Source organism: Paenibacillus brasilensis, from assembly GCF_009363115.1.
GTDB lineage: Bacteria > Bacillota > Bacilli > Paenibacillales > Paenibacillaceae > Paenibacillus > Paenibacillus brasilensis.
Window position 1 is genome coordinate 1,580,001 of sequence record NZ_CP045298.1, and the last position, 815,000, is coordinate 2,395,000.

General features: G+C 46.2%; 701 protein-coding genes, 1 tRNA gene, 3 rRNA genes, 36 pseudogenes, 1 CRISPR repeat array and 7 riboswitches (1 of these 749 only partly in view). Of the genes and pseudogenes, 256 read left to right on the top strand and 485 right to left on the bottom strand.

What is annotated here, in order from left to right:
* The 23 genes from ligA to GCU48_RS07675 form a co-directional block, all read right to left on the bottom strand.
* Window positions 1-1,726 carry the 5' portion of an NAD-dependent DNA ligase LigA gene (gene ligA / locus GCU48_RS07570; RefSeq protein WP_152379558.1) on the bottom strand. 290 nt of this gene lie to the left of the window's left edge, so only the first 1,726 of its 2,016 coding nucleotides appear in the window; the start codon lies at window positions 1,724-1,726; its stop codon lies beyond the left edge, outside the window.
* 87 nt (window positions 1,727-1,813) lie between these two features.
* Complete coding sequence (gene pcrA / locus GCU48_RS07575; protein ID WP_025720521.1) at window positions 1,814-4,138, bottom strand: DNA helicase PcrA; 2,325 nt, start codon at window positions 4,136-4,138, stop codon at window positions 1,814-1,816.
* A gap of 42 nt (window positions 4,139-4,180) precedes the next feature.
* Entirely contained in the window at window positions 4,181-4,873 is a 693-nt protein-coding gene (gene pcrB, locus GCU48_RS07580; RefSeq protein ID WP_482812009.1) for a heptaprenylglyceryl phosphate synthase, read from the bottom strand.
* 143 nt (window positions 4,874-5,016) lie between these two features.
* A complete protein-coding gene (locus GCU48_RS07585; protein ID WP_152379560.1) occupies window positions 5,017-5,889 on the bottom strand; it encodes a phosphatidylinositol-specific phospholipase C/glycerophosphodiester phosphodiesterase family protein in 873 nt (290 codons plus the stop codon).
* A 106-nt stretch (window positions 5,890-5,995) separates the two neighbouring features.
* The gene (locus tag GCU48_RS07590) at window positions 5,996-7,396 is read right to left on the bottom strand and encodes an undecaprenyl-phosphate glucose phosphotransferase (protein ID WP_152379561.1); all 1,401 of its coding nucleotides are present in this window, start codon (window positions 7,394-7,396) and stop codon (window positions 5,996-5,998) included.
* Complete coding sequence (locus tag GCU48_RS07595) at window positions 7,393-8,301, bottom strand: glycosyltransferase family 2 protein (protein ID WP_152379562.1); 909 nt, start codon at window positions 8,299-8,301, stop codon at window positions 7,393-7,395. The genes GCU48_RS07590 and GCU48_RS07595 overlap by 4 nt, the downstream gene beginning before the upstream one ends.
* 248 nt (window positions 8,302-8,549) lie before the next feature.
* Window positions 8,550-8,606, bottom strand: a complete 57-nt coding sequence (locus GCU48_RS29090) for a hypothetical protein (RefSeq protein ID WP_413782955.1) — start codon at window positions 8,604-8,606, stop codon at window positions 8,550-8,552.
* Between the two features lie 157 nt (window positions 8,607-8,763).
* Entirely contained in the window at window positions 8,764-9,726 is a 963-nt protein-coding gene (locus GCU48_RS07600) for a glycosyltransferase family 2 protein (RefSeq protein WP_152379563.1), read from the bottom strand.
* A gap of 262 nt (window positions 9,727-9,988) precedes the next feature.
* Window positions 9,989-10,858, bottom strand: coding sequence for a dTDP-4-dehydrorhamnose reductase (gene rfbD / locus GCU48_RS07605; RefSeq protein ID WP_152379564.1), 870 nt, complete (start codon window positions 10,856-10,858; stop codon window positions 9,989-9,991).
* A gap of 1 nt (window position 10,859) precedes the next feature.
* Window positions 10,860-11,879, bottom strand: coding sequence for a dTDP-glucose 4,6-dehydratase (gene rfbB / locus GCU48_RS07610; RefSeq protein WP_152379565.1), 1,020 nt, complete (start codon window positions 11,877-11,879; stop codon window positions 10,860-10,862).
* A gap of 106 nt (window positions 11,880-11,985) precedes the next feature.
* Window positions 11,986-12,534, bottom strand: coding sequence for a dTDP-4-dehydrorhamnose 3,5-epimerase (gene rfbC, locus GCU48_RS07615; RefSeq protein WP_152379566.1), 549 nt, complete (start codon window positions 12,532-12,534; stop codon window positions 11,986-11,988).
* Between the two features lie 25 nt (window positions 12,535-12,559).
* A complete protein-coding gene (locus tag GCU48_RS07620; protein ID WP_152379567.1) occupies window positions 12,560-13,303 on the bottom strand; it encodes a sugar phosphate nucleotidyltransferase in 744 nt (247 codons plus the stop codon).
* A gap of 12 nt (window positions 13,304-13,315) precedes the next feature.
* Window positions 13,316-13,777: a GtrA family protein gene (locus GCU48_RS29095; RefSeq protein WP_152379568.1), complete on the bottom strand. Its 462-nt coding sequence runs from the start codon at window positions 13,775-13,777 to the stop codon at window positions 13,316-13,318.
* Window positions 13,707-14,708 (bottom strand): glycosyltransferase family 2 protein, encoded by a 1,002-nt coding sequence (locus GCU48_RS07630; protein ID WP_152379569.1) that lies wholly within the window; start codon window positions 14,706-14,708, stop codon window positions 13,707-13,709. Before GCU48_RS07630 ends, GCU48_RS29095 begins: the two co-directional genes overlap by 71 nt.
* Window positions 14,709-15,083: 375 nt before the next feature.
* Window positions 15,084-16,562: a glucosyltransferase domain-containing protein gene (locus tag GCU48_RS07635; RefSeq protein ID WP_152379570.1), complete on the bottom strand. Its 1,479-nt coding sequence runs from the start codon at window positions 16,560-16,562 to the stop codon at window positions 15,084-15,086.
* Window positions 16,563-16,603: 41 nt separating this feature from the next.
* Complete coding sequence (locus GCU48_RS07640) at window positions 16,604-18,955, bottom strand: glycosyltransferase (RefSeq protein ID WP_152379571.1); 2,352 nt, start codon at window positions 18,953-18,955, stop codon at window positions 16,604-16,606.
* 18 nt (window positions 18,956-18,973) lie between these two features.
* Window positions 18,974-20,365, bottom strand: coding sequence for a glycosyltransferase family 2 protein (locus GCU48_RS07645; RefSeq protein WP_152379572.1), 1,392 nt, complete (start codon window positions 20,363-20,365; stop codon window positions 18,974-18,976).
* A 24-nt stretch (window positions 20,366-20,389) separates the two neighbouring features.
* Window positions 20,390-21,676: a UDP-glucose dehydrogenase family protein gene (locus GCU48_RS07650; protein WP_152379573.1), complete on the bottom strand. Its 1,287-nt coding sequence runs from the start codon at window positions 21,674-21,676 to the stop codon at window positions 20,390-20,392.
* 60 nt (window positions 21,677-21,736) lie between these two features.
* The gene (locus GCU48_RS07655) at window positions 21,737-22,576 is read right to left on the bottom strand and encodes a glycosyltransferase family 2 protein (RefSeq protein ID WP_167518662.1); all 840 of its coding nucleotides are present in this window, start codon (window positions 22,574-22,576) and stop codon (window positions 21,737-21,739) included.
* Between the two features lie 9 nt (window positions 22,577-22,585).
* On the bottom strand, window positions 22,586-23,323 hold the full coding sequence (locus GCU48_RS07660) for an ABC transporter ATP-binding protein (protein WP_152379575.1): 738 nt from the start codon (window positions 23,321-23,323) through the stop codon (window positions 22,586-22,588).
* A gap of 16 nt (window positions 23,324-23,339) precedes the next feature.
* Window positions 23,340-24,119, bottom strand: a complete 780-nt coding sequence (locus GCU48_RS07665; RefSeq protein WP_152379576.1) for an ABC transporter permease — start codon at window positions 24,117-24,119, stop codon at window positions 23,340-23,342.
* A 35-nt stretch (window positions 24,120-24,154) separates the two neighbouring features.
* Window positions 24,155-26,467: a glycosyltransferase gene (locus GCU48_RS07670; RefSeq protein ID WP_152379577.1), complete on the bottom strand. Its 2,313-nt coding sequence runs from the start codon at window positions 26,465-26,467 to the stop codon at window positions 24,155-24,157.
* A gap of 637 nt (window positions 26,468-27,104) precedes the next feature.
* A complete protein-coding gene (locus GCU48_RS07675) occupies window positions 27,105-28,112 on the bottom strand; it encodes an acyltransferase family protein (protein WP_167518663.1) in 1,008 nt (335 codons plus the stop codon).
* Window positions 28,113-28,733: 621 nt separating this feature from the next.
* Between GCU48_RS07675 and GCU48_RS07680 the strand changes: the two genes are divergently transcribed.
* Both GCU48_RS07680 and GCU48_RS07685 read left to right on the top strand, forming a co-directional pair.
* Window positions 28,734-29,081, top strand: coding sequence for a transposase (locus GCU48_RS07680; RefSeq protein WP_152379579.1), 348 nt, complete (start codon window positions 28,734-28,736; stop codon window positions 29,079-29,081).
* 118 nt (window positions 29,082-29,199) lie between these two features.
* Entirely contained in the window at window positions 29,200-31,659 is a 2,460-nt protein-coding gene (locus GCU48_RS07685; RefSeq protein ID WP_152379580.1) for an O-antigen ligase family protein, read from the top strand.
* Window positions 31,660-31,797: 138 nt separating this feature from the next.
* Here the strand turns inward: GCU48_RS07685 and galU are convergent, their stop codons facing one another.
* The 4 genes from galU to GCU48_RS07705 all read right to left on the bottom strand — a co-directional run bounded on the left by galU (window position 31,798) and on the right by GCU48_RS07705 (window position 39,276).
* Window positions 31,798-32,688 (bottom strand): UTP--glucose-1-phosphate uridylyltransferase GalU, encoded by an 891-nt coding sequence (gene galU, locus GCU48_RS07690; RefSeq protein WP_152379581.1) that lies wholly within the window; start codon window positions 32,686-32,688, stop codon window positions 31,798-31,800.
* 194 nt (window positions 32,689-32,882) lie between these two features.
* Window positions 32,883-35,393 (bottom strand): U32 family peptidase, encoded by a 2,511-nt coding sequence (locus GCU48_RS07695; RefSeq protein ID WP_208811979.1) that lies wholly within the window; start codon window positions 35,391-35,393, stop codon window positions 32,883-32,885.
* A gap of 673 nt (window positions 35,394-36,066) precedes the next feature.
* The gene (locus tag GCU48_RS07700) at window positions 36,067-37,980 is read right to left on the bottom strand and encodes a copper amine oxidase N-terminal domain-containing protein (RefSeq protein ID WP_152379582.1); all 1,914 of its coding nucleotides are present in this window, start codon (window positions 37,978-37,980) and stop codon (window positions 36,067-36,069) included.
* Window positions 37,981-38,028: 48 nt separating this feature from the next.
* Window positions 38,029-39,276 (bottom strand): S1C family serine protease, encoded by a 1,248-nt coding sequence (locus tag GCU48_RS07705; RefSeq protein ID WP_025720484.1) that lies wholly within the window; start codon window positions 39,274-39,276, stop codon window positions 38,029-38,031.
* A gap of 310 nt (window positions 39,277-39,586) precedes the next feature.
* Here GCU48_RS07705 and GCU48_RS07710 point away from each other — a divergent pair, with 310 nt between their 5' ends.
* A complete protein-coding gene (locus tag GCU48_RS07710) occupies window positions 39,587-41,212 on the top strand; it encodes a nitrite/sulfite reductase (RefSeq protein ID WP_152379583.1) in 1,626 nt (541 codons plus the stop codon).
* Window positions 41,213-41,323: 111 nt separating this feature from the next.
* Here GCU48_RS07710 and GCU48_RS07715 read toward each other — a convergent pair whose 3' ends face one another.
* The 3 genes from GCU48_RS07715 to uvrB form a co-directional block, all read right to left on the bottom strand.
* Window positions 41,324-42,529: a hypothetical protein gene (locus GCU48_RS07715; RefSeq protein WP_244316257.1), complete on the bottom strand. Its 1,206-nt coding sequence runs from the start codon at window positions 42,527-42,529 to the stop codon at window positions 41,324-41,326.
* 432 nt (window positions 42,530-42,961) lie between these two features.
* On the bottom strand, window positions 42,962-45,823 hold the full coding sequence (gene uvrA / locus GCU48_RS07720; RefSeq protein WP_152379585.1) for an excinuclease ABC subunit UvrA: 2,862 nt from the start codon (window positions 45,821-45,823) through the stop codon (window positions 42,962-42,964).
* Window positions 45,824-45,996: 173 nt separating this feature from the next.
* A complete protein-coding gene (uvrB, locus tag GCU48_RS07725; RefSeq protein ID WP_152379586.1) occupies window positions 45,997-47,988 on the bottom strand; it encodes an excinuclease ABC subunit UvrB in 1,992 nt (663 codons plus the stop codon).
* A gap of 208 nt (window positions 47,989-48,196) precedes the next feature.
* On the opposite strand from uvrB, the gene GCU48_RS07730 reads away from it, so the two are divergent.
* Both GCU48_RS07730 and GCU48_RS07735 read left to right on the top strand, forming a co-directional pair.
* Window positions 48,197-49,027, top strand: a complete 831-nt coding sequence (locus GCU48_RS07730; RefSeq protein ID WP_152379587.1) for a flagellar motor protein — start codon at window positions 48,197-48,199, stop codon at window positions 49,025-49,027.
* Window positions 49,011-49,823: an OmpA/MotB family protein gene (locus GCU48_RS07735; protein ID WP_152379588.1), complete on the top strand. Its 813-nt coding sequence runs from the start codon at window positions 49,011-49,013 to the stop codon at window positions 49,821-49,823. The genes GCU48_RS07730 and GCU48_RS07735 overlap by 17 nt, the downstream gene beginning before the upstream one ends.
* A gap of 237 nt (window positions 49,824-50,060) precedes the next feature.
* Here the strand turns inward: GCU48_RS07735 and GCU48_RS07740 are convergent, their stop codons facing one another.
* Together GCU48_RS07740 and GCU48_RS07745 are read right to left on the bottom strand one after the other, a co-directional pair.
* Complete coding sequence (locus tag GCU48_RS07740) at window positions 50,061-50,285, bottom strand: aspartyl-phosphate phosphatase Spo0E family protein (RefSeq protein WP_025720470.1); 225 nt, start codon at window positions 50,283-50,285, stop codon at window positions 50,061-50,063.
* Between the two features lie 276 nt (window positions 50,286-50,561).
* Entirely contained in the window at window positions 50,562-51,965 is a 1,404-nt protein-coding gene (locus tag GCU48_RS07745; RefSeq protein ID WP_152379589.1) for a DNA-binding protein, read from the bottom strand.
* Between the two features lie 256 nt (window positions 51,966-52,221).
* On the opposite strand from GCU48_RS07745, the gene GCU48_RS07750 reads away from it, so the two are divergent.
* A complete protein-coding gene (locus tag GCU48_RS07750; protein ID WP_152379590.1) occupies window positions 52,222-52,593 on the top strand; it encodes a helix-turn-helix domain-containing protein in 372 nt (123 codons plus the stop codon).
* A gap of 99 nt (window positions 52,594-52,692) precedes the next feature.
* On the opposite strand, the gene GCU48_RS07755 is transcribed toward GCU48_RS07750, so the two are convergent.
* Window positions 52,693-54,090 carry a helix-turn-helix domain-containing protein gene (locus GCU48_RS07755; protein ID WP_152379591.1) on the bottom strand — a complete coding sequence of 466 codons (1,398 nt, stop codon included), beginning with the start codon at window positions 54,088-54,090 and terminating at the stop codon, window positions 52,693-52,695.
* Window positions 54,091-54,386: 296 nt separating this feature from the next.
* Between GCU48_RS07755 and GCU48_RS07760 the strand changes: the two genes are divergently transcribed.
* On the top strand, window positions 54,387-54,962 hold the full coding sequence (locus GCU48_RS07760; protein WP_152379592.1) for an RNA polymerase sigma factor: 576 nt from the start codon (window positions 54,387-54,389) through the stop codon (window positions 54,960-54,962).
* Window positions 54,934-56,079, top strand: coding sequence for a DUF4179 domain-containing protein (locus GCU48_RS07765; protein ID WP_152379593.1), 1,146 nt, complete (start codon window positions 54,934-54,936; stop codon window positions 56,077-56,079). Before GCU48_RS07760 ends, GCU48_RS07765 begins: the two co-directional genes overlap by 29 nt.
* A 56-nt stretch (window positions 56,080-56,135) precedes the next feature.
* On the opposite strand, the gene GCU48_RS07770 is transcribed toward GCU48_RS07765, so the two are convergent.
* The 12 genes from GCU48_RS07770 to ftsE all read right to left on the bottom strand — a co-directional run bounded on the left by GCU48_RS07770 (window position 56,136) and on the right by ftsE (window position 67,499).
* Window positions 56,136-56,504 carry a BLB8/JUQZ-1 family protein gene (locus tag GCU48_RS07770; RefSeq protein WP_244316115.1) on the bottom strand — a complete coding sequence of 123 codons (369 nt, stop codon included), beginning with the start codon at window positions 56,502-56,504 and terminating at the stop codon, window positions 56,136-56,138.
* A gap of 658 nt (window positions 56,505-57,162) precedes the next feature.
* On the bottom strand, window positions 57,163-57,369 hold the full coding sequence (locus GCU48_RS27705) for a hypothetical protein (protein WP_244316117.1): 207 nt from the start codon (window positions 57,367-57,369) through the stop codon (window positions 57,163-57,165).
* Between the two features lie 14 nt (window positions 57,370-57,383).
* A complete protein-coding gene (locus GCU48_RS27710) occupies window positions 57,384-58,094 on the bottom strand; it encodes a helix-turn-helix domain-containing protein (protein ID WP_244316118.1) in 711 nt (236 codons plus the stop codon).
* A 45-nt stretch (window positions 58,095-58,139) separates the two neighbouring features.
* Window positions 58,140-58,523: a hypothetical protein gene (locus tag GCU48_RS07780; protein ID WP_025720450.1), complete on the bottom strand. Its 384-nt coding sequence runs from the start codon at window positions 58,521-58,523 to the stop codon at window positions 58,140-58,142.
* A gap of 203 nt (window positions 58,524-58,726) precedes the next feature.
* Window positions 58,727-59,932, bottom strand: coding sequence for a DUF4179 domain-containing protein (locus GCU48_RS07785; protein WP_152379594.1), 1,206 nt, complete (start codon window positions 59,930-59,932; stop codon window positions 58,727-58,729).
* Window positions 59,919-60,455 carry an RNA polymerase sigma factor gene (locus tag GCU48_RS07790; protein WP_025720447.1) on the bottom strand — a complete coding sequence of 179 codons (537 nt, stop codon included), beginning with the start codon at window positions 60,453-60,455 and terminating at the stop codon, window positions 59,919-59,921. The genes GCU48_RS07785 and GCU48_RS07790 overlap by 14 nt, the downstream gene beginning before the upstream one ends.
* Before the next feature lie 174 nt (window positions 60,456-60,629).
* Entirely contained in the window at window positions 60,630-61,187 is a 558-nt protein-coding gene (locus GCU48_RS07795) for a class I SAM-dependent methyltransferase (RefSeq protein ID WP_152379595.1), read from the bottom strand.
* A 179-nt stretch (window positions 61,188-61,366) separates the two neighbouring features.
* Window positions 61,367-62,683 (bottom strand): PDZ domain-containing protein, encoded by a 1,317-nt coding sequence (locus tag GCU48_RS07800; RefSeq protein WP_152379596.1) that lies wholly within the window; start codon window positions 62,681-62,683, stop codon window positions 61,367-61,369.
* A 164-nt stretch (window positions 62,684-62,847) separates the two neighbouring features.
* Window positions 62,848-64,314 carry a S41 family peptidase gene (locus GCU48_RS07805; protein ID WP_152379597.1) on the bottom strand — a complete coding sequence of 489 codons (1,467 nt, stop codon included), beginning with the start codon at window positions 64,312-64,314 and terminating at the stop codon, window positions 62,848-62,850.
* A gap of 207 nt (window positions 64,315-64,521) precedes the next feature.
* On the bottom strand, window positions 64,522-65,805 hold the full coding sequence (locus tag GCU48_RS07810) for a murein hydrolase activator EnvC family protein (RefSeq protein ID WP_025720440.1): 1,284 nt from the start codon (window positions 65,803-65,805) through the stop codon (window positions 64,522-64,524).
* Window positions 65,806-65,905: 100 nt separating this feature from the next.
* The gene (gene ftsX / locus GCU48_RS07815) at window positions 65,906-66,823 is read right to left on the bottom strand and encodes a permease-like cell division protein FtsX (protein ID WP_152379598.1); all 918 of its coding nucleotides are present in this window, start codon (window positions 66,821-66,823) and stop codon (window positions 65,906-65,908) included.
* The gene (gene ftsE / locus GCU48_RS07820) at window positions 66,813-67,499 is read right to left on the bottom strand and encodes a cell division ATP-binding protein FtsE (protein ID WP_007432660.1); all 687 of its coding nucleotides are present in this window, start codon (window positions 67,497-67,499) and stop codon (window positions 66,813-66,815) included. The genes ftsX and ftsE overlap by 11 nt, the downstream gene beginning before the upstream one ends.
* 225 nt (window positions 67,500-67,724) lie before the next feature.
* Between ftsE and GCU48_RS07825 the strand changes: the two genes are divergently transcribed.
* Window positions 67,725-69,143 (top strand): VanW family protein, encoded by a 1,419-nt coding sequence (locus GCU48_RS07825; RefSeq protein WP_152379599.1) that lies wholly within the window; start codon window positions 67,725-67,727, stop codon window positions 69,141-69,143.
* Between the two features lie 76 nt (window positions 69,144-69,219).
* Here the strand turns inward: GCU48_RS07825 and GCU48_RS07830 are convergent, their stop codons facing one another.
* Window positions 69,220-70,293 (bottom strand): S-layer homology domain-containing protein, encoded by a 1,074-nt coding sequence (locus tag GCU48_RS07830; RefSeq protein ID WP_152379600.1) that lies wholly within the window; start codon window positions 70,291-70,293, stop codon window positions 69,220-69,222.
* 264 nt (window positions 70,294-70,557) lie between these two features.
* Between GCU48_RS07830 and GCU48_RS07835 the strand changes: the two genes are divergently transcribed.
* Window positions 70,558-71,346: an alpha/beta hydrolase gene (locus tag GCU48_RS07835; protein ID WP_152379601.1), complete on the top strand. Its 789-nt coding sequence runs from the start codon at window positions 70,558-70,560 to the stop codon at window positions 71,344-71,346.
* Between the two features lie 119 nt (window positions 71,347-71,465).
* Here GCU48_RS07835 and GCU48_RS07840 read toward each other — a convergent pair whose 3' ends face one another.
* The 17 genes and pseudogenes from GCU48_RS07840 to hpf form a co-directional block, all read right to left on the bottom strand.
* On the bottom strand, window positions 71,466-73,100 hold the full coding sequence (locus GCU48_RS07840) for a glycosyltransferase family 39 protein (protein WP_152379602.1): 1,635 nt from the start codon (window positions 73,098-73,100) through the stop codon (window positions 71,466-71,468).
* Between the two features lie 101 nt (window positions 73,101-73,201).
* Entirely contained in the window at window positions 73,202-74,803 is a 1,602-nt protein-coding gene (locus GCU48_RS07845; RefSeq protein WP_152379603.1) for an ArnT family glycosyltransferase, read from the bottom strand.
* Window positions 74,800-75,219 carry a GtrA family protein gene (locus tag GCU48_RS07850; RefSeq protein WP_152379604.1) on the bottom strand — a complete coding sequence of 140 codons (420 nt, stop codon included), beginning with the start codon at window positions 75,217-75,219 and terminating at the stop codon, window positions 74,800-74,802. Before GCU48_RS07850 ends, GCU48_RS07845 begins: the two co-directional genes overlap by 4 nt.
* A complete protein-coding gene (locus GCU48_RS07855; RefSeq protein ID WP_152379605.1) occupies window positions 75,182-76,186 on the bottom strand; it encodes a glycosyltransferase family 2 protein in 1,005 nt (334 codons plus the stop codon). Before GCU48_RS07855 ends, GCU48_RS07850 begins: the two co-directional genes overlap by 38 nt.
* A gap of 24 nt (window positions 76,187-76,210) precedes the next feature.
* Complete coding sequence (locus GCU48_RS07860; protein WP_152379606.1) at window positions 76,211-78,670, bottom strand: cyclic di-GMP-binding domain-containing protein, MshE-related; 2,460 nt, start codon at window positions 78,668-78,670, stop codon at window positions 76,211-76,213.
* A complete protein-coding gene (locus tag GCU48_RS07865) occupies window positions 78,663-78,914 on the bottom strand; it encodes a hypothetical protein (protein ID WP_152379607.1) in 252 nt (83 codons plus the stop codon). The genes GCU48_RS07860 and GCU48_RS07865 overlap by 8 nt, the downstream gene beginning before the upstream one ends.
* A 434-nt stretch (window positions 78,915-79,348) precedes the next feature.
* Window positions 79,349-80,761, bottom strand: coding sequence for an argininosuccinate lyase (gene argH / locus GCU48_RS07870; RefSeq protein WP_025720416.1), 1,413 nt, complete (start codon window positions 80,759-80,761; stop codon window positions 79,349-79,351).
* 87 nt (window positions 80,762-80,848) lie between these two features.
* Window positions 80,849-82,084, bottom strand: a complete 1,236-nt coding sequence (locus tag GCU48_RS07875) for an argininosuccinate synthase (RefSeq protein WP_025720414.1) — start codon at window positions 82,082-82,084, stop codon at window positions 80,849-80,851.
* Between the two features lie 54 nt (window positions 82,085-82,138).
* The gene (gene argF, locus GCU48_RS07880) at window positions 82,139-83,095 is read right to left on the bottom strand and encodes an ornithine carbamoyltransferase (RefSeq protein WP_152379608.1); all 957 of its coding nucleotides are present in this window, start codon (window positions 83,093-83,095) and stop codon (window positions 82,139-82,141) included.
* A gap of 48 nt (window positions 83,096-83,143) precedes the next feature.
* Window positions 83,144-84,406, bottom strand: a complete 1,263-nt coding sequence (locus tag GCU48_RS07885; protein WP_152379609.1) for an acetylornithine transaminase — start codon at window positions 84,404-84,406, stop codon at window positions 83,144-83,146.
* A gap of 54 nt (window positions 84,407-84,460) precedes the next feature.
* Window positions 84,461-85,300, bottom strand: coding sequence for an acetylglutamate kinase (gene argB, locus GCU48_RS07890; protein WP_152379610.1), 840 nt, complete (start codon window positions 85,298-85,300; stop codon window positions 84,461-84,463).
* A gap of 105 nt (window positions 85,301-85,405) precedes the next feature.
* The gene (gene argJ, locus GCU48_RS07895; RefSeq protein WP_152379611.1) at window positions 85,406-86,632 is read right to left on the bottom strand and encodes a bifunctional glutamate N-acetyltransferase/amino-acid acetyltransferase ArgJ; all 1,227 of its coding nucleotides are present in this window, start codon (window positions 86,630-86,632) and stop codon (window positions 85,406-85,408) included.
* A gap of 105 nt (window positions 86,633-86,737) precedes the next feature.
* On the bottom strand, window positions 86,738-87,787 hold the full coding sequence (gene argC / locus GCU48_RS07900; protein ID WP_152379612.1) for an N-acetyl-gamma-glutamyl-phosphate reductase: 1,050 nt from the start codon (window positions 87,785-87,787) through the stop codon (window positions 86,738-86,740).
* A 337-nt stretch (window positions 87,788-88,124) separates the two neighbouring features.
* Window positions 88,125-89,024, bottom strand: a pseudogene (locus tag GCU48_RS07905) (YitT family protein).
* Between the two features lie 98 nt (window positions 89,025-89,122).
* A protein-coding gene (prfB, locus tag GCU48_RS07910; protein WP_152379613.1) for a peptide chain release factor 2 occupies window positions 89,123-90,236 on the bottom strand; the annotation gives its coding sequence in 2 pieces (ribosomal slippage) (window positions 89,123-90,163 and window positions 90,165-90,236; 1,113 coding nt in all).
* Window positions 90,237-90,747: 511 nt separating this feature from the next.
* Complete coding sequence (secA, locus tag GCU48_RS07915) at window positions 90,748-93,198, bottom strand: preprotein translocase subunit SecA (RefSeq protein WP_152379614.1); 2,451 nt, start codon at window positions 93,196-93,198, stop codon at window positions 90,748-90,750.
* A gap of 362 nt (window positions 93,199-93,560) precedes the next feature.
* Window positions 93,561-94,121, bottom strand: coding sequence for a ribosome hibernation-promoting factor, HPF/YfiA family (gene hpf / locus GCU48_RS07920; RefSeq protein WP_025716758.1), 561 nt, complete (start codon window positions 94,119-94,121; stop codon window positions 93,561-93,563).
* 440 nt (window positions 94,122-94,561) lie between these two features.
* Here hpf and GCU48_RS07925 point away from each other — a divergent pair, with 440 nt between their 5' ends.
* On the top strand, window positions 94,562-105,637 hold the full coding sequence (locus GCU48_RS07925; protein WP_152379615.1) for a DUF11 domain-containing protein: 11,076 nt from the start codon (window positions 94,562-94,564) through the stop codon (window positions 105,635-105,637).
* Window positions 105,638-105,827: 190 nt separating this feature from the next.
* On the opposite strand, the gene GCU48_RS07930 is transcribed toward GCU48_RS07925, so the two are convergent.
* From GCU48_RS07930 to GCU48_RS08005, 16 genes are all read right to left on the bottom strand, one after another.
* Window positions 105,828-106,025 carry a cold shock domain-containing protein gene (locus GCU48_RS07930; RefSeq protein WP_007432685.1) on the bottom strand — a complete coding sequence of 66 codons (198 nt, stop codon included), beginning with the start codon at window positions 106,023-106,025 and terminating at the stop codon, window positions 105,828-105,830.
* A 286-nt stretch (window positions 106,026-106,311) separates the two neighbouring features.
* A complete protein-coding gene (gene pseC / locus GCU48_RS07935; protein ID WP_152379616.1) occupies window positions 106,312-107,523 on the bottom strand; it encodes a UDP-4-amino-4,6-dideoxy-N-acetyl-beta-L-altrosamine transaminase in 1,212 nt (403 codons plus the stop codon).
* 28 nt (window positions 107,524-107,551) lie between these two features.
* Complete coding sequence (locus GCU48_RS07940; RefSeq protein ID WP_152379617.1) at window positions 107,552-108,499, bottom strand: dTDP-glucose 4,6-dehydratase; 948 nt, start codon at window positions 108,497-108,499, stop codon at window positions 107,552-107,554.
* Window positions 108,500-108,587: 88 nt separating this feature from the next.
* Window positions 108,588-109,634: a pseudaminic acid synthase gene (gene pseI, locus GCU48_RS07945; protein ID WP_208811981.1), complete on the bottom strand. Its 1,047-nt coding sequence runs from the start codon at window positions 109,632-109,634 to the stop codon at window positions 108,588-108,590.
* Entirely contained in the window at window positions 109,634-110,695 is a 1,062-nt protein-coding gene (pseG, locus tag GCU48_RS07950; RefSeq protein ID WP_152379619.1) for a UDP-2,4-diacetamido-2,4,6-trideoxy-beta-L-altropyranose hydrolase, read from the bottom strand. The genes pseI and pseG overlap by 1 nt, the downstream gene beginning before the upstream one ends.
* Window positions 110,692-111,375, bottom strand: a complete 684-nt coding sequence (locus GCU48_RS07955) for an HAD family hydrolase (protein WP_152379620.1) — start codon at window positions 111,373-111,375, stop codon at window positions 110,692-110,694. Before GCU48_RS07955 ends, pseG begins: the two co-directional genes overlap by 4 nt.
* On the bottom strand, window positions 111,372-112,331 hold the full coding sequence (locus tag GCU48_RS07960) for an ATP-grasp domain-containing protein (RefSeq protein ID WP_152379621.1): 960 nt from the start codon (window positions 112,329-112,331) through the stop codon (window positions 111,372-111,374). The genes GCU48_RS07955 and GCU48_RS07960 overlap by 4 nt, the downstream gene beginning before the upstream one ends.
* 32 nt (window positions 112,332-112,363) lie before the next feature.
* Entirely contained in the window at window positions 112,364-113,092 is a 729-nt protein-coding gene (locus GCU48_RS07965) for a cytidylyltransferase domain-containing protein (protein ID WP_152379622.1), read from the bottom strand.
* A gap of 17 nt (window positions 113,093-113,109) precedes the next feature.
* Entirely contained in the window at window positions 113,110-113,856 is a 747-nt protein-coding gene (locus GCU48_RS07970; protein ID WP_152379623.1) for a crotonobetainyl-CoA--carnitine CoA-transferase, read from the bottom strand.
* Between the two features lie 117 nt (window positions 113,857-113,973).
* A complete protein-coding gene (locus GCU48_RS07975; protein WP_152379624.1) occupies window positions 113,974-114,969 on the bottom strand; it encodes a UDP-N-acetylglucosamine 4,6-dehydratase family protein in 996 nt (331 codons plus the stop codon).
* 26 nt (window positions 114,970-114,995) lie between these two features.
* Window positions 114,996-116,792 carry a motility associated factor glycosyltransferase family protein gene (locus GCU48_RS07980; protein WP_152379625.1) on the bottom strand — a complete coding sequence of 599 codons (1,797 nt, stop codon included), beginning with the start codon at window positions 116,790-116,792 and terminating at the stop codon, window positions 114,996-114,998.
* A 103-nt stretch (window positions 116,793-116,895) separates the two neighbouring features.
* Entirely contained in the window at window positions 116,896-117,240 is a 345-nt protein-coding gene (locus GCU48_RS07985) for a hypothetical protein (protein WP_152379626.1), read from the bottom strand.
* A complete protein-coding gene (gene fliS / locus GCU48_RS07990) occupies window positions 117,240-117,623 on the bottom strand; it encodes a flagellar export chaperone FliS (RefSeq protein ID WP_152379627.1) in 384 nt (127 codons plus the stop codon). Before fliS ends, GCU48_RS07985 begins: the two co-directional genes overlap by 1 nt.
* 17 nt (window positions 117,624-117,640) lie before the next feature.
* Window positions 117,641-119,164: a flagellar filament capping protein FliD gene (fliD, locus tag GCU48_RS07995; protein ID WP_152379628.1), complete on the bottom strand. Its 1,524-nt coding sequence runs from the start codon at window positions 119,162-119,164 to the stop codon at window positions 117,641-117,643.
* 12 nt (window positions 119,165-119,176) lie between these two features.
* The gene (locus tag GCU48_RS08000; RefSeq protein ID WP_152379629.1) at window positions 119,177-119,548 is read right to left on the bottom strand and encodes a flagellar protein FlaG; all 372 of its coding nucleotides are present in this window, start codon (window positions 119,546-119,548) and stop codon (window positions 119,177-119,179) included.
* A 178-nt stretch (window positions 119,549-119,726) separates the two neighbouring features.
* The gene (locus tag GCU48_RS08005) at window positions 119,727-120,494 is read right to left on the bottom strand and encodes a flagellin N-terminal helical domain-containing protein (RefSeq protein ID WP_152379630.1); all 768 of its coding nucleotides are present in this window, start codon (window positions 120,492-120,494) and stop codon (window positions 119,727-119,729) included.
* A gap of 273 nt (window positions 120,495-120,767) precedes the next feature.
* Here GCU48_RS08005 and GCU48_RS08010 point away from each other — a divergent pair, with 273 nt between their 5' ends.
* Window positions 120,768-122,168: a carboxypeptidase-like regulatory domain-containing protein gene (locus GCU48_RS08010; protein ID WP_152379631.1), complete on the top strand. Its 1,401-nt coding sequence runs from the start codon at window positions 120,768-120,770 to the stop codon at window positions 122,166-122,168.
* 118 nt (window positions 122,169-122,286) lie between these two features.
* Here GCU48_RS08010 and csrA read toward each other — a convergent pair whose 3' ends face one another.
* The 14 genes from csrA to GCU48_RS08085 form a co-directional block, all read right to left on the bottom strand.
* Window positions 122,287-122,529 carry a carbon storage regulator CsrA gene (csrA, locus tag GCU48_RS08015; protein ID WP_152379632.1) on the bottom strand — a complete coding sequence of 81 codons (243 nt, stop codon included), beginning with the start codon at window positions 122,527-122,529 and terminating at the stop codon, window positions 122,287-122,289.
* Window positions 122,529-122,978 carry a flagellar assembly protein FliW gene (gene fliW / locus GCU48_RS08020; protein ID WP_152379633.1) on the bottom strand — a complete coding sequence of 150 codons (450 nt, stop codon included), beginning with the start codon at window positions 122,976-122,978 and terminating at the stop codon, window positions 122,529-122,531. The genes csrA and fliW overlap by 1 nt, the downstream gene beginning before the upstream one ends.
* Before the next feature lie 78 nt (window positions 122,979-123,056).
* Window positions 123,057-123,965 (bottom strand): flagellar hook-associated protein FlgL, encoded by a 909-nt coding sequence (gene flgL / locus GCU48_RS08025; RefSeq protein WP_152379634.1) that lies wholly within the window; start codon window positions 123,963-123,965, stop codon window positions 123,057-123,059.
* Window positions 123,966-123,988: 23 nt separating this feature from the next.
* Window positions 123,989-125,569, bottom strand: coding sequence for a flagellar hook-associated protein FlgK (flgK, locus tag GCU48_RS08030; RefSeq protein WP_152379635.1), 1,581 nt, complete (start codon window positions 125,567-125,569; stop codon window positions 123,989-123,991).
* A gap of 15 nt (window positions 125,570-125,584) precedes the next feature.
* Window positions 125,585-126,082: a flagellar protein FlgN gene (locus GCU48_RS08035; RefSeq protein WP_152379636.1), complete on the bottom strand. Its 498-nt coding sequence runs from the start codon at window positions 126,080-126,082 to the stop codon at window positions 125,585-125,587.
* 12 nt (window positions 126,083-126,094) lie between these two features.
* A complete protein-coding gene (flgM, locus tag GCU48_RS08040) occupies window positions 126,095-126,370 on the bottom strand; it encodes a flagellar biosynthesis anti-sigma factor FlgM (RefSeq protein WP_010349684.1) in 276 nt (91 codons plus the stop codon).
* 194 nt (window positions 126,371-126,564) lie between these two features.
* On the bottom strand, window positions 126,565-126,975 hold the full coding sequence (locus GCU48_RS08045) for a TIGR03826 family flagellar region protein (RefSeq protein ID WP_152379637.1): 411 nt from the start codon (window positions 126,973-126,975) through the stop codon (window positions 126,565-126,567).
* Between the two features lie 733 nt (window positions 126,976-127,708).
* Window positions 127,709-128,173, bottom strand: coding sequence for a LysM peptidoglycan-binding domain-containing protein (locus GCU48_RS08055; RefSeq protein WP_025716541.1), 465 nt, complete (start codon window positions 128,171-128,173; stop codon window positions 127,709-127,711).
* Window positions 128,174-128,554: 381 nt separating this feature from the next.
* Window positions 128,555-129,154 carry a ComF family protein gene (locus GCU48_RS08060; RefSeq protein WP_231503548.1) on the bottom strand — a complete coding sequence of 200 codons (600 nt, stop codon included), beginning with the start codon at window positions 129,152-129,154 and terminating at the stop codon, window positions 128,555-128,557.
* A gap of 314 nt (window positions 129,155-129,468) precedes the next feature.
* Window positions 129,469-131,589 carry a helicase-related protein gene (locus tag GCU48_RS08065; protein WP_152379638.1) on the bottom strand — a complete coding sequence of 707 codons (2,121 nt, stop codon included), beginning with the start codon at window positions 131,587-131,589 and terminating at the stop codon, window positions 129,469-129,471.
* Window positions 131,590-131,793: 204 nt separating this feature from the next.
* Window positions 131,794-132,234, bottom strand: coding sequence for a hypothetical protein (locus GCU48_RS08070; protein WP_025721233.1), 441 nt, complete (start codon window positions 132,232-132,234; stop codon window positions 131,794-131,796).
* Between the two features lie 89 nt (window positions 132,235-132,323).
* Window positions 132,324-133,046, bottom strand: coding sequence for a response regulator (locus tag GCU48_RS08075; RefSeq protein ID WP_007432713.1), 723 nt, complete (start codon window positions 133,044-133,046; stop codon window positions 132,324-132,326).
* Between the two features lie 4 nt (window positions 133,047-133,050).
* On the bottom strand, window positions 133,051-134,211 hold the full coding sequence (locus GCU48_RS08080; protein ID WP_152379639.1) for a sensor histidine kinase: 1,161 nt from the start codon (window positions 134,209-134,211) through the stop codon (window positions 133,051-133,053).
* 47 nt (window positions 134,212-134,258) lie between these two features.
* The gene (locus GCU48_RS08085) at window positions 134,259-136,976 is read right to left on the bottom strand and encodes a stalk domain-containing protein (protein ID WP_152379640.1); all 2,718 of its coding nucleotides are present in this window, start codon (window positions 136,974-136,976) and stop codon (window positions 134,259-134,261) included.
* Window positions 136,977-137,241: 265 nt separating this feature from the next.
* Between GCU48_RS08085 and GCU48_RS08090 the strand changes: the two genes are divergently transcribed.
* From GCU48_RS08090 to GCU48_RS08100, 3 genes are read left to right on the top strand one after another with little or no spacing between them, the layout of a single operon-like run.
* A complete protein-coding gene (locus tag GCU48_RS08090; RefSeq protein ID WP_152379641.1) occupies window positions 137,242-138,651 on the top strand; it encodes an efflux RND transporter periplasmic adaptor subunit in 1,410 nt (469 codons plus the stop codon).
* Complete coding sequence (locus GCU48_RS08095; protein WP_152379642.1) at window positions 138,648-141,764, top strand: efflux RND transporter permease subunit; 3,117 nt, start codon at window positions 138,648-138,650, stop codon at window positions 141,762-141,764. The genes GCU48_RS08090 and GCU48_RS08095 overlap by 4 nt, the downstream gene beginning before the upstream one ends.
* Before the next feature lie 54 nt (window positions 141,765-141,818).
* Complete coding sequence (locus tag GCU48_RS08100; protein WP_152379643.1) at window positions 141,819-142,718, top strand: TetR/AcrR family transcriptional regulator; 900 nt, start codon at window positions 141,819-141,821, stop codon at window positions 142,716-142,718.
* A 164-nt stretch (window positions 142,719-142,882) separates the two neighbouring features.
* On the opposite strand, the gene metK is transcribed toward GCU48_RS08100, so the two are convergent.
* From metK to GCU48_RS08370, 53 genes and pseudogenes are all read right to left on the bottom strand, one after another.
* Window positions 142,883-144,085, bottom strand: a complete 1,203-nt coding sequence (gene metK / locus GCU48_RS08105) for a methionine adenosyltransferase (RefSeq protein ID WP_152379644.1) — start codon at window positions 144,083-144,085, stop codon at window positions 142,883-142,885.
* 326 nt (window positions 144,086-144,411) lie between these two features.
* Window positions 144,412-144,702: an alpha/beta-type small acid-soluble spore protein gene (locus GCU48_RS08110; RefSeq protein WP_152379645.1), complete on the bottom strand. Its 291-nt coding sequence runs from the start codon at window positions 144,700-144,702 to the stop codon at window positions 144,412-144,414.
* A gap of 114 nt (window positions 144,703-144,816) precedes the next feature.
* Entirely contained in the window at window positions 144,817-145,398 is a 582-nt protein-coding gene (locus tag GCU48_RS08115; protein WP_152379646.1) for a hypothetical protein, read from the bottom strand.
* A gap of 52 nt (window positions 145,399-145,450) precedes the next feature.
* A complete protein-coding gene (locus GCU48_RS08120; protein WP_152379647.1) occupies window positions 145,451-146,989 on the bottom strand; it encodes a stalk domain-containing protein in 1,539 nt (512 codons plus the stop codon).
* A 99-nt stretch (window positions 146,990-147,088) separates the two neighbouring features.
* On the bottom strand, window positions 147,089-149,446 hold the full coding sequence (locus GCU48_RS08125; RefSeq protein WP_152379648.1) for a copper amine oxidase N-terminal domain-containing protein: 2,358 nt from the start codon (window positions 149,444-149,446) through the stop codon (window positions 147,089-147,091).
* A gap of 542 nt (window positions 149,447-149,988) precedes the next feature.
* Window positions 149,989-151,335, bottom strand: a complete 1,347-nt coding sequence (locus GCU48_RS08130; RefSeq protein ID WP_152379649.1) for an efflux RND transporter periplasmic adaptor subunit — start codon at window positions 151,333-151,335, stop codon at window positions 149,989-149,991.
* 20 nt (window positions 151,336-151,355) lie between these two features.
* Complete coding sequence (locus tag GCU48_RS08135; RefSeq protein WP_152379650.1) at window positions 151,356-154,502, bottom strand: efflux RND transporter permease subunit; 3,147 nt, start codon at window positions 154,500-154,502, stop codon at window positions 151,356-151,358.
* Between the two features lie 361 nt (window positions 154,503-154,863).
* Window positions 154,864-158,883, bottom strand: coding sequence for an S-layer homology domain-containing protein (locus GCU48_RS08140; protein WP_152379651.1), 4,020 nt, complete (start codon window positions 158,881-158,883; stop codon window positions 154,864-154,866).
* A gap of 192 nt (window positions 158,884-159,075) precedes the next feature.
* Complete coding sequence (locus GCU48_RS08145) at window positions 159,076-160,206, bottom strand: glycosyltransferase family 4 protein (protein ID WP_152379652.1); 1,131 nt, start codon at window positions 160,204-160,206, stop codon at window positions 159,076-159,078.
* A gap of 138 nt (window positions 160,207-160,344) precedes the next feature.
* A complete protein-coding gene (locus GCU48_RS08150; RefSeq protein ID WP_152379653.1) occupies window positions 160,345-161,106 on the bottom strand; it encodes a WecB/TagA/CpsF family glycosyltransferase in 762 nt (253 codons plus the stop codon).
* Between the two features lie 8 nt (window positions 161,107-161,114).
* A complete protein-coding gene (csaB, locus tag GCU48_RS08155; protein WP_025717587.1) occupies window positions 161,115-162,242 on the bottom strand; it encodes a polysaccharide pyruvyl transferase CsaB in 1,128 nt (375 codons plus the stop codon).
* Window positions 162,218-164,227 carry a DUF5693 family protein gene (locus tag GCU48_RS08160; RefSeq protein ID WP_152379654.1) on the bottom strand — a complete coding sequence of 670 codons (2,010 nt, stop codon included), beginning with the start codon at window positions 164,225-164,227 and terminating at the stop codon, window positions 162,218-162,220. The genes csaB and GCU48_RS08160 overlap by 25 nt, the downstream gene beginning before the upstream one ends.
* Window positions 164,228-164,402: 175 nt before the next feature.
* Window positions 164,403-166,121 carry a phospho-sugar mutase gene (locus tag GCU48_RS08165; protein ID WP_152379655.1) on the bottom strand — a complete coding sequence of 573 codons (1,719 nt, stop codon included), beginning with the start codon at window positions 166,119-166,121 and terminating at the stop codon, window positions 164,403-164,405.
* A 95-nt stretch (window positions 166,122-166,216) separates the two neighbouring features.
* On the bottom strand, window positions 166,217-166,663 hold the full coding sequence (gene fabZ, locus GCU48_RS08170) for a 3-hydroxyacyl-ACP dehydratase FabZ (RefSeq protein WP_152379656.1): 447 nt from the start codon (window positions 166,661-166,663) through the stop codon (window positions 166,217-166,219).
* A 911-nt stretch (window positions 166,664-167,574) separates the two neighbouring features.
* Window positions 167,575-167,787, bottom strand: coding sequence for a DNA-directed RNA polymerase subunit beta (locus tag GCU48_RS08175; RefSeq protein WP_152379657.1), 213 nt, complete (start codon window positions 167,785-167,787; stop codon window positions 167,575-167,577).
* Window positions 167,788-167,797: 10 nt separating this feature from the next.
* Window positions 167,798-168,625: a flagellar hook-basal body protein gene (locus GCU48_RS08180; protein ID WP_152379658.1), complete on the bottom strand. Its 828-nt coding sequence runs from the start codon at window positions 168,623-168,625 to the stop codon at window positions 167,798-167,800.
* 13 nt (window positions 168,626-168,638) lie between these two features.
* Window positions 168,639-169,523: a flagellar hook-basal body protein gene (locus GCU48_RS08185; RefSeq protein WP_152379659.1), complete on the bottom strand. Its 885-nt coding sequence runs from the start codon at window positions 169,521-169,523 to the stop codon at window positions 168,639-168,641.
* 123 nt (window positions 169,524-169,646) lie between these two features.
* Window positions 169,647-170,645, bottom strand: a complete 999-nt coding sequence (gene mreB / locus GCU48_RS08190) for a rod shape-determining protein (RefSeq protein ID WP_025717580.1) — start codon at window positions 170,643-170,645, stop codon at window positions 169,647-169,649.
* A gap of 170 nt (window positions 170,646-170,815) precedes the next feature.
* A complete protein-coding gene (gene spoIIID, locus GCU48_RS08195; RefSeq protein WP_025717579.1) occupies window positions 170,816-171,103 on the bottom strand; it encodes a sporulation transcriptional regulator SpoIIID in 288 nt (95 codons plus the stop codon).
* A gap of 201 nt (window positions 171,104-171,304) precedes the next feature.
* The gene (spoIIQ, locus tag GCU48_RS08200; protein WP_025717578.1) at window positions 171,305-172,045 is read right to left on the bottom strand and encodes a stage II sporulation protein SpoIIQ; all 741 of its coding nucleotides are present in this window, start codon (window positions 172,043-172,045) and stop codon (window positions 171,305-171,307) included.
* A 70-nt stretch (window positions 172,046-172,115) separates the two neighbouring features.
* Window positions 172,116-173,561, bottom strand: coding sequence for a stage II sporulation protein D (gene spoIID, locus GCU48_RS08205; protein ID WP_152379660.1), 1,446 nt, complete (start codon window positions 173,559-173,561; stop codon window positions 172,116-172,118).
* A 220-nt stretch (window positions 173,562-173,781) separates the two neighbouring features.
* Entirely contained in the window at window positions 173,782-175,137 is a 1,356-nt protein-coding gene (gene murA / locus GCU48_RS08210) for a UDP-N-acetylglucosamine 1-carboxyvinyltransferase (RefSeq protein ID WP_025717576.1), read from the bottom strand.
* 323 nt (window positions 175,138-175,460) lie between these two features.
* Complete coding sequence (locus tag GCU48_RS08215) at window positions 175,461-175,712, bottom strand: DUF1146 family protein (RefSeq protein WP_025717575.1); 252 nt, start codon at window positions 175,710-175,712, stop codon at window positions 175,461-175,463.
* Between the two features lie 353 nt (window positions 175,713-176,065).
* Complete coding sequence (locus tag GCU48_RS08225; RefSeq protein ID WP_152379661.1) at window positions 176,066-176,473, bottom strand: F0F1 ATP synthase subunit epsilon; 408 nt, start codon at window positions 176,471-176,473, stop codon at window positions 176,066-176,068.
* A 72-nt stretch (window positions 176,474-176,545) separates the two neighbouring features.
* Entirely contained in the window at window positions 176,546-177,946 is a 1,401-nt protein-coding gene (gene atpD, locus GCU48_RS08230; protein ID WP_025717573.1) for a F0F1 ATP synthase subunit beta, read from the bottom strand.
* A gap of 120 nt (window positions 177,947-178,066) precedes the next feature.
* A complete protein-coding gene (gene atpG, locus GCU48_RS08235) occupies window positions 178,067-178,933 on the bottom strand; it encodes an ATP synthase F1 subunit gamma (protein ID WP_152379662.1) in 867 nt (288 codons plus the stop codon).
* 212 nt (window positions 178,934-179,145) lie between these two features.
* On the bottom strand, window positions 179,146-180,660 hold the full coding sequence (atpA, locus tag GCU48_RS08240) for a F0F1 ATP synthase subunit alpha (protein ID WP_025717571.1): 1,515 nt from the start codon (window positions 180,658-180,660) through the stop codon (window positions 179,146-179,148).
* Between the two features lie 19 nt (window positions 180,661-180,679).
* Window positions 180,680-181,225 (bottom strand): F0F1 ATP synthase subunit delta, encoded by a 546-nt coding sequence (locus GCU48_RS08245; RefSeq protein WP_025717570.1) that lies wholly within the window; start codon window positions 181,223-181,225, stop codon window positions 180,680-180,682.
* Window positions 181,222-181,710, bottom strand: coding sequence for a F0F1 ATP synthase subunit B (gene atpF, locus GCU48_RS08250; protein ID WP_152379663.1), 489 nt, complete (start codon window positions 181,708-181,710; stop codon window positions 181,222-181,224). Before atpF ends, GCU48_RS08245 begins: the two co-directional genes overlap by 4 nt.
* Before the next feature lie 109 nt (window positions 181,711-181,819).
* Window positions 181,820-182,044 (bottom strand): F0F1 ATP synthase subunit C, encoded by a 225-nt coding sequence (atpE, locus tag GCU48_RS08255; protein WP_025717568.1) that lies wholly within the window; start codon window positions 182,042-182,044, stop codon window positions 181,820-181,822.
* A gap of 105 nt (window positions 182,045-182,149) precedes the next feature.
* Entirely contained in the window at window positions 182,150-182,974 is an 825-nt protein-coding gene (gene atpB / locus GCU48_RS08260; RefSeq protein WP_152379664.1) for a F0F1 ATP synthase subunit A, read from the bottom strand.
* Window positions 182,975-183,003: 29 nt separating this feature from the next.
* Window positions 183,004-183,384, bottom strand: coding sequence for an ATP synthase subunit I (locus tag GCU48_RS08265; RefSeq protein WP_025717566.1), 381 nt, complete (start codon window positions 183,382-183,384; stop codon window positions 183,004-183,006).
* Window positions 183,377-183,631, bottom strand: coding sequence for an AtpZ/AtpI family protein (locus GCU48_RS08270; protein ID WP_025717565.1), 255 nt, complete (start codon window positions 183,629-183,631; stop codon window positions 183,377-183,379). Before GCU48_RS08270 ends, GCU48_RS08265 begins: the two co-directional genes overlap by 8 nt.
* 175 nt (window positions 183,632-183,806) lie before the next feature.
* Window positions 183,807-184,973, bottom strand: a complete 1,167-nt coding sequence (wecB, locus tag GCU48_RS08275; RefSeq protein WP_152379665.1) for a non-hydrolyzing UDP-N-acetylglucosamine 2-epimerase — start codon at window positions 184,971-184,973, stop codon at window positions 183,807-183,809.
* A gap of 108 nt (window positions 184,974-185,081) precedes the next feature.
* Window positions 185,082-185,711 carry a uracil phosphoribosyltransferase gene (gene upp, locus GCU48_RS08280; protein WP_025717563.1) on the bottom strand — a complete coding sequence of 210 codons (630 nt, stop codon included), beginning with the start codon at window positions 185,709-185,711 and terminating at the stop codon, window positions 185,082-185,084.
* A 360-nt stretch (window positions 185,712-186,071) separates the two neighbouring features.
* Window positions 186,072-187,337, bottom strand: coding sequence for an ABC transporter substrate-binding protein (locus GCU48_RS08285; RefSeq protein WP_152379666.1), 1,266 nt, complete (start codon window positions 187,335-187,337; stop codon window positions 186,072-186,074).
* Between the two features lie 14 nt (window positions 187,338-187,351).
* The gene (locus tag GCU48_RS08290) at window positions 187,352-188,188 is read right to left on the bottom strand and encodes a carbohydrate ABC transporter permease (RefSeq protein ID WP_152379667.1); all 837 of its coding nucleotides are present in this window, start codon (window positions 188,186-188,188) and stop codon (window positions 187,352-187,354) included.
* A pseudogene (locus tag GCU48_RS08295) lies at window positions 188,188-189,064 on the bottom strand (carbohydrate ABC transporter permease). Before GCU48_RS08295 ends, GCU48_RS08290 begins: the two are co-directional and overlap by 1 nt.
* Window positions 189,065-189,233: 169 nt before the next feature.
* Complete coding sequence (locus GCU48_RS08300; RefSeq protein WP_152379668.1) at window positions 189,234-190,484, bottom strand: serine hydroxymethyltransferase; 1,251 nt, start codon at window positions 190,482-190,484, stop codon at window positions 189,234-189,236.
* A 71-nt stretch (window positions 190,485-190,555) separates the two neighbouring features.
* Window positions 190,556-191,143, bottom strand: coding sequence for a TIGR01440 family protein (locus GCU48_RS08305; RefSeq protein ID WP_152379669.1), 588 nt, complete (start codon window positions 191,141-191,143; stop codon window positions 190,556-190,558).
* 208 nt (window positions 191,144-191,351) lie between these two features.
* A riboswitch (ZMP/ZTP riboswitch) is annotated at window positions 191,352-191,433 on the bottom strand.
* Window positions 191,434-191,511: 78 nt separating this feature from the next.
* Window positions 191,512-192,096, bottom strand: coding sequence for a low molecular weight protein arginine phosphatase (locus tag GCU48_RS08310; protein ID WP_152379670.1), 585 nt, complete (start codon window positions 192,094-192,096; stop codon window positions 191,512-191,514).
* Between the two features lie 105 nt (window positions 192,097-192,201).
* Window positions 192,202-192,762, bottom strand: coding sequence for a manganese efflux pump MntP (locus GCU48_RS08315; RefSeq protein WP_025717558.1), 561 nt, complete (start codon window positions 192,760-192,762; stop codon window positions 192,202-192,204).
* 176 nt (window positions 192,763-192,938) lie between these two features.
* Window positions 192,939-194,141, bottom strand: coding sequence for an L-threonylcarbamoyladenylate synthase (locus GCU48_RS08320; RefSeq protein ID WP_152379671.1), 1,203 nt, complete (start codon window positions 194,139-194,141; stop codon window positions 192,939-192,941).
* A 234-nt stretch (window positions 194,142-194,375) separates the two neighbouring features.
* A complete protein-coding gene (gene spoIIR, locus GCU48_RS08325; RefSeq protein ID WP_152379672.1) occupies window positions 194,376-195,068 on the bottom strand; it encodes a stage II sporulation protein R in 693 nt (230 codons plus the stop codon).
* 212 nt (window positions 195,069-195,280) lie between these two features.
* Window positions 195,281-196,474, bottom strand: a complete 1,194-nt coding sequence (locus GCU48_RS08330; RefSeq protein ID WP_152379673.1) for an FtsW/RodA/SpoVE family cell cycle protein — start codon at window positions 196,472-196,474, stop codon at window positions 195,281-195,283.
* 75 nt (window positions 196,475-196,549) lie between these two features.
* Complete coding sequence (gene prmC / locus GCU48_RS08335; RefSeq protein WP_152379674.1) at window positions 196,550-197,449, bottom strand: peptide chain release factor N(5)-glutamine methyltransferase; 900 nt, start codon at window positions 197,447-197,449, stop codon at window positions 196,550-196,552.
* 3 nt (window positions 197,450-197,452) lie between these two features.
* The gene (gene prfA / locus GCU48_RS08340; protein ID WP_025718745.1) at window positions 197,453-198,520 is read right to left on the bottom strand and encodes a peptide chain release factor 1; all 1,068 of its coding nucleotides are present in this window, start codon (window positions 198,518-198,520) and stop codon (window positions 197,453-197,455) included.
* A 258-nt stretch (window positions 198,521-198,778) separates the two neighbouring features.
* On the bottom strand, window positions 198,779-199,879 hold the full coding sequence (gene ychF, locus GCU48_RS08345) for a redox-regulated ATPase YchF (protein ID WP_025718747.1): 1,101 nt from the start codon (window positions 199,877-199,879) through the stop codon (window positions 198,779-198,781).
* Between the two features lie 132 nt (window positions 199,880-200,011).
* Window positions 200,012-200,503 carry a GNAT family N-acetyltransferase gene (locus GCU48_RS08350; RefSeq protein WP_049825209.1) on the bottom strand — a complete coding sequence of 164 codons (492 nt, stop codon included), beginning with the start codon at window positions 200,501-200,503 and terminating at the stop codon, window positions 200,012-200,014.
* Window positions 200,500-201,600, bottom strand: a complete 1,101-nt coding sequence (gene fni / locus GCU48_RS08355; RefSeq protein ID WP_152379675.1) for a type 2 isopentenyl-diphosphate Delta-isomerase — start codon at window positions 201,598-201,600, stop codon at window positions 200,500-200,502. Before fni ends, GCU48_RS08350 begins: the two co-directional genes overlap by 4 nt.
* Before the next feature lie 249 nt (window positions 201,601-201,849).
* The gene (locus GCU48_RS08360; RefSeq protein WP_152379676.1) at window positions 201,850-202,341 is read right to left on the bottom strand and encodes a DMT family transporter; all 492 of its coding nucleotides are present in this window, start codon (window positions 202,339-202,341) and stop codon (window positions 201,850-201,852) included.
* 32 nt (window positions 202,342-202,373) lie between these two features.
* The gene (locus GCU48_RS08365) at window positions 202,374-203,078 is read right to left on the bottom strand and encodes a Crp/Fnr family transcriptional regulator (RefSeq protein WP_152379677.1); all 705 of its coding nucleotides are present in this window, start codon (window positions 203,076-203,078) and stop codon (window positions 202,374-202,376) included.
* A gap of 58 nt (window positions 203,079-203,136) precedes the next feature.
* Window positions 203,137-203,562 carry a DMT family transporter gene (locus tag GCU48_RS08370; RefSeq protein WP_025718754.1) on the bottom strand — a complete coding sequence of 142 codons (426 nt, stop codon included), beginning with the start codon at window positions 203,560-203,562 and terminating at the stop codon, window positions 203,137-203,139.
* Between the two features lie 228 nt (window positions 203,563-203,790).
* Here GCU48_RS08370 and GCU48_RS08375 point away from each other — a divergent pair, with 228 nt between their 5' ends.
* Entirely contained in the window at window positions 203,791-205,260 is a 1,470-nt protein-coding gene (locus GCU48_RS08375; RefSeq protein WP_152379678.1) for a phospholipase D family protein, read from the top strand.
* A gap of 35 nt (window positions 205,261-205,295) precedes the next feature.
* On the opposite strand, the gene cls is transcribed toward GCU48_RS08375, so the two are convergent.
* Window positions 205,296-206,807, bottom strand: a complete 1,512-nt coding sequence (gene cls, locus GCU48_RS08380) for a cardiolipin synthase (protein ID WP_152379679.1) — start codon at window positions 206,805-206,807, stop codon at window positions 205,296-205,298.
* 201 nt (window positions 206,808-207,008) lie between these two features.
* Here cls and GCU48_RS08385 point away from each other — a divergent pair, with 201 nt between their 5' ends.
* The 4 genes from GCU48_RS08385 to GCU48_RS08400 are packed head-to-tail and all read left to right on the top strand — an operon-like array spanning window position 207,009 to window position 209,230.
* Window positions 207,009-207,602 (top strand): TetR/AcrR family transcriptional regulator, encoded by a 594-nt coding sequence (locus GCU48_RS08385; RefSeq protein ID WP_025718757.1) that lies wholly within the window; start codon window positions 207,009-207,011, stop codon window positions 207,600-207,602.
* 25 nt (window positions 207,603-207,627) lie between these two features.
* A complete protein-coding gene (locus tag GCU48_RS08390) occupies window positions 207,628-207,969 on the top strand; it encodes a DMT family transporter (protein ID WP_025718759.1) in 342 nt (113 codons plus the stop codon).
* Entirely contained in the window at window positions 207,969-208,283 is a 315-nt protein-coding gene (locus tag GCU48_RS08395; RefSeq protein ID WP_152379680.1) for a DMT family transporter, read from the top strand. The genes GCU48_RS08390 and GCU48_RS08395 overlap by 1 nt, the downstream gene beginning before the upstream one ends.
* A 14-nt stretch (window positions 208,284-208,297) precedes the next feature.
* Window positions 208,298-209,230 carry a 1-phosphofructokinase family hexose kinase gene (locus GCU48_RS08400; RefSeq protein WP_152379681.1) on the top strand — a complete coding sequence of 311 codons (933 nt, stop codon included), beginning with the start codon at window positions 208,298-208,300 and terminating at the stop codon, window positions 209,228-209,230.
* Between the two features lie 84 nt (window positions 209,231-209,314).
* On the opposite strand, the pseudogene GCU48_RS29100 reads toward GCU48_RS08400, so the two are convergent.
* Window positions 209,315-209,749 (bottom strand): annotated as a pseudogene (locus GCU48_RS29100) (Lrp/AsnC family transcriptional regulator).
* A 199-nt stretch (window positions 209,750-209,948) separates the two neighbouring features.
* Here GCU48_RS29100 and GCU48_RS27725 point away from each other — a divergent pair.
* Both GCU48_RS27725 and GCU48_RS27730 read left to right on the top strand, forming a co-directional pair.
* Window positions 209,949-210,062, top strand: a pseudogene (locus GCU48_RS27725) (VOC family protein); the annotation flags it as partial.
* A gap of 189 nt (window positions 210,063-210,251) precedes the next feature.
* The gene (locus GCU48_RS27730; protein WP_244316124.1) at window positions 210,252-210,548 is read left to right on the top strand and encodes a DUF3592 domain-containing protein; all 297 of its coding nucleotides are present in this window, start codon (window positions 210,252-210,254) and stop codon (window positions 210,546-210,548) included.
* Window positions 210,549-210,694: 146 nt separating this feature from the next.
* Here the strand turns inward: GCU48_RS27730 and GCU48_RS08420 are convergent, their stop codons facing one another.
* Complete coding sequence (locus GCU48_RS08420; protein ID WP_152379682.1) at window positions 210,695-211,309, bottom strand: LysE/ArgO family amino acid transporter; 615 nt, start codon at window positions 211,307-211,309, stop codon at window positions 210,695-210,697.
* A gap of 95 nt (window positions 211,310-211,404) precedes the next feature.
* Window positions 211,405-212,172: a molybdenum cofactor guanylyltransferase gene (mobA, locus tag GCU48_RS08425; protein ID WP_152379683.1), complete on the bottom strand. Its 768-nt coding sequence runs from the start codon at window positions 212,170-212,172 to the stop codon at window positions 211,405-211,407.
* Window positions 212,173-212,696: 524 nt separating this feature from the next.
* On the opposite strand from mobA, the gene GCU48_RS08430 reads away from it, so the two are divergent.
* On the top strand, window positions 212,697-213,920 hold the full coding sequence (locus GCU48_RS08430) for an MFS transporter (protein WP_152379684.1): 1,224 nt from the start codon (window positions 212,697-212,699) through the stop codon (window positions 213,918-213,920).
* A 146-nt stretch (window positions 213,921-214,066) separates the two neighbouring features.
* On the opposite strand, the gene GCU48_RS08435 is transcribed toward GCU48_RS08430, so the two are convergent.
* Complete coding sequence (locus GCU48_RS08435; RefSeq protein WP_152379685.1) at window positions 214,067-215,746, bottom strand: glutamine--tRNA ligase/YqeY domain fusion protein; 1,680 nt, start codon at window positions 215,744-215,746, stop codon at window positions 214,067-214,069.
* 207 nt (window positions 215,747-215,953) lie between these two features.
* On the opposite strand from GCU48_RS08435, the gene GCU48_RS08440 reads away from it, so the two are divergent.
* A complete protein-coding gene (locus GCU48_RS08440) occupies window positions 215,954-216,682 on the top strand; it encodes a copper amine oxidase (RefSeq protein WP_152379686.1) in 729 nt (242 codons plus the stop codon).
* 83 nt (window positions 216,683-216,765) lie between these two features.
* A complete protein-coding gene (locus GCU48_RS08445; RefSeq protein ID WP_152379687.1) occupies window positions 216,766-217,314 on the top strand; it encodes a GNAT family N-acetyltransferase in 549 nt (182 codons plus the stop codon).
* Window positions 217,315-217,412: 98 nt separating this feature from the next.
* Here GCU48_RS08445 and GCU48_RS08450 read toward each other — a convergent pair whose 3' ends face one another.
* From GCU48_RS08450 to GCU48_RS08460, 3 genes and pseudogenes are all read right to left on the bottom strand, one after another.
* On the bottom strand, window positions 217,413-217,907 hold the full coding sequence (locus tag GCU48_RS08450) for a GNAT family N-acetyltransferase (RefSeq protein ID WP_025717009.1): 495 nt from the start codon (window positions 217,905-217,907) through the stop codon (window positions 217,413-217,415).
* A gap of 103 nt (window positions 217,908-218,010) precedes the next feature.
* A pseudogene (locus GCU48_RS08455) lies at window positions 218,011-219,256 on the bottom strand (MFS transporter).
* 46 nt (window positions 219,257-219,302) lie between these two features.
* Window positions 219,303-221,435 (bottom strand): molybdopterin-containing oxidoreductase family protein, encoded by a 2,133-nt coding sequence (locus GCU48_RS08460; RefSeq protein WP_152379688.1) that lies wholly within the window; start codon window positions 221,433-221,435, stop codon window positions 219,303-219,305.
* Between GCU48_RS08460 and GCU48_RS08465 the strand changes: the two genes are divergently transcribed.
* Window positions 221,427-221,780 (top strand): hypothetical protein, encoded by a 354-nt coding sequence (locus GCU48_RS08465; protein WP_152379689.1) that lies wholly within the window; start codon window positions 221,427-221,429, stop codon window positions 221,778-221,780. The two genes, GCU48_RS08460 and GCU48_RS08465, sit on opposite strands and share 9 nt — an antisense overlap.
* A gap of 10 nt (window positions 221,781-221,790) precedes the next feature.
* Here the strand turns inward: GCU48_RS08465 and GCU48_RS08470 are convergent, their stop codons facing one another.
* From GCU48_RS08470 to GCU48_RS08515, 10 genes are all read right to left on the bottom strand, one after another.
* Window positions 221,791-222,636 (bottom strand): formate/nitrite transporter family protein, encoded by an 846-nt coding sequence (locus tag GCU48_RS08470; protein WP_152379690.1) that lies wholly within the window; start codon window positions 222,634-222,636, stop codon window positions 221,791-221,793.
* 387 nt (window positions 222,637-223,023) lie between these two features.
* Window positions 223,024-224,385, bottom strand: a complete 1,362-nt coding sequence (locus GCU48_RS08475) for an FAD-dependent oxidoreductase (protein WP_152379691.1) — start codon at window positions 224,383-224,385, stop codon at window positions 223,024-223,026.
* Window positions 224,386-224,771: 386 nt separating this feature from the next.
* Window positions 224,772-225,248: a glutathione peroxidase gene (locus GCU48_RS08480; protein ID WP_152379692.1), complete on the bottom strand. Its 477-nt coding sequence runs from the start codon at window positions 225,246-225,248 to the stop codon at window positions 224,772-224,774.
* Window positions 225,249-225,496: 248 nt separating this feature from the next.
* On the bottom strand, window positions 225,497-225,637 hold the full coding sequence (locus GCU48_RS27735) for a hypothetical protein (RefSeq protein WP_244316126.1): 141 nt from the start codon (window positions 225,635-225,637) through the stop codon (window positions 225,497-225,499).
* 12 nt (window positions 225,638-225,649) lie between these two features.
* Window positions 225,650-226,543 carry an ABC transporter ATP-binding protein gene (locus GCU48_RS08490; protein WP_152379693.1) on the bottom strand — a complete coding sequence of 298 codons (894 nt, stop codon included), beginning with the start codon at window positions 226,541-226,543 and terminating at the stop codon, window positions 225,650-225,652.
* 229 nt (window positions 226,544-226,772) lie between these two features.
* Complete coding sequence (locus GCU48_RS08495; RefSeq protein ID WP_341874664.1) at window positions 226,773-227,438, bottom strand: MsnO8 family LLM class oxidoreductase; 666 nt, start codon at window positions 227,436-227,438, stop codon at window positions 226,773-226,775.
* A 24-nt stretch (window positions 227,439-227,462) separates the two neighbouring features.
* Window positions 227,463-228,626 (bottom strand): AI-2E family transporter, encoded by a 1,164-nt coding sequence (locus tag GCU48_RS08500; RefSeq protein WP_152379694.1) that lies wholly within the window; start codon window positions 228,624-228,626, stop codon window positions 227,463-227,465.
* Window positions 228,627-228,776: 150 nt separating this feature from the next.
* Window positions 228,777-229,793, bottom strand: a complete 1,017-nt coding sequence (locus GCU48_RS08505; protein ID WP_152379695.1) for an LCP family protein — start codon at window positions 229,791-229,793, stop codon at window positions 228,777-228,779.
* A 132-nt stretch (window positions 229,794-229,925) separates the two neighbouring features.
* Window positions 229,926-230,870: a cation diffusion facilitator family transporter gene (locus GCU48_RS08510; RefSeq protein ID WP_152379696.1), complete on the bottom strand. Its 945-nt coding sequence runs from the start codon at window positions 230,868-230,870 to the stop codon at window positions 229,926-229,928.
* Window positions 230,871-231,083: 213 nt separating this feature from the next.
* Window positions 231,084-232,655 carry a DEAD/DEAH box helicase gene (locus GCU48_RS08515; RefSeq protein ID WP_152379697.1) on the bottom strand — a complete coding sequence of 524 codons (1,572 nt, stop codon included), beginning with the start codon at window positions 232,653-232,655 and terminating at the stop codon, window positions 231,084-231,086.
* Window positions 232,656-232,992: 337 nt separating this feature from the next.
* Between GCU48_RS08515 and GCU48_RS08520 the strand changes: the two genes are divergently transcribed.
* From GCU48_RS08520 to GCU48_RS08550, 7 genes are all read left to right on the top strand, one after another.
* Window positions 232,993-233,601: a hypothetical protein gene (locus GCU48_RS08520; RefSeq protein ID WP_244316262.1), complete on the top strand. Its 609-nt coding sequence runs from the start codon at window positions 232,993-232,995 to the stop codon at window positions 233,599-233,601.
* A gap of 40 nt (window positions 233,602-233,641) precedes the next feature.
* Window positions 233,642-234,286 carry an immunity 50 family protein gene (locus GCU48_RS08525; RefSeq protein ID WP_025717259.1) on the top strand — a complete coding sequence of 215 codons (645 nt, stop codon included), beginning with the start codon at window positions 233,642-233,644 and terminating at the stop codon, window positions 234,284-234,286.
* Complete coding sequence (locus tag GCU48_RS27305) at window positions 234,279-234,686, top strand: hypothetical protein (protein ID WP_152379699.1); 408 nt, start codon at window positions 234,279-234,281, stop codon at window positions 234,684-234,686. Before GCU48_RS08525 ends, GCU48_RS27305 begins: the two co-directional genes overlap by 8 nt.
* Before the next feature lie 177 nt (window positions 234,687-234,863).
* Complete coding sequence (locus GCU48_RS08535) at window positions 234,864-235,493, top strand: hypothetical protein (RefSeq protein WP_152379700.1); 630 nt, start codon at window positions 234,864-234,866, stop codon at window positions 235,491-235,493.
* Window positions 235,494-235,576: 83 nt separating this feature from the next.
* Complete coding sequence (locus tag GCU48_RS08540; RefSeq protein WP_152379701.1) at window positions 235,577-236,104, top strand: SMI1/KNR4 family protein; 528 nt, start codon at window positions 235,577-235,579, stop codon at window positions 236,102-236,104.
* The gene (locus tag GCU48_RS08545; protein WP_152379702.1) at window positions 236,088-236,648 is read left to right on the top strand and encodes a hypothetical protein; all 561 of its coding nucleotides are present in this window, start codon (window positions 236,088-236,090) and stop codon (window positions 236,646-236,648) included. The genes GCU48_RS08540 and GCU48_RS08545 overlap by 17 nt, the downstream gene beginning before the upstream one ends.
* A gap of 2 nt (window positions 236,649-236,650) precedes the next feature.
* The gene (locus GCU48_RS08550) at window positions 236,651-236,806 is read left to right on the top strand and encodes an Imm26 family immunity protein (RefSeq protein ID WP_231503611.1); all 156 of its coding nucleotides are present in this window, start codon (window positions 236,651-236,653) and stop codon (window positions 236,804-236,806) included.
* A 68-nt stretch (window positions 236,807-236,874) separates the two neighbouring features.
* Here GCU48_RS08550 and GCU48_RS08555 read toward each other — a convergent pair whose 3' ends face one another.
* Window positions 236,875-237,414, bottom strand: a complete 540-nt coding sequence (locus tag GCU48_RS08555; RefSeq protein WP_152379703.1) for an HAD family hydrolase — start codon at window positions 237,412-237,414, stop codon at window positions 236,875-236,877.
* Window positions 237,415-237,567: 153 nt separating this feature from the next.
* Between GCU48_RS08555 and GCU48_RS08560 the strand changes: the two genes are divergently transcribed.
* Window positions 237,568-238,227, top strand: a complete 660-nt coding sequence (locus GCU48_RS08560; RefSeq protein WP_152379704.1) for a hypothetical protein — start codon at window positions 237,568-237,570, stop codon at window positions 238,225-238,227.
* Complete coding sequence (locus tag GCU48_RS26825; RefSeq protein ID WP_167518605.1) at window positions 238,208-238,567, top strand: DUF7716 domain-containing protein; 360 nt, start codon at window positions 238,208-238,210, stop codon at window positions 238,565-238,567. Before GCU48_RS08560 ends, GCU48_RS26825 begins: the two co-directional genes overlap by 20 nt.
* Here the strand turns inward: GCU48_RS26825 and GCU48_RS08565 are convergent.
* Window positions 238,557-240,194: a DUF6138 family protein gene (locus tag GCU48_RS08565; protein ID WP_152379705.1), complete on the bottom strand. Its 1,638-nt coding sequence runs from the start codon at window positions 240,192-240,194 to the stop codon at window positions 238,557-238,559. The two genes, GCU48_RS26825 and GCU48_RS08565, sit on opposite strands and share 11 nt — an antisense overlap.
* Window positions 240,195-240,352: 158 nt before the next feature.
* Between GCU48_RS08565 and GCU48_RS08570 the strand changes: the two genes are divergently transcribed.
* Window positions 240,353-241,090, top strand: coding sequence for an SMI1/KNR4 family protein (locus tag GCU48_RS08570; protein WP_152379706.1), 738 nt, complete (start codon window positions 240,353-240,355; stop codon window positions 241,088-241,090).
* Between the two features lie 17 nt (window positions 241,091-241,107).
* Window positions 241,108-242,529: an SMI1/KNR4 family protein gene (locus tag GCU48_RS08575; RefSeq protein WP_152379707.1), complete on the top strand. Its 1,422-nt coding sequence runs from the start codon at window positions 241,108-241,110 to the stop codon at window positions 242,527-242,529.
* A 68-nt stretch (window positions 242,530-242,597) separates the two neighbouring features.
* On the opposite strand, the gene GCU48_RS08580 is transcribed toward GCU48_RS08575, so the two are convergent.
* Together GCU48_RS08580 and GCU48_RS08585 are read right to left on the bottom strand one after the other, a co-directional pair.
* Complete coding sequence (locus tag GCU48_RS08580) at window positions 242,598-243,212, bottom strand: TetR/AcrR family transcriptional regulator (RefSeq protein WP_152379708.1); 615 nt, start codon at window positions 243,210-243,212, stop codon at window positions 242,598-242,600.
* The gene (locus GCU48_RS08585) at window positions 243,184-244,728 is read right to left on the bottom strand and encodes a phytoene desaturase family protein (protein ID WP_152379709.1); all 1,545 of its coding nucleotides are present in this window, start codon (window positions 244,726-244,728) and stop codon (window positions 243,184-243,186) included. Before GCU48_RS08585 ends, GCU48_RS08580 begins: the two co-directional genes overlap by 29 nt.
* Window positions 244,729-245,058: 330 nt before the next feature.
* Between GCU48_RS08585 and GCU48_RS08590 the strand changes: the two genes are divergently transcribed.
* A complete protein-coding gene (locus GCU48_RS08590; protein ID WP_152379710.1) occupies window positions 245,059-245,517 on the top strand; it encodes an AbrB/MazE/SpoVT family DNA-binding domain-containing protein in 459 nt (152 codons plus the stop codon).
* 167 nt (window positions 245,518-245,684) lie between these two features.
* Here GCU48_RS08590 and GCU48_RS08595 read toward each other — a convergent pair whose 3' ends face one another.
* The 4 genes from GCU48_RS08595 to GCU48_RS08610 form a co-directional block, all read right to left on the bottom strand.
* Window positions 245,685-246,557 carry a copper amine oxidase N-terminal domain-containing protein gene (locus tag GCU48_RS08595; RefSeq protein ID WP_152379711.1) on the bottom strand — a complete coding sequence of 291 codons (873 nt, stop codon included), beginning with the start codon at window positions 246,555-246,557 and terminating at the stop codon, window positions 245,685-245,687.
* Window positions 246,558-246,610: 53 nt separating this feature from the next.
* A complete protein-coding gene (locus tag GCU48_RS08600) occupies window positions 246,611-247,717 on the bottom strand; it encodes a hypothetical protein (protein ID WP_152379712.1) in 1,107 nt (368 codons plus the stop codon).
* Window positions 247,718-248,203: 486 nt separating this feature from the next.
* Entirely contained in the window at window positions 248,204-248,392 is a 189-nt protein-coding gene (locus GCU48_RS08605; RefSeq protein ID WP_152379713.1) for a hypothetical protein, read from the bottom strand.
* Between the two features lie 659 nt (window positions 248,393-249,051).
* The gene (locus GCU48_RS08610) at window positions 249,052-249,231 is read right to left on the bottom strand and encodes a hypothetical protein (RefSeq protein ID WP_152379714.1); all 180 of its coding nucleotides are present in this window, start codon (window positions 249,229-249,231) and stop codon (window positions 249,052-249,054) included.
* A gap of 111 nt (window positions 249,232-249,342) precedes the next feature.
* Here GCU48_RS08610 and GCU48_RS08615 point away from each other — a divergent pair, with 111 nt between their 5' ends.
* The 3 genes from GCU48_RS08615 to GCU48_RS08625 all read left to right on the top strand — a co-directional run bounded on the left by GCU48_RS08615 (window position 249,343) and on the right by GCU48_RS08625 (window position 250,515).
* Complete coding sequence (locus tag GCU48_RS08615; protein WP_152379715.1) at window positions 249,343-249,759, top strand: sigma factor-like helix-turn-helix DNA-binding protein; 417 nt, start codon at window positions 249,343-249,345, stop codon at window positions 249,757-249,759.
* The gene (locus GCU48_RS08620) at window positions 249,711-249,932 is read left to right on the top strand and encodes a hypothetical protein (protein ID WP_152379716.1); all 222 of its coding nucleotides are present in this window, start codon (window positions 249,711-249,713) and stop codon (window positions 249,930-249,932) included. Before GCU48_RS08615 ends, GCU48_RS08620 begins: the two co-directional genes overlap by 49 nt.
* A 139-nt stretch (window positions 249,933-250,071) precedes the next feature.
* Complete coding sequence (locus tag GCU48_RS08625; protein ID WP_152379717.1) at window positions 250,072-250,515, top strand: hypothetical protein; 444 nt, start codon at window positions 250,072-250,074, stop codon at window positions 250,513-250,515.
* Between the two features lie 70 nt (window positions 250,516-250,585).
* On the opposite strand, the gene GCU48_RS08630 is transcribed toward GCU48_RS08625, so the two are convergent.
* The 3 genes from GCU48_RS08630 to GCU48_RS08640 form a co-directional block, all read right to left on the bottom strand.
* Window positions 250,586-251,044, bottom strand: a complete 459-nt coding sequence (locus tag GCU48_RS08630; RefSeq protein WP_167518664.1) for a DUF5301 domain-containing protein — start codon at window positions 251,042-251,044, stop codon at window positions 250,586-250,588.
* Between the two features lie 248 nt (window positions 251,045-251,292).
* On the bottom strand, window positions 251,293-251,508 hold the full coding sequence (locus tag GCU48_RS08635) for a helix-turn-helix domain-containing protein (protein WP_244315611.1): 216 nt from the start codon (window positions 251,506-251,508) through the stop codon (window positions 251,293-251,295).
* Window positions 251,460-251,792 (bottom strand): sigma factor-like helix-turn-helix DNA-binding protein, encoded by a 333-nt coding sequence (locus GCU48_RS08640; protein ID WP_152379719.1) that lies wholly within the window; start codon window positions 251,790-251,792, stop codon window positions 251,460-251,462. Before GCU48_RS08640 ends, GCU48_RS08635 begins: the two co-directional genes overlap by 49 nt.
* A gap of 525 nt (window positions 251,793-252,317) precedes the next feature.
* Here GCU48_RS08640 and GCU48_RS08645 point away from each other — a divergent pair.
* A complete protein-coding gene (locus GCU48_RS08645) occupies window positions 252,318-253,550 on the top strand; it encodes a PHB depolymerase family esterase (protein WP_152379720.1) in 1,233 nt (410 codons plus the stop codon).
* 107 nt (window positions 253,551-253,657) lie between these two features.
* Here GCU48_RS08645 and GCU48_RS08650 read toward each other — a convergent pair whose 3' ends face one another.
* The 12 genes from GCU48_RS08650 to GCU48_RS08705 form a co-directional block, all read right to left on the bottom strand.
* Complete coding sequence (locus GCU48_RS08650; RefSeq protein WP_152379721.1) at window positions 253,658-254,860, bottom strand: macrolide family glycosyltransferase; 1,203 nt, start codon at window positions 254,858-254,860, stop codon at window positions 253,658-253,660.
* A gap of 116 nt (window positions 254,861-254,976) precedes the next feature.
* On the bottom strand, window positions 254,977-255,852 hold the full coding sequence (locus GCU48_RS08655) for a cysteine ABC transporter substrate-binding protein (RefSeq protein WP_152379722.1): 876 nt from the start codon (window positions 255,850-255,852) through the stop codon (window positions 254,977-254,979).
* Between the two features lie 15 nt (window positions 255,853-255,867).
* Window positions 255,868-256,623 carry an amino acid ABC transporter ATP-binding protein gene (locus GCU48_RS08660; protein WP_025717247.1) on the bottom strand — a complete coding sequence of 252 codons (756 nt, stop codon included), beginning with the start codon at window positions 256,621-256,623 and terminating at the stop codon, window positions 255,868-255,870.
* An 18-nt stretch (window positions 256,624-256,641) separates the two neighbouring features.
* Window positions 256,642-257,319 (bottom strand): amino acid ABC transporter permease, encoded by a 678-nt coding sequence (locus tag GCU48_RS08665; RefSeq protein ID WP_152379723.1) that lies wholly within the window; start codon window positions 257,317-257,319, stop codon window positions 256,642-256,644.
* Complete coding sequence (locus GCU48_RS08670) at window positions 257,300-257,965, bottom strand: amino acid ABC transporter permease (RefSeq protein ID WP_025717245.1); 666 nt, start codon at window positions 257,963-257,965, stop codon at window positions 257,300-257,302. Before GCU48_RS08670 ends, GCU48_RS08665 begins: the two co-directional genes overlap by 20 nt.
* 225 nt (window positions 257,966-258,190) lie before the next feature.
* A complete protein-coding gene (locus GCU48_RS08675) occupies window positions 258,191-259,639 on the bottom strand; it encodes a SulP family inorganic anion transporter (RefSeq protein WP_025717244.1) in 1,449 nt (482 codons plus the stop codon).
* Between the two features lie 287 nt (window positions 259,640-259,926).
* Window positions 259,927-260,331, bottom strand: coding sequence for a PIN domain-containing protein (locus tag GCU48_RS08680; RefSeq protein WP_152379724.1), 405 nt, complete (start codon window positions 260,329-260,331; stop codon window positions 259,927-259,929).
* Window positions 260,332-260,571 carry a hypothetical protein gene (locus GCU48_RS08685; protein WP_016822811.1) on the bottom strand — a complete coding sequence of 80 codons (240 nt, stop codon included), beginning with the start codon at window positions 260,569-260,571 and terminating at the stop codon, window positions 260,332-260,334.
* A gap of 66 nt (window positions 260,572-260,637) precedes the next feature.
* On the bottom strand, window positions 260,638-261,210 hold the full coding sequence (locus GCU48_RS08690) for a hypothetical protein (RefSeq protein ID WP_152379725.1): 573 nt from the start codon (window positions 261,208-261,210) through the stop codon (window positions 260,638-260,640).
* Window positions 261,211-261,240: 30 nt separating this feature from the next.
* Window positions 261,241-262,911 carry an ABC1 kinase family protein gene (locus GCU48_RS08695; RefSeq protein WP_152379726.1) on the bottom strand — a complete coding sequence of 557 codons (1,671 nt, stop codon included), beginning with the start codon at window positions 262,909-262,911 and terminating at the stop codon, window positions 261,241-261,243.
* Window positions 262,912-263,271: a phasin family protein gene (locus tag GCU48_RS08700; RefSeq protein ID WP_025717242.1), complete on the bottom strand. Its 360-nt coding sequence runs from the start codon at window positions 263,269-263,271 to the stop codon at window positions 262,912-262,914. It lies immediately after the preceding gene.
* Between the two features lie 101 nt (window positions 263,272-263,372).
* Complete coding sequence (locus tag GCU48_RS08705) at window positions 263,373-264,011, bottom strand: ThuA domain-containing protein (protein ID WP_152379727.1); 639 nt, start codon at window positions 264,009-264,011, stop codon at window positions 263,373-263,375.
* A gap of 425 nt (window positions 264,012-264,436) precedes the next feature.
* Between GCU48_RS08705 and GCU48_RS08710 the strand changes: the two genes are divergently transcribed.
* Complete coding sequence (locus tag GCU48_RS08710; RefSeq protein ID WP_152379728.1) at window positions 264,437-264,886, top strand: AbrB/MazE/SpoVT family DNA-binding domain-containing protein; 450 nt, start codon at window positions 264,437-264,439, stop codon at window positions 264,884-264,886.
* Window positions 264,887-265,015: 129 nt separating this feature from the next.
* Here GCU48_RS08710 and GCU48_RS08715 read toward each other — a convergent pair whose 3' ends face one another.
* The 20 genes from GCU48_RS08715 to GCU48_RS08815 all read right to left on the bottom strand — a co-directional run bounded on the left by GCU48_RS08715 (window position 265,016) and on the right by GCU48_RS08815 (window position 288,587).
* Window positions 265,016-266,473, bottom strand: a complete 1,458-nt coding sequence (locus tag GCU48_RS08715; protein WP_152379729.1) for a cobyrinic acid a,c-diamide synthase CobB — start codon at window positions 266,471-266,473, stop codon at window positions 265,016-265,018.
* A complete protein-coding gene (locus GCU48_RS08720) occupies window positions 266,466-267,554 on the bottom strand; it encodes a cobalt-precorrin 5A hydrolase (protein ID WP_152379730.1) in 1,089 nt (362 codons plus the stop codon). Before GCU48_RS08720 ends, GCU48_RS08715 begins: the two co-directional genes overlap by 8 nt.
* Entirely contained in the window at window positions 267,547-268,341 is a 795-nt protein-coding gene (gene cobM, locus GCU48_RS08725; RefSeq protein ID WP_152379731.1) for a precorrin-4 C(11)-methyltransferase, read from the bottom strand. Before cobM ends, GCU48_RS08720 begins: the two co-directional genes overlap by 8 nt.
* Window positions 268,338-269,054, bottom strand: a complete 717-nt coding sequence (cobI, locus tag GCU48_RS08730) for a precorrin-2 C(20)-methyltransferase (protein ID WP_152379732.1) — start codon at window positions 269,052-269,054, stop codon at window positions 268,338-268,340. The genes cobM and cobI overlap by 4 nt, the downstream gene beginning before the upstream one ends.
* A 31-nt stretch (window positions 269,055-269,085) precedes the next feature.
* The gene (cbiE, locus tag GCU48_RS08735; protein ID WP_152379733.1) at window positions 269,086-270,342 is read right to left on the bottom strand and encodes a precorrin-6y C5,15-methyltransferase (decarboxylating) subunit CbiE; all 1,257 of its coding nucleotides are present in this window, start codon (window positions 270,340-270,342) and stop codon (window positions 269,086-269,088) included.
* Window positions 270,335-271,480, bottom strand: coding sequence for a cobalt-precorrin-5B (C(1))-methyltransferase (locus tag GCU48_RS08740; protein WP_152379734.1), 1,146 nt, complete (start codon window positions 271,478-271,480; stop codon window positions 270,335-270,337). The genes cbiE and GCU48_RS08740 overlap by 8 nt, the downstream gene beginning before the upstream one ends.
* Window positions 271,481-271,554: 74 nt before the next feature.
* Window positions 271,555-272,199: a precorrin-8X methylmutase gene (locus tag GCU48_RS08745; protein ID WP_025715979.1), complete on the bottom strand. Its 645-nt coding sequence runs from the start codon at window positions 272,197-272,199 to the stop codon at window positions 271,555-271,557.
* A gap of 394 nt (window positions 272,200-272,593) precedes the next feature.
* Window positions 272,594-273,358 (bottom strand): precorrin-6A reductase, encoded by a 765-nt coding sequence (gene cobK / locus GCU48_RS08750; RefSeq protein WP_152379735.1) that lies wholly within the window; start codon window positions 273,356-273,358, stop codon window positions 272,594-272,596.
* Window positions 273,355-274,407, bottom strand: coding sequence for a sirohydrochlorin chelatase (locus GCU48_RS08755; protein ID WP_152379736.1), 1,053 nt, complete (start codon window positions 274,405-274,407; stop codon window positions 273,355-273,357). Before GCU48_RS08755 ends, cobK begins: the two co-directional genes overlap by 4 nt.
* Window positions 274,408-274,498: 91 nt before the next feature.
* Complete coding sequence (gene cobJ, locus GCU48_RS08760; protein WP_152382126.1) at window positions 274,499-276,265, bottom strand: precorrin-3B C(17)-methyltransferase; 1,767 nt, start codon at window positions 276,263-276,265, stop codon at window positions 274,499-274,501.
* 253 nt (window positions 276,266-276,518) lie between these two features.
* Window positions 276,519-276,704, bottom strand: a riboswitch (cobalamin riboswitch).
* Between the two features lie 57 nt (window positions 276,705-276,761).
* The gene (locus GCU48_RS08765; protein WP_152379737.1) at window positions 276,762-277,316 is read right to left on the bottom strand and encodes an LOG family protein; all 555 of its coding nucleotides are present in this window, start codon (window positions 277,314-277,316) and stop codon (window positions 276,762-276,764) included.
* A 156-nt stretch (window positions 277,317-277,472) separates the two neighbouring features.
* Window positions 277,473-278,324: a uroporphyrinogen-III synthase gene (locus GCU48_RS08770; protein ID WP_152379738.1), complete on the bottom strand. Its 852-nt coding sequence runs from the start codon at window positions 278,322-278,324 to the stop codon at window positions 277,473-277,475.
* Window positions 278,325-278,431: 107 nt separating this feature from the next.
* On the bottom strand, window positions 278,432-279,514 hold the full coding sequence (locus GCU48_RS08775) for a GerAB/ArcD/ProY family transporter (RefSeq protein WP_244316128.1): 1,083 nt from the start codon (window positions 279,512-279,514) through the stop codon (window positions 278,432-278,434).
* A gap of 38 nt (window positions 279,515-279,552) precedes the next feature.
* Window positions 279,553-279,777 (bottom strand): hypothetical protein, encoded by a 225-nt coding sequence (locus GCU48_RS08780; RefSeq protein ID WP_152379739.1) that lies wholly within the window; start codon window positions 279,775-279,777, stop codon window positions 279,553-279,555.
* Window positions 279,770-280,990, bottom strand: a complete 1,221-nt coding sequence (locus GCU48_RS08785) for a Ger(x)C family spore germination protein (RefSeq protein WP_152379740.1) — start codon at window positions 280,988-280,990, stop codon at window positions 279,770-279,772. Before GCU48_RS08785 ends, GCU48_RS08780 begins: the two co-directional genes overlap by 8 nt.
* Window positions 280,990-282,609 (bottom strand): spore germination protein, encoded by a 1,620-nt coding sequence (locus tag GCU48_RS08790; protein ID WP_152379741.1) that lies wholly within the window; start codon window positions 282,607-282,609, stop codon window positions 280,990-280,992. Before GCU48_RS08790 ends, GCU48_RS08785 begins: the two co-directional genes overlap by 1 nt.
* A gap of 394 nt (window positions 282,610-283,003) precedes the next feature.
* Window positions 283,004-284,401: a helix-turn-helix domain-containing protein gene (locus GCU48_RS08795; protein ID WP_152379742.1), complete on the bottom strand. Its 1,398-nt coding sequence runs from the start codon at window positions 284,399-284,401 to the stop codon at window positions 283,004-283,006.
* A gap of 460 nt (window positions 284,402-284,861) precedes the next feature.
* Window positions 284,862-286,385: direct repeats of the CRISPR family, unit length 32 nt; unit sequence ATTTCAATCCACGCACTCATATAGAGTGCGAC.
* Window positions 286,386-286,594: 209 nt separating this feature from the next.
* Complete coding sequence (locus GCU48_RS08805) at window positions 286,595-286,930, bottom strand: hypothetical protein (RefSeq protein WP_152379744.1); 336 nt, start codon at window positions 286,928-286,930, stop codon at window positions 286,595-286,597.
* 15 nt (window positions 286,931-286,945) lie between these two features.
* Complete coding sequence (locus GCU48_RS08810; RefSeq protein WP_152379745.1) at window positions 286,946-287,659, bottom strand: pirin family protein; 714 nt, start codon at window positions 287,657-287,659, stop codon at window positions 286,946-286,948.
* 70 nt (window positions 287,660-287,729) lie between these two features.
* On the bottom strand, window positions 287,730-288,587 hold the full coding sequence (locus GCU48_RS08815; protein WP_025717775.1) for a LysR family transcriptional regulator: 858 nt from the start codon (window positions 288,585-288,587) through the stop codon (window positions 287,730-287,732).
* Between the two features lie 180 nt (window positions 288,588-288,767).
* Here GCU48_RS08815 and GCU48_RS08820 point away from each other — a divergent pair, with 180 nt between their 5' ends.
* Entirely contained in the window at window positions 288,768-289,748 is a 981-nt protein-coding gene (locus GCU48_RS08820; protein WP_167518666.1) for a DMT family transporter, read from the top strand.
* Between the two features lie 92 nt (window positions 289,749-289,840).
* Here GCU48_RS08820 and GCU48_RS08825 read toward each other — a convergent pair whose 3' ends face one another.
* From GCU48_RS08825 to GCU48_RS08850, 6 genes are all read right to left on the bottom strand, one after another.
* Window positions 289,841-291,826 carry a methyl-accepting chemotaxis protein gene (locus tag GCU48_RS08825; protein ID WP_152379747.1) on the bottom strand — a complete coding sequence of 662 codons (1,986 nt, stop codon included), beginning with the start codon at window positions 291,824-291,826 and terminating at the stop codon, window positions 289,841-289,843.
* A gap of 155 nt (window positions 291,827-291,981) precedes the next feature.
* Window positions 291,982-292,389: a DoxX family protein gene (locus GCU48_RS08830; protein ID WP_025716630.1), complete on the bottom strand. Its 408-nt coding sequence runs from the start codon at window positions 292,387-292,389 to the stop codon at window positions 291,982-291,984.
* Between the two features lie 122 nt (window positions 292,390-292,511).
* The gene (locus GCU48_RS08835; protein ID WP_152379748.1) at window positions 292,512-293,372 is read right to left on the bottom strand and encodes a M56 family metallopeptidase; all 861 of its coding nucleotides are present in this window, start codon (window positions 293,370-293,372) and stop codon (window positions 292,512-292,514) included.
* 3 nt (window positions 293,373-293,375) lie between these two features.
* Window positions 293,376-293,789: a BlaI/MecI/CopY family transcriptional regulator gene (locus GCU48_RS08840; protein WP_152379749.1), complete on the bottom strand. Its 414-nt coding sequence runs from the start codon at window positions 293,787-293,789 to the stop codon at window positions 293,376-293,378.
* A gap of 146 nt (window positions 293,790-293,935) precedes the next feature.
* Entirely contained in the window at window positions 293,936-294,775 is an 840-nt protein-coding gene (locus tag GCU48_RS08845) for a response regulator transcription factor (protein WP_025716633.1), read from the bottom strand.
* Window positions 294,751-295,146: a Fur family transcriptional regulator gene (locus tag GCU48_RS08850; RefSeq protein ID WP_152379750.1), complete on the bottom strand. Its 396-nt coding sequence runs from the start codon at window positions 295,144-295,146 to the stop codon at window positions 294,751-294,753. The genes GCU48_RS08845 and GCU48_RS08850 overlap by 25 nt, the downstream gene beginning before the upstream one ends.
* A gap of 187 nt (window positions 295,147-295,333) precedes the next feature.
* Between GCU48_RS08850 and GCU48_RS08855 the strand changes: the two genes are divergently transcribed.
* Window positions 295,334-295,633, top strand: a complete 300-nt coding sequence (locus GCU48_RS08855; protein ID WP_025716635.1) for a YczF family membrane protein — start codon at window positions 295,334-295,336, stop codon at window positions 295,631-295,633.
* Between the two features lie 148 nt (window positions 295,634-295,781).
* On the opposite strand, the gene GCU48_RS08860 is transcribed toward GCU48_RS08855, so the two are convergent.
* The 3 genes from GCU48_RS08860 to GCU48_RS08870 are packed head-to-tail and all read right to left on the bottom strand — an operon-like array spanning window position 295,782 to window position 299,774.
* On the bottom strand, window positions 295,782-296,894 hold the full coding sequence (locus GCU48_RS08860) for a GerAB/ArcD/ProY family transporter (RefSeq protein ID WP_152379751.1): 1,113 nt from the start codon (window positions 296,892-296,894) through the stop codon (window positions 295,782-295,784).
* Window positions 296,895-296,920: 26 nt separating this feature from the next.
* Entirely contained in the window at window positions 296,921-298,162 is a 1,242-nt protein-coding gene (locus tag GCU48_RS08865; RefSeq protein WP_152379752.1) for a Ger(x)C family spore germination protein, read from the bottom strand.
* Entirely contained in the window at window positions 298,140-299,774 is a 1,635-nt protein-coding gene (locus GCU48_RS08870) for a spore germination protein (protein WP_152379753.1), read from the bottom strand. Before GCU48_RS08870 ends, GCU48_RS08865 begins: the two co-directional genes overlap by 23 nt.
* Before the next feature lie 226 nt (window positions 299,775-300,000).
* On the opposite strand from GCU48_RS08870, the gene GCU48_RS08875 reads away from it, so the two are divergent.
* Window positions 300,001-301,092, top strand: a complete 1,092-nt coding sequence (locus GCU48_RS08875; RefSeq protein WP_152379754.1) for a GGDEF domain-containing protein — start codon at window positions 300,001-300,003, stop codon at window positions 301,090-301,092.
* A gap of 87 nt (window positions 301,093-301,179) precedes the next feature.
* Here GCU48_RS08875 and GCU48_RS08880 read toward each other — a convergent pair whose 3' ends face one another.
* Together GCU48_RS08880 and GCU48_RS08885 are read right to left on the bottom strand one after the other, a co-directional pair.
* A complete protein-coding gene (locus tag GCU48_RS08880; RefSeq protein ID WP_152379755.1) occupies window positions 301,180-301,677 on the bottom strand; it encodes an RrF2 family transcriptional regulator in 498 nt (165 codons plus the stop codon).
* Between the two features lie 72 nt (window positions 301,678-301,749).
* Window positions 301,750-302,838: a fibronectin type III-like domain-contianing protein gene (locus GCU48_RS08885; protein ID WP_152379756.1), complete on the bottom strand. Its 1,089-nt coding sequence runs from the start codon at window positions 302,836-302,838 to the stop codon at window positions 301,750-301,752.
* 232 nt (window positions 302,839-303,070) lie between these two features.
* Between GCU48_RS08885 and GCU48_RS08890 the strand changes: the two genes are divergently transcribed.
* The 4 genes from GCU48_RS08890 to metE all read left to right on the top strand — a co-directional run bounded on the left by GCU48_RS08890 (window position 303,071) and on the right by metE (window position 309,115).
* Window positions 303,071-303,541, top strand: coding sequence for an AbrB/MazE/SpoVT family DNA-binding domain-containing protein (locus GCU48_RS08890; RefSeq protein WP_025716645.1), 471 nt, complete (start codon window positions 303,071-303,073; stop codon window positions 303,539-303,541).
* Between the two features lie 303 nt (window positions 303,542-303,844).
* On the top strand, window positions 303,845-305,794 hold the full coding sequence (locus GCU48_RS08895; protein WP_152379757.1) for an anaerobic ribonucleoside triphosphate reductase: 1,950 nt from the start codon (window positions 303,845-303,847) through the stop codon (window positions 305,792-305,794).
* Window positions 305,791-306,288 carry an anaerobic ribonucleoside-triphosphate reductase activating protein gene (gene nrdG / locus GCU48_RS08900; RefSeq protein ID WP_025716647.1) on the top strand — a complete coding sequence of 166 codons (498 nt, stop codon included), beginning with the start codon at window positions 305,791-305,793 and terminating at the stop codon, window positions 306,286-306,288. Before GCU48_RS08895 ends, nrdG begins: the two co-directional genes overlap by 4 nt.
* A gap of 149 nt (window positions 306,289-306,437) precedes the next feature.
* Window positions 306,438-306,637: riboswitch (cobalamin riboswitch) on the top strand.
* A gap of 159 nt (window positions 306,638-306,796) precedes the next feature.
* The gene (gene metE, locus GCU48_RS08905; protein WP_152379758.1) at window positions 306,797-309,115 is read left to right on the top strand and encodes a 5-methyltetrahydropteroyltriglutamate--homocysteine S-methyltransferase; all 2,319 of its coding nucleotides are present in this window, start codon (window positions 306,797-306,799) and stop codon (window positions 309,113-309,115) included.
* Window positions 309,116-309,194: 79 nt separating this feature from the next.
* Here metE and GCU48_RS08910 read toward each other — a convergent pair whose 3' ends face one another.
* Window positions 309,195-309,728, bottom strand: coding sequence for a DUF6985 domain-containing protein (locus GCU48_RS08910; RefSeq protein ID WP_152379759.1), 534 nt, complete (start codon window positions 309,726-309,728; stop codon window positions 309,195-309,197).
* Between the two features lie 379 nt (window positions 309,729-310,107).
* On the opposite strand from GCU48_RS08910, the gene GCU48_RS08915 reads away from it, so the two are divergent.
* The 3 genes from GCU48_RS08915 (at window position 310,108) to GCU48_RS08930 (ending at window position 312,045) form a co-directional block, all read left to right on the top strand.
* On the top strand, window positions 310,108-310,437 hold the full coding sequence (locus GCU48_RS08915; protein WP_025716650.1) for a PadR family transcriptional regulator: 330 nt from the start codon (window positions 310,108-310,110) through the stop codon (window positions 310,435-310,437).
* A gap of 271 nt (window positions 310,438-310,708) precedes the next feature.
* Window positions 310,709-311,428, top strand: a complete 720-nt coding sequence (locus tag GCU48_RS08925; protein ID WP_152379760.1) for a 3-ketoacyl-ACP reductase — start codon at window positions 310,709-310,711, stop codon at window positions 311,426-311,428.
* A 179-nt stretch (window positions 311,429-311,607) separates the two neighbouring features.
* On the top strand, window positions 311,608-312,045 hold the full coding sequence (locus GCU48_RS08930; RefSeq protein WP_025716652.1) for an AbrB/MazE/SpoVT family DNA-binding domain-containing protein: 438 nt from the start codon (window positions 311,608-311,610) through the stop codon (window positions 312,043-312,045).
* 73 nt (window positions 312,046-312,118) lie between these two features.
* On the opposite strand, the gene GCU48_RS08935 is transcribed toward GCU48_RS08930, so the two are convergent.
* Window positions 312,119-312,592, bottom strand: coding sequence for a hypothetical protein (locus GCU48_RS08935; protein ID WP_152379761.1), 474 nt, complete (start codon window positions 312,590-312,592; stop codon window positions 312,119-312,121).
* A gap of 121 nt (window positions 312,593-312,713) precedes the next feature.
* Here GCU48_RS08935 and GCU48_RS26835 point away from each other — a divergent pair, with 121 nt between their 5' ends.
* Window positions 312,714-312,875: a hypothetical protein gene (locus GCU48_RS26835; RefSeq protein ID WP_167518667.1), complete on the top strand. Its 162-nt coding sequence runs from the start codon at window positions 312,714-312,716 to the stop codon at window positions 312,873-312,875.
* 14 nt (window positions 312,876-312,889) lie between these two features.
* Here GCU48_RS26835 and GCU48_RS08940 read toward each other — a convergent pair whose 3' ends face one another.
* From GCU48_RS08940 to GCU48_RS28625, 10 genes are all read right to left on the bottom strand, one after another.
* Window positions 312,890-314,047, bottom strand: coding sequence for a nitric oxide synthase oxygenase (locus tag GCU48_RS08940; protein WP_025716654.1), 1,158 nt, complete (start codon window positions 314,045-314,047; stop codon window positions 312,890-312,892).
* Between the two features lie 151 nt (window positions 314,048-314,198).
* A complete protein-coding gene (locus GCU48_RS08945; protein WP_152379762.1) occupies window positions 314,199-314,678 on the bottom strand; it encodes a Dps family protein in 480 nt (159 codons plus the stop codon).
* Between the two features lie 423 nt (window positions 314,679-315,101).
* Window positions 315,102-316,829 carry an adenine deaminase C-terminal domain-containing protein gene (locus tag GCU48_RS08950; protein WP_152379763.1) on the bottom strand — a complete coding sequence of 576 codons (1,728 nt, stop codon included), beginning with the start codon at window positions 316,827-316,829 and terminating at the stop codon, window positions 315,102-315,104.
* A 28-nt stretch (window positions 316,830-316,857) separates the two neighbouring features.
* Entirely contained in the window at window positions 316,858-317,916 is a 1,059-nt protein-coding gene (locus tag GCU48_RS08955; protein WP_152379764.1) for an ABC transporter ATP-binding protein, read from the bottom strand.
* 16 nt (window positions 317,917-317,932) lie between these two features.
* Window positions 317,933-318,721: an ABC transporter permease gene (locus GCU48_RS08960; RefSeq protein WP_152379765.1), complete on the bottom strand. Its 789-nt coding sequence runs from the start codon at window positions 318,719-318,721 to the stop codon at window positions 317,933-317,935.
* 6 nt (window positions 318,722-318,727) lie between these two features.
* A complete protein-coding gene (locus tag GCU48_RS08965; protein WP_152379766.1) occupies window positions 318,728-319,549 on the bottom strand; it encodes an ABC transporter permease in 822 nt (273 codons plus the stop codon).
* A 27-nt stretch (window positions 319,550-319,576) separates the two neighbouring features.
* Window positions 319,577-320,506, bottom strand: a complete 930-nt coding sequence (locus tag GCU48_RS08970; RefSeq protein ID WP_152379767.1) for a nucleoside hydrolase — start codon at window positions 320,504-320,506, stop codon at window positions 319,577-319,579.
* Window positions 320,506-321,579, bottom strand: a complete 1,074-nt coding sequence (locus GCU48_RS08975) for an ABC transporter substrate-binding protein (protein ID WP_152379768.1) — start codon at window positions 321,577-321,579, stop codon at window positions 320,506-320,508. The genes GCU48_RS08970 and GCU48_RS08975 overlap by 1 nt, the downstream gene beginning before the upstream one ends.
* A gap of 173 nt (window positions 321,580-321,752) precedes the next feature.
* Window positions 321,753-322,097, bottom strand: a complete 345-nt coding sequence (locus tag GCU48_RS08980; protein WP_025716662.1) for a hypothetical protein — start codon at window positions 322,095-322,097, stop codon at window positions 321,753-321,755.
* 322 nt (window positions 322,098-322,419) lie between these two features.
* Window positions 322,420-322,548, bottom strand: a complete 129-nt coding sequence (locus GCU48_RS28625; protein ID WP_269320829.1) for a hypothetical protein — start codon at window positions 322,546-322,548, stop codon at window positions 322,420-322,422.
* Between the two features lie 79 nt (window positions 322,549-322,627).
* Here GCU48_RS28625 and GCU48_RS08985 point away from each other — a divergent pair, with 79 nt between their 5' ends.
* Both GCU48_RS08985 and GCU48_RS08990 read left to right on the top strand, forming a co-directional pair.
* Window positions 322,628-322,975: a hypothetical protein gene (locus GCU48_RS08985; RefSeq protein WP_152379769.1), complete on the top strand. Its 348-nt coding sequence runs from the start codon at window positions 322,628-322,630 to the stop codon at window positions 322,973-322,975.
* Window positions 322,976-323,282: 307 nt separating this feature from the next.
* On the top strand, window positions 323,283-323,636 hold the full coding sequence (locus GCU48_RS08990) for a hypothetical protein (RefSeq protein ID WP_152379770.1): 354 nt from the start codon (window positions 323,283-323,285) through the stop codon (window positions 323,634-323,636).
* Window positions 323,637-323,693: 57 nt separating this feature from the next.
* Here the strand turns inward: GCU48_RS08990 and GCU48_RS26840 are convergent, their stop codons facing one another.
* The 16 genes and pseudogenes from GCU48_RS26840 to GCU48_RS09065 all read right to left on the bottom strand — a co-directional run bounded on the left by GCU48_RS26840 (window position 323,694) and on the right by GCU48_RS09065 (window position 342,187).
* The gene (locus GCU48_RS26840; protein ID WP_167518668.1) at window positions 323,694-323,840 is read right to left on the bottom strand and encodes a hypothetical protein; all 147 of its coding nucleotides are present in this window, start codon (window positions 323,838-323,840) and stop codon (window positions 323,694-323,696) included.
* Between the two features lie 26 nt (window positions 323,841-323,866).
* Window positions 323,867-325,261, bottom strand: a complete 1,395-nt coding sequence (locus GCU48_RS08995; RefSeq protein ID WP_152379771.1) for a hypothetical protein — start codon at window positions 325,259-325,261, stop codon at window positions 323,867-323,869.
* Window positions 325,262-325,281: 20 nt separating this feature from the next.
* Window positions 325,282-327,291 (bottom strand): polysaccharide deacetylase family protein, encoded by a 2,010-nt coding sequence (locus tag GCU48_RS09000; protein WP_152379772.1) that lies wholly within the window; start codon window positions 327,289-327,291, stop codon window positions 325,282-325,284.
* Window positions 327,292-327,308: 17 nt separating this feature from the next.
* A complete protein-coding gene (locus GCU48_RS09005) occupies window positions 327,309-328,433 on the bottom strand; it encodes a hypothetical protein (RefSeq protein ID WP_152379773.1) in 1,125 nt (374 codons plus the stop codon).
* A gap of 24 nt (window positions 328,434-328,457) precedes the next feature.
* Entirely contained in the window at window positions 328,458-329,651 is a 1,194-nt protein-coding gene (locus GCU48_RS09010) for a hypothetical protein (RefSeq protein WP_152379774.1), read from the bottom strand.
* Window positions 329,652-329,677: 26 nt separating this feature from the next.
* On the bottom strand, window positions 329,678-330,868 hold the full coding sequence (locus GCU48_RS09015; RefSeq protein ID WP_152379775.1) for a hypothetical protein: 1,191 nt from the start codon (window positions 330,866-330,868) through the stop codon (window positions 329,678-329,680).
* 24 nt (window positions 330,869-330,892) lie between these two features.
* Complete coding sequence (locus tag GCU48_RS29105) at window positions 330,893-331,063, bottom strand: hypothetical protein (RefSeq protein ID WP_425280861.1); 171 nt, start codon at window positions 331,061-331,063, stop codon at window positions 330,893-330,895.
* A 112-nt stretch (window positions 331,064-331,175) separates the two neighbouring features.
* Window positions 331,176-332,627 carry an NADase-type glycan-binding domain-containing protein gene (locus GCU48_RS09025; protein WP_152379776.1) on the bottom strand — a complete coding sequence of 484 codons (1,452 nt, stop codon included), beginning with the start codon at window positions 332,625-332,627 and terminating at the stop codon, window positions 331,176-331,178.
* A gap of 126 nt (window positions 332,628-332,753) precedes the next feature.
* Window positions 332,754-335,528: pseudogene (locus tag GCU48_RS28805) on the bottom strand (NlpC/P60 family protein).
* A gap of 56 nt (window positions 335,529-335,584) precedes the next feature.
* Window positions 335,585-335,962, bottom strand: coding sequence for a DUF4280 domain-containing protein (locus GCU48_RS09035; RefSeq protein ID WP_152379777.1), 378 nt, complete (start codon window positions 335,960-335,962; stop codon window positions 335,585-335,587).
* Window positions 335,959-336,477, bottom strand: a complete 519-nt coding sequence (locus GCU48_RS09040; RefSeq protein ID WP_152379778.1) for a hypothetical protein — start codon at window positions 336,475-336,477, stop codon at window positions 335,959-335,961. The genes GCU48_RS09035 and GCU48_RS09040 overlap by 4 nt, the downstream gene beginning before the upstream one ends.
* Window positions 336,461-337,066, bottom strand: a complete 606-nt coding sequence (locus GCU48_RS09045) for a hypothetical protein (RefSeq protein ID WP_152379779.1) — start codon at window positions 337,064-337,066, stop codon at window positions 336,461-336,463. The genes GCU48_RS09040 and GCU48_RS09045 overlap by 17 nt, the downstream gene beginning before the upstream one ends.
* Window positions 337,067-337,518: 452 nt before the next feature.
* Window positions 337,519-338,475 (bottom strand): nucleoside hydrolase, encoded by a 957-nt coding sequence (locus tag GCU48_RS09050; protein WP_152379780.1) that lies wholly within the window; start codon window positions 338,473-338,475, stop codon window positions 337,519-337,521.
* Between the two features lie 183 nt (window positions 338,476-338,658).
* On the bottom strand, window positions 338,659-339,267 hold the full coding sequence (locus tag GCU48_RS09055; RefSeq protein WP_152379781.1) for a pentapeptide repeat-containing protein: 609 nt from the start codon (window positions 339,265-339,267) through the stop codon (window positions 338,659-338,661).
* Window positions 339,268-339,306: 39 nt separating this feature from the next.
* Entirely contained in the window at window positions 339,307-339,816 is a 510-nt protein-coding gene (locus GCU48_RS09060) for a MarR family winged helix-turn-helix transcriptional regulator (RefSeq protein ID WP_152379782.1), read from the bottom strand.
* Entirely contained in the window at window positions 339,806-342,187 is a 2,382-nt protein-coding gene (locus tag GCU48_RS09065) for an ATP-dependent DNA helicase (RefSeq protein ID WP_152379783.1), read from the bottom strand. The genes GCU48_RS09060 and GCU48_RS09065 overlap by 11 nt, the downstream gene beginning before the upstream one ends.
* A gap of 167 nt (window positions 342,188-342,354) precedes the next feature.
* On the opposite strand from GCU48_RS09065, the gene GCU48_RS09070 reads away from it, so the two are divergent.
* Together GCU48_RS09070 and GCU48_RS09075 are read left to right on the top strand one after the other, a co-directional pair.
* Window positions 342,355-343,431 carry a diguanylate cyclase gene (locus tag GCU48_RS09070; RefSeq protein WP_152379784.1) on the top strand — a complete coding sequence of 359 codons (1,077 nt, stop codon included), beginning with the start codon at window positions 342,355-342,357 and terminating at the stop codon, window positions 343,429-343,431.
* A 135-nt stretch (window positions 343,432-343,566) separates the two neighbouring features.
* The gene (locus GCU48_RS09075; protein ID WP_025721441.1) at window positions 343,567-343,749 is read left to right on the top strand and encodes an aspartyl-phosphate phosphatase Spo0E family protein; all 183 of its coding nucleotides are present in this window, start codon (window positions 343,567-343,569) and stop codon (window positions 343,747-343,749) included.
* Window positions 343,750-343,860: 111 nt separating this feature from the next.
* Here the strand turns inward: GCU48_RS09075 and cidR are convergent, their stop codons facing one another.
* The gene (gene cidR / locus GCU48_RS09080) at window positions 343,861-344,760 is read right to left on the bottom strand and encodes a cidABC operon transcriptional activator CidR (RefSeq protein WP_244316140.1); all 900 of its coding nucleotides are present in this window, start codon (window positions 344,758-344,760) and stop codon (window positions 343,861-343,863) included.
* Window positions 344,761-344,892: 132 nt separating this feature from the next.
* Between cidR and GCU48_RS09085 the strand changes: the two genes are divergently transcribed.
* Both GCU48_RS09085 and GCU48_RS09090 read left to right on the top strand, forming a co-directional pair.
* Window positions 344,893-345,264, top strand: a complete 372-nt coding sequence (locus tag GCU48_RS09085; RefSeq protein WP_025721445.1) for a CidA/LrgA family protein — start codon at window positions 344,893-344,895, stop codon at window positions 345,262-345,264.
* On the top strand, window positions 345,261-345,938 hold the full coding sequence (locus tag GCU48_RS09090; protein WP_152379786.1) for a CidB/LrgB family autolysis modulator: 678 nt from the start codon (window positions 345,261-345,263) through the stop codon (window positions 345,936-345,938). The genes GCU48_RS09085 and GCU48_RS09090 overlap by 4 nt, the downstream gene beginning before the upstream one ends.
* A gap of 181 nt (window positions 345,939-346,119) precedes the next feature.
* On the opposite strand, the gene GCU48_RS09095 is transcribed toward GCU48_RS09090, so the two are convergent.
* On the bottom strand, window positions 346,120-347,823 hold the full coding sequence (locus GCU48_RS09095) for a glycerol-3-phosphate dehydrogenase/oxidase (protein ID WP_152382127.1): 1,704 nt from the start codon (window positions 347,821-347,823) through the stop codon (window positions 346,120-346,122).
* A gap of 603 nt (window positions 347,824-348,426) precedes the next feature.
* A complete protein-coding gene (locus tag GCU48_RS09100; RefSeq protein WP_152379787.1) occupies window positions 348,427-349,263 on the bottom strand; it encodes a helix-turn-helix transcriptional regulator in 837 nt (278 codons plus the stop codon).
* Between the two features lie 216 nt (window positions 349,264-349,479).
* Between GCU48_RS09100 and GCU48_RS09105 the strand changes: the two genes are divergently transcribed.
* The gene (locus tag GCU48_RS09105) at window positions 349,480-350,226 is read left to right on the top strand and encodes an SDR family oxidoreductase (RefSeq protein ID WP_208811985.1); all 747 of its coding nucleotides are present in this window, start codon (window positions 349,480-349,482) and stop codon (window positions 350,224-350,226) included.
* A 94-nt stretch (window positions 350,227-350,320) separates the two neighbouring features.
* Here GCU48_RS09105 and GCU48_RS09110 read toward each other — a convergent pair whose 3' ends face one another.
* On the bottom strand, window positions 350,321-350,878 hold the full coding sequence (locus tag GCU48_RS09110) for a glycerol-3-phosphate responsive antiterminator (RefSeq protein ID WP_152379788.1): 558 nt from the start codon (window positions 350,876-350,878) through the stop codon (window positions 350,321-350,323).
* 457 nt (window positions 350,879-351,335) lie between these two features.
* On the opposite strand from GCU48_RS09110, the gene GCU48_RS09115 reads away from it, so the two are divergent.
* The gene (locus GCU48_RS09115; RefSeq protein ID WP_025717292.1) at window positions 351,336-351,971 is read left to right on the top strand and encodes an NAD(P)-dependent oxidoreductase; all 636 of its coding nucleotides are present in this window, start codon (window positions 351,336-351,338) and stop codon (window positions 351,969-351,971) included.
* A 144-nt stretch (window positions 351,972-352,115) separates the two neighbouring features.
* Here GCU48_RS09115 and GCU48_RS09120 read toward each other — a convergent pair whose 3' ends face one another.
* From GCU48_RS09120 to GCU48_RS09155, 8 genes and pseudogenes are all read right to left on the bottom strand, one after another.
* Window positions 352,116-353,306: a cation:proton antiporter gene (locus GCU48_RS09120; protein WP_152379789.1), complete on the bottom strand. Its 1,191-nt coding sequence runs from the start codon at window positions 353,304-353,306 to the stop codon at window positions 352,116-352,118.
* Between the two features lie 314 nt (window positions 353,307-353,620).
* A complete protein-coding gene (locus GCU48_RS09125) occupies window positions 353,621-354,208 on the bottom strand; it encodes a GNAT family N-acetyltransferase (protein WP_152379790.1) in 588 nt (195 codons plus the stop codon).
* A 52-nt stretch (window positions 354,209-354,260) separates the two neighbouring features.
* Window positions 354,261-355,625, bottom strand: coding sequence for an MFS transporter (locus GCU48_RS09130; protein ID WP_152379791.1), 1,365 nt, complete (start codon window positions 355,623-355,625; stop codon window positions 354,261-354,263).
* A 92-nt stretch (window positions 355,626-355,717) separates the two neighbouring features.
* Window positions 355,718-356,869, bottom strand: a pseudogene (locus GCU48_RS09135) (winged helix-turn-helix domain-containing protein).
* Window positions 356,850-358,088, bottom strand: a complete 1,239-nt coding sequence (locus GCU48_RS09140) for a CynX/NimT family MFS transporter (RefSeq protein WP_152379792.1) — start codon at window positions 358,086-358,088, stop codon at window positions 356,850-356,852. Before GCU48_RS09140 ends, GCU48_RS09135 begins: the two are co-directional and overlap by 20 nt.
* A gap of 277 nt (window positions 358,089-358,365) precedes the next feature.
* A pseudogene (locus GCU48_RS09145) lies at window positions 358,366-358,764 on the bottom strand (SDR family oxidoreductase); the annotation flags it as partial.
* Window positions 358,765-358,931: 167 nt separating this feature from the next.
* A pseudogene (locus GCU48_RS09150) lies at window positions 358,932-359,330 on the bottom strand (substrate-binding domain-containing protein); the annotation flags it as partial.
* A 280-nt stretch (window positions 359,331-359,610) separates the two neighbouring features.
* Window positions 359,611-361,020: an MATE family efflux transporter gene (locus GCU48_RS09155; RefSeq protein ID WP_152379793.1), complete on the bottom strand. Its 1,410-nt coding sequence runs from the start codon at window positions 361,018-361,020 to the stop codon at window positions 359,611-359,613.
* A 318-nt stretch (window positions 361,021-361,338) separates the two neighbouring features.
* Between GCU48_RS09155 and GCU48_RS09160 the strand changes: the two genes are divergently transcribed.
* The 3 genes from GCU48_RS09160 (at window position 361,339) to GCU48_RS09170 (ending at window position 364,813) form a co-directional block, all read left to right on the top strand.
* Window positions 361,339-362,346 (top strand): acrylyl-CoA reductase family protein, encoded by a 1,008-nt coding sequence (locus tag GCU48_RS09160; protein WP_152379794.1) that lies wholly within the window; start codon window positions 361,339-361,341, stop codon window positions 362,344-362,346.
* 273 nt (window positions 362,347-362,619) lie between these two features.
* Window positions 362,620-363,180 carry an RNA polymerase sigma factor gene (locus GCU48_RS09165; protein WP_152379795.1) on the top strand — a complete coding sequence of 187 codons (561 nt, stop codon included), beginning with the start codon at window positions 362,620-362,622 and terminating at the stop codon, window positions 363,178-363,180.
* Complete coding sequence (locus GCU48_RS09170; protein ID WP_152379796.1) at window positions 363,140-364,813, top strand: DUF4179 domain-containing protein; 1,674 nt, start codon at window positions 363,140-363,142, stop codon at window positions 364,811-364,813. Before GCU48_RS09165 ends, GCU48_RS09170 begins: the two co-directional genes overlap by 41 nt.
* A 102-nt stretch (window positions 364,814-364,915) precedes the next feature.
* Here the strand turns inward: GCU48_RS09170 and GCU48_RS09175 are convergent.
* Window positions 364,916-365,499 (bottom strand): annotated as a pseudogene (locus tag GCU48_RS09175) (carbohydrate ABC transporter permease); the annotation flags it as partial.
* Window positions 365,500-365,509: 10 nt separating this feature from the next.
* Window positions 365,510-366,669: pseudogene (locus GCU48_RS28810) on the bottom strand (ABC transporter substrate-binding protein); the annotation flags it as partial.
* A gap of 169 nt (window positions 366,670-366,838) precedes the next feature.
* On the opposite strand from GCU48_RS28810, the gene GCU48_RS09185 reads away from it, so the two are divergent.
* Window positions 366,839-367,831 (top strand): cellulase family glycosylhydrolase, encoded by a 993-nt coding sequence (locus tag GCU48_RS09185; RefSeq protein ID WP_152379797.1) that lies wholly within the window; start codon window positions 366,839-366,841, stop codon window positions 367,829-367,831.
* A 109-nt stretch (window positions 367,832-367,940) separates the two neighbouring features.
* Here GCU48_RS09185 and GCU48_RS09190 read toward each other — a convergent pair whose 3' ends face one another.
* The 8 genes and pseudogenes from GCU48_RS09190 to GCU48_RS09220 all read right to left on the bottom strand — a co-directional run bounded on the left by GCU48_RS09190 (window position 367,941) and on the right by GCU48_RS09220 (window position 375,433).
* Window positions 367,941-368,708, bottom strand: coding sequence for an ABC transporter permease (locus tag GCU48_RS09190; RefSeq protein ID WP_152379798.1), 768 nt, complete (start codon window positions 368,706-368,708; stop codon window positions 367,941-367,943).
* 12 nt (window positions 368,709-368,720) lie between these two features.
* Window positions 368,721-369,521, bottom strand: coding sequence for an ABC transporter permease (locus GCU48_RS09195; protein WP_152379799.1), 801 nt, complete (start codon window positions 369,519-369,521; stop codon window positions 368,721-368,723).
* On the bottom strand, window positions 369,518-370,246 hold the full coding sequence (locus GCU48_RS09200) for an ABC transporter ATP-binding protein (protein ID WP_152379800.1): 729 nt from the start codon (window positions 370,244-370,246) through the stop codon (window positions 369,518-369,520). The genes GCU48_RS09195 and GCU48_RS09200 overlap by 4 nt, the downstream gene beginning before the upstream one ends.
* A gap of 260 nt (window positions 370,247-370,506) precedes the next feature.
* Window positions 370,507-372,591: pseudogene (abc-f, locus tag GCU48_RS09205) on the bottom strand (ribosomal protection-like ABC-F family protein).
* 103 nt (window positions 372,592-372,694) lie between these two features.
* A complete protein-coding gene (locus tag GCU48_RS26845) occupies window positions 372,695-372,838 on the bottom strand; it encodes an RAxF-45 family protein (RefSeq protein ID WP_016822706.1) in 144 nt (47 codons plus the stop codon).
* 79 nt (window positions 372,839-372,917) lie between these two features.
* On the bottom strand, window positions 372,918-374,102 hold the full coding sequence (locus GCU48_RS09210; protein ID WP_152379801.1) for an MFS transporter: 1,185 nt from the start codon (window positions 374,100-374,102) through the stop codon (window positions 372,918-372,920).
* A 68-nt stretch (window positions 374,103-374,170) separates the two neighbouring features.
* Window positions 374,171-374,270, bottom strand: a riboswitch (purine riboswitch).
* Window positions 374,271-374,587: 317 nt separating this feature from the next.
* On the bottom strand, window positions 374,588-374,800 hold the full coding sequence (locus tag GCU48_RS09215) for a cold-shock protein (protein ID WP_152379802.1): 213 nt from the start codon (window positions 374,798-374,800) through the stop codon (window positions 374,588-374,590).
* 117 nt (window positions 374,801-374,917) lie between these two features.
* Window positions 374,918-375,433 (bottom strand): DUF2179 domain-containing protein, encoded by a 516-nt coding sequence (locus GCU48_RS09220; protein WP_068497656.1) that lies wholly within the window; start codon window positions 375,431-375,433, stop codon window positions 374,918-374,920.
* A gap of 156 nt (window positions 375,434-375,589) precedes the next feature.
* Between GCU48_RS09220 and GCU48_RS27775 the strand changes: the two are divergent.
* Both GCU48_RS27775 and GCU48_RS09225 read left to right on the top strand, forming a co-directional pair.
* A pseudogene (locus GCU48_RS27775) lies at window positions 375,590-375,706 on the top strand (CsbD family protein); the annotation flags it as partial.
* 266 nt (window positions 375,707-375,972) lie between these two features.
* Window positions 375,973-377,022: a stalk domain-containing protein gene (locus tag GCU48_RS09225; protein WP_152379803.1), complete on the top strand. Its 1,050-nt coding sequence runs from the start codon at window positions 375,973-375,975 to the stop codon at window positions 377,020-377,022.
* A gap of 122 nt (window positions 377,023-377,144) precedes the next feature.
* Here the strand turns inward: GCU48_RS09225 and GCU48_RS09230 are convergent, their stop codons facing one another.
* From GCU48_RS09230 to GCU48_RS09250, 5 genes are all read right to left on the bottom strand, one after another.
* Window positions 377,145-377,948 (bottom strand): copper amine oxidase N-terminal domain-containing protein, encoded by an 804-nt coding sequence (locus GCU48_RS09230; protein WP_152379804.1) that lies wholly within the window; start codon window positions 377,946-377,948, stop codon window positions 377,145-377,147.
* A gap of 184 nt (window positions 377,949-378,132) precedes the next feature.
* A complete protein-coding gene (locus GCU48_RS09235; RefSeq protein WP_152379805.1) occupies window positions 378,133-379,242 on the bottom strand; it encodes a hypothetical protein in 1,110 nt (369 codons plus the stop codon).
* A gap of 195 nt (window positions 379,243-379,437) precedes the next feature.
* Complete coding sequence (locus tag GCU48_RS09240) at window positions 379,438-380,619, bottom strand: NAD(P)/FAD-dependent oxidoreductase (protein ID WP_152379806.1); 1,182 nt, start codon at window positions 380,617-380,619, stop codon at window positions 379,438-379,440.
* Window positions 380,620-380,646: 27 nt separating this feature from the next.
* Window positions 380,647-381,078, bottom strand: coding sequence for a DUF1641 domain-containing protein (locus GCU48_RS09245; protein WP_152379807.1), 432 nt, complete (start codon window positions 381,076-381,078; stop codon window positions 380,647-380,649).
* Window positions 381,079-381,471: 393 nt separating this feature from the next.
* Complete coding sequence (locus tag GCU48_RS09250; RefSeq protein ID WP_152379808.1) at window positions 381,472-382,308, bottom strand: HNH endonuclease; 837 nt, start codon at window positions 382,306-382,308, stop codon at window positions 381,472-381,474.
* Window positions 382,309-382,569: 261 nt separating this feature from the next.
* On the opposite strand from GCU48_RS09250, the gene GCU48_RS09255 reads away from it, so the two are divergent.
* Entirely contained in the window at window positions 382,570-384,063 is a 1,494-nt protein-coding gene (locus tag GCU48_RS09255; protein ID WP_152379809.1) for an alpha-amylase, read from the top strand.
* 62 nt (window positions 384,064-384,125) lie between these two features.
* On the opposite strand, the gene gpmA is transcribed toward GCU48_RS09255, so the two are convergent.
* Entirely contained in the window at window positions 384,126-384,875 is a 750-nt protein-coding gene (gene gpmA / locus GCU48_RS09260) for a 2,3-diphosphoglycerate-dependent phosphoglycerate mutase (protein WP_025716436.1), read from the bottom strand.
* Between the two features lie 438 nt (window positions 384,876-385,313).
* Window positions 385,314-385,436 (bottom strand): hypothetical protein, encoded by a 123-nt coding sequence (locus GCU48_RS27780; RefSeq protein ID WP_244316152.1) that lies wholly within the window; start codon window positions 385,434-385,436, stop codon window positions 385,314-385,316.
* Between the two features lie 439 nt (window positions 385,437-385,875).
* Here GCU48_RS27780 and GCU48_RS09270 point away from each other — a divergent pair, with 439 nt between their 5' ends.
* The 3 genes from GCU48_RS09270 (at window position 385,876) to GCU48_RS29110 (ending at window position 388,844) form a co-directional block, all read left to right on the top strand.
* Window positions 385,876-387,033, top strand: a complete 1,158-nt coding sequence (locus tag GCU48_RS09270) for a serine hydrolase domain-containing protein (RefSeq protein ID WP_152379810.1) — start codon at window positions 385,876-385,878, stop codon at window positions 387,031-387,033.
* An 82-nt stretch (window positions 387,034-387,115) separates the two neighbouring features.
* Window positions 387,116-388,450, top strand: a complete 1,335-nt coding sequence (locus GCU48_RS09275; RefSeq protein ID WP_152379811.1) for an erythromycin esterase family protein — start codon at window positions 387,116-387,118, stop codon at window positions 388,448-388,450.
* 115 nt (window positions 388,451-388,565) lie between these two features.
* Window positions 388,566-388,844 carry a TetR family transcriptional regulator C-terminal domain-containing protein gene (locus GCU48_RS29110; RefSeq protein WP_425280866.1) on the top strand — a complete coding sequence of 93 codons (279 nt, stop codon included), beginning with the start codon at window positions 388,566-388,568 and terminating at the stop codon, window positions 388,842-388,844.
* Window positions 388,845-389,143: 299 nt separating this feature from the next.
* Here GCU48_RS29110 and GCU48_RS09285 read toward each other — a convergent pair whose 3' ends face one another.
* A complete protein-coding gene (locus GCU48_RS09285; RefSeq protein ID WP_152379812.1) occupies window positions 389,144-389,386 on the bottom strand; it encodes an aspartyl-phosphate phosphatase Spo0E family protein in 243 nt (80 codons plus the stop codon).
* 223 nt (window positions 389,387-389,609) lie between these two features.
* Window positions 389,610-390,992 carry a helix-turn-helix domain-containing protein gene (locus GCU48_RS09290; RefSeq protein ID WP_152379813.1) on the bottom strand — a complete coding sequence of 461 codons (1,383 nt, stop codon included), beginning with the start codon at window positions 390,990-390,992 and terminating at the stop codon, window positions 389,610-389,612.
* 229 nt (window positions 390,993-391,221) lie between these two features.
* On the opposite strand from GCU48_RS09290, the gene GCU48_RS09295 reads away from it, so the two are divergent.
* The gene (locus GCU48_RS09295; protein ID WP_152379814.1) at window positions 391,222-391,671 is read left to right on the top strand and encodes an AbrB/MazE/SpoVT family DNA-binding domain-containing protein; all 450 of its coding nucleotides are present in this window, start codon (window positions 391,222-391,224) and stop codon (window positions 391,669-391,671) included.
* 47 nt (window positions 391,672-391,718) lie between these two features.
* A complete protein-coding gene (locus tag GCU48_RS27785) occupies window positions 391,719-391,952 on the top strand; it encodes a hypothetical protein (protein ID WP_244316154.1) in 234 nt (77 codons plus the stop codon).
* Window positions 391,953-392,235: 283 nt separating this feature from the next.
* On the opposite strand, the gene GCU48_RS09305 is transcribed toward GCU48_RS27785, so the two are convergent.
* The 4 genes from GCU48_RS09305 to GCU48_RS09320 all read right to left on the bottom strand — a co-directional run bounded on the left by GCU48_RS09305 (window position 392,236) and on the right by GCU48_RS09320 (window position 397,208).
* Complete coding sequence (locus GCU48_RS09305) at window positions 392,236-392,976, bottom strand: Bax inhibitor-1/YccA family protein (protein ID WP_152379815.1); 741 nt, start codon at window positions 392,974-392,976, stop codon at window positions 392,236-392,238.
* Window positions 392,977-393,148: 172 nt separating this feature from the next.
* Window positions 393,149-393,436: a hypothetical protein gene (locus GCU48_RS09310; RefSeq protein WP_025720906.1), complete on the bottom strand. Its 288-nt coding sequence runs from the start codon at window positions 393,434-393,436 to the stop codon at window positions 393,149-393,151.
* Between the two features lie 214 nt (window positions 393,437-393,650).
* A complete protein-coding gene (locus tag GCU48_RS09315; RefSeq protein WP_152379816.1) occupies window positions 393,651-395,945 on the bottom strand; it encodes a glycoside hydrolase family 2 protein in 2,295 nt (764 codons plus the stop codon).
* A 198-nt stretch (window positions 395,946-396,143) separates the two neighbouring features.
* Window positions 396,144-397,208 carry a LacI family DNA-binding transcriptional regulator gene (locus GCU48_RS09320; protein WP_152379817.1) on the bottom strand — a complete coding sequence of 355 codons (1,065 nt, stop codon included), beginning with the start codon at window positions 397,206-397,208 and terminating at the stop codon, window positions 396,144-396,146.
* Window positions 397,209-397,408: 200 nt separating this feature from the next.
* Here GCU48_RS09320 and pepT point away from each other — a divergent pair, with 200 nt between their 5' ends.
* The 3 genes from pepT (at window position 397,409) to hxlB (ending at window position 400,498) form a co-directional block, all read left to right on the top strand.
* Complete coding sequence (gene pepT / locus GCU48_RS09325; protein WP_152379818.1) at window positions 397,409-398,644, top strand: peptidase T; 1,236 nt, start codon at window positions 397,409-397,411, stop codon at window positions 398,642-398,644.
* Between the two features lie 655 nt (window positions 398,645-399,299).
* Complete coding sequence (hxlA, locus tag GCU48_RS09335; RefSeq protein ID WP_152379819.1) at window positions 399,300-399,935, top strand: 3-hexulose-6-phosphate synthase; 636 nt, start codon at window positions 399,300-399,302, stop codon at window positions 399,933-399,935.
* 5 nt (window positions 399,936-399,940) lie between these two features.
* Window positions 399,941-400,498 (top strand): 6-phospho-3-hexuloisomerase, encoded by a 558-nt coding sequence (gene hxlB, locus GCU48_RS09340; RefSeq protein ID WP_152379820.1) that lies wholly within the window; start codon window positions 399,941-399,943, stop codon window positions 400,496-400,498.
* Between the two features lie 524 nt (window positions 400,499-401,022).
* Here hxlB and GCU48_RS09345 read toward each other — a convergent pair.
* The gene (locus tag GCU48_RS09345; RefSeq protein ID WP_244316156.1) at window positions 401,023-401,721 is read right to left on the bottom strand and encodes an ArsR/SmtB family transcription factor; all 699 of its coding nucleotides are present in this window, start codon (window positions 401,719-401,721) and stop codon (window positions 401,023-401,025) included.
* A gap of 11 nt (window positions 401,722-401,732) precedes the next feature.
* Between GCU48_RS09345 and GCU48_RS09350 the strand changes: the two genes are divergently transcribed.
* Window positions 401,733-403,169, top strand: a complete 1,437-nt coding sequence (locus tag GCU48_RS09350; RefSeq protein WP_152379821.1) for an MFS transporter — start codon at window positions 401,733-401,735, stop codon at window positions 403,167-403,169.
* Window positions 403,170-403,590: 421 nt separating this feature from the next.
* On the opposite strand, the pseudogene GCU48_RS09355 reads toward GCU48_RS09350, so the two are convergent.
* The 6 genes and pseudogenes from GCU48_RS09355 to GCU48_RS09375 form a co-directional block, all read right to left on the bottom strand.
* Window positions 403,591-404,664 (bottom strand): annotated as a pseudogene (locus GCU48_RS09355) (IS3 family transposase).
* Between the two features lie 299 nt (window positions 404,665-404,963).
* Window positions 404,964-406,184, bottom strand: coding sequence for an IS110 family RNA-guided transposase (locus tag GCU48_RS09360; protein WP_152379822.1), 1,221 nt, complete (start codon window positions 406,182-406,184; stop codon window positions 404,964-404,966).
* Between the two features lie 592 nt (window positions 406,185-406,776).
* A complete protein-coding gene (locus tag GCU48_RS09365; protein ID WP_167518669.1) occupies window positions 406,777-407,142 on the bottom strand; it encodes a YolD-like family protein in 366 nt (121 codons plus the stop codon).
* Window positions 407,143-407,446: 304 nt separating this feature from the next.
* Entirely contained in the window at window positions 407,447-409,042 is a 1,596-nt protein-coding gene (locus GCU48_RS09370; protein WP_244316158.1) for a tyrosine-type recombinase/integrase, read from the bottom strand.
* Between the two features lie 98 nt (window positions 409,043-409,140).
* The gene (locus tag GCU48_RS26855) at window positions 409,141-409,452 is read right to left on the bottom strand and encodes a hypothetical protein (protein WP_167518670.1); all 312 of its coding nucleotides are present in this window, start codon (window positions 409,450-409,452) and stop codon (window positions 409,141-409,143) included.
* Between the two features lie 3 nt (window positions 409,453-409,455).
* Entirely contained in the window at window positions 409,456-409,971 is a 516-nt protein-coding gene (locus GCU48_RS09375) for a tyrosine-type recombinase/integrase (protein WP_152379825.1), read from the bottom strand.
* A gap of 19 nt (window positions 409,972-409,990) precedes the next feature.
* On the opposite strand from GCU48_RS09375, the pseudogene GCU48_RS09380 reads away from it, so the two are divergent.
* From GCU48_RS09380 to GCU48_RS09395, 4 genes and pseudogenes are all read left to right on the top strand, one after another.
* A pseudogene (locus GCU48_RS09380) lies at window positions 409,991-410,701 on the top strand (flavodoxin domain-containing protein); the annotation flags it as partial.
* A gap of 37 nt (window positions 410,702-410,738) precedes the next feature.
* Window positions 410,739-411,932 carry an NAD(P)/FAD-dependent oxidoreductase gene (locus GCU48_RS09385; RefSeq protein WP_152379826.1) on the top strand — a complete coding sequence of 398 codons (1,194 nt, stop codon included), beginning with the start codon at window positions 410,739-410,741 and terminating at the stop codon, window positions 411,930-411,932.
* A gap of 2 nt (window positions 411,933-411,934) precedes the next feature.
* Window positions 411,935-412,105 (top strand): rubredoxin, encoded by a 171-nt coding sequence (rd, locus tag GCU48_RS09390; RefSeq protein ID WP_007432984.1) that lies wholly within the window; start codon window positions 411,935-411,937, stop codon window positions 412,103-412,105.
* 46 nt (window positions 412,106-412,151) lie between these two features.
* The gene (locus tag GCU48_RS09395) at window positions 412,152-412,865 is read left to right on the top strand and encodes a Crp/Fnr family transcriptional regulator (protein WP_370881038.1); all 714 of its coding nucleotides are present in this window, start codon (window positions 412,152-412,154) and stop codon (window positions 412,863-412,865) included.
* A gap of 130 nt (window positions 412,866-412,995) precedes the next feature.
* On the opposite strand, the gene GCU48_RS09400 is transcribed toward GCU48_RS09395, so the two are convergent.
* The 4 genes from GCU48_RS09400 to GCU48_RS09415 form a co-directional block, all read right to left on the bottom strand.
* Window positions 412,996-414,903 (bottom strand): glycosyltransferase 87 family protein, encoded by a 1,908-nt coding sequence (locus tag GCU48_RS09400; protein ID WP_208811987.1) that lies wholly within the window; start codon window positions 414,901-414,903, stop codon window positions 412,996-412,998.
* A 212-nt stretch (window positions 414,904-415,115) separates the two neighbouring features.
* Window positions 415,116-422,690: a non-ribosomal peptide synthetase gene (locus GCU48_RS09405; RefSeq protein WP_152379827.1), complete on the bottom strand. Its 7,575-nt coding sequence runs from the start codon at window positions 422,688-422,690 to the stop codon at window positions 415,116-415,118.
* A gap of 27 nt (window positions 422,691-422,717) precedes the next feature.
* Entirely contained in the window at window positions 422,718-430,343 is a 7,626-nt protein-coding gene (locus GCU48_RS09410; protein ID WP_152379828.1) for a non-ribosomal peptide synthetase, read from the bottom strand.
* Window positions 430,344-430,364: 21 nt separating this feature from the next.
* Window positions 430,365-437,294 carry a non-ribosomal peptide synthetase gene (locus GCU48_RS09415; protein WP_208811989.1) on the bottom strand — a complete coding sequence of 2,310 codons (6,930 nt, stop codon included), beginning with the start codon at window positions 437,292-437,294 and terminating at the stop codon, window positions 430,365-430,367.
* Between the two features lie 508 nt (window positions 437,295-437,802).
* Here GCU48_RS09415 and GCU48_RS09420 point away from each other — a divergent pair.
* The 3 genes from GCU48_RS09420 to GCU48_RS09430 all read left to right on the top strand — a co-directional run bounded on the left by GCU48_RS09420 (window position 437,803) and on the right by GCU48_RS09430 (window position 440,790).
* Entirely contained in the window at window positions 437,803-438,579 is a 777-nt protein-coding gene (locus tag GCU48_RS09420; RefSeq protein WP_152379830.1) for an MFS transporter, read from the top strand.
* A 364-nt stretch (window positions 438,580-438,943) separates the two neighbouring features.
* Window positions 438,944-439,657 (top strand): response regulator transcription factor, encoded by a 714-nt coding sequence (locus tag GCU48_RS09425; RefSeq protein WP_025715723.1) that lies wholly within the window; start codon window positions 438,944-438,946, stop codon window positions 439,655-439,657.
* An 11-nt stretch (window positions 439,658-439,668) separates the two neighbouring features.
* On the top strand, window positions 439,669-440,790 hold the full coding sequence (locus GCU48_RS09430; RefSeq protein WP_025715722.1) for a sensor histidine kinase: 1,122 nt from the start codon (window positions 439,669-439,671) through the stop codon (window positions 440,788-440,790).
* Between the two features lie 35 nt (window positions 440,791-440,825).
* Here the strand turns inward: GCU48_RS09430 and GCU48_RS09435 are convergent, their stop codons facing one another.
* The 7 genes from GCU48_RS09435 to GCU48_RS09465 form a co-directional block, all read right to left on the bottom strand.
* Window positions 440,826-441,617 carry a DUF4097 family beta strand repeat-containing protein gene (locus tag GCU48_RS09435; RefSeq protein ID WP_025715721.1) on the bottom strand — a complete coding sequence of 264 codons (792 nt, stop codon included), beginning with the start codon at window positions 441,615-441,617 and terminating at the stop codon, window positions 440,826-440,828.
* Window positions 441,598-443,148, bottom strand: a complete 1,551-nt coding sequence (locus GCU48_RS09440) for an ABC transporter permease (protein ID WP_244316266.1) — start codon at window positions 443,146-443,148, stop codon at window positions 441,598-441,600. The genes GCU48_RS09435 and GCU48_RS09440 overlap by 20 nt, the downstream gene beginning before the upstream one ends.
* A gap of 71 nt (window positions 443,149-443,219) precedes the next feature.
* Window positions 443,220-444,095 (bottom strand): ABC transporter ATP-binding protein, encoded by an 876-nt coding sequence (locus GCU48_RS09445; RefSeq protein ID WP_025715719.1) that lies wholly within the window; start codon window positions 444,093-444,095, stop codon window positions 443,220-443,222.
* Window positions 444,096-444,266: 171 nt separating this feature from the next.
* Window positions 444,267-444,989: an MBL fold metallo-hydrolase gene (locus GCU48_RS09450; RefSeq protein ID WP_025715718.1), complete on the bottom strand. Its 723-nt coding sequence runs from the start codon at window positions 444,987-444,989 to the stop codon at window positions 444,267-444,269.
* A gap of 166 nt (window positions 444,990-445,155) precedes the next feature.
* Window positions 445,156-445,374: an NAD(P)H-binding protein gene (locus tag GCU48_RS09455; RefSeq protein ID WP_244316160.1), complete on the bottom strand. Its 219-nt coding sequence runs from the start codon at window positions 445,372-445,374 to the stop codon at window positions 445,156-445,158.
* A 74-nt stretch (window positions 445,375-445,448) separates the two neighbouring features.
* Complete coding sequence (locus GCU48_RS09460; protein ID WP_152379833.1) at window positions 445,449-446,891, bottom strand: alanine/glycine:cation symporter family protein; 1,443 nt, start codon at window positions 446,889-446,891, stop codon at window positions 445,449-445,451.
* A gap of 178 nt (window positions 446,892-447,069) precedes the next feature.
* On the bottom strand, window positions 447,070-447,648 hold the full coding sequence (locus tag GCU48_RS09465; RefSeq protein ID WP_152382132.1) for a TetR/AcrR family transcriptional regulator: 579 nt from the start codon (window positions 447,646-447,648) through the stop codon (window positions 447,070-447,072).
* A 246-nt stretch (window positions 447,649-447,894) separates the two neighbouring features.
* Between GCU48_RS09465 and GCU48_RS09470 the strand changes: the two genes are divergently transcribed.
* From GCU48_RS09470 to GCU48_RS27810, 6 genes are all read left to right on the top strand, one after another.
* Window positions 447,895-448,635 (top strand): ABC transporter ATP-binding protein, encoded by a 741-nt coding sequence (locus GCU48_RS09470; RefSeq protein WP_152379834.1) that lies wholly within the window; start codon window positions 447,895-447,897, stop codon window positions 448,633-448,635.
* A complete protein-coding gene (locus tag GCU48_RS09475; RefSeq protein WP_152379835.1) occupies window positions 448,632-449,393 on the top strand; it encodes an ABC transporter permease in 762 nt (253 codons plus the stop codon). The genes GCU48_RS09470 and GCU48_RS09475 overlap by 4 nt, the downstream gene beginning before the upstream one ends.
* A 152-nt stretch (window positions 449,394-449,545) precedes the next feature.
* A complete protein-coding gene (locus GCU48_RS27795) occupies window positions 449,546-450,247 on the top strand; it encodes an IS4 family transposase (RefSeq protein ID WP_244316162.1) in 702 nt (233 codons plus the stop codon).
* A 14-nt stretch (window positions 450,248-450,261) separates the two neighbouring features.
* On the top strand, window positions 450,262-450,666 hold the full coding sequence (locus GCU48_RS27800; RefSeq protein ID WP_244316163.1) for a transposase: 405 nt from the start codon (window positions 450,262-450,264) through the stop codon (window positions 450,664-450,666).
* Window positions 450,667-450,965: 299 nt separating this feature from the next.
* Window positions 450,966-453,146: a family 14 glycosylhydrolase gene (locus tag GCU48_RS27805; RefSeq protein WP_244316165.1), complete on the top strand. Its 2,181-nt coding sequence runs from the start codon at window positions 450,966-450,968 to the stop codon at window positions 453,144-453,146.
* Window positions 453,147-453,215: 69 nt separating this feature from the next.
* On the top strand, window positions 453,216-454,550 hold the full coding sequence (locus tag GCU48_RS27810) for an alpha-amylase family glycosyl hydrolase (RefSeq protein ID WP_244316166.1): 1,335 nt from the start codon (window positions 453,216-453,218) through the stop codon (window positions 454,548-454,550).
* Between the two features lie 177 nt (window positions 454,551-454,727).
* On the opposite strand, the gene GCU48_RS27815 is transcribed toward GCU48_RS27810, so the two are convergent.
* From GCU48_RS27815 to GCU48_RS27820, 3 genes are all read right to left on the bottom strand, one after another.
* Window positions 454,728-454,841 carry a putative holin-like toxin gene (locus tag GCU48_RS27815; protein WP_244316168.1) on the bottom strand — a complete coding sequence of 38 codons (114 nt, stop codon included), beginning with the start codon at window positions 454,839-454,841 and terminating at the stop codon, window positions 454,728-454,730.
* A gap of 239 nt (window positions 454,842-455,080) precedes the next feature.
* Window positions 455,081-456,109, bottom strand: coding sequence for an NADH:flavin oxidoreductase/NADH oxidase (locus GCU48_RS09490; RefSeq protein WP_208812016.1), 1,029 nt, complete (start codon window positions 456,107-456,109; stop codon window positions 455,081-455,083).
* Window positions 456,110-456,430: 321 nt separating this feature from the next.
* Window positions 456,431-458,116 (bottom strand): extracellular solute-binding protein, encoded by a 1,686-nt coding sequence (locus GCU48_RS27820; RefSeq protein ID WP_341874665.1) that lies wholly within the window; start codon window positions 458,114-458,116, stop codon window positions 456,431-456,433.
* Window positions 458,117-458,268: 152 nt separating this feature from the next.
* Between GCU48_RS27820 and GCU48_RS09500 the strand changes: the two genes are divergently transcribed.
* The gene (locus tag GCU48_RS09500; protein ID WP_152379838.1) at window positions 458,269-459,165 is read left to right on the top strand and encodes a carbohydrate ABC transporter permease; all 897 of its coding nucleotides are present in this window, start codon (window positions 458,269-458,271) and stop codon (window positions 459,163-459,165) included.
* Window positions 459,165-459,995: a carbohydrate ABC transporter permease gene (locus GCU48_RS09505; protein ID WP_152379839.1), complete on the top strand. Its 831-nt coding sequence runs from the start codon at window positions 459,165-459,167 to the stop codon at window positions 459,993-459,995. The genes GCU48_RS09500 and GCU48_RS09505 overlap by 1 nt, the downstream gene beginning before the upstream one ends.
* Before the next feature lie 102 nt (window positions 459,996-460,097).
* Here the strand turns inward: GCU48_RS09505 and lepB are convergent, their stop codons facing one another.
* Window positions 460,098-460,718, bottom strand: a complete 621-nt coding sequence (gene lepB / locus GCU48_RS09510) for a signal peptidase I (RefSeq protein WP_152379840.1) — start codon at window positions 460,716-460,718, stop codon at window positions 460,098-460,100.
* A 332-nt stretch (window positions 460,719-461,050) separates the two neighbouring features.
* Between lepB and GCU48_RS09515 the strand changes: the two genes are divergently transcribed.
* A complete protein-coding gene (locus GCU48_RS09515; RefSeq protein ID WP_244316170.1) occupies window positions 461,051-462,196 on the top strand; it encodes a right-handed parallel beta-helix repeat-containing protein in 1,146 nt (381 codons plus the stop codon).
* On the top strand, window positions 462,130-463,257 hold the full coding sequence (locus GCU48_RS09520; RefSeq protein ID WP_152379841.1) for a glycoside hydrolase family 88/105 protein: 1,128 nt from the start codon (window positions 462,130-462,132) through the stop codon (window positions 463,255-463,257). Before GCU48_RS09515 ends, GCU48_RS09520 begins: the two co-directional genes overlap by 67 nt.
* A gap of 69 nt (window positions 463,258-463,326) precedes the next feature.
* Here the strand turns inward: GCU48_RS09520 and GCU48_RS09525 are convergent, their stop codons facing one another.
* The 7 genes from GCU48_RS09525 to GCU48_RS09555 all read right to left on the bottom strand — a co-directional run bounded on the left by GCU48_RS09525 (window position 463,327) and on the right by GCU48_RS09555 (window position 473,352).
* A complete protein-coding gene (locus tag GCU48_RS09525) occupies window positions 463,327-464,211 on the bottom strand; it encodes an Rpn family recombination-promoting nuclease/putative transposase (protein ID WP_152379842.1) in 885 nt (294 codons plus the stop codon).
* A 98-nt stretch (window positions 464,212-464,309) separates the two neighbouring features.
* On the bottom strand, window positions 464,310-465,266 hold the full coding sequence (locus GCU48_RS09530; protein ID WP_152379843.1) for a polysaccharide deacetylase family protein: 957 nt from the start codon (window positions 465,264-465,266) through the stop codon (window positions 464,310-464,312).
* 195 nt (window positions 465,267-465,461) lie between these two features.
* Entirely contained in the window at window positions 465,462-467,417 is a 1,956-nt protein-coding gene (locus GCU48_RS09535) for an acyltransferase family protein (RefSeq protein ID WP_152382133.1), read from the bottom strand.
* Between the two features lie 267 nt (window positions 467,418-467,684).
* On the bottom strand, window positions 467,685-469,034 hold the full coding sequence (locus GCU48_RS09540; RefSeq protein WP_152379844.1) for a sodium-dependent transporter: 1,350 nt from the start codon (window positions 469,032-469,034) through the stop codon (window positions 467,685-467,687).
* Between the two features lie 172 nt (window positions 469,035-469,206).
* Window positions 469,207-471,759: a DUF2339 domain-containing protein gene (locus GCU48_RS09545; protein WP_152379845.1), complete on the bottom strand. Its 2,553-nt coding sequence runs from the start codon at window positions 471,757-471,759 to the stop codon at window positions 469,207-469,209.
* 246 nt (window positions 471,760-472,005) lie between these two features.
* Complete coding sequence (locus GCU48_RS09550) at window positions 472,006-472,365, bottom strand: hypothetical protein (RefSeq protein WP_152379846.1); 360 nt, start codon at window positions 472,363-472,365, stop codon at window positions 472,006-472,008.
* An 807-nt stretch (window positions 472,366-473,172) separates the two neighbouring features.
* Entirely contained in the window at window positions 473,173-473,352 is a 180-nt protein-coding gene (locus GCU48_RS09555; protein ID WP_152379847.1) for an aspartyl-phosphate phosphatase Spo0E family protein, read from the bottom strand.
* 547 nt (window positions 473,353-473,899) lie between these two features.
* On the opposite strand from GCU48_RS09555, the pseudogene GCU48_RS09560 reads away from it, so the two are divergent.
* Window positions 473,900-474,324, top strand: a pseudogene (locus tag GCU48_RS09560) (serine--tRNA ligase); the annotation flags it as partial.
* Between the two features lie 117 nt (window positions 474,325-474,441).
* Here the strand turns inward: GCU48_RS09560 and spoVAE are convergent.
* The 4 genes from spoVAE to GCU48_RS09580 are packed head-to-tail and all read right to left on the bottom strand — an operon-like array spanning window position 474,442 to window position 477,180.
* Window positions 474,442-474,792 (bottom strand): stage V sporulation protein AE, encoded by a 351-nt coding sequence (spoVAE, locus tag GCU48_RS09565; protein WP_152379848.1) that lies wholly within the window; start codon window positions 474,790-474,792, stop codon window positions 474,442-474,444.
* 1 nt (window position 474,793) lies between these two features.
* Window positions 474,794-475,810, bottom strand: a complete 1,017-nt coding sequence (gene spoVAD, locus GCU48_RS09570; RefSeq protein WP_152379849.1) for a stage V sporulation protein AD — start codon at window positions 475,808-475,810, stop codon at window positions 474,794-474,796.
* Window position 475,811: 1 nt separating this feature from the next.
* Window positions 475,812-476,294, bottom strand: a complete 483-nt coding sequence (gene spoVAC / locus GCU48_RS09575; protein ID WP_152379850.1) for a stage V sporulation protein AC — start codon at window positions 476,292-476,294, stop codon at window positions 475,812-475,814.
* 25 nt (window positions 476,295-476,319) lie between these two features.
* A complete protein-coding gene (locus GCU48_RS09580) occupies window positions 476,320-477,180 on the bottom strand; it encodes a DUF421 domain-containing protein (RefSeq protein WP_152379851.1) in 861 nt (286 codons plus the stop codon).
* 271 nt (window positions 477,181-477,451) lie between these two features.
* Between GCU48_RS09580 and GCU48_RS09585 the strand changes: the two genes are divergently transcribed.
* Together GCU48_RS09585 and serS are read left to right on the top strand one after the other, a co-directional pair.
* Window positions 477,452-477,658 (top strand): DUF1657 domain-containing protein, encoded by a 207-nt coding sequence (locus tag GCU48_RS09585; RefSeq protein WP_014280765.1) that lies wholly within the window; start codon window positions 477,452-477,454, stop codon window positions 477,656-477,658.
* A 490-nt stretch (window positions 477,659-478,148) separates the two neighbouring features.
* Entirely contained in the window at window positions 478,149-479,435 is a 1,287-nt protein-coding gene (serS, locus tag GCU48_RS09590; protein ID WP_152379852.1) for a serine--tRNA ligase, read from the top strand.
* Between the two features lie 61 nt (window positions 479,436-479,496).
* Here the strand turns inward: serS and hmpA are convergent, their stop codons facing one another.
* A complete protein-coding gene (hmpA, locus tag GCU48_RS09595; protein ID WP_152379853.1) occupies window positions 479,497-480,726 on the bottom strand; it encodes an NO-inducible flavohemoprotein in 1,230 nt (409 codons plus the stop codon).
* 346 nt (window positions 480,727-481,072) lie between these two features.
* Here hmpA and GCU48_RS09600 point away from each other — a divergent pair, with 346 nt between their 5' ends.
* Window positions 481,073-482,617 (top strand): family 43 glycosylhydrolase, encoded by a 1,545-nt coding sequence (locus GCU48_RS09600; RefSeq protein WP_152379854.1) that lies wholly within the window; start codon window positions 481,073-481,075, stop codon window positions 482,615-482,617.
* A 106-nt stretch (window positions 482,618-482,723) separates the two neighbouring features.
* On the opposite strand, the gene GCU48_RS09605 is transcribed toward GCU48_RS09600, so the two are convergent.
* The 9 genes and pseudogenes from GCU48_RS09605 to GCU48_RS09645 all read right to left on the bottom strand — a co-directional run bounded on the left by GCU48_RS09605 (window position 482,724) and on the right by GCU48_RS09645 (window position 491,546).
* Window positions 482,724-483,434, bottom strand: coding sequence for a GntR family transcriptional regulator (locus GCU48_RS09605; RefSeq protein WP_152379855.1), 711 nt, complete (start codon window positions 483,432-483,434; stop codon window positions 482,724-482,726).
* 89 nt (window positions 483,435-483,523) lie between these two features.
* Window positions 483,524-483,841, bottom strand: a complete 318-nt coding sequence (locus tag GCU48_RS09610) for a PTS sugar transporter subunit IIB (protein ID WP_152379856.1) — start codon at window positions 483,839-483,841, stop codon at window positions 483,524-483,526.
* A 349-nt stretch (window positions 483,842-484,190) separates the two neighbouring features.
* Window positions 484,191-485,645: a sucrose phosphorylase gene (gene gtfA, locus GCU48_RS09615; RefSeq protein WP_152379857.1), complete on the bottom strand. Its 1,455-nt coding sequence runs from the start codon at window positions 485,643-485,645 to the stop codon at window positions 484,191-484,193.
* Between the two features lie 203 nt (window positions 485,646-485,848).
* Complete coding sequence (locus GCU48_RS09620) at window positions 485,849-486,832, bottom strand: LacI family DNA-binding transcriptional regulator (RefSeq protein WP_152379858.1); 984 nt, start codon at window positions 486,830-486,832, stop codon at window positions 485,849-485,851.
* A gap of 420 nt (window positions 486,833-487,252) precedes the next feature.
* Entirely contained in the window at window positions 487,253-488,572 is a 1,320-nt protein-coding gene (locus GCU48_RS09625; protein WP_152379859.1) for an aromatic amino acid transport family protein, read from the bottom strand.
* Between the two features lie 184 nt (window positions 488,573-488,756).
* Window positions 488,757-489,646, bottom strand: a pseudogene (gene sdaAA / locus GCU48_RS09630) (L-serine ammonia-lyase, iron-sulfur-dependent, subunit alpha).
* A gap of 22 nt (window positions 489,647-489,668) precedes the next feature.
* Window positions 489,669-490,367 (bottom strand): L-serine ammonia-lyase, iron-sulfur-dependent subunit beta, encoded by a 699-nt coding sequence (sdaAB, locus tag GCU48_RS09635; RefSeq protein ID WP_152379861.1) that lies wholly within the window; start codon window positions 490,365-490,367, stop codon window positions 489,669-489,671.
* Window positions 490,368-490,555: 188 nt separating this feature from the next.
* Window positions 490,556-490,821 (bottom strand): annotated as a pseudogene (locus tag GCU48_RS27825) (PTS sugar transporter subunit IIC); the annotation flags it as partial.
* Between the two features lie 50 nt (window positions 490,822-490,871).
* On the bottom strand, window positions 490,872-491,546 hold the full coding sequence (locus GCU48_RS09645; RefSeq protein ID WP_025717045.1) for a helix-turn-helix transcriptional regulator: 675 nt from the start codon (window positions 491,544-491,546) through the stop codon (window positions 490,872-490,874).
* Between the two features lie 526 nt (window positions 491,547-492,072).
* Here GCU48_RS09645 and GCU48_RS26870 point away from each other — a divergent pair.
* Entirely contained in the window at window positions 492,073-492,246 is a 174-nt protein-coding gene (locus GCU48_RS26870; RefSeq protein ID WP_167518674.1) for a hypothetical protein, read from the top strand.
* A 319-nt stretch (window positions 492,247-492,565) separates the two neighbouring features.
* On the top strand, window positions 492,566-493,684 hold the full coding sequence (locus tag GCU48_RS09650) for a WG repeat-containing protein (protein WP_152379862.1): 1,119 nt from the start codon (window positions 492,566-492,568) through the stop codon (window positions 493,682-493,684).
* 68 nt (window positions 493,685-493,752) lie between these two features.
* Here GCU48_RS09650 and GCU48_RS09655 read toward each other — a convergent pair whose 3' ends face one another.
* Window positions 493,753-494,190: a hypothetical protein gene (locus GCU48_RS09655; RefSeq protein ID WP_152379863.1), complete on the bottom strand. Its 438-nt coding sequence runs from the start codon at window positions 494,188-494,190 to the stop codon at window positions 493,753-493,755.
* A 210-nt stretch (window positions 494,191-494,400) separates the two neighbouring features.
* Between GCU48_RS09655 and GCU48_RS09660 the strand changes: the two genes are divergently transcribed.
* Both GCU48_RS09660 and GCU48_RS09665 read left to right on the top strand, forming a co-directional pair.
* The gene (locus GCU48_RS09660; RefSeq protein ID WP_152379864.1) at window positions 494,401-494,769 is read left to right on the top strand and encodes a hypothetical protein; all 369 of its coding nucleotides are present in this window, start codon (window positions 494,401-494,403) and stop codon (window positions 494,767-494,769) included.
* 45 nt (window positions 494,770-494,814) lie between these two features.
* The gene (locus tag GCU48_RS09665; RefSeq protein WP_152379865.1) at window positions 494,815-496,032 is read left to right on the top strand and encodes a sialidase family protein; all 1,218 of its coding nucleotides are present in this window, start codon (window positions 494,815-494,817) and stop codon (window positions 496,030-496,032) included.
* A gap of 122 nt (window positions 496,033-496,154) precedes the next feature.
* Here the strand turns inward: GCU48_RS09665 and GCU48_RS09670 are convergent, their stop codons facing one another.
* Genes GCU48_RS09670 through GCU48_RS09680 form a run of 3 tightly spaced genes read right to left on the bottom strand, consistent with a single transcriptional unit; the run spans window position 496,155 to window position 498,435 of the window.
* Window positions 496,155-496,334: a hypothetical protein gene (locus GCU48_RS09670; protein ID WP_152379866.1), complete on the bottom strand. Its 180-nt coding sequence runs from the start codon at window positions 496,332-496,334 to the stop codon at window positions 496,155-496,157.
* Between the two features lie 9 nt (window positions 496,335-496,343).
* A complete protein-coding gene (locus tag GCU48_RS09675; RefSeq protein ID WP_025717040.1) occupies window positions 496,344-496,910 on the bottom strand; it encodes a hypothetical protein in 567 nt (188 codons plus the stop codon).
* A 13-nt stretch (window positions 496,911-496,923) separates the two neighbouring features.
* Complete coding sequence (locus GCU48_RS09680) at window positions 496,924-498,435, bottom strand: DUF4153 domain-containing protein (RefSeq protein WP_152379867.1); 1,512 nt, start codon at window positions 498,433-498,435, stop codon at window positions 496,924-496,926.
* 146 nt (window positions 498,436-498,581) lie between these two features.
* On the opposite strand from GCU48_RS09680, the gene GCU48_RS09685 reads away from it, so the two are divergent.
* Window positions 498,582-500,321 carry an ABC transporter substrate-binding protein gene (locus tag GCU48_RS09685; RefSeq protein ID WP_152379868.1) on the top strand — a complete coding sequence of 580 codons (1,740 nt, stop codon included), beginning with the start codon at window positions 498,582-498,584 and terminating at the stop codon, window positions 500,319-500,321.
* Between the two features lie 207 nt (window positions 500,322-500,528).
* Here GCU48_RS09685 and GCU48_RS09690 read toward each other — a convergent pair whose 3' ends face one another.
* On the bottom strand, window positions 500,529-501,929 hold the full coding sequence (locus GCU48_RS09690; protein WP_152379869.1) for a helix-turn-helix domain-containing protein: 1,401 nt from the start codon (window positions 501,927-501,929) through the stop codon (window positions 500,529-500,531).
* A 212-nt stretch (window positions 501,930-502,141) separates the two neighbouring features.
* On the opposite strand from GCU48_RS09690, the gene GCU48_RS09700 reads away from it, so the two are divergent.
* Window positions 502,142-502,387, top strand: a complete 246-nt coding sequence (locus GCU48_RS09700) for a DUF6953 family protein (RefSeq protein WP_025717036.1) — start codon at window positions 502,142-502,144, stop codon at window positions 502,385-502,387.
* Window positions 502,388-502,422: 35 nt separating this feature from the next.
* Here the strand turns inward: GCU48_RS09700 and GCU48_RS09705 are convergent, their stop codons facing one another.
* The gene (locus tag GCU48_RS09705; RefSeq protein ID WP_244316173.1) at window positions 502,423-502,593 is read right to left on the bottom strand and encodes a WYL domain-containing protein; all 171 of its coding nucleotides are present in this window, start codon (window positions 502,591-502,593) and stop codon (window positions 502,423-502,425) included.
* 101 nt (window positions 502,594-502,694) lie between these two features.
* Here GCU48_RS09705 and GCU48_RS09710 point away from each other — a divergent pair, with 101 nt between their 5' ends.
* Window positions 502,695-503,468: a Gfo/Idh/MocA family protein gene (locus GCU48_RS09710; protein ID WP_244316175.1), complete on the top strand. Its 774-nt coding sequence runs from the start codon at window positions 502,695-502,697 to the stop codon at window positions 503,466-503,468.
* 42 nt (window positions 503,469-503,510) lie between these two features.
* Here GCU48_RS09710 and GCU48_RS09715 read toward each other — a convergent pair whose 3' ends face one another.
* The 10 genes from GCU48_RS09715 to GCU48_RS26875 all read right to left on the bottom strand — a co-directional run bounded on the left by GCU48_RS09715 (window position 503,511) and on the right by GCU48_RS26875 (window position 512,520).
* On the bottom strand, window positions 503,511-504,527 hold the full coding sequence (locus tag GCU48_RS09715; protein ID WP_152379870.1) for an asparaginase: 1,017 nt from the start codon (window positions 504,525-504,527) through the stop codon (window positions 503,511-503,513).
* A gap of 237 nt (window positions 504,528-504,764) precedes the next feature.
* Window positions 504,765-505,532, bottom strand: a complete 768-nt coding sequence (locus GCU48_RS09720; RefSeq protein ID WP_152379871.1) for an amino acid ABC transporter ATP-binding protein — start codon at window positions 505,530-505,532, stop codon at window positions 504,765-504,767.
* Window positions 505,533-505,536: 4 nt separating this feature from the next.
* A complete protein-coding gene (locus tag GCU48_RS09725; protein WP_025717032.1) occupies window positions 505,537-506,253 on the bottom strand; it encodes an amino acid ABC transporter permease in 717 nt (238 codons plus the stop codon).
* A gap of 30 nt (window positions 506,254-506,283) precedes the next feature.
* Window positions 506,284-507,093: a transporter substrate-binding domain-containing protein gene (locus GCU48_RS09730; RefSeq protein ID WP_025717031.1), complete on the bottom strand. Its 810-nt coding sequence runs from the start codon at window positions 507,091-507,093 to the stop codon at window positions 506,284-506,286.
* 139 nt (window positions 507,094-507,232) lie between these two features.
* Window positions 507,233-508,018, bottom strand: a complete 786-nt coding sequence (locus GCU48_RS09735) for an ABC transporter ATP-binding protein (RefSeq protein WP_152379872.1) — start codon at window positions 508,016-508,018, stop codon at window positions 507,233-507,235.
* The gene (locus GCU48_RS09740) at window positions 508,015-508,995 is read right to left on the bottom strand and encodes an ATP-binding cassette domain-containing protein (protein ID WP_370880940.1); all 981 of its coding nucleotides are present in this window, start codon (window positions 508,993-508,995) and stop codon (window positions 508,015-508,017) included. The genes GCU48_RS09735 and GCU48_RS09740 overlap by 4 nt, the downstream gene beginning before the upstream one ends.
* Complete coding sequence (nikC, locus tag GCU48_RS09745) at window positions 508,995-509,810, bottom strand: nickel transporter permease (protein WP_152379873.1); 816 nt, start codon at window positions 509,808-509,810, stop codon at window positions 508,995-508,997. The genes GCU48_RS09740 and nikC overlap by 1 nt, the downstream gene beginning before the upstream one ends.
* A 14-nt stretch (window positions 509,811-509,824) precedes the next feature.
* Window positions 509,825-510,754: a nickel ABC transporter permease gene (nikB, locus tag GCU48_RS09750; RefSeq protein WP_152379874.1), complete on the bottom strand. Its 930-nt coding sequence runs from the start codon at window positions 510,752-510,754 to the stop codon at window positions 509,825-509,827.
* 15 nt (window positions 510,755-510,769) lie between these two features.
* The gene (locus tag GCU48_RS09755; RefSeq protein WP_152379875.1) at window positions 510,770-512,350 is read right to left on the bottom strand and encodes an ABC transporter substrate-binding protein; all 1,581 of its coding nucleotides are present in this window, start codon (window positions 512,348-512,350) and stop codon (window positions 510,770-510,772) included.
* Complete coding sequence (locus GCU48_RS26875) at window positions 512,347-512,520, bottom strand: hypothetical protein (RefSeq protein ID WP_155983939.1); 174 nt, start codon at window positions 512,518-512,520, stop codon at window positions 512,347-512,349. The genes GCU48_RS09755 and GCU48_RS26875 overlap by 4 nt, the downstream gene beginning before the upstream one ends.
* Before the next feature lie 33 nt (window positions 512,521-512,553).
* Window positions 512,554-512,749: riboswitch (cobalamin riboswitch) on the bottom strand.
* A 669-nt stretch (window positions 512,750-513,418) separates the two neighbouring features.
* On the opposite strand from GCU48_RS26875, the gene GCU48_RS09760 reads away from it, so the two are divergent.
* Both GCU48_RS09760 and GCU48_RS27830 read left to right on the top strand, forming a co-directional pair.
* Window positions 513,419-513,832 carry a hypothetical protein gene (locus tag GCU48_RS09760; RefSeq protein ID WP_152379876.1) on the top strand — a complete coding sequence of 138 codons (414 nt, stop codon included), beginning with the start codon at window positions 513,419-513,421 and terminating at the stop codon, window positions 513,830-513,832.
* A 426-nt stretch (window positions 513,833-514,258) separates the two neighbouring features.
* Window positions 514,259-515,338, top strand: a complete 1,080-nt coding sequence (locus GCU48_RS27830) for a hypothetical protein (RefSeq protein WP_244316177.1) — start codon at window positions 514,259-514,261, stop codon at window positions 515,336-515,338.
* Between the two features lie 78 nt (window positions 515,339-515,416).
* Here the strand turns inward: GCU48_RS27830 and GCU48_RS09770 are convergent, their stop codons facing one another.
* Both GCU48_RS09770 and GCU48_RS09775 read right to left on the bottom strand, forming a co-directional pair.
* The gene (locus GCU48_RS09770) at window positions 515,417-516,727 is read right to left on the bottom strand and encodes a nucleobase:cation symporter-2 family protein (protein WP_152379877.1); all 1,311 of its coding nucleotides are present in this window, start codon (window positions 516,725-516,727) and stop codon (window positions 515,417-515,419) included.
* The gene (locus tag GCU48_RS09775; RefSeq protein ID WP_025716895.1) at window positions 516,721-517,338 is read right to left on the bottom strand and encodes a xanthine phosphoribosyltransferase; all 618 of its coding nucleotides are present in this window, start codon (window positions 517,336-517,338) and stop codon (window positions 516,721-516,723) included. The genes GCU48_RS09770 and GCU48_RS09775 overlap by 7 nt, the downstream gene beginning before the upstream one ends.
* Before the next feature lie 160 nt (window positions 517,339-517,498).
* A riboswitch (purine riboswitch) is annotated at window positions 517,499-517,602 on the bottom strand.
* 326 nt (window positions 517,603-517,928) lie between these two features.
* On the opposite strand from GCU48_RS09775, the pseudogene rhaB reads away from it, so the two are divergent.
* The 6 genes and pseudogenes from rhaB (at window position 517,929) to GCU48_RS09800 (ending at window position 524,458) form a co-directional block, all read left to right on the top strand.
* Window positions 517,929-519,402: pseudogene (gene rhaB, locus GCU48_RS09780) on the top strand (rhamnulokinase).
* Between the two features lie 15 nt (window positions 519,403-519,417).
* Window positions 519,418-519,609, top strand: a pseudogene (locus GCU48_RS09785) (L-rhamnose isomerase); the annotation flags it as partial.
* Window positions 519,589-519,774: pseudogene (locus tag GCU48_RS28815) on the top strand (rhamnulose-1-phosphate aldolase); the annotation flags it as partial. The pseudogenes GCU48_RS09785 and GCU48_RS28815, both read left to right, overlap by 21 nt.
* A 230-nt stretch (window positions 519,775-520,004) precedes the next feature.
* Window positions 520,005-520,898 (top strand): AraC family transcriptional regulator, encoded by an 894-nt coding sequence (locus GCU48_RS09790; RefSeq protein WP_152379879.1) that lies wholly within the window; start codon window positions 520,005-520,007, stop codon window positions 520,896-520,898.
* A gap of 157 nt (window positions 520,899-521,055) precedes the next feature.
* On the top strand, window positions 521,056-523,350 hold the full coding sequence (locus GCU48_RS09795; RefSeq protein WP_208812018.1) for a GDYXXLXY domain-containing protein: 2,295 nt from the start codon (window positions 521,056-521,058) through the stop codon (window positions 523,348-523,350).
* A gap of 189 nt (window positions 523,351-523,539) precedes the next feature.
* Window positions 523,540-524,458, top strand: a pseudogene (locus GCU48_RS09800) (VanZ family protein).
* Window positions 524,459-524,879: 421 nt separating this feature from the next.
* On the opposite strand, the gene GCU48_RS09805 reads toward GCU48_RS09800, so the two are convergent.
* Window positions 524,880-525,353: an Rrf2 family transcriptional regulator gene (locus GCU48_RS09805; RefSeq protein ID WP_152379881.1), complete on the bottom strand. Its 474-nt coding sequence runs from the start codon at window positions 525,351-525,353 to the stop codon at window positions 524,880-524,882.
* Window positions 525,354-525,519: 166 nt separating this feature from the next.
* Here GCU48_RS09805 and GCU48_RS09810 point away from each other — a divergent pair, with 166 nt between their 5' ends.
* The 3 genes from GCU48_RS09810 to GCU48_RS09820 all read left to right on the top strand — a co-directional run bounded on the left by GCU48_RS09810 (window position 525,520) and on the right by GCU48_RS09820 (window position 528,224).
* Entirely contained in the window at window positions 525,520-526,290 is a 771-nt protein-coding gene (locus GCU48_RS09810) for an alpha/beta fold hydrolase (protein WP_152379882.1), read from the top strand.
* Between the two features lie 465 nt (window positions 526,291-526,755).
* Window positions 526,756-527,361: a CPBP family intramembrane glutamic endopeptidase gene (locus GCU48_RS09815; RefSeq protein ID WP_152379883.1), complete on the top strand. Its 606-nt coding sequence runs from the start codon at window positions 526,756-526,758 to the stop codon at window positions 527,359-527,361.
* Between the two features lie 611 nt (window positions 527,362-527,972).
* Window positions 527,973-528,224, top strand: a complete 252-nt coding sequence (locus GCU48_RS09820; protein ID WP_152379884.1) for a hypothetical protein — start codon at window positions 527,973-527,975, stop codon at window positions 528,222-528,224.
* 76 nt (window positions 528,225-528,300) lie between these two features.
* Here GCU48_RS09820 and GCU48_RS09825 read toward each other — a convergent pair whose 3' ends face one another.
* Window positions 528,301-529,281 (bottom strand): aldo/keto reductase, encoded by a 981-nt coding sequence (locus tag GCU48_RS09825; RefSeq protein WP_025717161.1) that lies wholly within the window; start codon window positions 529,279-529,281, stop codon window positions 528,301-528,303.
* Window positions 529,282-529,467: 186 nt separating this feature from the next.
* Between GCU48_RS09825 and GCU48_RS27835 the strand changes: the two are divergent.
* Together GCU48_RS27835 and GCU48_RS09830 are read left to right on the top strand one after the other, a co-directional pair.
* A pseudogene (locus tag GCU48_RS27835) lies at window positions 529,468-529,668 on the top strand (helix-turn-helix domain-containing protein); the annotation flags it as partial.
* A gap of 60 nt (window positions 529,669-529,728) precedes the next feature.
* Complete coding sequence (locus GCU48_RS09830; RefSeq protein ID WP_244316179.1) at window positions 529,729-530,346, top strand: MmyB family transcriptional regulator; 618 nt, start codon at window positions 529,729-529,731, stop codon at window positions 530,344-530,346.
* A 272-nt stretch (window positions 530,347-530,618) separates the two neighbouring features.
* On the opposite strand, the pseudogene GCU48_RS09835 reads toward GCU48_RS09830, so the two are convergent.
* Window positions 530,619-531,159, bottom strand: a pseudogene (locus GCU48_RS09835) (IS110 family RNA-guided transposase); the annotation flags it as partial.
* A gap of 46 nt (window positions 531,160-531,205) precedes the next feature.
* On the opposite strand from GCU48_RS09835, the gene GCU48_RS09840 reads away from it, so the two are divergent.
* Together GCU48_RS09840 and GCU48_RS09845 are read left to right on the top strand one after the other, a co-directional pair.
* Window positions 531,206-531,391 (top strand): hypothetical protein, encoded by a 186-nt coding sequence (locus GCU48_RS09840; protein WP_152379886.1) that lies wholly within the window; start codon window positions 531,206-531,208, stop codon window positions 531,389-531,391.
* Window positions 531,392-531,618: 227 nt separating this feature from the next.
* Window positions 531,619-532,707 carry an NAD(P)H-dependent flavin oxidoreductase gene (locus tag GCU48_RS09845; RefSeq protein WP_152379887.1) on the top strand — a complete coding sequence of 363 codons (1,089 nt, stop codon included), beginning with the start codon at window positions 531,619-531,621 and terminating at the stop codon, window positions 532,705-532,707.
* 201 nt (window positions 532,708-532,908) lie between these two features.
* Here GCU48_RS09845 and GCU48_RS09850 read toward each other — a convergent pair whose 3' ends face one another.
* The 4 genes from GCU48_RS09850 to mmuM form a co-directional block, all read right to left on the bottom strand.
* Window positions 532,909-533,325: a VOC family protein gene (locus tag GCU48_RS09850; RefSeq protein ID WP_152379888.1), complete on the bottom strand. Its 417-nt coding sequence runs from the start codon at window positions 533,323-533,325 to the stop codon at window positions 532,909-532,911.
* A gap of 418 nt (window positions 533,326-533,743) precedes the next feature.
* Window positions 533,744-534,523: an alpha/beta fold hydrolase gene (locus GCU48_RS09855; protein WP_025683378.1), complete on the bottom strand. Its 780-nt coding sequence runs from the start codon at window positions 534,521-534,523 to the stop codon at window positions 533,744-533,746.
* A gap of 309 nt (window positions 534,524-534,832) precedes the next feature.
* Window positions 534,833-535,420 (bottom strand): hypothetical protein, encoded by a 588-nt coding sequence (locus GCU48_RS09860; protein WP_152379889.1) that lies wholly within the window; start codon window positions 535,418-535,420, stop codon window positions 534,833-534,835.
* Window positions 535,421-535,781: 361 nt separating this feature from the next.
* Complete coding sequence (mmuM, locus tag GCU48_RS09865) at window positions 535,782-536,729, bottom strand: homocysteine S-methyltransferase (RefSeq protein WP_152379890.1); 948 nt, start codon at window positions 536,727-536,729, stop codon at window positions 535,782-535,784.
* Between the two features lie 158 nt (window positions 536,730-536,887).
* Here mmuM and GCU48_RS09870 point away from each other — a divergent pair, with 158 nt between their 5' ends.
* The gene (locus GCU48_RS09870) at window positions 536,888-537,070 is read left to right on the top strand and encodes a hypothetical protein (protein ID WP_025716530.1); all 183 of its coding nucleotides are present in this window, start codon (window positions 536,888-536,890) and stop codon (window positions 537,068-537,070) included.
* A gap of 98 nt (window positions 537,071-537,168) precedes the next feature.
* Here GCU48_RS09870 and GCU48_RS09875 read toward each other — a convergent pair whose 3' ends face one another.
* The 3 genes from GCU48_RS09875 to rlmN form a co-directional block, all read right to left on the bottom strand.
* Complete coding sequence (locus GCU48_RS09875; protein ID WP_152379891.1) at window positions 537,169-538,101, bottom strand: dihydroorotate dehydrogenase; 933 nt, start codon at window positions 538,099-538,101, stop codon at window positions 537,169-537,171.
* Complete coding sequence (locus GCU48_RS09880) at window positions 538,082-538,783, bottom strand: dihydroorotate dehydrogenase electron transfer subunit (RefSeq protein WP_025716528.1); 702 nt, start codon at window positions 538,781-538,783, stop codon at window positions 538,082-538,084. The genes GCU48_RS09875 and GCU48_RS09880 overlap by 20 nt, the downstream gene beginning before the upstream one ends.
* Window positions 538,784-539,120: 337 nt before the next feature.
* On the bottom strand, window positions 539,121-540,218 hold the full coding sequence (gene rlmN, locus GCU48_RS09885; protein WP_152379892.1) for a dual-specificity RNA methyltransferase RlmN: 1,098 nt from the start codon (window positions 540,216-540,218) through the stop codon (window positions 539,121-539,123).
* Window positions 540,219-540,470: 252 nt separating this feature from the next.
* Here rlmN and GCU48_RS29115 point away from each other — a divergent pair.
* Window positions 540,471-540,560, top strand: a pseudogene (locus GCU48_RS29115) (AraC family transcriptional regulator); the annotation flags it as partial.
* Window positions 540,561-540,676: 116 nt separating this feature from the next.
* Here the strand turns inward: GCU48_RS29115 and GCU48_RS09895 are convergent.
* Window positions 540,677-541,573: a LysR family transcriptional regulator gene (locus GCU48_RS09895; protein WP_152379893.1), complete on the bottom strand. Its 897-nt coding sequence runs from the start codon at window positions 541,571-541,573 to the stop codon at window positions 540,677-540,679.
* Between the two features lie 107 nt (window positions 541,574-541,680).
* Between GCU48_RS09895 and GCU48_RS09900 the strand changes: the two genes are divergently transcribed.
* Window positions 541,681-542,421: an SDR family NAD(P)-dependent oxidoreductase gene (locus tag GCU48_RS09900; RefSeq protein ID WP_152379894.1), complete on the top strand. Its 741-nt coding sequence runs from the start codon at window positions 541,681-541,683 to the stop codon at window positions 542,419-542,421.
* 174 nt (window positions 542,422-542,595) lie between these two features.
* On the opposite strand, the gene GCU48_RS09905 is transcribed toward GCU48_RS09900, so the two are convergent.
* Window positions 542,596-542,946 carry a winged helix-turn-helix transcriptional regulator gene (locus tag GCU48_RS09905; RefSeq protein ID WP_025716524.1) on the bottom strand — a complete coding sequence of 117 codons (351 nt, stop codon included), beginning with the start codon at window positions 542,944-542,946 and terminating at the stop codon, window positions 542,596-542,598.
* A 212-nt stretch (window positions 542,947-543,158) separates the two neighbouring features.
* Between GCU48_RS09905 and GCU48_RS09910 the strand changes: the two genes are divergently transcribed.
* Both GCU48_RS09910 and GCU48_RS09915 read left to right on the top strand, forming a co-directional pair.
* Window positions 543,159-543,710, top strand: coding sequence for an NAD(P)H-dependent oxidoreductase (locus GCU48_RS09910; RefSeq protein WP_152379895.1), 552 nt, complete (start codon window positions 543,159-543,161; stop codon window positions 543,708-543,710).
* A gap of 30 nt (window positions 543,711-543,740) precedes the next feature.
* Window positions 543,741-544,451 (top strand): SDR family oxidoreductase, encoded by a 711-nt coding sequence (locus tag GCU48_RS09915; protein WP_025716522.1) that lies wholly within the window; start codon window positions 543,741-543,743, stop codon window positions 544,449-544,451.
* A gap of 96 nt (window positions 544,452-544,547) precedes the next feature.
* Here the strand turns inward: GCU48_RS09915 and GCU48_RS09920 are convergent, their stop codons facing one another.
* A complete protein-coding gene (locus GCU48_RS09920; RefSeq protein ID WP_152379896.1) occupies window positions 544,548-545,294 on the bottom strand; it encodes a YheC/YheD family protein in 747 nt (248 codons plus the stop codon).
* Between the two features lie 264 nt (window positions 545,295-545,558).
* On the opposite strand from GCU48_RS09920, the pseudogene GCU48_RS29120 reads away from it, so the two are divergent.
* The 5 genes and pseudogenes from GCU48_RS29120 to GCU48_RS09940 all read left to right on the top strand — a co-directional run.
* Window positions 545,559-545,657, top strand: a pseudogene (locus tag GCU48_RS29120) (glutathione peroxidase); the annotation flags it as partial.
* A 155-nt stretch (window positions 545,658-545,812) separates the two neighbouring features.
* Entirely contained in the window at window positions 545,813-545,977 is a 165-nt protein-coding gene (locus GCU48_RS29125) for a thioredoxin domain-containing protein (protein WP_370880935.1), read from the top strand.
* 133 nt (window positions 545,978-546,110) lie between these two features.
* Window positions 546,111-546,707, top strand: a complete 597-nt coding sequence (locus tag GCU48_RS09930) for a TetR/AcrR family transcriptional regulator (RefSeq protein ID WP_152379897.1) — start codon at window positions 546,111-546,113, stop codon at window positions 546,705-546,707.
* Between the two features lie 11 nt (window positions 546,708-546,718).
* Window positions 546,719-547,459, top strand: coding sequence for an SDR family oxidoreductase (locus GCU48_RS09935; RefSeq protein ID WP_152379898.1), 741 nt, complete (start codon window positions 546,719-546,721; stop codon window positions 547,457-547,459).
* 58 nt (window positions 547,460-547,517) lie between these two features.
* Window positions 547,518-548,054, top strand: coding sequence for a Crp/Fnr family transcriptional regulator (locus tag GCU48_RS09940; RefSeq protein ID WP_025716517.1), 537 nt, complete (start codon window positions 547,518-547,520; stop codon window positions 548,052-548,054).
* On the opposite strand, the gene GCU48_RS09945 is transcribed toward GCU48_RS09940, so the two are convergent.
* The 10 genes from GCU48_RS09945 to GCU48_RS09990 form a co-directional block, all read right to left on the bottom strand.
* Window positions 547,987-548,508 carry a DinB family protein gene (locus GCU48_RS09945; RefSeq protein ID WP_152379899.1) on the bottom strand — a complete coding sequence of 174 codons (522 nt, stop codon included), beginning with the start codon at window positions 548,506-548,508 and terminating at the stop codon, window positions 547,987-547,989. The genes GCU48_RS09940 and GCU48_RS09945 overlap by 68 nt on opposite strands.
* 66 nt (window positions 548,509-548,574) lie before the next feature.
* Window positions 548,575-549,519, bottom strand: coding sequence for a helix-turn-helix transcriptional regulator (locus tag GCU48_RS09950; protein WP_152379900.1), 945 nt, complete (start codon window positions 549,517-549,519; stop codon window positions 548,575-548,577).
* A 112-nt stretch (window positions 549,520-549,631) separates the two neighbouring features.
* Window positions 549,632-549,988 (bottom strand): nucleotide excision repair endonuclease, encoded by a 357-nt coding sequence (locus tag GCU48_RS09955; RefSeq protein WP_152379901.1) that lies wholly within the window; start codon window positions 549,986-549,988, stop codon window positions 549,632-549,634.
* A 157-nt stretch (window positions 549,989-550,145) separates the two neighbouring features.
* On the bottom strand, window positions 550,146-550,886 hold the full coding sequence (locus GCU48_RS09960) for a YheC/YheD family protein (protein ID WP_152379902.1): 741 nt from the start codon (window positions 550,884-550,886) through the stop codon (window positions 550,146-550,148).
* Window positions 550,887-550,902: 16 nt separating this feature from the next.
* Window positions 550,903-552,015: a 2-aminoethylphosphonate aminotransferase gene (locus GCU48_RS09965; protein ID WP_025716512.1), complete on the bottom strand. Its 1,113-nt coding sequence runs from the start codon at window positions 552,013-552,015 to the stop codon at window positions 550,903-550,905.
* Window positions 552,012-553,172 carry a phosphonopyruvate decarboxylase gene (aepY, locus tag GCU48_RS09970; protein WP_152379903.1) on the bottom strand — a complete coding sequence of 387 codons (1,161 nt, stop codon included), beginning with the start codon at window positions 553,170-553,172 and terminating at the stop codon, window positions 552,012-552,014. Before aepY ends, GCU48_RS09965 begins: the two co-directional genes overlap by 4 nt.
* A complete protein-coding gene (gene aepX / locus GCU48_RS09975) occupies window positions 553,172-554,071 on the bottom strand; it encodes a phosphoenolpyruvate mutase (protein ID WP_025716510.1) in 900 nt (299 codons plus the stop codon). The genes aepY and aepX overlap by 1 nt, the downstream gene beginning before the upstream one ends.
* Before the next feature lie 41 nt (window positions 554,072-554,112).
* Window positions 554,113-554,841 carry a YheC/YheD family protein gene (locus GCU48_RS09980; protein ID WP_152379904.1) on the bottom strand — a complete coding sequence of 243 codons (729 nt, stop codon included), beginning with the start codon at window positions 554,839-554,841 and terminating at the stop codon, window positions 554,113-554,115.
* Window positions 554,842-555,167: 326 nt separating this feature from the next.
* Window positions 555,168-555,830, bottom strand: a complete 663-nt coding sequence (locus tag GCU48_RS09985; RefSeq protein WP_152379905.1) for a hypothetical protein — start codon at window positions 555,828-555,830, stop codon at window positions 555,168-555,170.
* A gap of 256 nt (window positions 555,831-556,086) precedes the next feature.
* A complete protein-coding gene (locus GCU48_RS09990) occupies window positions 556,087-556,617 on the bottom strand; it encodes a right-handed parallel beta-helix repeat-containing protein (protein WP_244316181.1) in 531 nt (176 codons plus the stop codon).
* A 98-nt stretch (window positions 556,618-556,715) separates the two neighbouring features.
* On the opposite strand from GCU48_RS09990, the pseudogene GCU48_RS09995 reads away from it, so the two are divergent.
* Window positions 556,716-557,340: pseudogene (locus tag GCU48_RS09995) on the top strand (acetate uptake transporter).
* A gap of 78 nt (window positions 557,341-557,418) precedes the next feature.
* Here the strand turns inward: GCU48_RS09995 and GCU48_RS10000 are convergent.
* Window positions 557,419-558,405 carry an aldo/keto reductase gene (locus GCU48_RS10000; protein ID WP_025716504.1) on the bottom strand — a complete coding sequence of 329 codons (987 nt, stop codon included), beginning with the start codon at window positions 558,403-558,405 and terminating at the stop codon, window positions 557,419-557,421.
* Window positions 558,406-558,595: 190 nt separating this feature from the next.
* Here GCU48_RS10000 and GCU48_RS10005 point away from each other — a divergent pair, with 190 nt between their 5' ends.
* Genes GCU48_RS10005 through GCU48_RS10025 form a run of 5 tightly spaced genes read left to right on the top strand, consistent with a single transcriptional unit; the run spans window position 558,596 to window position 560,939 of the window.
* A complete protein-coding gene (locus tag GCU48_RS10005) occupies window positions 558,596-558,847 on the top strand; it encodes a hypothetical protein (protein WP_025716503.1) in 252 nt (83 codons plus the stop codon).
* A 40-nt stretch (window positions 558,848-558,887) separates the two neighbouring features.
* On the top strand, window positions 558,888-559,268 hold the full coding sequence (locus tag GCU48_RS10010; RefSeq protein ID WP_152382136.1) for a spore coat protein: 381 nt from the start codon (window positions 558,888-558,890) through the stop codon (window positions 559,266-559,268).
* Entirely contained in the window at window positions 559,265-560,401 is a 1,137-nt protein-coding gene (locus GCU48_RS10015; RefSeq protein ID WP_152379906.1) for a zinc-dependent alcohol dehydrogenase, read from the top strand. Before GCU48_RS10010 ends, GCU48_RS10015 begins: the two co-directional genes overlap by 4 nt.
* A gap of 29 nt (window positions 560,402-560,430) precedes the next feature.
* Window positions 560,431-560,643: a hypothetical protein gene (locus GCU48_RS10020; protein ID WP_152379907.1), complete on the top strand. Its 213-nt coding sequence runs from the start codon at window positions 560,431-560,433 to the stop codon at window positions 560,641-560,643.
* Window positions 560,640-560,939, top strand: coding sequence for a spore coat protein (locus GCU48_RS10025; protein ID WP_152379908.1), 300 nt, complete (start codon window positions 560,640-560,642; stop codon window positions 560,937-560,939). Before GCU48_RS10020 ends, GCU48_RS10025 begins: the two co-directional genes overlap by 4 nt.
* A gap of 94 nt (window positions 560,940-561,033) precedes the next feature.
* Here the strand turns inward: GCU48_RS10025 and GCU48_RS10030 are convergent, their stop codons facing one another.
* Window positions 561,034-561,666, bottom strand: coding sequence for a YfbR-like 5'-deoxynucleotidase (locus tag GCU48_RS10030; protein ID WP_025716498.1), 633 nt, complete (start codon window positions 561,664-561,666; stop codon window positions 561,034-561,036).
* Window positions 561,667-561,829: 163 nt separating this feature from the next.
* Here GCU48_RS10030 and GCU48_RS10035 point away from each other — a divergent pair, with 163 nt between their 5' ends.
* The 4 genes from GCU48_RS10035 to GCU48_RS10050 all read left to right on the top strand — a co-directional run bounded on the left by GCU48_RS10035 (window position 561,830) and on the right by GCU48_RS10050 (window position 566,316).
* Window positions 561,830-562,525 carry a response regulator transcription factor gene (locus GCU48_RS10035; RefSeq protein ID WP_025716497.1) on the top strand — a complete coding sequence of 232 codons (696 nt, stop codon included), beginning with the start codon at window positions 561,830-561,832 and terminating at the stop codon, window positions 562,523-562,525.
* On the top strand, window positions 562,518-563,522 hold the full coding sequence (locus GCU48_RS10040; RefSeq protein WP_152379909.1) for a sensor histidine kinase: 1,005 nt from the start codon (window positions 562,518-562,520) through the stop codon (window positions 563,520-563,522). The genes GCU48_RS10035 and GCU48_RS10040 overlap by 8 nt, the downstream gene beginning before the upstream one ends.
* Before the next feature lie 102 nt (window positions 563,523-563,624).
* Window positions 563,625-564,386, top strand: coding sequence for an ABC transporter ATP-binding protein (locus GCU48_RS10045; protein WP_025716495.1), 762 nt, complete (start codon window positions 563,625-563,627; stop codon window positions 564,384-564,386).
* Window positions 564,376-566,316, top strand: a complete 1,941-nt coding sequence (locus GCU48_RS10050) for an ABC transporter permease (protein ID WP_152379910.1) — start codon at window positions 564,376-564,378, stop codon at window positions 566,314-566,316. The genes GCU48_RS10045 and GCU48_RS10050 overlap by 11 nt, the downstream gene beginning before the upstream one ends.
* 206 nt (window positions 566,317-566,522) lie before the next feature.
* On the opposite strand, the gene GCU48_RS10055 is transcribed toward GCU48_RS10050, so the two are convergent.
* Together GCU48_RS10055 and GCU48_RS10060 are read right to left on the bottom strand one after the other, a co-directional pair.
* Window positions 566,523-567,482, bottom strand: a complete 960-nt coding sequence (locus GCU48_RS10055; protein WP_152379911.1) for a radical SAM protein — start codon at window positions 567,480-567,482, stop codon at window positions 566,523-566,525.
* 495 nt (window positions 567,483-567,977) lie between these two features.
* Window positions 567,978-568,979 carry a DGQHR domain-containing protein gene (locus GCU48_RS10060; RefSeq protein ID WP_152379912.1) on the bottom strand — a complete coding sequence of 334 codons (1,002 nt, stop codon included), beginning with the start codon at window positions 568,977-568,979 and terminating at the stop codon, window positions 567,978-567,980.
* Window positions 568,980-569,054: 75 nt separating this feature from the next.
* Between GCU48_RS10060 and GCU48_RS10065 the strand changes: the two genes are divergently transcribed.
* The 4 genes from GCU48_RS10065 to GCU48_RS10080 all read left to right on the top strand — a co-directional run bounded on the left by GCU48_RS10065 (window position 569,055) and on the right by GCU48_RS10080 (window position 572,682).
* Window positions 569,055-569,798, top strand: coding sequence for an FRG domain-containing protein (locus GCU48_RS10065; RefSeq protein WP_152379913.1), 744 nt, complete (start codon window positions 569,055-569,057; stop codon window positions 569,796-569,798).
* A 166-nt stretch (window positions 569,799-569,964) separates the two neighbouring features.
* Window positions 569,965-570,441, top strand: a complete 477-nt coding sequence (locus tag GCU48_RS10070; protein ID WP_025716490.1) for a DsrE/DsrF/DrsH-like family protein — start codon at window positions 569,965-569,967, stop codon at window positions 570,439-570,441.
* Between the two features lie 134 nt (window positions 570,442-570,575).
* A complete protein-coding gene (locus tag GCU48_RS10075) occupies window positions 570,576-572,078 on the top strand; it encodes an aminotransferase class V-fold PLP-dependent enzyme (RefSeq protein ID WP_152379914.1) in 1,503 nt (500 codons plus the stop codon).
* An 88-nt stretch (window positions 572,079-572,166) separates the two neighbouring features.
* Window positions 572,167-572,682 carry a DUF1036 domain-containing protein gene (locus GCU48_RS10080; RefSeq protein ID WP_152379915.1) on the top strand — a complete coding sequence of 172 codons (516 nt, stop codon included), beginning with the start codon at window positions 572,167-572,169 and terminating at the stop codon, window positions 572,680-572,682.
* Between the two features lie 168 nt (window positions 572,683-572,850).
* Here the strand turns inward: GCU48_RS10080 and GCU48_RS10085 are convergent, their stop codons facing one another.
* From GCU48_RS10085 to GCU48_RS10100, 4 genes are all read right to left on the bottom strand, one after another.
* A complete protein-coding gene (locus GCU48_RS10085) occupies window positions 572,851-573,303 on the bottom strand; it encodes a VOC family protein (RefSeq protein ID WP_152379916.1) in 453 nt (150 codons plus the stop codon).
* A gap of 473 nt (window positions 573,304-573,776) precedes the next feature.
* The gene (locus GCU48_RS10090) at window positions 573,777-574,556 is read right to left on the bottom strand and encodes an alpha/beta fold hydrolase (RefSeq protein WP_152379917.1); all 780 of its coding nucleotides are present in this window, start codon (window positions 574,554-574,556) and stop codon (window positions 573,777-573,779) included.
* Between the two features lie 118 nt (window positions 574,557-574,674).
* Window positions 574,675-575,499: a MerR family transcriptional regulator gene (locus tag GCU48_RS10095; RefSeq protein ID WP_152379918.1), complete on the bottom strand. Its 825-nt coding sequence runs from the start codon at window positions 575,497-575,499 to the stop codon at window positions 574,675-574,677.
* A gap of 156 nt (window positions 575,500-575,655) precedes the next feature.
* On the bottom strand, window positions 575,656-576,708 hold the full coding sequence (locus GCU48_RS10100) for an LLM class flavin-dependent oxidoreductase (RefSeq protein ID WP_152379919.1): 1,053 nt from the start codon (window positions 576,706-576,708) through the stop codon (window positions 575,656-575,658).
* 241 nt (window positions 576,709-576,949) lie between these two features.
* Between GCU48_RS10100 and GCU48_RS10105 the strand changes: the two genes are divergently transcribed.
* Window positions 576,950-577,705 (top strand): AIM24 family protein, encoded by a 756-nt coding sequence (locus tag GCU48_RS10105; protein WP_025716485.1) that lies wholly within the window; start codon window positions 576,950-576,952, stop codon window positions 577,703-577,705.
* 11 nt (window positions 577,706-577,716) lie between these two features.
* Here GCU48_RS10105 and GCU48_RS10110 read toward each other — a convergent pair whose 3' ends face one another.
* From GCU48_RS10110 to GCU48_RS10120, 3 genes and pseudogenes are all read right to left on the bottom strand, one after another.
* Window positions 577,717-578,058, bottom strand: a complete 342-nt coding sequence (locus GCU48_RS10110; RefSeq protein WP_152379920.1) for a zinc ribbon domain-containing protein YjdM — start codon at window positions 578,056-578,058, stop codon at window positions 577,717-577,719.
* A 252-nt stretch (window positions 578,059-578,310) separates the two neighbouring features.
* On the bottom strand, window positions 578,311-579,177 hold the full coding sequence (locus tag GCU48_RS10115) for an SDR family oxidoreductase (protein WP_152379921.1): 867 nt from the start codon (window positions 579,175-579,177) through the stop codon (window positions 578,311-578,313).
* A gap of 123 nt (window positions 579,178-579,300) precedes the next feature.
* Window positions 579,301-579,812, bottom strand: a pseudogene (locus tag GCU48_RS10120) (hypothetical protein); the annotation flags it as partial.
* On the opposite strand from GCU48_RS10120, the pseudogene GCU48_RS10125 reads away from it, so the two are divergent.
* A pseudogene (locus GCU48_RS10125) lies at window positions 579,810-580,211 on the top strand (phosphatidate cytidylyltransferase); the annotation flags it as partial. The pseudogenes GCU48_RS10120 and GCU48_RS10125 sit on opposite strands and share 3 nt — an antisense overlap.
* 97 nt (window positions 580,212-580,308) lie before the next feature.
* Here the strand turns inward: GCU48_RS10125 and GCU48_RS28820 are convergent.
* Together GCU48_RS28820 and GCU48_RS28825 are read right to left on the bottom strand one after the other, a co-directional pair.
* The gene (locus GCU48_RS28820) at window positions 580,309-581,094 is read right to left on the bottom strand and encodes an aminotransferase-like domain-containing protein (protein ID WP_341874659.1); all 786 of its coding nucleotides are present in this window, start codon (window positions 581,092-581,094) and stop codon (window positions 580,309-580,311) included.
* 57 nt (window positions 581,095-581,151) lie between these two features.
* Window positions 581,152-581,688, bottom strand: coding sequence for a GntR family transcriptional regulator (locus GCU48_RS28825; RefSeq protein ID WP_307498783.1), 537 nt, complete (start codon window positions 581,686-581,688; stop codon window positions 581,152-581,154).
* A gap of 110 nt (window positions 581,689-581,798) precedes the next feature.
* Between GCU48_RS28825 and GCU48_RS10135 the strand changes: the two genes are divergently transcribed.
* Window positions 581,799-582,701 (top strand): DMT family transporter, encoded by a 903-nt coding sequence (locus GCU48_RS10135; RefSeq protein WP_152379922.1) that lies wholly within the window; start codon window positions 581,799-581,801, stop codon window positions 582,699-582,701.
* A gap of 238 nt (window positions 582,702-582,939) precedes the next feature.
* On the opposite strand, the gene GCU48_RS10140 is transcribed toward GCU48_RS10135, so the two are convergent.
* A complete protein-coding gene (locus GCU48_RS10140; RefSeq protein ID WP_152379923.1) occupies window positions 582,940-584,079 on the bottom strand; it encodes a fructose-specific PTS transporter subunit EIIC in 1,140 nt (379 codons plus the stop codon).
* The gene (locus tag GCU48_RS29130) at window positions 584,076-584,564 is read right to left on the bottom strand and encodes a PTS transporter subunit EIIC (protein ID WP_152379924.1); all 489 of its coding nucleotides are present in this window, start codon (window positions 584,562-584,564) and stop codon (window positions 584,076-584,078) included. Before GCU48_RS29130 ends, GCU48_RS10140 begins: the two co-directional genes overlap by 4 nt.
* Before the next feature lie 269 nt (window positions 584,565-584,833).
* Between GCU48_RS29130 and GCU48_RS10150 the strand changes: the two genes are divergently transcribed.
* Window positions 584,834-585,952, top strand: coding sequence for an RDD family protein (locus tag GCU48_RS10150; protein ID WP_152379925.1), 1,119 nt, complete (start codon window positions 584,834-584,836; stop codon window positions 585,950-585,952).
* A 283-nt stretch (window positions 585,953-586,235) separates the two neighbouring features.
* Window positions 586,236-586,385 (top strand): annotated as a pseudogene (locus GCU48_RS29135) (sugar diacid utilization regulator); the annotation flags it as partial.
* A gap of 151 nt (window positions 586,386-586,536) precedes the next feature.
* Here GCU48_RS29135 and GCU48_RS10160 read toward each other — a convergent pair.
* The 3 genes from GCU48_RS10160 to GCU48_RS10170 all read right to left on the bottom strand — a co-directional run bounded on the left by GCU48_RS10160 (window position 586,537) and on the right by GCU48_RS10170 (window position 588,749).
* Window positions 586,537-586,821 (bottom strand): alpha/beta-type small acid-soluble spore protein, encoded by a 285-nt coding sequence (locus GCU48_RS10160; protein ID WP_152379926.1) that lies wholly within the window; start codon window positions 586,819-586,821, stop codon window positions 586,537-586,539.
* A gap of 288 nt (window positions 586,822-587,109) precedes the next feature.
* Window positions 587,110-588,132: an NADH:flavin oxidoreductase/NADH oxidase gene (locus GCU48_RS10165; protein ID WP_152379927.1), complete on the bottom strand. Its 1,023-nt coding sequence runs from the start codon at window positions 588,130-588,132 to the stop codon at window positions 587,110-587,112.
* 188 nt (window positions 588,133-588,320) lie between these two features.
* Window positions 588,321-588,749, bottom strand: coding sequence for a MarR family winged helix-turn-helix transcriptional regulator (locus GCU48_RS10170; RefSeq protein ID WP_152379928.1), 429 nt, complete (start codon window positions 588,747-588,749; stop codon window positions 588,321-588,323).
* A gap of 565 nt (window positions 588,750-589,314) precedes the next feature.
* Between GCU48_RS10170 and GCU48_RS10175 the strand changes: the two genes are divergently transcribed.
* Window positions 589,315-590,499, top strand: a complete 1,185-nt coding sequence (locus GCU48_RS10175) for a MerR family transcriptional regulator (protein ID WP_152379929.1) — start codon at window positions 589,315-589,317, stop codon at window positions 590,497-590,499.
* Between the two features lies 1 nt (window position 590,500).
* Window positions 590,501-591,475 carry a GDP-mannose pyrophosphatase NudK gene (gene nudK, locus GCU48_RS10180; RefSeq protein WP_152379930.1) on the top strand — a complete coding sequence of 325 codons (975 nt, stop codon included), beginning with the start codon at window positions 590,501-590,503 and terminating at the stop codon, window positions 591,473-591,475.
* Window positions 591,476-591,539: 64 nt separating this feature from the next.
* Here the strand turns inward: nudK and GCU48_RS28830 are convergent.
* Together GCU48_RS28830 and GCU48_RS10190 are read right to left on the bottom strand one after the other, a co-directional pair.
* Window positions 591,540-591,611: pseudogene (locus GCU48_RS28830) on the bottom strand (heme-binding protein); the annotation flags it as partial.
* A 164-nt stretch (window positions 591,612-591,775) separates the two neighbouring features.
* Entirely contained in the window at window positions 591,776-592,669 is an 894-nt protein-coding gene (locus GCU48_RS10190) for an SMI1/KNR4 family protein (protein WP_152379931.1), read from the bottom strand.
* 320 nt (window positions 592,670-592,989) lie between these two features.
* Between GCU48_RS10190 and GCU48_RS10195 the strand changes: the two genes are divergently transcribed.
* Window positions 592,990-594,255: a peptidase M56 gene (locus tag GCU48_RS10195; RefSeq protein WP_152379932.1), complete on the top strand. Its 1,266-nt coding sequence runs from the start codon at window positions 592,990-592,992 to the stop codon at window positions 594,253-594,255.
* Window positions 594,256-594,565: 310 nt separating this feature from the next.
* Here the strand turns inward: GCU48_RS10195 and GCU48_RS10200 are convergent, their stop codons facing one another.
* The 6 genes and pseudogenes from GCU48_RS10200 to GCU48_RS10225 form a co-directional block, all read right to left on the bottom strand.
* Window positions 594,566-596,065, bottom strand: coding sequence for a malate:quinone oxidoreductase (locus GCU48_RS10200; RefSeq protein ID WP_152379933.1), 1,500 nt, complete (start codon window positions 596,063-596,065; stop codon window positions 594,566-594,568).
* A 509-nt stretch (window positions 596,066-596,574) separates the two neighbouring features.
* A pseudogene (locus GCU48_RS10205) lies at window positions 596,575-596,793 on the bottom strand (cytoplasmic protein); the annotation flags it as partial.
* A gap of 355 nt (window positions 596,794-597,148) precedes the next feature.
* Window positions 597,149-597,571, bottom strand: a pseudogene (locus GCU48_RS10210) (nuclear transport factor 2 family protein); the annotation flags it as partial.
* A 60-nt stretch (window positions 597,572-597,631) separates the two neighbouring features.
* The gene (locus GCU48_RS10215) at window positions 597,632-598,492 is read right to left on the bottom strand and encodes an NAD-dependent epimerase/dehydratase family protein (RefSeq protein ID WP_152379935.1); all 861 of its coding nucleotides are present in this window, start codon (window positions 598,490-598,492) and stop codon (window positions 597,632-597,634) included.
* 201 nt (window positions 598,493-598,693) lie between these two features.
* On the bottom strand, window positions 598,694-599,278 hold the full coding sequence (locus GCU48_RS10220) for a TetR/AcrR family transcriptional regulator (protein WP_152379936.1): 585 nt from the start codon (window positions 599,276-599,278) through the stop codon (window positions 598,694-598,696).
* Window positions 599,279-599,706: 428 nt separating this feature from the next.
* A complete protein-coding gene (locus tag GCU48_RS10225; RefSeq protein ID WP_152379937.1) occupies window positions 599,707-600,084 on the bottom strand; it encodes a winged helix-turn-helix transcriptional regulator in 378 nt (125 codons plus the stop codon).
* Between the two features lie 126 nt (window positions 600,085-600,210).
* Here GCU48_RS10225 and GCU48_RS10230 point away from each other — a divergent pair, with 126 nt between their 5' ends.
* The 5 genes from GCU48_RS10230 to GCU48_RS27330 all read left to right on the top strand — a co-directional run bounded on the left by GCU48_RS10230 (window position 600,211) and on the right by GCU48_RS27330 (window position 604,810).
* Window positions 600,211-601,254 (top strand): zinc-binding alcohol dehydrogenase family protein, encoded by a 1,044-nt coding sequence (locus tag GCU48_RS10230; RefSeq protein ID WP_152379938.1) that lies wholly within the window; start codon window positions 600,211-600,213, stop codon window positions 601,252-601,254.
* A gap of 91 nt (window positions 601,255-601,345) precedes the next feature.
* Window positions 601,346-602,164 carry a helix-turn-helix transcriptional regulator gene (locus GCU48_RS10235; RefSeq protein WP_152379939.1) on the top strand — a complete coding sequence of 273 codons (819 nt, stop codon included), beginning with the start codon at window positions 601,346-601,348 and terminating at the stop codon, window positions 602,162-602,164.
* A gap of 97 nt (window positions 602,165-602,261) precedes the next feature.
* A complete protein-coding gene (locus GCU48_RS10240) occupies window positions 602,262-602,627 on the top strand; it encodes a VOC family protein (RefSeq protein WP_244316184.1) in 366 nt (121 codons plus the stop codon).
* Window positions 602,628-603,646: 1,019 nt separating this feature from the next.
* Window positions 603,647-604,198, top strand: a complete 552-nt coding sequence (locus GCU48_RS10245) for an alpha/beta fold hydrolase (RefSeq protein ID WP_152379940.1) — start codon at window positions 603,647-603,649, stop codon at window positions 604,196-604,198.
* Window positions 604,199-604,555: 357 nt separating this feature from the next.
* Window positions 604,556-604,810 (top strand): hypothetical protein, encoded by a 255-nt coding sequence (locus GCU48_RS27330; protein WP_208812054.1) that lies wholly within the window; start codon window positions 604,556-604,558, stop codon window positions 604,808-604,810.
* Between the two features lie 96 nt (window positions 604,811-604,906).
* On the opposite strand, the gene GCU48_RS10260 is transcribed toward GCU48_RS27330, so the two are convergent.
* The 3 genes from GCU48_RS10260 to GCU48_RS10270 form a co-directional block, all read right to left on the bottom strand.
* Complete coding sequence (locus GCU48_RS10260; RefSeq protein ID WP_025716453.1) at window positions 604,907-605,371, bottom strand: DUF8821 family protein; 465 nt, start codon at window positions 605,369-605,371, stop codon at window positions 604,907-604,909.
* 331 nt (window positions 605,372-605,702) lie between these two features.
* Window positions 605,703-606,122, bottom strand: coding sequence for an SRPBCC family protein (locus tag GCU48_RS10265; protein ID WP_025716452.1), 420 nt, complete (start codon window positions 606,120-606,122; stop codon window positions 605,703-605,705).
* Window positions 606,119-606,448: an ArsR/SmtB family transcription factor gene (locus GCU48_RS10270; protein ID WP_025716451.1), complete on the bottom strand. Its 330-nt coding sequence runs from the start codon at window positions 606,446-606,448 to the stop codon at window positions 606,119-606,121. The genes GCU48_RS10265 and GCU48_RS10270 overlap by 4 nt, the downstream gene beginning before the upstream one ends.
* An 846-nt stretch (window positions 606,449-607,294) precedes the next feature.
* Between GCU48_RS10270 and GCU48_RS10280 the strand changes: the two genes are divergently transcribed.
* On the top strand, window positions 607,295-607,822 hold the full coding sequence (locus GCU48_RS10280; RefSeq protein WP_152379942.1) for a nitroreductase family protein: 528 nt from the start codon (window positions 607,295-607,297) through the stop codon (window positions 607,820-607,822).
* Between the two features lie 135 nt (window positions 607,823-607,957).
* Here the strand turns inward: GCU48_RS10280 and GCU48_RS10285 are convergent, their stop codons facing one another.
* Window positions 607,958-608,644 (bottom strand): TetR/AcrR family transcriptional regulator, encoded by a 687-nt coding sequence (locus GCU48_RS10285; protein WP_152379943.1) that lies wholly within the window; start codon window positions 608,642-608,644, stop codon window positions 607,958-607,960.
* Window positions 608,645-608,784: 140 nt separating this feature from the next.
* Between GCU48_RS10285 and GCU48_RS10290 the strand changes: the two genes are divergently transcribed.
* A complete protein-coding gene (locus GCU48_RS10290) occupies window positions 608,785-610,137 on the top strand; it encodes an MATE family efflux transporter (protein ID WP_152382138.1) in 1,353 nt (450 codons plus the stop codon).
* A gap of 281 nt (window positions 610,138-610,418) precedes the next feature.
* Here GCU48_RS10290 and GCU48_RS10295 read toward each other — a convergent pair whose 3' ends face one another.
* Window positions 610,419-610,931, bottom strand: coding sequence for a ketopantoate reductase family protein (locus GCU48_RS10295; protein ID WP_152379944.1), 513 nt, complete (start codon window positions 610,929-610,931; stop codon window positions 610,419-610,421).
* Window positions 610,932-611,136: 205 nt separating this feature from the next.
* Between GCU48_RS10295 and GCU48_RS10300 the strand changes: the two genes are divergently transcribed.
* Complete coding sequence (locus tag GCU48_RS10300) at window positions 611,137-611,703, top strand: DUF4062 domain-containing protein (protein WP_152379945.1); 567 nt, start codon at window positions 611,137-611,139, stop codon at window positions 611,701-611,703.
* 111 nt (window positions 611,704-611,814) lie between these two features.
* Here the strand turns inward: GCU48_RS10300 and GCU48_RS10305 are convergent.
* The 3 genes and pseudogenes from GCU48_RS10305 to GCU48_RS10315 all read right to left on the bottom strand — a co-directional run bounded on the left by GCU48_RS10305 (window position 611,815) and on the right by GCU48_RS10315 (window position 614,718).
* Window positions 611,815-612,401, bottom strand: a pseudogene (locus GCU48_RS10305) (uracil-DNA glycosylase).
* Window positions 612,402-612,574: 173 nt separating this feature from the next.
* Window positions 612,575-613,954, bottom strand: a complete 1,380-nt coding sequence (locus GCU48_RS10310; protein WP_152379946.1) for an FAD-binding oxidoreductase — start codon at window positions 613,952-613,954, stop codon at window positions 612,575-612,577.
* Window positions 613,955-614,139: 185 nt separating this feature from the next.
* Window positions 614,140-614,718: a TetR/AcrR family transcriptional regulator gene (locus tag GCU48_RS10315; protein ID WP_152379947.1), complete on the bottom strand. Its 579-nt coding sequence runs from the start codon at window positions 614,716-614,718 to the stop codon at window positions 614,140-614,142.
* Window positions 614,719-614,824: 106 nt separating this feature from the next.
* On the opposite strand from GCU48_RS10315, the gene GCU48_RS10320 reads away from it, so the two are divergent.
* Window positions 614,825-616,249, top strand: coding sequence for an MDR family MFS transporter (locus GCU48_RS10320; protein WP_152379948.1), 1,425 nt, complete (start codon window positions 614,825-614,827; stop codon window positions 616,247-616,249).
* Between the two features lie 287 nt (window positions 616,250-616,536).
* Here GCU48_RS10320 and secA2 read toward each other — a convergent pair whose 3' ends face one another.
* The 5 genes from secA2 to GCU48_RS10345 all read right to left on the bottom strand — a co-directional run bounded on the left by secA2 (window position 616,537) and on the right by GCU48_RS10345 (window position 622,742).
* A complete protein-coding gene (secA2, locus tag GCU48_RS10325; protein ID WP_152379949.1) occupies window positions 616,537-618,831 on the bottom strand; it encodes an accessory Sec system translocase SecA2 in 2,295 nt (764 codons plus the stop codon).
* 20 nt (window positions 618,832-618,851) lie between these two features.
* Window positions 618,852-619,577: an ABC transporter permease gene (locus tag GCU48_RS10330; RefSeq protein WP_025720863.1), complete on the bottom strand. Its 726-nt coding sequence runs from the start codon at window positions 619,575-619,577 to the stop codon at window positions 618,852-618,854.
* The gene (locus GCU48_RS10335; protein WP_152379950.1) at window positions 619,574-620,419 is read right to left on the bottom strand and encodes an ABC transporter ATP-binding protein; all 846 of its coding nucleotides are present in this window, start codon (window positions 620,417-620,419) and stop codon (window positions 619,574-619,576) included. The genes GCU48_RS10330 and GCU48_RS10335 overlap by 4 nt, the downstream gene beginning before the upstream one ends.
* A gap of 138 nt (window positions 620,420-620,557) precedes the next feature.
* Complete coding sequence (locus tag GCU48_RS10340; RefSeq protein ID WP_152379951.1) at window positions 620,558-621,493, bottom strand: LytTR family transcriptional regulator DNA-binding domain-containing protein; 936 nt, start codon at window positions 621,491-621,493, stop codon at window positions 620,558-620,560.
* A gap of 451 nt (window positions 621,494-621,944) precedes the next feature.
* Window positions 621,945-622,742, bottom strand: a complete 798-nt coding sequence (locus GCU48_RS10345) for an SDR family NAD(P)-dependent oxidoreductase (protein ID WP_152379952.1) — start codon at window positions 622,740-622,742, stop codon at window positions 621,945-621,947.
* 250 nt (window positions 622,743-622,992) lie between these two features.
* Here GCU48_RS10345 and GCU48_RS10350 point away from each other — a divergent pair, with 250 nt between their 5' ends.
* The gene (locus GCU48_RS10350) at window positions 622,993-623,871 is read left to right on the top strand and encodes a helix-turn-helix transcriptional regulator (RefSeq protein WP_152379953.1); all 879 of its coding nucleotides are present in this window, start codon (window positions 622,993-622,995) and stop codon (window positions 623,869-623,871) included.
* A 199-nt stretch (window positions 623,872-624,070) separates the two neighbouring features.
* Here GCU48_RS10350 and GCU48_RS10355 read toward each other — a convergent pair whose 3' ends face one another.
* Window positions 624,071-625,036, bottom strand: a complete 966-nt coding sequence (locus GCU48_RS10355; protein WP_244316186.1) for an AraC family transcriptional regulator — start codon at window positions 625,034-625,036, stop codon at window positions 624,071-624,073.
* 229 nt (window positions 625,037-625,265) lie between these two features.
* Between GCU48_RS10355 and GCU48_RS10360 the strand changes: the two genes are divergently transcribed.
* The gene (locus GCU48_RS10360) at window positions 625,266-626,219 is read left to right on the top strand and encodes an SDR family NAD(P)-dependent oxidoreductase (RefSeq protein WP_152379954.1); all 954 of its coding nucleotides are present in this window, start codon (window positions 625,266-625,268) and stop codon (window positions 626,217-626,219) included.
* A 120-nt stretch (window positions 626,220-626,339) separates the two neighbouring features.
* On the opposite strand, the gene rlmH is transcribed toward GCU48_RS10360, so the two are convergent.
* Both rlmH and GCU48_RS10370 read right to left on the bottom strand, forming a co-directional pair.
* Window positions 626,340-626,819, bottom strand: coding sequence for a 23S rRNA (pseudouridine(1915)-N(3))-methyltransferase RlmH (gene rlmH / locus GCU48_RS10365; RefSeq protein ID WP_152379955.1), 480 nt, complete (start codon window positions 626,817-626,819; stop codon window positions 626,340-626,342).
* Window positions 626,820-626,980: 161 nt separating this feature from the next.
* Entirely contained in the window at window positions 626,981-627,832 is an 852-nt protein-coding gene (locus tag GCU48_RS10370) for a DNA-binding protein (RefSeq protein WP_152379956.1), read from the bottom strand.
* Window positions 627,833-627,996: 164 nt separating this feature from the next.
* Here GCU48_RS10370 and GCU48_RS10375 point away from each other — a divergent pair, with 164 nt between their 5' ends.
* Both GCU48_RS10375 and GCU48_RS10380 read left to right on the top strand, forming a co-directional pair.
* On the top strand, window positions 627,997-628,341 hold the full coding sequence (locus GCU48_RS10375; protein WP_152379957.1) for a helix-turn-helix domain-containing protein: 345 nt from the start codon (window positions 627,997-627,999) through the stop codon (window positions 628,339-628,341).
* Window positions 628,342-628,403: 62 nt separating this feature from the next.
* Window positions 628,404-628,748, top strand: a complete 345-nt coding sequence (locus GCU48_RS10380) for a helix-turn-helix domain-containing protein (RefSeq protein ID WP_152379958.1) — start codon at window positions 628,404-628,406, stop codon at window positions 628,746-628,748.
* A gap of 105 nt (window positions 628,749-628,853) precedes the next feature.
* On the opposite strand, the gene GCU48_RS10385 is transcribed toward GCU48_RS10380, so the two are convergent.
* From GCU48_RS10385 to GCU48_RS28835, 4 genes and pseudogenes are all read right to left on the bottom strand, one after another.
* Window positions 628,854-629,342, bottom strand: coding sequence for a DinB family protein (locus GCU48_RS10385; protein ID WP_152379959.1), 489 nt, complete (start codon window positions 629,340-629,342; stop codon window positions 628,854-628,856).
* 28 nt (window positions 629,343-629,370) lie between these two features.
* Window positions 629,371-630,306, bottom strand: a complete 936-nt coding sequence (locus GCU48_RS10390) for a helix-turn-helix domain-containing protein (protein WP_152379960.1) — start codon at window positions 630,304-630,306, stop codon at window positions 629,371-629,373.
* A gap of 120 nt (window positions 630,307-630,426) precedes the next feature.
* Window positions 630,427-630,594: a CxxH/CxxC protein gene (locus tag GCU48_RS10395; RefSeq protein ID WP_007433184.1), complete on the bottom strand. Its 168-nt coding sequence runs from the start codon at window positions 630,592-630,594 to the stop codon at window positions 630,427-630,429.
* 106 nt (window positions 630,595-630,700) lie between these two features.
* Window positions 630,701-630,781 (bottom strand): annotated as a pseudogene (locus GCU48_RS28835) (SAM-dependent methyltransferase); the annotation flags it as partial.
* A gap of 196 nt (window positions 630,782-630,977) precedes the next feature.
* Here GCU48_RS28835 and GCU48_RS10405 point away from each other — a divergent pair.
* Together GCU48_RS10405 and GCU48_RS29140 are read left to right on the top strand one after the other, a co-directional pair.
* Window positions 630,978-632,024 carry a glycoside hydrolase family 5 protein gene (locus tag GCU48_RS10405; protein ID WP_425280862.1) on the top strand — a complete coding sequence of 349 codons (1,047 nt, stop codon included), beginning with the start codon at window positions 630,978-630,980 and terminating at the stop codon, window positions 632,022-632,024.
* Window positions 631,933-632,241 (top strand): hypothetical protein, encoded by a 309-nt coding sequence (locus GCU48_RS29140; RefSeq protein ID WP_425280863.1) that lies wholly within the window; start codon window positions 631,933-631,935, stop codon window positions 632,239-632,241. Before GCU48_RS10405 ends, GCU48_RS29140 begins: the two co-directional genes overlap by 92 nt.
* A 93-nt stretch (window positions 632,242-632,334) precedes the next feature.
* Here the strand turns inward: GCU48_RS29140 and GCU48_RS10410 are convergent, their stop codons facing one another.
* Window positions 632,335-633,570, bottom strand: a complete 1,236-nt coding sequence (locus GCU48_RS10410; RefSeq protein WP_152379961.1) for a S1C family serine protease — start codon at window positions 633,568-633,570, stop codon at window positions 632,335-632,337.
* Window positions 633,571-634,073: 503 nt separating this feature from the next.
* Here GCU48_RS10410 and GCU48_RS10415 point away from each other — a divergent pair.
* Window positions 634,074-634,280, top strand: a complete 207-nt coding sequence (locus GCU48_RS10415) for a hypothetical protein (RefSeq protein ID WP_007433188.1) — start codon at window positions 634,074-634,076, stop codon at window positions 634,278-634,280.
* Here the strand turns inward: GCU48_RS10415 and GCU48_RS10420 are convergent.
* The 32 genes and pseudogenes from GCU48_RS10420 to rpsF form a co-directional block, all read right to left on the bottom strand.
* Window positions 634,249-635,055: an MBL fold metallo-hydrolase gene (locus GCU48_RS10420; RefSeq protein WP_025717214.1), complete on the bottom strand. Its 807-nt coding sequence runs from the start codon at window positions 635,053-635,055 to the stop codon at window positions 634,249-634,251. The genes GCU48_RS10415 and GCU48_RS10420 overlap by 32 nt on opposite strands.
* Before the next feature lie 6 nt (window positions 635,056-635,061).
* A complete protein-coding gene (gene yycI / locus GCU48_RS10425; RefSeq protein WP_152379962.1) occupies window positions 635,062-635,826 on the bottom strand; it encodes a two-component system regulatory protein YycI in 765 nt (254 codons plus the stop codon).
* An 18-nt stretch (window positions 635,827-635,844) separates the two neighbouring features.
* Window positions 635,845-637,185 (bottom strand): YycH family regulatory protein, encoded by a 1,341-nt coding sequence (locus GCU48_RS10430; RefSeq protein ID WP_152379963.1) that lies wholly within the window; start codon window positions 637,183-637,185, stop codon window positions 635,845-635,847.
* Window positions 637,182-639,011, bottom strand: coding sequence for a cell wall metabolism sensor histidine kinase WalK (gene walK / locus GCU48_RS10435; protein WP_025717217.1), 1,830 nt, complete (start codon window positions 639,009-639,011; stop codon window positions 637,182-637,184). The genes GCU48_RS10430 and walK overlap by 4 nt, the downstream gene beginning before the upstream one ends.
* Complete coding sequence (gene yycF, locus GCU48_RS10440) at window positions 639,008-639,739, bottom strand: response regulator YycF (RefSeq protein ID WP_025717218.1); 732 nt, start codon at window positions 639,737-639,739, stop codon at window positions 639,008-639,010. The genes walK and yycF overlap by 4 nt, the downstream gene beginning before the upstream one ends.
* Before the next feature lie 232 nt (window positions 639,740-639,971).
* Window positions 639,972-641,495 carry a M23 family metallopeptidase gene (locus GCU48_RS10445; RefSeq protein ID WP_152379964.1) on the bottom strand — a complete coding sequence of 508 codons (1,524 nt, stop codon included), beginning with the start codon at window positions 641,493-641,495 and terminating at the stop codon, window positions 639,972-639,974.
* Between the two features lie 316 nt (window positions 641,496-641,811).
* Window positions 641,812-642,420 carry a hypothetical protein gene (locus GCU48_RS10450; protein WP_152379965.1) on the bottom strand — a complete coding sequence of 203 codons (609 nt, stop codon included), beginning with the start codon at window positions 642,418-642,420 and terminating at the stop codon, window positions 641,812-641,814.
* Window positions 642,421-642,567: 147 nt separating this feature from the next.
* Complete coding sequence (locus GCU48_RS10455; RefSeq protein ID WP_152379966.1) at window positions 642,568-643,284, bottom strand: GntR family transcriptional regulator; 717 nt, start codon at window positions 643,282-643,284, stop codon at window positions 642,568-642,570.
* A 22-nt stretch (window positions 643,285-643,306) separates the two neighbouring features.
* Window positions 643,307-644,329 carry a CehA/McbA family metallohydrolase gene (locus tag GCU48_RS10460; RefSeq protein WP_152379967.1) on the bottom strand — a complete coding sequence of 341 codons (1,023 nt, stop codon included), beginning with the start codon at window positions 644,327-644,329 and terminating at the stop codon, window positions 643,307-643,309.
* Complete coding sequence (locus GCU48_RS10465; protein WP_152379968.1) at window positions 644,322-644,789, bottom strand: hypothetical protein; 468 nt, start codon at window positions 644,787-644,789, stop codon at window positions 644,322-644,324. The genes GCU48_RS10460 and GCU48_RS10465 overlap by 8 nt, the downstream gene beginning before the upstream one ends.
* Window positions 644,786-646,273, bottom strand: a complete 1,488-nt coding sequence (locus GCU48_RS10470; RefSeq protein ID WP_152379969.1) for a hypothetical protein — start codon at window positions 646,271-646,273, stop codon at window positions 644,786-644,788. Before GCU48_RS10470 ends, GCU48_RS10465 begins: the two co-directional genes overlap by 4 nt.
* Window positions 646,274-646,304: 31 nt before the next feature.
* On the bottom strand, window positions 646,305-647,147 hold the full coding sequence (locus GCU48_RS10475; RefSeq protein ID WP_152379970.1) for an ABC transporter permease: 843 nt from the start codon (window positions 647,145-647,147) through the stop codon (window positions 646,305-646,307).
* 2 nt (window positions 647,148-647,149) lie between these two features.
* On the bottom strand, window positions 647,150-648,319 hold the full coding sequence (locus GCU48_RS10480) for an extracellular solute-binding protein (protein ID WP_152379971.1): 1,170 nt from the start codon (window positions 648,317-648,319) through the stop codon (window positions 647,150-647,152).
* Between the two features lie 103 nt (window positions 648,320-648,422).
* Window positions 648,423-649,454: an ABC transporter ATP-binding protein gene (locus GCU48_RS10485; protein WP_152379972.1), complete on the bottom strand. Its 1,032-nt coding sequence runs from the start codon at window positions 649,452-649,454 to the stop codon at window positions 648,423-648,425.
* A gap of 28 nt (window positions 649,455-649,482) precedes the next feature.
* Window positions 649,483-650,307, bottom strand: coding sequence for an ABC transporter permease (locus tag GCU48_RS10490; RefSeq protein WP_152379973.1), 825 nt, complete (start codon window positions 650,305-650,307; stop codon window positions 649,483-649,485).
* 201 nt (window positions 650,308-650,508) lie between these two features.
* A complete protein-coding gene (locus tag GCU48_RS10495) occupies window positions 650,509-651,795 on the bottom strand; it encodes an adenylosuccinate synthase (protein ID WP_025715998.1) in 1,287 nt (428 codons plus the stop codon).
* A 377-nt stretch (window positions 651,796-652,172) separates the two neighbouring features.
* The gene (gene dnaB, locus GCU48_RS10500) at window positions 652,173-653,531 is read right to left on the bottom strand and encodes a replicative DNA helicase (protein ID WP_007433205.1); all 1,359 of its coding nucleotides are present in this window, start codon (window positions 653,529-653,531) and stop codon (window positions 652,173-652,175) included.
* A 2-nt stretch (window positions 653,532-653,533) separates the two neighbouring features.
* Window positions 653,534-653,977 (bottom strand): 50S ribosomal protein L9, encoded by a 444-nt coding sequence (rplI, locus tag GCU48_RS10505; RefSeq protein WP_025715999.1) that lies wholly within the window; start codon window positions 653,975-653,977, stop codon window positions 653,534-653,536.
* Complete coding sequence (locus GCU48_RS10510; RefSeq protein WP_152379974.1) at window positions 653,974-655,962, bottom strand: DHH family phosphoesterase; 1,989 nt, start codon at window positions 655,960-655,962, stop codon at window positions 653,974-653,976. Before GCU48_RS10510 ends, rplI begins: the two co-directional genes overlap by 4 nt.
* Window positions 655,963-655,973: 11 nt before the next feature.
* Window positions 655,974-656,891: a DUF2232 domain-containing protein gene (locus GCU48_RS10515; protein WP_152379975.1), complete on the bottom strand. Its 918-nt coding sequence runs from the start codon at window positions 656,889-656,891 to the stop codon at window positions 655,974-655,976.
* 5 nt (window positions 656,892-656,896) lie between these two features.
* Entirely contained in the window at window positions 656,897-657,199 is a 303-nt protein-coding gene (locus tag GCU48_RS10520; protein ID WP_007433209.1) for a MazG-like family protein, read from the bottom strand.
* Between the two features lie 120 nt (window positions 657,200-657,319).
* A complete protein-coding gene (locus GCU48_RS10525; RefSeq protein WP_025716003.1) occupies window positions 657,320-657,748 on the bottom strand; it encodes a CBS domain-containing protein in 429 nt (142 codons plus the stop codon).
* Window positions 657,749-657,792: 44 nt separating this feature from the next.
* Window positions 657,793-658,851 carry an LCP family protein gene (locus tag GCU48_RS10530; RefSeq protein WP_025716004.1) on the bottom strand — a complete coding sequence of 353 codons (1,059 nt, stop codon included), beginning with the start codon at window positions 658,849-658,851 and terminating at the stop codon, window positions 657,793-657,795.
* 251 nt (window positions 658,852-659,102) lie between these two features.
* Complete coding sequence (locus tag GCU48_RS10535) at window positions 659,103-659,993, bottom strand: D-alanyl-D-alanine carboxypeptidase family protein (protein WP_152379976.1); 891 nt, start codon at window positions 659,991-659,993, stop codon at window positions 659,103-659,105.
* Window positions 659,994-660,151: 158 nt separating this feature from the next.
* Window positions 660,152-661,117, bottom strand: coding sequence for an ABC transporter ATP-binding protein (locus tag GCU48_RS10540; RefSeq protein WP_025716006.1), 966 nt, complete (start codon window positions 661,115-661,117; stop codon window positions 660,152-660,154).
* A pseudogene (locus GCU48_RS10545) lies at window positions 661,114-662,098 on the bottom strand (ABC transporter ATP-binding protein). The gene GCU48_RS10540 and the pseudogene GCU48_RS10545 overlap by 4 nt, the downstream one beginning before the upstream one ends.
* A gap of 13 nt (window positions 662,099-662,111) precedes the next feature.
* The gene (gene opp4C, locus GCU48_RS10550; RefSeq protein WP_152379977.1) at window positions 662,112-663,035 is read right to left on the bottom strand and encodes an oligopeptide ABC transporter permease; all 924 of its coding nucleotides are present in this window, start codon (window positions 663,033-663,035) and stop codon (window positions 662,112-662,114) included.
* A gap of 11 nt (window positions 663,036-663,046) precedes the next feature.
* The gene (locus GCU48_RS10555; RefSeq protein ID WP_007433226.1) at window positions 663,047-664,009 is read right to left on the bottom strand and encodes an ABC transporter permease; all 963 of its coding nucleotides are present in this window, start codon (window positions 664,007-664,009) and stop codon (window positions 663,047-663,049) included.
* 68 nt (window positions 664,010-664,077) lie between these two features.
* On the bottom strand, window positions 664,078-665,820 hold the full coding sequence (locus GCU48_RS10560; protein WP_152379978.1) for an ABC transporter substrate-binding protein: 1,743 nt from the start codon (window positions 665,818-665,820) through the stop codon (window positions 664,078-664,080).
* A 536-nt stretch (window positions 665,821-666,356) separates the two neighbouring features.
* Window positions 666,357-666,629: a 30S ribosomal protein S18 gene (rpsR, locus tag GCU48_RS10565; protein ID WP_007433228.1), complete on the bottom strand. Its 273-nt coding sequence runs from the start codon at window positions 666,627-666,629 to the stop codon at window positions 666,357-666,359.
* A 21-nt stretch (window positions 666,630-666,650) separates the two neighbouring features.
* Complete coding sequence (gene ssb / locus GCU48_RS10570) at window positions 666,651-667,142, bottom strand: single-stranded DNA-binding protein (protein WP_010346813.1); 492 nt, start codon at window positions 667,140-667,142, stop codon at window positions 666,651-666,653.
* 49 nt (window positions 667,143-667,191) lie between these two features.
* Window positions 667,192-667,476, bottom strand: a complete 285-nt coding sequence (gene rpsF / locus GCU48_RS10575) for a 30S ribosomal protein S6 (protein WP_007433230.1) — start codon at window positions 667,474-667,476, stop codon at window positions 667,192-667,194.
* Window positions 667,477-667,712: 236 nt separating this feature from the next.
* On the opposite strand from rpsF, the gene GCU48_RS10580 reads away from it, so the two are divergent.
* The 3 genes from GCU48_RS10580 (at window position 667,713) to GCU48_RS10590 (ending at window position 669,233) form a co-directional block, all read left to right on the top strand.
* Window positions 667,713-667,907, top strand: a complete 195-nt coding sequence (locus GCU48_RS10580) for a YjzC family protein (protein WP_013373906.1) — start codon at window positions 667,713-667,715, stop codon at window positions 667,905-667,907.
* A gap of 366 nt (window positions 667,908-668,273) precedes the next feature.
* Entirely contained in the window at window positions 668,274-668,591 is a 318-nt protein-coding gene (locus GCU48_RS10585) for a hypothetical protein (protein ID WP_152379979.1), read from the top strand.
* 381 nt (window positions 668,592-668,972) lie between these two features.
* Entirely contained in the window at window positions 668,973-669,233 is a 261-nt protein-coding gene (locus tag GCU48_RS10590; RefSeq protein ID WP_152379980.1) for an XRE family transcriptional regulator, read from the top strand.
* 1,149 nt (window positions 669,234-670,382) lie between these two features.
* Here the strand turns inward: GCU48_RS10590 and GCU48_RS10595 are convergent.
* From GCU48_RS10595 to GCU48_RS10685, 19 genes are all read right to left on the bottom strand, one after another.
* Window positions 670,383-670,667: a helix-turn-helix domain-containing protein gene (locus tag GCU48_RS10595; RefSeq protein WP_152379981.1), complete on the bottom strand. Its 285-nt coding sequence runs from the start codon at window positions 670,665-670,667 to the stop codon at window positions 670,383-670,385.
* On the bottom strand, window positions 670,660-671,049 hold the full coding sequence (locus GCU48_RS10600) for a phBC6A51 family helix-turn-helix protein (RefSeq protein ID WP_152379982.1): 390 nt from the start codon (window positions 671,047-671,049) through the stop codon (window positions 670,660-670,662). The genes GCU48_RS10595 and GCU48_RS10600 overlap by 8 nt, the downstream gene beginning before the upstream one ends.
* A gap of 52 nt (window positions 671,050-671,101) precedes the next feature.
* Window positions 671,102-671,545, bottom strand: coding sequence for a DUF2577 domain-containing protein (locus GCU48_RS10605; protein WP_152379983.1), 444 nt, complete (start codon window positions 671,543-671,545; stop codon window positions 671,102-671,104).
* Between the two features lie 18 nt (window positions 671,546-671,563).
* Window positions 671,564-673,642 (bottom strand): phage tail tape measure protein, encoded by a 2,079-nt coding sequence (locus GCU48_RS10610; RefSeq protein WP_152379984.1) that lies wholly within the window; start codon window positions 673,640-673,642, stop codon window positions 671,564-671,566.
* Window positions 673,639-673,983, bottom strand: a complete 345-nt coding sequence (locus GCU48_RS10615; protein ID WP_152379985.1) for a hypothetical protein — start codon at window positions 673,981-673,983, stop codon at window positions 673,639-673,641. Before GCU48_RS10615 ends, GCU48_RS10610 begins: the two co-directional genes overlap by 4 nt.
* 48 nt (window positions 673,984-674,031) lie before the next feature.
* Window positions 674,032-674,292 (bottom strand): hypothetical protein, encoded by a 261-nt coding sequence (locus tag GCU48_RS10620; RefSeq protein ID WP_152379986.1) that lies wholly within the window; start codon window positions 674,290-674,292, stop codon window positions 674,032-674,034.
* Window positions 674,292-675,173, bottom strand: a complete 882-nt coding sequence (locus GCU48_RS10625) for a hypothetical protein (RefSeq protein WP_152379987.1) — start codon at window positions 675,171-675,173, stop codon at window positions 674,292-674,294. The genes GCU48_RS10620 and GCU48_RS10625 overlap by 1 nt, the downstream gene beginning before the upstream one ends.
* A gap of 19 nt (window positions 675,174-675,192) precedes the next feature.
* The gene (locus tag GCU48_RS10630; protein WP_167518677.1) at window positions 675,193-675,513 is read right to left on the bottom strand and encodes a cold-shock protein; all 321 of its coding nucleotides are present in this window, start codon (window positions 675,511-675,513) and stop codon (window positions 675,193-675,195) included.
* On the bottom strand, window positions 675,510-675,863 hold the full coding sequence (locus GCU48_RS10635) for a hypothetical protein (RefSeq protein WP_152379989.1): 354 nt from the start codon (window positions 675,861-675,863) through the stop codon (window positions 675,510-675,512). The genes GCU48_RS10630 and GCU48_RS10635 overlap by 4 nt, the downstream gene beginning before the upstream one ends.
* A 77-nt stretch (window positions 675,864-675,940) precedes the next feature.
* A complete protein-coding gene (locus tag GCU48_RS10640) occupies window positions 675,941-676,246 on the bottom strand; it encodes a hypothetical protein (protein WP_152379990.1) in 306 nt (101 codons plus the stop codon).
* A 12-nt stretch (window positions 676,247-676,258) separates the two neighbouring features.
* Window positions 676,259-676,483 (bottom strand): helix-turn-helix domain-containing protein, encoded by a 225-nt coding sequence (locus tag GCU48_RS10645; protein ID WP_167518678.1) that lies wholly within the window; start codon window positions 676,481-676,483, stop codon window positions 676,259-676,261.
* Window positions 676,484-676,636: 153 nt separating this feature from the next.
* Window positions 676,637-677,029: a hypothetical protein gene (locus tag GCU48_RS10650; RefSeq protein ID WP_152379992.1), complete on the bottom strand. Its 393-nt coding sequence runs from the start codon at window positions 677,027-677,029 to the stop codon at window positions 676,637-676,639.
* 316 nt (window positions 677,030-677,345) lie between these two features.
* Window positions 677,346-677,873, bottom strand: a complete 528-nt coding sequence (locus tag GCU48_RS10655) for a hypothetical protein (RefSeq protein WP_152379993.1) — start codon at window positions 677,871-677,873, stop codon at window positions 677,346-677,348.
* Entirely contained in the window at window positions 677,870-678,256 is a 387-nt protein-coding gene (locus GCU48_RS10660) for a hypothetical protein (protein ID WP_152379994.1), read from the bottom strand. Before GCU48_RS10660 ends, GCU48_RS10655 begins: the two co-directional genes overlap by 4 nt.
* Before the next feature lie 68 nt (window positions 678,257-678,324).
* The gene (locus tag GCU48_RS10665; RefSeq protein ID WP_152379995.1) at window positions 678,325-678,795 is read right to left on the bottom strand and encodes a hypothetical protein; all 471 of its coding nucleotides are present in this window, start codon (window positions 678,793-678,795) and stop codon (window positions 678,325-678,327) included.
* A gap of 57 nt (window positions 678,796-678,852) precedes the next feature.
* Complete coding sequence (locus GCU48_RS10670; protein ID WP_152379996.1) at window positions 678,853-679,143, bottom strand: hypothetical protein; 291 nt, start codon at window positions 679,141-679,143, stop codon at window positions 678,853-678,855.
* A gap of 980 nt (window positions 679,144-680,123) precedes the next feature.
* On the bottom strand, window positions 680,124-680,489 hold the full coding sequence (locus tag GCU48_RS10675; RefSeq protein WP_152379997.1) for a hypothetical protein: 366 nt from the start codon (window positions 680,487-680,489) through the stop codon (window positions 680,124-680,126).
* 2 nt (window positions 680,490-680,491) lie between these two features.
* Window positions 680,492-680,692: a hypothetical protein gene (locus GCU48_RS10680; protein WP_152379998.1), complete on the bottom strand. Its 201-nt coding sequence runs from the start codon at window positions 680,690-680,692 to the stop codon at window positions 680,492-680,494.
* 90 nt (window positions 680,693-680,782) lie between these two features.
* Window positions 680,783-681,274: a hypothetical protein gene (locus tag GCU48_RS10685; protein ID WP_152379999.1), complete on the bottom strand. Its 492-nt coding sequence runs from the start codon at window positions 681,272-681,274 to the stop codon at window positions 680,783-680,785.
* 209 nt (window positions 681,275-681,483) lie between these two features.
* Between GCU48_RS10685 and GCU48_RS10690 the strand changes: the two genes are divergently transcribed.
* The 3 genes from GCU48_RS10690 (at window position 681,484) to GCU48_RS10700 (ending at window position 682,797) form a co-directional block, all read left to right on the top strand.
* Complete coding sequence (locus GCU48_RS10690; RefSeq protein WP_152380000.1) at window positions 681,484-681,741, top strand: helix-turn-helix domain-containing protein; 258 nt, start codon at window positions 681,484-681,486, stop codon at window positions 681,739-681,741.
* A 264-nt stretch (window positions 681,742-682,005) separates the two neighbouring features.
* Complete coding sequence (locus GCU48_RS10695; protein WP_152380001.1) at window positions 682,006-682,527, top strand: DUF3102 domain-containing protein; 522 nt, start codon at window positions 682,006-682,008, stop codon at window positions 682,525-682,527.
* Between the two features lie 66 nt (window positions 682,528-682,593).
* Window positions 682,594-682,797, top strand: a complete 204-nt coding sequence (locus GCU48_RS10700; RefSeq protein ID WP_152380002.1) for a YqaE/Pmp3 family membrane protein — start codon at window positions 682,594-682,596, stop codon at window positions 682,795-682,797.
* A gap of 148 nt (window positions 682,798-682,945) precedes the next feature.
* Here GCU48_RS10700 and GCU48_RS10705 read toward each other — a convergent pair whose 3' ends face one another.
* The 6 genes from GCU48_RS10705 to GCU48_RS10730 all read right to left on the bottom strand — a co-directional run bounded on the left by GCU48_RS10705 (window position 682,946) and on the right by GCU48_RS10730 (window position 686,321).
* Entirely contained in the window at window positions 682,946-683,197 is a 252-nt protein-coding gene (locus tag GCU48_RS10705) for a G protein-coupled receptor family protein (protein ID WP_152380003.1), read from the bottom strand.
* Window positions 683,198-683,589: 392 nt separating this feature from the next.
* The gene (locus tag GCU48_RS27845) at window positions 683,590-683,721 is read right to left on the bottom strand and encodes a putative holin-like toxin (protein ID WP_149034898.1); all 132 of its coding nucleotides are present in this window, start codon (window positions 683,719-683,721) and stop codon (window positions 683,590-683,592) included.
* 90 nt (window positions 683,722-683,811) lie between these two features.
* Entirely contained in the window at window positions 683,812-684,837 is a 1,026-nt protein-coding gene (locus GCU48_RS10715) for a tyrosine-type recombinase/integrase (protein WP_152380004.1), read from the bottom strand.
* Window positions 684,838-684,988: 151 nt separating this feature from the next.
* A tRNA-Ser gene (locus GCU48_RS10720) sits at window positions 684,989-685,079 on the bottom strand.
* Between the two features lie 77 nt (window positions 685,080-685,156).
* On the bottom strand, window positions 685,157-685,381 hold the full coding sequence (locus tag GCU48_RS10725) for a DUF951 domain-containing protein (RefSeq protein ID WP_025716010.1): 225 nt from the start codon (window positions 685,379-685,381) through the stop codon (window positions 685,157-685,159).
* A complete protein-coding gene (locus tag GCU48_RS10730; RefSeq protein WP_152380005.1) occupies window positions 685,371-686,321 on the bottom strand; it encodes a mechanosensitive ion channel family protein in 951 nt (316 codons plus the stop codon). The genes GCU48_RS10725 and GCU48_RS10730 overlap by 11 nt, the downstream gene beginning before the upstream one ends.
* Window positions 686,322-686,567: 246 nt before the next feature.
* Between GCU48_RS10730 and yyaC the strand changes: the two genes are divergently transcribed.
* Window positions 686,568-687,173, top strand: a complete 606-nt coding sequence (yyaC, locus tag GCU48_RS10735; RefSeq protein ID WP_152380006.1) for a spore protease YyaC — start codon at window positions 686,568-686,570, stop codon at window positions 687,171-687,173.
* Here yyaC and GCU48_RS10740 read toward each other — a convergent pair.
* The 11 genes from GCU48_RS10740 to rpmH form a co-directional block, all read right to left on the bottom strand.
* Complete coding sequence (locus GCU48_RS10740) at window positions 687,127-687,648, bottom strand: DUF4446 family protein (RefSeq protein ID WP_152380007.1); 522 nt, start codon at window positions 687,646-687,648, stop codon at window positions 687,127-687,129. The two genes, yyaC and GCU48_RS10740, sit on opposite strands and share 47 nt — an antisense overlap.
* Window positions 687,649-687,846: 198 nt before the next feature.
* The gene (locus GCU48_RS10745; protein ID WP_025716014.1) at window positions 687,847-688,689 is read right to left on the bottom strand and encodes a ParB/RepB/Spo0J family partition protein; all 843 of its coding nucleotides are present in this window, start codon (window positions 688,687-688,689) and stop codon (window positions 687,847-687,849) included.
* Window positions 688,682-689,443, bottom strand: a complete 762-nt coding sequence (locus GCU48_RS10750) for a ParA family protein (protein WP_007433242.1) — start codon at window positions 689,441-689,443, stop codon at window positions 688,682-688,684. Before GCU48_RS10750 ends, GCU48_RS10745 begins: the two co-directional genes overlap by 8 nt.
* Window positions 689,444-689,630: 187 nt before the next feature.
* The gene (gene noc, locus GCU48_RS10755) at window positions 689,631-690,449 is read right to left on the bottom strand and encodes a nucleoid occlusion protein (protein ID WP_152380008.1); all 819 of its coding nucleotides are present in this window, start codon (window positions 690,447-690,449) and stop codon (window positions 689,631-689,633) included.
* A 365-nt stretch (window positions 690,450-690,814) separates the two neighbouring features.
* Window positions 690,815-691,537 (bottom strand): 16S rRNA (guanine(527)-N(7))-methyltransferase RsmG, encoded by a 723-nt coding sequence (rsmG, locus tag GCU48_RS10760; RefSeq protein ID WP_152380009.1) that lies wholly within the window; start codon window positions 691,535-691,537, stop codon window positions 690,815-690,817.
* Window positions 691,538-693,427 (bottom strand): tRNA uridine-5-carboxymethylaminomethyl(34) synthesis enzyme MnmG, encoded by a 1,890-nt coding sequence (mnmG, locus tag GCU48_RS10765; protein WP_152380010.1) that lies wholly within the window; start codon window positions 693,425-693,427, stop codon window positions 691,538-691,540.
* A 97-nt stretch (window positions 693,428-693,524) separates the two neighbouring features.
* Window positions 693,525-694,901, bottom strand: a complete 1,377-nt coding sequence (gene mnmE, locus GCU48_RS10770; RefSeq protein WP_152380011.1) for a tRNA uridine-5-carboxymethylaminomethyl(34) synthesis GTPase MnmE — start codon at window positions 694,899-694,901, stop codon at window positions 693,525-693,527.
* A 127-nt stretch (window positions 694,902-695,028) separates the two neighbouring features.
* Window positions 695,029-695,787 carry an RNA-binding cell elongation regulator Jag/EloR gene (jag, locus tag GCU48_RS10775; RefSeq protein WP_025716019.1) on the bottom strand — a complete coding sequence of 253 codons (759 nt, stop codon included), beginning with the start codon at window positions 695,785-695,787 and terminating at the stop codon, window positions 695,029-695,031.
* The gene (locus tag GCU48_RS10780) at window positions 695,784-696,650 is read right to left on the bottom strand and encodes a YidC/Oxa1 family membrane protein insertase (RefSeq protein ID WP_025716020.1); all 867 of its coding nucleotides are present in this window, start codon (window positions 696,648-696,650) and stop codon (window positions 695,784-695,786) included. Before GCU48_RS10780 ends, jag begins: the two co-directional genes overlap by 4 nt.
* A 71-nt stretch (window positions 696,651-696,721) precedes the next feature.
* Complete coding sequence (rnpA, locus tag GCU48_RS10785) at window positions 696,722-697,072, bottom strand: ribonuclease P protein component (RefSeq protein WP_013312817.1); 351 nt, start codon at window positions 697,070-697,072, stop codon at window positions 696,722-696,724.
* A gap of 297 nt (window positions 697,073-697,369) precedes the next feature.
* Window positions 697,370-697,504, bottom strand: coding sequence for a 50S ribosomal protein L34 (gene rpmH, locus GCU48_RS10790; protein WP_007433250.1), 135 nt, complete (start codon window positions 697,502-697,504; stop codon window positions 697,370-697,372).
* A gap of 1,066 nt (window positions 697,505-698,570) precedes the next feature.
* Between rpmH and dnaA the strand changes: the two genes are divergently transcribed.
* The 6 genes from dnaA (at window position 698,571) to gyrB (ending at window position 704,890) form a co-directional block, all read left to right on the top strand.
* The gene (gene dnaA, locus GCU48_RS10795; RefSeq protein ID WP_025716021.1) at window positions 698,571-699,917 is read left to right on the top strand and encodes a chromosomal replication initiator protein DnaA; all 1,347 of its coding nucleotides are present in this window, start codon (window positions 698,571-698,573) and stop codon (window positions 699,915-699,917) included.
* 186 nt (window positions 699,918-700,103) lie between these two features.
* Window positions 700,104-701,246 carry a DNA polymerase III subunit beta gene (gene dnaN / locus GCU48_RS10800; protein WP_152380012.1) on the top strand — a complete coding sequence of 381 codons (1,143 nt, stop codon included), beginning with the start codon at window positions 700,104-700,106 and terminating at the stop codon, window positions 701,244-701,246.
* A 46-nt stretch (window positions 701,247-701,292) separates the two neighbouring features.
* On the top strand, window positions 701,293-701,511 hold the full coding sequence (gene yaaA, locus GCU48_RS10805) for a S4 domain-containing protein YaaA (protein ID WP_025716023.1): 219 nt from the start codon (window positions 701,293-701,295) through the stop codon (window positions 701,509-701,511).
* Between the two features lie 54 nt (window positions 701,512-701,565).
* Window positions 701,566-702,681, top strand: coding sequence for a DNA replication/repair protein RecF (gene recF, locus GCU48_RS10810; RefSeq protein ID WP_152380013.1), 1,116 nt, complete (start codon window positions 701,566-701,568; stop codon window positions 702,679-702,681).
* A 16-nt stretch (window positions 702,682-702,697) separates the two neighbouring features.
* On the top strand, window positions 702,698-702,949 hold the full coding sequence (remB, locus tag GCU48_RS10815; RefSeq protein WP_007433255.1) for an extracellular matrix regulator RemB: 252 nt from the start codon (window positions 702,698-702,700) through the stop codon (window positions 702,947-702,949).
* Window positions 702,950-702,979: 30 nt separating this feature from the next.
* Entirely contained in the window at window positions 702,980-704,890 is a 1,911-nt protein-coding gene (gyrB, locus tag GCU48_RS10820) for a DNA topoisomerase (ATP-hydrolyzing) subunit B (RefSeq protein ID WP_025716025.1), read from the top strand.
* A gap of 128 nt (window positions 704,891-705,018) precedes the next feature.
* Here gyrB and GCU48_RS10825 read toward each other — a convergent pair whose 3' ends face one another.
* Complete coding sequence (locus GCU48_RS10825; RefSeq protein WP_152380014.1) at window positions 705,019-705,846, bottom strand: YheC/YheD family protein; 828 nt, start codon at window positions 705,844-705,846, stop codon at window positions 705,019-705,021.
* Window positions 705,847-706,298: 452 nt separating this feature from the next.
* On the opposite strand from GCU48_RS10825, the gene gyrA reads away from it, so the two are divergent.
* From gyrA to GCU48_RS10855, 6 genes are all read left to right on the top strand, one after another.
* Window positions 706,299-708,863: a DNA gyrase subunit A gene (gyrA, locus tag GCU48_RS10830; RefSeq protein ID WP_152380015.1), complete on the top strand. Its 2,565-nt coding sequence runs from the start codon at window positions 706,299-706,301 to the stop codon at window positions 708,861-708,863.
* Window positions 708,864-709,083: 220 nt separating this feature from the next.
* Window positions 709,084-710,172, top strand: a complete 1,089-nt coding sequence (locus tag GCU48_RS10835) for an HD-GYP domain-containing protein (RefSeq protein ID WP_152382140.1) — start codon at window positions 709,084-709,086, stop codon at window positions 710,170-710,172.
* 312 nt (window positions 710,173-710,484) lie between these two features.
* Window positions 710,485-712,040, top strand: a 16S ribosomal RNA gene (locus GCU48_RS10840).
* A gap of 356 nt (window positions 712,041-712,396) precedes the next feature.
* Window positions 712,397-715,324: ribosomal RNA gene (locus GCU48_RS10845) — 23S ribosomal RNA — on the top strand.
* Between the two features lie 80 nt (window positions 715,325-715,404).
* Window positions 715,405-715,521: ribosomal RNA gene (gene rrf / locus GCU48_RS10850) — 5S ribosomal RNA — on the top strand.
* The 16S, 23S and 5S rRNA genes sit together here, the layout of an rRNA operon.
* A gap of 231 nt (window positions 715,522-715,752) precedes the next feature.
* Window positions 715,753-716,172 carry a hypothetical protein gene (locus GCU48_RS10855; protein ID WP_152380016.1) on the top strand — a complete coding sequence of 140 codons (420 nt, stop codon included), beginning with the start codon at window positions 715,753-715,755 and terminating at the stop codon, window positions 716,170-716,172.
* Between the two features lie 300 nt (window positions 716,173-716,472).
* Here GCU48_RS10855 and GCU48_RS10860 read toward each other — a convergent pair whose 3' ends face one another.
* Entirely contained in the window at window positions 716,473-717,000 is a 528-nt protein-coding gene (locus GCU48_RS10860) for a hypothetical protein (RefSeq protein WP_025719061.1), read from the bottom strand.
* Window positions 717,001-717,400: 400 nt separating this feature from the next.
* On the opposite strand from GCU48_RS10860, the gene GCU48_RS10865 reads away from it, so the two are divergent.
* From GCU48_RS10865 to rsmI, 10 genes are all read left to right on the top strand, one after another.
* The gene (locus GCU48_RS10865; RefSeq protein ID WP_025719060.1) at window positions 717,401-717,586 is read left to right on the top strand and encodes a sigma factor G inhibitor Gin; all 186 of its coding nucleotides are present in this window, start codon (window positions 717,401-717,403) and stop codon (window positions 717,584-717,586) included.
* Between the two features lie 144 nt (window positions 717,587-717,730).
* Window positions 717,731-719,314 (top strand): aminotransferase class I/II-fold pyridoxal phosphate-dependent enzyme, encoded by a 1,584-nt coding sequence (locus GCU48_RS10870; protein WP_152380017.1) that lies wholly within the window; start codon window positions 717,731-717,733, stop codon window positions 719,312-719,314.
* Window positions 719,315-719,419: 105 nt separating this feature from the next.
* The gene (gene tmk, locus GCU48_RS10875) at window positions 719,420-720,067 is read left to right on the top strand and encodes a dTMP kinase (RefSeq protein ID WP_025719055.1); all 648 of its coding nucleotides are present in this window, start codon (window positions 719,420-719,422) and stop codon (window positions 720,065-720,067) included.
* A 74-nt stretch (window positions 720,068-720,141) separates the two neighbouring features.
* Window positions 720,142-720,471 carry a cyclic di-AMP receptor DarA gene (locus tag GCU48_RS10880; RefSeq protein WP_007427998.1) on the top strand — a complete coding sequence of 110 codons (330 nt, stop codon included), beginning with the start codon at window positions 720,142-720,144 and terminating at the stop codon, window positions 720,469-720,471.
* Window positions 720,472-720,668: 197 nt separating this feature from the next.
* Window positions 720,669-721,112, top strand: a complete 444-nt coding sequence (locus tag GCU48_RS10885; RefSeq protein ID WP_025719053.1) for a YaaR family protein — start codon at window positions 720,669-720,671, stop codon at window positions 721,110-721,112.
* A 127-nt stretch (window positions 721,113-721,239) separates the two neighbouring features.
* The gene (holB, locus tag GCU48_RS10890) at window positions 721,240-722,235 is read left to right on the top strand and encodes a DNA polymerase III subunit delta' (protein WP_025719052.1); all 996 of its coding nucleotides are present in this window, start codon (window positions 721,240-721,242) and stop codon (window positions 722,233-722,235) included.
* Window positions 722,236-722,373: 138 nt separating this feature from the next.
* Complete coding sequence (locus GCU48_RS10895; protein WP_025719050.1) at window positions 722,374-723,174, top strand: PSP1 domain-containing protein; 801 nt, start codon at window positions 722,374-722,376, stop codon at window positions 723,172-723,174.
* Window positions 723,175-723,201: 27 nt separating this feature from the next.
* Complete coding sequence (yabA, locus tag GCU48_RS10900; protein WP_010349522.1) at window positions 723,202-723,576, top strand: DNA replication initiation control protein YabA; 375 nt, start codon at window positions 723,202-723,204, stop codon at window positions 723,574-723,576.
* Between the two features lie 90 nt (window positions 723,577-723,666).
* Window positions 723,667-724,422 carry a tRNA1(Val) (adenine(37)-N6)-methyltransferase gene (locus GCU48_RS10905; RefSeq protein ID WP_152380018.1) on the top strand — a complete coding sequence of 252 codons (756 nt, stop codon included), beginning with the start codon at window positions 723,667-723,669 and terminating at the stop codon, window positions 724,420-724,422.
* Window positions 724,419-725,300, top strand: coding sequence for a 16S rRNA (cytidine(1402)-2'-O)-methyltransferase (gene rsmI / locus GCU48_RS10910; RefSeq protein ID WP_025719045.1), 882 nt, complete (start codon window positions 724,419-724,421; stop codon window positions 725,298-725,300). Before GCU48_RS10905 ends, rsmI begins: the two co-directional genes overlap by 4 nt.
* 124 nt (window positions 725,301-725,424) lie before the next feature.
* Here rsmI and GCU48_RS10915 read toward each other — a convergent pair whose 3' ends face one another.
* The gene (locus tag GCU48_RS10915; RefSeq protein WP_007428005.1) at window positions 725,425-725,679 is read right to left on the bottom strand and encodes an AbrB/MazE/SpoVT family DNA-binding domain-containing protein; all 255 of its coding nucleotides are present in this window, start codon (window positions 725,677-725,679) and stop codon (window positions 725,425-725,427) included.
* A gap of 331 nt (window positions 725,680-726,010) precedes the next feature.
* Between GCU48_RS10915 and GCU48_RS10920 the strand changes: the two genes are divergently transcribed.
* The 13 genes from GCU48_RS10920 to GCU48_RS10980 all read left to right on the top strand — a co-directional run bounded on the left by GCU48_RS10920 (window position 726,011) and on the right by GCU48_RS10980 (window position 738,601).
* Window positions 726,011-727,294 (top strand): HD domain-containing protein, encoded by a 1,284-nt coding sequence (locus GCU48_RS10920; RefSeq protein ID WP_152380019.1) that lies wholly within the window; start codon window positions 726,011-726,013, stop codon window positions 727,292-727,294.
* 42 nt (window positions 727,295-727,336) lie between these two features.
* Window positions 727,337-728,107, top strand: a complete 771-nt coding sequence (locus GCU48_RS10925) for a TatD family hydrolase (RefSeq protein ID WP_152380020.1) — start codon at window positions 727,337-727,339, stop codon at window positions 728,105-728,107.
* A gap of 201 nt (window positions 728,108-728,308) precedes the next feature.
* Window positions 728,309-728,587, top strand: a riboswitch (cyclic di-AMP (ydaO/yuaA leader).
* A gap of 271 nt (window positions 728,588-728,858) precedes the next feature.
* On the top strand, window positions 728,859-730,007 hold the full coding sequence (locus GCU48_RS10930; protein ID WP_152380021.1) for a resuscitation-promoting factor: 1,149 nt from the start codon (window positions 728,859-728,861) through the stop codon (window positions 730,005-730,007).
* 146 nt (window positions 730,008-730,153) lie between these two features.
* The gene (rnmV, locus tag GCU48_RS10935) at window positions 730,154-730,699 is read left to right on the top strand and encodes a ribonuclease M5 (RefSeq protein WP_025719037.1); all 546 of its coding nucleotides are present in this window, start codon (window positions 730,154-730,156) and stop codon (window positions 730,697-730,699) included.
* A 7-nt stretch (window positions 730,700-730,706) separates the two neighbouring features.
* Complete coding sequence (gene rsmA, locus GCU48_RS10940; RefSeq protein ID WP_025719036.1) at window positions 730,707-731,591, top strand: 16S rRNA (adenine(1518)-N(6)/adenine(1519)-N(6))-dimethyltransferase RsmA; 885 nt, start codon at window positions 730,707-730,709, stop codon at window positions 731,589-731,591.
* A 55-nt stretch (window positions 731,592-731,646) separates the two neighbouring features.
* The gene (gene yabG, locus GCU48_RS10945) at window positions 731,647-732,543 is read left to right on the top strand and encodes a sporulation peptidase YabG (RefSeq protein ID WP_025719034.1); all 897 of its coding nucleotides are present in this window, start codon (window positions 731,647-731,649) and stop codon (window positions 732,541-732,543) included.
* A 207-nt stretch (window positions 732,544-732,750) separates the two neighbouring features.
* A complete protein-coding gene (gene veg, locus GCU48_RS10950; protein ID WP_025719032.1) occupies window positions 732,751-733,032 on the top strand; it encodes a biofilm formation stimulator Veg in 282 nt (93 codons plus the stop codon).
* A 164-nt stretch (window positions 733,033-733,196) separates the two neighbouring features.
* The gene (locus GCU48_RS10955; RefSeq protein WP_007428013.1) at window positions 733,197-733,376 is read left to right on the top strand and encodes a small, acid-soluble spore protein, alpha/beta type; all 180 of its coding nucleotides are present in this window, start codon (window positions 733,197-733,199) and stop codon (window positions 733,374-733,376) included.
* Window positions 733,377-733,519: 143 nt separating this feature from the next.
* Entirely contained in the window at window positions 733,520-734,374 is an 855-nt protein-coding gene (ispE, locus tag GCU48_RS10960; RefSeq protein ID WP_152380022.1) for a 4-(cytidine 5'-diphospho)-2-C-methyl-D-erythritol kinase, read from the top strand.
* A 181-nt stretch (window positions 734,375-734,555) separates the two neighbouring features.
* Window positions 734,556-735,395, top strand: a complete 840-nt coding sequence (purR, locus tag GCU48_RS10965) for a pur operon repressor (protein WP_152380023.1) — start codon at window positions 734,556-734,558, stop codon at window positions 735,393-735,395.
* 162 nt (window positions 735,396-735,557) lie between these two features.
* On the top strand, window positions 735,558-735,845 hold the full coding sequence (spoVG, locus tag GCU48_RS10970; RefSeq protein ID WP_007428016.1) for a septation regulator SpoVG: 288 nt from the start codon (window positions 735,558-735,560) through the stop codon (window positions 735,843-735,845).
* A 345-nt stretch (window positions 735,846-736,190) separates the two neighbouring features.
* On the top strand, window positions 736,191-737,588 hold the full coding sequence (glmU, locus tag GCU48_RS10975; RefSeq protein WP_152380024.1) for a bifunctional UDP-N-acetylglucosamine diphosphorylase/glucosamine-1-phosphate N-acetyltransferase GlmU: 1,398 nt from the start codon (window positions 736,191-736,193) through the stop codon (window positions 737,586-737,588).
* Window positions 737,589-737,647: 59 nt separating this feature from the next.
* On the top strand, window positions 737,648-738,601 hold the full coding sequence (locus GCU48_RS10980) for a ribose-phosphate diphosphokinase (protein ID WP_025719025.1): 954 nt from the start codon (window positions 737,648-737,650) through the stop codon (window positions 738,599-738,601).
* Window positions 738,602-738,671: 70 nt separating this feature from the next.
* Here the strand turns inward: GCU48_RS10980 and GCU48_RS28840 are convergent, their stop codons facing one another.
* Window positions 738,672-738,872 carry a hypothetical protein gene (locus GCU48_RS28840; protein ID WP_025719022.1) on the bottom strand — a complete coding sequence of 67 codons (201 nt, stop codon included), beginning with the start codon at window positions 738,870-738,872 and terminating at the stop codon, window positions 738,672-738,674.
* A 75-nt stretch (window positions 738,873-738,947) separates the two neighbouring features.
* Here GCU48_RS28840 and pth point away from each other — a divergent pair, with 75 nt between their 5' ends.
* From pth to GCU48_RS11205, 45 genes are all read left to right on the top strand, one after another.
* Window positions 738,948-739,508 (top strand): aminoacyl-tRNA hydrolase, encoded by a 561-nt coding sequence (gene pth, locus GCU48_RS10990; protein WP_152380025.1) that lies wholly within the window; start codon window positions 738,948-738,950, stop codon window positions 739,506-739,508.
* 85 nt (window positions 739,509-739,593) lie between these two features.
* Entirely contained in the window at window positions 739,594-739,824 is a 231-nt protein-coding gene (gene fin, locus GCU48_RS10995) for an anti-sigma-F factor Fin (protein ID WP_025719019.1), read from the top strand.
* 134 nt (window positions 739,825-739,958) lie between these two features.
* A complete protein-coding gene (gene mfd / locus GCU48_RS11000; RefSeq protein WP_152380026.1) occupies window positions 739,959-743,486 on the top strand; it encodes a transcription-repair coupling factor in 3,528 nt (1,175 codons plus the stop codon).
* Window positions 743,470-744,588, top strand: coding sequence for a peptidylprolyl isomerase (locus tag GCU48_RS11005; RefSeq protein ID WP_152380027.1), 1,119 nt, complete (start codon window positions 743,470-743,472; stop codon window positions 744,586-744,588). Before mfd ends, GCU48_RS11005 begins: the two co-directional genes overlap by 17 nt.
* A 167-nt stretch (window positions 744,589-744,755) precedes the next feature.
* Window positions 744,756-745,298 (top strand): stage V sporulation protein T, encoded by a 543-nt coding sequence (spoVT, locus tag GCU48_RS11010; RefSeq protein WP_025719013.1) that lies wholly within the window; start codon window positions 744,756-744,758, stop codon window positions 745,296-745,298.
* Window positions 745,299-745,438: 140 nt separating this feature from the next.
* Window positions 745,439-747,244 carry a putative polysaccharide biosynthesis protein gene (locus GCU48_RS11015; RefSeq protein ID WP_152380028.1) on the top strand — a complete coding sequence of 602 codons (1,806 nt, stop codon included), beginning with the start codon at window positions 745,439-745,441 and terminating at the stop codon, window positions 747,242-747,244.
* A gap of 148 nt (window positions 747,245-747,392) precedes the next feature.
* A complete protein-coding gene (yabN, locus tag GCU48_RS11020) occupies window positions 747,393-748,892 on the top strand; it encodes a bifunctional methyltransferase/pyrophosphohydrolase YabN (RefSeq protein ID WP_152380029.1) in 1,500 nt (499 codons plus the stop codon).
* Window positions 748,893-749,282: 390 nt separating this feature from the next.
* Window positions 749,283-749,555 carry an HU family DNA-binding protein gene (locus GCU48_RS11025; RefSeq protein WP_007428028.1) on the top strand — a complete coding sequence of 91 codons (273 nt, stop codon included), beginning with the start codon at window positions 749,283-749,285 and terminating at the stop codon, window positions 749,553-749,555.
* Window positions 749,555-749,833: an RNA-binding S4 domain-containing protein gene (locus tag GCU48_RS11030; RefSeq protein WP_025721303.1), complete on the top strand. Its 279-nt coding sequence runs from the start codon at window positions 749,555-749,557 to the stop codon at window positions 749,831-749,833. Before GCU48_RS11025 ends, GCU48_RS11030 begins: the two co-directional genes overlap by 1 nt.
* A gap of 175 nt (window positions 749,834-750,008) precedes the next feature.
* The gene (gene yabP, locus GCU48_RS11035; RefSeq protein ID WP_025721301.1) at window positions 750,009-750,293 is read left to right on the top strand and encodes a sporulation protein YabP; all 285 of its coding nucleotides are present in this window, start codon (window positions 750,009-750,011) and stop codon (window positions 750,291-750,293) included.
* The gene (yabQ, locus tag GCU48_RS11040) at window positions 750,290-750,868 is read left to right on the top strand and encodes a spore cortex biosynthesis protein YabQ (RefSeq protein ID WP_152380030.1); all 579 of its coding nucleotides are present in this window, start codon (window positions 750,290-750,292) and stop codon (window positions 750,866-750,868) included. The genes yabP and yabQ overlap by 4 nt, the downstream gene beginning before the upstream one ends.
* A 4-nt stretch (window positions 750,869-750,872) precedes the next feature.
* Complete coding sequence (locus GCU48_RS11045; protein ID WP_152380031.1) at window positions 750,873-751,202, top strand: FtsB family cell division protein; 330 nt, start codon at window positions 750,873-750,875, stop codon at window positions 751,200-751,202.
* 122 nt (window positions 751,203-751,324) lie between these two features.
* Complete coding sequence (locus GCU48_RS11050; RefSeq protein ID WP_025721295.1) at window positions 751,325-751,843, top strand: S1 domain-containing RNA-binding protein; 519 nt, start codon at window positions 751,325-751,327, stop codon at window positions 751,841-751,843.
* A gap of 506 nt (window positions 751,844-752,349) precedes the next feature.
* Window positions 752,350-754,857, top strand: coding sequence for a stage II sporulation protein E (gene spoIIE, locus GCU48_RS11055; protein WP_152380032.1), 2,508 nt, complete (start codon window positions 752,350-752,352; stop codon window positions 754,855-754,857).
* A 126-nt stretch (window positions 754,858-754,983) separates the two neighbouring features.
* Entirely contained in the window at window positions 754,984-755,733 is a 750-nt protein-coding gene (locus GCU48_RS11060) for a vWA domain-containing protein (RefSeq protein ID WP_152380033.1), read from the top strand.
* Window positions 755,717-756,655, top strand: coding sequence for a protein kinase domain-containing protein (locus GCU48_RS11065; protein ID WP_152380034.1), 939 nt, complete (start codon window positions 755,717-755,719; stop codon window positions 756,653-756,655). Before GCU48_RS11060 ends, GCU48_RS11065 begins: the two co-directional genes overlap by 17 nt.
* A gap of 66 nt (window positions 756,656-756,721) precedes the next feature.
* Window positions 756,722-758,170 carry a tRNA lysidine(34) synthetase TilS gene (tilS, locus tag GCU48_RS11070; protein ID WP_152380035.1) on the top strand — a complete coding sequence of 483 codons (1,449 nt, stop codon included), beginning with the start codon at window positions 756,722-756,724 and terminating at the stop codon, window positions 758,168-758,170.
* A 47-nt stretch (window positions 758,171-758,217) separates the two neighbouring features.
* Complete coding sequence (hpt, locus tag GCU48_RS11075; protein WP_152380036.1) at window positions 758,218-758,757, top strand: hypoxanthine phosphoribosyltransferase; 540 nt, start codon at window positions 758,218-758,220, stop codon at window positions 758,755-758,757.
* 98 nt (window positions 758,758-758,855) lie between these two features.
* Window positions 758,856-760,895 (top strand): ATP-dependent zinc metalloprotease FtsH, encoded by a 2,040-nt coding sequence (gene ftsH, locus GCU48_RS11080; protein ID WP_025716067.1) that lies wholly within the window; start codon window positions 758,856-758,858, stop codon window positions 760,893-760,895.
* Window positions 760,896-761,169: 274 nt separating this feature from the next.
* Complete coding sequence (nadB, locus tag GCU48_RS11085; protein ID WP_152380037.1) at window positions 761,170-762,783, top strand: L-aspartate oxidase; 1,614 nt, start codon at window positions 761,170-761,172, stop codon at window positions 762,781-762,783.
* Entirely contained in the window at window positions 762,773-763,663 is an 891-nt protein-coding gene (gene nadC / locus GCU48_RS11090) for a carboxylating nicotinate-nucleotide diphosphorylase (protein WP_152380038.1), read from the top strand. Before nadB ends, nadC begins: the two co-directional genes overlap by 11 nt.
* 6 nt (window positions 763,664-763,669) lie before the next feature.
* Window positions 763,670-764,437: a type III pantothenate kinase gene (locus GCU48_RS11095; protein WP_152380039.1), complete on the top strand. Its 768-nt coding sequence runs from the start codon at window positions 763,670-763,672 to the stop codon at window positions 764,435-764,437.
* Between the two features lie 217 nt (window positions 764,438-764,654).
* On the top strand, window positions 764,655-765,539 hold the full coding sequence (gene hslO / locus GCU48_RS11100) for an Hsp33 family molecular chaperone HslO (RefSeq protein WP_152380040.1): 885 nt from the start codon (window positions 764,655-764,657) through the stop codon (window positions 765,537-765,539).
* Window positions 765,540-765,550: 11 nt separating this feature from the next.
* Window positions 765,551-765,757 carry a hypothetical protein gene (locus tag GCU48_RS27850; protein ID WP_244316189.1) on the top strand — a complete coding sequence of 69 codons (207 nt, stop codon included), beginning with the start codon at window positions 765,551-765,553 and terminating at the stop codon, window positions 765,755-765,757.
* Between the two features lie 24 nt (window positions 765,758-765,781).
* A complete protein-coding gene (locus GCU48_RS11105; protein ID WP_244316270.1) occupies window positions 765,782-766,504 on the top strand; it encodes a peptidylprolyl isomerase in 723 nt (240 codons plus the stop codon).
* Between the two features lie 225 nt (window positions 766,505-766,729).
* A complete protein-coding gene (gene cysK / locus GCU48_RS11110) occupies window positions 766,730-767,668 on the top strand; it encodes a cysteine synthase A (protein WP_025716061.1) in 939 nt (312 codons plus the stop codon).
* 127 nt (window positions 767,669-767,795) lie between these two features.
* Window positions 767,796-769,361, top strand: coding sequence for an anthranilate synthase component I family protein (locus GCU48_RS11115; protein WP_152380041.1), 1,566 nt, complete (start codon window positions 767,796-767,798; stop codon window positions 769,359-769,361).
* 5 nt (window positions 769,362-769,366) lie between these two features.
* A complete protein-coding gene (pabA, locus tag GCU48_RS11120) occupies window positions 769,367-769,942 on the top strand; it encodes an aminodeoxychorismate/anthranilate synthase component II (RefSeq protein WP_152380042.1) in 576 nt (191 codons plus the stop codon).
* Window positions 769,943-769,945: 3 nt separating this feature from the next.
* On the top strand, window positions 769,946-770,842 hold the full coding sequence (locus GCU48_RS11125; protein ID WP_025716860.1) for an aminotransferase class IV: 897 nt from the start codon (window positions 769,946-769,948) through the stop codon (window positions 770,840-770,842).
* Complete coding sequence (folP, locus tag GCU48_RS11130) at window positions 770,839-771,705, top strand: dihydropteroate synthase (protein ID WP_152380043.1); 867 nt, start codon at window positions 770,839-770,841, stop codon at window positions 771,703-771,705. The genes GCU48_RS11125 and folP overlap by 4 nt, the downstream gene beginning before the upstream one ends.
* Window positions 771,706-771,928: 223 nt before the next feature.
* Window positions 771,929-772,291, top strand: a complete 363-nt coding sequence (folB, locus tag GCU48_RS11135; RefSeq protein ID WP_152380044.1) for a dihydroneopterin aldolase — start codon at window positions 771,929-771,931, stop codon at window positions 772,289-772,291.
* Window positions 772,292-772,299: 8 nt separating this feature from the next.
* Window positions 772,300-772,857, top strand: a complete 558-nt coding sequence (gene folK, locus GCU48_RS11140) for a 2-amino-4-hydroxy-6-hydroxymethyldihydropteridine diphosphokinase (RefSeq protein WP_152380045.1) — start codon at window positions 772,300-772,302, stop codon at window positions 772,855-772,857.
* Window positions 772,800-773,000, top strand: coding sequence for a helix-turn-helix domain-containing protein (locus GCU48_RS11145; RefSeq protein ID WP_208811991.1), 201 nt, complete (start codon window positions 772,800-772,802; stop codon window positions 772,998-773,000). The genes folK and GCU48_RS11145 overlap by 58 nt, the downstream gene beginning before the upstream one ends.
* A gap of 46 nt (window positions 773,001-773,046) precedes the next feature.
* Entirely contained in the window at window positions 773,047-774,075 is a 1,029-nt protein-coding gene (dusB, locus tag GCU48_RS11150) for a tRNA dihydrouridine synthase DusB (RefSeq protein ID WP_152380046.1), read from the top strand.
* A 215-nt stretch (window positions 774,076-774,290) separates the two neighbouring features.
* Window positions 774,291-774,767 (top strand): transcription elongation factor GreA, encoded by a 477-nt coding sequence (greA, locus tag GCU48_RS11155; RefSeq protein WP_007428055.1) that lies wholly within the window; start codon window positions 774,291-774,293, stop codon window positions 774,765-774,767.
* A gap of 110 nt (window positions 774,768-774,877) precedes the next feature.
* Window positions 774,878-776,398, top strand: a complete 1,521-nt coding sequence (gene lysS, locus GCU48_RS11160; protein ID WP_152380047.1) for a lysine--tRNA ligase — start codon at window positions 774,878-774,880, stop codon at window positions 776,396-776,398.
* 95 nt (window positions 776,399-776,493) lie between these two features.
* Window positions 776,494-777,831 carry a TrkH family potassium uptake protein gene (locus GCU48_RS11165; RefSeq protein WP_152380048.1) on the top strand — a complete coding sequence of 446 codons (1,338 nt, stop codon included), beginning with the start codon at window positions 776,494-776,496 and terminating at the stop codon, window positions 777,829-777,831.
* A 292-nt stretch (window positions 777,832-778,123) separates the two neighbouring features.
* The gene (locus tag GCU48_RS11170) at window positions 778,124-778,651 is read left to right on the top strand and encodes a hypothetical protein (RefSeq protein WP_152380049.1); all 528 of its coding nucleotides are present in this window, start codon (window positions 778,124-778,126) and stop codon (window positions 778,649-778,651) included.
* 762 nt (window positions 778,652-779,413) lie between these two features.
* Window positions 779,414-780,184, top strand: a complete 771-nt coding sequence (locus tag GCU48_RS11175) for an enoyl-ACP reductase FabI (protein ID WP_152380050.1) — start codon at window positions 779,414-779,416, stop codon at window positions 780,182-780,184.
* Between the two features lie 12 nt (window positions 780,185-780,196).
* Window positions 780,197-781,657 carry a class I adenylate-forming enzyme family protein gene (locus GCU48_RS11180; RefSeq protein WP_152380051.1) on the top strand — a complete coding sequence of 487 codons (1,461 nt, stop codon included), beginning with the start codon at window positions 780,197-780,199 and terminating at the stop codon, window positions 781,655-781,657.
* A 98-nt stretch (window positions 781,658-781,755) separates the two neighbouring features.
* Window positions 781,756-782,979 (top strand): aldehyde dehydrogenase family protein, encoded by a 1,224-nt coding sequence (locus GCU48_RS11185; protein ID WP_152380052.1) that lies wholly within the window; start codon window positions 781,756-781,758, stop codon window positions 782,977-782,979.
* Window positions 782,976-784,676 carry a thiamine pyrophosphate-binding protein gene (locus tag GCU48_RS11190; protein WP_152380053.1) on the top strand — a complete coding sequence of 567 codons (1,701 nt, stop codon included), beginning with the start codon at window positions 782,976-782,978 and terminating at the stop codon, window positions 784,674-784,676. The genes GCU48_RS11185 and GCU48_RS11190 overlap by 4 nt, the downstream gene beginning before the upstream one ends.
* 23 nt (window positions 784,677-784,699) lie before the next feature.
* Window positions 784,700-785,941 (top strand): beta-ketoacyl-ACP synthase II, encoded by a 1,242-nt coding sequence (gene fabF / locus GCU48_RS11195; protein WP_152380054.1) that lies wholly within the window; start codon window positions 784,700-784,702, stop codon window positions 785,939-785,941.
* Window positions 785,942-786,002: 61 nt separating this feature from the next.
* Window positions 786,003-786,362, top strand: a complete 360-nt coding sequence (locus tag GCU48_RS11200; protein WP_425280867.1) for a hotdog family protein — start codon at window positions 786,003-786,005, stop codon at window positions 786,360-786,362.
* Window positions 786,363-786,423: 61 nt separating this feature from the next.
* Window positions 786,424-813,378 (top strand): non-ribosomal peptide synthetase, encoded by a 26,955-nt coding sequence (locus GCU48_RS11205; protein ID WP_152380056.1) that lies wholly within the window; start codon window positions 786,424-786,426, stop codon window positions 813,376-813,378.
* A gap of 109 nt (window positions 813,379-813,487) precedes the next feature.
* On the opposite strand, the gene GCU48_RS11210 is transcribed toward GCU48_RS11205, so the two are convergent.
* A complete protein-coding gene (locus GCU48_RS11210) occupies window positions 813,488-814,522 on the bottom strand; it encodes an alpha/beta fold hydrolase (RefSeq protein WP_152380057.1) in 1,035 nt (344 codons plus the stop codon).
* Window positions 814,523-815,000: the final 478 nt, after the last annotated feature.

The following is an 815,000-nucleotide window of genomic DNA, read 5'->3' on the forward strand; positions in this document are numbered from 1 at the left end:
ATAGCATCTTTTCAATCCCCGCCTGAGTAAATGGATCTGCAAAGAACGCAACAATGCTTTCAGCTACAATCCCGCCCACATCCGGTAGTTCTATCAGTTCTTCCACGGTAGCGGACATGACCTTATGCAAATCACGATAATGTTCTGACAGCATACGTGTTGTCGCTTTACCGGTATTCGGAATACCCAGTGCGTAAAGGAAGGAAGCCAGATCTCTTTCTTTACTTTTCTCAAGTGCTGCTAGAAGGTTATTGGCTTTTTTCTCACCAAACCGCTCCAGCTTTACTAGATCATCATATTGGAGTGTATACAAATCCGCTGGCTCGCGTACTCCCAGTTCGTCATGCAACTGGATCGCTGTTTTATCGCTGAATGTTTCAATATCCATGGCATCACGTGATGCGAAATGGGAAATGCGGGCCACAATTTGTGGTTTGCACCCTAGCTTATTATCACAGAACAAATGGGCCCCTCGCTGCTGCAATGGAAAACCGCAGGCCGGACAATGATCGGGTACAACAATTTCCTCCCCGTCGTTCTCAGACGTTACCTTTCCCAAAATCTCGGGAATGACATCATTGGAGCGACGGATAAACACACGTGTCCCCAAAGCGAACTTCAAATTCTTGCGCTCGATATCGCCGGCATTGTTCAATGTGCAATTTTGTACAGTGACTCCCGCCAACTCCACCGGCTCCACCCTTGCCAGCGGTGTGATTTTACCAGTTCGACCTACATTCCACTCGACCGAGTTGAGCACCGTGGTGGTTTCCTCTGCTTCGAATTTATATGCCACTGCCCAACGCGGAAATTTATCGGTATATCCAAGTGCCTCGCGTGTACGCATATCTGTAATTTTCAATACAGCCCCGTCAATGAGATAATCTAAACGGGCACGAGATTCTTCAATCTCAGCCAGTTGCTCCATCGCATCATCAAAATTATCAAAGTAAGTTAGATATGGGTTCACCTTAAAGTGATTGTCACGCAGGAAAGCCATCATCTCCTGGTGGCTATCAAACTGGATACGGTCTGCAAATCCCACATTGTAGAAAAACGCATTCAGTCGCCGCTCTGCGGTCACTTTGGGATTTAAATTACGCAAAGCGCCAGCTGCGGCATTACGTGCGTTTTTGAGAGGGTCCACAGCGGTCTCATTATATTTCGCCAGCACAGACAGATTCATTATGCCTTCTCCCTGCACTTCAATGGTTCCATCCTGAAAAGGAATCGTAAGCGGCACGGATTTAATGGTTTTTACCTGTGCCAGTATCCCTTCACCCACAACGCCATTGCCACGGGTAGAAGCCTGCACCAGCTTTCCATCCGTATAAGTCAGATTCAGTGTTAGTCCATCGAATTTAAGCTCTATCGCATAGCTCGGAGAAGGCAGAGGCTGCTCCGGGTTCTTGGTATTGTAATCATTGACCAGCTTAACGACACGCGCGTTCCATGCACGCAGCTGCTCCATATTCTGTGCTTTATCCAGGCTCCATAACGGGGCCAGATGACGATGCGGCGTGAATCCCTTAAGCAATTCCCCACCCACGCGCTGTGTTGGCGAATCTGGCAACACCAATCCGCTCGCCTGTTCAAGCGCTACCAGCTCGTCATAAAGCACATCATATTCTTTGTCGCTGACCATGGGCTCATCCAGTGTGTAATAATGATAGTTATATGTGTTTAGCTCAGCAACAAGCTGCTCCATCCTGTGCATTGGGTTCATGCAGGCGTATCCCTCCGGGAACTTCATCAGGGCAGAAGCCTAGGCCATTCTGCCGCTGTGAGGCTCGAGATTTATTGATATTAAGATCTATTCTACTTTTGTGATAGGTGCAAAGCCAGCCAGCAGTCGTTTAACCCCAACCGGAGCCGGGAAGGCGATCTGAAGCTCCATATCATTGCCCGTTCCTTTGACAGCCACAATGGTTCCCACTCCCCACTTGCCATGCTGTACCTTGTCTCCAGCAGCAAAAATAGAAGGCCCCCCTGTCGAAGCTGCCGGGGAAGGCTTGGGCGATGAAGATGTCGTTACGGTAACACGCGACGACGCGGAGGCAGTCGAGCCACTACGACTCATCGAATCAAAGGAACGCTCTCCTCCAAAGTTACTACCACTACTTTTACCCAGTCCACGCCCGCCATAAGAGCCACCTATATTGCCTGAACGACGGTAGCGATCCTGTTTGATGATTGTATCCTCTTTTAACTCGTCCGGAATTTCTTCCAGAAAGCGCGACGGCGGATTAGCAGTGGTACGACCAAACAGAGTACGCATTTGTGCGCATGTAAGGAACAGTTGCTCCTCTGCACGGGTAATGCCGACATACGCCAATCTGCGTTCTTCCTCAAGCTCTTCATTATCCAAGAAAGCCCTGCTGTGAGGAAATACTCCCTCCTCCATGCCGACAATAAATACAATTGGAAACTCCAAACCTTTTGCACTGTGCATGGTCATCAATACAACGGCATCACTTTGCTCGTCTTCATCGTCATTCATGGAATCGATATCTGCGATAAGAGCAAGGTCGGTCAGGAAGGAGACCAGCGATTTGTCCTCCGCACCTTTCTCAAACTCCATTGTTACCGACAGAAACTCATCAATATTTTCCAGACGCGAGCGTGATTCGAGAGTATTCTCGTTTTGCAGCTCCAGCCGGTACTGGGTGGTTTCCAGCATTTTTTCAGTTAACTCCGTGACCGACAGATAGTCCACCATCCGACTTAAACCTTCGATCATATCGTAAAACTCGACCAGCGCATTGCGGGTACGTCCAGCAAAGCCCAAATCATCTACCACTTGCAGCACGCGGAAGATCGAAACTCCACGCTCGGCTGCGGCTGCCTGCAATTTACCAACTGTCGTGTCTCCGATGCTTCGTTTTGGCACGTTAATGATACGCATCAAGCTGATATCGTCGTCAGGATTGGAAAGCAGACGCAGATAGGCCAGCAAGTCCTTGATCTCTTTACGATCATAGAACTTGATCCCGCCCACGATCTGGTACGGTATGTCCGATTTGATCAAAATTTCCTCGACGACCCGAGACTGGGCATTCGTACGGTACAAAATGGCATGATGGCTATAGGTTTTTCCCGCTTTAATATTCTTATGAATTTCCGAGGCGATAAAGTAGCCCTCATCATGCTCCGAGTCAGCACGGTAAACTTTAATCTTGGCTCCGCCTTCTTTGTCGGTCCATAGCTTTTTCGGCTTGCGGCCTGTATTTTGCGCAATCACCTCGTTCGCTGCGTTCAGTATGTTCGAGGTTGACCGATAGTTCTGCTCTAGCAAAATAGTACGCGCTTCCGGATAGTCCTCTTCAAAGTTCAAAATATTGCTGATATCCGCGCCCCGCCATCGGTAGATGGATTGGTCGCTGTCACCTACTACGCAAATACGATGATGCTTATCAGCCAGCATTTTGCACAGCATGTACTGCGCACGGTTTGTATCCTGATATTCATCGACATGAATGTATTGAAATTTCTTTTGATAGAAATCCAGCACTTCAGGTACTTCTTTAAAGAGCTGAATCGTTGCCATGATCAAATCATCAAAATCAAGAGAGTTGTTACTTTTGAGCCGTTGTTGGTACTTGGTATATACCTTCGCCACAATTCCCTCAAAATAATCGCCAATCTTGCGCTCATACATTTCAGGAGTGACCAGTTCATTTTTAGCCGTACTCATCATGGATTGAACTGCTTTGGGTTCAAACTTTTTGGTATCTATGTTCAGATCCTTCATGCAGCTGCGAATGACCGACAATTGATCTGTCGAATCCAAAATGCTGAAATTGGAGGTGAATCCGATCCGCTCGATATCGCGGCGTAAAATACGCACACACATCGAGTGGAAAGTGGATACCCACACATCTCTTCCCTGCGGGCCAATCAGCTTGGATACGCGATCCTGCATCTCACGCGCTGCTTTGTTCGTAAAGGTAATCGCCAAAATCCCCCATGGAGCCGTCTTGCGGGTCGCAATGAGGTAGGCTATTCGGTGCGTGAGTACCCGTGTCTTGCCACTGCCTGCGCCAGCCATAATCAGCAGCGGACCATCTACCATTTCTACGGCCTGACGCTGAGGAGGGTTTAGGCGGGCTACAGCCTCGTGTATATCTATTGATTGCATGCGTGCATGCTCCTTTCTCCGAGCTTCCATAAAATAAACATTCTATACTTTCAATTTCACAGCTACCGTCTCCAGCGCTTTCGCCAAGTCACGGTAAATGATGTTCCCTACTACAATGGTGTCACAAACGGCAGCCGCTTGTAACGCGGTAGATTTATCCACGATGCCTCCTCCGTATAGGACACGAGAGCGTTCTGTGCTGCGGTGTATTTTTTGTACCAACTCCATATCTCCAAAGGTACCGCTATATTCCACATATACAATCGGCAGATGCATGAGCTTATCAGCAATCTGCGCATAGGAGACAGCCGATGAAGCACTCAGCGAAGCATCGGCTCCGGTAAGCTTAGCGACCGTAGAATCACCGTTCAAAACAATATATCCTTCTGTCACAAGCGAATCCCACGGAATCATATAACCAAACTGCTCAATTGCGCGCTGATGCTGCCCTAAGATCCAATCACGATCCTTGGTATTCAGTACCATAGGAATCATATATAGATCAAATCCTGGCACGACAGCCTCCAGATCGGACACCTCAAGTACACATGGCACCTCATAACGCCGAACCCGCGACAGTAAGTCCACCGTATTTTCATAGGTAATGCCTGATGAACCTCCTACCATAATGGCGTCCGTACCAGACATACACACGGCATCCAGCGCCTTATCGTCCAGCTCCTTGTCAGGATCAAGCTTAAAAACATGTCTCCATGATTGAATTGAATCCGCCAACACACATTCCTCCAGCATCCTTTGCTTTTGTTATGATCCAGATGAACCGAATTCGATATCCAAAAGCGTTCTATGCTAAGTCTATGACAGTGCTCAAAAGGTGTCAATGTTCGTATTAGATGGGAACACTCCGTTCATGCATTTCAGGGCTGTAACACGTACAACCAACTGCGTTTACTTAGTTCTTTCTCCGTTAAAAAATCAGTATAGAATCCACGTACACCCATCTGTTCGTACTCCGCGGCTGCCTTCAATTCATTAATGGTATTCACGTAGCATACTGCCCCCGCCTGACGCAAGCTTTCCACTAGAGGACCACTCACCCGATTTTCTGGTAAAGTCACTGCTGTTATATCGTGTTTTTGCACAAATCGAATGATCTGGTCATCCGTATCTTCCGTGGCATAAAGCGTATAAATAATGGATGTATAGGGATAAATACTTCGTAGTGTTCGCAGCATTTCTTCATTGTAAATTTGAGGGACAATTCGAGATAGTAGGTTAGGATTTTTCTCCTGTGCCTGCCGGGTCAGCTGTACGAATAGCTGTTTTATTTGAGCAGGGTCCTGCTCCTTCGTATCCGTCACGACATAGGTATCTGGATATAATTCCAATAAGTCCAATACGTCCTTCCAGTCCACCGGGGTATAGGAGCCGTGTATGGGGGTGTCCTTGAACTGCTCGTAGCTCCAAGGCTTTCCCCCTTGCTCTGTAGCAACTGCGTGATCCTGCTGCAATTGCTCTGTAAAAGATTCTGTCCATTCATGGCGCGCCACCAAATGCCCATCCGAAGTAAGCATCAGGTCGATCTCAAATACGCGGCTGCCTTTTTTATAATTTTCCACAAATGCTTCACGCGCATTGGTATAAGCCAAACCATCGACGGCTCCCATGGCATGAGAAATCACATGGTGAGTGGTAAAGCCGGCATGTTCCTCTGTAGATTTTCCTTTGTAAGCCAATAAAAACGTGCCGATCAACATTAAAAGAATGACCGCAGCAATCAGTCGTTTCATAGGATGTCACATCCTTTTCGTACAGGTCAATACCCTGCATACACCTACTCAAAACAATTTCCAGACACAAAAACACCCTCCGGCTGAACCGAAGGGTGACTCTGGATTAATACGCGTTTTTGAAGCCGTTGCGAATCGTGCGGAAAATAATTTTAATATCGAATAAGAGCGACCAATTCTCAATGTAGAAAATGTCATGCTTGATCCGTTCCTCAATGGACGTATCCCCACGCAACCCATTGCTCTGTGCCCAGCCTGTAATTCCAGGACGAACATGATGCTTTACCATATATTTTGGAATTTCCTCACGGAACTGATCCACATAATATGGTCGTTCTGGACGGGGACCAACGACACTCATATCTCCCAGCAGCACGTTAAAAAACTGTGGCAGCTCGTCAATGCTCGTTTTTCGAATGAAGGAACCAAAACGCGTGCGCCGTGGATCATTAGCAGTCGTCCACCCTGTATCTTCAGTCCCAGGCGGCAGCACCTTCATGGAGCGGAATTTGTACATTCGGAAGGTACGACGATTCAAACCTACGCGCTCCTGCTTAAAAATGATGGGACCTCTTGATGTGACCTTCACACCAATCGCCACTGCCAGCATAATCGGAGAGGTCAGAACAATAGCGAATAAAGAGAATAAAATATCGAACAGACGCTTAAATAATCGGTTCCCCGCCACATCCAGCGGAATATCCCGTACATTGATCATTGGCATGCCTGCAAAGTTATCAAAATAAGGCCGAGCAGGCAAATAGTCGAAAAAGTCGGGAATAATCAGTGTGCGTACTCCGGCCTTTTCACACATGTTGATAATTTTAGGGTACTTGTCATGGGCATCCAGCGGTAGAGCCAGAATAACCTCGTCAATCATCAGGCGCGACAGCGTTGCCTCCAATTGATCTAATCCTCCAAGAATCGGGCGGAAATGAGCTTCTTCCTCTTCACTCCAGTGACGTTTATCATCCAGAAATCCCACCACTTCATATCCCAAATCAGGATACTGTCCAAGATTATGATAAAACCGTTGGCCCAGAGAGCCTGCTCCGAGAATGAGCATGAATTGCTTATTGTACCCTTTTTGCCGGAGCACTTTAAGAATCTGCTTCAAAAAATATCGGTAAAACAAAATCAGCAGCACATTTCCAACCATATAGATCGCTAGATAGGAACGCGAAATATCGATTTGCTTTACGAAAAACATGACACTCAGTAATACAAACAGACCAACAATATGGATCTGGGTGACGCGAAATACGTCGTCTGCAAATCGCTTTTTGCGTTTGGGCGAATAGAGCGAGAACAACATACCCAGCACCACGGCAATCAGACCGTAGATTAAACTCCAGCCTCCATAGACTTGAATAGGAAGCGGCTCTTGATAGGTAATCCATTCACTTTCAAACTTAAAAAACCAAGCAATCAAGAAAGATAACTGAATGACAGCGAAATCCGCCACAATATACAATTGGGTTAAAAAACGTTGATTTCTGCGTATCATGCTTTCACCTCAGTACGAGATTGTTCTCCGCTGTCCGGTTTGGCCGGTGCAGACAGTTTATTTTTCAAAAAGGCTATTCCAAATTTCACCGTAATCCCCGCGTAGACAGCCATGTTGGTGATCCAGCTGTACTGCTGTTTGTAATGCTTGCGGTGAAATACCCACATAGCTCTATGAAACTCATAAATAATTTTCAAAGGACGACGGCGAGCACTTCCCCCTTTGATATGAACAATATATGTGCGCGGGTAGTAGTAAATGCCCCATCCTGCTTGCTTAATCCGGTAACACCAATCAATGTCCTCACCATACATAAAAAAGGTTTCGTCCAGGCCGCCGACCTGCTCAATGGTCTCGCGACGCACCAGCATAAAGGCTCCAACCAGTACATCTACAGGGTACTCATCATCCGGGCTTAGATGCCCAAGCTGATATTGATTGTACTTTGGATTATCCGGGTAACGCTTCGACCAGCCGAAAGCGTAGTAAAAAGACGCAGACGGTGTTGGAAACCCACGTTTACATGCCTTGTCTAGTGAACCGTCCGGCAAGATGACCTTGCAACCTGCTGCTCCCATGTCCGGGTGCGTATCCATAAATTGAATCATCGTATCCAGTGTGTCAGGCTGCACCAGCGTATCGGAATTCAAAAGCAATACATAGCGCCCGCTAGCCACTTCCATTCCCTGATTGTTTGCCTTGGCAAAACCTGTATTATCCTCATTAGCTATCAGCATGATCTCCGGGTATGCAGCACGAATAGCCTCAACAGACCCGTCACTGGAATGATTGTCGATGACAATCACTTCATATCGATATTGCGTCTTTGATGCATACACCGACTGCAAACAATCCAGCGTCAATCGACACGTGTTATAGTTGACGACCAGTATGCTTACATCCATATTTAAAACGCTCCTGACAAATTCAGTAATCTATTCTACTATCGACTATTATAGCATACCCCGCAGACCATAGGGTGCAAAAAAGCACATAACTTGTAACCTTACACAGTTGAGGTCTAAAAATCATCGTGGTAAGATATACATGGAAAAAGGGCTGATGCCAGCCAGCCCCTGCGCAACCGACGCTCCAAGAGCGGGCGGTTTTGGAACAATCAGGCCGAAAATAGACCCTTCCTTGCGGGGGCGGTCTATTTTCGTTTGTTAAACTCTAACAGTGTGACGATTAACGCCCCGAACGTCAGCATTAAACTGAGCGCCTCAAACACTGTCACAGGCTTCACCCCCCTCCTCGGGAGAGTTAGCCGACCGCCCTTGCCAGCTCTATCGGTTGCACGTTTCAATTATACTATATTTTTCCATAAAGGAACATTTATTCGATAATGTTTTGTTGAATTCAATATTTTATTGAGCTTTTGGTTTATTTTGATGGTGACGAAGGGCAATCTTCTTTCTAAGTTGCCTCCTTTTTCCTCTAAGCTCGGGCAGTTCTTTGAAAAAAGTCTTCCAAGCTACAAGCACTTTTGGCTCTCTGAAAAGAAAATACAGATTACTAGCTACCTCATACGATAGGAAAGAAATAATATTTCTCATCCAGTAAGAGAAAGTATCATTTTTATACATCATCTTATAACGATTAATATATGAAAGCCTTCGTAGAAACAAAGGTTGGGATGTGCGGCCCGTTTCCTTCCAACCTCGTTCATGGTAAGCTATGGCCGCAGCATCATAATATGCCTCCCAGCCGAGCAAGGCTGCTCGCCATGCCACATCCACATCTTCTTTGTATGCAAAAAAGCTCCCATCATAAAACTCTCCATTTAGAGTGATATCGTTAATCATCCGCCTTGAATACATCGCGGCTGCGCCAGAAACACCAAATACCTTTCCTGACTCTGACCACTGAACTGAAGGCTCACCTGCTCCTCGATCAAAGGCTCTTCTAACTGAATTCATAACAATACCCGTACTATCGATCGTCTCCCGGTTCGTCTTACGTAGTAATTGACCTGTAGCGCTGCCTATGCACTGACTATGCTCCATCACTGCAACCAGGCGCTCAATGTAATCAGGTTCTATAGTAACATCTGGGTTGAGTACTAGCACATAGTCTGTATCGTTCAACGCTATAGCTTGATTATGACCAGGAGCAAAACCGACATTTTGGGCATTAGAGACGAACTTGAGTTTTGTACCAAACAAATGAGCTATTTCTTTAACTTGTTCTCCCGTCTGATCCTTAGATTGATTATCTATGATAACTACTTCTTGTGGAGGAAAGCTTTGCTTGCTGACAGCCTTTAAGCACTCTCTGATATCTTTTTCACTGTTATACGTTACAATATGAACACTTACAGATTTAATCATAGATTACAAGTTCCTCGTTTATGAATTTTGACCTACTTACCCTAATTGTTCTTATACCTATCATAGTGCAAAACTGTATAGTTTCAAATGATATTTGCAGTCTATAGATTATTATGTACACTAATAGACGCAGCAAGATGGGAAATGTTTCAATAAAATAAAAAAGCCGAGTATAAACCCGACTTTTTCAGAAAATTATTGATACAAAATATATTTGAAATCAAGCCCATTTGAGCTTTTATAGGCACAGTAAAATAATACTTTATGATTGACCGCTATATTCCTGCAAAAAATCCTGTAGTCCTTCACGCCAATCGCGCAAATCATTCAGCCCATTGGTTCGAATCGCAATATGCTCCATAACGGAATTACGAGGGCGTGCTGCAGGTCTGGGAAATTGTTCCGTACTACATGGCTCCAAGGTGGCTGTGATTTTAGCACCTAAAAGTTCTACCGCATCCTGAAAAATTGCTTGCGTAAACTCATACCAGGTGCACGAACCGCCATTGGACGCATGATATACGCCATACATATCAGTTTGGACCAATTCCGCCAAAAAACTAGCCAAATCCACCGTATAAGTAGGTGAGCCCTTCTGATCATTCACGACCTGAAGGTGCGGCTTTTCCTGTCCAAGCTTCAGCATCGTTTTAACAAAATTGTTTCCGTGCAATCCATACACCCAAGAAGTGCGAACAATAAAATACCTGGAGGAAAGTGTTTGGGCCAATATCTCTCCGGCCCGCTTGGACTTCCCGTAAATACTCTGCGGATTCGTATTGTCATACTCATGATATGGTTGCTCCGCAGTTCCATCGAACACGTAATCCGTGCTGATATACACCAGCTTGGCTCCTGCTTTTTCCGCAGCCAGCGCCATATTGCGTGTTCCTGTCGCATTGACCTGATAGGCCCTATCAATATCGGACTCCGCTGCATCCACTGCTGTATACGCTGCACAATGGATGACAGTGTCAGGTTGATACTCCCCCACGATCTTTACGGCCTGCTCCAAATCCGTTATATCCAGCTGTTCCCGATTGTATCCAAGGACGTCATGCCCTTGAGCCTGAAAAACATTCACTACATCTTTGCCAAGTTGACCGGATGCTCCAGTAACCAGCACCTTCATCTTACGCATCCCCCAAACGGGAACTGTACTGCTTAGCATAATATTGCTGGTATTCTCCGGATTGAATACGAGTCCACCATTCTTTGTTGTCCAAGTACCAACGGATCGTTTCTTTAATGCCTGTTTCAAAAGAGTGCTTTGGCTTCCAGCCCAATTCAATCATGGTCTTGGTTGGATCAATACCGTAACGGCGGTCATGACCTGGACGATCCTGTACATAGGAAATTAAGGATTCTGGTTTGCCCAGCTCCTCCAATACCGTTTTGACAATATGCACATTCGTCCGCTCATTATTCCCACCGATATTGTATACCTCACCAAGCTTCCCTTGATGAATGACCAGATCAATTGCACTACAATGATCCTCGACGTACAACCAATCACGGATGTTCAAGCCATCCCCGTATACTGGCAGCTGCTGATCGCTCAACGCACGCGAGATCATCAGTGGAATCAGCTTTTCCGGGAACTGGTACGGACCATAGTTGTTGGAACAACGCGTGATATTCACAGGTAGACCAAAGGTTTCATGGTATGCACGCACCAGCAGATCGCCGCCTGCCTTGGATGCAGAGTAAGGGCTATTCGGCTGCAGCGGAGTTTCCTCCGTAAACAAGCCTGTTTCACCCAGAGATCCGTACACCTCATCTGTCGATACCTGTACAAACTTGGTCACATTATACTTCTTAGCTGCGTCCAACAGCACCTGTGTACCGAGGACGTTCGTTTTCACAAACACTTCAGGCTCTAAAATACTCCGATCGACATGCGACTCTGCCGCAAAATTCACCACCACATCAATTCCCTGCTGCATCAATTGGTCTATCGCTTGAGCGTCAGTAATATCTGCTCTGACAAAGGTATGTTTAGGGTGATTTTCAATGGATTTTAAATTTTCCAGGTTACCTGCATACGTAAGCGCATCTACATTCACAATTTCGTAATCTGGATGCTGTTTTAACATATACAATACAAAGTTACTGCCAATAAATCCGGCACCGCCGGTGACAAGAAGTTTCATACAGACCTCCTAAAAACGCGCTTTAACACATATATCTATACTTTCGAAAACAGAGTGAAATTAACTTGTAACTTATTATTTTTTGAGCCAAATGCTGATTATCCCTCTAATTAAAGTTAATATCTGCATCGGCCAGTGTCGGATGCTTCTGATCCTTCGCTGAGAGAATAACATGAGAGGTCGGCCAATCAATACCGAGTTCAGGATCATTCCACAGGATGCCACGATCATTTTCAGGTGAATAATACTCGTCTACCTTATATAGCACCTGTGTATTAGGAACAAGAGTACAAAAACCATGGGCAAAACCCTTAGGCACCAGCAACTGTCGTCTGTTATGTTCACTTAAGATCATCCCAACCCACTGACCGAATGTCGGGGAGCTTTTTCGAATATCCAAAATAACATCGTAGATAGCTCCAGAAATCACACGAACGAGTTTGGTCTGTGCTTTAGGATTAAGCTGGTAATGCAATCCACGTATAACCCCCGCCTCTGCCGAAAGGGATTGATTATCCTGAATAAAAGCATAGTTGATTCCGTGCTGCTTCATGATTTGTTCATTATAACTTTCCATAAAAAAACCACGGTGATCACCATGAACAATTGGTTCTATTATACTGGCGCCTGTTAATCTTAGAGGTATTACCTGCATGCTATACGTCCTTTCCCTCAATACTTTACAACCTTATCTCACCAAATTCTTCGCCGAATTTAATGCTTTTCGCCAGTTCATTTGCTCTTGCAAGTGAAGCATGTGTTCCTGCATCCGTCCACCAACCCTGAAGAATATCATAAGTCAATGTGCCACTAGCAATATATGCATTATTTACATCCGTGATTTCTAATTCTCCACGTGTCGAGGGTTTTAGGGTTTTAATGATATCAAACACATAGTGGTCAAACATGTAAATACCAGTAACTGCATAATCGCTTTTAGGTACCTGAGGTTTTTCTTCTATAGACATAATACGTTGATTCTGAATTTCTGCTACACCAAATCGCTGTGGATCATGAACCTGTTGTAATAATAATTTAGCGCCAGTATTTTGTTTACGAAAATTTTGCACAAACGGAGTAATGTCATCTTCAAACACATTGTCCCCCAAAATGACAACCATCCGATCCGTACCAACAAAATGTTCCGCCAAATTTAGCGCCTGGGCGATACCTCCCGCTTCGTCTTGCACCTTATATGTAAAGGTTACTCCCATATCATGGCCGCTTCCGAGCAGATTCACAACATCACCCATGTGCTCTTTCCCTGTTACAATAAGAATATCCATAATCTCAGCTTTTTTTAGTTTGTGAATGGCATGAAAAATCATAGGATACTTTCCGACAGGAAGCAAATGCTTATTGGTTACCTTGGTTAAAGGAAAAAGACGAGAACCAGTCCCGCCTGCAAGAATTATACCTTTCATGTTAACACCTCTCTACTTAAATGAAATTCTTTTGTTCCCTACATACCCCAAAATAGTATATAAACCTGAGGAGAGCAGTATAGATAAATTATTGTATACTGTTCTATTTAGAGTAAAATTAGCACCTTCAAATATTAAAATTAGCAAGTAACCTAAGTAATAAGCAATACAATAAGATATTACACTCACAGCTATGAATTTTATAGAACTCTTTAGAATAGATACATCTGATTTAAATGTAAATCTCCTGTTCAATATAAAACTGCTTATCATGCCTATAGCATTACCAATACTAGTTGAAATCCAATAATTCAATGAAAATACATTATATAACAAATAAATTGCCGATAACCCAATAAGAGTATTAATAACCCCCACTAAAAGATACCTTGTAAAGCTATTGTTAAATATCATCTTTTGTAGATGCAACCCCTCTATCAGAATAAATTGACTCTGTACAAAAAAGATTATCATTGAAATTAATTTCTTCTTTAACTATATAGAGAGGTCTTCTTTTAGTTTCGTTATAAATACGACCTACATATTCCCCAATAATGCCAAGAGTTATTAACTGGACGCCTCCAAAAAACAAAATTGCTACCATCAAAGAAGGATACCCAGGCACTGTCTCAATACCTAAAAGCGTTCTAATAATTAGAAAACCCGCATACAAAAGTGATAAGATTGATATAGTAAAGCCTAAATACATTGCGACTTGGAGAGGAGCAAAGCTAAAAGAGGTGATTCCCTCAATAGCGAAGTTCCAAAGCTTCCAATAATTAAAACTGGTTTTACCAGCATATCTAGGTTCTCTATTATATTCAATACTCGTCTGTCTAAAGCCTACCCAACTAAATAATCCTTTCATAAAACGATGGTGTTCTGGTAAGAGATTTATCGCATCGACAACTTGTCGTGACATTAGGCGAAAGTCTCCTGTGTCAGCCGGTATGTCCACTCGGGTAATTTTTTTCATAAACCTGTAGAACAGGTGAGCCGTTGTTTTTTTTAAGAATGTTTCACCATCCCTTTTCAGTCTAGTAGCATATACTACATCATACCCTTCACTCCATTTTTTGACCATTTCAGGAATAACTTCAGGAGGATCTTGAAGATCTGCATCTATTGGGACTACTACATCACCTTTAGAATATTTTAGCCCCGCGGACATTGCAATTTCTTTACCAAAATTCCTAGACAATTCGATAACTTTAACATGATGATCATTTTTTGCGAGCAACTTCAATTTTTCTAAAGTTCTATCTTTACTACCATCGTTAATACAAACTATTTCGTAGTTATAGTTATTCAAGTTCATAACTTGAGAAATCTTATTATAAAATAAATCGATATTATCTTCTTCATTATACATTGGAACTATTAATGAAATTGTTAGTTGATTCATAGTAATCTCCTTAAAATCAATCTATTAATCATCTGTACACTATAACAAGTAATCTCCGTTACATAATAGACTAAAAACAAAAATCCTCCAATGGGGATTCCAGACATCCACCTGTCTAAATCCATTGGAAGGATTTTTATATGAATAAATAATGTATAAAATAGCTTATAAGAAGATCCCGTGATAATGACCTTCCTCCTCAAGGGTACCTCTAGTCCACAGGACTGCAGTTACCTCCATTTTAAACATAAAACATATATACGCCTTTTTTACCACACTTCATACAAGCAGCGTTTAAAAATAATTTGTTTACCTAATAGTTTCATAAAAAATATTTATATATTCTACAGGCTCCATGTAACAAAATATAAGCTCCTAATATAAAGCTATATAGGCTGTATCGCCTTTAATAACAACTTGATTATCCTCATAACTGTTCCAGTCATGTTCTAGAAAATACTGATTATATATCTTTTTATCCATCTCAACCATTTCAAATTCTCTTCCAGTTACTGCTGATAAAAGCGGCAATGCGGCCCAGTCAATACTTAACGCTCTTGAATGAACATCATAACTATTAGATGTGACATAGGACCAGGTTGGATTAGTATCGTTAACTAATGCAATCTTAGTAACCCTTTTATTTGATAGAGTTTCATAACGTTCAATCTTATTATACATTTGTTGGGCTATCGCCTTATCAAGAGCATTGGTAATATTGTTATTAACCCCTATATTTTGTATGCCTAGAAAACTAAGACAAATAAAAATAACGATATAAGCTATACATAAATATGATCTCTTTGAGTTTGAGTTGTAATTAAGAAAAACAAAAAACATGCCTAATATTGATGGAAACGCCATGAATACAACTATCCCTCTTGGCGTTAAAAATCCATCATTAGCAATAGCAAAAGGAGCAACAATTAAAAGAAAAGTTAAAAAAATCAAACTTACTAGAAACAAGAAAATGCCTTTAGTTTTATATTTCTTTAAATCCTTAAAAATAATAAATGACAAGGAAACTAATAATAATATAAAAATAATAATAAATATAAATTGTGGAAGTAATTTATCACTATCAACCCAAAGCAATTTTTGAGCTTTAATAATACTCCAAATATTTGAGAATACTTTATCCAGGGAAAAATCGGTTCTATGTCTAGTACTCAGTCTTTCTAACAAGCTATTCGCTAAAATAGCCACAGTATAGATAAAAATAATCATAATACTTCGCGAAAAAACATTTGTCATAGATTCCTTCCAATTTTTCAAAAAGAAAAGTAAAATAGCTAGCATGACATAATATGGACCTATACCTTGATAGAAACATAAAGTTGCGAATATCAAGATGAAAGAAATCATTATTTTCTTCATGCCTAAATCGCCTGATACAATTGTGTTTACAGCAATCACACACAAAAGTGTTCCAATGGAATAACATAATATAACTTCTGGAAAAATAAAAAGAGTAGCCATAAAAACATTATTAAATAAAGTAACTGAAGCAAGGAATAAGGTCAGAATCGATATATTAGTCCAATCTGACTTTATAGTTAACAAAGTTCTCAGAAAAAAATAATGTGATATAGAAAAAAACACAATTGATAAGAAAGTAAATATTGACTGGTTGTTAGCCATACTAACATTAAAATAACCCAGAATATTCAAAAAAGAAAATGTTAGTACCCTTCCTGCTCTAAATATGTCTTGCTCTATGACTGGCTTGGTATAAACATAAGTGTCAACTGCATAATGTGGGATTATGAAAATACCATAGAAAAGAAGGCAAGTAAAAAAACAACCTATAAAAAGTAAAACATTATGCTTTTGATTTTGAACAACATTGATCATTATGTCTATTAATCCTCCATATTTTTACATAAGATCCACAACTATTTGCCAAATAAAATATTCCTTATTTTACTAAATAATATTCCAGTTCTAGACTTATCCATAAACCTTTGATATTTGCTAATAATTTTCCAAGTTCTCATACTATAAATTCTCTGCAATTCCAAAGAGGCCGCTCCTTCTATAAGATTACTCTTTTCATTTTCTTGTACGCTAGTTGATATATTGAATTTTGAATTGAAATTAACTCTTTCATTCCAAATCCATTCCAAATCTGCCTCGCGTTGTAAAAATTCACAATATAAAGTAATATAATCATCAATTAAATTTGGAATTTTTTCAATGGCCTTAACTAAATCATTATCAAGCGTTCCCTTATCTGAGATAAGCTTTAACAGTTCCTCCTCTAGTTTTTGTATTAATAATTTTTTATCAAATTTTTCAGCAATTTTCCTCCGACAATTCTCACTTTTTTTCTGATAAGCTTCTGAATCATTCAATAAGTCCACGATTGCAATCACATACTGATCGATTTCATTTTGACTATATTCTTTACTAACCTCTATATCAATAAATTGTGTCCTTTCCTGTAAAAAAGGAAGGATTCTCCCAACTTCATCGTCAATAAGTTCTTTTTGTCCGCCTACATCTGAACTAATAACAGGCACTCCCATAGCCAATGACTCATATGCGGTTAATGCAAGTCCTTCCCTAATTGAACATATCAAAGTCAGATCGCTGTCCCTATAAAAGGGCTTCATATCGTTTTGCCTTCCTAAAAGATAAACATGATCTCCAAGCTTTTCATTTTCGATTTTATGCTTAATTTCCTCTAATTGAGGACCATCACCAACAACAAAGAATGCGATATTAGGAATTCTCTTTATAACTTCTTTCGCTATAGCAATCATTAAAAATGGTCTTTTTTGCTCAGCTATTCTACACGGAAATAACACAACAGGACGTTCAGATCTAATTCCTAGCTTTTCTTTAACTGAGAATTTGCGATATTTCTCAGGGTTATACTCATCCATGTCTACACCAATATACAAAGTTTCTACATCGCTTTGTTTCCTGTTAAATGTTTTTATCATCAGTTCCCTTAGATGATCATTACATACATAAGTCTTATCAATTATATCACTAACTACAGCAGAGGTTCTTGCATAACCACCAGCTCTCCATCCCATTTCTTCCATGTGTACATAATCTATAATTTTAAGCTGCGGAAACTCTTTTTTTAACCATGGAATTAAATAGTAACCATAGTAGCTATTTGAAACCATTGCAATATCTATTTTTCTAGTTTTTATAAAATAATGGATAAACGCACTCCAATCCTTAACATCAAGAAATGTAGTTAAGTCAAAAATATCATTTGTATGTTCTTCAAATCTTTGTCTCCAAGTTGAATCACCGGGATTTGTTGTAATTACCGACACTTCAAACTTATCTTTATTCAAACGAGATACAACATCTAGATTAAAAAGGTCAGCTCCCCCCATAACCATATGAGGCAAAATCATCAGCATTTTCGTTTTATTATTCAAATCAAGATCATTTCTAGACCATTCCCATTTTTGAGGCTTTTCAAAATTGACTCCCCTGAATCTTGGAAACTCAATAGCCTGAACATCGCTATCCACATTTTTCCCTAATTTTTTTATAATCCTCATGGCATTTTCATGCTTCTCTACATTTCTGCTAGTATTCGCTAAACCGCCTGTGTCAGTTTTTCGGTACCAGAAACCATACCAACCCATGTGTACTGGATATTTACCTTTTGAAAGTAATTTAAGCCAAAAAGCCCAGTCCTCGTAGTGCAGACTTTCTGTAACGTCATATCCTCCAACTTCGAGGAAATCTTTTTTTCTGATTCCTGCTGTACATGTAAGCAAATTCTCAGTTTTCATTTGCTGAGCATTAAAATTTTTCTTCCAAAGATATTCTTGGTTGCCAAATCCTAAGCTGTCACTATATGTCCAACTAGCTTGAGGATTACAATAAAGAGACCAATATACACACTCAATGTAAGTAGGATCGAGTAGGTCATCAGCATCAAGAGGTATAATTATTTCAGTAGAGGACAATTCGACAGCTTTATTGCGCGCAGCAGATGGCCCACCATTATCCTGATGATGTAATATAATTCTACTATCGCTGTCAGCAAGTACACCAAGCTTCTCAACATCCATTTTGTTGTTACTTCCATCATTCACAATAATCCATTCGAAATAGGGGAAGGTTTGATTAAATAAACTATTTGCTGTCTGCTCTATATATTGGGCGCTATTATAAAATGGTGTAATAACGCTGACTAGAGGAGCATCAGTGTAATCAAATTTCTTTTTACTCATTTTTATTCCAGGCTGCTGTTCATAGTTATAATTCAATTTCCAAAATCTCCTTTATTACTTATCACTAAGTTCTTTTTCTAGATATTCTTTCGCCTCTATAAGCTGCTGATTCCACATTTTCAAATCGTCTATAATAATATTTTGGTTTTCTACTTCCTTTTTATAGTTTTCCAGTTGGTTTTCAATCCAGCTTTTCCCTTCCTCGAGATCGCTAATCCATTTTTTCATATCTTCTATAACATTAATTTGCATTGAGAAATTTTCTTTATAATCACTAAGTTGCCCTTCCAACCATTTATTCCCTTCTATTAACTCATTATTATATTGTTTTAAACCGATAATGATATTTTCTTTTGAGTTAAGGTCGGACTCAAGTCTTTCAAGCTGATTTTCCAGCCACTTTTTACCTTCCTCTTGTTTTACTGCCCATTCCTCATATTCTAAAACTAAAGGATAAATATGGTTATATAAATCTAAAGCTTCATTATATTTTTTTTCAAAAATTAAAGCATACATCTTCTCATTTAACTTATCCTTGGGCTTAATTTCTTTTTCAAAGCATTGTTCAAAAAACCAGTACATATAATTAATAATATCTTTTTTTTGCGAATTAGAAATTAACTGACTGAAAAAAATATTTTTAATATTAAAATCCAAATATTTAGCTAAAATAATGCTAAAAAGATATTCTTTATTAAATCTTTTGAAAAGTTCATATGCTAGTAACTGGCTTTTGTTAATTCCATAAAAATATTTTTCATCCAAAACATAACTAATTGATTTACTTTCTTTATTTCTAATTCTATAGTTATACACAATATCATTAAAGAAATATATTCCATTAGCACTTAGCATAGCATGAATATTGAATACAAAATCTTGAGAAACAATTTTCTCAGGAAATTCAATATTATTTTTTTCTATAAATGATTTTTTGTAAATTTTCGTCCATATCGAAGGGGATAATTCTAATAATTGTTGATTCTCTTCTATAGATTTTGAATCAATTTCATCAGGAAATCCCTTAGGTAGCACATTATTCTCTAAAACGATACTTCCGTCTTCGGATATAGTTCTATATGAAGCAAAAGCAAAATCAATATTTTTTTCAGATATTTTCTGATATAGTAAATCACAAGCATTATCAGTATAGTAGTCATCTGGGTCTAAAAACATTATATATTCTGCACTCGCATTCTTAATACCTACATTTCGTGGTTTTCCAGCGGCTCCACTACTGCTACTCAAATGTATAGAGATGACGTTAGAATTCTCACTTGCAAATTGATCGGCGATATTCTTACTTTCATCAGTAGAATTATCATCAACCAAGATTACCTCTATGTTATTAAATCCAATCGTCTGCCTTTTAAGAGAATCCATTGCTTCAGGGAGATATTTTTCGACATTATATATTGGTACAATTACACTGATCTTGTAATCCATATAACCAAACACCTCCAAAAATTTTCAGGATCTTCCTATTGAATTATAATTAACTCCTGAATCAATCATATCAGATATTCTATAACAATTTCGTCCATCATAAACATTTGGTGTTTTCATAATTCTTTTATATTGACTAGGTGCAATTTGTTTTATTTGGTCCCATTCTGTAAAAATAAAGCAAATTTCCGAATCCTTCAATGCAATATCAGGTGTTTGGGCATATGTAATTTTATTAGAATATATTTTTTTTACATTATCCATTCCCACCGGATCATAAACAGTAACAATTGCCCCATCGTTCAGTAAAATATCAATATTATTTATAGATGGTGCCTCACGTAAATCGTCAGTGCCTGGTTTGAATGTTAGCCCTAGTACAGTAACCCTAATTCCATTAAAAGAAGAAAATTGTTTTTTAGCTTTCTGAATCAATCTTATTTTTTGTAATTCATTTACTTCTATAGCTGCTCTGACGGTCTTTAATTCGTAGCCCCGGTCTTTTGATAACCAATGTAATGACTTCGTATCCTTCGGGAAGCATGATCCACCGTATCCTACTCCTGCATTCAAAAATTTTGACCCTATTCTATCATCAAAACTCATACCATGGGTAACTTCTTCAATATCTGCACCTACGAGCTCACATAAGTTAGCTATATCATTGATGAAAGATATTTTCAGAGCTAAGAAGTCATTAGAAGCGTATTTAATCATTTCTGCACTAGTTCGACTTGTTATTACAATAGGTCTATTAAAAGACTCATAAACCTGCTTAAGGAGGTTAGCTGATTCTTGCGAATTAGCACCAATAATAATACGACTAGCTTCCATTGTATCTCGGATTGCTGTTCCTTGAGATAAAAATTCTGGATTGGACACTATTTCAATATGAATATTATTGTGTATATTTTTTTTCATATACTCTTCAATTTCATCACTTGTTCCTACAGGAACTGTTGATTTAATAACTATCGTACAATCATGTTGAAGGTTTTCAATTATTTCTTTTGATACTTCATAAACATAAGTCAAATTTGCAGAACCATCAACATTTTCTGGTGTCTCTACCGCTATAAAGATAATTTCCGCCTCTTTATAAGCAGTCTTAAAATCAGAAGAGAATTGTATATTATGGTTTTTCTTTAGCATGTCCTCCAATCCAATTTCATAAAAGGGAGCTCCCCCATCCCTTAACAAATCTATCTTCCGTTGATTTTTATCAACACAAACTACCTTATGTCCTATTTCAGCCAAACATATCCCCGTAACCAATCCAACATATCCTGTCCCTGCAATTGCTATTTTCATGTAATTTTCCCCCTCTAACTTCGATGAGCGTCAAATACTCTCCTTGAAGTATTTCGTTTTTTACTTACGATAAATGACACTCTTAGTCAATTTAATAAACGAATTTATATAGCCAAAAAGATAAACTAAAAGGCAAAAAAGGAAGGGGCCCTTCGATAATCCTTGCTTGAGATATTTTCTTCTAATTATTCGATCATATATAAGATGTCTAGTTAATGAGGTATTTGAATAAAAACCCTTGCCTCTATTCACAACATCTATCCTTTTATGATAGTTAGCCAAAGGTTTTGGTATAACACCAATTTTATACTTCAGATAGAAACGCATGTTAAATTCCCAGTCACCGAGCAAAGGTATATCTTTACGATATCCTCCTATCTTGTCATAGGCCTCTCTTTTGTAGACAAATGAATTAGTTGTAAACAGGTTACATCTGGCTATTTTCCAACCATAAATTCTTCGTAGCCTGTTATTGAAAACATAACTTTTTATAAAACGAGTTTTGTTTCCTTCTAATGTTTCCTCAATGATAGTGGTCTGAGTTACAGCACCATCTACTCCCTCGTTTTCATCTAATAACAAAATGCATTCTTCTAAAAAGGAAGGAGCCCATGTATCATCATCGTCTAAAAGTGTGACATAATATCCACTACTCTTTGAAACTCCAAGGTTAATTAATTCATCTATGTGAAGATTAGTATTTATATGAAGAAGTATAATATCATTCGAGCTTTTAGATTTGAAATCATGCATGATTGACTCAATTAAATCTTTATCTTCTCCTGAATTTACAAGCACTATTTCCCAGTCTGTATAAGTTTGCGACAGGATACTATCAATTGCCCTTTTAAGGAGAAGAGGTCTGTCTTTTGTTCGGACCACAACAGAAACTTTACCCACTATAATCACCTAGGATATATTTTTGTATGTCTCTACAACCTTGGATATTTCGTCAACAAGAACAAGCTCTCCTTTATTTAATAACAGAGCTCTTTGACACAACTTCTCGACTTGTTTCATAGAGTGAGAGACGAATAAAACAGTAGTGCCTTTATTTATTAGTGAAGAAATATATGCTTCACATTTCTCTTGAAACCTAAAATCACCAACAGACAAAACTTCATCCACTATTAATATATCTGGATCCACAATTGTTGCTATTGAGAATGCAAGTCTGGCTAGCATTCCTGATGAATAATTTTTTAAAGGTACATCTATAAAATCATGAAGCTCTGAGAAATCAACAATTCTATCAAAGCATTCGCTCATAAACTTGTTAGAATGACCAAATACCGCGCCATTTAAAAATATGTTTTCTCTACCCGTCAAATCGAGGTTAAATCCTGCACTTAATTCTATTAAAGGAGCTATGGTTCCGTTAACGGCGACCGTCCCAGAAGTAGGCTTTAAAACTCCAGCAATGATCTTGAGTAATGTGCTCTTGCCCGCACCATTCAATCCTACCAAACCAAAAACTTCGCCTTTTTTTATATTGAAAGAAATATTTTTCAGGGCATTAAACTCCTGATAAAAAAGCTGACCTTTAATTAGCTTTAAAATGTGTTCCTTTAAGTTATCTATTCTTTCCTCACTCATATTAAAAGTCATAGATACATCTTTGACCTCAATTGCTAATTCGCTAACCATGTATTTTCACATCCATTTATATATATAGTATAAAATCATCTTGCTTTCTTCGGAAAACTAAAAGTCCGATAATTAATGTTACAACTCCTATTGATGCGCAAATCAAATGTTGTTGTAGAGTAGGTGTAACGCCGTACATAACTACATCCCTAAACATCTGTAGAGTGTAATAGAGCGGATTTAACTCAAAAACTATTTTTAAATTATCAGGTATAATACTCATTGGGAAAAATTGAGGCGTAAAATACATCCATGCGGTAAGGAGAACCTCGTACAAGTATTTCAAGTCTCTAAAGAAAACAGTGTATGCTGATAGAATAAAACTCAATCCAACACCAAATAAAAATGTATAAAACAAAGGAATTGGAATTAGAAAAAGGTTAGGAGTAAATTTTACTCCTCCATTAACTATTGCAACTATAACTAATGCTACCAAAGCAAATACAGTGTTTACTAATGACGAGAAGCATTTAGAAAGCGGGAAAATATATTTTGGAATATAAACTTTTTTAATTAATGAAGCATTGCCGACTACCGAATCCATCGCCATAATAGTTCCGCTTGAAAATAGATCCCAAATAATTCTTCCTGTTAAGACATATACCGCAAAATGTGGTATATTACTTTTGAATAAAGAAGCAAATACTATAGTTAAAACGATCATCATCATCAAAGGTTGAAGGACACTCCAAATCACCCCTAATATTGAACGGCGATACTTTATTTTAATATCGTTGATAACAAGTTGTTTCAATAAATAACGATATTTACTAAAGTTCATAAAATATTTCTGCATAATTCGTATATTACCCCCAAGTAGGTATTACCATATTACCTATTAATTTTGATTAATTTAGTAAAAAACCGGAATAATGGATTAGACTTTAAACGATATAGATAACGTTTAAAGTAATACTTGTTCTTGCTAAAATAGATGATATCCTTTATCAAAGATATAGGGTTCTTCTTTAGCATTAAGACTCCTTTGACGTAACTCAAAAATTGAAAAACTCTATTACTTGATATTGCGATAGTTTCATATTCCATATACAAAGATAAATAATCATCAATTAGTCTGGGAAAAGCTTTAAGGTACTCAGACATCCTCCTGTTGTTTTCTTTACTACGTTGATATTTCCATGCTGTAAATTCTTTCTCAAAGTAACGGATCATATTCGTTTTCGTGAAGCCTTGTTCAATTCTTTCACGACATTGTTTGCTCAATTTTTCTTTATCTGCTTTTACTATACTAAGTATATCGAAAAGAGCAGCTACATATTGATCTACTTCTTCCTTCATAAAATGTCGATTATCTAAGTCAGCCTCTTCATTTTGAAAAAGTGGTATCACCCTCCCCACCTCATTATTAATTAGCTCCTTTTGTCCCCCAACATCTGAAGAAACTACAGGTACTCCCATAGCTAATGATTCATAAGCTGTTAAGCTTAGTCCTTCTTTAAGTGAGCAAACTAATGTGACCTGACTATCACGGTAATAAGGTCTCATATCGTCCTTCCGACCAACGCAATATATTGTTTGCTGTAGTTTTTCTTTCTTTATTATGCCCAGTAGTTCATCCCATTGTGGACCATCTCCTACAACGACTACAATGACATCAGGCAACAGTACTTTTAGCTTTTTTGCAATTTCGACCATTAAAAATGGTCTCTTCTGCGGATGAAGTCTACATGGAAACAAAATTAAAGGCTGATCCTGGTTGATATTAAGAGATGCTCTTATTTGGCCTTCCTTCACATAACTTGGATTAAATTCTTCTTCATCAACACCTATATAAACCGTTTCTACTTCATGATCTTTTTTATCAAAAAATTCAATCATGACTTGCCTTAGATGATCATTACATACGTAAGTTTTTTCTATAAAGTCACTGAGAGCCCCAGAAGTCCTTGCATAGCCTCCTGCACGCCAATACCATTCTTCCATATGGACATAATCAATGATGGATATATCAGGAAACTCTTTTCTCAACCAAGGGATTAAATAGTACCCATAATAGCTGTTTGAAACAAACAAGATATCTATTTCTCTAGAGGTTATATAATAATGAATGAACGAACCCCAATATTCTATATCCAAAAAAGTTGTAAGATCGAATATACCAGTAACATGTTTCTCAAATCGTTGTCTCCATGTTGAATCTCCCGGGTTGGTTGTAATTATAGACATTTCAAACCTTTGCTTATTAATCTTGGATACTATATCCAAATTAAACAAATCCGCCCCCCCCATTACCATATGCGGAAGAAGCATTAGCACTTTTATTTTATCGCTTGTATTCACCGGTGATCTATCCCAGTTCCATTTTTGAGGTTTAGGAAATCCTTTTTTTAGATTGTATCTAGGAAATTCAATTGCTTTAATATCAGTAATATCTCTACCAATTTGATTTATTAAATAAGAAGATTTTTTTTGATCATTTTTATTAGATTTCAAATGTCCTAAAACACCATCATTAGTTCGCCGATACCAAAACCCATACCATCCCATATGAACAGGAATTTTCTTCGCATTCAACAGCTTAAGCCATAAATGCCAATCTTCATTAAAGTAAATTTCACTTGTTGTATATAAACCGACTTCATATAAATCTTTTTTCCGTATGCCAGCAGTACAGGTTAGCAGATTTTCAACCTTCATCAATTTCGAATTAAAAGGCTTTCTCCAGAGATACTCTTCATTCTGAAAACCTATACTATCTGTATAACTCCAGCTAGCTTCTGGATTAGTATACAATGACCAATAAACACATTCTAAATAAGTAGGTTCAATCAAATCATCTGCATCAAGCGGTACAATGATTTCTGCTTGCGACTGATTAATCGCATAGTTTCTTGCAGCAGACGGACCAACATTTTCGATATGAAAGATTCGAATACGCTTCTCAGCTTCCGCTAGCCCTTCCAATAACGAGATAGCTTCTTTGTCAATACTTCCATCATCTACAATAATCCACTCAAAATAGGGGAAAGTTTGATTTACTACGCTATTAAAAGTTTGAGAAAAATACTCCTTTGAATTATAAAAAGGGGTAATTATGCTAATCAAAGGATTCTCATGGTTATTTGTATAATTAGCTAGTTTGACTCTACCAGGTGTTTGCTTATAATCAAAATTAGAATCCAAAATGTTTACCTCCTGCCGTTGGCAGTTGCTTATTAGGCTAATTTGCTCGAAAATAAAAGATCATACAGATAATTAAAGGTATAATCTTATGTAATCCAATCCTAATTTTGTCCACTTTCAAGTATCAAAAAGAAGACTGTCGAATTCAGTATACGGTAAACAGACAAAAACGTCGACCCGTGACAGTGAGCGGGCATCTGTTTTTCGAATGTTGGTATCACTTTGTTTTTGGCTTAACGTCCTTTGATTGCTTTTTTACCGATGAACCGAGAGGCGCTGTTACTACATTATCGGGCATACATCAAATGATCAACTTGTTAGGGGTTTAAATCTGCAAAAATGCCTGGAATCAGAGTGCAATGTAATCTTGACTCATGAAAGTAAAATATATCATAGGTATATTTCCTCTAATTACTTCGTTATTTCAAAAGATCTAACAACACAAAAAACAAGGTCAGGACTATATCTCCCTTGCCTTGTTTTTATTAAAACATGAAACGAGTATTTCAAATCTATTTCTCAGATCACATTTCTTCTTAACAAATCCTCTATTTAAGTGTCCATACCTGTTCAAAATATAAGAACCGCTCTTCTGTAAAAATGATTAGTAAAGAACATTTCTAATGTGTTTAATGTATTAATTTCTCAAGACGCGCCTCTTCAACCAATTTGTAATTAAAAACTCATACAGATAGGTCATTAGCATTGCGCTAGATATAATAAACAAGAAACGTGTTATAAAGTATTTTGAAACCAGTGGAAGATGCTCCCCATAAAAATTCAGTATATAAATTGAAAATATATGAAAAAAATAAAGGTTTAACGATAATTTTGAATAGAAATATAAAAAGCGATTAAAAAATAATTTTTGCACCCATGGCTTGTTAAAAATCAAATACAAAATGAAACTCACAAACAATCCATAACTGATGTAATATATGGTTGGAGGGTATTTGAAGTCTTGTGTAGACTTAAATTTGTACAATAACATAAAGATAAGAAAGGTTGATAAAAATCCTCCGACCATTATCAATATCTCTTTTTTATTTAAGCTTTTAAATCTAATTCCTACAGCAGCGATTAAACAATATCCTAATGGCGTAAAAATATAATTTTGCAGGTTTTCCCCTAATATAGTGGGTAGTAATCCATTCAAACTAACCAAAAAATGATAAATTATATATAGAAAAATTAACGATAGAAAATATTTATTATTATTCTCGATTTTCTCACCTAATTGAAGAATGAGTGGACTGAACAGGGAGACTACAAAGAAAACATACATAATCCAAACGTATCCAATACCGCCATTAAAAGCAAAAGATAGTACAATTGTTTTGATATCAAAAAACAAAGTTCCATTCGAAAAGAGAGAAATCACAAAAAATAGTGCAAAAAAAACTATCAAAAAGATCCATGTGCTAATAATTAATCTTTTAAACCTTTTTAATATATATGAATTATAGTTTACTGAATTTTCTTTCTGACTAATAGTAAAAGAAATCCCCATTAGTAGTACCATAAGTACTACATCAAAATTTCTAATTCGAAATAATAATTCATTGGGTGAGGCATGGGCTACCACAATACTTACGATAGCTATGAATCTAAGAATATCTACAGTTCGATTCCTTTCATTACTCAAAAGCATAACTCCCTTTCACGATCAAAAAATAAACTATGCTTGATTTGCCAAATAGATTAAGAAGACACTTAGATGTATACATTTCATGCAATCATATCACGTCGTCAATTATCTTTCTTCAATTTTATAGTTCTTCTTAACAAGGAAACTGCGTTAATGTTAAGGTAGATTGGAGTTCAACTGTAAATATCATTCACTTAGTCATGTAAACATAATGAAATTAATTAAAGATTTAGCATTTGTATTTAAGAATATAAGACCTTAGCTAGCTATCAATAAATAGATCTAGAAAACAAACTGTCACATACAAAAGAGACTGCTAGAAATCTTCACTAACAGCCTCTTTGTATGTTTAATTATCAGGTTGCTGGAACAGTTTGTTCCAGAGCTAATACATCCATTTCTTTTAAGGCTTCCTTTTTCCCGTAAATATTGATTTTTATGCCTTCAGCAATAACAAAATATTTTTTTCAAAACAAAAGATTTACCTATACCTATATTTGTAAAAAAGGCTTAGCAAGTTCCCAACTACTCTTTGATCAAGAGGGTTCAAATGTATTGAATTGTATCGGCAACAATAACTATTTCCGCTTGTAAAAATCCCATTATGAATCCGGACAGGTGCATCATCGTGAAGAAGAAAAGGCTGATGTGGACGCCTTTATTCGCTTCCTCGAGGATCTTCTGTCGGCGTACCGGAACGGAAAAATAGCTATGATTTTAGATAACAGTCGGATTCATCATGCCGCCGGGTTGCAGCCCTTTCTGAAGAAACATCCGCGCCTGCACTTGGTCTTTCTGCCACCGTATAGTCCAAACCTAAATCCAATCGAAGGACTTTGGCTGTGGCTCAAATCCGATGTAGTCAATAACGTCTTTTTTGAGAAGTTCTGTAAGATTAAGCTTCATGTTGGCCAGTTTATGAAGCGAATCAATAAGCATCCTATGGAACTATTGATCGCTTATTAATTGGGTTTTAATCTTAATTGCGCTTTATATAGCTTACTCTTTTTGAGAGTGAACTGGTTCCTTTTAAAAGGGTATGCTAAAATATTGACGTATCTACAAGAAAAGGAGATTGTAAACCTTGTCGAATCCAGTATACGGGAAACAGGCCAAAACGTCGACCCGTGACGATAAAAGGCCGGCTATGTTTTGGGTGTTAATTGTTGGCATGATTTTGTTTTTAGCTTGGGCCCCCTTCCAGGCTGCACTTTTTAATGGGCAAATGCTTGATTTTGAGACGCCTTTGTATTGGGCTTTGATCATCAGCATGATTCTATTGATTTTAGGAATCGTAACCTATTATAAGAAATTCAAATTGGAAGATCAAAGAGACTGGCTGGCGGTGCTTGTTATGTTACTCCCACTAACCTACGTGCTCTCTTTGGTATCCGCTGCTTCTCATTATCTCGCAATGAACATGGTAGTAGTGCAGTGTATCTACGCCGCTCTGTTTATCATCTCAATCTATCTACTCCAGGATCGGTTAGGCAATAAGATTATTCACAATCTGATTATGACCATTGCTTATGTCATTGTAGGCTTTGGCTTCATCAACTGGTTCGGACAGTGGGTGCTTGCCGGCAAGCTGGTAGGCTGGCTTAGCCAATATGTTTATCAAAACCGTTACACCAATGCAGTCATGACAGATACAAATGGGCTCCGGCTGACATCAGTGTTTCAATATGCGAATACATATGCCGCCTTTCTAATGGCTTTCCTGTTCGCTGCCGTTTTCTGTCTGATGAAATCAAAACTATGGTATGGCAAAGCTATTCACGGCTTCATGTTGGTGCCTATTCTGGTCTCGCTATTCCTGACTTTGTCACGGGGCGGTCTGGTTATGTTGCCTGTCGTATTCGTGCTGCTTTTGCTTTTCCTTAAACCTGCACGCCAAATTATATGGATTTTACATTGCGCCATTGCTGGTGTAGCGTCAATATCTATCTTGGCGCCAATTACAAATATGGGTTTACAGCTCAACAAGACCTACAATGGCGGAGAGGCGGCCAAGGCTTGGGGGTTGCTTATTGGTGTCTCCCTGGCTGTAGCTGTCGTACTGTGGCTTGTTGAACGTTATCTGGCACCAAAGCTGGAAAATGCCCTCAAAGGGTGGAACTCACGGAAGTTATCCAACCTGTGGTTGCCTGTCGGATCCGTTGTTGTGATTGGCTTGCTGTCTTTTCTATTAATTGGAACCGGTCTACACAGCGTACTACCGGAAAACGTTCAAGTGCGGTTAGAAAACATCAATTTCCGCCAGCATAGTGTGCTGGAGCGGCTGGTATTCTATCAGGATGCTGCGAAATCGATTAAAGATCACCCTATTATTGGAAGCGGTGGCGGCGGATGGGCTGCTTTGTACGAAAAGTATCAGGATTATCCTTATACTAGCCGTCAAGCCCATAACTTTTTCATGCAGTATTTAGTTGAGGTAGGCATTCTCGGCTTCGTAATTTTCATGTCATTTATCTTATATATTTTCTATAAATACATCCGTAACTATATTAGACAAAATGATGAAGAACGGGATTCTCACTTCCTGTATCTCATTTTGGCACTCTCGATCTTACTTCATAGCTTGCTGGACTTTAATCTGAGTTACGTGTTCATGGGCATATTGGTATTTGTGAGTCTCGGTGGTATGGCCGCTGCTATGGACAGCAAGCCGCTTAAACGTCTGTCTATGAGTGCTTCCGGATTCCGGATCCTGTATAGTGCAGTCATTGGCATTCTAAGCATCGTGGTGCTTTTTGCAGGTCTCCGCTTCGTGCAATCGGCCAATGCTGCCACATATGCCAAACAGATTATGGCGGTAAGCACATCATTTGAGGAAATTCAAAGTGCTATTAATAAAGATCTGGAGCTTCGCCCTACACATCCGGATTCAGTAATAAGATTGGCTGCACTGTACAAGAATGTGTATGATCAAACGAAAAAAGAGGAATTTTATAACGCTGCAATAGAGGTGCTAAATACGGGCCTGAAGGCAGAACCGTATAATAAAACCATGTTAAACTCCAAAGTTAACCTTTTACAAGCAAAAGGTGAGAATGAGCAAGCCTTCAGTATTTTGGAAAATAGCATTTCCAACTTTAACTGGGACAATGACTGGTACAATATGTTGATTACCCAAGCTTACACTATTGGTAATAAGGCACGTGAGCAAAAAGATACCGCCAAAGAACAGAAGTTTTTCCAAGCAGGTCTTGCTGCTTATCAGAAGGTTCTGGATGGGGTAGCTCATCTTAAGACGGTTCCACCTGAAATTGAGTTGACACGTACTTTTGAAGTAACTTCAGGTATTGCGCTCAGTACTGGCAAGATTGAGTTTATGTCAGGTAAGCCTGCTGAGGCTGCAAGCATCCTCAAAAACGACTTGAAGGACGATCTGAGTGATGCTACGAATCGTGAGGTCGCTCGCTATTACGTTGCTGCTCTACAAAAACAGGGCCAAAACGACGAAGCTTTATATAACAAACTGATTCAGGCTGATCCGAAGGAGAAGGAGCAAATTGAGCAGTTAAAGTCCTTAAAGCTCTAGGAATACGATTAAAGCATTGAATGCAATTACAGCGATTATGCACCAACAGAAAAGGAACGCAGAAGCTATCACGCTTCTTGCGTTCCTTTCCTTATATCCTAAGCTTAACTTCCTCCCACTATGTGATATCGCATACCTTTAAAACTTTGCTCCATTTTCATCTATCTCTTCTATAACCTGTCTCATATAAGCCAGTACTTCATCTTTAATTTCGTTATGCTGCAGGGCATAATGAATGGTTGTTTCAATGAAGCCCAGCTTCTCGCCAACGTCATGGCGATTGCCGTCAAATTCGTAGGCCAGAATCGGACTCTTTTCTCCAAGTTTGGACAATGCATCCGTCAGTTGAATTTCCCCGCCAACGCCAACAGATTGCTGGCCAAGAATATCAAAAATATCAGGTGTCAAGATATAACGTCCCATGATCGCCAAGTTGGAGGTTGCTTCTTCCTTCTTCGGTTTTTCTACCAGACGTTCCGCTTCCGAGATTTTACTGGTGAGTGCATGACCTTCAACAATCCCGTAACGATGTACCTCGTTCCAATCTACTTGCTTTACACCTACAACCGAACGCTGATACTCATCAAAAACATCAATCATCTGTTTGAGACATGGATTATCGGATTCGACGATATCATCACCCAAAAGCACGGCAAAAGGCTCATCACCAATAAACTTACGTGCACACCAGATAGCATGCCCCAAACCTTTAGGCTCCTTTTGACGAATATAGTGAATATCTGCCATTTCTGATGGTTTGCGCACTTCATTAAGCAGATTCCATTTTTCTTTCGAAGTAAGATTATATTCTAGCTCAAATGAGTAGTCAAAATGATCCTCAATTGCTCTTTTGCCTTTACCAGTAACGATAATGATATCCTCAATACCAGATGCTACAGCCTCTTCAATAATATATTGAATCGTTGGTTTGTCTACAATCGGAAGCATTTCCTTAGGCATCGCTTTGGTGGCGGGTAGAAAACGGGTTCCTAATCCCGCAGCAGGAATAATCGCTTTACGGATCTTCATAGGTAAATCTCCTTTGTCTTCAATATAACGAATAGGATACTATCTTTGATTATAACAGGAAGATAGATTCATTTGATAGGTTAAAGAAGAAGACATCTTCCCTTGAGGAGAACATGTCTTCCAATCTCTAGCTTGCTATATGATTATATTATGCTTCTATGATCTTCTTTGCTCCAGCATAAATATACAGTTATTTACTTCACCAGCTGCCCACGTGTAACACCCAGCTGATTCGTCGCTTTGAGAGTCTTCCAAACCTGCGTACCGCTGATTTCTCCGCGCAGGGCACGGTTATACAGACCAATAACCTCATGCACTTGCTCCGGTGTCTCTTCCAAAAATTCTACACGGTAACGAGACACACCCAGCTCCATAAAGTTGGACAGGTACTCGGCCCCGGATTGCTCAATAGCATTGTATACCGTATTGCGGCAGCCTTCGTCCACGCGGACTGGATGAGACATACCAATACGATCACGCAGGGAGGCACGATGATCCTCACAAGGGCGACCACAGTTGGTGTAATCTGTGCCTTCACTCATGAAGGTACAGTATACGCAGTGTTCGGTATGGAACATCGGCATATGCTGCTGGATTACGATTTCCAGCTTGTCGGTACGTGTACGTCTAAGCATATCGACCATCTGTTGGATGTTCAGATCATACGACGGCGTAACGAGGTCGCAGCCGGAATCAAGGAACAGATCGGCCGCCTTATGGTTGGCAACGTTAAGCGAGAAGTCGCCAATCAGCTGCGGATGATGTGCGTCCGGGTTCTCCAAGCGATGACGCATGTAGAAATACAGCGCACCCGGATTGCGTACCAACACAGCATCCGGCTTCAAGCGCAGGATGTTGTTGTGATAGCCGTTTTCACCCGGCATGTGAATACGCGGGGTCACCAGCGCAATTCGGCGTCCTGCGCCGTGTACGGCCTCAACAGCGGCCGGAAATTGCTTGATGAACTCGAAGTCGGCGTAGATGAACTCCACGCCGGCCTCCAGCGCAGCCTCAACCTGCGGGAGGCTACGGCACAACGCGGTCAGCTCCGCCTGACCGCGCACCACAGGCGATGCCGGAACGGATGCATCGCCATACACCTCCACCGCCCGCTTCGTGTACACGGGCGGTTTGGGGCGCTCGCCCGCGAGCAGCTCTACCGCCTGGCGGCGAATGCTGTTCAGCTCGCGCATCGGCACGATGACGTCCCCATGCAGATGGACGTCCAGCTCTTCCAGCTGGAACACCGTTCCGCCCAGTCGACCGAACTGCTCTTCGAGCAGCTCGTGCGTCATCGGACGCTTCTGGGCGATTTCAAGTTCCAGCTCGGAGTCCACGCGGACCGTTGTGCCCTTCTGCACGTCGGTCCACCAGGTCGACAGCGGCTGCCCTGGAGAGCCGCTGACACGCACATGTATCGGGAAGACGCGGTACGGCTTATCCGTTTCGTACGACTGGCGCAGACGCTTGTCCAGCGCCGGGTCGTTGGTCTTCCAAATGCGGTCGCCCACATGTACACGGCGCAGGTCCACATCGTTGCGTCCCGCTATGATGTCGATGATCCAGCCTTCTCCGGCTTCGCCTTCAATTTTCACGCCCTTGCGGCGGATATCGTATACGCGTCCGCCCTCTTCTTTTTGCGTAGGATCGCCCGCATCGAATACAATACCGTCGCCACGCTTCAACGGTGCATCAATACGGCAGACTACACCATCACGAAGAATTTGTTCCACCCGGCCCAGATACACGCCCCGGCTTTTCGGGAACGTACCGTCAACCAGTTTTTTGTTATTCGTTCCTTCCAGAAAACCGTGCGTAAAGCCACGTGAAAAGCTCTGCTGCAGCTCACGGATATCTTCTTTGCTCGTCTTGGACGTATCGCCATCAAAATACTTATCAATGGCCTTGCGATATTTGCTGACCACATTTGCTACATATTCAGGCGTTTTCAATCGCCCTTCGATTTTAAAGGAAACCACACCTGCGTCGATCAGCTCAGGCATCAAATCAATGGCCGCCAAATCCTTAGGGGACAACAGGTATGTCACATCGGCCATCGGCTTTTGCTCCCCATCCACCATCAGATCGTAAGGCAAACGACATGCCTGTGCACACTCACCACGGTTAGCAGAGCGTCCGCCCCACATTTCTGAAGTTAGACATTGGCCTGAATAAGATACGCATAACGCTCCATGTACAAACACTTCCATCGGAAGTCTCGCCTGATCGCCAATTTTTTGAATCTGTTTCAGATTATTTTCGCGACCAAGCACGACCCGTTCCATGTTGTACGGCTTCGTGAACTCTACGGCCTCCGGCGAAGTAATCGTCATTTGGGTAGAGCCATGGATCGGAAAATCCGGTGATATATCACGGATCATTTTCACCAAGCCCATATCCTGAACAATCAGGGCATCGACTCCGGCATCAATGCAGGCATCAACCAGCTCCTTAGCGTCCTCCAGCTCATTTTCAAATACCAATATATTGAATGTCAAAAAACCCTTAACCCCGTAGCTATGCAAAAACGCCATAATTTCAGGCAGTTCCTCCATGCGGAAATTGTTCGCCCGTGCCCGTGCATTGAACTTTTCGACTCCGAAAAAGATTGCATCGGCTCCATTCGCTACCGCCGCACGCATACAATCCCAGTCACCTGCTGGTGCCAGAAGCTCGACATCTTCTCTTCGTACTGCTGATTTCATTATTGTCCTCCCTATATGCTGAAAACGAATGATCACCCATTGGCTCATCGTTCTTCAGGGCAGCTATGCTGCTTGTTTGCATCCTATCTGTTTCTATCATCCTGTCCGATCATTCACCTTCTGAACCATCGGTTCCTCGCATGAATTGCATCCAACTCAAAAAATCCGCATCACAAACATCTGCGGCATAATCATTCTTATCTTGTAACTAATCTAGTGTACCAGACTACGCCCCAAGCTTCTACACTTTCCATGCGATTCCTTCAAAAATATCATATCTATATAAGTTGAACTTAAAAGTTACTTACTATGCCACTACGCAATCGGATGGTGCTTCCCATCGCCACCGCCCCCGAATTTCCTGAATAAAGCCTATGTTCAGGAGAGAAATCCGGGGACAAAAGCGACCGCTCCGCTTGTACAGCACCATTCCGCCTACACAAAAAACACTTACAATCCCGTCAAACGGTACATTGTAAGTGTTGATTATACAAAGAAAGACAGAATTCACATGTTCAAATACCACAAACAGCAGCCTTTGACTTCCTGTCTCTATCCCAACGGGATTCTTACCTTTCAATCCCTTATACAATCAAAGAATCCCGGGTCAACAGCGATCGAAGGATCAAATGGCACGCGCAGCACTTCCCCCACAAACTGCCTAATCTTTTCTCTACTTCACAAACATAAATGAATTCAGCGTTGAATCCAGTGCGTTAGACTGGACAGCCGTGTTGTTCGCGTCATTCAACGTTGTTGTCACGGTGTATGTTTTTCCATTATGCTCCAGAACAATTTGGTGGCCCGTATAACCGATCCCTTCTTCCACACGGTGGAATGCAAAGGACACTGCCGGAACACCAGCGAATGTCACGTCCTTAACCTCCTCAACCTTGAGGTTTTTATAGTTTTTACCTTGTTTATCATAAAAGTCCTTGAGCTGGGACACTGTTAACTCAAATGATTGGTCATTGTCGATTTTGATGGAAAAACGACCGCCAGTAAACTTGTATTCCACATCGCCTAATTCAAATTGGTCGCTAACCGCAGTCCAGTACCGTGGAATATTGACCGTATATTCATAGGCTTTGGATGTTTTTTTGATCGTTTTCGTTTTATCCGCCAGATAGTCATCTTCTTCCAACTGTCCGAAGTTGCTCGCTACGGTTTGGAAATCAATTTGAAGCGAGGAAATAAGTGCGTTGAACTGGTCATTCCCTTTGCTTACTTTTTCCGGTACCGCATATTCTGCCAAGTAGCGGTATCCACTTTGCTGAATCAGCACATTATATTCCTTAACCCATCCATCGCCAAAATTATAACGGTACTCCTGAACCAGCCCTTGAACACCTGCGACCTTCATTGGATATGTCTTCTGTGCCTCGTAGGCTGTAGACACAAATGAATCACTCAGCCATTTTTGCAGCTGTTGACTCCAATTCTCCAACGTCCCATCCGCTGGGGCAGAGGTTACTTTTATGTGGAAGCTTGAGCCATCATTGCTCTCGTATTGCATTCGCTGATCATCCATATTCCAGCCCGCGGGTATGCTAAGTGACACACCGTAATCTGGATTTCCGGCCTCGCGTGTGCCTCCAACGACGGTGGACAGGTCTTTGATGCTCTTATCCTGCGTATTAAAGGAGGTTTTGAAGGAATTTAACAATCCCGCATATTGGGCCAGATCTTTATAGTTCGTGGCTTTGGCATCGGAAAAATAAATAACATACAGTCGTCCGTTATCATAATATTGACGATTTTCCCACAATACGCCATCCGCATCCTTCGTAATGACGCGAGCATAAGGCACCTTCGCTTTCGGGAAGGATTTCCGATCTATGACAGTCTCTCCCGTTTCCTTGGCATTCTGCACCAATTGTTGTAGCAGATCATCCGCATTCAGTGGAACCGGCTGGGATGCTGTATGGACTTCCATATAATACGCGCTATTTTCGTCCATAAAAGTGGAAATGCTCTCATCTCCACCTCCCTGACCAATGACGAGTCCTGTAGGATAGTTCATAGACCATTCGTAGTAACTGTTCCCGATCTGCGTCTTGCCCTCATCATTATCAATGTTCGGCGTCTCTTCGGCTACCGTACCTGCTTCTTCTTGTGCTTCCATCCGAACTATGATACCTGCACCACTCTTTTCCAGCTTGCCGCCAAGCCCTTCCGCTATTTGACGCAAGGGCACCATAAGGATGCCTGAAGACATTTCTGGCGGAGCTGGAAGAGTCACCTTGTGACCTCTCACCCAGGCGGTGCGGCTGCCAATGGTCAGCGATACAATGCGAGACCCGTTGCTGATTTTGACTACATTATCTTCAGCCAGCCGAATTTTGCTGTTAAATGCCTTTTTAAACACACCGGCTGGAACCATTAGTGCCCCACTCTTTGAGTATGGCTTTGTAATATTCGCATTCTGACCGTTCACGATGGCTGTATTGCTGCCGCTTTGCAGGCGCAGCTCCAATATGGCTTTATTACTATCTGCCGCAGCCGCCGGCAAAGCGGAAAGCAGAAGGGACAATGCGACAGCACCGACCCCCAGCTTACGCATCATTTTTCTTTGCATATGCTTCACAGTAATCTCCCTTTAGCTATATTTGATAGATTCAAGATCCGTTTTTATTCATTTTCCAGCAACAGCAGCCTCTTGAGCCGACTCTGATGCTTCCTTGGAAGGCGCTATGCTGCCATCTTCGACAGAATCCGATTCATTCGAACCCTCAAGATCCTCTCCCGACTGAATGGAATCATAGATTTCACCATTATCCTGTGTCAATACCAGCTTACGCTTCACAATATCACCGTCCGATTGCATGAGTACACTCACCGTTTGACCCGGCTGATAGCTTTTAAGCAACTCATTGACGTCGATTGCGGAAGCTACACGCTTGCCGTTAATACTGTACAGCTCATCGCCTTCCTTGATTTTGGCTTGAACGGCGTTCGCCGAAGTAATTTTCGTGACTTTCAAAGGGTCCTCGGTAGGCAATCCGACGATAGCTGACCAGCTCTCTTCCAGGCCCAAGCCAAGACTGGCACGCCGAACCTCGCCGTATTTGAAAAATTGGCCGATGACGTACTTTACCGTATCCGATGGAATTGAAAAGCCCATATTTTCAATGCCAACCGCCGAGAATTTCATCGTATTGATCCCGATAACCTCGCCCTTAAGATTGACCAGCGGACCGCCACTGTTACCGGGATTGATCGCTGTATCACTTTGGATCAGACGATAAGCAGCGTTGACACCACGGTTCAGTCCACTAACAACACCCGAGGTTGCCGAATTACGAAGTGAGAACGAAATAGGCGTACCGATAGCGACCACCTGCTCACCCACCTGCAGACTGTTCGTGGAGGCTGCCAAAGTAGCGGGCTTGAGTCCGCTTGCCTTGATTTTGACTAATGCCAAATCACTGACCGGATCGCTGTAGCTGTCGGTAATTCCATACGATTTTCCGTCCGAAGTTACAACCACAGCATCACCTAATCCTTCGATAACATGTGCATTCGTGACGATCCACCCATCTGTCCGAATAATGACGCCCGTGCCGTGAGCCAGATTGTACCGATCTCCACCTGCTACTGTTTCTCCTGTGGCAGAACGGCCGATGATACCGACCACAGAAGGAGATACATTTTTAATGACCTGCGGCACACGATCGGCTGATAACGTATATGTACCATTCGCGCTGTTATATGCGCCGCTGGTTCCCAATGCTTTATTCATATCGCTTACGTTGACATAGACCCCGCCATTAATGACTTTGGCCTTCAAAGCAGCTCCACTGCCGGCTGCACCTGCTGTTCCAGAAACACACAAAGCGCTGCCCAAAGCCAGCACAGCCGCTCTTTTCCCCATCTTACGCATACACTCACCATTTCCTCTCTTACATGACCCTCTTCTATCAGATAGTCCAAATCTACCATAGAGGGGACATGCATACAATCGCTTTAAGCCCTATCTTTTTCTAAAATAGTACCGTTTGCCACTTATCTGTCCTCTCATACTATTTATATTATAAATTTACCAAATCCTTATATCAAAAAAATAAGCAAAAACGATAAATAATCGTTATACCGTTTGGACCATTCCTTCGTTTACGGGCACAACCAATTATGATACCATCACATTATATCTTAGTTTTATCGTCGGAAATAAAATGAAGGAGGTTAACAGGATGGCCTACGAACCAATCTGGACTGCTCATCCAGATAAGCTAAACAAATTTGAGCTGGTCAAGCTGGAAAAAGACGGGCTCGACGTTATACGCACCATTATCGAAAGCTATGCAAACGAAGGCTATGACTCAATTTCCGCAGACGACATGGACCGTTTCAAATGGGCTGGTGTCTATCAGCAAAAGCCCAAGGACGGTCATTTCATGATGCGTGTCCGCATCAACACAGGTATCATGACCTCAGCACAGGCACATGCATTGGCCGACATATCCACGCTGTACGGACGCGGTCTTGTGGATGTCACCACTCGTCAGGCGATTCAATTTCACTGGCTGACGGTTGAGAACTTGCCCGATATTTTCAAGCGACTGGAAGAAGTCGATTTATATTCCTTTGAAGCCTGCGGAGACTGCCCGCGTACGATTGTCGGGAACCCGCTGGCTGGCATTGACCCCAACGAATTGGTGGATACCAGAGAGATTGTCGACGAGGTAAACCGTTTTTTCTTATTGAATCGAGACTTCTCCAATCTGCCGCGCAAGTACAAAATGTCCATCTCCGGCAATACGTACAACAACGCACAGGCTGAAATTAACGACTTGTCCTTCACGCCAGCCACCAAGACCATTGACGGAAAAGAAGTGGTCGGCTTCCACGTGATGGTCGGTGGAGGTTTATCCGCCAAGCCACACTTGGCACAGTCACTGGATCTGTTTGTTCGTCCCGAGGAAGTACTGAAGGTTGCTATTGCAGTCACAACCATTTTCCGTGACTACGGCTATCGGGAAAAACGGCACCATGCCCGCCTGAAATTTCTCGTCGCCGATTGGGGCCCGGAAAAGTTTTTGGCCAAACTCACTGAGTATATTGGCGAAATGCCAGGACGAGGCGAGGACAAAACAATTGGCTGGCAGGCCGCCTATTTTGACGGTGTGCATCCTCAAGCCCAGGAGGGCCTGAATTACGTCGGTCTGAACGTGCCTGTCGGTCGTCTGAGCGCCGACGAGCTGCATGAACTGGCTGAACTGGCTGATCGCTATGGTGATGGACAGATTCGTACCACCATGTCGCAAAATATATTGCTGAGTGGCGTGCCGGACGACCAAGTGGAAGAATTACTGAAAGCTCCTGTATTGCAGCGCCTGACACCACAGCCCAAGCATTTTATGAGCCGTACGGTATCGTGCACAGGGAATGAATTCTGCAATCTGGCGATTGTGGAAACCAAAAAGCGGGCGGTTGACGTAGCCGAGTATCTGGATCAACACGTAGATTTGGATGAAAAAGTACGTATCCATTTTATCGGCTGTCCAAATTCCTGCGGCCAAAAGCATATTGCCGACATCGGCTTGCAGGGCTCGCTTGTTAAAACCCCCGAGGGCATGGTTGACGCGTTCGACATCGCTGTCGGCGGAGCACTCGGATCAGGTGCCCAGTTCAACAAAGCACTTAAGGGTCGCGTGCGTGGGGATCAGGTTGGGCCTGTCCTGGCAGAACTCATTCTGTACTACAAAGAAAACCGGAACCCTGGTGAAAGTTTTTACGCGTATGTACAACGTGTAGGTATTCCGGCTTTCCAGGAAAAGCTGTCTGACATTTTACAGTCCAGCATCGTTGCATCCTAGATACCGCATCCAATACCAGCCTGTTTGTATTTCATATACAAGCAGGCTGTTTTTTTATGATCACACAGCTATACAAGATCATCCTCAGCGTTTCACAAAAAAGACACCGGATTACTCCGGTATCAATATTTTCGCAAAATCGAGCACTGTTGGTTTCTGGACACCAGTTGTAGATGTTACCACCGCGTAGCCTGATGGTATTTTATATATCAAACCTGTATCATATCGGATACCAAAGGAATTGTCTTCCTTATAATGAGTCGTAGTTTCCCATTCCTTCGTTCCGTTTCCTTCCAAGCCTGTGATGGTGATTCCATGCATCTTCGTGGTTTTTCCCAGTGGGTCATATTGATCGCTAAACTGAACGTACAGTTGTTCTTCAGGCAGGTACACCCGGTCAGACGGATAGTCCTCTGTATTGCCAAACAATTGCAGATCATTACTTAAAACCTGTGTGCGCTTGCTGTTTCCATTAAATCCAGTTACAGCAATATGACCATTAGACAGCTCACGTACTTCAGCAATGTCCTTGCCCGGGCCCAAATCCAACTGGATATTGCGAATATCGCGACCATATACATCTACTTGCACCCCTACCGGGCCATCTGAGCTGTTCATAAGCGCATAAAATCCATCGTGGCTGCCGACCAGCCAACCCGAATTCACCCCGTTCGTCGTTCGATTCCATTGAATATCGCCAGCTTCTGTATACTTGAATACAGTGAAAGTCTGCTCCGCACCGTTAAGAGAGGAAACCAGGAACCCTCCATCCGCAAGCGGTTCCAAACCTATCCGAGTATTTGGTCCATGGGATATCAAGCCATCCGTTTGTAACGTTTTGGACCACACGGCATTGCCGTCGTTATCCAAACGTATCGCCTGCAAATCTTGTACGCCGTTCGGTTTTGTATAGTCAGTCAGAAACAGCATGCCACCATCTGACGTTTCCCGCTGCACTCCCCTGCTGCTCGATCCCGGTTGCATGTTCAAATCCTGCTGGTGCTTCCATACGCTCTCCAGAGAGCTGTCCAGCTTGCCATATGTAACATGCACGACACTTGCCTCAGTATCGTCCTCTATATTCAGGATTAAAAACCCACCATTCATCGCGGGCTGGATATAATCGTGGGCGTTTTCTACATCCTTAATGCTTCCAATCGCCGCACTGGTTTCAATCTCGGCTTGCTTGGTCACAAGTGCCTGAGACACCTCTGATGCATAGGATGGTGGAGCACTATAGCCCATCGCACATGCCGCCAAAACAATTCCCGCTGCCCATGAATATACTCGTGTACGTAGAACCCTGTTTGGTACCATCTTCAAAACGTTACAGCTCCCTTCATGACTTTACCTCAGAGATGTTATATAAACCCTTGATGTGATCAAACTACAGACGCTTCAACTTGGAATGGTTGTCACGTGGGCACGGAGCTTCGTATGATGCCAATTACTTATGAGTTATATATTTATCTCTTCAAGTCCGAGCCTCAACATCCGCAACTCTACAATAGAGAGACTACTCAGAACTTTCTGACGATGAATACAGCTATAGATTTATTATTTCAGTTCTTGGAAAACTATGTGTCACATGCTTTAACGCAAGAATTTGATAAAAGTTTTCTTTTTTTCAAAAATAATAAAGCCCTGCCAAGAAAAAGGCATAGATACGTAAATTCGTATTCCGCCTTCCTACCTGTGCAGGGCTTCCAAAACGTACAAAGAGGCTATCTTTAAGTCAATAAACGCTATCTATAGATCAACCGCCTGAAGCGCTTGGCTGCGCTGTGTATCCCGTTCAAGGATTGGTTTTAAATATCGGCCTGTGTACGATTCTTCAACTTTCACGAGCTGTTCCGGTGTTCCTGTAGCCAGGATCGTTCCACCGCCGCTTCCACCTTCTGGTCCCAGATCAATCAAATAATCGGCTGTTTTAATTACATCCAGATTATGCTCAATAACCAAAACCGTCTCTCCTGAATCAACCAAACGATGCAGTACCATTAGTAATCGGTCAATATCGTGAACGTGCAGGCCGGTGGTCGGCTCGTCCAGAATATAAATTGTTTTGCCTGTGCTGCGACGATACAGTTCAGAAGCCAGCTTCACACGCTGAGCTTCACCCCCGGATAAGGTAGTCGCAGGCTGACCCAGCTTGACATACCCCAAACCTACGTCCATCAGTGTCTGAATCTTGCGATGGATCTTGGGGATATTTTCAAAAAACTCTGTCGCATCCTCTACCGTCATCTCCAGTACATCAGCAATACTTTTGCCTTTGTACTTAACCTCAAGGGTCTCCCGATTATAGCGTTTGCCCTTGCATACTTCACATGGGACATATACATCTGGCAGAAAATGCATCTCAATCTTGATGATGCCGTCGCCTTTACAAGCTTCACAGCGACCACCCTTGATGTTAAAGCTAAAACGACCTTTTTGGTAGCCTCGGACCTTTGCCTCATTTGTTTTGGAAAATAGATCACGAATATCATCAAATACTCCGGTGTAGGTCGCAGGATTTGAACGAGGCGTACGGCCGATTGGAGACTGATCAATCTCTACGACTTTATCAATATTTTCAAGCCCGCGAATCTCCTTATGCTGGCCCGGACGAACTCTCGCCCGGTTCAAATCACGCGCCAGCGTTTTGTATAGGATTTCGTTGACCAGCGTTGACTTCCCAGAACCGGATACGCCAGTAACAGCCGTGAACACACCTAACGGGATTTTAACATTCAAATTTTTGAGATTATTCTCCTTGGCCCCGCGAACCTCCAGCCACTTATCCGTAGGCTTGCGTCGTTCGGTATTGACCGGAATGAACTTGCGGCCACTCAAATATTGTCCTGTCAAAGAGTTTAGGTCCTCCATAACTTCCTGTGGGGTCCCCTGTGACATGATCATCCCACCATGGATTCCTGCTCCCGGCCCAATATCAATAATATAATCTGCTGCCATCATGGTATCTTCGTCATGCTCCACCACAATCAACGTATTTCCGAGATTCCGCATATGCTCCAAAGCACTAATCAGGCGGTCATTATCTCGCTGGTGCAATCCGATACTAGGCTCGTCCAAAATATAGAGTACACCCATTAGACTGGACCCGATCTGTGTCGCCAGCCGAATACGCTGTGCCTCACCACCGGACAACGTCCCTGCTGCACGGCTTAATGTCAAGTATTCCAGACCGACATTGACCAGAAAGCCCAAGCGGCTATTAATTTCTTTTAAAATGAGATTGGCAATCGACTTCTCCTTCTCACTCAGCTCCAGCGTTTGGAAAAAGTGAGCCGCTTCAGTGATGGACAAATCAGTCACATAGGCGATATTGTGCTGCTGAATGGTTACCGCGAGGCTCTCTTTCTTCAGACGGTGTCCCTTACAGGTGTTACATGGTTTGGCGCTCATAAAGCCTTCAATAAATTCACGGATACCATCAGAAGCTGTGTCACGATAACGACGCTCCAGATTCGGAATGATTCCCTCAAAGGTCACATAGGCTTCCTTGCGTTGACCAAAATCATTTTCGTAACGGAACCGAATCTTCTCGTCAGCCGTCCCGTGTAAAATGATGTTCATTTGCTCCGTGGTCAATTGGCTAACAGGAACATCTTGTGGAATACCGTAATGCTCGCATACCGACTGTAAAAATTGCGGATAATAAGTGGAAGTTCCACCACTCCATGCCTGAAATGCTCCATCCTCCACACTTTTTTGAGAGTCGGGAATAAGCAAATCTGGGTCCACTACCATTTTAGCACCCAGTCCGTCACAATCCGGACAAGCACCAAACGGATTATTAAAGGAGAACATCCGCGGGGTCAGCTCATCTATACTGAAACCGCAAATCGGGCACGCAAAATTAGAGCTAAACCGCAGCTCTTCTTGCCCCATATTGTCCACGAGCAACTGGCCGCCTGACAGTTTTAGAGCCGTCTCAATCGAGTCGGATAGACGCGTACGCACATCTTCCTTGACTACGATCCGGTCTACGACCACTTCAATCGAATGCTTCTTATTCTTCTCCAGCTCAATCTTTTCCGACAGCTCGCGCAATTCTCCATTGACACGTACCCGTACAAAGCCCTGCTTGGCTATATCCGCAAATAGTGTTTTATGCTCGCCCTTGCGTCCCGATACCAATGGAGCCAAAATTTGCAGCCGTGTCTTTTCAGGATACTGCATGATGCGATCCACCATCTGCTCAACGGTCTGGGAGGTGATCTCGATGCCATGTTCAGGGCAATGAGGGTGGCCGACTCGGGCAAACAATAACCGCAAATAATCATAAATTTCTGTAACCGTACCAACGGTCGAACGCGGATTCCGGTTGGTGGTTTTCTGATCAATAGAGATCGCAGGAGACAGACCGTCAATCGAGTCGACATCCGGCTTCTCCATCTGTCCGAGGAACTGACGCGCATACGCAGATAGAGATTCCACATATCGCCGTTGTCCTTCCGCATAAATCGTATCGAAAGCCAGTGACGACTTACCTGAACCACTAAGCCCCGTCAGAACGACAAATTTGTCACGAGGAATCGTCACGTCGATATTTTTGAGATTATGCGCCCGTGCGCCTTTGATGATGATGCTTTCATTCGCCAAATGTTTCATCTCCTTAGCTGTAGTTCAAGTCATGCTGTATTCCATTGGATTATTGATGCAGGTAATATATCGCAAAGAGAACGACCACATAGGCCGCCCTCACTATTGTTAAAACGTGCAAACATTTCATTTTCAATGTGCATTCGCTTCCAGCTTATTCTTATACTACATGCTTAATCAGCCCGCAGCTCCAGCAAAGCATCACGCAACTCGGCGGCCCGCTCGAACTGTAGATTCTTGGCCGCATCCTTCATTTCTGCTTCCAGACGCTGAATAAGCGATTGACGCTCCTTCTTGGAAAGTTTACCCGTCTCACTAGGAAGGTAATCATTCTTTGCCTCTGTTGCCTTGGTTGCTTCAATGACATCCCGAATCTTTTTACGGATCGTTTGAGGGGTAATCCCATGCTCTTCATTATACTGAATTTGAATGGCACGGCGACGTTCGGTTTCTTTGATCGCTTTATCCATAGATTCGGTAATCTTATCACCGTACATAATAACACGACCATCGCTATTCCGTGCTGCCCGTCCAATCGTCTGGATCAGAGACCGTTCAGAACGCAGGAAGCCTTCTTTGTCCGCATCCAAAATCGCGACCAGAGATACTTCCGGTAAATCCAGGCCTTCCCGCAGCAGATTGATCCCGATCAGCACATCAAAAGTGCCCAGACGCAGATCCCGCAAAATAGCCATCCGCTCCAGTGTCTTAATCTCAGAGTGCATATATCGGACCTTGATGCCCACTTCTTTCAGATAGTCTGTCAAATCCTCAGACATTTTCTTCGTGAGTGTGGTGACCAGCACCCGTTCTTCACGCTCTATGCGAAGCCGTATCTCATTAATGAGGTCGTCAATCTGTCCCTTGCTCGGACGCACCTCAATAATTGGATCAAGAAGCCCGGTAGGACGAATAATCTGCTGTACCATCGTTTCGCATTTTTCCATCTCATAGGGACCCGGAGTAGCCGATACGTAGATGATCTGATTCACCTTGTCTTCGAACTCTTCAAATTTCAACGGACGGTTATCCAGCGCGGACGGCAGACGGAAACCATGCTCCACCAGCACATTCTTGCGCGCCTGGTCACCATTATACATAGCCCGAATTTGCGGCAGCGTAACATGGGATTCGTCAATGACGATCAGCATATCATCCGGAAAATAATCCATCAACGTATACGGTGTCGCTCCCCGCTCGCGGAATGTCAGTGGACCCGAGTAGTTCTCAATCCCGGAACAAAAACCGACCTCTTTCATCATCTCGATATCATACCGAGTACGTTGTTCCAACCGCTGTGCCTCCAGCAGCTTTCCTTGTTCCTTCAGCACCGCCAGCCGTTCTTCAAGCTCACGCTCGATGTTGACCAGCGCTACCCTCATCGTATCCTCATGCGTGACGAAGTGAGATGCCGGGAAAATAGCTACATGGTCACGCTCACCGATCAATTCACCCGTTAGCACATCAATTTCGGTAATCCGTTCAATCTCATCCCCAAAAAGTTCTACCCGTATGGCATGTTCCCCTTGAGAAGCCGGGAATATTTCAACCACATCCCCCCGTACACGGAAAGTACCCCGCACGAAGTTGATATCGTTCCGCTGATATTGAATATCGACCAAGCGGGACAAAATCTGATTGCGGGGTTTCTCCATACCGACTCTAAGCGAGAGGAGCAGGCTTGAATATTCTTTCGGCGACCCCAGACCATAGATGCAGGAGACACTCGCTACGATAATAACATCACGACGCTCGAATAGAGAGCTTGTGGCCGAGTGGCGAAGTTTATCAATCTCCTCATTAATGCTGGAATCCTTCTCAATATACGTATCGGAAGACGGAATGTACGCTTCCGGTTGGTAGTAATCATAGTAGCTGACAAAATAATCAACGGAGTTGTTTGGAAAAAACTCTTTAAATTCGCTTGCCAGTTGGGCAGCCAACGTCTTATTGTGCGCAATAATCAGCGTAGGCCGATTCAGCTTGGCGATGGTTTGCGCGATGGTAAATGTCTTACCCGTTCCCGTAGCACCCAACAACGTTTGATGCTTCTTTCCTTCTGCGATCCCTTCTACCAGTTCAAAGATGGCCTGAGGCTGATCGCCTTGAGGTTGGAATTCCGACTCAATTTCAAAAGTCTTGTTGCTAACAACGATATCACTCATTGCCCTGCATCACCCTTATCGTCTAAAATGGAAACATCATGTTACTACACCAGTCGAGCTGGAACGTCTTTACCTGTAACTCTATGTCGATATTTCCCGAGCAATGATACTTGGGAAATATGGTTAGATAAGAATGTTTGTTCCCGTATTATACCTCTTTCTTACTGTGGATGCAAACGATAAGTCTTGGATAGGAGTGAATTATATTTTGGATATCACCATCGTATTGGGCATCATCGCAGGAATCATATCATTAATCGGTGGCTTCTTATGGGAGGGCGGCCAATTTTCAGGACTGCTCCAGGGTACATCGGCTCTGATTGTATTTGGTGGAACCTTCGCCGCAGTCGTTATTAGCTACCCCGCCTCCAAGCTAAAGACCATCCCCACTGCACTTCGGATGGCGTTTAACCGTGAGGAAAACCCTACCGAGCAATATATAGAAGATTTGGTTTCTATGGCTTCCACCTCCCGCCGATCCGGTGTACTTGCGCTAGAGCGTATTTCCTCGGAGCATCCGAATGCTTTTTTGCGTGAAGGTCTTCAACTGGTCATCGACGGCACCGAGCAGGAGCAGATCAAACAGATTCTAGAGCTTGAGTTAGATACCATTGAACAAAAGCATGAAGGATATGCCAAAATATTCGAATCCGCAGGCGGCTATGCCCCTACGATGGGAATTATCGGTACGGTAATGGGTCTGATCCATGTACTGGGCAGTCTGACCGAGCCTACTGCGCTCGGACCGTCCATTGCTGTGGCGTTTATCGCAACACTATACGGCGTAGCCAGCGCCAATCTGATCTTCTTGCCCATCGCTTCTAAAATAAGGGCATGCAGTGAATCAGAGGTCGCTATAATGGACTTGCTGCTGCAAGGTATTCTGGCTATCCAGAACGGTGAGAATCCGAAGCTAGTACGCAAAAAGCTGGATTTCTTTATCCGCTCAGAACAAAATCAGGACCGCAAACCACCACGGCGCTCACGCGTAGAGATCACCGCTCCAAAGGAGGACTCCTTCCATGAGAACGCGCGCTAAGCGCCGTGGGCGTAAGGAGGGCGGAGACCATCGTGACCGCTGGATGATTACCTATGCTGATCTAATCACCCTGCTGCTCATTTTTTTCGTTGTAATGTACGCCATGAGCAGCCTGGATGCCAAAAAATACGATATCGTTGTTCAATCCCTCCAGGATACATTCCACAAGGGTGATTCTATTCTGGAGCAAGGCTCGGGCATCACGGGTTCGGCGGATCGCTACACCAGTAAGAATCCGCCTGCGACCAAGCAACCGACTTCCGATAAAAAAGAAGCGGGATCGACTAAGCTAACCGAACGTGAACAGGCCTTTCGCAAACAGGAAAAAGAACTGCAAAATCTAATGGGTGTCATTCAAGAATATATTTCGGACAACAAGCTGGAAAACCAGATTTTCGTGTCAGATCAACCGCGCGGTATTGTCATTACGCTGAATGACCGCTTTTTATTTGATCAAGGAAGAGCTGCACTCAAGCAGGGCTCTGCCAATACGCTATCCAAGTTGGCCAGTCTGTTCAGGGACTTAAAAACACCTATCAGTATTGAGGGACATACGGACAACATTCCTTTCACTGGCACCTCAAGCTCATCGATCTATAAGGATAACTGGGAGCTTTCCGGCGCACGCGCGTTATCTGTACTCCGATTCTTTCTAGACAGAGAACATCTGTCACCCCATGGATTTCAGTATGCGGGTTATGCGGATACCCGACCGGTTGGTGACAATAAGACCGAGGCTGGACGGCAAAAAAACCGCCGTGTCGAAATCACTGTACTGCGCCAGCTTCAACAGTAAATGCCAAAAACCTCCTGAGTCACGCAGCAACGTGAATCGGGAGGTTTTTTTTGGATACATATCATCATATGGCTTCCGCTCTGATGTGACGCAGAACAATAAACCGTACGAACAACGTGTAAAAATGCGGCGTACGAGATTCAATCGAGATTATTTTGTTTAGTCTATATCCCCACTATGTATTAGAAGCCAAGGTGAAGTTAGAAGTTAGGTATATCTTGTCATGTTGCTTAAAAATCAATAAGATAGGACAAGCTCATGTTGCTCCTCTTGCATCTGTGAACTATTAGTTATGGTATGTCTACGATAGCTGCATTTCCAATCGCTGTACTTATTAAGGAGTCGATCCAATTCCATGGACTTGAGTAATACCCGTCGATCCTTCAATCCCACCTCATTCGCCAAATCGTTTAATTCCTTCCGCTTTTCTTCGATGCAGTCCTCCAATTCTTGCCATTTCACATCAATAAACCTCCTGTTCGGTGTGGTATTTACATTTATTTTACAGGCTGATACCTTCCCCACAGGTTAAAAATATAATAAATCCCATTTCATCCCTTTAACGGAATGAATCAAAAAAAACAGCCTGAGTGGGGCTGCTTTTTTGATTTATGCTGGAAACTCACCTAAAAGTAATCGAAAAAATTGCGATTTCACCCACCTCTACCATGACTAGAAACTGTAATCTGAGAACCATTACTAGTTACGATATTATGGAAAGAAGACAGAATCCCGATATTACTGACTACTATTAGAGAAAGCAAAAGTGAAAGAAAAACCCTCTTCATCTTTGCACACCTCCTTAATAATAGATTTATAAATCTCAATTTGCCCTTCGTCACATAAAATTCTATTATTCTCAAAAAAAACCATACTTTGAGCAAAACTCTCTACATTTTTAAGAAAAAATGCTATCTGTATACATTGCAAAATAGCATTTATTGCATCTTTGTATCTCTTATTTCGTCTATAATAAATGGCTAATTGAAAATTAAAATTGTAATAATCATCCATGAATATTACATCTTGAGTTTTTCTGAAAATATCAATATATTCAATAAATCGTTCTAAAATACTGTCAACTGAGAACAAGTTCCTATTAGCGGATTCTAAAATATTCACAAGACCTGGTAATATCTCATCGTTGTTGTTCTCTAATAAGTCCACATATTGAGGAAGCACAGATGTATCTCCTAATAGTAAATCAAGTGTATAAGAGTTCCCTCTAGACCATAACTTAAACTTTTCGACTTCTCTTTTCCCAACGGTGTCTAAACCATCAAACCAACTTAGATCACCATACTCAGCAACAATTTTTTTCGCATTCTCATAGTCTCCAATTTTTTGTAGGGCATACGCTTTCATAAGTAATCCTTGTCCATAATATACTACTAAATGTCGTTCGGTTTTTATTGGTGCACAACTCCTGTTTTTTCGAGCCCTTCTTTTATTTTCTTCATCATATATTATTTTAGCTTGTTCCCAAAGCTCATCGCTGTGTGTAATTGTTTCTTGCCATTTATGTAGTGAAGAATATATATTTGTTAGATGCAATAATCCGTCTAATTGATGACACTCTGGCAACCGAAAACGAAAAGGTTCAAATTGAATAGCTGCTTTTAGATTTATTTCAGTATTCTCACCAATTTTTGCACGAAATAATTTGTAATGACTAATAGCCAATCTCTCAGAATGTTGGTATTTTTCATTTTCAATTACACATTCATAAAAAGGAATTGCCTCTTGTAGCTTCCCCCCTTCGTATAACTCCTCTGCCAAAGCAAAGATTGTAGGAATGTGGTTAAGATCTTCCATTAAGCGCGAAAGTACTTTTTCCACACACCTCAGATTTCCCACTTCAACACAACGAATAAGGAACGGTTTAACTCTTTTCCAATGAGGCCTTCCATCATAAAAACATTCATCAACATATAGGTCATACAACCAGTCCTCTGGATAATTAAGCGCTTTGGTAATCAAGTCCATTTGTCTCACAGAGATTGGTTTGGGCGGATTGCCATTAAGCATAGCACTAAATACGCCCCGATTAAGTCCCGTAGCTTGTCCAAAACTATTAAACGTGTAGCCACCAAGCTTTAATTCTTTCTCAATTTCCGAACGAATCGTGGTTGCATTCTCCAATAAAGACACCTCCCGGCGTATTCAGATGATTTTAAAAAATCACCCTCCTCGACAATCAATTACAATATACTAGAAATTATATGAATATATTGGATGATGGTCAACCCCTTTTTCTACACTGTTTCAATATATTATGGAATTTAATGTTATAAAAAAGTTCCCACAGGGACTTAATGTTCAATTATTTAGGCAATTCAATTACCTCCACGCCTGATCTACCTTTGTCTACACTCATACTATAGGAGTGTGGATGTCGATGGAAACAACGAAACTCATAGGAGCGAAAATCCGCCAATTTCGAAAATTGCTTGGTATAACACAAGAACAGCTTGCAGAAGCATCTGATTCAACAGGTTCCTATATCGGAAAGTTAGAGCGGGGCGAGGTCAATGTACAAATAAAAACATTGGAGAAAATAGCCGAAGCGTTGGACACAAACGTGTTTGCATTTTTTGACTTCAATCCACATGAAGAGTTCAAAAGTCAGCCCTGGATATGGGGATGTATTCATATTCTTTCCCAGCAGAGTGAAGCAGAGCAAAATAAAGCTTATCGGATAATAAAGGAACTGTTTACCTCTTCAGAGAGCGAGCTTTCTGAAAATAACTCCGATGATTCAGGCAACTAACTAAAAAATCAACTTTTTCCTGATTAGTCATGCACGTAAAATGTCAAAAAGGCTATGTTTCTCTACTTAGAGTAGTAGATTACATAGCCCTTTTGTATTTTAAAAAGTCATTTCCTTGATGTTGTTTTCCACTGCTTTAATCACTTTTTCATATTCTGTCCGTTGTTCATGTGTCGAATGATCCTTATATTTCTCAAACAACAACGTGATGGACTTGATATAGTAAGCTTTATCGTTCAACTGTGAGGATGCTTTGAGACTGTTCAACATACTGTCTATTGCCTCAGAATAGTTCCCTTTATTAAAATAGTAGCGACTAAGCTCAAGAAAAAAACGAGAATAGCTCACCAGATTATAATTCGTACCATAGTAAGAAATATTTGTACGTAAGTCCCTAAATTCATTAATATTTTTAGCAAAAAGGGTCAGAATATCGTCTATTATGTGATTGTAAATATTAGCTGATTCTATAATGGTTAACAGCCCCTGAAGTATCTCTTCAGGATTACTTTTAATAAGCTCAACATAGGCAGGCAAACTAGTCATATTTCCCATTAGAATTTCTAAATTTAAACGGTTTGCTTCTGCCCACATTTCAAATTTCCTCGCCTCTAAAAACCCCATTTCATCCAATCCTTCAAAACCAGTCAAATCAGCATAGTAAGGTATGAATTCCATTGCTTCTTCATATAGCCCTTGCTTTTCGCGGGCATTCCCCTGCATTAAATAAGCTTGACCAAAATAGACGATTAGATGTCTTTCTGTATTTAGAGGTTTAACTTCACGGTTTTTTAATCTATTTTGAATCTGCTGCTGATAAACATTTGTGGCAATTACCTCAAGTTCTTTCGCATATTGTATAGTTGTCTCACAGTCATAAACTTGAAAGTATACGTTTACCAGCTTTAATAGAGCGTCCAGTTGATGATTTTCAGGCAAATTTTTGCGATAAGGAGCAAATTTTATAGCCAGTTGGCGATTATTCTCCAGATCTTTGTTTAAAGAGTAAGAAAATAGCCTATATTGGCTGATTGCGAGCCGTTCTGAGTGGTAATATCTTTCGTTCTCTACCACACACTCGTAAAAGGGGACAGACTCCTTTTCCTTGCCTCCTTTATGTAGCTCTTCTGCAAGTTCAAATATCGTCGACACATAGGACAAGTCCTCTGTTAATCTCGACAGTACCCTTTGAATATAGTCTTTCCTCCCTAACTCTACACAACGCAATAAAAAAGGCTTGATCCGTTTCCAGTGCCCTTTTCCCTCGTAAAAACATTCATCTATGTACATCTCATAGAGCCAGCCCTCGGGATATCCCAATGCCTTGGTTATCAGGTCCATCTGCCGAACGGAGATTGGCTTGGGTGGGTTGCTGTTCAGCATTGCACTGAAGGTACCGCGGTTAATACCGGATATCTTACTGAAACTGCTAAAGCTATAGCCTCTTTGCTTCAATTCTGTCTCTATTTTCGAGCGGATCGTAGGTGTGTGCTCCATGCCAATCCTCCTCAATAAGTTTTAGACATATCATCAGTAGTACTTTATATGTAAAACTCCATTCTATAGGAAATTCATTTCAATACAAAATCACGAAAATAGTGAAATATATGGTCAATATCTCTACTTTAATTTATGATGCCTTTAAAAGAAGTCTTTTTTTAATGAATCCCGTGATAATTGAAAAGTTGAATGAAGTACATAAAGAGAGCATAAAAGCAAGCTTCAAGTTTTTTTATTTGAATGTCACAAACGCATACCTTTTTCAGTTATATAGGCAGAAAGGAGGGATGTTAATGGAAATACTACATGCAAATAATCAAGACACAGATATCAATCTTGTCATAGAACAGGTCCAAGCGGGCGACAAACAAGCATACACACATATCATACGACGTTATCAACAACAGATCTTTTTATATTGCTACTATTTACTTAAAAATCAGGAAGAAGCAGAAGATGCCGCTCAAGAAATATTCATCAAAGGGCTTGAGCACATCCATCAGTTCGTACCTACAGTCTCTTTTTCAGCTTGGCTTTACAAAATCGCTCAAAATTACTGTAATGACTTATTAAAAAGAAACGCTAGAAAATTCAAATCCTTCATTCAGTACAAATTGAACCTAAAGCAACAGCCAATACACGAATATACAAATTTAATTCACGAGTTACTGGACCAGCTAACATTAAAAGATCGTCAAATTTTATTATTACGTTCACTTGAGGACTACAACTACGAAGAGATTGCTACAATAATGGGACTGAAATCATCCACGATCCGAAAAAGATATGAGCGACTCCGTAAAAGGCTAATTAACTACAATGAAAAGGGAGGAAAACAAATTGAGCACTCATTTAAACCCGGAAGATAAAGAAATCGAGCACTTACAAAAGCTTATTCGGAATACTCCATTACAAGTAGATTTAATTGATAGAACTATGGAACGCTTTGAGAAAGTGGGCACAAGACGCTATAAGCGATCTAACATTCGACCAAAAAGGACACGTAATACAATTGTTGTGACTTCTGCTACGCTTGCAATGACGTTTATGCTTGTGGTTGGTACTGGCTTTATTTCACCAACTATGGCTGCATCTATTAGACAAATTCCAGGTATGAATTCTATATTCCAGCTAGCTGGTGATCTTGGTTTACAAACAGCGGACGAAAAAGGGCTGTTATCAAAACCAAATCTTAGTGACACTCACGATGGCCTGACTCTCAGCGTACCGGAAGTCATGTTTGATGGAACACGTGTATCAATTGCCTTAGAACGACAAACCACTGACAAAAGATTTTTAAACACCGAATTACCCTTGTTACTTGATGATTTAATATTTTCCATTAATGGCGAAGAAATTAATTCTTCTTATGCACCTAAAAACACCAGCAACTCCATTGACTCATATACGATACCTGGAAAAAATTCGAATTCAACCATTATACAATTTTCAGATTTACGTAATCAAGGAGGAAAATCTTTTCCAGATAAGTTTGATTTAACAATTTCCATGTCTGTCTCCGGCATTAAGCAGCCATTTAAAATAGAAATTCCTGTGGAAAAGAATACTAAGAATAACTTAGTTTTTACACCATCCCTTAAGCGAGAGTATAAAAACATTGACTATACTCTAGAAAAAGTTGAGCTCACACCGATTACAACTAGCATCACAACTCGCATAAAGCTACCTGCTAATTCAAAAATTTCTTCGTCACTTGCTTTGTGGTTGAGTTATGAAATTTACGATGATAAAGGAAAGCAACTAAATTTAATTAGCAACAATGGTTGGAGTGCTACTGATGGCAACGTTCTGATAAATGATTCACGATTTGAACCTTTCATCTCTCTCCCCAAAGAAATTACTATAAAGGTTTATAAAGATATCTTAAAAAAGGATGATAAGAGCAAATTCGAACTAGGGAAAGATGGAAATCCAAAAAAAGAGTATTTCCCTGATTTAGAAATTACTTACCCAATTAATCCATAAAAATAAATAAGTGAAGGAAGTCAAGCGTACTTCACCTCCTTCACTGCATACAAATACTATCTTCTAACCTTAAAAGTATAAACTCCAAGTTTGTCTCCATTAGATTTAAAAGCTTCAACCTGAGCTGTACCGTAGCCAATCATCTTAGCTTTATAATCATGAAGTTCGACAACATCACTTCCGTACAAAATCATCCAGTTAGAACCTTCCATTTCATATGTGCTACCTATGCCTAAACGAAGTGTGGGACTATCCTGCTTTGTAATGGGTGCTTTTTCTCCGTTGGCAGGTTCAAAAGTTACTGTAACTGTCGCTGGGGTCACAACTGATGCCGTTGAACTTACTGGTGAAGCGGAAGCTACTCCCCCAAAGATAACGCTAGCGCAGAAATTGATAATGCTAAGATGGCTTTTTTCATTTGTCATTTCTCCTCTTTAATAGTTTTCTTTAAAAGTTCCTGAGCTACTAAATGCCTTGCTTTATGTCTGTGACTACGTTTCTGTTATTCTCAAGCTATTAGTACTTTACTAATCAAACATTGAACTTCCAAGCAATTATAGACATCATTAGGGTATCAACCTTTTCATTTCTTCATCCCCTTTCTTCCAGTTAATTACATTATAATTCTTGATGTGTTACAAAAAGGATAAAAATAAACATATCGTTTCTTTTTTTACAAAATAATCAATAAAAAAGGCCGACCTCGAAGATTGGCCTAATCTGACTGCTGCATATGCTCTTGAAGAACCTCAATTGAAATGGGTGGCTTAAACCAATTCCTCTGCTGGGATAATGAAAGATAATTGAGAGTATCCTTTTGCCCTGCTAGTATTCTCCCACGTCTGTAATGGTAAACGGCAAGCTGATACATGTAACAATAATAATAGGTCATTTGTTTAATATCCTCAGATTCCTTTAATCTCTTTATTTGCTCAGAATATTTATCAACAATAGAGTCTACGTCAAAATTATACCTATTAGCAGTTTCTAGTATAGTTATAAGACCGGAACCTATTTCTTTAGGGTGATTTTCGAGAAAAGTTATATACGCCGGAAGGATATCTCTCTTGCCTAAGAGTAAATCTAAAGTATAAGAATTGGTTTAGCCCACACACGGGATTGCTCCACATCTGCTTCACCTTCTGAATCAAGCCCTTTAAACCAGCTTAAATCTGCGTAGCCCTCAAGCTCTGCCCTTGCCTCTTTAATGTAACCTTTCTTTTGCAATGCCGTAGAGACCGAAAGAAACCCATAACCATAGTAAAATACCAAGTGCCGTTCTGCATGCAACCATGTAGCTGCTCTTATTTTCTCCTTCTTTTTTGCTGATTCATATAGATTACATAAGCTAGGTTCTTTAATTCATGACCGTACTTCTCTACCTCATCCCATTTGTGTAAGTAAAAATATATATTTATGATCTTATGAATTCCCTCCAACTGATAATGCTCAGGAAGTAAATTACGATAAGGTATAAATTTCAATACTAACTCAAGGCTCTTTTCCAAGTCAGACATTGTACAAGCCTTAAACCTTTTATATTGGCTTATAGCCAACCGTTCCGAATAACGATATTTTTCGTTTTCGATTACACATTCATAAAAGGGGATAGCATCTCCCCCTTTTCCGTTAGCATCTAGCTCTTCTGCAAGCGCATATATAACTGGTAAATAAGACAAGTCCTCTGTTAATCTCGACAGTACTTTTTGAATATAGTCTTTCCTACCCAACTCCCCACAACGCAATAAAAAAGGCTTGATCCGTTTCCAGTGCCCTTTTCCCTCATAAAAGCATTCATCTATGTACAACTCATACAGCCAGCCTTCAGGATATCCCAATGCCTTGGTTATCAGGTCCATCTGCCGAACGGAGATCGGCTTGGGCGGGTTGCTGTTCAACATGGTACTGAATGTACCTCGGTTAATACCGGATATTTTACTGAAGCTGCTAAAGCTATAGCCCCTTTGCTTCAATTCTGTCTCTATCTTCGAGCGGATCGTAGGTGTATGTTCCATAACAACACCCCCTTAATGAATAACAGGTCATGATTTGAGTAGGGTCTATCGCACCTTGTCCTTCTGAATCAGCTCATAATAGATACGTGCAGGTTCTGATTCTCCAGTGGATAAAATGTATTCTGCCAAAGGGGCACATAGCTTTTGGAGGTAAAAGGAATATAGCAGCTCGGCTGTGTCAAAATGAATGTTCAGCACCTGCTTCATCAGTCCTTCAAATTTGGAGTAATCCAGTTCCTCTGGGGTAATGTCAAACGGGTACTCAGGGAAGGTTTTCCTCTGAATCTCAACAAATTGTTCTCTAAGTTTCGGATGATTGCCTGATCGGGCAGCCGAGAAATTCATCATAAAAAAAGATATAAAATCTGTCTCACGGTCACTTAACCCGTAATACTCACACCAACGCATGAACATCAGCGGTTTTACCATACCTAAATCCCCTTTAACAAAAACTATTATGAATCACACAAAAACTAACAGGTTCCAGCATATGTAATATATAGGTTAAGCCCCATTTTAAAATATGATTCCTTAAATGAATTTTGCTGTTTAACATATCCCCTCATTTTCACAAGAAAACTCTCCAGATCTATTTCATCCGAAGAGTTCACTTATTTTCTCAATATCTGACCTTATTTGGGCTTATTTTCTCCGATAGGGATTTTCATTTCCAGTTCAGGCAGGTATGTTCTTTTCCAATTCCCACTTTCATCATATACAGGTTTGCCTTCTGGTCCAGTTACATTGAAATAGGGTTTAATGGTAATAAATTTCGGTGTCTTTTTAAAGGGAGCTACGAATATCTTGTAAACTCCAGGCCTTATTTTAGTACCAGGATGTCCTGATCCTCCAGTAATCCATTGCTGTTCATGTCCCTCATCATCCAAGATAGCGTAGTCCACTTTATTCATAGCGAGCCCATACCCGTATGTCTCACGCCCAAGCGTTGTCGGCCCCGGGCTTATGTAATGCGTCTTGGTTACAATCATGGTCGACATGGGTGTCATCTCTATTTTTTCCACAACCAAACGGGTAAAATCATTTGATTTTTCAACCCGGGGAGTGAGCACCCTGTTCTTTGAGGGAATTTTTTGCACAGGTAATTCAAACTTAAAAGATTCTTTTATTCCTTGGATTTGTATGTCTGCCTTTAGTTTAAATTGGTCAGGAAGCTCCTTTCCTGAAGAGTACATTTTCTCTAAATCACTATAATGAATGATGACAGAACCAGGTGTGCCTCCAGAATTAGTAATCAGCGAAGGACTATCAAATTGAAAAGGTTTGCCATTGTACCATAATGTGATATCCTCAATTCGGTCTTGCAGCGCTGTGCCCAAGGCCTCCCCGTTACTTTCCAGTGTTAGAGCCAGACGAACACCGTCATAAGCAACCTGGGATATACGGAGTCGGGTTCCGTTATGAGTGCTGCTGGCCGTTGTCTTTGTCACCAGACCTGCTTTCTCGACCTCCTGAAGCCCTGGGTCACCTGCTCGCATAAATGCATTACCACCTGCTGTTGAGAACCCTTGATTAGCTGCTAACTGCAAAACATTGTTGACCATGGGTACTTGCCACAACATTTTCGCCATGTTAGGAGAAACGAATGCCGAGGCTACGATTCCACTGCTCAACACCATAGTTGTTGTGAGCAAAGTTCCTATAAATCTACGATGGCGTGAGGTTGAGTCTGCTTGGCCCATATTTTGATAGATAAAACCTGTCTCAATCTGGCTATATACAGCCTCCAGCCGTTGCCGCACATATGGTGTAATGACATGCTCATTGCGAACTTTTGCTTTAGCTGTTACCCACTCATTATCAAGTTCAATATCTCCCATGGATCGGTGTTCCCCTTTCTCCCGAGTTTGATAGCATGCGAAGCAGAGATTTCCGTGCGCGATACAACCGTGTTTTGACCAGACTCTCTGAAATGCCCAGCGTTTTCGAAATCTCCTTAATATTCAGATCATAAAAATATCTTAAAATGATAACAAGCCGCATCGGCTCTTCCAATTGATCCACTGCTTCATGCAGTTCAATATTTTCATACTCGCCAGAAATACCTACTTGGTATGAAAACTCAGATACAGCAACGGAGCGGGAACGCTTTTTAGCAATTTTTTTGGATTCATTAATGATGATCCGATACATCCAGGTTTTAAAGAGACTCTCGTCCCGCAGTGTACCCAAAGACTTATATGCCTTGAGTATGGCTTCTTGTAGCGCATCTGCACTATCTTGTTCATTTCTCAGGATAGAGTACGCCATTCCGTATAAATCGTTTTCAACTTCTCTAATGATGTTCACAAAAGCCCGTCTATCTCCATGTTGTGCCTTCTTGACTTCATTCTCGATATCCAAAGGAGACCTCCTTTCAAGTTGCCTATCTATTAGATCAACTGGCAGGGCGATCCGTTACAATTTACTTCCAAATTACACAACAAAAAAGACCTGCTCAACATCTTAATGACGCTAACCGGGTCTTCCCAAAAATCCTATATTCGTTTTTATTCTATCCTCTACATAGTTGACAGATCACAGGCTGCAAGTGAATACATAAGCGGGCGGGACGTTGTAGTGTACCTTTTTAATCTGGATGTCAGAAAAAAAGGTGCGAAAAAAGTTGTGCTTGACCTTGCTGTACTGGAACGTAATGAATTTGCCCTCCTGACCCAAAACCTCGGCTGTTTGTCCCAAAATAAGGCTGGATAAGGCGGCTGGCAGGCTGGTAAAAGGAAGTCCTGACACGACATAATCCACCTTAGGAACTTCATACTGGCGCATATACTGCGCTACATGCTCAGCCGATCCGTGAATAACGTGCACCCGTTCCAAGTGTCCATATTTGCTTTGTAGTGTTTTGTAAAACGATTCATTGGTTTCGATCACTAGAAGTAGTGTTTCCGGACGCTTGTTTGAGATCAACTCTTGCGTAAACACACCGGTACCTGCGCCATATTCAATAATACACGATGCTTCGTCAAAGGAAATCGGTGTGGTTATTTGCTTGGCCAACTGTCTTGAACTGGGTATGACAGCGCCTACGCTGCGTGGATGCCTAATATACTCTCGAATAAAGTGAATTGCATTCATCTTTTCCTCTCCCTGCTTCACACACTTGATAGGCATACGACTCATCAACATATCGTATTACATATTCATTGTATATTGATCAGAATAGTGATTTCAAGCAGGCGACTACCTGAATATAAAAAAGAGCGCAGAGTCTTATTCGATTCTAATCAAATAAAGACTGCCCTCTTATGATACATCTATTTTTTCACGGTGTCCAAACTTGCCCCATCTGCCTTCGATGCCTGTCCAGCTTTACGTCGCCGCGCACCTATGTGCATGGCAATAATCCGGTAGATTGAGGCCGGCTGTATGGACACAGCCCAGCTCGCGTCCTCATCTGGTGCAAGCACGACCCCTAGCTGGTGATGATCGCCATCGTACATGCCACGCTGCACAAACTTGATTTCACCCTGAAGGTTGCGTACCTCCAGCTTGCAAAAGGCAGAATTAATCCGTAAGGCCTGGTGCAGCTCGGCGCGGCTATTCACAATCACGCCGTTCACACGGTAAATGGCTTCGCCCGGCAAAATGCCCATGGCCGTCGCCGGGCTGTCCGGCAGCACAGCAAGAACGCGCATTCCCTGCTCCGGATGAACAAACATCGGACTGAGACGACTTTCCTCCATATTGCCATACCAGATCAGCGCTTCGTGGGCGAGGAAGGAGAATAACGCTGCAGGCAGCATCAGCGGACTCCACCAGGCCGCCAGCAGGCTCAGCAGAAGCAAAGCCACGCTGTACAGGAGCAGGCGGTTCGACGTGAGCACCGCCTTTTGACGTGGTAGGTGGCCCAGCGTCACGCTGCTGAAGCCCATCAGGACTGGCAAGGCTGCCAGCATATATCCCGCTCCGGCATCGCCGCCGAATAAAGGTGTCCATGGAAGCGTGAAGCCTCCCTGAACGGGAACCAGCAACAGCAATGGAATCGGCCAGAGATCTTCCATACGGTAGCCTCCAACCAGTCTTCCACGTTTGCCCTCCACAAATAGCGGAGTGGCTGCCTTTCCTCCTTGCCAGCGAACTAGCAGCGCCTCAGCCACGTGCAGCGCAGCGACCAGCACCAGCAATGCCGGTATATCCAATCCGCGGATGGCTGCTACCGATGTTCCGAGCGCCCCCTGAGGCTGCCAGCCATCCGCGACGTTCAAAGCAAATTGAGCCACACCTAGCAGACCTACCGAATAGGCCAGGCACAGGTAACGGACACGTACCAGCATGAGCAGCAATGTGGTCACCCACAGACACACGATGGAAGCTGTGTTCAGATGCACGCTGACGAACATTCCCAGAGCGGAAAGCACTATTCCAGCAATCAAACCACTCCATACGACGCGCCAGGTTTCTCCTGCCCAGCTGTGCACTTTGGTATGAAAGAGTTTGCGCTCCAGTAGCATTTGCCGACGATAGCCAAGCCCGACAATGAGTATTGAGATATAGTAAAACGGCTGCAAAAGCAGGTACAAGCAAGCATTCAGAACGCTCCATCCCCATTGTAATGCCCATTCCAAGTTCATTCACACTCCTTATGCCCCTGGCCCGCTGTATAGCGGATCACGTACATTTCATATCCATTTATTCTATATGAAATTGCCAACGTAGGGAAGACAAACCGGCAGACTGCAAATAAATCCCAATATAAAAGGAGGCTGTTTCCAGCCCCCTTGTTGTAGCCTTACTATTATTTCGTTGCGCTCGTCTTCATTTCCTTCCGAATCTCTTCAATCCCCTGCTTGAGTTGATTATCGTTTTTCGGATCACGAATTTTTTCGATCAGCTTCGCTTCCATTGCCGCAGCTGTCTTCGCGTCAATGATACCGCTAGCCGTCAGCTTCGCCTGTTTTTGAAAAGCAATCACAGAGCTTTCTGTCGCTTTGTCAAAATAGCCGTCTTCGCGCCCCGGATTGTAACCCAAGCCTTGCAATATGATTTGCGCATTTTTTACATCGCTGCTATTCATATTGTATTTCAAGGACTTTTCTTTGTTCAGTGGTGCCGCTGTGAAGTATTCAGGCTGCTCCACTGCGATATCCGGCTTAATCCCTTTTTTATGAATCCACGTTCCATTTGGCGTCAGCCATTTGGCAATCGTGATTTTAAGCAGGCTGCCGTCACCCATTTGCTTGTCATAGCTGGTTTGTACAGTTCCTTTACCAAAGGAATTTTCCCCGATCAACACTGCACCAGCGGATTGCTGGAGAGCACCTGCCAGGATTTCGGACGCGCTGGCGCTGCCTTTATTCATCAGCAAAGTCACCGGATAATTTTTGCTTGAACCTTTGGATTTCTCTTCTTCACGCTTCTGGTTCTTGTCTTCCACTTGGACTATCGTTTTGCCAGAAGGAACAAATTGCTGTGCAATATCAATAACGACAGAAAGCACACCACCGGGATTATTACGCACGTCGATGACGAGCCCTTTAAGCCCTTGTTTTTCCAGCTTCGCCAGCTCTGCCTTGAAACGTTCTGCTGTATTCAAGGAGAATTGGGTGATCGTAATAACACCTACACCGCCGCTTTCCATATGAGCTGTGACGGTTTCCATATCAATGTTATCACGGGTAATCGTATATTCGAGCGGATCAGGAGAGCCGCTGCGCTGAATTTTGACCTTAGCCTGACTGCCTTTGGGTCCACGAATTTTGGAAACGGCCTTGTTCAGATCTAATCCATCCAGTGATTCACCGTTAACAGACAGAATAATATCCTTAGAGCGAAGCCCCGCCTTTTCAGCCGGAGAGCCCTTAATTGGCGTTACTACGACTACTTTCCCGTTTTCCGCCGCTACCTCGGCTCCGATCCCGGTAAAAGAGCCTTCAATAGACTGCTCGAACTGCTGCGCAGTTTCCTTGCCCATATAAGAGGAATACGGGTCGCCTAGCGACTCCATCATACCATTGATGGCACCATCCACCAGCTTGGTACGATCCACATCCTGATAATATTGTCCCTGAATCAGGTCCATCGCTGTCTCGATTTTGCGGATATCACTTCTGGAGGCGGAACTACTTCCTGTCACACTTGCCAGCAGTCCTTCGCCCAGAGCGCTATTCCCCACTGTGGTCGTTCCGGTATAAGCAAAAGTGAGCAGACTACCGCCAAGCAGCCCAATCACCATCAGGAGTACTGCTGTACTTTTTTTCAACATCTAATCGTCCACCGCCTTCTCTTTATCTTGTATCCTATTCCTTCACAACGCATATCCATTCACGCAGTATACGTCTAGCTTGTACGGAATATGTTAATTGTATCCTACTCCGTGTCTCAATGCACATGTTCTTCATCAGGCATCAAGCTATGAAAGCAAAGCCCTATCTACAACCGTATGGGCTACAAATAGGGCTTGCCTCTTCAACTATAGATAGTTCATCGGATTTACAGGTTTATTATTTTCGCGCACCTCGAAATGACAGTGAGGACCTGTTGAGTTGCCGGTCGAACCAATTTCCGCAATTTTTTGACCGCGTTTCACCGTCTGCCCTGTATGAACTACCGTACCGCCATTGCGAATATGTCCGTACAGGGTCCATAGTCCGTCTCCGTGGTCAATCACAACTGTGTTTCCATAGCCACTCCACCATTCCGCAACAATGACAACACCGTCTTCTGCTGCATGAATATCGGTTCCCTGCGGAGCCGCCATATCAATGCCTGTGTGACCTTTAAGCTTGCCGGTAATCGGATGTACCCGCATGCCAAAAGTAGACGAGAGTCGATAATGAGATACAGGCAAAGCCAACGTGCCCGATCCGCCCGTATACGTACTGGCTGCCGCATGGCTGGAATTCGAGCCGCCGCCTGAGGATGAAGAAGCATACCGCTTGGCTTCAGCAGCACGTGCAGCCGCCCTAGCGCGTGCTGCTTTAGCAGCCTGCTCCGCTCTGAGCTTGTTTTTCTCCTGCAACAGACCCACACGCTTGTTAGCGAGGGCTACCAGCATATCATTTTGCTCTCCACTGATTTCATCTGACTCAGCAATATCATGATCATAATTGGCGATCAGTCTTTGCTTCTCTTTCTCCTTCGAATTCAGTTCTGCTTTGGCGTTCTGCTTGAGGGCATACAGCTTCTTGGCATTTTTATATTCGGTGTCAAGCTGCTTCTTCTTGCTTACGACCAGAGCCTTGTCCTTTTTATGCTCGTCCAACAGGATTTGATCCTGCTCCACGATCGTTTTCAAGGAATCTACCCGGCTGAGAAAGTCGCTAAAGCTGGTCGAAGACATAAGCACGTCCATATAGGACACGGTTCCATCTGTATACATCAGACGCACGCGGGTTTCCAGCATTTTTTCCCGTGAATTGATACGGTCAATTGCTTCGGCTAAATCTTTTTTAGTCGCACGCAGATTATCTTCCGTTTGATCAATCTGAACCGCTACACGAGTCAGCTGATCACTGACACTGTTAATCTGTTCAAGTACCATTTTCAGGTTTTGCACGGTTTTATTTTTATAATGCTGGGCATACTGTTTATCTTGAGCAGCCTTTTCTTGCTGTTGCTTGGCAGATTTGGCCTGCTTTTCCAATTGTCTCAGCTGCGAATTGATTTCACTCACGCTTTTGGCGTATCCGTCAGAAGGCTGAATCAGCAATGCGGCTACCAGGGTAGCGGCCAACACAGATCCTGTTTTCTTCAACTTGCAATCCCCATCCTTTACCGCAAAATCTTTATCGCAACATAACAGCGGGCTTCCCCGTTCTAATTGATATTGATTACGACGTCCACCAAATGATTCTTTATACCTTTAAGAACTTGCGCATGGACAGGGTACTGCCAACAATGCCGACCAGCATCCCCAAAATAACCAGCAAAGCACTCAGCTGAATCCAAATGCCTTCAAGCGGCATCAGCTTCAGCATATTCAGTGCGATGTCTCCCTGAACGGCTGTGAGCAGACGCTGATAGCCTGTAAATAAAATACCTACGGTAATAAGGGAACCAATGAGTCCAATAAGCGCTCCTTCGATAAAAAACGGCCATCGTATAAAAAAGTTGGTCGCACCGACCAGCTTCATAATGCCAATCTCTCTGCGTCGTGCCAATATCGTCACACGAATCGTATTCGAGATCAGGAACATGGACATAATTGCCAACCCAGCTACGAATATAAAGCCAACATTACGGATCAGCTTGGTGATCGTAAAGAGCGTCTCTACGGTTCCTTTTCCATAACGAACCTTTAAGATCGGCTTTTCTGGATGCAACGTATTCAGCTTCTCTATCTTTTCGGCCACAAATGGAACCGTCGTTGGTTCAATAACCTCTACCACAATTTTGTCCGGCAGCGGATTGCTATCCTTGTCAAAACCGTCTAGCAGATCTTTGCCGCTGTCTCCCAGATCCTTGCGCAGCTCTTCCAATCCTTGAGCCTTAGTCACAAAGCTGGTTTTGCTGATTTCCGGCATGGCCGCGATTTCCTTTTGCAGCGTTTCACGCATGCTTTGATCCACATTCAGCTCCAGAAATACGTTAACCTCCACCTTACTATCGGCTTGATCAGCCAAGGAGTTGACGTTGAGTACCAGCATGATAAACACGCCCAGTATAAGCAGTGACACAATAATTGAGGTGATGGATGCCACAGACATCCAGCCATTGCGGAATATGTTTTTAAAACCTTCCCGCATATGGCGCAAGAAGGTATTAAAAGTCATATCCGTACTCCCCTCTTACCTGATCTCTTACGATGTTGCCATTTTCGATGGCAATAACGCGTTTGCGCATGGAGTTCACGATGTCCTTATTGTGTGTCGCCATTACAATGGTTGTCCCCCGGAAATTAATTTCGTCCAGCAGCTGCATAATCTCCCACGATGTTTCAGGGTCCAGATTACCTGTCGGCTCATCGGCAATGATCACCGAGGGATTGTTCACGATAGCCCGTGCAATCGCTACACGCTGTTGCTCCCCACCGGAAAGCTGGGCAGGCTCACGATTCATTTTCTCTTTCAAGCCCACCAATTCGAGTACCTCTGGCACCCGTTTGCGGATCAGCTTTTTAGGAGCCTCGATAACTTCCATGGCAAACGCTACGTTCTCATACGCCGTCAAACGCGGCAAAAGACGGAAATCCTGAAAAATGACTCCGATGTTACGACGAACATAAGGGATTTTACGCTGTTTGAGCTTCCCGATATTAAATCCATTAACTGAAATTTGCCCCTTGGTCGGTACTTCTTCTCTATAAATAAGCTTCATAAAAGTCGATTTACCCGCCCCGGACGGACCGACTACGTATACGAATTCATTACGGTCAATTCTGACCGATACTCCCTGAAGTGCGTGGGTCCCGTTAGTATAGGTCTTCCACACATCCTGCATTTCAATCACTCGATCACTTCCCGCTGCTTAATCATGTTACCTAATAACCTAATAACCATTCGACATATTCCATGCATTTCCTTTATACACTTCTGTATTTCATCATACCGTTTATCATTGTAACAAATTTGTTACCTAAATAGTACCGAAAGTTTTCTGCATTTGGCACATATACATGAATATTATGGCACACGAATACGTTACCAAGCTTACGAGACAGGAGACAGCTGCATTATGAAAAAAATTCATTTATCTGTCATTTGGTTATGGTGTGGAATTTTGGCGCTGGCCATGCTGTGGGGAGGGCTTCATCTGTACGCTGACAGACAAACGCTGCCGGAGGGAGTAAGGGTCGGAGGAGTCGACATAGGAACTATGGATACAACAGCTGCTCTTCGCCTGCTGGACGAGAAACTGGATGACTTGAAGCAACGCTCTCTGATCCTGACGGACAATGACAGCAGTGCGCAAGATATAAAACTTACCCTTGGAGAAGCGGGGATTACTTATAAAGCAACGGCATTCCGCAATGCTGTGAAGGCGCTCGGCTCCGAGCATCTGTGGACTCGTGTGCAAACACGCTTTACCTTTGAAAAGGAATGGCTTGTCACGCCTTCCCGGCAGGAGACGGCCTTAAAAGCCCAATTGGGGAACGATTGGGAGCAAAAACGCTACGGTATGCCGGTAAATGCCGTGCGCCAAATCAGCGTGGACGATCAGGTTCGCTATATCCCGGAGCGTTCAGCCCGCCGCCTGGATTGGTCCAAATTAAACGTAGCACTGGATAAGGCCCTACCCAAGGATCTAGGCGCATCCGGGGAGCCAGTGCGAGTGGAACTGCCGTTCCGCCAACTGGAACCGGCTATTACGGTAGATAGCCTGCGGAACGAAGGTATTGAGCGTAAAATCGTCCAGTTTTCCACCAGTCTAGGCAGCAGCTCGGAAGGACGTGTGTATAACGTCAACTCGGCCGCCAGCACTATTGACGGATTGATCCTCAAGCCAGGCGATATTTTTGACTACGGGCAAATCATAGCCAAGGCTGAGCGCACTCACGGCTTTCGTGAAGCCCCGGTGATCGTGAACGGACAGTTGGAGTCCGGTATTGGTGGCGGAATTTGCCAAGTATCCAGCACCGTCTATAATGCGGCGCTGCGTGTCGGCTTGGACATTATTGAGCGCCGCAGCCACTCCTTGCCGGTCAGCTACCTGCCCAAGGGACAGGATGCTACCTTTGCTAACGGGTCTATTAATTTTCGCTTTAAAAATAATACAGGCAAGCATTTGCTCCTTCGTGCCGCTGTCCAAAACCGAATGCTTACCGTAAAATTTTTTGGTACCTTCCCGTCCAGTGTGTCTTATGAGCTGGAATCCCGCACGGTTCGTGTTTTACCTATACCGGAAAAGAGAATCCGGAATGACTCATTTTCCCCCGGCTTCTATCAAGTACTTCGGCAGGGCAGGGAGGGATATGTAGTAGAAACATACCGAATCAAAAAGGTGGATGGCAAAACTGTGGAACGCACGCGGATTAGCCGCGATACCTACCGTGCACAGCAGCGCGTTGTTGCTGTTCCTGACGGAAGTACATCGTCTGAGCCGCAAGCACGCGAACCGCAAAAGCGTATCATTGAGGACGGCATAGGCGAATAAACAAAAGATCCCCCTTTAACTCTGCCTGAAAGGGTCCAGACAGAGTTAAAGGGGGATTTTAATTATGGATTATTCATTATTGGTTGCGTTTACTCAAAACAGAAATTTCTACAGGCGCACTTTCATTGCCGTCTGCATTTTTAGCTTTGATCACCAGTCTAACCGTTGCTTTTTGAGTATGCACGTTGATGCTAAATGTACCATCATCCTTGGCTACCGCACTACCGATGGACAGATCGTTGGAATAGGCAGTTACTGTGGAACCAGCTTTGGCTGTCCCTGTAATTGTACTTTCCCCGTCATACACATCATTGACTTTCAGTGTATCTGTGCTTGTAACCGTGTCAGTGGTTGTGCTGTCTGTGCTGGTGCTGCTTTCTTCAGCTTCACTGCCAGAAGTAGCAGACGTGTTACCATATGTGGAATCCGTAACGTTGCTGTATGTTGATTCTGTTACAGTTCCACCAGGAGTCGTTGTCAGATTATCAACGGAGCTCAGGTTGTAACCGGATGCCGCATCCAGAATGGCAATCGCTTCTGCACGAGTCAGCGGCTTCAATGGCTGGAATTTGCCATCAGGATAGCCGTTAATGATTTTTTGCTCTGCAGCTGCCGCTACACTTTTCTTTGCCCAAGATCCTATTTTGCCGGAGTCGATGAACTTGGTGACATCTGCTGCGTTCCCCGCAGTCAGTCCAATAGCTTTGGCCACGATAGCCGCAGCTTCCTGGCGTGTTACTTTTCCATTCGGTTTGAGCTTGTTACCTGCATAGCCGCTTATGTAACCTGCATTCACGGCACTTGTCAGCTCATTGTATGCCCAGTGCGATGCTGGCACATCTGTGAATGTTCTGCTTCCATTACCGTTTACCTTCACACTGCCTCCATATGTTACATCCGTTACAGCTGGAATCTCCTGCGTGAACGTGCCCAGGCTGCGGTTCAAAAGAACAATAAATTCTGCGCGAGTGATCGCTGCATCCGGTTTCGTTACACCACCCAATTGTCCTGTAGCTGCCCAGCGTTGTAACTGATCTCCCGCCCAATGGCCACTTGTAGTTTGAGGAGCTGCTGCCGCAACACTGAATGCGCTTAGAATAAGACCAGTACTCAATACACCCGCAACTGTGTTTTTAAACTTTTTCCCCATATTATTAATTCCTCCTTTGATTGGCTTCATCATTCTTTTTTAAACACTTTACCAGAAAACAAACCCAAATAACCTCCAAATTAAAAAAATCGTCCCATATAACCATACCCCTACCTTATGTAGGATAAATAAGACTCAAGACTTAATACCCAGCTAATTGGTTGGATATGTATATTGGGACAGGCTACGCTATACTGAATACACAATAGATCGTAGGCTAAACGCAATGATGAGGTCACCACTCCTAGGAAAAGAGGTTCACTTATGGCACTTATTCAATGTCAGTTTTATTCGGAAGTACTTGGCCTGAGCACATCCATGAATGTTATTCTCCCTCAGGCAACCCGTTCCCAGATAGGACTGGAGGGCAAGCAAGGAACCGGACCACACCCGACACTGTATTTACTGCATGGTCTGTCGGACGACGATTCGACCTGGTTGCGTCGAACCTCCATTGAGCGTTATGTCGCTTCACTGGGTATAGCTGTTGTGATGCCTCAGGTACATCGGAGTTTTTATACGGATATGGAGCAAGGGGCGGCTTATTGGACTTTTATCAGTGAAGAATTGCCGACTTTGGCACGTTCATTTTTCCCCCTGTCCGCCAAACGTGAAGGCAATTTTGTAGCAGGGCTTTCCATGGGCGGGTATGGAGCCTTCAAACTGGCACTACGGCATCCAGAGCGCTTTGCAGCCGCTGCCAGCCTCTCGGGGGTCATGGATTTACACGCAGCACGCATTGATCCTGTGGTACAACCGATGAGTCCAGCGGAGTGGAGACATATTTTTGGTCAAGATGAAATACGCGGAACGGATCACGACTTGCTAGAGCTGCTGCAACGCCATACCAACTTGGGAACCCCCCTCCCCCAACTTTACCAATGCTGCGGGACAGAGGATTTTCTGTATGAGGGAAATCAGACCTTTCGTGAAGCCTGCAATCGTGCCGGAATCCCACTAACCTACGAAGAGGGTCCAGGGACTCATGAATGGGGATACTGGGACGCCAAAATCCAGGATGTATTGGCATGGCTACCGATCCAAGAGCACTAACCAGGCCAAAAAAATCCCCACAGCCTTCCTCACCGCACAATACAGTGAAGAGAAGGCTGCAGGGATTTTTCATGATTTCATATGCAAATAAGCTGCTTCTCCCTTGGTCACGAATCACGTCAAGGGGCTGCCGTTGTCTCCGACGATGGAGATACTTTAGCTTGTGACTTGGGTAGCACCTTGTATAATCGCCACTCACCGTTAAACTCACGCTCAAGCTGGACCCACGGTGCACCTTTTTCATATAAATTTGGATACACCATGTTGATTTTACTCAGTGGCATGCCCGACATGATTTTAGGTACAAGGATGTAATCTACGTGGCTATCCTGCGGATAGCTTAATGCTTTATTGAATGAGTAATCACTTGTGATCAGGAAGCGTTTGGGATACTGACTATACACGATCATAGTGTAGGCTGAGGCCGAATCGGTCATAATCGTCGACTTCGGCAGATGCTCATCCAGCCAGACGGCAATTTTCCGATCTGATACCTGTCTTACATAGTTCACATTCCCCGTTCGGGTGAGGAAGCTGTTCTCATCCGGCGCAATATCCGGACGAGTCAACGCATAAGAGAGTAATCCTGCGGTAAGCAGCAGACTGACGGATACCAGACCAAAGGCCGCTCTCCGCCAACGTCCCTGAAGCTGGCTCAGCTCATACGGTAGCCAGGCGACCGTAATCGGGAACACATACATAAAATAACGGAACCACCCATACGAGGATTGCTTCATCATGAGTAAAAATTGCAAACCCGGCACGGACAGGAACAGCAGTAAAATAATCAGGGTTCCCCACCGGAACAAGCGTCCGCTTATTAAGCGAATGAACAGGATAGCAAATAGCGGCACAGAATACCAAATCGTTTTGGAAGCAATAAACTTCAAGGCTACCAGCGGATTGGAGAATATCTCCACAAATTTATCATCATTTAGCAATTCTGCTGATTGTGCCGTGTTCGAATACTCCGAATTGAGGAAATAAAAAGCATTTCCCATAATGAGATAATTAAAGAAAATCCACAGCAGTCCTGAAAAGATCACGGGGAGCAGGAGAAGGAGCCAGGTCGCCTCGACCTTGTGCAGCTTTTCCCGCAAAGGCAGTTCACGTCTGCCCATATGCCGACGTAAAAACAGCACTGCTACGACCACGCCACACGCCATTGCCACGCCCAGAGGCACCGCCTCATAGCGAGTCCAAAACGCCATAGCTAGCGCTAATCCAGAAACAATCAGACTGGCCGTCATACGATCCTTGAGCCACAGCGCAAATTCAATCACCGTCATCATAATAAAATATATGTATAGCGAATCACTCAGCCCATTGGCACCGAACAGTAAAATAAATGGATTTAGCGCATACAACAGAGCCAGCAGCAAGCTCATCCCTGAGCTAAGCCCGGTTCTGACACCAGCCCGGTACAGCAGCATTGCAGTTAAAGCGGCAAAGGTAGCACTAAGGATAACAGCGGCCAATCCATAGGAAGCTAATGCCGGAAAAACCGGATACAGCACTAGAATCACCATTTCCAGAAGACTGGGCAGCGGATTCCAAATAAACCCGATTGCACCCAGATGCGGGTCACGGCTATACAGTACATAAAATGCGTTGGCAACGCGACTGAGCGCGTCCGTATGCATATATCCCAAAACATAGCTGAAATAGATGCCTGCGGACAGCTCTAACGCAAGTATAAATACAAACAGACCTATAGCCATCCATCTGCTTGCAGACCATGTGCGAAAGGACATTCCTCTCGTTCCCCCTCAAACTTGTTGCGGTATTGCAGCTGCAGTATCCCCTTCCAGCCTGCAGCTGCATGAATCCATCCGCTACATACACCACATATCAATTATTGTGGTTTTTTATGTTCTATTTTGTATAATCGCCACTGTCCGTCAAAATCACGTACCAGCGAGGCCCACGGTGCACCATTTTCAAATAAATCTGGATAATTTCGATTTACCTGATCCAGTGGAACTCCTTCCACTACACGCGTTACGAGCACATAATCCACCTTGGAAGCAGGCAAATCCGCTAAGGATTTCCCAAAATCATAATCGCTCGTAATCATAAATTTCTTCGGAATTTGGCTGCTCAGAATGATCGGGTAAGCAGCATAAGAATCTGTCAGAATGAGAGATGAGCCATAATGTTCATCCAGCCAAAGTGCGATTTTCCGCTCAATAATTTGTCGTTCATAGCTTTCATTACCACTATTCGTCAGATAGCTGTGTTCATCAGCAGCAATCGAAGGATTCGTCAGTGCGTAGGATAACAAGCCTGCTGTAACCAGCAGCCCGGCTGTTACCAATGAGATTCCGAGTCCCCGCATTTTTCCTTTTAGCAAGCTTAGCTCATACGGCAGCCAGGCCACCGTAATCGGGAATACATACATAAAGTACCGGAACCACCCGAAGGAAGACTGCTTGAGCATCAGCAAAAGCTGCAGACCGGGTACCGATAAGAAGATCGCGAGCAGCGTTAGCGTGCTCCAATTCAACAGCCGCTTGTCCAATAGTCGAATGAGCAAAATGGCAATCAGCGGAGCAGCATACCACAAGGTTCGTTGCCCGATAAATTTCAGCAGTAGCAGAGGATGTGCAAACATCGTCACAAAGCGCTGATCTTCCAGCAAAGTGGTTGATTGTGTGGCATTGGAATATTGCGAGCGCAAGAAGTAGAGCGGATCACCCATGATAATCCAGTTAAAAAAGAGCCAAAGCAGGCCGGAAAAGACAAGCGGCAGCAGCAACAGCAGCCAAGTCGCTTCCACCTTGTACAGGCGCTCTTTTAAGGATAAATCCGTTCTATTCATATCTCTGCCTGTACGCCAACGATGTAGAGAAAGAACAGTCAACAGTACACCCAAAGCCATGGCAACGCCGAGCGGGACCGCTTCATAGCGTACCCAAAAGGCCAAGGCGAGCGCAAAACCTGAAACGATCAAATTCGCCGCCTTGCGATCCTTCAGCCACATACAGAATCGACTCACCGTCAACAGAATAAAAAAGATATATGGCGAATCGCTCAAGCCGTTAAAGCCAAATAGAAACATAAACGGATTCAGTGAATACAACAGCGCAAGCAGCAGGCTAATTCCACCATGCAGCCCCAGTTGCTTCCCCGTTCCGTACAATAATGCTGCACTTGCGCCTGCGAACAGGCTGCTCACAATGACAGCCGCCAATCCGTGGGAAGCAAGTACAGGAAATAACGGATAAAACAGCAGCACCACCAGTTCCATCAAACTGGGTAGCGGATTCCATACAAAACCGATAGCTCCCAAATGCGGGTCACGGCTGTATAGCACATAAAATGCATTAGCCACTCGACTGAGGGCATCTGTGTGCATATAACCCAGATACGAGGCAAAATAAATGCCTACGGCCAGTTCAAGAGCAGTAATACAAGCAAATAATAACAACGTTTTTCCGTGTTTTTTTAAAATCATGAAGCCTCTTTCTGACGCTTTTGCGGAACGGAGAAAATCCAGTAGCGGTTCCAGATGTAATTATGAATAGGCACGATGATGGTAGTCAGCACTTCACCAATCAGATACGACCAACCGATCCAGTGAATGGTTACGTACATAAGAGCTGCATTCAAGAGCAGACCACAAGAGCAGACCAACAAATATTTAAGAAATTGTGTGCGGCTCCCCTCGCCGGTGGATTCGAACGTCCAGTTCCGATTCAGCACGTACGAAACGACTAGCGTCACCACAAATCCTATCGTAGTAGCTATTACGGCAGGCACCTTGAACAGCTCCACCAGCAGCACAAGCACACCGACGTGGATGCCTGTACCCAGTAGTCCCACAATGCTATATTTAATGATTGGATACTTTAGATATGAACGTCTGATCATGATTAAACTCCCTATCCACCCACAATCGGTCAGCATTCGCCCGTTTGTCTGCAATTAGATAACGGGGTCTGGCTTTGACTTCGTGATATATGGCGGCAATATATTCTCCTACCACTCCAATGGACAGCATGAGGACACTGCCAATGATCAAGAGCAGTAATATGACAGTCGTAAAACCGGTCACAGCATCACCCATTAATTTGCGCATCAAGGTTTGAATCCCCAAGACGACTGAAATCAGCATAAAAATGATCCCCATCAGACTGACTACCCGCAGCGGCACGGTTGAAAACGAAACGATCGCTTCGGCTGCCAGCCGAAACAGCCCGAACGGACTCCAGCGGCTTGGACCTTCCTCACGGGGAGCCACTCGGAACGAAATCTGGGTTTTGCGGAAACCAAGCCAAGCCGTCATTCCACGGAAAAACGGCATCCGCTCCGGCATTGCCATCCAGGCATCCACTACCCGGCGATCCAGAAGCTTGTAATCAGAAGCATCCTTCAGGTTAAAGCCTGTCAAACGGTTCAAGGTCGCGTAGAACAATGAAGCACCGAGCTTTTTGCCCACCGACTCTTCTCCCCTAAATTCTTTCACACATTCGACCAGATCATAACCTTCATTCTGCCATAAACGCACCATTTCCCCGATCATCTCGGGAGGATGCTGCAAATCGCCGTCCATAACGATGATCGCATCTCCAGAGGCATTTTCCAAGCCTGCGCACAGTGCCAGCTCCTTGCCAAAGTTCCGGCTCAGCCGCAGCGCGAGCAAAGAAGGCATACGACGGGACAATTCGGACAGTTTGAGCCACGTGTCGTCTTTGGAACCATCATCCACGATAATCAGTTCATAGCGTGAGGTAACAACAGACAATACTCCGTCAATTACCGTGAGTGAACGCTCCAAATGCGAGCTTTCATTATACATGGGAATGACGACAGATAGAAAAGGTGTTTTTGTGTCCATTTCTTGCTCCTTCTTTCTTCATATTCAGGAGGACTGTGCCGGGGGATCATCCAAATCGTGCATATCGGTCAGACCATGCGTCGTCTTCTCCCAATAGAACGGCTTGGTAATGAGCTGCCAGGCTGCTTTGACCGCAGCTATACTCATAAGTACCCAATATAACGGAGAAAGTAGCCCATATTTGACCATCGCGTATGAAAATGTTCGTTCACCACGCTCTTCCAGCTCCCCAATGACCCAATACATGCCGGCCACATTACTGAATACGAACAGAAAGTTACCGATATAAAATTCCGCGCTGGCCAGGTAATACACATAACCCGGAAACAGCTTGGGAATAAAGGACAATTCCCAGCCAAACCATAAAATAAGCAAACCCCAGAAAATCGGGTTCAGCAAAGGCAGCATGGGAGTTGCCAGAATCATTACCTGAAAGCCAAAAAAGCCTTTCCAGCCCACTTCACGCACCAATTTAACCGGATTGCGCATATGAACCAGCCATGTCTGCATATACCCCTTGATCCAGCGTGACCGCTGACGAATCCAGTTGCCGACACGGCTGTTGGCCTCCTCCCATGTGCGAGAGTCGACAATGGCGGTTTTATAGCCGCCTTTATACAGACGTATGCCCAGATCGGCATCCTCGGTTACATTGTAGGGGTCCCATGCATTGATATCTTTTAAGACAGATACCCGAAAATGATTGGACGTGCCGCCGAGCGGAATGGGAGTATCCAGCTGCATAATACCCGGCAGCAGCAATTCAAACCACATGCTGTATTCTTGAGTAAACCAGCGAGTGAGCAAATTTTGTGTGCTGTTAAAATAATTGAGCTTTGCCTGAATACATGCATAATTCTCAGGTAGTGAATTGAACGCCGCAATGACCTTTTTAAGCTGGTCAGCGTCAGGACGATCCTCGGCATCGTAAATGACGACAAATTCGCCACGGGCCCGAATAAGCCCGTAATTACATGCCTTTGGCTTGGTTTTCGGCAGGCCGTCAGGGACGACCAGTGTCGTATAATAGGCTGGCAGCTTCATTTCGCGAAGCAGCTCAATCGTCTCAATGTCGTCCTCTTCAATTAGCAACCGCACATCCAGCTTGGATTTGGGATAATCCAGCTGCTCCAAATTCCGCAGCAGCATCGGAAGCACGCCTGCCTCCTTGTACATCGGTACAAGGATCGTATAGATCGGCAGCTTTTTTTCATCCATGGCGTCAACCTCTTCCTTCGTGAAGCGAAGCTGCGCTCCACGCCGGGAACCGAGATAGATAATGACGAATTTGAACAGGGTCATAGCAAAATAAAACAACTGAATCATCATATTGATAATCAGCACCGTTTTCCAGCTGTTCCAGAAGAGGCCGAGCAGTGTGATTACGCCCATCGCCGAAAACACCAACAGCTGCCCCTTCGTAAAGGTCGTGCGCGCCGAATTGTGCGGCTCTTTTTCGAGCAGCCCGGTCGTGCTCTCCTGCATCATTTCCTCACCGTAAATTTTACCCCAGAGCTGTTCCATTTCTTCCTTGGTCGCCAGCACTTGCTCTACCGGCATACCGAGGATTTCTTCCAGCTTCAGGCGTCGCTCTTCTGGCAGCGGGTCACTGACCGCCACAATATAGCGGTTCATATATTGATGAATGACGACCACACCATAAGCCATGGCTACCTGCTCTGGTAATTTATAGGCTGCATCCAGTGCCAGCTCCTCACCGATACGTCCGATCCGGTTCTGTGTTGCAATCGCGCGGTACAAATCCGCGGGTTCCAGCATTTGCAATGACAGCAAAATATCGCCGAGCAGCCCGCCGCTCTTCGCCTGGAACTCCAGTGCGCGCTCTAGCTGCTCAGGTAAAATATAGCCGGAACGAACCAGCATATCGCCTAATCGTTCCTTGGACTCGTCCCCATCAACCTGCTGATGGAGCTGCTCGGCTGTAATGAAGCCCATCTCCACGAGAATATCACCCAGCCTGCCACCATAACGCTTTTGGTTTCGGATGGCGTCTGCCAGTTGATCCCGGGTGATCAACCCGTTCTCCACCAGTTGATCACCCAGACGGGCTTTGCCGTTTCGTCCGCTCTGTGCCTCTGCCGCAATCTCCCCGCCTTCCGCACCAGCCCCACTGGAAGCCAGCCCCATAGCGACGCCCGCTGCTTGCTCCTGCTGCCCGGAAGCATACTGGACCTGCGCCTCCTGGACCTGTCCAGCCTGCATGCCTTCATCCAGCAATTGCTCCACTGCTGCTGCGGAATCATTAGCGTCCTTTATAGCCTGGATGCGAAGCTCTGTATCCTGAAGCCGCCGTTCCAGCTCTTCGATATGAAAATCAAGCTTGTACAGCACCGGAGCCTGCTCCGAGCGCTGGGCTTCCAGCTCCTGCTTCAGCTGAGCGATCTGCTGACGCTCTTCTTTTATTCTTCTGTTGGTTTGGCGAATCGAAACTCCGCCAACCTGCCACCTCAGCTTGTCACCCATGGATTCCCGCCCTTTCAATCCAGCGCCGCTCTTCGGCGAGCGCGTCCGCAAGCAGCTGCTTCAGCTCCGCATCCCGTTGCTTTTTCCGTTCGAGCGCCGCGTGAAAAAGCTCCCGCTCCTCACGCAGCAACTTCTCCGCTTGCATCCGCTCCTCATTCAATGAAGACACCAGTTGTTCGGCGTCGGAAGCGCGATAACCGATCCATACGCTCTTTAACTGCCGCTTCGTTCTTTTACTTCTCATAGACCCTCCTGTACCATCCTGTCTCTGTCCCTTGAGCATGTCACTACTTCGATGGTTAATCCGTCCTTACGCAAATCAGAACCTCTCCTATTTCTTATATAAACCAATCATTTATACATTAATGCAAATTTTCCGGTCCAGAAAAGCACTTTCTTCCACCTGAGCTCACTATGTAAAAATGGGTCCGTTCTGGCTAATTAGGTCTACCATTAAAAACTTAGTGCTATTCTACCATAATCATGGCAGAAGTAGGTATACAATAATGTAAATTATAGAATCATTCATACTGATGTATAACTAGGTATTTAGAACTACCAAGTATGTGTCTTATACAGCAAAAAAGGCACCGCAAACGGTGCCCTCTATTGAACAAAACTTGAGATTCCATATATGATCTTGTAACCAAGCAGAAGCATAATGCATTTTTTGCTGGTTTAGTTGCTCCGTTGGTGCTTTTCAAACCAGCTTGATGTGGCCACCAAGAGCTGTTCACTCCGTCCTATGGCTGCCTGTACCTGTCCTGTAGCTGTTCCGCCATATACATTCCGTGCATTCACTACGGCCTCCGGTTGAAGCACCTCATAAATGCGGTCGTCGAACAAATCGGAAAACTGCTGGAATTCCTCCAGGGTCAAATCCAGCAAATATTTGCCGTGTTGGATACAATACAGCACGGTTTTGCCGATGACCTCGTGCGCCTGACGGAAAGGAAGTCCCTTGCCGACCAGGAAATCCGCAATATCCGTTGCGTTCGAGAAATCCTGATTGACGGCTTGACGCATGCGATCCTTGTTCACCTTCATCGTAGCGATCATCGGTGCGAATAGCTGTAGCGCTCCTTCCAGCGTAGCAACGGTATCAAACATACCTTCCTTGTCCTCCTGCATATCCTTGTTGTATGCGAGTGGCAAGGATTTCAGAACGGTCAGCAAGCCCATGAGATTGCCGTAGACACGTCCGGTTTTGCCACGTACCAGCTCCGGTACGTCCGGGTTCTTCTTCTGCGGCATAATGCTGCTGCCTGTACAAAAAGCATCATCCAGCTCCACGAAGCCAAACTCCGTGCTGCTCCACAGCACCAGTTCTTCGCTCAAACGAGACAAATGCGTCATAATCAGCGAGGCTCCGGCCAGGAACTCTACAATAAAGTCCCGGTCACTGACAGCATCCAGGCTATTTTCATATACGCCATCGAACCCGAGCTGCTCAGCCACAAAATGACGGTCTATCGGGAAGGTGGTTCCTGCCAAAGCGCCAGCACCCAGCGGCAGCACATTGATGCGCTTGTAGCTGTCCTTAAGACGGTCAATATCGCGCTCCAGCATAGATACATACGCGAGCAAATGATGCGCAAACAAAATCGGCTGTGCACGCTGCAAGTGTGTGTATCCAGGCACAATCGTGTCCAGATTGTCCTTGGCCTGTCCGATTAATGCGGCTTGCACATTATGCAGCATCCCCACCAGCGATACCACACGGCCGCGCAAATACAAGTGCATATCCGTGGCCACCTGATCGTTGCGGCTGCGTCCGGTGTGCAGCTTACCGCCGACCGGACCAATGGCTTCGATCAGATTTTTTTCGATATTCATGTGAATATCCTCGTCCGAAACGGAAAATTCAATCTCTCCACGGCGAATACGTTCCAGTACCGTGTGCAGTCCTTCCTTGATCGTATCGGCGTCCGCTTGCGGAATAATGCCGCATTTGCCCAGCATGGCCACATGGGCCAAGCTGCCTTGGATATCCTCTTCTGCCAACGCCTGATCAAACCCGATGGAAGCCGTGTATTCCTCTACCAGCTTATTCGTTTGCTTCGTAAAACGTCCGCCCCATAACTTACTCATTGCATGATCCCCTCTCTGCAATAACAAGCCGCCCTCGTCGTTTGGACAAGAACGGCCCGCATTCCGTACATTTTTTAGATTACATCATTATTTATGATTTTGTGTTACGCCCGCATTAACCTTCAAGCGCAAAGCATTCAACCGGATGAAGCCTGTTGCATCGCCTTGATCGTAGGCTTGTGTCGGATCGGCCTCCATCGTCGCAATGTCCGGGTTGTACAAGCTAACCGGACTCTTGACGCCTGCACCGATAATATTGCCTTTATACAGCTTCACGCGCACCGTACCACTGACGTTTTTCTGGCTCTCATGAACCAGAGCCTGCAGAGCCACACGTTCCGGTGCGAACCAGAAACCGTTGTACACCAAGGTAGCATAACGGGTAATCAGACTATCGCGCAAATTCATAACTTCACGATCCATCGTAATGGACTCCATTTTGCGGTGAGCTGTGAACAGGATCGTACCGCCCGGCGTCTCGTAGACTCCGCGGCTCTTCATGCCCACAAAACGGTTCTCTACCATATCCACACGTCCGATGCCGTGCTTGCCACCCAGCTCATTCAGTTTTTCCATCACTTGCAGTGGAGTCAACCGCTCTCCGTTCAAAGCAACGCAGTTTCCTGCTTCAAATTCCAGCTCCAAATATTCCGCTTCATCAGGAGCGTCCTCTGGTGCATTGCTGAGCAAGAACATTTCTTTATTTTCAGGAGCACTCGGATCAAACCAAGGGTCCTCCAGCACACCGCTTTCATAGCTGATATGCAACAGGTTGCGGTCCATGGAGTACGGCTTGGCTGCAGAAGCAGTTACCGGAATACCATGTTTTTCCGCATAGGCAATCATTTCTGCCCGGCCCGGGAACTGATTGCGGAACTCTTCCAGCCGCCAAGGTGCAATTACCTTGATATCTGGCGTTAATGCCGCCGCGTTCAGCTCGAAGCGCACCTGATCGTTGCCTTTACCTGTTGCGCCGTGAGCGATTGCTATTGCTCCCTCGGCAATTGCAATATCGACCATCCGCTTAGCGATCAACGGACGTGCAATACTCGTTCCGAGCAAATATTGCCCTTCATACAAAGCCCCCGCCTGAAACATCGGATAAATAAAATCCTTGGCGAATTCATCACGCAGATCATCAATGTACACTTTGGAAGCTCCCGTAGCGAGTGCCTTTTCCTCCAAACCGTCCAGTTCTTCCTTCTGACCGATATCTGCGGTAAATGCGATGATTTCCGCATCATACGTTTCCTTGAGCCATTTTAGAATAACCGACGTATCCAGACCGCCGGAATATGCGAGTACGATTTTATCTTTTGCCATGTTTAAAGTCCTCCCCAAATGCTTCTAGCCTTTATCTTTCTTACCTGTTTTTTCTTACCCCAGCAAAGCAACCAGCAGCGCTTTTTGCGCATGCAGGCGATTTTCCGCTTCATCAAAAATGACCGAATTCGGACCGTCGATGACACCTGCACTCACTTCTTCCCCACGATGTGCAGGCAGGCAGTGCAGGAACAAATAATCCGGCTTGGCCAGCTGGACCAGTTCCTCATTTACCTGGAAGTCGGCAAAAGCAAGCTCACGCTCCTTCTGCTCTTCCTCAAAGCCCATGCTCGCCCATACATCCGTATAGATCGCATCCGCACCCTTTACCGCTTCTTGCGGACTTTGTGTTATAACGATTTCACTACCTGTTTGTTTGGCAATCTCACGGCAAGCTGCAACCACACTCGGGTCAGGCTCGTATCCAGCAGGACTTGCAATCGACACATGCACTCCGAGCTTCGCTCCACCAATCAAGAGGGAATGCGCCATATTGTTGCCATCCCCGATATAAGCCAATTTGAGGCCTTTTAGCTTGCCCTTTTGCTCATACAAGGTTTGATAATCAGCCAATACCTGACATGGATGCGCCAAATCACTCAAGCCATTGATCACAGGGACGGATGCATAATGTGCCAATTCTACCACATTATCGTGCCCAAAGGTACGAATCATAATGCCGTCCAGATAGCGTGACATCACTTGTGCCATGTCGCTAATAGGCTCGCCGCGTCCCAGTTGAATGTCATTTTTACTGAGGAAAAGGGCATGCCCACCCAATTGATACATACCGACTTCAAAGGATACCCGTGTACGTGTGGAGGATTTTTCGAAAATCAGTCCAAGTGTCTTCCCCTTTAGCGGCTGATAGGCTTCCCCGTTTTTGTGCTTACGCTTAATTTCGATGGCGAGATCAATTAAATACTGGATTTCCTCTGTCGAGTAGTCGTCCAGCTCCAGGAAGTCCCGTCCCTTCAAATTTATCTGCTGCAGTGCGCCACCCTGGTTCATGCCATCGTCTCCTTTTACACTCTAATCTAAATGATATGATCTTTAGCACTAGGCCACATGCTCCCGAATCAATTCAGCAATCATCCTTACAGCCTGATCTATTTCATCCTTCGTTACATACAGGTTAGGCAACAGGCGAATCACGTTCGGTCCTGCTGTAATGAACAGAATCCCCTTCTTCTGTCCTACCAAAACAAGCTCTGCTACCGGCTCCGCACACTCAATGCCGACCATCAGCCCTTTTCCACGGATATCCTTTACAAAAGGAAACTCTCCAAGCTGCTTTTGCAGGCTATGGAACAAATATTCGCCCATCTCAGCTGCACGTTCCGGCAGTTTGTCATCAATAATCGTTTCAATGGTAGCCTGAACCGCTGCCATCGCGAGCGGTGTACCGCCAAAGGTGGAGCCGTGGCTGCCCGCTGTGAACGCTTCGCGCAAATATCCTTTGCCCAGCATCGCACCTACGGAAAAGCCGCTCCCCAGTCCCTTCGCCAATGTAAAGATATCCGGCTCTATGCCGTAATGCTCAAAGGAAAACAGCTTACCTGTCCGTCCCATGCCCGTTTGCACCTCATCAATGATCAGCAGCAAGCCATGCTCACGGCACAGCTTGGTAATCACGTCTACAAAGGCAGGGTCTACCGGATACATGCCGCCCTCTGCCTGCACCATTTCCAGCATAATAGCTGCCGTATTTTCACTGATGGCTGCTTCAAGCGCAGCCTGATCGTGAAGTGGAACGCTTTTAAACCCGGCAGGAAGCGGTAAAAATCCCTCTTTAACTTTGTCCTGACCAGTAGCGGTCAGGGTTGCGAGCGTCCGTCCGTGAAAGGATTGCGTGAACGTAATGATCTCGTAGCGGCCGGTCTGCTTCACCTTTTGATGATAACGACGCGCCAGCTTAATCGCAGCTTCATTCGCTTCTGCCCCGCTATTGCAGAAAAATACAGCATCTGCGCTGCTATTGGCAGTCAGCAAAACCGCTGCCCGTTCTTGCCCCGGAATATGAAACAGATTGGATACATGCCACAGTTCATCAATCTGTTTCTTCAATCGCTCAGCTACAGCCTGAGGCGCATGCCCGAGATTGGTAACAGCAATACCTGACATAAAATCCAGATAACGCTTGCCCTGATCATCCCACAGCCAGCTTCCTTGACCTTTAACAAGTGCAAGCGGGTATCTTGCATAGTTTGGGAAAAGAGAGCTTTGCGGCTGCGCTCCTACAGACACCTTTTCCGCGTGCACTCCGACTGCATTTGTACTCGGCGATTCCTCGCTCACCAGTGCATTAGACTCCTTACTCATGTTGTTCACGCTCCTTTTATTTGTTTGGTTAGCAGCTTTCGTTATATGTCCCAATTACTGCATACGCACGATGCGTGTTCCAATCAATTCCCCGCTCAGCACACGGCTTAACACCTGCGGTTCGCTGCCGTCCACAATAACGACTTCCTTCACTTTTCCGTGGATGCAGGCAATAGCTGCTCTTACTTTCGGGATCATACCACCGTATATTTCACCCGTGCTGATCATATCCTCAATCTCCTGTACGGTGATAGAGTTCAATACCTTCTTTTCTCCGCCATTCTTTTTCAATATGCCCGGTACATCGGTGACCACAATCATCCGACTGACGCCGAGATGAGAGGCCACGGCACCCGCCGCTGTATCCGCATTAATGTTGTAGCGCTGACCGGAACGATCAATCCCGATGGGTGCAATAACAGGCATATAGCTCATATCCAGCACACCTGTAATAATCGAAGCTTGAACAGACGTTACCTCTCCGACCCAACCAACCTCTGCGGCATTCGACACAGGCTTTGCTTCGATCAAATAACCATCACTGCCTGATAATCCGAGCGCTCGCCCACCATGCATCCCTATTCTACGTACAATCTGCTTGTTAATGCTGCCCGCCAGCACCATTTCCACGACATCCAGCACGGGCTCAGTCGTTTTACGCAACCCATGAATGAACTCCGTTTCAATTCCCAGCTTCGCCAAATTGTCGGAGATCGCAGGGCCCCCGCCATGGACAATGACTGGTTGAAGACCTTCCGACTGCAAACGAGCCAAGTCGTCAAAAAAGGAATCAGGCAACGCAGCCAGCGTACTTCCTCCGCATTTCATCACAAAATTACGACGTGCCACTCCGACATGATTGGCTTGATCCGTGCACTCCATTGCTGATTGCATATCATCTCTCCTTTTCTCATGTGCACAGGCTGTGCAATTTTGAAATAATGGCAGATTTAACACGTTCATTTAACACGTTCATTCAATCCGTGTTTATTCCTTCATTTATGTCCGATATGCAGCGTTAATCCGCACATAATCATAAGTTAAGTCACAGCCCCATGCTGTAGCGGTCCCGTTCCCGTGATGCAAGTCAACGATAATTTGCACCGTATCTCCCTGCAAATAGGAAAGCGCCTCTGCTTCATCAAAAGCAACCGGACTTGATTGGCTCAGCACGATAATGTCACCCAAGCGGATATCTACCGTATCTGGATTCACTGGCTCTCCGGCACGCCCGACGGCTGCAATAATCCGTCCCCAGTTTGCGTCTGCGCCAAAAACAGCAGACTTCACCAGACTGGACCCGATCACCGTCTTGGCTATAGCCTGGGCAGACGCATCGCTTACCGCCCCGCTCACAGACACCTCTACCAGCTTCGTAGCACCTTCTCCATCGCGCGCAATCGCCTTGGCCAGCTCTCGGCAGATATAGGTGAACGCCTCGGCAAAAGCTTCCCAATCAGGATGGCCTGCATGCAACTCGCGGTTGCCCGCCAGCCCGCTTGCCATAGCGATCAGCATATCGTTCGTGCTTGTATCGCCATCTACGGTAATCATATTAAAGCTGGTATCCGTCGCCTGCTTTAATAGCTGATGAAGCGCAGCCTGCCCGATGGCTGCGTCACAGGTCATAAAAGCCAGCATCGTTGCCATATTCGGATGAATCATGCCAGAACCCTTTGCCGCCCCGGCGATGTGCACCGTCACACCATCCACTTCAACCGCCACGCACGCTTCCTTTTTCACCAAATCTGTCGTCAGAATGGCTTGGGTAAATTGCTCCGCTCCATCGCCTGCCCCGTTCACATGATCAGGTAATGAGGATATACCGGCGAACACACGATCCATTTTCAAATGCTCGCCAATTACGCCAGTTGAAGCTACGGCTACATTGCTCTCGGCTACACCCAGCTCGCGAGCCGCAGCCGCACGCATCGCGTAGGCATCCTGCTCCCCTTGCTGCCCCGTACAGGCATTGGCATTCCCGCTATTCACCACTACCGCCTGCAATCGGCCATCTGCCAAGCTCTCGCGGGTTACCTTCAGCGGTGCAGCCTGGAACACATTGGTGGTATACACCGCAGCAGCTGTCGCCTCTACCTCGCAACGGATTGCGCCAATATCGTTGCGATCCGTATTTTTCAGTCCGCAGTGCAATCCCCCGGCTGTAAAGCCACGCGGAGTTACGATGTTGCCCCCGTTTACTACTGTAAATTCTACTTTACTCATAATTATGTGCCCTCGTTCGCAACATGTGGGATGAGTGACAGTTGCGCTTGCGCTCCCAATTCTGCCTGCTGTCGTTCCCCGCAGCCTGTTGCGGTTACTTGCTACTTACGGATATACCGGTATGAAGCCCAGCCCGAGGTTCTCCTCCCATCCCATCATTAAATTTAAATTCTGAATCGCCTGTCCGGCAGCACCCTTCACCACATTATCAATGACAGAAATAATCGTAAGGCGCCCGGTTCGGGCATCTGCTGCAAAACCGATATCACAATAATTGGATCCAAATACTTCCTTCGTTGCTGGCCATACACCTTCAGCACGTACACGGACAAAAGGATGGTCTTTATAATAATCTCGGTATAACCCGATAAGATCCTGATCCGTGTGATCACCTTTCAGCGTGACATAGATTGTACTCATAATCCCCCGGGTCATAGGCACAAGCTGTGTCGTGAACGTGATCGTAACCTCCTCGCCCGCAATATCGCCCAGAACCTGTTCGATTTCAGGAATATGCTGGTGCTTATTCACCTTATAAGCCTTAAAGTTCTCGTTCATTTCTGCATAATGCGAAACAAGACTTGTTCCCCGCCCAGAGCCGGACACCCCGGATTTGGCATCCACAATCAGCGTTCGATGGTCGATCCAATCTGCCTTCAGAGCTGGGATAATTCCCAGCAATGTGGCCGTTGGATAGCAGCCCGGATTAGAAATAAAAGAAACACCCGCAAGCTTTTCTGCATACACCTCGCTGAGTCCGTATACCGCTTGCTTGAGATATTCCGGTGAAGCCGCAGGCTTTTTATACCATGCTTCATACGTTTCTCCGCTCCGGAGCCTGAAATCCCCGGACAGATCAATGACCTTTAGTCCGACATCAAGCAACTGCGGTACCAGTTGCGTACTAACGCCCGATGGCGTAGCTGTGAAAACCAGATCAGCCTTGGCAGCAATTTCGTGGACATCGACACCGTCCAAATCCTGCACCACAATATCCGTCAGATGTGGAAACCCGTCACTGATCGGGACACCCGCGCTGGACGAGGATATAACAGATACGATCTCTACCTGCGGATGATGAATCAAAAAACGAATGAGCTCCACCCCGCCATATCCGGTGGAACCAACAATTGCCACTTTTAACTTGCTGCTCACAGACCTTCCTCCATTCCGTTCCTATGAAATATGTATTATTATACGACTCTATTCATATAAATACAACACACAATGTAATGTTATTCTCAAATCTTAAAATAAATGCTCCTGCCTATTCTTTTGGGAGACAAGCTATACAAGCTATACACACGCAAATAAAAAAAGAGACAGGCCTCCTATTGAAGCAATACACCGTTTGCATAAAAGAAGAGGGCTATCCTTGAGCAATAAGATTGTCTCATGTATTGGTAATCATTTGGTTTAGCCATTTCCTGCACTTTAACATAACAAAAAACCCTCGTCTTATAAGACGGGGGCTCCGGTAGGTTATCCTTTTTTAGCTTTCCTTTTTAAAACCTTCTCCCAGCACTTCACGCGTGTTACTAATGATTACAAAAGCCTCCGGATCTACCAAGCGAACGAGCGTTTTGAGACGAGTTACCTCGTTTTGCCCGACCACAACCATAAGTACAGGACGTTCCTCGTTCGTGTAGCCCCCACGTCCTGCCAGTTCTGTCAATCCCCGATCCAGATCCTGCAAAATAGCCTGTGTGATCGTTTCCTTCTGATTGGATATGATGTAGGCGACTTTGGAATAGCTTAACCCCATTTCCACAGCATCAATAACCTTGCCTGTTACAAACAGGCCAATCAATGCATACAATGCACGCTCCGGTGACAGGGTAAAGCCAGCCAATGTAATTACCGTGCCATCCATCAGCATGACACAAAGAGAAAGGCTAAAACCCGTATATTTATGAAAAATTTACGCCAAAATAGCCAGTCCGCCCGTTGAGCCTCTGCCTCTAAATACGGTACCCAATCCCAAGCCCACTCCGATCCCGCCATACAGCGAAGCCAGCAGCGGATTCGTTGTCGGAACCGCCCAATCCTTGGTCACATACACGAATAAGGGCAGCATAATACTCCCCAGCAGAGAACGCAGCCCGTACTTTTTTCCTAACAGCAGCACTCCCGCTATGAATAGGGGAATATTCATACCCCACTGCGTATAAGCTGGTTCCAGGCCAAACAGGTCCTCGCCCAAGATAGACAAGCCTGATACCCCACCGGATGCAATCCGGTTTGGAAGCAGGAACATATTGAAGGTCAATGCTGTAATGAAGGAGCCGAGTATAATCAGCAAAATATCCGTTACATTACGTACCGGTCCGCTGGCAGCAATCCAAGGCTTGCGGCGTCTTCGGCGAGCCACGGGAGAATTCAATTGAGACATTGTTCATGTTCTCCTTTAACTAAAAATACCGTATACACAAAAATTCCTACAGTCCGCAGGCATCCGTTCTGCGGTTCTGTAGGAAAAACGTACAGGCTTTATTCTGCGTCCAGCTTAATTTGACTGCGCAGGTAACCGTCGATGAACGGATCGAGATCGCCATCCATGACAGCCCCTACGTTGCCCGTTTCTACGCTGGTACGATGATCCTTGACCATACTGTATGGATGGAACACGTAGGAGCGAATTTGGCTGCCCCATGCAATATCGGACTGTTCTCCACGGATTTCGTCCAATTGTTGCTGTTGTTCTTCGATCTTGCGCTCGTAAAGCTTGGAACGAAGCATCGTCATCGCACGTTCACGGTTCTTGATCTGGGAACGTTCATTTTGACAAGTCACGACAATACCGGTAGGCAAATGCGTAATCCGAACAGCAGAGTCGGTCGTATTAATATGCTGACCCCCCGCGCCGCTGGCCCGGTACGTATCAATTTTAAGATCCTCCGTGCGGATCTCAATATCCACATCATCCGCAATTTCCGGTACCACATCACAGGATACAAACGATGTATGCCGACGGCCGGAGGAGTCAAATGGAGAGATGCGAACAAGCCGATGCACGCCTTTCTCCGCTTTGAGATAACCGTAGGCATTATAGCCTTTGATCAACAGGGTTACACTTTTGATCCCCGCTTCATCCCCTGCCAGATAATCAAGGGTCTCCACCTTAAAGCCCCGTTTTTCTGCCCAGCGTGTATACATGCGCAGCAGCATTTGGCCCCAGTCCTGGGACTCGGTACCACCAGCCCCCGGGTGCAGCTCCAGAATCGCATTAAGCTTGTCATATGGCTGATTTAAAAGCAATTGCAGTTCAAACTCCTGCAATTTGCTCAGCAGGGATTTGACACTATTTTCAATTTCTCCAGCCAGTGTTTCATCGCCTTCCTCATCAGCCAGTTCAACCATCATACCTGCATCTTCATATTCCTGACGAAGCTGTTCATAGCTGTCCACAGAAGACTTGACTGCATTCATTTCGGCAATTACACCTTGGGCCTTTTCGTTATCATCCCAAAAATCAGGCGCAGCCATCTTTTCCTCAAAGTTTGCGATCATTTCTTGTTTGAGATCTAAGTCAAAGAGACCCCCTAAGGTTTGTTAGTTTCTTGCCTATTTCTCGTAAATCATGTTTTACACTTGGATCAATCATGATGTATTCTCCTTTAATATAGGGTTAGGGGAAATAAAAGCGTTGTGAGTTACGGCTGGGTGAAGAGACGCTACGCGAATGATTTGATCTTATGAACGCTGTTGCAGCGAGATGCCCTGATTGAAATAACACATTCAAAGGTGGGCATCTCACTGCAAAGGCGAACGCGAGCGCTTCTCCAGATTCAAATCCTCCGCTTCGCTGCCGACCGCCGTAAAGTCAAACTGCTTTTAAATAACCGGCTCTGGTCAAGTGAGCCAGATCAACTGCTGAATTAACTGACAAACAAGCAGGGACCTGCTTATTTGTCATAATTATAGAAACAGGGACAACTCAATCTTTTCAAGAAAAGATTATTCAACCTGACCTTCCTACAGAAGAGCATGGCTGAGGCATCAGTTTAGCCCCCTGTATGGCACAAAATGGCCGACGGTCAGTGATTGAACTGCCGCCTGCCATTATATGCATTGCAGGGAATGGTGTAACTATATCTATCCCTTCATTCAATTCATTATCTTCTGCGTGGACGCGCAGGGGCGGATTTCTTTTTAGGTGCAGCGGGTTCGCCACTTGTCGAAATTTTGTCTTCATCAACGACAGCCTGACGCTCTTGGTTGGATTCAATTTGTGCTTTCATGATGTATGTCGCTACTTCCTCTTGAATGCTGGCGATCATAGCATGGAACATTTCGAAGCCTTCAAATTGGTATTCACGCAACGGATCAGTACCACCGTAAGCACGCAAGTGGATACCTTGGCGCAATTGATCCATAGCATCAATATGATCCATCCATTTGCTATCAACCGCACGCAGTACGATAACTTTCTCGAACTCGCGTACCATATCTTCCCCAATCATCTCTTCACGTCTGTGGTATCTGTCGGTAACTTTTTCGAAGATCATTTCTACCATCTCTTCTCTTTCCTTGCCCCACAGATCGTCACGAGTAAGTGCATTTTCCTCAAGCAGGTTGTTGTTCACATACTCTGCTACTTCTTCAAGCTCCCAGTTCTCAGGAATGTCATCACCGCAATGGGCTTCCACCACACGCTCGATGACAGGCTTGATCATATCAAACACAATTTCCTTAATGTTCTCCGATTCCAGCACTTCACGGCGCTGTTTGTAAATAATAGCACGCTGCTGGTTCATTACATCATCGTACTGGAGAACGATTTTACGCTGATCAAAGTTGTTGCCTTCGACGCGTTTTTGCGCTGATTCGATAGCACGTGTAATCATGCGGCTCTCAATTGGTTGGTCTTCTTCAAAGCCCAAACGCTCCATCATATTCAGTACGTTATCCGCACCAAAACGCTTCATTAATTCATCGCCGAGCGACAAATAAAATTGTGTGGACCCTGGATCACCCTGACGTCCTGCACGTCCGCGAAGCTGATTATCAATACGACGGGATTCATGACGCTCTGTACCGATGATATGCAATCCACCGAGCTCTGACACGCCTTCGCCCAATACGATGTCAGTACCACGTCCTGCCATGTTGGTAGCGATAGTAACCGCACCCGCTTGACCTGCATGGGAAATAATCTCAGCTTCCTCAGCGTGATACTTGGCGTTAAGCACCTTATGACGAACGCCTTTGCGTTTCAGCATCTCAGAAAGCAGCTCCGAGTTTTCGATAGAAATCGTACCTACCAATACCGGCTGTTTCTTTTTGTTACGCTCCAGAATTTCATCCACTACTGCATGGAATTTACCCTTTACGCTCTTATATACAACGTCAGGCATATCTACACGCTGGTTGGGCCGGTTTGTTGGAATTTGGAGCACTTCCAGACCGTAGATTTTTTTAAATTCTTCTTCTTCTGTTTTCGCTGTACCCGTCATACCCGCCAATTTGCGGTACATACGGAAGTAGTTTTGGAAGGTAATCGTCGCCAGCGTCATGCTTTCATTTTGTACAATGATGTTTTCCTTCGCTTCAATGGCCTGATGCAAACCATCACTGTAGCGACGTCCAGCCATCAGACGGCCTGTGAACTCATCGACAATCAGGACTTCACCGTCAGCTACAACATAATCCACATCCAGACGCATAATAGCGTTGGCCTTCAATGCCTGTACAATGTGATGATTGATCGTCACACTTTCCTGATCGTACAGATTTTCCAGTCCGAAGAAATTTTCAGCCTTGGATACGCCGTTTTCGGTCAAAGCAACCGACTTCACCTTGATATCCAGCGTGTAATCCTCTTCGACATTCAGGCTCTTCACAAAACGGTCAGCCGCAAAATACAGCTCTGTCGATTTTTGAGCTTGTCCTGAAATAATCAACGGTGTACGCGCCTCATCGACGAGAATGGAATCCACTTCATCAATAATACAGAAGTACAATGGCCGCTGTACCATCTGCTCTTTGTAAAGCACCATATTATCGCGCAGATAATCGAAGCCGAACTCGTTGTTCGTACCATATGTGATATCACAAGCATAAGCTTCCTGCTTGGCCGCATGATCCATATTCGCCAAATTCAGCCCCACAGACATCCCCAGGAAGTTATAGATTTGTCCCATTTCTCCGCTGTCACGCTGTGCCAAATAGTCATTGACCGTAACCACGTGCACACCTTTGCCCAACAGTGCATTCAAATAAACCGGCAGCGTACCTACGAGTGTTTTACCTTCCCCGGTTTTCATTTCGGCAATCTTGCCTTCATGCAGCGCAATACCGCCAAGCATCTGAACGTCATAATGACGTTTGCCCAGCACCCGCTTGGACGCTTCACGAACGGTTGCAAAAGCTTCCGGCAGAACTTCTTCAGCCGTAGCACCTTGTTCAATCCGCTCTTTAAACTCCGCCGTCTTCGCTTTCAGCTCCTCATCCGAGAGCTTCTCAAAATCCGGCTCTATTTTATTGATCAGTTCAACCGTCTTCATTAAACGTTTGACGTCACGTTCATTTGTATCACCAAAAATTTTCTTAACAATTCCTAGCATGGTTTACCCCTTTCGCGCAAAACAATTAATAGAATCAATTTCACAATAAGAAAGGGTCCATGATGAAATTGATTCCCGATATGTTTGACAGGCCCGGCTGTACCAGCCCATCGTGCGATGTTCTTTGCATAAATTGTAACAGTTTGTAGGACATGCCGCAACATAAGCAGTCTCTGGAATTACATCCGGTTAAAGATACCAAAGCAATTGACGCATGAATTACCATATAAAAGAGCCCTACCCCGCCAGATTCGCAAGGATAAGGCTCGTCGTTATTATCATTTTCGCTAATATCCATAAAACATGCTTCCATTGAAAACGAACTATTCATTTTAAAATACGATAAGTTCCTACTCTACAAATTATTCCCGTTCGATCAGACCGTACTTGCCGTCGTTGCGTTTGTAGACTACGCTAACTTCTTCGTTATCAATATTGGCAAATACGAAGAAATTATGTCCAACCATGTTCATTTGAAGAATAGCTTCTTCTACATCCATAGGTTTCAATAAGAAACGCTTGGTGCGAACGACTTCCAGCTCATCCAATTCTGCATCCTCATCCTCAGCTACAACCACGCCGCCTGCCGGATCTTCCACAAAAAGAGTCTTCAAACTGCCTTTCTGACGGAATTTTCGGTTTAACTTGGTTTTGTTCTTGCGGATTTGCCGCTCAAGCTTGTCTACCACGGCATCAATGGACGCATACATGTCATCGCTTTCGTCTTCGGCACGGAGTACAAGCCCCGGCAAAGGAATGGTTACTTCTACAGTGTGCAAATCTCTGGTTGTGCTTAACGTTACACTTCCGTCAGACGTCGGGGGTGCATCGAAATACTTTTCAAGTCTGCTGAATTTCTTATCAACGTAGTCCTTCAAAGCGTCGGTAACCTCGATCTGTTGACCTCGTACTGTTAAGTTCATAGGGCACGCCTCCTTTGCTCCTTCAGTATAACACATATGTTAACGCCAAGTAAAAAAACGCCCAACATTTCGAAGCTATTTTACAAAACTCATCATTTTTCGATAAAACGCTTCAGATAACGTCATTCTTTGAAAAAGGTCATGTTTAAAATTCGCTTGCATACATATTTGAATAATGAGCGCATATATAAAAATTTGCTCCGCCAGTATCGTGACCGACAACTATCTGTCCTTCTTGCCTCAGCTACTTATTTTAAAAAAGGAGGGATGTCTTTTTCACGCTGAATCAGGTATAGGAGAATGGGATGTATGCAAGGGCCTGGTTACAATGCAGGCAATTTATACGAAAGGATTATTACATCCAGCTTAGCTGGCTCTTCCCAAACGATGATTTCCCTAATATTTGGATTCGGGAGAGATGGAAAGTAGGAAGCTAATCCATGGCTTTTATTCAGCGCTACGTAACGAACCAGACGGGGGCTGTCACCTTTATCGGGAATACACTTGGACTGGCACGTTCCAATTCGGTAGAAGTGCCGGGAACAACAACCAGCATTGGTGCTTTCATCACATCCAATACAGCTTCCCGCTTCGGCACGTATCCATTAGGCACTACATCTGCAATTACAAGTAACTCATCAACAGCTTTCCTTGTGCTTCCCGCGGGTAGTACGGTGCTGTATGCAGAGCTTATTTGGGGAGGAAGTTATGCCAACGGCAGCACCAATGTATTGTCCAGCGCCAGCAACCCGGTCACATTCCAGACACCCGCTTTATCTACTACAGTCAGTCCTGATTCTGCAACATCGGTCAACGTAACCAGTCTCGGTATTTATGTAAGAACGGCGAATGTGACAAATCTGGTCATTCAAGGCGGCGCAGGAGCATACACGGTTGGAAATGTGACGGGCACCATCACCGTTCCCGATTCCACCAACACCAACCATGCCGGCTGGACGCTGGCTGTAGTGTACAACAACCCGTCTCTGCCCTTCCGCAATCTGTCGCTGCGCGTGGGCGGCGAAGGAGTCAGTAGCGCTACAGGATCGGTCAACGTAGTCGTGAGCGGCTTTGCTACGCCCGTACAGGGGACTCTACGCGGCAGAGCGCTGATTAGCGCGCAGGAAGGCGACGTCGACATCACTGGAGATCGTGCGTTGTTCGGACCTACTACATCCAGTTTGACTGCGTTGTCTGGGCCCAACAACTTTTCAACTAATTTTTTCGCTTCCCAAATTAACGGAGATGACGGCACACTGGTCACGACGGGAACATTTGGCACAACCAATGCTGTGAACGGGACACCTGGAACACAGGTCACAGGCGGACGGCAAGGCTGGGACATTACCAACGTCGATATTTCCTCCACACTACTCAACAGCCAAACCACAGGTGTCCTCCAACTGACAACCAATGGCGATATTTACACCGTCAATGCCAACGCGATTCAAATTGATATCAATGCTCCGCTGGTGACCCTGACTAAAACGGCCAGTTCTACAGGTTTGGTCATTGGCGATACAGTGACCTATACCATTAATATTTCGAATACAGGACTAGTCAGCGCCTCCGACACCGTGCTTACCGACATCATACCTGCAGGGGCCACCTTTGTATCCGGAAGCGTCATTGTCGCGGGCACAGCCCAGCCAACAGCCAATCCTGCCACCGGAATTACAGTGGGCAGCGTGGCTCCTGCTTCCACGGTGACTGTTACCTTCCGTGCAACGGTCACTTCATTGCCGGCAAACGCTCAACTGAGCAATCAAGCATCGGCGTCCTTTTCCTTCCAGACTGTGCCAGGCGGTCCTGTCATTTCCGGTAATGTTCCGTCCAATACTGCGAGTACGCCGATCTATCAACCCGTCATCAGGATTGTTAAAAGTGCCAATACAACGGCCGCTACGGTCGGGGACACCATTACGTACACATTCCAGATATCGAACACAGGCAGCATTGCTGCAAATCTTAACTTTACAGAGAGTATTCCAGCCGGATCAACCTTTATCCCAGGCAGCGTGACCATTGGCGGCTCTTCCGTGCCTGCTGCCAATCCTGCTACAGGCTTCTTGGTAGGAACCATCAATACCAATGCTACAATACCGGTCACTTTCCAGACCCTTGTCAATTCCGTTCCAGCTTCTGGTAATCTAGCCGATCAGGCAACCTGCACGTATACCTTTACACCGCCTGACGGACGTGTATTAAACGGAAACGGTACGTCCAACACGCTCACCATTCCCGTATCCTCGCCGAATGTGACCGTGACCAAAGCCTCTTCACTGTCGGCGGCAGCCGTTGGAGAAACCGTTCAGTTCACTGTAACCGCTACGAACAATGGAATCGAGAATGTAACCAATGTAGTAGTCACTGCCCCCCTGCCCAGCGGAGTTGCCTTCGTACCTGGCAGTGTCACTGTGAACGGAACAGCAGCTACAACAGCTACGCCTATAAACGGAATTCCGGTTGGCACTCTGGCTCCAGGCGCATCAGTTACGGTTGTATTTCGGGCCGCCATCAACGCTTTGCCGTCTCCTGCACAGATTAATAACCGGGCAACCGTCAGTTTCACATCCGGCGCCTTTACCGGATCATCCTTGTCCAATCTTGTAACCATCCCTGTCGTGCTTGCGGCTCCAACTATCACCAAAAGCGCCAGCTCCAATCGTGCCAGCGTAGGCGGAACGGTCACTTATTCTTTTCTGATCGCCAATACCGGAACAGCCGTCTTAAACACAACCTTGACCGAAACCGTACCCACTGGCTCCACTTTTATTCCTGGGAGTGTCATTGTCGGAGGGTCCTCTGTTCCAGGTGCAAATCCCAACACGGGGATTTCGGTGGGCACCATCAATCCCGGAGCACAGATCACTGTCTCGTTCCGTGTGACCGTTGATTCCCTTCCACCTGGGGGTGGATTAAACGATCAGGGACTGCTCCAATATACGTATCAGCTGCAAGACGGGAGAACTCTTTCCGGCTCACTTCTATCCAATATTGTTTCCGTGTCCATTTCTCTGCCTAGCGTGTCGGTAACCAAATCTGCCAGTTTTACATCCGTTAGTGTAGGTGAAACGCTGACCTACAGCGTGACCGCTGTCAACAACGGGATTGATCCGATCACCAATACCGTCATTACCGATCCGCTCCCCGGCGGCGTGTCCTTTGTACCAGGTAGCGTGACCTTGGGCGGTTCGCCTGTGAGCGCTGCCGATCCTAGAAGCGGCATTTCTGTTGGCACCGTCGGGTCAGGCGCATCTGTACAGGTGTCCTACGCTGTACTGGTCAATGCCGTACCGTCCGTACAACCGCTGCAAAACACAGCCAGCGTCAGCTTCACTAGCGGTACTTTTACCGGAACATCCCAGACAAATACCGTCTCTGTACCGGTTTACCAGCCTCGCATCCGCGTAGGCAAATCCGCGAATACAACAGCAGCTACGATAGGCAACACGATTCTGTACACATTGCTGGTCACAAATAGTGGTAACTATAATGCCTCTGTGACGCTGACTGATGCTATTCCTGCCGGATCAACATTTTTGGAGAACAGCGTGGTTATCAATGGCGTCAGTCAGCCTGGAGCCAGCCCTGCAACGGGTGTTTTCATCGGCACCGTATCGCCGCAGAGTCCTATTACACTGACGTTTCAAACCGCAGTAGCTTCACTTCCAACGCCGCCCCAACTGACAGATCAGGCTACCGCCGCGATTTCCTTTACCTTGCCAGATGGACGGGTACGAACAGATAGTGCGTCGTCCAATGTATTATCCATTCCTGTGTCTGCGCCAAATGTGTCCATATCCAAAACGGCTAACCGTTCTACAGCTATTCCAGGTGATTCCGTGCTGTATACTCTCACGGTCCTCAACAATGGAACCCAAACGGTGAACAATGTGGTCGTTTCCGACCCTATCCCGTCTGGCTCCCAATTTACTGTGGGCAGCGTGACGCTTAACGGCTCAGTCGTGACCAGCGGAGATCCATCAATAGGTATCCCGATTGGAAGCATTGCCGCAGGAGGTGGGGCTACGATCACTTTCAGGGTGACAGTATCCTCTCCTTTGCCGAGTCCGCCGCAACTCACCAACCAAGCGCGTGCCAGCTTCACCAGCGGTTCATTTTCAGGCGTATCTGTATCTAATCCGGTAACGGTAAACGTCAATGCCCCCGTGCTGGCTATAAGTAAAACTGCTGATCCCATACGGGCAACGGTTGGCGATATCGTAACGTATTCCGTGGCTGTGACCAACAGCGGTAACATAGCCGCTGCTGCCACATTGACAGACAATATCCCCACAGGCTCGGCACTGGTACCGAACAGTGTGGTCGTTAACGGTGCTCCTGTTCCGGGCGCGAGTCCCGCAACAGGTCTGTCTATTGGCTCCATTGCACCCAGAGCCGTAGTCCAAACAACTTTTCAGGTGGTGATTACTTCCGTGCCTTTACCTCCCCAACTCACCGACCAGGCGAATATCAGCTTTTCCTTTCAACCGCCGGATGGCCGGATTGTTAACGGCAATGTTTCGTCCAATATTGTTACAATTCCTGTATCGTCACCGAATGTGCAGGTTACCAAAAGTGCTTCAGCCACTGACGCGGTTCCTGGTGATACGCTAACCTACACCATTACAGCTACCAATAGCGGCATCGAAACCGTGACAGATGTTCGCGTAACCGATACGATTCCTGCTGGTTCAACCTTTATTTCCGGCTCGGTTATCGTAAATGGAACAACGCTGCCATCAGCCAGTCCCCTGACAGGAATTCCAGTCGGCTCGATCGCTGCGGGTGCGTTAACAACCGTTACTTTTTCCGTATCGGTCAACAGCCTGCCCCAGCCGCCTCAACTGAGCGATCAGGCCTCCGTTTCTTTTACCAACGGCACACTGAATTTCACATCACTCTCCAACACGGTTGTCGTTCCCGTTTTCCAGCCTATTATCAGCCTTGTCAAAACCGCCAATACAAGCCAAGCAACTGTAGGCGATACAGTGGTCTATACACTGACTGCCCAAAATACAGGGAATTTAGCGGCGAATGCTACCTTTACCGATGCTATTCCAGCGGGTTCTTCCTTTGTTCCTAACAGTGTCACCGTAAACGGTCTGCCTGTTGCTGGAGCCACACCCCAAGCAGGAGTGCCAGTTGGAAGCATTGCTGCGGGTGCCTCTGTCTCTCTCACTTTTCAGGTCGTTATTAATGCGGTCCCAGTCGGCTTAGGCCTGTTAAATCAAGGCTCTGCCACTTTCACCTTCCAGCCGCCGGATGGTCGAACCTTGAACGGAAGTGTTCAATCGAATCCGGTTTTCATACCTGTATCCAATCCTAATGTCGCCGTGACCAAAACGGTCAACCAAACCGCCGTCGCCTTCGGAGATACCATTACGTATACGATCACCGCAGTGAACAACGACATTACACCCGTGACAGGAACTGTCTTTATTGATCCGATTGCTGACGGCACTACCTTTGTAGCTAACTCCGTACAAGTAAACGGTGTCACTATACCAGGAGCCAACATCGCCACAGGCGTTGCCGTAGGCTCTATCCCTGCTGCCAGCTCGGTAACAGTCACCTTTCAGGCCACGGTAACATCCTTACCGGCATCAGGTTTGTCCACAGATCAAGCGACCGTTTCCTTTAATTCAGGGGCTTTCGCGGGGCAATCCATCTCTAACCCGGTCAGCCTGCCTGTATTGCAGCCGATTTTGAATGTGACCAACACCATCAGCGCAGATCGCGCAACCGTAGGGAATACGCTTGGTTTTGTCATCACGTTAACCAATACCGGCAACACGCCTGCACAAACGGTCGTGCTTGATCTGCTGTCCAGCTCACTCAGCCTGAATCAAAATAGTGTTCTGGTCAACGGGGCGCCCATTCCCGGAGCGGACCCCCTTACAGGAATTAATATCGGTTCCGTTGCACCAGGTACTACGGTAACTGTCACGTTCAGCGCCGTAGTCATATCTGTACCGCCTGGCTCCATACTGACCAACCAGGCAAATGTGAACTATACGTTCCGGCTGCCGGACGGACGAACGCTAACCGGCAGCGGATCAGCCCTGCCTGTATCCATTCCGATCTCTTCGCCCAACGTAACCGTTACAAAGGCGTCTGATGTGGCCGACGCCGTCGTGGGCGATTCTGTTCCTTATGTCATTACCGTCTTCAATAACGGACTTGATCCCGTTACTAACGTCATCGTTACCGATACCATTCCTTTCGGAACCGCTTTTGTACCGGGTAGTGTTACAATCAATGGCACGCCTGTTGCTTCAGCCAACCCGCAAAACGGCATTCCTGTCGGGACACTCGGTGCCGGTGGTGGTGCGACAATTCGCTTTTTGCTTAACGTACAATCCCTGCCGTCACCAGCATCCATTACCAATAAAGCCACCGTCAGCTTCACTTCAGGAGCCTTTAATGGATTTTCTGTGTCCAGTCCCGTTACCATTCCTGTATATCAACCGATCGTTACCGTAGCTAAAAGCGCAGGAACGGGAAGAGCTACGGTTGGAGATACAGTCACCTATACGTTTACGGTTACTAACGCTGGAAACATTGGGGCAGATACCATCCTTAGCGATCCAATTCCAACCGGGGCTGCCTTTATTCCCAACAGTGTAGTGATCAATGGTACTGCCGCGCCTGGTTCAGACCCAACCGCCGGGATTCCATTAGGTATCATAGGTGCTGCTACGACCGTCGCTCTCACCTTCCAGATCCTTATTACCTCATTGCCCGCATCAGGTACACTGGTTAATCAGGCGACTACCGCTTTCAGCTACCAACCGCCGGATGGCCGCGTGCTGACGGGAAGCGCAGTCTCTCCAACTGTCATCGTCCTCGTCTCTTCGCCGGAAGTCGACGTTACCAAAACAGCCTCCGCTACCGATGCCGTCGTCGGAGATACCATAACGTATACCGTGATTGCTACCAATAACGGAATCAGCCAAGTGGTTAATGCCGTCGTATCTGATCCGCTACCACCTGGTACCAGCTTTGTTCCCGGCAGTGTAACAGTGAATGGAGCATCCGTGCCTGCTGCATCACCCGTATCTGGTATTCCTGTCGGCACCATTGCCGTGGGCGGCTCGGCAGCCGTTACATTTCAGTTGTCTGTCGTCAGTCTGCCTCAACCGCCGCAAATTACTAATCAGGCGACCGTTAGCTTCACTTCAGGCGCGTTGACCTCGTCCTCGCATTCTGATCCGGTCACTCTGCCGGTATATCAGCCGATCATCAGCCTGACCAAGACCGCCAATACTGTCAACACGCAAATTGGTTCAACCCTGCTCTACACACTGACGTTAACCAACACCGGCAATATCGCCGTTATACCTGTGCTGTCGGATAATATCCCTGCGGGCTCTGAACTGCTGCCTAACAGCGTCGTTGTTAACGGCATCCTTGTGCCGGGAGCTTCGCCAATTACGGGTATTACACTCGGCTCACTTGCGCCTTCAGGCAGTATCGTGGTGAGTTTCCAAACGGTCGTCTCGTCTCTGCCAACCCCGCCTGTACTGACCGATCTTGGGCAAGCGAGCTTTACCTACTCACCGCCTGACGGTAGAGTTCTCAGTGGTTCTGTCACATCCAATACAGTCAATGTCAGCGTATCCGCACCTAATATCCAGGTTACGAAAACATCCAGCTTGTCAGCCGCTGTAGTAGGCGATACGATCAGATACACACTGAGCATCACAAATAGTGGTGTAGATTCAGTCACAGATACCGTTGTAACCGATACGATTCCAGCCGGAACCTCCTTTGTTCCAGGTAGTGTTATCATCGACGGCGTAGCCTTCCCTAACGCCTCTCCGGTCGCTGGAATTGCCATTGGAAACGTTGCGTCTGGAAATACCTTCATTGTTAGTTTCCAGACAACTGTGCAAACTTTGCCGCAGCCTCCACTGCTCACAGACATCGCAGCCGTTTCATTTACCAGCGGAACATTCACCGGTACTGCCTTTTCCGATCCGCTTATCGTGCCTGTATTCCAGCCGCTTATGGCACTTACCAAAACTTCTAGCACCCTTAACGCCTCTGTCGGTGATACACTGACCTACACGATCACAGCCGTGAATAGCGGTAATATTGCGGCAGCACTTACCATCAGCGATACCATCCCGGCTGGATCATCTTTCCTTGCCAACAGTGTCAGCATTGCCGGCAGTCCGCAGCCTGGGTTGTCCATCGAAACAGGCGTTCCGGTCGGATCTGTAATGCCAGGCGGAACGGTATCCGTAACTTTCCAAACGATTATTAATTCGCTGCCTAATCCACAGGTATTGACTGATCAGGCATCTGGATCATTCACGTTTCAACCCCCGGATGGAAGAACCATATCTGGATCAGCGGTATCCAATTCACTCAGCATCTCTGTATCCTCACCTAACGTCAGTATTGTAAAAGGGACGGCGGCTACCGACGCCATTGTCGGTGATATCATCACCTATACACTGGCTGTCTCCAACCACGGGATCAGTACAGCCAATAATATAGTGGTCTCGGACATGATTGCAGCAGGAAGCTCCTTTGTGAATGGCAGTGTTACTATAAACGGAACGGCCTCCCCTGATGGAAATCCTGGATTTGGTATCGCCATTGGCACACTCACTCCTGGGGCTGTTGCAACCGTCACATTCCAGGTCCGAGTGGACTCCCTACCGACGCCACCGCAATTGTCCAATCAGGCCTCAGTCAGCTTTACCAGCGGCGTATTTACTGGCAGCTCAACATCCAATATCGTGACCATCCCAGTCTTCCAGCCGATCCTGACAGCAGTCAAAACAAGCAGTACCAACAATGCCACAATTGGAGACATCATCACTTACACGATCGTCGTATCCAACACCGGAAACATTGCAGCCTCCACCACTGTAACCGACAATATTCCAGACGGCTCTATATTCCTTCCCAACACGGTGTCGATTAACGGCATTGCTGCCCCAGGCGCAAGTCCAGTTACAGGTATTCCGACTCCAGCCATACCACCAGGACTATCGGCAACTGTTACCTTCCAGGTGCTGGTATCTTCCATTCCTGCAGCCGTACTGCTGATAGATCAGGCTGAAGTAGATTATCGCTTCAATGCACCAGATGGCCGAGAGGCAGGAGGCTTCCATTTATCCAACATCGTTGAAGTTGCCGTTTCACCCCTAGACATCACTTTAAGTAAAAGTATAAGCTCACCTTTTGCCACTTCTGGGGATACTCTGACGTATGAACTCGTGATCTGCAACGAGGATTCGGATACCGTACAAGACGCCCGCTTGCTGGACACCCTGCCAGAGGATATCGAGTTTGTTGCGGGTTCAGTTCAGATTAACGGAACAGCTATAACGGAAAGCGATCCTCGGAGCGGTATACCTTTGCCAACATTAGAAGCGAACACAAAGACCGTCATATCCTTTGAAGTCCGTATCGCAGCAACAGAGCAGCCGGGACCACGAACCAATCAGGCTCGCTTATTGCTTACAAATGGAGAAGAAGCGAGTTCGATTCTGTCCAATACGGTAACGGTTGCCATACTCCAGCCTGTTCTGAAGCTGACGAAGATAGCCAACACAGAGATTGTACAGCCAGGCCAAAGCATCACCTACACCATAGTTGCTGAAAATACCGGAAACATCGGCGCCTTTGGCTTGTTGACGGATTCCCTGCCATCGAAGCTGTCTTTTGTCCCCGGATCTGTTACGGTGAATGGAGCTCCTGGGTACGGTGTTAGTCCAGAGCAAAGCATTACTCTAGGTACAATTGCACCAGGAGAACAGACAACTGCCGTCTTCTCTGCTCTTGTCGTCCGTTCCTCCGAATCGGGTGCACTGGCAAATCAAGCTTCACTGGCTTACTCCTACCAACTGCCTGATGGGCGCAATATACATTTGGAAGCCGTTTCGCCTTCTGTCTCCGTTAAGGTGAACTCTGCTGCAGAAGATGCCTTAACAGCCGTGCTCAGCACGACAGTATCTGCTGTTGCTTTAGGTGATACAGTACCTTATCAGTTGGCCCTTGTTAACGACGGTGGGGCGGTCATTACCGATGTGGTTTTAGCGGATTATGTACCAGACGGAGCCATCATGAACCCGGACAGCCTGAGAATTGACGGTTCTCCACCTGCCTCCAGCAAGCCGGGCGAACCCTTATTTATCGGCAGCCTGCAGCCGGGGCAGGCAGTGAATATATCTTACACCGTGAACGTGCAGTCCCTGCCTGTCGGCGGCCGTCTAAATAATAACGTGCAGCTTCGCTATGCTGACAGCGATGGTGCGAGCGAGATCGTCAGCAACACCGTGACCGTAGCCGTTTTCGATCCACAGCTTGCTGTCAGCATCTCCACGGAAAATACGGGAGCCATGGCCGGGGAAGCCCTTACCTATACGATACAGCTAAATAACTTCGGCAACACAACTACGGAAGTTACTATGCAAAATTTCATTCCGACCGGAACTCTGTTCATTCCTGGCAGCCTGCGGTTGAACGGTCAATCGCTGTCAGGAGCCAATCCATCTGTTGGGGTCAGCCTTGGGTCTGTAGAGCCAGGACAGCCGTTGACACTGAATTATCAAGTGAGCGTGTCGGAGACACCTCCATCCGGCTACATCGTAAATCAGGCTACCTTTGCCTACTCGTTTACGTTACCTGAAGGAAGAGTCGTATCGGGGGCACTGACTACCAATACCGTTACTATTCCAGTCGTATACCCACTGCTCGAGTTAGTCAAAAAGGTGAATACCCCAGACGCCTCTGTAGGTGACACACTCACATTTACTATACAGATAACGAACAAAGGCGGTATCACGGCACAGCATCCGTTATTCACCGATCTGTTGCCGCAGGGACTGGTATATGTACCTAACAGCTTGACGATCCAAGAGAAAGCACAGTCAGTCGCTAACCTTGGTGCAGGTATCACCCTCCCGGATATTGTACCAAGCGAGACTCTCAATCTTACGCTACAGGCGCTAATCCGCGAGGCACCTGCAGATGGAACTTTCAGCAACCTGGCCACCATCGAATACACCTCACGTCGTAGTGGGGGAGAGGCCATCCAGGAAAGCGCCCAATCCAACACCGTCGGCATGACCGTCATTGCTGCCGTCCCTAAGCTTACGCTTAGCTCCAGCGCTTTGCGTGTCGGGCAAGAGGACATCTTGTCCTTCACCGTCCAGGTGGAGAATACAGGAAACACTCCATTGGAAGAGCTACTGCTAACGGCTCCATTCGCAGCCGAGGATTTCCTTTTGTTACGAACCGTTTCCGTAAACTCTGTGCCGCTTCCGCATCCTAAGCTGCTCCAAGGTATTCCATTGGGGCGCCTTGATCCGAACCATCAAACTGTCATCGTCTTCTCCTTTGATATTGAAACCGCACTCCGTCCTTATCTGATCGCCCAGGCTATCCTGCGCTATCAATTCTGCTATCCCGACGGACGCTTAGAAAAACAATCCGCTTCCTCCAATACCATTTTTGTGGAGATGGCTGATTTCGACGGTTCTTTTGAGTAACTTGCTATTGCATAGAGTTGAGCTCCCTTACCCTTGTGTAAGGGACTCTTTTTATGTCAGGATATTGAGAAAGTCCTTATGTATTTAGAAAACATAAAAAAGCCCTGGAAAATATTCCAGGGCAGTTGCTAGCGTGTTATCCATTGCTAACCATCTTACCAATTATGTAGGTCGGCTATGCCGGGGATGATTATAATTTGGTTACGTTAGCGGCTTGTGGTCCACGCGCGCCTTCGACAATGTCGAACTCCACGTCTTGTCCTTCTTCAAGTGTTTTGAAGCCTTCTGTTTGAATTGCGGAAAAATGTACAAATACGTCGCCGCCTTCAGCCGTTTCAATGAAACCATAACCTTTTTCTGCGTTAAACCATTTTACTTTACCTTGCATGCACTAACATTCCCTTCGTCATCAAATGAAGTGAAGCTCTCGCCCACATTTCCGACTATACCACCCAAACTTATCCATTGTCAATTGGAATTGATAATGTTTTCATACATTTTTTTACCACAAATTAGGGTTGAATATTAATTTAGTCAAGGCAGTAGATACAAAAATAAAGGAGCTTCTCAGCTCCTTTACCCTACACAAATTAATTTGAATCAAAAAATTAAAATAAATTTCTCCAGCGAATCAACTTAATCACGGAGGAACGACTTGCATCTCATACAAGGAGTCATTTTGTTACATTTTCTCCGGGGACCGATCTTGTATATCTAGTCCATACCTTACGAACCGCCTGGATTACATCCTGTACATCCTGATCCATCATCTTAGGAAAGAGCGGGAGTGTTAATGCTGTCCTATAATAATCTTCAGCGTTCGGGCATAGCCCTTCCTCATATCCGAGGCGCTGGTAGTAAGGTTGTAGATAGACAGGAATATAATGCACATTTACACCGATGTTCTCTGACCGCAGGGCCTCAAAAATCGTTTTCCGGTCTGCATTAAAATGCTCCGGCTGCCAACGTATCACGTATAAGTGCCAGCTGGAGTAAGCCCCGGGAATCTGCTGAGGAAGGACAACCCCGGTCAACTTACTCAAAGCTTCATTGTACGCCCGAGCGATCGCGCGACGCTGCTCTACAAACGCATCCAACTTGTCTATCTGGGAATGACCCAATGCAGCCTGAATATCTGTCATACGGTAGTTATATCCCAGTTCCTGCATTTCGTAATACCAAGGGCCGTCGTTTTTTGTCAACTCCTGTGGATCGCGTGTCATACCGTGACTACGGAACAGTAACAACTTCCGATAAAATTCCTCAGAATTCGTCACAATGATGCCGCCCTCGCCTGTCGTAATATGCTTGACCGGATGGAAACTGAACATGGTCATGTCCGCCCATGAACCTACCTTACTTCCTTGATAATCCGCCCCCAAAGAATGAGCTGCATCCTCAATGAACACCAGCCCGCGATCCCGGCACAGCATAGATATCTTGTCGAGTTCAGCCGGCTGACCCGTAAAATCGACAGCAATGACCGCCCGAGTATGCTCGGTAATCCGCTCTGCAATCCGGTCCGCATCAATGTTGTAGGTATGCATATCAATGTCAGCAAATACCGGTGTTCCTCCTTGGTATAACACGCAGTTACTACTAGCTAGGAACGTAAGCGGTGTTGTGATGACCTCATCACCTTGTCCAATTCCTGCGGCAAAGCAGGCTCCGTGCAGTGCAGCAGTTCCGTTGGTGAACGCTACAGCATATTTTGCTCCTACATACTCAGCAACCTTACTCTCAAACTGCTGAATCGCAGGCCCCTGCGTAACAAACCCGCTACGGAGTACATCCACTACAGCTTGAATATCCTTATCGTCAATCCATTGCTGTCCATAGGGCAGCAGCGTATCACGAACAGGTCCAGATAATATATCATCGGACATCCTGTTACCCCCCTCTATTTGAAACAAACTAGATCATGCCGCTCTCACGAATCCAGACCGTCGTACGCCGGATACCTTCTTCCAAACTAATACGAGGTTCCCAACCAAGTAACTCCTTCGCCTTCGTCGAGTTACACAACAGCTTTTGAATTTCACTTTGCGGATGGATATGCTCCACGTGCTTGATACGCGACGGATCACCGCTAATCAGCAATGCCAAATCATTCACAGAAATGTCCTGTCCCAATCCCGCATTGACAATTTGGCCATTAACACGGTCGCTAAATCCAGCCTCCACCACGAAGCGAGCGCAATCCTCAACGTAAAGAAGATCACGGGTTTGTGTACCTTCTCCATAGATGTTAAGATCTTTACCTTCCAAGTGGTTTTTAATAAAAATCGCAACTACGCCGCCCTCACCGCCTGTCTTTTGAAAAGGACCGTACGTATTAAATGGACGAATAACCACTGTCGGTAAACCATATGCGAAATAATAGGACAGTACCATATTTTCAGCAGCTACCTTTGCTCCTGCATAAGGAGAAGCAGGTTTGGTAGGATGTAGCTCATTAATACCTTGATCGTCGCTACAGCGGTCATATACCATACACGTACTCATAAAAACGACCTTGGTCTGATGCTTCCGGCACTGCTCCAGGATTGCGAAGGTTCCTACCGTATCGTTATTAAAAGTAGTGCGTGGATCGTCAATAGAGTCCTGTACATTTATGGAAGCTCCCAAATGGTAGCAAACTTCAAACGAATGCTCTTCGAACAATCGTTCCAGCAATGATTCATCCAAAATACTTCCTTTGATGAATTCCTTGAAGCCGTTATGTTCGACTAATTCCGACAAATTCTCTTCGCGTCCATTCGACAAATCGTCGACAATCCAAAGCTGATGCCCATCCTCCAGCAGACGCTTGGCAACCCAACGCCCAATGAAACCAGCGCCACCAGTGAGTAAAATGTTCATAAGTGCAACTCCTTAGTTCATTTTGTGGGGACTCTTCATTGTGTATAACTTGATCTTGCTTATCTCTATGACCTGTGACTCACAGGTATTAAAACAATCCCCAGTTTACTGGCGTACCTTTAGCAGTATTCTCTTTCACTGATTTCCCAATAATTTCGTCTAGAAATTTTGTCGGCAGTCCCAAGCCTGGGCGAATTGCCTTTATATGCTCCCGGGTGATCATTTCCCCCTTTTGGATATCCTTGGCGATATATAGGGACCTTCTATGCTTCAAAGACTCCTTTTCTCGTTCCGTTGCGCCATATGTAATACGGCCGATAGACTGCCAGGCACGTTCTGCTTCCGTCACCAGCACAGCCATTTCTTCAGGCTCCATGGAAAAGGCTGAGTCCACTCCACCGTCAGCACGGCGCAACGTAAAGTGCTTTTCAATTACTGTCGTCCCTAAAGCCACACTCGCCACCGACACACCAAAACCCATAGTATGATCCGATATACCAACTTGGCAACCGAATAGTTGCTCCAAATGAGGAAGCGTTGCAATATTCGTATTGTCTGGCGACGCAGGGTAAGTACTTGTACATTTCAGTAAAATAATGTTTTTGGCGCCAGCCTCCTTCGCCGCCCGAACTGATTCATCCAGTTCAGCTACCGACGCCATACCTGTTGAAATGATCAGTGGCTTGCCCGTTGCTGCAACCTTTCGAATTAATTGGATATCAGTGTTTTCAAAGGAAGCTATTTTATAAGCAGGCACTTTCAATGATTCAAGAAAGTCGACAGCTGATTCATCAAAAGGAGTGCTGAACGCCAAAATCCCCAACTCTGCACATTTATTGAAAATGGGTTCATGCCATTCCCAAGGCGTGTATGCTTCCTGATAAAGACTATACAACGAACTACCTTTCCACAGACTGTTCGGGTCCTTAATAAAAAAGTCGCCTTCATGAATGTCCAACGTCATTGTATCTGCTGTATAAGTTTGGAGTTTGAGCGCATCCACTCCTGATGCTGCCGCAGCCTCCACGATGGCAAGCGCCCGATCGAGTGACTGATTATGATTACCAGACATTTCTGCTATTATAAAAGGCTTGTGTTTCTTACCGATCCAACGGTCACCAATTTGGAATTCCACTATAATTCCCCCTTCAATATGGATAGGATGGGATGTCTCCCGCTCCTTCTCTGTGTCTCCGTCAAAACCAGAACTGCCCTGCTCTGCTCAGCTAACATTTCGGGCTTATTCAGCAATTTCTCCAGCATTTCTGTAATCTGTCCAGTCCTGACCTCCCCACTTGCCCCCATATGCCATGCAAGTCCCCGTTTTGCTGCTTCCACAACAGTTGCCTTCTGATTTTCAGCCACAGTAATAACCATGGAAGGCACACCCATATAGCAACGCTCCCACATAGAGATTCCACCTGCGCCGATTGCCAAATCGGATGAGGCTAACAGCTCTGCCATATTCGAATAATGCTCATAAAACGTAACATGGTCAAAAGAAGAGAATGACGCTCGCAATTCTGGTACACGAGAATTGGCCGGACCTGCAACTAGAATAAAGTGAAACTGTTTTCCTATTTCGCTTTGAACGACAGGCAGCATTTTGCCCAACTCATTGGTTGGATCACTTCCACCGAAATTAACAAGAATGCATTGACATTGTGTTCGAACAACCGCGTCTTCCGCCAGACAAAAAAATTCATTCCGTAGCAAAGCGAATTCCGGACCCAATAATTGAAGTGCGTGCTCCGGGAGCAATCCGCTATACCTCTTATCCATATTTGGATATAGGTTTTGGTCCAATAGCACATCACAATCATGTGGACGATTTGCCAGGTCATCAATCACCAAGATACTGCGAGCATAAGGACGTAGCAATTGCTCCCAACGTGCATCCAAGCCATAATGGTCCACAATAAGCCAATCGCATTGTTCACCGACTGCAGCTATAGTCTCCCAGGCATCCCGCTCCATGTCTACAGGCGCCTCCTCAGTTGCCGACAGAAGGGAAAGACTAAAGCCCCTGCAGCGAATATCTTTAGCCAAAGCTTGCGGTATATCAACGTTGCACACAAAGTGGATATCCGCTGGTATGTTATGCCGTATGTTCAAGGCAAGGGTAATGCACCTCATCAAATGTCCGGTCCCCAGTCGAGAAGAGGCATTCGCCCGTATCAAAATTCGTGTTTTCATTGGTATACATCGCAAGCAGTCATAATCTCAAACAATTGGTCCAACGTTTCCACTTCCACATCCGCATTATATTCCTCTGGCTTAACGGTATCCTTGAAATGCCCTCGACGAATTCGAATCGTCCGGTAACCCAAAGGCCGTATACCCACAAAGTCTTTGTTCGGATTATCTCCAATATATACAATATCGGACGGATCCACCTTTTCAGTTTGCGCGATAAGCTGGAAACAATAAGGAGATGGTTTAGCTCTGTGTCTCCCGTACCGATAGGTGATATAGCATTTCCTCACGCGCTCTTCCAAACCCAATGCTTTAATCTTGTTATATTGTACGACCTTGTTGCCATCCGTCACAATATAGATCGAGGAGCCTCCCATAGCCAAACGTTCCAAAACCGCATCCGCATCGGGTGATAGCGTGATGTCCGGCCGATGCAGCCTATAAATCGATAGGCATTTCCTGATATTACGGCGTGTTGCCACCCCATAATGTTCAAGCACTCTATCAAAGACCCTTCCTCTGCCCTCTTGCTCCAGTACATCCCACATAATTGAGAAGACCTCCTGCGAATTTAAACCAAATTGCTCGCCCAAGTAACAGGCAACTGCCTGAAATCCGCTTCGGACAAAAGTAATCTCTTCATATAAAGTGTCATCAAGATCAAACACAAAAACCTTCATAAGATTAAGTCCTCCGCATGCCGAACTAGCATTTTCTCATGCACGGCTCTATAAAAGGCTAAATCGTTAATTTGAGCCCCTCCACTTTCCTGCAGAAACCAAAAAAAACTATCCAGCCCCATCGCTAATGCTAGCGTTGAGGCTCCCCCAAATCGACAGTTACACTCAATTAGATGCTGCCGCTTTTTTTCATCCACTATAATCTGGAAGATTACATGACCACGAAACTTGAATCGCTCTGCAATCTGCTGACACAACTTCTCCATTTCCGGGTAACGAACTGACGTCGTGATCTGTGACTCACCATTCATAACCCAATTGCGTTGCCGGGCAAGGGCCCCTATAGCCTTACTTGTACTTGTCAAGAACACGTCAACACTGTATTCTACCCCATGGATTAGGGGCTGAAATACCGGGTTTACCATTTTTCTCGCATGCCTTTTGGTTTCATGGGGATTGAGACCAATACCTACATTGACTGAACCAGCCCCAAATCGCTCCTTTACCACATATTGCCCAACCTTATAATGAAGCGACGTTGCCATATCTTCAAATTCTGCAAACGTAGGGATTACTGGATATCCCTGCTTAGCCATCTGCTCATAGAAACGCAACTTGTCCAAACATAGCTCTACTGCATCAACATCCGATATCATAACTGTGATCCCAGCCTGCTCTAGTTGTTGGCGATACTCCGCAAAATATAATAATTCACCGTCTCTGCTCGGAAAGACTACTGAAATCTCTTGTGCATGACAGTAGCCGATAAAGCTATCCATCGTCAAATCCTGTAAAGAAGGGCAAAGCCAGAATACATCAACCACATACTGCCCTAAACAGCTAGCGTTAGTATCCGCCCCATACAACTTGGCTCCCGGGCGGGCACGACGTAAGGCATTCTTTACCGCTTTAATCATCGGCACCTTCTGACTGATACTCATGATCATGACATTCATACCGCAAACCTCGCTTTATCAGTCATATCTTTTTACTCACCCAGCTTTTTTTGCTTTACCTCCGCATTGATCAGCGCCAGTTCAGGTTGGCGCTCAAGAAGCGAAAGTATCTCGTTCCAGGAAAAAATGCTGCCTGTGTATAACTCCCTATAAATTCGGGAAATCAGTTCCCAATCCTCCGGGGTATCTAGTGTCAATCTGTACCGACTAAAATCCATGCTGCTGCTGTATGCATGAATGCGGAATAAATCCGGATGCTGGTAAATATAAGGTGTGACGTGCTCATGTTCATATTCTTTGGTTGCATGTAAATACGATCGGCTTAAAGCATCAAATGTAAACACTTCGGTGTCCAGTCCCCGTGCAAAAGTACCACTTAAACCGCTGCTGGAATAATCCAAGTCATTGTCCAAAAAATGAGTAATGACTTTATCAGAAATAATCGGGTCTAAAAGAGGGCAATCCGATGTAATTCGAACAACAATGTCTGCTTTTGCTTTGTTTGCTGCTTCATAGTAACGACTAAGTACATTCTCCTTACTTCCCCTGAAATAATTTACCCCATAATAATTAGCCTCATGGCAGATGAGGTCATCCTCCGTCTCCGTGGTCGTAGCTACTATGACTTGGTTCACAGAAGGAATTGCTAGTACCCTCTTAATCACATGCCCCAGGACTGTTTTATCTTCTAGCTTGTTCATCACCTTGCCAGGAAGACGCGTAGATCCCATCCGTGCTTGGATAATAGCAGTAATATTCATAGATATTCGCCTTTCTTTTATTCAATAATGATGTAAGAACATAGTGGATTCATAGGATCCCTTCTAATTGCATATCGACTTAAACCCAATACCTCTTTTAAAGCGATAGTTTCACCAGGAAGTGCACTATAGTTAAGTTCATCAAAAGCTAAAACACTTCCTTTCGTGAGATGGCTCGAAATAGCCTCCAAGCACTTTTTTGTTGGTTTATAAAGATCAAAATCAAAGTATGCTAATGAAACAATAGTTTCAGGGTGGTCAGACAGATAAGTTGTAATACTATCCGTTGCATCTCCCTTTATTAACTCATATTTTTTAATGTGGGAAATAGGACTTTCTTGTTCATGAAACTGCAGCACACTGTCCAAATACTCAAAATAGTTAGGGGTAACAGAATAATCTCCTTTATTGACGTGCTGTCCATCTTTAATATCTACTTCAGGAAAGCCTTCAAACGTATCAAATCCAATAATTTTTCTATTATAATTGTATGGTTCATATATACCTCTGAAATTTTCATATAACGACAGATTTTGGCCCCATCTCACTCCGAATTCCATAATAACCCCATGAACATTTATAATCTTTTTATATAATTCATTAATATATAATATTCTTGAGAGAGTTTGCCGCCTTAAATATATTCCAATATTATCCAAAATCTCTTCTTCTGGGATGGGTGAATTCTTCATTATCTCCACGAATTTTTGTTTTCCTTTTTTCTCCTCACAACTTGAGTTTCCTAAATGCCTAATTGAATTCATATGTTGTTCTTCCCTTCCTTTTTATTACTCCCCGAACGGTAAATACAACAAATCACATGCTCTTTAGATCTCTTTCCAAGGGTTTATTTCGATTTTTCATATCTTCTTCGATAAGATTTATATCAAATTCTCTGATATTAACCAATCTATAATCACATTTTTAGCAATTGGAAGCTCATTCGACTTAATTACCTTATTTGATAACGTTTGATTTTTATTTTTAGAAAGCGGTGGTATAATATACATCTGCTCTGTTTCTATGGCATTTAGTCGCTCGTCTTCAGTCATTAATTCTTCAAACATCTTCTCACCTGGCCGAAGTCCTATCTGTTGAACTTCGACTTTATTTTTAACATTAAATTTTTCCGAAAATACCTTTATAAGAGCATCGGCTAAGTCACCAATTCGCACAACTGGCATCTTCAGGACAAATACCTCACCACCCTGAGCTGCCTCATTAGCCTGGAGGATTAACTCAATCGCCTGCGAAGGAGTCATCATATATCTCAACATCTCTGGATCGGTAATGGTAATTTCACCATCTTCTAGAATCTGTTTTTTGAATAACGGGATAACAGACCCCCGTGAACCCATTACGTTCCCAAATCGAACCGAAGAGAATATAGTAGACTTGGAACCCTTTTGATATTCAGAGGCCGAGATCAGACGCTCTGCCGTTAATTTCGTTGCACCATATGTGTTGGTTGGAGAAATAGCTTTGTCCGTACTTGTGAAAAGGACCTTCTTTACACCATTCTCCAAAGCCGCTTGAATGACATTCTGGGTACCTATTACATTGGTTTGTACAGCCTCAAACGGGTTATACTCACACGAAGGTACGTGCTTCATTGCGGCTAAATGGAATACATAATCAATATCCTCCATTGCTCTCATCAATCTTTGCTGATCTCTCACATCACCAATCAGAAAGCGCAATTGATTAGAATGGGCCTGAAAATCTATATTCATTTCATACTGCTTATGCTCATCACGGCTAAAAATACGAATCACGCTCGGCTCGTCCTTCAGAAGCCTCTGCACCAGTTGGCGCCCTATTGTTCCCGTCCCACCTGTAATTAATATCTTTTTTTCTTTATAGGTTCCCTTAAACATTTTGAACACATCCCTGTCCTTTAACTCTATATCTCATCTATTCTGCGAATCGATTCTACAAACAACTCTTCAAGCATCGGAACTTTATCCACTATCTCATTCGCTAGCTTTCCTAGATGCTCATGTATCATATCGGCTTTGCGAGAGAGATTTTGCTCTATGGCGATCAAAGGTTGTTGCCGGTCAAACAGACCAATTTCCAATGGGAGTAAGGTTTCTATAATAGGAACAAACCAATCTCTACTCACAATGCTGGCCCAGCGCTGTTCAATTTCAACAATCGCATTATGACATTTAAGCGGCTTCATTCGGCTCCATTCTCTAATATTCCCGATTGTTTTCAGCATGATTTTCAATTCTTCCCTAAATTGAGCAAAATCATTGAGCGTATGCTGTATTTTTCCTTTAACCTCTTCGATACGATTTTCATCTATGATAAAGGGTTGATTACGTTGAATATTGGCTATTGCATCATGCTCAATATGTTCCTCAACAATCATATCGTATACTTCTTCAATCGGCTTCCAAATGGTCCCCTCTAGCGCAGCCCCGTTACGAGTCGTATTAATGAATTCAATACTGGATAAGGCTGCAAACAAGTGCTCAAGTGCGTCTTTCATAAACAAGAAACTTTCGTTAGTTGCATTATATTCACCGTGTACGTTCAATACCTGTCGTGGTGCCTTCTCCACAATCGATGCATTGTGTGATTCTTCAATATGTCCTACTCCATCAGCGTAGAACTTATTACCTGGGAAGGATAAATCCTGTCCCATCAGTACAACACGTCGAGCCCCCAGCCATACTGCCGCTTGTATGGCTGAGCCTACAACCGTCGGTGTTGCTGTTATAGCCACCTGTGTCTGATCAATTCCTAAATAATACTGCGAAATATGATCATTACTTAATACGAAATGGATGGTATCTTTATGCTTACGATCCGTAATACCATAATAAGAGGTAGACCCATATAATAGAGGTGCTTCCAGCGTTTCAGGCTGGGAAAAAACCTTATCATTGATAATACCACCATCCAGCGTGACTGCTAAATGCGGCTGTATTCCTTGTTTAACTAATGCCTGAATACTGGAACCTGCTGCAATAACAAGCGCATGAGGTTGCACACGCTTAATCCACTCAATATCCTGCTGGAGTGAGGGACCTGAGGCAGTAATAAAGGCCGTACTACCGGATAAAGAGAATTTTAAATCATCAATAGAGGGTGAAGACAGCATTCCTGCCATCTGGTACATACTGTTACGAATCCAGTCCTGTCGAAAAAGATGCTGAGTGTGTTGGTTTGATTCATAGGTGTGATTGTATTCTTCCAATTTTTCTTTAACATCACGCAATACATCCATCTCTGCCTCGAGATAATGACGAAGCGCTACGAAAGCCAGCTCACGCTGCATATGGACAGAAGCCATATAAAACAGTGAATTCAATTGCGAATCGCCAATAGCCAGCCAGTACAAATTAGGATGCTCTAAAAGACTCCGCATATCATAGCTGCTAACGGAGTTTAGAAACTGATATTCATCCGGCTCATATACAAAAAGTAACCGGTCAGGATACATTTCAAGAATGTCAGCGACACCAAGACCCTGACCAAATCCATAAACAAAGACACATTCTATATTTTCTACCGATTGCTGGACCGCCTCCAACCAAATATGATCTTTTTCTACAGGTTCATTATAAGACTTGTGATCCCTGGCCTCAGTTGGCTCAAGAGAGAGTACTGTGCTAGCAACATTCGGAAAGCGATTCTGTATAGCACTCAGATTCAATGATAAAATTGTCAAGACCATACCACCATTCATAATGATTCTTCTTAATTAGTATATCGGACTGTAACGTGAAGGAGTGAACCTTGCAAATAAAAAAATCCCTCCCAGTAATACCTGAGAGAGATTTCAATTCCAATTATTTCCTCTTGTCTATGAAAAGACTATCAACGGAATAAGCACGCTGATAAGCATTTTGTTGAACTCGAATACTCCCTTTTTTCTCCATCCAACTTCCCGCTTCATCTTTCAACTTATTCATACGCTTCAATATCAGTCCATCCATGTCTAAGATCAGTCCAATTTCTTGTTTGTCTTCCTCAGTGAGTAAAGCACGGTATTTTTCCATTGCATGCACAATTTCCTGTCTACGATCTACAAAAGCGACTAACTCTTCCTCTTCTATGATTGAGAGCCGATTAGTTGTCTCTATTGTCATTTTTTTTAATGCTTGAATGAGGTCTTGAATATTGTTACTGTCCATTAGCTACCTGTGACCGAGCTTGGAAGTTTGCTCACTTCGACCCAAGCCTCACGTAGATCTGTTAGATGTTCCTCTACTTCCTGGGCTTTAGATACATCTTTATGAACGTTAGACTCAATCAGACAATGCAACATATATTCATAAATTCTTAATAAATCCTGTGAAATCGGATAGTCAAAATTCAAGGCAGATATTAATTCATGGATGATAGCTTGTGATTTACAAAGATTATAGTTCGCTTTCCCGAAATCTTTATCTAAAATCCCGTCTATACCTGCCCGAGTAAAACGGATTGCCCCATCATACAGCATAATCAGAAGTTTAGGCTTGGAGGCAGTCTGGGCTTGAGCCTGCTGGTACTTCTGGTAAGGGGATTGAATCAAATGTATGACCTCCTTATTTATCTAAAGCTGGACAAACTAGAAGAAGTGCTATTATATTTATTAATTGCCGTCTCCATAGATGAGAATTTTTTATAGTAGTTCGTTTCGATCATATTCAATCGGGCTGTCATATCAGTTATCCTTCTATCAATACTCGTTAGCTCTTGTCCCATCGTGCTGCTAATAATGAATGAAGCACTAAGATCAGTGCTTACCTTTGAGGTTCCTGCCTTATCAGCTAACTTTTGCAGCGCAGTATTGGAGATTTTTTTCATACGTGCAAAAATTCCATCTTGATCTGTATATTTATTACTTTGTGCTGCCGCAGAATCCTGCTTACCAAAAAAGTTGGTCACAATGTCAGGATCTTTATCTAAAGCAGCTTTCAACTTATCTGTATCTAAAATAAGTTTCCCTTTTGTCTGATACGTACCTGTTGTTATACCAAGCTCGGCAAGGCTAATTGTTGTACCGTCGTCGAGTGTAACTTTTTGTACCATTGCACTACGCATATCCGCTGCTGCGCTCTGCAAGATGCTGTCGTTTTTAAGCATGCCACTTTTGGCTTTATTGGTCCAAAGTGTGATTTCATCATCACTCATATCCTTTTTTTGATCATTTGTTAAAGGGGTATACTTACTATAACGTTCTTCACTAACTTTGTTATTTAACGTAGAGAGAACATCATTATACGCGTCAACAAACCCCTGAACCGTTTCAACCAGCTTATCCGTATCTTTGACTACCTCAATGCGCGTTGAAGTACTCCCACTGGCATTATTAAGCGTAAGTTCAACACCATTCATCGCAAAGGTATTGGAAGACCTTGTGATATCCAAACCATTTACAGTGAGCTTGGCATCTTCGCCTCCTGTAATAGTACTCCCCAGCTTTAAAGCCGAGAATATCGCTCCATTAAGCGCAATATCTTTGGCTCCAGTCGTTTTACTTGTTAGAGAAATCTTACCTGTGGCAGAGTCATAGATTGCACTCACACCAGCTTGCTTATTTGAATTGATTTTTTGGACAAAGGAATCAAGCGTTTCATTGACAGGATCAATCTCTATAGATGCTTCCGAGTCTCCTGAACCAATTTTGACTGTTATTGGAGTGGTTCCTGAGATTCCCGAATCTTTAATATCCTGTAGCTTAACAGTTCCCCAATCGGTCGGTGCAGGAGCAGAACCATTGAGTTCGATAGCTGCAGAAGAAGTAGCGCTTGATGCTGTTGCCAGCGAAGTTACCTTTACATCTAATACTCCACTGGCCGACGAAGATACTTTTGCACTAACAGCACTCGTATTTCCAGTAACATTGGCCTTCTGAGCACTGATTGCACTACTCAAGTTAAGTTTAGATAGTTTATCTTGTGTAAAACTAACCAGTTTCACACTGGTCTCCCGATAATTTTCACGCTTCCATTCCATTAGCTGTTTCTGTTGATTCAACTTGTCGAGCGGAGCGCTCTCAGCTGTCATCAACTTTTTAACCATGGAATCTATATCCATACCAGATGCCAAACCACTTATTCTCGTTACCATGAACGTTCCTCCTTATGCCTTCTTATCAACAATAATCCCGGTAATCTCCATCATTCTTGCTGCTACATCCAAAATTTTTTCTGGTGGAACTTCACGAATGAGATCACCTGTTTCCTTGTTCAAAACTTTAATCATAATGGTGTGAGTTTTTTTGTGCACAGATATTTCAAACATTTTTTGAGGACCTTGAATTGCATCAATTGCTTTTTGCAATTGCTGGATGGTTTGCTCGTGTGTTTGGTCTACTTTTGCAGGAAATACAGATTGGACTGCACCTTCTTCAGAAGTTATTGGAGAATCAGTAGCTATCTCCTCCTTTGGAGTTCCAGCAGAAAGATGAATCGGTGTTATACCTCCTGCATTGGCGGGTATCAACGGTTCCATAACATAACCCCTCGCTCATAAAATGGTATGTCGCACACTCTATCTCTTCTACTCATATCGGATGTCCTACTCTATATATCGGTTAATGATGTAGAATATTTATGAAAAATAATACAAAAAACAAAAAAAGACTCTGCAAAATGCAGAGCCTCTAATGGTACGTTTACTTCCCAAAATCTTAACGAAGCAGGGACAGTACGCCTTGTGGCGCAGAGTTTGCTTGTGACAGCATGGATTGGGAAGCTTGCAGCAAGATGTTGTTTTTGGACAAAGCAACCATTTCTTTGGCCATGTCAGTATCACGAATACGGGATTCGGAAGCTGTCAGGTTTTCAACTGTAGTACCCAAGTTGTTGGAAGTATACTCCAGACGGTTTTGAACAGCACCCAGTTTAGCACGTTGTGTAGCCACTTTTTCAATAGCAGTACTTACGTTTGACAATGAAGTAGTGGAATTCAGACCAGTGAATCCTGCAGTAGCAACACCACTAACTGTAATCGTAAATTTTTTATCGTCAGCTTGTACTTTTACATTAGAAGTGATTTTGATTCCATTGAACGTTGTGTTGGACATGATGGAATTGATTTGTGATCCCAGTGCGTTAAGCTCCATATCGATGTTGCTCTTATCACTAGTAGAGTATGTTCCGTTCAGTTTTTGAACGTTCAGTTCTTTCATACGGGAAAGCATGGAGGATACTTCGTTCATCGCACCCTCAGCAGTTTGCGCAAAAGAAATACCATCTTGAACGTTACGTTGTGATTGTTCCAGACCACGGATTTGTCCGCGCATTTTTTCGGAGATAGAGAGACCAGCAGCGTCATCAGCAGCACGGTTGATACGCAGACCGGAAGACAGTTTCTCCATGTTTTTACTTGCTGCAGCACTATTCATACCCATGTTGCGATGAGTATTCAATGCAGGAATATTGTGGTTAATAATCATTTTAAATTTCCTCCCTGAAATGGTTTAATTCCCACGTCCTTGTGGTATGAGCGTCTTCACAGGTCGGCCGCCCTGAAGAATTACCGCTCTAAATTATATATCGACACATACCGCGATATTGTTTATAGCATTTCAGAATTTTCAAAAAAATCTATTTTGGAGAACAATAAAAACGTAAAAATTTTAATTAGGACCAATAATTGACACCTCTTAAACTCTAGCTTATATTAAGCTTGTGGTAAAAAATATACTAATTGGAGGAGTGTTTTAATTATGCTTCGGAAAACTATTCGTTTGTTATCCGTTTTAATTCTTGCCGTCGGGTGGTTCTCATCTTCTTTTAATCAGGCATTTGCGGGTTCTTCTCAAGCCAAACCTATTCAGTTGCCGGCACAATTTTTAAATTCCATGGTTAAGAAAGGCTCAAACACACTTCTAAGCGATCTACATACAATGCCAACCCAACCCAAATCACTTACAATCCCCAAGGAGGAAATTTTAAAATCTCCAAAGTTAAATGCATTGCCAGAGACTTCGCCTAACAATAAACTTTCCGTTTCTACAGTCACATATGATGTTTATAACACTACACCCGATGGGGCAATCTTTATTAAATCAGGTAATTCCTCGCAGGGTTATATTACTTCGGAGGGTGAAAGCCGCTGGTTTTTCACACGTGTGGAAACTCCCAATAAGCTGACTGTATTTCTAAATCCAGGGGCATCTACAACCAATGATTACGATCTTCATCTATACAAGCTTGATGAAAGCACAGGAACGCTAAATAAAATCTCATATTCCACAAAGGGAGCTGGTCAATATGAACAGGTCAGCTATGTAGCAGGGACTGGCTATTATTTCATGCTTGTTCAATCATATAAGGGATTTGATGTCACCCAGCCGTTTACCATTCACACTATTCAATCCGACAGCTATGACAGCAGTGAACCAGATGACAATCCTTGGTTTGCTAAAGATCGTGGATCAGCCACCTTTAGCAGCAGCCAAACGATCGACAATATCCTGGATGAGGATTGGAGCAAAATCAAGGTTCCTTCTGATACTAGCGTTCGTCTCAACCTCAATAATACCTCAGCTTACGGGGAATACCGACTGGACCTATATGACGCTAATTTGACCAGTCTCGGATATCTTGGTCAGAACACTACCGCACAGTTGAAGCTAGCCGCAGGGGAATATTATATCCGTGTTATTGCACCATCCAAGTTCGATCTTACTACTCCATATACTTTGACAGTTAGTTATCAAAATGCTGATGTTGCACGGGTGGTAACTTCCAATATTACAACAGACGGTGGAGTATACGGTTTTATAAACTATGGTTATGGACAAAAATGGAGAATAAAAAATAATATCACCATTAGCGGCAGAGCGTTTGATGCCCAAGGCACCCCTGTGGCAAATGCTATTGTCACCACAAGAATTATTGTGACAATAAACAATAAGGTATTTACAGCAAGCGGAACAACCAATGAGCAAGGATACTTTACGATCCCAGTAAATGGTTTGACCTCGGCTGCAGGTAAGTACTCTTTCTATAACGGCGTCAGCACACATTATTTTGACATTATCCCAATCGACTTTTACAGTGGCGGTAAACTGCTCAACTCCGATATCAGCAGTCTCTATCATTTTGCTTACCAAATAAGATAACTTAATACAGATGAAGATTATTAAAATTTCTCTTAGTTTCAACAGGATAATAAATAGATAAAACAAAAAAGCTGGCCCTTGCTTGGGTCAGCTTTTTTATCACATCCAACAAATAAAACTACTCGGTGCTGCCACTTTCTCTGCCCATTTCCAATATTGCGGTTTGGAGCGTTTTAATATCCATGGCTGCACTTTGATTATTATCCTGGATAGCATCGAAAATTTCTTTACGATAAATATCTATATCCTTAGGAGCAGATATTCCAATTTTAACGTTATCTCCTTCAACGGAAAGCACCGTTAAAACAATATTATTCTGAATTACGACAGACTCGCCTTTCTTGCGGGACAACACCAGCATCAGGCTTCACCACCTTGCTCTTCCAATTTTAAATCTGGCCATAGTGCATGTCTGGTCGTATATTCCGAATTTTGCAGAACAATCTGCTTACCTTTTAAATTTTCAGTATTAAAAATGATAGGTGCAATTAAGTTGACTGTTATTTTTTCTCTATTACTGTGCCATGTTACAATACAACGTACTTCAATTTGCTTTCTATCCGTGACCTCAATATCTGCAAGAGCATCATTGGACAACTCAAACTCGTAATCATGTACAAAATCAAAAGGATTGATTGTTATAAAGGAGATCGCAGCCTCTTCTACAGCACTAAAAATACTGAACAATTCGTTATGTTCCTGTAGCTTAAATTCACGTAAATGCTCGAAACCGGGTAACCCTTTAGGGAAAATAAAAATCGACTCTGCTTTATATTGTTCCAATTTATCTATTTCATGTTTTGGGTTCATACCTCAACCTCCTAGAATAGTAACAAAAAAGCTACGGACCTTCGTCCATAGCTTCAAAATGTCAAAGAAAACGAAACCTCATCTCATAAAATCCATAAGAGATGGCTGCATGATTTGAGCCGATGATTTTAAAGCAGCTTGATATATGGTCTGGGCAGAGGTCGCCTGAATCATCAGGCTTGCAATATCCGCATCCTCAGTCTTAGACTGCAAATTTGTTAAATTTAAATTGCGATCATCCAAACGTGATTGCACAAGCTGCACACGATTCGTGCGCGCTCCAACTTCGGACAAGCTGGACTGCATTTTGGTAAAACGAGATTCAATATTTGTAAGTTGACTTGATACTGTCGTTTGGTTTCCACTTGCCAAGGCTGCACTCAAGTTATCCATAACTTTAAAAACATTATCCGCGTCTGTTGAGGATCCAAAAAACTCACTTCCAGAAGTATTCACCTGAAAAGTGGATTGATCTCCTATTGCATAATTGACAGCACCTTGATCTGTATCAACTTGGTCATAACTGGTGATTGTACCCGTAAGCTCATAAGGCGCCTGATCATATTTTTGACCATTAAAAATGTATTTGCCACGAATCTGGCTATTCCCGATATTGGTCATTTGTTCCTTAAGCTGATCAACCTCCAGCTTAATTGCATCCAACCCGGATTGAGGAACAGTTCCGCTTGAGGCTTGAACCGTTAGCTCTTTTAGTCGCTTCATTACATTTCCGGCCTGCTGCATAGTGGAATCCGTAAAATCCAACCAGCTTACAGCAGCATCAGCATTGCTGGAATACTGCTCATTTGAGGCCAGCTCAGCTCTGTAGCGAAGGGCATAAGTCACACCCACAGGATCATCTGAAGGTTTATTGAGCTTACGTCCGGTTGTAATCTGGTTCTCCATCTTATTCATATTACTATAGTTACGATTCAGGTTACTGAGCGTCTGCATACTCATCATCCCCGAGGTTACTCGAATCGCCATACGCTACCTCCCACTAATTTGAATTAGAGCCCTACACGGCCTGTGCTATTAATTAGCTTGTCCAGCAATTGGTCGAATGTCGTCATAAAACGAGAAGCTGCACTATAAGCATGCTGAAACTTGATCAGATTGGACATCTCCTCATCCAGAGATACCCCGCTGACAGACTGTCTGCTTAAATCCACCTGTTCCGTCAGGAGCTGTGCATTCTGTGATTGACGTTCCGCCTCCTGAGTCTGAACTCCAAGTTGTCCGACAATAGAGCTAAAATAGTCATCTACTGACGTTGGACTAGATAAAGCTGCCCCGAAATCAAACTTTACATTTTTCAAATTAGCCATAGCCATAGCTAAAGCATTATTCCCGAGTACTACCTTCTCATCTGTCGTTCCCGCGCCATCTACCCTTAGAGAAGTTGCAATTTTATTAGGATCACTTTGTATATCGGGATTTAGCGTAATATTACCTGCTGTAATCGCAGCTCCATCTTTAGAAGTAAAAAATGCGTCCCCTTTGGTAGGAGTTGTTCCACTAATGGTATAACCCAACTGGTGAAGTCCGTTGATACCTTGGACAGTAACTTTCAAATCGCTTGTTAAAGTACGGTTATTATTAGCATTTGAGTAAGTAACGGCTGTATTATTCGGTCCCGTGTTCAGTACTGTCCCTTCAGGAAGCACAGTTCCTTTAGGAAGAGTAACTTCAATATTTCCGTTGGCTAGTGTGTTCGCTAATTGGTTTATCTGATTTTTATAGTCCGCAACGTATCTGTCACGTGATAATACCATTCCGTAAACTTCACCGCCAGTCAAGGTACCACCTGTAAAAGCAGCCTGAAGACCGTCTGCGGTTAATGGTGTAACCGCACTACCAGTTACAGCGATTTGTCCGGCTACTGTTACTTGATACCCATCATCCAGTTGAGTAACCTGCACATTAGCCAGTTTAGACAACTTATCGATCGCATAATCTCGCTGATCCCTCAAGTCATTTGGGTTATCTCCCAACGACTCTAACTTGGTAATGTTCCCGTTTAGATCAGCTACAGATTGCAAAAGAGAATTCATCTCTGTTGTTTTTAATGTAATATTATTGGTTAAATCGGAATCTAGCGCATCAAGCTGCTTGCTTGTCTGATTCAATGCATCCGTCAATGCCAGCGTCGTTTCTTTTACAATTTTACGGTTCGTTACGTCCTGAGGATCTTGACTCAAATCAGACCAAGCATTCCAAAAATTATCCATAACCTTGCGCATTCCTGTATCAGATGGCTCGTTCATAATTGTTTCAAGCTTATTCAAAGTATCATAGCGGATACTCCATCCACCTAAAGAAGAGTTTTCATTGCGGTACTGGTCATCCAAAAATGTCTGACGAACACGCTCAATAGCACTAAACTCAACCCCTGTACCCATCTGGCCTCTTACAACGGAACGGTTCAAACCGTAGGCTTCCATAGAGTCAGAGGCCTTCATACTGACCACTTGTCTGGAGTAACCAGCTGTGTTGGCATTTGAGATATTGTGTCCGGTTGTATTTAGGGCTGCAGTCTGCGTATTTAAGCTTCTTTTCGCTGTTTCTATTCCGTGAAATGTTGAGGTCATATTTTCCTCCTGCAATTAGGCCCGAGTGTCGAATAACCCTGAGCGGATAGTAGAATTTTTTTCATCTGGGCGATGATACGTTGTTTCGGATTCCTCGTAGTAAGACATCGTCTCTATAGAAAAATCAATGTAAGAAATCGCCTGCTCTATAAGCTGACGATTCAACTCATTAAGTTGCTTAAGTCTGCTCAACGTCTCCGAAAGTCGTGCTTGAATGCTTAGCAACTTCTGCTTATCTTGAAAGTCGAAAACTAGACGTGACAACTCAGTAATGGTTAAGTTCAGCTTGGATTTAATTCCGCGTTCCTGCAAAAATTCATATGCAGAGGAAATACGTTGTTCTTCAAGTTGATCAATGAGTTTGGATATTTTTGACTCCTGGTTCATTACCAGAATGAGCTGATCTACCTTATTGGATATCAGTGCTTCTTTTTTTTGAGTCCCTAATGCAATCAACTGCTCGTGAGCCTCTCTCAGCTGCTCCAGCACATCAATCAGGCGATCTAAAGGCATATTTTACTTCACCTAGCTTTCGGAAGACTGCTTGAAGTAAGGCAACAGCTTCTCTGCAATTTTGTCTGCATCTACACGATAGGTTCCAGAAGCCACTTGCTGCTTAAGCTCCTGAATTTTTTTAACTCGATCTGTATCGCTGCTCCGGTTCAGCATTTCCATTGCTTCCGGGGAGATGGATACCTCATCCTTGCGACGAGATTTCTTTTGCTCCTCTTGGCGCCCTGTTTCAATATTTCGCTGATATGGATTAATCGCTCCGATGCGGTTGGTCTCGTTAATTTTCATAACTTCCACCTTCCTTAGTTATTTGATATGGTCAGAATGTATCAGACGACATAGCGTCGAACATGGTTCGTATTATGCCTTACTTCTTATTTGTGCATGGTTGCTAAAAATAAAAAAACCGATAAGCTCTATAAAGATTATCGGCGGTATTTGAAACTTTTTGAATAGCTAAATACGTTTTTAATTCCCCTGTACTAGTTTCCACGAAGTTTATCAATTGCGCTGTAGGTACCTTTGCCCATATTGTTAATTTGATCCTGATTACTACTTTCACGCGCAGCCTGATGCAGGTCTTTGGTCAGTCTTGTTCGACAAGAATCGCACATGTGTCCATCACGAATCGGTATTCCGCACACTTCGCAAGGATACGTCATATTGGGTGCATTAGCAATGGAAATACGCCCCTCACGTATAAAGGTCGTGATTTGCTTAACGGATACCCCAGTCGCCTCTGAAAGCTCATGCATATGAATCCCTTTATTTTCACGTATATGTTTGCCACAAAGCTCATATTCAAGTTCAATATCTTTGATACAATTCTGACAGAGCCCTCTGACATTCATAATAAACAGCTTTCCACAGCGAGGACAGTTATCCAAATTCATCCTCTGCAGCGCCCCTTTCCAATTTCCGATCTCTAATTACTTTTATCCTTACATTACCTTATACTGAAGAGCCTCGTCTAGCAAATATTTCAAAAAAAGATTCTCAGATTTTACACAACTACACATTTTGTACGTTATCATAGTAAAAGTATAAACGATACTGCTATCCATCAGCAAAATCCCCTCTACATCGGTATGTATCGTTATTCAAATGACATACAAATTAAGGAAGCCAACAAGTCCTTACATCTTAGCCTATGGCATGTATTTATTTATCGTCAAACAATGCGACTTATTTGAGATAAAAAATAAAATAAGCGCCATTCCAGTAATTTTCGGGAATAGCGCTTCATTATAATTAATATAGCTATATATGAATATGATCAAACGAGAAGTGCAGGTCAAGCTGAGGGAAAAACCGGGCGAAACAATCCTCAGAAGAATTCATGTTCACCTGTGCCCCGAATACTATCAAGCAAATGCAGTAAATCCGGGGGATCGGCGCCCATAGAATGCTCCGCACATGGAGTGTGGGGATTCATAAATCTCATGCAACTATCATCATCTTATTCATAAACTATCTGAAATCATGATAGATGTATCATTGGAAATTTGCAGCCCAAAAAAACAAACAATTATTCAAAAAAGCATTGTTTTAATAGAGCCCTTCCCGTATACTATAGTCAAACGCTGGGTTTAATAAATAATTATTATTATGCATTCATAATAATAATTATTTATTTGTGTTTGTTTGTGGTACTTGCAGTTCTTGACCCACTTTAATCAGGTTGTTGATTTTAACCAGTTCTTCAACAGTTACGCCATATTTTTTTGCAATAGAAGCCAGTGTATCACCATCTTGGACATTTACTGTGATTGTGTTTACGGCAGCTGGTGTTTCAGTTGTAGTTGTTGCTGATTTTGTTGTTGTTGCTTGATTGTTGTCAGTAGCCGGTTGAGCTGGTGTTTTAGTTGTTGTATCTTCAGTAGTTCCAGTTCCGTAAACATTTGCTTCAAATGCTTTTTGTGCTGCTTCTTGTTGTTCTCTAATTATTTGATCTTCCAGTTGTTGTTTTTCGTCATCAGAGTTGGATTTTGCCATTACTTGACCTGTTGCAAGTGGGCTAAGCAAAGAAACTGCACCTAAACTTACTGCCAGCATACTAGATACTGCTACTTTTTTCATTACGTTTTTCATTATTTTTCTCTCCTCTTTTTAGTTTTAAATTTTAATTAACTGCTTTACTACTGAGCGAGACACTCCCAATGTCCGCTCTTTTGTCATTAGCTAATCACTTATTACCAATTCATGTTAGCTATCAACAGATAGAAATTGTACTCCTCTTTTCCAAAAAAATCAACCTCTAAATTGAAATGTTCTAAATTCATCCCTCACTTCCTTACTTTTTGTTTGTGTCTATATTTTTATTATATATCTCTTTCTAGCTCGTTGTCAAATTCTGCTGATTACGCGCTGTAAAAGAACTCTACTCTATCAATTAAGAATTTTCGAAGCAATTTCAAGGTTTATTTCATAGTTACAAACAATCCTCTCATAACAAATACAGAAAATTTAGACTTATGATCTTGCTAAAGTCAGGCAAAAAATAGCCAAATGTACTCCTTGCTCTGCTGCCTTTTCACCTAAAACACGCGCACACGCCTGCAAGGTGCTACCTGTTGTATAAATATCGTCTACGAGCAAAACAGTAGCAGACTGTATCCTGTCCGATGTGTATCGAGAATCAGCTTTTAAAACAAGAGACTTCAACAATTCCGCCATATCAGGGATAACAGCAAAGGCATTATCCATTGTGCTTATGCGATCCTTTTTTGTTTTAAAGCTCTGTTTGCCAGTATCTTGTGGTCGAGCAAGTAAAGGTACGAAAGGAAGCTTATTCCGCTTCGCAATCTCTTCAGCCAGAACTTGAGCCTGATTGAAGCCCCGCTCTGTCAGCCTCGTCTCACTTACCGGAACACAGGTCACAATGTCTACACTCCACAAAGATCGGTTGAGAACAGAATGGACATCCCCTGCAAACTCATGTCTCATCGCCCGATAGGCTCGGTTCATGATCTCACCCAGCGCAGAAGCATACTTTTCATTCCCACGATATTTGAACTGTCCAATCCATTCTCTCATCATCGGTGTATAGCTGGTTGCACTCCGATTACACACATAGTAACGTGCCGATCGGACAGGCCTTACGCAATCCGGGCAAAATGTCGGACGTCCACAATGAACGCACCGAATTTTGTAAATCCAAGGGATTTGAACCGAACAAGTAGTACAAATCCCTGCATACTCGGAAAAACGCCCTGTGAGAGTGCCGCAAGCGATACATGCCTGGGACTGACGATGGAGTAGCCAATTCATAAAAAAACGGGTTCTTGAAATTATCCCCATACCAAAATGCACCTTTCTTGGTAGTTTACGTACCGACATAGCTTCAGGTTTCATATTTCTAAAAAAACTTTTTTTATTTAATGCATTTAATGCTTGATCTCCTTCAGATAACCTTTTTTCCGTGCTAGTGTATTCATGCGTTGAATCTGTCTGATTGCCCTCTTTTGACCACGAGTCCATTGGGGAGATGTGAAAATAACACCTCCGCACGGGTCATCCTTGGACCTTCCCGCGCGACCAGCCATTTGGACGAGAGAGGCCTCATCAAAAAGATGGCTATCCGCGTCCAGTATGTACACATCGCTGCGCGGAACAGTCACTCCCCGCTCCAAAATAGTAGTTGTGACCAACACACGTATTTCAGTGGCTCGAAATAAACGCACTTTAACAGTTCGTTCTTCATCCTGTGATGAGGTACCGGCAATGGCTACATCGGGTACGTGTTTAATCAGCAGTCTCACCAGACCCTGAATATGGGAAATTCGTGTCACAAACAGAAAGACCTGTGCTCCTCGCTGTATAGATACGCGCAGGCGTTGAGTAAAGGCCGCGGGAAGCTGACCTTTTTGCAACCAATGTTTCACGGGAGCAGTCCCTAAGCGAAATGGGACAGGTAAGGGATGACGATGAAAGCGAACAGGAACCTTGGCATGTGGTAGTCGGCCGCGTGCTACCTCTCTCTGCAGCGCATGTGGTGGCGTAGCAGACAAATAGATAAACTTGCCCTCCGGCTTACATACAGCTTGTGCAGCAAAGGCGAGCATAGGATCATTGTGATAAGGAAACGCGTCAATTTCGTCAATCACTACCAGATCAAAGGCGTGACGATAACGCAATAGCTGGTGTGTCGTTGCCAGTGTCAGCTGCCCTCTTTGCCAGCGTTCTGCGCTCCCCCCATAAAGCGTTACCATGGTAGCCTGGGGAAAAGCAACCTCCAAGCGAGGTGCCAACTCCAGTACCACATCCCGGCGCGGTGTTGCTACAAGCGCTGTCCCTCCGCGTTCCAACACATGCTGCAAAAGCGGAAACATCATTTCCGTCTTGCCTGCGCCAGTCACGGCCCAGAGCAAAAAACGCTCTGCCGCAGGATCGGGTATTTGCCGATCAGCGCTTCCCCCCGCAAGCTTGCCAGATTTGAGTGAAGACCGCCCGCTGCGGGCAAGAGTGCTGCCATGCGTAGCAGCAGCGTCCGTCCCCCGGCTCGCAACCCTGTCGCGCCGGAACAATTCGCGCGCTCGTAGCCAACGGCTCTCCAGGCGAGAGCGTCGCCGCACTTCCGCGGGTGGTGCGGCCAAAAAGTGCAGTGCAGCTTCGGCGGCGGCACGTTGCGCAGGGCTCAGCCCCCAGCGGTCGAGTTCCGCTCCCGAGGCTGCTCCTGCCGTGCGCGGCACGGCGGGCTTCGCTGCACCGCGCAGCAGCAGCGAGCATTCACGGCTGCGCCCAAGTGCGAGACATGTCTCACAGTAGGCGCACGCCTTACGCCCACACGATGCACAGCTCGTACGGTGCACTATCCCGCTGCCACAACGGTTGCAGCGGAATTCATGTGCACGCGTGGCAGACCGGCGCAAATGTGGTGCGGGGGCAAGGCCAGCTGCAAAGCTGAGCCGACCTTGTAGATATGCAAGTTGCGCAGCTGAACGCCAAGCACGCTCCAAACCTGGCGATACCTCTGCCAGCAGCGCTTCGACTTCCGGAACGAACAACTGGCGTCCAGACAGTAAACTGGCCAACTCATTCGCTTGTCGTACCACACACTCCATATCCAGTTTTTCAATTCCACTGTTGAGATTCCTTTTTGGGACCAAGCTTAATGCTCCTTTTATCCCTCGTTGTTCTGCTCCTTCCTCTGCACCAGAAATCCAGCCTTGTTCATCATCCCAAATGCATATCCGATTTATTTCCCCAGATAAAATCCGTTGTCCGTCAACAGGTTCCAGAGTCAGCTCATTTTTTAGATTTGAAAGAATATATCTCCCCCATTGCTTATTCCCCCATCGCTTCATATCCGCTAGCTCCTTAAATGTTTCACACAGCTTTATTCCCCAAGGCAATGGAAACCCTTCTCCTAATAACACCCACCTTTCGACACTATTCGTCTGTCCCTCATTTCGATGTATCCACCATGTCAGATCTACTCGAATATCCACAGATAATCGTAGATTCCAATGCCCCATATACCTAATCGCATACACAGCAACTTTCATCGCACACCCTCCCACTTATCACGGTCGTTTATTTCTGTTTCTTATCACAACAGATAACAACAAAAAAGCACACTCCTATGGCCTATAGCCTGAAGTGTGCTTCACATCAATTGAACCTCAACAAGATTCGTATCGTCTTGCATATGCAATTGCTTATACATATTTATATCCGATTTTGACCCTTGTGTCCACAATTCCTTGTCATTAAGGAACAAGTGGGGTATTTGCCAACGGGTTGGCTGTTCTAAGATCAATAACAACCTGCCTTTCACCGCCTGACTTCGGTAAAACCGGGTCCCCTGGTGAGAAACGACATGAAATAACCGAAATTTCCATATGGCTATAGCGCACCATACGTGTCAGAATCGGCAGTGTGTCGTCCATAGACTCATCATCCAGTACCGTCACATGCAGCGGCCTCCGGTGTAGCCAAGCAAGTATGCTCAACGAACGCATCACCCATTCCACACGGTCTCCGTCATTGGACGTAATCACAATATAGCGGGTCGCACGATGCTCCGGAGATAATGCGTGCGCATCTTCACCATTGCGATAAGCCTGAACCGCCTGTCGTATATACATGAGATGCACGACCGCGGCTCCTACACCGTATATAAGCAATATCCAAACCAAGTGAGCCGTCACGAAGGTTCCACCTCCTCCTATAGCGACAATATATGCCGTATAACAGGAAGAGGTGTCACGGTTATGTACTGGGTTTCAAAGACTTCGTTTTACAGCGTAACCCATCCGTATTTGATCGAGTTAATAACCGCTTGTGTTCGGTCATCAACCTCCATTTTTTGCAGAATACTGCTGACATGGTTTTTGACCGTTTTTTCGCTAATGAATAAATATTCACCGATCATTTTGTTGCTCTTGCCTTCTGCCATCAAACGCAGCACTTCAGCCTCACGGCGGGTCAACGGATTATTTTCGCCTGCGACAAACTTCACGCCTGCTTCCTTGGTATGGCCCTCAGCCATAGCTCCGGTTTCATTCAGGTAGGTCATTCGGCGAAGCTGCTGAATGAGTTTACCCGTTACCTTCGGATGAATAAACGCATATCCTTCATGAACCGAACGAATCGCGTTAATAAGGGACTCCGCCTCCATATCTTTTAACAAATATCCGTTGGCCCCCTTGCGCAGCGTTTCGAATACATAGCTTTCATCATCATGAATCGACAAGATGATCACTTTGACATCCGGAAACATCTCGCGCAGCTTTTCGGTTGCCTCTACACCATTTTCAATTGGCATGTTAATGTCCATCAGAACAATATCCGGTTTCTCCACGTTACAAAACTCAAGCACCTGGATACCATCACCGCATTCTCCGATGACCTCAATGTCATCCTCCATATTTAAAATACGTTTAAGCCCTTCACGGAACAACTGATGATCGTCCGCCAAGAGAACTTTAATGGGTGCATTACTGATTTCTTGATTTTCCATGTTGTTACTCCTTTCCCTTTTCCACGTTGGTTGGGATATGAATCACTATCTTGGTGCCTTGATTCTCAGCTGATTCGATCTCCATTCTCCCCTCGAGCAGTTCAACCCTTTCCCGCATACCAATCAGACCAAAATGCCCATGATCTTTGCTTTTTTGCTGGAAGAGCTCTGGCTTGAAGCCCAGACCATTATCCTGTACCACGATTTTTACAAGCTGCGCCTGATAGGTAATCTCAACAAGCACATAGGTAGGATAAGCATGCTTGGCAGCGTTGGTCAAAGCTTCCTGAATCAGACGGTAAATGGCTGCTTCCATCGCGGAAGAGAGACGGTGTTCCTTGCCCCTTGTTTCAAAAAGCGCTCTAATCTTCGTTTTTTCTTCAAAATCCTGCACATATTTTCGGAGCGTCGGAATAAGCCCCAAATCATCCAGGGCCATAGGACGCAGATTAAAAATGACCTTTCGCATTTCCTCAAGGCTGGAGCGAACTTGTTTCTTCAAGTCTACTATTTCGTCCTGAACCATCTTAAATTCCTGCTTAGCGATCATTCTTTCCACAATTTCCGTCCTAAGCACTAGATGTGCAAGGAGTTGCGCAGGTCCATCGTGAATTTCGCGAGATATGCGCTTACGCTCCTCTTCCTGAGCCAAAATAATTTTCAGACCAATAAACTGCCGATTTTTGGCCGATTCGATGATCCGCGTCACTTGTCCCAGCTCACCTGACAAATATTCCAGCACAACCCCCATCTGTGAACCGATGGTTTCGGCGCGCTCAACAGAATCCTCAACACTCTTGGCTCGCTTTTGCAGATCATCTCTTCTGGCTTTAAGATACATTTCCTTCTCGCGAAATATCATCACATCGAGCTGAAGCTGTGTCGCCTTCTCGTAAGCCTGCTTGATATCTTCTTCTGAATAGCGGACAAAGTCACGGCTGACCTCAGTCAGCCGTATACGGGACCGCCGATAATTCATTTCCAGCTGGTCCACCTTTTCAATCGTTTCCGCCGTTTCCTTCAGAACACTTTGAAGCTCCTGATTTAACGTGACCAGCTCGATCCGGGCCGTGTCCAATATTTCGAACATCTGATATTTGCTGTTCTCCATCACCTGGATGGCATTTTTAATGACTCGGTCTATGATATCGGCTTGAAAGTCCACAAATGTTCTACTCCAATCCTAGCATTTCAAGTATATATCATACCATATCATGACTGGAGGGTGATGGTCTTCGTTTCTTGTTCCCATTTTACAGTCATCCCTAGCTGCTCAGACACAAGTCTTAATGGGACTAAAGTCCTACCATCTAGCACTATAGGCGCTACATCCGTGCTCTGACGCTTTCCGTTCAGAACAACTTCTTTTTTCCCTACGGTCAGATCCATCAGCACACCGCCGCGCATAATCGTAATCCGCTGATCGCCTGCATTCCACTTGGCCTGCCCACCAAAAGCATCGAGCACATACTTGATCGGCACATACGTTGCCCCATTGCGTGTCATCGGAGCCGCATCAATCGCTGTCGCTACTCCGTTCACGCTCATTGATTTTTGCCCGATTGTCATCTGAGCTGTTCCTTTTTTGAGTCCTTCGGTACCAACCGTTCCCGGTGTATTAAAAGAAATATTATCAAAAGCGACATTGCCTGTTTTAGCGCGCTCATCCTGACCCTCTGCGACATTGACCACATAAAGACGCTTGAGCTTCGCCGGATATGAAATTTTCAGTCCGCTCATGTCTGCATTAATTGTTTTCCAGCCATTCCAGTCAATTACCTTGGCCAGATCAATATATGCCGTTTGGCCTTGAGCATCCTCCAATTCTGCCCGCAGCCAGTTCAGACTTTTATCCCCTCTCACATCCACAGAGATGGATGAAGCCGCTTTTTCAAGCGTTTTTCCGGATGTGCCGTTCAGTTGGGCATAAGCATACATTTTGCCACTGCCGTTTGTCATATCATAGTTCAGCTCCAGCACCTTAGAGTTGGCATGATCCCCATCTCCTTGCACAACGGCAGCTGTCCCGGTAACACCAGCTACATTCGAAGTAAAATCAATCGGATACGAAACATTTTCAAAATCCTCCCAATCGCTTGTACTTTCCCCACCTGCAGACAGGAAGACAACCGCACTGAAACCGTCATAGCGACCGATGGCATAGCCCGTTTTCACACCCGAGTCCACCGAGTTGACTGTAAGCTGGTTGTCCTTGACACTTCCCTTAAAGCCGATGAACTCCCACTTGAGGGCATCTGACGTAATGCTGACGCTTTGACCATCTTTTGTCTTGGCCGTTACAGGTACAGCAATTTTAGCACCAGCGGCGAGTGAGCCTGTTCCACTTCCTGCAGTCAATGATGAAATTTCATCTGCTCCAAGCACCGTAACCTTGGTCGTTGCGCTTGCTGAACCACTGGAAGCTGTTAGTGTAGCAGTTCCTGGTTTGGCTCCTTTTACAACGCCACCACTCACTGACACAACAGCCGGATTGCTGGACTTCCACGTCACTTGTACTTTCGAAGTATCGAATGGATTGTAGTAGTTGTCATATCCTTTGAAGGAATAGCTTCCGGTCTGACCGATCAGCAATGTTTTATTGCCTTTAATGGTGAAGCCTTTAAGCGTCCCTTTAGGAGCACTGGTATATACACCCACTCCATTTACGATGCTGCGCTGCTCCGTGCCATATTCGGTATTAAACGTGAGCTCTGCCGTCGTATCTCCCAAATCGCGGGTTACCATAGTAGTAGAACCGCCCCCGTCAAGGTTCATCCCTTTCCAGACGCCAATATCCTGCATCAGGGTTTGCAGCTCGCTCAGAGAGACACCAACGCTGTTCCCGTTCTTCTCAACGGCAATGACATAAGCGTAACGCTTGTCACGGGAATATCCCAAAGCTGTACGCGCACGGGTCCCGCCTATGCTTGTTGTGCTCCGGGAATACGAGGTTTTCTGACCGTCATTTACTAATATGGTATGTCCACCAATCATCATTTGAAGGTTGGAAGGATCTACTTCACTCCCTGTCGATTTCACACGAAGGTGATAGCTCGTTTCTACCGTCTGTCCCACAGTCAGATGCTCTTTGGCATATTCAGCCGCTTTACCATGAGTACGCAAAATATAGCCATCCTGCGGGACGGTCATATTCAATCCAGCGTTGCTGGAGACTTGCGTAACCACGCCGTTTTGCACCAATACCTCGGTAGGCGTTGTCGAGCTGTTTTTTGGACGTTCCACTGCCTTCCAGGCAGATGTATAAATATACATAGCATTAGAGTGGCTGTAGCTGCTTCCACTCGTTTCAGGCGTATATGAAGCCTTGTTCATCCCTGCCAAAGAAAAGGATGACCCATCCCCGGCCTTTACTGTACCTTCAAAAGTAAACTGCTCTACCATCGGAGAACCGTCCTTGGTTACAGCAAAGGCATACATGCCTGTTAAATCAGACGGAGTAGACATTAACACACCCTTGGATACTTGTCCGCCAATCGGCGCTCCCTCGCTGGAGGTATTAAAATAATCTCCGTTTACACCAGCAACCGCACCAGTCTCTTTTGCCATACCACCTGTACTCTGACGGGTCGTAAACTGTCCGTTCTTCCCGGTCATGACATCCAGCTTGACGTATGGATTTTGCAAGTCCACCCGAATAATATCAGCCAGTGCTGTTCCTTTGGAACCTTTAAAACGATATTTCATCAAAGTTGCACCAGAAGTAAGGATTTCTTCGCCCAGCTTTACAGTTGCACCGGAGGCTGCACTTGCGATTGGCACAGACATCCAGCCATTTAACGGGATTAGTGCCCCTGTTCCGGCAACCGGCCCTACCCACAATACTCCTGCCAGTGTCAGAACGGCCCATTTCTTAGCGATTCTTCTACCATCCACTTTCTCATTGCCCTGTTTCCTATTACTTAAAAACATTTGGATAATAGCTCCCATCTTCATTGTATTCAAACGGAATGATCCGTACGTGTACGCTAGCAATAAACAAAAAAAGTCTTCTTATATTAATAGACTTATTATAAAGGCAAAAGTTACGAAAATCCCGTCAACTTATTCACAAAATCGAAAACAGCGAATTGACGAACACAGTATGGGCGAAATATAATACGAATGAACTATTAAGTTCAAAACATACTAATGAGTTCAGGTCTATTTTTATTGACCTATCGGGAGGTTTGAAAACATGAATAAACAACGGTTACTTACCGTACTTACTTTATCCCTGAGCATAGCAATCGCTGGATGTTCCAGCGTGGAGAAAGATGCTAGTCTAGGCTCAACTGCACAGCCAACCGTTGTGCGTACTACAGTTGTCAAATCCTCTCCGCTCCATACTGCCTATAACTTGTCAGGCACTCTTCAGGCTTATGAGGAAAACACACTGGCTTTTCAAAATGGAGGCACCGTAGCCAGTGCAGATCTCACTGTCGGTACAGCTGTACAGAAGGGAGCTGTTATTGCTCGTTTGGATGACGCTGATTACAAGCTCCAAGTGGCACAGGCGACGGCCTCCATCCTGGAGGCACAAGCTGGTATTGATAACGCACAGGCTAATTTACAAGCTGCTAGCTCTGCGATTCAATCCGCCGATGCTGGCATTACAGGAGCTCGCGCGAATGTCAACAAGATCAATAAAGGTGCACGAGCTCAAGAGAAACAGCAAGCGCAAGCCACTGTAGATAAGGCACAAAGTGCCTATAATAAAGCCAAGACGGATAGTGAGCGTACGCAGAAGCTGTTTGAGGCAGGCGCTGCCACCGCATCAGATAATGAGAATGCTCGCCTGAATGCTACTGCGGCCCTGAAAGATCTGGAGCAAGCCAAGGAATCCCTGTCCCTTTTGCTGGAAGGGGCCACAACCGAAGATCATCAATCCGCCCAGGCTTCCTTTCAAGATGCGCTTGCAGGTAAAAGCAAAGCCCTTGCTGCCAGTGAGCAGGCTGCAGCTTCCAAAAAACAAGCCCATGCCAACTACGAAAAAGCCCTTGTTGCCAAGGGGCAGGCAGAACTTGCGCTTTCACGCACCCGTCTAATTTCTCCTGTGAACGGCGTTATTTTAAGCAAGAGCGTGAATACAGGTGACTTGGTCGCTTCAGGCCAAACCGTCTATCGCATAGGCTCAATTGACCGTCTCAAGGTACTGCTTCCGGTACCGGACAGTGAAATCAGAGATTGGAAGAAGGGGCAATCTGTGAATGTGATGCTATATGAGGAAAGCCGTCAAGGCACTGTTTCCAATATCTACCCTTCAACCAGTGCCAATACGGGAATAGTCAACGTAGAGATCGTTATAAACAATCCTCAGCGGGACTGGTTACCTGGTCAGGTGATTAAAGCTGCTCGACAGGTGACAGACAAGAACGGCATTCTCGTTCCCGCTGAAGCGGTCATTAACACAGGAACAGAGCCTTTTATCTTTAAAGATATTAAAGGAAAAGCTGTTAAAACACCCGTAAAGCTTGGCGATCAGGTTATAGAAAATCAATTACAAATCGTATCTGGCCTTCGTGAGGGCGAACGTATTGTCATTAAAGGGGCAGAAAATCTATTTGACGGCAATGCGATTAAAGCGGAAGAAGGCGGCCGCCCATGATTGAATATTTCGTAAAAAAGCGAAAAATTACGTTACTTTTTTTTGTTATGCTTGTTTTAGTCGGAGCTTTTGGATTTTTCCAATTACCACAGCAGGAAATGCCAGATGTCACCATACAAAATGCTATGGTAACAACAGTCTATCCTGGTGCTTCACCGCAAAAAGTTGAACAAACCGTAACCAAGGAGCTGGAAAAGCGCATCAAGGAAGTAGAAGGTGTTAAAACGATTACATCGACTTCCGGTAACGGATTCTCCTCTATTTTAATTGAATCCAAAAATGGAGTTGATCCACAAACGGTATGGGATAATATGCGTAAAAAAGTACAGGATGCGCAAGCTGATCTTCCCGAAGGTGCTGAAGTACCTGTTGTGAATGATAAGCTAACCAGTTCGTTTATCGGCTCCTATGCGCTGGTAGCTGACTCCCCTGCACCGCTATATCAGCTCAATGATTTAATCACAACGTGGAAAGATCAGCTCAACACCATACCAGGTGTATCCAATGTCAAGTTCAACGGGCTCCCTGACCAGGAAGTGCGTGTCCAAATCGATAATCAAAAGCTTCAACAGTACCATCTGTCGTGGGGACAGGTCGCACAGGCGATCCAGTCACAAATCGATCGGGTTCCGACCGGCGATATTGACTACAACGGACGTACTTTTCAGCTCATTGTCCGGGAGCCCCAAAAAGCCGAGGAATTAAATCAAGCCATTCTGACTCGGACTGAGGAGGGGGCTCCCGTCTATTTGCGAGATGTTGCCACGACCGAGCTGGCACACGCCAAAAAGGAATACTTTGCCTATGTAGAAGGAAAACCTGCCATTACGCTAAGTATTGGAGCAGAAAAGGGCACAGACGTCCCGTCTATGAGCAAAAAGGTCAATGCCAAGCTTCAAGAGTTAGAAAGAACCCTTCCCGATGGGATTCGGCTTGAAACTCTTTTTGCACAAAAGGATCAGGTAGACCATATCTTCGACGATTTGCAACGCGAGACAATTCTAGCAATTGCAGCTGTGATTCTCGTTTGTATGTTGGGCCTGAATTTGCTGACTTCTGCTTTTGTCGCACTGGCGATTCCAATTTCGGTTGCCATTGCTATTATCTTTTTGCCTATGTTCGGTATTACACTGAATCAAATCTCCGTTATCGGTCTGATCATAGTACTTGGCATACTTGTCGATGACGCTGTAGTGGTAAATGATAATATTGAGCGGAGGCTTACGGAACTAGGGGAATCACCCAAAGATGCAGCTATCAAAGGTACTAAAGAAGTGATGCTTTCGATTTTGGTTGCATCACTGGCTACCATCTCAGCCTTTGCTCCACTACTGTTTTTGCAAGGAAATGTAGGTGCATTCATCAAGCCTATTCCAGCCATTGTTACGCTGACCATGCTTGCTTCCATGATCATGTCGCTCACCATCATCCCCATTTTCCGGGAATGGTATGAGAAACGCAGACAGAATCGTCAACCTCAACGTAAAATGAAGCCTGCAGGCTTGTTGGGCCGGCAGATTCAGTCTTTAAATAAGCTGTATTCACAAAAGCTGATGCCCAAAGTCATTAAGCGTCCCTTGCTGACTGCAATGGCAGGACTCATGCTTGGAACAGCCGCTTATGGATTGGTTCCATTTACTGCAGTCGAACTCTTTCCCGATTCGGAGGACCCTCATGTCGCATTCAATATAAAGATGCCTATAGGCACCTCCGTTACAGAAACGGATCAGGTCGTCAAAGACATTGCAGACTGGATCAAGAAGCAGCCCGAAACCTCCGAGGTCGTCTACAGTGCCGGAGGAGCTGCACCGCAGCTATTTAGTGATATTAGTAGTTCGGGTGGAGATATTAGATATGATGAAACCGTGGGACAAGTTGCGGTCGTCGGCAAAAAAAATACTTTTGATCTTAACACGACAGTGGATGCCTGGGAACAGCATGTTAAAAGGTCATATCCTGAAGCTACAATCACGGCACATGTTCCCCGTCTGGGAATCCCGGTAGGCAAACCTGTTTCCATTCGGATTTCCGGTCAGAATCTGAACCAGTTGCAAACCCTTGCCCAAAAGGTAAAGGAGCAGATTGCCACAGTGAAGGGCACAACCGGCATCGTGGATGATATAGGGATTGAAAGATATGCACTGGATCTGCAAGTCAACAAGCAGGCTATGGATCAATACCTGGTAAGTTACACGGATCTGACTCGTACTTTGCTTTTATTAAAAGAAGGAGCGAAAGTCAGCCAATTTGACACTGGCAACGACCTGGTGGATATTAAATTGTATTTGAATCATAGCAATGAGGAGCCTAGCACCCTTTTCCAACAATTAAGTGTGGTCAACTCTGCCGGTGTGCAGATTCCATTAAACCAGCTTGTACAGATCAAGCCTTCATTTGCAATTCAGCAAATCAAGCATTACAATATGGAGCGGACGATTACGGTAGAAGCCGATTTGAACGGGCGTACTGCAAGCGAAGCGATGGTGGATGTAAAAAGCAAATTGGCACAAATGAAGTTCCCTGAAGGCTATAAATGGGAGGTAGGCGGCGAAACATCCGATCAATCCACCATATTCGGAGATTTAGGGAAGCTGTCGATCGTTGTAGTTCTACTCATTTTACTTTTGATCACTATGCAGTTTTACTCGCTGTCCATCCCTATTATCATTATGACGACCGTATATCTGGCAGCAGCCGGCGGGATCATTGGTATTTTCTTGACTGGTATGCCTATCGGTTTTATGAGCATCATGGGAATTATTGCTCTTGCAGGCATTGTTGTACGGAACGGAATTGTGTTAATTGAATTTATTGAAGATGCCCGGCACGAAGGAATGGAACTAAAAGAAGCCGTGATACAAGCTACCGCTGCCCGTTTCAGACCCATTTTATTGACTTCTCTGGCTGCTATTGTAGGAATGATTCCGTTAGCCCTGCTGGGAAGCCTTCTCTTTAAACCACTGGCCTTTACCGTCATTTTCGGTTTGTTGTTTTCAACTATGTTAACCTTGTTTGTCGTGCCGTCCTTATATATGATTTTGGCCAAGTTCAAATTGCGCCGTCAGCTCCAAAAACAACAACACACGGTTATGACACCCGATCAGCCTTTATAAAATGCATGGAGTAATGCGACGTGTGCCGGACTGGACCCTAAAAGGGGAGTATGTATGGAAAGCAAAAAGAATGATATTCTACAGGCAGCCATTCGGTTGTTCTCCAGAAAAGGCTATTATTCGACATCTGTCGAAGAAATTGCCAAAGAAAGCGGGATGGCGAAGGCATCCTTTTATAAATATTTTCAGGGAAAAGAAGAATTGCCTCTGGAAATTTGTATCATTCTGGAGAACAATATTGAACAAGACATCAGGGCACTTTACAGTAAATTTGATCTTACGAATGAGGATAAGCTGCACGACTTTATTGTACTTTATTTAAGAAATCTGGTTAAAAACAAAGTCTATTCGATGATGGATCTTCCTGAGCCGTCCATGCTTATTTTCCAAAATGAACAGCTCAACAGCACCTTCGAACAACATGAATATAAATTGTACAAATGGGTATGCGACTGTCTGATTGATGTTTTCGGATCTGACATTGAAGATTATGTATGGGATATTACTTTTGTGCTTAAAAGTGTTGTATTTGAATATATTCGTTTCTTTGCTGACCGGATGAACGATGAAACGATTGAGCATCTTACGCAATTCATCATCTTCTTATCCAATTCTTTAGTTGCCAGCCTGAAGAGTACTGATTCGGTCTATCATTTGTGGGGCAGTCCAGGCTGGTTACCTGAAAGCACTATAAGCAATCCCTTCGATCAGGGCCGCCAGATCAATGTCCTTCTTCACTCTCTGGAAGACAGTATACTTCTGTCTTCATGGAGTTTGGAGGATAAGCAAGAGTACCAGCAAATTTCCACTCTACTAAAGGAAGAAGCTCTGAAAGCGAACCCTCAGAAAGGGCTCTTAAAAGCTCTTTTTTCGTATTTGGAGCAACGTAAGGAACTGCAAAAGGTTTGCCATTTACTCAAAAATTTATTAGACCTTGCACCGGAATCGGAATAATAGCCAACCATTCGGTGCAGTTAAAACAGATTTTCAGACGCCGATGAAGTAAATTTTGCTGAATCTGCTGTAGTTAGTCTGCGAAACATAACTAAAAAAGACTGCTCATTTACATGAGACAGTCTTTTTTAGTTTATTGCTTTTATTTATTAACATACCAGGAGCTACAGACCCGCTTGTTCTTTCAATGTTTCTGCCTTGTCTACACTCTCCCAAGGTACATCCAGGTCTGTACGGCCAAAGTGACCGTAAGCAGCTGTTTGCTTGTAGATTGGACGACGCAGATCCAGCATGCGAATGATACCTGTTGGGCGAAGATCAAAGTTGTTGCGGATCAACTCAACCAGCTTCTCATCGCTTACTTTACCTGTACCGTATGTATCCACGTTAATCGAAACAGGTGTAGCCACACCAATAGCATATGCAAGCTGAATTTCTACCTTGTCTGCCAATCCAGCTGCCACAAGATTTTTCGCTACATAACGAGCAGCATAAGCAGCAGAGCGGTCCACTTTGGTCGGATCCTTACCGGAGAATGCTCCTCCGCCATGACGTGCATAACCACCATACGTATCGACAATGATTTTACGCCCTGTCAGACCTGCATCACCTTGAGGGCCACCAATAACAAAGCGTCCCGTCGGATTGATGTAATATTTGGTTTGCTCGTCCAACAATTCAGCAGGAACAACCGGCAAAATTACCTTTTCTTTGATGTCTGCTTGAATTTGCTCCAGTGTAGTATCCTCTGCATGCTGTGTAGAAACCACAATTGCATCGATACGAACAGGCTTGCCATTCTCATACTCAACGGTTACTTGCGTTTTACCATCTGGACGAAGGTAATTAAGTGTTCCATCCTTACGTACTTCAGACAAACGTCGTGCAATACGGTGAGACATAGCAATAGGCAAAGGCATCAGCTCAGGGGTTTCATTCGTAGCAAAACCAAACATCAAACCTTGGTCCCCTGCACCAATGTTTTCTGTTTCTTTATTCACTTCAGCAGGATCACGGCTCTCCAAGGCAGCATTAACACCTTGAGCAATGTCCGGAGATTGTTCATTTAAAGAAGTCAATACAGCACAAGTATTGTAGTCAAAACCGTACTTCGCACGTGTATAGCCAATTTCCTTGATCGTGTTTCGTACAATGGATGGAATATCCACGTATTCCGATTTGGAGCTGATTTCACCAATGACGAGAACGAGACCGGTAGCTACCGATACCTCACACGCTACCCGTGCATTAGGGTCATTAGCCAAAAAGGCGTCCAATACAGCATCGGATATCTGATCGCAGATTTTATCTGGATGCCCTTCTGTTACAGACTCGGACGTGAACAAATGACGGCCCTTTACAGACATGAACTTCAACCTCCCATAATTAAAATACATGAGGATTTATACGAGAAATCCTGACATGACGATGGTATTATTCAGGTACCTTCAAGCCAGCATATGACAGGAAGATAGCTTTTTCACCTGACTAACAAAAAATGAACCTTTTCCGGTTGGAAAAGGTTGCGTACAAGCCTCAAATGCCATGATATCTTATTTAAAACAAGGTGTCAATTCATATCGCTCAATTACAAGCTTCAAAGTCGGAATAAGTTTACACGTAAATCAATTTTGATTCACATGCAAATAACTGCACTTTACAAGCTAATATATTTAGTTGAAATTATTGCAATTTATAATGCATCAAATTCAGATAAGCTACGTTCAGCAGATTGTACCAATCGCTTCGTAATCTCTCCACCAACAGAACCGTTTTGTCTTGAAGTTAAATCTCGCCAAGCCACATTCCCTTTCCCCGCAAACTCTCCAAATTCCGCAGCAAATTCACTGTCAGCGTTGGGATGTATATGAGAATATTGAGGGTTATAGACAGGGAGCCCAAACTCCGCAGCGATTTCATACTTCAAATCATGTAACCTGGCACGGCTTTCAGGAATTAATTGTCTTTGGCCTCTTGACGCCATTGTACACACCCTCCATTAAATGTATTGTCTTTCATGAGGTTAGTGTGCAGCGATTAGATGTCACTTAGCCAAGAACAATTTGCTATCCCAAGCAGTATTTACGAACAAAGCAGTTTACTGTATCGTATAACCGCCTCGTACCATAACGACCAAGCCAAACTTTTGCCCTTCTTTTACCTGAATACCTCTTCCTTCTCTAGGAAACGATAATAGATGATTTTTTTCGACAACCTGATTATGAACAATTTCTGTTCCAGAAGTAATATCAATAGCACCACTGGCATCCATACTATATACAACAGCATACCCATTGCGTAAAATAAATTCCGCTCCAGCTTTGGCAATTAACTTTTGACCAGGCTTTATATCAACAACCTTTAATTCCTCAGTCTGTTCTACTGCTGTTGAAGCTTTGCCTGTATTAGACGCTCCCGAAGCTGTTGCACTAGAAGTAGCGCTTGTTGTGGATGCTGTTGAACTAGTCGTTTTACTATTACTGCTACTTCCTGATCCTCCACCTTTGATTGCCTGAGCAATTTTCTGATCAACATAGCTTTTAGTTACGACTGGATCATCAGCTGTACCTGGTTGTCCAGGGTCGGAGGCCCCATTTACTGAATTATTCATTAAGGAGCCTGCAACAATTCCTCCACCAAGTAAAACAGTAGCCAACGATATTTTATAGCGTGATTTCATGGAATCCTCCTACAGCAGGTTAATGCATCTGCAAAAACACTTTGTGTTCGTATTATTGGCTTGCTTCAGAAGAAGCACCTTTCATAGCCCACGGTTTATCAAATGCCATTTTCAATGTATCAATATTTGTAACAATATCTTCAGCCTGCTGTTCAGCAGTGGTTACTTTCAAATTAGCCTCATAAACCTGAAGCTCAGTAGCTAAGCCAACATCAAATTGCTTTTTAGTCATATCAGCTGCACTTCTAGCGCTCACCAAACCAGCTTGTATTTGGGAGTACTGACTTTCCAATCCTTTGATGTTGTTATAAATGGTTCTTACAGCTTCTTCAAGCTGTCTCTTTGTACCCTCTGTTGCATACTGAGCTTTTTCAACATCAAGTTGTTGAGCTTCGTATGGCGTATTTCCTGGCGTATTAAAATTGTAGAGTTTCAAGCTCAATTCAGCTAAATCTACTTTTTGTTCACTTAACCAAATAGCAGTGCTGCTAGTAAGTACTTGGCTCACCTTAGTTTCCACATTATCTTTAAACTCAGAATAAACAGGCTTATCCTTTAGTTCATAACGTTGTTCCGGTTTATAGCCAATTACTTGATTCAAAGATACATATGCACTATCCAGATCTTTTTTAGCCTTTTCTAAAGCAGCATGATTTTGAGTCAATTGATTGGTGGCTTGAGTCACCTCATAATCACTCGACATTTGATTATCTCTTTTAATTTGTACAACTTTCAGTTTGCGCTCAGCATCTTCTATATTCAATGCAGCCAGCTTAACAGCATTTTGCTTTTGAAGAAGCTTGTTATAAAGATCTTTTACATTATATTCAATACCTTCTTTGGTCATGTCCAGGTTCTTTTTGGCGGCCTCATAGTTAAGGTTAGTTTGAGCATAACCTTTGAAGGCTTTATCTTGCGCTTCATCGCCTGCTTCTGCAGGAACAAATTTAATATCCTTCCCTGTTTCTTTCATGATTTTTCCAGATTGATCAATATTCGTTTCTGCTGTTTTCACTGAGGTACTATCAGCTATAGCCAGTTTAACTGCATCATCATAAGTCAAAGAATCGTTATAGTAGGTATCATAAGTAACTTTAGTCACAGGAGCTGCAAAAGGCTTACTGGATAAGCTGTTGCTTTGATCACCAGTAGTGATTCCATCAGCTTGATTTGAAATGGTTACTGTCCGTGTAGTCTGATCCCAATTTACTTTGGCGCCTAATGATTGACTCACAAAACGTAAAGGAACAAATACTTGACCCTTCTGAATTTGAGTTGCCGCATCCAGTTGTACAGGCGCACTATTCTTATAAGCCAGTTTAGAACCAACATTTAGAGCTAACGTATCATTATTTTTGGATGCTGTTACTTTTTTAGCTTTGCTATCCCACTCCACTTGCGCTCCCAAACTTTCAAAAACGCCGCGAAGAGGCACCAAGGTTGTATTTTGACTAATCACTGGGGATTGTGTATATTGCTGAGTTACACCGTTAATAATAACCTTTATATCACCTGATTGAGCTCCCGCAAGATTGGCGAACATAGAAGTAAGAGCCAATGTGGACAGTAGTGCCACTCCAAAACGTTTCATAATTTCTCTCCTTTGTCAATAAGGCTAATAAAAGAAAAGGGCTCCAAAAGGAACCCTCTTCTCATCTAATTCAGTTAACTCAAAAGAGCTGCTCTTAAATTAGTTGTTGTTTTCAACAGTAACTGTTTTTGCAGTTGCATCATAGTTAACAGCTGCATCCAGTGCTCTACCTACCCAGTAGATAGGCAGTACAGTACGGTTTTTGTTAGTTACAGCTTTAACGTCCATGCGAATCACAGTACCGTTAACAGTCAACAGGTTAGTGTTCAGTTTGATTTGGGCAACAGTGTTACCTTTGATCAGGGTAACTGTAGAAGTTGCTTTGTCAAACAGGATGTTTTGTGGAGATACACCCAGAGCTTCAGCAGCATAACGTACTGGCAAGTAAGTGCGTCCGTTTTCAGCATAAGCAGCTACATCAGCTGTTTTGCTTTGGCCGTTCACAGTGTAGGAAGTGCTTCCCAGTGTGAAGGTGGCTTTAGTTTTAGTAGCACCTGGAGCTGGAGTTCCAACAGTTGCGATTGCTACTTCAGCAGCTGCAGTGTTGTTGTCTTTCCAGTTTTGAGTGTTGTCAGTTGCGCCTTTGTATGCAGTGTAAGAAACTGCGCTACCTTTCAGCTTAGCAACGATGTCGCCTTGAGCTACAGTACGGTCAACAGTCAGCTTAGGAGCCGAGATTGTGATTGTACTTGGAGTAGCACTTTCGCTATCAATGTAGAAGCTCAGACGGCCTTTATCGCTATCGCCATAAGTATCAGTAGACACGCTCTTCACTTTAACGTCACCAGCTGTAACTTTTACATCTGGAGTAGAAGCAAAACGTACGCCTGTTGGCAATTCCAAGATTACTTCACGGCTACCGTCTTTCTTAACGAAAGCTTCTTTAGCAGCTTCAGTAATTGTGATATCGCCAACTTGTTGGTCGCCCAGACCGATTGTCAGGGTTGGTTTGGATGCAGCAGCCAAAGTAACAGCTTGCTTCACAGTTGCAACCTTAACATTACCGCTCAGACCTTGGCTACCAGCAACTTCAACGTTCAGATCACCGGAGAAACCTGGTTGCGTAGCAACTTCAACGTTTTTCAGTTTCAAAGTACCTGGGTCAGTAGTGCTGCTAGGATTGTTGAAAGTCAATCTCAAAGTACGTTTGTCGGAGTCAGTGTAAGATACTTTCACGTTACCCATACCATTAGTATTTTCGAAAGAACCAACGAAATTTTCTCCTGGGTTATTGCTATCGAAAGTAGACTGCCAACGAGCACCCTCAGGCAAACGCAGAGTTACTGTACGACCTGAAACAAAAGAGTGAGCTACTTTCTCTTTAATTACGATATCGCCAATTTTTTGCTCGTCATGTCCAGCAAGAATTGTTGTTGGAGTAGCAACGGAAACGCCACCACCGATTTGTCCATAGCTACCAACTACGAGGGAGCTAACGTCAGTGGTTGTGTTACCAGAGATCGTTGCAGTAATGTCGCCTTCTTTAGCGTTTGTTTCGTCATCAACGTAGAAGCTGATAGGCAGATTAAATGTTGTTTCCTTAGAACTTACCTTTTTCAAGGAGACAGTCAGAGTATCACCATCAACTTTATAATCTACATCGCTCGGTGCAAGGTCACCATACAGAATAGTAGCAGTGCTTGGAGCGTTCCATTTAAAACCACTAGGCAGTTTCAGCTTGATGTTATTATTGTTAGCCAAAGAAGCTGCAGTTTGCTCTTTAACTTTCAATGTTGCAGTGAAATTATCAGTGTTAGAAACAGTATCCAAAGCGGACAAAGATACTTGACCGGAAGATACTACGTTTGCAATTGCAACTTCACCGCTAGTCAAACCACTTGTAGAAGAAGCATCGATGGAAGCTTTCACTGGTCCATTGCTAGGTCCAGCAACATTGATGCTTGCAAAGTTCAAGTATACTTTTGCACTATCCAAAGAGTTTTCAAAATTGAATGTTACACGTGCAGAGTTATTAGTTAGTTGTTCAACTTTCAGTGGATCAGCAGGGAAAGGATTGTCAGTAGTCGCTTTAGATTTATTGTCACCAGCGTCAACATAAACACCTAAACCATAAGTAGCATCACTAGCAGAAGTTGTAGCACCAACTGCACCTTTCGGAGCAGTACCGAAAGTGAAGCCTTTAGGCAAAGTAACAGTGAACGAAGAATTTTTAGCAACAGAAGCTTGGGAAACGGTAATTCTTGCTCTACCTAAAGTAGCGTTGTCTTGCTGTCTAGAATCGATACTTGGAGTATACACGGATTCATAGCTAGAAGCTGCATGGATAGCAGTTGGTGCAGTCAATGCTGCGATTGGAGCTGCAACACCAGCAACCAATGTTGCTGTTGCCAGCACGTTGATCATTTTTTTGTTAAACTTTGTCATAACCTTTTTTTCTCCTCCTTGAATATAAACAGAAATATTATTTTTGTCTTTTTGTCGGATCTTGTCACTCATCAGTCGTTACACCTCCTTTCCGAGCTTTATGAGAACCCTTATAAAATGATATCTGTGACAATATCACAGAAGCTTGGAATCTAGTTGAAAGAAAGCGTCCATTTATGACGTACTCCAGTATTATACAATGTGATAACAATGCAGTAAAGATTTTTTTTAGCGAATTTTGTCTTTACGCTTTTGTACCCCTTTGTTTCATACTCACCCAATTAGACGTAGCATAGGTTTAAAAAGTTGCGTCAGTTTCAAAAAAAATTTATTTTTTTTTGATTATGTATTCCGCTTTCCACAGTCATAATTATACTATTAAACCTGTTCCTCCGTCATCCTACAACTTTTACCTTACCAACCTTAAATGTACAAGGTGATTCCCATACATTAAAGTCAGTCTTCAATGGAGTATATTCATCAAGAATTATCCATAGAATATATAAAGTACATAAAGACTATAGATTCCTTGTAGAAATCTAATACTCTAATACAGTTTTAAGTAGTAGGAATGACGGAGTAACAGCAATTTACTGTAAGATAACGAAAACGAATTATTTCACTACATTAATTTTCGCACCATCTGAAAGCAAACTTACTCCCTTAACGACGACATTTTGCCCTTCAGTAAGCCCTTTGGTTACCTCAACCTGTTTGGCGCTTTCCTGGCCTGTTTGCACTTCTACCCGCTTAGCAACAGTTCCTTCCACTACATATGCATACTTCTTCCCTGCCTGTTCTAAAATTGCATCCTGCGTTACAAGGATATTGCGCGGAGCTTCTGTTTTCATGTAAACATTCACAACCATACCGGATTTGAACTCGCCAGATGGATTGGGAACAGATATTTCGACAGGATATGCTTTGAGATCATTATCCATAACGGGATTGACCGCCGTCACTTTAGCATCAATTCGTTTGCCTAATGAGTCCACCCCCACAGTTACAGTGGATCCTACATTTAGCTTAGTCAAATCCTCCTCAGAAACATTGATCTTGGCAAGGATCGGATTGGTATTGGCAATCGTAACAACAGCTGACTGAGGGCTGACCATTTGCCCTGTCGTTCCTGAAACTACAGAAATAGTACCCGACATAGGGGATCTGACTATAGCATTCGCAAGCTGACTACGTGCAGTGTCTAGAGAAGCCTTGGCCTGATTCACCGAAGCACGCGCCACATCAATACCTGTTTTCTGCTGTGCAAGACGCAATGATTTTAGAGCATTATTGTATGTTGTTTGGGCACTTTCCTTGGATGTTTGTGCATTATGCAGTGCAATCTGAGCGTTTTCCAGCGCTGTTTGAGCTTTTTTAAACGCTATTTCGGACTGCTCCAAGTCAGATTGCGAGACAGCACCAGCACTAAACAGCTGCTGGTTTCGAGTTAGCGTGCTTTGGGCATTATTAACGGAATTTTGAGCATCTACCAGAGAATTCTGAGCTTGTGTAATAGAGCTATCTTGCTGAACAAGTGCACTTTTAGCTTGGTCTACACTGGACTCAGCCTGCTGCACAGATTGCGCTGCTCCAGACTCAGCCTGCTTCAAATTAGCCAGTGTAACCTGATAGGATTCCTGATTTTGTGTAATTGTGTCCTTGAGATCCTTTTGATCAATCGTAAACAAAACGTCTCCCTTGTTTACCTTTTGTCCGACTGTCAAATTAATGCTCTCTATCTTCCCGCTAATTTTCGGAGAAACCTGAGCTGTATCCTTAGGCGCAAAGCTGCCTACAATACCTGTTGAATCCGCTATACTTCCTTTAGCTACTTTTGTTACCTGGATTGGAATTGCCATTTGGGCAGCAGGAGCAGCAGCGGGGGCTTCCCCCCCACCGCAGCCTGCCAACGCGACAGAAAGAAGCAATGTCGTGGCTATCAGAGCACTTTTTTTATTCATTATTTCTCTTCACCCCATTATTAAATGTGAACATTCTTTTGTTGCAGCTTTGTTTGTTTTTTAAGCTCTCTCTTCGCCTGTCTTTTCAACTTCCGTTCTTTACGCTTTTCTATTCTGTTATCCATGATAACGTAAACTACCGGAACAAGAATCAGTGTAATAATAGATGCGAAGGACAACCCGAACACGACAACAACAGCCATGGGCGCTTGGGATTCGTTGCCATTTCCTGTAGCAAATGCCATTGGAATCAAAGCAAGCACGGTAGCAAGTGTAGTCATCAAAATCGGGCGTAACCGTTCAGATGCACCATGAATAATAGCTTCATCCCGATCTTGTCCTTCTTTTCGGAGTTGAATGATGAAATCAATCATAACAATAGCATTGTTGACAACCAAACCGACGAGCATGATATAACCAGTAAAAGCTGGTACACTGACGCTCGCTCCCGTTACAACTAGACCGATAAGTACACCAATTAACGTAGGCGGAATCGAAAACATAATAACAAACGGCGTAAGCAAGGATTCAAATTGACCTGCCATAACCATATAGATCAGCACTACAGATAGTAGGATAGCTATTCCGAGATTTTTAAAAGACTCCATCATTTGCTGTGTTTGTCCGCCATCCGTATCTAATCCATAGCCCTCAGGGAAATGAGTGCTCTTCAACAGAGCATCTATTTTTTGATTAACTGTACCTAAGTCCACTGATCCGTCTAGGTCAGCAGTAATATTGACCTGACGCGTCTGATCTTGACGACTAACCGTATCCGGAACAGCACGTTTATCTATGCTTGCAACCGACGACAAAGGTACATCAATACCTTGTGCGGTTGTAATACGCAAAGATTGCAGATAGGAAAAGTCATGACGGTCCTGCTCTGGCAAAGATATTCTAACATCTATCTGATCTTCACCTGTGCGATAACTTGTAGCGACAGATCCATTAAAGGAAGTGTTCACATTAGACAAAATTTGAGTTGCTGACAAACCATATCGGCTGGCAAGCTCCCGGTTAACGTTGATCTCGTATTCTTCACGCACTGCACTCAAACTACTTTTTACATTGACTGTCCCTGGTATTTTTTTCACATCGGTTACGAGATTGTCTGAGAGTTCCCTCAGTACGTCAATATCGTCACCTTTCAGGTTAATCGAAACAGCAGACCCGCTTGTTGAAGTCCCTGTTGCAGACTGAATTGTAATTTCAGCATCAGGAATGCTATCGAACTTCTTCCGCAGTTCAGCTACTACATCATCTGTTGCCTGAATACGCCCATCCTTCAATGTAACGGATAGCTCCGCCGAGTCAGTTGGTGTTGCACCTGACCAACCTGAAGTACCACCGGAACCGACGGTCACTGTCATTTTGTCAAGATCCGGAATTTTTAAAATTTCTTTTTCTATCCCTTGAACAACTTCATTAGTTTCTTTCAATACTGTCCCGTTAGGCATTTTCACATCAATTGAAAACTCACCTTGATCAGCTTTTGGAATAAAATCAAGCTTAACCATAGAACCCAAGGAGCCCGCTGCAATAAACATTAATAAAATGATGATCAGGACAGATTTCCGATGGTTAATTCCCCAATTTAGTACGCGCCGATATCCGCCCTTGAATTTTTCAAATCCGATATTAAACCAGATAATCGGGTTAATACCTTTATAAGTACCCGAAGAATATAGAGATTCATCTGGCACGGTGGGCAACCAACGCGAACTGAGCATCGGCACAATCAGAAGCGATACTAGCAAGGCAGCAATATGAGAAAAGATAACAGTTAATGCCAACGGTTTAAATAAAGCTCCCGCAAGTCCGTCGACAAAAACAACTGGTAAAAACACTACGATCTGTGCAAGTGCAGACGCCATTACCGCATTACCCACTTGCTTGGAGCCATCAATAGCGCCCTGGAGCATGCTCTTTCCTTCATGTCGTTGTCTAAAAATATTTTCAATAATAACAACGGCAAAGTCGACAAAGGACCCTAACCCCAGTAGCAAACCGCTCAATGAAATGACGTTGATGGTTTGCCCGCTGAAATACATCATCATAAATGTAGCCACAAAAGAGATTGGAATAACAATAGTTGCAATAATCATAGAACGCGTACTATTCAGGAATAGTAACAGCACAATTGCGGCTATAATGAGCCCCAATATAGCATGCTCTATTAATGAATGTACAGAGTCTCTAATAGGTTTGGAAGAATCTGTGACCATCTCCAGTTGAGTTCCCGGAGGCAGATCCTTCCGTATTGAATCTAAACTTTCCTTCACAGAATTAGCGATTTCTAGAGTATTTCCTCCTGTAGCTTTATTAACAGAAATATTAATACTAGGCTTTCCATTAAAGGTAGAAATGGTAGTGACTTCTTCCACAGAGTCTTCAACTGTCGCGATGTCCTTTAATTTTACGCTTCCCTTTCCTACAGGGATTGGCGTTTCACCCATTTCTGAAACAGCTTTATATTCACCTTGAACCCGAAGCTGGATTTGTGTATTACCACGATATACAGAACCAGCAGAGCCAGCTACATTATTAGCTGATAGCGCTTGGCTGATTTGATCCAGCGTAATGCCATAGCTTTGGAGCTTCGCTTGATCTACAGTAATTTTCACAAGCCGTTCTTGCCCGCCTGACATGTTGGCCGAGGCTACTCCAGAAATTCTTTCCAGACGTGGCTCAATAATATCTTTAGCAATAGGCTTCAGCGTGTTAATATCCTGATTCCCTGTAAAAGCGAGCGTAACAACTGGCTTTGCGTTGATATCCGCTTTAATTACGCGCGGTGAATTTGCCGCCTTTGGAAGAGACCCCCGAACCCCATCAATTTTATCTCGCATGTCTAGGGTTGCCTGGTTTATATCTACTCCCCAATTAAAATAAACTATGACCATAGATGATCCTTCTGAAGACTGGGACTGGATATTATCCACATTCTCAATAGAAGCCAGACTCTTTTCAATAGGTTTGGTCACCAATTTCTCAACTTCTGTCGGTGTCGAATTAGGCATACTGGTCACTACCACAGCAATAGGCAGCTTCAGATCAGGCATATACTCGACAGGAAGCCTTAACGAAAAAATACCGCCCCCGATCAACAAAGCAACAATTAACATAAATACTGTTACAGGACGGCGTATTGAAAACTGAGACATCTCATCACTCCCCACTCACTTCTTTATGTAACTTTTAAGCACACTAATCCTCTACTACGAAAAAACAGGCGTAAAGTTTCAGATATATGTGCAAAAAAAAGCAAAAAAAATATATAAGCAAATAATAAACACATTTTGAGATAAATACTTAAAAAAAAGTAGTTAATTTAAATGCATTTAAGGTGATTCAAAAAGCAAAGGCGCTGTAAACTTTCCCCTTAGTTATTTGCTCATTGATATTATGGCACAGGCCCTCAATTCCAGTCAAATAGCTGATTTATAAAAAACATCCCTCTCATGTCTATGAAAGGGAATTCCAATTTTGCATGGAGGGATGTTCAATAAATCAAGCTTATAAGGATTAGATTTTAGGGAGCAGCTTTTTATCAGCCATAACTTTACCAATAATAATAGCTGCATCGCCACGCAAGGTCAGAGATGTAGGGTTAAACATATATCCTTGCTTCAGATCACTTGCATCAACAGGCGAACCTGTGATAAAGCCCTTCTTGGCAATAGCCAGTACAGATGCTTGTGCATAATAATCAATCTTGTCTGCATCTTTAAAGGTTTTGGACAGATTCTTCATGATCTTGTCATGATCTGTTTCCAGCTTCAAATTCAATGCCTTGGCGATAATGACCGCTGCATCTTGGCGCGTGATTACATCTTCCGGCATAAAGATTCTCGGTTGCGAGCCTTTTATAATGCCGGCACGTGCAGCCGTTTCAATATAACGATAATCGTAAAGAGCATCTGCTGATATCGTATTTGGAATGGACACATCGTCAAAATGCTTTGCCCCACTGAAATTAAGAGGAAGTTGCAGGCCTTTAACAATCATGGCCGTGAATTCGCCTCTCTTAATGTAGCTATCAGGTCCAAAACTATTAATTGGATCCATCGGATTCATGACACCTTTAGCCAGAATAGCCTCAATGTAATCTCTGGCATACTTGTGCTTAATGACATCACTATACGTTTCTCCAACCTTTGCGACTACATAATACCCGAAACGATCGAACGGTACTTTAATGGTATGTTTCTTCGGATCCACCACACCACCAATGTTCTGCCAATCTTTAAGATCAGAATCAAAATAGAACACTGTCATTTGTTTCCCTGCGTCCTGAGAGATACTATTATCATACGTCAGCGTTAATGTACCGCGCTTTGAAGGTACTAATTCGTTAGCCGGATCACGCCAGTAGAAATTTTTGATTTTACTGCTGTCATTTTGCGACTTATTGGCCAATTGATAAGGATCGGCACCATAAGTTACCGGATCATACCCATCTGTTTTAATATCATCCGCTATACCTGGGTCAATCCAGAATACCGGACTCGACATGTTAAAGCGAGTTGGGAAATCTCTGTTAAAGTATCTGCTTCCATCTGCAATCAAGCTCCGCATATCCGATAATGCTTTTTCAGTTTCAAATTCATGACGGTCTACTACACCATCTTCGCTATTTGCTATTGCAAAGTACAACGTATGGCCAGAGAATACCTGGTTTTTGAATTGTTGAGGTTGGTCGTAATCGCGACGGATCAGACTAGTTCCCTTTGCAAAAGCAAGTGCAAGATTACCATCAAACACTTTATGCGATGTTTTCATGGCTTCCATGTACTGCTCGCCAGGAATATTCGTAGGCACATATTTCACAGTAATAGATTGTTTCAGTTTTTCCTTACCTACTGTAACGATGACATCAATTTTATTATCCTTATTGGCTTTCAGTCCTGTAACGATGGCTTTGTAGGTTGAAGGATAATCAATGGTGCCATCATAATCAGAGTCAAATCCCTCTTGAACTGCTGTTTCCTTACCCACTGTAACACTATCTGCATTAGGCGCGTTCACAACCACTTGCACAAAGTTTTGATTCACGATTCTCTTTTCAGGGAGCGGACGCAAAATATCAAAAGCCGTGGATTGACCGGATACTTGCAGGCGGAAAGTAGCAAATGGTCCGCTCTTGCCACTGTTGTACAAGGTAATGTTATAGGCTACTGGTGTTCCATCCTGCGGAACGGTTTGGTTTTTCAACACAAAGCTGAAATACTTTTTGTCCGGATGATAGTACACAAGCAGGTCCTTTAAATCTTTGCTTGTAAATTTATCTGTAGTAGCGCCGGAGTTGTACGTTGTTTTGGCATCTTCTGCTGAGAAAAACTCATTATTCAACGTCCAGTTCATCTCAGTGCCGTCCGAACCCTTAATCTCCAGAATATATTGATCTTTATTGGCAATATCACTTAATGAACCATTTACCTGATCTGCTTTACCCAAATCGGCAATACTGAAAGTACCAAACACATTGATATTTTTCAGAGAAGTTTTGTAGTTTGTGTCATCTACCTTAGTAAAATTGGCATCTTTTGCTTTTGGTGCAATCTCGCTATATTTCGGTGTACTGCTCAAGCCGCTAACTGGTGTAAAAGGGATAATCCCTTGTGTGTTTGGCGCCGGAATTACCGGGATATTCGTCTGTGTAAAGTTTACTTTTACGGTATTGCTATACTCAATACCTGGCTTGTACACAAACTTGATTTCATTATTCCCATTCGCTAGCGCATTGGCTGCGGCTGCTTCCGAGGAAGCAGCAAGCTTAAAGTCTGCTCCTGAGCCATCCAGATCAACCAGCACATTGTTGACATACAAGAATACATTTCGGTTAGCGCCAGTGTAATGAATATCTGCTGTGTTGCTTACATCAAGCAATTTACCTTTAAAGTACCCCAGTTGTGTCAGTTTATAGGTGTTCAAGTTTGCACTTGATGTATTCAACGGGATTTGCTGCCCGTCATAGATGGTATCATATTTCATGAAAGGACCCTGCAATAGGTTTACTGTTGCTTTAACCAATTTGCTTGTGTCGCCATTCAGGTAGAAATTCAGTACGTTTTGCCCTTCTTTAGGCAGAGTATCTACATAAGCAACGATTTTCTTCACTTGTGTTGCCTTTCCATTGATTGTCCGAATCACATCTTGAGGCGAACCCACAGTATGAACGGATACACCAGAAAGTTCAGAAATCGAAGAAGGAGCGCCGTTGACAACAATGAACTCCATACCTACAGGAACAGATGGAGCATCTGTGGTCTTGTTCTTCATAGAGCTTCCAGTTAATTTTATGGCTTCATCTATGGCAGCGGCCTGATCAGACCCGCTTCCATTAATTCTGCTCAACAATTGATTATTAAAATCAGGAAGATAGTTTACATCATCAATGTATGGCTGAGTGCTGCTGCGCAATGTAAATTGAACAGCCGATGGAGCTGGAGGTGTACTGCTATCAGTATAGGTTATACCCAGGGATGCTCTGGTCAAATGATCAATTACAGCCTCTGAAGGTACAGTCACCTGGAATGGATACACCTTATAGCCATTTGATGTAACCACATTAGCAGTATCAATCGTGGCATCAATCCCAGTAGCGCTACCTACAGCACTGCCATTGTTACTTACATCTGTAAAGCGTGCGTTAATCGTAGCTACTCCCGGATCGGATGCACCGCCTGGAACCAAAACCTTACCATTCAAAACAATTCCACTCGTAGATGAAACGGTGAAGTCAGGCGAAGTGGTCAGGTCAGCAGACACATTTCCATCCTTGCTCAAGTTTAAATCGGAAAATTCAGGTTTGCCTGTATAAATTGTAATTTCACGCATCACCGTAAGGGCCTGAGTTCCGTTGCCTACTTTAATAGTCACTATATTCTTACCCGGACTGAGTACAACACTACCTGTTAGTTTATAGCCGGTATAAGAGTTAACAGTATACGTATTACTGCTTTTTGCAGACGTGAGCGTTACACTGCCAGCATTAGGCGCCGTACCTTGAATGACTACCTTGACGTCATCCGTACCGCTATTTCTAGCGTCTGTCAGCACAGCTGTTTGGTTCTCTACCAATTGCTCGGTTTCACCATTCAGTGCAGCAGACAGATCATAAACCTTGGGTCCATCCTGGTACTCTACATAAATAGAATCCTTCATATCAGCCGAATTTTGACTGCTTTGGAATGTGATTCTGTTCAAGCCAGGAAACAGTTTAATGTCTGAAACTTGAAGCGTAGAGCCGTTGACTGAAATTCCGCCTTTTTGACTCTCATTTTTATTTACCACGTTAAGGGTCGTTCCGTTTTTAGAGAGCTGGAATACACTATACGATATCGTGCTTCCGTTCACTCCGTTAATCGTACCGTTTACTGTAATACGGTCGGTGTTAACCGATCTGGCCGAATCGGCATCATATTTTTCATTTGGAAAAATAAAATAAGTTCCTGTCGCAGCATGAGCCGTACCTACCAGGGCCGCCGGCACCAAGCCAATGATGAGACCAACCGTCAGCAACATGGATAGCAATCGTTTCAAATCATTGTCCTCCTTTGATTCTGTCGCACCTTGGGGCACGTAATCATTCAATACTTTTTTTATCGGTAGTGAACATACAAAAAATTAGTAAATTCTCAAAAAAGGAGGGAGATTTTTTACAGCAGACAACAAAAAAGCCTTCAAACCCGCGGCAAACCGCCAAGCTTGAAGACTTACTTTTAAAATGAAAATTTATAATTTCGATCGCGTCTGCGAATCTGGCTTAGCCAACAAGCGAATCAGTGTGTTAATCACTGGACGCTTTGTTTTACCCACGAGACCAATGACCTCTGCACCAATCTGCAGGAAAAACATCATAATACATATCACAACAAAGATAACCCAGTTTGCTTCATTAAGCGCAGCATACGATTGAATCACAGCTAATACACCGAAAAATGCAGCAATACAGTAAATAATCAATACGGTCTGTCTGTGACTGAAACCTAGCTCGCGCAAGCAATGATGCAGATGACCTTTATCCGGTGAGAAAATCGGTTTTTTCTGCAGTTTGCGACGAACAATGGCAAAAAATGTATCCGATAATGGTACACCGATAATAATCAATGGCGTAATAAACGATACGATAGCAATTTGCTTGAAACCAAGCATGGACAGCATGGCCAGACAGAAACCTAAAAACAGCGACCCAGTATCACCCATGAATATTTTAGCAGGATGAAAGTTAAAAAACAAAAATCCAACAATGCTGCCCAGCAGTACCAGACAAAGCATAGCCACCATATAGTTGCCCATCAGAAGGGCCATTACAAAGATGGTTCCAATCGCAATTCCCGATACACCCGCAGCCAGTCCATCCAGACCGTCAATCAAATTGATGGCATTCGTTACACCTACAATCCAGAAGATCGTAAGCGGGATGGAAATCCAGCTCTCCAAAGACGAGTATGCATCCTGAAAAGGTACATTTACAAAGTCCACACGAATATCAAAAGCAAACACAACCATACAAGCAACGGCAATTTGAGCCAAAAATTTCAACTTTGCATTGAGATCAAAACGATCATCGAGAGCACCAATCAGTGTAATCAGCGTACCGCCAATCAGAAAGGCCGCGATAAAGTTAATATCCCGTGAGGACAGCATTCCGTCGGGTACTAAAGGCAAAATCGCCAATAAGGACAACAGAAACGCCAAGAAAATCCCCAGTCCGCCAAGTCGCGGCATAATCCGGGTATGTACTTTTCGGGCATTCGGTACATCGACGGCTCCAACCTTAACAGCGAATTTCTTAACGAGCGGTGTCAGTAACAGCGCAAGTCCCAGTGCCATGACGAAACCAATAATATAGATCAATAGCATTTGATCATTCGACCCCCAATTTTAAAGCAAATCCCTTTTCAGATGTAACCGCATTGAATTATACTCTGATCAAAAATAAATACCAAGCTTCATATTCTGGCAAATTAGCGGGTTTTAAAGGTAGATTCAAGCTATTTATCACTCTTTTGTGACGTTTTCTTTTTCACGCATCACTTTCACGGCGAATTTGGGCAGCGCAAGCATTCTTTTGTACCGGCTAGGCTCTTTAAGTAGCCTATACAACCACTCGGCTCTGAGTTTCTGGAACAATTTGGGTGCTCGTTTTGTTCTGCCAGATATAACATCGAAACTACCGCCAACCCCCATCATTATCGGCACGCCAAGTTGCTCCTTGTATTTACCAATCCACGGTTCCTGTGTGTCCGCGCCACGTGCTACAAACAACAAATCGGGATTCGCTTCACGAATAGCTGCAATGACTGCCTTGTCCTCTTCGGGTCCAAAAAATCCATCACGTTGGCCACAAACCGTAATCCGAGGATAAAGCTCATGTACCCGTTGTGCAGTCGCTTGAATCACCTCGGATGTTGATCCAAGTAAATAAACTTTCCAACGATAGTTTTCTCCGGCTCTAAGCAATTCATGTAACAAGTCAAAACCGGCCACTCGCTCAGGTACAGGATGTCCTACATAATTTGCGGCCCAGACCACGCCAGTCCCATCTGGAACAATTAATTCGGCCTGCTTCATCACTGACATGTACTTAGGGTCTTCCAATGCAGCCATAACCATAATCGGATTGGCAGTGATCACTTGATGGGGTCTGCGAGACTCCACCGCCTGGATTAATACATTTAAAGTATCTTTCATATTAAGCCTTGATACCCGAACACCGAAAATCGGGACGGTAGGCACATTCGTAACCTTATCAACTGTCACTGTATCCATCATCCTTTGCGACACAAGTAATTAATGATATGCTGTGCCGGCAAACGGGCCTCGCTCTTCAACAAAGCAATTGCCGCTCCCTGGCTCTCGATCCATTGATTTCGCTCGTCTAGCAGCCGCGTAGCCTCTTGAGCCAGCTTTTGTCCATCCAGCGCTTCTGTAGTGCCTACTGGCTGGCTGCCGACACGACTGAGGAAATGGTCAATTTTGGGATCGTAGGATATCCCCAACGGGGGGACATGATGGGATGCTGCATAGATCAAGCTGTGCAGTCTCATCCCGATCATCAAGCTGCAACGACTGACTTCCAACAGCATCTGCTGAGGATCGGTAACCTGATCACACATACTGACACGACTTCCCGTTGACGTAATATCCCCCAACAAATCCATGACCATTCTCGAGGCCTCCTCGTCGTCAGGCAAATGGAACGGTAAGAAACGCAAGTGTACACGGCGTCCAGCAGCTAATTTTTTCAAACCGTCTGCAATAGCCTTTAATTCACGATGCTCCTTGTCCCAGTAGCGGACTGACACACCAACGATCGGAAGCTCGCCCTGATCATTCTCAGCCGCTTGCTCGGCAGCGGAGGGCAATGGTAGTCCCATTACCGGATCGGGAACAACCTCGACAGGCGGGCGCTTAAGCTTCATGCTATTCAGTAATGCAGCGGATTGCTTGTCTCTTACAGATACATATTCGCAGCGTTGAAACACAGACCGGATCATGGGGTAAAATATCTTTCGTTGCACCGGACCAATGCCCTGAGCATATACAAACGTCGGCTTACCAGCCCATTGAGCCAACTTGAGAATTGCAAGGTAATAAGGAATGCTTTTGGGACTTGTCGCATCCTGAAGCAAGCTTCCACCACCACTGATTAACCCGTCGCTGTTTTGAATCGCTTTTCGAACTTCCCCCAGGCTCATACGTGGGACAGCTTCTACTCCATACATTTTCTTTGTCCATGCGGGGTCGGAAGACAGAACAACAGGCTTGATCGTAATCCCTGCTTCACGACTTTCCTCTTCTAATGCAGTCAAAATGGACTTGAGTACCGCCTCATCTCCACTATTGCGAAAGCCGTAATAACCCGAGATTATTATCGTTTGAGCTGTGGTGACCATTTCTTCCAACATCCTTCCAGCACTTGCCACACGACAATTGCGATAATTCCCAGGAGCAGACCCAGTCCCAATCCTAATAACCCGCGACTAAGCGAGAGTGCTGCTGGAGAATGAATGTGAGCAAAGGTATCCACCATAGAAGCTTGACCGATAGCAGCTATAATCAATAAATAGATCGCTTTGCGGTATTTTAACGCCAAGAACGCGCCTGCAATAAACAGCGGGTGTGCCATCAAGAATTCCTTATTACGAGGACGTACACCAAATGCATTCTCAAGAAAATTCCGGAAAACCAGCTCCGTGTTCGACACTGTACCTGCATTCCCCGTACGGCTCAAGTAGTATAATCCTGCGGCTCCGATAACAGCCAATGCAACTACCCACAGTACGGTAATCGGCGTACGGAGCAGCTTGGAAATTTCCTCACGTATAGAAACGCCACGATAAAAGAAAATATATACCGCAGCCAAAAAGATTGGCAGAATGTGAAGCAAACCCACACCTCTAAACTGGTTCAATACAAGACTGTAAGCAATACTATTCAACAGCGCAATAACAAAAGGCACCGCAGCCAGCGACAAAATTGCTGTTCGCACGTACAAGATAAGGGTTTGAACCAACCGCTGACCTGTAGAAAGCTCCTGTTCTTGTTTAATTCTAACGGTACGTACGGCAATAACCATTGCTACTGTAGGGCCGCTAATTGCTGCGAGCAACGCCAAGCCTTGCTCCATCAGGCTGGAGTTCAAGACATAAAGTCCTGCGGAGCCAACCAAACCGACTACAAAGACCAGCAGGGTCAACACCGGGGCGAAATAAGACACCATTATGGAGAAGAATGCAAGTGCACCCAATACGACGACCACTTTTAGATAGCGTTGAATTGACGAATCAACCACCTTGAATGGTTCAGCCTGTCCGAGCTCAAATCCCTTATTCTCCATCCGTTGTATAGCGTTACCTGGTTTGTCCAAGCTGTGGATCAGATTGTCTACCGAATCCTTTACTTTTGCCTCAGCCACGCTGCGCGTAGGGGCAGTATTAAGATAAAGCATGCGAATATTGCGATCCTTGGTCGCCAATGCAAAACGGTCCGCCAAGGTCTCGACATCAAGTGTTGAATCCTTGTCACTCAGAGAATACAGTCGGACAACGTTATAGTGAATATCGTAGGCAAGCCTGTTGAAGCCTGCTTGTGGTTTTTTCAAGTTTTCAATAGTAGCCAAGCCAATATCATATTTATTAAGCAATTTAGCAAATGCCGCCAAGCTATGCTCTTTTTCGTTATCTGTAAAGCCTTTGACCGAATCCCCTTCAAACAAAATGCGTTTCACACCATTCTGTTGAAAGGAGGCCAGCATCTCTTCCGTCAATTTTTCGTTATAAGGAAGACTGTCACTCATCCGCGGAACAATAAAAAATCCTTTGCTCCGAAGCTGCTTCATAGCAATCGGGTCAGGCTGCATCGGCTTAAGATACGCATCCTCCGGGGATGTTTCCACAACCAGCCCTTCTTGTCCCTGATAGCTCCATGGCTTCACGTTAATGCCAAGGCTTGTAAACGTACGTTCAATTAACGGCTTTAGTGCCTCAGCATTTTCTTTGTCAGCAAAAACAACATACGTAAAATTCTCATTTGCAGGTGAAAGACGTTTTTCCAAATCAGCAACGTTCTGAGTCGTATAGGTTACGACCCGGCCCGCTTTACGGAAATCGTCCAATGTACTTTCATACATTGCCATACTGTTTACACCCGCTTGCTTTAAGCGGTCCAGCTGCTCGTTCAAATAGTCCTGCGGGTGAGCCTGGTACGAAGCTGCCTCTGTCAAATCCCGATAATCGAATACAATCTCTACTTTTTTACTTGAAGATTCTGTCTTCACACGATCGGCGATGATTGGGATGGAGGCCAGCAAGCCGAGTGCAACCAGAATCCATAACCATTTTCGAGAAGCCGTATTCCAATACTGCCATTTCTGATACACCAAAGAACCTCCTTAATATCGTTGCCGCAATAAATCTATTTTCCCAATGCCTATTCCAGATTATTCGCAACATAGAAATGACCCCCACGGCGTACTGCCCTTTGCCGTGAGAGGTCACCGATTACTTATTTCATATCCAATTGTCTTACCCTATTCTATTATAAATGGATTTGTCTCAAGCGTCTACGCGCGCCATAACAGCTTCCGCCAGACGGCTGATTCTTTGCTCCGCATCTGCCAGCGAAGAACCGCGTACCGCGAAGTATACTTTGATTTTTGGCTCAGTACCAGAAGGACGCAGACAGAACCATGAACCGTCCTCCAGTAAAAATTTGAGCACATTTTCTTGTGGAAGACCGTCCAACCCTTGCGAGTAGTCCAGTACCTTGTCTACCTTCACCCCTGCAATCTCTTGAGGGACGTTGCTGCGCCAATCCGCCATTTTTCCCTGAATCTGCGCCACTCCGTCCTTGCCTTTCAGAGTACGAGACTCCAACGTCTCAAGGAAGTATCCAAACTGATCGTACAGCTCTTGTAAAACATCATACAGCGTCTTACCTTGAGTGCTGTAATAAGCAGCAGCTTCAGCAATCAGCATAGCCGCCAGAACAGCATCCTTGTCGCGAGCATAATTGCCTGCCAAATAGCCATAGCTCTCTTCATAACCGAACAGGTAGGTATAATCTCCCGTTTGGTCAAACTGGTTCATTTTCTCACCAATATATTTAAAGCCAGTTAGCGTATTAAACACAGTTGCGCCAAAATGTTCGGCAATGACTGCACCCATTTCGCTGGTTACGATGGTTTTGATGACCGCCCCGTTATTCGGAAGCTTACCTGTTTCTTTTAGCTGATTCAACAAGTAGTACGCCATAATTGCGCCGGACTGATTTCCAGACAATACTACATATTCGCCGTCACGGTTCTTCACAACCGCCCCCATGCGGTCAGCATCAGGGTCTGTTCCGATCAACAAATCCGCACCAATCTTCTCACCCAGTGCAATTGCTAACTTGAATGCATCACGTTCCTCCGGGTTAGGCGATTTGACAGTGGAAAACTCAGCATCAGGCAGCTCTTGCTCAGGTACAATATGCACCTGCTCAAAGCCGATTTTCTCCAGCACACGGCGCACCGGTACATTTCCAGTTCCATGAAGAGGTGTAAATACAACCTTAAAGTTTTTCCCTGGTCCGGCTGCAATCAGCTCACGGTTCACACTCACACTGGCCACCGTCTCTACAAACGCTTCATCTTCCTTTTCTCCAAGCCAAACCAGCAGTCCCTGTGCCTCTGCTTCTTCACGGGTCAGACGGTTAATATCAGCAAAAGTAGGAACCTCACGGATATAACCAATCACCTGCTCAGCCTGATCAGGAACAAGCTGGCCACCTTCATTATTGTATACCTTGTATCCATTATATTCAGGCGGGTTATGGCTCGCAGTTACGACAATCCCCCCACTGGCTCCCAAATGACGTACGCTAAACGAAAGCTGTGGCGTCGGACGCAGGGACGGGAACAACTTAGCTACGATACCGTTGCCTGCCAGCACCAAGGCTGCATCCAGGGCAAACTCCGGCGAGAAATGGCGCGAATCATGTGCAATGACAACCGAAGGCTTGCCTTCTTTTCCAGCATGCTGCTCTAAAATATAGCGAGCCAGCCCTTGAGTCGCACGTCCAATGACGTAGCGGTTCATTCGGTTACTGCCAGCACCAATTACTCCACGCAAACCACCTGTACCAAATTCCAACTCTTTGTAAAAGCGATCCTCCAACTCCTGCTCGTTGCCCTCCAATGCGCGCAACTCCTGTTTGGTTTCTTCATCAATATAAGGGTCTTGCAGCCAGCTCTCAATGCCTTCTAGTGCTTTTTCACTCAACTGCGTCATACGGAATTTCCCCTCTCCATTTTTGTTGTCAAAACAGGGTTTCTATGTACACATGCACTCGGTTCAAACGTCGTGCTTATGTCAGCAGAGCCTGCTTATTGAGGAGGATCGGATAAAGCAAACATAATCTCGCCCTCAGCTACTACCGTATCGCCTACTTTAGCCGTAGCTTTCCCCTTGCCGAATGCCCCTTTAGAACGGGTTATTTCCACTTCAAGCGTCAGCGTATCCCCAGGAACCACCTGTCCGCGGAAGCGGAAACCATCCAACCCAGCCAAGAAACCGATTTTGCCGCGATTTTTCTCTAAATGCAGTAATGCAACAGCCCCAACCTGAGCCAGTGCTTCGGTGATCAGCACACCAGGCATGACCGGATACCCCGGAAAATGTCCGATGAAATGAGGCTCACTCATCGTTACATTTTTAATGCCTACTGCTCTTACCCCTTCCTCCAGCTCAATGATGCGATCCACCAACAAAAATGGCGGTCGATGGGGAATAATTTCCTGAATTTGATTAACATCCAATTGCAATTTGTCCATTTACCTTAATAACTCCTCTCGCTTGCAGGTTTGGTTTGCACCAATCATAAATGGCTGCAAGCATAATATTACCCTACCTGAGCTGCATAAAAACAGTGCAAAGCGGCAACAATGTTAGATATCCTTCACCTACTGCAGAAGTGAAGGTTGAGATAAGGGGCTTTTTCCGCCGGTTACGCAACCAGAGGCGCGGAGAGGCCCTTTTGCCCGTATTTGGTCTTACCCCGCAGTGTTACAAACTCCCCATCATTATACAGTTATCGGATGCAAAAAGAAAATTACGCGGAAGTACCATATTGGTTGCTCCTATTATGGGGTGAAACGGGCGTTCAATTTGAGTCAAGGGGGGCGGGCTGCGCGATTTATTTGATCTTCCGATCGCTGTTGCCCCTTAATTTTTTCATTTTATAAAACCTGTAAGGTTAAAATTTAGGGGCAAAGGCGAACGCTATCGCTTCTCCAGATTCAAATAAACCTCTCCGCCGAGTTACTTTTGGCTCAAAAGAAAGCCTCGCTTCAATAATGCTCGCTTGTCGTGAAGGGCGAAACAAAACAACCGAAGGCCTCTGTGATGGCCTCCATTGGCCGCAATCCATGCGTGCTACGCTGGAGGGTTCTGCATTGAATGCATTGAAGACAAAACAAAACCCTGCGCCACTGGCACAGGGTTTTGTTGTTTTATTACTACCCACACAAATTGCGGGTGGTTTATTTTAATAAGAGTGGTCCTAATGGCGGGTAGCAGCGGAGCGGGCAGAATTGTTCTGGAGAAGCGCAGCGTTTGCCTTTATCCCCGGATTCAAACTTCCAATGTTTTAAAATCAAAAAGGAATCCGGGGATAACAGCAATCGGAAGAACAATCTGCACGCGGAGCGGTCTTTTCCCACCACAGCCACTCATTTAAAGTAAACTAAGGCGCAAATATAAGATCAATGACATGCTGCCAGGTTTTCCATTCAAATACGCCTGCCAGTCCTTGCTTACCTACAATCACGTATCCTACAATTAAACCACCTAACAGTGAAAACAGGAGCAGCAGCGGAACTACGAAATAACGGGCAGTACGCCAACGGGACTTTGTCTTTTCAGGAGCTCGACGGGAATCGGATTGTTCTTCTTTCATTACCAAAGCCCTAAGCCCTCAGATTGTTAGCCAGGTTCATCATCGTATCGCTAGAGGTCAGCGCCCGCGCTGCCATTTGATACATCCGCTGAACTTGCATCATATCTGTCATTTCACCCGCTAAATCCACGTTGGACTGTTCCAGGTAACCGGAACGCACGGATACGTCCGTTGGAACAGCACCCGCTACACCTGCTGCACCGAATACATTTGCTTCTGTTACTCCATTCGCTAATACGAACAGGTTATCATCCCGCTGTTCCAGTCCTTCTGGACGTTGAACATCCATCAGCTTGATTCGCTGACCAGCTGTTGGTTCGCCCGTCCCATTAGCACGAATCAACAACTCACCGTCCGAATTAATAGCCACCTTGGAGCCTGCTGGCGCAGTCACAGGAATATCATTGTTGTCCAGTACCGAATAGCCTTCAGCCGTGGTCAACATCATCGTTGCACTGTCATTCGGGTCAGGAACAAAATGAAAGCTACCGTCACGAGTCCAGGCTTTTTGCCCATTGCCCTGAACTTCAAACATGGCATTGCCCTGGATTGCCAGATCGGTTGGAAGCCCCGTCTCCTTGAGTGATCCTTGTTCCATATTTTTCATAATTGAGGCCGTTTTAACTCCGTAGCCCAAATTATAACCCAGCGGCATAGCCCGCCCGTTTTGGAGATACGTTGAAGGCTGTTGCTGTACATTAGCCAGCACATCTTCAAAGGAGCCCTGTTTACTCTTATAGCCAGTCGTATTGATATTAGCGATATTATCGGCAATCAAATCCAAACGCTGTTGCACACTGGCCATAGATACCATTGCGCCAATCATGGAGTTGTTCATCACTTACCCCCTGTTATACACGGCCTACTTCGTTAACGGCCTTGTCCAAGCTTTTATCATAAAATTGAATAACCTTCTGATTCGCTTCATAAGCTCTTAACGCAGCCATCATATCCACCATCGACTGCGAAGCATCCACATTAGATACTTCCAGATAACCCTGACGAACAGACACAGTATCATTAGCGGTCATCATTCTGGCTGTAGCCCCATCCGTATCATTCAGGCGGAAATTCCCATTGCCCTCACGAACGAGCTGGTACGGCCGATCTATGACACTAATTCCAAGCGTTGTTCCCAATGTCTGGTTGGACTGGCTATCCACCAATTCGCCCCGCTCATTTACTTTAAGTGCTGAGACAGCACCCGTCAATCGAATCGGTTTGCCATTCGTATCCAGCACTGCTGAGCCAGTCGATGAAAGCAATGCCCCCGCTCCATTTACCCGAAAATGTCCATCACGTGTATAGCGTACATTACCGTTATTGTCACGGACCGTAAAAAACGCTTCTGGACGATAGGTGACTTCACCGTTAGCATTAACAAATTTCCCTGCCTGATCAAAAGCCATAGGCTGACCCGTTGCCGGGTCGTTCACACTGATATTGGACTGTATCGCGAAATCCGTGGCCTGTCCGCTGTCCTTCAATATCCCCTGAATGTAAGGGGAGAGGCTTTCCTCGGCAAAAACGCCAGTATTGAGCTTGCCGACCGTACGGTTCGGATTATCCGGGTTACCGCCCGTCATAGAAATAAGCATTTCCGGAAAAGAACGTTGAACGCTGTTCTCCTGCTTGTATCCCGGCGTATTCATATTGGCAATATTTTGCGTCACGGTGTCATGGCGTCGTTGCTGTGTCATCATTCCGGCTGCCGCAGTATATAGACCTCTCAACATGTATCGTGCACCCCAATCCTATACTCTGCTAATGCATCATCTACTCGCATGGAGGTTTGGAAGCCGATATGTAAGGCAACCTGTCCGACCACACACGAGTCTCATATAGTCACTATCGGCAGATTAGAACTTTTTCTTAACCACATGATCCAAATTATCCAGCATAATTCCTGTGCCTTTAACAACACAATGCATCGGATCCTCGGCAACCAATACCGGAACACGTAATTCTTCTGCAAGCAGCTCGTCCAATCCGCTAAGCAGCGCACCGCCACCAGTCAGAATGACACCACGATCAATAATATCGGCTGACAGTTCCGGTGGGGTCTGCTCCAATACAAACTTGGCCGCAGCAACAATCGCTGACACAGGGTCTCTAAGCGCGTCCTGTACTTCATCGGCGGAAATACTTAATGTTTTGGGCAATCCGGATACCATATCCCGTCCACGAATGTCCATTTCCGCACGTTTTCCACTCGGATGCACGGTTCCGATAGCAATCTTGATATCCTCGGCCGTACGTTCCCCAATGAGAAGCTTATACTTGGTTTTCACATATTTCATGATGGCTGTATCAAACTTATCCCCTGCCATTTTAATGGAAGAAGCTGTGACCACATCCCCCATAGAAAGGACTGCGACGTCTGTCGTTCCACCACCAATATCCACGACCATGTTGCCGCTAGGCTCAAAGATATCCATTCCTGCCCCGATGGCAGCTGCTTTTGGCTCTTCCTCCAAAAATACTTCTTTCGCCCCGCTGCGCTCTGCCGCTTCACGAATCGCTTTTTGTTCCACTGAGGTAATGTTCGTCGGTGCACAAATCAAAATACGAGGGTGGCTGTACCAGCTTTTCCCCCCTACCCGATTGATAAAATATTTTAACATTGCCTCCGTCACTTCAAAATCGGCGATAACACCATCACGCAAAGGACGAATGGCTATGATATTACCAGGAGTCCGCCCAACCATGCGACGCGCTTCCTCTCCGACAGCCAATACTTTTTTTGTATCGCTTTCTATCGCAACAACGGAAGGTTCGTCAAGAACAACCCCCTTCCCTTTGACGTGGATAAGCACGTTGGCCGTACCGAGGTCGATACCGATATCATTACTGAACATATTAAAAAGGCCCCCAAAGTGATATTTTAAAAGCTAAGATTCGACAAGAAGCGGCAAATATATGTATAAACCTACGGTTACATGTCATTTTTCGTCTTGTACCATCTTTTAACATATCATACTTCAGGGGGTTGATTCAATGGCTTTGCCAGCCAATTCACTATATATTTTTAAGACTTGCCGGAAATGAGAATCTCCCTTCTTTTCCCACTCGTTTTTTTGTACTTAATTTTCGTCGCTTCCCCTCCCCGCAGATGGCGGATGGATTTATGGTATTCGAGAATGTGCTTTACTTGATCGGCAAGATCCGGGTTGATTTCAGGCAGCCGTTCGGTCAGATCTTTATGCACCGTGCTCTTGGAGACACCAAATTCCTTGGCAATCGTACGGACCGTATTCCTTGTTTCCACGATACAGCGACCGATTTTGATGGTCCGTTCCTTGATGTAATCGTGCACGCTCCCGCCTCCCTACTGTGGATAGTTTGGTACATTATATGAGGAGCGTGCTTATATATTCGCGGTTTGGCGGGAGACATGCTTCCGAAGGCCTATTTATTTGACAGAAGCAACTTATCTGTTTACCTCCTGAACAAAAATGAATAAGAAAAAAGCAGGGAATATGGATTCCCCGCTTTGCATGCAAAGCCATAACTGAATTTATTTTTTAGGAAGCAGACCTGTAGGATTCACCGGCTTGCCATCCTGGTACACTTCAAAATGCAGATGCGTTTTCAAATCTTTTTCAAGCTCGTTACGACCCGCTGAAGCAATCACATCATTCTGTTTAACTTGATCGCCCTCTTTTACTTTCAGATCGCTCAAGCTTTGGTACACCGTTTTGAGATTGTTATCATGCGTGATTTCTACGACATTCCCCACCAGCGGATTTTGTTCCACACGGGATACTTTGCCACTCAGGGCGGCTCTCACTTCAAACGCTTGATCGTCGGCCCGGGAAAGATCAATTCCGGTGTTAGCAGTAAAGGTTTTATCATACTCTACCATGGCTGCTGCCTGCTCATCAGCTGTCGCATTTTCGTCAAAAAATGGCTTTACGACCTTTACTGCGGCGGCATCTGCCACCGGCCATGCGATATTTTCCGACTGGGCAACGACTTCCATACTTTCTGGCTGTTGTCCGTTAACATCTGTATCGACTGCGCTTGTGCTCTGTACCGATGGACTAGCTGGGTCAGGTTTGAAAGACTTCTGGCTGGCATCCTGATAGACCCACACTAAAGTTAGTATAATGGCTGCTGCGGCAATGTAGGCTGCCGGGTATGCCCACCTTTTGGACAACAGCTTTTTCCACGAAGACGGCTGTGAAGCTCTTCCACCCTGAAAGGTTTTGGGTGTTTCTTCATGATTTTGGTTCTGGTTTTTATTTTGTTCACTCATTTGCTCATCACCTCAGTAACCAGTGTTACCGGGTGCAACTCTTTTATACTTCAAAGTTTTGAAAAATTTACTAACCTAGAATACGAGAAGCCTGTGCAAAGGAAATGCCAGTATAGTAGTGAAGGAGAATTTGAGTGGCAGTATAGCCTTCCTTGGCCATTCCATTGGCCCCCCACTGGCTCATGCCGACACCATGGCCGTAGCCATAGGTCGTTATAGCAATCTTGTTTCCTTCGGTCCTCCAGGTAAATTCAGCCGAACGAAGTCCCAGTTTGTTGCGAATTTCCGGTCCTGTAAAGACTGTCCCTTCTACTTTAATCTTTTTGATCCGATGGCCTTCTGTCTTGGAAAGCACCTGAATCTCGGGCATACTTACTCCTCCAGTAGAATCGGCCATCGCAGCACGGCTCAATCCCAGTCTATCAAACACGCCCTGACGGCTTAGTGTGATGGTTTCTTTATATCGTGGAGCCAGCTGCTTGTCCCAGGGACTCGATACACTCCGTAAGTAGGGCACTGCCTTGGCCCAAACATCCTCTGAATTTTCGGTATAACCGTTGCTGGTAGAAAAAAAAGAAGCGGTAATCGGTTTGCCCTCATACACCATGATTGTATCCTTGGTATCGCGTACAGCCTGCCGAATTTTAGCCAGCTCAGCAGCTTTACCGGAATGCCCCCACTCTCTAGTAAGTTTAGCTTTAGAAATATAAGCCTGATGCTTAACGGTATCCGTCACATCTGCTCCTGCTGGTGCGCCGCTGGTATCATCAGCCAGCAAACGCCGAGTAATGAAGGTGCGCGCGGCAATAGCTTGCGCCTTCAGTGCCTCGCCTTCGAAGCTGGGCGGCATTTCGGCGGCTACAACACCGACAATGTACTCCTCCAGCGGCAGCGTCTCTGTACGGCCCGTAGACGTGACGTAAACACGCACGTCTGGCTCTGCCACTGTCGGAACACCACGCGCTGGAGCAGCGGGGATCGCGGGGATGGGTGGAACCCCAGGCAGCCGCGTGACGGTGGCTTCAGACTTCGCAGCCGCGACGGATATCTCGGGGGCTACCTTGCGGCTGCCTGGTGGCAACGGCTTCGCCGTATGACGTGGCCACGTCATTAACGCAGGCACAGCCAGCGCAAGCGCCAGCAGGCCTGCTATGGCGACAGCTGGCAGCCAGGGACGGTGGCTTCCCCAGCGTGGAGCACGCCCGGTGGCAGGCCGCAGGTGTGGCACGGGCATTGATGCGGGCGGTAAGCTTACGTCGCGTGTGGCACGAGCTGCTGCGCCGGAGGCAGACAGCGACGCGCTTACGAGATGCACAGCGGGAGTCACTGCCGTTGCACGCCGTGCGTACCTGGCTTCAGCGGTCATTGGGCCTCGTGTACCCGATCTCTGCTGGGCAAGCCTGCTTGTCTGTGCCGGAGCAGCTATAAAGCCGGGACTTTCCTCTTCAGGTAAAGCCCGGCGATGATCGTTGGCATGATGAATCGGTATACGAATGCGAACCTGTGAATCTTTCATGGGCATAAACCTCCATCAAAGGGCTGAATATCTGGCTGGAAGCAATCAACTGCTCCAGTAGATATTTTCAATCATATGAGGTCGTCCACTTTGATAGAACCGTTTTAAGAGGGCTGAAAGAATGAAAAAAGACAAGCCGAAAACACGAAAAAACCAAGCCCTTTCGGACTTGGTTCCTAATTGTTTGTAAACCATATTCATACACCGCGTGTGTTAAAGCTTATGCCAGAGAAGGTTGAATCTTTTTGAACAAATTCCCTGTAGTTTCTTCCGATATTACACGCTCTGTAGTGGACGAATGATCCAGCTTCGGCTCTTCTACGGTCACTCTGTAAATATCCGCACCCAATCCAGTCAGCTTCTCAGCCAAATGAACGTAGCCACGGTCAATGTGATGTACACCGGATACCTCTGTAGTACCCTCCGCAATAAGCCCGGTCAGAATTAACGCAGCACCTGCACGCAAATCTGTCGAAGTCACTTTCGCGCCTGTCAGTTTCGCATTGCCTGTTACAATCGCAGAACGACCTTCGACTTTAATCTCCGCATTCATAAGATGAAATTCATCCACATGCATGAAGCGATTTTCAAAGACGGTTTCGGTGATAATGCTCGTTCCTTCAGCAGCAAGTTGAAGTGCCATCATCTGAGACTGCATATCCGTAGGGAAACCAGGATAAGGCAACGTTTTAACATCAACAGCCTTTAACGGCTTATCAGCGATAACACGAACTCCGTTTTCATCTGGTTGAATGGTTACACCCATTTCTTCCATCTTGGAGATAACAGGTCCCAAATGATCAGATATTGCCCCTTCCACATATACGTTCCCGCCTGTGATCGCAGCAGCAACCATATAAGTACCTGCTTCTACACGGTCGGGAATGACCGTATGCTTCACACCATGAAGTTTCTCGACGCCTTCAATACGAATAACGCCAGTACCCGCACCACGTACCTTGGCTCCCATACCATTGAGGAAGTTCGCAAGATCAACGATCTCAGGTTCCTTAGCAGCATTCTCAATAGTGGTTACGCCCTCGGCAAGAGTAGCGGCCATCATAATATTCTCGGTTGCTCCTACGCTGGCTACATCCAAATAAACCTTGGCTCCACGCAGACGCCCGTTACTTTTCGCTTCAATAAAACCTTGGCCTAGACTAATCTCGGCCCCCAATGCTTCAAAGCCCTTCAAATGCTGGTCAATTGGTCGTGTGCCAATTGCGCAGCCGCCCGGAAGCGAAATTCTCGTATGTCCCAAACGTGTAAGCAACGGTCCCATAACCAAGAATGATGCGCGCATTTTCCTAACCCACTCATAAGGGGCTTCACAGGAAATTATCTTCCGCGCGTCAACACGAATGACCTCATCTTGGTATGTAACGCCTGCTCCTAAGGACTCCAGTACTTTGTTAATGGTCATCACATCGTCTAGAGGAGGCGCATCAATAATAACACTTTCTCCTTCTTCTCCTAGCAGAGAAGCAGCGATGATCGGCAGAACTGAGTTTTTGGCTCCGCTGACTTTGACACTCCCGGTCAATCTGTTGCCACCGCGGACGATAAATTTGCTCATCTATGGTTCCCTCCGCGCGTCATTTCCCTTTTCCATCATGGAAAAAAAGAACATATTCCGCTATTTTCATGCCTTGCTTTTTCATTACATAAAAAACAAGATTTTATTAATACCCTAACTGCCATCATACCACTGATCAAAACAAGTATACAAGCGTTTTTTGTACTTGACGTCCATCATACTCCAACTGATTCAGTCGGTTATACATGTATGGTTCTTTTGTTTACCATTGTTGACAATCTGAAACGATGTTATTCGACATTTCCCGCAATGACGCAGTCATAAAGTCATATAACCCGCTCGCTCCATGTTAAAACAACACACTAGAGCATCTGGCTCCATGAGATGTAGCTCAGCAGGAAACCAGAAACCAACTGTCCGACGATAATAGCAAGAAACAAGTGCAACAATCTGCCATGCGGTCCTTTGGGGTGCCGGATTATTAAATCCAGCTTTAAGCTCTGTAAAGCCCACCAAGCTAGCGCTATACAGATGAGTGACACGATCATGGAGATCAACGCGGTCATACTCGCCGATTGACTTAGCTGTTCAGCCAGCTGCTGCTTCCCGTTCATCCGTAATCCCTCCCATCTGCTTCACAGACTTCTTTATAATACTCGGCGAGCGCCTAATATGCTAGTCATATTTCTGCTTTCAGAACATTTATCTCGACAAAATATGAATAATTACTTCTGTTTCGTGAATTTAAAAGGTACTATGTACCTAGCTGCCGAGCAAGAAATAGGACTGCATATTTGGTAATGATATTAAAAAAAGGGCCCGATCACAGTGATTGAAGGAAGGAAAGGTTTTCCTCTCCACCTGCCGGACATTCTCTGGCAGAAGTTATGAAGCGGTCTCCCTGTCATTCCATCCGTATACTATGCCGAACCCTTTAATAATTCCACTAAAACCTAATATTTAATTCTTATTTGGTCCTGATACTTGTAGCATTCAAACGGTTAAGCGCCCGTTGCAGAGCCACTTCCGCCCGATGATGGTCTATCTGCTCCTGCTTGCTCTGGAGCCGCAGCTCCGCCCGCTCCCTTGCCGCACGGGCACGCTCTACGTCAATATCTTCAGAGCGTTCCGCACTCTCAGCCAAAATAACCACTTTATCCTTGCGGACTTCAACAAAGCCCCCATTGACCGCGATCACCTCAGTCTGACCACCGATTTTGATACTTACCGGTGCAATCTTCAAGGGAGTGACCAAGGGAAGGTGTCCAGGTAAAATACCAAGGTCGCCTTCCGAGCCGCGAACACTGATGCTGTTGACCTGCTCTGTATAGACCAGGCGCTCCGGCGTCACAATCTCTAATAAATACGTGCTCACTTGAATCCCTCCTGAAAGCTGTCCACAGACAGCTCACTTCGTAAGGCTTTCGGCTATTCTTTGCCTGTGTAATTACATTGTTTTGGCTTTTTCTACTGCTTCTTCGATGGCTCCTACGAAAAGGAACGCTGCTTCTGGAAGATGGTCATACTTCCCTTCCAGAATTTCTTTGAAGCTTCGTACCGTTTCTTTAACCGGTACATATTTACCCGGGAAGCCGTTAAACGCCTCGGCAACGTGGAAAGGTTGGGACAGGAAACGCTGGATTTTACGTGCACGTGCTACCAGCATTTTGTCTTCCTCGCTCAGTTCGTCCATACCCAGGATGGCAATGATATCCTGAAGTTCGTTGTAGCGGGCCAAAATTTGTTTTACCCCTTGCGCTACATTGTAATGCTCTTCACCTACAACGTCTGGAGACAAGATCCGGGAGCTTGATGCGAGTGGATCAACCGCTGGGTAAATACCCATTTCGGAAATTTTACGTTCCAGGTTTGTCGTTGCATCCAAGTGGGCAAATGTTGTAGCAGGTGCCGGGTCAGTGTAGTCATCCGCAGGCACATAGATCGCCTGAATGGAAGTAACAGAACCTTTTTTAGTTGAAGTAATCCGTTCTTGCAATTGACCCATTTCAGTTGCCAGCGTAGGCTGGTAACCTACTGCGGAAGGCATACGTCCCAGCAGGGCTGAAACCTCAGAACCCGCTTGAGTAAAGCGGAAGATGTTATCAATAAAGAGCAATACGTCACGGCCTTCTTGATCACGGAAATACTCCGCCATCGTCAGACCCGTGAGGGCAACACGCAAACGCGCACCCGGAGGCTCATTCATTTGTCCAAACACCATCGCTGTTTTGTTGATAACGCCGGACTCTTTCATTTCATGGTACAAGTCATTTCCTTCACGTGTGCGTTCACCTACACCCGCAAATACAGAAATACCGCCATGCTCCTGAGCAATGTTGTTAATCAATTCTTGGATGGTTACGGTTTTACCTACACCAGCACCACCGAACAATCCAACTTTACCGCCTTTGGCATAAGGAGCCAGCAAGTCGATAACTTTAATGCCTGTTTCGAGCATTTCCGCTTGAGTCGTCAATTCATCGAAAGAAGGGGCCTGACGGTGAATCGGATTTTTTTCTGCTGTACTAATGTCAGCACCGTTATCAATTGGATTTCCCAGCACGTTAAATACGCGTCCCAGAGTAGCCTCACCAACAGGCACCGAAATAGGCGCCCCCAGGTCTACCGCTTCAGCTCCGCGAACCAGACCGTCTGTGGAAGACATGGCAATACAACGTACACGATTATCGCCCAGATGCTTTGATGCTTCAAGCGTTAGATCCAGCTTAACTCCAGTCTCCAGCACAGTCCCAATATGAATAGCATTTAGGATCTCCGGAAGCTGACCGCGTTCAAATTCAACGTCAACAACCGGACCCTGGATGCTCACTACGCGTCCTTTGTTCATCTTTTGGTTTCCCTCCTACAAGCTTGCACAGCCGCAAATCTGAACAATTCTGATTTGTTTTGCGCCCGCAAATTATCATATTAGTATAGGCTCTGCTATACAGCAATCTGCAAAAGCTCATTAAGATTGAGCATTTGCACCTGCCACAATTTCCGTAATTTCCTGGGTAATAGCCGCTTGACGAGCACGGTTATAGGTCAACGACAGTTCACCAATCAGCTTGGTCGCATTTTTGGTAGCTGAACCCATCGCCGTCATCTTCGCTCCCAGCTCACTGGCCTTACCATCCAGCAAAGCGCCGTAGATGAGTGTTTCTGCATAACGCGGCAACAATACTTCCAGCACTCCTTCTGGTGAAGGCTCATACTCGTAATCAATCGAGGATGAAGCAGTATTCGAATCCAGTGTTGCCATTGGCAACAAACGGTCAACTGTTGGAATTTGAGTCAGTGCATTGACAAAGCGGTTATAGCATAGATAAAGCTCATCAAATTCTTTAAGTTCAAAGCCTTTTACAGCCTTGCTTGCAATCGTTTTGATATCTGCAAAAGCAGGCGTATCCGACAAGTCAGTTACTGACTCTGCAATAGGGAACTCACGACGTCTGAAATAATCCCGTCCTTTTCGTCCGATGATGAAAATCACAAATTCATCCTGTGAACGGTGACGTTCCGCAATCGTCTGCGTAACCTGCCGCAAAATATTGGCGTTATAACCACCAGCCAGACCACGATCAGATGTAATGATTAGATAAGCAGTCTTTTTGACCGGACGCGTCTCCAGCATCGGATGCTTGACGTTGTTCGATCCAGAAGCAATACTGCTGACGACTTCCTTAAGCTTTTCCGCGTAAGGACGAGCCGACTCCGCTTTCTCCTGAGCTTTTCTCAGCTTGGATGCAGCGACCATTTCCATCGCTTTCGTAATTTGCTTTGTACTCTGTATACTTTTAATCTGACGTTTAATCTCGCGCATACCTTTTGCCATGATTTCACCACCTTCAAGCTTTGGCAAAGCCAAAGCTAACTTCGTAAGCAATCCCTTAGCTTTGAGAAAAACAAAGCTCTTCGTAAGATTCAAGTCCAGCCGGACATATGTTAAAGGGCCTGTTATTAGGGGTAAAACATGCCAAGGAAGCCAAGGCCCGAGGGGCATGCTTCCTTAGAACATTTTTCGTCATAAACAGGCAATTTCATGTATTAAACCGACGTGGCAAACGATTTTTTGAATTTCTCGATAGCTGCCTTCAAAGCTGTTTCGTTATCAGCCACCAAGTCTTTTGTATCACGGATAGATTGAAGCACATCCTGATGATCAGACTCCATGAAAGACAGGAAGTCCTTTTCAAAACGTTTTACTTCCGTTACCGGGATATCATCAAGGAAGCCCTTAACAGCGGTGTATAAGCTCACAACTTGTTTTTCAACAGGCAACGGCTGATGTACACCCTGTTTCAAAATTTCCATCATGCGAGCGCCTCGGTCAAGACGGGCTTTAGTGGATTTATCCAGATCGGAACCGAATTGGGAGAACGCTTGAAGCTCACGATATTGAGCAAGATCCAGACGCAGAGAGCCTGCAACCTTTTTCATTGCTTTAATCTGAGCGGAGCCCCCTACACGGGATACAGAAATACCTACGTTAATCGCCGGGCGTTGACCTGCATAGAACAAGTCTGCCTCCAGGAAAATTTGCCCATCTGTGATGGAAATTACGTTGGTTGGAATGTATGCAGAAACGTCGGACGCCTGTGTCTCGATAAACGGAAGCGCGGTAAGTGAGCCGCCGCCCAATTCATCATTCAGCTTCGCTGCACGTTCCAGCAAGCGAGAATGCAGATAGAAAACGTCACCCGGATAAGCCTCACGACCCGGTGGACGACGCAGCAACAGGGAAAGCTCCCGGTATGCAGACGCTTGTTTGGTCAAGTCATCATATACGACAAGGACATGCTCGCCTTTGTACATGAAATACTCACCCATAGCGCAGCCGGAGTAAGGGGCAATGTACAGCAAAGGTGATGGCTCAGAAGCAGATGCTGTAACAACAATCGTATATTCCAAAGCACCGTGACGACGCAATGTTTCAACAACTTGAGCTACTGTAGATTGTTTTTGACCAATAGCAACATAAATGCATTTCATACCATTGCCTTTTTGGTTCAGAATCGCATCAATTGCAATAGAAGTTTTACCTGTTTGACGGTCACCGATGATCAGCTCACGTTGACCGCGGCCAATTGGAACCATAGCGTCAATGGCTTTAATTCCTGTCTGCATTGGCTCATGTACGGATTTACGGGCCATAACACCAGGGGCCTGACTTTCCACCGGACGGAATTCCGTGGTAGCAATTGGACCCTTGCCATCCACCGGCTGACCCAATGGATTAACTACGCGTCCAATCAGTGCGTCCCCAACAGGGACCTGCATGATTTGGCCTGTACGTTTAACTTGACCGCCTTCACGGATGTCGGAGAATGGTCCAAGAATAACGACACCGACATTGCTCTCTTCCACGTTGAGCGCCAAGCCCAATACGCCGTTATCGAATTCAACCAATTCACCGGCCATGACTTTTTCCAGTCCGTAGACGCGGGCAATACCGTCGCCGACTTCAACAACAGTGCCGACTTCAACGACCTCGATATCATTTTTATATTGTTCAATCTGACTTTTAATCAATGAACTGATTTCTTCAGGTTTGATACTCAAGTGTGTTCACCCCTATCTTCTATACTCGTCTGTTAAAGGATTTTTCAAGACGATCCAGCTTGCCGGCCAGACTGCCGTCATACAGTGTATCGCCAATAAACACTTTCAATCCACCCAGCAGACTCGGGTCTACTATATTTTCCACGCGGATTGTTTTATGTTCACGGGCTCCGAATTCTTCGGCTACCGTTGCTTTTTCCTGCTCACTGAGCGCATAGGTGGAATACACCTTTGCATGAGCCAGCCCCAGCTTGTACTCCTGAATCTCAAGGTATCCATCAAGGAGAGCTTCAAACAAATCGGCTCTGCTGCGCTGAATCAACAACTTAATCGTGTTAATCAGCGAGGCAGACATCTTGCCTTCAAAGCTGTTGGCCAGAACCTGAAGCTTGACCTCTTCCGTAATGTTAGGAGAATTAATGAACTTACGGATTTCGGCATCCCCTGATACAGCCTCTACAAAAGCTCGCAGTTCCTGCTCGGTCTCCATAATGGTCTGCTCCTGCTCTGCCACTTCAAACAAGGCTTTCGCATACCGTTTGGCAACTACCGTATCCCGGCTCATGCTTTGCCTCCTACCTCTTTAAGGTATTGGTTGACAAGCTCTCCCTGGACTTGGTCTTCCTTGATTTCTTTTTGAATCAGCTTGGAAGCAATTTGTACCGAAGCTTTACCCACTTCGCTGCGCAGCTCGGCAACTGCCTTATTGCGCTCGCTTGTGATTTCACGAACAGCTTCATCTTTCAGGCGAACTGCTTCGTCTTTAGCCTGAATAATAATTTGCTCCGCTTGCTTGTTACCTGTTTGTTTCGACTGCTCAATAATATCGTAAGCTTCCTTACGCGCTTGCTGGAGAGCCTGTTTTTGCTCCTCAACATAGGCAGCAGCCTGTTCACGCGTTTGTGCCGCTTCACTCATTTGCTTCAAAACAAGCTCACGCCGCTTCTCCATAACTGAAAAGAGAGGGCCGAATGCATAACGGGTCAGCAACCAGTACAAGATCAAAAATGCAATGACAGTAAACACGATACTTGTCCAATTTAAATGCAATTGAAGTCACTCCTTTCCGGTGAACGTCAGTCCTAGATCTTTCATATTCAAACGAACAAAGAAGGCGCGGATGGCTGTGCCTTCCCCGCCAAACCTTGCTTCCATTCAATTAAGCAGCTGAGTAGAAAATGAATGCCAGAACGACCCCGATGATTGGCAGGGCTTCGACCAGACCTACACCGATAAACATTACTGTTTGCAACGTTGCTTTTGCTTCAGGCTGACGAGCGATACCTTCAACTGTTTTACTTACGATCAGACCGTTACCGATACCAGCGCCCAAAGCGCCCAAACCTACTGCGATTGCAGCTGCGATATATGCCCAAACTCCCATTTTTTAAAATCCTCCTTAGTGATGTGTATTTGTGTTTTACATGTATTTGCAGTTAAGAGCGAAGCGCACTTCTGAACTTAACTAAAAACCGAAAAATGAGCTTGTCTAATGCTCTTCTTCATGCGTATCAATGGATTGTGAAATATATACGAACGTCAGAATTGTAAAGACGAACGCCTGGATACTGCCGACAAAAATACTGAAACCTTGCCAGACCACGAGCCCGAATACGGAAGCAACCATACCTCCCACACCAAGTGCTGTCATTTTCAGCAGAACACTGATCAAAACCTCGCCGGCAAAAATATTACCGAATAGACGCATACCATGTGTCAATAGTTTTGAGAACTGCTCAATCAGGTTAATTGGCAGAAAGAATGGAAATGGCTGAACATAGTGCTTAAAGTAAGCTTTGGTGTTACGGAAAATTCCTAGGAAATGAACCAGAACAAAGATCATCAATGCCAGTCCAATAGATACCCCTGCATCTGCGGTAGGTGATTTCCACCAGTTGACACCTATATGGGCAGCTTCGCCCGGATGAGTCGCCTGTGCTTGCTCTAATGCTTCCTTGACCGGAACGATGTCATGCCCGAATACTTGCGCGCTTTGCACATTATCAAATTCAGTCACGATCCCGAACGGCAGACCCAGCATATTTCCGACGAAAATGAACATGATCAGCGTCATCCCTAAAGAAAGGAATGGCTTACCTTTTTTCAAATCCATCGTACTGGATATGAGCCCTTGAACGAATTCCACAACCCATTCCATAAAGTTTTGCAGCTTTCCGGGATTGTCCACAGACAAATTGCGCGTTGCAGCAAAAGCCAGTCCAAACACAATAGCGCAGGTCACAACCAGCATAATAATGACGGACAAGTCAATGTTAAACCCGCCCAATTGGATAATCGGTGATTCATGCAACATGTTTTCTCACCCCTTTCTCAGTTGAGCCATCATTTTTCCTGAAGCGCGAATATGATGCCTATAATTAAAAGAAGAAATTGCCCAGTCACCAGGCTTGCCATTACAGCGATCTCATGGAAATAGGCCGGAAATTCTATGGCCAGCACCACGGCCAAAATTGAGGTCCCTAATCGAACGCCAAAGCCAATACCTACCACTCTCTTCTTTCTTTCACCGGCGGCCGCACTCGCAACCTGTCGAATTCTGTAGGCCATATACAGCACATTTAGACAGCTTACTCCCGTTCCCAGAATGATTCCGTGAGCAATGTCACGATGTTGGGGCATGAGGGCGGAGACCGGGAAACACAGAGCCATTATAATAAGCGCTACGATCCATAACTTTTTTTGCATACGGGTCATCTCATTCATGGTTATCCCTCAATACCTTTCCGATCACAAGGGCAATACTTAATGCGCCTACAACCAAGCCTGCGAGAACGCTTACGCCAGTCCAAATTCCGGAGCCACCAAGTTTGGCATCAAGCCATTTTCCCGCATAGAAACCACCCAGTGTGCACACCGTCAGATCAATGCCGATAGCGCTCACCAGTCCAATTGCCTTGAAGGCATTTCCGGTGTTATTTCGGTTGTTGTTTTGCTTGGAAGGTCTGACCACTTTTCCATGTCACCCCTGTAATTCCAGTCCATTTTACTTAAATATAAGATGCTTTGTCAATTGAGATATTTTAGCGCCCTAAAGTATAAAAATCAGTCGACAAAGCATCTAAAAATGCTGTATCCCTTGGTAACCGTACAGTTTAACTGTATGCTTGCCTTGTAAAGGAATATTATTACGAGCAGACGCCTTTTGTGAACATTGTGTGAAATTCTTCAGGTCGTTCGGTTTTGACACCGTAATGGTGCAAAATCGCATTGACAATTCTTACCGATGCCTGTCCATCGCCATAAGGATTTGCTGCCTGACTCATAGACTCATACAGCCCGGAATCCGTCAAAAGGGCCTTAGTGCGATTGTAGACCTTCTCTTCATTCGTACCGACCAATTCCAATGTACCCGCCTCAATTCCTTCCGGTCTTTCGGTCGTATCCCGTAGTACCAGTACAGGTACGCCGAACGAAGGCGCTTCTTCCTGAAGACCGCCGGAATCCGTAAGAATCAGATGTGTGTGCGGATAAAAATTGTGCAAATCCACAACATCCAGCGGATCAATCAACTTAATACGCGGATGGTTGCCTAAAATCTCGAATGCAGGCTCCTTCACAGCCGGACTTGGATGAACCGGATAAACGATAGCTATATCCTCAAATTCGTCTGCGATCCGTTTTACCGCATTAAAAATTTGACGGTGTGGTTCCCCCTGTGACTCCCGACGGTGGGCTGTCATTAGAATCAAGCGCTTGCCCTGGGCCCATTCCAGTACCGGGTGCTCGTAATCCTGGCGAACCGTATACTGAAATACGTCAGTCACCGTATTACCTGTTACATATATTCGAGATTCAGGTTTATTTTCCTTCCGCAAATTCCCAGCTGATAAAGAAGTAGGCGAGAAATGAAGATCAGACAGCACGCCTGTGAGCTGACGGTTCATTTCCTCAGGATATGGAGAAAGCTTGTTCCATGTCCGCAAGCCTGCTTCTACATGCCCTACTTCAATTTGTTGCATAAAGGCTGCATAGCTAGCGAGGAAAGTGGTCAGCGTATCGCCGTGAACCAACACGATATCCGGCTTGGCCTCGCGTAATACAGGTTCCAGCCCCTGAAGTACACGTATGGAAATTTCGTTGAGTGTCTGACGGTCTTTCATCACATCCAAATCATAGTCAGGGTGAATGTTAAAGACCTCCAGAACCTGATCAAGCATTTGGCGATGTTGAGCCGTAACGCATACCACAGATTCGATATGCTCCGGATGACGCTGAAGCTCCAAAATGAGAGGAGCCATTTTAATCGCTTCCGGACGCACGCCAAAAATGGTCATTACTTTGATTTTGGACATTTTAAGTTGAAACCCCTTTTCATAATAAACGTTCGGTTCACAAATCTTTTTTATACGAAATCGGCCTGGCCGCAACGTCCATAAATTTGCCGAACCTCCAAAGACGGTCTACTTCGTTCCGTACAAGCGGTCTCCTGCGTCACCAAGACCTGGGACAATATAGCCATGCTCATCCAAACGCTCATCCAGAGCAGCGACATAAATGTCTACATCAGGATGTGCCTCTTGCACAGCTTTGACACCCTCAGGAGCAGCAATCAGATTCATCATTTTAATTTGGGTACAGCCTCTTTTTTTCAACACATCTATGGCTGCAATCGCCGAGCCGCCTGTTGCAAGCATCGGATCAATGACGATCAATTCACGCTCTGTCACATCTGTAGGCAACTTTGTGTAGTATTCCACAGGCTGCAATGTTTCAGGGTCGCGGAACAATCCCACATGGCCTACCTTTGCTGCCGGCAGCAGCTTTACAACGCCATCCAGCATACCCAAGCCTGCACGCAAAATCGGAATAAGGCCCAGCATACGTCCGGAAATCACTTTACCTTCTGTCTCAGCAACCGGTGTTTGCACCGTAATGCTTTCCAACGGGATGTCCCTCGTAATTTCATAAGCCATCAAAGTTGCTACTTCATCCACGAGCTCGCGGAAATCCTTGGTGTTGGTCCGCACATCGCGGATAAATGTAAGCTTGTGTTGGATCAAAGGGTGATCACAAACCACCAGTTTTGCCATGATATATTCCCTCCGGTATTATCGTCACGTTCTTCCGCACCAGAATATCGAACATCCTGAATGGAAAGGATCTATGTAACCTATTTGTACAAACCAAATAAGCACAGATGCAGTGCGTGCCTGTAAATCCTGTTTATTATAACATTCCCTTGGTTGATTTAACACCTGCCACCACAACCTTTGGCCAAGAGAAAGATATGTAGAGTAAAATATCTCCCCTGCCACATTATGAGTGACTTTTGTCACGGAAAACCACATCAAAAAAGGCTCTAACGGCCCTTGACCGTCAAAGCCTGTCGAACTTCAAAATTCCCTTCTGTGCTATAAGTTGGGGTTCAGGCTCCTGATGCAGCGACGTTTTTATCTATACTTCAAATTGTCCCACGCTCCCTGAAATTGCTGCAGCATTTCGTCTTTTGTAATAACCCCCGCAATATAGGCTTGCATACTACTGCTCAAATCCTGATTCAGTCCTTTCGGGAAGCGCTGGAAGTTCCAGCTCCATATCTTGCCTTCCCTCACATGCCGGGATATTTCCGCACCAAGATCACCTGTCGTTTCATCACTGGATGTAATGCTTTTGAAGGCGGGGACGAATTTGAACTCCTTGGTAATATAGTGCTTGCCTATCTCCGAAGTAACCAGCCAATTGAGAAAATCTTTTGCCTCCTGCTTCACAGGCGAATTTTTATTGACCACCCAGTTGGATGCCACCCCCACTGCAAGCCTGCCTCCTTTAGCAGGATCATTATCTATAGGCGCAGGCAGAATACCTAGATTCAAGTCAGGATTAATACCGTCTATTTGTGGCTGAGTCCAGTTCCCCTGATGCATCATGGCGGCCTTGCCTGTCGCAAATAACGTGACTTGTGTATTATAGTCTGTCGTAAGGGGATTGCTGTTACCATATTTTAAAGTCAGGTCAAGCAGCTTCACCCACTGATCAAACACAGGATTGCCAGGGATACGGGCTGTTCCCTTGTTTAAATGCTCGACGTAGGTCTCCGGGTTCGGCTGTCTGGCAAACGGAATATTGACAAAATGGTTCCCCAGCACCCACCATTCCGCATATCCGTTAGCAAACGGTGTAATCCCTGCCGCTTTCAGGCGCTTCGCTGCTTCCTCCAGCTCACTTATCGTTTGAGGCAGCTTGGTTATGCCCGCCTGCTTGAACAAATCCTTATTATAAACAAATCCGAAGCCTTCCAGGTTCATAGGCTGTCCGTAAATCTTACCGTTAACGGTCATCGGCTTGCGGGCAAAATCATCCAGATCCTTTACCCATGGCTGATCTGACAAGTCCTCCAAATACTCAAACCACGTATCACGGTCTTGATAACCCTCATTGGTGAAAATGTCCGGCTGATCACCTGAGGCGAATTTAGCCATCAACGAAGCACTGTAATCCGTACCGCCTCCGACAGATTGGATATCCAGCTTGATGCCCGGATGCGTTTTTTCATATTCCGCCTTGAGTTTGTTTAGCGGCTCTGAAATCTCTACTTTGAACTGATAGATGTGTATCGTTTTCGTCTCGTTTGGCCCGGCCTGCGTATTTCCACAACCCGAAAGCGTACATGCGAGCAGTACGATCAGGGAGAGGACAAGCAGCACTGTTTTTTTCATCGGTTATCCCTCCATCAGCCCTTGACCGCACCGGCTGCAATGCCGGAAACGATGTATTTTTGCATCGCCAGAATAAACACAACTATTGGCGTAATCCCCAGTACCAGCGCTGGCAGCGCCAAGTCCCATTGCTTGGTATATTGGCCGAACAGCATATAGGTCGCAATCGGGATGGTGCGCAGCTCCGGAGCATTCAGAATGAGCGAAGGCAGCAGATAGTCATTCCAAATCCATAAGGTGTTCAAAATAAGTACGGTTACGAACATAGGCAGCAGCAGCGGACACACGATGCGAAAGAATACACCGTACCGGGAAGAGCCGTCCACCCTCGCCGCCTGCTCGACCTCAACAGGCACCGTTTTGATAAACCCGTGAAAGAGAAAAACGGATAATGGCGCTCCAAAACCCAAATAGCACAAAATCAATCCTGGTATGCTATTGTTCAAACTCAGCACGTTGGATACCTCCATAAGCGGCAGCATGATGGACTGAAAAGGCACGACCATTGCAGCCACAAGCAGGCCAAACAGCAATCGGTTAAAACGCGTGTCGTGGCGAACCATCTGGTAAGCAGCCATCGAGCTGATCAGCAGCAGGAGAGCATTGCTGACGATGGTGACGAGCAATGAATTCCCCAGCGCTGTCGGAAAGTTTATTTTATTCCAGGCGTTGGCGTAGTTCTCAAACCGAAAGATTGTCGGCCACGAAGCGGAATGAGCCAGGATATCGCCAAAGGATTTAACGGAATTGACGAGCAAAAAATAAAACGGAATCAGAAAGATCAATCCGAGCACAATGAGCACGATTTCAGCAACCCACGTACCCAAGCGGTAGCTTGACGTTTTCCCCATTACATTTCAACCTCCTTCTTCTTCGTGAGACGCACCTGGATGATCGTAATGATTGCTACGATGATAAAGAAAATCATAGCTTTGGCGGTCCCCAATCCAAGACGATTATTTGTAAACGCTTCATTATATATGTCCAACGCTACAGACTCTGTCGATTTGAAGGGTCCACCCTTTGTCAGAGCTAAATTCAGCTCAAACACTTTAAAGGACCAAAATATCGCCAGAAAGAGGCAAACGGTTACGGCTGGCATAATAAGCGGCACTACTACCTGGCGTAAAATGTCTTCGGCTTGCACCGTCGATTTGAGCTGATTCAATCAGGGCATGGGGGACATTATTTAACGAGGATATGTAGATAACCATGAGATAGCCTGCGTACTGCCAAACAAACACGATGGTTCCCCAAAAAGCAGTTGGCCCATCACCAAGCCATGGTAGCTTGAAAAGTGACAGCCCGGTTGCCTCCCCCACCGCAGAAAAACCGCGCACAAAGATAAATTGCCAGATGAAGCCAAGCAGTAAGCCACCAATCATATTAGGCATAAAAAATACAGTCCGTAACGCATTGCGGGTACGCAACGGCTTTGTAAGTACATAAGCCAGGGAAAAGCCGATCAGATTCGTCAGGATCACGCCACATACGGTAAAACGGACCGTGAACCAAAATGCATTTCGAAAATCCGGATCATCTCTAAAAATATGGACGTAATTCCCCAATCCGAGCCATTGGACATTTTCCGACACTCCGTCCCAATTGGTCATGGAATAATATAGTCCCAGCAGGAACGGAATGACCATAATCAAGACGAAAAACAACGCCATAGGGCCTATAAATACGAGCTGCTGCAATAACTGCGCGGATTTTCTTTGATTCAAGTGTCATCACTCCTCTGTGTAGATCGTGCAGGAAAATACAAATAAATCCTTAATCGCTTATTAACCAAAAATGTAAGTTTCGAGTCGCCAGAAAACAAAAAAGGCTGTTCCCCCTCCGGCTTACGGAAGGAAAACAGCCTTATTCAACATGGATAGGTGGTTGATTTAATTAGTATTGAGTACCTGGATAGATCGGGAATTTTTCAGTCAGCTCGCCAACCGCTTGGCTCGCTTTGGACAATACCGTATCATCCTTCGGATTTTTGAGTGTTTCGGCAATGATCTTACCGATTTTAACCATAGCCTCTTCATCCATACCACGGGATGTCGCAGCAGGGGTACCAATACGAATTCCGCTGGTAATGAACGGACTTGTCGGGTCGAACGGAATCGCGTTTTTGTTCACCGTGATGCCTACGGAATCCAATACATGCTCGGCTTCTTTGCCTGTAATATTCAGGTTACGCGTATCCAGCAGCATCAGGTGATTATCTGTACCGCCCGATACGATGTTAATCCCCTCCGCCAGCAGCGTCTCTGCCAGTACGTGTGCATTGCGAACTACGTTTTGTGCATAGGTTTTGAAGGAAGGCTGGAGTGCTTCACCCAAGGCAACGGCTTTGGACGCGATCACATGCATTAATGGACCGCCCTGAATGCCTGGGAAAATCGCCTTGTCAATCGCTTGCGCCCACGCTTTGCGAGTCAGAATCATTCCTCCGCGCGGACCACGCAGCGTTTTGTGCGTGGTTGTGGTCACAAATTGAGCATGCGGAACCGGGCTAGGATGAATACCCGCTGCCACCAGACCGGCGATGTGTGCCATATCTACCATGAACAGCGCACCCACATCGCTGGCGATGGAAGCAAAGGCTTCAAAATCAATCGTACGCGGATATGCGCTCGCTCCGGCTACAATCAGGCGAGGGCGATGCTTGAAGGCTGCCTTGCGCACTTCATCATAATCAATGCGGAAGTTGTCTTCGCGTACACCATAAGCAACAAAGTTATACAACAAGCCGGAAGCGTTAACGGGGCTTCCGTGTGTCAGATGGCCGCCATGCGCCAAATTCATACCCAGTACGGTATCACCAGGTTTGAGTGCTGCCAAATAGACCGCCATGTTGGCTTGTGCTCCAGAGTGAGGCTGCACGTTGGCATGCTCGGCACCGAACAATTCTTTGGCGCGATCACGCGCAATGTCCTCGACGATATCTACGTGCTCACAGCCACCGTAGTAACGTTTGCCCGGATAACCTTCAGCATATTTATTCGTCAGTACAGAGCCCATCGCTTCCATAACCGCTTCGCTAACGATGTTCTCGGATGCGATCAGCTCGATATTGTGGCGTTGTCGCTTCAGTTCAAGTCCCATTGCTTCCAGCACTGCCGGGTCACTATTACGCAGATGTTCCATCATGATTGATTACTCCCTCTCCATAGTCAATTGTTAGGTATACAAAGTATAAAACAAACAGTCCACGCCAAATGCTAATCACAGTTTCCGCCGTCTTCTTGTTCAAGGGTGTACACCGCCCGTTGTCCTCCTATCAGTGGAGGACGCGTGAACGCCGCAGTCACACGTGCTTCGCCAATCCAGCGAAGGCTTGGACGAAACGGAACGGCTATGGGACGCAGATGCATGCCAATCAGCGTTTCGCCAATGTCTATCCCGGCATGCGCCTGCACGTTCATCGCCAAACACGCATCGTCCAGTGACCGGTAGGCGACCGCAGCCATAGAGCCGCCTGCCGTGCGTACAGGAACAGCGGCAACTTCTATTAATCCCAGCCGTTCCAGCACAGCCCGTTCAACGACCAGCGCACGGTTCAAATGCTCGCAGCATTGAAACGCCACGTCAAAGCCATATTCCCGGCGTACGGAATCTACTCCAGCCAGCAGCTGCTGCGCCACATCGAGCGCTCCCGCCGTGCCGATCTGGCTTCCGGCCACTTCACTCGTACTTACACCAATCACCAGCAGGCGCCCGTCCTTCAAACCGACTGCTTCAGCGAGCTCCCGCACGACAGAAGCGGCCTGTGCTTCAAGTGAAATCTCACGATCCAATTGTCCTACCATTGGAACCTCCCCTGGTTGACCAGTCCTCAGAGACTAGGCATGGTCTCATACCGTAAGTTCAACACACTTTCTCCTGATATCACAATCTGACTATATTATAGCCGATGATTTGGATTTCGAGCAGAAAAATTGGAGGAGCAAGAAGACAGCAAAAAATCTGGAATAGCTCATATACGAAAAAAGAGCAGTCCACACCTATGTGGAATTGCTCTTTTGCCCAGGCGACCGGCCGTATATCCGGTGCTCCATCGTGGTTAATCCCACTTTTGTCGCCAGTTACACCGGATTCTCATTTTTCCACCTTATCTTAACGGATTAATCGTCGAAAATCAACAGATTCCGTACAAATCAGATGAGTGACACCGACTTTATTCGGAAGAAGTCTTTAGCTTGTCCAGCAACTTATGCAGTGCTGTGCGGATTTCCGCAGCCGTGACATCGTAATCTTCCCGCGAACCCCCAAATGGATCGGAAATATCAAAGCCCGGAATCCGTTGGTGCAGCTCAATCATCCGCTCACGCTCCTGCGCCGACAGTTCTTGTCCGAGTGAAGCCATCAGCTGCTGTGAAGCGTACAAGCCGTCTAACTCCTGTACATCATTCAGCACTTCATCCCGATCCTCCACGTATTCCTTGAGTGTAAATACTTTGCCCGCCGTATGGGGAAAGCGCTGAATGACGTGCTGCTTATGCCCTTGCGTCAAGGTCAAAATCAGATGTGCCCACTCTGCAAGTCCGCCGCTCAAAGGGGTCGAGGTCAACTGATCCGAGATATCGTGGTCCCGTAGAACCGCCTCTGCATGTCGAGATATCGGTGTACCTTCCATCGCCGCCACTCCCGCAGAGCGCACCTCCAGCTCCAGCCCGTGTTCAGCGGCCAGCTTGCGCAGCATCCCTTCAGCCATTGGACTGCGACAAGTGTTCCCTGTGCATACGAATAAGATATGCTTCAACGTTTTCACCCCCCGTATGTTAAAAATATATAAACAGAGGATCATTATCTATAATCCTAAGCCTTACTATAATCCTGTATTTATTTTACACTGTCCACGCTAAAATCAAAACATAAACATAAAGCCAAATGCCAGCAAAATAGCACCGCCTACGGCTTCTCCGTAATCCCCCAGATTACGGCTGACCTTGCGGCCCACCAGCAATCCCAGCATTGCCATTGCACCTCCGCAAAAGCCAAATGCCAGAACACTCAGCACCAGATCACTCTGGAACATCCCCAGCGACACCCCTACAGAAAACGAGTCAATGCTCACCCCAAGTGCAAACAACAAGAGACCCAGAGGTGAACGATGATCCAATACTTGTACACCGTCCCCCTTGAAGGAGCTATATACCATATGCCCGCCTAAAAGGATGAGTAACCCACCTGCAAAATAGGTCGTTACATGGCCCAGTAAAGAACTCATATAATGCCCTGTGAACATCCCCAGCAATGGCATCAGAATGTGAAAAAAGCCAATTACCGTGCTGATGCGCAGCACATCCCGCAGGCGTATCCCCTTCATGCCGATCCCTACGCCCAGCGATAACGCATCCATTCCCAGCGCTACTGCCATGATCAGAATCGTTACAACCTGCCCGACATGGGCAGAGGCTGACAGCATACTCCATCCCTCCATTATCCGTCCGTTCTTGTTAACGTTATGCGGACAAGGGGGAAAACAGTACAAGCATACAACGGAAGTGCCTGCACAAGGACGAGGAGAGAGGAGGATTTTATTAAGAGCGGTCAGACAAGACGGGAACCCTTTCTGTTCTCCAACAAGGTACGTGAGTCTTGCTAAAGACGAACGACTCGATGACCTGCGGCTTTCAACAGGCGGTTCATAACGGCATCTCCCAGCCCATTGGGCGGACAGGCTTCCGACAAAATATAGGTGACACCATCCTCATCGCAGCGGCGCAGCACGCCGTACAGGCGCTGCGCCGCCTCATGGAGCGCGTCCCGCTTGCCTAGCGCATAGACGCGCTCTCCGGCGTAGCTGGCGGCATGCTCGTCGAACGCGAGCACCGCCGTGCGCTCGCCGTGCGCGCGAGCCTCCGCCAGCGCGGTGCGAATCCAGCCCGCCACCTCATCGGGCGACGGGCCCTGCACCACGCTCAAGCGGCCGCGCGGCGCGTAGTGCGTGTACTTCATGCCCGGCGAACGCGGTGCCGGGCTATCGGCGTCCTCGCCGGGCGAATCGGCAACCAGTGCCGGGTCCAGAACGACGGCGCGAGCGACCGCAGCGAGCTGCTCGGCCGTCACGCCGCCGGGGCGCAGGATGGTGACGGTTCCGTCGTCACCGGCCTGTACCACCGTAGACTCCAGCCCCACACCTGTGGGGCCACCGTCCAGAATGCCGCCGATGCGGCCCTCCAGGTCCTCCTGCACATGCTGTGCAAGGGTCGGACTGGGCCTGCCCGAGCGGTTCGCGCTTGGCGCAGCCAGCGGGCAACCGGCCTCCGTGATCAGGCGCAGTGCTATCGGATGATCCGGCATACGCACACCGACCGTGTCCAGCCCTGCTGTCACACGAGGTGACAACGCCTGCGGCACCACTGGCAGCACCAGCGTGAGCGGGCCCGGCCAGAACGCATCCATCAGCGCCCGGGCCGTATCGTTTATTTGGGCTACCATGCCGTTCAATTGGACAGGGTCTGAAATATGTACAATGAGCGGATTGTCGGAAGGTCGTCCTTTGGCGGCAAACACCGCCTCCACCGCTGCTGTACTGCGTGCATCGGCACCCAGGCCGTAGACGGTTTCTGTAGGAAATGCCACCGTGTCTCCCGCTTGGAGCAGTACGGCGGCCTCACACATGCCTCTTTCCGCCGCAATCCGAGCCTGTTCATTCCCTATTTCGCCGGAGATATTCTCTTCAGAAACCAAACATCTTACATCCCACCATTTTGTATGCGAAACCTCCAGCGTCTGCTTGGGCTTCTCCTTTTGTGCAAACTCTCCGTGCAAATCTTGTATTGGATTCGATTTATCGGTCATATCAGATCATCCCATATCTTATTGTCATACAGTCCGATTCATGTTGCTTGTCCCCAAAAAAGCCTGCTTTGAAAGCTCAGCTGAATCGGCTCTGCCATGTGCATATATACTGTACATCCCATTATAGCATACGGGAAACTCGTAGCCGTTCTTCTCTTCTCCGCAGCCTGCACGCATACCAACCATGGATAGGGAACAGCAAGCTGTACATCTATCTTTTACAATTCACAAGGATTAGGCAAATAAGCCGCTTACCCAGCCCCACAACCCCGTAAGAGCATCCCACAGGAAGAAACGAACTTCCGGTTCCTTGCCATTCGCCTTCGTCTGACCGTCTCCGTGATTCGCTTTTGCCGATACCGTTTGTGCCGCTGCCTCCCCACTGCCTGCATCAATGAAACACAATGGCGGAAACAGCACACACCACCAATTTTGCCCTTTGCCTTGTCCTAGTGTGACCCGAAGGGCCTCATAATTCCCTGCAGGATAGACAAGGCCACCATACATTTTCGTCGGAAAAGGAACACTTGCCAGTTCCACTTGATGATTATATGCAATACCACGCCGAGCCAGCTCTGCACCTACCAAACGATCAATTTCAGGTAAGTGAGCAGCAATCAACTCTCTTGCTTGATTTAAGCTCTGCGGGTTTTCCAGCTTTCCCACCCATGCATTCATCTGCTGAACAATGGCGTCCCGAATCTCGCGCTTAACCAACTGATCCTCTGGACGATCTGAATTTGCTAAAATACGCAGCCGGATGGAATCATGCGGAATCACTCTCGTCCCTGTTGTTGTCACTCCTGAGGTTATAGGATCTCTTGCTCCAGTGGTCATAGCAGCATCCGTTTTTTGGCCTTCCCAAGACATCATTAAGACTGAAATAGAAAATAGAATCATGGCAGCTTGCTTTACCCAGCTTTTCATCTTCGTCCCCCCCAAACGCAAACTCTATCATGTCTATCAGTCTGTCCGGTTTGGGAGAGTCTAAACCTATGAATCTCATAAAATATTCAGGATAAAGGTTTGTTTATGAGCTGCGAATATGAAAAAGCCCAGATTTCGCAATCTGGACCTTTTCGTTGTACTGTTTTACTATATACAAAAATCAATTCGCATCTTCTCACATTCCACGTACACTAAGCTTTTTTCGCCTTCGCCAAGCTCACTCTGGAAGGATGTGGCAAATCATCTTCCAGCTCCTGGCCGTGTACCTTAATACTCATAACCAGGCCAATACTAGTCATGTTAATGAGCAGAGACGTACCCCCATAGCTTATGAACGGAAGCGTAATCCCTGTAAGCGGCATAATGCCTAGAAATGCACCGATATTCTCAAAAATCTGATATAGCAGCATGGACACAACACCCACGATAAGATACGGTCCGGCACGATCGCGACATTCCAGCGAGATCAGGATCATCCGGTGAATCAGAATAAAATAAAGCAACAGCAGCACCGACGAGCCCACAAAGCCGAATTCCTCCGCTACAACTACAAAAATAGAGTCTGCGTACGTATAAGGCACACGTCCGGACTGCACCGAGGTCCCCTGCAAAAAGCCTTTACCCATCATCCCGCCGGAGGCAATCGCCAGCTTGGCATTTTTGGTATGGTAAGATGCCTTCGCGGTCGCTTTTTCCGGTACGAGCCAAGGGTCCAGACGCTCTACCCAGTGACTGCGGCCAATCCCCTTCATAAAGGAATCAATCTCATCGTGAAACGAAATATAGGCCTTGATCCCGCCGCCAACGGCGACTGCAAATATGGTGAATCCGATCAACGCATGGGATGCCTTCACATTACCAATCCACAGCATACCGATAACAATAACGATGTATCCAAGCGCATTACCCAGGTCATTTTGCGCCATCACCATGGCAAATGGAACAAAGCTCACCAGAGCGACTGGAAGTACATCCTGAATAAAATACAGCTTGCTCTTGCGCTTTTTGATCAGCATATATGTCAGAAAAATGATAAGAACCAGCTTGAATACCTCAGCAGGCTGAAGGTTCAAGCCCCCGATTTTCAGGAAACCCTGTGAGTTGTTAACCGTCCCGCCAAAAAAGCCGAGAGCGAGCAGGAATATTCCGCCCCCATATACATACAGTGCTTTTTTTATAAATATTCGAAAATCGACTACCGCTATACCCAAGATCGCCACAAAACCCAATATATAATATCCGATCATCTTCTGGTAGTCATTGCCGTGCTCCGCCAAGTTCGTAGGACCCCTGCCTGCGCTATACACCGTTATGATACTAATCGCCATGAGTAAAACCAGAATAAAGATAACCGGACCGTCAATTTTTTTTAATTTCTGAAGCATGATTTCCCCCTGAGCCGTTTCTCGGTCATACTCCTCTTATTCTAAAGGAAAGACTCGCAAAAAGAAAATGCAGCACTACTCCGAGACACCTAGGACATGTCGTTCAATCCCTGCAAGGTCCGGAACAATCAAGATTGTCTTCCAATGACCAGCCTGCTCCAGCAACGCGGCCACGTCTCTGGCCTGTCCCATGCCCAGCTCGAAGCCGATCAGCCGGGGCGGAGCCTGAAGGAGCCCTAGCTGCTCCAGCATCGCCCGATACGGGCCAAGCCCGTCAGGGCCGCCATCCAGCGCCATACGCGGCTCATGGTCGCGCACCTCCGGCTGCAAGCCAGCGATGTCGGCAGCCGGAATATACGGCGGATTGGACACGAGGATGTCCACCGCCGCACCCGCGAACGGCGTCAGCAGATCGCCCTCGCGGAATTCCACGGCTGCGCCGTTGGCCGCTGCGTTACGGGCGGCCATTTCCAGCGCAGCAGCGGAAATATCCCCCGCCGCCACGCGCCAGCGTGGTCGCTCAGCCGCCAGCGTCACGGCAATCGCACCGCTGCCCGCGCCGATATCGAGCGCCTGCGGAGCGCCGTTCGGCCACAAATGATCGCCGTGCTGAAGTATGGCCTCGACGAGCAATTCGGTCTCGGGGCGCGGGATTAGCACCGCCGGTGAAACCGCAAACGGGCGGCCATAAAATTCCTGCCGTCCGATAATATACTGCGCCGGTTCGCCCGCTGCTTTGCGGCTTATGAGCGCTTCCCACGCCTCCTTGGATGAGGCAGGGAACGGATCAGCCAGCGCAGCGTAGAAGGCCGTGCCTTCCAGCCCAAGCACGTGCTCCAGCAACAGGCGGGCATTATGCTGCGGCTCCAGCACGCCACAGCTTCCTAAAAAAGAAGAAGCCTCAACTAAGGCTTCTCTGATACTCATGTTGCGCTCCGGCGACATTCGATATGCAAGATCACGTTCGTGTCCCACAGCTTAAACCCCTTGTTCCATCAAATCAGCCTGCTCCGCAATCGTGAGTGCTGATACGATTTCTTCAATCTCCCCGTTCATCACCTGATCCAGCTTGTGCACGGTCAAGCCAATACGGTGATCTGTTACACGGCTTTGCGGGAAGTTGTAGGTACGGATGCGCTCACTGCGATCCCCAGTACCTACTTTGCTCTTACGCTCGCCTGCATATTTGGCTTCCTCTTCCTGACGCATCATATCCGAAATGCGTGCACGCAAAACTTGCAGCGCCTTCTCCTTGTTGGAGTTCTGGGATTTGCCGTCCTGACAGGTTGCCATAATGCCTGTTGGCATATGCGTTACACGCACTGCGGATTTCGTCGTATTGACAGACTGACCGCCTGCACCGCTGGAACAGAATGTATCCACGCGGATATCCTTGTCTAGGATTTCGATATCGACTTCTTCGGCCTCAGGCATCACGGATACCGTAGAAGTAGACGTATGAATACGTCCACCAGATTCGGTCGTCGGAATCCGCTGTACGCGGTGTGCGCCGCTTTCGAATTTCATTTTGCTGTACGCGCCACGTCCGTTAATCATGAAAATAACCTCTTTAAAGCCCCCAAGGTCATTCATGTTCGCATCCATCAGCTCTACACGCCAGCCTTGGGTATCTGCATAACGAGTGTACATACGGTACAAATCCGCTGCAAACAGTGCGGCTTCGTCACCGCCCGCTGCACCACGAATTTCGATAATAACGTTCTTATCATCGTTCGGGTCCTTCGGCAGCAGCAAAATACGAATTTTTTCGTCCAGCTCCCGCTTACGGGCACTCAGCTCTTCAATCTCCATTTTGACCATTTCACGCATCTCGTCGTCCAGCTTTTCGCCCTGCATGGTTTTAGCTGCGTCCAGCTCTTCAACGACAGTTTTATATTCAGTATATGCTTCATAAGCAGGCTGTAAATCAGACTGTTCTTTGGAATAATCTCTAAGTTTTTTGCTATCGTTCGCCACATCCGGATCGCAGAGCAGTTCGCTCAGTTTATCGTAGCGGTCCGCCAATGATTGCAATCGGTCCAACAAGCGATTCACCTCTTCAGTTAAATTAATATGAAACCAGCTTCAAATTCACTGGCTACAGCTCTTTATTATAACAACTAATTGATTAATTAGCTACAAAAAATACTTGCTAATTTAGGATTTTGCAAAATTCCGCATATCAAATAAAAAGCCGCCGCCCTGAACAGGCAGCGACTACGTAATTAGAACATGCAGAAAACACATATACGTTAACCCAATATGTTTATCTATCAACATGGGTGCTATACACTGAAATACATGCTAAACGTTAAAACGGAAATGCATAACGTCTCCGTCTTGCACCACATATTCCTTGCCTTCCAAACGAAGCTGACCACGTTCCTTGGCCCCGTTCATAGAGCCGGCAGCGACCAAATCATCGTAGGATACAACCTCGGCACGAATAAATCCGCGTTCAAAATCCGAGTGGATTACGCCCGCAGCGCCAGGTGCTTTTGTTCCTTTGTGAATCGTCCATGCGCGTACTTCCTGCACACCTGCTGTGAAATACGTATACAGTCCCAACAAGCGGTAAGCTGCTTTGATTAGACGGTTCAGACCGGATTCAGTCAGTCCCAGCTCCTCAAGGAACATCGCCTTATCTTCGCCTTCCAGCTCGGCAATTTCAGACTCTACTTTGGCGCTGATCGGTACCACTTCTGCATTTTCTGCAACAGCAAATTCACGTACCTTTTGCACATATGGATTGCTCTCGGCTTCCGTTACACCATCTTCACTGACATTAGCCGCGTACAGTACAGGCTTCATCGTGAGCAAATGAAGATCGCGTACAATCAGCTTTTCGTCTTCTGACAATTCTACGCTACGCGCAGGTTTGTCAGCATACAGCGATTCCTTGATCCGTTCCAGCACTTCAACCTCTTGGACGTATTGCTTGTTGCCGCCCTTCATGTTTTTGCGCGAACGCTCAATGCGCTTGTCTACGCTTTCGATATCCGCCAGAATCAGTTCCAGATTAATGGTCTGAATATCGCTGATCGGATCAATTTTGCCGTCCACATGGGTAATGTTCTCATCTTCAAAGCAACGCACCACATGTACAATTGCATCCACTTCACGAATATGAGCCAGAAACTTGTTTCCCAGGCCCTCGCCCTTGCTGGCGCCACGTACAAGCCCTGCAATATCAACAAATTCAAAAGCCGTTGGCACCGTTTTGTTCGGTACTACCAGCTCAGTCAGCTTATCCAGCCGCTCGTCCGGTACTTCAACGACCCCCACGTTAGGGTCAATTGTACAAAATGGATAGTTTGCGGATTCCGCCCCCGCCTGCGTTATTGCGTTAAACAGTGTTGATTTGCCCACGTTCGGCAGACCCACGATCCCCGCTTTTAAAGCCATAATCAGAACAACTCCCGTTTATATAAAATATGCGTTATACCATCTGTTAGTTTACCAACCCACATTATATAGGAGAACCTATACATGCGGCAAGCATATGGCTGTGGATTTAGGATTTTGCTGAATCCCTGCTTAGATTTCTTTGCTCATCTGGATATCCGTAACCCGATAGCCCGACTTGCGGTATACATGCAAAGCTCGCTCATTATGCCCGAATACGTGCAGACCGATGCGAACCGCGCCCAGCTTGCGAGCTTCCTGTTCCAATGCCTCCATCGTCAACGTACCCAGACCCTGTCCCTGATATGAATCGTAAACGAGAACATCCAGCAGAAAAGCTTCTTTACCTTGCGTTCCATCTGTAATATTGAACCAAATATATCCCGCTTCCTCTGGGCTCTGACCAGCAATTCCTGAATATTCAATCATGTACAGGTGAGCATGGGGTGTATCCAGCCTTTGCGGCAAATATTTGGCGAAGCTTTCCTTTGCCCGCTCCGGTGCTTCTTCTACCGTCCACGTACCTGCCTGGATTTTCTCCTCCGCGTAGTCCGCGAGCGAGCGCTGCTCAAAGCGTTCATACTGCTCTGCGTTCATCGGAACCAATGTGATGAATCCACTCATCCGTTCGCCTTCTTTCTTAGTCGAGTCGTGTATTTAAGACCATCAATCCTATCTACTCCGATGCCAAACATGACTGTACGCAATTCCAGCTCCACTTGCTCCAATCGGGCTTCAAGGGCTTCGCTGGAGGCGACCGCCGAGCCAAGCAAGGAGCGCCCGAAGCCTGCCATATCAGCCCCTAAAGCAAGTGCCTTTGCAGCATCGACACCGTCTCTCAATCCACCGCTGCCGATCAGAGCACCATTGGGCTGTGCAGCTCTGACTTCTACGATACAATCTGCGGTGGAATTGCCCCAATCCGCAAACGCTTCCGCCGCCGCGCGGCGTACAGGATCGGGATTACGGAATTTTTCCACCTGGCTCCAGCTTGTCCCGCCTGCGCCAGCGACATCAATAAAAGCTGCCCCCGCATCATACAGTCTCGAAGCCGTCTCGCCATCAATGCCCCAGCCTACTTCCTTGACTCCTACAGGCACTGAAAGCTGACGGCACAGCTCCTCAATACGCCCAAGCAGGCCGCTAAAATCCAAATTCCCTTCGGGTTGGAAAATCTCCTGCAATCCGTTCAAATGCAGCACCAACATGTCAGCTCCGGCAATTTCCACGGCACGCCGACAATCGTCCACACCAAATCCGTAGTTCAGCTGCACTGCCCCCAGATTGGCCAAAATCGGTATGCTGGGTGCCAGACGGCGAACCGCAAAGGTTGAAGCCAGTTCCTCCCTTTCCACCGCAGCCCGTACCGAGCCGACTCCCAATGCCCAACCACGCTTCTCAGCTGTCTCTGCCAATCGCTCATTGATCGCTCCCGTCTCGGCGCTGCCGCCTGTCATGGAGCTTATGAGCAGCGGTGTGCGCACCGTGCGCCCCAGAAAGGCAGCATCCAGACGCACCTCGTCAAAATGCAGATCAGGCAATGCGCTGTGTTTAAAGGCATACCGCTCCAGCCCACTGGTGATGCCTTGCCCCGCCACATCTTCTTGCAGACAAAGGCGGACGTGCTCAATCTTCCGTTCACCTGTCCGCGCAGCAGGCAACAAAGAGCCCGTTCTGCCGGAACCGTCAGGTGATTCTTTTTTATGTTCTGCATTGCTCATCTATGTTTCACCTCATCCAAGTCGCTCTGTTTAGTTTGTTTCGAGTTCGAGAAGCACAAATAAGACCGTTCCCGAACACGGTTACCGATCTGTTTATCGTCTCCTGTATCAATGTCTTTAAAAGCGGCAATTTAAGATACCTTCATTGTATCATGGATGGAAAAATATATACATCGCACATCGTAAAAACCGCCCCCTTTGAAGAAGAGGCTGCTTTTATTATCTTAATCTATTTGCGTCCACCTCAATTCATCCCTCCAGCGAGTCAGGTGCAGACGCAATGTTTTCTTGTTGTTCCTTTGTATGCCCTTGGCCAAGCTTAAACACCAAAATACCACCGATAATAACCAGCACCCCGATCAGCTTGTTAAAGGTGAACGGAATCTTTTCCAGTCCCAGCCAGCCTAACGAATCCCACAACAGAGCGGTACCTAATTGTGCAATTAATACAACCGAAATCGCATAGGTTGGAGCAAGCCGCTTCATGCCTTGTACCAGACAGAACACAACGCCGACACCAATCATTCCACTGAACCAGTACCACAACTGCATATGCTGCAAAGTAAATGTATTTTTTCCTTCAAAGATAAGACTTCCGAGCAAAGAGGCCAGAAAGCCTGTTCCCAGCACCAAGGTGGTTGTAGCCCATGAACCCGTTCGTTCATTCACTTTATTATTAAATATTGTTTGCAGACTGACCAAAGCACCCGCAATTACCGCCAGTATAATCCCTAATACCATAATTTCAGCTCTCCCCTAGTAATCCTTCGATTTTATAATGATTCGTAAATATTATGTCCTGCCAGTTCACTTAAATCTTGTTTGTCCCGAATGACAATGTAGCCTTTTGTCCGCTCAACCCATCCATCCTCAATCATCTTGCGTATGACGCGATTAAGATGCCTATAGCTGGTTCCAATCAGATTCGCTACATCTACCAGACTGGATACCCGTAATTCTTCATGAAAGACTGAATCGGATTCGTCAAAAGAAACGGATAGCAGGTAGCTCGCCAGTCTGACCTCCACAGGATACATGAGATTAAAGTTGGAAAAGTCGGAGTCCAGGCAAAACTTTCGTGTGACCACATCCAGTAAAAATTGCAGTAAAGGAGCATAGTCTCTTCCGTATTTATGCATCCATTGATGGTGGATACCAATCACATAGATGGGAGACACCGCCTCTACCGTGTTGATGACTTGACTACTGCGAATATATTCAACATCTCCAATAACCTCGATCGGTTTTTTGAAGCAGAGAATCAGTGTCTTGCCTTCTGTAGAGCTGGTATAAATCTTGACCTTACCCTGCACCAATATGTACAGATACTCAATAGTATCCCCCTGCATACAGAGCTTTTCCCCTTGTTCCAAACGATGCAACGATAAATGAGGACGCAGTGGCTCATAGAGTATGGATTCCAATTGATGGAGTTGCAAAAAATGATGCAGTTGCTCTTGGTCCTGAATTTCTCTCATTGCTAAGCTCACCTTCAATTTCTACGTTCTGGACTTATTCAACGAATGAAGTAAATAGTTAGAGCTTCAAAATAATCACACCCGCAATCATCATCCCAATGCCTATAAATTGGGGCAGCTTCATCTTTTGCTTCATTAGACCGAACCATCCCCTGATATCTACCAGGAAGGTTAAACACAACTGGGAAATCAACAAAGCCGAAATCGTGAACGTTACCCCGATATGTTGAATAGCCGTAACTTCACTGAATATAATAATAGCTGCAAACGCACCGCCCCAAAGATACATCGGCTTTACCTGTCTCATTTCAGCCACACGGCCGTCCCGTGTGACCATCCAGACCAAGGCTGCCAAAATAAAGCCTGTTAATTGAGTAACCGTAGCTGCCTGCCATGTACCGATATCATGACTAATTCGTGTATTCGCTACCCCTTGCAGCGTAATGCACGCGCCTCCTAGAAAAGCAAACAAAATTCCTTTCATCAATCGTTATTCTCCCCGTGTAAATGACGTTTTTATATATTAAATTATAGGGCAGACTTCCTATAAAGGACATATGTCCTTTATCATTTCATTTCAATTCGTTCCCGCATCCGCTTCAATTCTGTGGACTTGCGTTAATAACTAGACAGTGTTCAATCATAATCATAATTTGCATGTTCTGACACGATGGAATGGAATGCAAGATTTAATGGAGGAGTTGACCGCTGCATGGATAAACAGAAAACAAAATCCGACCAAAAAAGCCGTATTGTAAAAATCAGCATTCTGCTGCTTATCCTGTGGCTGATTGCCGTAATGATCTATCAGACCCACAAGCCGTTGCCCCCTCTCGTGTCTTATGAATCTCGGGAATATTCAACCAACGAGATAAACTTCTGGACGGATTTGACCTATCGTAGCAAGGACGGAAACACAACGCAGCATGAAGGGCAGATTTTGAACCGTATGTTCAAAATCATTGATAATGCCCAGCAATTTATTGTCATCGACCTGTTTCTGTTCAACGATTACAAACATAAAGGCCAGCGCTTCCCCGAAGTAAGCGCACGAATGGCCGATCTTTTGATTGCCAAAAAGAAGGCTCACCCGGATATGCCTATCTTTTTCATTACGGATGAAGTCAATACCAACTACAATTCATCTCCCAATCCTTTGCTGGAGAATATGAAACGAGCAGGAATTCAGGTTGTGTTGACCGATGTAGACCCGCTCCGGGACTCCACGCCCGTTTATTCTGCGGTGTGGCGCACCTTTTTCCAATGGTTCGGACAGCAGGGCACAGGCTGGATTCCCAACCTGATGGCCAGTGACGGACCTGACGTTACAGCACGCTCCTATCTCAAGCTGTTAAATGTCAAGGCCAATCACCGAAAATTGGTTGCCAGTGAACAGACAGCTCTCATTTCTACAGGCAACGTTCACGATGCCAGTGCATATCACTCCAACGTGGCACTGGAGGTGAAGGGTCCCATCATCGGGGACATTTTACAGACGGAGCAGGCGGTGCTGGACTTCTCGGGCGGCGGTAAGCTTCCTGCCTATAACCCACAGACGAAAGCCTCCACTTCATCAGGTCAAGACAGCTACCGGATCAAATATCTAACCGAAGGCAAAGTATACAGCTCGGTTTTGGATGGTATTGGGCAGACGAGGAAAGGGGACAGCATTCATATGGGGATGTTCTATTTGGCTGACCGCAAGGTGTTGAACAGCCTGCTGGACGCCTCCGCACGCGGTGTGAGCATTCAATTGCTGCTGGACCCCAATCAAAATGCGTTTGGCCAAGAAAAAAAAGGCATTCCCAATCGTCCGGTTGCCCAGGAGCTGTCCCAAAAGTCGAAAGGAACCATTCAAATTCGCTGGTATAATACGACCCACGAGCAATACCATACCAAAATGATTTACATTGCCAAAGCACAAGGGGATCATATTATTTTAGCTGGCTCTACGAATTTGACTCCGCGCAATTTGGATGATCTGAATTTGGAAAATGAATTGTGGGTGGCCGCTCCGGCGGACAGCAAGCTGACCCGGCAGGTTACGGCCTATTTTGATAAGCTATGGAATAATCAAGGGGCGGCATATAGTCTGGATCTGGCAGCTTACGAGGATCATTCAACGTTTTGGAAGGATATCCTATACCGTCTGCAGGATATTTTGGGCTTTACCACATTTTAAAAATAGGGCCATCCTGTAACGGCTTGAGGCTCGCCCTACAAGAGTGGTGAAAGCAAGCGCGCAAGTGATTCCATCAAGCGTTTGAACAGACGCTTTTTCATAAATTCCTCGCGCACGATTAGACTGGCTGACTGCAAGTCCCGTTCGTAATCTTTCACCATCTGCTGTACACTGTGCGTTTGAATCAACAGGGCGTTTACTTCAAAGTTCAAATGGAAGCTGCGCATATCCATATTAGCTGTTCCGATGGTCGCAACCTCTCCGTCAATAATGAGCAGCTTGGAGTGAAGAAACCCTTTTTCATATTCATATACCTTAACCCCGACCTCCAGCAACGATTGGAAGTACGAATGGGACGCGAGAAACGGCAGCCATTTATCCGGTTTCGCAGGAAACAGAATACGCACATCCAGGCCAGATAGAGCAGCCATCCGCAGAGCAGTCAGAATATCCTCGTCCGGAATGAAATAAGGAGTGGCGAGCCAAACCGACTTACGGGCAGACGTGATCATGGAGAAAAACAGATTTTTGAGCGTTCTCCGCTCATTATCCGGGCCACTGGCAATAATCTGCACTCCCCCGTCTGTAATCGGTTCAATATTGGGAGACAGATATTCCTTATCCAACACCGATTCGCCCGTCATATGAAGCCAGTCCTGTAAAAATATAAGTTGCAGCGTCCGCACAGCCTCACCCTTCACAATCATGTGCGTGTCACGCCAAAAGCCATAGGCTTTATTGCGACTAAGATACTCATCCCCTACATTCAGACCGCCAATCAATCCAATACTGCCGTCAATGACCACGATTTTACGGTGATTGCGGTAATTGACCCGGCTGGAGAAGAACAAAATCCGTGCGCCGCCGTATGCAACGACCTCGACTCCTGCATCTCTCATCTCCTTCAAAAATGCCTTCGGCAGCTGAATGCTGCCCACCGCATCGTACATAAACCGGACCTTGACGCCTGCTTTGGCTTTTTCGATCAAAATTTTCTGAATGCTGGTACCGATATCATCCGACCGGAAAATGTAATATTCCATATGGATATGATGCTGCGCCTTACGCAGCTCTTCCAGCAAAGTAGAAAAGGTCTCATCTCCATTGTTCAGAATTTGAGTTTCCGTTGCAAAATAAATCGGGGAACGGGCCAGTCTGCGAGCCAAACGCATCAGTTGCTGCTGCTCATCTGTAAAGCAGGTCAGATCGCGTTTGACATGCATGGCATCCTTTTCAATCCGTTCATAAGCCTGTTGGTCACGCAATGCCTTTTTGTCATACTTGCGGCGTTTGAACACATTTTGCCCAAACAAAAAATAAAGAGGAAGTCCAACAACTGGCAGCAAAGCCAGCAGTAAAATCCAGGACATCGTGGTGGAAGGATTACGATTTTCCGAAAAAATAATCAGACTAATGGAGATAACCGTCAGGGTAGAAAAGATACTGATGACGGTCCCTTCATTTGTGCCGATGTAATTAAACAATCCAAAATAATAAATAATAAACACCAGAGCCGCGATCAACACGGCCAGCAAACTTCGCCTCATAACCAACCTCACTTCCAAGTGGACTGCATTTGACAGGTATTCTTCATTATATTGTACATGAGCCCCTTATTTCTTCCCACTTTTTTATTAAAAATGATGATAAAAATGAATGCAAAATCCTTACAAATGAAAGGATACAGGATTGACACTTATTTTTTTTTGTGCAAGAATAAACTAACGAACGTTAGGTAGGTGAAAATAATGGGAATGGAAGACATTCGAAAAGCTGCTCTTTTCCATTTTGCCACCATTGGGTATGAGGGAGCATCCTTGAGCAATATTGCCGGTGAGGTCGGTATTCGAAAACCGTCTATATATGCGCATTTTCAAGGCAAGGAGGATCTGTTTCTACAGGTGGCGAGATACGCTTTTCAAGAGCAGAACTTACGTATTTTCGAATACTTTACGGAACGCAGAGATCAGCCGCTGGAGCATACACTGCATGACTTCCTGTTTTGGATGGGACAGGAATATGAGAACAACAACACCGCCAAGTTTATGATTCGCTTTTCCTTCTTTCCGCCTGTGTCTTTGTATAACGAGGTTCTGGATATTGTTAATCCTTTTCTGGACAAAATGGAACGAAAATTGACTCGCCACATCCGGAATGCGCGGGATCGGGAACCCTTTGGACATATGGAGCCAGTGGATGTGGCTTTAGCCTACATGACATTGGTGGACGGAATCATGGTGGAGCTGCTGTACAGTGGAAGCATCAACTACCACCGGAGACTGAACGCTGCGTGGCCTATTTTTTGGCGTGGGATTACGTTAATTCCACCTCATGAAGCATGAAGAAGCAGAGAGGAGAACGTTCATCATGAACCGCAGTTGGATTTATGTATTTGTAGGGGGCCTGATTGAGGTCGTATGGGTATCAGGCTTGAAGCACGCTGATTCTGTACTCGCCTGGATTATAACCGTGCTGGCTATCGCAGCCAGCTTTTACTTGATTTTAAAGGCAGCCAGCCGTTTGCCTGTTGGTACGGTGTATGCTGTATTCACCGGACTGGGTACAGGTGGCACCGTTGTAAGTGAAATGCTGATATTCGGGGAACCGTTTCAATGGTCCAAAACACTGCTAATCGCACTTTTGCTGGCAGGCGTAATTGGCCTAAAACTAGTGACTGACCGTGGTTCTGAGGAAGGAAGTGACGCATAATGGCTTGGCTTGCATTGGTTATGGCAGGATGTTCGGAAGTATTCGGAGTCATCGGTATGAAGGGAATTGCGGTTGGAAAAGACTGGAAGTCTTTAATACTTATGGTCTTATCCTTTGTTCTCAGCTTCTCGTTACTCAGCTATGCAATGAAGAGTCTACCTATGGGAACCTCTTATGCGGTATGGACAGGTATCGGAACGGTAGGCAGCACGATTGTAGGCATGTTTTTGTACGGTGAGCAAAAAAGCGTACTACGCGTCCTGTTCATCGCCATGATTCTTGCCGCAGCTCTGGGATTAAAGCTGATTTCCTAAAGGAGTGATGTTTTGTGATTACGACCGTAACGCTTAACGCGGCTGTAGACAAAATCTACACGGTTGCAGGCTTCGGCTTGAATGCCGTCCACCGCATCGAAGGTGGTCTGACGGTTCCGGGCGGCAAGGGCGTGAATGCCGCCCGCGTCATTCGCACCCTTGGCGAGCCTGTACGGGCGACCGGATTTGTCGCCGGACATACCGGACGGCTGCTCATCGACGGGTTGAGCGCGGAAGGCGTGAGCGCCGATTTCATCGAAGCCGCAGACGGGGAAACCCGTCTCGCTATTACCGTGCTCGACCCGTCCACGCACACGCAGACCGAGCTGATTGAGAGCGGCCCGACCATCGGGCCGCTGGAGCTGGCCGCGCTGCGGCGTAAAATCACGGCCCTTGCCGCCGACTCGGCTTGGGTCGTATTCTCGGGCAGCCTGCCCCCCGGCTGCCCGCCAGATCTATACGCCGAGCTGTGCACGCTGGCGAAGGCGAGCGGCGCGCGGGTGGCGCTGGACGCAAGCGGCGAAGCGCTGCGCTTGGGGCTGCGCGGAAAGCCTGACCTCGTGAAGCCTAACGAGGTCGAGGCCGCCCACTTCGCTGGCATCGACGCCGCTCGCCCGGATGCCGCTGAAGCGGCGGCAGCGGAGCTGCTTGAGGCCGGGGCGCAGCTGGCCGTCATTTCGCTCGGCGCACGCGGGGCGCTCGCGGTAACTCGCGATGCACGCTACCGCGTGAGCCTGCCGCACGCGGACATTGTCAGCGCGCTCGGCAGCGGTGACGCCATGGTCGCCGGGCTGGTCACCGGCGCGGCAGCGGGGCTGGAGCTCCCTGCCATACTAAGGCAGGGAGCGGCCTGCGGTACGGCGGCAGCCTTGCACGCCATGGCCGGCAAGATTGAGCTCCAGGATGTAAAGCATCTGGAGCAGGGCATTTCGGTGACGCTATTGTAATCAGCGTCACTTTTTTTATTCCATTTAACTTGTTTAATGCAACGAATATACTTTGTTTCTAAGGATGTAATTTTATAACTTATTTTACAATAAAACCCCGTTTTCGAGTATATTTTTCATACAAATGTGTGACTTCGAAGGACCCAGTTTGACCAGTGAATCTTGAAACGCTGCAATTTCCTCTATCGTCGCGGTTTGTATCTTGATGAGATAATTAAACTCCCCACTGATCCGAAATAAATCGGTAACCTCCTTCGCCTCTTCACAAAAATCGACCAACTCCTGGCAATGCTCCGTCTTTATTAAAATAAAGTGGTTGTCCCTCGAGTCAGTTCCCGTAAATTAAATACAGCACTTATACCCCGAGATGACCCCTTTCTCCTCAAGCTTGACCATTCTTTATTTAACGGACGGTTGAGACATGGAAATTTCCTTACTGATCTGGGAAATAGAAATCCGTGCTTCATACTGAAGTAACTGCATTATTTTGTGGTCTATATCATCTATATGATGCTGCATATCAAGCACCTCCTGATTTGATTTTAGAAAATTAATATTTTTCATCCCGATTATCTTTTATTTAATAACTAATATAGTAAAAAGATCTTATTTTAAGTAAATATGCACCTAATAATTATTCATATAATAAGGTTTACTTAATATAAGGAGGATCTGAAATGAGTGTACAGGGATTAGCTCATGTGGCCATCCGAGCCCTGTGGATGAAATATATCAAAAAGCCCTTGCCCACGGAGCAAGAACCTTTGTCGAACCCAATCAGCTTAAACTTGGCGAACCTCCTCTAGTTGTAACAAATGCATTAGTCCACGCAGCTATTCAAAAGATCCACTTCCCGGGGAAGCGAATCTTTTTATATCCCATTATCTTCCATCTCAATTCTTATGGAGTTAAACTACTCCTAAATAAGTCCGATATATTGATTATCGCTTATTTAAAGGAGTAGATTATCATCTCAGTTGATTTTAATGTGTATTGGTTTCATTTTAGCTCCGAGCTCCTGATGCCGTTGTTCAGCCTGATCGGACTGCTGCTCATCTATTTTGGATTCAGAACGATCCGTCGCCATCGTTATCGTAAACGCCACTGGGTCCGTACTAAAGGGCAAATCGTTGATGCGCATATCGAAGTAGACATTGATGTCGTTCCCTTTGACCGTGATGACCCGGTAGATACCAGCTACACCCGTCGATTAAGGGTACGCTTCTATACAGCTTCAGGTGAAGCCATAGAATTCTGGAATCCGTATAGCACCAATCTAAGCCTCAACCGGGTTGGCAGCCAGATTAATGTATTATAAAATCCGGCCAACCCACGGGACGCACGAATTGCTGGCGGTGTAAATGGTGCAGGCTGTCTGGCCTTTATGTTGTTTTTGATCGGTGTCCCCTTTGTTTTGAGCGGGATATTCGCTTTATTAAAGTTGTTCTTCTAACAAGGTTTGGATCACATACTGGTGATAAAATTGATAGCCATATAAATAGCCAGACCTAAAATAATCAGTGCCGATATTTTATTGAGCATTGTGCCGAACCTTGCTCCTGAACCCATACGTCCTACGAGACGCCCAGCCATTGCCAGACCGATAAACCATATCCACGATACTGACACGGCGGCCAGGCCGAAGGCCCAGCGTTCCCCGCCGTCATATTGGAGAGAGCTGGTTCCAATTACACCAACCGTGTCGAGTATGGCATGCGGATTCAGTAAGGATACCGAAGCGGCAAAAATCACCTGCCGTTTTGGAAGCATCGGCTGACTTTCTCCCGAGGAAGCTGCCTTCGATCTCCAAAGAGTCCAGGCCATATATAACAAAAACAAACAGCCTGCGGCATAGAGCACATTCGTGAGCCATAGAAACCGCTGCAAAACAAGGGATACGCCCCCAACCGCAAGCGTGATCAGGATGGTGTCACAGACACCTGCTGTAATGACGGCAGGCAGTGCATTGCGAAACCTCGACTGTGACGCTCCCTGATTAAACACAAATACATTTTGCACTCCCAAAGGCAAAATCAATCCCAGAGCCAATAAAACGGCATGGATAATAGCTCCCAGCATGTTATGTACTCCCTCCCAAATCGTTACACATCTTCTCTCTCATCTTCTCTCTCATCTTCTGCTATTCCCTTCCTGTCCTTGGTAAGATCATTGTTCTAGATCTCCTCATTCATCCGGGTTCTCTCTATTCTCTGTTTTTGCATGGTCGGTACGTCTTGTATACACTCCAATTGTTTCACGATAAGCTGGTAGTCCTGTGGATAGTTCATGTTGAACACAGCTTGCTTCCACATGTCCAAGCTCGCACCCGGCCATTCGCCAGCTGTCTCATAACGGACGTTCAGGGAATTCAGCCAGTCGATCAGACGTAGACGACCACTACGCAGACATTGCTCAGCAGATGGCAGCACACTTCGATGATATAAGCCTAGCAACGGATGTATACGTCCCTCCACAGTAGGGATCACCGCCTGTAATGCTGGTTCTGTTGGCTGGGGCAACAAGCAATCTCCGGCCAAAGATCCTTGCTCTCCTTGCACTTGCTGCTTCCTTTGTTCATTGGTTGTCTCCTTCGCCGCTGCCCCGTTCGTAGTGTGAGCCAGTAAAGCACGCAATATCTCTGGCTGCACAAAGGGCATATCACAAGCTACTACGATTCCCCATTCCGTTGTGGAAGCAGAAAGCCCTGCATGAATGCCGCTCAAAGGACCCAAGCCGGGGTATAAATCTGCCATCGTTTCCAGCCCAAGTCCACTATACTGTTGTATATCCCGAGTCACTACAATAACCCGTCCCGCAACTTTCCCTAGCACAGCAGCTATTCTCTCCAGTACCGTAACTCCTCCAAGCTGGAGCAGCGCTTTGTCCTGTCCCATTCTGCTAGAGCGTCCGCCTGCCACGATAATCCCAGTCACCTCAAGCATCACCATCGCACCTCCTTTTTCCTAGAAAAAATCTATCATTAAATAGCGATAGCTCTAATAATAGCATCTATTATAAAGCATAAAAAATGGCGATCCACACGGAACGCCAAAAAAGAGTACTTATTCGTCTTTATTCAGAAAAAAATAACCCTAAATTCCCCTGATTATGGATTATGTATCGGCTATTCTATGTATAAACTTTAGGTCTTAAGAACCTATTAATAAATAAAGATTTTGTAACCACTAAGGCATCTGCTTAAATCAACCATATATAGACTCAAATGCTGTAGTTCGTCTACATGTTGCCCCTACGAGCAGTAAAAATAAAAACCAGCAAAATAAGCAATATTTATAAAGTTTGCTTAAGCCATTACCAAATAAGTATCCTCAAATAAATATTACATAATTGTTAATTTATTGGTTTGTTAACCCTTTCAACACATGATACATTGGAATAAAGAACCTCCCCACAGATCGGCATCGATGCGCAGTTCTCTATCGGGCTAAGAAAGGAATGGCTTGTCTTGCAAAAGAGAGAAATTCAAGAGAGTTCTCTATATTCCCTAAAGCTATATAATTTTTTTCTATATGGAGCCATGGTCATTTTCTCCAGCTTCTTCCCATTGTATTTGCAAGATATCGGCATGGACAAGCTTGAGATCGGGAGCCTGATGGCCATCGGACCTTTTGTATCCGTATTCGCGAACCCTTTCTGGGGATATACAAGCGACCGGAGCCGCAATCTTCGTCGTATTCTGCTATTTATGATTATAGGTACATTGTTATTGCTGCAAGCTTTATTTCATGTCCATACGTATGTCATGATTTATGTGTCGATGATCGGCTTTTATTTTTTCCAAAGCCCTCTATTCGCCCAGAGCAACTGTCTTATTCTCAGCTACATTGAGGGCACGGATCGGAAATTCGGTTCGTTTCGCATATGGGGCTCCTTCGGCTGGGCAGTGACTGCGGCAGTTGCTGGCATACTCATTGACCAAACGGGAATATCCAGCATATCCACCATCTTCACGGTACTGCTTCTGGCTGCACTGATCTGCACCTTAACGATCCCACCACTGAAAAGCACGGTGGAGACGGCAGCCATTCATTTGCGTGGCTTTGGCAGCATTTTAATGAACGGTTACTTTATATCCTTTATTTTATTGGGTATCCTTGTATCCATCCCGAATTCAATCAACAGCGCCTTTATGTCCCTGTACATCACCGAGCTGGGCGGTTCCAAGCTGATGCTTGGCTTTGCCGTCTTTATGTCATCGGTATTCGAAATTATTGTCTTTTTGCTGTTTGATCGCTTTTTGAAGAAAAAAATGACCGTGATGATCGGCTGTCTGACTCTCGTCAGCTTGCTATTTGCCCTACGTTGGGAACTGATGGCCCTGGCCACAGACCCGATTCAGATCGTATTCATTCAGGCACTTCATTGCATTACCTTTGGTGGCTATTTTTATGTAGGTACTCAATTAACCGTCCTGTTCACCCCTACTGCTTACCGTTCCTCCGGGCAGGCTGTATATACTTTGACCTGGAGTGGCATTTCCGGCATCGTTGCAGGTTTCGCGGGGGGCTGGCTGTTCCAGAACTTCGGTGGCGAGATGATGTACAACGTAGGGGTCTTCTTTGCCCTGCTTGGCTCTGTGGGATTCGCCATCATGTGGTATATGCTGTACAAGAACGGCTACCAGCCTTGCCATGCAGGCGAGCATAAACGAATAAAAGAGGCCCCATAACACCATAAAAATGCGGCATCCTATCGTCAAGGAAGCACTTATCAAAAAAGAGCAAGTAAACGTAAAATAAAGGAGTCTGCCCGCGGGCAGACTCCTTTATTTACTTGGTAGCACGAAGCTGCCTTTGATCCACTTTTTCCAAGCACCTATTGCTTAGGCAATTGGAAAGAGCTTTTCAGCGATACAACACGGTTAAATACAGGCTCGCCCGGCTTGGACAGCTTCGGATCGACACTGAAATAACCATGACGGAAAAATTGGAACTTGTCCTGTGCTTGAGCCTCTTTCATGTTCGGCTCCACATAGCCATGAGCAATTTCCAAAGAGTTCGGATTCAATTGATCAAGGAATGTTTTTTCCGATCCGTCCTCTTCAACCGATTCAGGTTCCTCTGCATTAATCAAAGGCTCATACAAACGGAATTCGGCCGGAACTGCCTGAGTAGCCTCTACCCAGTGGATCGTACCCTTCACTTTACGTCCGGTAAAGCCTGATCCACTCTTCGTTTCTACATCATAAGTACAGTGAATTTCCGTTACATTTCCGTCTGCATCCTTAATCACATCGTTGCATTTAATGAAGTAGGCATGTTTGAGACGTACTTCATTACCAGGGAACAAACGGAAGTATTTGCTCGGTGGATTTTCCATAAAATCCTCACGCTCAATGAAAATTTCACGAGAGAACGGAATTTGGCGTGTGCCAAGCTCCGGATTTTCTGTGTTGTTTTCCGCCTCCAGCATTTCAACCTGTCCCTCAGGATAGTTGGTGATAACCACCTTTAACGGATCAATGACTGCCATGGTACGAGGTGCCTTGAGCTTCAAGTCCTCACGTGCAAAATGCTCCAGCACCTGCAAATCGATGACTCCATAGGCTTTGGAGATGCCTGTCTCGTAAACGAAATTGCGGATGGCCTCCGGCGTATAGCCACGACGACGCAAGCCGGAAATCGTCGGCATACGTGGATCATCCCAGCCATCTACATGCTTCTCATCTACCAGAAGCTTCAGCTTGCGTTTGCTCGTTACCGTTTGAGCCAGATTCAGCCGTCCGAATTCATATTGATGAGGTACCTTTTCCATTTCACATTCAGCTACAACCCAGTCATACAGTGGACGTTGATCCTCAAACTCCAGCGAACAGAGCGAGTGGGTCACGCCCTCAATAGCATCCTCCAGCGGATGCGCATAGGAATACATCGGGTAGATGCACCATGTGTCACCTGTATTGTGGTGTGGTGTGTGCGAAATGCGGTAAATAACCGGATCACGCAAATTGATGTTCGGCGAAGCCATATCAATCTTGGCGCGCAGCACTTTTTCACCGTTCTGATATTTACCCGCACGCATCTCTTCAAACAGCTTTAGATTCTCTTCGATGCTGCGATCACGATAAGGGCTATTTTGTCCAGGCTCAGTCAGCGTGCCACGAGTTTCGCGGATTTGGTCCGCGCTTTGGTCATCCACATAGGCCTTCCCTTTTTGGATCAACAAAATGGCACGTTTGTACATTTCATCAAAATAATTGGAGGCAAAATGTTTTTCTTCCCATTCATAGCCGAGCCACTTCACGTCCTCTTGAATGGAGTTCACGTATTCCGTATCTTCCTTCGCCGGGTTGGTATCGTCAAAACGCAGGTTCGTGCGTCCTCCGAATTCATCTCCCAGTGAGAAATTGATCCAGATGGCTTTGGCATGTCCAATGTGCAAATATCCGTTTGGTTCAGGCGGAAAGCGTGTAACAACCTCCTTTACCTTACCCGTTCGTAGGTCTTCCTCAATGACACTTTTAATAAAATTGGGGGGAGTGATCGGCTTCTCCACGCTAATCAACCTTTCTTCCGTATAATCTGTGCAAAACCTGTTCCCTTAAATATACCCTTTCACAACGCATAACTCAATAAAATGAAAATCCATAAGCTCTCTACAGCAAAAAAAGGTGCAAGTTATGAAAAAGAGTTAACATTTTCGGTAACTAAATTCGTTATAGTGTATATATCTTTTATTTTGCCCGGAAAAGGAGATCCACCTGTGCTCAAGCTGCTCATCGTAATCCTGCTGTCTATGCTGTTGTCCTCTTCCGTGATGACACCCGTCCATCCTTCATCAAGTCCGATGACCCGGCCTGTACAATCTCGTCCGCTGGCCGTCGCCCCAGAGGACCCATCCGTCAATTTATACGCTGTGAATCCATCTCAGGGACTGTTCCGTTCAGCCGTGCTGGAAAGCGGTCAGCAGCACCGCACATTTGGGTGGTCAGGCTCGGCAGATATCTCCACCGCGCCACAGTTATATTACAAAGATGTAAACGGGGATGGTGTCCGTGAAGCCGTCGTAATCATTACACGTGCCTCGGGAACGGGTGTCGAATTGCAGGAACTGCACATCGTTGACGCACAGACGATGGAAGAGTACGCGGTCGAATCAGCGGCAGACGCCGTTTCCCGGCGTGTACAGAGTCTTGTAGAGCTGCGTGACCGCAGCCAGCAGGTGCATATCGCAGTCACGATTGACGGCGCCACTACACACACGATGGATGCAAAAGCATCAGCTTTTTACGATGATCCTGCCCAATTTACGAAGCAGCTCGATTTCAGCTCTGTCGTGATGTACGATGCCGAACAGACCTCTGTAAGAGCCACCGTATCAGGCAGTGTATCGCCAAGCGAATTTGTAGGAGATTTGAAGCTAAAGTATGTATACGAGCATGGGCGGTTCCAGGTAGGACCTATAGAATTTGAAGCTTCCTCTCCGTTTTGACGACTCTCGCAGAATAAGGTAGCATGGGATTAAATGCTAGACTGGCTGTTTAGCGATTTTCCGAGTGAAAGAGGGGATCAATCATGTTTACATACGCATTGGACGAACGCACAGTCCTTCGGCCGCTCACCAAGGAGCATGTGCAGCCTCTGTTTGAGCTGATCGAAATGTCCCGTGACCGCTTGCGTCAATGGCTTCCATGGGTAGACTCTACCACGGAAATCAGCCATACAGAGCAGTTCGTACAGAGCGCCCTGAAACAAGCCGCAGAGAATGGCAGCCTGACCGCCGGAATCTGGATGGATAACGAGCTTGCTGGCATTATCAGCTACCACGAGATTAATTGGACTCACCGTTCAGTCAGTATTGGATACTGGCTTGGACACGGTTACGAAGGACAAGGTCTCATGACCAGCGCCTGCCGCGTATTCGTCGAATATGCGTTAATGGAGCTGGATTTACATCGGGTCGAAATCCGTTGCGCAACTACGAACCGCCGCAGTCGCGGTATCCCGGAGCGTATGGGCTTTGTGCTCGAAGGCATTATACGCGAAGCAGAGCTGCTGCCCGATGGCTATATGAACCACGCAGTGTACGGTATGCTCCAAAAGGAATGGAAGCAGCTTCGGTAACCATGCAACATCAAACAACGCCGCAGTCCATAGGGTCTGCGGCGCTGTTTATTATGAGCCGGACATTAATAAGAATGCTGCTGTCTGCGGCCTCCGGCCTATTTTAAGAAATAGGCCATTAGCACATCATCCACAAATTGGCCTGCGATGTAAAATTCCTCATGCAAACGTCCTTCGATCGTAAATCCGCATTTTTCATAAAACATAAGGGCTTCCGTGTTACAGGACAGTACCCGCAAGCTTAATTTGCGTATGCCCTCAGCGGCTGCAATGTCCTTCATGGAGTTCATAAGAGCCGTCCCGATACCTTTGCGATGATAATAGGGATGTACGGCTATATTGATTTCCAACACGTGACAATTACTGGCCAACAGCGTTGGAGGACGAAATCCGATATACCCGCAGAGCACTTCCTCCTCGATGGCAACCAGTTGGGAGCCTGGAGGCGAATTGCGTAGAAACTCCCCGCGCGACTTCCATGACAGCGAAGCAGGGGCAGTTCGCTCATTCCATACCAATTCATCCAGCGCAATCAGATCAGGAGCATCCTTCATCTTCGAATGACGTATCGTCAGGGTTTGACTTGTAAACAATTCCTTTCAATCCTTCCTGTGAAGGCTTTCCTGAAGCAATAACTGTAGCCATCCGCACTTATTGTACCATAATCACGGCTCATTACTGAACTTTTATTGGGACTTAAGAACTGGTAGCATCTGCCTTGCTAGTAGCTTCGAAAGCATCTAGATCATGCCGAAAACGGTTTAACCAGCTATGCAGAACAAAAAATAGAATCGACAGCACCGCTACCCCCAATGCCAGCCAAACCGCGGGCGGTAAACCGCCACCATCGTACAACTTCCCCATAATATAAGGCCCCATCACCCGTCCGGCTGCGCCAATGCCCCCCACAAGTCCAATGTAAAAGGGCGCTCCTCGCCCCCCGTGATCAGACAGAAATGCCGGAACCGCTGGTGCAATCAGCTTTTCTCCCAGCGTAGCCAAAACCATAGCGAATACCATCCCCGTATAGTTCTGTGTACCCAGTATAACGATATAAGCTGCCAGGTAAAATCCTCCGGCCCATGTCATTTGGGCTGAAGCATGCCGGGCGTACAGACGTTTAATCCAAAAAATAATCGGCTGTGCTGCGAAAATAAGAATACCATTCAACGTCCACAGGAGCCCGTACATCGTTTTAGGCAAGCCCTGCTCGATAATAAATGGAGATACTCCCGTATTCCAGATCGAATTGCCAAACCATAAAAAAAGCGACCCTAAGCCTACAAAAAGATACAGCCTGGTATCACGAAACAGCAGCCGCGCTGGTATATCTTCTTTTTTCTTCATAGACTTGCTGAGATGCACTTCCCCTTCTTCCCGATCCACCCTGCTAAGATAGGACCAGAAAAATCCGGCAAATATTGCAGAGGTTACCCGTTCATCACAAAGCTGAGCTGATAGGAAAGATCCGCCAGAACGCCGCTCAAGCCCGTTCCCAGTGCCACCCCGATATTATTGGCGACATAAATAATATTAAACAGCTCGCCACGGCGGTCAGCAAAGCGAGAACCTACAAAGGCTTGAATCGCAGGCACAGATACCACATTAAAAAAGCCGATAAAGCCCATCATGATGACAAACGCAATCCAATGGCCGCTGGTAAAAGGGAGCGCGAGAAGTCCCAGCGCGTTCATAGCCAGTGAACCGACAATCAGCTTTTTGGCTCCAATACGATGATAAAGAGCTCCTCCTAGTACCTGACCAAAAATCCCGCCCAGAGATTGCACTAAAATTGCAATCCCCGCATCTCTCATACTGCGGTTCAGCTCGTCAAACACATACATACTGACCAGCGGCCACATCAGGGAGCTTCCGGCGGAATTAATCAGCTGGCGAAGAGAAACACTTTAACTTCTTTTGGATAAGACTCCAACCATTTCATATCTTTTGTTTCTCCTTTAGTATGTGACGCCATAAAAGGCATAAGCTCATTGGCGCTTCACATTCACCACCGTTGAAAAGAAAGTGGCCCCCTGCCCCATATCCGACAGCCGATCAGAGGTTAACGCATTGGCACGCTGTCTGCGCCCCTTGTCTTCCCACCATAGCCCTTGGCTAATCACGGTACCGGGCAGCATCAGGTCCGTAACTTTGGCTTTCAGCTCATACGTTCCCCGATCATTCCATACGGTAACCAGATCCCCATCCACGATGTCTCTTGTCTGAGCATCCTCCGGGTGAATTTGTAGCAAAGGCTCCCGCTCCAATCGCTGATGCTTGGGCAAGTTGGCGAAGGTGGAATTCAGAAAATTATGGTTTGGCGGCGAAATAAACATCAGTGGAAACCGCTCGCCCGCTTGTGGTCGCTGCTCTCCATCATAGCCTTCGATCAGCGGCACATACGTAGGCATCGCAGGCAGACCCATTTGCTTCATCCGTTCCGAATACAGCTCAATTTTGCCCGAAGGCGTGGTTAGCTGATCCAAATAGGTAGCTTTGGGCGTCATGTCCAGCTTTACAAAAGGTGATGCTTGCAAGGCTTCTAAAGTTACACCCTTAAGATAAGGATTCGTTGGGTTATCCAGCGCGCTCGCGATCATGTCCTCTTCACTTTCCGTAAATGCAGCTTCATCAAAGCCCATGGCTCGTCCGAGCAGACTAAACAGCTCATAGTTGCTTTTGCTTTCTCCAAGCGGAGCAATGACTGGCTTCTGCATCTGGATATAGTGATGCCAGTAGGATTTGTACAGGTCTGTACCTTCAAAAGAAGACGATGCAGGCAGCACGATATCGGCATAGCGGGCCGTATCGGTCAGAAACAGGTCATGCACGACCGTGAATAGATCCTCCCGTTCAAACCCCTGCGTCACCCGTTTCGCATCCGGTGCTACGACCACCGGATTGCTGCAATATACGAACAGCGCCTTGATGGGCTCATCCTTTTGCAGCAATGCTTCTCCGATCCGGTTCATGTTGATCACCCGAGCATCCGGGTTCCGGCGCAGATCAGGACGCGCCAGATTGGCGCCGTTCAATTTGGCATAAGCGCCGTTGGAGCGTGAAGCGCCCCCTCCATGCTTGAGCCATTGTCCGGTGAGCGCGGGCAAGCATGTTACCGCACGTACATTCATGCCGCCATTCTCATGATGCTGTACGCCGTTGCCGATATTGATATACGCCGCTCGCGCCTGTCCGTACATCTCCGCCAGGCGGATAATATCCGCTGCGGGTACACCCGTGATACGCGCTACCCGCTCTGGGGTGTACGCCTTAACATGCTCGCGCAGCTCCTCATGACCTACCGTGTAGCGGCGCAAAAATTCGTCGTCTGTTAGCCCTTGCTCGAACAGCACGTTCATCATTCCCAGCGCGAGCGCCGTATCCGTCCCTGGATATAAAGGAATGAACCAATCCGCCCATTGCGCCGTCCGGTTACGATGAACATCAATAACAACCACCTTGGCACCTTTTTTACGTGCCTTCTCGGCCAATACGACCTGATGCATGTTCGTGCTGATGACATTTCCACCCCATACAATAATGAGGTCTGCATCCTCTGTGTCCTCCGGGCTGGTTCCCCCTTTAAAACCCATGACAGATGCCCAGCCTTCATTCCCAGCTACGCTGCAAATCGTCTGGTCTAGCTGGCTAGAGCCCAGCGCATTAAAAAAACGGCGATCCATCCCATCCACACTCAATACGCCCATATTGCCATAAAAGCTGTAGGGGAGAATTGATTCCGGGCCGTCCGTACGAATCAACTCCTTGAACCGGCCTGTAATGGTATCGACTGCCTCCTCCCAGCTAATTCGTTCAAACTTTCCTTCTCCCTTGGGGCCTACACGCTTCAGCGGATAGAGCACCCGATCAGGGTCATATACCCGCTCCGTCATATTACGAACTTTATTACAAATGGCCCCTTTTGTAATGGGATGATCCGGGTTGCCAGTCACCTTGACAATTTTTCCATTTTCCTTGTGAAGCAGGAGCCCACACGTATCTGGGCAATCTAGCGGGCACACAGCCGGAAAAATACCATTGGCACGCTCCGTCATCTGCTGCCCCCTTTGCAAGTCTGGTTGAAGCGTAGCCTCAGGAGGCGCGCTGTTGCGATGATCCATGTGTTGATGCTCCTTTCCATTACTGTTTCCAAAAATCACACTGCTCTTATCATATCTACAGCTATGACCTATGGCAAGAGAAGGTTTTGTCATGCAGCTTCTGATCAAAAAGCCAAAAAATCCGCCTGCTGCATAGAGCAAAACGGATTTTTGCAAAATCACAATTATTTTTTTAGAGCCCTGTTTCATCTTTACTTGGCAGGGGTAAAAAAGATCAAGGCATTAGGGACGAGAGCACACTCATCCTCCATGCCAAATCATGGACCACTCCCAAAAAAATCCGCCATAATAGGTTTCGTTCCCCCGGACCTGTCATGGCGGATTTACTTTGTTCGATTCTGTTAAGAGTAACGAATCAAATGCGATCACTCAGCTGATTTGGAGCAATCGGAGGAGCAGCTTGAGTTCCGCTTATTGGATGTGCATCGGCATGCGGCTTTTTCAAATAGGCTAACCAATAAGTCCCAGCCACAAACAGACTTCCTCCAACCAAATTTCCCAACCAAACCGGAATAAAGTTCATGATATAATCTGCCCATGAAAAATGGCCTGCAAAGATAGCCGCCGGAATGAGGAACATATTGGCCACAACGTGCTGGAAGCCAATAGCAACAAAGGCCATTGTAGGGAACCAAATCCCCATAATTTTTCCACCTGTTGAATCCGTGCTATATGCCAGCCATACAGCCAGTGCTACCAGCCAGTTACATCCAATACCAGATATAAACGATTGCAAAAAGCTTTCATGCAGTTTATGACCTGCCATATCCACCACTTTCTCCAAATAAGGACCTGCCTCTGTCAGACCCAGCACATGACCGAAAAAAAATGCAACAAATAACGCACCTGCAAAATTACTGAGCGTAATAATCACCAGATTACGAAGCATGGCCCCAGTCTTAATCCGTCCTGCCCATCTCGCCAAAGGGACAGCCATCATATTACCAGTCAGCAATTCTCCGCCAGCGATCAATACTAATATCAGCCCTACAGGGAACACGGAAGCCCCTATAAAGGTAGCAATACTCCCCCATTCCTTAGGCGCGCTTGCAATAACCCGTATATCCAGCAAGAACCCGAGTGCAATAAATGCACCTGCCAAAAATCCCAATACCACCGACACAGTCCACGGGTTGTTCGCTTTGGCCACTCCTGTTTCCACCGTCTTTTCGGCAATTTGCCCCGGTTTATAGCTTGCCATATGTCCCCGCTCCTTTAACATCTTTTTATTCAAATATTCTTCTCTCATATTTTATTTAAAATCAGTGATTTTGTTTGTGAAAAAAATCACTTTCTTAGTTATAAAAAAAAACAGCCCTTGGAAAAAGGACTGTCTTTCTGTATTATTGCATCTACTGCGCTACTACGCGCTTTACATTTAATTGTATTCTTCCTTTTCAACTGCTCTCAAGAACCAAATAACTCCGCCGAGGCCGATTACCGCCACAGCTACAAGAAAAAGGATATAAAACAAACCCATTATCTACTTACCCCCTAATCCTTATGCTCTCTATATTGTACTATAAGGATTCGTGCATACGTCTTAGATTGTTGACAAACTTATGAACAATGTCACAGACAAATCAAATTATACGGTAACTGGTTTTCGTTCAGCCATCGAAGGCAATGCTTGCAGCCCTGCTGCATTCAAGAAATTCCAAGGCTTGTTATAATGCGGCTGGAAGAAGAAATCGACAAAGGCCAGCTGGTCAATGGTCATATGATTTTGAATGGCCACAGATAGCGTATTAATAGATTGAGTCAAATCCACCTTCGACATAATTTGAGCGCCAACAATTCTCCGTGTCTCCTGCTCATATACCACTTTCAGCAGCACCTTTTCAGAGGTTGGCATAAATTCAGGCCGATAGCTGTCCTCAATGGTTACGGCCTCAATATTCATTCCTTCGTCTGCTGCCGCCGCTTCCGTCAGACCTGTTCCTGCAATATTGTCTTCATAAATTTTGATACCCGAAGTTCCTTGTGTTCCCATGTAGGCAATGGTCGGTTGTACCAGATTGCGTGCCACCAGCGTACCCATACGAACCGCGTTCGTTGCCAGTGGGATATAAGCCGTTTTGCCTGTGGGGTTGTAGCGAATTGCACAGCTATCACCTGCTGCAAACACGTCCGGGCAGCTACTTTGCATATAATTGTCTACAATGATCGCACCGTTAGGCATCATATCTACCTGACCTTTGAGCAAATCTGTTTGAGGACGGAATCCGATGCAAAGAATAACAAGCTCTGTTTCATATTCTCCTTGAGAGGTCACGACTTTACTCACCTTGCCATTCGTCCCCTCAAACCGACTCACGGTTTCGCCCAGTACCAGCTTGATGCCGTGTTCTTTCAGAGAATTTTCAATCCGGTCTGTATACTCGTGGTCCAAATATCTATTCAATATACGATCAGCGCTGTCGATCAGCGTTACGTTTTTACCGTTCATTTGGAAAGCTTCCACCAGCTCAACACCGATGTAGCCGGCTCCGACAACTGTGATGTTCTGTACATGCTTGGCTTTCTCAATAATTTCATTCGAATGATTATAGTTTTTACAGAGTAAAATATGATCAAGCTCAATGCCTTCCAGCTTCGGAATAATAGGCCAAGAGCCTGTCGTTACAATCAATTTATCAAATGTGTCCGTAAATTCTTCACCTGTTTGGAGATTACGTGCACGCAGCGTTTTGCCTGCTGTATCTACATTCGTTACCTCATGAAGCATCTTGGTCACTACACCCATGTCAGCCAGCTGATCCGGGGATGAATAAAACAATCCGTGCGGGTCCTTGACGACACCACCTACGTACAGTGCAATACCACAAGATAAAAATGAAATATTATCATTACGCTCGTAAACGGTAATTTCAGCTTCTGGATAACATTTAGCTGTGTTGACGATAGCTGCCGTGCCTGCGTGTGTACATCCGATAACTGCTACTTTCATGTTAAATTCCTCCTTGGTGTGTGGGCAACATTATATAATAATTGTGAATTGTTTCACGTAATCAAATTGCTTCTTGTGATTTTTTTCACTTCATGCACTCATTATAGTGTGATATTTTTCACATTACAATAGCTTTTTATGATATTCACAATTTGTCCACAATTAAAAAATCAAGGATGCACATAGCCTGTCATTTGATGAGGCAACTTAATGCTTTATATAGTTTTCCCTGTATGACCCTGATTATGCCTTTAAATCAACTTTCAAAAGAAGCAGCGACCATCCAGTAAATGTGATATATAGACAGCAAAAAAGGGCCGTTTTTCCGAAGAAGTACCGGAAAACGAACCCTTTTAAACATATACTTTGAAGCTACAGCAAGGCTATTATAGCAATTGCTCAATGACCGTTTTCATGGCCTCCGGTGATTCCTTAGGCTCAAAACGGGCCACAGGCACGCCATCACGGTTCACAATGAACTTCGTGAAATTCCATTGAATCGTACCCTCTTCCTGCTCTCCAGGCTGCTGCTGCTTCAAATAATCAAATAGAGGCGCTGTATCTGGACCGTTGACATCCACTTTGGCGAATACTGGAAATGAAACTCCGTAATTCAATTGGCAAAATTCAGCCGCTTCCTCGCTGCTGCCCGGCTCCTGGCCGCCAAATTGGTTACAAGGGAAGCCTAATACAACCAAGCCCCGATCTTTATATTCGTCATAAAGCTTTTGCAACTCCCCATATTGCGGAGTAAGTCCACATTTGCTGGCGGTATTCGCAATAACCAACACCTTACCGGTATAGGTGTTCAGAGGAATCTCCTGATTCGCGGGTGTTACGGCATGATGTGAATAGACAGACATACAGCATCCTCCTTCGTATTGTGTGGTTTAGGTTTCGTAACCTATTTTAACCAAAACGAACCGGACATGCCAACATTGCATAGGGCTCCGTGATGCCAGCACTGCGCGTCTGCGCTCTTCACGCTCCGAAGCCAAAGTCACGAGCCGCTTCTTGCGCTTGTTCGGCTGAATGTTCCTCTTCGTCCTGTCGCATATTATCCAGCTCTGTTGGGTCGATGACCAGCAGGCTAATAGAAGGGGATTTTCCTTTATAACAAATATGGAATCTGAGATGGGAAATGGGCAAACACAAGACCACGCAACTGGTTCACTAAATACACTGCATCCTCCGGCGTGTCTGTTACTATTTTCGCCAATTGCTCCAGCTGATCGTAATCCAGTGGTCTCATCTTGTGTCCCCTTTAGCCTCTTGCTGCAACTTGTGGTCTAGCTTCACGTCGCTCTCCTATAGAGCCCACCGACTGCTTTTCTTCCAAATTCATTTCCTTCACAGCTTGACTTACCGCGGGCTGTCCGGCCAGAGCATACGGTAGACAGAGTGGCACGCCCGTACGAGGGTCCGTTACGATATCCGCTTCAATACCAAATACCTCACGCAGTACATCCGGGGTCATAACCTCGGTTGGAGCTCCTACCGCCTCAGCCTTCCCTTTTTTGATCGCAATCATATGCTGGGCATACCGGGCTGCATGGTTTAAATCATGCACGACCATAACAATGGTGCGTTCTGCTGAAGTATTCAAATATTCGAGCAAATGCAATACTTCCAGTTGATGCGCCATATCTAAAAATGTAGTCGGCTCATCGAGAAACAAAATATCCGTATCCTGCGCGAGCGCCATAGCAATCCATGCACGCTGGCGCTGACCGCCAGAAAGCTGATCAATCGGGCGATCGTGGAACTCGCTCATCCCCGTTACCTGGATCGCCCACTCTACCATTTTACGGTCATCTGCTTTCATGGAGCCAAAACCTTTTTGATAGGGAAAACGTCCGTATAATACCAGTTCCGTCACGGTCAAGCCTTCCGGTGCAGTCGGATTTTGCGGCAAAATAGCCAACTGCTTGGCTACCTCCCGGGTCGATTGCTTATGAATGGATTTACCGTCAAGCAAAACACTACCGCCTTTAGGATTCATGATGCGGGCCATCGTTTTCAGAATGGTGGACTTGCCGGAGCCATTCGCGCCCACCAATGCGGTGATTTTCCCTTGCGGTATTTCAACGTTCAGATCTTCTACAATCAACCGATCTTCATAAGCAATATCCAGATTTGCCGTTTTCAGACGAAACATTTGGAATCATCCCTTTCCCTTATCCTTATATAGTCACGGGCTTAACGCACGATATTCATCAAAACTTCATTCTATCTTTATATAATAAAGATATTGATAATCATTATCAAGTGTTAACTGGTATATTTCCCTGAATATACGATTCATATCGTCAAAAATGTCCTCAAAAGTTCATACAAAAAGATCACAGCTCCACAAAGCTGTGATCTCTAAAATCCAGCCAATCGCATCAAGACTGTACAGAAGACAGCCCAAATGCTTCAGCCATAAGACGTATTGATTTCATTTTGGCGTCAAAGTCGTGAATGATACTCGCAACCATGATCTCTTGTGCATTATAGTCCTTGCATAATTGCTCAATCTGGCGCTTTACCTGTTCGGGTGAACCAACTACCATACGCTTGCGATTTTCACGAATACGTATCCGGTCATATGGCGTGTACGGATACGCCAAAGCCTTTTCTACGGAAGGTGTTCCAGCGGAGCGCATTCCCTGCTCCAGCAGCACCAGGGACAAGTCCATGCTGGAAGCCAAGCGGTTCGCCTCTTCTTCAGTATCCGCACAAATCGCAAATATGGCCACAAGTGAACGCGGCTGGTCACTATGCTGGGAAGGCTGGAAGCTTTTTTGATAGCCTTTCATGGCTCCAGTACCGCCTTCCCCGTTAATGAACTGGGCAAACGCAAAGCCCACGCCACGCTCGGCGGCCAGGCCTGCACTATCACCGCTGGAGCCAAGCAGCCACATTTCCGGCACTGTCTCTACGAGCGGCATCGCCTGTAGCGAACCGAAGCGATGCTGGTTGCCTGTGCTGTCATGTAAATAGGCTAGCAGATCATCCAGCTGCTCAGGATACAGATCAATACCGCCCCGATTTTTTATTGGAAAATTGATTTTATCACTTTAAAGTAGAAATGTTTATTTTTCGTTGAGACTCGCCTTCGCTTGATCCGCTTCATAAAGATGTGAGCGCTTTTTAAAGAAACTAAACAGATGTGTAACGATGACTTTCAAGACCGCATAGCCTGGAACCGCCAGAATAATTCCTACTACGCCATACAAATTGCCTGCTGTCAAAATAACAAAGATAATTGTGATCGGATGTACTCGTAGGGATTTACCCATAATTTGTGGAGAAATGAATTTGCCTTCAATAAGCTGAACAATCGTCCATACGATAACCATCTTGAGCAGCATAACCGGAGAGGTCACCAAAGCTACAATTAATGCAGGTGTAATGGCAATTACAGGCCCTAAGTAGGGGACAACGCTCGTAAAGGATGCAATGACTGCAAGCGTCAAAGAGTAGTCCAGCCCAATGATCAGATAACCAATATACAGCAGGAACCCAATACAGAAGCTGACAATAATCTGCCCACGAATATACGAGCTGACCTGATGGTTCATTTCGGTCATAATGCGATCCGTCTCTTTGCGAAACATAGGTGGGAACATCTTCAGGACCGAATGTGGCAGCTTGCGTCCATCCTTCAGCAGGTAGAACAGAATAAAGGGAACCGTAGCGATCGCAAGCACTGTTTCTGTGATTACACCCAAAAAGCTTCCCACACCTGCCCACGCATTATTAATGAAGGCGGATAATTTTTCAGAAGCCTTGGAGGCCAGCTCTGACGGATTGATTTGAATGGTATTCTGGAACTGGTTCACAAAGTCACTGCCAATTAATTTCTCAAACTGTTGTTGTACTTGCTCGCTATATGCGGGCACATTTTGGACAAGTCCCTGTATCTGATCGCGGATCACAGGTACTACCGATGTAATCACAACAGCAATAATCCCTATGATGAGCAAATACAGCACAATAATGGAGTAGATTCGCTTGACCTTATTGCGCTCCAGTACATCAATCAGTGGATTGAACAGATAGTACAGCACGCCGGACAAAATGACAGGGAGAATGATCGTTTTCAGCAGTACGATGACGGGGGTAAAAATGTAAGAAATTTTGGTAAGCACCAAGATATTCAAGCCGATGAGCAGCAATACCAGCAGGAATAACACAAACTTGTTGTTCAAAAAAAACTTTTTGAATCGGTCTTTCCATGCCGGAGTCGTTTCCATATGACATCCCCCTTCTCTTAAGCAAATAAGTGTTCTATTCTTAATAGTTAAGATATATCTTTGCAACAAAATACACAAGTTTATACCTGGATAAACACAAAAGCAAACAAAGTTGTACGACAGCGTACGAACCTTGCTTGCTTTGGATGGTTATGGAGTATCATTTCTTGTGGTAGCAGAATCTGCTGTCGTCGTGGTCGCAGGCTTGTTTTCCTGTTCAAAAAGATTTTGTATGAATCGCTTGAGCTTCCTTTCGTCCACTCCAAGCACCTGTGCCCCCTTGATTGTTTCCCCACGCACCAGCTCATTGGGTGGGATTTGCTGTTTGGATATCGTTTTTGCATCAATATTAAAGCCCAATGAGGCCAGTTGCAGCATTTCCGTAGTACTCAGATTCGTTTCAATATAAGGAGAAATGCTATTTAAAATGCTCGGCAGCTTAATCAGTGACGAGGTTGACTGGATTTTGCCACCCAGCTCGGTTATGAATTTACGCTGCCGTTCGGTCCGCGTAAAGTCCGAGGTTGCATCATGACGGAAGCGAACATATTGCAGGGCTGTTTTGCCGTCCATGTGCTGCATTCCCTTTTTCAGATCAATATCAAACTGGTGTTTGTCTGCTTTGGACGTATAATGCATGTCCTTTTCAACCTCCAGATCAATACCACCCACAGAATCGACCAGTGCAATAAAGCCATTAAAATCAGTGTAAACATAGTATTGAATCGGTATGCCCAGCAGGTTGCTTACGGTCTGTCTGGTCAAATCCGGACCACCGTAAGAAAAGGCAGCATTCAATCGGCTTTTTCCATGGCCCGGGATATCGACGTACGTATCACGCAAAATCGACATCAGCGTGGCCCTCTTCGTAACCGGATCAACAGACGCAACCATCACGGATTCAGAGCGCCCTGAATCCTCCCCACGTGAATCCCCACCCAGCAGCAATATATTTACTCTCTCTGTTCCGTCCCACTCCGGTGGAAGCGACACATCTACAGGTTGTACATTGACTTGGCTTTCTGTCTGCCGTTTGAATTTTGAATCCTGTCCGGAAGCGACCGAAATTTGATTCGTAAAATGATATATAGAGTAAGCATAATAACCACCCACTATAAGAACTACCGCAGCCACAGAAATGCCCAGCCATTTTAAAAATTTTCGCATCTGATCAGGTAACCTCGCTTTTATTCATCATCGTTCGACTTTTAAATGCATACCCTTCCTGCAAGTTAGCTGTCAATTGAGGCCATCTGTGCCAAGCATAGCGTAAGGTCTAGTGGTCGTTGCCCATGTCTGTTAAGACTTATTTCCAGAGTCCTTCTGCGTCAAGTTCTCAGCTTTAAGGTCGTCCGGGTACCATGGATTCAAATGAACAAGCACCTCATACACTCTCGGTTCCTGCTTCATGACAGCCCCCTTGATCAGCCGGATAATATCGTGTCCCTGCTGTATCGTCAAAGTCGCATCCACTGAAGCACGGATATCCACAATAATATAATGGCCGTGCTCACGGGCACGGATACGGTCAATACGCTGAACCTCGTCCACACGGAGTGCGGCTGCGGCGTAGCTTTCGATTTCCTCAGGTGCAATAGCCTTCTCCATAAGTATGTCTATGGACTCACGGCCCATTTCCCACGCCAATTTCAGAACCAGCAACGCCACGACAAATCCCGCAATCGGATCACCGTAGGATAAAATCGGGATATTCCAGTGCTCACCAATCAATCCGAGGCCGATCCCCAGTACGGCAGCCCCGGAGGCGTACACATCAGCCAAATGATCCTTTGCCGTCGCAATGAGACCCTGACTATTAGCCGCTCTCCCGATGCGAATCGTGTAGATATACAACCACTGCTTCCAGAGCAGGGAGATGACCGCTGCCACCAATGCCAGTACATGCTCCTGCGGCATCGGCTCGAACAGGGCCGCAATGGAATGATAGCCAATGAATATCCCGGCCCCGAACAAAATGACTGCTACCACACTCGCACCGATCACTTCTGCCTTGCCGTGACCATAAGGATGATCCTCATCTGGTGGCTGACTGGATATGCGCATCGCTCCCAACGCCGTTGCAGAGGCAATCACATCCCCGGCGTTATGCACACCATCAGCCACCAGCACCTTACTGTTGAACATGAGTCCTGCGATGATTTTAATGCCGGTTAATAGGATGTTGCTAATCAGGCTGATCCATGCCGAGACCATGGCGCGCTTGCCCATATCCTGTTCCTGCATAATGTATAATCCCCTCCATTATTTTCTTTAACAGTACTCTACAAGCTAATCTGTTATCTTCAAAGCAACTGCAACTCCGCTGCTTACCTCATCTTATGATACGGCCCCTTCAGGCGGCATAAATGAAGATTATAATAGCCCCGGAAGATAAGCCTCTCCGGGGCTATTATGATAACCATAGCTGAGCATTCTATGAGAATGCTCCAGTTTTATCTATCTGGACCGTCCACGACGGCCTCCCTGTCCTTGACCACCACGCGGGCCGCCTTTGGCTTGTCCACCGCGACCTCCCTGGCCTCCGCGTGCGGAACCGCCACTGCTGCGGTCATATCGGCCGCGTTCGCCGCTTTGCCCTGCCGAGCGGCCTTGGCCTCCGCGTGCGGAACCGCCGCTGCTGCGGTCGTATCCACCGCGTTCGCCGCTTTGCCCTGCCGAGCGGCCCTGGCCTCCGCGTGCGGAACTGCCGCTGCTGCGGTCGTATCCGCCACGTTCGCTGCTACTGCGGCTGGAGCGACGCTCGCCGCCTGCACCGTCACGACGGCCCGCCTGTTCGCGGCCGTTGCCCCGGCGTCCGCCGCCAGAATCGCCGCCGAAGGAACGGCGGTCATTTCTGCCCGAGCGGCGGTCTCCACCCTGACGCTCAGACGTATCGGGAGCAGGTCTGCGCTGCCCGCCGCCCTCACTGCTGGTGAATGTGACACCAGCAACCTTCTGGATGTTCCGAAGCTCTGGAACATCCCTTGGCGTGGCGAGCGTCACCGCCACACCTTTGCCTCCGGCACGGCCAGTCCGCCCGATGCGGTGGATATAGCTTTCGGCATCCTGCGGCATATCATAGTTGAAGACATGTGTAACGCCTTCTACATCCAGGCCACGTGCAGCAACATCAGTCGCTACGAGCAATTGGAGTTTCGCTTCACGAAACGCCTTCATTACCTGCTCACGCTTATTCTGGGACAAATCTCCGTGAAGCTCTCCGCTTGCGAAGCCCATCTCCTGCAGCTCCTCGTTCAGCTTGGCAGCACGGCGCTTCGTACGGCAGAAAATAACTGCCAAATACGGGCGGTCCGTATTCAGCATGTCCACCAATGCCTGTTGCTTGCCCCGGTCTGTTGTTTGCACAACCACCTGACGGATTTGACTCACCGGAACGGAGGAAGCGGATTTTACTTTGACATCTATCGGTTCGTTCATATAGACACGAGCCAGTTTACGGATACCGGCTGGCATCGTTGCAGAGAACAGCATCGTTTGTCTGCGGTAAGGAACCTCCTGCAGAATCGTCTCTACATCGTTCAAAAAGCCCATGTGCAGCATTTGATCAGCTTCATCCAGCACCAGCATTTTAACACCGCCCAAATCCAGCGTGCCACGTCTCAGATGATCCAGTAGCCGCCCGGGTGTGCCAATGATCAGTTGTGCGCCGCCTTTCAATTTACGGAGCTGGCGCTCTACATCCTGTCCTCCGTAGACAGCCAGTAATGACAGCTTCGGCTCTATCGCAGCCAATCGTTTCGCTTCCTCCGTAATCTGGAGTGCCAGCTCACGCGTAGGCGCAATTACAAGCGCCTGCGGATGACGCTTTTCCAAATTCATTTTTTGCAAAATCGGCAGTAAAAACGCAAGCGTTTTACCTGTTCCTGTATGTGCCTCAGCAATAACATCCTGATCTTGCATCAACAGCGGAATAGATTCCTGCTGTACCGGAGTGGGAGCTGTAATTCCCTGCTCTTTCAAGACGTCTACCCAATGCTGCTCTACGCCTAATGCTGCAAAATTTTTCAAGTGATATTCACTTCCCTTATCTGTATTCAATATGTGTCACGTAAAATAGGTTCATGTGCCATATGACATCTATCGTTCCATAGTTCAGAATTCCCATTTTTGTATCGGTGCTCATTCTCCCCTTTTCAGGAAGGGAGCTTGTCCGTTATTGTTGAATCTGTTCCTGTAACCAACATACGGCCGCAAGGCGGCTCAGGCCGTTCCATTTATGACTTTCCTAGTATACGCGAAGTTGAACAGGTTTCCAAACGATTTTAATGAACATTGTAAAAGATGAATTCAATCTCCATGTCATATATTATGGTATAAGAATTGGTAATTGATGAATAAAGGATGGATGCTTGTGGTTAACAACCTGCATTATAATTTCACAATGACCGGTTCCTTGTCGGAGAAGCACACTTTGTTTGCCGAAGAGTGCTTTACTAACCTGTTCGATTGTTTTGAAACGCTCCTGAATATATCAGGAATTCGCAATACCCGTGTGTCTGTCTGTCAAGCTGGTGCGAAAAAAGCCAAACACGGTAAAATTCGCTGGGACAAGCAAGAGCTGCTCCGCATTGTAACCGATGATGAATTGATTCCGCTGATGCTAGCTATCGAGGCTCCCAGTATCAAATCATCCTATAACAAAGGGACAACGCCGGAAGTGTACATTCTTTTGTCCAATGACCCCATATGCCAATCTTCTAATAATTGTGGCATGCTCGTTTCAATCCGTCAGGACGTTTATGAAAATATCGACCAAGCAATCGTCGAGGACGTTATGATGAAGCTGAGCCAGTGGTTAAAGGCACACAAGCTGCTACACAGCCCGCGTAACTTTTATGCTGGCAGTAAAGCACGCGCTATTATGGATATTCTTCCATTTATGCTTGAACAGGATACCCCGGATATGAAGTATGTTTTTCAATCGTGGACTCCGTTCCCTTTACCACACACTTAAACTATCCGTCATACTATTAACCCTAAGGAGGCTGCAATTTATGCAAATTCAAGTTCACAACGTTGAAAAAAAAGAAAACGAATATCTCATTCATTATCAAGCCGGGGGAGCTCTGCCGTTCGTTCCGCATGATATTGTTCTGATCCATGGCAAACAGTATTTTATAGGCACGATTTTGAAAGTAGAGCCGGAACAGGCCCTTGTCCGTATTAATCCGGAATATGAAGACCAACTGGCAGGGTCCATCGGACTGGAACTGGCTTTCTCTCCAACTGTTTCTATTCAAGGTGCAGACAGCATTGTCGAAAAGCTTGGCTATTTCCCTCCCTTTCATTATGACCGAATTACGGCTGCTAATATGACGAAAGACCAGATTACGCTGACGATTGAGCTATCCTACGCTAGCGTGCTTGTCCCTAAATCACCGGATCTGGAACCTTCGGCTGAGGCACCTGTAATCCCTGAAGCTCCAGCAAAAGACGTCCCACGCTATGCAGTGACTTTTACATTTCTGGAAACCAAAGAGCACGTATTAACTCCTGTAGAAACAGACAACATCATCTTGCAGCTTGATTTCCGCTATGAAGAAGCAGACATGGTCGTTGATATCGATGCCTTGTCGGGACTGTCAGGTAGCTTTCTGTGCAGAAGTATCCGCGCAGAGATTAAGGAACTGAATGAATAAACAGGAGGCTCGCGAGCTGTTACGTTATCATTCTTTTATTCACGATGATCTGGATCATCCCAAAATGAAAAACGGATTTCTAGGGATGCTCCGTCCCTTCCAGGGAGAACTGATTGAGGATAATTTTCATGAGCTGATGACTATCATTGAAGTTCTGGCAGATGAGTTGGAGAAATCATCCGTAGAACGGGAGCTGATTGCCGCTCTGTGGGGGATTTGCCAATATACACGGGCATGGGCATTGTATCCTGATAGTATGCTGCAGCGAAACAATCTGCTGACCGTAGAGCAGATCAACACCCTCGACGATTGGATTGATACGATCTCCTACGCGGTTATGGTGCTGCTGGAGGGTGGCGGACCGGAAGAAGCTTTATCGAGCTACAGACATGAGAGTTGATCCGTAGTGATACATATATCTTAGTCAAGGAGGCTGCTTTTGCACTGCTTCGCCCACATAAAAGCATGCCTTTCGCACAACATGCTCTGAAGCAATTATTGCAACATGAGGAACTCGGCGCATCTAGCAAACGAGAGCTGTCCACATAATCGGCAACCAAAGAGAATCACTCTACTCATGCGTGTAAGAATATTTATATTCATATTGATTATCGGAATTATATGTGTGCCTGCCTATTTTATTATGAGCAGCTTTGGGTTACTTCAAAATGAAAAGGTACTTGTACATTACAAGCTTGCCGTTGAGGTAAAGAATAAAAAGTATGATGCCTGGCCTTTAATCAGTAGCTATACCGCTATAGATAAAAGAGGGGACAGTCGTCAGCTCTACTACCAGGCGGAGGGCTCAGGTTTAGAGTATCTGTTCCAGCTAGCCTATGGACAATATGAGCTCCGACCCTCCAAGGAAAATCCTTTTCTGAACGGGGGAGTCCACTACACCATGGACCATCCTGAGTATGTACGTGAGGAAAAGCAGTATGAGAATGCTAACGACTGCACGGAATTAACTCATTATTACAATCAGCAGGAACAGATCATTTATACCTATAATCCCGAAGCCAAGCTCGATAAAACATACGTCCGTTCCATCATCACTGCTGGGATGACTCGCACAACAGGTAATTCAAGCCGTCCGGTTAAGGATGACTATATCAATATCAGCAAGCTTTTTAAGGATAATCTGGGAGTAAATGTGAAGGTTGAAGTGGATGAGGACAACAAAATCGTCACCCTATCCATGACATGATTTCACATACGATGTACCGCTGCGTTGTTTCATTTCCAAAAAAGAGATTGATGGTTTACTAGGATCAAGGAGGCTGGTTGTTGATGTCATTCGCAATTGAATCAGGGCTTTCGCCTGCCCAGATCGCAGCATTGGAGGAACAGATACAGCGTATATTGCCCGCTGGTTACAAACGTTTCCTTTCACAATATAACGGATTTTATGTAGCGGCCCCTTTTTATTGCAATGTGCCCTTCGATCGTGTAGATAACGGAGACATTGATTTGACTTGTTTTTTCGGATATAAGGTATCCAACAAAAATCATGACCTTCTAGCGATTAATGATGAATTTCTGGATGAAATCAATCATGTCGAGAGCGCTTTGTTGATTGGTGCAGATGCGGGCGATAATTTTTACGTTCTGATATGTAATGAGTACACCCCGTATGTGTACTACTGGGACCGCACACATCTTCATGCTTATGATGACAACCTGAATTATGATATTGCAGAGCAGGACGAATGTGGACATTTGTATCTGGTGGCAACAGACTTTACAACGTTTTTTAATCAGGTAATTGAACGACTCAGCGAGCAGAAAGGGAGGCCTACTGATGACAGAAATACATAATGCTAAATGGGGACCCGCTTATTTGGAGGGTTGGGTTATACCCGAGAACCCGGAGGCAAGGGTCGAGCAGGAGTGGACAGGTACGCTTCGTTCACAGGCCGGACATACGAAATTCCACATTTTTTATTACGGAGAACTTATGGACGAGTTGATCACTGGAACTGAATTTGCACCCCAGCTCATTATTGCAGAAGATGCAGTCACAGGTGAACAGATCGTGATTTTTGACGGAACCCGTCATGGTTACGATGCTCTGCTATGCGAAGTGTATACCAAGGAACAGCAGAACAATCGCACTCCCCTGCTGCCCTATCTGGACGAAGACGGTGAAGATACCTTCGAGGTAAGCTTGACCGCTTTTTATAATGTGGATTGGGATGACGAATTTGCAGACGATGTGGATGAGAATGGACAGCTAGAGCTGATCAACGGCGAACGATGCAATTTTGAAGATGCGAAGCGGAACGGCTATGATGCGATCAGCATTACGATTACCAGCGCTAAAGGTCTAAAAACAGAGATCATTCAGGAAGAGCTGGCCTGACGATGGTGTTTAAAAGAATCAAGCATCGGGAAGGCGATATTTTTGTTATCCCCCTGCATGACGGCCGATTTGCGGTATGTCAGGTGATCTGCGCACTGTATGGTAGATTCAAAAAAGCATTGGTACAGCAATATTTAGCCCAATATGAAGACCACTAGCAGAAGAATAGCAGCGCAGCGCTAATAACCACCTTGAAGTTTGAGTGCCAAGGTGGTTATTTGACCTGTTAAAAAGGCTCGAATGTATAAGGAAATGGTGTACGATCTGTGCCCAATACCGACTTTACGCGCTCTTCATCCACCAACGCTTCGACGAGGCTATACAAATCCGAGGCTGCATACCGAAAATTGCCCCATGTGCGTAGATTTAAAGCATAGATTGGGAATTCCCCCCGTTCATCAGGCGATTGAATATCCCAAATTAGCAGGTCATTCTCTTCACTGGAAGCGAAGGGAACCGCATGCTCCAAAAGTTCGGGAAAACCATCTGGCTCCAGCGCTGCTTCTTGTAAAACCTCTTCCGATTCCAGTACATCATCAAACCAGGCTCGCCAGTCATGATAACGATGAAGCCATGAATCCGGGTGATCGCCAAGAGGAATATGAATGTTCCATAAGCCGCATAGTCGCCCGTAACCAAGAGTTTTGACATAATATATATAAGAAGGCGGAAAACCCATACCATTTTCAAAACGATGTTCTATTAGAAAAGCCTCATCATAATAAGCCTGAAACTGCGGACGTTGCAGCCCTGTAAAAATGCTCATGTTCACCCTCTCCTTTTGCACGTCCTATTCACCTTTTCACCCTTCGGTGCATTGAAAAGGCCATTTTCAAGTGTTAATGTTGTTAAGGAATATTATAACATATGATATATAAAAAGTTCGTTTTTACGATCTTTCCGAAAAGGAGGAAGGAATATGGAGCAAAAACGCTTCAAAGATGAACATGGATATAAATATGACTTTGCCGCCGTGATCCGGAGAGGAGAACAGGTAGCTGTTCTCTGTCCCCGTTGTCAGGGCCAAGCTTTTATTTCCAGATCCAAAAAAGAATGTTATTACGTCGTTCGATGCTCTCATTGTTACTACACGTATCAGCAGCCAGAATCTTATACATTCTATGCACGCGGCGTATGCAACCATTGCGAGCGGTATTTTAATATCGAAATCCATGATAACCGAACGAAACTCCATAAAAATACGAATATAAACTGTCCGCACTGTGAGACACGCAATCAGGTTCCGGTGCATCGTGTGCAATCACGCGAATGGCATACGGACGTGATCCAAAACGGAAAAGACCCTATTTTCCAGCTCCAGCTGTACTTCCTTGATTACTATCGGGGTAAACCTGTCTGGGCTCTTAATCGGATACACCTGAATTACTTGCTCTCCTATATCTCTGCCGAGTTGCGGGAAAAGCCTACATCCGGTATGATGCGTACGGCTTCCCATTCCATTCCCAAGTACATTAAGGATGCGAAGAATCGCCAGGCCATCTTAAAGATATTACAAAAGCTACAGCATAAGCCAGCGGCTAAGAGAGGAGCCTCCATACATGAGCATACAAACTTTTGACAGCCTTGAAGCACTGGTCCAAGCCGTTGACCAAACAGAAATCAATGAATGGGTATTTGTCAATCTGAAACATGTTCAAAGTAATCCGCTCAATTCTACCTATTACATCATTCCCGAGGAAGAATTGTGGAAACTGGAGGATGCCGGTCTCACCGTCATCAATCATCGTGATGAAAGTATACCTGCATCTCTACCAGACCATCAGGTGCAATCTTGGCTGGAGGTGGCGACTGTACAGGATGTTATTGAAGTGTTACGCCACAGCGGAAACGAGCCGGATATTGAACGCATTGCGCAGGGACTGCGATATTACCATGAATATGATGCTTTTATGGAATAAGCGTTTCCATCAGCTCTTTTACCTCAGGGACAGCCTGCTTCAGGCTGTTTTTTAGTTTCTTCGCGCCACCCCATATACGATAAACAAGCACCTCTTGTTCGTAGTCCTCCAGCTTCTCAAGCTCCTCCACCAGTACCTGTGCCTGCTCTACGGTTTCGATTCCGGATGACTTCAGGGGTTTGGCAGACTCGTTGCTTGCCAGTAGAATCCTCGTCCAAACGGGGATCGTGTCAGGTGTTAGCCCATGCGCTTCGGCAAAAACAGCCGCGTAACCGTCCTGTACGGACTGATGTTCACTGTCCACCAGCTTCATATAACGATTCACTAATGAGAAATAGTTCGTTCCTTTAAGTCCCAGTCCCATCACCGCATAAGTTCCCGGCATCGCCGACTTTTCTCCGGGCTCTACATCGTTATACCACTTAAACTCTTCCATCACGACCTCAGCATATTCAGCCAGCAACGGATACAGCGCAGGGTATTCAAGTGCATTGGCGAAGAAACGATGTAACGTAGATTTAGCCAACTTGGGTACAGGCAGGTAGTTTTTTACCTTGCTTTTGAACTTCATCCGATATTCCTTGGTAAAGCCCTTCCTTAAAATATCGCATAAATATACGAGCGCTTCTCTATAGCTTTCTTCTTCCTCTGAACGAATCTGAACCTCCAGCGTTTGCAAAATATCATTGGCTTGGCAGATGACTCGCTCGCTTGTATGTAACGCTGGGATGCTCCCTGATCCGCTCTCAAGCCACACGGAAGCCTGCTCCGAGCCTAGCTGTGCAGCGATCTCCAAATATTTCTGCCGTGCATCGGCATCCGTCGAACCCACCCGCATCGCGGTAAGCAGGAACATCTCCATGGCTGGCGCGGGAATTTCCGAAGGGAGAATATCGGGCTTTGTCGTATATTCCAGCCCGTAGTTTTTTTTCCGATCTGCATATTTGTCCAAAAATTCATCCTCAGCCCAATGCTTTAAGCCACTACTGAGCTGATACCTCCATGCTTCCTCACGCTTGCGGCTGACCTTCACTTTGGCATCCATTCGATTCAGCAGCTCATTCATCCGCTGGGCGTTTACAGGATACAAATGAGGATCAAGCAAGTGCCTTACTAAGAAAAAATCGTCCTCTTCCTTCGGCACAGCTTTACTGGAGGGGTCGAGCTTCTGCTCTACAAAATGTTGGATAGTAGCTAACAGTTGCTGCCGCTTATCTTCGTTCAGGCGCGAGAATGTAAAATGACTAGCCTTATTCTCCAAGACCACTTCCAGATGAAAATCCAGCCGATAACGAAAGAACATGGAACTGAATTCTTCCGAATTAAATAGCGCCTCTATCCGTTCCCTAAACACAGGCATCCATTCGTCCTGAACCTGCTGCAGTGTTACCCCCTCCATAAAACCAAAAATTTCCATATCTGGTCTACGATGATCCCAATCAAATGGTTCGTAGGTATCCACCCACAGCCCATCCTTCTTACATGTAACTTTTAAGTATTCATGAATCCCTTCGTGAAGGACACTTTTGATTTGGAATTCGGCGATGCGCTTTTGCTCAGAAGCGTACGCCTCATCAATCGCCTCAAAAATTGGATCTATGTAGGCTTGTACCCCTGATGTTGTCATAAGATGTGTTCCTCCTTCGTCCCCTCACAAATTGTAGTTCCTATGGAATTGAGATAGACTAATCTATAACTATTTTATTTCCTAATTATAGCATATCTCTCATTTACTTTTGATCTCTATCCCTATAGATAGAGTGCCGGAAAGCAGGTGTATCCTAAATGTATTGGGTTTCCACACAACATACGACGGTGGCTACCGATGAACTGACAACTTTTGAACATACCTATGGATTAACTTTCCCCCCTCCCTATGTAGCATTCCTCACCCGCTACGGGCCGGGCACCTATTGTGGCCTGCTAATGATTGAAATACCTGATCCTCAATTATTGCAATCCTATGCGGATTACGAACTGTGGACGCATGATGATAACTGCCCAATTACAGCGCAGCAGCTGGGTGAGTGCGTGGTCATTGGCAGCTCCATAGATGGTGACTTCCTACGACACTCGGAGATCATTACTACGAAGACTTTAGATGCTCAAGTCCCATTCACAGAAACACTGGAACATATTTTACGGGATGAATTCGGAAAGATGGAACCATTTCCCCGTTATTTCGAACCTGTCAGCCCAGACAAAGCCGCTACATTCCTACTGTTTAGTCCCCTGGATACGACCGATGCCTACAACCCAGCCCATCCGAACGAGCAAGCCCTGGATTTCGCTCCGGCATCCATACAAGTATTGGCTCAGCGGTTTAAACAGCATTTTACCTCAAATTTATGGATCGAAAATAAGCATATCTGCATGGCTTTTCTTCAGATTCTTGGCGGATACGTGCGTTTTAACTATGCATATGGACGCGAAGTCGCGATCATTTATGAACCCAAAGCGATAGCACTTCGTGATGAAATTCTAGCATTCTTGCAAGAAGAGCATTGCCGGGTCGTAGAGTAAGAGGAGGACGAATACGAATGACCGTACATTTTGCACAAATCTTAGAAAAACTGGATCAAATCGTTGATCGTCTGAGACAAAGTGGGATGCCTGATGTGGTATACCAATGGACGGAGGGGATTTCTACAGGTGAACTAACTGAGCTGGAGGAACGGCTACAGATGCCTTTGCCTGCCTCCCTGTCTGAATTAATTAAGCGGTGTGGCAGCTTAAATTTGCTATGGTGCCTCCCCCAACACTGTATTGTAGCCGATGGACCAGAGTGTTCATGTGAAAACAGCAATGACCTTGAACAAGAGCAGAGTATCCTAGACGATAGTACAGGGGAATTTGGCTGGAATCATGAGTATATTGGCTATTTTACATCCTATGGGGAGGACACCGACTCAGCAGCGGACGAGCAACGATATCTGATCCTTAATTATAATGGTGCGGGTGATCCGATACTGCTTGATATAGCGACATCCGCTACTGAGCCAGCGGTGTTCTGCTATCATCACGAGTTGGACCAGTTCACGCTGCTTGCGGAAAATCTACCTGCCTATATAGACACCATGCTCAACTTGCACGGGCTATGGCTATGGGACTGGTTTAAGGTAACCGATGAGCATGGCATTCAGCTAAACAGCCCACCACTGCAACTCTGGCTACGCTGGTTGAACATGTTTTGCACGATGAAGCTGGAGGATGCGCAGTCGTTGGAGACGCTGATCCATTACACCACCATGCATGGCGCAGATCATCCTGCTGTGTTGCAGGCTTTTCAAGCCTATGATCCAAAGGATATTTTTCTTGCCTGGGAGCAGCACTGGCAGAACATTCAACATAGCCAGGTTCCATTCTCTACATGGGCTGTTTGGGTAGGGGAGACCGCGGGGATTGGGGCTGCTGATTGGGTCCGCTCCTTGTGGGAACCGGACACCGCGCAAGCATGGACATCTTTAGCGCAAAACAATACCCTACATGCTAAGGGTGTATTTGTGTCCACACGTGCCTATCTGAGCGCCCGTTGCCTACCCGAGCAGGAAGGCTTGGGATGTGTTTGCAATCACCTGCTACAGGATTCGGCCGCAGAAGACAAATTAGAAGGATACACCGCTAATGGGCAGCTACAGCATTTTCGTTCACCACAGATCATTAACTGGATGCTGGATAAGGTCAATCATCCGGTGGATGGCTGGGCAATACTTTTCGCTCACTCCCGTCCTACAGCTGAGCAGTTGATTGAATGGCTGTCCGATAGCGAGCTTCATCAGAAAATTGCAACGGAGGCGCTGGATCTCATGATTCATCGGGATCTTCTTCCCGCTCTGGAAGCAGACGCTTGGGCCAATATCTCAGATCTGCTTCTTGCTTCTTTGCAGCTCGTTATGCTCAAAAAAGATAAACGTCGCATTGAAGCCGTGCTTAAGCAGCTTTCAGACTTGGAACTTTGTTAATTTTTCGGAATGGTCGTATGCGGGTTCGCATGTACAGTGATGCAAGGTAAGGAAAGTTAGCCGCTGCGTCAGCGGCTTAACCCCCTGAGGAAAGTATCTATAGTGAATGCGATCAATTCATCATTGGATTTTGCCATAGGAAATTCAAAATTCAGGAGCAAAGAAGTCAATCCATGCAGCATACTCCATACGGATCTGGCGATCAGACGCACATCTCCCTGAATGATACAGCCCTCCTCCATAGCGGCTTTGAGCCCAGCTTCAAGCAGCTCGAAGCCTTTAAAGCGCCCACTGTCAAATAGGCTGACCAAGCTTACAGATTCCAGGTTGCTGATAAACAGGATGTTGTAATATTCCGGGTTAGCCGTTCCAAAACGAACATACGCATCAGACACCGTTTTCAGCATGTCCAAGGCATTCAGGCCCGCTGCCCTTCCTTCTTGCTCGCGCTGCTGAAGAGCCTGGAGGAACAAAGTATTTCCTTCGAGCAGCAGTTCACGGACAACGGCTTCTTTATTGGCAAAATAATGATAAATCGTCGTTGGTGAATATTCGATTTGATCCGCAATCTTGCGCATAGAGACCTCGGCATACCCTTGATTCAGGAAAAGCGACCGGGCGGCCTCAATGATTTTCCGGCGGATCTCACTGCTTTCACGTTCTCGGCGTTTGATATGCTTCATGAGTAGATATACTTGCCCTTTCTGCCTGCCCCAATTTGGCGGCGATACGTTCAGCTTCCATTATACCCGAGTTCATAGCCCCTTGAAACCCGCCTCCAGGCTGTGTCCAGGCCCCTACCAATGACAAACAATCGACAACGGATTTGTGCTTTAGTCTTTTCATACCGGACTGCCGGACCGTTTGTGCGTAACCATAGACAGCCCCGCCGGGATTGGCGGTATAGCGCTGCATCGTCCGCGGTGTACCCAGCTCGGCCACCACTACTTTGCTGCCAAAGCCCGGGTACAGCTGCTCAAGGCGCTCCAATATCTGCTGTGTTACGCTTTCCTTTTGGGCTTTATATTCGCGACGTGCTGCAGGCCAGTTCTCCAATCTGTCTAAAAATGTAACTGCAATAACGCCTTTACCCGGTTCATTAAGCGTGGGGTCCATGGCGTTATAATTGGTGAGCATCCAGTTGCCTTTGGTATATTGGCCGCTCATCATGACTTCGTAATCTGTCTCCGAATCCGGTACATCATACAGAATTAAGTCTTCTTCGGTAATGCCAAGCTCATGAGGCTCGCATGACAATCCGAGATACAATTGGGTGAGCGATGTGCCGGTCTCCAGCCTGCTGACAGCCTCCAGCTCACGACCGGCAGCAGCATGGTTCTCCAGCAGACGGACATAGGTATGATGAGGACTAATACCGGACACAACCCAATCGGCTTCATATGCAGCCCCTTTTTTCAGACGGACACCAACTGCTTTGCCGCCTTCGACTACAATCTCAGATACCTGACTACGCAGGTGAACTTCTCCACCGGCTAACTGGATTGAGGCAACTAGTGCATTGGATAAAGCCTGTGCACCTCCCTGAATGTAATAGGTCCCCTCCAGATGATAGCTGATCCAGGGAATGAAAAAGTACAATGCTGCAAGCCGCTTGGGGGGCAAGCCATAGTAGGGCCAAAGTGCGGTGAAAAATTCCGTAAATCGGTCAGACAGCCCAAACTGACGTACAGCCTCCCATGTGGTCATTTGCGTCCAGCGGAAAAACGTTCCTGCTTTGAGCAGCCCCGCTGCCTTGCGCCACGAGCTGGATGAAGGAGAAGAAAAGGCGGAGAAGCCTGCCCTAAAACGACGAATGCCTGCAAACAGTTTTTCGATGGCTGCCTGCTCAGCAGGGAACATGTCTTGGAGCAACTGCACATATTCCTGCACATTGGATGGGATATCAATGATCTGCCCTTCCCAGCGAATAGAATAAGGGTGCTTTTTGCGGAGAGGTACAATTCGCTGGTCCGCATTGCAGCCCTTTAGCAGTTGTCCGAAGCTTCCTTCCTCAAGTCCACCTACACCATGCAGAGATACATCAAACGTATAACCCTTTCTTGTAAATTCAGTTGCGTAACCACCCGCCAGAGTATGACTCTCAAAAACAGCGGTCCGGTAACCGAGCGCGGAGAGTCTTGCGGCACAGGACAAGCCACCCAGACCTGCGCCGATGACGATAACATCATATTTACCCATGATTTCATCCTCCTATGTTAACATCGTTATATAAATTAACAGTGTTAAATTAAGTGGATTATATACCAGCATTGCTACGATTGGAAAGCCCTATTTTAGGGCAGTACCAGCGAACGTGACACCATCCGCAAATTAGTTACCATCAATTTCCACATGTTTGCACTTCATGACAGCTACGTGGTTCAAATTGAGCCTTGGAAACCATGTTGAACCAGAATAACCAGTGCATTCCGATACCAACAAAAACCAGAACTTATCACTGGTTTACTTTGCGGGGTGTGACAGCTTCGCTGGTACTACCCCTATTAGAGGTGAAAAGGAGTGAAATCATTGAAAAGTACAGGTATGACACGTCCCTTAGATGCGCTAGGTCGTATTGTCATTCCCAAAGAAATGCGGAGAGTGCTAAATTACGAGATAGGCGATCCCATTGAATTCTTCCTTGATGAAGAGGCGGGTATTCTTTGCCTTCGGAAGTATATTGGAGTTGCTTGCATGCTGTGCGGATCATTGGAGGGCTTAACTTACTTTAGAGACTCATTTATGTGTGTAAACTGCATTCGCGAGCTGAAGAGTCATCCAGGTTCCAGTAAACTACCTTCTCCCTATCCAGCAGCTGCAGATCATGTTTATCCGAAAACTAAAAAAAAAATGTATCAATCCGCACCGCAAATGGTTGATAAGCTTAGAAGGCTTATTGAATCAGATCCAAACGCCTCCCAAAAAGAATATGCTAAACAACTTGGTATATCGCAAGGGCGTGTTTCGCAACTTAAAAAATTACTGTAGACAGCAGAATTGAAAAAGGCTCCCTATTTTAAGGAGCCTTCAGATTTTATAGGAGCTACTTTCAAGCCAGCGTGATAACTGCTGCTCGCCGATCTGTTTATTGGCCACTGGATGGCCATATTAAACGATCGATGAGGTTCAGCTCCATGCCATTTATATTTAAATTACTATTTTCGTTCATTCTTCGTTTGTATTGTTCTTCCGGCAGTTAATATATACTGCAAAGGGTCATTTATTTTGAGATACGACAGACTTTGAGACACGCTGCCTTCCGGATTAACTTTTGGACGTTTTCGATCCGGGATATCTCTAGGCGCGAAGTCTTCATCCATTTCCACCGATAGATTAAAAGAGCCAATGATGTGCAAATCCTCTTTCCCTTCTCTAATCGTAGAGCCTGTCCGATTTAATCCACTCACCGTAATACTCCCTCTGGTTTCGCCTGCTGAGTTTTTCTCTTCCACAAGCTTGAAATTTTGAATATCCAGTGCAGAAGGATTGTCAACACTGTCTCTTCCTCGGTCCGCTTCTATTACTCTTTGAAAAGTCTTGCTTTGGTCAAAAGCCGGATTTTTTAAAATCACTTTGTTGTTCCTGTACTCAAACGGGATATTCATACTTCTCAGCAATACTCCAAGCGGAATGACAAAGGCAGCCTGAATCACTTCGGGCTGAGTGTCCATCTGTGCTGGAGTATTGTTCAGTTTATATGTTTTTGCTCCCTTTTGAAACACAATTTCATTTGAGCTCCACCTGATTTTTGCTTCCTGAAGTTTACCGTTATAATCAACTTTTGCGCCAAGAAGCTCGGCAACGGAACGAAGCGGAACCATGAGACGTTTTTCTTCATTAACGTAGGGACCAATCGGTGCGCAGTACAAAACATCATAATCATTCACTTTGAGCAAAGAGGTTCCTTTGACATGAATAGAGTGATTAATCGGTGCTGCAGTAGCGTTATAAGAAGAGGTTCCAAATATAGCACTCACAAGAACTGCAAGAGATAATACAGCCGTTCTATAAAAATATTTTCGTTTCATTTTTTTACCCTCCGTTTATATAACGAAGCAAAGTCTTTTTTTGTTGCAAACATTTACGGAACTCTAATATTTACAGTTTCTTCACCAGGATTAACAAATGAAGCTGTAACTTGCGAACTCGGTACATTGCAGTATCCTGCAGTTTGTGACGATGTAGTCCACGGAGAATTATTTGTTGAGCTTGTGCCAATATAAGAATTGTACCAGTGAACTCCGTTAATAAACGATCCAGAATGTGGAGAACCGTCTTTAGACGCTATAGTTGTCGATCGTTTAATAGATTGATTATAGCCACTAGTATTCCAACCCCTAACATCTCTTACCACAGTGTAATCTTTTTGAGAACTACCTACAATGGAACCCGCTGCATATAAAGCGACTTTATCAGACGTTGGAACATAAAATTTCAAAAATATAGTTTGGCCCGATTCAAAGACTGCACCTTTTGAATAGCCATTCTGTCTTATGAACATTGCCCAGTTATCGTTTGTAGGCTGATGGAAAAAACCCGCATCAACCTCATTTGCTGCAATTCCACCTGCATAAATGTGGGCTGTATCACCATTTCCTCCAGGTTTATTCTCATCATGCATTTGCCCTTTATTTTGAGAAGGTAGATATACATATCCAGAAAACCATGAGTATCCGGTATTTGATTGAACCTTTCTATATGGTCCATCAGAAGGAGCACATGAAACATTTTGAGTTGAGAAAGATTGTGTAAGATCGCATGTTTGCTTTGGAGCAGCGATAGTTTGTCCTTCTTTAGTTTTAAATAAATTTTCTCCTATTTGCTCTGCATTTGACCATTGCTTCAATAATTCAGGCTTGTTTGCAAAAATCTCTCCATCATCTCGAATGTATACTACATTGGTTCTTTCTTCAGCAGGTATGTCTTTCATTACATCTAAAATGATAGCTCTATCAGTACCGGTGATATGGGGATCAATAAAAGTTTTAGAGTCTAGCAATTCGGGCTCAACACCATACTTTCCAATTTCAGTGGCCTTATAAGTATCATCTGAGACAGAAGCCGGCTTAGCTAATTCCTGATTCGAAACGCCTTCCGCACCCGTAAGACACGGAAAGACTGTCATTGCAAGCAAAGGGACCACTAACATTGTTTTTTTTATTTTACCATTAAAACTAAAAAATTTCATTCTTCTTCCATCCTCTCTTTTTTTTACATAAATATACCTTACGCGTTTCTGGAATAAATGTACACTACAACCATGTAAAATTTTTGTAATTTTTTTGTAGTGTGACACTCTTCCTCTCATGAAAAATACATCAGTTTCATATTGTTCTTATGACATACCCTACCCTCCTTTTTGCCATACATATTAAACAAATGACATTTAATCGAAGAATCATTTGTTACTTTACATTTCTTTATAAAAGTTGGAATACCTCCGGTAATTATTGCTATCTCTAATAAATCCAAAGATTTTTTTCAATAGGACACTAAAAAAATAAAAAAGTATTACGGCAACGACACAAATAGCCCGGTGGGTGCAACCCCCCGAGCCAATTTTGACAAAATTCAAGTAACAAGCTATATGTACTGTTGTCGTGCGAATATTCGTAAAAGATTCTGGTCAATCCTTTCGACCCTTGTTTGGGTTTTGTCCCCCCTTGATCACATTTTATTTCTCAGATTCCAGGTCATATGCAGCTATGAGGTCATGCACTTCCTCCAAGGTCAATTTATTCTTCTGTCTACTTTCTCCTATCCATCCTATGATATATCCGCCAGCAACCATAGCCTTCTCTGTGCCTGTGCCATCAGGTATTATGCTGCGGAGCTGATTCAAAACATAATCTACTCTCTCCATCCCCACTCACCACCAATTAGATTATTTATTTCTTGTTATGAATTGGATAAAGCTCTGTTGTATTCCTTTACACCCGTCTCTCAAATTTTGATAGGCTGAAAAATAGAACGAATGGGATTTGGAACGGATAATGAACAGATACCCACGAAGTAGCTACTCCTAAGCCAAAAAGGATCAGACGTGTCGTGCTCTGGCCCGTTATCAATGTCGTGCCTTGACCGATCGAAACATCGTATCACTTCCCCGGGTCAACCTCTACCCCTTCTGCCTGCTGCAGTAGTTTCTACCCTGCTCGGTAACGTAGCAAACATGCTTCTAGGGACGCTTTCTGCAGGTGTTGTAGAAGCTGCTACTAAGGGCAGTACCAGCGAACGTGACACCATCCGCAAATTAGTTACCATAAATTTCCACATGTTTGCACTTCATGACAGCTACGTGGTTCAAATTGAGCCTTGGAAACCATGTTGAACCAGAATAACCAGTGCATTCCGATACCAACAAAAACCAGAACTTATCACTGGTTTACTTTGCGGGGTGTGACAGCTTCGCTGGTACTACCCCTAAAAATGATCTTCCCCATATGCACAAAATTCAGGATTTTGGACACATGTCTGGGGGATCGTTCGGATTTTCGGCGCAAGACGGGATAGAAACTATTATTATCCGCCTTTTTCTGTATGCCTAATAGATTCGATAGCTTGTGATAATTGCTTTAAAGATGCATCTAGTTGGTCTAACTTTTCACCTATTGTTCCTAATACATAGCGTATCAAAATAAAGCAAAGCGTGACTGGAAACCCGACATTAGTGACAAGTGAGATCATATCCGCAACCTGCATAGTCGCACATCCCCCCTTTCCTAAACATTTTATAAAATTAGGGAGATTTCCTACCTTATTGCACAACCAAGCTAAAAAAAATGATACAATATTACAGGAACATTAGTTCTTATGATTGTAAAAACATCCTTTTTCATTCCCTATAGATATGCAGACAATGCAAGCTTTTACAGAGAGGGTGATAGTATTTTGATAAAACAAGGAACAACTTACGAAAGGTGCCGGACTGAAATTTATCGTATTGCCTGGAGGATACAATACCGAGCTAAAAAAATCAGGAATAGTGAACGTTCCTTTTCTGAAATTAAGTCCAACATTCTTGCTTCTACCGTATTAACTGAAAATAAAATTTGGATACAACAACTTTTGAACTCTTTGCCGCCTCAAGGTAAATCTATCATTTATAAGCTTTATATTGAAGATTTAACTGAATATCAAGTAGCTCAGCAATTACACATTAGTCAACAGGCGGTGAGCAAATGGAAGAAGAAAATGCTTCGGAAACTATCGCAGACAGTGAACTTTTAAGATTAATACACATAGTTCAAAAAAAGGATAGTCAAGCTATGCTACAGCTCATTGATCTTTTTAAAAACGATATTTTGCATGTAAGTAAATTTATTTACTCGCCACAGGAAGATGCCATTTCTCAGATTATCGTTGAATTTTTAGAGTACATTCAGTTAAACGAACTGGAATAGAAACTTTTAAATAAAAAAAGTATGAATGAGTTGTAAAAATGCTTCTTTTTTCTCCCTATATAACGAGAAGCAAATAAAGCGCGCAGCTCTCTAGTCTGATTAGACAAAAAAAACTTTAATTAAAAGGAGATAATTAATTATGGCATTTACAAAAGAATACACTGCTAGTATCGTTTTGAATTTGGATCAGGTCAGACAAATGCAAAGAGCACAACGAAGTGTTTATGATAAGGGGCTTGTAGAGCAGAATACTAATGCTTTGGCCGACGCATTAGGTAATACGCTTTCTATATTGGGATCTGTGTTTTTTAAATATACTGCATATAGTTTGGCAGCAGGCATAGCCTCTATCCTGTTGGGTATGGTTCCTAATGAAAAAGAAGCTCTCAAAGATATGGTTTATAATGGTTACTGGGAAATGGGATATCTTCAAGACTTTTTAGAGGACAATCAAGGGAGATATGATTTGATTGAAGTTAAATTCCCATTTATTGAATACGAAACACAGGGAATCAGATTCATTACTGGTAAAGGTGTAGTGACGCGAGTGCATTCCACCAGCGGTGGATGGATGATTCTTTAATAGTCTCCTAGAAAAAATAACCGCTTGTCTTTAACAAGGACAAGCGGTTATTTTTTCCTTCAACCAAAATCTATTTGAAAAATTTTTGCATTAACTTTCCATTATACCCACTAATAATCTCATATGAAACAACGCTATTTTTAGGAACGGCCGAATTGTATTTATAAACTACTAAATTTTTTTCTCCCAATATGGTTAATCCAAGTTTCCTTTCTTGTTTTGATCTTATAGTGATCCAGTACAAGTCGGGCGAGGGAGTACTTGAATTAGATTTTTTTAGCTGCAATTGCGAAAACATATTTATTATTTGATTAATTGATTTAGAGTCTGACACAGTTATTTTTTTTTCATTTGCAGAATTATCATCTGATTTAATGATTTCAATTGTGTCAATTTCCCCTAGGTTTACTTGTCCCAAAGCTGCTTCTTTAAAAGATATTGTCATTTTAGATGTAAAAATGACTCCTGCAACGAATATTACTACAAGAAGTATCATGAAACTTAGGACGTATTTTTTTTGTATTTTCATAAAGTCCTCCTTATGAATCATATGCACATAATATACCATTAATATCAAAAAAATTCCCATAATCATATATTAATTTTTTATTTTATCGAATAATTCAAAAAAATGGTTATTTATGTGAGGATAAATGTGCACAAAATTCCGGGTTTTATCTTTTTGAACTGTTTAGCCTATACTAAAGAATATCGAAGCAAAAACTAAATAAGCTGCTTCCGGTAGAGTTCCAGAAACAGCTTTCGATAAAGGATTTCTTATTTTTTCATGATTAGTTCAAGAAGTTGGGTTTTCATACTTTGAATAGCATCCTCTTTTGGCATACGTAAAAGTTTGCTTAATCGTTTAATATCTTGATCGAAATACTGAAAAATTGCATTCATGGCCTCTACATCGGATTGGGTTTGGGCAAGTTTTACTAACTTCATAAACTCATCATCTGAAATAATTCGCGGAGTGCTTTCTTTTTCCATTTGTTCACCGCCTGTTGACTGATTTTAAGTTCTCTGGCAACCTGGGCTTCTGTTTTGTCGTTTATGTAAATTTCATAGATGACTTTTTTGCTTGCTTCACACGCAAATTTATTAATATAAGATTGCAACATCACTCTGTTATCAGATTCATCCGAAAAAGAGGGTCGAAAGAGGTTAGGACTGCATTCCATAGAAACTTCACGTTTGCGATCACGTTTTTCCCGATACTGCATTCGCCAAGCAATTCTATAAAGCTCGCGTCTATAATGTTCAATCGCGCCCAACGAAAATTACCTCCCTTATATTCTTATACGTTTATATAAGGGAGGGAGATATCAAATTCCATTTAACAACCTTAAAAATAGTGAGTATTCCTTCTATGGAAAAAAATATATCATTATGTGGTTTTTTCGAAACATTTGCAAGCCCCATTACTATCATGCTTTTTCCATTCGGCATAGAAACTTTACTTTGCGGTCTGTGACAGCTTCGCTGGTACTAGCCCATTTTTTGGGTTTGCCTCCTGGGATAATCATCAAAATAAAAGTGAATTAGCTCTTATTACAGCTGCAAAAGTTGAATTAATATAAAAAAACATCCAAAATTGTAGCGCTTTCACTTGTTAGATTCCAATGAAGATGCTATCCTTCAAATGGGATTGTTACTGAAAAGGCAAAACCCGAGTACATTGTATTATGTACCCGGAGTTTGCCTTTTTTTCATTTTATATGGATGCAGCAGCATACAGCCAAACATCCCAAACATGTGGAAAGCGCTTTAAAAAAATAACACCAAAGGAGATTAATCTCATGCAAAGAAGACGCTTCGCCCTTGTATTACTATCTTTCGTGTTTCTGCTTACGATCTTTTTCCCGTCGTCCAGCTCTGCCGCAGCAGCTGATGTTCCGGCACCACAGGCAACCCTGCTTACTCAGGTACAGCCTTTGGGTGAGGTCGTTTCAGCCGTTGTACTGAAATACAGCACCAATATTGACGGGGCATCCTTGTCTACTTCCAGCTTCCAGGTTCAATCTGTATTCAATGATGTTTACACAGACAGAACCGTGATTGGTGTATATACCAACGATACCGGCGCCATCACCAATCGTAGTACTCATGGCAAATATGTCGTGATCGAGCTGGATACGCAAGATAAAAATGCAAGTACCCTTACTTATAATGCAACAAGTGGAGTCAACCTCATCAATCCGTTGAATTATTACATCACCCAAAAGAAAGACATTGCAACTCAAAAGAAAACAGTCATTCCAGCCTCTGCACAGACTGTAAAAGCAACTGATAAAATCACACCGATTGTAGACGATTTCAAAAAAAGCACCTTTGAAAATAAAGATGGCTTCAAGCTGAACTGCTTTACGTTTGAGCCTAAAGTAGAATCCGGCCAAACCTACCCGCTGGTTGTGTTCCTGCACGGAAACGGCGAGCGTGGTGATGGAAACGGAGTTAACCTGCTGGCGAATGCTGGTGCCGTTACTTGGGCTTCGCCTGAGCAGCAAACCAAGCATCCATCCTTCGTAATCGCTCCACAAAGCCCGATTGACCTGGATCATAAATTCATTTGGGCAGATGAGCCGCGCAGCAGCGCTGTAGCCGATTTGGTACGTGAAACGGCATTAAAATATCCGATCGACACCAATCGAATCTACATCGTTGGTATTTCTCAAGGAGCTATGGGAACGTGGAGGTTGCTCGAAAAAAATCTCGATCTGTTCGCCGCAGGTGTGCCGATTGCTGGTTTGACCAACTATGAAAAAGCCGTTAACATGTATGCCCCTGTTGATCCCAAGCATGTCGAAGTACTGAAAAACGTTCCTATTTGGGCCTTCCATGCTGTAGACGACACTAGCGTAAGTCCTAAAAACTCGCAAGAAATGGTAGCTGCCATCAAAGAGCAGAACGGAAATCTCATTCATTTCACTGAATACGAAGCAGGAATTATCAAACCTGTAGGACACTTCTCATGGGTTCCAGCCTTGCAAAATCAGGATATGATTGAATGGCTGTTCGCACAAAAGAAATAGTTTCATATTGTGCCACTGCGCAGTCGGATAGTGCTTCCCATCGCAAAATAAGTTTGAGACTAACCAAAGAAACAGCGGCAGTCCTGGACTGCCGCTGTTCCATATATTTAGATATGATATTGACTTTTAAATTTGAAAATCTCATCAACAGCTTGATGATACCCACCTGATTTTTGAAAGGATTCCCCAATATTTGCAACAGCTTTCTTGAAAGAGGAGAGGCTTAACACATGCTCTACAGCTTCACGTAATTGATGTGCAGTCAAGCTTTGCATTTGTAATTTAATGCCTGCTCCCATATTGGAGACTTGCTCTGCAATGATCGGCTGATCCGCGCTTTGCGGGATTACAATTAACGGAACCCCGTAATAGAGACCTTCATGGGTACTGTTCATTCCACCATGGGTAATAAATAATTTAGTGTATTGCAGTACATCAGTTTGTGGAACATAATTTTTTACGATGAAGTTTTTAGGGATTTTCCCTAAATCAGAAATTTGAATTTTATTCCCAATAGACATAACAATAGTATGATCAGTGTTTCTGAATGCCTCAAAACAAAGCTTATAGAAATCAATTGCTTGGTTAAAGACTGTACCCAGTGAAATGTAAACTGGTTTTTTCTCCTTGATTGCAGTAAAGTCGAAGTTTTCTTGGGTTAATCGTGAAGAGATGGATGGACCTACAAATTTATAAGTTTGGTCGAATGCTTCTGCATAAGGTTGAAACTCCCTTGTTGTATAAACAATTGTAAGTGGTGCAGGATTACAAAACACTTCGTAAGGAGAATGAATCTCCACATCATATTTTTCCTTCACCATGACCGTCAGGCTTTGAAATTTATCGTTTATAGGTTTAACTATTTCTGTAGGGATCTTTATAGAAAATTGTTCCAATATTTTATCAAATGAATCTTTTGTCTGCGCAAAAGAAGTACAAGAGTTGATTGCAGGAAGCTTAAGAATTTGAGCAAGTAAACGTCCACAACCGAACATTGAATCATGGATGATATAATCAAAATGCTGTCCTTTGATTTGTTCAAGAACGCTTGGTATGACTATATCTGCCGTAAGTAAAAGGCCGTTGATTCTTTCGAGTAAATAATTTCTTCCACCTGAGATAAAGGCTTTTATAAACTTTTGATCGTCAAATGTTCGTACCGAAGCTCCCGTCTTCTCAATACGCTCCCGAAAAGCTTCTATAGAAAAGTACACTACCTCTTCTCCGCGCGAAATAAGCTCTTGTACAACTCCAATAGTTGGATTGATATGTCCCTCTGATCCACCATTAATAAATAAAACACGTGCCATTCCTACCACTCCTCAGGTACAATGTGAAAAACGACATCCGATTAATAGCTGGATGTCGTCTTCTTGTATTTATGAAATTTGTTTATTCTACTTCCCCTTACCCAACTCTTAAATAATTAATTCACTTTACCGCCCTCTACGACCAATTGATCTGTAAAGCCTGCTCCGTAAACAGGGGTCAGTGTGTTCTTATAGGCTTGATGCACAAAGTTTTCCTTGCCCAGTGTAGCCAGCTCATTGTTGATCCAGTCCAACAGCTCCTTATTACCCTTTGCTACTGCGGGTGCAATCGTATCTTGACCGCCAAAGGACGGGATGGTTACCGTGAAGCCGGGGTTGGCCTTAGCCCAAGCGATCAGCTCTGTATTATCATTGGCAATCGCAGCACCGCGTTTGTCTTTGAGGGCTGAGAAGATTTCCGTGTATTGATCGAATTTGAGCAGCTTGATGTCAGGATAATTTTTCGTAAAATAGGTTTCAGCCGTCGTTCCCTTGGCGACAATCAGCTTCTGATCCGAATTCTTTAATTGGTCAATCGTGGTGATTGGAGCGCTGTCGGGTGACACAATGCCAAAGGATAATTTCATATACGGGTTAGCAAAATCGACCTTTTCTTTACGCTCATCCGTTACAGTAAAGTTAGCCATGATGATATCTACCTTGTTGGATTCCAAATAGGCGACCCGGCTGGCAGCATCCACCAGTACAAATTCCACCTTGGACTCGTCACCCAAGAGATCTTTGGCAAACCGCTTCGCAATATACACGTCAAAGCCTTGATTCTTCCCTTCCGAATCTACGTAGCCAAAGGGCGGCTTATCCGCGAATACACCGATTCGAATCTTGCCATTCTTTTTAATGTCCTCAATTGAAGCAAATTTAGCCGAACCTGACCCGCCGTTGGTATTGCCGCTTCCTGCACATCCCGCCAAGCCGACGAGCAGCAAGCTCAAAGCCAGTAATAACGTCGTGAATTTCATTCCTTTTCTCATCTCTATTCATCCCCTTTATATCGTTTCGTACTGAAATATATCCAGAAAGTGCTGGGCACGCTCTGTTTCCGGTCGGGTGAAAAATTGTTGTGGCGTAGTCATTTCACATATCTGTCCTTGATCCATAAAAACGATACGGTCTCCTACCGACTTGGCAAAGCCCATTTCATGCGTCACGATAATCATGGTCATACCCTGTTGTGCCAGCTCTCGCATAACATCCAGCACCTCTCTGACCATCTCCGGGTCCAAAGATGCGGTGACCTCATCAAAAAGCATAATTTCAGGGTTCATACACAGGGCGCGCACAATCGCAATCCGTTGCTTTTGCCCGCCTGATAATTGTCTCGGATATGCATCTTTGCGATCCAGCAGACCCACGCGCTCCAATAGCTGCTCTGCTTGCTTGAGTACTTCCTGTTTGTTTCTCCGCTGCACTTTAAGCGGGCCAAGCAATATATTTTCCAAGACCGTCATATGCGGAAACAGCTCATAGTTCTGGAACACCATTCCGATATGCTGTCGCACCTCACGCCAATTCACTTTGTTATCGGTCAGATCCTGTCCTCTATAACGGATGTTCCCGCCCTGGACTGGCTCCAGACCATTAAGACATCGAAGGAGCGTGCTTTTTCCACATCCCGAAGGACCGAGGACAACCACGACTTCCCCTTTCCTTACGTCCAGATTAATCTGCTGCAACACTTGCCGGTCTCCGAAGCTTTTGTGCAGCCCTCGGATTTCCAGCAAAACCTCCACAGCCTCTCCCATGACACCCACCCCATCCTGCTAATTTTGCCATCTGCGTTCAAATCTTTTGGAAAGTCTGGATAACGGATAGCATACGAGAAAATACAATATGAAAATAAAGCCGTACACCCAAAAGGATGCCGAAGGCGCTTTGATTACACCCAGCTCAATAATCTGCTGCCCGACCTTGACCACTTCTACTACACCAATCAGTACCACTAATGACGTTGTTTTGATCATCCGTGTCGCCAGATTAATAGAGCCTGGAAGCATTCGGCGCACCGCCTGGGGAATGAGCACATGACGGTATAATTGTCCATATGTCAGTCCCAGTGCCTGCCCGGATTCCACCTGATGCTTGGGCAGTGATTCCAGCGCACCACGAACGATGTCACCAATCTCCGCCGCTCCCCACAGGCTAAATACGATAATTGCTGTCAATTCCCCGCTGATATTCACATCCAGCAAAGGGGTAAATCCAAAATATACCACATACAACCACACCAAAATCGGAATAATGCGAAATGTCTCCAAATAGAATCTCAGCACAAGCCGAATCGGCCTTGATTTCAAGGTGCGCAGCAACCCCATCAAAATGCCTAATAGAGTACCGATAATAATTGAAATAAACGCAATCTCCAGCGTAATGAGCAATCCCCCTAATAGACGCTCAAAATTCGAACCTTCAAAAAGCACATTAATCCCCGAACTCAGCATACCGCACCTTCCTTTCCACCCACGTCAGCAGCATCGACAATGGTAAAAGCAGGACGAGATATGCCAGTACCAGCAGAATCAGCGATTCTGACGTTTTGTAGTACATGCCGATCAGGTCTTTTGCCACATTCATCAGGTCTAATAAAGCAATAGCGCCGACAATGGAGGTCTCCTTGAGCAGAAAAATCGCATTCGCTCCCAAGGACGGAACGCTGATGGCAAAAGCCTGTGGCAAAATAACATATCTCGCCAGTTGTATCTTGGACAGTCCGAGACTCAGCCCGGATTCCGTCTGGGTCTTGCTGACCGCTTCAATTCCACCACGGAACGCCTCGGCCATATAACCCCCGCCCAAAAAGGTCATGCCCACAATGGCACACGTCATTTCGCTCATATGCAGACCTATTTTCGTAAATCCGTAATACAGGAAGTATAGCTGTACAAGCAGAGGTGTGTTTCGGGAAAGCTCAATGTAGGCTACGATGATGCCACTGATTCCCCTCACTTTGTAATACAGTACTATGCTGCACAGCAAACCGACGACTAGTGAAAACAGAATGGCCCAAAAAGCGATCTTCAATGTCAGCCACATGGCTTCTCCATATAACGGCAAGCTTTCTACAATAAACTCCCAGTCTAAGTTCATATGTACATACCTTTCAATTTTCAATTTTCAATTATTCCTATGTATTTGCTTTGCTTAATAACAATGATTGTATTCCTGCCTAATTATTTCGTCAATACTTTGATGAAAATTTGTCATATTTATCTATGATTGAGGAAGAAAATTATTGCTTTATTTCAGAAATAAATAAAAAAACCTAAAATGGATCAATTCCATTTCAGGCTTTAATTAATGCTATACGATTCATCACACGAGCGGCTCCATAACCAAGGGACCGCCGAGTTTCTCTACAATCAAACGGCTTTCCTCATTGAGCCCCCGCAGCGTGATGGATTTACCGGAGTTCCTGTATTTTTGCAGCACCTTGCCAATAGCAGTCACCGCCGAGTGATCCCAAACATGTGAATGACTAAAGTCCACCACGACACGCTTCGGATCATCCGCAGGTTTAAAATGATCGACAAAATGAGTTGTTGAAGCGAAAAACATAGGACCTGCAACATGGTACACCTTCTCCTCGTTATCCTCTGTTGCACTGATGCGGATTTTAGCCATTTTCCAGCCAAAATGCAATGCACTCAGCAGGACGCCCGAGATCACGCCCTTGGACAAATCATGCGTAGCCACCACGATGATAACCGTCATAACCATAATAAACGTGTCTGCCTTGGGTACCTTGGCGATATTTCGGAGTGCATTCCAGTCCACGGTCCCGATACACACCATGAACATGACACCCACCAATGCGCCCATCGGCACTTCCTTCACAACCCCGCCAAGCACTAATAGCAAAAAGGCCAAAAATACCCCTGCCGTAAAGGTGGACAAACGTCCTCTTGCACCCGAGCTGACATTAATGACCGATTGCCCGATCATCGCACAACCGCCCATACCACCAAAAAAACCATTTATAAAGTTAGCAATCCCTTGCCCTCGGGCTTCCTGGTTTTTATCGCTTTTTGTTTCGGTCATTTCATCCAGAATACTGGCTGTTAGCAGCGATTCCAGCAATCCGACCACTGCCATCGTAAAGGAATACGGCAGTAAAATCCATAAAGTATGCCACGACCACTCAATTTGAGGCAAATGGAAGGAAGGCAGCGAGCTGGTTAGCGTCCCGATATCTCCTACGGTTTTCACATTCAATCCGAATACATACGTAATGATCGTCATGATAATAATGGCAGTCAATGGAGCAGGAATGATTTTCGTAAATTTCGGTAAAATATACACAATCAGCAGCGTACCCGCTACCATCGCATACATGATCCAGTTCGCTCCATGAAAATGGGTAAGCTGCGCCATAAAAACAAGGATCGCCAGTGCATTCACAAACCCGGTCATGACCGGCTGCGAAATAAAACTTATAAAGCGGCCTATTTTCAAAACACCCAGCAGTACTTGGATGATCCCTGCCAAAATGGTAGCTGCAAACAGATATTCCACGCCATAATCCTTCACCAAGCTAACGACCAGTACCGCTACCGCCCCGGTTGCTGCCGAGATCATCGCCGGGCGTCCGCCTGCAAAGGAAATGACAATGGCCATGGAAATGGAGGCGTACAGTCCGACCATGGGATTGACACCCGCTATGATCGAGAAGGCAATGGCCTCCGGAATCAGCGCCAGCGCTACGGTCATGCCCGCAAGTATATCGGCCCGGATATTACCGAACCATTGTTGTCTAAGATTCATACCGTCTCGTTCCAGCCTCCTATATTTACGGAGAGCAGCATATTGACCCGCAACCCGATGTCATTCGGGCATCCGTCCAGCGGCCAATCGCAATGGCTCTCCTTCATTCAGCTCGTCTCTCTCAAACGAACCCGTCCGTTACATTCAGTCCATCATTATAACGTAAGGGATTCGCAGAAACGAATTGGGTAAAAGGCTGTTTACAGAAGGAAATCCTCGATTTTCTTAAAATATCAACCGTTTTCTTCATGTAGTTCGTTTTCTTATATTTTAAATTTTCGCAATTCCTAAGACTCTGACCTGTTAAAGTTTATCACCTTAACCTCATATTCAGACTCGGCAAACTGCAAATCTTGATCCGCCGTAACCAGCACCAATCTGTTTATAATAGCTGTCGCAAGAATCAAAGCATCCGGGGTCTTAAGCCTTCTTGCAAACTTATCCTTTTGTTCTCTTCTGATACGACCCGCTTTAACTGCAATCTCTGAATCAACTGCTATAAAATCCCCGCCAAGAAAAGGTATCATATCTAAGTCAGTATCTGTGGACAACCCAGCTATAAACTCGGACTGAGTTATAACAGAAAAGAAAATATTCTCTTTATCTTTTTCAGCTTGTCGTATTACTTTATCCAAGGATGTATCAAGTCTATGAAGGGCAATAGCTGCATTCGTATCAAATAAATACCCCATCTAATCCCAATCCTCCCTGGATTGCTTAACACTCTCTTCGATCTCAAGCAACTGCTCCTTGCTTAGGCTGCCTCGAGAATTCAAGACAGCTTGCAACCCTTTCGGCAACGGAGACTCTAAATCAATAACCTCAGTCTCCCCTTGTTTATTTTCTATAGTAACCTTTGATGGCTCAAACCCAATATCACGAAGGAGACTTAGGAGGCGTATACGATGTATATCCGTTAATTTTTTTGCCATTAGAAACACTCCTTAGCAAAGAATAGATTCCGGTCATAGCTCGGTTGATTTGTTGTTTTCTTATATTTAAAATTTTCGCAATTCCCGCACCAGCTCAGATAAGGCCTCATCTGTATCAGGTTCGAAATTGTGCCGGAGCATATTTTCAAAGTCAGGGAGAGCTTGCTTTAACAGCTGATAGCTATAATCATAGTAGCTCCAAAAAGCCACTGGATCGTAGCCGCGTGCTTCCTCCTCTTCCCACTCCAGTTCATCTTCTTCGGGATCGTTGTTTTCAGGCCATAGATATTTTTCGTCCAATAGCATGGTCAGGGCTTCCACAGACTGCTGTGAATCGGCTTGTTCCTGTACCATCTCCAGTGTCCCAACAACTGCATGATACAATTCCAGCTCACTCAGCGTAATACGATTCGGCCTTCTCGTCTGTATATTGCGCAATAAGAAAAGCAACACCCACGGCGTAACTTGCCATAATGTACCCTGATGCTCAATCAGATCAGCGATTGCCTTATACTCTCCGTCTAATATCATTTGCGGTAAATCCGTCCCCCTGCCATAACAAGTGGTCAGGCGGTGCCACGGCACATCTGTTATTTGGAGATGATGGATTGGAGTGGTATTGATCTTATAGGTATCCATGGCTCATGGCTCATCCTTTCCGGCAAGTATCTAAAATCTCCCTGATTTAAAGATAGAATACAATAAAAAGGCAACCATCAAGAGCGCCACGACAAAACCAATTTCAATCGCAGGCACATTCCATAGCATTGTCGCCTGATGATTTAGCGATGAACCAATAATCAGTCCAACCATAATAATGCTGAACGCTAACAGTACAATGCTGAATGACAGGCGATTGCTGATCTGATCCAGCCTGCGCAGGAGCATTTCCAGCTCTGGTACGGTGACCTCCAGCTTGAGCTTGCCCTTACTAATAATGGAGGCCAAATGCCGCGCCTGTCCCGGCAGCTCCATGAGCGTCTCCACCAGTTCGGTCACACCGCCCAGCAGCTTGCCCCGAATACGGCGACCACTGAAGCGTTCCTTCAGCAGCTTGTTGCCGAAAGGCTCCGCCAATGCGATGATGCTGAGATCGGGGTCAAGCAGTTGGGCGACCCCCTCCGATGTCAGTAACGCCTTGCCGAGCAGCAGGACATCCGACGGCAGACCGATTCGATGGCGCTGTGCTGCACCAAACAGGTCGTTCAGAGCATCGCCAATGCTGACCTGCGAGAAAGGAACGTCCGCATAATCTTCGCGTATCTTATCCAGATCGGCACGCAGCGCATTTAGATCGGTATTCGGTTCGACCAGGCCCAGTCGTTCGATGGCCCGGACCATGGCATCGGTGTTTTTGCGCATCAGCGCAATAATGAGAGAGGCGAGATGATCCCTCATCTCTTCACTGAGTCGCCCGGTCATGCCAAAATCGAGATAAGCGAGATTGCCATTTTTCAGGACAAGCAAATTCCCGGGATGAGGATCGGCATGAAAAAAGCCCTCTATAAAAATCTGATGCAGCATGCTGTTTACCAACTGCTGTGCCAGTTCTTTCAGGTTATATCCACGGCGTAACAACTCCTCGCGACTCCCCAAATGAGTTCCATCCAGAAACTCCATGGTCAGTATGCGGGAAGAGGTATGATCCCAATATATTTTTGGAATATAGATATGTGGGTCCTGCTCAAATTGGAGCGCAATCTTCTCTGTATTGCGGGCCTCATGGTTGTAGTCCAGCTCCTGAATGAGCGATTTCCCCAGCTCCTCCACCATTTGGCGAAGCTGATAACGCTCCACCCATTCCCAACGCTTGGCTGCCATATGGGTCAGTTCCCGCAAAATGTCCAAATCCCGTCGGATGATGCGGTTAACGCCTGGGCGCTGGATTTTAATAGCGACCATTTCACCACTGTGCAGCTTGCCCAAATGCACTTGTCCAATCGAAGCAGCAGCCAGCGGAACATCGTCAAAGCGAGCCAATATGTCCTCCAACGACGTGTCCAGCTCCTGCTCCAAAATGCCCCGCGCCATTTCAGGCGAAAAGGGCGGAACCTGATCCTGAAGCTTGACCAGCTCGCGGATTATAGGCTCCGGCAGCAGGTCGGCACGCGTGCTTGCCAACTGTCCAAGCTTGATAAATGCAGGCCCCAGGTCCTCCAGCACCAGTCGTATCCGTTCACCCAGCGTCTTGGACTCGGGAGCTTCTCTCGTCAGCCATTTGCGTGGTAGCGATAGCAGCTGGAACAGGCCCATTTCCTCCACCATATAGCCAAAGCCATGACGCGCCAGCGCCATGGCAATTTCCCGGTAACGACCGGCATGCTTCATACGAACTGCCATTTAATCCAGCCGATTCGCTTCTTCGGCATCGCTTGAACCCGTAAGCGCAGCCTTTTCTTTTTCCAGTTCTGCTACCTGTTTTTCCAATAATGCCACACGTTGCTCCAAACTTGCGACATCATTTTCGGTAGGTACTTCCAGCTCCTGCAAAATGCGGTTAACCTGCTCGCGGATCAGCGTTTTGAATTGGCCCTGTTCCTCTGCCCCCCGTTCAATCAGACGATCAATCAGTGCTTTGGATTCAGAGGGCGCAAGTTCTCCCCGGTTTACAAGATCCTCGACGGCTTTCTCCACCTTTTCTTTGCTGACAATAGTGAGGCCCCATCCCAATGAGATAGCTTTTTTGAACAAGTCGCTCATGATATATCCTCCCCTACCTGTGATTACCTATAGTATAACCTGAAAAGGGAAGCCGCATAAAGTTTGCAGCTCCCCTTCCCTAAGAATGGTATTTGTTATGTTTAACCCGGAAAGCGTCCGGCCCACTTGGCAGCCTGAAGCAACAGCTTGCGGTAGCCCTCATGCTGGAAGCTTGGCTGATTATGTCCAGGCATCAAGTAGACGACCCGCCCCAAGCCATAGGACAATGACCATGCCGCAGGCCACCACTGGCCTTCATACTCGTATTCCATCAATAGTGTTTTTTCAGTGAATGGATCAAAATCGAAACGATACGGCTCCTCCTGGATCTCGAACGGTTCAATTCCTTCCATGATCGGATGATCCGGCTCCGTTACCTTGAAGGAAAGTGGCGCCGCAGCCGGATGACGTAAGAAACGTGCTCCCATCAGCTGTGCAATTTCATACCGTCCTTGTAGTGTAATTCCATTATGCAATACCAGCAATCCGCCCCCGCCGCTGACGTAGGACAGCAGTCCTGCCGTTTGTTGAGGGGACAAAACCTCCTTGCGACTATCGCAGTACGAAATACATAGATCGAATGAGGCCAGATTTTCCTTGAGCAGCATTTTACGATTCTCGCTGCATTGTACCGTCATCCAGTCCTGTAAAATATGGCTAATCTCCTCGTCCACCCCTTGCAACGGGTGAAACTCCGGGTATGAATAATCTCCCAATAGCAATGCTTTTTTTCTGTCCATGCTAATCCTCCTTGCCTGACTTGTATATAAGGACTCTAAAGGCGTGCCCCGTGTCATTTATTTTTGTTTGTGTGGACAAATCGCTCTACAAATTTCGGTTGGCCCTCATCCATTTCACATAACAACGCCATCATTGTCCGAAGCTACAGCATATATAAATAATTCTACAGACCGCCTATGGAATCCTTTAGCAGAGGATTATAACATATACGTTCGCTCGGAATAAACTTATTTAAAAATTATAAATATGAACGCTGGCGATTCGGGCCGTTTATGGTATACTCGTAAGAAAAAAAAGTGTGCCCACGCATTCTTTTCAAAAAAGGGACGCTTTTTGTAAAATGTATGCTTGCGGTTATAGAATTGTTAAGCCTTGCCTCAACTTATACATTCTATAAATCTTAAAAACCGGGGAGGTTGCATGAATGAAAAGGACTGGAATGACCCGGCCCTTGGACAGCTTGGGACGAATTGTGCTTCCTAAAGAGTTGCGCATGACGATGGAGATTGACATCGGCGATCCATTAGAGTTTTTTATTGAAGACCAGACACTCATGCTCCGTAAGTACAAATCAACCAATTGCGTCTTTTGTGGTGCGGTTGATACCAACACCTACTTTAAAGATCAGTTTATTTGCGATGAATGTGCAACCTCGATGAAAACGGATGATTTGCCTCCGGTCACGACGGCTGAAACCAATTCGTCTCCACTTAAGCAAAATATGCATATCAAAAAAATCTATCAGCGTACAGACGTTATTTTGGAGAAAATGAGAGAACTGATGGAGGAGCATCCTGCATCTTCACAAAAGCAGCTCGCCTCCATGCTTGGCGTGAGTCAGGGAAGAATTTCCCAATTGAAGAAGCTAATGTAAATCAGTCATCGCAAAAGTAATGTATGCGCTTCCTCTAAATGTAAGGTACATCATATCCACGTAAAAAGCCGGGCTCCTCAACCTAAAGGAACCCGGCTTTTGTTGTTCACATGAAGCGGCTCGCTCAACTTACTGACTGTAAGCTCTGCATTTTTCCACCCAGCGTGCTGCAGCTTTGGGAAGAGAAGCGAGATGTATATGGGTATAGGCCGCCAAAAGGTTCCCTTGCGCGTAGCCCTCGCTCTGGAGTCCGCGCATCCCCTTAGCCTGATAGGCATAGGGGTAGGGGACAGTCGATTCATCATAGGCCATCACTGAATAATGAAATTCATGGCCCCGAATCGTCTCTCCAGCCTCCAGCAACAGGCAATCCTGCAATGCAGTTGCTTCCCGGTATCCCAATGCAGCCCGCTTTTCCTGCATTCGGACATCGGACGGAATGACTCCAGCCATAAGGTGAACGCTCCCGGCACGATCCGTAAGTGTGCGTGCCAGCACCATATATCCGCCACATTCAGCAAATATAGGCATATCCCGGCATACTGCATGGCGGATATCTTCCAAAAAGCCTGTATTGGCAGCGATAGCTGCGGCAAACTCCTCAGGAAAGCCGCCGCCCAGATATAGGCCCTTTGCCTGCTGAGGAATGCGCTCTCCCGCCAGTGGACTAAAATAGACAATTTCTGCTCCCGACTGGCGCAGCAAGTCCAGATTTTCCGGGTAGTAGAAATTGAACGCCGCATCTTTGGCGACAGCAATGATGGGGCGCTCCCCGGTCGCGGCCTGCGATCCTTCGGATGGTAGCCGATCCGCGGCAAATAATGGCTGTGCGGGCAGAGACAACGGCGGAGCCGAATCCGCCAATGCCCGCAATGCCTCCAGATCCGTACCCGCGCGGATCAGCTCTGCCGCCCGTTGGAATAGCGGCTCCAGCTCGCCGCGTTCCACAGCGGGCACCAGACCCAGATGACGCTCGGGTATGTCCAGCCCGTCATCGCGCTTTAACCAGCCGAGCACGGGGATACCGCACTCCTGCTCAATTGCCTTCTTGACGATGCTGTAATGTCCTTGACTACCACAGCGATTCACAATCACGCCCGCAATGCACAGCTTCGGCTCCAGTCGCTGGAAGCCGAGCACAATAGCGGCTGCGCTGCGTGCCATGCTGCGCACGTCGACGACCAGCAATACAGGGCTATCCGTCAGCATGGCGATTTCGGCAGTCGACCCGATATTGCTGAGCGGGTCCTTGCCGTCATACAGTCCCATGACGCCTTCAATCACGGAAAGATCCGCACCTTCGGAAGCGCGGATAAAGGTTTCACGCACCGTATCCGCTGAGGTCATCCAGGAATCAAGATTACGGGAAGGCGTTCCGGTCGCGGCCGTATGATAGGTCGGATCAATATAATCCGGCCCGCACTTAAAGCCCTGCACTCGCAGACCGCTATCGGCGAATGCCTTCATCAGCCCGAGAGTGACAGTCGTTTTCCCGGCACCGCTGCCCGTACCGGCAACAACAATACGGCTTCTGCGTGCTGCAGCAGACGGAACAGGCTGCACGTTCTGCTTCTTAACGTCAGTCATAGGAAACCCGCGCTACAGACAGCGTCATATTGCCGCTTTTTTTCTTCTCCAGCAGCCAATGCTTCGCACCGGAAGACAACAGGGCCGCAGGCTCGCTGACCCCGTATGCACCGGTGTATTTGAAGACGGTGTCCGATGGATTGGGAAGCTGTACGGTGTTCAGCTCTGACGGGGTGTACGTCACCAGCTCCCAGCCGTATTTGGCGCAGAGGGCAAGCAAGCCCTCTTCATCCTTTTTCAGATCAATAGTAGCTAAATTCCGCACGCTTTTTACGGACAAGCGCAGCTCTTGCAGGGTGTCCAGCACGCCAGCCTCCAGCTCCTCCAAAGCCGTGCCCCGGTTGCAGCCAATGCCAAGCACCAGACTTTTGGGACGGTACAGCACACCGTTAGAAAGGAAACGCTCCTCTTCTTCCGGCTCCAGCAAACGGTCACTAACGACCAGCGCGGCGTTAAAGGGCTCTCGTGATGCTTCTGCCACCGAAGGGTATACCTTGATATGCGCAGGCACAGGCTTGTCATAACGCCACCAGTTCTGTTCACCTGTCTCTTGTATGAGCGCAACAGGCTCCTCGTTCACAACAGCCGCGCTCACTGGAGTGGCCTTGTCGAAGCTATCGACCACCCAGCCCAATTCCCGACCAAACATGTCGACCGGAATTGTCCCCTGCACATCCGATGCTGTTGTAATCACTGCACGTGCACCCAGCACAGCGGCGACATGGCGGGTCAACTCATTGGCACCGCCCAAGTGGCCGGACAATACGCTAATGACATGCTCCCCGCGATCATCAATGACGACTACGGCCGGATCTACTTTTTTATCCACCAAAATTGGCGCAATCATGCGCACCACTGCACCGAGGGAAATAAATAAAATAATACCGTTATATTGCCTAAATAAATCCGGCAAAATCAGCTTGACCGAACCTTCGAACAATTGAATGCCGCCCTCCTGCTCGTCCCCCCGTTCAAACTTGGACATGTAATATACATCTGTGCCCGGAAAGCTGGCCCCCAGATTACGTACCATTTCGACCCCATGCTTCGTGATCGCCACAGCGGCAAATGGATTACTCACCGGGCTTCACTCCCTTCCGGTAGCCATGGGTGAACGACTTATCATACAGCTTGGAACGATGCGCGTCCTTATCCACCAGCCCCGGGTCGAGCGCCCAGCCTGCCAAAATCATGGCATGCATCGTGATGTCCGCAGCACGCAGATCGGTCGGCAATTGGGCGAGCGTCGTGCGTACAATCTTTTGATCCGGCCAGGTTGCACGCTGCACTACCGCTACTGGTGTATCCTCGCTCCAGCCTGCCGCCAGGAACTCAACGACCACCTTTTTCGCCAGCGTTGCGCTGAGGAACAGGGCCACTGTACAGTGATGGGATGCCAGGTCACGCAGCTTTTCCCGATCCGGTACAGGTGTGCGTCCTTCGGCACGCGTCAGAATAACCGTCTGCGTCAGGTCAGGCACGGTTAGCTCCGCGCCCAGCACAGCCGCAGAAGCAAAGACCGAGCTGACACCCGGTATGATTTCGTAGGCTACTCCACGCTGCTTCAGCAGTACCATTTGCTCCAAAATCGCACCATACACTGCCGGATCACCCGTATGTACACGGGCTACACTGCGTCCAGCCTGCACGGCCTCGCTCATAATCTCGACCTGTCGCTCCAGATCCATGCCTGAGCTTTGCAGTACCTCCGCCTCTGGCTTAGCCGTGGCAATCAGCTCGTCGTTCACAAGTGAATCCGTATACAATACAACATCGGCTGTGCGTAAAATCCGGGAGCCTTTTACAGTAATCAGCTCCGGATCGCCGGGACCTGCTCCTACGATATATACTTTTGGCTCCAACGTCATTTGCTCACCACCATTAAACTTAAATATTCAAGCTCCTGCCCGCGCAGCTCACGTGCGTTGCGCCATACCATTTCATATGGGGAAGTGACCTTGGCGATCACAGACGCATGATCCCCAAGCTTCAGCTCATCCAGCACATCCAGAATCAAATCCAGTACCTTGGCAACCTTGATAAATACAACTGTGTCGTGATTTTCAATCGCCCGCTTCATCGCTTCCCTATCCTCCGTAGCCGGAATAATACCGACCTGCTGATCTCCGTCTGCCAAGGGCAATTCCAACGCTGCCGCCGCGCCCAACACGGACGAAATCCCCGGAATAGATACAATCGGCACCTCTGGATGGAGATCCTTCATCAGACGTGCCAAATGAATAAAGGTACTGTACAGATTGGGGTCTCCTTCTGTGACAAAGGCTACATCCTTGCCTTGGCGAAGCGCTTCCCAGCAAGCAAGCACCGTCTTGTTCCACTCGCGCTCCAGGACTGCCGGGTCCTTGGTCATTGGAAAAATCAGCCCCAGCATCTCTTTTTCCTCCGGGTTTACGTACAGCTCCACAATCTCATGGGCATACGATTTGCCTCCCCGGCGTTTCTTTGGATAAGCCACCACTGCACATTCCTGAATCATGCGGTACGCCTTGACTGTAATCAGCTCGGGATCACCCGGCCCCACGCCTACGCCGTAAAGTGTTCCTGTTGCCGCCGTATTCATGCTGTCTCTCTCCCCCTCTTGATTTACCAATTTACTCCCCTGCTGCCTCGTCAACCGCGTCCACTGAAGTCCGCCCTGTAATGACATAGATTGGATTCAACCCTTCAAAACGCGTCATATTCAAAATCGGCTTGCTGCGCGCCGTCTGCAGCAGCGTTACCGAAGTCTCCAGCCCTGCTTCCTGCATCGCCTTCATCCCATCATGCAGCGTCTCAATGGTGGCGGCATTGACTACAATTCGTCCATCCGCACGCAGACGAGAAGCGCACAGCCGAATCAGCTCGGCAAGCTCTCCTCCGCTCCCGCCGATAAACACCGCATCCGGGTCAGGCAGCTCGTCCAGTCCGGCAGGCGCTTTGGCGTGAATGACCGGAAAATCGGTGCGGAATTTGATCTTGTTCGCTTCCACATTGACCAGATCGCCTTCATTCTTCTCAATGGCAAATACTTGCCCGTACTTGGCCAGTCGCGCGCATTCCACAGCCACAGAGCCAGAGCCTGCGCCGATGTCCCACACGATGCTTCGCTCGGTCAGACGCAGCTCGGACAAGCTGAATACGCGCACTTCGCGCTTCGTGATCAGCCCTTTTTCCGGCTTGCGCTGGTGAAATTCTGCATCCTCGAAGCCAAATCCCCGTCGAATTGCAGGCACGTCTTCACCCTTACGGCGGCGCAAAATAACCACGTTCAGTGGTTGGAACGTTCCCTGTGCCATCTCTTCCAGCGTATAATGCCGATACGTCTCGTCCGGTCCGCCCAAATGCTCACCGACAAAGGCATCGTATTCGGTCATGCCGTAATGCAGCAAATAAGCGGCGACTGCGGCGGGATGATTTCGGTCATCTGTCAATAAGGCGACCTTATTCTGTCCGTCGATCCGCTGAGCCAGTCCGGTCATTGGACGGCCATGTACGCTTTCCAGCACCGCATCCTGCCAGCTTTCACCCAGACGAGCAAAAGCAAGCTGAACCGAGCTAAGATGCGGCAAAATATCCAGATGCTCAGCTCCCAGCTTGGCGGATAAATACCCTGCGATGCCAAAAAAAAGCGGATCGCCTGACGCGAGCACGACAATATCCTTGTCCTCGCGCAAACGTCCCAATTCTTCCACCACGGCGGATAAACCGCTCTTTAATGTTCGTTTTTCCCCTGCGGCTTCCTTGAAAAAGGCCAACTGGCGCTCTCCGCCAACCAGCAGGTCCGCACGCTCAATTCGCTCCAGCGTCTCCTGCGACAAACCTGCCGCTCCATTTTCACCGATGCCAATAACACGAATCACTCTACTCACCGACTCTCGCCCTCCCCAGCACGTTTCCTTTCAGCGTTATCAGTACCATTTCTACGACGATTCCACCGCCTGCATGCTCCAGACAATGCTGACATCCATAGGTGCACAGCCTTTCAAAAAAGCTCAGCGCATTAGCCTCGGTCATCATATCAGCTACCTGGGTCGCGGTATTGGCTTCTGCCACTGCCGCCGCAAGCGACTCGTCCACGCCTGCTTCGCGCGCGACCTCGGCTAAAAAGCCAAAGTCCACCGGGGCGCTCTTGGAGTGAACCATCATGACACCTTGAGCGACCTTGGACAGCTTGCCGGGCATGCCGACGAGAATAATTTTCTTCATTCCCAGTCGTTTGCCATGCTTGACCGCAAAGCCGACAAAGTCGCCCATCTGAATAAAGGCTTCCTCCGTTAGCTGATCGTACATCTGCATTGCATATTTTTCACTGCTGCCGCCTGTGGTCAGGACAATTTCCTGGCAGTTCATCGCTTGCGCAACCGATATGGCCTGCACGACGCTGGCTTTATAAGCTGACGTGGAAAACGGAACGACCACACCACGTGTACCCAGTATGGAAATACCGCCAAGAATGCCAAGCCGCCCGTTCAGCGTTTTCTTGGCGATTTCTTCGCCGTCCGGTACGCTGATGACGACACGGACACCTTTGGCTGATCCGTGCTCCTCAAGCACGCCTGTGACAGCCTCCGTAATCATCCGGCGCGGCACAGGATTGATCGCTGCTTCTCCGACAGGCACAGGCAGACCGGGCTTCGTTACCCGCCCCACGCCGATGCCGCCGTCCAGCTCAATGCCAGGCTCCTCGCGCCAGCTAACGGACGCGATAATTCTCGCCTGATGCGTTGCATCCGGGTCATCGCCACCGTCCTTGATCGTCGTGCAGGAAGCTTCGTCCGCGTTCAGCACAGGCTCGATCAGCTCGAATGCATGATCGAAACCCGCTGGCAGCGATATCACCGCTTCCTTCGGTGGAATGCCTGTGATGAGCAGTTGCACCGCTCCTTTGGCAACTGCGGCTGCACAGGCCCCTGTCGTAAAGCCTGACCGCATCGGCTTGTCCGGCGCGGGGGCTTCACCGCTTTTCATCCGTTTGGGTCTGTCGGCGGACGCCGCTTCCTTTTCCATGCCAATTCCTCCTTAACCTCTTCTGCTGATCATGCTCCAATTCATTTCATGATACAGCAAACAGACAACCGCTACTAGCGGACAGCCATTAAGGAGATTGCATTCAATGCCGCTACAACAATCGTACTGCCGCCCTTGCGCCCCATATTCGTAATGAACGGAATATCGAGCTTGCGCAGCTCATCCTTCGACTCTGCTGCTGAAACGAAACCAACGGGCATCCCGATCACCAGACCAGGCTTGGCCGCTCCCTCCTTGACCAAACGAATCAGCTCCAGCAGCGCTGTCGGCGCATTACCAATCGCATAGATACCGCCTTCGCCGGCCTGAATCGCTTTGCGCATCGAGATAATGGCGCGTGTCGTATTCAGTCTTTTCGCTTCTTCCATGACATCCGGGTCGGAAATATACACATGCACATCCCCGCCAAATTGACGGATGCGATCCTTGCTAAGGCCCGCCTGAATCATTTGCACATCGGCAACGACCTGCTGGCCTGCACGAATGGCTGCAATTCCGGCTTCAATCGCTTTTGGATGAAATACCATGCTGCGCCCCAGCTCAAAATCAGCGGACGCGTGAATGACGCGCTGTACGACAGGATATTGCTCAGCTGTAAAAGGATGCTCTCCCAGTTCTTCTGTGATCATCTCGAAGCTTTTGCCCTCAATCTCCTGCGGCTGTACCGTTAACGGTTTAAAATCGGTTTTAAAATCCATCGTCTCGACCGCTCCCTTATGAAAGATTAGAAATTAAATTAGCTTAGAACATTAAAGTTACCTATTGTTCCACTACGCAGTCGGATGGTGCTTCCCATCGCCACCGCCCCCGGATTCCTTGAATAAAACCTATGATCAGTGTAGGAATCCGGGGACAAAAGCGACCGCTTCGCTTGTACAGCACCATTCCGACTACTCCGTTTTTATGTTCATTTTTCAAGTTCATCTTATATAGGTTCATGTTAAGGAGCTACAAACACCTCTACACAAAAACTGTGCATTTTAAGATAGCTATATTTTAAATACACGCCAAAAATCGTTCTGGATTCATCGGATTGACCGGGATCGACCATCTCTCATAGGATCATAGAATCATGGCTTAGAGCTCAGGCCTCTATTCGGCTGTACGCAGGGCGTCAATCACTCCGTCAAAATGATCAAATACCGTGCCAAATTCCACTTCCGGTCTGGAAATCAGAATGACATGTATACCCAGTTCCAGTGCCGATTGAACCTTTTCATCTACAGCCCCTGTGCGACCACTTTCTTTGGTCACCATCACCGTTGTACCAAAGTGCTTGTACAATGCCTCGTTCATCTCACGGGAAAAAGGTCCCTGCATGGCGATAATATTTTTTTGCTCCATCCCCAGCTCGCTGCATTTTTCCATATTGTCCAGACGCGGCAGCATTCGTGCAACCAGACGAATCTCCGGGTCTCCGAGCAAATGCCTGGTGAATGTGCCGAGCGTCTTGCTGCCTGTGGTAAGCATGACAGAGCCTTTCAGTTGCTTCGCTTCCAGTGCGGCCTCCTCATAGGACGGTACAATGTGAAGCAGCGGATGATTGTCGTACACCAGCCCTGCCCGCTCGTAGCGAATATAAGGCACTCCAGATTCGCGAGCGGCTGCCATGGCGTTCACATGTGCTTCTTCAGCAAAAGGATGACTGGCATCTACGATGGCCTGTACTCCCAGCTCTCGAACCACTGCTGCCATTTCATCGGCTGTCATTCGACCTGTACGTACGTCCAGACCTGCTTCGGACAAGCTGATTGCTGCACTTTCCGTTACGACAGAGGTCAATACCCTGAAGCCTTTGTCACGGATTTGCAGTGCCAATTCCCGCGCATCGCTTGTTCCACATAGCATGAAAATCATGAATTCTTCACCTGCCCGCTGCCGGCAATCCCGCTGCTATCCCCAACAGACGGCGTATGTAAATGTTCGTGGTGGTGTTCATGATTATGGTCATTATGGCTGTGCGCATGTGCATGATCATGTTCGTGGTGATGTCCATGATGATCATGGTGGTGATGGTGATCATGTCCGTGGTCATGGTCATGGTCGTGGTCGTGATGGTGGTGGTGATGCTCCTGTGCCTCCAAGCGGAACTGACAGTTATCGCAATTCGCTGCAACCTTGCCGAATAAGCCTTCATTCGCCCGCTCCAGCACCAGCTCGACCAGTTGCGGATGGAAACCAAAATACCCACCGATTTCAACCTGCAGTTCAGGATGAGCCTCGGCAAATTCCTCGGTCATTTCTCCGATGCGTTTAATCAGCACTCCAGTAAATAGAAAATATGGGAGTACGATAATTTTTTTGGCTCCCAATCGTACACAACGTTCCAATCCATCTGAGAAGGAAGGCTGCGTCACACCGATAAAGCTGCTCTCCACCCACGTATAGGGGAGCTTCTCCCACAGCATGCGACTCATTTTGAAAAAATCGCTGTTGGCATCGGGATCGCTGCTTCCGCGTCCCAGTACAAGCACCGCTGTTTCCTCGTCCGTCACCCCGGCGGATGCCTCAACAGCGTTATTCATTCCCGCTGGAACTGCAACCGGACGAGCCTCCTTCAAGCGGCTTTGCAAAATGCTGACGATTTTCTCGTGAACGCCAATCGGACGCCCATATACAAATTCCACCTGCGGATGCCTCGCCTTCGCACGATCAATCGCCATCGGAATATCAATTTTGGCGTGTCCTGCGGCGAACAAGATAATTGGCACAAGAACGACACGTGTCGCCCCTCTTTTCACACATGCCTGTACCCCGTCAGCGATGCTGGGGCGTGTCAGCTCCAGGAAACAGGTTTCTACACACGTTCCCGGTACTCGATCTGCCACCGCCTGTGCAAATTCCAGCAGCTCCTCGTTCCCCTCCGGGTCCCGACTTCCATGTCCAACCAACAATATTGCATTCACTGCTGTTTTCTCCTCCTCATGATAGGGATAGCCTATATGACACCCTATTTTATATATATGCTTGTGTCCCGCTCATTAGGCTTCTGGCCCACTAATCACCGCAAACCGCATTCACTTCTACGGTTGCCGGTGCGTCCTCATGCCGGAAGCCGGCAACCACACCTACACGTTTGAAAAATTTATGGAAACGCTCGTTCGGATGCCCTTTTTCCTTATACTCAGCGATGATATGCTCGACAATGTCTGTAATCTGTTCCCCCGGAATCCCTTCCGCTACAGGCTGAGCGGCATGAGCATTGCGGCCGAATTTTTTGCCGCCAAGGAAAAGATCGTACCCGCCCTTGCGGTAGACGATGCCGATATCCTCCAGCACCGCTCCATAACAGGCCATACCGCAGCCGTTCAAGGCGATGCTGGTTTCTTTGGGTGCCTGCAAACCGCCAAGCACAACCTGTAGATGCTCAGCCACGGGCACAGCGTCATCCTTCTCCATGTTGCAGAAGTCGCACGCCTTCACCTTAAACACATCGCCAATGGGCATGACAATCAATCGCTCATCCCGCAGCCGTCCGACCAGCTCCTCGGGATCTGCGCACGGTACGCGCAGCACGATCTGGTGATCCGGCGTATATTCCACCTCGCCGTCCTCACCCGCTATCTCCGCGAGCAGGGCCATCTGGCGAGCGGTGAATTTTTTGTTTCCCACGCCTGGGGAAACGCCCACCTCGAACAGCGCCGGCTTGCCAAAGCCGCCCGTCGCTGTCCCGGCCGCAGCCCCCACTCCAGAGGCGCTCACAGCGGGTGTCTGCCCGCTCCAGCGTGCGCTGGCATCGTCCGGCAGCCTGCCTCCCGCAGCGAGACGGCTCAGCGCCTCTGCTGCCAGCGACGCCGGGGCCGACCCGGCTTGCGCCGCAGACGGCGAGCCCTGCACGGCAGCTACCGCTTGCGGGCGTGCCTGCGCGGCAACCGCAGTTGCAGCAACGCTCGCGGAAGGCCCGGGCACGGCTGGAGCTGCTCCTGCCTGCGCGCCCAGCGACCACGGCTCCGCTTCCGTGCGGAGCCGCTGGTGCGGCTTGAGCGCCTGCTCGGTCGCATCCAGCGTATACTTGCGCTGATATCCACGCGGCGTTACAATCAGGCCGTCATATACCATCGTCGAGGAATTGCCGATGATTACGGTCGTCAGCATCCCGATGTCATGGTTCAGCATATCCTCCAGCGTCGTCACGATCACCTGCTGACGTTCACGGTAAGCACTCTTCACCAGTCCAACCGGAGTCTGCGGATCACGATAGCGCAGCAGAATGGACTGAGTTTCTACAATTTGGCGTGTACGCCGACCACTGCGTGGATTGTATAATGCGATTACAAAATCCGCCGAAGCTGCGGCTTCCACACGCTTCACAATCGTTTCCCACGGGGTCAGATGATCACTCAAACTGATCGTGCAGGCATCATGCATAACTGGCGCCCCCAGCAACGAAGCGCAGGATTGAATGGCCGAGATTCCCGGCACTACTTCTACCTCAACCCCGTCCTCACGGCGCCAGCCCTTCTGCATCAGCACTTCATACACCAGCCCAGCCATACCATATACGCCTGCGTCTCCACTGGAAATAACGGCTACCTTTTTGCCCATCTCTGCCTGTCGAACGGCCTCCTGAGCGCGGCTTACTTCCTCTGTCATCCCTGTGCGTACAATCTCTTGTCCATTCAACAACGGACGGATCAGATCCACATAAGTGTTATAGCCGATAATAACCTCACTCTCGGACAGCGCATCCAATGCCCGTTTTGTGATATGTTCCATATCTCCCGGTCCAAATCCAATTACCAGCAATTTTCCTAATGGACTCATCATGCCCCTCCTCCTGTAACTCAAAAAGACCCCATCCTACCCGGATGGGGTTCCTATGTACGCATCTTCTCACCAGACAAACAGGCGTAAGCAGACATCTCTCGTCTCCTCTATCCTGGCGTTGTTTTCCATTTGTCAGCTTACGCTTCAAACGCTTCTGAACGTTCGTATTCACGTAAAGCCGAACCAACATGAAAAAAGCAACGTATCCTGATTCCTGATTTCGTACACCCATCCTCTCCGCGAAGGCTAACGGTGCATACAGATCAAGGTAGGTCTCCTGGCTTGGCATCCATGGATTTTTCCGTCTTCCCCGTTTTACTCGAGTGACAACCTGAAAAAATCCTCTTCCTTACAGTGGCGGGACCGCTCGGGATTTGCACCCGATTCCCTGTTACCCTTTGCTCCATCGCAAAGGCACCTTGTCTGTCCGCTATTTGATTATGGGTCTTATCATAACCTTGCCTTAATCAGTTGTGCAAGCACGAAAAACGCTTTATTTCAAGTTCTCTGCCTTATTTTTTAGCATGCGCAGCAATTCATCCGGGTCCGCAGAGATGCTCAGCAGCGATGGGTGTTCACTCCCGGTAAAACCCTCCTGCACACTATGACGCACCATTTCCACCAATGGATCAAAATATCCGCTCACATTCAGCAATCCAATGGGCTTGCGATGAATGCCGATTTGCGCCCAGCAAAGCACCTCGAACAGCTCCTCAAAGGTACCCAGGCCGCCCGGCAGGGCAATAAACGCATCGGCCATTTCGCTCATCGCCGCTTTGCGTTCATGCATATTTGCAACCTCAATAAATTCGGTAACGCCCCGATGAACAATTTCCGCGTCAAATAGCAGCGTCGGCATGATGCCGGTGACCTGACCACCACCCGTCAGCATTCCGTTTGCCACCTCACCCATCAGCCCCCTGCTGGAGCCTCCATAGATCAGGCGGACATGATGCCGGGCCATAGCCTCTCCCAGCTTGCCTGCAGCCTCAAGGTATACCGATGAATGTCCAGGTCTGGACCCGGCAAATACACAAATAGAATTCATAAACGCTCAGCTCCTGTCCTAGTAGCATGCATCGAAAACTTATTCATTATATTAGATAAATATTTTCGCTATAACAAAAAATGCTGACAATGCATTTCAACAAAAAAAGATAAAGGCCACGTAGACCCTTATCTTTATTGTACTCTTGATCACATGTCAGTGCCCATTCACAACTTCCAGACCGAAGCCATGCGCTGAACCGCGATGCTCAAAATATTTCCCCAGCTCCACCATCATCGCGCCCATACGCTCTTCTACCGGGAACACGATCCGTTCAATTCCTTCCTCCAAAATAGACTGCGCAGTCACCTTGCCTACTGACACCGCAATTACATCCTGGCGAAAAGCCTCCAGCAAATCTTCCATACGGTTCTGTTCTCTGGCATACTGGCACAAAAAGCGGATTTGCGGACCACTCGTAAACGTGACTGCATCAACGCTGCGACTCACTATATCCGCCAGCAATGCTTGTAAATTCGCTTCCTCGGGTGGAATATGCTTATAAGGAAGCACCTGCCGGGTAACTGCTCCCTGCTCATCCAGCCACTTTACCAGCCGTGGGGCCGGATCACCGTGCAGCTGCAACAGCACTTCCTTACCCTTTAGATCATACGGGGCAAAAGCTCGCGTCAACCCGTCCAAACTTCCATCCTCATCCCGTACATCTGGCGTGAAGCCGCGCTTTTTCAGCTCATTGACCGTCTTGTAGCCCCGTGCCGCAATATTGGAGCCTTGCAGCAGCTCGATAATCTGCTCTGCCACACCCATATCCTCAGCCATATCGAACAGCGCGTTTAGCCCCATACCTGTCGTAAAAATGTTCCAGTCCGGTGGATGCTTCACCCACGCTACAACCGCGTTGCGCAGCTCAATATCATCTAGAAAAACCGTGCCCTGGGCCGGACGCTGCACTGGCTCGCCTCCCATTTTCGCAACCAGCAATGCCATTTCGTCTGCTTTGCGGGGACCGGCAAGGGCAACTCTCTTGCCTGCCATGCGTTGTGCCATCCTGTTCCCTCCCTTGTAGATGTCGAAGTCGTACTTCTTTCTACCAAGTATACAATTAGAGGGCTGAAAGACAAATAAGAATTACTTTTCCCGTGAATATAGTAAGCTTACAAGTTAGCTTCTCCGCTGTCTGCTTTTGGTTTGGGTCGGAGCAGCAGCCATAGCACGAAAGGCATGAAAACGAAGAAAATAACCATCACCATGGTCCACTCCCGGCTGAAATCATAAATTTGGATGATATTAGAGAACAGCATAAAGGAACAGACATAACCCAACAAACCTACAGGCCAAACCATCAGCCCCCCGCGTGTTTGGGCAAACATGCGCTTTACCGTCAAACTGATAACGTACAGATCAACACCAATCTTTGTAAGCAAAGTTGGTACGTTCAGTGCAGCCACGAAAAAGTCAAACCGATCCAGAAAGTCTGTTAGCTGCAACTGACGCGCCAGTTCATACGATGGATAAAACAGCCGTGACATGATAGGAACACCAATAACCAGCTCCTCCAGCAGCACGATTATAATCATAACAACGGTTCCGACTAAATGTCCAAGCCACGCACTGCGGGCATTGTAGCTCCGTCCAGAAATAATAAAGGGCAATATCATGAGGTCTGCCATATAACCAAGCATCCGCCAGCTGCCTTTGACTACTCCGCCTATATCCGGGTGTAAATACGGTCTCATTGCTGAAAAATCTATATTGTGTCCGAAAAAAAGCGGCATAGTCAATAGTGTCATAATCAACGTAGGTACGGTAAATTCCGCCATATTCACAATCGTGCTTATACCGCCCTTAGCCATGAACGTTAAGGTCAGCAGCATAATAAGGGATATCACAACAATCGGAGTCAGCGGCAAAAGGGTCACCTCCACCAGATCCGTAATAATCCTCAAATCCCTGGCGAAAAGGATCAGAAATATAATAAGATACATCGCAAGCAGCATGCGCCCCAGCACAGGGTGAGAGCTGACGATGGCCTGCAGCAGATCCTGATCCGGAAAACGCCGCTTAAGCCTCAGCATTGCCCAGATCGGCAAGCATAATACGATGGCGGCCATTGCGCAGGTCCAATAGGCATGCTGATGCGCGTAATCTGCCGCCTGCGTCGGAGCATGCATACCGGTAATACCGACCTCCATCAACATGCTAAGCAGCACGATTTGTCTGGTTGTGAACTGTTTCATACAGGAGATCCTCCTTTTTCCACAGGCATTCTGATTCGTTACAACGTAGGAGGGAGCCACAGATCAATGAAACGGCTCAGCCATGTGGCCACATAAACGGAACTTTTCGTCGAGGTTCCGTAAAGCCAGATGCCGATGCTAATGACATACAATACACGTGAGATCCAGCGATTGACGGCAGGTGCGGAATTCAGACTTTTGCGGTCAATCAGATACATGAGCAGCATAACCAGCACTAAGGGGAACAGAAATACTTTATTCATTTTCGATTTCCTCCTTTTTGATCCCGAATGGTTTGGTGACCGCACCGATATTCTCTATATGCACAATCGGGTCTATGACGACCTCCACCTTGGGGTACAGTTGCTCCCATTGAGATTTAATCCGTTTCCATTCATCCGGACGACTCATAATGATAGCCCTTCCCAATCCAAGTGCGTCTGAATGATACTTTTGTTGAATAAGCCGGACAACCTCACCCAGTTCCTTCTTGATCTCCTGGGCAGCCTGCTGCTCCAGCCACTTCACATTTTCTCCATGGGATATATCGAAGGTTGTCTCATTCTCCCTTACATTCCCGTTGCAGTTCAATTGAACGGTCATTCGAATATCATTTCCTCGAATATAAGGCTTGATTTGCACAGTATTTTCGATAAGGCGCACAGATAGATAACCAGAGCCTTTAGGGGGGGAGATGAATATTTCGGTATCCTTGGCCTGTCCCATGCCCAATAGCAGAAACCGGCTCAGATGGTTATCAATCATTCCGGTTAATCTGTCTTTGCGAAATACAGCCAACCCATCCACCTGGATATTCGTCTTCTTGTCTTTTATAGTGGCAGGGCCATTCTTCACCAGGGACATCACCGGCACAGCCGGGTCCATGCCGTCCATCAGAATTGAATTCATCAGCAGCTTGATGGAGCGGGGTTTTTTCATATATGAAAAGTTGAGCTCGCGCACCATCTCTGCCGGATATAGCTCGATCGGGGCATCCGCCTGAAGCACATCCAAGGATGTTCCTTTCGTTATGACAACCAGAGAAGACAGACGGTTCTGCGGAATACGCGCCAATACGTCCATCATTTTGCTGATTCCTTCCCGTGCCAGTGCCTCGCCAAACAACAGCACCCGGCGATGGGAGAAATTCAGCGTTCGTGAAACTCCTCGCTGTTCCTCGGCACTTGCTCCCCGAAAGCTCGGGCCTATCTTGGACTCCAGGTAATAGGATTTGGTCCCTCTTGTACCTCCTCCACCTCCTGTGCTTCCCGAAGATCCGAGCTGCCCTGGAAGAGCAATTTGCATCGTTACACGGTATTGATCCCCTTCCTTGTCCAGCCCGGTCCCCATTACAAAGGCCACATCGTTTACTTCACGGCGATCCCAGCATCCACCCAAAAGAACAGAACAAAGCAGCAGACAGCTGAGCATAGCCGCTTTACGTATTTTCCCTGCATTGGAGCCTTTGGGCTTCATCACCATCCCTCCTCGGTTGTGGGTGATCCATTCATCTTCTCTTTTTCCCGTTTGTTGTTGTCATTGCCGATCCATGAAGGACGTTTGATCATTTTCCACCAAGGTGCACGAACAACAATATCCTTTTGATCATTATGGTTATATGGACTGTATCCACTCATGTAAGGCACGCCAAACGACGTTAGCTTGGTTAAATGTGTAGCGATCAGTGTGGTCGCGATAATGATTCCAAATAGCCCGAACACACCTGCCATCAGCATAATCGGGAACCGCAACAGACGAATCGTAATAGCAAAGTTAAAACGCGGAATCGTAAACGAAGCAATTCCCGTGAGGGACACAACAATAACGATGGGAGCCGATACGATCCCTGCCTGCACTGCTGCCTGCCCGATAACAAGCGCGCCGAGGATACTGACAGCCTGACCTACCGTTTTGGGGAGACGAATCCCTGCTTCCCGTAACGCTTCAAAGGAAATCTCCATCATCAAGGCTTCTACCAGGGCAGGGAAAGGGATAGATTCACGCGCCGCCGCAATACTCAAGATGAGCGTCGTCGGCAGCATATCATGATGATAGGTCGTGACGGCTACATATAATGCGGGCAAAAAGAGGGCCAATATGAGAAAAAGGAAGCGAATCCAGCGAACCATATTACTGATGAAAAAACGCTCGTAATAGTCTTCGCTCGCTTGCATCATCTGCCATATCGTCACGGGTCCAATCAGGGCAAAGGGCGTTCCGTCCACAAAAATGGCAAAACGTCCTTCCAGTAACTGTGCAGTGGCGGTATCCGGACGTTCCGTGTATTCCATTTGCGGAAAAGGTGAAAACGGGTGATCCTCAATCAGTTCCTCAATGTATCCCGTCTCCAGTACCGCATCAATTTTGATATCGCTGAGCCTTTTTTTTACATCCTCCACCAGCTTTGGATCTATGATCCCCTCGATATAGGCAAGTACGACGCTTGTTTGGGTTTCTGTTCCGATGGTCATGCTGTGCATCTTGAGCCTGGAGGTCTTCAGCTTGAATCGCAGCAAGGCTGTATTCACGCGAAGTGTCTCGGTAAAGCCTTCACGCGGCCCGCGAATGACCGCTTCAGTCTGCGGTTCCTCCACGCCACGGCGGACGCCTCCCTTGGCACTGAAGATATACGCACGAGATTTACCGTCTACGAACAAGGCAGCATTGCCGTCCAGTATCGCCGCCGAGACCATTTTCCATTGGTCCATCGTTTTGGTCTGGGACATGGAGATCCGTGTCTCATCCAGCGGGTCCAAGGTACCGTTGACTTCGGGGTCCTTGAGCATCATGCCCAAAATGAAAGGCCGCAGAATATGATCCTGTAAATCCTCCGATTTCACCGTGCCTTCGACATAAGCCAACAATCCTTTACGTTCAGGGGAAATCATTAGCTCCCGGTAGACAATATCAGAGCAATCCTTGAAAATATCACGCAATGCAGTCAAGTTGTCTTCCAGACTGCTCCGCAACGGCTGCTCCAGCCATGGTGGTTCAGGCAGTCCTTTCAGAGCATTGGTATTTTGGGTCTTACGATCTGCAGCCGGAATCGCTCGCCGGCTCCACGGTAATCTCGGCAACTTGGGTCCTTTCCTCATCGTTATTCCCCCTCTACGAATAAGCCGAACAGGTATATGACATGTAGGATGTACCAGCCTGCAAAGGATTATGTATCCAACAAACTCAAAAAGAAGACTCCAGTTCCACTTCAAGGTGGTTTTGGAGTCTTCTTTTAATTTGAGCTTTAAAGTTACCTATTGCGCCACTGCGCAGTCGGATGGTGCTTCCCATCGCCACCGCCCCGCTTGTACAGCACCATTCCGCCTACTTCGCTTTTGTGTTTCATTTTTTAGCTCAGCTTATATGACAAAAAGATTGCTCTTGGATCTCTCCAGAAGCAATCTGCTGATTCTCAATTTCCTTAAACTATCCAAGATGAGCATAACCCATCAACCATATCATAAATTGTTTAAGTAGACATAGTTACGACAATCAATAATAAAATAATTTATATTTTTTTCCTTTACTAACTAAAGTTTCGTAATTTGAATGAGCTTGAACGTCTGCAAATTCTTTAAATTGCTCAAATAATCTTATACACCTAATAAAAAAAGCTTCTTTATTAATAGCTAATGATTTAGATAAAACGTCTAACAAATATTTAAATCCAATTGAGTATCTACCTCTATTTAAGTAATATTTAGCTAATTCATATTTAAAACGCGTAGATTGTTCTGGTACTACTTGATGAGTATACATATCAGCAGATGGTTGCTGTTGGGTAATAAAATTAATCTCCGTTTCAAAACGCCGAAGTATGTTATCTACATCAATCTGATATCGGTTAGCAGCAAGCATTACGTTCAACAGCTTAGTAACCATTTCTTTATCGGATTTATTGGTTGATGCAGCAATAAATTCAACATAATCCGTAAGCACACTTGTATTTCCAGACAAAAGCTTATATACGTAAGTATTACCTTCTGCCCAATGTTGAAACAAACCGATCCAGTGTAGGGTATCCTCGTCCGTCTCTTTGACCCAATCTAAATTAGCGTAGGCGTATGTATATTGTAAAGCTTGCTGATAATCGCCTTGGGCTTCACAGACACTTGCACACAACAAATCGGCATAGGTAATATACACAAACATAGGACGACTCAGTTTCTTAGCAGCCTCACCACGCTCTCGACTTTTCTGCTGATGTCTCAAGGTGTATTGAGCTTTCGCTTTTTCTTTCATTTTTCTCGCTGTTTCATCCAGCCTGTCCCATTTACGCATAGAACGATACACATTCGCTAAATCCTTCAGTGCATCAAGCTGGTCTATTTCATCTAGGCGCTCAACAAAAACTTCAAATACCGAAGCTACCCTTAGATTTCGGCTTTGATCTTCTCCAATTTGAATTGTGAATAGACGGTACTGGCAGGTTGCCAAGCGTTCCGAATGCTGGTATTTTTCCACATCGGCCACATTCTCATAGAGTGGCAGTGCGGCAGCATGTCGTCCCTGTGCAAATAATGTTTCTGCAATTTCAAATAGTCGGGGCGAATACAGCAGATTGTCCATGATATGCCCAACTATTCGACGGATCGTATCCAGCCTGTCCAGCTCCGCACAACGATATAACAATGGCTCAATTCGTCTCATGTTAGGAGGAAGGTCAATGATGTAGTTTTCTATGTATAAATCGTAAAAGTAGCCTTCCGGTAAACCCATAGCCTTAGTGATTCGATCAAGCTGCTGCACGGAAACAGAACGACGCTGAGTAACCCAATTACTGAGCGTTCTTTGGTGAACACCTGAATATTCCGCAAATTGAGCCAACGTCATGTTATTTTGTTTTAGATAAGCTTCAAACTCCGTAGTAATCATAGGTGTATGCTTCAAGTCATAACCACCCTTCACATAAAAATTCCATAATTTTAAAAAACATACCTTATTCTTCTCCAAAATTAACCATATGTCAATATATTATTCAACTAATCCCCATGACAAATTTTTGGCATAGTTTACATGAAGGCTTGAAGGATAGTCTATAGGAGTAATATAAACAAAAAAACACCCCACCGGCTTTGCCAGCAGGGTATCACCGATGAAGAACTCTTACTATGCCACAAATAATGAAACGTAAAACAATCTCCACTAACCTTAAATATCGACGGAGATTGTTGTTTTCTATATTTTTTTCTCAGTATTGTTTTCTTGTTCTTTTTCTCAGCAATAAGTAAACCTAGCAGCGTATGTCCCCTGTACAATAAACCGATTAAAAGCACCCCACCAGCAATAGAAATAAGGATAACTAAAATATTAAGTACAACTAGAAATAAATCCAAAATAACACCTCCTGTAGCAAATCCACGCACTCATACAGAGTGCGACACCGGTGTGTTGAGTTAGGGCGACTGGATTGTTTATTTCAATCCACGCACTCATATAGAGTGCGACAAGAATCCCGGAACAGTGCCCGGCGTAGTTGGATTGCGATTTCAATCCACGCACTCATATAGAGTGCGACGTCTAAAATATGACCCATTGGCAGATGATGAGTCATATTTCAATCCACGCACTCATATAGAGTGCGACAAATATGAACGTGAAATCGAAGTTGAGATTCCAGATATTTCAATCCACGCACTCATATAGAGTGCGACGGTCGACGGGGAGGTGCCCCGTGTGTTCATGTTCGAATTTCAATCCACGCACTCATATAGAGTGCGACTGTTACCTATTTCGGTCATCATTTCGCCCGCTACCCACTCATTTCAATCCACGCACTCATATAGAGTGCGACGTTAGAGTCCAAGAGAAAAACATCTCAAGAGTGGGCAATTTCAATCCACACACTCATATAGAGTGCGACTAAAGCCCGAGTTATCAACTGTAGCGCCTTGGAAATTTCAATCCACGCACTCATATAGAGTGCGACGGGAGGTATCGGTAAAAGAGGTTCGTCTGCGTGAAATATTTCAATCCACGCACTCATATAGAGTGCGACGGTCAAACACAAAGCCGCAGCGTGGGCATTTGCAATCATTTCAATCCACGCACTCATATAGAGTGCGACCAACTTTGCCTCTTTCTCTTCCAGGGTTCCTGGTAAATTTCAATCCACGCACTCATATAGAGTGCGACCTGGAAGATGAAGACCTGTATCCAGATGACGAAGTGATTTCAATCCACGCACTCATATAGAGTGCGACATGAAGCCCTGTATCGCCTTCTGGCCGATCTGGAGATTTCAATCCACGCACTCATATAGAGTGCGACGGTCCTGTTAACTTCACTCCTAACCAGTTCTTGAAATTTCAATCCACGCACTCATATAGAGTGCGACCTTGATGCCGTATTGGGCGGAGGTTGGCCAGCAGATTTCAATCCACGCACTCATATAGAGTGCGACGCATAGACCTGAAACGGTTGATCTACGCTCAGCCAATTTCAATCCACGCACTCATATAGAGTGCGACACCTCTTGAATGTCCTAATTAAAACCAAAAATGGATTTCAATCCACGCACTCATATAGAGTGCGACCTACGAAAATATAAGCGACTAAAGCAGTAGACAGTAAATTTCAATCCACGCACTCATATAGAGTGCGACTCCAAACGCTATACGGTCTTTGGTATCAAAGGAGCATTTCAATCCACGCACTCATATAGAGTGCGACTTTGCAATGGCTTTAGCCGTTTCCTTTTCATCAAATTTCAATCCACGCACTCATATAGAGTGCGACTTACCTGTTCCCGCAGCGTAGGCCACACCCCCCAGGAATTTCAATCCACGCACTCATATAGAGTGCGACCGATTCATCACGAAAGAGTAGACGACAATCAGAATATTTCAATCCACGCACTCATATAGAGTGCGACAGCGAAAATGGGGTAAACCATACCCTAATGGTATCAATTTCACGCATTCTCGTAATAAACGATGCCGAAAAGGGATGGATTAAGCATTGAATTTTATCGCCAACACCCCTCTCAATCCTTTTTCGACAAATTTCGAGGTGCGAAGGACCCGGAGTTTTTATGTGAGCTTCACATTCGCACCTTACCGGGACAGCCCTATAAAAAAAGGATTAATCTCCCCAATACTCCTCGGGATGGTATTCAATCTCAGAACCAGCTTCGAGCGTAAGCTCACCTGTCTGATCATTATATTTTACGCTTTCCGGGGTAACGTAGTACCAATGCTTCACAATGGATTGTTCCTCCGGCGTTACAAAACGAAATACGTTCAGCTCTTCGCGATATCGTACAATCGTCTCTGCCGTCTCACGCGGCAGCTCTTGAAGTGTGAAGCGAAAGAGGCCATCCGTCGTATCCAAGCGACAATCGAAAGCCTGCTTGCGGCTGTCAGCAAAGCTACGACCCGTGACGGCATGCTTGATCAGCCAAGTTTCCTGCTGCGCCATTGCGCGCACCTCCTTTTAAGGTAAATCAATCAGCATATAAAATACAGGCTCCTGTGCCTCCAGTGACAGCTTGGGTTCCTGCTCAATCCGGGCCGAATCACGCCCTCGCAGAATATGTTCACCGTTCACACGCAGTGAGCCTTCGATGATGAACAAGAACACACGCCGTCCCTCAGCTTGTGTGAATTCTACACGCTCTCCAGGCTGAAGCTTGCTCAAATAAATCGTCAAATCCTGATGGATGGCAGCGATTTCACCCTCCGTGCCTTGAGCATTCTTTCCGGCAACGACGGGCAAAAGCTGGCCGTGCAATCGCTCAGGGTTGAACGCTGTAGCCTCATAGGATGGCTCCAGCCCTCTCGTGTGCGGGCTAAACCACAATTGCAGCAAACTGACATCCTCCGTTTGCGAAGCATTGTGCTCCGTATGGATGATGCCGCGACCCGCTGACATTCGCTGAATGCCTCCAAAACGGGTCACCGCCACATGTCCACGATTGTCCTCATGACGCAGCTCTCCATGCAGCACGATGGAGACAATCTCCATGTCACTGTGCGGATGCGCCCCAAAGCCTCTTCCCGGTGCAATGACATCGTCATTACAGACACGCATAGGACCAAACGCTGTATTGTTCTCATCCTGATACTCCGCGAATGAAAAGCTGTGACTTCCCCGCAGCCAGCCCTTATCGAAGCTGAATCGGGAAGCAGCCGGATATATTGTGAACATAATAGCCCTCCTTCAGGAAGTAGAAATGAGATTAAATCCTTCTCATTGTACCCGAGCACCAGCGATAAAGCTACGCCTGTATTTGCGCGATAATTTCATTGATAAAGGACTGCAAAGTACTGGTAACATAAGCTTCCTTACGACGGATAAACACCGTTGTCACTTCATTGTACGGCTCTGGCAGCGCATGACAATGCACATGTCCCTGGGCCTTCAGCCCGCTGATCGAAGACTCGGGGAAAACGGTCATACCGATGCCCGCCGCCACGCTGCCGACAATCGTCTCAAACGTTCCAAACTCCATAATCTGCTTGGGGATAATCCCCTCCATCTTGAGCCAGGTTTCCAGGCGCTCCCGGTACCCGCACCCTTTTTTATATAAAAGAAGCGGGCGGGTTGTAATATCCTCTATGGAAAAGTCATCTCCCTGGGAAACGAGGACCAGCTTTTCCTGAAAGACATCAAACTGTTCAATGAGGGGATGCTTCACCGGTCCGGTCACAAAGGCTCCATCCAGCCTCATTTCTGCAACCTCCTGCACCAGATGTTCAGTAACCCCGGCCTTTAGTGACAGCTCAACATCGGGGTAGTGGCTGTAGTAAGCATGCAAAATCGAAGGTAATGCAACCACCGTCTCCACAATGCCAATCTCCAGCACTCCCGAAGGTGCAGAGGTGCTCTGAAACGCATGCTTCATCTCTTCAAATTGCGACAAAATGCTTTTCGTATATTGTAGCAGACGCTTTCCCTCTGCATTGAGGATCATGCCCCGCTTATGTCTATAAAATAAAGGCGTTTGCAGCTCCTTTTCCAGCAGCTTGATTCTGGCCGTCACATTGGACTGAACATAGCTAAGCTCGGCTGCCGCCTTGCTGACACTGCCATGAGCGGCTACGGTCTGGAAAATATTCAAATCGTTCAAATCCACTACTGCTCCCCCTTAAATATGAAGGGCAAGGCCGTCAAAATTGACGCGCCTTGTCACTTATGATCATTTTAAATGATCATAATGTTTATTTTCAATCATTTTACCATTAGCTTCCCATCCTTTATGATGTGTCCATAAGATATGTCCGCTGAGGCCGGCAAGGAGGAGCTTTTTTTCACCATGAATAGACAAATCATGACCGGATCTTTATTGTGTCTGATCGCCAGTATGTCCTGGGGGGCCATGTTTCCGGTTTCGCACATTGCCTTGCAACAAGTCAATCCGCTGTACTTTTCATTTTTACGTTATTTTTCGGTTACGCTCATCCTGATCGTGCTGTTGTGGCTCAAAGAGGGACGGGCTGCTTTTCGCTTTGAGGGCAAGGGCAAGACATTGCTGTTCTTCGGTACGATGGGATTTACCATTTATAATATGGCCGTTTTCCAGGGACAACACTGGATGGGAGCAGCAGGTACCATTGTGGCTTCTATTATGGAAGTTCTGATGCCGATGATCTCGATTGCGATGATATGGGTCATGACCCGTAAAATGCCTCCGAAATATACGCTGGTCAGTATGGTGATCGCGCTGGCTGGGGCAGTACTTGTGATCACGAACGGAAAATGGACCTTCTTCACGCTTGCCGGACAGCATCTACTACCGCTGCTGCTCATTTTTACAGGGGTCGTCGGATGGGTCGTGTATTCCATGGGAGGCAGCCACTTTGCAGGCTGGTCCACTCTTCGCTATTCGACCTTAACCTGCCTGCTCGGAACCCTTGTTTCCTTCGTCGTGGTTACTGTTTCCTCTGCCTTCCATTGGATTACAGTGCCGGGTTGGCAGGATGTATGGTCAGTCAAGTACGAAATGAGCTTTATGATTCTGCTTCCAGGACTTGCAGCCTTGCTGAGCTGGAACGCCGGAATTCGAATGCTGTCACCATTGAACGGGATTTTATTTATTAACTTTGTACCGATTACTACGCTGGTACTCATGTATTTTCAAGGCTATACGATCAGCCAATTCGAGCTGTACGGGACATTGCTGGTCATCTTCGCACTGGTACTGAACAATATGGTTCAGAGAGGTTCTCTACGCACCACCAGCAGTCCACGCCGTATCCGTGTCCGTCTGGATCGGCCCAAGTCATTCCAAAGATAATATCTATCTATATGAGCCATATACTGTGGCAAAAAGCATAAAAGCGCATGGACAAGGAGGTAACCCCCTGTATCCATGCGCTTTTTCATTTATTATTTTTCTCCGATCTGGAAGCGTCCAACCAGCTCGCGCAGTTCCTCAGCCATTTGGCTCAAATCCGCTGAGGAAGAAGCAATTTCCTCGATAGAAGCAAGCTGCTGTTCAGCTGCGGCCGAGATCGACTCGGTATTGCCCGCTGCCTCGTTTGAAATATGGGAAATATCACTCATAATACTCACGACACCTGCAGCACCGTGGGCCATTCCCTGTGTCACTCCGGTAATGTCATCTATATGCCCCATCGCTCGTTCCACAGCCTGGCTGATTTCCGCAAAGGATTGCTCGGATGTGCTTACTGAATCAATGCCTTCCGTAACCCGTGACCGCGCTTGCTGCATAGCCGTCAAGGCGTGGTCCATATCCATCTGCATCGCCTCAATACGTTCTGAAATCAAGGTCGCGGATTTCGCAGATTCCTCGGCCAGCTTGCGTACCTCCGTAGCAACCACAGCAAAACCTTTTCCATGATCACCAGCGCGTGCCGCCTCAATGGATGCATTCAGCGCCAGCAGATTCGTTTGCTTGGCAATACCGGATATCACACTGATGATATTTCCAATTTCGCCGGAACGTTCATTCAGGGAATCCATCGCATGTCCGAGATCGTTAACAGTCTCGTCAATATCATGCATCTTTTGTACAGCTCGGGTAGCTGCCTTGCTGCCTGATTGTGCAGACTCGGCGTTTCTTTTCACCTGTTCAGATACGCCCACCATACGCTCAGATACACTCGCTGCCTGCTGAGCAAGCTCCTCCATACTTACAGAGCCATGTTTGACGCTTTGAAGCTGACGTTCGCTGCCCACTGATACTTCCTGAATAGCTATGGTTACATGCTCAATAGCTTTGGTCGTCTGATCTGCGCCCGCAGCCAACTCCTCTGCCGAAGTGCTTACCCGATCTGTAGTTTCGTGTACGCTTCGAATCATCGTGCGCAAGCTATCTACCATCGTTTGGAAGTGGGAAGACAACTGACCAACCTCATCAGTTTTTCCCGTTTCCAAATCGCCTGTCAAATCTCCCTCACTAATCTGCTCTGCCGATTTTTGCAGATTGCGGATCGGTATCAGAACGGAACGAGTAATCAGGAAAATCGCAATAAGTGCAATCACCAACGAGGCTGCCAGCACGAAAATGGTTACGTAACGCATGGCAGCAGTGGCATCGCTAATCTCGGATTGATAGAAGGTGCCTGCAATTTTCCAGCCAGTATCCTTATTCGTTACATAGTTCAGGTACTTCTCTTGACCTTCATACACATATGTATACTGCCCGCTCGGCGCAGCATACATATCATTAATAAAGCTTGCATCAAGAGATGAACCCGGTTTGGCCGTAGGGTGGACCACAAATTTTTTCGTATGATCCAAAATAATGATATACCCCTCCTGCCCCACTTTGATGGAAGCCAGCTTACGTACACTTTCCAGATTCAGAGAAATTCCGATAACCCCGGACTGATCGGAGAGCGTTTGAGATACCACGACAACAGGAATACCCGAAGAATTGATTAGGACAGGGGTGATAGCCACCTTGCCGGGCTGCTTCATGGCTTCGATGTACCAGTCCCGCTTGCGGGGATCATATGTACCTTCGTTCTCTTTGGGTACCCCCCGGATCATCAAGCCCTCTGGTGTACCGACAAAAATATCGTTCGCATCTTCGTGCAAACCTTTGTACTGGATCAGCTTGGGCTGAATCAACGGGCTGTTTCGACCGTCAATCATAGCTCCGTCAAGCCGGTCCGCCAAATACTTCACATCTTTGATTTTACTGGCGATTGCATATTCAATAATGGAGTTGGCCGTGGCTACCCCCTGATTTGCACTACTGTGAAGTTGTTTCTCCATAGCATTATATGATGATCTATAGGTCGCGATGGATATACTTAAGCTTGGTAACAACAAGACAAGCAGAAAACCTAAAATCAGCTTGTTCCTGAGTGTCCAAATGGTTTTTCTCTTTCGCGTTTCTTCCATGTGTTTTTCCCCTTTACTTGAAAAGCTATGTTTTTGAAATTACACTCGATGGAAGTTATATCGGTCAAATACAGCAAATGATTTACAGCTATTTTTCATAAATGGGCAAAATAAAAAACCGCGCCCTGAGACTAGGGACGCAGTTATATGAACATTTAGACCTGCACGTTACTGCTTTCAGACTTTTTACGGCCAAACAACTGATCCACCGCCAGAAAGCGTCCACCAACAAGTGCTTGCTGAAGACTAGTGAACAGAATCAGCAGATCAAATTCTATCGACCCAAAAGGCTGTCCTTTTTTAGCAGTCAGCAAGACACCGATCATAACGATGGTCAATGCTGCTCCGGCAAGTCGTGTTCCGATACCCAGGACCAGTGCAATGCCGCCAACCAGCTCAACCGTAGCGACCACAGGAGCCAGCCAACCAGGAAGTCCGATACTTTGGAAGAAGCCGGAGGTTCCGTCCAGTCCCTGAAATTTTTGTGAACCGTGGACAATAAAAATAACCCCTGTAAAGATTCGTACCAACAGCAATCCAATATTCGTAAGTGTTTGATTCATATGCTCATCTCCTTTTAAGTTATATACAGATTAGTGACCAACAACACTACAAATCGTAGTGCAATGTACAACAATAATTGGCAGCGCATAAAGCGCCACCCCTTAGAATATATTTTACCAAACTACATTAACGCTAGTGCAAACATAAGCGTCAGCATCACTAGTACATAGCTGGAAAACATAATCGAACGCCAAGGCATTTGAATGATCGGCTCTTGCTGAGGATCTAGAATACGTGAAATACGATAATTAATGGATGTTTCAGCAAAAGAGGAACAAGCGACGGAGTTTACCAGACGGGTATTAGCAGGTTTCATACTTAGAAGCTTGAGCAATGCGCTCCCAATTCCCATCGGCGAACCTGTTCGATGAATCGCTTCGTTGTCAGCCAAAATTTCACGGGCTATCTTATAATGGTTGGTAATATGACGTAGCACCGGCAGATAGAACAGCAATGTGGCGCACATTTGCAGCAGCCATGTCTTCAAAGGATCATAATGTTTCATATGATACGCTTCATGGTATACGACAGCCTCCTCCTCGTGTTTGTCTAGTACAGACAGCAATGCGGAGGATAACACAATGCGCGGCTTCCACAATCCCATGGTGAAGGCAGCAGGCTTGGCATAATCAATGACCCAAATCCGGCCAGCTCCAATTTCACGATAACGTTCACCCAGTGCCTCCGTCAGCGACAGGTCACGCATTCGATGCAGTCTGCGGAAAGCCGCCCGCGTGGCCATACACTGTCGGATCGCTTCGCCCCCGGCGATGCCGAAGGTAAGGAAGACGAGCCCGCTAAGCGCATCTACCATGTAGCCGATTCCGTAATTTTGCAACAGACTTCTGCAAATTTGAAACACGTTAAAATTCAATTCCCAGCCGAAAATGTGCTGCCCGGCGTACATCCCCATCTGTATAAGGGCGAAACCCGATATCAAGGCGCCTGCTGTAAACAGTAATTTAGAACGTGTTTTCCACATCGTCTACATTTCCTTTTTCCATTGTTTAATTTTTTGTTCCAGACGTTCGATCAGCACAGGATCGGCCACCTCCAGAGCATCAATCATGTGATTGACGGCAAGTGGACCAAATTCATCCACCAATTCGTGGCTCAGCTCCTTGGACTGTTCGTCCATGAACTCTTCCCTGCTGAGAACCGGGCGATATAAAGACGTTCTTCCACGGATACTCTTACTAAGTATTCCCTTTTCCACCAAACGATTCATAACAGTCATTACCGTATTGAAGTTAAAGTCACGATCCCCCTCCAACGCGGTCTGCACTTCTTTGATACTCCGATCCGAAGTGGACCATAAAATATCCATGATTTTGGCTTCCAGAGGTCCGAAAAAACGGTTGAGTCCAGTTTCGCCAGCTTTAAAATTCATTCGTTTCATAAGAAGCACCTCACACTACCGATTGTAGTGTATGTATCCTGATAAAGTCAACCGTCACATCTAGTGTCGGCTTCTTCAAGGAATTCATATATCTCCGCCGAATGTCTCCATTCGGCGGAAGTCCATCAGCTTAGATGACCTTTAGTTCAATCGGCCAATCTGTAGCCTACACCTCTTACAGTCGCTATATATTCAGGCTCAGCAGGTCGGTCGTCCAGCTTCTTGCGCAGGCTTTTGACATGTACGTCCACAACGTTGCTGCCGCCCACAAAATCCGTCTCCCAGATATCGTGCATCATTTGCTCACGAGAGATCACTTTGCCTTGAGCATCAATCAGCTTCAACAGCAAATCATATTCTGTTTTGGTCAAACTCAATTGTTTTTCTTCTTTATATACTAGCATTTTGTCACGGTCAATCCAAATATCCTTGAACACGGTACGACGGCTGGTCTGCTCGGCCTGGCGGGAAGCTGCCGGATGACGTACAATCATCCGTTCGATATCGTGCACCATGTGATTGGAAACCAGCGGCCATACCAGAACCTCTTCGGAAGGGAGCAGTTCATGCGCTCGTACTGCTAACCGATCCTGAACCACGTACATGACGGGAATCCCTTTCATATGCTCTGCTGCAAGACGATTGCGGAAATCCAGCAACTCACTACGTGTATCAGTAGCAGTCAAATCGTAAATCAGCAGATCGCTTCCCAAATGGCGCTGCACTTCTGGCTCCCAACGATGGAAAACCATCACATCAAAGCACGCGTCTGACAACGTACGTACTAAACCATGAACTACACCCGGAACCGAGCTGATCAGAACGAGGCGACGTGTGGTCGGGCAATACAACGGCTCATTGGAAGGAACCGTCTGAAACGCAGGAGCAGAGGGATCAGATAACATCGTTGTCCAGCTACCATTCACCCGTGTGGGCATCTCATCTGCTTTGAAACGATTCGTTACTTGATTCGCTTGCTTTGGCATTCCTTACACACTCCTCCGAATACGACATGGGCATGGGCAATGTTATATCCCGTTTCATGCGCAACCGTCTCGATCCAATCGTGTGGGACCTCGCTCATCACTTCATCTACCCGTCCACATACCTGACAAATAATATGCTGATGATCATCCATCCGTCCATCATAACGACTCGCAGCTTCCCCCAGCTTCAGCTCGCGGATTAATTCCTTATCGGTTAAATAACGCAGCGAATTATATACCGTTCCATAGGCCAGATTATACCCGCGCTCCATTAACCGATTCATAACATCGGCCGCAGTAGGATGATCGTGGGCCTCACGAACCACATCATACACCGCTTGGCGCTGGGAAGTTAAATTTAAGGTTCTCATACCGCATCTCCCTTAGCTAATGCAGATTATATTTATTATTAAATAGTAATTACAATAACAATTTAATTTAGAATAAGTATAAATCTTAATTTATTTCAAGTCAATGGGATCGGATAAATTAAGCCACTTTGCAACACAATGTATACAAGGTATACATTTCAGCTTATATGCACCGGAGGGATGCTTGATGAAAATACTTTGGATATTCATGCTTTTTATGCTGCTAATGCTCGGAACCAGTATGGGGGTAAACTGGCTTTCCGGTGTTCATCATCATCCCTGGGAGCCTATTTCTTTGGCTTTTCGTACCATGCGACCATCGGAATATGTCGTTCTGGCAGGAATGCTCCTGGTGCTCTTTGTAACCGTGGGCAAAAAGCCAATAGGAAACGCACTTCGCTTCCTTTTCTCGCAATGGTCACGTTTTCTGAGAATTTCCACTCCCAGCTCTGCTTCTCCGCAGGAGAGCCGTCAAAAATCAGTATAATGATCTGGGCGCTGCACATAAAAACAGGATGTGCAGCACCCCTATTGCTGTTCCATATTAATAAATGACCGCATTTCCCAGAAGACAATGGAACATCGGAATGGGCATTTACCCAGTACTGATGTATGTTTTGTCGGCAGGCGCTGACTCACGAGGCATCCTCTTTTCCTTTTTTATTCCGGGTCTTTTTCAGCCATGAAACGCTAAGCAGCAAGGAAGGAAAAAACACGGCAAATATCGGAAACAGCCATTTCAGCATGAACTCGCCTGTTGCAAGATGATATTGATAGTTCAGAGCCATCAATACGCAAGAAACCAGCATGATCAGCCCAAAAGGCAGGATCAGTTTATGGTAAGACATTCTTAATACATCCTCCGCAGCCTTAACTGCCGCATAATAGAAGATGAAAATTTTAAAGAAATCAAAGATAATAACGCTCATAACTCCAATAACATCGATCCTGTCGATAAAATCGGATATTTCTACCTTGCTGATCATAGAGAGCAGCGGGTAAGTCGCCCGTTTGAACACGTTCTCTCCCAGCGCAAGCACATTCGACAATGTAACAACAGACAGGAGCAGCCCCCCTATCAATATAGCGGAGAGTCCTATCCCATTGGCACGGTACCCCCTTTTCAATGTAGGAAGGATCATCGCAAACGTAACCATCTCGCCGTACGGGAGCATCACGGCTTGTGAATAGACAACTTGCCATATCGGCTGCCAGCCATGCTCAGCTATGGGCAATATATTGCCTACATCCACAATCCCTGCCAACAAAATCAATATATTCGTAGCCAGGCCCAGCAGCAGCAGCAAAATCAACATGATGATGCCCGTCCGACCTGCAACCTCGATTCCCAGATGCATCACATACATCACAAGTCCAATCATTAAGGCACAGATGACTGTCAACGGCGTATGCTGAAGTGTCCGGTCGGCAATCAGGATCCCCGTATCCCGCAGATCCCGTGCTCCGCCGTAAAGAAAAAATATGATATATAAAAAAGCAAGGGCACTCCCCGCTTTCTTGCCCAAAAGGGTTCTGCAGTACTGTGTCATGAGCAAGTCGGGAAAGCGTCGGTGAAGGCTGCCATAGCATACAAAAAGGATTGCCCCCAAAACCGTGGAAATAAGGATGGCGATCCATGCATCCTTCCCTGCATTCCTTCCGGGAATAGACATCATGGATGTGCCCATCTCAAACAGCACCATAAGAGAGATCATCTCTTTTGCACCTATCCGTATCTTTTTTTTCATGGCCTTCCCTCCTTGTTCTATTTTCACTAGTCTGATTCTCCCTTGGAATATGGATCAGTCCGCGACTGCGTGTGTTTCAGTACGGAAGTCACTTGAATACGGACGGTGCTTTCTGCAAAGTGACGGCTCCATTCGGAAGAGAGTCTTTTCCATTGTTTGGGATAGCTTCTCTCTAGCGCAAGGCCGAAGCCTATTACATCGCTGCGGGTACGCTGAACCTCCCTCACTGTTGAAGAGATCACTTTTTTCGTCTCCTCTGTCCATTGCTCCTGCAACCTTTTCATCGCCTCCGGACTTTTAAGGTTAATCGGACACTCGGTTTCCTGTACCGCTCCGGTCTGTTTTAAGTTAATCACAAAAACAGGCTCCCCTTGCTCCATCCGAGTATGTATATTGGTTGCAGAGAACAAGGTTTCGATGCCAATAGTATCCTTATCCTTACCGCAGCTTAACGTTGTTTCAGCACCTTTCACCTTGTTGTTGATCATTGATAATCCAACCGCCTGGTCATCGTCCAACCAGCGGACAAGTCTGTCCTTTTGGAACACCCCCATTCCGTTAATATGAACAATGGCTTTCGGTAAAATATTGTCCACATTGTTCTTGTTTGGGGCCTGCTCCAAATCCCCATCAACCTGTATACCCGTCAGCACAGGACCGCCACCCTTATTGATCATGCCGCGAATGACATCGTCGATAGTCACCGCGTAATCCCCGGCATACAAACGCTCCGATGTTTCCAGCTTTCCTGAAATATCATTGGCGGGAATTCGGCCGATCGGGGTCATGATTGCCAGCACATCCTTCCCGGTATTACCGCGTGCCACCATCATTTTCACCGACAGCCGGGTTTCTGTAGACCTTTCCAGAAAATCCATCGTATCGCCGATTCCAGCCCGTGCCAGCTTTTCTCCAATAACGACCAGTCTGATATGCGCCAGAGAAATGATCCGCGAAACCCTTTGTGAAGCTCTACGGATCGCTTGAAACAGATTCTTGCCCTTTTCCTGGTACAAGACGACAGGGGTGGTTCCTCTCGCTTTAGCTCCGGCTATTTCATCTGCCACGATGACCTGCAGGGAAACCACATAGCCCGACTCCCCATCCTCATCAATACCTATAGCCGCTACTACTGCTCTCTGGTTCAGCTCCACGGAATCCCAGCAGCCTGATAAAAATGGAATCAACAATAGCAGGACCAAGCACAGTATCCCTATTCTCCCCTTACAGGTTACTGTGCTTTGTTCATTCCCCTTCCCCTGATACACCCTGATTGCCCCCCTCCTGCATCGGTGTGGTTTTATCGGAAGAGGAATTCCCGCTTCCATCCTTCATTCGTTTCTGGTTCGTAGATGTAATGTTTATAGGACGTTTCCTCATCATCCAGAATGGGAGACGCAATACGGCATCCTTTTGACTCTGCAGCACGAAGGGACTGAAAGGGGCCATGTAGGGGGTCCCAAAAGAGCGCAGGCTGTTCATGTGTGCGATCAGCGCAATCAACCCCAATGTAATGCCATACAGCCCCATAAACGCCGACAATATCATAAAAACAAACCTGAACAGTCTCCCGGCCACCGCCATGTTATAAGCCGGAATCGCGTAGCTGGAAATCCCTGTAATTGCTACTACTATCGTGAGCAGCGGGGTGACAATCCCGGCCTGCACGGCCGCCTGTCCCAATACAAGCGCACCAATCACGGATATCGTCTGACCACCCGCACGCGGCATTCGAATCCCCGCCTCACGTAAAATCTCAAACGTGATTTCCAAAATGAGCGCCTCCATAAATGCCGGAAAAGGAACGGATTCCCGCTGGGCCAGTATGCTGATCAGCAGTGGGGTGGGTATCATTTCATAATGATATGTTGTTAAGGCAATGTAGAGAGAAGGCCCCAGGATGAGAATAATGAAGCTGATATACCGAATAAGCCGAATGACAGTCCCCATATCGTAACGCTCTGAATAATCCGAAGCACTCTGAAAGAATTGGGCAAATACGGTAGGCATCACGAGTACAAACGGAGTTCCGTCTATGATAAGCGCCACTCGGCCCTCCATAATATTACTGCTGATCGTATCGGGTCTTTCTGAGTTAAAGATCGTTGGGAATGGTGTGGAAGGATTTTCCTGTATCATCTCCTCAACCGTCCCGGAATTGAATACCGCATCAATATTGATGTTTTGTATCCGTTGACGAACCTCATCCACAACGCTCGGGTCTGCAATATTCTTCATATACAGCATGGCTACATTCGTGAGGGAAGTACTTCCCACTTTGAACATCTCCAGTGTAAGATCAGCGCTTTTAATCCGTCGCCGAACCAGGGAAATATTTGTGGACATGGATTCTACAAATCCCTCTTTCGGTCCTCTGACAACGGTCTGTGTAGTTGGCTCGCTGACCGCCCGTGCCTCTCCTCCGTGTGTGCCGCAGGCGAGGGCTTTTTCACAACCTTCCAGTAAAACAATCGTATCGCCCATCAGGAGTTGTCCCATCATGGAATTCCAATCATCGCATTCCTTCACCTCACCCAGTTCCAGCGCATGGCCCTGAATCCGGCTGTAAAGCTCTTCAGCACTTTCGGCCTCGGCCGCCACCTCGGCGGATGGTCGGCTAAGCAATGATTTCATGACGAGTTCATTCACGGTGTCTGTCTTGGCCATACTATCCAAAAATACAATTGCGGCAGGAACGTCTGCTTTCAATCCCAGACTAAAGCGGCGAATCAGAAAATCCGGGCTGTCCGACGTCAATTCCTTAATTTGCTGCAAGTTGGTTTCCAAATGAGCTTCAATCCTTAAAAAACGCGGAGAATTCCCATTTTTCTTGTCCGCACCCGACTTTTTATTATATTTGCGATAGGGATAGCGAATCATGAGCAAACCTCATCTCCAGAGTGGCAGTCCACGGACACCACTTCTTTTTCCTAATTCTTGTATGTTTGGAGTATGCTCAATCTATTCCCAGTTATACACTAAACCTAAGGGCGAAACGCTATAAGTCACACCCACGTAATAAATTTCAAATAAATTCTTATTTTCAAGCCTTATATCAGTTTTTTTGATAAAATGAAGGAATATGCCTCTCGGGAGGGTTAGCATCTTGTTCAGTACGTTTTTTGTAAATACCTGTATCCTTGTCACCTTTTTGTACATAACCGGCCTTATATCACAAAGATATAAAATCCGCCTACATACCTTAAAGCGTAAGGTACATTGGATCGGAGGGGCTCTTTTTGGGTGTTATGGCATTGTCTTGATGTACTACTCGATCCCAGTGGGTTTTAATACGATTGCCGATCTTCGCCATCTGGCCATCGTAGCTACCGCAGCTTACATTGGCGGCCCAGCAACACTTATCGCCACCCTATTTGTATGTTTAGGGAGATTATTGCTGTTTGGTGTCACCACTCAAGCCATCGTAGGGGCCTTTTTTATGATGCTTGTAGGCCTTGGTTGTGCTTTATTGTCACATCTGTCCTGGTCACGTTTAACGAAGCTGATTGTCATGAATATTTTCGCTTTGGGTATTATTTTCTGTTCTCTCACGATTAATTTGAATAATCTTGATGATGTTCTGCATGTTTATCCGCTCCATTTTGTTATTTCCATGGCAGGCGGATTTCTACTATATCTCATTGCTGAGTCCATCAATACCTCCAATGAGCTGTTATTTCTTCTAGAGCATATCTCGTATACAGATCATCTCACCAATTTAAGCAACAGAAGACAGCTTGAATCTTCATTAGAAGAGCAGCTTCCCCAGGCTCGTCAGCGTCACGAGCACTTATCTGTTCTGGTATTGGATATTGATCACTTTAAGGAAGTAAACGATACCTATGGGCATGCCGCGGGGGATGCCGTGCTGCGTCAGCTTGGACAGATTTTGATAGACAAATGCCGTTCTAATGATGTAGTCACCCGTAGTGGGGGAGAAGAATTCACCGTGCTTTTGCCGAATTGTGCTTTTCGGCAAGCGCTACGCATAGCTAATCAGATCCTTAGCGGCGTAAATCAGTACGAGTTTAAGCTGGCGGACGGGCTAACCCTCAAAGCCACCGTGTCCATCGGCGTAACGACTTATCCTGGTACCGGGGGAGATATATCCGGGGCGGCGCTGTTGGAGCAGGCGGATAAAGCATTATATGAAGCTAAAAATGCAGGGCGTAACCGGGTTTGCTCGTATGAAATATAGTTTGGAGCATACGCTTCTACAGAAATAGCCGATACAATTCTCTTATGGAGAGAGCTGTATCGGCTATTATCATTTTGAATAAATGTACTATTCCCTTTGGAAAGATACCTTGATATCCTTGCCTTCATTATGGCTGCAGCTACCCACTACGAGTGTTGTGCGCTTGGCGAGCGAAGCTAGTGTATGAGACTCCCATACTTCCAGCATACGCCGTTCGCTCTCGGCTAAGATTTCGGATACGGCGGTTGCAAGCTCCTCACAAAAAGGGTTAGTCTCTGGTTCATGCATCATACCCGGGAAAATCGGATCACCTATTTCAATGGCGTGATATATATCGGCAAGTGTAATCTGGTCCGCCGAACGGGTAAGCACATAACCTCCCTCACGGCCTTCGCGTGCTGCTATTAATTCTGCCTGTACAAGTCGCGTTAATACCCTGCGCACTAAAGTGACTTCACAGTCAATGGAACGGGCAATAGATCCGCTGGCACATAGCTCTCCATACTTTTCCAAATAGACAAGCGCCTTTACCGCCACCCCAAGCCATCTGGGCGTTGCTGTACGTAGTCTTTTTTCACTATTCAAATGAAATGACACCCCTAAGCTGTAGAAACTTCGTTGAATGCATTGTACGTGAAGTCAGAAGTAAGTTCAAGCCTACAGTCTAGAACCTCCTGTAGCACAAGTACTCAGGGTAAAATGACTTAGCCGCACTTCGCCACTCAACCACAGATACACATCACGTGAACCAGAGACTGGACCCAGCGCCTCGGAGAGCGTGATCCATGCTTGCGCTCCGCCCGTATTGCCAACGTTCATACGTGCTACAGCTGCGTTGTCCGGCGTATCCAAGCGAAGCTCAATTGCTGCGTTGCTGCTATTGCCTGACACGCGGCATTGAAGCTCGACCGCGTCCGTCGTATCTAATACGACGCCATGAAAGGCAATCCAGCCAGGACGCTGAGGTGAATATGGACGTACATAGGCCTCCTTTTGCTCCTTGCTTTCATCCAGCAGAATGTTGGAACAATCATCAAAGTTCTCAGCGCGAATGCGTTGTCCGGTTTGTCGTGGCGGAATGACTTCGCCTCGAACGTTCACAGGGTACTCCAGCCGGATATCCGCTGAAGAAGCACCTGCCAGCAAGGTGTACTCTCCAGCTTCAACGCAATAGCGATCCTTCGTGACATCCCAAATCGCCCAATCCTTCACTCGAATCGTAAAAGAAACTGTTCTCGTCTCACCCGGCTCCAAGCGGATGCGATGAAATCCGCACAATATCTTCAACGGTCGCTTGACTCGCGAAGCTCCGGGTCGTACATATAGCTGCACGACCTCCTCGCCATAGGCTTCCTCATTACGTCCCCACCTTGGGTCACGCTCCATATCCACCGTAGGTGCCCACAGGGTCAGGCCATTTAACATCGGATCACGACGGTAATAGACACGCGCCTCGTCTGCAATCACAGAGCCGATTTGCCGCATTAATTCCGTATCCCATGTACACGCCAATCCCACGGGCTGAGGAAATGAAGTCGCCTCACCCAGCCAGGCTATTCCGTGTGCCGCTTCCGTACCGTGCTTGTAAGCCGCCACCCCCAAGCGGTCAATGGCAGGCTGATATTGCAGCATGGATTCAATCTTTTCCTCCAAGGTTAATCGGGACACCAGATCCCGTACACGCTCGTCCAGGTGAATCCTCTGATCTTGAAATAAGTATTCGATACCCGTTGTTTCATGACTCATATCCGTCATCTCCTTGTTTCTATCCAGAATGTAATAAAAGTACATCCTGAAAGCGTTTCAATTTATCATAGCGAAAAAGGATACGTCCGGCAACAATACCGAAATCCTCCTTTATTAGAAGGAGGAGAGGCCATAGAAAAAACAAAAAAAGTTGTTTTTTCCTGCAATATTCAAAGCTAAAAATAATATTTTTTGGTATAATCAGGATATACCATGAAAGGAGGAAGCTAAGATGAAAAATACTGGAATGACACGGCCTCTGGATCAATTGGGGCGAATTGTACTCCCTAAGGAAATGCGCACCACGATGGATATCAATATTGGTGATTCGCTAGAGTTTTTCGTAAATGAAGATGGATTTGTGTTGAGAAAATATACCGGGGTCTCCTGCAAATTTTGCGGTACAGTTGATCATTTAACTTATTTTCGAGACAGCTTTATTTGCGCAGACTGCATCCAGGTATTAAAGACAGAGGAAAATGTACATGCCACCAGCACCGATGCCATCCAGGCTCAAGAACATGCCAAACCGATCAGAACCAACACAACCTTGCAGGCTAAGCAATCCAGAGTGCAGCAGGGTGAAATGGTAAAAAAGCTCCGCAAGCTGATTCTGGAACATCCAAACCTGCCACAAAAGGTTTATGCCGAAATGCTCGATATTTCCCAAGGCCGGGTGTCTCAGTTAAAGAAGCTACTCTAAATCATCAAAAAAATGATATCCCAAAAATAAATATTTACGCTATAAGACCGCAATTTTATATTTATTTTCATCACGTATTCCATAGTCAGGTATAGAGTAAAGAGCATATCTCCAGATGTGTTCCCCACTCTATGCCTGACTTTTTTGTACTTTCCGTCCCCACCCGAATGTGACAATAGTCACATACTCGCATACCATCCGTATATACAATATATAGACTGAAACAATTGGTTAGAACACAATATCATCAATATGTTGTTTTTGTGAAAATAATATATATTTTACTATATGGAGGGTTTTAAGATGAAAGTGTTAGAGGAACAGCAATTATACGACATCGGGAAGCGGGTCATAGGGGCACAAGATCTGGACATGCTGCGCGAGAACGCAAACTTGAACGGAGAATCATTCAGCGGAAAAATGAGCAAGCTCGGCTCCGAGTATGCCAAATGGTATGCGCGCCTGCGCGTGCTTCCTCCTGAACTGACCAACGCTATTGATCACGGTTATGTATATGTTCACGATTTGGACCAATATGCGCTTGGAACAACAAATTGTATCTTTATTCCGTTTGGTCGTTTGCTGCAAGACGGCTTTAATACAGGCAACGGGTCTGTGCGCACACCTCAAACGATTATGTCCGCTATGGCATTGGTCGCCATCATATTCCAATCTCAGCAAAACAGCCAATTCGGAGGTGTCTCCGCCAATAAAATAGATTGGGACCTTGCCCCATACGTTTCCCGGTCCTTCCGCAAGCACCTGCGCAAGGGACTCCGGCTGTTTGAGGAAGAGATTAAGCCTGCTCTGTCTGAGGATGAATTACATATGGCCAATAGTCAATTGCAAGCAATCTGCCCTCGTTCATACGCATTTGCATGCGAGGAAACGGAAACAGAGACCCGGCAGGCCGCTGAATCGCTCATCCATAACCTGAACACCATGAGCAGTCGGGCAGGGGGACAGATTCCGTTCACTTCACTGAATTACGGGATGTGTACCTCCGCTGAAGGACGACTTGTCTCGCAATCACTGCTGGAAGCCACGATTCGCGGCCTGGGCAGCGGAGAAACTCCTATTTTCCCACAACATATTTTCCAGTGCAAAAAAGGGATTAACCAGGCAGAGGGCGATATCAACTACGATTTGTTCTTGAAGGCGGTAGAATGCTCCAGCAAACGGATGTATCCCAATTTTGTGAATGTGGATGCTACCTTCAACCTGCCCTATTACCGTGCAGATGATCCGGATACCATCATTGCAACGATGGGCTGCCGTACCCGCACCATTTCTGACCGTTTCGGCAGAAATCGGCAGAGCGGCAAGGGCAATCTCTCGTTTAATACGATTAATCTAGTGCGGCTCGGGATTGAATATGGCATTTGCACAGGCAAGCGCAAGCTGCCTGACCGGGATGGCTTTGACGCCAAACTGGAAGAGGTTATGCGCATTGCTGTGGATGGACTCATGCATCGCTATCATATTCAAACCAGCCAGCCGGCCAAAGCGTCAGACTTTATGATGCGCGAAGGGGTATGGGAAGGCGGAGAAAAGCTGGAGCCGGATGAACAAGTGGGAAGCGTGCTCAAGCACGGTACACTGTCGCTCGGGTTTATCGGGTTAGCCGAATGCATGAAGGCACTGTATGGCAAGCATCACGGAGAGGACGACGCTGTATACCGTGAGGCTCAGCGAATCATCACTTCCATGCGCATGTATTGCGACCGGATGAGCGAATATCACAACCTGAACATTACGTTGTTCGCTACACCTGCCGAAGGTCTGTCCGGCAAGTTCACACTGCTGGACCAACGTGATTTCGGAATTATTCCTGAGGTAAATGATCGGGAATACTACACGAATTCTTTCCACATCCCTGTGTATTACACGCTCCCGGCTGCCCGTAAAATCAGTTTGGAGGCTCCGTTCCATAATCTGTGCAACGCCGGTGCGATTTCGTACATTGAACTGGACGGTAATGCACGGAATAACCCGGATGCGTTTCTTAAAATTGTACAGTATGCACTCGGTCAAAATATCGGCTACTTCTCCATCAACCATCCGGTGGACCGCTGCACAGACTGCGGCTATGAAGGAATTATTGGGACAAGCTGCCCTCAATGCGGCACAGACGAGGAGCACACCCACTTTCAGCGCTTACGTCGGGTAACCGGATATCTGACAGGGGATTATACCGTTCGCTTCAATGCTGCCAAGCAGGCCGAAGTTCGTGATCGGGTGAAGCATAAGTGAATTTGTGCGGCTATATTCCGGAATCTCTGAACGAAGGGGACGGACTGCGCTCGGTCGTGTTCATTAGTGGCTGCCGCCATGCCTGCCCCGGTTGCTTCAACCCGGCGTCGTGGAGCTTCCGCGCAGGTGAGCCATTCACACCGGAACGACAACAGGACGTCATCCGTGACATCATGGATAACCCGTTGTTGGATGGGCTGACCCTGTGCGGAGGAGACCCGTTCTTCTCGGCGGCGGAATGCTCGCAATTTGTACGTGACTTTCGCACAGCCTGTCCCGACCGAACCGTGTGGGCCTATACGGGTTTTGTCTATGAGGATTTGCTTGCGGATCAGGCACGACGGGAGTTGGCACTGCTGTGCGACGTGATTGTGGACGGACCTTTTGTAGAACAACAAAAGGACCTGACCCTCCGCTTTCGAGGCAGTCGCAATCAGCGTCTGGTGGATGTAAAAGCCAGCATTCAGGCTGGTCATGTCGTTTCATTAGCTTGAGATCATCTTATTCTCTGCCAAATCGTTATGCCCTCAGACAAGTCCCCCACTTCTGGGAGGGCTTGTCTTTTTTTCTATTGCGCATCCAGTCCGTTTCACTTATGATGATGAACAAGTATACGAGTGCATAAATATTCGTCATACCTTAATTTCATAGCTTGGAGATAGGTGTCTGTTCTATTCAGTTCAGGCTTAAAAGGGAAGCCGGTGCAAATCCGGCACGGTCCCGCCACTGTATACGGGGAGTTTTCAGCTATTCATACATCCACTGGTCCACACATAGACCGGGAAGGATCGCTGAAAGTCATGATCCGTGAGTCAGGAGACCTGCCTATTTCAACAACATCGCAAGTACCTACGGGAGATAGGGAGGTGTTAAGAGCAGTCACCGTATTTTGGTTTTTTAATTTCGGAGGCATTCTTTCCCCTACTCATTTTTAAGCCTTGGGGATGGATGCCTTTTTTGGTACGAAAAAATAAACTGGCTGCCAGCTAGGAGGAAAAGCATATGTCCATGAACAAATGGCCTGAATGGTCCGGCCTGATTAGCAGTAATCTGGGTTATCCGCGTATTGGCGGAAGCCGGGAATGGAAGAAAGCGTTGGAACGCTTCTGGAACGGCAGCATTGACGAAAGCGAACTGCATGTCGAGATGAAAAGGTTGCGCCTGGAGCATCTGCGCAAGCAGCAGGACAAAGGAATTGGCCTCATTCCTGTCGGAGACTTCTCCTATTACGATCACATGCTCGATACATCCGTCATGTTCGGCCTGGTACCGGAACGTTTCAACTATCAGCCCGCAGGCCCGGTTCCTTTATCCGTTTATTTCGCGATAGCTCGTGGGCAAAAGGGGGCTACCGCCAGTGAAATGACCAAATGGCTAAATACCAATTACCATTACATCGTGCCTGAATTGGCAAATGCAGCCCCGGTGTTCACTGAAAATAAACCCTTACAGGCTTATCTTGAAGCCAAGCAGGAGCTGGGCATTGAAGGCAAACCGGTCATCATCGGTCCCTATTCATTCGTTGCCCTGTCCAAGGGCTATGACCGTAAAGAGCTCGCCGCCATTGTACGAAGCTTGCTGCCGTTGTATACCCGTGTCCTGTCTGAGCTGGCAGCGGAAGGTGTTCAGTGGGTCCAGGTCGATGAGCCTGTCCTGACCACCTCATTCCCGGCTGAGGATTTGGACATTATTCAAGAAGCCTATGAAACCTTGAACCAAGCAGTACCTGGCTTAAATATGATGCTGCAAACCTACTTTGGCAGCCTGGAGCATTATAAGCGCCTGTCCACCCTTCCAGTACAGGGGCTGGGTCTTGATTTTGTGCATGATCATGGCGAAAATCTTCAGCATGTATTGCAGCATGGCCTTCCTACAGGAAAAACACTGGGCGCTGGGGTCATTGACGGACGCAACATATGGCGCAGTGATCTAAAAGCCGTGACCGCGCTGCTCAGTCAGCTGGCGGAACAGACAAGCGCCGCACAGCTTATCGTACAGCCGTCATGCAGCCTGCTGCATGTACCGGTTAGCCTGAAAGCAGAGCAAACGCTGGATACAGAGCTGGTGCATGCGTTAGCCTTTGCCGATGAAAAGCTGAAGGAGCTCGCCGCCCTGACGGCTGCACTGGGTAAGCGCAATCCATCCGCACTTGCGCAGCTTGAACAAAGCGCAGAAGCAGTAGCCCGCTTCAACAGCTCGTCAGCACGCGTACAGACAGCTGCTGATATGGCCGCCCTGCTGGACAGAGAGCCTCAGTCACGCAGCGTGCCTTTCGCTCAGCGTCGTGTGATTCAGCAGGAGAAGCTGAACCTGCCTCCACTGCCTACAACGACCATTGGCAGCTTCCCGCAAACCGCCGAGATACGCAAAGCTCGTCTGCAATATCGCAAGGGGGAATGGTCTGCCGAGCAGTATCGGACATTCATCCAGCAGCAAATTAAGGAATGGATCGACATTCAAGAGGAAATTGGTATTGACGTGCTTGTACATGGGGAATTTGAACGAACAGACATGGTTGAGTTTTTTGGCGAGAAGCTAAAGGGCTTTGCTTTTACGCAAAACGGGTGGGTGCAGTCCTACGGCTCCCGCTGCGTCAAGCCGCCGATTATATACGGAGACGTGTCGTTCGCTCAACCTATGACGGTGGAAGAAACAGCCTTCGCTCAATCTTTGACTTCCAGACCTGTTAAAGGAATGCTTACAGGCCCTGTGACCATTTTAAACTGGTCCTTCGAACGTAATGATATTCCGCGCAGCCAAGTAGCCTTGCAGTTGGCGCTCGCATTACGGGCAGAGGTAGAGGCACTGGAGCAAGCGGGCATAGGCATGATTCAGGTCGATGAGCCTGCAATTCGCGAAGGGCTGCCATTGAAAAAAGAGCAGCAGCAAGCCTATCTGGATTGGGCGGTTCAAGCCTTTCGGGTGACCACAGCCACCGTTAAACCTGCGACCCAAATCCATACACACATGTGCTATGCCGAATTTCAGCATATGATCCAGTCCATCTCCGATATGGATGCCGACGTTATATCTATTGAAACCTCGCGAAGCCACGGAGAACTGATTGTCAGCTTTGAGGATCAGGTGTACGACAAAGGCATCGGTCTCGGCGTGTACGATATCCATAGTCCACGTATTCCCGATGTGTCCGAAATGCTGAATATGATCCAGCGTGCTCTGCGCGTCCTGCCATCAGATTTGTTCTGGGTGAATCCGGACTGCGGCCTGAAAACCCGCACCAAGGAGGAATCTATCGCCGCATTGCGGCAAATGGTGGAGGCCGCTCAGGCCGCCCGAGATGCGTTGGCTGTATCCAACTGAGTTCTTTATCGTGTCACATCAACGCCATCATTTTCACAAATCCCCTTTCCGGTCCTTTCTGCTTAAAGCCGGAAGGGGGCTATTCAAGATCATATAATGTATATGCGCCTTGAATATGCTCCACTTTCATCTGCTTGATATGTACGCCTAAGCCATGTTCTCTATCCCAGGAGCAACTAAAATTCAAATATAGTTCATCCTCCTCCGATGCGTCGGAAATCAGTATGGACACAGGCTGTAATCGCTCCAGCAATTGTTCCGCCCTCTCTACATAAGGCGCGTACTCATCCAGGTCCTCTCCCCATGAGCTGTAGGCATTCCGGTATTTTTCCACTATGGACGTATAATGATGGTGGATAGATTTCAGAATTTGGGAATGGATAGTCGACGCATATGACATATATTGCTCCCATATCCTTTTCTGCTTCTCCGTAGGCTCTTGTATAGCCTGTGCCTGTTCTTCGGAATCGGCTTTCACAATAAACTCTACTTCTACTCGCGAATTCTGGCCGCAAAAAAAGAGCTGTGCCACACCACGCAGCACGACTTCCTCCGATACTTCCCAAGCCTCATCATCCTGCTCCAACTCCGAGTACCACCGTTTCCAATCCATCCTTTGCTCATCCTTTCATAAAAAGTAGTCTTTAACTCTGCTGAATACTTTACAATCTATCATTTTAATAAATGAAATTAAAGCAGCGTTCTATTTGCAACATTCGTCAGTATTCGGGATATTCCCAAATTAAATTGCTTTCTTCTACAATATTCGCTAAAATATGCAGCCTTCGGAGAAGCAAAGCCCGTCATTTTACCCGAAGGTTTTTTCATAAAATTTAACACCTTGCATTAATCAGTACATGATGTTAAATTATACCTGACTACTGTTCTATGATTAGTACCTGTGATAAATTAAGCACAACACACGTTTCTTCCTTATTACTCCGAACAACATCTATGAAGCATTGATAACATCCAGAAAGGGAGAACCGCTCGTGAATGTGAACATCCAATTCAAAAAAGGGGTGCTAGAACTGTGCGTTCTGGTTCTAATTGGTCGCAGGGACCGATATGGCTACGATTTGGCTCAGGCCGTCTCCCGTCATATTGAAGTAGCCGAAGGAGCTTTATATCCACTGCTTCGCCGTTTGGTATCAGAGGGATACTGCACAACCTATTTACAGGAATCGGCTGAGGGACCTCCCCGCAAATATTATCGGCTGACCGATACAGGCAACCATTATACGATAATGCTTACACAGGAATGGAATGATTTTGTCCATCATGTCGCAAGCCTATTGGAGGAAGGAATTCCCGATGAATAGAGAACAGTTTCTTATAAGTGAGACCAAGAATTACCAAGAGACAGGCAATCCCGCTACTGTTTCTCAATTTGTTAATCTCCATCCCGATTCTAGCCACTCTGTGGGTGATATGGGCTTCGTTGGCCTCAGTATCGGTTAGCTTCGTTGCTGCTCCCCAGAGTACGTTACCTTCTTCCTCAGTGGAGGCGAAATTTGGTTCGAGGAACTTAAAATTGTATAATGTAACCATGTGCTCATATGTACACACCGTTATTTATAAGGAGGAGACTGGATGGAACTTAAAAATAAAACAGCTATTATTACAGGGGCCAGCAAAGGAATTGGCAAAGCAATTGCCGAAACCCTGGCCAGGGAAGGCGTTAATCTGGGTTTAATTTCACGCACATTGACTGACCTGCAAAAATTGCAGGATTCGCTAGAAAGTACATACGGCGTGAAGGTGGTGAGCGCGGTTGCAGATATATCGGATCGCACACAGGCTGCCGCCGCTGTAGCATCGCTGGAGTACGAGCTGGGCGCTGTCGATATTTTGATCAACAACGCAGGAATTGCTACCTTCGGTACAGTCGTAGATATGGACCCTGAAGAGTGGGAACGTATTATTCGTGTCAATTTGTTGGGGACCTATTATGTTACACACGCGGCTCTCCCAAGCATGCTGGCACAACAGAGCGGAAATATCATTAACATTTCCTCTACAGCAGGGGAACGGGGCTTTGCGACAGGCTCGGCATATTGCGCATCCAAGTTTGCTTTGATGGGCTTCACGGAAGCACTGATGCAGGAAGTTCGCAAATCCAACATTCGCGTTACCGCGCTAACCCCAAGCACCGTCAATACAGAACTGGCGGCAAACGCAGGCTTGCCTATTGGCGACGAGGATCGCATGCTTCAGCCGCAGGATTTGGCTGATTTAACTTTGGCCGCATTGAAGCTGCCTCCTCGTGTTCAATTAAAAGTAGCCGGTATTTGGACAACCAACCCACAATAATTTGACACGACATCTTAGATTCATTGGCTGTATCATGCTCCGGTAAGCGTAACTGCAAGCCGGAGCTTTTTTGGCATAGTTTACTAAAGCAGAACATAATATGAGCGCTTTGTACTTCCAGCATACATAACATACAACTTTCGCAACCATAAGCGCATTTCATGGAAGGGGAAAAAATGATGAAAAACACTGGAATGACACGACCTTTAGATCATTTGGGCCGTATTGTGCTGCCCAAGGAGCTACGCAATTCCATGAATATTAATATTGGTGATGCCCTCGATTTTTTTATTACTCCAGAGGGCTTGATGATTCGCAAATATACGGGGGTTTCTTGTTATTTTTGTAGCGCCGTAGATCACTTAAGCTATTTTAGAGACCATCTGATATGTAAAGACTGTATTGAATCCCTGAAGAGCGGCAACCCTTCCAGTCATTCGAATGAAGCCCGTCCTGCCCCGCCCAAGAAAAGAAGGAGTTACAGAAGTCAGAATGAACTCCTGAACAAATTAAAAAAGCTCATGCAGGAGCATCCTAATGTATCTCAAAAAGAATTAGCTGAAATGCTCGAACTGTCTCAGGGGCGTGTGTCACAGCTTAAAAAGCTTTTGTCTTGAATCTCTCCAATCGCCCCCTGCTTGATCTTGCGACACAAAAAAAGAGCCTATCAGCTCTAGTGGGTGATCATTCCTATGCAATGTCAAATTGCTCTATGTCAGATTGCTCTATAACCGGGACCCGATAGGCCAGCAAGGACTCGTCTATAACGGCAGATATAAACTTTGCTTCTATTTCAGGCACCAGTCTGAGCGCATAATTCCATGCATTTTCTTCAATTTGCAGCGCAAGCTGTTGCCGGGTCCCTATCTCACTCTCTTGCTCCAACGCATCGGAGAGCCTCACTAGCTCAGCATCAGCTGCGTGTCCTATCTCATGGGCAAGCACAACCGTAAAATATTCCTCGACTCGTTCAACGCTGCCGAACATCTGCAAACATTGGGTTTCAATAACGTCCGTATACATCGTAATGGCATGAGCATTCAGAGCATACTTGCCGCCGATCAGTCGTCCGCCTGGAAAACGCTTCTCCAGCTTGACCGTCACACCTATATCAGCTCGTTCCAAGAGCTCAGCGACTATGCGCTCTGCCTGATTTTTCTCCAACTTTGCTTCGCTCCTCAAACCAGTATATATAAAAGCTGAATTCACTACATACTTATGAAATAATGGATGTATTTATATCAATGACAGTACGATATTATACCTTTTTACAAAGGAGAATACCATGCCAGAAGATTATTACGTAGGCTGGGGAACACTCGCCCTCATTAATGCTGGTTTAGCACAGTCCAAAAATCGGAGTAGGCTTAATTGGTTCCTGCTCTCACTGTTAATTGGGCCGCTAGCTACCCTGTTTATCGTTGTATGGGATGAACCTGAGCTCTAATCCAGTTTATTCTTTTATCCAGAATGGAAAGGGCAGCCTTGTGACTTCTGCTGTAGTACTGAATCTGTATCAGCTTGTCTTGGCAAATATGGCTTCTCTTGAACCCCGAAATTCGGCTTCACAAGCCGATTATCGTAGGAACTGTGAAAAATATGCGTTGTTGCTGGGGATAACGGCGGGATCAGCCATGTCCAATTGCCTGTCAGCGCGCGCCCAGCCTTGGCCTCCCTTTCCTCAAACAGCCGGAATTGGGCCGCTGCGGTATGATGGTCGACAATGCTGACTCCTGCTTTTTTAAAAGAATGGAGCACAGCAATATTCAATTCCACCAGCGCCCGATCACGCCATAGCGTTGTTTCGCTGGTAGTATCCAGCCCCATCAGCTCAGCCACCTGTGGAAGCATGTTATAACGGAAGGTATCCGCAAAATTGCGTGCACCGATTTCGGTTCCCATATACCAGCCGTTAAAGGGAGCCGCCGTATAGACGATACCGCCAATCTCCAGCGTCATGTCCGCAATCATTGGTACCGCATACCAACGCAATCCCAATGAAGCCAAGCTTGCAAGCTCCGGATGCTCGATGGGTACCTCCAGCACCAAATGCTTGGGAATCTCAAATAGCCTGGGAGGCTGTCCACCCGCTTCGACAATCAGCGGCAAAATATCAAAAGGTGTCATGGCTCCCTGCCATCCCATATCTCTACAAGCCTTGGTGAAATCCACCGAGATCGGGTCCCCGATCACCCCTTCATCTGTTTCATAGCCTGCATAACGAATAAGCTGATGATTCCAGATGCGAATATTCGGCAATCCTGGCTTGGAGGCGCGGAATACAGTCAGCGTCGGCTTAATTTTACCGTCATTGGTCCCTATGCGTATATGCTCCAGTAGCTCGTTTACGACTTCATCTGCATCCGACGCGTAACGAGCATCCCTCACTAAAAGCTTGTCCCAAAATAAGCGACCGATACAACGATTGCTATTGCGCCAAGCCATGAGTGCCCCGTGCTCCAGCTCTTCGTACGTATGATCATACATTCCAGTAGCCTCTATGTCGCGACGAATATGAAGAAGCCGGGCTGTCGCTTCATCGCGGCTTCGGCCCAGCTCCTCATAACATGTATATATAAACTGCTCTGCTTCATGCAAAAGCTGTTGTTTCACTTCCATAACACACACCCCATCCCGGTAGCTCTATTACTTATGAGCCTCGTGGTCTACCACGCCTTCTCGTCATTATACTCCAGTGGCAGACTGGAACCAACGGGATGTATGTCTTGTTCACCTGATCTCCATATCCATGGAAATCTATCCCAAATCCTTATCCCAAATAAGCACTGAGCATCCAGATATGTTTATCCATCGCTTCTCTCAAACCATTAAGAAGATCCTCTGTTGCTTTATCATGTGCTGCATCCGCTGCTTCCATGCCGTTAGCCAGTTCAACAGTAATGGTTTTGAAATCAGCTACAACGGACTTCACCATATCCTCGGCTGTTTGCTCACCTGCTGATTCCTGAATGGCCGACAGTTGCAAATGCTCCTTCAAGGTAGCAGCCGGACGGCCACCAATGGCCAGCAGACGCTCAGCAATCGTATCCAGATTAGCTGTCGCTTCATTATAAAGCTCCTCAAATTTGGCATGCAGCGTGAAGAACTTAGGACCTTTTACGTACCAGTGGAAATAATGCAGCTTCGTATACAACACAGACCAGGTAGCTACCTGACGATTCAAAGCCTTATGCAATTCTTGAATAACCTCTTGTGTAGGTTGCCCATTCGTATGGTTTAATGTACTCATGTTAAAATCCCCTCTCCGTCATTCATAATATGGTTGGTGTAAAGCTGGATGCTCGTTATCAGTAGTGTCTGATTTTCTTCTAAATCCAATGCGTGAATCCAATAATTATTTAGTAATTAATTTAGACTTAATCTAAATCCTGTTTTAATTATAACACTATGACGATGTTTTTCAAGTCTTTATTCAGTTTTAATCATGAAGATTATGTGAAGTTGCCAGTTCAGCCATTATCCCGCAAGCTGTATAACCTGTTGTACATAGGTTACATCAATAAGAGCAGGTTCCTACTTACCATGCAGGACAAATTGGCGTAATCGCCCTGCTAAACAGTTTCCCTGGCTCCGGCTTTTGAATTCATAGCCTAGCTTTTTGCCTCAATTACGACAAAAAAAGAGCCAACACTCAAAGGGATCGGCTCTACTATTATTCTGGCACTTCGGAAGGTTCAACGATCAAGGAAACAACCTTGCCCGCATTTACATCAATCAGGCCGTGATCGGTAATTTTCAAGGCCGGGCTGACCGGCAAGGAATGAGTGCTCAGCGACATGATTGGATTGTAATGGCGATAGCCCAGTGACAACAAGGCTGAACGCAGCTCCTTCACATGGGCCGCAACCATTTCCAGCGGTCCTTCTGTTAAAATCCCGCCTACGGTTAACGGCAAATGGGACAGTACCTTGCCATTTTCAACTACACAAAAACCGCCTTGGCTGGAAAGAACCGTATTCGCGGCCAATACCATATCCTGCTTGTTATGCCCTACGACCAGCAGGTTATGGTTATCGTGCGAATAGGTGGTTGCCACCGCCCCCCGTTTGATCGTATCTCCCCCGATCAAACCGTAGGCACGATTGCCGTTCTTGCCATACCGCTCAAACGTAGCGATGAGTCCATGCTCGCCATGTTCCCATATCAACTCACCCTGTTCCACTTGTGCAGATGCAATCCGTTCGCTTGTAAAGGTCGATCCATCCTTGACCATCATGACACGGCATTGATGTGTACCATCTGCTACATCCATCTCTACCGTAAAATCCTGCTCCGTGAGCGGCTCCAGCTTAACACTTTGATAAAAGTGAGCAGGAAAGCTGCGTTGCATCAATTCCTGATGGTATTCCTCGAATTTATCAAATACCTTGTTCCCGTCCTTATAGACTTGATCCACATCAAACTGGCCAAGATCGGACAGCAATACAAAATCAGCTATTTTTCCCGGTGCAATCGTTCCGCGATCATGCATACGCATTCGTGCCGCTGGAGTATAGGTAGCCGCATAAATGGCGTCCTCGGGCTTCATCCCCATGTGGATCGCTTTACTTACAATATGGTTCAGATGTCCTCGCTCTACGAAGGAGTCTGGCATCACATCATCCGTTACGAAGCAAAAATGCTGTGCCACATTTTCCTGAATCAGGTAGTCCATCACCTCAGGGGTCATGGATTTTTCCTGAATCTCAATAAACATCCCGGCGGCCATCCGTTCCTTCATACCTTCAATGCTTTGATGCGTATGGTCTGAACCAATTCCCGCATAGATTAACTGATGCAGGTCCAAGTCCAGCAGCTGTGGAGTATGACCTTCAATAATGAGCTCCGGGTAATGCTCACGAACATGTCGCAGGATGCGATTCGTCTTGCTTTCCGGGTCACGAATCACATCCACATAGTTCATAATTTCACCCAGGCAAATCATCTCGCCGGTTTGCAGCAGAGTATCAATCTCAGGAATATCTATTTCGCCCCCTGAGGTTTCGAGAGGCGTTGCCGGGACAGAGCTTGGAATACCGTAGAACATATCTGCCACGCAATCCTTGCTGGCTTCCATCATTTCCTGAATTCCTTCCAGCCCAAAAACATTCGCCATTTCATGTGGCTCCGGTACAATCGTCGTCACACCGTTGCGAATGAGCCCATAGGAAAAAGTGGATGGTGTCACCATGGTACTTTCGATGTGCAAATGGATGTCAATCAGACCGGGAATCATATATTTCCCGTGCCCTTCCACAATTTCAGCAGCCTCGAATGATTCCAGACCACGCTGACCGATATACATAAACTTGCCGTCAAGTATAGCTACATTGCCTTCCTCGAACGTCTTGTAGTAACTGTTATACACCTTAACTTGTAAAATCATTTTGTCTGCACGCATGATGTATCTCCTTCGTCGAACCCGCTGATTATTGGACCAGCACCATTTTATCTGCCGGAAAATGCAGAGTAACCCGTTGACCACTGAGGTAAGGCGTATCCATTTCCTGATTGGCGGTAAAGCTTCCCTTCGCCGTTTCTACTACATATTGATAGCTACGCCCCAGATACGTACTCACCTTAATGATACCGGGAAGCTCATTTCCCCCTGTCTCGTTGCCTTCCGTACGAATGACCAAATCATCCGGGCGAATAGCGCCTTGACGAGCACCCGGCTGAACTGTCCCTTGATTACGGGCTACGCTGAATGCCAGATCGCCTGTACGGAGTTGAATATGTTCCTTTTCTTCAGTACGTTCGTCAAAAGTCAGGAAATTATTAAACCCGATAAAACGGGCAACGAATTCAGTCGTTGGGTATTTAAAAATGGTCGATGGCGCATCCAATTGCTCAATATTCCCCTTATTCATAATCGCAACCTGATCAGAAATCGAAAAACATTCCTCCTGATCGTGCGATACATACATGGTAGTGATCCCTAATTCCTGTTGAATACGTCGGATTTCCACACGCATATTCATACGCAGATTAGCGTCCAGGTTACTCAGCGGTTCGTCAAACAGCAGCAGATCAGGTTCAATCACGAGTGCGCGGGCAATCGCGACACGTTGACGTTGCCCTCCTGATAATTCACCGGGGAAACGCTTTTCAAAGCCCCGCAGACTAACCGTATCCAGCATATTCATCACACGGCGTTTAACATCATCTTCCTTAACCTTGCGTAAACGCAGACCAAAGGCAACATTATCAAAAACAGATAGATGCGGGAAGAGTGCATAGCTTTGGAATACAAAACCGAAATTCCGTTTGTTGACCGGAAGCCGGGTATAATCCTTATCACCAAACAAAAAAGTTCCTTGTTTGGCTTCGAGAAATCCTGCAATGAGACGCAGCGTGGTCGTTTTGCCACAACCACTCGGTCCGAGTAACGAAAGCAGTTGCCCCCGTTCGAGCTGCAAATCGAAATCCTGCAAGATCAGTTGGTTGTCGTAAGCGACCGATACGCGATCCAGAGTAAGAAGTGCCATAAGGTTGAAGCCTCCATTACCTTTTAGTGAAGTAAGACAATCCCATCAGTCGTTCGATCAAGAACATAAGGATACCGGTCAAAATCATCAGCATAACCGAAATTGCTGCAATCGTCGGGTCAAAATAATTCTCGACGTAGGTCAGCATTTGAATAGGCAAGGTGCTAAAGCCCGGTCCTGTCATGAAGACGGAAATGTCGACATTGTTGAATGATTCCAGAAAGGCAATCAGGATAGCCGCAATAATACCTGAACGGATGTTGGGCAGAACCACCTTGAAAAAGGTTTCCAGCCGTCCAGCTCCCAGGCTAAGTGCTGCTTCCTCAATCGCAAAATCAAAGTTAGACAAGCTGGATGCAATGACCCGTATAATGAACGGCAGCATAATCACCGTATGTCCGATTAAAAGTCCAGCGTATACCGGCAAATGATACACAATAATCAGATAACGCAGCAGTGTAAAGCCAAGAACAATACCCGGTATAAGCAACGGGGAGAGGAATAGAGCATTCAGCACGTCCTTCCCGCGAAATGAAAAACGACTAAGCGCATAAGCAGCAGGCATACCGATCAGTAGTGCCATGATGTTACCCAACAAAGAGACGACAATCGACGTTTTGAATGTGGACATAAACAAGTCCACCTCAAAAATGTTCTCATACCAGCGCAAGGAAAAGCCCTGCGGCGGAAATTTTAATACCGTGCCCGGCTCGAAAGAAGTGACCGATATGATCAACAGCGGACCGAGCAGAAAGATGAAGACCAGCAGGCTGAAGAAGCCTAGTCCATAATGTTTCTCCCGCATATCCACCTACCCCTTCGGATTGAGTTTATGGGCCGCCTTATTTAAGAGACCGACCACGATAAATGTAATGACAATCATAATGGTTGCAATAACGGAGGCTAAAAACCAGTCGTTCAGTGTCATCGCGTTCTGATACAAAAATGTAGCGATAACCCGCTGCTTTCCACCAAGCAATGCTGGTGTCGTATAGGCAGTCAGACTGCCCACGAAAACAAGAATGCTTCCGATGATCAAACCCGGCACAGACAGCGGGAATACAATTTTACGAAATGCGCTGAATCTTGAGGCTCCCAGGCTCTGAGCAGCATGAACGAGATCACCGTCGATATTTTCAAGTACACCGATCAGTGAAATAATCATCAGCGGTAAAAACAAATGAACAAGACCAATAATCATCGCCGCCGGGGTGTACAAAATATTCAATGGCTCGTCCACGATTCCCAAACCGATGAGCACGTTATTTAACAGGCCTTTGCGACCCAAAATGACCATCCAGCTAAATGACCGCACCACTGGACTCGTCAACAAGGGGAAGATAGCCAGCGCCAGCAAAATTCCTTTACGACGCGGGGCCTTTTGCGAAATATAATAAGCTGTTGGGAAGCCCAACAATATGCACACGAGTGTCGTAACGACACTAACTTCCAGTGTAGTCAGCAATATTTTCAGAAAATAAGGGTCCTTGAAGAAATGGAGATAGCCTTCTAGGGTGAATGAGCTGTTCTGTACGAAGGTCGAGCCGATCGTCAGCACAATTGGAATGACCATGAACACCGCCAGAAAGAGCAGGCCTGGCAGCAGCAGCCAATACAAGCATGTTTTCTTCATGGGTAGCTCCTTGCGGTTATCAAAATGTTATTCCTTGTTCAGCACCTGGATAAACAATTCCAGAAAAGCTTCGCTGTCCACCTGCTCGCATACGTCCATGTTGGGACTATGATTGAGGCGGTTCTGCACATCGCCCACCGTTTGTCCGTCACATAAGCGGCTAGAGGTTTCCACATCAACATACAGCAGCGAGGTTTCTACCAGCCTCGAATTCAGCACAACGCCCACGGCAAGCGGATCATGAAGCGCACATGCTTTAACCCCGTTGCGTTCCTCATATCGTTTGGTATAGACGGCTGTACTTTCAGCCACATAGGTACGAATGGCCGGATGGGTCAAGCGGGCAATATGATCGGCTGTCAGCAGTGCTTTCCGTGTTACATCCAGCCCCACCTGTACCAGCCGCTTAAATCCGGCATGAAATACGATCCGCGCCGCTTCCGGGTCAGCATACATGTTATATTCGGCAACAGGGGTAATATTACCGCAGCCATGAATAACACCGCCCATAAAAACGACTTGATCAACGCGGTCCGTCAGCTCGGGACACTTCAGAAGTGCCAGCGCCAGATTGGTGAGCGGACCGGTGCAAATGAGCGTGACTTCTCCCGGATGAGTCATCACTGTATCAATGATAATATCCGGTGCAAAACCTTCGGACTCAGATATGGCCGGGATCACTTTACTCAATGCGCCTCCGATCCCGTCTTCTCCATGCACACGGTGCTCATGCAGTCCTTTGCGTATTAATGGCGCCTCGGCCCCCCGATAAACCGGAATATCCGTTCTATCCAGAAGGTCGAGGATCTTGCATGTATTCAAGGTTGCTTGTTTAAGCGAAACATTGCCACATACCGTAGTAATCGCTTGGATATCCAGCTGACCGCTTTTGGCGGCCAGCAAAATACCCAACGCATCATCAATACCAGTGTCTACATCCAATATGACTTTTTTCATTATTGTGTAACTTCCCGGTTCCAGCGATCAGTCCATACCTTAATATGGTCGTTAACGAATTTCATATCCAGCTTGGTCAGCTTGTTCACTGCATCTGTACCGTACGTAATTCCTTCTGTATCCGCACCGGACAGTACCACCTGTGTGTTCACCGGAGAATCAACCTTCGCCTTGGCAGACTTCTCTTGAACTTCCTTACTCAGCTGCCAGTTGATAAATTCCTCAGCCAGCTCCTTTTGATCGGAGCCTTTGACTACATTAATCGTGTTCATTATGGCATAAGCGCCTTCACTTGGAGATACAAATTTTGCTCCTGGGACAGCCGCCTGCAAATCTTTAAAGTACATTTCCATAATCGGCCCGCCTGCGATTTCCTGCTGGCTAAACATGTTGACGAACTCGGATGTTTTACTATAGAACTTAACGATATTCGGACTCAGCTCCTTCAGTTTCCCGAAAGCCTGGTCTTCATTAAACTCCTTATTACCTGCTACCTTGGAGGCTGCATCTACCATCATCGGTCCAGCTGTAGCTGTGATGTTCGGCAGAGTCACGTTTCCTTTGAACTCACTGCCCCACAGGTCAGCCCAAGAGGTCACACTCTTTTTCACCAGCTCCGGGTTATAAGCAATCCCAAGACGGCCCACCGTATAAGCAGGACCATAATCCTCGCCCAGCGGTGCCTTTGCAACATCATAGATTTGATTCAGGTTCGGCACCTTGCTGCGATCCAGCTTTTCAAACAACCCTTGCTGAATCCCCTGTTGAGCATAATAATCAGACAGATAGATCAGATCGACATCGGTACTTCCTTGACTAATTTTGTTCAACCGCTCTGCGTTATTGCCAATTTCGACAACAATATCTACGTTATGTTCCTTCTCAAAGGGCTCGTACACTTCTTTATTGAAAAAGTCCTCGGAAAAGCCCCATGTGGAAATGACCAGCTTCTTTTTCCCGTCAGCTGAGCTATTTTTCCCATCTGTCTGACCGCCAGTAGCATTGCTGCCGCAACCAGCCAGTACCACAGATGCCAAGGTCACAGCCACGAATCCCTTAAACCATTTTTTCATTAGAATCTCCCCCTGTTTTTAATTTGGCACACCTAATGACACAAAAAAGAAAAGTACTCTTGTAAAACAAGAATACTTTTCTTCGTGAACAAAGAATAAGTTGATCCCGCTGCGCGTTATACAGGTTCTCCCCTCAGATAGATCCGAAGCGAAAAGCCGAATATCCAATTGTATTAGGATGCTTTCAATATGATGTTCGTAATTGCCCACTGCGTTGCTGAATCATAATCGCGCAGCAAGGCTTCAATTTCGAGCCCCATATCCTTAATCAGCTTTTCGCGAAGTCTTTTTTTATACAGCATGGACATTCGGAAATCCACTTCCAGCTTCAAGCCGGGGGCTTCCACTTCCAATGCCGCCGAGCGTGGAGAACGCCGGTGCTTCGCTACAAAGGTAACGATGTTGTTCTCAACGGTGGCCCGCAGCAGCGTGGTCCCGAAGCCGAACAGTTCCTTTGAAATCTCGTTGTAAATCTGGCACATCCGCTTCTTGCTTTCGTTACTGTCGAGCAGCGTCATGAAACCACCCTCATCAGCATATTACGTACAATCAATCTATCAACACGATAGATTATACATAAATATACGATAAATAGCAATCAGAATCCCCGATCCAATAATATATGATGCGAAAAAGCGAACAATATGTCGAACTTTGTAGAGGTTTGGGACATCATCGCGTTTTTTTGCAGCGCCCTCTGGCCTATGAATATATGGAAATACAGAAAACCGACTATATTTCCCTGCAAGGAAAATTAAGGCGGACTCCGAAGGCGTTATTGTCGCCATTCCGGAAGAATAATTTTTTCTTCTACTATATACATGATTTTTCTAAGTACATTTAACCGTACTCCGCCAGAACAATCTTCCAGTCGGGGACAACCCTGCTTTTTGAGTCTTTAGCAGTCAGTTCCCGGTCATATATTCTATCCGCAATGGTCCAATATGTTTTATCGCTAATGAAGGTCACATCATTCCCACCTTGTCTATTATGTAAATATATTATAGAGTTATGAACAAGATGATTACCAGAAAAGGAGAATTATAACTTGAACAGAAAAATCCCACTAATTCTGGCACTTATTTTAATGGTTATGTACTTAGGAGGTTGTTCCAACTTGTCTAACAACGAAAAAAAAGAATTAGTAGGCGAAGCTACTCCTATCGGCGTGAAATTTATCAAGGAACACTATGACGCCGATTTCAAATTAAAGGATTATGCTGTAGATGATCCGGCCGTCCACTCAAGGATATATCTGTATGGATACATTAAAGGTCACGAAGACAGCAAAATTACGATTTACTATAACTATAAAACGAAAGAAGTCATCGATGTCTCCGGGCCGGATTGGTTTATTGACAGTGAGGTTCCCAAATACAAGATCCCTTCTTCCTGAGAAGGGTTTTTTATAAAAAAAATTCATTTTTAAAATAGGTTATTGCCGATATTAAAGTCTAATTTTTCCCATATTAAGAAGTACTATTATTATAGTTCATCCTATTTACAAGGGATATAGCCGAGAGGAAAAATAAGTATAAAGTCATTGAATATCGTATATCTGGTCTTAGTACATGGTTTCTGTTAAATAGGTCTTTGTAACTGTATGTTAGTAGAATTTTGCATGTATGAACATAATCTTTAATTGTTGTACAGTTTTAAAGACAGATTTTCGTGTGTTCACTTTACCAGAAGGAGAAAATGTATTGAAAAAGAAAAAAATTTGGATTACTATTCTTGTCTCGCTCTCCATTGTTGTAGGTGTTTTTTATTACATGCAGTACACATCGAAGGTAGAAAAAGAAGAAATCATACAAGCTGGCATACCTATCGGGCAAGACTATATTAGAAAATACTACAATGCAGAATTTATATACAAAAATAACGAATTTATTGGCAGTTATGTTAACTCTACTGTTTATCTTCGTGGCTATATAAAAGGGCATGAAGATCAAATCATATCTATTGCCTACGATTATAAAAAGAAAGAAGTTCTTAATGTTAGCGGACCAGAATGGTTCATTGACAGCCGGAATCCTAAAAAGTACTCAGAATATTGAACCATGAATGCAGAAAAGGCTCCTTAGGAGCCTTTCCCAGTCGTCACAAGGACACATCTACCGTTCTTCACTTTTGGTACGATGCTGATTTACATGAATAAAAGGATATTCGCCCTTGCTTATTTTACGTTTCCATTCTTGAATTATATCTTCCTGGGTTGGCGGTTTCTCATTCACGATTGCTCCAGTAGTTACTTTAGCCATGATTATTACCTCTCACGATAATTTAATTATTGCGTCTTTATTTTTTCTCCAGTCATTTTGATGTTACCATCCATTTCTACCAAACTCGTTTTACATTTTAAACCGATGGCATCCTTCGCTGTGACTTGTATTGTGTTACCCGCATTGAACACCAGATTGCCATCGGCTTTTACACGGATATCTTTCTTGCTCCGCAATTCGATTCCATGGTCATCCAGCAGTCGAATCACCACTTCATCGTCGTTCCCGGTGATTAAAATTTCATTTTTCTCAAATATAATCGCTTTGCGGTACTTGGTCATAAAGATCTTTGTTGACGGGTCCTTAATAAAGTCGCCCTCTTTGGATCTCTTGCGGATCGAGTGGGTTACAATGGCGTCTTTTTCTTTAGGGGTCGGAAAATAGATGTCTACAAAGTCAAACAGCTCTGGCATGCAGTACCATCCCGTATTCCCTTCCGATGTATAAAATGTAGCTGTTGGAAAAGCACAGGTTTCCTTGACGTTCGGCTTTACCTTATCCATTTCATAAAAGAATACCTTCACATGATCCTGCTCAATTCCAATGACCTTGGACTTCAATGAGATACCGCGAATGTTCTCATTTACAATCAAATCCTGCTTCATTCCATCCGCTGTCGTCAGCACATATTCATGCCACAAGGCACTGTGCCGTACAAACGCAACAGACTGCAAGACGTACAAGTTTTTCCCTTTGAATTTGACCTCAACCCCAATGTCCAGCAGGACATTTTTGGCCCCTGTCGTCTGCACTTTATAATACAAAAGGTTGTCGTCCTTGCTGGCCCCTGGCTTGGTTTTTCTGGTCATGGAGTAGTTATACTGTTTGAGCTCCCCTTGATTGACACCATCCGGTAACCCAAAATAAAACTGAGGTTTTTCTCCTACCGGATCAGGTATCAATCCCCAGCCCAGCCGAGACGCTATACGTTTCAGAAACGACCAGTCCGTCTCATCGAATTGCATCGTAAATTCCTGTAAAAGCTGATCCTTTAATTGGCTCGTACAATTAGCTTTAGGATAGGACTTGAGCACATGCTCCAGCAATGTCTGCAGCTTCATCTTTACATTTTGAAAAGACTGCCTGTGAAGCACTTCATCCAGCTGGCTTGTATAGGATACGGCTTCAGCGACCAAATGAGCTACATTGGACACCAGCTTGATTCGGATCTGCGTGGTTAATCCCCTGAACAACACAATCTGTTTATGCTCATCGTTCACATAAGAAATAACCAGCTTGGCTCCTGCATCCATATGAGCTGTGTACTCTTCCATTTGAGTACCGTTTAACACACCTGTCAAAAAGACTTTCACATGCTCATTCATTTTCTGTACAACTTTAACCTTCGGATTTTGAAGAGATAGAACAGCTCCGTTATGCTTGATGATTGGATATCCCATGTTTCTGCTCCTTTGGTCGGTTAGTTTACGTTTATCCGTTGTTTGCTTACATATTGAATGACATCTTTAATGGTTTGATTATGTCCTTTATCATTGATGGCCTGATCCAGTGCAGGGAGTGTGGTAAAGGTTTTATTTTTATTCTGGAAATAAATGTCTGCTATGGGGAAAGGGTCAATTATACTTGGCCCTGCTCCTGCATCAACGTAAGCGATAATAATAACGTCTTTTAACCCATCTTTATTCACATCCTTAAAAGCTACAGCCGCTAATCCATCCACCCCCGACCAATTATTGCCATAAAATTTAGGAAACGAATATAAAATGTAATTTTGCCCATCTAATAAAAAGAAATAATTCCCTGGCGTCTCCTCGGTCATTCCAACAGTCGAAACAAACTTGACATGTCCCCATCCTTCAAAACTAGTTTCAAACGACTGGTCCTCATCAATGCTAAACTTCTCGGTATCCAATTTCCCCCCGTTAACAACGGAAGCAGACTGCTCAACAACAGGACTTAGTTCACTCCATAGTTCCTTATTTCGCTTCATGTCATCTGGAATTTGTTGAAGACGAATTTCATACTCTGCGTGGTCCCCTGCTGCATGAGCCACAGGTATGCTAATTCCCAGTGAATCATTTGTGAGATAACTAAACGTATTTGATCCTAATTCCTCTCCTGAACCTTCGAGTACATCTGCGTTTGTTAGCGATTGAATTAGATCATCTTGTGTAAAATCACCGATTAATCCTTTTTGCTCCGGCTGTACAGCCGTGATCTTCCCGCTTTTTAAAAGCTCTATAAATGGTCTTTCAATCTTTATCAGATCACTCAATCTTAATCTTGAAGCCTGTTCCATATTCAGGTTGGTCGTATAAAACATATGATTAGGATAGGCTGCCTTCTTCACATAACGAATACCCGTATATTGTACACTCAACAACCGTTCACTTTGTCGTTTAATTCTATAATCAATTTCCACGTGAACTCCAGAATTGGAATCCGCATAGTCATGTAATCCTTTTAAAGCCTCACTCTTAAGAATTTGGTTTAAAGACTTTTGTTTTTCAGCATCCTCAAGCTTCGTAATTTGAGGATATTTAATAACGATTCCGTTTTCCGAATATTTCTCTTGAATGAGTTCATAGCTTTGCTGCCCAGTATCAGTATCTGAGTTAATGCTCTGCTCAGAATTAATACGGACCTCTCCGCTCTTGGAGAACTCAATGGTAATACCCTTGTCGGAATTATCCTTGCTTATTAAAAATCCATCGCGGTGATCTTCGATACTCATGCTATCATGTTGTCGATTTTCTAAAATAAACTCATCCACATCCTTGTTCAATTCCCACGAATCCGGGAGCTTCATCTTATCTATTGCTATTTTCTTCTCCGTCCACTTTTGACCTGATAATCCCCATAAAGTAACAAATACCGGGTTTGGATGATATATTGAAACATATCCCCCTAACAGCAACCGTGTTCCATGGTCTGAATTCCGGACGATAAAATCTGTAGCTAATTCTGGCCCGCCATCCTCAATCATCTGGGCATGCACAAGCTGCTTCGTACTCCACCACTGAATAAATGTGTATTTATCTCCGATCGTACCTGTCACCGTAGTGGGTGCTCTATAATTTATAACCCTAACGTTTAGCTGTCCACTTTTTAACTGAAACGATTTGGTTAAGATAGTGAGATTGTTATCAAACTTTTCTACTAATTCTCCATCCTTCATCTCTACACTTTCTGGTTCGTTTAACAACAAATGAAGACCCTGTGTGAACTCATCAATCTTTTTTTGTCTGACTTCAGAATCTATATTCTCATTGTTGATTATACGAAGTGTCCCAACCAACGCATTCAGCCTTTTCGAATAGGAAATCATTTTGGCTTCATTTTGGAGAGGAAGCGCATGATTTGTTTCTGCTTTTGAAGAATCATTCCCCTTTGTACATCCGTTCAGTACTACACAGGAAATTAGTAATAACAACATGCAGCAAATACGACCGCCCTTTAAGTAATTCATGCTGAATATCACGCTCTCTACAATTTATCTTTTAACTCTATACCCATAATCCTCCACTTGCCCGACTGTTTTTCCAACGTGAATGTAATTTCTTTTTTCGCTTTTTCTTCTAATGAATTATCTTTTACCAAATATACTTTTCGGTTATCATCACTGCTAATCTCATCAAAACTCAGGTCCAGCCCCGAGTAAGCTAAATATTCTAAACCCGAGAAATCAATGACACCCTCAAAGTCATACGTTTGCCTTACTGCCGGATCTGTAATCTGGTCCATTTCAGGGAAAGGTAAGTCAAACCATTTCATGAGATAATCAACTTCCAAGTAATTCTGTATCACAGCCTTGGGATCGGTTGGATATACAAACTTTTTACTTTTATTTTTATACAAAAGTTCCATTTTTTTAGGCCCTGTTCCATCATATTTTTGATAGACCACGACGGTATGCTCCTGAGTGTCACTAAACTCGTAATAATCTACACTTTCAAAGACACCGTCATGATTGGCATCCTTCAACGTCCGAATTCCTTGCCCAGTAGCATTAGGAAAATCGGAATTTATGCTTTTGATATGATTATTTTCCAAGGCATATATGGAGAATCCCTCAGAGTAAGCGCCTCCGTCGCCAATAGAGTATACAACGATAAATTTCTTATCTGTTTGAGCCAGCTTCATGATCTTTACATCTGTATTTAAATGCACAACTATAACTGGGTCCTCTAGTTTACCAATGATGTGATAGCCGACATCCTCCCGGATTACAAATATATTGTCAATTTCCTCTTTTTCTAACCCAAAAGCAAGCACGTATTCCGGCTTTCCATCACGGTCCAAATCTTCTTTTAATAATTTTTGTAGATGCTCATCCTGAGGTTGGATTTTCTTTATAAACTGATCTAATGCGTTAGAATCTGTAGGGTGAACGCTATTTCTTTTATTTATTGGAGTAACAATATTGCTATTTCGATCTTGATTAGTAGACTCTGGTTCCGACACAGCTGTTTGCTCTATCACTTGAGTACTAGGTTTGATGGGCTCAACTGCTTGTTGCTTCTCATTCGTCTGTTTTCCCAAACAACCATTTAATAGCAAACCAATTAACACTATTAAAAATAGTATTCTATTTTTTTTTATAAAGTTCATTTCAAAACTCCCTTCTTACATTACTTATTGCACGTTTATTCGTTGATTGCTTACGTATTGAATGACATTTTGAAGCGTTCGATTATGGCCTGTTTGATTAATATTCTTATCCAGTTCAGGCAGGGTAGTGTATGTGTTGTCCTTTTTCTGAAAGTAAATCCCCGCAACAGGGTGAGTCTCTATTCCATGTGCATTAACCCCGGTGATATAATCCGCAATTACGACAATGTCCGTACGCCCATCCTGATTTAAATCCTTGAAGCTTACTGCCTTGATCCTGTCGATCATCCTACCATTGTTACCATAAAATTCAGGAAACTCGTATTGAACCTTGTTTTCCGCATCCTTCCCGCTGTTAGCTTCCAAAAAAAACTTTGCTTGTATCAGATCATTCGTATCCTCATCTTTTAAAGTGGAGATAAACTTTACTTCTCCCCATCCATTAAGAGTGGTGGTAAATGATTGTTCCCTTTGAATAGTATATGGTTCCAGATCAGGGTCGGGCTGAGCATCTTCATCTACATAATCAGCACTGCGTTGCTGCTTTATGGATTTCTCCATGTTATATTCAATGAAAATATTATCTACTTTCTCTGTTATATTATCCCAATGAATATTCAAATGCAGGCCATTTTTGGAGTAAAGCAGACTTCCATTTGTTATGACACTGGGTTGGCCGTAGAGCTGCAGTACTTTGCCAAGTGTATCACCGATTTTCAATCCTCTTTTAGTTTTAAACTTGGGATTTTCCAAGCTCACGGCTACTAGATAGCTTTCACCATCCACCAAGTCCTCCCCTTCAAGTTCAATTTTAGACAAGACTACAAAATCAATTTCTGGATCTTCATAGTTAGGATAAGATAAGTTCCATCTTCTGTAGGTTCCATTCCCACTAATATATCCCCGATTGAAGCTATCGTATCCCTCACTGTAACCCCACTTATGGATAAGTTCTTTTATATCCGTATTCTTATCAATTTTGTGCGACCGATATGATATTGTGAAGTCTTCATCCTGAAGGGGCTTAGGATCAGCAGATACAACATTCTTGGCTTTATCTGTTCTTTTATCTGGATAGTAGCCAGTGCTTTCTTGCTTAACTTTAGCAGTAGCTGTTTTCCCATTGTTATAAGTATTGATATCTGAAAGACTACATGCGGTTACTCCTAAAGCCAAAGAAAGCAATATAAAGAAATAACCGTAATTCGGCTTATACATTTCTTTTCCTCATTTCGAATTTCAGCTTATCGTTCGCCCGTTACCGTCCACTCTTTAATCTTATAACTACCATGACTATCTTGGGCATTTTGGAGTGCCTTGAAGGTAATAACAGGAAGTTTTATACCTTCTGAACTAGCAATATTTTGAGCTGTGCTTTTACTAATACTTGATAGATATAAATCATAATTATCAGACTCTTTATTACTTAGTTTGTCATAAATGGATTTTACATCTCTGCCCCATGTACCATGGCCAGCATACGGCCCATAATCTACTCTTTTCGAATTCATTCTTACAATCGGGGTTTTCCAATTACAGTATTGATATATATCACCTTTACCTTTAATTCCCTTCAAGTTGTTGTTTTTAATTACAACTTGTCTAAATTCCTCACCATAATAAATATATCCCAACATTTTACCAAATATTAAATTATGTGCCTTCACCAAATCCTTTGCATAATTAGTCTCGACACCATGCTGACCGTCGGCTGCTCGATTCGTACTGCTCGTATCAAAGCTTCCCGTTCCTTCCTGAATAATAATAGCTAACAAAAGACGTGGATCAATCTGAATATGATACGTTTTTTCTATACTTTTTGTAGCTTCCCATAAATTGTGTATCTTTTCTTGATTCCATTTCTGTTTAATAAATTTTTTTGATTGCTTTTTGAAATATTTCTCGGCTTCAGAACTACCGTTATACTGGAATTCAGCAGGTATCCATTTCCCAGCCGGGGTCTTTACATTTTTAGTAGGTTCATCCTTCGGTTCGTTGGTAACTGGTTCTTCTAGTGGTACTTTAGTGCTCGTATTAATCAGACCCAATTTCTCTCGTATAGCTCGTCCCGCTTCCTCAGCAGCTAGCTTTTGCTTGATATTCCCGCTTGCCTCAGCAATCATCCAGCGAACGGTTTCTTTTTGCATTTGCTCTTGGGCCCATTTGGGCATCGTCGCCATTTCGCGGAGTTTGCTACGAAGACCTTCTGCCAGCTTTTGCGCTTTCCGCATGCCGGCTTCGTCACCGTTGGCTTGAGCGATATACCAATCCTCTTTGTATTTACGCATCCAGGTCTGGGCCCAATCAGGGTAATTCAGTTTTTGTTTCTTTTGTTCTGCCGCCAGATCAAAAGCCTTTGCTTTCCTGTGTGCATTAGCCGTAGTTAAAGCTTTCAACATAGGTGTTGCACCAAACGATGGCTCTTTCCACTTCATATGTCTTCTCCTCTTTTAGGAATGCTAGAAAAATCGTATCTCCGATATACAGGTATCGCGATATTTGGTTCCTCGCTCTACGGCCTCTATCGTTATTTTCACAAATGAGGTATGAACGGCACCATCAGGAAATCCGTTACTTATAAAATCATTATCTATCATCATGGTCTGTCCATTTGAGAACTCCAGTTTCATTCGTTTAACTCTATTATTTGATTGTAGATAATTGGATGAAACGAAAAAATTATGACTAATAACATAGTTTTATTTATTAGCACCGCAATTTTTTTTCGTTTCCTACAACTAATCACAATAACTTCAGCTCACCTATACAAGTATTTGGGAAGTCCGCGCCTTTTTTCACTTCCAGAATGGTAATCTTAACGAAAGAAGTTCGTATAGGCTCATCGAACTTGAAACGTACGTCACTGCTCTCAAGCACTTCAGATTGCCCATCCGAAAAATCAAGTTTCATTTTTTTGATTTTACTTACGTCTAAATACTTATTATTAACCAACATGGCGTTATCGGCTATATCTATACCTCTTACCTCTTGAGTTGAACCCAAATCTATAGTTACCGTTTCCCCTACTCCGCCTCCCCTGGTTCCTTCACACCAAGAGGTGGAATAATTTTCATCCGTTAAATTGCTCACATTAAAAGAACGATTACCCTGTTTAGGTAGCGTAGAAGAGGCAGTAATTCTTTTCACTTTAACCTTGTTGCTATACTTCATATAATTGGTTTTTGTTTCGATCCACTGTATTGGAACCGTGCGTATTCCTTGATTTTTAGTAAAAGAGGATATATCCTCCTTTCTTCCATCGCTCAGATGAACCAGATACATTTTTGAAGCTTCGTATTCTGCGGACAGCGCCAATTTTTGATCAGGGGATAGTATAAATGGTGCCGTACTTTTAGTTACCCACCTTTTTTCTCCGCTCTCTATATCCAATGAATAGACATCTTTTGTGTAATTGTCGTCCTCTTCAGAAATTGTATAAATTAATTTATCTTCTTGATCCCACTGCAAAAGCGAAGCCCTAGATCCTGTAAGTAAACGTTTTGCTCCACTAATACCGGACAGATTCAGCATGATGATACCTGGTTGGTCACTTTCTTCAAAACAGAATCTAGTGCCATCTGGAGAAAATAATCCTGAACTAATGATACCTAAATCTATTTTACGTTTCCCAAGGTCTATTTTTGTCGTTTTCCTCATTACTGCATCATATAAATACACTTGCCCATTCAACTCATAAAGATATTTATTTAAATCAGGAGAGACTACGGGGTAAGCCGTTGAAGGCAGTTCTAACTCGGACTCTTTTTTTCCTGAGTTCAGATCATATACCTCAAGAATGTGTTTTTCGTCCCCTTCTTCTATATCAGAGATTGTTCTTACGATCGCCATTCGACTTCCATCATTTGATACTCTACTGACAGTTACTTGGGAGTCGCGATATTTTATTCGCTCTTCTTTAGTTTGCATCGCATCTACCAAGTCATCGATTCGTATATAGGTCTTCCCTGTAGGATCATCCAAATTGGTCAAAAATTGAGTCGGATATGGGTCTTCTTCTCCATTTAAAAGCCACCGTGCTTCTTTTTCAGTAACATTTCTATTATCTTGTGTTACCCTGTGTGATGATATTTCTTGGGGGTGAGGAGACGGGACAGCTTCCTCTCCTTTAAACCCACTACATGCCGATATAATGGCTACAAAAGTAATAACCAGTATGATTTTTATAGAATTCACTTTCTCACCACTTTCTCATTCGTTCTTAATAAAGCCTACCCATTAATCGGGTCAGAGCTATTTCCTCTCGAGCGAATAGCTTGGAATCAAATATTATTATGACGTTTATACTACTTGCTTACTTTCTTATTTGCTAATTATTGAGCCATCATCTTGTATAATACGTCTAACTGCTATAACGTTTTTATAAATAAGACCATAGCCCTCTCCTCAATTAGCGTTTAATTTATCTATTGTTACATTGTGAGAAGGCTTGTGATCGTTCTTCATTTCGTCACGAGTCTGTGCACGACCATGCTCGTGAATGAACTCTCCATCTCCAATATATATTCCAACATGATCTACTCTGAATTTGGTTTTCCCCGCACTCCCCCAATCAAATAAGATTAAGTCACCTAACTTCAGATTTTTATAATTCCCCCTAGAGCGTAAATTTTGGTGATCAACCTTTATCCCCCGATGGATTTGATCACTTGTAGTACCGCCTATATACACATTTAATATAGTCAAGTACACTGAGGAACTAAAATCAGAGCAATCCATATATTCAGGAGGGTTATTGGGATCAAGCTTCATCGTTTTAATTTTAGAATCCATACAGTAAGGGATTCTGCCTAAAAACCTCTTGGCGAATTCTACAATGGCTTTCCTTTTCTGGTCAGCAGAACTGTTGGATGGTGTGGGCTTCATTTCCTCATTTGCTTTGTCCTTCGTCGGCTTTTCAGGAGTAGTCGGCGTCTTCTTGCCCGGTTCCGTTTTCGTTGTTGTCTTCGTTGTTGGAACTGTTGGCGTTGCAGCCTTATTAACTTTAGGCCACGGAAGAATGCCATTGGCTACTTGATGCAGGTATACGGCCAGTACATCACGGCCATAGCCCTTATTCTCCAGACCGTATTTTTTCGCAAAATCATGCAATGCGGTGTTAAGCTCCTGATCCCAATCCCCTGTAGCAGGTAGCTTGTACGAGAAGCTGTCTGGATATTTCTTGGCCAGCTTGTTCAAATTCTCTCTCGCTAGCAGGCTGTTCACGCCATACTTGCTCCGTAGAGCAGCTGCTTCCTTGGCGATAGCCTTTTGATCGTCTACGGTCAGTTTATGCGCCGCATCCGCGTATTGCCCGGACAGCTCCTCCAACCGGTTGGCATCGAGATAGGAGTCAGCTGAATGCCCGCGAATCAACTCGTTGATTAGCACATTGTCACGTAGATGGCTGGCGAGAAGATGCATCTGCTTTTGCTTGGCTTTATCGTTGGCGCCATGTGCTTCCCACCACTGGGACGTGTATTCATGCATTTGTGCTCTGGCCCAGGCAGGATACGATCTATTTCTGCCACCTGCTGCCGCAATTGCTTGGCCTTGGCCGCTGCTTCCTTGGCACCCTTTTTATCCCCTGCTGCCACGGCTTTATAGTAGTCTTTTTTAAATTGAAGCAGCAAATCTTGCACCCATTGCGGATATCCCTTTCCCTTCAATTCTTGAATTAGGGATTTATAGGCTTTCAGTTCTGCATCAGGCACCTGATTTCACCAGCTTGCCAGCCTTGAGATGAAGCGTTCCATCGGTTCGGATGTAGCTGGTTTTGTACGTCAAAGACAGCTCGCGAGTAGCGGTCATCTGTACCTTTTTGCCATGCAGCACCAAGTCTGTATCGGCGTGAAAGGTAATATCGTGATGACTATACACGTGAATACCGGAGGCAGGATTTAAGCGCACAAGTATCTTTTCTTCTTGGGTGGAGAAAGCTGCTTCTTTGTCATCGAACCTCGCTATTTTTTGAGTTTTGGTATGGAACAACTTTCTTTCCGGCTTGGTGATTTCATCTCCTTTGTAGTCTCTCTTGCGAAGAGATTGAACCACATGAGCATCTTGTTCGTTGCTAGACGGAAAATACAAATGGACATGATCCCCAAGCTCAGGCATGCAATGCCAACCGATCCCATCCCCGGTGTACATCGTCGGGTAAGAAAACCAGCTGCCTTCTGCTTTGGATTGCAAAGCATCCACGGACAAGTGAAGTTTAACTGACTCTCCTTCACTGTCTAAATCAATGACTTTTCCTTCAATAGAGGCTCCTTGTATAAGCTGATTATGTATAAGCTCCCTCGGAATACCTGCTTCCGGAACCAGAACATAATCATAGGTCATGAGACCTTGCTTCATCTCTGCATGAATCTGATCAATAATCCAATGCTTTCGTTGAAATACAACGACATCTCCAAGTTCAAAGCGTTTCGTATCCTCCACTTCAGCATATGTATACCTGGGACCTGGCTTTGTTTTTTGAAGTGTAAAATTAATACTATGCAATTCACCCTTCACCTGTTCTTTCGAGGTACCTAACCATAGTCTCGGGTACACGGACGTGATCTCGGCAATCAATCCGGTTTGCAGACGAGAGGCCATCCTTTTTAGAAACTCCCAATCACTTTCCCCATACTGAATAATGAATCCATCCAGCTTTTTACCGTTGTCCATCAGGTCAATAAAGTCCCCGTGTGGATAGGCATCTACGAGCTCGCGGAATAATTGATAGTACGTCAAATTATGATTTTGAAACGAACGATTTTTCGGTTGTTGATCCAACAAATATGTAAAAGAGGCAGCCTCTATGTACATGTGATATACACCATTTTTGAATCCAATTCTAATATTAGTGACGATTCCTTTAAAAATGCTAACTGTCCCTCGATCTTCATCCGTCTCATATACCTCCAGCACATCCTCAGCATAAGCTAATCCGTCATACTTGGCATGATCCTCATCCGGTATGAGAGCAGTGATGTATACCTTGCCATGCTCATTCACCTTCTGCGTCAATTTAACATCTAGCAGTCGGACAATTTCATATGGAGCATTCACTCTTATATTGCCATACGTCAGCACAGTTCCAGCCAGTCCCATCTTGCTCCCCCCATTAGTCTTTCATATGATGTTGATATCACTTTCTGCAACCTCAGCTATTCCTGCCCATCTGTCGTGAATGAAATTTTACCGCACCACATGCATAAATTCGTGGAGCAGCTCATAAGGGCCGGAGATTGATCTACATATACATCTCTTTTTCCATTCAACCAAGGCATAGATACACTCGGTTTGCAGAGCTGCGGAATGATTTTTCCGGAATTACCTCTGTTAGCAGAAACCACTGCAGGATTATGCATACTGCGGCACATGCCGAAAGATGGGATATGAGTCTGCGGGTGAAAATCCTGAATATTCCCCTGCAGTTTATCGACAATACTAATCCCCCTGTTAGCTGAAACACTAAACCTTCCCGTATGACTTCCATAGCTGCACTGGATCTGTGCTCCATCCACTACATAGCTCTCACTCATTCTTGGACTCTCCTTTGCATAGATGGGCCGGCTGTTTCGACCTTTTGTAATTTCAAGCCTGTCAGATTAAACTTCAAAATACATTCAGCCACATCGAGATCTACAATGATATGATGATTTGCATCCTGAACCTTGAATATCTTATGATTCTCCACTGCATATTCATCTAAAATGATTTTCCTTAGCGTACCGTCTCTATGATATTCACTAAGTGGTGATAAGCACATAAGGCCAGGCGGGTTAGCCAGCCAATACCTCGTTTGCTGCATACGCTGTATATCGGCAAATACAATCAGCTTCCAGCTTAATCCGGCTTGATATATATCAAAGATTTCCTTTAGTTGTTCAGAAACGATGGATACCGGATACTCCATAAAATCAATGTAGTCTGCGTCACCTGAGACATAAAATTGTAAAATGGAATCCTCTGCACTGGCTGCCCACTCCAGCAGCTGCCTGCGATTCATCTCTACGGGATGCATATACTCTGTGATACGGTCATCTTGATGAATCATGTAGTATTCCATCGGCTGCTGAGTACACCACCTTACTGATTCCTTTATACTCCCCTATTCGTACTTCCAAATCATCCTCGCAACTCAATACCTTAAATTCCGGTGTTTGTATTGCCAGTGGAATAGCATCCTGAGCTAATTGCAAAATGTATTTATGAAATTCCTCCACCGCCTGATGTGCAAAGCGCTCTACATCAGGCTGAATAACCTTATTCATATAGGGTTTTCGAAGCTGGCTTAATTCGTCCTCCAGTTCTCCCCAAAAACTGAAAGCCCATCCTGCATCATAGACTCCTTGGCATGGCTCAGGATCGAAGAACCAGCTTTTATCATAGGCTCCGATGATATAGTTATAGTTTCGCTCCATCAGATAGGTGCGCCGCATGGAGTAGGTAATGTATCCGATTCTGGCTTTGGACACCTCTATATGCTTAGCTTGCTGACAAATCAATTGAAAGGATTGAATAAAAGATAAGATAAGTTCTTCTTTTCTCTGTTCATACAAAGACGCTACGTGGTGTATTTTCTGATTCAGCACCTCTTCTGCGTAGGTCTTATGAAAGTGTTCTAGGGCTTCCAGTCTATTCATAATCCCACCTCTGAACCTATTATATAGAATATTTACATGATATTACTGGTACTATCCTCCTATTTTATTACACTTTTTTCATATGATGAGATTTTAAATGAAAGCGTGAAAATTTACGAAAATCATTAACCATTTTCACAAATGTGTATTTATACGCCCTATATCTCTCAAAAAAGGCTCCTTACTAGACCAATGAGATGGAGGTTTGCGCAAGCGAGTAGGTAAATCGAAGCAGAAAGCTCGGTCTATAATAAAATAATCATGTATAATAAACAACAGCCTGTACTAAGAAACATGAGGAGTCCGCCTGAATAGAGGTTGGCTTGCGATGATATGTGACCTACAATGGCAATAAAAACCCGTGACGGATAACGTCACGGGTTTTTATGTACGGTGACTGGCGAATAAAACCGCATCGTCGCTTCAAGCAGCATGCATAGACACAGCCAGGCTTAGTAGCGTTTGGGAGCAGCCAGCTTGGCCAAATCCGTCATATACGTAAAAAAGGCTTCCGGGTCTGTATCATATACCAGGTTCACAGGACGACCTTCCGCCTGCTCCACCGTTCTGCCTTGGCTTGGACCTTCAGCGATGACGCTGCATTGCACCGTCTTTTTCTTGACAATGTCCGGGCGTCCGACAGATGCAGTGGTCAGAACATCCCACAGAAAGTATGTTGAATTCGTTTCGCTATAAACGAGCGGCGGACAGCCTGCGTAGCAGTTGCCCAGGAAATCCACGCCCTCATAGCGGCGCTCGGCAGCCCAACGATTGCGCACGGCTGGCGTTAATGGGACTTTGCTTGTGCTTTCCAGCGCCACCAGATCAATCGTGATGCCGCTTTGCCAAACACGGTAAGCCGCTTCCGGGTCCCAGAATACATTCCACTCTGCTGTGCCGTCATGCTCCGGCTCCTCTACATTCCCTTTTTCAAAGGTGCCGCCCATCCATACCAGCTTATCAATCTTGGCTTCAATGTCCGGTGCGTCATCCAGCGCGCGTGCCAGATCGGTTAGCGGTCCGGTGAACAGCAACAGCGTTTTACCTTCGGCTCCACGTACCTTTTCGATCAGATGCCGATGAGCCGGCAGGGACGAAAGCGGCGCTTCCATGCGCCCCGATTCATTCAGCACCGGTAATGCATCCACATAGAAGGAATGTATACGCCAAGCGGCAGGAAATGGATTTTTGCCGCGTGAATTGGATTTTGCAACTTCCACAGGCCCTTTATTTTGTCCAAAACGATCAATAATTTTACGACTGGCGTCCGTTGCAGGCTCCAGGTAGCCATCCGCCGGAATAACGGATACTCCAGTCAAATGAACCTGCTCCATCTGAAGCAGCATAAACAGGGATACCAGATCATCTACTCCACCATCATGATTAAAATAAACGTTTGTCTGACTCATCTGTCTCTTCCTTCCTTTATCCCGGTAAAACAGGCTTGTTCTTATCGGCATCATTCTTCATTATGCTGATCGCTGCACAGGAGTAAATGTACCATACAGTATGCCACCCTACTAGCGACAGACCACTTCTACGGCTCTATCACTGGATAAGGGAATTTTTTTGCTTGCACCGTGCTTAAGAAATTAACCTTCCACCTTTGCCCCATAGGAGCGAGCCACCGCTACAGCCTGCTGAATATCCAGTTTGGCTCCGGTGATGTTTAAATCTTTAAAATTCACACCATCCATCTTTGCACCACGCAGATCCGTTCCTTGAAGGTGCGCCTTATGTAATCTTGCCTGAGTAAGATCTGCTTCGCGTAGATCTGCCTTTTCCAGATTACATTCGGACAAGTCTGCTTCCTTGAAGCGTATTTTTCGCAAATCCTGCTTCCTCAAATCTGCATGACGCAGGTTCGTATATGACCAGTCTCCACCCGTAATCGTGATCCCGTCCATATTGGCCCCCGCAAAATCTGAGCCCACCAGCTTGCAATGATCAAACCGGGCTACAAACAGATTGGCACTGGTGAATAGACAATTCGTAAAAGCAGACTCCTTGTAATGAGAGGCATTGAGAACAGCTCCGGTAAAATCACAGTCCACAAAAGTACAGCCTTCCATGAGCGACTCATTCATCTCCACCCCCCGAAAACGGCATCGGGTAAAATTACAATTTGTCCACTCGCCTTCTCTGGCATCCATTGAGCCAAAATCACGGTTTTCATAGACCTCATCTGCATAAAAGAACATATTATCTCCCCTATTCCTTGTCCCCTAAAACCATGGAATTCAGCATTCTGGCAAAGATCGCTCAAAACCGCTTTTCATTTTTCCGAGCAAGTTCTTCATGGTCTCATGATCCTGGGCCGTAAACTCAGACATACACGATCCGATCAATTTCGTGTAATAAGGACCCACCGTCCTCAGTAGCTCTCGTCCGGCCTCCTTTAATCCGATGGCCACCATCCGTCCGTCACTTTCGTGAGCCACACGTTCGATCATATTATCCCGCTCCAGCCCGTCAATCAAACCAGTCATCGTTCCCCGTGTGACATCAGCCTTTTCAGCCAGCTCCGATGGTGTCATTCGATGCGGTGCATGAAAATGCAACAGGCTAAGGACGATAACTCGGCCCTGTGAGGCCCCCAGCCTGGCAAGATCCGTATCCATTTCTCTAAATATACTGTTAGCCAAGCGCGCAAAAGTCACGAAAGTCTCCATATGGTCTACTTCGGCCTCCTCTTGACCAAAGCGGCGCAGCACCCCACGTATGGAGTCATTATGAAAATTAAAATTCATAGTCTGTCCATTCCTTCCCTAATCCCGCTTGTTCCACCAAACGATAGCTCCTCCATTCCTCTGGCAGCAAAGAAGCATACGGCTCCTTGGCAAATCGATCATCTACCAGAACCAGCAGGCCTTCGTCCTGCTCTGTGCGGATAAGTCTGCCCCCTGCCTGCAAAACCTTATTCATTCCCGGGTATACATACGCATAGTTAAAGCCGTTCCGTCCTTGCTCCGAGAAGTATTCCCGCAGGACATCCCGCTCTGCTCCAATTTGTGGCAATCCGACACCGACAACCACAACCCCTTTTAAACGATCCCCTGGTAGATCGACCCCTTCGGCAAACACACCACCCAGCACAGCAAAGCCGAGCAGGGTGCGTTCCTGTCCAGGCTGGAATGCTTCCAGAAAGCGATCGCGCTCCGGTTCGGTCATACCCGGACTTTGCACCAGCGTATCTGCGAGCACGTTCCGACTCATAAACTCCTCATATACCTCACGCAAATACGGATAGGACGGGAAAAACACGAGGACATTCCCCTTAAGCTCCTCTGCCAGCCCAGCCAGCATGTCTACAATCGCTCCCTTCGAGCGCTCACGATCCCGATAACGGATGGAGAGCGGCAACAGACGTACATCCCATTGCTCCTGATGGAAGGGAGAGGGAACCTGCAACGTATAGTCCTCCTCCTTCGCTCCCAGCATGTCTCGGTAGTAAGCAAGCGGCGTCAGCGTTGCCGAGAAGTAAATGGCAGAACGATAGCTCTTGATAGCCTGCCCGAGCAAGTGCGAGGGATCGAGGCAGAATAGCTTTACCCGCACTTCACTGCGTCCCGCTTCAATATAGGTAACGTAGCGTTCATCGTACAAAGCGGCGATTCGCAGCATATCTTGAGCGGCAAAGTACGTTTCCAGAAGCAATGCATAAGCCGCTCCCGTACCGCTTGCACGATGGGCATCGCTCACGCCGCCTCCCGATACCAGTTCACGTTCGGCTGCTTCCACAAAGGGTGCCAACAGCTCCAGCATCTCTTGCGGCGAGGATGTCTCCACTGCTTTTCCTGTATCTGCGTACCGTTTGCGCAGCGTAATCATATGCGCGTTCACTGCGCTCGCAGCCGCGGCAATCTCCGGGCTGAGCAGTTTAAACTCCCTTTTTAGCTCCAAAAAAGGCGATTTCTGCATTTCCGCCGAAAACATATCCCGACCGCGTTCCACCAGATTATGCGCCTCGTCCACCAATACAACACCTTTTCGTTTGTGTTCCTCAAGCAATCTCTTCAAAGAAATACGCGGATCAAAAACATAGTTATAATCACTGATTATACCATCCGAGGCATACGCCACATCCAGTGAAAATTCAAACGGACATACCCTATGCTTGCGTGCATAATGCTCAATCACCGTCCGAGTCATTAATGTCTCATTCGCCAAAATATCGGACACCGCACCGTTGATTCGGTCATAATAGCCTTCGCACATGTTGCATGCTCCGGCATCACAATCATTTTCATCCTTGAAGCAAATTTTATCCTTTGCCGTCAAAGTCACCACATGCATATGCAGTCCTTGCGTCTGCATTTTGGCATACGCTTCTTCTGCAGCTGCGCGGGTTGTGGTACGGGCTGTGACATAATATACTCGATTCACAAGCCCTTCGCCGATGGCCTTGATTGCAGGAAATAAGGTGGATATCGTTTTACCAATACCCGTAGGCGCTTTGGCAAACAGACTGACTCCTTCAGCAATTGTTTTGTACACCGAACCCGCGAGAGTACGCTGGCCTGAGCGATACGTGTCAAATGGAAAGTCCAGCATGGCAATACTGGCATCCCGCTGCTCCGCATGCGCTCTCAGCAGGAATGCATACGGTGCATAGCCGGCAATCATCTCCTGTGCAAAAGCTTCCAGCTCTGCAAAGGATAGCTCCCGTCTAAATCGGCGAATGTCTTCACCATGTGCCTGTACATAAGTAAGCTGAACCTGCATGGAATGATGTTGCTCCTCGCGAGCAATCATATAAGCGTATAAAAATGCTTGCGCCCAATGTACGGGTTGACCATCCCCCTGAATATCTTCAAGGGGAAGAGAAGTCGATTTGATCTCATCAACCGTCCATACACCATCCAGCTCAATCAACCCGTCACAGCGGCCTTCGATCATAAATAATGTGTCCTGGTAATGAATTTCCGTGCGCAAATATACCTCTTTGCGGTCATGCTCCTTGTAGCCTTTCTGGATCACCTGATGCACGCGAGTTCCTTCCAGCATGCTGCTGTTCGAGCGGAAACCACTGTGAATGCTGCCGCTCCGATGCACATATTCCACAAGTGGACGCACCGATATATGAATTGGTTCCTTCATACGATCACCCGTTCCGGTCATATTCCTTTCACTTTATCACGTAGATAAAGGAAACGTAAGGGACATAAGCATCGTTTGTGGTTGAGTGGTATTCACTCGCACTTATTTTTAACCGAAATATAGAAATGGAGCTTATTACTTTATTCTCAGCAATGTCCAACTCACATTACAGCATAAAGGATAGGGTTATGTTAAAAGAATTAATTAACAATTTTGCACTATTAACAAGCTTCTTATTCTTTGGGAATTTGCTTTCACGAAAATACGAACGTTACCTTGAAAAGCATAGAAATATCCATCGGGTAATAAACGGCTTAATGTTGGGACTGTTTGGTATACTTTTAATGATGGCCGGCTTATGGATCAGCGGAAATTTTGTGGTCGATCTGCGCCATTTGCCTATTATCATATCTGTTTATATGGGAGGACCGGTATCTGGTCTGCTGACCACGCTGATCATAAGCCTGTACCGTATTTACATCACCGGTGGTTGGACAGTTATATCTCTTGCTGCTACTGTCAATTGCTTCATGACCTTGGCCATTTCACTTACCTTTATTCGAGAAAAAAACCTAACGCTCAGCAAATGGATGTCAGCCGTGCTTGGATCTGCTGTTGTGTCGCTGTCAGCTACTTTCTATGTGGCTAGTCCTCTCAATCCTGAATCTATTTTCATATTCACAACCATTAAGACGCTTGGCGGCTTGTTCGCTTATTTTATGATGAACCATATCAAAAAAACAGAACGGGCCATTCACCTGCTGGAGGAGGCTGCGAACCGGGATCATTTAACCGGATTATACAGTCCGCGCGCTTTCGATGCTTTGTTTGAAGAGGTCTTTCATACTTCCAAGGCTACAAAAAAACCCTTTGCACTCGTGATGCTGGATATTGACCACTTTAAAAAAATTAATGATACGTATGGTCATTTGAACGGAGATACCGTCTTAAGCCAGTTGGGAATTTTGTTAAACCAGGAGTCTACAAGGAAGGCATATCCCTCCCGTAAAGGCGGAGAGGAATTTGCCATTCTGATTGGAGATTGCGACAGCCAGACGGCCGAAGTTTTTGCCGAAAGGATACGAAAAGCCGTGGAAAAGGGCCCCTTTCAACTGAATGACGGAACCATCGTTCCTCTGACGGTATCTATCGGAGCAGGCAGTTTTCCTACCATTGCAGCAGATAAATTACTGGAGAAAGTGGATGATGCTCTGTATGAGGCTAAACGGTCAGGGCGTAACCGGGTAGAACTGGCAAAATCATAATTATTAGTCGCTAAATGTCAGGAAAGCTGGATTATTGTTAATAAAAAGTGGTAAAATGGAAATATAATCATTATTATAAAAATCTTCTGCCGCTAGTGGAGACATGCCTTACAATCGACATGGGGGGTGGGCTTTTTGAACCTAGAACAATTGGAAAAACTCATGGAAAAGGAACGCCGCGAACTGAATCGTATGGCTAACTTACACGGATTAAGGGATGAACGTGTATTGGACAAATCCTCCCGGCTTGACCGAATTATGGACAAGTACCTTCACACCAAGCGTGCGGTAAATCAAAACAATCAGGCACATTCATAAAAGCAAGCTATATCGCTGCCCTTATGGGCAGCTTTTTTTATGTACAATCTGCCCCCCCTCCCTGCACGCATCGCACTCACATCGTAAACATTTACTCACGGAATACTAGGGCTACTTGCTGCCATACTCTGTCCGCAGCAGCTTCTGTGTGAACGATATCCATTCCCTGGCTGCAAAGGATAGATAACGATCCTTCTGCCAGATCATTCCCAAATGCCAAGGGATGACGGGGTCCACCAACGGAAGAACACGCAAGCGCTCGGAATCCAGATCCCGGCAAATGGCCTCCGGTAAGAGCGCTACTCCCAGGTTCGCAGCAACCATTTCGCTAATGAGGTCCCATTGTGAGCTTTCGTAGACAACCCGCGGCTGAAAGCCGGCACGGATACACTCGGCAATGATACGGTCATGCAGCGTAAAATCCTTACGAAACAGTACAAATGCTTCCTCCGCCAGAGCGGATAGCGATACCTCCTTGCGCTCAGCCAGTGCATGCGTAGGGTGAACGAGCAGATTCAGCTTTTCCTCCACAAACAGAAAGGTCTCAAACATATCTCCACTTGCAGGCAGCACAATCACTCCGATATCCAATGCCCCGGCTCCTACGTCCCGCTCCACTTTCTTTGCCCCATCCTCGAACAATTGAATGGTCACATCAGGATAGGCCTTGTGAAACTCCCCAATGACACGCGGAAAAAAGCTCGACCCAACCATCGGCGGCAGGCCGATGCGGATATGCCCTTTTTTCAGGTTCATCAAATCGCTCAGCTCCGAGGACAAGCTCTGAAAGGACTTCACAATCGCTTGGGCCTGAAGCTCAATCACCTTCCCAGCGTCCGTCAGCTCGATTCTTTTGCCAGTTCGATCGAACAAGGTAACCCCCAGCTCATCCTCCAGGCTTTTGATCGTCTTGCTGATCGTCGGCTGTGTAATGAACATGCTCTGGGCGGCCTTTGTAAAGCTGCGTAGCCGTGCGACTTCCAAAAAATATTGTAAATGTCGGATATCCAAACCTGCACCTTCTTCCATAGACAAACGGAATACGTTTCATTCTTTATATGCATTTTACTCATGAAAGCTTGTGATGTAAAATTTCATTACAGCTTGAAAAATAACGAAATTCAAAGATAGGAGTTAACATATATGAAAAGCTTCATACGCGGTGTCCTCCAGGTTGCCGTTCTGATGGCCTTTTCACTCATCCTGAACGCTGCAGTTTCCTGGCTCCATCTGCCTGTACCCGGTAGCATTGTTGGTATGGTGATCCTCTTTATTCTGCTGCAAACCGGCTTGGTCCGACTAAGCTGGATTGAGGTTGGCGCGAACTGGCTGCTGGCCGAACTGCTATTATTCTTTATTCCCTCCGCTGTTGGTGTTATGAATTATTGGCCGATGCTGGAGCACGATGGTATGAGTATTATGCTGGTGGTACTGCTCGGCACCTTCCTGGTGATGGCCTGCACGGGTATGGTCGCCAGTCTGCTAGGTAAACGAAAGGAGCACAAATCATCATGACCGGTCTTCTATGTATTGTATTGACACTCGCTATTTACTGGATGGCCAAACGCATATATCGCACCCTGCCCAAGGTGTATATGTCTCCATTGCTTATTACACCCGTTGTTATCATTTTGATTTTGACGCTGACAGGCGTGAACTACGGTTCCTATAATTCGGGCGCCCACTTGCTGTCCACGCTGCTACAACCAGCTACGATTGCATTTGCCGTTCCTTTGTACCGCAACTTCCCTGTGTTGAAGAAGCATGCGTCCCAAATCGTATTAAGTGTACTGTCCGGCTCCGTTGTAGCCGTATTGTCCTCCATGGCTCTTGCCAAATGGATGCATCTGAATTCGTCGCTGCTCAGCAGCCTGATTCCTCGGTCCATTACGACACCCATTGCCATGAATGTATCGCAAACGATTGGCGGGAATCCAACCGTGACTGCTGTATTCGTTATTTTGACCGGATTGAGCGGTCTTATTATTGGTCCGATGATCGTGAAGCTGTTCCGTATTGAAAATGAAATCTCACGCGGGGTACTGCTCGGTACCGGTGCCCATGGTACCGGCACCTCCAAAGCATTCGAATTCAGCTCGCTGACAGGTACAATTTCCAGCATCTCTATGGTGCTCGCTGCTCTCTTTACGTTGGCGGCTGCGCCGTTCCTGTTCCACTTGATGCTGTAAGCCAGTTCTATACAAAAAAGCAGAGATTCCCTTGTTATTGGAGAATCTCTGCTTTTTGCTTTCTATTAATTCCTGCTTGCTTCAGCAGCGGAGAGAACGGAACGATTACGGAAAAGCAAAAGCAGCGCTTTGCGCCCGGACTTTTACCACCTAAAGTGCCAACGCATATCCTTCATTACCATCAAATTGCCTTAACGACGCCAGATTGCTTCTCTGACTCCACAGGTGTCACCGCTTCATACAGATTGGCATCCAGTTCATCCGCATACTGGCGCTCTTGAGCGGCGCTCCAGCCTGCATGTTCAGACATCAATGCAATAGCGGGCAGCTTCCAGCGCTTCACCTCGTCAATCTGGAAGAACAGCGCCCCAGTCCGACGTATGAAGAAATCAGACGGTGTCACCGTCATTTCCTCTTCCATTGCATACAGGAGCGGGACACGCACTTCCACAGGCAGCGCCGCTTCCGTTTCGGTGGGCTCCTTCATGCTGCGTGCCGCTATGGCATACAGCCGCTCTGTATTGGAGCCGTATCGGGTGGCCCATGCTCTAGCTGTTTGCGGGGATAGGCCGAGCGCGGCTCCCGCTATAGCTTGCTTGCTCACGAAGGCATCCCATCCCGCCGAGCCGCCTACATTGCCACCAGAAATCGGGATATGTCTGGTACGGCATGCCCGAAAGCTCTGCCCGTGCAAGCGTCCCAGTTCGCGTACTGCACGATCCACGACGAGCTCGGACATTTTCCGGTAGCCTGTCAGCTTGCCGCCCGCAATCGTGATCAGTCCTGAACGGGATTCCCAAATTTCGTCCTTGCGTGAAATTTCCGAAGGGCTTTTACCGTCTTCGTAAATAAGCGGCCGTACCCCTGCCCAGCTGGATTCCACATCCTTGGCGCTCAGCTTCATATCCGGAAACATCCCGTTAATCGCTTGAAGCACATACGCACGATCTTCAGCGGTCATTCGGGGATGAGCTGTATCCCCTTCATATACCGTATCGGTCGTACCCGCATAGGTTTTACCATCACGCGGGATCGCAAATACCATGCGTCCATCCGGTGTGTCAAAGTACACAGCCTGTTTGAGCGGAAAGCGCTTGGCATCGAATACCAGATGAACACCTTTAGTCAGGCGTAGCATCTTGCCCTCTTTGGAGCGATCCATCTCCCGTAACGTATCGACCCACGGTCCGGCCGCGTTAATGACCAGCGAAGCCTGAATTTCGTAAGGCTTTCCCGTTACCCGATCTGTCACACTTGCGCCGCTAATTCGTCCTTCGTCATACAGCAGCCTGTCGGCCTTGGCGTAGTTCACCGCCAGCGCCCCTCGCGCAACAGCCTCCTTCATAACCTCAATCGTTAGGCGAGCATCATCTGTACGATATTCTACATAGCTGCCGCTTCCCTTCAATCCTTCCCGCTTCAGCAAAGGCTCTCGTTCCAGTGTAGCCTGGATGTCCAGCATTCGGCGGCGCTCACTGCGTTTGACCCCGGCAAGAAAATCATATACCAACAAGCCAATCGAGGTGGTGAACGCATTAAACGTGCCCCCCTTGTGAAAAGGAAGCAGCATACGCTCAGGTATAGTCACATGTGGACCATTTTCAAATACGATTGCCCGCTCCTTCCCGACCTCAGCTACCATCTTAACTTCAAACTGCTTCAAATATCGAAGACCGCCATGCACCAGCTTGGTAGAGCGACTGGACGTGCCTGCTGCAAAATCCTGCATTTCCACCAGAGCCGTCTTCAAGCCGCGATCCGCAGCATCCAGTGCAATTCCGGCTCCTGTAATCCCGCCGCCAATAATTAATATATCAAAATGCTCACGCCCCATACGTTCCAAAACAGCCGTTCTCTGCTGCACAGCAAATCCCTGTTCTCCCATCATCTATCCCTCCAGCTTTGTATATATTCACGATGCGATCTACCAACCCAATCATCAAAAGATACAAAAAAAGACCACGAACATCGCTGCGGCGCATGCCGAGCGGTTCATGGTCTCTCCAAATCTCCTGACGAGTATTAACTTATCCATATCGTAGCACACACTGTACACGATGAAAAGGGAAATTTGCCTGCTTGTATTTTATCGTAAAAACGTACTACTTGAACGCCATCGCGGCATTCACCGTTTTTTCCCATCTACCATAAAACTCAGTCCCTAGCAGCCTGTTAGTCGCCCACCGATCAAACAAGATGGCGCGCGAGCTGGTTGTGCCCTGATCCTAGGCAAGAATGTATTGTTCCGACGTTTTCCGATCTCCTTGCTTAGGATGTAATGGTGCTTACTTTTTATACTTATCAGACTTTTTTTAAAAAACAGCGGTGAGCTAAGACAAGAAAATAAAGTCTTAGACTGCCGCTGTTAGTTATGGAGAACGCTTCCCGTTAGCGGAATAACCTGACTTTCAAGTATGGAACGATAGTAAAAGGGGCTTTCCCTTCTGGCTGGAAAGCTCCTAATTTGAATCATAAGCTTATATCGTCCTCAACGAGATCCCTGCCATAAATCTTCTAACAGCTCATTAGTTCCTGTATTTTCGATTGGCGTATATACCCTCATCACGAACTCACCGCTTTCAGAGAATGTAAAAGTGTTGTAACGAAACGTCAACAGTCCTGCTTGAGGATGATGTATCACTTTTTCCCCTTCCGAGTTTCTGGAAACATCATGTCGTCCCCACCACTCTCTAAACTCCTCGCTCCTGTCACATAACATGTTAACTAAATCCTGATACCACGAATCATTCATGTGCAAGGCGTATCGGCTTCTGAAATGGGCCAACAGCATAGTGGCGACGTTTTCCCAATTAACTATGCGAACTTTGTTATCCCTCATCATAAAGACGCGCCAAAGAATATTTCTTTCAATCTCTGCTATTTGGTTAAAGTCTCCACATAATGTACTTGTCATTTTGTTCCATGCGGAAACATTCCAACGCCTGTCGATGATATAAGCAGGGTATGTCCCCATCTTGTCGAGAATCTGTTGAAGGGCTGGAGAAATGGATCCATCTTCTGTGACGTTTGGAAGTATGGAATGGTTAGCCAATACGAGTAGATGGTTGCGTTCGTCGTCATTGAGTCGGAGTGTTCGTACCAAACTCTCCAGTACTTGTTCCGACACTTGGATATCCCGCCCTTGCTCCAATGCGGTGTACCATGGTAAGGAAATGCCGGATAGACTCGCCACTTCTTCTCGCCTCAGACCAGGCGTACGACGACGTGAGGTTTCAACCTGTAATCCCATATCATGCGGAGATAGACGTGTGCGACGAGTCCGAAGAAAATCAGCTAGTTCTTTTCGTCTTCTTTCAGAATTCATAACAATGATACACCTCTATATCCTAATAGAATTTATAACAGTATCCGTACGATTAGCATTCGGAACAGTACTACAAATACAGACCTATTTGAGCGTTTATAAAACTGATTATAATCGACTTGTCGCCTACAGTGAAGGAGGAGTACGGCAGTCAGGGTTGAAAAGGGCGTATTGTAATACCAGAACAATAAATAGTCGAAGAAGAGGGGATTTAAGGTGAAACCAGAACAAAACGATTGTAGCAATACTTTGAGAGGCCAACGCGTTATTCTCCTTGGAGGAACTTCTGGAGTTGGATTTGCTACAGCCGAAGCCGCTGTGCAGGAAGGAGCGTCCGTAGTCGTAGTATCCAGTCAAAAAGATAAAGTTCACAATGCACTCTTGCGCCTCCCCCAAGGTTCGGAAGGACATGTGGTTGATCTATCTAGCGAGGAGCAGGTTCGAACATTTTTCAGCCAAATTGGTGAATTCGACCACTTGGTTTTCTCAGCAGGCGAGTCATTACTAGTCGAAAATCTCAGCTCAATTGACATAGAGACTGCACGGCGATTCTTTAACCTGCGGTACTGGGGGGCGTTTATGGCCGCAAAATACGGAAGTGGGAGCATCAGACAGAACGGCTCCATCATTTTAACTTCTGGCGTTGCCGGAGTCCGACCTCAGAAGGGCTTGACGGTTGCAGCCAGCGTATGTAGTGCTGTTGAAGCTCTAACCAGGGCGCTGGCCGTCGAACTCAGTCCGCTTCGTGTTAACGCCGTTAGTTTCGGGCTAATGCGTACTGAGCTGTGGAACAGTGTTCCTGAGGAAGATCGAAACGCGATGTATGAAACTGCCGGAAAAAACCTCCTGATTGGACGAGCTGGAGAACCCGAAGACGCGGCTGAGGCTTATCTTTATTTAATGCGTGAAAAATATTCCACCGGACAGACCATTGTCGTGGATGGCGGTTCTGCACTGGTGTGATTTAATTGTACAAGAAGTATACGAGGTCACCAGAGCATGATCTTGTTCCAGGTGACCTCCCACCAAATAACTTCTTGCGTTCTACTGACCAATTCTATTGCCTATAATGCTCAAACAGCTTTTTATTGGATGTCGTCACTGCTGTAGCTCCCGCGGCGAGAGCCGCTTCCACATCCTCCGGGGTACGAATCAGTCCACCCGCCAATATGGGAATACCCGTACGTTCACTGACCTCCTTAATCATTGGCGGAACAATGCCGGGCAGCACCTCAATGTAATCGGGCCGTGTCTTTTCCACCAGCGCGTAGCTTTTTTCCAGTGCAATCGTATCAAGCAGGAACACCCGCTGAACCGCAAGGATTCCCTTCTTTTTAGCAGTGGCGATCACTCCAGAGCGGGTTGAGATGATCCCAAACGGCTTAATCTCCTGACACAAATATTCTGTAGCATATTCATCATTCTTCAAGCCTTGCACCAGATCAGCATGCAAAAGCATCTGCTTGTTCCTACTCCTGGCTAGCTGATACAGGCTGCGAAGCTGCGCTACATGTGTATCCAGAAAAACCGCATACTCATAGGAGCTGTCCAAAATGTCCTCCAGCTGCTTCATTTGCTTAGCAGCAGGTAAAATGCGTTGTCCCTGAAATGGCATGGATATCCCCCTTGGATCTCTAGGCTAAAATGCCGGTCAAATCTTTCAAATTTTATATTATCACTCTGTTCAGCGAACGTGAAGCGGTTTCATTTTTAGGCATATATAAAAAGCCGTTCTCCCGATCGTAAATGCCTTCGGGAAAACAGCCTTAGTCCTTAACAGAAATAGATCACATCATACGTCAGAGCCCATAAAAAGCTTATATTGTGTGCTGCAGGCTCAAGCTGTACTTTTTTATTCATATCCAATCTCCCTTCCTTTCTTGTCTTTATATACTTAAACGAGTTCCACTCTTTCCAATCGAAGAATTTTAGCTCTGGCTTGGTAGAGGCGCTTGACTTTCATTTTATATTGTAACTATAATAGTTACATATCCAAGTTCGTGAATGAGCAGGATGCACTTACAATTAAACCATTGAAATGACCAAATTATATTTATAGGAGGCTTACTATTATGAAAATTGCAGTTATTGGTGCAAGCGGTAAAGCAGGAAGAAATATTATAAAAGAAGCATTGGACAGAGGGCACGAAGTAACCGCGATCGTTCGCGACCCGGCTAAAGTAACAGAAAATCGTGCCACTGTGGTACAAAAAGACGTTTTTGATCTGAAAACAGATGATTTGAAAGGTTTTGACGTAGTCGTTAACGCTTTTGGCGCCCCATTTGGACAAGAGCATCTGCATGTAGACGCAGGTAACGTACTGATTGAAGCGCTGCGTAATGTGTCCGGTACACGGCTGATCGTGGTAGGTGGTGCAGGCAGCTTGTTTACTGACGATTCCCACACCCTTTTGGTAAAAGATACTCCTAATTTCCCGGATTTCGTATACCCAACAGCACATAATCAAGGAAAAAACCTGGAAATTCTGCGTGGCACCAGCGACCTGAACTGGACTTTCATCAGCCCTTCTGCTGAATTTGCTCTTGGCAAACGTACAGGCTCTTATCAAGTAGGCAAAGACACACTCTTGGTTAATTCCAAAGGTGCAAGCTATGTCAGCTATGAAGATTATGCAGTAGCTGTGATCGACGAAATTGAAAAGCCACAACATCTGAACCAACGTTTCACAGTGGTATCCGAGTCCTAATTTCAGCATCTTGGCAGCACATTTAATCATAAAAAAGACCCTTCGCTCATTTTCTCCTGCTGCATGGAAAAGTCTGATTTACTCTAAATCAGGCTATCTATCCATACGTGTGCCGTGGGAATATGAACCCGAAGGGTCTTTTCGTTATGACTTGTTGACGCCAACCTTCTTCTTCGGTTCGTGAAGGGAAGATTCCTTTTTATCGCTAAAACATAGCTTGAGAATCGGAGGCGCAGCCAAGGTTGTCAAAATAACGGCAATGATCACCGATGTAAAATATTGCTGTGCCAATAGACCTGTCTGTAGACCGGTAGCTGCAATAATAAGCGCGACTTCACCACGCGATATCATCCCGGAGCCGATTGCAAGCGAAGAACGGTTATCAAAGCCCGTTAGCCGTGCCCCAAGGCCTCCACCGATCAGCTTTGTCACCAGCGCAATCAGTGTCAAGGCAACAACAAATCCAAGCTGCTGTCCCACTCCCTCAAAGGAAACATTTAAACCAATACTGACAAAAAACACAGGAACAAAAATGGAATAGGCGATGGGCTCCACCTTTTCCTCGACGACGTGCTTATAGCCTGTTTGTGCGATGGCAATTCCGGCTGCGAAGGCTCCGATAATCCCTGCCATCCCCAACACATCAGCAAAATACGCAAACCCAAAGCAGATAATCAATGCAGCCGTGATGACTGCTTCAGTCACTTTTAGTGGAGCAAGTATTTTCATAATCCACGGAACAACCAACCATCCTCCCAGAATAGCTCCCACAAAAAAGATTAGCTTTTTGCCGACAAGAAGCCCGAGCGACATCTCTTGTCCGTTCATACCGAACACACTCATCAGCACTGCAAGCAGCACCACAACGAGCACATCATCCAGCACAGCCGCACCCAAAATGGTCGAGCCCTCCCGGGTATTTAGCTTGTTCATATCCTTGAGCACCTGCACCGTAATACTTACAGAGGTGGCACTCAGGATAACCCCGAGAAACCACCCTTCATGCACCGAGAATCCAAAGGCTTCCCCTACACCAAAACCGCAAACCAGCGGTAAAATAATACCTCCGACCGCCACCGCTACCGCAGGTTTCCAGTTACGTCGAAGCTGATCCAGGTCAGTCTCCAGTCCGGCAATGAACATCAGCAGCAGCACGCCGATCTCAGACATATCATGAATCAGCGTATCGTTCTGAACCCATCCTAATACGGCTGGACCCAGCACGATCCCCGCGATCAGCTTCCCCAACACCGCGGGTTGGCCGAGCCGGACTGACAGATGACCTGCAACTTTTGTGAACAACAGAATCAGCAGAAGATATAGTATAAATTGCATAGGCGGATAACCTCCTTTTATTTAAGTTTTTGGGCTCATTTGCGCATCATCCAGAATTTCAAAACATTCCTATAGTCATAAAATGCAAAATAAACGTGCAAAATATGTGTCTGACCTGGCACATGACCACTCTGACAAAATAAAAAGGGAAACCTGAAGTGCAGCACAGGTTCCCCTCCAAAAGACAAGGAGGAGCCTTGGTGACAGGCTCCTCCGGTAATCATGTTCATTTGATATTGTCGTTCATATTCGCGCAATGAGTAACTTTATCTGTTTATTATACCTCTTCTGCAAACCCATGTAAATGTGGTTTATCAGCTCTCTGCTTTTTTCACATATCGGTCGCGGTATTCATGATTCAGCATACTCATCAGGATCGAATTATGGTATTCATGATTGTAGAATAAAGCATCCCTTTGCACACCTTCACGCTGAAAGCCTACTTTTTCATAACAACGAATGGCCCGTTCATTATAATCAAATACATTCAGCTCAATCCGGTGCAGATTACAAATACCGAATCCGTAACCCAGCATCAGAACAAGCGCCTCGGTGCCGTAGCCTTTTCCTTGATCCCCTTGCTCAATAATGGCGATACGGATGCCAGCGCTGCGATTCATGGTGTCCATATCCTGCAGGGCTATATCCCCGATGATACGATCATCCTCGCAAAGCGCGATCAGAAGCAGCAGGCTTGAGGTATCCTGGCCCTTAGCCTCGATATAGCGGGCAATTTGATCCTTGGTAAAGCTGCGCTGTGTGCCTGTCAGCCTCCGCACATCCTGATGGAACAACGTATTATAGTATAGCTCCGTGTCCTCCACATGAATGGGACGCAAGTATACCTGTGGTCCTTCAAGCAATCGTGCTATAGGCGCGGTTGTTGATTCTCGGTGATTCATGGGTTATTCCTCCTAGATTAAAATTCCGAACTGCAAAACCTAAAACAAACGACTACGCAAGGTCGACATTCTGTTCTGGAGCAAGGCTGGAATCAGCGAGGGGTTCTCGCCAAATGACGGATTGAAGCAGTAGTCCGGCCAATCCCAAGACTCCAACGGTCAGCCCGATCCAGACAAAAGCTGTCCCTGCCCCTGCCATTTGAATCAATAACCCACCGGCAAGCGGCGAAACGATCATGATCGCTCCAATCACGGTGCTTTGGATACCGAAGACACGCCCCACCATATCAGCCGGGGTTTTGGCTTGTAATATGTAATTCTGGGTGATGATGTACAGGCCATTGCCAATGCCTAGTGTGGCCCCAATCGTAAGCAGGACGGGCAAGCCAGTCCCCGGTTGCGCCCAGCCCAAAGCGGCAATAGCTCCGCCAACCAGCACATAGCCTCCACCGAGTCCCCAGCCTGCGCTTATGCGATTCAAGCGATTAAGCACCAGCATGCAGCCGACGGCGCCAGCCCCTATGGCTGAAACCAGCCAGCCGAGCAGCGATTCGTTACCCGGAGCGAGCACCCGCAGCAGCGTGGGAAACTGGTAGTCAATCATGAGAATGGCGATCAAGCCGAAAAGCCCGAATATAAGCGTATGCAAAAGCATTCGAGTGCGCCAGAGGAACGCCCAACCCTCACGCCATTGGCTGAGAAAGCCGGATGCGCGGACAGGCTCCTCTCGCATCCTGGCATCACCAGCCTCAGGCGCTGCATGCAATGCCGGCTTTTCTTGCAGCTCGTCAGCAACCGCTGCTTGCTGATCGGTGCTGGCCAGCGCCGGGCCGATTCCGCGCAGTGGCCACAGCAGCAGGCCCGAGCAGAGACGCAGCAATGCATTTAGAATAATGCATGCCTGGGGGGACAGGACAGTCAAGGTCATGGCGCCCAGCAATGGCCCTGCCACTTTGGAGGCCTGATTGACCAGCCCATTCAGCGAGGTCGCCCGAAACAGGTCACCACTGGCAACTACTGTGCGGGTCAAGCCTTGCTGTGACGGCATTTGGAATACACCAGCCGCCGCGCGCAAACCCAGCAAAGGCAATAGCCATGCCGGACCTGGGACGGCGAGAATCGCCAGCGTCAATAAGGCGATAGCTGCATCGCAGCCGATCATCAGCCAGGCCTTGTGTACCCGGTCAGCTAACGTACCTGCGATGGAGCCCAGCAGCAGACCTGGTAGCGCCATCACTACCGGAATCAGCGCAATCAGCATGGGATCAGCTTCCCAGCGATAAGCAACAAGCACCTGAATAGCGATAGCATCAAACCAATCGCCAAAGGAGGCAGCTGTGTGCGCCGCAAACATTCGCGTAAAACGGCTATTGCGCCAAATGCTGGGCGTGGATTGCAATTCTTTCTTCTCCTTCATTTCTACTCACCCTGCTCTCAATTTTCTGCCTCTTTAGCAATAAGAACATCCTAACGGGCCTATATCAGAAGAAAATCAGACAGCAAAAAATATCAGACTGCAGAAAGTGTCTGCTCCAGCCAGCGCCTCAGTGCAGGACGATATAGTGTTAAGCCGTTGTCCTGATCAAGTCGTTCGTAACGAGCCGCATATTTTTCTTCCAGCATGGGGTAGGTGCCACAAAGCTTCAAGAAGCCACGGATTTGACAGACCGCTTTGATTTTTAGCAACTCCTGTTTAGCCATATCCAGGGTGTCCAGCCCTTCATCCATGAGCCGCTCGGCGTTTTCCACATCTCCAGTGCGCAGCAGCATAAGTCCACGCATCAGGCGATAACGGCCCAGTTCGCGCAAATACGGAGCCTTCGACAGCATGCCTTCCAGACGATCGGACAGTTCGGCAGCCTTTTCCATGTGATTGGCAACCAGATGCATGTACATCTCCATCAGTGCAACAGGCATCACAAATTTATCGAGGTCATTCCGCTCCATCACTGCAAAAGCCAGCGGAAGACCCTCCTGTGCGCGTTCAGGTTGTCCATTCTCCACATAAGCCTCAAGGATGTTGAGAATACGCAATTCCCGCTCCTGCTCTTTGGATAGTAATCCACTGGAAAGCACCTGCTCACATAGATCAAGCTTCTGATCCGTTACCCCTGCTGTACCTGTATATAGCAGTAACATCCAGTATATTCGATTTCTGGGATTAAAATCCTCTTGTTCCAAAAACCACAATATATCGCCTTGCACAAACCGAGTATACATCTGATAAAAAGGAGACAGTTCAAAACCCATCTGCTCCTGCTGGGCAGCCAGCGCTACGATGGAATTGCCCTGCCCCAGCAGCTGGTATTTTCGGAATAGTCCATGCACGGCGTCCTGCACCTCCTGATCGTACAAAGACGGATGATTGGGTCGCTGCACGTCAGTCAGGGTCAAGCTGTAGCCATACCCTCTAACCGTATGAATACGGAACACATTCCATGACTTGAGTTTTTTGCGCAATCTATAGATATGATCATCCACTGTACGCTCCACCGGATACTCCAGCGGTCATACACGATCCAACAGCTGCTCGCGGGTGAATACCTGGTTCCGGTTATCATAGAGAAAACGCAGCAGCGCAAACTCTTTTGCCAGCAGTATGACCTGCTCTGTACCACAGATTACACTGTAGCCCTCCGCATCAAATTGCAGTCTGATCATCCACCTCGCCTCCGACATATCGTTTCTTCGCTGCGCCCAGCCCTGTAAACATAAGCACAACACTCAGGCACAAGAGCAGCAGCAGCGGAATCGTCCAGCCTTGTGTCGCATCATGCAAATAACCGAACAGCGTTGGCCCCGTCGCCGCCAGCAAATAACCAAAGGATTGAGCCATGCCAGACAGCTCTGCCGCCTGCTGCGGTGTCCGCGTTCGCAAATTAAAGAACATCATCACTAACGGAAAAGCAAAACCACCCGCTATACCGATACAAATGACCCAAATGACACTCCACTGTGTAGCTCCCAGCAAAAATCCGCCCAGACCGATAAAATACAGTACAGCCATAATGAGAACCAATATCCGCTGATCCTTCAAGCGTGCTGCCCAAATCGGCACAATAAAGGTAAATGGCATTTGCGCAAACTGCAACACGGACAGCATCCATCCTGCAGTCTCGGAATCCATTCCCTGTCCGCTCATCATCTCGGGAAACCAGGCGGCAGGGACATAAAACAGGGCAGATTGCAGCCCCATAAACAGCGTCACCTTCCAGGCTAAAGACGATTTATACACATTGACGGTTCGGGCGGATATTGCCGCTTTATCAACCGTTTTTCGCGCTTTGAGAAGCTGGGGAATCCACAGTAAAATACCGATGACACCCATAATCGCCCATATTCCCAAAGCACCACGCCAGCCCATCCCTGCGTTCAAAGCGAGCGGTATACTCAGACCGGAGGCTGTTGCAGCGACCACATTCATGGATACTGAATATACGCCGGTCATGAGTCCACTGTTACGGGGAAACTCTTCTTTAATCAGACTGGGCAGCAAAACATTACACACTGCAATAGCCAGCCCCAGCATGGCTGTTCCGGCAAATAATGCAGTCACTCCCAATGTGGAACGTACCACAATGCCTGCGGTCAACAGCAGCAAGGCTGTAAAAATAACACGGGGTGACCCGAAGCGGCGTGCCAGATGAGCTACAAAAGGCGACAATAGTGCAAAAGCAAGCAGCGGTAATGTCGTTACTAAGCCGCTCAGTGTATTCGAGATATGCAAAGAATCCTTAATCAAGCCGATCAGAGGCCCTACAGAAGTAATCGAACCGCGCAAATTAGCACCTACCAGAACCACTCCTAAGGCAAGCACCCAAGGACCGGCATACCACAAAGATTTGTATACTAAAGCTCGTTGGTGTTGCTGTGAATTCATCTCTCTATTCTCCAATCCTACTGTGTTATGCTCAAAGGCTCCAACCGAGTGTACGGCTGGAGCCTGAGCAATTTTTCTCTCATTAAATTATAAAGGCATTTATGCCATATGCATAGAACGGATCAACAGCATAAACTCCTAATCTTCCAATTCAGCATACAGCTCCAGCCGAATAAGCAAAAGCTGCCTGCAAGGATTTGTTCCTTTGGAGGCAGCCTTCAGCTTATGACCCAAATGTGTTCTGCGGTGCTTCCCTTGCTTGACTTGTTTAACTCGCTTAACGCACCAGCCAGCCGCCATCCACCGCAAGGATATGACCATTCATGTAATCGGAACCTTGACTGGCGAGGAAAACAACAACCCCCATCAGATCGGAAGGATCGCCCCAGCGGCCTGCAGGAATACGCGACAAAATTTCCTGATTACGGCTCTCGTCCGCACGAATTGGAGCTGTGTTCACAGTAGCAATATAACCAGGGGCAATCGCATTAATCTGAACGTTATGAACCGCCAGCTCGTTGGCAAATGCCTTGGTCAAGCCAGCCACTGCGTGCTTGCTCGCTGTATACGGCGGAACGAACTTGCCGCCCTGAAAAGCAAGCATAGAGGCGACATTGATAATCTTCCCGCTTTTTTGCTCTACCATCACCTTCACTACTTCCTGGCTCAGATGATAATGATCTTCACCGCTAGCAGAACAAGCTTAATAAGGCCGAATCATAAGATCGGCCTCAACCTTCAATAGCCCGTATTCGCTTTTGTGTGACCTAAGCAGCTTATGAGTGCTCAGGCGTACCAAGGAATACGGGCTATTTTTTTTATAATGTATGACTCGATGCTCGTCTACAGTGTTTTGACGGATTCTCCCCGATTAATATCCGGCACAAAACGGTAAATGATCGGAACCGATTCGCCGCCCTCCTCAATGCTGGACAGCAGCGTCTTGGCCGCCTGCTTCCCCATATCCGCAATCGGCTGCGTAATAGTCGTAATCGGCGGATTGTAAATATGGGCAAACTCCGCATCGTCAATTCCTATAATGGATAGCTCAGCCGGAATACGTATGCGGCGGGCATTCACATATTTCAGCGCTTCTGCCAGCACGATATCATTCCCGGCCAACAGCGCAGTCGGCGGCTCCGGCAGTTGAAACAGCTCCTTCAGCGTCTGCTGGATTTCTTCTCTCGGTACACTGCGCATGTACTCCTCCCGAAAGGGCAGGCCAGCCTCCTCCAGCGCCTTAGGCTTCTTCATCGGTACACTCCTTGTCCTTCATGTACTGCGTTAATACAACAAAAGTATATCTTTTTTTAGTAAATTTACCATACTTCTATTTATGAATGCCATGATTATATCAATTGAACTTCAAAGTTACCGATCATGTCACTGCGCAGAGGGATGCTGGATAACGATGGCTCTCCGGGCAGCAAAAAGAGGTAGCTCAAGACGTTCTCTTGAACTACCCCGCGTTTACAACTGTATCGAAAATCTAGGCTCCAGTTAGCCTAAAATGCTACTCGCATCAGTGCGCCGGAATCGGGGTTGTGGGCTGATCCGGTGTATCCTGCTCGACCAGCGCATGCTTCTCCCACAAACGGCTTCTCCAGCGGGCATACATAATGACGGCACGAGTCCATTCATCAGCGGCAATAGCCAGCCACACACCTGCAAGTCCCATATCCAGCTTGAACACAAGCAGATAACCAAGCGGTAAGCTCATGCAAACCATGGAGATCAGTCCCATAAAGACCGGGAACTTGGCATCTCCAGCGGCACGCAACGAGTTAATAATGACGATATTCGTCGTCCGGCCGCTTTCCAGCAGGATGCTAAGTAAGATGACCTGTGCTCCCAAACGGATAATTTCAGGGTTTTCGGTGAACAGACCAAGCAAAGGCACACGGAAAAAGATAACTACCACATCAATAACCACGGTCACGAGCAGCGCCCATTTTACACTGCTTAATACACGTTTATAGGCTGTATCCTTCTGTCTGGCTCCCACGAGCCTTCCCACCACGATAGCCGTTCCCATACCGACTGCCATGCTGAACAAGTAAATATAGCTTGAAATGTTATTCGCATATTGACGCGTTGCCATTGCTTCTGCACCCAGATAAGTCACGTATAATGTGAATATGAGCTGGCACGACTGATACATAATGGATTCCAGCGCGGATGGCACACCAATACGCAATATTTTAGAGATAAATTTTTTGGACAATTGGACGTAATATTTCCACTCCACACGTACTTCGGTCACCCGGTACATAAGCCAGAAGAAAATCAAAAGACAAATAAAGCGGCTACCTACCGTAGAAATAGCTGCCCCCTCTACACCGAGCGCAGGCATGCCCCAATGTCCGAAAATCAAAACATAGTTGCCGACGACGTGGGTCACGTTCATCAGCACCGATACATACATCGTTTCCCGGGTAAACCCATGGGTACGAATGGTTGCCGCCAGCGCGTTAATCAATGCCTGAAGGAAAATGGCGCCCCCGACGATACTTATATAGGATTCTGCATAAGCCAGAATATCTCCCTGGACGTTCAGCCACTGCAGCATATGAGTACCAAACACGAGAAAAATGACGCTAAGCAATAGACCAACCATTAAATTCAACGTAATGGCCGTGCCCGTAACCTGGGCCGCTTCGACAAGTTTTTTAGAACCGATATATTGAGCTACGACGATAGCAGCGCCGTTGCCGATAACCTCCAGTACAAGGATGGCAATTGAAATAATTTGGTTGGACGCGCCCACACCCGACACTGCATTATCAGATACAGAGCTGAGCATGAATGTATCGACGCTTCCCATCAGCATAAACAGGAACAATTCAAGGAATATAGGCCATGTCAGACGGAACAAATTCAGTTCCTTGGCTTCGGACAATACCGAACCATTTTTTAATGCTCTGGTTGTCATTCATTCACCTTTCTTCATAGATTTATTTAACGATCAAAGGGTATGTTAGCACAGTCATTCTGAAAATACATCCCGTTTACGTTAAAAGACTTGCAAAGCGCGTAAGAATTCATTTATCACTTTCTTTCAATTGATTATCGAACTTTATTGAAACATAATAGGGCACGATTAGATCCGTAATCCTCGCTTTTCCGGCAGAATTAGGGCGTAAGTGTATAATATATGATAAGCCTGTGAACATTGCCGCTGACAGACTGCGAAGATGGTTATAATCTAAATTTTTAAAGGCTCATACTGTAATAAAGGAGGCTTTTACAAATGACTCAATCATTTCAAGCCCTGGTCGTCGATCAGACACAGGACGGTGAAGTTCAGGCAGAGGTACGCTCTTTGGAAGCTGGCAGTTTACCCGCTGGAGAAGTATTGATTCGTGTCGCTTATTCCAGCATCAATTATAAAGACGGGCTTGCCGCCCGCAAGGATGGCAATATCGTCAAAGCCTATCCGTTTGTACCTGGCATAGACTGCTCTGGAACGGTCGTGGCTTCGGAGGATGGCCGCTTCAGCGCAGGACAGGCCGTGCTCGTGACCGGATACGGGCTCGGTGTATCCCAATTCGGAGGATTCAGCGAATATGCGCGCGTACCTGCGGATTGGGTCGTTCCGCTTCCGGACGGACTCACACTGAAAGAGGCGATGATCTACGGGACTGCCGGATTCACCGCAGCCCTGTCGTTATATCGGCTGGAGCAAAACGGCGTTGCGCCGGATCAGGGCAAGGTACTCGTCACTGGAGCAACTGGCGGTGTAGGCGGCGCAGCCATTGCCCTGCTGAACAAGCGGGGCTACCATGTCGTAGCCAGCAGCGGCAAGGCCGATGCGCACGACTACCTCAAGGCGCTCGGAGCCGCCGAGGTTATCTCCCGCGATGAGGTCTACGACGGCGCGGAGAGCATCCGGCCGCTGGGCAAGCAGCTTTGGCAAGCGGCTGTAGATCCTGTAGGCGGAAAGCCGCTCGCTTCGCTGCTCAGCCAAGTCGCCTACAACGGCTCCGTTGCCGTGAGCGGCCTGACGGCAGGCACCAAGCTGCCTACGACGGTGCTGCCGTTTATTTTGCGCGGCGTAAGCCTGCTGGGCATAGACTCCGTCTTCTGCCCCTACGACACCCGCGTAGCGATCTGGAAGCGGCTCGGTAGCGACTGGAAGCCGGAACGGCTGGAGCAGCTTGTTGAGCGCGAGATTGGGTTGGCTGACCTGCCAACCGCGCTGGAGGACATCCTTGCAGCCCGCTCGCAAGGAAGAACGATTGTGCGGCTGGCCGATTAAGCGGAAGTATGATCCACAAGCGGCCATGATATCGTTTTTTTGCGTGAAGGAGTGTTCACTCAATAGCACTAAACTTCAACTTCGAAAAAATTTTAGAAGCCTGTAAATCTGCATTTTTGAGATTTACAGGCTTCTTTTTTTCGGGCGGCAGGCGGTACATTTCAGGAAAAGCGAAATATAATGGACGCGGACGATCTATTTTTCAGGATAAATGAACTTTTATAGAGCCCCAGTTGTTATATAGATAAACTGCACAGGAAAGGAGCGCGAATATTGGAAAGCAATCGAGAGTTGTTTGATCTGTATCAACGGGATGTATACCGCACCTGTTACTACATGGTACATAACGCATCGGATGCAGAGGACTTAACACAAGAAGTGTTTATTACCCTCTTTCGCAGCCATCGTGAACACATCGGACAACTAAAAGCCTGGATTATGAAAATCACAGTTAATCATTGTCTCAATTACCTTAAACGTCGGAACAGCCTGCATATGAAGGTATCGTCCAATCCACATTTATTCACCGGAACGGAAAGCAAACCCGTGGACAGACAGGTGGAGGAACGCGAGTCGGCAGAGGAATGGGCCGCTTATATGAATCGTCTTCCAGCCAAAATCCGCGCTGTGCTGACGCTCCGCTATATGCATGATTTCACGCTGGCGGAAATATCCGAACTGCTGGCAATCCCGCTGGGAACCGTCAAATCCAGGGCACATAAAGGACTTCGGCTCATGGAGCGAATACTACGGGATGCAGGTGCACATATACCCGAGATGGGAGGAGAGAACTATGAACAACGTCGAAAAAGCATTGAAGCACAAATTAAATGAAGATTCGGGAGTTGCTTATCCCGACTTTGAAGATATGTGGAACCGGATGGAGCAGGCAGGACAGACGGCCCACACACTCCCGGAAGCCCCCAAATCCGTTACTCCACGCCGACATCGAAATTGGCGCAAAATTGCTATTGCAGCTTCGCTGAGCACACTTCTCGTTGCCGTGCCCGTCTATGCCGCCATCCAATATAACTGGGACAATCTGCTGCAGGGAAGAAAAGGGATCGAAACGGCACTAGCTCAAAATCTCGGACAGCCGCTGGAGCAGTCGATCACCCGAGACGGAGTGAAGCTGACACTACACACAGCTATCGTCGATGAGAACCGAACGGTGATCCTGTACAGCCTGGAAGTTGGAAAACGCGCAAAGAACGAGTTTTGGAATGTCAAAGGCGTGTCGCTTAAAAATGCCGCGGGTACCAGCAGCGAAGGGGAGTACAGCTTTCAGCAATGGGATGAAAAGAATCAACGGTACAACGGGTACTTTGAAAGTGATTGGACACCACAGCAAGAGACAGAGAACATACGGCTGACCGTAGACCATATCGAGCTCAGTAGTATACAGGAGGTCGATTTGCCGCTCGATATCCAATCGCCACAGATACAGACCTTCAAGCTGGATCGTGACGGTTTGCAGGCTATGAAGGTACAGGTATTTGAACAAGGAAAGGATAAGCTGCTGCTGTCCTCGGCAATTACCTTCAATTCGTCTATAGCAAAGAAATGGGATAACCCGCAAATCATTGCCTACAAAGGCGGGGAGCCTGTGATGTCGCAGTCTGGAGGGGCTTTTGGTACACCCGGAGAGAATGGGGAATATACAGCACAGCAGTATTTTAAGCGTGGAGATATCCCGAAAGTGCAGACCACCTATAAACTGCAATATGCCAAAATCGAGAGAGGTATAGATGAACCGATCAACTTTGACCTGCAGCTAAGCAAGAAGAGAATGGAAAGTGGAACGATTAAAAGCGTGCTGAATACTCCATTGGAGAACGGCAATCCGAATTTTATGGTAGAACAAATGATTGTCACACCTACGCAAATCCGTGTCACGATCAGAAGCAAAAAGAAATTCGCCAGCTTGCCTTATCAGAAGTATGTCCTTGATGTGAATGGCAAGACGTTAAAGGGTAACCGTTGGTCATCACCTGATCGTGAACCTGATCTGAACACGATCGGTTTTGAACGACCGTCCGATCTTGTGATTACCCGGGACACACCGATTAATTTTACAGGCAAATATAAAGTCACGGCTCATTCAGATGACAAAACACCACAGCATTTAACTGATATTTCTGACCAAAAGCAGACGCTAACCACGCATATCGGCGGTTATCCTGTGAAGTGGACCTATTACAAACAAGGGATGAACTTGTTCGTGGAAACCGAAAGCGAGGATGCTCGATTTGGAGGGATCAACCAGACGCATATAGGCCTGGGGGAAGGACGAATCCTCGGCAAGCCGATCACAGCCAACTTCGACGGAGACGGCATTAACAAGGCAGTGGATGTTTACAAGAACTTCAAGGGGAAGGAAGCTTCTGTCTATATGTTCTACTATACAACGGACGATCCGGAAGCAGAAACAACCGTAGCCTTGCAGCCATCGAACCACCAAAAGTGAAGCATCCGAATGGCACATCTAACTAAATAGCCATGACAATTAAAAAAGAGTTGTTCCCATATGCCTGAGTAAACCGCGATATATGGGACAACTCTTTTATGGTTACTTCACAGAGCCTTGTGTAACGCCATTGATAATCCATTTTTGTGCCAGCAGATACACGATAATCATCGGCAGTAAGGCCATCAAATACGGGCAAAGGCCAGATTAAAGTCGGTATTGAACTGCCTCTGGAACACGTACTGAACGAGCGGCAGCGTATACTGCTCCGGGTCACTGATGATGATGAGCGGCAGCAGAAAATCGTTATAGGTAGGCAGACAAGTGAGAATTCCCACCGTAGCACTGATCGGCGCCATCAGCGGAAAAATAATGCGCCAAAATGTACCCCATGTCGTCGCACCGTCTACCGTGGCTGCCTTCTCCAATGCCACCCGAATGGAGCGAATATAGCCGACATACACGAAGGCATTAAAGGCCAAACCATACACCGTATGCAGCATAATGAGACCCAACAGAAGCCCCGAGGCCAATTTTACTATCGGCAGCATGATGATTGGAAACGGAATAAACATGGCGCTCACAAAGTAAAAATACAATCCCTTAAAAAAGCAACGCTGCATATTACGAGCAATCGCATAAGCGACCATTGAATTGGTCAGCAAAGTCAGGATGACCGTCGATGTCCCCATTTTACAGAAAGGCCTGCACAATGGAATTCAACTGCACAGCTTTGGGGATATAATGATCAGCAAAATCAATGACTCGCCCCGATTTAAAAAACGGCAGCAGCTCCGCCACACTCGGATCATCCTGCGTGACTCCCTTCACCGCTGAAAACAGCGTTTGCTCTGTAATGTACTGCTTGCTGTTCTCCGGTTTCAACAGAAAGGCAATAAACTCCTCGGCCTCCTTTTTATGCGGAGTGCTCTCCGAAAAGGCCAGCAGCGTATCGATACCGGACACCAGCTTGGCTGCCTGCTCGTCATTTCCTGTCGGTAACGGGAAAAATCCCAGCTCCACCTTCGGGGTTGGCTTTGCGAATTTCAGATATCGCCCAGGAGCCCTGGATGTACATCAATCCCTGTCCGTTAGCAAAGGCCCGGTTGCCGTCCGCATAGTTTTTGCCAAAATTGTCACCATGTCCATACTTCAGCAGCTCCAACTGCTTCTGTGCAACCTCGCGGTGCTTTTCCTGAAAGGTGACCTGGTTTTCACGTCGTTACAGGAAAAAATCAATGCCCACCAGATTCGACCCGAGTGCATTAAAGGGAAGGTTCGTTTGTCAATCATCCTTATATGTAAAATAAAATGGAATTTTACCAGCAGCCTGATCTTTTTCGCCGTTGCAATCAGTTCGTCCCACGTTTTGGGTACGTGTAATCCCATTTCTTTAAAAAGCGTTTTGTTGTACATCACACCATTCGCATTTGCAGCATACGGGATTCCGTACACTGGATCTATCCCGGTCACATCCTTGAGCATTTTAAGATAAATCGGGTCTACAGTACTGGGTAGCTTCGTGTTGGCCAAATCCGTGAAAATACCGCTCTGTGCCAAAATGGAGTAGGTATCGGTGGCTCCAAGCCCCACGATGTCAGGTACATCGGTTTTGACAACCCGGGTCAATAGCACGTCTCTGCCACCGGCGGGTTCACCTGTGTCACTTCAATACCGGGATGCTCCTGATTGAACTGTGCGATCAGCTTATCGAAGGAGCCCTTGGCCTCCGGCTTGTTCTGAAAAAACTCAATGTTCACCTTGCCTGAAGCGTTCTCCTTGTTGCATGCGCTTACAACAATGGCCAGCAGAAAGATAGCCGCCAACACAGACAGCTTTTGAACCCATTTCCACATGCTCATACCTCCTTTTCCCCTATGTCCGATCTATGCGGGATTAGGCAATTAATGCTCTTCCTTTATGGAAAAGAAACGATACACCTTATTTCAACATCACAATAGGTGTCATATGTGACCATTTTCAACATAGGATTAACTGGACTAAGAAGATGGAGGCGGTTGGTTTGTGAAAAGTTGGCGGTTTTATGGTAAAAAAGCATTCATTTTTCTGCTTTGTTCCAGTGTAGGGTTATTGAATGTGGGTACATCATTTGCAGCCTCTGGTTTTTATGTAAGCGGAAACAATTTGAAGGATGCCAACGGGAACAACTTTGTGATGCGAGGAATAAACAACCCCCATGCTTGGTTTGATGCACAAGCCTATCAAGCACTGGATGAAATAGCTGCGACGAAGTCCAACACCGTCCGCATTGTGTGGCAAACCTATGGATCGGCACAAAGACTGGGAGAGATCATTGAACGTGCTAAACAGCTCAAGCTAATTTCCGTGGTTGAGCTGCACGACGTGACTGGCAGCAATGATGCCAACCGCTTGGATGACATGGCTCGTTATTTTGCTGATCCAGCGGTAAAAAAAATACTGGCTGATAACCAGAGGTATGTTCTCGTGAATATCGCCAATGAATGGGGCGACAACAACCTGGCCGATGCCGCATGGCGGGATGCTTACAAAACTGCGATTACTACACTACGCAACGCAGGCTTGCCGAATACGATTGTCATTGACGGCTCAGGCTGGGGACAGTATGCTTCCCCGATCAAGGCTTATGGTGCAGAACTGCTGCAGCATGATCCCAAGCATAATCTTTTATTTTCCGTCCATATGTATGCCAACTATAATGACTCCAGTAAAATCGGCTCTGAGCTGCAAGCCATCAAGGACAAGGGGCTGGCGGTCATCGTGGGTGAGTTTGGCTACAACTACAACAATGGCAACAACAATCTGGGTACCACCGTGAACCCTTATGAGGTCATGAAGCAGTCCCAAGCCAAAGGCATCGGCTATCTGGCCTGGTCCTGGACCGGCAATAACAGCGAAAATGCGTGGCTTGATCTTGTGAACAGTAGCGACTGGAAAACACTGACGACGTGGGGTAATACTGTGTTTAATGATGTCAACGGCATCAAGAACACCTCGAAGATAGCTTCGGTTTACTAAACATGAGGTATTGACCGGGAGAAATTAGTTATTAAAAAGGATCCAGCCGCCCTTCAAAGAGACGGTTGGATCTTTTTTACCTTTATGATGCCAGCTGCAAAATCTATTTCTAAAAAGTTCGTTTTTGCCATCGTGCACAACTAATAATAATGCACACCACAATCATTCCCCCTGTACACATCCAAAATTTAAATGAGTTGTCAACTCTTAGAGCAAGTACTATTTGTTGAAATGGGTCCATTAACATAATGAGTGGCCTAAACAATTTGAAGAGAAATGCAGATGAAAATAGAATAACTATATAGGCAAACAATGGTCGGGATATAAACAAGCATACAACGCTACTCAACATGAGCTTCACCAGGCAAACCATAGTTAACACGAGATAAAATGCAAGTACGTAAGGTATGGCATCAGATGAGGTAGAAGGTGTTGATGCACCATATTTTAAGAAAGTAGAGCTATGCGGGAAAAGCCACCATCCTGCAAGAACGCTTATAAACAATCCTGTCCCAATGAAAATGACCGTCGCGACCGATAGTGCGAGCATCTTGGCAAGCCAAAAACGCAAACGACGATACGGGCGCAACATGTAAAGCCTATACACCCCTGAATAGAGATCACCGCTCAACTGATCCACATACAGGATAGGCAGCATCGCTGTAGTTAGAAAAAGGGCAACCTCACTCATCATCAGCCATGGCAGGTTTAAATTATTGACGACCACGGTTCCTTCGCCAAAACGCATGACCTTTGTGCCAGTAATTTTATAACTCCATATAATCGCAAAAATTACTAATATATAGGATATATACAATCTAAAAGTAGACTTTCGCTTCCAAATCCGTTCCATTTCACTTTGCCAGATTCCCAGCATCAAGAAATCCCCCTAGCTTAAATAATCATCGGCCACAAAGCGGCGGTATGCCCCCCACGTAAACAAGATCAGATATAAACTAACAACGGTGACAATTGCCCCATTCACAGACAAACTTCCTATTAAGGAATTATCCAGCCCCGTATACTGCATATATGGAATAATCATAAATGTGACTACATTGTATAAATACGGTATATGAGAAACAAAGGATGCCAATTTTAGATACAACGGATCAAGCAACAGAGAACCCAAATTGTATACCATACAAATACCGATTGCATACGTTACACTCTTACTGTACATAGCGACAAAGCAATACAAAGAACTTATAGCTAATAGTGAGGCAAACGCCCAGCCATAGAATTCAAGAATTTGCAGTCGTCGGAATCCGGATAGGCTTGCGTCATTTAAATCATATGAATACTTCCATATTTCAACGATCACCTGCGATGAAACTGCAAATACAAGGAGAAGAAGCAAGATAGAAGTGTTCAAAACCAGCAACTTGCTCCAAAAAATCTGACCGCGGGTAAATCGACGCATAAATAATAGACGCAACCGTCCACTTCGAAATTCCTCAGTAAACACAGCGGCAGCTAAAGCAGCCACAGGAATGTTGCAAATTAAAGACAAATTCTCACGTAGACCTGTGACGATAAAACTTTGGGATAATATCTCTACTGGATCGTTCAAAGTGCGTAAAAAAAATGTCCCTGTCGAATAAGCTAGCACGGGTGTACATAAAACCATAAGCCAGAACCACTTTCGCTTCCACAATCGTTCGAACTCGCTGTATATCAATAACTTCATAGTCCCATTAATCCCATAAAAGCATCCTCCAACCGTTGGCCGTCCTCTACCAGCTGATCAGCAGGTCCCTGCCAAACTAGCCTACCTTCTTTAATTACAATGAGTTCGTCACACATCTGTTGCAATTCATCCAGCAAATGGCTGGAGATAAAAAAGGCATAATTCGCCGAATCACGCAGATGAAGCACAATATCTCTCAGTTCCCTCATCCCCATGGGATCAAGACCATTGGACGGTTCATCCAGCAGCAGAAGCTCAGGAGCACCCAGCATAGACTGCGCAATGCCTAGCCTTTGCTTCATTCCGAGAGAATAGTTTTTTACCTTGTCATCCCCCCGCGTTTCTAACCTCACCTTTGTAAGCAACTCTTCAATATGTATCTCCCGATCTGAGGGTGCGATTTCAGAGTGCAACCGTGACAAATTGCGCAGAACCTGCCTGCCTGTCATATAATCAAAGAAGACCGGAGATTCAATAATGGCCCCCACCTTGGACAGCGCCTTTTCCCGCTCAGTATGCACATCATATGAAGCTATCTTTACAGAGCCGCTGGTTGGCTGCATTAATCCAGTCATAATACGCATCATCGTTGTTTTGCCCGCTCCATTGGGCCCGATGAATCCATAAATCTTCCCTTTCTGAAGCTTAAATGAAATATCATTCAATAAATTCCTCTTTCCCATTTTTTTCGCTACCTGGTTGACCTCCAGTAAGAAGTCCGACATACCATTCCCTCCATCCTATAAATGATGAATATCGTTTGCACAAATTAGAAAATATCATATGTTGCGAAATGTGAACGAATTTCTTTGTTTGTAAAATAAAATAATAATAATTTATTAATACCAATCTATTTAATATATGGTTATTATATTCCACTCCCGTTCTCTTTCACCATACAAAAATAGCCCCTCAGCACACATGTTGCCCCAGGGCTATCCTTTTTATAAAATATTCGTTGCCAATCCAGCAACTAGTCTGTCACCTACTCCAGCTCGACCCACTCGCCGAGCAAAACGTCCAGCTCCGCTTGCAGCCCTTCACGCGCGTCTCACAGCTCCGCCAGGCGCGCCGTGTCGCTGCTTGTGCCGAGCAGCTCCAGCTCGGCATCCGTTGCCGCCAGCTCCGCTTCCTTGGCGGCAACGGCCCGTTCCAGCCGCTCGCTGGATGCAACAGGCGAGCGGGACGGCTTCGCGGCCTTCGCTCCGCGTGCCCCTGATTCCGCTCCAGCGTCGGACGACCACCAGCGACCCGCCGCCCCGGAGCGTGTACCGCTCGCATCGGCTCCGGTAGTCGCTCCTGTACGCGCAGCCGCACCCGGGCTATTACTGGCTGCACTGGAATGTGCAGCCATGCCCGAGCCTGAGCCGCCACCGGATGTGGCTCTGCTTGCAGATGCCGGGCGTGCCCCTGCATCCGCCTCGCGCTGCAGGCGGGCGTTTTCCAGCTCCCGCTTCTTCGCTCGATATTCATCGAAGCTACCCAGATAAAAGGCCAGCTTGCCATCCTCCAGCTCCCAAACGCGCCCAGCCAGCTTGTTCACAAAGTAGCGGTCATGTGAAATCGCCAGCACCGTTCCTGTGTAGGTGTCCAGCGCTTCCTCCAGCGCCTCGCGTGAGTCGATGTCCAGATGGTTGGTCGGCTCATCCAGCACCAGCAAATTCAGCTTTTTCATAACCAGCAGCGCCAGCCGCAAGCGGGACCACTCCCCACCGGACAGCATACTCACAGGCTTAAACACATCGGCACCGTAAAATAAATACTTCGCCAGCAGCCTGCGCGCTTCGCCTTCCTCCACGCCGGCTTCCTCCTTGAAGTAGGCAAGCACGGTCGCACGGCTATCCCGTTCTCTCTCTTGCTGCGCCAGATATCCATACTCTACGTGTGCTCCCCATTGTACCGTACCTGCATCCGGACTTTCCTGACCAAGGAGCAGCTTGAGCAGAGTCGTTTTGCCTGAGCCGTTATCGCCCAGCAGTGCCACCTTCTCACCAAATTCCAGACTACCTGTGGCCCCTTTTAATATTTGCCGCTCACCATAAGATTTGACGATTTCTTCAAATTGCAGCACCCTGCGACCTGAGCGATCCTCCAGCTTCAGGTGAAACTCAGCCCCCTGAGGGTCCAGTACAGGCCGCTTCACCAGTTCCATTCGTTCCAGAGCTTTACGGATCGAGTTCGCTTTTTTAAAAAACTTTTCGTTGTCTCCATTGCGGCCCCACTCTTCAAAACGCCGAATGGGCTCCTTCATCTTTTTAATCCGCTTTTGCTGTTCCTTATAATCCTCAAATTGCAGCAGCAGACGTTCTTTCTTTTCCTTGACGTAGCCGCTGTAATTCGTATAGTACGTAAACGCCTCCCCATCCTCCAGCTCAATCATTTTGACGGCAACCCGATCCAGAAAATAACGATCATGGGACACAACCACACACGCACCTGTATAGCCCTGCAAAAATTGCTCGAGCCATTCCAGCCCCTTCAAATCCAGATGGTTAGTTGGCTCATCCAGCAGCAACAAATCCGGCTGTCCGATGAGCTGTGATGCCAGCGCTATTTTGGTTTTCTCTCCACCAGACAATGAGCCGAAGCTACGCGTACACATGGCTTTGGGAATGCGTAGCCCATCCGCCACCTGGTCAATATTCGCATCCATTTCATAGCCGCCATTGCGTTCAAACCGCTCCTGCAAAGCAGCATACGATTGCAGCAGCTTCTCTAAGCGGTCCGCCGCCACACCCGGGTCTGACATTTCTCGCTCCAGTCTGCTCATCTGGCTGTGGCAATCCTTCAGCTCCCGATAGGCGTAGGCCAGCGTTTCATATACCGTGAAGCTCTCAAACTCCGCCGGGATTTGCGGCAGGTAGCCGATTTTCGCATCCTTGGCGATGACAAGCTGCCCGTCATCCGGACGGGACAGCCGCGCAATCAGGCGCAGCAGGGTCGTTTTACCGCTTCCGTTGCGGCCGATAAGCCCCACCTTTTCCCCGGTATGGATTTCAAATGATGCACTATCCAAAATCAAATTCGCAGCGTGGTATTTCTTCAATTGTTGACCATTTACAATATACATGTTCAGGCTCTCCTTTATTTAGGAAGACCCTTACCTGGGTAACACAAAAAGAGCCGCAGGAGCAACCCCGCGACTCTTCGGAAGATACAGCAATCCGTTCGAGTTAAGGTAGGCGTCTTCTCGCGATGTTTACAACCGTATGATTAAAATTGGACAGACTTCTCCCGTTGTATGGAAAAGCATGAACAATGCCAGCCATAGCAATCGGCAGCTGGCTAATACGGTTGTTCAGCATCTCGTGATTCACCTACCTCACCCCTCTCTTCATAATTTTGTGTAGTATAGTATGATTTTTCGGATAATGAAAGAAGGGAATGGCCTATCCACTATAAAATGGATTGGTGTCCGTGCCCTCTGACGGTCTGCGATGTTCCGGCTCTGGTAATTGAAAATACACCGCAGACAAAAGCAACAATTACAAACACCCCGCCAACCCAGGCATTCGTAGCAACAGATTCGCTATTCTCAATCACCACACCGCCCAAGGCAGAACCGAGAGCGATCCCGACCTGAAGTGCGGAGAAGTTAAAGCTTTGCTGAATGCTCCCCGATTCGGGTGCATTTTCAATAAGATAGCTTTGCATCGGCGGCGACAATGCCCAGCTCAATATCCCCCAGATGATCAGGAGCGGCGCAAACACATAAATCGAGTGAATCGAGAATGGCAGCAAGAACATCACGGCGATAAACACCCCAACGACGATTAGAATACTTTTCGCTGTGCCGAACCGGTCAGCCAAAGAGCCGCCAATAAAGCCACCGCTTACTGCCGCCAGTCCAAAGACGAAATAGGCCACACTAATCCATGAGGCGTTAAAGCCCATCAGACTCTCCAAAAACGGCGTGAAATACGCATACAGCGTGTAATGTCCTGCCAGTGTCAGCGTAGTGACCAGATGGGCACTGATCACTTTAACATTTTTTAAGGATTTCAATTGCTGGCGCATAGGCACAACCTGCTCTGTCGGAATTCGCTCCATAAACAAGTTGATTACGATCATAGCAACCACTGTCAACACGGCAATGATCAGGAACAGCACCCGCCAGCCAAATGCATTGCCAATCAGCACCCCGGCTGGAATACCAAGCACGATGGACGAGCTAACCCCCATGGAGATGACACCGAGGACTCGGGCCTGATAAGCCTTGGACACTACTTTGACTGCAATGGTCAGCGATAACGTCACGATCAGCGACCCGCTTGCGGCGGTAATGATACGGGACACAAACAATACGGCATAATTCGGACTCCAGAAGGCCAGCAGACTTCCCAGAAGAAAGATAAACATCGACCACAGGTATAGCCGTTTTCGTTCAATTTTGGCGGTCAGCGCCAATAAAGTCGGCCCGGCAATCGCGTAGACGAGGGCGTAGATCATAATAAGCTGACCTGCCGTACTTACAGAGACATTCAAATCTTGTGTAATCTGAGGCAGCACGCCACCGATAATTAACTCCACCAGCCCGACCGTAAAGGTCGCAAGCGTTAAGATAACTACTTTAAAGTTCATTACATTAGCTCCTTTGCTGTGATGTAAATCCCTCGTATGACGTAAAAAAATCCTGACCACAAGAAATGTACAAGACGTACACTTTTTGTAATCAGGATTTATCGGTTCCTGGTAGAGACCCTCAAACCATATTATTGAGGTTATACAAATGGGACATTCATTTATTACGCATTCACGAAGGTTATAGCTATTACTATAAAGGAGCCTTTGATTAAGTTCAACCCCCTACAATCGCAAAAATTCGCTCATAGCGCGATCCGCCAGATAAGGTAAATACTCATGACCGTATTCGTGATATCGTGATTCCGTGCAGCGCATCTGAGAGGCCGTGATCGACGTATTTCATCTTTGGACCATTGCCCCCTATTCTCAGGCTCTATAACCAAAAGCCGCTCAGCATGTCGCTGGAGCGGCTTTTGATGTTCATCGATTTTGCAAGCGAGACATCATACTCACTTGCAATTGAGGATTTTGCAAATCCTGATTTAAGAGCGTTGGGCGACAAAGGAATTGCCCGCCTGATTGAGAATCGGCAGCATCCGCATTTCCTGCCCCATCGAGGCTTGGCAAAGCGGACACACCGGTTCGCTCAAAAAGGTAAAATCCGTTCGCATCCAGCCGTTGCAGCCTTCGTTTGTACACGACCAAACGGCTGTATTTTCCTCTGGAATGATCTCCGGGGCCTGGCGTCTGTACATCTACATTCCCCCTCGGTTTTTATAGGGTAATCCCCTGTCGGCATGCTGTTCATTCTCTCCTGTGCGGGTATTAATATGCTCCAAACTCCGAAAAATATGCGTATTTTACCAAAATATTTATTTACGGATAGCCTTGGTCCAGAAGCCGCCATGGAATTGCTTTGGTTCCACCGTAATGACAAAGGCCTTGGGATCCAAGTCCAGAATCGATTGATACAGCTTATTCTGATTGTTCCGCTTAGCCAAAATTTCCATGACCAGGCGCTCTCCATCACGCCCACTGCCCAGCCAGGCGGTAACGCCGTATCCTTTATCCCGCAGCGCATTGGCAATGCCTCCATTGATCTCATTGCTGATGACCTTGACGGTGACGTAGCCGAGCGCTATTTTTTCCTCAATCCATGCCCCGATAAGAATACCTAACGCATAACCAATCGCGTATACCGCCAGACTCGCCACCTGATCCAGATACTTAAGTACTACATTCAAGCCAAGCACATAGACCGTAACCTCCACAGTACTAATGAGTGCAGCGATATATCGCTGTCCTTTCAGCGTTAAAATCATGCGCAGTGTATACGCCGACACGTAAATAATTTGAATAACGAGAATAAATAACAAAATTTTGAGCATACGCTCACTCCCCACTTCACGTTCTGGTCTGGCCCATACTCATCATTATACCCCTCTATGTTATACACAGACTCAGGTTTCGTATGACCTGCGCACGGGTAATAACTCACTACAGCATGCTGAATAATGTTCGATCACATAAAGGAGGGCAACCACATAAAGGATAACGGAATTAGCGATAAAATCAAAGGTCAGGTAAACAAAGCCAAAGGTGAAATCGAGGACCAAGTCGGGAATGCCACGGATAATAAGTCCCTACAAGCTGAAGGACGGAAAATAATCCTGATTTTTTGATATTCTAACGCACTGTACTACAAACAAGTCTCGCTATCTTGTGCAGCGGGCTTGTTTTATTTTGTTCGGATACCTTTGGAAAAAATATTTACGCAAACAGGGCAACTTTTACAGTTGCTTTTGCGTCTAACCAATATAAGCACAACCAATAATGACTCTTCCAAACTGTTGGATTTTGTATGCATTAATGTTACTCTAGTCTATGAATCAAGCTATAATTCTTAAATAAAGGGGTAGACCAACGAATGAAATCATTGAAATCCATGAAGAAACCTGTCATCATCACTGCCGTATCGGCCTTGGCCATCTCCGGAGCTCTTTTTAGCCAATCCACATATGCCGCACAAGTGACTAAGCCGATCCAAGCAGTATATAACAATATTAAAATCATCTACAACGGAACTGAAGTGCCTTACGACGCTAAAACAGAACCATTCTTACTAGATGGCGTAACGTATCTCCCGCTTAAGCTGGCAGGTACTGCCTTGGATAAAAAAGTAGACTGGGACGGCACCAACAAACGTGTGGTCATTGCTGACAAAGGCGTTCCGATTGATCAATCTACGGTGACGGCACTGAACAACCAGATTGCAACACTGACTCAGGAGCTGAACACAGCGAAAGCAGCGAACACGACTAAGGACGCTACCATCGCTCAACTGCAAAAAGACAATCAGACGCTAAAAGATGATGCAAGTAAAAGCAGTTCTAGCACCTTGAAGGATCTTGAGCGCCAATTAAATAGAGACTATCGCGATAAAAATAATGCCAATGCAGATATTACCTTGAAAGGCGATAAAAATGATATTACTGTGACTATTGAGTTGACAGAAAGTAGATGGAACGATATTTCGAGTAGTAGACAAAAATCTTATCTTGAAGATATTTCGAATGATATTTTGAGAACCTTTAAAGATGCTGATATTGATGGAACCGTCAAAAACTCCAATAATGGAAACAAACTTGCAACCTTTGAATCCGATAGCAAAGGAAAGGTGGATCTGGAACAATTATCCTCTAAAATTGATCTGAGCGAACTCAAAAGAGTATTACTCAATGACTTTGACCGCAAATACAATAATGTTTCTATAGACTTTAGTGTAAAGGGCGACTCAGGTGAAGTCACAGTGGATGCTTATGTTAAAACAGATGATTGGAACGGCTTAAACTACTACCAAAAGAATAGAATCCAAGAAGATATTATTTCAGACATTAGAAATAAAAATGTATCACGTGTAAAAGGTGTTGTTCATTCGAACGAAAACAATAGCACACTAGCGACATTCAACTACTAAGTTGAATAAATACTAGAAATAAGAGGGAGTCTAAAAATAGACTTTCTTGACAGAAAAGAAGACAAGGAAAGTAGCTTCCCTGTCTTCTTTTTCATAACTGGAATTTTTAGAAATCCGAACAATCAGTTAATCAACCTTCCTACGGAAGTAATATATTTTACATAATCTTTATCCGCATTGGTCGTATCTATATTTCTTGTATAAACCAAATTACCAGGAGTGGTGATTTTCACTTTGTAAAACATACTGGGTTTAGAATAAGGATCTACACTATAGGTCCCTTTGCTATAAACAATCATAGGATTAAAGTCGATTTGCTTGAAGATGGGCGATAATCCACTCTTATATGTGGCATGAATATCCAATACACCTTTTTTTCGATCCCAATCAAAGGAAGTAAGATCAAATGCATTTGCATCAACGACCTGGGCCAGGTCTTGTCCCTTAAAATGGATAAGAACAGGGCTTTCATTAAAGCTATCATGTCTTAGTGTCAATAATTCACGCTTGGGATCCCACCCCATCTTCGCGTCTGTATCTTTCACCAGAATGGATACCGGTAAAAACATCGCATTGCTTTTCATGATGGGGACTGTATCCATTGTCACTGGATCGCCGTTAACCGATATTTCAGGTGATCCGATCGTTGCGGTTACATCACGACCCAAAAGATCAACAGAAGCGGTTTTGTTCGCTGCATTGTATGTTACTTTACCACCCAATATATCCTGAGCCGCTTGGAGCGGTATAAGCAGTCTGCCCTTCTGATCCACAAAAGGTGATGCAGGATAGGTGTATAAAACGTAGTGATCATTGACCTTCAAGTGTATGGGGATTTGGCCATGAGCTTGCGCTGATGCCAAATTCGTGTTAGTAGCACCCAAACTTAATACAATCATAAGGCATATTAATAACCTGATTTTCATAATGCCCTCCTTGTTATTATTTAGGCTCAAAACCAAAATTATGGTGGAGGAGTCCAGTTGAGTATGCTTAACATGGAAAAACATCTGCCAAACCACATTGTTGTAAGTCTCACCCAACAATAAGGGAAATGACAGATGCTATTCCAGTATATTTTAGCTTGAGCCATTGTTTAACTAATTGTTCTTATCGATTCGGATTTCTGATCCACACACTTGGACCAAAATGAGTTATATAATCGGTGGGCCAATCAATCGTACCGAACCACTGACTTCCATCCCAAAAAGAGTAATCCCGATAGTTATCCCATGGATAATAATAATCTGAATTGAATTTTGAGACTACCACATCTGAAAACTCCCCATTGATAGCACTTCCATAGATATTGCTGCCATCAAAGTTTTTTTTCGCTATTGCCGTCACTCTCTTAACAGACATGGTTGATAGGTCAGAAGAGTCAAAAGAGGTTTGCATAACGACGATTTGATTGTAGTAGGCTAACAGATAAGCGTTATAGGTACTATTATCAATATAAAATTTAACTGAGTTAAATCCCTCGTAATTTACCCACGACTCTGTAAGATTATATTTATAGTCTCCATTTTTAATGTATCCTAAGTATCTTTGTTGGCCCGTTTGAAAGGAAAATCCCCCCTCGATTCTCCGTCCATTCTTCGCATCAAAACCGTAATACATCCATGGCTGTTCCCCTGTTCTTATGCCCTCAGCCCTTGGTAGAATAACACCTGCATTAACTCCATCAAAACCATCATAATCCAATTGAACCCTTGAGAAAGTTCCCGTTGTCCCTCCACTTACTTGTGATGGAGTGGGATTATATTTACTTGATATAGAAACATCATGTTTGTTGCTTGATTCACTCAAAGAGCTTGTTTCCATATAAGTAGCATCCGTTACACCTTCCTCTTTTGGCTCAACTTTATCGGCCATGCCTACATAACCTTTTTCTGAGCTGTATACTTCTCCATCAAGCGTAAGATATATGTATTCCGATTTGTTAAGCTTCTCCAGATTTTGTTTAAGATCACCGTTTTTTTGACTCTTTAACGATGTACTATCCGCTGTATTCAACAGTTCAGCAATAGATGCTTTCGGATTAACAGCGATCTTGTGTTCTTGAAGCTCATGGACTATGGCCCGCTGTTTGAGATTTTCAAAAAATGAAGCATCGTACGTACTAGATTTGGATTCCGCATAAGCGAAGCTTCCCGAAAGTGTGGAGAACATGAGGATGGTTGCTAACCCCATGCCAAAAAACTTATTTTTCCTAAACATACACAAACCTCCTAGTTATTTTTCATTACTAGTGTAACTCCACAATTATAGATTATCAACCATAATTTTCAATAGATACCTAAATAAAGATTATTTCATTTTACACATCATGACATATAGAAGGTTCTATTACAAAACAAAAAGAGAGCGCCGTTCAGCGCTCTCTTTGAATAAAGTATATAAAAAATAAGGATTTTAATAAGCCAAAGCAAAAAGTCCTTTAATGTGGGACAGGTAACGGATGTTACTGCCTTCCTTCATCAAAGTAGCTACAGCGCCTTTCAATTGGGTGCCATTCGCGCCTACCGTACCGATCGCGTCTGTTCTGCCCAAGCTGCCCAGCGTACCGGAGAATACCGGTGTAAACTGTTCCATCTTTGCTCCGTTAAAGTAAGCAAACAGGTTGTAACCCACCGTCTCGCCCATTTGCCAAGCCAACTGTGCAGTTGGAGGGTATGGACGCTCGCCTTCACCCGGGAACACCACTGCGCTGTCACCAGCCAGGAAGATGTCTTCGTGGGAAGTCGATTGCAATGCACCATTCACGGTTGCACGACCACGGTTTACTTCGATACCGGATGCGCCAACCAGTGCGTTGCCTTGTACGCCGCCTGTCCAGATCAGGGTGTTCGTTTTGATCGAACGTCCGTCTTTGAGCAGAACTTCGTCGGCTTTCATTTCCGTAATTGGAACACCAGCTACGATTTGAACACCACGTTTTTCAAGGCTTGTTACTGCACGATCAACCAGCGCCTGAGGGAAGCCTGCCAAAATAGATGGTCCAGCTTCTACACAGTAGAGGCTAATATCTTCGTAGTTAATGCCTTTCTCACGACAAACCACAGGCAGCTTGTCAGCATATTCGCCCACCAGCTCAACGCCTGTCAGACCACCGCCGCCGATAACGATTGTAGCATCTGCTTTGTTGCCGGATTGCTTGTAAGCATCCAGACGAGCTTCCACATGTGCGCGAATGCGATTAGCTTCTGCCACTGATTTCAGTGTGAAGCTATGCTCTTGCAGTCCTGGAATACCAAAGTAAGCCGTTTCACTGCCCAGGGAAATAACGAGAGCATCATAGCTCAACGTAGCGCCACTGGCCAAGGTTACTTTTTTATCGTCCGGTTTGATTTCCGAAACTGTATCCACCTTCAGGATAATATCTTTGTTACGCAGCAGTTTCTCCAAAGGAAGCGCAACAGCTTTTTCGGCAATTGTACCTGCCGCCAAACGGTGCAGCTCCGTAATAATTTGGTGCGACGCAAAGCGGTTTACCACTGTAATGGTTGCTTGGCTAGCGTCCAAGTGCTGACGCGCTGTGAGAGCAGCCAGCAATCCGCCGTATCCGCCGCCCAAGATCAAAATTTGCTTCGACATGTCCATCCTCCGTTCTCGATCAGGTAATTATTTGCTTTCGCGTTGGCGCTCATTCAGAATATCCAGGAAAGCCTGGCTGAAACGCAGCGTTTTTTGTACATTTGGATCTTTAAGCATTTTGAGCAGGCCAAACAGACCTACACTGCCGTCCGTAGTTTGTACGCGGTCGTTAGCTTCAATGGCAGCAGAAGCCAAACCTTTTGCCGACTCTGTAACAGGCTTCACAAACTCTCCCATGGAGCTTTTCATATCTCCGAGAAAGACAGGGTCAGTTGCCAAACTGCGGGCTACATCATAAACGTCGGTCATCAGAGTAACCATCTCAGTCAACTTGGGCAGATTCTCTACCAGCACGGTCAGCGATTGCTGAACCTCCGGTTTCATCAATTGGTCCAGTACATCCCGAGACTCTTTGGTAGCTTCTTGTGTTACAGCCACCTCTTGTTGGTTTTCAGACATGCGTGAACTTCCTCCTTTACTGTGAAAATAGAAGTCCATTCCTTTCTCATAACCTGTATCTATAAACTCTAGCAATAAAAACGTTCAAAGAATTCGCGCCCTTAAACATGCAAGAAGCACAGCTTAAACCAGGCCTATACCCTAAAGGGCAAGACTGATCATCGCAGATGCCAATTGTATATTGCTCGGACGGTATTCTGTTGTTGTTACTGCTGCGGAATATCTCACGAAGCACTTCTCCGTGACTACAACAGGTCGAAACGGAACCCTATACCTCTATATTACACTGTTTACAACACTAACGTCGAAAAAATTTTAAATTTGCACAAATTTCTGCAAATTTTATTTGTTATTTTAGATAAAAATTAGAATAAGCTCGATTTTTGTCCAAATTTACCGTAAAAAAAGGGGGTCCTCCGAAGTATCGGAATCATCAGGAGACTCTAAATGACCAGGAGATGACAGCGGCACACCGGACTCGATGAACTCCTCTACATCACGGGCAGCTTTAACCTGATTGCACTCATTGCAGGCACATACACAATTGACTGGCGTCGTGTGCCCACCTTTAGCCCGTGGCAGTAAATGATCAATGGTATCACCATAGCCGCCGCAGAAAAAACAGGTATAACGATCACGCTTGAGCACGTATTGGCGAAATTCTTTGTTACTGTAGAGTCTGCGAACAGTGTATGGATTTACAATCACCGCCATGCGCTCTCTAACCAGAGTCATCGCCAAATCAAGCTCAATCTCCTGATGCCAGCGTCTCCCCTGATCGGTTTTGCCTCTCAGCCGAATCATGCCATTGCGATTGAGCCGCAGCGCACGGGTATCCGCAGGCTTCAGCCTGCTGAGCAGATTCCGCACCCGTTGCCGATGGCGTTCGCGCGCCTTATCTGTGACCGGCTTCCTGCGGGGTGGGTAAGGCAGCAGTTCAGGCTGTACCGATGTATCCAGACATGGGACATCCTCACCTGCCCCCGGGTTATGTCGCGCCGTGGAAGCAGCCAAGGGCTTTATTGCCTCGCCGGAAGGGGTAGAAATGGCTACACGCTCTTGTGTGGCTAAGCCCCGGCAGGAACGGCAAGGGCCACGTCGGGAGTACGGACCTGCCCGGCGACCGGTTCTGCGCTGAAACTCCGTCAGCGGCTTCAGCTCCTGACAATACGTACATTTTTTCATCAGCGGCTCGCCCGCTTCATTCCTGTTTTGCTGCGGTTCCGTCATGTTCATCCCTCCTTCCTCCGTCGCTCATATTTCATCGGTGGCCTGAAATTCGTGCCCCTGTTAAGTTAGATCCATTTTATCGTGTTCACGTTTCCTTTTCTAGCCATTGTATGGCTGCAACGATCAGGTATAACAAATTTTAATGATTTGGCATACGTTATACAGCGATGCCTATTCTTCGTTTAGCATCTATATTCACCGTCTGACGTTTAGCCCCCCTCACTTGGTGGGTAACTTGTTATATATGGAGGAGGGACGCACATGAAAAGGAACCATACGATGATGCAGTTTTTCGAGTGGAATGTCGAAGCAGACGGTTCACACTGGAAGAAACTTGCCCGCCTGGCACCGGAACTAAAGGCTAAAGGAATTGACGCGATATGGATTCCACCTGTCACCAAGGGTCAATCGCCCGAGGATACGGGATACGGCGTCTATGACCTTTACGACCTGGGCGAGTTTAATCAAAAAGGTGCGGTACGCACCAAATACGGTACCAGGGAAGACCTATTGGAGGCTGTTGCCGCCTGTGTTCGCCACGGCGTAGCCGTCTATGTCGATCTGGTCATGAACCATAAGGCCGGCGCAGATGAAACCGAAGTGTTCAAGGTCGTCGAGGTTAACCCGGATAACCGCAATGAGGTTATCTCTGAGCCCTTCGATATCGAAGGGTGGACTAAATTTACATTTCCCGGACGTCAAGGTCAGTATTCCACATTCCAATGGAATTTTGAACATTTTAACGGAACCGATTATGATGCAAGCCAGGACCGGACAGGAATTTATCGTATTTTAGGCAAAAATAAAAGCTGGAGCGAAAATGTAGATGATGAATTCGGCAATTATGATTATTTAATGTTTGCCAATATTGACTATAATCATCAGGATGTGCGCAGGGAAATGATTCGCTGGGGCAAATGGCTGGTGGATACCCTGCAATGCAACGGATTTCGTCTGGATGCGATCAAGCATATCAATCATGAATTTGTACGGGAATTCGCCACGGAAATGATCAAAAAACGTGGACAGGATTTTTATATGGTAGGCGAGTTTTGGAAACCGGATCTGAAATCATGCCAGAAATTCCTGGATACCATTGATTATAAAATCGACCTGTTCGACGTATCCCTCCACTACAAACTACATAGCGCTTCCTTGAGTGGAAAGGATTTCAATCTAAGCACCATTTTCGAGGACACGCTGGTCCATACTCACCCCCTAAACTCGGTCACTTTTGTCGATAATCATGATTCCCAGCCCCATGAAGCGCTCGAATCCTGGGTGGAGGACTGGTTCAAGCCCAGTGCCTATGCGCTCATTCTGCTTCGCAAAGACGGTTACCCCTGCGTATTCTACGGGGATTACTACGGTATTCAGGGAAAAACACCCGTGAAAGGCAAGCAGGCCGAGTTAGATCCGCTCCTGTATGCCCGATACCACAAAGCCTATGGGGAGCAAAAGGATTATTTTGACGATCCCCATACGATTGGATGGGTGCGTCAGGGTGTTCCTGAATTGAAAGGCTCCGGCTGTGCTGTAGTGATTACCAATGCAGACAAAGGGGAAAAACGAATGTTCGTAGGGAAACAGCGTGCTGGAGAGCAATGGACTGATTTGACGGGACATCACGACCACTTTATAACAATCGGGCAGGACGGCTACGGCGTATTTCCGGTTCGTGCTGGCAGCGTCTCGGTATGGGCACTTCCTGCCGAGGATGACAGCCCGGAAGCAGAAGACGATGTGGAAGCTTAACTTTATCCAACACAAAGAGGACAGGATGCGAGGAAGCGCCCTGTCCTCTTTGGTATCATCAATTACTCCGTCACCTTGCTTTGGTTGGCCACAGCCTGCTTTTTCGCCTCCACATGACTCGGATCACCCAAATAGAAGCGTCGGATCGGATCTATATGATCGTCCAGCTCATACACCAGCGGAATACCTGTCGGAATATTTAAATCCAGCAATGCGGTTTCGTCCAGATTCTCCATATACTTGATCAATGCGCGCAAAGTGTTGCCATGCGCGGAAATGATAACCCGATCCTTTTTGAGGATCAATGGCACAATCCGCTGCTTCCAAAACTCACCGACCCGGTGCACCGTATCCTCCAGACTTTCCCCCAGCGGCAGCTCCTCTGGCTTAATATGGCGATAACGCTCTTCTCTGCGTGGACTCCGCTCATCCTTCTCATCCAGCATGGGAGGTCGTACTGTCAAGCTGCGCCGCCAGATATGAACCTGTTCCTCGCCGTATTCAACGGCAGAATCCAGCTTGCTAAGCCCTTGAAGAGCGCCATAATGGCGTTCATTCAGCTTCCAGGACTTCTGCACAGGTATCCACAAATGGTCAAGTTCATCCAGGATGTGATACAACGTGCGGATGGAACGTTTTAGCACAGAGGCAAACGCCAAATCAAATGTATACCCGGCCTCCTTGAGAATACGCCCGGCCTCGATGGCTTCATGCGTTCCTTGTTCAGTTAGGTCCACGTCCGTCCAGCCTGTGAACAGGTTTTGACGGTTATACACACTTTCTCCATGTCTCACCAACACTACTTGATACATACACCCACTCCTCTCCTGTTTGTCATTATGTTTATGTTTACCCAACTTCTATGTATTTAACGTAAAATACAATTTTTAAAACGTTTCTTCTATGGTATCCGTTCTATACAATAGTTACCTAATACAACATTAACGTGGTGTCGTCTTAAACTAACAAAAAAAGCTGTCGAGACTTTCTCGACAGCCGGGACTGACCCCATAACGTGAGACAAATCAAAACACCTTCAAGAGAATCAAGCCATGTCGTAAGATATGGAGATAACCTTGGAGGTGTTTTTACGTTGGCAACGAGAGTGAGTTACCCCCTAGAAATAAAGATGCAAGCGATTGAATTGAGATTGGCAAGAGTTCCGGTAAGAGAGGTTATGGAGCAACTGGGAATACGAATAAGACACAGCTAAAAACATGGATGAGGTGGTATCGAAAAGGTGAAATGCATCAATGTACTGTACGCCATTCGCCATTAATTAAGCGAAAAACTTCAGTAGTATTCCAACATTTTTGAAGTTTTTCTTGTCCATCTTCTCCTGCTACGTAATTGTGTAAATTATAACTCAACACAGCCAAATCACCAGTTTCACTGACAGCGACATCTGAATTGAGTTATTCACTCCGAACAATATTAGGATTTATATAGCCTGACATTTTGTCACTACCGTATGTGACAGAAAAACACTTAGAATCACAGAGGAAGTTTTAACACATTAACAATAAATGAGGAGGGGAGATTTTCATTGTGTATGATAAAAATTTAACGAGGCGTGAAAGGGGAAACAGGTATGACCTATTTATGAAAAACAAACCAGTAACAAGAGTGTTTTAAGGAAAATAAGTAATTTCTAGGGTTAACATACATGTGGAAAAAAAGGAATTTACCGTTTGTTAGGACACAATAGCGTTTGTGAAAATAATAATGAGTAAAGATAATTGCAAATCCACTCTTGCCCTAAAACAGCAAATAACTACCGATACAATATGAATAGAGGAGAGGAATATCTTTATGAAAAAGCATTGTCAAATTGCATCTACAGGTTTAGTCCTTTTAATGGCTGGAAGTTCTCTGTTATACACAACACCAACCTCAATTGTAAAAGCGGAGTCCATTCAAAATGTATCTAGTCCGTTACAAACAAGCACTCAAAGTGAACGTAATTCCGTCAAAGAGGCAATGCGGGATACATTGCAACTTGGATATCCTGGGATACTTGCTAAAACTTCTGAGGGTGGAAAAACATGGAGTTATGCCGCTGGGTTAGCGGACCTGAGCACCAAGAAACCAATGAAAACAGATTTTCGCTTTCGCATTGGTAGTGTAACGAAGACGTTCATTGCAACAGTTCTACTTCAATTATCTGGAGAGAACCGTTTGAATCTAGACGACTCCATTGAAAAATGGTTGCCTGGTGTCATTCAAGGAAACGGATATGATGGTAACCAAATTACTATCCGGCAGATATTGAATCATACAAGTGGTATCGCTGACTATGTAAATTCAAAAGACTTTGATTATACGGATACAAAAAAATCGTATACGGCTGAAGAATTCGTAAAGATGGGGATTTCTCTTCCCCCAGACTTTGCCCCAGGAAAGGGTTGGTCTTATTCAAACACAGGATACGTAATACTGGGGATCCTTATTGAAAAAGTAACTGGAAACAGCTATGCGGAAGAGGTTGAAAATCGGATTATTGAACCGCTTGATTTGTCAAATACATTCCTACCTGGCAATTCAAGCGTGATTCCAGGCACCAAGCATGCCCGTGGCTATTTCCAACTAGACGGAGCAAGTGAGCTAAAAGACGTTACTTATATTAACCCAGGTAGCTCGGATGGAGATATGATTTCTACTGCTGACGATTTAAACAAATTCTTCTCTTACTTACTCAGTGGTAAATTACTGAAGGAACAGCAACTAAAACAAATGCTTACTACAGTTCCTACAGATAGAGAAGGAACCGGATATGGTCTTGGGATCTTTGAAACTAAGCTTCCAAACGGTGTCTCGATATGGGGACACAAAGGTAGAGTTCTAGGGTTTACCACTTTTGCTGGTGGCACACTTGGAGGCAAGCATACATTGGTCGTCAATTTGAACAGCTTTAAAGCTGATAGTCCTGATCCATTTAAAAATATTTTACTTGCTGAATTTAGCAAGTAGGCAAAAAGGAAAACAATGGTTTAAACTGGGCTCCTTAGAGCATGTCAAAAAAACTAACAAATAAGTATTTTAGGAGGGTATTATGAAAAAGAAAATGATTATTGCACTTGGTGTTTTTGCTATGATACTGACTAATTTTGTAGGAAGTACTTATGCAGACTCGAAAACAGGAGTTTCTGTTACAGCTCCCTACAATACAAATCAAATAACGGAATGGTTAGAAATGCATGCAAAGCCTTTAAAAACAACTAATCCAACTGCATCTTTTAATGATTTAAAACCACTTAAGAATATGGTAGGTTCAGCTTCAATTGTAGGTTTAGGTGAAGCTACGCATGGGGCTCATGAAGTTTTTACAATGAAACAACGCATTGTTAATTATTTAGTATCTGAAAAGGGATTCATCAACTTAGTTTTAGAAGAGGGATGGGACAGAGCTTTGGAGCTTGATCGATATGTTCTTACTGGTAAGGGAAACCCAAGCCAACATCTATCACCTGTATTTAACACAAAAGAAATGTTAGATCTACTTAGTTGGATTCGACAATATAATGCTAATCCAAAACATAAATCTAAAGTGCGTATCATTGGGATGGACATTCAATCAGTAAACGAGAATGTCTATAATAATATAATAGAATATATAAAAAGAAACAATTCAGATCTTGTGCCTAGAGTAGAAGAGAAGATAAAAGGTCTTATTCCTGTAACAAAGGATATGAATACTTTTGAGAGCCTTACGAAAGAAGAAAAAGAAAAGTATATTTCAGATGCTAAACAAATCAGTGCTTTATTAGAACAAAATAAAAGTTATCTAAACGGAAAATCCAAAGAGTTCGCATGGATAAAACAAAATGCTCGTATTATTGAACAGTTTACTACAATGTTAGGAGGAACATCCCCTGATAAACCATCGGATTTTTATTTGAAACATGATATTGCAATGTATGAAAATGCGAAGTGGACTGAAGAACATTTAGGGAAAACCATAGTTTGGGGACATAATGGACACGTTTCGAAAACAAATATGATTCCATTTATATACCCTAAAGTAGCTGGGCAGCATTTAGCAGAATATTATGGAAAACGGTATGTATCTATTGGAACATCTGTTTATAAAGGACAATATAATGTCTATAATAATGATGGTGAATTTGGCCCATATGGAATATTAAAATCAGATGATCCAAACAGTTATAATTACATTTTTGGACAGGTCAAAAAAGATCAATTTTTTATTGATTTACGTAAGGCGAACGGAGTGACAAAAACTTGGTTAAACGAACAACACCAAATTTTCGCTGGAATAACTAAAGAAGGCCCTGCTATACCAAAAACTGTTGATATATCATTAGGTAAAACGTTTGATATACTTGTTCAAATTCAAAAAGTCAGTCCATCTCAACTACATCAATAATTTGTAATAATGTGCGAGAAGGCTTGCTTAAGGGCACAACGATTCGTGAAAAGTTTGATTTGGTTGGAATCGGGTTATCGAACTTGGGAAACAATATCCTCAGGCCTTTCAATTTATTAAGCAGTATTCGTTCTCGCCTTATATTTACGAAGAAGTAGAGCAAGAAGTCTATACCGGCGGATGGTGTGCGCCAATGAACGAGTTATATCAAGAAGCTATCCAGGAGAAGTTATTTTTCCCGATGAATCCGAAAATGATGGTGCAGATGCATTACGGGACATTTGTTTATATGCTGAAGGCCCATCGACATGGAATCTTCGAGTTAAGCAGTGAGAGCGTTAGTGGTGCAATCCGTTTGTGTTGGAATGCTGTAACTCTTAGAGATTTAACATAGGTAGATGGACAATAGTCGCCCTCAAAGGAAGTTCGATAACAACCTTTGAGGGCGGCTTCTGTTTTATGGATGGTTTATTACAAAAAAATGGAGTTAGGTACACAACTTTATTGTCTGTAAACAAAATCCCGTTACCGTCCCAACGCATGTCCGAATCACCATGAACCATCGTTCCAAGCGTAGCAGCTTGGCTACTACTACAAATGTAAATTACGCACCAACTTATTTACATTTTATTACGTGGGGATGTGTTTTTATTTTTATCTCAAATAATCCATTTTATAGAATAATTATGATCGTTATGTGGGATTGGGAAGAGGAATATTTCTGCATAAGGAAGGAGGGGTTTCTGAGGTTCCTGACTGAACATAGTGATGTTTATTCAGATACATACGATTGTACTGATTCATTAGTTCGTCCAAAAACATAGCCTGCTCAAGTACGCAAGCATGTCCAAAATCATATTGTTCATAAAGATCATGCAATCGTTGTCTGGCACTTTCTATCTGTTGATTTAACGTTAAATTTGCATCATTGTTCATGTGCATTACCCCCTGATAAATCTCATTTTAAGAGGTAATGAACAAATACATCATGATCTTTTTTTAGCTAAAACAACAAAATAAACAAAAAAAGCCAGCCGAAGGGCTGGTCCATAGTAAGAATTAGAAATTGATTAAAATGACCCAATGTGTCCTTGAACTTGGATTGTGCTTGAGCTTGGGATTCCGGTTGGGAACTGGTAGTGCGAATACCAGTAAAAAGCTAGTTGCTACAAATAGCAAAGCCGTCTTTTCGATCATTCCTTTCCCACATGTTGTACCGAGCTAGTATTCCAGGTTCAGCATATGCTCTGAAACGCTCAAACAAACCAACACAATTAGTTATAAGAAGCGCGTGTTTAAGAGTAATAGCTTTTTCAAAAGCATCTATCAAACAATTGAAACCATATGAGTATCTGCCTTTATTCAGGTTATACTTGGCTAACTTATACCAGAATCGTACAGTTTCTTCGAGTATAACTTGCTGCTCTGTTAATGTGCTCGCATATACTTGATCTCGATAAGCTTCAATTTGGGGTTCAAATCGCTGAAGAATATGATCAATGTCGATGTCGTACCGGTTAGCTACTTCTATAACGTTTAAAAGTTCAGCAAAAATATGTTTTTTGCCTGATATATGGCCAACGTAATCCGTCAGCACGCTAATATCTCCAGACATAAACCTATTTACGTAAGTATTAATTTTGGCCCATTGCTGAAATTCACCTAGCCAATGGAGTGTATCTGGATCAGTTTCCTTAACCCAGCTTAGATCGGTATAACCACGTATATGCTCTAAAGCCTGCTCATGATCTCCATTTGCATCACAAGCATGTGCGCACATTAATTCAGCATAGGCTATGTATACAAAAAGAGGTCTGCTAAGTTTCTTATCCAGCTTAATTTTCCGCTTGGAATTATGAACCAAATCGTACTGAATTTGTCCTAACTTATACATTCGGCGTGAAAATGTATAGACCTTATCCCACATACTTAATGATCTATACACGTTGGCCAAGTCCTTGAAAGCATCCAGTTGGTCAAATTCGTCCAAACGGTCGACAAAAGGTTCAAATTTAGCAGCCGTTTGAAGATTTTGAGCCTGATCTTTCCCTATTCGGATACTAAACAACCGATACTGGCACAAAGCAAGCCGTTCTGAATGCTGCTTACTTTCACTCTCAGCCACGTTTTCATAAAGGTAAGCTGCTGTATCCCGATACCCTTTGTGGAACAAATCCTCAGCCAGTTCAAAGAGTGAATGAGTGTAGACCGGATTATCCAGAAACTTACTTACAGCACGCTGTAAGCAATCAAGTCGCCCTAACTCAACACAACGATACAAGAAAGGTTTTATTCTCCGCCAGTTAAGTGGAGTTTCTTCAACGCACTCTTCAACGAATCGCTCATAAAAATAATCCGGTGGTAAATTCATGCCCAACGTAATGCGATCCAGTTGATTAACAGATAAAGAACGATTGCCTGTGATGATGCCGCTAACTGTAACTACATTCAAATTAGTGATATGGCCAAACTGGGTCATACTTAGGCCTTTCTGTTTAAGATATCTTTCAATTTCTGCCCGAATCGTAGGTGTTATTTCCATGAATAAATCACCCTTTCAGCGTGAGCTTTGGAATGTGCAAATTTAAACAAAAAGAAGAATTGGAAAACTCGTAATATAATGAAATATTTGTATGTTTTCAATATACCATCTATTTGCACAACAATAAATACCCCTTTTTGGAGAAGATTGGATTGTGTATGCAAAAAAATCACAGGTGACAGTTCAGAGCATTTAGTGGGTTCCTATCATCTGATAAGGAGGACATCAATTGAAAAGAACAGGTATGACACGTTCCCTGGATACGTTAGGCCGGATTGTTATTCCCATGGAAATCCGAAACAGCATGGGGATTAAGATTGGCGAGCCTTTAGAATTTTTTATGAACGTTGAAAAAGGTTTTATGGGCATAGGAAAGTATAGTAGCGGGGTTTCCTGTAATTTGTGCAATTCATTTCAGGATTTAACCTATTTCAATAGCTTACTTTTATGTAAGCAATGTATACTCGACCTGAAGGGAAATGTAGGTGTTAGTCCCATTCCTGCCCCTGTTGTTAAGCAGCCTATGTACAAAGAAAAAAAAGTAAATCGGTCGACACAAGAACTGGTTGAAAGCCTGAGAAGACTTGTCCGCGAGCATCCAGCAGCCAAGCAGAATGAATACGCGAAAAGGCTTGGCGTGTCACAAGGCCGTATTTCCCAGCTTAAAAAGTTATTATAGCGTGCGATGACGTTATCTTCATGATTATACTTATGGAGGTGTCAGTGATGGGGAATTGTTTTAAAACAGAGGAAGAAATTTATTTGTTGTCTGAACACGTACATCCCTTGGATAAGGGTTTTGAACTATTTCATCTAAATTATAGACAAAATGATTGGGCAGAAGCGGATCGCGTCGCTGATTACATTTTAAGTATGGCCGAACGCAGTTATAACAGCAGACAAAAATGGGGTGACGTTGTTCCTCTAAATCAGATGCTAAAGCATCCACTTATATTTTGAGGAAACATTGCCCGGATTCATCACAATTTTTGAGGCAGCAAACATAAATGAATGGAATATAGACGAGTATTATTATAATATTCCCGATCAGCTAGCTATCTATAACATAAATCAGCAGCGGTATGATATCGCCATAGTAACAGCAAAGCCGCTTGCATCAGCAGGTGGTCCTCAGGCTGTCGAGATTTTCTCGGCAGCCTGAGGACGGCATTCAGCCGTCCTCTTTTCCTTATCCTGCACCTATCTGCACATTAAAGTGAAACTATTAATGAATCGCAGGCACTTAGTCCCTCTTGCTGAATTTGGCCAACAGATCCAAAATCCGCACATACAGCCACACTAAAGTCACCAGCAGTCCAAAAGCTCCGTACCATTCCATATATTTGGGTGCGCCTTGATCAGCTTGTTCCTCAATAAAATTAAAATCCACCAGTAGATTCAAAGCCGCAATAATCACGATAAATAAGCTGATGCCGATGCCAAGCCAGCCCGATTCATGGATATACGGAACATTCATACCGAAAAAGTTCAAGATGAAATCGACCAGCGTGACCAGAGCAATCGCCAGCGTACACAGAACTACGAATGAGATAAAGCCTCGTGTCACCTTGATGATTCGCTGTGTGTACATAAAGAGCATCAAGAACAGGATACCCACGGTCAGCAAAATAGCATTGGCTACAATGCCGGGATATTCATACTCCATAAAAGCTGAGATACCGCCCAAGGCAAAACCACTCAGAATCGCATATACAGGCGAAAGGAGCGGCGCAGTTTTGGGAAAAAAGGAGATCGCAAGGGCTACGCCAACCATGCCAAGCGCGCCTGCGGTCAGCAAGGATAGCACCTCTACAGTTCCTTGGTAGGTCATGTACCAGGTAATACTGCCAGAGACGATGAGCAGAACCAGCAGCAGTAACGTTTTGTTCACCGTTCCTCCAATGGTCATGCGCTGTTCGCTAGCTTTTCTTTCATCTTCACGTAAAAAGATATCATCTCGTAAAACCGGATTGCTAAAGCTCATACAGGGTGCTCCTTTTCGATGTGTTATTTTCTATGCCTGACCTATAGTTTCTCTATGCTGTATATGTATATATCGGTACAAGCTCAAAAAAGTTTCAGAAAATTTCCAAACAAACAAAAAACTCTAGCTCGCCTTGTGGCAAAGCTAGAGTTAGAGGATCAGTCGTTACAGATTAAAAATCAGCTGTAGCAATTTGGATGGTGCCCGTAACAGCTCCGGCTGCAGTAGCCTGGAGAGCGGCTACCAGCAGCAAAGCAACTTCCAGCGTAAGACTGTTGGCTGCCGGAATAACATAAGTGATCACAGGTGCATTGACACGGGTAACGACAAGATTGACCGGATTGGCCCCCGTATTATTCACGGTAATTGTAGCATTACTGCCGCCATTCAAGTTTTCAAAAAAGGATTTACCCACACCCGCAGCGAGATTGTAGAATTGCGAAGGTAAAAGAATCGCCATAGTTTTCACCTCCCCTATATTTGATAGTGTATTCTATGCTTCCAATCTATGATTGCAACGTTAATTGACTCAGGAATAAGACACATTTTAAAAGAGTTATAGATTAACGTACCTTAACATACACGAAAGAGGGGCTGCCCTCTCAGATTCTTGGCAGAACCTGCGGACAACCCCTTTTTAAACAATGATAACCTCACTTACAGCGACAATACTCCTATTTTACGAGAATGCTCAATTCCTGCGGATTAAAGCGGGAAAGGGCGGAGACCTTCACGCGGATATTGCCAGCCTCACCCTGGGTGCGAATCCAGAACGCAATACGTCCACCGATTAGCGATAAACTGGCTGGACCAATCAATTCTCCCACTCCCTCGACCTCCACCGAAACGGGATCAGCATAGAACGGCAAGACATTGCCGTATTCGTCCAAGGCGTCCACCACAACTCTCGTCACGTCCCAGTCGCCCGCCTCCAGCAGGGTATCGTCTGCGGTTACCCGCAGCTCGGTCGGCACCGGATTACGAGAGTAGCGTCTGCGAATCACTTCTTGGCCTTCCACATACCCGATAAACACCGCATCTTCCCACTTCATACCCCAGTGGCCTGTCAACTCGTCGATAACGACGGGAGGATGCGGGAGTGCCGGGTACTTCTCTTGGTTCGGACGATAAACCCCCTTGCGCTCATCACCGTAAATAAACTCCACCTCATCGCAATTGGTGAACACAACCAAGGGCACGACGCCTCCGATATTTCGCTCACCACGGGACCAATAAGTGACTGGTTCCATCACAATTTCCTGTTCGACACGCTTCTGGCTGCGGTACACATTCGCCGCAAATTTAGGCAGACGGAACATATCCATGACGCCGTGGTAGCAAATCTTATCACCGGAACCAAAGTCGGCATGTGTATTATAGTCAAAAGCACACCAGCCAATCGCTCCGGCAATGCCCTCATCGGCATAGGAAGCATTCTGCACCCGCGTATGGCGCAGCGCATGCTCCATCACCCGTTCCTCCTGATCAAAACGTTTGGTCGGATACATATGCCCGTTATATTCTGTCACCAGATAAGGGACGGGATGATCCAGCTTTGTAACAAAAGACGGCTGGCGCAAGCCAGTTGTTTCGCCATCTACGCCCTCTGTATCGTCATACGTATCGTAATTGCGAATTTCCTTCGCCAAATATTTCATATGCCCACCGTCATGGACAAAATCGTTCATCGTATATACATCTTCCAGCAGCTCGCTGCCTGCAATATAGCGCACACCGCCCGTAGCTCGGGTCGGATCAAGCTTGTGTGCAAGCTCGTTAGTACGCGCGTACAGATCATGGTCATCCTGCGATTCATTAATCCGTACACCCCAGATCACGATGGATGGATGATTACGATCACGGATAATCATGTCCTCTACGTCCTTTACCGCCTGTTCTTTCCACGCTTCACCACCAATATGCTGCCAGCCCGGAATCTCCTCAAAAACGAGCAATCCAATCTCATCACAACGATCCAGAAAATGACGGGACTGCGGGTAATGCGATGTCCGTACCATGTTCAGTCCCAATTCCTCTTTGAGTACATCGGCATCGCGACGCTGCGCTCTTTTGGGCATTGCATAACCAATATATGGGTAAGACTGATGGCGATTCAAGCCGAGCAGCTTGATCTTCCGCCCGTTCAGGTAAAATCCATCCGGCTGGAATTCAGCCTCCCGAAACCCGAAGCGCACGATTAGCTGATCCAATGCTTCCCCGTTACGCAGCAGCGTCAGCTCTGCTTCGTACAGCTTGGGATCGTCCAGCTCCCACAGCTGTATGCCGTTTAGCTCTTTCAGTTCCAGTGTCATATCGCCCGCAGTCACTGCTGTCGGGCCAGTCTCCGCCTTCAAGCTGTCTCCATCCAGCAGCCGTAAGGCGACCGTCAGATCGTCCTGCTTAGCATCCATTCCCTCCAGCCCGACAGCTACACGTACCCCTTTGCTTGCCGCCAACGCCTCTGGTGTCTGGACGAATACCGCTCCGAAATGTACAGACTCGACGACTCGTAGCTGCACCTCCCGGTAAATGCCACCGTAGGTCAGGTAGTCGATAACTGCCCCAAAGGGAGGAATGTCGTCCCGTTCCGTAGAATCGGCGACAACGGTGAGCATATTGGAACCGCCGTATTCAGCAAGCTCGGTCAATTCAATGCTGAACGGTGTATAGCCGCCTTTATGCTCACCCGCTTTTACTCCGTTCAAATATACCTGTGCATAGGACATAACCCCTTCAAAATCGACATACAACCGCTTACCCTTGGCATCTGCCGGAATATCCAGTTTCCTTTTATACGTAGAAATAAACTGAAACGCCTTGTCGTCAAAATAGTTATACGGCAGCTCCACATTGGTGTGCGGAAGCAGAACGGGTTCATACCGATTCACATCAATACCTGAATTCACTTCGCTCTCAACATACTCGGGACGATAGAACCACTGGTCATTCAACGGCAAAATGGTACGCATGGGCAGTCACCTCAACCTTTTATTTTTCACTCTTATACCATAGTAAAATATAAAAGTAAAAATAACGAGTAAAACTTAGTAAAATAATTATATTTTTAATGTAAGCACTTACAAGTTAATTGTCAATTCCATTTTTGTATTCGCCCATAGCACAAACAGCCCCGGTACACCGGAGCTGCTTAAATTCATTTGTTATTTCTAATTTGAATGAGTATACAGCGGTGCACTGCTGTTGCGAATCATCAGCTCAGTCGGAATAGTGACTTTGCGTCCTACCTCGTTCGGACCGTTACGCACCGTATGCAGCAAAAGCTGAACGCCCGTCTCCCCCATCAGTTCGGGATACGTTTTGACCGTTGTTAGGGATGGCGTCAAATATTCAGCTGTCGGAATATCATTGAAACCAACAATTGAGATACGTTCCGGGACAGCAATGTGATGCTGCTCCAGCGCCTTCAATGCTCCAATAGCCACTGAATCGCTTGCTATGAAGAAGGCCGTAGGCAAACGTTCCGGACCTGCCAGGATCGCGGCTTCCATCGCGAGAAAACCGTCCGCCGCTGTTCCTCTGCACTCATGCACATCATCCGATGTGCATAATCCGTGCTGCTCCTTGTACTGCAAAAAGGTCTCATAGCGGGCATCCAGCTCGGCCCGTTCTGAATCATGAGCTTGCTCGTCCTGTCCCATGCCCACATATCCGATATGGCGATGACCCGCGTCCATCAAATAATCGAGCGCGTCAGCCGCAGCGCGCGCGAGGTCAATGACTACATAGTCTGCGCCCGTGCGCTCCACCGGGTGATCCAGAAAGACACAAGGAATAGGCAGCTCCAGCATGTGTTCTATCTCTTTGCTGCTAAAATGCCCCAGCACGATGAGTCCGTGCAGCCCTTCAGACAACGTCTTCAGGGCGGCCAAATCTTCCCGTCTGAAAATACGCTCCAGCTGCGCCCCGCTTTGGCGGCATTCTTTCTCCACGCCAAACCGGATAGACAGATAATAAGGGTCCTCCAATTCATGGTACGCACTCAACCAGTGTACCATCCCCAGTCGGATCGGCCCCTCCGCCTTTTTGCGGGGCTGACGGCCGATACCGCCATTTTTACGTTTAACAGTCGTGTATTTCATCCGTTCGGCAACCTCAAAAATTCTACGCCGTGTTTCCTCTGACACTGACAGTGTTTCATCATAATTCAATACTCGGGAGACCGTTGAAATAGAGACCTCCGCCTCCTGAGCGATATCTTTTAACGTAGGCATTGCAGACTCCTTTAATCGTTTTACTTCATTTTTACTTTCTTTTACTGTTATCTTACTCGCCGCACCCGTGCAACACAACCCGTCATCTGAGAACCCAATCCATTTTTTTCATATATAAGCCCAATCATGATAAAATACATATCATTAGAGTTTTAGAAAATTCCCATTATATCAGTAATGATACCAAGGAGGATATACACATGAAACAGGAACTGATCGACCGCCTGACCACTTATGTTCAGGTAGATACCCAATCCGACGAAAGCAGCCACACCTGCCCCACCACGCCAGGACAGCTCACATTGGGCAATCTCCTGGTGGGTGAATTGAAAGCCATCGGTATGACGGACGTAACCATTGATGATAACGGTTATGTGATGGCAACCCTTCCTTCCAATACGGATAAAGAAGTTCCCGTCATTGGCTTTCTCGCGCACCTGGATACGGCAACCGAGCTGACTGGCGCAGGGGTAAAGCCGCAACTGACGGAAAATTATGACGGAGGAGATATCACGCTGAATGCGTCGCTTGGTGTGGTTCTTTCTCCGCGTGAGTTTCCCGAATTGGCGCAATATAAAGGCCACACATTGATTACCACAGACGGTACCACCCTGCTTGGCGCAGACAACAAAGCCGGGATCGCAGAAATCATGACAGCGGTACACTACCTGATAGATCACCCAGAAATCAAGCATGGCAAGATCCGCGTTGCCTTTACACCGGACGAGGAGATTGGAAGAGGACCGCAACGCTTTGATGTAGCTGCTTTTGGCGCTAAATATGCTTATACCGTGGATGGCGGCCCCCTTGGAGAACTGGAGTATGAAAGCTTCAACGCGGCAGCCGCCCATATTACCATCCACGGGGTGAGTGTCCATCCCGGTACGGCTAAAAACAAAATGGTCCATGCTGCCAAAATCGCCATGGAACTGCATAGCCGTCTGCCTGCGGACGAAGCCCCGGAATATACGGACGGCTACGATGGATTCTACCATCTACTGGAAACCACAGGCACGGCAGAACAGGCAAAACTACACTATATTATCCGTGATTTTGATCGTAAGAGCTTTGAGAACCGGAAGGCTTATGTAACGAACGTGGTGAAAGAGCTGCAAGCCGCTTACGGAGAAAATCGCATCACACTGGAGCTGAGAGATCAGTATTACAACATGAAGGAGAAAATCGAGCCGGTCAAACATATCGTGGACATTGCTTATGAAGCGATGAAGAAGCTGAATATTGAGCCTATCATTAAGCCAATCCGTGGTGGTACAGACGGTTCACAGCTGTCCTATATGGGACTGCCTACACCGAATATTTTTACGGGTGGAGAGAACTATCACGGTAAATTTGAATATGTATCCGTGGACAACATGGTGCTTGCAAGCAAGGTTATTGTTGAAATCGTTCAATTATTCGAACAGCGCGGCAAGTGAAACAATGCAGCAGCTGGCCAATAATCTGACATCCTACATCGTAAAATAAGTAATCGGTATAAAAAAGGGAGCCACTGATCGCAATATGCGCAAAAGTGTGCTCCCTTTATTTACATAAGCCCTGCTGGACCTTATCATGGAAATCCAAAGCTCACACCTAATGAGAAAAGACACATGATTTGAAGGAAATAGGTGGGTTAACCCTTTAACTGCATCTGCCACCGGAAGAGCAATACTTAGAAATGCCAAGACCATAGTTACCGGGATTAATGCCTTTTTCATGAGGAAGCCCCCTTAAACGGGTTGACCAACTTTAAATAATATACGCGGTTCCCTCTATCTTCATAACCTTCGTACTTCCTCGTCATTATTGTGAAGCAATTGAACATATTCGGGCAGAAGCTCTACGAATAGTCGGTTTCCTGCTGTGAAATCCGCCAAGAAGATGAGAGATATAGCCCCCTCCTCACGAGTGGTTTTTTTAGAAGCTACAGTATCGTCTGGGTAACTACGTTACGAATTAGTGCGTACTTTTCAAGCAGATACCCGAGCCTTACAATCAAACCTGTGCATGGAGTCCATGAATAGATAACACTTAACAGAACATGTACTCGTTAATCAAATACAAATTCACCAAAGGAGTGAAGTTAATAACATGGAGCTTCAATTAGCTTTAGACTTAGTAGATATCCCGCAAGGTATTGCATTGGTAAAAGAAGTAGAATCGTATATTGATATCGTTGAAATCGGTACGCCGATTGTCATCAATGAAGGACTTCATGCGGTAAAAGCAATGAAAGAAGCATTCCCGAATCTGAAGGTACTTGCTGACCTCAAGGTTATGGATGCAGGCGGTTATGAGGTGCAAAAAGCATCCGAAGCCGGGGCTGATATCGTTACAATTCTGGCTGTAGCTGAAGATGCAACGATCAAAGGCGCAGTTGAAGAGGCTAAAAAACAGGGCGGCAAAAAAATCCTGGTGGACATGATTGGGGTTAAAAACCTGGAGCAACGTGCCAAAGAAATCGACGCGCTCGGCGTAGACTATATTTGTGTGCATACAGGCTACGATCTGCAAGCGGAAGGACAAAGCCCGTTCGAAGCACTGCAAACCGTTAAAAAAGTCGTAAAAAACTCCAAAACAGCCGTGGCTGGCGGCATTAAGCTAAGCACATTGGCTGAGGTTGTGAAGGCTCAACCGGATCTGGTTATTGTCGGCGGTGGGATCACTGGCGAGGACGACAAGAAGACTGTGGCTTCTCAAATGCAACAGCTTATCAAACAAGGTTAATTCCAATGGAAACCTCTCAATATTTATCCCAGGTGCTCAAGGAGCTGCAACTGGTTCCACAATTGATCAGTAATGCGGAATCGGAACGGCTGATTCACTCCATCACTGCTGCGAACAAGGTGTTCGTAGCCGGGGCGGGCCGTTCAGGATTCATGATCCGTTCGCTGGCAATGCGGCTGATGCATATGGGAATTCAAGCATACGTGGTTGGAGAAACCGTAACTCCCGGCCTGGGTAAAGGTGATTTGCTGCTGATAGGCTCAGGCTCCGGTGAAACCAAAAGCCTGACCTCCATGGCGGAAAAAGCCAAGAAGCTCGGGGCCTCCCTGGCGCTTCTAACCACTTCGCCAGCGTCCACCATTGGCAAGCTGGCTGACATCATCGTCAAGCTGCCTGGCGCCCCCAAGGACCCGGCCAACAAGGATTACCAGACGATTCAGCCTATGGGCTCATTGTTTGAGCAAACCCTGCTGCTGTATGGCGACGCGTTGGTACTCAAAACGATGGAGCTGCGCAAGCTGACTTCCGAGTCGATGTTTGGTCAGCACGCCAATTTGGAATAGAGCGCTATACCTCTGCAATAACAAGGCAGGCTGCCTTTTACATGTCAAAACATGTGAAGGACAGCCTGCTTTTCTGCTTCATAAGAGAAATACTCATAACAGGCCGGGGTTTATGGTTATCAAGACTTAATTTTGAATAGCCCAGTAAGATAGGGGCATGAATCACAAAGAACATATATTCATAGAAAGAATGCCAGCACAGAAATAAGGATGGCTGAACCATCCTCGGTATATTCCAGATATCAAACAGAAAATAAACTCCTAGACTGTCACTGTCTCATTTAACTAACGTTTCCCGTTACTTGAATAAATCGTTTCTGAATCTGAGTATCGTCTGTTTGGAAGAATCCCCACAGAAAAAGCGCCGGCTCACGATATTATCATGAAACCGACGCTTATTCGATCGATTCCACATATACGTTCAAATGGAGTCTATGTTAGGAAGCCCCGTTAATTGATGATATGGAGCTGCTTTAACAACCGTTCCAAGAGCACCACTGCTGCTGACGTATAGTGAGGCCGCTCTATAACTCCAGATCGAACTCTCGTTGAATTTGAATACGCCCAGCTTCTGTAATTAGAATAGAGCGCCTCGCAGGTCCCCTGGAGATAAAACCCAGTTCAATAAGACGGCGAGTGATGCCAACCGCGATAGGACCTCCAATATGGTAGTGCCGTTCAGTCCAGTCGATGTGGCGAGGAATTGAGCATGCAAGCCTGTTTAAACCGTCTATTTTCACTCCGAACTCTATGAGCCACTTTTCTCCTAATGCAGTAAGTCGGTACTTTTCATCCGATTCCTGAATGTACTCCTTCTTCAATAATGCATTGGTAATCGCTACCCCAAGCTCGCCGGCCAAATGCTCATAACATGTCCTGGCAAAACGGAGCGCCTTTGCTTGATCAGATTCACGCAAGGATCGAGTAGGAGCAGGAGTCGTGAGAGAGGCCATTTCCTCCATAACTTCCGCCACTTTCGAACTTGCCAGTCGATAATAACGATGCCGCCCTTGCGGCTCCATAACTATAAGCCCTCCTTTGACCAACTTGGTGAGGTGAGCGCTAGCCGTTTGTGGCGACACTTCGGCAATATAGGCCAGTTCGCCTGCGGTTAGTGGCCGCCCATCGACAAGAGAAGCCAGGATCGTAGTACGTGTCGGGTCGCCAAAGAGAGCTGCGATAGAAGCTATATTTTTGTACATATTCATATTTCGATGATACATGAAATAATGGCATGCTACAATCTCATAAAATAAAAAAGAAAGTTGGGGAAGTGAATATGCAAGGATTGACAGCAGTCAACCAACAACATACAACCGCTCGCTACTGGGCAATTATTGTTACGGCTGGGGTTGGTTTTTTTCTATCTACACTGGATACGGGCATTATGAACGTGGCGTTGCCAACACTTGGACAGACTTTTCACATCAATGTTAATGTCGTTGCTTGGACGGTGACTCTGTATCTACTTTCACTTAGTTCCACAATAATCGTTTTCGGCCGTATTAGCGACCGGGTCGGTCGAATGAAGGTTTATTCAATGGGTTTGGCCGTATTTGCTATCGCATCCATTCTGTGCGGAAGTGCACTTTCCGTTCCTCAACTGATATTGTTTAGGGGGCTGCAGGGAATTGGAGCTGCGATGCTCCAAGCAACATCAGCGGCTATTATCACCACTTGCATTCCAAAAGAAAGGCAAGGGGCTGCTTTAGGGACCTTGGGAATGATACTTGGACTTGGCAATGTATTGGGACCAAGCGCTGGAGGACTGCTTCTCTCATTCGTAGGATGGCGTTGGATTTTTTGGATAAACATCCCTATTTGTGCAATGGGACTGTGGGGGTGCTATAGGATTATAAGGGTGACAAAAGAGGAAGTTAGTCGAGTTCCTCTCAACTTAGTGGGCAACTTTCTTCTGGGTATTGCTATATTTAGTCTTCTCTACGGACTTTCGGCAGATTCATTACCCGGATTTCCAGGGATGCTTCCATACTGCTTCTTTACGTTAGCTTTAATCGGCTACATCATGTGGGATACTCGAGTAACGAACCCGATAGTTCCATTGTCACTATTCCGCAGCGGTGCTTTTGTTGTCCCGATACTGTCCCAAGTTGTCCTGGGCTTCGCCACTGCAATTGCTTTTATCGTACCGGCATACTATCTTGAAGGGGTAACCCACCTTATGCCATGGCAGGTCGGATTAGTGAATTTAGCAGCCCCGTTAGGTCTCGTTATGCTGTCCGGGCTTTCGGGAAAGCTTGTCGGTTCCTACGGCATAATTCCGTCAACGTTATCAGGACTGGGGATCATGTGTATTGCTCTTTTTACGTTAAGTACAATGCAGCTCGACTGGCATAGCATTACATTTGGTGCTTTATTGCTGTTCTACGGTTTTGGCGCAGGTTTATTTATTCCCGCTAATCTAGCGGCTATTATGGGTTCGGTAGGCCTTGAATTACAGGGAACAATCGGATCTGTTCAGCGAATGGTGCATAATATTGGGCTCGCCGTGGGCACTTCAACGGCCGCCTTAATGATTCGGCTTAACTCAAACTCAGGGCTATTGGCTTTTCGTGAACTTTGGATTTTGGCAGCTTGTACAGTACTGCTTGCTTTACTCGCTATGGCCTCATTGCACTTGTTCCACTGGTACTGTTCCAGAAAAATATAGTTTCACATGTTAGGTGAAAATAAAGTCTTAGACTGCCGCTGTTAATTGATAACTGCCCTTTAGTTGAACCTGCAACAACAATTTAACGTTTACCCTTCAAGTATTTAAAATACTTATAGAGTCCATAAACAAATACAACTGCTACAATGAGAGGTGTGAACTCTGGAATCATTATCGAAGCCATAAGAACATCAGAATAAAGTAACAAGTCAATTACACCGAATACGAAAATGGAAAGTATTATAGTTTGAAATTTATTATAGAAAATAAAAGAGCCAGTGTATGCTTTTCTAAATAATCCTATTTAAAGCCTCCCTCTTGTAATTGATTAACATTACGGTATGGAAACAATAAAAGTTCCATTTGTTATCCAGCCCTTTGGTCATACCCCTGTCAAGTAGACAGATCTAAAAAGACATCTTTAAGCAGCAACCGTTTCTCGGTATTCAATCGGGGAACGGTTGTTTAATTTTTTTTGAAATCTATTTTCATTATAAAATGAAATGTACTCCCGTACGTGTTGCTCTACCTCCGCTAGGGTTCCGGGTTTCGTTAAATAAATCTTCTCTGTTTTAAGATGAGAAAAGAAGGATTCTATACAGGCATTGTCTAGGCAATTTCCACGCCTTGAATGGCTTGGAGGTATACTGAAACCCCTGGTCTGAATGGAGAATGACACCCTCCATGTTCACATTCTTACTTAGAACGTCTAGCGTCTCGCTAACTAGAGCAAGGTCATTTCGCTCCGAAAGACACCAAGCCACGATTTCATTGTTAAACAGATCTTGAATGACAGAGAGATATACAAACCGCTCTCCAGCTCGTATGTATGTAATATCGGTAACCAGCTTGGATAAAGGAGCATCTGCCTGAAATTGTCGATCTAATCGGTTGGCATTTACCACAGATGCCTGTTTGCCGAAAAAGCGCCGCTTCTTTCGAATGACGGAACGGATCCCCAATTTCTTCATTAGGCGGTACACCTTTTTGTGATTGACCAAGATACCTTCTCTACGTAAAGCAACGGTCATACGCAGATAACCAAAATAGGGATGAATCCGGTGGATCGACAACATATGCGATTCCAGGAGCTCTTCCTCTTGTTTACGCTGCTGGGTTGTTTGCTGAGTCTTTCTCCATTTATAATATCCTGCCCGAGAAACATGGGCTAATTCAAGTAACCATTTCACCGAATATCGTGTTCGCATTCCCTCAATAATTTCAAACCTTGCTTCTTTCCTCGTCACTCCTTGTGTAGATTTGGATACTGCTTTTTTAAATATTCAATCTCCGCCCGTAGATACGCCATCTCTTCTTCCATACTGGAAAATTTCGTTTTGGGTCGTCCCTGCCTTGTGGTCGTTGGCTGGAGCTTCTCCCCCGCTCGATATTTCATCACCCAGCTTTGCACTTGGGATTTACTACGAATGTCCAATTGTTTCGCCACTTCACGAATACTCATATGTTCTTCGTTCACCAACCGGACTGCCTCCATCTTTACATCTAAGGATTATTGCCGGAATGATTGTCCCTTTTTAGCCATGAAAAATCCCCTCCGTTCAACAAGATTAAGTCCATCTTACCAGATGTCTTTTTTCTCTTGTCTACTAGAAGGGGATAATACCACTTTGAAGACTTTTTCCACGCATAACTGCCCGTTAGCTTAATGAAGAAACGTCAGTCTATCCTGAAAATATCGCTCCGTAGAACACCTAAAAAAGGCAACAAGAAAGCGACCCTCCGGCAAACAAAAAAATAGCCAGGGGCATTAGTAATGTATGGTTTGCATAACGATCAGGAAGCTGCCGTATTCACAGTAATTGATACACCTAATGACTCCAGTTTCTTAATGGAATGCTTGATGATCACATCCCGTTTTCGTTTCTCGTAGTAGGTTGGACCTAGCTCGATGTAGGGTTGTTTCCGCTTAAGAATATAGTAAACCATAGATAATATACTGTGTGCTACTGCAACCGTCGCTCGGTTAGCTCCCCGACGCGCGGAAATCCGATGATACTGGCTGGATAAATACGTTTCTTTTGTTCTAGCCGCAGCCTTCGCAGCTTCTACAAGCGTACTTCGGAGTTTCTTATTTCCTTTTCGCGTCTTGCCGGACAATCGTTTTCCGGCGCTTTCATTCTGACCCGGACACAGCCCTGCCCAAGAACATAAATGGGCGGCGGAAGGATACTGATTCATATTAGAGCCAATTTCGGCTAGAATAGTCTCTGCTGTTCTTCGTGCCACACCTGGGATGGTGTCAAGCAGTTCCAAGTCTTCATCAAAAGGGAGCATGCGCTTTTTAATTTCCTCATCCAACCTGCCAATCTCTTCGTCCAAATAATCGACGTGACGGAGCTGAGCTCCCAGCATCAGTTTCTGATGAGGGCCCATTAAGCCGTTCAATGCTCGCTTCAAATCCGCTTTTTTGCTTTTCAACTTTCGTTTTGCCAGATCAGATAAAGCTTCAGGATCGGTTTCGCCAGCAATCATCGCCTCAATCATTGCACGTCCTGATTTCCCAAGCACATTGCTGGCAACCGAGGAAAGCTTGATGTTTGCTCCTTCCAGTACCTTTTGAATGCGGCTGACTTCCCGAGCTCGCTCTTCGATGAGACTACGGCGGTAGCGAATCAATTCCCTCAGCTCTCTTTGCTCGCGATTTGGGATAAAGCTACCCTTCAATAGACCATGCCGGAGCAATCCAGCAATCCATTCCGCGTCTTTGACGTCAGTCTTGCGTCCCGGAACATTCTTGATGTGCTGGGCATTCACAACAAGAGTCTCAATCTCCTCAAGCTCCAACAGGTTGTAGATTGGTTTCCAATATGCTCCAGTGCTTTCCATCGCTACATGAGTGCATTCCTTGACTTTGAGCCAATCTACAAGCAAAATTAAATCGTCGGTCATCGTGCCAAACGTACGGATTTCTTTACCTTCAGGCGTGATGGTGCAGGCAACGATGTTCTTTTTATGAACGTCAAGTCCGCACACATGACTGTAAACAACGTCCATTCGTAGCCTTCTCCTTACGGCAGCAAGATTGAAGGGGCTGGTGCAACAACCACATATGGTTATTCTATCCTGCGTGCTTCCAAATTCGGAGCAACAATCTGTGGTGCACCTGGTCGTTAGGGTCAGTCTAATACTCGGGCTCGAAGCACCATTGACTGCCGACCTGCCTTCGCCAGCCGTAAGTAAATTATATCGCATGCCTACCATTTTCATCATCTGTTGGTGCTGCGTTAGCGGCATGGGCGTCTAATACTTTTATTTCCCAGTCTAGAACTTTATTTTCTTCATATAAACATCATTTTCATTTGTGCTGCATTCATTAACGTACCGAAAAGATGCTATTTTACTGAATTCTTCTCTTTAGCCTACGAACTCTGCGTTTTGTTGGCGGAACCTCTCTAACCTTAGAGCCAGTACGCCCCTACTGGGACGCTGTGCTCACGGTCTTCTTATGTTGTAATACGATTCCAGCATTCCGACTTTAAGGAACCGTGGCGCATCCTTCTCTCGGCATTCGCATATTACGAGATAATACATCCATATCCTCTTCAAACAAAACAAGGAAAGAAAATCAAGCATAGCTTGTATAATTTTACTTGGGCTCAACTTCAGAAGATAATCGTATTGATAACACCTCGCTCAAGAGGAGGTGTTTAAAATCTTGGCCAAGATTCTGGAGAGTTAGAATACCGCTTATTGGATCACATTTTATCAAATACCCTGTGATACGATGAATTGCTTTCTGCCGATAATAGGTAATCTCTACGGCACAACGCTCATTTAAATATTGAAGCACCGCATAATTTAGTTCTTCTAATTCATCAGAGCTTAATGCAGGCTGGGGAACATCGTTTTGGGATAAATAAAATTCATTAATGCGTTTGCGATGCTCTGGTAATATGAAAGCACTGTTCCATTTCTTTCGTTCATCACGCCTTGATCCCGGATAATTTTCCATGGTGCACATCCTGTCTTAGTTGATTTTTAAAATGATCACAAGTTTTCATAGCTGTCACTTAAGTTGCTCAACGCCCGCCATTGCGGCTATCAGCGGGCGCTAGACCTCGTAAACGTCCAATTTCTGTGCGTAACTCAGAATGTCCATAAAGGAATGACTTAGAAACACCTGAGTGATTTGAAACTGAACTAAAATTAACCTGAACACCTTCTGCTTGCAGTGATCTTACAGCAGCCCACCCACGAGCTATAGCAAGTTCTCTTTTTTGTATTGCATTATTTTTAACCCGGATACATCCGGATGTTTATTGGCCATGACGTTCACTCCCGACATATTCCCGCTTATCTTTTTCTATCCCCATAATCGGCTTGTCAGCCAAAAGTGAATCCCTGATCTCCTTATAACGCTTTATTTTAAGCTGTACCAGCTCTATGGAGCGTGTTCTACCTTTAGCCATATATACAGCTACGTCGCTCTCCAATTGATCAATCTGACTCGTGTAATAGTCCAAGAATGTAGTATCCACATGGAAGCTCCGACAATTATTTTTAATACAGGGTGGTTCCAAAGTCTGTTCTAGAAAATCACAGTGTAACTTGGGGCTTTTAATGCAAAATCCATGATCCATCCGGACGGAATCCAAATGATGTCGTATCCAATCTAGCTCAAGCCCGTTTTCCTCGGCTTGTACTGAAATATCTACCATGACGGGTTTGCCGGTTACATTCAGGCGGATAGAGGTATGAGCTTTTTCCCACTCTTTACGAAGGGTATCATCCAGAATACGAGCATACGTAAGAGTCATTTCTGGACTCGTTTGAGCCATGAGCTTTTGAACGTGTAGAATTTGCATTCCGTTGTTGATCAAATTCACTCCATAACGATGCCTGAAAGCATGGTTTCTAAAATTGTATATGTTCCCGGCAGTATCACGAAGGTCAAGTTTCTCTGCTAGACGGTCAAGAGCTGTACTAACCGTTTTCTGAGACATTGCTTTACCAGACGCTTTGCCAATGACATGGGGAAATAGAAAACGATATGGGTTATAGATTTCTTCAGTCTGAAGGTATTCCTGCTGGAGTTTTACGACTGATACAATTTCTTCGGATATGGGAACCAGGTGATCTATATGATTGACCTTACGCTGGTCACCTTTAAGCCACCAACCATTAGATTTGTATACCAGGCAATCCACATCTAATTGACATACATCGGACACTCGGAAACCGCTGGCTTCCATTACAAGTACCAATCGAGCTAAAGATGAATGGAGCAGATGCAGATTATTCTGTACCTGCTCCCATATATGGTCAGGTATGTGCTTGATGTGATCATAATAATTCTTTCTTTCCCTTCTTGGCATATCTTCTTTCACTATTAATAGGTGAACAGGCTCCGTAGGAGCTTCATTCCATCCATAAATCTGAGCATATTCCAATATCCTTCTAGCATTTGCTATACACTCGCTAACATGCCGGCTGCTGGGCGTTCTAATTTTGATATGATTGTTACCACCCATATCAACTTTCCATATATGCTCTAAAAATGCTTCAATGTCAGTTCTCTGAAGGTTTCTAGTATCAGTCCAATCCGGATGTCTCTCAGCAATAAAATTAAAAAATAGATACACTTTTTTCAAAATATTAAATGCAGTGGCAATGCTGATTTGTCGTTGAAGAATCAAAACGTGATAGAAATATTTTTTTACAAACCCCCTGTAAGTAGCGTGTATATTTGTGAAATTAATTTGTGTTTCTCTACGAGACATATTGTAAGGTAAGCCTAGCTTTTCAATACTCCATATATCTTTCTCTTCTTCGGACCGATCATCATATAAATCAAATAGAAATTTATAGACTTGATCAACAACTGAGTAGAAATATCTGTATGAGGAGCTCATTCGTGACGGTTTACTGGAAGTAACTCTTGCCTTTTTATGGTTCTTTAAATGTACGAGATATAATTTCCTGACCTTTTCCTGAGGACAATCCAGGATACTTATTGCTTCAGGATAAATATCCGATATGAACTTACTGAAGAAGAGAACAGAGGTATAAGTTTGACCAACCATCGTTGCAAGGACCAGCGACCGTTTATTAAATTGGTGTAGAAGTATCGTTTTACTTCCTCTCTAAAATTAGGATTTTCAATCATATCGAATCGAAAATTTCTATTATAGTTAGGAAAATGCTTCAGGTGAAGGATCTCAGCCATAGCATTGCTTTCCCAAATATCATTCGTAAAATATTCCGGTAGCGGCAAGAGTGAATTGATCTTCTTATTAGCTAATTGTTGAATAACTTGATTCATGCATTACTCCTTACTTTCATGAGAAATAGCTTGTTCCCAGTGCTTCCGGATAGTCTCGTCAGAAGGATGGACGTACATTTGGAGAGTAGTTTGGATGTGGGCATGCCCTAATAAATTTTTCAGTGAGACAGCACTGATACCTTTATCGTTTAATTGTGTTGCACATGTATGACGAAACATGTGGGCGGTGAAGTCTACCTCAGCTTTCCGATTTAAACGCTTTATCAGCGCCTGCAAACCCCAATAGGACATCTGCTCACCTTTATTTTTACCACTTAAATTAAAAAAAACGTGATCAATATTGGTTTGTGAACTGTGAAATTCAATAATATAATCCTGGAATAAATTGATCGTATCAGAAGTAACATAGACGGTTCGATTTTCCCCGGCTCTGGTTTTCGAAACCCTCACTAGGATACTCTTCTTCCCAATGTTAAAGTCACTGATTGCAAGGTTTAGAAGTTCACTGGCTCGTATTCCTGTCTCAAAAAGAATTCGAACAATTAGCATGTCTCTCATGTTCAAAAATAATGCTTCAATTTTTGCCGATGAGGCCGGTTTTGATATCACCGAGGACTTTATCGGATACTATCAGGCCATTATTCATCCGCATCGAAGATATGTGCGTACATTAATCGAAGCTATTTCTGACCTGGATATTGAGATGATTGCTCCTTCCCATGGCTTCGCGATCCGACATGATATTGCAAAGTTTATTGATTTGTACGCCTCTATGAGTACCGAAACCAAGGATGATAAAAAAGTAGTAATTGTTTATGCCACATTAAAAAATAATACAAAAAAAATGGCAAACATCCTGAAAGACTGCTTTGTGGAGAACCAAATCAAGGTGGAGCTATGGGACGTAGATAAGGCAGATGAAACGGAGATTTTGAATAGTATTGCCTCAGCGGATGCTGTTTTCGTCGGTAGCTCTACCAAATATGCCGATATGACGGGTAAGCTGGAAGACCTGCTGCAACAAATGCAAAAGATGAACCTGGAAGGTAAGCTCGCTGCCGCCTTTGGTTCCTACGGCTGGAGCGGGGAAGCCATTGAAGTCGTACAGGATTACTTGAACGGTACCAATATGAAGGTCCAAAGCACTTCTGATGTCATCAAGTCGACTGGTATGACGCATGTGGAGTTCCCGGTACGCATTCGTTTCTATCCTACAGAAGATGAAAAAGTGAAGAAAATTAAAAATGCCGCTGAGTTTGTCTCGGATCTACTGCTTAGCGTCATTTGAACAAAGGCTGCGTATAGCGAAATAGGAGAGATGCTGAATGGGTAACAAACATTACGTTATTATCGGAGGCAGCGTTGCCGCCGTCAACGCGGCGAAAGCGATTAGAGATCATGATGAGCTAGCGGAAATTTCTATTTACGGGGAAGAAGCTTCCCTTCCGTATAACAGAGTCAAGCTTTCCAAGGGACTATTCACTGACCTGCACAGCGACAAAATCCTGATCAAAAAGGAAAAATGGTTTGCCAATCAACGAATTCATGTTTATTCCGGCATAAAGATCACCGCGATACATGCAGCGGACTCCACCATCGAAACAGCAAACGGACAAACCGTTGCTTATGACAAGCTGCTGCTGTGTACAGGAGCCTACAACCGTAAGCTTTTGCTGGACGGAGCTTCACTACGTAACGTTCACAATATCCGTTTTCGACAAGATGCAGATAAACTTAAAACGGAATTACAAAAAGGAGACCGGATATGCATCATCGGCGGTGGTATTCAGGGTGTAGAAACCGCTTGGTCCTTCCAGCAAGCCGGGTATGCTGTAACCATTCTGGAAGCTTCGCAGCGGCTTATGCCCCGCCAGCTAGATGAAAAGGCCTCCGCTATTTTGACCCAGCGAATTACCGAGCAGGGTACCAAGGTAAGCCTTGGACAAGGCGTAAAGCGTATTATAGGCACAGATCACGTCGAAGGTGTAGAGCTACAGGACGGCTCCGTTATTCCCTGCGAGCATGTCGTGTATTCTATCGGCATTGTACCTAATACTGAGCTTGCTCGCCAGATCGGTCTAGATATTGGACTCGGCATTCTGGTGAATGCACAGATGGAAACCAGCTCTGTCAATATATATGCGGCAGGTGATGTAGCCGAGTTTCAAAATAGAGTAGATGGATTATGGGAAAGTGCTATCGAGCAAGGAAAAATAGCAGGCGCCAATATGGCAGGTGCATCCGTCAGCTATCAGCGACCTATCCCTGTAACCCTGTCCAACAGCTATGAATGCCCCTTGTTTTCCATGGGTCTGGTAGATGAACAGGACTGCGACACCAGCCTGAACAGTGAAAATCAAGTTTCGTATACACGTATGTTCATACAAAACGGCTCTATCTGCGGCGTGATCGGCTTTGGGGATGCTCTTGCTTCACTTCCGTTTAAAACAGCCATCATCCAAGGACTCAAACCGGACGCGCCAGAGCTTACAAAAATTTTGAGTGACAAGGAGAACTAAAGATGAAAAAATATGTATGTCAACCTTGTGGATACATTTATGATCCTGCTATCGGCGACCCTGATGAAGACGTTATGCCAGGTACAGCGTTTGAGGATCTTCCAGAAGACTGGGTTTGTCCAGTCTGTGGTGAGGATCAAAGCCATTTTGCCCCAATAGATGATACAGAATAACAAGAACCCGCTATACTTTTTAGTTTCCGGTTTATGAATGGAGTGAATGAATGTGAATGAGATGTCCTGCCAGTGCGGAAAGGAGCCCTGTGCCCGCAAAGTGCCTATCTTTTCCTCTTTGTCCGAAGAAGATTTGTGTAAGGTCAGCTCCATGATCCGGCACCGAAAATATCAGAAAGGTGAGGCCTTGATTGTCGAGGAACAGGCTTCCGATACGCTGTACATTATTCAAAGCGGGCATGTCAAGCTTCTGAAAATGACGCCTCAGGGCAAAGAACAAATTCTGCACATTCTGACAACTGGCGATTTTTTTGGCGAGTTGAATATATTTAACAGCGATGAGCTGAGTAATTTTAGTGCCTATGCCTTAAAAAATACTGATATATGTATGCTCACCAAGGATGATATGGAGCAGTTGATTCGCAACAATCCAGATATCTCTTTGAAGCTGCTCAAAACCATTACCAAACGCTTGGCCCATACCGAAAAGCTGGCTCAAAGCCTGGCTACCAAAGACCCGGAAATCCGCATCGCCTATATGATTCTTGAGCTTGGGCATAAATACGGCAAACCGGACGGATCTCACATTAAAATAAACCTCCCCCTTTCACGCGAGGAAATGGCTAATTACGTAGGTGTCACACGTGAAACCATCAGTCGCAAATTCGCAAAATTTGAACAGCTGGGGATTATTCATATCAAGGGTACACGAGAGATTACGATCTGCGATGTACAGAAGCTGAACGAATATATAGATTGAGACATATAGATCTAATGCTGCTCTAGCATGAGGACAACAAAAAACCGCTTCTTTAACTTATGGATTACAGTTGATCTATCAACCACTTCCATTTCGTTAAAGGGCGGTTTTTACCGTATTTTATACTTTACTAACGATTAATTGTCGTGTTCACGCCTTGGGAAGAAGCTCCCCATGAAGGCTGCGCTGAAGGAAGTTCTGGCGAAACTCTGTCTGTGGAACGAGCAGTCTCAATCGTGGTCGATTTGGAGCAATCCCAGACCACTTTTACCAGATACCCAAACAGTAATACGTTCAACAACGAGGTCACGCACAATATAACACCGTAATGATCCCGAGAATTGGAGCTATAGAAAATATCGAAGGTGTTCAGGAAGATCGTAAGACTGAATCCACCCGCAAGCGACAAAAATCTCCGGTCCCGCAAAAACAGATACGCCAGTACCGCCAACGCTGCCGCAGGGAACAAATACCGTTCATGCATGCTCGAAGCGAAGGTAAAGACACCTGCAATTTGCACCAGCGCAGCTGCTGCCGCAAATTGTGGTTTGCGACTGCGGATATACATCCACCATGTAAACAAAGTCACCAGTACAATGCCGATCATGCCCCATGTATGGTAGCTGAACAGGAACAATGTCGTAGTATCCTGCGTATAATTGCCACCGATCAGTGCGAAGAAGTTATACGCGTTCACGGAAGCATACGGATATTCGCCAACCGTTCCCTTGTATAAATCAAGCAGCCATAACGGCTCCTGCCCCCACGAAAATGGCAATATGACCAGAATGGTCGTCACAACCGCTCCACCGATGGCCAAGAGCCAAGGTTGTATTTTACGCTGTCTCAATAGCTCAAAGAATAGAACTGGCCCATAAATAATCCCCTGCGGCTTCATCAATACCGCTATCGCAAACAATACGGCAGACCAGCCGATCCGGTTTTCCACCAGCAGGACAATCATGCCGACAATCAGCATCGTAAAGAAAGAATCTACCTGTCCCCAGAAGGTCGAATTGATAAATACTGCCGGGTTAAACACATAGAATATAGCCAGCCCGAGGCTAATTGCATAGCCGACCCGTTTGCTTGCCAGCCGGTACAGCATGTACGCTGTCACGATATCGGCTAATATATTCGGAAGCCGCAGCAGCACGGACATATAGGGGCTGAAAGCAGCCGTAGAGCCGATTTTACCGATCACATATAAAATATAAATATAGAACGGCGGATAATCACTTGATCCGTTCGTGTAAAAGCCAGATAAGCTGTCCGCTGCTGTCGTAGCCCAGTTACGGAACAGCATGAGATCCATATGACCCGATATCCAAGGGGCTATCGCCATTCTTAAAAAGAACCCCACACCCAGCACGGTCCACAGCATCAGCCCGCGGTTACGTTCCCCGAGCTTCCATGCACGAGCCCGAAAACGGTACACAATAAACACGAACGCACCGAAGAATAAAGCGGCGAAAATTGCCAGCGGAGTTGCATAAGCGGATGAAGAATTTCCATTTCTTCCACCCCCCATACCGCCGCCAGGCCCGCCCATGCCCATGCCATATCCGTTACGGGACATACCACCCGGACCTCGGTGCTGCCCGTCTCTGGCTACACTCCTACCCCCAGATGTGGAATTGTCATTCCCCGCCGCTGTACCTTTGTCACCCGAAGTCGATGTATTCTGACTCGACGGGGTGGTTGAATCAGCAGATTGGCCTGTCGTACCTTGGCTCTTACCGTCGGAGCTATTTGTGGTATCCGTCGATGTCGAATTTGAGCTGGTACCCTGCCCTACACTTCCTGCTTCACGATTCCCGGCAGTCTGACCGTTAGCGGGACGTTGCCCCAGTCTCCCTCTTCCTCCGCCGAATCTGCCTCCTCCCCCGAATCCGCTGGACGGACCGTGCCTAAAAGCAGCGGACTGGGAGGCCGAACTGCCCGAATAGCTCCATAACGAAACAACACTCAATACAGCACACAATAGGAGACTACATAGAAGGATATATTTCAGACCGTTCGCTTTCCAAACGTTCAAATCCGATGCACCTCTCTCTGTTTCTATTTTCCTCATATTGTATCTGTCTTAGCTTAGGACTTTGTGAGTTCTGGCTGAATGTTGGCTGAATATGGGATCGTTGTGGCACAAAAAAATCCCCCCAAGTTTTACCGTCCCTTATAAAAGCATAAGGTTTAGAGTAATTGCTTGAGGGGATCGTATTTTAATTGGGTTTAAATTTCAGCTTTGAATTAGACTTTTTGCAATCCTTTATGAACACAGTGATTAATGATATCCGTTAAGCTTTGTTGATATTTTAAGGTTAATGCCTCCATCGTACGACGGGTAAACAATCGTTGATTAAATCGCAACGAGTAATGAAATATTCCGTTTACGATAAAGGCGTTCATTTCCAAATTATAGGGCCATTGCATATCTTGATGAATAAGTTCACCCATAGGCATAGAAGAAGAAACAATCTCTTCCCGCTGTAGTCCATCCTCGAACCGGCCCAAGTAATTAAATAATATCTCCGGAGATAAGGTGAACTCAAGATCCTCCGTATACTGCGTTTCCGTCAGATATTTCAGAATTCCGTAGCCAATTCCATTATGGGGGACCTTAGCATGAGTACGTTGAACACTCTGAATGAGCTCGCCCAGAGAATCCCCATTGGCTTTATAGACTACAGGATAAAAAGACGTAAACCAGCCTACCGTCCGTGCCAAATTGAGATGTTCTCTGAATTCATCCCTTCCGTGACTTTCTACATCAACAGCTACATCAGGATTACCCGTCCAATCCTTAATCGTCTTCACCAACGCTGTGAGTAATAAATCATTAATTTCAGTGTTATAGGCAACAGGTGCTTTTGTTAATAAAGCCTCCGTCTCTTCCTGGGTGAGTGAGACATCTATGGAATCCATCTCCTTAAATATATGGGTTCCTGCTCCCTCCGCCAATTCAATTGGAAGCTTAGACACGCTTTCTCTTAATACATTTTTCCAGTAATCCTTTTCCTGTAAAAAGTCAGCGCTGTTCGCATATGCAGATAATTCCTGACTCCATGTCTTAAATGAGGTCGTCTTGGCAGGAAGCTGCACATCTCTATGTTCTTTAAAACTCTCATACAAATACTCAAAATCCTCCATAATGATGCGCCAAGAAACGGCATCAACAACTAGATGATGAATAATAATTAGCAGGTGATCTCCATGATCGGTTCGGAATACTCCCAATTTAATTAGCGGTCCCTGTAATAAATGAATACTCGACTGTAATCGGTTAGCCTCTTGTTCGATCTGAAATTCAATTTTTTCAGACACTGTCCAGTCGAATATTTCAATATCAAAGTGGCGGCCTGCTTCGTCCATATTCTCCTGTACCAAGCCTTCATTCGTATGTTTGAAACGCATCCTTAATGCATCATGCTGCTTCGTAATTCGCTCAAACGCCTTGACAATGACTTGTGTATCCCAGCCCTCTGGACTATACATCATAACTGCCTGATTCCAATGAAAAGGATTGTCATTCAGGTTGAATACCCAGTGCTGAATAGGTGTTAAAGGTACCTCTCCTACTACGATTTGTTCGTTCATACTTGCCGTTTTCTCGCCGTTCAAATTAGAGGCCAACTCTCCAATCGTTTGGAATTGCATAATATCCTTTATTTTTACGGCATATCCCACCTGTCCTAACCGAGCAGCCAGCTGTATGGCTTTAATAGAATCTCCACCCAGCTCAAAAAAGTGATCATCAATGCCTATATTGGATACAGATAAAGCCTCGCTCCATAAGTCCACCAATAATTTTTCCAGCTCATTTCCGGGTGCCACTTTAGATTCAAGGGATTCGTTGGGATGTGGTAGCCCCTTCGTGTCTATTTTTCCGTTTGCAGTTAGCGGCATAGCCGACAAATGTACAAAATGAGCCGGGATCATATAGTCAGGCAATTCCTTGCTCAGAAATTTACGAAGCATAGCAGTGGCCAGGCATTCTTCTGAGACATAGTACGCGACCAAAGATACGATTCCATTTACGCTCGTAACCGGAAGAATACAGGTCTCACGGATTGATTCATGTTCTAATAATCTCTGTGTTATTTCTCCAAGCTCAACCCGATATCCCCTTACTTTTACCTGATCATCAATTCTGCCCAAATACTCAATTTCTCCATTAGGAAGCCAGCGGGCCAGGTCGCCTGTCTTGTACATACGCTGTTGTTCCCTGAACGGGTTAGGCACAAATTTTTCCCTGCTTAATTCAGATCGATGCAGATAGCCTCTGGCTAATCCCGGGCCGCTGATGCACAATTCTCCTGGAACTCCTACAGGTTGCATGCGATGATGCTCGTCCACAATATAAACCTCGGTGTTTACAACTGGCCGGCCAATAGTAATACGTGAAGAATCCTGATCCAGTATAGCCACTGTGGCACATACAGTTCCTTCTGTCGGCCCATATGCATTTACAAAAGTACGCCCTTCACTCCATTTCTCAATAATATCCATGGTACACGCTTCTCCACCAGCTATAAGAGTATGCAAACTAGGGATTGGCTCATAAGGAAGGGTTCTTAGAAGAGACGGCGGTAGAATCGTTGCATGGATCATATGCTCTCTTAACCACCGTCCAAGCCCGTATTCTACCAGAATATTGCGATCCTCAATGACCAGCGTGCCTCCAGCCAGAAGCGTCAGAAAAGTTTCAAGCACTGATGCATCAAAGCTAAAGGAGAAAAACTGCAACACCCTGCTTCCTTCTTTGATGTTAAATGTAGTGGCTAGATTAGAGAAATTGCTTAAACTGTGATGCTCAATCATAACCCCCTTAGGCTTTCCCGTTGAACCAGAGGTATAAATGACATAAGCCATATCTTCCGGCCTGGTTATGCTTTCAATATTAGACGTATCATACTGATCTATTGCCTGTCGATCATCAATGAATAGAATTCGGTCGGAGCCTCCTAAATCCGTAGTTATGCTATCCATCAAAGCACGCTCTGTAATCAATACCTGAGCCTGACTGTCTTCTACGAAATAGGCTATACGCTCAACAGGATAGGAAGGGTCAATAGGTAGATAGGCTGCTCCTGCCTTTAATACACCCATGACGCTTACGACTCTCACACACGATGGAAGCAGCATAATACCTACGACATGATCTCTACCAATATTTCGGCTCCGCAATACTCTTGCTATTTGATTAGCTTGCTCATTGACTTGTCGATAGGTCAGCTTTTCTTCTCGCCATTCCAATGCGATTGCATCCGGTGTTTGGTGAACACGTTCTTCCCATAATTGGATAACTGTTGATTGGCTATGATCAGGTAGACTGTCAGAGAGATTAAATTGATGGAGAATCTCCTGCTGCTCCCAATCTGTCAAAAGCTGAATATCCTTGATGGCGATGCCCGGATTGTCAATGATCTGCAGGATGATTTGCTGAAAATGACCGATAAGGCGCTCCATCGTTGCTTTGGAAAACAAACTTCGGTTATAGCCCAAATGAATTTCAATCGTTTCCCCTAAACGAATTTCCCATGTCAAATCGAATTTAGCACTTTGAGTATCTATTTTGTATTCTTTAAGCTTGATATCCTTCATTTGAATATTCAATTCTTCGACATCTTCCAGAGTAAACACAGTATCAAACAAAGGATTACGACTTAGGTCACGTTGTAAAGATATCTGTTCTAACAGCTGCTCTAATGGATAATCTCCATTCTCATAAATCAACAGCATTTCTGACTTTACCTGTTGTAAAAAATCCGCATAAGTTTGTTCGTATTCCAGTTTATTGCGCAAAGGCACAACATTGGAGAACATCCCCACGGTATGATCCAACTGCCCCGTTCTTCTTCCCGAAAGCGGCGAACCCACAATAATATCTTTCTGTCCGCTATATTTAGCCAGCAGTATAGCATAAGCAGAGAACAGTGCCATATATGACGTGACCTGCTCAGAAACAGCCAATTCCTTGAGTTTGGCTGCCGTTGTGGCGTCCAGTTCAAAATCTAGCTGCTCCCCTTCAAATGTTTGCTGAGGAGGCCGACGATAATCGGTCGGAAAATCAAGGGTAGGCAGCTCCCCGGAGAAACGTTCCACCCAGAAATGTTCCTGCTGCTTAAATGACGGAGAATGCAGCCATTCCTCCTGCCATAATGCATAATCTTTATAATGCACCTGAAGCAGCGGGAGAGCATTCCCTTGATAGAGTTCAAATAAATCCTGTATTAATATATTCAGAGACCATCCATCGCATATCATATGATGAATATCCATGATGAAAATATGTTGGGTACTATTTAGTTCTAATAGAGCAGTCCGAACCAACGGAGCCCTGTTTAGTTCAAATGGCTGAATAAAGGCAGACACATGAGACTCCAACTCTTCCTCGTTGGTTTCTATATATAATACGGGGCTGAAAGCCTGAGCATGAACTCGTTGAATAAGTTGACCGTTTTCCAAGTGAAAGGATGTTCTTAACGGCTCATGTCTTTCAACTAGCTTTTGTACCGCAGCCTGCCACTTTTCTTTATCAATATATCCGCTTACTTCAACAGCGAAGGGTACATTGTAGCTTATCCCTGCCGAATCAAATTGCTGAATTGAATACAGTCTCTTTTGCTGAGAAGTGACCGGATATGCTTCACGTTGATCAGAAGCCTGAATCCAGAACGTCTGCTCTGAATGTTCCCTTGAATTAATCAACTTCGCCATTTCGCGGACAGTAGGATTCAACAATATATCCCGGATCGTAAGCTGAATGTCCAGAGATTTATGGATTCTGGATACCAGCATAGCCGCTTTAAGCGAATGTCCGCCGAGTTTTAAAAAGTGATCCGTTGTACTTATATGTTGAAACCCTAGTACATCCTGATAAATGCTCAAAAGCTTGAATTCCAGTTCATTAATAGGTTCTATCATATGAATATCCCGTTTCTTCATGTCTGCCGGTTCGGGGAGTCCGCTGCGTTGAACTTTGCCGTTTGAATTTATGGGTAAATGTTCCATTTCCACATAAAAAGAAGGAACCATATATTCAGGGAGACTACTCGCCATATGCTGACGCAAGTCTTCCAGGCTGTAATGCTCTTCCGGAACCAAATATGCACACAAATAGCTGTAGCCATCTTTATCTTGCTTGGCTAGTACAGTTCCCTCCTTGACCCCCGAGTATATTAGCAGCTGAGTGGACACTTCATTTAGTTCAATACGGTGACCCCTGATTTTCACCTGATGATCTATTCTACCCAAATACTCCATATCACCATTGGGCAGCCATTTGGCTAGATCGCCGGATTTATACATTTTTTCTCCCGGTTTAAAAGGATTATCTATGAACCGCTCCTTGGTCAGCTCTTCTCGGTTCAAGTATCCTCTGGTAACCCCGCCGCCTGTAACATATAATTCTCCAGGAATCCCAACAGGCATAAGATGGTGCTGATCGTCTAAAATATAAGCATTCAAAGTCGCCATCGTAGTCCCAATATTACTCCTATTGCTATCTATCTCTTCTTGTGTAATCCTCTTGTAGGTTACATGGACCGTAGTTTCCGTAATGCCGTACATATTTATCAGTTCCGTATGAGGATACTTATGGCTCCACTTTTTAAGTTGAACAGGAGATAGCTCTTCGCCACCAAAAATGATCTTACGGATATGAAGTGGACTCGAATGGGGTTCTTCCAAAGCTGACAACATGTTAAAGGCCGAAGGAGTCTGATTCAGGATGGTAACCTTTTCTTTGAGCAGCAATTGCCTAAACTGAGTAGCATCCTGAGCTGTCTCTCGGGGCACAATAACAAGCCTCCCACCATGAAGAAGCGCTCCATACATCTCCCATACAGAAAAATCAAAGCACATCGAGTGGAACATAGTCCATACATCACGATGATCAAAATCAAACAAATTAGTACTATTAAACAAGAGTTGAACTACATTCCTGTGTTCGACCATGACTCCCTTCGGCTTCCCGGTAGAGCCTGAAGTATAAATGATATATGCCCTGGAACACGGAGTATTTAGCTCTGCCAGCACTTGTTCTGACTCTTGAGTCCATTTATCATCATGAAGAGCAATCACTTGGCCTGAATACTTAGCTGGTATACTGCCAGGATCGTCAACTAATAAGAATGAAGCTCCGCTGTCTTCCAACGTGTACTCAATTCGCTCTACAGGGTAATGTGGATCTATAGGCATATAGGTAGCGCCTGCTTTGATAATAGCCAGTATCCCAACCACCATCTCCAGTGAGCGCTCTACGGAAATAGCTACAATGATCTCGGATTCAACACCTTTTTGGATAAGATATCTTGCCAATTGGTTGGACGCTTTATCCAGTTCCCTGTAAGTAAGTGTCTGTTGATTGTAGGATAGAGCAACGGCATCCGGTGTCTTCACCACTTGCTTCTGAAACAGAGCCGTAATGGTCCCGTCATCAGGATAATCAGCCTGATTTCGGTGACTAAGCTCTAGCAATCTTTGCTCTTCCTCTGGTGTAACCAGTTTTATTTGGTCTATTTCAATATCAGAATTGCGTAGTACACAATCTATAATATTTTGAAAATGATTAGCCAGGCTTTCGATAAAGGATCGAGTATATACCTCCCGATTGAAGACAAAGCTGACCTTCAGCTGTTTTCCAGGCACAAACACAATGCTTAAATCATAGTTATTTTGTTCAACTCCGCCGCCTCCATGAATCGCAAAGCCCAAATGATCTTTTAATTCACGCAAAGAATCCAGTGAGGATGCATAGTTCTCAAACACACAGATATGATCAAATAATTGTCCTCCACAGTCTGAATTAGCCTGTATATCCGCAAGCGAACTGTACTCAAAAGGCTTGGATTGAATCATTCCTTCATGCATCTCAGCTAGCAGATTACAGAAGGTATCTCCTGGTTTTCGGGTCATACGAACCGGAATCGTATTAATAAATAAACCTACAATGCGCTCGATATTCGGAACCTCAGGAGGACGACCGGACACGACCGTACCAAATACGACATCATCTGTACGGTTATATTTTTGCAGCAGTATCCCCCAGGCTGTTTGTATCACATGATTCAGCGTTGTATGCTGTTTTTGTGACAGTGCCGTCAAGTGCTCTGTAGTGGCCTTACTTAGTGAGTGCGAGAATTCCTCGGTATGATAGGCTACCCCGTTTCCTTTCTGCTGTCGCGGTATGGTAACTGTTTCCTCATAACCGTGCAGATATGTTTGCCAGTAGCGTGCCGCTGCATCGGTATCCTGATTTTTAAGCCACTGAATATACTCGCTATATTTTGTAGCTGATTGGTGGGGTAAAGGTTGATTATGAGTGAGATTTCCATATACCGTAAGGATCTCTTCAAAGACCAGACTCCAGCACCATCCGTCCATAACAATATGATGAAAGTTCCATAGTAGAATATACTTGTTATAGGATGTTTTTATGAGATGTAATCGAATGAGAACATCCTTTGCCAGTTGATACGGCTTCGCTCGATCCTCCTCTTTATATCTCTCTAAAAATAATTCCTGATCAGTTTCATTCAGATGGGTAATATCCTGCACTTCCAGCTTCGCTTCCCGATGCTTTAATACAATTTGTATAGGTTGTTTAAGCTTTTCTTGCACAAAAGCGGTCCGCAATACATCATGCTTTTGAATGACAATATTAAAACCCTTCTCTAAAATATGAGGATTTATAGTCCCTTCCAATTGAGCATAACCCTGTACATAATAAGAATTTTGCTGGTCGTCCTTCATGGAGTGGTATAAAATACCTTTTTGCATAGGCGTCAATTCATACATATCTTGAATATTGCTTTTATCCATCTGTATGCCTCCTCAGTTATGCAAGCTTTATTTTAGAGCATCAAAAATATCATCAAGCTCCTCCATGCTTAAATCCTCAACTGTAAAATCACTAGGCGTATGCTCAACACTCTCCCGCTCTGAGCAATGTCGTATAATACCCTCCAAATTGTGGAGGAAGTCACGGCTGAATGCCTCCATTGTGGAATGTGAGAATACATTCGGTTGATAACTTAAAATAAACTTCATTTGTCCTTCAAAAAACATTCCGTTTATTTCAATTTCCCGGTATCGATCCAACGACTCACAATATGCCCGACCAGTTGCATAAGTGGACATCGTAAACTCCTGGGTTCCATGAGTATCTATTTGACCAAGATAATTAAACAAAATTTGAGGCTGAGGTACAGGGACAAAATCATTCTTTAATGAATCCGGGGTAAGATACTTCAATATACCGTAGCCTATCCCTTTTTGAGGAATCTTCCTCAACGTCTCTTTGACGGTTTTAATAACGTCAGATATATCATCCTTCGAAAGCTGAAACAGCACTGGATAAATACTGGTAAACCAGCCTATCGTTCTGGATATATCCAGGTGATCCATAATTTCTTCACGTCCATGACCCTCCAGACTGACGACAATATCTGAGTGACCTGACCATCTTCTAATGGTGAGAGCCAATGCAGTCAATAAAATATCGTTCATTTCGGTCCGATAGGCCTTATGGACCGTAGTTATTAATTGTTCCGATAATTTGGGATCCAGCTTGATCGTGATCTCACCAGTTGCTTCAGTATCCGATGAGGAGGGCTGCTTATCCGGAATTAAAACCTCTGGTGCCTCCTGTATTCTTGTCCAATACGGAATTTCTCGAAGAAGTGTCTGGCTTTGCGCATAGTGAACCAGCTGTCGGCTCCACTCCAGATAAGACGTTGTTTTCGCAGGCAATGTGATGTCCATTCCACTCATTGCCTGCTCATATGCGGTCGAGAAATCCTCGAACAAGATTCGCCAGGATACCCCATCTATTAGCAAATGATGCACAACAAATAAGAGATAATCCCCATGTGCCGTCTTAAATAGTCCTAGACGAACTAACGGCCCCTGTTCAATATGGAGCGATCGATGAAGGATCTCTCCCTGTTGCTGGATAAAGCATTCTACCCCGGTATCATCATGTATTTCAAAAGTATCCAACTCGTAAATTCCAGCCGACATGGCGCGGTTTACCTGATAATATCCTTCAGTATTTGCTGCAAAAACAATTCGCAGCGAGTCATGATGCTGGACTATATGATCCATTGCCCTACGAATTTCATGACTTTGCCAGCCCTGCCGACGATACAGAAGCGCAGATTGATTCCAGTGATGTTGATCAGACAGCTTCTGCTCAAAGAACCAGTTCTGAATTGGTGTTAAACCAGTCTCCCCGACTACAGGCTGCTGACTGATTCTGATCGTTTTCTCCTGTAGATAGGGCAAGATTTCTCGTATCGATGGATGTTTTAAAAAAGTAGATACCTCGACCTTCAAGTTATGCTTGCCAAGATTAGCCACAAATGTAATGGCCTTAATAGAATCCCCCCCCAGTTCAAAAAAGTTATCTGTTACTCCAACCTCTTCAATTTGTAGAACATCGGACCATATGTTTGCCAACAGTATTTCCAGTTCACTTTCTGGAGCAAGATAGGTACTCGCTGCAGATATATTAGGCTCAGGCAAAGCTTTGGAATTTAATTTTCCATTATGGTTCAAAGGGAGCTTTTCCAATTGTACAAAATGAGACGGAATCATATAGTCCGGGAGCTGCTCTGCTAAAAACATCTTGATTTCCGCTTTATCTAACTGAGTCTCCGATACATAATAAGCACACAAATAAGGCATGTTCATATGATCATACTTGGTAACAACGGCTCCCTCTTTGATCAGACGATAATCCAGCAATCTGCCTGTCAGCTCATCCAGTTCTATACGATAACCCCTGATCTTAACCTGATTATCCATTCTGCCAAGATACTCAATATTCCCATCAGGTAACCAACGAGCAAGATCTCCTGTTTTGTACATCTTTTGATTAGGTGAAAATGGATTGTCTACGAACTTGTCCGCAGTCAGATCGTCTCGATTAATATATCCTCTGGCCAGGCACTTACCAGAAATACATAGTTCCCCTGGGACACCAATCGGTTGAAGCTGCTTCTCCTGATTGATGATATATAGCATAACGTTGTCAATTGGTTTGCCAATTGGGACAGTTCTAATCTCATCCTGCGGAGCACAATTATAAAAAGAAACATCGACAGTGGCTTCCGTAGGCCCGTATAAATTGTATAAGCCCGTGGATAGACCCAACCTCTGGAATCTGGATACGTGATTGGGCAGTAAAGCTTCACCACTTGTGAATATTCTCTTAAGACTTGATACCTGCTGAGCATAGGATGGAATCTCTACAAAATCTAAAAAGCTGTTAAACATGGAAGGAACAAAGTGAATGCTTGTAATGCCATATTGCTGGATAACATCTATCATTCTTTGTGGTGATTTCTCTTCCTCCGGTTTCAAAATACATAAATGAGCTCCGGTAAAGAACCACATTAACAGCTCCCATACAGATACATCAAACACATAAGGCGTTTTTTGTAAAAAAACATCATGCTCCTGGATATTATATTCCTTGACCATCCAGGTAATCCGGTTCAATAATGTACCGTGCTCAATCATGACCCCCTTCGGCTGGCCTGTCGAGCCTGAAGTATAAATAATGTAGGCAAGGTCATGCTCTTCATTTACAGCAAACAAATTGCTATTATCACCGAAGTATATTTCGGAATGATCGAGATATATACACTGAACATCTATATCTTCCAAGTGGTCTTTTAGAGCCTGCGTGGTCAGTAACACATGGGTCCCGCTATTTTCAAGCATGTATTTTATGCGATTGCCAGGGAAATCCTTCGAAATAGGCATATAAGCTGCGCCTGATTTGAGGATGGCCAGAATGCCAATCATCATCTCAAAGGAACGCTCTATCATAATGCCGACGATACTATCACGGGAAATCCCCTTTTTTTGCAAATGCCGTGCCAGTTGATTAGCACGTTCGTTTAGCTCCGCATAGCTCATATACTGGCCATCATAAATTAAAGCTGTATGATTCGGATTTTTTTCAGCCTGTTCTTCGAATATACGGTGTACGGGCCTAAACGAAGGATATACAACCGCCGTATCATTGAATTCTGACAATATCTTATGCTTCTCTGTCTTCGTAATCAGTTCGATGTCAGCCAATACTTCATCGGGATGGTCTAAAAGTTGATCTAAAAGATGCATAAAGTGAGTTGACATGCGTTCAATAGTACCTTGTTCAAACAATTGAGTACTATATTCAACAAAAATCTGTATATCCGTCGAGTTTATCTCTCGGATGTACCAGGTCAAATCCACCTTTGAATGGTTCCATTTCATAGGAAGTGCCATGAAGCGGATTTCTGCATTTTGGCTGGACTGAGTATCCGGGTTCTCAAATACGAACATCGTATCGAACAGTGGGTTTCTACTTATATCTCTGCGGATATTAAGCTGCTGCAGCAGCTTTTCCAACGGGTAATCCTGATTTTCCATAGCTGCAAACACCGTTTCCTTCACATTCATTAACAATTGCTTGAATGTGATAGAGGGTGCAGGGAAACTCCGAATGGCCAACGTGCTTGCAAACATACCGACCACAGGTTCTACATCAACATGGGAACGGCCTGTCGTGTTGGTTCCTACAACAATATCCTCTGCCCCCGTGTATTTAGCCAAAAGTACGTTGTATATAGTAAGAAGAGTCGTATATACAGAGACATTATGCCGTTTCGCAAATTCTTTTAATTTTGCCGTTACATTCGATTCCACCTGGATATCATAAATATCCCCTTCAAATTGCTGCACAGAGGGACGCGGATAATCTGTAGGAAGATCAAGGGTAGGTAAATCCCCTTGCATCTGTTCCAACCAATATTTCTCTTGTTTTTTCATCTCATCATGCTCTGCCAGCTGCTGTTGCCATACCGCGTAATCTTTATATTGAATACGCAACTCAGGGAGACTTTCACCCCGATATAATCTCATCATCTCATCAAGCAGAATATCGGCAGATAATCCATCGAAAGCAATATGATTAATATCCATTAGTAAAAAATGACGTTGAGCATTCAATTTAATAAGTTTGACGCGAATCAGAGGCGCTTCATCCAATTTGAACGGCTTTATGAATTGCTGCATCCATAATGCCGCTTCCTCGGTGGCCGTTTCCATATACTCAACTCGGAAATCCACCTTTTCATGAACCTTTTGTTTGAGCTCACCTTCGACTAAATGAAAAGATGTTCGCAAGGCCTCATGCCGACTTACCAATTGTTCAATGACCTCTCCTAATCGGGCAGCGTCTAAATTTCCCTTCACCTCAAAGATAAAAGGAATGTGGTAGCTGGTCCCTATACCATCTAATTGCTGGACTGAGAACAGCCTTTTTTGAGCTGAGGATACCGCATAATACTCCGCTTTTGGCACTGGAACTATAGAGGGGTAAGCAGCGGTTATTTTAGCCTTCATTAAATGATTGGCCAGCTCCCGAATCGTTGGATAGGTCATAATCGTTTGTAGAGAAACCTTAATTTTTAATGACTTCTGGATTCGCGATAGCAGCATCAGTGCTTTTAGAGAATGTCCTCCTATCGCGAGGAAATGGTCCGTTACACTAACACTGGTTCTACCCAAAACTTCTTTCCATATTTGAAGCAGTGTCTCCTCCATCGGGTTGATCGTAATTTCTCCCGAATACGTATCCATTGCTGCAGGATCAGGCAACCGCTTCTTATCTATTTTTCCGCTTGGAGTCAGTGGAATAGATGGAAGAACCGTAAAATGGGAAGGTATCATATACTCCGGTAATTTCATTTTCAAAGCCGCCCTAAGCTCATCTTGCCGGATATCCCCCTGATTCGTTACGATATACGCGCACAATTCCTCCTGTTCCGTCCCCGCACCGTAAATGATAACCACAGCATCTTTTATACTGGCCTGTTCGCGTAATACAGCTTCAATTTCACCCAATTCAATTCGATAGCCTCTTATTTTGGCCTGCTTGTCCATTCGACCTAAATATTGAATGCTCCCATCCTCCAAGAAACGAGCCAAGTCACCTGTTCGATACATTTTTTCCCCGGGTTTGAACGGGTTAGACGTGAATTTCTCCGCGGTAAGCTCCTCTTGTCCCCAGTAACCTCTGGCAAGTCCCTCTCCGCCAATGCATAGCTCCCCAGCGATTCCAACAGGCTGTAGCTTTCCATCCTTATTAACGATGTAAACTAGCTTATTGTAAATAGGCTTGCCAATATGGATCATTTCAGGAGGGCCCTCAAATACGGCATGTGTTGCATCAACGGTCGTCTCCGTAGGTCCGTAAGCGTTCAAAAAGACTCTGCCTTTGCCCCACTTCTCAACAACACTTGCCTCCACCTGTTCTCCTCCTGTGGAGATCAGTTTTAAATCCGGCAATTCCATATAAGGAAGAATCTTTAATATAGATGGTACAAACTGTATTGAGGAAACCTTCTGATCTCGTAAGTAATGCATGAATGGTTCGCCTGATAGCAAAAAATCTTTATTTACAACAATTAAGGTTGCCCCATGCAGCAACGTTAAAAAAATCTGTCCAACTGATGCATCAAAGCTAAGAGAAGCGGTTTGTAAAACACGCTCCCCGTGCTTGATATGATAAATGTCTGATATGAGACTATAATTATGCAGGGCTTGATGATCTATCATTACTCCCTTAGGCTTACCTGTAGATCCCGAAGTATAAATCATATACACCAGATCTTGGGCTTCATTCACGTTCTCAATATTCTCTCCACTCCCCTTGAATAACAAAGGGTCATCAATCCATAATGTGTGTCCCGAAAAATAGACAGAGGTATTTTTATTACGGATTAAATATGCCGCTCCCCCATCACTTAACATATATTCTATTCTTTCTTTAGGATAAGAAGGGTCGATTGGTAAGTAGGCAGCACCTGCCTTGATAACAGCTAAAATTGCTATGATCATCTCTATAGAACGGTCTGTCATGACAGCGACAAATTCATTACGTCGGACACCTAGCTCCCGTAAACGTCGGGCTACTTGATTTACCTTCATATTTAATTCGTAATACGATACTGAAGTATTTTCATATATAACTGCTTCCGTGTGCGGATAGCGTACTACCTGCTCCTCAAACAGCTCTTGAATGGTTTTATGTTTCGTAAAATCACGATGTGTGTTATTAAACTGTTCTAAAATTCTTTTCCGTTCAGCATCTGAAATGATATCCAACTGACTCGCGTTCATCAATGGATCTTGAGCAAGTTGAAAAATCATATTTTGAAAATGGGTACTGATTCTATTGATAAAGGGGTCACTATACAAATAGGTATTATACGTAATAACAACCTTCATACGTTCACCCGGATAGACCGTAACACTCAGATTATAATTAGTTTGTTCAAATGCCTCCATGCTTGTGATTTCAAAAGGCAGGTCGGCCTGCTTATTCAATAGTTTCATATCCAGCGGGTAGTTTTCAAAAACAATCACATGATCAATTATATTGCTGCGGTGTCCCGAATGCTCTGCAAGCTCTGACAAAGATATATAACTGTACTTCTCGGAGTGCACAGCATGCTGCTGTGTACTCCGCATCATATCTGCAATACTTTGCCCTGGTTGACTACTTATTCGTACTGGAACTGTATTAATAAACAAGCCTACGATGCTTTCGATATGCTCGACATCCGCAGATCTGCCCGAAACAACCATTCCGAATACGACATCGTCAGTATTATTGTACTTTTGCAACAGAATTCCCCACAGTGTTTGAAATGCCGTACTAAGTGTGACCTGATTCTGTTTTGCAATCTCCGACAATAGAGCTGTCGTTTGCTCGCCAAGCTCGAATATACTCGTTCCTACCTGATACTCCGTCGAAATTGTTGATTTATCACCTGGCATAGAAACGTAATCATCATAATTACGCAAGTAATTTTTCCAGTATGCCAGAGGCTGTTCGTAATTCTGTTGTTGTAGCCATTTAATATAACTACTGTATGGAAATGCATGATCGACAAATATCGGCTTACCGCCCAACGATTCATGATAAAAACGTAACAAATCCTTTAGTACAAGCTCAATACACCATCCATCCATTAAAATGTGATGATGGCTCCAGATCATCTTGTATTCCCGTTCGTTTAATTGGAACAGGGCAAAACGGATCAGAACATCCGACTGCAGATCAAAGCTAATTTCCCGATCCTTGAGTTTGAATCCTTCCAGGTAAAGCTGTTGTTCTGATCTATCCATACATGATAGATCCTTAAAGATTAATGTCGTAGGGCGTTCCTTCAAAACAAGCTGAATCGGGGTATTGAAGGAACTGTGTATAAAAGCTGTTCTTAAAATGTCATACTTCTGGATTAATGCATTAATACTCTTTTCAAAGATAGGGACATCAACCGAGCCAGTAAAAGATAAAACCATTTGCTCAAAATAGGCATTTGATTTGGAGTCTTGAAGATAGTGATACAGAATACCCTTTTGTAGAGGAGATAGCTCGTACATATCTTTAATATTCTTCTTATCTATCATTACGGCACCTCGATACCTGTTTTAGTTTAAAGAGTCCAGAAACAAATCCAGATCCTCTTGATTGATTCCTTTGGCACTAAAGTCACTTGTTGTTAGTACCTGCTCCTTTTTCTCCATACAATACTGGATAATACCGTACAAACTCGCTTGAAATGTCTCGACAAGCCTATTCATCGCCTGATCGGTGTACAGGTTCGGATTATACCGAAACTCCAATAGTAGATTCTCTTGATGAACAGCACCATTAATCTCCAAATTAGCTGTCATCGGTGTAAGTGGACTTATGGATTCTCCGATAGAAATTGAAGACTGGCCTAATCCCTGTAAGACAGCGCCCGTATCAAATACCCCTAAATAATTAAAGCTAATTCCCGGAGATGGATTCGACAAATGGGTCAGTTTGTCAGCACATATATATTTCATGATTCCATAGCCCATGCCTTTATTAGGGATGCTCCGTAGTGTATTTTTGACTGTTTTAATGACTTCACCTATCTCTGGATTGCCCAATGTGAAGATGACGGGATAGATAGAAGTAAACCACCCCAGCGTTCTATTGATGTTAATCTCCTTGTGGATATGCTCTCTTCCATGGCCCTCTAAATATACAGGTATTATTGGATTTCCAGTACATTGAGACACGGATAACACAAGAGCACTCAGCAAGATATCGTTAACTTCTGTGTTGAATGGGCGATGGACCTGTGTCAATACATGTTGTGTTGTTTGATTCGGGAACATGATTGAAGTGACCTTGCTATCCTGCATCGTGCATTTACCCGAATTCTCCCGTTTCTGTGGCGAATTTTCCCGTAGGAGCTCATCTTGACTCTCCCAGAAATTGAGCTCATTCCGGAATTGTTGTGTATTCGCATATTCCCGTAATGCATGGCTCCATTCCCTGAATGAGTCCGTCTTAGGCGGAAGAGAAGCATCAGCATTATTTTCGAGATGTGCATATACCTGGTTAAAATCCTCCAGAAAAATACGCCAGGAAACGCCATCAATCACCAAATGGTGAACAGCTATAAACAGATATTCATTTTCAGGCGTCTTAAAGAGTCCCGCTTGCATTAAGATTCCCTCAGTAAGATTCATACTTTTTTGCAGTCTGGTCGTTTCTCTCTTAAGGCTATCCTCCCAATCCGTCTCAGTCTGCCAATGGAAGACATGAAGTTCAAAACTCTTATGGTCCAACCCTCGATTCGTCTGAATAACTTGATCTCGTTCCTTAATGAATGTCATACGCAGCACATCATGATGTTCAACCAGTTTCATCAAGGTTCTTTCAACCCGCGCTTCATCCCATATTGTTTCTGCTGGGAAAAGGACTGATTGATTCCAATGCTGCTCATCAGGAAAGTTCTGTTCAAAAAACCAGCTTTGGATCGGCGTTAGCGGCACATCTCCTACAACAGCTTGTTGTTCCGACTTCTTACGGATGGGATGGACATATGGAGCTAATTCAAAAATAGTCAGAAACTCATAAAGCTTTTTTAAATCTAATTTATAATGGTGTTTGCTTAGTTGAGCCGCAATTTGAATCCCCTTGATCGAATCCCCGCCCAATTTAATAAAATGATCCAGCACCCCTATACGGTCCACTCTGAATATTTCTTGCCAGATAGATACCAGCAGGGCTTCTATTTCATTTGAAGGTGCCTTGTAAGCAGAAGCATCTGATGCTTCAAAGGATGGCGCCGGTAAAGCCTTTCGGTCTATCTTAAGATTAGGAGTCAAAGGTAGTGATGGCAGTGTAACAATATAGTTAGGTATCATATATTGAGGCAGCCGGGTACTTAAATAAGTCCTCAACTCTTCACGTATATTCTCATCTTTCAGCACTACATAAGCAGCTAATTTTGTGTGGCGCTCTTCCTGACAATCAATGACAGTGGCCTCCAGGACACCTGGATGCTTCAGAAGAGTCTCTGTGATCTCCTCCATTTCGATGCGATGACCGTTAATTTTAACCTGATAATCTTTTCGCCCCATAAATTCAATTGTACCGTCCGGCAACCATCGCCCTAAATCTCCCGATTTATATATCCGACCTTCTCCGAACGGATTATCAATAAACTTTTCTTTGGTCATATCTGGATTATTCCAATATCCTCTGGCGATCCCAGCTCCGCCAATGTAAATTTCTCCAGAAACCCCGATCGGTTGCAGTTGCATATTAGAGTTTAAAATATATATTTTTTTATTGGGTATAGGTTTTCCTATCGTAATCTTATCCGTATCCTTCGTAATCACACCCAAGGTGGAGCCGATCGTTGCTTCCGTTGGACCATATCCATTGATGAAATCTCTGCCTTCCCCCCATGTTTCTACAAGCTCCTTACTGCAGGCTTCTCCTACGGTTGCTAATGCTTCCAAATGAGGGGGATTCTTATATTCAACGGCTCTCAGCATACTCGGTGGAAGAATGGCTGCTGTAATTTTCTTTTCCCGAAGCATCTGCACAAGATCGGAAATAATATTTTCCTTTTTCTCAATATACAATGTGGCACCCGAGAGAAGGGTTAGGAATATTTCTGCGACAGAACCATCAAAACTAAAAGGAGCAAATTGTAAAACTCTGGAATCCTTATGAATACCCAGTGTGGAGGCTGCCAATAAAAAGTTACTCAATCCCTGATGCTCAATCATGACTCCTTTCGGATTCCCAGTTGATCCAGATGTATAGATCATATAGGCCAAATCATGAGCTGTATTTATATTTGGCAGGTTATCTATGCTCAAGTCTGCTTTATACTCGGAGAACTCCACATTCAGAGCCTCTCCCGAATAGTCAGCAGGAATCTGAACATCCAGATGGGTTAATAGAAGTTGAGCACCGCTATCTTTCAGCATATATTGTATCCGTTCGGAGGGATAAGCCGGATCAATTGGCATATAAGCTCCACCTGCCTTAAGTACAGCCAATACTGCAACGACCATCTCAATAGACTTATCCATCATAATACCGACAAATTGTTCACGTTTTACCCCAAGTTCAAAACGCAATTTCCTGGCAAGTGAATTAACCCATTGGTTAAGGCCTGAATAAGTTACATATTGTTCATTGCATACAAGCGCAGTATGGTTATATCTAGCTACCGCTATCTCCTCGAATAATTGATGAACGGTCTTATGATCAGGATAGGGCTGGGAATTGTCGTTAAAATCAAATAGTACAAGCTGCCTCTGTCTGTCAGGCATTACCTCCAAATCAAGCAGTTGAATATCTGGTGAGCGGGTAACCTGTTGCAGGATAAAGATAAATTGCTCCGCCATTCTGGATATGCTGTCACTTTGAAACAAAGCCGTGCTGTATTCCACCGAAAAGCTTAACTGCTTTCCATAGAACTCCCAGGATAGATCAAATCTTGATTGGTTGCCAGCTATGTTGAGTGGTTCAACAACTGCACCATCAATAGACAATTCATGTTGCTCCATATTCTGCATGATGAGCATAGTATCAAATAGTGGATTGCGACTAGCATCCCGTTTCTGATTTAAGTTCTGAACAACTTTTTCGAAGGGATAGTCCCCATGTTCAAATGCCTGTAGTGTTCTCTCTTTTATTGTCAGCAGCAACTCCAGGAAAGTCTGATACTCATGAGATACATTCCGAAGAGCCACCGTGTTTACAAACATACCTACGGCATTATTCAGTTCAACATGATTTCGATTTGCAATAGCCGTTCCAACAATAATATCTTCCTGTCCGCTCCATTTTGACAAGAGTACATGATAGGCTGCCAGTAAAACCATAAATGTGGTCGTGCTACTCTGCTCCGTTAATTTTTTAAGGTCAGATATCAAACACTGGTCCATTTCAAAATAACTTCGACTTCCCTTGAAATCCTGTTTTGGAGGCCGTGAAAAATCAGTTGGCAAGTTTAATATTGGTATTTCATCCGAGAATTGTTGTTGCCAGAATTCAGATTTAGCGTCATATTCCGTTGTTTGAAGCATTTTTTCTTCCCATACAGAATAATCTTTAAATTGGTAGAGATTAGGTAGTAATGTCCCCCCCTGATACAACTCGGATAATTCCTTATAGAACAAATTCATGGACATACCATCCATAACAATATGATGCGTATCCATAATGAATATATATTCCTCAGGAGCGGTTTCTAATAAAACTGCCCGAAACAATGGGGCCTGCTCCAAGTTGAAGGGTTGTATATAACATTGAATACGCTCATGTATCTCCTCCTGACGATGGATACTGCATTTTTCCAAATGTACTCGGGCTCCAGTATTTATTCTTTGAACGAGCTGTCCATCTACATAATGAAAAGTGGTACGGAGGCTTTCATGCCTTTGGACCAAAAAATTAATCGCTTCCTCCAGGCGTTTGTGATCTATTTTCCCCTCAATAGAGTGGACAGAAGTAACATTATATCCGCAACCCTGATCGTCAAGCTGTTGAACGGTATAAATTGCCCTTTGGGCAGCTGATACAGGGTAATAATCTCTCTTTTCACAAGATTCCAAAGCAATCTGTGGATGGAAATGGTTCTGATGGGCAGCCTGGATGTATAGAGCCAATTGTTTAATTGTAGGATTGGCAAAAAATTCACGTATAGATAGTGCAATGCCCCACTCTTTTCTTACTTGTGAGATCATCATCATCGCATTAAGAGACTGTCCGCCCAAATCAAAAAAGTTATCACAGACCCCGATACTGATATTTTGAAAGATCATGCCCCACATTTCTACTAGTTTCGCTTCCGCTTCGCTGGACGGAGCTTCGTAGCTTGTTCGTACTGTAGGTACTGGTAAAGGAAATGATCTTTTATCAATTTTCCCATTGGGGGTTAGCGGGAAATCATGCATAGCAATATATTGAGAAGGTACCATATAAGCAGGAAGATCTAATAAAAGATACTCTTTGAGATTCACGATTTCCTTACCGTTTTGAGATATATAGTAGGCACATAAGTCTGTATAATGCCCTTCATGATCAGTAATTGGCAATACAATTACCTGATTAATTTGAGGATGCTGGGCTATAGACTTCTCAATTTCCTCCAGTTCAATACGGTGTCCCCTAATTTTAACCTGATTGTCCAACCTGCCTAAAAATTCGAGCTGACCATCACTTGTCCAACGAACCAAATCGCCTGATTTGTACATGCGTTCTCCATTAATCAAAGGATGCTTTATAAACGCAAAATCTGTAATATCCTGTCTGTTCAGATAACCCTTCGCAACTCCTTCACCGCCTATATACAATTCGCCTGGAGCACCAATTGGCTGAAACTGGCTATTTCTATCCAGTATATATACACTTGTATTATGAATCGGGCGCCCGATAGGAACAAAATCCATCTTCATAATCTCTGCAGTTACAGGATAATAGGTTGCAAACACTGTTGTTTCCGTAGGTCCGTAGACGTGAACAATTCGATTTTCTCCAAGTATCTCAAAAGCTCGCTGTACATGCTTTACTGAGGACAGCTCTCCACCAAACAAAATTTTACGCAGAGGCTCCAGGCCATTAATTTCAATATCTACCAACAAATTAAACAATGCGGTAGTCATAAAGGTTACTGTTATTTGTTCTCTTTGAATAAGAGCTAAAAGTTGTGCAGGGTCTAGGAGGATTTCTTTGGGAACGATCACCAATTGGGCTCCGTTCAAAAGCGAGCCAAAAATATCAAATGTCGAACCATCAAACACATAATTGGAGAGTTGCAATAGCTTATCTTCCGAAGTTAATTCTACATAGCCGCAATTTATAACGGTTTTAATAATATTAATATGCGTTGTCATTATACCTTTGGGCTTACCCGCCGAACCTGAGGTATAGATAATATAGGCTTCATGATGTGGGTCTTGTGGAGGGAGTTCGACAGGGTAAATTGTATCGTTTTGAAGAATTTTATGAATATTATTTACTGCTATATTATAATTTAATGCCAGCTTTTCATATTGTTCTTCTACTAGCATCAATATAGCCTGACTATCTGAAAGCATAAATTCTATACGTTCCGCTGGATAAGTTGGATCAATAGGCACATAGGTAGCACCTGCCTTCAATACTCCTAAAATGCTTATAATCATATATGGAGTTCTGTCGTTCATCAGTGCTATGCGATCTCCTGGTCTAATACCGTGACTGCATAAATAATACGCTACTACATCCGACTTGTAATCAAGTGCCTGATAGTTCAGTGAATCCGAACCAAAGATAAGTGCTGAATGGTAAGGATTTTTCTGTACTTGCTGCCTGAATAGATGAACAATACTTTGGCTCCGCGGGAAATCCTGGTGATCCCCGTTGATTCCCAATACGTGTTTTTTCTCTTCCGGACTAATCACGCTCAAATTGCTCATGAGCGTCTCAGGACTGGACAATGCAATAAATAATATACGTTTATATTGCTGGGCCATATTTTGTACAAATTTTTCCGGATAGATATTCGGATTAAAGGTGAACCTTAATTTTAAATTTGGCTCTAAAAAGGCATACACTCCTAGGCTCCTTTTATACTTAACGTGGAAACAATCTTGCCATGCACACATGGATCCATGCTGTTCGAAAATAAAATAATGCGGTGCAACCGCCTGATTAAGCACAGCTTCTTCGAAGAAACTCAGGTGTGTCAGTTTTTGTTCATTTGTACGCATACGAGCTAATAATTGCGAAAAAGTTTCTCTTCCTTCATTTCGCATTCGGAACGGGAATAAAATCGGTGATTCATCTATCCCCTCTTGATATATAATTCTATCAAAAACAATGTCCTCAGTATTCGTATATCTTTGTATAATAATACCCCAGATCGTATATAGAAGAGTTGCCAGCGTGTGCGTCGTATCCGTACCTTTTTGAAGGAGATCATTTGTCTCCTCTAAAAAAAACTCTATGGTGAAATCCTTTGTACTTTCATCAATGCTCCCATTGTCCGTATATTGTTTATAAATTTCCGGATAATGGTCCATTCCGTCCATATATTGCTTCCAAGCATCATCAAATTCACACGTGTCTTGCAATCGCTGAGTCAAATGATCCATAAAATCCCCCTCTTTTACGAGTTGTGAAAAATGAAAAATTTGTCGAAAAAATACGATGAACACATAAATTCAATTATTTGTATAATTACTTTTAACAACTTACTCTCGATATTGTATTTTGTCAACTTAAGTTATAATGATATGCATATATAGTATATTTTGTTTTTAAGGTATTATTTGCTATGTTATTCCAATCAAAAAAAATAAATTAAGTAGTTAAATACATTTTTTCATTGGCATGGAGTCTATTCAGGTGTTTTCAACCCTACCTCAAAGAATATGCACATAGAGCAAACCGTATCTAATCCACTTGAAACAAAGGAGGAGAGCGAATCAATCAGTGAGTTGTCTTCAAGTTAAAATTCTTTAATTTTTAATTATATGACATCCAGAGTAACTTAAAAGTATTTTATACATTGCTGCCAATAAATAAGTTTAAGGAGATATGACATGGAAACTTGCAGAAATGTCTAGACAGCCACAAGACAATAAAATTTCATTATTTAAAAATATTCCATTTTTTCTTGTCCTGCTTTCAATCACATTCAATAGTTCCGGAATTTCAATTTATCTTTTAGCAGAATCCTGGTATGTCGTAAACCACCTCGCCTTAGGAAATAATCTGGGTATCGTTCTCATGGCCACGGCCATTCCACGTTTACTATTAATGCCCTTTACAGGAATTCTGGCAGACCGCTACAAGAAAACACATATTATGTTCCTATCCGATATATTACGGGGAATATTGTTAATCATTATGATATTTTGTTTTACATCAAGTATCTTAAGCTTCCCCGTAGTTGTTACCTTTGCTGTATTATTCGGGATTTTAGAATCCTTCTATTGGCCAGCTTCATCCTCACTCATTCCTGCAATTGTTCCAGACTCTCATCTGGCTCAAGCCAACTCATTATCTCAAATCATTCAGCAATTTTTCAGTTTGGCGGGGCCTTTAATCGGGGGGGTTATTCTTAGCTATGACTCGTATGGTCATTTGTTTGGCGGTATTGCGTCGATTTTAATTTTAGGGGCGTTTTCTTCACTTTTTGTCAGTAAATATACTCATAGTAAAGTCCAGCAATCCTCTTCCGAGCCTCTACATTTTTTTAAGGAATGGAAGGAAGGAATCTATTTCATAAAAGAGGATCCATTCATCAAGGCCATTATTATTGTCTTAATCGTTGCCGGCTTCTTTCTGACAGGCCCGATGTCTATGATCTGAGCCTTGCCTTATGCGGACTTTCTATTTTATTTTTGGGGATTAGCGTTCATTTTTTGCAATTCCTATTATTATTAGGCATAATCGGGCTCATTATTTCCTTTAGCAATACTTTTTTTGTCACTCTGCTTCAGGAAAGAACCCCTCAGGACAAAATCGGTAGGGTTCTAAGCCTTGTAACAACAGCAACAACAGGACTCGTACCTTTATCTCAGGCCCTGATCTCTATTTTGCTTAATAGAGGCCTGCAAATATCTCACATACTCATTTCCTTCGGAGTCATTGTATTTATTTTTTGTGTCACAATAATTTTCCTGTTTCGCCCAATTCAAAATGCATAATCTCGCAGAAAGGAATTCTTCCCTTGCTGAAAAACGAAAAGATACTTTTAGTAGATGATGAAATAGGTATTCTAACGTTGTTAGAAGTAACCTTAAAAAAGGAACATTACACCCATATCAGCCGTTGTACTAACGCAAAACAAACGGTGGAAATGGTGCGGAGCCATAATTATGATCTAATCATATTGGATGTTATGCTTCCGGATATGAATGGTTTTGAACTATGTAGTTTGGTAAGAAGCCACACTAACGCTCCGATTATATTTATTTCAGCAAGCTCAAGCGATTTTGATAAATTAAAAGGATTAAGTGTCGGCGGGGATGACTATATTACCAAGCCGTTCAATCCACTAGAGGTCGTAGCTCGTATTGAAGCGATATTCAGGAGACAAAAAATATACCAAACACAATCGTACGCTATACAGGAGAATCAGGAAATTCGAGTAGGGCGGCTTACGCTTAAGCCATCCGATGCCATGCTTGTATTTGACGAGCAAAAAATCGAATGCACGGCTAAGGAGTTGGATCTTCTCCGTTTTTTTCTAAGAAATCCAAATCGGATTTATACCAGTTCACAAATCTATGAACTGGTATGGGGAGGAGAGCCCCTTTACGGTGAAGAAAAAACGGTAGCCATGCACATTTCCAAAATAAGAAAGAAAATGGAAATAAACCCAAAATCACCTGAAATTATCATTAATCTCAAGGGGATTGGCTACAAATTTGTCCCCCCACAATGAAGGGATTGACTATGAGAGTTAAACTTCGTTATGGTGTACACTTTATTTTGGGTCTTCTAGCCTGGCTGCTCAGTATGGCCGTCATGACCATTATAACTACAGAAATAATTTTGCCTGCTCTAGGAATTGTACCCGAAAATTCAAACTATGATTTGTTAGTATTATCAACCTTTGCAGTGAATATTATGATGTGCAGCGTAGTTTTCAGTTGGTATTTCGGAGGTCCGTTATGGTTTATCATGTCCTGGATCGATAATTTGACAAAGGGAAAATACGAAGCTCCAATTACTAAAAAAAATAAGGTGTATAACCAGCGTTCCAAGCTTAAACAGCCTTATCGACTGTATAAAGAAGTCATTCATAACATACACACTCTATCCGATAGTCTCCAGCAAGCAGAAATGGAACGGAAGAATACAGAAGAGTCTAAGCGTGACTGGATTGCTGGAATCTCACATGACCTCAAAACACCGCTTACCTACATTACAGGTTACACTACTTTGCTGCTGAATGATGAATATACCTGGAGTGCTAAAGAACAAAAATCCTTTTTACTCGAAATTCATCATAAAAGCCTGCATCTAGAAAGGTTAATCCAGGATCTTAATCTTTCTTTACAAATTGAAAATATAGATTCTCAATTTCCTGTTCATCTCAAACAAGGAAACCTGGTCGCATTTATCGAAAATCTCATTACTGATATATGCAATAACCCTAATGCTGCCGAGCATATGATAAGCTTCAATACTGAAGAAAAACTGATCAAAGCTTACTATGATGAACGACTACTGTACAGGGCTCTGCAAAATCTGCTCATGAATGCCGTCATTCATAATCCGGCAGGGACTGAAATCCGGACAACCTTAGCTCGAAAAAATGAAACCACGATAGAATTCAAAATCGTTGATAATGGTGTAGGCATGGAGCCAGAAACCATTAAAAATATTTTCACAAAATATTATCGTGGCTCTACCACACACGCACCCGAATTTGGTACCGGACTCGGCATGGCCATCGCCAAACAGCTCATTCTTGCTCACAATGGCACAATTACCATGGGTAGCGAGCTTTCAAAAGGCACTACAGTATATGTTACTTTACCCTTTATCAATGAAACAAGCGCTGATTCTTAATCAGCGCTTGTCAGTATGATGTCTTTTTTAAACCATTATTGAATCACAATGGATCCGGAAGAATTTTCAACAAAAAGTACGGGACTTTCATCTGTTATCTTACCAATTTGGGCGTGCAATTCTTTATCGGACCCTGACGGGCCAGATGAGGCTTTCAATGAAGACTCAATTTTGCCAGATTTCGTGACAGCATTAATTCGTAGTGATGAAGGAGCAGGATCTAGTTTTAATTCGATCTTCCCACTATTGCTCTTGACACTACTGTCTTGCGCGATCTCTCCTTGATGAGAAATATTAATGTTGCCCGCATCTGCGCTCACCTCCATCCCACCGCTAATCCCTGCCAAATTAATATCTCCTGACGACGTATGACTTACAATTTTCTCTCCTTCGAATCCTTGAATACCAATAGAACCAGAATCTCCAGATATGCTCAACTCTTTCGATTTACTATCTTTCCCAGTAATTTTACCTGATTTTGTAATTAAATCTATTTTTTTATAAATACGGTTAGGCAAAGCTACATACACTATATTCGTTTTAAGATTAAATATACCTGAAGATTCTGCAGCAATCACCTTAAGTGTCTCTCCCTCGTCCGAAATAGTTACTCCTTTAATCGTGGACCGAACCTCGATTTGTGCATTATCCGATCGGCTCAGTTCAATATTTTGACTGTCTGTTTGAACATATATATTTTTTATATTGTCACTATTAAACCGCTTCACTTCACTCTTTGCATCAGAATCCGAATTACAACCTGCCACAAGCACTGCCAACATACTAGCACACAACAGGGCTATCCCTTTATTTCTCCAGTTTTCCATGATATTCTCCTTTGGTAGGCTGATTCATTTGGGTATTATTTTTAGAACCAGCTAGTAAATTCCATTCCCGAACATATTGTATCAAAATACCTACACCTAAAAGCACAAACGTCAACATTATATACAAGGCTGAGTGTCCCGTTGGAATCCCTAGAAAGTTCAAATAAGGGATATCATTTACAGGACCTAGATACCACAACAGCATGTATAGCACCTCGAAAAGCTTTCTTGACCGGGTTAATGTCCCAAGCGTTAAAGCCAAGGTCGGAACAAAGAAACTACCCACTGCCCATGAATAAATGTATGTAAATTCTCCTTCCAGAAAAAAGTGAATCAGAACGCCTGAGGAGATGAGCAATGTAACTAAAATGCCCGCAATCCAGACCGAGAAAAACTTATACAGACGCGGACAACTGGATAACAATAGCTCATTTGTGGAATAATAAAACTCTCTGTTTCCCATCTGTGACCATATTGCAAGAGGCCACAGCATAAGAGCAGGCAGCCAGCTTATGATCTGGGCTAAGGGTACCAGCAAGCTTATCATCATTGAACCCAACACTAACAGATACCACCAGAAAGACATTCCTTTTATCATGATCCGAAGTTCTGCCTTAACTAAACGGAACAAACGTACTCTCTTATCTTTTTTTACAGGCGATAGCTGGTAAGATTTGCGTTCCTCACGTTCTACTACTTTGTTCATTTTATCTTGAACAGGAAGCTTGACAGTAAAAGGTGTTTTGCTTACTGCAAATCGATGAAACAGCTGAGAAGCAAGCAAAACGATAGACAATGCGGCAAGTATCCAAATTAAACGCGAAGTTAACAAATGGCTATTCCAGTCTACTCCACTCCACTCAAAAGTAGGAGTTCTCCCCTCAATAGGATAATAGCCGATACTTCCTCCTACTTCATTTGCAGAAATAAAGTCAAAATGAGCCGCTGCCTCTTTCGTCATGTCCGTCTGGATGGCATTTATTCCAAAAACATCCCATAGACTATTTGAGTTTGAAATAGACATCACACTTAAAAAAATCCAAATGACAAAAAACAATACATTCCCCACTGCACCCTTTAAGCCAGGAAAAACATCAAATAAAACTGTAAAAGCTGACAAAAGCAACAAAGAGGGGATACTCACAAATAGCAAAGGAAGGAAATAAGCTGCAAGGTTAATATGCAAATCCTCTCCCCGAAGCAACTGCATTCCCATAAAGGCTACTACCAATACCAGCTCAATGATCATAAACACACAGAAATTTGAGAACGCTCTGCTCGATATATACTGAAGATTACGAATGGGTGTGGATGCGATAATTTGACCCATTTTCAGGCGCTGGTCCTCAGAAATTTTGCTTCTTAGCATATAAAATCCAAACAGCCATAATAGCATGGTAGATAGCATTGCAACCATTGCCCCTAGCCAGTATGAATTGTAAATGCCTCGTACACCCTTGATATAGAAGACCTCATAACCGTCCGACGCTGCAGGAATCAAAGCATATCCAAGAAACAAGGTGATACCCATAATCAACAGGAACGTGTATCTTCTGATTTCCTGGATTACATTCCCTTTAAGTAAGTACAAGTAATTACCTCTCATGATCTCACTCCTAAAGCAGCGACAGAATACAAATAGGCATCCTCCAGAGAGGGAGGCAACGGAACAGCACTATCACCGGGACGGCTATCCGAAACAATACGAGCGTGTACACCATCACTGCGATGAATTGCACTGCTGACTGTATATTTTTCTTGTATCTCCTGCAACCTCGTTGAGGGAATGACATAGTCCCATACCTTGTGATCGACCGTTTGAATAAACTGTTCCGGTGTTGTATAAGTAATGAGGCGTCCCTCAGACATAACTGCAATATTCGGGGCAATGGATTCGATATCTGTCACAATATGAGTCGATAGAATGACAATACGGTTTGAAGATTGAGAGGATAGTAGATTTCTGAAATTGATTCTTTCCTCCGGATCCAATCCGACTGTTGGTTCATCAACAATCAAAAGAGAAGGATCATTTAACAAGGATTGTGCTATTCCTACTCGCTGTTTCATCCCGCCTGAAAATCCGCCCAACAAGCGTTTTCGTACATGAGAAAGGTTGAGAGCCTCTAAAAGTTCGTCAATCCTTTTCTTAGCCGACTTCATCGTCAAACCTTTCATAGCTGCTATATACTCTAAAAATTCCACAGGGTTCATATTAGGGTATATACCAAAGTCCTGAGGCAAATACCCTAATTCACTCCTCAATTCATCAGGATTTTTAGTAATGTCTATTTTATTCCAGGTGACAGTCCCTTTTGTTGGCTTCTCAATAGTAGCCAGTATACGCATAAGCGTCGACTTGCCAGCTCCGTTAGGACCAAGCAATCCCAATATACCTGGCTTTAAATGTAATGTCATATCTTTTAATGCTTGTTTAGAGCTATAGGTTTTAGTAACATGATCCATAATCAGTTCCATTCTAATTACCCCCAGTACACTTCAAAGTTTGATCAGCTCTAGAAAACAGCTTCTCCCTCAGGTAACTCAAGCATACCGTACGTGTTTAAAAAAATAGTAAAATCCTAGATATATTTATATATTTTTTTGTATTCATATAGATTCACACAGCTATATCTCTTAATAGTACGGCTATCCTTTATAGCTCATCGTAAGATGCTGCTCCATCTCCATAATCGCCCTTTCCAGTTGAGGCTGCGGATGCTGCAGCATGTTGCCGTGACCGACAGCCAATAAAGACGGCTTGAAAAGCGCGAGCTTTTTGGCGCTTTCCAGCGAGCTCTCCTTGTTCCATGTAGCCAGTGCGGGAAATGGAAACAGCGGCTTAAGCCTTCCCGACACCGCAACCCCACCCCGGACCTGGAAGGCGTCGCCTGCAATCAACGCACGGGTGCGAGTGTCCAAAAATGCCATCGAACCCGGCGTGTGTCCAGGTGTGCTGATCGCCAGGAGCGAGCCTACAGGATCCCCGTCCTCCAGCAAAACATCAGGCCGGGTAAGAATTCCCTTCGGCACACTGCCCCGAATGGGGGTATTCGGTTCATCTGTCTCTAACGATACATCGCCTTGCAGCAGCCGCGCATCTCGTCTGGAAATGAACACTTGCGCATCAGGGTACCTTGCCTTCAACCGATCCAGCGCACCCACATGATCCTCATGGGCATGGGTAAGTACAATTCGCATAATCGGCTTCCCCATCCGCACAGCAGCCTGTTCAATACCTTTTGCACTGTAAGGCAACCCCGCATCGATCAGGGTGAACCCATCGTCCTCCTCCACCAAGTAACAGTTCACCGGGAACAGTCGGGGCATAAACGTCAATTGATACACATGCTGCACCTGAACGATACGCATTCATCTCATCTCCTCATCTTGATTAAAACTAATTATATTAGTATTATAAATAACATGATTAGTTTTAATCAAATCTTTTCGCAGATATTCAGCAGCAAAAGGCAGACCCGGAAAAACATCCCTGGTCTGCCTCTCTCCAACTATGATGTGAATGCTCCTAAATCCATCAACCCTGCTGGATAGCCTCAGCAATGGGCGTGCTGCCTGACGCCAGATTAATCGCACGGTGATACGTCTGCCGTTCATCCAGTGCCGCTACCACTGCGGCTACATCCTCACGGGAAATGGTACTAACGGAAGGATCATCCCCCGTAGCAACCTTTCCGATACCGGGATCATCTGTCAGTCCACCCGGACGAAGGATCGTGTAATCCAGCACATTCACAATAACCCTCCTGTATTCGCAGTCTCTCATCTACATTATACAGAAGTATTTTACCCTTATGGTTCAGGACGCAATCAGATTGATATGTCGAGTTTGTGATCAGGTGCTGTCCTACAGTTTGGCTTCCCGCTCCAGCACTCCACCTGCTCCAGCCCCGGAATGCTATCTTTGTAGAACACAGGGTCGTGACCCGCCTTTTTCTGCCGTGAATAATCCTTTAAGGCTGCAAAAGCGACTCGGGATAAAAGAGCAATGGCAATCAGATTGACGACAACCATCATGCCCATGAATAAATCGGCCAAATCCCACACCAGCTGCACCTTGGCTACCGCACCGAAAATCACCATGCCAATTACAGCAGCGCGATAAAGCCATACCCAGATTTTACTGGATTTCATAAACCCGATGTTCGTTTCGCCGTAATAGTAGTTACCGACCAATGCGCTAAAAGCGAACAGGAATACCATAATGGCAAGCAAACCAGGCGCCCACGGCCCGATGTGCACACTAAGAGCCGCCTGAGTCAGCTCAATACCGCTAAGTCCCGGCTTCGTATATGCCCCGGATAACAAAATAATCATTGCCGTGCTTGTACAAATAATAAGCGTATCCGTCAGCACTCCAAAGGCCTGAATCAAGCCTTGCTTGACCGGATGGCTGGTGTCTGCGGTAGCTGCCGCATTCGGTGCGCTCCCCATTCCTGCTTCATTGGAAAATAAGCCACGCTTGATGCCATGCATCAAGGCTGCCCCAATGGAGCCTCCCGCAATCTGCTCGAAACCAAACGCACTGCGTACAATCAGGGACAACACGTGCGGCAATTGCTGAATATTAATGATCACAATAAACAGCGCAATTCCGATATACAGCACCGCCAGTACGATGACGATATATTCGGACATTTTGGCAATCCGCTTGACCCCTCCAAAAATAATGACCGCAAACGGAGTCGCCATAATCAGACCCACGACCAACCGATTCGTGCCGAAGGCATTTTCAAAAGCCAGCGTAACCGTATTGGACTGCACCGCGTTAAAGACCATCCCAAAGCTCAGTGTAATCAGTATCGCAAAGACGATACCCATCCACCGCTTTTTCAATCCGATCTCCATGTAATACGCCGGACCGCCACGGAATCCGCCTTTGTCCTTCACTTTATATACTTGGGCTAATGTACTTTCGACGAAGCTGGATGCTGATCCGATGATCGCAATGGTCCACATCCAGAACACCGCACCCGGGCCGCCCAGCGCAATGGCGATAGCAATCCCTGTAATGTTACCCGTACCCACGCGCGCCGCCATGCTGATACAAAATGCCTGAAAAGGCGAAATGCTGTCCTTGGAGCCGCGCTTCGACTCTCTCAGAACCCGGAACATATCTCCGATCATTCGTACTTGCAGACCTTTAGAGCGGAACGTAAAAAATAGCCCCAATGCGATCAACATGACAATTAACAACTTGGACCAGAAAAAGTCGTTAATTACACCGATCACATCCTGTAAAACCTGTTGCATCCACAATCCCCCTAATATCCATATTCTTTGTCTTCATTCTCTCAGTGAACCGGTTCCATACCCGCCGTTTAGCAGTATTTTTTGAGTATACCAGTTTTTCGCCGCACAGAGCAGATAATTATACATTTGACTGTATAGAAACCATTACCAGGGAAGAGCACGGTATTTGAACCTCATGTTATACTCGTTTCTGCTGCATACGCAAACCTGCTAAAAAAGTGTTCATCATGACTTCAATACTCCGGTCCACTTCCACGGGTAAACCAAAGCCGCCCTTCTGTTCGAGCGAGGCAAAACCGTGAAGCAGACTGCGGAACCCTCTCGCCGCATGAACACAATCCTCTGCCTTAAATCCGTAACCGCTGGACAGAACAGAAATAACAAGCTCCGCCACGCGATCCGCAGCATGCCTCACTTCGGTATGATTGCGATCAGTTGCATACAGCATCGCTTCATACAAACCGGGTCGCTCGCGGGCATATTGCATATAGGCTTTCCCCATAGCGGTCAGTGCATCGTCACCCGCTTTGCCAACCGCCGCGCTCATCAAAGCTTCCTCCAACTGTCCCAGGCTGTGTAGAGCCATCACTTGGCGCAGTCCGTTCAACCCGTCCACGTGGTTATACAAAGACGGCGGGCGAATGTGCAGCTTTTGCGCCAGCGTGGTGAGCGTGACCTCCCCCATTCCCCGTTCATTGGCAATGTCCTCGGCAGCCTGCAGGATATCTTGCAGCTTCACTCCGTTTCTGGGTGACATCATCCGGTCTCCTTTCATCGAATCTCTATGTAAGGCTATTACGTATGCAAATACACACTGAACCCTATTTTCATTTTAACTAATGCTGTTAGTCTACACAAAGACCTTGCCGCTTGCAACCATCGCCCTGTCCGGACCTTTATAGAAGAAGAGCATATCTGCCATAACTGATATAATAAAAGAAATAAGATCATAAAGCGGGTCTGGCAACTTTTTCGATCCTCTGCAAAGGAGATAGCTATATCTATGGATTCCAATCCACTTCCTGCCATTGAATTTAAGCATATCACCAAGTATTTCAACGGGTCTGAGCGGCAACGTTCTGTCCTGAACGGAATTACGGCAAAAGTCTCTCCCGGCAAAATTACCACGCTGGTCGGCCCGTCCGGGTCTGGCAAAAGTACACTGCTCTCACTGTGTAATCTTTTATTGTCACCGGATGAAGGAGAAATCAGCGTATTCGGCAAGCCTGTATCCGAGTGGGACATCCCTGAACTGAGACGGAAAGTAGCATTGGTTTTTCAGGATGCTCCCATGCTTCAAGGAACCGTCCTGTACAATCTCCAAACCGTAGAACGGCTGCACGGTACGGTGCTGCATGATCCGGTTGGCCTGTTAGAGCGCGTAGGACTTACCCGTGACCTGCTGGAACAAAAGGCGCAGGAGCTGTCCGGTGGTCAAAGGCAGCGCTTGGCCTTGGCGCGGACTCTCGCCAACCGCCCGGAGATTTTACTGCTGGATGAGATTACTTCCGCACTGGACCCCGCCTCGGTTAAAGAGGTTGAGGATCTGCTGCTGCAAATGAACAGGGAAGAGGGAACGACCATGATCTGGATTACGCATCATATGGAACAAGCCCGCAGAGTGGGCCACGAAACATGGCTGATGATCGACGGAAAGCTCGTGGAGCAAGCGGATACCGAGGCTTTTTTCCATGCGCCACAGCACAATGAAACTCGCAGGTTCATAGCAGGAGAATGGGTATGACGATTGTTGCCCTGATTCTTTCCCTCGGTTTTGTATTTATTGCCATCGTTATGTCCAAGTCCTTCAAGCTTGGTCTTGACCGGGATATAATGATCGCCACCATCAGAGCATCGGTTCAACTGCTGGCTATCGGTTATGTATTACATTTGATTTTTGGGATGCAGAGCTACGGATTTATTGTATTGTTCATTCTGCTCATGATCACTGTAGCCTCCCAAAATGTTGCGCGCAAAGGACGGTTTATCCCCGGCCTTATGTGGAAGTCATTCCTGACGTTGTTGTGTGTGGAAATCGTTACACAGGCATTCCTGATCAGCCTGCATATCATTCCGGCGACAGCCCGGTATATGATTCCGATTAGCGGCATGATCATTGGCAGCTCCATGATTTTGTCCAGCCTGCTGGTATCACAGCTCAAGTCGGAAGTCCTGCTGCGCAAGCCTGAAATCATGCTCATTCTCGCACTGGGGGGAACACCGCGACAAGCCATCTTCCCTATACTGAAGAATTGCATACGTTCCAGTATGATTCCAACCATTGAGGGACAGAAAACACTCGGGCTGGTTCAGCTCCCCGGCATGATGACCGGACAGATCATTGCAGGCGCCAATCCCATTGCCGCCGTCCGTTTGCAGCTGCTGATCGTATTTACTACCATGACCTCTGCGATTTTGACCAGCGTACTGCTCAGCCTGTTTATTTATCCAGTATTATTTACGCGCCAGCAACAACTGCGCACAGAGTCTTGGGAAGTCTGATGGAGATGGTTATACCCAGTCATCTACAGTTACTTGCCATTATCAAAATAAAATAGCACGCCTGTTGAATAACCACAAAATGGTAGAAAAAAGATCGTCTTTTCTGTAGAATCGTTGGTACCATCCAAACGAATCCGAAAGAAGACGATCTCATGAAAAATTCTATCACGATTACATCTATCCTTCAATCCATGCTGACTCCTGAAGAAGTTCAAAGGGTTGTGAAGTTAATAGGTTATGAAGACAAAGCCCGCAAGTTTACGGTGTACCATTTACTTCAATACTGGTGCATGGCTGCGTTGGAACAATGGGGTAGCTATCGATCCAGCGTAGATTATGCGGCTCTCTGTGGCTTGCCTGTCGTCCACTACTCACGCTTTTCAACCAAAGCCGCCGAAGTCCCGTTTTCCGTATTTAAGGAACTTTTCCATCTACTTGTTTGCAAATGTAACCGGGAAGCACGTCGGAAACTGACTTTCCCCAAAGAATTATTACTCATCGATTCAACCACGATGACGGTGGGAAAAACGCGTTTGCCTTGGGCTCCTTATCCCGGGGAGCGTGCAGGTATTAAACTTCATGTCGCTTTACGAGCAGAAAATGGGCAACCCCTTCAGGTGGTCGAAACGCTGGGCTCCAAGCATGATGGCCCCATGAGTGAAGCGTTGGCTCAACCGGACTACATTTTGGTCATGGACCGTGCTTATGGGAAACTGGAGCGTCTGGATCACTTCAAAACCCATGGACAATCGTTTGTCATTCGGCTTCGCGACAACGTCCATTTGGAAAAGCCTCATGCGCTACGTCGCCTTACGAAGCCAGATTCATCCGTCATTCGGGATATCACTTGCTAGTTGGGAACCCCTCAGTGTCGTTCCACACAACGTCATCGTGTGGTGATTTTCGGGATTTTGAAGGTCGGGAAATTCGGGTGGTTACCGATTTAATGCAGGTGACCGCAGAACAAATCGCACAGATCTATAAGGCTCGATGGCAGATTGAAGTCTTCTTTCGTTGGATCAAGCAACATTTGAATATCCCAACGCTGTTTGGTACGACTGAAAATGCGGTCTATGGGCAATTATTCTGTGCTCTAATCGTCTATGTCCTGCTCAATTGGCTATTTGTTGCTGCTCAGACTTCATGGCCCCAACATGCCGTTCTTTCCTTTGCGCGATTTTCTCGTCTATTTCTTCTTCAAAACTTACCTGTTGAATGGCTGATTCAGATTCAGCGCGTTCTTCTTCAGTGCACCTCTTGTTTCATGAATTGAGTTACTTATTTTGGTTATTCAACAGGCGTGACCCTTTTTAATATTAAGAATCCCTACTACCTGAAATTTGATATTCCCAATACAACAAGATCATCCTTCTAGCCAGCCCTAATTTCTTTGACTGATCATAGAAAATAGCCTCTAAAAGACCTATGACCTCACTGCAAAATAGTCATATTCGTCCACCTCTAATGTGCAATAAATTCTTCTTTTTGTGCAACCGATTGCTTTATACTATTTTTGTAGACGTTTACAATATGTTGTCGAAATAGACTATTGCTTTGGGGAGGATGATCGGTTTGACCTTGTATCGAAGTCTATGGAACAAAGGGTGCCTGATTCTGCTAAGCCTTGTGCTGTCTCTGACCGCCTTCATTGGCTCACCCTCCAATACCGCGAGCGCTGCGGTTGCTGATGATTTTCAGGCTTCTGTCATGGGGCCGCTGGCGAAAATCAATGACTGGGGCGCATTCAAAAAGCAACTGCAAACGCTGAAAAGTAACGGTGTGTATGCCATTACCACCGACGTCTGGTGGGGCTATGTGGAGAGCGCAGGCGATAACCAGTTCGATTGGAGCTATTACAAAACCTATGCAGATGCTGTGAAAGGAGCAGGTCTGAAGTGGGTTCCTATTATCTCTACGCATAAGTGCGGAGGAAATGTAGGGGATGACTGCAATATCCCGCTGCCAAGCTGGCTGTCGAGCAAGGGCAGTGCAGATGAAATGCAGTTCAAGGATGAAAGTGGCTATGTCAACAACGAAGCCCTTTCGCCGCTGTGGAGCGGAACTGGCAAGCAATATGACGAGCTGTATGCTTCGCTCGCTAAAAATTTTGCCGGATACAAAAGCATTATTCCCAAAATTTATTTAAGCGGCGGTCCTTCCGGTGAATTGCGATACCCGTCGTATTATCCGGCGGCAGGATGGAGCTACCCGGCACGCGGCAAGTTCCAAGCCTATACGGAAACAGCCAAAAATGCGTTCCGCACAGCCATGAATGAAAAGTATGGATCATTGGACAAGATTAATGCGGCTTGGGGGACCAAGCTAAGCAGCCTTAGCCAAATCAATCCGCCGAGCGACGGGGACGAATTCTACATGAACGGCGGGTATAATTCCGCTTACGGGAAGGATTTTCTGTCGTGGTACCAAAGCGTGCTCGAAAAGCATTTGGGCGTCATCGGAGCAGTTGCCCACAAAAACTTCGATTCCGTGTTCGGTGTTCGGATCGGAGCCAAGATTTCCGGCCTGCACTGGCAGATGAACAACCCTGCAATGCCTCACAGCACAGAGCATGCAGGCGGATATTATGATTACAATCATCTGATTCAGAAATTCAAGGATGCCGATCTGGATTTGACCTTTACTGCTCTGGAGATGAATGACAGTGGCACTGCACCGAATTATTCCTTGCCGTCCACACTGGTAGATACCGTCTCCTCGATCGCGAATGCGAAGGGCGTTCGCCTGAATGGTGAAAACGCGCTCCCTACGGGCGGCAGCGGCTTCCAGAAAATCGAAGAGAAAATCACGAAGTTCGGTTATCACGGCTTTACACTATTACGCATCAATAATCTCGTCAACAGCGACGGCTCACCAACTGGTGAGTTGAGTGGATTCAAACAGTATATTATCAGCAAGGCCAAGCCTGGCGATAACGGCGGCGGTACAGGCAACAAGGTAACCATATACTACAAAAAAGGCTTCAACTCGCCTTACATCCACTACCGCCCGGCTGGCGGAAGCTGGACTGCTGTACCTGGCGTGAAAATACAGGATGCTGAAATTAGCGGCTATGCCAAAATTACCGTCGATATCGGTTCTGCTTCCCAATTAGAGGCTGCCTTTAATGATGGCAACAACAACTGGGACAGCAACAACACCAAAAACTACTCCTTCAGCACGGGCACTTCTACTTACACACCTGGCAACAGCGGCAATGCGGGAACCATCACATCTGGCGCTCCATCCGGTACCAATCCCGGAGATGGCGGCGGTACAACCAACCAAGTCACCGTATACTACAAAAAAGGCTTCAACTCACCTTACATTCACTATCGCCCGGCTGGTGGTAATTGGACTGCCGTACCCGGTGTGAAAATGCAGGATGCCGAGATTAGCGGCTATGCTAAAATTACTATTGATATCGGATCTGCCTCCCAATTGGAAGCCGCCTTTAATGACGGCAATAACAACTGGGACAGCAACAATACTAAAAACTATATTTTCAGTACAGGGACTTCTACCTACACACCCGGCTCTAACGGAGCTGCAGGATCTATCCGAACGGGGGCGCCTTCAGGGAGCGTCCTCAGCGTAGGGTCCTCCACCTACACAACCGACCTCAACGAAGTTGCAGGACCTATCCAAACAGAAAAACTTTCAGGTGTATCCTTAAACGTTAGCACTTCTACCTACGCACCCAACTCTAACGGAGTTGATTTAACTATTCAGACGGAGGCGCCTTCACTCCTATAGATCCGGGTACCCTCTCCAAGCCCATCCCCCTTAACACAGACTGGAGCCAAACAGAGCATTTACTTTATCATGACGGACCGATTCAGCAACGGGGATACATCGAACGATAATTACGGTGGCTTCAATTCCAACAACGGCGACATGCGCAAATGGCATGGCGGTGATTTTCAAGGTATTATCAACCAGCTCGACTACATTAAGAATATGGGCTTTACCGCCATCTGGATTACTCCGGTAACGATGCAAAAGAGCGATTACGCTTATCACGGCTATCATACGTATGATTTTTATGCGGTAGACGGGCATCTCGGTACAATGGACAAGTTCAAAGAGCTGGTTGGTAAGGCGCACGACAAAAATATCGCTGTTATGCTGGACGTAGTCGTCAATCACACCGGCGACTTTCAGCCAGGAAACGGCTTTGCCAAGGCTCCCTTTGACAAAGCCGACTGGTATCATCACAATGGCGACATTACAGGTGCAGATTACAACTCCAACAACCAATGGAAAATTGAAAACGGCGACGTGGCCGGATTGGATGACCTGAATCAGGACAACCCCGCAACAGCCAACGAGCTCAAAAGCTGGATCAGATGGCTTCTGAACGAGACGGGCGTCGACGGACTGCGAGTAGATACCGCCAAGCATGTACCCAAAGGCTTTCTGAAGGATTTTGACCAAGCCGCGAATACCTTCACCATCGGTGAGATTTACAGCGGCGATCCCGCTTATGTGGGCGACTACACCCGATATCTCGATGCTGCACTGGATTTTCCGATGTATTATACAATCAAGGATGTGTTCGGACACGATCAATCCATGAGAAAAATCAAGGAACGCTACTCCGATGATCGTCACTATCGCGATGCCCAGACCAACGGTGTATTTATCGACAATCATGATGTAAAACGTTTCCTGAATGACGCCTCCGGCAAGCCGGGTGCTAACTATGACAAATGGCCTCAGCTCAAGGCTGCTTTGGGCTTTACTTTAACATCGCGCGGGATTCCAATCATCTATCAAGGCACCGAGCAGGGCTTTAGCGGCGGAGATGATCCGGCCAATCGGGAAAATGTGGTTTTCAACGCCAACCATGACCTGTATCAGTACATTGCTAAGCTGAACTATGTGCGCAACAACCACCCTGCTCTGCAAAACGGCAGCCAAAAGGAAAAATGGGTGGACGACTCCTTTTACAGTTTTCAGCGCTCTAAAAACGGTGACGAGGCCATCGTACTCATCAACAATTCATGGAGCAGCCAGACCCGAACCATTGGCAACTTTGACAACCTGTCCAACGGCACACGTCTGACCAACCAGCTAAGCAACGACTCCGTTCAGATTAACAACGGTTCAATCACCGTCACTCTTGCTCCAAAGGAAGTTAAAATTTTCACCAAGTAACGGTCACATTCGGTTACATTGGTTATTCAGATGTGCTAAAATGAGTTATAGAAGGATATACTAAAAAGAGTAAGGATGCTGTAACATCCCTACTCTTGGCAACAGCCGCTTTGAAGAGCGGTCGGCTGAAAAGGGCTAGCTATTAGAAATAGACCGTGTTCCCCTCTCCAGGGCGGTCTATTTCTTTTTGTTTTGGTTCAGCGCCATAACAATGGTAACGATTAATCCGATCAACGCTATTAATAGCGTGCCGAACATCATCATTAATGTCAGAGCATCCTTAACCTCCACAGGCATCACCTCCCTTCCGGGAGACTTAGCCGACCGCCCACCTAAGCCATTCTGTTGTTACTGGAATTATAGCACGTAAATCCGTCCTTCTGCGACACACTAATTCATACGAGTATCGATTGTAAGATTGCTTACATTTCAATGTCTGTCCTCTAAAACAAATAGGGCACCTGCAACAAAGTGTACGCTTCGTTGCAAGTGCCCTGTTTATATATAAACAACGTAGGGATACTTAGGCCTCAGTAGCCACGTTGATATTGTTCAGGTATGGAAGGCTTCTCGCCGCGCAATGTCACCGCTGCATGCGTGCCCCAGTAAGGATCGCGCAGCAATCCGCGTCCGATAGCGACCAGATCGGCATCCTCATTGCCGATAACAGACTGCGCCAAGGCCGGGTCATCCAGTGCGCCGACAGCGATCACCGGAATGCTCAGCGCCTCGTGAATTTGGCGCGCGAACGGCACTTGATAGCCCGGATAGTTGCCCGGCTTTCTGGCTCCAGCCGGTCCTTCTCCGCCCGAGCTAACATGGACGGCATCTACGCCAGCAGCTTGGTAAGCACGGCTCAGCTCAATGGCATGATCCACATCGTACCCGCCATCTACGTATTCCACTGCGCTAATGCGGAAGATTAACGGCATGCCCGCAGGCATTTCCTTGCGCACAGCCTGAATCACTTCAACACCAAAACGGGCTAAATCTTGACCATATACGTCATCCCGCTTGTTCGTGAGTGGCGAATGGAATTGGTGAATCAAATAGCCGTGTGCGCCATGAAGTTCAATCGTATCCACACCCGCTTGAACTGCGCGCCGGGCGGCATTTGCAAATTTTTGCACCATGCCCTGCACTTCTTCTGTGGTGAGTGCACGTGGCTGTTTGTAATTTGCACCTGGGTAGGCAATGGCCGAAGGAGCAACTGGCACTACCGCATCCTCAGCTTTACGGCCCGCGTGAGCAATTTGGATGCCTACCTTGGCCCCGTGCGCGTGAATGCCGTCCACGATCTTTTTAAAAGCAGGAATATGTTCGTCTGACCAGAGGCCCAGATCATAGTCCGTGATTCGTCCATCCGGCTCTACATCTGTCATTTCTATAATAATTAGACCCGTGCCTCCAATAGCCCGGCTCAAGTAGTGAACATGATGCCAATCGTTCGGAATCCCGTCCTTGGCGGTCACCGAGTATTGGCACATCGGGGCCATGACTACACGGTTTTTTAATTCCAAATCCTTCAGTTTATACGGTGTAAACAACGAATTCGTCAAAATGCTCATCCTCTCTTCTCCAATCTTCACTACAAAAATCAAGATACCCATCCATCTACACGGTCTATTCCAAACACAATCGGCACAGCCCAAACGTAACAAAGAGATTCCCCAACCGGAGTATCCCTCATGTTTGCACCTTGCAGTCATTATGTATACTGTATGTCGTAGATATATTGCACACAATCTATTATCCATAACCAAATAACTTTTTGCAAGTAAATATTTAAATATTATTAAATATTTTTTTGTTTACAATCCTGCAAAAGCCTATCTATAGCACAAAAAGACGCCCGTATGGACGTCTCTGACAAATCAGCCTTATTGTGCCGAGCCCAATTGAACCCATGCCTTTTCAATCTCTGCAACCGCCTGATCCTTGTTCATGTTGCCGCTGATATAAGCCTGCATCAGCTCGCCAAACTTTTGGTGGAACGTATCCAGCGAGTAGTTGACCGACAGATCACCGGACTTCGATGTTTTCAAAATACTTTCCATTTCCTTAGGCATCTCCAGGTCAGGAAGCGGCGCGTCCTTAATTGGAGGAATCACTTTCGCTACTTGGGAGAACCAGTTCTTACCGTATTCTGAAGTGTACAGCCAGTTGAAGAATTCAATCGTTTCCTTGGCTACTTCGGAATCCTTGTTGATACGCAGTGCCTGATCGGCACCAGTAATGATGACCGATTGCTCTGCTTTGTCACTTACCGGATATCCCATGATACCAATCTTGAGATCAGGATTAATCTTCTTAATCGCTTCCTCATCCCATGCGCCTTTACCTGTCATAAACGCTGCTTTACCGGATGCAAAATCACTCACTTCCGCATTGCTGTCCCGTTCCAGTGGCTTATCTGTGCCATGCTTCACCGTCAAATCAACGAAGCTAAAGAAGTTGTTGTACAGCACCGGGTAGTCCTTGATTTTGGCTTTGCCTGCAATAAAATCACTAACGAGCTGCTTCGGCTCCACGCCTCCATCCTGCGCGGCAGCATCTACATAGTGCTGGAAGATGTGTTTCCATACCCACCACTCTTTATATGCGTTGGCAAATGGAGTAATGCCCTTCGCCTCCAGCTTGGTGACTGCATCCTGCATCTCCGCAATCGTTTTAGGCGGGGAGGTTATTCCGGCCTTGGCAAGCAAATCCTTATTGTAAATCAGCGCAAACAGGTTCCCCTTCACGGGTAATCCCAGCACTTTGCCGTCGCTGGAGCTCATATTCGCTCGTACTGCATCGGTCATGGCCGCCGCCAGTGGTTCATTGGTCAGATCAGCGCTATAATCAGCATACGTATCAATATCGCCTCCGGCCGTCGTTTGGAACACATCCGGTGTACTGCCTGAGGCAATTTTTGACTTGAGAATCGTGTTATAGTCCACCTGCGGATGACGGGATGCAATCGACCGCAGCACTCGATGATAGGCCATAAAGCTGGCTTGTGGCGCCACATAGCCCATATCGGTACGGGCCCCTACAAAGGATTGAAACGATTCATTGGTGGTGCTCTTCATCGCCTCTTGGTACCAGGGAAGCTTGGGAATATCCGTGTTTATTCCTTTGCGTACCGTAACGTTATACGTCTCCCGGGTAACCACATAGTATTGATGACGGTCAGCCACATACAGATAGATGGCCTCCAGATCATTGCGCGAATAAAACATGCTGCGCAAGTAATTTTCAATCACCATGCGTAAAGCATAGTCTCGGTTCTCATTGGCGACCGCGTTCATGATATCGTTATAACGAAGCTGCGGAAGAGCCAGCTGTTGCATCCCTTCCAGGTAATCCTCCAGATTTTGATTGACCAGCAGCAGATTATTGGTTGTGCTGGCGATGCTATGGTTGACTGACTCCTTTTCAATCATCTGATAGGAAATAATCGTGAGCGATCCCACCACCAGAATGATGACCGAGGTAAAAAGCAATATAAGCTTGTTCACTAATCTCTGCGTGATTCGCCTCCATATGGATCGAAGAAGCGCGCCTGCCCGCTCTGATATCATCATAACTGCCCCTTTTGAAAGCGTACACATTTTTACCCTCAACCGTTTTCTTAAATCCATTGGTCCGGCCCTGTGGGCTATCCTATACTTTTATTATATCTCAAACGGCTTGGAGCGAAAGATCGGAAAATGTTGAGAAAAAGAGGTGTATTATGCTGAAAAAAAGGGGAATTGGGGGCAACAAGGGTAGTAAATTGGAATTCGGTTTATTCACGCTACCCGTCATCTTGTGTATTACGATTGCATTTTATATTCCGTTTTTGATGACGATACGCTATTCCCTGACCAAGTGGAACGGCATTGCCAAACATCCGAAATTTGTAGGTCTGGATAACTTCAAGCAAATTCTGCTCGGAGACGCCAACTTTGCACATGCAGCCTGGTTTACCGTCAAATATGCCGTTCTGTACATTGTGCTGGTGAACGTGCTAGCCATTTTGCTGGCGCTCGTCCTCGACATGAAGCTGAAAAGCTCGGCCTGGCTGCGGGCGGCTTTCTTTATCCCATACATCCTCAGCCTCGTGATCGTCGGATTTATCTGGAAATTCATCTTCATGCAAGGCTTTGAATCGCTGGGACACAGCACGGGCTGGGGCATCTTCCAGCTAAGCTGGCTGGGTGAGGAAGGACTCGCGTTTATTTCCATTTTGGCGGTATCCATTTGGCAATCCATCGGCTTTTACATGGTGATTTACATCGCAGGCTTGCAATCCGTGCCGGACGATCTGAAGGAAGCTGCCATTGTGGACGGAGCAGGGCCGATTCGGAGGTTTTTCAGTATTATTTTGCCGATGCTGGCACCTTCCATTACGATCTCAGTCTTCATGGCATTGACCAACTCGATCAAGGTGTTCGACGTCATTTTATCCCTGACTGGCGGTGGACCGGGAGGTACGACCTACAGTATTGCCTATGATATTTACCGGGACACGTTCCAGAACAATCTGTACGGCTACGGAACAGCCAAAGCATTGATTTTATTCGTCGCCGTGCTGATCATTACAATCATTCAATTGTCTATTTTCAAACGCAGGGAGGTTGAAGCCTGATGCAACGCAGCCGTACGGGACGTATTTTGCTGGAAGCGGGCATGATTATATTATCGCTGTTATTTCTGTATCCGCTGTTTCTCGCTATTAACAATTCGTTCAAAAGCTTCGCTGAGGTCATGACCGACGTCATTGCGCTGCCCAAGCAGTTTTCGCTGGATAACTACGTATATGTATGGCAGTTTATTAACTACCCGCGCTTGTTTCTGAACAACACGATCATTACGGTGGTCGGCCTGGCAGGTATCGTGCTGATATCCTCCATCGCCGCCTACAAGCTGGCACGAACCAAAAGCAAATGGAACTCCGTGATTTACATGCTGTGCATCATGCCGATGCTGATTCCGTTTCAGTCCATCATGCTAACCGTCCTGCGGCTGGCAAAAGATCTGAATTTGGCGGATAGCACTTGGGGGCTTGGCCTATTGTACTGGGGTTTTGGCGCACCGCTGGCCGTATTTATTTATCACGGCTTCGTGAAAGGTATTCCTGCCGAAATTGACGAAAGCGCCAAGATCGACGGAGCCTCGGGCTTCCGGCTGTTCTTTTCCGTGATTTTTCCCTTGCTGAAATCGGTCACCGCCACCATCATTATTATCGACGTGATGTGGATCTGGAATGATTTCCTGCTGCCCCTGCTCATGGTTAACGGCTCGCCCAGCACCAAAACGCTTACGCTGGCGGCTTATACCTTCGTTGGGCAGTATACATCAGACTGGCAATATGCCATGACCGCCATGGTAATGGCCGTGCTGCCTTCCATTATTGTATTTATCTTTCTGCAAAAATACATTGTCAAAAGCGTTGTTGCCGGAGCCGTCAAAGGCTGAGACAAGCATATGAATATAAAGGTGAAAATGAGGACTTGTGTATAATTAACGCAAGTCCTCTTACCTTACCCTCAGTAAATATTAGTCTTAGGCGCTCCTATATTATTTATGCTTAACCCACTGCATACTGTCCAGCGGCCAAAAAATTACATCCGCGCGGCCAACAATATCTTTTATCGAGACAAAGCCAATAGCACGACTGTCTCTACTGTTATTGCGGTGATCACCCATGACAAAAATATATCCCTCGGGAACCTTGGAGTCCGTTATGGTTCCGTTTGGGAAGTCCACATTGTTGTATAGCTCTCCCTTGGCGTGTGCCGCTTGGATGGCCTCTTGAATGTATGGCTCCTCTACTTTCTTGCCATTGACGTACAGGTTGTCGCCTTGGTACTGGATCTTATCCCCTGCAACACCAATGACACGCTTGATAAAATCCTTACTTTCCTTTCTCACATGAAATACAATAACCTCACCGGGCTTGGGATCACGCAAACTATAAATCATCTTGTTCACGACAACTCGTTCATCTGTCTTGAAGTTCGGTTCCATGGATGCTCCCTCAACGATAAATGGCGCAAATAGCAGCCAACGTATAATGAACACGAGTACAATGGCCACAACAATCGCTTTAAGCCAATCTATCATCTCACTTTTAGCTAGCGGCTGCTTTTCTAGCAATTCTTTGGATGTTGGATTCGTCAAATCATTTCCATTTCCCATGTGTTAAACCCGCCTTTTCTCACAGATTCCACTTCTATTATATGTATAATGTTTAAGTATAATCAAATTTCCCCAGTCTGGCAAAACTTCATTTTTAGTTGAAACAAAAGTGTGAACTTTTTTTCACAATCCAAAAAAAGAAATAAAAAAACTATTAATGCAAACGTTAACATATATTACACTGTGCATATGCATCTTAGAGCGTTTTGGACATAGGGTAATTGAATCTGTCACCCAGGAGGTGTCCTATTTTTTACTGGAAAGACGGCATGAGCCACTTGTACTATGCTAACTTTTTTTAAAAATAAGAGATCAAATAAGGAGGAATTTACATGTTTAAACGCAATGATCGTCCAAAACAAGGATTTAACGCTCTAAGTCTCGGTGTTTCTTTTGTTTTCGCTTCTTCATGCCTTATTGGAACCGCTTACGCAGATACGTCATCCGATATTCCTTCCTCTATACAGGCAACAGAGATTTCCAGTGCAGTTGATTCATCTGCTGTGTCCACAACGTTGGCGGCAGGCGACTTGTACGTGGCACCAAATGGTAACGTGTCCAATCCAGGTACTATATCCAGTCCTACTACGCTCGAAGCAGCACTAACGCAAATCGCACCGGGTAAAACCATTTACCTGCGGGGCGGCAAATACACCTACTCCTCAACGATCACCGTTCAGCATGGAAATAACGGCAGCAAGGGCTCCCTCAAGGGACTGGTTGCTTACGGCAGCGAAAAGCCGGTGCTTGATTTTTCAGCTCAAGCCTTTGGTTCAAGCAATCGGGGACTTCAGCTTAACGGAGATTACTGGCTGGTCAAAGGGCTTGAGGTCAAAGGGGCCGGGGATAACGGTATCTATATTGGCGGCAGCAATAACCGGATTGAAAATGTGGAAACCCACCACAATCGGGATACGGGACTCCAGCTTGGACGTTGTTCCACTACCGCCCCCGACAGTGAGTGGCCTTCAAACAATCTGATTTTGAATTCCTACTCTCACGATAACGCTGATCCCGATAATGGTGAGGATGCCGACGGCTTTGCCGCCAAGCTGACTGTTGGACCAGGCAATGTGTTTGATAACTGCCTGGCTGCGTACAACGTAGACGATGGCTGGGATTTGTTTAGCAAATCCGAAACAGGTCCCATCGGTGAAGTAACCATTTTGAACAGTGTCGCTCACCACAACGGACAGACCTCCGATGGAACGTCTACCGCGAACAGCGACGGCAACGGCTTTAAGCTGGGTGGAGACAAAATCAAAGTCAACCATATCGTGAAAAACAGTATTGCTTTTCAGAACAAGAAACACGGCTTCACCTACAACAGCAACCCCGGCAGTATTACGTTGACCAATAATACCTCGTGGGACAATGGTCAAAGTAATTTTGCTTTTGAGGTGACTGTATCATGGCAAATCCAATATCACAACCAACAGCCAATCCGACAAAAACAGATTCTTGGGCTGTTCGCATGAGCGACTCTGTATTGGAACGGAGTCCTGAATTTTATGAAAAATGGGAATATGATCACGGTGTCATTTATAAAGGTCTGGAATGGGTCGGCGAACTGACAGGCGATCCCAAGTATATGGAATATGTAAAAAAACATATGGATCATTTTGTTGACGAAAATGGCGTGATTCAGCGCTATAAAGTAGATGAGTACAACATTGACCACGTCAATAACGGCAAGCTGCTTTTCCCTCTGTATCATGCTACAGGGGATGAACGGTATAAGAAGGCAGCTTACCAATTGCGCAGCCAGTTGGAAAAACACCCGCGTACCAGCGAGGGCGCATTCTGGCATAAGCAAATCTATCCATACCAAATTTGGCTGGACGGCCTGTACATGGGTGCGCCGTTCTACGCTGAATTTATCCGTGAATTCGGAGATCCGTCAGAGTTTGACGATGTGACCCTGCAATTCAAGCTGTGCTACAAGCATACACGTGATCCTGAAACGGGTCTGCTCTATCACGCTTGGGATGAGAAGCTTGAGCAGCCTTGGTGCAACCCGCAGACAGGCTGTTCCAAAAACTTCTGGGGACGCTCGATGGGCTGGTTCGTCATGGCACTCGTTGATGTGCTGGACTTTATTCCGGAGGATCATGCAGATCGTCCTGCCTTGATCAAGATGCTGACAGAAACACTGGAAGCCCTGCTGAAGGTCCGCGATGGAGCTAGCGGTGTCTTTTATCAGGTACTCAATCTGGGCCATGTAAAAGGAAATTATCTGGAAGCGTCCGCTTCCTGCATGATTCTATATGCTATCGCCAAAGGCGTGCGCAAAGGCTATCTGCCAGAGCATTATCACCAAGAAGCGGAGATTATCCGCAAGGGAATTATTGATGAATTTATTACGATTACCGAAGAAGGACTCGTGAATCTGAACAAAACGGTGCAAGTAAGCGGCTTGGGCGGTAAGGATCGTCGAGACGGTACATTCGCCTACTATATCAGCGAGCCTATTGTAACCAACGATCCTAAAGGTATCGGAGCTTTTATTCAGGCGATGGGTGAAGCAGAGCGGATCTAAAGCAGAAAGCAACTGCATATGCTGCAATGAAAAGGACGAGGCTAATGATTCTCGTCCTTTAGTGATCCATCATTTATTTTTCAAATCCAGAATCTCTGACTCAGACAACCCAGAGGCTCTTGCTATAATGGAGACCTCGACTCCCAAAGTAAGAAGCTCTTTGGCCATTTCAACCGCCTTCTTCCGTTTACCTAGAGCCTCACCACGAGCCTCACCACGAGCCTCACCACGAGCCTCACCCTCAGCTAGTGCTCCTTCAATCATAGAAGCTTCATCATGCAAGTATTTCTGTCTATCCTCATATAATCGTCGGGCTTCTGTATCCTGACTAAGAAATTCTAGCGTATCCATTGCTTTCTTTAATACAGGCTCATTCATCTTCAGCACCTCCCAATTGGATTTGTCGGCACCCTTTAGAAATAGTAACCAGTTGACCAATCCACCATTTTCAACGGGAACCGCGTGATCGTCCAGTTTTGGCAACTCCAGAAAATGTAGCTCAATATCATCAATTAACGGGATACCACTGCGATCTTCCCGTAAGTGAAATACATTATGGTAATGCTCGTTGGGAAGAAACGAGTAATTCAGAATGTTGATGGTGACACACTTCTTCAGCAGCTTATAGGACTGACCTTCCTGCAATTGTCCGCTATAAAGCTTACTCCAATAAAATAGTGTTCGCTTTTCTGTGTCATACTTATTGAATAACTGCATTTCTACATTAATCAATTCGCCCTCATCCGTCTTTGCATGAATATCCAAGATGGATTGCTTATCACGAGGGGCATCTTTCTCCGTATAAGGATTGAGAAGAATAATTTCTGTTAGAGCAGGCTTTCCAGCTTCGATAAATGTTCTATTGAGGAAGGTCAACAGGACATCACGGTTTTCCTCACTGCCGAAAATACGTTTAAATAAAAAATCATTTCGAGGATTAAGCAACTCAGCCATTTGTATCAACTCCGTTTAACATTAGTATACCACGCTGAGAAACCCTTAGACATACACTACACAGGAACGAACAAATTGTTTTTTGTATCATCGATTATCTACTTCATAATCTTAAATTCATATCCCTGTTTCTTTAGATACTCTATAATTTGCGGCAAAGCTTTTGCAGTTTCTTCCTTGCCATAGGTATCATGCATTAAGATCACGGCCTTTTCCCGACCTTTTACTGACTTTATGAATTGGTTTACTAATGCGGCTGCTTTCTTGGGCTTACCCTCTGCATCTTTGTTTAGTACGTTCCAATCTACTTGATGGTAATCCTTTTGAAGTAATACTTTATCCAATGCAGCCATCCCCTGCGGATCTCTTCTCTTCCATGTCATGTGTCCACCCGGGAATCGGATCATTCTTGTAGAGAAGTCCGGTCCCAGAATACTCTTTAAGACCTGATTGTCCCTCTCAATATCCTGCATAACACGGTCTACATTTACTTTCCTGTGAGGATACAAATACTTATAATTATGTGAATACGTATGATTTCCGATCGCATGACCTTCTTTAACGATTCTTTTGACAATGTTTCTTGTGTGTTCATTTTCATTGGCTTCCTTGCCTACGATAAAAAAGGTTGCCTTTACCTTCTGTTTATTCAGAATATCCAGTATTTGAGGTGTTACCGTTACGGATGGTCCGTCATCAAAAGAGAGATAAGCTACCTTTTTCCCATTCGCACCATCCGGCAATTGCCCGAGCATTTGCTGGTTTAAATACTTCTCAACAAAAGCACCGTCTTCAACGTCGGTTTCGTCTTTTGATATAGCTGCTTTACCCTTTGAGTCCGCATTTGCTTGTACTTTTGATGGATCATGCGCTACGGAATCTGTCTTTTGGGCAAGCTCCTGCGTTTGTGCGGGTGATTTGCTGTCTGAGACCTTTATCGTAATAAAAGTAATACAACCTACTACAAATAATAAAATAGCAACCAACATGAGTCTTCTTCTGTTTCTTCTTGAACGGTGCTCGCTTGCCCTACTATGTGAATAGCCCTTTTCCATTAGCTTATGTACCTCCACACCACGTTTGATATTCTCTAAATATAGACATATTTACATAGGTTACTTTACCACAAAGTGCGCTCCCCTTTGGAGTCTCAACCTAAAATAAGAAAAACCACCGGATCAGGGGACAACCTACTCCCGGTGGCTTTTTCACTTACCTTGCTTAAAGAAGTTTATGAGCATGATTGCTAATTATGAAGATTGCTTCGTTAGGGCCTGAGCCAACAAAGACGCATAGGCTTTGGCGCCCTTGGGTTTCAAATGAACTCCGTCATGTTCAAAGTACGAGTTTTTACCAGAGCTGGCTCCGTACCAATCAATCATTGTAATTCGCGGGTCCTGAGACGCTGCTTCGGCAAGATGCTCGTTCACAATGCTCTCCCACGGCCGAGGCACACGGGTATTCACGAGTATAATACGCTTCGCATCCTTCAGACTGTCCAGCAGATTGGATAGCTGGTCCTTGGTAAAAGCGCCGTTCGTGCCCAGCTCAATAATAACCGTCTTTCCCAGCTGCCCATTCTGTCTCAGCTGCTCCAGTACGGCAGGCGCTTCCGCCATCTGACGGCCGATCCGCCCATCTACAACAGCGCCTGGAAAGAATTCCTCAATGTACGACTGTACATCCAGCATGACAGAGTCCCCAATCGCAGTCACACTTGAACCGTCGACTGTCATAGGCGCAGCCTGTTGGGTTGAAGTATCCGACGTTGTCTTAGCGTTGTCGGTAGTCCCTTCCTTGACCGTCGTGTTCTTAGACGTTTGAGGTCCGGTCGAGGCTGAAGTCGGCAGCTTGCTGCCTTGGGAAGCTTGCGGCGGCTTGATTTGAGGCTCCTTGGAAGCGACGGATACCGTGCCATGAAGCGGCGGCATCGCCTTTGACTTGGCAATAGGCTTCTCATCGCTTGATGCTGCCTGGATCGTTGCGTCCGGAGACGCCACGTATAGGTGAACGGTGCCTGCAAGAACGCCTACAAAAAGCATAGATGCTGCGGTTGTAGGAATCCATCTCCACCGTGCCTGTCTGCGAACTGCTGAACGGATTCCCGCAAGCCAGCTACGGAATCCTCCGTGGCGGATCGGCTCCTCGATATATTTAAACGAGAGAGACGCCAGCAATACGGTGGCTAACAGTTGTACAATGATTCGCACAACATGCACACCATCGGTATCCACCTGAGGTGTCGTCAGCGTGATGACCGGAACATGCCATAGATACAGCCCGTAGGAACGGGCGCCAATCCAGCGCAGTGGCTTGAGTCCCAGCAGTCGGCCAAGATGGCTGACCGGATGTGCCAACGCTGCGACTACAAGAGCAGTGACCAGCGCTATGCCTAACAATCCGCCCCGATACAGAGACGGGTCATATTCATTCGAGGCCCACGCCCAGTGACAGAGCAGCAGCAAGCTAATTGCGCCGATGCCGTCCAAAAGCAACCGTGCCTTGGCAGATGCCTGCTCTTTCAGTTTGCCGCTCGGCCATATCAGGGCCAGCGCTGAACCGATGAGCAGAGTGAATCCACGCGTATCCGTGCCGTAATACACCCGGCTCGGATCGCTGCCCGGCACATAAAGCACGGCCATTAGAAGCGCAGAGATGAACGCCAGACACGTCACCCAGCCGGCAAGCACACTACGCTTGGGCATGTATTTTAGCCCAAGCGCCAGCAACAGCGGCCACAGGATATAAAATTGCTCCTCCACTGCCAGCGACCACAGATGCCCAAGTGGAGAAGGTGGCCCAAAGCTTTCAAAGTACGAAACCTGATGAAAAATAAACCACCAGTTGCTCATATAGACTAAAGCGGCAGGAACATCTCCGCGCAGGGCGGTAAGCCGTGACGGATCGAAAAGCAACGAGCACAGGACAATGACAGCTACAACCGTCAACATGGCAGGCAGCAGCCTTCTGGCACGACGCAGCCAGAAATCTTTCATTTTAAAGCTATGATATGTATCCCACTGACTGACCAAAATATCGGTAATCAAATACCCTGACAAAGTAAAAAACACGCCTACACCCAACAAACCACCCGGCAACCAGTCCGGATTCAGATGATACACAATGACTGCGATGACCGCCAGCGCTCTTAACCCATCCAAACCTGGCATATAACGACGTTGTGATGACAGCCGATTCAATTCCATTTCAGCCGCCGTCCTTCTTGCAAATTCAAGCTCCCTGTCTGTTCCAATGCTCTTCTGCCCTTTCTCTCCTGCACATCGTCCGTGCAATGCCCTATAGCCTTTTTATTCATTATATAAAACTTCATAATCGTAATGATTTCATTGAAGTTAAAATTAATGACAATGTTTTTATTATATCACTCCTTTCCACACTTAGGTAAGTCGTGATAGATATACAAAAAAAGGTATCTCCTCCCTTAGGAAGAAATACCTTTTTACTGGTTTGGCTTAAAATTTGATAATTCCTGAGGTGTGCAGGAAGACAAGCAACATCAGGACCGGTGCAACATACCGAAGACCGAACAACCATACGCGGAACCAGAAGGGTTTGAGATTTGCATGCTCACCCGCAGTCTTCCAGTAGTAGCCTGTGAATATAACAATCAACAAGCCGCCTAACGGCAAGAAGATATTAGAGGCTGTGAAGTCAACGAAATCAAAGAAGGATTTGTCACCAACTTTTAATTCCGGAACCAGCCCCATGGACAATGCAGAAGGGATACCCAGCAGCAAGCACAGGATAGATACGACGATAACCGAACGAACCCGGCTCCAGCGGAACCGTTCCATAACATAGGCTACGGGTACTTCCAGCAAGGATACCATAGAACCCAATGCAGCAACCGCCAGCAGTACGAAAAACAAACCGCCGAAGAAAGCGCCGAAAGGCATGGCAGAGAATGCAGCCGGTAAAGCAATAAAGACCAGAGACGGCCCTTGAGCCGGGTTAATGCCAAAGGAAAAGGTTGTAGGGAAAATAATCATGCCTGCGATAAACGCATAGATTAAATCCCCGCCACCAACTGCCAGCATGGCTCCACCCAGCGATTGTCGACGATCCACATAAGCACCGTAAGTGACCATAATCCCCATCCCTAGTGAGAGCGAGAAGAAGGCATGTCCCAAAGCAACCAATGCAGACTCTATACTAAGCTTAGAGAAGTCAGGGTTCAGAAAGAAGGATACACCCGCACCTGAGCCTGGCAGCATAAGCGCATTTACCATTAACACGAGCAACAGAATAACCTTGGCAGGAATCAAAATTTTATTGAACTTTTCAATCCCGTTCGATACCCCGAGGGTAACTACGATGGACGTAAATGCAAAAACAACTAGCAGCCAAACCAACGGAGCGTAGCCCGATGAAAAGGAAGCAAACTGTCCAGCAAAATCCTTATTTGAAAACAGACTTCCACTAAATGCCTCTACGGCATAGTGCAGTGTCCAGCCTCCTACAATGGCATAAAACGATAAAATAACAAACGGCACGATAACAAACATAATGCTCATCTTGCCCCATATCGGATGACCGCCTACTTTTACCATCGCAGAAGCAGCACTTCCCCGACCCGCACGGCCAAGCGCCAGCTCTGCCAAAAGTACAGGCAAACCTACAAGCAACAGGCAGACAATAAACAACAAGAAAAATGCAGCTCCGCCATATTTCCCGGTAATATACGGAAATTTCCATATGTTACCCAATCCTGCTGCACTCCCGATCGCTGCCAATATGAATCCGGCCGACGAGAAGCGTTCATTCTTATCTGACAGGCTATTCTGCCCCTTGCTCAAACTCATTATATCCCCCTCATTCTCTCTACTTCCGCATAAACATAAGCATGCGTACATAAATAATTTTTACTCATTATAGCGTAAGTAGGATGTAAGGTCATACAGAATTTTTCACTATTATCGAAATTATTTTCATATTGTTGAAAACCTACACATTCCAACAAAACTCTACATAAAACTACATTTTTTCTTCGACATCCTTCTTTATAACGGCCTCTCCCATGCGATTGGATACTTTTTGATAAATATACGAAATCGCCAGTAGAACCACGCCAAAGGAGAAGTAAGCTACGATGGTGCTTCCTAATGTTAACAGATGTAGATCATACAAAAGCAATTTACCTGTCGACAGCAGGGTCAGTCCCAGACCAAATCTGCGAATGTAGACCAACCGCTTGAGGAAGCCGTATACGATATACAGAATCGCCAGCAGCAGATATACCAGACTAAACATAAGACCTGCATCCCCCAGTTGGAACTGAACTCCGAGAAAAGCGGTAATAATGCCCAGCAAATATACCCCCATAATGACTGGATACAGCTCTGTACTTCTATAATGGCGTGTCATCAGCGCGTTCAGGAAATCCCTGCTGCTGAAGAATACCAATACATTAAAAGCTGCGAGTACCGCTAGCGCCACATAATCAGCAGCCGTATTTTGCGCGTAATCTCCATGCAAGGTTGGAATCGCTACCGTGGCCAAGAGTCCCAGCGCGTAGCCTATGACGTATAGAATCAGGCTGTAATATTGAATCACCCGATCGTACAGCAGCTTCACTTTAGGCAGGAAATACGCCAATACCAGCGATACGCAGGTGTACAGCAATACCTTGTATAAAGTATAGTGTGTAAAATTGTCCGACACGAAGATGTTGTACCAATGCCCGGCTTCATATAAGAGGTAGCAGTACACGTTCACCAAGGTTAGATATTTAAATCCTTGCATGATACGCATTTCGGACAAACGATTGTTTTTGAAAGCATCCGGACGGCTGAATTGAATGGCATAAAAGACAGTAACAACCAACATCCCCAGCGTAATGAGTGTATATTTAAGCCCAAAATAATCCGTCTCAAATCCTGACAGCAGGTATATAGGAAAATCGACGAAGAAGAATGCACCCAGACACAGTAATAAAATGCCCCAGCCTGCTCGCTCCAATTCCTTTAATCGGTAATGGCGCCCACACAATGTCAGAAGAACGGCCTCGATCAACCAGCCCATGGATAGCCATCTGACTCCAAACTGGAACGGAATCATGAGAATGACAAAGGTCAGTGAAGTCGCATAAAATAATATTTTGGTCTGTTTCTCCTCTGGAATATATCGACTAACCCAACGTCCCAATCCCCCATACACCAGGCAAAAGACGAACGCCAGCAAGCCTTTGTAATCATCCAGACCCGCATCACCAAAGAGAGAGTACAGAACGCTGCAGCTCACGACGGTATTCAGAGCCAGCAGGGAGAAATCCAGCCATGACAGCTTTGCTTTCAAACGGAACGGTACCCACAGCGTCATACCGAGGTACATCGCAAATGTAATAACTGCATACAGCATGCTCGCTGCGGCGCTTTCCGATAACCACGCCAGCACAATCATCAAAGGCGTATTAAGCAAAAAGCTGATATATTGCACAATGACCCACCGTTTGCGCAAGGATACGAGCAAAATGAGCAGGTTTAACAGAAACAGATAGCCCATAGCGATATAAACCGCGTTCCCTTCCAGCCCGTTCGCAGCCATATAGGAAAACAGCGGGAGATATCCCCCTACTAATCCAAAAGAGCAAATCGTTCGCGATTCATACCTTAACGACAATAGCACAGCGGTTACCGTAACCAGCACGGATAAGCCGATGCCTGTATACATCCCTATGATTTCCAATAAAAAGTAGCTGTAAAAAATAGATCCATACAGTACGGAAATCCCGCCGCCCAAAATACCGAGCGCAAAGGTCTGCTTTTGCTTGCGGTACAGCCAATCACCGCTGATTAGCATCAACGCTCCCAGCAGAAAGAAGGCTACGCCCTTCATATTTCCTGTAAACCAATTCGAATATGAATATTTAAAGGCGGCTCCTACACCCAGAATAATGAGCAAAATTCCCAGCTTGTTGATCCAGTTCAGGCCTAGCTTCATTTCAAACTGATTTTGCTTGATGCGCTTCTGCATCGTTTCTTCGCTGATCTCTTCTTCCTGAAGTTGCTCCAGTCCATTCGTCGTATGATGAAGCAGATTTTGCTCAGCCTCTTGGAAACGTTGGCGTTGCTTCATGATTCGGTCACGGATCTCCTCCGAGAACAGTCGCAATCTGGCGACGATTTCCTCCTGATCCTCTTTAAGCTCATGCGTGGCTTGCTGAATAAGGTGATCCACCCGGTTCTTAGCCCCATACTCAAAGGCTGCCAGCCGATTTTGCCCGTCTGTTATTTTGGAAGCAAAATAGGTCTCCAGCTTTTCACGGGAAATGCGGATCATATTCGCCTTTTCACTCAGCATTTGCTCCGTTAGCGAAGTGCGCAGCTTCCCATTCTCCTGCTCAATATGTCGCACTCGCTCCTCCAAATGAATACAACGAGCCTGATATTCCTCAAATTTTTGTCGCAGTACCTCATTCTCCAGAATGACATCCGAGGCTTCATAGTCCGCAATTAAGGTTTGATACTCCTTGAGCAGCTTGTTCTGTTCCTGGCGAATCGTATGTAAACGATCTTTAAAATCCTCCATGTTTTCCTCCATCGCTGTTCATTTTGGTAATCATTACATTTTACATGAAATTAAAAAGGCATTATAGAGACTATAGCCCACTTTGAACAGCGAAATGAGGAATTTAATTTAATATTATTCCAATATAGCCTACCTTTTTTCCTTCACAAATATGAAATATGGATTTAGAAAAATTGACTAGAACGTTTCACTCGTAAACAGAATAAGAAAAGGAACGCCAATCTAATGAACGTTCCATACAAAACCTTAGTTTTTTATATCCTTTTTTTCGTAGGTGAAATTTCTTAAAATGACCTGCTTTGTCTTAGCTGTTAATCCTTCCCCATCATTGTCCAAATTTGCAACCTGATCGCTTGGGTACTTGTTTGGAACCTTAACTGGATAAAAATCTCCGTGCTCAGTTAACAGGATGTGGGGTTGTTTAGATTGAGCTAGATGTTCTAGTTCTTTCTTTCTCTCTGGTGAGAGCCAGTCAGAGTCGTCTGTAGCTTTAGCCTCGTTTTTGATTTCATTGGCAAAAGTTTGATTTTGTATGACGGTTATTCCCCCTCCGACAACAACAGTTAGACCTAAAACAACAATAATTGTTCCGAGTCGCTTGTTCACATCGAATCCTCCCTTCCTAAAATAAGTATTACATAGTTTTTCAATTTTCCTTTTGACACATTTTTGTTAGGATCTGATCGAATTAAACGCTGTCTATTGATCTTAAAAACTTTCTTTTCAAAAGATCGGCCCTTCACCACGCTTTAATTTAACGATTAAATTTTTGTAGGTGAAACAATGGCTTTATCAAAAGATTGCAACACGGCTTCTGTTTTATTGGGGTTCGGTCTCCCGTGGTGCTGGTTGGAGTTCTTGAGATATATCAGTAACCAATCACATCAACCTACATATCAAAAGATGCCCCCAATGGGACCACCTACTGGACACCAATTCACTCGTTATCTTCTTCCTTGATATAGATAGCGTCATATTGAATGATCGCTTTAGTTTTATCAGTAGTCATTGAACCATCATACACTACTTCATCTTGACTGGGATTTCTCTTCACTTTGAAGTGTTTTTACAAACAATCCATCCTTTGTTGATATCTTATCAGGATGATACAGTCTCTCTAGTACATCAGCAGGAGGAATTGGCTCGTAAGTTATGAATAGTCAATAGACGTGACCAATTCCAGCCATTAATGAAAGAATTAGGAAGCGTTCACTCGTTCATCCGTAAGCACGCCATCATCAAAATCTCGATCATATCACATGATTTATATTTTTCCACGAATAAAAATTACATTTTATGACATGTTAATGTATTTTCTTCTTAAAAAAGCCATTTTATAGAATTATTATATTAGTTAGATGAGAGGAGGAATAGTTTTGCATAAAATGGATCTGAAAATATGATGTTGTCAGGTTACACCAGTTGGGTCTGCTTCCTGGTCTGGAACATTCGGTTGTACTGATTAATCAGTTCATCCAAAAACATAGACTGCTCCAGCACACAGGCATGTCCGAAACCATACTCTTCGTACAGATCATGCAATCGTTGCCGGGCATCTTCCAACTGTTGGTTTAACGTTTCATCTGTATTCATAGCGCATCCCCTCCTAATGAATCTCATTTTAGGTTGGAATGTGGAAATATGGATCGCTATTTTAGCAATCAAAAGTCAGCATAATCTAACAAAAAAAGACCAGCGTCTAAGCTGGTCCAGAGTGTCGAGAAAGTCCAACGGACTTTCCGGCACTTTATTTTTTGTTTGGGGAGACTCAACTTTTAAAACAAAAATCGATTTAAAACGATCTGAGGACCCATTTTTATTTGATCAAAAGAGCCATTTTAAACCTCATTAAAAAAACAGGGGGTTTCTCGACAGCCTGGACCAGCGTCTAAGCTGGTCTTTAGTAATGAATTAGTGCTCGGATCAAGTTGTACCAACGTGTTACTGTGGTTTGGGTGTGTCAAAGGTTGGATCTTTAGCCTGAACTGGTAGTAAAAGTTCTCGTAAAAAACTAGTTGTTATCAAGAGCAAAGCCATCTTTTTGATCAATTTCTTTCCACATTTTCTGAAGTTTTTTTCCTGTTTCAAGGACAGCATTCACACCAAAACGCTCAAATAATCGTGCACAATTTGAAATAATGAACCGAAGGATCATATGGCACTCGGCCAGCTTCACAGCCTGATCGACGTTCCCCGAGGCGTCAAAACAGCCGGAACCCGGAATTACTACCTGACGGGAGCGGGGGTTGCATTGCACCGGGCTGTGCAGCAGCTTGCAGTGGATCTGCTGACTGAACGGGGATTCCAGCTGCTGACGTTCCGCTAATGGTACGCTCGGAGGCAATGCGCAGCACCGGCTTTTTCCCACTTGGGCTGGATCAGACCTACCGCATCGCAGGGGAGGATCAATGGCTTGTGGGTACTTCGGAGGTGCCGCTCGTCGCGTATTACAGCGGTGAAATCGTAGATGTCACGAACCCGATCCGGCTGGCGGCTGTATCGGTATGCTTCCGCAATGAGGTCGGCTCAGCCGGAAGAACAGATGACGAATATCGTGTCGTTCAAAACGATCTATCGGTGGATCTATGCAGGACGCCTGGCTCAGGTCCGCGAAGCAAGTGAGAACGAATAAAAACGGTATTTAGCTCGTTTTCAAGTGATGCTTACCCACTTATCGCATCCTTAACCTTTTGGCTTAATCAGCAAGGCTGCCAAAAATGAGAAAATAATGGCTGCCGAAATACCTGCGCTGGTGACCTTGAATATACCGGTAATGACTCCGATCCATCCGTCTTTCTGTAATTCCTCTAAAGCGCCGTGAACCAGAGAGTTTCCAAAACTGGTGATTGGAATGGAAGCTCCGGCTCCGGCAATTCTAACGAGCGGGTCATACAAGCCAAGTCCGTCCGCGGCTGCTCCCAGCACGACGAGTAACGTCATGGTATGGGCTGGAGTCAGTTTAAACACATCAAAACAAATCTGTCCGAAGACGCAAATTGCGCCCCCTACAAGAAAGGCCCATAAAAAGATCATGTCAGATTCTCCCTCCTGATTCGATCGCTACAGCATGTGCGATACAAGGAATACTTTCTCCTTGTTGATACGAAAGCGGCGATAAGAGCGCCCCGGTAGCAACAACAAGCATGCGTTTGATTTCTCCCATTTGCATGCGTTTGAGTAAATGACCGTAGGTGACAACAGCCGAACAACCACAACCGCTTGCCCCCGCCTGCACCATCTGAGTATCATAGTCGTAAATCATCATGCCACAGTCAGCATATTCCGTTTGATGAATCGGAAAGTTATGTTTTTCAAACAGTTTGCAGGCAATCTCATAGCCTACTTTGCCCAGATCGCCTGTGACGATCAGATCATAATAACCGGGCTCGATTTGTAAATCTCGAAAATGAGCTTGAATGGTGTCCACCGCAGCAGGTGCCATGGCTGCCCCCATATTAAACGGATCGGTAATCCCCATATCGATAACCCGGCCAATTGTCGCTGACGTGGTAACAGGTCCTTCCCCCTCTTGCGAAACGATCGCTGCACCGGCACCGGTCACGGTATATTGGGCAGTTGGCGGCTTTTGTGAACCATATTCTGTCGGATACCGGAACTGTTTCTCTACGCTTGAATTGTGACTACAGGTCCCTGCCAATATAAATTTCGCTGCTCCACTATTGACGAGTGCGGACGCAAGAGCCAAGCTTTCCATCGAGGTTGAACAGGCACCGAACACGCCAAGATAGGGGATCGACAGAGTACGAGCGGCAAAGGTGGTGCTGATGATTTGATTCATCAAATCGCCGCCAATATGAAAATGGACTTGCTCCTTGGTTAACCCTGCTTTTTCAATCGCCAGCTTTGCGGCCTGTTCAATCAAAATTTTCTCAGCTTTTTCCCAGCTTTCTTCTTCCAGCATGGAGTCACCATGTATGATGTCAAAATCACCAGCAAGCGGTCCTCTGCCTTCAAATGGGCCAACTACGGTAGCCGAGGCCTTAATATTCGGTTTATTCTCAAAGATCCAACTTTGATGCCCTTTTAGCATGTCAGTGTCCTCCTCCAGTACCCTTAAGCACAAACGTGATGATCCCTACAACAAATGCCGCTACAGTTCCAAAAACAATAACCGGACCGGCAAGTTTAAACATTTGTCCGCCGACGCCTAAAACCAATCCTTCACTGCGATGTTCAATAGCTGCGGATGCCATTGAATTTGCAAAACCAGTTACGGGAACAGCCGAACCGGCACCTGCCCATTGCGCGATTTTGTCATATAAGCCGAGGCTCGTTAAAATAATGGAAATGAGAATTAACACGGCCGCAGTGGGACTGGCTGCTTTTTTCTCATCAAAGCCGGCCCAATGAACAAACATTTCCTGAATGGCTTGTCCAATTACACAAATCATCCCCCCGGTAAGAAACGCACGCCAGCAGTTTTGGAATAAGGGCCGTTTGGGTTCAAGCTGGCTGGCGAGTTGTTGATACTCCTGTTGGACTGGCGTTGCTTTTTTCATCTTTTCATTGCTCATTTTTTAGTCCTCCTGATCATCTAATCTAACGAATAAGTAGCGGTTTGATTTCCTCAATGACCCGTTCCAGCTCTTTTGCGCATTCTCCATACATTTTTTTTGCATTTGGCGCTTTGGTGGTAAGGCTGAACATTTCAAGATCCGCTTCACATTTCTTTAAAGTCGACAGCAAAGAAGCTTTATTCTGAGGCTTAGGAACTTTGATCTGATCGTCAAATAAGTCAACATAAAGCTGGCCGTAGGCATCTACCTGACCAAAAAGCACGTTTTCAATTGCAACGCCTATCTTTTCGAGTTCCGTATCCAGCCAACCCCGGTTGAGCCCCATCACAGCTAATGGTTCATCCATGACATTTCCATCCATAATGACTACCTGCGGCTCCTTTTCGGGCCCCACCTTAATGCCTAGATGTTTGGGCGTTAGGGGTTGATTTTCTTTCGTTAGCAGGACGTTAATGTCTCCACTCGGTTCCATAATCGCAAATTCTACATCCGACGCTAGAAAAACATCTTTTTTTCGCAGCTGTTCCATCAGTTCGTCGGTGGTAAGTCGTTCCTTCTTAAGGTTATCCTCAAGAATTTTTCCGTCTTTAATTATGACCCTTGGTTTACCGTCGATAAAATCCCTTGCTTTTTTACTCTTAAGTTGTAAAAACTCGATCCCTAAAGAGACGCATACCCATACAGACAATGAAATGACACTTAAATGCCATTTTTGATCCATCTCTAATGAAGTATAGGCTGCTAAGCTTCCAATCGTGATCCCAGTGATGTACTCAAAAAAGGATAGCTGGGAAATCTGCCTCTTTCCCAATAGCTTAGTCATTATAAAAAGTACGACAATCGCTAACAATGTCCGTATTGCAGTAAGTAACCAGTCTGGCATCATGTAGCCCCCTTTATTCTTTTTACTAAGTACAATTTCCCAATTGATGGTAAACCATATATAAGCAAGATCGTCAGTTTCTCGTCTTTTTATTCATTTAAATGTAAATGTTTACTTTTTTATGCAAGATCACTTTCCTTTGATTTTGCTTTTTATCGCTCTTTTCGGTGTATGATTTCGAAAAAAGGGGATACATTATATATGTCGTCTGGGCAGGAATAGTAGTATTTCCGTTCCTTACGCCTTAATCCTTTTAAGGAGGTGAATCAAAATGACCGTAGCTTCCGATGTCAAAACGTGTGTTGCTTCATTAAAAAGCGCTCAGGCTAGCTTAGAAACATTCGCTTTGAGCACCCAAAATCAAGAGGCAAAAACTCTTTTTACAAACGCGGCTCAGCAAACACAACAAATTTTGCAGCAAGTCGAGGGCCGAGTACAGCAGTTAGAGAATGAAGAACCACAATACAAAGGTTTCTAAGAACGAGAAAGGGGCTGTCCCAAAAGTCATTTTATGATTTTTTAGCCCCACTTTAGACAGGATTTCAAGCAATAAAGATGCCTTCAAGCCCATTTTAACGGTGGTTTTGAAGGCTTTTTCGTTCAACGTTTGGGACTGGCTATTGGAAAGATCACGATGAAAAAAGGAAGTCATCCAATGTGCCGACTCATGCCCTTGATTAACCTGGCGAAAATCCGTATACTAACAAAAAAGCAAACGATATTATGCCTGTGAAGAGCATCCAACTCGGAGGCGTTTACGCCAAGGACCATACGTTAGCGTAGGATATGGCGATATGTACCTAAGTAAACCGGACCCGCCCGTTACAGCGGAGCAAAGTGGATTGGAGAGTCATGACATCTGTCATGCTGTCCGGTCAATTTGGGTGGCACCGCGAGATCAAAGCGCTCCTCGTCCCATGTGGATGAGGGCGCTTTTTGTATTTTTATCCGAAAAGGAGTGCGGTGTCATGTTGGCTATCAAATGGATTAGAGAGCATCAAGAGCAGGTTCAGAAGGCAGCAGACGGCAAAGGAATACAGGTATCGGTCGCAGAGCTGCTGACCCTGGATGATCGGAGAAAGCAGCTACTTCAGGAAGTGGAACAACTTCGGCAGAAGCGTAATCAGTGTAGTCAGGATATTGCCGCGCTCATCCATGCCGGCAAAAGTGAACAGGCAGAAGGGGCAAAGCGGCAGGTCAAAGAAATTAACGGACGGCTAGATCTTCTGGAAGCCCCGCAACAGGAAGTAGAGGAACAGTTTCAACAGCTCTTGCTTCTGATGCCTAATATCGTATCACCAGATACGCCACGAGGGAGATCAGATGAGGATAATGTAGAACTAGAGCGGGTCGGGGCGGTTCCGAACTTCGGATTTGAAGCAAAGGATCATATGGCGCTCGGTAAGCTTCATAAGCTAATCGACGTTCCTCGGGGTGTCAAAACAGCCGGTACCCGTAACTACTATCTGACGGGAGCAGGGGCCGCATTGCATCGGGCTGTGCAGCAGCTTGCGGTGGATCTGCTGACTGAACGTGGATTCCAGTTGCTGGATGTTCCGCTGATGGTACGTGCAGAGGCGATGCGCAACACTGGTTTCTTCCCGCTCGGACTGGATCAGACGTACCGCATCACAGGAGAGGATCAGTGGCTTGTAGGCACTTCGGAAGTGCCGCTGGTCTCGTATTACAGCGGTGAGATTGTGGATGTTACGGACTCGATTCGGCTGGCGGCCGTGTCCGTATGCTTCCGCAATGAGGTCGGCTCAGCCGGAAGGGATGTGCACGGACTGTATCGTGTGCACCAGTTTGCCAAGGTGGAGCAGGTCGTGCTTTGCGAAGCCAGTCTGGACGCTTCGGAGCAGATGTTCCAGGAGATTACGCGCAATGCGGAGGACCTGCTTCAACTGCTGGAGCTGCCCTACCGCAAGATGGCTGTCTGTACAGGCGACATGGCGCAAAAAACCTACAAGCAGGTGGACATTGAGACATGGATGCCTAGCCGGCAGGCTTACGGCGAGACACATTCGTCGTCTCAACTGCTTGATTTCCAGGCGCGCCGTTCCAACATCCGCTACCGCAATGCGGAGGGCAAGCTGCAATATTGCTACACGCTCAACAACACAGCGGTTGCTTCGCCCCGGATTTTGATTCCGTTGCTGGAGAATCATCAGCAAGAGGACGGTTCGATCCGTATTCCGGAGGCTTTACGTCGATATATGCCGCGAGGTATGGAATTTTTGAGCACAAATTTCTAATTCTAATCATTGCAAAAAGACGAAGGACAACTATCCTTCGTCTTTTTGCTGGCTCATTGTGTCATTGTGCTTCTGCTTCCCACGCACTGGCAGGGCCAAAAAATTCATAGTGGATATCCGAAACAGGGATATTCCACTCCTTCAACAGTGCATACACCGATTGCATGAACGCTTCAGGACCGCAAAAATAATATTGGGCGTTCCAATCCGGTATTACGGATTGCAGCCAAGGCAGGTCCAGACGGCCTTCCTTGTGAAAGGCCTGTGCCAGCCGATCCTGCTCCGTTGGACTGCTGTAGCACCACCGTACTGTGGCCAGGGTATGTGCGGCGACCAGCATTTCCACCTCATTACGCAGAGCATGGTTATCCCCATTGACCGCTGCATGGACAAAGGTGACAGGGCGATCCGGGTCAGACTTCACCAAGGAAGCCAGCATGCTGACCATCGGGGTTAACCCGACCCCACCGCTGATCAGCACGACAGGTCTGTGATCTGCCCGATCCAGTGTAAAATCACCAGCCGGTGCAGATACCTGCAGCACATCGCCCTCTTGCACCTGCTCATGCAGATACACAGAAACTTTACCTGCCGGGCGGGACTCTATGGCATCCTCACGCTTTACAGATATCCGGTAGTGAGGTTGCCCCGGTGCATCTGAAAGACTATATTGACGAATGTGGGTATTATGTTCACCCGGAATTTCCATTTTCAAGCTGATATATTGTCCAGGCTCGAATGTAGGCAGTAACTGTCCATCCTGCGGCACCAGATAAAAGGACATAATTTGCTCGCTTTCCTTAACCTTTTTCTGCACAACAAAGCTCTTAAAGTCTGACCAGCCTCCCTGCTGCTGTTCCGCCTCCTTGTACATTTCAGCTTCCACGTCTATAAATACATTAGCGATCACACCATAGGCCTCGGCCCATGCGTTGATGATCTCGTCTGTAGCCGCATCTCCCAGCACGTCCTTGATCGCAGCAAGAAGATATTTTCCGACGATAGGGTAATGTCCTGGCTTAATTCCCAAACTGCGGTGCTTATGTGCAATCTGACGTACCACCGGGAGAATTTCTTCCAGGCGGTCAATGTGCTGTGCAGCCGCATATACAGCGTTGGCCAGCGCTCCCTGTTGACGTCCTTGCTTCTGATTCGCGTGATTGAATATATTGAGAAGCTTGGGATGGGCCTCAAACATCATCTGGTAAAAGCGCTTGGTGATTGTAGTTCCGTGTATCTCCAAAACAGGTACAGTCGATTTGATCGTTGCAATGGTTTGCTCACTTAGCATCTTAGTATCCCTCTTCTCTCCAAAATAAGATCAACAAAGGGTGTTTCAACATTATCCACCCATTTGTAACCCTCAATTTAAAGCAAGTATACCCACATAAAGTAACCGTTCATGTGATTCCAGTCACTTTAAATTTGAAATAATTTGTGAACGTGTCAATGATAAAACGCACAATTTTATCCAATCGTAGTAAACTCGTTGCGATGGCATCTTCCCACGGGAACCATTCCAAAGACTTCAATTTATCCTGCTTGTAAACGCTTCCAATTAGGATACAATCGAAGATGAGGTACCGGACAAGCTGTTCCGGCTCATCCTATTCGAGTTAAAGGAGGCAGATGATATCGTGAAGTGGATCAACAGCAGCAAATGGTTAGGTGCATGTTCATGTATCATACTCGCAGTGGCTGGTACAGTTCTTCAACCCGATGCAGCAGCACATGCCAATACGACAGACGTGACTCATGCAACCTACGGGAATGAAGCGATTCAAGCACTGAATGGTTTGGACGCTACCCATGTAGGACTATCCCTGAACGCAACCGCCAGCACAGCCATTACAAACGGAACGGATTGGAAGGACACCGCAGGTAACCCGATTCAGGCGAACAGCGGTAATATCCTAAAAGTAGGTTCCACTTATTATTGGTACGGCGAGCATGCTGAGAACTGGAAATTTGAAAAAGTGAACGTATACACCTCAACCGATTTGAAAAATTGGTCCTTCCGCAGCACTATTCTCACCAAAGATTCCGCCCCCGAGCTGAATTCAAGCAAAATCGAACGTCCCAAAGTCATTTACAACAAAACCACCGGAAAATATGTACTATGGGCGCATTATGAAAATAGCACGGACTACTCACTAGGTCGTGTAGCCGTCGCTACCAGCGATACACCCGACGGAAATTTTGCCTACCAAGGCAGCTTCCGCCCGCTGAATTACGAGTCTCGTGATATGACAGTGTTCACGGATACTGACGGTAGCGGCTATCTTATTACAGCTTCCCGTAAAAATGGCGGCGCCAACGATACGATGGCAATCTTCAAGCTGACAGCCGATTATACAGGCGTGCAGTCGTTCGTTGGCTGGATTTTTGAAAATGGCTATCGTGAAGCTCCTGCTGTTGTGAAAAAGAACAATACCTACTACCTGTTCACCTCGCAGGCATCCGGCTGGTATCCGAATCAGGGAGCTTACGCAACTGCCAGTTCCATGACTGGAAGCTGGTCTGCGCTGTCGCCCTTCGGTGATCCGGCGGCTTACGGCTCGCAAATCCATTCCATCGCCACGATTACAGGCAGCGCAGGAACCAGCTACATCTATATGGGCGACCGCTGGAACCCGCTCAAACTGAACGACCATAAATTCATCTGGTTGCCATTGACCCTGAATGACTCCAACAAAACGGCAACCCTGAATTGGTACAGTAGCTGGGATCTGGATGCTGCGACAGGCACAGTCATCCTGCCGTCCCTTGTGAATCACGCACAGGGCAAAACAGCGACTGCGAGCTCAGCCGCATCTGCTTCTCCAGCTTCACTGGCGAACGATGGCAACGCTCAAACCTCGTGGAAGGCTGCATCTGCGTCTTGGCCTGCTTGGTGGCAGGTCGATTTGGGCAGTAGCAAGACCATCAGCGAAGTGGATATTTCATGGTTTATGTACAAAGGCTCTGAAGCGTACTACAAATATAAAATTGAATACAGCATGGATGGAGTTAACTACTCCACGATTGATCGCACAGGTAATACCACGTATGGTTTTACCAGTGACAAAGTCAATTTTCAAGCTCGCTACGTGCGAATCAATCTTGTAAATGCGGTGCTATTCAATAATCCGAACAACTGGTATACCCCGACGGTGCATGAAGTAAGATTGTTTGGCAATTAATCCACTTCATTAAACAAAGAACATGGCAGGAAAGCACCTACATAAAGGAGGCTCTTTTGCCATGTTTTCTTTTTACCACATTATCATCTACCTTGTACTCACTAGCTCAACGCATTCGATTGACTGTGGTAAACACAAATTTGTCATACCGATGCCGTGAGAATGAGTATTCAAATGGTATACCCGTATCCAGATAACCCACCTGCTCAATTTCCAGGATTGGATCATCCGCTGCACAGTCCAAATGCTCCCGATCCAGTTCTGTCGACTTGGACGCCCGGATGGTACGATGTGAACCGACAATATTCAGGCCCAGTTCCTCCTTGATATGCTTGTACACCGAACCGTGCAGCACCTCCTCGGTAATACCGCTGATCAGCTTCGTGGGCATGTATGTGCGCTCGATAACGTAGGGCTCACCCTCCACGACACGCAGACGGATCACATGATATACAGGAGAATTGACATCAATAAATAGATGGGCCGCTACCTCTTCGGATGGAAATTGAACGTCAAAGGCGACGATTTTATTTTTGATCTCTTTCCCGCGCAGTACGTTGGTTAACCCCAGCATTTCATTTACGACAACGTTAACAGGGTCATTGTGAACTGATTTGACGATAAAGGTTCCGTGTCCTCTTTTACGATTCAGCAACCCGTCCGCCACCAATGTGTCCAATGCCCGCTTAATCGTCATCCGACTTACACAAAACTCTTTTGCCAGTGAGATCTCATCGGGAATCGGATCATCACTGCTATAGGTCTTATTCATAATCCGCTCTTTGACCTCTTGTGCAATCCGCTCGTATTTGTTCATCTGTCTACCACCTGTACTAAAAATTGTTTTATGTCAGCATTTTACCAAAACATCAGTAGCGCTGGTTCTTTTGGTTCTGCAAATTGACCTTATCCATTTTTGCGTTCCACCAGCTTCACGGCCTGTTCATAGGCTTTCTTACCGTCAACCATTCCGTAGGCCATCATGTCGATCACTTCTACATGAATACCATATTGAGCTGCTTCCTTCTCCAGTTGTCCTTTAAGAAAACTCATTTGCGGGCCAATCAATACCGCGTCAGCCTTAGCCATATCTTCTGCCGCCTGATCTTGACCTACTGCCCAAATTTCAGCCTCATCTCCAATGGACTTAGCATATTCCTGCATCTTGGTAACCAGCAAACTTGTAGACATACCTGAGCTGCACGCCAGTAAAATTTTCTTCATGATTATTCCTTCCCTTCAAGGTCTTACTGGATATTAAGTACTAGAAAACGTTTACAGCGTAATTATAAATCCATACTTTTTTATTTGTCTATATATTTAATTTATATGTATAGACTTTTTTAAAAAATAACACATTTTATTTTTTTCCTCAAAATTAACGCTTTCATTTCTTCTCTTTAATCTCTCAATAAACATTCGCATGTTCAAAAAGCTGGAGGGCATCACGCCCGGGGATTATCGTAAAAAGAAAAGCCGCCCGCCACAGGGAATAGACTGTGGGCAGGCGGCTGAATAACCGTGCAGGATATTATATTCTGTTACGCTCTTGGAATCCGATGGGTCCTGTCAGTTAAACGTCTGTCAGACGCACAAGAGATCCATTTTCCAAATCTACATAATCAATTGTAAATGCATGAGTCCGCACGTTGGCTTTCAGAAGGGCGCGATAGCTCCCTTTTTCCCATTGTATTTCCAACTGATCGGGATTTCCAGCTTCTACAATTTTGATTTCACCATCAAATGCAGGATAGGAATTGCGGAATTCCATCAACTTAAACAACCGCTTCAAAACCAGTCTTTCCAGGTTTTCAATGACTTCCTCTTGGGAATAGTAATGCCGGTTAATGTTACGGCCTACCTTTGTTTCTTCTAATAGGTCGATGTCATTTTCACCTGCCAGCAGTCCTACATAATAGACTTGAGGGATGCCCGGTGCAAAAAACTGAATAGCTCTTGCCAGTATATAGGCATCATCGTTGTTGCCGAGTGCTGAATAGTACGTACAGTTGAGCTGATAGATATCCAGGTTATTATAGGCAGCCGTATTGTATACCCTTTTAATATTAGCTCCCTTGGAGAACAAATGATCTTTAGTCTCTTCGATCTCTTCATCTGTCATTAAACCCTTCGCATCCACCACTCCAATTCCATCATGAGTATCCAGCGTAGTAAATTGCTTTCTCGGACAGATGTTCAGCCAGTGCGTGAGACGCTCACTATTACCGCTATACAGTGTGTGCAGCACCAGCATAGGTAGGGCAAAATCGTAAACCCAATGATCCTTTTCGGCAAGCTTCAACTGAATGGAATAATGCTCATGAATCTCCGGCAGGACATCGACGCCGTATGGCTTCAATATCTCCTGTGCTTCACCCAGCATGTCCCAAATTTCAGGCTCCACGAAGAAACAATTGGTTCCTATTTTTTTGGTAGCATATGCAAAAGCATCAAGTCGGATGATGGAAGCACCCTTTTCAGCCAGACGAACCAGATTTTCTCTGACAAATTGCTGGGTCACATCCGAGTGCAGATTAAGATCCACCTGTTCCTCATCAAAGGTACACCATACCTTTTCCGTCGTACCATCCTTAAACTCGACATCAATATAAGGCGCACGTGGCTTTCTTTTATAAATCAAATCTACTTCTTCCTGAGTGGGCGCTCCATTAGGCCAGAAATTTTTGTACCGGATAAACAAGTCGGCGTACGGCGAAGCGTCTTTATGTTGGATAAAATCCTGAAAATATTCCGAGCTGCGAGAGATATGATTAATCATAAAATCAAACATAAGGTAGAAATCTTGAGACAGCCGTTCAATATCTTCCCAGTCACCAAAGGGTGCATCAACAGTCTCATAGGTCATCGGAGCAAAGCCCCGGTCTGCCGAAGACGGATAGAAAGGAAGCAAATGAACGCCGCCGACGACATGTTTAAAATGACTGCTTAGCAGTTCCCCCAGCTCTTTCAGATTCTTTCCCATACTGTCGGCATAAGTGATAAGCATAATTTCATTTTTAATTGGCACGATAGTTCATCCCCTGTTCTCCCTCTGTGGGATATATTGAATATGTTGCTGTCCCCTGATGTGAAATTCGCAACGCGAGTAAAGCGTTTTCAAAAGCGTTGTAATGATTTATATTATATACCAAAGGTTTGATATGTCAAACGATTGACACACAATATTCAAAAGACCGTTACCTCATACAAAAGTAAGGGAACGGTCTTTATTTATGTTGTTTGCCCAAGGATCAAATGGACCGGGAGCAGCGGGTTTAGATCCCCCGAGTAGTCCTGGTTATTTATTTGTTTGTTCAATATCCCCACAGCTTGCCGAGCCATGAGCTCAATAGGCTGTCGAATAGTGGTTAACTGTGGCATAAAAGCTTGGGCCGTCTCTGTCCCGTCATACCCAACGACTTTCAAGGTTTCCGGTACACGTCTGCCTGTCTTTAAAGCTTCAAAATAAACGTTTGCCGCCAAGATATCATCACTCGCAAAAATACCATCCACATCCGGATGCTCACTAAAAATCTGGTGAATGATTTGTTTATATAAATCTTGGTCAAAAGACCTTGGAACTTCGTAAACAATGGATTCACGTCCGTGGTTCTCCATCGTTTTTTGGTAGGCTTCCAAGCGCAAACGTGTATCGGTTTGCAGCATGTACGGCCCATTGATATGAACGATTTTTTGACAGCCATTATGAATTAAATGTTCCGTTGCCAACTTCCCGCCCAAATAATTATCCGAAGAGACGACAACTGCATTTTCAGAAATATACTGGTCAATGGAGACAATGGGAAATGAAGAGTTTACTCGCTCAAATACGCCCCTGTTATGACTACCGACAATAATTCCATCCACTTGGTTCCGTAGCAGCATTCTCAAATAATTCGCTTCCTTCTCTGCACTTTTCAAACTGTTGCACAGAAAAACCTTATACCCCAGTTCCTCACAAGCAAGCTCAATATGAAATATTAACTCCGCATAAAAAGGGTTACTCACCGTTGGGAAAATTAATCCTACAATGTTGCTTTGTTTGGATAGCAGCGATCTGGCCATTTCGTTCGGTACATAATTCAACTCTTCCATAGCGTTATATACTAACGAGCGTGTCTTTTCACTGATATATCCCCTGTTATTCATGACTCTGGAAACCGTCGTTGGGGAAACACCCGCACGCTTTGCTACATCTTCTAGTTTTGGTTTCAATGGATTGACCTCCGTAACCATCAGAAATTTCTAAAATTATTTTATAATTCTCAAATATTCATATGTCATAATTCTAACGAAAGTTTGAAAATGTCTCCACTTAATTATTTTATATAGCTGCAAATTTAGATGAGAGAGGGACCCGTCCCTAAGAACCTGATTTCGCTTTTTAGCTTTGTACACGCATGTAGGACACAAAAAAGCTGCTTCCAAGGGAATCCCCTATAAAGCAGCTTAGAATGTGGAATATTTCAAAAATACATAAAATTGCAAAAACTACCGGTGAAATAGCTGATCCAGATTCAGCATGTTCTTCTTAAGCGTGTCTCCGCTTCTATTAATAAAATTCAATTCCACTAGGAATCTTTCGTTCTTTTTTTCATATCCCACTATTTTTGCACTAGAACCAACAATAGTGAATTAGAATAATGACTTAATACTTGCTAGGACAGTAAGTATACCTATAACAATGACAAATACATTACTCACTTTCCCTTTGTATTTAGCTAGTACTGGTACTTTACGGATCGCATACATTGGTAATAGACATAAGATAGCAGCAACTAACGGACCGCTAAGGGAATCAATGATTCCAAGAATACTTGGATTTGCATAAGCAACATACCAGCATGATAATACGACAAAAGCAAGGATCATTGTCTTAACTGTTTTTTCTTCTACATTTTTTCCGCGTGTTTTACTGAACTTGATAATCACGTCACGCATTACCTCATATGCCCCTATATAATGGCCAAGGAAGGACTTTGTTATGGCCATAAAAGCAATGATAGGAGCTGCAATAGTGATTAGAGGCGAATTAAGCCGATTAGCAAGATATGATAAAATTGACAAGTTCTGTTCTTTTGCCATTGTAAGATCATTTGGAGTCAAACTCAAGACACTGCTCCAAACAAAGAACATAACAACAGCGAATGTCATGATATAACAAACTTTCTGTATTTGAGCACATTTGGCATCAGAAGCTAATGTTCCATAGGTAGCTCTCTGTTTCGTAACAAATGACGAAATAATAGGAGAATGATTAAACGAGAATACTATGATTGGTAGTATCATCAATATCGTTCCAAAATATCCCGATCCTGTTGAAGCAGTAGAAACACTTGAAAAACTAAGCATTGACGTATTCCACTGTGGAATCAAAGATATTGCGATAAAAAGTAGAGAAACTATAAAAGGATATACTAGCATGCTCATTATCTTTACAGTGATATCTTGACCAAAATTTAGTATAGCTATAAGACCGAGTACTAATACAAGCGATAAAATGGCCCTTGGAGGCTCCGCCATGTGTAATTGATGCACGATAAAACTACTTGCAGTATTTGTAAGTGCAACCGAATACATCAGCACAATAGTATAAATTGAGCAGAAATATACTATGTTAAAAATTATACTTGCCTTATTTCCGAAATACTCCCTTATTGTACCTATAATCCCATCATTTCCAGCATTGGAGGCGTTTATCATTTTAGCAAGCGCCCTATGTGAAAAATACATTACAGGAAATGCAAGTATAGTAATTAACAGTAATGACAATAAACCACCTGAACCTGCATTAATAGGTAAAAAGAGTACTCCTGCTCCAATTGCTGTTCCAAAAAGGCTCAATGCCCAGGTAGTATCCTGTTTATGCCACTTTTTAGGGTCTGGATATTTCCCATTTTTTACTGCAGTATTTTCAGGTTGAAATTCTACTTTTTTTGCAGTATTCCCATTCATATAATAATTCCTCCTTGTATCCCTATCTTACTCTCTTTTAAGGCTTAGGGATATAGACCATTCTTGAAAAATGAATTGCTTACAAGGTGCGCCACATCCGGGTCCTTCTTAAGTTGATCAAAATCGAAAAATTCGCTGGGCATCAACCCGATGGAATTATTAGCATTTACAAAAAAAATTAATTTTATTTCTTTAATTGTTTCTCTCCAAAAATTTACTTTTAATAGCAATCCCTGTAGGTGTGGCCGCAATTCCGCCTAAACCTGTTTCTCTTAATTCGCGAGGCATCTGTCTTCCAACTCTATACATCGCTTCAATAACTTCGTCAGCATTGATGATATTGTTTACGCCAGCTAATGCGATGTCCGCTGCTACTAAAGCATTTGCCGTTCCAACGGCGTTTCTCTTTACACAAGGAATTTCTACCAAACCAGCGACTGGATCACAAACTAAACCGAGTAAATTTTGTAATGCGGTTGAGAAAGCTTCAGAAGATTGCTGTGGCGTTCCTCCGGCAGCTTCTACCGCTGACGCAGCCGCCATTGCTGAGGCACTGCCTACTTCAGCTTGACATCCTCCGTACGCTCCGGAAATACAAGCATTATTTGCGACTATCATTCCAAATAAAGATGAAGTGAATAGAAAATGGACCATATCCTCATGGCTTAACTGCAACGTATCTTTAATACTAAATAGGACTCCCGGGATCGTCCCACTCGCACCTGCTGTTGGAGTTGCACAAATAGCTCCTAATGAAGCATTTACTTCATTAACACCGATAGCACTTTGAACCCCTGACACCATCAAATCTCCAGAAAGAGTTTTTCCATTTTCTCGATATTTTTTTATTTTAACAGCATCACCTCCGGTTAAACCGGTCGGAGAAAATACCCCGTCGCCCTCGATACTATTATTTATCGAATTTTCCATAGCCGCTAAATTTTTTTCCATTTTACCCCAAACTTCTTCATAAGAGGCTTTAGTTTGTTCGATTTCCTGTTCGATTGCTAATTCATAAATTGGCTTTTTCCTTTTATTAGCTGCATCTACAATTTCTTTTATGGTCATATACATATTTTTTCACCTCTTAATGTAACTAAAGAATAATGATATTAGCTATGCTGCTTAAACTTCCCAATTCCTTCTGAACATCACCAGGCAATAGCGAATCCAAAGCGAATGCATATAAATATTTTCTGTTTTCTTCCAAACTATGGAAGTTGTTAATTTCCACATCATATTGTTTAAAGATCCTGCGTAAGACAATTTTAAAGTCAGCTCTTTCGGAAATCGCAATAATAACTGGCAATGGCCCCTGCAGATCTATGCTAAATCCGTCAATTTCAACATGTTTGACTTCAATTAATCCGCCGCCGACCGAAATACCCATCGTTCTAATACTTCGACTTTCATTCTCTAAATATACGTCTGCCGTATTTGGGTGACCAGCAGGACTATCACCTGCTTTTTCAATAAAGGTAATGTCAATTCCTTTAGATTCTGCTATTTTAATAGCATCTGGTACTTTGCTGTCATCGGCAGCAAATCCTAATATCCCAGCAATAATTGCAAAATCAGTTCCGTGTCCTTTATGGGTTTCAGCAAATGACTCATAATACCTTATCACGACTTTTCTTGGAATACCTTGAAATAATTTACTGGCAACTATTCCAATAGCTAAAGCACCTGCAGTATGTGAACTTGAAGGACCTATCATTACCGGCCCAATCACATCAAAACAACTTTTGTATTTAACAACCTCTTTTTCTTTAATAGGTATTACATTCATGTTCATATAAGCACCCCCATAATTGATAGACAAGCGGGCAATTGGCTTTCGCCGCCGCACGGAAAGCGTAAAGAAGTCATCGGAAATGCTGGTTGAATTACTTAAAAAAAGCGATCCCAACCGGAGTCAAAGCTTCTTACGTTTTATTTGATAGTTAGTTTAGCTCTCCAGTAACCATCTTGAAGGTTCTGGGATCCTGCCGGCATTTTCTTCTCGATATACTTTACCAGGAACGCCACTAGATACCCGGCGACCAAACCGGGCAGCATGCCTATTCCGGCACAAGCGGCACCCATCATCAGGGAATATATGCGACGTCACCGATTTTTCCTAAAAACGGGATTCCGAGCAGATCTCCGCCGACATACTTCTGGAAGGCTTCTACCAGGAAGGCGGCACATGCGGCACCGGCAAGGGCGCCCGTAGCCTTCATGCCTTTTGGAGCTTTATAGCTGAATAATGCCTAAACTATTGATTCATGTATGCGTTTTCTTTTTGTTGATTAGAAAATTAGTCTTCCCCTTGATTGTTGTTATAATTTCTTAAATGCAAGTAAACCGTGTGCTTTGATATCTTAAGCGCATTGGAAACGATAGCCACGGAATCGCGCATTTGAAAGACGCCGCGTTCTAAGAGCAGCCTGATGATTTCTTTATTTCGATTATGATGCGGGATCTCTTGGGAAGTGTCGACCTCGTGAATCGTCGTTTCTATGGTGTTCTTCAGCAGATCCTCCACTGAGTTAGCGAAATTCTCTTTCACATTGTTTTCAGGGGATAGGAGTTGATTCGGCGAAAAGATGTTAAGAAAGTTTGACAGGGAACCGTCAAGATTCATGTTGATGCACAACAAGGCGATAATTTTATTATCCTTCCCCCGAATAGCGATGGTGCTGGACTTCATTAGCTGACCGTTCTTGCCGCGGGTGAAGTAGCTTTTGGATTGTTTAGCGCCTGAATTCTCAAGCTCCTTAAGCATACGCAAGGCCAAGTCGGTAATAGGAGCGCCTATCTTTCTTCCGGAATGGTGACCGTTGGCGATTACGACTGCGGACTGATTATAATCGTGCAGGCTGTGCAGAACGACTTCGCATTCCGGTCCTAAGTAGTCCGCAATCCCATAGACCAGAGCTTCATAAGACTTTATAATCAGGTGATCCTCGTCTGTAAAAGATAAGTATGACATCGTATAAGGATTACCTCCCTCCCTGGATAATAACCTGAAAGTTGAGTTAATCAAATTTAGTTAACTCAATCAACTCGTCGTAATTGTATACAAAAAAGTTGATTCCTGCAAGAGACTTCACAGCACTGTCAATATCTTTTTATCTTTCCTGCAAAAAGCCTTGGGGAACCCCTAAACTTATAAATTCTTTAATGTCAAAAAAACAAGACATACAGTCATGCCGTATGCCCTGTTCTCAGCCACTTGATGCGGCTGCTGTTACATAGATCTTTGCGGGCTTACCGCGTTGTAGTATGGCTGACTCATCGGCTGATTGTAGGCTCCGTATCCGCCGCTGAACTGCATGGATTGCATGGACTGCTAAAAAAGTGTTTGGAAGAAGTGGATACTATGCGTATTTAAAGCGAAAAGGGAACGACCGTGGTGCCGAGGCCAAACACCTCATCTGTAGAGTACATCAACGTTACGATGGGAAGTACGGTTATCGCCAGCTCCAGTTGTTCTTGTTGCAGGATGAGGCGTGTGGATGAACCATAAGAAGATATTGCGTTTTATGCAAAAGCTAGGCCTTCAAGCCAGCATTCGCCGGAAACGTCGAATGAACATGACGTATCGGGCAGCAGAACGTGTAGCAGCCAACCTGCTTGAGCGGAAGCTCATAGCTAAATTTGTTCAATCACGCCTGTTGATTAACCACTAAATGGTGGAAAGAGAGCTGGCAACTCGGTAAGTGGACGAAAAAAACAACCGGACCAGTAAGGATCAGCCCCTTGCCCAGTCCGGTTTTCGATTTTTCATTTAGGAGACTGTCCTTAGTAATGAAAAATCTGCTTTTGGGGCAGCCCCCTCTCTGTTTTTTAGGATAATGATTAGGATGCATCATACTTGAAAGCAAATCTTTTTGTCCATTCCCCTTTTCCTCTGTCCCGCGAAAATTAGAAAAATATAGAATTTCAAGAAACATTCTTACATATTTTTCGTCTATATTATGGTAAATCAACTTGCAAAGGAGCTTATGCATGTTAAAAAAGTTCGGATTAGCTATATTGATTCTATGTACCAGCGTTATCGTTTCGGGAACGGGGTGGGCTGCTCCCAGCAGTGCAACAGCCATTGAAGTTTCTAAAACACCGCTGGATTACAACGTTGCTCGGCCCCTAAGCGATGGTGCTTTTCATGATGGCCTATTAGCCGCTGAAACATCCGCTGGAAAACTTGTGTTTTATAATACCAAAGGAGAAAAGGCTTTCTCTCTTCCCGCCGAGCTGAAACCCATTGGTGATTTTCATGAGCAGCGAGCCGTCGTGAAAAATACAAAAACCAATCTCTATGGGTATATGAATACCAAAGGGATACTGGTCATTCCTTGCCAATATACCGAAGCTAATTCGTTTAGCGAAGGAAAAGCCAAGATCACCATAGCCTCCACCAAAGAAAATGTCCTCATTGATCGTACAGGAACAATCCTTATTCCATTAAAAGAAAACTATGGATCAGAATATCTATTTTCGGACGGCCTGGCGCTTGTCTACGCTCCTAACACAGGCAAGGCTGGTTTTATTAATGCTTCCGGTCAATTAGCGATTCCCTATAAATACAAATATAGTCGGAATTTTTCGGATGGCTTGGCTATTGTCCAGAATAGCAAAGGACTGTACGGATATATAAATACCACAGGAAAAGAGGTTATTCCTCTTCAATATAAATCTGGAGGAGACTTTTCGGAAGGGCTGGCTCCTGTACAAAATGCCAAAGGAAAATGGGGCTTCATCAGCAAACAGGGAAAAGTCGTTATTCCCTTTAAATTTACCGATGCCCAGGATTTCAGTGAAGGCCTGGCGAGTGTAAAAAATGCGAAAAACGAGGTCGGCTTTATTGATAAAAGCGGAGCCTTGGTCATTAAATATCAACAAAAATATGATATCGCGTTCCCATTCAAGGAAGGCTTGGCTTTAGTGGGTAAACAGGCACATTCATCGGTCTCAGACGGGAAATTCGGTTACATCAATCGTCAAGGCCAATTGCTGACCAAGCTTGAGTATAAGGCGGAATCCTCCTCCTTCTCCAATGGCTATGCTGTGGCCTTTATCAAGCCAGGTAAAGCGTTCATTGTATCCAAACATTCCGTTTCAAAATAAAAAGACGACCCCGGAGGCAGATCGAATGGATCTCCCTCCGGGGTCAATACGTTATTGCCTTGGAATCATTAGTCGTGTGTGTAGAATTTCACTCCAGGCAGATCTGCCGCCACCCACGAGTAGTTTATGGTATTACTATTGTAATTTTTGGTCCCCGCCTGAGCAATTTGTACCTCTTTTAAAATCGTGATTGATGACACCTTCGGTCTGACAACGACGACGTGACCATGCCCGTCCTCTTTTTTAATCCCGATGGCAGGATACCCGAGATTTGCTCTTTTTTGAGCATTCTGAAAGGTTACGGAGTACCACCCCTGTGTATTGTTACCAGATAAAGCATCCGCCATTTGATTGGCTAAGCCACTCGGTAAGTCAGCCGACATAGCGGACATCACATCCTGAGCAAAAATATTACACTTTGTTCCACCTACAGGTGAGTACTTTTTGTTCGTTTCTACCTTAAAACCGTCAATTACAGATGCATAGGTGCTTGCACTTCTAGCCATTGAAAATTCCCCCTGAATATAAGTTGTAGAGGAAATGATGTTAGCCTCAATTCCCTCTCAACTATTAGGGTGATTTCGGGCTTCATTTAACAACGAAATTACGAAAAAAATCTCAAGCAACAGGAAAAAGAGATACAGGTGGTATTGTCCAAACCATATAAACTCGTACTTCATATACTAATAAAAACGAATAGAGAGGTGTTGTTTTTCATGGCGTTTACAACGGGCATCATTACGAATACGGGAACTGTAACTTCTGCAACGAATCTTGCAATTAACATTGACAATGATAATCTTAGTTTCTCATCTAACGTTGTGTATCACATCTACGTTTGGAACAGCATGGCGAGTAAAACGCTGATTTATGCCAGTTCACTAAATATCAATGCCAACACGAGTCAACTTCTTAACTTCAACATTGCAGGCAATTTTGCTTACGAGGTTCAGTTTCTCGTTACAGGAACAGTTCCTACGGATACAGTCATTAATGTATTTGGAACGGATTCATCCGGAAACGTAATTCATTACCAAAAAGTGCTGCAACAAGAACTCACCCAAATTGCACAGCTTAACCCATAAGTTATAACAATTGCTATTACTCTTGTACAAAAAGGAGAAGCCGCCATGGCAAACTTACAAATCTCGCCAAGTACTAGTAGCCAGTTTGAGCCATCCATCGCGGTAAACTGGCTGAATCCCTCTGTTATGGTAGTAGTTGCTGTAGATTTAAGAACAGGACCAGCGGCTATTGGCTTGTACAAGTCAATAGATGCTGGTACAACATGGAGCACAACAATACTTCCGATCCCAACCGGGTTCGCTGGCATCGAGTCGCCACATATTGATTATCTATATCCCAATTCATTTGTCGTCGCAGCACATGCCTTTGACGCCGACGGTCTCAGCGGTACAATTGTGACTTATATATCCAACGATAACGCATCTTTGTTCGGGCCGCCTGTCATTGTGAACCAAGGATTTGGGCAGTTTGTCAATGACGATCAGGTGATTATTACCACCGATAAGGCCGGGTCCAGCCCGTTTTTTGGGAACATTTATGCCGGTTATACACACGACTACAACACGCAATTTATACCTGGAAATACAATATTCTTCAATCGCTCCCAAGATGGGGGCAGTACGTACTCCGGGCCGATCCTCCTCTCCTCAGTCAACGAATTTGAAGAGTTCCCCGGGATGGCAATCACATTAAATGGGATTCTTGTCGCGGGATGGATTACCCAACCTCCCGGTGTAAGTGAATTTAATACTCGTACATCACTAGACGGTGGAACATCATTCGGAGTTGAAACCAGGATTGCGCCTGTCGTTGTTCCACCTTCGCCGCTGCCAGGATACCAGTTCAGGTGCCTGACATACCCTTCCATGGCGGGTGACATCTCAAACGCACCGGCGACGCGAGGAAATGTCTACGCCGTATGGCAAGACTTTCGGCAAGGCTATTCCGATATCTTCCTCTCTGTCTCTGAAAACTTTGGCGTAGATTGGGGGACGCCAAAACCCATTGCAGACAGTCCGGTGGGATCGCAGAACTTTTTTCCGGCCATCACGGTTTCCCCATCGGATGGGGCGGTGTTTGTTTCCTATTACACCAATCGAGTCAATCCACCTGATCTTGACGTTTTTCTTGCTACATCCAGGGATGGCGGAAATACGTTTACAAACACTCGCATTACGACGACTTCATTCAGTGTTGCGGGCCTTACCCTATTTGGGGACTACATTGGAAATGCGGTTGTTCCACAGATAGACCGTCTTGTATGCGTATGGACAGACACTCGAACCGGAACTGAAAACATCTGGTTTGGGGATAACCAGTAAACTCTAGTATGAGAAACAGCGTGTAGCCGGAGCCTTTCCTAAAGGCTCCTTTCTTTGTATACAGGGTTGAAAAATATAAAACGCCTTGCCGGAAAGGAAATTACCAGCAAAGCGCATAATGATCACCTGTCTGCATCATTTACAAACGTATCATCAATTAAATGAAGACTTTCTTTACTGATTACGGTTGGTACGATAAGCTCTGGAGTAGTCTGCTTAGCCTGTATAAAATAGTCTGCAACTCCCACCATCAGAGCAATGCCGATAAATAGCACGATCCAACTACGATTCCTTTTCATCATCTGTACCCCTCATTCTTCACTCCGCCCGTTCAGCCACTTGAACCAGTGGAGCAAATGACTGAAACGATACTCATGCTGGGAAGCATACGTCCATACCTCCGGTTCTTCACCAGACTCCTTCCAGACGAGCATGGAAAAGTGACCTTCCTCCTCATTGGCAACCGACAGCAGCGAAAGACGATCATCACCAAATCGGTAAGGAGCCGATTCTACCCAGTAATTCCGCATATCGCTGATCCAGCTGCGAAATTGCTCTGTACCTGCGATCCGCAGAATTTCATCAGGCAGGGGCAGATGCTCACCGATGTCCTTCCAGTCTCCCACATAGCGGTACCGGGCTGCCAGCAGCGGACTAAGCGGCCGGGTTTTACCGGGAGCTAACGTAGGCATGCTGACGACGGGAATGACCGGACCAATGCTCTGGATCGCATAGGAGTCAGCCTCTGCCTCACTCATTCCGCAGGACAAAGCCTCCGTGATAAACTGGTTCCGTCGTGTACCAAACTGATACCGATACTGTGACATTTCATCCTGTAGCTCCAATACCATCCCTTGTACTGCATCTGTTCCGATCACTCTCAAGCACCTCTCATTCCAAAATATAATCCTGCAGCTCCTGCCGCGCTCGATACGTAGCCCAATTGAACGCAGGCCAGGCCGTTTCCTCCCTTGTCATGCTTATCAGACGCCCTTGTAGGGACTCATCCATCGCTCCGTGTTCCTTACGGCTAAATTCAATTAATAACGGAATGGCATCCGCCGATAACCCACTCAGGTATTCCTTATCTATCACCGATGTCGTACGATACCGTTCGAGATTATTTTCGGCAATACGTACATCAATCCCCACATAGTTCACGACGACATAAGCCACCAGCGCAAGTACAATATAATATTTCGCCAACGGCAGCTGGCGGATTTGAATGCGAACAGCTGCAATGAGCAGCAGCAAGCCCAGAAAAATCATAAACGCGTGTACCAGATAACGGGTGTACGTATAACCGTATGCTTCTTCGTACATCACCAGCCGGGTATATCCTGAATAGAGCATCACACCCGAGCAGCCAACGAGTATATACAGCAGACCGCTGTTGATTTTTTGCAATAGGCTGGAGCTGAATTCAGTCCACTTCAACACACTGATCATCAACACAAAATTGATACCTGTTACCATAACCAGCTCCCCGAATCCCCTTCTTGCATATTCTGCATACGAGGTTCCTTCGGGTAAAGCTCCTTCCCATGCACCAAACAAATACCCGAACTGAAGCACCACAAACACGACATACACCAGATTCATGACGATCAGCACGGTAGCCGTGATGACTGGATCAAACTTGATTGCTACTGGCTCGTGATAAGGTACTGTTGATGACTGAATTTCCCTCTCTGTTTGGCGCGGGGCGGGCTGTACGAATCCCCACAAATAACAGAAGAAACAGAAGGTAAAAAAGCAGGTCCAGATCAGCCGCAGCATCCCGCTTCCAAAGGACCACGTTCCAATCCATGCAGGTATGCCGGATAATAGCTCCTCAAACATTCCATCTGCCGAAGCCAGCAGGGATACAATGATGAACAGCAACGGCAAGGCGATGAGCAAACCGATCATCACCTTGCCCAATACACGCTTACGCTCATCCTTAACATTCCGAAAGGCTGCCCTTTTGAACATACGAAACGGAGTCACGATATGGCGCATATTTTGATAAAACCAATGGCTTAACGCCTGACCGATCATGCCAGGCTCCGACCAGCCATACCTCTTCTCCCCCAACAGCAGCACCATATGTACGCTAATCAGAGCAGGTATAGCCAGCGCATTTAACACATATAGAACCGGGTTATTGAACAGTGCATACGTCAATGCCAGCATGATAATGGTGACAGACAGCAAACGCCCTATCCATGAACCCAGTTGGATGCGATCTCGATTGAAGACATACATATAGGCGTAAAATACAATGACAAAAATAGGCATAGACACGCCCAGCCCATGTCCGTAAAACAGATATTGATGAACCAGCGCTAACACAATTGCACCAGCAAAGGCCGACAAAAACGACGGTTCCGGCAAAGACGTTCCACTCATCTTGTCATGCATGGTAAATACCTCCACAAATATGCTTTATAACCCTTATTGTAGATGATAAAATAAGAAGATAAAGAGAAATTAATCGGAACAAAATTTCCTATTTTATAAAAACAGGTGCGCCTTAATTACGTATAAAGGAAACGGAGCGACTATGAATGAAACTTCATGCCCAATTTTTGCAGCTTCACTCACACACCGCTGACGATAAAAATGAGAATCATACCGTGGAGATTACGTTGGATGAGCTGGCGGCTATTTTTGACTGCACCCATCGCAACGCCTTGATGATCGTCCAGAAAATGGAGCAGCATGACTGGATTCAATGGACTCCCCGCCGGGGCCGGGGCCGCCGCTCCAGCCTGCGCTTTCTGATCCAGCCGGAGGACATTGCCGTGCAGTCCATGATGCAGGCCATTGACCGCCATGACATTAAGCGTGCGCTGGATGAAATCCGGGCCCATTCACGCTCCTCCACAATGCAGGAGCATTTGCAGGGCTGGCTGCTGAATTACTTCGGCCATCACGCGGAGGTGCGCAGCGATCAGCAGCAGATCGACACGCTGCGTCTGCCTATTCGCCAGCAGCTCTATACGCTGGACCCGCTGTATTTGAACTGGCTGGCCGAGTCCTTCGTATCCAGCCACGTCTTTGATGGGCTGGCCCGCCGCGCGAATGAAAGCGGCGAGATTTTGCCAGGGCTGGCGCATGCCTGGGAGGTCGACGCCACCCGTACACAGTGGACCTTTTTCCTGCGCAAGGAAGTGCTGTTTCATAACGGCAAAATATTAACCGCTGATGACGTCGTTTATACCTTTGAGCGACTGCGTCGCGCGCCGGGAAGGAGACTGTACCATTTTATCGTCCGGCAAATTCAGCACGTACAGGCACTAAGTCCGACCATGGTACGCTTCGAGCTGAAGGAGCCGAACGAGCTGTTTCTGTCCTTTCTGTGTACCAGTCGGGCTGCGATTGTGCCGCGTGAGCTGAATCAGGCTGGAGAGGCTGCCTTTGGCATCCGACCTGTCGGTACAGGCGCGTTCAAGGTCACAGAGATGAATGAAAGCCTCTGTACGCTGGAAGCTTTTGCGCCTTATTTTCAAGGCCGGGCACATCTGGATCGAGTGGAGATCGTACAGCTCCCGTGGGCGGCCAAGATGGAATCGTCGGATATGGAGGATATCGCTTCTTCATTTCATATCATCCACAATCCAGTATCGGCGGGAGGTACAGATGCCGCATGGAGCCAAATTCACTCGGCGGCCTCGGTACGCAAATTTATCACATGCAATACACACAAGGATGGGCCGCTACGCAATCCGGACGTGCGCGCCCGAATCGTAGCGTGCCTGGAGCAGCGCAGCCTTTCTTCCCAAGAGGTGGGGGCGTCTGACGATGCATATGAATCACTGGCGGCGTTGCAAATCGCCACTATTCCCGAGTATAGAGCGGATGCAGACCGGGTCGCGACCCGGCTAGAAGCCTGGGGGTATACCTGTAATATCGTAGCCGCGTCCATGAATGAGTTTAAAAGCTCATCAATTCGCATGGAGTCGGATCTGATCATCTTCTCTCTATTTCGTGATCGTGATGAGCAATTGCGCTTATTTGATCTGTATCTCAATGTGTCCGGGCACGTGGAGCCGCATAGTCGCGTCGATATCGAAAGACTGCTGCGTGAAATTGCACGCGAAGCCGATCATACCATCAGGGCACGTCAATTCGAGCATATTGAAACACGGCTTATCCAGGAGCATCAACTGCATATTTTATACGAAAAACCCGTTCAGACGGCCTATCTCCCCTCTGTGCGTGGCGTATCTTTTAATAGCCAGGGCTGGGTGGATCTGCGTCACGTCTGGTTTCCACCCGCTTTACCTCCATCCGCCAATCCTTGAGCCAAGCAGTCATTCGAGTGTAAGGGCAAGATCCAAAAAAGGTATCCTCTTTACAAGAGAATACCTTTTGGGATACCGCTATCCAGAGCTTTTCAAACAGACGTATCAATAGATGAAGAGTTCCACCCTCCCAATCCATGACTGTGAACCTCGCTAGGATCTTCTAGTGGTGGGGTAACGAGTGGAGAATTCAATAGGATAAAAACATTAAATGCGAGCAGAGAAAAAACGATCTTTTTTATCATGGATGTACTCTACCTCTCCAAGTAAGTTTTTATATTCCTCTTTGTCCTCAGAAGAAGCAGTATGCCGATACTTTTCGAATAATCCCACACATTTGATGGTGACAGGATTACCATTCAGCATTACGGAATAAGAAAGGCTCTCCAGCAAGAATTTCATTCCTTTGGTATAACGATCTTTATTGAGATCATAACAAGCCATCTCTGCCAAAAATCGTGCATAGAGATCTGCTGACATTTGCTCTGTATAGGTTCCTAACTTGGCATGCTGATCTGCTAATGCCTCAATTTGTTTTTCAAAACGCTGCAGTACATGATCGACATTAAAATCGTAACGGTTGGCCGCCACCATAATTTTATGCAGCCCTGCCAGAATTTCGCCTTCGTTTTTCTCCAAATAGTCTACATACTGTGGAATTACATCCAGGCTGCCGGACATCAACTGATAGAGATACCCGTTGGCCTCAGCCCAGTTGCTACAAAGGGCCTTCAAACGACGTGCTTCTTCCGTGTCCTCTTTTACCCAGCTCAAATCCGAGTACAAGGATACATATTCCAGTGCCTTCTGATAATCCCCACGCTCATCACATACCCCGGCGCGCAGCACATAAGAGTATACAATATACATAAACAAAGGACTCTTGGGTTCCTTGCCACGCTCTGATCTTCTGGTATTTCCATATTTTTGTTCGTATTGCACCTTGGCTTTTTGACACATTTTCTCAGCCAGCCATTCTACTTTATCCCAACGTCGCAAGGAGGCATAGGTATTAGCCAGGTCTCTTAAGGCATCCAGCTGGTCTGCTTCACCCAGTCGGTCCACAAAGCTTTCAAAGTGTGTAGCCGCCCATAAAGTTTCGTCCTGATCATCACCAATGGCAATCGTAAATAACCGATACTGGCAAAGAGCCAGACGCTCGGAATGTTGGTACTTCTCGCTTTCTGAAACATTTTTATAGATAATGGCCGCAGCCTCGTACTTGCCTTTTCCGAATAGCTCTTCTGCCGTCTCAAATAAAGCCGGGGCGTATATGAGATAGTCCATCATAAACTCCACGACCTGCTTAATACAATCCAGTTTGTTCAGCTCTGCACAGCGATGCAAAAATGGACGAACCCGTCGCCAATTCGGTGCTGTATTCCGTATAAACTCATCAATATACAACTCATAGAGGCTCCCTTCCTCAAGCCCCATGCCTGCGGCAATCCGATCCAACAGGAGCATCGCGATCGGCCGATTGCCGTTAATGATGGCACTGATCGTTCCTGCATTAATACCTGTGTTCTCCCCAAACTTGCTAATCGTAATTCCTTCTCGTCTAATATACTGCTCCAGCTCTGCGCGAATTGTGGTTGTTTCCTTCAAATCAGGCACCCCCAGGGATTACTTACATGTTTCAATAAAAAAAAGAAAATTCCCGTGAATATTCCCTTAATTATACAAAAGAAAGCCCACTTCGCCAACCGCCCAGGTGAATTTATTTCAAAAATTTCAATAATTCTCCGAATTGCCGTATACTACGGGGAGGTGAGCCGAACGGCTGCACTCAATCGGTATGCAGGAAAGGATACAAAAAAATGGACAATTCCCCTACAACAGAACAACAAATCGCACAATGGATGGTCGCGCAGATCCGTGAAGTAGGCACCCTGAAGCAGGAAGATGCAATTGCATATGTACGCTCTGCGTATGGAGAGCAGTATGTGTTTATAAGCGAGCATGGTCATGAATCTCTGGAAAAAGAAATCAAAAAAGCATTCCGCAAGCTTCATGGCGGCAGAATAGCCTGGGACCGTGATGGATTCCTCTGGGCCTGGACTTAACAAGCAAAAGCATCTGCCCGTGGGCAGGTGTTTTTCTAAATTCCTGCATATAGCTTTTGGAGTCGGCTGATTTGTTCCTTCACAAACTGTCGAAGTGCCGCAGGCTCCATAATCTCACCCCGGCCGATCCAATCCATAGCATCGCGGCAAGCCGCTTCATAACTATACATATTGACTGTCAGATCTAAATAACCCTCTCCCTGCACGGACTGGATGATTTCCAGCCTGTTCGCTATGATTCCAGCTTGAGCTGCAAAAGCTGAGAGAGGAACTGAACGTTGAAGTCACACAAAATATAGAGGATATTTTGCTGGATTCAGACGTGGATATCGTCGATCTGTGCCTGCCCTCCCACCTGCATAAGTCATATGCCATTGCTGCGCTCAAGCGCGGAAAGCATGTGTTTTGTGAAACGCCGGTTTGCTTTGACCTCGAAGACGCTCTGCTTATGCAACAAGCTGAAAAGCAATATGGTAAAAAGATTCTGGTCAACCAGTTCATTAAGTTTGATCCTGCCTATACCTATCTGTACGAGGCTCATCGTCAGCAAAAGTACGGGAAGCTTATTTCCTTGTCCTTGAAAAGGGAAACGCCTCCCTTGTGGGGCGATCTTGGACTAAGCTCCATCCCTACTCAGTTCATGATTCATGAACTGGATTTATTGGCATGGCTGCTGGGCCCCTGTGACCCATGCACGGTCTGGGGTACAGAGGTTGCCCATCCTGAACAGGCGCAGGTCCGGGCTTATTTTCAGCCGCAGGATACGTTCACAGAAGTCATTGCCTCTTCCCATATGCCGGCAAGCTATCCATTCACGGTAGCCTATGAAGCTTACTTTGAAAAGGCCAAGCTGGTATTCCATGAAAGCAACGAAAATGATCCTATATCTACTGCATTATATGAGTATACCGCATCAGGGCAGCAAAAAATCAACCTCGAATCCGCCAATCCGTACGAAAAAAGTCTGGATCATGGCCTTGAATGCTTTGATGGGCATGCGGAATGCCTGATTCCACTGGAACAAGCCATTCAATCGTTGGAAATGGCTATTAAGATTAAGCATAGATTAGAGCAATCTTAGCGTTAACCCGATGTCTCCAGCAGTTACGGTCGTCAACCTCCCTTACAGGGAGGTTGTGTCCGTAGGCAAGGAAACTTCGTCCACATAGTTGGTTGCCATAATCTTGGCTACCCCTGCGGGGTCGGTGGTCTGGCCTAACGCCCACATCATTTTTGTTACAAGCGCCTCCGTAGTCATGTCATACCCCGGAATAACACCCTTCTCCAGTACCTTCTGCCCGACCTCGTAAATCGTCAGATCCCCGCCCTCATAGGGACATTGAGTAGTCACGACAATACTCATGCCGTCCTTCATCAATTCCTCGATTTTGCTGATCAGGCTTCTTTCCTTGAAAGGTACGCCGCCCATGCCAAAGCCCTCAATGACGATACCTTTATAGCCTAAGCTCTGAATAGCATCAAAAATCGCCGGATTCGTACCCGGAATCAGCCTGAGCAAAAATACCTCCGCAGCATACCCGTCATTATACGGGTAGCGAATGGTACTACGATTAGCAAATACGCCGTCCGAATAGACCACCTTGCCGTTCTCCACGAGTCCAATGTATGGATAGTTAATACTCTCAAAAGCATTATAGCTGCGTGTTCTGATTTTGGAGCTGCGGCTGCCGTTAATAATTTTGCCGTTAAATACGACAAAAACCCCTGCCACCTCGCCACATGCGGTCAGGAATGAGTCGATTACATTTTTTTTGGAATCGCTGTGCTCGGCCAAAATGGACACCTGTGAACCTGTCACAACGACGGGCTTGTCTACGCTTCCCAGCATGAAGCTCAAGGCAGAAGCTGTATAAGCCATTGTATCCGTGCCATGTGCAATGACGATACCATCGTATTGATCGAGGGAACGGTGTACCATCCGGGCAATTGAAGCCCAATCCTCCGGTTGTGTATTGGTGCTATCAATGCTCATCAGATTGTGGGCATCAATATCGCAAATTTCCTTGAGCTCCGGAATTTCCGCCAGAATATTCTCAGCCGATTGGGTCGGAGTCAGGCCGTTTTCCTGGTAGGAGGAAGAAATCGTTCCACCTGTGTTGATGAACAAAACCTTTTTCATGTGCCAATGTTCCTTCCCGATTACATCTTCACTTTATTGTTTTTAGAATTTATCATGAATAAGTGTGATAAGCTACTTTGCTATGGAAAAGAATTGTTGAAGGATGGTGCCAAAAAAGCACGTCAGACAAACGCAGGTTCTCATTTCTCCCGCGATGGGTCTAGCGTGCTTTTTACTCTATAAACAACACTTACTCTAAAGACAACCACTCTTGACCTACCCTTATTCTGCGACATTTTACGGAGTTACCGGTTGCACCTGTAGTGTTCTTTGTCCCAACGCTTTCCCCAGGAACTGGCGGGTCCGTTCTTCCTTCGGATTGGTGAAAAACTGCTCCACCGGACCCTGCTCCACAATGACGCCATGCTCCATCAGCACGACCCGATCCGCTACATCCCTCGCAAAACCAAGCTCATGTGTGACAATAATCATCGTATTGCCTTCACTTGCTACTTTTTGAATGACAGACAGCACTTCATCCACCAGTTCAGGGTCGAGTGAGGAAGTCGGTTCGTCGAACAACAGCACTTGCGGATTCAGCGCCAAAGCCCGGGCTATGGCAACACGCTGCTGCTGTCCACCCGAAAGCTGGGCAGGATAGTGGCTCATGCGATCCTTTAATCCGACCTTTTCCAAAATTCCTTCACTGATCTCCCTCGCCTGCTTGCGATCCAGCTTTTTTACACTGGTCAGACCGATCATCACATTATGGAGTGCATTCAGGTTTTTGAACAGCTGGTATTGCTGAAATACCATCGCCGTTGCCATACGCAGCCCGAGAATGTCCTTTTTACTCGCCTTGGTCGCATCTACCTTTACATTGTCAATTTCAATGATACCGCTCGTCGGCTGCTCCAAAAAGTTAATACTGCGCAGCAGCGTGGACTTCCCCGATCCGCTCGGGCCCAGGATCACCACAACTTCTCCCTTGCCTACGGTCAGGTCTATACCCTTTAACACATGATGCTGTCCAAAATGCTTATGGATTTGATGAAGTTGAATCATGCCCTTACTCACTTCTTTCGTAAATTCGAATCCGCTTCTCCAGCACGACAAGCCCGCGTTCGATAATGATACACACCAGCCAGTAGATTAGAGACACCGCAACATACACCTCAAAGAAAGCCAGCGCCCGCGCACCCATAATTTTGGCTTGTCCCATCATATCGACGACACCGATCATAAAAATAAAAGATGTATCCTTCACCGTACTAATCAGCGTGTTCCCCAGATTGGGCAAAGCTACCGTTAACGCCTGTGGTAGTACAATTTTGAGCATAATCTGCGTCTGACTCATCCCGATGGAATTGGCAGCCTCAAATTGGCCCCGGTCGACTGAATTAATCGCCGCCCGGAACGTCTCCGACAGATACCCCCCGAGGTTCAACGAAAATGACAGCAGCGCGAACAGCTCAGGTGGAATCACGTAGACATTAAATTGCTGCAAGAACCCATATTCGCTCTGAAAATAATACAGAAACTTGGGTATTCCGTAATATACGAGGAACAACTGCACGATAAGCGGCGTTCCTCGGATGTAGGAGACATACAGCGTAGACAATTGTGCCAAAACAGGCACCTTGTATATCCGAATTAAGGCCGTGGCCAACCCGATGATCGAACCCAGCAGCATGGACAATAACGCAATCCAGAGTGTTACGGGGAGATACTCCACAATCTGGGGAAGGCTTTTCAGCATATAATCAAGGTCAAACAGCTTTTCCATAGGTACCCCACTTTACCCTTTACATTGTTGTTACTGAGGAATAAATTCTCCGCCTGTCCATTGTTCAGACAGCTTTTTCAGCGTTCCGTCTGTTTTAAGCTCTTTAATAATCGGGTCGATTTTCGCTTTCAGCTCCTCACCCTGCTTATCCTTTTTGAGCACCAGGTTAATGTTGTCACTTTGTACCGGATCGCCCACAGCTTCCACCTGCAAGCCTTCCTTTTTAATCGTTGCCGCCACCATAACCGGATCATTCACATAGGCATCCACCCGGCCATTTTGCACATCCTGCAGGTTGTCGGACGAAGTGCCTGTATCATTATATTTCAAAATGATTTTATTTCCGTTCTTCGCATTATACTGCTCTAGCAATTGTGTGTAGGAATCACCTACCGAGGCGGCCACCTTCTTGCCTTCCAAATCCTTGAGAGAATGAATATCGGTTCTACCCTTTTTCACAACAATGACGGATTGCGCCTGGAAGTAGGATTCATCCGAAAACAGGTATTTTTGCTCGCGCTCGGGATTTTTGGCAACTTCATCTGCCACCACCTGAATTTTGTTCGCATCCAGTGCAAGGAATATGGCATCCCAGCCCGAAGGTACAAACTCAAACTTGTAGCCGTCCAGCTTCTTGTCAATCTCCTTAATGACGTCCACATCGTATCCGGTCAGTTCATTTTTATCATTCACAAAAGCAAATGGCGGGTAGTCATTTTGTGTGCCGACATAGATCACCTTATCCCCCGATGCCGCTTCCTTCGAGGAACATCCGCTCAAGGCTCCGGTCAGTAACACAAGAGAAAGGCCAAGCGCTGCAACAAAAGCAGATTTTTTCATATGTGATGTCCCTTCTTAATCCAAGTGATTTACTATGATTTTATATTATAGCGGGTTATTCAAATAATACAACAGATAAATTTGATTTCAATTACTTATCCATATGCTGCACAAAAGGAACCCTTTGAAGTTACCCGTTCTAATTTTCGACCGCTAACGTCTGAAATAAGGCGCGCGTGTATTCATGCTCTAGCAGGCTTTGATCCCCATCCTTGAATATTTCCACGATTTCACCCTGATACATAACAGCAATCCGATCACAAAACGGGCGGGTGGATTGAAGATCGTGAGTGATGAAAAGGTAGGATAACTGGCGTTCTATCTGCACTTTCTTGAGCACGTCGAGCACGGAGGACTGCGTTGCCGTATCGAGATTAGCGACCGATTCGTCGAACAGGATGATTTCCGGCTCCACCGCCAGCGCACGGGCGATGCATACCCGCTGCTTTTGTCCGCCGCTTAGCTGCGTTGGATATTTCTCCAGGCTGTCAGCCTCCAAGCCTACCGATTCCAGCAGGGATAGGCAAATATCCAGCGCTTGCGCTTTTCGCTCAGGAAAATAGTTGCGGATCGGCTCCAGCAAAATATCCCGAATAGTCATACGGGGATGCAGCGAGGAAGACGAGTCCTGCGCGACCAACTGGATTCGCTTGTACAGATGAATATCCTTCATCCTTCCAGTATGAATGGGCCGATGATCCAGCCAAATCTCCCCCGAGGTCAACGTTTCCAGTCCTAGAATACATCGTGCCAGCGTACTTTTGCCGCTTCCACTCTCACCAACCAGCCCGAGGCATTCCCCCCGTTGCAGTTCCAGGCTCACCTGCTTCACGGCGGCCTGCTCGCCAGCCTGCTGGTTGAACCAGCCTTTCCTCCGTTTGCGGACTGGATAAGCCTTGGTCACTTGCCTCAATTCCAGTATCATTCGTGCATCCTTCCTTCCGGGCTCATCTCCAGCACACGATCTGCCACACGGCCTATGCCCTGACGGTCATGAGAAATCAACAAAATGGTGAGATTAAAGTCCTCTCTCAGCTGTTGGAGCAGTGCCAGAACCTTATCCCGATTGATGACATCCAGTGCTGTAGTAGGCTCGTCGGCAATAAAAAGGCGCGGACCCGAGCTTAACATGGCCGCCAGCAGCACTCTTTGACACATTCCCCCACTTAATTCAAATGGATACGACGACAAAATACGCTCCGGGTCCGCAAACCCGACCTTGCTGAGCAGCGCGTGCAGATAAGCCTCCTGCGATTGCATCGCGCGACCTCCAGCCATCTCAGCTACGCGGCTTATCGTCTGCCTTATCCGCGACAGCGGGCCCTGTAGGGCGGCCTGCCGCGGGGCAGCCAGGGACGGGGCAGCATTAGCGTGCCCCGCCCCCTTCTGTACATGCGGCATCTGGCGCCGCCCATGCAGCCTTAACGTATCCGTCAACTGTGTACGGACGGTACGAATCGGGTTCAACCCGCTCAGCGATTGTTGAATGAGCAGAGCAATATCCTCACGGCGCAGCCTTTGCCAGCGTCGTTCATGGAACGGGACGATGTCTTCCCCGTTATAGTAAATATGCCCTTTCGTAACACCGATTCCCGGCTCCAGCATGCCTGCGATTGCGTGCGCAGTTAGGCTCTTGCCGCATCCGCTCGGTCCGGTCAGAGCCACAATTTCCCCCGGATATATAGTAAAGCTCACATCTCGCAGCAGCGGTTGATGTCCACTGTTCCGCGTTGTTTCCCCGTTCGCTTCCGATTTTCTACTTGCATCCGAACCTTTTCCCTTCCCAATGGCTATTCCTGCTCCTGTACGGCCTATCTCCAAATGTTCCACGTGTAACAGAGATTTGCGCCCGTCCACTCGCTCTAGCATATCGTTTCGACCCATGTCAGTCCGATCCTCCACTATTTCGCCGCCTCCTTCTCCGAAAAGCGGTCACCCAGCAGCTGGCACGCAAGTACAAACAGCATAATCGCCAAGCCCGGGAAAATCATGACATGCGGAGCCACCTGAAAATACGAGGTTGCATCATGCAGCATCACGCCCCACTCTGGCTTGGGTGGCTGTACACCCAGTCCAAGAAAAGAGAGCCCGGCGATCATCAGCACCACGCGCCCGATATCCCATACCGCATAAACAAACAGCTGCGGCTGCACTTGTGGTAATACATAGCGTCTCAGGATGCGTACGTGTGAATTGCCGGAAAGACGGGCATATCGCACATAGTCCTCCTGACAGGCTTTTTGAACCAGGCTGCGGATATAGCGGACATAGCCTGCCCACCGTACCGCAATAATAGCCAAGGTCATGTTAACAAAACCCGGGCCCAAAATCCCTACAATCGCCACCGTCAAAATAATATCGGGAAAAGCCAGCACGCCGTCGATTCCCCGCATAATCAGCTGATCCACACGCCCACGCACATAGCCAATGAGCAAACCTATCGGCAGACTGACACTCAGCGTAGCTACAGTAATCGCACACGCGATTAACACACTCGTCCGAATTCCGTAAATCAGCCGTGACAGTACATCCCGCCCCAGATGATCCGTACCAAAGGGATATTCCCGGCTCGGTGGAGCCAGACGGTTCAGAAGGTCCACGTTCAGAGGATCATGAGGAGCAACCCATGGAGCCAGCACACCGAGCAGCACGATCAAGCCAAACAGCACACCGCCTGTCAGCAAGCTTCCTTTGGAGGAAAGCCGTATCCTTTTCATTTCCAGCCCCTCCCCTAACGCAAACGCAGCCTCGGATCTATCGCCGTCTGGACCACATCTACCAAACACTGAACGCCTACAATTAAAAATGAAGCAAAAATAACATATCCTTGAATCACCGGGTAATCCCGCTGCGTAATTGCATCTATAAAATACTTGCCCAAACCCGGCCATGAAAAAATCGTCTCCACGATAACATTACCTGCAAGCATAAATGACAGATTCGTACCTAACAGCGTAATAATAGGCAGAATGGCATGCTTAAATACCTCAAAAAACAGAATATGCATATGTGAGAAACCTCTAGCTCTCGCCGCTTTCACAAAATTCCGATCGCCCAGCTCCAGCATTTGTGCACGCAGCACACGAGCTTGTACGGCCCCCAAGCCCGCACCAAGGGTCAGGGCTGGCAGCACTAGATTTGTCCAGTTCTCTCTGCCCATGGATGGAAGCCAGCCCAGACAAACGGAAAACAAATAGATCAACAGAAAGCCAAGCCAAAAGGAAGGAATGGACGAGCCCAGCAGAGCCAAAAGTCTGCTCAGACGATCCAATGGGCCGCTGGATTTTACCGAGGCGGCTAGTCCCATCCCCAGAGTCAGCACGGTCATAACGGTAAAGCCCGCCGAGGCCAGCTCTACGGTAGCAGGCAGTCTGTTCCACAGTTCAGCCAGCACAGACTCCTTGGATACATACGAGGTGCCCCAATGCCCTGTGAACACATCCCGCAGCCAGTTCACATACTGAATATGAAGCGGCTCGTTCAAACCCAGCTCCTTCCGCAGCGCCGTCAGCGCCTCCTCAGAGGCAGGTACATCATGTGCGGTAAGCAGAATGGTAGCAGGGTCCCCCGGAGCCAGTCTCATCAGTACAAAAGTCACCGTGGAGACGGCGAATACAATGATGACCAGCTGCGCCGCACGTTCCAGAATAAAACGAATCATAGGATGCACAGCCCGTTATTTCGCAATATCGGATTGCGCTGTAATGTAGTAGTATTCAATCGGATGGGGCGTGAAGCCCTGCACCCCTTTTTTTACACCAAATACATTGTCAGGATGCACAATGAACGACTGCGGCAAATCCGTATTAATGATGTCTAACGCTTGCAGTGTCTCCGTATTGCGCTCTGCGGTATTCTTCGCCAGCTTCAGCTTGCCAAGAATGTTCTCCAGCGGTTTGGAGACATATCGGCTCACGTTAGCTTCGCTTTTCGAGGAATAAAAGGTATCCATAAAATATTGCGGCTCCCCTGTATGGGCCGTCAGCATGCTGTACATGGCAAAATCCCAATCGTTTTTGGTTAACGCCTCGTCGATATTTTCCACCTTGCGAATCTTGACCTGGATACCCTCTTTCAGCAATTGGCTCTGAATGACCTCAGCCATCACAGATAGCTCCGGACGCTGAGGAAAGGTCAGCAGTGTAACCTCGAACGGCTTGCCTTGCCTGGTCCATGTGCCTTGGGCGTCCTTTTGCCAGCCATCCTTCGTCAGCAATTGCTCCGGGGTTCCGTCCAGCGCTTTACGTTCAACCTTCCCGAAGGGAAGAATACTCGGAAATGGACTGCTTGCCTCCGTGCCAAAGCCCCTCATGATGGCGCTCACAATGGATGCGCGTGGAATCAGACTATCCACGACCTTGCGGTTGGCTGCATCCTTGAACACAGGCGACTCCATATTGTACACGATCATGTGGGTACGCAGGGAAGGAGCCGACAGCACCTGCAGCTTGTCGTTTTTTTTCAAGATCTCCGCGTTATCCACCGGAATATCCGTCGCTACATCCACCTCGCCGGATTGCAGCGCCATCAGGCGCGAATTGCCATCCGTAATGAACTTCATCGTCGCTTCAGCCAGCCGAGCCTTCTCTCCCCAATAGCCGTCATAGCGTTCCACGACCAAGGATTGATCCTTGTTGAATGCTTTGATTTTAAAAGCACCGGTCATCGCAGGATAGCTCTGCTCATCTTTCATAGATGCCACGTCCAGCACAATCGTTGACGGATCAGCCAGATTGGACACCAACGCCGCGTTCGGCTGGTTTGTCGTAATTTTCAAAGCCAACGGGCCACTTACGTCAATGGACTTCACATCCAGTAAATCCTTTGCCAGATGGCTCTTCTCGATAGAGCGCAGCAGGGAAGCCTTCACGCTTGCTGCATCCATACGCTTTCCATTGTGAAAAGTAACCTTATCCTGCAAGCTGAACGTCCAGACGGTAGGACTGTCCTGCTTCCATCCTTTCGCCAGCCAAGCCACAGGCTCCAACTTTTCATTCAAACGGACAAGTGTCTCACCTGCACCGGATCGCATAACATCCCAGCTACTATCTCCATGTGGGTCAACGCCTGACGGCTTCCAGGTGTACGCCATCACCAGCTTTTTATCCGCTGCGTTCTGTTGGATAGGTGTCTGCCCGTTCTTGGTAGAGTCGGCCGTTTGATCGGGTGTGGAGCATGATGCCAGAGCCATTACGGCCATAAGCAGCATCAATCCCGTACATATAAACCGTGAACGCCTCCTACGATTGCTTATCATTTTATTAATCCCCTCCATCTTGTAATTCCATCTATATCTAACGCGAAAAAAGCATCCCCGACCGCATGATCAGCAGTCAGAAATGCTTTCATTATAAAATGCCAAAGCTCACCCTCAGCACCCTCTAAAAAAGGGGGATCGGTCGGTTTCAGACATTCCGTATGCAGCACGCCTAACCACCTCCCCAGCATCCCGTGGGTCTAACAGTGATGTTAAAACAGGCAGGTCTCCTGACTCCAGGCTTGTCCTTCAGGCCTTCCCGGTTCTTCACAGTTCCAGTGGCTATTCCGAAAGCTACAGCATGCTCCTGCTGATACCTGTATACAGTGGCGGGTCCGTGTCGGAATCTACCGAACTTCCCTTTTAAGCGAACACGTAACCCATCACTACAAGGCTTCAATAAAACCCTGTATGTGGAAAGTTCGGCTCACACCTGTTTTCTTCCTTTATTCCTTTATATTACGATTTAGGATTATCTTATTTTGTTGTTACAGGCTTGTCAACAATGCAGCATAATAATTTAAATTTTAATGATACAGCAAGAACCAACGCTATAGTTCTTCAATTGCGTGCGCGCAATTGAAGTGCTAAAATTAGGTATAGCAATAACCACCGTGTCCATATACTAAAAAGAGTCTTCGCCGCGCCAACGGCAAAGACTCTTAAGACTTGAAAGGCTGTGGATCACCACCACGGCGCGCTGCATAACTGAATGTTAATGCAAACGAAACCCACCGTTAGGGGCCTAACCTAATTACGCGGTGGGTTTGCGCTTGTTCCGAAATTTTTACACCTGTCTCTTCCTACCACTCTAGCAATTACTCCCAGTAGATTATCAAGCCCCTAATATTCATTTGAGAAATACCTTCAACTTCTTGGCTCTTGCTAAACTATCAATTCCAACGTCATTAAGGCTATCAATAAATGTCGTATATATCCAACTAATGGGCTATTGCTAATACAAATACAGATAAATATATTCATATATTCCATAAAAAGGTTGAAAATGTTGATAGACTCATTTATGCTATTTGCGGATTTACAAATTTTTCAAGGAGGGGTTTTGTTATGAAAGTAAAATTTCTACCACAAGCTTTTCTAGCTGCAACGTTACTCATTCCTTGGGGAGTCGCCAGTCCAGCAATCTCCCATGCTGAGAAAGGAGAGAAAATCCCTGGCCAAATGTTAGCGGGTACAATCATCCAATATGATGAGAACAATAACATGGTTGTATTGGAAAAAGGAACTCCGGTACCTGAACAGCAAAAATCTCTAGCTGAACAAAAGGCTAAGATAGAAAAGGCAAAACAACTGGATAAAGAGTTCGAAGAAGAAGACAAATCACTGCCGGTATACCACATTGATAACCCTGACCCTCAGCCTGGTTTAAAAGTAATTTATGACGGCGAAGGTTTTATCAAAGATATTATCTTGCCTGATCAAAAGGAAATCAACTGGGACTTATACATATGGAGATCATGATAATGAAATTAAAATTCACGGAACATCTGATGGCTATGTTCGAGGCGTAGGGAGAGGAACAAACTTCACAGACACGTATGGGGAAAATTCCAATAGGCTCCATAGAGGTGACTGTGCAACAAAAGGGGAAATTGATAATCCCGATTTTGGGACAGAAATTCGGGTAAGGAATTATGATAATGATACCGTAACTAATTTTTATAAAGCTGATAATGGGAGACTTCCAGATGCAGTCATTGATATTTGGAAAACGGGTGTAGAGAAGTTAGGTTTAGAATGGAATCCGTACGTCTCATTTTCAGCAAGATATTCCTATGATTTTTAATATCTTTATACCAAAAAAGGATAGGATCTCGCGTCCTATCCTTCCCCTTTTCGTTATCATATTCAGTTTGATTCATCTTATCTCAGAAAGGATGCTTCATTTTGAGAACAAGCAGCTACAAATTCTTTAGATTCTTTATACTTTCCCTGCTCGTGCCAGCTTTATTGTCATCCTGCTCTCCCTCTTCTACTCCACCAGCAGAATCATCTGTACCCAAAAAGACCCAATCAAATGAAAAAGTAGCGTCGGCCGGGAAAGGCCAGTATCTATCCATGACTTATACAGAATATGTTAATGGAAAAAATTCAGATCAAGGCATGGTTATGCGAGTTATGACATACGACTTAAACAGTAAAAAATTGACCAAACTGTCCGATGTTCCTTATACCTCTCAATACCCGCTTTCTGTAGTGTCCTTGCCTGATCACAAAATTTATTACTCTGCCGATGTTGGTGATAAGGGAGACCAATTATTTTCGTATGACTTGAATACAAAAAAAACCGAACAGCTTTCCGATAATTTGTTTGCCATTAATCGTATCGTACCAACTACTCCAGATGGCCCACTTGTTCTGGTTGCGGTCAAAAAAGGAGAGCGGACACTTAAAACTATTTTCTACAATAAATCAACGCGTACCATGAAATTTATGCATGATGAAAACCAAGATGAACACACTTGGTCTATAGCCTATAATTCAGCAAAAAATACAATTTACAATACACAGTATTCGGAGAAGGAAGAGCGTAAAGAATTCGACATTGCCTCAAAAGAAAATACTAATTCAAGACCTCCAGACTACAAGGTTACAGAAATCAATAACGTCACCAAGCAAGAGCGTTCTATCATCACACTAAAAAAAGAGGAAATAACTTCAATGTCCAGCAGTAATGATAAGCTGCTCCTCGTAACTTCTAATTTAACTAATTTCGGAAAAATTGAGTATAGTCTGGTTGATATTGCAACAGGTAAACGTACCAAAATAAAGTTGCCCTTTTTATCCCGCCAATTTGTCTATATGTCCCCGGACGGCAAGGGGGTCTATTATTTGGGCAGCACTTCTCAGAAAAATCAGAAAGAAAGACGCGGCGTATACTATTATGACTTCACTTCGAAAATCCAAACCCCGATTTTCATACAGAAAGAGGGTTTTATCAATAACTTCATGCTGCTGAACAAATAATCAGTTTCGAATAAATATGCCAAAAAGCCGGAAAAAGAGGCTTATGCCTTCTTTCCGGCTCTCTTTACCCATTTCTAATCATCCAACCTTCTGTGGAACCTCCGACACATTCTCGCCTTTGACCGATTCGCTTTGTTTTCTCGTTAAAACGATATTCAAGACAATGGCCGTAATCGAGCCGGATACGATGCCGTTTTGCAGCAGCATCTTAGCAAAGCTCGGCAATTGGTCGAACATTTGCGGTAGAACGGCAGAGCCAAGGCCCACGGCAATACTGCATGCCGCGATCAGCAGATTGCTTTCCTTCCGCAGGTCTACTTCGGACAAAATAGACATGCCGGATGCAGCTACCGAACCGAACATGACGATCATCGCACCGCCCAGCACGGCGTTAGGAATGACGGTCGTCAAGGCAGCCAGCTTGGGCAACAAACCAAGAACAACCATGATGCCCCCTGCTGCAAAAATTACGTTACGCGATTTGACGCGAGTCAGCGAGATCAGGCCGACATTTTGCGAAAAAGCTGTGTAAGGGAACGCATTAAAAATACCGCCCAGCATAATCGCAAGTCCTTCGGAACGCAGTCCATTGACGATTTGCTTCTGCTCCACCTTCTGATCAATCGCCTTGCCTACTGCCAGATAAACTCCCGTCGATTCAACCATGCTCACAATATTGACGATAATCATCGTACATACCGCCATAATGCTAAACTCCGGCTTGCCAAAATAAAATGGCTGCGCCACACTCACCCATGAGGCATCCGCCACGGGAGCAAAATGTACCATTCCCATCGCATAAGCGACCACAGTACCCGCAAACAAACCGATGAGTACAGAAATCGAGCGTAAAAAGCCCTTGGCCACTCGATTTACAAGCAGAATAACCAGTAATGTAATCAACGCCAGCAACAAATTACGCGGCTGTCCAAAATCTGCGCTGCCCTGTCCGCCAGCTACATTATTCATCGCTACCGGGATAAGGGACAAACCGATAATGGTCACAACCGAGCCGGTCACCACGGTCGGGAAAAAGCGTAGCAGCTTGCCATACAGCGGTGCCGCAAGCACCACGAATATACCGGACAAAATAATGGCCCCATACGCGGTCGCCAAATTCGAGGTCGAGGCAATTGCGATCAGCGGTCCTACCGCCGTAAACGTACAGCCTAGAATGACCGGTAATCTGCTGCCGAAAAACCGTGTGCCCATAATCTGTAGCAACGTGGCAATCCCACAGGTGAACAGATCCGCAGCTACCAAATAGGCCATCTGAGCTGGTGTCAGGTGTAACGCTCCTCCTACAATCAGAGGTACGGCTATCGCTCCGGCGTACATCGCCATGACATGCTGGAAGCCCAGCGCAAATAACTTTTGTTTGCTTAACATCCCACATTCTCCTTAACGGAAGGAATCACCGCATCAGCTTCCTCTATAAAATGAACCTCGCCTGGTGCCATGGAAGCGATACGTGCAAGAGAGCGCACAGCAATGCCCCTCTGCTCCAATAGCCCCCGGCCTTCCTGAAAGCTCTTTTCGATAACACATCCAACCCCGGCCAGTTCCGCTCCTGCTTCCTTCACAATATCCGTAAGCCCAACCAAGGCAGCACCAGTAGCCAGAAAATCATCCACGATCAGCACATGGTCGCTGGCATCCAGATATTTTTGGGAAATACTCACCTGATAGGTTTCCTGCCGTGTGAACGAATGAACCTCAGCGAAGTATACCTGCTCATTCAGCGTGATCGCCTTCTTTTTCTTTGCATAAATGAACGGGACACCCAAGGCAATGGCTGTAGCCATGGCAAATTGAATACCACTTGCTTCAATCGTAAGTACCTTGGTAATCGGGGCGCTGCCGAACAGGCGTGCGAATTCCTTACCAATGTCCAGTGCTAACGCTGTATCCACCTGATGATTCAAAAATGAATCTACCTTTAATACGGTGTCAGATAAAATCTGTCCTTCTTGACGAATACGTTCCTCCAAAGCTTTCATTACGCCGATATCGCTCCTTCTGTAATTGAAAATAGAATAAAACCTGCCAAAAACCAAAAAAGGACAGGCTCCCTTGAGTTGTTTCTCAAGTGAAGCCCTGTCCTTGGGATTCTCGTCCCTTGACGGATTGGGGCACAAATAAATGTCCGCATTCATCCGAAGCCGATGCGCTATCACTCATAGTCGGATGATTACAGTGGTCATCCGGTAGAAACTTTTGGGCCATATCCCCAATATTATACGAGTCATATGAAATTGATACCTTGTATACTACACCCTCTGGCTGGCGGCTTCAAGACCATTTTTCATATAAACAGCGGCATCTGGAGAGCCTTCCACAATTTGAATATCGCAACAACACATAGATCCCTATTTGAGGGTTATATATGGTGGAAAACGGATATCAAAAAACGTAAAACCACACAAAACAACATTTAATTTTATTTATAATTTTAAAAACAAAATAAAACCAAAAAATATACTTCCGTTTCTGTTGACTACACAGACAAACGGAAGTGGTATGGAGTTAGTTAAGAATAAAAGGCAGACTTTCAGGTTGCCGGGATTTCATCCATGCAAGGAGAATAGATATGAGCAACTATCTTGCTGTTGATATTGGAGCTTCAAGCGGAAGGCTCGTGAGTGCAACTCTACAAGGTGAACAAATTCACTTGCAAGAGCTTCATCGGTTCAACAACTCCTTTTCTGAGAAGAACGGACATGATTACTGGAATATCGACGATCTATTTGATGAGATCATCCAGGGACTGCAAAAAGCCAAACAAAACGGGATTGGCTCCTGTACGCTCGGTATTGATACATGGGCTGTAGATTATGTGCTGCTTGATAAGGAGGGTAACCGCATTCATGGCGTATACGCTTACCGGGATGCACGCACCCTTCATGCGCCCGACAGGCTGCACCAGCTCATCAGTCGAGAAGATGTATATGAGAAAACAGGCATTCAGGAATTAAACTTTAATACGCTGTATCAACTGTTCGTTCATGATCGGGAACAGCTTGCCCAGGCAGATAAAATATTGATGGTTCCCGATTATCTGTACTACCGCCTAACAGGCATCATGATCAATGAAATGACGAATGCATCCACGATGCAGCTTCTCAACGTGAACACCCGCGAGTTTGATGAAGACCTGCTGTCCCTGCTCCAGCTTCGGCGCGACCAATTTTCGGAGCTTGCCGAGCCTGGACGGATTCTGGGTTCTCTTTTGCCGGAGCTTGTTCAGAAGTACGATCTTCCAGACTGTCAGATCATTCTTGTGCCCACGCACGACACCGCATCGGCTGTTGCAGGGGTTCCATCACAGCGGCAAGAATCCTGGGCTTATATTAGCAGCGGAACGTGGTCACTACTGGGAATGGAACGATCCGAGGCCTTGAATACCAAGGCAGCCATGCAGGCGAATTACACCAATGAGTAGGGCGCTTACGGTACGTACCGTTTTCTGAAATATTATGGGATTATGGATGATTCAGGAGGTGAGAAGAGAAAGTGGCTCCGCGTATAGCTTTGCCGAATTGGCCCAACTGGCTTCAGCAGAGACACCGTTTGCCAGTCTCGTCCTCTGCAACCAGCCCTCATTCTTAAATCCGGATAGTATGACCCTTGAGATTCAGCGATTCTGCGAAGAAACGGGGCAGCCCATCCCACACACACCGGGTGCGCTTGCCCGCTGTATTTTTGACAGTCTGGCCTTAAGCTACCGGGATGCCTTGCATGAGCTACAAAGTTTAACAAACGAAACGGTTACCAAATTGCACGTTGTCGGTGGAGGCGCTAACAACGAATTACTATGCCAGCTAACAGCCGATCTTTTAGAAATTGAGGTTCAGGCAGGACCTTCCGAATCGACGGCCATCGGCAATATTGTCGTGCAATTAATTAGCTCTGGTGCTCTTGGAGATCTCAAAGCTGCTGGCCGAACCATTGCCAGCTCCTTCCCGACTCGGCTATATGAGCCGCAATCGGTGGAAGGCATGGAAGAGCTGCTGGATCGCTGGAAAAACCTCAAGATACAAGCAACATCCCTATTCACACCTTAATAAAGGAGTAAAGCCATGAACAAAGCCATTGAAACGAGTTATAACGAAGCGAAAAAGCTGTACGCCCGCCACGGTATTCAGGTGGATGACGTTTTACGCAAGCTTTCAGACATCAAAATATCCTTACACTGCTGGCAGGGGGACGATGTGCAGGGATTCCTGTTCAAAGATAAACAGCTTAGCGGAGGAATTGCCGTAACAGGCAGCTCCATTGATGAAGCGTTTGGTCTGATTGAAACGATTGAAAAGGCAGCGCAAATTTATATGCTCATTGCTCACCATGATATTCAGCAACGGATTACGGATCAGGAATTGGCCGATCTGGCCAAAGCCTTTAACGTCACTCCAAAAAAAGGAATCCTGAACGTATAAACATAAGGCTAACCTATAGCTAGCTCAACTATAAAAGCTCCACGGCTTGTCTTCATTAGCCATGGGGCTTTTGTCATCAATCGTGTCGTCACCTTTATGCTGACGGCATAAGGAGCTTTGTTTCGACTTTAAAACCACAAATTCCCATGAATTAACTTGTAATTATACCTTTCTTTATATACAATAAACTCAAAATCCCCTTATCTCCACCAAAGGAGAGGTGACGTGTTATGAAAAGAGTAAAAAATGAAGATCACTTCGACATCGTGGAAGACCATTACTTCACAGCTACCGAACTGGAAAAATCCAGTGCCGTATGGCCAGTCCGACTCGGGATGGATATCTCAAAAACCAGCTGTCATGTAGGCCCTAAGGCTGTGCCCTATTTTTATTTCATTTTTGTACTTGAAGGTCAGGCAGAGTTTATTTATAAGCAGAAGAAGTACCGTGTCCAGAAGTCCGATTTATTCTGCTTCTTTCCGCATCTTGCCCATGAATATTACACGGATCAGGAGCACCCGTTGCAAAAGGTATGGATTGCCTTTGAGGGACCCAAATCTCTGGCGCTATTGGAGCGGATCGGGATTAAGCCTTGTACGCCTTTTTTGGCTAACGCAGTAAGCGAGGAAATTCTCGAGCTTATCTCCCACCTCTTTTCCATTGTAAATGACAGCAGCAGACAGGGCAGCGATCTAGCCCGCTTGATTACACTGCACCAGATTTTCGAGGAGCTGTCCCGGGACAAGTCTGACGTGCTTCGCAGCCTGGTATGCTCCGATTATTGGCTCCAGCAGGGGAAAGATTACATTGATATGCATTACTGTGACCGCATTACCATTGAACAAATTGCCGAGCATGTAGGGGTGGATCGTGCGCATTTTTCACGTAAATTCCATTCTACCTTCCTTATCTCCCCCGCCAAGTATTTGCAAAACCTCAAGATTGACCAAGCCAAAAGATTACTGGAGAAGACGACTTACAACTTGTCGATCATTGCCCAATCCATCGGCTACACCGATATGTCCACCTTTTCCAAGGCATTTAAGAAAACAGCAGGAATTCCGCCACGTGAGTATCGCTTCCGGCATCAATCCCGGCAAGAGATTCGTACCGCCAACGCTTAACTGGAGTTCTGCACCGATACAGGAGAATAACCGAAGGGGAACAACCGTATGTCGGTGGCTCTCCTTTTTTTATGACCTACTCCTAATTCGCACTTGGTTCTCAGCCCTTTCAACGCTATAATAGGCATCAAACCAACAGGAAAGGTACGTGAACTTAATGCTGCGATTCAATGCGATACGTACGGGCTATCTGCTGGGCATCTCACTGGTACTGGCCGCGATCATTTATTTCTTTGCCTCTAATTGGGGAGGACTGGATCGGACGGTCAAAATTGTGCTGGCTGCTGCGCTTATTGTTCTGTTCTATGGCTTGTCCTTTGTATTTGCACGTCTACGTGCCATTCCCGGTCAACAAGTTTTTCTCTCCAATGTATTTCTGGTGGCTGGCTGTATTGCCTTTGGCGTTTCTGTGGCGTTGCTCGGTCAAATTTATAATTCCCACGCGGACAGTTACGGGTTGTTTTTGATTTGGTCCGTCCCGGCTCTGCTGCTTAGCTGGATTACCCGTTACAATCCTTTTTATGTGCTATCCTATGTCCTGATCCACCTCGGCTTGTGGCTTTATTTTTACCCTACGATGCAAGGCGCATCTTATAGCGAACTGGAATCACTATCTATAGCCGGGGTGTTCGCACTGGTCAATCTCGGATTGTTTCTGTTCATGTTCCTTCACCGTCTAAGCTCTACACCGCTAAAATATATAAGCTTTATCGTTTTCCATATAGCCTTGCTGACCATGACTAACTCTTTTGCATTTGACGAATATGGGCTCGTCATGAATATACCGTGTATCGCTGTGATTGCTATTGGATTTTATGTATTTATTAAAATTCGACTGAACAAAACGCTGCTGACCTTGAATGCATTGGCGGCCTCTGCCTTTGCTGTCTTTAAATTTATCGAACTGACGGAGGCCTACTTCTCTTCTTTGTTTTTTGTTTTTGGTTTAATTTTTGTGGCGCTCCTGCTGACAGGTAATGTATGGTTTTTCCGTTATTTAAACCGCTTGGGCAAATCGAATGCTGCGAAGCCTCATGCAGAGACAACAGACACTCCGGACTTGAGTGCACCGGAGGCTGAAACAACGGTTTCCGAGGAACGCGGCAGTGAATGGATCAGCAAAGCTGTATCCCGTATGATCAAGGTGGTCGGAGTGCTGATCGGCAGTATATCTCTAATCGGGCTAATTACCATTAGCGCAAATGTAAACCACACTGAATATGTACTGCTGAGCGTGTCTTTGCTGCTTATGATTTCGATGATCGTTATTCCCGACTCCAAGCTTGATTCTGTCATACGTTATACCTTGCTGACCATCAGCTATATTACAGGTTGGGCTGCCATTCTATGGTCAGATCAGTCGTTACTTTCGGTGCTGTTTCTGATCGTTTCTATCGCGGGATGGTTTCGCTCCAGGGGGAAACGGCAGCTATTTTTCGCCTACACCTTTGTGAACCTGAATCTGGCGACCATTTTATTTCAGCAGTTTCAGGAATGGGAGCACTGGAACTGGACCTATGAGCTCATTATCTTTTCTCTCTTCCTCGTCAATGCCGTGTTATATGGAATAAGCTACTTTGTATTCAAAGCAGGTCTACGAGAGCATCTCAGGGGTAGCTCGTTATTTTTCAGCTTGTTATTCCTGTTTTGGGCGACGTTTTTCGAGGATGTCATCCCACACTCTTATATGCTGATTAACATTTTTTATTTTGTTGTTGTCACAGGGATGGTCTTCGTCTTTATCCGTCTAAAACAAAAATCGGCAGCAATAACAAGTGTGGTGTTCTGGTTTATTTTTATCGGCTTCAAATACTATGACTTATTGTGGACGCTTTTGTATAAGTCGTTTACGCTGGCGCTGCTGGGCATCATTGCACTCGGCATTACCTGGTGGCTGGATCGCCGGACGCCTCATAGTGGCAAGACAGCGTTCGAGGCGGATCATCACATCTTTAGCTTTATGCGTTTAAGCCCGCTGCTCATCGCCATCGTTATCGCGCTGCAGTTGGGTATCATCGGCTTTCAAACCGTCAGAAGCGAAAATCTGCTCGCCACAGGTGCTTCCATTAAGCTCAAGCTGGCCCCTGTAGACCCGCGTTCCCTGCTGCAAGGCGATTACGTTATGCTGAATTACGATATTTCTACCCCGCCTCCTTCTTCAAGGACCCCTCTTCAGGAGGAAGATTGGATGCGCGGCAAAGTTAAAGTCGTCCTCACGCCGGGTAGCCAAGGGGTATATATCGCTAATCGCCTGTACCAGGATGGTGAAAAGCTTGCCAATCATGAGATTGTCTTGAACGGGCAGTGGGATGGTTCCCGCATTCAGTACGGTATTGAGAATTATTTCATTCCGGAAGGGACCGGACGTACTGTTGAACAGAACGCTCATTACGCTTATATTCGGGTCAGCCGTAATGGTGATGCATTGCTGGAACGTTTGGCGGAAAGCTGACCGGAGACCGTGGAGTTTAATGTACTATCGTGTCAAGTGAGATGCTGTCCCGCTGTTAGACAGGCGATACGCCGTTAAGCTAACGGGCAGGTTAGTAGTAATTATAGTAAAATGGGTTGAGGCAGCAAGTTCATTTTTGCAGGACGTACCCACCCGACAAAGGAGTTAGCCATGTGAAAACAACGTAAGATTATTTTTACCATAACCATACTCTATACAATTTTGATTCTTTATTTTATATTTCTCGCCTTCGGTAGAATAGGTGCCGCAGAGCGAACGACTGGCTACACCTTTATTTTTTACCCGACAATTTCTTTAAGTTGCCAACTATATCTGATCTTCTACATCCTACCCTCATGGATTTTGTAGGATTTGGAAACATCATAGCCTTCATCCCTTTCGGTATATTGATTCCATTGTTATATCGGATCACCTTTGTTCGATTCATTACATTGTTCTTTCTGTCGATTATCGTGATGGAAACTATACAGGCACTTTCGTTTCTCGGCAGCTTCGATGTTAACGACGCCATTCAAAACTCATTAGGCGCAGCAGTCGGTTTTGGGGCGTACAAGCTTGGTGTTCGTTCAAAAAACGGTTTGCGCAATATTGTGACAACCGCCATTTCCTGTATGGTTCTTTTATCAGGGGTATGGGGATTGTGTGGGATTGTGGATAAAGCGTTAACCAAAGAAGAAGGTCCCTTTGTGGCGATAAACAAATTGATAGACAGCTCTGGAAATTCATCAACTGAAAAAAAACGAATAGCTTTAAAATAAGCACTCAAAACGTAAAACCTCGCTATAATATGTATGGCGTCGAAGGTGGAAATCTAGAAACGTTCACGTATACGTATAAAGAGGAGATTATTTTCTCCATGTATTACGGGATACCTGAACAAACGGATTATTCCGGAAGCATCCGTGTTTCCGTCGATGGACGCGAGGTATTGGCCAGCTCTGGAGAGGATCAACGCCGTGATCCGGAACTGTTCCCGGCGATGTTTGAGATTCCTATCGAGGCGGGGAGCGAGCTCACGATAACCATTAAGGGGAACGAAAAAATATGGGATGTTGGGTATAGGAAGATGGAATACTTCTGGAACTGAGTCCATAGATGTGACTCAATTAACGGGATACGATAACCCAATGAAATCACGAAAGCAGCCGATCACGTCGATCGGCTGCTTTTGTTCAATGTTTTCCGACGACGATTTGAGCTGTAGTAAAGAGAATTTTTATCGAGGAATAAAGTGTAGTACTTCAATTATAAACGAGGAACTATAGGTCAATAATAATAAGATGTTATTACTGAAAGAAACTTTGACGGGGATCATATGAGCGTAGTTTCGGCACTGTTTGTTGGCCCCATTTCCAAACGGAACTTGGTTCGTTGACTTACCTCCATGTTTGCATCCATATTGTTTCTTAGAAATTTAGAGTAAGTCACCTCCAAGCTAGACGTTCTGACATTAGGTCGCTAGCGTGGAGGGAAAAGTGGGTTACCTCTTTATCAACAGTTTTAAAATTTCAAACTGAATCACCTTGAATTAACCCCTTTATCGACGATATTCCTCTCGTTTCTATAATTCCATCCTCGACCAGATGTTCTATTGTAATGCCTGACAATTCGTTTTCCACGGTCGCTTGCACTTGAGAGTATACTCCATGTAATAAATGAGGCATTTTACTTCCCACCGGACACGTGGGATTTGTATTTTGGTGAATGATAAAAGGTTCTTGATGATCTTCAACAGTAGCACGGTATACATCCAATAGTGTAATGTCATTTGCATTTTTGGCAAGCTGTATCGCTGCATTGGTTCCAAGCGTGGATGTAATAAGACCTGTTTTAGTTAGTTTTCTCATAATTCTGCGAATAACTGCCGAATTCGCGTTCACACTCATCGCAAGTAACTCCGATGTGGTTCGTCCGTTTTTATTGAATTCAAGAAAGCATAAGATATGAACGGCTACAGAGAACTGTTGGCTTCGATTTCCCATTTTTGCACGGTCCTTCTTTCTTATTCATGCTTATTTTAGTGTATTGATTTTCAAGAGCCAAATCAAACTAAAAATGTTACAAGAAAATTGACATTTAATTGATGACCTGATATCTTATAAAAAAAGTAACAGTAACTGTTACAGATACTATTAAGGAGTGATTTTGATGTTCTATCGTGTAAATGGACTCGATCTTCATGTTGAAGAACAAGGACAAGGAGATACCGCGCTTGTGTTTTTGCACTTTTACGGAGGGTCAACACGAACCTGGAGTAAAATGATTGACGTTTTAAAAGAAAAACACCGTTGTATAGCTTATGACCAACGCGGATGGGGGGGCTCTGATAAGTCTGCTGCATCTTATACGATTGAAGACCTGGCTGATGATGCACATGCTCTTATTCAAGAGCTTGGTTTGAAACGTTATGTGCTTGTTGGACATTCCATGGGTGGCAAAGCAGCACAGTTATTGGCCTCGCGTAATCCTTCTGGTTTAGAAGCCTTAATCTTAGTTGCACCATCTCCTCCAAGTCCTCAAAATATGCCACAAGAACTAAGGAATGCAATGGTGCATTTTTATGATAATCGTGAGGGGGCAGAGACTGCTCTTAGTAATCTTGCGTTACTGCCTTTAGAAGAACATATTCGCGAAATGGTGCTTGAAGATATGCAAAACAGTGCACCGTTAGCTCGTGCAGCATGGCCAAAAACTGCCATGCAAGAGGACATATCCGCAGAAGTGAAAAACATCAATGTACCCACACTAGTTCTAGCAGGAGAATCTGATCCCGTGGATCGATTAGAAAGTATGACAAGTGAATTATTGCCACGTATACCTCATGCAGAACTACATGTTATTTCTCAAACCGGCCATCTTTCTCCTTTGGAAGTACCTGACCGCCTCTGTGAGAAAATTTCTGAATTTCTATCCGAGTGATCCTTAAAGTGTTTTAGTCAAGACTTCTAGAGTCTTAGAATCAAGGGATATGGGCTTGGGCCTACCTGATAGGAGTGGAATGAATCAGCGCATTTCAGTTCACAGCAGATCATCGATAGATACCTTCCGTTCCTTCGTGATGACTCGGAGGTTAAGTGTAATCTCATTAAGCTAACGGGAAACGATAGCACAAAGAAGAACACAGGCTGCCATAATATCGGCAGCCTGTTGAGCTAACGGGCAGTTATGTATGGAAAAATTACTATATAGACACTACACCACGATCCTGCCGCTGGGATGACATGCAGCCAAACTAATGGGAGGTATGCTAAATTTTTAGAGTGTCATTAACGTTCTATTTATCCGGATAAACGCCAATCCAAAATTACTAGTGGTATTGGAGTTACAGAACTATTTTTGGTAATATTAAACTATCAGCTGAAATTTATTAAAAGGAACAAAAAAATGACTAAAAGTAAACTTACTCACTTTATATTAATTTTTTATATGGGCTGGACAATTAAGGAGCTAACATTTCATCCCAAAATATCTGATTTGGAGCTTTATCTGATATCCTTCTTGATAAAATTGATTTTTTGGATCGGGCTGGTGGTCATTTATTTCATATATATTGATCGAGTAAGGCCGCAACAAATCATCGGCTACTTAAAATTAAAACACAATGTTATCAAGGGAGTATTTACAGGCGGAATTATTGGATTCTTATTGGTAGTAATTGAGCTTGCTATCTTTAAAGGTTTTAGTTTTGACATAGGAATCAGATGGATCATTACACCGTTAGCGGCGTTTTCTGAAGAAGTAGTGTTCCGGGGATTCATTATGAATAAACTAAGAGACCATCGGGTGAAGGGATATAACTTTATACAAGCGATACTTTTTATGGGGATACACTTTCCAATAGGTATTATTTCAGGATATTCACTTCTTAACTATGTGACCATATTTCTCGTAGGATACATTCTTGGATTTATATATAAAAAGACTTCTTCAATATGGGCTCCAACAATTGGACATTGTGTTTATAATATTCTTATTTATTTAAGGCAGTGAATGTACCTATTCCTTTTAGGGCGGCAATCATTATTGCACTATCGGGGAATGAGAACTCAATTGCAAAAGGGGGTAAGAATGTGGAGAGATGCTCAACATGCTTGGAACCCAAACCAAAAAAAATTAAACTATGGGCATACAGCGATATGGAAATACCGGGTCAGGATTGGGAATTAGCTGTGAATTGCTTTGAAAACATACCGATGATATGCAGCTTTGTCGATGACGAAAAATGCAAACCTATTCATTTTTTTTCTAAGCAGCCTTTATGTTTTTACCAGTGATGTTGTTAAATCCGGAGAAGAGGAAGTTATAAAAGAATTGGCCTTACTATTAGAAAAAGTGAGCAATTTCGCTAAGACTGAGCAGCTTAATGCCTGGATTGAACGCTCAAAACACCTTATACAACATCCAAGGGACTATAATTATGATTATTGGGGCCTAGAATCTAAGTACGTTGATAAATATTTGTATCCTTTTTTACAGTTTAATATTCACGTTATAATGGTTCTGTTTAAGTATACTTAGGTGAGTAGAGGCAGGGGATTGACGGGACCACTTAGTAGGTAAAACAATAAGACATCTCGTTGGAATGGTGGAGGGAAACCTTTATGTATAAACAATTTCGAAAAAATCCTTTATGGTTTGATATACTAGCTCTTACCACAGCAGTAATCGAATTTAGCAGCATATTTTTTGTGAGCAATGCCTATTGCCGAAGTGGTGCCCAATTCACTATGGCTATCTTTTGCTGTGCTTATGGAATTAAAGAGCGGAAGAATAACTCTAGAATTTCCATTGCCTTTTTTACTCTAGCAGCTCTTTTCGTTTTTGTATCATTGCAAACTTTGGGTACCTACTAGTCGTTTCCTGTTTCTGTAATGATTTTTATGAACAGCAAATACAACGCAGATACCTATCTGCGTTGTATTTGCTGGTTTACTCGTTTATCGGCATCTTGATTCTTGCGGCGCTCGCTGCAATGGTCCGAATCTTAGCCAGCACGGCATCGTCGAGTTTAACATCCACGGCCGGCAGCGACTTCTGGATATGTTCAGGCTTGCGGACGCCAACGAGCGCGCTCGTTAAAGCCGGATGAGCCAGGACGTAAGCGAGGGCCAGTTGGGCGACTGTAATGCCGAGGTCCGCCGCCACTTCTTTGAGCTGCCCGACTACCGCGATATTTTGCTTGAAGCCTTCTCCGGAATGGGATGGGGACTTGGAGCGCCAATCCTGTTTGTCAAATCGGGTGTCCGCGTTGTAGTTTCCGGAGAGTAGACCCGAGGCTAGCGGGCTATAGGCAATCACGCCGATGCCCTGTTTCTGGCTGTAGGGGAGGAGTTCCTTCTCCGCATCCGCGGCCAGAATGGAGTAGGGCGGCTGTAAGGAATCTACGTGCCGGATCTTCAAAGCCTCTTCCAGCAGCGCAACTGGAAAATTGCTGACTCCGACATAGCGGATTTTACCGTCCTGCAGCAGTTTTTCAAGGGCGCGTATCGTTTCCTCTACCGACGCTTTGGCGTCCGTATCCGGCCAGTGCATTTGATACAGGTCAATATAGTCGGTGCCGAGACGGCGCAGGGAAGCCTCGACCTCGCGAAGGATCGACGCATAGGTGCCGTTGCGCGAGACATTGCCCTGTTCATCCCAAACGAGGCCGAATTTGGTGGCGATGACCGCTTTATCGCGGTCGCCTTTCAGTGCTTTGCCGATCACTTCTTCGGAGTGGCCCAAGCCGTAAACTGCAGCCGTATCGAAGAAATTAATCCCTGCATCCAGCGCCGCGCGGATGCTGTTATGCGATAGCCGATCTTCCTGATTACCCCAGGTGTAATTCCAATTTCCTCCGCCGATGGCCCAAGCGCCGAAGCCGATCACCGAAATAACTGGTCCGTTTTTTCCTAATTTCCGATATTGCATCTTACATCTCTCCTTGAGTTCTTTTGTTTCTGCACAGTATGGCGTTTGCTATGTTATGATTATGGCACGGGTGTCAAAGGGATAACGAGGAGCTTATTTATCATAGGTGTAATAACACCAGTTAGAATGGAACGGCATTTCCCAAATTAACCGGGGATTACTTTACGGTAAAGGAGTTGATTAAACCTGGGCAAGAACAGTCGTCGAGTTGAGCTAGGGGATTTTTTAAGAACGCGAAGAGAGCGGCTTGACCCGCAGGAATACGGCTTTCCCGCAGGAGGAAGACGAAGAACTACTGGGTTAAGAAGAGAGGAGCTCGCACAGGTTGCTGGCGTCGGTGTTTCTTGGTACACCTGGCTGGAACAAGGGCGCGATATTAACGTTTCGCCGCAGGTGCTGGACAGCATAGCCCGGGCGCTGCAGCTGGACTGGGTGGAGCGCAGACATATGTTCGATCTTGCAATAGATCCGGCCGCCCGCGAGCTTCCAAACCAGGGATCGACGTATGATCCCGTATTACAAGGCATATTGGATTCCTGGGGATGGTGCCCTGCATACGCCGTGGACCGCAGGTGGAACTATGTGGCCTGGAACGAAGCTGCAAGCGAGGTGTTTGCCGATTATGGGAAGCTTACCGGACGGGATCGCAATTTGGTCTGGTACCTGTTCACTCATCCTTCACAGCGCCAGCTTCTCGTGCATTGGGAGAGGGAAGCGCGGAAATGTCTGGCTTTGTTTCGGGCGAGCAGTGATCAGTTTGCGGATGATCCGTGGTTCAGGGAATTCAGCCACGAATTAAGCGAAGCCAGTCCGGAATTTAGGGAATGGTGGCCGCTGCACGATATCCGGATCGCGCATACCGGCCATAAAGAGCTGAATCATCCTGTTGCAGGAAAACTGTCCCTGCGACCGACGACACTAATGCCGGCCGAGTTTCCCGAGCTGAAAATTTTATTGTATATACCACTTCCTCAGGAGAATACGGCGGAGAAGCTTCAGCGGCTCGCTCCGTCCGGACGGTGGTCAGGAGCGCTGGAGCTTCAACTTGATCCGGCAAAATCATAAATGGAGTGAAAGATAATCCGAAGGTTCCGAATTAACTTGATCTAAGTTGGTCGGGCCTTCTTTTGCTCCCGGAACCGATTAACCCGAATCACTCAAAATGAACGGATTCCCCTGCATAGAAAAAGGTCTTAGTTTGTTCAACTATACCAGCTAATAGCTTGTCAACATTTCCAGCAAAACAATTTAGAAACCTTATGGTATAGTGAAAAATAAGCATGCCCAACAACCTTCCAATTCGAGTTGCATTGGAAGGTTATACTATTAACTTTTTGTTATGTCAGACGGAATGATTTCTTACTTTTTAAAATGGCATACAGCCAATGAACCAGCTTATTTGCACATGCCACTAGAGCAACTTTGTGAGGCTTTCCTTCGGCTCTCTTACGGTCGTAAAAATCTTTAATCCGAGTGTTGTGAGAACGGATCAACCCACACTGCACGGCCATAACTAGGACATATCGAAGCTGCCGGGAACCGCGTTTGGTGATTCGATTTCGAGTTGCTGTGAACTTACCTGAAGCAAAAACAACTGGGGTCAATGCCAGCAAACGCGACCAGTTTCTTTGGATGGTCAAATCGGTCGACTTCTCCAATTTCCGATAAAATTGTTGCAGCAATTTTATGGCCAATACCGGGAATAGACTGGATTAAATCATACTCTTCGATCTCTTTAGCCAGGGCATCTATGTTCTGTTCTAACTCAGCAAGATGCTCCTGGTACTGAAGAATACGGGCGATCAGGATCTTTAGATTAATCAAGTGGCTTGAGTACATCGTTTGCTGAAAGGGATTTTGTTTTGCTGCATCGAGCAATCGTTGGACTCGTAATAAAAATAAGTTTACAGAGGGGGAAATGGTCATGCCAGACCTAATAAAGCATGTACTCGAAGACATGAACAAGCAGCTCGATCGAATTATAAAGAGCATAAACCCGCTTGATGATGATTTGATTTGGAAGAAAATGAAGGATTCCATGAACAGCATCGGTAATCTTTGCTTACATTTAGCAGGTGTTACTCTCCAAAATACTGAAAGATGCGAATGAACACATTACAGGCCAGTATCATTGATGATTCATTCTACAGGAATTCTAACGGGAAACGATAGTTGAGGAGCTTCCTTTGCGGTAGTTCCTTATTCTTTTGTTAACTTAACGGGCAGGATAGTTTGGTGGCTGCCTTAAATAGATGGAGTAACAAACTTCTTTGAAATTCGCATTAATCGAAATCATGAAGATTCCATTATAGGTTCAACAATAGGAGGTTTTCAAAACTGCTTGAGACAGAATTAACACGTACCCTCAAAATTCAATACCCGATCTTCCTAGCGCCGATGGCAGGTGGACCTACGACTCCTGAATTGGTAGCAGCAATTTCAAACGCCGGGGGTCTAGGCAACTTAGGTGCCGGATACTTAACACCAGAACAACTCCGGAGCATGATACGAGAGATCAAACAACTAACGGATCAGCCGTTTGGAGTCAACTTGTTTGTACCTGAGCAACGAATAGAATCGGAAGAAACGATCGGACAAATGGCAGATCATCTCAATATTTATCGCGTCGAACTTGGCATTGCACAAAATCCAGCGATCCAGAAATATTCGGAGTCGTTTGAAGAGCAGGTGCAAGTATTACTGGATGAAGAAATCCCGGTGTTTAGTTTTACCTTTGGCATACCACCGCAAGATGTGATCCAAACGATGAAGCAGCGTGGAACAATTGTAATTGGTACAGCAACAACAATTGAAGAAGCCAAACAATTGGAAGCGGCTGGTGTAGACGCAATTGTAGCCCAGGGAAGTGAAGCTGGGGGACATCGCGGCACATTCTTGAAGAGCGTTTCCGACACTCAGATAGGCACCATGGCTCTTGTTCCGCAGATCGTGGATCATGTAACAATTCCAGTCATCGCATCGGGAGGCATCATGGATGGAAGGGGGCTTGTAGCAAGCCTCGCATTAGGAGCCGCCGCCGTACAAATGGGAACTGCCTTTCTGGCGTGTCCCGAAAGCGGTGCTCATACAACGTACAAACAGAAGATTCTTTCAGGAAATGAGGATTGCACCGAAATTACTCGCGTGTACTCTGGCAAAGCCGCACGAGGTATTCGAACAGAATTTATGAATGACATGCATCGGTATCCCGGAAATATTCCTGCCTACCCAATTCAAAACGCAATGACGAGGGACATTCGCCAGGCAGCTGCAAAAGCGAATAACCCTGAGTACATGTCACTCTGGGCGGGCCAAGGTCTTCGGTTAGCCACCGATCGCTCTGCCGCTGTAACTGTCAAACAGACGATCGATCAAGCAAATGTGCTTGTCAAACTAATCTTTAATCTTCGAAGAGTCGGAGACTAATACAATTAACTGGACATTACGCTAACGGGAAACGATAGCACAATTACAAATAGGCTGCCAGCAACAGCGAAGATCGCGAAATAGATCCATTTCTCTAAAATTAATGAAGTACCTAGATAAAATGAAGAGACCATAGCTCGTCGCTATGGTCTCTTTCAGCAGTCAGTAAAATTACTAATTACGAAATTCGCCCCACTCACTTCAACTGTCCGTCAGCGACCTACCGCTGAACCGTTTGATCGCTTCCTCGGTCACCGGCGCGAAGAGGTTAACCAGGTTGCCGTCGGGATCGCGAAACAGCACAGCACGGTTCCCCCACGGCATCGTGGTTGGTTTCTTTACCCACTCGTTGACAAACGGCTTCAAGCGCTCGTATTCGGCATCGACATCGTGGACGCGAAACTCGATGATGACAGTGTGATTGTCGGCTGCCACTGCGGAACCAGCGCCGAACAGTCGCACCGTCTGGGAGTGGCCGATCGCCAGGGTGCACGATGGCACAACGAGTTCGGCAAAGACAGGCGCGGGGCGTTCCGCCGAAACACCCATGACTTTCTCATAGAACTCGACGAGACGATCCACATCGTCGGTAATGATGCGTACAGAAGCAAAATTCACGAGATACCATCCTTCCTATAATTAAATGATACAATACGGTATCATATCATTTTGGGTCAGAATACTTCGCATTTATCTCCCATTCCTTTACGGTTACTTACTCCGAGTATAAAATAGCGCTACTGACAACAGTATGTCAGTAGTGTTCTAACATTTTTTTGGGCTTCCTCCCGAATTCGATTTCGGAATGCGTCAGTACACGATATGTCTTGATTCTTATCTTTCCAGAACTGCCCACATTATGGATTACAGTGATTAGTGATTACGGGTGCGGCATTGATTGTCATATCGAACAGTATGAGGCTACTAAGGGTTAAAAATTAATGCCTATTGATTCAACTAACGGGCAGATTTGCTCAATCATCGGGCATTATCGGACTATATTTATGGGGAGCGATGGTGCGGCTAATCCGAGTCGTTATGCAAAAGAAGATAATAATTGGTTGAATCTATCGCGCTCCTCTAAAAAAGCGCAATGGCCGCTGTATTGGAACGGAACTAGCTTCGAATTTTTGATCAGCTTATTTGTTTCCTCAGCTTGGGTAAACGGAACGACTTTATCATGAATTCCGTGAATAATTAATGTGGGTACATTGATCTGACCGAGATCATTGTAAACATTTTCATCTCTAAGCGTGACCATAATGGCGGAAGTCGCCCAATTTGCCGCTTGTAATCCCATTAAAACGAACCAATCGGATTTCGGTTCGGAAATATACTGAAAGAAAAAAATTCCCGTTTGGTCTTGCAGCATTTGCGGTCGGTCATGATTTGTATCTTCGATGATTTTATTTGTAAATTCTTTTGGAACGCTAGATGGAGAGGCAGCGTCGATCAGGACGAGTTTAGATATCCCATACCCTTTGTAACGAGCCATATAACGAATCGAGATCGCGCCTCCTGTAGAGTGTCCTGCCAGTGTTATGTTTCTTAACTGTAACGTCTCGATGACCATGCGGACATCATCTGCTAATCTATCGAAACTGTAACCGCTAAAAGGTTTATCCGAATTGCCATATCCCCTCCAGTCCATTCCGATACAACGATATCCAAGCGTTGGAAGGAAGTTGAATTGATATTCGAACTGGTTATGGTTTAGCGGCCATCCATGAATAAAAAGTATCGTTTTATTTCCCTTCGGATTGATGTCCTCTATAAATACGTTGACGCCCGGTTCGACAGTTACAAAGTATCCCAAGTATATCGCCTCATTTTTTAAAATGTACTTCCCCATTAAGATATTCGCCCTAGGCAAGGTGAATGCCTAATTTCGGCGTCAAATTGGGTTTAGATAGTACGTAGAGATTTCTGAGGAATAGCTTGAGTGAAACAATTTCTTCAGATCATTGAGCTAACGGGAAACGATAACTCAATGTTACCAAGAAAGCAGCTGATCAATGTGATCGGCTGCTTTTATTCAACTAACGGGCAGGTTAATTGAAATCGCACTCAAAGAGGGAAAATGCTGAGTTGGACACCGCCGGAAAATCCGGTCAATTGAACGTTATCAGCTGTTTCTAAATACCTCCTCAAGCATATTTAAATAACCCCTCTTAATAGTCTTCTTATCTTTCAGCTTTAATAATAATTGATAAAAACCTTTTCTATAATCGGAATGGTAGGAGATGTTCGCTTTTTCCATCATTGCTGCAAATCGTTTTTCAAACTGTGGTGCATCACGCATCATATACTTGAAGTTCATCACCCATAGCTTCATCAGATGAATCCATTGATCATTTTCAAACAGTTTTTTGTCATAGACCAAATTCTTATCACTGTTTAGGATACCGATATCATAAAATGTAAAAGGATTGTCTCCTCCAATAAATGTGGATACTAAAAATTTATCAGGCAACAGGCTGTTTGCAAAATCATACCACGCCGGTTGGAACTTCGCTTTTACACTTTCGGTCACTTCGTACAATGCGATATGCGGAGTAATATCTTTAATTGTTAGCAATAAATCTACATCCGAGTAAGCGTCTGAGGTTTGTTCAACACGACTTCCAATTACATCTATCCGGGTTATAAAATCCAACCCATTTAAATGGTCTATTAACTGTTCGGTCAAACCTTCACTAGTCGACGTTCCCATTATATCCCCTCCGCTAAACTCCTGTTTGTCTTGCCTGCGTTAATATATAAATATTGCTAATACAACATACCAATCTTTGCTTGTGGTAGATTTAGTGATTGTATCCGTTGAGGTGCAGATCTATAAAGTTAGATTTCGCACAAGAGAGGATGAATATATGGAAGGTGTTCATTTGTCCACAAGATTGAACTAACGGCAGCCTAGGGCTTTATTTTCTTTGAATAACTAGTCGTCATGACAAAATAGCAGGCTGAACCAAGCTTCTCCATTGCTGGATGACAACTTGGTTCAGCCTGCTTGTTTTTTCGGGACAATCGAGGGAGTCTCCTTATGGGCAACCTCCCCCTAACCTCGTCTCCGTTTATACCTCTCTCGACCATGCCACTATTTCTTTAATATCCTGCGGCTGAGTCCGGCAGCAACCGCCAATCAGACGGGCTCCCACTTCATACCATTGGCGGGCATTCTGCCCGAACGTCTCTGCACAAGTGGTGCCGTGCCATGTTTTGGTGACCGGGTCATATTCCTCCCCCAGATTGGGGTACACCACCACAGGCTTATCCGTATGGCTGCGCATTTCATGAATAAGCGATGGAATGAATTGCGGCAGAGTGCAATTGATTCCCACAGCTGCCACCTGCTCGTGGTCATTCAGCCATTCAGCGCAAGCGGCGGCAGATTCGCCGTTACTGATGTGCTGGCCGTCCTTTGCACTAAAGCTGATCCAGGCATACGTGCCGGGGAACTCCTTCAGCAATCGGGCAATGGCCTTGGCTTCGACCAGACAAGGTATCGTTTCACAAGCCAATATATCCGCCCCCGCCTCAATGAGAGCCTTCATCCGCGGTCGATGAAACTCGACGAGCTCTTCTTCGCTCAGCTTGTAATCACCGCGATACTCTGAGCCATCCGCCAAAAACGCCCCATAGGGTCCGACAGAGGCCGCGACTAGCGGCTTGGGGCGATGCTGCTGATTTGCCTCATTCGTAACTTCGGCCCAAAATTCATCCCGTGCCTGCACAGCAATCCGCACCGATGATTGAATCATCTCCAGCGCCTCATTTTCGCTCAGCCCCCGTTGAACATAGCCTTCCACGGTAGCCTGATAGCTCGCAGTAATCGCGCAGTCTGCCCCGGCTTCAAAATAATCCCTGTGTACGCGCTTGATGGACTCCGGATGCTCATGGAGTATTTTAGCTGACCATAAGCTATCGTTCAGATCATGCCCATGACGTTCCAGTTCGGTCGCCATTGCGCCATCCAGTACGATCAGCTGAAATTCGTCCAGTATATGTTGTATCGGATTCATGCGGCCCCTCCTGCTCGCTTTTCTTTTTAACCCACTGATCAGGTTGGAATTAATTCCTTATATTATAGCCTTTGTTTGAAATAAAACAATATGCTGAATAAGGAAGAACCAATTCTCCATAATAAGGACGTATACCTAACGAAATGGAGGACAATCGGATGATTGACAATCTCGAAAGTAATTACAACTGCGCCCATGCAGGGCAGGATCTTCATCAGCTCAAGCAGGAGCTCGCTGCGCTTCAGGCACAAGGTAGCAACGACCAAGCTTCCAAGGAAGCCATTCATCGGCTGGAAAATCAAATTTCGTTTATCTTGAACAAATGCGATATTAACAATTAGTTGAGCTTGACTGTTTCGGTATAATAAAATACACAACCGGCTTGCCTTAGAAGACAAGCCGGTTGTGTACGCTTAAGTTTATGGAAACAGGTACGAAATTACAAGATTCCCCGTATCTCATCCAACGACTGCACCTTTTCCTGCTGCATCCATTGTTCGAGTCCGTATACCAGCTCGGCCCCTGCATGCAAATGGACAAAATTATACGTTCCCACCTGAATGGCAGCGGCCCCTGCCATAATGAATTCAATAATGTCCTCCACCGAACTGATGCCGCCCATGCCGATTACCGGAATTGACACCGCCTGCGCCACCTGATGAACCATGCGCAAGGCAATTGGCTTGATTGCCGGGCCGGAAAGACCCGCATACGTGTTGGCGAAGACACTCCGACGACGACGTATATCAATTTTCATCGCAGAAAATGTATTGATCAGCGAAACACCATCTGCGCCTTCTTCTTCGCACATAACCGCCATCTGTGTAATGTTCTCTGCATTGGGAGACAGCTTGACGACCAGCGGGAGCGCCGTTACGTTACGCACCTGCCGCACAACGTCCCGCGCGACCTCCGTCTGGATACCGAATTGCATCCCGCCCTGCTTGACATTGGGACATGAAATGTTCAATTCCAGCATATCAACGCCCCTGCGATTCATCGTGCGGCGTTTTTGCGCATTTTCCGTAATCATAGCTACGGCCTGAACGTATTCCTCCAGGTTGGAGCCGCCTACGTTGGCAATAACAGCCGTGTTCCAGCGAGTCATGTCATCCAGTTCATCCTTCAAAAAGGCGGCAACCCCCGGATTCTCCAGCCCCACACTATTGAGCATGCCGGATGCAGTCTCATGTATTCGTGATCCCGTATTACCAGCCTTTGGATGAAGGGTCAGTCCCTTGCCGACGATGCCGCCCAATAACTCAGGAGAATAAAATTCTGCATATTCACGCCCGAAGCCAAACGTCCCGGAAGCCATAATGATCGGGTTCTTGAACGGTACACCCGCAATATTACACGCCATGGAGATCATCAAACTCCACCTCCTCCACCGGGAATACAGGCCCTTCCTTACATACCCTACGATTGCCTTCACGGGTACGCATTGTGCAGCCCAGACATGCGCCAATACCACAGGCCATGTGTCTTTCTGTTGAAATATATAAACGCGACGATGTCCCCTCCGTTTTTATCGCGAGCGCTTGTAGCATTGGCGTCGGCCCGCAGGAAAACATATTCACATAGAGAGCCGGATCGACCTGTTCAATGATGCTTCCTCCAACCTTGACTTGCACAGATGCCGCCACAGCTTCAAATGCCTCAACCCCGAAGGCTTGCTGTGCAAACCCCAGATAAACGTGCGCATGCGGGTAATGCTTCGCAGCCAGCAGCAATGGAGCCGTCCCCATTCCACCGCCAACTAAAGCCAGGCTTCCCTCTACCTGCGGAAAACCATTGCCGAACGGTCCTTCCAGTTGAATCTCCTGACCCGGCTGTAGCTGGGAAAACAGGCTTGTCCCCTCTCCAACAACCCGGTACAAAAAAGAAATATGATCTTCCCCGATATCATAAATGCTAATAGGTCTGGGTAGCAGTGGGTAATTCATTCCGCTGCGCAGCATGTAGAACTGCCCCATTTTTCCTTTAAAGGTCCCCTCAATTTTCATCACATAGATGCCCGGAACAAGTGCCACATTTGAAATTACGTTAGCCATATAACCCCTCCACTAACCACTCACTATAACGTAAAAGCAGCAACTGTTACGTGACTATTTTCACAATTTCAGATGATGTTTTGTCCTCTGGTCCGTGATACAAAAAAAAAGCGTACTCCTGTAAGAGAGTACGCCCAGGCTGTCGAGAAACCCCCTGTTTTTTTAATGAGGTTTAAAATGGCTCTTTTGATCAAATAAAAATGGGTCCTCAGATCGTTTTAAATCGATTTTTGTTTTAAAAGTTGAGTCTCCCCAAACAAAAAATAAAGTGCCGGAAAGTCCGTTGGACTTTCTCGACACTCTGAGCGTACTCCTGTAAGAGAGTACGCCTGTAGATTTAACTAATGGCTTCGCGTTCCGAATTGCGACTGCCTTGGGAGTCCTTGCGAATCTGCTTGCTGCGCAGCTGTCCGCAGGCCGCGTCAATGTCGGTCCCATGTTCCAGCCGGACGCTACAGCTAATGCCCTGCTTTTTCAATACATCATAGAAACCGGTAATGGATTCCGACTCGCTCCGCTGGTACTGGCTATGCTCATCCACCGGATTGTAAGGAATCAGGTTCACGTTCGCCAGATTGCGACGGTGGCCTACCAGCTCAGCCAGCTCCAGCGCATGCTCCTTACCGTCATTAACATCCTTCAGCAAGATGTATTCCAGCGTAATCCGACGATTCGTTTTGTCCAGATAATAATCAATCGCCTGCATGAGCTTTTCAATCGGAATCGCCCGGTTGATCTTCATAATGCGGGTACGAATCTCGTCATTCGGCGCATGGAGTGAAATCGCCAAATTGACATGCAGATCGGAATCTGCAAATTCAATAATTTTATCGGCAAGTCCACTTGTAGAAACGGTAATATGCCGAGGGCCAATCGCCAGTCCTTTGTGATCCTTAATGACCCGAATAAAATCGGACAGGTTCACAAAGTTATCAAATGGCTCGCCAATCCCCATCACAACAACGTGAGTGACCCGGTCGCCCGGACGTTCTTTGTCCAGATACAGCTGCACCTTCATAATTTGCTCTACAATTTCACCGCTGGACAGGTCACGACTTTTCTTCAACAGTCCGCTCGCACAGAAGCTGCATCCAATGTTACAGCCCACCTGCGTCGTCACACATACAGACAGTCCAAACTTATGCCGCATCAGTACAGTCTCTATTAAATTACCATCTTGTAGCCTGAACAAAAACTTGACTGTCCCGTCTGCTGACTGCTGCTTTACATGTTCCTCCAACGTTTCAATAGAAAAATGCTCTTCCAGCAGGCGAACGCAGCTCTCATGAACCTCCGTCATCGCTGCAAAATCAGTAATCCGCTTCCGGTACAATGCGTCCCATACCTGCAACGCACGAGATTTCTTATGTCCATGCTCCATGAGCCATGCTGTCAATTGGTCTAGCGTTAATCCATAAATGGATTCTTTTTTCATGTTCGATCCTCTTTTCAAAGCATTAAAATTCGTATTTCTATATATAAACCCTAGCCATCACGACTCGTCTCAACTATCATTGCATCATAGCATGTTTGAGCGCTCTGCGCTATTCAAACACTTCTTCTATTGTCCCAAATTTTAATTATGAACACAAGGGGGCAGGCTGTTGGTATCCTGTTCAACAAAGGCACGTAAAGACAGGATTACGGACACCGTCAATGATATGATTACAACCAAGGAAGGTGCTGCCAGCTTAACTCAGACGGCACATCAGATCGGATTCATGCCTTGGGAACAGGTGATGATATACTCGGAATATGTCTGGACATGAAGCATGGGGGATTGCCGTGCAGAGGATTACCGATGTGAAGTATGGATTCCGATTATGAAAAAATAAGCAAATGAACCGACTGCATACAACAGTCGGTTCAATCTCTTTCATCCCCTACCCTGCCTTAATGCGCCTCGGATAACTCCCCAAGCTCCTGCTTCAACACGGAATACAGCCTTGCACCTGCCAGCTTTAGCGCAGCCTCTGTTGCTTTACACAGAAGACCGAAGGTCATATCAATCAAACTGCCGCTTAATTCCTTCACCACTGTTCCTGCCGGGACAGGACTGACCAGAATTTGCGGCACAAGGGCAATACCCAAATCGCTTTCCACATAAGATTTCAGAGCGGTCATGCTGCCAATTTCCATCGTATCCAACGTGGTTATTCCATATTCCTTCATGACCATTTCAAGCTTGCGACGATAAGGACAGATGGTTGACGTAATAAGCAAGCGATGCCCCTGCAAATCTGCTGGTCCAATGCATTCCTTTTCTGCAAGCGGATGATGTTCAGGCATCAAAACCACAAAATTCTCCTTAAACAAAGGTTCAAAATATAGCTCTGTGCCCAAATCCGGTGCAGAGCATAACGCGACATCCATATCCCCTTTAAGAATACGCTCGCTTAGCGTGGGTGTATTCCCAAACTCAACCGATATACGAATGTTCGGGTAATTCGATAAGAACCGTTTTAGAATCCTCGGTAGTCGGTAGCTGGCGGTTGGTTCGGTCACTCCTATACGAATATGACCTGCGGTCCCCGTTTGCAGCTCCTCCATGTTCTTCTGCAATTGCTCCATGTCCTGTACAATATGCAGGCTCTGCTCATACAGCAGCCTGCCCGCTTCGGTTAGTTTTATTTTCTTGCCCCGTTCCATCAGTTGAACTCCCATATCGGCTTCAAGCTTCTGCATTTGCATCGTCACTGTAGATTGTGCATAATTCATCTCTTCCGCTGCACGAACAAAACTACTGTACTTCACAATCATTTGAAATGTTTTCAGCATTTTAATATCCATATGCTTACTCCTAATATGAATTCAATTTTATTGAATCATCTGTTCATATAATTCAATTATACAGAACTAAACACATAATCTACAATGATAAATAAGGAGTGATGAAGATGGATTTACAACAAACGATAGCACTAGTTACGGGCGGAGGTACAGGGATTGGGAGAGCTATTTGCCTGGCGTTGGCACATCGAAAGGCGACGGTAGTCGTCAACTACTCGCGCTCTAAACAGGAAGCCGAGGAAACGGTGCGTATGATTCTTGAACAAGGTGGACGTGCTGTCGCATTGCGGGCGGATGTCTCCCAGGACAAGGAGATCCGAAGCATGGTCGATCAAATTGTTCAGCAATTTGGAACAGTAGATATACTCGTGAATAACGCCAGTATTACACAGCATATTCCTATGGAAGATCTGGAAGCAGCCACTGAGGAAGTTTGGGATGCACTTTTGGATGTAAATGTAAAAGGTATGTTTTACTGTGCCAGGGCCGTAGCTCCTTTTATGAAAAAAAGCAAACGAGGCGCTGTTGTCAATCTGGGAAGTATCGCGGGACAAACAGGCTTAGGCTCCTCACTGCCCTATGCCGTATCCAAAGCAGCCGTTCATGGACTGACGAAATCGTTAGCACGGGTTTTGGCACCGGAGATTCGGGTCAATTGCATCGTGCCTGGAGCGGTAGCGACAAGATGGTGGGCAGGCAGGGAGGAACAGATGAAACAACTGGCTCCTCATTTACTTCTACAGCGCATTTCCACACCTGATGATATCGCCAGCATGGTGTGTTCTGCCTTGGAGCAGGAAGCCATGACAGGCCAGATTATTACGGTAGACAGCGGACAAACGCTGTAATCAAAACAAACCGCCTTCCCAGCAAGAAGGCGGTTGTTAATGCTATCGTACTCCGTCATTGACTCCTTTTAAGCTTACAGGTGTCGCAATTCTTGCAGCTTTAACGAATTTAGCAAATAAAAACCGAACAAGCAGCCCCATAATTAAGAGTTGTAGAGGAAAGTTGGCGATCCCTCAATGATCTGCTTTTAAATCTAGGCCAAATCTCTTCAGCTCAATAAAAATACCCTCCAGTCGCTTCCCTTTTTCCGTTAACGAATATTCGACACGCGGGGGAACCTCGGGATAAACCTTCCTCTCCAACAAACCATTGTCTTCAAGCTCCTTCAGGCGTAGGGAAAGCGTTTTGGGACTAATCCCCTTCATGGACTTCAAAAGCTGGCTAAATCGCAATGTTCCTTCGATAAGAAGGTCACGAATGATTAAAAAGGTCCATTTCGTTCCAATTAAATCAAGCGTCTGGGCAATAGGGCATGGCTCGCCTGGTATCCCTTTGGTTAATTCAATGGGCTCTTGAACGTGCATAGGAACCATCCTCCCAATAATATCTGCTAAACCCAATAGTATCACAATAATTCCTTTAGGGAAACTATATGAATTAAATATCACTACTTCCCTAAATGAATTTAATACATATACAATATCGTTGTAGCAGAGAACACGTTCTCTAACATAAGGAGGTAATTAACCGTTGGGAACAGGGGTAACAAAGACAGTAGGAAAAGGGGATGGAGAAAATGAAAAATATACTCATCATTAATGGTCATCAAAAGTATGATGCGGCCGAAGGAAAATTGAACCAAACCTTGATGGACAATATGGTGCGGCTCTTAAGTAAAGAGAACAACATCAAAACAACGATTATTCAAAACGGCTATACGATTAGCGAGGAACACGAAAAGTTCCTATGGGCGGATGTGGTCATCTACCAAACGCCTATCTATTGGTTCAGTGTTCCAGGATTATTGAAGACTTATATGGATGAAGTTTACGCTTACGGTCTATTCTTCACGGGTGCTCGTGAATATGGAAACGGCGGCTTGTTAACCGACAAAAAATATATGTTCTCAACGACCTGGAATGCCCCGGAAAAAGCCTTTAATGATCCAGCTCGCTTTTTTAATGGCGATAGCTTGGAAGGAGCGCTCCGTCATTTGCATTCTGCACATACATTTCTCGGCATGAAGCCTCTGAAGAGCTTTGCATGCTATGACGTCGTTAAAAACCCGAATATCCCCCAATTTATTACCAACCTTGATACACATCTACAAGCCGTATTCAATGATTAATACATTCAGCTAACATAGGAGGTTATTGAATTGAAAAATCAAAAAATTGTGATTATTGGTGGAAGCTCTGGTATTGGTTTAGAGACAGCCAAGCAAGTCATTTCGCTGGGTGCGGAAGTGGTTATCGCCAGCCGCTCGGAAGATAAATTGCACAAGGCCAAAGAAATGCTGGGCCCACGGGCTGCAGCGTATGTGCTCGATACGACAGATGAGCAGCAGGTAAAGTCCTTTTTTGAACAAGTCGGCGGATATGATCATTTGGTCATTAGTGCAGCAGAAACATCCGGTGGATCATTTCTCCAGTTGGAAACGGATCAAGCGCGCAAGCTATTCGAAAACAAGTTTTGGGGCCAATATTATGCAGCTAAGTACGGAGCACCGAAGCTCTCAGCCCAGGGGTCCATTACCCTATTTTCCGGTGTGGTGGCATACAAACCGATGATTGGGTCCTCAGCGCTTGGAGCTGTTAATGCAGCCGTTTCAAATCTGGGGCAAACCTTGGCGCTGGAGCTTGCTCCGATCCGCGTGAATATCGTCTCACCCGGCATTATTGATACACCTTCCCGCAGCAAAATGCCTGAAAATGCACGTAATCAGTTCTATGATACGGTGGCAAACAAGCTCCCTGTAAAACGAGTGGGGCATCCGGAGGATGTTGCACAAGGCGTACTTTATTTAATCCAAAATCATTTTGTGACCGGAACCATTCTCCATGTGGATGGAGGGCACTCTCTAACATAAATGCTCTACTAAAAATGATCCCTGGCTAGAGCACAGCTTGAACTTAACAAACGGAGAACGCTCCCGCGCCTTTGCTTGGGCGTCCTCCTTCTTAGCTCACCAATGAGCTTTATTCCAACGCTGAATCCGACGTTTGTTTCTCAAAATAGTGTGAATCATCTTATGATTGGGGAGCTGCTTGAACAACTTATGTCCGGGATGCGGATTGGCCTCGATAATCCAGATTTGACCACTCTTCTCAATAGCAAGATCAATCCCCAGCTCGCGAAACGGATGATTTTTATCTATCGTGTCGGCAACCATTTTAGAAAGTTCAACGATCTGGTCCAGAATCTCTTTCATTTTCGTTCTGTCATGTTTAAAGACCTTTAAAAGCACCTTGGACAACGGTGCCGCATGTCCCCCTTTGCGGTAATTGGTAACCACTTTTCGGGGTGCGGCAACACGGCCAGTTATTCCTGAAATGATCCATTCCGACTCCGGCTTCTGCATATATACCCTGGCATCAAAAATCGAACCTTTGTACTTAGCTAACCGAAGCCCTTGCTGTACCAAATAACGGCGGTGGGGCATCCGAAAGGTTCTGATCGCTTTTCTCACTTTGTGGGCTCTGACTATTCTTCGACTGGAGCCGCAGCGAATCTCATACCTCCTCCCCAGCTTTTTGGCCCGTATGATACCAGTCCCTCCGCTTCCAAAATTAGGCTTAATGAAAACCGTCCGATGTTCGTCCAGCATACGCAATGTCCTTGCATTGCTTATCCAACGGGTTTCCGGCAAATGAGAACTTAAAACGGGATGTTGTCGCATTTCCTTATATTGAATCATCTTTCCAATGGGCACGAGTATCCCTCTATTCTGTGGGTTTTTGCACGCATTACATGAATATGCATCCATAATCTACCTTGGTAACGGCGAATGCCACAGTTTGCTATAAAAGAGGCAAACTCCTCCTATCCTACCTTTTTTGATTCAATAGAGATGCGTAATGTGTGCATTACACGGCGCATTATTGGATGTGCCTATAAATGTGATTCCAATTATATATTAGACCAATACCAGCTTCGGATATATGATGTTAAAAATACCGTGAGGAGGAGCACTAACATGTCCATTTATGATTTCCAGGCAACCACCATTTACGGGAAACCAGTTGAATTCTCAGAGTATAGAGGAAAAGTTCTCCTTATTGTAAATACAGCCAGCAAATGCAGGTAATTTACCAAAATGAACATGGCTTAACGTTCCCGCTATTTGAGAAAACAGACGTCAGAGGTCCTTCTTCCCTCCCATTATTTCAGTATCTGACGCAGCAGGCACCCTTTCAAGGCTTCGATCCCCAGACCAAGGAAGGCCGATTCATGGATAGCTTTCTTCGGGATAAGCATCCAGAAATATACGCTGACGACGGGATCAAGTGGAACTTCTCCAAATTTCTGATTGATCGTGATGGTCATGTAAGAGGAAGGTTTGAAGTAACGACAGAGCTCTCTGCCATAGAAGCTGTCATCCAATCACTGTTATAGCTTCTCTGCTGTCTCCTTTAAATATTTTCAGAAAAGAGTATCAAGTGACAAATATTATTTTTTGTCATTTGATACTCTTTGTGTTATCCTGATTGCAAGGAGGTGAATTACACGGCAAATACGTCGTGTTTCTATGGAAAAACTCTCAGAAGTGTTAACTAAGGAACAGATTCTTAGCGCGACAGAAGAAACGCTCAAGCGTTTTGGTATAGCCAAAACCTCCGTGACCGATGTGGCTAAAGTATTAGGTGTGAGTCATGGCACCATCTACCGACATTTTAATAGCAAAGCTGAACTTCTCGAAGGTGTAACCGAAAAATGGCTGAATGAAAAGATTATCGCTCCACTGTCGAAGGTGTGCCTGGATTCATCCTTAACAGGCGCATCCCTTTTAAAACGATATTTACAGACTTTGGTCGAACTCAAGCATTACTACGCCCGTGATGACGAGGAGATGTTTCGGATGTACACCCGGGTCACCGAGCAAGCGGCTGATTTAATCGAGCAGCATATAGACCATATTGTTAGGCAACTCGCTGATATCATTACACGGGAGGGCATCACATCGGATCAGCCAGCTCAACTGGCTCGTACTCTTTTTTATGCTACAGCCCGCTTTCATCACCCTGCTCATGCTTATGAATGGAAGAATCCTAAAATAGATCAAGAGTTTTTGGATGTGTGGGCGCTTTTGGAAAATGGAATCTCTTCAAAAATATATGGAAGGTAGGTTGAATACGCATGAAACAATTGGACGGAAAAATAGCGATTGTCACCGGATCATCAAGAGGAATTGGACGTGTCATTGCGGAGCAACTGGCGGAACTGGGCGCTCATGTAGTCATTAATTATGCCAGCAGCCCGGATAAAGCCCAACAGGTCGTAGAAGGTATTATTGAAAAAGGCGGCAAAGCTATCGCGCTCCACGCCGATCTGGGCAAGATAAGTGATATTGAAGCATTATTTACGAATACCATTGCTGAATTTGGCAGATTAGATATTCTGGTTAACAATGCCGGACTGATGATTACCAAGCCGCTTGCAGACGTGACAGAAGCCGATTTTGACAAACAGTTTGCACTGAATGTAAAAGGCACCTTCTTTGCTTGCCAGCAGGCGATGAAGCACATGGAGAACTACGGAAGAATCGTAAACCTGTCCACGTCCGTAATTGGACAAATGTTCCCGGCCTACAGCGTATACGCAGGTACTAAAGGTGCCGTTGAACAATTTACCCGCCAGCTTGCGAAAGAGTTCGGAAATAAACATATTACGATTAATGCCGTGGCTCCCGGCCCTGTAAATACCGAGCTTTTTCAAGAAGGGAAAACCGCGCAGCAAATCGAAGGTATGAAAAAGCTGAATGCGTTCGGCCGTCTAGGTGAACCCGAGGATATTGCAGATGTGATTGAGTTTCTGGTCAGCGCCAAATCACAATGGGTTACCGGGCAGACGATCCGCGTCAACGGGGGATTTATCTAAAAAATTGAAATCGAATGATGCAAAATGCAGGTACATGGAATGGAGGCTGCACACGTTCATGATATTACACAAAGGTGAAACCCTATTTCGACAAGGGGAATCCGGCCCTCTGTATCGGCTAAAGAGCGGCTTGTTAAAAATCATCCGAGTCCACGAGGATGGCTCGCAAATTTTAGTCAACGTTATTGTGCCCGATGAAATCATCCCGCATCACTCCCTAATCAGCCCCAATCCGTATTATGGTACAGCGATCGCACTGGTATCCTGTGAGATTGAGGTTCTGTCACAAAAGGAATGGTACCAATCGCTAGAGCAGGACCCGACGCAATGCCGGGCTATCGCTTTGCAGCTACAAGACAAACTGCGCATGATGCAGCAGCGGATCGACCAGCTCACTGAAGTTTCGCCTGCTGAAAAGCTTCGGAAACTTCAGAACTGGTTCCACTCCTATATTGCACCCGCCACATTAACGGACGTGCTGACACAAGAGGAAATCGGACAATTCATCGGGCTGCGCCGGGAAACGATTAACCGGCTATTGCGTGCTTCAAACGCTCCTTCTGCAAGAGATGATGCCGATAATGCATCTCGATAAGCATAAACCACTCCCTGGCATTCAGCGCACCAAATCTGGGATGAGGGATGGTACACCCTTCTGACGATTTACGGAGGACAGGTTCAACCTCTCTCATTTGGCGGACCACAGCCTGTAATCCCTCCACAATGTCTTCTTTGCTCGTCGGTTGCGGAGGAGTGTACTGCGAAGATGGTGGGACCTGGATACGCACTGGCGGAAAGCCTCCCAGATCAAAAACGGCTGTGCCCGCCTCCGTTTTAGCCCCCATCTCACCATCTGGCTTTAGGCAAAGCTCGATATTTTTAAGCTGCATATGAAGGGCAGAATTCACCAAGTGGAGGTACATTTGCCCAAGTGACCATTCACCCTCCTGCGGTGTATACTGCAATTGCTCCAAGCTAAAGCTGTCCAATTCATGGAGATAGTGTTGTACCGTTTCTTCAAAACGCTGTAAAGTTTCAATTGTATTCATATACTTAAATACACCCCTTTTCATCAAGTAGCTTTACTATACACAAATGCTACTGACAGCAGTATGTCAGTAGCATTTCAACATTTTTTCGACTTCTGCACGTACTCGCTCTCGAAGGGTCTCAGGCTCCAGAACGACCATATCCGCACCCCATCCGAGTATCCATTGCAGTAATTCCTCCGGCTGCCTCACGCGAAAGAGTACATGCAATCCATCTGCACGCTCCTCCATGGTCTCCATGTAAAAATTGCTCGCTTCCCTCACTTTATCTGCGATATGTGGATGAGCTAATATACGAACATACACATGACGGTCATCGACTTGCTTGTAATCCTGTAAATTAAAATCGACAGGGAGCTGAAACCTGTCCTCCAGCACGGTCAGCTCGTCCATACGGGACAAGCGGAAGTGGCGAAGCTGCTGCCGTAATTCACATTGCCCCATCAAAACCCACGAACCATGAAACAGTACAAGACCGTAGGGTGCAACTACACGCACACTTTGACGATTCCCATCGGCCTCTGGCATTCTTTTGGAGTAGCTGAAGCGTACCTTTTGTTTTTCCAATATCGCGAGACGCAGCGTTTCCAGATAGGTTTTTTCTCTAGGATCTACTCCTTTACCCCCTGCGAACAGCCTGATGGTGGTACGCACCCGCGAAACCTCCCTGCGAATGCTCTCCGGTAAAATAGCTTCGATCTTCCGTCGGGAAGATTGCGCCTTGCTGCCGTATTCTGTATCAAATTTCTGCTCGACAAAATCTGTTCCTATCAGCAACGCTACGGCCTCTTCCACGTTAAAGCTCACTGGCGGCAGGAAGTAGCCCTCCATTAAGGAATATCCGATGCCTGGTGCTCCCACAATCGGTACACCCGATTCGCTTAAAGCCTGTATATCCCGATAGATGGTTCTTACACTCGTTTCAAATATAGCCGCCAAATCCTCTGCCCGTAAAATATGCTTGCGTTGCAGCTCTAGCACAATCGCTAGCAAACGGTCTGTTTTATTCATACCAGGGAACCCCCTCTGGAGGAATCTACATGTACTAATAATAAAAGAGCAATAAGGGCAGTACAACTACTGCAGCTTATTGCTCTTTTATATTGCATACCGGGTCACTCCATTACTTGAAAAACACTTTTTCGACGTTATACTTGGCCTTTTGTGAATTGATGATGTAGGTTTCATAAATTTCTCGTTCTACCGCATCTTCCACAATACAAACCTCGATAAGCGCCACTTCATTCCGATACGCTTTCATCGGCGATACCGTATCTTCAAAATGCTTTTTAATTCTTTGTCTCAGCTTTCTTGCTTTACCAACGAACAGCAATTCCTCCTGTGCGTTATAGAACATAAAGATACCAGCCTTGTCTCTAGGGATCAGGTGAAAATCTGTAAATCCGTAAATATGGCTGAGCTCAGGGTTAACCTGCTTGGTAATCGTAATGTCCGGGGTGGGAATCGTTATATTGATCATTGTGTCACTTCCTCATTGTATATAGGTGTACATACTATCACAAATATGAAGGTAACACCATTGAAGATCGTCAAAGGGACGGACCAACGATGACAAATAACCCAGGCAGAAGCCTCTTTCGTAATCTGTTCACGAGAGAAGGTACAGTCATTTTGTATCAACCGTTTTTGTAATCCGTAATGCGATGATACATCGTTTTATCCTTCAGCTTACGGAAATGGGATCTTGCCGGAAAAAGATTAGCTTCAATAATCCCGACACGTCCTTTTCGGTCTATTCCAATGTCCAGTCCATATATACGGTGCCCCGGGAAAAAAGTGCTTAATCTCTTCGCGGAACGGATGGAAACACGATCAATATGGGACTCTAATGCACTGGCAGACAGGTGTCGAATGGAGGATTGTCGAATGCCGGATTTAAAATGGTATAATGTTCCCTTACTCCGTGTATTGTTGGAAACAAAATAGCCTTTGCCTGCAACTTTGATAACCTTGCCTGTGACTACCCATACAGATGAGTTAATTCTCCGTTGAATGATGACTCTCATATCAAAAGGGCGTTTGTTGATGGTCGGACGGGTAATTCTGCGTTGAATCATATAACTGGCGTTCCCGATTTTTCTTCTAATATAATGATACGTATTGGTTCTGCCCCGTACTAAAGTTCTTTTATTCTCGTAGTGTACGATGTACTCATGGTTTCCTACCCAGGAGACCTGAAAGATCCCCCGGCCACGACTCCCCCACACCGGTTTCACGATAACATGCCCATACTTGGAGAGAAGCTTCGAAAAATTATACCTGTCCAGTAGCTTCGTTTCGGGGACGTAAGACCTCAGAGACGCATGCCTTCTCAATAACAAATATTTATACCACTTATCCTTTGCTGCTGATGCCATAGGGACTCCACCTTTCTCATCCGCATTTTATGCTACTGAGATAGCGTTCAAGCAATTCCAAAAATAACTCCATTTCCTTATACGTGATATCACCTATATTGGCAATTCGGAACGTATTTAGTTTCTCAAGTTTGCCGGGATAGATCATAATGCCCTTGCTGTAAAAATAATCATGCATAGATTGAAAATCATAACCTGCACAATGAGGCTCAAGAATGGAAGTAATGATTTTGGAGTGATGCTCCTCGGGAATGATATAGGTTAGACCTAAGCGGGTTAACCCGTTAATTAAGGTTTTCCAGGATGTCGCGTACCTTTCGTACCTTTTATCCACCCCTTCTTGCTTTAATTCCTCAATCGCTTGCCTAAGCGCATATAAGGTTTGGACTGGAGGTGTAAACCGCATCTGTCCATGTTCCACAAAATAGTTGTATTGAGCATACAAATCCAAATAATAGCTTCTTGGTTTCTGGCCTTTCAAATGCTCCAATTTGCTTTTTTCGGCGATCACAAACGAAACCCCGGCCATTCCCTGTAAGTTTTTGTTGGAGCTTGCCGCCAGGTAGGCAATATTCATTTCCTTTAATTGAATTGGAATGGCCGCAAATGAGCTCATGGCATCCACGATCATGTCGATTTGATACCTTTTGCATAATTCTCCGATATCCTTCACCTTGTTAAGCAGGCCAGTTGTCGTCTCGTGATGAACGACGGCCAGATGGGAGACGGTGCGTTCAGAAGATTGGATATACCTCTCTAATTCAGCCAAATCAATAGCATCATCGGGAGGACTCTTGAATTCAAAATATTCCACTCCATAAACCTTCGCTATCTCGCACATCCGTTTTCCATAGGCTCCATTGCTGACAATGATCACCGCATCGTGATTCGGCACCGAACTGATGATGGACTCCACCGCTGCAGTACCCGACCCGCCAAACAATACGGTCGCATAATGATCCGGGTCTGCGACCAGCCGGGTAAGCTCTGTAGAAATATACTCCATGATTTGGCCAAACTCGGCTTCACGAGGACAAATATCCGGAACCACCTGTGACCATTTCACACTTTCTGTAGTCGTTGCCGGACCAGGGGTAAGCAAAATGTTTTTCTTGACGGGAGAACTCATGAACCGCTCACTTCCTTGCCCTTCAAAGGACTGTTATGAATAAACCGCTGCAGACGTTCTTTTACTTCATAAGGCTTCATATGCGGACGAGCAAGCTGATCCTTGGAATACTTGGATATTTTCAGGTACAAAAACGTAAGTCCTTTATCCACTTTCCATTCTTGTAAACAGGCCCTCAGTTCCTCGAGACTGTGAACATGAATCGACTTTGTATACCCGCAGGAAGCGGCAATGTCTATGAAATCGACATTATGGGATACCGTACTCTGCCCGCCTGTTGATTCATGAGCGTTATTATCGAGCAGAATATGAACCATATTGGCTGGATGATAATAGCCGTTGGTTGCCAGGCTCCCCATACGCATCAACAGAGATCCGTCTCCGTCAATCACGACGATATCTTTGCTTGGTTGGCTCAGAGCCAAACCAAACCCCAAGGAACCGATGCATCCCATAGAACCTACCATGTACAGGTTGTTAGCCGCATCTTCAATTTCATACAGCTCACGCCCGGTTTTACCAGTTGTTGCGAGCTGTATGGTATCGTCGTCTTTCATGGAGTTAATCGCTGATAATGCATCATACCGTGTAGGCATTTGATGGTCCGCATGACCATGCTGTCGGATCTGATTTAAATGAATGGAGGTTTGCAGTTTTTGCAATGGCTCTTTGTCGAACGTCCCTTTCTTAACAACAAAAAAGAACGAGCGACGCCGGGCAATTTGCTCATTAGCCTGGATCAGCTGATTTTTGGCCTCTTCTAAATCCTTGGAGAGATATTGCCATTCCACATTCATCACATCCAGCATTTGCGTTGTAATCCGGCCCATCAGTTCATGCTGAGGTTCGTCAGGTATCCCCGGTTCTCCGCGCAGGCTGACAAATCCAAGCAGCGGAATATGAAAAGGGTAATTAAGAGAGGTCAATGGCGAAATAGCGTTGGTCAGCCCTGAATTTTGCATAAGGACTACCGACTTCTTCCCACCTATATAAGCTCCAGATGCAATGGCGACCGCATCCCCTTCGTTAGCCGCTGCAACATAATCACATTCGTTTATCGCATAATTGATCAAGCTTTTCAAGAAAGAGCATGGAACACCGCTGAAAAAGGTGAAACCTAATTTTTTCAGCTCTTCTCCTAACAATTTCGTGTCCATTATACGTGCTCACCCGAATCCGGTTCTGACGATGGGAGGTATTTTCGTTCCGCAGCTTGCAGCTCCTCGACCCCTTGAAGCCGGAATACTTCTTCGAGGGTTGCAACTCTCTTTTCGATATGGACAAGGCTTTCATCCCGATAAATTCGGTCAGATAATTGTTTCATGGCTCGGATGGATGCTCTCAAATTATGGTTTGCCCAAATCACAAGGCTGATTCCCATCTCCTGAAACCTGACGGTTGGGGTTGTATAGTATTTGGTAGGCACGATCACTACCGGCAATCTTCCGGCCCATTCCTTCATGAACGCTTCAATCTCTGTGACATCCGATCTTTTGCTGTGTATAAATACGGCATCGGCTCCTGCCTTCCGGTAGGCCTCCGCCCTTTGCAGCGCCTCTTTAAGCCCTTTCCCGGCAATAAATGCCTCTACTCTGGCCACCACCGTAAAATCCGCGTCCGTTTGTGTATCCTTCATCGCTTTAATTTTCCCGGAAAACTCCTCGATATCAGCCAAAGCCTGCTCTCGACCGCTAATGAAAGAATTCGTTTTGGGAAACCGCTTATCCTCGATGCATACCCCAGCAATATGACGCTGCTCCAGTTTCCTCACCAGCCGCCTTGCATTATTGAAGTTGCCGTACCCCGTATCTCCGTCCAGCAAAATCGGGATGGAGGTAGCATCACTCATGAATTCCAAAACATCCAAAACCTGCGTCCATGAGGCCTCATTGCTGTCCCTTACTCCCATCGCTGCAGAGATGGATAACCCGCTGGCCCAAATTCCTTTAAACCCCGCCTCCTCCACAATTCTAGCTGACAAACCATTATGGGCTTCCATGATAAACTCCAGTGTTTGAGAATGGACCAAATCTCTAAGTTGCTTTGTTTTTTTCATTGAAGCTTCTCCTTCTCCCCTAAAAATAACGTGCAAGGAATCTACTTCCAAATAATACTCTTGTTTCTCATGATCGTGTTGATCATAGTAGGATCGGGAAGCTGAGTAAACAGCATATGTCCGGGGTGTGAGTTGGCCTCTATAATCCAAATACGGCCTTTTTTATCTATGGCAATATCGACCCCCAATTCGCGAACCGGATGCCGTTTATTAATCGTTTTGGCAATGATGACGGATAACTTGGAGATTCTACGATAATAGGCATCTGCTTTCGTACGGTTGTGCTTAAAAAGGCTGAAAAGAGCTTGATGCAAAGATACTGCATGCCCGCCTTTAAGATAATTGGTAACATACTTATGAGGTGCCGCGACACGGGCGGCCGCGCCAGAAATTACCCATTTTCTCCCTGGTTTCTGTAAGTATATCCTGGTGTCAAAAATCGACCCGTGATACTTAGCTAACCGAAGTCCTTTCTGTACTAAATACATGTGTCTGGATTTCTGGTATGACTTAATTGCTTTTAAAACAAAACGAGATCCAACAATCCTTCGGCTTGAGCCCCTACGAACCTCATATCCTTTTTTCAATCTTTTGACCCGGATGATCCCGCTACCACCACTTCCGTGATTGGGTTTTATGAAGACCGATGAATAGGTATTCAGCATCCGCGAGGTCCTCGAATCCGTAAACCAGTGGGTTTCAGGTAAATGCGGACGCAAAACGGGATGTTGCAGCATTTCTTTATACTTTTTCATTTTTCCAATGGGCACTAGTCATCCCTCTTATCTTTTTTGATTTTTGCGCATACCGTATGCATATGCACCTAGTCCTCCTCCTGCGTGGGCCGCTACCTCTGTTAGAAACGAAGATATATGTCACAAACAGCATGTCCCACCTGTTATAAATATGAATCCCCCAAGGAGATAGCCTTTCGGACAGGCTCGGGGTCTGGGGTCCGGACTTTAGAAAATAGACTGTCACCAAATAACAAAAGATCCGCAACCTCTTTCGGTAGCGGATCTTTTGTTATTTGGTGACACAACCTGCTCTCGTGCCAAGTGATATATGACTCATGGCCGAATGGCTGCTTGTCCAATTATCGGCTCCCCGGGACAGGCTTCGTCGTTTTCCCCACGCTTTTTTCCAGTACCCAAACAAGAACCCCCACCGCAAGGCTGGCGATGACCGCCGTGATCGCGGACCCGCCAGCATGTAGCAGCAACACGGGAACCCACAGCAGTCCGAGTGAACGATGCACGGTCCGCATCCACTTGTTACGAACTTTGTTAATAAAGAAGCCATATCCGGCGAGCGCCAGCAGAATGGCAAAGCTCGCAAGCCCGCTGTAAGTTTTGTGATCTTGAAGCTTGGTCATCAAAAAATAGACACCGTGGACGGCAATCAGGATTAAGGTTGCCCAACCCAGCAGCTTATGCATGGAATGCAACAACTTCCCGGCCTTTCTAACCAACACCGATGGCGATCTCAACTTCTTCTTAAACCAGAACCAAGAGAAAGCAGCCGCCCCAAGGAACACAGAGATAGTACCCAACGTCTTGAATATTTCCCCGTTGCCTCCATGCCCCTCCCCTCCGGGAGGACGACCCATCTGTCCTGCGTTGCTTACGCCGCCTTTTGGTGGTCGTGGGCCAAGCTCTCCGCCGGAAACTGAAGACATGTAGTAATAGTAGATTACGAACAAAGCTGCTACTATAACTGCAATCATTGCCGGAATCCAAACGGTCTTTTTCGTGTTCATTCGTTATACATCCTCCCCAGGAAAATTGCCTTGATTGTACCCGGCCAAGATGAAGGCAAGATTAAAGCTAGCTGAAAGTATACCTTTTAATGAATATAAAAATACTTGGAATAATACTCATTTTGACCGAAAATATAAAGGGTAATTTTGTAATAAATTCCACTATTTTATCAGGGAGAGTGTGTAATATGCCAAACATCTTTAATCGGAAGGTCAGGCTCAGCTTGTTGCTCGTAGCTATCATTGCGTTTGTTATTCAAGGTTCTACAGGTGACATCCATGTGGCCCATGAAGAATTGGTTTGGATAAATTCATTATCCGTAAAGGTATTGCCATCCGATTGGACCAGCAGACCTTGCAGGGATGCATTTTTCACCGTATTCCCGTATACGTTGTTACCTGTAGCTCCAGTCAGTACAAAGATTCTGCGCGGATAATTTTCAATTACATTATTGTTGACGATATTGTTAGCACCATTATTAGGGATGCGAATGCCTGCGTAGCCGTCAGATTGATGGGTTTTGTTGATAATTTGGTTCCCGGTAACCGTCGTGTAGGTTGCACGTGACAGATTGATTCCACTGCCGCCGCCCGAATTGGTAATCTGGTTATTCGTAATTTTGACGTTACGGAACTCACCTGCCGGGAAGCTTTTATGTCCGGTGGCAATGGCATGTCCATTATTCCGGTCAAAGCGGCTGTTGGTAATCTCTGAATCTCTCGTTCTGCGAAGAAGAGCTCCAATCGTGGTATCGCAAATCTCATAATCGGTAGCAGAATTATGCACTATGCGAGTACGTCCGTTTCCGTTACAATATGTCAGTGTGATTCTGGCATCGGCAGATTGACGCGTACTTGAACATTATTGGAGGCTTGTATTTTTTCATGCAAAACGAATCTCATTCTAACGTAAAAATCGTAACGGCCGATCCGAGTGCGATCGGTCTGTTTGGCTTGGCTATTGTCACGCTTGTGGCTTCTTCCCAAAAGCTCGGCCTCACTGAAGGCCTGAGTTTTATTATCCCTTGGGCTATTTTCCTCGGTGCCTTCGCACAGCTGTTTGCCTGCATTCAGGATGCAAAGCATAACAACACCTTTGGCATGACGGCATTTGGTGCTTATGCCTTCTTCTGGTTAGCCGTAGCCAGTAGCTGGATGATTAAAATGGGCGTGTTCGGATCAGAACTGGCATCTGCTGTAGATGGCAAGCAGCTTGGTTTTGCCTTCGCGGGCTATCTTATTTTCACGCTATTCATGACCATTGGCGCCATGGAGACACATAAGGTTCTATTCTTTATCTTTGTCCTGATTGATTTTCTATTTCTTGGCCTTAGCTTCGATGCATTCGGCGTTGCTCCAGAGGTGTTCCATACCCTCGCAGCCTATGGCCGAAATGGGGATTGGTCTGCTTTCATTGTACGGTACAGGAGCCGCAGTTCTGAATGCCCATTTTGGCCGTACGTTCCTGCCTGTAGGACGTCCCTTCGGCATTTTCAAACCGCGCCCTTAGCTGTATATGTAAGCCCCGCAAAGCCGCCTTTCGCGCCGATCCGCGTTAAGGACGGCTTTTTGGGTTATAAAGTTGGAATTATTCGGCTTGCCAATTCGGCATCCGCTCTGCCGCATAACGAAGGCCAGCTGCCATTCCTTTGGGAATGATCTCATTAATATTTTCCATTTCCTCCGCGGATAAAGCGATATCGACTGCCCCAGCGTTTTCCTCCAAATAGGCAACCCGCTTGGTGCCTGGAATCGGTACTATGCCCTCTTGTGCCAGTAGCCATGCCAAGGCCAGCTGAGAAGGCTTAACCCCTTTGCGAGCAGCGAGGTCCTTAATATGCTGCACGAGATCAAGATTCTTCTGGAAATTCTCAGGCTGAAAGCGTGGCACGGTGCGACGGAAATCATCTTCTGCAAAATCATCAAACTTCTGAATTTGCCCGCTCAAAAAGCCGCGTCCCAGCGGACTATACGCTACAAATTCAATGCCCAGCTCCTGGCAAGTAGGTATAACCTCATCTTCCGCTTCGCGACTCCATAAGGAGTATTCTGTTTGCAGGGCCGTGATCGGGTGAACCTTGTGAGCACGCCGAATGAGTGCAGGAGAAGCTTCGGACAGCCCCAAATAGCGGACTTTTCCCGCCTGAACCAAGTCACTCATCGCGCCAACCGTTTCCTCGATAGGTACATTCGGATCAACCCGGTGCTGGTAGTACAAATCAATGACATCTACCCCCAGCCTTTGCAGACTGCGGTCACATGCCTCTTTTACATATTCGGGGCGACCGCTGACACCCAGAAATCCCCCATCCTCTCCGCGCATAATGGAGAATTTGGTAGCCAATACCACCTCATCCCGGTGGCTCCGCAGGACTTGACTGATTAGTTTCTCATTTTTTCCCATACCATAAACATCGGCTGTATCCCAGAAGTTGATTCCCAGCTCCAGCGCACGATGAAGCGTTTTGATCGACTCCTGATCATTCAACTCGCCATAATATTCAGACATTCCCATGCAGCCCAGACCCAGTGCGGATACTTGAAGGTCACTTTTACCCAGTTGTTTCTTTTTCATTTCAATCACTCCGATCTCAAAGAATAGTCATCGGTCTTTCTAATCACCATCACGTTACATCCAGTATGTTACTACTTAAAGTTAACTTGAAGTCAAGCGGTATCGCGTTACACGCTATATCAAATATCCGAATAAACATAGTTACGCTGGACACCATACCCCATGAGAATCATAAAAGAAGGGTGATCCTATGATAAGTCAACAGCCTATATTAGCGGCGCATGAGTCCCTTGAAATTCACGAAGCGCTTAACTTTAAAACGTTATGCTTAGCCAAGTCCAAATTAATGCAGGGGCTGGTATTCGATCAGGAGCTAAAGGATTTAATGGAAAAAGATGTTCAGCAGTCTATTCAGGCTATTGCCGATTTGCAAGCGGTATATGCTAAAGCACCGTTTCAAGCACCTGTTCCGGCCTTTCGCCCAACACCAATCTTAAATTGAGGTGACCAATGTGACATTAAATGAGACTCAGCCCGCTCATATGGATTATGTCGATCCTAGAAATTCATTAAATATGCCGGAAATGGCAGACATGACGTTTGCGATGGATTTTCTGATCCGCGCCAAGGAAGGGGTACGGAACACGGCAGTAGCTTTGACGGAAACGGTCTCTACGGATGCCAGAACCCTGCTGCGTAATCATTTACATCAAGGCATCGCGCTTCACCAGGAAATCACCGATCTTATGGTGCGAAAAAAATGGTTTCATCCCTATGATCTGCAACAGCAATACCAATTGGACCAGCTGTCAGCCAATAAGACGATGGATATCAGCAATATGAAGCTGTTCCCGGACGATACCACCCGCAAGGGCATGTTTGATCGCACGCCGGACGAGCATATGGGAGGAAACCAGGCATGAAGGCAGTGACTTACCAAGGCATCAAAAACGTGGTGGTCAAAGAGGTTCCGGACCCAAGTATTCAAAAAGCCGACGATGCGATTATCAAACTGACGACAACTGCCATTTGTGGCTCAGACCTGCATCTCATCCACGGGATGATTCCGAATCTACAGGAGAATTATGTTATCGGACACGAGCCGATGGGTGTTGTAGAAGAGGTTGGAAGCGGCGTGACAAACTTAAAAAAGGGAGATCGCGTGATCATTCCGTTCACCGTTGCGTGTGGTGAATGCTTTTACTGTAAAAACCAATTGGAAAGCCAATGTGATCATTCTAACGAGCATGGAGATATGGGCGGTTTTTTGGGCTATTCGGAAACAACCGGTGGGTATCCGGGTGGACAAGCTGAATATTTACGCGTGCCTTTCGCCAACTTCACTCACTTCAAAATTCCCGAGAGCTGCGAGCATCCCGACGAGAAGCTCTGTCTCATCGCTGATGCAATGACTACTGCCTTCTGGAGCGTCGATAATGCCGGGGTGAAGGACGGAGACACGGTCATCGTCATTGGTTGCGGGCCGGTAGGTCTGCTGGCGCAGAAGTTCGCCTGGTTCAAAGGAGCAAAGCGAGTCATTGCAGCGGACTATCTGGATTATCGTCTGCAACATGCGAAGCGTACCAACCACGTGGAGATCGTTAATGTGGAATCGCAAGAGAACGTCGGCAACTACCTGAAGGAAATGACCAAGGGAGGCGCAGACGTGGTCATTGACTGCTCCGGCATGAGCGGTAAAATGTCTCCGCTGGAATCGCTGGCTTCCGGTCTCAAGCTTCACGGCGGGGCTTTAGGTGGACTGGTTATAGCCACACAGGCTGTCCGCAAAGGCGGTACCATTCAAGTTACCGGAGTATACGGCGGACGGTACAACGGTTTCCCTATGGGGGATATTTTTCAGCGAAATATCAATTTGCGTACAGGACAAGCGCCTGTTATTCATTATATGCCCTATATGTATGAGCTGATTGATACGGGGAAGGTCGACCCCGGGGACGTTGTTACACACGTGATTCCGTTAAGCGATGCCAAACGCGGATATGAAATTTTCGATACCAGACAAGACAACTGCATCAAGGTTGTACTTAAACCTTAACTATATATTGAATAGGAGGTTAACGTTATATGGTGTACGGCGTGCACGAAATACTTGAAGTTCATGAGCTATCAGCGTTCAAAGCAGTGTGTGTGACCAAGTCTAAAACAATGCAAGCATTGATCTCTGATCCGACTCTCAAAGCTATTTTGCAGCAGGATGTCGACCTAACAACCCGGCAGTTGCAAGAGCTGGGTAACGTTTTAAATCAAGCCTCGTCACAACAGGAGGTGAAGCAATGAACACACTGCTGGAGCATTTGACCGGACTGCACACCTTAACGGATCAGGTCATTGCAGCCGATTTTCTGAACACTGCCAAAAGCGGTGTGAGAAATTACGCCATGGCCGTAACAGAAGCGGGAACCCCAGAAATTAAAGCTATGCTTACAAAGCAACTGGATGAAGCCATTGATACGCATGAACGAATTTCCACATACATGATTGAACGTGGCTGGTATCACCCATGGAACATACAAGATCAGCTTTCGATGGATTTGCAAAATATCCAGACTGCATTGCAAGCCCCCACTTTGTAAAACAGATTTCCCCTAATGACTGTAAAACCAGTGAGCCGTCTTTCGTGCCGATTCACGTTAAGGACGGCTTTTAGGGGTTATTAAGCTGCTAGAGCTATGGGCTTGCTAAGGCTTCTTCCGTGATTTTTTTAATATCAATGGATGAAGGAGTTTCTTCCTTTACCATATCCGGCAGGATATTTTCCAAAAAATAATCCACGCATTTTAATCGGATGTTTTTAATTTTCACAAGCGCATTACGATACATCACTATAAATTCTTTTTCGGTATTTCCCCGCTGAAGCTCAGCAAATGCCTCGTACACCTGATCCATTTTGTCTGCCACTTCAAGGATTAAGCCTTCTACAGAATCATCTTTACCTTCCCGTAACTGTTTGCGGAAAATGGCTTTAAAATCCTCGGGAATATTCTCTTCAATAAAATAATCAATCATACCTTCTTCGACCTGCTGGATTAATAATCGGAGTTCCTTAGAGGAATGCTTAACAGGCGTTTTAATGTCTCCAATAAAAATCTCCCCGTAATCGTGACTGCTCGTAATCTCGTAAAGCTTTTTCCAGTCAATGCTTACACCGTTTCTCTCCTCGATATCAGCCAGCGTTTTGGCGTACTGTACCACTTTCCACGAATGAGCAGATACGCTGTGCTCTTCAAATTTAAACTTGCCTGGACAACGAATAATTCTTTCCAGCTCATTGAGTGATCGAAAATACGTGTGAATTCCCATCATTGCATCCATCCTTTAGAATATATGAGATCGTGGATATATACCAACTATAAGCCTTAACTATTAACAGCAGATTATCGCAATATCAAGTTGAATCTTCACATATAGCACATACACAATTTTTGCTATACTCTTTATAAAAAAGTAAAAAGTGGTGAAATCGTTGTTCAAAATCTTACTGATTGAAGATGATGAAACTTTGTTCCAAGAAATGAAGGACCGGCTAACTCAATGGGCCTATGATGTGTATGGTATCCGGGACTTTAGTAAAGTCATTCATGAATTCTCAGCCCTAAAGCCTGATCTGGTCGTGATTGATATTCAATTGCCGAAATTTGACGGGTTTCATTGGTGTCGAATGATTCGATCCCACTCAAATGTCCCTATTCTTTTTTTATCATCGCGTGATCACCCTACGGATATGGTTATGTCGATGCAGCTTGGAGCGGATGATTTTATCCAAAAGCCATTCCATTTTGATGTCCTTATTGCAAAATTACAGGCGACTCTTCGCCGCGTATATAATTACAATACAGAGCCCGTCTCCCTGAAAACATGGTGTGGAGCTACGGTGGATTATGAAAAAAATGTAGTGGCCAATGAGGCTGGCTCCATCGAATTAACCAAGAACGAAATATTCATTTTAAAGCTGCTCATTGAGCAAAAAAATAAAATTGTCGCCCGGGAGGAGCTCATTAAAAGCCTATGGGATGATGAACGTTTTGTCAGCGACAATACCTTAACAGTCAACTTGAATCGCCTGCGAAAAAAACTGGACGAGCTGGATTTGGGACGTTTCATTGAAACGAAAGTGGGGCAAGGCTACATGGCTACAGAAGAGGTACCGGGCTATGATTAAAAAATATCTTATGGAAAGGATGAGCTGGATTCTGCTAGTTGTATGCCAGCAATTGCTCATCCTTCTCATCGCTTATGTGGATGCGGCAATCCCATTGATGCCGATTCTATATATCGTCTTCTTATCCACGATGGTTTTCTTGATTTTTTTAATCATCCGCTTTCCCAAGGAAACCAAATTCTATAGAACGCTGGAAGAATGGGAGAGCCCGCTCGAACTAACCGGGATGGGTGAACCGGAAAGTCCGTTTGAACAAATTGTTGAACAAAAAATCAGCAAACAGACTGAACGACTACAACAGATCATTTCGCAAAATCAATTAACCCTGGAACACGAAAAGGATGAGCTATTATCGTGGATTCATGAGGTGAAAACACCTTTGACTGCCATGCATTTGATGATCGAGCGACTGGAAGACAAATCGCTTAAGGCTCAACTCACGTATGAATGGCTGCGCATTCACTTACTGCTGGACCAGCAGCTCCACCAAAAACGCATATCTTTTATTGAAAATGATTTGTATGTAGAGCAAGTGGATCTAAAATCTCTCGTTTATAAGGAGATCAAAACCCTGCAATCCTGGTGCATTCAAAAAGGGATTGGCTTTGACATCCAGCTTGAGCAAATGGAAGTGCTCAGTGATGCCAAGTGGCTGGCTTTTATCATCAGACAGCTCTTAACCAATGCCATCAAATATAGCGATGCCAGCGATGTTATCCTTCACAGCTATGAGCAAAATGAGCGCATACGGCTTGAGGTTCAAGACTTTGGTCGCGGCATTGATCCGAAGGATATCCCCCGCATTTTCGACAAAGGCTTTACATCCACGACCCAACATTCTGATCATACTTCCACGGGTATGGGGTTATATTTAACGAAAAAGGCAGCAAAGCCCCTGCTCATACATATTGATGTCCACTCCAAGCCGGACGCTGGTACTACCTTTACTTTAATTTTCCCCAAGCGAAACGATTTCATCAGTATGATGAGCATGTGACAGAGATGTCACATGCTTCTATGTATTGTTCGCTCAATCAAGGGAAAAACAACGTCCCTATTTTTATAATAAAGCTACAAGAACATGAAGGAGTGCGTCAAAGTGAACATATTGGAAGCCCATAAAATTCATAAAAGCTACGGCAATAAGTTAAATATGCAAGAGGTATTAAAGGGAATTGATATCCTGATTGAAGAAGGCGAATTTGTCAGTATTATGGGGGCCTCTGGTTCGGGAAAAACTACACTGTTGAATGTCCTATCCTCCATTGACCAGGTGAGCCAAGGGTCCATTAAAATCAATGACATCGAAATGACGAAAATGAAGGAAAAGCAACTGGCTGAATTCCGCAAAAAGCATTTAGGTTTTATTTTTCAGGAGTATAACCTGCTGGATACGCTAACCGTGAAGGAAAACATCCTTCTCCCCTTATCCATCACCAGAACACCAAAAAACGAAGCCAACCGAAGATTTCAGGAGGTGGCTACAGAGCTGGGGATTTATGAGCTAAAAGATAAGTATCCCAATGAAATCTCGGGCGGACAAAAGCAACGGACATCTGCGGCTAGAGCGTTTATTCATGAGCCTAGTATTATTTTTGCCGATGAGCCTACAGGTGCGCTGGATTCCAAATCGGCTTCAGATTTATTAAACAAGCTGGGCCATTTAAACCAGAAGCGCAAGGCAACCATTATTATGGTCACGCATGATCCTGTCGCTGCCAGCCATTGCAGTCGGGTCATTTTTATTAAGGATGGACAAATGTATACGCAGCTTCATAAAGGTGGGCAGGAAAGACAGAGCTTCTTTCAGGATATCATGAAAACGCAAGCGGTCTTAGGCGGGGTCCAATATGAACATTAATCAACTTATCCTAAAGAATTTGAAAAAAAACCTGAAAAATTATTACCTGTATGTCTTTGCTCTCATTTTCAGTGTTGCCCTCTATTTCGCTTTTGTCACATTACAATACGATCCCTCTATGGACGAAGTGAAGGGCTCTGTTAAAGGTGCAGCTTCTATACGTGCAGCCTCCGTCCTGCTGGTCGCCATTGTCTGCATTTTCCTTTTATATGCCAATAATATTTTTATCAAAAGGCGCAGCAAAGAAATTGGCCTGTTTCAATTAATCGGAATGACCAAAAATAAAATCTTTCGCATCCTGAGTGCTGAGAACTTAATTTTATACTTCAGTTCCCTATTTATCGGCATAGTGGTTGGATTCTCCTTTTCCAAATTAGTGATCATGATCTTATTTAAGACGACGGGCGTCGAGGCTATTGCCACTCTATATTTCTCTAACCAAGCATTGACTCAAACACTCATCGTTTTTGTTGTTATCTATCTGCTGATCATGCTCATGAATTATTCTTTTATCAAAAGACAAAGTATTTTGTCTTTGTTCCGAGTGACCTCAACCACCGAAGGGAAAATCAAGAAAATAACGATCTTTGAGATAATTATCGGGATCGTTGGCGTCTCACTCATCGTTTTAGGTTACTATGTTTCCTCCAAATTGTTCGGTGGAGACTTTACATCCATGAATGAATTATTTATGGCTATGGTATTTATTCTAGGCTCTGTCATTATCGGAACACTTCTTTTTTATAAAGGGTCCATCCGCTTTATTTCAAACATCATCAGAAAAAGCAAAGGCGGCTATCTAAACATCAATGAGGTGCTGTCTCTCTCATCCATTATGTTCCGCATGAAATCCAACGCTTTGTTGTTGACCATTATTACAACGGTATCGGCACTTGCTATCGGCTTATTATCCTTAAGCTATATCGCCTATTATTCTGCGGATAAAGCAGCTGAGAATAATGTGCCTTCCCATTTTGCGATGACGAATATACCAGATGCGGAGAAATTCAAAACATTACTTCATGAGCATGATATAAAGTATCGTGAAAAGAAAATTGAAGTTATTCAAGTCAGTGTGAAAACAGCGCAAATTATGGAGACTCCTCTGGAAGAATTAAATGTTGGTACGGATTCCATGACGCTTCCTGTCATAAGCGATCAATCTGTGGAGGGTACAGATGTATCTCCAGGTCAAACGATTTTAACGGGCTATAATGATCTGTTACAGAAGTTTATGTCCTTGAAAGACTTTGGACCATTGGATTTGAAGGGAAAAACGGAAGTCATACATCAACAATATTTGGGTCTAAAAAAGGATTATGTGATTCCGTACTATTTTACAGCCGGGGGACTACCCACTGTCATTGTAGACGAAACCATCTTTGAGCAGTTAAAGAAAGATAAAAATCCTGAGATTCAAAAGAAATCATCCTTATATATTGGGATTGATATGATAAATCCAGAGCAGATTGAAGAAGCTGATCGCCTCTTTGCAGCTGCAAATTTTAATGATCAACAATCATCACGCCTTGAAATGAGCGGCAATCAGAAGAGAAATATGGGAGTGATCATGTTTATTGTTGGCTTTTTAGGACTGACCTTTCTTATTACATCAGGCTGCATCCTTTATTTTAAGCAAATGGATGAAAGCGAAGACGAAAAAGCCAATTATACCGTGTTGAGAAAGTTAGGGTTCACCCAGAGTGACCTGCTTAGAGGCATTAAAATAAAACAACTCTTTAACTTCGGCATTCCATTGGTGATTGGCCTATCACACAGCTATTTTGCCGTCCAATCCGGCTGGTTCTTGTTTGGAACAGAAATTTGGATGCCTATGATCATCGTTATGGTACTATACACCGCCTTATATTCCATTTTTGGGGTGCTATCCATTCTGTATTATAAAAAGGTCATTAAATCAGCATTATAATCGGCAAAAGTCGAAAAAGCCCTAGGCGAAGGCACTGGGGCTAGCCCTGCTCTTTAGCAACAGCCGCTTTTAAGGGCGGTCGGCTGTGGTTTAGATCTGAGAAGATAGACCGTTTACCTTGTCCGAGGGCGGTCTATTTCTTTTTGTTTTGGTTCAATGCAATAACAATTGTGACGATTAATTCGATTACTTACATCTTTCCTCTCTCAGAGCCCATTCGGGAAAAGCGCATCATAAGCAGGACAAGGCAGCTTGTCGAGAAACTCCTGAAGCGGCTTCGGTTTATGTGTGTAAATATCTTTTAAGGACGTTCCATTATAAATATTGCCGATAACCACAGGATGGCATAGCTCACAGATCAGAATATCACCGTTTCCATGAAGATGAAGCTGCTTTTTACCATCAACACAGTTGGAAAAATAAACGCCCGGCTGCTCCTTGAAGCCCAGCGCTTCTGCAAAACGGTCCATGCAGGTGAAATACAGCACGGTATCGTCCTTTTTATGGGCAATCAGATCATGAACGGAACGGACGAGTGCTTCTTTGGTGGAAATAGCGCTCCAGTTCGTATGATCCATCACGATGCTGTTTTGGATTTCATGGATGCGCACACCGAGTTCATATACCATTTCGCTAATGGCCTGCATGTTATTCTGTGTTTCCTCAAACAGCAAAGTCTCCAGCACTGTTTCCAGCTTGGCCTCTGTACATAACCGAATGTTCTGCACAATTTTATCATACATGCGAGGCTGAACATGATAATAGGCGGAATATTTTTCGGCGTCTGTGAAGTTAAAGGAGATATGAATGTTGGACAGACCTGCATCACGCAGTCTCTCAATTCGTTCAGGGCTAAGCAGGCTGGCATTGGTATTGAGCTGGGTAGCGATTCCCTTGCTCGAACAGTGAGCCACAATGTCCAGACAGTCCTCATACTTTAAGGTCACTTCCCCCCCGGATAGTCGTACACGTTTTAACGTTGGAATGTCATCAATAATACCAATGACCTCCTTGCTGCTGATGCATTGCCCGTCGTTTCGCTGATACGCGCAGCAATAATCACACTTGAAGTTGCAATTGGAGGTGACCCCGACTTCCAATCCCTCCAGCTCGTAGATGCCCGGCTTTTCCAGTTCAAGTGCTTTATATTTGTTCTCTATACTCACTTTCTCATGATCCTCCCGATCTCAGGCTTGTGTCTTGAATTCCCTTGAGATTATACAGAATGGGAGTAGCTCAGAGATATGACATTGCTAACGGTGGACGGTCGACTTGATATACTATAACCTTAAGACAGGTGATGCCATAAATTTACCAGAAACGGTTGGAGTAAGGATACGTCAACTCGAAAGCAAAGGGCGAGGCAATTACTGCTATTGAGATTATATTAAATGAACAAAGTATTGTACCTATAGATTTACTCAGAGACTACGAGTGGGGCTCAATGTTTAAAGGTGTCACTCTCCAGAAGATAAATAACCCAAAGTATTCTGCTACTACAATAAAATTGCAGAGTCTTTGGGTCATCGGACAACAATGAAGTCTATCAAAATTTGGTGAGTGTATTCCTACTTAGAGCAATAAGTCAAGTGAATTTTTGTTCTAATAAAATAATTATATAAAAATGAAAATCAAACAATATAAGAAGTGTTGTTTATACGTTATTCAAGACTGATTACACCAGGTCTCAAGCTTACCTTCGTCAAAGCATTCATTAAATGATCAGAAAGCTTTCTATAAGAGTTGCCAGGCCTTTGGACAACGCCTCTCGGTAAGTTAGTTTTCAGTATGGAGAGTGTTTCCGTAAAGGAATCAACGGTTAGTCTTCCACCGAACATATTATTAGTTTTCTCAATTACATATTTGGATACTCCCATACATGCTTGGAAAACGGTAATTCTTGTAATAATATCATCACCATTACTATCAATGCTACCTAAGACTGATTTCATCGCAGATAGATAGTTGTTAATGATTATATAGGAATCATCATCTGATATTTCTTCAAGCATGTCGGATAATAATTCAGAGATACAATTATTAAATATTCGTCTAGTTATCTTTCCGTTCTCCCTTTCTGCTCTAGCTAAATGCCCATTTAATATACTACCTTCTTTTGAATAGAAGAATTCAAATATTTGACTACACCTTTTCTCTTCTTCGCTTTCCTTTTGAAGTAGTCGCTTTACATCAAGAATTAAATCTCTTGGAACTTCTTTCTGTGTAGAGTTAATATCTACAAAGAGTTGAGCTTCCTCTACACGTGTTAAATCTTCATAAATAACAACTGGTACGCGAATCGAAGTCTTGGCTTTAATAAACCCCCAAACTCTATGTTGCCCATCTATAATAAGAAAGGAGTTCTTTTCTGGAGTGAATGAAATCGTTTTATTTCTAGAATGATACTCTAGGTTGGCTTCATCTTGGGCAGATAAAATGATTGCTGTAGGAATAGATCCCACACCCCCGTCAATATATTGGGATATTTCATCAGCACGAGTTTCATCTAACCTGCGTTGAAACCCCTTAATCGGATCATCCTCACGTGTAATTGTAAAGCAAGTCTCCCGTAATGTTTCGGAGGGCATGGAGACTATGTAAAACTTATATTTCCCTTGCGTAACCTGAATAGCAGCAAGCCCTTTTTCTTGTTTTATTTCCATTTATATCCTCCACTATACACAATAATGAACTTATTATATGATATTATTGGAAAATAGCAAATAAGGAGCAACATTATGGCGTTTAGTGAAAATTGGAAAACTATTATGGATGAAGTCGCAGATTTTTCAAGACATAACTCCGGTATTGTTTGGTTTAGGGGACATTGTAATTCTACTTTCTCTCTGAATTCAGGATTGTTCAGACTTAGAATTGGCAATCAGATTAGTGAGTATCTTAGTTTAGAAAATCAAATGTTTAACTATTTTAAAAGCCTAGGGTACCTACAAAGCCTTGATGAAAAAGATGAGTGGACCATTGTTTATTCAATGCAACATCATGGTCTTAGAACAAGATTGCTGGATTGGTCTGAAAGCTTCCTTGTCAGTCTATTTTTCGCTAATTTAGGATGGAATACAGGGAGTTGCAGTATATGGATGATTAATCCAGAATCATTAAACGCTGCATCAATAGGTACCTCAGAGATAAAACTACCTACTAAGAATGGCTTCTTGACCAAGCATGCTGATTCCAATATAAAAAGTAGAGCAATTTATCCCAATAAAAGCAACTCCCGTATAGTTGCGCAACATGGGGTATTCACTGTACAGGGAAATTCTTTGACCCCTCTTGAGAAGGAGTTTAGTGAGACTTTATTTTCATCCAACTCCTTGAAAAGAATTGATTTAACATACGAAGTAAGAGAAGATGTACTAAATTATTTAAAATTAAATGGAATAAACCATTTTTCTTTATTTCCAGACTTAGACGGTCTCTCAAAATACATCAATGATACCCATATAAATCCAGCTTGGTTATGAATTTGTATAAAAAGTGATATAGCCTCCCGAGTTGCTATTAAACAATGTTTTTCGCTCGTTAAAATGAAAGGGCGAGCCTGTAATTGTGAACGATATGTGAACTGGGCATAGTTCTCATTTCCAAATCCATACTGAATATATCTGTTGGTAATGGAGGCGGAAGATTGTGGACAAAAGGATGAATCTGCTCATGTTTAGCGGCGATTATGATAAGGCGATGGCTGGACTGATTCTGGCAAATACAGCTCGGGAGCTGGATGTAGAGGTTACCATGTTTTTTGCGTTCTGGGGGTTATTTCTTGTTCGTGATCCCGAGAAGATGACGCTTGAGGACAAAACGATATACGAAAAAATCATGGGCTGGATGACTCCGAAAGGACCCGAGGAGCTTCCATTATCCAAAATGAATTTTAGCGGTCTGGGCAAGCTGATGCTGACGGAAATGATCGAAGATAATGAAGCCCCGAAGCTGATTCACTTTTTGAAGGGGGCACGGAAAAAGAACGTTAAATTTTATGCCTGTAAGCTATCGGTGGATATTATGGGTTTTAAACCGGAAGAATTTATACCTGAACTGGAGATTATCGAGGCCAAAACATATCTAAAGGATGCACTCGAATCCGATATGCAGCTGTTTATCTGAGATACATTCATGCCTTGTCCACATATGGACGAGGCTTTTATTTTTGACTAAATGATGACACTCGCCTATTTCTTTTAACCTATTCAGGCCTACCTACGTACCCTGAGAAGATAGAACGACTTGGGAGGCGCCTTATGCTCATGGCTCGAATTGGAAGCAATAATTGTAGGTATCAGCCTTCTAACGAGGCTTATTTCCAGAGGTATCGTGAAAATACAATCGGATATTACCAGACCTTTGAATCTCCATATGGACAAAAAAAGCTGATTTATGCCGATTGGGCAGCCAGCGGCCGTCTGTATGGACCCATCGAGTCGAAAATAGCTAATGATGTGGGCCCTTTTGTGGCGAATACTCATACGGAGTCTAATTTGACAGGCACCCTGATGACCCAAGCCTATGAAGAAGCGAAACGAATCATTAAGAACCACGTTCATGCCAGCGAACACGATATCATTATGTTTGCCGGGGCCGGTATGACCGGTGCGGTGAATAAACTTCAACGGCTGCTAGGATTGAAAATACATGAGAAATTAAAGCATCACTATCCAATCGCTGAAAAAGAACGTCCCGTTATTTTTGTTACGCATATGGAGCATCACTCCAATCATATCTCCTGGGCGGAAACCATCGGGGACGTCGTATGCATCCCGCCGGGACCCGGCGGGATCGTCGATCCAGCTTATCTTGAACGGCTGCTGCTTCAATTCGGGCATCGGCCTGTCAAGATTGGCGCCTTTACAGCCTGCTCCAATGTTACAGGTTTTGAACCACCTATTTACCAGCTATCCCGCAAAATGCATGAGCATGGCGGCGTTTGTTTTATTGATTTCTCTGCAAGCGCCCCTTACACCGAGATCAACATGCATCCCCTGGAACCCCTTGAGAAGCTGGACGGAATTGTATTTTCACCGCACAAATTTCTTGGTGGTCCCGGTACAAGCGGCGTTTTAATTATGGATTCGAGACTATGCTTTAATTATGCGCCGGATCAGCCCGGAGGCGGTACGGTAAGCTGGACCAACCCTTGGGGTGGCTATGAGTATAAAGATAATATCGAAGCACGTGAGGACGGAGGAACCCCTCCTTTTCTTCAGGCCATTCGAACGGCGCTCTGCATTCAGCTCAAGGAACAGATGGGGCTCAACCGTATGTTGGAGCGCAAAAAGGAACTAACCTCATTATTGCTAAAAGGCTTGAGCACCATACCAGGCCTGCACATTTTGGGTGGAAGCAGCCAAGATCGCCTGGGAATCGTTTCTTTCGTTGTCGAAAATATTCACTATAACCTGATTGCAACATTACTGAATGATCGGTTTGGAATTCAGGTCCGGGGCGGCTGCTCTTGTGCAGGAACCTACGGACACTATTTGCTGGGTATTGATCAACAAACCTCTAATCAAATGACAAGCCTAATCCATGCGGGAGATCTATCGCAAAAACCGGGCTGGGTGCGCCTGTCCCTCCATCCCATGATGACGAATCAGGAAGTCTCCTATCTCACATCCTCCATACGAGCAATTCTAGAAAACATCATGACCTGGCAAAAAGACTATACCTATCAACCAGACACGAACGAATGGCAATCTATGAATCCATCTAAAAAAATAGACATCCACAAATGGTTCAATTTTTAGCGATTAAGAGACTCTTGTCCATTTCCTTCTTTCAAAATTCTCATAGCATACACTGTAAGATTACTATATGAGGAAAGAAGTGACGACAATGGGGCTTAATTTTCGCAACAGCACTAATGCAGCTATCTTTGTAGTCTATGCCTACCCGGACTTCAGCTGTAGTCCTGTTAACTACTCTAAAGCAGGCTGGTTCCGTGTTAACCCAGGTCAGACCATTCAGGTGTGGAGCGGCTTCGCAGGCGGTAACACGTTCTTCTATTATGGGGAGGATAATTTTGGGCGCAAATGGCGGGGCTCATACTTCACTCAAGTTCCCGAGAATGCCTTCAATTGGTGCTGGGATACAGGCTGTACCACCTGTAGAAGCGTGGGGCTGCGGAGAATTACAGTTGGCCCGTTCGTCTTGAACTACACCATCAACTTTATAACGAGCAGCAGTCAAAGACAACCTGCATCATCCATTCTTCGCATGACACTGCCTTCAAAAGCAACACAAGAAAAAAACATTTCACGCAGAGTACCTGCAACACCCAAGAGACTAAAACAAGGAAAAGCTTTATTGCAGAAACGTATCGCGCATAAAAAACGGACTAAAAACAGATAATTGGATTATCATGGAATTAGACTATATGGTATTTGAATATAAAAAGGAGCGGTCTAATCACCAGGGGGCTGCTCCTTTCTCTCTTCCCTTTAAAAATAGGCTATGTTAAATCCTGATGTTGATCTTCCAGTAATGTATATTTCAGTTAAGTCTTCTTTTAAACGTTACTTATTTATTACCGAGTTGTTCCGCCAAACTGATTAGAAGTCCTTCATTTCCACGAATGTAGCAGAGCCGATACGAGTCCTCGTACTGAACCACTTCGCCAACGAGCTGAGCACCATACTTAGTGAGTCTGGATACCATTTCGTCAATGTCTTCAACGGTGAACATGACGCGTAGATAACCGAGGGCATTTACAGGAGCAGTTCGGTGATCTGATATAGTAGGTGGGGTGAGAAATCGCGAAAGTTCAAGTCGGCTGTGGCCATCTGGGGTAACCATCATAGCAATCTCTACACACTGTGAACCCAGCCCGGTTACGCGACCAGCCCATTCACCTTCGACAGTAGCTCGCCCTTCGAGCTTCAAGCCAATCTCCTCGAAGAAAGCGATTGCATCATCAAGGGATTCTACAACGATGCCAACATTGTCCATTCTTAGTAATTTGTTTTTTGTCATAGTTTTATCTCCTTACGTGTACAAATTTTGGTTTTTGCAATGCGGGCAAACGAGTCCCTCTTTATGCTTCTGCTTCACCCTAATTATGGAACGTTAGTTCGTATATATCAAATATCAACAACAACGTTTAACATAACCTAAAAATAAAGGGTATTCGGATTTTATGGTGGAAAAGGGCTTATAATTCGCCCTTCTCCAATTTCTCAATCAAGGTGGAAACCTAGGATACCAAGAAGCCTGCCACGATCACAAACAACGCCAGTTGGAGACATTCCGAGGGAGGGGTACGTTAGTTGAACTTCTCTTGCATTTACGAAAAACCGAATTCCCTTGTAGAGTAAAGGGTCCGGTTTTTTTCATGCAACGCATTGCTTAGCGTATGGGAAAAGGTGACGGCGAAGCGGACGACCAAAATGCAAACGGCGAAACTGGGTTTTAACAGAACAGGCATGAATGTTGACCAGCTGAAGTCGTTAAGCAAGTAGGAAATTCGTTACCTCTTTTATAAAACGTTCAGGCTCTTCAATGCTTGGAGCATGGCCGGAATGAATGAATTCAATGAAAATTGCACCGGGTATTCGCGAGGCGATCTCTATTCCCCTTTCCGGTGGGTTCACACCGTCATACTTTCCACTGATGACTAATGTGCTCGCAGTAATTTGATGCAAATGATCCCGAAAATCGAATCCTTCCAAGGCCTTGTTAGCAGCTTCTTGCTCTTGTGGCGATGTAAGGAGCGCCTGTTGATCATAAAATGCGCTAAATACTTTCTGAACAGCAATGGGGTCATGAAAAATATACTTGGAAGCGCGGCTCAACTTTTCTTCAAACGTTAGGCCCTCTAGTTCCTCTGCATGACGAGCGAAAAGCTCCTGCATGGATGATGTTTTGCCATGACTTTTCGGGACAATGAGAACCAGCTTCTTCACCCTATTGGGGACCGCGATCGCTACACCTTGTGCAATGTAACTTCCCATAGACATTCCCATAAGATATCCGGTTTCAATCGCGAGATGATTCAACAGATTAATCACATCTTGTACATGTTCTTCCAGCGTATAATGGAGAGGCTTGTCTGATTTTCCATGTCCGCGCGAATCTAAAGCAATAATACGAAAATATTCTTTCAACCGGTTGATTTCATACTTCATCATCTTGCTGCTTCCATGGAGACCATGAAGCATAATTAAAGGAAAACCAGCACCCTCTTCTTCGTAAAAAAGCTTTGCTCCGTTGGATCGAAATATCGGCATTGTTGTCACTCCCATAAGTTCTTGAATTTTGTTGGCGGTACCCCCATAGGTACTAATTCTGTCGTGCCGATACCAAAAGAGGCAAGAGTTAACGCCTAGAGCGCAGTTGGCATACGGTTCATTGCATGAACCCCGTTCCCAAAATAGGCATCTGACTTTCTGTCACATATCGCAATTTGTTGCTTTCCTGAGGTGATAAATAAACTTCCCTGCTCGGCATTTCCGAGCTGATCCGGTAGCCGTTCTCTTCAATCCAGGATCCAAGATCAATACTCACTGGCGTATCCGCATCTGGACGGCTCATATGGGTCACCGACGCAACGGTCATGTCCGGCAGCAATTTTGATTGAAAGCGAACCGTATCCTGCAGCTTGCGTGGGATTGGGCAGGCTATTTCCAGATCGATGGTGCTTTCACACTCCGGACAACCATGCCACATCACCATATGGGGAACAGGCAGAGGTATTCCATTCCATTTTAAATATTTGTCAATTTCTTCGAATAATTCGGGAATACTTGCTCTGCTCGTGGTTTCTTTAAGCGTTGCAACCATTAAGGGCTCGACCTTCTTAACCAGAACCTCATATCGAGAAAGACCGTCGCTTTGTCGTTCAATTTGTTTCAGTCTGACCTCAATACGCCTCAAACGCTCCATTTCCGACTGAATCAGCGAGTGCAGATCCGACTGCTTAAGTCGAAGCATTCCGCGAATTTCTGCAGTAGACACGTTATCATTCAGAAGCTGTTTGATTTGTTCAAGTGTATAACCAAGATCCTTAAATGCTAAAATTCGATGTAGATCAAGCATCTGTTCACTCTTGTAGTAACGGTAACCACTTTGTTGATCCGTGTAGGCAGGTTTGAGAAGTTCAAGTTGATCATAAAATCTCAAAGTTTTTGCAGGTACTTGGCTCAACTTTGAGAATTCACTGATTTTAAACATATGATTTACTCCTTTCTGTACTCGAATTATAAACCTTCCACTCAAGTGGAAAGTCAAGCAATAAAAAATGTTTCAAACCGACGTATAACCTCGGTTTGAAACAAATGGAAATCATTTTAATCCCACCACAAAATCCGAATACTCAAAATAAATTGCTTATTTACTCTCGGATTCCCACTTGGATATCTCCTCGCGCACCTGTGGCGCTACCTCTGTTCCCAGCAGCTCAATAGCTCTCATGACATCTTCATGCGGCATCGTGCCGACAGGCACGTGGAGCAGAAAACGTGTAATGCCTACCTGTTTACGCAGGTGGATGATTTTCTTGGCAACTGTATCGGGATCGCCTACATACAGCGCTCCTTCAAAGCTGCGTGCGGCATCGAAGCTGGAACGGGTGTAAGGCCCCCAGCCACGCTCACGCCCAAGGACGTTCATGCTTTGCTGAGTGGAAGGGAAAAACTTTTCCGCTGCAAGCTCGGTGCTTTCCGCAATAAAACCATGCGAGTGGGATGCAACCGGAAGCAGCGATACGTCATGGCCTGCGTGCTTAGCTGCCTTTTTGTACAACTCCACCAATGGCGCAAATTGCTCAGGACTACCTCCAATAATAGCCAGCACCAACGGCAATCCGAGCAATCCGGCACGGACTACAGATTCCTGGTTGCCCCCGCTGCCAATCCATACGGGCAACGGATCTTGGACCGGACGTGGGTACACGCCCAAATGGTTGATTGCAGGCCGATGTCCGCCTTTCCAGGTCACTTTTTCGGATTCGCGTATTTTCAATAACAGTTCCAGCTTTTCATCAAACAACTCATCATAGTTATCCAAGTCATATCCAAACAGCGGAAACGATTCAATAAAAGAACCCCGCCCTGCCATAATCTCAGCCCGTCCATTCGAGATGCCATCCAGTGTAGCAAAATCCTGAAATACCCGCACTGGATCATCCGATGATAGCACCGTGACCGCACTGGTTAGCCGAATTCGCTGTGTCTGTGCTGCCGCCGCAGCCAGTATAACAGCCGGAGCAGATGCCGCATAATCTTTTCGATGATGCTCCCCTACGCCGTACACATCCAGCCCTACCCGATCTGCAAGCACAATCTCCTCGACAACTTCACGTATTCGTTGTGCGTGGCTGATGACCTCACCCGTTTGGGGGTCCGGTGTTGTTTCCACAAACGTGCTTATCCCTATCTCCATTGGTCCTACCTCCTATTGTCATGTCTTGCTCTTATTCAGCGGCTTGCAAAGCAAACCATTTTAAAAGTGGATATCTTTATATTGAATTTTTTTCGTTTCTTTTTCAAGCTTTCCTTTTCCGGGTCTGGATTCAGTCAGGAGAGCGTCCATATTCGCCGCAGGAAAAGAATTCTCTTTGTCGAATATTTTAAGAGGATTCCCATCTCTACAACATGAATACAACAAGGAGGCGCATACATTTATGGCTTTTGTCATTAATAACCTAAAGGATAACAGCAATGTTGTCATCACTGACCAACTAGGTGGATTTACGGTACTGGAATACATAACAGATTTGAGCTGCACCTCGGTTGCAGCTGCGAAAGACAGTTACTATATGAGTAAAAGTAACATGCGCCGCAAACAGCTTATGATCGAAATCAACAATAGCGAAGTTATGATGAAGGCGGGAGCCATGCAATATACTGTGGGGAGCATGGAAATGACTACTGGCATAAAAAGCGTAGGAGGCTTAATGCGTAACTTGGTATCCGGTGCTGTGACGGGGACAGGTGCCATTAAACCCCACTACAAAGGCACAGGAACCATTATGCTGGAGCCTACTTATCAATATATCTGGCTTATAGATGTCGATAATGATGACATTGCCATCGAAGACGGCTTGTTTTTAGCTTGTGATACTACGCTGAACATATCCGTCGTTGCGCGTAGTAATCTTTCCTCTGCTGCATTAGGTGGAGAGGGATTATTTAACCTAAGCGCCCGGGGGAAAGGAGTTCTGGCACTGCAAGCGCCGATCCCTTCCGAAGAAGCAGTCATCATAGAATTGCAAAATGATACCCTGAAGGTGGATGGCAATTTTGCTCTCATGTGGTCCAATACCTTACAGTTCACCGTCGAAAAATCTGGAAAAACCAAATTGGGCTCCGCCGCTTCCGGCGAAGGGCTGGTTAATGTATACAGAGGAACAGGGACCGTATGGCTGGCCCCCCTATAACCTCTTACATTCTAATTCTTTTTTACGAATTCTGATTTTAACTTCATCGCTCCAAAACCATCAATTTTGCAATCAATATCGTGATCACCATCCACCAGACGGATGTTCTTTACTTTGGTGCCGATTTTCAGCACGGATGAGCTGCCCTTAACCTTCAGGTCTTTAATGACAGTTACAGAGTCACCATCCTGCAGGACGTTACCATTCGCATCTCTGACGACTTTCACATCTTCGTTGCTTACGGTGTCTGACTCGGAAGACCACTCATGAGCGCATTCCGGGCAAATAAAAAGACTGCGATCCTCGTAAGTGTATTCTGAATTACATTCCGGGCAATTTGGCAAATTAGACATAATATTATGTACTCCATTCATTTTTATTTCTATTACTGTGTTAGCTTTCTTATATAAACCCAAGCCTTCCTTGGAGTTCCATACAAGTATATTGGATAATCTGCTGCGATTCCACTCATGGAGGCAACTAGGTCTCTGAAAATTCCTGGGGAGTGAACATGTAACTAAAACGGATGCTGACCTTTTAAGGCAGCATCCGTTTTTTATCATAAGCAGTATCCTATGTTGAAATTGTACTCTACGGCACGTATATTATGCCTTTGCTTGCTTTATCAGCTCGCTAAGCCCTTGGCTAAGCGGCGTAAGGGGGCGTTGTAACAGCTTCTCGAAATCGTTGCTTACAACATCCAGGGCTCCTTCGCGAATCGCTTGTTGAATCCCGACCACAATCGGGATGGCACCTTCTGGCACTCCCGCACCGAGCATAATTTCGGCATACGCAGCATCGTCCACCTGCTGTACAGGAACGTCCTTGCCCAGAACATCAGCAAGTATCGCCGCGAGCTCTTCCTGGGTAATCGGCTTGCCGGAAAGCTCGTATATTGTATTCTCATGTCCTACGCCAGACAAAACGGTGGCAGCCGCTTGTGCATAGTCGGCACGGGTGGCCCACCCTACTTTACCGGACCCTGCCGAGGTTAGCCAAGGAGCCCCCGCGAGTACAGATTGGATCGTGCCTGTTTCATTCTCAAGATACCAATTATTACGCAAGAAGGAATAAGCAATACCGGACTCCCGAATAAACTCTTCCGTTATACGATGTACGGGTGCTAGGAACAGAGTGCTGTCAGCGGCATTGGCTGCGCTGGTATAAGCGATGAAGCCTACTCCCGCACGTACAGCAGCATCAACAGCAGCCTTATGCTGGCGGATTCTGGTATCATTATCCCCGTCTGCAGATATCATCAGCAGTCGTTCTACTCCAGCAAACGCTTGATCCAGCGTTTCTGGTTTATCAAAATCTCCATGCCGAACGTCAACGCCACGAGCATGCAAGCTCTCTGCTTTTTCCGGATTTCTTACGCTAACAATAAGGTCTTTTGCCGGGACAGATGCAAGCAACGTATCTACCACGATGGAACCCAGTTGCCCTGTTGCTCCTGTTAATGCGATTTTCATATGAAATCCTCCATTCAGATTTTATTTACTTTCTTACATTTGCTTTTCTACATGTACTTTTATATAGTAACTAAAAATATGATGGAAGTCTAATTTAAAGCCTAAATGTGCTTGAGCGACGTGCTATTCTCGGGATTGAGGTTCATACTCGCTCAATTTACCTTCGTAGATCAAATGGAATCGGTCACTTTGTCGTCTGGGGTAATGAGTGCGGGTAGCTTATTCCATATCTTTATGCCGGATCGCTGTAGGATTTCCGCTACGAATTGCGAACAAAAGTAGGAATTGCTGAACTCAACAGGCTCTTTTAAGGCAACGCCGATCAAGCCCAGAAGGTTATACAAATATTTTTGACGACTTCTGATAAAGACATGTAAAACCCGCTTCATTTTTTCGATTTCACGGTCGGTTACTTGAAGCTCGTAGATGACACATGTTGTATTCGGAAATCTGCTGTATGTACCTGTCTTAATATCTTCTTTCACGAAACCACCATCCAGAGGATTATTGGGAGTCTTTCTCCCGAAGCTGTATAATTCCGAAAGCTCCCGGTTAAAGGAGATGGAGGCGTGATTGTAGGGCGCTCTGGTATAGCTTTTAATGACTCTCGTAAGAAACGTTCCTGTATTCGTAAGGTTGTACTTTTTCTAGTGGTACTGACGCAGCTCAATGATGTCGCACACTACCTGGCATCACTCTATTTCGGAAAGCGGAAAATCGCCCCGACCTCCAACCCCAATTTAACTTGGGAAGGCTTTGCATTCGCTTTTCCCGTAACCATAGGGGCTTCCTATCTGATCTATCCGTACTTGACGCTGTTTGACCTGAAATTTGGACTCATTTTCGGGATACTCATCAGCTTGAGCGGTTTCTTCGGCAGCTTAACGGTTTCCGTGCTGAAGCGGGATTTACTAATCGGTGATGACGAAAAGTTCGATGCTTTGAAAAAAAGCTACTTAAGCCGGGTAGATAGCTTGACCTACACCTCGCCCGTCTTTTTTCACGTGATTCGTTATTTTTTTGACTTTATGTAGCAGTTCTCATCATTTTCCCTTTAGTTAACTGAGGTAGTACTACTGTACTTGAAGGAGCCTTTGTCCATTAGAAAAACTAACTGCTTTTCATATCCGTTCATATATGCCGTTGCAGGGCATTCCTGATTCGGCTGATCCCTTCACGAATTTCGCTTTCATTTAGATGCCCATAGCCCATTAGCAGTCGGTTCCCTTCCAGCTGTACTGCAAAAACATTTTCGCTACAGAAACATTCAGGCAGATTCTCTGGGAGCGGAAATTGGAACTCTGCTACCAAATGTAAACCAGCCGGCCGACCACATACCCGGAATTGCCCGGTAAAATGCTGCTCCAGACTATCAAGCAGGACTTGACGCCGCTTGGCGTACACTTTCTTCATTTTATGTATATGTTGATGAAGGAGTCGCTTCCCGATATACCGACTCAGCACTATTTGCTCCAGGCTCGCCGTCTGGTAATCTGCCAGTTGCTTTAATCGGATAAAATCAGCAACATGTGACGGAGGAAGGACGATGTAGCCGATCCGCAGGGCCGGAAATAAAGTTTTGCTAAACGTACCGACGTATAGCACCCGTTCCGGGTCCAGACTCTGCAAAGAGTGGACGGGTGCTCCATCATACCGGAACTCACTGTCATAATCATCCTCGAGTAGCAGGCAACCTGTCCGGGCGGCATACTGGATGAGCTCGATCCGCCTTTGGATCGGCAGGATGCCCCCCAGCGGGAACTGGTGCGAGGGCGTCAGATATGCCAGCTTAGGGTTATTTTTTTGCGGCAGATACGCTGTTATAACGCCAGAATCATCCACAGGCATGCTCCGCAGTGCTGCTCCTGTAGCCGACAGAATGCTTTTTAAGTCTTCATTGGTCGGTTCCTCTACCAAGACTTCATCCCCCGCTGACAGCAGCAGACGGGTGACAAGCTGAATGGCTTGTACTGCTCAACTAGTAACCACAATATGCTCCGGCCTGGCTTTTACTCCTCTGGTGTGAGCCAGATAGTTAGCCAGCTCCCTTCGCAGCTCGGGTTCTCCAGCAGAGTCGCCATAACCCAGTGCGAGATCGGGAGCTTCTTTGCATACGCTTTGAAGCAAGTCAGCCCATGATTTGCGCGGGAACAATTCTAACGCAGGAAGCCCCGTCCGGAAGGAGATCACTGGCACTTCATCTGGATACTGAATACTCGATGCAGACGAAGACACGGCGATAGGCGGTGTGGATACATAGCCTGGAAGAGCGGCTCCTTCGGCTACATAGGTGCCTGAACCCGGGTATGCAGAGGCTAAACCTTCTGCCAGCAGCATTTCATATGCTTCGAGAATAACATTCCGGGATACGTTTAATTGTGAAGCCAGCAACCGGGTTGAAGGGAGTTTATATCCTGCATGCAGTTCTCCAACTAAAATACGGTCCCGGATGGCCTGATACACCTGACGGAGCATCGGAACTGACGCACTTTTATCTATAGATAGCCACATACGCTGTCCTCCTCAAGCGGTACTGTTAAAAATCCCTTCAACTGGATCTACAAGGACCCCATTTCTATTGTTACAGTATATATCAATATCTGTACAAGAGGTGAACTGGAATGAACAAAGCAACCATTTTGACTTACATGGAATTAGTGATCGCAACCGTCATTGTCGGCAGTTCTGTGGTGGTCGGTAAACTGGTTGTAATGCGGCTGCCTGTTTTTTTATCGCAATCAGCCAGTCTGGCCGTTGCCCTTCTGTTCCTGGTACCTATTGTGTTAGTCAGGCACAAAAATTCTCTAAGGATCAGCAAGCGGGATGCCTTAATCCTGTTCATTCAGGCCCTGATCGGCATGTTTCTCTTCCGTGTGCTGATGCTATACGGGCTGGCCTATGCCTCTGCTTCCGAAAGCGGAATTCTGACAAGCTTGACCCCAGCTATCATTGCACTTCTTTCGTATGTGCTGCTGAGAGAGAAGATTACGCTGCGCCCCGGACTCGGGATCGCCTGTTCACTGCTCGACGTTTTGGCGCTGCAATTACCCCACATATCGGCGCTCTGGTTGAATACTCCCCATGCAACCTCATTTATTGGCATGCTGCTTGTTTTGTCTGCCGTGTTCGGGGAAGCGGCGCTGACGGTATTACGCAAGATGCTATCCAGCCATGTCTCTTCCCTGCTTGGAACGATGTATATAACGCTCTTTTCCTTTCTCATGTTTCTGGCTTGTTCCTTTGGGGAGGCACGGCGGTTCAACTTCAATCATGTTGGTGCAGGGGAGATTGGACTCGTCTTATATTACGGTATCTTTGTTACAGCATTAGCCTACATATTATGGTTCCGGGGCGTGTCAAGGGTAGCCGCCAGTACGGCAGCGGTATATACGGGGTGTATTCCGGTTAGTACGTTGCTGTTGTCCTACATCATCCTCCGGGAACCTTTTTTATTTACTCATCTGGCAGGTGCAGGGTTTGTCTTTCTTGGCATCATGCTCATTTCGCGCGGTGAACGCCGCTGACTCACGCTAGAGGACTTTCGCCAGGATTGCTATATATCCTTTTATAATGACTCTCTTGAACGTTTTATCCAAAAAGCAGGTCCTGTAAAAGACACCCTTGAACAATACGAAATGTATATGCCACTTCCTCCAATAAAATAGTAATGTGCATCTATACTCCCCCATCTGGACAAAAAAGAGGCTCCCAACTGTAGCTTAGGGAGCCTCTCTTCTTTGATTCAAGTTCTTAGTGCATCCATTAATGCACCTGATCCAGCAATTGATATGCTTCTTCCTTGGTTGTAACCGCCAGAAGGGCTTCTCTGAAATGATCGTCCATCAGCTTACGGGACAACATTTGTAGCACCTTCAGATGCGCGTTTTCCTTACTATTGCGTGGCACAGCAATCATGAAGATCAGCTTCGCCTCACTTCCGTCCAAGATTTTCCAGTCAACGCCGCTCCGCTTGATACCGAAAACCACACTTGGCTTCAGAACAGCTTCCGATTTGCCATGTGGGATGGCAATGTTCATTCCGATCCCTGTGGAGCTTTCTTTCTCTCGGTCCAATATGGCCTGTTTAAAGTCATTGGCAGAGCTTACAGCTCCGGTTTTCTCAAGCGCCCCGATCATTTCATCAACCACAGCATCCTGCGTTATTCCTTCCAGATTGAGGTTAATCAGATCCATCGTTACAATATCCGTCAACTTCTCAATGTGGACAGCTTGTTCAGAATCAGCTAACCCGTTATTGGTAATGGCTGTTGAAGCCAATAGCTCTGCAGCAGAATTTCCAGTAATTTCATCTCCAGAAGCAGTCGGCTCTACAGTTGTAATATCTTTTTTCAGTAAACTCACCATGACAACCGATACGGCCGCGCCGACAATAACGGCGACGAAAAACATAACCACATTGTCAACCGCACCAAGCACGGCTACAATCGGACCGCCATGAGCTACCTTATCTCCCACATTTCCCATCATGGCGATGACTGAACCGACCATTGATCCAACCATAATGCTAGGAATTACACGCAGTGGATCTTGGGCCGCGAACGGAATCGCACCTTCGGTAATACCGAAGAGACCCATCGTGAAGGTTGCTTTCCCGGCCTCGCGTTCAGCCGGTGCAAATTTACGTTTGTTGATCATCGCTGCAAGTCCCATCGAAATCGGCGGGATACAAATTGCAACGGCGATTGGACCCATAATTCCGTAATTCCCTTCCCCGATCATAGCCGAGCCAAATAAGAATGCGACTTTATTGACTGGTCCGCCCATATCAAAGGAGATCATTGCCCCTAAAATCAGCGCCAGCAGAATCGAACTTGTACCTTGCATACCTGCGAGCCAGCCTGTTAAAGCCTCAAACAATTGTGCGACTGGAGAACCGATCACAAAACAAAGATTAATCCTACAATCAAGGATGACAATACCGGAATAATAATAATAGGCATAATCGGCTGTAACGCTCGGCCAACCTTAATCTTCCGAATCCCAAGTGCAACATAACCTGCCAGGAAACCGGCGATAATTCCGCCGATAAATCCGGCTCCCGCCTCACTTCCATAAAAGCTGCCGTTCGCAGCAATAAATCCGCCAATCATACCTGGTGCAAGCCCCGGTCTATCCGCAATGCTCATCGCGATAAATCCGGCGAGAATCGGTACCATAAAGGTAAACGAAGCCGAGCCGATATTCTGAATCACCTTCCAAAATGAGCCGTCCGGTGAATGTTTTGCTATATATTCTTCAATTACCTTCAGATCGTTGCGAATCGTCTTTTCAGAGCAGTCCGTTTGATCGGCCAGATCCTGCACTAGCCACAATCGGTTTGATTCTGTCAATAATTTGCGAAAAATCTCTGTTTGCCTTTTGTTCATTCCATTCTCCCATCTTCCAAAATAAAGGATGTTCAGGGCACCTCAGTCTATATTTATCGGTTTTAGTTGACTTTAAGTATACTCCAAGTAGCACATTTTAAGCATGGTGGCCGCCAAATTCAAATGATGGAAAGAGGAATCACTCATGAACAGTTATTTATAAACTTTTTCTTTGTTTATAGAATGTTTTCCTAAACATGGATTGTAAAATGACCGTTAATATAAGGGGCGTGTTTTACATGATTGAATATTAAAAAGAGGTGTATTTTTTGGAGAACCAGCACATGTACCAGAATCCGCAGGAAGCATCAAGACAGATGTACATTCGCCATGGTCAAAATTATGGGGAAACAAACAGGATGGCAGAAATATCAAAAACCTACGGTTCGTCTATTTTGTTTAGGCGGTGGGGAGCAACGGTATTTGATTTCATATTCTTTGTGATCGGTTATATATGCTTGTTTATCTCTGTCATTCAAATAACGGATAGATGGTTTTTGCCTTTGGCGATTGCAACCCGTTGTATCCTGCTTATAGCGTTTTTCTGCTATTATTTGCTTTTGGAAGGTTATACAGGCTATACGCTGGGGAAGTTCGTTTTTCGTATCAAGGTCGTTAACGGGGAAGAAAGGCCTCCTGGTTTTATTAAATCGCTAATTCGCACTTTGCTTAGATTGATTGAAACCAACCCTTTTCTAATGGGCTCGTTACCTGCTGTTATCAGCGTGTTAGTAACTGCATCAGGACAACGAATTGGTGATTTAGCCGCAGGTACATATGTTGTGAAGGTACGTGATTTAGAGCCGATTAGCAAAAAGAAAATGAAATGTTCGCTGTTAATATTTTTTATCGCAATGGTGATCTTGGGAGGCTCGGGTGTTAATGCTATTTATATATGGTTACATCATTATCAACCTCCCGAAGCTCCAGTGAGCAGGGCAGAGCAGACCTACGTAAGTAAAGATGGGCAGTTTCAAATCTCAGCCCCGCTGGACTGGTCAACAGACCCGGACAGTGAAAAAATGACGGATATTGCGATATTCAATCCATACATTCAAAAGTCCGTTGCGGTACTGTCCAATTCGAAAAAGGAATTGGGTAATGTAACTCTCCAATACTACACAAAGAAAATTCAAAACAACCTGACCAAAAGTTTTAACCTCTCTACTGTAGGACCTTCATCTGACACAACGATTAATGGATATCCTGCCATTGAGTTTACGATTAAGGGACAAAAAGATGTGGACCATTATGTCATCCATGCAGCCATTATTGAGACCGAAAAGGGTTATCACCAGGTGCTCGGATATACGCCCGCATCTAAATATAGTCGTTTAAAGAAAGAGCTGCACGACATTACCTACAGCTTTCGCGAGGTCCGTCATTAGAGCAGCTTGGCTGGCAATAAACACGATAGACTCAAAAAGCAGGTACTCCTAAGAGTAGCCTGCTTTTTGGTATAGTCTATAATTCCCTAGCTATATAAGCAAACGGTTTCATTCCTATGATAAAATAGGCTGACATGTAGGGAAACAAGCCTTATTATGTTGTTCAGATGCACAATACACTGAAAACTCTTTCACAAGCGTACACCATTATATCCCTATGTATAGGGAGGAATCGCGAACTGCTCCAGATCTCTGAAAAACAAGCCCAAGACCTCGTAGATAATATGTAAAGTATCTCCCTGACGACCCGGCTCATGTAGCCGAGCTGTCCAAAGTATTTATGCAGCATCCTTCCTTTCGAATGGAGGAAGACAGCTATCTTATCCTGATCCAAAATCAGGAGTCCATAGACAAGCTACTGGAGCCACTTGTGAGTAAAAACAACCATCAACGACATGGAACGTCGGCAATGGCTGTTAAGTGATTCGCTTACTTGCCGATCAGATGGGTTATCTTGAGCAATCTTGCGGTACGATGGTGAAAACATTTTACAGTTCCGAATTGAGTGGTAAAATCAGAGTGTTCTATGATTGCTCCCTGTTTGTGAGTTGCTCTTGGGCCAGACGAACCATTTCCCGAACCATGGCACCGCCAATTTTGCCGCCAATATGACCGGCTGATTCCGTATTTAGATCGCCATTGTAGCCTGGCTGGAGGGGGACTCCGAGCTCCTTAGCCACTTCGTATTTCACATCGTCAGGTTGATTCGGATCAACGACATAACCTTCACCCTTCATTACAGTTGCTTTGAAAGCCTGCATTTCGTTTTCAACCCCTGGAACTACATATCTCCTCTTTCTTCTTGTCATCAGGATGCACTCCCTTGATATCATTTCCCATAGCATGTGCGGGGTCAAAGATTTTTATTCCGGTGCCAATCCGGATTGGACGCCGTATTTATACGCCGACTCATATAAACCTATTCTGCCCGCTTTGACCTTTTCAGAACTGCCTGATGCATAATAAAAAAGAGCAGCTTGGCCGCTCTTTTTTATTATGCATCAGTACACTTTTACCAAAACCTACGATCAGGCTCATCGGTGGTTAGGAAAATTTTTTATGCTTAGTAGAAGCTTAACGTTCATTGAAGCTGTCGATTAAAAACCTGTAGTGTATTGTTTTGGAGTTGTCGTTTCTTTTTTTAGTTTAGCTGCAGCTTCCAGAGCCCAGTAAGGATTTCTTAGCATTCCTCTCCCTACAGCTACGAGATCGGCAGCCTCATTTCCAATAACAGCATTGGCCAGTATAGGATCATCCAATCTTCCAACGGCAATGACCGGAATATCAAGCGCCTGTTTGATTTCTTGGGCTAACGGGACTTGATAAGCAGCATGAGTACCAGGTCTTCCCCAAGCAGCAATAGGACCCTCGCCACCTGAAGAGATATCAAAAATATCCACTCCTGCTTGTTGATATTCTCTGGCAAAAGCGATGCTTTCCTTAATTCCGTATCCACCTTCTACATATTCTTTAGCAGATATACGCATAATCAATGGCATGTCTTCCGGTATCTCGGCTTTGGCAGCCTGAATAATTTCCCGGCCAAACTTAGTCAAATCTTTTCCATACTCATCCTCTCTTTTATTCGTGAGAGGAGAGTGAAATTGATGTATCAAGTAGCCATGAGCCCCATGAATTTCAACTGTATCTACTCCTGCTTTTACAGCACGCTGTACTGCACTGCGGAACTTCTCAACCATTTCTTTAACTTCGTTGGTCGAAAGGGCTCTAGGCATTTTGGAATTCTCATCAAACGGAATAGCGGAAGGAGCAACAGGTACTTCTGCATCCTCTGCTTTGCGTCCGGCATGGGCTATTTGAATCCCCACTTTTGCACCATAACTGTGGCAGGCATCAACAATTTTCTTCAAAGCAGGGATCTGCTCATCAGACCACAATCCCAAGTCAAAGTCTGAAATACGTCCATCCGGTTCTACGTCGGTCATTTCAATTATAATCAATCCTGCACCACCGACAGCTCGGCTTACATAATGCAGATAGTGCCAATCGGTAGCTATTCCATCTTTTTTATCAACCGAATACTGACACATGGGAGGCATGATAACACGGTTTTTTAACTCCAGTCCTTTTAACTTGTAAGGGTTAAATAAATCCTTCATCGAAAAAACTCCTTTTTATATATAAATGCATGCGCACGCATTTATATTAGCATAGTTATTTTCCTTATGTCAACTTATAGGCATGTTAGATGATTCTCGTTTATCCTATTACTTAATACAAAATAGCCCAGAAGGGTATCTCTTCTGGGCAGAAATAACATTATACTTGCACGATAAGTAATTGCGTCCTATAGCTTTTTGATTAAGGATTGTAACTCATGCTGGAGATCGTCCTTTAAAAGAGCGGACTGGAAAATTTCATTAAAAGTGACCAGAGCTCTTTGTAATTTGTCCTCACCGAGCTCAGTCAAACGGGTATAAATTCCTCTGCGATCATCTTCACATACATGCCGTTGCAAAGCACCACAGCTTTTAGCCTCCATCCTACCTACCAGCCTTGATATGGCACTTTGGCTCAAGCCGACCATTTCTTGTAATTGCTGCAATCTCAATTCTTTATCGCTTGTTTGAGACAGGAAATATAGAACATAGAACTCCTTTAAGGATAAACTGTACTTCTCCTGCAAAGCACTTTCTAATTCATTATTGATACTTGTCTGTAGGTTGGTAAGAGATAACCAATTATCTAAAGGCTCATTTTTCGTGTTGTTATCCATACAAGTTTCACCTGTTTCTATTCCATAAAATATAATGTCCGGGTAAAAATAAGACATGTAAAGCAATATCTATTTTGTTAAATAAATTGTTAGCAATTTAATTTTAATTTTACCAAGTTAAAATGAATTGGTCAAAAATTTTGGAGTCTAACAGTAGATATATTTAGGGCTTCTATTCGCGATAATTGAAGGATGATATCGAGGCTATGAGAGGGGACAAGAACTATTACTGTTTATCAGTAATTTCCATTACCAATGAAATTTATAAGTAAATATTTAATCTTCTTATGTAGAGAGTATTATAGCGTTAATCCTTCAGCTCGACCAGTACAATTTATAAACAAAAAATACTCAGACCACAATACTTGATCTTGTAGTCTGAGTATTTTTCTATTTGTTATATCTGGAGCTTCCATTAGCAAAGCTTATTTCAACAAAGCAACTCAGTGTTGATGGAATAATAGCGCCTTTGTGGCATAATTTTTTGCTTGAAGGTGACGTTACGTCACCTGCTATACTTACTGAGAACCACATGTTAGAGCATTCGATTGGATGTGAGTAAAGGATGCACAAAGAGAACGATCTGACGACAGGGGAGCTTGCCAAGCGTACAGGGATAACGGTCAGGACATTGCGATATTACGATCAGATTGGGCTTCTAATTCCAGAAAAGCATCACACTGGATCTATAAGATCATACAAAATGAAAGACCTGGAAAGATTGCAGCAGATTCAGACGTTGAAGTACTTAGGGCTATCGCTTCAAGAAATAAAGGACATCTTAGATGCAGAGTCGCTATCCATAGGGGAGATCAGACATTCGTTGCAAGCACAGCTCGATGTTCTACAGAGGAAAATCGCTCATACGGAGCACGTCGTCCATGCAATACGAGATGCTATGGAAATGTCGGTCAATGGGTCTGATTGGAACCACTTGGCGGATGTTATTCAAACCGTGCAGAGTGAGCAAAATTGGGGCGAGCAGTATCGGACGGCGAACCGCCTGCAAACGCGGATACATCTTTATGACAAGTTTAGCACGAATCCACAAGGCTGGCATAGTTGGGTTTTTGAACAACTGGAGGTTCATCCGGGAGCCCACATTCTAGAGTTGGGCTGCGGCGACGGAACCTTTTGGATAAGAAACGCAGAACGAATTCCAAGCAGTTGGCGCATCACGCTTACCGATGTGTCAAGCGGGATGGTGGAAGAAGCACGTTGCCGCTTAGGAAGCAACAATTTGCAGTTTAAGTTTTTATCTGTTGACGCGCAACAGATCCCATTTCATGATGAACAATTCGATATGGTTATCGCTAACAACATGCTGTATCACGTGCCGGACATCCCTGGAGCGATCCGCGAGATGCACCGTGTCCTCAAGCGAGGAGGTATAGTGTGCACCTCTACGATGAGCATTCAACACCTACAAGAGGTTGAGCACTTGGCAGTTTCGTTCGACCCCGATCTTCATGTGTTGGATCAAGCTATTAAACGGTTCCATCTAGGTAACGGAGGGGAGTTGCTGTCTTCTTGTTTCTCCGATCTTCGGTTGCTTCGTTATGACGACCGTCTGTTGGTCGACGAAGCGGAACCCCTGATCGAATATATGATTTCGACTCCGATGAACGCAAGAGAGCGACTTGTCGGAGCGGCTATTGATAAGTTTCGAGACCACGTCAATCGACTTCTGCAGCAGAACGGGACCCTCAAAATGACTAAAGAGAACGGGATCTTTCTAGGGAGGAAATGAGATGAAGGCACAGCAGCACCACCCAAAAGTACGGATCGTAAAAGAGGAGCTTCTATCGGATAACTGGTACATCTTAAAGAAAGTCACATTCGAGTACGAAAAAGAAAATGGACAATGGGAAACACAATCCCGTGAACTGTACGACCGTGGCAACGGCGCAACGATCCTGCTCTATAATCGGCACAAACAAACCATTGTACTAACCAGACAGTTCCGAATGCCTACTTATCGGAACGGCAATGAGACTGGAATGCTTATCGAAACCTGTGCAGGACTGCTCGATAAAGAAACACCGGAGGAAAGTATTCTGCGGGAGACGGAGGAGGAGACAGGGTACTGTATCGACCGTGTACAGAAAATAGGCGAGGCCTATATGTCACCGGGATCGGTTACCGAAATCCTGTACTTCTTTGTAGCGGAGTATAATGAAGATATGACAACGGGTCGGGGTGGAGGGCTTGAGGAAGAACAGGAAAACATTGAAGTGGTGGAACTTCCGTTTGCTCAGGCGCTCGACATGGTCCAAAGCGGCGAGATTCGTGACGCCAAGACGATCATGCTGCTCCAATACGCTCAGATTCAAGGTCTCTTGAAAGTGAAAGCGAAACCGCTGCATATCCTTATCGCAGGCCCGTATCGCTCTGGAACGAATGATGATCCCGTATTAATTGAGGAAAATGTCAGCTACATGAATGAAATCGCTCTTCAAGTTTACGAGGCTGGGCACATGCCGGTGCTGGGGGAGTGGTATGCTCTGCCACTTATCGCGACAGCCGGTTCCACTAATCTGGGAGACGAGATTTTCAACCGAATTTTTCATCCATCTTCCATTCGCCTGCTTGATTACTGTAACGCCGTGCTTCGAGTCGGAGGACCATCTCAGGGTGCCGATGAAATGGTAAGGGTTGCGAAAGAGAAAGGATTGTTGGTTTACGAAAAACTGGACGATCTTCCGTTGATAACCACACGTCCGTGATTGTTGTGTTGATCCGGAGCAGCTCCCCATTCGGCACAGCCATTTTGGTCAAGTTTGAAGTTGGCATTTTCACAGTAACCGCAGCCCAAGCCTTATTCTGAGCAATGTCGATACTCGCCAGCCAGGCACTATCCATCCGATGACACGCGAGAAGATTCCCTACTTATGTGCTCTCGGCCATCCGACTGGAATCCGCACCAGCATCCAAGCCGAGCATTTTATCCTGTAAGAATCTTTCGCGGTTAAAAGGAGGATGGCCTGGATCTATTATTAATTAGATTGACGAATCAGACTCCTCATTTATTCTTTTGCCAGCCCGCGAATAAAGGCTTCGAAATTGGGCGCAAGCCGCGTAATCTTGTAGTTATTCTCCTTATCCACATGGACAACCTCCGGTTCGCCGTCATTGCCGGATTCCCGGTAATCCAGCATGACCACCTCGGACTCCGAAGGGCAATCACAAATGACCACACCAATTTCAGGATATCCCCCATGCTCAATTCTGAAGCGGCTGCCTGATTCACCGCACAGTGAGTGTCTCTTCTCCCGCCCGATTCCCAGAATGCCTGCAATTCTGATATGCTCTTTCGCCCCGGAGACCGATTCACCTATAGGGAAGCATCTGCTACGAGGAACTCCCCCGTTATGCAGCTTCATCATATGAATATAGAAGGTCGGCAGCCTGAACACCAATTCTTCTTCTAAGGAGACGATTAGCTCATCAGTGGGCGGATCATCTATAACATATTGTTCTAACGCATGCTCGCTGTCATCCCAAAAGTCCGTAAAATCGAAATCCACAACGGTATCAACCTCGGCACTGGACACTTCCACTGCTTTCTGAGGGGCTTTGCTCCGAGTCAAATCCAGGAACTCCAAAGTATCCTCATCCCCAGGTTCTAACTGATCTGCGGCTTCAAATGCGCGCAAGGCCTCCTCATATTGATCCAGGTAGTAATAGGCAAAGCCTATGCGGTAATTCCACAGTGGATCGTCTTTCCCCTCCTCTTCAATGGATAGGAACTGTTCAACCGCCTCTTCGTAACGCTCAAGATTGTTCAGCGCTCTGCCCAAATGACTGATCAGCACATAATCCCTGTCCTCCACAGGAATCTCCATAATGGCATTTACGATTTCTTCGAATTCATCTTCCTCATGCCACGCTTCCAGCTGTGGCAACAGATTGTCCCGCATCAGCTCTGCCTCCTAGTTTTCACCCTTTTTTTAATTCTAACATTCCCGGCACCGCTCTATCCAGCTTGCCAGACACGTACAATGAGTTACTATCATCCATTCCGACTTTGTACTTGATCGGGCTGGCCTATGCTTCTAATTCATGAGGCTAAACGTTTACGCTTGACACGCTTTATGTACAAGAGTAAATTTAAGGCATTATTTACGGATGTAAACAAAGTATATGGAAAAAGGTTTCATTATTTTCCCCTAGGCTCTCCCTGCCCGATCAATCTTTCGCATTTTTTCAAAACAATAATGAAATGAAACGGAGAATCACGATGATCGCAAAATTCAGAAAAGGTTCGTATAGACTATCTGCCGCCGCAATAATTCTGGTTCTTGTCTTAAGTGGCGTAATCCTCGCTATTACATTAAAGAGCGGTAAGAATACTGAATCAGCTGTAGATCCAAACGTAGGTTCCATGAAGGGAACTTTTTCTTCATGGAAGGTAGAACGTCTTAATGATTGGGTAAAATGGTTTCCTAGTCTGGCAAGGGCAAACGACTTTTCCGGTTTTCGGTTCAAAGTACCCGATTATCTACCTCCTGGTTATCAACTTCAAAATGTCGAGGTTCTTAAGAATTATGTCAATCGTATCGATAATCAAGTTACTATTACTTTTGTATCAAACTTTGGAAAATCGGATGAAAAAAAATTCACGTTGCTCGTCTCCAAGGGAAATTTACTCCAAACATACAGTCGATCGGTGGCGGGGGATGTCAGAAGTAATGCTCCGGCATCTTGGGGGAATGCACAAGTCCGTTCCTACAAACAAGATGAGGTTACGTATGCCGGCATCAAAGGCACATTAGTAACCCAAATTCAAAATTATGAATACCATCAACCGGAAAGGGAAAAAAGCTTTGTTTGGCAGGATGAGGGAGTCTGGTATGCAATGAATTACTATAGTGAAAATCATTCCAGAGAAGGTCACCCTGAGTTTTGGACGAATATCTCGCAAAACGAGCTGGAGAAATTGTTGCTATCTTTTACATTCCCCCAACAAATCCAAAATGTCAGCTACGATGGAAAAGGAAATTCGTTTCCTATATATGACGAAAAGGATTTGCTGGAAGCAAAAAAAATTTTGGGTTTTAAGGTGAAGTTCCCAATTGGCCTGTCGAATAACCAACTTAAGCTTATTGACTCGCTACTGCTCCAGGCAGGAGATCAAAACACGGGTTACGATTTTAGGCCAGACGCGGATTCAATTAAAAATATATACCATGCAGAATACAATTCTAAAATATATGAAATAAATGATGAACTCGCCCTCTATCAGAGCAAGGTTCCCATTGTTAATGCTGCAAAACTATCCGTAATTCGCAAATTAGATATTAACGGCATCGACATTTCCGTTGGTGAGGACAACAATAACGTCTACAATGAATATGGACGCGGCACAACAAACAAGAAGGACACCAGAAGTCAAACCTATTACTTATGGAAGCAGAACGGTATTTACTATACTGCCATCTTTTTGGGTTTGGACAAAAATCAGGAAGAAATCGTTAAGACATTGGTACTTGCGCCCATCCAATAAATTAGGAAAATTCAAACTGGACTATTCTGCATGTACGGATACTCTTGTTGCGACAGGCCAGGTCTTTTGGGGAATCGCCGACCGAAACCGACCGAATGTGATCCGTACACGCAGCAGTAAGTGCAGATAAGCTTCGCTTATCGATGTATCCTAGCGAATCCGAGTTGTCGCTGCAACAATGTCCCGATAAGCCCAATGTTCGACCGGGACATCTGACCACTTAGACGAGATTTTGTATTCTTAAGCAAGCACTTTAGCGGTGGGGAGACTTCCCACCGCTTGGCGTTGTATTTATTTCTAAATTCACGAATTAACGATGCAGCAGTTCTTTTTCGCCCAGACCAAGCGTCTGTGTTGTGGATGCATGAATTTTTTGGAAAAGTTCTGGGTTTTCCGCTAGTGCCACACCATAAGAAGGAATCATTTCTTTTAATTTCGGTTCCCAATCTTTCATATGTTGTGGGAAACATCTTTCTAATACTTCCAGCATAACGTTAACAGCAGTAGATGCACCCGGAGAAGCGCCGAGCAAAGCAGCTACTGAGCCATCAGCAGCACTAACCACTTCCGTACCAAATTGAAGTGTGCCTCTTCCGCTCGCCGTATCTTTGATCACCTGCACGCGCTGGCCTGCTACCACGATCCCCCAGTCCTCGATTTGGGCATTTGGAATAAATTCGCGTAATTCTTCCAGGCGCTTTTCATTCGATAACATCACCTGCTCGATCAGGTATTTGGTCAACGCCATCTCTTTTGCGCCTGCCGCCAGCATCGTCAAGAGGTTATTGGGTTTTACAGAACAGACCAAATCGAAATTTGAACCCGTTTTCAAAAACTTTGGTGAAAAGCCGGCAAATGGCCCAAATAGCAGTGCTTTTTCGTTGCCGATATATCTTGTGTCCAGATGCGGGACAGACATGGGAGGAGCACCCAGCTTAGCTTTACCGTATACTTTTGCATGATGCTGCGTGACAACCTTTGGATTATTACATACCATAAATAGTCCACTTACCGGAAATCCTCCGATATGCTTGGACTCAGGAATACCCGTTTTTTGTAATAAAGGCAGACTACCGCCCCCACCGCCGATAAAGACGAACTTGGTCGTATGGTATTCGATTTTACCGTTTTCAAGATTATGCACTTTGACTTCCCACGAGCCGTCGCTCATACGTTTAATATCCTTAATATTATGCTTGTATTTGATCTCAACGTCTTTACTTTGTAAATGCTCAAACAACATGCGTGTTAAAGCTCCAAAGTTCACATCTGTTCCAGAGTCGACTTTGGTTGCTGCCATCGGTTCATTCGAGGTACGGCCTTCCATGATCAGCGGAATCCATTCCTTTAGCTTTTCAAGGTCGTCAGAAAATTCCATTCCTTGGAACAGGGGAACCTTTGATAGCGCTTTAAATCGCTTTTTCAAAAAGGATACATCTTTCTCCCCTATGACCAGACTCATATGAGGTATTGGCCTGATGAAGTCCTGCGGATTACGAATCAGATTGCTAGTTACAAGAAAAGACCAAAACTGTCTTGAGAGCTGAAACTGCTCATTAACGTTTACAGCCTTGCTAATATCTATAGATCCGTCAGGCTTCTCGGATGTATAGTTCAGCTCGCACAGTGCAGCATGGCCCGTACCCGCATTATTCCATTCGTTAGAGCTTTCTTCTCCTGCGTTTGCGAGTTTCTCAAACACTTTAATTTCCCATTCCGGTGCTAACTCTTTCAGCAATGATCCCAGAGTCGCACTCATGACTCCGGCACCAATTAAGATAACGTCTGTTTTTTTCTGAATGCTGCTCATAAAAACCTTCCTTATCTCTTATTTTTGCAAAAAAGAGCAGGCCCTCCTGCTTAGGTGATACAAGAAGCAAGGCTCCACTCAGGAACATACCTTTTCTGTCTCCATTATAACTAAATTATAGTCTATTAAAAATAAAACTAACTACCATATAATAATTATAGACTATTTATGTTAAAAAGTGAGAATTCATTCCGCAAAAATAAGGATTGAACTCAGCTTTTTACAAGATTTACGGCTTGATTTTGTTTATTTTCTGCGTTAGCACTATTTTAACCGAAAATGAAGCCTTCGCATAATCTAAGAAATGGATGCATCCAGGATATACAATAATGAATGGATTATGATCTACATACATCCATATTATGCGAGCAGGCTTATCGGGTGATCCATAGTCACCCTTATCCTACGTATATTAATCGACAAAGAAGTATCTTCTATGCAGAACTCATCAGAAAAAAAGCAGCACAAGGCTGCTTCTCATTGAGAACGATATCCATTAGTATCTGCACTCAAACCACATATTCAGCCATAATTAGCTCGATATCAAACGGAGTAATCCCTCTTTCCAATGAGAATATCGCATCGGCCTGATTGGCTGTATCTACTAACTCCCCTCTTGCCTTGGCATGGAGGTTGAATAAATCGTACAGATCCGGTTTACATAAATCTGTCATGGCTTTGCCCATCAAGATCATGCCTTTTTGGCTCCCCTCCACATTATTGTAGTAATGAAATCGTTCATTATGGCGGGCGTTATATTGTGGCAACCCTTCATTCCTACACCAATCAACCGTACTGTAACTTGCCGGAGTGCTTTGTGGGCTGGATGATGCGCAAGAAACCCGGTTCCGGCGAAATATTCGAGCCTTCGACGGTACGGCCTGTGGGCGTGCCATGAACGGTCCCCTCTTTCCACCAACTGAAGAAACGAATGGTGTCCCCTCAACAACGAGATTGGGTGGCTTACCTGACATAAAGCGATCTATCACCATAAGAGGAATTGAAGCGATACCCTTTTTTGATGTTCTTTTGTTGTATTATTGTTCGTTTAAATAGTTTCTGTATGGATGCTGTATCCAAAAGCGCTGTAAGCGCCACTAATGGATTCCAATAATCTTTGTAATGTACGATTCTATGGTCCCTTGTTTCGATCACGGAGATATACTTCTGAAGATAGGGCTTGTCGGTAGTCAGGACTTGCGCTTCCTCAATTCCGAATTCAACGACCATGAAGTTGGGGTTCAACGTGAAGTGAAATGTGGGTTCACTGAACTGTGAGATATCAAACCTTTGAGGAAAGTCTTTAATATACTCATAAATGGCAGCCTTCCCTTCAAGTTTTTGAGTAAAGCCTTTAGGAGCGTAAGGAAACTCGAACAGCGCATTGTCATCAAAAAGTTCAATAAATTGGTTCATGTCTTTCTCTAATAAAGACTTGCAAAACTTACTGAAAATCTCCCGTGAAGCTTCCCGCACCTTTTCGTTATCTGCCGGATTGAATGTCATATTTACCACTCCTTATTCGTTTGTTCGCTATTAAATAAAAATGAATAGTTTTACCCGCTTTCATTTCTGTTTCCAGTAAGAGGCGTGAGCGATTGCGAAGTCATTCAGAGATCTGGGTGGACGTCCGGTTACACGTTCAACGGTGCTCGTAACCTGATCTTCGGTACCGTGAAGCCTGATCGCTTCATCCAGACCTGCGAGAAAATAAGCATAGTCTTCCGTCATGCCCAGTTTCACCATCCCAGCCGCCAGTTCCTCCGTGCTAATATTCACATGCTTGATGGTTCGCCCTGCAATGGCCCCGATGATTTCTCCAGCTTCCGCGTAACTAAGGGACTGAGGACCCGTGATGACATGATCTGTATTATGAGGTTGCTCATCAATCAGCGCTCTCACACCGACCTCAGCAATATCGTCAGCATCAACGAATCCAACCTGCCCCGATCCTGTAGCAGTAATCATTACCCCATCACCATTAATTTGAGCCCCGTGATGACCCTCGGTGAAATTTTGCATAAAATAAGAAGGACGTAGTACCGCCCACTCCGGCACAAGCTGACGAATTGCCTTATGCACGTTGCCAAACACCGGCCCTTCTTCGGGCACGGATGCGCTGCTAAGCAAGACGACCCGGCGCACGCCTACCCTTAAAGCCTTCTCCAGAAACGACACCATGATCTTGGATGGGTCCATGACTGCAAGGGGACCTACCAAATAGATTTTATCCACGTTTTTTAGAGCCGGTTCAAACGTCGTCTCATCGAACCAATCAAAGGTCACATGCTCATTTGTGCTACCTGGAGCGGAAGTGCCGCGGTAGGCCGTACGAACGGCATATCCTAAATCTGTAAGTCGCTTAGCTATACGGCTTCCCGTTTTACCTCTTCCACCTGTTACTAGAATTTTACCGTTTTTAGGCATATCAATTACTCCCTTTCTTTTTCTAGACTAATAAGTCCAAAATGGTTGTGAACAGTCAGTCATATTGGTTCAGTAACCGGAAACAGACCGCGTCAATTCGCCGCTTGCGATGTGTCGCAACACTACGTTTGTTACCATTTCATTTTTCGGATCAAATGGTCCAATAAGATTAAAATTTAATGGAGCATCCATACCGCTCCATTAATGGTCAAGCGCAGTAAGAGTAACAGCTGCAATATCGTCCAAAACTTCCGGATCCGAGGTTAATTTAGCAGCTTGGGTTAACGAATATCTCGCCTGATTCAAATATCGGGCAAGGGCAAGGGGGTTTAGACGTTCACTAAGGTCACCCTGCTTTTGTGCGCGCACTAATGCTTTATAAAAAGCTTGCTCCAAACGTGCCGTATCTTGTTTGAAGAACTCTGCGATGTCCGGATCGTGAGGGACTTGGTCGATGGCACTGTGCATAATGAAGCATTCCTTGCGGCGCTGTTCATCCTTCAGAACGGCTACAACCTCATAAATGATATCGGTAATAGCTTTCTTCGCCGAACCGGGGCGTTCCAAATAGGAAATGACAGCAGCGCTTTTATCATTCATATAATGCTTCACTGCCGAGATAAAGAGATCCCTCTTTGTTCCATACGTGTCATATAGACTTTGGCGAGCTATACCTAACCCATCGAGTAAATTTTGCAGCGAGGTGCCCTCATAACCATAGTGGCCAAATACCTCCATAGCCTTGTGCAGCACAAGCGTCGTATCGAATTCCTTGCTTCTCCCCATGTATTGAACACCTCCTTTCTGACACCTATCTTATCTTTTCCAGATCGTTTAGTCAAAAAAAAATAAGTCCATTGAAAATCAAAAAAAGAGACTTGTTTCAGTTAAAGAACAAATCTCTTTTTGTTTTGTTTAAACAAATCAGCCGTTTACACCTTGGAGAATACGTATTGCTACATTTCTCGCTGCATGAGGTTGGTGTTATAGATTAAGATTATCTCCAAGGACATTACGGATGACGAAAAAAGATAGTAATGGCCCGCTTTCGCTTTACTATTATTTGTGATACGGTTCTCAGCGCTGTCTGTATCGACAAGTTTTAGGGCCATCCTTTGCGGGATGGCCTTAAAATTATAGAACATGCATTGTATATTCTCTTTACTTCTTGTAGCTATGGCCCAGTACCCGCCGCCTTGTTACCCAAATTGCCTTTAACTCTCCTCCCCTTGTATCGCTCGATTTTCATTAAGCCACACTTTATAAGACTCCCCCCATGCTTTCATAGACATAATGACCGGTTCCAAAGTCCTTCCGAAATCAGTAAGGGAGTATTCCACTCTTGGCGGAACCTCTTTATATATTTCGCGGTGAATGATGCCATCCCGTTCAAGCTCTCTTAACTGTAATGTGAGCATAAACTGCGTAATTCCCGGATTGAGGCGCCTGAATTCATTGAATCTTTTCGTTCCGTCCAGAAGCTGATAGAGAATGATCCCCTTCCACTTTCCACCAATAACATCCAGCGTTGTTTCAACAGGACATGCTTGCATATCCGGACTCGCTCCATATTTGTTTCTTCGGTCTCCCATCAGCTTATCCCCCTAAAGGTTTGAATTTTAATACTATATCATAAAAATATGCGTACTTACTTAAAGTAATCGAATTGATTTACAATGCAACTGTACAACATTTCCTATTTGAGAGGATGGATACCCATGAATACTCACCAAAAGATGAAAGCAGTCGGTGCTTACCGATACCTCCCAATATCCAATCCGGAAAGCCTTATTGATCTGCATTTGGATAAACCGGAACCTACGGGCCGTGATTTGCTTGTAAATGTAAAAGCAATCTCTGTCAACCCTGCAGACGTGGGCGTTCGCGAGAAACATAACTACGAAGCCGAATCACCGAAAATTCTTGGTTGGGATGCTGCTGGAATCGTAGAACAAGTTGGCCCTGACTGTCAATTGTTTAAACCTGGGGACAAGATCTATTATGCGGGCAGTGTATCTCGACCAGGCAGTAATAGTGAATTTCACTTGGTTGATGAACGAATTGTAGGAAACATGCCAAAAAGTTTGGATTTCGCAGCCGCCGCCGCATTACCGCTTACCTCGATAACTGCATGGGAGGGCCTATTTGATCGTTTAGGAATTAGCCTAAACGCGAATGAAAACAAAAATATACTTATTATCGGTGCAGCAGGAGGAGTTGGATCGATTGCCATTCAACTTGCCAAATTAGCAGGTCTGACTGTCATCGGTACTGCTTCGCGTCCAGAGTCAACTCAATGGGTCAAAAGTCTAAGTGCGGATTTTATAATAAACCACAACAACCCTTTTCAACCTCAGCTCAAAGAATTTGGTATAGACACCGTAGATTATATCTTTTGCTTGAATGACACTGTACAACATCTAGCCAATATGGCGGAGGTCATTACCCCTCAAGGTATAATTTGCTGTATCGTACCCGCAGATAAGGCTACCTGGGCAGGAAGCCTGAAAATGGACTTGCTGTTTTCTAAAAGTGTAACGTTTGTATGGGAGTTCATGTTTACACGGTCCATGTTTCATACCAAAGACATGATTAAACAACACGAATTGCTGAATGACCTAGCGGACTTAATCGATGATGGAAAATTAAAAACTACACTAAATGAACGACTAGAACCCATTAATGCAGCAAACCTAAGGTTAGCGCATGAGAAGTTGGAAACTGGACGGTCTATTGGAAAAATTGTTTTAGAAAACTTCTGATACTACGAAAAAGGCACGTTTGGTTCCAAAAAGCGGTAATGTGAATAGGCAAGACTACCCACTATCAACTATAAAATACGCAGAGGTTAAGATGACTCATCCTTATCGTCCCATCCATACACCCGCATTGCAGCCGGAGCTGCGCCGACCCTGGTACCTTTGTCGGGAATATGCGCCGAGCCGCCGCTTGGAATCGATCGTAGCCTTCTATTGGACGATGAACTATCAGCCGGTAACGGAGGGCCAATGGCATCGCGTCATCCCGGATGGCTGCTTCGATATCGTTGTCGATCTTCGTTCTCCCTCAAGCCGAAAAGCTGCCCGGGTCAAAGGGCTGGCGACTCGAACCGAAGTTTTGCATTTCGCCCAGGCTCGTTCGATATTCGGCATTCGGATGTATTCGGAAGCAGCCCGAACGTTATTGAAGTTCCCCCTCTCGGCGTTCAGGGAACACCCTGTCTACCTGGAAGATGTCTGGGGCCTTGAAGGGCTGAATTGGGTCGAACAAATTCTGACCGCCAAGACAACAACGGAGATCATGGAACGGGTCGAGCACAAATTAAACCAATTGCTGACGGACAGCGATAGGCCTGCTCCTTCTCTGGTATATCAAAGCATGCAGTATATGTATTCCTGCAAAGGCAATCTTTCCGTGGCGGATTTGGCGGATCAGGTTCATTTCAGCGAGAGGCACCTGAGAAGGGCATTCCACAGGGAGCTCGGGTTAAGCCCAAAGGAGATGCTGGGGATCGTCCGGTTTCAAAGTATTCTGCGGGAGTTCGCCAGCGGGGACTATTCCAGCTTGACGGATCTTGCGCTGAAATACGGCTATTACGATCAGTCTCATTTTGCCAATACCTTCGCCCGTTACTACGGGTTGCCTTTTAAACGCCTGACCAAACGGGGATGAAGAAGTCCGATATTTCCTATTTTGACCGTCGACTCCGAAGATACAATAGGGGTGAAAATAAATCACACCGATGGGAGTGTCAAGCATGACGGTTAAGGTGAAGAGAATCGCGATTTTCGTGGAGCGGATGGAACGGGCTTTGAATTTCTACCGTACGCTGGGATTGGAAATTCCGGCAAGCGCCGACGAAGAACAACACGTAGAGGTGGAGCAAAACGGGCTTATCCTGGCCTTCGACACATGGGAAATGGCGGAAGGCATTCTAGGCGGCAGTGAAAAGCCTGTCGGGTATCGGATGGAGATCGCCTTCCAGTTCGACAGCCGCGAAGCGCTGGACGAATTGTACCGTCAATTGACGGCTAAGGGCTATACCGGATATCTCGTGCCGCAGGATACACCTTGGGGAGAGGGCTATGCGATCGTCAAGGATCCCGACGGCAATCTCATTAGTTTGGTCGCTTAAGAGAAGAGAACCTTGAAACCGCAGCAGTCTTGAACATGATCGGCTATGAAGACCAGAAGCCATCCTGCTCGGACGGGCACCCTTCCGGGTGCCCTTTTACAATTTACGCGAGTTTGTAATACTGGATTTGGGTAAAGGCCAGAACCCCATGTACAGCCTAACTCCAATTTAGATCAGACGCCCTTCGGGAAATCCGTCGACAAGGTGAGATCATTCTGTGACTCCATGTGGACGCTTCCGTAGCCAGGGCAGCTCGGTCTGCCACGCCAACAGCGTCCGCAAGGACGAGGCCGAGAAGCATCTTTTAAGCATAGCCCCTCCGCTATTGGCTCAGTGGTAGGGGCTTTTCCTTTGTCCGGAAAAGCCTTCAGTTCCTTGCAAGTACAACTCTGCAATCAATAGGCTACGAATAACTTTGACGAACTGAAGGAATGTTCAAATCCCCATTTTTACTGTTTCTAGACAAACAAATGGTTGCCTTACGTTTCAAATACAGGATTTTATTCTTACCAATATTTACAGAACCAATCCACTTTTCTTCGATAAGTCCCTTTAATATCGTATGTTTCAGCGTGTTTTTATTGAATAGATCACTGAATACCTCCATGAAGTGACGTTGCGAGATATATCCCTTGAATATTCCTTTTATCCGCTCAAGGACAGGTCTATATTTAATCTGAAGTCTAAGTAACTATGGGGATCTATCAGATCCGTTCTTATAGTAATCTCATTATGCGACATAGGAATGCACCTCCATACTTTGACGCTTCAATTAACGATGACTTTGTGCTTACTTATGATACGGTTCCCCGCGTTTTTTCACCATGTTATAAACTGATAGATGTCCCTTATTATTCCAGATGGGGGCAGATTGATGATTGGGCAGTTGTTATGCTGACTGCCCTTTTCTGCGTCTCTGGATATTCAGGTGTTATTAGTATGACGAGAGCGATATCGGTGCTGGCGTTACTTCGAACCTTGGCCGTTATCATCGAGACCAACTAATTGGAATCCATATCATGGCTGTTGGTAACCCTTACCTTGGTCCAGGTGGTGCGCCGTTAACACCGGCGGAACAAGCGTATGTAACCAAAGTAGAACGCTGGGAACAGGAAGAACGAGCATATGACCATCAGCAATCCACCCGACCTCAGACATTGGCGTACGGTTTGAACGATTCGCCAGTTGGGTTGGCAGGCTGGATTATTGAAAAAATGCGGGAGTGGAGTGACTGTTCAGGAAACATTGAACGCCGCTTTAGCAAGGACGAGTTGTTGAACAATCTTATGATTTACTGGGGAACGGAGACGATTAACTCCTCCATGCGACTTTATTATGATCATAAGCATTTTGGAAAGCATGACCCGGCAGATCATCTAATTGAAGTACCTACAGGGGTTACTTTAACAGTTGAACCAGTCAATAAAGCGCCTAGAGAGTGGGCTGAGCGCACCTATACAAATATCCAGCGGTGGACTGAACTGCCTCAAGGTGGACACTTTGCTGCATTCGAAGAGCCTGAGTTGTTAGCCGAGGAGATTCGTGCTTTCTTTCGGAGAACCGTATTATAAAGGATAGCTAGATCACTACGCTAACGGGTTCGTTAGTTCAACAAAAAAGAGGCGAACAAAGACCTTATTTTATAGTTTTTGTTCGCCGAGGATGCTCGCTCCAACCGTGTCCTCGTTGATCCAGAGCAATCACTCGCCAAAATCAAGGTAAGAAAGCCGAAGATTATCCGAGTGGAAGAATTCCCTTGTTGCCGAGCCGATATAACCAACATTCGACATCTTCATTCACTCCTTTTTGTTCGATTCCAATTGCTCCTTAACCCCATCTTAATCGTTAATGGTTACAGCTTTTGTCATTGTTGTGAAACGAAACGATTTTCAGTTTCCGAGAGAGAAATGCCGGATCAACTGCTTTCGTTGTTGGTGTCCATACCAACCGGCCAACGCGGCGGCTATCGCCATAAAGATCGCGCTGGACGCAACGCTGAATTGCAAACCGTACCTTCCAACCACAACGGCTCCAACGATGGGATCCCTAATCTGCCCAGAGGCACAAAGGGCAGTGCAGAACATGAGCATGTGAGCAAGGTCATCTTTCCACGGATTGGCAGAATCCGCGCGACCGAGGACATTCTCGCTTGCGCCGCGCTTCAATCCAAGACATCTGTATAACGGGAGCGACAAAAAAACAAATAAAAAGAGGGCTGCGACAGGCTACTTGCTCCTACTCTGTCACAGCCCTCTAACCCGTGTTTGATTTTGCTTACTTTAATATTCTCCTTTAATTACGAAAAACGAGCCCCGAATCGTTCCCGCTAGTTTAGACTTCTGCCTAGCAAACTTAAACTTCTCTTCTAACTCCTGTGGTACCTCCATCCCCTCAGAAAGCTTAAAGCCAACGGCCCGCTTCTTAGGGTCATCCACCGTATACATGACATTGACCGCAAGACCATCCTCATAAAAAACGTAGGTAAATTGGATATTTTCCACTTGAAAACGCGATGTTTCTAAAGGTTTGGCCGCAAACTCAATATCACGTTCTTCTTTCAAAATTCGGTTCACGTAATCAAGGCTCTCCTGACTTTCGCTAGCTGGAACAACTGTAAATTCATGCTTGTATTTGTTCATAAAGTAACGAGCTTCATTCGCACGTAAACCAGCAAGCGCTTCTACTACAGGTGAGGACTCTAAACCAACCGTGGACACATCTTTAAAATCAACGGTATAGGACATTTCCATCCCTCTTTTCTCTCTTTATTTCCAAGCAACAGGAATTCACATTTCACCAAAAACCAAGCCATTCTTCAAGTTATTTCTTTTGGAGATACAAATTTTGGTCAAATCTAGAATTGCGCATATAGTCAACTTCAATTTCCTCTTATCTACCATATATTATGCCAAAAATAATTCAAGGTAATCGTTCACGTTTTGGATAACCTTTATCTTCATTCTCTGCTTTACCACTACTTGTGGTAAGGTCCAGCGTATCATCTATACAGTGAAATTCAAGGGCTCCCAAAGGGGTGCCCTTCTTTAAGCTAAGGAATACGACTATTGCGGCAGTCTAAGCGACTACCTGTTCAAGCTTGCCACACCAATTACTCCAGCCATACTTCGCTCCGTTGAGTGCCTGATCACTTGAGATTCCAGTTTGTTCGAGATGAAGGTTAACCTTTCCTTCCCCTAAATCTTGCAGCGTCCAGGTAATCGTGTGCTTCTCTCCTCCGCTGACCCACGTATAAGACACCCGGTTTGGTGCGTCCACGATAAGTACTTCACCCTCGATAATTCCATTCCACCATTCGGTCGGCTGGGTTCGAAACTGAAAACGGTGTCCTACGACAGGCTTAAAATCGTTTTCCATCGCCTCACCGGTATGGATGTTGGCCACCCATTTAGCAAGCTTGCTTGAATCGGTCAAAGCGGACCAAAGCTTCTCGATGGATGTCGTGTACTCAAAATCCAGGGATAATGTTAAACTCATTCGTCTTCCTCCTCTAATAGTTGGTTCAAGCGTAATAAATTTGAACTCCAGAACTTGCTGTAGAAGGCCACCCAATCTTGAATTTCTCTGAGTGGAGCGGCGTTTAGCCTAAATAGTGTTTCTCTGCCGACTTTACGGTCAAGTACCAGTCCGGCCTCTCTAAGTATGGTCAAATGCTTGGATACGGCTGTACGACCCATTTGAAACTGTGCCGTTAATTCATGTAACGGTATCTCCTTCGCCTCTGATAATAGACGAATGAGTCGGCGCCTAGTTGGATCTGCAATCGCGTCAAACACATCCCTCAACTGGTCGTTCTCTCTCACAACACCCTCTCCTAAGCAATTATCTGTTTTACCCAATTGGACACCATTTGGTGTCACTTTAATTCTAGGACACTATTTGGTGTCGTGTCAACAACGTTTTGAATTCCGCATGAAAACGGTGGGATTTTTAAATTTAGTGCTCATAACAACCAATGGCAATACCCGTCGGATACAATCGGCTGGTTTGAGACTCAGCGTATGTCCTACCAAAAAAATCTCGGCCTGTGCCCTGTACTTCCATTAAGGGAGGTTCAGATTCACAAACCAAGACATTTTCATTCGTGATGATGGCCGTTAGGCCATGTTCGTTTGGAACAGGCCTTCTGTATGGAAGGGGAGTACCAGCATACGTAAAGCAAATAGTTCGAAGCCTATGTGCTCGGTACCACCTGAATGACTTCTTCGTGACCCGGATCGGATATCTTCAGCTGTTGATATACATGTTCCTTACAAGATTCGCTCTACTTGTGTTACGGTTCACCGAGCTGTCTTTAACGGCAAGTATTAACACTTTGTTTGAAAATTTGCTTCTCCTTCCAAGGTTGCATGCAGGAATTTTTTCGACTTTCTCAACCGCTTCTGGATATCTTCATTTTCTTTGATTTTTTGCTCAACTACTTTTTCTCTACCTTGTATGATAATTTAAGTTGTTGATTTACTACGTTCATAGAATCTCAATGTTAATATTGGCAGACCCGTTAATTTTGAAACATCATTTATTTTCATCATATGGTCTCTCTTTATCGATTTGCTATAAACCTCGGTTCATAGTGCATAATGCGAATATGATAATGAACGACATATACAATGTCAAAAAAATCTTATGTTATCAAAATGAGAGATTCTATGTTTAACCATATTGTAATTAACGATTTCGCCAGTATAGTCAAGGGACGACGTTCTGTTCGTAATTATGATGAGACCATTAAAATATCGAAAGAAGAGATAAGCGAAATCATTTCGGAAGCCAGTTTGGCTCCGTCCTCTGCAAATATGCAGCCTTGGCGTGTAGTTGTGGTGGATACTCCGGAAGGAAAAGAGAAACTAAGACCTCTTGTGCGTTTCAATACATTACAAAACGATACTTCATCCGCCATGTTATTAATCATTTTTGGTGATACCCAAAGCTATTTATATGTTAAAGAAATTTACAATATAGCCGTTGAACAAGGAAAAATGCCAGCCAAAGTACGAGATAGTCAACTCGAAACCATTCTATCGATGTATCCAACTCTACCAAAAGAAATAAAAGTTGAAGTTGCAAAGGTCGATAGCAGTATCTTTACAATGCAGTTAATGTTAGTAGCTCATGCACATGGGTATGATACGAATCCAACAGGAAGCAATAGTTTAATAAAAGCAGCGGCAGCCTAGGGCTTTATGTCCATGGCTGCCGCATTTTAATAAGCTGCCTCCGGAAGAATACCGGAAGCAGCTTATAGCCTAGGGTCTTTTTTCAGTGTCTATAAAATGGGGTCTTGACCAAACCGGATAAGCAGTTGTTACATTCTACTTCTCCTGCTCCTTTATCACTTGCTCAATCCCCAACAGAATCAGCCTCAAGCCAAACTCAAACGCCCTGTCGGTCCCCATCAGCTCGAACAGCCCGTTCGTGAACATTCTCCGGAACAGTCCCGCTTCCGTCTCGCTCATGGAGTCCAGCAGGCGAATCATCTCCTCACCCGGAAGCGCCTCTGCTCCCTGGTCCTTAAGGACAGCGGAAACATTACGCTCATGTTGGTAATCGTCCAGAACGAAGTAGAAGACATAGTTCACAAGCGTAGTAACCACTTGCATTTTCTGCTCTTGCTCAAGCGGCGTCGATTCCACACAGAGCAGCATACGGTTGGTGAACCGGATGATATCCGGTTCGTGGGGCAGCGTCATCATCATGAGCTGCGTGGAGCAGGGATATCGGCTGAGCACACTCCGTACCGTTACCGCAAGCCCCGTCAGCTGCTCCTTCCAGTCCCCCTCGGAGTGGAACTCCTCCAGAATCATTTTCGATACCTGGTTGGCCAGACGCTGATAGAGATTCTGCTTGCTCTTGAAGTACCAATACAAAGAGGGAGCCTGAATCCCCAGCCGGTCGGCCAATCGTCTCATGCTGAATTTCTCGATACCCTCCTCTCCAAGAAGCTCCCACGAGGTTCCCAAAATCTTTTCCTCCGAAATCTGAGGCTGCTGTTTCTTCATCGGTATCCGCCCTTTTATCTAACAGTGTAAGTTTATGCTTTACAGGTTCATAGGTTCATGATATCATCTAACACTGTAAGGCACAACCTAACACCGTTAGAGTAGAGGCCAAAAATATAATGAAGAAAGTAGTGACCCGCATGGATGCAGAAAACCTCAATTACTTTGAAAAAGCACCGGTCACAAAAGCCGTAGCTCACTTCGCTGTACCGATGATGCTAGGCACGTCAATAAGTGTCATCTATTCCATCTTGAATGCCTATTTCCTTGGTACACTGGGCAATACGGCTATGTTAACCGCACTCGCACTAACCTTACCGTTATTCGCGATCATTATGGCGCTAGGCAACTTGATTGGCATGGGTAGCGGTACATTCATCTCCCGTTTGCTGGGAGAGAAAAAATATGATGATGTAAAGCATGTGTCTTCATTCGCCTTTTACAGCAGTTTAGTTCTCGGTCTTATCGTGATGGCCGTCGGCCTCCCGTTGATCGATCCAATCGTTCATGGCCTGGGGGCAACGCCTGACTCCTTCGGATTCACGAAGGAATATGTCACGATTATGCTTATGGGTTCACCATTCGTCGTATTATTCTTCACGCTGGAGAATATCGTGCGCTCGGAGGGTGCAGCCATCACGTCGATGATCGGTATGATTCTCAGTGTTGTCGTGAATATTATTCTCGATGCACTAGTTATCTTCGTCTTCCATTGGGGCGTGATCGGGGTTGCGTCGGCTACGGTCCTTTCTAACTTGGTCGCAAGCATATTCTTTGCCTTCCATATGAGATATAAGAGCAAATCCTTAACCGTCTCCGTAAAATGGTTCAAGGCAACCAAGGACATTCTGAGCAATGTATTCAAAATCGGAGTTCCCGTCTTTATTATGAGTATCTTCTTGGGTGCAATGTCACTCATCTTTAACCGTTTTCTGATCGAATATGGGAATCAGGCCGTAGCGGCTTACGGAATATCATCACGTTTATTGCAATTTCCTGAATTTATTCTGATGGGCTTATGCGAGGGAGTCGTGCCGTTGATTGCCTTCTCTTTTACAGCGAATAAGTTACGTATGAAGCAAACCATTGGATTCACGATCAAAGCGATTGTGGCGTTAGCCATCGTGTTCGGCGTCATCGTCTATCTGGTTTCCGACCACTTAATTGGTTTATTTACGAATGACACGCAATTAATCGAAATGGGTAGCTACATTCTACATGTGACGTTCTTATCCTTGTTCATTACAGGAATGACCACATTGTTTACGGGGATCTTCCAAGCAACAGCGCAAGGAACCGCCGCGTTTATTATGTCTGTTATTCAAGGAATTACTCTGATTCCTGTGTTGTTTATCGCCAATCATATGAACGGCTTCCACGGGGTGGTCTGGTCGCTCGTCATTGCAGATACCGTCGCCTTTCTTGTTGGAGCCATCATGTTGTATGTTCTGCGGAACAAATTGCAGCCGGAATTGGATAGTTTAGTGCAGTAGAAAACAGGTACCACACAAGAAGGCAGGATAAGGGCACTCCCCGATATCGAGCACCTTCTGCGGCTCTGACTCTGTACCTTCTATCCTCATCTCGGAACCTACACTCACCCCATTGATGCTGAGCATCGTGATGACGATACCGATAATCACAATCCAACTGGAAATGAAATACCATGGTTTATCATAAGCTCTTTTTCCTAATTTCTATAAAAAGTAGATATTTTAGTATTAATCCTCCCTTGGGTAAAAAAAGATAACCTCCAATAAAAATTTGAAGCGGATTAGCCGACGGAAGAGGATAATTTGGCATTAAACAGATTTTCCAGTTGGTCCCAGTTGGGGGTAAGGACGCTTGTTTGCTCCTTCCAATGGTGAAACACGCTGCTTAAAGCAACTATTTCGCCTACAGATCCGTCAACCAGCCGGCTCATCGGCAAGAGATGATAAATTTTCATAAACAAGCGCATCAGCGTCGGTCGTTTATGGATAAACAAGGCTTGCTGGGCTGTTGTTAGCGGATAACCGAGGGCTTCCAACACTTGCGATCCTTCGTCCATAGCCGCGATCATTTGCAGCAGCAGCTTGTCGTCCCCGGCAATTTTTTTCATTTGACGCTCATGGATTACCGTTACAAGGTTCATTACCACGACGGGTACAATATGGTTCTTCAGCCAAGCGCCAATCTGCCCGTGATAGACAAGCTTGTACTTCGTTTTCGCAAACGTTTGATGGAGCTCAGCCCCATTTGGGGGGATTTTCCTAATAACTACACTTTCACCAAAACTTTTTTTCATAGTTTAAATCCTAGCCTCTACAAAATCTCTATAAAATGCAGACCGTGCCCTCTCCGAATCTTCCTCTTCCATTTCTTCTGCACGAATAAGCCTCCTATTTACCGTCTGGTGCAAGCTAGCCGCATGAAAACCCCAGTCAATTTTGACAAATAAAGCGAGAGAGTGGTAGATTCTATTTATACTATTTCTTTAATTTGGGTGGCCTATGAGAAAAAAATTACAAATTTACATATCGTCTACTTACTATGATCTTATTGAGGAAAGACATACCGCTGTTGAAGCCGTACTTCAAGCCGGTCATATCCCTGCTGGAATCGAGCAATCTTTCAAGGAAAGTCCAATGAAAATTAGGAAGAGATGGATCGACGAGTCCGATGTATATATCCTGATTCTCGGAGGATTCTATGGTTTAACGCTTCCTGATGAATCCAAGAGCTATACGCATTGGGAGTATGAGTATGCCGGAGAAGCGGGCAAACCTAGATTTGCTTTTGTTGTCACAGATGAAGCATTAAGACAAAAGCCATACGACTTCGCAGCAATTGAATACTATCAGAAGTTTCAAGAGTTTAAGCAATCGGTCATGGAACAAATCCCTATCTATTATGTTGAAGATGTACGGCACATTAAAATGGTACTTCGTGATCAATTGCCGGAGTATGCAGCAAGAGACGATTTGTATGGTTGGGTTTCCGGCAAGGATGTCCCGGACGTTCAAAAGCTGTTGGAAGAGAATGCAAGATTAAAGGCAGAGCTGGAGAAAAAGAAATGAAAGATGGCTGGCACAACCAGCCCCTTTCTCCCGTCTTCCTTTAATATTCTCCTTTAATGACAAAAACAAACCCCGAACGGTAACGGCAAGCTCTCAGAAGAATTCGTCAATCTATATCCTGCCGAGTTGAATCTCCTTCCACTTCTCCTTCAAAGCTTTCAAATCTTCTACGAAGAACCTAAGTAGATTGGGTCGTCTTCTTACTGCAAGCGGGTGATAGGTGAAGCTGATGGGTGTACCCTGTAACTCATACCAGCTGCCTCGTAATTCCTTGACACTGGCACTCTCCTTATCTGTGAATATTGCTTCCGCTACGACATTGCCAAATCCAAATAATACAAGCGGCTGCTTCTGAAAGAGCTGTTGCTGTAGATGAGGGAGACACGCCGCTCTAGCCTCGGGTTTATTGTAGACACGCATCGGTCGGCATTTTAGCAAATAGGTGACATAAACATCGTTTACATCTATCCCCGCCTCTCTCATGCCGAATTGGAGTGTTTCTCGGGTACCGCATAGAAACGAATTTCCTTCCCGATCCTCCCGGGCTCCGGGATTATCCAGAATCATCATAAGCGGGGCCTTCGGATTTCCTTCACCCCAGATGACACGATCCGCTGCTTGGATAGTTCGCAAATTTCACAATGCTCTATACCATTGGGCGCTGGTTCTTCAGGTAAGATTACATAGAGATGATCCATTTCCTCGTCGTGCAGCTCCTTCCTTTCACACACAATGAATCTATTATGTCCACCTAAAGCAAAAACTTGCCTTTATTTATGATAAGGTTCAGCTTAACGGATCCATCGGCGAAATTGCTAAAGGAGCTGCCGCCGTCAGCTCCTTGTTTTAATTCAATCTGGTGTGCGTATTGTCATTTTCTGACCTGTTTACCCACTGGAATACTCTGAGCAAAACGAAACACATTATGAGGATCGTACTTACGTTTCACCTGCTTCAATCTGCCAAAGTTCACGCCATAATACGCCTTGGGCCAGTTCTTAATCTGCAGATCGGGAAAATTCACATAATCCCCTTTAACAAAGGGACGCAACGCTCTGCGGAACCTTTCCACCCACTGAATATTCCGCTCCTGCTTCCTGTTGTTTCTCCAGCGGGCTGACAGTTCGTAGATTGTCTCAGCCTTCCGATGAGGATAGGCCGTTGCAGTAGGCGATACTCGACTCACCGCGCTTCCTGCACCACCTAAGCTCTGACTCCACACGCTAGAATGCCTGTTGGGTGCTTTGGATAAAAAGTCACGTATAATTCGTACTCCTTCAGGCGGCAAAGGTTGGAACCCGTAGGCCCCGGTTATTTTAAACTTCGGTTCCAAATTCAGGTCCGATTCGGCAAAAAATTTGGTTGCTTCAATAAAAGGTACTGTCTTCACCATCACCTTCACCGGAGTGCCTGCTCGCAAGAGCGGTCTAATCAATCGACGCAGCTCCTCTGCACCGCCAAGCAATTGCCCGGTAGATACAATGGTTCCCACCTGCTTGGCAGCCACCTCAATGGTTGAGGTTAAGCGGTTCGTGACAGACGGGGCCCAGCGCTGCCAAGCCGGTAACACCTTCTCAAGATCACTCCATTTCCACGTAATACTGTATATAGAAACCGATAAAATTGGTCTAACCCGAAATGTATATTCTGTAGCAACACCAAAGTTCCCTCCCCCTCCGCCTCGTGATGCCCACAACAGATCGGAATGATTCTTTCTGTTTGCCACAATCGTCTTTGCCCCATACCGCCCCGAAGCTACGACCATCTTCACTTGTTTCAAGTTATCGCACGTAAGTCCATATTTGCGGGAAAGAAGTCCAATGCCTCCTCCCAGGGTAAGCCCAGCTACGCCTACGTCGGGCGCAGTCCCCGCCGGAATTGCCACGCGCTTATTCCACAGCTTTTTGTACACACGGGCAAGTGGATTTCCCGTTTGGACAATGGCCACTCCATTTTTTTGATCAACCTTAACCTTATTCATCTCGCTCACATCGATAATAATACCGCCATTTACAGCTGAGAAGCCTTCATAGCTATGCCGTCCGCTGCGCACTCGTAGCCGTATGCCCCTCTCACGAGCCCATTTGACTGCGTTGATCACATCCTGAGTTCGTTGGCAAAAAACAATGACCCTTGGAAATTTGGAAAAGCGCCTATTGAACTCCATTCTGGCCGTATTGTATGACGGATTGCCCGGAATTACGATCCTTCCGGTTAATCGTGTACTTTTCTTTATCAACTTTTGTGCCATCTACTTTACACCATCCCTGCTTATGACATAAGCCTTCCTCATCAGCTTATTTCTATGTAGGGACACCTGTCCTAGTAACGGCAAACGCCCAGTTTGAATCGTAAAATAGTTCAAACCACTATGAACTAAGACATGGTCATTTATCTGAAAAAAAACAAAAAACCTCTAAAACTCATCGCATCCATTCACTTTATCAGGGGTAAAAAAATCTCATCCACAATTTCTACAATTGTGTCCTGTGACACAGGTTCATAGGTCATTAACACCTCATGTCTAACAAGATCGGCAGGTAGCCGTGTAATTCGTGGAGTAATTTTCTCTTGCCTAATTTCTCCTCGTTCTACTGCCCGATTCAGAACGATTGGCATGGCATTGGTTCTTCGGAAACCGATCAATTCGGATAAAGGTATACCTGTTAGAACAGACATTAATCCATGAATCGTTTCTTGTCCAATTTGACGGAGCATTTCATTCAATCGATTCAGTACGATGATGACATCGCTTCGCAGTTCCCCAGTGTCAGGTATCTCATCTGATAATGGTGGTAAATTTCTCCGAATCGCTTCCAAGACAAGCTCCTCGCGATTAGGCCAACGCCGATAAATGACGGGCTTACTTGTTTGAGCACGGGCAGCAACCCCTTCTATCGTAAGGCTTTGAAAACCAACCTCCATCAGCTCATCCCATGCTGCTTGTATAATGGCGGCTTCTAATTCTGCTCCTCTTCTTCTTGTCGTAAACTCTCCCTCATTTTCCTTATTCATATGAAAACACCTCCAATAAAACACGTTGCGTTTCTTATGAGTTTATTATATCATGGATTCAAATAAGAAACCTATAGTATCTAATCATAAAAAGGGGTGAAAATGCATGGGGAAACAAATGGAACAAACAGCTAACAAAAAAATAGATCCAGCCGTTATGAAAATGGCATGGATTCTGTTGATTGGACTTCTTGCTCCTTTATTCGATACTACCATTATGAATGTCGCAATCGATACCCTTGGAAATGCTTTACACGCATCCGTTTCAACGATTCAGTGGGTAATGACGAGTTATTTAATTGCCATTGGAATTGTTATTCCTATTTCTGGATGGGCATTTGATCGTTATGGCGGTAAAAACATGTGGATATTGGCTTTGAGTTTATTTTTAACGGGTTCTGTTTTATCAAGTTTGTCATGGAATGTAGGAAGTCTCATCGCCTTTCGAGTGATTCAAGGAATGGGCGGTGGCTTGATGATGCCCATCATGCAGACCATGGTTGTGCGGGCAACTGGCGGGGAGAAATTAGGTAAATTAATGGCCATTGTTGGTTTACCTATACTGATCGGTCCAATCCTCGGCCCCATATTAGGTGGGGTTATTATTACGTATCTTAACTGGCGTTGGATTTTTTATGTCAATATTCCTATCTGTTTCATCGCATCAATCCTAGCCGTATGGGGTTTACCAAAAGATGATGCCACAAATCAATCTCAAAAATTGGATACGCTTGGATTATCCTTGTTATCCCCTAGTATCGTGTTGATTATTTATGGGCTTACCAAAGTCAGCTCAGAGCATGGTTTTTTTCAAAGTTCAGTCATCATCCCTATTGTCATTGGACTTTTATTCCTGATGGCCTTCTGCCTTTATGTATTAAGAAAATCCCACAATCCAGTAATAGATATACGTATATTTAAAAGCATGCCTTTTACCGCATCTTCTTGCCTTTTGTTTTTATCAGGTCTATCTTCTTATGGTGGCATGTTATTATTACCTCTCTATTATCAACAAGTTCGCGGAGAGAGTGTTCTCGTTTCAGGGTTACTCTTGATTCCTCAAGGTGTAGGGATGTTAATGACGCGTTCATTAGCAGGAAAACTTACAGATACAATCGGCTCTCGATGGATCGTGCTCTGCGGTACCCTTCTAACAATACTCGGAACCCTCCCCTTTGCCTTTTGCGTGACCAATACCAGCGAACTTCTGCTTGCCATCGCCCTGGTTGTCCGTGGCGGAGGACTTGGAGGCGTTATGCTCCCCATCATGGCAACAGCTTATGAAGGATTAAGGAAAGAACAGGTCCCGCATGCCAGCAGTGCCACTCGAATTCTACAGCAAATCGGTGGAGCCTTTGGTGCTTCAGTTCTTGCAGTCATCTTACAAAATCAAATGACCTCTCTATCTGTTAACAATATAACGACGCTGAACACTGCTTTTAAGCATACATTTATGTGGACAGTCGGTTTCACTTTAATTTCACTCATTTTTATATCCTTCTTGCCTAATAAAAAATCTAGTAAGAGTTAAGTCCATTACCTTCTCTTTTAAAAAGGGGTCAACCAACTTTCGGGTGACCTCTTTTTTAGGACTTCATATTGCCTGTGCAAAGATCATTCACGAACGCCGACTCCCTTCAAGCTGTTTTTCTACCCACTTTAGGCAAAGAAATTTGCATCACTTATGATAAGGTTCAGCTTAACGGAGCTATCGGCGAAAAATTCGCTTAAGTGTGAAGCGCGGCGGCATTGCCGGCCGCTTCGATAGGTTTAATGGCTCTCAGGATAAACCCGAGCGTTCGCTCATATTCGTCCCGATCAAAACTTTGCCCATCCGAAGATCGGCCTCAACATCTTGCGAATCCAATAAGCGATGATCGTCCCTGCGGTCCATGAACTGCGAATCTGCAAGTACTCCAAGTATTGATCGTTGATGATATAAGTCCGAGTGGAGGTAGGGTTCTTCAGCCCGAATTTTCCCCACATCGCCGGATCATTCGAACCCTCGAGCTTTTCGAGCATATTTGCCGACTCTCTATTTATTTTATCCGGAATTTCCTCGTACGCTTGGATGATTTGCTCATGAAATTCGTCGATCGGATTGCGGTTAACAAGGCTCGTCAAATGGATGCTTTCGCGAATGTAAGAAACGTATGCTAGATGGTCAGCCCAGAACTTGTCGATATAATAAAGCCGTACCCGCTGCTCCGAAGGGCTCATCGGCGTCTTGCCTTTCAAAATTCCGAGCCGCTCCTCATACAGAATTCGCCGTTGTTCCTCCACCATATCCGAATAACGGTTCAGTTCCTGGCGGATATGGAAGTTTTGGCCCATAATAACGCGTTGAATATGGGCGATTTTGCCGCGGAGCACCGACTCCTCTAGCGCTTCTTCCTGCCTGAGATCGCGATAGACGGGCGGAATCACTTTATCGATGCCGAACCGAAGCATCAACTCGTCCTCCAAGCTTACGAAAAATACGGAAGCTCCCGGGTCGCCTTGGCGGCCAGAACGCCCGCCCAGTTGGTCGTCGATCCGCACGCTTTCGTGCACATGCGTACCAATCACGTACAACCCACCCAGCTTGGCGACAACTTCTGCTTGCGTGGGGTTGCCGCCACCGAGCCGAATGTCGACGCCGCGTCCCGCCATATTCGTAGACACCGTCACGGCGCCGATTTCTCCCGCTTTGGCGATGATCTCGGCTTCTTTTGCGTCGTTTTTCGCATTCAGAACATGGCAAAGTACGTCGGCAGCCGCTAGCGCCTTCGCCAGCATGTCAGACTCCTCGACGCTTGACGTACCAATGAGAATCGGACGTCCCGTTGCATGGACGGACGAGATTTCTTGTACAAGCGCCTTAAGCTTGGCTACTTTATGGGTATAAATCCGGTGCGGATGGTCGATCCGTATGTTTGGCCGGTTCGGCGGAATTTGCACGACCTGCAGCCCATAAATATCTTCGAATTCCATTGCGGAAGCGTGTGCGGTAGCCGTCATTCCGCAAATCTTCGGATATAGGCTAAGGAAGTGTTGAAGGGTGATCGTACCGAGAATTTTCCCGCCGACGTTCGACTGCAGCCCTTCTTTAGCCGCAAGCGCGGCTTGTAGCCCGTCCGGCAAATGCCTGTTTTCTGCCACGCGGCCGGTATATTCGTCGATCAGCTCGATTTTACCGTCCCGGACGATGTAATCGACGTCTTTTTTCAATAACGATTCCGCATGCAGCGCGCAATTTAACGACATTAACAAATGACTATTATGGCTTTCGTACAAATTGCCGCATCCCAGCAGCGATTCCGCTTTCGCAGAGCCCGCTTCATTCAAATAAACATTCCGCTGGAACTCGTCGAAGTCGTAATGCACATCTTGCTTAAGCTGCCTGGCCACTTCTGCAAAACGAATGCCGTTGCTCTCGGAAGAGCCCGGCTCGCCGGCGATGACCAGCGGCACCCGTGCTTCGTCGAGAAGCAGCGAATCCGCTTCGTCGACGATGACGTCATGGAAAGGACGATGTACGGTATCGGCTTCGTCCAGTGCGATCGTGTCGCGCAAATAATCGAATCCCGCCTCTTTGGCCGTAACATAGGTTATATCCGCGGCGTACGCTTCCCGTTTCTCGGACAAGCTCATGCCCGCTTGAACCGATTTTACCGTTAACCCGAGGAAACGATAGATCGGGCCCATCCACTCGGCATCTCGATTTGCCAAATAATCGTTAAAAGTCAGCACATGAACGCCTTCACCGGTCAGCGCATTTAGATAAGCAGGCATAACAGCAGAGAGCGTTTTTCCTTCACCGGTATGCTGCTCGATCAAAAATCCCTCATACAGAGCGATGCCAGCCATGATCTGGACATCGTAAGGCTGTAACCCGAGCTTTCTCTTCGCCGCCTCACAAACTAGCGCATAGGCATCGATAAGCAGCTCGTCCAAAGGCGCACCCGATTTTGCTTCCTTTTTCAGCCGGAGAGATTCCGCCTGCAACTGCTTTTCATCCCATGCTTCCAAATTCCGCTTCCTGACGAGCTCCACTTTGTCCCGATAGCCTTTCAGCTTAAGCCGGTTATCGCGGTCTTTCAATTCTCGCATCAACTTGACGGCTAAATTCATCGGAATTTGATCCCTCCTTCCTACTCGTCCTTTAACCGTCGTTGATACAAGACAACAGACACAATCGTTAATACAACCGTCCACGCCAAGATAATGAGGAGGGGTTTTAATAAATCTCCCGTCGTAAAGCCTGTATTGGGTATACCTAGCAAATGCACAAGTTGACTGCTTGGTGCGTAATCCAGCACTTTGAAGATCGGATAATCATCTACTAGAAACACTCCCCAAGGCGCCCCGGTAAATACGAATGTCACAGGAAGTATGGATAACGATGCATCCAGCAGCGTCCTGGAGAACAAGCCGCAGATCGTTCCGGCCGCGATGTATAGAATTATCGAAAGAATAACGGCCGCCGCAAAAGCCCATATATTGGCCGGCTTATATCCGAATATATACGTAGAAACGGCCAGAACGACAGCTGACATGACAAAGACCAGGCTGCTTTTACCGATTAAAACGTCCAGGGTCGTGGCCGGAGTCATCATTAATGATCTTAACGTGTTACGCTCCTTTTCTTCCGCAATCAAGCAGGCTTGTGCGAAACATGTCAGCAACACAAACGAAAGATTAAGAACGGTAGCGAAAGTTCCAGCCACGGATGCTAAGGGCAAAGACGAATCTATTCCTCGAATAAGAAGTGCGAGAACAATAGGAATAACCAACATAATAGAGACCGCATAATTGCGTGAAAACTCTTTGTAATCCTTCACAAATATCGCGCGCACACGTTTTAATGAGATACTCATAGTAACTCACTTCCTGTTATTTTAATGAAGATATCACCTAGACTTGGCTCTTTCGTTTCTAATCGATCAATTAACCCTCGTTTCATCCAATCGGCGATTTTATCGGCCGTCCCCTCATCGAGCGGGAGATCGTAGGTTTCCCCATTGATTAAGTCAACACAAACTACGTTTTCCCGATGCTGTTTTTTTAGTTCCTGGGGGGAGCCGATGGCTTGGATTTGCCCTTGATACAAAATCGCCACACGGTTACATAGCAATTCTGCCTCAGCCATATCATGCGTAGTTAAAAAAATCGTTGTCCCTTTCTCATTTAAATAGCGTAAGCCCTTATAAATATGTGCTGAGTTTACTGGATCTAAAGCCGAAGTAGGTTCATCCAAGAATAACAATTCCGGCTCATGGATCACCGCGCATGCCAACATGACACGCTGACGCATCCCTTTCGATAAGCGGTGGACTTTCTTTTTGCGCTCTCCGCTTAAGTTTACAAACTGCAGCACCTTATCGATCGAAGATTTAGGAAGATCATATAACTTACGATACAGCTCCAGATTTTCCTCAATCGTTAATCTCTCATATAGACCGCTGTTATCCGTCAAAATGCCAAAGCGCATCTTCTGCGCAGACTGATGCATCATCTCCGCCGGCTGGTTAAATACTCTTGCCTGTCCGCTTGTCGGATTTAATTGCGCCGTTAAAATCTTAATTAATGTCGTTTTTCCCGAACCACTCGGACCCAGAAAACCAAAAACTTCCCCTTTCGGAATGGAAAAGGACACGTCCGACAACGCATCCTTATTTCCAAACCGCTTTCGAATATGTTCTACTTGGATCACATCCATGAACACCACTTCCTTAGCGTTGATGCCTTAAGCATATAAAGATTGCTTGCTTCGAGCCATCAAAACCCACCGAAATGTAGCTATTGTCGCCTGAATGGTACCATGGAATGCTTGATTGGTTTGATATTGCCCCGGAAATTAAATGTTAAGAAGTGCTTTTAATTCATGCAATTTTGAACGGGATAACGGAACCACGGAATCTTTACCTGTATTTAATCGCAAGCTGTAGCTATTCTTCGTCCATGTAATAATCTCTCTTACTTTTTGCAAGTTAACGATGTAGGATCGATGACACCTAAAAAATCCGAAATTTATCAATCTCTGCTCGAGCTCGGTTAGCGTCAAAGCACAGACATAATTTTCTCCACCCACATGAACTAGGATCGAACCATCCATACTTTCTATGTAATCGACTTCAGGCGGATCAAATAAAATCGCTTTGTCATTTCTTTTCGTATAAATCTTCTGCAAGGTGATATTGGCCCGATCTTGTTCCGGCACTTCCTGCTTATCCTCTTCCGAGTCCCGAATATCCAGTGGACGAAATCCGAATTCGTTCAATCGATAAATGGCATCACAGGAAATCATGGCATCCTCTAAATTCGAAGTTAAAATTAAAATCTGCTTCTCTTTCAAAAGGTCATCTAAAATCCGTTTAAAATGACATCGATCTTCTTCTTCCAAGTAAAAATAGGGCTCCTCCAGTACAAGTGTAGGCTGATGCGCAAAAAAGACACGCAGCAATGTCACATACATCCTTTTCGATGAACTTAGATCCTTGATTTTTACCTTTCGTTCCTCCTTTAAAGAAAAATAATCCATTAACAGAGCGACACGCTCATTCCTCTCCGTTACTTTGATTAAAAAAGTGATCAGCTCTTCCACCGTTAAACGCATATACTCGTTTTGTTGAGCTCGAAATAAATAATATTGGGAATGATCCTCTAATTGATTCATTAAAAGCTGCTTTCGCTTCAAGTCCGTTATAATACCAATCGATTGGTTCGATGTCATATTTAATTCGATCTTCGGTAGAAACAATTTCCCATTATAATAGATTGGTTGAAATTGCATGCCGTCCTCCTGGTCAGTGCCCCTATAGGATATATAACAATTATAATGTAGGGATACTTTTTTTGTCAGTTTCTATTGAAAAATATAACGGCATGTCTTCTCTAAGCCATATCAGTATATTTTGACCATAGAATAGATATCAACGTTGAATAAAATCGCCTGCACACATATATTCAAACCCATGCCCCGCAAGGAAAGCCGCAAAAAAATTTGCCCCTACTTATGATACGGTTCACCTTAACGGGTCTATCGGCGAAAAGTACGAAAGGAGCTGCCGCGGCATGCTCCTTTGTTGATGTTCTTATGGATTTTTATTTTCATATCTGCACGACAGGCTGACGACTCGGTGCCGAGGCACTTCGAAAAGTCGGCTTTTTTATTGATCTACCTTGTAGAGCTGACCGGCACGTTATCATACTCCCCAAATCTCATCAAGAACAAGATCCCGCTATCAGTACCTTTTTGGCTTTGACATGCGTTCCATGATCAAAGCTACCCTGCGTCTGCTAAAAAATCGGATCATTTGAGCCATAAGGTAATTGTTACGGCCATCGATGATATAGCTGCGTCCCTGATCAATCCCGCGAATTCCTGCCTGTACAACCTTCTCCGGGGTCGAGAGCTTTTGACCCGCCCCCATTTCCTCACTGCCGACCGCATCGAAAAACCCCGTCTCGGTTGCACCTGGGCACAGTGCGAGCACGCGAACGCCTCGCCCGCGCGTTTCCGCCCATAGCGCCTCAGAGAAGGACAATACAAATGCTTTGGTAGCCCCGTAAACTGTAGAATAAGCACAAGGCATAAACGCGGCCATCGAAGCCACGTTAACGATGACTCCGTCCTCTCGCCTCAGCATATTAGGCAGCAACCGATGCGTAAGATCGACTAACGCAGCCGTGTTCAGCATAATCTCTTCCTGCTCGCGCTCCGGGTCTATTTCCTCGAAACGGCCATAAGTGCCAACGCCTGCGTTGTTGATGAGAATATCGACCGACAAGCCCAGTTCGGAAATTTGTTCGGCCAGTTGACGCGGGGCATTCGCTTTGGACAAATCACAAGCCAACGCATATGCCTTCACGCCATACTGGCGGTTTATTTCCCCAGCCATTGCATCCAGTTTGTCCTTGGAGCGCGCTGCCAGAACGACATGACAACCTCGTGCCGCCAGTTCTTTGGCATACGCTTTCCCGATTCCGGATGAAGCACCGGTGACTATAGCTAGCTTGTTTCTATATACATACTTGTTCAAAAGAAACACAACCTCCTATCGATAGCACTGCTCTGATGTAAATTATCTTAATAGTACCGTGGTAGGAGGGTGTTAGCCACAGCATGACTATTACTATTAACGGGAGTAATAGCATCGGTGCTCGTTATGGTTCTCTTTTGTGGCAACCGACAATTGGCATAGATTATAATGATCATGTACGAAGTGCTTTTGGTCCATTTGGTTAATAACGATATATATTCTTCCATATGAGTAATTAGAGGTGACCTACTTGAAAACAAATCGTTCCCCATCCACATTGGGTGAATTCATGAAATCGCGCAGGGAACGGTTGCAGCCTTCAGAGGCGGGAATCCAGCCACTGCCCGGACGAAGACGCACTCCTGGGCTTCGAAGAGAAGAAGTCTCTTATCTTGCCCATATAAGCGTGACTTACTATACCTGGCTGGAGCAAGGTAAGGAGGTGAATCCTTCGCCGGAAGTGCTGTTAAGTATCAGCAAAGCGCTTCAGCTTGACGAAGATGAGCAGAAGCATCTGTTCGATCTGGCCAATGTAGACGCGACGAGCGTCGTCACAGTGCCGAATAGCGGAGGGCCGGATGCGGAAGTTTTACAGAAGATCGTAGATCAACTGCATTATCCTTCTTTTATCACGGACGAAGGCACGGATGTTATCGCCTGGAATCGAGCGGCAGAACTGATCGTAGCCGATTTCGGCAGTCTGCCGGATAACGAACGGAATATGATGAACATTATGTTTTTAAAGCCGGATTACCGCAACAGACTGGTGAATTGGGAAGGCTTTGCCCGTTACTCCGTAGCGGTTCTGCGGTCAAGCTTTGACCTTTACAAGGACAACCCGTTGTATATGGAAAGGTTCGAACGCTTGAGACGGGAAAGCGAGGAATTCGTGCATTTCTGGGAGCTATATGAGATTAAGCAAAAGCGCGTAGCTACCGCTTTATTTCGTCTTCCTGACGCACAGGAGATGGAGTTCGCACTCCATTCTGCGGCTGTCATTGATAACGATCCGGGACTGCACTGGTGTTTCTTCGTTCCGGTACCCGGTTCTGGCACGGAGGAGAGATTATTCCGTTTACTGGAGCAGGATAGGCAGCTCCATAGACGGTTACTCCCGTTAATAGAATAAACGTTATGTGGCTTCCACGGCAACTGATATGCTCCTCTACCTGTTTATTTAAAGGGGAGCATATTAAAACTTGCCGTTACTTATGATACGGTTCACCATATCACTTGTGAGACGAAAAATAAGCCTTCTGATTCAGAACGCTTTAACAATATCTGGATTCTTTCCATTCGCTGGACCTTCCACATGCCTAACGACCAAATCAATCCTTTTCGATCTTCTCTACTATGGGGCTAGTTCTCAATGCTTTGATGTCTTTAAAAGGAGGCGATCCAAAAAGCCTGCGATATTCCATGCTAAATTGTGATACATTTTCATAACCGACTTCCATAGCGGCTGCAGTTATATTAAATGCGCCACTCAGTATAAGACGTCTTGCTTCCTGAAGGCGAAGCTGCTTTTGATATTGTACAGGTCCCAAAGTTGTAACGGCTTTGAACTTATGATGTAGACCAGAAACGCTCATATTTGTTAATTTTGCCAGTTCCTTTATGGTAAAAGGCTTAGAATAATTCTCTTTGATCCATGCAACGGCTTTGCCAATCCCATCTTCTTGCCGATCGATCATGAATTGTTGAAAAAAAATGTGACCGGCATCCCCCGAGAGCAAATGAAAGATCATCTCGCGTTTCATAAGTGATGACAAAAAACCGACTTCATTCGGGTTCTCAACTAGCTTGAGCAAACGAAATAATGATTCCACCAAACCTTCGTCGGCTTTCCCGATATATGCTCCAGTCTTCAACTTTTTGTCCCTTGGGCCGAATTGAATACCCGCCTCCATAACCACAGAAGCGATATCTTCCATCGTAAAATCAACGCGCAGACCGATATAGGGCGACTGCTTTGTAGCCCCAATAATTTCAGCAGATGCCGGAATATCGATAACAGATACCAAGTAATCTCCTGCACGATAATCAATGACCTCTTGACCAAGATGAAGTTTCTTGGCACCCTCTAGAATCAGACAAATCGATGGAGTCAAAACACCAGAGATTTCCGAGGTCTGTCGACTATACCGCATTGTCGTTAAAAACGGAATCATCGTCTGGGTACGACCCTCGTCAATGGTGATCCGTTTCGCAATTTCCAACATTTGATTCAAATATGTTTTTGATTGGGTGCTTTCCGTATATAACTGTCCGTAATTGATTTGTTGTTCTCCCACATCATTCACCAACTTTTACTTTGAAGAATCCTCAGAAGCTCGTTAACAACCATTCAGGTTCGCTTCGAAACCTTTCTTGTAATAATAACTTAATCCTGGTCAAGGGCAAAGGGCGCTTTTTATCATTTGCAGTTTTGAGCAAGTTTTAAGCAGAAACAAACTATTTCAATATATCAATTTAAGTCATAATGTCCTTGAGGTTAGAAAATCAAGAAAGAAGGGAATCACAATGTCGGAATCCTCATTGATCACAACCCCATTCCATTCCAAATCGACCGCAAGCGAGGTTGTTTCGGGGGTCAATCTTACTGGTCGCAGAGCTGTTGTAACTGGAGCTACATCCGGAATCGGCCTTGAATCGGCACGAGCTCTGGCTGAAGCAGGTGCCGAAGTCACATTGGCTGTTCGCGACATCAACACAGGAAAGCTCGCTGCCGAAGATATTGCTGTAACCACGGGTAATCCACTCGTTAAGGTGATGCCATTAAATCTTATCGATCGATCCTCCATAACCTCATTCGTTGCTTCATGGAGAGGACCGCTCCATATATTGATCAACAACGCCGGTATCATGGCAACGCCTGAGATGCGAACCCCTGAGGGATGGGAATTTCAGTTCGCTATCAATCATTTGGGACATTTCGCTCTTACCACCGGACTTCAAGATGCTCTAGCTGCTGCAGACGGCGCCCGTGTGGTCTCAGTTAGTTCCGCGGGGCATCTCCGCTCGCCGGTGGTGTTCGATGATATTCATTTTCTGCGTCGTCCCTACGACCCGTTTCTTGCCTACGGTCAATCCAAAACAGCTAATATATTGTTCGCTGTGGAAGCTTCAAAACGCTGGGCTAACGACGGGATCACCGCAAACGCTTTGATGCCTGGCGGTGTGCGCACCCCCGGAGTTGCCCGTATCCAAGTCACTCCCGAGGAAATCGCAAAGTTAAACGAGACTAGAACAGGCTATCCAGAAATCATCTGGAAGACCCCGGAGCAGGGAGCGGCTACTTCTGTACTATTGGCAACGTCCCCCTTGTTAAACGGTATCGGGGGGCGATATTTTGAGAATTGCAACGAGGTTGGACCCCAAGATTCAGGGAATCAGTCGGGTGTCGCCCCTTACGCAATTGATCCCGAAGCCGCCGTTAAATTATGGGAGCTTTCAACAGGGATGATTCATAGCTAGCTCATGATTTTAAGAATAATCACGTAGCACCAACCTGAATAGAGATCGGAGGAATCCCGCTCCCCGATCTTCTTCGGTTCTACCATTTTATAGCACGATATAAGTACTCAATTTTTTGCGTTATTTGTGATACGGTTCCCCTCGATTAATCTTCACCGCCCGATAAATCTGTTCCACCAGCACCAATCGCATCAACTGATGCGGCAAGGTCATTCTTCCGAAGCTCAGCTTCTGCTGGGCGCGGCGAAGGACTTCATCAGAGAGACCGTGACTACCGCCAATGACGAAGACAACATGGCTTGTACCGTAGGTTCCGAGCTTGTCCAATTCCTCTGCGAGTTCTTCCGAGCTCCACAATTTGCCGTTGATGGCGAGTACAATCAAATGTGCTTCACTTTTCACATGAGCAAGGATGCGCTCTCCCTCTCGTTCCTTGACCTGTCGAACCTCCGCCTCGCTCAGTGTGTCAGGAGCCTTTTCGTCCGCTACCTCGATCATTTGAAACTTGATGTATGGCCCTAGCCGTTTAGCGTATTCCTGAATCCCCATGACCAAATACTTCTCTTTTAACTTTCCCACACCTATAAGTTGAATAAACAAATTCCATACCCCTATCTATGTCGAATGATAATATAAAATCGTATTTAAGATCCCTAACTTAAAAATATACCTGTAACATAGTTATTTTAGCACCCGAAACGTCTCTTACCTATCTATTTCCTCTCCGTTACGAGCCTATTCCCTGTTCAGATCATAGCGAATCATTCATTTACGCTCTTCACAATGAAATGCTTATCAGTTCCGTATTCATCAAGACACTGCATTAGCATCTCTCGATATTGACTGATTTGTTCCACTGTCGCTGACTCGCGCAGTGATTCGAACAATGCTGTACATTTCTTGAAATTACAATCGTTACCCGACTGATCAGTTAGTTGCATCGCCTGCAAAGTAAGCCCCACTGCATCCTGTAATCTGCCGTACTTCCGATAGTACAAAGCCAAATGATAGCAGTAGCTATAATAGTAAGATATGTTCTCTGCGTCTTTATAACTCTCGAATTCATTAATCTGCTCTGCAAACGTATGTAAGATATCTGCCACATCCAAATGATACATGAGCGCTGCCTGTAATATGGTATTGAGCCCCGGTAATATTTCCTCTAGATTAGCCTGTAAAAAGGCTACGTATTCCTCGATCAGCCCTATATTTCCAGACAAAATATCTACTGCATATAAATTAGTTTTGGCTAAAAACCTGAATTCCTCGACAACCTGATTGCCTTCTTCCTCTAAATCCTCCATCCACCCTAGCTCAGCATACTTATAGATGCACTCCCTTGCCTGCTCATATGCACCCTGGTTCTGGTGAGCCATTCCACACATTAGGTGACTGAGTCCAAAATAATATACCAACGGACGTTCTAAATTGACATGCGGGATGGGTAATTCCATTGTTTTATGATACTGCCGTTCTTCGTAGATATGCTGTACACATTGGTACAAAATATCCGCCGTCTCCATCACCTTTTTCCAATTCTCAAAAGCCACAGCCATCTCCAACATTTCAACAATGATGTCCGGTTTGAGTGATTTTAGGATAGAAGTTCTCAAGAATAGCCCTCCTTATATTTCCATTTACACCCAATTGTATAGAAAATAAAAAGGGAGGTCAATATAAAAAATACTTAAAAGTACAGTTTTCAATGTATTTATTTTGCATAAGATAGTCTGTAACGATAATCTGTCCTCTTCTAACCTTAAGTGGAGGTGATTACATGAGTTTACCAGAAAGCGTTGGAAATCGGATACGAGAACTACGAAAAGCTAAAGGATGGACGCAAGAACAATTGGCAGAAGCAGCAGGACTTCATTACAGTTATATTGGCGGAGTAGAACGTGGAGATCGAAATATTTCATTGGAGACGTTGGAAAAAATAATTTTAGCGTTACAGGTTCCCCCCTTTGAACTTTTCCAATTCGATGAAACTACTGATCGAAAAGAAATCATAAATAAACTTATGTTACTCATAAATTCAAGAGAAACAACAGAGCTTGAAATTCTTACTACTATAACAAAAAATATTGTTGATTTAGTTGAGTTACAGCAAAAAAAGAATTGAACTATTCCCTTCTACCTGACTTTTACACTTCATCTTCCATAAGCTTATTATGAGGTGGTAATATGGCTGAATTACGCAAGCAAATGGGTATCAGAATTAGAGCAATTCGGAAGGCTAAGGGATTAACACAGCAACAACTTGCGGAACTTTCAGGATTAGATGATGCATATATCGGATCGGTAGAGCGTGGCGAAAGAAACTTTTCTATTGATACCTTGGAGAAAGTGCTAACCGCCTTAAACGTGTCTATCAGTGAATTGATGTTTTCCAAAGAACATATGACTAAAGACGAAACTATTCGGCAAGAGGCGATAGATGAGTTCGTGGCTTTAACCAGCAAATTAGATGAGAAGCAAATCGGGATTCTCAGACGAGTTAGTAAAGAAATTTCACGCGCGTTTGAGTAAGTCATTCCACCCTAAAAAACTAAAAACCCTTGAATACAACAAAAAAAGAGCACCCCTTAGGTGCTCCAGCTTGTACGTTTCCATTTTTCACAGCTATCCTCATACTCAAGCGTACAACATAAAAAAGCTCACTTCATGCCCCAACTGCTTCAGATAATTATAGATCTGCGAGCGGTGATGGAACACATGCGTCACGGTCTCGATCTGCCATTGGACCTGTAGATGCCCATGCTCCATATAAAAGGCCTTCGTCGAGCGATTCAAATAATCGTCTTCGCTAAGCGAAAGAATGTAAGCCTTATAGGCCTCGAAATTCTCTCTGAAAGCCGCTGCCAGGCGCTCGGGATCTTCCACCCCGGACATGCTGTTTTCAATGCTTCCTACTTCTCCCTCGGACTTTTCCTGCATGATCGCCAGATCGGAAGCAGGAATGAGCACAAAATGGTGCACTAACTCCAGCAGCGAGCGGAAATTGTCCTGCGGCCGAAAGCTCCAATCCTCTGGACGTATTTTGCGGATCAGTGCTTCCCCCGTCCGTACTCCGGTCTCCAGCTCATTCAGCAGATGATCACGAACTTGCAGCGTTCCACTCATATTCTCATCTCTCCTTTGCCATTCTTCTTCATGCTTTGAGTATAGCGGAAGCCTCAGGGCGTGTATTGTAAAAATCGGACAATCTCCGAAAATCCTTGGCCGCAGTAAGCGGGGAATCGCCATAAAACCTGCGAAAATCACGGATCAGATGTGCCTGATCAAAAAAGCTGTGCTTCAACGCAAGCTCCGTCCAATCCAGAGGGTCACCGCTTTGTATACTGTGCAGAACGCTCTGGAAGCGGACGACCTCACTGAACTTTTTGGGGCTGATCCCGATCCATTGCCCAAACTTGCGGTTAAGCTGCCTTTCACTGATCGCTTCGCGCTCTGCAAGCTCCTTCACACTCATACCCCCACTGCTTACAAAAATCCGATGCAGCAGATTTTTCATCAGGTCACAATCGTTCGTCCTACGGCGCAGTAGAAGCTGGATGAGATACTCATCCATTACGCGCACCCGTTCATTAAAGTCTCGTGCCTCAAAAATACGTTCACTTATGATCTCGATATTCTCGGGCCATATATCTTCCAAGCGAAAAAGGCCACCTGTAAACAAATGAGTCGGCATGCCGTGAAAATAATGTGCTCCGCCCGGAAAAAATCGCACCGCAAAAATGCGCGTCTCGGTACCTGCTTGTCTGGTAGACACGAACGGATGCGTAAAAGTCCCGCAGTACGAGATCTCCTGACGCTTACTCACCGGGTCGTATTCTAACAGAATATCCGTACAGCCATCAGGTAATACCCGCTCCACGGTTTCTTCCGCCAGCAGACTTAATGAAGCAGCGCCTTCACACGAAGCTGCTAGATTCCCCTCTACCACCCTGGCAGCCGGACCGGACTCCCAATAACAAGCTACGTAAGCTCTCAGCGCAGCAGACGGCTTTTTTTCGATATAATATGAGGAAGAGTCACTTCCATTGACCTGAAGCGGACGAAACAGCGAATGCAGCAAAGGGTCCATCTAACGTTCACCCCTGTCTCAGCAAGTATTGGGAATTAGTAAAGCTCTATGTATGAGGATGATACAAAAATACTGGTATACAAAAAGGACGTTTCTGCCCGAAACGCCCGTGCTCATTTTTTATACGACTAAAAATTCCGCTTTGTTCTCACATTCCTTGCACTTCACCGGAGGGTCCCAATCCGAAAATTTCGTTTCCTTGAGATCGACGACATCCGGTGCATCCTCGTATTCATCGACGAACATATCAATTGCCAGTTCCACATGCTCTTTACATACTACGTACATTCCAGTTGCATCCCTTTCCGTATGAAGCTCTTCCTGTTGTAGGTGTCTGTTTTACCGCCTTCTCTTGTTCTACCACACTTGACGCGGAAAGGAAAGGGCCTGATCGCTATCCCTGACGCTTGGTTTTAAAAATGAGAAAATTACTGACATTTAAGTCCTCGCGAAAATGGGGATATTTCTCCAGCACTACTTTACCTTCCGAGAAGGCCATAGATTCTACACTCATTCCTACATTTTTTCAATAACAACGCTTACAATATTAAAACATCTAATTATGACATGATTTTTCCATTAATTATATAGGTAGTCTATAATGTAATAGTATAGTAGTATCTCAATGGAAAGCGCTTTCAAAAATAACTTTGTAAAGGGGCCTGCCTGTTATGTTAAAACGAAGACCCGTTTCATTGCTGTCATTGACGCTTGCCATCACCCTATTGCTATCTACGTTCGGATCACTTGCCGCTGCTGCCGAATCTGACGAGCAAGCACCACAAGCCACCGCTGCAAGCAGTATGCAATCGTATGTGGAAGCCATGCAGCCGGGATGGAATTTAGGGAATTCTCTGGATGCTGTCGGAGCAGATGAGACAGCTTGGGGCAATCCACGCATTACCCAGGCGTTGATCCAGCAAATTGCTGCCCAAGGGTACAAAAGTATCCGTATTCCCGTTACCTGGGATAAACACATAGGAGCCGCACCGAATTATACCGTTGAGTCAGCTTACATGAATCGTGTGGAAGAGGTTGTGCGCTGGGCACTGGATGCCAATCTGTACGTCATGATCAATGTTCATCATGATTCATGGATGTGGGTAAGCAGTATGGAGCCCAAGCACGATGAAGTGCTGGCTCGCTATAATGCAATATGGACACAAATTGCCCAGCGCTTTAAAGATAAGCCGGACAAGCTGATGTTCGAAAGCATTAACGAACCCCGTTTCACCGAGGGAGGAACAACCAATGAAGCGAAAGCGAACCAGATGCTTCAGGAACTGAATGTATCCTTCCACAAAATTGTCCGCGCCTCTGGCGGTAAAAATGCCACTCGCCCACTCGTTCTGCCGGGCTTGGATACTTCACCTGCCCAAAACAAAATCAATGAGCTGTACAACACGATGACCAAGCTTAAAGATCCCAACCTGATTGCCACCGTTCACTATTATGGTTATTGGCCTTTCAGTGTAAATATTGCGGGCCATACTACTTTTGATACAGATACCAAAAACGATATTATCCAAACCTTTGATAACGTCTATAACACCTTTGTAGCCAAAGGTATTCCGGTCATTGTCGGCGAATTCGGTCTGCTCGGCTTTGATAAAAATACAGGCGTTATTGAACAAGGCGAAAAGGGACTACGCAAGCCTTTACCATTCCAACCGACTTCCGGGGCAGCCAGCTTGCTACGATGGAGGCTGTTTATCTAATAGTGGCAATGCCGGCCCACAGGACTGGACGCCCTATAAGGAGTTTGGCAACACCTTTGCTCCTGCCTATGATTCCAATGGCATTAAGCTTCTGCCTGAATTTTTTAACAGTGTGAAGGATGCTGAAGTCACGCTGAGGTTCCATTTCTGGAGCGGCGATGTGGTGACCTACAAGATCACCAAAAGCGGAACGCGTGTGACGGGAACGGCATCTTAAGCTAAAATGCAACCGACCGACAAACTGAAAAGGCGTCCCCGGAAAAATGAGTCGGGGAACGCCTTTTTTATAGTTATGCCTATAAGTTAAACCCTAGCCTTCCGGCTTATCCGTTAATTTTAACGTTACCGTTTCTTCCTTGCCTGCCCGGTAAAAGGTAACTTTCAGCTCGTCGCCAATCTTCTTGGTATCATATAAATAGCGGCGCAGATCAAGTGTAGAGTTGATCGGCTCACCATCAAAGGCGGTGATGACATCGTTCAGCTTCAAGCCTGCCTCTTTGGCAGGACCGTGGGCTTCCAGAACCACTGCCCCGTCCTTCACGCTATCGGGCAGCTTGAGTTCCTTGCGCTGTGTTTCGTCCAGCGGTGCATACTCATTATTGAGGTCGACCGTGTAGACCCCCAGATAAGGGCGGGTAATTTTGCCGTCCTCAACCAGCTCATTCACCGTTTTCATCACCTCATTGGCGGGAATGGCGAACCCCAGTCCTTCAACGCCGGTATCGGCGATTTTCATCGTATTGATGCCAATCACACGTCCATCCAGATCGACCAGCGCACCGCCGCTATTCCCCTCATTAATCGCCGCATCGGTCTGGATGACATGCTGCTCCCAGTCGTATACCCCATCCTGATTAATGGAAATGGGAATGATCCGATTTGTATAGCTCACAATGCCAGAGGTAAGCGTATCCCCCAAGCCGAGCGGATTGCCAATAGCAATTACAGTCTCGCCTAGACGAAGTTTGCTGGAGTCGCCGATATCGGCTACCGTGTTAATACCTTTATCATCAACCGCCAGCACGGCAATATCGCTAATGCGATCCTTTCCAATCAGCTTTGCCTCTTTTCTAACACCATCCACTGTTACAATATCCAGATCGTCTGAGCCTTCGATGACATGGTTGTTCGTCATAATGAAGGCTTTGCCGGAGCTCACCCGGAAAATAACACCCGATCCAAGCGCCGATTGCTCCGTGCTGCTGCCATCTCCCCCTTTCAGGTTCACGATGCTGACAACAGCCGGGCGCACCTTGGCTGCCGCCTGCACAATCCGGTCATACGGATCACCCGCTGCTTGCCGCAAGGAATAATGGCTTGCTCCGGTTACCGCTGTAGCGGAGGGCAAGCCTGTAATAAAGCTGAACAGCAGCACAGCAACCACTGCACTGACTGCCCCGCTAATGACAGCAGCCTGCATCGGACTTACTCCGCGTTTCCGATGCGTCCAACGCCCCCTTCCTCCACGGCGTGCCTTGAATGCCGTTTTTTTCGCCGCACGTGTAGATACCTTTGTTGAATAAAAATCGTCTTCGAACAAGCCCATACTAATCCTCTCCCCTTCGTTGTCATGCACCGACACTCACTAAAAAATTAGGGCTATTCGGGCTTGCGCCAACCTATGCTACAGAGAACCTGCTCCGTTGAACATCTCAAGTGGATTGAATATCCCCCATCATCGGAATCCAGCAACCTATCGTTCCGGCCTACTTATCTATCACCACAAACGGCGTCTACCTAAGCAACCGGATCACATAAATTAGCATACACGCCGAATCTGACTCCGAATAGAGGAAAAAGGAGGAATGATTTCCAAACCAATGGACTACAATAGTAACAAGTCTTCTATTCTATTACAAAATGATCGTCTCATAGAGACGTTCTGGCCTGTTCCCGTCCGCTTAAAGCAGCCTATACTTTTGGATGAGAGCCTTCCTTCAGAAAGCTATCTGTTGTTAGCTTTATTGTATCACAGCACCTAGTAAAACCACAGGCAGAACCAAGCTTATGACACGCCATTTTCAAAATATTTTTCAGGAGGAATATATGATGAATTCACATCGTTCAGCTATGGATGAAGTTCGTATGGCTGCCAAGCTTGCGGATTTAAAAGACGAGCATTACCGCAACACACTGGCGCTAAGTACATTGATTGAACTACTGGTGGATAAAGGCGTTGTGACCCGTGAAGAGGTAGAACGCAAAGCTGCCGAGCTGGACAGCTTTATGACTCACTTACCTTATCCCAAGGTGTAGGACGATCATAATACGTATCACACAATCGGAACTCACTGTCCTTGTAAAAGCAGCCGCGGTCTTCCATCGCTCCGCGTACGGTCAGCTTCGCAAGCTCCATCATATTGTGATCGCGGCTCAAATGCGCCAAATACGTTCGCTTTGTCCGCCCTGTCAGCAGCTCGCTAAGAATCGCACCCGCCATCTCATTGGACAAGTGACCGATATCGCTGAGAATACGGCGCTTGATGTTCCACGGATAACGCCCCATACGGAGCATCTCCACATCATGATTAGCCTCCAGCACTAATACGTCAGCGTCTGATATCGCCTGCTTCACCTTATCGCTGACATAGCCGAGATCGGTCGCTACACTGAGCTTCTCTGCCCCATCGTAAAAGCTGTACCCTACGGGCTCAGCTGCATCATGAGATATGCCAAAAGACTCCACGCGCAATGATTCAAATTCACGCGTCGCGCCTGTCTCTAATATTCTGCGATTATCGTCCGGAATTTGCCCGACAGCATTGCTGATGGCAAACCACGTCTTCTCATTGGCATACACAGGTAAATTATATTTACGCGCCATGGCGCCTAGTCCTTTAACATGATCGGAATGCTCATGCGTGACCAAAATACCATCCAACTCTTCTCCGCTCAGATCGCGCTCTTTCAGCAATTCATCAATACGCTTCGCGCTGAGACCTGCGTCGATGAGTAATGTCGTGTCTTCGTTCCGAACAACGGTAGCGTTGCCGGTCGAACCGCTCGACAGCACGGTAAATGAAATCCCCATATCTGTTCAAGACCCTTCTGTATGTTCTGTCTTTGGACTAATGACATCTCCGTTCATCTGCACATAATAGACGCCTTTCCCATTATCCAGCATAAACCGCCACACGGGGGCGGCCACCTGGCTATCTGAGTTAAAGGTCTGTCCGTAGTAACCGAGCCGAATATCCTTCACAATCGTGTCACGCGGCAAATAGCTGTCGATCAAGCGTGCCAGCGCCTTGGATGCAGGCAGCATCTTCTTCGCCTCGTCCGAGGGCTGGAGAATCACCTGGATTTTACGATATCCTGTAATCTTCTGGTTGCTGTAAAACAGAGCCAGCTTCACATTAAACAGCGGCCATTTGTCCTGTACCAATGGATGCAGCACAAAAGCGTCCGCTTGTCCAGATACCGGCTCCTCCTGAACATCCAGTGGATCATACTGGTAATTGTCGATATCCTTGATTTGCGGCTCCAATGCCTCAACCAGCGCATCATGGGTGAATACAAGCTTGCTGTCCACCGGCTTTACCAGCTGCACGCGATCACCCTTTTCCCCACTATAAACATACGTGTAGGAAAGCTTGGGCAGCTGCGGGGTATCTCCTGGAATCGGAGCCAGCACCTGAATGCTCTTTTCTTCCATTAAACGCTGCGTATTTTCATCCAATGAAGTAAAATCCAAATTCGGCCCTGCCGTTTCCTGTGCATCATTCCACAACTGGCGCCCCAGAACCACATTGAGCAGCAAAAATGTACAGATCAGTACGTTTTTGGCGCGACTCCAATCCATTCCCGTTCCCCCTTCCTGTCACTGCTTTGTCTCCTGAGATGGCTGCGCTTGTAGTGGAATCGATGCTGTCGTTACCGGAACAGCAAGAATCTCTGCGATAGAGCCATCGCCCAGCGTAACGCGCCACTCGGGGACAAGCTTCAACCCATCATTGGTTAGCTCCGGCTGATATACAGGAGTTAGATCTCTAATGGTTTTTCCTTTGCCTACTGTCTTCAATTGCTTCTTCAAGACCTCGCCGCCTGGAAGCATGACCTTCTTCGAGGACTGCTCCCCACCCTTGAGATACAACAGCGAGCGATCATAGACAGAGGCCGTTTCCTGCTGGATTTGCAGCGAAATCGTACCAAAGCGGAATGATGGTGTATCCAGCACGGGATAAGCCCCGTAATACTGCTGAAACAGCACACTTGTACGATTTTCATCGCTGCCTCTCATTTTCAGTTGATAGGAAGCATCCCAGCCGCCATGTTGATTTACAAAATCAACGGCGGCCAACACATCCCTAATCGGGCTGCTTCCGCTCGCCCCTGGAGCGCTGGGATCGGTATAGCTCATCCATCGCTGATCCTGCTTGATTTGCAGACTCCGCTTGCTATCGGTATAAATTTGGGAGCCGTCCTTCTCCTGAATATTGCGTGTAATCCCCGGATCAAAAAACAAATTTCGCTGCATCTGCTCTGTCGTAAACAACCCGGCATACACTACGGGCTGTACCGTCTCCAGATCCTCTACGGGGATGTAGTACTGATTATCCACCAGCTCGTACAACGGGGCATTTTTGCCAAAATTCACATGCTGCCTTACATCCTCCACCGTCATATCGAACTGGTTCGCTTCATACACTACATCGCCTCTCGCACTGAAAAAGAGAGCGTGCGGCTTGGCATTCTTTTCGTCGATATAGATCCAGATGCGGTTAATCGTCTCTCCCTGAAACACCGAATCCGGCGTCAGACGCATGACCCTCTCCAGTAATGACACGGGGACGCCGCCTGAAAAAGACAATTCGATGCCCTCATTCTCACTGCGGATTCGCGCCCAGTCTGCCGAATGGATACTCCGACGCTGGAAATTGTTAAAGCTCCGGCTTTCCAGCCGCGTATAAATCAAGTCGTAAAAAGCAACACCCGGATAAAAAACAGTATGTTTTTTGTTCCCTTGGTGAATTAGCATTTTATCGGGAAACACGAGGTTTTCAATCTTTTTCTCCTGCCCCATGCTTTCGGTCTTCACATAGTTTGTTTCTGAAGTGAGTACAGAATCACTGCCCGGAAGGCGGTAGATCAAAAAGTAAGTCTGTATCAGGCTGGAAGCTACCAGAAAAGCAAGCACCCCTGACTTCAAACGTTCCTTCACTGTGCTTCCCTCCCTTCACCCGACATCGGGAGCGTAAAGGTCGTGCAGGTCCCTTGACCATATTCCGACTCGAGGAAAATCTGGCCTCCATGGGCCTTTACAATTTCCCGGGCAATCGACAGCCCTAATCCCGTACCGCCCATATTGCGCGATCTCGCCTTGTCTACACGATAGAACCGTTCAAAGATACGGTCCAGATCCTTTTTCGGAATCCCAATTCCGGTATCCTGTACCGAAATCGACAGCATCCCCTCACTGTTGCGGCGTGCTTCAATCCGAATACTTCCGCCCTCCGGCGTATATTTCAACGCATTAGACATCAGATTGTCCAATACCTGCTCAATTTGATCCCGGTCGATCACGACCTTGCCAATCCCCTGTTCTACGAACATTCCTGAGCGAATGTGCTTTTGCTTCATTTGAAAAGAAAAACGATCCGCCACTTCGTCCAGCATCTCCATCACATCCGCGGGCTGCATCCGCAAAGGCGCCTCATTGGAATCAAGCCGCGACAGATGCAGCAAATCCGTAACCAGCCGGATCATACGCTCCGTCTCGTTGCGAATTACGCCCACGAAGCGCTCCGCAAGCTGCGGCTCACTCATTGCACCGTCATCCAGTGCTTCCGCATAGCTGCGGATCGTCGTCAGCGGGGTACGCAGCTCATGGGATACATTCGCTACGAATTCCCGCCGTGTCGTCTCCATTTCCTCCTGCTCCGTCACGTCCTGTAGCACGGCAATCGTTCCCGTAATGCCAAATTCCCGTCGATGAATCGGCGTGAATGTCACGCGGATCACGATCGGATCATCCTGACCTGCTGGCTCCAGTTGCAGCAGCGTGGAGGCCGTAGAGCCGCTATACAAGGCCTCGGTTTCCTCCGGGTCGATCCCCAGCAGCACCGCGATATGCCTGCCGGTCATTTCGTTCTCGTTCACGCCCAGCATAGCGCTGGCCCGACGGTTCACCAGAATGACCCGGCCATGGTCATCTGTAGCGACGACACCGTCGCTCATATTGGTCAAGATGGAGGAGAGCTTCTCCTTCTCCTCCTCATTTTGGGACAGCGCCTCGCGCAAGCGGCCTGTCATATAGTTAAAGGCCACGCTGAGTCTGCCGATCTCATCCTCACCAAACACTGGCATCTGCTGGTCAAACTTGCCCTCTGCGACCTCTGTCGCATGGCGAGTCATCACCTTGATCGGGTGTGTAATGGTATGCGCCAGCACCACGCCCAGCACAGCCGTCAACGCCAGCGCAATCAGCATACCGGATAGAAACACATTGTTAATGCGCTTCATCGTATCGTACAGCTCGGTCATCGAAGCGGCGATGTACACCGCGCCAACGATTTTACCCTGGCTGATGACAGGTTTGGCGACGACCTTTTTACGGACGTTATCCTCGTCCACCATGTATTCTTCGTTATCGCGAATCCCTTGGAGTGCGCGACTGACAACGGTCTGCGTATTTTTACGTCCGACATAATCGGCGTGTGAGCCTTGAGAGGTAATCAATACCTTGCCACTGGCATCCAGCACCTGAATTTCCGCACCGCTGAAATCGAACAGATTGTTCACCCGTGCGCGCAGACTCTCTACACTGTCTTCTTCCATTTTACCGTCACTGCCGTTCAGATCCTGCTCTGCCAGCACGGACAGCATTTCCGCCCGTGCCTGCAAATCCTGTGTAAAATTACTCGTCAGTGAGTTCTTCATGGAGCTGACAAAATAGACCCCGATCAGCTGCATCGCCACTAAAATAAGCAGCACATAAATAATAATCAGCTTGGCATGGATGGTGCGAAAGAAAGACAGCCATCTCATGCCCGCAGGCCACCTTTGCTCCCGCTAACAATATATCCGAGTCCACGGCGTGTCAGGATAGTCTCTGGTTTACTCGGATTCTCCTCGATTTTCTCACGCAGTCTGCGAATCGTCACATCGACCGTTCGTACATCGCCGTAGTATTCGAAACCCCACACCGCCTGCAGCAAATGCTCGCGGGTCATGACTTTTCCGGCATTTTTCGCCATGTAGTGCAAAAGCTCATACTCTCGGTGCGTCAGATCAAGCGCCGTCCCATTTTTGTAAGCTGTATACATATCTGTATCAAAGAAGAGGTCTCCCACGCGCAACCCCTGCTTATCCTCCTGTGAACGACCTTCCGGCGTGCTTGTCGCACCGCGCTGTTGTCTGCGCATCTGTGCCTTGACGCGTGCCAGTAATTCCCGTGTACTGAACGGCTTCGTCACATAATCGTCGGCGCCCAGCTCCAGCCCAAGCACCTTGTCGATTTCGCCATCTTTGGCGGTCAGCATAATAATCGGTGTCTGGAGCTGATGGCCGCGCACCTCGCGGCATACGTCCATACCGTCCATGCCCGGCAGCATCAGGTCCAGCAGAATCAGATCAGGCTGCTGCTTGACCGCAATATCCACCGCGCTGATTCCATCGAACGCGCAAATCACCTGGTAGCCCTCTTTTTCCAAATTAAATTTCAAAATATCAGCGATAGGCTGTTCATCATCCACGACCAGAATCGTCCCCTGCATACAGCGTTCACCTCTTCTCACCGATCGTAATTTATATATTGAACTTCGTTTGTTAGTTCCATAAGATGCTGATTCTATTCTATCATACCCGCACGCCATTCCATTACTTCTTCGCATCCTTTTCTTTATGCAGAAAAAAACCATGCCTGCACCTGACCTTAGTCCTGCAGAAAAACATGGCCTTTCTCCTTGATCCCCATCCATCATGTACATTCCCATATAAGCTATAAATCTATCTTAAATACGTCATTGGATCTTGTGGTGAATTATTTTTACGGATCTCGAAGTGAACATGCGTGCCTGTTGAGTGTCCTGTACTTCCCATAATACCAATGGCTTCACCCTGCTGAACAACCTGTCCCACATGAACCCCGATACTGCTCAAATGTCCGTAGACCGTTTGATAGCCGTTGCGATGATCAATCATAATGACATTACCGTAGCCATTCTGCTGACCCGCAAATGTAACGACACCTTCATCGGAGGCCTGAATGGTATGATCGCCAACCAAATCAACACCTTCATGCATACGTCCCCAGCGTCCACCGAAGCTGCTCGTCATTACAGCACCCGCAGTCGGCCAGGCAAACTGGCCTGAGCCTTCTCCCTCGACCTTCGTTCCTCTCAGAACCACCTCGGTAAGAGACGGCTGCAGCACCTTTTGACCGAGCCATTCCTCTTGCACGACCTCACCGTTCTCCTTGGTCAAACGGTAGTCCATTTCTTTAAGACCTGCTTGTCCCGGTCTGACGACTTTGGTAACCCCGGCCTTCAATTCATCACTCTGACGAATCTCAACCTCAGGCTCGATGGCAATCTGCTCGACGACCTTCTCTACCGTCCGTACCGTGACTGGGGCCTTGGGTGCAGTGAGCTTGAGCTCGTCCCCGATTTGCAGATACAGCTCGCGCAGACCCGGATTGTTCTGCTTAATTTCCCAAGCAGTCATATTGAATTTCGCAGCAATGGACGACAACGAATCGCCCTCCTGCACCGTATACGTTACAGGCTCCTCGCGTCCCTCGGTCAGCACCTTCACCGCTTCTGCCTCCGTCAGAACCTTGTTAGGGTCTGCCTTCACATGCTCATATGCAATTTTCTCACGGATACTCGCAGACTCCAGCCACGCTTTATGCGTCTTGGTACTGGCACTAGCGTGACTGCTGCCCACCGACGTCTTGCGAACCAATCCCTTAATACCTGTAGCCTTACCCTCACCCGCAGGTGTGTATTTCTTCTGTACTTGCTTTAACGCCGCCTGTGCAGTCGCTTTATCCTTCACAATGCCAATCGTCTTTCCGTTGACCTTCACTTCAACCCCTTTGGCATACGCTGTCAACATACCGTCCAACTTCTTCAGCGTGGCTGAGCTATCAATATTCGCTTTATACGCCTTTTCAGTGGTTGTTGTTACCGCACTCGTATTAAGCACCATATCCACGCCCGGATACTTGGCCTTATACTGCTTGCTCTTTGCAGCATACAGCTGCTTGAGCTGTTGCTCATTTAGGATATTCCCAACTTCGACGCCCTTTACATACACTTTATAATAAGGCACCGTGTTGGCCCCGACATATTGATTGCCAGCAAAAATAAGACTGCCTGCAATCACTACACCGCCTGCCGTCCAGCTCAACCACTTTTTCCGTCCGTTCCACCATGTAGCTATTGTTCCCGCTTTGCCAGTAGAATTACCTTCAACGCTTGAATTCTCATTCTTGTCGTCTGGTGAATACTTCCCCTTAGAAACCTGCATGGTCCTCTCCTTTTCAGCATATCCTATCTCTATTAAATGCGTTCGTGAATGTTTTTTGTACTGTAAAAGTTCTTTTTGTACTATAAAAGCAGCTATTTTGCGTGATCATATATGCTATTAGTCGCTATCTATCATTACATAGTTACGTAAAAGGTTTCAAAAATTTAACCTTTTCACAACACATTTTACTTTAACATAGCTTTTACAAAGAATTCAACTTCACTCCAATTACTTCCTGACACGCAAAAAAATCCGCGCCCGGCGCGGATTCCATAGTCTTATTTTGTACATAAGCTTTGCCCATAAACACACCTTATCATTTAAGCATATTCATCAGCTTGTTATACTCTTCTTTCGTCAAATACTTCGCAAGCACCTGCTGAATATCCTGAAGCTCCTGCTCTGTCAGGCCGCCTTCCATCGCGGCTGATATTTTCTGCATCTCCTCCGGCGGCAGCTTATTCATCAGAATCGCAAAAATCTCCTGCTTCTGCGCCGCAGGCAAATTGTTCTTCTTTTCTGTTAAGTGATCGGGTGTAATCACCAGGTCATGACCTTCAATACTGGTCGACTGGCCTGGTTCAGGTGTCGCGTTCGCAGCACCCGTGCTTCCTCCACCCTCGTTCAAGCCCTGTCCCATGACGGGCAGAGCACCATCCGGTGGGGTTTCATTTTCTGTACTTCCGCCTGTTGCCTTGCTTTTCCCTATGTCTGAGCTTTTACCCGTATCTGTGCTTTTACCTGCGCCTGTGCTCCCATTCAGCCAGCCCAATCCCCATATCGGCTGATGATCGAGCTGAATGTTGAATTGCCGCAGCAGCGATTGAACATAGGCATTCACAACCACACCTGTCACAGCCAGCGTCAGAGCGCTGACCAGCACCACCGTCATTCCTTTCTTGAGCAGCCATCCAAGCCATCTCATATCCCGTTACCTCCTTCATACGCAGCTTGCCATGTGTACATCATCATGAAGTGCATATCAATCAGTATTGACGAGATATGACGATTTTTAACCCTTGGAATATGTAAAACTAGCACAATTGAATAGTAGATGTGATCTGGCAGTGGATCAGCGAGTACGGCGTACCCAGAAGCGGAAAATATCATTGCGGACATAATCCAGTGAATACAGCACCTGCCGGTTCAGCTCATCGTAATGAAGCTGCTTGAGCAGCAATACCGTAGCCTGTGGCTGCTGGAGCAGACGTACCGCGTGGGCATCATGAGCGCTCGGAACGGTAAGCTCTGAATACGCCCCTACAATTCGTACCCCGGCCTGAAGCTCCAAGCTTTGAAATAAGGACCCTGAAAAAGACCCGTCCTCCAAAATAGGGCTTGCTAACCTCTCCGGCATCCAGTTTATAGAGTGTGCAACCGCCTCCCCATCCGCGGTTCGTGTACGCTCCAGAACAATCATCGGCTCATGCTCGGAAAGCCCCATTCGGTCCGCAATATCCGGAGGACACGCCGAAATCCTCTGAATGGATTTCAGCTGCTCATCCTCCCGCAGCCCTGCTGAACGGATCATATCTCCGATGCTGTACAAGCGATCCAATGAACTGGGAATGCTGGGAAGCGGACGAGTGGCGAACGTGCCGCTCCCGTGCTTCACCAACAGCTTTCCTTCCGATTCCAGCTGGCGGATCGCTCCACGTAGCGTCGTACGCGACACTCGGAACGATTGAGAAAGCGCAGCTTCCGAAGGCAGCCTGTCGCCCGGTCCAATCTGGTTAACCTCTATATATTCCTCTATGAGCAGCTTAATGCTCTCTTGTTTGGTCGACACCGTCCAAAGCCCAGCCTTTCTCTCATAATGATGTGATTCCAGCGATATAAATCGGATTCGTAAAAGCGATCATGGTCACGCAGTCTTCCATACAGCCATACAGCTCGGCTCGTACCCAGCCCTTCTCTGCCGGGTCTTGCAGCGTTATCGTATATTCTCCTGATTGAGCAGGAATATGAATTTCAGAGCATGTCCCCTGACGACTGGTCAACAGCAACCGAAGGCTCTGCGGCTCCAGCCGATAATGGGCTGCCCTGATCTGTGCATCCAACTGTATCGTCACCAACAGCGAATCTCCCGCCATCGGCTCTATATATTCCCCGATACGATAGCTTTTATCATTCCCCTCGACCTGTGCCTGCATCGTCAGTAACGGCCCCATCGTAACCGATACAGAGCCTTCGCGGATCGCCTCAACGGCCCGGTTCGCCAAGGTCTCCTGTTCTCCTGCTTCCTCCTGCACACCCAGATAAGTGACCGCCGGAAGGGCATCATCCGGTTTGGAAATGTGCCAGTCCCGACCACTTACCGCCGTGATGCGATATCCCTGATTCAGCAAATCCGTCCACATCGCGAATGCCCGTTGGCTATCGCGCTTAATCGACGGCATGAGTGTTGACCATACCTCGATATAGTCGACCTCATGCCAGTCCTGAATGGTGTATTCCCAGAAGCATCCCGTACAGATCGGACTTCCAATTCGGAACGGATGGGCGATCCCTGCAATTCCTCCCTGCTCATGCACCTTCCGAATCCCCTCGTGAATATCATCAGGTCCCAGAATACGCCAGTCAATAAAACGGTCTACCCCAAGCGTCAGCATATGTCCGTAAAAGGTGGTCCACTCCATCCCTGAAATGATCGGGACACCGAACTGCTGTTGAACCCGCTCCTGATCTACAAGTACCGACTGGGTATTATGATCTGTCACGGCGATGCACTCAAGCCCAAGATTGGCTGCACTTTGGGCTAGTTCCTCCAGTGTTTGCTTGCCGTCACTATGAAGCGTATGGGTATGAAGCTCTGCCGGAATCCATTTAACCATGCGCGGCATCCTCCCCCCATACCTCAATGCTGTATGCCAGAGCCTCTGTTACAACGGCATGCAGACTGACGGTGATCCTCCACATGCCTGTGGGGTTGCCGGCTGCGACAAATCCCGGCGAAGCCGCGGAAGAACCCAGCCGATGCTCCTGCTGCATCTCGGGGCGGTGCGCATTGCCCCGATGGCGAACAGGATCATCGACAGACAGCGTTAATAAATTTTGCAGTGGCGTATACTTCTTCCACGCCTCCTCAGCATGACCCGGTTCGTCGTATCCGTAGCGCCTCATGCTCTCTTCAATCATGCTTCGAGCCTGCTCCTGATCCTCCAACAGCTTCGGGGTGTACGAAAATTGAATGCGAATGATTTCTGTCGGCTGTGAAATATGAAAAGAGTACGTAATATGGCTCTGGGTACAGGAACGATCGACCGTTCCTTCCACATACAGCAGCTTGCTCATACCTGCTCATCCTTGCTTGTCGAGTAATCCGCAGCATAAGTTACTGACCCCGCCTCGTCTGCCGCTGCCCATAGAATACCTGTTGGGGTATCACGCGTTAGCTCAAGCGCCCGATCTGTACGAATCCCTGGTTGCTGCGGCAAATAATTTTCGTTCAACATAAAAGCATACAGTCCCGCCACCTTCATACGATCGGCACCGCCTTCCAGCAGCACTGCCCTGATTTCCGCTATATCATCCAGCGCAGGCTCTCCCGATAGCTTGATCGTTGTGGAGAAGTGCGACTCTGCCCCCTCATAAGCGGCTCTAAAATCCCCGAGTCTCAAATCATGATGGCATGATGAATACCACTGCTCGGAGCCATGAAGGCGAAGCTGGATATCGACACACGCGTCCTCTTCACGTCGATTAAAGCCTGGTCTAGATGCTGAGGGGCGTTCACCGTCGGAACCAGGCAAAGGAAATTTTGACGTCTGGATAAATACATAGCTGCGCTGATGAGCAAGAGCTATGGATGACGCAAGCGCTGGCATTTCCAGCTCCTGCTGGCGCTCCATTTCCCATTGCGTAACCTGATAGGCAAAGGGAAAACGGCTCATGACCGCCTCACGCGGCTCTTCCTCTGGCTTCCACTGAAAGGCAGGTGTCAGCATAAAACGGTAATCTGACGTAATATGATCCGTAAAGTTTCCATTGGTTGTAGCCGACTGGAGCACAGGATGCCCGCCCAGACCATAGCTTCCCTGAAAAGCAGTAGTGATGTGATGCGGGCCTTGGAAAACAGCATTCAGCACATGGCCTTCCACGTCCAGCTCAACGCGATACATCCATTCAATATCTGTTGTTCTTCCCCACTTGCTCATTAACAGCGGCGCTGGCGTTCCTTCGTCCTCATGGCTGAACATCATCTGATATTCGATGATCGTCCGTTCTTCCTCCTCTGCCACCGAATAAAACAGAACCAGCGGCGTATCCGTGAAACGATTTTCATAGGGATGGGACAGATTGCGACCATACAAAAGAGGGGTGTGGCGATAGACAAGCGATCTAACCGAAGAATCAGCCACACAGCGCAGCTCGACCCCGTCGATCCAGGCTCTGGACACCAGCGGAGCAGACTCCAATTCGCGGAATTCCGCATACACCTCATAATCGCCTTCCTTCAAATACCCCAACAAACGAGTGTACACACCCAGGCTGCTGCCATAATACAAAATAACGTCCTGATTATAGACATCGTTCAGGTAGAGGCGCACGAAGGCTGATTCCCGATCTGCCGCAGCCCAGTCGCTCTCCGAGCGGGCCAGCAAATCCAGCTCTGCGAATCCGTCTTCCGGCATGGAAAACGTGAATCGGAACCCGTTCCCCGTGCTGAGCTCGACCTCGGCTTTGTGCAAGGCAATCCGATACCCGCAATCCAGCAGGTCTTTTTCCTGCAATTCCCCGCGAAACCCGGTCATCTGCACTTCTGCTTGGCTGTTCATCCCTGTAACCTCCTTAGTGTATAGCGGCCATCTAGCCCGCATCCGCATCCTTCACCATGGTTCGAATATAAAAGTAGCCCATGAAAGAACACAGTAAAAACATAAACACTGCCATAGCGCTTGCCGTATGCGTTTCCTGATAGCTGGAAAATACCTGCTGCATGGCGACACCCAATACCTGCGGTGAGTTGGCACCGATCAGGAACGGAGCTGTGAAGCTACCCATGATTCCCATAAAGATGAAAGTCACCGCCACCCACATCGTTTTGTAGGAAAGAGGTAAAATAAAGCGACCAAACAGCTGTAGCGTGCTGGCGCCCGCATCTCTGGCACTTTCGACAACAGCGTTCGGAATACTGGCAAGCGCCGAGCTGAGCAGCATGGTTGCGAACGGAATGTTGAACCACAAATTAGCCAGCACCAGCCCTTTGTAGTCATAAATAATCCTCGGTATGGTTTCAATGCCGAGCGGCAGCAAAAGACGTGCAGCCCAGCCGTGATTGCCATACATCGTAATGATCGCATAGGTTGCAATTACACCAGGAACAAACATCGGAATAAAATACAATCGGCCTATCCATTTCACGACGGCCCCTTTTCCAAATCTCAGATAAATAGCCAAAGCATAGCTGATGACCAGCGTAAGGGCCGTCGAGACTAGCGTGACATTGATCGTATATATGATATTTCTGCGCATGGCCGGCTCCGTGAACAGCCAAATATAGTTCGCCAGACCGTAGCCGGTTCCATGCTGGTCAATCAGGCTTTCTTTTACCGCATAGAGAATGGGAACAATAACGACGACCAGCAAAATGAGAAAAGATGGGATGACTAGGGCAAGCCCTAACATCCCTCTTTTAGAAGATGAACTCATGATCAGCCGCCTGCGACTTCACTTTGCCAGCGTTTGTAGATTTCCTGCTGAAGCTCGCCGCTGTTGAAGCTGCGGTAGCCTGAAGAAACACTGTTGAATTTCTCTTGCAGTTCTTTTGGCATCAGACTCCACTTGATCCCCGGATAGCCATACATTTTATTGATAACAACCTTCTGCGCGTCCGGTGTCAGCACATAGTTCAGGAATTCTTGCGTCGCTTCCTTCTTGGAGGAAAGGGAAGGAACCATCAGATAAGACGGCCCGCCTGTAAAAGCAGGGGCGATCTGCGTCAGCTTGATCGTGTCAGGCAGCAGCCCTTTTGCCAATTGCTCCAGCGCCATATCGGACCAGGCCGGAATCATATCCACCTCTCCGCTCGCGAGAATATCAAGCGTGCCTTGATTCTTTTTCGGATAGACACCCTTTTGATACATGGAAGGCCCCAATTCCTTGAGCAGCGAGAAGCCTTGATCCCATTTTTTCATATTAGCCGGATCATTGCTGTTCATGGCCTCTGGCGGGAGGAAGTTATAGATGACGGTATTTACAAACGAGCTGCCTGACCCACCCGTGGACGGGTCGTTATAAGCAAATTTGCCGGGATGCTGACGAATCCACGTATACAGCTCGTCTGCTGTTTTGGGAGGCGTACCCACCTTCGCGCTATTATAGGCAAGAACTACCGAGGATGCCCGGTATGGAATAGCCTGATTATTTACTTGCTTCAGATAAGTTTCGTCCACATTGGCCAGGTTCGGAACCTTTTTGGCGTCCATCGTGTCCCACAGTTGTTCACCTACACCTCTAGTGATGTCATCCAGACTGCCCTCATACAGATCTATATCCACATCAGTTTGTCCGCTCTTTTTGGCTGCGATCAGACGATCCAGCGTCGATGCACCTCCCGTTCCGGCTGGCAAATACACCAGCTTAACCTTGATGTGGTCATTTTTAGCTTCAAAATCCTTAATTAAGGTTTCCCATAACTCTTTGACGTTCAAAGATCCGCCAGTGTACAAGGAAATCTCCGTCGTGCCTGCAGCTGCCCCTGCTTTCGTGTCCTTGGCCTCTCCTGTCGTGGTTGTGGCCTTGCCGCTGTTCCCGCATCCGGCCAATAACGATAGGCTGAGCACCCCAGCCAAAATCAGACTCATCTTCTTTTTCCCAAACACGTTGTTTCCTCCTTTAGATGGTTGCACAAGTTCGCAATACCGCTAGATGATGCGTTCATGATGGATTGATATTGAAGCGATGCAGAAGGTTGATGGCAGACATTCACTGTGCTGCTGGAAAAGTAACAATTTTATTGAAGCTGAATCTGATCTGCTCCCCACTGCGCAGCTCGGCAGCCCGTTCACGCGGCACAAACATCTTCAGATGATCCGTCCCGCTGTCCAGCGACACCTCGGCATAATGCCCGAGAATCATCACCTGTCGGATCGTTCCGGACAGAGAAGGCTTGTCTTCATTCGTCAGAACAATATCCTCCGGTCTTACACCTACCATGGATTCACCTGTGTATTCATGCTCTTGCGTAAAAGATATTCCGCTCACGGAGACACTGCGGCCTTTGCTCACCCCCCTTAATAAATTGATGCGCCCAATAAATCCCGCCACAAACAGCGATTGCGGATTGTCATAAATCTCCTGCGGCGTCGAAAGCTGCTCGATCCGGCCAGCATTCATGACCACAATCCGGTCGGAAATGGACAGCGCCTCTTCCTGATCGTGGGTGACGAATACCATCGTCATCCCCGTTCGCATCTGGATATCGCGCAGTTCCTCCCGCATTTCCATCCGCAGCTTGGCATCGAGTGCGGAGAAAGGCTCGTCCAGCAGCAATACATCCGGCTTCAGCAGCAGAGCACGGGCGAGCGCTACCCGCTGCTGTTGGCCGCCTGAGAGCTGGCCGGGCGTCTTGCGTTCCGTCGTCTCCAGCCGCACCAGCGCCAGCGCTTCCTTGACCTGGCGGTCGATCTCTGCCTTTCTCACCTTGCGAATCTTCAGTCCGAAGGCCAGATTGTCATATACCGTCATATGCGGCCACAGATTATAGCTTTGGAACACCATGGCTGTCGGGCGCTTTTCGGGAGGCAGCTTCAGTACGCTTTTGCCCTGAATCCGGATGTCACCGCCGTCCGGGTCAAGAAAGCCGCCAATTGAGCGAAGCACGGTTGTTTTGCCACAGCCGGACGGACCAAGCAGCGTTACCAGTTCTCCCTTCATCACGTCAAGTGAGATGCCTTTGACTCCGTCTCCTGTCTTGAAGCGTTTGGTTAACTCTTGAATGGATAGTTGAATGGACATTAGCTTAGGCTCCTTTTGACCAATTACGTTATTTCACCTGAAATCCGCCTGACAGTACATCCGCACTTACAAACCGCTTGGCAGCCAATAGCAGAATAATCGTTGGCAGAGTAAGAATGACCGAGAAAACAGCACCCGTTGTGCTCGGATAATCGGCAATAATGGAATACATAATGACTGGCATCGTTTTATAATCTGGTGTTCCGACCAACAGTGTCCCCTGAGCCTCATCCAGTGAAGCAAGAAAGGTAAAGATGGAGGCGACCACAATGCCGGGCAGTGCCATAGGAAAGGTGATTTTCCAAAACACTCGAAATGGTCCGGCTCCGGCATCCCTGGCTGACTCCTCTTGTGCGCGATGTACGCTGCGGAACGCAGAGGAAGGGATCCAGGTCATATACATGAGCGTATTCACCATGTGGATTAATACAATGCCTGCAAAGGTGTTCATCAACCCGAATTGGTAGAACAGCACAGCGATGGACACATACAAGCCCATTTTCGGAAAAGCGTGCGTGAGCAGGAATGAGAATAGGAACCACTTACTGAGCGGAAAGGAAATCCGTGCAAAGGCATAAGCAGCAGGAACACATACAATAATCGAGCAGACCGTAACGGTAATAGCAATCAGGAAGGATAGGGAAATCGAGCTGAGAACGTCATCCTGGGTAAGCACAAACTTCCACCATTCCAGTGACAGGCTCTGCGGGAGCGGTGCAGGATACTGCCATTTTCCCGAGACCGCCAACAGGAGTAAATTGGTCAGAGGCCCTAGGAAAAAAATGACGAAAATGACAAGCACGATGAATTCCACAATTTTGCGTGTGCCGAGTGAGCGAAGATACCAGTTCATAATTCATCCCTCTCAAGACGTCTAGACGTCCGAATCTCTTTTCAATTTGGATTATAGAGAGGGTTTATTATCACAAATCGACAAGGAGGATAAGTTTATGTAAAGAGAAGGAATCCGTTTAACACTTCAACAATAAAAAAAGAGAGAGCTGTTAACAGCCCTCTCTCCTTGAACGTATATGAATAGCTCTATCAATAAGTCTTACAAATAAATTGGAAGCACCTGGTTCGTTTGATCACGGTTACGACCCACAGAGAAGATGGCGATTGGGATGCCTGTCAGCTCAGATACGCGTTGTACATAATTGCGGGTATTCTCAGGCAGTTGCTCCAGTGTTTTGACACCAGTGATGTCTTCGCTCCAGCCCGGCATTTCTTCGTATACCGCTTCACACTCTGCCAGCATTTTCAAGCTTGCCGGATAATGCGTAATGATCTCACCACGGTATTTGTAGCCTGTGCAGATTTTGACTGTTTTCAAGCCAGTCAATACATCCAGCGAGTTCAGGGAGAGACCCGTAAGTCCGCTGACACGGCGGGCATGGCGCACAACAACGCTGTCAAACCAGCCTACACGGCGAGGACGACCTGTAACCGTCCCATACTCATGACCTGTTTCACGGATATAATCACCGATCTCATCGTTCAGCTCGGTTGGAAACGGTCCGTCGCCTACGCGAGTTGTGTATGATTTAGCTACACCGATTACCTGTTGAATTTTGGACGGTCCGACGCCGGAACCGATACATACGCCGCCAGCCGATGGGTTGGAGGACGTTACGTACGGATACGTACCTTGGTCAATATCGAGCATAACGCCTTGCGCACCCTCGAACAGTACCTTACGATTCGCATCAATCGCATCATTCAACACAACAGACGTATCACCTACATAAGGACGAATAAATTCCGCATACTCCAGATATTGCTTCAGTATTACTTCTACATCCAGCGGCTCCCCGCCGTATACCTGTTGGATCACTTGATTCTTTTCCTTCGTGAGAAGACGCAGCTTCGTTTCGAATTCCTCCGCATCCAGCAAATCAGCAATACGGATACCGTTACGTGCAGCTTTATCCATATAGGCAGGGCCGATCCCTTTACGCGTCGTACCAATTTTGTTAGGACCTTTGCGGTCTTCTTCCAGCACGTCCAGCGTCATATGGTAAGGCATAATCACATGTGCGCGGTCACTGATGACCAAATTTTTCGTAGAAAAGCCATTATCATGAATGTAAGTAATTTCTTCAATAAGAGCGGCTGGATTCACTACCATGCCGTTGCCAATAACACACTTTTTATCTTCATAAAAAACGCCGGATGGAATCAGGCTCAGCTTGTACTTTTTACCGTCAATGAGAATCGTATGACCAGCATTGTTTCCGCCTTGGTAACGGGCCACTACTTCAGCGCTTTCCGCCAGATAGTCCGTGATTTTACCTTTGCCTTCGTCTCCCCATTGTGTTCCCACAACGACTACAGTTGACATGTTTCATTCCTCCGTGGAGTGCCCACAGACACTCTGATTTTGAGCTGACGCACTACGCATTTCTGGCTCTAATTGCCTCAACAGCCAGATACGGAGCGTTCTCGGACAGCAGGAAAAAACGTCCGTCGCAGACATTCCATAGGTCGGAATGCCCCGGGCGTATTGATCTCCCCACTGCGTTGAAGCAGCACTATAAGTGTACCAGTACCATTTTTCAAAGTCAAATAAAAAACGAACAATATATCACATGAAAATAGTATTGTTCGTAATTGGGAGTTTCAATCCTTATATGAAAACATGTAAATAGACTATGAAAAGGCTCTTTCGACATCGTGAGACACGCGTCGAGAGAGCCTTTTTCTAATGATATGAATACGTTAGCCAGCGAATGCATCCGAATGGGCACGCTCGTAATTGGCGAATTTATTATAGTTTTTGAGAAACACCAGCTCTACCGTTCCGACCGGGCCGTTACGCTGCTTGGCTATGATAATCTCAATAATATTTTTCTTTTCCGTTTCCTGATTATAGTAATCATCCCGGTACAGAAACGCGACAATGTCAGCATCCTGCTCGATGGAACCTGATTCCCGCAAGTCACTCATCATCGGTCGCTTGTCTTGACGCTGCTCCACACCCCGGCTCAGCTGGGAAAGGGCAATAACAGGCACTTCAAGCTCACGGGCAATTTGCTTCAATGTCCGTGAAATTTCGGATACCTCCTGCTGCCGATTCTCGCCTGCTTTGCCGCGTCCGTGAATAAGCTGCAAGTAGTCGATCACGATCATGCCCAGTCCCTTTTCCGTCTTGAGACGGCGGCACTTGGCACGGATATCAGCGACAGTGACACCAGGCGTATCGTCGATATAGATCTCTGCCTCAGACAAGGCTGCAATCCCCATCGTCAGCTTGGCCCAATCTTCGTCGCCTTTAAATTCACCTGTCCGCATGACGTTCGCGTCCAAATTAGCCTCGGCACAGATCATCCGCTGCACGAGCTGGGCTGCCGACATCTCCAGACTAAAGATGGCTACCGTCTCTTTCGCCCGCACTGCAACGTTTTGCGCAATATTCAGGGCGAACGCCGTTTTACCTACGGATGGACGGGCCGCCACAATGATCAAGTCATTGCGCTGGAAACCCGCCGTCATCTTGTCCAGGTCAACAAATCCGGATGGAATTCCGGTTGTATTGCCCTTGTTCTGATGTAGCATTTCGACACGGTCGAACACTTCCATCACGACATCGCGGATGGCGATAAAACCACTGCCTGAGCGCCCGTTGGATATTTCCATGATCTTGCGCTCGGCATCGCTCAGCATACCGGCGACATCCTCGCCGTTGCTGTAGCCTTCACTCACAATTTGCGTAGCTGTGCGAATCAGACGACGAAGCATCGCCTTTTCTTCAATAATCTGGGCATAGTAATCCACGTTAGCCGCTGTTGGCACTCCGTGAGCCAGCTTGGCCAGATAACTGACTCCGCCGATATCCTCCAGCTGACCTTTGTCCTGAATCTTCGAGGTCAGCGTAACCAAGTCAATCGGCTGCCCGGATTCACCCAGCTCAATCATTGCTTCGTAAATCATCTGATGAGCCTTATCGTAAAAATCCTCGGTCTGCACCCGCTCCATCGCGGTAATCAGTGCTTCGGACTGGAGCAAAATGGACCCGATAACCGCCTGTTCAGCCTCCAGATTTTGCGGAGGAATCCGATCAAAAAATTCGCCGCCCATAATTATTCTTCAGTCACCTGAACCTTCAGCGTAGCTTTGACCTCAGGATGAAGCTTGACGGTCATTTGAGTCACGCCGAGCGTACGAATCGGTTCTTCCAGCTCGATTTTGCGTTTATCCAGCTTGATCCCAGTTTTGGAAACAGCCTCTGCGATTTGCTTGCTTGTAATCGCGCCGAACAGCCGTCCACCTTCTCCAGCCTTCGCTTTGAGCTGAATCGTTGTCTCTTCCAGCTTTTTGCCGAGTACTTGCGCCTCTTCCTTTTCCTCTTGCTTGCGTTTTTCCTCAGCAGCGTTCTGATTCTCCAGCGTCTTCATATTTCCTTCCGTTGCTGGACGGGCAATACCCCGCGGCAGCAGAAAATTCGCTGCATAACCGTCGGACACTTCCTTAACCTGCCCTTTCTTGCCTTGGCCCTTCATATCTTTAATGAATATCACTTTCATTCAAATAACCCCTCTTCCCCATCAATTTCGGCCAGCACGTCGACCACTCTGCGTTCGGCTTCCTCCAGCGAGCAATCCAACTGGACCGCCGCATTCGTCAGATGTCCTCCGCCGCCTAGCCGTTCCATGACGACCTGTACGTTCATGCGCCCGAGCGAACGGGCGCTGATCCCCACCAGGCCGTCAGGACGTTCACTGACCACAAAGGAGGCCAGTACATCCGTCATATTGAGTAATGAATCCGCCACCTGAGCAATCAGAAGCTGCGGAATTTTTTGTCCGGGCTCTGTCACCGCAAGCGCGATGTGCCCATATATCATTTTAGCATGCTTAATAATTTCCGCCTTAGCAATATATTCATCCAGGTCCTCTTTTAGCATGCGCTGGATCATGACTGTATCTGCCCCGCTACGCCGCAAAAAACCGGCCGCCTCAAACGTACGTGAGCCTGTATGCAGGGAAAAATGCTTGGTATCCACCGTAATCCCGGCCAGCAGCGATGTCGCCTCCAGCGGTGTCAGTTGGACCTTCTCATGGATATATTGCAGCAGCTCAGTCACCAGCTCACAGGCCGACGACGCATACGGCTCCAAATAGATCAGAACCGAATCGTTAATAAATTCCTCGCCCCGACGATGGTGGTCTACCACGACTACTCTGCTTGCCGTCTGCACAAGACGTGGCTCAATCGTCATCGAGGCCTTGTGCGTATCTACCACGACCAGCAGGCTATGCTCGGTCATGGACTGAAGCGACTGCTCTGGCGTCATCAGTGCCTGCGACAGCTTCTCATCCTTGTTCACCTGCTCCATCATCCGGTCGATGGACGGATTGGATTTATCCAGCACGATATGCGCTTCTACATTGTACAACGCTGCGGCCTTCCACACACCGATGGCCGCTCCGACTGCATCCATGTCCGGTATTTTGTGTCCCATGATCAGCACGCGGTCACTCTCCTGCATCAGATCACGCAGCGCATGGGCAATGACTCGGGCACGCACCCTTGTACGCTTCTCGACAGCGTTAGACTTGCCTCCGTAAAAGGACAGGCGCTGCCCGGCTTTCACTGCTGCCTGATCGCCACCGCGTCCGAGCGCCATATCCAGGCTGGACTGAGCCAGCTCGCCCAGCTCCTTGATGCTCTCGGCACCAAAGGACAAACCGATGCTCAGTGTCATGGGCACTTTCAAGTCCGCTGTCATTTCCCTCACCGTATCCAGAATGACGAATCGACTCTGCTCCAGCTCCTGAAGCGCTTTGTGATTCAACATAATGAGATAGCGCTCGGATGACAAACGGCGCAAATAAATGTTGTAATGATTCGCCCAGGACGTAATCTCGCTCGTCACCTTCGCAATAAGCGCAGTGCGCTGCTGATCGTCCATTCCCTGAGCGGCCTCGTCCATATTATCGAGCATGACGATACCGAGCGCCAATCGCTCGTTTTCATACTGCTTGCGCAGCACCGCCAGCTCCGTTACTTCATACAGGTATATCAGTCGCTCATCCGGTACGATCAGAAACTGGTAGTGGCGCTCATCATGCTGTAGCTCCACCTTAAGCTCGCGAGTGAACTCCCTTGTTTCCTTTTTGGCACTTAAAGCTCCCGCTAGTTGAGGAAATAGGCCTTGCAGAGGCTCGCCTATCAACGACTGCTCCTCGAACATCTCCCCGGCAAACCGATTGTGCCATTCTACCGTTCGATTTTCACTGTATAAAATGATCCCAAACGGCAGTGTGCTGATTGCTTCCCCCTCTACCCGCTTGATCCGGAAGGAAAGACCGCTGATATATTGATTTAATTCCCGACGAAAATCCAACTCCGTCTTCAGCATCAGCCCGCCAAGCAAGAATGACAGCAGCAGTCCCATCACACCCAGTTCCCAATTGTACATGGAAATACATATGACAAGCACCAGCAGCAACAAAAACGCCCAGACAGTTTGATAACCGTGCCAGCGTTTTTGTAGAAATTTAGGCATGACTGTTCACCCTATTTCTTTGATCTTGTAATAGCTTCACGCAGCGGAAAGGCCAAATCAATAATACCTATAATGCGGAGCGGCTGGAACACCAGTACGACGAGCGACAGCAGCAGCGCAATCACCGGGCTCATTTTACGGCTATGCGTCCAAAAATAAATAAATCCAATGGTCTGGATAATAAAGCAAGCGTGGATCAGCGGCAGCATACTGATGGAAACCATTTGAATCCAGCTGCTATCCGAGGAATCCGCTATCCATCCGATCACAATTGCCAGCAGATAATACCAGATAAGCGCGCGCGGCAGCCTCCACTCTCGGGCTGGCTTCATTTTGCGTACCGGCACATCAAGACTACTCAATGCCGGACGTACCAAAGCATGTGTGATTACAGCCAGTAAGAAGGAGGTTACGATCAGCACATATGGAACCTTACCGATAAGCATCGTACCGAGTCGCTGCGTATCATCTGCAGTCCAATTTGTGCCTGAAAGCATCGGATTGGCACTTAAAATCTCCTGCATAATATTTCCCGTTATCGCAGCCTGATCACGAAGATACTGCGAAAGATCGAACCCGAATGAATACGTAGCGATGAGCAGTACAACCAACAACTCGGCTAAAATAACGCCCATTCCTGTCATCAAAGCCTGAAAAGAAGATCCTCCCTTTTTATACACCCGTCCCATCAGCATCGAAGGGATCAGAAAATAAAGCGCAGGGAGCAGCGAATACACATCTAATAGCGCCAAAATCAGTAGCGCCGGTATGACATGAATCAGAAATCCTTTGAAATGCAGCGATGAAAACAATACAGCGCCAGGCACAATTAGCAAAAATACGGTAATGATTTTCAGTGGTGTCAATAAAGTCAGCAGCAGAAGCAAATAAATGACGCTCCATGCTACAGTTGCCAAGCGGAATTTCAACGTTTTCACCTCTTACGCATATGTTCTTCCAGTGCAGAAATGTCCTGATACCAATCCTCCAACTGGTGTCCTTCTTTTCTGTGTCTTCTTAGCTTGTCGATGAGTAGATCATCCAATTCACGGTAAGACACTCCAAGACGCCTTCCCAAAATATAACTACTCATCATTAAGCTCGCCAGACAATCGCCAATACGGGCTGTACTGCCTTCCCACATCGCTTTAAACAGACGGGAAACTTGGTCAAGAACTTCTGTTTTGAGCCATTCAATGACCTTGGCCCTTTTCACAACATCCATTTCTTTAGGCATATGATGAAGAGTCACACTCCTCTGAAAAAGCTTTATTCTCCATTATAGCATATCCTATTCTGAAAATAACTGTTACCCCATGGGGTAAATCGTTATTTTCAAAGCAGCTATGAGCTTATTTTAGGAAGAAGTATTAAACGATTCTCTGGACACAAACTTTTCACAATACTCTATAATCTGGCTGCGGCGCACGATACCGATAAACCGGTCCATATCATCCACAACGGGTACAAAGTTCTGTACTTTAGCCAAATTAATTAAATCCTCCATATTTGCATCAATGGACACCGGCTTCATCGAAACCCGCAGCGGAACGTCCTTGAGCATAAACTTAGAAGCGTTTTCAAAGGTGATTTTCCCCTCAGACTCTTTCATATGCCATAACAGGTCACCTTCTGTAACTGTACCCGTATATCTACCTTCCTTATCCAAAATGGGAACCGCTGTGAAACGGTGATACTCCATCCGCTCCAACGTTTGCCGCAACGTAGCATCCGCCGTTACACAAGCGACTTCCTGTTTGGGAAGCAAGAAAAAAGCGATATTCATGAGAACGAATCCCCCTCAAAATCAAATGTAAATCAATTGATTACTCACTGAATGTCCTGCTTGTCGGGAAGCTTCAGCGTCTGCGGGGTTGTACCGGAATCCAGCCAATTCGCAATCATAAGTCTGGCATATTCCAGTTCTTGTTCATTGGCCCGATCGTAATACACGCCCCTCTTCTTGAACCCTTCCCCTGTAATCGTAAAACTTGAGATTTGTGGTTCACCCTGCGTAATAGCCTGCTTGCCAAGCCCTGTAATAAAAGCAGGCTCCATATCGGTCTTGAAATTGGCTCCCATAATATCGAGCAGCTCTGGAATTTTGGAAATTCCGTTGATATTCAGCAGCTTATCCGCCATAGCATTCAGGAAAATTTGCTGCCGTTTTGTACGGTTGAAGTCGCTATCTTCCCGATATCTAACATAATACATGGCTTCTTCACCATTATAAAGCGGCTTGCCCGCCTCAATGCGAAACTTGATATGCAGCGGATCTTTGTTTTCAATCGGCTTGTCGATTGGAAGCACAACCCCGCCCACGGCATCCACTGCATCCTGAATACCCTGAAAATTAATCGTAGCGTAATAATCGGCCTTATGTTCCATCAGCTTCTCTACCGTAGCCATGGACATACCTTCGCCTCCAAACGCATAAGCATGCCCCAATTTATCAAAATCATCCTCACCATCACGATTCGGATCGTGTCCAGCAATCTGTACATACATATCCCTTGGGATGGAAATCAAAAGCACACGCGATTCCGCAGGCCGCACCGCCGCATAAATAACCGTATCCGAGCGACCGCGCGCCTTTTCGTTTGGCCTTTGATCGGTGCCGAGCAGCAACACTGAAAACGGCTCTTTCTGGTAGGCTACTGCGTCCTGTCGCTTCTGTTCTCCAGACTGGCGCGGCTGATAGGACTTCTCCAATTTTCTTTCCAGCGTCGGAGACACAAACCAGTCAAAAGCCACCAGTGTTAGCTGTTTGCGAAACAGATACCCTCCCGCTGCGATCAGAAATAAAACAATACATGAAAGATATAGGGCGGTAAACCTTTTTTTCTTTTGCGACTTGCCGCTGGTCCTTCTCTTATGTCTTCTCTCCATAACAGGTTCCTTCCTTCTTTCCTTCACAAATCCCATCTCTTCATTAAACCGAATAGATCCCTTATGAAGCGGAGGCTTCCCCTCAAAGCATAAAAGGTCTGCTGCCTTGTTGTCAAAAGTGCCACAGCGCAAACCCTTCAAACTCATAGCAAAAAGGCTTTGCCCTCACGGTCAAAGCCCCAAATTCATATTTATAGTCTGTCTCCTATGTAGCTTTCAGATTGATTTCTTGCCTTAGTGCAGCGACAGTTTCACAGTGAAAAACCATAATCGAACAGCTTCCGTGTCTGCTTAAATCGCTCTTCCTTGCTTGGCGCACCAAGTACCACAGCAATTAACCGTCTGCCATGCTGTTCAGCGGTACCCGTGAAGCAATATCCGGCATCACTCGTATACCCGGCTTTCAGGCCATCCGTTCCGGCGTAAGAGTACGGTCCAGCCAGAGAAGGCAGCATCCAGTTTGTATTACTAATGTAGAGTCCCTTATCCTTTAACTCCATTTGCGTACGACTGGACGTTCTTAGAATCTCCGGATGTGACGCAATCAGGTAAGAGGCCAGCTTTGCTGTGTCGCTTGCTGTCATTTTCGTTTCTCCGCGAATATCCTCGGGATGATTCGGTCCCAATTCACTCTGCCCTGCTCCAGACGCATTGCTAAAGCGGCTGTCGGACGATAATCCAATTTGGGCAGCTTTCTCGTTCATACGCTTCACAAAAGCCGCTTCATTGCCTGCCGAGCGCTCTGCAAGTGCTACAGCGGCATCATTGGCTGAATACACAACCATACTCTGGAACAGTTCGGATACCGTCATTCTTTCACCATACCGCAGAGATAGATTTATCCCCCCCACCGTACTCGCGTAACGGCTAATCCGCACCTCATCATTCCAGCCTAACCGTCCAGTCCGAATATCCTCCAACACCAATAGCTCGGTCATGAGCTTGGACATATTTGCGGAGGGCATAGGTGTATTGCCGTTCACATTCATCAGCAATTCCCCAGTATGCATGTCCATCAGTACCGCAGCCTCTGCATCCACATCCGGCTTCCCAACCAACAGGCGGGGTCCAAGTGTAATAAAAATCAATATTATAAGGACCGGGATAATAATAGCCCAACGTAACCAGTGTTTTTTCATCATCGTAATAACCCCCATACTTATTAGACGATGAAAAATTCATTTTGTCTGCAATTTTTCGAAAAAAAGATACAATTTTTTTACCTTTTTTATTTTATGCCAAATATCCGCTCACCCCTGTTTGCAGGATAGCGGATATTGAGGCTTTTTATAATAACATGCTAGGCAAAATGACAGGCTACAAAATGCTGGCTACCCGCATCCCGATATACCGGAGCTTCTCTTTCACAGCGTGCTTCCGCCATAGGACAGCGCGTATGGAACTTGCAGCCAGACGGTGGATTAGCCGGAGAAGGAATGTCCCCTTTCAGTACAATTCGCTGTCTCTTGATCGTCGGATCGGGAATTGGGACCGCCGATAGCAGCGCCTTCGTATACGGATGAAGCGGATTGCGGAACAGCTCCTCCTTGGAAGCCAGCTCCACCATCGAGCCCAAATACATTACACCAATGCGGCTGCACAGATGCTCAACTACACTCAGATCATGCGAGATGAACAGATACGTCAATTGACGTTCCTGCTGCAAATCACTTAACAAGTTAATAATCTGGGCCTGAATGGACACATCCAGCGCAGATACAGGTTCGTCTGCTACAATAAAATCAGGATTTAGGATCAAAGCCCGTGCAATCCCGATCCGCTGGCGCTGACCGCCGGAGAACTCATGCGGATACCGATCATAGTGATACGAGGACAGTCCACAAATGTCCAGCGTTTCGTTAACCTTATTCCGCAACTTACCACGGTCAATCAGCCCGTGATCCAGCAATGCCTCTCCGATGGCTTCACCAACCTTAATTCGCGGGTTCAACGAGCTAAAAGGGTCCTGAAAGACGATTTGCAGCTTGGGTCGAAGCGCCCGGATGCGCTCCTTGCTTAACGTATGCAGGTCCTCTCCTTTGTATCGCACCGACCCATCTGTCTTATCCATCAGCCTGAGGATGGTCCGCCCAATCGTACTTTTTCCACAGCCTGATTCCCCTACCAGACCGAAGGACTCTCCCTTGTGAATGCTAAATGATACATCATCGACCGCTTTCACATGTCCGACAGTACGCTGAAAAATCCCCCCCGTGATCGGGAAATATTTTTTCAGCCCTTCCACCTGAATTAAAGGCTCGCTCATATTCGTTGCCCTCCTTCTTTCTCATATAACCAGCAGGCAACCTTATGACCATTCTCCTTTTCGTTCAAGGGAGGGGCCTGATCCTTGCAAATTTGCATACAATGCGCACACCGATCATGGAAATGGCAATTCTCTTCCAGCTCAATCGGATTGGGGACCTGACCGGGGATGGAGTATAGTCGATCCATTTTCTGATTAATGACAGGCTTCGCCTTTAATAGTCCTTGAGTATACGGATGCTGCGGGTTTTTGAACAGCTCAATGACAGGAGCCTCTTCAATGACGTTGCCGGCATACATGACGACCACATAATCAGCCATCTCTGCCACAACACCCAAATCGTGCGTAATCAGCATAATGGATGTCTTCAGCTTATCCTTCAAATCCCGCATCAAATCGAGAATTTGTGCCTGAATCGTCACATCCAGAGCCGTTGTCGGCTCGTCTGCAATCAGCAGCTTCGGATTACAACTTAACGCGATAGCAATCATGATCCGCTGGCGCATACCGCCACTCAATTCATGGGGATAGGAATGGAATATTTCCTCCGAGCGAGAAATGCCTACCAAGCTAATCAGCTCAATCGCTCGCGCACGTGCTTCCTTTTTACTCATTAATGTATGCATAAGCAGCGGTTCCGTAATCTGTTCTCCGATTGTTAGCACCGGATTCAGAGAAGACATCGGCTCCTGAAAAATGATCGAAATGTCATTACCGCGAATCTGCTGCATTTGGCCTTTATTAAGTGTTAAGAGGTTTTTGCCATCAAACCAGATTTCACCATCTGAAGTGTGGGGAGAATCAATCAGCTGCATCATCGTCATCGCTGTTACACTTTTACCACAGCCAGATTCCCCTACCACACAAAGCGTTTCACCCTCACGAATTTTAAAACTGACGTCATTGACCGCTTTGACAGTTCCGTTAGAGGTATGAAAAGTGGGTTTTCAGGTTACGAAATTCAATCAAAGCATTTTCCATAAACGTTCGTCTCCTACTTCTTCATTTTAGGGTCCAGTGCATCACGCAAACCGTCGCCAATCAGGTTAATAGCTACAACTGTAATGAGAATACACATTCCCGGTGGGACCCATATCCAAGGCCGTTTGCGGAAGTCGATCAGGTTATTCGCAGCCGAGATCATATTTCCCCACGAAGGTGTGGGCGGGACCACGCCAATTCCTAGGTAACTGAGCGCAGACTCTGTAATAATCGCACCCGCCACCCCCAGCGTAGCCGTAACAATAATGGTAGGAATGGTATTCGGCAGCAAATGACGGAATATTTTACGGCGATCCCTCAAGCCGAGAGCTTCTGTAGCCTGCATAAACTCCTGTTCACGCAGTGTAAGAATTTGGCCCCTGACCAGACGGGACAAACTCGTCCAGCTTAAAGCCCCGATAATGAGCATCAGAAAATAAATCCGTTTCGACGGATCGACCTTCAAATCGGATAAAACCGCACCTAAAATAATGAGCAGCGGCAACGTAGGCAATGCCATAAAAATATCAGCAACCCGCATAATTATCGTATCCACGCTTCTACGGTAAAATCCTGCCAACGCCCCTAACGTCGCACCGATTGCGACCGAAATAAACGTAGCAACCAGTCCCACCGTCAAGGAAATACGCCCCGCCAGCATTGTACGCAATAAAATATCCCGACCAAACTTATCCGTACCAAGCCAGTACTGAGCATTAGGCGATAAATTTTTGTCAGATAGCTTGTAATCATCCAAATGATAAGGTGAAACCATCGGCCCAAATATACAGATGACCACCATCAGAATCAAAATAACGAGTCCTGCCAAAGCCAGACGGTTTTGGTTAAAACGGCGCACGGCGATTCTCCATGGAGACGCTTCAGGACGGATCGCCGCCTTTTGATTGGTTTCAATCGTAACTGTTTTCGCGGACAATAGTATCCCTCCTATTTCAAGCGAATTCTTGGATCTGCCATGCCATACAATACGTCAGAAAGTAGATTGCCAATGAGCGTAAGGACTGCCAGAAAAATGGTAAATCCCAGCATAAACGGATAGTCCCGCATGCTGATTGACTCCAGGTACACCTGCCCCACCCCCGGCCACACAAACACCTTCTCCAGAATCATTGCCCCGCCAAATAAGGCCGGGAGCTCGAAGCCGAGCAGTGTGATTGCTGGAATGAGTGCGTTGCGCAAAGCGTGCTTGAAAATAACCGTCCGTTCCTTCAAGCCTTTGGCCCGTGCAGTACGGATGTAGTCCTGACGGATAACCTCCAGCATGCCTGTACGAAAATACCGGGTTAGGCTGCCTGTACTCAACATCGTAAGTACGAGTGTCGGGAGGAACATATGCTTGAGAATATCCACCATATAAGCCCATGAACCTGGCTCCATTCCTGCTGTGGTCATGCCACCAACCGGAAGAATCCCCCATTCGAGTGCAAATATTTTAATCACCAAAAGACCTATAAAGAATGAAGGCAGTGACATACATAAGAAAATGAACAACGTGACAAACTTATCGAACAACGAATATTGAAACTTGGCTGAAAATACCCCGGCAATAACCGCAATCAGCCAGCTAAAAATAAGACTGAAAAAAGCGATAATAAACGAGTTCCATACATAATTGCCGATAACCTTCGTTACCGGCTGCTTATGCTGTAATGAATCTCCCATATTTCCCTTCAGCATATTGCCAGCCCATATAAAATAGCGTTGGTACTCCGGCTTATCCAGCCCGTAGATATGTCGTAGCTGCTGCGCCTTCTCGGCGGTCATATTCGGGTTCTGCTTGGCTGTAATATAATCTCCCGGCACCATGGCTGAAATCGCAAATACGATGATGGATATGCCAATAAGTGTGGGGATGAGCTGCAGCAGTCTGCGAATAATGTACTGCTTCATAATCATTCCTCCAGACGAATAAAATGATATGCTCAGCCCGTGAGAGCTAAGCATACGATTGGCAACCCTTATTGAGCGATTTGAGCGTTATGCAAAGTGAATTCAAAATCCTTGTATGGTGAGATATCAAAGCCGGATAAACGTCCATTAATCGGCCACATATCTCTGCGTTGGTACATAAAGATAACTGGCAAATCCTTGTTCAGTTCTTGATAAAGCTGTTTGTAGATCTCCTTGCGCTTCTCTTGATTCAATTCATGCTTACCAGCTAGTGTCAACTCATCAACCTTTTTATTCGAGTAGCCGATATCATTTTGTGCACCATTCGTAATAAAAGTCGTTGAATCCGGATCAGGTGTCAATCCCCAAGCTGCAAAGAACATATCATACTTGCCTGTATCCTTTTTATCCATAATTGCGTTAAAATCCAGCGTTTCGGACGACAGCTTAATACCCAGTTCCTTATAATTGTTCGTCATAATCGGCAGCAACGCTTCTACAACGGGGTTATCAGCGGTCGCAGAGAAGTTAATAGCCAGCTTCTCTCCGTCCTTCTCACGGATACCGTCCGCGCCAACCTTCCAGCCTGCCTCATCCAGCAAAGCCTTCGCCTTAGCCATATCGAATTCATACTTATTAATGCCTTCATCCGTGTAAGACCAGGATTCTGTAGACTGTGGAATGTTAATCACATTCGCATATGGACCGTACACCCCTTGTACAATCTCCTTACGGTTCAAACTGATGGTCAGAGCTTGGCGTACTTTAGGGTCCTGAAATTTCTTTTCTTTGTGGTTAAACGCAATATATCCATAGCCATTCGTCGGCATAATATGCACATCCAGGAAGCCCAGGGACTTCAATTCCTCTACGTTATCTTCGGTAACCGTAACGTTATCCATATCTGTTTCACCCGTTTGCAGCATAGACAGATTCGTTTCTTCCGTCGTTGTTTTGAAAATAACCGATTTCACCTTCGGTGCGCCTTTGAAGTAGTTTGGATTCGCTTCGAATACGACCTGTTGCCCCGGAGAAAAGCTCTTCAACACATACTGCCCGGAGCCGAGTGGCTTATTATTAAGCGCCTTGATGCTATCCAGATTACCCTTTTTGTAGCCTTTTCCGTAATAAGCTTCTGGCATGAAATAAATCTCGGCGCCCAAAAAATCCTTTGTATAGGCTGTTGCTTCTGTAACCGTTACTTCTACCGTGTTATCATCAATGATTTTGATACCGGAGATATCATTTGCTTTACCATCGTGATATTCTTTACCGCCTTTAATTTTGAACGACAGAATGTCAGTTTCACCGTCGTAATTCGGATCATGCAGCACCTTGAGAACAAAGGCGTAATCCTTCACCGTTACCGGCGTGCCGTCGCTATACTTCACACCCGGTTTCAGATGGAATGTATATTTTAGACCATCCTGTGATACATCAACTTTGTCAGCCAAGCTATTTTCATATGTACCATCTGCTTTCACCTGCAAAAAGGAATCAAACACTGTTCTGACTACATAAAAATCGTAAGTCGTTTGCCAGAAAAGCGGGTTAAATACCCCTTTAGGTGATGTCATGCCTACCACAATATTATCTTTCCGATTGGTTGCTCCCGGTGGGTTTTGTGTCAGATCAGTCGCTTTAATGACACCCTCCGTCACTTGTGTACCTGCTTCATTACCCTCTGTTTTTTTGTCTGCATTCCCCTGCTGTGGCTGTGCCTCATTAGCACCTCCGCTGCATCCTGCAAACAGAACACCAACAATCGTAAGCACCATAAGCAAAGAAACCCATTTCTTCGTCTTTACCATCCTGTTAATCCCCCTTAGTCGGTTCTTTATTTAACAGCTTGCCTCATTCCTGCGGTGATTCATTAAAGCTTAAGGTTTGAAAATGAAGTCGTCACACCCTCCTTACTGTCACCTACGATAGCGTAAAAACGCGTTATAGACCTTTGGTCAATTTTTTGCTCACTGGCAAACATTACATTTTTATTAAGGTTTATCTTACGTGTAAAATAATATCACGTCAATATCTTTTTTTATGTAATATAAAAAGTTTAAATATCTATTTATGTAAAGTTTATGAATTTAACTTATAGGAAATGAAAAAATACATAATTCAATGTAACCTAAAATAACATTACGGAGTGCCGGAATGTTTGCTCTGGCGAGTTGGGGGAGTTGTAATTTTACAAGTGAATAAAAGATAATCTTACGTTCTATGGTTAAACATGGATTGTATTATTAGTAAGTTACAATAGATGGCACTTGTTGTCAATATAAAAAGTCATAAAAAAAGAGACATTCCCGGAATCGGGAACATCTCTTTTTTTTTCCATTCACTACTATTCAGTAGTGTAAGGAAGCAATGCGATTTGACGGGAACGTTTGATCGCGATTGTCAACATACGTTGATATTTCGCACTTGTTCCAGTCACACGACGAGGAAGAATTTTTCCACGTTCGCTGATGAATTTTTTAAGCAGGTCTGTATCTTTATAGTCAATGTGAGTAATTTTGTTCACAGTGAAGAAACATACTTTACGACGTTTGTTGCGACCACCACGACGAGCTGGTCTTTTGTTATCGTCTCCGCCTTCTCTTTGTCTGAAGCCCATTCTTTGTCAGTCCTTTCCCAATTAAAATGGTAAATCATCATCCGAAATATCGATCGGTTTTCCGTCATCGGAAAAAGGATCCTGATTGTTTCGCGAGTTATTATTCCCGCGTCCACTATTGCTGTTACCGCCCCCGAAAGGAGACTCCTCACGCATACCTCCACCGCTATTGCCGCCACCGTTGCCGCTATCGCGGTTAGATTCCAAGAAACGTACATTATCAGCTACAATTTCAGTCACGTATACACGTTTTCCTTCATTGTTCTCATAATTACGTACTTGAACACGGCCTTCAACAGCCGTCAGACGACCTTTACGAAGATAGTTAGCGCACGTTTCAGCAAGCTGACGCCAGGTTACGATCGGCAAGAAATCCGCTTCCCGTTCGCCGCCTTGACTTGTAAACGGACGGTCTACAGCCAGGGTGAACTGGGTTACTGCTACACCGGACGGTGTATAGCGCAGCTCCGGATCTTTGGTCAACCGACCGATCAGAATGACACGGTTCAACAATCCAATCCCCTCCTTTGAGCGTTGTTCATTACATAATCACGCACAATAATTAAGCTACGTCGTTCGTAATGAGATAACGAATTACTTCGTCAGAAATTTTCATGATACGCTCAAGCTCAGTAACAACAGCAGGTTCTGCTGTGAAGTTTACCAGAACGAAAGAACCATCACGGAATTTCTTGATCTCATACGCAAGACGGCGTTTAGTTACATCGTGATTCGTAATTTCGCCACCGCCGTTGGAGATGATACCTTGGAATTTGTCGACTGTCGCTTGAACAGCTTCTTGTTCAATGTCAGGACGAATAATGTACATCACTTCATATTTGCGCATTCTTTACACCTCCTTATGGACATAAGGCCCTCAATCTTAGTTGAGAGCAAGGAACGAGCCTAAACTCGCACTAAAACAGTTTACCAAATCGAGCGACTGAATGCAACCTGCAATTCAGTGCAAGCAACACAAGTCGGCTGATGCACTTCTATATCATTTCCGCATGTTTCTTTTCAGAACAGCGCACAATAACCGTTGCAGTCCAAATTTATTTATCTAAAGGAGGTACAAATTTCATGGGTGAAAAGACTGAGTTCGTACCAGGCGACAAGGTCCCCAATGACGGCGTATATATGGAGGTCGGAGAAAAAAGCTTTCATACCGAAATTCAAAACCCGCAGCAAATAACCCTGGAAAGAGGCGACTCTTTTCCGAAAACCACCAACCATAACCGCAAGTGGAAGAAAAAAACGAAAGCCCGCGTTCATTAATGTATATTTCCTCGGAATCTGGGCCATATTATGATTAGGCGGTACAACAGAGAGGTGTGGTTCCGTTGGACGACGTAGCCGGACAAACTGTTAGGAGATCCATTCAGGGCATTAGAAGCGTTAGGTTTGTGTAAAAGGACACTGTCTTTTCAACACTGGTATTGCTTGTCAGTACACCGAGTTTCATGATGTGATTGAACAGATCGTATCCTGTTAAAAATGTATCGCCTACGATGGAGGACCTTTGAGGTCCTCCCTTGTTGCATTATCGGACTTTTTGCATATACTGGTAAAATGCAGATTAATTCAGCTCCTTCTGCTAGAATATATCCAAGTACAAAGACCTACTATTACGGAGGTTTTAAGATGAGCTATTCTCGAATACTAAAATGGATATCAGGTATATTCGAATTGGTGCTTGCCGTACCGATTGTGGGAGGAGCCATTGTCATCGGGACCGGCTACTCTGCTCTGGGGTTCATGCTTGTCCTGCATGCAGTCACACTCATCCTGTCTTTACGCAATCAGGAAGCGATCTACGGCTCTGCATGGGGAATACTCACCTCTTTGCTGGCTTGGATTCCCGTCGTGGGCTGGGTTCTACATTTGATCGCAGCGATCCTTCTGATGGTCTCCGGCTCGAAAAGAACAAAACGCTATCATTATCCGCCAAACCAACTATAACCACAAGAAATACTCCTGACGGTACTGATCTCATCTTCTGTCAGGAGTATTTTTCTGAGTATAATGATCCCCCTGAGAAGAAACAACCTAACCCTTGTCTTTTACAAGAATTGAGCTGTATGTCTCCCCTTTCTTAATAAAAATAAAGCTCTTCTTCCCCTGTAAAATGGAGCAAAAGTATGTAAAACGAAAACCAATTAAACTTAATGATTACTACTCTATTAGTAGAAAATCACAAAAAAGTACTACTCGGTGAGTAGTGTGTCAATAAGATATACGAAAAAAGTTTTACGATCCAGGTAGTGTAGTGTAGGATATAATAACAAATAACTAAATTATTAATTTTGTATCCACAATATTTTCTTAAGGAGGCTCATTAACGTGAGTCAAATTCATTTTAAACTGAGTGAAACACTAGAAATGATTGGAGCTACACGTAACAAGATCGCGGTGGAGTCGAAAACAAGACCTGCTACTATTCTTGATTTAGCAAGTGGCGATACAAAAACCATTAAGCTGGAAACCTTGGTTAATATCTTAAATGCAATAAACGAAATCGCTCATAGCCACGGTTTGGAAAAAACATTTGGTATTGAAGATATCATTCAGTACGTCCCTCAAAGCACAGAAAATACGCGCTAATCCACTTGAGGATAGCGCGTATTTTCTTAATAATATGATTCTATTTTCCAAAAGGGAATACAACCCTTCTAAGTTCTTTACTTCGTAAAACACAATAGCAGAGATATGCCTTCAAAACATTTTCCATAAAATAAAAAATCTCCTACGCCCACAAGCGTAAGAGATTGGTTTAATATTCAACGAAGTTAATGGCGGAAAGAGTGGGATTCGAACCCACGCACGCCTCGCGACGCCTAACTGATTTCGAGTCACATAGTTGACGCTAGAGTTCCGTTAATCCCTCGCTGTGTCACCGTTTAGCTTGCGGTCACATAGCGGACTGATTCCGTTAACCCTACGCTGTTTGAATTAGTTTCTTCTATTATAATAGCACGCGCATATAGAGCTATCAAGAGAACACGTCTATGAACGAAGAAAAAGCGCCCACCTCCGAAGAGATGAGCGCTTAGTTTATCGTTATATTAAGCTACCCCGAGATAAAAAATAATGTCCGGATTGTTTTCGCACCAGATTCCGGGCCGTCGCGCAGGGGCCTTGGGGGTACGGCCCTCGCAGTCTCCACGCAAAAAGACGCTCATTCATCCGCTTTTGATAGCGTAAATAAGCGTTGTTTTCGATCGGACACGCGCAGCCATACGCAGCACCCGGCCACTTTTTATGCATCGTTTATTCACGTACATATTCACAAAACACATATTATGCGAATATGTCTGCGCTCGGAACCCGCGCCATTATGCGGTTGATACCGCGCTGCATAAACGTACCATATGCAATGTATATACATAATCCGTATAAACCTCGTAGCTACGCGGTTTCCCGCCCTATCTGGCTATCTACCCGCTGGTAACGTATGCAGTGAAATACGCTGGTTCTCACGTTCGTTATGCACTGCGTATGCAGCCGGAACGTATAGCGTAAATCCGCCACACCCGAAAGTTTCCGAAGCTATAAAACCGTGGAACTCCGCGCCCCCACTGGACCTCCAGCTATTAGCACGCTTTCGTATCCGAAAAATTCCGAAGGGGTCACGCGTCCGGAGGCTCGTGTAGAAAAATTCACGCTACTTGAACTTTTGTAACACGTTAACTGACGCAGCAACTCCGCACCACTACACCGCCGATCGTGCATTACGCCCGCTTCTCGTTTACTTTACGATAGACCCGTTTCGCGGAAAAACCACTCGATATCCCGCGTTGCCCGGACGCGTGCCCTTCCGCGATTCTCACGCATTAATTCGCCTGCACGTCGTTTGATCTCCCGTTTCAGTTCACGCTTAAAGTCTGGCCGTTTACGGTAACGGTAAAGCGTCATACGCGTAATACCGAGCCGACGCGCTATTTCTTCGTGGCTCGGTCGCTTAACATCGGACAGTAACGCAATAGCCTCGTAGTGAACATCACTGAGAGGTAGGCGTCGGCTCGATCGCTTATTCATCACTGGCTTGACGTACTTTCAACGCCTCGATACGAGCTTTAAGCGCCTCAATATCCGTGCCGCTCTCGCTATTAACGTTAGCTGTGACTTCGACCTTATCGGACAGCATGCCGTGGATTTGAAGTACGAGCTTCGCCATAGCTGCGTTTTTCTCCGCAATAGCGATTTCCGGAAGTATAGCGATCAACGCGGGCAGGTCGTCAACATTGTTACGGACAATCTGACGCTTCAGTTCCGCCTCGAACGCAGGATCGCGCTTCCACTGGTAGATAGCGGATGGCGTAACGTTACACTCCTCTGCTATCTCCGTAATTGGCGGGCGCTCCCCCGGCGGTAATGACAAGTATTGTATCGCGGTATAATGCTTCGCTTCTAGTTTCATATTAACGTATCCCCTTTCGTAAGTAAAAGAGCGAGCCGCAGCCCGCCCGTTATTAAATCCGCCCCAACACGATATAACGCTGCCCTTCGTTAAACGACGCAATCGCCACACGGTCGCCCGCCTTCAGCGTGTCATGAAACGTAATCTCGAACTCGCCGGACGTGAAGCACCCGAAATTAAACACGTCGCTGAACGCCTTCGAATTAACAGGCGCAGACGATTCCGTCTCCTTCGTTACGCGTGTATAGCGGCTGAGTTCGAGTGTCGTCGGCTCCACCGCTTTAACGGACACCTTTCGCGTATGTTCACGCAAATGCTCCGGTATAATTACGTCGTCCCCGTCGAGCTCGATCTTCATGTTATCGATTTGAACGCGTAGAGCTGGCGGAGGTGCGAGGATCGTCGCGTATTCGATCGCGACCTCTACGTTGTATCCGAGTTGTTTAATAACGTCAATCAACTGCGATACGCCGCCTCCGTCTATTCGTTCGATCATAAATGAATCCTCCTTTCGTTACATCGCTAATCTGCGAGCCAGCACACCGGCGAGCTTTTCAATATCCGATTCCTCACGGATCGTTGCGTTGATCGTGATGTTTACGTCACCACGACCCTCGTTTCTCCGGTATTCATCTGCCTGTCCGCGAGTCAATACGCGCTCTCCTTTATGAAGTTCAGCCTTATATCCATCGAACGGGACATTATTCAAACCGCCTGAGTGCTTCCCATCCTCTTTCCAGGCATTAAAGCGTTGTATACCTGTTGGCCCATTGTATCCCGGAGTAGCCACACCTTGGTAACTTATCTTCCCGCCTGATTTAGCCTTTTCCGCATAGGCCGCCGATCTTTCTTGTGCCGCGCTTGCTGCTTGTGCAAACTCTGACGCTCCTATACCTACGACAGCTCCGCCAGCGCCTCCGATTACAGCTCCCCAAGGTCCGAACCGAGACCCGAGGTTTGCACCGGCCCCACCGAGAAGAAGCGAACTAGCTACCGGATTATTCCCGATTTCCTTAAGAACTCCGGTTACTACAGCCGCACCTATATCAACTCCGACCTTTGTTGCAGCTTGGAGTAAAGGACCGGAAGCTTTGAGTGCTTTACCGATCGTATTACCAATTTTACGACCTGTTTCCTCAAACGCCGCACTACCTCCGTTATCCCACCATTTGTTGAATGTAGCCATCACATCGTCAAAGATAAAAGCAATCTTACTTTGGATGTCGGGAAGCCGGTTGAATGCGGGGTTGTTGATAAAGTGCGACTTGAGGTAATTTTTGGCGGTATTGACCGTACGCTCTACCGCCGCGGTAATCTGCGGAGTATACTTAACGACGAAATCCGAAGCAGCTTGTGCGAGCTTCTTAAGGATCGGCATCGTCGGAAGCAATGCGGATATCTGCAACGTTTCGATTGCGCCCTGGAATTGTTCGACCGCACCCGCTGCGTTGTCCATCTTCTTCGTTGCGACTTGCAGCGCGGTTACGTTCGCCATCTCTTGTTGGAACTTCTTAACGCCGGCCGCGCCCTCTTTAAAGAGGATGTTACCTGCGCGTATCGCATCAGACCCGAATATTTGATGCAAGTAGTAATGACGCTGTTCGTTCGTGAGCTTCCCGAATCGGTTCTTTAACAAGTCCGCTACTTGCGCTAGGTCTTTAATCTGGCCTTTATTATCGTAGAAAGCGGAATGAATCAGGTTGCTCGCTGTCAGGAATTTCTTCGTCTCCTTTGCCGCCTTAGACGTACCCACCTTGAGTCCCGTCTGCGCTGCGACATACTTCTCAATGTCCTTCGTAACCGCTTGTACGGAGGTTCCAGTTGACTTAATGCCCTTCTTGCTCATAAAAGCGAGTGCGTCCGTAGTATTTACGGTCAAGAGGTTGAAGTCTTCGAACATACCGTACGCCTTGTCCGTTGCTGGAACCAAGTTGGACAGGAACGTCTTCAGCGACGTACCTGCGTCCGCACCTTTCAGCATATTGTTCGCGAATAGGCCTAACGCTGTATTCGTATCCTTAAACGACATCCCTACGCCGTCAGCCACCGAGCCAACCGCAGCCAGTGAGTAGCGTAAATCATGAACGTCCGTAGCTGACGCGTTCGCAGTCCCGGCGAGGATATCCGCAGCTTGTGCCGCCTGTAGTCCGTCCTTTTTGAAGCCGTTAAGTGAGTTCGACATGATTTCCGCAGATTCCGCTAGACCGAGACCGCCAGCCGTCGCGAGGTTCAGCGCTGCGTTAAGACCGCCCGCTTGGACCTGTGCAGTGGACATACCCGCCTTTAAAAGCTCCTCGATCCCTTGTGCGGCTTCAAGCGCAGAGTATTTCGTTAGAGCTCCTTGTTGAAGCGCGAGCTGCTGCATAGCTTTCGTCTGCTCATCGGTCGCGCCCGTTAACGCTTGAATCGTAGACATTTGGCTTTCAAAATCCATTGCTTTTTTCAAAGAATCCCCGGCAATTGCGACCCCAGATACAGCCGTACCTAATCCCGCAGCCACGGCTCCAAACTTCATCATGCCGCCCATTGCCCTACTAAGCTTGCTAGATAGATCGTCCTTGAGGCGTAAATGCCCGATTAAATCGAAGCTCAATTACGGATCACCCACTCCCGATAACGGTCGATCGCACGCAGCAACTTACGCAGCGCATCGTGTACAGTTAACGTTTGACGCATTGCATTTCGACCGCGATCCACAGCGTTATCCGCTTTCTCAAGCGCATCCGAAAGCCTACGCATTCGGTATCCAACGGTCTTAATCGAGTGAACCCCGGAAGCCTCAAATTGCGCGGCTGTCTCCGTCCACGTTGCGTGCTGCTCCGCGTGGTTTGTTCGGAATCCGTAGTTACCCGGCCGAGTATACGTGATGATCTCCGCGAGTAAGTTCGCAATTGGAACTACACGCTCAAAAGCTGCCGTGATATTATCCGACATGTTACTCCCCCTATCGTTGTTGCGCCGCCTTCGCTTCCTTCGGCCAACTTATAAGTACCAACTGCCAATAGCTTTCGGCTTCACTGGCTCTACTGGTGCAAATAAATAACCACTCCTAGTCCTAAGTGTTTCAATCGCGTCATCTACTCCCCACACCTTGCCGTTATCGTCAATGGATACGCCGGACAAGTCCACCAGTGTGTACGCGGCGTCGAGTGCATCCGGAAGCACGCCAGCATTTCTTGACGCGACCAGAAACTCCGCCCGGACAAGGCGTTTATTTGCGGTCTCTAAAACACCATCGCTCATTACTCCGCCGCCTTTCCTGCCCCAACGCTTAACGTCGAATTCTCGTCGTCTTTATAAATCCAAGCCAAGTCTTCCTCAGTTTGGCGAATACGGTCCCCCTCTTCGTCCACAAACGGCTTTGGCGTGTATTCTGGATGTTTAACAAAAAACGAATCCGTATCGTTGATATAGCGCGCATAATCCGCCCCGAATGTTTCTTCTGCCGCGCTGTTTACGATAACGCTACGGTGAATGCGTGAATCCTCAACGAGCATTTGCGCAATCTCAAGGACTTCGCTGGCCCCGCGAAAATCCTCGCTTTGAAACGGCCTCATCAAACCGTCGTACATCTCGCCGAGTTCTCTACGGACGGAAGTCGTTACCGCGGCAGCGCCAGTGCCTTTTTGGGAGTTACCGTCCCCTGGAGTAGCGAGGACCTTCGTTGTGAGCTCCGCAAAGTCGTCCCGGACAAGCTTCGCAAGGTACGGGTCATCCAACTTTTCGATGAAGCCGCGCAGCTTATCAAACGCCGACTTCTGCGACGTGGCGAACATTAATTCCGTTTTCAGTGACCGGAAAGCGTCCTCAAATCGGCCGAGTTTCGTCGCATCCGGCTTTCTCGGCGGCGTGTAAATCACCTTTTCGGCTTCCTGGATTGTCTTTTTGATGTTCGCGACGTACTTTTGTCTCATCGTGTGTGTTTTTTGCAAGAATTCAATCGCATGCTTTTGTTTAGCTTCGGCTTTGACCTCCTGCTTGCCCTCTTCGGTGAGGCGGCGGTCCGATTCTATCTGTGAAAGTTCAGCGGAGAGCTTCCTTTTATATTCCAGCATCATACCAGTTGAGGATTGTTCAATTTCGCGTGCTCTCTGTAAACTTGCCTTTGCTTTTGCGTAACTCATTTTCATTTCCCCTTTTAGTTTAGTTTGCTTGTACGTCCTTCGCCGCAGGCTTGCCGCCTCTGCCCTCCGTCAAAACGTAACTCACGCGCAAGCCGACCGGCACCTCCGCCGTGTCAAATGATTCGCAGTCGGATAGATGGAAGAATACGCGGCTATCACCGGACGAAATGAACCCGTAGCCCCGATCGCTAAAGTACGAGACTACGCCGGATTTACGCTTTACCCTCGCCGGTTCAACCGACTCCCTCCGACTGATACCGAGTGACGGGCCGATGCTGGTGATCTCATCGCCGGTACCGATGCCGCCTGTCCACGTTTTTGAATTGATGAATTTACTCACGCTGATTCCTCCTCTTGTTCTTCCTCCGTCGCGTTTGACCATGATATCTTTGTACTCTGCTTTCCCGTCAGCCGATTTTGTACAAGCTTGCGACCATATCCGCTCCCTCGTTTGGTAAGGTGATAATGGCCGAGTACATTGCAGTGATAGTCAACAATGTCTGCTCCAAGGCACCGATGAACTATGCGTGTCACATGCTCAAAGTTAGACCAAGCAACGTCAATAAGCGGATAAGCTTCGTAAGTTACGTTATGGCGGTCTATGACGCTACCGTCCTCCGCGACCAATATGACGAGTGTTTTCGTGACGTCTCCAGAAACGTAAACCTGTTGATACACCGAAATCTTCATCCGACCAACTCCTTTTGTATTTTTAGGCACGGCAAATAGCCGGCCGACGGAAATCGCCCGGTAGATTACCGTAAAATCTATTCGGATTTCATTATTTCTTGGAGTCGGTAGAGAATAGCGTATCTTACCTCTGCTTTCTTGACTCCGTAGTTTTTCGTTGGAGACTCAGCCTTGCACACTTCAATTGCGAACTTCTCAACCAACCGATACACGCTCTCATCACTCAAGCTCTCAAGTTGCTTTTTGGTTACGCGTTTACTGACGTACTCATCCATACCATCAAACAAGAACTGTTTTTCCAGTGTGTCAATATTAGGCGGCCGGAATGTTAACGGCCTTTTTGCTCCATACTCGACCGAAAACGCCTCTAACTCTGTTTGCACGTTATCGCCTCCTCACTGGTTAAGCCGACGAACGGTACTCACTAATTCAACGATTTGCTCGTCTGTATAGGGAATGGCTGCACGGATTCTTTGCGCAACATGAGGTAGCAAAGGACGTTCGTCCCGCTCAATAGCGCCGAGTAAGGGTACTGATACACTCGCCTCTTTCGCGAGTTTTCCCTGCGACATCCCCAAGTTGATACGGCAAGTACGTATGATTTCTGGCGTTAGCTGCACTTCATATTCCTCCTTTTGTGGTGGTGTCTTGTTCATACATAGTTATAAATAAAGACCGATCATGCCGCCAAGCACCCGGCACAATTACGGTCTTATCTCCTCATATATACATGGGAAACCAGCGCTCAAAATATCAGGTATATTATGTAACATTCACAAATTTGTCACATCTTCTCTTGGAAGGTATATCTGCCCCGTTAAATCAACCTGACCGCCGCCCTCGATGAACGCTTCTAGTGATATCTCGCGTTTCTTCCGCTGCTGCTCGCGGTAAAACTCCGCGTCAGCATTCTTTACCGGATGAGATGCGGTGCGCTCGGTAACCATATCCGCTTTTATAATGAAGTCCGCTAAGATTTCGAGGATTGAAAACCGCGACAAGTAGTTTTTACGCCTTGTCATCGGATGCCTGTACGTCTGTGCTGCGAGCTTCTTACGTGACCATCCGGCCGCTAGGAGCGTGGATGTGACGACGTCGGCGATCATAACGCGTAACTCATCATCCTCTATCCGGTAGTGTGCGTCCCAAAATGTGGTGATGTTCAAACGCGAACCCCCTCCTATATGGAAACTTAATATTTTGATGTCCACGTATCTGTTGTTCTTCCTTGGTAGAAGTTTTCACGCAAAAATCTATATGTGACTACCCTAATGCGCGTATGATACATCGTTAGGAATGAGCGTAAGCGAATGACGACGCGTGAGGGATAGTGGTCTTCTATCCCGAAACAGGTTTGGCTCGGTATTATTTGTTTCTCTTTTACGTATTTCTCTTTTACACCTTTCTCTTTTTACCGTGTGACCTGATCGTACTAGGCGTGATACGATCTGACCGTACTTACCGTAGTGTGATCTGATCGTACTAAGCGGAGTGGCGGGCGTTTCGACGTGTTACCGAACTATACACATTCAAGTCCGGCTCAATTACCGTTCCTTCCTCGTCAACGATGTATCCGTCATCAGTGATACGCGGACAATACGACGGAAAATACCACTTAAAACGCCGTGTACCCTCGTATCGGGTGGCTGTACGAATGATTCCATTGGTCTCCAGAATATCCGCAAGCAATTTGATGCGTGATCGGTCAATCCTAAGCGTAGACATCAAGGTCTCATACGATATAAAGCACGCCCCGAATCTGTCGTTAAGCGTTCCGTCGCTACAGAGATGGTTTCCATCAATATACGATTGCAATGTAAAGTAGAAGGCCACGATATCCCTAATTTCCGGTTTACGTTTCCTACCTGCGTAAACGGTATCGAGCATTTCATTAATAATCCGCGGAAATACCTTGCGTACGAGGTCCCGATTGTAAACCTCAAACCCACGAGGGTCATCTAAAAGTGATACCTTATCGTTGGGCAGCGGCTCACGATTTCTTTCGGTCATTTCGTCATCTCCTCTATGCCGTATTTTTCGCGGAACTTCGCATACGTCAGCGGCTCGAGCGGTTCATAAAACAGCTTGTTCGGAATGCGATCGGACTTTGTGACGTTGAGCAAACCGTAACGGCAGAGTATAGCCGTGTGCTGGCGTATTTTGTACGGGGATAGCCCCGCTTGCGCCTCTATTTCGCGTTGATTGAGCCACGTTTTACCGTACAATCGGTGGCTCGGCTTGTTTTGGCACCAGGAACGCAAATAGCCGTAAAAGCCCGCCGATTCCACGGTAAAACCTTCGAGTTTCGGATACAGCCGGAACAGTATGACCGGAATCTTGACGAACCAATTGTCGTGTTCGTAAGGCCGTAATTTCCCCGTGTAGATCGTCATAAAGCGTCCTCCCTCGTAAGATAATTGAGCGGCAGCCCACAACGGAGCCGCCGCGTTGTAACAATACTTTAGCCGACTGCGTTTACACGCTTACGTACGCAGTCCTTGCAATCAGGTCGTCTTCCTGCCCGCCCTGTTTTATGTGCGTAAAACTCGTCAATAGGTTTGACTTGGCCGCATTTTGTGCACCCCTTTGCAAGCGGGGCGGAATAGTCATCAGTCCATATGACTCCATAATCGTCGATAGTTGAATTATCACGCGCAAGCCAGGATGCGTACGTAGCACGTTGAGCGTCCCAACGAGCCCGTTTTCGTTCATCAACCCCTTTTTGATGGGCAATAAGTAGCGCGTCAATAAGTTGTGCGGCTCCTTTTTCGTCATAAACGTCAACCGCGATCTTTCCATTCAGTAGAGGGCGGATTCTCGCGGATGCGTCTGGAAACTTAGAAGTAATCTGATTAACTAAGAAACGCCCTTCCTCGTTGTTCCTAATGTAGATTGTACTTTTTCCGTATTTTCGTTGGCTGATTGTGAACATAATAAAATCGCTCCTTTTAGTTTGGTTTATATAAGAGATAGGTTAACTTGCCGTCATCTAACTTGAGACGACGTACAGGTCCCTCCGTTGTTGGTCTTCCGCCTCATACGCTGTGTATACCGCTTCCTCATAGTCACCGTACTTCCGGAGGAGTTCGGTAACCAAACGTATTCCTTCCGGCGTGTTCCGAATATCAATAGCAATTTTGCCGGAACGTAGTGGACGTATCGACACGCCTGCGTTTCTGCTTTGAGATAAGATATCAGACAGGACGGTATCGCTTGCGTAACCTGTATAGATATACACCGTTGTTTTTCCGTTTTTGCGTTGTTTGATGTTCATAAACATATAAAATCGCTCCCTTTTCGTTTGGTATTATGAGATGCGGTTTCCCGCGGTCTACCTAGTTAACCGAATGCGCGGCGTCGTTATGCACACAAGAATATAGAAAGTCCGCACGCGCTTCGCACATCGTCTTACACTAACTTGATGCCGGCCACGCGCGTTTCGCACATCGTCGCATTATTTTCTCCGCCTTATACTTATACCGACGACGCTTTTCACGTTTTCGCACACTTCTACGTGATATTTTTCTGTCTCTCATTTACTTCAACGGATGAGAAATGCGTCTCGCACACTTTTACGAAAATTCTCCGCCGTACACCTACTTCAACACCGCTCATCCGCTCGTGACGCACTTTTACGGAATTTTATTTAGTCCGTCATAGATAACACACCTGTCGATGGCCGTTTCGCACATCGGATACAGTTTTTATCTACAGCGAATTTTGATTCCGCACAGATTCACGTGAAATTTTTTCCTCGTAATATATATAAGGACACGAAATCACCAGAGCTGGACCGGTCGCACACGTAAGTTGTGTCCAATTCGTGAACAAACAACTTTTTCCGCAATAAAATGGAACCTACGTTCTCGTCCTACGTATTAATCTGATATAACAAGCAGACGACCGGTGCCTGAACCGGATTGACCGGCCGGTCGTCTAATCTATGTGAACTACGCCTGCCTGACGGATATTGCCGTATCCGGACGTAGGAATTATTGAAGTCGGCCAGCCTACCGAGACGTTGGCGCGTCTTACGTAGACCGACCGGAGAACCACCGAGTAGTTGGCACCACTCAGCATTAAAGCATCGACCTGTTAGCGCAGGCCGAATGTCCGCATAGCGATCCGCTTACGTGCGGTACGGACGAGACCGTCAATGTTGGCGCAAAGGCGGTTTGATACTACGTCGCGTCTCCTCCCCATATTGGGTTCGGAACGTTTGGCGCCATTCTGGACACCGTTAGTTCATCGGAAGGCGCGTCATCCCTTTTTCTTAACGAGATTCAATTCGATATCGCCGCGGTCTTCGAGCCAAAGGAGTTCGTCGACCAAAAACGTTAACCCGTTCATGGCGCGGATATGATTGAGGACTTCCGTAACTACTTCCAACAAATCGCGATGAACGTTCTTCCCGAGTTGAAGCCCGCCGGAGTCTCCGTCGATAAATAAGTGCGTGTGTTCCGGGTGCTCGACCTTGCGGACGTGACGAAGCCATAGGGCTCCATCCTCAAGGTGGAAAAAGTAGTGATCGGCGTACAAAACGCCCTCTACGACTTCATACATATGCGGCATGTCGTAGGGTCCGTAGACCAGCGCCGCCCGTTCTAATTCGGTTGACTCACCCATACTCAAACGCCTCCATTCGGAAATACGTTGTTAAATGCTGAATTTAGCTCTTTTAACCTCTGGATACGCTCTGCATCGGTGAAGTGTGAACTCTCCAATACGTCACCTACCGCAAGTGTGTAAAAGCGGGACGCGATCATCAACGCCTCGCCGTAGGTCTCCGATCCGAGTCGGTAATCCGTAAATATTTCCAAGTACGTCATGTAAGCACCTCTCGCGTGATCAATACGACCGCGTAGATGAATTTAAGTACAGCGACGATACGTTTACGAGCCTTTCGTGAAAATACGATGTTACGCGTAGTTAATGAATAGCTTCTTACTGGGTTCAACCCTGACGCCTCCCTTCCCGACGATGAATCCGAGTTCTTTCATGACGTCCATTGACAGCGTTAAACTACCGAGCGGCGACCGCCGATTGACTCCGGTTATCTTCCAGAATGCGCGCGGCTGTATAACGAGTTCCTGACGCGTACCGACGTATCGAAGTATGTAGTTGCCCGTGATCGGATCGAGTACGTAGCGAACTTGAGCCGGAGTAACTAGCGGGCGTACAACACGGAAGACTTCGCGCTTCATTTCTGCGTCTAATTCAAAGCCGAGTTCAACGAGTTGTGCCGGAGTTGTTTCGACTGTATCACCGTAGAGAAACGGATTAGCTTGCGGTATAATAGTGAAGAACAATTCCGATGTAACGCGGAGTTCTTGACGTTTGCGGCCGCTTCCGACCGTGATGATGACGTTACTTTCGCGACGATTACGGATGAAACCTAACGTGATTGACATATGATTCGCCTCCAAGCGGGATTATAGGATGAATTGCGTTGATGCTTCGGAACAGTACGTTGTTGCTCGGATAAAGATGAAACTTTCTTATACTATTATTCGTATATTCGCTTTTCTGTTTTCGAGTATATACGGCTTTTAGTATAGAGTCAACACTTAATTTACGAATATTCGTATATCCGATAATGAAATTTGAGGAAGAGGTAAATATGAGAACTATCCGCTTGAGATTAAATGAGGTCATGGCCCAACGGGGGTTAACACAAACACAGCTCGCAGAATTATCCGGCGTCCGCCAAGCTGCTATTTCCGAAATGTCACGTAACATTCGCGAACAAATAAATATTAAAACACTTGTGAAAATTGCGGATGCCCTTGAAATCAACGATATTTCTGAATTACTATCTCTTGAATACATACCTCAAGGTGCCAAAGAAAGTACCGAGCCGAAAAAAGAAGACCGTTAATCTAGCGGTCTTTTTGCGTTAAATTAGCGTCTTCCCCTCGTCCCCATCCCTACACCTTAACGTAGGCTTAGACGGGCTATTTTACGGTGATTTTACGGTGAAACGACGCGACATACTCTGCGTTTAACGCAGGGAAATACCCAAGGTGGGTCGTCCGAACATGTACGTCTTGCATATTAATAGGTTTATTTATTCACTTTAGTGAAATGAAGTAGGGATGAGGTGAATACTATTCACGTCACTGGCTCGAAAGGAGGAATCAACGTGAGTGAAGTCGCGACTCTATCATCCGACTTACCTACACTAACTGCGGAAATCAACGCATACAAGCGCGTCGCAGGCGAAGCTATCTTCGAAATTGGACGGAGATTAAAGCACGTAAAGGAGAATGATTTAGTACACGGTCAGTGGTCACGTTGGTGCGCTGAAGAGATTAGGATGACACGTCAACAGGCTGACAAATTCATCGTAGTATTCGACGAGCTGGGGACAGATGACAATCCGAATTGTCAAATAGGAGTGACCAGGTTATACGAGATAGCGCTGTTGTCACCGGAAGAGAGGACACGTGGGCATACGCTGAAATCCGGCGCGGTAAAGACCGTCGACGAAATGACCGTGCGAGAACTACGCGAAGTAAAGGCCGCCCTGAAGGTCGAGCGTGAGGCGCGAGAGGAAGCAGAGGCGCGTGCGGAGAAGGCGGAGGGTGATTACGACCTTATGTGCGATACGCTCGAAGCTGTGCGTGCGCAACCTCCGAGGGTAAAATTCCCAGTTTTTTCGTAGCATAATTCCCCTCTATCTGATAAAATTGTGCTCAAATTAAATAAACGTAAAAAGGGGTTACATCTGATGCGATACCTTCTTGCTATTCTGATTCCACCGCTGGCGGTTCTACTTTGTGGTAAACCCGGCCAGGCTATTTTGAATTTTATACTGTGTATATTTTTCTTCGTGCCTGGTGTCATTCACGCACTGGTCGTTGTAAACAGCCACAAAGCTGACTTGCGAAACGAAGAACTTATCCGCGCAATACAGCGCGGGCAGAACCGATAAACAACGAAAAAGCCCGCAATCCTCTACGTTGAGGACACGGGCTTTTAACGTAAAATTAGGCGTTTATGGCGCTACCCTTAAGTGGGTATTCAGAGCGGAGTTAGGGCGCTGATTTGCGGTGAAAATACGGTATATGTACTGTCTTTTATCAATGCATAGGTGCAATAATTCCGATCAACGTACCAATCAATCCGCACGCGACCGCTAAAGACATGATCGCGACACCTTGGACGTCCTTGCCGGACTTTTTCGTCAGATATCCGAACACAACGCCGGCGGCTCCGACAAGCAACGGGAAGAATACCAGTGATACGACAACGCAAAGCCACCCGAGTACTGGATATACGTTAGGCTGCGTTTTCTTTCGTTCAAATCGCTCCTCGAACTTATCGGTCTCCAATCGTACTCCCCCTCCGTTAATTCACTTTTACCTAAATAATACCATTTCATCCCGCTACTGTCACCACTGTTTAAACGAAAAATAGCGGACCCACCCGCAGGCAAGTCCGCTTATATCCGTTATTACTCCGTCATATTTTCCGCCTTCTTCTCCGTTTTCGGCCCAGCCCCACTGAACGTACTGTACACGCCAGTCCCGATTAACGCGTACGAAACGATGTCGACTCCGCACTTTCTAACTATCTAATCAATTAGTTAATGACAATTGGGATGAGATTGTGTAAACTAAAAATGTAACGTGTTACAAAAAGAAAGAAGCCGTAATTGCAAGACGCACGGCTCCCAATAATATATTTTTCTGTAGAAATAGCCTATCTCTTGCCGGGGACTAGGCTATTTTCTTTTTTGCACCTTGTTTTCTTCTCGTTTCTGCTTAAACGTAAGTATAGAGATAACGACGGCCAGTAATGTCAAAACAAACATTCCAAAATTAATCATTAACGACATAGACTCGAAAACACTCATTCATAGTTCCTCCATGCCGTGCGTCTTGCTTATATAATTATACAACATACTTCCGCTAAACCACAGTATTCTCTCAACTATAAATTCCGCTCATTTCCGAAGCCTTGACAACGGAGAATGTTTCCGGTGCTCATCCACTAAACTCCCCTCACTAATCTGTACATACTTCCGCGTTGTTGCAATATCCGCGTGCCCCATTAACTTCTGTAGATGAAATATCGACATCCCGTTCTCAGCCGCCATAGTAGCGAAATTATGCCTTAACACGTGCGGCGACATCGACCGTTCTAGTTTCGCCTTCTCCGCGTATTTATCGAACGATTTCTGTATCGTCTTTTCACTTAGTTGCTGTCCGTAATTGGTTGTGAATAAGTATGGCGTGTCAAAATGCTCCGCTGTCTCTGTGGATAACTGTTTTAGAAGCCGAATTGTAGTTGTGGATAACGGTAAAATACGCGATTTACGGTTCTTATTCTTCACCGCAGGCAGCACGATTTGTTTCTTCACGTAGTCAACCTCGGACTTTTCTAACGCGCACACTTCCCCGAGACGCATTCCGCAATCCAATATCAGTGTCATTATTATATAATCACGCCATTGCGCCCATTGTCGTTGATCGGGAGCCTTCATAAAGCGCCGCAGCTCGTCTTCTGTTAACGGCATAACTGTATCGACGTCTTGGCGCATTAGAGACAAGTTTGCGACCGGATTACGGTTTATAACGTCCTCATCGTATAACACATTAAAGAACGTCTTCAGCACGCGTATACGCACGTTCACAGACGCCGGAGAAAGCCCCTTACGCTCTTTATCGTAGTCCGCCTTGAACGGATGGCCCGCGTAGAACTCCTTGTCATTAGCGCACCACAAGACGTATTCGCGCAGCATCGCCGCCGTCACGCCATCAATCGAAATATCTCCGTACCTCTCTGCGACCCATTCGTTGAAATAGCCCATGTTCTGTATGTAGCCCTCGATCGTCCGTTCCTTTAAGTTATTAGCGCGTTTCACTTGAACAACGAAGTCCAGCGCCTCCTCCAGCGAATATGTCGGTAATCCTACGTCTACAGTCGACTTACGTGCGCTGATTGTCTTGCGGCCCATACGTTTATCCATAATAAAAAACCTCCTACGCGTGGTTAGCGTAAGAGGTTAACGGAATCATTTAGGTATATCGGAATCATCTAGCTCAATTTCGTGTAAAAATCGTATAGCTTTCGATCCACATATCGTACTGTAAACGTTGATACAGTGCGATTTATTGTAGTGGCGGAAAGAGTGGGATTCGAACCCACGCACGCCTCGCGACGCCTAACTGATTTCGAGTCAGCCCCCTTGGACCTCTTGGGTACCTTTCCGCAGCAAGGATTATTATATCATCATTGCAACCATGACGCAAGCTGATTCTTGTCCAGCATGATTCACTTTCTCGGGCTCAAATGGTTTCCGAATTCTGTTCGAGAGTACTGGACTTTGAGCGCAGCACCTTCTTCATATTCTTTTCGAACTTGGCACGCGGGATCAGCACACTGTGCTGGCAACCGACACACTTGATCCGAATATCCATCCCCATACGGATAATTTCCATTTCATTCGTTCCGCAGGGATGAGGCTTCTTCATCTGCACAATGTCCCCTAGTTCAAACGACTTACGCTCCACTCTTCTCTCCCCCTTTTCCTTCTTCGTAATCTTCTTTTTCGAGGGTTACCGCCGTCTTTAGCGCGGCCTGACGATGTTCCTCATCCTCCAGAGCCTTCTTGATGTTATTCTGGATATCCCGTTCGACTACAGCCGCTGTATTCGGCATACATTCCGCCACAATACGTACAATATACTCTGCTGTAGTCATGGACTGCACCCCTAGCACATCCGGTATATTGAGTATCTGTGCATTAGACTCCTCAATCCCCTGGATTGCTTGCTTTACCAAGCCAACGGCTTCCTCCAGACTACGCTCCACCTTCATCGGTACGTCGACTACCGCCAATGCGTTGGACATGGAGAAGTTCGTAACCGTTGTAATGGAGCCGTTCGGTAAAATGTGAACCTCTCCTTTCCAGCTTACCAGCCTGGTTGTACGAAGCCCAATCATTCCTACCGTCCCTTTGAAGGTTCCTGTCTGAATGACGTCCCCTACAGCAAACTGATCCTCCAAAATAATAAAAAATCCAGTAATTACATCCTTAACCAAGCTCTGTGCTCCAAAACCAACAGCCAATCCAAGCACTCCCGCGCCAGCAATCAGAGGCCCAAGATTAATACCCATTTGAGACAATACCAGCATAATCAAAATAAAATTGAAGACAATGTTCGTTACATTTTTAAGAAGTTCCCCAACAGTCGTTAACCGTCTCTCATTCAATCGGAACCTGCTGTTATCTCCCTTTTGCTGCATTGACTTATCTATAATTTTATTAATAACCCGAATAAAGATACGGGTAATGATGAAAATAATAGCAATTTTCAAAATTACAAACAAAAAGGTCGACCACATCTCACCATCTGTGAAGAATTTCCACGCAGTATCCTTCAAGTGGATAGCCCCGTTCACTACCTCTTCTGTGCCTGAGTCGCTCTCCAACCAATGCATAAAGGTCATGCTGTATTCCTCCTTAAACAAGGGAACTTCCCTTCCTGCTTCCGCATTCTATTTTCTACTATAGAAGCTCATCAACTGATGTTATTCATACGACTATGAATAATCTACTTTCCCAAGTATAAAAGCACAAACTTATCCATATACTAGCTACTATCTAAAGAATAAATGTTACACCCATAACGATCTATATAAAGCGAGCGCAACCTGCAACTTGCACACTCCATTACAGAGCGAAAGGAAGATACCATGTCTCATCCATCTGACTTCATTCCGGAGCAAGAACCCCTTAGCCTAAAAATATCACACACCGACCCTGGAATCCAATCAGCCATCATCCATCGTTTGCTGTTCCATCTGCATCAGGCACCGAGTCTACAGAATATCGTCATCATTTGCATCGGCACCGACCGTTCTACTGGGGATTGCCTTGGACCGCTCGTAGGCACCCATTTATCACGCTATAAAAGCCCTCTATTCAACCTGTATGGTACATTAGATGAGCCTGTGCATGCTATGAATCTGCAAACGACGCTAAACGGCATCTATACCCAGTATGAACAGCCTTACATCATCGGCATTGATGCATGTCTTGGACAAACCTCCAGTGTGGGGTGCATCCAGGTCGCAGAGGGTCCGCTAAAGCCTGGAGCAGGCGTAAATAAAGAATTACCGCCGGTCGGCGATATCCATTTGACAGGTATCGTTAACGTCGGCGGCTTCATGGAATACTTCGTGTTGCAAAATACAAGGCTAAATCTGGTAATGAAATTATCAGATATCATTGCTAGTAGCTTATACTCCGCGATTAAGGAGTGGCATTACCGTTCTGTCCTGCTTGCTGCGCAAGAGTAATGGCTTCTTTCTCTTCAGGGGATAAGGAATAGGATGATTGCCCAGCTTCGAGAGGCTTGGCGTACACATAAGAGCCATCCCGGTTATAAATACCGGTTAACACTATGCCGTCCTGATTGTCATCTACAATAGCCAAAGAAAAGCTCAAATCGCTTCCTCTTTCGCCAAAAGCATTATAACGTTTGATACCAACAGTTCCCTTCATTCCAGTCAGTTTGCTACGTAGAGATTTCATGCTTGCACGATGGGCTTCCTGCTCATCCTCAATCGTATCCATCTGTACTTTCAAATCAATCAGCAGCGTTTCTAAATTTTCGACACCGCTGCCTGCCATCATGGTCTCATACTTTCGCCGCATTTTCTTCAATTTTGCACCCTGTACAATAATAACAATCAACAGGAAGAACAAAATGAGCACGATCCCTGCAACGATACCGGCAAGCTGTTCCATGATTAGTCCATTCAATTCAGCCATATGCTTGCTTCTACTCCTCTACCTCAAAAATCATGTACCTACATATCTTATATTTTATACGTTTGAGAACAGCGAAACAAATAACAGAAGGGTTATTAGTTTACCCATCAATACCACTCTGATTCTTACAGTTCCGGACAAAGTAAAGACATATCTCACTTTCCATTTTGCTCAAGGAGACATGTCCATTGTTACAGACTACTGCAATAGCTCCAGTAACCTTTCCAAATCCTGCTGGCTGTAATAATTTAATTCGATTTTGCCTTTATCCTTATTGTGCTTAATTTTCACAGTCGTTTTAAAACGCTCACGCAGGGACTCTTCCATATGGTCAATATAGGGGTCCTTTTTTCGCATTTTGGTTTTGGCCTTCGTTATCCCAGGCTTGTGATCCAGTTGTTGTACAGCTTCCTCCAGTTCGCGAACACTCCACTGCTGCTCAATGCATTGCAGTGCTAGCTGCTTCACTATACTTGGATCTTTGAGTCCGACAATGGCTCTGGCATGTCCCATAGACAATGTTCCACGTGAAACATGATCTTTGACTTCCTCCGGTAATGCGAGCAAGCGAAGAAAATTGGCAATATGAGAACGTGACTTCCCAACCTTCAGGGACAGCTCTTCCTGCGTTAAGGAGAATTGATCCATCAACCCCTGATAAGCTACTGCCACTTCCATCGCATTCAAATTTTCACGTTGCAAGTTTTCAATCAAGGCAATCTCCATCACCTGCTGATCCGTAAAATTACGAACGACTACAGGTATAGTTGGATTCCCACAAAATTGGGATGCCCGAAAACGTCTTTCCCCCGCTATAATTTCGTATCCTCTCAATACACTGCGTGCAATAATAGGTTGGATAACACCGTGCTGACGAATAGATTCCGCTAATTCTTTAATGGATTCATCATCAAACGTTTTTCGAGGCTGGTACGGATTTGCACGCAACTGGCTAAGCGGAATGTCAACAACCTTGTCCTCTTCATTGACCGTAAGGGAGGGAATGAGTGCATCCAGTCCCTTTCCCAACCGTTTACTCATAAGATACCACTTCCTTTGCCAACTCAATATATACCTCTGCCCCACGAGAGCGGGGATCATACGTAATAATGGACTGGCCATGCGATGGGGCTTCGCTAAGTCTTACATTGCGTGGAATAATCGTCTGATAAACCTTGCTTTGAAAATACTTTTTCACTTCTTCAATCACTTGAATACCCAAATTCGTACGGGCATCAAACATCGTTAACAATACACCCTCAATTTGCAATGAGGTGTTTAAATGCTTCTGTACTAACCGCACCGTATTCAATAGCTGGCTTAATCCCTCCAATGCGTAATATTCACACTGAATTGGAATAATGACTGAATCGGAGGCCGTTAATGAATTGAGCGTCAAAATACCCAACGATGGAGGGCAATCAATTAATATATAATCGTAATTATGCTTTACGAGCTGGAGTGATCTTTTTAATCTCAGCTCACGAGATATAGTCGGTACCAGTTCAATCTCCGCACCTGCCAACTGAATGGTTGCTGGAATAATATCCAGGCCCTCAATCTGTGTACTGACAATCGCCTCACTAGGATCTACCTCATTAATGAGTACATCATAAATGCAATTTGCCACATCCGCCTTATTGATACCCACACCGCTGGTTGTATTACCTTGCGGGTCGATATCCACGAGCAATACCCTTTTGCCGAGGGAAGCAAGTCCGGCGCCCAAATTCACGGAAGTAGTTGTTTTGCCCACTCCGCCCTTTTGATTGGCTACGGCTATTATTTTTGACACTTCATTCACCTCATAATTTAATCGGAATTCTGCTACATTCCATGATGCAAAATGCTCTATGGAGACGTTACTTAATCCTTAACTTACGGATACCGGCAATTTTATAGAATGAATACGAGTATGCTGCGGTTTTATTGGGCGTTAGACAGAAAAAGCGGCAATTGCTGCCGCCTGTACGCTGCATCCCTTACTTACGTTTGGGAATTTGAATGACAATCTCATAGTGATCCTCGTGATCGGACTCCTTGGTTTTGATATCCAGGCCTGAGCCAGACACCATATCAATGGATTGACGAATCGTATTCAGCGCAAGCCGGACATCCTTGGTAAAGGAAATCCGCTTGGATTTCTTCATCGTTGACACTTGTTTATAAAAGGCCACTCGTGCCTCTGTCTGCTTTACATTGAGTTCCTTAGCAATGACTTCATCCAAAACCTTATACTGTAGCTCTTCGGTCTCTAATGACAATAACGCACGAGCATGACGCTCGGACACCTTCCGTTCCATTAGAGCCTCTTTCACTCTCTCTGGCAAATGAAGCAGTCGTATCTTGTTAGCAATGGTAGATTGGCTTTTGCCCAGTCGCTGAGCAAGACTTTCCTGAGTAAGCTGATGGAGATCAATCAGCTTCTGGTAAGCCACTGCTTCTTCAATCGCAGTCAGCCCTTCTCGTTGAAGATTCTCAATCAATGCGATGGATGCAGCTTGTGAATCATTAAACTCACGAACAATGGCTGGAATCGTGTCCATTCCCAGTTTGGTAACAGCTCTCCAACGACGTTCCCCTGCTATAATTTCATATTGTCCATTACGGAAACGGACGACAATCGGTTGAATTACACCATGCGTTTTAATGGTCTGGCATAGCTCATCAATCTTTTCGTCGTCAAATATGGTGCGGGGCTGATAAGGACTGCTGACAATATCCTGAACGGGAATTTGTTTTATTTCGTCCCCAGTAGATCGCTCCGTCAAACCAAATAGCTTGGAAAATTGTTCTTTCATTCCGTATAATACCACCTAATTTCATAATAGCACCATACTTACAGCGCTTCGTGAAAAACAGTTACTTACGCGGATCATAGCCCCCTTTTATATGAGACAGCCCCGTAAGTAGGTACACTCCACGTACTTTCCTGACCTTGTTGCCCCACTCCCCTATATGTATATCTTGATAAATGAGTACGGGGAGTAGTCAACTTGCATTAAAACGATTATCTCTATTCTATCACTTTTCTAACCATAATCCTATCGTCTCTACCAGCTTTTCGGAAGGATCAGTTAATAAACTGTCGTCCCCGTACTAGCTACCGATTCAGCCATAAAAAAAGTGAATGTTTCACGTGAAACACTCACTCTTTTTCAAACATTTACACTAACGGAGTTTTCAAGGGAGTACCCGGCTTGCGCGGATATTTCCTTGGTGTAGCTGCTCTTTTTTCAATAATAACCATATGTCTGGCTGCATCCTCAACAGGTAGATGAAAAGCTTGAACATGCTTAATTTTACCCTTTAGCTCTTTCAGGCTGTAGGAAGCTTCCTTGATTTCTTCCGTTGGATCACTGCCCTTCATCGCAGCAAAGTGACCTCCTTCACGGACAAAAGGCAAACAAAATTCATTCAGTACCGCAAGCCGGGCAACAGCTCTGGCGGTAACCAGATCGTAACTATCGCGGTAGCCTGCTTTACGTCCTAGCTCCTCTGCCCTGCTGTGAATCAGTTCAACATTTTCCAACCCCAACTGCTCTACCACATGTGCTAAGAACTGTATGCGTTTGTTCAGCGAGTCCACAATAGTCAATTGAATATGTGGAAAGCATATTTTCAAAGGAATGCCAGGGAAACCTGCGCCTGATCCAATGTCAGCTAGGCTCCCCACATCCTTTAACGGAACATAGAAGGCGAGTGAAAGAGAATCGTAAAAATGCTTGGTGTACACTGCATCACGCTCTGTAATCCCCGTCAGGTTCATTTTCTCATTCCACTCTACCAACACACGATAATACGTTTCAAACTGCTCTAGCTGACTGTCATTGATCACAATGCTATGCTCGGCCAGTCGCTGCTTAAATTGCTGCTGTATGGCGTCCATTTATGATCCCCTCGCTGCCGTTACGCGATTATAATGCTCCAGATAGACCAGCAGAATGGATATATCCGCAGGGGTCACGCCCGAGATACGGGATGCCTGGCCGATGGACATGGGACGGATTTTTTCAAGCTTCTGCTTCGCTTCAATAGCCAAACCTTGAACCTCATGGTATGCAATATCCTCTGGAAGCTTCTTTTTCTCCATCTTTTGCAGACGTTCTACATGCATCAATTGCTTCTCAATGTAGCCCGCATACTTAATTTGGATTTCGACCTGCTCCTGCTCTTCTTCAGTGAGAGCGATAGGTGAAGGTGAAATTTGCGCAACCTGTGCATAGCTGATCTCTGGTCGACGCAGCACCGTTAACAAATTACTACCATCTTGTATCGGTGCGGAACCGCCTTGCTCCAACATTTCATTTACATCAACTGGACGAACCTTCGCCAAGCGAAGACGCTCAATCTCTTGTTCTACCTTTTGCTTTTTGTCCAAAAAGAGTTCATACCGTTCATCTGTAATCAGGCCAATCTCATGCCCAATCGGCGTCAATCGCAGATCTGCATTATCATGGCGCAACAATAGACGGTATTCTGCGCGGGATGTCAGCAGGCGGTAAGGCTCATTCGTACCTTTAGTTACCAGATCGTCGATCAGAACTCCAATGTAGCCTTGAGAGCGATCCAATACAACAGGCTCTTTGCCCTGCACCTTACGAGCTGCGTTAATCCCTGCCATAATGCCTTGACCAGCGGCTTCCTCGTAACCGGAAGTACCATTAATCTGGCCTGCCGTGAACAAGCCAGGGACCTTTTTCGTCTCCAAAGTAGGCCACAATTGCGTAGGGACCATCGCATCATACTCAATAGCATAGCCGTTACGCATCATCTCTACCTTTTCCATCCCCGGAATGGTGCGCAGTACAGCTAATTGTACATCCTCCGGCAAGCTGGTCGACAAGCCTTGAACATAGTATTCAGATGTGTTTTTACCCTCAGGCTCCAAAAAGATTTGGTGCTTCGGCTTATCACTGAAACGTACCACTTTATCTTCAATGGATGGACAATAACGCGGGCCCGTACCTTCGATCAGACCGGAGAACATCGGCGCACGATGCAAATTATCATTAATAATCTGATGTGTTTCTACCGAAGTATACGTCAGCCAGCAAGGGAGCTGCTCATTATCCGAAGACTTCGTTTCGTAAGAAAAAAACTTCGGTTGGTCGTCCCCCGGCTGAATTTCCGTTTTGCTAAAATCAATCGTATCCTTATGCACCCGTGGCGGTGTGCCTGTCTTGAATCGAACGAGATCAAAGCCCAGCTCTTTCAAATGCTCAGCCAATCTCACCGAAGGCTGCTGATTGTTCGGACCACTCTCATACATCAGCTCACCCATAATGATTTTTCCGCGCAAATAGGTGCCAGTAGTCAGCACAACTGCTTTGCTTCGATACTCTGTGCCTGTCTTCGTAATCACGCCTACGCAATGGCCGTCTTCAATAATCAGTTCTTCCACCATGCCTTGACGCAGGGTAAGATTGGGTTCCTTCTCCATTGTTTCCTTCATCGTATGCTGATAAGAGAACTTGTCAGCCTGTGCACGCAATGCATGAACTGCAGGCCCCTTACCTGTATTCAGCATACGCATTTGGATAAATGTCTTGTCGATATTGCGGCCCATTTCACCGCCCAAAGCATCAATTTCCCGCACTACATGACCCTTTGCAGGACCGCCAATAGACGGGTTGCAGGGCATAAACGCGACCATATCCAGGTTAATTGTAATCATCAGCGTACGACAGCCCATCCGGGCTGCTGCCAAGGCGGATTCTACGCCCGCATGGCCCGCGCCTACGACAATTACGTCATAGTCGCCTCCTTGATATCCCATACCTCTCTTACCTCCTTATACATTTCGGTCTTCCGCCGAATATGCATTTGTATATCTATAACGATAGCAGGGCTTATACCAGCCATGCTTGAATGTCCTATTTCCCCAGACAAAATTGTGAAAATATTTGATCTATTAACGCATCATGCGCAGTATCGCCCACAATTTCACCCAAATGCTCCCACGCCAGCCTTACATCAATCTGAATCATGTCGATTGGTACAAATTGATCTGCAGCTTCATAGGCATCTGCCAGTGATTGGCGAGCCTTCTTCAACAAAGCAATATGCCTTACATTGCTGACATATGTCATATCGGCTGATTCCAGCTTGCCGCTGAAAAATAAATTGGATATGGCCTGCTCCAGTCGGTCTGCTCCCTCGTTCTCCTTGACGGACATCGGTACGATGAGCTCCTCAGGTACATAGCGCAGCAGCAAATCCCGGTCCACTTGAGCCGGTAAGTCCATTTTATTCATAATGATAATCGCTTGTCTACCGCGGATTTGTTCCATTAATGCCATTTCATCCTCATGTAGCGGTTCGTTGGCATTAATCACAACGAGCAACAGATCCGCTTCACTGACCGCCGTTCTCGAACGCTCTACTCCGATTCGTTCCACTACATCCATCGTTTCACGAATCCCGGCGGTGTCCAACAGCTTGAGCGGGATGTTATTAACCGTCACATATTCCTCAATAACATCACGAGTGGTGCCCGGAATATCGGTCACAATCGCCCGTTCACCCTGAGCCAGTGTATTCAACAGCGAGGATTTGCCCACATTCGGTCTTCCGACAATCGCTGTGGTCAGACCCTCACGCAAAATTTTCCCCTGCTCCGCCGTATGCAGCAGCCGATCAATCTCGGCCATGACCTGGCTGCTCTTATCCTTAATTAACTCAGACGTAAAAGATTCCACGTCATGCTCAGGATAATCAATGTTTACTTCAATATGAGCGAGCGTCTCTACCAAAATATTACGCAAGCGACGAATATTCTGCGACAGATGTCCATCCACCTGCTTCAGAGCGACAGAAAAGGCTTTATCTGACTTCGAACGAATAAGGTCGATGACCCCCTCTGCCTGACTCAGGTCAATACGACCATTCAAAAAGGCTCGCTTCGTGAATTCGCCTGGCTCAGCCAAACGTATATTTTGCAGCAACAATAAATCCATAACCCGTTTGACGGCTACTACTCCGCCATGAGTACTGATCTCTACTACATCTTCTGTTGTAAAAGAGCGTGGCGCCCGCATTACCGTCACTAAAACTTCCTCCACCTTTTCATGGTTGTGAGGATCTATAATATGTCCATAGTGTACCGTGTGAGATGGAGCCTTGCTTAAAGGCGTTTTGCTGCGGAACAAAGTCTCCACTTCCGTGACAGCTTCCGGGCCGCTGACCCGTATGACTGCAATGCCGCCTTCGCCGACAGCCGTTGCAATGGCAGCTATGGTATCGCTCAGCATATCGTTTCTACCTCCTATCAAGTAGAACCGGCTTTGCCGTCCTTGAGTAAGGACGGCATCCGTTTCACCAGAAATATAAGAAAAAAAGCAATGGCTTCTGCACCATGCAGAGAGCCATTGCGTCGGATTATTTTTTGGCAATGACGACGCGCCGATTCGGCTCGTCCCCCTTGCTGTATGTTCTAACCTGCGCATGCTGTTGAAGCTTAGCATGAATCAGCTTTCGCTCCTGTGACGGCATTGGCTCCAACACGACTTCCTTGCCGTAACGAATAGCCTGGTTTGCCAACCGATCTGCCAAATCCTCCAGCGTTTTCTGCCGACGTGCGCGAAATTGCTCGGCATCCAGAACAATTCGGATGAATTTGTCAGAATGACGGTTGGCAACAATATTCGTCAGATACTGCAATGCGTCCAAGGTCTGTCCCCGACGACCAATCAGCATGCCGAGCGACGGACCGGAGATATCCAGTATACTTTCATCCTTGCGGTGGTGGACATCAACTTCAACGTCCAATCCCATTCCTGCTGCTGTTTCGCGGATAAAACGAGTCGCCTCCTCATAGGGATCAACTTGTCCCTCAGAGGCTTCCGAACTGATGTGTGCTTCCCGCGCAACAGGCGCAGCTTCTGAAATAGCCTGTCCTATACTAGAAGGCACTTGAGCCGATACATGAGGTTCAGCCGCGTGTATGGTTTCGGGAGACGGTTCAGACAACAGCGTAAGCTCCACCTTGGCCTTCTTGACCCCGAGCCATCCCAGGAATCCTTTTGACGGCTGTTCCAACACGTTTACGGTTACCCGTTCACGGCTTACTCCCAGTTGAGAGAGTCCTTGTTTTACAGCATCTTCAACGGTTTTTCCTGATGTCACGACCTTGGTCATCTCGACTTTTTAGCCCCCTTCGAGTTTCTGTTGTTCTTTTTCTTGCTATTGGAGGAACCTGTTTTTGTATGACTGGCTGTTTTCACATTCGCCAGGGCAGCTTCTTTACCATTATTTCGATAAAGGAAATAGTTTTGAATAATTGTGTAGATATTACTGTAGAACCAATACAACGGCAAAGCGGATGGGAAGTTATACGACATGAACAGAATCAGCACCGGATAAACGTACAGCAAAAACTGCATAGGTCCCTGCTGCGGCGTAGGATTCATTTTCATCATCATCCAGGTTTGGACAAATGTCGTAATCGCTGCCAGAATCGGCAGGATGAAGAAGTGATCCGGTTTACCTAACTGGAGCCACAAAAAGTCATGATCCCGTAATGCCGAATTATAGTAAATGGCATTATAAAGCGCGATAAAAATCGGCATTTGCACGACTAAAGGCAGACAGCCCGCCATCGGGTTGACCTTGTTTTCCTGAAACAATCTCATCGTCTCTTGCTGGACTTTCTCAGGTGTATCCTTGTATTTCGCTTGAATTTCTTTTAATTGCGGCTGAATGGCCTGCATAGCTTTGGAACTGCGTACTTGCTTGAGTGTAAGCGGCAAAATAATGGTGCGCACGATAATCACCAGTATCAGTACGGCCAGGCCATACTCTCCAGAGAACCATTGGGCAAATGTATCCAGCGCATACGAAAACCAGTAAACGACATATCTTTGCCACCACGAACCGTTGGCCAAGTCTGCCGTCGTGTAAGAATTGTGAACCGTCGGGGCACACCCGGACAGTACGGCAACAAGTGCCAATACGGCAATTAGGAGGAACCATTTCCCCCGTTGAGTCTTCAAACGCGACACTTCATAACCCCTTTCTTAACCAATCCATTCCAACGTAAATCATACCATATCCTGTAGGACAAAGATACTGACTATCGGCGTGAAGACTTGAGCAGCGAGGCTTTGCGCAGAACGTGCAGCACGCTTTTCTCCAGCTCTTGATACGACATCGTAACCGCACCCTTACGGACAATAAAAATCAAATCAATCTGCTCCACCAATTCATGCTCATGATGACGCACAATTTCCTTGACGATTCTGCGCATCCGGTTACGGACAACTGCATTGCCGATCTTCTTGCTGGCAGAAATTCCGACACGGAACTGCTCTACCTCTCTACGGCGGAACCAGTACACCACAAACTGATGGTTGGCAAAAGATTTGCCATGGCGGTATACACGCCCAAAGTCCGCCCGGTTTCGAAGACGCAATTTTTTTTGCACGGCGCTTCTCCTTGCTCATCTCTTTTACACACTTCGGTAAGTCAATCCTTACCTCTTATATAGTAAGAAGTATGGACAACATTCCGTCATGGTAATCTCGCTTATTTTACGTCCATTTTCAAAAGCTTCATCTAATATAGCGCATAATATAGCGCAGGATATAGCGCATAATATAGCGCAGGATTCGGCACTTCACCCTCTTTTTCATTGCATTTCTACAAATTAGAGGAAGCGATCCGGTCCGTTAATACCTCAATTATGAAAAAAAAGACCACCGTAGTGGTCTTTATGCACGCATTACGCACTCAATACTTTTCTACCTTTTTGGCGACGAGCCGCCAAAACTTTACGGCCATTCTTTGTGCTCATTCTTTTACGGAAGCCGTGAACCTTTTTACGTTTGCTGACATTCGGTCTGAAAGTCGGTCTCATTGTGCTGCACCTCCTTACAAGGAATACGTTTTATATGGAATATACCTAACGTAGCAATCTCCACAAAAAACACCTTTGTACATTTAACCACAAATAACCGTCAAAGTCAATGTGATTGTGAGTCCTCTCCCTCTTTTTCGTGTTCAGAAATCCGATCCTTCTCATACATTCATTACTTCACTCTCATTTGCCCTGGTTTAGCGACACTTTTTTGTTTCTCTCTCCTCTCATTCAGCAGCTCATCTGCATTTTTCCCCTGCCGAAACTACTCGTATCTATCATCTATTCATTTTCCAACTTCAATTCAGTCTTTTTCGGATCGCCGTCGCCAGTTCATTCAAAAACAATGTCGGAAACGTTATCGGAAATTTTCAACAAAAAAATAAGCCTCTGTAACCAAAAGGCAACGGCTGTTATACACAGATTCACAAAAAGAACGGAATTGTGATTTAAATGGTCATAACCTGTGCATAACATTTTAGAGCAAAAAAGAGTTATTGTCGAAAACTGAACAAATTATAAACAATATCTTGTGTTGTGAATAAAAATTGTACACAACAGATTGAATTTGTGGATAAATAACCACGAGTCATTGAAATACAAGGCTTCTTTTGCTATGATGATATTACTTTTGAATGTGAATATGTTGTTTTACCCTCCATATTATCAACACCCTGTGGATAAAGTTGTGAACAAGTTCAATTTATCCATCTTTTTGTTTTTGTGCGGATTCGGGATTCTGGGGATATATTCTACATTTTTCATTTGATTTCGACATATTGCAGTCCTGTTTTGGCCTGCGGGATTAAGAGAACGGATCGTGCCGCACATTCCCTCCTGAGAAATTTCGCCCTTCTTCTGCCCATAGCAGTGGAATTTTCCATCAGTTATTTTTCAGGGCCATTTTGTGCTGCGTTCTCTCACCACACTGCCGCATGATTTAGGCGGCGGTATGTCTTTTTATGGCCTTCAACAATATTTTTGGGATTTTAGGCGTTTTGCCGAAACGCCGGGAGCAGCTCTCAGTCAATCGGCAAAATGTCAGGATTTAAAAGGAGTGACGTCTGTGGACAGCCATATCTCTGAACTATGGCAGCAAATTCTATCCATTATACAAACCAAGCTGAGTAAGCCGAGTTACGACACTTGGTTTAAGGCTACCAAGGCAGCGAAACTGAATGACCACTCCATTGTGATTTCTGCCCCGACAACTTTTGCCGTGGAATGGCTCGAAAGCCGCTATACCAAGCTAGTCGGAGCAACGGTTTATGAAATTTTGGGTAAGCAGCTGGAGGTCAAGTTTGTCATTGAGGAAAACAAGCCTCCCGAGTTCGATCTTCAGCAGCAACCTCAGCAGCAGCCGGTCGTACATGAAGAGGCCGTGTCCCATATGCTAAATCCCAAATATACATTCGATACATTCGTCATCGGATCGGGGAACCGTTTTGCTCACGCAGCATCGCTGGCCGTCGCCGAGGCGCCGGCCAAAGCATACAATCCGCTGTTTCTTTACGGCGGTGTAGGTTTGGGCAAAACGCATCTGATGCACGCCATCGGGCACTATATTTTGGAGCACAATCCGACCAGCAAGGTCGTATATTTATCGTCGGAGAAGTTTACGAACGAATTCATTAATGCCATCCGGGATAACCGCGGGGAGAGCTTCCGGAACAAATATCGCAACATTGATATTTTGCTCATTGATGATATTCAATTCATTGCGGGCAAGGAATCGACTCAGGAGGAATTTTTCCATACGTTCAATGCGCTTCATGAGGAACGCAAGCAGATTATCATCTCCAGTGACCGACCTCCTAAGGAAATTCCGACGCTGGAGGAACGGCTGCGCTCCCGCTTCGAGTGGGGACTCATTACGGATATTCAGCCACCGGATCTGGAGACCAGAATCGCTATCCTTCGGAAAAAAGCCCGTGCGGAAAACCTGGACATTCCCAACGAGGCCATGATGTATATCGCCAACCAGATTGATACAAACATCCGTGAGCTGGAGGGAGCGTTGATTCGCGTTGTCGCCTATTCATCCTTAACCAATCAGGATGTATCAAGTCATCTTGCGGCCGAGGCGTTGAAGGATATTATCCCGTCCAGCCGCCCTAAAATGATCACGATTCAGGATATACAGCATCAAGTCGGGGAATTTTACAATCTGCGCCTGGAAGATTTTAAGGCGCGTAAGCGGACAAAGGCTGTGGCCTTTCCACGACAGATCGCTATGTACCTGTCGCGTGAGTTAACCGACTATTCTCTGCCTAAAATTGGCGAAGCCTTTGGTGGACGCGATCATACAACAGTCATTCATGCGCACGAAAAAATCTCCAAATCCATTCAAGTGGATCAGGAGCTGTTCAAAGTTATCAACAACCTAATAGAGAAAATCAAAAATCCAACCTGAACAAGTTCAGAGCCTATACACAATTTATACACATGTGGATAGGCTTGATTTTATTAGGTTTACACCTACTTATCCACATATTCAGTGCGCCTATTACTATTACTACTATATTTTAAAGATATACATCACCTAAATAAGGCCCGCGCCAACGCGTGCTTGAAGGAATAAAACCCGTAGGAGGAACTTATGAAGATCAGCATTCTGAAAAACGTTTTAAACGAGGCTATACAGCATGTATCCAAAGCTATATCGAGCCGGACTACGATTCCAATTCTTAGTGGTATTAAGCTGGATGTGAATCATCAAGGAGTGACACTGACGGCCAGTGACACAGATATCTCTATTCAATCTTTTATTCCAATGGAGGATGGAGACCAGACTGTCGTTCAGGTTGAACAACCCGGAAGTGTTGTCCTGCCAGCCAAATTCTTTGTCGAAATTATCAAAAAACTGCCGTCTCAAGAGATTCGTATGGAGGTGAAGGATCAGTTCCAAACCTTCATCTCGTCCGGTGCGACTGAAATTCAGATCGTTGGTTTGGACCCTGAGGAATTCCCGGTGCTTCCCAACATTGAAGAAAATCAGGTTATCTCTGTACCAGGTGATTTGCTCAAAAATATGATCAAACAGACGGTTTTCTCCATTTCTACCCACGAAACAACACCTATTTTGACCGGGGTATTATGGAATTTGGCTGAGGGAGAATTAAAGTTTGTAGCAACGGACCGCCACCGCCTGGCCACCCGCAGCGCTCGATTGGAATCATCTGAAGGCTTGCGTTTTAGCAATGTTGTCATTGCAGGCAAAACGCTGAATGAGCTGAGTAGGATTATTCCGGACCAAAATATGCTTGTGGATATCGTTGTAGCGGACAATCAGGTGCTTTTCAAAGTGGACCGGGTACTCTTTTATTCCCGCATTCTGGATGGAACCTATCCTGATACTTCTAGGATTATTCCGACCTCCTACAAAACAGAACTGATTGTGGATACAAAAAGCTTGAGCGAGTCTATCGACCGTGCTTATTTGCTGTCCCGTGAGGAAAAAACGAATATTGTAAAAATGCAGTCTTTGGAAAATGGCGGTCTGGAAATTTCCTCTAGCTCCTCTGAGCTTGGTAAAGTACGTGAGGAAGTAACTGTCTCCAAATTTGAGGGAGAGCCACTCAAAATCTCATTCAACTCCAAATATATGCTCGACGTGCTGAAGGTGATTGACAGTGAGCAGTTGACGATCGCTTTCACTGGCATCATGAGCCCGATTATTTTAAAACCGGCAGATTCCAGTAATGCGCTGTACATTATCCTGCCATACCGCACAACCAACTAACATGTAGCATTACCCACCCGAGAACAAACGAAAGGATGAACAAGCCTTGAAACGTATAGCGATACAGACCGAGTACATCAAGCTCGATCAATTTTTAAAACTGGCTGACTGTGTATCTACAGGTGGAATGGCCAAAGCCCTCTTACAGGAGGGACAAGTTCGCGTTAATGGTGAGCCCGAAGAACGTCGGGGAAGAAAGCTGTACCCTGGCGATACTGTAGAAGTAGAGGACAACGGAAGTTTCGAGGTTACGACAGGAGCATAATCGCCTAGTCGGCAAGGACTCCTTTTAGGTACGGAGTAGCAAGGGGGACCCTATGTGTTTGTGAACAACATTGCTTTGCAGCAGTACCGGAACTATGAACAGCTGGAGCTGAGTGATTTTGGGCCCGTTAATTTGCTGATTGGACAAAATGCCCAGGGCAAAACGAATCTCGTAGAGGCGATTTTTGTGCTGGCTTTGACCAAAAGCCACAGAACGTCGCGTGATAAGGAGTTAATTTCTTTCGGGGCTGCTTCTACCCATCTGGCTGCAGATGTGGATAAAAAATACGGGAAAATCAGGCTTGATCTTTCGTTATCCACACATGGTAAAAAAGCGAAGATCAACGGACTGGAGCAGCGAAAGCTGAGTGATTTTATCGGTTCGTTAAACGTGGTCATGTTTGCGCCCGAGGATCTGGAAATTGTCAAAGGAACACCGGGGGTTCGCCGCCGGTTTCTTGACATGGAAATTGGACAGGTAGCTCCGGGCTATCTGTATCATTTGCAGCAATATCAAAAGGTACTGGCTCAGCGAAACAACCTGCTCAAGCAAGCGTGGGGGAAAGATATGGCCTCGGTGCAACTGATGCTGGAGGTATGGAACGAGCAACTTGTTGAGCATGGTGTTAAAATTGTTAAAAAGCGGAAACAATTTATAACAAAGCTGCAAAGGTGGGCTCAGGCCATTCATGAAGGAATCGCGGGGGGGACTGAAGAGCTAAAATTATCCTATGTTCCCTCCTTCAGTGAGCCGGAGGAAGAAGATGAAGCTGTCTTATTGGAGCGTTTTATGATAAAGTTAACCCAAATGAGGGAACAGGAAATCCGCCGTGGTATGACTTTGGCGGGACCCCATCGTGATGATTTGGCCTTTGCCATTAATGGCAGAGAAGTGCATACGTATGGCTCTCAGGGGCAGCAGCGGACGACAGCCCTGTCCTTGAAGCTGGCCGAAATTGAATTAATTCATGAGGAAATTGGTGAATATCCTGTCCTGCTACTGGATGACGTTTTGTCTGAGCTAGATCCCTATCGTCAAACTCAGCTGATCGAAACTTTCCAGAGCAAGGTACAGACTTTTATCACCGCGACCGGGATTGAGAGTTTGAACGCGGAACGACTTAAGGATGCGAATATTTATCACGTCCACGACGGGCATGTGGAATACTAAGGAGTGAGTAACCGATATGTATATTCATCTGGGTGGCGAAAAGATCATCCGCTCGTCAGAGCTTGTGGCTATTTTCGATATCTCGATTGAAAAATCCTCCAAAATCTCCAAGCAATACGTGAACCACGCCCAGCAGCAAAAGCATGTCGAGATGATTGGCGAAGAGGAAGCCAAGTCCATTGTAGTGACACAGAATACGGTGTATTATTCCCCCATCTCCTCAACAACACTCAAAAAGCGGGCAAACCAGTTTGTTGCCAATGCTTAACATAGAAATCTATAGAAGTAGGTGAAAGGCATGTCTATGAATCAACCGTCTTATGATGCGGGCGAGATTCAGGTCCTGGAGGGCCTGGAAGCGGTTCGGAAACGTCCCGGGATGTATATTGGCTCCACGAGTGCCAAAGGTCTCCATCATTTGGTCTGGGAAGTTGTGGACAACAGCATTGACGAAGCGCTGGCGGGCTATTGTGACAGCATTCAAGTTGTCGTTCACGAGGATAATAGCGTTACCGTTACAGACAACGGTCGCGGTATTCCAGTAAGTGAGCACGCCAAAATGAAAAAATCAGCGCTGGAAGTCGTTATGACTGTACTTCATGCAGGTGGTAAATTCGGAGGCGGAGGGTACAAGGTCTCTGGCGGTCTGCACGGGGTTGGTGTATCCGTAGTGAACGCTCTCTCCAGCAAAATGGTCGTTCGTGTCAAACGGGACGGACATGTGTATGAACAGGAGTACCATCGTGGTGTGCCGCAGTATGATGTAAGAGTTATCGGTGACACAGACGAGACGGGAACCCAGACGACATTTTACCCCGATGAGCAAATTTTTACAGAAACAACCGTATATGACTATGATACGCTTCAAACGCGGATTCGTGAGCTGGCGTTTCTGAACAAAGGAATTGCGATCAGCCTGACTGATGAGCGGACAGGTGCCAGTGATACATTCCACTACGAGGGCGGAATCAGTGAATACGTACAATTTTTGAATCAACAGAGAGAAGCACTGCATGAGCAGCCGATTTATGTCGAAGGCTCACGCGATATGATTCAGGTCGAAGTTGCGCTGCAATATAACGACAGCTATACCGAGAATATTTATTCTTTCGCCAACAATATCAACACGCATGAGGGCGGAACACACGAATCTGGCTTCAAAAGTGCATTAACCCGGATTATTAACGATTATGCACGCAAAAACGGCATGATTAAGGATAGCAATGCCAACCTGACCGGGGATGATGTGCGTGAAGGGCTGACGGCGATTATCTCCGTCAAAATCCCGGAACCGCAATTTGAGGGTCAGACCAAAACAAAGCTGGGTAACAGCGAGGTACGAGGGATTGTCGAATCCCTGTTCGCTGAGAAACTTCAGGAATTTCTGGAGGAGAACCCATCTGTTTCTCGCCGCGTAGTTGATAAATCCCTTCAAGCAGCCCGTGCCCGTGAAGCAGCCCGCAAAGCACGGGAGTTGACGCGTCGTAAAAGTGCGCTGGAAATCAGCTCTCTTCCCGGCAAGCTAGCGGACTGCTCCTCCAAGGATGCTTCGATTAGTGAGCTGTACATCGTCGAAGGTGATTCAGCGGGCGGATCGGCCAAACAGGGCCGTGATCGTCACTTTCAAGCTATTTTGCCGATTCGCGGTAAAATCCTGAACGTGGAGAAGGCACGCCTGGATCGCATTTTGTCCAGTGATGAAATTCGGTCGATGGTAACTGCAATGGGTACAGGGATCGGAGACGATTTTGACATTGCCAAAGCACGTTATCACAAAGTCATTATCATGACGGATGCGGATGTCGATGGTGCTCATATTCGCACGCTGCTGCTGACGTTTTTCTATCGGTATATGCGTAAAATCATTGATGCAGGCTATATTTATATCGCTCAGCCACCGCTATTCAAGGTAGAGCGAAACAAAGTTGTACGTTATGCGAACTCCGAGGCGGAACGCGATGAGATCATCAGGGAATTTGGAGAAAATGCGAAGTACAATGTACAGCGCTATAAAGGTTTGGGCGAGATGAACGCGACACAGCTGTGGGAAACGACAATGGACCCTGAGAGCCGCACCATGCTACAGGTAACCATTAATGACGCGATGCTGGCAGATACACTGTTCAACACCCTAATGGGAGATAATGTAGAACCGCGCCGCGACTTTATCCAGGAACATGCTAAGTATGTGAAAAATCTCGATTTTTAATGTGTAATATTCTCATCTTAGCCAATGTGTTATTTGCTTGTTATTCAATACCAAGGGGCGCCCAAACGGCGTCCCTTTTCTTGTTCATTAACCAGCCTGAGGGAACTTGAATACTTAATGTCAATGCTCTAGGCCTTTTTCTTAGAGCGTGCAGGCTGGCCCGTGGATGATGAATAACGGCCATAGCCTACAGCATATCTGAATATTTTATGATAAAGACTTTTGTTTGGAAGGAAAGAAAAGACTTTAATGGCTGGTCTCGTATTAACCTCCAAAATCCACGGATAGATCTGCTGATCCAGTCCCACGTCCAATCCAATTTCCTTTAGCTGAGGGTATTTTTTTTGCAGCTGCCAGGCTACCCGTTCGCCCATTTTCGATAATTTTTGCTCCAGACGCACTGCTTCCTTCACATCCAGATAGGGTGCTACAAGTTCATTGAAAAAGCGTACAGTGCCACCGCTGTGATGATTGGTGACGACTTTGTCAGGAGCAGCTATACGTCCTATAATAAGCGTCGTTTCCCATTGTTTTCTCAAGTTCATCTGTGTTAATACCCGTAGATCAAAAGAACGTTCTTCGTACTGAAGAAGGGGAATCCCGCGTTGGATCAGATATGGACGCTTCCGTATGCGAGCAGAAACTACCTTATGCAGTTCTTCCATGCTTTCAAAAGTAAGCGTTTCTACCTCATAACGAAGGACGTACCAGGTTCTCTCCTCGATGATTCCTCCTTCTGTTGGCGGGAGCAGCTCTGTGAGTTTTTCTGCGCGCATCACCCCTTTTCCATAAGTACCGTTATCCGGCTTGATATAGACAGTTCCATACAACCCTAACATTTCGTTCAAGTGCTCGAATGTGTACAAACGTGTCTCCGGTATATAAGCGGCTAACGTCGGATTGGGGAGAATGGCATTTGTTTTGCTCCACTTACTGGCTACTCTCTGAATAGACAAGTATTCTCATCCCTTTCTTTTCGTAATATGAGTCACATGCTTGGAAATAACAACACTTTAACAAAACAAGGGAAACCAAAGGACAAGCGCGGAAAACAATGATATAATAGAGAAATACGGCGTTTTTCGGAATCTTGCTCCGTATACGTATTGTATGTGGAAAAGGTCCTTATGGTGGGGGCTAATCCCCAGCTCAGGGGAATTTGTTATAATCAGGGCTTGTTAGTGATGTAGGGGAATAGCTATTTGCTTCTGGAGGAAGAGGCAGACGAGGGATTTACGCTGTAAAGGGGACAGAGGCGTTTAATTGTGCTCTTTTTGTGAAAGTAATATAATTATACAGATGAGGGTTTCAGCCAAAATCCTGCGCAGAGAGCAGCGTATACAGGCATTATCTTGTTAGGCTTTTCACATAGAGAGCAATGTATTGAAGGACGAGAAGGAGGACCAGCATGGCCGATCAAAATAACCCGCAGATCATCAACAGGGATATCGGAGTGGAAATGCGCGAATCCTTTATGGATTATGCCATGAGTATTATTGTTAGCCGTGCCTTGCCTGATGTGCGGGATGGACTAAAGCCGGTACACCGTCGTATTTTGTACGCGATGTCCGAGCTGGGCATGTCGCCAGACAAACCTTACAAAAAATCAGCAAGAATCGTCGGCGAAGTTATCGGTAAATATCATCCTCATGGTGATACGGCTGTATATGATACGATGGTGCGGATGGCGCAGGATTTTTCCTTGCGATATATGCTGGTGGACGGACACGGCAACTTTGGCTCCGTTGATGGAGATATGGCGGCTGCGATGCGTTACACTGAAGCGCGATTATCGAAGATTGCAATGGAAATGCTGCGTGATTTGAACAAAGAGACCGTTGATTTCATGCCGAACTATGACGGTGAAGAAAGTGAGCCCGTCGTGTTGCCTGCACGTTATCCTAACTTGCTGGTCAACGGCGTTGGCGGGATTGCAGTCGGAATGGCTACCAATATTCCTCCGCATAACTTGGGCGAGGTTATCAACGGTGTGCAGGCAATGATCGAAAACCCTGATATTACGCCGATGGAACTTATGGATTATATTCAAGGGCCGGATTTTCCGACAGCAGGTTATATCTTAGGACGCTCTGGCATTCGTCAGGCGTACCAAACGGGCCGCGGATCTGTGACCATGCGGGCAAAGACCACCATAGAGGAAATTGGCAATAAAGCACGGATTATCGTGCATGAGCTGCCTTACCAAGTGAACAAGGCTCGTCTGGTCGAGAAGATTGCTGAATTGGTGCGTGACAAGCGTATTGAGGGCATTACGGATCTTCGGGATGAATCGGACCGTACAGGTATGCGTATTGTTATTGAATTGCGTAGGGATGTGAACCCGAACGTTGTTCTGAATAATTTGTTTAAACATACGGCCATGCAGTCCAATTTTGGTATTAATATGCTGGCCATTGTAAATAACGAGCCGAAGATTTTGAACCTGAAAGATGTCTTGTATTATTATCTTAAACATCAGGTTGAAGTTATTCGTCGTCGGACAGAATTTGATCTCAAGAAAGCCGAAGCTAGAGCACATATTTTGGAAGGCTTGCGGATTGCTCTTGACCATCTGGACGAAGTTATTGCCTTGATTCGTTCTTCCCAAACTGCAGAAGCAGCTCGTGAAGGACTGATTGAGCGTTTCTCACTCACTCTCGAGCAGGCCCAGGCTATTCTCGATATGCGTTTGCAACGCTTAACCGGTTTGGAACGAGAGAAGATCGAGAATGAATATAACGAGTTAATACAAAAGATTGCCGAATATCGCGAAATTTTAGCCAACGAGCACTTGGTGCTTAACATCATTAGCGAAGAGCTGAATGAGCTTAAAGATCGTTTTGCTGATGAGCGTCGTACTGAAATTACAGTAGGTGAAGAGAGCATTTTGGATGAGGATCTTATTCCTCGTGAAGATGTTATTATTACTGTAACCCATACCGGATATATTAAACGCCTTCCCGTTACTACCTATCGCAGTCAAAAACGCGGTGGTCGTGGCGTAGTGGGTATGGATACCAAGGACGAGGACTTCGTAGAGCATCTGTTTATTACGAATTCGCATCATCACTTGTTATTCTTCACCGATAAGGGCAAGGTTTATCGGATTAAGGCTTATGAGATTCCTGATCTCAGTCGGACAGCCCGGGGAACACCGATTATCAATCTGATTCAGATTGAACAGGGCGAGTCGATCAACGCGGTTATTCCAATTGAGGAATTCGTTGAGGATAGTTATCTGTTCTTTGCGACCCAACAAGGGATTATCAAAAAGACGCCGCTCGACGACTATGCTAATATTCGCAAAGGTGGCTTGATTGCCATTAACTTGCGTGAAGATGATGCCCTGATCGAAGTAAAGCTGACGGACGGACAGCAGGAAATGATCATCGGTACGGCAGAAGGGATGTCGATTCGTTTCCATGAGAGCGATGTACGGTCTATGGGCCGTAGTGCTACCGGGGTTAAAGGAATCAGCCTCGATGAGAGTGATGCTGTAATAGGTATGGATGTCGTAGATACCGACCTGGATATCCTGATTGTAACGGCCAAAGGCTACGGCAAACGTACCCCTGTAGCAGATTATCGTATCCAAAGCCGCGGAGGTAAGGGAATTAAGACGATTAATGTAACGGATAAAAATGGTCCGGTTGTCGGCCTCAAAGTTGTAAAAACCGAAGAGGATCTGATGATCATTACAGCCAGTGGTACTCTGATTCGGACCAGTATGGACGAAATCTCTACAATGGGCCGCAATACACAAGGGGTAAGGCTGATCAACATCCGCGAGGATGATTCGGTTGCTACTGTATGTCGTGCGAACAAGAATGAGGAGCAGGATGAACTGCTTGAAGAGCTATTAGAGGACGGGGAAGCCAGTGGAGATACGTCTCCGTCAGGTGCTGAACCTGTTCTTGATATGGATACAGAAGATACAGAAGGCAGTGAATCAGAGTCTTCTGAGAACGAATAAGAAGCCACCCATACTACACAAGTGGTTACAGGATTTTTTAAATGATGGAGGAGACTCTTTGGCTATTTTGGTCAGGGAGTCTTTTCTTTTTCGGACAATGAATTCAGACGGGTAAAACTTAAAACGGCATAAAATGAATGTACAGGACCATTTCCAAGTAATATAATGACATCATAAACTGGCAGCTGGAGCAGCTGTTGTGAGAACAGAGAGGTTGACCATGACAACTGTACCCGTATCCGAATTAAAAGCAGGGCTTAGACTACAAAGCGATGTATTTACTGAAATGGGCAGCTTGCTGTTACCGAAAGGGCGCATTCTATTGCCCCGTGACTTGGAGATTTTACAGGCGTTCCTGATCCAGCAAGTAGAGGTAGGAACGGATGATTATACGGCTTCCGATGGCGAACATGCTACTGTTCAATCTGCAACAGCTGAATCACAAGTATTCTCATTAGATGAGCGAGATGAGTTTGCACAATTCCAGGATGAATATGACAAAATGGTGATGCTTGTTAAGAGTGCATTCCAATCCGTACTCGTCTCTAATTTATCTATATTTGAGCTGCGGGGACAGCTGGAGTCCTTACTGGTGCACATACAGCGCTATAACGTAATGACATTCATTCCCCGATCCATGATCGAAGTTGATTATATTTTTCACAATGCTGTTTTGACCTCACTTACTTCGTATTCCATTGCGCAGTGGATTGGTTTGCCTCAAAAGGACTGGATGCAGGTTGCCTTCGCCGGTTTGCTTCATGATATTGGAAATGCCAAGATGGACCCAGCCATCCTCTACAAGCCTTCCGCATTAACTGGGGAGGAGCAAGAGGAGATTCGTCGTCATACTTCACTAGGATATCAGTTGCTCAAAAATGTGAAGGCCATTAACGAGGGTGTGCGCCTGGCTGCCCTTCAGCATCATGAAAAAGTGGATGGTACCGGATATCCATTGCGGCTCAAAGGGGAACAAATCCACATTTACGCTAAAATTGTCGGAGTGGCTGATGTATTTCATGCCATGACGCTGGAGAAGACATATCGACCTGCCCAATCACCATATCTGGTTCTGGAGCAAATCAAATCAGAATCGTTTGGCAAGCTGGACCCAAGTGTAGTACAGGTTTTTATTCACAAGCTCACCCAATTTAACAACGGGACCAAAGTGCGCCTTAATGATAATCGTATAGGGGAAATTATATTTGCTGATCGAGATCACCCGACTCGTCCGTTGGTTCAAGTAAATGGAGAAATTATTAACTTGATGCTTCAAAGAGAGCTTTATATTGAGTGTATTGAGACTTAATTATTTTTTTTAAAAAAAGGGTTGCGAATTATAATAAAAGTATGATATATTATTTCTTGTCGCTTCAAGTGTTGTCGAAAAAGAGAAAAAGTATTTTTTGAAAAAAAAAGTGTTGACATCATCTTGGGGAACATGATATACTATAAAAGTTGCTGAGGGATAAAACCTAAGGCGAACATGAAATGTTTGATCTTTGAAAACTGAACAACGAGTGAGTGAATGATTTTGTTCGCAAAATCAACAATGAGATATTTTATCTCGTCAGTTTCAAATGAGCTAATCGCTCTTTCTATAACCAACCACGGTTGGTCTTTATTGGAGAGTTTGATCCTGGCTCAGGACGAACGCTGGCGGCGTGCCTAATACATGCAAGTCGAGCGGGGTTCGTTAGAAGCTTGCTTCTAATAAACCTAGCGGCGGACGGGTGAGTAACACGTAGGCAACCTGCCCACAAGACAGGGATAACTACCGGAAACGGTAGCTAATACCCGATACATCCTTTTCCTGCATGGGAGAAGGAGGAAAGACGGAGCAATCTGTCACTTGTGGATGGGCCTGCGGCGCATTAGCTAGTTGGTGGGGTAAAGGCCTACCAAGGCGACGATGCGTAGCCGACCTGAGAGGGTGATCGGCCACACTGGGACTGAGACACGGCCCAGACTCCTACGGGAGGCAGCAGTAGGGAATCTTCCGCAATGGGCGAAAGCCTGACGGAGCAACGCCGCGTGAGTGATGAAGGTTTTCGGATCGTAAAGCTCTGTTGCCAGGGAAGAACGTCTTGTAGAGTAACTGCTACAAGAGTGACGGTACCTGAGAAGAAAGCCCCGGCTAACTACGTGCCAGCAGCCGCGGTAATACGTAGGGGGCAAGCGTTGTCCGGAATTATTGGGCGTAAAGCGCGCGCAGGCGGCTCTTTAAGTCTGGTGTTTAATCCCGAGGCTCAACTTCGGGTCGCACTGGAAACTGGGGAGCTTGAGTGCAGAAGAGGAGAGTGGAATTCCACGTGTAGCGGTGAAATGCGTAGAGATGTGGAGGAACACCAGTGGCGAAGGCGACTCTCTGGGCTGTAACTGACGCTGAGGCGCGAAAGCGTGGGGAGCAAACAGGATTAGATACCCTGGTAGTCCACGCCGTAAACGATGAATGCTAGGTGTTAGGGGTTTCGATACCCTTGGTGCCGAAGTTAACACATTAAGCATTCCGCCTGGGGAGTACGGTCGCAAGACTGAAACTCAAAGGAATTGACGGGGACCCGCACAAGCAGTGGAGTATGTGGTTTAATTCGAAGCAACGCGAAGAACCTTACCAGGTCTTGACATCCCTCTGACCGGTCTAGAGATAGACCTTTCCTTCGGGACAGAGGAGACAGGTGGTGCATGGTTGTCGTCAGCTCGTGTCGTGAGATGTTGGGTTAAGTCCCGCAACGAGCGCAACCCTTATGCTTAGTTGCCAGCAGGTCAAGCTGGGCACTCTAAGCAGACTGCCGGTGACAAACCGGAGGAAGGTGGGGATGACGTCAAATCATCATGCCCCTTATGACCTGGGCTACACACGTACTACAATGGCCGGTACAACGGGAAGCGAAGGAGCGATCTGGAGCAAATCCTAGAAAAGCCGGTCTCAGTTCGGATTGCAGGCTGCAACTCGCCTGCATGAAGTCGGAATTGCTAGTAATCGCGGATCAGCATGCCGCGGTGAATACGTTCCCGGGTCTTGTACACACCGCCCGTCACACCACGAGAGTTTACAACACCCGAAGTCGGTGGGGTAACCCGCAAGGGGGCCAGCCGCCGAAGGTGGGGTAGATGATTGGGGTGAAGTCGTAACAAGGTAGCCGTATCGGAAGGTGCGGCTGGATCACCTCCTTTCTATGGAGAATCGTTTCCTGCGATGGAAACATTCAAATATGAAGCGCAAGCTTCAAAATCAGGTCTCGGCCTGTTACTCACTCGTTGCTCAGTTTTGAGAGCTCAAACTCTCAAGTATCATTTCCAACATGTGCTTGTAGTCAAGTACAGTTGAACATGATATGATCTTTTTCCGGGTTTACACCGGAGAACGTGCACCTTGAAAACTGGATACCGAAACGAAATTGCGTTTTAGAATATTCCTTTAAGCTGATCTTGTGAAAACAAGTGAAATAAAGGTAGCAGCCTTGGATTTCATTCACACCTTCGTGTCGAACCGAAATTCAAAGCAAATCGTATTTACGATGTAAATACTAGGTTAAGCTACAAAGAGCACACGGAGGATGCCTAGGCGCCAGGAGCCGACGAAGGACGTGGCGAACAACGATAAAGCCTCGGGGAGCTGTAAGCAAGCTTTGATCCGGGGATGTCCGAATGGGGAAACCCGGCTGTCTTCATCGACAGTCACTACTCACTGAATTCATAGGTGAGTGAGAGGCAGACCAGGGGAACTGAAACATCTAAGTACCCTGAGGAAGAGAAAACAATAGTGATTCCGTCAGTAGCGGCGAGCGAACGCGGATTAGCCCAAACCAGGGAGCTTGCTCCCTGGGGTTGTGGGACGTCTCACATGGAGTTACAAAGGAACCGGTTAGATGAAGAGGTCTGGAAAGGCCCGCCAGAGAAGGTAAAAGCCCTGTAGTTCAAAACTGGTTCCCTCCGAGACGGATCCCGAGTAGTGCGGGGCACGTGAAACCCCGTATGAATCCGGCAGGACCATCTGCCAAGGCTAAATACTCCCTGGCGACCGATAGTGAAGCAGTACCGTGAGGGAAAGGTGAAAAGCACCCCGGAAGGGGAGTGAAATAGATCCTGAAACCGTGTGCTTACAAGAAGTCAGAGCCCGATCTATGGGTGATGGCGTGCCTTTTGTAGAATGAACCGGCGAGTTACGTTCCCGTGCAAGGTTAAGGTGAAGAGCTGAAGCCGTAGCGAAAGCGAGTCTGAATAGGGCGACTTAGTACGTGGACGTAGACCCGAAACCGGGTGATCTACCCCTGTCCAGGGTGAAGGTGCGGTAACACGCACTGGAGGCCCGAACCCACGCATGTTGAAAAATGCGGGGATGAGGTGGGGGTAGCGGAGAAATTCCAATCGAACCCGGAGATAGCTGGTTCTCCCCGAAATAGCTTTAGGGCTAGCCTCGGAAAATAGAATCGTGGAGGTAGAGCACTGATTGGGTGCGGGGCCCGCAAGGGTTACCAAGCTCAGTCAAACTCCGAATGCCATAGATTTAGTTCCGGGAGTCAGACAGTGAGTGCTAAGATCCATTGTCAAAAGGGAAACAGCCCAGACCATCAGCTAAGGTCCCCAAGTGTGTGTTAAGTGGGAAAGGATGTGGAGTTGCACAGACAACCAGGATGTTGGCTTAGAAGCAGCCACCATTGAAAGAGTGCGTAATAGCTCACTGGTCGAGTGACTCTGCGCCGAAAATGTAACGGGGCTAAACACACCACCGAAGCTATGGCTTGATGCTTTGCATCAGGGGTAGGGGAGCGTTGAATGCGGGTTGAAGGTGTACCGGAAGGAGCGCTGGACTGCATTCAAGTGAGAATGCCGGTATGAGTAACGAAAAGATCTGTGAGAATCAGATCCGCCGAAAGCCTAAGGGTTCCTGAGGAAGGTTCGTCCGCTCAGGGTAAGTCGGGACCTAAGGCGAGGCCGATAGGCGTAGTCGAAGGACAACAGGTCGAAATTCCTGTACCACCGTAATCCGTTATGAGCGATGGGGTGACGCAGTAGGGTAGTGACGCGGACTGATGGATGTCCGTCTAAGCAGTGAGGCTGGTGTGTAGGCAAATCCGCACATCGTAAGGCTGGGCTGTGATGGGGAGCGAAAATTGTAGTAGCGAAGGTCATGATCTCAGACTGCCAAGAAAAGCCTCTAGCCAGGAGAAGGTGCCCGTACCGCAAACCGACACAGGTAGGCGAGAAGAGAATTCTAAGGCGCGCGGAAGAACTCTCGTTAAGGAACTCGGCAAAATGACCCCGTAACTTCGGGAGAAGGGGTGCCTCGGTAGGGTGAATAGCCCGAGGGGGCCGCAGTGAAAAGGCCCAAGCGACTGTTTAGCAAAAACACAGGTCTGTGCGAAGCCGCAAGGCGAAGTATACGGGCTGACGCCTGCCCGGTGCTGGAAGGTTAAGGGGAGTGGTAAGCCTTTCGGGGCGAAGCTATGAACCGAAGCCCCAGTAAACGGCGGCCGTAACTATAACGGTCCTAAGGTAGCGAAATTCCTTGTCAGGTAAATTCTGACCCGCACGAATGGCGTAACGACTTGGGCGCTGTCTCAACGAGAGATCCGGTGAAATTTTAATACCTGTGAAGATGCAGGTTACCCGCGACAAGACGGAAAGACCCCATGGAGCTTTACTGCAGCTTGATATTGAATTTGGGTACGATCTGTACAGGATAGGTGGGAGCCGTTGAACCTTGAGCGCCAGCTTGAGGGGAGGCATCCTTGGGATACCACCCCGATCGTATCTAGGTTCTAACTTGGTACCGTGATCCGGTACGAGGACAGTGTCAGGTGGGCAGTTTGACTGGGGCGGTCGCCTCCTAAAGAGTAACGGAGGCGCCCCAAGGTTCCCTCAGAATGGTTGGAAATCATTCGAAGAGTGCAAAGGCAGAAGGGAGCTTGACTGCGAGACCTACAAGTCGAGCAGGGACGAAAGTCGGGCTTAGTGATCCGGTGGTACCGCATGGAAGGGCCATCGCTCAACGGATAAAAGCTACCCTGGGGATAACAGGCTTATCTCCCCCAAGAGTCCACATCGACGGGGAGGTTTGGCACCTCGATGTCGGCTCATCGCATCCTGGGGCTGAAGTAGGTCCCAAGGGTTGGGCTGTTCGCCCATTAAAGCGGTACGCGAGCTGGGTTCAGAACGTCGTGAGACAGTTCGGTCCCTATCTGTCGTGGGCGTAGGAAATTTGAGAGGAGCTGTCCTTAGTACGAGAGGACCGGGATGGACGTACCGCTGGTGTACCAGTTGTTCCGCCAGGAGCACCGCTGGGTAGCTATGTACGGAAGGGATAAGCGCTGAAAGCATCTAAGCGTGAAGCCCCCCTCAAGATGAGATTTCCCAGTATGTAAGACCCCTTGAAGACGACGAGGTAGATAGGTTGGGGGTGGAAGTGCAGTAATGCATGGAGCTGACCAATACTAATCGGTCGAGGGCTTATCCTAAAGATAAAACGCAATGAAGTTTCGGATCCAGTTTTCAGGGTGTAACACCTTGAAGGTAGAATTTGCGATGCGAATTCATGTTTGGTGGCGATAGCGGAGGGGTTCCACACGTACCCATCCCGAACACGACCGTTAAGCCCTCCAGCGCCGATGGTACTTGGACCGCAGGGTCCTGGGAGAGTAGGACGTTGCCAAGCAACAAATAAAGAGGATCATGATCTCAATGAGATCATGATCCTCTTTTGTATATGCATATATTTTTGAAATGTCCTTACAAAAGGAAGGTAACATTTTTGTTACGGAATGTAAGAGTAACCCCTGTATAATAGGTATTGAATCCCATACAAACACGCTGCATTATTGCAGAATTATGCAACTTCCTATGGAGGAGTTTGTATAATCAATCAGGCTGGTAAGGAGGGAAGATCATGCGGCGAAATAAATGGCTTGCTCTATTGGTGCTATTCAGTGTCGCTGTCGCGATTCTTACCGGGTGTGTAGAAGAGGAGCCTACTTGGACATCGTTTGAGGGAGCTGCGAACGAGAAGACATTTCCGGTTCCCAAAGAAGCTAGTAAAACCGATCGGGCCAGCAGTAACTCGGATATGGACTATGTTCGCTATGCACTGCCAGCTTTGAAGGAAAGTGACAGCCTGCCTGCTGCTTATTTGGAGGAGATTGCAGCTTGGGGCTGGACGGAGGAACCGAATTTATCCACTTCTAATCAGAAGGTGTTCCAGAAAAATAAGCACATGGTGCACTTGTCTGTGCATGATGGTTCTTTTACTGTATTGGTTCCGAAGGATGGAAAGGCTGCTGCGAAGAGTAAAAGTGTGGACCTTAATTAGTAAGGAATGATGTGTATAATACTAAATGGAGAGATTAGATAAGGGAGCACTCAAAACTGCTGTTGGAGTAGCGGAGTGGCTTCCTTTTATATATGTGCATAGATCTTATTTTCTATCTGCTAATGATTAATGAAGATACAGAGGACGGATACCCATTCTTGGGAGAAATAAAAGCATATATTGTACTAACACAAAAAAAAGGAGCAACCTCACAAGGGATGCTCCTTTTTTGATACAGATGATTGGAGACAGTTAGATCAGGCCTAAGTTTCTACCTGTATGAAAGATGAATGTTGAGATTTACTGTTGATAATAGGAGGCATCCTCATCAGTGAATTTTAGCATGCCGTCCTTTCTCTCGCCTGTAAGCCGACTCAGAATGTATAGACGCGGTGCAATAAGCCAGAGATGCCAGAAAATTAAGGATACAGTAAAGGCTGGGGGAGACCAGAATATAAATACTGCTGACAAGCAAATACCGATCCAGAGTGTATGTATGTGCACACGACGAAAGATACCGTAGCCTATGTATTGGTCTGTCATATATCCCAGCCAAGGCAGCTTGCGGTGAAATGTCCAGCGTTTGCGGAAAGCTGTTCCGCCACCTATGAATAGTACAGATCGCGAAATTACAAATTGTACCCATAAGGTCAGGAAAAAGGCGAGGACAAACAAAAATAGGCTGGTCCAGGAGAAAGCAAGAAGTAAAAAGAGAAGCATAATGACAGGCAGTGAGATGTGGCTCCATATCAACTGACGCGGTATACTGATTTTTTTAATGAGCTTATAGTGATAGTAGGTAGCTTTGGTTCCGGTTTCCTCTGTCATGCAAACAGTCCTTTCATTAATCTACTGCATCTAATAAGTGGCTTCCCGCCCACAGCCGGATAAAGGGGCGGTACTTCGCTCATGCCGCTTTTAACAAGTATTACATCGGTTTTTGAATGTACAGATTGATTGGCATCTAGCGTTAGCTACCCTATTCTATAATTAGAGGAAAAGCTATCACTGATGAAGTGTACATGGCTCCTATGAAAGGGTATCCAACCATAGGGGCTTTTCTTATTATATCGGCATAGGGGGCAGATTTTTAAACATACGGCGTACAAACACCATAAGGGCCCAGAGGGAATATATATAGAGTATATCGTCGAGCTGGGCTATGAAAAGGTTTAAAATAGTAGAAAGTGCCCCATACTAATAGTAAAAGAAACAAGGTGGGATGGATATGCATGATCAAAACGGCCACCGCTGCATTATATGCAGCCAACACAAGCATGAAGGCATTTTTATCGTTTCCGAGTTTATCTGCGATGCATGTGAAGCTGAAATGGTGCACACGGATGCAACAGACGCCAAATATCATTTTTTTATTGATCAGCTTAAGCAAATCTGGGTTCAGAAAAATGCATAATATCCTTTGTCAGCTAGTCTTTAAAGGAATGCATTCCAAGGTCTGTCGATACGGGCCTTTTTTTCTGTGAGTAAAAGTAGGATTCCGCTTGATTTTACGATAAAATAGGATAGATATAAAGCTTTGTTTCGGAAGGATTGCAGAATGATGGGGAAAACGACGGGACATGCACCACTAATGGAGGCCCTCATACGTTATCGGAATAAGGGTAATGCTTCTTTTCATGTACCGGGTCACAAAAATGGACAAGTATACGAGCATGAAGATATCGCGTCTCTGTTACAAGAGGTGATGTCAATTGATGCGACGGAAATAGCGGGACTGGATGATTTGCATCACCCAGAAGATGTGATTCGAGAAGGACAACAACTGGCTGCGGAGTGTTTTGGTGCGGAGGAGAGCTTTTGGCTGGTTGGAGGAAGCACGGTCGGTAATTTGGCTATGATTCTGACTGTATGTACAATGCCGGGAGATATACTGCTGGTTCAGCGTAATGTACACAAGTCTGTCCTGAATGGTCTTATGCTGTCAGGGGCTACTGCAGTGTTCCTGGAGCCCGAAATAGATACGCTTAGTGGGTTGGCGGTTGCTCCGTCGACGGATACGGTAAAGGCTGCGCTTAAGGCCTATCCCTCGGCTAAAGGGGTACTGCTTACGCTACCTAATTACTATGGGATGGGGTATGATCTGAAGACAACGGCTAGAGCCTGCCATGCGGCCCATGTGCCGCTATTGGTAGATGAGGCACATGGCGCTCATTATGGTCTTCATCCTCGTTTGCCAGCCTCCGCTCTCTCCTGTGGGGCTGATGTAGTTGTTCAGTCGACTCATAAAATGCTCCCATCTATGACCATGGGGGCCATGCTGCATGTGCAGGGAGAGCGAGTCCATCGAGAGCTGCTCCGTCAGCGGCTAGCAATGGTGCAAAGCTCCAGCCCTTCGTATCCGTTAATGGCCTCGCTGGATTTGGCAAGATGGCATATTGATGTTCATGGCGAGGACGCCTTTACGGAGGGGTTAGCAGCGGTGGATGCTTTTAGAAAGGGTCTGGAGCAGCTCCCACGCTTTCGCTTGGTAGAGCCTACACAGCAAGCGGGATATGGGGAAGACGCTCATAAAGACAGCTCTGAGGGCTTAGAAAAGGACGGGGAGAGGACCAGCGGGTATTCAACCCAGGACCCCTTTAAAATAGTATTGTACGATGCATTGGGTGTATTGGATGGCTTTGGACTAAAGCATGAGCTGGAGTCTTACGGATGTATTCCGGAGATGAGTGACGAAAAACATGTTGTTTTACTGTTTACGTTAGGCTCTACGGCCAGAGATGCGAGTCACCTGTTGCAGGCGTTTGTGCATATAAATAATGATATAAGGTTTAAGAAGACGGCTGGTGAGCTGTATTCCATGGGGATGGAGCAGCATGGACTAGATTTGGATTTTTCCACGTGGAACAATGATCGTATGACAGCTTATTCTAATCCGGTGCAGTTTGGACTTCAACCGATTAACCCGGAACAGATAGAGGTCGTGCCTTTAGAGGACACGGTCGGCAGGGTAGCTGCAGAAATGATTATCCCGTATCCTCCAGGTATTCCGCTGCTATATGCAGGAGAGAAGATCACGGAGGCTAAGGCTCTGCGGATGAGACGTTTACGTGATTTGGGAGCCAAATGGCAAGGGGCAGCAGATGAAAGGTTGCTTACGATTCGGGTATTCCGTTTAAAATAAAGGTTAGAACCGAGAGACTTAACGACAAATACAGAAGGCTGAATAAAAGAAGCATACGAGCCTGTGGGTGACTTTTATTTTTCAGGCTGGAAAGCAGGGAACGATATGAATCGCAAAGGTATTTTTATTACGCTAGAAGGGGGAGATGGCTCCGGTAAAACAACCATGATCCAACGGCTGGCCAAGTTCATGGAGGAGGAAGGGCATCCTGTCATCACGACGAGGGAGCCGGGTGGCATCGAAATTTCTGAGAAGATTCGTGCTATCATTTTGGACCCGGCCCATACCAGTATGGATGCCCGGACAGAGGCGCTTTTATATGCGGCAGCCCGGCGCCAGCATTTAGTGGAGAAGGTAAAGCCGGCAGTTGAACAGGGATCTATCGTATTATGTGATCGTTTTGTAGATAGCAGCTTGGTCTATCAAGGATTTGCAAGAGGAATCGGGATAGATGAGGTTGCTTCAATTAATCGTTTTGCGGTCGATGATTGGGAGCCGGATGCTACGTTTTATCTGGATATCGAACCCGAGTTGGGATTAGCGAGAATTAATGCATCACGTGGAGAGGGGATGGATCGCCTCGATATGGAGAGCATATCGTTTCATCATAAGGTGAGAGAGGCCTATCTGGAGCTTGCTCGTAAATTTCCGGAGCGAATTACAATTGTCGATGCATCTCCTGCACCGGAGCAGGTAGAGCAGGTATTGAAGGATTTGCTGAAAAAGCGATTTATTCAGAATTTTAACGTGTAATTGTCGAAGGATATACGGTAAAATTGAGCTAGGGACAAGGTTGCCCCTAATATGGCTTGAAGGAGGAATACAGGATGAAGCTGATTATTGCGATTGTACAGGATAAGGATAGTAACAGATTATCCAGCGGACTGGTGAAAGCTAATTTCCGTGCTACCAAATTGGCGAGCACAGGGGGATTTCTGCGTGCAGGTAATACGACGTTTATGATCGGTGTCGATGACAATCAGGTGGACTCGCTGATGAATGTCATTCGCAGCAGTTGCAAGGTTCGTGAACAGCTGGTCACACCCGTTACCCCTATGAGCGGGACGACGGACTCCTATCTGCCATTGCCTGTTGAAGTACAGGTCGGTGGAGCTACGGTGTTCGTGATGCCTGTAGACCGTTTCGAGCATTTCTGAATCTACACAATAGGACCTATTCTGCCGATATGATAGGGAAATGCTTGTGTCTTGCTCACATAATGGGAGTGAGGGCAGATCCACTAAAACGGCAGCGCTAAAGCGCAATCCCCGGAGAAGCCGATAGGACCCTCAAGTTCCAAATTGAACTGTTGAAGAGGGAAAAGTGGAAGCACCCGGGGAGAAAGCAGGTTTATATGAAAATAAATCCGGGCTATCGCCCTTTACAAAGTACATTGTCTACGAATGAGATGAGCACGAAGCCGATTCAGCCCAAGAGTTTTTCCGATGTTATGCAGCAAAATGGGGAGCAGGCTTCACAGCAGGAATTAAATCGGCGCTTTAAGGAAATTCAAATGCAGGGGGATCGTCTTGCACGCTCAATGACGATTCGTGAGCTAAAGGCCTATAAAATGCTGGTCAAACGGTTTTTGGAGGATACAGTTCGGCGAGGCGTGTCCATGAAGGATACGAAGGGCTGGGATCGGCGGGGGCGCAGCAAGCGTTATAAGCTGATTGATGAAGTGGATGAGATATTGCTCAAGATGGCGGATGAGCTGCTCGAAACCGAGCAAGGGAAGATTGAGCTTTTGCAAGGAGTCGGTGAAATAAGAGGATTGCTGATTAATCTCTCTTTTTAATGCAGACTTTATGTTATAAATGAATACAACGGGCTGTCGCCACGAAGAAATAATCTGCTTGCTGATCATGCTGGCAGATTATTTTTGACTATGTGGTGCATGTGGGCAGACGTGAAAGTGAGGAATTATGTCTTTCCAACATATAATAGGGCAGGATATAGCCAAAAAGATGCTGCAAAACGCGCTGCGGAATCATACGGTCAACCATGCCTATGTTTTTAGTGGTCCGCCAGGAAGCGGGCAGATGAAAATGGCACAGACCTTTGCCAAGGCTTTATTTTGTGAGCGACGGACGGATGATGCATGTGGAGAGTGTTTGTCCTGTCGTAAGGTAGAACACGGAAACCATCCCGACTTGCATATTGTAGAGCCGGATGGGGCTACAATTAAAATTGATCAGATTCGCGGACTTCAGCGTATATTTTCTTATAGATCAGAAAGCTCTAATCCGAAGGTATATATCATCCAGCGGGCGGATACCATGACAGTGCAGGCTGCAAACAGCCTGTTGAAATTTCTGGAGGAGCCTCAGTTACCCGTGGTCGGCATACTCATTTCTGAAAATGGACAGGCTTTGCTGCCTACAATCCAATCACGGTCGCAGATGGTTCCTTTTCATGCCTTACATCCGGAAATGATGATGCAGGAGTTGATTGGGGAAGGCTATACGGCAGGACTTGTCCGATCGGTAGTTCATATGGCTTCGGGACTGGAATCATGTAGAGAAATTCTCCAGCAGAATTGGTTTGCAGAAATTAGAAACGTAGTGTTACAATTAGTGAAGGAGTCCATGAGCCGGGGGAGCTCGTCCATTATTCTGGCTCAACAGAAGATTTTTAAAACTGGACTTTCTGAACACCTGGATATTCTGTTTCATCTGTTTCATTTGTGGTTTAAAGATATGCTTCATTTCCGTTACGGAAGGCACGAAAGCATTGTTTTCATAGATCATTTGGAGTCCGTCTCCAAATTGGCAATCACCCGCAGCACGGAACAATGGGTCTCTTATATGGATTTGGCCGCGAATTGCAGAAAGAAGCTCCGTTTTAACGTCAATGGACAATTATGCGTGGAGCAGCTTCTGATTGGTTTGTCCGATACAAGCGGTTCTATCACCGGCTAACAGGAAGGCGCGCTTGTTCCACTCTGTACAATCCGCGACGCCAGGTTCCCGGTTTGTGCGACAGTGAGACTTCAATTGCGGCCATTCATGCAATGTCGGCTTCAAAAGAGGTTTAGTGGCATACAAGGGGGTTAATTTTTGTATAGTGTAGTGGGTGTCCGTTTCAAGAAGGCGGGCAAGACTTATTATTTTGATCCGCTGGATCTTCCGGTGGAGAAAGAAAACTGCGTCATTGTAGAGACCGCACGCGGTATTGAATATGGCAAGGTTGTGGTGGGCAAAAAAGAGGTAAATGACTCGGATGTTGTCCTGCCTTTAAAGAAAGTCATTCGTATTGCCGGAGATGATGACGCTCTTGTTGTAGAAGAGAATAAATTGGCGGCCAAGGATGCATTCGGTACGTGTTTAAATAAAATTAAAGACCACGGCCTTAAAATGAAACTGGTGGATGTAGAATTTACATTTGACCGCAATAAGATCATTTTTTATTTTACGGCAGAGGGCCGGGTGGATTTTCGAGAACTTGTAAAGGATTTGGCCAGTATCTTTCGTACACGGATTGAGCTTCGGCAGATCGGGGTACGGGATGAGGCTAAAATGCTCGGCGGGATCGGACCATGTGGACGTATTCTGTGCTGTTCCTCATGGCTGGGAGATTTTGACCCGGTATCTATCAAGATGGCGAAGGATCAGAGCTTGTCGCTGAATCCGACGAAGATTTCCGGGTTGTGCGGAAGATTGATGTGCTGTCTCAAGTTCGAACATGATAACTACGAGAGCATGAAGGAAGAGCTACCTCAGGTGGGTAAGATGGTTATCACCTCTATGGGGGAAGGCAAGGTTGTAGGCGTAAATGCAGGTCATCGTACGGTGCATGTTCAATTGTTTGAGATCGGCAAGGTCAAGGAACTTCCAATGGACGATGTAGTCGTCAAGTAAACCATTAGGTTGCTTCGGGGTGGAAACTTGGATAAATTAAATGTTTTTGCGCGTATTCACGAAATGGAAACCCAAATGGGACAGTTGTATAGCGATCTGGGTGAATTGAAACTGGCAGTAAAAGAACTGCTGGAGGAAAATCAACGACTAACGATTGAAAACGAACAGGTGCGTAAGATGCTCAAGCGTGAAACCTCTGGAGAAGAAAAGCCGGCGAGCAAACCGAAGCTTCCTCCTCCAATCGTCATTAAAGATGAAGAGGGAACGGGCGAGGTCGTGGGCGAAGGCTACGACAATCTGGCACGGCTGTATCATGAAGGATTTCATATATGCAACGTGTATTACGGACATTTGCGAACAGAGGGCGACTGCCTCTTCTGTCTGTCATTTTTGAATAAATAAAAAAAAGCCGTAGGAGTAAGATGCCTACGGCTTTTTTGTAAGGAAGAAAGAATGAAGAGTGATTCTGGTTATAGAAGATGGGAGAGCACTATGTACGAAAATGGAAAAAAGTCCGAACGGATTGACGATCTGCTTTCACATAATTTGCGCATTATTCAAAGCGATGAGGTGTTTAGCTTCTCAATGGATGCAGTCCTGCTGGCACGGTTTGCCGGTATTCCGCAGCGTGGAAAGATTTTGGATCTGTGTACAGGTAATGGGGTTGTTCCGATACTACTTACGACACGAACCAAAGCAGCTATTGAGGGAATTGAGATTCAGCCTCGCTTGGCGGATATGGCTAGACGCAGTGTCAGTTTGAATGGACTGGAGGAAATGATTCAGATTCGGGAAGGCGATCTGCGTGAGCTGGTCCAAATTACGGGATACGGTGTTTATGATGCAATTACCGTGAATCCCCCCTATATGCCGTTAAACGGCAGCGATTTGAAGGTGAATCCTCATCAGGCCATTGCGCGTCATGAAGTTAGCTGTACATTGGAAGAAGTTATTCAGGCGTGTACCCGGCTCGTTCGCAACGGGGGAAAAGTGTCCATGGTTCATCGTCCGCAGCGGTTGGGTGAAATTATATCTCTGATGCGTGCCCACAGTCTTGAACCGAAGCGAATTCGTTTTGTTCACCCACGGGCTCATATGGAGGCCAATATGGTACTGATTGAAGCGTTGCGCGACGGTAAGCCGGAGGTTCGTTTATTGCCCCCGCTCATTGTTTATCAGGAAAATGGGGATTATACTCAGGAAATAAGGGATATCTATGGGGAAGTAAGCAAGGAGGATTCAGTGTGAAAGCAGCTGTACAAAAAAGCTTTAGTACCAGCGAGGAAGAACGGGGCAAGCTGTATCTCGTTGCAACACCGATTGGTAATTTGGATGATATGACCTTTAGGGCGATTAACACCCTAAAATCGTGCAGTATTATAGCGGCAGAGGACACACGGCAGACACGCAAACTACTGACACATTTTGAAATTACGCCGGAAATGCTCTTCAGTTATCATGAGCATAATAAGGCTGCCAGTGGGCCTGAGTTAATACGGTATATAATAGAAGGAAAAAATTTGGCACTGGTCAGCGATGCTGGTTTACCAGCCATTTCAGACCCCGGCTCAGATTTGGTCAAGCTGGCATTGGAAGCGGAAATTAGCGTCATTCCCATTCCGGGAGCGAATGCGGCATTATCAGCTTTAATTGCCTCTGGGTTGGATACAGAGAGGTTCACCTTCGCTGGATTTCCACCACGGGAGAAAAAGGACCTGGAGAAGCTGTTGCAATCGTTTCAGGTATCCCACGGTACGATCCTTTTTTATGAATCTCCACATCGTATTGTGAAGACACTGACGGTATTGAAGGAAACATTGGGATCACGTAAAGTGGTGCTTGCGCGTGAACTGACCAAGCTGCATGAGGAATGGGTGCGGGGAACGGTTGAGCAATGCCTTGCTCAACTGGAGGAGTATCCACCGATTGGTGAATATTGTCTGGTGGTTGAAGGGAAGAACGAAGCAGAAGAGGAGCAGGAGCGTCAAGCATGGTGGCAGTCCATATCCTTGGAGGCTCATGTCGCTCATTACGAGGCAGAGGGCCTTACACGCAAGGATGCGATGAGGCGCACAGCCACGGATCGCTCTATTTCCAAGAGAGATGTTTACAACGCACTTCTGTAAATACCTGTCCAGACAAAAAAGGGCCTTCCAACGGTTGGGTTCAAACCGTGGAAGGCAACAAGGAGTATTTATGAAAAAGGTTAGAATTAACAATCTTTGATAAGTCTATTATATACTAAAATTCTCAGTTTGTCACAGGTGTTGGGATTTCAGAAATGCAATCTTGGCAAACAATTTTCCCTTTGAAGTAAATTACGTTCTCAGCATTGCCGCAGAAGATACAAGCAGGCTCGTATTTTTTAAGCATGATGCGCTCACCATCAACATAAATTTCCAGGGCGTCTTTCTCTCCGATTCCCAGAGTACGACGCAATTCGATTGGAATAACAACACGTCCGAGCTCGTCAACTTTTCTTACAATACCAGTGGATTTCATCATAATAAATCAGGCTCCTCTCGCCGTTTAAAATAATATAAGTGTCATGATTCGACAAAATTTTCTCTTTTCTGATAATTACTATACCAACGATTCCCAAAACAGTCAACCTAAAAAAATTAGTAACAGGCTGATTATGCAAAAGTATTTGGATTAAAGAGCTTGATGCGTGTGTATTACCTTATTTTATAGATGATTTATCACGTTTGTCGATTTGGAAATGCCTAAAAATTATAATTCGACATATTACGACAAACAATGTCGGATGAAGGAAACGATTTAGGATTTTATTGTATTTTAATCCATTATTCCGAATATTAAAGGAGTTGATATCTTGCACCAGCCACTTAGTGAAGAAAAAGTTTTTAAAGACCCGGTACATAACTATATCCATGTTCAGGATACAGTGATATGGCGGTTGATCAACACGCCGGAGTTCCAACGTTTGCGCCGCATCCGGCAACTGGGTACATCCTATCTTACGTTTCATGGAGCGGAGCATAGCCGTTTTTCACATTCACTGGGCGTATATGAAATTACGCGGCGTATTATTTCGCAATTTGAACGCGGGGATTTTCCCGATTGGCCAAAGGAGGAAGGATTGGTTGCTCTGTGCGCCGCTCTGTTGCATGATGTAGGGCACGGTCCATTTTCTCATTCCATAGAAGAAGCCTTTCATATGAACCATGAGGATTGGACCTGTCGCATTGTATTAGGGGATACGGAGATCAACGCCGTGCTGCGGCAGGTCGATGAGGAGCTTCCGCAAAAGGTAGCTGCGGTCATTGCTAAGACATATGACAAGCCAATCGTTGTCAACTTGGTAACCAGTCCGCTGGATGCCGACCGTATGGATTATTTGCTGCGAGATGCTCATTCGACAGGTGTCAATTACGGTACTATTGACTTGGATCGTATTTTGCGGCTGCTGCGCCCTCATAATGGGAGAATCGTCGTAAAGGAATCCGGCATGCATGCGGTAGAGGATTATCTGATGTCACGCTATCAGATGTATTGGCAAATTTATTTTCATCCTGTAACACGCAGCTCGGAAATCCTTTTGCGTAAAATTTTCAAGCGGGCGAAGGAATTGTTTAAATACGAATATAAGTTTGGTTTTCTGTTGGACCCGCTTCCGGACCTTCTGAAGGGAGACCTTACAGTAGAACAGTATCTGATGCTCGATGAGTCTCTGATTCAGACGGTGTTTAGCCAGTGGAAACGAGAAAAGGACGACATTTTAAGCGATTTGAGCGCTCGTTTTATGGATCGTAAATTGTATAAATATGTAGAGATTGAAAATATGGATACAGATACTATTGACAGTATTCGAGAAGCTTTGGCTGAGGTTGGTTTACACCCGGAATATGATCTTGAAATTGATTTTCCGACCGATCTTCCTTATGATGTGTTTCGTAAGGGTGGCTCGACGGACAACCAGATTCTACTGCTTGGTCGCCAGGGTGAAGTGAGAGAGATTTCCGAAGTGTCGGAAATTGTACGCTCTATTAGTGGCATTCACCGAGGGAAATATCATATGTATTATCCACAAGATAAATTGAATAGGGTAAAAGACAGGCTTCCTGCCGAAATAAGGAATTATTTTGTCAAACAATAGACAAATATATAACAATGAAAGTAAAAAAAGGAGATCAGAACCTTGGAATTATTCGACACTCATACCCACTTGGATGCGCCTCAATTTGACGAAGATCGTGAAGAAGTAATAGCGCGTGCTGTCGAATCGGGAGTAACCCGGATGATTAATATCGGATTCAATCGTGAGACGATTCCATCTACCATGAAATTGATCGAGACGTATGATTTTATTTACGCGGCAGTCGGATGGCACCCACAGGATGCTATTACAATGCAGGAGGGCGACCTGGAATGGATTGCATCGTTATGCAGTCACAAAAAGGTTGTAGCCATCGGTGAGATTGGTCTGGATTATTATTGGGATACATCACCGAAGGATGTACAGCATCGTGTGCTTCGAAGTCAAATTGGTCTGGCTCGGGAGCTGAATATGCCCATTGTTATCCATAACAGGGATGCACATGAAGATATTATTAAGATTTTACGTGAGGAAAAAGCGAGTGAGGTTGGCGGAGTTATGCACTCCTTTTCCGGAAGCTGGGAGACAGCTAAAATGGTGCTGGATATGGGCTTTCACCTTTCCTTCGGTGGGCCAATTACGTTCAAAAATGCAAAGCAGCCCAAAGAGGTGCTTGCGCAGGTTCCACTGGACCGTCTGCTCATTGAAACGGACGCGCCTTATCTGACACCTCATCCATTTCGTGGAAAACGGAATGAGTCTGCACATGTGAGACTGGTGGCAGAGGCTGCCGCCCAAATCAAGGGGATTACGGTGGAGGAATTGGTGTCTATAACGACCCAAAATGGCTTGGAACGATTTGACATTCGGTGAAAAAGAGAAAAAACAAATCAAAATAATGAGATAGACGGAGCTAATCATGAATTTGTTGCAGGAAACTCAAGAATATTACAATATTTTAACCGAATATTTTAAAAAATGTACTTGAAACCTGCTTTACAACATGCATAGAAACAGGATATCATCTTTTCAGTGAATTGTTGTTTGGATGTAAACTCCAACAAGTCATTTCATGAACCAGTCTCGCTGAGTCCCTTAACAGGGAACGGGGGAACCGGTATGGCTTACTGCAGGTTCGGCATAAGGGCGAAGAGATAATCTCTTTCGTCAGTCGGCTCGACCAAAGCTCTATCCGAAATGGGATAGATCAGGTGGAGAAGCCATATTTCGATTTCTTTCTGGGTCTTCGGGGTGAATGTGAAGGCGACCGCCATGAGCGGTTGACCCAAGCTAGGGCGACTCTCTACGTCCGAACCCGACAGCTAACCCCGTAAGCGTAACAAGAGAGAAGCCATCTCGTGCATGATTTTTCCGCATATTCACTACATGCCGGAAGCCACGAAAGAGCTCTCTAGTCTCTTTCTTTGGCTTTTTTTGTTGTGAATAAAAGAAAATCTGTCATCATACTGTGGTTAAACAGGGGAGGACAGCATGCCGCGAAGACGGGTACATGGTGCAGGACAGTCGCAGTACGGGCTTGTCTTGTAGAAAATCTGTTATAGTCACGTCAAATCTCAACTATGTCTTACTCTAGACGGCGGGCTATGTAAGGAGGACGGAGGAAATGGGAGTTTTCCAAAAAGAGGAGACCCATGAGTCACGCTCATCCAGCATGTCTTACGTATTGCGTTGGAAGAAGGAAAATGTGCGCCAGGCTGCTTTGGTTGCTATTTTTCTAATCGCACTAACGATTATGATTTCAATTCTGGTGTATACTCAAGCTAAAAAACAGGTCTTTTTTGTCATCAATGGTAAGGCATCTGCGGTGGAAACCCGGGAATCCAAGCTCCAAGGTTTGCTCAATGAGCATTCCATTTCACTTCAGCCGCATGATACGGTTTCTATGCCGCTGAACGGAGCAATACAGGATGGGGATCGCATCGTCATCAAACGTGCCACTCAAGTTAAAGTATCCTCAGGCAATGAGACGAAAAAGCTGTACACAACAGAAAATACAGTAGAGGGTGCCATTCGCACTTCGGGCTATAAATTATCGTCAAATGACAAGGTTTATCCTGCGTTGGATGCTTCTGTTTCGTCTAACATGGACATAAAAATCGTCCGTGTGAAGAAACAGCAGGTCGAACAGAAGAAGCAGGTGCCTTATCAGGTCATCAAAACATCCGATCCGAGTCTTTATAAAGGCGATAATCGGGTCATCCAAAGCGGTAAATCAGGTGTTGTAGTCCAGCATGTTCAGAAGGTATACCATGACGGAAAATTGGTATCCAAGCAGCTGGTCAACAAGGAAGTCGCACAGAAGCGCGTGGATAAGGTAATTGCAGTAGGAACGAAGAAAAAGCCGGTCGTTCTGGCTGCTTCTGTCGGTCCAAAAGATGCCGTTAAGGCAACACGGGTGAGTTCGGGCAATGCTGTCCGTAAAGCAGGTGTAGATTTTAAATACAGCAAAGTATTGCAAAATGTCTCCATGACGGCGTACTCCTCACAAGAGTCAGGTATCGGTACACGTACCGCTTCCGGTACACGTGTCACGGAAGGGCGCACCATCGCTGTCGATCCAAGCATCATTCCAATCGGCTGGTGGGTGTATATTGAAGGGGTGGGCTTCCGCCGTGCGGAGGATACCGGTGGCGCCATTAAAGGCCACAAAATTGATGTGTATTATGAGAGTTTAAGCCGGGCTAATCAATTTGGTCGCAAGCACGGTAAAACCGTATATGTAATCGGGCCGGTAAAGCCTGAAATCAACTAAAACAGGTTGTGTATGTTCAGGGCAATGCGATAGTATTAACATCATAGTTATGCCATGCTAAGAAGAGGATATCCTCTTCTTATTTTGTTTTCAAAAGCAGGGAAAGATAAATATAGCATGCTGTGTAGCAGTGGAGGGAAACGCAAATGATCAAGGAAGTGATCGTGGTCGAGGGACGGGATGATACGGTGGCGATTCGCCGTGCTGTCGAGGCGGATACCATAGAAACTGGCGGCTCCGCCATTAATAAAATGACGCTGCGCAAAATTGCATTGGCACAAGAGCGGCGGGGTGTCATTATTTTGACAGATCCCGATCATGCGGGAGAGCGCATCCGTAAAATTATCGCCTCCAAGGTACCCGGCTGTAAGCAGGCCTTTATACCCGAGGCGGAAGCGACGCGTAAAGGGGATATAGGGGTGGAAAATGCCTCACCGGAGGCCATCAGACACGCCCTCGCACGAGTACATACGACGGTGGAAGGAGCCGATCCACTGATTGAGTGGGCGGATTTGATTGACGCCGGACTTATCACCCACCCGAATGCTGCTGCGCGCCGTATGGCGCTCGGCAATGTACTGGGTATTGGCTATTGTAACGGGAAGCAGCTGCATAAACGGCTCGCTGTATTTCAGATCAGTCTTGAGGAATTCGCCAGTGCGCTGGCACAAATCGAAAGTGAAGGATTGTGATATCCGTATGACAGGGATTCAAGATATAGCAACACCGCGGCGTACGAAGGAAATTATTCAGCGGCACGGTTTTTCGTTTAAAAAGAGTTTGGGACAAAACTTTTTAATTGACCAAAATATTCTGAACAAGATTGTGAGTGCTGCTGGCTTGGATGATACCAAGGGCGCGCTTGAGATCGGTCCCGGCATTGGTGCTTTAACTGAAAAGCTGGCGCAATCGGCCAAGGTTGTAACTGCTGTCGAGATTGATCAGCGGCTGCTGCCAATTCTGGAGGAAGTGCTGGCTCCTTATGAGCATGTGAAGGTGCGTCACGGGGATGTGCTAAAGCTGGATTTGCGAGAGGTGTTCGCCTCTGATTTTGCAGGGGTCAGTAAAGTGAGCGTGGTGGCTAATCTGCCGTACTACGTTACTACACCGATTCTGATGAGGCTGCTGGAGGACAAGCTTCCTCTGGAGAATATCGTGGTCATGATCCAAAAGGAAGTGGCTGAACGTATGGCTGCGTCTCCAGGTACGAAGGATTATGGCAGCCTGAGCATTGCGGTCCAATATTATAGCGAGCCTGAACTGGTCTGCATCGTACCAAATACGGTGTTCATCCCCCAGCCGAATGTAGAGTCGGCAGTGATTCGTCTGCGTGTGCGAGAAACCCCTCCAGTTGAGGTGGTGGATGAGAAGCACTTTTTTGAGGTCATTCATGCTGCTTTTGCCCAGCGTCGCAAAACGATCTCCAATAACTTGAAAAGCCGCTTCTTCAACAAAGAGAACAGGGACGCGCTGGAGCCGTTGTTGAAGCAGGCTGGTATTGAACCTTCCCGTCGGGGAGAAACGCTAAGCATTGAGGAATTTGCCCGTCTCAGCGCTGTACTGCTGGAGGCCGGGATTTCCTAAGCTGTAACCAAACTGTGCATTCACCCATACGATATAGGAGGGGTGATACAGTGTGATGATTTTAGGAGACTTGGTCGTTCGAAAATCGTATGGCGGAGATGTCACGTTTCGCGTCGAGGACATCCAGCGGGATAAAGCGATCATCAAGGGGACAGAATTTCGGCTGTTGGCTGATTCCCCGGTGAACGATCTGGTCAAGGTGCCTGCGGACCAGATTAGCGGTAAGACTCGGCAGGCCCATATTAAGGCTGGAGAGTCTCTTAATTTGCTGCAGCAGGCAAGGCAGCGGCAAGCTGCCCGCAGTCAGGCGGCACTGATTGGGGAGTGGAGTGATCCAGTAGAGTCGACGTACTTTGAAATGCCCGGAAAGGTACTTCATCTGGATGGAGACCCTGACTACTTGAAAAAATGTCTCAGCCTATATGAGCAGCTCCGTGTTCCCGCAGAGGGGCATCACGTTCACGAATCGGCGATGGCCGACACGTTGTACCGACTGCTTCCCCGCATCCGTCCGGATATCGTAGTCATTACTGGACATGATGGTGTACTGAAGCAGCCGCAGCCTTATGACTTGTACAGTCTGAAAAGCTACAAAAACTCACAAAATTTTGTGGCGGCGATTCAGGTAGCGAGACAATATGAACGTCATCTGGATTCACTGACGATTGTAGCAGGGGCATGCCAGTCCCATTTTGAGGCGCTGCTGCGTGCAGGAGCGAACTTTGCCAGTTCCCCGGGGCGGATCCTGATTCACGCGCTGGACCCGGTTTACGTGGCTGCCAAGGCCGCCTTTACGTCAATCCGTGATACGGTCAATATGGGCGATCTGTTTCACCAGACGATCAGTGGCAGCCGTGGAGTGGGTGGTATCGAAACTAGGGGGAGTTATCGCATCGGCCTGCCGAAGCTTGAAAACTTGTCGACCCTTAAAGTAACGCCTTCCGCTATCTAGGATTTGAACATGCTAGTGCTGAATAGGAACTTGCTGAACAAAAGGCCTCTGTTTACAGGGGCTTTTTGTCATTTTTATATAGACTATTCCTGTTCGCAAAAATTTAAATTGACAACTTATTTTTCGTGTTGTTATAATATTTAGCTTGATTTGACAATCCCTCTAAAATTCGTTATAATGGACAAGGAAAGAGGTGGTCGTTAGGCAATGGCTAAAAATACGCTGTTGGAAATCAAACGCAGTCTCGACGCACATGTAGGGCAAAAAATTTTGCTGCGGGCTAACGGCGGACGCCGTAAGACCGTCGAACGAACTGGTGTCTTGGAAGAAACGTACCCTTCTGTTTTTATCGTCAAGCTGGATCAGGAGCAACAAACGTTTAAACGTGTCTCCTACAGCTATGCTGACATTCTTACCGAATCGGTGGAAGTCACTGTATATGATCCCGACTCCCATACAAGTGTAGTCGAGTATTTTGAAACACCTTAATTGGTTTAACGTAATTTATACCAGCTTTGCAGGTTTAACGGCGGCCTTGTCATTCCAAATGACGAGGCCGTTTTGTATATATGGGAAAGGATGAAGCTTGGCATCTCTGCACATACTAAGGCGGCAATGATCTTCCTTATTCCATAACCGAAGGAGGCGTATGCATGAGCCGAAGAAGACGGAGTGTTATGTCGGAGGAGCTGAAGTACGAGCTGGCCAAGGATCTCGGGTTTTACGATACGGTCAAGGAAGAGGGCTGGGGAGGCATTAAAGCCAAAGATGCGGGGAATATGGTCAAGCGGGCCATTCAGCTTGCGGAGCAGGCGGCTTCCCGCAAATCGTAATCATCGCTGGTGCTATGAAAAAGCGGGGATATTCGGTCTTTACCGGGTAATCTCCGCTTTTTTGAACCTCATGACTTGACACGCTGAGTCTGATATAATATGTTAAGCTGTCTTGAGGGAAAAGTTGAAGGTGGGTGAACGCCTTGAAAATATACGAAAAAGCACCGGCGAAAATCAATTTAATGCTTGATGTTTTACACAAGCGGAATGATGGATATCACGAAGTCGAAATGATCATGACCATGGTCGATTTGTCCGATCGTTTGACGATGTCCGAGTTACCGCGTGACGCCATTATTATTTCAAGCCAGGCCGGGTACATACCGTTGGATGAAAAGAATTTGGCCTTTCAGGCTGCACGCCTGATTAAGGAACGTTATAACGTGTCTACAGGGGTGCATATCCACCTGGATAAGCATATCCCGGTGGCGGCAGGATTGGCAGGGGGAAGTAGTGATGCCGCTGCTGCACTGCGTGGATTGAACAAGCTGTGGAGGCTTGGCATTTCGGATGCAGAATTAAGAGTGCTGGGTGCGGAGTTGGGCTCGGATGTGCCTTTCTGTATTACAGGGGGCACAGCTTTAGCAAGCGGACGCGGAGAACTGCTCAAGCCGCTTCCGAATCCGCCCCAATGCTGGGTGATTCTTGCCAAGCCGCCGATTAATGTATCGACTGCAGAAGTGTATGGACGTGTCAAAGCGGACCAGATTGCGCACCACCCGTCTGCCCGGCAAATGGAGAATGCGATCCGGAACGCTTCTTTTACCGAGGTGTGCAATGCGCTCGGGAACGTACTGGAGGATGTAACGTTGAAGCTCTACCCGGAGGTGGAGCATCTCAAAAACTCCATGATTCGGTTGGGAGCCGATGGTGTGCTGATGTCAGGCAGCGGGCCTACAGTGTTTGGACTGGTATCGAAGGAAGCGAAAGTGCCGCGGATCTACAACGGTCTGAGAGGTTTTTGTAAAGATGTGTATGCAGTACGACTTTTGACCTGATTTTAATTATTTTTTGCCGATTATAGTGGTAATTGTTGTACAAATACGTACGAAGATGATATATTTACTATTAAATATTCGGATTTTACTATACCACTTACATTCCGCCAGCAACCGGCCAGTCCGCCGGTGCTTTGCTGTACGAAGCGGGCGGCAGGAGAATAGATCGCGAGGAATTGTTGTGAAGAAACTTAAAAGAAGCTCACGATTGGTGGAAATGACGCAATTTTTGTTGTCACGGCCGCATACGCTGGTGCCTCTTACTCATTTTGCGGATCGCTATGGGGCGGCCAAGTCATCTATAAGCGAGGATCTGGCCATCATTAAGGAAGTATTCGAGGATGAGGGCATTGGCGAGCTTCTGACGCTTGCAGGAGCGGCAGGGGGCGTAAAGCTCATCCCAAGGCTTTCCAGGCAACATGCGCTTGCGTTTGCGAACGACCTGTGTGCCCAACTGGAGCAGCCTGACCGCATATTGCCAGGGGGATATCTCTATCTGTCCGATTTGCTGGGTCAACCGGCGATGATGAACGAAGCGGGTAAAATATTTGCGACCGCTTTTGCGAATCGCCAGATTGATGTGGTAATGACGGTGGAGACCAAGGGGATTCCTCTCGCCTATGCAACGGGAGCGCAGCTCAATTTGCCAGTCGTTCTCGTACGGCGTGACCATCAGGTGACAGAAGGCTCGGCTGTAAGTATTAATTATGTTTCAGGATCGCAAAAGAGCCTGCATACGATGTCTTTGTCCAGACGTGCGATGCGCGAGAAGTCACGTGTACTCATCGTGGATGATTTTATGAAGGCGGGCGGGACGATTCAGGGAATGGTCGATTTGCTGGCTGAGTTTGATGCTGAGGTAGCCGGAGTAGGTGTGCTGGTAGAATCGGGCGAGGTTGAGAATGAAGAGCGCCTGCTGCACGATTATATTTCACTGGCCAACTTGACGGCAGTCGATTCTCGCAGCAAACAAATTACGGTCAAGCTGGGTAATTATTTTGATGACTTATCAGGGCAGTAAATTGTCACAATCCATCATAAAATACCTAAATATGTCGAAAAGAAATCTTTTCAAAAAAATTACCTGAATTTAGGATACGAATTGTCCAAAAAAAGAAGGAATTCGAATTGCTGTGTGGAATAATACACCAAGTCCTATTTGGAAAAAGGTGGTGAAACACACATGCAGATCACGGATGTTAGACTTCGCCGAGTGAACTCAGAGGGAAGAATGAAGGCGATTGCATCCATTACGATTGATAACGAGTTTGTTGTTCATGACATCCGAGTTATCGACGGTAATAACGGAATGTTCGTGGCTATGCCAAGCAAACGAACTCCGGACGGAGAGTTTCGCGATATCGCTCACCCGATATCTTCAGGAACCCGCGAGAAGATCCAGGCTGCTGTTTTGACTGAGTACGAACGCGCAGCCGTGGATGAAGAAGTAGCTATTGAAGAAGGCGCTTAATTGGCCTAAAGCAGGATTGGGGTATAAAAGAAAAAGAGAGCCACTAACTGTGGCTCTCTTTTCTTTTTGTCTGGAATGAGATATATTCTTTAGTGAGTTAACAGTCAGTTTTAAGGCAACTTGGAGTCATCCGGGCTGCCGAAGCGGCTTTTTCATAAGACAGAGACTGGGCAGCTATGCGCCCCGGGGATGAATGTCCAGCACAAGCTGGCCTGAAAAAATAGCCATTAACCGAAGGTTCGCCGTTATTTTTCAGGAGGATTGTGAAAAGTTAAGCAAAATCTGATCTGGGAATTAACGTTTTAGCCAAGGGGTAACTGTTATTTTCAGGATAGGAGGTTGGACTTGTTGGAAAGGTTGGCAGTCATTCTTGCCGCAGGGCAGGGAAAACGTATGAAATCCAAATTATATAAAGTTCTGCATCCGGTGTGCGGAAAACCGATGGTTGGCCATGTACTCGACACGGTTCGTGAAATCGGGGTATCCCGAAGTGTAGTTGTCGTAGGCCACGGTGCAGAAGCCGTACAGTCTTACTTGGGGCCGTCAGCAGAATATGCGCTTCAGGCAGAGCAATTGGGAACAGGCCATGCCGTCAAGCAGGCCAAAGACTTGCTCGGTCAGGAGAAGGGCACGACCATCGTCATTTGTGGCGATACTCCACTGATCACAGCGGAAACGCTGGAGGGCTTGGTGCAATTGCACGAAAGCCGCGGAGCGGCTGCTACGATTCTGACTGCTGAGCTGGATGACCCGAAAGGATATGGACGAGTTATCCGTGACGCCTCAGGAGCTGTGCTCAAAATCGTGGAGCAGAAGGATTGTTCACCTGAGGAGGATGCTGTTCGGGAGATCAACACGGGAACGTACTGTTTTGACAATGCCAAGCTGTTCGCAGCGCTGGACAAGGTAACGAATACCAATGCGCAGCAGGAATACTATCTGACAGATGTCATTGGTATTTTGCGTGGCGGTGGGGAGCAGATCGAGGCATATTTGACAGATGATGTGTCCGAATCCATCGGTGTGAACGACAGAGTCGCTTTGTCAGTGGCTGAGGGTTATATGCGTGAACGTATCGTTCGCAAGCACATGTTGAATGGTGTCACTATCATTGATCCGTCGTCTACCTACATCGGGAGCGAGGTTGTCATTGGTTCCGATACGGTGCTGTACCCGAACACATGGCTGCATGGTCAGACGCAAATTGGCGAAGATTGTGTCATTGGCCCGCAGGCTGAGATTGAGAATACGATTGTTCATTCGGGCGCAACGGTAAAACATTCAGTGTTGAACGAAGCGGAAGTGGGAAGCAGCACGTCTGTAGGTCCGTTTGCTTATTTGCGTCCAGGCGCGAAGCTTGGCGAACATGTGAAGATCGGTGATTTTGTTGAGGTGAAGAATGCGACCATTGGGGATCACTCCAAGGTGTCTCATTTAAGCTATGTCGGTGATGCCAAGGTGGGAACAAATGTAAATATTGGCTGCGGGGCAATAACGGTCAATTATGATGGATATAATAAATCCATTACAGAAATTGAAGACGATGCCTTTATTGGCAGCAATGTGAATCTGATCGCCCCAATTAAGATTGGAAAAGGTGCTTATGTCGTAGCAGGCTCCACTGTAACACATGCTGTCCCTGATAATGATTTGGCCATTGCCAGACCACGTCAAGAGAACAAAGCCGGATATGCGGATAAAATCCGCGCGCGTGCCAAAGCGAAGAAAAAAAGATCGGAATGACCTTAATCAGCAAGCTGTTGAATCTGTAATGAATGAACCAGCACGGAGGGTTTCTATTAATGACTTATTGCGATTCCAAACTCAAAATATTTACTTGTAACTCCAATCCGAAGTTAGCCCACCAGATTGCGGACTACATCGGAATCCCAATGGGGGAATCCCATACCACATCGTTTAGTGATGGTGAAATCCAGGTTAAGCTGTCGGAAAGCGTACGTGGCTGTCATGTGTATGTTGTACAGTCCACTTGCCTGCCGGTTAACGATAATTTGATGGAGCTATTGGTTATGATTGATGCACTTAAACGCGCTTCTGCGAAAAGCATCAATGTAGTTATGCCATATTATGGTTATGCTCGTCAGGATCGTAAAGCCCGTTCGCGTGATCCGATTACAGCGAAGCTTGTAGCCAACCTGATTGAAAAGGCGGGAGCTCACCGCGTAATCAGTATGGATTTGCATGCCATGCAGATTCAGGGATTTTTTGATATTCCAGTGGATCATATGCTGGGAGCACCAATTTTGGCCCAATATTTCCGTTCCAAACAAATTGAGAACCCGGTTGTCGTTTCACCCGATCATGGCGGGGTTGTTCGTGCGCGCAAGCTGGCGGACTTCCTGAGTGCGCCGCTCGCTATTATTGATAAGCGTCGTCCAGAGCCAAATGTCAGTGAAGTTATGAACATCATCGGGAATATCGAAGGGAAAACGGCTATTTTAATTGATGATATCATTGATACAGCCGGAACGATTGTGTTGGGCGCAAATGCGCTTAAAGAGGGCGGCGTCAAAGACGTGTATGCGTGCTGTACACATGCCGTGCTGTCCGGTCCTGCGATGGAAAGACTGGAGAATTCGCCATTAAAAGAGGTGGTGGTGACGGATACTATTCCGATCGTTCACCCGAATCCGACAAGCAAGCTGAAGGTACTGTCTGTGGCCCCGTTAATGGGAGAAGCCATCATCCGTGTGCATGAAGAATTGTCGATCAGCAAACTGTTTGAAATCGAATAAGCGCTGGCTCATTAAAAAAAAGGGGTTGCTTTTTCCATACGGAAAAGGTAACCCCTATCAGCATGTCAGGCTAAAAGCCTGGCCGAGATATAAATGTAAAGCGTTGACGATTGTATAGCGTGTCCTCTATTTCGACAAAATGGTCATTAAAACGCGCAATGATGCCAATCTGGATGTGTACATTCCTGTCATAAATCTGGACCGGAACGGAATGTTTTAAATGATATAGAAAATGGCTGTCATATAAGAGGATATCACCCTGATTGAGCATACCGACACGCACCTTCCTGTTCAATACAACTATTTTACCAAAAAATAAAGACTTCGAAAGAGGGTGTCATGGTTAATGAAGTGGATTGTAGGATTGGGCAACCCAGGTCCCCAATACGAGAAAACGAGACATAATGTGGGGTTTATGGCGTTGGATGGACTTGCCTCACGTCATAACATTCAGATCAATCAAAGCAAATGCAAGGCGTTGATTGGAGAGGGGCATATCGGCGGCGTAAAAACTGTGCTGATCAAGCCAATGACGTATATGAATCTCTCAGGCGAGTCTTTGCGTGCTTATATGGACTACTATAAAGCCGACCTCGAAGATTTGATCGTCGTGTACGATGATCTGGATACAGAGGTTGGTAAAATAAGATTACGTTACCAAGGTAGCGCAGGCGGCCATAACGGCATCAAATCAATCATTCAGCATACAGGGACACAGTCCTTCAACCGGATTCGTATGGGCATTTCCCGCCCAGAGCCTGGACATGCTATTGTCGATTACGTTCTGGGGACATTCCCCAAGAAGGAAAAGGATTTATTGACTGGTATGATAGAGGATACATGCAGCGCCCTGGAATATAGTTTGAGTCATCCTTTTGAACGGACGATGGCTGAATTCAATAAGTAGTTCAGGCAGAGGCGGACGGGCTTAAATGGAAGATTGTTGGACATACTGAAAGGTATAGAAAACTTTCAGGAGGCATATACATTACATGATTGTTAATTATGTATGCAGACATTGTCGAACTTTCTTGGGACGCATTGATTCCGCGGCAGTAACCGAAGAAAGGTTGGGCTTCCATTCCTTGACCCCTGCCGAGCGTAGAGATATAATAGCGTATAATTCGGGCGGCGAAGTGACTGTCAAAGTCATTTGCGAGCATTGCAGTCAAGCGCTGGAAAATAATCCAGAGCTGAGTTTGCTCGCAAATCCGCTCCAATAACAGGTATTCAACTGGTCAGATGTACCAGCTTGAGAGGTGAAGCGGATTTTTCGCTTATGGAGCCTTGGCAGCATTGCTGAGGCTTCTTTTTCGGTTTACATGTAACTATTTATAAGCATAAAGGGGTGCCTTTTTTGTTACAAGCACTTATTCAGGCTTTTACGAAGGATGCTGATTACGCATCCATTGCAGCAGGCATATCATCAGGCATGAAGGAACAGCTGATATCGGGTTTATCAGGCTCTTCAAGGCAGATACTGATGGCCGCGCTTGCCGAAGATACCGGGCGACCGTTAATGGTCATGACGCACAATATGTTTTCCGCTCAAAAAATAGCAGATGATTTGCAGGAAGCGCTTTCCCCTGATCAGGTTTTACTGTACCCAGCTAACGAACTGGTGGCTGCTGAAGCAGCGATATCCAGTCCAGAGACATTATCCCAACGAATTGACGTATTGATACGATGCGCCCAGGGTTTCCGTGGGGTTGTTGTTGTGCCTTTTTCTGGTGTGCGGCGTTTACTGCCGGTTCCGGAAACATGGCGTGAGGCTCGTATTGAGCTGAAAGAAGGCGAGACGATTCAGCTAGAGTCGTTTTTGCTGCATATGGTCGAAATGGGATATCAGCGTGTAGAGCGTGTAGAGTCACGTGGTGAGATGAGTGTGCGCGGGGGAATTATTGATTTCTATCCGATGACAACCCGTTGGGGCTATCGTGTAGAGCTGTTTGATGATGAAATTGACTCTATCCGTATGTTTGATCCGCAGGATCAGCGTTCAGTAGAAAAGGTACAGAACGTGATCGTAACACCGTGCAAGGAAGTTATTGCGAGCAACCAGCGTATGGATCAGGCGGCGGATGCTGCTGCCATTATATTGGAGGAACAGCTGGGCAAAATGAGCGATCGTCAAGCCAAGCAGCATCTGAAAGAAGAGATTCATCGTGAAATTGAGCTGCTGCGGGAGCATGTGTATTTTGACGAAATCTATAAATATATCTCCCTGCTGTATCCTGAGGGCAAAACCTTGGCGGATTATATGCCGGAGGATACGATTTTGGTGATTGACGAACCGGCACGAATGCTGGAAACAGCCAAGCAGCTGGAGCGGGATGAGTCTGAATGGAATCTGCATTTGCTTCAAAACGGTAAAACGCTACCGCAACTGGAGCTATCGGATAACTCGGACAATCTGCTGTATAATCGGAGATTTCAGACCCTGTTCCTGTCGATCTTCCTTCGTCAGGTTCCGCATACCCAGCCGCAAAATATTTTGAATTTCATTTGCCGGGGCATGCAGGATTTCCACGGCCAAATGAATGTGCTTAAGGCGGAAATGGATCGTTGGCACAAGGCAGGCACACAGGTTATGATGCTGGCAAGTGGCAATGAACGACTGGATCGGATGCGCCGGGTGCTTCAAGACTATGGTATTGATGAGCCTATGATGGCTATTGGCAATCTGCAAAGCGGCTTTGAGATGCCATCTATTCATTTGGCGGTTATTACTGAGGGCGAAATGTTCTCTCAGAAGCAGCGTAAAGCGCGCAAGCAGGGCCGCCATGTGGACAACGCTGAACGGATTAAGAGCTACAGCGAGCTGAAGGTGGGCGATTATGTCGTACACCAGAATCATGGCATCGGGAAATACATGGGGATTGGCACGCTGGAGGTTGGCGGTATCCATAAGGATTACATGCACATTGTCTATGCGGGCGGCGATAAGCTGTCTGTGCCGATTGAACAGATTGATCTGATTCAGAAGTATGTCGGCTCGGAGGACAAAGAGCCCAAGATTTATAAGCTGGGCGGCAATGAGTGGACACGAGTTAAGAGTAAGGTGCGCAGCTCGGTTCAGGACATTGCGGATGACTTGATCAAGCTGTATGCAGAGCGTCAATCAGCACCGGGGTTTGCTTTTGAAAAGGATTCGCCGGAGCAGCAGGAATTTGAGGATATGTTCCCGTATGAAGAGACCCGTGACCAGGTTCGGGCTATTGAAGAAATTAAGAAGGACATGGAGCAAAGCCGTCCGATGGATCGTTTGCTGTGCGGCGATGTAGGCTACGGCAAGACCGAAGTCGCTATTCGCGCTGCCTTTAAGGCGGCTATTGAGGGCAAACAGGTAGCGGTACTGGTACCGACGACGATTTTGGCACAGCAGCACTATGAGACGTTCCGTGAACGTTTTTCCGGGTATCCGTTCAACATTCAGGTGTTGAGCCGTTTCCGCTCGCGCAAAGAGCAGAATGAGACGACCAAGGGAGTTCGACAAGGTACGGTTGATATTGTCATCGGCACCCACCGTTTACTCTCTCAGGATCTGGTGTTTAAGGATCTGGGGCTGCTGATTGTTGATGAGGAGCAACGTTTTGGCGTAACACACAAGGAAAAGCTGAAAAAGCTGAAAACGAATGTAGACGTATTGACGTTAACGGCTACGCCTATTCCGCGTACGCTGCATATGTCCATGCTGGGTGTGCGCGACCTGTCGGTTATTGAGACACCGCCGGAGAACCGTTTTCCAGTGCAGACTTATGTGGTTGAGCACAGCCAGACGCTGGTACGCGAGGCCATTGAACGTGAGATGGCACGTGGAGGGCAGGTATACTACCTGTACAATCGTGTGCAGGGCATTCAGGAAATGGCTGCAGAGATCAACGCGCTCGTGCCGGAGGCCAAGGTGGGTGTGGGCCATGGACAGATGTCGGAAACCGAGCTGGAGAAGACGATTTTGGACTTCCTGGATGGCGAATATGATGTATTGGTCAGCACCAGCATTATCGAAACCGGAGTGGATATCCCGAATGTGAATACGCTCATTGTGCATGATGCCGATAAAATGGGGCTGTCCCAGCTGTATCAGCTCCGTGGCCGTGTAGGCCGTTCTAACCGGATCGCCTATGCTTATTTCACGTACCAGCGGGATAAGGTGCTTACGGAAGTAGCGGAGAAGCGTCTTCAGTCTATCAAGGAGTTTACGGAGCTGGGCTCCGGGTTCAAGATTGCAATGCGCGACCTGTCCATTCGCGGAGCGGGTAACTTGCTGGGCGCAGAGCAGCATGGATTCATCGCATCCGTCGGTTTTGACCTTTACTCGCAAATGCTTGCTGAGGAGATTAATAAACGTAAAGTCAGCGTACTTGGAGAAGAGGACCTGTCGAATCGGAACTGGAGCACGTCGATTGATTTGAGCGTCGATGCTTACCTGCCGGGAGACTATATTTATGACAGTATTCAGAAGATTGAAATTTATAAAAAGGTTGCGGCAGTCAGCACCTTTGACGAGGCTTCTGAGCTGGAGGATGAACTGGTCGATCGGTTTGGCGATCTGCCGGAGGCAGTGCGTCATTTGTTGGCTGTGGCTCGTCTCAAGGTATATGGACGGATGTATGGCATCGAGTCCATTGTCCAACGGGATGACAATATGGTGTTGAAGTTTCATGAAGGGCGCCAGCAGGCGCTGCAGACTGCCAAGCTTGCCGAGATTGGCAATCGCTTTGAAAGACGTGTACAATTTGAACAGGGCACTTCTATGAGCGCACGCATAAAGGGTAAGGGTCTAAATGATGCACAGCTGCTAGAGCTGCTGGAGCAATTTTTGAGTGCATTGAAAGAAGCATTCACATTGAAGGAGGAACTGCAAAATGTCACAACTAAATAAAAGAAAACCTTGGAGAATGCTCTCCCTAAGCATGGCAGCGTTGTTGGCTATATCCGTGCTGGCAGCTTGTACCAAACAGGCTGACGAGAGTAAAGTCCAAGAAGGTCCAAAGGACAACAGTAAGACTGTCGTGACCTATACGGGTGGAACCATTACGGAGAATGAATTCAACCAGGAAGTCAGCATGATGAAATTTTTGTACCCGGAATATGAAGCTGCGTTAGCTTCGGATCAGGTACGGGAGCAAATTGCAAAACAGGAAGTAGTGTACAAGCTTCTGGCGGCCAAAGCGGATGACAAGTCCAAGGAACAGGGTGCCAAGGAAGGGAACGAACAGCTGGAGCAGTATAAAAAGTCGGTCGGAGAAGTTAAGTTCAAGAAGTTTTTAAGTGATCAAAAGCTGACTGAACAAGGTGTGAAGGATTACTTTACGCGCGTAATGACCGTAATCAACAGTGAAACGAACAAAGTAACAGACGATCAGATGAAACAGGAATTTGAGAAAAATAAAGATCAATTCACGACGGCAACCGTGCGCCATGTGTTGATTAATTTCCAGGATCCAAAAACGAAGAAGGAACGCAAAAAAGAAGATGCCCTCAAGCTGGCCAAAGAAGTGAAGGCGAAGCTGGACGGAGGAGCGGATTTTGCGACGATTGCCAAAAAATATTCAGAAGACCCAGGCTCTGCCTCTAATGGCGGTCTGTATGAAAATGCATCCGTAGCACAATGGGTACCCGCTTTTAAAAAGGCAGCCGAAACCCAGCCGATTAACAAAATCGGTGATCCGGTGGAAACGGAATACGGATATCACATCATCAAAGTGGAATCCCGCAATGAGCCTACGTTTGATAAATTGAAGGACAACGAAAAGGCTGCCCTGAAAAACAAACTGGCCGGGGAAAGTATCCAAAACTTTACGGATCAAGAATTGGCCAAGCTTAATTTGAAAATCAATCTGCCGAAGGCACCTGCCGCGCAAGAGAAAAGCGGCACTACTTCGGGCACCGGCCGCACGACTGCACCAAGCGGAACAACAGGTAGCACCAGTGATACCAAGGCAGGAACAGCCAAAGACGGGGCTACAAACGAAGGTAAATAACTGAACATGCATAAGGAAATGGGAACAGATGAATACTATGGTCAGATATCACCATAAACACCATGACCGTGACGTTCTTCGTGACCGCTTCCGGGGGAGTGGAAGCGTCTTTCGATACCGTCAGTAGTTGACTAAATTCTTCTTGGGAAAGTGGGGCAACATGTGAAATGAAAGCTACTGGTATAGTTCGCCGTATTGATGATCTTGGGCGTGTAGTTATTCCAAAGGAAATTCGCCGCACCTTGAGAATTCGTGAAGGAGATCCGCTCGAGATTTTTGTGGATCGTGACGGAGAAGTCATTTTGAAAAAGTATTCACCTATCGGTGAGCTTGGTGATTTCGCCAAAGAATATGCTGAGTCCCTGTTTGAAAGCACAGGCCATATTACGATGATTACTGATCGCGACACCATTATTACGGTGGCTGGGGGCTCCAAAAAAGAGTTCTTGGACAAGCCGATCGGCAGCATTATCGAAAATAGTATGGATAATCGCAAGACTGTACTGGAAACAACCAGCGGCTCCTATGAGCTAACCCGTGACCACGAAGAAACAATCTCGTCCTTTGTGACGGCTCCCATTGTTTCCGGTGGCGATCCTATTGGTTCGGTTATTTTACTGAACAAGGACGAGAATGTAAAAATGTCCGAAATGGAGATCAAAATGGCCGAAACGGCCGCTGGTTTCCTGGGCAAGCAAATGGAACAGTAACACCCCGTTTCACCCCTGTATGGCGTACAGGATGGCATAAGCCGTCTTCGCTGTACAGGGATTTTTTTCTTTCCGGAAGAAGAGGCAGTATAATAGGAATCGTGAAAGAGGCATATTTCAGGTAGGAGTGGAGACGGAGAATGCAGGAAAATCGCGCCGCTTCGCGGTTGCTACGGGGTGCTGTCATTTTGACACTGGCGGCGGTAGCGAGCAAGCTGATCGGCACATTGCAAAAAATACCGCTACAAAATATCGGCGGCGACGGTGTGTTTGGTATTTATAATACGGTTTATCCTTTTTATACGCTGCTCATTACCATTGCAGCTGCTGGATTTCCGGCAGCGATATCAAAATTTGTAGCTGAGTATGAGGCGGTGGGAAACCAAGCAGCAGGGCAACGGGTTGCTCGGCTATCTTCGCTTGTATTGGGCATCTTTGGTTTAGTTCTAGGGGTGCTGATGTATACGTGTGCGCCGCTAATCAGCCTGTGGATCGACAATGCTCATGTCATACCCTCGGTGAGGGCGGCGGCGGTTGCCTTTTTGTTCGTGCCGGTGATGGCAGGGCTGAGGGGATATTTCCAAGGCTTGCAAAATATGATCCCGACCGCTGTCTCTCAAGTGACGGAGCAGGCGGTACGGGTAAGTGTGATGATCATATTGCTGCTGCTCATGCTGTCGCAAGGAGCAGGTGCGGATATGATTGCAGCCGGAGCTGTGTTTGGTTCAGCCGCTGGCGGTGCAGCGGGATTGGTCGTCATGCTGTTATTCTGGCGCAACCACAGGAAGAAGCTTCAAAGTCAGGGGAGGCTGTCTGAACAGGCCTCGCAGCCTGATGGGAAGATAGAACAAAGGGCCATGCAGGAGACTGCATCTGGACGCGCTGACGCCCTGAAAACAAGGACGGGCCATTTGGAGAATGGCAGTCGTGCTGTCGTATCGGGTGTGCTGGAGAGTGCAGCCGGAGCAGCAGAGCAACGGGCTGGAGAAGCTCACATTACTGAAAGCTATGGTTCTTTGCTAAAAGCATTGCTGCGTTATGCCTTGCCTGTTTGCCTTGGAGCGCTGGCCGTTCCGTTAATTAGCCTGGTAGACACATTTACTGTCCCCCGCTTGTTAAAGCAGGAGGGCTTGGACGATACGGCGGCTATGGTGGCCTTCGGTGTCTATAACCGCGGTCTGCCGCTCGTACAACTGGTCATGATGTTTGCCACCACACTGTCGGCATTGTTCATCCCATCGCTGGCAGAGGCCCGGGTGACCGGCGGCACGGAGCTGGCCCGCCGCCAGTGCGAGCAATCGCTGCGCTGGTTTTGGCTGCTGGGTCTGGCCGCTGCGACAGGTTTGGTCGTGCTGGCCGTACCCGTTAATGTGATGCTGTACGCGGATGATACCGGCAGCGAGATCATGCGCTGGATGGCGCTGACCGCCGTAGGCGGTACGCTCAGCATCATCTCGGCTGCGCTGCTGCAAGGGCTTGGCGCCGTTCGCGCGCCAGCTCTGGCGATGCTCGCCGCAGCAGCAGCCAAGGCGCTGCTAAACTGGCTGCTTGTGCCGCAGCTAGGCACGGCTGGAGCTGCCATTGCGGGAGCCGTCGCCTATTTGCTAGCGGCGGTGATCAACATCGCGCTGCTGGCCCGTCTCGTGGGCCTGCGCGGAAGCTGGTCCGCCAGCGTATTCAAGCCGGCTGCGCTGCTGATCGCCTTAGCCTGCGCAGCAATAGCGGTGTCGTGGGGCACCGGCGCTGTGCTGGGTGCCTTGGGCTGGACCGCTGGTGGCCGTGCCACAGCAGCAGCGGAAAGCCTGCTGGGCGTAGCAGCAGGCGCCGTGGTGTTCGTGATCGGCCTTGCTCGCTTGCGGCTGATCACGGAGGCTGAGCTTGTGGCGGTGCCCAAGCTCGGACGCCCGCTGGCAGCCGTGCTGCGCCGGCTGCGCGTGTTGGCGTAGCCTTGGCAATGCCGCTTACGGACAGAGCGGCATTGCCATTTTATGAGCCTATACAACTTTGTGGTATAGTAAATGCCAAAGCAAAGGAAGTGGGATGCGCCGTGTTTTCTCGGAGCATGCCTGGTTTCTGCGGAACGGAGGATTCGATATGAGCGTAACATTAACGGTCGTAGGCTTGGGCTCGGGAGATCCCGATCAGCTTACGATAGGGATATTGAACAAAATGCGGGGCGCTTCGGCGCTGTACCTGCGGACAAGGGAGCATCCGGCGGTTAAAGTACTGGATGAGTTTGAGGTGGCTTTTGAGTCGTTTGACACGGTGTATGAGACAAAGGAATCTTTTCCAGAGGTATACGAGGAAATTACCAGCCAATTGATTGCAACGGCTGCCAAGGCGGCGGATGGAAGCGAAATTGTCTATGCGGTTCCCGGTCACCCGATGGTAGCGGAAGCAGCGGTACAGCTGCTTAAGGAACGTTGTCCTAAAGAAGGCATCGAGCTGAACATCCTGGGCGGTGAAAGCTTTCTGGATGAAGCCTTTGTGCGTCTTGGATTTGATCCGATTGAGGGTTTCCAACTGCTCGATGCGGGTACACTGGATGCGAGCTGGCTTCAGCCTCAGCTACATACGCTGATCGGACAAGTGTATGACGCCTTCACTGCATCCGATGTGAAGCTGTGTCTGATGGAACGTTATCCTGACGATTACCAGGTGTATGTCGGTCACGCTCTTGGGGTAGAAGGTGAGGAAGCGGTACATAAGGTTCCTCTGTACGAGCTGGATCGAGTGGAGGGCTACGGAAACCTGTCTCTGGTGTATATACCCCGTAGTGAGGATGAGGCGCTCAAGCGGCGATCTTTTGACCGTCTGCACGAGATTGTCGATATTTTACGCAGCCCGGAAGGGTGTCCATGGGATCGTGAACAGACCCATCAGTCCATCCGCAAAAATCTGATCGAGGAAACGTATGAAGTCATCGAAACGATAGATGAGGATGACCCTGAGCATATGAAGGAAGAGCTGGGCGATTTGCTGCTGCAAATTTTGCTGCATGCCCAAATGGAAGAGGAAGTTGGAGCCTTCAATGTCTATGACGTGATTCAGGGATTGAATGATAAGCTCATTTTCCGCCATCCGCACGTATTTGGTGACCATCAGGCGAATGATGCGGAAGAGGCGCTGCAAAACTGGGAGCAGATGAAAGCCGAGGAAAAACGGCTTAAAGGGACAGCGTCCGCACAGTCTTCTGTACTCGATGGGGTTCCACGTGATTTGCCTGCGCTCATGAAATCATACAAGCTTCAGAAAAAAGCAGCTAAGGTAGGCTTCAACTGGGATAGTATCGAAGGTGTATTTGACAAACTGGACGAGGAAGTGGCTGAATTGAAGGAAGCGGTCCGTGAAGGCCATTCCGTAGAAGCACAGTTGCTGGAGCTAGGTGATGTATTATTCGTTGCTGTGAATGCAGCTCGATTTATGGAAGTAGACCCCGAAGAGGCATTGTCTGCCACCAATCGAAAATTTATAAAACGATTCCAGTATATTGAACAAAAATTACGCGAGCAGGGGCGTCGTCCTGAGGACAGCAGCGTAGAAGAAATGGAAACCTACTGGCAGGAAGCCAAAAAGCTCCTTGACAGAGCTTGATCACACCGCCCTGCTGAACAATGATTCGGTCAGAGAGCGACAAAAAACACAGGTAAAGAGTGGCTTGCCTATGGACTGCACAGGCCAGCAAAGGAGACGCGTGCAGGGTTAAAAGCATGCCTGGTTTGAGGAGACTTGCCAATGGGGAGCGTTTTGTAGTAGGATGTTGGCTTAACTGGGGTCCAATAAAAAAACGCCTGCTATTGCAGGATTTTTAGGGGCAAGCCAGAATAACTTGTAGTAATTCTGAAAATAACTGTAGCTTACAGACAAACGTGCTACAGTTGAATTCAGAGAGGCTTCGGCCGCAGCTTGACCTCACGTCTGCTCCAGGTATGGACATGCAGCGGCGTGATGATTACTTTTTGATATTTGGGAGGCTTTTATCTTATGAACAAGACAGATTTGATCAACAATATTTCCAGCAAAAGCGGTTTGAGCAAACGTGACGTTGAAGCTGTATTGAATGGCGTTCTTGGTGAAATTACAGATGCACTCGCTAGTGGCGACAAAGTACAACTGATCGGCTTTGGTACTTTTGAAACGCGCAAACGTTCCAGCCGTACAGGTCGCAACCCACAAACCGGCAACACGATTGAAATTCCAGAATCGACCGTTCCTGCTTTTAAAGCCGGTAATAAGCTTAAAGAAGCCGTTAACTAATGCGTCTTGATAAATTCTTGAAAGTCTCGCGGCTGATTAAGCGGCGTACCGTAGCCAAGGATGTCTCCGAACAGGGGAGAGTGGTGGTGAACGGACGCGAAGCCAAGCCGAGCAGTGCGGTCAAAGTGGGCGATGAAATCACTGTCCAATTTGGTCAAAAGCTGGTGACTGTGCGAGTGGAACGGCTCGCCGACACTACACGCAAGGACGAGGCTGCAAGTATGTACACTTTGGTGAAAGAAGAGCCTATTGCCAGGGAGAGCGGTTTGAACTGGTAAGCAGGCACCGAATTTTCTCATCGAGCTGTACATGAAAGCACTCCTTCATCATCTGATGAAGGGGTGCTTTTTTTAGGTGATAAGCCTTCTTTAAGGCTGGCTGATTTAAAGCAAAAACAGTTCTAAATCATATGGCCTCCTTCATAAGCTAAGAACAGAAGGAGGGGTACATGCCATGATTGAACAAGGGAAGCCCAAGCACCATGATTTGCATATGCAAAGCCGCAAGCAGCTCGATATTTCAGGCGTCAGCAATGTGGAGAGCTTTGACAGTGAAGAGTTCCTGCTTCAGACCGAGCTGGGCCATCTCACCATTCGCGGACAACATTTACATATCAAAAACCTCAGTCTGGAAGAGGGGCTGTTGTCCATTGAAGGTCAGATTAATTCCCTCGTCTACCTGGAGCCCGGGGCCCCAGCCAAAAATGGAAAAAGCCTATTCGGCAAGCTCTTCAAATGAATCCTTATACACAATGGCTGACGTTGACGTGGATGCTGCTGTCGGGCATTGCAATGGGAGTGGTGTTTGACAGCTACCGGGTGCTGTCCATCCGCTTTCATTTTGCCCGTTGGAGCGTTCATATGTTGGACGTGCTGTACTGGGTGGCCTCGGCGCTGTTTATTTTCCGTGTGCTGTACGCGAGCAATCGCGGTGAGCTGCGGTTTTATGTCTTTTTAGGACTACTTTTGGGGGTTTGGCTCTATTTTTGGGCCTTTAGTGTTACAACCCAACGTTTTGTGGTAATGTTATTAGAGATAGTCCGCAGACTGACGTTGATCGTGAACAGCATACTGCGCATCCTGATTGTTCTTCCGGTGTTGGCGCTGTATCGGCTGGTACGCAAGCTGGTCGGATGGACATGGGCACTTATCGTGTTCTTGGGAAGGATGCTGATATACATCTTGATGCCACTTTGGAAGCCGATCCTATGGCTGATCGGTCCGCTCAAAGCGCGCTGGAAGACTCCAGAGTCGCTCGTGAAGCTCGGCATCAGAGTGAAAAACACAGCAAAAAGATGGTTTGGAAGGAGGTAGTATCATGCGTAATTCGTCTGTAGATCGCCAGTCATCTCCTACGTCCAAGTCCAACGCGGGCGGGCGCAGGCGAATCATGATTTGGTTGCTATCGCTTGCCGCCTTTGGTAGTTGGGCCATTTTCACCTTTTTTTCTCAAGAGATGATTATGGCTGATCGAAGTGAACAGCTCACCCAGAAGGAAAAGCAGAAGCAAGCTGCTACACAAACAGAACAACAGCTTCAAACCGAAGTGAATCGTCTCAAAGACCCCGAGTACATTGGGGAGATTGCCAGAAGCAAGTACGGTCTCTACAAACCGGAAGAGACGCCGATCATCGGTGATCAGAAATAGGACCGTTATCGGGCTAATGCTTAGTTGACCTTAGTTCCGCCATTTTGTATAATCAAATCACCACAGCGGGATTTTTTTGCAAAAAATCGGTTGTATATTTTAAGGGAGGATCATTTTATTCTATGGCAATTGAAGTGGGCACCAAGTTAGAGGGCAAAGTGACAGGCATCACGCATTTTGGAGCATTTGTGGATTTGTCTGGAGGTGTCACGGGTCTCGTTCACATCTCGGAAATCGCCGATAACTACGTTAAGGATGTTAACGACCACCTGAAGATTAATGATGTCGTGACGGTGAAAGTCATTAATGTTGACAAAGATGGCAAAATTGGACTTTCCATTAAGCAAACGATTGACAAGCCGGCAAGTGAAGCCCGTCCACCAAGAGCTCCAAGACCGGAGCGTACAGGAGGAACAGGTGGAGGAGACCGTTTCGGCGGTGGAGGTTCAGGTCCAAGTCAGGGACGCGGTGGTGGTGGTTTCAACCGCGATCGTGGAGGCCGTTCTTTCAAGCCTGCACCGGGTAAACCTTCATTTGAGGATAAAATGTCACGCTTCCTGAAAGATAGTGAGGAACGCATTTCGTCGCTGAAAAAGAACACCGAAGGTAAACGCGGAGGACGCGGCGCGAAGCGTGTTTAATTCACTTTGACAACCGTATCAACCATACACGGAAAACCGTACAGTCGAAAGACTGCTACGGTTTTTTTGCGTTTTACCGACAACACATACAGGCAGGCAAGTGCTGGAAGGGATGCAGGCTGCCGTCATCCTGCGAGCATATGATGAGAATCATGATTATTGAAGAATCGAAGAGCAATTGTGCTGGAAAAATGTATGTTTTTTTTGTCGTGAGGACCTAATCGTCCGACAAACTCCAACGGTTTTCCGTCTATCTTCTGTGCAAATCGCTAGTCTGGGTGTAGTGATGGACGACAGGGAGGGGCTACGAAAGTGAAGGATTGGATGGAACTCCCATACCCTTCCATACGGGCGTGGCCTGATTTCCAGGGTGATGCTCTGTCCTTTCGCGCTGAACGTTTTTTTGTCGGAAATTTCTTGGAATAAGACGTGAGGTTCTGACAAACTTTCTCAATCGTTCCGGTTTAAGATGGGAACATCAAATTGATGAATGGGGTGCCTGACGCATGATGGAGAAATGGAACGTGGTACAATTTCCGGGGTTGAAATCTAGAAAGTCCAGATCCAAAGAACGTACGGAAGGTTGGACTTCCAGACTCAAGAAGCGACTGGATTCACATAAAGCGGTGCAATGGGTGATGGCGCAAAGATGGATGCTGCTATTGTCGGCTATGGGGCTTTTACTGGGGCGCGCCATGATTTTGGACGAGCTTTCCCCTTTTGCCCTCGCTTATTTTGCGGTCATCACATTCCTTCGCCGTGATCTGATGCTGCCTATAGCTGTATCGGTATTACTGGGTAGCTTGTTGGCTCCCTATCCATCGTTGTTCATGATTGGAGGTGAGCTGATTGTATTTTATCTCTTGTTTCGCGGGCTACGAGCCTTTGATCGTCTGGAATTATCCTATGCTCCGCTTATGGTTTTCCTATCTGTGTTCATGGTCAATTTATTTAACGCCGTGATGGCTCCGTCCTTCACATGGTATGATCTTGTCATTGTGGGAACGGATGCGGTCCTCAGCTTTATGCTTACACTGGTGTTCACGCAGGCTATTCCACTGTTTACGTATCGAAAAAAGACAAGCCAGCTCAAGAATGAGGAAATTTTGTGTCTCATTATTTTACTGGCCTCTGTGATGACAGGGGCGGTAGGATGGACCCTTCATTCACTGTCTGTCGATCATGTTTTGTCACGATATTTGATCTTGGTGTTTGCTTTGGTTGGAGGGGCTTCACTAGGTGCTTCGGTTGGTGTGATTACCGGCTTAATTCTCAGCCTGGCCAATATGTCCGCGATTGTGCAGATGAGCTTACTTGCATTTGCGGGCTTGCTGGCAGGGATGCTGCGTGAAGGGCGAAAGGGTGCTGTTGCATTAGGGATGTTACTGGGCTCTTCCATTTTAACGATCTATTTGGATGGGACGGGAGATGTACTGACATCGACTTGGGAGAGCTGTGCGGCGATTCTATTATTCTTAATAACTCCAAAAAGCTTCTTTAAAGCGGTTTCTACCTATGTCCCCGGTACGCAGGATCACGCCAAGTCCCAGCATGAATATGCCAAAAGGGTTCGTGACCTCACCGCAGAGCGGGTAACGAAATTTTCCCGCGTATTCAGTCAGCTATCCCGCAGCTTTCATCAGATATCTGCGAGTGAGGGCGCAAAGCCGGACGGAGAAATCGAGCATTTTATGAACGCCGTAGCGGAAGGCACGTGCGCCTCCTGCTTTAAGTGCGAGCAGTGCTGGGACGGCAAGTTTATGCAAACTCATCAGTATATGACGGAAATGATGAGCGCCATTGAGGATAATCCTGATTTGGAGCCGGAGCAGATGCCGCCGCAATGGAGCAAGGCATGCGCCAAAACGGGCGCTGTACTGCAGGTCATGAAGCAGCAGTATAGTCTCTATCAGCATAATATGCAGTGGAAGCGCCAAGTATACGACAGTCGTCAGCTTGTTGCTGACCAGCTATCAGGCGTATCACAAATTATGGAGGATTTGGCGCGGGAAATTCAGCGGGAAGGCCAGACCATGCATCGGCAGGAGGAGCAAATACGGGAGGCGCTTGAGCGGCTGGGTTTGTCCATCCAATCAATTGAGATTATTAACCTGGATGCAGGTCAGGTAGAAATTGAGATTGTCCATGCCTATACAAGGGGATTCGATGAATGTCGGAAAATCATTGCTCCGCTGCTGTCGGACATACTGGACGAGCATATTGCCGTGATGCGCGAAACGGCGGCAGATCGCCGCCAAGGCTTGGCCACCGTCATGTTTGGCTCTGCCAAGACGTATGAGGTGGCTACAGGAGTAGCAAGTGCCGCCAAGGGAGGGGATTTTTTCTCAGGAGACAGCTATAGCATGATGGAGCTAGGGAACGGGACCTTTGCAGTCTCCCTGAGCGATGGGATGGGGAATGGAGAGCGTGCGCAGCAGGAGAGCAGCGCGGCCCTTGATATTTTGGAGGAATTATTGCAATCCGGGATGGATGAGAAATTGGCGATCAAGTCGGTGAACTCTGTCCTGATGCTGCGATCACCCGAGGAAATGTATGCTACCGTCGATATGGCGCTGATTGACCAGTATACGGCCCGAACAACCTTTATGAAAATTGGGTCTACGCCGAGCTTTATTAAAAGGGGGGAGGAGGTCATTCCTGTATCTGCCAGTAATTTGCCAATTGGCATTATACAGGATATTGAGGTGGATTTGGTGTCACTTCAACTACAGCCGGGTGATATTCTCATCATGATTACAGACGGTATATACGATTCGCCGGGTTATGCAGTCAATAAGGAAATATGGATGAAGCGCATGATCCAGGAGATTGAAAGTGATGATCCGCAGGAGCTGGCCGACTGCTTGCTGGAACGGGTTATTCGTTACCAGCAAAATCAAATCTATGATGATATGACGGTTGTTGTTAGTAAAATAGATCATTACCGTCCAGAGTGGGCAACCCTGCATGTACCCGGTATGAGCTGGGCAGAGCGTCCACGGACGGTGAGTTAAGGTAACATTGCCCGGGAAATTCCTTTCTCGCTTTTAAAAATCCGCATTCTTCGTTTGAATCATTCCGGAATAGGCAAAGATAGAATCTATCGGGATAGATTAAGAGGAAGCGGAGGTCAAAAAGCGATGAAGCAAATTTTGATCATTACAGACGGATGTTCCAATGTAGGGGTTAGCCCGGTCATAGCGGCTGCTCAGGCTCTACAGGAAGGCATTACAGTGAATGTCGCTGGAGTTATAGATTATGGAACCATAGGCGAGCTTGGCGGTACGGAGATTCGCGAAATTGCTAAAGCTGGAGGAGGGTTCAGCCAAATCGTAGGCACGAAGCAGTTGGCACAGACCATGCAGATGATGACACGTAAAACGGTCGTTCAAACGATTCAGCAGGCGGTTAATAGAGAGTTAACGCATATTTTGGGTGAGGGTGGCGCCCGGCATATTGGTGAACTGCCTCCGGCCAAACGGGCTCAGGTAGTTGAGGTGATGGACGAACTGACAGAGACAAGCCCTCTGGAAATTGCTTTACTCATTGATGCCAGCGCGAGCATGAGGCCCAAGCTGCATGCTGTAGAGGACAGCATTCGCGATTTGCTGCTCAGTTTGCAGTCCAGGAGCGGACTCAGCCGCATCTCTGTATTCCATTTTCCAGGCGGCCGAATGGGTGAAGATGCGGTTATGGATATCGGCTGGACCTCTGAACTCAACCAGATCAAATCGCTATTCGGACGTCTGCGGATGAAAGGAGCGACGCCGACAGGTCCAGCCATTTTACAAGTGATTGATTATTACCGATATGTTACACTAGAGGAACAGAAAGATATGGAAGAATCCTATGATAAAGGAGAAGGGATGCTCGGTGACTATGTCGTCTGATCCCGTTCTTGCACCCGGAACGGTCATCAAGGGCAAGTGGAAGCGGAGCAGCTATGTCATTCAGCGCCTGCTGGGCCGGGGAGCGAACGGAACTGTATATTTGGTAAAAGAAGCACAGGCCGATCGGCAATTTGCTCTGAAAATGGGAAGAAACACGCTTGATCTGCAATCAGAGATTAATGTGCTGACTACACTGCATTCTCAAGGGACTAAGGCCGTGTTCCAAAAAGATGGGGACCCCTCCTTTTTATTTGAAGTCGACGATGTGGTGTTACGCAGCGGAGAGATCCCCTTTTATGTCATGCGATATATTAAGGGCGATCCGCTTCATCGTTTTGTTGCAGCCAAAGGGGCGGAATGGTATGGTGTGGCTGGAACCGGTATACTCAATCGTCTGGCAGAGCTGCATCAGGCAGGATGGGTGTTTGGCGACCTGAAGCCGCAAAATATTTTGGTCAATGCCTATGGAGAAGCCGAATTAATTGATTATGGCGGAGTATCCCTTGCAGGTCGGAGTGTTAAACAATTTACAGAATGGTATGACAGAGGATTCTGGAATGCTGGCAACCGAAATGCCGATCCCCAGTATGACCTGTTTGCCTTTGCTCTTCTAACGATTCATATATTAGAGGGCGAATCCTTAAAGGCGGCTGCCGGCAGGCTGCCACAGCTGCGCAATACGGCAGAATTGACGGTTATCATTCGTCGCAGCCGTGTATTACGTCCCTACGCCGAATGGCTGCTCGGTGCAGTGCGCGGAGAATATTCCGATACCCGTGCAGCGGCCCGATCCTGGTCGCGTCTGGCTTCAGCGCATGTCAGGCAATCGTCGGCCAAACGAGGGAATCCACGTTGGCTGGGATATGCTTTCACGGTTTCACTTTTGCTGCTGGCTGGGGCGCTCTGGATAGCGTTGCGGTAGCAGCATGACTTACATAAGATAACAGATGATCATCATTTTTACGGTCGGGAGAAGAGAGGGTCGTCAATGGGAACAACCAAACCGACCGGTGTTGTACAGGAAGTACTCGCCCTCGCGCGAGATCATTCACTGTGGAGCCCCGGAGACTGCATTGTGGTTGCTGTATCCGGTGGGCCGGATTCGGTGGCCCTTTTGCACATTTTACATGAAATATCCGTTATACATATGCCTTTGCAGCTCATCTGTGCTCACGTTCATCATGGCTTCAGGCCAGAGGAATCGGATGCGGAGGCTGAAGAGGTAAAGGGCATAGCCCGAAAGCTGAAGCTTCCGTTTGAAATGATTCGGGTGGATGTGCCCGTTTATATGAAGGAAAGCGGGAAAGGTCCACAGGAAGCAGCCCGTGAGCTGCGTTATTCCTTTTTGCATGATATGGCTGCCAAGTGGGGAGCACAGCATATTGCGACGGCCCACCATGGCAATGATCAGGCCGAAACAGTTCTCCTGCACTTGCTGCGCGGCAGCGGTCCAGCGGGTTTGGCGGGTATGCGTCTGGCGCGCACAGAAAAAAATGTGCAACTCATTCGCCCGTTGCTGCGTATGTACAAAGCTGACCTGATTGAGTTCTGCAGGTTTTATGGCCTTTCCTATGTGACGGACAGCACCAATTTAACCTCCAAATACCGTCGTAACGCCATTCGCATGGATGTGCTTCCTTTTTTGGGGCAATATAATGAGCAACTGACATCATCCCTCAACCGGCTGGCCGAAACGATGGCTGAAGAAAATGACTTTGTGGAGGCATCAACGCTGTCGGTATATGAGGAATTGGTACGCTTGGATAACGGGAGGTACATGTTTTCCATTGCTTCCTATCGCAAGCTACCCGTTGCTTTACAACGGAGGTTGATTAAACTAATATTAAATTATCTGCCTTCGGACAGTGAAAATTTAGATTTTCGTAAAATTGAGACCGTTCGACTGAAACTTCTTCAGGAACAACCGTCCACGTGGAGCTTGGACTTGGGTGGCGGTGCGGTTGGAGTCCGCGAATATGACCAAGCGGGTTTGTTTGACCGAACGCGAGGATTTATGAGCGAATGGTGTTATGGACTAGACGTATTGCCTATGTCTGGCGAGCTTGAATTGCCTGAGGCGGGTGGTGTGCTTCGGTGGCGAAGAACCTCCTATTCGGATGGACTCTATCCTGCGAATGAGGAGGAGGCATGGTTTGACGCGGATGAATTGAGTTTGCCGTTGACCATACGCTCACGATTACCTGGAGATGCCATGCATGTCATGGGATTAAACGGAAGAAAAAAGGTTAAGGATATTTTTATTGATGGAAAAATTCCTCCTTCACTTCGTTCCGTTATTCCCATCGTCTGTGACCATTCTGGAGCTATTCTCTGGATTCCGGGCGTGCGGCGTTCTGTACATGCCGCAGTGCAAAAGCACACGTCTTCGGTTATATACATGTCATGGCAAAGACTGGAGAGTCCGGAGCACCGATAATCGCACAGGAACGGCTTTCATAGTATAAACTTAGGAGGTTTACACCGTTGCAGAATGATATTCAGGAAGTATTAATCAGCGAAGAAGAACTCCAGAGTAAAATTAAGGAATTGGGCGCACAGCTCAGCGTAAAATATGAAGGAAAGAATCCATTGGTGATTTGCGTGCTGAAGGGCGCGTTTATCTTTATGGCTGATTTGGTTAAATCCATCACAGTGCCGTTGGAGCTTGATTTCATGGCTGTATCAAGTTATGGAGTGTCCACGAAGTCCTCGGGAGTTGTTAAAATCATTAAAGATTTGGACGCATCCGTTGAAGGACGTGACGTTCTGATTGTCGAAGATATTATCGACAGCGGCCTGACGCTGACGCATATGATTGAACTGCTTAAGAACCGTAATGCCAATTCGGTATGTGTCGTAACCTTGTTTGACAAGCCTGCACGCCGGACTGTTAATCTTCAAGCAGATTATACCGGATTTACGCTTCCGGATGCCTTTGTTGTCGGCTATGGTCTGGATTATGCCGAGCACTACCGGAACCTCCCATACATAGGGATTTTGAAGCCGGAAATCTACACCAGCTAATTCTCAGCCTCCAGTCCTAGGACTAAATAAGGCCCTTTGTTGAGAAGGACTTACAGGCTATGGTAAAATAACTTAAGTGTCTCGAGAGGAGGTAGGGGATGAATCGGTTCATCCGGAATTCTGGTTTTTATTTGATTCTTTTTTTAGTTGTGGTGGGTATCGTTCAATTTGTTAGCAACAGTAACGAAGCCTCCGATCTCCCTAGATATGACCAATTACGGCAAGAGGTTAAAGCTAATAACATCTCTAAAGTAACGGTCCAATTTGACGGTTACGCCTATCTTGTAACCGGTGCATATAAGAAGCAGCCGGCTGATGCTAAATCCATTAATTTTTCCGTGTATGTTCCGCCAACGGATCAAGCACTAAGTGAACTGGTTAATGCCAGCGAAACGAACGGGTTTGAATACGTACAGAAGAAAATGGAAGGCGAAAGCATCTGGTTGACGTTTTTGACTTCTATTATTCCTTTGGTGATCATGTTCCTGCTGTTCTTCTTCCTGTTTAATCAGGCACAGGGCGGCGGCGGTAAAGTTATGAACTTTGGTAAGAGCAAAGCCCGTCTTTATAACGAAGAGAAGAAGAAGGTTACCTTCGAGGACGTGGCAGGGGCTGACGAAGAGAAGCAGGAGCTTGTCGAAGTCGTAGAATTCTTGAAGGACCCGCGTAAGTTCGCTGCTGTGGGCGCTCGTATTCCAAAGGGTGTACTGTTAGTGGGCCCTCCGGGAACAGGTAAGACACTCTTGGCCAGAGCCGTTGCAGGCGAGGCAGGTGTACCGTTTTTCAGCATTTCGGGTTCTGATTTTGTAGAAATGTTCGTCGGTGTCGGTGCCTCCCGTGTTCGCGACTTGTTTGAAAATGCGAAGAAGAACGCACCATGTATCATTTTCATTGATGAGATTGATGCGGTTGGACGTCAACGTGGCGCTGGATTGGGTGGCGGACACGATGAACGTGAGCAAACGCTCAACCAATTGCTCGTAGAGATGGATGGATTCGGCGCAAACGAAGGTATCATTATCGTAGCCGCTACAAACCGTCCAGATATTCTCGACCCGGCATTGCTTCGTCCGGGACGTTTTGACCGTCAAATCACGGTAGACCGTCCAGATGTTAAAGGCCGCGAAGCTGTATTGCATGTACACGCACGCAACAAGCCATTGACGAAGGATGTTAAATTGGATGTAATTGCGAAACGTACAACAGGATTTACAGGCGCTGATCTGGAAAACCTGCTGAACGAAGCTGCTTTGCTGGCAGCTCGTCGTAACCGCAGAGATATTTCCATGCGAGAAGTAGATGAAGCCATCGACCGTGTAATCGTAGGTACAGAAAAACGCAGCCGCGTAATCAGTGACCGCGAGAAACGAATTGTTGCTTACCATGAAGCAGGCCATACGATTATCGGCTACTTCCTGGAAAATGCCGACATGGTTCACAAGGTAACGATTATTCCACGTGGACGTGCAGGCGGGTATGTCATCATGCTTCCGAAGGAAGATCGCATGCTGACAACCAAGCAGGAATTGCTGGATAAAATCACCGGCTTGTTGGGTGGACGCGTATCTGAGGAGCTGTTTATCGGCGAAATCGGTACGGGTGCCTACAGTGACTTCCAGCAAGCGACAAGCATCGCACGCAGTATGATTGTGGAATACGGTATGAGTGAGAAGCTCGGTCCAATGCAGTTCGGTACTTCACAAGGTCAGGTCTTCCTTGGACGGGATATCGGTCATGAGCAGAACTACAGTGATCAGATCGCTTATCAGATTGACCAAGAGATGAATCGCTTCATCACTGACTCTTATGAACGTGCTAAAGAGCTCCTGACCAAGCATTCCAAAGAGGTTCATCTGATCGCTCAAACCCTGCTGAAAGAAGAAACCTTGGAGCTTGAACAAATTAAACGTTTGATCGAGACAGGTTCTTTGGACGGCAGCACGAATGAGGGTGAAGGAACACCGGAAATCGGTGAGCCTGTGATTGATAACATTGGGGACGTTCGTGTACGTATTCAAGGCAAGGATGACGAGCCTAAGAATACAACGGATCAACCGAATGATATCCCTAACCTGCAGAAGCCAGAAGATGATAACAATTCAGGCAACTCCGGTGGCACTCCACCGACAACAACCTGATCGTTGAATGAGTGTATATAAAAGCTCCGGGAAACCAGCAACTTTTGGTTTTCCGGAGCTTTTTAAAATATGGGAAACTATTGCTGATGTGATTTGACAGACCGAGGAACGTTGTGTACATTTATTGTTAAATAAACGGCTATCGTGTTCTTAGTATAAACAAGCCAACAGCCGCTCAAATTGACTTAGACTTATTATCCTTTTGAACATATACCGTGAGCGCATACTGTACAACCTATGGTGTGCGCTATTCTCTGTGAAATCAGGTGAAGGCATGATTCCAAGATATCTAGTTGATTTTGATGTAGCGGAATTGACTAAATTGGAAGCCGACGTGTTAATTATCGGCTCAGGCATTGCAGGCTTATATACGGCGATTAAGGCCGCGGAGGATCGGAACGTGTTGCTGATCACCAAAAAGGCTTTGATGGAGAGCAACACACGTTATGCACAAGGCGGCATCGCAGCTGTCACATCGGACGAGGATACACCTGCTTCTCATATGCAGGATACTCTGATTGCTGGTGCAGGCTTGTGTGAACCGGAGGCAGTCAGGACGCTTGTACATGAAGGTCCAGGTGGTATACAGGAGCTAATACGTTTAGGGACGGCCTTTGACCGGGAGAATGGTGAACTTGCGCTAACACAGGAAGGTGCACACAGTCATCGGCGCATCCTGCATGCGAACGGAGATGCTACCGGATATGAAGTTGTCCGCGCGCTGTCAGAGCAGGTTGCTGCTCATCCCGCTATCGAAGTGTGGGAAGAGTGTATGGTCATCGACCTGCTGACGGAACATGGCGAATGTATTGGGGCTCTTATCCAAAGGGCGGAGAGCGAAAGATTGTATGTAACTGCCAACGCAACGATTTTATGCTCAGGAGGAAGCGGGCAGTTATTCCGTTATACAACCAACCCGGATATTGCAACCGGTGATGGTATCGCTATGGCATATCGTGCGGGAGCGATTGTGCGCGATATGGAGTTCGTACAGTTTCATCCGACGGCGTTGTGCTATCCGGGTGCTCCGAGGTTTCTGATTTCCGAAGCCGTACGAGGAGAAGGTGCGGTGTTGCGCAATAACCATGGAGAACGGTTCATGGAGCAGTATGATTCCCGGCAAGAGCTTGCGCCTAGAGATATCGTAGCCCGTGCTATCGTTCATGAAATGGAACGTACCCAAGCTGCATTTGTATACCTGGATATTACACATGAACCGCCTGAGCGGATTAAGCAACGTTTTCCAACAATTTATCGGACGTGCCTGTCTTATGGCCTGGATATGACCACAGACTGGATTCCGATTGCGCCTGCTGCGCATTATATGATGGGTGGCATTCAGACCAATTTGTATGGGGAAAGCTCTATTGCTCGTTTGTACGCCTGTGGGGAGGTTTCTTCCACAGGGGTTCACGGAGCTAATCGTTTGGCGAGTAATTCGTTATCTGAAGCTATCGTATTCGGCAGCAGAATTATTGAACGGCTGCATTCTTTGCCACCGCTTGCCAATCATACGTTATTAGCTTACAGCGATAACCGTGCAGAGCTCCTGGCTTCATCTGTCGTAGAGGAGCGGCACAAGCTGCAAGAAACAATGGTTCGTTATGCTGGAGTGCGTCGGCATGGGGAAGGACTGCAAGCGGCATTAGATGAGCTGCACGCACAACTGCCCGTTTTTAAGGCTATAGTCACCAGCAGGGAAGAGATCGAATTTGCCAATTTGCTCACTTGTGCTTTGTTAGTCGCAGACGGTGCCTTGCTACGCGAGGAGAGCCGAGGAGCGCATTATCGCGAGGATTTCCCTAAGACAGATGATAGCATATGGCAGAAGCATGTTCAGCAGCGACGCGAGCAAGGCATAACGGAGGAGGGTGTTCATGACATCTAACAGCGAGCATTATGGAGAGTTTAGCGGATATCAGGAAGAGCTGTTGGCACAGATTCGCAGCTGGCTGCGTGAGGATACGGGTTCCGGCGATGTAACCACGCGCTGGACGATTGAGCCGGGTCACCAGTCAAAGGCTGTAATACATGCCAAGGAGCCTGGCATTGTTGCGGGTTTATCTGTGGCTGAACTTGTATTTCAGGTAGTCGATCCTTCCTTGTCATTCACTCCATTGGTGACCGATGGACAGGCGATCAAAAAGGGGAGCATTCTGGCAGAAGTGAATGGGAGTACCCATGCAATTTTGACCGGAGAGCGACTGGCACTCAATTTGCTTCAACGGATGTCCGGCATTGCAACGCGGACTCAATCTTTTGTAGATCAATTGCACGGGCTTGCCACCCGCTTGGTGGACACACGCAAAACAACACCAGGACATCGACTGCTGGAGAAATACGCTGTTCGTGTGGGCGGCGGTTCCAATCATCGCTTTGGCCTGTACGACGCTGTTATGATTAAGGATAATCATATTAAGGGCGCGGGCGGGATTGCACAGGCAGTAAGTCGAGCACGTGCTCATATACCGCACACCATGACCATTGAGGTTGAGACAGAGAACATGAAGCAAGTTCAGGAAGCTCTGGATGCCGGGGCGGATATTATTATGCTGGATAACATGTCCGTTCAGGATATGAAGGAGGCAGTTCGTTTCATTCGTGAACGGGCTCCACATGTCAAAACGGAAGCCTCAGGCAATGTATCGCTGGATACCGTACGTGCGATGGCTGAGAGCGGTGTAGATGTGATTTCTGTAGGCAGGCTGACATATTCCTTTCATAACCTGGATATCAGCCTTGACCTTAACGCGAAGAAAGTTAGGTGACACCCATTGATTCTTGTAGTGGATGTAGGGAATACCAATATTGTTCTGGGGATGTACGAGGGGACCGAACTGCTGCATCATTACCGGATTAGTACCTCCAGACAGGCAACCGCAGATGAATACGGCGTACTTATACATAATCTTTTTAGTATGGGTGGCGTGTTAAAGGATGATATTCAAGGGGTTATTATTTCCTCTGTTGTTCCGCCGTTGGTTCGTGTATTGGAGGACATGTGTGATAAATACATAGGCAGAACACCGTTAATCGTCGGACCGGGAATCAAGACCGGTCTTAACCTGCGTTATGAAAATCCGCGTGAAGTAGGGGCAGACCGGATCGTGAATGCAGTTGCTGCGGTCGAGCAGTTCGGCGGGCCACTGGTTGTGGTGGATTTTGGAACAGCAACGACGTTTGATTGTATTGATGACAAGGGAAACTACTTGGGCGGAGTGATTGTGCCAGGTATTGGAATTTCGACGGAGGCATTGTATCAACGGGCTTCCAAGCTGCCCCGCATCGAGCTGGAGAAGCCCAAGAAGGTTATTGGTCGTAATACGATTCATGCTATGCAAGCCGGGATTATTTTCGGTTACGCGGGCCAAGTGGATGGTATTGTGAAGCGCATAAAGGAAGAAATGCAGGCAGAGCCTACGGTTATTGCTACCGGAGGACTTGCTGAGCTCATCGCATCTGAGACACAGAGCATTCAGAAGGTATTGCCGATGCTGACGCTCGAAGGCTTGCGCATCATTTACCAACGCAACGCTGAATAAAAAAGTGGATATAAGCTGCCGCTGAGGCCAGCCGATGATCTTATCGGTTTGGATTAGCGGCGTTTTTCGTCTATACTGAAATATGTTACGTTTTTGAACGATTCGCGTGATCTGTCAATACAGGTTGTTTATATAGCAGGAAATCATGCTTTAATTAGCGCAAACACGAACATAAATAAGCAGCGCAGCTGCCTTGGAGCATAGGGAGGATATCAATATGGAAAAGAAACAGGATCGGCTTATTCGCGGAACAGCCATGGATGGAAGGGTTAGAGCTTTTGCTGTTCGTACAACACAGTTGGTGGAGGAATTGCGGAGAAGACATGATACTTATCCTACCGCCACCGCTGCTTTGGGACGTACGCTCACAGCGGGTGCCATTATGGGCTCTATGCTAAAAGGCAAAGAGCGACTGACCATCCAAGTTAAAGGTAACGGGCCGATTGGGCAAATCATCGTGGATGCCAATGCGGCAGGTGAGGTGCGAGGCTATGTTGCCGAACCGCATGTGCATTTGCCGAGCAACAGCATGGGCAAGCTGGATGTAGCAGGTGCCGTAGGTACAGAAGGCTTTATTCATATCATCAAGGATTTGGGATTAAAAGAGCCTTATCGCGGTAGTATTCCGATTATTTCCGGTGAATTGGGTGAGGACTTCACCTATTACTTTGCCAAATCGGAGCAGACACCATCGGCGGTGGGCTTAGGCGTGTTGGTGGATACCGATAACTCCGTTATTGTGGCAGGCGGATTCATTATTCAGTTGCTTCCCGGCTTGAATGATGACGAAATTACAGCCATTGAAAATGCGGTCGGCTCACTTCCACCGGTTACAGCTCTGCTCGATCAAGGACTGGAGCTTGATGAAATGCTGCGCTGGATGCTGCCGGACGTTCGGGTTCTCGACGAGACGGATATTCGTTTTCAGTGTGAATGCACACGGGAACGTGTAGAAAAAACATTGGTCAGCTTGGGAGAAAGCGAATTGACACAATTGATTGAGGAAGAAGGACAGGCCGAAGTTGTGTGCCACTTCTGTAATGAGGCTTATCAGTTTAACAAGGACGATTTGCAAAAACTGTTAGATCAGGCCAAAGCCTAACCGGATAGGCGGTGCGAGAGACGACTACACGGGAGAAAGGATTATGGGCAGCTGTCATTATCCTGACCGTTAGCGTCACCGCCTTGGGTGGTCTGATCATGCTTCGGGGGCTGGTAAAGCCGGGTGATATAAGCAAGGATGACGGCGATCATACTGTGGCGGAGATCGGTCAGGAGGGCATATCGGAGGAACAGTGGATTGCAGAACTGAAGAAGTGATACGGAGCCAATACGCTGTTGCAAATGTTGAATCGTAAAGTCGTGCAAGCTGAAACCAAGCGCCTTGGTATTAAGGTCACCCAAGAGGATCTACAGCAGGTGCTGGAGCAGGACAGTCAAGGATATGCTTCATCTCAAGCCTATTTTGAGGAAATGCAGCAGCAGCTTGGTCTAGGTCCGGTTGATTTGCGGAATGAAGCGGAATACCGGATTGGCTTGGAGAAAATAGCCACGCAGGGTATTCAAATTCAGGAAGCGGAGATTGATGAGTATTGGAAGCAGCATCCCGAGCAATTTGCTACGGGCAAGCAGATCAAACTGGCAGCCCTTTATGTGTCTAAAGCCGAGGAAGCAGAGGCGTTACTCGAGCGGGTCAAACAAGGGGAAAGATTTGATGCACTGGTTCAAGAGCTTTCAGGTCAGCCCTTTGGGAAAAATACTAGCGGACAGCTGGGGTGGGTGGATGAGTATGATCCATTTCAACCGGAGACGATCATGAAGGCAGCGAGAGAGCTAAGCTCTGGGGATGTTGCCGGTCCCATCTCTGTTGACGATGGTTATGCCGTGATCTACGTACAGGATATCCGCCTGAAAGCTTCTCCAGACAAGCAACAGATTCGGCAGCAAATCCGTCGATCTCTTGCGCTTGCCCAGGCGGCTCCTTTGGAAGAGATTGAGAAAAGCCTGCGCGATAAGTACGGAGCGCGTATTTTATCTGATAAAGATAGGCCGTCTGCTTCTCTATGAGCATGGCAAGACGTTCTGGAATTGAGGAAGCACGGTGCTAAAGGGCGGATCAGCAGCATCGTGTTTTTATCGCTTGTATTGACATTGGAATTGAAGATTGTTATGATTAGCGTATAAAACCAACTATTTTTATCGGAAATTAAATGAGCAGCATAAAGCAAGAATGATCTACAAATGTGATTTCGTTTTTTTTAATATAACATCACAGTCAGGGAGGAACTTATTATGGCTAAAGTCGTTAATAACATTACCGAACTTATTGGGGAAACTCCCCTTGTTCGCCTGAATCGGATCGTACCGGAAGATAGCGCTGAAATTTATTTGAAGCTGGAATATCAAAACCCCGGCTCCAGTGTAAAAGACCGTATTGCCATTAGTATGGTAGAGGAAGCTGAACGTGAAGGGCTGCTTAAACCAGGTGGTACAATTATTGAAGCGACTAGCGGTAATACAGGAATCGGTTTAGCTATGGTTGCTGCTGCGAAGGGCTATAAGGCAGTAATCGTTATGCCAGAAACGATGAGTATAGAACGCCGTAACCTGCTGCGTGCTTACGGAGCTGATCTTGTGTTGACACCTGGATCGGAAGGTATGAACGGTTCTGTTAAGAAAATGGAAGAGCTGCTGAGTGAAAATCCGGATTATTTTGCTGCAGAGCAGTTCAAAAATAAAGCTAATATCAAAATTCATCGTGAAACGACGGGTCCTGAGATTGTTGAAGCGATTCGCTCCATCGGCGGATCTCTGGATGCTTTTGTAGCAGGCGTGGGTACGGGCGGAACTATCTCTGGCGCCGGAGAAGTGCTCAAGAAGGAATTCCCGGAAATTAAAATTGTCGCTGTAGAGCCGGCTTCTTCTCCATTATTAGCTGGCGGTAAGCCAGGGCCTCACAAAATTCAGGGACTGGGTGCCAACTTTATTCCTGAAATTTTGAACCGTGACATCTATGATGAGATTATTCATGTAGAAAACGATGAAGCTTTTGAGGTAGCGCGTAAAGTAGCCAAAGAAGAAGGTATTTTGTCGGGTATTTCCTCTGGTGCGGCTGTTCACGCGGCTTTGAAGCTGGCTAAGCAATTGGGCAAGGGTAAACGAATTGTTGTCATTATTCCAAGTAATGGCGAACGTTATCTGAGTACACCACTATACAATTTCGAGCTGTAATTACGCCGCATTTGTGTATACTATATGTAAGTAATCCCTCATTTCCCTGTTGTCAGGGGGTGGGGGTTTCTTTTTAAGGAGAGAATACAGACTTTTCGCTAAGGAATGGAAGGGGAAGCGCACACGGATGAAATCGACAGCTAGAGTGACGGCCGCACAGTGGCAGGTTTGGCAGGAGGAGGGTTGGAGTATACTTCCTTATATTGCTGAGTATCAGTTACCCGTGGGAGGTTTACCGTTATCATGGCGCAAGGCTTGGGAGGATTCATCGCCATATGCCTTTTTGCTGGAGAGCGGTAAAGGCGGGAGATACACCTATCTGGGCTTAAATCCGGTTGCCTTATTGGAGGGCAAGGGAGAACATGCAGTTTGGACGGATCTACAAAATGGGGAGCATGGTGATATATATGGTCAACCTTTGACCATTATGAACGACTGGATTGCCCCCTACCGTGCGCCGCGTGTACCTGGCCTGCCTTTTTTCACTGGAGGATTTGCGGGTTATCTGGGCTACGATGTAGCTCGCTCGCTGGAGCGTTTGCCCATTCAGGCTGCAGATGATACAGACATACCTGATTATGTATGGATGCGAGTAAATGAGCTGTGGATTTATGATCACGAAAAATCGTGCATATATTGCGCTGTTCATGCTGCGCTGGCTGAGCCCAAAAACATACTTTCCGAGCTTTATGCGGAAGCTGCCCGGCGGGCAGAACGGATGTTGATTCAGTGGAAGAAAATCATGGATGGCGGAGAGACTGATCCAGCGTATCCTCGGCGCTGTACAAGGCTTGCCGAAGCCGAGTCGTTGACTGTTCATCATGAATCTGAAGGTTGGGAAGCAGCATTCGACCAGACCGATTTTGAGTATGCTGTGAAACGTGTACAGGAATATATCGCACAGGGTGACGTATTTCAGGTGAACCTGTCGATTCGCCAGCAACGTACGCTTGCAGCCCGCCCAGAGGATATATATGAATGGCTGCGTCTGCTGAACCCTTCCCCTTATATGGGGATGCTGCGTATGCCGGATTTACAGATCGTCAGTGGCTCGCCGGAGCTGCTGGTGAAGCTGGAGGATGGACGTGTCAGCGCACGACCTATTGCAGGCACGAGAAGAAGGGGGCTGACACCGGATGAGGATTCCGCTATGGCTGCCGAGCTTCTCTCGAGTGAAAAAGAACGTGCCGAGCACATTATGCTCGTCGATTTGGAACGTAACGATATCGGGCGGATTGCCGAATATGGCTCGGTCCATGTGCCTGAACTGCTGACTGTCGAATATTATTCGCATGTGATGCACCTGGTTTCCCAGGTTGAGGGAAAATTAGCCCCCGGTCGCACGGCCATAGATGTGATTGCCGCTACCTTCCCAGGCGGGACTATTACCGGCGCACCCAAGGTGCGCACGATGGAAATCATTGAAGAATTAGAGCCTGTCCGGCGAGGTCCTTATACAGGTTCTCTTGGATGGATTGACTATAACGGCAATATGGAATTAAATATTATAATAAGAACACTAGCTGTCAAAGGCAGCACTGCCTATTTACAGACAGGTGCGGGTATCGTTATTGATTCAGACCCGTACAGGGAATATCGGGAATGTCGGAACAAGGCCAGAGCTGTTATGAAGGCGGTACAATGTGGTGAAGAAGAAGCTGCTGTGAACAGGAGCGGTATTATAGGAGGGTGAGTCGTATGATTTTGGTGATTGATAATTATGATTCGTTTACGTACAATCTTGTTCAATATTTGGGTGAGCTTGGCGAAGAAGTAACCGTAAAACGGAACGATGAGATTGATGTGAAAGGCATAGAAGAGCTGGCACCAGAGCATATTTTGATCTCGCCGGGCCCATGCACGCCGAACGAGGCGGGAATATCATTGGATGTGATTCGTCATTTTAAAGGTCGTATCCCAATTTTCGGCGTATGTCTCGGTCACCAGGCCATCGGACAGGCTTTTGGCGGTAAGGTTATCCGGGCTGAAAGGCTCATGCACGGTAAAACATCACCGATTCTCCATCACAATACGTCGGTATTCGAAGGCTTGCCATCACCGTTCACAGCGACCCGGTATCATTCGCTGCTGGTGGAGCGTGAGAGCCTACCTGAATGTCTGGAGATTACCGCTGAAACTGCAGAGGGTGAAATTATGGGTTTACGGCATAAAGAATTCGCCGTAGAAGGAGTCCAGTTCCATCCCGAATCCATTATTACCGACTACGGGCATCAACTGCTGCGCAATTTCCTAAAACGCAAGGTAGGCGTCTGATTTATGAAATATATCGGAGTCAACGGCGTCCTAACGGAAGCCGCAAAAGCCGTGATTCACGTAAGTGATCACGGCTTTTTATACGGCATGGGCTTGTTTGAAACGTTTCGCACCTACAAAGGCGTTCCATTCCTGCTGGATCGGCATTTGCATAGACTGGCAGAAGGCGCCCGCATGCTCGGCATTCCTTTTCAACCGGACGAAGAGCGGCTTACGAGACATATCCAAAGTCTGATGGTGGCAAATGGATTGGACGAGGCCTATATCCGCTACACCGTGTCAGCGGGGGAAGAGGTGCTAGGCTTGCCATCTGGTGACTACACGCAGCCCAACCATATTTTGTTCGTCAAGCCGCTGCCCTCGACAAATACACAGGCCGGGGAACCGACTTCCCCATCGGCGCTTCAGTTGCTGCGAACCCCAAGGAATACGCCAGAGGGTGAGATTCGCTTAAAATCACTCCATTATATGAACAATATTCTTGCGAAGCGGGAGCTTCAGCAGTACGCTGCCGCCGTTCAGTATAAGGCCGAAGGGATGATGCTTACGGCCAATGGTTTTCTGGCAGAGGGAATGGTCAGCAACCTGTTCTTTGTACGACAGGATACGTTGTATACGCCTGACTTGTCTACGGGAATTCTGCCAGGCATTACGCGTGAGTTCGTTTTGGAGCTGGCTCAATTACGAGGCATTCCCTATAAGCAAGGGCTGTACCGTTGGGATGAGTTGAAGTGGGCTAATGAAATTTTTATGACCAACTCCATACAAGAAATAAGGCCTGTCCATTTGCTGCTGGAGCCGGACGGAGCAACACATCATATACCGGATTCCTCGGCACCGACCGGGCCCATAACAGCCTTGCTGTTGCACGACTATAGACAGAAAGCAGGGATCAAGTGAATATACCGACTCTTTATCAACGCAGCTATCGAATGGGGGACGCTGAGCTTACGCTCGGACATGCCACACAGATCATGGGTATACTGAATGTGACCCCGGATTCATTTTCCGATGGGGGAATGCATCATAGTCCGGAGCTGGCTGTTTCACATGCCTTGAAGCTGGTGGAGGATGGAGCCGACGTGATTGACATTGGCGGAGAATCTACACGTCCGGGCCATGAACCGGTAGGTGTGGAAGAGGAGCTGGCTCGGGTCATTCCGGTCATCCAGGCAATCCATCGTATCGCACCACACATTCCGTTATCTGTGGATACTTACAAAGCCGAGGTCGCCCGGCAGGCACTTGAAGCGGGGGCCCATATCATTAATGATGTGTGGGGGTTTAAGGCAGACCCTGACATGGCACGTGTCGCTGCAGAGTTCGATTGTCCAGTCATTTTGATGCATAATCGTCATGATCGCAACTATAGCGATTTGGTATCCGATATGCTGGCTGATTTAAAAGAAAGCATCCAATTGGCTCTCGATGCAGGTGTACGCGAGGAACAGATCATTTTAGATCCAGGCATCGGTTTTGCCAAGGATTACGATGAAAATATTCATGCCATGACTTCTCTCGATGCGTTGGGTCAGCTCGGCTTTCCGCTGTTACTGGCTACGTCGCGCAAAAGATTTATCCGTACAGCACTGGATTTGCCCGTGGATGATGTGGTGGAGGGGACAGCGGCTACGGTTGCCTTTGGTATTGCTCAAGGATGCCAGATTGTGCGTGTACACGATGTGGCCCAAATCAAGCGCACGGTACGTATGTGTGATGCGATGGTGTACGGGTCTAAAAATGCACTGAGTTATAATGGTTAGAAGACGCTGCATGAATGATTTGATCCTGCGATCGCTGTTGCAACGGGATTCTTTGGATTATAAACCATGTAGAGGTAAGAATCCCGTTGCAAAGGCGAGCGCTCCGCTTCTCCGGATTCAAATCCTTCATTACGCTGCAACGCACCATAAAGTCACTGCATTTTCAGAAAAAAATTTAATATAAAAAATTATAATCAAAAAAAACAGAGGAGACTACCCACGAATGGATAAAATGGTTTTGCATCGTATGGAGTATTACGGATATCACGGTGTTTTTCCCGAGGAACGCAAGCTGGGACAGCGTTTTTACATTGATTTGGAATTGGAGCTTGATCTGCGTGAGGCGGGCGAGCAGGACACATTGGACAAAACGGTTAATTACGCTGAGGTGCATTACACCGTTAAAGATATTGTAGAAAAGGAATCTTACCAATTGATTGAAGCTTTAGGCGAACGTATTGCATCTTCCTTACTGGACACTTATACTAGTGTAAATGCACTGACTGTCAAAGTCACAAAGCCGCATCCGCCGTTTGATATTCATTTTGGAGGCGTGACGGTTGAGCTTTATCGCGCAAGAAAGTAGGAACGTACATGAACGCACATTCGACCTCTGAGGCATCAGAGGCTTATATTGCTTTAGGGGCTAATTTGGGGGAGCGCGAGCATACCCTGTATGAAGCCATCACGGCGCTGGACGAACATCCGGGTATACGGGTGCTGCGTTGCTCCAGCCTGTACGAAACAGAGCCTGTCGGGTATCTGGATCAGCCTTCTTTTTTGAATATGACGGCAGCCGTATCTACAACACTCGCTCCCGAGGAGCTTCTGGCTTTTATGCTGGAGGTGGAGAGTCGTCTGGGTAGAGTAAGGCATATTCCTAACGGTCCGCGCACGATTGATCTGGATCTGTTATGGATGGAAGCCGCGCGGCTGGCTACACCGGATTTGGAGCTTCCTCATCCCCGCATGTTGGAGCGTGCTTTTGTGCTTGTGCCATTGGCTGACATCGTTCCGAATCAAGATCCATCCGGTCTGTACAGTATCGTGCATACTGCATTGAATTCATTGGATGGAAAGGATGGCATACAGTTTTGGAAAACATGCAGCTGGCGCAACGGCTCCGCGCCTTCCGAAAGCTTAAAGGAATAACACAGCAGGAGTTGGCTAAACGAACCGGTATATCCTTGGCCGTATTGGGTGCTGTGGAGCGGGGTAATCGTACAATAGAGCCTGACATGCTGAGCATTATTGCCCGAACCCTAGAAATTGAAGTCCGGGAACTGACGGAATAACGATAAGTGAACGATATATAAAGAAGGAATAAAGGAGTGAAGGAAATTGTTGAAAATCGGCGGTATTGAAATGAAAAACCAAGTCGTCCTGGCTCCGATGGCAGGCGTGTGTAATCCTGCTTTTCGCCTGATCGCCAAGGAATTTGGCACAGGTCTGGTCTGTGCGGAAATGGTTAGTGATAAGGCGATTATTCACGGAAATAAACGTACGCGCGAAATGCTGTTTGTGGATGAGCGCGAGAAGCCGCTTAGCCTGCAAATTTTCGGGGGAGACCGTGAATCCCTGGTGGAGGCAGCGAAGGTCGTAGATCAGGAGACGAACGCGGATATTATTGACATTAATATGGGCTGCCCGGTTCCCAAGGTGACCAAATGTGATGCAGGTGCTCGTTGGCTGCTGGACCCCAATAAGATCTATGAAATGGTATCTGCTGTTGTGGAGTCTGTGAGTAAGCCGGTTACGGTGAAAATGCGTATCGGCTGGGATAGCGAGCATATTTATGCCGTAGAGAATGCCCGCGCCGTAGAACGTGCCGGAGGTAAGGCTGTGAGCGTGCATGGCCGCACACGGGAGCAGCTCTATACGGGACATGCGAACTGGGATATCATAAAAGAGGTTAAAGAAGCAGTTTCCATTCCTGTAATTGGTAATGGCGATGTGGCAACACCGGAGGATGCCCGCCGCATGCTGGATCTGACCAATTGCGATGGTGTTATGATCGGACGCGGTGCTCTGGGTAACCCGTGGATGCTGTATCGTACGATTGAATATTTGCAAACGGGTGAACTTTTGCCTGATCCTTCACCGGAAGAAAAAATCCGTATTGCCATTCTGCACATGGATCGTCTGGTGGCACTGAAGGGCGAAGCCGTGGCTGTCCGCGAAATGCGCAAGCATCTGGCTTGGTATCTTAAAGGGCTAAAAGGCTCTGCGCGTATTAAGGACGTCATTATGGAAGAAACCAAACGTGATGACATGGTGCGTATTTTGGATCAATTTGTGTCTCAATTGCACATGGTGGAAAACGATGAGCCTGCTGCAAGCACTGCTTCTCCTGCCGCTGTTGCGCAATAATGAAGCCGCTTCTGCCTTTGTGCGCGATTGACTTTTCCAAATGCTTGCCCTATAATCGTTCAGTATAAAATCTTGATGTATGCTACAAATTGTGTGCAGCTCTTTAAGACAACAGCAGGAAATGTTCTCATTCCCTCAGAGTGGCATATGATGTTTTGAAAGCGTGCATTCCGATGCACTTTTAAACTTTTCCCATGACAGGAGAATCGGTTAAGATGAGCGATAAAGAAGTCATTCTGACACAGGAAGGCCTTAGAAAGCTCGAGGATGAGCTTGAGAACTTAAAGTCTGTCAAACGCCGTGAAGTGGCGGAACGGATTAAGGTAGCCATCGGATACGGGGATATCAGTGAAAACTCCGAATATGAGGATGCAAAGAACGAGCAGGCTTTTATTGAAGGCCGCATCATTACACTGGAAAAAATGCTACGCAATGCCCGCATTATCAATAGTGATGAAATTGACACCGATGTTGTGGGAGTAGGCGCAACCGTGACTGTGGAAGATTTGGAATTCGGAGATATAACAGAATATGCGATCGTCGGTTCCGCTGAATCCGATCCGCTTCAGAACAAAATTTCCAATGAAAGTCCGGTTGGCAAGGCAATCCTTGGCAAGAAAAAGGGAACTGTTGTGGATGTCACTGTTCCAGCAGGTGTTATTCAATATAAAATCGTGGATATCAAGAAATAAGAAACAAACCTTGGAATTAAATTCAAAAGCTTCCACAAGGAAGCTTTTTTTCTCTACACCCGGATGGACCCCGGCCCGTCTACTCATAATGAAGGAGCTGATTTAGCACCATGTCGGATGAAACTATGAATCAGGAATCACAGGAAAATCGCGAGGAATTAAGTGAATTGTTGCAAATTCGCCGCGCCAAATTGGACGAGCTTCGCTCATTGGGCATTGATCCCTTTGGACGTAAATACATACGCACGGCTGAAGCGGGCGGGTTGCTAAGCAAGTATGACAGTCTGACCAAGGAAGAACTGGAAGAAAAAAATCTTGAAGTTAGCATTGCAGGCCGTATCATGGCTAAACGGGTGATGGGTAAGGCTAGTTTTGCTCATATACAGGATCTTAGCGGGCGTATTCAAATTTATGTTCGTCAAGACAGTGTTCCGGAAGAACAGTATAAAGCGTTCAGTATTTTGGATCTGGGCGATATTGTCGGTATTAAGGGTGTACTGTTTAAGACCAAAACGGGAGAAACTACAATTAAGGCTCAGGATATTGTGGTCTTGTCCAAATCTCTGTATCCATTACCGGAGAAATATCATGGTCTGAAGGATGTTGAATTGCGTTACCGTCAGCGCTATGTTGATCTGGTTATGAACCCGGAAGTACAAAAAACGTTCATTACACGTTCCCGTATTATTCAATCCATGCGTCGTTATTTGGACTCGCTCGGTTATTTGGAAGTTGAGACTCCGACGTTGCATTCTATTGCCGGCGGGGCAGCGGCGAAGCCATTTATTACACACCATAATGCGTTAGACATGCAGCTTTATATGCGTATTGCCATTGAACTTCATCTGAAACGATTGATTGTCGGCGGAATGGAGAAAGTATATGAGATTGGACGCGTATACCGTAATGAAGGTGTTTCAACACGCCACAATCCTGAATTTACAATGATTGAGCTATATGAAGCGTATGCTGACTACCAGGATATCATGCAATTAACGGAAAACATGGTTGCTCATATTGCGCAGGAAGTGCTTGGAACACAGCATATTCAATATCAAGGTCATGAAGTGGATCTGACACCGCAATGGCGTAGAGTGTCGATGGTGGATGCTGTTAAAGAAGTAACAGGCGTGGATTTTGGAGCACATCTGAGTAATGAAGAAGCTCATCGCCTTGCGAAGGAGCATAACGTGAAGGTAGAGCCGCATATGACCTTTGGCCATATCCTGAACGCTTTCTTTGAGGAATTCGTAGAAGAAACGCTCATTCAGCCGACCTTTATTACAGGGCATCCGGTTGAAATCTCGCCGCTGGCAAAGAGAAATGAGCAAGATCCGCGCTTTACGGATCGTTTTGAGCTGTTCGTAGTAGCTCGTGAGCATGCGAATGCATTCACTGAGCTGAATGATCCGATTGACCAACGCCAGCGCTTTGAAGCACAATTGCTGGAACGTGAGCATGGTAATGACGAGGCTCATGAAATGGATGACGATTTTATCCGTGCATTGGAATACGGTATGCCGCCGACGGGTGGACTGGGTATCGGTATCGACCGGTTGGTTATGTTGCTGACAGATGCACCGTCCATTCGCGACGTGCTGCTTTTCCCGCATATGCGTAACCAACAGTAGAATAACATAACATTATGAATATAGAGGATCAGCCGGGCTTCCTTCCCGTGTCTTGTTCCTCTTTTTCATAAGAATGGATGGAGAGAGTACTTCTAATGAAACGCAGCGTCAAGCTTGCCCGATTTGCATCGCCTCCTTTTATATTGGTCATCGGATACTTGCTGATTATCGCATTAGGTACTTTGCTGCTGATGCTTCCTATTTCCAATCATAGTGGACATGTTCCGTATTGGATTGATTCGCTGTTTATGTCTGTTTCCGCTGCTTGTGTCACCGGATTGGTCGTGGTGGACGTGAATTCAACCTATACGATGTTTGGGGAAACGGTCATCATGGTGTTGATGCAGCTGGGCGGCCTCGGTTTTATGACCTTGGCGACCTTGTTTGCGTTGTTGCTGGGGCGACGGTTGTCATTGAAGGATCGGCTTCTGCTGAAGGAAGCGATTAATGCCGATAGCATGGAAGGAATCGTACGCATTATTCGCAAGGTGCTGATTTTCTCTTTTACCATTGAGGCTATAGCTGCCGTAGTCATGGCTTTGCGATGGATGAGGGAGATGCCTGTTGGACAAGCGATATACTATGGAATATTCCATTCGGTATCTCTTTTTAACAACGGGGGCTTCGACCTGTTTGGAAGTAGCTTTCAACAGTATGCTGGGGATTTTGTATTCAATATCATCGCCTCTGTGCTTGTCATTTCAGGGGGACTGGGCTTTCTTGTACTAAGCGATCTGTTCGATTTTCGCCGCACCCGGAGACTGAGTCTTCACTCCAAAATGGTGTTGAGTGTGTCGGGTGCGCTTATTGTAATCGGGGCGCTGGTTATATTCATTTTTGAGTTTACCAATGCTCGTACCCTGGGCTCACTGAATTGGGAGGGCAAAATGTACGCTTCTGTCTTTCAATCCGTATCTACACGCTCCTCTGGGACAAGTACAGTAGATATCAGCGGGTTGAGGCAGGCCAGTCAGTTCTTTATCATGCTGCTGATGATTATCGGAGCTTCACCGGGCTCTACCGGGGGTGGAATCAAAACAACCACATTTTTGCTGATGATGGGTGCATTGTTGGCCGTCATGCGAGGTCAGAAGGAAATTGTGTTCTTCCGCCATAGGGTTCCCAACGATATCATGATGCGAGCACTGACCATAATTATACTGGCGCTATTTATATTCTCGATTGTGGTGATGCTGCTCTTAATGACAGAGGATGCACCCTTCCTCTCTCTTGCATTTGAGGCGGCTTCCGCAATCGGAACGGTAGGGCTGTCTGTAGGAGTGACGCCAGGACTGTCCGACGCAGGCAAGCTGATCATCTGTGTGACCATGTTTATTGGACGAATTGGTCCACTTACAATTGCTTATGCTCTTCGTCCACGCTCGACTAAGACGTTGTACCGTCGTCCCGAAGGGCATATCGTAATTGGATAGCTCAAATAGTATAAAAAGATGCACCTGTGCTGATGTCACGGGCGCATCTTTTTTTCATTTTACATCATCATGATCTAATGTGTAGCATATCATGAAAGGTATGCAATTTGGGGAAGTGAGGGACCATGGACTTGACAGGGGCTTTTTTTGTAGAAAAAAGGCTATTTGTTTCCTTTTATGTAATTATAGTCAAGATACTAGGAATATTATGTATAATATTGTATGATAGTGGGCGTGAAAGGGGGATAGCCGAGGGGAATACCAACTTCTATTTTGAAAGGAATCATCTACTATGTATATATTTATTATTAGTGCTGAAGTTTTATTCTGGGTATTTGTTGTTGCAGGACTGATCGCAAGATATATGTATGACTTGAAGAAATTAGGCGGTCTTCTTTTACTGTGTACTCCTGTTATTGATATCCTGTTGCTGATTGCGGTGTTTATCACGGTGAGCAGCGGCATGGAGATTACGACCGCTACGGGTCTGGCTGCCTGCTATCTTGGTATTACGGTAGCATTTGGTCATAGGTTAATTAAATGGGCGGATGTGCGGTTCTCCTATTGGTTTGGCAAGGGGCCGAAGCCCCAACGCAAGTATGGCGCTGCTCATGCAAAAGAGGAACGGACGACGTGGCTGCTTCACCTGTTGGGCTGGGCCATCGGCAACGTTCTGCTGCTCGCCATCATCGTGTATGTGGGTGATCTACAGCGTACGGCTTCCTTGGAGGGCCTTATGAAAACATGGGCAGTCGTTCTGGCAATCGACTTTATTGTTTCCTTTAGCTATACTTTGGCTCCTAAAAAAAATAAGGCGTAGTTTCGGGGAGATATAAAGCTTCACATTCGGATGAAATAAGGCCGGTCACTCAGGATGTTCAAATCGGAAGGGTCGTTGATAGTAAAAATGAAGTTGTCACTTCCGGTAGTTCGATGAGTCCGTCGCTATTGTAGGAAAAATAACAAATATGATAATTTTATGTTGAACTCGCTCAAACAGTCACCTCATTTTTGCCTCTCTACCTCATTAATCGCATGGATTCCTTCCGATTTGAACACAGACCAACAGAAGAAGTACAGCTCTCGTGAGCTGATAGACAGCATGCATTATGTGTTCTCCAGACCTTTTAAAGACGGAGCATATTAAAACGACTTTATGGGTCTAGGGTTGGATTTATTAATCAGTTGTTTGAAATTTTATGGTTTTACTATAGTTATTTTTTAGCTTTTGGAGCGATACTGCGCCGTTAACGGTAGTAGTTTTGCGGTCAATTTTACGTGAATGATAAGACCCAGCTCATTGGTGTTGCTGGGTATGGCAGGACAAGCCATCGTATGAAGCGCACTTGAATTCCCGGAGGAATGGCGGACAAGATTACAGCCAAACTCATCTGTAGAATAGTACCTCCCAAATTACATGAAGTTTCAATGAATTCTCGTATTTGCCTAAAACGTCGCTTGTTTAACTTTGGCAACTAACATGATAATATTCCAGAAAAGATTACATGTGTCTAACATTTATAGGTATACGCAATTAAGTTGTTTTTTTGTGGAAAAATGTAAAAAAAGAAAGGTGGTTTCTGTGGCAGCACTACTGAGTGGTAAGAACATTTTGATTATGGGCGTGGCTAATAACAGGAGTATTGCTTGGGGGACAGCCCAATCTTTAGCTGCTGAAGGAGCAAGACTCATTTTTACTTACGAAAATGAGAGGGTTGCAGATCGGGTGCTAAAGCTCGTTGACACGATTCCGGGGTCCATTGTCTGTCCCTGTAATGTACAAAGCGATGAAGAATTGGATACACTGGCGGATTTTCTAAAGGAGAAAGTAGGCGTCCTGCATGGTTATTTTCACAGTGTTGCCTATGCTAAGGCTGAGGATTTGGACGGCCTGTTCGTCGACACTTCTCGCGAGGGATTCGCCATTGCTCAAGAAATCAGTGCCTACTCTCTGGCTGCTGTTTCCCGACGGATTTACCCGCTGATGACGGAGGGTGGAAGTATCGTCACCATGACGTATATTGGTGCAGAACGAGCGATCAAGAATTACAACGTTATGGGTGTGGCGAAGGCTTCACTGGAAGCTGGCATGCGCTATCTGTCGAATGATCTGGGTACTTACGGCATTCGTGTTAATGCGATTTCAGCTGGCCCCATACGGACTTTGGCCGCTTACGGCATTAAGGATTTTAGCACGATGCTAAAGCATATTGAAGAGACGACGCCCCTACGCAAGACAGTTGATACGTCAGAAGTCGGGGATACCGCGTTATTCCTATTTTCCCATTTATCGAGAGGCATTACGGGAGAAGTTATCCATGTTGATGCAGGATACCACATTACGGGGATGTAAGGAGGGAACGCTGTGCTTGTTACGCATACGGACTGCCGTATTATCTCACCTGAAGGGATTATGACAAGGGAGCGACTGGAGCGGGACGTTGTGATCTTTTCCCGTATGTTGGCTCTCCGAGGAATTTCTGAAGAAGGCAGAGTGATACTGAAAGCAGCGAATTCTTATTATTTTATAGTATCTCTGTTCTCCCTGTGCAACATTGCTGTTTCGGTGACTGTAGTGGACGAGCAGACCGTACATGATGAAGTAGCTCAAATTTACGACGAAGCAGATGCCTGTTGTATCCTGACCGATTGCGATCCAGGACTTTCTCATGCTTCTGTTATTCTAATTCAAGATCTAATCCAAGAAGAAGCAGTGCACCCACATTGGGTTGGAGAGCCGGAAATCTATGGCATCGACTTTAACAAGTGGTGCGAGCGATCGGATGCCCTCATTCTGTATTCTTCAGGCACGACGGGTAAACCCAAGGGCATCGTGAAGGCTGGATCTGCTTTCATGGACAATATCAGGCATTCCATACACGCCATGAACTACCTGCCGTCTGACCATATGCTCCCCGTTGTACCGTTTTCTCACTTCTATGGTATTTCACTTATTTTCTCCTGGTGGTTAACCTCATGTTCTCTCATCATCTGCAATCCTAAAAACCTCTGGAGCGTCATTGCAAGTATTACGAAAGACCGGGCGACGGTCGTAGACGCTAACCCCTCGGCTTTTTACACCTTGTTGCGTATGTTAAACCGTAAACCCGAACAACTGGAAATGGTAAAGGAATCTCCAGTACGCATGTGGTGCGTAGGCGGTTCCCCACTTACCCAAGACCTCGAAGACAAATTTAACAACATATTTGGACAGCCCCTGCTGAATGGTTACGGCCTTTCTGAATTGGGCAACGTTACGCTGGGGACGCTGGAGTGTCCGCAAGGCTGTGGCAAACCGTTGCCTGGTGTGGACCTGAAAATACTTGATGCTGCTGGTAGCCAGCAGGCGGATGGCATCGTAGGCGAAGTGTGGATACGCAGTGCCGGATGCATGGAAGGTTACCTGAATCGTCCAGACCTGACGCAGTCCGTTCTACAGGACGGCTGGTTCAAGACAGGGGATCTGGGCTATCTGGATGACGAAATGCTGTATGTCATTGGCCGCAGCGGTAAGACGGTCAACCGGATGGGCTATATGGTATCTCCGGTCTATATCGAGGACCGGATTGGTTCGCTAGGATACAGATCCTGCGTGATCACCCTGGAGGACGAGGCTAAAGGAACATTGCTTATCGCATACATCGAAGGCGAATCCTCGCAGGCCTTGTCTGTACTCCGCAAAGAAATGAATCGGGTACTTCCCTCATACATGTTTCCCGATCTGTTGCTTCCGCTTGCCCATTTTCCATTAAATCGGAATGGAAAAGTAAACCGGCTGGAAATGGAGCGCATTGCCCTGGAGAAAGTTGCTTCTCGCAAAGTGTAAGTGTTGAGGATAATGAGGCCCTATCTGGTTTATAAAGTATCTCGGCAGAAAGCACGGATGTTTACCAAAAATTTCATATAGGAAAGGGAGATTGCACCATGAGTATGAATCCGGAATTGGAAAAAAACAAGCTTTTTTTGGAAAGGCATGAAGCAATTCTGAAGTGCCTTAATTATTTGATCGAGCATCGGCAGGAAGTGATGGATATTCTCACCCAATTTTCATCCTATCGGGCCGCCAATGCAGAAATTGATTCCACCATCCTCACACTTCAAGGTGCTTTGGAGGAAGTACAGACCTATCAGCCAGGCTGGCAGCGTTCTATGGCTGTATTTATGCCTTCCAACGTCGTTTTGTACTCCTACGCATTATACCTTTTGATTCCGGCCCTGTACGTTGAAAATATAGACTTTCGCCCTTCTTCTCACGTAAACGAGTATGTCAGCATGCTGCATGAAAAGCTCCAGGCTGTACATGGGTTACCCATCTATATTCGTAAAGTAAGTCAGAAGGTGTTTATGGAGAATTCCGTGATGCCGGCTGATATTGTGGTGTTCACGGGTAGCTATACCAATGCGGAGAAGATCAAAAAACAAATTCGAAAAGAACAGCTCTACATCTTTTACGGACAAGGAATAAATCCTTTCATCATCGGACCCGATGCCGATCTGGAATTGGCGGTTACCGATGTGACTCGAATGAGATTGTACAACTCCGGACAGGATTGCCTGGGACCTGACATCATTCTGGTGCATCAGGATGTGAGGGAGAGCTTTAAAAACCTGCTGATTAAGCGGCTTGACCAACTCGTGTTTGGAGCAAACAATGACCCGAACGCGAACTACTCCCCTATTTTCTACAAAGATACGCTGTATTCCGTTTCTGAATATTTTAATACGAATGATAAGTTTATTATTTACGGCGGTGGCATCGATTTCCGTACGAAAAAGATGGAGCCAACGGTTGTCTATAGTGAATTAGATGAAAATTTGGAGATTATCGAGTATTTTTCACCAGTCTTCAACGTGGTTATCTATCGTGACGACGAGCAGCTGATCAAGCGTATTTCCTCCAGTTATTTCAGTGAACGTGCGATGGGCTGCAGCTTGTACGGTTCTGAGCATCTGAGTGATGTTCTTCGAAAGAAGCACACGCTGACCATTAATCAGACGCTTGAGGATGTGGATCAGGGGAATAAGCCCTTTGGTGGCTACGGCACGATGTCGAACTATATTTTTTACGATTTTAAGCTCGTTTCGAAGCCCATTTTGATTTCAGAAATTGTCGCAGAATATTTGTCGGAAAAGAGGAGTTTGGTATGACTGCGAGCTTATTGCCATGGGATGCCATCATTGGCTACATAAAATCGGCTGGGGTTCGGCATCTCTTTGGATTACCCAGTGATGATCTCAAAATCGTATCGTCACTCCCCTCGTCCGGTATGGATTTTATTCTGTGCAAAGATCAACGTAATGCTGTGTTTATGGCAGCAGGTTATGCGCTCACAACTAACCAGATGTCCGTATGTGTTGTGGGTAAAGGGCCTGCGCTCAGCAATACACTTACGGGGCTGCTGGAAGCGAAGAACCTGGGTGCTCCGCTTTTACTTTTGGCGCTCGGCACCGGAGGGGACAAACTGGGTACCCGATCTTTTCAGGAGGCAGATCAAATCTCACTCGTGAAGCCGCTCGTAAAATGGGCTTACCGTGTCGAGCATGTGGATCGACTTGTATGGGCGCTGGAGCGGGCAGCCTTTTTGGCCATCAATGGGGCCCCAGGTCCTGTCTATATTGAACTACCCGAAAACCTGATGGACCAACCTCTGCCGACAGGACTCCAGTTTACCCCACCAGAAAAGCTTTCATGCTCTCCGTCTCTTCGGGAGCTGGATGCGGCATGGGAGCTGATCAAGACTGCTCGCCGGCCTGTCATTCTGGTCGGAGGCGGAATGAAGTCAGTTACAAATGATGTAATTGAGGTGTTCGCTAACCAACATGGAGCAGCCTTGTTCGCAACCGCCTCGGGACGGGGCGCAGTGGATGAGGATCATGAACTCTTCTGTGGTGTTGCCGGGCTCTATACGGATCTCAGTCTGAGACAAATCTGGAAGGAATCTGATGTGGTGATTACGCTGGGCAGCCGATTGGAAGAAACGGCTACGTTTGAGTGGGATATTCTGCTAGAGAATACACCTTTAATTCAAGTTAATGTCGAGCTGGAGGATTTTGCACACGAATACAGGGGCATCAAGGTGCTTGGTGATGGATATGCAGCATTAGAGCAATGGGTCCAACGGTACGGACACAAACCTGATGAAGTGTGGCTTGAAACGATCAGAAGTTGTAAAGAGAAGGCATTTTCTAACAGAGCCATTTATCTGGAGGAGCTGAAAAAGACCCCTGGAATCCACGTTCCAGAGCTGCTGGAGATCATTCAGACGGAATTTCCGGAAAATCTGGTGCTTCTTCAAGAGAATGGATTGCAGGATATGTGGTCTTACTTTTATCCATATTTTCGCTTCACGCAAGGCTCTCTTTCGATTGTCCCCAGTGACCAAACGAGCCTTGGATTCGGTGCGGCTGCTGCTTTGGGAGCAAGCGTGGCAACAGAACGTCCAGTAGTGGCACTGGTCGGTGACGGTGCGTTCAATCTCTTCTATTCGGATTTTATGACGGCGGTGCAGTATCAAATACCGTTAATCTATATCGTACTCAATAATGGCGGCTACGGTTGGCTGCAAAATCAGATGAATTATAAGCATCTTTCGGATCAATCCTTGCCATTTGTTTCCGAGGAGGCCAAGGCAGGAATCCAAATTCCACAGTATGAGTTTGTGGAAAGTCTTGCGATCCGGAGCAAGGGGGAGGCCCAAGAACAGCTTCGGCTTGCTTGGGAGAAGTATCAAGAGAACAAGCTTGTGGTCGTCGAGGTATATGCTAATCTTGCAGATGTGCATGAGAAAATCAGTCATGTGTATGGCGACTTTCCTCTCTACGAGCAACAGGCTTCCAAGAACTAATTTCAGCGAAGGACGTGGGTACAGTGAGAAGACGTGTTGTGGTGACAGGACAGGGAGTCGTAACGCCGGTTGGGCTTAATCTTTCAGATTTCTGGAATTCACTGTTGGAAGGAAAGAGCGGAATCGGACCTGTCACTGTTTTCGATACAGCGGACATTCCGACAAAGATTGGCGCACAGGTTACGGGCTTTGATCCGCTGCAATATATGAGCAAGAAGGAAGCTAATAAAGTTGCACAGTTCACTCAGTTTGCCCTGGCGGCTGCCCGGCAGGCAGTCGAGCAATCCAAATTAGTGATAGATGAGCGAAATGCAAGCCGCGTGGGGGTTATTGTCGGCTCTGGAGCAGGCGGTCTCGACGTAATAGAGGAGAACTACAGGAAGCTAACAGAGCTTGGTCCCAAGAGGGTTTCTCCTTATTTTGTTTCCTCCATGATGATTAATTCTGCGCCTGGCGAAATCTCCATTGCTATCGGAGCTAAGGGACCTTCGTTTGCTGTGGTTACGGCTTGTGCTACCGGAAGTAATGCCATTGGTGAAGCATTGCGTACGATCCAGTATGGGACGGCTGATGTTGTGGTTGCCGGAGGAGCAGAAGCGAATTTCAGTCAGCTTGATTTAGCATCCTTTGCGAATATCCATGCGCTCTCCAGACGCAATGAAGAGCCGCAGAAGGCCAGTCGTCCGTTTGATGTGGACCGCGACGGATTCGTCATCGGCGGAGGAGCAGGGGTGTTGGTGCTGGAGGAGCTAGAGCATGCCTTGAACCGCGGAGCCACGATTTTGGCCGAGGTTGCGGGTTATGGATGCACGACCGATGCGTACCATATCACGGCTCCTGATCCCTCGGGCTCCGGTCCGGCGGAAGCGATCAGCATCGCTCTGCAGGATGGCGGTTTGACACCGCAGGAAATCGACTATGTCAATGCCCATGGTACGAGTACGCCGTTTAACGACCGTATGGAGATCAATGCGATTCAGAGCGTATTCGGAGCGCATGCTCCCCGTTTGGCGATATCATCTATTAAATCGATGACAGGCCATTTAATGGGCGGAGCAGGGGCAGTTGAATTAATCGCCACTGTACAGAGCTTGCTCCACAACAAGGTACCACCGACACTCAATTGCGACAATCCTGAAGCCCCTGAGCTGAATTTTGTGCCGCACGTATATCAGGAACGCGAAGTCCGTGCAGCGATTAGCAATTCGTTCGGTTTCGGCGGTCATAACGTTTGTCTGGCCGTACGCAAATGGTTGGGGGAATAACATCGTGAACGCAGATGACATACGTATTCTTGATGTGCTTCCTCACCGCTATCCGTTCATTATGATAGACAAAGTGACGGGTTTTGAGAATTCAAAATGGGCTAGAGGCTACAAGAATGTAACCTGGAACGATTGGTTTGTTTCCGAAGCGAATCCGTTTATGCCCCATATGATGGTCGTTGAAGCATTGGCGCAGTTAGGCGGCTTTGCGACTATGGACGAAACGGGCATTTCCTTTTTAAGTTCATTGAATCAGGTCGAAATGCACGAATGGGCTCAGCCTGGAGATCGACTGGATCTTTATTTTGAAGTAACAAAGAGAAAGAGAGGTTTTCTTCTCGGCAAAGGTTTGGCTACTGTAGGGGATCGGATTATTGTCAAGGCGGAAGAGATCGTATCGTATACTCCGAAACAAGTATAACGTGAACCTGCATTGAGGGGATAAGGTCATCGCAATCACAAGAAGGGAAGAGGATTAGGTTATGAATAACAACGTACATCAATTTTTTCCTTTAACGAATGCGCAACAGCGGATTTGGTACACTGAGCTGCTTTACCCGAATACGTCCGTATCGTTGCTTCTGGGAACCGTAAAGTTTAAAGGAAAAATGAACATAGATGCCTTAAAGCGCTCCATCAATATGGTTATTAAGCAATACGATGCTTTTCGGATTCGCATCACGGCCGAGGACGGTATTCCCCGACAATACGTAGTGCCTTTTGAGGACAAGGAGTTCACTTGTCTGGATGCAGCGGATTTCAAAAGCATAGATGAAATGAATAGCTGGTTGGAGGGTCATAAGCAAGCGCCTTTTGAACTGCTCAACAATGAGCTTTTTCAATTTTTGTTTATTAAAATTAGCGATGACGAGTATTGGCTGAGTGTTAAAATGCATCACATCATTTCCGACGGCATTTCCATGGTTCTTTTCGGAAACCAGTTAACGGAATATTACGTTGATATTATTCGGGGAATAGAACCCCAACTGGGCAAAAAATATTCTTATATCGAATATATCGAAACGGAAGGAGCTTATGTACAGTCTGATCGGTTTGCAAAGGACAAGGAGTTCTGGAACGATAAATTTGCCGGACTGCCGGACGTGACCGGATTGAAACCGTATGATCCGCTGCTGTTGAGCACGGTTGCCCAAAGAGCGCACTTTACAGTAGACGGCGGCTTGTACAAGCAAATAAAGCAATTTTGCCAAGATAATAAAGTTAGCTTGTTTCAATTTTTTATGGCGGCAATGTACATTTATATGCACAAAGCGATCGGCGAGCAGGATATCGCGATTGGTACCTCGTTAGCCAACCGTTCGACAAAGAAGGAAAAAAATACGGTGGGCATGTTCGTCAGTACAATAGCAGCTAGGTCTTTTGTTGACCCTGACGCTGATTTGATCAGCTTTTTGCAAAGCGTGGTCAAGGATCAAACCACGATTTTACGGCATCAAAAGTATCCATATAATCAATTGATTCAAGATTTAAGGGAAACCTACCGCAGCAAGGATATCCAACGGCTGTTCGGCGTTTCGATGGAATATCGTCCAGTAAGCTGGGTGGATCTGGATGACGTTCGCATTCATACAGATTATGATTTTGGCGGCGATGAAGTCAATGATCTGGTGCTTCATATTGCCGAGATGTTGGATGAAGATCAATTGGTGCTGCATGTCGATTACCGTTCCCGCCTGTTCGATGCCAGTGAGATTGCGAGAATCATTCGACATCTCCTTGTTATAACGGAACATATTGTCGAAAATCCGGAACAAAAAATATCGGAGATATCTCTGATCAATGAACAGGAAAAAAATGAAATTTTGACCGTATTCAATGATACGAAAGCTGACTATCCGAAGGATAAAACGATCCATCAGATGTTCGAGGAGCAAGCGGAGCGGACGCCGGAGCAGACGGCGGTTGTGTTCGGGGAAAGTCAGCTCACGTACCGCGAGCTGAACGAGCGGGCGAACCGGCTGGCGCGCACCTTGCGGGCCGAAGGCGTGCAGGCCGATCAGCTCGTCGGTTTGATGGCCGAGCGTTCACTGGACATGATGGTGGGCATTTTCGCCATATTAAAAGCCGGAGGAGCCTACGTACCGATCGATCCGGACTACCCGGAAGAGCGCATCCGCTACATGTTGGAGGATTCGGGGGCCAAGCTGCTCTTGCTGCCAAGCCATTTGCAGGATCGGGTACACTTTGCGGGCCGGATTTTGAAGCTGGACGAGGCGCAAGCCTACGTGCTGGACGGCTCGAATCTGGAGCCGGTCGCCGATCCTCGGGACATCGCGTATGTCATTTATACGTCGGGATCGACCGGCAAGCCGAAAGGCGTCATGGTCGAACACCGGTCGGTGATCAACCGCCTGATCTGGATGCAGGAGGCGTATCCACTGGATGCAGGAGATACAATACTGCAAAAAACGGCGATCACGTTCGACGTTTCCGTATGGGAGCTGTTCTGGTGGTCGTTCGTCGGAGCGAGTATGTGCCTGCTCCCGGTCGGCGGGGAGAAAGACCCGGAAGTGATTGTGGAGACGATTGCTGCGCAAAGGATCAGCACGATGCATTTCGTACCGGCGATGCTGAACGCCTTCCTGGAATACATCGAGCGTCAAGGAGAGGAAGCGCAAGGCAAACTGGCTTCACTGAAGCAAGTGTTTGCCAGCGGTGAAGCATTAACGCCGAATGCGGCGGCGCGGTTCCAGCAATTCGTGGCTCCGGTCGGCCAGGCGAAGCTGGTGAATTTGTACGGACCGACGGAAGCGACGGTCGACGTGTCGTACTTTAACTTGCAAGCGGACGAAACGTACAGAACGATTCCAATCGGTAAGCCGATCTCGAATATACGGCTTTATATCGTCAGCGAAGGCGGCAAGCTGCAGCCCATCGGCGTGCCGGGCGAGCTGTGCATCGCGGGAGACGGAGTCGCGCGAGGATATCTAAACCGACCGGAGCTGACGGCGGAGAAATTCGTGGACAGTCCTTTTGTGCCGGGAGAGCGGATGTACCGGACGGGAGACCTGGCCCGCTGGCAGGCGGACGGGAACATCGAATATTTGGGACGGATCGACCATCAGGTGAAAATACGGGGCTACCGGATTGAACTCGGTGAGGTAGAAACGCAGCTGTTGAAGGTGGAGGCTGTGCAAGAGACGGTCGTTGTAGCAAGGGAAGACGGAAGCGGTCAGAAGCAGATGTGCGCATACTTTACGGCGAATGCAGAGCTGACGGCAAGCGAGCTCCGCGGAGCGCTGGCGCAGGAGCTTCCGGGCTATATGATCCCGTCGTACTTCGTGCAGCTTGATCAAATGCCGCTGAGCCCGAATGGTAAAATTGACCGCAAGGCGCTGCCGGCGCCGGAAGAACATATGAATACCGGAGAGGAGTACATAGCGCCTCGAAGCGAGCGGGAAGCGCAGCTTGCGCGAATATGGCAGGAAGTGCTGGGACTGAAAATCGTCGGGATCAAGGACAACTTCTTTGAGATCGGAGGACATTCTTTGCGGGCCACAATCGTGACGGCTCGGATTCAAAAAGAAATGAACGTCGGTATATCCCTGCGGGAAGTGTTTCAAGCACCGACCATTGAGCAAATGGCACAGTTGCTGGATGGAAGGGAGCATGTTAACTATGCGTCCATCCCGCGTGTCGAGGAACAAGCGGATTATCCTGTTTCTTCGGCTCAAAAGCGGCTGTACTTGCTGAGCCAGCTCGAAGGCGGGGAAACCAGCTATAACATGCCGGGCGTGCTGATGGTGGAAGGGAGTCTGGATCGCACGCGAGCGGAAGAAGCGTTCCGTCAATTGATCCGTCGGCACGAGACGCTGAGAACAAGCTTTGACGTGGTGAACGGCGAACCGGTGCAGCGCGTGCATCCGGAGGTTCCCTTTGCGTTAGAGTACGCTCAAGCAACGGAGGAGGAAGCGCCAGCTTACATTCGCCGTTTTGTACGGGCATTTGATCTTCGGCAGGCACCGCTTCTGCGAGTGGGACTGATCGAGCTGGAAGCGGAGCGTCATCTTTTGTTGTTCGATATGCATCATATTGTTTCCGACGGTGCGTCCATCAACATTTTGGTGGAAGAATTCAACCGGTTGTATGAAGGGGAGGAACTGCCGCAGCTGCGGATTCAATACAAGGACTATGCGGCTTGGCAGCTGGCTGAGGCTCGAAGCGAACGGCTGGATAAGCAAGCAGCGTACTGGCTGGATGTCTATCGCGACGAGCTGCCCGTGCTCGAATTACCGACGGATTATGCGAGACCGCCCGTACAGAGCTTCGCGGGAAGCTCGATTGAATTTGTCGTTGATAAGCGACAAACCCATGCTTTACAGCAGCTTGCCGCCCAAACCGGTTCCACCTTGTTTATGGTGCTGCTCTCCGCTTATACCGCATTGCTGCATAAATATACAAGGCAGGAAGACATTATCGTGGGAACCCCGATTGCTGGCAGGCCGCACGCCGATCTGGAGGGCATGATCGGAATGTTTGTCAATACGCTCGCGCTCCGAAACTCCCCGGCTGCAGACAAGACTTTTTATCAGTATGTGCTGGAAGTCAAGGAATCGGCGTTAAAAGCGTATGAAAATCAGGACTTTCCATTCGAAGAACTGGTCGAAAAGCTTGATCTCAGACGAGATTTAAGTCGCAATCCGATATTTGACACCTTATTTGTGTTGCAAAACACAGAACAAGGGAATCAGGAAATCGAAGGACTGCAGTTTAAATCTTATGCTCATCCTCATCAGACGGCGAAGTTCGACTTGACGCTGAATGTAACCGAGAACGAGGAAGAACTGGCATGCAGCCTGGAGTATGCGACTGCGTTGTTCCAACGGGAAACCGTGGAACGGATGACGAAGCACCTGCTGCAGTTGATTGACGTTATTTTGGAGAAACCCGAGACAAAACTATCGTCGATCGAGATCATTACGCCGCAGGAAAAAGTGCGGATCGTGGAGCAATTCAATGCGACGACAGCGGATTATCCACATGAGAAGACGATTCATCAGTTGTTTGAGGAGCAAGCGGCAGAGTCGTTGGCGCAAGTGGCCGTCGTGTACGAAGACGCGCGTCTGACGTACTGCGAACTGAATGAGCGGGCAAACCGGCTGGCGCGGACCCTCAGGGACAAGGGTGTCGTTCAGGATCAGCCCGTGGCAATTGCTGCCCATCGGTCAATCGAGCTGGTCGTTGGCGTTTTGGCGATCCTCAAGGCTGGCGGGGCTTACGTGCCGATTGACCCGGATTATCCGGCGGAGCGCATCGGATATATGCTGGAGGATTCGGGAGTGAAGCTCCTGCTCATCCGGCGGGACGACATGGCTGATATCGGCTTTGCCGGGAGCATCATCGATCTGGACGATGACGCGGCATATGCCGAAGACGGGTCGAATCTCGGCTTGACCGGCGGTTCGGGCGATCTGGCTTATGTTATTTATACGTCGGGAACCACAGGCAGGCCGAAAGGTGTTATGGTTGAACACCGGAACGTCGTTCGTTTGGTGAAGAATACGGACTATGTCCAATTGGATGAAACGACGCGAATTTTGCAAACAGGCGCAGTAGTATTCGACGCGTCCACATTCGAGATTTGGGGAGCGCTGCTGAACGGTGGTCAGCTCTATCTGGCTAGCAACGATGTCATTCTGGACGCCCGTAAGCTTAGACAGGCTATCGAACAATACGGCATTACAACCATGTGGCTGACCTCTCCGCTGTTCAACCAACTGTCGCAGCAGGACAGCAAGCTGTTTGGCGCGATCAAGACGCTGATCGTCGGGGGCGACATGCTATCAGCCCCGCATATCAACCGGGTGCTGCGGGACAATCCGGGCCTCGACATCGTGAACGGTTATGGCCCGACGGAAAATACGACGTTCTCGACGACCTATGCGATTCCCGGCGAACTCACGGAATCGGCGCCCATCGGTCGGCCGATCCGCAACTCGACGGCTTATGTCGTGGACAGCTCGATGAAGCTGCTGCCGATTGGGGCATGGGGCGAGCTGATTGTCGGCGGGGATGGTGTCGCACGCGGATATTTGAACCGTCCGGAACTGACGGTGGAGAAATTTGTTCAGGACCCGGTAAAGCCAGGAGAGATCTGTTACCGGACAGGTGATTTGGTTCGTTGGCGTGCTGACGGAAACCTTGAGATCAAGGGACGGATTGATGAGCAGGTGAAAATCCGCGGCTTCCGCATTGAGCTGGGCGAAGTGGAGGCTCAGCTTGCCAAGATAGAATCGATTCGGGAAGCCGTCGTGATTGCGCGGGCGGACGAAAGCGAACAAAAACAGCTTTGCGCCTATTTTGCGGCCAGCAACCGGCTGAGCGCAGGCGAGATCAGAAGCGCGCTAGCAAAAGAACTGCCCAACTACATGATTCCATCCTACTTTGTCCAACTGGAGCAGCTTCCGCTGACGGCCAACGGGAAGGTGGATCGCAGAGCGCTGCCGGCTCCCGAGGAGAATGTTCACACGGGAACCGAGTACGCTGCACCGCGGACAGCCGTGGAGCAAGCTCTGGCTTCCGTTTGGCAAAGCGTGCTCGGTGTACGCAATATCGGCATTCACGACAGCTTCTTCGACCTTGGGGGCGATTCAATCAAATCGATCCAGGTGTCTTCAAGGCTGTTCCAAGCAGGCTACAAGCTGGAAATGAAAGATATGTTCAAGCATCCAACCATTGAGGGACTGAGCCAGTATGTCCAAACGGTCAGTCGCATAGCGGAGCAAGGGGAAGTCAGTGGCGCGACCAAGTTGCTCCCGGTTCAGCGCTGGTTTTTCGAGCAGCATTCCGTAAGTCCGCATCACTTTAACCAGGCTGTCATGCTGTATCGGGAGGATGGTTTTGAGGAAGCGGTGCTTCATCAAACGATGAAGAAGATCGCCGAACATCACGATGCACTGCGACTGGTGTTCCGCCAGACGGAACATGGATATGAGGCGTGGAACCGCGGCATGGCGGAAGGCGAACTGTATACTTTGGAAATTGTCGATTTCAAAGAGCAGGTTGCCCCCGAGGCAGCCATCCAAGCGAAAGCAAGCGAAATCCAACGCGGCATCGACCTGATTCATGGACCTTTGATGAAGCTGGGGTTGTTCCGGTGCGCGGAAGGGGATCATCTGCTGATTGTCATTCACCATTTGGCCGTAGACGGTGTGTCGTGGCGAATTTTGTTCGAAGATATCGCGACAGGCTACGAGCAGGCGGTAAACGGCCAGGAGATTCAGCTCCCGCAAAAAACGGATTCCTACCGGACATGGGCACAGCAGTTGTCGCTGTACGCGGAAAGTCCGGCGATGGAACATGAGCGGGCTTATTGGGAACAGCTCGGGCAAATAGTAGCAGAGCCGCTGCCGAAGGATGAGGTGCAGACCTGTCCGCTGGTTTTAGACAGCGAAACCATCACGATTCAATGGACCGAAGAGGAAACGGAGCTGCTGCTCAAGCAGGCGAACCGCGCTTATAATACGGAGACGAACGACTTGCTTTTAACGGCACTGGGGCTGGCTATTCAGGCCTGGAGCGGTATCGGGCGAGTGCTGGTCAATCTGGAAGGGCACGGCCGGGAGCCGATTATCCCGGATATCGACATCACCCGCACCGTAGGCTGGTTCACAAGTCAATTCCCGGTTACCTTGGAGATCGGAAGCAACAACGACCTGTCAGGCCAAATTAAGCGGATCAAGGAAAGTATGCGCAGCATTCCGCATAAAGGCATTGGCTTCGGCCTCCTGAAATATGGGTCTGCAAATCTGGAACGTGTTATACGTGAGCTCAAGCCGGAAATCAGCTTTAATTACTTGGGCCAATTCGATCAAGACTTGGACAATAGTTCGTTGCAGCTATCTCCTTATTCGACAGGCGGCGCGATAAGCGAACATGCTGTGCAAGCTTATACTTTGGATATGAACGGGATGATTTCCGAAGGAACGCTATCGCTTGCCATCACTTACAGTAGCAAACAATACCGCAAAGAAACGGTGGAGCGGCTATCCGAGCTCATCCGGACATCCTTGCAAAAAGTCATCCGGCACTGCACAAGCAAAGAAACGGCCGAATTGACGCCAAGCGACATCTTGCTGAAGGGATTGACTATAGAACAGCTCGATCAACTGGCATCGCATCACCGGCACGTCGGCGAAATCGAAAATGTGTACAAGCTGACGCCGATGCAAAAAGGAATGTTTTTCCACAGTCTGCTGGAGCCGCATTCACTTTCGTACTTCGAACAAGCGACGTTCGAATGGCATGGTCACTTTGATGCGCGAAGCTTTGCGCAAAGCCTGGATGCTTTGGTGCAAAGACATGCTGCGCTCCGCACCAATTTTTATAACGGATGGGGCGACCCGGTACAAATCGTTTATCGAACCAAACGCAGTGAATTCAATTATGAAGACCTGCGCGGGATGGAGCAATTACAGCGTGAGGCGTATATCCGGAATTATATAGATGATGACAGAAACAGAGGGTTTGATTTGACGCAGGACCCGCTGCTCCGCGTTTCCGTTCTACACAAGGGCGAAGCGGATTATCTGCTTATGTGGAGCTTTCATCATATCATTATGGACGGCTGGTGCGTGCCTCTCATTACACAAGAGGTGTTCCAAACCTATTTTGCGATCAGCCAGCAGAGAGAACCTGAGTTTCTCCCAGCCTTGCCGTACAGTCGTTATATCGAATGGCTGGATCGGCAGGATGATCAGGCGGCAGCCGAATACTGGAGCGACTATTTGGCAGATTACGAACAGCATACGCAGATTCCTCAAGCGAAAGCCCAAAACAAGCCGGAAGCCTACGTTTCAAAACAGATCGTTTGCGAGCTGGGCAAGGATCTGACCGGGCGAATCGAACAGGCGGCAAAACGGTACCAGGTGACAGTCAGCACTTTGATGCAGACTGTTTGGGGAATCGTGCTTCAAAAATACAATAGCAGCAGGGACGTTGTTTTCGGCAGCGTTGTTTCGGGAAGACCTGCGGAAATACCGGGAATTGAAAGCATGATCGGACTGTTTATCAACACGATTCCAGTACGTGTGCGGTCAGACGAAACCATCAGTTTCGCAGATATGGTCAAACGGCAGCAGCAACAGTACCTGGCTTCCCATGCCTACGATACGTACCCTCTTTATGAGATTCAGACGCAAACCGGACAACAGCATTTGATCACACATATCATGGTATTTGAAAACTATCCCGTAGAACAGCAAATCGAGCTGTTGGGCGGGGAGCAGGCAGCTTTTGAGATTACGGACGCTGAGCTGTTTGAGCAGACGAACTATGATTTCAATCTGATTGTTTTGCCGGGCGAAGAATTTAAAATCGTATTCCGCTATAACGAGCTCGTCTATGAACAGTCTGGCATCGAACAGATTCAGGGACATCTGATTCATATGCTGGAACAGGTGGTAAGCCGCCCGAACATTCGTGTGAACGAGCTGAAGCTGGCGACGCCGCAAGAGGAGGCGCAGATGCTGCTCCTCGGAGGCAGTGCGACAACCGCTTATCCTAAGGAGAAGACGATTCATCAGTTGTTTGAGGAGCAAGCGGCACGGTCATTGGCGCAGGTGGCCGTCGTGTACGAAGACGCGCGTCTGACATACCGCGAACTGAACGAGCGGGCAAACCGGCTGGCGCGGACACTCCGCGACAAGGGTGTTGTTCGGGATCAGCCCGTGGCGATTGCCGCCCATCGGTCGACCGAGCTGGTCGTTGGCGTTTTGGCGATCCTCAAGGCCGGCGGAGCTTACGTGCCGATTGACCCGGATTATCCGGCGGAGCGCATCGGATATATGCTGGAGGATTCGGGAGCGAAGCTCCTGCTCATCCGGCGGGACGACGTAGCCGATATCGGCTTTGCCGGGAGCGTCATCGATCTGGACGATGACGCGGCATATGCCGAAGACGGATCGAATCTCGGCTTGACCGGCGCTTCGGGCGATCTGGCTTATGTGATTTATACGTCGGGAACGACAGGCAGGCCGAAAGGCGTTATGGTTGAACACCGGAACGTCGTACGCTTGGTGAAGTCTACGGACTATGTCCAATTGGATGAAACGACGCGAATTTTGCAAACAGGCGCAGTGGTGTTCGACGCGTCCACATTCGAGATTTGGGGAGCGCTGCTGAACGGTGGTCAGCTCTATCTGGCCAGCAACGATGTCATTCTGGACGCCTGGGAGCTTAAGCAAGCTATCGAACGATACGGCATTACAACCATGTGGCTGACCTCTCCGCTGTTCAACCAACTGTCGCAGCAGGACAGTAAGCTGTTTGGCACGATCAAGACGCTGATCGTCGGGGGCGACATGCTATCGGTGCCGCATGCCAACCGGGTGCTGCGGGACAATCCGGGCCTCGGCATCGTGAACGCTTACGGCCCGACGGAAAATACGACGTTCTCGACGACCTATGCGATTCCCGGCGAACTCACGGAATCGGCGCCCATCGGTCGGCCGATCTGCAACTCGACGGCTTATGTCGTGGACAGCTCGATGAAGCTGCTGCCGATTGGGGCATGGGGTGAGCTGATCGTCGGCGGGGATGGCGTCGCGCGCGGGTATTTGAACCGTCCGGAACTGACGATGGAGAAATTTGTTCAAGACCCGGTAAAGCCGGGAGAGATCTGTTACCGGACAGGTGATTTGGTTCGTTGGCGTGCTGACGGAAACCTTGAGATCAAGGGACGGATTGATGAGCAGGTGAAGATTCGTGGCTATCGAATCGAGCTGGGCGAGGTGGAGGCGCACCTTTTACAGGTCGAGTCCGTACAGGAAGCCGTTGTCATTGCACGTGAGGACCAGACTGGACAGAAGCAGCTGGCAGCCTATTTCGCTGCGGAGAAAATGCTGCCCGCCAGCGAGCTTAAAGCTGCGCTTGCGCAGGAGCTTCCGGCTTACATGCTTCCGGCCTATTTTGTTCAAGTAGATCGGCTGCCGCTGACCCCCAACGGGAAAATTGATCGCAAAGCACTGCCGGCGCCGCAGGAAATCGAAACAGCCGGGTCGCGGCATGAGGCGCCAAGAACGCCGATAGAAGCAAGTCTGGCGAACATTTGGCAGGAAGTGCTGGGGCTGAAAAGTGTTGGGATTAAAGACAACTTCTTTGATATCGGAGGACACTCTTTGCGGGCTACGCTTCTCATGTCCCGTATTCACAAAGAGCTGAACGGCCATATCGCGCTCCGGGAGGTGTTTCAATTCCCGACCATCGAACAGATGGCCGAAATAATCGAAAGCCGGGATCAGGCGGCTTATGCTTCCATTCCGGTCGTCGGGGAACGAAGCTACTACCCGGTATCTTCGGCACAGAAGCGTTTATACGTGCTCAGCCAGATCGAAGGCGGAGAAATCAGCTACAATATGCCGGGCGTTATGACAGTGGAAGGGGAACTGGACCGCACGCGGCTGGAAGCGGCGTTCCGCCAGCTGATACGTCGGCACGAGACGCTGAGAACGAGCTTCGATGTCGTGGACGGCGAGCCGGTGCAGAAGGTGCACGAGGAAGTGTCTTTTGCGGTGGAATATGCAGAGGTCCGGGAAGAAGAAGCGAGAGAACACGTTCGTGAGTTTATTCGTCCGTTCGATCTCCGGCAGGCTCCACTTCTGCGAGTCGGACTGCTCCGGTTGCAGAAAGATCGCCATTTGCTGTTGTTCGACATGCATCATATCGTCTCCGACGGTGCGTCGATGAACATTTTGATTGAGGAGTTCATCCAGCTGTACGAAGGCGCCGAACTGCCAGAACTGCGGATTCAGTACAAAGATTATGCAGTATGGCAGCAACTGGAGGTGCAAAGCGAACGGATCGGCAAGCAGGAAGCCTATTGGCTGGATACATTCCGCGGGGAGCTTCCGGTGCTCGATCTTCCGACAGACGGGGTTAGACCGGCGCTGCAAAGCTTCGAAGGGGATCAGATTGAATTCGTGATCGATGCCTCCAGAAGCGAGGCTTTAAAACGACTTGCGGCAAGCACCGGATCGACCTTGTATATGGTGTTGCTGTCCGCATATACGACGCTCCTGCACAAATATACCGGCCAGGAGGATGTGATTGTCGGTACCCCGATTGCAGGAAGGCCGCATGGGGAGCTGGAAGGCCTGATTGGGATGTTCGTCGGCACGCTGGCGCTACGCAATTATCCGGCGGGTGAAAAAAAATTCCTGGACTATCTGCAGGAAGTCAAAGAAACGGCGCTGCAAGCGTATGAGCATCAGGACTACCCGTTGGAAGAGCTTGTGGCGAAGCTGAATTTGAAACGGGATTTGAGCCGCAACCCGTTGTTCGATACGATGTTCGCCCTGCACAATTTGGAGCAAGGGCAGCGGGAAATTGCCGATCTGCAGTTCAAGCCTTATCCGCATGAGCATACGGCTGCCAAATTTGATCTGATGTTCAATGTGACTGAGCAAGGAAGCGAGCTTGCGTGCAGCCTCGAATATGCCAGTATGCTGTTTAAGCGGGAAACGGCCGAACGGATAGCGAATCATTTCCTGCAGGTGATCGATGCGGTGGTGAGTATGCCTGAGACGAAGCTGTCGGAGATTGCGATCATCACGGCTCCGGAGCAAGCGCAGATTCTGGAGCAATTCAACGCGACCGCAGCTGACTATCCGAAGGATAAAACGATCCATCAGATGTTCGAGGAGCAAGCAGAGCGGACGCCGGAGCAGACGGCGATTGTACTCGGGGAAAGCCGACTCACGTACCGCGAGCTGAACGAGCGGGCCAACCGTTTGGCGCGCACCTTGCGGGCCGAAGGCGTACAGGTCGATCAGCGCGTCGGATTAATGACCGAGCGTTCGCTGGACATGATGGTGGGTATTTTCGCCATATTAAAAGCCGGCGGAGCCTACGTACCGATTGATCCAGACTATCCGGAAGAGCGTATTCGCTACATGCTGGAGGATTCGGGGGCGAAGCTGCTCCTGCTGCAAAGTCATTTGCAGGATCGCATCCGTTTCGCGGGCCAGATTTTGAAGCTGGACGAGGCGCAGGCGTATGTGCAGGACGACTCGAATCTGGCGCCGGTCGCCGGACCTCGGGACATGGCGTATGTCATCTATACGTCGGGATCGACCGGCAAGCCGAAAGGCGTCATGGTCGAACACCAGTCGGTGATCAACCGCCTGACCTGGATGCAGAAGGTGTATCCATTTGATGCAGGAGAAATAATTTTGCAAAAAACAGCGATCACGTTCGACGTTTCGGTGTGGGAGCTGTTCGGCTGGTCTTCTGTAGGAGCGAGTTTGTGCCTGCTTCCAGTCGGCGGGGAGAAAGATCCGGAAGTGATTCTGGAGACGATTGAGGCGCAAAGAATCAGCAGGATACATTTTGTACCGGCGATGTTGAACGTGTTCCTGGAATACATTGAGCGTCAAGGAGAGCAAGCGCAAAGCAAGCTGGCCTCGTTGAAGCTAGTGTCTACGAGTGGGGAAGCATTAACGCCGATTGCGGCAGCGCGGTTCCAGCAACTCGTCGCCCCGGTCAGTCAGGCGAAGCTGGTGAATTTGTACGGGCCGACGGAAGCGACGGTCGAAGTCTCGTATTTTAACTTGCGAGCAGACGAAACGTACAGAACGATTCCAATTGGCAAGCCGATTTCGAATATACGGCTATACATCGTCAGTGAAGGCGGAAGGTTGCAGCCCATCGGCGTGCCAGGTGAGCTATGCATCGCGGGAGACGGAGTTGCCCGGGGGTATCTAAACCGACCTGAGCTGACGGCGGAGAAATTCGTGGACGACCCGTTTGTGCCGGGAGAGCGAATGTACCGAACGGGAGACCTGACCCGCTGGCAAGCGGACGGGAACATCGAGTATTTGGGACGGATCGACCATCAGGTGAAAATACGGGGTTACCGGATTGAACTTGGTGAGGTGGAAACGCAACTGTTGAAGGTGGAGGCTGTACAGGAGACGGTCGTGGTAGCGAGGGAAGACGAAAGCGGTCAGAAGCAGATGTGCGCGTACTTTACGGCGAATACAGAGCTGACGGCAAGCGGGCTCCGTGGAGCGCTGGCGCAGGAGCTTCCGGGCTATATGATCCCGTCATACTTCGTGCAGCTTGAGTACATGCCGCTGAACCCGAACGGAAAGATTGATCGCAAAGCGCTGCCCGCGCCTGAAAGCAGCCTATCGGCTGGAACTGCCTATGAGGCCCCGCGGACAGCGGTGGAGCAAGCACTGGCTGCTGTTTGGCAGGGCGCGCTCGGTGTGGAGAAGATCGGCATTCACGACAACTTCTTCGACCTTGGGGGCGATTCGATCAAGTCGATCCAAGTGTCCTCGAGACTGCTGCAGGCCGGCTACAAACTGGACATGAAGCATTTGTTCAAGTATCCGACCATCGCCGAGCTCAGCCCGCATGTGCAAACCGCCGGACGCATCGCTGATCAAGGGGAAGTGATGGGCGAGACGCCGCTGCTCCCGATCCAGCGTTGGTTCTTCGAACAGGCGCCTGTTGATCTGCACCACTTTAATCACGCGGTTATGCTGTATCGGGCGGAAGGCTTTGAACTGACGGCTTTGCGTCAAACGATGGCCAAAATCGCCGAGCATCACGATGCACTGCGGCTGGTGTTCCGCCAGACGGAACACGGATATGAGGCGTGGAACCGCGGCATCGGCGAGGGCGAGCTGTACACGCTCGACATCGCGGATTTCCGGGGTGAGGCTGACTACGCAGCCGCCATCGAAGCGAAAGCAAGCGACATTCAGCGCAGCATAAACCTGAGCGAAGGGCCGCTGCTGAAGCTGGGGCTGTTCCACTGCGCGGACGGCGACCATTTGCTGATCGTCATACACCATCTGGCGGTGGACGGGGTATCGTGGCGGATATTGTTCGAGGATATCGCCGCAGGCTATGAGCAGGCAGCAAGCGGGCGGGAAATCCGGCTGCCGCAAAAAACAGACTCGTTCCGCACATGGGCGCAGCAATTGCCACAGTATGCGGCAAGTCCGGCGATGGAAATTGAGCGAGAGTACTGGCAGCAGATCGTGCAGACGGCAGCAGCTATTGAACCGCTGCCGAAAGACCAAAAGCACGATAACCCTACCCGAAGCGATGGAGAAACGGTCACCATGCAATGGAGTGAGGAGGAAACCTTGCTGCTACTGAAGCAGGCCAACCACGCCTACAACACGGAAGTAAACGACTTGCTGCTGACCGCTTTGGGCATGGCGATTCATGCCTGGACGGGAACAGAGCAAGTATTGGTAAGTCTGGAAGGACACGGCCGGGAACCAATTATTCCAGATGCCGACATTACCCGGACCGTAGGCTGGTTTACGAGCCAATATCCGGTCGTGCTGGAGATGGCGGCTGAACAAGACATTTCGCGTAGCATCAAGCGCGTCAAGGAAGGGTTCCGTCGCATTCCGAATAAGGGCATCGGGTATGGCATTTTGACCTACTTGTCCGGTGACGGCGAGAACGAGGGTCATGCTCTGCGTCTCCAGCCGGAAATCAGCTTCAACTATCTGGGGCAGTTCGATCAGGACTTGGATAGCAATAAGCTGCAAATTTCGCCTTATTCGGTTGGAGCTTCCATAAGCGAGAAGATGGCACAGCGCTATACGCTGGATATGAACGGCATGATTTCGCAGGGTGTCTTGTCGCTGACAATCGATTACAATGGGCGGCAATACCGCAAAGAAACGATGGAAAAACTTTCCCAACTCCTGCGTACAAGTCTGCGGGAAGTGATCCTGCACTGCGCAGATAAAGAGCAGCCGGAGCTGACGCCGAGCGATCTGCTGCTTTCGGACCTCAGCATGGAGGAACTGGAGCAGCTTGTACAGCAAACCGCGCATATCGGTGAGATCGAAAATGTGTACAAGCTCACGTCGATGCAAAAAGGCATGCTGTTCCACAGTCAATTGGAGCCGGATTCGGCAGCTTACTTCGAGCAAGCAGTGTTCAGTCTTCAGGGAAGCCTGGACGTTGAGATCTTTGCCCAAAGTCTGGATGCTCTCGTGCAGCGGCACGACGTGCTGCGTACCGGATTTTACAGCGGGCTGGCCGAGCCTGTACAGGTCGTCTATCGGCGCAAGCCTTGCGGATTTTACTACGAAGATCTGCGCGGATTGGAAGAAGCCGAGCGCGAGGCGTATGCTCAGGCGTTCAGCGTCAACGATACAGCGGCAGGATTCGATTTGGCGCAGGATGCGCTGCTGCGTGTTTCGGTTTTGCGAATCGGTGAACAAACATACCAATTCTATTGGAGCTTCCATCATATTATTATGGATGGCTGGTGCGTGCCGATCATGATGCAGGAAGTATTCGAGCACTATGCCGCAATTCAGGAACAGCGGCAGCCAGAGCTTTCCGTTGTCCTGCCGTATCGTCAATATATTGAATGGCTTGATCAGCAAAGCCCGGAAGAAGCGGCCACATACTGGAGCAAGTATTTGGAAGATTACGATCAGCAGACGCTGCTTCCGCAGGAGATTCAGGAGAACCCGCAAAACAAGGCAGCGGGCTATGTGGCGGAAGAACTCGATTGCGACTTGGGCGGGGAACTAACTCGCCGGATGGAATCAATTGCCAAGCAGCATCAAGTGACAATTAATACGCTGATGCAGAGCGCTTGGGGCCTTGTTTTGCAAAGATACAACGGCAGCAGGGACGTTGTTTTCGGCAGCGTCGTATCTGGAAGACCGGCAGAAATAACCGGAATCGAAACGATGATCGGTCTGTTTATCAATACGATCCCGGTTCGCATTCGTGCCGAGGAAGGCGCCGCTTTTACAGATGTGCTGAAAGCAACCCAAGAGCTGGCCCTGGCATCGAGCGCTTACGATACGTATCCGCTCTATGAAATTCAAGCGCAAACCGAACAGAAGCAAAGCTTGATTTCCCATATCATGGTATTTGAAAACTATCCTATGGAACAGCAAATCGAGCAGTCAGCCAGCGGTGACGAGGATGCCTTTGAAATTACGAACGTCAGTATGTTCGATCAAACGAGTTATGATTTCAATCTGATCGTCATCCCGGGCGAAGCCATTCGGATTAGCTTCCGCTACAATAGTCTGGTTTACAAGCAAGCAGGTGTTGCGCTGATGCAGGGGCATTTCATGCATGTGCTGGAGCAAATTACAGCCAATCCGAACTTGCCTGTGAGCGAGCTTGAACTGGCTACTCAGGAAGAAATGGCCCAGATTCTGGAGCAATTCAACGCGACCGCGGCTGACTATCCGAAGGATAAAACGATCCATCAGATGTTCGAGGAGCAAGCGGAGCGGACGCCGGAGCAGACGGCGGTTGTATTTGGGGAAAGCCGGCTCACGTACCGCGAGCTGAACGAGCGGGCGAACCGGCTGGCGCGCACGTTGCGGGCCGAAGGCGTGCAGGCCGATCAGCTCGTCGGGTTGATGGCGGAGCGTTCGCTGGATATGATGGTAGGCATTTTCGCGATCTTAAAAGCCGGAGGAGCCTACGTACCGATAGATCCGGGCTACCCGGAAGAGCGCATTCGCTACATGCTGGAGGATTCGGGGGCGAAGCTGCTCCTGCTGCCAAGCCATTTGCAGGACCATATCCGCTTCGAAGGTCGGACGTTGAAGCTGGACGAGGCGCAGGCGTACGAGCAGGACGGCTCGAATCTGGCGCCAGTCGCCGGACCAGGGGACATGGCGTATGTCATTTATACGTCGGGATCGACGGGCAAGCCGAAAGGGGTCATGATCGAGCATCGGTCGGTGATCAACCGCCTGATCTGGATGCAGGAGGCATATCCGCTGGATGCGGGAGATACGATACTGCAAAAAACGGCGATCACGTTCGACGTTTCCGTATGGGAGTTGTTTTGGTGGTCGTTCGTCGGAGCGAGTATGTGCCTGCTTCCGGTCGGCGGGGAGAAAGACCCGGAAGTGATGGTGGAGACGATTGCTGCGCAAGGAATCAGCACGATGCATTTCGTACCGGCGATGCTGAACGCCTTTCTGGAATACATCGAGCATCAAGGAGAGCCAGCGCAAAGCAAGCTGTCTTCGCTGAAGCAAGTGTTTACCAGCGGGGAAGCCTTAACGCCGAATGCGGCGGCACGGTTCCAGCAATTCATTGCCCCGGCCAGCCAGGCGAAGCTGGTGAATTTGTACGGGCCGACGGAAGCAACGGTCGATGTGTCGTACTTTAACCTGCAAGCGGATGAAGCGTACAGAACGGTTCCGATTGGAAAGCCGATCTCGAATATACGGCTTTATATCGTCAGCGAAGGCGGCAAGCTGCAGCCCATCGGCGTACCGGGCGAGCTGTGCATCGCGGGGGACGGAGTGGCCCGAGGATATCTGAATCGTCCCGAACTGACGGCGGAGAAATTCGTGGACAGTCCTTTTGTGCCGGGAGAGCGGATGTACCGGACGGGAGATTTGACCCGCTGGCAGTCGGACGGAAACATCGAATATTTGGGACGGATCGACCATCAGGTGAAAATACGCGGCTACCGGATTGAACTCGGCGAAGTGGAAGCACAGCTATTGAAGGTGGAGGCTGTGCAGGAGGCAATTGTCGTAGCAAAGGAAGACGAGAACGGTCAAAAGCAGATGTGCGCATACTTTACGGCGAATGCAGAGCTGACGGCAAGCGAGCTCCGCGGAGCGCTGGGTCAGGAGCTTCCGAGCTATATGATCCCGTCGTACTTCGTGCAGCTTGAGCAAATGCCGCTGAGCCCGAATGGAAAAATAGATCGTAAAGCACTGCCTGCGCCTGAGGGCAATCTTCTAACAGGTGCGAAGTATGATGCGCCAACAACGCCTGTGGAAGCGCGGCTCGCACAGATTTGGAAGGACGTGCTTGGCGTGGGGCATGTAGGGATCAAAGATAACTTCTTTGAAATCGGAGGACACTCTTTGCGGGCTACGCTTCTCGTGTCCCGTATTCACAAAGAGCTGAACGCCCCTATTGCGCTCCGTGAAGTGTTTCAATTCCCGACCATCGAACAGATGGCGAAAATGATCGAAAGCCGGGATCAAGCGGCTTATGCTTCCATTCCGACCGTCGGAGAACGAAGCTACTACCCGGTATCTTCGGAACAGAAGCGTTTGTACGTGCTCAGCCAGCTCGAAGGCGGAGAAATCAGCTACAATATGCCGGGCGTTATGACGGTAGAAGGAGAACTGGACCGCACGCGGCTGGAAGCTGCGTTCCGCCGACTCATACGCCGACATGAGACATTGAGAACGAGCTTTGATGTCGTGAACGGCGAACCGGTGCAGCGAGTGCATGAGGAAGTGCCATTTACGGTGGAATATATTGAGGCCCAGGAAGAAGAGGCAAAAGACCGCATTCGCGACTTTATCCGCCCGTTCGATTTACAGCAGGCACCGCTTCTGCGGGCCGGATTAATCAAGCTGCAGCAAGATCGCCATCTGTTGCTGTTTGATATGCATCATATCGTCTCTGACGGAACCTCGATGGGCGTGTTGACCGAGGAATTTATGCAGATGTACGAGGGAAGCGAGCTGCCGGAGCTGCGGATCCAGTACAAAGACTATGCAGTATGGCAGCAAACGGAGATGCAAAGCGAGCGGATTGAGAAGCAGGAAGCCTACTGGCTGGACGTATTCCGCGGCGAGCTCCCAATTCTCGATTTGCCGATTGATGAAACTCGTCCGGCGGAGCGAAGCTTTGCAGGAAAACAGGTTGATTTTGTGATTGATGCCGCCAAAGGGCAGGCTTTGCAGCAGCTTGCGGCGCAAACTGGATCGACCTTATATATGGTGCTGCTGTCCGCATATACCGCGCTCTTGCATAAATATACTGGGCAGGAGGATGTGATTGTCGGCACCCCGATTGCGGGAAGGTCGCACAGTGATCTGGAAGGTCTAATCGGGATGTTTGTCGGCACGCTTGCACTCCGCAATTATCCGTCCGGCGAGAAATCGTTTCTTGACTATTTGCAGGAAGTCAAAGAAACGGCACTGCAAGCATACGAGCATCAGGACTATCCGTTCGAGGAATTGGTTGCGAAGCTCAATTTAAATCGGGATATGAGCCGAAATCCGCTGTTCGATACGATGTTTGTGCTGCAAAATACGGAGCAGAGCGAACGGGAGATTGCCGGATTGCAATTCAAACCGTATGTGTATGAGAATCAATCCGCTAAATTTGATCTGACGCTTCTTATAGCGGAGCAAGGCGAGGAACTCGTCTGCAGCTTTGAGTACGCCAGTGCGCTGTTCAAGCAGGAAACGGTCGAACGGTTAGCGAGCCAATTCGTGCAGGTGATCCATACGGTGGTGAGCGCACCCGAGACGAAGCTGTCGAAGATTGCAATCATTACAGCTCAGGAGCAAGCGCAGATTCTGGAGCAGTTCAACGCTCCTGCGGTTGACTATCCGAAAGATAAACCGATTCATCAGATGTTCGAGGAGCAAGTGGAGCGAACGCCGGATCAGACGGCAGTTGTGTTCGGAGAAAGTCGGCTAACGTATCGCGAGCTGAATGATCGGGTGAACCAGTTGGCGCATGCGTTGCGCGCCGAAGGCGTTCGGTCGGAGCAATTTGTCGGCCTGATGGTCGAGCGTTCGCTGGAAATGGTGATCGGGATTTTCGGAATTTTGAAGGCCGGTGGCGCTTATGTACCGATTGACCCGGAATATCCGGAAGAGCGGATTCACTATATTTTAAAAGACTCGGGTACAAAGCTGCTGCTCACGCAAAGTCATTTACGGCAGGAAAAACCTGATTTGGCGAGCTTCGAAGGCAAGATGGTGGATTTGGACAGCAGCCAGGCATACGCAGAAGACCGTTCCAATCCGGGCATTACAGTCAAGCCGAAGGATCTTATGTATCTCATTTATACTTCTGGTACTACAGGACTGCCTAAGGGAACCATGATTACGCAGCAAGGCTTGGTCAACTATATTTGGTGGGCGAAAAAAGTGTATGTAGGCGAGGAAAAGCTTGATTTTCCATTGTATTCGTCGATTTCTTTCGATTTGACGCTTACCTCAATATTTACGCCGCTTATCACAGGCAATACGATCTTCATTTATGAAGGGGCGGACAAGGGGACGTTAATCCAGGAGATCATTGAGGACAATCAGGTGGACATTCTTAAGCTGACGCCGACGCATTTGAGCCTGATCAAAGACATGAAGATGCCCGACCACTCTAGAATTCGAAAAATGATCGTAGGCGGAGAAAATCTCAGCACTCATTTGGCGAAAAGCATCTCTGATCTGTTTGGCGGAAACATCGAAATTTTCAACGAATACGGGCCAACCGAAACGGTAGTCGGATGCATGATTTACCTCTACGATCCTGTGAGGGATACGAAGGAGTCCGTACCGATTGGGGTTCCGGCCGACAACGTGTACATTTACTTGCTCGATTCGCAGCGCAATTTGGTGCCGCCGGGCGTACCCGGAGAGATGTACATTGCCGGAGACGGAGTCGCCCTGGGCTATCTGAACCGTCCTGAGCTGACGGCGGAGAAATTCGTGGACAACCCGTTTGCTCCAGGTGGGCGGATGTATCGGACAGGGGATCTGGCCCGATGGCAGGCGGACGGAAACATCGAATATTTGGGACGAATCGACGAGCAAGTGAAAATACGCGGCTACCGAATCGAGCTAGGCGAGGTGGAAGCGCAGCTCATGAAAGTGGAAGCTGTACAAGAAGCCGTCGTAACGGCTCGTGCGAGTGAGGACGGGCAAAAGCAGCTATGCGCATATTTGGTTGCTGACCGTTCGTTGACGGCAAGCGAGCTCCGCGGAGTATTGGCGAAGGAGCTTCCAAGCTACATGATCCCGTCGTACTTTGTACAGTTGGAGCGGTTGCCGTATACGCCTAACGGGAAAGTCGACCGCAAAGCGCTGCCCGCGCCTGAAGGCAGCTTGCCGACCGGAACCGCCTATGAGGCTCCACGTACAGCGGTGGAGCAAGCGTTGATCACCGTTTGGCAGGGCGTGCTAGGTGTCGGAAGAATCGGCATTCATGACAACTTCTTTGACCTTGGGGGCGATTCGATCAAGTCGATCCAGGTGTCTTCGAGACTGCTGCAAGCCGGCTACAAGCTGGACATGAAACATTTGTTCAAGTATCTGACTATAGCTGAGCTCAGCCCGCATGCGCAAATCGTCGGCCACATCGTTGATCAAGGGGAAGTGACGGGTGCAACGCCGCTGCTCCCGATCCAGCACTGGTTCTTTGAACAGACGCCTGTTGATCCGCATCACTATAACCATTCGGTCATGCTGTATCGAGCGGAAGGCTTTGAACAGACAGCGCTGCGTCAAACGCTGGCCAAAATCGCCGAGCATCACGATGCACTGCGGCTCGTATTCCGCTTGAACGATCACGGATACGAAGCGTGGAACCGCGGCATCGGCGAGGGCGAGCTGTACACGCTCGACATCGCGGATTTCCGGGGCGAGGCTGACTACGCAGCTGCCATCGAAGCGAAAGCAAGCGACATTCAGCGCAGCATGAACCTGAGCGAAGGGCCGCTGCTGAAGCTGGGGCTGTTCCATTGCGCGGACGGCGACCATTTGCTGATCGTCATTCACCATCTGGCGGTGGACGGAGTATCGTGGCGGATATTGTTCGAGGATATCGCCGCAGGCTATGAACAGGCGGCAAGCGGGCGGGAAATCCGGCTGCCGCAAAAAACAGACTCGTTCCGCACATGGGCGCAGCAATTGTCACTGCATGCGGCAAGTCCGACGATGGAACACGAGCGGGAGTACTGGCGGCAAATCGTGCAGACGGCAGCAGCTATTGAACCGCTGCCGATGGATTTTGCTCACCCTACAGCCCAGGTTCGCGACAGCGAGACGGTAGTAGCTGGATGGAGCGAGGAAGAAACCTCGCTGCTGTTGAAGCAGGCTAACCACGCTTACAACACGGAAGTAAACGACTTGCTGCTGACCGCTTTGGGCATGGCAGTTCATGCCTGGACGGGAACGGAGCAGGTGCTGGTAAATCTGGAGGGACACGGTCGGGAACCGATCATTCCAGATACCGACATCACCCGGACCGTAGGCTGGTTTACGAGCCAATATCCGGTTGTACTGGAGACCGGGGCCGAACAGGACATTTCTCGTAGCATTAAGCGTGTCAAGGAAGGGCTTCGCCACATTCCGAATAAAGGCATTGGATACGGGATTTTGGCCCACTTGTCCGATAACGGAGTAAACGGGGACGATTCCTTGCAGCTTAAGCCGGAAATCAGCTTCAACTATCTGGGGCAGTTCGACCAGGATTTGGACAGTAGTAAGCTGCAAATTTCGCCTTATTCAACCGGGGTTGCCATTAGCGAAAACAGCGTGCGGAATTATGTACTGGACATCAACGGCATGATTTCGGAAGGTACGTTGAAGCTGGCCATCAGCTATTGCGGAAATCAATACCGCAAGGAGACGATGGAAAAGCTGGCCGAGCTGATTCAAAGCAGCCTTAAGGCAATCATCCTCCACTGCGCGGGTAAAGAGCAGTCGGAGCTGACGCCAAGCGATTTGCTGCTTTCGGATCTCAGCCTGGAGGAACTGGAGCAGCTTGTGCAGCAAACCCGGCATGTCGGCGAGATCGAAAATGTGTACAAGCTGGCGCCGATGCAAAAGGGCATGCTGTTCCTGAGCCTGCTGGAGTCTAATTCGGGTTCTTACTTCGAACAATCGACTTTTGGCATCCGGGGAAGTCTGGACATGCAAGTATTCGCTCAAAGTCTGGATGCCTTAATGCAACGCCATGATGCACTGCGCACCAACTTTTACAATGGTTTGGCCGAGCCTGTACAAGTTGTATTCCGCAACAGGCAAAGTGATTTTTATTGTGAGGATTTGCGCGGAATGGATCAGGCGCAGTGCGATGCGTATGCAGAGAACTTTAATGTCCAGGATCGGGCAAAAGGGTTTGACCTGACCCGGGATGCACTGCTGCGTGTCTCGATCCTCCGTACCGGGGAAGAAAACTACAGCCTAATCTGGAGCTTCCATCATATTATTATTGATGGCTGGTGCGTTCCGCTTCTGATGCAGGAGGTATTCGAGCACTATACGGCGATTCTGGAGCAAAGACAACCGAAGCTCCCACCAGCGCCATCCTACAGTACCTATATCGAGTGGCTGGATCGTCAGGATGCCGGAAAGGCTACCGATTATTGGAGCAAGTACCTGGAAGACTATGAGCAGCAAACGCTATTGCCGCAAGTAAAAGCCCAAGGCAAAGTCGAAGGGTACAGGCTGGAATATACGATCTGCGATCTTGGCGAGGATATGACCAAGCAGATCGAACTGTTGGCCAAGCAGCATCAAGTAACGGTTAGCATGCTGATGCAGGCAGCATGGGGGATTTTATTGCAACGGTACAATAACAGCCGGGATGTCGTTTTCGGAAACGTGGTATCGGGAAGACCTGCGGACATACCGGGTATTGAGAATATGGTCGGTCTGTTTATCAATACGGTTCCCGTTCGCGTTCAAACAGAAGAAGGGGAGACCTTCGCGCAATTGCTGAAAAAGCTGCAAGAGCAGTATTTGGCCTCGCACGCTTACGATACGTATCCGCTGTATGAAATCCAGGCGTTGACTGAGCAAAAGCAAAGCTTAATCAACCACGTCATGGTATTTGAAAACTACCCGGTGGAAGAGCGGCTCGGCCAGATGAGACAAAACGATCGGGATGAGATGGAGATTACCGTTCTCGAAGCATTCGAACAAACGAACTATGATTTTGTTCTTACCATTGAGCCGGGTGCACAGCTCAAGCTTCATATGAGATACAATGCGCTCGTGTTTGAAGCGGATACCATCAGTCGTCTGCAGGCACATGCGGTTCATCTGCTTGAACAATTACTTGATAACCCGCATAGCCCGGTCTGCGATCTGGGCATGATCACGCCGGAAGAGCAATCGCAGATTATAGAGGTATGGGGGGATACAGCAGCTCCTTATCCGCGTGAGAAGACTCTTCACCGTATATTTGAGGAACAAGCGGCGCTCACACCGGATCGTACAGCACTTATTTACGGCGAGATCGAGCTTACCTACGGAGAACTTCATCGGCAGGCAAACCGCCTCGCGCGTACATTGCGCGCCCAAGGGGTTAAACCGGACCAACCAGTCGGCATTATGGTTGAGCGCTCGCTTGAGATGATTATTGGTATCCACGCCATTCTAAAAGCGGGCGGGGCCTATGTGCCGATTGATCCGGAATTCCCGGAAGATCGCATTCGACACATGTTGGAGGATTCAGGAGCGAAGCTTCTGTTGACCAAGAACCATCTCAAAGATCGCTTTCCGTTTGCTGGTACACTCCTGGCACTCGATGATCCGCAGGCGTATCATGCTGATGACTCGAATCTCGAGCCCATCGCGGGGCCGGAGCATCTGGCGTATATCATTTACACGTCAGGTTCAACCGGCAAGCCGAAAGGCGTAATGATTGAACATCGTTCCGCTGTCCATACGCTGAGTCAGTTGGAAACTGAATATCCGATGCTGGCAGGTGACCGATTCCTGCTGAAAACAACATTCACCTTTGACTTCTCCGTGCCGGAGTTGTTCTGCTGGTTCTTTGGGCAAGGAACTCTCGTGATCCTGCCGCAAGGCGTGGACAAAGACCCGTTGGCACTGCTGGAGGCTGTGGATACGAACCGTATCACGCATCTCAATCTGGTGCCGTCGATGCTCAGTGTTCTCGTTCAGTATTTAAAAGAAAGCGACACTCAGGGATTCCTTACGCTGAAATACCTGTTTGCCTGCGGCGAGACGCTGCCTGCCAAACTTGTAGAAGAGTACTATAAAGTGTCTCCACACGCAGTGCTGGAGAACATCTATGGTCCTACGGAAGCAGCCGTATATGCGACCCGATATACAACGAGCCCTGAGACTGCTGCTCTAACGCATGTACCTATCGGTAAGCCGTACGCGAACGTCCAGGTTTGGATGATGGATAGTGCTTCTCAGGTATCACCTGTAGGTGTACCGGGGGAACTCTGCATTGCAGGCGAAGGGGTAGCAAGGGGATACTTCAACCAGCCGGAACTGACGGCGGAGAAGTTTATTCCTCATCCGTACAAACCGGGAGCACGGATTTACCGGACGGGCGATTTGGCCCGATGGCTGCCAGACGGGAATATTGAGTATTTGGGACGGATCGATCACCAGGTAAAAATCCGGGGTTATCGCATTGAACTGGGAGAAGTGGAAGCACAAATTCTTAAAGTGCCATCTGTGCAGGAAGCAGTCGTTCTTGCACTGGCTGATGCAACTGGAAGTACTCAGCTTTGCGCGTACTTTGTGGCTGAAGAAGGGCTTGCAGCGGGCGTATTACGTGAAGCACTGGCCAACGAACTGCCAAGCTACATGATTCCGACTGCGTTCGTACAGTTGGCACAAATGCCGCTGAATCCGAACGGCAAGCTGGATCGCAAAGCGCTGCCGGCACCGGAAGCACTGCTGCGGAGCACAGCCGAGTATATCCCGCCACGTACGCCGACAGAAGTCGAACTGGCGCATATTTGGTCCGAGGTACTCGGCGTGCAGGAAATCGGAGTCAAAGATCATTTCTTCGAGCTTGGGGGCCATTCCCTGAAAGTATTGGGATTGATCCAGAAAATCTCGACCGGCATGGGCGTACAGCTTCCGCTCCAACTCGTGTTCAATCTTCCGACTGTGGAGGAAATGGCACAAGAAATTTTCAAGCTGCGGGCAAAAGCTGCTTCTGATGAAGAAGAAATGGAAATCCTCCACTTCCCAGGGAAGGGAGATCTCAAAGTGTTTTGTTTCCCTCCTCGGGTTGGCTACTCTCTGGGGTACTATGAGATGGCCAGGGAGCTGGAAGGGCATTGCGAAGTATACGGGTTCGAATTCATTGGCGATCGTGTTCAGGGTCAAGATATGCTGGATCGATATGTGGATGCCATTGAGGGGATTCAAGCAGAGGGACCTTATGTCTTCCTGGGCTACTCCCTCGGAGGAAATCTGGCCTTCGAGGTGGCCAAAGCCATGGAAAGCCGAGGTCATCAGGTCAGCGACCTCATTATGGTCGATGCGATGAGAAAGACATCCAAGGATGAATCGACACCAGAGCAGCTTGAAGAGATCGTCGAGACGGTGTTGGACAGCATTGAGGATCAGTACAAAGCATTCCTGGCCGATCCATCCGACAGGGAACGAGTCAAAGAGAAAATATTGATCTACTCCATCTATCGGAATGAGCTTGTTAACGAGGGTGAGGTTCAGGCGAATATTCATGCCTTGATTGCAGAGGACGATACCATTGGTCCAGTGACATCATCAGATAAACTGCTATGGCAACAGTCAACGCATGGTCAATACGAAGAGTACGGAATTATCGGTACGCACGATGTGCTGCTTGATTCCGGTTATGTCGGGGAGAATGCTAAAGTACTGAGACAGATACTTGGCAAGGTCGCAGAAGCATCATCTAAAAGCAAGCCCATATTGTCCTAAGATCAATCAACAATAATAAGTGTTGGGCAGCAAAGACGCCCGGGTTCCTTTTTATAGGAAAAACCCGGGCGTCTTTTGTGTTTTATGCAAACATCAGCATATAAAGCTGCTAATCATCTGTGTTTGTTTTAGTAACGGTTAATTGAGGACGATGGGTAATGGAGATTAGCTCACGAATGACTTGAATGACAAGCTCTGGTTGATCATGGATAATCATATGATCGCTTTTCTTGGCAACAATAAATTTGCTGTTTGTAGAGATATTGAGCATCTCACGCTGCCCCATTTGCCAGCTGTTTTCGATTTGATCATTCCCGTTTTTACTTATACCGAACTGAGTCAAATTTTGCCGGATGCCCCGGGCAATCACACGCACAGGGAGATTTCCCAGATGCTGCCCACGTATGGCATCTTCGGTAGTGCTCGCCCGATCCCCCTCCTCGGCAACAGATCGAAAGTATTTGGGGGAAGCTACAATATTCACAAACGATTTCCTATCTTGTGCCTCAACACGACCAGCTAGCATAAAATTAGGGAACAGACGAAAAGCTCCCGACTTTTCTAGAAGAATGGACACTAACGGCGAGGGATTGACCTTAGGTTGTTCCTTGGCATAGATCTCATTTGTCCGGCGAGCGTCATTCTCAGGCCTAGCATCCACCAGGACCAACCCTGCCACTTCATCTCTGTGCGTTTGTGCGTACAGCCTTGAGTACATCCCCCCGAGGGAATGGCCTACCAGGATATAAGGAGCTTGGACGTCTGCATTCTTTAAGGCGACATGAAGCTCTCGAACGATGTTTTCCCCGGTGCGTGGAGTAGCAGCCTCCTCGCTCCAGGCATAGCCTGCCCGGTCATAGGATACAACGGTGGCGAATGATGACAGCTTTTCGGGAATATCTCTCCAGGACAGGCTGCTTTCCCCGCTTCCCGATTCAAGCAGTATTGTCGGAGAGCCGGCACCAAGCTTGCGAATATGGAGGCGATAGCCTCCGGCGTCGACCATTTTCCCCAAAGGAGGATATTGCGATTTATCCTGTTTAGAAGCAATCCATTCATACACAAATCCAGAGATAACGACAAGCAGTAAGCAAGAGATGACAAAAAACACAATTCTTATCCATGTTCGCCTACGTTGCTTCATTATTAAATCTACTCCTCTATACTATGAATGAATCCTCAGCTAATTTTTTATAAAACAAAACTGCTTACGTGTGGTTTTCTCATATCATTTTTACCCATCCTTTCTTTATCAAATCATCAATATTAAAGAAAAATAAGATCTAGCACTTCAACTGTAATGAGAGATGCGGTATTTCGGGGCGTAAAACAATTTCGAAAAAAAGCTTGCATTTAAATATTCAGTATGATATATTCTAATTCCGGCCAAGAAATACAATATTGTGAGTGAGAGTTACAAAAAGATTTTAAAAAAAAGCTTGCAAGATTGGTTCGGACATGATATGATATAAGAGTTGATGAAGCGAAGAGCTGAGTTAACGAACAAAGAAGTGTTTGATCTTTGAAAACTGAACAACGAGTGAGTGCGGATTTTACTTGTAAAATCCAACGCTGAGATTTTGATACATGCCGTTAGGTTGTATGAAATGGAAGCGAAATTG

Bases quoted from the DNA above. Each gene is read 5' to 3' on its own strand.
- GCU48_RS10915 (WP_007428005.1), bottom strand. From the start codon at position 725,679: ATGATGAAATCCACTGGTATTGTAAGAAAAGTTGACGAGCTCGGACGT.
- GCU48_RS08460 (WP_152379688.1), bottom strand. From the start codon at position 221,435: ATGGATCATCGCAACAGCGCGCCTCCTGAGGCTACGCTTCAACCAGAC.
- GCU48_RS09315 (WP_152379816.1), bottom strand. From the start codon at position 395,945: ATGCGTACCATTTTGCCGTTGAATGACCAGTGGTTCTATCGTCCCGAG.
- GCU48_RS10315 (WP_152379947.1), bottom strand. From the start codon at position 614,718: ATGAATAAGGAAAATGAGGGAGAGTTTACGACAAGAAGAAGAGGAGCA.
- GCU48_RS08290 (WP_152379667.1), bottom strand. From the start codon at position 188,188: ATGGGGAAAACGTCAAGCTACCGCTTGGGTACGTGGGTTGCTGAAATC.
- GCU48_RS08075 (WP_007432713.1), bottom strand. From the start codon at position 133,046: ATGGAAAATCAAGAAATCAGTAATGCACCCATTAAAGTTCTCTTGGCG.
- GCU48_RS08705 (WP_152379727.1), bottom strand. From the start codon at position 264,011: ATGGACAGAAAAAAAGCATTGCTATTGGGAGATTATTCATACCCGGAG.
- GCU48_RS09085 (WP_025721445.1), top strand. From the start codon at position 344,893: ATGAAAAGCTTCATACGCGGTGTCCTCCAGGTTGCCGTTCTGATGGCC.
- atpE (WP_025717568.1), bottom strand. From the start codon at position 182,044: ATGGGAGTTTGGGCATATATCGCAGCTGCAATCGCAGTAGGTTTGGGC.
- GCU48_RS08535 (WP_152379700.1), top strand. From the start codon at position 234,864: ATGCGTGTAAGAATATTTATATTCATATTGATTATCGGAATTATATGT.
- GCU48_RS09680 (WP_152379867.1), bottom strand. From the start codon at position 498,435: ATGCATGACAAGATGAGTGGAACGTCTTTGCCGGAACCGTCGTTTTTG.
- GCU48_RS27845 (WP_149034898.1), bottom strand. From the start codon at position 683,721: ATGAGTGTTTTCGAGTCTATGTCGTTAATGATTAATTTTGGAATGTTT.
- GCU48_RS08065 (WP_152379638.1), bottom strand. From the start codon at position 131,589: ATGAAAGTTGCTGTGTATGCGATTAGGTATATGGGGCATTGGAATCTA.
- GCU48_RS10690 (WP_152380000.1), top strand. From the start codon at position 681,484: ATGAGAACTATCCGCTTGAGATTAAATGAGGTCATGGCCCAACGGGGG.
- GCU48_RS07850 (WP_152379604.1), bottom strand. From the start codon at position 75,219: ATGATCAGACGTTCATATCTAAAGTATCCAATCATTAAATATAGCATT.
- GCU48_RS09435 (WP_025715721.1), bottom strand. From the start codon at position 441,617: ATGGAAAACTGGAGAAATAAAGGGATAGCCCTGTTGTGTGCTAGTATG.
- spoIIQ (WP_025717578.1), bottom strand. From the start codon at position 172,045: ATGAGTGAACAAAATAAAAACCAGAACCAAAATCATGAAGAAACACCC.
- mreB (WP_025717580.1), bottom strand. From the start codon at position 170,645: ATGTTCAGTAATGATATCGGTATCGACCTCGGTACGGCCAACGTGCTT.
- GCU48_RS09905 (WP_025716524.1), bottom strand. From the start codon at position 542,946: ATGCACGTTCAAGAGCCCATTGAATTAACCAAAGGGATACCAGGCGAG.
- GCU48_RS09955 (WP_152379901.1), bottom strand. From the start codon at position 549,988: ATGATCAATATAACGATTCCCACCCCGGACATTACGATTACCAAGCAG.
- GCU48_RS08215 (WP_025717575.1), bottom strand. From the start codon at position 175,712: ATGAACGGGAAGCAGCAGCTGGCTGAACAGCTAAGTCAATCGGCGAGT.
- rnmV (WP_025719037.1), top strand. From the start codon at position 730,154: ATGATCAAGGAAGTGATCGTGGTCGAGGGACGGGATGATACGGTGGCG.
- GCU48_RS10115 (WP_152379921.1), bottom strand. From the start codon at position 579,177: ATGAAAATCGCATTAACAGGAGCAACAGGGCAACTGGGTTCCATCGTG.
- tilS (WP_152380035.1), top strand. From the start codon at position 756,722: ATGGGAACAACCAAACCGACCGGTGTTGTACAGGAAGTACTCGCCCTC.
- GCU48_RS08350 (WP_049825209.1), bottom strand. From the start codon at position 200,503: ATGAGTGGATTCATCACATTGGTTCCGATGAACGCAGAGCAGTATGAA.
- holB (WP_025719052.1), top strand. From the start codon at position 721,240: ATGTCTTTCCAACATATAATAGGGCAGGATATAGCCAAAAAGATGCTG.
- GCU48_RS09100 (WP_152379787.1), bottom strand. From the start codon at position 349,263: ATGAATTCTGAAAGAAGACGAAAAGAACTAGCTGATTTTCTTCGGACT.
- GCU48_RS10165 (WP_152379927.1), bottom strand. From the start codon at position 588,132: ATGAAGGATTTATTTAACCCTTACAAGTTAAAAGGACTGGAGTTAAAA.
- GCU48_RS10235 (WP_152379939.1), top strand. From the start codon at position 601,346: ATGACTCATCCTTATCGTCCCATCCATACACCCGCATTGCAGCCGGAG.
- GCU48_RS10445 (WP_152379964.1), bottom strand. From the start codon at position 641,495: ATGCAGGTTTCTAAGGGGAAGTATTCACCAGACGACAAGAATGAGAAT.
- atpG (WP_152379662.1), bottom strand. From the start codon at position 178,933: ATGGCAAAAGGTATGCGCGAGATTAAACGTCAGATTAAAAGTATACAG.
- GCU48_RS09670 (WP_152379866.1), bottom strand. From the start codon at position 496,334: ATGATGAAAAGGAATCGTAGTTGGATCGTGCTATTTATCGGCATTGCT.
- uvrB (WP_152379586.1), bottom strand. From the start codon at position 47,988: ATGAGTGATATCGTTGTTAGCAACAAGACTTTTGAAATTGAGTCGGAA.
- GCU48_RS07830 (WP_152379600.1), bottom strand. From the start codon at position 70,293: ATGGGGAAAAAGTTTAAAAACACAGTTGCGGGTGTATTGAGTACTGGT.
- GCU48_RS10295 (WP_152379944.1), bottom strand. From the start codon at position 610,931: ATGAAAAAAAGTTTTGGTGAAAGTGTAGTTATTAGGAAAATCCCCCCA.
- yabQ (WP_152380030.1), top strand. From the start codon at position 750,290: ATGAATCCTTATACACAATGGCTGACGTTGACGTGGATGCTGCTGTCG.
- GCU48_RS26835 (WP_167518667.1), top strand. From the start codon at position 312,714: ATGCCAGAAGATTATTACGTAGGCTGGGGAACACTCGCCCTCATTAAT.
- walK (WP_025717217.1), bottom strand. From the start codon at position 639,011: ATGAGATGGCTGTCTTTCTTTCGCACCATCCATGCCAAGCTGATTATT.
- GCU48_RS09160 (WP_152379794.1), top strand. From the start codon at position 361,339: ATGACTCAATCATTTCAAGCCCTGGTCGTCGATCAGACACAGGACGGT.
- GCU48_RS08000 (WP_152379629.1), bottom strand. From the start codon at position 119,548: ATGGAACCGTTGATACCCGCCAATGCAGGAGGTATAACACCGATTCAT.
- GCU48_RS10020 (WP_152379907.1), top strand. From the start codon at position 560,431: ATGGTGTACGGCGTGCACGAAATACTTGAAGTTCATGAGCTATCAGCG.
- GCU48_RS08010 (WP_152379631.1), top strand. From the start codon at position 120,768: ATGCTTCGGAAAACTATTCGTTTGTTATCCGTTTTAATTCTTGCCGTC.
- GCU48_RS09370 (WP_244316158.1), bottom strand. From the start codon at position 409,042: ATGAGCTCCTCATACAGATATTTCTACTCAGTTGTTGATCAAGTCTAT.
- GCU48_RS09930 (WP_152379897.1), top strand. From the start codon at position 546,111: ATGGAAAAACTCTCAGAAGTGTTAACTAAGGAACAGATTCTTAGCGCG.
- GCU48_RS08625 (WP_152379717.1), top strand. From the start codon at position 250,072: ATGGCATTTACAAAAGAATACACTGCTAGTATCGTTTTGAATTTGGAT.
- GCU48_RS08320 (WP_152379671.1), bottom strand. From the start codon at position 194,141: ATGACCGATAAATCGAATCCAATACAAGATTTGCACGGAGAGTTTGCA.
- GCU48_RS09140 (WP_152379792.1), bottom strand. From the start codon at position 358,088: ATGAATTCACAGCAACACCAACGAGCTTTAGTATACAAATCTTTGTGG.
- GCU48_RS07960 (WP_152379621.1), bottom strand. From the start codon at position 112,331: ATGAATGTCATGATCATGAGTATCAGTCAGAAGGTGCCGATGATTAAA.
- GCU48_RS07845 (WP_152379603.1), bottom strand. From the start codon at position 74,803: ATGATTTTAAAAAAACACGGAAAAACGTTGTTATTATTTGCTTGTATT.
- GCU48_RS09005 (WP_152379773.1), bottom strand. From the start codon at position 328,433: ATGAACTTTATAAAAAAAAATAGAATACTATTTTTAATAGTGTTAATT.
- GCU48_RS09935 (WP_152379898.1), top strand. From the start codon at position 546,719: ATGAAACAATTGGACGGAAAAATAGCGATTGTCACCGGATCATCAAGA.
- GCU48_RS08765 (WP_152379737.1), bottom strand. From the start codon at position 277,316: ATGAATTCTATTTGTGTATTTGCCGGGTCCAGACCTGGACATTCATCG.
- GCU48_RS09555 (WP_152379847.1), bottom strand. From the start codon at position 473,352: ATGAATACAGATGAAACGTTAAACCAACAGTTGGAAGATGCCCGGCAA.
- GCU48_RS10555 (WP_007433226.1), bottom strand. From the start codon at position 664,009: ATGAAGCAGTACATTATTCGCAGACTGCTGCAGCTCATCCCCACACTT.
- GCU48_RS07840 (WP_152379602.1), bottom strand. From the start codon at position 73,100: ATGTCCTTTCGCACATGGTCTGCAAGCAGATGGATGGCTATAGGTCTG.
- GCU48_RS09760 (WP_152379876.1), top strand. From the start codon at position 513,419: ATGAAAGTAAAATTTCTACCACAAGCTTTTCTAGCTGCAACGTTACTC.
- GCU48_RS08575 (WP_152379707.1), top strand. From the start codon at position 241,108: ATGACCGTACATTTTGCACAAATCTTAGAAAAACTGGATCAAATCGTT.
- GCU48_RS07985 (WP_152379626.1), bottom strand. From the start codon at position 117,240: ATGGACAGTAACAATATTCAAGACCTCATTCAAGCATTAAAAAAAATG.
- GCU48_RS10025 (WP_152379908.1), top strand. From the start codon at position 560,640: ATGAACACACTGCTGGAGCATTTGACCGGACTGCACACCTTAACGGAT.
- GCU48_RS10835 (WP_152382140.1), top strand. From the start codon at position 709,084: ATGACAACTGTACCCGTATCCGAATTAAAAGCAGGGCTTAGACTACAA.
- nadC (WP_152380038.1), top strand. From the start codon at position 762,773: ATGACATCTAACAGCGAGCATTATGGAGAGTTTAGCGGATATCAGGAA.
- GCU48_RS10265 (WP_025716452.1), bottom strand. From the start codon at position 606,122: ATGAGTTTAACATTATCCCTGGATTTTGAGTACACGACATCCATCGAG.
- GCU48_RS09860 (WP_152379889.1), bottom strand. From the start codon at position 535,420: ATGGGAACGTCGACTAGTGAAGGTTTGACCGAACAGTTAATAGACCAT.
- hmpA (WP_152379853.1), bottom strand. From the start codon at position 480,726: ATGCTAAGTGAGCAAACCATTGCAACGATCAAATCGACTGTACCTGTT.
- GCU48_RS10625 (WP_152379987.1), bottom strand. From the start codon at position 675,173: ATGAGTTACGCAAAAGCAAAGGCAAGTTTACAGAGAGCACGCGAAATT.
- GCU48_RS08940 (WP_025716654.1), bottom strand. From the start codon at position 314,047: ATGGAAGTGAAACAACAGCTTTTGCATGAAGCAGAGCAGTTTATATAT.
- GCU48_RS09255 (WP_152379809.1), top strand. From the start codon at position 382,570: ATGAAAAGGAACCATACGATGATGCAGTTTTTCGAGTGGAATGTCGAA.
- GCU48_RS10530 (WP_025716004.1), bottom strand. From the start codon at position 658,851: ATGGAGAGAAGACATAAGAGAAGGACCAGCGGCAAGTCGCAAAAGAAA.
- GCU48_RS09245 (WP_152379807.1), bottom strand. From the start codon at position 381,078: ATGTCTGAAAACCAACAAGAGGTGGCTGTAACACAAGAAGCTACCAAA.
- GCU48_RS09035 (WP_152379777.1), bottom strand. From the start codon at position 335,962: ATGAGTGAGAGCTATGTAGTGGATGGAGCACAGATCCAGTGCAGCTAT.
- rpsR (WP_007433228.1), bottom strand. From the start codon at position 666,629: ATGGGCTTCAGACAAAGAGAAGGCGGAGACGATAACAAAAGACCAGCT.
- GCU48_RS09240 (WP_152379806.1), bottom strand. From the start codon at position 380,619: ATGTCGAAGCAAATTTTGATCTTGGGCGGCGGATACGGCGGATTGCTG.
- GCU48_RS10195 (WP_152379932.1), top strand. From the start codon at position 592,990: ATGATCGCAAAATTCAGAAAAGGTTCGTATAGACTATCTGCCGCCGCA.
- GCU48_RS08245 (WP_025717570.1), bottom strand. From the start codon at position 181,225: ATGAGCCGGGATACGGTAGTTGCCAAACGGTATGCGAAAGCCTTGTTT.
- GCU48_RS08965 (WP_152379766.1), bottom strand. From the start codon at position 319,549: ATGAAGAAAACATGCTTGTATTGGCTGCTGCTGCCAGGCCTGCTCTTT.
- GCU48_RS08925 (WP_152379760.1), top strand. From the start codon at position 310,709: ATGGAACTTAAAAATAAAACAGCTATTATTACAGGGGCCAGCAAAGGA.
- hslO (WP_152380040.1), top strand. From the start codon at position 764,655: ATGGAAAAGAAACAGGATCGGCTTATTCGCGGAACAGCCATGGATGGA.
- GCU48_RS09410 (WP_152379828.1), bottom strand. From the start codon at position 430,343: ATGATAGATAAGAAGAATATTAAAGATATGTACGAGCTATCTCCTCTA.
- GCU48_RS07980 (WP_152379625.1), bottom strand. From the start codon at position 116,792: ATGAATGGTGGTATGGTCTTGACAATTTTATCATTGAATCTGAGTGCT.
- GCU48_RS08130 (WP_152379649.1), bottom strand. From the start codon at position 151,335: ATGAATAAAAAAAGTGCTCTGATAGCCACGACATTGCTTCTTTCTGTC.
- pepT (WP_152379818.1), top strand. From the start codon at position 397,409: ATGAAACAGGAACTGATCGACCGCCTGACCACTTATGTTCAGGTAGAT.
- GCU48_RS09875 (WP_152379891.1), bottom strand. From the start codon at position 538,101: ATGATCTCCATGGCGTGTAATATTGCGGGTGTACCGTTCAAGAACCCG.
- GCU48_RS09460 (WP_152379833.1), bottom strand. From the start codon at position 446,891: ATGCAACAGGTTTTACAGGATGTGATCGGTGTAATTAACGACTTTTTC.
- GCU48_RS10730 (WP_152380005.1), bottom strand. From the start codon at position 686,321: ATGACCTTTATGCATTGGTTGGAGAGCGACTCAGGCACAGAAGAGGTA.
- lepB (WP_152379840.1), bottom strand. From the start codon at position 460,718: ATGGGAAATGGAAATGATTTGACGAATCCAACATCCAAAGAATTGCTA.
- pcrA (WP_025720521.1), bottom strand. From the start codon at position 4,138: ATGCAATCAATAGATATACACGAGGCTGTAGCCCGCCTAAACCCTCCT.
- GCU48_RS09880 (WP_025716528.1), bottom strand. From the start codon at position 538,783: ATGGCTAACGTAATTTCAAATGTGGCACTTGTTCCGGGCATCTATGTG.
- argB (WP_152379610.1), bottom strand. From the start codon at position 85,300: ATGCAATCAGCAATGGAGTGCACGGATCAAGCCAATCATGTCGGAGTG.
- GCU48_RS08595 (WP_152379711.1), bottom strand. From the start codon at position 246,557: ATGAAACGAAAATATTTTTATAGAACGGCTGTATTATCTCTTGCAGTT.
- GCU48_RS08650 (WP_152379721.1), bottom strand. From the start codon at position 254,860: ATGGCACGTGTTTTATTTATTAATGGTGGATCAGAGGGACATATCAAT.
- GCU48_RS09725 (WP_025717032.1), bottom strand. From the start codon at position 506,253: ATGGAAAAGCTGTTTGACCTTGATTATATGCTGAAAAGCCTTCCCCAG.
- GCU48_RS08005 (WP_152379630.1), bottom strand. From the start codon at position 120,494: ATGATTATTAACCACAATATTCCTGCATTGAATACTCATCGCAACATG.
- GCU48_RS07595 (WP_152379562.1), bottom strand. From the start codon at position 8,301: ATGGATGTAAGCATACTGGTCGTCAACTATAACACGTGTCGATTGACG.
- GCU48_RS29125 (WP_370880935.1), top strand. From the start codon at position 545,813: ATGGATAGCTTTCTTCGGGATAAGCATCCAGAAATATACGCTGACGAC.
- serS (WP_152379852.1), top strand. From the start codon at position 478,149: ATGTTGGCTATCAAATGGATTAGAGAGCATCAAGAGCAGGTTCAGAAG.
- spoIIR (WP_152379672.1), bottom strand. From the start codon at position 195,068: ATGAAAAGCTGGGTAAAGCAAGCTGCCATGATTCTATTTTCTATTTCA.
- yabP (WP_025721301.1), top strand. From the start codon at position 750,009: ATGATTGAACAAGGGAAGCCCAAGCACCATGATTTGCATATGCAAAGC.
- GCU48_RS10340 (WP_152379951.1), bottom strand. From the start codon at position 621,493: ATGCAATTTCAACCAATCTATTATAATGGGAAATTGTTTCTACCGAAG.
- GCU48_RS08600 (WP_152379712.1), bottom strand. From the start codon at position 247,717: ATGAAATTTTTTAGTTTTAATGGTAAAATAAAAAAAACAATGTTAGTG.
- jag (WP_025716019.1), bottom strand. From the start codon at position 695,787: ATGACCAAGGTCGTGACATCAGGAAAAACCGTTGAAGATGCTGTAAAA.
- GCU48_RS08395 (WP_152379680.1), top strand. From the start codon at position 207,969: ATGGCTTGGCTTGCATTGGTTATGGCAGGATGTTCGGAAGTATTCGGA.
- GCU48_RS08695 (WP_152379726.1), bottom strand. From the start codon at position 262,911: ATGGCAGTTCGTATGAAGCATGCCGGTCGTTACCGGGAAATTGCCATG.
- GCU48_RS07975 (WP_152379624.1), bottom strand. From the start codon at position 114,969: ATGTTTAAGGGAACCTATAAAGAAAAAAAGATATTAATTACAGGTGGG.
- mnmG (WP_152380010.1), bottom strand. From the start codon at position 693,427: ATGGGATATCAAGGAGGCGACTATGACGTAATTGTCGTAGGCGCGGGC.
- fin (WP_025719019.1), top strand. From the start codon at position 739,594: ATGATTGTTAATTATGTATGCAGACATTGTCGAACTTTCTTGGGACGC.
- GCU48_RS08890 (WP_025716645.1), top strand. From the start codon at position 303,071: ATGAAAAATACTGGAATGACACGGCCTCTGGATCAATTGGGGCGAATT.
- GCU48_RS10135 (WP_152379922.1), top strand. From the start codon at position 581,799: ATGAACAAAGCAACCATTTTGACTTACATGGAATTAGTGATCGCAACC.
- yyaC (WP_152380006.1), top strand. From the start codon at position 686,568: ATGTCTCATCCATCTGACTTCATTCCGGAGCAAGAACCCCTTAGCCTA.
- GCU48_RS09235 (WP_152379805.1), bottom strand. From the start codon at position 379,242: ATGTTTAGGAAAAATAAGTTTTTTGGCATGGGGTTAGCAACCATCCTC.
- GCU48_RS08770 (WP_152379738.1), bottom strand. From the start codon at position 278,324: ATGGCACAACGCATGGCAGGCAAGAGAGTTGCCCTTGCCGGTCCCCGC.
- mmuM (WP_152379890.1), bottom strand. From the start codon at position 536,729: ATGAATCCGATACAACATATACTGGACGAATTTCAGCTGATCGTACTG.
- GCU48_RS10490 (WP_152379973.1), bottom strand. From the start codon at position 650,307: ATGAACTGGTATCTTCGCTCACTCGGCACACGCAAAATTGTGGAATTC.
- mnmE (WP_152380011.1), bottom strand. From the start codon at position 694,901: ATGCTGAGCGATACCATAGCTGCCATTGCAACGGCTGTCGGCGAAGGC.
- GCU48_RS10390 (WP_152379960.1), bottom strand. From the start codon at position 630,306: ATGGACCCTTTGCTGCATTCGCTGTTTCGTCCGCTTCAGGTCAATGGA.
- GCU48_RS09645 (WP_025717045.1), bottom strand. From the start codon at position 491,546: ATGTCATACTTATCTTTTACAGACGAGGATCACCTGATTATAAAGTCT.
- GCU48_RS10220 (WP_152379936.1), bottom strand. From the start codon at position 599,278: ATGGGGAGAAGCAAGGAATTCGATACGACGCTTGTGCTGCACAAGGCT.
- GCU48_RS10520 (WP_007433209.1), bottom strand. From the start codon at position 657,199: ATGCCTAAAGAAATGGATGTTGTGAAAAGGGCCAAGGTCATTGAATGG.
- GCU48_RS08300 (WP_152379668.1), bottom strand. From the start codon at position 190,484: ATGATGGAACATCTGCGTAATAGTGACCCGGCAGTGCTGGAAGCAATG.
- GCU48_RS09665 (WP_152379865.1), top strand. From the start codon at position 494,815: ATGGCAAACTTACAAATCTCGCCAAGTACTAGTAGCCAGTTTGAGCCA.
- GCU48_RS27820 (WP_341874665.1), bottom strand. From the start codon at position 458,116: ATGATATCAGAGCGGGCAGGCGCGCTTCTTCGATCCATATGGAGGCGA.
- GCU48_RS08840 (WP_152379749.1), bottom strand. From the start codon at position 293,789: ATGAAACGAATGAATTTTAAAGCTGGCGAAACTGGACTCAACCGTTTT.
- GCU48_RS09155 (WP_152379793.1), bottom strand. From the start codon at position 361,020: ATGACAACCAGAGCATTAAAAAATGGTTCGGTATTGTCCGAAGCCAAG.
- GCU48_RS10215 (WP_152379935.1), bottom strand. From the start codon at position 598,492: ATGCCTAAAAACGGTAAAATTCTAGTAACAGGTGGAAGAGGTAAAACG.
- pseG (WP_152379619.1), bottom strand. From the start codon at position 110,695: ATGAAAACACGAATTTTGATACGGGCGAATGCCTCTTCTCGACTGGGG.
- GCU48_RS09125 (WP_152379790.1), bottom strand. From the start codon at position 354,208: ATGAATCACCGAGAATCAACAACCGCGCCTATAGCACGATTGCTTGAA.
- GCU48_RS08555 (WP_152379703.1), bottom strand. From the start codon at position 237,414: ATGAGCATTTTTACAGGGCTGCAACGTCCGCAGTTTCAGGCTTATTAT.
- GCU48_RS10040 (WP_152379909.1), top strand. From the start codon at position 562,518: ATGATTAAAAAATATCTTATGGAAAGGATGAGCTGGATTCTGCTAGTT.
- GCU48_RS09110 (WP_152379788.1), bottom strand. From the start codon at position 350,878: ATGCCATTTCAGGGACAACGCATTTTACCTGCTGCTAAGCAAATGAAG.
- GCU48_RS09070 (WP_152379784.1), top strand. From the start codon at position 342,355: ATGTTAAAAGAATTAATTAACAATTTTGCACTATTAACAAGCTTCTTA.
- GCU48_RS11200 (WP_425280867.1), top strand. From the start codon at position 786,003: ATGATAGACAAAGTGACGGGTTTTGAGAATTCAAAATGGGCTAGAGGC.
- GCU48_RS08845 (WP_025716633.1), bottom strand. From the start codon at position 294,775: ATGCCAAAGCAAGCGAATCAAGTAACGAATCGTTTCAAAGCAGATGAG.
- GCU48_RS08700 (WP_025717242.1), bottom strand. From the start codon at position 263,271: ATGAGCGACTTGTTCAAAAAAGCTATCTCATTGGGATGGGGCCTCACT.
- GCU48_RS07650 (WP_152379573.1), bottom strand. From the start codon at position 21,676: ATGAAAATAGCAATTGCAGGGACAGGATATGTTGGATTGGTTACGGGG.
- GCU48_RS10700 (WP_152380002.1), top strand. From the start codon at position 682,594: ATGCGATACCTTCTTGCTATTCTGATTCCACCGCTGGCGGTTCTACTT.
- fni (WP_152379675.1), bottom strand. From the start codon at position 201,600: ATGAGCAATGCAGAACATAAAAAAGAATCACCTGACGGTTCCGGCAGA.
- GCU48_RS10010 (WP_152382136.1), top strand. From the start codon at position 558,888: ATGGATTATGTCGATCCTAGAAATTCATTAAATATGCCGGAAATGGCA.
- GCU48_RS10110 (WP_152379920.1), bottom strand. From the start codon at position 578,058: ATGTCTAATTTGCCAAATTGCCCGGAATGTAATTCAGAATACACTTAC.
- GCU48_RS10535 (WP_152379976.1), bottom strand. From the start codon at position 659,993: ATGATGAAAAAACACTGGTTACGTTGGGCTATTATTATCCCGGTCCTT.
- GCU48_RS09985 (WP_152379905.1), bottom strand. From the start codon at position 555,830: ATGAACACGAAAAAGACCGTTTGGATTCCGGCAATGATTGCAGTTATA.
- GCU48_RS08490 (WP_152379693.1), bottom strand. From the start codon at position 226,543: ATGTTTCGTCTGAAAACGGCAAATCTGGATATTGCTTATGAAGATCGG.
- GCU48_RS09450 (WP_025715718.1), bottom strand. From the start codon at position 444,989: ATGCGTATCGTTCAGGTGCAGCATGTGTATCAATTGACGTTTATGCCC.
- GCU48_RS08710 (WP_152379728.1), top strand. From the start codon at position 264,437: ATGAAAAGGACTGGAATGACCCGGCCCTTGGACAGCTTGGGACGAATT.
- GCU48_RS10740 (WP_152380007.1), bottom strand. From the start codon at position 687,648: ATGGCTGAATTGAATGGACTAATCATGGAACAGCTTGCCGGTATCGTT.
- GCU48_RS11060 (WP_152380033.1), top strand. From the start codon at position 754,984: ATGAAGCAAATTTTGATCATTACAGACGGATGTTCCAATGTAGGGGTT.
- GCU48_RS27795 (WP_244316162.1), top strand. From the start codon at position 449,546: ATGAAAAATTCTATCACGATTACATCTATCCTTCAATCCATGCTGACT.
- GCU48_RS08265 (WP_025717566.1), bottom strand. From the start codon at position 183,384: ATGAATGAGATGACCCGTATGCAAAAAAAGTTATGGATCGTAGCGCTT.
- GCU48_RS08035 (WP_152379636.1), bottom strand. From the start codon at position 126,082: ATGCCTTTAGATCGCCTGATTGATGTGCTGGAGCAGCTGAGAGAGGCT.
- GCU48_RS08370 (WP_025718754.1), bottom strand. From the start codon at position 203,562: ATGAAAGGAATTTTGTTTGCTTTTCTAGGAGGCGCGTGCATTACGCTG.
- GCU48_RS09320 (WP_152379817.1), bottom strand. From the start codon at position 397,208: ATGCCTACGTTAAAAGATATCGCTCAGGAGGCGGAGGTCTCTATTTCA.
- GCU48_RS09095 (WP_152382127.1), bottom strand. From the start codon at position 347,823: ATGGGAGAACAGGGATTTGCTGTGCAGCAGAGAACGGCTGTTTTGGAA.
- GCU48_RS10595 (WP_152379981.1), bottom strand. From the start codon at position 670,667: ATGAATAAGCGATCGAGCCGACGCCTACCTCTCAGTGATGTTCACTAC.
- GCU48_RS09650 (WP_152379862.1), top strand. From the start codon at position 492,566: ATGTTAAAAAAGTTCGGATTAGCTATATTGATTCTATGTACCAGCGTT.
- GCU48_RS08830 (WP_025716630.1), bottom strand. From the start codon at position 292,389: ATGAATCAAACACTTACGAATATTGGATTGCTGTTGGTACGAATCTTT.
- GCU48_RS08145 (WP_152379652.1), bottom strand. From the start codon at position 160,206: ATGCTATTGATCTATATTATTGGTTTCGTCATGGCACTGGGACTTGCG.
- GCU48_RS08670 (WP_025717245.1), bottom strand. From the start codon at position 257,965: ATGAACTTAGACTGGGAGTTTATTGTAGAAAGCTTGCCGTTATATGGA.
- GCU48_RS08610 (WP_152379714.1), bottom strand. From the start codon at position 249,231: ATGCAGGTTGCGGATATGATCTCACTTGTCACTAATGTCGGGTTTCCA.
- GCU48_RS08635 (WP_244315611.1), bottom strand. From the start codon at position 251,508: ATGGAAAAAGAAAGCACTCCGCGAATTATTTCAGATGATGAGTTTATG.
- GCU48_RS10310 (WP_152379946.1), bottom strand. From the start codon at position 613,954: ATGGCACAAAAGTTGATAAAGAAAAGTACACGATTAACCGGAAGGATC.
- GCU48_RS09545 (WP_152379845.1), bottom strand. From the start codon at position 471,759: ATGGAGGATTTTAAAGATCGTTTACATACGATTCGCCAGGAACAGAAC.
- GCU48_RS08870 (WP_152379753.1), bottom strand. From the start codon at position 299,774: ATGATTCGCTATCCCTATCGCAAATATAATAAAAAGTCGGGTGCGGAC.
- remB (WP_007433255.1), top strand. From the start codon at position 702,698: ATGTATATTCATCTGGGTGGCGAAAAGATCATCCGCTCGTCAGAGCTT.
- GCU48_RS08360 (WP_152379676.1), bottom strand. From the start codon at position 202,341: ATGGTATTAGGGATTATACTGGCGGTAATTGCGGGTGCTTTGGTCAGT.
- GCU48_RS10360 (WP_152379954.1), top strand. From the start codon at position 625,266: ATGTCGGAATCCTCATTGATCACAACCCCATTCCATTCCAAATCGACC.
- GCU48_RS10320 (WP_152379948.1), top strand. From the start codon at position 614,825: ATGGGGAAACAAATGGAACAAACAGCTAACAAAAAAATAGATCCAGCC.
- GCU48_RS08570 (WP_152379706.1), top strand. From the start codon at position 240,353: ATGTATTGGGTTTCCACACAACATACGACGGTGGCTACCGATGAACTG.
- GCU48_RS09375 (WP_152379825.1), bottom strand. From the start codon at position 409,971: ATGAGAGACATGCTAATTGTTCGAATTCTTTTTGAGACAGGAATACGA.
- spoVAD (WP_152379849.1), bottom strand. From the start codon at position 475,810: ATGCTAAAAGGGCATCAAAGTTGGATCTTTGAGAATAAACCGAATATT.
- GCU48_RS09840 (WP_152379886.1), top strand. From the start codon at position 531,206: ATGCCAGACCTAATAAAGCATGTACTCGAAGACATGAACAAGCAGCTC.
- GCU48_RS08175 (WP_152379657.1), bottom strand. From the start codon at position 167,787: ATGAAAGAAGAACAATCCGATTCCCGTCGAGCTCCTGAAAAGACAAAG.
- GCU48_RS09045 (WP_152379779.1), bottom strand. From the start codon at position 337,066: ATGAATAGACTGGAAGCCCTAGAACACTTTCATAAGACCTACGCAGAA.
- GCU48_RS10380 (WP_152379958.1), top strand. From the start codon at position 628,404: ATGGCTGAATTACGCAAGCAAATGGGTATCAGAATTAGAGCAATTCGG.
- GCU48_RS08895 (WP_152379757.1), top strand. From the start codon at position 303,845: ATGAAAGTGTTAGAGGAACAGCAATTATACGACATCGGGAAGCGGGTC.
- tmk (WP_025719055.1), top strand. From the start codon at position 719,420: ATGAATCGCAAAGGTATTTTTATTACGCTAGAAGGGGGAGATGGCTCC.
- GCU48_RS27810 (WP_244316166.1), top strand. From the start codon at position 453,216: ATGACGGACCGATTCAGCAACGGGGATACATCGAACGATAATTACGGT.
- GCU48_RS08385 (WP_025718757.1), top strand. From the start codon at position 207,009: ATGGGAATGGAAGACATTCGAAAAGCTGCTCTTTTCCATTTTGCCACC.
- GCU48_RS11185 (WP_152380052.1), top strand. From the start codon at position 781,756: ATGAGTATGAATCCGGAATTGGAAAAAAACAAGCTTTTTTTGGAAAGG.
- GCU48_RS08810 (WP_152379745.1), bottom strand. From the start codon at position 287,659: ATGTTCACAATATATCCGGCTGCTTCCCGATTCAGCTTCGATAAGGGC.
- spoIID (WP_152379660.1), bottom strand. From the start codon at position 173,561: ATGAAAGATTCACAGGTTCGCATTCGTATACCGATTCATCATGCCAAC.
- GCU48_RS09895 (WP_152379893.1), bottom strand. From the start codon at position 541,573: ATGGATATTAAAATGCTGAAAACATTTCAAATGATTGTGAAGTACAGT.
- GCU48_RS27305 (WP_152379699.1), top strand. From the start codon at position 234,279: ATGAATAAACAGGAGGCTCGCGAGCTGTTACGTTATCATTCTTTTATT.
- GCU48_RS10450 (WP_152379965.1), bottom strand. From the start codon at position 642,420: ATGAGATGGCTTGGATGGCTGCTCAAGAAAGGAATGACGGTGGTGCTG.
- GCU48_RS09215 (WP_152379802.1), bottom strand. From the start codon at position 374,800: ATGTACAGACGCCAGGCCCCGGAGATCATTCCAGAGGAAAATACAGCC.
- GCU48_RS11030 (WP_025721303.1), top strand. From the start codon at position 749,555: ATGCGTCTTGATAAATTCTTGAAAGTCTCGCGGCTGATTAAGCGGCGT.
- GCU48_RS08910 (WP_152379759.1), bottom strand. From the start codon at position 309,728: ATGGATTGGAAACGGTGGTACTCGGAGTTGGAGCAGGATGATGAGGCT.
- GCU48_RS09225 (WP_152379803.1), top strand. From the start codon at position 375,973: ATGAAATCATTGAAATCCATGAAGAAACCTGTCATCATCACTGCCGTA.
- gpmA (WP_025716436.1), bottom strand. From the start codon at position 384,875: ATGTATCAAGTAGTGTTGGTGAGACATGGAGAAAGTGTGTATAACCGT.
- GCU48_RS09810 (WP_152379882.1), top strand. From the start codon at position 525,520: ATGTTCTATCGTGTAAATGGACTCGATCTTCATGTTGAAGAACAAGGA.
- GCU48_RS07585 (WP_152379560.1), bottom strand. From the start codon at position 5,889: ATGAAACGACTGATTGCTGCGGTCATTCTTTTAATGTTGATCGGCACG.
- GCU48_RS09115 (WP_025717292.1), top strand. From the start codon at position 351,336: ATGAAAATTGCAGTTATTGGTGCAAGCGGTAAAGCAGGAAGAAATATT.
- GCU48_RS09735 (WP_152379872.1), bottom strand. From the start codon at position 508,018: ATGATACTGGAATTGAGGCAAGTGACCAAGGCTTATCCAGTCCGCAAA.
- GCU48_RS09440 (WP_244316266.1), bottom strand. From the start codon at position 443,148: ATGGGTATCACCTTGTTTCTTGGATATGCTTTGATTCCTGCAGCGTCG.
- GCU48_RS09120 (WP_152379789.1), bottom strand. From the start codon at position 353,306: ATGCAATTTATACTATATCTTCTGCTGATTCTGTTGTTCACAAAAGTT.
- GCU48_RS08475 (WP_152379691.1), bottom strand. From the start codon at position 224,385: ATGAAAGTAGCAGTTATCGGATGTACACACGCAGGCACGGCAGCTATC.
- flgL (WP_152379634.1), bottom strand. From the start codon at position 123,965: ATGGCGATTCGAGTAACCTCGGGGATGATGAGTATGCAGACGCTCAGT.
- GCU48_RS08055 (WP_025716541.1), bottom strand. From the start codon at position 128,173: ATGAAAAACGTAATGAAAAAAGTAGCAGTATCTAGTATGCTGGCAGTA.
- GCU48_RS10415 (WP_007433188.1), top strand. From the start codon at position 634,074: ATGAATTCACATCGTTCAGCTATGGATGAAGTTCGTATGGCTGCCAAG.
- GCU48_RS10260 (WP_025716453.1), bottom strand. From the start codon at position 605,371: ATGTCCTATACCGTTGATTTTAAAGATGTGTCCACGGTTGGTTTAGAG.
- GCU48_RS27785 (WP_244316154.1), top strand. From the start codon at position 391,719: ATGGGGAATTGTTTTAAAACAGAGGAAGAAATTTATTTGTTGTCTGAA.
- GCU48_RS09610 (WP_152379856.1), bottom strand. From the start codon at position 483,841: ATGAAGAAAATTTTACTGGCGTGCAGCTCAGGTATGTCTACAAGTTTG.
- dnaB (WP_007433205.1), bottom strand. From the start codon at position 653,531: ATGGGCGGCGAATTTTTTGATCGGATTCCTCCGCAAAATCTGGAGGCT.
- GCU48_RS07590 (WP_152379561.1), bottom strand. From the start codon at position 7,396: ATGATACGCAGAAATCAACGTTTTTTAACCCAATTGTATATTGTGGCG.
- GCU48_RS11190 (WP_152380053.1), top strand. From the start codon at position 782,976: ATGACTGCGAGCTTATTGCCATGGGATGCCATCATTGGCTACATAAAA.
- GCU48_RS08545 (WP_152379702.1), top strand. From the start codon at position 236,088: ATGACAGAAATACATAATGCTAAATGGGGACCCGCTTATTTGGAGGGT.
- flgM (WP_010349684.1), bottom strand. From the start codon at position 126,370: ATGAAAATTAACGAGACCAACCGCATCGGAGCGATTAATCCATATCAG.
- GCU48_RS09055 (WP_152379781.1), bottom strand. From the start codon at position 339,267: ATGTTCTTTTATGCAGATGAGGTCTATGAAAACCGTGATTTTGGCTCA.
- GCU48_RS11125 (WP_025716860.1), top strand. From the start codon at position 769,946: ATGAAATATATCGGAGTCAACGGCGTCCTAACGGAAGCCGCAAAAGCC.
- GCU48_RS10860 (WP_025719061.1), bottom strand. From the start codon at position 717,000: ATGACAGAGGAAACCGGAACCAAAGCTACCTACTATCACTATAAGCTC.
- GCU48_RS08470 (WP_152379690.1), bottom strand. From the start codon at position 222,636: ATGGCAAGCTATAAACCGGGGCAAATTGCCGAAAAGACGGTGGAAACA.
- GCU48_RS09415 (WP_208811989.1), bottom strand. From the start codon at position 437,294: ATGGACGGAATGGACCATTATCCGGAAATTTATAAACAATATACGGAC.
- GCU48_RS08085 (WP_152379640.1), bottom strand. From the start codon at position 136,976: ATGTTTTTAAGTAATAGGAAACAGGGCAATGAGAAAGTGGATGGTAGA.
- GCU48_RS09190 (WP_152379798.1), bottom strand. From the start codon at position 368,708: ATGCTGGGAATCTGGCAAAGTGAAATGGAACGGATTTGGAAGCGAAAG.
- GCU48_RS09585 (WP_014280765.1), top strand. From the start codon at position 477,452: ATGACCGTAGCTTCCGATGTCAAAACGTGTGTTGCTTCATTAAAAAGC.
- csaB (WP_025717587.1), bottom strand. From the start codon at position 162,242: ATGGTCACCACAGCTCAAACGATAATAATCTCGGGTTATTACGGCTTT.
- GCU48_RS08980 (WP_025716662.1), bottom strand. From the start codon at position 322,097: ATGACGCTGCTCGACAGTAACGAAAGCAAGAAGCGGATGTGCCAGATT.
- GCU48_RS08365 (WP_152379677.1), bottom strand. From the start codon at position 203,078: ATGAGAGAAATTCAGGACCAAGAGCAACTGCATCATTTTTTGCAACTC.
- GCU48_RS09795 (WP_208812018.1), top strand. From the start codon at position 521,056: ATGCTGCGATTCAATGCGATACGTACGGGCTATCTGCTGGGCATCTCA.
- GCU48_RS09815 (WP_152379883.1), top strand. From the start codon at position 526,756: ATGACTAAAAGTAAACTTACTCACTTTATATTAATTTTTTATATGGGC.
- GCU48_RS08680 (WP_152379724.1), bottom strand. From the start codon at position 260,331: ATGGGGTATTTATTTGATACGAATGCAGCTATTGCCCTTCATAGACTT.
- GCU48_RS08420 (WP_152379682.1), bottom strand. From the start codon at position 211,309: ATGCTGGGAGCTATTATCCATGCCGTTTTATTGGCTCTGGGATTGATT.
- cobM (WP_152379731.1), bottom strand. From the start codon at position 268,341: ATGACGTTGGAGCCAAAAGTATATATCGTAGGAGCAGGTCCCGGCGAT.
- GCU48_RS09685 (WP_152379868.1), top strand. From the start codon at position 498,582: ATGAAACTTCATGCCCAATTTTTGCAGCTTCACTCACACACCGCTGAC.
- GCU48_RS29105 (WP_425280861.1), bottom strand. From the start codon at position 331,063: ATGAAACTGGAGTTCTCAAATGGACAGACCATGATGATAGATAATGAT.
- flgK (WP_152379635.1), bottom strand. From the start codon at position 125,569: ATGACCTCAACATTTCACGGAATAGAAACAGCGAAAAGAAGCTTAAAT.
- GCU48_RS08955 (WP_152379764.1), bottom strand. From the start codon at position 317,916: ATGGCACTTCTTACTCTGGATCGCGTATCGGTCGCTTACGACAACCAA.
- csrA (WP_152379632.1), bottom strand. From the start codon at position 122,529: ATGCTGGTGTTGTCCCGCAAGAAAGGCGAGTCTGTCGTAATTCAGAAT.
- GCU48_RS26840 (WP_167518668.1), bottom strand. From the start codon at position 323,840: ATGGCTAAAGTAACTACTGGAGCAATCGTGAATGAGAAACCGCCAACC.
- GCU48_RS09275 (WP_152379811.1), top strand. From the start codon at position 387,116: ATGAAAAAGAAAATGATTATTGCACTTGGTGTTTTTGCTATGATACTG.
- rpmH (WP_007433250.1), bottom strand. From the start codon at position 697,504: ATGAGACCGACTTTCAGACCGAATGTCAGCAAACGTAAAAAGGTTCAC.
- aepX (WP_025716510.1), bottom strand. From the start codon at position 554,071: ATGAAAAAAACAAAGCAACTTAGAGATTTGGTCCATTCTCAAACACTG.
- GCU48_RS08835 (WP_152379748.1), bottom strand. From the start codon at position 293,372: ATGTGGAAAACACGTTCTAAATTACTGTTTACAGCAGGCGCCTTGATA.
- GCU48_RS10300 (WP_152379945.1), top strand. From the start codon at position 611,137: ATGAGAAAAAAATTACAAATTTACATATCGTCTACTTACTATGATCTT.
- GCU48_RS07695 (WP_208811979.1), bottom strand. From the start codon at position 35,393: ATGAAATCAGCAGTACGAAGAGAAGATGTCGAGCTTCTGGCACCAGCA.
- GCU48_RS10660 (WP_152379994.1), bottom strand. From the start codon at position 678,256: ATGACGATCTACACGGGGAAATTACGGCCTTACGAACACGACAATTGG.
- GCU48_RS08975 (WP_152379768.1), bottom strand. From the start codon at position 321,579: ATGAAAAAATGGTTTAAGGGATTCGTGGCTGTGACCTTGGCATCTGTG.
- GCU48_RS10605 (WP_152379983.1), bottom strand. From the start codon at position 671,545: ATGATCGAACGAATAGACGGAGGCGGCGTATCGCAGTTGATTGACGTT.
- GCU48_RS09065 (WP_152379783.1), bottom strand. From the start codon at position 342,187: ATGACCGGAACGGGTGATCGTATGAAGGAACCAATTCATATATCGGTG.
- pth (WP_152380025.1), top strand. From the start codon at position 738,948: ATGAAGTGGATTGTAGGATTGGGCAACCCAGGTCCCCAATACGAGAAA.
- GCU48_RS10280 (WP_152379942.1), top strand. From the start codon at position 607,295: ATGTTTAACCATATTGTAATTAACGATTTCGCCAGTATAGTCAAGGGA.
- GCU48_RS09900 (WP_152379894.1), top strand. From the start codon at position 541,681: ATGGATTTACAACAAACGATAGCACTAGTTACGGGCGGAGGTACAGGG.
- GCU48_RS08660 (WP_025717247.1), bottom strand. From the start codon at position 256,623: ATGGGAGAGGCTGTGGAGGTTTTGCTGGAAATCCGAGGGCTGCACAAA.
- ychF (WP_025718747.1), bottom strand. From the start codon at position 199,879: ATGGCTTTAAAAGCGGGGATCGTGGGTCTGCCGAACGTGGGCAAATCA.
- GCU48_RS27710 (WP_244316118.1), bottom strand. From the start codon at position 58,094: ATGGAACATACACCTACGATCCGCTCGAAGATAGAGACAGAATTGAAG.
- GCU48_RS08995 (WP_152379771.1), bottom strand. From the start codon at position 325,261: ATGGGATATCCAATCATCAAGCATAACGGAGCTGTTCTATCTCTTCAA.
- GCU48_RS10540 (WP_025716006.1), bottom strand. From the start codon at position 661,117: ATGAGCGAGCCTTTAATTCAGGTGGAAGGGCTGAAAAAATATTTCCCG.
- mobA (WP_152379683.1), bottom strand. From the start codon at position 212,172: ATGCTTGAGGTGACTGGGATTATCGTGGCAGGCGGACGCTCTAGCAGA.
- GCU48_RS09445 (WP_025715719.1), bottom strand. From the start codon at position 444,095: ATGGAACTGATTATGGATCATGTTACTAAAACCTATAGCTCTAAACAA.
- GCU48_RS09345 (WP_244316156.1), bottom strand. From the start codon at position 401,721: ATGTATCATCGAAATATGAATATGTACAAAAATATAGCTTCTATCGCA.
- GCU48_RS09170 (WP_152379796.1), top strand. From the start codon at position 363,140: ATGAACAACGTCGAAAAAGCATTGAAGCACAAATTAAATGAAGATTCG.
- GCU48_RS07630 (WP_152379569.1), bottom strand. From the start codon at position 14,708: ATGAATCAACTAACAATTTCATTAATAGTTCCAATGTATAATGAAGAA.
- cls (WP_152379679.1), bottom strand. From the start codon at position 206,807: ATGAGGCGAAGTTTGCTGGCCGTGTTGATCGCGGCTCTGGTGTTTATT.
- GCU48_RS09090 (WP_152379786.1), top strand. From the start codon at position 345,261: ATGACCGGTCTTCTATGTATTGTATTGACACTCGCTATTTACTGGATG.
- GCU48_RS10230 (WP_152379938.1), top strand. From the start codon at position 600,211: ATGAATACTCACCAAAAGATGAAAGCAGTCGGTGCTTACCGATACCTC.
- atpB (WP_152379664.1), bottom strand. From the start codon at position 182,974: ATGTTGCATGAATCACCGATTATCCAATTGGGCGGGTTTAACATTGAC.
- GCU48_RS09505 (WP_152379839.1), top strand. From the start codon at position 459,165: ATGCAACGCAGCCGTACGGGACGTATTTTGCTGGAAGCGGGCATGATT.
- GCU48_RS09360 (WP_152379822.1), bottom strand. From the start codon at position 406,184: ATGGACGTTGTTTACAGTCATGTGTGCGGACTTGACGTTCATAAAAAG.
- GCU48_RS07930 (WP_007432685.1), bottom strand. From the start codon at position 106,025: ATGCAAGGTAAAGTAAAATGGTTTAACGCAGAAAAAGGTTATGGTTTC.
- GCU48_RS10175 (WP_152379929.1), top strand. From the start codon at position 589,315: ATGCACAAAGAGAACGATCTGACGACAGGGGAGCTTGCCAAGCGTACA.
- GCU48_RS08970 (WP_152379767.1), bottom strand. From the start codon at position 320,506: ATGAAAAAAGTCATATTGGATGTAGACACTGGTATTGATGATGCGTTG.
- GCU48_RS10420 (WP_025717214.1), bottom strand. From the start codon at position 635,055: ATGGGGATTTCATTTACCGTGCTGTCGAGCGGTTCGACCGGCAACGCT.
- GCU48_RS08585 (WP_152379709.1), bottom strand. From the start codon at position 244,728: ATGGGTAAATATGATGTTATCGTCATCGGCGCAGGTCTGGGTGGCTTG.
- GCU48_RS08180 (WP_152379658.1), bottom strand. From the start codon at position 168,625: ATGAACAACTCCATGATTGGCGCAATGGTATCTATGGCCAGTGTGCAA.
- GCU48_RS09475 (WP_152379835.1), top strand. From the start codon at position 448,632: ATGACGATTGTTGCCCTGATTCTTTCCCTCGGTTTTGTATTTATTGCC.
- GCU48_RS08125 (WP_152379648.1), bottom strand. From the start codon at position 149,446: ATGAGTGACAAGATCCGACAAAAAGACAAAAATAATATTTCTGTTTAT.
- GCU48_RS08740 (WP_152379734.1), bottom strand. From the start codon at position 271,480: ATGGAAAAGGAAGCGGCGTCCGCCGACAGACCCAAACGGATGAAAAGC.
- GCU48_RS10460 (WP_152379967.1), bottom strand. From the start codon at position 644,329: ATGGTTAAATGGATTCCGGCAGAGCTTCATACCCATACGCTTCATAGT.
- GCU48_RS09405 (WP_152379827.1), bottom strand. From the start codon at position 422,690: ATGGATAAAAGCAATATTCAAGATATGTATGAATTGACGCCTATGCAA.
- nikC (WP_152379873.1), bottom strand. From the start codon at position 509,810: ATGAAAAGGATACGGCTTTCCTCCAAAGGAAGCTTGCTGACAGGCGGT.
- GCU48_RS08375 (WP_152379678.1), top strand. From the start codon at position 203,791: ATGGATAAACAGAAAACAAAATCCGACCAAAAAAGCCGTATTGTAAAA.
- GCU48_RS09210 (WP_152379801.1), bottom strand. From the start codon at position 374,102: ATGAACTTTAAAGTAGTTATCTTAACGCTTGCGACCTTTACGGTCGGG.
- GCU48_RS11105 (WP_244316270.1), top strand. From the start codon at position 765,782: ATGTTGAATCGTAAAGTCGTGCAAGCTGAAACCAAGCGCCTTGGTATT.
- nikB (WP_152379874.1), bottom strand. From the start codon at position 510,754: ATGATTCGTTTTATTCTGGAACGTGCGGCGCAGCTGGTCATCATTGTA.
- GCU48_RS11005 (WP_152380027.1), top strand. From the start codon at position 743,470: ATGTCACAACTAAATAAAAGAAAACCTTGGAGAATGCTCTCCCTAAGC.
- GCU48_RS10665 (WP_152379995.1), bottom strand. From the start codon at position 678,795: ATGTTCACAATCAGCCAACGAAAATACGGAAAAAGTACAATCTACATT.
- GCU48_RS07645 (WP_152379572.1), bottom strand. From the start codon at position 20,365: ATGGATTACAAGATCAGTGTAATTGTACCAATATATAATGTCGAAAAA.
- GCU48_RS09805 (WP_152379881.1), bottom strand. From the start codon at position 525,353: ATGGGAAATCGAAGCCAACAGTTCTCTGTAGCCGTTCATATCTTATGC.
- GCU48_RS09220 (WP_068497656.1), bottom strand. From the start codon at position 375,433: ATGCTCAAAATTTTGTTATTTATTCTCGTTATTCAAATTATTTACGTG.
- GCU48_RS09395 (WP_370881038.1), top strand. From the start codon at position 412,152: ATGAATGTGAATGAGATGTCCTGCCAGTGCGGAAAGGAGCCCTGTGCC.
- GCU48_RS10865 (WP_025719060.1), top strand. From the start codon at position 717,401: ATGCATGATCAAAACGGCCACCGCTGCATTATATGCAGCCAACACAAG.
- GCU48_RS08330 (WP_152379673.1), bottom strand. From the start codon at position 196,474: ATGCTTCAGAAATTAAAAAAAATTGACGGTCCGGTTATCTTTATTCTG.
- GCU48_RS10000 (WP_025716504.1), bottom strand. From the start codon at position 558,405: ATGAAAAAGAAACAACTGGGTAAAAGTGACCTTCAAGTATCCGCACTG.
- GCU48_RS09700 (WP_025717036.1), top strand. From the start codon at position 502,142: ATGGACAATTCCCCTACAACAGAACAACAAATCGCACAATGGATGGTC.
- greA (WP_007428055.1), top strand. From the start codon at position 774,291: ATGAGCGATAAAGAAGTCATTCTGACACAGGAAGGCCTTAGAAAGCTC.
- GCU48_RS10095 (WP_152379918.1), bottom strand. From the start codon at position 575,499: ATGTTTAAAATCAGTGAATTCTCAAAGTTGAGCCAAGTACCTGCAAAA.
- GCU48_RS07925 (WP_152379615.1), top strand. From the start codon at position 94,562: ATGGCTTTTATTCAGCGCTACGTAACGAACCAGACGGGGGCTGTCACC.
- GCU48_RS10245 (WP_152379940.1), top strand. From the start codon at position 603,647: ATGGCTGTTGGTAACCCTTACCTTGGTCCAGGTGGTGCGCCGTTAACA.
- GCU48_RS09130 (WP_152379791.1), bottom strand. From the start codon at position 355,625: ATGAAGGAGAAGAAAGAATTGCAATCCACGCCCAGCATTTGGCGCAAT.
- GCU48_RS10475 (WP_152379970.1), bottom strand. From the start codon at position 647,147: ATGAGTTCATCTTCTAAAAGAGGGATGTTAGGGCTTGCCCTAGTCATC.
- GCU48_RS07860 (WP_152379606.1), bottom strand. From the start codon at position 78,670: ATGGGTGACAAGCTGAGGTGGCAGGTTGGCGGAGTTTCGATTCGCCAA.
- GCU48_RS08860 (WP_152379751.1), bottom strand. From the start codon at position 296,894: ATGAAAAAAAAGATACGGATAGGTGCAAAAGAGATGATCTCTCTTATG.
- GCU48_RS10880 (WP_007427998.1), top strand. From the start codon at position 720,142: ATGAAGCTGATTATTGCGATTGTACAGGATAAGGATAGTAACAGATTA.
- nadB (WP_152380037.1), top strand. From the start codon at position 761,170: ATGATTCCAAGATATCTAGTTGATTTTGATGTAGCGGAATTGACTAAA.
- GCU48_RS08790 (WP_152379741.1), bottom strand. From the start codon at position 282,609: ATGAGGAAAGGACCCAAGTTGCCGAGATTACCGTGGAGCCGGCGAGCG.
- murA (WP_025717576.1), bottom strand. From the start codon at position 175,137: ATGAGCAAATTTATCGTCCGCGGTGGCAACAGATTGACCGGGAGTGTC.
- gyrB (WP_025716025.1), top strand. From the start codon at position 702,980: ATGTCTATGAATCAACCGTCTTATGATGCGGGCGAGATTCAGGTCCTG.
- GCU48_RS09945 (WP_152379899.1), bottom strand. From the start codon at position 548,508: ATGAATACAATTGAAACTTTACAGCGTTTTGAAGAAACGGTACAACAC.
- rsmA (WP_025719036.1), top strand. From the start codon at position 730,707: ATGACAGGGATTCAAGATATAGCAACACCGCGGCGTACGAAGGAAATT.
- cobI (WP_152379732.1), bottom strand. From the start codon at position 269,054: ATGAATACGGCGGCAACAGGAACACTTTACGGCGTAGGCGTGGGGCCG.
- GCU48_RS10335 (WP_152379950.1), bottom strand. From the start codon at position 620,419: ATGGATGTGATCCAAGTAGAACATATTCGAAAGCGGTTTGGAAATAAG.
- GCU48_RS07760 (WP_152379592.1), top strand. From the start codon at position 54,387: ATGGAAATACTACATGCAAATAATCAAGACACAGATATCAATCTTGTC.
- GCU48_RS07755 (WP_152379591.1), bottom strand. From the start codon at position 54,090: ATGGAGCACACACCTACGATCCGCTCGAAAATAGAGACAGAATTGAAG.
- GCU48_RS08045 (WP_152379637.1), bottom strand. From the start codon at position 126,975: ATGAATTTGGATAACTGTCCTCGCTGTGGAAAGCTGTTTATTATGAAT.
- upp (WP_025717563.1), bottom strand. From the start codon at position 185,711: ATGGCAAAACTGGTGGTTTGTGATCACCCTTTGATCCAACACAAGCTT.
- GCU48_RS26825 (WP_167518605.1), top strand. From the start codon at position 238,208: ATGAGCATACAAACTTTTGACAGCCTTGAAGCACTGGTCCAAGCCGTT.
- GCU48_RS10885 (WP_025719053.1), top strand. From the start codon at position 720,669: ATGAAAATAAATCCGGGCTATCGCCCTTTACAAAGTACATTGTCTACG.
- GCU48_RS10600 (WP_152379982.1), bottom strand. From the start codon at position 671,049: ATGAAACTAGAAGCGAAGCATTATACCGCGATACAATACTTGTCATTA.
- noc (WP_152380008.1), bottom strand. From the start codon at position 690,449: ATGAAAGAACAATTTTCCAAGCTATTTGGTTTGACGGAGCGATCTACT.
- GCU48_RS08785 (WP_152379740.1), bottom strand. From the start codon at position 280,990: ATGAAGCCCAAAGGCTCCAATGCAGGGAAAATACGTAAAGCGGCTATG.
- GCU48_RS07780 (WP_025720450.1), bottom strand. From the start codon at position 58,523: ATGGTAAAACCGCTGATGTTCATGCGTTGGTGTGAGTATTACGGGTTA.
- wecB (WP_152379665.1), bottom strand. From the start codon at position 184,973: ATGTCCAAAATCAAAGTAATGACCATTTTTGGCGTGCGTCCGGAAGCG.
- GCU48_RS07965 (WP_152379622.1), bottom strand. From the start codon at position 113,092: ATGAATATTACTGCTATTATCCAAGCACGGATGGGATCTACGCGTCTT.
- GCU48_RS27735 (WP_244316126.1), bottom strand. From the start codon at position 225,637: ATGAGACCACTGGATTACGATCAGCTGGAGCAATTGGCGAAAATAGTA.
- GCU48_RS09520 (WP_152379841.1), top strand. From the start codon at position 462,130: ATGGCAAATCCAATATCACAACCAACAGCCAATCCGACAAAAACAGAT.
- GCU48_RS10685 (WP_152379999.1), bottom strand. From the start codon at position 681,274: ATGTCAATCACGTTAGGTTTCATCCGTAATCGTCGCGAAAGTAACGTC.
- GCU48_RS08100 (WP_152379643.1), top strand. From the start codon at position 141,819: ATGGAAAGCAAAAAGAATGATATTCTACAGGCAGCCATTCGGTTGTTC.
- GCU48_RS10065 (WP_152379913.1), top strand. From the start codon at position 569,055: ATGGCGTTTAGTGAAAATTGGAAAACTATTATGGATGAAGTCGCAGAT.
- GCU48_RS09960 (WP_152379902.1), bottom strand. From the start codon at position 550,886: ATGGCATCAGCAGCAAAGGATAAGTGGTATAAATATTTGTTATTGAGA.
- GCU48_RS09270 (WP_152379810.1), top strand. From the start codon at position 385,876: ATGAAAAAGCATTGTCAAATTGCATCTACAGGTTTAGTCCTTTTAATG.
- GCU48_RS08095 (WP_152379642.1), top strand. From the start codon at position 138,648: ATGATTGAATATTTCGTAAAAAAGCGAAAAATTACGTTACTTTTTTTT.
- GCU48_RS08185 (WP_152379659.1), bottom strand. From the start codon at position 169,523: ATGTTGAGAGGTCTATATACTGCGGCAGCCGGAATGATGACACAGCAA.
- GCU48_RS07970 (WP_152379623.1), bottom strand. From the start codon at position 113,856: ATGAATTCAATTAGGCATTTAGGAAACTCAAGTTGTGAGGAGAAAAAA.
- GCU48_RS09060 (WP_152379782.1), bottom strand. From the start codon at position 339,816: ATGAATTTTAATTTTCATAATGACTCCATACGTGGGGTGCTGCGCCGC.
- GCU48_RS09305 (WP_152379815.1), bottom strand. From the start codon at position 392,976: ATGAGCTTTAGCAATCCGGTTTTACGAGATGATATCTTTTTACGTGAA.
- GCU48_RS10375 (WP_152379957.1), top strand. From the start codon at position 627,997: ATGAGTTTACCAGAAAGCGTTGGAAATCGGATACGAGAACTACGAAAA.
- GCU48_RS10385 (WP_152379959.1), bottom strand. From the start codon at position 629,342: ATGAGTGGAACGCTGCAAGTTCGTGATCATCTGCTGAATGAGCTGGAG.
- GCU48_RS08850 (WP_152379750.1), bottom strand. From the start codon at position 295,146: ATGAGAACCTTAAATTTAACTTCCCAGCGCCAAGCGGTGTATGATGTG.
- GCU48_RS07750 (WP_152379590.1), top strand. From the start codon at position 52,222: ATGGAAACAACGAAACTCATAGGAGCGAAAATCCGCCAATTTCGAAAA.
- argF (WP_152379608.1), bottom strand. From the start codon at position 83,095: ATGAACCAGGGTGGCGCACTGCAGCAGATAAATTTGAAGGGACGGGAC.
- GCU48_RS08820 (WP_167518666.1), top strand. From the start codon at position 288,768: ATGAATAGACAAATCATGACCGGATCTTTATTGTGTCTGATCGCCAGT.
- GCU48_RS08775 (WP_244316128.1), bottom strand. From the start codon at position 279,514: ATGAAACAGTTCACAACCAGACAAATCGTGCTGCTTAGCATGTTGATG.
- GCU48_RS09870 (WP_025716530.1), top strand. From the start codon at position 536,888: ATGATTGACAATCTCGAAAGTAATTACAACTGCGCCCATGCAGGGCAG.
- GCU48_RS29130 (WP_152379924.1), bottom strand. From the start codon at position 584,564: ATGAACAAAAGGCAAACAGAGATTTTTCGCAAATTATTGACAGAATCA.
- metK (WP_152379644.1), bottom strand. From the start codon at position 144,085: ATGTCTGTAAAGGGCCGTCATTTGTTCACGTCCGAGTCTGTAACAGAA.
- fabZ (WP_152379656.1), bottom strand. From the start codon at position 166,663: ATGGACAAATTGCAATTGGATGTTAATCAAATTCAGGAAATTATTCCC.
- GCU48_RS07600 (WP_152379563.1), bottom strand. From the start codon at position 9,726: ATGATTAAATCTGTAAGTGTTCATATTGTAACGTATAACAGTGAAAAA.
- GCU48_RS09015 (WP_152379775.1), bottom strand. From the start codon at position 330,868: ATGAAGTGGAAAGAGCCATCGTTTGGTGCAACACCTATGTTGAAAGCT.
- GCU48_RS07795 (WP_152379595.1), bottom strand. From the start codon at position 61,187: ATGAATGCAATTCACTTTATTCGAGAGTATATTAGGCATCCACGCAGC.
- secA (WP_152379614.1), bottom strand. From the start codon at position 93,198: ATGCTAGGAATTGTTAAGAAAATTTTTGGTGATACAAATGAACGTGAC.
- GCU48_RS10675 (WP_152379997.1), bottom strand. From the start codon at position 680,489: ATGGGTGAGTCAACCGAATTAGAACGGGCGGCGCTGGTCTACGGACCC.
- GCU48_RS28840 (WP_025719022.1), bottom strand. From the start codon at position 738,872: ATGCTCAATCAGGGTGATATCCTCTTATATGACAGCCATTTTCTATAT.
- GCU48_RS09775 (WP_025716895.1), bottom strand. From the start codon at position 517,338: ATGAAAGCTTTGGAGGAACGTATTCGTCAAGAAGGACAGATTTTATCT.
- GCU48_RS10855 (WP_152380016.1), top strand. From the start codon at position 715,753: ATGCGGCGAAATAAATGGCTTGCTCTATTGGTGCTATTCAGTGTCGCT.
- yabG (WP_025719034.1), top strand. From the start codon at position 731,647: ATGATTTTAGGAGACTTGGTCGTTCGAAAATCGTATGGCGGAGATGTC.
- hpf (WP_025716758.1), bottom strand. From the start codon at position 94,121: ATGAACTTAACAGTACGAGGTCAACAGATCGAGGTTACCGACGCTTTG.
- GCU48_RS11170 (WP_152380049.1), top strand. From the start codon at position 778,124: ATGTATATATTTATTATTAGTGCTGAAGTTTTATTCTGGGTATTTGTT.
- GCU48_RS10075 (WP_152379914.1), top strand. From the start codon at position 570,576: ATGCTCATGGCTCGAATTGGAAGCAATAATTGTAGGTATCAGCCTTCT.
- GCU48_RS10405 (WP_425280862.1), top strand. From the start codon at position 630,978: ATGTTAAAACGAAGACCCGTTTCATTGCTGTCATTGACGCTTGCCATC.
- GCU48_RS09580 (WP_152379851.1), bottom strand. From the start codon at position 477,180: ATGCCAGACTGGTTACTTACTGCAATACGGACATTGTTAGCGATTGTC.
- GCU48_RS09515 (WP_244316170.1), top strand. From the start codon at position 461,051: ATGTTTAAACGCAATGATCGTCCAAAACAAGGATTTAACGCTCTAAGT.
- GCU48_RS11015 (WP_152380028.1), top strand. From the start codon at position 745,439: ATGCAGGAAAATCGCGCCGCTTCGCGGTTGCTACGGGGTGCTGTCATT.
- GCU48_RS10060 (WP_152379912.1), bottom strand. From the start codon at position 568,979: ATGGAAATAAAACAAGAAAAAGGGCTTGCTGCTATTCAGGTTACGCAA.
- GCU48_RS10485 (WP_152379972.1), bottom strand. From the start codon at position 649,454: ATGTCCATTCAACTATCCATTCAAGAGTTAACCAAACGCTTCAAGACA.
- GCU48_RS10030 (WP_025716498.1), bottom strand. From the start codon at position 561,666: ATGGGAATTCACACGTATTTTCGATCACTCAATGAGCTGGAAAGAATT.
- GCU48_RS08305 (WP_152379669.1), bottom strand. From the start codon at position 191,143: ATGGTAGGACAATTGGATCGTGAGATTTCACTTGAAGCACAGGCCGCT.
- hxlB (WP_152379820.1), top strand. From the start codon at position 399,941: ATGGAAACCTCTCAATATTTATCCCAGGTGCTCAAGGAGCTGCAACTG.
- GCU48_RS10930 (WP_152380021.1), top strand. From the start codon at position 728,859: ATGGGAGTTTTCCAAAAAGAGGAGACCCATGAGTCACGCTCATCCAGC.
- GCU48_RS10105 (WP_025716485.1), top strand. From the start codon at position 576,950: ATGGCTTTTGTCATTAATAACCTAAAGGATAACAGCAATGTTGTCATC.
- gyrA (WP_152380015.1), top strand. From the start codon at position 706,299: ATGGCCGATCAAAATAACCCGCAGATCATCAACAGGGATATCGGAGTG.
- GCU48_RS28825 (WP_307498783.1), bottom strand. From the start codon at position 581,688: ATGTGGCTATCTATAGATAAAAGTGCGTCAGTTCCGATGCTCCGTCAG.
- GCU48_RS08315 (WP_025717558.1), bottom strand. From the start codon at position 192,762: ATGCTGTCAGCCTCTGCCCATGTCGGGCAGGTTGTAACGATTCTGATC.
- GCU48_RS10980 (WP_025719025.1), top strand. From the start codon at position 737,648: ATGACTTATTGCGATTCCAAACTCAAAATATTTACTTGTAACTCCAAT.
- GCU48_RS27730 (WP_244316124.1), top strand. From the start codon at position 210,252: ATGCCGTTGTTCAGCCTGATCGGACTGCTGCTCATCTATTTTGGATTC.
- GCU48_RS09720 (WP_152379871.1), bottom strand. From the start codon at position 505,532: ATGATTCAACTTCATCAAATCCATAAGCATTTTGGACAGCATCATGTG.
- GCU48_RS08510 (WP_152379696.1), bottom strand. From the start codon at position 230,870: ATGCAGGAACAGGATATGGGCAAGCGCGCCATGGTCTCGGCATGGATC.
- GCU48_RS07800 (WP_152379596.1), bottom strand. From the start codon at position 62,683: ATGAACTTGGAATGGGCATTACAATGGGGATGGAGCGTTCTGAATGCT.
- GCU48_RS10080 (WP_152379915.1), top strand. From the start codon at position 572,167: ATGGGGCTTAATTTTCGCAACAGCACTAATGCAGCTATCTTTGTAGTC.
- GCU48_RS26855 (WP_167518670.1), bottom strand. From the start codon at position 409,452: ATGAATCAAGTTATTCAACAATTAGCTAATAAGAAGATCAATTCACTC.
- galU (WP_152379581.1), bottom strand. From the start codon at position 32,688: ATGAAGATCCGTAAAGCGATTATTCCTGCTGCGGGATTAGGAACCCGT.
- GCU48_RS10580 (WP_013373906.1), top strand. From the start codon at position 667,713: ATGGGTGAAAAGACTGAGTTCGTACCAGGCGACAAGGTCCCCAATGAC.
- GCU48_RS10615 (WP_152379985.1), bottom strand. From the start codon at position 673,983: ATGTCGGATAATATCACGGCAGCTTTTGAGCGTGTAGTTCCAATTGCG.
- GCU48_RS09430 (WP_025715722.1), top strand. From the start codon at position 439,669: ATGAGAGTTAAACTTCGTTATGGTGTACACTTTATTTTGGGTCTTCTA.
- GCU48_RS09535 (WP_152382133.1), bottom strand. From the start codon at position 467,417: ATGGAATTGAATCGGCTGTCATCACAACGTCGTTATATGCCAGGTTTG.
- GCU48_RS10225 (WP_152379937.1), bottom strand. From the start codon at position 600,084: ATGGGAGACCGAAGAAACAAATATGGAGCGAGTCCGGATATGCAAGCA.
- GCU48_RS09625 (WP_152379859.1), bottom strand. From the start codon at position 488,572: ATGAATGGGAATACTGCAAAAAAAGTAGAATTTCAACCTGAAAATACT.
- fliD (WP_152379628.1), bottom strand. From the start codon at position 119,164: ATGGTAACGAGAATAAGTGGTTTGGCATCTGGTATGGATATAGATTCC.
- GCU48_RS08665 (WP_152379723.1), bottom strand. From the start codon at position 257,319: ATGCTGAGTTCGGGGATTAATGTGCTTTTTGAAGGTTCGAATTTTGAG.
- GCU48_RS09525 (WP_152379842.1), bottom strand. From the start codon at position 464,211: ATGGCTGAGTTGCTTAATCCTCGAAATGATTTTTTATTTAAACGTATT.
- GCU48_RS09660 (WP_152379864.1), top strand. From the start codon at position 494,401: ATGGCGTTTACAACGGGCATCATTACGAATACGGGAACTGTAACTTCT.
- rlmN (WP_152379892.1), bottom strand. From the start codon at position 540,218: ATGAAAAAAGAATCCATTTATGGATTAACGCTAGACCAATTGACAGCA.
- GCU48_RS09250 (WP_152379808.1), bottom strand. From the start codon at position 382,308: ATGACGGAACCGCAGCAAAACAGGAATGAAGCGGGCGAGCCGCTGATG.
- GCU48_RS08285 (WP_152379666.1), bottom strand. From the start codon at position 187,337: ATGAAAAAAACAGTGCTGCTTGTCCTCTCCCTGATCGTACTGCTCGCA.
- GCU48_RS08780 (WP_152379739.1), bottom strand. From the start codon at position 279,777: ATGAATAAAGTATTTCTGTTCCCCTTAGTGCTGGTTATGCTGCTCATG.
- GCU48_RS10330 (WP_025720863.1), bottom strand. From the start codon at position 619,577: ATGAGTATCTCATTAAAACGTGTGCGCGCGATATTTGTGAAGGATTAC.
- argJ (WP_152379611.1), bottom strand. From the start codon at position 86,632: ATGAGTAAAGTAGAATTTACAGTAGTAAACGGGGGCAACATCGTAACT.
- GCU48_RS08560 (WP_152379704.1), top strand. From the start codon at position 237,568: ATGGAGCAAAAACGCTTCAAAGATGAACATGGATATAAATATGACTTT.
- GCU48_RS07955 (WP_152379620.1), bottom strand. From the start codon at position 111,375: ATGAAGGTTTTTGTGTTTGATCTTGATGACACTTTATATGAAGAGATT.
- GCU48_RS09605 (WP_152379855.1), bottom strand. From the start codon at position 483,434: ATGAACAAATACGAGCGGATTGCACAAGAGGTCAAAGAGCGGATTATG.
- GCU48_RS08715 (WP_152379729.1), bottom strand. From the start codon at position 266,473: ATGACTGACGTTAAGAAGCAGAACGTGCAGCCTGTTCCGTCTGCTGCA.
- GCU48_RS09790 (WP_152379879.1), top strand. From the start codon at position 520,005: ATGAAAAGAGTAAAAAATGAAGATCACTTCGACATCGTGGAAGACCAT.
- folB (WP_152380044.1), top strand. From the start codon at position 771,929: ATGGATAAAATGGTTTTGCATCGTATGGAGTATTACGGATATCACGGT.
- GCU48_RS11045 (WP_152380031.1), top strand. From the start codon at position 750,873: ATGCGTAATTCGTCTGTAGATCGCCAGTCATCTCCTACGTCCAAGTCC.
- GCU48_RS10085 (WP_152379916.1), bottom strand. From the start codon at position 573,303: ATGACAAAAAACAAATTACTAAGAATGGACAATGTTGGCATCGTTGTA.
- GCU48_RS07855 (WP_152379605.1), bottom strand. From the start codon at position 76,186: ATGGACACAAAAACACCTTTTCTATCTGTCGTCATTCCCATGTATAAT.
- rsmG (WP_152380009.1), bottom strand. From the start codon at position 691,537: ATGGACGCCATACAGCAGCAATTTAAGCAGCGACTGGCCGAGCATAGC.
- GCU48_RS08885 (WP_152379756.1), bottom strand. From the start codon at position 302,838: ATGAGTCATGAAACAACGGGTATCGAATACTTATTTCAAGATCAGAGG.
- GCU48_RS10620 (WP_152379986.1), bottom strand. From the start codon at position 674,292: ATGAGCGATGGTGTTTTAGAGACCGCAAATAAACGCCTTGTCCGGGCG.
- hxlA (WP_152379819.1), top strand. From the start codon at position 399,300: ATGGAGCTTCAATTAGCTTTAGACTTAGTAGATATCCCGCAAGGTATT.
- GCU48_RS07825 (WP_152379599.1), top strand. From the start codon at position 67,725: ATGAAAAAAATTCATTTATCTGTCATTTGGTTATGGTGTGGAATTTTG.
- GCU48_RS07635 (WP_152379570.1), bottom strand. From the start codon at position 16,562: ATGATCAATGTTGTTCAAAATCAAAAGCATAATGTTTTACTTTTTATA.
- GCU48_RS08525 (WP_025717259.1), top strand. From the start codon at position 233,642: ATGCAAATTCAAGTTCACAACGTTGAAAAAAAAGAAAACGAATATCTC.
- spoVAC (WP_152379850.1), bottom strand. From the start codon at position 476,294: ATGAGCAATGAAAAGATGAAAAAAGCAACGCCAGTCCAACAGGAGTAT.
- GCU48_RS09200 (WP_152379800.1), bottom strand. From the start codon at position 370,246: ATGTCGGACTTCTTACTGGAGGTCAACCAGGTAGCGAAAAAAATGGGA.
- GCU48_RS09040 (WP_152379778.1), bottom strand. From the start codon at position 336,477: ATGATTCATCAAGATGACCGTATCACAGAGTATATGCATCCCGTAGAG.
- GCU48_RS09500 (WP_152379838.1), top strand. From the start codon at position 458,269: ATGCTGAAAAAAAGGGGAATTGGGGGCAACAAGGGTAGTAAATTGGAA.
- GCU48_RS07835 (WP_152379601.1), top strand. From the start codon at position 70,558: ATGGCACTTATTCAATGTCAGTTTTATTCGGAAGTACTTGGCCTGAGC.
- yabN (WP_152380029.1), top strand. From the start codon at position 747,393: ATGAGCGTAACATTAACGGTCGTAGGCTTGGGCTCGGGAGATCCCGAT.
- GCU48_RS11210 (WP_152380057.1), bottom strand. From the start codon at position 814,522: ATGAAGCAACGTAGGCGAACATGGATAAGAATTGTGTTTTTTGTCATC.
- GCU48_RS10635 (WP_152379989.1), bottom strand. From the start codon at position 675,863: ATGAAGATTTCGGTGTATCAACAGGTTTACGTTTCTGGAGACGTCACG.
- spoIIE (WP_152380032.1), top strand. From the start codon at position 752,350: ATGATGGAGAAATGGAACGTGGTACAATTTCCGGGGTTGAAATCTAGA.
- sdaAB (WP_152379861.1), bottom strand. From the start codon at position 490,367: ATGAACATGAATGTAATACCTATTAAAGAAAAAGAGGTTGTTAAATAC.
- GCU48_RS08745 (WP_025715979.1), bottom strand. From the start codon at position 272,199: ATGGATTTTAAAACCGATTTTAAACCGTTAACGGTACAGCCGCAGGAG.
- GCU48_RS09965 (WP_025716512.1), bottom strand. From the start codon at position 552,015: ATGAGTTCTCCCGTCAAGAAAAACATTTTGCTTACCCCTGGTCCGGCA.
- GCU48_RS08550 (WP_231503611.1), top strand. From the start codon at position 236,651: ATGGTGTTTAAAAGAATCAAGCATCGGGAAGGCGATATTTTTGTTATC.
- GCU48_RS09420 (WP_152379830.1), top strand. From the start codon at position 437,803: ATGACATGGAAACTTGCAGAAATGTCTAGACAGCCACAAGACAATAAA.
- nudK (WP_152379930.1), top strand. From the start codon at position 590,501: ATGAAGGCACAGCAGCACCACCCAAAAGTACGGATCGTAAAAGAGGAG.
- GCU48_RS08855 (WP_025716635.1), top strand. From the start codon at position 295,334: ATGAAAATACTTTGGATATTCATGCTTTTTATGCTGCTAATGCTCGGA.
- GCU48_RS11025 (WP_007428028.1), top strand. From the start codon at position 749,283: ATGAACAAGACAGATTTGATCAACAATATTTCCAGCAAAAGCGGTTTG.
- GCU48_RS10955 (WP_007428013.1), top strand. From the start codon at position 733,197: ATGAGCCGAAGAAGACGGAGTGTTATGTCGGAGGAGCTGAAGTACGAG.
- GCU48_RS09830 (WP_244316179.1), top strand. From the start codon at position 529,729: ATGTTCGATCTTGCAATAGATCCGGCCGCCCGCGAGCTTCCAAACCAG.
- spoVAE (WP_152379848.1), bottom strand. From the start codon at position 474,792: ATGATCTTTTTATGGGCCTTTCTTGTAGGGGGCGCAATTTGCGTCTTC.
- GCU48_RS10190 (WP_152379931.1), bottom strand. From the start codon at position 592,669: ATGCGGGACAATCTGTTGCCACAGCTGGAAGCGTGGCATGAGGAAGAT.
- GCU48_RS08120 (WP_152379647.1), bottom strand. From the start codon at position 146,989: ATGAAACGTTTTGGAGTGGCACTACTGTCCACATTGGCTCTTACTTCT.
- spoVT (WP_025719013.1), top strand. From the start codon at position 744,756: ATGAAAGCTACTGGTATAGTTCGCCGTATTGATGATCTTGGGCGTGTA.
- GCU48_RS09310 (WP_025720906.1), bottom strand. From the start codon at position 393,436: ATGGCGATTCTTTTACCTTCGCAATTCTACAATCTCGCTGCGGGTGTG.
- GCU48_RS11050 (WP_025721295.1), top strand. From the start codon at position 751,325: ATGGCAATTGAAGTGGGCACCAAGTTAGAGGGCAAAGTGACAGGCATC.
- GCU48_RS10715 (WP_152380004.1), bottom strand. From the start codon at position 684,837: ATGGATAAACGTATGGGCCGCAAGACAATCAGCGCACGTAAGTCGACT.
- GCU48_RS10670 (WP_152379996.1), bottom strand. From the start codon at position 679,143: ATGTTTATGAACATCAAACAACGCAAAAACGGAAAAACAACGGTGTAT.
- GCU48_RS07885 (WP_152379609.1), bottom strand. From the start codon at position 84,406: ATGAGTAAGGAGTCTAATGCACTGGTGAGCGAGGAATCGCCGAGTACA.
- GCU48_RS08645 (WP_152379720.1), top strand. From the start codon at position 252,318: ATGCAAAGAAGACGCTTCGCCCTTGTATTACTATCTTTCGTGTTTCTG.
- GCU48_RS10170 (WP_152379928.1), bottom strand. From the start codon at position 588,749: ATGGATAACAACACGAAAAATGAGCCTTTAGATAATTGGTTATCTCTT.
- pseC (WP_152379616.1), bottom strand. From the start codon at position 107,523: ATGTCCGATGATATATTATCTGGACCTGTTCGTGATACGCTGCTGCCC.
- GCU48_RS09350 (WP_152379821.1), top strand. From the start codon at position 401,733: ATGCTACAATCTCATAAAATAAAAAAGAAAGTTGGGGAAGTGAATATG.
- spoVG (WP_007428016.1), top strand. From the start codon at position 735,558: ATGCAGATCACGGATGTTAGACTTCGCCGAGTGAACTCAGAGGGAAGA.
- GCU48_RS09010 (WP_152379774.1), bottom strand. From the start codon at position 329,651: ATGTATAAGCCGAATTACGGTTATTTCTTTATATTGCTTTCTTTGGCT.
- GCU48_RS08165 (WP_152379655.1), bottom strand. From the start codon at position 166,121: ATGACGCAGTTGAGTGAAAAAGCACTAGAAGGCATTGAGAGCTGGCTG.
- GCU48_RS09770 (WP_152379877.1), bottom strand. From the start codon at position 516,727: ATGTTAAGCAAACAAAAGTTATTTGCGCTGGGCTTCCAGCATGTCATG.
- GCU48_RS09195 (WP_152379799.1), bottom strand. From the start codon at position 369,521: ATGAAGTTATTGATATACAGCGAGTTCGAACGATTGTGGAAGCGAAAG.
- GCU48_RS09385 (WP_152379826.1), top strand. From the start codon at position 410,739: ATGGGTAACAAACATTACGTTATTATCGGAGGCAGCGTTGCCGCCGTC.
- veg (WP_025719032.1), top strand. From the start codon at position 732,751: ATGGCTAAAAATACGCTGTTGGAAATCAAACGCAGTCTCGACGCACAT.
- GCU48_RS08500 (WP_152379694.1), bottom strand. From the start codon at position 228,626: ATGGAAACGACTCCGGCATGGAAAGACCGATTCAAAAAGTTTTTTTTG.
- GCU48_RS07710 (WP_152379583.1), top strand. From the start codon at position 39,587: ATGGCCTACGAACCAATCTGGACTGCTCATCCAGATAAGCTAAACAAA.
- GCU48_RS10410 (WP_152379961.1), bottom strand. From the start codon at position 633,570: ATGGGCTTGTTCGAAGACGATTTTTATTCAACAAAGGTATCTACACGT.
- aepY (WP_152379903.1), bottom strand. From the start codon at position 553,172: ATGGACACGAAATTGTTAGGAGAAGAGCTGAAAAAATTAGGTTTCACC.
- GCU48_RS09730 (WP_025717031.1), bottom strand. From the start codon at position 507,093: ATGAAAAAATCTGCTTTTGTTGCAGCGCTTGGCCTTTCTCTTGTGTTA.
- GCU48_RS10395 (WP_007433184.1), bottom strand. From the start codon at position 630,594: ATGTACGTAGTATGTAAAGAGCATGTGGAACTGGCAATTGATATGTTC.
- rpsF (WP_007433230.1), bottom strand. From the start codon at position 667,476: ATGCGCAAATATGAAGTGATGTACATTATTCGTCCTGACATTGAACAA.
- GCU48_RS08930 (WP_025716652.1), top strand. From the start codon at position 311,608: ATGAAAAACACTGGAATGACACGACCTTTAGATCATTTGGGCCGTATT.
- dnaN (WP_152380012.1), top strand. From the start codon at position 700,104: ATGAAGATCAGCATTCTGAAAAACGTTTTAAACGAGGCTATACAGCAT.
- fliW (WP_152379633.1), bottom strand. From the start codon at position 122,978: ATGAACCCAAAACATGAAATAGATAAATTGGAACAATATAAAGCAGAG.
- GCU48_RS07735 (WP_152379588.1), top strand. From the start codon at position 49,011: ATGAGAACGCGCGCTAAGCGCCGTGGGCGTAAGGAGGGCGGAGACCAT.
- GCU48_RS26870 (WP_167518674.1), top strand. From the start codon at position 492,073: ATGAACCATAAGAAGATATTGCGTTTTATGCAAAAGCTAGGCCTTCAA.
- GCU48_RS09000 (WP_152379772.1), bottom strand. From the start codon at position 327,291: ATGAATTACTTAAAGGGCGGTCGTATTTGCTGCATGTTGTTATTACTA.
- GCU48_RS09365 (WP_167518669.1), bottom strand. From the start codon at position 407,142: ATGGAAAATTATCCGGGATCAAGGCGTGATGAACGAAAGAAATGGAAC.
- GCU48_RS09290 (WP_152379813.1), bottom strand. From the start codon at position 390,992: ATGGAAATAACACCTACGATTCGGGCAGAAATTGAAAGATATCTTAAA.
- argH (WP_025720416.1), bottom strand. From the start codon at position 80,761: ATGAGTAAGTTATGGGGCGGACGTTTTACGAAGCAAACGAATAAGCTG.
- GCU48_RS10050 (WP_152379910.1), top strand. From the start codon at position 564,376: ATGAACATTAATCAACTTATCCTAAAGAATTTGAAAAAAAACCTGAAA.
- cobJ (WP_152382126.1), bottom strand. From the start codon at position 276,265: ATGAGTCCATTAGGAAAATTGCTGGTAATTGGATTTGGACCGGGAGAT.
- GCU48_RS08390 (WP_025718759.1), top strand. From the start codon at position 207,628: ATGAACCGCAGTTGGATTTATGTATTTGTAGGGGGCCTGATTGAGGTC.
- GCU48_RS09285 (WP_152379812.1), bottom strand. From the start codon at position 389,386: ATGAACAATGATGCAAATTTAACGTTAAATCAACAGATAGAAAGTGCC.
- GCU48_RS08960 (WP_152379765.1), bottom strand. From the start codon at position 318,721: ATGCGGGAGAAACATTATGGACTAGGCTTCTTCAGCCTGCTGGTCTTC.
- GCU48_RS10680 (WP_152379998.1), bottom strand. From the start codon at position 680,692: ATGACGTACTTGGAAATATTTACGGATTACCGACTCGGATCGGAGACC.
- metE (WP_152379758.1), top strand. From the start codon at position 306,797: ATGTCCATGAACAAATGGCCTGAATGGTCCGGCCTGATTAGCAGTAAT.
- rplI (WP_025715999.1), bottom strand. From the start codon at position 653,977: ATGAAAGTGATATTCATTAAAGATATGAAGGGCCAAGGCAAGAAAGGG.
- GCU48_RS07940 (WP_152379617.1), bottom strand. From the start codon at position 108,499: ATGAACATTTTACTCACTGGTGGCGCTGGTTTCATTGGGCGTTGGGTT.
- secA2 (WP_152379949.1), bottom strand. From the start codon at position 618,831: ATGAATTTAGCCGTCAAGTTGATGCGAGAATTGAAAGACCGCGATAAC.
- GCU48_RS08805 (WP_152379744.1), bottom strand. From the start codon at position 286,930: ATGGCGCAGCAGGAAACTTGGCTGATCAAGCATGCCGTCACGGGTCGT.
- GCU48_RS10745 (WP_025716014.1), bottom strand. From the start codon at position 688,689: ATGAGTAAACGGTTGGGAAAGGGACTGGATGCACTCATTCCCTCCCTT.
- GCU48_RS11165 (WP_152380048.1), top strand. From the start codon at position 776,494: ATGAAACGCAGCGTCAAGCTTGCCCGATTTGCATCGCCTCCTTTTATA.
- GCU48_RS10870 (WP_152380017.1), top strand. From the start codon at position 717,731: ATGATGGGGAAAACGACGGGACATGCACCACTAATGGAGGCCCTCATA.
- GCU48_RS08675 (WP_025717244.1), bottom strand. From the start codon at position 259,639: ATGAATCTTAGACAACAATGGTTCGGTAATATCCGGGCCGATATACTT.
- GCU48_RS11205 (WP_152380056.1), top strand. From the start codon at position 786,424: ATGAATAACAACGTACATCAATTTTTTCCTTTAACGAATGCGCAACAG.
- GCU48_RS08825 (WP_152379747.1), bottom strand. From the start codon at position 291,826: ATGGAAGAAACGCGAAAGAGAAAAACCATTTGGACACTCAGGAACAAG.
- GCU48_RS09540 (WP_152379844.1), bottom strand. From the start codon at position 469,034: ATGAGTTTGAGCAAGGGGCAGAATAGCCTGTCAGATAAGAATGAACGC.
- GCU48_RS10100 (WP_152379919.1), bottom strand. From the start codon at position 576,708: ATGGAGATAGGGATAAGCACGTTTGTGGAAACAACACCGGACCCCCAA.
- GCU48_RS08630 (WP_167518664.1), bottom strand. From the start codon at position 251,044: ATGAAAATACAAAAAAAATACGTCCTAAGTTTCATGATACTTCTTGTA.
- GCU48_RS29095 (WP_152379568.1), bottom strand. From the start codon at position 13,777: ATGATAATCTTTTTTGTACAGAGTCAATTTATTCTGATAGAGGGGTTG.
- GCU48_RS08620 (WP_152379716.1), top strand. From the start codon at position 249,711: ATGGAAGAAGAAAATGCTTCGGAAACTATCGCAGACAGTGAACTTTTA.
- GCU48_RS10905 (WP_152380018.1), top strand. From the start codon at position 723,667: ATGTACGAAAATGGAAAAAAGTCCGAACGGATTGACGATCTGCTTTCA.
- GCU48_RS10200 (WP_152379933.1), bottom strand. From the start codon at position 596,065: ATGAGCAGCATTCAGAAAAAAACAGACGTTATCTTAATTGGTGCCGGA.
- GCU48_RS09820 (WP_152379884.1), top strand. From the start codon at position 527,973: ATGTATAAACAATTTCGAAAAAATCCTTTATGGTTTGATATACTAGCT.
- GCU48_RS09755 (WP_152379875.1), bottom strand. From the start codon at position 512,350: ATGATAAGCAATCGTAGGAGGCGTTCACGGTTTATATGTACGGGATTG.
- GCU48_RS10585 (WP_152379979.1), top strand. From the start codon at position 668,274: ATGAGCTATTCTCGAATACTAAAATGGATATCAGGTATATTCGAATTG.
- GCU48_RS08115 (WP_152379646.1), bottom strand. From the start codon at position 145,398: ATGAAATCACGCTATAAAATATCGTTGGCTACTGTTTTACTTGGTGGA.
- GCU48_RS08540 (WP_152379701.1), top strand. From the start codon at position 235,577: ATGTCATTCGCAATTGAATCAGGGCTTTCGCCTGCCCAGATCGCAGCA.
- GCU48_RS10470 (WP_152379969.1), bottom strand. From the start codon at position 646,273: ATGAACAGCCAAGCAGAAGTGCAGATGACCGGGTTTCGCGGGGAATTG.
- GCU48_RS10465 (WP_152379968.1), bottom strand. From the start codon at position 644,789: ATGAGCAAGCTGCTGTATGTGGAAGGAACGGTCGATCGTTCCTGTACC.
- GCU48_RS10510 (WP_152379974.1), bottom strand. From the start codon at position 655,962: ATGCCTAAATTTCTACAAAAACGCTGGCACGGTTATCAAACTGTCTGG.
- GCU48_RS10090 (WP_152379917.1), bottom strand. From the start codon at position 574,556: ATGCCGATATTTCGATCCAACGGAGCAAAGCTTTTTTACGAAGAAGAG.
- rfbB (WP_152379565.1), bottom strand. From the start codon at position 11,879: ATGAAACTTCTTGTCACCGGCGGTGCCGGATTTATTGGCAGTAACTTT.
- GCU48_RS08685 (WP_016822811.1), bottom strand. From the start codon at position 260,571: ATGGCAAAAAAATTAACGGATATACATCGTATACGCCTCCTAAGTCTC.
- rfbC (WP_152379566.1), bottom strand. From the start codon at position 12,534: ATGCAGGTAATACCTCTAAGATTAACAGGCGCCAGTATAATAGAACCA.
- yycI (WP_152379962.1), bottom strand. From the start codon at position 635,826: ATGGATTGGAGTCGCGCCAAAAACGTACTGATCTGTACATTTTTGCTG.
- GCU48_RS07620 (WP_152379567.1), bottom strand. From the start codon at position 13,303: ATGAAAGGTATAATTCTTGCAGGCGGGACTGGTTCTCGTCTTTTTCCT.
- GCU48_RS07785 (WP_152379594.1), bottom strand. From the start codon at position 59,932: ATGGGAGATATTGAACTTGATAATGAGTGGGTAACAGCTAAAGCAAAA.
- GCU48_RS09950 (WP_152379900.1), bottom strand. From the start codon at position 549,519: ATGAATAAAACAGACCGTTTGCTAGCGATTGTGCTAGAGCTGCAACGC.
- GCU48_RS10015 (WP_152379906.1), top strand. From the start codon at position 559,265: ATGAAGGCAGTGACTTACCAAGGCATCAAAAACGTGGTGGTCAAAGAG.
- cobK (WP_152379735.1), bottom strand. From the start codon at position 273,358: ATGATTTTCATGCTATGTGGAACAAGCGATGCGCGGGAATTGGCACTG.
- ftsX (WP_152379598.1), bottom strand. From the start codon at position 66,823: ATGACTTTTAATACCTTCTTGCGCCATATGCGGGAAGGTTTTAAAAAC.
- GCU48_RS09940 (WP_025716517.1), top strand. From the start codon at position 547,518: ATGATATTACACAAAGGTGAAACCCTATTTCGACAAGGGGAATCCGGC.
- GCU48_RS08480 (WP_152379692.1), bottom strand. From the start codon at position 225,248: ATGTCTGTCTATTCACATCATGCCGTAACACCCGCGAATCAGGAGATT.
- GCU48_RS10525 (WP_025716003.1), bottom strand. From the start codon at position 657,748: ATGAATATCGCTTTTTTCTTGCTTCCCAAACAGGAAGTCGCTTGTGTA.
- GCU48_RS09655 (WP_152379863.1), bottom strand. From the start codon at position 494,190: ATGGCTAGAAGTGCAAGCACCTATGCATCTGTAATTGACGGTTTTAAG.
- folK (WP_152380045.1), top strand. From the start codon at position 772,300: ATGAACGCACATTCGACCTCTGAGGCATCAGAGGCTTATATTGCTTTA.
- GCU48_RS07875 (WP_025720414.1), bottom strand. From the start codon at position 82,084: ATGGCAAAAGATAAAATCGTACTCGCATATTCCGGCGGTCTGGATACG.
- pabA (WP_152380042.1), top strand. From the start codon at position 769,367: ATGATTTTGGTGATTGATAATTATGATTCGTTTACGTACAATCTTGTT.
- GCU48_RS10285 (WP_152379943.1), bottom strand. From the start codon at position 608,644: ATGAAGAAACAGCAGCCTCAGATTTCGGAGGAAAAGATTTTGGGAACC.
- GCU48_RS07805 (WP_152379597.1), bottom strand. From the start codon at position 64,314: ATGTTGAAAAAAAGTACAGCAGTACTCCTGATGGTGATTGGGCTGCTT.
- GCU48_RS07865 (WP_152379607.1), bottom strand. From the start codon at position 78,914: ATGAGAAGTAAAAGAACGAAGCGGCAGTTAAAGAGCGTATGGATCGGT.
- GCU48_RS07705 (WP_025720484.1), bottom strand. From the start codon at position 39,276: ATGCGTAAGATGGGGAAAAGAGCGGCTGTGCTGGCTTTGGGCAGCGCT.
- lysS (WP_152380047.1), top strand. From the start codon at position 774,878: ATGTCGGATGAAACTATGAATCAGGAATCACAGGAAAATCGCGAGGAA.
- atpD (WP_025717573.1), bottom strand. From the start codon at position 177,946: ATGAACAAAGGACGCGTAGTGAGCATCCAGGGTCCGGTTGTTGACGTT.
- GCU48_RS09825 (WP_025717161.1), bottom strand. From the start codon at position 529,281: ATGCAATATCGGAAATTAGGAAAAAACGGACCAGTTATTTCGGTGATC.
- GCU48_RS07770 (WP_244316115.1), bottom strand. From the start codon at position 56,504: ATGACAAATGAAAAAAGCCATCTTAGCATTATCAATTTCTGCGCTAGC.
- GCU48_RS08505 (WP_152379695.1), bottom strand. From the start codon at position 229,793: ATGCGAAAATTTTTAAAATGGCTGGGCATTTCTGTGGCTGCGGTAGTT.
- GCU48_RS08445 (WP_152379687.1), top strand. From the start codon at position 216,766: ATGTTTACATACGCATTGGACGAACGCACAGTCCTTCGGCCGCTCACC.
- GCU48_RS09910 (WP_152379895.1), top strand. From the start codon at position 543,159: ATGAAAAATATACTCATCATTAATGGTCATCAAAAGTATGATGCGGCC.
- GCU48_RS08135 (WP_152379650.1), bottom strand. From the start codon at position 154,502: ATGTCTCAGTTTTCAATACGCCGTCCTGTAACAGTATTTATGTTAATT.
- GCU48_RS08605 (WP_152379713.1), bottom strand. From the start codon at position 248,392: ATGGAGAGAGTAGATTATGTTTTGAATCAGCTCCGCAGCATAATACCT.
- GCU48_RS10290 (WP_152382138.1), top strand. From the start codon at position 608,785: ATGGATGCAGAAAACCTCAATTACTTTGAAAAAGCACCGGTCACAAAA.
- GCU48_RS11115 (WP_152380041.1), top strand. From the start codon at position 767,796: ATGAAATCGACAGCTAGAGTGACGGCCGCACAGTGGCAGGTTTGGCAG.
- GCU48_RS08615 (WP_152379715.1), top strand. From the start codon at position 249,343: ATGATTGTAAAAACATCCTTTTTCATTCCCTATAGATATGCAGACAAT.
- GCU48_RS08110 (WP_152379645.1), bottom strand. From the start codon at position 144,702: ATGGCGTCAAGAGGCCAAAGACAATTAATTCCTGAAAGCCGTGCCAGG.
- GCU48_RS10005 (WP_025716503.1), top strand. From the start codon at position 558,596: ATGATAAGTCAACAGCCTATATTAGCGGCGCATGAGTCCCTTGAAATT.
- cysK (WP_025716061.1), top strand. From the start codon at position 766,730: ATGGCTAAAGTCGTTAATAACATTACCGAACTTATTGGGGAAACTCCC.
- rd (WP_007432984.1), top strand. From the start codon at position 411,935: ATGAAAAAATATGTATGTCAACCTTGTGGATACATTTATGATCCTGCT.
- GCU48_RS10560 (WP_152379978.1), bottom strand. From the start codon at position 665,820: ATGGTAAAGACGAAGAAATGGGTTTCTTTGCTTATGGTGCTTACGATT.
- yycF (WP_025717218.1), bottom strand. From the start codon at position 639,739: ATGCAGGGGACGATTCTGGTCGTGGATGATGAACAGCCTATCGCTGAT.
- GCU48_RS09230 (WP_152379804.1), bottom strand. From the start codon at position 377,948: ATGAAAATCAGGTTATTAATATGCCTTATGATTGTATTAAGTTTGGGT.
- GCU48_RS10495 (WP_025715998.1), bottom strand. From the start codon at position 651,795: ATGTCAACTGTAGTCGTTGTGGGAACACAATGGGGAGACGAAGGCAAA.
- GCU48_RS09050 (WP_152379780.1), bottom strand. From the start codon at position 338,475: ATGAGTCAGACAAACGTTTATTTTAATCATGATGGTGGAGTAGATGAT.
- GCU48_RS09530 (WP_152379843.1), bottom strand. From the start codon at position 465,266: ATGGAAAAGGGCTATTCACATAGTAGGGCAAGCGAGCACCGTTCAAGA.
- ftsH (WP_025716067.1), top strand. From the start codon at position 758,856: ATGAATCGGTTCATCCGGAATTCTGGTTTTTATTTGATTCTTTTTTTA.
- GCU48_RS07660 (WP_152379575.1), bottom strand. From the start codon at position 23,323: ATGGTTAGCGAATTAGCAATTGAGGTCAAAGATGTATCTATGACTTTT.
- GCU48_RS08465 (WP_152379689.1), top strand. From the start codon at position 221,427: ATGATCCATGTGTTGATGCTCCTTTCCATTACTGTTTCCAAAAATCAC.
- GCU48_RS08655 (WP_152379722.1), bottom strand. From the start codon at position 255,852: ATGAGAAAAGGAATGAAATTCACGACGTTATTACTGGCTTTGAGCTTG.
- GCU48_RS08950 (WP_152379763.1), bottom strand. From the start codon at position 316,829: ATGCGTGCAGACAAAATGATTTTACAAGTTAAGGTGTATAACAGTTAC.
- GCU48_RS10655 (WP_152379993.1), bottom strand. From the start codon at position 677,873: ATGACCGAAAGAAATCGTGAGCCGCTGCCCAACGATAAGGTATCACTT.
- GCU48_RS08520 (WP_244316262.1), top strand. From the start codon at position 232,993: ATGCTTGTGGTTAACAACCTGCATTATAATTTCACAATGACCGGTTCC.
- GCU48_RS10160 (WP_152379926.1), bottom strand. From the start codon at position 586,821: ATGACAAGAAGAAAGAGGAGATATGTAGTTCCAGGGGTTGAAAACGAA.
- GCU48_RS08580 (WP_152379708.1), bottom strand. From the start codon at position 243,212: ATGAAGCATATCAAACGCCGAGAACGTGAAAGCAGTGAGATCCGCCGG.
- rfbD (WP_152379564.1), bottom strand. From the start codon at position 10,858: ATGAAGGTGCTGGTTACTGGAGCATCCGGTCAACTTGGCAAAGATGTA.
- GCU48_RS08945 (WP_152379762.1), bottom strand. From the start codon at position 314,678: ATGAGTACATTAAACCATACGAATGGGCAACCTACACAAGAGGTTATT.
- GCU48_RS08565 (WP_152379705.1), bottom strand. From the start codon at position 240,194: ATGACAACATCAGGGGTACAAGCCTACATAGATCCAATTTTTGAGGCG.
- GCU48_RS08090 (WP_152379641.1), top strand. From the start codon at position 137,242: ATGAATAAACAACGGTTACTTACCGTACTTACTTTATCCCTGAGCATA.
- GCU48_RS07715 (WP_244316257.1), bottom strand. From the start codon at position 42,529: ATGGTACCAAACAGGGTTCTACGTACACGAGTATATTCATGGGCAGCG.
- GCU48_RS09465 (WP_152382132.1), bottom strand. From the start codon at position 447,648: ATGTCACCCAGAAACGGAGTGAAGCTGCAAGATATCCTGCAGGCTGCC.
- GCU48_RS09470 (WP_152379834.1), top strand. From the start codon at position 447,895: ATGGATTCCAATCCACTTCCTGCCATTGAATTTAAGCATATCACCAAG.
- GCU48_RS08690 (WP_152379725.1), bottom strand. From the start codon at position 261,210: ATGGATACCTATAAGATCAATACCACTCCAATCCATCATCTCCAAATA.
- GCU48_RS07665 (WP_152379576.1), bottom strand. From the start codon at position 24,119: ATGCAGAAATATTTTATGAACTTTAGTAAATATCGTTATTTATTGAAA.
- GCU48_RS09715 (WP_152379870.1), bottom strand. From the start codon at position 504,527: ATGAAAAAGGTTTTGTTCATCAACACAGGTGGAACGATTTCTTCCTCC.